696 protein-coding genes, 13 tRNA genes, 3 rRNA genes, 1 other RNA gene, 256 pseudogenes and 3 riboswitches (1 of these 972 only partly in view) are annotated in these 922,746 nt (G+C 71.8%); of the genes and pseudogenes, 581 read left to right on the top strand and 388 right to left on the bottom strand.

What is annotated here, in order from left to right:
* Window positions 1–101, top strand: the 3' end of a protein-coding gene (locus tag DEJ15_RS05415; protein WP_110823507.1) for a sterol carrier family protein. It extends 259 nt beyond the left edge of the window; 101 of the gene's 360 nt are visible here — the last part of the coding sequence; its start codon lies beyond the left edge, outside the window; the stop codon is at window positions 99–101.
* A 348-nt stretch (window positions 102–449) separates the two neighbouring features.
* Here the strand turns inward: DEJ15_RS05415 and DEJ15_RS05420 are convergent, their stop codons facing one another.
* Window positions 450–2,036, bottom strand: coding sequence for a helix-turn-helix transcriptional regulator (locus tag DEJ15_RS05420; RefSeq protein ID WP_284175806.1), 1,587 nt, complete (start codon window positions 2,034–2,036; stop codon window positions 450–452).
* A 31-nt stretch (window positions 2,037–2,067) separates the two neighbouring features.
* Between DEJ15_RS05420 and DEJ15_RS05425 the strand changes: the two genes are divergently transcribed.
* The gene (locus DEJ15_RS05425) at window positions 2,068–2,970 is read left to right on the top strand and encodes a hypothetical protein (protein WP_284175807.1); all 903 of its coding nucleotides are present in this window, start codon (window positions 2,068–2,070) and stop codon (window positions 2,968–2,970) included.
* 161 nt (window positions 2,971–3,131) lie between these two features.
* The gene (locus tag DEJ15_RS05430; RefSeq protein WP_110823509.1) at window positions 3,132–3,593 is read left to right on the top strand and encodes a hypothetical protein; all 462 of its coding nucleotides are present in this window, start codon (window positions 3,132–3,134) and stop codon (window positions 3,591–3,593) included.
* Between the two features lie 95 nt (window positions 3,594–3,688).
* On the opposite strand, the gene purF is transcribed toward DEJ15_RS05430, so the two are convergent.
* Window positions 3,689–5,146 carry an amidophosphoribosyltransferase gene (purF, locus tag DEJ15_RS05435; RefSeq protein WP_110823510.1) on the bottom strand — a complete coding sequence of 486 codons (1,458 nt, stop codon included), beginning with the start codon at window positions 5,144–5,146 and terminating at the stop codon, window positions 3,689–3,691.
* 134 nt (window positions 5,147–5,280) lie between these two features.
* Here purF and DEJ15_RS17865 point away from each other — a divergent pair.
* Window positions 5,281–5,769 (top strand): annotated as a pseudogene (locus DEJ15_RS17865) (AIR synthase related protein); the annotation flags it as partial.
* Window positions 5,684–6,313, top strand: coding sequence for an AIR synthase-related protein (locus DEJ15_RS17870; protein WP_349814944.1), 630 nt, complete (start codon window positions 5,684–5,686; stop codon window positions 6,311–6,313). The pseudogene DEJ15_RS17865 and the gene DEJ15_RS17870, both read left to right, overlap by 86 nt.
* A gap of 485 nt (window positions 6,314–6,798) precedes the next feature.
* On the opposite strand, the gene DEJ15_RS05445 is transcribed toward DEJ15_RS17870, so the two are convergent.
* A complete protein-coding gene (locus DEJ15_RS05445) occupies window positions 6,799–7,005 on the bottom strand; it encodes a DUF3073 domain-containing protein (protein WP_110823512.1) in 207 nt (68 codons plus the stop codon).
* 163 nt (window positions 7,006–7,168) lie between these two features.
* Between DEJ15_RS05445 and DEJ15_RS05450 the strand changes: the two genes are divergently transcribed.
* The gene (locus DEJ15_RS05450; protein WP_110823513.1) at window positions 7,169–8,317 is read left to right on the top strand and encodes an NAD(P)-binding domain-containing protein; all 1,149 of its coding nucleotides are present in this window, start codon (window positions 7,169–7,171) and stop codon (window positions 8,315–8,317) included.
* Between the two features lie 149 nt (window positions 8,318–8,466).
* Here the strand turns inward: DEJ15_RS05450 and DEJ15_RS05455 are convergent, their stop codons facing one another.
* The 6 genes and pseudogenes from DEJ15_RS05455 to yczE form a co-directional block, all read right to left on the bottom strand.
* Window positions 8,467–8,712 (bottom strand): DUF3072 domain-containing protein, encoded by a 246-nt coding sequence (locus DEJ15_RS05455; RefSeq protein WP_110823514.1) that lies wholly within the window; start codon window positions 8,710–8,712, stop codon window positions 8,467–8,469.
* 113 nt (window positions 8,713–8,825) lie between these two features.
* The gene (locus DEJ15_RS05460) at window positions 8,826–9,650 is read right to left on the bottom strand and encodes a hypothetical protein (protein ID WP_110823515.1); all 825 of its coding nucleotides are present in this window, start codon (window positions 9,648–9,650) and stop codon (window positions 8,826–8,828) included.
* A 120-nt stretch (window positions 9,651–9,770) separates the two neighbouring features.
* Window positions 9,771–11,923: pseudogene (locus tag DEJ15_RS05465) on the bottom strand (APC family permease).
* Window positions 11,924–12,194: 271 nt separating this feature from the next.
* Window positions 12,195–12,788, bottom strand: a complete 594-nt coding sequence (locus DEJ15_RS05470; RefSeq protein WP_110823516.1) for a PadR family transcriptional regulator — start codon at window positions 12,786–12,788, stop codon at window positions 12,195–12,197.
* Window positions 12,785–13,360 (bottom strand): DUF4097 family beta strand repeat-containing protein, encoded by a 576-nt coding sequence (locus tag DEJ15_RS05475; RefSeq protein ID WP_284175832.1) that lies wholly within the window; start codon window positions 13,358–13,360, stop codon window positions 12,785–12,787. Before DEJ15_RS05475 ends, DEJ15_RS05470 begins: the two co-directional genes overlap by 4 nt.
* Before the next feature lie 362 nt (window positions 13,361–13,722).
* Window positions 13,723–14,388, bottom strand: a complete 666-nt coding sequence (gene yczE / locus DEJ15_RS05480) for a membrane protein YczE (RefSeq protein ID WP_110823518.1) — start codon at window positions 14,386–14,388, stop codon at window positions 13,723–13,725.
* A 161-nt stretch (window positions 14,389–14,549) separates the two neighbouring features.
* On the opposite strand from yczE, the gene DEJ15_RS05485 reads away from it, so the two are divergent.
* The 6 genes and pseudogenes from DEJ15_RS05485 to DEJ15_RS17875 all read left to right on the top strand — a co-directional run bounded on the left by DEJ15_RS05485 (window position 14,550) and on the right by DEJ15_RS17875 (window position 20,250).
* On the top strand, window positions 14,550–15,032 hold the full coding sequence (locus DEJ15_RS05485) for a GntR family transcriptional regulator (RefSeq protein WP_284175833.1): 483 nt from the start codon (window positions 14,550–14,552) through the stop codon (window positions 15,030–15,032).
* A complete protein-coding gene (locus DEJ15_RS05490; RefSeq protein ID WP_284175834.1) occupies window positions 14,965–15,372 on the top strand; it encodes an aminotransferase class I/II-fold pyridoxal phosphate-dependent enzyme in 408 nt (135 codons plus the stop codon). Before DEJ15_RS05485 ends, DEJ15_RS05490 begins: the two co-directional genes overlap by 68 nt.
* A complete protein-coding gene (locus tag DEJ15_RS05495; protein WP_284175835.1) occupies window positions 15,372–15,791 on the top strand; it encodes an aminotransferase-like domain-containing protein in 420 nt (139 codons plus the stop codon). Before DEJ15_RS05490 ends, DEJ15_RS05495 begins: the two co-directional genes overlap by 1 nt.
* 381 nt (window positions 15,792–16,172) lie before the next feature.
* Window positions 16,173–16,253 (top strand): annotated as a pseudogene (locus DEJ15_RS19370) (hypothetical protein); the annotation flags it as partial.
* 79 nt (window positions 16,254–16,332) lie between these two features.
* Window positions 16,333–16,770: a DUF6518 family protein gene (locus DEJ15_RS05505; protein ID WP_284176297.1), complete on the top strand. Its 438-nt coding sequence runs from the start codon at window positions 16,333–16,335 to the stop codon at window positions 16,768–16,770.
* 97 nt (window positions 16,771–16,867) lie between these two features.
* Window positions 16,868–20,250, top strand: a pseudogene (locus DEJ15_RS17875) (efflux RND transporter permease subunit).
* Window positions 20,251–20,338: 88 nt separating this feature from the next.
* On the opposite strand, the gene DEJ15_RS05520 reads toward DEJ15_RS17875, so the two are convergent.
* The gene (locus DEJ15_RS05520) at window positions 20,339–20,596 is read right to left on the bottom strand and encodes a hypothetical protein (RefSeq protein WP_110823521.1); all 258 of its coding nucleotides are present in this window, start codon (window positions 20,594–20,596) and stop codon (window positions 20,339–20,341) included.
* An 83-nt stretch (window positions 20,597–20,679) separates the two neighbouring features.
* The gene (locus DEJ15_RS19375; protein WP_284175839.1) at window positions 20,680–21,495 is read right to left on the bottom strand and encodes an alpha/beta hydrolase; all 816 of its coding nucleotides are present in this window, start codon (window positions 21,493–21,495) and stop codon (window positions 20,680–20,682) included.
* Window positions 21,496–21,819: 324 nt separating this feature from the next.
* Here DEJ15_RS19375 and DEJ15_RS05530 point away from each other — a divergent pair, with 324 nt between their 5' ends.
* Window positions 21,820–22,674, top strand: coding sequence for a polyphosphate kinase 2 family protein (locus DEJ15_RS05530; RefSeq protein ID WP_258365770.1), 855 nt, complete (start codon window positions 21,820–21,822; stop codon window positions 22,672–22,674).
* A 261-nt stretch (window positions 22,675–22,935) separates the two neighbouring features.
* Window positions 22,936–25,102, top strand: a pseudogene (locus DEJ15_RS19380) (DEAD/DEAH box helicase).
* Between the two features lie 202 nt (window positions 25,103–25,304).
* On the opposite strand, the gene DEJ15_RS05540 reads toward DEJ15_RS19380, so the two are convergent.
* Window positions 25,305–25,817: a mycothiol transferase gene (locus tag DEJ15_RS05540; RefSeq protein WP_110823963.1), complete on the bottom strand. Its 513-nt coding sequence runs from the start codon at window positions 25,815–25,817 to the stop codon at window positions 25,305–25,307.
* 745 nt (window positions 25,818–26,562) lie between these two features.
* Here DEJ15_RS05540 and DEJ15_RS17905 point away from each other — a divergent pair.
* From DEJ15_RS17905 to DEJ15_RS05555, 4 genes and pseudogenes are all read left to right on the top strand, one after another.
* The gene (locus tag DEJ15_RS17905) at window positions 26,563–27,099 is read left to right on the top strand and encodes an exonuclease SbcCD subunit D (RefSeq protein ID WP_349814816.1); all 537 of its coding nucleotides are present in this window, start codon (window positions 26,563–26,565) and stop codon (window positions 27,097–27,099) included.
* Window positions 27,099–27,323: pseudogene (locus DEJ15_RS17910) on the top strand (AAA family ATPase); the annotation flags it as partial. The gene DEJ15_RS17905 and the pseudogene DEJ15_RS17910, both read left to right, overlap by 1 nt.
* 31 nt (window positions 27,324–27,354) lie before the next feature.
* Window positions 27,355–27,618 (top strand): hypothetical protein, encoded by a 264-nt coding sequence (locus DEJ15_RS05550; RefSeq protein ID WP_284175841.1) that lies wholly within the window; start codon window positions 27,355–27,357, stop codon window positions 27,616–27,618.
* A gap of 118 nt (window positions 27,619–27,736) precedes the next feature.
* On the top strand, window positions 27,737–30,154 hold the full coding sequence (locus DEJ15_RS05555) for an SMC family protein (protein WP_284175843.1): 2,418 nt from the start codon (window positions 27,737–27,739) through the stop codon (window positions 30,152–30,154).
* An 84-nt stretch (window positions 30,155–30,238) separates the two neighbouring features.
* Here DEJ15_RS05555 and DEJ15_RS05560 read toward each other — a convergent pair whose 3' ends face one another.
* Window positions 30,239–30,454, bottom strand: coding sequence for a hypothetical protein (locus DEJ15_RS05560; protein ID WP_284175845.1), 216 nt, complete (start codon window positions 30,452–30,454; stop codon window positions 30,239–30,241).
* A 12-nt stretch (window positions 30,455–30,466) separates the two neighbouring features.
* Entirely contained in the window at window positions 30,467–31,276 is an 810-nt protein-coding gene (locus DEJ15_RS05565) for a sortase (protein WP_284175846.1), read from the bottom strand.
* A 296-nt stretch (window positions 31,277–31,572) separates the two neighbouring features.
* Between DEJ15_RS05565 and DEJ15_RS05570 the strand changes: the two genes are divergently transcribed.
* Entirely contained in the window at window positions 31,573–31,872 is a 300-nt protein-coding gene (locus DEJ15_RS05570) for a GNAT family N-acetyltransferase (RefSeq protein ID WP_284175848.1), read from the top strand.
* Window positions 31,873–31,890: 18 nt separating this feature from the next.
* Here the strand turns inward: DEJ15_RS05570 and DEJ15_RS05575 are convergent, their stop codons facing one another.
* On the bottom strand, window positions 31,891–32,460 hold the full coding sequence (locus tag DEJ15_RS05575) for a DMT family transporter (RefSeq protein WP_284175849.1): 570 nt from the start codon (window positions 32,458–32,460) through the stop codon (window positions 31,891–31,893).
* A gap of 617 nt (window positions 32,461–33,077) precedes the next feature.
* Here DEJ15_RS05575 and DEJ15_RS05580 point away from each other — a divergent pair.
* The 4 genes and pseudogenes from DEJ15_RS05580 to DEJ15_RS05595 all read left to right on the top strand — a co-directional run bounded on the left by DEJ15_RS05580 (window position 33,078) and on the right by DEJ15_RS05595 (window position 37,636).
* On the top strand, window positions 33,078–34,076 hold the full coding sequence (locus DEJ15_RS05580; protein WP_284176298.1) for a CPBP family intramembrane glutamic endopeptidase: 999 nt from the start codon (window positions 33,078–33,080) through the stop codon (window positions 34,074–34,076).
* Between the two features lie 9 nt (window positions 34,077–34,085).
* Window positions 34,086–35,936 (top strand): annotated as a pseudogene (recQ, locus tag DEJ15_RS05585) (DNA helicase RecQ).
* 293 nt (window positions 35,937–36,229) lie between these two features.
* Window positions 36,230–36,592, top strand: a complete 363-nt coding sequence (locus DEJ15_RS05590) for a hypothetical protein (protein ID WP_110823531.1) — start codon at window positions 36,230–36,232, stop codon at window positions 36,590–36,592.
* A gap of 162 nt (window positions 36,593–36,754) precedes the next feature.
* Window positions 36,755–37,636, top strand: coding sequence for an NAD(P)-dependent oxidoreductase (locus DEJ15_RS05595; RefSeq protein ID WP_284175850.1), 882 nt, complete (start codon window positions 36,755–36,757; stop codon window positions 37,634–37,636).
* 6 nt (window positions 37,637–37,642) lie between these two features.
* On the opposite strand, the gene DEJ15_RS05600 is transcribed toward DEJ15_RS05595, so the two are convergent.
* The gene (locus DEJ15_RS05600; RefSeq protein ID WP_284175852.1) at window positions 37,643–38,380 is read right to left on the bottom strand and encodes a MarR family winged helix-turn-helix transcriptional regulator; all 738 of its coding nucleotides are present in this window, start codon (window positions 38,378–38,380) and stop codon (window positions 37,643–37,645) included.
* 221 nt (window positions 38,381–38,601) lie between these two features.
* On the opposite strand from DEJ15_RS05600, the pseudogene DEJ15_RS17915 reads away from it, so the two are divergent.
* The 3 genes and pseudogenes from DEJ15_RS17915 to DEJ15_RS05605 all read left to right on the top strand — a co-directional run.
* Window positions 38,602–38,871 (top strand): annotated as a pseudogene (locus DEJ15_RS17915) (alpha-E domain-containing protein); the annotation flags it as partial.
* Window positions 38,825–39,055 (top strand): annotated as a pseudogene (locus tag DEJ15_RS17920) (alpha-E domain-containing protein); the annotation flags it as partial. The pseudogenes DEJ15_RS17915 and DEJ15_RS17920, both read left to right, overlap by 47 nt.
* Window positions 39,056–39,101: 46 nt before the next feature.
* A complete protein-coding gene (locus tag DEJ15_RS05605) occupies window positions 39,102–39,437 on the top strand; it encodes an alpha-E domain-containing protein (RefSeq protein ID WP_284175854.1) in 336 nt (111 codons plus the stop codon).
* 80 nt (window positions 39,438–39,517) lie between these two features.
* Here DEJ15_RS05605 and DEJ15_RS05610 read toward each other — a convergent pair.
* Window positions 39,518–40,865: pseudogene (locus DEJ15_RS05610) on the bottom strand (MFS transporter).
* Window positions 40,862–41,095 (bottom strand): MarR family winged helix-turn-helix transcriptional regulator, encoded by a 234-nt coding sequence (locus tag DEJ15_RS05615; protein WP_284175855.1) that lies wholly within the window; start codon window positions 41,093–41,095, stop codon window positions 40,862–40,864. The pseudogene DEJ15_RS05610 and the gene DEJ15_RS05615 overlap by 4 nt, the downstream one beginning before the upstream one ends.
* Before the next feature lie 382 nt (window positions 41,096–41,477).
* Between DEJ15_RS05615 and DEJ15_RS05620 the strand changes: the two genes are divergently transcribed.
* A complete protein-coding gene (locus DEJ15_RS05620; RefSeq protein ID WP_110823537.1) occupies window positions 41,478–42,230 on the top strand; it encodes an SDR family NAD(P)-dependent oxidoreductase in 753 nt (250 codons plus the stop codon).
* A 161-nt stretch (window positions 42,231–42,391) separates the two neighbouring features.
* On the opposite strand, the gene DEJ15_RS05625 is transcribed toward DEJ15_RS05620, so the two are convergent.
* Complete coding sequence (locus tag DEJ15_RS05625) at window positions 42,392–43,801, bottom strand: acetamidase/formamidase family protein (protein ID WP_284175856.1); 1,410 nt, start codon at window positions 43,799–43,801, stop codon at window positions 42,392–42,394.
* Window positions 43,802–43,861: 60 nt separating this feature from the next.
* Window positions 43,862–45,004, bottom strand: coding sequence for an inorganic phosphate transporter (locus tag DEJ15_RS05630; RefSeq protein WP_110823540.1), 1,143 nt, complete (start codon window positions 45,002–45,004; stop codon window positions 43,862–43,864).
* A gap of 45 nt (window positions 45,005–45,049) precedes the next feature.
* On the opposite strand from DEJ15_RS05630, the pseudogene DEJ15_RS17925 reads away from it, so the two are divergent.
* Together DEJ15_RS17925 and DEJ15_RS17930 are read left to right on the top strand one after the other, a co-directional pair.
* Window positions 45,050–45,391: pseudogene (locus DEJ15_RS17925) on the top strand (alpha/beta hydrolase); the annotation flags it as partial.
* Window positions 45,392–45,461: 70 nt separating this feature from the next.
* Window positions 45,462–45,902, top strand: coding sequence for an alpha/beta fold hydrolase domain-containing protein (locus DEJ15_RS17930; protein ID WP_349814817.1), 441 nt, complete (start codon window positions 45,462–45,464; stop codon window positions 45,900–45,902).
* On the opposite strand, the gene DEJ15_RS17935 is transcribed toward DEJ15_RS17930, so the two are convergent.
* Complete coding sequence (locus tag DEJ15_RS17935; RefSeq protein ID WP_349814818.1) at window positions 45,830–46,810, bottom strand: alpha/beta hydrolase family protein; 981 nt, start codon at window positions 46,808–46,810, stop codon at window positions 45,830–45,832. The two genes, DEJ15_RS17930 and DEJ15_RS17935, sit on opposite strands and share 73 nt — an antisense overlap.
* 43 nt (window positions 46,811–46,853) lie before the next feature.
* Entirely contained in the window at window positions 46,854–47,165 is a 312-nt protein-coding gene (locus tag DEJ15_RS05645; RefSeq protein WP_284175857.1) for a DUF8805 domain-containing protein, read from the bottom strand.
* 505 nt (window positions 47,166–47,670) lie between these two features.
* On the opposite strand from DEJ15_RS05645, the gene lplAB reads away from it, so the two are divergent.
* Complete coding sequence (gene lplAB / locus DEJ15_RS05650; RefSeq protein ID WP_110823542.1) at window positions 47,671–48,720, top strand: lipoate-protein ligase LplAB; 1,050 nt, start codon at window positions 47,671–47,673, stop codon at window positions 48,718–48,720.
* 243 nt (window positions 48,721–48,963) lie between these two features.
* On the top strand, window positions 48,964–49,152 hold the full coding sequence (locus DEJ15_RS05655; RefSeq protein ID WP_284175859.1) for a hypothetical protein: 189 nt from the start codon (window positions 48,964–48,966) through the stop codon (window positions 49,150–49,152).
* 10 nt (window positions 49,153–49,162) lie between these two features.
* On the opposite strand, the gene DEJ15_RS05660 is transcribed toward DEJ15_RS05655, so the two are convergent.
* The 10 genes from DEJ15_RS05660 to DEJ15_RS05700 all read right to left on the bottom strand — a co-directional run bounded on the left by DEJ15_RS05660 (window position 49,163) and on the right by DEJ15_RS05700 (window position 58,569).
* Entirely contained in the window at window positions 49,163–49,447 is a 285-nt protein-coding gene (locus tag DEJ15_RS05660; protein WP_110823544.1) for a GNAT family N-acetyltransferase, read from the bottom strand.
* Between the two features lie 240 nt (window positions 49,448–49,687).
* Entirely contained in the window at window positions 49,688–50,917 is a 1,230-nt protein-coding gene (locus DEJ15_RS17940) for an MFS transporter (RefSeq protein ID WP_349814819.1), read from the bottom strand.
* Window positions 50,893–51,900 (bottom strand): MFS transporter, encoded by a 1,008-nt coding sequence (locus tag DEJ15_RS17945; protein WP_349814820.1) that lies wholly within the window; start codon window positions 51,898–51,900, stop codon window positions 50,893–50,895. Before DEJ15_RS17945 ends, DEJ15_RS17940 begins: the two co-directional genes overlap by 25 nt.
* A gap of 37 nt (window positions 51,901–51,937) precedes the next feature.
* Window positions 51,938–53,734 (bottom strand): phosphoglucomutase (alpha-D-glucose-1,6-bisphosphate-dependent), encoded by a 1,797-nt coding sequence (pgm, locus tag DEJ15_RS05670; protein WP_284175861.1) that lies wholly within the window; start codon window positions 53,732–53,734, stop codon window positions 51,938–51,940.
* A 157-nt stretch (window positions 53,735–53,891) separates the two neighbouring features.
* Entirely contained in the window at window positions 53,892–54,104 is a 213-nt protein-coding gene (locus tag DEJ15_RS05675) for a hypothetical protein (RefSeq protein ID WP_284175862.1), read from the bottom strand.
* A 148-nt stretch (window positions 54,105–54,252) separates the two neighbouring features.
* Window positions 54,253–54,921 (bottom strand): class I SAM-dependent methyltransferase, encoded by a 669-nt coding sequence (locus DEJ15_RS05680; RefSeq protein ID WP_110823547.1) that lies wholly within the window; start codon window positions 54,919–54,921, stop codon window positions 54,253–54,255.
* Complete coding sequence (locus DEJ15_RS05685; protein ID WP_284176299.1) at window positions 54,918–55,391, bottom strand: TIGR04282 family arsenosugar biosynthesis glycosyltransferase; 474 nt, start codon at window positions 55,389–55,391, stop codon at window positions 54,918–54,920. The genes DEJ15_RS05680 and DEJ15_RS05685 overlap by 4 nt, the downstream gene beginning before the upstream one ends.
* Window positions 55,392–55,595: 204 nt before the next feature.
* Window positions 55,596–56,330 (bottom strand): glycosyltransferase family 2 protein, encoded by a 735-nt coding sequence (locus tag DEJ15_RS05690; protein ID WP_110823548.1) that lies wholly within the window; start codon window positions 56,328–56,330, stop codon window positions 55,596–55,598.
* Between the two features lie 311 nt (window positions 56,331–56,641).
* Window positions 56,642–57,712, bottom strand: a complete 1,071-nt coding sequence (locus DEJ15_RS05695) for an NAD-dependent epimerase/dehydratase family protein (protein ID WP_110823549.1) — start codon at window positions 57,710–57,712, stop codon at window positions 56,642–56,644.
* Entirely contained in the window at window positions 57,709–58,569 is an 861-nt protein-coding gene (locus DEJ15_RS05700; protein ID WP_110823550.1) for an MTAP family purine nucleoside phosphorylase, read from the bottom strand. The genes DEJ15_RS05695 and DEJ15_RS05700 overlap by 4 nt, the downstream gene beginning before the upstream one ends.
* Before the next feature lie 642 nt (window positions 58,570–59,211).
* Here DEJ15_RS05700 and DEJ15_RS05705 point away from each other — a divergent pair.
* The 8 genes and pseudogenes from DEJ15_RS05705 to DEJ15_RS05730 all read left to right on the top strand — a co-directional run bounded on the left by DEJ15_RS05705 (window position 59,212) and on the right by DEJ15_RS05730 (window position 64,911).
* Window positions 59,212–59,568 (top strand): molybdopterin-binding protein, encoded by a 357-nt coding sequence (locus DEJ15_RS05705; protein ID WP_284176300.1) that lies wholly within the window; start codon window positions 59,212–59,214, stop codon window positions 59,566–59,568.
* Window positions 59,569–59,954: 386 nt separating this feature from the next.
* Window positions 59,955–60,425: a cyclic pyranopterin monophosphate synthase MoaC gene (gene moaC, locus DEJ15_RS05710; protein ID WP_110823551.1), complete on the top strand. Its 471-nt coding sequence runs from the start codon at window positions 59,955–59,957 to the stop codon at window positions 60,423–60,425.
* The gene (locus DEJ15_RS05715) at window positions 60,422–60,913 is read left to right on the top strand and encodes a MogA/MoaB family molybdenum cofactor biosynthesis protein (RefSeq protein WP_349814821.1); all 492 of its coding nucleotides are present in this window, start codon (window positions 60,422–60,424) and stop codon (window positions 60,911–60,913) included. The genes moaC and DEJ15_RS05715 overlap by 4 nt, the downstream gene beginning before the upstream one ends.
* Before the next feature lie 28 nt (window positions 60,914–60,941).
* Window positions 60,942–61,376 carry a molybdenum cofactor biosynthesis protein MoaE gene (locus tag DEJ15_RS05720; protein ID WP_349814822.1) on the top strand — a complete coding sequence of 145 codons (435 nt, stop codon included), beginning with the start codon at window positions 60,942–60,944 and terminating at the stop codon, window positions 61,374–61,376.
* A gap of 37 nt (window positions 61,377–61,413) precedes the next feature.
* On the top strand, window positions 61,414–62,049 hold the full coding sequence (locus tag DEJ15_RS05725; protein WP_110823554.1) for a hypothetical protein: 636 nt from the start codon (window positions 61,414–61,416) through the stop codon (window positions 62,047–62,049).
* A gap of 278 nt (window positions 62,050–62,327) precedes the next feature.
* Window positions 62,328–62,480 (top strand): annotated as a pseudogene (locus DEJ15_RS17950) (PLDc N-terminal domain-containing protein); the annotation flags it as partial.
* 628 nt (window positions 62,481–63,108) lie between these two features.
* Window positions 63,109–63,511, top strand: a pseudogene (locus DEJ15_RS19385) (ATP-binding cassette domain-containing protein); the annotation flags it as partial.
* Window positions 63,512–63,567: 56 nt separating this feature from the next.
* Window positions 63,568–64,911, top strand: coding sequence for an ABC-F family ATP-binding cassette domain-containing protein (locus DEJ15_RS05730; RefSeq protein ID WP_502866188.1), 1,344 nt, complete (start codon window positions 63,568–63,570; stop codon window positions 64,909–64,911).
* Between the two features lie 30 nt (window positions 64,912–64,941).
* Here DEJ15_RS05730 and DEJ15_RS05735 read toward each other — a convergent pair.
* Window positions 64,942–65,437, bottom strand: a pseudogene (locus DEJ15_RS05735) (MarR family winged helix-turn-helix transcriptional regulator).
* Window positions 65,438–65,518: 81 nt separating this feature from the next.
* Here DEJ15_RS05735 and DEJ15_RS05740 point away from each other — a divergent pair.
* Window positions 65,519–65,590, top strand: a tRNA-Gln gene (locus DEJ15_RS05740).
* Between the two features lie 378 nt (window positions 65,591–65,968).
* Window positions 65,969–66,778, top strand: coding sequence for a PhzF family phenazine biosynthesis protein (locus DEJ15_RS05745; protein WP_181419416.1), 810 nt, complete (start codon window positions 65,969–65,971; stop codon window positions 66,776–66,778).
* A 253-nt stretch (window positions 66,779–67,031) separates the two neighbouring features.
* Here the strand turns inward: DEJ15_RS05745 and DEJ15_RS05750 are convergent, their stop codons facing one another.
* Window positions 67,032–67,337, bottom strand: a complete 306-nt coding sequence (locus DEJ15_RS05750; RefSeq protein WP_284175864.1) for a hypothetical protein — start codon at window positions 67,335–67,337, stop codon at window positions 67,032–67,034.
* A 177-nt stretch (window positions 67,338–67,514) separates the two neighbouring features.
* Between DEJ15_RS05750 and DEJ15_RS05755 the strand changes: the two genes are divergently transcribed.
* The 16 genes and pseudogenes from DEJ15_RS05755 (at window position 67,515) to DEJ15_RS05820 (ending at window position 78,444) form a co-directional block, all read left to right on the top strand.
* Window positions 67,515–67,784, top strand: a complete 270-nt coding sequence (locus tag DEJ15_RS05755; RefSeq protein ID WP_284175865.1) for a hypothetical protein — start codon at window positions 67,515–67,517, stop codon at window positions 67,782–67,784.
* 309 nt (window positions 67,785–68,093) lie between these two features.
* Window positions 68,094–69,803, top strand: coding sequence for an MDR family MFS transporter (locus DEJ15_RS05760; protein WP_375232104.1), 1,710 nt, complete (start codon window positions 68,094–68,096; stop codon window positions 69,801–69,803).
* A gap of 108 nt (window positions 69,804–69,911) precedes the next feature.
* Window positions 69,912–70,280, top strand: coding sequence for a MarR family winged helix-turn-helix transcriptional regulator (locus DEJ15_RS05765; protein WP_284175866.1), 369 nt, complete (start codon window positions 69,912–69,914; stop codon window positions 70,278–70,280).
* Window positions 70,281–70,290: 10 nt separating this feature from the next.
* Window positions 70,291–70,968, top strand: a complete 678-nt coding sequence (locus DEJ15_RS05770; protein ID WP_284175867.1) for a TetR/AcrR family transcriptional regulator — start codon at window positions 70,291–70,293, stop codon at window positions 70,966–70,968.
* Between the two features lie 467 nt (window positions 70,969–71,435).
* Window positions 71,436–71,981, top strand: a complete 546-nt coding sequence (locus DEJ15_RS05775; protein WP_284175868.1) for a DUF1684 domain-containing protein — start codon at window positions 71,436–71,438, stop codon at window positions 71,979–71,981.
* 308 nt (window positions 71,982–72,289) lie between these two features.
* Window positions 72,290–72,688 carry an ABC transporter substrate-binding protein gene (locus DEJ15_RS17955; RefSeq protein WP_349814947.1) on the top strand — a complete coding sequence of 133 codons (399 nt, stop codon included), beginning with the start codon at window positions 72,290–72,292 and terminating at the stop codon, window positions 72,686–72,688.
* A pseudogene (locus tag DEJ15_RS05785) lies at window positions 72,651–73,556 on the top strand (ABC transporter substrate-binding protein); the annotation flags it as partial. The gene DEJ15_RS17955 and the pseudogene DEJ15_RS05785, both read left to right, overlap by 38 nt.
* Window positions 73,557–73,590: 34 nt before the next feature.
* Entirely contained in the window at window positions 73,591–74,553 is a 963-nt protein-coding gene (locus DEJ15_RS05790) for an ABC transporter permease (RefSeq protein ID WP_110823564.1), read from the top strand.
* Window positions 74,550–75,335 carry an ABC transporter permease gene (locus DEJ15_RS05795; RefSeq protein ID WP_284175871.1) on the top strand — a complete coding sequence of 262 codons (786 nt, stop codon included), beginning with the start codon at window positions 74,550–74,552 and terminating at the stop codon, window positions 75,333–75,335. Before DEJ15_RS05790 ends, DEJ15_RS05795 begins: the two co-directional genes overlap by 4 nt.
* Window positions 75,336–75,482: 147 nt before the next feature.
* Window positions 75,483–75,737: pseudogene (locus tag DEJ15_RS17960) on the top strand (ATP-binding cassette domain-containing protein); the annotation flags it as partial.
* Between the two features lie 127 nt (window positions 75,738–75,864).
* Window positions 75,865–75,960 (top strand): annotated as a pseudogene (locus DEJ15_RS17965) (ABC transporter ATP-binding protein); the annotation flags it as partial.
* 127 nt (window positions 75,961–76,087) lie between these two features.
* Window positions 76,088–76,297, top strand: a complete 210-nt coding sequence (locus tag DEJ15_RS17970; protein WP_349814823.1) for an ABC transporter ATP-binding protein — start codon at window positions 76,088–76,090, stop codon at window positions 76,295–76,297.
* A gap of 169 nt (window positions 76,298–76,466) precedes the next feature.
* Window positions 76,467–76,544 (top strand): annotated as a pseudogene (locus tag DEJ15_RS05805) (peptide ABC transporter ATP-binding protein); the annotation flags it as partial.
* Window positions 76,545–76,660: 116 nt separating this feature from the next.
* Entirely contained in the window at window positions 76,661–77,083 is a 423-nt protein-coding gene (locus DEJ15_RS05810) for an ATP-binding cassette domain-containing protein (RefSeq protein WP_284175872.1), read from the top strand.
* A gap of 192 nt (window positions 77,084–77,275) precedes the next feature.
* Window positions 77,276–77,971, top strand: coding sequence for a helix-turn-helix transcriptional regulator (locus DEJ15_RS05815; protein WP_110823568.1), 696 nt, complete (start codon window positions 77,276–77,278; stop codon window positions 77,969–77,971).
* A 98-nt stretch (window positions 77,972–78,069) separates the two neighbouring features.
* On the top strand, window positions 78,070–78,444 hold the full coding sequence (locus DEJ15_RS05820; protein ID WP_110823569.1) for a VOC family protein: 375 nt from the start codon (window positions 78,070–78,072) through the stop codon (window positions 78,442–78,444).
* 231 nt (window positions 78,445–78,675) lie between these two features.
* Here DEJ15_RS05820 and DEJ15_RS05825 read toward each other — a convergent pair whose 3' ends face one another.
* The 7 genes from DEJ15_RS05825 to DEJ15_RS05850 all read right to left on the bottom strand — a co-directional run bounded on the left by DEJ15_RS05825 (window position 78,676) and on the right by DEJ15_RS05850 (window position 82,023).
* On the bottom strand, window positions 78,676–78,900 hold the full coding sequence (locus tag DEJ15_RS05825) for a cold-shock protein (protein ID WP_220032676.1): 225 nt from the start codon (window positions 78,898–78,900) through the stop codon (window positions 78,676–78,678).
* A 9-nt stretch (window positions 78,901–78,909) separates the two neighbouring features.
* Window positions 78,910–79,290, bottom strand: coding sequence for a hypothetical protein (locus DEJ15_RS05830; protein WP_284175874.1), 381 nt, complete (start codon window positions 79,288–79,290; stop codon window positions 78,910–78,912).
* A gap of 60 nt (window positions 79,291–79,350) precedes the next feature.
* The gene (locus DEJ15_RS05835; protein WP_284175876.1) at window positions 79,351–80,484 is read right to left on the bottom strand and encodes a glycoside hydrolase family 2 TIM barrel-domain containing protein; all 1,134 of its coding nucleotides are present in this window, start codon (window positions 80,482–80,484) and stop codon (window positions 79,351–79,353) included.
* Window positions 80,485–80,486: 2 nt separating this feature from the next.
* Window positions 80,487–81,068: a discoidin domain-containing protein gene (locus DEJ15_RS05840; RefSeq protein WP_284175878.1), complete on the bottom strand. Its 582-nt coding sequence runs from the start codon at window positions 81,066–81,068 to the stop codon at window positions 80,487–80,489.
* A gap of 127 nt (window positions 81,069–81,195) precedes the next feature.
* Complete coding sequence (locus DEJ15_RS05845; RefSeq protein ID WP_146232782.1) at window positions 81,196–81,513, bottom strand: hypothetical protein; 318 nt, start codon at window positions 81,511–81,513, stop codon at window positions 81,196–81,198.
* On the bottom strand, window positions 81,510–81,773 hold the full coding sequence (locus DEJ15_RS19390; protein WP_502866151.1) for a DUF427 domain-containing protein: 264 nt from the start codon (window positions 81,771–81,773) through the stop codon (window positions 81,510–81,512). The genes DEJ15_RS05845 and DEJ15_RS19390 overlap by 4 nt, the downstream gene beginning before the upstream one ends.
* Window positions 81,658–82,023 (bottom strand): DUF427 domain-containing protein, encoded by a 366-nt coding sequence (locus DEJ15_RS05850; protein ID WP_502866189.1) that lies wholly within the window; start codon window positions 82,021–82,023, stop codon window positions 81,658–81,660. Before DEJ15_RS05850 ends, DEJ15_RS19390 begins: the two co-directional genes overlap by 116 nt.
* A gap of 319 nt (window positions 82,024–82,342) precedes the next feature.
* Between DEJ15_RS05850 and DEJ15_RS05855 the strand changes: the two are divergent.
* The 3 genes and pseudogenes from DEJ15_RS05855 to DEJ15_RS05865 form a co-directional block, all read left to right on the top strand.
* A pseudogene (locus tag DEJ15_RS05855) lies at window positions 82,343–82,615 on the top strand (family 43 glycosylhydrolase); the annotation flags it as partial.
* Window positions 82,616–82,716: 101 nt separating this feature from the next.
* Window positions 82,717–83,688, top strand: a complete 972-nt coding sequence (locus DEJ15_RS05860; protein WP_284176302.1) for a family 43 glycosylhydrolase — start codon at window positions 82,717–82,719, stop codon at window positions 83,686–83,688.
* Window positions 83,648–84,076 (top strand): hypothetical protein, encoded by a 429-nt coding sequence (locus DEJ15_RS05865; RefSeq protein ID WP_284175879.1) that lies wholly within the window; start codon window positions 83,648–83,650, stop codon window positions 84,074–84,076. Before DEJ15_RS05860 ends, DEJ15_RS05865 begins: the two co-directional genes overlap by 41 nt.
* Window positions 84,077–84,095: 19 nt before the next feature.
* Here DEJ15_RS05865 and DEJ15_RS05870 read toward each other — a convergent pair whose 3' ends face one another.
* The 5 genes and pseudogenes from DEJ15_RS05870 to DEJ15_RS05890 all read right to left on the bottom strand — a co-directional run bounded on the left by DEJ15_RS05870 (window position 84,096) and on the right by DEJ15_RS05890 (window position 87,970).
* Entirely contained in the window at window positions 84,096–84,602 is a 507-nt protein-coding gene (locus DEJ15_RS05870; RefSeq protein WP_284175880.1) for an Fpg/Nei family DNA glycosylase, read from the bottom strand.
* Between the two features lie 67 nt (window positions 84,603–84,669).
* A pseudogene (locus tag DEJ15_RS05875) lies at window positions 84,670–84,924 on the bottom strand (DNA-formamidopyrimidine glycosylase family protein); the annotation flags it as partial.
* 110 nt (window positions 84,925–85,034) lie between these two features.
* Window positions 85,035–86,624: a GMC family oxidoreductase gene (locus DEJ15_RS05880; RefSeq protein ID WP_110823973.1), complete on the bottom strand. Its 1,590-nt coding sequence runs from the start codon at window positions 86,622–86,624 to the stop codon at window positions 85,035–85,037.
* The gene (locus DEJ15_RS05885; RefSeq protein ID WP_284175881.1) at window positions 86,621–87,049 is read right to left on the bottom strand and encodes a hypothetical protein; all 429 of its coding nucleotides are present in this window, start codon (window positions 87,047–87,049) and stop codon (window positions 86,621–86,623) included. The genes DEJ15_RS05880 and DEJ15_RS05885 overlap by 4 nt, the downstream gene beginning before the upstream one ends.
* A gap of 288 nt (window positions 87,050–87,337) precedes the next feature.
* Window positions 87,338–87,970, bottom strand: a complete 633-nt coding sequence (locus tag DEJ15_RS05890) for an alpha/beta fold hydrolase (RefSeq protein ID WP_284175882.1) — start codon at window positions 87,968–87,970, stop codon at window positions 87,338–87,340.
* 275 nt (window positions 87,971–88,245) lie between these two features.
* On the opposite strand from DEJ15_RS05890, the gene DEJ15_RS05895 reads away from it, so the two are divergent.
* The 10 genes from DEJ15_RS05895 (at window position 88,246) to DEJ15_RS05940 (ending at window position 94,097) form a co-directional block, all read left to right on the top strand.
* Complete coding sequence (locus DEJ15_RS05895) at window positions 88,246–88,695, top strand: Asp23/Gls24 family envelope stress response protein (protein ID WP_110823577.1); 450 nt, start codon at window positions 88,246–88,248, stop codon at window positions 88,693–88,695.
* A complete protein-coding gene (locus DEJ15_RS05900) occupies window positions 88,692–88,883 on the top strand; it encodes a DUF2273 domain-containing protein (protein WP_110823578.1) in 192 nt (63 codons plus the stop codon). The genes DEJ15_RS05895 and DEJ15_RS05900 overlap by 4 nt, the downstream gene beginning before the upstream one ends.
* Window positions 88,880–89,197, top strand: a complete 318-nt coding sequence (locus tag DEJ15_RS05905) for a hypothetical protein (protein WP_110823579.1) — start codon at window positions 88,880–88,882, stop codon at window positions 89,195–89,197. The genes DEJ15_RS05900 and DEJ15_RS05905 overlap by 4 nt, the downstream gene beginning before the upstream one ends.
* 11 nt (window positions 89,198–89,208) lie before the next feature.
* Complete coding sequence (locus DEJ15_RS05910; protein ID WP_110823580.1) at window positions 89,209–89,784, top strand: DUF6286 domain-containing protein; 576 nt, start codon at window positions 89,209–89,211, stop codon at window positions 89,782–89,784.
* A complete protein-coding gene (locus DEJ15_RS05915; RefSeq protein WP_110823581.1) occupies window positions 89,781–90,344 on the top strand; it encodes a hypothetical protein in 564 nt (187 codons plus the stop codon). The genes DEJ15_RS05910 and DEJ15_RS05915 overlap by 4 nt, the downstream gene beginning before the upstream one ends.
* Before the next feature lie 356 nt (window positions 90,345–90,700).
* Window positions 90,701–90,970, top strand: a complete 270-nt coding sequence (locus tag DEJ15_RS05920; protein WP_110823582.1) for a GlsB/YeaQ/YmgE family stress response membrane protein — start codon at window positions 90,701–90,703, stop codon at window positions 90,968–90,970.
* A 113-nt stretch (window positions 90,971–91,083) separates the two neighbouring features.
* Window positions 91,084–92,049 (top strand): AraC family transcriptional regulator, encoded by a 966-nt coding sequence (locus DEJ15_RS05925; RefSeq protein ID WP_110823583.1) that lies wholly within the window; start codon window positions 91,084–91,086, stop codon window positions 92,047–92,049.
* Between the two features lie 216 nt (window positions 92,050–92,265).
* Entirely contained in the window at window positions 92,266–92,433 is a 168-nt protein-coding gene (locus DEJ15_RS05930) for a hypothetical protein (protein WP_181419415.1), read from the top strand.
* A 109-nt stretch (window positions 92,434–92,542) separates the two neighbouring features.
* Window positions 92,543–92,803, top strand: a complete 261-nt coding sequence (locus tag DEJ15_RS05935) for a hypothetical protein (protein ID WP_110823585.1) — start codon at window positions 92,543–92,545, stop codon at window positions 92,801–92,803.
* 79 nt (window positions 92,804–92,882) lie between these two features.
* Window positions 92,883–94,097, top strand: coding sequence for an AraC family transcriptional regulator (locus DEJ15_RS05940; RefSeq protein ID WP_284175883.1), 1,215 nt, complete (start codon window positions 92,883–92,885; stop codon window positions 94,095–94,097).
* Window positions 94,098–94,189: 92 nt separating this feature from the next.
* Here the strand turns inward: DEJ15_RS05940 and DEJ15_RS05945 are convergent, their stop codons facing one another.
* The 5 genes from DEJ15_RS05945 to DEJ15_RS05960 all read right to left on the bottom strand — a co-directional run bounded on the left by DEJ15_RS05945 (window position 94,190) and on the right by DEJ15_RS05960 (window position 97,856).
* Window positions 94,190–94,555, bottom strand: coding sequence for a hypothetical protein (locus DEJ15_RS05945; RefSeq protein ID WP_284175884.1), 366 nt, complete (start codon window positions 94,553–94,555; stop codon window positions 94,190–94,192).
* 338 nt (window positions 94,556–94,893) lie between these two features.
* Window positions 94,894–96,006 (bottom strand): hypothetical protein, encoded by a 1,113-nt coding sequence (locus tag DEJ15_RS19395; RefSeq protein WP_502866152.1) that lies wholly within the window; start codon window positions 96,004–96,006, stop codon window positions 94,894–94,896.
* The gene (locus tag DEJ15_RS19400; protein ID WP_502866153.1) at window positions 96,003–96,962 is read right to left on the bottom strand and encodes an MFS transporter; all 960 of its coding nucleotides are present in this window, start codon (window positions 96,960–96,962) and stop codon (window positions 96,003–96,005) included. The genes DEJ15_RS19395 and DEJ15_RS19400 overlap by 4 nt, the downstream gene beginning before the upstream one ends.
* A gap of 322 nt (window positions 96,963–97,284) precedes the next feature.
* Complete coding sequence (locus DEJ15_RS05955) at window positions 97,285–97,443, bottom strand: acyl-CoA-like ligand-binding transcription factor (protein ID WP_284175885.1); 159 nt, start codon at window positions 97,441–97,443, stop codon at window positions 97,285–97,287.
* Window positions 97,380–97,856, bottom strand: a complete 477-nt coding sequence (locus tag DEJ15_RS05960) for a TetR/AcrR family transcriptional regulator (RefSeq protein ID WP_284175886.1) — start codon at window positions 97,854–97,856, stop codon at window positions 97,380–97,382. The genes DEJ15_RS05955 and DEJ15_RS05960 overlap by 64 nt, the downstream gene beginning before the upstream one ends.
* 130 nt (window positions 97,857–97,986) lie before the next feature.
* Between DEJ15_RS05960 and DEJ15_RS05965 the strand changes: the two genes are divergently transcribed.
* The 6 genes and pseudogenes from DEJ15_RS05965 to DEJ15_RS05990 all read left to right on the top strand — a co-directional run bounded on the left by DEJ15_RS05965 (window position 97,987) and on the right by DEJ15_RS05990 (window position 106,415).
* Window positions 97,987–98,769 carry an SDR family NAD(P)-dependent oxidoreductase gene (locus DEJ15_RS05965; RefSeq protein ID WP_110823590.1) on the top strand — a complete coding sequence of 261 codons (783 nt, stop codon included), beginning with the start codon at window positions 97,987–97,989 and terminating at the stop codon, window positions 98,767–98,769.
* A 164-nt stretch (window positions 98,770–98,933) separates the two neighbouring features.
* Window positions 98,934–100,729 (top strand): annotated as a pseudogene (locus DEJ15_RS05970) (DEAD/DEAH box helicase).
* A 187-nt stretch (window positions 100,730–100,916) separates the two neighbouring features.
* Window positions 100,917–101,198 carry a pyrophosphorylase gene (locus DEJ15_RS05975; RefSeq protein WP_110823592.1) on the top strand — a complete coding sequence of 94 codons (282 nt, stop codon included), beginning with the start codon at window positions 100,917–100,919 and terminating at the stop codon, window positions 101,196–101,198.
* Between the two features lie 293 nt (window positions 101,199–101,491).
* Window positions 101,492–103,516, top strand: a complete 2,025-nt coding sequence (locus DEJ15_RS05980; RefSeq protein ID WP_110823593.1) for a glycosyltransferase — start codon at window positions 101,492–101,494, stop codon at window positions 103,514–103,516.
* A complete protein-coding gene (locus DEJ15_RS05985; RefSeq protein WP_284175887.1) occupies window positions 103,513–103,926 on the top strand; it encodes a hypothetical protein in 414 nt (137 codons plus the stop codon). Before DEJ15_RS05980 ends, DEJ15_RS05985 begins: the two co-directional genes overlap by 4 nt.
* The gene (locus DEJ15_RS05990) at window positions 103,914–106,415 is read left to right on the top strand and encodes an OpgC family protein (protein ID WP_110823595.1); all 2,502 of its coding nucleotides are present in this window, start codon (window positions 103,914–103,916) and stop codon (window positions 106,413–106,415) included. Before DEJ15_RS05985 ends, DEJ15_RS05990 begins: the two co-directional genes overlap by 13 nt.
* 89 nt (window positions 106,416–106,504) lie before the next feature.
* On the opposite strand, the gene DEJ15_RS05995 is transcribed toward DEJ15_RS05990, so the two are convergent.
* From DEJ15_RS05995 to DEJ15_RS06010, 4 genes are all read right to left on the bottom strand, one after another.
* A complete protein-coding gene (locus DEJ15_RS05995) occupies window positions 106,505–107,395 on the bottom strand; it encodes a hypothetical protein (protein ID WP_110823596.1) in 891 nt (296 codons plus the stop codon).
* 119 nt (window positions 107,396–107,514) lie between these two features.
* The gene (locus DEJ15_RS06000) at window positions 107,515–108,363 is read right to left on the bottom strand and encodes a response regulator (RefSeq protein ID WP_284175888.1); all 849 of its coding nucleotides are present in this window, start codon (window positions 108,361–108,363) and stop codon (window positions 107,515–107,517) included.
* A gap of 2 nt (window positions 108,364–108,365) precedes the next feature.
* A complete protein-coding gene (locus DEJ15_RS06005; RefSeq protein ID WP_349814824.1) occupies window positions 108,366–108,656 on the bottom strand; it encodes an ATP-binding protein in 291 nt (96 codons plus the stop codon).
* Complete coding sequence (locus DEJ15_RS06010; protein WP_284175889.1) at window positions 108,565–109,785, bottom strand: histidine kinase; 1,221 nt, start codon at window positions 109,783–109,785, stop codon at window positions 108,565–108,567. Before DEJ15_RS06010 ends, DEJ15_RS06005 begins: the two co-directional genes overlap by 92 nt.
* Window positions 109,786–110,237: 452 nt before the next feature.
* Between DEJ15_RS06010 and DEJ15_RS06015 the strand changes: the two are divergent.
* The 3 genes and pseudogenes from DEJ15_RS06015 to DEJ15_RS06025 all read left to right on the top strand — a co-directional run.
* Window positions 110,238–110,916 (top strand): annotated as a pseudogene (locus DEJ15_RS06015) (extracellular solute-binding protein); the annotation flags it as partial.
* A 765-nt stretch (window positions 110,917–111,681) separates the two neighbouring features.
* Window positions 111,682–112,302: a carbohydrate ABC transporter permease gene (locus DEJ15_RS06020; RefSeq protein WP_284176304.1), complete on the top strand. Its 621-nt coding sequence runs from the start codon at window positions 111,682–111,684 to the stop codon at window positions 112,300–112,302.
* The gene (locus DEJ15_RS06025; RefSeq protein WP_110823600.1) at window positions 112,302–113,150 is read left to right on the top strand and encodes a carbohydrate ABC transporter permease; all 849 of its coding nucleotides are present in this window, start codon (window positions 112,302–112,304) and stop codon (window positions 113,148–113,150) included. Before DEJ15_RS06020 ends, DEJ15_RS06025 begins: the two co-directional genes overlap by 1 nt.
* A 94-nt stretch (window positions 113,151–113,244) precedes the next feature.
* On the opposite strand, the gene DEJ15_RS06030 is transcribed toward DEJ15_RS06025, so the two are convergent.
* Both DEJ15_RS06030 and DEJ15_RS06035 read right to left on the bottom strand, forming a co-directional pair.
* Window positions 113,245–113,394: a hypothetical protein gene (locus tag DEJ15_RS06030; protein ID WP_181419412.1), complete on the bottom strand. Its 150-nt coding sequence runs from the start codon at window positions 113,392–113,394 to the stop codon at window positions 113,245–113,247.
* 167 nt (window positions 113,395–113,561) lie between these two features.
* The gene (locus tag DEJ15_RS06035; RefSeq protein ID WP_110823601.1) at window positions 113,562–114,011 is read right to left on the bottom strand and encodes a MarR family winged helix-turn-helix transcriptional regulator; all 450 of its coding nucleotides are present in this window, start codon (window positions 114,009–114,011) and stop codon (window positions 113,562–113,564) included.
* 870 nt (window positions 114,012–114,881) lie between these two features.
* Here DEJ15_RS06035 and DEJ15_RS17975 point away from each other — a divergent pair.
* Complete coding sequence (locus DEJ15_RS17975; RefSeq protein WP_349814825.1) at window positions 114,882–115,100, top strand: helix-turn-helix domain-containing protein; 219 nt, start codon at window positions 114,882–114,884, stop codon at window positions 115,098–115,100.
* A 49-nt stretch (window positions 115,101–115,149) separates the two neighbouring features.
* On the opposite strand, the gene DEJ15_RS06045 is transcribed toward DEJ15_RS17975, so the two are convergent.
* Entirely contained in the window at window positions 115,150–115,293 is a 144-nt protein-coding gene (locus DEJ15_RS06045; RefSeq protein ID WP_284175891.1) for a hypothetical protein, read from the bottom strand.
* Window positions 115,294–115,431: a hypothetical protein gene (locus tag DEJ15_RS06050; RefSeq protein ID WP_284175892.1), complete on the bottom strand. Its 138-nt coding sequence runs from the start codon at window positions 115,429–115,431 to the stop codon at window positions 115,294–115,296.
* Between the two features lie 68 nt (window positions 115,432–115,499).
* Here DEJ15_RS06050 and DEJ15_RS06055 point away from each other — a divergent pair, with 68 nt between their 5' ends.
* The 5 genes from DEJ15_RS06055 (at window position 115,500) to DEJ15_RS06075 (ending at window position 121,437) form a co-directional block, all read left to right on the top strand.
* Window positions 115,500–116,567, top strand: a complete 1,068-nt coding sequence (locus tag DEJ15_RS06055) for an MFS transporter (RefSeq protein ID WP_284175893.1) — start codon at window positions 115,500–115,502, stop codon at window positions 116,565–116,567.
* Between the two features lie 115 nt (window positions 116,568–116,682).
* Window positions 116,683–117,909 carry a zinc-dependent alcohol dehydrogenase gene (locus DEJ15_RS06060; protein WP_110823604.1) on the top strand — a complete coding sequence of 409 codons (1,227 nt, stop codon included), beginning with the start codon at window positions 116,683–116,685 and terminating at the stop codon, window positions 117,907–117,909.
* A gap of 211 nt (window positions 117,910–118,120) precedes the next feature.
* Window positions 118,121–119,548: a bifunctional UDP-N-acetylglucosamine diphosphorylase/glucosamine-1-phosphate N-acetyltransferase GlmU gene (gene glmU, locus DEJ15_RS06065; RefSeq protein ID WP_110823605.1), complete on the top strand. Its 1,428-nt coding sequence runs from the start codon at window positions 118,121–118,123 to the stop codon at window positions 119,546–119,548.
* Window positions 119,549–119,662: 114 nt separating this feature from the next.
* Complete coding sequence (locus DEJ15_RS06070) at window positions 119,663–120,640, top strand: ribose-phosphate diphosphokinase (RefSeq protein ID WP_110823606.1); 978 nt, start codon at window positions 119,663–119,665, stop codon at window positions 120,638–120,640.
* Between the two features lie 110 nt (window positions 120,641–120,750).
* On the top strand, window positions 120,751–121,437 hold the full coding sequence (locus DEJ15_RS06075) for a putative protein N(5)-glutamine methyltransferase (protein WP_349814826.1): 687 nt from the start codon (window positions 120,751–120,753) through the stop codon (window positions 121,435–121,437).
* Between the two features lie 16 nt (window positions 121,438–121,453).
* Here the strand turns inward: DEJ15_RS06075 and DEJ15_RS06080 are convergent, their stop codons facing one another.
* Window positions 121,454–122,842 carry a molybdopterin-dependent oxidoreductase gene (locus DEJ15_RS06080; RefSeq protein ID WP_349814827.1) on the bottom strand — a complete coding sequence of 463 codons (1,389 nt, stop codon included), beginning with the start codon at window positions 122,840–122,842 and terminating at the stop codon, window positions 121,454–121,456.
* Between the two features lie 385 nt (window positions 122,843–123,227).
* Between DEJ15_RS06080 and DEJ15_RS06085 the strand changes: the two genes are divergently transcribed.
* The gene (locus tag DEJ15_RS06085; protein ID WP_284175894.1) at window positions 123,228–124,157 is read left to right on the top strand and encodes a hypothetical protein; all 930 of its coding nucleotides are present in this window, start codon (window positions 123,228–123,230) and stop codon (window positions 124,155–124,157) included.
* Here the strand turns inward: DEJ15_RS06085 and gnd are convergent.
* A pseudogene (gene gnd, locus DEJ15_RS06090) lies at window positions 124,067–125,474 on the bottom strand (NADP-dependent phosphogluconate dehydrogenase). The gene DEJ15_RS06085 and the pseudogene gnd overlap by 91 nt on opposite strands.
* A 232-nt stretch (window positions 125,475–125,706) precedes the next feature.
* Here gnd and DEJ15_RS06095 point away from each other — a divergent pair.
* The gene (locus DEJ15_RS06095; protein WP_284176305.1) at window positions 125,707–126,168 is read left to right on the top strand and encodes a gluconokinase; all 462 of its coding nucleotides are present in this window, start codon (window positions 125,707–125,709) and stop codon (window positions 126,166–126,168) included.
* 48 nt (window positions 126,169–126,216) lie between these two features.
* Here the strand turns inward: DEJ15_RS06095 and DEJ15_RS06100 are convergent, their stop codons facing one another.
* Window positions 126,217–126,462, bottom strand: coding sequence for an SHOCT domain-containing protein (locus DEJ15_RS06100; protein WP_258365751.1), 246 nt, complete (start codon window positions 126,460–126,462; stop codon window positions 126,217–126,219).
* Between the two features lie 705 nt (window positions 126,463–127,167).
* Here DEJ15_RS06100 and DEJ15_RS06105 point away from each other — a divergent pair.
* The 8 genes and pseudogenes from DEJ15_RS06105 to mfd all read left to right on the top strand — a co-directional run.
* Window positions 127,168–127,479: pseudogene (locus DEJ15_RS06105) on the top strand (histidine kinase dimerization/phosphoacceptor domain-containing protein); the annotation flags it as partial.
* 606 nt (window positions 127,480–128,085) lie between these two features.
* Window positions 128,086–128,752, top strand: a pseudogene (locus DEJ15_RS06110) (response regulator transcription factor).
* 381 nt (window positions 128,753–129,133) lie between these two features.
* A pseudogene (gene manD, locus DEJ15_RS06115) lies at window positions 129,134–130,352 on the top strand (D-mannonate dehydratase ManD).
* Window positions 130,353–130,396: 44 nt separating this feature from the next.
* Window positions 130,397–131,410: a hypothetical protein gene (locus tag DEJ15_RS06120; RefSeq protein WP_110823611.1), complete on the top strand. Its 1,014-nt coding sequence runs from the start codon at window positions 130,397–130,399 to the stop codon at window positions 131,408–131,410.
* A gap of 210 nt (window positions 131,411–131,620) precedes the next feature.
* A complete protein-coding gene (locus tag DEJ15_RS06125) occupies window positions 131,621–132,259 on the top strand; it encodes a 50S ribosomal protein L25/general stress protein Ctc (RefSeq protein ID WP_110823612.1) in 639 nt (212 codons plus the stop codon).
* A gap of 27 nt (window positions 132,260–132,286) precedes the next feature.
* Complete coding sequence (gene pth, locus DEJ15_RS06130; protein WP_110823613.1) at window positions 132,287–132,871, top strand: aminoacyl-tRNA hydrolase; 585 nt, start codon at window positions 132,287–132,289, stop codon at window positions 132,869–132,871.
* The gene (locus DEJ15_RS06135) at window positions 132,871–133,056 is read left to right on the top strand and encodes a hypothetical protein (RefSeq protein WP_110823614.1); all 186 of its coding nucleotides are present in this window, start codon (window positions 132,871–132,873) and stop codon (window positions 133,054–133,056) included. Before pth ends, DEJ15_RS06135 begins: the two co-directional genes overlap by 1 nt.
* Before the next feature lie 104 nt (window positions 133,057–133,160).
* Window positions 133,161–136,755 (top strand): annotated as a pseudogene (mfd, locus tag DEJ15_RS06140) (transcription-repair coupling factor).
* 100 nt (window positions 136,756–136,855) lie between these two features.
* On the opposite strand, the pseudogene nhaA reads toward mfd, so the two are convergent.
* Window positions 136,856–138,161: pseudogene (gene nhaA / locus DEJ15_RS06145) on the bottom strand (Na+/H+ antiporter NhaA).
* On the opposite strand from nhaA, the gene DEJ15_RS06150 reads away from it, so the two are divergent.
* The 8 genes and pseudogenes from DEJ15_RS06150 to DEJ15_RS06185 all read left to right on the top strand — a co-directional run bounded on the left by DEJ15_RS06150 (window position 138,160) and on the right by DEJ15_RS06185 (window position 146,970).
* Entirely contained in the window at window positions 138,160–138,888 is a 729-nt protein-coding gene (locus DEJ15_RS06150; protein ID WP_284175896.1) for a MazG family protein, read from the top strand. The pseudogene nhaA and the gene DEJ15_RS06150 sit on opposite strands and share 2 nt — an antisense overlap.
* A 458-nt stretch (window positions 138,889–139,346) precedes the next feature.
* Window positions 139,347–140,562, top strand: a pseudogene (gene hisS / locus DEJ15_RS06155) (histidine--tRNA ligase).
* A gap of 98 nt (window positions 140,563–140,660) precedes the next feature.
* A complete protein-coding gene (eno, locus tag DEJ15_RS06160) occupies window positions 140,661–141,944 on the top strand; it encodes a phosphopyruvate hydratase (protein WP_110823619.1) in 1,284 nt (427 codons plus the stop codon).
* A gap of 614 nt (window positions 141,945–142,558) precedes the next feature.
* Window positions 142,559–143,134, top strand: a complete 576-nt coding sequence (locus DEJ15_RS06165) for an FtsB family cell division protein (RefSeq protein WP_110823980.1) — start codon at window positions 142,559–142,561, stop codon at window positions 143,132–143,134.
* A gap of 35 nt (window positions 143,135–143,169) precedes the next feature.
* Window positions 143,170–143,718, top strand: coding sequence for a DUF501 domain-containing protein (locus tag DEJ15_RS06170; protein WP_110823620.1), 549 nt, complete (start codon window positions 143,170–143,172; stop codon window positions 143,716–143,718).
* A 43-nt stretch (window positions 143,719–143,761) separates the two neighbouring features.
* Window positions 143,762–145,235, top strand: a pseudogene (locus DEJ15_RS06175) (NAD(P)/FAD-dependent oxidoreductase).
* A 96-nt stretch (window positions 145,236–145,331) separates the two neighbouring features.
* Window positions 145,332–145,405 (top strand) — tRNA-Leu (locus tag DEJ15_RS06180).
* 242 nt (window positions 145,406–145,647) lie between these two features.
* Window positions 145,648–146,970 carry a threonine/serine exporter family protein gene (locus tag DEJ15_RS06185; protein ID WP_181419411.1) on the top strand — a complete coding sequence of 441 codons (1,323 nt, stop codon included), beginning with the start codon at window positions 145,648–145,650 and terminating at the stop codon, window positions 146,968–146,970.
* A 300-nt stretch (window positions 146,971–147,270) separates the two neighbouring features.
* On the opposite strand, the gene DEJ15_RS06190 is transcribed toward DEJ15_RS06185, so the two are convergent.
* Together DEJ15_RS06190 and DEJ15_RS06195 are read right to left on the bottom strand one after the other, a co-directional pair.
* Window positions 147,271–147,702, bottom strand: a complete 432-nt coding sequence (locus tag DEJ15_RS06190; protein WP_284175898.1) for a hypothetical protein — start codon at window positions 147,700–147,702, stop codon at window positions 147,271–147,273.
* A 539-nt stretch (window positions 147,703–148,241) separates the two neighbouring features.
* On the bottom strand, window positions 148,242–149,594 hold the full coding sequence (locus DEJ15_RS06195; protein WP_284175899.1) for an Ig-like domain-containing protein: 1,353 nt from the start codon (window positions 149,592–149,594) through the stop codon (window positions 148,242–148,244).
* A gap of 298 nt (window positions 149,595–149,892) precedes the next feature.
* Between DEJ15_RS06195 and DEJ15_RS06200 the strand changes: the two are divergent.
* Window positions 149,893–150,460: pseudogene (locus DEJ15_RS06200) on the top strand (LemA family protein).
* Window positions 150,461–150,473: 13 nt separating this feature from the next.
* Here the strand turns inward: DEJ15_RS06200 and DEJ15_RS06205 are convergent.
* On the bottom strand, window positions 150,474–151,964 hold the full coding sequence (locus DEJ15_RS06205; RefSeq protein WP_349814828.1) for a winged helix-turn-helix domain-containing protein: 1,491 nt from the start codon (window positions 151,962–151,964) through the stop codon (window positions 150,474–150,476).
* On the opposite strand from DEJ15_RS06205, the gene DEJ15_RS06210 reads away from it, so the two are divergent.
* Window positions 151,879–153,045: an AI-2E family transporter gene (locus tag DEJ15_RS06210; RefSeq protein WP_284175900.1), complete on the top strand. Its 1,167-nt coding sequence runs from the start codon at window positions 151,879–151,881 to the stop codon at window positions 153,043–153,045. The two genes, DEJ15_RS06205 and DEJ15_RS06210, sit on opposite strands and share 86 nt — an antisense overlap.
* 46 nt (window positions 153,046–153,091) lie before the next feature.
* Window positions 153,092–154,338, top strand: a pseudogene (gene ilvA, locus DEJ15_RS06215) (threonine ammonia-lyase).
* Window positions 154,339–154,551: 213 nt separating this feature from the next.
* Here ilvA and greA read toward each other — a convergent pair.
* Together greA and DEJ15_RS06225 are read right to left on the bottom strand one after the other, a co-directional pair.
* Window positions 154,552–155,040, bottom strand: a complete 489-nt coding sequence (greA, locus tag DEJ15_RS06220) for a transcription elongation factor GreA (RefSeq protein ID WP_110823625.1) — start codon at window positions 155,038–155,040, stop codon at window positions 154,552–154,554.
* A 102-nt stretch (window positions 155,041–155,142) separates the two neighbouring features.
* A complete protein-coding gene (locus DEJ15_RS06225; RefSeq protein ID WP_181419410.1) occupies window positions 155,143–155,661 on the bottom strand; it encodes a DUF4307 domain-containing protein in 519 nt (172 codons plus the stop codon).
* A gap of 36 nt (window positions 155,662–155,697) precedes the next feature.
* Here DEJ15_RS06225 and DEJ15_RS17980 point away from each other — a divergent pair, with 36 nt between their 5' ends.
* The 3 genes from DEJ15_RS17980 (at window position 155,698) to DEJ15_RS17990 (ending at window position 156,892) form a co-directional block, all read left to right on the top strand.
* A complete protein-coding gene (locus tag DEJ15_RS17980) occupies window positions 155,698–156,168 on the top strand; it encodes a PIG-L family deacetylase (protein WP_349814829.1) in 471 nt (156 codons plus the stop codon).
* A complete protein-coding gene (locus tag DEJ15_RS17985) occupies window positions 156,089–156,589 on the top strand; it encodes a PIG-L family deacetylase (RefSeq protein ID WP_349814830.1) in 501 nt (166 codons plus the stop codon). Before DEJ15_RS17980 ends, DEJ15_RS17985 begins: the two co-directional genes overlap by 80 nt.
* A gap of 114 nt (window positions 156,590–156,703) precedes the next feature.
* Window positions 156,704–156,892, top strand: a complete 189-nt coding sequence (locus DEJ15_RS17990; RefSeq protein ID WP_349814831.1) for a hypothetical protein — start codon at window positions 156,704–156,706, stop codon at window positions 156,890–156,892.
* Between the two features lie 84 nt (window positions 156,893–156,976).
* On the opposite strand, the gene trhA is transcribed toward DEJ15_RS17990, so the two are convergent.
* The gene (gene trhA / locus DEJ15_RS06240; protein ID WP_110823629.1) at window positions 156,977–157,693 is read right to left on the bottom strand and encodes a PAQR family membrane homeostasis protein TrhA; all 717 of its coding nucleotides are present in this window, start codon (window positions 157,691–157,693) and stop codon (window positions 156,977–156,979) included.
* A gap of 76 nt (window positions 157,694–157,769) precedes the next feature.
* Between trhA and DEJ15_RS06245 the strand changes: the two are divergent.
* From DEJ15_RS06245 to phoH2, 3 genes and pseudogenes are all read left to right on the top strand, one after another.
* Window positions 157,770–158,556: pseudogene (locus DEJ15_RS06245) on the top strand (isoprenyl transferase).
* A gap of 284 nt (window positions 158,557–158,840) precedes the next feature.
* Entirely contained in the window at window positions 158,841–159,818 is a 978-nt protein-coding gene (locus DEJ15_RS06250) for an aminotransferase class V-fold PLP-dependent enzyme (RefSeq protein WP_284176306.1), read from the top strand.
* Window positions 159,819–160,191: 373 nt separating this feature from the next.
* A pseudogene (gene phoH2 / locus DEJ15_RS06255) lies at window positions 160,192–161,467 on the top strand (RNA 5'-3' helicase PhoH2).
* Window positions 161,468–161,759: 292 nt separating this feature from the next.
* Here the strand turns inward: phoH2 and DEJ15_RS06260 are convergent.
* The 5 genes and pseudogenes from DEJ15_RS06260 to xseA form a co-directional block, all read right to left on the bottom strand.
* A complete protein-coding gene (locus DEJ15_RS06260; protein ID WP_284176307.1) occupies window positions 161,760–163,133 on the bottom strand; it encodes a class II fumarate hydratase in 1,374 nt (457 codons plus the stop codon).
* Between the two features lie 205 nt (window positions 163,134–163,338).
* Window positions 163,339–163,953 (bottom strand): carbonic anhydrase, encoded by a 615-nt coding sequence (locus DEJ15_RS06265; RefSeq protein ID WP_110823632.1) that lies wholly within the window; start codon window positions 163,951–163,953, stop codon window positions 163,339–163,341.
* A 98-nt stretch (window positions 163,954–164,051) separates the two neighbouring features.
* Window positions 164,052–164,690 (bottom strand): DUF4245 domain-containing protein, encoded by a 639-nt coding sequence (locus tag DEJ15_RS06270; protein ID WP_110823633.1) that lies wholly within the window; start codon window positions 164,688–164,690, stop codon window positions 164,052–164,054.
* Window positions 164,687–164,954 (bottom strand): annotated as a pseudogene (locus DEJ15_RS06275) (exodeoxyribonuclease VII small subunit). The gene DEJ15_RS06270 and the pseudogene DEJ15_RS06275 overlap by 4 nt, the downstream one beginning before the upstream one ends.
* Before the next feature lie 145 nt (window positions 164,955–165,099).
* A complete protein-coding gene (gene xseA / locus DEJ15_RS06280; RefSeq protein ID WP_110823635.1) occupies window positions 165,100–166,365 on the bottom strand; it encodes an exodeoxyribonuclease VII large subunit in 1,266 nt (421 codons plus the stop codon).
* Window positions 166,366–166,555: 190 nt separating this feature from the next.
* Here xseA and DEJ15_RS06285 point away from each other — a divergent pair.
* Both DEJ15_RS06285 and DEJ15_RS17995 read left to right on the top strand, forming a co-directional pair.
* Window positions 166,556–167,555, top strand: a pseudogene (locus tag DEJ15_RS06285) (4-hydroxy-3-methylbut-2-enyl diphosphate reductase).
* A gap of 235 nt (window positions 167,556–167,790) precedes the next feature.
* Window positions 167,791–168,174, top strand: a pseudogene (locus DEJ15_RS17995) (DUF6264 family protein); the annotation flags it as partial.
* 134 nt (window positions 168,175–168,308) lie between these two features.
* Here the strand turns inward: DEJ15_RS17995 and DEJ15_RS06290 are convergent.
* From DEJ15_RS06290 to fbaA, 3 genes and pseudogenes are all read right to left on the bottom strand, one after another.
* Window positions 168,309–169,304, bottom strand: a complete 996-nt coding sequence (locus DEJ15_RS06290) for a M18 family aminopeptidase (RefSeq protein WP_284176308.1) — start codon at window positions 169,302–169,304, stop codon at window positions 168,309–168,311.
* Window positions 169,210–169,569, bottom strand: coding sequence for a hypothetical protein (locus DEJ15_RS06295; protein ID WP_284175902.1), 360 nt, complete (start codon window positions 169,567–169,569; stop codon window positions 169,210–169,212). Before DEJ15_RS06295 ends, DEJ15_RS06290 begins: the two co-directional genes overlap by 95 nt.
* Window positions 169,570–169,685: 116 nt before the next feature.
* Window positions 169,686–170,715: pseudogene (gene fbaA, locus DEJ15_RS06300) on the bottom strand (class II fructose-bisphosphate aldolase).
* Window positions 170,716–170,871: 156 nt separating this feature from the next.
* Here fbaA and glpX point away from each other — a divergent pair.
* On the top strand, window positions 170,872–171,861 hold the full coding sequence (gene glpX, locus DEJ15_RS06305; protein ID WP_110823639.1) for a class II fructose-bisphosphatase: 990 nt from the start codon (window positions 170,872–170,874) through the stop codon (window positions 171,859–171,861).
* A 140-nt stretch (window positions 171,862–172,001) separates the two neighbouring features.
* Here the strand turns inward: glpX and rmuC are convergent, their stop codons facing one another.
* The 3 genes and pseudogenes from rmuC to DEJ15_RS06320 all read right to left on the bottom strand — a co-directional run bounded on the left by rmuC (window position 172,002) and on the right by DEJ15_RS06320 (window position 173,990).
* Window positions 172,002–172,550: a DNA recombination protein RmuC gene (rmuC, locus tag DEJ15_RS06310; protein WP_349814948.1), complete on the bottom strand. Its 549-nt coding sequence runs from the start codon at window positions 172,548–172,550 to the stop codon at window positions 172,002–172,004.
* Window positions 172,522–173,265, bottom strand: a pseudogene (locus tag DEJ15_RS18000) (DNA recombination protein RmuC); the annotation flags it as partial. The pseudogene DEJ15_RS18000 and the gene rmuC, both read right to left, overlap by 29 nt.
* Before the next feature lie 89 nt (window positions 173,266–173,354).
* The gene (locus DEJ15_RS06320; RefSeq protein WP_309146402.1) at window positions 173,355–173,990 is read right to left on the bottom strand and encodes an exonuclease domain-containing protein; all 636 of its coding nucleotides are present in this window, start codon (window positions 173,988–173,990) and stop codon (window positions 173,355–173,357) included.
* A 90-nt stretch (window positions 173,991–174,080) separates the two neighbouring features.
* On the opposite strand from DEJ15_RS06320, the gene DEJ15_RS06325 reads away from it, so the two are divergent.
* The 8 genes from DEJ15_RS06325 to DEJ15_RS06360 all read left to right on the top strand — a co-directional run bounded on the left by DEJ15_RS06325 (window position 174,081) and on the right by DEJ15_RS06360 (window position 182,016).
* A complete protein-coding gene (locus tag DEJ15_RS06325) occupies window positions 174,081–174,374 on the top strand; it encodes a hypothetical protein (RefSeq protein WP_110823642.1) in 294 nt (97 codons plus the stop codon).
* Window positions 174,365–174,637, top strand: coding sequence for a hypothetical protein (locus tag DEJ15_RS06330; protein WP_110823643.1), 273 nt, complete (start codon window positions 174,365–174,367; stop codon window positions 174,635–174,637). Before DEJ15_RS06325 ends, DEJ15_RS06330 begins: the two co-directional genes overlap by 10 nt.
* A gap of 9 nt (window positions 174,638–174,646) precedes the next feature.
* A complete protein-coding gene (locus DEJ15_RS06335) occupies window positions 174,647–174,856 on the top strand; it encodes a hypothetical protein (RefSeq protein ID WP_110823644.1) in 210 nt (69 codons plus the stop codon).
* Window positions 174,857–174,974: 118 nt separating this feature from the next.
* Window positions 174,975–176,048 (top strand): redox-regulated ATPase YchF, encoded by a 1,074-nt coding sequence (ychF, locus tag DEJ15_RS06340; protein WP_110823645.1) that lies wholly within the window; start codon window positions 174,975–174,977, stop codon window positions 176,046–176,048.
* A gap of 125 nt (window positions 176,049–176,173) precedes the next feature.
* Window positions 176,174–177,304: a DUF6531 domain-containing protein gene (locus DEJ15_RS06345; RefSeq protein ID WP_284175905.1), complete on the top strand. Its 1,131-nt coding sequence runs from the start codon at window positions 176,174–176,176 to the stop codon at window positions 177,302–177,304.
* A complete protein-coding gene (locus DEJ15_RS06350; protein WP_284175907.1) occupies window positions 177,192–178,112 on the top strand; it encodes an RHS repeat domain-containing protein in 921 nt (306 codons plus the stop codon). The genes DEJ15_RS06345 and DEJ15_RS06350 overlap by 113 nt, the downstream gene beginning before the upstream one ends.
* Window positions 178,113–178,243: 131 nt before the next feature.
* Entirely contained in the window at window positions 178,244–179,683 is a 1,440-nt protein-coding gene (locus tag DEJ15_RS06355; protein WP_284175909.1) for an RHS repeat domain-containing protein, read from the top strand.
* Between the two features lie 209 nt (window positions 179,684–179,892).
* Window positions 179,893–182,016 carry an RHS repeat-associated core domain-containing protein gene (locus DEJ15_RS06360; RefSeq protein WP_502866190.1) on the top strand — a complete coding sequence of 708 codons (2,124 nt, stop codon included), beginning with the start codon at window positions 179,893–179,895 and terminating at the stop codon, window positions 182,014–182,016.
* A 36-nt stretch (window positions 182,017–182,052) separates the two neighbouring features.
* Here DEJ15_RS06360 and DEJ15_RS06365 read toward each other — a convergent pair whose 3' ends face one another.
* The 3 genes from DEJ15_RS06365 to DEJ15_RS06375 all read right to left on the bottom strand — a co-directional run bounded on the left by DEJ15_RS06365 (window position 182,053) and on the right by DEJ15_RS06375 (window position 183,048).
* The gene (locus DEJ15_RS06365; protein WP_110823648.1) at window positions 182,053–182,385 is read right to left on the bottom strand and encodes a hypothetical protein; all 333 of its coding nucleotides are present in this window, start codon (window positions 182,383–182,385) and stop codon (window positions 182,053–182,055) included.
* Between the two features lie 126 nt (window positions 182,386–182,511).
* Window positions 182,512–182,652 (bottom strand): hypothetical protein, encoded by a 141-nt coding sequence (locus tag DEJ15_RS06370; RefSeq protein WP_181419409.1) that lies wholly within the window; start codon window positions 182,650–182,652, stop codon window positions 182,512–182,514.
* Between the two features lie 192 nt (window positions 182,653–182,844).
* Window positions 182,845–183,048 (bottom strand): hypothetical protein, encoded by a 204-nt coding sequence (locus DEJ15_RS06375; protein WP_284175911.1) that lies wholly within the window; start codon window positions 183,046–183,048, stop codon window positions 182,845–182,847.
* Between the two features lie 554 nt (window positions 183,049–183,602).
* On the opposite strand from DEJ15_RS06375, the gene DEJ15_RS06380 reads away from it, so the two are divergent.
* Window positions 183,603–184,652 carry a cohesin domain-containing protein gene (locus DEJ15_RS06380; protein ID WP_284175913.1) on the top strand — a complete coding sequence of 350 codons (1,050 nt, stop codon included), beginning with the start codon at window positions 183,603–183,605 and terminating at the stop codon, window positions 184,650–184,652.
* Complete coding sequence (locus DEJ15_RS06385) at window positions 184,619–186,328, top strand: amidase family protein (RefSeq protein ID WP_284175915.1); 1,710 nt, start codon at window positions 184,619–184,621, stop codon at window positions 186,326–186,328. The genes DEJ15_RS06380 and DEJ15_RS06385 overlap by 34 nt, the downstream gene beginning before the upstream one ends.
* 99 nt (window positions 186,329–186,427) lie before the next feature.
* On the opposite strand, the gene DEJ15_RS06390 is transcribed toward DEJ15_RS06385, so the two are convergent.
* Window positions 186,428–187,204, bottom strand: a complete 777-nt coding sequence (locus tag DEJ15_RS06390; protein WP_110823651.1) for an isocitrate lyase/PEP mutase family protein — start codon at window positions 187,202–187,204, stop codon at window positions 186,428–186,430.
* 175 nt (window positions 187,205–187,379) lie between these two features.
* Between DEJ15_RS06390 and DEJ15_RS18010 the strand changes: the two genes are divergently transcribed.
* Entirely contained in the window at window positions 187,380–189,350 is a 1,971-nt protein-coding gene (locus DEJ15_RS18010; RefSeq protein ID WP_349814832.1) for an aminotransferase class I/II-fold pyridoxal phosphate-dependent enzyme, read from the top strand.
* A 5-nt stretch (window positions 189,351–189,355) separates the two neighbouring features.
* Here DEJ15_RS18010 and DEJ15_RS06410 read toward each other — a convergent pair whose 3' ends face one another.
* The 3 genes and pseudogenes from DEJ15_RS06410 to DEJ15_RS06420 all read right to left on the bottom strand — a co-directional run bounded on the left by DEJ15_RS06410 (window position 189,356) and on the right by DEJ15_RS06420 (window position 191,125).
* On the bottom strand, window positions 189,356–189,562 hold the full coding sequence (locus DEJ15_RS06410) for a hypothetical protein (RefSeq protein ID WP_110823655.1): 207 nt from the start codon (window positions 189,560–189,562) through the stop codon (window positions 189,356–189,358).
* Between the two features lie 109 nt (window positions 189,563–189,671).
* Window positions 189,672–190,572, bottom strand: a pseudogene (locus DEJ15_RS06415) (SDR family oxidoreductase).
* 70 nt (window positions 190,573–190,642) lie between these two features.
* A complete protein-coding gene (locus DEJ15_RS06420) occupies window positions 190,643–191,125 on the bottom strand; it encodes a GNAT family N-acetyltransferase (RefSeq protein ID WP_110823657.1) in 483 nt (160 codons plus the stop codon).
* Window positions 191,126–191,193: 68 nt separating this feature from the next.
* On the opposite strand from DEJ15_RS06420, the pseudogene DEJ15_RS06425 reads away from it, so the two are divergent.
* Both DEJ15_RS06425 and DEJ15_RS06430 read left to right on the top strand, forming a co-directional pair.
* A pseudogene (locus DEJ15_RS06425) lies at window positions 191,194–191,337 on the top strand (LysR family transcriptional regulator); the annotation flags it as partial.
* A gap of 232 nt (window positions 191,338–191,569) precedes the next feature.
* Window positions 191,570–192,080, top strand: a pseudogene (locus tag DEJ15_RS06430) (LysR family substrate-binding domain-containing protein).
* Between the two features lie 12 nt (window positions 192,081–192,092).
* On the opposite strand, the gene DEJ15_RS06435 reads toward DEJ15_RS06430, so the two are convergent.
* The 5 genes and pseudogenes from DEJ15_RS06435 to DEJ15_RS06450 form a co-directional block, all read right to left on the bottom strand.
* Window positions 192,093–192,353, bottom strand: a complete 261-nt coding sequence (locus tag DEJ15_RS06435) for a hypothetical protein (RefSeq protein WP_110823659.1) — start codon at window positions 192,351–192,353, stop codon at window positions 192,093–192,095.
* Window positions 192,350–192,685 (bottom strand): annotated as a pseudogene (locus DEJ15_RS06440) (FBP domain-containing protein); the annotation flags it as partial. The gene DEJ15_RS06435 and the pseudogene DEJ15_RS06440, both read right to left, overlap by 4 nt.
* A gap of 26 nt (window positions 192,686–192,711) precedes the next feature.
* A pseudogene (locus DEJ15_RS18015) lies at window positions 192,712–192,834 on the bottom strand (FBP domain-containing protein); the annotation flags it as partial.
* Window positions 192,835–192,914: 80 nt separating this feature from the next.
* On the bottom strand, window positions 192,915–193,652 hold the full coding sequence (locus DEJ15_RS06445; protein ID WP_110823661.1) for a M56 family metallopeptidase: 738 nt from the start codon (window positions 193,650–193,652) through the stop codon (window positions 192,915–192,917).
* A 12-nt stretch (window positions 193,653–193,664) separates the two neighbouring features.
* Window positions 193,665–193,895, bottom strand: coding sequence for a BlaI/MecI/CopY family transcriptional regulator (locus DEJ15_RS06450; RefSeq protein ID WP_284175919.1), 231 nt, complete (start codon window positions 193,893–193,895; stop codon window positions 193,665–193,667).
* Between the two features lie 309 nt (window positions 193,896–194,204).
* A riboswitch (glycine riboswitch) is annotated at window positions 194,205–194,323 on the top strand.
* Window positions 194,324–194,432: 109 nt separating this feature from the next.
* Between DEJ15_RS06450 and gcvT the strand changes: the two are divergent.
* The 7 genes and pseudogenes from gcvT to DEJ15_RS06485 all read left to right on the top strand — a co-directional run bounded on the left by gcvT (window position 194,433) and on the right by DEJ15_RS06485 (window position 204,788).
* Window positions 194,433–195,618, top strand: a pseudogene (gene gcvT, locus DEJ15_RS06455) (glycine cleavage system aminomethyltransferase GcvT).
* A 4-nt stretch (window positions 195,619–195,622) separates the two neighbouring features.
* The gene (gene gcvH / locus DEJ15_RS06460) at window positions 195,623–196,000 is read left to right on the top strand and encodes a glycine cleavage system protein GcvH (RefSeq protein ID WP_110823663.1); all 378 of its coding nucleotides are present in this window, start codon (window positions 195,623–195,625) and stop codon (window positions 195,998–196,000) included.
* A pseudogene (gene gcvP, locus DEJ15_RS06465) lies at window positions 195,997–198,937 on the top strand (aminomethyl-transferring glycine dehydrogenase). The gene gcvH and the pseudogene gcvP overlap by 4 nt, the downstream one beginning before the upstream one ends.
* 357 nt (window positions 198,938–199,294) lie before the next feature.
* A pseudogene (locus DEJ15_RS06470) lies at window positions 199,295–200,638 on the top strand (peptide ABC transporter substrate-binding protein); the annotation flags it as partial.
* Window positions 200,639–201,175: 537 nt separating this feature from the next.
* Entirely contained in the window at window positions 201,176–202,105 is a 930-nt protein-coding gene (locus DEJ15_RS06475; protein ID WP_110823666.1) for an ABC transporter permease, read from the top strand.
* Window positions 202,095–203,045 carry an ABC transporter permease gene (locus tag DEJ15_RS06480; protein ID WP_110823667.1) on the top strand — a complete coding sequence of 317 codons (951 nt, stop codon included), beginning with the start codon at window positions 202,095–202,097 and terminating at the stop codon, window positions 203,043–203,045. Before DEJ15_RS06475 ends, DEJ15_RS06480 begins: the two co-directional genes overlap by 11 nt.
* Window positions 203,042–204,788, top strand: a pseudogene (locus DEJ15_RS06485) (dipeptide ABC transporter ATP-binding protein). The gene DEJ15_RS06480 and the pseudogene DEJ15_RS06485 overlap by 4 nt, the downstream one beginning before the upstream one ends.
* Window positions 204,789–204,827: 39 nt before the next feature.
* Here DEJ15_RS06485 and DEJ15_RS06490 read toward each other — a convergent pair.
* The 3 genes and pseudogenes from DEJ15_RS06490 to DEJ15_RS06495 all read right to left on the bottom strand — a co-directional run.
* A complete protein-coding gene (locus DEJ15_RS06490; protein ID WP_284175921.1) occupies window positions 204,828–205,436 on the bottom strand; it encodes a PH domain-containing protein in 609 nt (202 codons plus the stop codon).
* A gap of 176 nt (window positions 205,437–205,612) precedes the next feature.
* On the bottom strand, window positions 205,613–206,041 hold the full coding sequence (locus tag DEJ15_RS18020) for a peroxiredoxin (RefSeq protein ID WP_349814833.1): 429 nt from the start codon (window positions 206,039–206,041) through the stop codon (window positions 205,613–205,615).
* 466 nt (window positions 206,042–206,507) lie between these two features.
* Window positions 206,508–207,920 (bottom strand): annotated as a pseudogene (locus tag DEJ15_RS06495) (ABC transporter family substrate-binding protein); the annotation flags it as partial.
* 766 nt (window positions 207,921–208,686) lie between these two features.
* Here DEJ15_RS06495 and DEJ15_RS06500 point away from each other — a divergent pair.
* The 3 genes and pseudogenes from DEJ15_RS06500 (at window position 208,687) to DEJ15_RS19405 (ending at window position 212,271) form a co-directional block, all read left to right on the top strand.
* Complete coding sequence (locus tag DEJ15_RS06500; protein WP_284176170.1) at window positions 208,687–209,049, top strand: ABC transporter permease subunit; 363 nt, start codon at window positions 208,687–208,689, stop codon at window positions 209,047–209,049.
* A 1-nt stretch (window position 209,050) separates the two neighbouring features.
* The gene (locus DEJ15_RS06505; protein ID WP_110823672.1) at window positions 209,051–210,061 is read left to right on the top strand and encodes an ABC transporter permease; all 1,011 of its coding nucleotides are present in this window, start codon (window positions 209,051–209,053) and stop codon (window positions 210,059–210,061) included.
* Window positions 210,062–210,087: 26 nt separating this feature from the next.
* A pseudogene (locus DEJ15_RS19405) lies at window positions 210,088–212,271 on the top strand (ABC transporter ATP-binding protein).
* 75 nt (window positions 212,272–212,346) lie between these two features.
* Here the strand turns inward: DEJ15_RS19405 and DEJ15_RS06515 are convergent.
* Window positions 212,347–213,018, bottom strand: a complete 672-nt coding sequence (locus tag DEJ15_RS06515) for a hypothetical protein (protein ID WP_110823673.1) — start codon at window positions 213,016–213,018, stop codon at window positions 212,347–212,349.
* Window positions 213,019–213,217: 199 nt separating this feature from the next.
* On the opposite strand from DEJ15_RS06515, the gene DEJ15_RS06520 reads away from it, so the two are divergent.
* Complete coding sequence (locus tag DEJ15_RS06520; protein WP_284175925.1) at window positions 213,218–213,832, top strand: hypothetical protein; 615 nt, start codon at window positions 213,218–213,220, stop codon at window positions 213,830–213,832.
* A gap of 111 nt (window positions 213,833–213,943) precedes the next feature.
* Here the strand turns inward: DEJ15_RS06520 and DEJ15_RS18040 are convergent.
* A pseudogene (locus tag DEJ15_RS18040) lies at window positions 213,944–214,573 on the bottom strand (alpha/beta fold hydrolase); the annotation flags it as partial.
* 517 nt (window positions 214,574–215,090) lie between these two features.
* On the opposite strand from DEJ15_RS18040, the gene DEJ15_RS19410 reads away from it, so the two are divergent.
* The gene (locus tag DEJ15_RS19410; RefSeq protein ID WP_502866154.1) at window positions 215,091–215,558 is read left to right on the top strand and encodes a hypothetical protein; all 468 of its coding nucleotides are present in this window, start codon (window positions 215,091–215,093) and stop codon (window positions 215,556–215,558) included.
* Between the two features lie 136 nt (window positions 215,559–215,694).
* Here the strand turns inward: DEJ15_RS19410 and DEJ15_RS19415 are convergent.
* A pseudogene (locus DEJ15_RS19415) lies at window positions 215,695–216,449 on the bottom strand (CPBP family intramembrane glutamic endopeptidase).
* A 172-nt stretch (window positions 216,450–216,621) separates the two neighbouring features.
* Between DEJ15_RS19415 and typA the strand changes: the two are divergent.
* The 9 genes and pseudogenes from typA (at window position 216,622) to DEJ15_RS06565 (ending at window position 224,734) form a co-directional block, all read left to right on the top strand.
* Window positions 216,622–218,545: pseudogene (gene typA, locus DEJ15_RS06535) on the top strand (translational GTPase TypA).
* Window positions 218,546–218,678: 133 nt separating this feature from the next.
* Window positions 218,679–219,473: pseudogene (locus tag DEJ15_RS06540) on the top strand (amidohydrolase); the annotation flags it as partial.
* Between the two features lie 83 nt (window positions 219,474–219,556).
* Window positions 219,557–219,874 carry a zinc-binding metallopeptidase family protein gene (locus tag DEJ15_RS18050; RefSeq protein WP_349814953.1) on the top strand — a complete coding sequence of 106 codons (318 nt, stop codon included), beginning with the start codon at window positions 219,557–219,559 and terminating at the stop codon, window positions 219,872–219,874.
* 381 nt (window positions 219,875–220,255) lie between these two features.
* The gene (locus DEJ15_RS06545) at window positions 220,256–220,489 is read left to right on the top strand and encodes a hypothetical protein (RefSeq protein WP_284175928.1); all 234 of its coding nucleotides are present in this window, start codon (window positions 220,256–220,258) and stop codon (window positions 220,487–220,489) included.
* A gap of 59 nt (window positions 220,490–220,548) precedes the next feature.
* Window positions 220,549–220,659, top strand: a pseudogene (locus tag DEJ15_RS18055) (hypothetical protein); the annotation flags it as partial.
* A gap of 46 nt (window positions 220,660–220,705) precedes the next feature.
* Window positions 220,706–221,776: a PIG-L family deacetylase gene (locus DEJ15_RS06550; RefSeq protein ID WP_284175930.1), complete on the top strand. Its 1,071-nt coding sequence runs from the start codon at window positions 220,706–220,708 to the stop codon at window positions 221,774–221,776.
* A gap of 38 nt (window positions 221,777–221,814) precedes the next feature.
* The gene (fdxA, locus tag DEJ15_RS06555) at window positions 221,815–222,129 is read left to right on the top strand and encodes a ferredoxin (RefSeq protein WP_110823681.1); all 315 of its coding nucleotides are present in this window, start codon (window positions 221,815–221,817) and stop codon (window positions 222,127–222,129) included.
* Window positions 222,130–222,159: 30 nt separating this feature from the next.
* Window positions 222,160–223,254: pseudogene (gene dapC / locus DEJ15_RS06560) on the top strand (succinyldiaminopimelate transaminase); the annotation flags it as partial.
* A 217-nt stretch (window positions 223,255–223,471) separates the two neighbouring features.
* Window positions 223,472–224,734 (top strand): annotated as a pseudogene (locus DEJ15_RS06565) (citrate synthase).
* 90 nt (window positions 224,735–224,824) lie between these two features.
* On the opposite strand, the gene DEJ15_RS06570 reads toward DEJ15_RS06565, so the two are convergent.
* Window positions 224,825–226,669, bottom strand: coding sequence for a M60 family metallopeptidase (locus tag DEJ15_RS06570; RefSeq protein WP_181419405.1), 1,845 nt, complete (start codon window positions 226,667–226,669; stop codon window positions 224,825–224,827).
* A gap of 224 nt (window positions 226,670–226,893) precedes the next feature.
* Window positions 226,894–227,869: pseudogene (dapD, locus tag DEJ15_RS06575) on the bottom strand (2,3,4,5-tetrahydropyridine-2,6-dicarboxylate N-succinyltransferase).
* Between the two features lie 132 nt (window positions 227,870–228,001).
* Between dapD and dapE the strand changes: the two are divergent.
* Complete coding sequence (gene dapE / locus DEJ15_RS06580; protein WP_110823686.1) at window positions 228,002–229,084, top strand: succinyl-diaminopimelate desuccinylase; 1,083 nt, start codon at window positions 228,002–228,004, stop codon at window positions 229,082–229,084.
* 106 nt (window positions 229,085–229,190) lie between these two features.
* Here the strand turns inward: dapE and DEJ15_RS06585 are convergent, their stop codons facing one another.
* Entirely contained in the window at window positions 229,191–229,421 is a 231-nt protein-coding gene (locus DEJ15_RS06585) for a hypothetical protein (protein ID WP_284175932.1), read from the bottom strand.
* A 242-nt stretch (window positions 229,422–229,663) separates the two neighbouring features.
* Here DEJ15_RS06585 and DEJ15_RS06590 point away from each other — a divergent pair, with 242 nt between their 5' ends.
* Entirely contained in the window at window positions 229,664–230,338 is a 675-nt protein-coding gene (locus tag DEJ15_RS06590; protein WP_284175934.1) for a hypothetical protein, read from the top strand.
* Between the two features lie 99 nt (window positions 230,339–230,437).
* On the top strand, window positions 230,438–230,608 hold the full coding sequence (locus tag DEJ15_RS06595; protein ID WP_017887054.1) for a DUF3117 domain-containing protein: 171 nt from the start codon (window positions 230,438–230,440) through the stop codon (window positions 230,606–230,608).
* A 245-nt stretch (window positions 230,609–230,853) separates the two neighbouring features.
* On the opposite strand, the gene DEJ15_RS06600 is transcribed toward DEJ15_RS06595, so the two are convergent.
* Window positions 230,854–231,486 (bottom strand): O-methyltransferase, encoded by a 633-nt coding sequence (locus DEJ15_RS06600; RefSeq protein ID WP_110823687.1) that lies wholly within the window; start codon window positions 231,484–231,486, stop codon window positions 230,854–230,856.
* Between the two features lie 63 nt (window positions 231,487–231,549).
* On the opposite strand from DEJ15_RS06600, the gene DEJ15_RS06605 reads away from it, so the two are divergent.
* A complete protein-coding gene (locus DEJ15_RS06605) occupies window positions 231,550–231,927 on the top strand; it encodes a twin-arginine translocase TatA/TatE family subunit (protein ID WP_110823688.1) in 378 nt (125 codons plus the stop codon).
* A gap of 22 nt (window positions 231,928–231,949) precedes the next feature.
* Here DEJ15_RS06605 and DEJ15_RS06610 read toward each other — a convergent pair.
* The 3 genes and pseudogenes from DEJ15_RS06610 to DEJ15_RS06620 all read right to left on the bottom strand — a co-directional run bounded on the left by DEJ15_RS06610 (window position 231,950) and on the right by DEJ15_RS06620 (window position 234,996).
* Window positions 231,950–233,112, bottom strand: a pseudogene (locus DEJ15_RS06610) (Mrp/NBP35 family ATP-binding protein).
* Window positions 233,105–233,617, bottom strand: coding sequence for a DUF1003 domain-containing protein (locus DEJ15_RS06615; protein WP_110823991.1), 513 nt, complete (start codon window positions 233,615–233,617; stop codon window positions 233,105–233,107). The pseudogene DEJ15_RS06610 and the gene DEJ15_RS06615 overlap by 8 nt, the downstream one beginning before the upstream one ends.
* Window positions 233,618–233,663: 46 nt before the next feature.
* A pseudogene (locus tag DEJ15_RS06620) lies at window positions 233,664–234,996 on the bottom strand (magnesium transporter MgtE N-terminal domain-containing protein).
* 197 nt (window positions 234,997–235,193) lie between these two features.
* Here DEJ15_RS06620 and DEJ15_RS18060 point away from each other — a divergent pair.
* Together DEJ15_RS18060 and DEJ15_RS06630 are read left to right on the top strand one after the other, a co-directional pair.
* A pseudogene (locus tag DEJ15_RS18060) lies at window positions 235,194–235,319 on the top strand (general stress protein); the annotation flags it as partial.
* 380 nt (window positions 235,320–235,699) lie between these two features.
* Window positions 235,700–236,410, top strand: a complete 711-nt coding sequence (locus DEJ15_RS06630) for a hypothetical protein (protein WP_284175940.1) — start codon at window positions 235,700–235,702, stop codon at window positions 236,408–236,410.
* A 201-nt stretch (window positions 236,411–236,611) separates the two neighbouring features.
* Here the strand turns inward: DEJ15_RS06630 and DEJ15_RS06635 are convergent, their stop codons facing one another.
* Together DEJ15_RS06635 and DEJ15_RS06640 are read right to left on the bottom strand one after the other, a co-directional pair.
* Window positions 236,612–236,917, bottom strand: a complete 306-nt coding sequence (locus tag DEJ15_RS06635) for a GNAT family N-acetyltransferase (protein ID WP_349814836.1) — start codon at window positions 236,915–236,917, stop codon at window positions 236,612–236,614.
* A gap of 179 nt (window positions 236,918–237,096) precedes the next feature.
* Complete coding sequence (locus tag DEJ15_RS06640) at window positions 237,097–238,584, bottom strand: aminopeptidase P family protein (RefSeq protein ID WP_284175942.1); 1,488 nt, start codon at window positions 238,582–238,584, stop codon at window positions 237,097–237,099.
* 176 nt (window positions 238,585–238,760) lie between these two features.
* Between DEJ15_RS06640 and DEJ15_RS06645 the strand changes: the two are divergent.
* Window positions 238,761–239,635: pseudogene (locus DEJ15_RS06645) on the top strand (PHP domain-containing protein).
* A 110-nt stretch (window positions 239,636–239,745) separates the two neighbouring features.
* Here the strand turns inward: DEJ15_RS06645 and DEJ15_RS06650 are convergent.
* Window positions 239,746–241,305: a DEAD/DEAH box helicase gene (locus DEJ15_RS06650; RefSeq protein ID WP_284176172.1), complete on the bottom strand. Its 1,560-nt coding sequence runs from the start codon at window positions 241,303–241,305 to the stop codon at window positions 239,746–239,748.
* An 84-nt stretch (window positions 241,306–241,389) separates the two neighbouring features.
* Here DEJ15_RS06650 and DEJ15_RS06655 point away from each other — a divergent pair, with 84 nt between their 5' ends.
* Window positions 241,390–242,169, top strand: a complete 780-nt coding sequence (locus tag DEJ15_RS06655) for a ferritin-like fold-containing protein (RefSeq protein ID WP_284175944.1) — start codon at window positions 241,390–241,392, stop codon at window positions 242,167–242,169.
* 29 nt (window positions 242,170–242,198) lie between these two features.
* Here the strand turns inward: DEJ15_RS06655 and DEJ15_RS06660 are convergent, their stop codons facing one another.
* Together DEJ15_RS06660 and DEJ15_RS06665 are read right to left on the bottom strand one after the other, a co-directional pair.
* Window positions 242,199–242,495 carry a hypothetical protein gene (locus DEJ15_RS06660; RefSeq protein ID WP_110823694.1) on the bottom strand — a complete coding sequence of 99 codons (297 nt, stop codon included), beginning with the start codon at window positions 242,493–242,495 and terminating at the stop codon, window positions 242,199–242,201.
* Between the two features lie 11 nt (window positions 242,496–242,506).
* Window positions 242,507–242,731 (bottom strand): DUF3107 domain-containing protein, encoded by a 225-nt coding sequence (locus DEJ15_RS06665; protein ID WP_110823695.1) that lies wholly within the window; start codon window positions 242,729–242,731, stop codon window positions 242,507–242,509.
* A 143-nt stretch (window positions 242,732–242,874) separates the two neighbouring features.
* Here DEJ15_RS06665 and DEJ15_RS06670 point away from each other — a divergent pair, with 143 nt between their 5' ends.
* Window positions 242,875–243,864 (top strand): UvrD-helicase domain-containing protein, encoded by a 990-nt coding sequence (locus DEJ15_RS06670; RefSeq protein WP_284175946.1) that lies wholly within the window; start codon window positions 242,875–242,877, stop codon window positions 243,862–243,864.
* A 1,194-nt stretch (window positions 243,865–245,058) separates the two neighbouring features.
* Here DEJ15_RS06670 and DEJ15_RS18065 read toward each other — a convergent pair.
* Window positions 245,059–245,298 carry a hypothetical protein gene (locus tag DEJ15_RS18065; RefSeq protein WP_349814837.1) on the bottom strand — a complete coding sequence of 80 codons (240 nt, stop codon included), beginning with the start codon at window positions 245,296–245,298 and terminating at the stop codon, window positions 245,059–245,061.
* A gap of 22 nt (window positions 245,299–245,320) precedes the next feature.
* Between DEJ15_RS18065 and DEJ15_RS18070 the strand changes: the two are divergent.
* From DEJ15_RS18070 to DEJ15_RS06695, 5 genes and pseudogenes are all read left to right on the top strand, one after another.
* A pseudogene (locus DEJ15_RS18070) lies at window positions 245,321–245,566 on the top strand (PD-(D/E)XK nuclease family protein); the annotation flags it as partial.
* Between the two features lie 115 nt (window positions 245,567–245,681).
* The gene (locus DEJ15_RS06680) at window positions 245,682–246,035 is read left to right on the top strand and encodes a PD-(D/E)XK nuclease family protein (protein WP_502866157.1); all 354 of its coding nucleotides are present in this window, start codon (window positions 245,682–245,684) and stop codon (window positions 246,033–246,035) included.
* A gap of 189 nt (window positions 246,036–246,224) precedes the next feature.
* Window positions 246,225–247,061 (top strand): annotated as a pseudogene (locus DEJ15_RS06685) (UvrD-helicase domain-containing protein); the annotation flags it as partial.
* Window positions 247,062–247,287: 226 nt separating this feature from the next.
* A pseudogene (locus DEJ15_RS06690) lies at window positions 247,288–247,548 on the top strand (3'-5' exonuclease); the annotation flags it as partial.
* 256 nt (window positions 247,549–247,804) lie between these two features.
* Complete coding sequence (locus DEJ15_RS06695) at window positions 247,805–249,373, top strand: 3'-5' exonuclease (RefSeq protein ID WP_284175950.1); 1,569 nt, start codon at window positions 247,805–247,807, stop codon at window positions 249,371–249,373.
* A 24-nt stretch (window positions 249,374–249,397) separates the two neighbouring features.
* Here DEJ15_RS06695 and DEJ15_RS06700 read toward each other — a convergent pair whose 3' ends face one another.
* Window positions 249,398–250,396 (bottom strand): phosphotransferase, encoded by a 999-nt coding sequence (locus DEJ15_RS06700; protein WP_110823996.1) that lies wholly within the window; start codon window positions 250,394–250,396, stop codon window positions 249,398–249,400.
* An 81-nt stretch (window positions 250,397–250,477) separates the two neighbouring features.
* Here DEJ15_RS06700 and DEJ15_RS06705 point away from each other — a divergent pair, with 81 nt between their 5' ends.
* The 3 genes from DEJ15_RS06705 to DEJ15_RS06710 are packed head-to-tail and all read left to right on the top strand — an operon-like array spanning window position 250,478 to window position 253,156.
* The gene (locus DEJ15_RS06705) at window positions 250,478–251,134 is read left to right on the top strand and encodes an NAD(+) diphosphatase (protein ID WP_349814838.1); all 657 of its coding nucleotides are present in this window, start codon (window positions 250,478–250,480) and stop codon (window positions 251,132–251,134) included.
* 25 nt (window positions 251,135–251,159) lie between these two features.
* On the top strand, window positions 251,160–251,414 hold the full coding sequence (locus DEJ15_RS18075) for an NAD(+) diphosphatase (protein WP_349814860.1): 255 nt from the start codon (window positions 251,160–251,162) through the stop codon (window positions 251,412–251,414).
* Complete coding sequence (locus tag DEJ15_RS06710) at window positions 251,411–253,156, top strand: ATP-dependent helicase (protein ID WP_181419403.1); 1,746 nt, start codon at window positions 251,411–251,413, stop codon at window positions 253,154–253,156. The genes DEJ15_RS18075 and DEJ15_RS06710 overlap by 4 nt, the downstream gene beginning before the upstream one ends.
* Here DEJ15_RS06710 and DEJ15_RS06715 read toward each other — a convergent pair.
* From DEJ15_RS06715 to DEJ15_RS06725, 3 genes are all read right to left on the bottom strand, one after another.
* The gene (locus DEJ15_RS06715; protein ID WP_284175953.1) at window positions 253,060–253,905 is read right to left on the bottom strand and encodes a hypothetical protein; all 846 of its coding nucleotides are present in this window, start codon (window positions 253,903–253,905) and stop codon (window positions 253,060–253,062) included. The two genes, DEJ15_RS06710 and DEJ15_RS06715, sit on opposite strands and share 97 nt — an antisense overlap.
* A gap of 122 nt (window positions 253,906–254,027) precedes the next feature.
* The gene (locus tag DEJ15_RS06720) at window positions 254,028–255,464 is read right to left on the bottom strand and encodes a zinc-dependent metalloprotease (protein ID WP_110823700.1); all 1,437 of its coding nucleotides are present in this window, start codon (window positions 255,462–255,464) and stop codon (window positions 254,028–254,030) included.
* A 143-nt stretch (window positions 255,465–255,607) separates the two neighbouring features.
* A complete protein-coding gene (locus DEJ15_RS06725) occupies window positions 255,608–255,787 on the bottom strand; it encodes a hypothetical protein (protein ID WP_284175955.1) in 180 nt (59 codons plus the stop codon).
* Window positions 255,788–256,094: 307 nt separating this feature from the next.
* Between DEJ15_RS06725 and DEJ15_RS06730 the strand changes: the two genes are divergently transcribed.
* The 3 genes from DEJ15_RS06730 to DEJ15_RS06740 all read left to right on the top strand — a co-directional run bounded on the left by DEJ15_RS06730 (window position 256,095) and on the right by DEJ15_RS06740 (window position 260,073).
* On the top strand, window positions 256,095–256,679 hold the full coding sequence (locus DEJ15_RS06730; protein WP_284175957.1) for a S16 family serine protease: 585 nt from the start codon (window positions 256,095–256,097) through the stop codon (window positions 256,677–256,679).
* A 202-nt stretch (window positions 256,680–256,881) separates the two neighbouring features.
* Window positions 256,882–259,932, top strand: a complete 3,051-nt coding sequence (locus tag DEJ15_RS06735; protein ID WP_181419402.1) for a UPF0182 family membrane protein — start codon at window positions 256,882–256,884, stop codon at window positions 259,930–259,932.
* A 63-nt stretch (window positions 259,933–259,995) separates the two neighbouring features.
* Window positions 259,996–260,073, top strand: a tRNA-Met gene (locus DEJ15_RS06740).
* Window positions 260,074–260,327: 254 nt separating this feature from the next.
* Here DEJ15_RS06740 and DEJ15_RS06745 read toward each other — a convergent pair.
* The gene (locus DEJ15_RS06745; protein WP_110823702.1) at window positions 260,328–261,266 is read right to left on the bottom strand and encodes an aldo/keto reductase; all 939 of its coding nucleotides are present in this window, start codon (window positions 261,264–261,266) and stop codon (window positions 260,328–260,330) included.
* 102 nt (window positions 261,267–261,368) lie between these two features.
* Here DEJ15_RS06745 and DEJ15_RS06750 point away from each other — a divergent pair, with 102 nt between their 5' ends.
* Both DEJ15_RS06750 and DEJ15_RS06760 read left to right on the top strand, forming a co-directional pair.
* Window positions 261,369–261,998, top strand: a complete 630-nt coding sequence (locus DEJ15_RS06750) for an acyl-CoA-like ligand-binding transcription factor (protein ID WP_284175960.1) — start codon at window positions 261,369–261,371, stop codon at window positions 261,996–261,998.
* 102 nt (window positions 261,999–262,100) lie between these two features.
* A pseudogene (locus DEJ15_RS06760) lies at window positions 262,101–262,833 on the top strand (nitrilase-related carbon-nitrogen hydrolase); the annotation flags it as partial.
* Here the strand turns inward: DEJ15_RS06760 and DEJ15_RS06765 are convergent.
* A pseudogene (locus tag DEJ15_RS06765) lies at window positions 262,789–264,004 on the bottom strand (aminotransferase class I/II-fold pyridoxal phosphate-dependent enzyme). The pseudogenes DEJ15_RS06760 and DEJ15_RS06765 overlap by 45 nt on opposite strands.
* A 228-nt stretch (window positions 264,005–264,232) precedes the next feature.
* Here DEJ15_RS06765 and DEJ15_RS06770 point away from each other — a divergent pair.
* The 6 genes and pseudogenes from DEJ15_RS06770 (at window position 264,233) to DEJ15_RS18085 (ending at window position 270,433) form a co-directional block, all read left to right on the top strand.
* Window positions 264,233–266,140, top strand: coding sequence for a S1C family serine protease (locus DEJ15_RS06770; RefSeq protein ID WP_220032678.1), 1,908 nt, complete (start codon window positions 264,233–264,235; stop codon window positions 266,138–266,140).
* Window positions 266,141–266,318: 178 nt separating this feature from the next.
* A pseudogene (locus DEJ15_RS06775) lies at window positions 266,319–267,363 on the top strand (glycosyltransferase family 2 protein).
* Between the two features lie 5 nt (window positions 267,364–267,368).
* Window positions 267,369–268,217, top strand: a complete 849-nt coding sequence (locus DEJ15_RS06780) for a CDP-alcohol phosphatidyltransferase family protein (RefSeq protein ID WP_110823999.1) — start codon at window positions 267,369–267,371, stop codon at window positions 268,215–268,217.
* Window positions 268,217–269,123, top strand: a pseudogene (locus tag DEJ15_RS06785) (glycosyltransferase family 2 protein). Before DEJ15_RS06780 ends, DEJ15_RS06785 begins: the two are co-directional and overlap by 1 nt.
* A 76-nt stretch (window positions 269,124–269,199) precedes the next feature.
* Window positions 269,200–269,853 (top strand): hypothetical protein, encoded by a 654-nt coding sequence (locus DEJ15_RS18080; RefSeq protein ID WP_349814839.1) that lies wholly within the window; start codon window positions 269,200–269,202, stop codon window positions 269,851–269,853.
* Entirely contained in the window at window positions 269,822–270,433 is a 612-nt protein-coding gene (locus tag DEJ15_RS18085) for a CDP-glycerol glycerophosphotransferase family protein (protein WP_349814840.1), read from the top strand. The genes DEJ15_RS18080 and DEJ15_RS18085 overlap by 32 nt, the downstream gene beginning before the upstream one ends.
* Window positions 270,434–270,454: 21 nt before the next feature.
* On the opposite strand, the gene DEJ15_RS06795 is transcribed toward DEJ15_RS18085, so the two are convergent.
* The 4 genes and pseudogenes from DEJ15_RS06795 to DEJ15_RS06810 form a co-directional block, all read right to left on the bottom strand.
* Window positions 270,455–270,757, bottom strand: a complete 303-nt coding sequence (locus DEJ15_RS06795) for a hypothetical protein (RefSeq protein ID WP_110823709.1) — start codon at window positions 270,755–270,757, stop codon at window positions 270,455–270,457.
* A gap of 108 nt (window positions 270,758–270,865) precedes the next feature.
* Window positions 270,866–271,636: an ABC transporter ATP-binding protein gene (locus DEJ15_RS06800; RefSeq protein ID WP_110823710.1), complete on the bottom strand. Its 771-nt coding sequence runs from the start codon at window positions 271,634–271,636 to the stop codon at window positions 270,866–270,868.
* Window positions 271,636–272,461, bottom strand: a pseudogene (locus tag DEJ15_RS06805) (ABC transporter permease). The gene DEJ15_RS06800 and the pseudogene DEJ15_RS06805 overlap by 1 nt, the downstream one beginning before the upstream one ends.
* Before the next feature lie 62 nt (window positions 272,462–272,523).
* Window positions 272,524–273,219 carry a phosphocholine cytidylyltransferase family protein gene (locus tag DEJ15_RS06810; RefSeq protein ID WP_110823712.1) on the bottom strand — a complete coding sequence of 232 codons (696 nt, stop codon included), beginning with the start codon at window positions 273,217–273,219 and terminating at the stop codon, window positions 272,524–272,526.
* Between the two features lie 789 nt (window positions 273,220–274,008).
* Between DEJ15_RS06810 and DEJ15_RS06815 the strand changes: the two genes are divergently transcribed.
* Together DEJ15_RS06815 and DEJ15_RS06825 are read left to right on the top strand one after the other, a co-directional pair.
* Complete coding sequence (locus tag DEJ15_RS06815) at window positions 274,009–275,145, top strand: ABC transporter ATP-binding protein (protein ID WP_349814841.1); 1,137 nt, start codon at window positions 274,009–274,011, stop codon at window positions 275,143–275,145.
* Window positions 275,146–276,389: 1,244 nt separating this feature from the next.
* A complete protein-coding gene (locus DEJ15_RS06825) occupies window positions 276,390–276,653 on the top strand; it encodes a DUF3039 domain-containing protein (RefSeq protein WP_110823714.1) in 264 nt (87 codons plus the stop codon).
* 27 nt (window positions 276,654–276,680) lie between these two features.
* Here DEJ15_RS06825 and DEJ15_RS06835 read toward each other — a convergent pair.
* Window positions 276,681–277,931 (bottom strand): annotated as a pseudogene (locus DEJ15_RS06835) (nicotinate phosphoribosyltransferase).
* A 137-nt stretch (window positions 277,932–278,068) separates the two neighbouring features.
* Here DEJ15_RS06835 and murI point away from each other — a divergent pair.
* From murI to rdgB, 3 genes and pseudogenes are all read left to right on the top strand, one after another.
* Window positions 278,069–278,908, top strand: a complete 840-nt coding sequence (gene murI, locus DEJ15_RS06845) for a glutamate racemase (protein WP_110824001.1) — start codon at window positions 278,069–278,071, stop codon at window positions 278,906–278,908.
* A gap of 83 nt (window positions 278,909–278,991) precedes the next feature.
* Window positions 278,992–279,741, top strand: a complete 750-nt coding sequence (gene rph / locus DEJ15_RS06850) for a ribonuclease PH (protein WP_110823716.1) — start codon at window positions 278,992–278,994, stop codon at window positions 279,739–279,741.
* A pseudogene (gene rdgB, locus DEJ15_RS06855) lies at window positions 279,738–280,335 on the top strand (RdgB/HAM1 family non-canonical purine NTP pyrophosphatase). Before rph ends, rdgB begins: the two are co-directional and overlap by 4 nt.
* A 216-nt stretch (window positions 280,336–280,551) precedes the next feature.
* Here rdgB and DEJ15_RS06860 read toward each other — a convergent pair.
* The 3 genes and pseudogenes from DEJ15_RS06860 to DEJ15_RS06870 all read right to left on the bottom strand — a co-directional run bounded on the left by DEJ15_RS06860 (window position 280,552) and on the right by DEJ15_RS06870 (window position 282,824).
* Window positions 280,552–281,227: pseudogene (locus DEJ15_RS06860) on the bottom strand (DedA family protein).
* 146 nt (window positions 281,228–281,373) lie between these two features.
* Window positions 281,374–281,453 (bottom strand) — tRNA-Leu (locus tag DEJ15_RS06865).
* Window positions 281,454–281,555: 102 nt separating this feature from the next.
* Window positions 281,556–282,824, bottom strand: coding sequence for an MFS transporter (locus DEJ15_RS06870; protein ID WP_110823719.1), 1,269 nt, complete (start codon window positions 282,822–282,824; stop codon window positions 281,556–281,558).
* A gap of 42 nt (window positions 282,825–282,866) precedes the next feature.
* On the opposite strand from DEJ15_RS06870, the gene mnmA reads away from it, so the two are divergent.
* The 10 genes and pseudogenes from mnmA to DEJ15_RS06915 form a co-directional block, all read left to right on the top strand.
* Window positions 282,867–283,973: a tRNA 2-thiouridine(34) synthase MnmA gene (gene mnmA, locus DEJ15_RS06875; protein ID WP_110823720.1), complete on the top strand. Its 1,107-nt coding sequence runs from the start codon at window positions 282,867–282,869 to the stop codon at window positions 283,971–283,973.
* 75 nt (window positions 283,974–284,048) lie between these two features.
* Window positions 284,049–286,467, top strand: a pseudogene (gene ligA / locus DEJ15_RS06880) (NAD-dependent DNA ligase LigA).
* A 183-nt stretch (window positions 286,468–286,650) separates the two neighbouring features.
* Window positions 286,651–287,223 (top strand): hypothetical protein, encoded by a 573-nt coding sequence (locus DEJ15_RS06885; RefSeq protein ID WP_284175973.1) that lies wholly within the window; start codon window positions 286,651–286,653, stop codon window positions 287,221–287,223.
* A gap of 19 nt (window positions 287,224–287,242) precedes the next feature.
* Window positions 287,243–287,995: an alpha/beta hydrolase gene (locus tag DEJ15_RS06890; protein ID WP_284175975.1), complete on the top strand. Its 753-nt coding sequence runs from the start codon at window positions 287,243–287,245 to the stop codon at window positions 287,993–287,995.
* 550 nt (window positions 287,996–288,545) lie between these two features.
* A pseudogene (locus tag DEJ15_RS06895) lies at window positions 288,546–290,768 on the top strand (transglycosylase domain-containing protein); the annotation flags it as partial.
* Window positions 290,769–290,888: 120 nt separating this feature from the next.
* Window positions 290,889–292,436: an Asp-tRNA(Asn)/Glu-tRNA(Gln) amidotransferase subunit GatA gene (gene gatA / locus DEJ15_RS06900; protein ID WP_110823725.1), complete on the top strand. Its 1,548-nt coding sequence runs from the start codon at window positions 290,889–290,891 to the stop codon at window positions 292,434–292,436.
* Window positions 292,436–293,938 (top strand): Asp-tRNA(Asn)/Glu-tRNA(Gln) amidotransferase subunit GatB, encoded by a 1,503-nt coding sequence (gatB, locus tag DEJ15_RS06905; protein ID WP_110823726.1) that lies wholly within the window; start codon window positions 292,436–292,438, stop codon window positions 293,936–293,938. The genes gatA and gatB overlap by 1 nt, the downstream gene beginning before the upstream one ends.
* Before the next feature lie 136 nt (window positions 293,939–294,074).
* Window positions 294,075–294,623, top strand: a pseudogene (locus DEJ15_RS18090) (type III polyketide synthase); the annotation flags it as partial.
* A 127-nt stretch (window positions 294,624–294,750) separates the two neighbouring features.
* Window positions 294,751–295,164, top strand: coding sequence for a 3-oxoacyl-[acyl-carrier-protein] synthase III C-terminal domain-containing protein (locus DEJ15_RS18095; RefSeq protein WP_349814861.1), 414 nt, complete (start codon window positions 294,751–294,753; stop codon window positions 295,162–295,164).
* Between the two features lie 23 nt (window positions 295,165–295,187).
* A pseudogene (locus DEJ15_RS06915) lies at window positions 295,188–295,853 on the top strand (methyltransferase domain-containing protein); the annotation flags it as partial.
* Window positions 295,854–295,950: 97 nt separating this feature from the next.
* Here the strand turns inward: DEJ15_RS06915 and DEJ15_RS06920 are convergent.
* Window positions 295,951–297,003, bottom strand: a complete 1,053-nt coding sequence (locus tag DEJ15_RS06920) for a zinc-dependent alcohol dehydrogenase family protein (protein WP_110823728.1) — start codon at window positions 297,001–297,003, stop codon at window positions 295,951–295,953.
* An 82-nt stretch (window positions 297,004–297,085) separates the two neighbouring features.
* Here DEJ15_RS06920 and DEJ15_RS06925 point away from each other — a divergent pair, with 82 nt between their 5' ends.
* A complete protein-coding gene (locus DEJ15_RS06925; protein WP_110824003.1) occupies window positions 297,086–298,015 on the top strand; it encodes a DUF3097 domain-containing protein in 930 nt (309 codons plus the stop codon).
* 195 nt (window positions 298,016–298,210) lie between these two features.
* Window positions 298,211–298,864, top strand: coding sequence for a spermidine/putrescine ABC transporter substrate-binding protein (locus DEJ15_RS06930; protein ID WP_110823729.1), 654 nt, complete (start codon window positions 298,211–298,213; stop codon window positions 298,862–298,864).
* Here the strand turns inward: DEJ15_RS06930 and DEJ15_RS06935 are convergent.
* Window positions 298,861–299,289, bottom strand: coding sequence for a DUF3054 domain-containing protein (locus DEJ15_RS06935; RefSeq protein ID WP_110823730.1), 429 nt, complete (start codon window positions 299,287–299,289; stop codon window positions 298,861–298,863). The two genes, DEJ15_RS06930 and DEJ15_RS06935, sit on opposite strands and share 4 nt — an antisense overlap.
* Window positions 299,290–299,334: 45 nt before the next feature.
* Window positions 299,335–299,583, bottom strand: coding sequence for a hypothetical protein (locus DEJ15_RS06940; protein ID WP_284175978.1), 249 nt, complete (start codon window positions 299,581–299,583; stop codon window positions 299,335–299,337).
* Between DEJ15_RS06940 and DEJ15_RS18100 the strand changes: the two genes are divergently transcribed.
* The 5 genes and pseudogenes from DEJ15_RS18100 (at window position 299,491) to DEJ15_RS06960 (ending at window position 303,841) form a co-directional block, all read left to right on the top strand.
* Window positions 299,491–300,255, top strand: coding sequence for a glycerophosphodiester phosphodiesterase (locus DEJ15_RS18100; RefSeq protein ID WP_349814862.1), 765 nt, complete (start codon window positions 299,491–299,493; stop codon window positions 300,253–300,255). The genes DEJ15_RS06940 and DEJ15_RS18100 overlap by 93 nt on opposite strands.
* Entirely contained in the window at window positions 300,197–300,976 is a 780-nt protein-coding gene (locus DEJ15_RS06945; protein WP_349814863.1) for an inositol monophosphatase family protein, read from the top strand. Before DEJ15_RS18100 ends, DEJ15_RS06945 begins: the two co-directional genes overlap by 59 nt.
* Window positions 300,977–301,447: 471 nt before the next feature.
* A complete protein-coding gene (locus DEJ15_RS06950) occupies window positions 301,448–301,666 on the top strand; it encodes a hypothetical protein (protein WP_284175982.1) in 219 nt (72 codons plus the stop codon).
* A gap of 203 nt (window positions 301,667–301,869) precedes the next feature.
* Window positions 301,870–302,990 (top strand): annotated as a pseudogene (locus DEJ15_RS06955) (ATP-binding cassette domain-containing protein).
* Window positions 302,991–303,061: 71 nt separating this feature from the next.
* Complete coding sequence (locus tag DEJ15_RS06960; protein ID WP_110824004.1) at window positions 303,062–303,841, top strand: ABC transporter permease; 780 nt, start codon at window positions 303,062–303,064, stop codon at window positions 303,839–303,841.
* A gap of 42 nt (window positions 303,842–303,883) precedes the next feature.
* Here the strand turns inward: DEJ15_RS06960 and DEJ15_RS06965 are convergent.
* Window positions 303,884–305,616: pseudogene (locus tag DEJ15_RS06965) on the bottom strand (long-chain-fatty-acid--CoA ligase).
* A gap of 53 nt (window positions 305,617–305,669) precedes the next feature.
* Here DEJ15_RS06965 and DEJ15_RS06970 point away from each other — a divergent pair.
* Together DEJ15_RS06970 and DEJ15_RS18105 are read left to right on the top strand one after the other, a co-directional pair.
* Complete coding sequence (locus tag DEJ15_RS06970) at window positions 305,670–306,302, top strand: oxygenase MpaB family protein (protein WP_349814842.1); 633 nt, start codon at window positions 305,670–305,672, stop codon at window positions 306,300–306,302.
* Window positions 306,303–306,380: 78 nt separating this feature from the next.
* The gene (locus DEJ15_RS18105) at window positions 306,381–306,611 is read left to right on the top strand and encodes a hypothetical protein (protein WP_349814843.1); all 231 of its coding nucleotides are present in this window, start codon (window positions 306,381–306,383) and stop codon (window positions 306,609–306,611) included.
* Between the two features lie 211 nt (window positions 306,612–306,822).
* Here the strand turns inward: DEJ15_RS18105 and DEJ15_RS06975 are convergent, their stop codons facing one another.
* The 4 genes and pseudogenes from DEJ15_RS06975 to DEJ15_RS06990 form a co-directional block, all read right to left on the bottom strand.
* On the bottom strand, window positions 306,823–307,824 hold the full coding sequence (locus DEJ15_RS06975; protein ID WP_110823736.1) for an aldo/keto reductase: 1,002 nt from the start codon (window positions 307,822–307,824) through the stop codon (window positions 306,823–306,825).
* Window positions 307,825–307,868: 44 nt separating this feature from the next.
* The gene (locus DEJ15_RS06980) at window positions 307,869–308,306 is read right to left on the bottom strand and encodes a TIGR03086 family metal-binding protein (RefSeq protein ID WP_284175984.1); all 438 of its coding nucleotides are present in this window, start codon (window positions 308,304–308,306) and stop codon (window positions 307,869–307,871) included.
* Entirely contained in the window at window positions 308,221–308,436 is a 216-nt protein-coding gene (locus tag DEJ15_RS06985; protein WP_284175985.1) for a hypothetical protein, read from the bottom strand. The genes DEJ15_RS06980 and DEJ15_RS06985 overlap by 86 nt, the downstream gene beginning before the upstream one ends.
* A 119-nt stretch (window positions 308,437–308,555) precedes the next feature.
* Window positions 308,556–309,117 (bottom strand): annotated as a pseudogene (locus tag DEJ15_RS06990) (YceI family protein).
* Window positions 309,118–309,317: 200 nt separating this feature from the next.
* Between DEJ15_RS06990 and DEJ15_RS06995 the strand changes: the two are divergent.
* Window positions 309,318–310,322, top strand: coding sequence for an aldo/keto reductase family protein (locus DEJ15_RS06995; RefSeq protein ID WP_110823739.1), 1,005 nt, complete (start codon window positions 309,318–309,320; stop codon window positions 310,320–310,322).
* Window positions 310,323–310,641: 319 nt separating this feature from the next.
* On the top strand, window positions 310,642–312,426 hold the full coding sequence (locus DEJ15_RS07000) for an ArnT family glycosyltransferase (RefSeq protein WP_284175987.1): 1,785 nt from the start codon (window positions 310,642–310,644) through the stop codon (window positions 312,424–312,426).
* 3 nt (window positions 312,427–312,429) lie between these two features.
* Here the strand turns inward: DEJ15_RS07000 and DEJ15_RS07005 are convergent, their stop codons facing one another.
* The gene (locus DEJ15_RS07005; protein WP_284175989.1) at window positions 312,430–312,567 is read right to left on the bottom strand and encodes a hypothetical protein; all 138 of its coding nucleotides are present in this window, start codon (window positions 312,565–312,567) and stop codon (window positions 312,430–312,432) included.
* A gap of 373 nt (window positions 312,568–312,940) precedes the next feature.
* On the opposite strand from DEJ15_RS07005, the gene DEJ15_RS07010 reads away from it, so the two are divergent.
* From DEJ15_RS07010 to DEJ15_RS07040, 7 genes and pseudogenes are all read left to right on the top strand, one after another.
* A complete protein-coding gene (locus DEJ15_RS07010) occupies window positions 312,941–313,618 on the top strand; it encodes a GtrA family protein (protein ID WP_284175990.1) in 678 nt (225 codons plus the stop codon).
* On the top strand, window positions 313,609–314,901 hold the full coding sequence (locus tag DEJ15_RS07015; protein ID WP_284175992.1) for a glycosyltransferase: 1,293 nt from the start codon (window positions 313,609–313,611) through the stop codon (window positions 314,899–314,901). Before DEJ15_RS07010 ends, DEJ15_RS07015 begins: the two co-directional genes overlap by 10 nt.
* The gene (locus tag DEJ15_RS07020) at window positions 314,898–316,886 is read left to right on the top strand and encodes an ArnT family glycosyltransferase (RefSeq protein ID WP_110823743.1); all 1,989 of its coding nucleotides are present in this window, start codon (window positions 314,898–314,900) and stop codon (window positions 316,884–316,886) included. Before DEJ15_RS07015 ends, DEJ15_RS07020 begins: the two co-directional genes overlap by 4 nt.
* A gap of 63 nt (window positions 316,887–316,949) precedes the next feature.
* On the top strand, window positions 316,950–317,768 hold the full coding sequence (locus DEJ15_RS07025; protein WP_110823744.1) for a DUF4397 domain-containing protein: 819 nt from the start codon (window positions 316,950–316,952) through the stop codon (window positions 317,766–317,768).
* Window positions 317,769–317,883: 115 nt separating this feature from the next.
* Window positions 317,884–319,041, top strand: coding sequence for a family 8 glycosyl hydrolase (locus DEJ15_RS07030; protein ID WP_110823745.1), 1,158 nt, complete (start codon window positions 317,884–317,886; stop codon window positions 319,039–319,041).
* Window positions 319,038–319,787 carry a class F sortase gene (locus tag DEJ15_RS07035; RefSeq protein WP_181419400.1) on the top strand — a complete coding sequence of 250 codons (750 nt, stop codon included), beginning with the start codon at window positions 319,038–319,040 and terminating at the stop codon, window positions 319,785–319,787. The genes DEJ15_RS07030 and DEJ15_RS07035 overlap by 4 nt, the downstream gene beginning before the upstream one ends.
* A gap of 115 nt (window positions 319,788–319,902) precedes the next feature.
* Window positions 319,903–320,702, top strand: a pseudogene (locus DEJ15_RS07040) (polyprenol monophosphomannose synthase).
* A 78-nt stretch (window positions 320,703–320,780) separates the two neighbouring features.
* On the opposite strand, the pseudogene treZ reads toward DEJ15_RS07040, so the two are convergent.
* The 3 genes and pseudogenes from treZ to glgX form a co-directional block, all read right to left on the bottom strand.
* Window positions 320,781–322,539: pseudogene (treZ, locus tag DEJ15_RS07045) on the bottom strand (malto-oligosyltrehalose trehalohydrolase).
* Complete coding sequence (gene treY, locus DEJ15_RS07050) at window positions 322,536–325,010, bottom strand: malto-oligosyltrehalose synthase (protein WP_110823749.1); 2,475 nt, start codon at window positions 325,008–325,010, stop codon at window positions 322,536–322,538. Before treY ends, treZ begins: the two are co-directional and overlap by 4 nt.
* Window positions 325,011–325,268: 258 nt before the next feature.
* Window positions 325,269–327,385 (bottom strand): annotated as a pseudogene (gene glgX / locus DEJ15_RS07055) (glycogen debranching protein GlgX); the annotation flags it as partial.
* Window positions 327,386–327,469: 84 nt separating this feature from the next.
* Between glgX and DEJ15_RS07060 the strand changes: the two are divergent.
* From DEJ15_RS07060 to DEJ15_RS07075, 4 genes are all read left to right on the top strand, one after another.
* Window positions 327,470–327,799, top strand: coding sequence for a hypothetical protein (locus DEJ15_RS07060; RefSeq protein WP_110824005.1), 330 nt, complete (start codon window positions 327,470–327,472; stop codon window positions 327,797–327,799).
* Between the two features lie 100 nt (window positions 327,800–327,899).
* Window positions 327,900–328,011: riboswitch (TPP riboswitch) on the top strand.
* Window positions 328,012–328,017: 6 nt separating this feature from the next.
* Window positions 328,018–328,647, top strand: coding sequence for an ECF transporter S component (locus tag DEJ15_RS07065; protein ID WP_110824006.1), 630 nt, complete (start codon window positions 328,018–328,020; stop codon window positions 328,645–328,647).
* Window positions 328,644–331,151: an ATP-binding cassette domain-containing protein gene (locus DEJ15_RS07070; RefSeq protein ID WP_181419399.1), complete on the top strand. Its 2,508-nt coding sequence runs from the start codon at window positions 328,644–328,646 to the stop codon at window positions 331,149–331,151. The genes DEJ15_RS07065 and DEJ15_RS07070 overlap by 4 nt, the downstream gene beginning before the upstream one ends.
* A 50-nt stretch (window positions 331,152–331,201) precedes the next feature.
* A complete protein-coding gene (locus DEJ15_RS07075) occupies window positions 331,202–331,729 on the top strand; it encodes a nucleoside/nucleotide kinase family protein (protein ID WP_284175996.1) in 528 nt (175 codons plus the stop codon).
* Window positions 331,730–331,747: 18 nt separating this feature from the next.
* On the opposite strand, the gene DEJ15_RS07080 is transcribed toward DEJ15_RS07075, so the two are convergent.
* From DEJ15_RS07080 to DEJ15_RS07100, 5 genes and pseudogenes are all read right to left on the bottom strand, one after another.
* Entirely contained in the window at window positions 331,748–332,092 is a 345-nt protein-coding gene (locus DEJ15_RS07080; protein ID WP_110823752.1) for a metallopeptidase family protein, read from the bottom strand.
* A 147-nt stretch (window positions 332,093–332,239) separates the two neighbouring features.
* Window positions 332,240–332,315, bottom strand: a tRNA-His gene (locus DEJ15_RS07085).
* A 73-nt stretch (window positions 332,316–332,388) separates the two neighbouring features.
* On the bottom strand, window positions 332,389–333,039 hold the full coding sequence (gene orn, locus DEJ15_RS07090) for an oligoribonuclease (RefSeq protein WP_110823753.1): 651 nt from the start codon (window positions 333,037–333,039) through the stop codon (window positions 332,389–332,391).
* A gap of 36 nt (window positions 333,040–333,075) precedes the next feature.
* A pseudogene (locus DEJ15_RS07095) lies at window positions 333,076–334,319 on the bottom strand (MFS transporter).
* On the bottom strand, window positions 334,316–334,750 hold the full coding sequence (locus DEJ15_RS07100) for a MarR family winged helix-turn-helix transcriptional regulator (protein WP_110823755.1): 435 nt from the start codon (window positions 334,748–334,750) through the stop codon (window positions 334,316–334,318). Before DEJ15_RS07100 ends, DEJ15_RS07095 begins: the two are co-directional and overlap by 4 nt.
* An 84-nt stretch (window positions 334,751–334,834) precedes the next feature.
* On the opposite strand from DEJ15_RS07100, the gene DEJ15_RS07105 reads away from it, so the two are divergent.
* Both DEJ15_RS07105 and DEJ15_RS07110 read left to right on the top strand, forming a co-directional pair.
* Window positions 334,835–335,125 carry a hypothetical protein gene (locus DEJ15_RS07105; RefSeq protein WP_110823756.1) on the top strand — a complete coding sequence of 97 codons (291 nt, stop codon included), beginning with the start codon at window positions 334,835–334,837 and terminating at the stop codon, window positions 335,123–335,125.
* Between the two features lie 164 nt (window positions 335,126–335,289).
* A complete protein-coding gene (locus tag DEJ15_RS07110) occupies window positions 335,290–335,553 on the top strand; it encodes a thioredoxin family protein (RefSeq protein WP_110824008.1) in 264 nt (87 codons plus the stop codon).
* On the opposite strand, the gene DEJ15_RS07115 is transcribed toward DEJ15_RS07110, so the two are convergent.
* The 3 genes and pseudogenes from DEJ15_RS07115 to DEJ15_RS18110 all read right to left on the bottom strand — a co-directional run.
* Window positions 335,494–336,906: a DUF6716 putative glycosyltransferase gene (locus DEJ15_RS07115; RefSeq protein ID WP_110823757.1), complete on the bottom strand. Its 1,413-nt coding sequence runs from the start codon at window positions 336,904–336,906 to the stop codon at window positions 335,494–335,496. The two genes, DEJ15_RS07110 and DEJ15_RS07115, sit on opposite strands and share 60 nt — an antisense overlap.
* Window positions 336,903–337,782: pseudogene (locus tag DEJ15_RS07120) on the bottom strand (N-acetylneuraminate synthase family protein). The gene DEJ15_RS07115 and the pseudogene DEJ15_RS07120 overlap by 4 nt, the downstream one beginning before the upstream one ends.
* Window positions 337,783–338,425: 643 nt before the next feature.
* A pseudogene (locus tag DEJ15_RS18110) lies at window positions 338,426–338,629 on the bottom strand (cytidylyltransferase domain-containing protein); the annotation flags it as partial.
* 23 nt (window positions 338,630–338,652) lie between these two features.
* Here DEJ15_RS18110 and DEJ15_RS07130 point away from each other — a divergent pair.
* Window positions 338,653–339,330 carry a P-loop NTPase family protein gene (locus DEJ15_RS07130; RefSeq protein WP_284175999.1) on the top strand — a complete coding sequence of 226 codons (678 nt, stop codon included), beginning with the start codon at window positions 338,653–338,655 and terminating at the stop codon, window positions 339,328–339,330.
* A 12-nt stretch (window positions 339,331–339,342) separates the two neighbouring features.
* Window positions 339,343–339,416 (top strand) — tRNA-Arg (locus DEJ15_RS07135).
* A 42-nt stretch (window positions 339,417–339,458) separates the two neighbouring features.
* Here the strand turns inward: DEJ15_RS07135 and DEJ15_RS07140 are convergent.
* Window positions 339,459–340,292 carry a hypothetical protein gene (locus DEJ15_RS07140; protein WP_284176001.1) on the bottom strand — a complete coding sequence of 278 codons (834 nt, stop codon included), beginning with the start codon at window positions 340,290–340,292 and terminating at the stop codon, window positions 339,459–339,461.
* Window positions 340,293–340,677: 385 nt separating this feature from the next.
* Entirely contained in the window at window positions 340,678–340,944 is a 267-nt protein-coding gene (locus DEJ15_RS07145) for a hypothetical protein (RefSeq protein WP_110823762.1), read from the bottom strand.
* 154 nt (window positions 340,945–341,098) lie between these two features.
* Here DEJ15_RS07145 and msrA point away from each other — a divergent pair, with 154 nt between their 5' ends.
* The 6 genes and pseudogenes from msrA (at window position 341,099) to DEJ15_RS07175 (ending at window position 344,963) form a co-directional block, all read left to right on the top strand.
* Entirely contained in the window at window positions 341,099–341,626 is a 528-nt protein-coding gene (msrA, locus tag DEJ15_RS07150; RefSeq protein WP_110823763.1) for a peptide-methionine (S)-S-oxide reductase MsrA, read from the top strand.
* Window positions 341,627–341,663: 37 nt separating this feature from the next.
* On the top strand, window positions 341,664–341,885 hold the full coding sequence (locus tag DEJ15_RS07155; RefSeq protein WP_258365732.1) for a methyltransferase: 222 nt from the start codon (window positions 341,664–341,666) through the stop codon (window positions 341,883–341,885).
* A 136-nt stretch (window positions 341,886–342,021) separates the two neighbouring features.
* Window positions 342,022–342,543: a single-stranded DNA-binding protein gene (locus DEJ15_RS07160; protein WP_284176003.1), complete on the top strand. Its 522-nt coding sequence runs from the start codon at window positions 342,022–342,024 to the stop codon at window positions 342,541–342,543.
* A gap of 4 nt (window positions 342,544–342,547) precedes the next feature.
* The gene (locus tag DEJ15_RS07165) at window positions 342,548–342,673 is read left to right on the top strand and encodes a hypothetical protein (protein WP_284176005.1); all 126 of its coding nucleotides are present in this window, start codon (window positions 342,548–342,550) and stop codon (window positions 342,671–342,673) included.
* Between the two features lie 114 nt (window positions 342,674–342,787).
* A pseudogene (gene ettA / locus DEJ15_RS07170) lies at window positions 342,788–344,475 on the top strand (energy-dependent translational throttle protein EttA).
* A gap of 5 nt (window positions 344,476–344,480) precedes the next feature.
* Entirely contained in the window at window positions 344,481–344,963 is a 483-nt protein-coding gene (locus DEJ15_RS07175) for an acyl-CoA thioesterase (RefSeq protein ID WP_110823766.1), read from the top strand.
* Between the two features lie 65 nt (window positions 344,964–345,028).
* Here the strand turns inward: DEJ15_RS07175 and DEJ15_RS07180 are convergent, their stop codons facing one another.
* The 3 genes from DEJ15_RS07180 to DEJ15_RS07190 all read right to left on the bottom strand — a co-directional run bounded on the left by DEJ15_RS07180 (window position 345,029) and on the right by DEJ15_RS07190 (window position 346,882).
* Window positions 345,029–345,889: an acyl-CoA thioesterase gene (locus DEJ15_RS07180; RefSeq protein WP_110823767.1), complete on the bottom strand. Its 861-nt coding sequence runs from the start codon at window positions 345,887–345,889 to the stop codon at window positions 345,029–345,031.
* A complete protein-coding gene (locus DEJ15_RS07185) occupies window positions 345,886–346,293 on the bottom strand; it encodes a hypothetical protein (RefSeq protein ID WP_110823768.1) in 408 nt (135 codons plus the stop codon). The genes DEJ15_RS07180 and DEJ15_RS07185 overlap by 4 nt, the downstream gene beginning before the upstream one ends.
* Window positions 346,294–346,414: 121 nt before the next feature.
* On the bottom strand, window positions 346,415–346,882 hold the full coding sequence (locus DEJ15_RS07190) for an Hsp20/alpha crystallin family protein (RefSeq protein ID WP_110823769.1): 468 nt from the start codon (window positions 346,880–346,882) through the stop codon (window positions 346,415–346,417).
* 162 nt (window positions 346,883–347,044) lie between these two features.
* Here DEJ15_RS07190 and DEJ15_RS19420 point away from each other — a divergent pair.
* Window positions 347,045–347,290 (top strand): annotated as a pseudogene (locus DEJ15_RS19420) (DUF8010 domain-containing protein); the annotation flags it as partial.
* 187 nt (window positions 347,291–347,477) lie between these two features.
* On the top strand, window positions 347,478–347,915 hold the full coding sequence (locus DEJ15_RS19425; protein ID WP_502866158.1) for a DUF8185 domain-containing protein: 438 nt from the start codon (window positions 347,478–347,480) through the stop codon (window positions 347,913–347,915).
* Here DEJ15_RS19425 and DEJ15_RS07200 read toward each other — a convergent pair.
* The 4 genes and pseudogenes from DEJ15_RS07200 to pepN all read right to left on the bottom strand — a co-directional run bounded on the left by DEJ15_RS07200 (window position 347,829) and on the right by pepN (window position 352,039).
* Window positions 347,829–348,330, bottom strand: a pseudogene (locus DEJ15_RS07200) (globin). The gene DEJ15_RS19425 and the pseudogene DEJ15_RS07200 sit on opposite strands and share 87 nt — an antisense overlap.
* Complete coding sequence (locus tag DEJ15_RS07205; protein WP_349814864.1) at window positions 348,327–348,932, bottom strand: mechanosensitive ion channel family protein; 606 nt, start codon at window positions 348,930–348,932, stop codon at window positions 348,327–348,329. The pseudogene DEJ15_RS07200 and the gene DEJ15_RS07205 overlap by 4 nt, the downstream one beginning before the upstream one ends.
* Window positions 348,901–349,380 (bottom strand): hypothetical protein, encoded by a 480-nt coding sequence (locus DEJ15_RS18115; RefSeq protein ID WP_349814845.1) that lies wholly within the window; start codon window positions 349,378–349,380, stop codon window positions 348,901–348,903. The genes DEJ15_RS07205 and DEJ15_RS18115 overlap by 32 nt, the downstream gene beginning before the upstream one ends.
* A gap of 76 nt (window positions 349,381–349,456) precedes the next feature.
* Window positions 349,457–352,039 (bottom strand): annotated as a pseudogene (gene pepN, locus DEJ15_RS07210) (aminopeptidase N).
* A 122-nt stretch (window positions 352,040–352,161) separates the two neighbouring features.
* Here pepN and DEJ15_RS07215 point away from each other — a divergent pair.
* Entirely contained in the window at window positions 352,162–352,812 is a 651-nt protein-coding gene (locus DEJ15_RS07215) for a mycothiol-dependent nitroreductase Rv2466c family protein (protein ID WP_309146401.1), read from the top strand.
* Window positions 352,813–352,899: 87 nt separating this feature from the next.
* Here DEJ15_RS07215 and DEJ15_RS07220 read toward each other — a convergent pair whose 3' ends face one another.
* The gene (locus DEJ15_RS07220; protein ID WP_110823775.1) at window positions 352,900–353,418 is read right to left on the bottom strand and encodes a GNAT family N-acetyltransferase; all 519 of its coding nucleotides are present in this window, start codon (window positions 353,416–353,418) and stop codon (window positions 352,900–352,902) included.
* Here DEJ15_RS07220 and DEJ15_RS07225 point away from each other — a divergent pair.
* The 3 genes and pseudogenes from DEJ15_RS07225 to DEJ15_RS07235 all read left to right on the top strand — a co-directional run bounded on the left by DEJ15_RS07225 (window position 353,417) and on the right by DEJ15_RS07235 (window position 355,678).
* On the top strand, window positions 353,417–354,088 hold the full coding sequence (locus tag DEJ15_RS07225) for a helix-turn-helix domain-containing protein (protein ID WP_258365731.1): 672 nt from the start codon (window positions 353,417–353,419) through the stop codon (window positions 354,086–354,088). The two genes, DEJ15_RS07220 and DEJ15_RS07225, sit on opposite strands and share 2 nt — an antisense overlap.
* Window positions 354,089–354,155: 67 nt before the next feature.
* Window positions 354,156–354,644, top strand: coding sequence for a ribose-5-phosphate isomerase (locus DEJ15_RS07230; protein ID WP_110823777.1), 489 nt, complete (start codon window positions 354,156–354,158; stop codon window positions 354,642–354,644).
* 19 nt (window positions 354,645–354,663) lie between these two features.
* A pseudogene (locus DEJ15_RS07235) lies at window positions 354,664–355,678 on the top strand (Fpg/Nei family DNA glycosylase).
* 9 nt (window positions 355,679–355,687) lie between these two features.
* On the opposite strand, the gene DEJ15_RS07240 reads toward DEJ15_RS07235, so the two are convergent.
* Window positions 355,688–357,094, bottom strand: a complete 1,407-nt coding sequence (locus DEJ15_RS07240; RefSeq protein ID WP_284176011.1) for an amidohydrolase — start codon at window positions 357,092–357,094, stop codon at window positions 355,688–355,690.
* 81 nt (window positions 357,095–357,175) lie between these two features.
* Window positions 357,176–357,823, bottom strand: coding sequence for an FMN-binding negative transcriptional regulator (locus DEJ15_RS07245; protein ID WP_349814846.1), 648 nt, complete (start codon window positions 357,821–357,823; stop codon window positions 357,176–357,178).
* A 184-nt stretch (window positions 357,824–358,007) separates the two neighbouring features.
* Here DEJ15_RS07245 and DEJ15_RS07250 point away from each other — a divergent pair, with 184 nt between their 5' ends.
* Window positions 358,008–359,264: a serine hydrolase domain-containing protein gene (locus DEJ15_RS07250; protein WP_284176013.1), complete on the top strand. Its 1,257-nt coding sequence runs from the start codon at window positions 358,008–358,010 to the stop codon at window positions 359,262–359,264.
* Window positions 359,265–359,374: 110 nt separating this feature from the next.
* Here DEJ15_RS07250 and DEJ15_RS07255 read toward each other — a convergent pair whose 3' ends face one another.
* Window positions 359,375–359,959: a hypothetical protein gene (locus tag DEJ15_RS07255; RefSeq protein ID WP_110823782.1), complete on the bottom strand. Its 585-nt coding sequence runs from the start codon at window positions 359,957–359,959 to the stop codon at window positions 359,375–359,377.
* Between the two features lie 209 nt (window positions 359,960–360,168).
* On the opposite strand from DEJ15_RS07255, the gene DEJ15_RS07260 reads away from it, so the two are divergent.
* The 4 genes and pseudogenes from DEJ15_RS07260 (at window position 360,169) to DEJ15_RS07275 (ending at window position 363,352) form a co-directional block, all read left to right on the top strand.
* Window positions 360,169–360,498 carry a hypothetical protein gene (locus tag DEJ15_RS07260; RefSeq protein ID WP_284176015.1) on the top strand — a complete coding sequence of 110 codons (330 nt, stop codon included), beginning with the start codon at window positions 360,169–360,171 and terminating at the stop codon, window positions 360,496–360,498.
* Window positions 360,495–361,835 carry a sensor histidine kinase gene (locus DEJ15_RS07265; protein ID WP_284176016.1) on the top strand — a complete coding sequence of 447 codons (1,341 nt, stop codon included), beginning with the start codon at window positions 360,495–360,497 and terminating at the stop codon, window positions 361,833–361,835. The genes DEJ15_RS07260 and DEJ15_RS07265 overlap by 4 nt, the downstream gene beginning before the upstream one ends.
* 4 nt (window positions 361,836–361,839) lie before the next feature.
* Window positions 361,840–362,503, top strand: a pseudogene (locus tag DEJ15_RS07270) (response regulator transcription factor).
* A 336-nt stretch (window positions 362,504–362,839) separates the two neighbouring features.
* The gene (locus DEJ15_RS07275; RefSeq protein WP_284176018.1) at window positions 362,840–363,352 is read left to right on the top strand and encodes an EamA family transporter; all 513 of its coding nucleotides are present in this window, start codon (window positions 362,840–362,842) and stop codon (window positions 363,350–363,352) included.
* Between the two features lie 121 nt (window positions 363,353–363,473).
* On the opposite strand, the gene DEJ15_RS07280 is transcribed toward DEJ15_RS07275, so the two are convergent.
* Together DEJ15_RS07280 and DEJ15_RS07285 are read right to left on the bottom strand one after the other, a co-directional pair.
* On the bottom strand, window positions 363,474–363,626 hold the full coding sequence (locus DEJ15_RS07280) for a hypothetical protein (protein WP_181419398.1): 153 nt from the start codon (window positions 363,624–363,626) through the stop codon (window positions 363,474–363,476).
* Between the two features lie 112 nt (window positions 363,627–363,738).
* Window positions 363,739–363,990: a hypothetical protein gene (locus tag DEJ15_RS07285; protein ID WP_284176020.1), complete on the bottom strand. Its 252-nt coding sequence runs from the start codon at window positions 363,988–363,990 to the stop codon at window positions 363,739–363,741.
* A 546-nt stretch (window positions 363,991–364,536) separates the two neighbouring features.
* Between DEJ15_RS07285 and DEJ15_RS07290 the strand changes: the two genes are divergently transcribed.
* The gene (locus DEJ15_RS07290; RefSeq protein WP_146232771.1) at window positions 364,537–364,716 is read left to right on the top strand and encodes a hypothetical protein; all 180 of its coding nucleotides are present in this window, start codon (window positions 364,537–364,539) and stop codon (window positions 364,714–364,716) included.
* 84 nt (window positions 364,717–364,800) lie between these two features.
* Here the strand turns inward: DEJ15_RS07290 and DEJ15_RS07295 are convergent, their stop codons facing one another.
* Window positions 364,801–365,298 (bottom strand): GNAT family N-acetyltransferase, encoded by a 498-nt coding sequence (locus tag DEJ15_RS07295; protein WP_110823788.1) that lies wholly within the window; start codon window positions 365,296–365,298, stop codon window positions 364,801–364,803.
* A gap of 172 nt (window positions 365,299–365,470) precedes the next feature.
* Between DEJ15_RS07295 and DEJ15_RS07300 the strand changes: the two genes are divergently transcribed.
* On the top strand, window positions 365,471–365,782 hold the full coding sequence (locus DEJ15_RS07300; RefSeq protein ID WP_349814847.1) for a hypothetical protein: 312 nt from the start codon (window positions 365,471–365,473) through the stop codon (window positions 365,780–365,782).
* 22 nt (window positions 365,783–365,804) lie between these two features.
* On the opposite strand, the gene DEJ15_RS07305 is transcribed toward DEJ15_RS07300, so the two are convergent.
* Both DEJ15_RS07305 and DEJ15_RS07310 read right to left on the bottom strand, forming a co-directional pair.
* Window positions 365,805–366,641 (bottom strand): LacI family DNA-binding transcriptional regulator, encoded by an 837-nt coding sequence (locus tag DEJ15_RS07305; RefSeq protein WP_284176023.1) that lies wholly within the window; start codon window positions 366,639–366,641, stop codon window positions 365,805–365,807.
* Window positions 366,523–366,849 carry a LacI family DNA-binding transcriptional regulator gene (locus DEJ15_RS07310; RefSeq protein WP_349814848.1) on the bottom strand — a complete coding sequence of 109 codons (327 nt, stop codon included), beginning with the start codon at window positions 366,847–366,849 and terminating at the stop codon, window positions 366,523–366,525. Before DEJ15_RS07310 ends, DEJ15_RS07305 begins: the two co-directional genes overlap by 119 nt.
* A gap of 135 nt (window positions 366,850–366,984) precedes the next feature.
* Here DEJ15_RS07310 and DEJ15_RS07315 point away from each other — a divergent pair, with 135 nt between their 5' ends.
* The 21 genes and pseudogenes from DEJ15_RS07315 to DEJ15_RS07415 all read left to right on the top strand — a co-directional run bounded on the left by DEJ15_RS07315 (window position 366,985) and on the right by DEJ15_RS07415 (window position 383,571).
* Window positions 366,985–368,250, top strand: a complete 1,266-nt coding sequence (locus DEJ15_RS07315) for an ABC transporter substrate-binding protein (RefSeq protein WP_284176025.1) — start codon at window positions 366,985–366,987, stop codon at window positions 368,248–368,250.
* Window positions 368,251–368,286: 36 nt separating this feature from the next.
* The gene (locus tag DEJ15_RS07320) at window positions 368,287–369,165 is read left to right on the top strand and encodes a carbohydrate ABC transporter permease (protein ID WP_110823792.1); all 879 of its coding nucleotides are present in this window, start codon (window positions 368,287–368,289) and stop codon (window positions 369,163–369,165) included.
* Complete coding sequence (locus tag DEJ15_RS07325; protein ID WP_220032699.1) at window positions 369,162–370,139, top strand: carbohydrate ABC transporter permease; 978 nt, start codon at window positions 369,162–369,164, stop codon at window positions 370,137–370,139. The genes DEJ15_RS07320 and DEJ15_RS07325 overlap by 4 nt, the downstream gene beginning before the upstream one ends.
* Window positions 370,139–371,182, top strand: coding sequence for a hypothetical protein (locus tag DEJ15_RS07330; RefSeq protein ID WP_284176027.1), 1,044 nt, complete (start codon window positions 370,139–370,141; stop codon window positions 371,180–371,182). Before DEJ15_RS07325 ends, DEJ15_RS07330 begins: the two co-directional genes overlap by 1 nt.
* Window positions 371,154–371,495 carry a hypothetical protein gene (locus DEJ15_RS07335; protein ID WP_284176028.1) on the top strand — a complete coding sequence of 114 codons (342 nt, stop codon included), beginning with the start codon at window positions 371,154–371,156 and terminating at the stop codon, window positions 371,493–371,495. The genes DEJ15_RS07330 and DEJ15_RS07335 overlap by 29 nt, the downstream gene beginning before the upstream one ends.
* 88 nt (window positions 371,496–371,583) lie before the next feature.
* Window positions 371,584–374,621 (top strand): annotated as a pseudogene (locus DEJ15_RS07340) (alpha-mannosidase).
* A gap of 124 nt (window positions 374,622–374,745) precedes the next feature.
* Window positions 374,746–375,717: an endo-beta-N-acetylglucosaminidase H gene (locus DEJ15_RS07345; RefSeq protein ID WP_110823795.1), complete on the top strand. Its 972-nt coding sequence runs from the start codon at window positions 374,746–374,748 to the stop codon at window positions 375,715–375,717.
* A 157-nt stretch (window positions 375,718–375,874) separates the two neighbouring features.
* On the top strand, window positions 375,875–376,063 hold the full coding sequence (locus DEJ15_RS07350; RefSeq protein ID WP_284176030.1) for a hypothetical protein: 189 nt from the start codon (window positions 375,875–375,877) through the stop codon (window positions 376,061–376,063).
* Between the two features lie 445 nt (window positions 376,064–376,508).
* A pseudogene (locus DEJ15_RS07355) lies at window positions 376,509–376,739 on the top strand (hypothetical protein); the annotation flags it as partial.
* 382 nt (window positions 376,740–377,121) lie between these two features.
* Window positions 377,122–377,196: pseudogene (locus DEJ15_RS07360) on the top strand (hypothetical protein); the annotation flags it as partial.
* Window positions 377,180–377,884: pseudogene (locus DEJ15_RS07365) on the top strand (glycoside hydrolase domain-containing protein); the annotation flags it as partial. The pseudogenes DEJ15_RS07360 and DEJ15_RS07365, both read left to right, overlap by 17 nt.
* Window positions 377,885–378,005: 121 nt before the next feature.
* Window positions 378,006–378,803 (top strand): glycoside hydrolase domain-containing protein, encoded by a 798-nt coding sequence (locus DEJ15_RS07370; RefSeq protein ID WP_284176032.1) that lies wholly within the window; start codon window positions 378,006–378,008, stop codon window positions 378,801–378,803.
* Window positions 378,761–379,030, top strand: a complete 270-nt coding sequence (locus tag DEJ15_RS07375) for a hypothetical protein (protein ID WP_284176033.1) — start codon at window positions 378,761–378,763, stop codon at window positions 379,028–379,030. The genes DEJ15_RS07370 and DEJ15_RS07375 overlap by 43 nt, the downstream gene beginning before the upstream one ends.
* Window positions 379,031–379,097: 67 nt before the next feature.
* Window positions 379,098–380,033 (top strand): alpha/beta fold hydrolase, encoded by a 936-nt coding sequence (locus tag DEJ15_RS07380; protein WP_284176035.1) that lies wholly within the window; start codon window positions 379,098–379,100, stop codon window positions 380,031–380,033.
* Entirely contained in the window at window positions 379,952–380,521 is a 570-nt protein-coding gene (locus DEJ15_RS07385) for a TetR/AcrR family transcriptional regulator (protein WP_110823798.1), read from the top strand. Before DEJ15_RS07380 ends, DEJ15_RS07385 begins: the two co-directional genes overlap by 82 nt.
* Window positions 380,518–380,901: a hypothetical protein gene (locus DEJ15_RS07390; protein ID WP_110823799.1), complete on the top strand. Its 384-nt coding sequence runs from the start codon at window positions 380,518–380,520 to the stop codon at window positions 380,899–380,901. Before DEJ15_RS07385 ends, DEJ15_RS07390 begins: the two co-directional genes overlap by 4 nt.
* A 92-nt stretch (window positions 380,902–380,993) precedes the next feature.
* On the top strand, window positions 380,994–381,902 hold the full coding sequence (locus DEJ15_RS07395; RefSeq protein ID WP_284176037.1) for a hypothetical protein: 909 nt from the start codon (window positions 380,994–380,996) through the stop codon (window positions 381,900–381,902).
* Between the two features lie 117 nt (window positions 381,903–382,019).
* Entirely contained in the window at window positions 382,020–382,217 is a 198-nt protein-coding gene (locus DEJ15_RS07400) for a GNAT family N-acetyltransferase (protein ID WP_284176039.1), read from the top strand.
* Window positions 382,214–382,753 carry a GNAT family N-acetyltransferase gene (locus DEJ15_RS07405; protein WP_110823802.1) on the top strand — a complete coding sequence of 180 codons (540 nt, stop codon included), beginning with the start codon at window positions 382,214–382,216 and terminating at the stop codon, window positions 382,751–382,753. Before DEJ15_RS07400 ends, DEJ15_RS07405 begins: the two co-directional genes overlap by 4 nt.
* Window positions 382,754–382,786: 33 nt before the next feature.
* The gene (locus tag DEJ15_RS07410; RefSeq protein ID WP_110823803.1) at window positions 382,787–383,257 is read left to right on the top strand and encodes a hypothetical protein; all 471 of its coding nucleotides are present in this window, start codon (window positions 382,787–382,789) and stop codon (window positions 383,255–383,257) included.
* Window positions 383,257–383,571: a transcriptional regulator gene (locus tag DEJ15_RS07415; protein ID WP_110823804.1), complete on the top strand. Its 315-nt coding sequence runs from the start codon at window positions 383,257–383,259 to the stop codon at window positions 383,569–383,571. The genes DEJ15_RS07410 and DEJ15_RS07415 overlap by 1 nt, the downstream gene beginning before the upstream one ends.
* Here DEJ15_RS07415 and DEJ15_RS07420 read toward each other — a convergent pair.
* Complete coding sequence (locus DEJ15_RS07420; RefSeq protein ID WP_284176042.1) at window positions 383,507–384,712, bottom strand: sensor histidine kinase; 1,206 nt, start codon at window positions 384,710–384,712, stop codon at window positions 383,507–383,509. The genes DEJ15_RS07415 and DEJ15_RS07420 overlap by 65 nt on opposite strands.
* Window positions 384,709–385,395 (bottom strand): response regulator transcription factor, encoded by a 687-nt coding sequence (locus tag DEJ15_RS07425; protein WP_110823806.1) that lies wholly within the window; start codon window positions 385,393–385,395, stop codon window positions 384,709–384,711. The genes DEJ15_RS07420 and DEJ15_RS07425 overlap by 4 nt, the downstream gene beginning before the upstream one ends.
* A gap of 37 nt (window positions 385,396–385,432) precedes the next feature.
* Between DEJ15_RS07425 and DEJ15_RS07430 the strand changes: the two genes are divergently transcribed.
* From DEJ15_RS07430 to DEJ15_RS07445, 4 genes are all read left to right on the top strand, one after another.
* A complete protein-coding gene (locus tag DEJ15_RS07430) occupies window positions 385,433–386,131 on the top strand; it encodes a M15 family metallopeptidase (RefSeq protein WP_349814849.1) in 699 nt (232 codons plus the stop codon).
* The gene (gene alr / locus DEJ15_RS07435) at window positions 386,128–387,270 is read left to right on the top strand and encodes an alanine racemase (RefSeq protein WP_110823807.1); all 1,143 of its coding nucleotides are present in this window, start codon (window positions 386,128–386,130) and stop codon (window positions 387,268–387,270) included. Before DEJ15_RS07430 ends, alr begins: the two co-directional genes overlap by 4 nt.
* On the top strand, window positions 387,263–387,718 hold the full coding sequence (locus tag DEJ15_RS07440) for a D-alanine--D-alanine ligase (RefSeq protein ID WP_284176044.1): 456 nt from the start codon (window positions 387,263–387,265) through the stop codon (window positions 387,716–387,718). Before alr ends, DEJ15_RS07440 begins: the two co-directional genes overlap by 8 nt.
* A 214-nt stretch (window positions 387,719–387,932) precedes the next feature.
* The gene (locus tag DEJ15_RS07445; protein WP_284176046.1) at window positions 387,933–388,310 is read left to right on the top strand and encodes a D-alanine--D-alanine ligase family protein; all 378 of its coding nucleotides are present in this window, start codon (window positions 387,933–387,935) and stop codon (window positions 388,308–388,310) included.
* Between the two features lie 811 nt (window positions 388,311–389,121).
* Here DEJ15_RS07445 and DEJ15_RS07450 read toward each other — a convergent pair.
* Window positions 389,122–389,195: transfer RNA gene (locus DEJ15_RS07450), tRNA-Gly, on the bottom strand.
* A gap of 53 nt (window positions 389,196–389,248) precedes the next feature.
* Between DEJ15_RS07450 and DEJ15_RS07455 the strand changes: the two genes are divergently transcribed.
* The 5 genes and pseudogenes from DEJ15_RS07455 (at window position 389,249) to DEJ15_RS07475 (ending at window position 392,594) form a co-directional block, all read left to right on the top strand.
* Window positions 389,249–389,512, top strand: coding sequence for a hypothetical protein (locus DEJ15_RS07455; protein ID WP_110823810.1), 264 nt, complete (start codon window positions 389,249–389,251; stop codon window positions 389,510–389,512).
* 128 nt (window positions 389,513–389,640) lie between these two features.
* Window positions 389,641–389,717: transfer RNA gene (locus DEJ15_RS07460), tRNA-Pro, on the top strand.
* Between the two features lie 36 nt (window positions 389,718–389,753).
* The gene (gene tig, locus DEJ15_RS07465; protein WP_110823811.1) at window positions 389,754–391,097 is read left to right on the top strand and encodes a trigger factor; all 1,344 of its coding nucleotides are present in this window, start codon (window positions 389,754–389,756) and stop codon (window positions 391,095–391,097) included.
* Window positions 391,098–391,277: 180 nt separating this feature from the next.
* Window positions 391,278–391,766 (top strand): annotated as a pseudogene (locus DEJ15_RS07470) (ATP-dependent Clp protease proteolytic subunit); the annotation flags it as partial.
* A 168-nt stretch (window positions 391,767–391,934) separates the two neighbouring features.
* A complete protein-coding gene (locus DEJ15_RS07475; protein ID WP_110823813.1) occupies window positions 391,935–392,594 on the top strand; it encodes an ATP-dependent Clp protease proteolytic subunit in 660 nt (219 codons plus the stop codon).
* Here the strand turns inward: DEJ15_RS07475 and DEJ15_RS07480 are convergent.
* The 3 genes and pseudogenes from DEJ15_RS07480 to DEJ15_RS18120 all read right to left on the bottom strand — a co-directional run.
* A complete protein-coding gene (locus tag DEJ15_RS07480) occupies window positions 392,587–393,273 on the bottom strand; it encodes a copper resistance CopC family protein (RefSeq protein WP_284176049.1) in 687 nt (228 codons plus the stop codon). The genes DEJ15_RS07475 and DEJ15_RS07480 overlap by 8 nt on opposite strands.
* A 59-nt stretch (window positions 393,274–393,332) precedes the next feature.
* Window positions 393,333–393,806: a DUF1775 domain-containing protein gene (locus DEJ15_RS07485; RefSeq protein ID WP_284176051.1), complete on the bottom strand. Its 474-nt coding sequence runs from the start codon at window positions 393,804–393,806 to the stop codon at window positions 393,333–393,335.
* A pseudogene (locus DEJ15_RS18120) lies at window positions 393,781–393,876 on the bottom strand (hypothetical protein); the annotation flags it as partial. The pseudogene DEJ15_RS18120 and the gene DEJ15_RS07485, both read right to left, overlap by 26 nt.
* Before the next feature lie 397 nt (window positions 393,877–394,273).
* Between DEJ15_RS18120 and clpX the strand changes: the two are divergent.
* A pseudogene (gene clpX / locus DEJ15_RS07495) lies at window positions 394,274–395,555 on the top strand (ATP-dependent Clp protease ATP-binding subunit ClpX).
* A gap of 63 nt (window positions 395,556–395,618) precedes the next feature.
* On the opposite strand, the gene DEJ15_RS07500 reads toward clpX, so the two are convergent.
* From DEJ15_RS07500 to valS, 4 genes and pseudogenes are all read right to left on the bottom strand, one after another.
* Window positions 395,619–397,646 carry a M3 family metallopeptidase gene (locus DEJ15_RS07500; protein ID WP_110823816.1) on the bottom strand — a complete coding sequence of 676 codons (2,028 nt, stop codon included), beginning with the start codon at window positions 397,644–397,646 and terminating at the stop codon, window positions 395,619–395,621.
* Between the two features lie 26 nt (window positions 397,647–397,672).
* Window positions 397,673–398,254 (bottom strand): TetR/AcrR family transcriptional regulator, encoded by a 582-nt coding sequence (locus DEJ15_RS07505; RefSeq protein ID WP_110823817.1) that lies wholly within the window; start codon window positions 398,252–398,254, stop codon window positions 397,673–397,675.
* 103 nt (window positions 398,255–398,357) lie between these two features.
* On the bottom strand, window positions 398,358–398,609 hold the full coding sequence (locus DEJ15_RS07510) for a hypothetical protein (RefSeq protein ID WP_110823818.1): 252 nt from the start codon (window positions 398,607–398,609) through the stop codon (window positions 398,358–398,360).
* Between the two features lie 103 nt (window positions 398,610–398,712).
* Window positions 398,713–401,299 (bottom strand): annotated as a pseudogene (valS, locus tag DEJ15_RS07515) (valine--tRNA ligase).
* Between the two features lie 274 nt (window positions 401,300–401,573).
* Between valS and proP the strand changes: the two are divergent.
* Window positions 401,574–403,115, top strand: coding sequence for a glycine betaine/L-proline transporter ProP (gene proP, locus DEJ15_RS07520; RefSeq protein ID WP_110823819.1), 1,542 nt, complete (start codon window positions 401,574–401,576; stop codon window positions 403,113–403,115).
* Window positions 403,116–403,230: 115 nt separating this feature from the next.
* Here the strand turns inward: proP and DEJ15_RS07525 are convergent, their stop codons facing one another.
* The 7 genes and pseudogenes from DEJ15_RS07525 to DEJ15_RS07545 form a co-directional block, all read right to left on the bottom strand.
* Complete coding sequence (locus DEJ15_RS07525; protein ID WP_284176054.1) at window positions 403,231–404,001, bottom strand: ABC transporter ATP-binding protein; 771 nt, start codon at window positions 403,999–404,001, stop codon at window positions 403,231–403,233.
* A 403-nt stretch (window positions 404,002–404,404) separates the two neighbouring features.
* Window positions 404,405–404,992, bottom strand: a pseudogene (locus DEJ15_RS07530) (ATP-binding cassette domain-containing protein); the annotation flags it as partial.
* Window positions 404,896–405,171: an ABC transporter permease gene (locus DEJ15_RS18125; protein WP_349814865.1), complete on the bottom strand. Its 276-nt coding sequence runs from the start codon at window positions 405,169–405,171 to the stop codon at window positions 404,896–404,898. The pseudogene DEJ15_RS07530 and the gene DEJ15_RS18125, both read right to left, overlap by 97 nt.
* Window positions 405,078–405,704, bottom strand: coding sequence for an ABC transporter permease subunit (locus DEJ15_RS07535; protein WP_349814851.1), 627 nt, complete (start codon window positions 405,702–405,704; stop codon window positions 405,078–405,080). The genes DEJ15_RS18125 and DEJ15_RS07535 overlap by 94 nt, the downstream gene beginning before the upstream one ends.
* Before the next feature lie 147 nt (window positions 405,705–405,851).
* The gene (locus DEJ15_RS18130; protein WP_349814852.1) at window positions 405,852–406,139 is read right to left on the bottom strand and encodes an ABC transporter permease subunit; all 288 of its coding nucleotides are present in this window, start codon (window positions 406,137–406,139) and stop codon (window positions 405,852–405,854) included.
* A gap of 13 nt (window positions 406,140–406,152) precedes the next feature.
* Window positions 406,153–406,845 (bottom strand): annotated as a pseudogene (locus DEJ15_RS18135) (ABC transporter permease family protein); the annotation flags it as partial.
* Between the two features lie 66 nt (window positions 406,846–406,911).
* Window positions 406,912–408,565: pseudogene (locus DEJ15_RS07545) on the bottom strand (ABC transporter substrate-binding protein).
* Between the two features lie 31 nt (window positions 408,566–408,596).
* Here DEJ15_RS07545 and DEJ15_RS07550 point away from each other — a divergent pair.
* Both DEJ15_RS07550 and DEJ15_RS07555 read left to right on the top strand, forming a co-directional pair.
* On the top strand, window positions 408,597–409,196 hold the full coding sequence (locus tag DEJ15_RS07550; protein ID WP_181419396.1) for a TetR/AcrR family transcriptional regulator: 600 nt from the start codon (window positions 408,597–408,599) through the stop codon (window positions 409,194–409,196).
* Between the two features lie 798 nt (window positions 409,197–409,994).
* Window positions 409,995–410,174 (top strand): hypothetical protein, encoded by a 180-nt coding sequence (locus DEJ15_RS07555; RefSeq protein WP_284176058.1) that lies wholly within the window; start codon window positions 409,995–409,997, stop codon window positions 410,172–410,174.
* A gap of 13 nt (window positions 410,175–410,187) precedes the next feature.
* On the opposite strand, the gene DEJ15_RS07560 is transcribed toward DEJ15_RS07555, so the two are convergent.
* Window positions 410,188–411,267: a cation diffusion facilitator family transporter gene (locus tag DEJ15_RS07560; protein ID WP_284176059.1), complete on the bottom strand. Its 1,080-nt coding sequence runs from the start codon at window positions 411,265–411,267 to the stop codon at window positions 410,188–410,190.
* Between the two features lie 240 nt (window positions 411,268–411,507).
* Here DEJ15_RS07560 and ileS point away from each other — a divergent pair.
* From ileS to ndk, 4 genes and pseudogenes are all read left to right on the top strand, one after another.
* Window positions 411,508–414,768 (top strand): annotated as a pseudogene (ileS, locus tag DEJ15_RS07565) (isoleucine--tRNA ligase).
* The gene (locus DEJ15_RS07570; RefSeq protein ID WP_110823826.1) at window positions 414,765–416,222 is read left to right on the top strand and encodes a bifunctional folylpolyglutamate synthase/dihydrofolate synthase; all 1,458 of its coding nucleotides are present in this window, start codon (window positions 414,765–414,767) and stop codon (window positions 416,220–416,222) included. The pseudogene ileS and the gene DEJ15_RS07570 overlap by 4 nt, the downstream one beginning before the upstream one ends.
* Window positions 416,223–416,288: 66 nt before the next feature.
* Window positions 416,289–416,636: a DUF4233 domain-containing protein gene (locus DEJ15_RS07575; protein ID WP_284176177.1), complete on the top strand. Its 348-nt coding sequence runs from the start codon at window positions 416,289–416,291 to the stop codon at window positions 416,634–416,636.
* 33 nt (window positions 416,637–416,669) lie between these two features.
* Window positions 416,670–417,089 carry a nucleoside-diphosphate kinase gene (gene ndk, locus DEJ15_RS07580; RefSeq protein WP_110823828.1) on the top strand — a complete coding sequence of 140 codons (420 nt, stop codon included), beginning with the start codon at window positions 416,670–416,672 and terminating at the stop codon, window positions 417,087–417,089.
* A 99-nt stretch (window positions 417,090–417,188) separates the two neighbouring features.
* On the opposite strand, the gene DEJ15_RS07585 is transcribed toward ndk, so the two are convergent.
* A complete protein-coding gene (locus tag DEJ15_RS07585; RefSeq protein ID WP_110823829.1) occupies window positions 417,189–418,055 on the bottom strand; it encodes a DsbA family protein in 867 nt (288 codons plus the stop codon).
* A 100-nt stretch (window positions 418,056–418,155) separates the two neighbouring features.
* On the bottom strand, window positions 418,156–418,761 hold the full coding sequence (locus DEJ15_RS07590; RefSeq protein WP_110823830.1) for a vitamin K epoxide reductase family protein: 606 nt from the start codon (window positions 418,759–418,761) through the stop codon (window positions 418,156–418,158).
* Between the two features lie 520 nt (window positions 418,762–419,281).
* Between DEJ15_RS07590 and DEJ15_RS07595 the strand changes: the two are divergent.
* The 3 genes and pseudogenes from DEJ15_RS07595 to DEJ15_RS07605 all read left to right on the top strand — a co-directional run.
* Window positions 419,282–421,532 (top strand): annotated as a pseudogene (locus DEJ15_RS07595) (Rne/Rng family ribonuclease); the annotation flags it as partial.
* Window positions 421,533–422,080: 548 nt separating this feature from the next.
* A complete protein-coding gene (locus DEJ15_RS07600) occupies window positions 422,081–422,263 on the top strand; it encodes a hypothetical protein (protein ID WP_284176065.1) in 183 nt (60 codons plus the stop codon).
* 1 nt (window position 422,264) lies between these two features.
* Window positions 422,265–422,915 (top strand): hypothetical protein, encoded by a 651-nt coding sequence (locus DEJ15_RS07605; RefSeq protein WP_110823832.1) that lies wholly within the window; start codon window positions 422,265–422,267, stop codon window positions 422,913–422,915.
* A gap of 74 nt (window positions 422,916–422,989) precedes the next feature.
* Here DEJ15_RS07605 and DEJ15_RS07610 read toward each other — a convergent pair.
* A pseudogene (locus DEJ15_RS07610) lies at window positions 422,990–423,252 on the bottom strand (DUF4031 domain-containing protein); the annotation flags it as partial.
* A gap of 209 nt (window positions 423,253–423,461) precedes the next feature.
* Between DEJ15_RS07610 and rplU the strand changes: the two are divergent.
* The 17 genes and pseudogenes from rplU to DEJ15_RS07690 all read left to right on the top strand — a co-directional run bounded on the left by rplU (window position 423,462) and on the right by DEJ15_RS07690 (window position 439,698).
* On the top strand, window positions 423,462–423,770 hold the full coding sequence (gene rplU / locus DEJ15_RS07615) for a 50S ribosomal protein L21 (protein WP_110823834.1): 309 nt from the start codon (window positions 423,462–423,464) through the stop codon (window positions 423,768–423,770).
* A gap of 15 nt (window positions 423,771–423,785) precedes the next feature.
* The gene (rpmA, locus tag DEJ15_RS07620) at window positions 423,786–424,037 is read left to right on the top strand and encodes a 50S ribosomal protein L27 (protein WP_071257351.1); all 252 of its coding nucleotides are present in this window, start codon (window positions 423,786–423,788) and stop codon (window positions 424,035–424,037) included.
* A gap of 86 nt (window positions 424,038–424,123) precedes the next feature.
* Entirely contained in the window at window positions 424,124–425,689 is a 1,566-nt protein-coding gene (gene obgE / locus DEJ15_RS07625) for a GTPase ObgE (RefSeq protein WP_110823835.1), read from the top strand.
* Between the two features lie 13 nt (window positions 425,690–425,702).
* Window positions 425,703–426,520: pseudogene (gene proB / locus DEJ15_RS07630) on the top strand (glutamate 5-kinase).
* 80 nt (window positions 426,521–426,600) lie between these two features.
* Window positions 426,601–427,879, top strand: a pseudogene (locus tag DEJ15_RS07635) (glutamate-5-semialdehyde dehydrogenase).
* A 41-nt stretch (window positions 427,880–427,920) separates the two neighbouring features.
* Window positions 427,921–428,121, top strand: a complete 201-nt coding sequence (locus tag DEJ15_RS07640; protein ID WP_110823838.1) for a hypothetical protein — start codon at window positions 427,921–427,923, stop codon at window positions 428,119–428,121.
* A gap of 12 nt (window positions 428,122–428,133) precedes the next feature.
* Window positions 428,134–428,733 (top strand): nicotinate-nucleotide adenylyltransferase, encoded by a 600-nt coding sequence (gene nadD, locus DEJ15_RS07645; RefSeq protein WP_110823839.1) that lies wholly within the window; start codon window positions 428,134–428,136, stop codon window positions 428,731–428,733.
* The gene (locus tag DEJ15_RS07650; protein ID WP_110823840.1) at window positions 428,730–430,271 is read left to right on the top strand and encodes a hypothetical protein; all 1,542 of its coding nucleotides are present in this window, start codon (window positions 428,730–428,732) and stop codon (window positions 430,269–430,271) included. The genes nadD and DEJ15_RS07650 overlap by 4 nt, the downstream gene beginning before the upstream one ends.
* A gap of 130 nt (window positions 430,272–430,401) precedes the next feature.
* On the top strand, window positions 430,402–430,794 hold the full coding sequence (rsfS, locus tag DEJ15_RS07655) for a ribosome silencing factor (protein ID WP_110823841.1): 393 nt from the start codon (window positions 430,402–430,404) through the stop codon (window positions 430,792–430,794).
* Between the two features lie 115 nt (window positions 430,795–430,909).
* Window positions 430,910–430,988 (top strand) — tRNA-Ala (locus tag DEJ15_RS07660).
* 89 nt (window positions 430,989–431,077) lie between these two features.
* Window positions 431,078–431,479: pseudogene (locus tag DEJ15_RS18145) on the top strand (aldose epimerase family protein); the annotation flags it as partial.
* Complete coding sequence (locus DEJ15_RS07665) at window positions 431,400–432,017, top strand: aldose epimerase family protein (RefSeq protein ID WP_349814866.1); 618 nt, start codon at window positions 431,400–431,402, stop codon at window positions 432,015–432,017. The pseudogene DEJ15_RS18145 and the gene DEJ15_RS07665, both read left to right, overlap by 80 nt.
* A complete protein-coding gene (locus DEJ15_RS07670) occupies window positions 431,996–432,820 on the top strand; it encodes a hypothetical protein (protein WP_284176069.1) in 825 nt (274 codons plus the stop codon). Before DEJ15_RS07665 ends, DEJ15_RS07670 begins: the two co-directional genes overlap by 22 nt.
* On the top strand, window positions 432,766–433,623 hold the full coding sequence (locus DEJ15_RS07675) for an anthranilate synthase component I family protein (protein ID WP_284176071.1): 858 nt from the start codon (window positions 432,766–432,768) through the stop codon (window positions 433,621–433,623). The genes DEJ15_RS07670 and DEJ15_RS07675 overlap by 55 nt, the downstream gene beginning before the upstream one ends.
* A 164-nt stretch (window positions 433,624–433,787) precedes the next feature.
* A complete protein-coding gene (gene imuA' / locus DEJ15_RS07680) occupies window positions 433,788–434,546 on the top strand; it encodes a DnaE2-dependent mutagenesis accessory factor ImuA' (RefSeq protein ID WP_284176073.1) in 759 nt (252 codons plus the stop codon).
* A gap of 112 nt (window positions 434,547–434,658) precedes the next feature.
* Window positions 434,659–436,281 carry a DNA polymerase Y family protein gene (locus DEJ15_RS07685; RefSeq protein ID WP_284176074.1) on the top strand — a complete coding sequence of 541 codons (1,623 nt, stop codon included), beginning with the start codon at window positions 434,659–434,661 and terminating at the stop codon, window positions 436,279–436,281.
* Window positions 436,281–439,698: pseudogene (locus DEJ15_RS07690) on the top strand (error-prone DNA polymerase). Before DEJ15_RS07685 ends, DEJ15_RS07690 begins: the two are co-directional and overlap by 1 nt.
* Before the next feature lie 84 nt (window positions 439,699–439,782).
* On the opposite strand, the gene DEJ15_RS07695 reads toward DEJ15_RS07690, so the two are convergent.
* From DEJ15_RS07695 to DEJ15_RS07705, 3 genes and pseudogenes are all read right to left on the bottom strand, one after another.
* Window positions 439,783–440,073, bottom strand: a complete 291-nt coding sequence (locus DEJ15_RS07695) for an ATP-binding protein (protein ID WP_284176077.1) — start codon at window positions 440,071–440,073, stop codon at window positions 439,783–439,785.
* Window positions 440,074–440,438: 365 nt separating this feature from the next.
* Window positions 440,439–440,564: pseudogene (locus tag DEJ15_RS18150) on the bottom strand (histidine kinase dimerization/phospho-acceptor domain-containing protein); the annotation flags it as partial.
* 752 nt (window positions 440,565–441,316) lie between these two features.
* On the bottom strand, window positions 441,317–441,994 hold the full coding sequence (locus DEJ15_RS07705; RefSeq protein WP_110823845.1) for a response regulator transcription factor: 678 nt from the start codon (window positions 441,992–441,994) through the stop codon (window positions 441,317–441,319).
* A 206-nt stretch (window positions 441,995–442,200) separates the two neighbouring features.
* Here DEJ15_RS07705 and DEJ15_RS07710 point away from each other — a divergent pair, with 206 nt between their 5' ends.
* Window positions 442,201–442,518 carry a hypothetical protein gene (locus DEJ15_RS07710; protein WP_110823846.1) on the top strand — a complete coding sequence of 106 codons (318 nt, stop codon included), beginning with the start codon at window positions 442,201–442,203 and terminating at the stop codon, window positions 442,516–442,518.
* Between the two features lie 15 nt (window positions 442,519–442,533).
* On the opposite strand, the gene DEJ15_RS07715 is transcribed toward DEJ15_RS07710, so the two are convergent.
* Together DEJ15_RS07715 and DEJ15_RS07720 are read right to left on the bottom strand one after the other, a co-directional pair.
* Window positions 442,534–442,716 carry a hypothetical protein gene (locus tag DEJ15_RS07715; protein ID WP_284176083.1) on the bottom strand — a complete coding sequence of 61 codons (183 nt, stop codon included), beginning with the start codon at window positions 442,714–442,716 and terminating at the stop codon, window positions 442,534–442,536.
* The gene (locus DEJ15_RS07720) at window positions 442,688–443,596 is read right to left on the bottom strand and encodes an FUSC family protein (protein ID WP_284176084.1); all 909 of its coding nucleotides are present in this window, start codon (window positions 443,594–443,596) and stop codon (window positions 442,688–442,690) included. The genes DEJ15_RS07715 and DEJ15_RS07720 overlap by 29 nt, the downstream gene beginning before the upstream one ends.
* Before the next feature lie 476 nt (window positions 443,597–444,072).
* On the opposite strand from DEJ15_RS07720, the gene DEJ15_RS07725 reads away from it, so the two are divergent.
* On the top strand, window positions 444,073–444,918 hold the full coding sequence (locus DEJ15_RS07725; RefSeq protein ID WP_284176085.1) for an aminoglycoside phosphotransferase family protein: 846 nt from the start codon (window positions 444,073–444,075) through the stop codon (window positions 444,916–444,918).
* Window positions 444,919–445,443: 525 nt separating this feature from the next.
* Window positions 445,444–447,571, top strand: a pseudogene (locus DEJ15_RS07730) (DEAD/DEAH box helicase).
* A 158-nt stretch (window positions 447,572–447,729) separates the two neighbouring features.
* On the opposite strand, the gene DEJ15_RS07735 reads toward DEJ15_RS07730, so the two are convergent.
* Window positions 447,730–448,002, bottom strand: coding sequence for a mycoredoxin (locus DEJ15_RS07735; protein ID WP_110824018.1), 273 nt, complete (start codon window positions 448,000–448,002; stop codon window positions 447,730–447,732).
* Window positions 448,003–448,411: 409 nt separating this feature from the next.
* Between DEJ15_RS07735 and DEJ15_RS07740 the strand changes: the two genes are divergently transcribed.
* Entirely contained in the window at window positions 448,412–449,659 is a 1,248-nt protein-coding gene (locus DEJ15_RS07740) for a hypothetical protein (protein WP_284176087.1), read from the top strand.
* Window positions 449,660–449,729: 70 nt separating this feature from the next.
* Here DEJ15_RS07740 and DEJ15_RS07745 read toward each other — a convergent pair.
* Window positions 449,730–451,885 (bottom strand): annotated as a pseudogene (locus tag DEJ15_RS07745) (S9 family peptidase).
* Window positions 451,886–451,956: 71 nt separating this feature from the next.
* Window positions 451,957–452,643, bottom strand: a complete 687-nt coding sequence (locus tag DEJ15_RS07750) for a Fic family protein (RefSeq protein ID WP_284176088.1) — start codon at window positions 452,641–452,643, stop codon at window positions 451,957–451,959.
* 95 nt (window positions 452,644–452,738) lie between these two features.
* On the opposite strand from DEJ15_RS07750, the gene DEJ15_RS07755 reads away from it, so the two are divergent.
* Window positions 452,739–452,885: a hypothetical protein gene (locus tag DEJ15_RS07755; protein ID WP_284176090.1), complete on the top strand. Its 147-nt coding sequence runs from the start codon at window positions 452,739–452,741 to the stop codon at window positions 452,883–452,885.
* A gap of 547 nt (window positions 452,886–453,432) precedes the next feature.
* Window positions 453,433–454,636: pseudogene (locus DEJ15_RS07760) on the top strand (amidohydrolase).
* A 64-nt stretch (window positions 454,637–454,700) separates the two neighbouring features.
* Here the strand turns inward: DEJ15_RS07760 and DEJ15_RS07765 are convergent.
* On the bottom strand, window positions 454,701–455,591 hold the full coding sequence (locus tag DEJ15_RS07765) for an aminodeoxychorismate lyase (protein ID WP_110824020.1): 891 nt from the start codon (window positions 455,589–455,591) through the stop codon (window positions 454,701–454,703).
* A 20-nt stretch (window positions 455,592–455,611) separates the two neighbouring features.
* Entirely contained in the window at window positions 455,612–455,962 is a 351-nt protein-coding gene (locus DEJ15_RS07770; RefSeq protein WP_110823852.1) for a tryptophan synthase subunit alpha, read from the bottom strand.
* A gap of 24 nt (window positions 455,963–455,986) precedes the next feature.
* On the opposite strand from DEJ15_RS07770, the gene DEJ15_RS07775 reads away from it, so the two are divergent.
* Window positions 455,987–456,547, top strand: coding sequence for an 8-oxo-dGTP diphosphatase (locus DEJ15_RS07775; protein WP_284176093.1), 561 nt, complete (start codon window positions 455,987–455,989; stop codon window positions 456,545–456,547).
* Between the two features lie 51 nt (window positions 456,548–456,598).
* Here DEJ15_RS07775 and DEJ15_RS07780 read toward each other — a convergent pair whose 3' ends face one another.
* From DEJ15_RS07780 to DEJ15_RS07800, 5 genes and pseudogenes are all read right to left on the bottom strand, one after another.
* The gene (locus DEJ15_RS07780) at window positions 456,599–456,883 is read right to left on the bottom strand and encodes a hypothetical protein (RefSeq protein WP_146232769.1); all 285 of its coding nucleotides are present in this window, start codon (window positions 456,881–456,883) and stop codon (window positions 456,599–456,601) included.
* 30 nt (window positions 456,884–456,913) lie between these two features.
* Entirely contained in the window at window positions 456,914–457,120 is a 207-nt protein-coding gene (locus DEJ15_RS07785) for a hypothetical protein (RefSeq protein WP_284176094.1), read from the bottom strand.
* The gene (locus DEJ15_RS07790) at window positions 457,074–458,243 is read right to left on the bottom strand and encodes an ABC transporter permease (protein WP_284176095.1); all 1,170 of its coding nucleotides are present in this window, start codon (window positions 458,241–458,243) and stop codon (window positions 457,074–457,076) included. Before DEJ15_RS07790 ends, DEJ15_RS07785 begins: the two co-directional genes overlap by 47 nt.
* A gap of 82 nt (window positions 458,244–458,325) precedes the next feature.
* Window positions 458,326–459,591 carry a cation:proton antiporter gene (locus DEJ15_RS07795; RefSeq protein WP_284176097.1) on the bottom strand — a complete coding sequence of 422 codons (1,266 nt, stop codon included), beginning with the start codon at window positions 459,589–459,591 and terminating at the stop codon, window positions 458,326–458,328.
* Between the two features lie 85 nt (window positions 459,592–459,676).
* Window positions 459,677–460,024 (bottom strand): annotated as a pseudogene (locus tag DEJ15_RS07800) (cation:proton antiporter domain-containing protein); the annotation flags it as partial.
* Between the two features lie 107 nt (window positions 460,025–460,131).
* On the opposite strand from DEJ15_RS07800, the gene DEJ15_RS07805 reads away from it, so the two are divergent.
* The 3 genes and pseudogenes from DEJ15_RS07805 to DEJ15_RS07815 all read left to right on the top strand — a co-directional run bounded on the left by DEJ15_RS07805 (window position 460,132) and on the right by DEJ15_RS07815 (window position 463,283).
* Window positions 460,132–461,388: an inorganic phosphate transporter gene (locus DEJ15_RS07805; protein ID WP_110823856.1), complete on the top strand. Its 1,257-nt coding sequence runs from the start codon at window positions 460,132–460,134 to the stop codon at window positions 461,386–461,388.
* Window positions 461,389–461,428: 40 nt separating this feature from the next.
* The gene (locus DEJ15_RS07810) at window positions 461,429–461,725 is read left to right on the top strand and encodes a hypothetical protein (protein WP_110823857.1); all 297 of its coding nucleotides are present in this window, start codon (window positions 461,429–461,431) and stop codon (window positions 461,723–461,725) included.
* 75 nt (window positions 461,726–461,800) lie between these two features.
* Window positions 461,801–463,283, top strand: a pseudogene (locus DEJ15_RS07815) (aspartate ammonia-lyase).
* A gap of 84 nt (window positions 463,284–463,367) precedes the next feature.
* On the opposite strand, the gene DEJ15_RS07820 reads toward DEJ15_RS07815, so the two are convergent.
* Window positions 463,368–464,564: an MFS transporter gene (locus DEJ15_RS07820; RefSeq protein WP_349814855.1), complete on the bottom strand. Its 1,197-nt coding sequence runs from the start codon at window positions 464,562–464,564 to the stop codon at window positions 463,368–463,370.
* A gap of 194 nt (window positions 464,565–464,758) precedes the next feature.
* Here DEJ15_RS07820 and DEJ15_RS07825 point away from each other — a divergent pair.
* The 3 pseudogenes from DEJ15_RS07825 to DEJ15_RS07835 all read left to right on the top strand — a co-directional run bounded on the left by DEJ15_RS07825 (window position 464,759) and on the right by DEJ15_RS07835 (window position 468,307).
* Window positions 464,759–465,132, top strand: a pseudogene (locus tag DEJ15_RS07825) (FKBP-type peptidyl-prolyl cis-trans isomerase).
* Window positions 465,132–465,975: pseudogene (locus DEJ15_RS07830) on the top strand (aldo/keto reductase). The pseudogenes DEJ15_RS07825 and DEJ15_RS07830 overlap by 1 nt, the downstream one beginning before the upstream one ends.
* Before the next feature lie 72 nt (window positions 465,976–466,047).
* Window positions 466,048–468,307 (top strand): annotated as a pseudogene (locus DEJ15_RS07835) (HelD family protein).
* A gap of 70 nt (window positions 468,308–468,377) precedes the next feature.
* On the opposite strand, the gene DEJ15_RS07840 reads toward DEJ15_RS07835, so the two are convergent.
* The 3 genes and pseudogenes from DEJ15_RS07840 to DEJ15_RS07850 form a co-directional block, all read right to left on the bottom strand.
* On the bottom strand, window positions 468,378–468,695 hold the full coding sequence (locus DEJ15_RS07840) for a protealysin inhibitor emfourin (protein WP_110823863.1): 318 nt from the start codon (window positions 468,693–468,695) through the stop codon (window positions 468,378–468,380).
* Window positions 468,696–468,758: 63 nt separating this feature from the next.
* Window positions 468,759–469,812, bottom strand: a pseudogene (locus DEJ15_RS07845) (M4 family metallopeptidase).
* Between the two features lie 70 nt (window positions 469,813–469,882).
* Complete coding sequence (locus DEJ15_RS07850; protein ID WP_110823865.1) at window positions 469,883–470,905, bottom strand: glycoside hydrolase family 6 protein; 1,023 nt, start codon at window positions 470,903–470,905, stop codon at window positions 469,883–469,885.
* A 131-nt stretch (window positions 470,906–471,036) separates the two neighbouring features.
* Here DEJ15_RS07850 and DEJ15_RS07855 point away from each other — a divergent pair, with 131 nt between their 5' ends.
* The 3 genes and pseudogenes from DEJ15_RS07855 (at window position 471,037) to DEJ15_RS07865 (ending at window position 472,790) form a co-directional block, all read left to right on the top strand.
* Window positions 471,037–471,639, top strand: coding sequence for a VanZ family protein (locus DEJ15_RS07855; RefSeq protein WP_284176100.1), 603 nt, complete (start codon window positions 471,037–471,039; stop codon window positions 471,637–471,639).
* Window positions 471,629–471,899, top strand: a pseudogene (gene rpsO / locus DEJ15_RS07860) (30S ribosomal protein S15). The gene DEJ15_RS07855 and the pseudogene rpsO overlap by 11 nt, the downstream one beginning before the upstream one ends.
* A 270-nt stretch (window positions 471,900–472,169) precedes the next feature.
* Window positions 472,170–472,790, top strand: coding sequence for a CE1759 family FMN reductase (locus DEJ15_RS07865; RefSeq protein ID WP_284176102.1), 621 nt, complete (start codon window positions 472,170–472,172; stop codon window positions 472,788–472,790).
* Here the strand turns inward: DEJ15_RS07865 and DEJ15_RS07870 are convergent.
* Window positions 472,730–473,983: a coiled-coil domain-containing protein gene (locus tag DEJ15_RS07870; protein WP_146232768.1), complete on the bottom strand. Its 1,254-nt coding sequence runs from the start codon at window positions 473,981–473,983 to the stop codon at window positions 472,730–472,732. The two genes, DEJ15_RS07865 and DEJ15_RS07870, sit on opposite strands and share 61 nt — an antisense overlap.
* Before the next feature lie 278 nt (window positions 473,984–474,261).
* On the opposite strand from DEJ15_RS07870, the pseudogene DEJ15_RS07875 reads away from it, so the two are divergent.
* A pseudogene (locus DEJ15_RS07875) lies at window positions 474,262–476,551 on the top strand (polyribonucleotide nucleotidyltransferase).
* Window positions 476,552–476,666: 115 nt separating this feature from the next.
* Here the strand turns inward: DEJ15_RS07875 and DEJ15_RS07880 are convergent.
* Window positions 476,667–477,196: pseudogene (locus DEJ15_RS07880) on the bottom strand (YbhB/YbcL family Raf kinase inhibitor-like protein).
* A 55-nt stretch (window positions 477,197–477,251) separates the two neighbouring features.
* Window positions 477,252–477,932 (bottom strand): TetR/AcrR family transcriptional regulator, encoded by a 681-nt coding sequence (locus tag DEJ15_RS07885; RefSeq protein WP_284176104.1) that lies wholly within the window; start codon window positions 477,930–477,932, stop codon window positions 477,252–477,254.
* Between the two features lie 250 nt (window positions 477,933–478,182).
* Here DEJ15_RS07885 and DEJ15_RS19430 point away from each other — a divergent pair.
* Both DEJ15_RS19430 and DEJ15_RS07895 read left to right on the top strand, forming a co-directional pair.
* A pseudogene (locus DEJ15_RS19430) lies at window positions 478,183–479,520 on the top strand (M16 family metallopeptidase).
* 8 nt (window positions 479,521–479,528) lie between these two features.
* Window positions 479,529–480,133: pseudogene (locus DEJ15_RS07895) on the top strand (histidine phosphatase family protein).
* On the opposite strand, the gene DEJ15_RS07900 reads toward DEJ15_RS07895, so the two are convergent.
* A complete protein-coding gene (locus tag DEJ15_RS07900; protein WP_110823874.1) occupies window positions 480,130–480,627 on the bottom strand; it encodes a GNAT family N-acetyltransferase in 498 nt (165 codons plus the stop codon). The pseudogene DEJ15_RS07895 and the gene DEJ15_RS07900 overlap by 4 nt on opposite strands.
* 22 nt (window positions 480,628–480,649) lie before the next feature.
* On the opposite strand from DEJ15_RS07900, the gene DEJ15_RS07905 reads away from it, so the two are divergent.
* Window positions 480,650–481,396, top strand: coding sequence for a 4-hydroxy-tetrahydrodipicolinate reductase (locus DEJ15_RS07905; RefSeq protein WP_110823875.1), 747 nt, complete (start codon window positions 480,650–480,652; stop codon window positions 481,394–481,396).
* A 184-nt stretch (window positions 481,397–481,580) separates the two neighbouring features.
* Entirely contained in the window at window positions 481,581–481,922 is a 342-nt protein-coding gene (locus DEJ15_RS07910) for a tetratricopeptide repeat protein (protein WP_349814856.1), read from the top strand.
* Here DEJ15_RS07910 and DEJ15_RS07915 read toward each other — a convergent pair.
* The gene (locus DEJ15_RS07915; protein ID WP_110824023.1) at window positions 481,871–482,773 is read right to left on the bottom strand and encodes a TIGR01777 family oxidoreductase; all 903 of its coding nucleotides are present in this window, start codon (window positions 482,771–482,773) and stop codon (window positions 481,871–481,873) included. The two genes, DEJ15_RS07910 and DEJ15_RS07915, sit on opposite strands and share 52 nt — an antisense overlap.
* Before the next feature lie 112 nt (window positions 482,774–482,885).
* On the opposite strand from DEJ15_RS07915, the pseudogene DEJ15_RS07920 reads away from it, so the two are divergent.
* From DEJ15_RS07920 to dapF, 15 genes and pseudogenes are all read left to right on the top strand, one after another.
* Window positions 482,886–483,690 (top strand): annotated as a pseudogene (locus DEJ15_RS07920) (thymidylate synthase).
* A 171-nt stretch (window positions 483,691–483,861) separates the two neighbouring features.
* Window positions 483,862–484,275 carry a dihydrofolate reductase gene (locus DEJ15_RS07925; RefSeq protein ID WP_349814857.1) on the top strand — a complete coding sequence of 138 codons (414 nt, stop codon included), beginning with the start codon at window positions 483,862–483,864 and terminating at the stop codon, window positions 484,273–484,275.
* Between the two features lie 91 nt (window positions 484,276–484,366).
* Window positions 484,367–485,344: a 4-hydroxy-tetrahydrodipicolinate synthase gene (dapA, locus tag DEJ15_RS07930; RefSeq protein WP_110823877.1), complete on the top strand. Its 978-nt coding sequence runs from the start codon at window positions 484,367–484,369 to the stop codon at window positions 485,342–485,344.
* A gap of 48 nt (window positions 485,345–485,392) precedes the next feature.
* Window positions 485,393–487,071, top strand: a pseudogene (locus tag DEJ15_RS07935) (ribonuclease J).
* Window positions 487,072–487,171: 100 nt separating this feature from the next.
* A pseudogene (locus tag DEJ15_RS07940) lies at window positions 487,172–490,125 on the top strand (FtsK/SpoIIIE family DNA translocase).
* A gap of 4 nt (window positions 490,126–490,129) precedes the next feature.
* Window positions 490,130–490,762 (top strand): CDP-diacylglycerol--glycerol-3-phosphate 3-phosphatidyltransferase, encoded by a 633-nt coding sequence (pgsA, locus tag DEJ15_RS07945; protein ID WP_110823880.1) that lies wholly within the window; start codon window positions 490,130–490,132, stop codon window positions 490,760–490,762.
* Window positions 490,759–491,266, top strand: a pseudogene (locus tag DEJ15_RS07950) (CinA family protein). Before pgsA ends, DEJ15_RS07950 begins: the two are co-directional and overlap by 4 nt.
* A gap of 154 nt (window positions 491,267–491,420) precedes the next feature.
* Entirely contained in the window at window positions 491,421–491,729 is a 309-nt protein-coding gene (locus DEJ15_RS07955) for a helix-turn-helix domain-containing protein (RefSeq protein ID WP_110823882.1), read from the top strand.
* Window positions 491,730–491,795: 66 nt separating this feature from the next.
* Window positions 491,796–492,020, top strand: a complete 225-nt coding sequence (locus DEJ15_RS07960) for a DUF3046 domain-containing protein (protein ID WP_110823883.1) — start codon at window positions 491,796–491,798, stop codon at window positions 492,018–492,020.
* Window positions 492,021–492,281: 261 nt separating this feature from the next.
* Window positions 492,282–493,340, top strand: coding sequence for a recombinase RecA (gene recA / locus DEJ15_RS07965; protein ID WP_110823884.1), 1,059 nt, complete (start codon window positions 492,282–492,284; stop codon window positions 493,338–493,340).
* Between the two features lie 240 nt (window positions 493,341–493,580).
* Window positions 493,581–494,279: a regulatory protein RecX gene (locus DEJ15_RS07970; protein WP_284176107.1), complete on the top strand. Its 699-nt coding sequence runs from the start codon at window positions 493,581–493,583 to the stop codon at window positions 494,277–494,279.
* Window positions 494,280–494,342: 63 nt separating this feature from the next.
* Window positions 494,343–495,838 (top strand): annotated as a pseudogene (gene miaB, locus DEJ15_RS07975) (tRNA (N6-isopentenyl adenosine(37)-C2)-methylthiotransferase MiaB).
* A gap of 133 nt (window positions 495,839–495,971) precedes the next feature.
* Window positions 495,972–496,646, top strand: a pseudogene (gene miaA / locus DEJ15_RS07980) (tRNA (adenosine(37)-N6)-dimethylallyltransferase MiaA); the annotation flags it as partial.
* Between the two features lie 85 nt (window positions 496,647–496,731).
* Window positions 496,732–496,890: a hypothetical protein gene (locus DEJ15_RS07985; protein WP_284176109.1), complete on the top strand. Its 159-nt coding sequence runs from the start codon at window positions 496,732–496,734 to the stop codon at window positions 496,888–496,890.
* A pseudogene (dapF, locus tag DEJ15_RS07990) lies at window positions 496,887–497,762 on the top strand (diaminopimelate epimerase); the annotation flags it as partial. The gene DEJ15_RS07985 and the pseudogene dapF, both read left to right, overlap by 4 nt.
* A 142-nt stretch (window positions 497,763–497,904) precedes the next feature.
* Here dapF and DEJ15_RS07995 read toward each other — a convergent pair.
* Window positions 497,905–498,517 (bottom strand): annotated as a pseudogene (locus tag DEJ15_RS07995) (class I SAM-dependent methyltransferase).
* 61 nt (window positions 498,518–498,578) lie between these two features.
* On the opposite strand from DEJ15_RS07995, the gene hflX reads away from it, so the two are divergent.
* Window positions 498,579–500,123, top strand: coding sequence for a GTPase HflX (hflX, locus tag DEJ15_RS08000; protein WP_110824027.1), 1,545 nt, complete (start codon window positions 498,579–498,581; stop codon window positions 500,121–500,123).
* A gap of 142 nt (window positions 500,124–500,265) precedes the next feature.
* Here hflX and lexA read toward each other — a convergent pair.
* Window positions 500,266–500,911 (bottom strand): annotated as a pseudogene (gene lexA / locus DEJ15_RS08005) (transcriptional repressor LexA).
* A gap of 258 nt (window positions 500,912–501,169) precedes the next feature.
* Here lexA and DEJ15_RS08010 point away from each other — a divergent pair.
* The 16 genes and pseudogenes from DEJ15_RS08010 (at window position 501,170) to DEJ15_RS08085 (ending at window position 516,436) form a co-directional block, all read left to right on the top strand.
* Entirely contained in the window at window positions 501,170–501,532 is a 363-nt protein-coding gene (locus DEJ15_RS08010) for a LysM peptidoglycan-binding domain-containing protein (RefSeq protein WP_110824028.1), read from the top strand.
* 95 nt (window positions 501,533–501,627) lie between these two features.
* Window positions 501,628–502,734, top strand: coding sequence for a histidinol-phosphate transaminase (locus DEJ15_RS08015; RefSeq protein WP_110823890.1), 1,107 nt, complete (start codon window positions 501,628–501,630; stop codon window positions 502,732–502,734).
* Window positions 502,731–503,335 (top strand): annotated as a pseudogene (gene hisB / locus DEJ15_RS08020) (imidazoleglycerol-phosphate dehydratase HisB). The gene DEJ15_RS08015 and the pseudogene hisB overlap by 4 nt, the downstream one beginning before the upstream one ends.
* Window positions 503,332–503,970: an imidazole glycerol phosphate synthase subunit HisH gene (gene hisH, locus DEJ15_RS08025; RefSeq protein WP_110823892.1), complete on the top strand. Its 639-nt coding sequence runs from the start codon at window positions 503,332–503,334 to the stop codon at window positions 503,968–503,970. The pseudogene hisB and the gene hisH overlap by 4 nt, the downstream one beginning before the upstream one ends.
* Before the next feature lie 21 nt (window positions 503,971–503,991).
* Window positions 503,992–504,740 (top strand): annotated as a pseudogene (gene priA / locus DEJ15_RS08030) (bifunctional 1-(5-phosphoribosyl)-5-((5-phosphoribosylamino)methylideneamino)imidazole-4-carboxamide isomerase/phosphoribosylanthranilate isomerase PriA).
* 228 nt (window positions 504,741–504,968) lie between these two features.
* Window positions 504,969–505,226, top strand: a pseudogene (locus DEJ15_RS18165) (SseB family protein); the annotation flags it as partial.
* Between the two features lie 455 nt (window positions 505,227–505,681).
* Window positions 505,682–506,560: a ParA family protein gene (locus tag DEJ15_RS08040; RefSeq protein WP_110824029.1), complete on the top strand. Its 879-nt coding sequence runs from the start codon at window positions 505,682–505,684 to the stop codon at window positions 506,558–506,560.
* Window positions 506,544–507,439 (top strand): annotated as a pseudogene (locus DEJ15_RS08045) (segregation and condensation protein A). The gene DEJ15_RS08040 and the pseudogene DEJ15_RS08045 overlap by 17 nt, the downstream one beginning before the upstream one ends.
* Window positions 507,429–508,163, top strand: a complete 735-nt coding sequence (scpB, locus tag DEJ15_RS08050) for an SMC-Scp complex subunit ScpB (protein ID WP_110823895.1) — start codon at window positions 507,429–507,431, stop codon at window positions 508,161–508,163. The pseudogene DEJ15_RS08045 and the gene scpB overlap by 11 nt, the downstream one beginning before the upstream one ends.
* Window positions 508,164–509,583: 1,420 nt before the next feature.
* Window positions 509,584–510,337: pseudogene (locus DEJ15_RS08055) on the top strand (pseudouridine synthase).
* A gap of 134 nt (window positions 510,338–510,471) precedes the next feature.
* Window positions 510,472–511,573 (top strand): annotated as a pseudogene (locus DEJ15_RS08060) (prephenate dehydrogenase).
* Between the two features lie 161 nt (window positions 511,574–511,734).
* Window positions 511,735–512,430, top strand: a complete 696-nt coding sequence (cmk, locus tag DEJ15_RS08065) for a (d)CMP kinase (RefSeq protein WP_110824031.1) — start codon at window positions 511,735–511,737, stop codon at window positions 512,428–512,430.
* A gap of 72 nt (window positions 512,431–512,502) precedes the next feature.
* On the top strand, window positions 512,503–514,023 hold the full coding sequence (gene der, locus DEJ15_RS08070) for a ribosome biogenesis GTPase Der (protein WP_110823898.1): 1,521 nt from the start codon (window positions 512,503–512,505) through the stop codon (window positions 514,021–514,023).
* Window positions 514,024–514,200: 177 nt separating this feature from the next.
* Window positions 514,201–514,752 carry a hypothetical protein gene (locus DEJ15_RS08075; protein WP_146232767.1) on the top strand — a complete coding sequence of 184 codons (552 nt, stop codon included), beginning with the start codon at window positions 514,201–514,203 and terminating at the stop codon, window positions 514,750–514,752.
* A 310-nt stretch (window positions 514,753–515,062) separates the two neighbouring features.
* Complete coding sequence (locus tag DEJ15_RS08080) at window positions 515,063–515,482, top strand: hypothetical protein (RefSeq protein ID WP_284176115.1); 420 nt, start codon at window positions 515,063–515,065, stop codon at window positions 515,480–515,482.
* 78 nt (window positions 515,483–515,560) lie between these two features.
* A complete protein-coding gene (locus tag DEJ15_RS08085) occupies window positions 515,561–516,436 on the top strand; it encodes an oxidoreductase (protein ID WP_110823901.1) in 876 nt (291 codons plus the stop codon).
* A 70-nt stretch (window positions 516,437–516,506) separates the two neighbouring features.
* Here DEJ15_RS08085 and DEJ15_RS08090 read toward each other — a convergent pair.
* A pseudogene (locus tag DEJ15_RS08090) lies at window positions 516,507–518,705 on the bottom strand (RecQ family ATP-dependent DNA helicase).
* Window positions 518,706–520,374: 1,669 nt separating this feature from the next.
* On the opposite strand from DEJ15_RS08090, the pseudogene DEJ15_RS18170 reads away from it, so the two are divergent.
* From DEJ15_RS18170 to DEJ15_RS08125, 7 genes and pseudogenes are all read left to right on the top strand, one after another.
* A pseudogene (locus DEJ15_RS18170) lies at window positions 520,375–520,854 on the top strand (exonuclease/endonuclease/phosphatase family protein); the annotation flags it as partial.
* Between the two features lie 292 nt (window positions 520,855–521,146).
* Window positions 521,147–521,797 carry a DUF2238 domain-containing protein gene (locus DEJ15_RS08100; protein ID WP_110823904.1) on the top strand — a complete coding sequence of 217 codons (651 nt, stop codon included), beginning with the start codon at window positions 521,147–521,149 and terminating at the stop codon, window positions 521,795–521,797.
* Between the two features lie 138 nt (window positions 521,798–521,935).
* Window positions 521,936–522,010 (top strand) — tRNA-Pro (locus DEJ15_RS08105).
* A 126-nt stretch (window positions 522,011–522,136) separates the two neighbouring features.
* On the top strand, window positions 522,137–522,310 hold the full coding sequence (locus tag DEJ15_RS08110) for a hypothetical protein (RefSeq protein WP_284176117.1): 174 nt from the start codon (window positions 522,137–522,139) through the stop codon (window positions 522,308–522,310).
* A gap of 84 nt (window positions 522,311–522,394) precedes the next feature.
* Window positions 522,395–522,956: pseudogene (locus tag DEJ15_RS08115) on the top strand (MOSC domain-containing protein).
* Between the two features lie 94 nt (window positions 522,957–523,050).
* Window positions 523,051–523,605: a GNAT family N-acetyltransferase gene (locus DEJ15_RS08120; RefSeq protein ID WP_110823906.1), complete on the top strand. Its 555-nt coding sequence runs from the start codon at window positions 523,051–523,053 to the stop codon at window positions 523,603–523,605.
* A 122-nt stretch (window positions 523,606–523,727) separates the two neighbouring features.
* Window positions 523,728–524,237, top strand: coding sequence for a DUF3592 domain-containing protein (locus DEJ15_RS08125; RefSeq protein WP_181419390.1), 510 nt, complete (start codon window positions 523,728–523,730; stop codon window positions 524,235–524,237).
* Between the two features lie 17 nt (window positions 524,238–524,254).
* Here the strand turns inward: DEJ15_RS08125 and rbsD are convergent, their stop codons facing one another.
* From rbsD to DEJ15_RS08165, 7 genes and pseudogenes are all read right to left on the bottom strand, one after another.
* Window positions 524,255–524,638 (bottom strand): D-ribose pyranase, encoded by a 384-nt coding sequence (rbsD, locus tag DEJ15_RS08130; RefSeq protein WP_110823908.1) that lies wholly within the window; start codon window positions 524,636–524,638, stop codon window positions 524,255–524,257.
* Window positions 524,635–525,616 (bottom strand): annotated as a pseudogene (locus DEJ15_RS08135) (ribokinase). The gene rbsD and the pseudogene DEJ15_RS08135 overlap by 4 nt, the downstream one beginning before the upstream one ends.
* Complete coding sequence (locus DEJ15_RS08145; RefSeq protein ID WP_110823909.1) at window positions 525,613–526,566, bottom strand: substrate-binding domain-containing protein; 954 nt, start codon at window positions 526,564–526,566, stop codon at window positions 525,613–525,615. Before DEJ15_RS08145 ends, DEJ15_RS08135 begins: the two are co-directional and overlap by 4 nt.
* A 51-nt stretch (window positions 526,567–526,617) precedes the next feature.
* The gene (locus DEJ15_RS08150; protein ID WP_284176120.1) at window positions 526,618–527,115 is read right to left on the bottom strand and encodes an ABC transporter permease; all 498 of its coding nucleotides are present in this window, start codon (window positions 527,113–527,115) and stop codon (window positions 526,618–526,620) included.
* Window positions 527,096–527,590, bottom strand: a complete 495-nt coding sequence (locus tag DEJ15_RS08155) for an ABC transporter permease (RefSeq protein ID WP_284176121.1) — start codon at window positions 527,588–527,590, stop codon at window positions 527,096–527,098. Before DEJ15_RS08155 ends, DEJ15_RS08150 begins: the two co-directional genes overlap by 20 nt.
* A 97-nt stretch (window positions 527,591–527,687) precedes the next feature.
* Complete coding sequence (locus DEJ15_RS08160; protein WP_220032702.1) at window positions 527,688–529,229, bottom strand: sugar ABC transporter ATP-binding protein; 1,542 nt, start codon at window positions 529,227–529,229, stop codon at window positions 527,688–527,690.
* Window positions 529,230–529,245: 16 nt separating this feature from the next.
* On the bottom strand, window positions 529,246–530,349 hold the full coding sequence (locus DEJ15_RS08165; protein ID WP_110823912.1) for a LacI family DNA-binding transcriptional regulator: 1,104 nt from the start codon (window positions 530,347–530,349) through the stop codon (window positions 529,246–529,248).
* Window positions 530,350–530,620: 271 nt separating this feature from the next.
* Between DEJ15_RS08165 and DEJ15_RS08170 the strand changes: the two genes are divergently transcribed.
* Entirely contained in the window at window positions 530,621–531,307 is a 687-nt protein-coding gene (locus DEJ15_RS08170) for a hypothetical protein (RefSeq protein WP_110824034.1), read from the top strand.
* On the opposite strand, the gene DEJ15_RS08175 is transcribed toward DEJ15_RS08170, so the two are convergent.
* The 11 genes and pseudogenes from DEJ15_RS08175 to DEJ15_RS08225 form a co-directional block, all read right to left on the bottom strand.
* Window positions 531,219–532,559 (bottom strand): MFS transporter, encoded by a 1,341-nt coding sequence (locus DEJ15_RS08175; RefSeq protein WP_284176122.1) that lies wholly within the window; start codon window positions 532,557–532,559, stop codon window positions 531,219–531,221. The two genes, DEJ15_RS08170 and DEJ15_RS08175, sit on opposite strands and share 89 nt — an antisense overlap.
* 78 nt (window positions 532,560–532,637) lie before the next feature.
* The gene (locus DEJ15_RS08180) at window positions 532,638–533,102 is read right to left on the bottom strand and encodes a MarR family winged helix-turn-helix transcriptional regulator (protein WP_110823914.1); all 465 of its coding nucleotides are present in this window, start codon (window positions 533,100–533,102) and stop codon (window positions 532,638–532,640) included.
* Window positions 533,103–533,196: 94 nt separating this feature from the next.
* Entirely contained in the window at window positions 533,197–534,852 is a 1,656-nt protein-coding gene (locus tag DEJ15_RS08185; RefSeq protein ID WP_110823915.1) for a catalase, read from the bottom strand.
* Window positions 534,853–535,119: 267 nt separating this feature from the next.
* Complete coding sequence (locus tag DEJ15_RS18175) at window positions 535,120–536,718, bottom strand: polysaccharide lyase family 8 super-sandwich domain-containing protein (RefSeq protein ID WP_349814868.1); 1,599 nt, start codon at window positions 536,716–536,718, stop codon at window positions 535,120–535,122.
* A 22-nt stretch (window positions 536,719–536,740) separates the two neighbouring features.
* Window positions 536,741–538,783, bottom strand: a pseudogene (locus DEJ15_RS18180) (hypothetical protein); the annotation flags it as partial.
* A 2-nt stretch (window positions 538,784–538,785) separates the two neighbouring features.
* The gene (locus DEJ15_RS08200; RefSeq protein ID WP_284176125.1) at window positions 538,786–539,211 is read right to left on the bottom strand and encodes a hypothetical protein; all 426 of its coding nucleotides are present in this window, start codon (window positions 539,209–539,211) and stop codon (window positions 538,786–538,788) included.
* Between the two features lie 241 nt (window positions 539,212–539,452).
* Entirely contained in the window at window positions 539,453–540,472 is a 1,020-nt protein-coding gene (locus tag DEJ15_RS08205) for a hydantoinase/oxoprolinase family protein (protein WP_284176127.1), read from the bottom strand.
* A 142-nt stretch (window positions 540,473–540,614) separates the two neighbouring features.
* Window positions 540,615–541,595, bottom strand: a pseudogene (locus DEJ15_RS18185) (hydantoinase/oxoprolinase family protein); the annotation flags it as partial.
* 102 nt (window positions 541,596–541,697) lie between these two features.
* A complete protein-coding gene (locus DEJ15_RS08215; protein WP_110823919.1) occupies window positions 541,698–543,362 on the bottom strand; it encodes an FAD-dependent oxidoreductase in 1,665 nt (554 codons plus the stop codon).
* Between the two features lie 37 nt (window positions 543,363–543,399).
* A complete protein-coding gene (locus tag DEJ15_RS08220; RefSeq protein ID WP_220032704.1) occupies window positions 543,400–544,461 on the bottom strand; it encodes a LacI family DNA-binding transcriptional regulator in 1,062 nt (353 codons plus the stop codon).
* Window positions 544,462–544,589: 128 nt separating this feature from the next.
* A complete protein-coding gene (locus DEJ15_RS08225) occupies window positions 544,590–545,090 on the bottom strand; it encodes an ATP-dependent zinc protease family protein (protein ID WP_110823920.1) in 501 nt (166 codons plus the stop codon).
* Between the two features lie 18 nt (window positions 545,091–545,108).
* Here DEJ15_RS08225 and rimK point away from each other — a divergent pair.
* Window positions 545,109–546,300, top strand: a pseudogene (gene rimK / locus DEJ15_RS08230) (30S ribosomal protein S6--L-glutamate ligase).
* A 247-nt stretch (window positions 546,301–546,547) separates the two neighbouring features.
* A complete protein-coding gene (locus tag DEJ15_RS08235; RefSeq protein ID WP_181419389.1) occupies window positions 546,548–546,721 on the top strand; it encodes a hypothetical protein in 174 nt (57 codons plus the stop codon).
* A gap of 51 nt (window positions 546,722–546,772) precedes the next feature.
* On the opposite strand, the gene DEJ15_RS08240 is transcribed toward DEJ15_RS08235, so the two are convergent.
* A complete protein-coding gene (locus DEJ15_RS08240) occupies window positions 546,773–547,432 on the bottom strand; it encodes an aminotransferase-like domain-containing protein (RefSeq protein ID WP_284176130.1) in 660 nt (219 codons plus the stop codon).
* Here DEJ15_RS08240 and DEJ15_RS08245 point away from each other — a divergent pair.
* Complete coding sequence (locus DEJ15_RS08245) at window positions 547,431–547,655, top strand: hypothetical protein (RefSeq protein ID WP_284176131.1); 225 nt, start codon at window positions 547,431–547,433, stop codon at window positions 547,653–547,655. The genes DEJ15_RS08240 and DEJ15_RS08245 overlap by 2 nt on opposite strands.
* Here DEJ15_RS08245 and DEJ15_RS18190 read toward each other — a convergent pair.
* Both DEJ15_RS18190 and DEJ15_RS08250 read right to left on the bottom strand, forming a co-directional pair.
* A pseudogene (locus DEJ15_RS18190) lies at window positions 547,584–547,859 on the bottom strand (PLP-dependent aminotransferase family protein); the annotation flags it as partial. The gene DEJ15_RS08245 and the pseudogene DEJ15_RS18190 sit on opposite strands and share 72 nt — an antisense overlap.
* A complete protein-coding gene (locus DEJ15_RS08250) occupies window positions 547,834–548,583 on the bottom strand; it encodes a GntR family transcriptional regulator (protein WP_284176132.1) in 750 nt (249 codons plus the stop codon). The gene DEJ15_RS08250 and the pseudogene DEJ15_RS18190, both read right to left, overlap by 26 nt.
* 16 nt (window positions 548,584–548,599) lie before the next feature.
* Here DEJ15_RS08250 and DEJ15_RS08255 point away from each other — a divergent pair, with 16 nt between their 5' ends.
* The 8 genes and pseudogenes from DEJ15_RS08255 to DEJ15_RS08290 all read left to right on the top strand — a co-directional run bounded on the left by DEJ15_RS08255 (window position 548,600) and on the right by DEJ15_RS08290 (window position 558,646).
* Complete coding sequence (locus DEJ15_RS08255; RefSeq protein WP_258366367.1) at window positions 548,600–549,082, top strand: pyridoxamine 5'-phosphate oxidase family protein; 483 nt, start codon at window positions 548,600–548,602, stop codon at window positions 549,080–549,082.
* Window positions 549,083–549,428: 346 nt separating this feature from the next.
* Window positions 549,429–550,427, top strand: coding sequence for a C40 family peptidase (locus DEJ15_RS08260; protein WP_284176133.1), 999 nt, complete (start codon window positions 549,429–549,431; stop codon window positions 550,425–550,427).
* Window positions 550,427–551,670: pseudogene (gene rlmN, locus DEJ15_RS08265) on the top strand (dual-specificity RNA methyltransferase RlmN). The gene DEJ15_RS08260 and the pseudogene rlmN overlap by 1 nt, the downstream one beginning before the upstream one ends.
* 529 nt (window positions 551,671–552,199) lie before the next feature.
* A 16S ribosomal RNA gene (locus DEJ15_RS08270) occupies window positions 552,200–553,723 on the top strand.
* 475 nt (window positions 553,724–554,198) lie between these two features.
* Window positions 554,199–557,331, top strand: a 23S ribosomal RNA gene (locus DEJ15_RS08275).
* 140 nt (window positions 557,332–557,471) lie between these two features.
* Window positions 557,472–557,589: ribosomal RNA gene (rrf, locus tag DEJ15_RS08280) — 5S ribosomal RNA — on the top strand.
* The 16S, 23S and 5S rRNA genes sit together here, the layout of an rRNA operon.
* Window positions 557,590–557,901: 312 nt before the next feature.
* On the top strand, window positions 557,902–558,486 hold the full coding sequence (locus DEJ15_RS08285) for an alcohol dehydrogenase catalytic domain-containing protein (RefSeq protein ID WP_284176134.1): 585 nt from the start codon (window positions 557,902–557,904) through the stop codon (window positions 558,484–558,486).
* Window positions 558,368–558,646: a zinc-binding dehydrogenase gene (locus DEJ15_RS08290; protein ID WP_284176178.1), complete on the top strand. Its 279-nt coding sequence runs from the start codon at window positions 558,368–558,370 to the stop codon at window positions 558,644–558,646. Before DEJ15_RS08285 ends, DEJ15_RS08290 begins: the two co-directional genes overlap by 119 nt.
* A gap of 766 nt (window positions 558,647–559,412) precedes the next feature.
* On the opposite strand, the pseudogene DEJ15_RS08300 reads toward DEJ15_RS08290, so the two are convergent.
* Window positions 559,413–561,788, bottom strand: a pseudogene (locus DEJ15_RS08300) (AAA family ATPase).
* A gap of 265 nt (window positions 561,789–562,053) precedes the next feature.
* Between DEJ15_RS08300 and DEJ15_RS08305 the strand changes: the two are divergent.
* A complete protein-coding gene (locus DEJ15_RS08305; protein ID WP_284176136.1) occupies window positions 562,054–562,233 on the top strand; it encodes a DUF1653 domain-containing protein in 180 nt (59 codons plus the stop codon).
* An 81-nt stretch (window positions 562,234–562,314) separates the two neighbouring features.
* Here the strand turns inward: DEJ15_RS08305 and DEJ15_RS08310 are convergent, their stop codons facing one another.
* From DEJ15_RS08310 to DEJ15_RS08325, 5 genes and pseudogenes are all read right to left on the bottom strand, one after another.
* Window positions 562,315–563,277, bottom strand: a complete 963-nt coding sequence (locus tag DEJ15_RS08310) for a response regulator (protein WP_502866159.1) — start codon at window positions 563,275–563,277, stop codon at window positions 562,315–562,317.
* A gap of 147 nt (window positions 563,278–563,424) precedes the next feature.
* Window positions 563,425–564,165 (bottom strand): annotated as a pseudogene (locus DEJ15_RS18200) (histidine kinase); the annotation flags it as partial.
* A 65-nt stretch (window positions 564,166–564,230) separates the two neighbouring features.
* The gene (locus DEJ15_RS18205) at window positions 564,231–564,491 is read right to left on the bottom strand and encodes an ABC transporter permease (protein ID WP_349814870.1); all 261 of its coding nucleotides are present in this window, start codon (window positions 564,489–564,491) and stop codon (window positions 564,231–564,233) included.
* 97 nt (window positions 564,492–564,588) lie between these two features.
* A pseudogene (locus DEJ15_RS18210) lies at window positions 564,589–564,933 on the bottom strand (ABC transporter permease); the annotation flags it as partial.
* A gap of 118 nt (window positions 564,934–565,051) precedes the next feature.
* Window positions 565,052–566,122 carry an ABC transporter ATP-binding protein gene (locus DEJ15_RS08325; RefSeq protein ID WP_349814858.1) on the bottom strand — a complete coding sequence of 357 codons (1,071 nt, stop codon included), beginning with the start codon at window positions 566,120–566,122 and terminating at the stop codon, window positions 565,052–565,054.
* A gap of 1 nt (window position 566,123) precedes the next feature.
* Between DEJ15_RS08325 and DEJ15_RS08330 the strand changes: the two genes are divergently transcribed.
* Complete coding sequence (locus tag DEJ15_RS08330) at window positions 566,124–567,401, top strand: exonuclease domain-containing protein (protein ID WP_110826110.1); 1,278 nt, start codon at window positions 566,124–566,126, stop codon at window positions 567,399–567,401.
* Between the two features lie 239 nt (window positions 567,402–567,640).
* Here the strand turns inward: DEJ15_RS08330 and DEJ15_RS08335 are convergent, their stop codons facing one another.
* The 8 genes and pseudogenes from DEJ15_RS08335 to DEJ15_RS08365 all read right to left on the bottom strand — a co-directional run bounded on the left by DEJ15_RS08335 (window position 567,641) and on the right by DEJ15_RS08365 (window position 580,427).
* Entirely contained in the window at window positions 567,641–570,532 is a 2,892-nt protein-coding gene (locus tag DEJ15_RS08335) for an AAA domain-containing protein (RefSeq protein WP_284176137.1), read from the bottom strand.
* Window positions 570,533–570,557: 25 nt separating this feature from the next.
* Window positions 570,558–573,263: a DUF4011 domain-containing protein gene (locus DEJ15_RS08340; RefSeq protein WP_284176138.1), complete on the bottom strand. Its 2,706-nt coding sequence runs from the start codon at window positions 573,261–573,263 to the stop codon at window positions 570,558–570,560.
* A gap of 52 nt (window positions 573,264–573,315) precedes the next feature.
* A complete protein-coding gene (locus DEJ15_RS08345) occupies window positions 573,316–573,996 on the bottom strand; it encodes a Swt1 family HEPN domain-containing protein (RefSeq protein WP_284176139.1) in 681 nt (226 codons plus the stop codon).
* Between the two features lie 155 nt (window positions 573,997–574,151).
* Window positions 574,152–576,203: a hypothetical protein gene (locus tag DEJ15_RS08350; protein WP_110899803.1), complete on the bottom strand. Its 2,052-nt coding sequence runs from the start codon at window positions 576,201–576,203 to the stop codon at window positions 574,152–574,154.
* Between the two features lie 27 nt (window positions 576,204–576,230).
* Window positions 576,231–577,703, bottom strand: a complete 1,473-nt coding sequence (locus DEJ15_RS08355) for a UvrD-helicase domain-containing protein (RefSeq protein ID WP_284176140.1) — start codon at window positions 577,701–577,703, stop codon at window positions 576,231–576,233.
* Between the two features lie 322 nt (window positions 577,704–578,025).
* A pseudogene (locus DEJ15_RS18220) lies at window positions 578,026–578,313 on the bottom strand (nuclease-related domain-containing protein); the annotation flags it as partial.
* A 148-nt stretch (window positions 578,314–578,461) separates the two neighbouring features.
* Window positions 578,462–579,892, bottom strand: a complete 1,431-nt coding sequence (locus tag DEJ15_RS08360; RefSeq protein WP_284176141.1) for a hypothetical protein — start codon at window positions 579,890–579,892, stop codon at window positions 578,462–578,464.
* A gap of 22 nt (window positions 579,893–579,914) precedes the next feature.
* Window positions 579,915–580,427, bottom strand: a complete 513-nt coding sequence (locus DEJ15_RS08365; protein WP_284176142.1) for a hypothetical protein — start codon at window positions 580,425–580,427, stop codon at window positions 579,915–579,917.
* Window positions 580,428–581,338: 911 nt separating this feature from the next.
* Between DEJ15_RS08365 and DEJ15_RS08370 the strand changes: the two genes are divergently transcribed.
* Genes DEJ15_RS08370 through DEJ15_RS18225 form a run of 3 tightly spaced genes read left to right on the top strand, consistent with a single transcriptional unit; the run spans window position 581,339 to window position 584,421 of the window.
* Window positions 581,339–583,258: an McrB family protein gene (locus tag DEJ15_RS08370; protein ID WP_284176143.1), complete on the top strand. Its 1,920-nt coding sequence runs from the start codon at window positions 581,339–581,341 to the stop codon at window positions 583,256–583,258.
* A gap of 25 nt (window positions 583,259–583,283) precedes the next feature.
* Window positions 583,284–584,216 (top strand): McrC family protein, encoded by a 933-nt coding sequence (locus DEJ15_RS08375; protein ID WP_284176144.1) that lies wholly within the window; start codon window positions 583,284–583,286, stop codon window positions 584,214–584,216.
* Window positions 584,155–584,421, top strand: coding sequence for a 5-methylcytosine restriction system specificity protein McrC (locus DEJ15_RS18225; protein WP_349814871.1), 267 nt, complete (start codon window positions 584,155–584,157; stop codon window positions 584,419–584,421). Before DEJ15_RS08375 ends, DEJ15_RS18225 begins: the two co-directional genes overlap by 62 nt.
* Here DEJ15_RS18225 and DEJ15_RS08380 read toward each other — a convergent pair whose 3' ends face one another.
* From DEJ15_RS08380 to DEJ15_RS08450, 15 genes are all read right to left on the bottom strand, one after another.
* Complete coding sequence (locus DEJ15_RS08380) at window positions 584,422–585,669, bottom strand: PD-(D/E)XK nuclease family protein (protein ID WP_284176180.1); 1,248 nt, start codon at window positions 585,667–585,669, stop codon at window positions 584,422–584,424.
* On the bottom strand, window positions 585,617–585,949 hold the full coding sequence (locus DEJ15_RS08385) for a 3'-5' exonuclease (RefSeq protein ID WP_284176145.1): 333 nt from the start codon (window positions 585,947–585,949) through the stop codon (window positions 585,617–585,619). The genes DEJ15_RS08380 and DEJ15_RS08385 overlap by 53 nt, the downstream gene beginning before the upstream one ends.
* A gap of 34 nt (window positions 585,950–585,983) precedes the next feature.
* Window positions 585,984–587,120: a UvrD-helicase domain-containing protein gene (locus tag DEJ15_RS08390; RefSeq protein WP_284176146.1), complete on the bottom strand. Its 1,137-nt coding sequence runs from the start codon at window positions 587,118–587,120 to the stop codon at window positions 585,984–585,986.
* A 124-nt stretch (window positions 587,121–587,244) separates the two neighbouring features.
* On the bottom strand, window positions 587,245–587,850 hold the full coding sequence (locus DEJ15_RS08395) for a hypothetical protein (protein ID WP_284176147.1): 606 nt from the start codon (window positions 587,848–587,850) through the stop codon (window positions 587,245–587,247).
* 1 nt (window position 587,851) lies between these two features.
* Complete coding sequence (locus DEJ15_RS08400) at window positions 587,852–588,775, bottom strand: hypothetical protein (RefSeq protein ID WP_284176148.1); 924 nt, start codon at window positions 588,773–588,775, stop codon at window positions 587,852–587,854.
* Entirely contained in the window at window positions 588,681–590,942 is a 2,262-nt protein-coding gene (locus DEJ15_RS08405; protein ID WP_284176149.1) for a Zn-binding domain-containing protein, read from the bottom strand. Before DEJ15_RS08405 ends, DEJ15_RS08400 begins: the two co-directional genes overlap by 95 nt.
* A complete protein-coding gene (locus tag DEJ15_RS08410; RefSeq protein WP_284176150.1) occupies window positions 590,857–591,402 on the bottom strand; it encodes a hypothetical protein in 546 nt (181 codons plus the stop codon). The genes DEJ15_RS08405 and DEJ15_RS08410 overlap by 86 nt, the downstream gene beginning before the upstream one ends.
* Window positions 591,374–592,399, bottom strand: coding sequence for a hypothetical protein (locus DEJ15_RS08415; protein WP_284176151.1), 1,026 nt, complete (start codon window positions 592,397–592,399; stop codon window positions 591,374–591,376). The genes DEJ15_RS08410 and DEJ15_RS08415 overlap by 29 nt, the downstream gene beginning before the upstream one ends.
* 80 nt (window positions 592,400–592,479) lie before the next feature.
* Window positions 592,480–593,148 carry a hypothetical protein gene (locus DEJ15_RS08420; protein WP_284176152.1) on the bottom strand — a complete coding sequence of 223 codons (669 nt, stop codon included), beginning with the start codon at window positions 593,146–593,148 and terminating at the stop codon, window positions 592,480–592,482.
* Window positions 593,149–593,446: 298 nt separating this feature from the next.
* Window positions 593,447–593,713 (bottom strand): DEAD/DEAH box helicase family protein, encoded by a 267-nt coding sequence (locus DEJ15_RS08425; RefSeq protein ID WP_284176153.1) that lies wholly within the window; start codon window positions 593,711–593,713, stop codon window positions 593,447–593,449.
* 23 nt (window positions 593,714–593,736) lie between these two features.
* Window positions 593,737–594,264, bottom strand: a complete 528-nt coding sequence (locus tag DEJ15_RS08430) for a DEAD/DEAH box helicase family protein (protein WP_284176154.1) — start codon at window positions 594,262–594,264, stop codon at window positions 593,737–593,739.
* Window positions 594,261–594,500: a hypothetical protein gene (locus DEJ15_RS08435; protein WP_284176155.1), complete on the bottom strand. Its 240-nt coding sequence runs from the start codon at window positions 594,498–594,500 to the stop codon at window positions 594,261–594,263. The genes DEJ15_RS08430 and DEJ15_RS08435 overlap by 4 nt, the downstream gene beginning before the upstream one ends.
* A 747-nt stretch (window positions 594,501–595,247) precedes the next feature.
* A complete protein-coding gene (locus DEJ15_RS08440; RefSeq protein ID WP_284176156.1) occupies window positions 595,248–598,931 on the bottom strand; it encodes an Eco57I restriction-modification methylase domain-containing protein in 3,684 nt (1,227 codons plus the stop codon).
* 3 nt (window positions 598,932–598,934) lie between these two features.
* A complete protein-coding gene (locus DEJ15_RS08445) occupies window positions 598,935–601,907 on the bottom strand; it encodes an SNF2-related protein (RefSeq protein ID WP_258365984.1) in 2,973 nt (990 codons plus the stop codon).
* Window positions 601,908–602,040: 133 nt separating this feature from the next.
* Window positions 602,041–603,153 (bottom strand): hypothetical protein, encoded by a 1,113-nt coding sequence (locus DEJ15_RS08450; protein WP_110826100.1) that lies wholly within the window; start codon window positions 603,151–603,153, stop codon window positions 602,041–602,043.
* Window positions 603,154–603,672: 519 nt separating this feature from the next.
* On the opposite strand from DEJ15_RS08450, the gene DEJ15_RS08455 reads away from it, so the two are divergent.
* The 4 genes and pseudogenes from DEJ15_RS08455 to DEJ15_RS08470 all read left to right on the top strand — a co-directional run bounded on the left by DEJ15_RS08455 (window position 603,673) and on the right by DEJ15_RS08470 (window position 606,957).
* On the top strand, window positions 603,673–604,521 hold the full coding sequence (locus DEJ15_RS08455; RefSeq protein WP_284176157.1) for a hypothetical protein: 849 nt from the start codon (window positions 603,673–603,675) through the stop codon (window positions 604,519–604,521).
* Window positions 604,481–604,627 (top strand): annotated as a pseudogene (locus tag DEJ15_RS19435) (hypothetical protein); the annotation flags it as partial. The gene DEJ15_RS08455 and the pseudogene DEJ15_RS19435, both read left to right, overlap by 41 nt.
* A gap of 145 nt (window positions 604,628–604,772) precedes the next feature.
* Window positions 604,773–604,940, top strand: a pseudogene (locus DEJ15_RS19440) (hypothetical protein); the annotation flags it as partial.
* A gap of 1,441 nt (window positions 604,941–606,381) precedes the next feature.
* Entirely contained in the window at window positions 606,382–606,957 is a 576-nt protein-coding gene (locus DEJ15_RS08470) for an AAA domain-containing protein (protein ID WP_349814872.1), read from the top strand.
* A 45-nt stretch (window positions 606,958–607,002) separates the two neighbouring features.
* On the opposite strand, the gene DEJ15_RS08475 is transcribed toward DEJ15_RS08470, so the two are convergent.
* The 4 genes from DEJ15_RS08475 to DEJ15_RS08500 all read right to left on the bottom strand — a co-directional run bounded on the left by DEJ15_RS08475 (window position 607,003) and on the right by DEJ15_RS08500 (window position 610,180).
* A complete protein-coding gene (locus tag DEJ15_RS08475; RefSeq protein WP_181419606.1) occupies window positions 607,003–607,632 on the bottom strand; it encodes a GOLPH3/VPS74 family protein in 630 nt (209 codons plus the stop codon).
* 52 nt (window positions 607,633–607,684) lie between these two features.
* A complete protein-coding gene (locus DEJ15_RS08480; RefSeq protein WP_284176158.1) occupies window positions 607,685–608,284 on the bottom strand; it encodes a GOLPH3/VPS74 family protein in 600 nt (199 codons plus the stop codon).
* 81 nt (window positions 608,285–608,365) lie between these two features.
* A complete protein-coding gene (locus DEJ15_RS19445; RefSeq protein WP_502866155.1) occupies window positions 608,366–609,709 on the bottom strand; it encodes an SDR family NAD(P)-dependent oxidoreductase in 1,344 nt (447 codons plus the stop codon).
* Between the two features lie 156 nt (window positions 609,710–609,865).
* Window positions 609,866–610,180, bottom strand: a complete 315-nt coding sequence (locus tag DEJ15_RS08500; protein ID WP_284176159.1) for an HNH endonuclease family protein — start codon at window positions 610,178–610,180, stop codon at window positions 609,866–609,868.
* Window positions 610,181–610,832: 652 nt separating this feature from the next.
* On the opposite strand from DEJ15_RS08500, the gene DEJ15_RS08505 reads away from it, so the two are divergent.
* A complete protein-coding gene (locus DEJ15_RS08505) occupies window positions 610,833–611,612 on the top strand; it encodes an aldo/keto reductase (protein WP_110826093.1) in 780 nt (259 codons plus the stop codon).
* A 15-nt stretch (window positions 611,613–611,627) separates the two neighbouring features.
* On the opposite strand, the gene DEJ15_RS08510 is transcribed toward DEJ15_RS08505, so the two are convergent.
* The 4 genes and pseudogenes from DEJ15_RS08510 to DEJ15_RS08520 all read right to left on the bottom strand — a co-directional run bounded on the left by DEJ15_RS08510 (window position 611,628) and on the right by DEJ15_RS08520 (window position 615,798).
* Complete coding sequence (locus DEJ15_RS08510; protein WP_181419604.1) at window positions 611,628–612,119, bottom strand: type II toxin-antitoxin system VapC family toxin; 492 nt, start codon at window positions 612,117–612,119, stop codon at window positions 611,628–611,630.
* A 293-nt stretch (window positions 612,120–612,412) separates the two neighbouring features.
* A complete protein-coding gene (locus tag DEJ15_RS18235) occupies window positions 612,413–612,943 on the bottom strand; it encodes a DEAD/DEAH box helicase (RefSeq protein ID WP_349814873.1) in 531 nt (176 codons plus the stop codon).
* An 85-nt stretch (window positions 612,944–613,028) separates the two neighbouring features.
* Window positions 613,029–613,781 (bottom strand): annotated as a pseudogene (locus tag DEJ15_RS18240) (DEAD/DEAH box helicase); the annotation flags it as partial.
* 13 nt (window positions 613,782–613,794) lie between these two features.
* Complete coding sequence (locus DEJ15_RS08520) at window positions 613,795–615,798, bottom strand: SWIM zinc finger family protein (protein WP_284176160.1); 2,004 nt, start codon at window positions 615,796–615,798, stop codon at window positions 613,795–613,797.
* Window positions 615,799–615,927: 129 nt separating this feature from the next.
* On the opposite strand from DEJ15_RS08520, the gene DEJ15_RS08525 reads away from it, so the two are divergent.
* Window positions 615,928–616,368, top strand: a complete 441-nt coding sequence (locus DEJ15_RS08525; protein WP_110826090.1) for a BLUF domain-containing protein — start codon at window positions 615,928–615,930, stop codon at window positions 616,366–616,368.
* 139 nt (window positions 616,369–616,507) lie between these two features.
* Here the strand turns inward: DEJ15_RS08525 and DEJ15_RS08530 are convergent, their stop codons facing one another.
* From DEJ15_RS08530 to DEJ15_RS08540, 3 genes are all read right to left on the bottom strand, one after another.
* On the bottom strand, window positions 616,508–616,966 hold the full coding sequence (locus tag DEJ15_RS08530; protein ID WP_284176161.1) for a hypothetical protein: 459 nt from the start codon (window positions 616,964–616,966) through the stop codon (window positions 616,508–616,510).
* Between the two features lie 269 nt (window positions 616,967–617,235).
* The gene (locus DEJ15_RS08535; protein ID WP_110826088.1) at window positions 617,236–618,648 is read right to left on the bottom strand and encodes an amino acid permease; all 1,413 of its coding nucleotides are present in this window, start codon (window positions 618,646–618,648) and stop codon (window positions 617,236–617,238) included.
* Between the two features lie 88 nt (window positions 618,649–618,736).
* Window positions 618,737–619,060, bottom strand: a complete 324-nt coding sequence (locus DEJ15_RS08540; protein ID WP_284176162.1) for a hypothetical protein — start codon at window positions 619,058–619,060, stop codon at window positions 618,737–618,739.
* A 325-nt stretch (window positions 619,061–619,385) separates the two neighbouring features.
* On the opposite strand from DEJ15_RS08540, the gene DEJ15_RS08545 reads away from it, so the two are divergent.
* On the top strand, window positions 619,386–619,640 hold the full coding sequence (locus DEJ15_RS08545) for a hypothetical protein (RefSeq protein ID WP_284176163.1): 255 nt from the start codon (window positions 619,386–619,388) through the stop codon (window positions 619,638–619,640).
* A 96-nt stretch (window positions 619,641–619,736) separates the two neighbouring features.
* Window positions 619,737–620,180 (top strand): hypothetical protein, encoded by a 444-nt coding sequence (locus DEJ15_RS08550; protein ID WP_284176164.1) that lies wholly within the window; start codon window positions 619,737–619,739, stop codon window positions 620,178–620,180.
* Here the strand turns inward: DEJ15_RS08550 and DEJ15_RS08555 are convergent.
* Window positions 620,177–620,797: a hypothetical protein gene (locus DEJ15_RS08555; protein WP_110826084.1), complete on the bottom strand. Its 621-nt coding sequence runs from the start codon at window positions 620,795–620,797 to the stop codon at window positions 620,177–620,179. The genes DEJ15_RS08550 and DEJ15_RS08555 overlap by 4 nt on opposite strands.
* A 152-nt stretch (window positions 620,798–620,949) precedes the next feature.
* Between DEJ15_RS08555 and DEJ15_RS19450 the strand changes: the two are divergent.
* The 3 genes and pseudogenes from DEJ15_RS19450 to DEJ15_RS08565 form a co-directional block, all read left to right on the top strand.
* Window positions 620,950–621,036 (top strand): annotated as a pseudogene (locus DEJ15_RS19450) (ADP-ribosylglycohydrolase family protein); the annotation flags it as partial.
* A 28-nt stretch (window positions 621,037–621,064) separates the two neighbouring features.
* Window positions 621,065–621,457: an ADP-ribosylglycohydrolase family protein gene (locus DEJ15_RS08560; RefSeq protein WP_284176185.1), complete on the top strand. Its 393-nt coding sequence runs from the start codon at window positions 621,065–621,067 to the stop codon at window positions 621,455–621,457.
* Window positions 621,420–621,908: an ADP-ribosylglycohydrolase family protein gene (locus tag DEJ15_RS08565; RefSeq protein ID WP_284176165.1), complete on the top strand. Its 489-nt coding sequence runs from the start codon at window positions 621,420–621,422 to the stop codon at window positions 621,906–621,908. Before DEJ15_RS08560 ends, DEJ15_RS08565 begins: the two co-directional genes overlap by 38 nt.
* 72 nt (window positions 621,909–621,980) lie before the next feature.
* On the opposite strand, the pseudogene DEJ15_RS08570 reads toward DEJ15_RS08565, so the two are convergent.
* Window positions 621,981–623,438, bottom strand: a pseudogene (locus tag DEJ15_RS08570) (APC family permease).
* Window positions 623,439–623,533: 95 nt separating this feature from the next.
* On the opposite strand from DEJ15_RS08570, the gene DEJ15_RS08575 reads away from it, so the two are divergent.
* A complete protein-coding gene (locus tag DEJ15_RS08575; RefSeq protein ID WP_110826081.1) occupies window positions 623,534–623,965 on the top strand; it encodes a DUF6892 domain-containing protein in 432 nt (143 codons plus the stop codon).
* A 4-nt stretch (window positions 623,966–623,969) separates the two neighbouring features.
* Here the strand turns inward: DEJ15_RS08575 and DEJ15_RS08580 are convergent, their stop codons facing one another.
* The 3 genes from DEJ15_RS08580 to DEJ15_RS08590 form a co-directional block, all read right to left on the bottom strand.
* Entirely contained in the window at window positions 623,970–624,665 is a 696-nt protein-coding gene (locus DEJ15_RS08580) for a uracil-DNA glycosylase (RefSeq protein WP_181419602.1), read from the bottom strand.
* A 6-nt stretch (window positions 624,666–624,671) separates the two neighbouring features.
* The gene (locus DEJ15_RS08585) at window positions 624,672–625,781 is read right to left on the bottom strand and encodes a glycosyltransferase (protein ID WP_284176166.1); all 1,110 of its coding nucleotides are present in this window, start codon (window positions 625,779–625,781) and stop codon (window positions 624,672–624,674) included.
* Between the two features lie 100 nt (window positions 625,782–625,881).
* A complete protein-coding gene (locus DEJ15_RS08590) occupies window positions 625,882–626,532 on the bottom strand; it encodes a DUF429 domain-containing protein (RefSeq protein ID WP_284176167.1) in 651 nt (216 codons plus the stop codon).
* 10 nt (window positions 626,533–626,542) lie between these two features.
* Here DEJ15_RS08590 and DEJ15_RS08595 point away from each other — a divergent pair, with 10 nt between their 5' ends.
* Both DEJ15_RS08595 and ligD read left to right on the top strand, forming a co-directional pair.
* Window positions 626,543–626,773 carry a hypothetical protein gene (locus DEJ15_RS08595; protein WP_284176168.1) on the top strand — a complete coding sequence of 77 codons (231 nt, stop codon included), beginning with the start codon at window positions 626,543–626,545 and terminating at the stop codon, window positions 626,771–626,773.
* Window positions 626,774–626,783: 10 nt separating this feature from the next.
* Window positions 626,784–627,805, top strand: a pseudogene (gene ligD / locus DEJ15_RS08600) (non-homologous end-joining DNA ligase).
* Window positions 627,806–627,870: 65 nt separating this feature from the next.
* Here ligD and DEJ15_RS08605 read toward each other — a convergent pair.
* From DEJ15_RS08605 to DEJ15_RS08615, 3 genes and pseudogenes are all read right to left on the bottom strand, one after another.
* The gene (locus DEJ15_RS08605) at window positions 627,871–628,020 is read right to left on the bottom strand and encodes a hypothetical protein (protein WP_181419600.1); all 150 of its coding nucleotides are present in this window, start codon (window positions 628,018–628,020) and stop codon (window positions 627,871–627,873) included.
* Window positions 628,017–628,178, bottom strand: a complete 162-nt coding sequence (locus DEJ15_RS08610) for a hypothetical protein (protein WP_181419599.1) — start codon at window positions 628,176–628,178, stop codon at window positions 628,017–628,019. The genes DEJ15_RS08605 and DEJ15_RS08610 overlap by 4 nt, the downstream gene beginning before the upstream one ends.
* A 145-nt stretch (window positions 628,179–628,323) precedes the next feature.
* Window positions 628,324–629,371, bottom strand: a pseudogene (locus tag DEJ15_RS08615) (ATP-dependent DNA ligase).
* Between the two features lie 206 nt (window positions 629,372–629,577).
* Here DEJ15_RS08615 and DEJ15_RS08620 point away from each other — a divergent pair.
* Together DEJ15_RS08620 and DEJ15_RS19455 are read left to right on the top strand one after the other, a co-directional pair.
* Window positions 629,578–629,856: pseudogene (locus tag DEJ15_RS08620) on the top strand (MBL fold metallo-hydrolase); the annotation flags it as partial.
* A 139-nt stretch (window positions 629,857–629,995) separates the two neighbouring features.
* Window positions 629,996–630,478 carry an MBL fold metallo-hydrolase gene (locus DEJ15_RS19455; protein WP_502866156.1) on the top strand — a complete coding sequence of 161 codons (483 nt, stop codon included), beginning with the start codon at window positions 629,996–629,998 and terminating at the stop codon, window positions 630,476–630,478.
* A gap of 100 nt (window positions 630,479–630,578) precedes the next feature.
* On the opposite strand, the gene DEJ15_RS08635 is transcribed toward DEJ15_RS19455, so the two are convergent.
* The 4 genes and pseudogenes from DEJ15_RS08635 to DEJ15_RS08645 all read right to left on the bottom strand — a co-directional run bounded on the left by DEJ15_RS08635 (window position 630,579) and on the right by DEJ15_RS08645 (window position 633,575).
* Window positions 630,579–631,373, bottom strand: coding sequence for a hypothetical protein (locus tag DEJ15_RS08635; RefSeq protein ID WP_349814955.1), 795 nt, complete (start codon window positions 631,371–631,373; stop codon window positions 630,579–630,581).
* A 6-nt stretch (window positions 631,374–631,379) separates the two neighbouring features.
* Window positions 631,380–631,577: pseudogene (locus tag DEJ15_RS18245) on the bottom strand (putative Ig domain-containing protein); the annotation flags it as partial.
* Entirely contained in the window at window positions 631,574–632,248 is a 675-nt protein-coding gene (locus DEJ15_RS08640) for a hypothetical protein (RefSeq protein WP_284174821.1), read from the bottom strand. The gene DEJ15_RS08640 and the pseudogene DEJ15_RS18245, both read right to left, overlap by 4 nt.
* Window positions 632,249–632,671: 423 nt before the next feature.
* A pseudogene (locus tag DEJ15_RS08645) lies at window positions 632,672–633,575 on the bottom strand (LysR substrate-binding domain-containing protein).
* An 82-nt stretch (window positions 633,576–633,657) separates the two neighbouring features.
* Between DEJ15_RS08645 and DEJ15_RS08650 the strand changes: the two are divergent.
* Window positions 633,658–637,144: pseudogene (locus DEJ15_RS08650) on the top strand (proline dehydrogenase family protein).
* Window positions 637,145–637,604: 460 nt separating this feature from the next.
* The gene (locus DEJ15_RS08655; RefSeq protein ID WP_110826073.1) at window positions 637,605–638,045 is read left to right on the top strand and encodes a VOC family protein; all 441 of its coding nucleotides are present in this window, start codon (window positions 637,605–637,607) and stop codon (window positions 638,043–638,045) included.
* Window positions 638,046–638,058: 13 nt separating this feature from the next.
* Here DEJ15_RS08655 and DEJ15_RS08660 read toward each other — a convergent pair whose 3' ends face one another.
* Window positions 638,059–638,172, bottom strand: a complete 114-nt coding sequence (locus DEJ15_RS08660) for a QsdR family transcriptional regulator (protein WP_284176186.1) — start codon at window positions 638,170–638,172, stop codon at window positions 638,059–638,061.
* Between the two features lie 88 nt (window positions 638,173–638,260).
* Window positions 638,261–638,548: pseudogene (locus DEJ15_RS08665) on the bottom strand (QsdR family transcriptional regulator); the annotation flags it as partial.
* Between the two features lie 203 nt (window positions 638,549–638,751).
* On the opposite strand from DEJ15_RS08665, the pseudogene DEJ15_RS08670 reads away from it, so the two are divergent.
* Window positions 638,752–639,946: pseudogene (locus tag DEJ15_RS08670) on the top strand (acyl-CoA dehydrogenase family protein).
* 79 nt (window positions 639,947–640,025) lie between these two features.
* On the opposite strand, the pseudogene DEJ15_RS08675 reads toward DEJ15_RS08670, so the two are convergent.
* The 3 genes and pseudogenes from DEJ15_RS08675 to DEJ15_RS08685 form a co-directional block, all read right to left on the bottom strand.
* Window positions 640,026–640,847: pseudogene (locus DEJ15_RS08675) on the bottom strand (patatin-like phospholipase family protein); the annotation flags it as partial.
* Window positions 640,848–641,258: 411 nt separating this feature from the next.
* Complete coding sequence (locus DEJ15_RS08680; RefSeq protein ID WP_110826070.1) at window positions 641,259–642,290, bottom strand: NADPH:quinone reductase; 1,032 nt, start codon at window positions 642,288–642,290, stop codon at window positions 641,259–641,261.
* A 49-nt stretch (window positions 642,291–642,339) separates the two neighbouring features.
* Window positions 642,340–642,705: a winged helix-turn-helix transcriptional regulator gene (locus DEJ15_RS08685; protein WP_110826069.1), complete on the bottom strand. Its 366-nt coding sequence runs from the start codon at window positions 642,703–642,705 to the stop codon at window positions 642,340–642,342.
* A gap of 113 nt (window positions 642,706–642,818) precedes the next feature.
* Between DEJ15_RS08685 and DEJ15_RS08690 the strand changes: the two are divergent.
* Both DEJ15_RS08690 and DEJ15_RS08695 read left to right on the top strand, forming a co-directional pair.
* Window positions 642,819–642,890: pseudogene (locus tag DEJ15_RS08690) on the top strand (NAD-dependent epimerase); the annotation flags it as partial.
* Window positions 642,891–642,915: 25 nt separating this feature from the next.
* Complete coding sequence (locus DEJ15_RS08695; protein WP_284174822.1) at window positions 642,916–643,494, top strand: NAD(P)H-binding protein; 579 nt, start codon at window positions 642,916–642,918, stop codon at window positions 643,492–643,494.
* Window positions 643,495–643,603: 109 nt separating this feature from the next.
* Here the strand turns inward: DEJ15_RS08695 and DEJ15_RS08700 are convergent, their stop codons facing one another.
* Window positions 643,604–644,929: an MFS transporter gene (locus tag DEJ15_RS08700; protein ID WP_258366377.1), complete on the bottom strand. Its 1,326-nt coding sequence runs from the start codon at window positions 644,927–644,929 to the stop codon at window positions 643,604–643,606.
* A 124-nt stretch (window positions 644,930–645,053) separates the two neighbouring features.
* Here DEJ15_RS08700 and DEJ15_RS08705 point away from each other — a divergent pair.
* Window positions 645,054–645,912 (top strand): annotated as a pseudogene (locus tag DEJ15_RS08705) (LysR substrate-binding domain-containing protein).
* Here DEJ15_RS08705 and DEJ15_RS08710 read toward each other — a convergent pair.
* Together DEJ15_RS08710 and DEJ15_RS08715 are read right to left on the bottom strand one after the other, a co-directional pair.
* Window positions 645,819–646,835: a hypothetical protein gene (locus DEJ15_RS08710; RefSeq protein ID WP_284174823.1), complete on the bottom strand. Its 1,017-nt coding sequence runs from the start codon at window positions 646,833–646,835 to the stop codon at window positions 645,819–645,821. The pseudogene DEJ15_RS08705 and the gene DEJ15_RS08710 sit on opposite strands and share 94 nt — an antisense overlap.
* An 835-nt stretch (window positions 646,836–647,670) precedes the next feature.
* Window positions 647,671–648,318, bottom strand: coding sequence for an NADPH-dependent F420 reductase (locus DEJ15_RS08715; RefSeq protein ID WP_110825241.1), 648 nt, complete (start codon window positions 648,316–648,318; stop codon window positions 647,671–647,673).
* A gap of 136 nt (window positions 648,319–648,454) precedes the next feature.
* Here DEJ15_RS08715 and DEJ15_RS08720 point away from each other — a divergent pair, with 136 nt between their 5' ends.
* The 4 genes and pseudogenes from DEJ15_RS08720 to DEJ15_RS08735 all read left to right on the top strand — a co-directional run.
* The gene (locus DEJ15_RS08720) at window positions 648,455–648,751 is read left to right on the top strand and encodes a GNAT family N-acetyltransferase (RefSeq protein ID WP_110825500.1); all 297 of its coding nucleotides are present in this window, start codon (window positions 648,455–648,457) and stop codon (window positions 648,749–648,751) included.
* A 21-nt stretch (window positions 648,752–648,772) separates the two neighbouring features.
* Window positions 648,773–649,231, top strand: a complete 459-nt coding sequence (locus tag DEJ15_RS08725; protein ID WP_110825242.1) for a VOC family protein — start codon at window positions 648,773–648,775, stop codon at window positions 649,229–649,231.
* 328 nt (window positions 649,232–649,559) lie between these two features.
* A complete protein-coding gene (locus tag DEJ15_RS08730) occupies window positions 649,560–649,922 on the top strand; it encodes a MarR family winged helix-turn-helix transcriptional regulator (protein ID WP_284174824.1) in 363 nt (120 codons plus the stop codon).
* Window positions 649,919–650,413: pseudogene (locus DEJ15_RS08735) on the top strand (metallophosphoesterase family protein); the annotation flags it as partial. The gene DEJ15_RS08730 and the pseudogene DEJ15_RS08735, both read left to right, overlap by 4 nt.
* 28 nt (window positions 650,414–650,441) lie before the next feature.
* On the opposite strand, the gene DEJ15_RS08740 reads toward DEJ15_RS08735, so the two are convergent.
* The 5 genes and pseudogenes from DEJ15_RS08740 to DEJ15_RS19460 form a co-directional block, all read right to left on the bottom strand.
* On the bottom strand, window positions 650,442–651,128 hold the full coding sequence (locus tag DEJ15_RS08740) for a TenA family protein (protein ID WP_284174825.1): 687 nt from the start codon (window positions 651,126–651,128) through the stop codon (window positions 650,442–650,444).
* 133 nt (window positions 651,129–651,261) lie between these two features.
* Window positions 651,262–651,492, bottom strand: a pseudogene (locus tag DEJ15_RS08745) (bifunctional hydroxymethylpyrimidine kinase/phosphomethylpyrimidine kinase); the annotation flags it as partial.
* A 97-nt stretch (window positions 651,493–651,589) separates the two neighbouring features.
* Window positions 651,590–652,720, bottom strand: a pseudogene (locus DEJ15_RS08750) (bifunctional hydroxymethylpyrimidine kinase/phosphomethylpyrimidine kinase); the annotation flags it as partial.
* The gene (thiM, locus tag DEJ15_RS08755) at window positions 652,717–653,424 is read right to left on the bottom strand and encodes a hydroxyethylthiazole kinase (protein WP_502866084.1); all 708 of its coding nucleotides are present in this window, start codon (window positions 653,422–653,424) and stop codon (window positions 652,717–652,719) included. The gene thiM and the pseudogene DEJ15_RS08750, both read right to left, overlap by 4 nt.
* The gene (locus DEJ15_RS19460; protein WP_502866085.1) at window positions 653,351–653,590 is read right to left on the bottom strand and encodes a hydroxyethylthiazole kinase; all 240 of its coding nucleotides are present in this window, start codon (window positions 653,588–653,590) and stop codon (window positions 653,351–653,353) included. Before DEJ15_RS19460 ends, thiM begins: the two co-directional genes overlap by 74 nt.
* Window positions 653,579–653,675: riboswitch (TPP riboswitch) on the bottom strand. (Overlaps the previous gene by 12 nt.)
* 317 nt (window positions 653,676–653,992) lie before the next feature.
* Between DEJ15_RS19460 and DEJ15_RS08760 the strand changes: the two genes are divergently transcribed.
* The 4 genes and pseudogenes from DEJ15_RS08760 (at window position 653,993) to DEJ15_RS08770 (ending at window position 656,646) form a co-directional block, all read left to right on the top strand.
* Entirely contained in the window at window positions 653,993–654,625 is a 633-nt protein-coding gene (locus DEJ15_RS08760; protein ID WP_349814675.1) for an NUDIX hydrolase, read from the top strand.
* A gap of 236 nt (window positions 654,626–654,861) precedes the next feature.
* Window positions 654,862–655,608 carry a phosphotransferase enzyme family protein gene (locus DEJ15_RS08765; RefSeq protein WP_181419598.1) on the top strand — a complete coding sequence of 249 codons (747 nt, stop codon included), beginning with the start codon at window positions 654,862–654,864 and terminating at the stop codon, window positions 655,606–655,608.
* A gap of 95 nt (window positions 655,609–655,703) precedes the next feature.
* Window positions 655,704–656,375: pseudogene (locus DEJ15_RS18250) on the top strand (J domain-containing protein); the annotation flags it as partial.
* Window positions 656,376–656,454: 79 nt separating this feature from the next.
* Window positions 656,455–656,646, top strand: a complete 192-nt coding sequence (locus tag DEJ15_RS08770) for a hypothetical protein (RefSeq protein WP_284174826.1) — start codon at window positions 656,455–656,457, stop codon at window positions 656,644–656,646.
* A gap of 71 nt (window positions 656,647–656,717) precedes the next feature.
* On the opposite strand, the gene DEJ15_RS08775 is transcribed toward DEJ15_RS08770, so the two are convergent.
* A complete protein-coding gene (locus tag DEJ15_RS08775; RefSeq protein ID WP_110825249.1) occupies window positions 656,718–657,080 on the bottom strand; it encodes an RNA-binding S4 domain-containing protein in 363 nt (120 codons plus the stop codon).
* A 101-nt stretch (window positions 657,081–657,181) separates the two neighbouring features.
* Between DEJ15_RS08775 and DEJ15_RS08780 the strand changes: the two genes are divergently transcribed.
* On the top strand, window positions 657,182–657,547 hold the full coding sequence (locus tag DEJ15_RS08780; RefSeq protein WP_284174827.1) for a hypothetical protein: 366 nt from the start codon (window positions 657,182–657,184) through the stop codon (window positions 657,545–657,547).
* 9 nt (window positions 657,548–657,556) lie between these two features.
* Entirely contained in the window at window positions 657,557–657,688 is a 132-nt protein-coding gene (locus DEJ15_RS08785) for a hypothetical protein (protein ID WP_284174828.1), read from the top strand.
* A gap of 11 nt (window positions 657,689–657,699) precedes the next feature.
* Here the strand turns inward: DEJ15_RS08785 and DEJ15_RS08790 are convergent, their stop codons facing one another.
* The gene (locus tag DEJ15_RS08790; protein ID WP_284174829.1) at window positions 657,700–658,359 is read right to left on the bottom strand and encodes a hypothetical protein; all 660 of its coding nucleotides are present in this window, start codon (window positions 658,357–658,359) and stop codon (window positions 657,700–657,702) included.
* A 34-nt stretch (window positions 658,360–658,393) separates the two neighbouring features.
* Between DEJ15_RS08790 and DEJ15_RS08795 the strand changes: the two genes are divergently transcribed.
* The gene (locus DEJ15_RS08795; protein WP_284174830.1) at window positions 658,394–658,732 is read left to right on the top strand and encodes a hypothetical protein; all 339 of its coding nucleotides are present in this window, start codon (window positions 658,394–658,396) and stop codon (window positions 658,730–658,732) included.
* 170 nt (window positions 658,733–658,902) lie between these two features.
* Here the strand turns inward: DEJ15_RS08795 and DEJ15_RS08800 are convergent, their stop codons facing one another.
* Window positions 658,903–660,066 (bottom strand): S1C family serine protease, encoded by a 1,164-nt coding sequence (locus DEJ15_RS08800; RefSeq protein ID WP_284174832.1) that lies wholly within the window; start codon window positions 660,064–660,066, stop codon window positions 658,903–658,905.
* Between the two features lie 500 nt (window positions 660,067–660,566).
* Between DEJ15_RS08800 and DEJ15_RS19465 the strand changes: the two are divergent.
* The 9 genes and pseudogenes from DEJ15_RS19465 (at window position 660,567) to DEJ15_RS08845 (ending at window position 669,248) form a co-directional block, all read left to right on the top strand.
* Window positions 660,567–661,604, top strand: a pseudogene (locus DEJ15_RS19465) (FecCD family ABC transporter permease).
* Between the two features lie 158 nt (window positions 661,605–661,762).
* Window positions 661,763–662,011: pseudogene (locus tag DEJ15_RS19470) on the top strand (iron chelate uptake ABC transporter family permease subunit); the annotation flags it as partial.
* A gap of 82 nt (window positions 662,012–662,093) precedes the next feature.
* Window positions 662,094–662,639 (top strand): iron chelate uptake ABC transporter family permease subunit, encoded by a 546-nt coding sequence (locus DEJ15_RS08815; protein WP_284176187.1) that lies wholly within the window; start codon window positions 662,094–662,096, stop codon window positions 662,637–662,639.
* A 469-nt stretch (window positions 662,640–663,108) separates the two neighbouring features.
* Complete coding sequence (locus tag DEJ15_RS08820; protein WP_284174833.1) at window positions 663,109–665,304, top strand: glycosyltransferase family 2 protein; 2,196 nt, start codon at window positions 663,109–663,111, stop codon at window positions 665,302–665,304.
* 1,035 nt (window positions 665,305–666,339) lie between these two features.
* Window positions 666,340–666,891, top strand: coding sequence for a carbohydrate-binding protein (locus DEJ15_RS18255; RefSeq protein WP_349814874.1), 552 nt, complete (start codon window positions 666,340–666,342; stop codon window positions 666,889–666,891).
* A gap of 137 nt (window positions 666,892–667,028) precedes the next feature.
* Window positions 667,029–667,505, top strand: a complete 477-nt coding sequence (locus DEJ15_RS08830; RefSeq protein WP_110825255.1) for an FHA domain-containing protein — start codon at window positions 667,029–667,031, stop codon at window positions 667,503–667,505.
* Window positions 667,505–668,211: pseudogene (gene ftsR, locus DEJ15_RS08835) on the top strand (transcriptional regulator FtsR). Before DEJ15_RS08830 ends, ftsR begins: the two are co-directional and overlap by 1 nt.
* A gap of 184 nt (window positions 668,212–668,395) precedes the next feature.
* Entirely contained in the window at window positions 668,396–668,956 is a 561-nt protein-coding gene (locus tag DEJ15_RS08840; RefSeq protein WP_110825505.1) for a MerR family transcriptional regulator, read from the top strand.
* A 103-nt stretch (window positions 668,957–669,059) separates the two neighbouring features.
* Complete coding sequence (locus tag DEJ15_RS08845) at window positions 669,060–669,248, top strand: hypothetical protein (RefSeq protein ID WP_110825257.1); 189 nt, start codon at window positions 669,060–669,062, stop codon at window positions 669,246–669,248.
* Between the two features lie 101 nt (window positions 669,249–669,349).
* On the opposite strand, the pseudogene DEJ15_RS08850 reads toward DEJ15_RS08845, so the two are convergent.
* Window positions 669,350–670,172, bottom strand: a pseudogene (locus tag DEJ15_RS08850) (ParA family protein).
* Between the two features lie 60 nt (window positions 670,173–670,232).
* Between DEJ15_RS08850 and DEJ15_RS08855 the strand changes: the two are divergent.
* The 4 genes and pseudogenes from DEJ15_RS08855 to DEJ15_RS08870 all read left to right on the top strand — a co-directional run bounded on the left by DEJ15_RS08855 (window position 670,233) and on the right by DEJ15_RS08870 (window position 676,056).
* A pseudogene (locus DEJ15_RS08855) lies at window positions 670,233–673,647 on the top strand (pyruvate carboxylase).
* Window position 673,648: 1 nt separating this feature from the next.
* Complete coding sequence (locus DEJ15_RS08860; RefSeq protein ID WP_110825259.1) at window positions 673,649–674,143, top strand: peptide deformylase; 495 nt, start codon at window positions 673,649–673,651, stop codon at window positions 674,141–674,143.
* Between the two features lie 135 nt (window positions 674,144–674,278).
* A complete protein-coding gene (locus DEJ15_RS08865; RefSeq protein WP_110825260.1) occupies window positions 674,279–675,790 on the top strand; it encodes a hypothetical protein in 1,512 nt (503 codons plus the stop codon).
* A 134-nt stretch (window positions 675,791–675,924) separates the two neighbouring features.
* Window positions 675,925–676,056 carry a hypothetical protein gene (locus DEJ15_RS08870; protein WP_258365980.1) on the top strand — a complete coding sequence of 44 codons (132 nt, stop codon included), beginning with the start codon at window positions 675,925–675,927 and terminating at the stop codon, window positions 676,054–676,056.
* Window positions 676,057–676,154: 98 nt separating this feature from the next.
* Here the strand turns inward: DEJ15_RS08870 and DEJ15_RS19475 are convergent.
* A pseudogene (locus tag DEJ15_RS19475) lies at window positions 676,155–677,937 on the bottom strand (AMP-dependent synthetase/ligase).
* Window positions 677,938–678,183: 246 nt separating this feature from the next.
* Here DEJ15_RS19475 and DEJ15_RS08880 point away from each other — a divergent pair.
* From DEJ15_RS08880 to DEJ15_RS08890, 3 genes and pseudogenes are all read left to right on the top strand, one after another.
* Window positions 678,184–679,141 (top strand): annotated as a pseudogene (locus tag DEJ15_RS08880) (ROK family protein).
* A gap of 26 nt (window positions 679,142–679,167) precedes the next feature.
* Window positions 679,168–679,893 carry a lysophospholipid acyltransferase family protein gene (locus DEJ15_RS08885; protein WP_110825262.1) on the top strand — a complete coding sequence of 242 codons (726 nt, stop codon included), beginning with the start codon at window positions 679,168–679,170 and terminating at the stop codon, window positions 679,891–679,893.
* A gap of 117 nt (window positions 679,894–680,010) precedes the next feature.
* A pseudogene (locus DEJ15_RS08890) lies at window positions 680,011–681,356 on the top strand (class II 3-deoxy-7-phosphoheptulonate synthase).
* Here DEJ15_RS08890 and DEJ15_RS19480 read toward each other — a convergent pair.
* The 5 genes and pseudogenes from DEJ15_RS19480 to DEJ15_RS08910 all read right to left on the bottom strand — a co-directional run bounded on the left by DEJ15_RS19480 (window position 681,280) and on the right by DEJ15_RS08910 (window position 684,839).
* The gene (locus DEJ15_RS19480; RefSeq protein ID WP_284174835.1) at window positions 681,280–682,116 is read right to left on the bottom strand and encodes a PASTA domain-containing protein; all 837 of its coding nucleotides are present in this window, start codon (window positions 682,114–682,116) and stop codon (window positions 681,280–681,282) included. The pseudogene DEJ15_RS08890 and the gene DEJ15_RS19480 sit on opposite strands and share 77 nt — an antisense overlap.
* A 70-nt stretch (window positions 682,117–682,186) precedes the next feature.
* A pseudogene (locus DEJ15_RS08900) lies at window positions 682,187–682,735 on the bottom strand (hypothetical protein); the annotation flags it as partial.
* Window positions 682,732–683,010, bottom strand: coding sequence for a protein kinase domain-containing protein (locus tag DEJ15_RS19485; RefSeq protein ID WP_502866086.1), 279 nt, complete (start codon window positions 683,008–683,010; stop codon window positions 682,732–682,734). The gene DEJ15_RS19485 and the pseudogene DEJ15_RS08900, both read right to left, overlap by 4 nt.
* 19 nt (window positions 683,011–683,029) lie before the next feature.
* Window positions 683,030–683,539 (bottom strand): annotated as a pseudogene (locus DEJ15_RS19490) (protein kinase domain-containing protein); the annotation flags it as partial.
* Window positions 683,540–683,643: 104 nt separating this feature from the next.
* Window positions 683,644–684,839: pseudogene (locus DEJ15_RS08910) on the bottom strand (LysM peptidoglycan-binding domain-containing protein).
* A gap of 372 nt (window positions 684,840–685,211) precedes the next feature.
* Between DEJ15_RS08910 and DEJ15_RS08915 the strand changes: the two are divergent.
* The gene (locus DEJ15_RS08915; protein ID WP_349814677.1) at window positions 685,212–685,490 is read left to right on the top strand and encodes an Rv2175c family DNA-binding protein; all 279 of its coding nucleotides are present in this window, start codon (window positions 685,212–685,214) and stop codon (window positions 685,488–685,490) included.
* A gap of 83 nt (window positions 685,491–685,573) precedes the next feature.
* Here the strand turns inward: DEJ15_RS08915 and DEJ15_RS08920 are convergent.
* Window positions 685,574–686,693 (bottom strand): annotated as a pseudogene (locus DEJ15_RS08920) (polyprenyl synthetase family protein).
* Between the two features lie 84 nt (window positions 686,694–686,777).
* On the opposite strand from DEJ15_RS08920, the gene DEJ15_RS08925 reads away from it, so the two are divergent.
* The 4 genes and pseudogenes from DEJ15_RS08925 to ftsL form a co-directional block, all read left to right on the top strand.
* Window positions 686,778–687,179, top strand: a complete 402-nt coding sequence (locus DEJ15_RS08925; protein ID WP_110825265.1) for an SCO2097 family morphological protein — start codon at window positions 686,778–686,780, stop codon at window positions 687,177–687,179.
* Window positions 687,180–687,475: 296 nt separating this feature from the next.
* A pseudogene (mraZ, locus tag DEJ15_RS08930) lies at window positions 687,476–687,908 on the top strand (division/cell wall cluster transcriptional repressor MraZ).
* A 142-nt stretch (window positions 687,909–688,050) separates the two neighbouring features.
* Window positions 688,051–688,970, top strand: a pseudogene (rsmH, locus tag DEJ15_RS08935) (16S rRNA (cytosine(1402)-N(4))-methyltransferase RsmH).
* Between the two features lie 145 nt (window positions 688,971–689,115).
* Window positions 689,116–689,631, top strand: a pseudogene (ftsL, locus tag DEJ15_RS08940) (cell division protein FtsL); the annotation flags it as partial.
* 107 nt (window positions 689,632–689,738) lie between these two features.
* Here ftsL and DEJ15_RS08945 read toward each other — a convergent pair.
* Window positions 689,739–689,879, bottom strand: coding sequence for a hypothetical protein (locus DEJ15_RS08945; RefSeq protein WP_284174838.1), 141 nt, complete (start codon window positions 689,877–689,879; stop codon window positions 689,739–689,741).
* Between the two features lie 548 nt (window positions 689,880–690,427).
* Here DEJ15_RS08945 and DEJ15_RS08950 point away from each other — a divergent pair.
* From DEJ15_RS08950 to DEJ15_RS09045, 21 genes and pseudogenes are all read left to right on the top strand, one after another.
* Window positions 690,428–691,315 (top strand): annotated as a pseudogene (locus DEJ15_RS08950) (penicillin-binding transpeptidase domain-containing protein); the annotation flags it as partial.
* A gap of 214 nt (window positions 691,316–691,529) precedes the next feature.
* Window positions 691,530–693,138: pseudogene (locus DEJ15_RS08955) on the top strand (Mur ligase family protein); the annotation flags it as partial.
* Window positions 693,135–694,590: pseudogene (locus DEJ15_RS08960) on the top strand (UDP-N-acetylmuramoyl-tripeptide--D-alanyl-D-alanine ligase). The pseudogenes DEJ15_RS08955 and DEJ15_RS08960, both read left to right, overlap by 4 nt.
* A pseudogene (gene mraY / locus DEJ15_RS08965) lies at window positions 694,587–695,691 on the top strand (phospho-N-acetylmuramoyl-pentapeptide-transferase). The pseudogenes DEJ15_RS08960 and mraY overlap by 4 nt, the downstream one beginning before the upstream one ends.
* Window positions 695,688–697,217 (top strand): UDP-N-acetylmuramoyl-L-alanine--D-glutamate ligase, encoded by a 1,530-nt coding sequence (murD, locus tag DEJ15_RS08970; RefSeq protein WP_110825272.1) that lies wholly within the window; start codon window positions 695,688–695,690, stop codon window positions 697,215–697,217. The pseudogene mraY and the gene murD overlap by 4 nt, the downstream one beginning before the upstream one ends.
* On the top strand, window positions 697,180–698,520 hold the full coding sequence (gene ftsW / locus DEJ15_RS08975; protein ID WP_110825273.1) for a putative lipid II flippase FtsW: 1,341 nt from the start codon (window positions 697,180–697,182) through the stop codon (window positions 698,518–698,520). The genes murD and ftsW overlap by 38 nt, the downstream gene beginning before the upstream one ends.
* Window positions 698,517–699,654, top strand: a pseudogene (gene murG, locus DEJ15_RS08980) (undecaprenyldiphospho-muramoylpentapeptide beta-N-acetylglucosaminyltransferase). The gene ftsW and the pseudogene murG overlap by 4 nt, the downstream one beginning before the upstream one ends.
* Window positions 699,651–701,077 (top strand): annotated as a pseudogene (murC, locus tag DEJ15_RS08985) (UDP-N-acetylmuramate--L-alanine ligase). The pseudogenes murG and murC overlap by 4 nt, the downstream one beginning before the upstream one ends.
* Entirely contained in the window at window positions 701,074–702,531 is a 1,458-nt protein-coding gene (locus tag DEJ15_RS08990; protein ID WP_284174840.1) for a cell division protein FtsQ/DivIB, read from the top strand. The pseudogene murC and the gene DEJ15_RS08990 overlap by 4 nt, the downstream one beginning before the upstream one ends.
* Before the next feature lie 52 nt (window positions 702,532–702,583).
* Window positions 702,584–703,751, top strand: a pseudogene (ftsZ, locus tag DEJ15_RS08995) (cell division protein FtsZ).
* A gap of 28 nt (window positions 703,752–703,779) precedes the next feature.
* Window positions 703,780–704,505 carry a YggS family pyridoxal phosphate-dependent enzyme gene (locus tag DEJ15_RS09000; RefSeq protein ID WP_110825278.1) on the top strand — a complete coding sequence of 242 codons (726 nt, stop codon included), beginning with the start codon at window positions 703,780–703,782 and terminating at the stop codon, window positions 704,503–704,505.
* Between the two features lie 69 nt (window positions 704,506–704,574).
* Window positions 704,575–705,141 carry a cell division protein SepF gene (locus DEJ15_RS09005; protein ID WP_284174841.1) on the top strand — a complete coding sequence of 189 codons (567 nt, stop codon included), beginning with the start codon at window positions 704,575–704,577 and terminating at the stop codon, window positions 705,139–705,141.
* 232 nt (window positions 705,142–705,373) lie between these two features.
* Window positions 705,374–705,556: a YggT family protein gene (locus tag DEJ15_RS09010; protein ID WP_349814680.1), complete on the top strand. Its 183-nt coding sequence runs from the start codon at window positions 705,374–705,376 to the stop codon at window positions 705,554–705,556.
* A gap of 190 nt (window positions 705,557–705,746) precedes the next feature.
* Complete coding sequence (locus tag DEJ15_RS09015) at window positions 705,747–706,427, top strand: DivIVA domain-containing protein (protein ID WP_110825281.1); 681 nt, start codon at window positions 705,747–705,749, stop codon at window positions 706,425–706,427.
* A gap of 2 nt (window positions 706,428–706,429) precedes the next feature.
* Window positions 706,430–707,101: a signal peptidase II gene (lspA, locus tag DEJ15_RS09020; RefSeq protein ID WP_181419596.1), complete on the top strand. Its 672-nt coding sequence runs from the start codon at window positions 706,430–706,432 to the stop codon at window positions 707,099–707,101.
* Between the two features lie 10 nt (window positions 707,102–707,111).
* Window positions 707,112–708,036 (top strand): annotated as a pseudogene (locus DEJ15_RS09025) (RluA family pseudouridine synthase).
* 173 nt (window positions 708,037–708,209) lie between these two features.
* Entirely contained in the window at window positions 708,210–711,692 is a 3,483-nt protein-coding gene (dnaE, locus tag DEJ15_RS09030) for a DNA polymerase III subunit alpha (protein ID WP_375232124.1), read from the top strand.
* A 137-nt stretch (window positions 711,693–711,829) separates the two neighbouring features.
* Window positions 711,830–712,201 (top strand): annotated as a pseudogene (locus DEJ15_RS19495) (histidinol dehydrogenase); the annotation flags it as partial.
* A 76-nt stretch (window positions 712,202–712,277) separates the two neighbouring features.
* Window positions 712,278–713,078: a histidinol dehydrogenase gene (hisD, locus tag DEJ15_RS19500; protein WP_502866087.1), complete on the top strand. Its 801-nt coding sequence runs from the start codon at window positions 712,278–712,280 to the stop codon at window positions 713,076–713,078.
* 13 nt (window positions 713,079–713,091) lie between these two features.
* Window positions 713,092–713,547, top strand: a pseudogene (gene nrdR / locus DEJ15_RS09040) (transcriptional regulator NrdR); the annotation flags it as partial.
* Between the two features lie 46 nt (window positions 713,548–713,593).
* The gene (locus DEJ15_RS09045; RefSeq protein WP_110825287.1) at window positions 713,594–714,661 is read left to right on the top strand and encodes a quinone-dependent dihydroorotate dehydrogenase; all 1,068 of its coding nucleotides are present in this window, start codon (window positions 713,594–713,596) and stop codon (window positions 714,659–714,661) included.
* 399 nt (window positions 714,662–715,060) lie between these two features.
* Here DEJ15_RS09045 and DEJ15_RS09050 read toward each other — a convergent pair whose 3' ends face one another.
* The gene (locus DEJ15_RS09050; protein ID WP_284174842.1) at window positions 715,061–715,594 is read right to left on the bottom strand and encodes a DUF3043 domain-containing protein; all 534 of its coding nucleotides are present in this window, start codon (window positions 715,592–715,594) and stop codon (window positions 715,061–715,063) included.
* Between the two features lie 95 nt (window positions 715,595–715,689).
* Between DEJ15_RS09050 and DEJ15_RS09055 the strand changes: the two are divergent.
* The 6 genes and pseudogenes from DEJ15_RS09055 (at window position 715,690) to DEJ15_RS09080 (ending at window position 722,613) form a co-directional block, all read left to right on the top strand.
* Window positions 715,690–717,154 (top strand): annotated as a pseudogene (locus tag DEJ15_RS09055) (dipeptidase).
* Window positions 717,155–717,258: 104 nt separating this feature from the next.
* The gene (locus DEJ15_RS09060; protein ID WP_110825290.1) at window positions 717,259–717,627 is read left to right on the top strand and encodes a HesB/IscA family protein; all 369 of its coding nucleotides are present in this window, start codon (window positions 717,259–717,261) and stop codon (window positions 717,625–717,627) included.
* Between the two features lie 307 nt (window positions 717,628–717,934).
* On the top strand, window positions 717,935–718,837 hold the full coding sequence (ctaC, locus tag DEJ15_RS09065; protein WP_110825512.1) for an aa3-type cytochrome oxidase subunit II: 903 nt from the start codon (window positions 717,935–717,937) through the stop codon (window positions 718,835–718,837).
* Between the two features lie 12 nt (window positions 718,838–718,849).
* Window positions 718,850–720,589 (top strand): aa3-type cytochrome oxidase subunit I, encoded by a 1,740-nt coding sequence (gene ctaD, locus DEJ15_RS09070; RefSeq protein WP_181419595.1) that lies wholly within the window; start codon window positions 718,850–718,852, stop codon window positions 720,587–720,589.
* Window positions 720,590–720,595: 6 nt separating this feature from the next.
* Window positions 720,596–721,012: a cytochrome c oxidase subunit 4 gene (locus tag DEJ15_RS09075; RefSeq protein ID WP_110825291.1), complete on the top strand. Its 417-nt coding sequence runs from the start codon at window positions 720,596–720,598 to the stop codon at window positions 721,010–721,012.
* A 226-nt stretch (window positions 721,013–721,238) separates the two neighbouring features.
* Window positions 721,239–722,613 (top strand): annotated as a pseudogene (locus tag DEJ15_RS09080) (glucose-6-phosphate dehydrogenase).
* Window positions 722,614–722,946: 333 nt separating this feature from the next.
* Here the strand turns inward: DEJ15_RS09080 and DEJ15_RS18285 are convergent.
* The 3 genes and pseudogenes from DEJ15_RS18285 to DEJ15_RS19505 form a co-directional block, all read right to left on the bottom strand.
* The gene (locus DEJ15_RS18285; RefSeq protein ID WP_349814875.1) at window positions 722,947–723,510 is read right to left on the bottom strand and encodes a glycoside hydrolase family 15 protein; all 564 of its coding nucleotides are present in this window, start codon (window positions 723,508–723,510) and stop codon (window positions 722,947–722,949) included.
* A 79-nt stretch (window positions 723,511–723,589) separates the two neighbouring features.
* Window positions 723,590–724,819, bottom strand: a pseudogene (locus DEJ15_RS09085) (glycoside hydrolase family 15 protein); the annotation flags it as partial.
* A gap of 117 nt (window positions 724,820–724,936) precedes the next feature.
* Window positions 724,937–725,946 (bottom strand): annotated as a pseudogene (locus DEJ15_RS19505) (App1 family protein phosphatidate phosphatase).
* Window positions 725,947–726,355: 409 nt separating this feature from the next.
* Between DEJ15_RS19505 and DEJ15_RS19510 the strand changes: the two are divergent.
* The 17 genes and pseudogenes from DEJ15_RS19510 to holA all read left to right on the top strand — a co-directional run bounded on the left by DEJ15_RS19510 (window position 726,356) and on the right by holA (window position 744,098).
* On the top strand, window positions 726,356–726,886 hold the full coding sequence (locus tag DEJ15_RS19510) for a TetR/AcrR family transcriptional regulator (RefSeq protein ID WP_181420537.1): 531 nt from the start codon (window positions 726,356–726,358) through the stop codon (window positions 726,884–726,886).
* Between the two features lie 199 nt (window positions 726,887–727,085).
* A pseudogene (locus tag DEJ15_RS09100) lies at window positions 727,086–727,995 on the top strand (ABC transporter ATP-binding protein).
* Window positions 727,992–728,708, top strand: a complete 717-nt coding sequence (locus tag DEJ15_RS09105; RefSeq protein ID WP_110825297.1) for an ABC transporter permease — start codon at window positions 727,992–727,994, stop codon at window positions 728,706–728,708. Before DEJ15_RS09100 ends, DEJ15_RS09105 begins: the two are co-directional and overlap by 4 nt.
* A pseudogene (locus DEJ15_RS09110) lies at window positions 728,705–729,392 on the top strand (ABC transporter permease); the annotation flags it as partial. The gene DEJ15_RS09105 and the pseudogene DEJ15_RS09110, both read left to right, overlap by 4 nt.
* 40 nt (window positions 729,393–729,432) lie before the next feature.
* A complete protein-coding gene (locus tag DEJ15_RS09115; protein WP_110825298.1) occupies window positions 729,433–730,356 on the top strand; it encodes an ABC transporter substrate-binding protein in 924 nt (307 codons plus the stop codon).
* Between the two features lie 315 nt (window positions 730,357–730,671).
* Window positions 730,672–732,084, top strand: coding sequence for a cytochrome ubiquinol oxidase subunit I (locus DEJ15_RS09120; RefSeq protein ID WP_110825299.1), 1,413 nt, complete (start codon window positions 730,672–730,674; stop codon window positions 732,082–732,084).
* A gap of 1 nt (window position 732,085) precedes the next feature.
* Window positions 732,086–733,092: pseudogene (cydB, locus tag DEJ15_RS09125) on the top strand (cytochrome d ubiquinol oxidase subunit II).
* A gap of 287 nt (window positions 733,093–733,379) precedes the next feature.
* A complete protein-coding gene (gene cydD, locus DEJ15_RS09130; protein ID WP_284174845.1) occupies window positions 733,380–734,795 on the top strand; it encodes a thiol reductant ABC exporter subunit CydD in 1,416 nt (471 codons plus the stop codon).
* A 65-nt stretch (window positions 734,796–734,860) separates the two neighbouring features.
* A pseudogene (cydC, locus tag DEJ15_RS09135) lies at window positions 734,861–736,189 on the top strand (thiol reductant ABC exporter subunit CydC); the annotation flags it as partial.
* A gap of 73 nt (window positions 736,190–736,262) precedes the next feature.
* Window positions 736,263–736,508, top strand: a complete 246-nt coding sequence (locus tag DEJ15_RS18300) for an ATP-binding cassette domain-containing protein (RefSeq protein WP_349814876.1) — start codon at window positions 736,263–736,265, stop codon at window positions 736,506–736,508.
* A 50-nt stretch (window positions 736,509–736,558) separates the two neighbouring features.
* Window positions 736,559–739,115: pseudogene (gene leuS, locus DEJ15_RS09140) on the top strand (leucine--tRNA ligase).
* 120 nt (window positions 739,116–739,235) lie between these two features.
* Window positions 739,236–739,430 (top strand): hypothetical protein, encoded by a 195-nt coding sequence (locus DEJ15_RS09145; protein WP_110825303.1) that lies wholly within the window; start codon window positions 739,236–739,238, stop codon window positions 739,428–739,430.
* Window positions 739,431–739,562: 132 nt separating this feature from the next.
* Entirely contained in the window at window positions 739,563–739,895 is a 333-nt protein-coding gene (locus tag DEJ15_RS09150; protein ID WP_284174846.1) for a hypothetical protein, read from the top strand.
* A complete protein-coding gene (locus DEJ15_RS09155; RefSeq protein WP_284176189.1) occupies window positions 739,876–739,989 on the top strand; it encodes a hypothetical protein in 114 nt (37 codons plus the stop codon). The genes DEJ15_RS09150 and DEJ15_RS09155 overlap by 20 nt, the downstream gene beginning before the upstream one ends.
* A gap of 144 nt (window positions 739,990–740,133) precedes the next feature.
* On the top strand, window positions 740,134–740,301 hold the full coding sequence (locus DEJ15_RS09160; protein ID WP_284174847.1) for a ComEA family DNA-binding protein: 168 nt from the start codon (window positions 740,134–740,136) through the stop codon (window positions 740,299–740,301).
* Between the two features lie 231 nt (window positions 740,302–740,532).
* Window positions 740,533–742,989 carry a ComEC/Rec2 family competence protein gene (locus DEJ15_RS09165; protein WP_284174848.1) on the top strand — a complete coding sequence of 819 codons (2,457 nt, stop codon included), beginning with the start codon at window positions 740,533–740,535 and terminating at the stop codon, window positions 742,987–742,989.
* An 88-nt stretch (window positions 742,990–743,077) separates the two neighbouring features.
* Window positions 743,078–744,098 (top strand): annotated as a pseudogene (gene holA / locus DEJ15_RS09170) (DNA polymerase III subunit delta).
* A 406-nt stretch (window positions 744,099–744,504) separates the two neighbouring features.
* On the opposite strand, the gene rpsT reads toward holA, so the two are convergent.
* On the bottom strand, window positions 744,505–744,765 hold the full coding sequence (gene rpsT / locus DEJ15_RS09175) for a 30S ribosomal protein S20 (RefSeq protein ID WP_110825305.1): 261 nt from the start codon (window positions 744,763–744,765) through the stop codon (window positions 744,505–744,507).
* A gap of 281 nt (window positions 744,766–745,046) precedes the next feature.
* Here rpsT and DEJ15_RS18305 point away from each other — a divergent pair.
* The 4 genes and pseudogenes from DEJ15_RS18305 to DEJ15_RS18310 all read left to right on the top strand — a co-directional run.
* Window positions 745,047–745,406 (top strand): annotated as a pseudogene (locus DEJ15_RS18305) (aminotransferase class I/II-fold pyridoxal phosphate-dependent enzyme); the annotation flags it as partial.
* Window positions 745,351–746,097 carry a pyridoxal phosphate-dependent aminotransferase gene (locus tag DEJ15_RS09180; protein ID WP_349814683.1) on the top strand — a complete coding sequence of 249 codons (747 nt, stop codon included), beginning with the start codon at window positions 745,351–745,353 and terminating at the stop codon, window positions 746,095–746,097. The pseudogene DEJ15_RS18305 and the gene DEJ15_RS09180, both read left to right, overlap by 56 nt.
* 85 nt (window positions 746,098–746,182) lie before the next feature.
* A complete protein-coding gene (gene lepA / locus DEJ15_RS09185) occupies window positions 746,183–748,030 on the top strand; it encodes a translation elongation factor 4 (RefSeq protein ID WP_110825307.1) in 1,848 nt (615 codons plus the stop codon).
* 65 nt (window positions 748,031–748,095) lie between these two features.
* Window positions 748,096–748,548, top strand: a pseudogene (locus DEJ15_RS18310) (DUF1990 domain-containing protein); the annotation flags it as partial.
* A 222-nt stretch (window positions 748,549–748,770) separates the two neighbouring features.
* On the opposite strand, the gene DEJ15_RS09195 reads toward DEJ15_RS18310, so the two are convergent.
* A complete protein-coding gene (locus DEJ15_RS09195; protein ID WP_284174850.1) occupies window positions 748,771–749,436 on the bottom strand; it encodes an HAD family hydrolase in 666 nt (221 codons plus the stop codon).
* Window positions 749,437–749,512: 76 nt separating this feature from the next.
* Here DEJ15_RS09195 and hemW point away from each other — a divergent pair.
* A pseudogene (gene hemW / locus DEJ15_RS09200) lies at window positions 749,513–750,731 on the top strand (radical SAM family heme chaperone HemW).
* A 13-nt stretch (window positions 750,732–750,744) separates the two neighbouring features.
* Here hemW and DEJ15_RS09205 read toward each other — a convergent pair.
* Window positions 750,745–751,038 carry a DUF4870 domain-containing protein gene (locus DEJ15_RS09205; RefSeq protein WP_502866160.1) on the bottom strand — a complete coding sequence of 98 codons (294 nt, stop codon included), beginning with the start codon at window positions 751,036–751,038 and terminating at the stop codon, window positions 750,745–750,747.
* 334 nt (window positions 751,039–751,372) lie between these two features.
* On the opposite strand from DEJ15_RS09205, the gene hrcA reads away from it, so the two are divergent.
* From hrcA to DEJ15_RS09280, 15 genes and pseudogenes are all read left to right on the top strand, one after another.
* The gene (gene hrcA / locus DEJ15_RS09210; RefSeq protein ID WP_110825310.1) at window positions 751,373–752,395 is read left to right on the top strand and encodes a heat-inducible transcriptional repressor HrcA; all 1,023 of its coding nucleotides are present in this window, start codon (window positions 751,373–751,375) and stop codon (window positions 752,393–752,395) included.
* Window positions 752,396–752,449: 54 nt separating this feature from the next.
* A pseudogene (gene dnaJ, locus DEJ15_RS09215) lies at window positions 752,450–753,566 on the top strand (molecular chaperone DnaJ).
* A pseudogene (locus DEJ15_RS09220) lies at window positions 753,566–754,331 on the top strand (16S rRNA (uracil(1498)-N(3))-methyltransferase). Before dnaJ ends, DEJ15_RS09220 begins: the two co-directional pseudogenes overlap by 1 nt.
* Window positions 754,332–754,407: 76 nt before the next feature.
* Window positions 754,408–754,761 carry a histidine triad nucleotide-binding protein gene (locus DEJ15_RS09225; RefSeq protein WP_110825313.1) on the top strand — a complete coding sequence of 118 codons (354 nt, stop codon included), beginning with the start codon at window positions 754,408–754,410 and terminating at the stop codon, window positions 754,759–754,761.
* Window positions 754,712–755,806: a PhoH family protein gene (locus DEJ15_RS09230; RefSeq protein WP_110825314.1), complete on the top strand. Its 1,095-nt coding sequence runs from the start codon at window positions 754,712–754,714 to the stop codon at window positions 755,804–755,806. The genes DEJ15_RS09225 and DEJ15_RS09230 overlap by 50 nt, the downstream gene beginning before the upstream one ends.
* Before the next feature lie 47 nt (window positions 755,807–755,853).
* A pseudogene (gene ybeY, locus DEJ15_RS09235) lies at window positions 755,854–757,371 on the top strand (rRNA maturation RNase YbeY); the annotation flags it as partial.
* Between the two features lie 219 nt (window positions 757,372–757,590).
* Window positions 757,591–758,530, top strand: a pseudogene (gene era / locus DEJ15_RS09240) (GTPase Era).
* 86 nt (window positions 758,531–758,616) lie between these two features.
* The gene (locus DEJ15_RS09245; protein ID WP_110825520.1) at window positions 758,617–759,858 is read left to right on the top strand and encodes a sensor histidine kinase; all 1,242 of its coding nucleotides are present in this window, start codon (window positions 758,617–758,619) and stop codon (window positions 759,856–759,858) included.
* A pseudogene (locus DEJ15_RS09250) lies at window positions 759,855–760,551 on the top strand (response regulator). Before DEJ15_RS09245 ends, DEJ15_RS09250 begins: the two are co-directional and overlap by 4 nt.
* A 109-nt stretch (window positions 760,552–760,660) precedes the next feature.
* A pseudogene (locus tag DEJ15_RS09255) lies at window positions 760,661–761,411 on the top strand (ABC transporter ATP-binding protein).
* Entirely contained in the window at window positions 761,408–762,292 is an 885-nt protein-coding gene (locus tag DEJ15_RS09260; protein ID WP_284174852.1) for a hypothetical protein, read from the top strand. The pseudogene DEJ15_RS09255 and the gene DEJ15_RS09260 overlap by 4 nt, the downstream one beginning before the upstream one ends.
* Window positions 762,199–762,804 (top strand): ABC transporter permease, encoded by a 606-nt coding sequence (locus DEJ15_RS09265; protein ID WP_284174853.1) that lies wholly within the window; start codon window positions 762,199–762,201, stop codon window positions 762,802–762,804. The genes DEJ15_RS09260 and DEJ15_RS09265 overlap by 94 nt, the downstream gene beginning before the upstream one ends.
* Before the next feature lie 259 nt (window positions 762,805–763,063).
* A pseudogene (gene leuA / locus DEJ15_RS09270) lies at window positions 763,064–764,834 on the top strand (2-isopropylmalate synthase).
* Between the two features lie 262 nt (window positions 764,835–765,096).
* A pseudogene (gene recO / locus DEJ15_RS09275) lies at window positions 765,097–765,820 on the top strand (DNA repair protein RecO); the annotation flags it as partial.
* 149 nt (window positions 765,821–765,969) lie between these two features.
* Window positions 765,970–766,771 (top strand): annotated as a pseudogene (locus DEJ15_RS09280) (isoprenyl transferase).
* 40 nt (window positions 766,772–766,811) lie between these two features.
* On the opposite strand, the gene DEJ15_RS09285 reads toward DEJ15_RS09280, so the two are convergent.
* Complete coding sequence (locus DEJ15_RS09285; protein ID WP_110825323.1) at window positions 766,812–767,750, bottom strand: LysR family transcriptional regulator; 939 nt, start codon at window positions 767,748–767,750, stop codon at window positions 766,812–766,814.
* A 71-nt stretch (window positions 767,751–767,821) separates the two neighbouring features.
* Between DEJ15_RS09285 and DEJ15_RS09290 the strand changes: the two genes are divergently transcribed.
* From DEJ15_RS09290 to DEJ15_RS09300, 3 genes and pseudogenes are all read left to right on the top strand, one after another.
* Window positions 767,822–768,952: an aminotransferase class V-fold PLP-dependent enzyme gene (locus DEJ15_RS09290; protein WP_284174854.1), complete on the top strand. Its 1,131-nt coding sequence runs from the start codon at window positions 767,822–767,824 to the stop codon at window positions 768,950–768,952.
* 57 nt (window positions 768,953–769,009) lie between these two features.
* Window positions 769,010–770,398, top strand: a pseudogene (locus tag DEJ15_RS09295) (glycine--tRNA ligase).
* Window positions 770,399–770,560: 162 nt separating this feature from the next.
* Window positions 770,561–771,202: pseudogene (locus tag DEJ15_RS09300) on the top strand (DsbA family oxidoreductase); the annotation flags it as partial.
* A gap of 315 nt (window positions 771,203–771,517) precedes the next feature.
* Here the strand turns inward: DEJ15_RS09300 and DEJ15_RS09305 are convergent.
* Window positions 771,518–772,006 carry an aminoacyl-tRNA deacylase gene (locus tag DEJ15_RS09305; protein ID WP_110825327.1) on the bottom strand — a complete coding sequence of 163 codons (489 nt, stop codon included), beginning with the start codon at window positions 772,004–772,006 and terminating at the stop codon, window positions 771,518–771,520.
* Between the two features lie 47 nt (window positions 772,007–772,053).
* On the opposite strand from DEJ15_RS09305, the pseudogene dusB reads away from it, so the two are divergent.
* The 12 genes and pseudogenes from dusB to DEJ15_RS09360 all read left to right on the top strand — a co-directional run bounded on the left by dusB (window position 772,054) and on the right by DEJ15_RS09360 (window position 785,202).
* Window positions 772,054–773,206 (top strand): annotated as a pseudogene (dusB, locus tag DEJ15_RS09310) (tRNA dihydrouridine synthase DusB).
* A pseudogene (locus tag DEJ15_RS09315) lies at window positions 773,203–774,484 on the top strand (deoxyguanosinetriphosphate triphosphohydrolase). The pseudogenes dusB and DEJ15_RS09315 overlap by 4 nt, the downstream one beginning before the upstream one ends.
* 90 nt (window positions 774,485–774,574) lie before the next feature.
* Window positions 774,575–776,558: pseudogene (dnaG, locus tag DEJ15_RS09320) on the top strand (DNA primase).
* A gap of 256 nt (window positions 776,559–776,814) precedes the next feature.
* The gene (locus DEJ15_RS09325) at window positions 776,815–778,434 is read left to right on the top strand and encodes an ABC transporter substrate-binding protein (protein ID WP_110825331.1); all 1,620 of its coding nucleotides are present in this window, start codon (window positions 776,815–776,817) and stop codon (window positions 778,432–778,434) included.
* A 72-nt stretch (window positions 778,435–778,506) separates the two neighbouring features.
* Window positions 778,507–779,601, top strand: coding sequence for an ABC transporter permease (locus tag DEJ15_RS09330; RefSeq protein ID WP_110825332.1), 1,095 nt, complete (start codon window positions 778,507–778,509; stop codon window positions 779,599–779,601).
* A 2-nt stretch (window positions 779,602–779,603) separates the two neighbouring features.
* Window positions 779,604–780,602 (top strand): ABC transporter permease, encoded by a 999-nt coding sequence (locus DEJ15_RS09335; RefSeq protein WP_110825333.1) that lies wholly within the window; start codon window positions 779,604–779,606, stop codon window positions 780,600–780,602.
* A pseudogene (locus tag DEJ15_RS09340) lies at window positions 780,599–782,307 on the top strand (ABC transporter ATP-binding protein). Before DEJ15_RS09335 ends, DEJ15_RS09340 begins: the two are co-directional and overlap by 4 nt.
* Before the next feature lie 138 nt (window positions 782,308–782,445).
* Window positions 782,446–782,592, top strand: a pseudogene (locus DEJ15_RS19515) (peptide ABC transporter ATP-binding protein); the annotation flags it as partial.
* 67 nt (window positions 782,593–782,659) lie between these two features.
* A complete protein-coding gene (locus DEJ15_RS09345; RefSeq protein WP_284174855.1) occupies window positions 782,660–783,322 on the top strand; it encodes an ATP-binding cassette domain-containing protein in 663 nt (220 codons plus the stop codon).
* Window positions 783,323–783,565: 243 nt separating this feature from the next.
* On the top strand, window positions 783,566–784,327 hold the full coding sequence (locus tag DEJ15_RS09350; protein WP_284174857.1) for an NAD(P)-dependent oxidoreductase: 762 nt from the start codon (window positions 783,566–783,568) through the stop codon (window positions 784,325–784,327).
* Window positions 784,328–784,455: 128 nt separating this feature from the next.
* Window positions 784,456–784,528 (top strand) — tRNA-Asn (locus DEJ15_RS09355).
* A gap of 161 nt (window positions 784,529–784,689) precedes the next feature.
* A complete protein-coding gene (locus DEJ15_RS09360; protein WP_110825336.1) occupies window positions 784,690–785,202 on the top strand; it encodes a hypothetical protein in 513 nt (170 codons plus the stop codon).
* Between the two features lie 36 nt (window positions 785,203–785,238).
* On the opposite strand, the pseudogene def reads toward DEJ15_RS09360, so the two are convergent.
* A pseudogene (def, locus tag DEJ15_RS09365) lies at window positions 785,239–785,817 on the bottom strand (peptide deformylase).
* A gap of 39 nt (window positions 785,818–785,856) precedes the next feature.
* Between def and DEJ15_RS09370 the strand changes: the two are divergent.
* The 5 genes from DEJ15_RS09370 to DEJ15_RS09390 all read left to right on the top strand — a co-directional run bounded on the left by DEJ15_RS09370 (window position 785,857) and on the right by DEJ15_RS09390 (window position 790,045).
* Window positions 785,857–786,822, top strand: coding sequence for a hypothetical protein (locus DEJ15_RS09370; protein WP_284174858.1), 966 nt, complete (start codon window positions 785,857–785,859; stop codon window positions 786,820–786,822).
* 193 nt (window positions 786,823–787,015) lie between these two features.
* Window positions 787,016–788,179 (top strand): glycosyltransferase, encoded by a 1,164-nt coding sequence (locus tag DEJ15_RS09375; RefSeq protein ID WP_284174859.1) that lies wholly within the window; start codon window positions 787,016–787,018, stop codon window positions 788,177–788,179.
* Window positions 788,170–788,244: transfer RNA gene (locus DEJ15_RS09380), tRNA-Ile, on the top strand. The genes DEJ15_RS09375 and DEJ15_RS09380 overlap by 10 nt, the downstream gene beginning before the upstream one ends.
* A 140-nt stretch (window positions 788,245–788,384) precedes the next feature.
* On the top strand, window positions 788,385–789,380 hold the full coding sequence (locus tag DEJ15_RS09385; RefSeq protein WP_284174860.1) for an AI-2E family transporter: 996 nt from the start codon (window positions 788,385–788,387) through the stop codon (window positions 789,378–789,380).
* 164 nt (window positions 789,381–789,544) lie between these two features.
* Entirely contained in the window at window positions 789,545–790,045 is a 501-nt protein-coding gene (locus DEJ15_RS09390; RefSeq protein ID WP_502866088.1) for a DUF3145 domain-containing protein, read from the top strand.
* Between the two features lie 444 nt (window positions 790,046–790,489).
* On the opposite strand, the gene DEJ15_RS09395 is transcribed toward DEJ15_RS09390, so the two are convergent.
* The 6 genes and pseudogenes from DEJ15_RS09395 to aceE all read right to left on the bottom strand — a co-directional run bounded on the left by DEJ15_RS09395 (window position 790,490) and on the right by aceE (window position 798,271).
* Window positions 790,490–791,734: a beta-ketoacyl-[acyl-carrier-protein] synthase family protein gene (locus DEJ15_RS09395; RefSeq protein WP_110825339.1), complete on the bottom strand. Its 1,245-nt coding sequence runs from the start codon at window positions 791,732–791,734 to the stop codon at window positions 790,490–790,492.
* An 88-nt stretch (window positions 791,735–791,822) separates the two neighbouring features.
* Window positions 791,823–792,071 carry an acyl carrier protein gene (locus DEJ15_RS09400; RefSeq protein WP_058741348.1) on the bottom strand — a complete coding sequence of 83 codons (249 nt, stop codon included), beginning with the start codon at window positions 792,069–792,071 and terminating at the stop codon, window positions 791,823–791,825.
* Between the two features lie 44 nt (window positions 792,072–792,115).
* Entirely contained in the window at window positions 792,116–793,180 is a 1,065-nt protein-coding gene (locus DEJ15_RS09405) for a beta-ketoacyl-ACP synthase III (protein WP_502866161.1), read from the bottom strand.
* A 68-nt stretch (window positions 793,181–793,248) separates the two neighbouring features.
* Window positions 793,249–794,194, bottom strand: a pseudogene (locus tag DEJ15_RS09410) (ACP S-malonyltransferase).
* A gap of 94 nt (window positions 794,195–794,288) precedes the next feature.
* A pseudogene (locus DEJ15_RS09415) lies at window positions 794,289–795,517 on the bottom strand (PucR family transcriptional regulator).
* 7 nt (window positions 795,518–795,524) lie between these two features.
* Window positions 795,525–798,271 (bottom strand): annotated as a pseudogene (gene aceE / locus DEJ15_RS09420) (pyruvate dehydrogenase (acetyl-transferring), homodimeric type).
* 244 nt (window positions 798,272–798,515) lie between these two features.
* On the opposite strand from aceE, the gene DEJ15_RS09425 reads away from it, so the two are divergent.
* Window positions 798,516–799,004 (top strand): peroxiredoxin, encoded by a 489-nt coding sequence (locus tag DEJ15_RS09425; protein WP_110825343.1) that lies wholly within the window; start codon window positions 798,516–798,518, stop codon window positions 799,002–799,004.
* A 294-nt stretch (window positions 799,005–799,298) separates the two neighbouring features.
* A complete protein-coding gene (locus DEJ15_RS09430) occupies window positions 799,299–800,048 on the top strand; it encodes an alpha/beta fold hydrolase (RefSeq protein WP_284174863.1) in 750 nt (249 codons plus the stop codon).
* Here DEJ15_RS09430 and DEJ15_RS09435 read toward each other — a convergent pair.
* Both DEJ15_RS09435 and DEJ15_RS09440 read right to left on the bottom strand, forming a co-directional pair.
* Window positions 800,041–801,411, bottom strand: coding sequence for a L,D-transpeptidase (locus tag DEJ15_RS09435; RefSeq protein ID WP_284174864.1), 1,371 nt, complete (start codon window positions 801,409–801,411; stop codon window positions 800,041–800,043). The genes DEJ15_RS09430 and DEJ15_RS09435 overlap by 8 nt on opposite strands.
* Window positions 801,412–801,488: 77 nt before the next feature.
* Entirely contained in the window at window positions 801,489–801,653 is a 165-nt protein-coding gene (locus DEJ15_RS09440; protein ID WP_284174865.1) for a hypothetical protein, read from the bottom strand.
* Between the two features lie 79 nt (window positions 801,654–801,732).
* Between DEJ15_RS09440 and DEJ15_RS09445 the strand changes: the two genes are divergently transcribed.
* Window positions 801,733–801,805, top strand: a tRNA-Val gene (locus DEJ15_RS09445).
* On the opposite strand, the gene DEJ15_RS18315 is transcribed toward DEJ15_RS09445, so the two are convergent.
* Window positions 801,765–802,055, bottom strand: a complete 291-nt coding sequence (locus tag DEJ15_RS18315; protein ID WP_110825526.1) for a helix-turn-helix transcriptional regulator — start codon at window positions 802,053–802,055, stop codon at window positions 801,765–801,767. The genes DEJ15_RS09445 and DEJ15_RS18315 overlap by 41 nt on opposite strands.
* A gap of 91 nt (window positions 802,056–802,146) precedes the next feature.
* Window positions 802,147–802,296: a hypothetical protein gene (locus DEJ15_RS09450; RefSeq protein WP_181419589.1), complete on the bottom strand. Its 150-nt coding sequence runs from the start codon at window positions 802,294–802,296 to the stop codon at window positions 802,147–802,149.
* Window positions 802,297–802,361: 65 nt separating this feature from the next.
* Between DEJ15_RS09450 and DEJ15_RS09455 the strand changes: the two genes are divergently transcribed.
* The 11 genes from DEJ15_RS09455 to DEJ15_RS09505 all read left to right on the top strand — a co-directional run bounded on the left by DEJ15_RS09455 (window position 802,362) and on the right by DEJ15_RS09505 (window position 810,781).
* Entirely contained in the window at window positions 802,362–802,553 is a 192-nt protein-coding gene (locus tag DEJ15_RS09455) for a MerR family transcriptional regulator (RefSeq protein ID WP_110825347.1), read from the top strand.
* A gap of 11 nt (window positions 802,554–802,564) precedes the next feature.
* Window positions 802,565–803,173 (top strand): helix-turn-helix domain-containing protein, encoded by a 609-nt coding sequence (locus DEJ15_RS09460; RefSeq protein WP_284174867.1) that lies wholly within the window; start codon window positions 802,565–802,567, stop codon window positions 803,171–803,173.
* Window positions 803,170–803,454 carry a hypothetical protein gene (locus tag DEJ15_RS09465; RefSeq protein WP_110825349.1) on the top strand — a complete coding sequence of 95 codons (285 nt, stop codon included), beginning with the start codon at window positions 803,170–803,172 and terminating at the stop codon, window positions 803,452–803,454. Before DEJ15_RS09460 ends, DEJ15_RS09465 begins: the two co-directional genes overlap by 4 nt.
* An 81-nt stretch (window positions 803,455–803,535) precedes the next feature.
* Window positions 803,536–803,925, top strand: a complete 390-nt coding sequence (locus DEJ15_RS09470) for a hypothetical protein (RefSeq protein WP_110825350.1) — start codon at window positions 803,536–803,538, stop codon at window positions 803,923–803,925.
* On the top strand, window positions 803,918–804,109 hold the full coding sequence (locus tag DEJ15_RS09475) for a helix-turn-helix domain-containing protein (protein WP_220033046.1): 192 nt from the start codon (window positions 803,918–803,920) through the stop codon (window positions 804,107–804,109). Before DEJ15_RS09470 ends, DEJ15_RS09475 begins: the two co-directional genes overlap by 8 nt.
* 37 nt (window positions 804,110–804,146) lie before the next feature.
* Complete coding sequence (locus tag DEJ15_RS09480; RefSeq protein WP_181419588.1) at window positions 804,147–804,851, top strand: HNH endonuclease; 705 nt, start codon at window positions 804,147–804,149, stop codon at window positions 804,849–804,851.
* Between the two features lie 513 nt (window positions 804,852–805,364).
* Window positions 805,365–806,696, top strand: a complete 1,332-nt coding sequence (locus DEJ15_RS09485) for a terminase large subunit domain-containing protein (protein ID WP_146232881.1) — start codon at window positions 805,365–805,367, stop codon at window positions 806,694–806,696.
* A 91-nt stretch (window positions 806,697–806,787) separates the two neighbouring features.
* The gene (locus DEJ15_RS09490) at window positions 806,788–809,625 is read left to right on the top strand and encodes a phage portal protein (RefSeq protein WP_284174870.1); all 2,838 of its coding nucleotides are present in this window, start codon (window positions 806,788–806,790) and stop codon (window positions 809,623–809,625) included.
* 126 nt (window positions 809,626–809,751) lie between these two features.
* On the top strand, window positions 809,752–809,970 hold the full coding sequence (locus DEJ15_RS09495) for a hypothetical protein (RefSeq protein ID WP_284174872.1): 219 nt from the start codon (window positions 809,752–809,754) through the stop codon (window positions 809,968–809,970).
* Window positions 809,967–810,338, top strand: coding sequence for a hypothetical protein (locus tag DEJ15_RS09500; protein WP_110825358.1), 372 nt, complete (start codon window positions 809,967–809,969; stop codon window positions 810,336–810,338). Before DEJ15_RS09495 ends, DEJ15_RS09500 begins: the two co-directional genes overlap by 4 nt.
* An 8-nt stretch (window positions 810,339–810,346) precedes the next feature.
* A complete protein-coding gene (locus DEJ15_RS09505) occupies window positions 810,347–810,781 on the top strand; it encodes a hypothetical protein (protein WP_110825359.1) in 435 nt (144 codons plus the stop codon).
* A gap of 341 nt (window positions 810,782–811,122) precedes the next feature.
* Here the strand turns inward: DEJ15_RS09505 and DEJ15_RS09510 are convergent, their stop codons facing one another.
* Window positions 811,123–811,470 carry a hypothetical protein gene (locus tag DEJ15_RS09510; RefSeq protein WP_284174873.1) on the bottom strand — a complete coding sequence of 116 codons (348 nt, stop codon included), beginning with the start codon at window positions 811,468–811,470 and terminating at the stop codon, window positions 811,123–811,125.
* 137 nt (window positions 811,471–811,607) lie between these two features.
* On the opposite strand from DEJ15_RS09510, the gene DEJ15_RS09515 reads away from it, so the two are divergent.
* The 8 genes from DEJ15_RS09515 (at window position 811,608) to DEJ15_RS09550 (ending at window position 818,387) form a co-directional block, all read left to right on the top strand.
* Window positions 811,608–813,440: a phage tail tape measure protein gene (locus tag DEJ15_RS09515; RefSeq protein ID WP_284174874.1), complete on the top strand. Its 1,833-nt coding sequence runs from the start codon at window positions 811,608–811,610 to the stop codon at window positions 813,438–813,440.
* 243 nt (window positions 813,441–813,683) lie between these two features.
* Window positions 813,684–814,874 carry a hypothetical protein gene (locus DEJ15_RS09520; RefSeq protein WP_284174875.1) on the top strand — a complete coding sequence of 397 codons (1,191 nt, stop codon included), beginning with the start codon at window positions 813,684–813,686 and terminating at the stop codon, window positions 814,872–814,874.
* Between the two features lie 2 nt (window positions 814,875–814,876).
* A complete protein-coding gene (locus DEJ15_RS09525) occupies window positions 814,877–815,431 on the top strand; it encodes a hypothetical protein (RefSeq protein WP_110825364.1) in 555 nt (184 codons plus the stop codon).
* 1 nt (window position 815,432) lies between these two features.
* Window positions 815,433–815,792 carry a DUF2746 domain-containing protein gene (locus DEJ15_RS09530; protein ID WP_110825365.1) on the top strand — a complete coding sequence of 120 codons (360 nt, stop codon included), beginning with the start codon at window positions 815,433–815,435 and terminating at the stop codon, window positions 815,790–815,792.
* Window positions 815,793–815,984: 192 nt separating this feature from the next.
* Window positions 815,985–816,440: a hypothetical protein gene (locus DEJ15_RS09535; RefSeq protein ID WP_284174877.1), complete on the top strand. Its 456-nt coding sequence runs from the start codon at window positions 815,985–815,987 to the stop codon at window positions 816,438–816,440.
* Window positions 816,440–816,712, top strand: coding sequence for a hypothetical protein (locus DEJ15_RS09540; RefSeq protein ID WP_110825367.1), 273 nt, complete (start codon window positions 816,440–816,442; stop codon window positions 816,710–816,712). Before DEJ15_RS09535 ends, DEJ15_RS09540 begins: the two co-directional genes overlap by 1 nt.
* 8 nt (window positions 816,713–816,720) lie before the next feature.
* A complete protein-coding gene (locus DEJ15_RS09545) occupies window positions 816,721–817,095 on the top strand; it encodes a hypothetical protein (RefSeq protein ID WP_284174878.1) in 375 nt (124 codons plus the stop codon).
* A 71-nt stretch (window positions 817,096–817,166) separates the two neighbouring features.
* Complete coding sequence (locus DEJ15_RS09550) at window positions 817,167–818,387, top strand: SGNH/GDSL hydrolase family protein (RefSeq protein WP_284174879.1); 1,221 nt, start codon at window positions 817,167–817,169, stop codon at window positions 818,385–818,387.
* 1 nt (window position 818,388) lies between these two features.
* Here DEJ15_RS09550 and DEJ15_RS09555 read toward each other — a convergent pair whose 3' ends face one another.
* The 7 genes from DEJ15_RS09555 to DEJ15_RS09585 all read right to left on the bottom strand — a co-directional run bounded on the left by DEJ15_RS09555 (window position 818,389) and on the right by DEJ15_RS09585 (window position 822,584).
* Window positions 818,389–818,571: a hypothetical protein gene (locus tag DEJ15_RS09555; protein WP_110825369.1), complete on the bottom strand. Its 183-nt coding sequence runs from the start codon at window positions 818,569–818,571 to the stop codon at window positions 818,389–818,391.
* Between the two features lie 53 nt (window positions 818,572–818,624).
* Window positions 818,625–819,311: a tyrosine-type recombinase/integrase gene (locus tag DEJ15_RS09560; RefSeq protein ID WP_284174881.1), complete on the bottom strand. Its 687-nt coding sequence runs from the start codon at window positions 819,309–819,311 to the stop codon at window positions 818,625–818,627.
* A 282-nt stretch (window positions 819,312–819,593) separates the two neighbouring features.
* On the bottom strand, window positions 819,594–819,782 hold the full coding sequence (locus tag DEJ15_RS09565; RefSeq protein WP_110825371.1) for a hypothetical protein: 189 nt from the start codon (window positions 819,780–819,782) through the stop codon (window positions 819,594–819,596).
* 436 nt (window positions 819,783–820,218) lie between these two features.
* Window positions 820,219–821,118 carry a hypothetical protein gene (locus tag DEJ15_RS09570; protein WP_284174882.1) on the bottom strand — a complete coding sequence of 300 codons (900 nt, stop codon included), beginning with the start codon at window positions 821,116–821,118 and terminating at the stop codon, window positions 820,219–820,221.
* Window positions 821,075–821,890: a choice-of-anchor D domain-containing protein gene (locus DEJ15_RS09575; RefSeq protein ID WP_284174883.1), complete on the bottom strand. Its 816-nt coding sequence runs from the start codon at window positions 821,888–821,890 to the stop codon at window positions 821,075–821,077. The genes DEJ15_RS09570 and DEJ15_RS09575 overlap by 44 nt, the downstream gene beginning before the upstream one ends.
* A 92-nt stretch (window positions 821,891–821,982) precedes the next feature.
* Window positions 821,983–822,228, bottom strand: coding sequence for a hypothetical protein (locus DEJ15_RS09580; protein ID WP_284174884.1), 246 nt, complete (start codon window positions 822,226–822,228; stop codon window positions 821,983–821,985).
* 209 nt (window positions 822,229–822,437) lie between these two features.
* Complete coding sequence (locus DEJ15_RS09585) at window positions 822,438–822,584, bottom strand: hypothetical protein (protein ID WP_284174885.1); 147 nt, start codon at window positions 822,582–822,584, stop codon at window positions 822,438–822,440.
* Window positions 822,585–823,095: 511 nt separating this feature from the next.
* On the opposite strand from DEJ15_RS09585, the gene DEJ15_RS09590 reads away from it, so the two are divergent.
* From DEJ15_RS09590 to DEJ15_RS09610, 5 genes are read left to right on the top strand one after another with little or no spacing between them, the layout of a single operon-like run.
* The gene (locus DEJ15_RS09590) at window positions 823,096–823,971 is read left to right on the top strand and encodes an ABC transporter substrate-binding protein (RefSeq protein WP_181419584.1); all 876 of its coding nucleotides are present in this window, start codon (window positions 823,096–823,098) and stop codon (window positions 823,969–823,971) included.
* Window positions 823,971–824,747, top strand: coding sequence for a class I SAM-dependent methyltransferase (locus DEJ15_RS09595; protein ID WP_110825375.1), 777 nt, complete (start codon window positions 823,971–823,973; stop codon window positions 824,745–824,747). The genes DEJ15_RS09590 and DEJ15_RS09595 overlap by 1 nt, the downstream gene beginning before the upstream one ends.
* Window positions 824,744–825,217, top strand: coding sequence for an iron chelate uptake ABC transporter family permease subunit (locus tag DEJ15_RS09600; RefSeq protein ID WP_284174887.1), 474 nt, complete (start codon window positions 824,744–824,746; stop codon window positions 825,215–825,217). The genes DEJ15_RS09595 and DEJ15_RS09600 overlap by 4 nt, the downstream gene beginning before the upstream one ends.
* Window positions 825,136–825,765, top strand: a complete 630-nt coding sequence (locus DEJ15_RS09605) for a FecCD family ABC transporter permease (protein WP_284174888.1) — start codon at window positions 825,136–825,138, stop codon at window positions 825,763–825,765. The genes DEJ15_RS09600 and DEJ15_RS09605 overlap by 82 nt, the downstream gene beginning before the upstream one ends.
* The gene (locus tag DEJ15_RS09610) at window positions 825,762–826,607 is read left to right on the top strand and encodes an ABC transporter ATP-binding protein (RefSeq protein WP_110825377.1); all 846 of its coding nucleotides are present in this window, start codon (window positions 825,762–825,764) and stop codon (window positions 826,605–826,607) included. Before DEJ15_RS09605 ends, DEJ15_RS09610 begins: the two co-directional genes overlap by 4 nt.
* Here DEJ15_RS09610 and DEJ15_RS09615 read toward each other — a convergent pair.
* From DEJ15_RS09615 to DEJ15_RS09630, 4 genes and pseudogenes are all read right to left on the bottom strand, one after another.
* Complete coding sequence (locus tag DEJ15_RS09615) at window positions 826,552–827,403, bottom strand: hypothetical protein (protein WP_110825378.1); 852 nt, start codon at window positions 827,401–827,403, stop codon at window positions 826,552–826,554. The genes DEJ15_RS09610 and DEJ15_RS09615 overlap by 56 nt on opposite strands.
* A 23-nt stretch (window positions 827,404–827,426) precedes the next feature.
* Window positions 827,427–829,087 (bottom strand): annotated as a pseudogene (locus tag DEJ15_RS09620) (long-chain-fatty-acid--CoA ligase).
* 75 nt (window positions 829,088–829,162) lie between these two features.
* On the bottom strand, window positions 829,163–830,272 hold the full coding sequence (locus DEJ15_RS09625) for a fatty acid desaturase family protein (RefSeq protein ID WP_110825380.1): 1,110 nt from the start codon (window positions 830,270–830,272) through the stop codon (window positions 829,163–829,165).
* A 155-nt stretch (window positions 830,273–830,427) separates the two neighbouring features.
* Window positions 830,428–831,429: a hypothetical protein gene (locus DEJ15_RS09630; RefSeq protein WP_284174889.1), complete on the bottom strand. Its 1,002-nt coding sequence runs from the start codon at window positions 831,427–831,429 to the stop codon at window positions 830,428–830,430.
* Between the two features lie 24 nt (window positions 831,430–831,453).
* On the opposite strand from DEJ15_RS09630, the gene DEJ15_RS09635 reads away from it, so the two are divergent.
* Window positions 831,454–832,053 carry a TetR/AcrR family transcriptional regulator gene (locus DEJ15_RS09635; RefSeq protein WP_110825382.1) on the top strand — a complete coding sequence of 200 codons (600 nt, stop codon included), beginning with the start codon at window positions 831,454–831,456 and terminating at the stop codon, window positions 832,051–832,053.
* A gap of 49 nt (window positions 832,054–832,102) precedes the next feature.
* On the opposite strand, the gene DEJ15_RS09640 is transcribed toward DEJ15_RS09635, so the two are convergent.
* From DEJ15_RS09640 to DEJ15_RS09660, 5 genes are all read right to left on the bottom strand, one after another.
* Window positions 832,103–833,314 (bottom strand): glycosyltransferase, encoded by a 1,212-nt coding sequence (locus tag DEJ15_RS09640; RefSeq protein ID WP_349814684.1) that lies wholly within the window; start codon window positions 833,312–833,314, stop codon window positions 832,103–832,105.
* 53 nt (window positions 833,315–833,367) lie between these two features.
* Entirely contained in the window at window positions 833,368–834,735 is a 1,368-nt protein-coding gene (locus tag DEJ15_RS09645; protein WP_110825384.1) for an ABC transporter permease family protein, read from the bottom strand.
* Between the two features lie 2 nt (window positions 834,736–834,737).
* Window positions 834,738–835,472, bottom strand: a complete 735-nt coding sequence (locus DEJ15_RS09650; protein ID WP_110825385.1) for an ABC transporter ATP-binding protein — start codon at window positions 835,470–835,472, stop codon at window positions 834,738–834,740.
* Between the two features lie 177 nt (window positions 835,473–835,649).
* Entirely contained in the window at window positions 835,650–835,988 is a 339-nt protein-coding gene (locus DEJ15_RS09655) for a response regulator transcription factor (protein ID WP_284174892.1), read from the bottom strand.
* Window positions 835,885–836,487 carry a hypothetical protein gene (locus DEJ15_RS09660; protein ID WP_284174894.1) on the bottom strand — a complete coding sequence of 201 codons (603 nt, stop codon included), beginning with the start codon at window positions 836,485–836,487 and terminating at the stop codon, window positions 835,885–835,887. The genes DEJ15_RS09655 and DEJ15_RS09660 overlap by 104 nt, the downstream gene beginning before the upstream one ends.
* 827 nt (window positions 836,488–837,314) lie before the next feature.
* Between DEJ15_RS09660 and DEJ15_RS09665 the strand changes: the two genes are divergently transcribed.
* On the top strand, window positions 837,315–837,890 hold the full coding sequence (locus tag DEJ15_RS09665) for a hypothetical protein (protein ID WP_284174895.1): 576 nt from the start codon (window positions 837,315–837,317) through the stop codon (window positions 837,888–837,890).
* A 254-nt stretch (window positions 837,891–838,144) separates the two neighbouring features.
* Here DEJ15_RS09665 and DEJ15_RS18320 read toward each other — a convergent pair.
* From DEJ15_RS18320 to DEJ15_RS09710, 11 genes and pseudogenes are all read right to left on the bottom strand, one after another.
* Window positions 838,145–838,447: pseudogene (locus DEJ15_RS18320) on the bottom strand (ATP-binding protein); the annotation flags it as partial.
* A gap of 80 nt (window positions 838,448–838,527) precedes the next feature.
* Window positions 838,528–838,962, bottom strand: coding sequence for a MarR family winged helix-turn-helix transcriptional regulator (locus DEJ15_RS09670; protein ID WP_284174896.1), 435 nt, complete (start codon window positions 838,960–838,962; stop codon window positions 838,528–838,530).
* 160 nt (window positions 838,963–839,122) lie between these two features.
* Window positions 839,123–839,491 (bottom strand): nuclear transport factor 2 family protein, encoded by a 369-nt coding sequence (locus DEJ15_RS09675; RefSeq protein WP_258365965.1) that lies wholly within the window; start codon window positions 839,489–839,491, stop codon window positions 839,123–839,125.
* A gap of 34 nt (window positions 839,492–839,525) precedes the next feature.
* Window positions 839,526–839,987 carry a nuclear transport factor 2 family protein gene (locus DEJ15_RS09680; protein WP_181419583.1) on the bottom strand — a complete coding sequence of 154 codons (462 nt, stop codon included), beginning with the start codon at window positions 839,985–839,987 and terminating at the stop codon, window positions 839,526–839,528.
* A gap of 122 nt (window positions 839,988–840,109) precedes the next feature.
* Complete coding sequence (locus DEJ15_RS09685) at window positions 840,110–841,069, bottom strand: alpha/beta hydrolase (RefSeq protein WP_110825389.1); 960 nt, start codon at window positions 841,067–841,069, stop codon at window positions 840,110–840,112.
* Window positions 841,070–841,150: 81 nt separating this feature from the next.
* Window positions 841,151–841,531, bottom strand: a complete 381-nt coding sequence (locus DEJ15_RS09690) for an SDR family NAD(P)-dependent oxidoreductase (RefSeq protein WP_284174897.1) — start codon at window positions 841,529–841,531, stop codon at window positions 841,151–841,153.
* A 157-nt stretch (window positions 841,532–841,688) separates the two neighbouring features.
* Window positions 841,689–842,129, bottom strand: a pseudogene (locus DEJ15_RS18325) (SDR family NAD(P)-dependent oxidoreductase); the annotation flags it as partial.
* 18 nt (window positions 842,130–842,147) lie between these two features.
* A pseudogene (locus tag DEJ15_RS09695) lies at window positions 842,148–842,876 on the bottom strand (NADPH-dependent F420 reductase); the annotation flags it as partial.
* A gap of 90 nt (window positions 842,877–842,966) precedes the next feature.
* Window positions 842,967–843,323 (bottom strand): discoidin domain-containing protein, encoded by a 357-nt coding sequence (locus DEJ15_RS09700; RefSeq protein WP_284174898.1) that lies wholly within the window; start codon window positions 843,321–843,323, stop codon window positions 842,967–842,969.
* Window positions 843,298–844,557, bottom strand: coding sequence for a discoidin domain-containing protein (locus DEJ15_RS09705; RefSeq protein WP_284174899.1), 1,260 nt, complete (start codon window positions 844,555–844,557; stop codon window positions 843,298–843,300). Before DEJ15_RS09705 ends, DEJ15_RS09700 begins: the two co-directional genes overlap by 26 nt.
* 773 nt (window positions 844,558–845,330) lie before the next feature.
* Window positions 845,331–848,429: a glycosyl hydrolase gene (locus DEJ15_RS09710; RefSeq protein WP_284174900.1), complete on the bottom strand. Its 3,099-nt coding sequence runs from the start codon at window positions 848,427–848,429 to the stop codon at window positions 845,331–845,333.
* A 777-nt stretch (window positions 848,430–849,206) separates the two neighbouring features.
* Here DEJ15_RS09710 and DEJ15_RS09715 point away from each other — a divergent pair.
* From DEJ15_RS09715 to DEJ15_RS09725, 3 genes are all read left to right on the top strand, one after another.
* Window positions 849,207–849,734, top strand: a complete 528-nt coding sequence (locus tag DEJ15_RS09715) for a histidine kinase (protein WP_284174901.1) — start codon at window positions 849,207–849,209, stop codon at window positions 849,732–849,734.
* Window positions 849,665–850,681, top strand: coding sequence for a response regulator (locus tag DEJ15_RS09720; protein ID WP_349814685.1), 1,017 nt, complete (start codon window positions 849,665–849,667; stop codon window positions 850,679–850,681). Before DEJ15_RS09715 ends, DEJ15_RS09720 begins: the two co-directional genes overlap by 70 nt.
* A gap of 117 nt (window positions 850,682–850,798) precedes the next feature.
* Window positions 850,799–851,890, top strand: coding sequence for a low temperature requirement protein A (locus DEJ15_RS09725; RefSeq protein WP_284174902.1), 1,092 nt, complete (start codon window positions 850,799–850,801; stop codon window positions 851,888–851,890).
* A 75-nt stretch (window positions 851,891–851,965) separates the two neighbouring features.
* On the opposite strand, the pseudogene DEJ15_RS09730 reads toward DEJ15_RS09725, so the two are convergent.
* The 3 genes and pseudogenes from DEJ15_RS09730 to DEJ15_RS18330 form a co-directional block, all read right to left on the bottom strand.
* A pseudogene (locus DEJ15_RS09730) lies at window positions 851,966–853,151 on the bottom strand (APC family permease).
* A gap of 123 nt (window positions 853,152–853,274) precedes the next feature.
* Window positions 853,275–853,466 (bottom strand): hypothetical protein, encoded by a 192-nt coding sequence (locus DEJ15_RS09735; RefSeq protein WP_284174903.1) that lies wholly within the window; start codon window positions 853,464–853,466, stop codon window positions 853,275–853,277.
* 79 nt (window positions 853,467–853,545) lie between these two features.
* Window positions 853,546–853,737 (bottom strand): annotated as a pseudogene (locus tag DEJ15_RS18330) (BLUF domain-containing protein); the annotation flags it as partial.
* 279 nt (window positions 853,738–854,016) lie between these two features.
* On the opposite strand from DEJ15_RS18330, the pseudogene DEJ15_RS18335 reads away from it, so the two are divergent.
* From DEJ15_RS18335 to DEJ15_RS09760, 6 genes and pseudogenes are all read left to right on the top strand, one after another.
* A pseudogene (locus DEJ15_RS18335) lies at window positions 854,017–854,952 on the top strand (acyltransferase family protein); the annotation flags it as partial.
* 451 nt (window positions 854,953–855,403) lie between these two features.
* Window positions 855,404–855,583, top strand: a pseudogene (locus tag DEJ15_RS18340) (SGNH hydrolase domain-containing protein); the annotation flags it as partial.
* Complete coding sequence (locus DEJ15_RS09745) at window positions 855,534–856,052, top strand: SGNH hydrolase domain-containing protein (protein WP_284174904.1); 519 nt, start codon at window positions 855,534–855,536, stop codon at window positions 856,050–856,052. The pseudogene DEJ15_RS18340 and the gene DEJ15_RS09745, both read left to right, overlap by 50 nt.
* Window positions 856,053–856,867: 815 nt before the next feature.
* Window positions 856,868–857,917, top strand: a complete 1,050-nt coding sequence (locus DEJ15_RS09750; RefSeq protein ID WP_284174905.1) for an SDR family NAD(P)-dependent oxidoreductase — start codon at window positions 856,868–856,870, stop codon at window positions 857,915–857,917.
* Window positions 857,918–857,926: 9 nt separating this feature from the next.
* Window positions 857,927–858,574: a copper resistance CopC family protein gene (locus DEJ15_RS09755; protein WP_110825398.1), complete on the top strand. Its 648-nt coding sequence runs from the start codon at window positions 857,927–857,929 to the stop codon at window positions 858,572–858,574.
* Between the two features lie 52 nt (window positions 858,575–858,626).
* Window positions 858,627–859,163 (top strand): phosphoribosyltransferase family protein, encoded by a 537-nt coding sequence (locus DEJ15_RS09760; RefSeq protein WP_181419582.1) that lies wholly within the window; start codon window positions 858,627–858,629, stop codon window positions 859,161–859,163.
* Between the two features lie 719 nt (window positions 859,164–859,882).
* Here the strand turns inward: DEJ15_RS09760 and DEJ15_RS09765 are convergent.
* From DEJ15_RS09765 to DEJ15_RS09775, 3 genes are read right to left on the bottom strand one after another with little or no spacing between them, the layout of a single operon-like run.
* Window positions 859,883–860,368, bottom strand: coding sequence for a RidA family protein (locus tag DEJ15_RS09765; RefSeq protein WP_349814686.1), 486 nt, complete (start codon window positions 860,366–860,368; stop codon window positions 859,883–859,885).
* Window positions 860,365–860,799, bottom strand: a complete 435-nt coding sequence (locus tag DEJ15_RS09770) for an HIT family protein (RefSeq protein WP_110825402.1) — start codon at window positions 860,797–860,799, stop codon at window positions 860,365–860,367. The genes DEJ15_RS09765 and DEJ15_RS09770 overlap by 4 nt, the downstream gene beginning before the upstream one ends.
* On the bottom strand, window positions 860,796–861,311 hold the full coding sequence (locus DEJ15_RS09775; protein ID WP_110825403.1) for a heme-degrading domain-containing protein: 516 nt from the start codon (window positions 861,309–861,311) through the stop codon (window positions 860,796–860,798). The genes DEJ15_RS09770 and DEJ15_RS09775 overlap by 4 nt, the downstream gene beginning before the upstream one ends.
* A gap of 238 nt (window positions 861,312–861,549) precedes the next feature.
* On the opposite strand from DEJ15_RS09775, the gene DEJ15_RS09780 reads away from it, so the two are divergent.
* The 4 genes and pseudogenes from DEJ15_RS09780 to DEJ15_RS09795 all read left to right on the top strand — a co-directional run bounded on the left by DEJ15_RS09780 (window position 861,550) and on the right by DEJ15_RS09795 (window position 866,616).
* Complete coding sequence (locus DEJ15_RS09780; protein ID WP_110825404.1) at window positions 861,550–862,731, top strand: reverse transcriptase family protein; 1,182 nt, start codon at window positions 861,550–861,552, stop codon at window positions 862,729–862,731.
* Window positions 862,732–862,877: 146 nt separating this feature from the next.
* The gene (locus tag DEJ15_RS09785) at window positions 862,878–865,445 is read left to right on the top strand and encodes an NtaA/DmoA family FMN-dependent monooxygenase (RefSeq protein WP_284174906.1); all 2,568 of its coding nucleotides are present in this window, start codon (window positions 862,878–862,880) and stop codon (window positions 865,443–865,445) included.
* A gap of 75 nt (window positions 865,446–865,520) precedes the next feature.
* A pseudogene (locus DEJ15_RS09790) lies at window positions 865,521–865,766 on the top strand (LLM class flavin-dependent oxidoreductase); the annotation flags it as partial.
* 367 nt (window positions 865,767–866,133) lie between these two features.
* A complete protein-coding gene (locus DEJ15_RS09795) occupies window positions 866,134–866,616 on the top strand; it encodes an LLM class oxidoreductase (protein WP_284176312.1) in 483 nt (160 codons plus the stop codon).
* Between the two features lie 289 nt (window positions 866,617–866,905).
* On the opposite strand, the gene DEJ15_RS09800 is transcribed toward DEJ15_RS09795, so the two are convergent.
* The 5 genes and pseudogenes from DEJ15_RS09800 to DEJ15_RS09810 form a co-directional block, all read right to left on the bottom strand.
* Complete coding sequence (locus DEJ15_RS09800; RefSeq protein ID WP_284174907.1) at window positions 866,906–867,715, bottom strand: transporter substrate-binding domain-containing protein; 810 nt, start codon at window positions 867,713–867,715, stop codon at window positions 866,906–866,908.
* A 264-nt stretch (window positions 867,716–867,979) separates the two neighbouring features.
* On the bottom strand, window positions 867,980–868,753 hold the full coding sequence (locus DEJ15_RS09805) for an amino acid ABC transporter ATP-binding protein (RefSeq protein ID WP_110825409.1): 774 nt from the start codon (window positions 868,751–868,753) through the stop codon (window positions 867,980–867,982).
* Between the two features lie 463 nt (window positions 868,754–869,216).
* Window positions 869,217–869,783, bottom strand: a pseudogene (locus DEJ15_RS18345) (ABC transporter permease subunit); the annotation flags it as partial.
* 100 nt (window positions 869,784–869,883) lie between these two features.
* Window positions 869,884–870,216: pseudogene (locus DEJ15_RS18350) on the bottom strand (GNAT family N-acetyltransferase); the annotation flags it as partial.
* A 284-nt stretch (window positions 870,217–870,500) separates the two neighbouring features.
* Window positions 870,501–871,470: pseudogene (locus DEJ15_RS09810) on the bottom strand (acetylxylan esterase).
* Window positions 871,471–871,597: 127 nt separating this feature from the next.
* Here DEJ15_RS09810 and DEJ15_RS09815 point away from each other — a divergent pair.
* From DEJ15_RS09815 to DEJ15_RS09830, 4 genes are all read left to right on the top strand, one after another.
* Window positions 871,598–871,792 carry a zinc transporter permease gene (locus DEJ15_RS09815; protein WP_110825412.1) on the top strand — a complete coding sequence of 65 codons (195 nt, stop codon included), beginning with the start codon at window positions 871,598–871,600 and terminating at the stop codon, window positions 871,790–871,792.
* 159 nt (window positions 871,793–871,951) lie between these two features.
* On the top strand, window positions 871,952–872,554 hold the full coding sequence (locus DEJ15_RS09820) for a hypothetical protein (protein WP_110825413.1): 603 nt from the start codon (window positions 871,952–871,954) through the stop codon (window positions 872,552–872,554).
* A 423-nt stretch (window positions 872,555–872,977) separates the two neighbouring features.
* Window positions 872,978–873,244, top strand: a complete 267-nt coding sequence (locus DEJ15_RS09825) for a hypothetical protein (protein WP_284174909.1) — start codon at window positions 872,978–872,980, stop codon at window positions 873,242–873,244.
* Window positions 873,245–873,593: 349 nt separating this feature from the next.
* Window positions 873,594–874,322, top strand: coding sequence for a putative endonuclease domain-containing protein (locus DEJ15_RS09830; protein WP_284174910.1), 729 nt, complete (start codon window positions 873,594–873,596; stop codon window positions 874,320–874,322).
* Between the two features lie 161 nt (window positions 874,323–874,483).
* Here the strand turns inward: DEJ15_RS09830 and DEJ15_RS09835 are convergent, their stop codons facing one another.
* The 3 genes and pseudogenes from DEJ15_RS09835 to DEJ15_RS18360 all read right to left on the bottom strand — a co-directional run.
* The gene (locus tag DEJ15_RS09835) at window positions 874,484–874,987 is read right to left on the bottom strand and encodes a GIY-YIG nuclease family protein (RefSeq protein ID WP_284174911.1); all 504 of its coding nucleotides are present in this window, start codon (window positions 874,985–874,987) and stop codon (window positions 874,484–874,486) included.
* A gap of 140 nt (window positions 874,988–875,127) precedes the next feature.
* Window positions 875,128–875,538, bottom strand: coding sequence for a siderophore-interacting protein (locus tag DEJ15_RS18355; RefSeq protein WP_349814877.1), 411 nt, complete (start codon window positions 875,536–875,538; stop codon window positions 875,128–875,130).
* 94 nt (window positions 875,539–875,632) lie between these two features.
* Window positions 875,633–875,989 (bottom strand): annotated as a pseudogene (locus tag DEJ15_RS18360) (siderophore-interacting protein); the annotation flags it as partial.
* 75 nt (window positions 875,990–876,064) lie between these two features.
* On the opposite strand from DEJ15_RS18360, the gene DEJ15_RS09845 reads away from it, so the two are divergent.
* The 8 genes and pseudogenes from DEJ15_RS09845 (at window position 876,065) to DEJ15_RS09880 (ending at window position 884,330) form a co-directional block, all read left to right on the top strand.
* The gene (locus DEJ15_RS09845) at window positions 876,065–876,733 is read left to right on the top strand and encodes a biliverdin-producing heme oxygenase (protein ID WP_110825417.1); all 669 of its coding nucleotides are present in this window, start codon (window positions 876,065–876,067) and stop codon (window positions 876,731–876,733) included.
* 141 nt (window positions 876,734–876,874) lie between these two features.
* Window positions 876,875–879,534, top strand: a pseudogene (locus tag DEJ15_RS09850) (phosphoenolpyruvate carboxylase).
* A 248-nt stretch (window positions 879,535–879,782) separates the two neighbouring features.
* On the top strand, window positions 879,783–879,986 hold the full coding sequence (locus DEJ15_RS19520) for an STAS domain-containing protein (protein WP_502866089.1): 204 nt from the start codon (window positions 879,783–879,785) through the stop codon (window positions 879,984–879,986).
* A gap of 48 nt (window positions 879,987–880,034) precedes the next feature.
* Window positions 880,035–880,406 (top strand): annotated as a pseudogene (locus DEJ15_RS09860) (ATP-binding protein); the annotation flags it as partial.
* Between the two features lie 102 nt (window positions 880,407–880,508).
* On the top strand, window positions 880,509–881,843 hold the full coding sequence (locus DEJ15_RS09865; RefSeq protein ID WP_284174912.1) for a helix-turn-helix transcriptional regulator: 1,335 nt from the start codon (window positions 880,509–880,511) through the stop codon (window positions 881,841–881,843).
* 17 nt (window positions 881,844–881,860) lie between these two features.
* The gene (locus DEJ15_RS09870; protein ID WP_284174914.1) at window positions 881,861–882,721 is read left to right on the top strand and encodes a hypothetical protein; all 861 of its coding nucleotides are present in this window, start codon (window positions 881,861–881,863) and stop codon (window positions 882,719–882,721) included.
* A gap of 38 nt (window positions 882,722–882,759) precedes the next feature.
* Window positions 882,760–883,593, top strand: a complete 834-nt coding sequence (locus DEJ15_RS09875) for a Nif3-like dinuclear metal center hexameric protein (protein WP_110825422.1) — start codon at window positions 882,760–882,762, stop codon at window positions 883,591–883,593.
* Window positions 883,594–883,595: 2 nt separating this feature from the next.
* The gene (locus tag DEJ15_RS09880; protein WP_110825423.1) at window positions 883,596–884,330 is read left to right on the top strand and encodes a zinc ribbon domain-containing protein; all 735 of its coding nucleotides are present in this window, start codon (window positions 883,596–883,598) and stop codon (window positions 884,328–884,330) included.
* Window positions 884,331–884,391: 61 nt separating this feature from the next.
* On the opposite strand, the gene rnpB is transcribed toward DEJ15_RS09880, so the two are convergent.
* The 3 genes and pseudogenes from rnpB to map all read right to left on the bottom strand — a co-directional run bounded on the left by rnpB (window position 884,392) and on the right by map (window position 886,430).
* Window positions 884,392–884,753, bottom strand: an RNA gene (gene rnpB / locus DEJ15_RS09885) — RNase P RNA component class A.
* A 15-nt stretch (window positions 884,754–884,768) separates the two neighbouring features.
* A complete protein-coding gene (ppgK, locus tag DEJ15_RS09890) occupies window positions 884,769–885,521 on the bottom strand; it encodes a polyphosphate--glucose phosphotransferase (protein ID WP_110825424.1) in 753 nt (250 codons plus the stop codon).
* Between the two features lie 43 nt (window positions 885,522–885,564).
* A pseudogene (gene map / locus DEJ15_RS09895) lies at window positions 885,565–886,430 on the bottom strand (type I methionyl aminopeptidase).
* A 76-nt stretch (window positions 886,431–886,506) separates the two neighbouring features.
* Between map and DEJ15_RS09900 the strand changes: the two are divergent.
* A complete protein-coding gene (locus tag DEJ15_RS09900; RefSeq protein ID WP_110825426.1) occupies window positions 886,507–886,692 on the top strand; it encodes an SPOR domain-containing protein in 186 nt (61 codons plus the stop codon).
* Window positions 886,693–886,696: 4 nt separating this feature from the next.
* Here the strand turns inward: DEJ15_RS09900 and DEJ15_RS09905 are convergent, their stop codons facing one another.
* Both DEJ15_RS09905 and DEJ15_RS09910 read right to left on the bottom strand, forming a co-directional pair.
* Window positions 886,697–886,942: a CDGSH iron-sulfur domain-containing protein gene (locus DEJ15_RS09905; protein ID WP_110825427.1), complete on the bottom strand. Its 246-nt coding sequence runs from the start codon at window positions 886,940–886,942 to the stop codon at window positions 886,697–886,699.
* Window positions 886,932–887,982: pseudogene (locus tag DEJ15_RS09910) on the bottom strand (iron-containing redox enzyme family protein). The gene DEJ15_RS09905 and the pseudogene DEJ15_RS09910 overlap by 11 nt, the downstream one beginning before the upstream one ends.
* 229 nt (window positions 887,983–888,211) lie before the next feature.
* Between DEJ15_RS09910 and DEJ15_RS09915 the strand changes: the two are divergent.
* The 5 genes and pseudogenes from DEJ15_RS09915 to DEJ15_RS09935 all read left to right on the top strand — a co-directional run bounded on the left by DEJ15_RS09915 (window position 888,212) and on the right by DEJ15_RS09935 (window position 897,611).
* The gene (locus DEJ15_RS09915) at window positions 888,212–889,549 is read left to right on the top strand and encodes a glutamine synthetase family protein (RefSeq protein WP_110825428.1); all 1,338 of its coding nucleotides are present in this window, start codon (window positions 888,212–888,214) and stop codon (window positions 889,547–889,549) included.
* A 34-nt stretch (window positions 889,550–889,583) separates the two neighbouring features.
* Window positions 889,584–892,566 (top strand): annotated as a pseudogene (locus DEJ15_RS09920) (bifunctional [glutamine synthetase] adenylyltransferase/[glutamine synthetase]-adenylyl-L-tyrosine phosphorylase).
* 515 nt (window positions 892,567–893,081) lie between these two features.
* Window positions 893,082–895,442: a glycosyltransferase gene (locus DEJ15_RS09925; RefSeq protein ID WP_284174915.1), complete on the top strand. Its 2,361-nt coding sequence runs from the start codon at window positions 893,082–893,084 to the stop codon at window positions 895,440–895,442.
* Window positions 895,415–896,194, top strand: coding sequence for a glycoside hydrolase family 26 protein (locus DEJ15_RS09930; protein WP_284176190.1), 780 nt, complete (start codon window positions 895,415–895,417; stop codon window positions 896,192–896,194). The genes DEJ15_RS09925 and DEJ15_RS09930 overlap by 28 nt, the downstream gene beginning before the upstream one ends.
* Before the next feature lie 89 nt (window positions 896,195–896,283).
* Window positions 896,284–897,611: pseudogene (locus DEJ15_RS09935) on the top strand (UDP-glucose dehydrogenase family protein).
* A 316-nt stretch (window positions 897,612–897,927) separates the two neighbouring features.
* Here DEJ15_RS09935 and glnA read toward each other — a convergent pair.
* Window positions 897,928–899,355 (bottom strand): annotated as a pseudogene (gene glnA / locus DEJ15_RS09940) (type I glutamate--ammonia ligase).
* Between the two features lie 687 nt (window positions 899,356–900,042).
* On the bottom strand, window positions 900,043–900,756 hold the full coding sequence (locus DEJ15_RS09950; protein WP_110825435.1) for a DUF4191 domain-containing protein: 714 nt from the start codon (window positions 900,754–900,756) through the stop codon (window positions 900,043–900,045).
* A 53-nt stretch (window positions 900,757–900,809) separates the two neighbouring features.
* Between DEJ15_RS09950 and DEJ15_RS09955 the strand changes: the two genes are divergently transcribed.
* On the top strand, window positions 900,810–901,709 hold the full coding sequence (locus DEJ15_RS09955; protein WP_110825436.1) for a hypothetical protein: 900 nt from the start codon (window positions 900,810–900,812) through the stop codon (window positions 901,707–901,709).
* A gap of 80 nt (window positions 901,710–901,789) precedes the next feature.
* On the opposite strand, the gene sucB is transcribed toward DEJ15_RS09955, so the two are convergent.
* From sucB to DEJ15_RS18365, 4 genes and pseudogenes are all read right to left on the bottom strand, one after another.
* Entirely contained in the window at window positions 901,790–903,328 is a 1,539-nt protein-coding gene (gene sucB / locus DEJ15_RS09960; RefSeq protein WP_110825437.1) for a 2-oxoglutarate dehydrogenase, E2 component, dihydrolipoamide succinyltransferase, read from the bottom strand.
* 67 nt (window positions 903,329–903,395) lie between these two features.
* Window positions 903,396–904,769: a dihydrolipoyl dehydrogenase gene (gene lpdA, locus DEJ15_RS09965; RefSeq protein WP_110825438.1), complete on the bottom strand. Its 1,374-nt coding sequence runs from the start codon at window positions 904,767–904,769 to the stop codon at window positions 903,396–903,398.
* Window positions 904,770–904,937: 168 nt separating this feature from the next.
* Window positions 904,938–905,903: a leucyl aminopeptidase gene (locus DEJ15_RS09970; RefSeq protein ID WP_284174919.1), complete on the bottom strand. Its 966-nt coding sequence runs from the start codon at window positions 905,901–905,903 to the stop codon at window positions 904,938–904,940.
* 178 nt (window positions 905,904–906,081) lie between these two features.
* Window positions 906,082–906,765: pseudogene (locus tag DEJ15_RS18365) on the bottom strand (hypothetical protein); the annotation flags it as partial.
* On the opposite strand from DEJ15_RS18365, the gene DEJ15_RS09980 reads away from it, so the two are divergent.
* The 5 genes from DEJ15_RS09980 (at window position 906,649) to DEJ15_RS10000 (ending at window position 912,367) form a co-directional block, all read left to right on the top strand.
* Window positions 906,649–907,455 carry a proteasome assembly chaperone family protein gene (locus DEJ15_RS09980; RefSeq protein ID WP_502866162.1) on the top strand — a complete coding sequence of 269 codons (807 nt, stop codon included), beginning with the start codon at window positions 906,649–906,651 and terminating at the stop codon, window positions 907,453–907,455. The pseudogene DEJ15_RS18365 and the gene DEJ15_RS09980 sit on opposite strands and share 117 nt — an antisense overlap.
* Before the next feature lie 63 nt (window positions 907,456–907,518).
* Window positions 907,519–908,838, top strand: a complete 1,320-nt coding sequence (locus tag DEJ15_RS09985) for an MFS transporter (RefSeq protein WP_110825441.1) — start codon at window positions 907,519–907,521, stop codon at window positions 908,836–908,838.
* Window positions 908,839–909,010: 172 nt separating this feature from the next.
* Window positions 909,011–910,327, top strand: a complete 1,317-nt coding sequence (locus tag DEJ15_RS09990) for an RNA polymerase sigma factor (protein WP_110825442.1) — start codon at window positions 909,011–909,013, stop codon at window positions 910,325–910,327.
* Window positions 910,328–910,334: 7 nt separating this feature from the next.
* Window positions 910,335–911,597, top strand: coding sequence for a MurT ligase domain-containing protein (locus tag DEJ15_RS09995; RefSeq protein WP_110825443.1), 1,263 nt, complete (start codon window positions 910,335–910,337; stop codon window positions 911,595–911,597).
* Window positions 911,594–912,367 (top strand): cobyric acid synthase, encoded by a 774-nt coding sequence (locus tag DEJ15_RS10000; protein WP_110825444.1) that lies wholly within the window; start codon window positions 911,594–911,596, stop codon window positions 912,365–912,367. The genes DEJ15_RS09995 and DEJ15_RS10000 overlap by 4 nt, the downstream gene beginning before the upstream one ends.
* 102 nt (window positions 912,368–912,469) lie before the next feature.
* Here the strand turns inward: DEJ15_RS10000 and DEJ15_RS10005 are convergent, their stop codons facing one another.
* A complete protein-coding gene (locus tag DEJ15_RS10005) occupies window positions 912,470–912,697 on the bottom strand; it encodes a DUF7455 domain-containing protein (RefSeq protein WP_110825445.1) in 228 nt (75 codons plus the stop codon).
* Window positions 912,698–912,875: 178 nt separating this feature from the next.
* On the opposite strand from DEJ15_RS10005, the gene DEJ15_RS10010 reads away from it, so the two are divergent.
* On the top strand, window positions 912,876–915,092 hold the full coding sequence (locus tag DEJ15_RS10010) for a DNA gyrase/topoisomerase IV subunit B (RefSeq protein WP_110825446.1): 2,217 nt from the start codon (window positions 912,876–912,878) through the stop codon (window positions 915,090–915,092).
* Between the two features lie 146 nt (window positions 915,093–915,238).
* Here the strand turns inward: DEJ15_RS10010 and DEJ15_RS10015 are convergent.
* A pseudogene (locus DEJ15_RS10015) lies at window positions 915,239–917,729 on the bottom strand (DNA gyrase/topoisomerase IV subunit A).
* A 26-nt stretch (window positions 917,730–917,755) separates the two neighbouring features.
* Between DEJ15_RS10015 and DEJ15_RS10020 the strand changes: the two are divergent.
* On the top strand, window positions 917,756–918,913 hold the full coding sequence (locus tag DEJ15_RS10020; protein WP_284174923.1) for an alkaline phosphatase family protein: 1,158 nt from the start codon (window positions 917,756–917,758) through the stop codon (window positions 918,911–918,913).
* Window positions 918,914–919,009: 96 nt separating this feature from the next.
* On the opposite strand, the gene DEJ15_RS10025 is transcribed toward DEJ15_RS10020, so the two are convergent.
* The gene (locus DEJ15_RS10025; protein WP_284174925.1) at window positions 919,010–919,252 is read right to left on the bottom strand and encodes a hypothetical protein; all 243 of its coding nucleotides are present in this window, start codon (window positions 919,250–919,252) and stop codon (window positions 919,010–919,012) included.
* Entirely contained in the window at window positions 919,249–920,040 is a 792-nt protein-coding gene (gene sepH, locus DEJ15_RS10030) for a septation protein SepH (RefSeq protein WP_284174927.1), read from the bottom strand. The genes DEJ15_RS10025 and sepH overlap by 4 nt, the downstream gene beginning before the upstream one ends.
* 254 nt (window positions 920,041–920,294) lie before the next feature.
* Here sepH and DEJ15_RS10035 point away from each other — a divergent pair.
* Window positions 920,295–920,596: pseudogene (locus DEJ15_RS10035) on the top strand (DUF4193 domain-containing protein).
* 73 nt (window positions 920,597–920,669) lie between these two features.
* On the opposite strand, the gene DEJ15_RS10040 reads toward DEJ15_RS10035, so the two are convergent.
* On the bottom strand, window positions 920,670–921,014 hold the full coding sequence (locus tag DEJ15_RS10040; RefSeq protein ID WP_284174929.1) for a DUF3093 domain-containing protein: 345 nt from the start codon (window positions 921,012–921,014) through the stop codon (window positions 920,670–920,672).
* Between the two features lie 76 nt (window positions 921,015–921,090).
* Window positions 921,091–921,240: pseudogene (locus tag DEJ15_RS10045) on the bottom strand (hypothetical protein); the annotation flags it as partial.
* Between the two features lie 32 nt (window positions 921,241–921,272).
* On the opposite strand from DEJ15_RS10045, the pseudogene dut reads away from it, so the two are divergent.
* Together dut and DEJ15_RS10055 are read left to right on the top strand one after the other, a co-directional pair.
* Window positions 921,273–921,720 (top strand): annotated as a pseudogene (gene dut, locus DEJ15_RS10050) (dUTP diphosphatase); the annotation flags it as partial.
* Window positions 921,721–921,937: 217 nt separating this feature from the next.
* Window positions 921,938–922,555 (top strand): DUF3710 domain-containing protein, encoded by a 618-nt coding sequence (locus DEJ15_RS10055; protein ID WP_502866163.1) that lies wholly within the window; start codon window positions 921,938–921,940, stop codon window positions 922,553–922,555.
* The last annotated feature ends 191 nt before the right edge of the window (window positions 922,556–922,746 follow it).

Here is a 922,746-nt window from a genome sequence, read left to right on the forward strand (position 1 = left end):
CGGGTCGGCAGCACTGGGACGACCCGGAGACCACCCGCCGCGTCAGCGCGTCCGGTTCACGGGCCGACATCGCCGCGTTCCTGCCGGTCCGCCTGCCCTGACCCGGCGGCGTGGTGACACGCCCGTCGGTCTCGGTACCCGGGGGGAATTAGGTAGGTCCTACCGATGTGGACCGTGCACCCGCTTCTCTAGCCTTGGTGAAGCCGCCGGGATTCGGACCCGACCCGAACGGGTCCGAACCCGGCGACGCATTCCACGCTACGCGAAACCGGGCGCGGTGTGTCAACGGCAGCGGCGAGTCGTGCTGCATCCCGCAACTTCTTCTGCGGTCTGCCCAGACCGTTCCGTCCTGCTCAGACCGTTCCGTGCGCCGGCCGTTCCCTGCGCGGGGCGTTCCGTGCGCGGGCCGTTCCGTGCCCGGCCCGGTCCATCCCCGGCTCGTTCTGTGTTCAGACGAGTTCGACGAGTTCCGACCGTGCGCGGATGTCCCACTTCGCGAACACGCGCGACATGTGTGCGTCCACCGTCCGGACCGACAACCCGAGTCGGTCCGCGATCCGCCGGTTCGAGTACCCCTGGGCGGCGAGCTCGGCCACCTCGTACTCGCGCTTCGTGAGCGGCTGCTTCGTCCGGCCCGCGGTGACGGCCATGCCGCACGCGGCCAGGTCGGCCTGGGCGCTGGCGATCCACGCGCGGTCACCCGACCGCAGGGCGTCGGCGTACCCGGTGATCGCCGCGGCCAGGGGCCCGTCGACGCGGGTGGCCGCGTCCTGCATCCGCGCGAGGGACGCGGCGGTGTCCCGACCGGCCATCGCGTCCATCGCGTAGTGCAGGGTCTGCGCGTAGAGCACGTGGGTCCACGCGCCCGCCGCCGTCCCGCGCGCGATGATCTCGTCGGCCCGCCGGAGCCCGGACGGGTTCCCGAGCAGCGCCTCGGTCCACGCGATCGTCGTCTCGATCTGGTCGCCGAGGATTCGCATGGCACGGAGCGGTGTGGTCCGCGCCCGCTCCACGGACTCGGCTGCTGCGTCCGGCATGTCGGCGTACGCCTGGGACATGGCCAGACGGGACCACGCGTAGGCCGAGAAGCCGCCGGGGTCGATGACCTCGTACCGCTCGCACGCGGCGGTGAAGGCCGTCACGGCGTCGGACCACCGTCGCTCCCCGAGTGCGCGGTTCCCGATGCCGAAGAGCTCGAGGGTGAAGTCGTACTTGAGGAACGGGTCGGCCCGGATGAGCGGGACCTGCGTCACCATCTCGGCGATGTCCCCGCGCCACACCTGGACCTGGTGCAGCACCGACACGACCTCCCCGACGGTCCACGGCGAGTCCTCGAGGTGGACCGTGGCGGTCGCCAGGCAGGCGTGGGCCAGTCGCATCGCGTCGTCCAGCCGCCCACCGGTGCCGAGGGCCATCACGGCGCACGCGGCGATGGGCAGGAAGGACCGCGGGATCGCCGGGGCGTGCAGGACCCCGGAGCGCTCGATCTCCTGTCGGATCTCGGCGAATTCGCCGCCCCACCCGAGGTGCGAGAGCCGCAGGACGCGTAGCTGCTCGCGCGCGGCCGGGCCGACGTGCGCGACGGCGATCTCGGTCAGCGTCACGGCGGACGCGGCGTCGTCGTCGTGGAACTGCCGGAGGTTGGCGAGTGTCTCGCACGCCTCGACGACCGCGACGTCGTCGACGTCGACGCCGGACGTGGCGAGGCCCCAGGCGGCTTCCGCGTCGACCCGGCCGGCCTCGCGTCCGCTGCTGTACCCGTGGGCGAGCGAGCGCAGGCAGTGGGTGCGGACCCGCTCCGTCGGCGTGAGGACCGCCCCGAGCATGGCGGACGTCAGGGCGATCGTGCTCTCGTGCTCCTGGAGGCCGTTCGCGATCCGCGCTGCGTCGAGCAACTGGTCGACGGGCGGCAGGACACCGCACTCGAGCGCCCACAGGATCGCGCGGAGACGTGCCGCCGGCGGTGCGCCCTCCTGCCGGTCGGTGCGGAAGGCGTTGGCCCGCGCGAACAGGGCGGTCCGTCGGGCGACGGGCACCAGGGCCCGGACGACGTCGCCGACGAGGGGGGTGGGACGACCGTGCGACCGGGCTGCCGGTGCCCGTGGAGTCCATCCGCACGAACCCGAGGCCGACCGCCCGGTCCAGGTCGCTCCCGTCCACCAGGGCGAGCAGGCGGGACACCGGGATCGGCTCGGCGAGCGCGACGATCTCCACGACGTCGCGCAGGTCGCCGGGGAGCGCGGCGAGTTCGGTCCGGTACATGTCGGCCAGGCTGTGGGACGCGGTGACCCGCCCGCGCCAGTACCAGCTCAGCGCGGTGTGCTCGAGCGCGCCGGAGGCCAGGCCGGCACGCACCACCTCGCGCAGGTACAGGGGGTTGCCCTCGGTCGCCCGGTGCACCTGTTCCACCGAGGCGGGTTCCAGCGGGGCACCGAGCGCGCGTTCCAGGAGCGCGGACGTCTCGTCCACGTCGAGCGGCACGAGGTCGATCCGCTCGAGGAGGTCGTCCTGCCAGAGCGCCCGCAGCGGTTCGGCCAGCGCCGTGAAGTCGCGGCAGGTGAGGACGAGCCGCGCGCCGTGGTCGCGCACGAGCCACGCGACGTAGCGGGCGGACAGCGCGTCGAGCAGGTCCGCGTCGTCGACCCGCAGCACGAGCTCCCGACCCTCCGTCCGGGCCGCGCGGCGCAGGAGTTCCTCGGCCGGGACGGGTTCCGTCAGGTCGTCGCCGAGCACGTCGCCGAACCGGTCCGAGACCGCACCGAACGGCATCGAGGAACCGGCGGCGACCGCGGTGATCGGCACGACCAGGGGTGCCGGGTCCGGCGCTCGTCGGACCACGCGGTCGGTCACGCGGGCGGCGACGGTGGTCTTCCCGAGTCCGGGCGCACCGACGAGCGCGACGCTCCACCGGTGATCGGCGACGACCGCGACGGCCCGGTCTTCCTCTCGGCGGCGGAGCACCGGCCATGACAACCGGGCGGGAGCCCGCGTCGGACGGCGGTCACCCGGGTCGGCTTCGTCGACCATCGCGCACCTCCCGTCTCGAAACCCCGCGGTACCGGACCATCATCTCGCGTCCAGTGGATGAACTGCCGCGCGAGCCTCCTCCCAAGGTGGGGGACAATGGGACGGTGAGCGACACCGATCGACCCGACCAGCGTCCGGTCCCGGCACCCGACGTGGTGACCTCCCCGGACCAGGTCACCATCCGACGCGCGCCGCGCTTCAGCGTCTTCATCCTCGGCGGCGCCGTGCTCGGCTTCCTCGTGACGGTCGTCGTCGTCGCGCTCACCATGGGCCTCGACCGCGGCGACCAGCAGGAGACGACGGGCTTCGCCGGGCTCGTCGGGTACTTCGGCCTCTACGGCGTCTCGATCGGCATGCTCGTCGGTGCGCTCGTCGCGGTCGTCCTCGACCGGGTGTCGTCCCGTCGAGCGGCGAGCCTGACCGCCGAGCGGGTCACGGTCGACCCGGTTCCGGAGACGGTCGACGGCGAGCTCGAGGACCACGACGGCCCCGCCACCGGCCCGGCGTCCCCGACCGATGCGACGGCCGAGCCCACTGCAGACGACCAGGGGCAGCCCGAGCGCTGAGGCTGCGGTCGCGGACGCGACCACGAACGGACTGGAGGCCCGTCACCAGCTGGTGACGGGCCTCCAGTCCGTGGTCCCGACGCTCCGGACCGTCGTCAGCTGAGCTGGTTCGCCTCGACCCAGGCGAGGTACTCCGGCGACACCGTGCCGGTGACGTACTCGCCGGTGAAGCAGCTCATCTCGAGGTCCGGGACGTCGGACCCCTCGATGATCGCGTCGCGCATGTCGCCGATCTCCTGGTAGATCAGGTGGTCGCTGCCGAGCACCGTGTTGATCTCCGGGATCTTGCGGTCGTGCGCGATCAGTTCGGCACGGGTCGGCATGTTGATGCCGTAGACGTGCGGGTAGCGGACCGGCGGCGCGGCGCTGGTGAACGTGACCTCGTTCGCGCCGGCGGCACGGGCCATCTCGACGATCTCGCGGCTCGTCGTGCCGCGCACGATCGAGTCGTCGACGATGAGGATGTTCTTGCCCTTGAACTCGGACGACATCGCGTTGAGCTTCTGTCGGACGCTGCGCTTGCGCTCCGCCTGGCCCGGCATGATGAAGGTCCGGCCGACGTAGCGGTTCTTGTAGAAGCCCTCGCGGTACTCGATGCCGAGCTTCTGCGCGACCTGCATCGCTGCCGGTCGGGACGAGTCCGGGATCGGCATGACGACGTCGATGTCACCGGTCGGCGCGTACTGCTCGATGGTGTCGGCCAGGCGGTTGCCGAGACGGAGACGGGCGTCGTAGACCGAGATACCGTTCATCACGGAGTCCGGACGGGCCAGGTAGACGTACTCGAAGGCGCACGGGACGAGCCGCGGGTCCTTCGCGCACTGTCGGGCGTGCATCGTGCCGTCCATCTCGATGAAGACGGCCTCGCCGGGAGCGACGTCACGGACGATGTCGTAGCCGCCGGACTCGAGCACGAGGGACTCGCTCGCGACGACCCACTCGCTCTTCCCCGCGTCGTCGAACTTGTGCCCGAGGATGAGCGGACGGATGCCGAACGGGTCACGGAACGCGAGCAGGCCGTGCCCGGCGATCGTCGCGATCGTGGCGTACGAGCCCTCGACCCGCTCGTGCACGCGCTCGACGGCGTCGAACACCTGCCCCGGGTCCAGGTGCTTGCCGCGGACCTGGCCCTGCAGCTCGTGCGCGAGGACGTTCACGAGCAGCTCGGTGTCCGAGGTCGTGTTGAGGTGCCGGCGGTCGATGTCGAACAGCTCCCGCGTGAGTTCACGCGTGTTCGTCAGGTTGCCGTTGTGCACCAGGACGATGCCGTAGGGCGCGTTCACGTAGAACGGCTGGGCCTCTTCCTCGTTCGTCGCGGCGCCACGGGTGGCGTACCGGACGTGGCCGAGACCCATGGTCCCGAGGAGCGCCCGCATGTCACGGGTGCGGAAGGCCTCGCGCACGTGACCACGGGTCTTGTGCATGTGGTGCACGTGCCCGTCGACCGTGGCGATGCCCGTCGAGTCCTGTCCCCGGTGTTGCAGGAGGAGCAGTGCGTCGTAGATGGATTGGTTTGCAGGCCCCTGCGCAACGAGGCCGACGATGCCGCACATTCGCGGGGTGCTCCAGACCGTAGGATCGGGTGGTACCGAACAAGTCTGCCATGCCCAGCGGAGGACGACGTATGCCCAACCCCTACGCCGAGGCCGGTGTCGACACCGCCGCCGGTGACCTGGCCGTCGAGCTCATGAAGTCCGCCGTCTCGGCGACGCACAACGCGTCCGTCCTGGGCGGCGTCGGTGGCTTCGCCGGGCTCTACGACGTCTCGTTCCTCAAGGACTTCGAGCGCCCGTTGCTCGCGACCTCGACCGACGGCGTGGGGACGAAGGTCGCGATCGCGCAGGCCATCGACAAGCACGACACCATCGGGCAGGACCTGGTCGGCATGGTCGTCGACGACATCGTCGTGGTCGGCGCGAAGCCGCTCTTCATGACGGACTACATCGCCTGCGGCCGGGTCGTGCCGAACCGGATCGCCGACATCGTCGCCGGGATCGCCCGCGGCTGTGCGGCCACGGGCACCGCGCTCGTCGGTGGCGAGACCGCGGAACACCCCGGCCTGCTCGGTCCGGACGACTACGACGTCGCCGGTGCCGCGGTCGGCGCGGTCGAGGCCGGCTCGCAGCTCGGCGCGCACCTCGTGCAGGACGGCGACGCGGTCATCGCGATCGAGTCCTCCGGACTGCACTCGAACGGGTACTCGCTCGTCCGGCACGTCCTCGGCCAGCGCGGCATCGGCTACACGGACACGCTGCCGGAGCTCGGCGGCCTGGTGGGGGGAGGCCCTGCTCGAGCCGACCCGCCTGTACACGTCCCCGCTGCTGGACCTGATCGAGCAGCACCCCGGTGCCGTGCACTCGCTCTCGCACGTGACGGGCGGTGGCATCGCGGCGAACCTGGCGCGCGTGCTGCCCGTCGGGTCCTGGGTCGAGGTCGAGCGGTCCACCTGGCAGCCGCTGCCGGTGTTCCGCGTGCTCGCCGACCTGGCCGGCACCCCGATCGAGGACACCGAGGGCACCTGGAACCTCGGCATCGGCATGTTCGCCGTCGTGTCCGGTGCCGCGGCGGACGAGGTCATCGCGACCCTCGGGGCAGCCGGACTGCCCGCGTGGACGGTCGGCTCGGTGTCGACCGGTGCGCGCGACCTGACCGGGTTCGAGCAGGGCGCCAAGGGCGTCGACGGCGGGGCCGTGCGCCTCGTGGGGTCCTACGCGGGCTGAGGCGCCCCGCCCGGTACCGCCCCTGGGCAGCCCGCTCCCCCGAGGTTCCAGAATCACGGAACCTCGGCGCGCGAGATCCCGCGTTCGTGGCACCGGGACGTCCGACGCGCGGCGAGTTGCGGAACCTCCTCGGTGCCGCGCGTCGTCGCGTTCGCACGACTCACCGTGCCCGGCGTCGTCGAGGTCGCACGACCCGCCATGCGCGCTCCGTCGAGGTCGCAGAAGCGGCCGCCACCGGCGCGCGGAGGCGGCAGATCGCGCAACCTCGGCGGATGCCCGCGGCGGCAGATCGTGCAACCTCGGCGGATGCCCGGCGGCGGCAGACCGTGCAACCTCGGCGGATGCCCGCGCGGCGGCAGATCGTGCAACCCCGGCGGAGGCGAGGCCGGCACGGCGTGCCGCAGCGGAGGCGCGACGAGGCATCCGCCCGGGCACGACGAGACGCCGCGCTCCCCGGAGGAGCGCGGCGTCGTCAGACCGGGAGGTCAGGCGGACTTGTTCGTGTCCGTCTGGTTCTCCAGGTCACCATCGTCACCGAACTCGTCGGCCCAGCGGTCGACGTAGTCGGGCTCGTCCGACTGTTGTGCGACGGAGAGTTCGCGTTCGAGAGCACCGTAGTTCGTGTCCGGGCTGAAGTACTTCAGCTCCCGGGCGACCTTGGTGTGCTTCGCCTTCTGACGGCCGCGCCCCATGCGTGACCCCCCTCTGTGTCGGCTCGTGTCCGGTCTCGGCGGGCGACGAGTGTGCACCCGGGAAGAACAGACGGTTCGTGGTTTGAAATCTGTCGGCCACTTTACCATGTACCCCGTTGCCGACTTCGCCCGGCGCGTCCCGAGCACAGCAGAATCGAGGGTGATGCGCACCGCCGACCAACACGCCCGTGTCGTCGTGATCGGCGCGGGCCAGGCAGGCCTCTCCGTCGCCTGGCACCTCCAGCGCGCCGGACTCACCGCCGGCCGCGACCTGGTCGTCCTCGACCGTGCTCCGGGAACGGGAGGCGCGTGGCAGTTCCGCTGGGAGGCCCTCCGGCTCGGCATCGCGCACCGGGTGCACGACCTGCCGGGCATGCACGAGATGGGGTTGCACTTCGACGACGCGGACCGCTCACGTCCGGCCCGTGACGTCGTCGCGGAGTACTACCGGCGGTTCGAGGAGCACCACGACCTCCGGGTGCGTCGCCCCGTCGCCGTCACGGCGGTCCGCCGCGAGGTCGGGTCCGGTCCCGCCGGGAGCACGCCCGCGCTCGTGGTCGAGACCCGCGACGACGACGGGACCACCGGGGTGATCCGCGCGGAGGTGGTCGTCAACGCCTCCGGTACGTGGGGCACACCGTTCGTGCCGTGGGTGCCGGGTCGCGACGTGTTCCGGGGCCGGCAGCTCGACACGACGGGCTACCGCGACGCGTCGGAGTTCGCGGGGCAGGACGTCGTGGTCGTCGGTGGCGGTACGAGCGCCATTGGCTTCCTGCTCGAGCTCGACGGCGTCGCCCGGACCACGCGGTGGTTCTCCCGTCGCCCGGTGGTCTGGTCCGACGACCCGGAACTCGCGCTCGGCGCCGCCGTGGCGGCCGTCGAGGACCAGGACCGGGCAGCGAAGGCGGGACGGACGCTGCCGAGCATCGTCAGCGGGACGGGCCTCCCGGTCTCCCCGCGGATCCGACGCGGCCTGGCGCGTGGGCTGTTGCAGCCCGAGCCGATGTTCGTCCGGCTCGACGCGGACGGCGTCGAGACCGCGACCGGTGAGCACGTCCACGCCGACGCCGTCATCTGGGCGACCGGGTTCCGCGCGGACCTCCGGCACCTCGCGCCGCTGCACCTGCGGACCGAGGCCGGTGGGGTCGTCGTGGAGGACGGGCGTGCCGGAGCCGAACCGCGCCTCTTCCTCGCCGGGTACGGCCCGCAGGCGTCGACCATCGGTGCGAACCGCGCCGGTCGTCGGATCGCCCGCCAGGTCCTGGCGGTGCTGGCCGCGGACGACGGGGAGCGGTCACCCGCTCGGGCGTGACCGACAGCGGTGGACCCCACCGCTGACATCGGGCGCCTCGCGGCTCCGTCTGGCAGTCCAGGTCGACCGTGACCGTGACGGCGATCGCGACGGAGATGCCGGACGGCGGCCCGCTGGGATGCGGACCGCCGTACAGCAACGCCTGCGGTTCAGTTGGTGCCGCGGCCGGTCTTCTGCTGCAGGCGGTCGATGTTCTCCGAGGCCTCGGCCTTGTTGAGGTCGGCGGGGAGCTCCTCGCCGGCTTCGCGCGCGAGGGTGTCGAGGTAGCTGCGCTGCGGGCCGGTCATCGGCTCGTCACCGGTCACCCACTGCTCGGGGTCCTTGCTCGCGGTGGTCGACGGGTCCGGGCGCTCGCCGCCGAGGGTCTCCGGCTGATTCTGGTCTGCATCACTCATGAGCGTGACCGTACGCCGCACCCCCCGACGTCCCGCGCAGCACGGCGTCCCCCCGACGACCGGCGAACGGACAGGCGACGCCGGACCGGCGCCAGTCCGGCGCCAGTCCCGCGTCAGACCGGCGTCGCCGTGTACCGCACCAGGTCCCCGCCGACGTCGCTCGCCGCGATCGGGACGACCCGGCCGCCCCGCTCGATCCAGAGCGTGTTCGCCTGTTCGTCGAGCCGGTCCACCGGGTGCAGGGCCCCGTCCAGCAGCACCGAGGCGCTCACGCGGACCCGTCCGGACGCGGGTCGCGGCGGCAGCCCCGGCACGTCGTCGGCGTACTCCGGGTACTCGCCGGGGGCCAGGAGCGGCGCCACGGGCGTCGTCACGACCTCCACGCCGGCAGCGCCGGTCGACGTGCGGTGCGCCGGTGCTGTCCCGCCCAGGTCGTCGCCGTCGCGCCCCGCGACGGTCACGACCACGAGCCGCACGGCCTGGTCCATCGGCAGCGGGACGTCGACCTTCGGGGCCTCCGCCGTCCCGGCCAGTGCGCGGAACGCGGGTCGCCCGTCGGGGCCGAGGTGGGCCTCCTGGCCGTCGATGCGGACCCGGCCGCGCCCTCGTGAGTCGGCGTAGACCCCGGGCTCCAGCCCGGAACGGCGGGCGTCCAGGAGGCTCACCACGACCCGGTCCGGCCGGTACCAGTCCCGGAGCGTGGCCGGGTCCACCCAGCCGATGCTCGCGACGCCGCGCGTCAGTTCGGCGGAGTCGTCGGCGGCGCGCTCGTCGAGCGCGCCGAGCGGGTGCTCGCCGCGCACCGCGACGAGCCCGTCGTAGCGGCCGTCCGGCGAGACCGGCGGGCGGTGGTCGAGCACCTCGACGCGCTTCGAGACCTTGCCGCCGTGTCCGTCGAAGGTCGCGAAGGTACGGAGGTCCTCGGGCACGGTGGTCATGGGGTCACATGGTACGACCGGACACCGTCACGCGGGGTCATCGCTCGACCGTGCTCGGCTCAGACGCGGTCGTCCGGCGCGTGCGGGACCGGCGGGGCGGTCGGGACGAGGGATCGTATCTCACCCGTGCAGGTCGCGGGGTCGACGCCCTCCGCGGGGCCGGCCGGTCGCGTCGCTCGGCGCGAGGGGGGTGCCGGCGTGCGCGAGCTTCTGCGGTTCCAGGCTGTTGCGCTGGGCGGAGCGGATGAGGCGGTCCTCCTCGGCCTCCGAGCGGAAGACGCCGTGCGGCGACCGGCGGAGGGCGGGTCGGACGGGCTCGCCGCGGCGGTCCTGCCCGGGGAAGGGTCGGGAGCGCTTGCCGTAGAGCAGCTCCGACGAGTCGAGCAGCCACGGGACGAGCGCGACCGTGACGCCGTGCATGAGCAGCAGCTTCTTGCGGATGCGGCGGCCGCGGTGGTTGTGCAGCAGCCCCTCCCACCAGTGGCCGACGATGAACACCGGGGTGTAGACCGTGACGACCTCGGATCCGTGCTCGAGCCGGTGCGCCTTGATGTACTTGATGAGCGGCATCGAGATGTCGCGGTACGGGCTCGGCACCATCGTCAACGGGACCTCGATGCCGTGCTCGGCCCACTGCTCCCGGAGGCGCGCGGCCTCGGCGTCGTCGATGGCGACGTGCACCGCCTCGAGGTCGGCGTGCTTCGCGGCGATGGCGTAGTCGAGCGCCTTCAGCACGGGCTTCTGCAGCTTGTTCACGAGGACGATGGCGTGGTCGCCCGTGGCGCCGAACTCGGTCTCCGCGTCGGCCGCGATCTCGTGCGAGACGTCGCGGTAGTAGCGGTTCACGCCGAGCATGAGCACGAACAGCACCGGCATGATCACGAAGACGAGCCAGGCGCCGTGCGTGAACTTCGTGATGGTGACGATGACGAGCACCACGAACGTGAAGGTGGCGCCGATCGAGTTGATCGTGAGGCTGCGGATGACCTGCCCGCGGTGCACGGGCTCCCCGGCGGTGCCGGCACGGTCGGCGCGGAGCAGGCTCACCCAGTGCTTGACCATCCCGCTCTGCCCGAGCGTGAACGAGACGAACACGCCGATGATGTACAGCTGGATCAGGCTCGTGACGTTCGCCCGGTAGACGATGAGCAGTGCGGCCGCGACGAGCGCGAGCACGATGACGCCGTTCGAGTAGATGAGCCGGTCACCGCGGGTGGACAGCGCCTTCGGGGCGTAGGAGTCGCGCGCCAGGATCGAGCCGAGCAGCGGGAACCCGTTGAACGCCGTGTTCGCGGCGAGGAGCAGCACCGCCGCCGTGGTCGCCTGGATGACGAAGAACAGGACCGAGTTGTTGCCGAACGTGGCCGCGGCGATCTGGGCGATGAGGGAGCGCTGCGGTGTCGCCGCGCAGTCCGCGAAGCCCTGCAGGTCGCACGCGTTCTCGGCGTAGTGCACGCGGGAGACGAGGGCGAGCGTGATGAGGCCGACGAACAGCACGATCGCGATGCCGCCCATGAGCACGAGGGTCTGCTGCGCGTTCTTGATCTTCGGCCGGCGGAAGGCCGGGATGCCGTTCGCGATCGCCTCGACACCGGTGAGCGCCGAACAGCCGGACGCGAAGGCCCGGAGGAGCAGGAGGATGAAGGCCGCCTGCGTGGTGTGCTCGATGTTCTCGACGGTGTAGCCGGCGGACTCGGCCACGGGCGCGTCCCCGGCGACGATGCGGACGAGGCCGGTCACCACCATCAGGAAGACGCTCGCCACGAACAGGTAGGTCGGGACGGCGAAGGCCTTGCTCGACTCGCGGACGCCGCGGAGGTTCGCGGCCGCCAGCAGCACGACGAACAGGAGCGCCAGCTCCACGCGGAACGGGTTGAGCATCGGCAGCGCCGAGATGATGTTGTCGACGCCGGAGGCCACCGACACGGCGACCGTCATCACGTAGTCGACGAGGAGGGCGCTCGCGACGACGAGCCCGGCCTTCTCGCCGAGGTTCCGGTGGGCGACCTCGTAGTCGCCACCCCCCGGACGGGTACGCCTTGATGAGCTGCCGGTAGGACGCGACGACGACCACGAGCAGCAGCACGACGAGCGCGGCCACCCAGGGGGGCGAACGTCAGGAACGCCATCCCGCCGAGCAGCAGGATCATGAGCAGTTCCTGCGGTGCGTACGCCACGGAGGAGAGCGGGTCGCTGGCGAAGATGGGGAGCGCCAGGTGCTTCGGCAGGAGCTGCCCCTCGAGTTTCTCGGAGGGGAGCGGGTCGCCGATCAGTCGGGCTTTCAACGACCGGGTCTCGTTGGTCACGAGCGACGAACTTACTCGTTGGCGGGGCGAACGCAACACCGGAGGCCGGAACCGTATTCCCCCACGAGCGGACGGGACGCGGAGAACCCCTCCGATCCGCGGATCGTCGCGGATCGGAGGGGTTCTCCTGTCCTTCTCTGAAGGAACGGACAGGTTCGACGGTCGGTGCTCCGGTGACGGCCGGGAGGCCCGGACCGCGTCCGCCCCGCCGGACCGGTCGTCCTGGTGTCCGGTCGCTTCAGAACGACCCGCGCAGGGCCTCCAGGCCGTCACGGAGGCGCTGGACCGCAGCGTCGTCGAGCGTGCCGCGGGCTGCGCGGCGACGCAGGTCGGCACGGAGCTGCTGCCGGAACACGGCGACCGCCATCTCGGCGTCGCGGAGGGTCCGGCCGCCGGACCCCGCGACCGGTGCCGGCTCGGCGCCGGCGGCACCCGGGGCCCCCGTCGGGCCGCTGTGCTGCGCGGCGGCGAGGTCGGCGCGGAGCGACTCCATCGCGGCGCCGACCGACGCGCGGACGCCGTCGGCGAGCGACTTCACGCTGTCCGCGACACCGTTCTCGAGCTGGGCGACCTCGTCGGCTCGTGCGTCGAGCTCGGCGCGACCGGCCTCGGTGATCGCGTAGACGGTCTTCCGGCCGTCGGAGGTCTTCGTGACCAGGCCGTCCTCCTCGAGCTTGGCGAGCCGCGGGTACACGGTGCCGGCACTCGGGACGTAGGTGCCGCCGAAGCGGTCGCCGAGCGCGGTGATGACCTCGTAGCCGTGCATCGGGTGGTCGGCGAGCAGGACGAGCAGGTACAGGCGCAGGTGTCCGTGCGCGAAGACGGGGCTCATGCGACACCGCCCTGCTCGTCGGCGGTCGGGGTGGTGTCGGCGGCCGGGACTGGTGCCGGGCCGTGCACGATCGCGACGTCGCCGGAGACGGAGTTGACCCGGATGTCGACGTACGAGCCGGAGAGCTCCCCGTCGGTCCGGGTGTACGTGCCGCGGGTGCCGCGGAGCTCGGCGTCGTCGAACTGCAGGCGGCCGGTGGCGGTGGTGATGGTGCTCGTGTAGGCCGTGCCGTGCTCGAGTCGGACGTCGACCGGGCCGGAGACGGTGTTCACCTTCACGCTGTCCGGGGTGCCGTGCAGGTCGAGCACCACGGCGGACGAGACGGCGTCGGCCGAGAACCGACGGATCTCGCCGGTGGCGACGACGTCGCCCGAGACCGTCCGGAGCGTGACGGTGCCGACCTGGTCGCGGATCGTGGTCGTGCCGGAGACCGCGTGGACCTGGACGTCACCGATGACCGCGTCGACGACGACGTCCCCGGAGACGCTGTTGAGCACCGCGCCGCGCTCGGTGCCGGAGAGCAGGACGCCGGCGGAGACGACGCCGAGCGTGACCGTGACGTCCCGTGGCACGAGGATGCTGACGTCCGCGCGGGCGCCGCCGCCGCGGAAGGACTTGAGGAAGCCGAGGGGGGTCGTCCCAGCGCATCTGGGGGTGGTCGACCGTCAGGGTGTCGCCCTCGATCTCCACCTTGATGGGCTTGCCGGAGACCTGGTGGATCTCCACGCGCGCGGTCGGCTCATCGTGCGTGACGACGTCCACCTGCCCGCCGACCAGGCCCACCCGCAGTGCGCGGACGATCCCGGTGTCGATGACCTTCGGCTCGTCGACGAGCCATTTCTCCTGTGCCATGACTGCTCCTCGGTGTCGGACGGAACGCGATGTATCGCGTCTTTCGCGACACGATACATCGCGTCCTGTGCGGACGCCAGGGTCAGATCGAGACGTCGGGCAGACGGTCAGCGACCAGCGGGGCGGGAGCGGGTCTGGCCTCCCGGCCGGGGCTCCACGGGAACCGGCGGAACAGCGGCATGAGCGGCTGGACCAGCGGACCGATCGCGAACGCGGCGACCACCGTGCCGACGCCGACGTCCCCGCCGAGCAGCCAGCCGACGACGACGACCGTGACCTCCACGACCGTGCGCGCCACCCACACCGGCCAGCCGAACCGTTCGTGCAGCCCGACCATCAGGCCGTCCCGTGCGCCGGTGCCGAAGCCCGCGCCGATGTAGCACGCCGTCGCGACCGCGAGCAGGGCGATGCTCCCGACGAACAGCAGGACGCGACCGACCAGGCCGGCCGGTTCGGGGACCAGCCAGAGGACCAGGTCGGCTGCCGGACCGATCGCGAGGGCGTTGAGCAGCGTGCCGATCCCAGGTCGTTGCCGGAGCGGGATCCAGAACAGCAGGATCACCAGGCTGGACACGACCGTGATGACGCCGAACGACCACGGCAGGACGTTCTCCAGGCCCTGCGTGAGGACGGTCCACGACGAGACGCCGACGACCGCGCGGACCTGCAGTGCGACCGAGGCGCCGTAGAGGAACAGGCCGACGAGGAGTTGGACGAAACGGAGGGACACGGTGGAGGAGCGGGACACGGTTCGAGCTTGGAACAGATTGGCCTGCTGGTCGAGAGCCAATCGTCCTACTGTGGACCCCGTGACCCCCCGTCCTCCTCAGTGCCCGCTCCGCCGCCGTACTCCTGACGCACTGGCGTGCCGGCTCCGACGCCCCGGCGTACGAGGCGCTCGCCGACGCCGTGCGGGTCCTCGTCATCGACGGGCGCATCCCGCACGGCGCTCGCCTGCCCGCCGAACGCGGGCTCGCGGCCGCACTCGGCGTCTCCCGCACCACCGTCGCGAACGCGTACGCACGACTCCGCGTCGACGGCTTCCTGACGTCCCTCCGCGGGTCGGGCAGCGTCGTCCGCCTGCCGCTCGAGGGGCGCCCGGACCCCGAGGAGCTCGGCGGCGTCGTACCCGCGGACGTGCTCGACCTGCGGAAGGCCGCCCTGCGGAGCGCCCCGGTCGTGGCCGAGGCCGTCGAACGCGCGATGCGGCACCTGCCGGCGGCGCTCGCCGGGATCGGGTTCGACACCGTCGGGGACCCGGGCCTCCGCGCGGCGATCGCGGAGCGGTACACGGCCCGGGGGGCTGCCGACCTCGCCCTCCGAGGTGATCGTCACCGTCGGCGCCCAACACGCGATCGCGCTGCTGGCACGGGTGCTCGTCGGGCGCGGTGACCCGGTGCTCGTCGAGTCGCCGACCTACCCGCACGCGCACGAGGCCCTCCGCGCTGCCGGTGGTCGGCTGGTGTCGGTCCCCGTCGACCCCCCGCGGTGGGTGGGACGAAGGCGTGCTCGACGCGACCCTGCGCCGCTCGGCGCCGACGATGGCCTACGTCATGCCCGAGCTGCACAACCCGACGGGCGCGACCATGCCGACGTCCACGCGGAGCGTCCTGCTCGAGGCCGCCGCGGCCGTCGGCACGGTCGTCGTGGCCGACGAGACGATGGGGGGAGCTCCGCATCGACGGCCCATCCGCGCCCCCGCTGGCCGCCGGGGCGCCGGGCGAGGTCGTGATGGTCGGTTCGGCGGACAAGGTGTTCTGGGGCGGGCTGCGGATCGGCTGGATCCGGGCTGCTCCGGAGCTCCTGCACCGCCTGCTCCTCGCGCGGCCGACGGGCGACCTCGGGACGCCGACGCTGGACCAACTCGTCGCGCGTGAACTGGTCCCGCAGACGGCGGCCGTCCTGGAGGCCCGGCGTCCGGCCCTGCGCGCGGGTCGCGACGGCCTCGTCGCCGCGTTGCGGGAACGGCTGCCGGAGTGGGACGTCCCGTCGCCGGCCGGCGGGTTGACCACGTGGGTGGGGCTCGGGCGTCCGGTGTCGACCGCGCTGGTCCTCGCGGCGCGGTCCGAGGGGGGTCGTGCTCGCGTCCGGGGGGCGTGTTCGGGCCGGACGGCGGGTTCGAGCGGTCGCTCCGCGTGCCGTTCACCCTGACCGCGGAGGAACGGGAGCGCGTGGTCGACGCCCTCGCGCGGTCCTGGGCACGGGTGGGCGGGGCGACCGTGGGCGCGCGGGGGGTCGTCGGCGGCGGTGGTCTGAGGACGCACGCGTCTGTGGTCTGTGGTCTGTGGTCTGCGGTGCGCGGTCGGCCGCGTCCGTGGTGCGCGGACGTCCGCGTCCGTGGTCCGCGGTCGGCCGCGTCACTCCTGCGGAGGATGCCCATGCCCCTCCCGGGTGATGTGACGAGCGGACGGGCACGCCAGCATCGAGACCATGAACAGCACCCTGTCCTCTCCCGGTGTCGCCCGGGCCGCGTCGCCGACCGCTCCCGGGCACCCGAGCGGCAGTGCCGTGCCGCCGGTCGCCCGACTCACCATGGCGGTGACCGGGGCCGTGCTCGCCGGCGTCGCGACGAGCTTCGGGCAGGCGGTGCCCGGGCTGGCGTCCATCTCCAACGCGGCCGGGCCGTGGTTCGTCGTCGCCGTGCTGCTCGTGCTCGCCGCCGGGGTCGCTCGGGGGGAGTGTCCGACCGCGGCTGCGGACCGCGCTCGCGATGGCGCTCGGCGTCGTGCTGCTCGAGCTCATGCACATCGGCTACTGGGCGACGACGAACCTCCGCGGCTACCCGGACTCGCTGTCGATCACCAACTTCTGGGTCGTGATGGCACTGCCCGCCGGGCTGCTCGCCGGTGCCGTCGCCGTCGCGCTCCGGTCTCCGGACGGCCGCTGGCGGGGTGCCGCCGCCGGTGTGACCGCTGCGGTCCTCATCGGCGAGGGCGCCCGCGCCCTGCTGCAGGTCGCCGCGACCACGGGGACCGCCACGTGGGTCGTCCAGATCGTGGTCGGGGTCGGCGTCCTCGTCGCCGGCATCGCGTTGGCCCGGTCGCCGATCGGCCGTGCGGTCGCGCTCGGGGTCGGCGTCGTCGGCTCGGTCGGCGTGCTCGCCGTGTACTCCCTGCTCGGCGCCGCCTGACCGGGAGGTCCCCGCCACACGTCCGGGTACCTGCACGTTCATCCCCAGGATGCACTTCGGCTGGGTGGATGCAGGACCGGGCTGCGAGGATCAGGGCGTGCACCTCCTCTCCGTCTTCAGTCTCCGGAACCGGGCCCTCATCGCCCTCGTGACGATCGTGGTGGCCGTCTTCGGTGGCGTCGCCCTGTCGAGCCTCAAGCAGGAACTCATCCCGAGCGTCGAGTTCCCGCAGGTCGCCATCGTCAGCGCCTACCCGGGGGGCCACGCCGGAGGTCGTGTCGAACGACGTCTCGACGAAGATCGAGCAGGCGATCCAGGTCGTGCCCGACCTCGAGTCGACGAGTGCGACGTCGTCCACCGGGCAGAGCGTCGTCTCCGCCTCGTTCGACTACGGCTCGAACCTGGCCAGCGCCGAGGACAAGATCCAGACCGCGGTCAACGCCCTCTCGCTCCCCGACTCCGTACAGACGCAGATCGTCACCGGGTCCTTCGACGACCTGCCGGTGCTGCAGGTCGCGGTCTCGTCGTCCGGCAACCAGGAGGAGCTGGTCGACCGGCTGCAGGCGACCGCGATCCCCGACCTCGAGAAGCTCGACGGGGTCCGGCAGGCCGACGTGTTCGGCAACCCCGGGCGTCGCGTCGTCATCACACCGGACGAGGACGAGCTCGCGGCCCGGGGGCTCAGTCAGACGGCGATCTCGGACGCCCTCGACGACAACGGCACGCTGATCCCGGGTGGCACGATCACGGAGGACGGGTCGACCCTCTCGGTGCAGACCGGTGAGCGGATCGCGTCGCTCGAGGACATCCGCGCGTTGCCCCTCACCAACTCGTCCGGCTCGGGCGGATCGGACGCGGCGGACACCACGTCGACCGACACGACCGGCGCACCCGGCGCCGGTGCACCCGCCGCCGGTGGGCCCGCTGCCGGTGCGACGACCCCGGGCGGGACGACGACCGGTGGCGCGACCGACGCCGCACCCACCGACGCGGCCGCGACCCCTGCCGTGACCCCGACCGACACCACCCTCGGCGACGTCGCCGAGGTCGCGATCAAGGAGTCGCCGCGGACGTCGATCAGCCGCGTCGACGGCGAGCAGGCCCTGACGATCTCGATCACGAAGACGCAGGAGGCCAACACCGTCGACGTGTCGACCGTCGTCGGCGACGCGCTGCCCGGCATCGAGGCCAAGATCGAGGGCGACCCGCGCTTCACCGTCGTCTTCGACCAGGCGCCCTACATCCAGCAGTCGATCGACTCCCTGGCCGAGGAGGGACTGCTCGGCCTGGCCTTCGCGGTCGTCGTCATCCTGGTGTTCCTGCTCTCGGTGCGGTCCACCCTCGTGACGGCGGTCTCGATCCCGACGTCGGTGCTCCTCGCGGCGATCGGCATGCAGGCGGCGGGCTACTCGCTCAACATCATCACGCTGGCCGCGCTCACCATCGCGATCGGCCGTGTGGTGGACGACTCCATCGTCGTCATCGAGAACATCAAGCGGCACATGCGCCCCGGCGTCGACCGAGCGCAGGCCGTGCTCGACGCCGTCCGCGAGGTCGCCGGCGCCGTCACCGCGTCGACGCTCACGACCGTCGCGGTGTTCCTCCCCGTGGCCTTCGTCGCGGAACTCGTCGGGGAGCTCTTCCGGCCGTTCGCGGTGACCGTCACCCTGGCGCTCGTGGCCTCGCTGCTCGTGTCGCTCACGATCGTCCCGGTGCTCGCCTACTGGTGGCTGCGCCCGAAGAAGGCGAAGCAGGCCACGGGGGGAGCAGGCCACAGTGGAGCAGGCCACAGCGGAGCGGGCCACAGCTGAGCGGGACGAGCAGACCGCGCACGCCGTGGGGCGCGCGGACGAGCCCGCCGTCCGTCCGACGTCCGAGGCCGCGCTCGCGTCCGCCGCGGACCTGCACGACGCCGGCACCTCGGACCGTCTCCGTCGCGTGTACCTCCCGGTGCTCCGCTGGGCCGTCCGGGCGCCGGTCGTCGTGGTCCTGCTCGCCGTCGTGGTCCTGGGTGGCACGGCCGCCGCGCTGCCGTTGGTCACCACGAACTACCTCGGGGACTCCGGGCAGAACACCTTCACCGTGACCCAGGACCTGAAGGCCGGTTCGAGCCTCGACGTCCAGTCCGACTCCGCACGACAGGTGGAGCGGGAACTGCAGGACGTCCCCGGCGTCGAGACCGTCCAGACCACCATCGGCACGAGCGGGCAGTCCATCCAGGCCGCGTTCGGCGGCGGCGGATCGGCTTCCGTGCAGTACGCGGTCACCACCGATGCGGAAGCCGACCAGCCGACGATCCAGGCCGACGCCCGGAAGCGGCTCGACGCCATCGACGGCGTGGGCGAGATCACCATCGCCTCGTCCGGTGGTGGGTTCGGCGGCAGCAGCGACATCGAGGTGGACGTCACCGCCCCGACGCAGGCGCAGCTCGAGACCGCCTCACGCAAGGTCCTCGCGACCATGCGTTCGGTCGAGGGCACCACCGGCGCGACGAGCAACCTGTCCGCGGCGGAGCCCTTCCTCGCCGTCCGAGTGGACCGGGCGAAGGCCGCCGACCTCGGACTCACCGAGACCCAGGTCGGTGGACTCGTGGCCGCCGCGGTGTCGCCGCGTGACACCGGCAGCATCGAGATCGACGACGCCACGCTCGACGTGTACATCGCGAACCCGGACCCGCCGACGACCGTCGAGGCACTGCGCTCACTCGACGTGCCGACGAGCACCGGCACCGTGCCGCTGACGGACGTCGCGTCGGTCGAGCAGTCCGAGGGGCCCACGACGGTCACGACGACGAACGCCGCCCGGACCGCCACGATCACCGTCACACCGGACGCGACGAACCTCGGGGCCGCCGTGCAGTCCGTCACGAAGGCGGTCGACGAACTCGACCTGCCGCGCGGGGCGAGCGCCTCCATCGGCGGTGTCGCCGCGAGCCAGTCGTCGGCGTTCTCGCAGCTCGGCCTCGCCGTCGTGGTCGCCGTGCTGATCGTCTACGTGATCATGGTCGCCACGTTCCGGAGCCTGCTCCAGCCGCTCATGCTCCTGGTCTCGGTGCCGTTCGCCGCGACCGGTGCGATCCTGCTGCAGGTCATCTCGGGCGTCCCGATCGGTGTCGCGTCGCTCATCGGGCTGCTCATGCTCGTCGGCATCGTCGTGACGAACGCGATCGTCCTCATCGACCTGGTGAACCAGTACCGGCGACGAGGACTGCCAGTCCGGGAGGCGTTGCTCGAGGGCGCGACCCGACGCCTCCGCCCGATCCTGATGACCGCGCTGGCGACGATCTTCGCGCTGCTGCCGATGGCGATCGGGCTCACCGGCAAGTCGGGGTTCATCTCCCAGCCGCTGGCCCTCGTCGTGATCGGTGGTCTGGTGTCGTCGACGCTGCTGACGCTCGTCGTGCTGCCGGCGTTGTACGCCCTGGTCGAGGGTGCTCGTGAGCGTCGGGCGCAGCGGAAGGCGGCTCGCGCCGAGGCGTGATCAGCGGGGCGCGTCGCCGCTCATGCGGCGGCGTGCCCCTGCATGCATCGGGTCGTGCGACCGTGCGGCCGACGGCACGCAGACGGTGTCAGCGGCCGTCGGAGTCCTGGTCGAGCTCGCGGAACCAGGACACCAGCACGCACGTCACGGTGACGAGGAACACGACCGCCGCGACCGGTGTGACCACGGTTGCCTGCCCGACGGCAGCGCCGTACCAACCGGACGCCACCGTGACGAAGAAGGAGAGCCCCAGCAGGAGTTCCGCGGCGGTGCGGACCGACGTCCAGCTGCCGGTGCGGGCACGCACGGCGGAGGTGGCCGGGGCGGAGATCGAGGGGTGCGTCACCCGCCAAGCCTGACGATCCGTCGACATCATCGACAGTCCCGCTCCGGGTGCCACCCGTGCGGGGCACGTCACCCCGGAGCACGTCACCCCGGGGAACGGTCAGCCGGGCCGGACGGCGCCGGCGTCAGCGTCAGCGTCAGCGTCAGCCCAGGTTGTCGCGCAGGAACGCCGTGACCCGCCGGCTCATCGCCCGGTCGAGCTGCGCGATCGAGTGCGCCGACCCCTGCACAGCGACGAACGTCACCGGGACGCCGTGGTCGCGCAGGGTCGTCGCGAAGCGCTGCGACTCCCACAGCGGGATGAACTCGTCGGTGGAGTGCCCGATGAAGAACGGCGCGGTCTCCTGCGTCACCTGGTACATCGGCGACGCTCGTCCGGCCGCCGGGCACGACCGGTACGACTCGCACCCGAGGTACAGCAACTGCTTCCGCTGGAACGAGGCAGCGACCCCCCTCAGCACCGGTGGACCGGACCGTGAGGTCGGTCGGCCCGCTCAGGTCGACGACCGCCCGGATGCGGGAGCCGTCGGCGTAGGCGCTCGACTCGTGGTCCTCGACGGCCAGGAGCGCGGCCAGGTTGCCGCCGGCGCTGCCACCGAACACCCCGACCCGGTCCGGGTCGACGTCGTACGTCTGCATGGTGGTCGGCCGGAAGACGAAGTCGAGCGCGCGACGGACGTCGTCGAGACCGGCCGGGAACGGGTCGGTCGGTGCGAGGCGGTAGTCGACGTTGAACGTCACGAACCCCTCGGACGCCAGGAACTGACAGACCGACCGGTACGCCGCCGTGGCCTTGTCGCCGTGGGACCAGCTGCCGCCGTGGATCATCATCACGGCAGGGCGCGAACCGACCTCGACGCGGTCCGGCTCCTCGGATGCCGGCGCGGTCGGCGTCGGCATCGGGGTGGGCGTGGACGTGCTCTCGGGCGGACTGTCGGCCGGCAGGCACACGTCGAGCTGCTGCAGGGGGGTCCTGCCCGTACGGCACGTCCGGCACGACGTCGATGCCGTGGTACTCCAACGACAGCGGGTAGATGACGGGGTCGGCGGTGACGGTGCTGTTCCCGTCCCCGGTCCCGTCGACGGTGCACGACGCCGCTGCGCCGACGACCGCGGCCGCGGCGACGAGCGCGAGCAGGGTACGGCGGCCGGACTTCATCGCCAGCCACGGTACATGGGCAGGTGGGGGGTGCCAGGATGGACGCGAGATCCGCAGGAGGACCCGTGAGCCGTCAGAAGTCCTGGAACGCCGACCCCGAGCCGCTCCTGCGCGTCGGCTCGGGGTTCCGGCTCGACACGGTCGACCCCGACGCCACCCCGGGGTTCCCGGGCCGCAGAATCGACGGGCTGGAAGCGCTCGCCGCGGGCGCCTCCCGCCTGGCGGCCCTGCAGGAACGGCTCTGGGCAGCGGCGACGGCGGGGGACCAGCGCCGTGTGCTGCTCGTCCTGCAGGCGATGGACACCGCGGGCAAGGGCGGCATCGTGTCCCACGTGGTCGGCGCGGTCGACCCCAACGGCGTGCGCTACGCGGGTTTCAAGGCCCCCACCGCTGAGGAGCGCGAGCACGACTTCCTCTGGCGCGTCGAACGGCAGTTGCCGGACGCGGGACAGCTCGGCGTCTTCGACCGCTCCCACTACGAGGACGTGCTGGTCCAGCGTGTCCGGCAGTTCGCCGGACCGGACGAGATCGAACGGCGCTACGGCGCGATCGTCGACTTCGAGCGCCGGCTCACCGAGCAGGGCACGACGATCATCAAGGTGATGCTGCACATCTCGAAGGACGAGCAGCGCGAACGACTCGGCGACCGCCTCGACCGGCCGGACAAGCACTGGAAGTTCAACCCGGGCGACATCGACGACCGCCTGCTCTGGGACGACTACCAGGACGCGTACCAGGTGGTCTTCGACCGCACCGCGACACCGGAGGCCCCGTGGTACGTCGTGCCGGCGAACCGCAAGTGGTACGCCCGTCTCGCCATCCAGCAGCTCCTGCTGCGCGCCCTCGAGGACATGCACCTCTCGTGGCCCGCGGCGGACTTCGACGTGGCCGAGCAGCGCCAGCGGCTCGCCGAGTCCTGACCCGACCGCCGGGAGGCCCGTCCCACTTCCGCCTCCGATCCCACCGGTCGACGGGGCTGGTCTGACGGGGCCGGGTCGCGTATGCTTGATCGGTCGGCCTTCGACACCGCGGCCGCGAGCCGCGGACGTGTTTGGGTGTTGTGTAGTTCGAGGGCTGGAATCGCGTCGATCGACGTTGCGATGAACCCCCCTTTCCACGAGCCGCCCCCCGCCGATGTCGCTGCCGGGCTGCGTGGTACGTCTGCACCCCGGAAAGAACACATGGCCCCGTACGACAAGGGCGCGAACTCCCGCGCCGACCGCACCGACCGCACGCGCCACCCGAACGGCACCCCTGCCGCTCGCAGCGCCAAGCACCGCGGCTTCCGCGCTGCCGAGCCGACGGCTCCCCGCCAGAAGCAGCGCTGGGACGCCGACGAGCGTCGTTCCCGTCCGTCCTCGGGCGAGCGCCCGAACTGGGAGCCGCGCGACAGCCGCGGCAGCCGCCCTGCGTGGGAGCCGCGCGGTGCGGGCCGCCCCGCGCGCGGTTCGGACCGCGACGAGCGTGCGCCGCGCTCGTTCGACCGCAACGCTCCCTACTCGCACGGCCGTCCCGACGCTCCGCAGGCTCCGCGTCGCGCCGGAACCGGCTCGCAGGGGCCCAGTGCTCCGCGCCGTGACAGCGACGACCGTGCTCCTCGTCGGTTCGACCGCGACGAGCGTGCGCCGCGTTCGTTCGACCGTAACGACCGTGCTCCGCGCCGTGACAGCGACGAGCGTGCGCCGCGTCGCTTCGACCGTGACGACCGCGCCCCGCGCAGCTCCAACCGTGATGACCGTGCGCCGCGTCGTGACAGCGAAGAGCGTGCGCCGCGTCGCTTCGACCGTGACGACCGCGCGCCGCGTCGTGACGCCGATGACCGCGGCCCCCGTCGCTTCGATCGCGATGACCGCGCGCCGCGCAGCTTCAACCGTGATGACCGTGCGCCGCGTCGTGACAGCGACGAGCGTGCGCCGCGTCGTTTCGACCGTGACGACCGTGCGCCGCGTCGCTTCGACCGTGACGACCGCGCGCCGCGATCGTTCGACCGCAGCGATCGCGCCCCGCGTCGTGACAGCGATGAGCGTGCGCCCCGTCGCTTCGACCGTGACGACCGCGACCGCGCCCCGCGTCGTGACGACGCTCCTCGCGGCCACTTCGTCCCGGCCGACGACGTCAAGCTCGAGAAGCTCCAGGCCGAGTCGATCGTGGCCGCGGACGTCGAGGGCGTGACCTTCGGCGACCTCGGCATCGGCGGCAACATCTCCCGCGCGCTGGCCGAACTCGGTGCGAGCAGCCCGTTCCCGATCCAGGCGGCGACGATCCCCGACGTCCTGGCCGGCAAGGACGTCCTCGGCCGAGGCCGCACCGGGTCGGGCAAGACGATCGCGTTCGGTGCGCCGCTGGTCGAGAAGCTCATGGAGCACGGCGGCGGCACGAAGCGCAAGATGGGCCGCGCCCCCCGTGCGCTCATCCTCGCCCCGACGCGCGAGCTCGCCCTGCAGATCGACCGCACGGTGCAGCCGATCGCCCGGTCGGTCGGCCTGTTCACGACGCAGATCTACGGCGGTGTGCCCTACGGCCGCCAGGAGGGTGCCCTCCAGCGTGGCGTCGACATCATCGTCGGCACCCCGGGCCGTGTCCAGGACCTCATGAAGAAGGGGGACGCTCGACCTCAGCGAGGTCATCATCTCCGTCCTCGACGAGGCCGACCACATGTGCGACCTCGGGTTCCTCGAGCCCGTCCAGGAGATCCTCTCCGCGACGGCCGAGGTCACCCCGCAGGGCAACCGCGCGCAGAAGCTCCTGTTCAGCGCGACGCTCGACACCCAGGTGGCAGCGCTCGTCGAGGAGTTCCTGCACGAGCCGAGCGTGCACGAGGTCGCGGGTGAGGACCAGGCGTCCTCGACCATCGACCACCGCGTGCTCGTGGTCGAGCAGCGCGACAAGGACCGCGTCCTCGAGGAGCTCGTCGCCGGTGAGGGCAAGACCATCGTCTTCGCCCGGACCCGCGCCTACGCCGAGCGTCTCGCCGACCAGTTCGAGGACGCCGGCATCCGCGCGACGTCGCTGCACGGCGACCTCAACCAATCGCGACGCACGCGCAACCTGCAGCTGCTCACCAGTGGCCGCGTGAACGTGCTCGTCGCCACCGACGTGGCGGCCCGCGGCATCCACGTCGACGACGTCTCGCTCGTCGTGCAGGCCGACGCCCCGGACGACTACAAGGCGTACATGCACCGGTCCGGCCGTACGGGCCGTGCCGGCAAGGAGGGCACCGTCGTCACGATCGTCCCGCGCGGCCGTCGCCGCAAGATCGAGGGCATCCTCGAGCACGCGGAGATCGAGGCGGACCTCGTCGAGAGCGGCCCCGGCGACCGCATCATCGCGGAGCTCGCCGCGCGCTGACCCGACCACGCGCGCACAGGAGGCCCGGTACCAGCTGGTACCGTCCCTCCAGGCACGGCCGCCACGCCGCTGGCGCGTCGTGTCGGAACCTGCTGGTGGGGCCCACCTCCTGTCCGTCGTCCCCGCGGAACGCAACGAGGGCGACGACGCGCAACGCGACGGCGTTGCGTCAGGTCGCCGGGGTTGCGTGTCGCGGGGATCGTCAGCGGTTGAAGAAGAGCACGCCCCGGGCGTAGCCGGCCTGGCCGGCGTGCTGGATGCAGTCGTCGAGGATGCTCACGAGCCGCACACCGACGGTCACGGGCGGGTCGTACGAGTCGTCGACGACGGTCTCGAGGTCCTCCGGCGAGAGCGTCTGCAGGTACGCGACCGTGCGCGCGTGCACCGCGTCGAGGTACCCGGTGAGGAGTGCCGCCGACGCGCGGACGCGACCGACGTCGTCGCGGGACATGCCGTACCCGAGCGCCTCGGCGGGGAAGGGCAGACCGAAGCGTTCGACCCAGCCGTCCGCCGTCCACACCTGTTCGGTACCGGCGAGGGCGGCGACCTGGGCGTCCTGACCGCGGGCGATGTGCCAGGCGAGCCAGGCGAGCGTGTTCGCCCCGGCGGCCGGTCGGGACGCGAGCTGGTCCTCCGACAGGCCGTCGACGGCGCGTCCGACGGTCTCGGGCACGCGGGAGAACGCTTCGACGAGGAGTTCGGCGGGAGTGGTCATGTGTCCGACCGTACGCCGCCGGTCGTCCACCGGTGCCCGCGGTCGTCCGGTCCTCCACAGGGTCAGCGTGGGCGTCCGGGATGTCCCCGGCGGCCGTTACCGTGGCTCACATGCGGATCCTGCACACCGGCGACTGGCACCTCGGGCGCACCCTCCTCGGTGCGGACCTGCTGGAGCACCAGGCGGCGTTCCTCGACCACCTCGTGCAGGTCGTCCGCGAGCGGTCGGTCGACCTCGTGGTGGTCGCGGGGGGACGTTTACGACCGGGCGATCCCGCCGGTCGAGGCAGTCCGCATGCTGTCCCACGTCCTCGAACACCTCGCGGAGACGGCGACCGTCGTCGTGACCCCGGGCAACCACGACTCCGCGGTCCGACTCGGATTCGGTGCGGGCGTCATGAGCGACCGGGTCCGGATCCTCGCCGAGCCGTCCCGGCTCGCGGAGCCGGTGCTGGTCGACACCGACGACGGCGGCGGTCCGGTCGCGGTGTACGGCATCCCCTACCTCCAGCCCGACATGGTGCGGTACGCGCTCGCGCCCGTGCCCGACGAGCCGCTCGCCCGCTCGCACCAGGCCGTCGTCGGCGCGGCGATGGACCGCGTGCGGCGCGACCTCGCGGAACGCCCCGGCACCCGGTCGGTGGTCGTCGCGCACGCCTTCGTCGGCGGCGCGCTGCCGAGCGACAGCGAGCAGGACATCCGCGTCGGGGGGCGTCGACCGGGTCGCCGAGTCCACCTTCGACGGCGTGGACTACGTCGCCCTCGGACACCTGCACGGGCCGCAGCGCGTCGGTGCAGGCGACCGTATCCGGTACGCCGGATCCCCCCTGGCCTTCTCGTTCGGCGAGCGGAACCACACCAAGTCCGTGACGCTCGTCGAGCTCGCGGCCGACGGGGCCGTGACGGTCGACCTCCTCCCGACGCCCGTACCGCGCCGGCTCGTCGACGTGCGCGGCAGCATCGCCCAGATCGAGTCCGGGGTGTTCGCGGAGCACGCCGACGCATGGGTGCGGGTCGCCGTGACGGACACCGTGCACCCGGAGCGTCTCTACGCCCGGGTGAAGGACCGCTTCCCGCACGCCCTCGCCATCACGCACGAGCCCGCAGACGTCCCCGACCGGACACCGGCGCGAGCCGTCAGCGCGACGTCCGACCCGGTCGAGGTCGCCGCGGACTTCGTGACCTACGCCACCGGCGGCCGTCCGGACGACGTGGAACTCGGGATCCTGCGCGACGCCTACGAATCGGCAGCGGCCGCCCTGGCCGAGCAGGGAGCACGCTGATGTACCTGCACCGCCTCGACCTCCGCGCCGTCGGCCCGTACCCGGACCTCGTCTCGATCGACTTCGCCTCGCTCGCCGCGTCCGGGGTGTTCCTGCTCGAGGGTCCCACCGGATCCGGGAAGTCCACGATCATCGACGCGGTCGTGTACGCGCTCTTCGGCGGCCTCGCCGGCAGTGACGCCAGTGCCGATCGACTGCACAGCCAGCACGCCGACCCCGCCGTCGAGCCCTTCGTGGACCTGGTGTTCGAGACGGGTGCGGGCGTGTACCGCGTCCGTCGCACGCCGCCCTACGACCGTCCGAAGCAACGGGGGGAGCGGCACGATCCGGCAGCAGGCGTCCGCGCAGCTCTGGCGACTCGCCGACCCGTCGGACCTGGTCGGCGAACCGCTGTCCCACCGGGCGCCGGAGATCGGCGCCGAGGTCGCCCGCGTCGTCGGCCTGAACCGCGACCAGTTCCTGCAGACCGTCGTGCTGCCCCAGGGGGGAGTTCGCGAAGTTCCTCCGCGCTCCCGGTGAGGACCGTCGGAAGCTCCTGCAGTCGCTCTTCGGGACCGCGGTCTACGACCGGACCGCCGACGAACTCGCGGCGCGGCGACGGGCTGCGGTCGCCGAGGTCGAGGCGGCGGACGCCCGGGTGCGCGACGCGCTCGGCCGGTTCAGCCAGGCCTCCGGGGACGACGACGCCGACGAGTCGACCGCCGGCGACGTCGTGGCCGTGCTGCACCGGACCGCGGCCGCGCACGAGGACGCACGCGCCCGCGCCGCGGCCACCGCACAGCACACCGTCGCCCACCTGCAGGACCTGACCGCGCGCCAGGCGGCCGTCGACCGGCGCCGTGACCTGCTCGCCCGCCAGGACGCCATCGCCGCCGGAGTGCAGGCCGTCGCCGAGCACCGGACCGCCCTCGTCCTCGCGGACCACGCCGCCGTGGTCGTGGCGGTCGCGGACGGCGCCGCCTCGGCGGAGGACCGCCTCACCGCGCTGGTGGGCGAGCGCTCGACGGTCCGCGACCGGCACGAGGTCACCGATCCGGCACCCCGGGCGACCCACGACCGGCTCGCGGCGGTCCTCGCCGACGTCCGGCACCTCGTCGAGCTCGAGCGGACCCTCGCCGACCGGACGGTCGCGGTCGGGACCGCGGTCGAGGAGCTCGAACGGACGCGCACCCGGATCGGTACCGCCGCCGAGGCACTCGCTGCCCGGCCGGACGAGCGTGCCGCGATCGTCCTCGCGGCGAGCCAGGCAGCCGACACCGCGGCCGATGCCGATGCTGCTGCACGCGCGGTCGAGACCGCACGGGAACTCGCGCGTCTGCTCGCCGCACGGGCCGCCGCTGCCGACACCGCAGCGCACACCGCAGCCGCCGTCAGCGAGGCGGCCGCCACCGCGTCCGGCGCACTCTCGGTCGAGAACGACCTCCGGGCTCGCCGCATCGCCGGCCTGGCCGGTGAACTCGGCGCGGCGCTGACCCCGGGCGACGTCTGCCCCGTCTGCGGTGCGGTCGAGCACCCGGCCGTGGCGCAGCCGCAGGAGGACCACCCGAGCGCCGACCAGATCGACCGCGCCGCTGCGTCCCGCGCTGACGCCGAGCGCGCCCTCGCCGCCGCGACGGCCGAGCACGCCGTCTCCAGTGCCGAGCTCGTCCGCCTCACCGAGGCCGTCGGTGACCACGACGACGCGTCCGTGGCTCGGCAGCGCAGCGAGGCGGAGGCCCGCCTTGACGCAGCCCGTGCCGCGGCCGACGCCGTCGAGGAGCACGAGCATCGGTTGCAGGCGCACGACCGGGTGACCCGGTCGCTCGAGGAGGACCACCACGACCTCGTCACGCGCAGTCGGATCCTCGCCGACCGCGTCGACGGAGACCGCGCTCGCATCGCCGACGACGAGCAGCGCGTTCAGGCGGCGAGACAGGCCGTGCTCGCGGTCGCCATCGAGGCCGAGTCAGCAGGTGCCGGGTCGGAAGCGAGGACCGCCATCGACCCCGGCGTCGACGAGACCCTGGCCGGCCTGGTCGGACGGGTCGAGGCCGTGGCCGCCGTGCTCCGTACCGTGGCGGACCTGGACGACCGCGTGACCGCCGCCGAGCGGGACGTCGCCGACCGCAAGGCCGAGGTCGACGCCGCCGTCCAGGCGCAGGGCTTCACCGACGTCGGCTCCGCACGGGCCGCCGCCCTCGACCGCACCGAGGCGGATCGACTCCGCGGGCTCGTGGCCGCCGCGGACCGGGAGCTGGCCGTGGTCGAGGCCGGACTCGCGGAGCCGGCGGTGGTCGCGGCAGCGGAGGACCTGGCGGCCACGACGGCGCGCGAGGACGGCGAGGGCAGCGTCGTGCTCGACCTCGACGCCGCCCGGAGCGCCCGGGATGCCGCTGCCGCCGCCCTCGACGACGCCACCCGAGCCGCAGCAGCCGCGGCCGAGCGTGCCGCCGCTGCGGAGCGGTGCGCCGCCGACCTCGCACGGGCGGTCCGATCACGGGACACCACGAGCGCCGAGAGCCGCGCGGTGGTCCGTCTCGCCGACATCGCCACCGCGGCACCGACCGCGAACCCGACCGGCATCACGCTCGGGACCTACGTGCTCATGCGGCGGTTCGAGGACGTCGTCGCAGCAGCCAACGACCGGCTGCGGGCGATGCTCGCCGGACGGTTCGCACTCGAGACGTCGGACGAACGGGAGACCGGAACCCGAGCCCGGCGGACCGGCCTGGCACTGGCGGTCCGCGACCACCTGACGGACAGCACCCGGGACCCGAGGAGCCTGTCCGGTGGTGAGACCTTCACGTTCTCGCTGTGCCTGGCGCTCGGGCTCGCCGACGTCGTGCAGGCGGAGGCGGGCGGGGTGTCGCTCGGCACGCTGTTCGTCGACGAGGGGTTCGGCACCCTCGACCCGGAGACCCTGGACGACGTCATCGGACAGCTGTCACGGCTGACCGCGGGCGGACGGCAGGTCGGCATCGTGAGCCACGTCGAGGAGCTCAAGCAGCGGATCCCCGAGCGGATCGCCGTCCGACGCACGCCCGAAGGCGGCTCCCGCGTCACCACCACCGTCTGACCTGCCGGACCCCTGTCGGGCAACCCGGTCGGCGCCAGCCGCTCAGCGCCAGCCGCTCAGCGCCAGCCGGTCAGCGCCGACCAGTCAGCGCCGGCCGGTCAGCGCTCTCCAGTCAGCGCCCGGTGATCGTCCGCCGGTCAGGGGGGAGTGGGGTGCGTCCACGGTGCCGTCGGGCGGCGGCAGGATGTCGGCGGCGATCCACGGGAACACCCACGTGAAGAGGACGAACACGATCGCGACCAGGAGCACGAGCAGCTCGAGCACCTTGAGCGCAGTGGGGCCGGGCAGGAGGCGCCACACGAGGGGGGAAGATCACTTGGCCGTCTCCGAGAGTTCCTTCGGCGTGCCGTCCGACGCCTGCATCCAGTAGTCCATCTTCGCGTGCACGATGTACCGCTCGGCAGCGGACCACATCGGGTGGCAGGCCGTCAGGGTGAGCCAGCGGTCCTCGGCGCCCGGCTCGACCCCGGGCTTGTTCGGCACCGGAGCGATGGTCTCGATCTTGTCCGGCGTGACGATCTGGCTGTCGGTCACCTTGTAGACGTACCAGACGTCGAACTCCTTCTCCGCGTCCGTGACACGGACGACGATCGAGTCACCGTCCTGCATCTCGGCGATCTGGTTGAGCGGCTTGCCGTAGGTGACACGGTGACCGGCGACGGCGAAGTTGCCCTCGGCCCCGGGCATCGCGGTGTCCTGGTAGTGCCCGAGCCCGATCGTGTTGAGGACCTGCTCGCGGTCCGTGCCCTCCCCCGATCGGACGCGTGTAGTCCGCGCCGAAGCGGGGGGATCTGCATGGTGCCGAACACGGTCGACAGCCCCGGCGGCTCCGACAGCACGGGTGCCTCGTCCCGGTGCTCCGGACCGACGGCCTTCTTGGTCTCCGGCTGCCCGAGCGTCTCCACGAGGGCGCTCTGCTCGTTCACGGCGACGACGTCCGTCCACCAGGCGGTCCACACCACGTAGAGCCCGGTGCCCGCTCCCGCGATGATGAGGAGCTCCGCGAGCAGTGCGACGAGCGCGCCGAAGACGGTCTGGCGGGGGGCGTCGTCGCCGGGGCCGCTCGGCATCGGCCGCGTCGCGGGCGTCGCGTCGCGTCGGCAGCGTGTCGTGAGAGGTCACTGGGGCTCCGGTTCGTGTGGACGGCGCAGTAGGTCTATCAGACCACGGCGACGGCTCGCTGCGGGGATCATCCACAGGGCGGTCCACCGCTACCGTGGTGGAGATGGAGCACCTCATCCGCCCGTTCCGTCCCGAGGACACCGACGCCGTCGTCGCGCTGTGGGAGTCCTGCGGGCTCGTCCGACCCTGGAACGACCCCCGTCGGGACATCGCACGCAAGCTCACCGTGCAGCCCGAGCTGTTCCTGGTCGCGGAGGGCGCTGCCGGGGGGTGCCCCGGAGGTCGTCGCCGCGGGCATGGCCGGTTTCGACGGGCACCGGGGCTGGGTGAACTACCTCGCGGTGCGCCCGGACCTGCAGGGCGGCGGGCTCGGACGGGCGATGATGGCCGAGTTCGAGCGGCTGCTCACGGACATGGGGTGCCCGAAGCTGAACCTGCAGGTCCGCGCCGGGAACGAGCAGGTGATCGCCTTCTACGAGACCCTCGGGTACGCGCCGGACCAGGCGGTCTCGCTGGGCAAGCGGCTCGTCGTCGACGATGCGGGTCCGGGGCCGGATGCGGCCGGAGTCGAGCGAGCGGACGCGGCCGGAGTCTGACGATTCCTCGCAGTCTTCTCAGGACAGGGCGAGCCCGACGGATGCGGCGAACGCCAGCACGATGCCCGTCGCCTGCACCGCGGTGAGCCGTTCACGGAGCACGAGCCCGGCGAGGAGGACCGTCCCGATCGGGTAGAGCGCGTTGAGCACGCTCATCACCGGCAGGGTCGACGGGTCGTCACTCGAGTGCAGGCCCGCCTGGATGAACAGGTTGGCGACGGCGTCGAGGACCCCGCACCCGACCACCACGAGCACGAGCGCCCGGCCCGGTCCGGACCGCACGGCACCGGACCCGGCGCCGGCAGGGCCGCCGGCCGACCCTGCGTCGTGTGGCGGGCCTCCCGGCCGGAGCCGCACGACCACGAGCGCCGCCGCACCGAGCAGGACCGCCTGCACGACCCGCGCCACCACGAGCGTCGCGACGCCCGCGTCCGTCGGTGATGCGTCGTACGCCAGGACGATCCCGCCGAGCCCGCACCCCGCCGCTGCTGCCGTGACGACCCCGCGGGCGGTCAGGCGGGCACCACCGCTGTCCGGCACCGCCGCCACGAGGACGACGGCGACGCCCGCCACGACGAGCGCGACCACCCCGAGCGGGGGAGAGCACCGTGCCGCGGAGGAGGGCGACCGCGACCGGCACGACCGCGGTGAAGACCGCCGTCAGCGGCGACAGGACACTCATCGGTCCGGTCGCGAGCGCCGCGTACAGGAGGAGCACGCCGACGCCGCCGGAGACCCCCGCCACCACGCCCCATCGGACGGCCTCGCCGCCGAAGCGACCGCCGAGCAGGGCGAGTCCGACCAGGAGCGGCGCGAGACCGACGGCGGCGGCGACCGCCGTCACGGACACCGCCCGTGCCCGGCGGGACGCGAGGCCGCCGAGGAAGTCCGCGGCGCCGTAGACGACGGCGCCGGCGAGGCCGAGCAGCACGGTGATCACGGGTCCCATCCTGCCCGGACCGGTACCCTGCTCGGCGTGAGCGTTCCCTACCACCGGTTGCCCCGTGTCGATGCGGCTTGGCGGTGGTGGCGTCCGCTCGTGGCCCTGGCGGTCTTCCTCGGCTTCTACGTGCTGTCGCAGATCGTCATCGCGATCGCCTACCTCGTGCCGATCGGGGTGCAGCGCGGCCCGGAGGGGCTGAACGACCTGCTGGCGAAGCTGTCCGAGGGGGGCGCTCGACCCGACGGACCCGCTCGTGTTGTCGATGTCGCTCGTGTCCCTCGTGGTGCTCCTGCCGGCGATCATGCTGTCGATGAGGATCGCGCGGCTCGGTCCGTACGGGCTGCTGTCCTCGATCCGGCTACGGATCCGGTGGGGCTGGCTCGGGTGGTGCCTGCTGCCGCTGCTGGTGCTGGGGATCATCATGTTCCTGCTCCAGTCGTGGGGCATGTTCGCGTTCGACGGCGGGCTGCACTGGAACACCGCCGCGATCGGTCAGTCCACCGTGTCGGTCAAGACGCTGACCGTGACGATCCTCCTGGTCGTCCTGCTCGTGCCGTTCCAGGCGGCGGCCGAGGAGTACGTCTTCCGCGGGTTCCTCATGCAGACCATCGGCTCGTGGATCCCGGTGCGGGTCGTCAGCACCGTGGTCGCCGTCGGGGTCTCGACGCTGCTGTTCGCCGTCCTGCACGTCCCGAACGGGTACAACATCTGGGGCATCCTCGACGTCGGCTCGTTCGGGCTCGTCGCGGCGGTCATCGTGCTCCGGACCGGCGGGCTCGAGGCGACGGTCCTCCAGCACGCGCTGAACAACATCATGATCTTCGTGCTGCAGGCGCCGGGCTGGTCCGAGATCGACCTGACCGGCGAAGGCTCGCAGGGCTCGTGGCAGGGCTTCGTCGTCACGCTGGCGTCGTCCCTCGGGTACTGGGGACTCGTCGAGCTCGTGGCCCACTGGCGGAAGCTGGACCGTCGGTTCCCCGGACAGGAGGCCCCGCGGTTCCGTGGACCGGTGCCGCCCTGGGCGGGCGGTCGGCAGTGGCTCCGGCCGGGAGGCCCGGGCTGGTCCGGTGCGCCGGCGCTCGGTGACGGGTCGGTCACCCCCGGCGACTCGGTGCGGGAGCCGGTGCGGGTCGGCGCCGGTGCCGACCCGGACGAGGGTGTCGGTGCGTCCGCCGATGCCGATGCCGATGCCGATGCCGGTCACGCCACGTCCGCAGCGGTGACTGTGGAGAAGTCCGGTGGTGTCGGCCCCCGGCCGTAGGCTCGTCGCATGAGTCCCACCGCGCCCGCGCCCGAGTCGGCGGGCACCCGCTCCGCTGCCCTCGACGTGCTGCACCGGGTCTGGGGGGTACGACGCCTTCCGCGGGGAGCAGGCCGCGATCATCGACCGTGTCGTCGCCGGCGGGGACGCCCTCGTCCTCATGCCCACCGGCGGCGGCAAGTCGCTGTGCTACCAGGTGCCCTCGCTCGTGCGCGACGGCGTCGGCGTCGTCGTCTCGCCGCTCATCGCCCTCATGCAGGACCAGGTCGACGCCCTCGCCGCGAACGGCGTCCGGGCCGCGTTCCTCAACTCCACGCAGGCGCCGGACGAACGTGCTCGGGTCGAGCGCGCGATCGTCGCCGGCGAGGTCGACATGCTCTACCTCGCTCCGGAGCGCCTGAGGATCGAGTCGACGCGCGCGCTCCTGGACCGGGCCCGCATCGCGCTCTTCGCCATCGACGAAGCACACTGTGTCGCCCAGTGGGGGGCACGACTTCCGGCCGGACTACCTCGAGCTGAGCATCCTGCACGAGCGCTGGCCGACCGTGCCGCGCATCGCCCTGACCGCCACCGCGACGCCGCAGACCCACCGCGAGATCTCCGCCCGGCTCGGACTCGACGACGCCGCCCACTTCGTCGCCGACTTCGACCGGCCGAACATCCAGTACCGCATCGAGCCGAAGACCGGCGCCCTGCAGCAGCTCCTGACGTTCATCCGCACCGAGCACAGCGGGGACGCCGGCATCGTCTACTGCCTCTCCCGCAACTCGGTCGAGCGGACCGCTGCCGCCCTGGTCGACCAGGGGATCGCCGCGTTGCCGTACCACGCCGGCCTCGACGCCCGGGTGCGTGAGCGCAACCAGTCCCGGTTCCTGCGCGAGGACGGCATCGTCATGGTCGCCACGATCGCGTTCGGCATGGGCATCGACAAGCCCGACGTCCGTTTCGTCGCGCACCTCGACCTGCCGAAGTCGGTCGAGGGCTACTACCAGGAGACCGGTCGTGCCGGCCGCGACGGACTGCCCTCGACGGCGTGGTTGGCGTACGGCCTGAACGACGTCGTGCAGCAGCGCCGGATGATCGACCAGTCCGAGGGCGACGCCGCACACCGCCGGCAGCTCAGCGCGCACCTGGACGCCATGCTCGCCCTGTGCGAGACGGTCGAGTGCCGACGGGTGCGACTGCTCGCCTACTTCGGGCAGGAGTCCACGCCGTGCGGCAACTGCGACACGTGCCTCGCGCCGCCGGAGTCCTGGGACGGCACGGTGCCCGCACAGAAGCTGCTGTCGACGATCGTGCGGCTCGACCGTGAGCGCGGGCAGCGGTACGGGGTGGCGCACCTCGTGGACATCCTCACCGGCAAGCAATCGCCGCGCGTGCAGGAACTCCGGCACGACACCCTCGCGACGTTCGGCATCGGCCAGGACCTGTCCGACGCCGACTGGAAGGCCGTCGCGCGCCAGCTCCTGGCACAGGGGTACGTGGCGGTCTCCGGCGACGGGTACGGCACGCTCGTCCTCAGCCCGACCAGCGCCGACGTCCTGGCCGGACGGGTCGAGGTCCGGATGCGTCGCGACCCGGTCAAGGCGCCGCGTGTCGGTCGCTCCCGCCGAGCCGTCGTGTCGGACATGCCGCAGGAGGCCATGCCGCTGTTCGAGTCGTTGCGACAGTGGCGAGCCGGACAGGCACGCGAGCAGGGGGGTCCCGGCGTACGTCGTGTTCAACGACGCCACCCTGCGCGGGATCGCCGCGGTACGACCGTCCGACCTCGACGAGTTGTCCGAGATCTCCGGAGTCGGTGCGGCCAAGCTCGAGTCCTACGGGCGTGCGGTCCTGGACGTGGTCGCCGCCGCCGGGTGAGTTGCGGGCGCCGGGTATTGCAGATGTGAAATACGCGCACTATGCTCGGTCCCACTCGCCGGCACCGACATCGGCGGGACATCCGACTCCTCCTCGGGAAAGGTCCGCTGTGTCCTCCACGCCGCTCTTCGACGCGATCGCCCGGCGAACGGCCGCGGCCGGCGTCACTCCCGCTGCCGGTCGTCCGTCAGGCGGTGCAGTGTCCGCACCGGGCGTACCTGGTGCACCGGCCGCTCCGGTCCGACTCGATGCCCCCCGCTGGACTGGCCGGTCCGAGCACGTCGGACCCCGCAGTGTTCACGAACCGCGCAGTGCTCACGGACCGCGCAGTGCTCACGGACCGCGCAGTGCTCACGGACCCTGCAGTGCTCACCGCGCCCGCCGAGCCCACCGCGCCCGCCGAGCCCACCGCGCCCGCCCAGGCGACCCCTCCTGTCGCGCCGGTTCCTCCCGCCTCACCCGTCCCCACGGACCTCATCGCCGTGATCGACGGGATCCCCGCCCGCCTCCGCGCGTCTCTGGCGCGCGAGTACCCCGTCAGCCGTGAGCAGCTGCCCCTGGTCGAGGCGGTCGTCGACGCCGTCACCAAGGCGGTCGTCGACGCGATCGCCGTCGAGCTCGACCGGATCACCACGAGCGGCGTCATCCGGTCCTGACCCGCGGCGCGCACCCGGCGGCGCGCACCCGGCGGCGCGCATCCGGCGGTGCGCACCCTGCGGTGCGCGGGGCCCGACCCCGCCGCTCTGCCTCGACCCCACCGTCCTGGCTCGAGCCGACCGGGACGCCGCCCCGCGGAGCGGCGTACCGTCGACCTGGTCGTGGCGCTCGGGCCACGCGGTGAGGAGACCACGGTGCGCGTGTCGGTGTTGGGAACCGGAGCGATGGGAGCGGGTGTCGCGCAGTCGTTGCTCCGCGCAGGGCACGACGTCACGGTGTGGAACCGCACGACGGAGCGCGCGCGACCCCTCGCCGACCTCGGCGCGACCGTCGTGGCAGAGGTCACGGACGCGGTCGCCGATGCCCAGGTCGTGCTGCTGACCCTGTTCGACACCGACGCAGTGGTCGACGTCCTCGAGCAGGCCGCCGGTGATGCGCCGCAAGATGCCGTGTGGGTGCAGGCGTCGACGATCGGCGTGCCGGGCACGGAGACCGTCGTGCAGCTCGCCGCGAAGTACGGCATCACCCTCGTCGAGGCCATGATGCTCGGCACGAAGGCGCCGGCCGAGCAGGGCAAGCTGACCATGCTCGTCGCGGGCGATCCCGACGCGGTGTCCGTCGTCGAGCCCGTGCTCGATGCCGTCAGCGCCAAGGTCGTCCACGCGGGCGACCGGGTCGGCCAGGGGACTGCCCTGAAGCTGGCTGCCAACGCCTGGATCGCGTCGATCACCGCGGCCACCGGGCAGTCGTTGGCGATCGCCTCGGCACTCGGCCTCGACCCGCAGCTGTTCCTCCAGGCGATCGAGGGGTCGGCGAGCGACTCCGCCTACGCCCACACGAAGGGCGCGGCGATGATCGCGCAGGAGTTCCCGGCGCAGTTCGCCCTCGACGGTCTGCGGAAGGACATCGCTCTCATCACCGAGGCAGCTCGGGATGCCGGCGTCGACACCACCCTGCTCGACGCACTCGGCCGGGTCTACGCCGAGGCCAGCGCTGCCGGGCACGGCGGGGACGACATCGCGGCGGTCGGCACCGCGTTCTGACGACCGTCAGGACCGGCGGAACACCTGCCGGAGTCGTCGGGCGACCCGGCCCACGGACTCGTCGTTCAGGGTGTTCGCGAGCGTGAAGGCCTCCTGCGCGGGATCCGCGCCGTCCCGGATGCGTCGCAGTGCGGCATCTGCCCGGGCACGCGCGTCGAGTTCGGCCGCGGGCATGTCGTCCTCGGGCTCGCGCATGCCCTCAGCGTACGGCGGGACGTGTCGCGACACGGACGTCAGTGCTCGTCGTGGTCCGCGGACTCGTCGACGGCGCCCGCCATCTCGCGCAGGAAGGCCACGACCACGGCCATGTCCTCCGGGGGGCAGGTGCTGCGCGACCTCGACGGCACGGGAGTCCAGGTCCCCGATGACGGCCAGGGCCCGACGCATCGAGCGACCCGTGGCGGTGAGGATGACCCCACGCCGGTCGGCCGGGTCAGCGTGCCGTTCGACGTGACCGGAACGGACGAGCCGGTCCACCAGCGCCGACGTCGACGCCGCGGTGATGCCGAGGCGCTCCGCGAGTTCCTTCGAGTTGACGGTCCGGCCGGACGTCTCGGCGTCGACGAGCACCCGCAGGGCCATCAACGCGTTCTCACCGATCCCGAGTTCCTCACGCACACGACGCTGGGCGGAGCTCTCGGCAGTGCGGTACCGACGCAGCGCGTTCAGCACGTCCACCGCGTCGACCCGGGAGTCCTCGCCGTACCAGAAACCCGGGGCTGCTGTCGTCACCTCGGAAGTCATGGGATCAATGCTAGACGGTCTAGTTAGTTTGTCTAGCGAGCGCGTCACATGCACGTCCACCGTCCAGGGAACGAAGCGAGCGACGGTCTGCAACACTCGGGACGTCATCCCGAAACACCCCGGCAACGCGCGGTCAGTAGGTTCGCCGCATGCAGGAGTCGCCGTGCTGAACCGACTCGCGCGGAGCGTCCACAGCGTCGGGGGGCGCGGTCGAGCGGACGGACGTCGTCGCGCGTCTGCTGGACGTGCACCTCGCGCGCCGGGACCCCGCGGCCGAGACGGGCTCGATCGGCCGGAGCCTCCGCGGCGTCGTCGGCGCCACCGTGCCGGAGGACGCGGACCTCGGTCCGGACGCGACCCTGGAGGCCCTGGCGCTCGACCGCCACGAACCGGCCTCCATCGCCGCTGCGGTGGCGGTCGCCCGGGACGACGCGCGTCGTGCGCGTGACGTCGTCTCCACCGAGCTGTGGGACTGCCTCAACACGACGCGGTCGCGGCTGCCGCGCAAGATCGCGGGGGGAGCGGGCGCACGAGTTCCTCGGCTGGGTCCGCGAACGGAGCGCCCTCGCGGTCGGGGTCGTCGACGGGGACGCCAGTCGCGACGAGGTGTGGGAGTTCTTCACCCTCGGTCGCTCGCTCACCCGGTTGACGGTGACCGCGCGGATGCTCGCGTCCGACCTCCTCGACCCGGCCTCGGCGGCGTCGTGGACGACCGCGCTGCGTGCCTGCGGTGCGGGGGGAGGCGTTCCACCGCGAGCACCGGCGCGGCACGACGTCCTCGGAGGCGGCCACGTTCCTGCTCCTCGACGCGCACAGCCCGCGCTCGCTCCTCTTCCTCACCCGCCGCAGCGAGGAGTGCCTCGACGACCTCGTCGGCGTGCACCTGGCGGCCGAGGTCCGGGCGTTCGGCGATGCCCGCGCCGAGCTCGAGACCCTGACGCCGGACACCGCGGTCGACGCCGCCCGGTCCGCCGGAGCGCGGCTCGCGCTGGCCGCGGAGACGGTGACGGCGGCGCTGGACGCCCGCGTGTTCGCCGCACCCGAACCGGTCGGCTGACACCGGGCCGGACCGGGCCGGACCGGGCCGGACCGGGCCGGGCCAATCCGGGCCAGGGCCAGGGCCAGGGCCAGGTCAGGTCAGACGGCGCTCGACCGGTCCGCCACCACCTCGTCGTGCTCGAGGTCCCGGCGCACGGCCGCTCGGCTCGCCCGCGTCCCGACCACCGGTGTCGACCGCGTGACGGCGAGGTGCAGACGTGCGTCGGCGTCGTACCGCAGCCGGAGGTGCTGGGACCGGACGAGCCACAGGACGGCGATGGCGAGCGCGACGAAGCCCGCGAGCGCGCCCACGACGATCGCCCACCGCGGTCCCCAGGCGTCGGCGACGGCACCGACGACGGGAGCGCCGACGGGGGTGCCGCCGACGAAGATCGCCATGTAGAGCGCCATCACGCGGCCCCGCATGGCCGGGGTCGTGGTGGTCTGCACGAGGGCGTTCGCCGTGGTCATGAAGGTCAGGGCTGCGAGGCCGACGAAGGCGAGCAGGACCGCGAAGACCCAGTAGGTCGGGGCGAGGGCGGCCGCGGTGCAGGCGAGGCCGAACCCGCCGGCGGCGAGGACCAGCGTGCGCATCCGGGGAGCGTCGCGTCGTGCCGCGAGCAGGGCGCCGAGCACCGAGCCGACCGCCATCACCGAGTTGAGCAGCCCGAAGTCACCCGCACCCCGGTGGAACTCCACCCGCGCCATCGTCGAGGTGAAGATGGGGAAGTTCACGCCGAAGGTGCCGACCACGAAGACCATGGCGAGCACGACGAGGATGTCCGGCCGGGTGCGGACGTACCGGAACCCCGCGACGAGCTGCCCCTTCCCGCGGGCGGCCCGCGGGCGGTCGGCGAGCTGCCGTGGGTCGACGAAGCGCAGGGCCACGAGCACCGCGAGGAACGACCCCGCGTTGATGACGAACACCCACCCGGAGCCGATCGCCGCGATGAGGACCCCCCGCGACCGCCGGGCCGACGAGCCGGGCGGCGTTGAACGACGCCGAGTTCAGCGCGACGGCGTTCGACACGTTCTCGCCCGTCACGACGTCGGACACGAACGCCTGTCGGACCGGGGTGTCGAACGCCGCGACGACACCGAGTGCGAGGGCGAAGCCGTACAGGGTCCACAGCGTCGCGGTGTCGGTGAGGACCATCACGGCCAGTCCGAGCCCGAGCAGTCCCATCAGGCCCTGGGTCACCATGAGCATGCGACGCCGGTCGAAACGGTCCGCGACCAACCCGGTCCAGGGCAGCAGGAGCAGTTGCGGACCGAACTGCAGCGCCATCGTGACGCCGACCGCGACGGCGTCGTCGTCGGTCAGCTGGGTGAGGACGATCCAGTCCTGGGCGGTGCGCTGCATCCAGGTGCCGATGTTCGACACGAGGGCGCCGGCGAACCAGATGCGGTAGTTGCGTCCCGAGAGGGACCGGAACACGGCGCTCACCGGGCGGCGAGCTTCCGCATGACGTCCGTGGCGGCGGCGAGGGTCCGTCGTTCCGCCGCGGTGAGGGCCGTGAGCCGGGGACTGAGCCAGTCGTCACGACGCTGCCGGGTCTCGGCGACCAGCTCTGCGCCGGCCGGGGTCGGGCAGAGCAGCACCTTGCGTCGGTCGTCCCCGTGGTCGTCCTTCGTCAGCAGGCCGCGACCGATGAGGACGTCCACGGTCTTCGTCATCGACGGGGGGCGTGACGCCCTCGGCCCGGCTGAGGTCGGCGAGCGTCATCGGCCCGTCGCGGTGCAGCAGGGCGAGGGCGGAGAACTGGGCGTCGGTGACGGACGTGTCGGCCTTCTGCGCGCGGAGCGTGCGCGAGAGCCGGTTCACGGCCACACGGACGTCGGTCGCGAGTGCGGCGTGCGGAGCGGGTCGGCGACGCGCGGTGGTCGGGAGCGGGTCGGTGGCGGTCACGGATCGTCAGCCTACCTCATTAGTTCAGCGAACGAACCAGTTGGGCCGCCTCACCCCGCTGTCTCTGACCGCCAGGCGTACGATGGGCATCTGGACAACAGGTGTTGCCCAGATGAGACGGGCCGGAAGGCACCAGGAGGAGCAGGACGCATGAACGGGTTCGAGGGCAAGGTCGCCATCGTCACCGGAGGTGGCAGCGGGATCGGCGAGTCGATCGCGAAGGAGCTCGCGGCAGCGGGGGCCTCCGTCGTCGTGACGGACATCAAGCAGGAGGCGGCCGAGCGCGTCGTCGCCGAGATCGAGCAGGCCGGTGGCACCGCGGCCGCCGTCGCCGCGAACTCGGCCCTCGCCGCCGACAACGAACGTGCCGTGCAGTTCGCCGTCGACACCTACGGCGCACTGCACCTCGCCGTGAACAACGCCGGCATCGGTGCTGCCCCGCAGCCCATCGGCGAGTACGACGTCGAGGCGTGGGACCGCGTCCGCGCCGTCGACCTGGACGGGGTCTTCTACGGCCTCCGCTACGAGATCCCCGCGATCCTCGAGTCGGGCGGCGGCGCCGTCGTCAACATGTCGTCGGTCCTCGGCTCGGTCGGCATCGCGAACAACGCGGCCTACGTGGCGTCGAAGCACGCACTCGTCGGGCTCACGAAGGTCGCGGCGCTCGAGTACACCGCGAAGGGCGTCCGCACCAACGCCGTCGGCCCGGGCTTCATCGACACCCCGCTGGTCCGGTCCTCGCTGAGCGCCGACGAGCTCGCCGGCCTCGAGTCCCTGCACGCCGCCGGACGGCTCGGCACCGACACCGAGGTCGCCGCGCTCGTCCTCTTCCTGCTGAGCGACCAGGCGTCGTTCATCAGCGGCAGCTACCACCTGGTGGACGGCGGCTACTCCGCGCACTGACCGTCCGTGCACTGACCCTCACGCACCCGCCTCCGTGCACCGACCCTCCGTGCGGTCGCGCGGGCGGCCTCGAGCCGGTGCGCGTGCACCGGCCGGCGGACCGGCTGGGAGGCCCGATCGTCGTGAGCAGACCTGCTCACGACCGTCGGGCCTCCCGTCCGTCAGCGGGTCTGCGTGAGGATCGCGTCGTGTGCGAGCAGTGCGTGCACGCCCCACGTCCGGTTGGCGATCTGCGTGATGCGCATGCTCACCGCGACGCTCGCCATCGCGAGCGCCTCGGCGCGGCCGATGCCGTGCTCCGCCGCGATCCAGTCGATCATCCGGTCGAGGGCCGTCGTCGTCGCCGCGTTGAGGTCCGCGTCGAAGCCGAACGTGATGCGCCCGGCCGGGGTGTCGGCGTGGATGCCCGCGACCGGCGCCGTGTCGAGCAGGGACAGCGTCATCGTCGTCGTCATGCCGCACTCGACGGCCGTGCCGGAGACCTCGCCGTCGCCCTGGGCGGCGTGCCCGTCCCCGACCGTCAGCAGCGCGTCGGGCACCGTCACCGGCAGGTACAGCGTGGCGCCGGCGACGAGCTCGCGGCAGTCGATGTTCCCGCCACCGACGGCCCGGGGCGGGGTGGTCACATGCTCGCCGGTGGCCTCCGGCGGAACGCCGACGACGCCGAGGAACGGGGCGGTCCGGACGCCGAGTCCGAGCTGGTTGGAGGCGGTCCCCGCCGACGCGTCGATGTCCCAGAGGAGCGGCCCTCGCGTCGACGGGTCGGCGAGCCCGAGCGCTCGGTTCAGCGGGGTGTCCACCCCACCGGAACCGGTGTAGCCCCAGTCGTCCGGGACGAGGTCGTCGAACCGGACCGCCAGCACCTGCCCGGGACGGGCGCCCGCGACCGCGATCGGCCCGAGCAGGCAGTGGCCTCGTCGCGGACTGATGAGGGTCGGCACGTCGACGCCCGGTGCCGGCAGACGCTCGGTGTAGCCGGCGGCGTCGAGCGTGTGGACGGTGACGGTGTCGCCGGGCTCGACCGTCAGCACGGGCCGGCGTTCGGCGGTGAACACGTCGACGGCGGTGTCCGCGGTGGTCGCGATGCGGTGGTGGGTCACTCGGCGATCCTGCCAGGCCGCACCTGGCGGCGCCGTGGGGCGGGCCTCCCGGCCGGGCGCGGGACGTGGGCCGCGGGCGGGGTGGGCGTGCCTGCGAGGCGGGTCTGCCTGCCCAGCCTGTGAGACGGGCCTGCCTGGGAGACGGGCCCGTCTCCGGGTGACGCCGCACGACGGACGAGACGCCGCCGGAACCGGCGGCGTCTCGGGTGCGAGGTGGTGTCTCGAGCAGACGGTGGCGTCTCGAACGGTCAGTGGAACTGGGGGGATCGTCAGCCAGATCCCGTACAGGACGGCTGCGCCGCAGAGCGCGAAGCAGACGCCGGCACCGAGGGACGCCATGCGCGGTGTCGAGCCCGAGCGCGGGGTCTCCTCGGCGTACTGGGTGCGCTCGCCGCCGACGTCGGCGGGTTGACCGGTGCCGAGCAGGCGCAGGCCGAGCGTGTAGAGCAGCACGACGCCGACGGCGGCCACGAAGCCCACCCCCCGCGACGGTGCCGATCGCTCCGAAGTCGATGTCCATCTGGTCCTCCCTCAGTTCCCGGCGGCCACGGACTCGCGCTCCGGGGCGCCCTCGCGCACGTCGTCCGCACCGATCGGCTTGCGGCGGGCGAGGACGGCGAACGTGAGCCCGCCGACCAGGGCCAGCACCGCCACGACGACCAGCCCGATGGTGGAGCTCGACGCGATCCACGTCGCCAGACCGCCCACCACCGCGGCGGACGGCAGCGTGATCACCCAGGCCACGACGATCTTGCCGACGACACCCCAGTGCACGTCGGCCAGCTTCTTGCCGAGGCCCGAACCGATGACCGAGCCGCTCGTCACGTGCGTCGTCGAGAGGGCGAAGCCGAGGTGCGAGGACACGAGGATCGTCGCGGCCGAGCTGGTCTCCGCCGCGAACCCCTGCGGGGACTGCACGTCCGAGATCCGCTTGCCGACGGTCTTCATGATCCGCCAGCCGCCCATGTACGTGCCGAGGGCGATCGCGAGCCCGCAGGTCAGGACCACCCAGAGCTCCGGGGCGGTCCCCGCGCCCTGGTAGCCCGCCGCGATGAGGGTCAGGGTGATGACGCCCATGGTCTTCTGCGCGTCGTTCGTCCCGTGGGCGAGCGACACCAGGGAGGCGGACACCGTCTGGCCGTGCCGGAACCCGGTGGCGGCGCCGTGCGTGGTCGCGTTCTTCGTGATCGTGTAGGCCAGGTAGGTCGCGACGAGGGCGATCACCCCGGCGATGACCGGGGAGAGCAGCGCCGGGAGCACGACCTTGGAGACGACCGTGGCCCAGTCGACCGAGTCCAGCCCGGCACCGATCACCGACGCCCCGATGAGCCCGCCGAACAGGGCGTGGGTGGACGACGACGGCAGGCCGGAGTACCACGTGGCGAGGTTCCAGAGCACGGCGCCGACGAGCCCCGCGAAGACCATCGTCGGGGTGATGTGGATGCCGTCCTCTCCTTCGCGGATGAGGCCCTGTGACACGGTCTTCGCCACCTCGGTGGAGAGGAACGCACCGACGAGGTTCAGCACGGCGGAGATGAGGACGGCGGTGCGGGGCTTGAGAGCACCCGTGGCCACCGAGGTGGCCATGGCGTTCGCGGTGTCGTGGAACCCGTTCGTGAAGTCGAACACGAGGGCCACCACGATCACCAGCACGACGGTGACGAGGACGTCCATGCGCGGAACGCTAGGCCGGTACCCGAAGGTGCGCGTGAACGACGGATGAACAGGTGCGACGTCTGCCAGGATGACGCCGTGCCCACCTTCTCCGCTGCCCGAGGTGACTCCTCGTTCACCGACGCACACGGCGTCGAGATCGTCTACTCGACCTGGCGTGCGGGCAGGGCGAAGGGCATCGTGCAGATCGCGCACGGCGTCGGGGAGCACGCGCTGCGCTACGAGCCGCTCGCCCAGGACCTCGTGCGCGCCGGCTGGACCGTGCACGCGACCGACCACCGCGGCCACGGCCGGACCGGTCTCGGACAGTGGGACGGCGACCACGGGAAGCTCGGACGCCTGGGCCCGGGTGGACTGCGGGCGGCGATCGCGGCGGTCGAGCAGATGACGACCGTGGCGATGGACGGCGACCCCGGGCTGCCCGTCGTGCTGCTCGGACACTCGTGGGGGGTCGCTCATGGCCCAGCGGATCGTGAACACCTCGTCGGAGCGGTACGCGGGCGTCGTGCTGTCGGCGACCGCGCTCCGGTTGCCCGGGTTCATGAACGGCGGGGACCTCAACCGGCGGCACGCGGCGTCCGGTCCGACGAAGCACGAGTGGCTCACCCGGGACCGGGCGGTCATCGACGCCGTCGGGGTCGACCCGCTCGCGGTCGAGGCCGACGTGCTCGGGTTGTTCGGGCTGCCGGACACCCTCCGGCTGCTCGGGGTCCCGCGCCGGGCGATCCCGCACGACCTGCCGATGCTGCTGCAGGTCGGCTCCGAGGACTCGCTCGGCGGGCCCCGGTCCGTCGAGCTGCTCGCGCGGGCGTACCGGCGGCGTGGTCAGCTCTCCGACGTCACGGTGCGCGTGTACGAGGGGGGCGCGGCACGAGGTCTACAACGAGACGAACCGTGACGAGGTGGTCGCGGACCTCGTCGCGTGGCTCGACCGGGCAGTCGACCGCAGCTGACCGGCGAGGCCGACGCCTCGGTCGGAGGACGCCGTGTCAGCTGGCGGTGCCGCCGTGCTCCGTGGACACGGCCGCGTCCACATCCGCCGACCGTGCCGCCACGCGTGCGAGGAACCGGCGCACCGACCCGTGGAACAGGTCCGGGTCCCGGTTCATCTCCGAGCCGTGCGGACAGGACGCGACCTCCACCAGGGTCGCCGCCGGTCCCGCCGCCGCGACGAAGCGCCGCGAGGCGTCGATCGGCACGTCCCGGTCGCCGACGCTGTGGATCACGAGCAGCGGGACCCCGACCGGCGGCCGCGGTCGCATCCGTCCGAGGGGGGATCGGCGTCCGCATGCCGGCGAGCCGGGAGAGTCCCGGCAGCGTGAGCGCACCGGCGCCGAGCACGCCGAGGAACCCCGGGAAGCCGGCCTTCACCGCGCCCCACCGGAGCGCGGTGAACCAGTCGAGGGCCGGACACACCAGGACCATCGCGTCCACGCGGTCCCGGAGTGCGGAGTCGCTCGCCGCGTGCATCGCGATCGTCGCCCCCATCGACCACCCGACGAGGACGAGCCGCTCCGCACCGTGGTCGACGGCGTACCGCATCGCGGCGTCGAGGTCGTGCCACTCGTCGGAGCCGAACGTCGCCGGCAGTCCACGGTCGTCCTCGACATCGCCGCGGTACCCGATCACGAGCGAGGTCATGCCGGCGTCGAGGGTGTCGGGGACGCCACGGAGGACGGCGGTCCGGCTGGAGTGGATGCCGTGCACGTGGATCGCCCACGTCGTCGCCCCGGGAACGGGGAAGAGCCAGGCCGGTCGGTCCGAGCCGTCCGCCGTGATCGTGACCTGGGCGGAGTCGGGCGACACGGCTGTCGGCTCGTCGAGGAGGTACCCCGTCCAGAGCAGCTCGTCACCCGGGGCCGGCAGCGTCGCGGGGGGCGTCGAGCACCGCGCGGCACACCCGCTCGCCGTCGTCGGTGCGGACGTCACCGAGCAGGACGCTGTGCTCGTCGTCCCCGAAGTACACCCGGTACACGCCCGGGCACCGGGTCTGCTCGTCGGCCGGCACGGTGACGCCCGCGGGACCCACGTCGAGGACGGTCACGGTCCGCTTCGGACGCGGATGGACGGCCTTGCGGGCGACCACGACACCCGCTGCGGTCGATGCCGCGAGCCCCACGGCGGCCGCTCCCGCCACAGCACGGACCACGACGCCGGTCATGCCCATGCGCGGACCCCGCCGCCACGTCCAACGCCCGGTCCGACGTCGCCCGGTTCGATGTGGTGCGGTCCGACGTCGTGCGGTCCGACGTCGTGCGGTCCTGTGCCGTGCTGTCCGGCGCTGCCCTGGCTGCCGCTGCCTTGGCTGCCGCTGTCCTGTCTGACCACACGACGACCCTATTCGGGAACCAGCGACCGACCCGCGACCTGTGGATGAACACACCCACCGACGGAGAAGACCCCGGCCTGTTGGGGGGGGAACAGACCGGGGCCGGACCACTCGACCCATTGGGGGGGAACGGATCGAGTGGCGACGCCCGAGGCTCGAGGGGGGGGGGGGTCGCACCCCAGGCGTGGTGACGACGCTACGCCCGCACACGCACAGCGGCAACTCGGTTCGTTTTCAGGTGATCGGGTCGCACTGCGGGCGACGGACGCCGTTCCCGGCCGCCGGACGGGAGGCCCGCTGCGGGGCCGCCACGGGCCTCCCGGAATAGGGTGGCGACATGCACGGTGAGTACAAGGTCCCCGGAGGCAAGCTCGTCGTCGTCGACCTGGAGGTCGTCGACGGCAAGATCGACCAGTTCCGCCTGGCCGGTGACTTCTTCCTGGAACCGGACGACGCGCTCCCGCTCATCGACCAGGCGGTGGACGGGCTCCGTGCCGACACCGACGCGGCCGGCATCGCCGCCGCGGTCCGCCACGCGCTGCCGGAGGACGCCGTCCTGCTCGGCTTCACGCCCGAGTCCGTCGGGGTCGCGGTACGGCGGGCGCTCTCGCGCGCCTCCTCGTGGCGGGACTACGAGTGGCAGGTCGTCCACGAGGGGCCGATCAGCCCGAACGAGCACCTCGCGCTCGACCAGGTCCTCACCGAGGAGGTCGGGGCCGGACGCCGCGGGCCGACGCTGCGCATCTGGGAGTGGGACCAGCCCGCGGTCGTCATCGGGTCCTTCCAATCGCTCAAGAACGAGGTCGACCCGGCCGGCGCTGAGAAGTACGGCGTGCAGGTCGTGCGGCGGATCTCGGGCGGCGGTGCGATGTTCATGGACGCGGGCGCGATCATCTCGTACTCGCTGTACGTCCCGACCGACCTCGTGCAGGGCATGACGTTCGCCGACTCCTACGCGTACCTGGACGAGTGGGTGATCGAGGCGCTGAAGTCCCTGGGCATCGAGGCGTACTACCAGCCGCTCAACGACATCACCTCGACCAAGGGGAAGATCGGCGGGGCCGCACAGAAGCGCCTCGGCACCGGGTCGCTCCTCCACCACGCCACCATGAGCTACGACATGGACGGCGAGAAGATGGTGGAGGTCCTCCGCATCGGCCGCGAGAAGATGAGCGACAAGGGGACGACGAGCGCTGCGAAGCGGGTCGACCCGCTGCGCTCGCAAACCGGTCTGACCCGCGCGGAGATCATCGACCGGCTCATCGGCACGTTCACGAAGCTCTACGGCGCGACCGAGGGGCACGTCACCAACGCCGAGCGGCAGCGGGCGCAGGAGCTCGTCGAGACGAAGTTCTCGACGCGGGAGTGGCTCGAGCGCGTGCCCTGAGCGCCGACTCCCGGGGTCCGGCCGTCGCCGTCGGTGCGGATCGCGAGGATCAGCCGCGCGGCGGATGTCCTCCGTCGATCGGCCACGTAGCGTCACTCCCGTGAACTGGTTGATCTTCCTGGGGGGCGGTGGCCGTCGCGGCCGTCGTGATGTGGATCGCCGACCGTCTGGGCTGGATCGACCTGTCGAACAAGGCCACGCGCGGGGGGCGGATCCGGCGGTGCGGTCGGGATGCTGGACGAGGTGTTCGCCCCGACGCGGCACGAGACGCAGACCGAGTACGAACGGCAGGCGCGGTTGCCGCGGGAGGCGCCGACGCCGTCCCGTCACGACCACGACCTGCTGAGCGGGTCGGTGCTCATCCGGGTGCCCGCCGTCGGGGCACACTCGGCTGGTGCGCACCGGGCCGGTACGCACGACCGCCAGTACTGACGGGAACGCGTCAGCGAGCCGTGAGCTCCTGGTAGTCCGGGTGCCGCTCGACCCAGGCCGCGACGTAGCTGCACTGGGCGACGACACGTCGGTCGGAGTTCGCGCGGACGTCGTCGAGTGCGTTCTGGACGAGCATCGACGCGTGGCCGCCGCCGCGGTGTTCGGGGTCGACCTCGGTGTGCACGAAGCGGATCTCGTCGCCGTCGACCTCGTAGGCCGCCAGCCCGATCACCTCGCCGTCCTCGACGAGGGAGTACTGGTTCTTGTCGGTGTCGTTGCGCACGTCGAGACTCATCGTCCGGACGTTACCCCGGTCGGCCCGGAGTCGGCACGGAGTCGTCCCGGTGCGGGCGCGGAACGTGACGAGGGCGGGTCCGCGCGGCGGTGTCCCGTCGCTCGGACCCGCCCTCGTCCGGGGCTACTCGGCGCAGCTACTCGGCGCTGTGGCGACCGTGCGGGTGGTCGTCGTGGCCCGACGGTGTCGCCGGAGCCGTGCCGGCAGCGTGGGCGCCGTGCTGCGTCCGGATCGCGCCGGTCAGCGTCGGAGGCTCGTCCACCGGGGTCGACGCCGCGTGCGCTCCGTGCGTCGTCGCCGCCGGCAGGACGTCGGGGGGAGGTGGGCACGACCGCCGTCGAGCCGGTGTCGGGGGGAGACGAGCGAACCCGACCCCGCGGCGGCCTGCTGTGCGTCGACGGTCAGGCGGTCGTCGTCGGCGCTCTTCCGTGCGGCGTCGGCCTGCTCCTGCAGGGCCGAGGTCTTCCGGAGCGGCGGCACGCGGAAGAACCACGTGAGGACGAACGCCACGAGGACGACGGCCAGACCCACCCAGTAGACGGTCACGGCGGAGTCGCTGAACCCGACCAGGAACGGACGGCTCAGTCGCGGGTCGGCGCCGTTGAGGAAGGACGTGTCGTTGGTGGACGACGTGGTCGACGACGTCCCGCCCTTCCCGTCGCGGAGCTGGTCGACGAGCTCCGGCGCCACCGCGTCGACGACGTCACGACGCTGGTCGGCGTCGGAGTAGTCGACCTGCAGCGTGCCGTCGACGACCTCGGCGTTCGCCTTCGCGGCGGCGGCCCGCAGTGCCTGCTGCTCGGCGGCACCCTTCGCGTCGTCGACCTGCTGGGCGATGACCGTGTCGGCGGCCGCGGCGGGGACCCGTCCGGCGGCGACCTGCTGCTGGACGGCCGCGGTGACCCGCTCCGTGACGGCCTGGTCCGCCGCGCGCTTGGCCTGTACGGCGCCCTGGTCGAGACCGTCCTGCACGTTCCGCTTGACCGGCGTGACGATCGGGTCCCAGATCTGGTCCATCACGCCCGCGTTCTGCTCGGCGTTCGCCACGGCCGGGTTGAGCGCCGCGTTCAGGGCGCTCTTGAGGTCGGACTCGTTCTGGAGCGCCCCGGAGATGTTGGTCGGCATCAGGCTGAACAGCACCGAGAGCAGCACGGCGGTGCCCATCGTGCCGCCGATCTGTCGGAAGAACGTCGCGGCGCTGGTGGCGACACCGATGTCCCGCGGACTCACCGAGTTCTGCGCCGCGAGGGTCAGCGTCTGCATGAGCTGTCCGAGCCCGAGGCCGATGAGGAACATCCCGGTCATGAGGAACCACAGCGGGCGGTCCGCGGTCAGGAACGTCAGGACCGTGTAGCCGACGGCGGTGAAGGCCGTGCCGGTGACCGGGAAGATGCGGTACTTGCCGGTGCGCGAGACGATCTGTCCCGATGCGATCGAGGAGATCATCAGGCCGAGGACCATGGGCAGCATCGCGAAGCCGGACTCGGTCGGGGTGACCCCCCTTGACGATCTGCAGGTACAGCGGGATGGTCAGCATCGCGCCGAACATGCCGAAGCCGATGAGCACGGACAGGACGGCTGCCATCGAGAACACGTGCGAGCCGAAGAGCTTCAGCGGCAGGATCGCGTCGTCGCCCATCGCACGCTCGACGATGACGAACGCGATGAGCCCGAGTGCGCCGATGCCGTAGCAGGCGAAGGCGCCGGGGGGAGTCCCAGCCCCAGTCGCGGCCCTGTTCGGCGATGAGCAGCAGCGGCACGAGGGTGACGATGACGAGGCTGGCACCCCACCAGTCGATGCGCGGCTTCCGGCGCTCGCCGAAGTTGGGCAGGTGCAGGAACGTCAAGACCATGAACAGCGCGATGACGCCGATCGGGACGTTGATGAGGAACACCCACCGCCAGCCGTCGACGAACAGCAGGTCGTCGGCGCCGGCGAAGACACCGCCGACCAGTGGCCCGATGACGGAGGAGATGCCGAACACGGCGAGGAAGTAGCCCTGGTACTTGGCGCGCTCACGCGGCGCGAGCATGTCGCCCATGATCGCCAGCGGCAGCGACATCAGGCCACCGGCGCCGAGGCCCTGCAGCGCACGGAAGCCGGCGAGCATGAGCATGGACGTCGAGAACGAGGCCGCGAGCGAGCCGATGATGAAGATGCCGATGGCCGTGATGAACAGCGGTCGCCGACCGAACAGGTCGGAGAGCTTGCCGTAGATCGGCGTCGTGATCGTCGAGGCGATCAGGTACCCGGTCGTCACCCACGCCTGCTGGTCGAGCCCGTGCAGGTCGTCGCCGATGGTGCGGATGGCCGTGCCGACGATCGTCTGGTCGAGGGCGCCGAGGAACATGCCGGCCATGAGGCCGTAGATCACCAGGAGGATCTGGCGGTGGTTCATCACGGCGTTCGACGCCGTGGTGGGGGCCGCGGGTGCGGTCGCGGTCTGTGTCATGTGCGGGACTCCCGAGGACTTTGCGCTGCGTGCAAAGTTACAACCGCCGCACGCACGGCGTGCTCCGGCGGGGCGTTCCTGTGGGGATCGGCAGCCGTCCACAGCCCGACGTGCGGCTGGACTGGAGGCCCGCATCGCGCGGTCGCCGAGGACCCGCACCAGGGGCCCGGCGCGCACGGCAGGGGTCAGCCGTGCACGGAACGACGGCCGGTGTCAGGCCCCCCAGCGCGGCGTCGACGATCTCCTTGGCCTCGCGCTGCACCTGCTCGAGGTGTTCCTGCCCGACGAAGCTCTCGGCGTAGATCTTGTAGACGTCCTCGGTGCCCGACGGGCGGGCGGCGAACCACGCCTTGTCGGTGACGACCTTCACGCCGCCGACGGCCGCGTCGTTGCCCGGTGCCTTCGACAGCTTGGCGGTGATCGGGTCGCCGGCCAGGGTCTCGGCCTGGATGGCGTCGCCGTCGAGCTTGCCGAGGCGCGCCTTCTGCTCCTTCGAGGCGGCGGCGTCGACCCGCTGGTAGACCGGGGCGCCGAACCGTTCGGTCAGCTCGGCGTACAGCTGCGACGGCGTCTTGCCCGTCACGGCGACGATCTCGGACGCCAGGAGCGCCAGGATGATGCCGTCCTTGTCCGTCGTCCACGCGGTGCCGTCCTTGCGGAGGAACGAGGCCCCGGCGGACTCCTCACCGCCGAAGGCCACCGAGCCGTCGATCAGGCCGGGGACGAACCACTTGAACCCGACCGGGACCTCCCACAGGCGACGGCCGAGGGACTCCGCGACGCGGTCGATGATGCTCGACGACACCAGGGTCTTGCCGATGGCCGCGTCCTCGCGCCACTGCGGGCGGTGCGCGTACAGGTACTCGATCGCGACGGCGAGGTAGTGGTTCGGGTTCATCAGCCCGCCGTCCGGCGTGACGATGCCGTGCCGGTCGGAGTCGGCGTCGTTGCCGGTCAGGACGTCGAAGTCGTCCTTCCGCGCGACCACGGACGCCATGGCGGAGGGGCTCGACGGGTCCATCCGGATCTTCCCGTCCCAGTCGAGCGTCATGAACGACCAGGTCGGGTCGACGTCCGGGTTCACGACGGTGAGGTCGAGTCCGTAGTGGTCGCGGATGAGGTTCCAGTACGGCAGCGACGCGCCACCGAGCGGGTCGGCACCGATCTTCACCCCGGCGCGCTTGATCGCGTCGATGTCGATGATGTTCTCGAGGTCCGCGACGTAGTTGTGCAGGAAGTCGTAGCCGTCGTGGGTGGCGTGCTCGGCGCGCTGCACCTCGGCGTTGCCGCCGGCGATGATCGCGTTCGCCCGGTCCGCGATCCACGTCGTCGCGTCGCTGTCGGCCGGGCCGCCGTGCGGCGGGTTGTACTTGAAGCCGCCGTCACGCGGCGGGTTGTGGCTCGGCGTGATGACGATGCCGTCGGCGGTGTCGTCGTGGCCGGCCGTGTTGTAGGCGATGATCGCGTGGCTCAGCGCGGGTGTCGGCACGTAGCCGTTGTCGGCGTCGGCGAGGACGTGCACGCCGTTCGCGGCGAGGACCTCGAGCGCGGTCCGCTCGGCCGGGCCGGAGAGCGCGTGCGTGTCACGGCCGATGAAGAGCGGGCCGTCGATGCCCTGCGCGGTGCGGTACTCGACGATCGCCTGCGTGATGGCGGCGATGTGCGTGTCGTTGAACGCTGTGTCGAGCGACGAGCCCCGGTGGCCGGAGGTGCCGAAGACGACCTTCTGCTCGGGGTTCGTGACGTCCGGGACCCGGTCGTAGTACGCGGCGATGAGGGCGTCGAGGTCGACGAGGTCGTCTGCGGTCGCTGGGGTGCCGGCACGGTCGTTCATGTGCCCATCCTGGCATCCGACGGGTGGACGCGTTCAGGGTCACCGCTGGACGAGCAGGACGGCCGCCTGCCGGACGAGGAGCGAGCGGCCGCCTTCCCGGACGAAGGGGGGGCGTCAGGGAGTGCGACCGCTCGCGGTCTGGGGGGAGTGGTGCGGGTCAGGCGGTGCGGAACGACCCCGTGGCCGTCCGGACCGAGCCGGTGACGGTGCGGGTGCTCGCGGTGACCGTGCTCGGTCGACGGGACCGCGTGTCCACGAAGCGGCCGAGGCGGCCCACGGCGACGCCGGTGTAGCTCCCGATCGTGTCGGTCCGGGCGTCCGCGGACGAGGTGTACGTGCCGTGCTCGTCGCGCTGCCGGAGCCCGCTCACGAAGGTCCCGCCGAGGGGGGAAGGTGTTCATGGTGGTCTCCTCGCTGTCGTGCCGAGGTGTCACGTCCGTCGAGTCGACGTCCGCGACGCCGTCGACTGCTGCGACCACTCTACGTCCTTCTCTTGCATGATGCAAAAGAAGGACGGCTCAGGCGACGAGCTCGCAGAAGTGCCGACCGCCGTCCGTCCAACTCTGACGGGCGGTGAGCCCCGCGGCGGCGGCGTGTGCACGGAGTGCTGGCAGGCCGACCTCGGCCCACGGGAAGGCCGAGCTGGCGTGGCCGTCCGCGTCCGTCACCGTGGCCGTGTAGGTGCGGTCGGCGTCGGCGTCGCGGTTCGTCTCGACCACCACGCGGCCGCCCGTCCGGACGATCTGCGCGGCGCGGGACAGGAGCGCGACCGGGTCGCCGCCGATGCCGATGTTCCCGTCGATGATGAGCGCGGTGTCCCACCGGCCCTCGTCCGGCACCGGGTCGAAGACCGATCCCTGGACCGCGCGACCGCCGGAGCGCTGGGCGATCGCCACGGCCTCGGCCGAGACGTCCACGCCGAGCGCGGGCAGACCCATCCGGAGCGCGGCGACGAGCATCCGGCCCGGTCCGCACCCGAGGTCGATCACGGGGCCGTCGGCACCCTCGAGGAGCGACACGTCGACCCGGTCCGCGGCGGCACTCCAGCGGCCGACGTCCATCGTGACGACCTCGCCGGGGCGGGCGGGGTCCGTCAGACGCAGTCGACCGTCGGACCGCAGGGCGCGGGCGTAGGGCTCGTCGCCGCCGGCCCCGAAGGCCTGGACGGTGCTGGTCGTGTCGGTCATCGGACACCTCCGGAGGTGGTCGTGGACTCCGCGGCCAGGGCCGCGGCGAACCGCGTTGCGGGCGCGAGAGCCGCGACGCGCTCGGCGTCGGGCAGCGTGTCGACGTCGAGCAGCTCGGCCAGGAGGCCCGGCTCGAGTCCGGCGGTCCGCAGGCGTGCGAGCTGCACGGCCCCGGTGTCGTCCTGCGACATCGGCACGCCGCGCAGCAGGTCGCCGGTCGGCTCGCGCAAGTACAGCGACCAGAACCCGCCGTCCTCCGCCGGACCGAACCACGCGTCCCGCTCGGGACCGGCGAACACCGGGGCGAGCGCGTCGGCGGACACCTGCGGGGTGTCCATGCCGACCAACAGGAGCGGCTCGTCCACGGTGTCGAACAGGAACCCGAGGCGCTCGTCGAGCCCGCCACCGGGCTGGTGGACGACGTCGAAGCCCTCGGCACCCTCGGGCAGGACGTCGCCGTCGAAGAACAGGACCCGGCGGGCGGCGGGGAGCGCGGAGACCGTCGCGAGGGTGTCGGCGAGGCTCGCGGCGGCGACCCGTGCGGCGCCCTCGGGGGGAGAGTGCCGGGGTCAGGCGCGTCTTGACCTTGCCCGGCAGGCACTCCTTCGCGACGACCGCGACCGTGATGCCCACGGGCCCGTCGGTGCCGGGTCCGCCCGTGGTGCGCGCGGCCGTCACGAGCGGGCCTCGGCGGCGACGCGCTGGCGGACCGACACGGGCGCGGCGGAGCGGGTCCGGGCCTCCCGGCGGTACGCACGGAGCAGGCGGGACATGTCCTTGACGGCGTTGACCGTCCCGCGGAGCGTCCCGGTGACCTTGCTGTCGCCGATGCGCTGCGCGTACCCGATGTCCGACTCGTCGACGCGCCACCCGGCGGCGTGGGCGGCGAGGACCATCTCGAGCGGGTAGCCGCTGCGGCGGTCGCGGAGGTCGAGGGCGACGAGGTCCTCGCGGTGCATCACGCGCATCGGGCCGAGGTCGTGCAGTCGGTAGCCGGTCGCACGTCGCATGAGGACGGCGAGCACGCGGTTCGCGAAGCGTGCGTGCGGGGCCCAGGCGCCGCGGCTCGTCGGGACACGGCGGCCGAGGGCGAGGTCGACCCGACCGTCCGCGACCCGCTGCACGAGGGCGGGGAGCTCGGCGGGGTCCATCGACGCGTCGGCGTCGCAGAAGGCGACGTAGTCGGCGGTCGCTGCTGCCACACCGGCGGCGCAGGCGGAGCCGAACCCGCGGACCGGTTCCGTCACGACGAGGGCGCCGTGCGCGCGGGCGACGTCCGCCGAGCCGTCGGTCGAACCGTTGTCGACGACGATCGCCCGGTAGCCCTCGGGGAGCCGACCGATCACCTGCGGCAGGGCGTCCGCCTCGTCGAGGCAGGGGAGGATCACGTCGACGCTCATGGAGACCATTCGGTGCCCTCCGTCGGATCGACTGGTCGAGCTGTCGTCCTCGGGGTGCGGTCCGGCGTCGGGGTCGGCGGCGGGGTGTTGCGTCATGCACACGAGCAAACACGATCCCGGCTGTCGGGGGGACAGTGAACGCGTCCCCGACGGCCGTTCTGCGCACCGTCCGCGGTGTGCCGATGCGCGGCGGACCGCGCTGTGGTGCGACCGCGCCCACCCGGAGGGGGTGGGAGCCGGGAGGCCCGTGGCGGGGCCGCCACGCGCCTCCCGGCCCTGTTCGGGGGGACAGGACGGCGCCGCAGCGCGGGAGCCCGGACCTAGCGCACGGCCGCCCGGAGCGGCGCGGTCGCGAACTCCCGCATGCCGCGGGTGAAGTCGACCTGCGCGCGCCAGCCGAGCTCGTCCGCGATCCGCGAGGACGACGCCGTCACGTGCCGCACGTCACCCAGGCGGTACTCACCGGTCACGACCGGTTGCGGACCGTCCGGACCGGCGATCGCGGCGGCCATCTCGCCGATGGTGTGCACCGTGCCCGAACCGACGTTGAAGGCGCGGAACGACTCGGACGGCGCGGAGCCGGTCGCGTCGATCGCGGCGAGGTTCGCTCCCGCGACGTCGTCGACGTGCACGAAGTCGCGGCGCTGTGCCCCGTCCTCGAAGACGCGCGGCGCCTCGCCCCGCGCCAGCGCCGAGCGGAACAGGGACGCGACCCCGGCGTACGGCGTGTTCGCCGGCATGCCCGGGCCGTAGACGTTGTGGTAACGGAGGGCGACGGCGCGGCCGCCCGTGGCGCGGGACCACGACGAGGCGAGCTGCTCCTGCGCGACCTTCGTCTGGGCGTACACGTTCCGCGGGTCCAGTGCGGCGGACTCGTCGATCAGCCCGGGTCGGAGCGGCCGACCATCGGGGCCGATCGGGTCGAAGCGGCCGGCGTCCAGGTCCTCGCGGCGGCGGGCCGGCGGGCGCATCGGGTCGCCGTCGGCGGTGCTGTACGCACCCTCACCGTAGACGACCATCGAACTCGCGACCACGAGCCGGTCGATGTCGAGACGGTCCATCGCGGCGAGCACGTGCGCGGTGCCGGCGTCGTTGCTCGAGACGTAGTCGGGCGCGTCCTGGAAGTCGACACCGAGGCCGACCTTCGCCGCCTGGTGGCAGACGACGTCGACGTCCTGCAGCGCGGCGTCGAGGGCGGCACGGTCACGGACGTCGCCGTGCACGAGCTCGATCCCCGCGGTCCGGTGCGCGGTGACGACGGCCTCCGGGTCGCCGTGCACGTCGGTGCGGAGGGAGTCGAGGACGCGGACCTCGTGTCCCGCCGCCAGGGCCTGCCGGACGATCGCGGAGCCGATGAACCCGGCGCCGCCGGTCACGAGCAGCCGGGTCACGGGCGGAGGTCCATCACGCGGGCGCTGGCGCTCGCCGGGACGAGTTCGCGCGGCGTGTAGTCCTCGGGGACCGCGGCGACGATCGAGCCGATGGCGCGGACGATGACCTCGTTCGCGCGGGCCAGACGGTCCATGACGGCCTGGTGCGTGACCGGCGCCTCGGTGTTGGTCGTGGCGTCGGTGCTCGTCGTCTCGTCGGTCACCGGGGCCAGGCCCGCGTCGGCGTCGGTCACGAACGACAGGTTCACCGTGCCGATGCCGAGCTCCGCGGCCAGCGGGACCTCGGGCGTCATCGTCATGTTGATCGTGTGGCCGCCGGCCTCGCGCATCCAGACGGACTCGGCGCGGCTCGAGAACCGCGGGCCCTGGATGACGACGCACGTGCCGGTCGGGCGGAAGGGCACGTCGAGCGCCGCGACGGCGTCGATCGCCGCGCGCCGGAGCACCGGGTCGAAGGGGTCGGCGAAGGAGAGGTGCTGGACCTCGTCCTCGAAGTAGGTGTCGGCCCGGCCCCAGGTCCGGTCGATGAGCTGGTCCGTCACGACGAAGGTCCCGGGGGCGTAGTCCGGGTGCAGGCCGCCGACGGCGCTCGAGGACACGACGGCGCGGACGCCCAGGGAGCGCAGTGCCCACAGGTTCGCGCGGTGCTCGATGCGGTGGGGCGCGACGGAGTGGGCCCGGCCGTGGCGGGTGAGGAAGGCGACCCGGCGGCCGGACATCGTGCCGATGCTGATCGGGCTGGAGGTCGGGCCGAACGGCGTCGGGACGTCGACCTCGTCCGCGGTGCCGGGTTCGAACAGTTCGTACAGGCCCGAGCCGCCGATCACGCCGATCGTCGTCGTCTTCTCGTTCTCCACAGGTCCTCCGGTCGTCCTCGGCGCTGGTCGGCGCCGTCGTTACGCTACAGATGCGGGCCAGGAGCGGCCCGCGTGTGGTGCCGTCGTCCTGTCGGCGCCACGTCACGACCATTCGGAGGCGCGCGTGCGAACGATCGGTCAGCACCGGGACGCGGTCCAGGCGCTCGTGGGACCGGCCCTGCCGACCGCGGGGTCGTCGCTGCCGCCGGAGTCGTCGTCGGTCGTCGCGCTGGCCGTGGAGTCCGGAGCAGGCCACGGGTACCGCGTGCTCGCCACCACCGTGCTCGCGCCGACGCCCCTGCCGGCCTTCGACAACAGCCAGATGGACGGGTTCGCCGTCCGCGCCGCCGACGCCGGTACGACCGTCCGGGTGGGCGCACCCATCCCGGCCGGGGTCGTGCCCCCCGCCGCTCGGCGCGGGCACCGCGGCCCCGATCATGACCGGAGCGCGGATCCCGGACGGGGCGGACGCCGTCTTCCCGGTCGAGTCCACGCCCGCCCGGTCCTTCCCCGCCGCTCTGCAGTCCGACGACGTGCCGGTGCCGCCCGACCTCGCCTCGGGGGGCCTTCGTGCGTGTCGCCGGCTCCGACCTGGCCGCGGGTGCTCCGATCGCCCGGGCCGGGCAACCCCTCACCCCGGCCGTGCTCGGTGCGCTGGCAGGCGCCGGCGTGACGACGGTCGACGTGGTCCGGCGCCCGCGGGTGCTCGTCGTGTCGACCGGCAGCGAACTGCTCGACCCCGGGTCGACGGCCGACACCGACCTGCGCGCCGGGGCCGCCATCGGCGACGCGAACGGGGTCGCACTCTCCGCCGCGCTCGCCGAGGTCGGGGTCGACACGCGGCGGGTCCGGGTCCCCGACGACCCCGACCGGTTCCTCGGCGCCCTCGACGACGCCGTGGGCGACTGGGCCGACGTCGTGCTCACCACCGGGGGGGATCAGCGCGGGGGGCGTACGAGGTCGTCCGGCAGGCCCTCGGACCCCGCGGGCTCGTCGTGACCCCGGTCACGATGCAGCCGGGCGGGCCGCAGGCGCTCGGATCGGTCCCGGTCGCCGGCCGAACGGTCCCGGTGGTCGCCTTCCCCGGCAATCCGGTCTCGGCGCTCGTCTCGTTCGAGGTGTTCCTCCGCCCGGTCCTCGCCCGCGCCGTCGGGCTGCCGGAGCACCGTCCGACCGCGGAGCTGCCGGCGGCCGAGCCCACGACCTCGCCCGCGGGCAAGCACCAGGTCCGTCGCGGGACCGTCGTCGACGGCCGCGTGCACTTCGTCGGGGGGCCCGAGTTCGCACCTGCTCTGGCACTACGCCGAAGCCACCCACCTCGTCCACGTCCCCGTCGGCGTCGCCAGCGTCGAGCCGGGCGACTCCCTGACCGTCTGGAGCATCCGATGACCGACCTGTCCCACGTCCGCGCCGACGGCAGCGCCCACATGGTCGACGTCTCCGAGAAGGACGTGACCGCCCGGGCCGCGACCGCCACCGCGACGCTCGTCACCCGACCCGACGTCGTCGCACGCATCCTGGACGGCTCGTTGCCGAAGGGCGAGGTCATCGGTACCGCCCGCATCGCGGCGATCATGGCCGTCAAGAAGACCTCGGACCTCATCCCGCTCTGCCACCCGCTGCCGATCGCCGGCGTCGAGGTCGACATCTCCGGCGCCGACGACCGAGTCGTCGTCGAGGTGTCCGTGCGGACGACCTCACGCACGGGCGTCGAGATGGAGGCCCTGACCGGTGCGAGCGTCGCCGCGCTCACCGTCTACGACATGGTGAAGGCGGTCGACAAGACGGCCTCGATCACCGACGTCCGCGTACTCGAGAAGCGCGGCGGCCGCTCCGGCGACTGGAGTGCCCGATGAACGACACGGCCGTCCCGGACCGAGGACGGGCCTCCGTCGTCGTGGTGTCGACCTCGGCCGCCACGGACCCGGCCCTCGACCGCACCGGGCCGGTCATCGCCGACTGGCTGCGGGACCGCGGTTTCGCCGTCGGTGACCCGGTGATCGTCGCCGACCGTGGTCCCGTCGCCGACACCCTCGCCGCTGCCGTCGCCGGTGGCGCACGGGTCGTCATCACGACGGGCGGGACCGGCGTCACGCCGACCGACCGCACCCCGGAGGCCGTCGCACCCCTGCTCGACCTGGAACTGCCCGGCATCGTCGAGGAGATCCGCCGGCGGGGACTGGCCGGAGCCGGACCGACCGCGCTCCTCAGCCGTGGCGTCGCCGGCATCGTCGGGGGGCGGCACGTTCGTCGTCACGCTGCCGGGGTCCCGTGGCGGGGTGGCGGACGGCCTGGCCGTGCTCGACGGCCTGCTCGACCACCTGCTCGCTCAGCTGCACGGTGACGGTCACGCTCCCCGGAGCGCCTCGTGAGTGCCGGAGCCGCGGACCGCGTGGTCGTCGCGGACGTCGTCGACCGCGACATCACGGTGGACGAGGTCTCGCGGGTCGTCGCCTCCGACCACGACGGCGCGGTCGTCACCTTCGCGGGGGGTCGTCCGCGACCACGACGGCGGGAAGGGCGTCACCGCGCTCGACTACGAACGGCACCCGAGCGCCGGCGAGGTCATCGCCGAGGTCGCCCGGACCATCGCGGAGCAGCACCCGGAGGTCCGCGTCGCCGTGCTGCACCGCGTCGGGGCACTCGGCATCGGGGACGTGGCGCTCGCCGCGGCGGTGGCGTCGGGGCACCGCGCCGAGGCGTTCGCGGCGTGCGGGGCGCTCGTCGACCTCGTCAAGGAACAGGTGCCGATCTGGAAGCACCAGCGCTTCACCGACGGGACGGACGAGTGGGTCGCAGCGCTCTGATGACGGCGGTGCGCGCAGTGGTGTTCGATCGGGAGTCGTGAGCATCGACGGCCTGGTGGCCCGACGGTGGGCCGCAGCGGACGAGGACGCCGAACGCGTGCTCGCCCACGAGCAGTCGCTCCTCCGGGTGACGCCGTGGACGAAGTGGAGTCTCGGACTCGGCCTGGCGGCGCTCCTGGCCGCGATCGCCGGCTTCGTCCTGCTGCCGCGGGGAGAGGACGACGTGGCGCACTTCGTCGTCGGGATGGTCCTCGTCGGAGCGGCTGTCGCGTCCGTCGTCGTCCGCCTGGTCGTCGCCGCGCGCAGTCGACGGGTCGTCGGGACCGCGTTCCCGACGGTGACGACGGTCCTGTCCGCGCGGGAGCGGCACGCCGTCGCTCGTGCCGTGGACGGGAGAGTCCGCGCACCGGAGGACCGACTCCGGATCGTCCGCGCGGCTGCCGTACTCCGTGCCGCTCCCCACCGGATCGAAGAGATGACCTGGTACTCGGCGTTGTTGGCCGCCCTCGCCGTCGGGAGCTCGACCGCGGCCCCGGCCGGCGGCGCACTGTACGGCGTCGCGGCCGTCCTCTCGGCAGGAGCTGCGGTGTACGCCGGACTCGACGTCGCCCGGGTCCGACGAGCGCTGCGGTCGTCGCCGACGCCGTGGGAAGCAGCCGTCACGCACCCCTGACCCGTGCGGCAGGCGGCGCCGGGTCGGCTCGGCCGGGCCGGCTGCGCTGGGCCGCTGGCGCCGGGCCGGCTCCGCAGGCCTGGCCGCGGTGAGCTGGCTGTGTCGGGCCGGCTGCGCTGGGCTGGCCACGCTGGACCGCCGCGTCCGGCCGCGAAACCGACAGAAGGCCGCCGGACTTCCGCAGTGGTCTGTCGGTTCCGCGCAGGAGTCGGCCCGCGGCACCGCCCCGTGAACACGGGCGTAGCGCCGCCGCCTCGAGACTCCCTAGTATCCGGACCATGGGAATCCTGCTGTCCGGCGTGAGCGTCGTCCTGCTCGTGTTCGCCCTCATCGACATCATCACGCGCCCCGACAGCGAGGTCCGCGGCCTGCCGAAGGTCGCCTGGATCATCCTCGTGATCCTGTTGCCGTTCGTCGGCAGCATCGTGTGGTTCGCGATCGGCCACGACTGGAGCGCCGGCCCCCCGGAGCCACGGCCGGTACGTCGAACCGAAGCGCCACGAGGACGGGTACGCCACCCTCGGCGCCGCCAAGGTCGCACACGGGGACAAGCGGATCTCCGGCACGGAGCAGGAACTCGCCGAGCTCGAACGGGAGATCGAGTACTGGGAGGCCCAGGCGCGCCTAAAGCGGGCGAAGGAAGCCGCCGGCGAGGGCGACCCGAGCCCCGCGAGCTGAGTCGAGCCTCCAGGACGGACCCGGCGCCGCGCGGACCCGCACGACGAACTCCTGACCGAACCACGGGCGTCCGCGGTTCGGACCGGATGCCGCTGGCCGGATCCGGACCGCGCCGCCGAGCCCGGCCGACAGCTCGCCGCCGCGCCTCCGGACCCGAGCCCCCGGCCGCCGCGCTGCCCGGCCTCTGGTCGCCATGCCGCTCCGGCCTCCGGCCTCCGGACCCGAGCCCCCGGCCCGCCGCCGATCCCGGCCGACAGCTCGTCGCCACGCCGCCCGCGGCGCGGCGCGCCCCCCGCGCCCGCCTACCCTGGTCAGGTGGCTCATCTCCTCGGCGCCGAGAACGTGCATCTCGAGTTCCCCACCCGTGTCGTCTTCGACAGCGTGACCATCGGCCTCGACGAGGGCGACCGGATCGGCGTCGTCGGGCGCAACGGCGACGGCAAGTCGACGCTGCTCGCCCTCCTCGCGCAGCGGCTCGAGCCGGACACCGGCCGGGTGACGCACCGTCGCGGCGTGACGATCGGGTACCTCGACCAGCGCGACGTCCTGCCCGAGGGCATGACGGTCGGGCAGGTCGTCGTCGGTGACCTCGCCGAGCACGAGTGGGCGGGCGACCCGAAGATCCGCGACGTCATCGGCGGCCTGGTGTCGGACATCCCGTGGGACGAGACCGTCGACGAACTGTCCGGTGGGCAGCGTCGGCGGGTGGCCCTGGCGCGCCTGCTGGTCGGCGACTGGGACGTGCTGTTCCTCGACGAGCCGACGAACCACCTGGACGTCGAGGGCATCCAGTGGCTCGCCGAGCACATCAACCGCCGCTGGTCGTCGAACCAGGGCGGGATGGTCGTCGTGACCCACGACCGGTGGTTCCTCGACGCGGTGTCGACCGACACGTGGGAGGTGCACGACGGCGTCGTCGAGCCCTTCGAGGGCGGCTACGCGGCGTACATCCTGCAGCGCGTCGAACGTGACCGGCAGGCGGCGTCGAGCGAGCAGCGCCGGCAGAACCTGGCGCGCAAGGAGCTCGCCTGGCTCCGCCGCGGTGCCCCGGCGCGGACGAGCAAGCCGAAGTTCCGCATCGACGCGGCCAACGCCCTCATCGACGACGTCCCACCGATCCGCGACACCGTCGCCCTGTCCCAGACGGCGACGGCGCGCCTGGGCAAGGACGTCGTCGACCTCATCGACGCGGGCGTCTCGTTCGACGGCACGATGATCATCGAGGGCGTCGAGTGGCGCATCGCCCCGGGGGAGCGCACCGGCATCCTCGGCCCGAACGGCGCCGGCAAGTCGACGTTGCTCAACCTCGTCTCCGGGAAGCTCCAGCCGACCACGGGCCGGGTGAAGACGGGCAAGACCGTGCAGATCGCGGTACTCGACCAGCAACTCGCCGACCTGCAGCAGTTCGCCGAGGACCGCGTCCGCGAGGTCGTCGCCCGCAAGAAGACGAGCTACGTCGCCGACGGCAAGGAGATGACGCCGTCGCAGTTGCTCGAGCGCCTCGGCTTCACGTCCGAGCAGCTGTCGACGCCGGTCAAGGACCTGTCCGGTGGGCAGAAGCGCCGCCTGCAGCTCATGCTCATCCTGCTCGACGAGCCGAACGTCCTGATCCTCGACGAGCCCACGAACGACCTCGACACCGACATGCTCGCGGCGATGGAGGACCTGCTCGACACCTGGCCCGGCACCCTCCTCGTCGTCAGCCACGACCGGTACCTGCTGGAGCGCGTCACCGACCAGCAGTACGCCGTCCTCGGCGGGCACCTGCGGCACCTGCCGGGCGGTGTCGACGAGTACATGCGCCTGCGCGCCTCCGGCAGCGGCGGTACGACGGCGTCGGCGGCTGCCGCCGCATCGGCCGGGAGGCCCGACACCGCCGGTGCGTCCGCGGTCGCCGCCGCCTCGGGGCTGCGTCCGGCAGCGGGGACCAGTGCGGCTCCGGCCGTTGCGCCGACCCTGTCCGGTTCGGAGCGCCGCACCGTCGAGAAGGAGATGTCGGCCCTCGACCGTCGGATCGCCAAGCTCGGGGACGACCGGAAGAAGCTGCTCGACTCGTTCGCGACGCACGACCAATCCGACTACGAGGGGCTCGGGAAGCTGCAGGGGCGGCTCGCCGACCTCGATGCCGAGGTGGAGCAGCTCGAGGAGCGGTGGCTCGAGGTGGCGGAGCAGCTCGGGGTCTAGCCCGGGCTCCAACGGCAGTGCCGGTCGGCGTCAGTCACCGAGACCGAGGATGAGGCGCCGCAGCAGGCCCGCGAGCTGGTCCTGCTCACCCGCGGACAGACCGGCGAGGATGTCCCGCTCGGCTTGCAGCAGGTCGGCGATGGCCGCGTCGACGGCAGCGCGACCGGCGTCGGTGAGCGTCACCAGGACACCGCGACCGTCACGGGGATCCGTCCGGCGGGCGACGAGCCCGCGGGCGGCGAGGCGGTCCACCCGGTTCGTCATCGTGCCGCTCGTCACCAGGGTCTGCTGGAGCAGCGCCTTGGGACTCAACTCGTACGGGTCGCCCGCGCGCCGGAGCGCCGACAGGACGTCGAACTCCCACGGCTCCGTCCCGCCCGCCTCGAACGCCTGACGTCGGGCGCGGTCCAGGTGCCGGGCGAGCCGGTCGACCCGCGACAGCACGTCGAGCGGGGCGAAGTCCAGGTCCGGGCGCTTCCGCCCCCCACGCCGCGACGATCCGGTCGACCTCGTCCTCTGGCGGCATCCGTCCATCATGGCGTGGATCGGCGGCGCACGACCAGTGTCGGGCACATGGGAAGATGGTCGGGCTCCTCCGGGGGGGCGTTCCGCCTTGGTGTAATGGCAGCACGACGGCCTTTGGTGCCGTTAGGTCCGGGTTCGAATCCTGGAGGCGGAGCTCGGGACCGATCGGCCCATCAACGGAGACGGTTGGGCGTGTTCCTTCCGGAGCGTCTCTGGCCGTGCGCGGACCTCCTGTCGCACCTTCAGCACAGCGCCGAGGAGAGGAGGAGCGCTGGCCGGGGTCGGTGAACGACGCCGACAGCCTCCTTCACGGACGCAAGATGTCCCGTACCCGGATCCAGGGCAGGGGCATCGTCTCGGGGCGCTGCGTGTCAGCGCTGAGCGGCTGGGCACCGGCGAGCACATGCGGCCGTGCGTCGACAGCGCGGGCTCGGGAAGGTCACAACCAGCGAGTACCGACGCCACCGACCTCTCTCGCGAGACGCTCGACGAGCGGAGCTGTTAGGAACGACACATGGCTGTCCGGCACGAGATGCTCACCGTCTTCACCGAGGGAGAGGCCGGCGGGAACCGGGTCCCGGTGGTGCTCGAGGCGGACACGTTCACCGACCAGCAGATGCAGGAGCTCGCGGAGGAGACGGGGCTGGAGTCCGCGTTCCTGTCGTCTTCGGACACACCGGCCGTCGGACGGCTGCGCTACTGGGTACCGAACCACGAGATGAGCATGTGCGGCCATGCCAGCATCGGAACCGCATGGTTGCTGAACCGCCGTGGCCATGCCCAACCCGACGACGGATACGTTTTCGCAACCGCTGCAGGCTTGGTCCGGGCGGGAGCGACCACGGACGGTGGGTGGTTCCAGCAGTCTCTGCAGCAGATCGACCCGGTCGACCCGAGCCCGGCGCTCGCCGCGCTGGGCCTCACTCCGGACGACCTCGTCGGAACGTCGTCGAATGCTGCTGCGCCGCGGACGAAGACGCTCCTACCGTTACGCAACACCGCGGTACTGCGCGGACTTCGACCGCACGCAGCCGCCGTCGAACGCGCATGCACCGAGATGGGGTCGACGGGCTTGTATCCCTACGCGGTCATCACGGAGGGGCAAGTGGAAGCGCGGCAGTTCCCGCGGGCATCTGGATACCTGGAGGACCCCGCCACCGGGATCGCAGCCGCCGCACTCTTCTTCGCCCTGGCCGCGAGCGGTGAACTGCCGCGCGGAGTCGTGCAGGTGCGGCAGGGCGTCGCTATGGGTCGGCCCTCACTGATCACCGTCGAAGCCGGCGGACAGTCTCACCACCAGCCGCGCACATGTCGGGTGTCCGGAGCCGTCCGGTTCGCGTGACCGCCGATCAGCCGAGCGGAGCACCGAGGAAGTACCCGTGCACGCTCCGGGAGCTGCGGCGGGCGGATGCGGTCCTGAAGCCGGCGTCGGCCGGCTCCGGTCGGCGACCGCCCCGCGAACCTGATGCAACGGGCGTTCACCGCGTCCGGTTCTCCACGGATGCGGTGGAGACGAACGTCCGTCGCGTCGATCCTGCTCGACACGGATCGTCTCCTGCTGCCTCGTGGCGATCGGCGCTCGCCGAGCAACTCGGTCACTCTGCCGAGGAATGCGGGCGGGCGCTCATGTCATGGGCGCGCGCGTCTGCCTCGGTCTCGTAGATCTCGCCCCAGGCGATGCTCGCGGGCATGGCGTCGCCACGCAGGTCCACGTCGGGCAAACAGATCTGCACGAAGTGCGGGAAGGCGGGGAACGACCACAGGTCCTCGTCCTCGAACCGACTCCAGAGCAACAACTCGCCGATGCCGAGCGGGTGGCCGAGTTCCTGACCGTTCACCGGCGGATCGCAGCTGACCATCAGCGCGTGGTGACCGTTCGGGAGCTCGATCGGTCGTTCCACCTCGCACCGGAAGACGGACGAGAACCGCTTGCTGTCCATGGACGAGAGGAAGAAGACTCCTCGCATCTCAGAAGTCCGGATCCACGTCATCGACGCAGGGGGGTCGGCGTGTGCGGGCGCTTGGTCATCGACTGCACCTCCGCGTCCGCCTCGGTTGCGTAGAGCTCGCCCCACGCGATGCTGGTCGGCATGCGAGTCGTCGGGATGATGACGTCGGGGACACAGATCTGCACGAACTGCGGGAAGGTCGGGAAAGTCCACAAGTCGTCCCCCCTCGAAACGGCTCCAGAGGAGGAGTCGAGCGATTCCCTCGGGAAAGCCGAGGTCCTGGCCGAGCGCTGGCGGGTCACAACTGACGACGAGAGCGTGGTGGCCGTTGGGGAGTTCGACTCTCGACTCCAGCTCGCACCGGAACACGGAATCGAATCGGTCGTCTTCCATCGATGAGAGGTAGTAGGTCGGTTCCACTTCAGAACTCCGGGTTGCTCCGCTGACGTCGTCGACACGGATCGACACCGTCCCGTTTCGGTGTGCTTCCCAGAGCCTGCCAGGCAGCCGGGTGGCGGTCAAAGGGCCGGCGCCGGGACGCTGGTGCAGGAGTCGGTCCAGCTGTGCACGGACATCGTGGCGGGCGCTGACGCAGCGGATGGTGTGCTCCGCCGGTGGTCCTTGGTTGACAACGAGCAATCAAACAACGATAGTTGACCGTCGTCAATCAATTGGGTGCAGCGCGGCATCCCTCGTCCTGGAGTCACGATGTCCCGTCCCGATGCCGCAGCAGCACAGCTGCACCCGACCGAACCGGCGGCCATGTCCCACCGACAGGTCCTCGAAGCACTCTCCGGGCTCCTGCTCGGCATGTTCGTCGCGATCCTCGCGTCGACCGTCGTCAGCACGTCCCTGCCGAAGATCATCGGTGACCTCGGCGGCGGCGAGAGCGCCTACACGTGGGTCGTCACCTCGACGCTCCTCGCCACGACCGTCTCGACGCCGGTCTGGGGCAAGCTCGCCGACCTCTTCAACCGCAAGCTGCTCATCCAGCTCTCGCTCGTGATCTTCGTCCTCGGCTCTGCGCTCGCGGGGTTCTCGGAGAACCCCGGCACGCTCATCACGTTCCGAGTCGTGCAGGGTCTCGGCGCCGGTGGCCTCACCGCGCTCAGCCAGATCATCCTGGCCGACATCATCAGCCCGCGTGAGCGCGGCCGGTACGGCGGCTACTTCGGCGCGGTGATGGCCGTCGGCACCGTCGGCGGCCCGCTGTTCGGCGGACTGCTGACCGACACGCTCGGGTGGCGCTGGAACTTCTTCGTCGGCGTGCCCTTCGCGGTCGCGGCGATCATCCTGCTGCAGGTCACCCTGAAGCTCCGGACCCTCCCGGAGCGCAAGGTCTCCATCGACTACCTCGGCATCGCGACCATCGCCGGCGGCGTCTCGCTCCTGCTCATCTGGGTCACCCTCGCCGGCAAGAACTTCGACTGGGTCTCGCCCACCTCGTTCGTGATGGTGATCGGTGCGGCCGTCCTGCTCGCGGCCACCGTGTTCATCGAGCTCCGCGCGGAGGAGCCGATCATCCCGATGACGCTCTTCCGGAGCCGCACGTTCACGATGGCGGTCATCGGTTCCATCGCCGTCGGCATCGCGATGTTCGGCGCCACCGTCTACCTGGCGCAGTACATGCAGCTCGCCCGTGGTGCCACCCCGACGCAGTCCGGCTTGCTGACGATCCCGATGATCGCCGGTCTGCTCATCGCCTCGACCGTCGGTGGTGCCCTGGTGACCAGGACAGGCAAGTGGAAGCCGATCATGCTCATCGGTTCGGTCGCCCTCGTCGTCGGACTCGGTCTCATGGGGACGATCGCGTACGACACGCAGTACGTCGTCGTCGCGGTCTACATGTTCGTCATGGGGAGCGGCGTCGGACTCGTCATGCAGAACCTCGTCCTGGTGGTGCAGAACACGACCGAACCGAGGAACATCGGCGCTGCCTCCTCCGGCGTCGCGTTCTTCCGCTCCCTGGGCGGCGCGATCGGCGTCTCGGTCCTCGGAACGGTCCTCGGGACCCGCGTGGCGGACGCCATCAGCGACAAGCAGGACGCCCTGACGAGGGCGATCGCCGCGCTCGGCGAGAAGGGCGCCGCCGTCGCGAAGGAGCTGTCGTCCGGCAGCATCCCCGCCGTCAGCTCGCTCCCGAAGGGCGTACGCCAGATCATCGAGTCGGCGTACGGCCAGGGCGTCGCCGAGATCTTCCTCATCGCCGCCCCTATCGCGGTCCTGCTCGTCCTGGCGATCGCCTTCATGCCGAACGTGCCGCTCACCACGAAGACCGTCGCCGAGCGCTCGACCGACGCTGGACCGGTCGCCGGTGCTGCCGAGGACTTCGCCGGGGTCGGCACCGTGACCGGGTCCAACCCGACGATCCAGTCGGCGGACTCCCAGGACGGCGGCGAGCGGCGTGCCCGACACTGATGTGATGACCGACGCGGCCACGAACCCCCCCTGCGGACGTCCGCCGAGGACCTGGCGCTCGACGCGACCGAACGCGCGATCGCCGGCGTCGAACGGCAGTTCCTGGCGTTGGCCGGCTCGACCCGGCGCACGATGCGCGAGCAGGCCGCTCAGATGGAGCTGCAGCCGGCCGGCTACCGGGTCCTCCTCGAGGTCGTGGTCAACGGCAGCACCGGAGCGGGCGAACTCGCGGAGGCGCTCGGGTACGACAAGACCGCCCTCAGTCGTCAACTCAGCGCGCTCGAGGCGCTCGGGTTCGTCACGCGGGAACGCCACGCGGTCGATCGCCGTGCGGTCGTCGTCCGTGCCACGCCCGACGCCGTCGAGCGGGTCCAGCGCATCCGGGCCAGTGCCCGCTCAGCCTTCCGCGAGCGGCTCGTGACCTGGCCGCGCACGGATCTCGAGGACCTCGCACGACTGCTCGCTGCGCTGTCGTGACCCCCCCGCGGTGAAGGAGACGGAACGGTGGGGGGAGGCCGCTGCGCTGGACGGCGAACCGGCCCCGGCGCCGGTCGGACTGCGTGAACGCAAGCGGGAGGAGACGCGCCGTCGGATCATCCTGGCAGCGCGTGTCGGGAGCCTCGACGCCGGCATCGACGGTCTGACGATCGACGCCATCGCGCGTGAGGCCGACATCTCGCCACGGTCGTTCTTCAACTACTTCCCGAACAAGGAAGCGGCGATCGCCGGGGTGATCCCAGGGACAGCGCGTGCGCTGACCGCGGACGAGTTGGACCAGCTCCCCGCCGACGTCGTCGACGCCGTGGTGGCCATCGTCGTCGCCGTCCTCGGCCGTCAGGTCGACAGCACGAACACGGACCTGCGTCGCGAGGTGTTCGTCCGGTTCCCGGAGCTCCTCGACGAGTTCCGGCCGTTCTGGAAGGCGTCCGTGCGGACCGCAGCCGTGTCCGTCACCGACCTCCTCCTCCGCCGCGGGTCGACCGCGGAGAGCAGCGCCGTCGTCGCGCCGGTGCTCGTCGCGATGTGTGTCTCGGTGGTGCGGACCATGCTCGCCCGCGGCGAACTCGACAGCGTCGAGTTGGCGCACGGGGTCCGCCCGATCGCCGACGCGATCCGTTCGACCGCCGAGGTCGTCACCGGCGGACCTCGGGGCCGGACGTCCTGACGCCGGGAGGCGCCGCGGGCTGAGCCCGTGGAACTCCAGCCGGCCGCCCCGGACGCTGCCTCCCCACGGCGGTGATGCGGGTGCGGATCCCGCTCGGGTCTCCGACGCGGAAGGGCCCCCCACCCTGATATTCTACGCACCGAGCGGTCGGGGCGGTACTGGGACGCGTGGTCCCCGTCCTCCCCGTTCCGTCGACGTGACGACGTGCAGTGTTGCCCCGTGTGACGACCGCATGGGAATACCGAACGCCACTCTGCGATTCTCGTCCCCGATGAGCATCACCGACCCCGACACGACGCACGACGCCCCCCGCCTCCTGGGACGCCTGGCGCGCAGCCCGCCGCGAGCGGGTCACCGGCGCGCAGGGCGACCTGGCGCTGATCCGCACCGAGTGGCTCCCGATCGGCCAGGAGCCCGACCTCGAGGCGGCGCTCGCCGACCAGCCGGCGACGGTCACCGCGACCCGTGTGCGTCGGACCGACCTGGACACCGGCGAGCCGCAGCACGGCTACCGCCTGTGGGACGCCGAGTCCCCGGCGATCCGCTCCTACGTCGACACCCCGGTGTTCCCGTACGACCCCTCATGGCGGATCACCGCGCACTTCACGCCCGCCGAGCCCGGCCGGACGATCCCGTACGAGCACCTCCGCGACGCCGCCGGTGCGACCCGTGACCTCGTCGTCCCCGGGGACATCACGGCGTCGATCGGCGACCGCGAGTACACGCTCAGCGCCTTCGACGACGACGGCACCCTGCTGCTCGTCTTCGGCGACCCGACGAACCGCAGCACCGACGAGTCCGAGCGCACCTACGGCACCGGCCGCTTCCTGTTCGTCGAGCGCCCGGCGGGGTCCTCGACGGGCGAGGAGTCCGACGTCGTCCTCGACTTCAACCAGGCGTTCGTACCGCCGTGCGGGTTCAGCGACCAGTACAACTGCCCGCTCCCGCCGTTCCAGAACCGACTGCACGTGCCCGTCCACGCGGGCGAGCGCCACGTCGCACACCGCGCCTGACGCGTCCCGCGGCCGTCGGCCGCACAGCCACACCCTGCCTCCACACACCCCCCCGAAGCACCAGGAGTCCCGTGAAGACCCGAATCGTCGCGCTCGCCGCGTCCGGCATCGCCCTCAGCCTCGCCCTCGCCGGCTGCTCGTCCTCCGGCGGCGGCGGATCGTCGTCGGGCGGGAACGCCACCGTGGCGATCGGCTCGCTCTACGAGCCGACGAACCTGTCGAACGTCGACGGCGGCGGCCAGGGCGTCAACGAGGCGTTCCAGGACAACGTCTACGAGGGGCTGTTCCGCCTCGGGGACGACGGCAAGGTGACGCCGCTGCTCGCGAAGTCGTACGACACGTCCTCGGACGGGCTCACGTACACGTTCACGCTCCGGAAGGGCGTGCAGTTCCACAGTGGCGCCGAGCTCACCAGCGCCGACGTGAAGAGCTCCATCGAGCGCGTCACCGCCGAGGACTCGCAGTCCTCCCGCAAGTCGAGCCTGGCCGTCGTGGAGTCGATCGAGACCCCCGACGACGAGACCGTCGTGGTGCACCTGTCGCAGCGGTCGATCTCGTTCGTCTACAACCTGTCCTACGTCTGGATCGTCCCCGCGGGGGGAGACGAAGCTCAAGACCGAGGAGGACGGCACCGGGCCGTACACGCTCGACACCTGGAAGCGCGGCTCGTCGATCACGCTCGAGCCCTTCGCCGACTACTGGGGTGAGAAGCCCGCGAACGGCGGGGTCGAGTTCGACTACTTCACCAGCGCCTCCACGCTGTCGAACGCGCTCGCCAGCGGTCAGGTCGACGTCATCACGAGCATCCAGTCACCCGACGCCCTGTCCCGGTTCACCGCGGACGAGTCGAAGTACACGGTCAGCGAGGGCGACTCCACGACCAAGGAACTCCTGGCGTTCAACGACGCGGAGGGCCCCTTCACCGACGTGAAGCTCCGCCAGGCGATCTCGGCGGCCATCGACCGGAAGGCCCTGCTGAAGGCGATCTGGGGCGACTACGGCACCGTGAACGGCTCGATGGTGCCGCCGACCGACCCCTGGTACGAGGACCTGACGAGCGTCAACGCGTACGACCCCGCCAAGGCGAAGGACCTGCTCGCCGAGTCGGGCCACGCCGACGGGTTCTCCTTCACGCTCGACACCCCGTCGTACGACCCGCACCCGGCCGTCGCGCAGTACCTGCAGAGCGCGCTGAAGAAGGTCGGCGTGACCGTCGACATCAACACGATCAGCGCCGACGAGTGGTACACGAAGGTGTACCAGCAGCACGACTTCGAGGCGACGCTGCAGGAGCACGTCAACGACCGCGACGTCGTCTTCTACGGCAACCCGGACTTCTACTTCGGGTACGACAACAAGGCGGTCCAGAAGGACATCACGGACGCCGAGCAGGCTCCGTCCGAGGACCAGCAGACGGACCTGCTCCGGAAGGCGAACGAGCAGATCGTGCGGGACGCCGCGAGCGCGTGGCTGTACCTGTACCCGCAGATCGTCGTGTCGGACAAGGACGTCACGGGATACTGGAAGAACGGGCTGAACTCGCAGTTCCCCGTCTCCGACATCGCCGTCTCCTAGTACCGACCGACCAGGCAGGATCCGCACCCCCCGCATGACCGCGTACGTCCTCCGCCGCCTCGGCATCCTCGTGCTCTCGCTCGCGGTCGCCCTGGTGGTGGTGTTCGCGCTCCTGCGGATCCTGCCCGGCGACCCGGCCAACGCGCTCCTCGCCGCGAACGCGACGCCGGACCAGATCGCGGCGGCCCGGCGGGAGGTCGGCTCCGACCTCCCGCTGGCGCAGCAGTTCGTGCAGTGGATCGGCCAGATGCTGCACCTCGACCTCGGCACGTCGTTCACGAGCGGGCTCCCGGTGCTACCCGACCTCGCCCAGCGCCTGGTCGTCACCGTGCCGCTCACCCTCATCGCGTTCGGCATCGCCGTCGTCGTGGCCTGCGTCGTCGGGTTCGTCGCCGCTGCCCGTGCCGACCGCTGGTACGGCGTGCTGCTCTCCGGGGTGACGCAGCTCGGCATCGCGGTCCCGGTGTTCTGGATCGGCATCCTGCTCGTGCAGGTGGTGTCGCTGCAGTGGGGTCTGCTGCCGTCGAGCGGCTTCCCGCGTGACGACTGGACGTACCCGGGCGACGCGCTGGAGTCCCTCGCGCTGCCGATCATCACCGTCGCGGTCGTGATGACGGCCTCGATCGCCCGGTACGTGCGGAGCGCTGTGCTCGACGTCCTCGGTGCCGACCACATCCGCACGGCTCGGGCACTCGGCGCGTCGACCGCCTCGGCGTTCCTCCGGCACGGCGTCCGGTCGGCGGTCGTCCCGGTGATCGCGGTGCTCGGCATCGAACTCGCGTCGACCTTCCTCGGCGCGGTCGTCGTCGAGAGTGTCTTCGCCCTGCCCGGCCTCGGCAGCATGCTCATCACCGGCATCGAGCAGCACGATTACCCGAGCATCCAGGGCGTCCTGCTCGTCTCCACCGTCGCGGTGCTCGTCATCGGCTTCGTCGCCGACGTCGTGCAGCGCATCGTCGACCCGCGCCTGCGCACGAGCGTCTCGGGGAACCGATGAGCGCCCGCCGGTCGGTGTCCCTGACCACGGGCATCGTGCTCGTCGGTCTGGTCGTCGTCGCCGCGGTCGTCTCGCTCGTCTGGCTGCCGTACTCGCTCTACGACACCTCGGGCGGCCGACTCACCCCGCCGGGAGCCGCGCACTGGCTCGGCACCGACACGCTCGGGCGTGACCTCGCGACGCAGCTCCTCATCGGCGCCCGCATCGCGCTCGCGACCGGCCTCGGCGCCGTCCTGGTCGGTGGTGTCCTCGGCACCGCCATCGGGCTGGCCGCGGCCTTCGCCCGGCCCTGGCTCGACGACACGCTCTCCGCCGTGCTCGACATCGTGATCGCCTTCCCGACGCTGCTCGTCGCGATGCTGCTCGTCGCTGCGCGCGGTGCGTCGCTCGGGACCGCGATCGTCGCCATCGGCCTCGTCATGGCCGCCGTCGTCGCCCGGCTCGTCCGGATCCTGGCCCGACGGGTGCTCCGCCATGACTACGTCACCGCGGCGCGGACCTCCGGCACGACCTGGCCGCGGATCGTCACCCAGCACGTGCTCCCGAACATCTGGCCGACCCTCGCGGTCAACCTCGCGCTGCAGTTCGGGCTCGCGGTCCTCGCCGAGGCGAGCCTGTCGTACCTGGGCCTCGGTGCGCCGCCGCCGAACGCGTCCTGGGGGGCGGATGCTCCAGGACGCCCAACAGACCGCGTTCGAGGCACCCGCCGGCGTCCTCGCGCCGGGCCTCGCGCTCGTCGTCCTCGTCATCGGTGCGAACCTGCTGGCGGACGGGCTCCGTGACGTCGCGGACCCGACCCGTCGCGGACGGCGAGCCGCGCGCGGTGCCGCCCCGGGCCTCCCGGCCGGTGCGCCGGTCGCCGGTGACGGCGTCGGCACCGCCATCGGACCGGTCGCGTCCGCCACCGACGACCCGGACGGGAGGCCCGCATGACGTCCGCCATCGAGGTCACCGACCTCCGCATCACCACCGCTGACGGCACCCCGCTCGTCGACGGCGTCTCGTTCTCCGTGGACGTCGGCGACCGCCTCGGCATCGTCGGTGAGTCCGGCAGCGGCAAGTCGCTCACCGCGCTCGCGGTCATGGGGTTGCTGCCGACGGGGCTGACCGCCACCGGCTCGGTCCGCGTCGGTGACGTCGAGGTCATCGGCGCACGCGAGCGCAGCCTGCGCGACGTCCGCGGTTCGATCGTCGCCCCCGTCTTCCAGGAGCCGATGACCGCCCTCGACCCGCTCATGCGCGCCGGCGACCAGATCGCCGAGCCGCTCCGGCGGCACCGCGGACTCCGCGGGGGAGGCCCTGCGCGCCGCGGTGCGCGAGGCGATCGCCGACGTCGCCCTCGCCGATCCGGAGCGCGTCGCCGGGTCGTTCCCGTGGGAGCTGTCCGGCGGTCAGCGGCAGCGCGTCGCCATCGCGATGGCACTCGCGTGCCGGCCGCGGGTCCTCATCGCGGACGAGCCGACCACGGCGCTCGACGTCACGGTGCAGGCGCAGGTGCTCGACCTCCTCGACCGCGCCGTGACCGAGCGGGGGGATGGGGCTGCTGTTCATCAGCCACGACCTGCCGGTGGTCGCACGGACCGTGGACCGGGTGCTCGTGCTCGAACACGGTCGTGCCGTCGAGCAGGGACCCGTCCGGGACGTCATCGCCGCACCCACCCACCCGTACACGCAGCGGCTCGTCGGCAGTGCCCGGACGCTGCATGACGCCCTCGACGCCGGCCGACGCGGAGGTGCGCGATGACCGCGCTGCTCGAGCTGTCGGACGTGACGTTCCGGTACCCCGGCCGTGGCACGCGCCGCACGGGGGGGCACGGGCCTGGCGCTCGACGGCGTCTCGTTCGCCGTGCAGCCCGGTGAGCACCTCGGCATCGTGGGGGGAGTCCGGCGCTGGCAAGACCACCGTGCTCCGGATGCTCCTCGGGCTCGCGGCGCCGGACAGCGGCTCCGTGTCGTTCGACGGCGCGCCCCTCGACCTCGGCGACCGGGCCGCACTCCGTCGGTTCCGCACCGCCGTGCAGCCGGTGTTCCAGGACCCGTACTCGTCGCTCGACCCCCCGCCAACGCATCGACCGCATCGTGGGGGGAGCCGCTGCGTTCCCTCGGGGTGGCGTCCGGGTCGGAGGCGTCCGACCGTGTCGCCGCCGCGCTGCGGGACGTCGGGCTCGGTGCCGATGCCGGTCGTCGGTACCCGCACGAGTTCTCGGGCGGACAGCGGCAGCGCATCGCGATCGCCCGCGCCGTGGTGTCCGGTCCCCGGGTGCTGGTGGCCGACGAGCCGGTGAGCGCGCTCGACCTGACGACCCGGGTCGCCGTCCTCGAGCTGTTCGAGCGGCTCGCCGAGGAGCACGGCATGACGATCGTGCTCGTCTCGCACGACCTCGCGGTGGTCGCACGCCTCTGCGCGGCGACCGTGGTCCTCCGCGGCGGTCGGGTCGAGGAGCAGGGCGACACGGGTGCGGTCCTGGCGTCGCCGCGGTCGGACTACACGCGGGCGCTGCTCGACGCGGTGCCGCGGCTGCCGCGCTGAGGCAGTGTGCCCGGGCGTCGACGAGCACCGCCGACGTGTCGGGCAGTGGTCGGCGATCTCCCGACTCCGCGCTGCCGTCGCGGGCGACGTGCAGCGCCCGGCCGCCGTGCGTCCAGCCGGGTGGAGACCTGCTCACCAGAACGGTGTGGTCGTGCGACGCGCGGCAGATGCGATGTGTCGGATGATGGGTCGGTGAACCGGACCGATCGTCTCTACGGCCTCGTGGAAGAACTGCGGGCCGTGTCGCCGCGTCCGCGGAGCGCGCGTCGTCTCGCAGAACGCTTCGAGGTGTCCGTGCGGACGATCGAGCGGGACCTCGCTGCGTTGCAGCAGTCGGGCCTGCCGATCTGGGCGGAGCCCGGCCGGACCGGTGGGTACGTCATCGACGCGTCAGCAACGCTCGGCCCGGCGGGGTTCACGCTGGACGAAGCCCTCGCGGTGCTGATCGGGCTCGGCTCGCTCCGCCACAGCCCGTTCCGGCAGGCCGCACAGACCGCCGCCCGGAAGATGCTCGCGGTCATGCCGGACCGGGACGCCGCACGTGCCACCGCCTTCGCATCCCGGATGCACTTCCTGGAGAGCGAGGACGACGCGGTCGTGCCGACCGAGTTCGCCGAGGCGCTCCGTGCGGATCGCGTCGTGCAGCTGCGCTACCAGGACGCCGGCGGTGCGGAGTCCGTGCGTGACGTCGAACCGTTGGGGTCGATCGAGAAGGACGGGCAGTGGTACCTGATCGCCTGGTGCCGGCTGCGCGACGGCGTGCGGGCGTTCCGTGGAGACCGCATGCTCTCGGTCCGCGTCACCGACGAGCGGCCCCCGACGCGGGCGCTCCGCGCTGAGGACCTCGCGATCCAGTACGGAGGACTCCGCTCGGTCGTCGACGACTGATCGGCAGCCGACGTCTTCCGCGGAACACCGACAGGACGGTGTCGCGACGACCCGTGATGCTGATGCTCCAACCTCACCAGCGCCTCTGAAGGAGCCCCATGTCGTTCGCATCCATCCGCATCGTCACCGACGACCTCGACGGTCTCGTCGCGTTCTACGAGCGGGTCACCGGCCAGCAGGCCGAGCGCCCCGCCCCGGTCTTCGCGCAGTTCGTCGGCCCCGGCGCGAGCCTCGCGATCGCGAGCACCGCGACCGTCGCCGTGCTCAGCGGCGCTCTCACTCCTGCGACGAACCGATCGGTGTTCATCGAGTTCGAAGTCGCTGACGTCGACGGCGCTTTCGCCGAGCTCGGGCCCACGAGCGAGGACGTCGTCCTCGAACCGACCACGATGCCCTGGGGCAACCGCTCCGCACTGGTCCGTGATCCCGACGGCAACGTCGTCAACCTGTTCAGCAGGCCGACCACCGACTAGGCGCAGAGGTGCAGGCAACCGCAGTGAGGGAACCTTCGTGCGACTGACGGAACGCAACCAGACGGTCGTTCTGACGTGCGCCCTCGATCAATGGGTTCTCATGACGCGTGCCTGTTGCACCGGCCGGTAGCTACATCGCTCGTTTCGGCCACCGTTCGACTACCGCACCGCTCCCGATCGAGACGACCCCCCGATCGGGAGCTGCTTCACGGACTGAGCGGTGGCTGGCTGTCAGATGATCGTGACGTTGTGAGCGCGGAAGAAGTAGCCGTCCTGCCCTCGCGGGTAGGGCTCCACCTCGAACCGGACACGCTGTCCAGCTCGAAGCGTGTGGTAGCCGGTCATGTCCACGTCTGCGAAGTGCGCGAACACCTCCGACTCGACCTCGGCCGAACGGAGAGCGCCCCACCCGTCCTCGTCACTCCACCAGACACACACGCCATCGACGATCTGCACCAGCGCACGCTACCGCGCGACGTCGTTCGACAGTCGATCCTGGATCGGTGCGGTCACTCCAGGAGCGACTGCACCGCGTTCCACAGGTCGTGCTGCTGTCCCCCCGGAGAACCAGGCACCAGTCCGCTTGTAGCGGTAGGCCCGGTCGCCCGCCCCGGCCCACCCAGACCCGTGCACGTGACCCACGGGACTCCCGTCCGCTCGAGTCACGTCCCACTCCGACGGTGAGCCGCTCGGAGACCCGTCGCGCGTCACGACGTAGTGGTGTCCGGCGTCCGTCTCGACCTCGAACCGTTGATGGTGATCGAGGTCGGCGTCGCGATCCTGTTCCCGGCCGTCGATCGTCACCCTCGCGATGTTCGCCTGCACGTCCACCATCCTGCACGGCATCGGCAGGATGAACCGTTCGATCGACTGTCCAGCCGCCGACGTCCTCCCGCCTGCCCAGGCTCAGCGCACCCGCACCGTCACGGTCTCGATGCCCGCGTTGCCGTGCCCGTCCATCGCGTACACCGCGAGCTTCCAGTTGCCGGCAGTCGTCGGTGCCGTGATGCGCAGCGTCCCGTCGCCCGTGGTCGTCACCGGCGTCGGCCGGAGCGCCCCGTTGCCGTCGATCCACCGGCTCGTCACCGACACCCGGTAGGTCAGGTTGTCGCCGTCCGGGTCGACCGCCGGAGCGGTCACGGTCACCGTCGACCCGGGTGCGACACCCGTCGAGGGCGAGGCGGCGATGCGCTGGATGACGGGCGGCCGGTTGCCGGTCACCGGCCCGCCGTAGGCCTGCTGCACCGCGTAGTACGACAGGCGCTTGAGGCCGCCGGTGCGGAGGTTCAGCCAGACGCCCTGCTCGTCGTCCTCCACGCCGTAGTGGAACATCGTGGCGCCGAGGGCGACCCCGGGAGCGGCGGTCACGGCCTTCCACGCGTCGGTGTACGAGCGCGCTGCTGTGGTGTCGCTCGGCTGCTGCGGGACACCGTTCGCGTCCGCGGGGACCTCCCACGACCCGGCCGGCCCGGTCTCGGTGACCAGGTACGGCTTCGTGTAGCCGCCGTCCCGCCACTTCTGCTGCACCCAGCCGATGCCGCCGTAGGTGTTCACCGCGTAGAGGTCGAGGCTCGGGGTGTACTGCCGGTAGAAGTCCCAGGCCTCGGTCGTCGCGTCGGTCGACGTCACGGGGTGCGCCGGGTCCGCGGCATGGATCGCCTTCGCGACCTGTTCGACGTACTTTGCGTAGGCGACGCGCTGCGCCTCGCCCTGGCCGAGCATGACCTCGTTGCCGACGTCCCACATGAGGAGTCCGCGGTGGTCGCGGTAGCTCGTGACGGTCTTCGTGATGCTCGCGAGCGTGTTCGACTTGTACGCGGAGTCGTTCACGTAGTCGACGTCCTGGTTCAACCAGAGGCCGGCGACGACGCGGATGCCGTGTGCCTGGGCGGCGTCGAACAGCTGACGGGAGGACGCGTCGGTGCCCCACGTCCGGACCGTGTTCACGCCCATGCCGGCGATGTCCGCCATGTACGACGACGCCTCGGCGGCCGGGGGACCGTACGTCACGCCCTTGACGAGCCAGGGCTTGCCGTCCACGGTCAGCTGCCACTTCCCCCTGCGAGCCGGTGACCCGCACCCCCCGCGGCTGGGGACGGTGCCGGCGTGGTCGGCGTCACCGGGGTCCCCGTCACCTGGAACTCCCACAGCGAGTAGCCGTGGACGGTGCCGCGCTGCACGCCGAGCATCCGGACGTACCGGCCCGTCCCGGACACGGCCTTCCGGACGACCCCGCCCTTGCCGGCGGTCACGTTCGAGACGGTGGTCCAGGTCTTCGCGTCGGCCGACACCTGCAGCTTGTAGGCCTTCGCGTACGCGACCTCCCACCGCAGGGTGATGCTCGAGATCGTCGCCGTGCGGCCCAGGTCGACGCGCAACCACTGCGCGTCGGTCCGCGCACTCGCCCACCGTGTCGCGGTGTTCCCGTCCACCGCCTTCGCGGCCGACCGCGAACTCGAGTCGGTCGACGACGCGACGGCCGGCCGCCCGGTCGACAGGACGGACGGTGCGGCGCTGGCGGCCGGTGTCCGCAGCGCCACGAGCAGGGCGGCGAGCAGGACGACCGCGAGCACCGCCGCGGCCAGTCGGACGGTCGTGGTGACGGTGCTGCTGACGGCGCGCATCGAGATCCTCCGGTCGTGTCCGGGCAACGCTACGGAGCGTCGACGTCACCGGTCAACGGCTCGGAGTCGCCCCAGTCCGAGGGGCCGGAAGGGGACCTGCGCGAGCGGCACCGTCCGCGCCGACGCCTCAGCTCCGGACGACCTCGAGCCTCCCCGGCCCGATCGGCACCACCCCGGCGCGGTAGTCGATCCGGCCGCCGGTCGCCGTGGCGGCATCGACCCGCACCGCGGCCGCGCCGAACCGCCAACCCCGGTTGATGCAGTACACGCCGAACTCGACGACGCCCTCGTCCGGCAGCACCCAGGTGCCGGAGCCCCACTGCGCGGGGTGCCCGACGCCGTCGACGGTGACGGTCGGTCGCGCGCCCCAGGCGAACCAGGGCTTGCGCAGTCGGAGTTCGACCCGGCGGCGGGTGGTGCCCGAGGGCGACGGAGCCGGTGTCACCACCCGAGCGTCCCGGGTTCGCCCTTGAACGGCCCGACGATGTCCGCGGTGATCCAGCCGCCGTAGAAGTCGCCCGCCTGCGCCTGCACGCGTTCGCCGGCGACCTCGCACGAGTCCATCCGCGACGGGTAGACGGCGACGTGGTCACGCAGCTCGCCGTACCCCTGCCACGGGGACCGGTACGTCCAGGCACCCCGCGGCACGACCTCGTCGCCGCCGTGCACGTCGAAGTACGTCGCACTGCCCTTGAACTCGCACATGCTCGAGCCACTCGTCGGCACGAGCGCGCCGGGGGGCGAAGTCCGCGATCGGCAGGTAGTAGACCGGCGGGTGGCTCGTCTCGAGGACGCGGAGGGCCGCCGTGGTGTCGGCGATGACCTGCCCGCCCAGGCGCACGACGACACGGGCGCCGGTGCGCTCGACGCGCGGTGGCCGCGGGTACTCCCAGACCGACTCCTGACCGGGTCCGGGCTGCACGGGAACGGGGTGGCCGGGGCTGCGTCGCGTCATGCTCCCGTTGTACCCGCCGGTGGTCGCCGGACTGGAGGCGCGTCACCAGCTGGCACCGGGCCTCCCGTCCGGGACGCGGGGGGCGACGGCGACGCACCCCCTGGCCACAGGACCGTGGCAGGGCTACGCTCGCGGGCACACCACCTCCTCAACGACGAGAGGCTGTCCCGTGCGCCGAACCATCGCGATCACCCTCGCGGCCGTGACCATCGTCGGGGCCCAGGCCCTGGCCGGGCCCGCGACCGCCGCTCCACCCGCCGCTCCCGCACCACCCGCCACCGCCCGCCACCACGCCCCGGCGGCGACGCACCAGAACCCGATGGCCCTGCGCCTCCCGGACGGCGAGACGGCCGCGAGCTGCGCCGACCCGACCGCCCTGCACGGGGTCGGGCGCGACCGGAACTGGTACCTGTACTGCACGACCGACGCGACCTCGGAGACGGAGACGACCCCGGACGGCGCACTCGTGCAGCACAGTGTCCCGACGTACCGGTCGACGGACCTGACGAACTGGACGTACGTCGGCGACGCCTTCGACACGAAGCCGGCCTGGGTCGGCGAGGCGAACGGCATCTGGGCCCCGGACGTCGTGTACCGCGCTGGATCGCGGGGGGAAGCCGGGGACCTGGTTCCTGTACTACACGGCGTCGGACACCCCCCTCGGCGACCGGTCCGACCGGCGGCGGGTCCGCGATCGGGGTCGCGACGAGCAGCAGCCCGACCGGACCGTGGACGGACTCCGGCGGACCCGTCGTCGCGCCGCAGACCGCGCCGAACGGTGACGGCTTCCGGTGGTCGTTCGACCCCGAGGTCATCACCGACTCCGGCCGGACCTACCTGTACTTCGGCAGCTACTTCGGCGGCGTGCACGTGCGGCAGCTCACGGCCGACGGCCTGCGTTCGCGTCCGGAGACCGAACGCCAGATCGCGATCGACAACCGGTACGAGGGGTCGTACCTGATGCGGCACGGCGGCTGGTGGTACTACATGGGCTCCGCGACGAACTGCTGCAACGGATCGCTCACCGGGTACGGCGTCTTCGTCGCCCGCTCGAAGAGCCCGCTCGGGCCGTTCCGCGACCGCGACGGCGTCGCGATCACGGACACCCGGGTGGGAGGCTCGCCCCTCCTCGCGCAGAACGGCAACCGCTGGGTGGGCACCGGCCACAACACGGTCGTCACCGACTTCGCCGATCAGGACTGGATGATCTACCACGCGGTCGACCGGACCGACCCGTACTACGCCGGGCAGACCGGGTACACGAAGCGCCCGGCGCTCATCGACCCGATCGACTGGGTCGGCGGCTGGCCCGTGGTGCGCGGGGGGAGCAGGACCCTCCGACTCCGTGGAGCCCGCCCCGGCGGCACAGCCCGGGCAGCGCTCCGCGTACCGGCCGCGCCTCGCCCCGGTCGACGTCCCGGCGCGGACGATCCGGTCACTGTCCACCGGGTTCGACGGCACCGCGCTGCCGCCGACGCTCACGTGGACCCGGCAGCCGGACAGTGCCACGTACGGGGTCTCCGGCGGCGCCTTCCGCTGGCAGACCCAGGACGCCGACCTGCACCCGCCGCAGACGCCGCTCGCCTCGGTGCTGACCGAAGCGGCACCCGCCGAGGACTACGTCGTGGAGACCCGGGTGCGGATGGACACCCCGGCGACCGGTGACTCCTTCAACTACCGGCAGGGCGGACTCGTCGTGTACGGCGACGACGGGAACTACGTCCGACTGGTGTCGAACTCCATCTTCAACACCCGGCAGACCGAGTTCGGCAAGCAGGTCAGCGGTCAGCCGGACGGTGCGCCGAGCTACGGCAACATGGTCGTCGGGCCGGTCGGGGACGCCACCACGCTCCGGATCGTGCACCGCGTCGTCGACGGGGAGCACCGCTACACGGCGTACACGAGCATCGACGGCCGCCACTTTGCGCGGGGTGGCACCTGGACGGCCGACCTCGGGTCGACGCCGCGCATCGGGCTCATCTCGCTCGGTGGTGCCGGATCGACGAGCACGTTCGAGCACCTGCGGGTGAGCACCGTCCGGTCGACGCGGTAGGGCGCACGAGGAGGAGCGGTCAGGGGTCGGCGGGTCGTCGGCCGGACGGGCTCGGTGGCGGCTGACACCGCGGGCACCACCAGAGCCGTCGGGCCGGCGAGCCGACGACCTCCACGTCGTCCCGGGCGGCCACCGTCGTGCCGCAGCGCAGACACCGCCGCCCGGCTCGGCCGACCACCCAGTGCCGTTCGCCCCGTCGGAGCAGACCCGTGGTGACTTGGTACGCCTCCGGCACGGTCGCCGAGTGGTGCAGCATCCGCCGGGCCGTCGCGACCAGGGCATCGGCGTCGACGTCCCCGACGGGCCGGTCGGGGTGCAGGCCGCGGACGAAGCCGAGTTCGTTCACCCAGAGGTTGCCGAGTCCGGCCACCCGTCGCTGGTCGAGCAGGACGCTCCGGACGGTGGCGTCCGGCTCGGCGGTCAGGCGCCGGACGGCCTCGGCCGCGTCGAAGTCCTCGTGCAGCAGGTCCGGCCCGAGGTGCCCGACCACCGCGTGCTCGTCCACGGTGTCGACCAGGTCCACCACGGGGGAGGTCGATGCCCCAGACGACCCGGCCGTCCTCGAGCCCGAGACGCACGCGAGCCCGCTGCGCCACGGTCGGAGGCAGCCGGCGACCCGGGGACGTGACGGTCCACGAGCCCTGCATGCGCATGTGGGTGTGCAGGGTCGTCCCGTCGTCGAACCGGGTGAGCAGGTGCTTGCCGTGCGTCGCGTGCGCGAGGACCCGACGCCCGGCGAGACGTCGACCCGCGGCCCCGCCGCCACGCAGCTCGCCGCTGACGACGCGCGCCCCGTCGACCTGCCGCAGGCGGGCGGCGAGCCGGTGGACGGAGTCACCCTCGGGCATGCGCCGACGCTACGACCGCCCACCGACACGCCCGCTGCCGGGGCCCGGACGGGAGGCACGGGGAGACCTGGCCACGGGCCTCCCGTCCGACGGGTGGTGGGCCGGACCGCTCAGGCGGCGGCGACCAGCCCCTCCGCGCGGTCGTCGGCAGCGTCCGCGCGGAGCATGCGGTCGGCCGTCCGGAGGGACAGCGCCATGATCGTGAGCGCGGGGTTCGCGATCACCGCGCTCGGGAAGACCGAGTTGTCCGCGATCCAGAGGTTCGGGACGTCCCACGACCGACCGGCCGCGTCGACCACCGACGCGCCGGGGTCGGTGCCCATCCGGGCGGTGCCGATCGTGTGCGCGGTGCGCTCGAGCACGCGGACGTCCTGCCCGCCCGCGGCCTCGATGATCGCGGTCATGGTGCGGACGGCGTGGCGCCGGATGGCCTCCTCGTTCGAGCCGGGCGTGAACGTGATCGTCGCCTTCCGGATCCCGTGCTCGTCGACCTCGTCGCCGAGGACGAGTCGGTTGTCGTCGTACGGCAGGCACTCGGCGTTGATGCCGACACCGGCCATGTGCGGGTAGTCCCGCATCGCCCGCACCAGGGCCGCGCCGCGGAGCCCGCCCCCGCGCACGAGCGACGTGGCGAACGTCAGCGGCTGCACGCCGAGGCTCTGGATCAGGTACCCACCGGCGAAGTCGGCGTCGGCCGGGCGGACGAAGTCCTCGGTGATGATCGAGGACGGGTAGCCGCGGTAGGACCGCATCGACTCGTCGAACCGGGCCCAGACCTGCGTGGCACCGTGCGCGGTGAAGTTCCGGCCGACCTGACCGCTGCTGTTCGCGATCCCGGTGTGCAGGAGCAGGCGGGGCGTCTCGACCCCGCCGGCCGCCAGGACGAGGGCACGGGTGCGCTGACGGTGTTCGCGACCGTGCTGCCGGTAGACGACGGCCTCGACCTCGCCCCGGGCGTCGAGCTCGATGCCGTGCACGAGCGCTTCGGCGCGGATCTCCGCACCGAAGGCGACGGCGGCCGGCAGGTACGTCGTGTCCATCGAGACCTTCGCGCCGTTCCGGCAGCCCTGGTGGCAGGAGCCGCACGAGACGCAGGCGTGGCGGAGGCCGTGGTGCTCCTGGTGCCGGTCCTCGGTGGTGAGCGCGACGGGGGCGTCCGTCGCGGTGATCCCGACGGCTGCGGTGCCGCGCATCATCATGTCCGACGAGGCGTTCCGGCCCGGCGGGCGCATCGCGTACCGACGTGCGGGGTCCCACGGGTAGTGCTCGGGGCCGGCGACTCCCACGTCGTGCTCGACCTGCTCGATGTAGCGGACGAGCTCGGCGTGGTCGACCGGCCAGTCCACGCCCTCGCCGGTGTCCGACCGCAGGTGCAGGTCGTGCGCGCTCGGCCGCGGTGTGAAGGCACCCCAGTGCAGCGTCGACCCGCCGACACCGGTGCCGCTGTTGTTCGGACCGAAGGCGGTCGGGGCACCGCCGCCGCTGATCCGCTCCTCCATCCAGTTGATGTCCGCCGGTGCCTCGACCTCGTCGGGCAGGTGGTCGCCGGGCTCGGTGTTCCGGCCGGCCTCGAGCGCGACGGCCCGCAGGCCGGCACGGGCCAGGCTCGCGAGGAGCGGTGCGCCGCCCGCACCGGTGCCGACGACGACCACGTCGACGACCTCGTCCTCGCCGTACCGGCGCTGGTGGTCGAGTCTCATCGTGTCGCTCCCGGTTCCCATGCTTCGCGTTGTCCGGCTCCCAGCAGCTGGAAGCCCTGCTTGCGCACGCCGTCCCCGCCGTTGGCGAAGCCGTCGTAGTCGATCGCGCCCATCGTCGCGGGGTGGGCGAGCCACTGCTTGACGAGGTCGACCCCGGCGTCCTCGGACCACGCCCGCAACTGCCCGGCGTCGAGGACCCCACCGGCGGGCGAGTACGTGCCCTCGTCCACGGCGTCGAGGACCTCGGCGAGGTGCTCGTCGGACACCGCGGCCTCCGGGGCGAGGACGTCGAGTGCCGCCCGGTACGCGTCCGGATCGGCGGGCATGCCCTCGGTCCGCCAGCCGTCACCTGCCCCGGCGGCGAGCTGGGCGTCGACGCGCAGCGCGAGGTCGATCGCCCGGTCCGCGGCCTGCGGCACGACCACCCGGGCGACGGCGCGCAGGGTGTCGAGCTGCTGCGGGGTCAGTGCACGTGGTTCCGCCGCCGGGTCGTCGGGGGAGCGCGCGCTCCGCGAGCACCCCGCGGGTCCGGGCGCTCACCCGCGGCGATGCGACGACACGGGCGGAGTCGGTCGGGACGGTCGGCCCGTGGTCGACGCGTCGGGTCCAGAACGACCGGATCCGGTCGGCGACCGCGTCCGGCTGTTCCCAGGGCAGGAGGTGCGCGGCGTCCGGCACGACGTCGAACTCGCCCCGGGTCCAGTGCGGGAGGGTCAGTCGACGTTGGGCGTCGGGGCCGAGGTCACCGTCGTCCGCGCCGGCGAGCACGAGGGCCGGCACCGGACTCGGCGCGATCGTGTCGGACCAGTCCTCGCGACTGCCGCGCAGCAGCCACGCCCTCCAGGCTGCCGGATCGGCCCGCTGCACGTCGTGCACGGCCATCGCGGACTCGTGCGGGGGGCAGCTGGCCCGCGGTGTTCGCGTCCACGAACGCGGCGGCCTCGTCCGGCCCGATCTCGTGGTCGGCGGCCCAGTCGAGCATGGTCTGCCGACGTCCCTCGTCCATCGGCTCGGGGGGAGAGGGGCGACGCCGCCAGGAGCACGACCGCCCGCAGTCCGAACAGGCCGTTCGCGCCGCTCATCGTGCGGCCGGCGACGACCGCGGCGACCTTGCCGCCCATCGAGTGCCCGATCAGCGCCCACTCGGTGGCGCCGCTGGTCCCGATCGCACGCTCGACGAGCACGGCCATCTCCTCGACGGTGGTGCCGCTCGCGGCCGGACTCGTGCCGAAGCCGGGCAGGTCGATGCCGACGAGGTCGAGGGTGCCGTGCAGGCGGGTCCGCAACGCGGCGAACTCCTCGGAACTCGACCCGAGGGCGTGGAGGCAGAACGCGGTCGCCGTCATGGGTCGTTCCTACCGTCGGGGGGAGCCGGTGTCCACAGCGCCGTGTACCCCGAGCGGGTACGACCCTCGGTCTCGATCGGTGCCACTCCGCGCATCGGCTGAGCCGCAATCGGAAGCATGCGACCGTCGGGGTACAGGTCGATGCGTGTGGACCGGCCGATCCTGGGACCGACCTGGAAGTCGCGCGGCTTCCGTGACGAACGTCCTCCCCAGCCCGTCTCATCCGTGAACAGCACCCGTTGGGAACGTCCGGCGGGCCATCGGAAGGAGACACCATGACCGACACCACCACGACCACCGTTGCGACCACGTCGACGGGCAGCTCGGCGCTCACGTCCACGTCCACCGGGAAGACCGTCGTCGACGACACCGTCGTCGCGAAGGTCGTCGGCATCGCAGCCCGCGACGTCCCCGGCGTGCACTCGCTCGGCAACGGAGCCGCCCGCGCCATCGGTGCCATCCGCGGTGCGATCGGGCAGCGTGACCTCAGCCAGGGCGTCAAGGTCGAGGTCGGCGAGAAGCAGGTCGCCGCCGACATCACCATCGTCGCCGAGTACCCGGTGCCCCTGCAGCAGGTCGCCGAGGACGTGCGTTCCGCGGTCTCCCGCGCGCTCGAGGAGATCGTCGGCATGGAGGTCGCCGAGGTCAACGTCACGATCCAGGACGTCTTCATCCCCGGTGACGACGACGAGGACGAGGACAAGAAGGAGCCGCGCGTCGCATGAGCGCCACACTGACCGGCGCCCTGATCGGCGCCCTCCTGGCAGTCGCAGCACTGCAGTTCGGCTTCTGGGGCTTCGTCCTCGTCGCCGTGTTCGCCGCCCTGGGTGCGCTCGTCGCGGCACTCGCAACCGGACGCGTCGACCGAGCCGCGCTGACCGACGTGCTGACCGGACGCCGGAGCTCCCGGTGACGGACGGCCCGCGCACGGTGCCGGGCCGCGTCGAGATCACCACCCGTGCCCTCACCTCGTGTGCGCGCGCCGTCGCCGCCGAGCGGCTCGGGGCACCCACGAAGCGGGTGCGGGTGGACCTCGGCGACGCCTCCGGGGCACTGGCCATGGACATCACCGGCCCGATCGCCGCTGGCACGGACCTCGTCGAGCGCACCACGTCCGCCGCCGCTGAGATCCGGAGCCGCGTGAGCGCCCTCACCGGTCGTCGGGTCGGCGCGGCCCGCATCGAGTTGACCGGGATCGTGCGCGAGCGCGACGTCCGGGTCCGGTAGGAGAGGACGCCATGAGCAACAATCCCGTCGAACGTCGGCTCCGTCGCCGGAGCGTGTACCGGTCCCGGTCGACCGCCGTGTCCGTGGCGCTGGTGGTGCTCGTGCTGGTCGCGGCGTGGATCGGCACCGAGTCGGTGCTCCGTGCGATCGGAGCGCCGCCGCTCCTGGCCGACCCGCAGACGGCGGTCGACGCCGCACTCGCACCGGACGCGGCCTTCGTGACGATGATCGAGGTCATCGCCGCGGTGCTCCTCGTCGCGGGGATCGTCCTCGTGGTCCTGGCACTCAAGCCCGGCCGCCAGCACCGATCGGTCGTGGCGCACGACCGCGGCGCCGTCGTCATCGACTCGTCGATCGTCGCCTCGACCGCCCGGAACGCCGCCGGTCGTGCCGCGGGTGTCCCCGACGGGCACACCACCGCGAGTGCCCGCGGCCTCCGCACCGAGGTGTCCGTGGTACCGATGTCCGGCATCCCGGTGGACTCCACAGCCGTCGAGCACGCTGTCGCTGAACGGCTCGGACAGCTCGACGAGCGGTTCGGCCGCCACGTCACCGTCCGCGTCAGCGAGAAGGGCTCCCTGTCATGACATCGAGCAACCGCACCATCAACCGGGTGATCCTGTTCGTGCTCGGCCTCGTCTCGGTCGTCGTCGGACTCGCGATGGGTGCCGGAGTCCTGCCCGCCGTCCGGGACGCACTGCGGCCGTACGTGACCATCCCCGACCGCGTCGAGGTCCCCGCGGCCTCGCTGTGGGTCGTGGCGGCGGCCTGCCTCGTCGTGGTCGTGCTCGCGCTCGTCTGGGTCCTCACCCGCGGGCGGGGCGGCACCGCGATCGCCGTCCGCGAGTCGGTCGGTGACGACGAGGTCACGGTGAACGTCGCCCTCGTCCGTGACGTCATCGACCACGAGCTGGCCGGCGTGCGCGACGTCGTCTCCTCGAAGGTCGACGTCTACACGGTGCGGAAGCACCGCGCTGCACGGCTCCGCGTCGCGGTCCGCCGTGGCGGGGACGCCGTGACGGTCCTCGAGGCCGTGGACGCGGCGGTCGACACCCTCGACCGCACCCTCGGCCGGCAGCTGCCGGTCCTGGTGCACCTCTCCGGAGGCACACGACCCGCCGTCTCGAAGGTCCAGCGCGTCGTCTGACGGCCCGTACGGACCTCCTGGGTCCTGCACATGCTCCGGATAACGCATCACCGACTGTGTAGTGTGCCTAACTACTGAACGGGGAGCATGGTGGAGCGGTACACGCACCACCACGGAAGGACCGGTCTGATGCACTCGACACCCTCGAGTTCCACCTTCGTCGACGGGGACACCCCGACCGAGGCCATCGACATGACGGCTCTGTTCGCGGAGCAGTCGCGTGACGGCCTGCTCGACACCATCTGACCGGCACCCTCCGGTCCCGGGAGCGTCGATCTCGACCGCTCCGTCGCCCTCCGGGTGACACCCCTGCACCACAACGGCACCTCGCGGTGCCAGTCTCGAAAGGCACTCCCATGAGCTTCCTCGGCTTCATCCTCCTCGGCCTCATCGCCGGCGCCATCGCCAAGCTGATCCTCCCCGGTCGTCAGGGCGGCGGCTGGCTCGCCACGCTCGTGCTCGGTGTCATCGGCGCCCTCATCGGTGGCTGGCTCGGTGGCCTCATCTTCGACGTGGGCTACGACGGCTTCTTCAGCATCCAGTCCTGGATCATCGCGATCCTCGGCGCGCTGATCGTCCTCGTCATCTGGGGTGCGATCACCGGTCGCCGCCGTTCCCGCGCCTGACCCTGCCGGAGCCCGGCACATCGCCGGCACCACGACGAGCCCCGCACCTCCTGGTGCGGGGCTCTTCTGTGTCACGGGCGCGATGTCGGAGGTCGTCGGCATCCTGGAGGTGCATGGACTCCGTCGAACAACCCCTGGTGCACATCGACCGCCGCGGTTCCGCCGTCGACGAGGCGGTCGCGTTCTACGAGCGCGTCTACTCGAGCCGGGACATCTCCATCGGGCGGGCCGCCGCCGAGGGGTTCTCGTGGCGCTACCGCCTCGTCGGGGACGACGCGGTGACCGTCGGGACGTCCTCGGTGGCGGCGCGTCGCTGGGGCACGATCGAGCCCGGGGACGACTACGTCCTGGCCTGGGCGTCCGCGCCGGGCATCCGGCTCGACACGGCTTCGTCGGACCCTGTCGAGATGCAGCCCGGCGTGCCGGTCATTTACCCCGCCGGGCGGGCGTTCGCCTTCGATGCCGTGCCGACCGCGCAGCACGTCATCCGGTTCGACCGCACTTTCCTGGAGTCCGTCGCCGCCGCACGACAGGGCGACCTGCCGGCCCCGCTGCAGTTCGCGCGACAGCCGGACCCGGAAGCCCTCCGACGGCTCAAGGCCGTGGTGTCCCGGGCCGCCGGTGCCCTGCTCGACCCGATGACGGCCCGCGACCGCCGGGCCGCGCTCGACACGGCGGTCGCCGAGGCGGTCGTGCTCGCGTTCGACGCCGTGCCGGTCCCACCCTCCCGGCTCCTGGACGGCGGACCCGCGACGATGCGGACCGCCCAGGAGTGGATGGTCGCGAACGCCCGGCGGCCGATCACCATCACCGACGTCAGCGAGGCGGCCGGGGTGGCGGTGCGGTCCCTGCAGGCCTCCTTCCGACGGCACACCGGTGCCTCGCCGATGCACTTCCTGCGACAGGTCCGCCTGCACCGGGTGCGTGCGGAGCTCGCCGCCGCCGATGCGAGCACCACCACCGTCGCGCAGGTCGCCCTCGGGTGGGGTGTCGGGCACCTCGGACGGTTCTCCGGCACCTACGCGGCCACGTTCGGCGAGCCGCCGTCGGCAACGCTCCGCCGTCGTCCCGGCGTCTGACCGACCGGTTCGGGAGCGGCCGACCCGGGCAGGGCGAGGGGACCCGTCCCGAGCACGCGCGGACCCGCAGGGCCTCGGCGATGCGCACAGCGGACACCGTGTCCGGACGGCGTACTCGCGGGTGCCCGGCGGTTGGTCCGGCCGGGCGGACGCGGGATGCTGGTCCGTGCGCCTCCGAACCCCTCGGGACCAGCGCACCAGCAGGAAGAGCGCACCGTGAACGAGCGCATCCGTCCCTCCCTCCACGACCTCCGCCGCCAGCCCGACGAGTGGCACCGCCGCGGTCTGAGCCACCCCGACGAGATCGACGCGATGGTCTCGCGCCGGACGTCCGGGTCGACGCCCGCCGAACCCACCTACGCCGACTTCTTCACCGGCGTCTGACCCGGGACGCCGCCGGGGCACCGCCCGCTCCCGGCGCCGCCCGGCGCGCGTGCTCCCGGCGCGCGTGCTCCCGGCGCCGCACCCGGCGCGCGTGCGTAGGCTCGGCGTCATGTCCGACTTCACCGCCGACCAGGCCGCCGTCGTCCGCATCGAACGCGCCGAGGAGGGCCGCTGGGACCTCACCATCGTGAGCGACAGCGGCGTCCCGATGGGGCACGGCGTGCACCTCTTCGACCACACGCAGGACGACGGGGTCGACGAACTCGCAGCCGCCGCGGACTTCGTCGGCGGCTACGGGTTCCGGTTCGACGGCGAGGCCGTGCAGCAGGACGGGCCGGACGCGTTCTGGGCGCCGCTCTTCCGGAGCTGACGGGTCGCGCCCGGACCGGCGCCGCCCGGACCGGCCCTCCGCGGACGACGGTCACGGTCCGCGTTCCCCGGATGGGATGATGTCGCGGTGCCACCGATCGACGACGACAACGGGTTCCGCCGACAGCGGTTCACGGACGCCGGGGGGAGCGGACTACACGGCGATCTTCCGGTCCGAGTACTCCGGTCGGGACCTCGTCGGGGCGACCGCGACGGTCACGGACGCGTTCGCGACCGAGGGCACGCGGTACGAGTACTCGCTGATCGGCGACGCCGACCTGACGCTCCGCACGATGAACGCGCACGGCGGCCGTCGTGGTGGCGTGATCGGTCCGCGGGACGACCACGTGCTGTTCTGGCTCCAGCAGGGCCGCCTCGAGATGCACTTCGCGGACCGGTCCCGGGTGATCGAGCCGGGGACGCCCTACATCGCCTCTGCGTCCGAGGCGTACCGCTTCGCCTCCGAGGGCACGGTCTACAACGGCGTGCACATCTCGGACGCGTTCCTGCGCCGGACCGCGGCCGAGCTCGGCTACCGGATGCCCTCGGGGCCGGTGCTGTTCGACCAGCAGGACGAACGCATCGCGCGGTACGGGCCGCTCCGGCGTCTGCTCCGTGAGGTCAGCCCGACGCTCATGGACGACCGGGTGCGCGGCGCGATGCGGACGGCCCTGAACCGCCGGCTCGCCACGGTCGTGCTCGACACCTTCCCCGTGCGGGACCGTGGCGACGACGTCCCGACCGCGAGCCGGATCCGGGACGCCATCGCGTTCATCGAGGAGCACGCACGCGACCGCCCCTCCGTCCCGGCCATCGCGGCCGCAGCCGGACTCAGCGAGCGCGGCCTGCAGGAGGTGTTCGCCCGCACCCTCGGCGTCACGCCGAACGGGTTCCTGCGCGACCACCGCCTGGACGAGGTCCGGCGGGAGCTCCTCCGCGGTGCGTCGCCGAACAGCGTGCTCGAGGTGGCCCGGACCTGGCGGTTCACGAACCCGAGCCGGTTCGCCGTCGCCTACCGCGCGCGGTTCGGCGAGGACCCCTCGGCGACGCTGCGTGCGTCGACGTCGCAGCGCCCCGACGGCGGGTCGTCGTGGCGGATCCGGCGGGCGGTCGACTACATCGAGGCGCACCTGGACGGGGCGTGCTCGGTGGCCGACATCGCGGCGGCGGCCGGCCTCCGGCCGCGACGCCTGCAGCAGCTCTTCCGGGAGGAGCGGGGCACGACGCCCAGCGCCTTCCTCCGTGAGCTCCGCGACCGTCGCCGTCGCGGAGGCTGGCCGGAGCGACGCTCCTGACGGGCTGACGGGCTGACGGGCTGACGGGCTGACGGGCCGGGAGGCGCGGGGCCGGGTGGGCCTCCCGTCCGGCGTCCCGACGACGCCGCGCGTCAGCGTTCGGTCGTGGCGGGCGCAGCGGTTGCGAGCGCGACCATCTCGGCGACGACGGCGCGGAGGCGGACGGCCAGGTCCGCCTGGGACTGCACGGTGAAGCGGTGGGCGGCCTCGGACAGCGCCGACATGACGAGGGCGACCGCCGTGCGGGCGGTGTCCTCGTCCGTCCGGGTGGTGACCGCGGCGATGAGGGCCTGACGGGACTCGGCCATCCAGCGCATCACCATCGAGGTCATCTCGGGGCGACGGACGAGGAGCTCCTTCGCGCGGGCGCGGTCGGCGGCGAGCGGGACGGTGTCCGCGACGAGGGTGCAGACGTCGTCGACGAGCCGGCCGTCCGCGGCTGCGAACCGGTCCCGCACGACGTCGGGGACCTCGACGGTGTCGAGCCCGATCGCGGCGTGCGCCTTCGACGAGAAGTAGTTGAAGAACGTCCGGGGGGGAGACGTCGGCGTCCGCGCAGATCTGTTCGACGGTGACGCCGTCGAGCCCCTGCTCGGTGACGCGCGTCAGGGCGGCGTCGTGGATCGCCTGGCGCGTCTGCTGCTTCTTGCGCTCGCGGAGCGTGCACGGCTCGGTGCCGTCGGGGTGTGCGGGTGCTGCCGTGGTGGTCACGGGAGGACCTCCGGGGTGGGAGAGACGAGGACGGGCCGCCCGCGCGCAGCCGAGGGGACGGCGAGCGGACGGGCGGCCCGGGTGGTCACCGACGCTGGGTCGGGGTGGAGCCGGTCATCGGACCGGTGAACGAGCCGGCCTCGGCAGCGGCGAGACCGGCGTCGGTCTCGAGCTGTGCCTGCGCGGACATGTCCGCCTGCTCCTGCAGGGCCGAGCGCTGCCGCAGCGGCGGCACCTTGAAGAACCAGGTGAGCACGAACGCGAGCAGGATCACACCGAGTCCGACCCAGTAGATCGCGACGGACGAGGCGTTGAAGCCGGCCATGAACGGGCGGGTCAGGCGGGCGTCGGCGCCGGTCAGGAACGAGGTGTCGTTGGTGGCCGATGCGCTCGAGTCGTCGTGCGCGCCCTTCTCGATCTGCTTCGCGAGGTCGGGGACGACCTGGTCGACCCAGTAGGTGCGCTGTCCGGCGTCCTCCCAGTCGACCGCGAGCTTGCCGTCCACGACGCTGGCGTGCGCCTTGTCGGCTGCCGTCGCGAGCGCGGTGGCCTCCGCCTGCGGGGTGGCGTCGGAGACCTGCTGTGCGATGACGGTCTCGGCGGCCGCTGCGGGGAGCGTGCCGGCGGCGACCTGCGCCTGGACGGCGGTGGTGACCTGCTCGGTGACGGCCTGGTCGGCGGCCTGCTTCGCGGCGGTGGTGGCGCGCGCCAGGCCCGAGCCGATGCTGTCCTGGACCGGGTCGACGATCGGGTCCCAGATCTGGTCCATGACGCCCTGGTTCGCCTTCGCGCTGGCGACCCGCGGGTCGAGTGCGGCGTCGAGTGCGGACGTCAGGTCGGCCTTGTCGGCCGTCGCGTGGACGATGTTCGTCGGCATCACCGAGAACAGGATCGACAGGAGCACGGCGGTGCCGAGCGTGCCGCCGATCTGGCGGAAGAAGGTCGCCGAGCTGGTGGCGACGCCCATGTCCCGCGCCTCGACCGATCCCTGCGACGCGAGCGTCAGGGACTGCATGACCGAACCGAGTCCGAGCCCGATGAGGAACATGCCGATCATCAGGAACCAGAGCGGCTTGTCGATCGTCATGAAGGTCAGGACGACGTACCCGGCGGAGACGAGCGCGGTGCCGATCACCGGGAAGACCCGGTACCGGCCGACGCGGGCGACGATCTGACCGGAGACGATCGAGGCGATCATGAGGCCGCCGACGAGGGGGGAGCGTGGCGAACCCGGACTCGGTCGGGGTGAGGCCGACGACGATCTGCAGGTAGAGCGGGATGGTCAGCATCGCGCCGAACATCGCGAACCCGACGAGGAAGCCGATGACGGTCGCCATCGAGAACGTGCCCGAGCGGAAGAGCTTCAGCGGGATGATCGCCGCGTCGCCCATCTTCGACTCGATGAGCAGCAGTGCGACGAGGCCGACCGCGCCGATGACGTAGCAGGCGATCGCGGCCGCCGACCCCCCAGCCCCAGGTGCGGCCCTGTTCGGCGACGAGGAGCAGCGGGACGAGGGTGACGATGACCGCGGTCGCGCCCCACCAGTCCACGACCGGCTTGTCCTTCGTGTCGTGCACTTTCGGCAGGTGCAGGAAGACGATCACCATGACGAGCGCGGCGATGCCGATCGGCACGTTGATGAGGAGCACCCAGCGCCAGCCGGTGATGAAGAGGATCTCGGACGCGCCGGCGAGCAGACCGCCGATGAGCGGGCCGATGACCGAGGAGATGCCGAACACGGCGAGGAAGTAGCCCTGGTACTTGGCGCGCTCACGCGGGGCGAGGATGTCGCCCATGATCGCCAGCGGCAGGGACATGAGTGCACCGGCACCGATGCCCTGCACGGCGCGGAAGGCCGCGAGCATGAGCATCGAGGTGGACATCGACGAGAGCACGGCGCCGAGGATGAACACCACGATGCCGAAGATGTAGAGCGGACGACGGCCGAAGACGTCCGAGAGCTTGCCGTAGATCGGCGTCGCGATCGTCGACGTGATGAGGTACGCCGTCGTGACCCAGGCCTGCTGGTCGAGCCCGTGCAGGTCGTCACCGATCGTGCGGATCGCGGTGCCGAAGACGGTCTGTCCGAGCGAGGACAGGAACATGCCCGCCATGAGGCCGTAGATGACGAGCAGGATCTGACGGTGGGTCATCAGGGGTTGCTGGCCGGGCGCGCCAGCGGTCGTGGCGTGCCTGTCCTGCACCGAGGTCGCTGCGGTGGCTGTTGACAATGGGGGGTCCTTCTTCATCGATGTGCCCGGGCGGCGGACGCGTCGTCGGGCGGTGGCGAGGTCGGGCGGAGGCCGGGATCCGGACGGATCGCGAGGGCTGCTGCGCGCCGTGAAACCTTGCAGACGATGCAAAGTTACACCCGATAGTTCCAACACGCAACCATCCCCCCCGGACCTTGCGGACCTTGCGGACCTTGCGGACCTCGCGGACCTTGCGGACGGTGCGGACGGTGCGGACGTCTCCTCAGGAGAGGTCGCGCAGCGCCCGGTCGACCACGTCCTCCGGGCGACCGTCGTCCTGCTCGGCCCACCACCGGAGTGCCGCCGTCGCCGCCCCGATCACGACCGCTGCGGTGACCGCGGGCGCGAGCCCGTCTGCCCGGACCCCGTCGTGCTCGGCCACGAAGCGGACCAGGTGCTCCTCGGTGCCTCCGGGGAATCGGGGGGGGCCTCGCGGGCGAGGGTCGGGTTCGCCCGGATCACCCGGAGTCGGTGCCGAGTCGTCTCGACCACGGCGTCGGGGAACGTGGCGGCCGTACGGTAGGCGGCGCGGAGGCCGGCGCGCGCGGGCTCGGCAGCGGGGCGGGCGTCCAGGGCCGCGGTGAGGCGCTCCGCGAACTCGTCGAGGCCACCCCAGACGAGCGAGGCCTTCGTCGGGAAGAGCCGGAAGAGCGAGCGGCGGCTGACCCCGGCAGCGGCGGCGACCTCGTCCATCGAGACGAGGTCGTACCCGCGCTCGTCGAACAGGCGGAGCGCGACGAGCGACACCCGGTCCGGGTCGATCGTGCGGGGTCGCCCGGTCGGCCGATCTGCCATGGGCCGATCCTGCCACGCGGTCGTCCGGGCGCCGGACACTGGTGACTTCCGGCACTGAGTGCTAGAACTGTGCCGACGGGTGACCGTCGCCGGTGGGATCCGCCCGTCGGCTGCTCGACGAGGAGACACCATGACCGACCCAGCACCAGCCACCGCGTCCGCTGCCCGTTTCGCCGGCCGGACGGTGATCGTCACCGGAGCGGGCTCCGGGATCGGCCGCGCGACCGCCCTCCGCATCGCCACCGAGGGCGGCCGGGTGATCGCCACCGACGTCGTCGCCGACCGGCTCGACGTGCTCCGCAGCGAGCTCGTCGACGGCGCCGGACTCGACGTCGAGACCGTCGTGGGTGACGTCGCAGCCACCGAGACGATCGAGGCGCTGCTCGCCGTCGCCGGCGACCGTGTCGACGGGCTCGCGAACGTCGCCGGGATCATGGACGCGTTCCTGCCGCCGGACGAGGTCGACGACGCCACGTGGGAGCGGGTGTTCAGCGTCAACGTCACCGGGCCGATGCGGCTCACCCGTGCCGTGCTCCCGCTCATGATCGCCGCGGGCCGTGGGGCCATCGTGAACGTGGCCTCCGAGGCGGCGCTCAAGGCATCCGCCGCGGGCGCCGCGTACACGTCGTCCAAGCACGCCATCGCGGGGTACACCAAGAGCGTCGCCTTCTTCCACGGGCCGCAGGGCATCCGCGCGAACGCGGTCGCGCCGGGTGCGGTCGCGACGAACATCGAGGCCCCGATGCGGAGCGAGTACGCCGCCCGTCGGGTCGGCCCGATCATGCAGACCACGATCCCGCCGGTGGCGCAGCCGGAGCAGCTCGCGGCGGCCATCACCTGGCTGCTCAGCGACGACTCCGCGAACGTCAACGGAGCGGTCCTGCCGAGTGACGGCGGTTGGTCGGTCGTCTGAACCGGCCGCACGACGGACGGGAGGCCCGGTGGCGGCGCCGCCACGGGCCTCCCGTCCGTCCCGTCCGCCCCGCGCCGTCTGGGGTGCGGTCCTAAAACGGGATACCGTTCCTCCTATGAGCACCGAGACGAACACCCCCCACCGAAGCCGTCGACGAGGAGCCCGTGATCACCTTCGCCGACCTCGGGCTCAGCGATGCCGTCCTCAAGGCCGTCAAGGAGATCGGGTACGAGACCCCCCTCCGCCATCCAGGCCGCCACCATCCCCACCCTGCTCGAGGGCCGTGACGTCGTCGGCCTCGCCCAGACCGGCACCGGCAAGACCGCGGCCTTCGCGCTCCCCCGTGCTCTCCCGCATGGAGTCCGGCGCCAAGCTGCCGCAGGCGCTCGTGCTGTCCCCGACCCGTGAGCTCGCGCTCCAGGTCTGCGAGGCGTTCGAGCAGTACGCGTCGCACATGAAGAACGTCCACGTCCTGCCCGTCTACGGCGGCCAGGCGTACGGCGTGCAGCTGTCCGCCCTGCGACGCGGGGTCGACGTCGTCGTGGGCACGCCGGGTCGCATCATGGACCACATCGCCAAGGGCACCCTCGACCTGTCCGAGCTGAAGTACCTCGTGCTCGACGAGGCCGACGAGATGCTCAAGATGGGCTTCGCCGAGGACGTCGAGACGATCCTCGCCGAGACGCCGGACACCAAGCAGGTCGCGCTGTTCTCCGCGACGATGCCCGCGCAGATCCGCCGCATCTCCAAGCAGTACCTCAACGACCCGGCCGAGATCACGGTCAAGGCGAAGACGACCACCTCGGCGAACACCACGCAGCGGTACCTCATCGTCTCGTACCCGCAGAAGGTCGACGCCCTCACGCGCATCCTCGAGGTCGAGGACTTCGAGGGCATGATCATCTTCGTCCGCACGAAGAGCGAGACCGAGACCCTGGCCGAGAAGCTCCGCGCCCGCGGGTACGCCGCCGCCGCCATCAGCGGGGACGTCGCCCAGGCCCAGCGTGAGCGCACGGTCAACCAGCTGAAGTCCGGCAAGCTCGACATCCTCGTCGCGACCGACGTCGCCGCCCGCGGACTCGACGTCGACCGCATCACGCACGTGGTGAACTTCGACATCCCGGTGGACACCGAGTCCTACGTGCACCGCATCGGCCGCACCGGTCGCGCGGGTCGTTCGGGTGCCGCGATCAGCTTCGTCACCCCGCGCGAGCGCCGACTGCTCTCGGCGATCGAGAAGGCCACCCGGCAGCCGCTCACGCAGATGCAGTTGCCGAGTGTCGAGGACGTCAACTCGACCCGCCTCACCCGCTTCGACGACGCGATCACCGCGGCCCTCGAGCAGCAGTCCCGGATCACCGCGTTCCGCGACATCATCGGGCACTACGTCGAGCACCACGACGTCCCCGAGTCGGACGTCGCCGCGGCGCTGGCCGTCGTCGCGCAGGGCGACACCCCGCTCCTCCTCGACCCGGCCGACGACCGCGTCCGCCAGCAGGCCGAGCGCGACGAGCGCCGCAGCCGTGACGACCGTCCCGCCCGGGACGGCGACCGTGAGCGCGACGGCGGCGACCGCCGACGTCGCTCGGTCCCCATGACGGCCTACCGCATCGAGGTCGGCCGCCGCCACCGTGTCGAGCCCCGGCAGATCGTCGGCGCCCTCGCCAACGAGGGCGGCCTCCGCCGCGACGACTTCGGTGCGATCCAGATCCGTCCGGACTTCTCCGTCGTCGAGCTGCCGTCGGACATGGGCTCGGACGTCCTCGACCGACTGCGCGACACCCGGATCAGCGGCAAGCTCATCGAGATCCAGCCGGACCGTCGCGGCCCGATCCGCCGTGACAGCGGTCCGCGCCGTGACGGCGGGCGCTACGGCGACCGGGACGACCGCGGTGGTCGCGACGACCGCGGGTACGGCGACGACCGCGAGGCGCGCAAGCCGCGTCACACGCGCGACTGACACGACCGGCCGCGCACGCGACCGACCACTGACGGGAGGCCCGGTACCACTGGTACCGGGCCTCCCGTCGTTCCTGTGCACACCCTGGTGTGCCTGCGGCGCGGTTCGGTACTGTGGACCCCGTCAGAGCCTCCGGGGGGGATCTTCTGCGCGGGGGGTGCAGGTACGAAGAGAAGAGGGGTTCACCATGTCGCGTGTGCTTTCGACCGAGCAGGCGAAGACCGCCATCCGTCAGATCCAGTCCATCGTGAACGGTGGGTTCACGGACCAGATCTCGCAGCTCGATGCGCAGGGGCGCATCCTGTCCGACTCGAACGTGTGGGACGGGCCGTTGGCTGCGAACTTCCGTGGTTCGACGTGGCCGGAGACCAAGGCCGCGCTGGACAAGGCGAAGACGGAGCTCGAGCAGCTCCGCACGCAGCTCGACAAGATCTCGCAGGACATCTTCACCGCGGGTGGCGGCGCGTAACACCGCCCGACAACGCCCGGGTCGTCGACGAGTTCGACGGCCCGGGCGTCGTCGTACCGGGCCGGCCGTCCCCAGATCGGGGCGTGGTGCTGACAGTGGTCGCCCGCCTGCGGTAGACAGGACAGCACGCCGACGTCGCCAGGGGTGACGTCGAGCGCAGGGGAGCGACCGGCGGGACCCGGGACCGTCGCCGACCCCGATGGCACCCCCGTGCGCGGCAACCGCGTGCACGGGTCTTCGGGATCAGGAGGGGACACCGTGCACAGCACCCACGGTTCACCGGAGGCACGTCGATGACGGCGGTCGAGGTCGGGCGTCAGGACCGACGTCGGCTCGAGGTCGGCACCCCGCGCCGTCGGCTCCTCGCCGTGCGGACGGTCGCCGTGCTCGCGGCCGTCTCCGGCATCAACTACATCGCGTGGCGGTGGGTGGCCTCGGTGAACTGGCACTCGTGGTGGATCGCCGTGCCGCTCATCCTCGCCGAGACGTACAGCGTCATCGACTCGGTCCTCTTCGCGTTCGGCGCGTGGAAGCTCCGGGAGCGCGGTGAGCCGCCGACCCCGCCGAGCGACCCGGTCACCGTCGACGTCTTCATCACGACGTACAACGAGCCGATCGACCTCGTCATGCGCACCGCCCGTGCCGCGAAGGCGATCCGGCACCCGCACGAGACCTGGATCCTCGACGACGGCAACCGTCCGGAGATGCGGGCGGCGGCAGAGGCCGAGGGCCTCGGGGTCATCACGCGCGGCAAGGACTGGGTGGACCGGCCGCGCCACGCGAAGGCCGGCAACCTCAACAACGCGCTGCTCGCCACGCAGGGCGAGTTCCTGCTCATCCTCGACGCCGACCAGGTGCCGGACCCCGCCATCCTCGACCGGACGCTGGGGTACTTCAAGGACGAGCGGATGGCACTCGTGCAGACCCCGCAGTGGTTCGAGAACGTGCCGGACTCGGACCCGCTCGGCAGCCAGGCGCCCCTGTTCTACGGGCCGATCCAGCAGTCGAAGGACGGCTGGAACGCCGCGTTCTTCTGCGGGTCGAACGCGATCCTGCGCCGCGAGGCCCTCATGCAGCTCGGCATCACGCGGTACGTCCGCGAGGTCGAGACGAGCGTGCAGCGCACCGTCAAGACGGCGAAGAAGCTCCTCGCCCGCGCACGCGAGAACGAGACCGACCCGCGCGTGCTCGCCGCCCTCGACGACGCCGAGGTCGTGGTCGAGCAGGCACGCGCCGACATCGCCACGGGCGAGCCGCTCGGCGACGTCACCTACCGGTTCCAGCGCGGCATCGACGCGATCGCCTTCCGGTTCGCCGCGGCGGACCTCGAGGCGGTCCGTGCCGAGCTGCAGGAGCTCGCCGCGATGTCGACCGACGCCAACACGTTCGCGGGGCTCGACGACGCCGCACTCGACGTCCTCGGGCAGCGCGACGCGTCGCCGGTCGCCGCGATCGAGGCGATCGCCGTGCTGACCCGCGCGCTCGACGTCAACCGCGACGACGAGGCGCAGCCGATCATGCCGCTGGCGACGATCTCGGTGACCGAGGACATGGCGACCGCCATGCGCCTGCACGGTCTCGGCTGGAAGTCGGCGTACCACGACGAGATCCTCGCGAAGGGCCTCGCGCCCGAGGACCTCCAGACCATGCTCGTGCAGCGCCTCCGCTGGGCGCAGGGCACCATGCAGGTGTTCTTCCGCGAGAACCCGCTCGTGCAGAAGGGCCTGTCGTTCGGCCAGCGCCTCATGTACTTCTCCACGATGTGGAGCTACCTGTCGGGCTTCGCCGCGGTCGTCTACATCGCCGCACCGGTCCTCTGCCTGTCGTTCGGCGTCGTGCCGGTGCAGGCGTACAGCGTGGACTTCTTCGTCCGGCTGATCCCGTTCCTGGTGCTCAACCAGCTGCTGTTCTGGGTGGTGGCCGCAGGCAGACCGACGTGGCGCGGGCAGCAGTACTCGCTCGCGCTCTTCCCGGTCTGGATCGAGTCGGTGACGAGCGCGTTCGAGAACGTGTTCCGCGGCAAGCCCCTCGGGTTCCGCGTGACGCCGAAGGTGCGCGACGAGTCCGAGGCACGGCCCCGGTGGGACCTGGTCAGGCCGCAGCTCATCGCGATGGGTGCCCTGGTCGCCGCGCTCGTGATGATCGCGATCCGCTACCTGGCCGGGCAGGCCGAGGGCATCGCGCCGCTCGTCAACACCGCCTGGGTCGTGTTCGACCTGTTCATCTTCAGCATCGTCATCCGGGCCGTGCGCTACCGCGGACCCGAGGCGGAGATGCCCCTGGCCCACGAGTCGACCACCGTCGGAGGACCCCTGTGAACGTAGACGCCAGCATCGACGTCCCGGCGGTCCCGGCGTCGCTCGACACCGTGCAGGACACGTTCGGGTCGTGGTGGGAGGGCCTGGGGGGTCGACGACGTCTCGCTGCGGTTCCGGTTCGAGACCGCGCTCGTCGAGATCGCCGCCAACGTGATCGAGCACACCCGCCGGTCCGACGTCGGTCAGGGCCGACGGTTCCTGCTCGACCTCGGCACCGACGGCGACGACCTGGTCGCGGTCCTGTCCGACAACGGCATGCCGGTCGACATCGACCTCGGCGAGGTCACCATGGCGGACCCCGAGGACGAGGGGGGGGCCGGGGGCTCGCCCTGGCCATCGCCGCCCTCGACCGCCTCGAGCACACCCACCAGGGCGGCCGCAACGTCTGGACGCTGGTGTGCGCTCGCTGAGGCAGAACGCGGCGAAGGCGGTCGCGCTCCTGGTCACGATCGGCGTGCTCGTGCTCGGGGGAGCACTGCCCGCCGACGCCGTCACGTCCGGCGTCCGCGAACCCGCGAGCGGGAAGACCTGGTTCGGACCGGACCTCGACTGGGGTTCGGACTCACCGGACGGCTACGAGGGACGACTCGACGCGACGCCGTCCATGTACGGCGTCGAGGTCGCGTACCCGATCGACCGGTCGGCCGAGCGGGAGCTGCTGCGCGCGACCCGTGCCGCTGCGGCGCAGGGTGCCGTGCTCGTGGTGAGCCTCGAGCCGGACCGTGCGCTCCGGACGCTCACGAAGGCCGACGCCCGCCGGGCGAACACGCTCCTCCAGGAGATCCACCGGCAGTACGACACGCAGCTGCTCGTCCGCTTCGCCCCGCAGATGAACGGCACGTGGCTGCGCTGGGGGCAGCAGCCGACGCAGTTCATCCGGGCCTTCCGGGCGCTCGCGTCGCAGGTGCACGCAGGGAACTCGGACGCCCGCATGGTGTGGCAGCCGTCCTACGGCGCCGGGTACCCGTTCGGCTCGTCCGCCGGCCGGTTGGCCGACCTGTCGGCGACGGACACGGAGAAGCTCGACACCAACGGTGACGGGCAGCTGACCGAGGCCGACGACCCGTACCTGCCCTACTGGCCGGGCGAGGCGTCGGTCGACTGGGTCGGCCTGTCGATGTTCTACTTCGGCAAGGGAGCGGCGACGGAGGCCGCCGGGCGTGACGTCCCGCTGACGCGGAACGACGTGCCGGAGGCCGACGAGGTGGCACAGCGCTTCGCCGAGACCTGGGGCTACCAGCGGGCCCAGCCGGAGACGTTCACGGAGCGCTTCGCCGCGGGCCGGGACCTCCCGATGCTCCTCGACACCGGTGCGCTCTACGACCACTCGCTCGGAGGGGACGCCGAACTGCCCGTGAAGCAGGGGTGGTGGCGGCAGGTCATCGACGCCGTCCGCGACCACCCGGAGATCCGCGGTGTGACCTACATCGACGCGATCCGGCGTGAGCCCGAAGCGGGCAACCGGCCCGCGGACTGGCGGTTCGCCAAGGCGCCCGGGGTCGCCGGGTCGTTCCGCACCGACCTGCAGGAGTCCGACCGCTTCGTCTTCGGTCCGGTCACCGAGCGGGTCACCCCGCAGCAGGGCGCCGAGGCCACCAACCAGCAGCTCGACACCGGCGGCGACCAGATGGCCTGGATCGTCTGGTTGGCGGCGGGCCTCGCGGTCGTGTTCGTGCTGAGCGGGCTGTTCGGGCGGCTCGTGCCGAGCTGGCGCTACCCGGACGACGGCAAGCCCGGACGTGATCTCCGACTCGACCTGTTCCGCGGGTTCATCATCCTCGCGGTGGTGATCACGCACATCGAGGTGTCCGGCCCGTACTCGTACCTGACGCTGCACGCGGTCGGCGCCATCACCGGTGCCGAGATGTTCGTGTTCCTGTCCGGCATGGTCCTCGGCATGGTCTACCCGCTCGGCGTCGCCAAGTTCGGCGAGTGGGCTTCGGCGATCGGGGCCTTCAAGCGGGCGCGCAAGCAGTACGTCGTGACGCTCGTCGTCATCCTCGTCGTCTTCGCGCTGAGCTTCATCCCGTTCCTGAACACCGACGCGATCACGACCTTCACCGACCGTGGGACCGGCACGGACGGCGTGCGGGCCGAGGGGCGCGTCTACGACCTGTACCCGAACGCGATGCAGCTGCTCGCCTACCCGCCGCCCTGGTACGCGATCCGACAGTTCCTGCTGCTCGAGATGGGCCCCTGGCCGTTCAACATCATGGGCCTGTTCGTGGTGCTGAGCCTGTTCATTCCGGTGTTCATGTGGATCATCCGCCGCGGGTTCTGGTGGGCGCTGCTCATCGCGAGCTGGGCGCTCTACGTGTTCCAGGTGCTCAACCCGGAGTTCAAGCCGGTCAACGCCCAGTTCGACGCGGTGTTCCCGCTGTTCATCTGGCAGGTGGTCTTCACGCACGGCCTCGTGCTCGGCTACCACCGACGGCAGATCACACGCGCCCTGACCGGCCGCGTCGGCAAGGTGCTCGTCGGCGTGCTGGTGTGCGGGTACGCGGCGTTCCTGGTCTACGTCTGGGCGGGTGACCGGTTCGACTTCACGCCGGTGCCGTTCCCGGCGGACATGTACCGCGAGTTGTACAACACGGCGTACCAGCGTGTGGACCTGCAGTGGGGTCGTCTCGTCGACATCGCGTTCTTCGCGATCGTGTCGTACGCGATCCTCACGGTGTTCTGGAAGCCGGTGAACGCCGTGATCGGCTGGCTCTGGATCCCGCTCGGTCAGGCCAGCCTGTACGTGTTCGTGTGGCAGGTGTTCTTCGCGCTCGTGGTCGCGTCGATCCCGGTCGACTACGGCAACGTCTGGATCGGGACGATCACCCACACGGTGCTCATCCTGCTCGTCTGGTACATGGTGCGGAAGAAGTTCCTGTTCTCGGTCATCCCGCGCTGACGCGCGGCGCGCGACGGGCTACAGGCAGACGGGAGGCCCGGTACCAGCTGGTACCGGGCCTCCCGTCTGCCTGTCAGGCCGTCCGGCCGTCAGCGCGACGCGATCGGCGTCGGGTCGACCGGGTCCGGCGGCACCGGCAGGGAGCCGCGGATCTGGTTCTGTGCCTGGCAGTCGCTCGTGCAGTTCGTCGCACCCGCGCTCAGCTCGACGGCGTCCTCGCCGAGCACCCCGCCCATGCGTCCACCCGGCTGCACGGTCCAGGTCGTGGTCGTGGCCGTCTGCGAGGTCTTCGTCGCGACCTGCGGGCTGTCCTTGCCGAGGAGCATCTGGTGCGCGCCGCTGCCCGAGGCCACCGCCGCGATGCCGTCGCCGAAGTTGACCTTGCCCGTGTACGGGTTGACGAAGTAGAACAGGCCGGCGCCGAGCGTGTGCGTGAACTCGACCGGTCCGGCGAACTCCGTCTCCATCTGGAAGATCCCGCCCTGGGCGCCGTCCTTGGCCTGGATCTTGTACTTGCCGGCTGCAGTGCTGAAGATCGCGACCAGGGTGTCGTCCCGTACCTCGAGGGACGACAGCCGCGTGCCGGCGAGCTGGGCGGGCGTCAGCGTCGGGACCTTCGACGCGAACACGACGGTCGGCTTCGTCACCATCCGCTGCGTGTCCGGTGCGCCGGTGAGCGTGTAGTCGTGGACGCCGAGGTCGGCGACCCGGATGTCGAAGCCGTTGTGCTTGCCGCGCACGGCGATCGTGCCGGACACCGCGGTGTCACGGAGCTTGAAGTCCTTGCCGACCGCGGGGTTCGTCGTGGTGCCGTTCACGGTGACGGCGTAGTCCCCGCCGGTCGAGGTCTTGCCGGACGCCTGCGCCGGGGCGACCCCGACGAGGGCGACTGCGGCGACCGCGGCGGCGACGACGGTGGCGGCGATGCCGACCGTGCGGCGACCTGCGGTGCGGCCGCGGTGGGTGGTCGTGGTGTCCATGGTGTGCCTCCTGTGCTCGGGGCGGTTCGTCCCCTCGGCACGATCGTCGCCGCTGCAGCGGGACGGCACCATCGGACCTTGGTACTAGTACCCGCCTGCCGGACGACGTCGGCGTGCGGTCACCAGCCGTCCCGGGCCCAGAGCGCGGCGCTCGTCCGGTCGGCGACACCGATGCGGCGGAACACGCTGCCGACGTGCACCTTCACGGTCCGTTCGGCGATCCCGAGCTCGGTGGCGATCTGCCGGTTCGACAGGCCACGGGCCAGACGGACCAGCACGTCACGCTCCCGCGGCGGCAGGTCGGGTGCGTCCCGGTCCGCCGCACCACGGAACGGACCACCGGCATCGTGCCGGTCCGGACCGTCGGCGCGGCCGCGCACCGGACCGCCGCCGTCGGATCGGACCGCGCCGCCGGTGCCCGCCGGGACGCCGCTGCCGGCACCGGCGTGACCGTCTGCGCTCGCGAGACCGGCGGCACCCGCGTGGCGGTCGGCACCCGCGTGGCCGTCGGCACCCGCGTGGCCGACGGCATCCGCGTGGCCGTCGGAATCCGCGTGCCGGTCGGCCCCGCGGGGCAGGAGGCTCCGGGCCACCCGCGGGTCGATCGGCACCTCGTCCCGCGCCGTCGCCTGCACCGCCCGGACCACGTCGTCGGGGTCGGCGTCCTTGAGCAGGTAGCCGGTCGCGCCGGCCGCCAGCGCGGCGCGGACCCGGGCGTCGTCGGCGAACGTCGTGAGCACGAGCACCCGGGCCGTGGGCACGCGCTCCCGCAGCGCGGCCGTGGCGGCGACCCCGCCCGCGCCCGGCATCGACAGGTCCATCACCACGACGTCCGGCTGCAGGGTCTCCGCCAGGTCGACCGCGGCCTCGCCCGTGGCGGCCTCACCGACCACCGTGCAGTCCGCCGTCGTGTCGAGCACCGCCCGCAGGCCGTTGCGGACGAGCGCGTGGTCGTCGACGAGCAGCACCCTCACCACCGGTCGGCCTCCGCCGGCAGGCTGAGCTCCCACGTGGTGCCGGCACCCGGAGCGGTCCGCAGGTGCAGCGACCCGCCGGAGTCCTCGGCCACCTGCCGGAGCAGCGTCGTGCCGAGGTGTCCCTCCCGCCGCGCGCTGAGGACCGTCACCGGGTCGAATCCCGTCCCGTCGTCGGTCACGCGGACCGACAGGTCACCGTCCCGCCGTCGGACGACGACCTCGACCCGCGAGGCCCCGGCGTGCCGCACCGTGTTGGCCACTGCCTCCCGCACGAACCGCACCACCGCGGTCAGGGCGGCCGGTGGGGCGTCCACCCGGTCCGGCACGTCGAGGACGGTGGCGATGCCGGAGGCGTGGGCGCGCGCGGTGGCGTCGGCGAGCGCGGCACCGAGCCCGTCCCGGTCGGGGGGCTGCCGGCTGCACCGCCGACATCAGCGAGCGCAGGGCGGACACCGCTCCGCGGAGGGTCGACGCGGCGGCGTCGAGCGCCGTGGCGGTCGGACCCGTCGCTCCCCGCGCGACCGCGCCGAGCGAGAACGCGAGCCCGGCGACGTCCTGGACCGGTCCGTCGTGCAGGTCCGCGGCGATGCGTCGGCGCTCGGCGGTCTCGGCGTCGAGCGCGCGGACGAGCAGCCGTTCGCGGTCCCGCTGGCCCGAGCGCAGGCGGAGCAGCAGCCACAGGAGCACCGGCAGGAGCAGCCCGATCACGACGGCGACCGTGCCGAACGCGAGTGCCGCGAACGCCGAACGGAGCGACGCGGAACTCGCCAGCACGTCGTCGTACGGGTAGTAGACCTCGAGCAGCAGCGGGTCGCCGGAGGGGACGTGGACCGCCTGGTACGCCTCGAGGAGCGGCCCCTGCCCCCGCTCGTAGCGGTTCTCGGGTGCGCTCAGGTCGGACACCTCGGCGTCGGACCGGTCCTCGGCGAGTGCTTCGAGGTCCTCGTCGGACAGCGTGAACCGTTCACCCGTGAGCCGGGGTTCGTCCGACCAGAGCACGGTCCCGTCCGGTGCCCAGAGCTTGACGCGGACGGCGGCGCTCGCCGCGGTGGCACGGCGCACGGCCCGGTCGAGGGCCTCCACCGCCTCCCGGTGTGCGGTGGTGTCGGCCTGCGGGTCGACGATCGCGTCGCGGAGCGCGGGTTCGACGACGGACCGTGCGACGGCCGCGGTGTCGCGGGTGGCGTCCTCGACGGCGAAGCGTTCCGCTGTCCGCTGCGAGACGAGCGTCCCGGCAGCGGCGACCGCGGCACCGCCGAGCACCGCCGCGAGCACGACGCCCACCAGGACCCGACGCCACGGGGTCGCGCGGACCGGGCGTCGCCGCGGGTCAGGGGGCACGACGACCACGGCCCTCGGTGCGCGCTCGGCGTCGCCGTCGGGCGCTGGCTCCGTCGTCCGTGGTCCGCGCACCCGGTCACCGTAACCGCTGCGCGGTGTCCGGTACGGCTCCGGCGGGCGTCGGCGCGCGCGGCGGACGAGACCGGCTCGTCGAGACCGGCCGGAGCGGAGGAGCGTGACCCTCGTGCTCGGCGGACTCCCAGGCGCGGTGCGGTGGTCAGGGGTTGAGTGGCCTCACAGCTTCGCGCGCCCGCTCAGACGGAGGCCGGGGGTGCGGACCGGACGTCGAGGAGGACGGATGGACATCGACCGCAGGCTGTTCCTGCTCGGAGGCACGGGGGGTGCTGCTGCTGGCCGGCTGCTCCACGCGCCCCGAGCGGACCGAGGTCGCCGACTGGCCGACCGACCCGCCGGAGGGACCGGCGACCATCAGCTGGTGGGCCGGGCAGGTGGCGTCGAAGGACGGTGGGGACCTCCGACGGCGACTGATCGCCGAGTTCCAGAAGGAGCACCCCGACATCCGCGTGCGGATCGTCAGCGCCCCGAGCGACACCGACACGAACCGGACGTCGCTGACGACGCAGATCGCAGCCGGGTCGCCGACGCCGGACGTGTACCTGGGCGATGTCGCCTGGCCCGGGCAGTTCGCGAAGAACAAGCTCGCGACGCCGGTGAACACGCTGGTGGGGGGAGGACTTCTTCGAGCAGTTCCCCGAGGGGCTCCGGCTCGCCGCCAGTGTCGACGGCACGTACTACATGTTCCCGCTCTACATCGACGAGTCGTTCTTCCTGTACCGCAAGGACCTGCTCGACAAGCACGGCTTCCAGGTACCCGGGTCGTGGGAGGAGGTCCGCGACACCGCGGCGAAGCTCGTCGACACCGGGGACGTCTCGTACGGGTTCGCGTTCCAGGGCGACGTGTACGAGGGCCTGACCTGCAACGTCACCGAGTTCGTCGCCGACGCCGGTGGCTCGCTGCTCGACGACGGCCTCGAGAACGCGACGACGACGAGTTCCGAGACCCGGCGGGCGTTCGAGTTCATGCGCTCGCTCGTCACCTCCGGCGCGAGCCCGCGTGCGACGCTCACGTACCAGGAGCAGGACACGAACGACGCCTTCTCGGGCGGTCGTGCCGCGTTCCTCCGGAACTGGTCGTACGCGTGGGGCATCGCGAACGGCCCGGACAGCGCCGTCCAGGGCAAGGTCGGGCTCGCCGCCCGCCCGACGTTCGACGGGATGGAGGACCACCACTCGACGATCGGCGGTTGGGGGGAACTACATCAACCCGCACACCCAGCAGCCCGCAGCCGCCCTCACGTTCGCCCGCTGGATGTCGAGCGAGACGGCGCAGCAGTTCCTCACCCGCGAGGGCGGGGTCCTGCCGGCCCGGTCCGCGTCGCTCGTCAGCGCGGACGCGAAGCGGCAGCAGCGCCCGACGTACGACACCGCAGCGGGCATCACGCTCGTGCCGCGTCCGACCTCGACCGCCTACTACCCGAAGGTCTCGCAGGGCGTCTACCAGAACGGCAACGGCATCCTCGGCGGGCAGCGCACCGTCGACGGCGGGACGCGCGCGATGGCCGACGCCATCGACCTCGCGCTCCGGGGAGCGGCGCTGTGAGCGCCGCGACCGGCGTCCGGACGTCGACCCGACCGGGAGGCCCGACCCGCCCCGACCCCGTCGTTCGCCGGAGCGGACGGAACCGTCTCGACCGCCTGCGTGCCCGGAGCGCCTGGGGCTTCGCCGCCCCGGCCCTCTTGGTCGTCGCGGCGGTGACGATCTTCCCGGTCGTCTACTCGATCGTCCTCAGCTTCGCGGACGTCGAGATCGGCTACGACGGCTTCGCGATCCAGGGCTTCGGGTTCGACAACTACGCGGCCCTGGTGCAGAGCGCGGACTGGTACCGGGCGCTCGGCTTCACGTTCCTGTACACGATCGTCACGGTGTTCGTGGAGCTCGTGCTCGGCATGCTCGTCGCGCTCGTGCTCGAGCGGCTCGGGGCGACCCGGGGCTGGATGCTCGCGCTCATGCTCGTCCCGTGGTCGCTCGTGACCATCGTCAACGCCCAGCTGTGGAAGTACGTCTACGACTCCACGTACGGGGTGGCGACCTGGTTCTTCGCCCTGTTCGGGGAGGCGCCGGTGATCCTCGGCGAGCCCGTCCCGGCCATCACCGGACTCATGGTGGCCGACATCTGGAAGACGACGCCGTTCGTCGCGATCATCCTGCTCGCGGGCCTGGTGCAGATCTCCGAGGACCACTACGAGGCCGCGGAGCTCGACGGCGCCAACGGCTGGCAGACGTTCTGGCGCGTGGTGCTGCCGCAACTCGCCCCGACCCTGACGATCGCGGTGCTGTTCCGCATCCTGCAGGCGTTCGGCGTCTTCGACCTGCCCTTCGTGCTGACGAACGGCGGCCCCGGGACGAGCACCCAGTCGCTCGCGATCATGGGCTACAAGGTGCTCTTCCAGGACATCAACATCGGGCCGGGAGCGGCGATCGCGACGAGCACCGCGCTCATCGTGGCCGCCGGCTGTCTGCTCTTCCTCCGGGCCTTCCGGAACCAGGCGAAGGGAGGCGAGGCCTGATGCCCCGTCAACGGATCCGCAAGGGCTGGCGGCGGTGGGTCAACACCGTCAACGTCAGCGCCGTCGTCATCGCCGTCGTCACCGCGTTGCCGCTGTACTGGCTCGTGACGACGTCGTTCAAGCCGTCCTCCGAGATCGCGCAGTCCCCGCCGACCGCCTTCCCGATGTCGTTCACGCTCGACAACTTCGTCGTGGCCTTCCGGGACAACGCGCTCGGGCAGTACATGGTGAACAGCATCATCGTGTCGGTGTCCACGACCGTGATCGTGCTCGCGCTCGCGTTCCTGGCCGGGTACGCGCTCGCCGGCCGGTGGATCCGTGGACGCACCGCGATCATGACGTCGCTGCTCATGTTGTCGGTGTTCCCGGCGATCGCGGTGCTCACCCCGCTGTACCTGCTCGAACGGAACCTGGGACTGCTCAACTCGTACCCCGGGCTGATCGTGCCGTACGTGGCGTTCAACCTGCCGTTCGCCATCTGGATCATGCGGAACTACCTGCAGGGCATCCCGTCGACGATCGAGGAGGCCTCCGAGATCGACGGCGCCGGTGCCTGGCGGACGGTGCTCTCCGTGATCCTGCCGATGGCGAAGCCCGGGTTGTTCACCGTCGGGGTCTTCACCTTCACCGCGTCGTGGAGCGAGTTCCTCATGGCGCTCACCTTCAACAGCGAGAACTCGCTGCGGACGATCCCGGTCGGCATCGCGCTGTTCGGGACCCAGTTCACGGTGCCGTTCGCGCAGATCTTCGCGGCGAGCGTGGCGGCGACGGTGCCGATCGTCATCCTCGTGCTCGTGTTCCGCCGGTCGATCGTCTCCGGGCTCACGTCCGGCGCGGTGAAGGGCTGAGCGGCCGCACACACGACGGGAGGCCCGTGGCGATCCCGCCACGGGCCTCCCGTCGTGTGCCAGCGCGACGCGCTGCCGCGTCGACGACGGTGTGTCAGCGCTGCTTCGTCGTGCCGACGAAGAGGTCGTCGAACAACCCCTGGTCGTCGGTCGGCTGCTCGCCGTGCTTCCAGCGGCGGCGCAGACGGCGGATGGTGGTGATGCGCACCGGGTCGACGCCCGGCTCGGACTCGTACATGCCCATGGTGTCCCTTCCCGTCGGACATGACCCCCCCTTGCGAGGGGTCCTGATCGTCACCGACGGTACGACGGTGGACGGGAGCACGTCCGGGCGAACGGGGAGGTCGCCGACCCATCCGCGCTGCGCGGACAAACCCCCCCAGCGACGATCCGACCGGCCCATACCCTGCACTACGACGCGGGTGGCACCCCGTCGTCGAGCGCCCCGGCGATCAGGTCCACGATGCGGACGAGGCGTCGACGCTCGCGTTCCGAGAAGGAGGACAGGAGTTCGTGCAACTGCTCGTTGGTGCTCGCCAGCGCCGCTGCGAAGACCTCCTCGTGACCGGGTGTGAGCTCGATGAAGCGGCTCCGACCGTCCTCCGGGTTCGGCACCCGTCGCAGGACGCCCTGCCGTGCCAGCCGGTCGACGAGACCGGTCACCGCGGGGCCCGTCAGCCCCAGGTGCACGCTGAGGTCCTTCACGCGGACCGACCGTCCGGCCGTCTTCGCGCGCCACACGTACCGCACGACCAGCAGGTCCGTGCCGGTGATGCCGGTCCGGTCGCGCAGACGGTCGCGCAGCGAGATCGAGGAGTGCTCGAGCCGGGCCAGGGCGCCCATGACGTCGAGTTCACTCACGGGCTCGCCTCCTCGACGTGCAGCCGCGCGCGGGTCGGCTCCGCGCGTTCGGGCTCACCCTATCCGGACGGTGGTCTCGTCCGGTCCGGTCGGGTGACCCGGTGAGCGCGCCGACGTCCTCAGATGGTCCGGGCGACGAGCAGTCCGTCACGCCGGTCCGGTTCGAGGTCGCCGGGACCGAACCGGAGGCGGCCGTCCGCGACCTCGCCGGCATCTACGCCGGCAAGCAGTGGTTGTCCCGCCGGACAGAGGGCGAGTACTCGTACCGCTACACGGCCGTCGGGGACTCGGAGGTGTCGATGCGCCGGTCGACCATGAACGGCTTCCTCCGCGGCGCCTCCACCCCGGGCAACGAGCTGGTGATGGGGTGGCTCACGTCGGGCTCCGGCGTCCCCGACACCCTGCGCGACCGCGTCCCGCTCCGCATCGGGCAGCCGACGCTGTTCGCCGCGCACCGCGAGGTCGTGTTCGTGGCCGCCGACTACGACCAGCAGCTCGTGCACCTGGATCGTCGGTTCGTCCGCGAGGTCGCCTCGGAACGGTTCGACGTGGGCACCCGCGACCTGCGGTTCGACCACCTGCGACCGACCGAGAGCGCGGCCGTCCGGCACTGGCGCGACTCGCTCGGCGCGCTCTCCCGCGCGCTGCGCGAGGGCGGGACCGACTCGCTCGTGTGGCACGAGGCGAAGCGGCAGACGGCCGACGCCTTCCTCCGGGTCGTCCCGCCGCAGCTCGACCGCCTCCCCCGCCGAGCTGCTGCACCCGCGGCAGGCGAAGCTCCGGGCCGCCGTCGAGTACGTCCACGCCCACCCCGAGGACCCGATCACCATCGCGGAGCTGGCGCGGGTCGCGGGGTTGAGCGTGCGCAGCGTGCAGGAGTCCTTCCGCCGGACCCTCGGTGTCTCGCCCCTGACCTACCTGCGGCAGGTACGGCTCGACCGCGTGCACGACGAACTGCTCGCCCGCGACCCGCGGACGGCCTCGGTCGGTGAGGTCGCGACCCGGTGGGGCTTCGCGCACCTCGGACGCTTCTCCGCGGCCTACGCGGAGCGGTTCGGCGAGTACCCCAAGCAGACGCTCCGACGGTGACCTGCTGACCCGGAGCGGCACGGGTTCCCCGGCAGGACACCGGGACGCGCTACGGTTCCGCCATGACCGGTACGCCGACGACCGCCGCGGCCCCGCCGACCACGGCAGGACGACGGGCACTCGTGTCCTGGGCGCTCTGGGACTGGGGCTCCGCCGCCTTCAACGCCGTCGTCACGACGTTCGTCTTCAGCACCTACCTGGCGAGCCGGGCCTTCGTGGACCCGGCACTGGTCGCCGCCGAGGACTCGACCGGTGCAGCAGCCGCCGCCGTCGAGCGGGAGCTCGCCCACAACGCCGCCGTCGTCTCGACGGCGTTGACCGTCGCGGGCATCCTGGTCGCCCTCGTCGCCCCCCGCCGTCGGGCGGCTGGCCGACACGTCCGGGCACCGCAGGCGGTCGGTGCTCATCGCGACGGTCGGTGTCTTCTTCGCCATCGTCGGCATGGTGTTCGTCGCCCCGGAGCAGCCGTACCTGGTGCTCGGCGCCGCGCTCATCGGCATCGGGACGGTCGCGTACGAGATCGCCTGTGTCGGGTACAACGCGATGCTCGGGCAGGTCGCCACCGGACCGAAGACCGGCCGGGTCTCCGCGATCGGCTGGGCCGCCGGGTACTTCGGCGGGATCGTGCTCCTCGTCGTCCTGCTCCTGCTCTGCATCCAGGACTTCGGCGTGGACGGCCGCGGTGGGCTCCTGCAGCTCCCGGCGACGGTCGCGGGCGGGCAGTGGGACGTGCGCGTCGCGATCGGGATCGCCGCGGTCTGGCTCGCCGTCAGCTCGGTCCCGCTCTTCCTCGCCGTTCCCGAGGCACCCGCCGACCCGAGCCGCCGCGGGTCGCTCTGGACCGCCTACGCGGACCTCGGGCGGGACGTCGCCCGGCTCTGGCGGACGCGGCGCAACGTGCTCGCGTTCCTGCTCGCGAGTGCGGTGTTCCGCGACGGCGTCGGCGCGGTGTTCACGTTCGGCGGGATCATCGCCGCCCAGGTCTTCGGCTTCAGCCCGTCCGAGGTCATCCTGTTCGCGATCGTCGCGAACGTCGTCGCGGGCATCTCGACCGTGCTCTCCGGCCGACTCGACGACCGGTTCGGGTCCCGTCCGCTCATCATGGTGTCGCTCGTGGGGCTGGCCCTGACCGGTACCGCAGTGCTCTTCGCCGGCTCCGCGCAGGTCTCGTTCTGGGTGCTCGGTCTCGCGCTCTGCGTGTTCGTCGGGCCGGTGCAGTCGTCCTCCCGGGCGTACCTGGCCAAGCTCGCGACGCCCGGTCGTGAAGGAGAGCTGTTCGGCCTCTACGCCACCACCGGCCGCGCGGCCTCGTTCATCGCGCCGGCGCTGTTCGGCCTCGCCGTGACCGTCGGCGGGTCGACCCGGTACGGGATCCTCGGGGTGGTCGTGGTGCTCGTCGCCGGGCTCGTGCTCATGGCGTTCGTGCGCGACGAGACCCGGCCCGCCAGCCGGGGCGCCGCCGCCTGACGGAGGCGGGGGAGGGCCTCCCGGCCGCCGCCTGCCCGCGGGTCCTGCTGCCCTCGACGACCACCGAGACCGCCGCGCGTACCGTCCGGGTCGACGACCCACGAGGAGGAACCCCATGAAGGCAGTTGTCTGGCACGGCATCGGCGACATCCGGCTCGACGAGGTCCCGGAGCCCACGATCCAGGACCCGCACGACGCGATCGTGCACATCACCCGCTCGGCGATCTGCGGTACCGACCTGCACTTCGTCCGCGGCACCATGGCCCCGATGCAGGAGGGCACGATCCTCGGTCACGAGGCCGTCGGCGTCGTCACCAGCGTCGGCGACGCCGTCCGTGGCTTCAGCGCCGGCGACCGCGTCGTGATCAACTCGACGATCTCGTGCGGTGCGTGCCGGTACTGCCGGATGGGACAGACCGCGCAGTGCGACGTCGCGAACCCGAACGGCCCGCAGGCGGGGACGAGCTTCTTCGGCGGCCCCGAGTCGACCGGTCCCGTGAACGGTCTGCAGGCCGAGTACGTCCGGGTCCCGTGGGCGCAGAACACCATGCACCCGCTGCCGGAGAACGTGAGCGACGAGCAGGCCATCCTGCTCTCCGACATCTTCCCGACCGGGTGGTTCGGTGCCGAACTCGCCGGCGTCACCCGCGGCGACGTCGTCGTGGTGTTCGGCGCGGGCATCGTCGGGCAGTTCGCCGCGGCGTCCGCGTTCAAGCAGGGCGCCGGGCGCGTGATCGTCGTCGACGGCGAGGAGACCCGGCTCGCCGCCGCGCTCGCGCAGAACTGCGAGGTCGTCGACTACAACCGCGAGGACCCGGTGCAGGCGATCATGGACCTGACGAACGGGATCGGCGCCGACGCCGTCATCGACGCGGTCGGGGTCGACGCCGAGCGCCCGAAGCGGGGCCCGGCAGCGGTGTCCGACGAGCAGGCGGCCGCGTTCGACGCCGAGGTCGCCCAGGTCGCGCCCGACGCCTCCCCGGACGGGTTCGGCGAGGCGCAGCAGTGGAAGCCGGGTGACGGCCCGTCGCAGGTCGCGCAGTGGGCGGTCGCGTGCGTGGCGAAGTACGGCCGGATCGGGATCATCGGTGTGTACGGGCCGACCGCGCAGTCGTACCCGATCGGCGAGGCGATGAACAAGAACCTCACGATCCGGATGGGCAACTGCGACCACCACTCGGTCACGCCGCCGCTCATCGACATGGTCGCAGCGGGCCAGTTCGACCCGACCGCGCTCATCACCGAGCACGAGGGCATCGGGTCCGCGATCGAGGCGTACGAGGCCTTCGACCGTCGCGAGCCGGGCTGGATCAAGGTGGAGCTGTCGGACACGTCCGCCTGACGGCGGTCCACACGCACGCGCGGACCGCGCTCGCGGACCGCGCGCACGGCTCGGCCTGGAGGCCCGGCACCGGTCAGACGGCCGGTGCCGGGCCTCCAGGCGCTCGCGGTGCGTCGGCGGGCTCCTCCACGGACTTGTTGCGGCGCGGAGTTCCGCACAGATGCCCGCGACGGTCGGACGCCGGGGGGAGCGGTGCGCCAGGATGGGACGCATGACCGACCAGCGGATCGCCGTCGTCGTCCTCGCCGCCGGGCAGGGCACGCGCATGAAGTCCTCGCTCCCCAAGGTGCTGCACCGGCTCGCCGGGCTGCCCCTCATCGCCCACGTGCTCCGGACCGCCGAGTCCCTGTCGCCCGAGCACGTCGCCGTGGTCGTGCGGCACGAGCGTGAGCGCGTCGCCGCGGAGATCACCGAGCGTGCCCCCGACGCCCTCGTCGTGGACCAGGACGACGTCCCCGGGACCGGTCGGGCGGTGGAGGTCGCGGTCGACGCGCTCCCGGCCGACTTCGACGGCGTCGTCGTGGTGCTCTCCGGCGACGTCCCGCTGCTCGACGCGCAGAGCCTCCGCGGACTGGTCGAGGCGCACGCGAGCCAGTCGAACGCGGTCACCTTCGTCAGCGCCATCCAGGACGACCCGACCGGGCTCGGCCGGATCCTGCGCGACGCCTCCGGCGCCTTCACCGGTGTCGTCGAGCACAAGGACGCGACAGACGAGCAGCGTGCCGTCACCGAGACCAACGCCGGCATCTACGCGTTCGACGTCACCCACCTGCGCGCGGTGCTGCCGTCGCTGACGACGGAGAACGCACAGGGCGAGAAGTACATCACCGACGTGCCCGCGCTCATCGCCGCCCGCGGGGGACGGGTGGACGTCGTCACCCTGACCGACCCGTGGCTCGTGGCCGGGATCAACGACCGGGCGCAGCTGTCGGATGCGGCACGGGAGCTGAACGCGCGGATCGTCCGTCGGCACCAGCTCGCCGGCGTCACGGTGCAGGACCCCGCGTCGACGTGGATCGACCTCGACGTGTCCATCGAGCCCGACGCCGAGCTCCTGCCCGGCACGCAGCTGCTCGGAGCGACGGCGATCGCGGCCGGCGCCGTCGTCGGACCGGGCACCACGCTCCGGGACACCGAGGTCGGCGCCGGCGCCACCGTCAACCGGGTCGACGCCACGCTCGCGGTCATCGGGGACGGCGCCTCCGTCGGGCCGTTCGCCTACCTGCGGCCGGGCACGGTCCTCGGCGACCGCGGCAAGATCGGTACCTTCGTCGAGACGAAGAACGCCGTGATCGGTCGCGGCAGCAAGGTCCCGCACCTGTCCTACATCGGCGACACCGAGGTGGGCGAGGACTCCAACATCGGCGCGGCCACCATCACGGCGAACTACGACGGCGTGCACAAGCACCGCACCGTCGTCGGGTCGGACGTCCGCACCGGGTCGCACAACGTGTTCGTCGCCCCGGTTAGGATTGGTGACGGGGCGTACACCGGTGCAGGCACGACCGTCCGCAAGGACGTGCCGGCCGGGTCGCTCGCGATCAGCTACGCCCCACAGCGCAACACCGAGGGATGGGTCGAGGAGAACCGACCCGGTACCCCGGCGGCCGAGGCAGCTCGGCGCGCGCGAGGCGAGTGACACCTTCGACGGTCCCTGCGGCCGTCAGCGGTGGGCCCCGATCGGAGCCCAGGACATCGGCCCCGGCGGGGTCAGATCGGCCCCCCTCTCGGGGTCAGGGAGTGAGCACCACACGTGTCCGGAATCAAGACAACCGGCCAGAAGCGACTCGTCCTGGTGGCCGGGCGAGCGCACCCGGAACTGTCGAAGGCGATCGCGGAAGAGCTCGGTGTCGACCTCGTCCCGACCGACGCCCGGACCTTCGCCAACGGTGAGCTCTACGCCCGCTTCGACGAGTCGGTCCGCGGATGCGACGCCTTCGTCATCCAGTCGCACACCGCCCCGATCAACGAGTGGCTCATGGAGCAGCTCATCATGGTCGACGCGCTCAAGCGTGCCTCGGCCAAGCGCATCACCGTCGTGGCGCCGTTCTACCCGTACGCCCGCCAGGACAAGAAGGGCCGTGGGCGTGAGCCGATCTCGGCCCGTCTGGTCGCCGACCTGTTCAAGGCCGCGGGTGCGCACCGCATCATGAGCGTCGACCTGCACGCGCCGCAGATCCAGGGCTTCTTCGACGGTCCCGTCGACCACCTGTTCGCCATGCCCGTGCTGCTCGAGCGCTTCAAGGAGATGCTCGACCCGGAGACCCTCACCGTCGTCTCGCCGGACATGGGGCGCGTCCGCGTCGCCGACATCTGGTCCGAGAAGCTCGGGGCTCCGCTGGCGATCATCCACAAGCGCCGTGACCCGCTCGTGCCGAACCAGGTCTCCGTGCACGAGATCGTCGGTGACGTCTCCGGTCGCTGGTGCCTGCTCGTCGACGACCTCATCGACACCGGGCGCACCATCGCGAAGGCCGCCGAGGCACTCAAGGCCAACGGTGCCAAGGGCGTCGTCGTCGCCGCCACCCACGCGGTGTTCTCCGACCCGGCCACGGAGCTGCTGCAGAGCGAGTTCATCGACCGCGTCGTCGTGACCGACACCCTGCCGCTGCCGCCCGAGAAGCGCTGGGACAAGCTCGAGGTGCTGCCGATCGCGCCGCTCATCGCCCGGGCCATCCACGAGGTGTTCGACGACGGCTCGGTGACGTCGATGTTCGACGGCGCCGCCTGAGCGCTCACGTCCGACGGTGGCACTGACCGCGCGGGACGCCCTCGCCGCCCGACTCCGGTCGGGCGGGAGCGTGTTCGCTGAGGACGAGGCGGACCTGCTCCTCGCGGCCGGTGACGGCGACGCGGTCCGGCTCCGCGGCCTGGTGCAGCGTCGCCTGGCGGGGGGAGCCCCTCGAGTACGTCCTCGGCTGGGCGGCGTTCGACGGGCACCGCGTCCGCGTCACACCGGGCGTCTTCGTGCCACGGGCGCGGACCAGGGTCGTCGTCACGGAGGCAGCCCGACGGCTCCGACGGTACGACCGTGTCGTCGACCTGTGTTGCGGAGCGGGAGCCGTCGCGATGGCGCTGCTGGAACGCGTCGGGGCGCTCGACCTCGTCGCTGCCGACATCGACCCCGACGCCACCGAGGTGGCCGCGGAGAACCTCGGCGACCGCGGCATCGTCGTGACCGGGAACCTGTTCGACCCGCTGCCCACCCGGTTCCGCGGTGCGGTGGACGTGCTCGCCGTGAACGCCCCGTACGTCCCGACCGACGCCATCGCGACCATGCCGCCCGAAGCGCGCGACCACGAGCACCGGGTCGCACTCGACGGCGGCGCCGACGGGCTCGACCTGCACCGGCGCATCGCTGCCGGCGCTGCTGACTGGGTGCGGCGCGGCGGGTCCGTGGTCATCGAGGTGTCGGCCGAGCAGGCGCCGGTGTCCGCGGAACTGTTCCGCACCGCGGGGTTCACGACCGATGTCGTGCGGGACGACGACGTCGACGGCACGTGCGTGGTGGCGACGCTCCCCGCCTGACCGCACGGGCCTCCCGTCAGGACGCCGTGATGGTGACCCCGTGCCACCCGGTCGCGCCGTTCGGTGCCGGCGGCCGCTGCACGCTCGTCTGCACCTCGCCGTCGGCACCGACGGCACGGACCTGGATCTCGTGCCGTCCCTTCGTCGCCGTCCACCGGAGCACCCACTGCCGCCACGTGTCGGCCGAGACCGAGTCCGCCAGTTCGGCGTCCTGCCAGTCGGCGTCCCCGACCTTGACCTGCACGGCCTTCACCCCGGTGTGCGGCTGCCACGCGACGCCCGCGATCGGGACCCGGTCGCCGACGGCCACCGTGACGCCGTCCACCGGGGTGTCGATCCGCGACTCGAGCTTCACCGGTCCCCGCTCCGACCAACCTCTCGGCGTCCAGTACCCCTGCGCCCGGGAGAACCGCGTCACCTCGAGCTCGGTCACCCACTTCGTCGCGGACACGTACCCGAACAGGCCGGGCACGACCAGCCGCGCCGGGAACCCGTGCTCGGCGGGCAGTGGGTCGCCGTTCATCCCGACGGCCAGGAGCGCGTCGGTCCCCTCGTCCTGGAGCACGTCGAGCGGGGTCCCCGCGGTGAAGCCGTCGATGCTGCGGGACAGCACCATGTCCGCTCCGGCTCGGGGGCGGGCGCGCGCCAACAGGGACCGGATCGGGTACCCGAGCCAGAGGGCGTTGCCGATCAGGTCGCCACCGACCTCGTTCGACACGCAGCTCAGGGTCGCCATGTGTTCCTCGAGCGGGAGCGCGAGCAGTTCGTCCCAGGTGAGCTCGACCTCCTCGTCGACCTCGCCCGTGATCGTCAGCGACCAGTCGGCGGGGTCGATGGCGGGGACGCGCAGCGCCGTGTCGATGCGGTAGAAGTCGGCGTTCGGCGTGACGTACGGTGTGATGCCCTCGACGTCCAGGCTCGCGCCGCTCGGGACGGGCGGGGCGGGCGTCGCCGGCTGCGGCAGGCGCACGGCTCGCCGGACGGCCGCTGCGGCCTGGAGCGAGGCCGAGCCGATCCGGGAGGCGCCGCCCACCACCACTGCGAGCGCTGCGCTGGTCACCGTCCAGCGGATGAAGGAGCGGCGTGCGACCGCACCAGCACCGCCGGGTCCGGCGGTCGGGACCGCGCGGGCGTCCTCCCAGCGGCGGAGACGCTGGAGCAGGAGCCGCAGCACCACCACCGCGGCGGCGATGCCGGCGACCGTCGGGGCGCCGTCGAGGGTGCCGCTGCCCGAACGAGTGGTGACGGCGAGGAGTGCGAGCACCCCGCCGGCGGCGAAGACGAGCGCGCCGTACGGCGGGTTCCGGCGTTCGAGGACACCGGCGCCGGCCGCCACCGCGACGAGGACGACGCTCATCAGGACGAACAGGGCCACCTTGTCGCCCGTCCCGAACAGCGACACCATGAGGTCCTTCGCCGCCGGGGGGCGCGAGGTCGATGACGGCGGAGCCGACCGCGACGAGCGGACTGCCTGCGCCGCCCAGGACGAGCGCGCCCAGTTCGGCGACGGCGAGGAACGCGAGGACGGCGATGACGCCGACGAGCGCTGCGGCCCACCTGCGGTGCGGGAGGAGGCGCGGGTCTGGCTCGGTCACGATCGGATCGTAGGTCAGTCGTGCTGGGAACAGGGCGTCGGTGCCGCTCGTGGATTGCGGCTGCGGCTGCGGCTGCGGCTGCGGCTGCAGGTCGCGCGTCGGGTCCGGGTCGGGATCGGGGTTCGGGGTCGGGGTTCGGGGGAGCGTTCACCCGGTGCGAGGTGTGCCGTGCGGGCGCCGTGGCAGGATCGGAGCGTGCCGTGGCGACATGATCGTGTCCCCGGGCTCGGTCGCGCCCGCGACGACCAGCACCGCTGGTCCTCCGCCGGTCGGCTCCTCGTGCTCCGGTGGGTGATCGTCGGTGTGTGGGTGGCGCTCCTCACTGCCCGGATCATCGTCGTGACCGTCCACCCGGACGCAGACCTGCGGGCCTTCGGCATCGCGGAGGCGGTGGCCGTCACCGCTGGCGTGACGATCGTCGTCCTCGCGGTCGTCCGTGCACGCGCAGCGGGTCGGCGTCGCGCTGACGACGTGCTCGCGCGCGCGGTGCGCCGTATCGACCCGACGGTGTGGCTGGTCCCCGCGGCTCCGACGCAGGAACTGCGCGGGGTGATCGAGGCGGCCCGACCCGAGGTGCCACTCACCGCTCGCGTGACCTGGGCGTTCGGAGCGACGGAGGCTTCGCTGTGGGAACTCGACGGACGGCGGGCGACTCGGCTGCTCGTCATCCGGTGGAGCCGCGTCATGCACGTCGGGACCGAGGCGGTCCTCGTGCCGGGTGCCGGTCGGCGCACCGCCCCCGCCGTAGCGGTGCACTACGTCCGAGCCGACGACACGACCGCCGTCGCGACGTTCTTCGTGCGTGTCGCCCCCCGGTTCGGACCGGTTGCTCGGCCCCGGTGCTCGTCTCGACGACCTGCTCGCCCGACTCGCCCGCGAGCGCATCGTCGCCTGACGGGGATGGCGCTGCGGACCTGTGCGTGTGCCCGTGCCCGTGCTGGTGCCCGTGTACCGACCGGGACGCGGGTCTGCCCGGGTCGGCTCTCGTCGATGACGAGGCAACCGACCCGGGCCTGCGCTCCCGCGGGTCCTGCTCAGTGTGTGGACGGTTCCTGTTCGACCTCGCGGCGGTCGTTGTCGGACCAGAGGGTGTGGAACGTGCCGTCCTTGTCGATGCGCTGGTAGGTGTGGGCGCCGAAGAAGTCGCGTTGCCCCTGGATGAGCGCGGCGGGCAGGCGCTCGGACGCGAGGGAGTCGAAGTAGGACAGGGCGGAGGAGAACCCGGGCGCGGGGACACCGGACGCGGCCGCGATGCCCACGATCCGACGCCAGGCGGCTTCGCCCTCGGCGACGGCGTCGGCGAAGTACGGGTCGACGAGCAGCGACTCGAGGTCCGGGTTCTTCTCGTACGCCTCGACGATGCGGTTGAGGAACTGGGCGCGGATGATGCAGCCGCCGCGCCAGATCTTCGCCATGTCCCCGAGCGCGATGTCCCAGTCGTACTCCTTCGCCCCGGCGATGATGAGGTCGAAGCCCTGCGCGTACGCGACGACCTTCGATGCGTAGAGGGCTGCGCGGACGTCGTCGGTGAACGAGTCCGGTGCTTGGGCGATGTCCGGCCGTGAGGTGACCGATTTCTGGACGGCTGCGCGCTGCGCGGGCCGGGACGAGACGGCTCGGGCGAACACGGCCTCGCCGATGCCGGAGACGGGGATGCCGAGACCGACTGCGTTCTGCACGGTCCAGACGCCGGTGCCCTTCGATCCGGCGGCGTCGCGGATGACGTCCACGAGCGGTGTGCCGGTGTCGGCGTCCTTCTGCTTGAGGACCTCCCCGGTGATCTCGATCAGGTAGGACTCCAGGTCGCCCTTGTTCCACTCGTCGAACACGTCGACGAGCTGGTCGACGCTGTAGCCCCCCGATGCGGCGCAGCAGGTCGTAGGACTCCGCGATGAGCTGCATGTCGGCGTACTCGATGCCGTTGTGCACCATCTTGACGAAGTGTCCGGCGCCGTCGGTCCCGACGTGGGTGACGCAGGGCTCGCCCTCGGCGACGGCCGCGATCGACTTCAGGATCGGGCCGAGCGTCTCCCACGCCTCGTCCGAGCCGCCGGGCATGATCGACGGCCCGTGCAGGGCGCCCTCTTCGCCGCCGGAGATGCCGGTGCCGACGAAGTTGATGCCCTTGTCCTTCAGGTCGTGCTCGCGGCGGATGGTGTCGTGGAAGTTCGCGTTGCCGCCGTCGACGATGATGTCGCCCGGCTCGAACCGCTCGGCCAACTGACCGATGACGGCGTCGGTGCCCTTCCCGGCCTGGACCATGATGATCGCCGTGCGCGGCTTCGACAGCGAGGTGACGAAGTCGTCGATGTCTTCCGACGCGATGAAGCCCATGTCCCCGTGCTCGCGCATCAGGTCCTCGGTCCGGGCGTAGGTGCGGTTGTAGACCGCGACGGTGTTCCCCTCACGCGACGCGAGGTTCCGCGCCAGGTTCGAACCCATCACCGCGAGGCCGATGACCCCGATGTTCGCCTGTTCGTTGTTGTCTGCCACGTCGACTCCTTCGTGTCTGGACGGCCGTCGCCAATCTATGCAGCGCCCGATGTGCTCATCCAGGTCTTCCGCATCCTGGGGACAGTCGGTCCCCCCTGTTCGTACTGTGGAGACATGGCCGATGCGACCGTCCTCCCGCCCGTGCTCGTGATGGGGGGTCTCCGGATCCGGCAAGTCGACGATCGGTGAGGCCCTGACACAGGCGCTCGTCGACCGCGGACAGGCGGTGGAGTTCGTCGACGCGGACGCGCTGCACCCGGCGGCGAACAAGGAGAAGATGCACGCCGGCATCCCGCTCACCGACGACGACCGTGGCCCCTGGTTGGACGCGTGCTCGTCCCGCATCGCGGAGGTCGAGGCCTCCGGCTCGCGGTGTGTGATGGCGAACTCGGCGCTGAAGCGCGCGTACCGGGACCGCCTGCGTGAGGACGCCCCGGACCTCTTCATCGTGTTCCTCGACGGATCGCGCGAGCTCATCGCCGATCGGCAGCGCCACCGTCACCACGAGTACATGCCGAACTCCCTGCTCGACTCGCAGTTCGCGACGCTCGAGCGCCCGGGCGCGGACGAAGCCGTCGCGGCGGTGCCGATCCACGGGGTCGTGGACGACACCGTCGCGGCGATCCTCGCCGTCCTGCCCTGAGCCCGTCCTGGCCTGAGCCCGTCGCGCTCGACGACCTGACCGTCGGGTCTACTTCCGGCTGAGCTCCGACCGTCGAGCGCGGTACTCCTCGGCGTCGATCTCGCCGCGGGCGAACCGGTCGGCCAGCACCGACCGCGCGTCGGCGATCGCCCGTCCGGCACCGCGGCGGAGGACGCCGAAGACGACGACCCCGACGACGAGCAGGAGCAGGAGCGCCGGGAACACGGGGAAGCCGTGGGACGGCATCCCGCCTCCGTGCCAGTACGGAGCGGTGGCAGCGAGTGTGGTGAGCATGGGGACCTCCGAGGTCGGGTGTGGTGCCGCGGTCGCGACACGACAAGGCTGTCGGTCGGGAGGCCCCACCCGCGTCCGCCAGGAGAGCCCACTCGGACCTGCTCCCGCCGGCTCACCCGCGCCGGTTCGTCCACAGGCGACTACTCCTCCGGGCGTAGTCCACAGGCCCTCCCGCTGCGCGATGTGTCGGCGGAGGGCCGACCGTAGGCTCGCTGCATGACCACCGACACGCGCTCCGACACCCGCCCGGCGGGTGGACGCCGGTTCGCCCGCGTGGGACGGGTGCTGCCGGTGGCGCTCGTGCAGGTCGTCGGCACCGTCGCCGCCACCCGGTGGGCAGCCGGGGTCGGTCCCGGTGCCGTCGGTGCTGGTGGCCCGCCGTGGACAGAGCGCTTCGGTGACGGCGTCGACCCGGTGTTGCTCGGGCCCCTGGCATGGGTGCTGCTCGTGGGCGGGATCGTCGTCCTGCCCTTCCGGTGGCGGTGGCCGGTCGTGGTCCTGGCCCTGACCCTCGGCACGACGATCGGCTACGCCCTGGTCGTCAGTCCGCGTGGGCCGTTCGTCGCGGCGCTGACCATGGCGCTGGCGAACGCCTGGTTCCGCGGCCACCGCGTCCCCACGTACGTCGCTGCCGCGGTCGCGCTGGTCGTCCTGCCCTCGGCGGACACCCTGACCGGCCGCGCGCCCTTCCCGACCGTCACCACGATGACGCTCTGCCTGGCGTGGCTGACGGTCACCATCGCCGTCACCGAGCTCGTCCGGGTACGGGTGGCCCGCGCCGCCGACGCCCGTCGCGCCCGCCTCGCGGCGGAGCAGCAGCGCGCCGGCGCCGAGCGCGTCCGCATCGCCCGGGAGCTCCACGACTCGGTCGCCCACAGCATGTCGCTCATCAACCTGCAGGCGGGGGTGGCCCTGCACCTCGGGGCCGAACTCCCCGAGCAGACCCGGGAGTCGCTGCTGAACATCCGCGACTCCAGCAAGCAGGCGCTCGTGGAGCTCCGGACGATCCTCGGCGTGCTGCGGGCCGTCGACGCACCGTCCGGCACCTCCGACCGCGCCCCGGTCGCCGGCCTCGACCGCGTCCCCGACCTGGTCGATCGAGCCCGCCTGGCCGGAGTGGACGTGGAGCTGCGCCTGGACGGCCCGGTGGAGACCGTCGCCGGCGTCGTCTCGCGCAACGCCTTCCGCATCGTGCAGGAGTCCGTCACGAACGTCATGAAGCACGCCCCTGACCACCACGCCTCGGTCGTGGTCGACGTGGGGGGCCGAGGTCGTCGACATCACGGTGACCGACGTCCCGGCGCCGGTCGCGATCGGCGCCGGTGCCCCGCGGACCGAGGAGGCGCCCCACGGGCACCGCTCCTCGTCCGCCCTCGCCCGTGCGGCGGGCCAGCACACCGTGACCGAGCGTGCGGACGGCGGCAGCGGCAGCAGTCCGGGGAACGGGCTGGTCGGGATGCACGAACGGGCCACGGCTGTCGGCGGCACACTCGCCGTCGGCCCGACGCCCGACGGCGGGTGGTCGGTCCACGCACGCCTGCCGATCGGCGAACCCGCACGCACTGCGTCCGGAGCGACGGAGACGACCGCATGACCATGTCCGCGACTCCCACCACGCCGGATCTGATCCGGATCGTGTTGGTGGACGACCAGAGCCTCATCCGTGCCGGACTCCGCGCACTCGTGTCCGCCGAGCCGGGGATGCAGGTCGTCGGTGAGGCGTCCGACGGCGAGGACGCCGTCGCGGTCGTCGCACGGGAACTGCCGGACGTCGTGCTCATGGACATCCGCATGCCGGGGACCGACGGCCTCGTCGCCACACGGCGGATCTCGGAGGACCCGGCGCTCAGCGCGGTGCACGTGGTGGTCCTCACGACCTTCGAGGAGGACGACACCGTGTTCGAGGCGATCCGTGGTGGTGCTGCCGGGTTCCTCGTGAAGGACACCGAGCCCGGCGAACTCCTCCGGGCGATCCGCACCGTCGTCGCGGGGGGAGTCGTTGCTGTCGCCGGGCCCGACCCGGTCGCTCGTCGAGGCGTACGCGGCGCACGCGAAGCCGACAGCGCTCGCACCCGAACTCGACGCCCTGACCGACCGCGAGCGCCAGGTCATGCGCCTGGTCGCGAGCGGCTTGACGAACGCCGAGATCGCCGAGCGCCTGTTCGTCAGTCCGGCCACGACGAAGACCCACGTCTCCCGGGCGATGATCAAGCTCGGTGCTCGCGACCGCGCCCAACTCGTGGTCTTCGCCTACGAGACCGGCCTCGTCACCCCGGGATGGACGGGATGACCGGGAACACATTCGTGACGCGGGCCTGCTGGAAGCCGCGGTCGCCCGGGCCACCGCCAGCGTCGACGGCCGCGATGCCCACCCGTCGCTGGTCGAGGAAGCCGCGCGCCCGCCGTGCGTCGGGGTCGAGCGGGCCTCGAGCCGCCGCTGACGATGGACACACGGCCGCCGCCGGTGCAGGCTCGACAGGTGGACGCCGGATGCATCCCGCACCGCCGCGGAGGAGCACCGCGCCCACCTCGAGGAGGAGCAACGCCGTGACCGATCCCGCGAACCCGACCCCCCGGTGCGACCGACGCACGCTCTGCGGGCGGAGGCACAGCCTCCAGGCCGGACACCTGGGCGAGCACGGACCGTGGACAGCTCGTCGACCGTGCCGAGGTGATCGTCACCAGTCCGGACCGGAACTTCGTCACCCTCAAGCTGACCACCGCGGACGGCGTCATCGGTCTCGGTGACGCGACCCTGAACGGCCGCGAGCTCGCGGTCGCCGCGTACCTGTCCGAGCACGTCGTCCCGCTGCTCACCGGTCGGGACGCCAGCCGCATCGAGGACGCCTGGCAGTTCCTCTACCGCTCGACCTACTGGCGTCGGGGTCCGGTGACGATGGCCGCGATCGCCGCCGTCGACATGGCGCTCTGGGACATCAAGGCCAAGGTCGCCGGGATGCCGCTCTACCAGCTGCTCGGCGGTGCTTCCCGGACCGGGCTGATGGCGTACGGGCACGCGTCGGGCAAGGACCTCCCGGAGCTGTTCGACTCGATCCGCCAGCACCAGGCCGAGGGGTACCGGTCGATCCGCATCCAGACCGGCGTGCCGGGGCTCGAGTCCATCTACGGCATCGCCTCGAACCGCACCACCGAGGGCAACGCCGGCGTCCGCTACGACTTCGAGCCCGCGCAGCGTGGGGGGGTTCCCGGCCATGGAGGACTGGGACACCCGCGCGTACCTCCGGCACCTGCCGACCGTCTTCGAGGCGGTCCGCAACGAGTTCGGCCCCGAGCTGCCGCTCCTGCACGACGGACACCACCGGATGACCCCGATCCAGGCCGCCAAGCTCGGGAAGTCGCTCGAGCCGTACGACCTCTTCTGGCTCGAGGACTGCACCCCCGCCGAGAACCAGGAAGCGCTCCGACTCGTCCGGCAGCACACCACGACCCCGCTCGCGATCGGTGAGGTCTTCAACACGGTCTGGGACTTCAAGGACCTCATCCGCGACCAGCTCATCGACTACGTCCGCGGCGCCGTCACGCACATGGGCGGCGTGACCCCGCTGCGGAAGACGATGGACTACGCCGCGATGTACCAGGTGAAGTCCGGGTTCCACGGGCCGACCGACATCTCGCCGGTGGGGATGGCGGCCCAGATGCACCTCGGGCTCGCCATCCACAACTTCGGGATCCAGGAGTACATGCAGCACGGCCCGAGGACGAACCAGGTGTTCCAGCAGACGGCCACCTTCACCGACGGGTACCTGCACCCCGGCGACGAGCCCGGCATCGGCGTCTCGCTCGACGTCGACGAGGCCGGGAAGTACCCGTACGAGCAGGCGTACCTGCCGTTCAACCGCCTGGCGGACGGCACCGTGCACGACTGGTGAGCGTTCCCGGGCGCCGCACCGTGCCCGACGGGCAGAGTGGTGGCGTGGACCCCGCAGCGCTCGCCGACGTCGCCCGCGACCTGTTGCGCGCCGCTCCTGGCGACTTCGTGGCCGCGCGGACGGCACGGCAACGAGCGGTCCGGAAGGACGACCGGGAGCTCGCGGCCGCGATCGGGAAGCTGAAGAAGCCCGCGCCGGCCGCGTGGATCGTCGACCTGCTCGCCTCCGAGGCCGCCCTCGACGACGCCGTCGACCTCGGTCCGGCCCTCCGGCAGGCGCAGGCCTCCGCGGACCCGCAGCAGATCGCGACACTCCGGAAGCAGCGGTCACAGGTCGTGGCGGCGCTCGCCGACACCGGGGCCGACCGGGCGTCCGCAGCCGGGCACCCGCCGACCCCGGCCGTGCTCGAGCAGGTCCGCGCGACCATCGAGGCCGGCATGGCCGACCCGCACGCCGGCGCCGCGATCCGATCGGGCCTCCTCCTGCGGCCCCTCGAGAGCGTGGGGTTCGAGGACGTCGACCTGACCGACGCGGTGGCCGTTCCGGACGCCGTCCCGGACGCGTGGTCCGGCAGCGACGCGCCTCCCATCCCGATCACGGCCGGGAGGCGCGGTGCACGCCGTCCCGCCGCGCCCGGTCCCGCAGACGACGAGCCCGGGACCCCTGACGAGCCGGATGCCCCGGATGGACCAGATGCTGCTGCCGAACCGGATGCTCCGGACGGGCCCGACCTGCCGGCTCCCGACGAGGACCAGCGCGACCCCGCAGCCGAGCGCCGCGAGGCGCGCGAGGCCGAGGCGGCAGCGAGACGTGCCTCCCGGCAGGCCGATGCCGCTCTCGACCAGGCGGAGTCCGCCCTCGAGGACGTCGAGGACCGACGCGCTGACCTCGACCGCCGCCGTCGCGACCTCGAGCGACAGCTCAGCGCCCTCGACCAGGAGCGTGCCGACCTCGACGCCGAGGCCGAACGGCTCGGGCAGGAGCGCGACGACGCCGAGGCCGCGAGCGACCGCGCCCGGGAAGCCCTCGTCGCCGCCCGGCACCACCGTCGCCGCTGACCAGTCACGGCACCGTCGCGACACGCCCGGAGGCCCTGCTAGACTCGGTGACTGACTTCGGCGAGGGCCGCGCAAGCGGCCGTGATCGACGCGGTGGGAGACCCGGCCAGCCCTGGGAACGTTCCTCACGCGTGCACGCGTTCGAGTTGCAACACCACAGACCCCCCCGATGCCGGCACTCCGGCGTCGTCCCCGACACCAGGAGGCATCATGGCTGACTACACCAAGCTCGCAGCGGAAGTCCGCACCAAGTTCGGCAAGGGTGCGGCCCGCAAGCTCCGCGCCGCCGACAAGATCCCCGCCGTCGTCTACGGCCACGGCACCGAGCCGAAGCACATCAGCCTGCCGGGCCACGAGACGATGCTCCTCGTCCGTACCGCCAACGCGGTCGTGGACCTCGACATCGAGGGTGCTGCCCAGCTCGCCCTCGTCAAGGACGTCCAGCGTGACCCGGTGCGTCAGATCATCGAGCACATCGACCTCGTCGTCGTGCGTCGTGGCGAGAAGGTCACGGTCGACGTGCCCGTCGTCATCGAGGGCGAGTCCTTCGCCGGCACCATCCACGTGCAGGACCTGGCGAGCGTCTCCCTGCTCGTCGAGGCGACCGACATCCCCGAGCACGTCGTCGTGGACGTCGAGGGCCTCGAGGACGGTGCGCAGGTCCACGCGTCCGACCTGCAGCTCCCGGCCGGTGCCGAGCTCGAGACCGACGCCGAGTCGCTCGTCGTCCAGATCGTCACCCCGCGTGGCACCGCTGACGACGACGCCGCCGACGAGGCCGCTGCCGAGGCGGGCGCCGAGGCCGGCACCGAGGGCGGCTCCGCCCCGGCCGACGCCGACTCCGAGTAAGACGACGACGACGTCTGGCCGACGCTGATGGCGGAGCGCACGTTCGTGGTGGTCGGGCTCGGGAACCCCGGGCCCGACTACGCGGGCAACCGTCACAACGTCGGCCAGATGGTCCTCGACGAACTGGCCGCCCGGATGGGTGCCACGTTCAGGAAGCACAAGACCCCGAACCAGGTCGCCGAGGGGCGCCTCGTACCGGGGGGGCCGAAGCTCGTCCTCGCGAAGCCCGGGTCGTTCATGAACACGTCCGGCGGTCCGGTCTCCGCCGTCCTCGGGTTCTACAGCGTGCCGCCGGCGGACCTGATCCTGGTCCACGACGAGCTCGACCTGCCGTTCGACTCCGTGAAGCTCAAGGGCAACGGTGGCCACGGCGGGCACAACGGCATCCGCGACGTCATCAAGGCGACGAACACGAACGAGTTCGCCCGCGTGCGGGTCGGCATCGGACGCCCGCCCGGTCGTCAGGACCCGGCCGACTACGTGCTGCGTGACTTCTCCGCCGCCGAGAAGAAGGCGCTGCCGAACCTCCTCGCCGACGCGGCCGACGCCGTCGAGGCGATCGTGACCGACGGCCTGCTCGCCGCGCAGCAGCGCTTCCACGCCCCGGCCTGATGAACGTCGTCGCCGCCGTCGTGCTCGCGACGAACCCGTTCGCCACGGCCGCGCTCGTCGTCGTCTCGGTCATGGGCATCGCGCTCGTCGGGACGGCGCGCTTCCTCGGTCGCCGCGCGGCCGAGCAGGCGCGCGAGGGCGAGCCGACGCCGCCGCCGGACGACCTGGAGCCGGGCAGCTCCTGAGCCGGAACCGGCCGGGAGGCCCGCCCCGGCTCCGCCACGCGCCTCCTGTTCGCCCGTCGCGCACGCCGCGACCGCTGTCGGGGGCCGCCGGTACCATCGTGTGAGTGACGATCTCGGGCCTCATCCCTGCGCTCTCGCGCGCCTCCTCCTTCGATCGTGCGCTCCGTGCCGCTCCTCGCGACGCCGACTTCTCGGTGGTCGACGGTCTGCGCGTGCCCCTGTTCGCCGCCCTGCTGGCCGAGCGCTCGGGCCCGCAGTGCGCCTTCGTCATCACCGCGACCGGGCGGGAGGCCGAAGCCGTCCGTGACGCCCTCAGCTGCACCGTCCCCGACGCGGACGTGCTCGAGTTCCCGGCGTGGGAGACCCTGCCGCACGAGCGTCTCAGCCCGAGCCCGCAGACCGTCGGCACCCGCATCGCGACCCTCCGCGCACTGCAGCGGTGGCAGGACGCCCCTGCCGCGGAGCGCCGGACGACCGTCGTGGTCGCGAGCGTCCGGGCGGCGCTCCAACCGATCGCCGACAACCTGACCGAGCTCGCGCCGGTCGTGCTGCGGAGCGCGTCGCGGGGCAACGACCTCGGCGCGATCGCCGCACAGCTCGTCGACCTCGCGTACGCCCGGGTGGACCTCGTCACCCGCCGCGGGGGAGTTCGCCGTCCGCGGCGGCATCCTCGACGTCTTCCCGCCGACGGCCGACCACCCCGTCCGCGTCGACTTCTTCGGTGACGAGATCGAGGGCATCAAGGCGTTCTCGGTGGCCGACCAGCGGTCCACGGACGACGACCTCGACGCGGTGGAGCTCACCGCATCACGCGAACTGCTCCTGAGCGACGACGTCCGGCAGCGGGCGCGCGAGATGCTCCACGAGTTCCCGAACCTGTCGCAGATGCTCGCGAAGGTGTCCGAGGGGATCCCCGTCGAGGGCATGGAGTCCCTCGCCCCGGCGCTGGTCCGCAAGCTCGTGCCGGTGACGGAGTACCTGCCCGAGGAAGCGACGATCGCGGTCTTCTCGCCGGAGCGGGTGAGCGGTCGCGCGCACAGCCTGGCCGAGACGAACCAGGAGTTCCTGCAGGCGGCGTGGAGCGCGGCCGTGGCGGGTGCCCAGGCGCCCATCGACCTCGACGCGGGCAACTTCCTCACGGTCCAGCAGCTGAAGAACACCCGCGGGCAGCGCACGTGGTGGACGGTGTCGCCGTTCGACTCCGGCGCCGACGAACCGCTGAGCGACGCCGACGCGGCCGCCGAGGCGGGGGAGTACATCCGCGTCCCGGGCGAGGCGATCCCGAGCTTCGCCGGCAGTGCGGACGGTGCGGTCGCCCACGTCAAGGCGCTGACCGACGACCAGTGGGCCGTCGTCGTGACGGCGCAGGGCCAGGGCCTCGTCGAACGTGCGGTGCAGGTGCTCGCCGACGCCGGGGTGGCCGCGCGCGCCGAGACGCTGGACGGGCCTCCCGAGCCGGGCGTCGCCATCGTCACGACGGCCAGCGTCGAGCACGGCTTCGCCGTCGCGGACCCGCGCATCGCGCTCCTCAGCGAGGCCGAGTTCTACGGCCGCAGCGTCCAGCAGGGCGCCCGCACCGTCAAGAAGCTCGCGAGCCGGCGCAAGAACGTCGTCGACCCGCTGCAGCTGAAGCCGGGCGACGTCGTCGTGCACGCCACGCACGGCATCGGCAAGTTCGTGGAACTGGTCAGCAGGGAGGTCAGTTCCGGCGGCCGGAACGCCGTCAAGCAGCAGCGTGAGTACCTGGTGCTCGAGTACGCGCCCTCGAAGCGGAACTACCCCGGCGACAAGCTCTTCGTGCCGACCGACCAGCTCGACCAGCTGTCCCGGTACGTCGGCGGCGAGAACCCGACCCTGTCGAAGATGGGCGGCTCGGACTGGTCTGCGGCGAAGTCGAAGGCGCGCAAGGCCGTGCGCGACATCGCGGTGGACCTCGTGAAGCTGTACTCCGCCCGCATGGCGTCGAAGGGGCACGCGTTCGGGCCGGACACCCCGTGGCAGCGCGAGCTGGAAGAGGCGTTCCCCTTCGCGGAGACCGTCGACCAGCTGACGACCATCGACGAGATCAAGCGCGACATGGAGAGCCCGATCCCGATGGACCGGCTGCTCTCCGGAGACGTCGGCTACGGCAAGACCGAGGTCGCGATCCGCGCCGCGTTCAAGGCGGTGCAGGACGGCAAGCAGGTCGCCGTGCTCGTCCCGACGACGCTGCTCGTCCGCCAGCACATGGAGACGTTCCAGGAGCGGTTCGCCGGGTTCCCGGTGAACCTGCGCGCCCTGAGCCGGTTCCAGACCGAGAAGGAGACGAAGGAGACCCTCGCGGGCCTCGCCGACGGCACCGTCGACGTCGTCATCGGCACGCACCGGATCCTGTCGCAGAGCGTGCAGTTCAAGGACGTCGGCCTCGTCATCATCGACGAGGAGCAGCGCTTCGGTGTCGAGCACAAGGACCAGCTCAAGAAGCTCAAGACGAACGTCGACGTCTTGGCGATGTCCGCGACGCCGATCCCGCGCTCGCTCGAGATGGCGGTGACCGGCATCCGTGAGATGTCGACCCTCGCGACCCCGCCGGAGGACCGGCACCCGATCCTCACGTTCGTCGGACCGCAGTCGGACCTGCAGGTGGCCGCGGCGATCAAGCGCGAGATGCTCCGCGAGGGCCAGGTGTTCTACGTGCACAACCGCGTGAAGGACATCCAGTCGGTCGCGTCGCACCTGGCCGAGATCGTGCCGGACGCCCGCATCGCCGTGGCGCACGGGCAGATGGGCGAGCAGGCCCTCGAGCAGGTCATGGTCGACTTCTGGGAGCGCCGGTTCGACGTGCTCGTGTCCACGACGATCATCGAGACCGGTCTGGACATCGCGAACGCGAACACCCTCATCATCGACAAGGCGGACAAGTACGGCCTGTCGCAGCTCCACCAACTCCGCGGCCGTGTCGGTCGTGGGCGCGAGCGCGGGTACGCGTACTTCCTGTACGACGCCGAGAAGCCGCTGTCCGAGACCGCGCAGGACCGCCTCGAGACGATCGCGGCGAACAACGAGCTCGGCGCGGGCATGCAGGTCGCGATGAAGGACCTCGAGATCCGCGGTGCCGGCAACCTGCTCGGCGGCGAGCAGTCCGGGCACATCGCGGGCGTCGGGTTCGACCTGTACCTGCGGATGATCGGCGAGGCGGTGTCGCAGTTCCGCGGGGACGTGGCGGAGGGACAGACCGAGCTCCGGCTCGAGATCCCCGTCGACGCGCACATCCCGGAGGACTACGTCGAGTCCGAGCGACTCCGACTCGAGGCGTACCAGAAGCTCTCCGCCGCGTCGGCCCCGGCCGCGCAGCCCGAGGCGATCGACATGGTCCTCGACGAGCTCACCGACCGGTACGGCACGCCGCCGCAGGCCGTGCTGACGCTGATCGAGGTGTCCCGCCTCCGCCGGATGGCGCAGCAGGTCGGCCTGTCCGACGTGGTCGTCATGGGGTCGAACCTGCGGGTGGCGGGCAAGGAACTCGCCGACTCGGCGCAGGTCCGCCTCAAGCGGATGTTCGCCGGTGCACGCTGGTTCCCGCAGCAGGACGCCGCGAGCATCCCGGTCCCGAAGCCGCACGGCGAGACCCTGCCGGACGACGCCCTCATCGGTTGGGTGGAGAGCATCCTCACCGCCGTCTACGGTGCGCCCGCCCGTGCGGAGGCGCCGGCCGCCTGACGGTCCTCGTCCGGTGACCACCGGACGGACGGGAGGCCCGGGACGGATCCGTCCCGGGCCTCCCGTCCGTCGCGTGGTCGCGCCGGCGCATGGGTCGGCGCTACTCGGTGGCTTCGGCCTCGGACAGCTCGCGCCGCTGGCGGTACCGGCGCGCCCGCACCGACACCACGACCGCGGACGCGACCATCGCGATGCCCGACCCGACGAGGACCGCGAGGACGCCCTCGTCGACGATCTCCTCGTTCGCCGCGAACGCCAGTTCGTTCATGAGCAGCGACACGGTGAAGCCGATGCCGCCGAGCACGCCGACCGTCATCACGGAGCTGACCGAGAGGGTCGACCGACCCGGTCCGCGGAAGAGCCGACCGGCCACGACGCCGAACAGGGTGATGCCGATGACCTTGCCGACCGGCAGCGCCAGGACGACCGCCCAGAACGTCGGAGAGAGTTCGCCGACGCCGACGGCGGGGATCACGACCGCTGCGGAGACGAAGGCGAAGACGGGGAGCACGATCGCGTTCGACCACGGCTCGACCTGCTCGTGCAGGGTGCCGCCCGGACGTCGGGGGGAGGACCAACCCGAGGGCCACGCCGGCGATGGTCGCGTGCACTCCCGAGTGGTACACGAGCCACCACGTGACGAGGCCGACGAGGACCATCGCGACGACGAGGAACGGCTGCGCGGCACTGCCCGGGCGCAGCCGGCGTCCGAGCAGTGCGAAGACCACGAGCAGGACCGCTGCTCCGCCGAGCGCGAGGAAGTCCGTGCCGTGCGCGAAGACGACGGCGATGATGACGATCGCTATCAGGTCGTCGAGGACCGCGAGGGCGAGCAGGAACACCCGGATCGTCGCGGGCAGCCCGCGCCCGAACATCGCCAGGACCCCGAGCGCGAACGCGATGTCCGTCGCGGTCGGGATCGGCCATCCGTGGGTGTACGGCGTCCCGGCGGTGACGAGCAGGTAGACGAGCGCCGGCACGAGCACACCGCCGACCGCGGCGATGGCCGGGACGACGGCCGTCTTCGGGTTCGCGAGCTCGCCGGCGACCAGCTCGTGCTTCAGCTCGATAGCGACCAACAGGAAGAAGACCGCGAGCAGGCCGTCGCTGACCCAGTGGGTGATCGAGAGGTCGAGGCCGACCGCTCCCCACGGGGTGTGCCAGTCGAGGCCGCGCTCGAGACCGGGGCCGAGTGCGGTGTTGGCGACGACCAGTCCGAGGACGGCGGCGGTGAGGAGGGCGATCGCGCTGAAACGGGGCGAACGGACGAAGGACGGCATGCGGCTCCGGTGATCGGGTACGGGGAACGGACCGTCGACCAGGCTTCCCGACACACCTCCACCAGGATAGCGGGACGGCCCGGGAGCCCGATCCACGCGGAGCCGCGGGTGGCAGCATGGCGGCATGACTGCCGTTGCCGAACTCGTCGCCGTCGTGGACCGCCTGCTCGACCCCGAGCACGGATGCGTCTGGAACCGCGAGCAGACCCACGCCACCCTCGCCCGGTACGCCGTCGAGGAGACCTACGAGCTCGTCGACGCGATCGACGGCGGGGACGACGACGAGCTCCGCGAGGAACTGGGCGACGTCCTGTACCAGGTGGTGTTGCACGCGGGGATCGCCGCGCGGCAGGGCAGGTTCGACCTCGACGACGTGGCCGACTCCGTGCGCGAGAAGATGCAGCGCCGCCACCCGCACGTCTTCGGCGACGAGGAAGCGCACACGGTCGAGGACGTCATCCGGGTCTGGCGTGCCGCCAAGGCCGCCGAGAAGTCGTCGCGGACGAGCGCGTACACGGGTGTGCCGCGGGCGATGCCGCCGCTCGAACGTGCCGTGAAGCTCCTGGAGCGGCTGGAGGAGCGCGGTGACCTGCACGCCGCGATGGCCTCCGTGACGGACGGCGCCGTGCTCGAGGTGGTCGATCCCGTCCCCGGTGCCCCCCGTCGCTCCCGGTGTCGCCGGGGTTCCCGCTGCCGCCGACGTCCCCGGTGCCCCGATCGCTCCCGGAGCGCCCGGTGCTCCCGGTGTCGCCGACGCTCCCGGTGTCGCCGACGCTCCCGGTGTCGCCGACGGAGTGGCGGCCTCCAGCGCGGTCGGTGCTGCGCACCTCGTCGGCGCCGCGGACCCCGGTGACGCCGCTGCCGGGCAGCAGCCGGGGACCCGGGTCGACGCGGCCTGGGGCGCCGGGATGCTCGCCGAGGTGGCCGTCGCGCACGAACAGGGCCTGGACCCGATCGCGAGTCTCCGAGCCGCGGTGGCGATGCTCGAGGTGGCGGGCCGCAGCCTCGAGCAGGACGACCGCTGAGACGACCGCGGAGGCGACGAGGAGCGGGCGTCCTCCTAACCCGAAAAAGGAGGACGCCCGCGAGCGGGAGACGGCGTCACCAGGGAGCGACGCCGACAGGGGATCCCGCTCGAACCGCGGAGGCGCTTGCAGCACGCCGCCTCCGCTGCCGGCCGACGCGCGGATCAGGCACGCTCCGACCGAGGTTCTGGATTCAGCATATCAGCGGACACACGCTGCTGCAAGAGGCGGTCCTGCTCTGCGAGAATCGACGGCATGGCGACGACCGTGACGGCCCCCCAGGGGCATGCGAGACCACCTCCCCGCCGACAAGGCCCGGCGGGAGCACGTGCTCGGCGTCATCCGCGGTGTGTACGCGCGACACGGGTTCGACGAGATCGAGACGCCGGTCGTCGAGGACGCCGCCCGCCTCCACTCCGGACTCGGTGGTGACAACGAGAAGCTGGCCTTCGCCGTGATGCGCCGCGGGCTGACCACCGAGGACCTGCGGCAGGCCGACGCGCCGCTGGACCTCGCCGACCTCGGGCTGCGGTTCGACCTGACCGTCCCGCTCGCCCGGTTCTACGCCTCGCACCGCGCCGAACTGCCGAGCGTGTTCCGTGCCGTGCAGATCGCGCCCGTGTGGCGTGCCGAGCGTCCGCAGAAGGGGCGCTACCGCCAGTTCGTGCAGTGCGACATCGACGTCCTGGGCGAGCCCGGGCAGCTCGCCGAGATCGAACTCATCCGGGCGACCACCGCGGCGCTCGACGCGCTCGGCATCGTCGGCACGTCGATCCGGATCAACGACCGCCGCATCCTGCTCGCGCTCCTCGCCTCGTGGGGGGGTCACCGAGCAGTCCGCAGCCGACCGGGCCCTCATCACGGTCGACAAGCTCGACAAAATCGGGGCCGTCGGCGTCGCGGAGGAGCTCGGGACCACGCTCGGCCTCGACCCCGCCGCCACGGCCGACACGATCCGGGCGCTCGAGTCCGCCGACTGGGACAGCGTGCGCGGTGCCGACTGGCTCGACGCCGAGGCGTTCGCCGACCTCGAGCGACTGCGCGCGGCGCTCCCGGGCGTCGACCTCCGCTTCGACCCGACGCTCGTCCGCGGCATGGGGTACTACACCGGCACGATCTTCGAGGTCGCGCACCCCGACTTCGGGTACAGCCTCGGTGGCGGCGGCCGCTACGACGGCATGATCGGGCGCTTCCTCGGGCAGGACGTCCCGGCGGTCGGGTTCTCGCTCGGGTTCGAGCGGCTCGTGGACCTCGTGTCGCTGCCCGGTTCAGCCGAGTCCGACGCCGTCGTGCTCGTGTACGACAAGGACGTCGACCCGGTCCGGCTGGCCGCGCTGAAGGCCGACGCGCTGGACACGCACCACCGCGTCCGCCTCGAGAAGCGCACGAAGAACATGAAGAACCTGCTCGCCGGACTCGCGGAGCAGGGCTTCGGCTCGTTCGCCACCGTCGGGACCGACACCACGTCGCTCGACGGCGTGGAGTTCCGTCCGCTCGCCTGACGGACTCCTCCCGGTCATCCACAGCCAGGCGTCGCGGTGCAGCGGCGTCGCTAGGATCGACAGCGCAACCACCACAACCCAACGACAGGGAGTTCCCCGTGGCAGTGATCGATGCCGTAGGCGCACGCGAAGTCCTCGATTCCCGAGGCAACCCGACGGTCGAGGTCGAGGTCCTCCTCGACGACGGTGTCGTCTCGCGCGCCCTCGTCCCGTCCGGTGCCTCCACCGGCGCCTTCGAAGCGTACGAGCTGCGCGACGGCGACGACTCCCGGTACGGCGGCAAGGGCGTGCTCAAGGCCGTCGAGGCCGTGCTCGACGAGATCGGCCCGGCGCTCGAGGGCTTCGACGCCACCGACCAGCGTCTCGTCGACGCCGCGCTCATCGAGCTCGACGGCACCGAGAACAAGTCCCGCCTCGGCGCGAACGCCATCCTCGGCGCTTCGCTCGCCGTGGCCCGCGCCGCGGCCGACTCGGTCGACCTGCCGCTGTTCCGCTACCTCGGTGGCCCGAACGCGCACACGCTCCCCGTGCCGCTCATGAACGTCGTCAACGGCGGCGCGCACGCCGACACCAACGTCGACATCCAGGAGTTCTTCCTGGTGCCGTACGGCGCCGAGTCCTTCTCGGAGGCCCTGCGCTGGGGCGTCGAGACCTACCACGCACTCAAGGGCGAGCTGAAGAAGCAGGGCCTCGCGACCGGCCTCGGCGACGAGGGCGGCTTCGCGCCGGAGCTCGCCTCGAACCGCGCCGCGCTCGACTTCCTCCTCGCGGCGATCGAGAAGGCCGGCTTCACCCCGGGCAAGGACATCGCGCTGGGCCTCGACGTCGCCAGCACCGAGTTCTTCCACGACGGCAAGTACTCCTTCGAGGGCAAGCAGCTCTCGAGCGCCGAGTTCACGCAGTACTTCGTCGACCTGGCCCGTGACTACCCGCTCGCCACGATCGAGGACCCGCTGGCCGAGGACGACTGGGAGGGCTGGACCCACCTGACCGTCGAGCTCGGTTCGAAGCTGCAGATCGTCGGCGACGACCTGTTCGTCACCAACCCGACGCGGCTCCAGCGCGGCATCGACGAGAAGGCCGGCAACTCGATCCTGGTCAAGGTGAACCAGATCGGCACGCTGACCGAGACCCTCGACGCGGTCTCCCTCGCGCACCGCCACGGCATGACCGCGATCCTGTCGCACCGCTCCGGTGAGACCGAGGACACCACGATCGCGGACATCGCGGTCGCGGTCGACGGTGGTCAGATCAAGACCGGCGCCCCGGCCCGCTCGGACCGCGTCGCCAAGTACAACCAGCTGCTCCGCATCGAGGAAGAGCTCGGCGACGCGGCGGTCTACGCCGGCCGCTCCGCCTTCCCGCGTTCGGCTTCGCTGTAACCCAGCACCCCCCGAGACGCCGTCCTCCGTCCGGAGGGCGGCGTCTCGCCGTTCCGCGGAACGGCCCCGTCCGCGCGTGCCACCGACTCACGCGAGCCGCCTCGTCTGCGCGAGACGCCCTGTCCGCGCGAGCCGTTCCTCCCGTCTGCGCGAGCCGTTCCTCCCGTCTGCGCGGGACGCCCCGTCTGCGCGAGACGCCCCCCGTCTGCGGACGACGCCGCGGTGCGCGCGAGACGCCTCCGAATTCGGCGGCGTCTCGCCGAGGTGGCGGCGGTTCGGCGGCCGGCGGCGTCCCGTCGGTCAGTTGACGTCCCGGGACCCGAGCCAGCCGGGAGACCCGGGCCGTGCCTCCAGGCAGGTGTAGCGTGACGCCCCCCGTCTGCGCGTGACGCCCCCCGTCTGCGCGTGACGCCGCGGTGCGCGCGAGACGCCTCCGGATTCGGCGGCGTCTCGGCGAGGTCGCGGCGTCTCGGCGCGGCGGGGGGCGTCTCGGGGACCCGAGCCGGACTGGAGGCGCGGGGCGCGCCTCCAGCGTCGGCAGCCGTCGCTGAGAGGGTGCGCAACGCGCGCGCGGCGGGATGCCGAGCCCCGACGGCCGCGTTATCGTCGTCGTCGTGCCCAGCCAGAAGCCCCGCGTCCGCCGCGTCCCCGTGGCCATGCCCGAGGGAGCGACCTCGGGACAGCCGTGGTACCGGTCGCTGCACTTCTCCGGGTTCAGCTTGCTGATGCTCGCGATCATCGTGCTCTTCGTCGTGGTGCTCGCCCCCTCGCTCCGCACGCTCGTGCAGCAGCAGGACCAGATCACCGACATGCAGCGGCAGGTCGCGGCGCAGAAGGCCGACGTCGCGCAGAAGAAGCACGACGTGGCGCGCTGGGACGACCCCGCTTACATCGAGGCACAGGCGCGCGACCGCCTGCTCTACGTGTACCCGGGCGAGGAGAGCTACCTGGTGATGGGCAGCGAGGCCGGCGCTTCGGCCACCCCGGCGCCGAGGACCGAGTCCGGCACCCCGGTCAGCTCGACGGTGCAGACGCCGGACGTGGACTGGGTGCGGTCGATGCTCTCGTCCGTCCTCGAGTCCGGGCTGTCGGACGAGACCGATGACGAACTCGAGCGCCGCGGCGACACCGGTGACGGCAGCGGCAGCGACACCGACCGCGGGACGGACAGCGGCTCGTCCCCCGAGTAGGGCCGACGCGCGGAGTCGGGTAGGCTCACGTGCCCGTGACGACCCCTCCGTTCGACCCGCCGACCGCGCACGACGTGCAGGTGGTGACCGCCCAGCTCGGACGCCCCGCCCGTGACGTGATCGGCATCGCTGCTCGCTGCGTCTGCGGCAACCCGACGGTCGTGTCCACGAAGCCCCGCCTCGGCAACGGCACCCCGTTCCCGACGCTCTACTACCTCTGCCACCCGGCAGCCACCGCAGCGGTCAGCACCCTCGAGGCGAACCAGGTCATGCCCGAGCTGGCCGCCCTCCTCGAGGACGCGGACACCGCTGAGCAGTACCGCCACGCGCACCAGGCGTACCTCGACGACCGTGAGTCGATCGAGCACGTCGAGGAGATCGCGGGCATCAGCGCCGGTGGCATGCCCACCCGCGTGAAGTGCCTGCACGCGCTCGTCGGGCACGCCCTCGCCGCCGGACCCGGCGTCAACCCCATCGGAGACCTCGCGCTGGAGCGCGCGGACTGGTCGCCGTCCCGGTGCGAATGCCGGGCCTATGATGAGGATGCAGACGCCGGAGTCGGGGTGGGTGGCGGCGAGTCCTGACCAGCCGCCCAGCAGTCCAACCACCCCAAGGAGATCACCAACCGTGCCCAAGATCCTCGTCGTCGGCGGCGGCTACGCCGGCTTCTACACCGCATGGAAGCTCGAGAAGCACCTTCGCAACGGCGAAGCCGACGTCGTCATGGTGGACCCGCTGCCGTACATGACGTACCAGCCGTTCCTCCCCGAGGTCGCCGCCGGGTCGATCGAGCCGCGTCACGCCGTGGTCTCGCACCGCCGCCACCTCAAGTCGACCCGCGTCGTCACCGCGAAGGTCACCGGGGTCGACCACGCGAACAAGACCGCGACCATCACCCCCCGCGGTCGGTGAGCCGTGGCAGGAGTCGTACGACCAGATCGTCATGACCGCCGGCGCCGTCTCGCGCACCTTCCCGATCCCGGGCGTCGCGGACGAGGCCATCGGCCTGAAGACCATCGAAGAGGCCGCGGCGATCCGCGACAAGATCCTCACCAACTTCGCCAAGGCAGCGAACCTGCCGGCCGGCCCCGAGCGGCAGCGTCTGCTCACGGTAGTCGTCGTCGGTGGTGGCTTCGCCGGTATCGAGGTCTTCGCCGAACTCCGCTCCTTCGTCTCGGACCTGCTCAGCAGCTACCCGCAGATCGCCTTCGAGGACACGCACTTCCACCTCGTCGAGGCGATGGGCCGCATCATGCCCGAGGTCTCGCTCGAGACCTCGCACTGGGTGCTCAAGAACCTCGCCGAGCGCGGGGCCACCGTGCACCTCGAGACGCAGCTCGCCTCGGCCGTCGGTGGCGTCTGCCAGCTCAAGGCCAAGGACGAGTCGATCGAGGTCATCGAGTCCGACCTGATCATCTGGACCGCCGGCGTCATGGCGAACCCGATGGTCAAGGGTACCGACTTCCCGCTCGAGCCCCGCGGCCGCATCACGGTGCAGCCCGACCTCCGCATCGTCGACGAGGGCACGGTCATCGCCGACGCCTGGGCCTGCGGTGACGTCGCGGCCGTCCCGGACCTCACCGGTGGTGGCGTCGGCGGCATGTGCGTGCCGAACGCCCAGCACGCGGTCCGTCAGGCCAAGCAGCTCGCGAAGAACCTCGTCGCGACCCTGCGCGGCGAAGCCACCGTCGACTACAAGCACGAGAACCTCGGTGCCGTCGCCGGCCTCGGTCTCGGCATCGGTGTCTTCCAGTCCGGCAAGTTCGCGATGAAGGGCTTCCTGGCCTGGGGTGCCCACCGCGGCTACCACGGTCTGGCCATGCCGTCGTGGGAGCGCAAGATCCGCGTCGTCGGTGACTGGGTCTCCGGCTTCTTCCTCGGTCGCGACATTGTGTCGCTCGACGACCGCGAGACGCCCCGCGCCGCGTTCGAGGCGTGGGCCTCCCGTCCGAAGCCGGCCGTCGAGGCTGCTCCGGAAGCCGAGTCCCCGGCCGAGGGCCAGCCCGCCGGCGCTGCCGGTCCCGCGTACGCCACGCCCGCCGAGGACGTCTCGAAGGCCGCCGAGCCCGTCGGCGCCGGCGAGTCCGCCAAGACCGAGTAGGCAGCGCACACCCGCTGTCGAGAGGGCGGCCACCCGACGGGTGGCCGCCCTCCGGCGTCGGTAGGCTGTCCCGGCGCGGCCGCCCGTCGCCGTGCGCCCCCCGTGGCCCAATCGGTAGAGGCATGCGACTTAAAATCGCCGAGTTGTGGGTTCGAGTCCCACCGGGGGTACGGAGATCGGACGGGCATCCGACTCAACATCGCCGAGATGAGGGTTCGAGTCCCTCCGGGGGGTACGGAGATCGGACGGGCATCCGACGCAACATCGCCGAGATGAGGGTTCGAGTCCCTCCGGGGGGGTACGGAGACCGGACGGGCATCCGACTCAACATCGCCGAGATGAGGGTTCGAGTCCCTCCGGGGGGGGTACGGAGACCGGACGGCACGCCCGCCGTACTCGTTACGCTGACCAGGTGGTCGGGATCGGGAGCGCGCTGACGAACCTTCGGGACGCGCTCCGGCGCCCCGAGGCCCACGTCGAGGTCATCGACGGCGAGACGGTCCCCGTCGGCATGCTGCTCGGCACGCTCGGCGCACTGCTCCTCGACGCCGGCAGCTCGGTCACCGACGTCCGCTCAGCGCTCGAGAAGGCCCGCGACGCAGCGGGTGTCGGCAACGGCCTCGCCATCGGGGTGCTGCCCGCGCTCGTCATCGTCAGCGAGACCGCGACGGGCGCCGCGACGATCGTCAACGCCGAGGGCATCGAGCTCTCGTTCCGCCAGTCCGCCCGCGCCAACCGCCTGGTGCTCGGTCTGGAGCGCGGCGCGATCGCCCTCGCCGAGATCCCCGCCCGGGTCCGGAGCATCCGCCAGGGCACGCGACCACCGGCCCCGCTGCCGTGGGTGCTCGGCAATGCACTGACCTCCGCCGGGCTCGCGGTCGTGTTCCGGTGCCCGTGGTGGGCGGTCCTCCTCGCGCTGGTGGTCGGGGCGCTCGTCGGGGTCATCGGCCTGCTGCTCCGGCGCTTCCGTGAGGCCGTGGCCGTCGTGCCGTTCCTCGCGGCCTTCTGCTCGACCGCCGTCGTCGGACTCGTCGCCGCTGGCACGGGCTTCGACCACGTCCCGCTGTACGCCGTGTGCGCGCCGGTCGCGGTGTTCGTGCCCGGAGCACTCATCACGAACGCCCTGCTCGAACTCACCGCCGCCGACATCGTCACGGGGTCGGCTCGTCTCATGCAGGGACTCATCATGCTCGGCTTCATGGCCGCCGGGATCGCGGCGGGGAGCACGGTGACCGGCCTCCGCATCGACCCGACCTCGGCGGCACTCGTCGGCGAGGTCGCGGGCATCGGCACCGACCGACCCGGCTGGGAGGCCGTCCCGGCGCTCTGGGCGTCGTGGGTCGCCGTGGTGGTCCTCGCGACCGGCATCAGCCTCGTCTTCGGATCCGGGTGGCGCCTGACGGCGGCGTCGGTCGTCGTCATGGTCACCGCCTACGCCGTCGTGTCGTTGCTCACGCCGCTCAGCGGCAGCGTCGTCGCGACGGGCCTCGCCGCGGCGCTGCTGTTCGTCGCGACGCGTGTCCTCGAACGCATCGTGCCGGTGGTGCCGGCGACCGTGTCGTTCCGGCCGGCGTTCCTGCTGCTCGTGCCCGGCACGGTCGGGCTGGTCGCGGTCGCGACGTTCGACGCCGCCGCGCTCGCGACACCGCTCGCGACCTTCGTCAGCCTCTGCGTCGGGACGAAGATCGGCGGGCTGCTGCCCGGGCTGTTCGCCCGGTCCGCGCCGACCCACTGACCGAGGGGATCCGGCAGCCGGCGCCGGAACCACCTGGCGTCTACGACCGGGACACGTCGTCCCGTTCTGGAGGCTCGGTCTCCGCCCGCCGGACAAGTGAGCGGACTGCGCGTGGTGGGCTTCCCGGCCGACGCCGTGCCGGTCATTGTCGGACCGGTGCCCGGTCCATGAGGCGTGTGCGAGCCTCCCGGCCGACGTGTGCCGGTCGCTGTCGGACCGGTCGCCGCTCCGTGCGGTGCATGCGGGCCTCCCCGCCGGCGCGCATCCGGTGCGCGCCCGCCGCCGCCGCCACGGAACCGGTCAGGACGCGGAGGCACCTCCGCGGAGCCGGGGCCAGAGCAGGACGGCTGCCGCGAGGGCGACCACCACCGCGACCGCGGAGGCCCAGGCGACGAGCGGCAGGTGCGTCCCGGTCGGGCCGGAGTAGACCGCCGCGGCCAGACCGACGGCGACGGCCTCGAGGGCGCCGTACCGCGGACGGGACACGGCGGCGAGGGCTGCTCCTGCCGACCCCCGGAGCGGCAGGAGCGTCACGACGAGTGCGCCGAGGCCGCCGACGCAGAGCGTGCTGGCGAACTCGGACACGAGCGAGGCGGTGAACCCGGACCCGGCCGTCACACTGTGCACGACCCATCCGACGGCCGCGAGGACGAGCAGGGTCACCGACCGCCACGTGGCGCTCCGCGCACAGGCCGCGACACCGTTCCCGAGTCGCATGGCGGCGGTGTCCACGTCGGTGCGGCCGACGGGTACCAGGAGGACGCCGACGACGAGGGCGGGGGGAGAGGTCCGCGGTGCGGGTGAGGCCGCTCGCGACGACCGCCGCGAGCACGAGACCGGGTGAGACCCGGAAGGTGACGGCTCGTCGATCCTCACCAGCAGCCCACCGCGTCGCGAGCACGACACCGGCCGTGAGCACGACGACGCCGGCGAGGACGGCCAGGGCGAGTCGGACGTAGCGAGCCTCGAGGGCGATCCCGGTGCCCAGCAGCGTGGACACCGCGGCGAGCGTCGTGCCGACCGCGATCGAGACCCAGGCCGGCAGTGCGTCGTCACCGCGTGTGCGCTCGGACCGGGGCCGGTTGCGGCCCGTGAAGCGGGAAGCGGGACGCGGCAGTCGCCCGCGGAGGGCGCCGGCGAGGACCCGCACCGGTCCGGCCACCAGGAGCAGGAACGCGGCGGCGACGCCGACCGCGATCGCGAGCGTGCGCCAGGAGAACGAGGACTGGATCGTGGGGACCGCGTGGTCGTACGCCGTGGCGACCGTCCAGTCACCTGCTGGGCCGGACCAGTCCGGCCTTCCGTCGGGTCGGCCGTCGGTGCCACCGCCGGGCACGCCCGCGGAGGGTGGGCCGTCGGCGGGGCTCCCCGGTCCGCCACCGGGTCCGTCCTCGGGGTCGGACTGCTGTCCTCGGCCGGGCCGGGGCGTCGGGGCCACGGCGCCGCTGCCGGAGGAGGGGCGGTCGGCGCCCGGGTCCGATCCGGACCCGTCGGTGGGCGACGGCCCGGCGGCCGACGGCCCGCTCACGCGGACCGGGACCGCGGGCGCCGCCCGGGAGGTGTTGCCCGCGACGTCCTGCGCCCCCCGCGCTGATGCGGTGGGCGCCGCCACGGAGCACGTCGGCGACGCGGCACGACCACGTCCCCGACGCCGTGACCTCCGCCCGGCACACCGCGACGTCGTCGACGTAGGCGGTCACGATGGTCCCGGGCTCCGCGGTGCCGGCGATGCGGACCGAGCGTGCGCCGACGACCGCGGATGCCGACGGGGTGCCGATGCGGGGAGCGGCCGGGGCCGTCCGGTCGATCGTGATGCTGCTCGGCGGCGAGACCGCGCTCCGGAGGTCGGAGCGGTACCCGTCGGCCGTGCTCGCGGTCTGCGTCGCCGTCACGGTGGACGGGCCGTCTGCGGGCGCACCGGGACCGACGGCCCAGGAGACGTGCCAGGTGCCGGCGGGCCCGACGACCGCGGTGCGCACGGCCGTGCTGCCGGCCCGCGTGACCGTCACGGTCGCGCCTGGTCGGCCGGTGCCCGTGACGGCCCCGGCGGTCGGTCGCCGGGTGGTGACGACCGGTGGGACGATCACGTCCGACGGAGCGGCGTCGGCGCTCGGGAGGGACGAGGTGGTCGTGTCGAGGACGGTGAAGACCTGCGCCGGTCCCGAGTGCACGGTGCCCACGCACGACCAGGTGCCGTCGGCCCTGGCGGTCGTCCGGCACACCGAGGCGGACGGGACGGCGGGGTCGGCGACGCGGACACCGTGACCCGGGGCGGCACGGCCGGAGAAGCGCGCGAGGTCGGTCGTGAGGTCCCCGGGGTCGGCGATGGTCGGCGCCGTCGGGGTGCCGCCCGACGGCGGCGCCACGGGTGTCCGGCTCGGTGACGGGCTCGGTGCGGCGGGCGCCGGGACCGGGTTCGCGAACGTGGGTGGCTCGGTCGGCGGCGCGGTCGTGCCGGCACCGGGCAGGGTGGAGGGGACGGCGGCCACCGGTACGGCGTCGAGCGGGACCAGCACGAGGGGTACCAGGACGAGACCGGCCGCGGCGAGGAGCAGGCGGGCGACCGTGCCACGGCTCCGGGATCGCCGAGCCCGGGTACCGCCCCTCGCGCCCCGGTGTCCCACGTCGCCCCCCTGCCGTGTCCATCCCCCTCCATCCCACGTGATCAGGCGCCCCGGGTCAACACCCCGCGCGGACGATCCGGCCGGTTCTGCGCCGATCGTCGCCCGAGCCGGGCGTGGTCCGCGAGCAGGGTGTGCGGCACTCGGGAATCGGCCGTGAAGATCCTCCCCCCGGTGAGGGCGCTCCGACCTGCTCGGTAAGATCGTCGAGGACCTCCCTGGTCCGCCCGACGGACCCTGGTGGTCCGGCACGACCGCGGCCCGACGCGCAGAGGAGCACGACCGAATGGACACCGGACTCATCACGGCACTCATCGTGGTCGGCGTGGTGGTCGTCGTCCTCGTGGTGATCGGGATCTGGCTCTGGGTCAGTCACAAGTCGCTCGTCGCACTGCAGGGAAGGGTCGACAGCGCCTGGTCGGAGATCGCCGAGCACCTGCAGCAGCGTGCGGAGTTGATCCCGACGATCGTGAGCACCGTGCAGGGCTACGCCGCGCACGAGGAGTCCGTCTTCTCCGCCGTGGACCGGGCCCGCACCGAGACGCTCTCCGCCGGGGACGCCGTCGCGGCCTCCTCCGCCGAGGGGCACATGCAGAAGGCACTGAAGAGCGTCTTCGCGGTCGCCGAGCACTACCCGCAGCTCCAGTCGAGCCAGGGGTTCCTCGAACTCCAGTCGCAGCTCGTCGCCACCGAGGACAAGATCCAGTCCGCACGCCGGCACTACAACGGCGGCGTCCGCGAGCTCAACACCAAGGTGAAGTCGTTCCCCACGTCCACCTTCGCGAAGCACCGCGGGGTCGGGCCCGCTCCGTTCTTCGAGACGGCCGAGCCCGCCGCGATCGCGGAACCCCCCGCGCGTCCAGTTCTAGGCGGTCGCGTTCGTCAGCCGTCCCGTCGTGGACGGACACCCAGCGCGCCGGCCAGGTCCGCGGCGGCCGTCCCGCGGTCGGTGACCTCGACGTCGCCGAGCCCCTGCCACGCCGCTGTCCGGCGGAGCAGCGCCGCCAGGCGGTCGACGTCCACCACCGACCCGGGCTCGTGCCAGGCCGTCCGGACGTGCAGCACCCCGCGCTGCCGGTCGCTCTTCAGGTCGACGCGCCCCACGAGCGCCTCGTCCTGCAGCACCGGGAGCACGTAGTACCCGAACACCCGCTTCGGTGCCGGCGTGTAGATCTCGATCCGGTAGTGGAAGCCGAACACCCGCTCGGCACGCGGCCGGAACCAGACGACCGGGTCGAACGGGCTGAGCACGGCGTCGGCGTCGACCCGTCGCGGCACCCGTGCGTCGACGTGCATCCACGCGCGGTCCTTCCACCCCGCCACCGACACCGGGACGAGCTCGCCGGCGTCCTCCAGGTCGGCGATCGCCGCCGCGGTGTCGTCCGCGCGCAACCGGTGGTGGTCCGCCAGGTCCGCCCGGGTGCCGATGCCCACCGCGCGGGCCGAGCGTCGGACGAGTTCCCGGACGGCGTCCTGCCGGTCCGGAGCGGTCGCGAAGTACCCGGCCGGCAACACCTGGTCGGGGAGCGCGTACACCCGCTCGAAGCCGGCACGGCCCGCGCTGACGACGTCGCCCCACCGGAAGAGCTGTTCCAGCCCGTGCTTCACGTCGCTCCAGCCCCACCAGGGGCCCCGGCGCACGTTCGACTCGTGCTCGACGGCGCTCGCCGGCATCGGCCCCTGCGCCGCGAGCAGCGCGAGGAGCTCACCGCGCACCCGGGCGGTGCGTTCGACCCCGGCGACCCGGTTCGGCCGCGTCGCGTCCCGCTCCCGGTACGCGTCCATGCGCCAACGGAACAGGCGGAGGTCGTCGCGCGGGACGAACGCCGCCTCGTGCGCCCAGTACTCGATCCACGGGCTGCGCTGGGTGAGCGTCAGCCGGTCGAGGGCCGCCTTGTCGTAGGCGCCGAGGCGTGCGTACAGGGGGGAGGTAGTGGCTCCGCTCGAAGACGTTGACGGAGTCGATCTGCAGCAGGCCGAGACGTGCCGCGCCGGCCGACACCGTGCGCGCCGTGACCGCTTCCGGTCGGGGCCGGCCGAACCCCTGCGCGGCCAGGGCCACCCGGCGGGCCTCGGAGGCGGAGAGTGTCGTCCTGACCATGGGGGGAACGCTACCGACGGCGCCCGACACCGCGTGCCGATCCGGTCCATGCCGCGCCCGGTACTCCTGCGGCATCGCGTGGATACAGTGAGCGCATGGCTTGGGTCAAGAAGGCGCACCCCGATCCCGTGGTCGAGGAATCGGTGCCGATCGGCATGCGGATCGCGGGGGGCGTTCTCGTGGCGGGTGCTCGTCATCGCGGGCGTGATCGCGCTCTTCGTCTGGCTGATGACGATCTTCAGCGACATCCTCGTCCCCTTCCTCGTCGGCATCGTGATCTCCGCGCTCCTGGTGCCGATCTCGAACCGGCTGCAGCGGCACCACGTGCCGAAGTGGCTCGCCGTCGTCCTCAGTCTGCTCGGCGGGCTCGCCGCGGTCGCAGCGCTGCTCTGGCTCGTCATCGACCAGATCATCGCGTCGTACCCCTCGCTCCGCGACCGCACGGTGTCCCAGTTCGGCAACGTCCGCGAGTTCGTGCTGAACTCCGGATTCGGGATCTCACAGGCGGACGTCGACAACTGGATCGGGGAGGCCACCACCTGGGTGCAGGACAACACCGGGACGATCCTGTCCGGTGTCGCCACTGCCGGCTCGAGTGCCACGCACGTGTTCGAGGCGCTCTTCATCATCCTGTTCACCACGATCTTCCTGCTCATCGACGGCAAGAACGTCTGGCGCTGGACCGTGCGGCTCTTCCCGCGCAAGGCCCGCGCGACCGTGGACGGGGCCGGCGTCGCGGGGTGGATCACCCTGACGAGCTTCATCCGCGTGCAGATCTTCGTGGCCTTCGTCGACGCCGTGGGCATCGGCCTCGGTGCGTTCATCGTCGGACTGTTCTTCGGCGGCATGCCGCTCGTCATCCCGATCGCCGCGATCGTGTTCCTCGGTGCCTTCATCCCGGTCGTCGGTGCGATCGTCACCGGCTTCCTGGCCGTCTTCGTCGCACTCATCTTCAACGGTCCACTCGCCGCGGTGCTGGTGCTCGGCGTCGTCCTGCTCGTCCAGCAGATCGAGGGCCACATCCTGCAGCCCCTCGTGATGGGCAACGCCGTCAAGGTGCACCCCCTCGCGGTGGTGCTCGGTGTGACCGCCGCGTCCGGGCTGGCCGGCATCGCCGGGGCGTTCTTCGCGGTCCCGCTCATCGCGACGCTCAACGCGATGGTCACGACCATCGCGAGCGGCCGGTGGCGGGGACTCGACTCGGAGCACGTCCGCGAGGCAACCCCGAAGCGCGGCCAGCACGGCCGCATCCAGCTCCTCCGACGACGTCGTCACCAGATCGGCGACGACGTCCCGGCACCGGGCAGCGACGCGCAGCCCGCGGCCGAGCCCGGGACCGCCAGCACGAACTGAGCGTCACGTGGCACGCGACCGCTCCGCGACCGACGATGATGGGACCGTGACCGACACGACTGCAGCCCCGATCCCGACGCTCGCCGACATCGAGGCCGCGCGCGAGACGATCGCCGGGGTGGCGCGGGTGACCCCGATGGAGACGTCGAAGTTCCTCGAGGGCCTGCTCGGGTCGCCGGTGCACCTCAAATGCGAGAACCTGCAGCGCACCGGCGCGTACAAGGTGCGCGGTGCCTACAACCGGTTGTCCACGCTGTCGGCCGAGCAGCGGGAGGCCGGGGTCGTCGCCGCCAGCGCCGGCAACCACGCGCAGGGGGGTCGCCTTCGCCGCCCGCGAGCTCGGCATCCCCGCGACGATCTTCACGCCGGTCGGTGTCGCCCTGCCGAAGCTGCAGGCCACCCGCCGGTACGGGGCGGACGTCGTCCTGCGCGGGCACTCGGTGGAGGAGGCTCTCTCCGCCGCCAAGGACTTCGCCATCCGCACGGGCGCCGTGTTCATCCCGCCGTTCGACCACCCCGCGGTGATCGCCGGTCAGGGCACGGTCGGCCTCGAGATCGTCGACCAGGTGCCCGACGTCGACACGGTCGTCGTGCCGATCGGCGGCGGCGGCGTCATCTCCGGCATCGCGATCGCGGTGAAGGGGATGGCCGAGCGCCTCGGTCGTGACATCCGGGTCATCGGCGTGCAGGCCGAGAACGCGGCCGCCTACCCGTCGTCGATCCAGGCGGGGGGAGCCCGTCACCATCACGACGAGCCCGACGATCGCGGACGGCATCGCGGTCGCGCGCCCGGGCGACATGAACTTCCCGATCATCCGCGATCTGGTCGACGAGATCGTGACCGTCTCCGACGACGACGTCGCCCGGGCACTCCTCGTGCTGCTCGAGCGCGCGAAGCTCGTGGTCGAGGCCGCCGGTGCCGTCGGCGTCGCGGCGATCATGGCGGGCGCGGTGCACGACACCGGCCGGACCGTGGTCCTCCTCAGCGGCGGCAACATCGACCCGCTCATGATGGAGCGGGTCATCACGCGCGGACTCGTCGCCGCGTCCCGCTACATCGGGATCCGGATCATGCTGCCGGACCGTCCGGGTCAGCTCGCCCGCGTCTCGCAGATCATCTCGGACGCCGGCGCCAACGTCGTCGAGGTCCTGCACACCCGCCACGGCCAGGGCGTGGTGATCAGCGAGGTGGCGCTCGACCTGTCGATCGAGGCGCGCGGGCCCGAACACGCCGACGAGGTCATGGCCCGGCTGCAGGAGGCCGGCTTCCGCCCGGAGCAGCTCACGAACTGACGCGCGCTCCTGGGGCAGGACCGTGCTGCGCACGGCGACGGCCTGGAGGCCCGGGCCGACCCGGCGGACGGCGGTCGCGCCTCCAGGCCGTCGCGACGGTCAACGACCTCCGGCCCGCCGTGCGCGGCGGGCACACGACGGCCCGGCGTGTACCAGGAGGGTGCACGCCGGGCCGGAGGTCGGGTGCCGCGAGGCCGCGAAGGCCGCGAGGGCCTACGGCTCGTACCGCTCGACCTTCGTGACCTCGACGGCGATCTCCTTGCCGTTCGGGGCCGTGTACGTCGTCGCCTCACCGGCACGGAGGCCGACGATCGCGGCGCCGACCGGGCTGACCGGGCTGTACACGGTGAGGTCCGAGCCCTCCGCGACGATCTCGCGGTTGCCCACGAGGAACGTCGAGGAGTCGCCGGCGATGGTCGCGGTGACGACGGTGCCCGGTTCGACGGTGCCGTCGAACTCGGCCTCGGTGACGGTGGCGTGCTTGAGGAGCTCGGTCAGGGAGCGGATGCGGGCCTCGATCTTGCCCTGCTCGTCCTTGGCGGCGTGGTAGCCACCGTTCTCCTTGAGGTCGCCCTCTTCGCGCGCGGCCTCGATGCGGCTCGCGATCTCGATGCGGGCCGGGCCGGTGAGCTGTTCGAGCTCGGCGGTGAGACGGTCGAACGCCTCCTGGGTCAGCCAGGTGCCCTGCGTGTCGTTGCTCATGTCGTTTCCCTTCGGCCGCGACGGTCGGGACCGGTCACGGCGTGTGGCGCAAAAGAATCGAGACCGGCCGGCGGCCGGTCTCGAATCGTGATTCCGAGCAGTCTAGGGAACCCAGCACGAGTGGATCAAGCCGGTGACGGCGCGCGACGTCGTGTTCACGGGCGTCGAGAGCGAGCGGCTCCGCTGGTCGTCCGCCGGCACCGTCACCACCCGCCAGCCGACGATCGTGTAGCCCTTGTCGAGCGCCTGGACCGCGCACTCGACCTCGGTGCCCGGGTCGACCGCCAGCTGGGTGTGCACGACGACCTGGTGGTCCGACACGACCTCGTACCCGACGTCGTCGGTGTCGAGCCCGTGGTCGGTCTGTCCGGGGCCCGCCCAGATCGCCCAGACCGCGAACACGACGGCGATCGCGACCGCGGTGACGATGGCGAGCAGCCTGCCCCGGCGCCGGGTGCCGGCACCGCGACCGTAGCGGTCGTCCAGTGCTGCCCGGTCGGCGGGTGCCGCGCTACCGGCTGCTGCGGGCCCTGCTGCTGGGGCGGTGTGCTGATCGGACAGTTCGGGGCTCCCGGGGTGATTATCCTGATCCCAGGGTAGTTCACGCTCGCCGTGCGCCACCCGCGTCCGAAGGTCCGTGAGCAGTGGAGGAACGCTGTGCCCCGTCGTCTGCTCGCCGTGCACGCCCATCCCGACGACGAGTCGAGCAAGGGCGCGGCCACGGCGGCGAAGTACGTGGCCGACGGTGCGGAGGTCCTCGTCGTCTCGTGCACCGGGGGCGAGGCCGGGGACATCCTCAACGAGCAGCTGCCGGACGCGTCGAAGGCCCGCGCGCACCGCGACATGGCGGGCTTCCGCCGCACCGAGATGGCGGCCGCGCAGGCAGCCCTCGGGATCGACCACGTCTGGCTCGGGTACCACGACTCCGGACTGCCGGACACCGAGCAGGGTGAGACGGTCCGCCCCGGCACGTTCGCGACGGTCCCGCTCGAGTACAGCACCGCGGCCCTGGTCCGGGTCGTCCGTCGCTTCCGCCCCCCACGTCCTGGTGACGTACGACGAGAACGGCGGCTACCCGCACCCGGACCACATCCGGACGCACGAGGTCTCGGTCGCTGCGTGGCGTGACGCCGCGGATCCCGAGAAGTACCCGGAGGCCGGGCCCGCCTGGTCCGTGTCGAAGCTGTACTACGAGCGCACCATGAACCCACGGCGGTTCTCGGCCTTCCACGATGCCCTGCGGGAGCGCGACCCCGAGAACCCGCTCCTCGAGCAGCTCGGCGAGTGGGTGCAGCGGTTCGCGGACCGGCCGGACCTCGCCACGTCGCACGTCGACGTGCACGAGTACTTCGAGGCGCGGGACGCCGCACTCCGGGCGCACGCGAGCCAGGTGCCGCCGGACAGCCCGTTCTTCTACTGGCCGAACGACCTGCTCGCCGAGGTCTGGCCGACCGAGGACTACCAGCTCGTCGAGGCACGAGTGCCGACCGAGCTCCCCGAGTCCGACCTGTTCGCAGGGATCCCATCCGAAGAGGACGCGCACGCGTGAGCACCATCGCCGCCGTACTGGCAGCCACCCCCCAGCCCGAGCCCGAGCGGCGTCCCCGACGTCGACGTCACGCCCGGGGTCGCCGGCTTCGTCGCCATCGCGGTGGTCGCGATCGTGACGATCCTCCTCGTGCTCGACATGACGCGGCGCATCCGTCGCACCCGCTACCGCGCCGAGGTGCGGGAACGCCTCGAGGCCGAGGTCGCGGGCGAGCCCGCCGACGGCGCCGCGACCGACGAGCCGTCACGTCGCGCCGCCGAGGACGGCCGGGCCGACGTGGGCGACGACACCGAGCGCGGCTGACGCGTCCGCACGACGGACGGGAGGCTCCCCACCAGCTGGTGGGGAGCCTCCCGTCCGTCGTGGGTGCGGCGTCCGCGCGCCGCCTCAGCGCACCGGGTCGAGGGCGATGACCAGGATGCCCGCCCACTGCGCGGCGAAGGCGACGACCGTGAGGGCGTGGAAGACCTCGTGGAAGCCGAAGAACGTCGGCGACGGGTCCGGGCGCTTGAAGCCGTAGACGGCCGCTCCGAGGATGTACGCCACCCCGCCGGCGAGCACGAGCACGGTCATCGGCACGCTCGCCGCGAAGAGCTGCGGCAGGATGAGGAACGCCGCGCAGCCGAGCGCCAGGTACAGGGGCACGTACAGCCACCGCGGTGCCCCGATCCAGAAGACGCGGAAGGCGACGCCGAGCAGCGCCCCGCTCCACATCACCCAGAGCACCACGACCATGAGCGTGTGCGGCAGCGCACAGACCGCGACGGGCGTGTACGTGCCGGCGATGAGCAGGAAGATGTTCGTGTGGTCGATGCGCTTCAGCACGCGCTTGACGACCGGGCCCCACGGGAACCGGTGGTACGTCGCGGAGACGCCGAACATGATCATCGACGTCGCCATGAACACCGCACTCGCCGCCTTCGCGGCAGGGGTGGCCGCGAGCGCGATGAGCACGATGCCCATCGCCACGGCGAACGGGAACGTGCCGGCGTGGATCCACCCGCGCCAGGCCGGACGGGGCGCGTCCGTCGTGGCGGCGTCGGCGCTCGCCTCCTCCGTGAACGGGACGTGGGGAAGCGCTGGCGCGTCCTGGTCTGACTGCATGCCCTCGACGCTACGACCGGATCACGGAAGAGCGGCTGGGAGTCCTCGTGCGGAGTGGTTGCACTACAGTCGACGCGTGACGGGCAGGCTGGGATGGGCGGGGCGTGGGCTCCTCTACCGTGCGTACCAGAACCGCATCCGCCGTGAGATCGAGGGCGCGCAGAAGCCCAAGCACGTGGCGATGATCGTCGACGGGAACCGCCGGTGGGCCCGGCAGCTCGGTCTCGAGACCGCGGCACACGGCCACCGGGCCGGCGCTGCCAAGATCCCCGAGTTCCTGTCCTGGTGCGAGGACCTCGACATCCAGGTCGTCACGCTCTACCTGCTCTCGGCCGACAACCTGAAGGGTCGCGGCGGCGAGGAGCTCGACCAGCTGGTCGGGATCATCGCCGACCTGGCCGAGCGCCTGTCGCACCACCGCACGTGGCGGGTCCAGCACGTCGGGTCGAACGACGGCCTGCCACCGGAGCTCGTCAGCGCGCTCGAGCGGGCCGAGGAACGCACGGCGGACCACGCCGGGCTGCACATCAACCTCGCGGTCGGGTACGGCGGTCGGCGGGAGATCGCGGACGCCATGCGGAGCATCGTCCGGTCCCACGGCGAGGGCGGCGGGACACTCGACACCCTGGCCGAGGTGCTCACGCCCGAGCTCATCGGCGACCACCTGTACACGCAGGGGCAGCCGGACCCGGACCTCATGATCCGGACGTCGGGGGGAACAGCGGCTGTCGGACTTCCTGCTCTGGCAGAGTGCCCACAGCGAGTTCTACTTCGTCGAGGCCTTCTACCCGGACCTGCGCGAGGTGGACTTCCTCCGTGCGGTCCGCGACTTCGGGTTGCGCTCGCGACGGTTCGGCGGCTGAACCGCTCCACAGGGTCCGAGCCGGGGTGGCCGGGGCCGATCGGCCGCCCCCCGTGTGCCTGGCGTTCCGCGGACTGCATTCGACCGCCTGCACCGGTCCCAGTAGGCTCACAGGGTTCTGCCCACTGGAAGGTGCACCCCGTGACCACGATCGACGAGTACGTCGCCGGCTTCGCCGAGGAGCCCGGCTACCTCGACCACGCCGCGTTCGGCCCCGTGCAGACCGCCGTCCTCGAGGAGCAGCGTGTCCTCGGCCACATCCAGGAGCACATGCGCTTCGGGGCGATGGAGACGCTCGACGAACAGGACGCCCGGGTCCGCGCCGTCGCCGCCCGTCTCGTCCGCCGCCGGGAGGACCAGGTCGTCTCGCAGACCGCGACCACGCCCGGCCTGCTCCACACCGCCTTCGGCCTGACCGGCGGGGTCCTCGTCGCCGCCGACGAGTACCCGTCGCTGCCGCTCGCCCTCGCGAGTGCCGCGTCGGCGACCGGCGGCCGCGTGCAGCCCGTCGTCATCGAGTCCGGCGCCGGCTGGCTCACGCCCGAGCTGATCCGCGAGCGGCTCTCCGACGACGTGACCGCGGTGGCGCTGTCCCTCGTGGACTGGCGCACCGGCTACCTCGCCGACCTCGCCGCGATCCGGGACGTCATCGGCGACCGTCTGCTCATCGTCGACGCCATCCAGGGCTTCGGCGTCGTCGACGCCCCGTACGAGGTGGCGGACGTCGTCGCCACGGGCGGCCAGAAGTGGCTGCACGCCGGGTGGGGCACCGGCTTCGTGTCGTTCAGCGACCGGGCCCTCGAGCGTGTCCGGCCGGCGCTGTCCGGTCCGCACGGTACGACCGGGTGGCCGTCCGAGGTCCCGACCGTGCGCCCCGGTGCGACGGCCTTCAGCATGTCGCGGGTGGACCCCGTGTCCCAGGCCCGTCTCGCCGTCTCCCTCGAACGCCTCACCGCCGTCGGCGTCGCCGCCGTGCAGGAGCGCGTCGCCGACCGGGTGGACCGGGTCATCGCCATCGCCGACGAGTTCGGCCTGCCCGTCGTGTCGAGCCGCGACCTCCCGGAGCGCGCCGGCATCGTCGTGCTCCGACCGGGCGCCGGACGGCTCACCGCACTGAGCGCAGCGCTGCACAACCACGGCGTCACCGCGACGGCCCGCCTCGGTGAGGTGCGGGTCTCGGTGTTCGCGTCCACGACGGACGAGACGCTCGGGATGTTCCGGGATGCCTGCGTCTCGTACGCCACGATGACGCCTGACGCATGACGCCTGACGCCTGACGCCTGACGCCTGACGCCTGACGCCTGACGCCTGACGCCTGACGCCTGACGCCTGACGCCTGACGCCGGGCGCTGGCCGCGCCTCCCGGCCGTTCAGCCGGCCGACACACGACCGTAACCGCGCGATCAGGCGTGTCGCTGGTGCGCTGCGCCCACCCGTCGTAGCTTGGCGACATCGGGCAACGCGCCCGGTCGGAGCGGCCACGGTCGGTGCTCCGGGACCGCTCCAGTGGCCGCGTCGAGGACATGGACCGGGTCGCTCGCGGCCCGGGGATGGAGTGGTCGTGACCTCTCAGAACGTCTCCCGCGGAACCTCGTCAGCAGCGCCGGCATCGACGTCGGCCGCCCAGCGCACCTACGTGCTGGACACCTCCGTGCTGCTCAGCGATCCGCGCGCCCTGTTCCGCTTCGCCGAGCACGCGGTCGTCCTGCCCGTCGTGGTCGTCGGCGAACTCGAGTCGAAGCGCAACGACCCGGAGATCGGGTACTTCGCCCGGCAGGCGCTGCGCATCCTCGACGAGCTGCGGGTCGAGCACGAGCGACTGGACTTCCCGGTGGCGGTCGGGGACGGCGGCTCGCTCCGCGTCGAGCTGAACCACTCGAACCAGTCCGTCCTGCCGTCCGGGCTCCAACTCGGGGACAACGACTCCCGCATCCTGGCGGTCGCGTCCAACCTCGCGAACGACGGGCTCGACGTGGTGGTCGTGTCGAAGGACCTGCCGCTCCGGGTGAAGGCCGCGTCGATCGGCCTCGCCGCCGAGGAGTACCGCGCCGAACTCGCCGTCGACAGCGGGTACACGGGCATCACCACACTGCAGGTGTCCGGCGACCAGGTCACGGCGCTCTACGAGACCGAGGAGCTCCGCACGGTCGACCTCGACGGCGTCCCGGTCAACACCGGGGTCGTCATCTCCTCCGAGCGCGGCTCCGCACTCGGCCGCGTGCACACCGCCGGCTCGGTGTCGCTCGTGCGCGGGGACCGTGAGGTCTTCGGCCTCCGCGGGCGGTCCGCCGAGCAGCGGCTCGCCATCGACGCCCTGCTCGACCCGGAGATCGGCATCGTGTCCCTCGGGGGGGAGTGCCGGCACCGGCAAGTCCGCGCTCGCACTGTGCGCCGGTCTCGAAGCCGTGCTCGAACGGCAGCAGCACAAGAAGATCATGGTGTTCCGCCCGCTGTACGCCGTGGGCGGCCAGGAGCTCGGGTTCCTGCCCGGGGACGCCTCGGAGAAGATGAACCCGTGGGCGCAGGCCGTGTTCGACACCCTCGGGGCGCTCGTGTCCGAGAACGTGCTCGACGAGGTCGTCGAGCGCGGCATGCTCGAGGTGCTGCCGCTCACCCACATCCGGGGCCGCTCCCTGCACGACGCGTTCGTCATCGTGGACGAGGCGCAGTCGCTCGAGCGCAACGTCCTGCTGACGATGCTGTCCCGCATCGGGCAGAACTCGCGCGTGGTGCTCACCCACGACGTGGCGCAGCGGGACAACCTGCGGGTCGGCCGGCACGACGGGGTCGCGTCGGTCATCGAACGGCTGAAGGGGCACCCGCTGTTCGCGCACGTGACGCTGACACGGTCGGAGCGCTCGGCGATCGCGGCGCTCGTGACGGAGCTGCTGGACTCGCCCGACCTGGCGTAGGGGCGGGCCGGGCCGGCCGGCTCGCTCCGCGCTGAGCGACAACCCTCGCGCTCGTCGGCGCGAGGGGTGTCGCTCAGCGCGATCCGACGTCCGGTGCGACGGCGCTCGACGGGAGGCGCGGGGCGGGTCCGGCGGCGCGGACCGGGTCCGGCGTCGAATGGGTCCGTCGAGGTTGAACGCCGCCGGACGAACGAGACGCCGCCGGACGCACGAGACGCCGCCGGGAACGGCGGCGTCTCGGCGACAGGGCGGCGTCCTGGATTGGACGCCGGCGTCTCGTCCGGACCGGAGGTCAGGCGGGGCGGGTCATGCTGAGGACGTCGAGGGCGCTGTCGAGCTGCTCTTCGGTGACCTCGCCGCGCTCGACGAAGCCGAGGGCGACGACCGCCTCCCGGACGGTGATGCCCTGGGCGACCGCCGTCTTCGCGACCTTCGCGGCCGACTCGTAGCCGATGACGCGGTTCAGCGGCGTCACGATGGACGGCGACGACTCGGCGAATGCGCGCGCCCGCTCGAGGTCGGCCTCCAGCCCGTCGACGGTCTTGTCGGCGAGGACGCGGGTGCTGTTCGCGAGCAGACGGATGGACTCGAGCAGCGCCGTGCCCATCACCGGGATCGCGACGTTGAGCTCGAACGAGCCGGACGCGCCCGCCCACGCGACGGTCGCGTCGTTGCCGATGACCCGCGCGGCGACCATGAGCGTGGCCTCGGGGATCACCGGGTTCACCTTGCCCGGCATGATCGACGAGCCCGGCTGCAGGTCCGGGATGTGCAGTTCGCCGAGCCCGGTGTTCGGGCCGGAGCCCATCCAGCGGAGGTCGTTGTTGATCTTCGTCAGGCTGACGGCGATGACCTTGAGGGCACCGGAGACCTCGACGAGGGCGTCGCGGGCTCCCTGCGCCTCGAAGTGGTCGAGCGCCTCGGTGATCGGCAGTCCGGTGTCCTCCGCGAGCTGCGCGATGACCTGCTGCGGGAAGCCCTTCGGCGTGTTGATGCCGGTGCCGACCGCGGTGCCGCCGAGCGGGACCTCGGCGACGCGGGGGAGGGTGGCGGTCAGGCGCTCGATGCCGAGGCGGATCTGGCGCGCGTACCCGCCGAACTCCTGGCCGAGGGTGACGGGCGTGGCGTCCATCAGGTGGGTGCGGCCGGACTTCACCGCGCCGGCCCACTCGGTCGCCTTGCGCTCGAGTGCCTCGGCGAGGTGGTCGAGTGCCGGCACGAGCGAACGGATGAGGGCGTCCGTGACCGCGACGTGCACGGAGGTCGGGAAGACGTCGTTCGACGACTGCGAAGCGTTGACGTGGTCGTTCGGGTGCACCTCGGTCCCGGCGGTCCGGGAGGCGAGCGTGGCGAGGACCTCGTTCATGTTCATGTTCGAGGAGGTGCCGCTACCGGTCTGGTACACGTCGACCGGGAAGTGGTCGTGGTGCTCGCCGCCGATCACGGTGTCCGCGGCGGTCGCGATCGCCTGGGCGACGTCGTCGTCGAGGATGCCCAGCCGGCCGTTCACCAGGGCTGCGGCGCGCTTGATCCGCGCGAGCGCCACGATCTGCGCGGACTCGAGGCCCGTGCCGGAGATCGGGAAGTTCTCCACGGCCCGCTGTGTCTGCGCACGGTAGAGCGCCGACGCGGGGACCCGCACCTCGCCCATCGTGTCGTGCTCGATGCGGAACTCGCCGTCAGCGGGGGGTGGTGGTGTCGGTCACGTCGTCGTGGTCCTTCCTCGTGGTGCTCACACCGGGTCGCGGTCGCGGGCGGTGTCGGTGTCCGCTCGGCGGCTCGTCGCTGCCGGGGCGGTGTCGTCGTCGGACGTGGTCCGTCCGGGCGCCCACCCGTGTCCCCACGGGGCAGGCGTCCGCCGCACGGACCCGTCAGGCCTGTCCGACGACGGTGTCGATCGTGACCTCTCCCGTGGTGAGGTCGTAGGTCGCGCCGACCACGGCCAACCTACCCTCCGCGATGGCGTCGGACACCGCGCCGGAGCGGTCGAGGATCGTCTTCAGGCTCGACTCGAGGTGTGCGGCACCGACCGACTCCTGCGCGACGTCCGGGTCCGTGGCGCGGACACGCTCGACGCTCGGCGTGATGGCGTCGACGAGGGCCTGCAGGTGCGGCGCGGGCACGGGCTCACCCGACCGGGCAGCGGCGACGGCTCCACACTTGGTGTGCCGGAGCACGACCACCAGGGGCGTGCCGAGCGCGACGACGGCGAACTCGATGGAGCCGAGCACGACCTCGTCCACGATCTGTCCGGCGTTCCGGATCGCGAACACGTCCCCGATGCCGGCGTCGAACACGTGCTCGAACGGCACGCGTGAGTCGGAGCAGCCGAGGACGGTGGCGAACGGAGCCTGCGAGCCCTGCAGCTCCGAGCGACGCTCGGGGTCGATCCGCCCGGTCCGGCGCTTGTCGGCGGCGAAGCGTGCGTTGCCCTCGACGAGGAGTCGGAGGGCCTCGGCGGGGGTGGAGGCGGCGCGGTCGGTCATCGTGTGTCGTTCCTCGGGCGTTCGGGTTCTCGGGACGGGTTCGTGGTGGTTCTCGGCCGGTGCTGGCCGCGGTCGGCCGCAGGACCGGCCGCCGGCGGCTAGTTCCGGAGTTCCTCGCCGATCGCGGTCGCGACGGTGCGGAACGAGCGGTCGTCTGCGGTGCCGGCGAGCACGACGGTGTCCCGACCGGAGGTCGTCACGAGGGCGTACGCGTTGTTGCCCGCGTCCTTGCCCTCGTCGCGACGGTCGTAGACGGTCCACTCGACGCCACCGATGTCGCGGGAGCCGGTCGCCGGCTTCTGGTCCAGTTGGTCGGCGATCCAGGTGTCGTTCGCGTCGATCCCCTGGTGCATGCCGATGTACTGCGAGTCCGGCGTCAGCAGGCCGATCGTCCAGACGGCGACCCCACGAGCGGAGCCCGACTCGTAGTCGGCGTGGTTCGAGGTGTACGAGGACGGCAGCGTCGGGACCAGGAGGGTGGCACCGGACACGTCCGCCTGCTGTGCCACCTGGCGGTAGTCCACGGCGCGGTCGACGGCCTGGTCGGGTCGCACCACGACCGCCACCAGGAAGAGCACGATGCCGAGCGACGCGATGAGCGCCAGGACGAGGTTGAACGCCGTCTGGTGCTCACGCCGCGCACGACGGGCGGTGTCCTTCCGCGCCCAGGTCTCCTCGGCGGTCTCCGGGCGGCCGAGCTCGGCGACGATCGGTCGACCGGTGTCCGGATCGGTCATCGGGCACCACCGACCGCGGAGTCGTCGGCCGTGGGACGGTCCTCCGTTGCGGCACGCGCAGCGTCGAGGCGCGCGCGGGCCCCCATGAGCCACTCCTCGCAGCGAGCAGCCAGGGCTTCCCCGCGCTCCCACAGCCCGAGGGAACGCTCGAGGGTCGCGGACCCCCTGCTCGAGTTCGGAGACGACACGGACGAGTTCGTCACGCGCCGCCTCGTAGCTCAACGAGCGGACGTCGGGCTGCTCGGACTGCTGCTCGGAAGACACGGTCCGATCCTACCGAGCCGCCACCGACGGTTCCGCTGTCCGGCGGGGTCCGTGGAGAACTCGCGCCGAGGCGGGCGGAGCGTCGCCCGGGAGGTCGGGACGGGCCTCCGAGCCGGAACGGACCGACCGGGGCGGGCCTCCCGCGTCAGGCGGCGTCCTCGGCCGCCCCGCCGGCGCCCGATCCGTCCGGACCGGGCCCGTCCGCTTCCAGCGTGCCGACCGCGGTCCCCGCTCCGAGCGTCACGTGCACCGCGGTGGCGCCGTGGAGCTCGTCCGCGCCGCGGACCACCGCGCCGTCCTGCGTCTGCACGATCGCGTACCCGCGTCGGAGGGTGTCGCGCGGGGACAGGGCCCGGAGCCGCCCCGTCAGGTGCCCGACGTCGGAGTGGGACCGCTCGATCCGACGGTCGAGCAGCTCCCGGGCGCGGGAGAGGTCACGGGCGACCTCCTCGGCACGTGTGTCCACCAGCCAGGCCGTCGAGGCGAGCGCGGGCCGGGACCGCAGCGCGGCGATCCGGTCCGCCTCGACCGACAGGGTGTGCGAGAGCCGCAGGCCGAGACGGGCTCGGGCCTGACGGACGTTCGCGAGCTCCTCGGCCACGTCCGGGACGACCCGCTTCGCCGCGTCGGTCGGGGTGGAGGCCCGGAGGTCGGCGACCTCGTCGAGGATCGGCCGGTCGGCTTCGTGCCCGATCGCCGACACGAGCGGTGTCGTCGCCGCGGCGGCCGCGCGGACGAGGCCTTCGTCGCTGAAGCCCAGCAGGTTCTGGAAGTCGCCGCCACCACGAGCGACGATGATGACGTCGACCTCCGGGTCGGCGTCGAGCTCCTGGATCGCCGCGGTCACCTCGGCCACGGCACGGTCGCCCTGCACCGCCGTGTGCACCGTCCGGAACTCGACCTGCGGCCACCGCAGCTGGGCGTTCCGCTTGACGTCCTTCTCGGCGTCGGAGTCCTTGCCGGTGATGAGGCCGATGCGGTGCGGCAGGAAGGGCAGACGCTTCTTGCGGGACGGGTCGAACAGCCCCTCCTCCGCCAGGGCACGCCGCAACCGCTCGAGCCGTTCGAGCAGGTCGCCCAGCCCGACGTGCTTCATCTCGACCACCTGCATGGTCAGCGAGCCGCCCTTGACCCAGTAGTTCGGCTTGACGGCGGCGACGACGCGGTCGCCCTGCTTGAGGTCGGTGGGCACCCGGGAGCGGACGCTCGACCAGATGGAGAAGGACACGGTCGCGTCGACCTCGACGTCCTTGAGCTTGCCGTAGACGTTGCCGCCGGCGACGTTCCACTGCGTGATCTCACCCTCGACCCAGGCGACGCCGAGGCGGTCGATCCAGTCGCGGAGCTTCGCGCCGAGCAGCGCGACGGGCCACGGGTCCTCCGCCGTGGGCGGCCCCTGTTCGATCGCCATCGTGCTCCTCCCGGTCGTGCGGACCATGGTGTCGGACGCCGGTGACATCCCGGCCGTCCGCGCGTTCTCCACGGGCTCGTCCGTGCCCAGGCTGCGCGGGTCCTGCTCACCTATCATCGGGGACGTGACGATCACCAACGGCCACTCGGTCCCGCTCGCCCCGCCGCGGGTCCCCGCAGCGCGCGGACGCCTGCGTGACCTGCCGGTCAGCGGGAGCAAGCGGGTGCTGCTCGCGGCGCCGCGCGGCTACTGCGCGGGGGTCGACCGCGCCGTGGTCGCGGTCGAGAAGGCGCTCGAGCAGTACGGCGAGCCGGTGTACGTCCGGAAGCAGATCGTCCACAACGTCCACGTGGTCTCCACACTCGAGCAGCGCGGCGCCGTGTTCGTCGACGACGTCGCCGAGGTGCCCCGCGGGTCGCACGTCGTCTTCAGCGCGCACGGTGTCTCCCCCGGCGGTGGTGGCCGGAGCCGCTGCACGCGACCTGCACGCCATCGACGCCACCTGCCCGCTCGTGACGAAGGTCCACCGCGAGGCCTCCCGGTTCGCGAAGGCGGAGCGCACCATCATCCTGATCGGGCACGCCGGCCACGAAGAGGTCGAGGGCACCATGGGTCACGCGCCCGAGCGGACGATCCTGGTGAACGGCCCGGCCGACGTCGCCGCGCTCGAGGTCCCCGATCCGGACAACCTCGTGTGGTTGTCACAGACCACGTTGAGCGTCGACGAGACGATGGAGACGGTCCGGCTCCTGCGGGAGAAGTACCCGTCGATCGAGAACCCGCCCTCCGACGACATCTGCTACGCCACCCAGAACCGGCAGGTCGCGGTCAAGAAGGTCGCACCCGCCGCGGACCTGGTCATCGTGGTCGGGTCCGCGAACTCGTCGAACAGCGTGCGCCTCGTCGACGTCGCCCTGGAGTACGGCGCCAAGGACGCGCACCGGGTCGACTACGCCGAGGAGATCCGGCAGGAATGGCTCGACGGGGTCGAGACCGTCGGCGTGACCAGCGGCGCCTCCGTCCCGGAGGTCCTGGTCGCCGAGGTGCTCGACCAACTCGCCGACGCCGGCTACGGCACGGTCGAGGAAGTCGTCACCGCGCACGAGGACCTCATGTTTTCCCTCCCGCGCGAACTCCGCACCGACGCCGACGGCAAGCCGACGCGTCCGCTGGGCGGGCGCACCCGATGAGCGCTCCGGACGGACGCCCGACCGGGTGGGACGTCGTCCCGCCGCGCGGGACCACGGCCGTGGACGCTCAGGAGGCCCGGATCGCCCCCCGATACCGCGGGTGCCGCCACGCAGACCCCGGGCGCCGTCCCGGCTGGGCGACCGGCTCCGCAGTACGGCGAGTACGCGCCCGAGGGCTGGGTGAACCCGGTCCTCGTCGAACAGGAACGTCAGGAACGCGAGGACCGCGAGCGCGCTGCCGCGTCGGCCGCTCCCGGGGCCACCGGCGGGTCGGGTCGTCCCGCTGTCCGAGCACGAGCTGCTGCGACGGCCGACCGGACGGCGACCACCGGGGACGCCGCGTCCGCCCGACGGCTCGGCGCGTCCCCCCGTGGACGTGCTGCTGACCTTCGTGCTCCTCGGCATGGGGCTCGTGAGCGTCGTCCAGTCACTCTCGATCGGGTCCGTCGCCTCGACGGTGCGCGAGGAGCTCGAGACGAACTACACCGCTCTGCAGGACCCCGGAGCGCTCAACGGCGCGGCGATGATCAGTTCGGTCGTCATGCTCGTGGTCTTCGCGCTCGTCCTCTGGTGGTCCGTCGTCCGGCTCCGCGCAGGTCGGAGGAGCTTCTGGGTGCCGTTGCTCGGGGGGAGCGGTGGCGACCCTGCTCAGCGCGGTGGTGTTCGCCGCCGTGGTCTTCCGGGACGACGGGTTCGTCGCAGCGATGATGCGGCAGGCCGCCGGAGGCTAGGCCCAGCGCCGATGCCACGCCGTCAGGCGAGGAAGGCGGCGACCGCCCCGTGCAGGTCGGCGAGGTCATCGACGTGCACGAGTTCCCGCACCGAGTGCATCGAGAGCAGACCGACGCCGATGTCGATCGTCGGGATGCCGAGACGCGTCGCCGCGATCGGTCCGATCGTCGAGCCGCCCGGGATCGTGTTCACGTTGACGAACGGCTGGAACGCCACGCCCGCGGACTCGCACGCCGCCGCGAACACGGCGGTGCCCTTCGCCTCGGTCATGTACCGCTGGTTCGCGCTGATCTTCAGGAGCGGGCCACCGCCCGGGCGCGGGCGGTTGGTCGGGTCGTGCTTCTCGGAGAAGTTCGGGTGCACCAGGTGCCCCGCGTCGCTCGACAGCAGCCACGATGCCCGGAAGGCGCGGGCGGACTCGGAGCGGCTCGCCCCGAGCCCCTCCTGCACGCGGGCGAGGACGTCCTCGAGGAACGGCCCGCCGGCACCGGACGGCGACGAGGACCCGATCTCCTCGTGGTCGAACGCGGCGAACACCGGGATGTGGTCGCCGTCGCCCGGCGCCTCGACGATCCCGCGGAGGCCGGCGTGCACGCTCGTCAGGTTGTCCATCCGGCCCGACGCCAGGAACGCGCGGTCGATGCCGATCCGCGACGGGGCCTGCGAGTCGGCGAGGAACAGGTCCCACGCCACGGCCGTCTCGCCGAGTCGGGAGCGCAGCCACGCCTCGACGTCGGTGCCGCCGGTGGTCCCGTCGGTGCCCACGATCGGCAGCGTGTGGCGCTGCTTGTCGATGCCCGGGCCGTCGTTCGCGCCGCGGTCGAGGTGGATCGCGAGGTTGGGGATCCGCGCGACGGCGTCCACGGTGTCGAACAGGCTCGCGGTGCCGTCGGCGTGGACGACCCGTCCGGCGATGCGGAGATCACGGTCGAACCACGTCGACAGGACCGGGCCGCCGTAGACCTCGACGTTGAGCTGTTCCCAGCCGCCGACACGGACGGACGGGTTCGGCTTGATCCGGAACCCGGGGGGAGTCGGTGTGCGCGCCGAGGATGCGGAACGGCGTCGTCGCCGTGGCTCCTCCGGGGAGACGCCAGGCGATGACCGCGCCGTCGCGGACGACGACGTAGGCCCCGGGCTCGGTCGGCCATGCGTCGGTCTCGGCGAGGTCGGTGAACCCGGCAGCCACCAGGCGGTCGCGCGCGACCGAGGCGGCGTGGAACGCGGTCGGCGACTCCGTGACGAAGTGGGCGAACTCGCTGGCGATGGCGTCGACGGTCATCCGTCCATCGTGGCACGGCGGCAGTGGGCGGACGCAGCAGAGGCCACGGGACGCAGAACGGGGCACGTCCGTCGGACGTGCCCCGTGCCTCCCGGTCCGGGCCGGGTGCTCGCTGCTCAGCTCTGGGACTGACCCGCGGACCCGAGGACCTTCGTGGCCTCGACGACGCGGGCGGCCATCGCCGTCTCGGCGACCTTGCCCCAGGCGCGCGGGTCGTACTGCTTCTTGTTGCCGACCTCGCCGTCGATCTTGAGGACGCCTTCGTAGTTGGAGAACATCGAGCCGGCGATCGACCGCGTGAACGCGTACTGCGTGTCCGTGTCGATGTTCATCTTGATGACGCCGTTGCGGACCGCCTGGTGGATCTCGTCGTCGGTCGACCCCGAACCGCCGTGGAAGACGAGGTCGAGCGGGTTCTGACCGGTGCCGTGCTTCTGCGCGATGGCGTCCTGGATCTCGCCGAGGAGTTCGGGCCGGAGCTTCACGTTGCCCGGCTTGTAGACGCCGTGCACGTTGCCGAAGGTCAGCGCGGCGATCCAGCGGCCCTGGTCGCCCATACCGAGTGCCTCGACGACCCGCTCGACGTCGCCCGAGGTCGTGTAGAGCGCGTCGTTCGTGCCCTCGTGCTGCACGCCGTCCTCTTCGCCGCCGACGACGCCGATCTCGACCTCGAGGATGGCGTTGATGTTCCGCGTCTTCTCGATCATCGTCTTGGCGATCTCGATGTTCTCGTCGAGGGGGGACCGCCGACCCGTCCCACATGTGCGACTGGAAGATCGGGTTGCGGCCAGCGCGGACCTCTTCCTCGCTCGCCGCGATGAGCGGGAGCACGAAGCCGTCCAGGGCGTCCTTCGGGCAGTGGTCCGTGTGCAGCGCGACCGTGATCGGGTAGTTCTTCGCGACCTCGTGCGCGAAGGCGGCCATCGCGAGGGCGCCGGCTGCTCGGTTCTTGACCGTGTGCCCGGCGAAGTAGTCCGCGCCGCCGGTCGTGACCTGGATGATGCCGTCGGAGCCGGCCTCGGTCAGACCCTGGAGGACCGCGTTGATGGTCTGGGACGATGACACGTTGACCGCGGGGTAAGCGAACTTCCCGGCCTTCGCGCGGTCGATCATCTCGGCGTACTGGTCCGGCGTTGCGATGGGCACTGGGTTCTCCTTCGACTTCTTCGGTGATGTCGCAACCGATGCTAGTCAGGGGCGGTTGGTGGGCGGTGGATGTGGTCGGCACCTGTGGACGGAGCACGGTGTGCACATCCGTGCGCGCGGGGAGGCCGGGAGGGTGGCGGTCGGTAGGCTCGGGTCGTGACTCCCACGACTGAGACCGGCTCCCTGTTCCTCCAGCCCGACCGCAACCTGGCGCTCGAACTCGTGCGTGCGACGGAGGCCGCCGCGATCCGGGCACAGCCGTGGGTCGGACGTGGTGAGAAGAACCTCGCCGACGGTGCCGCCGTCGACGCGATGCGCAAGTTCCTCGGCACGGTGAACTTCGACGGCGTCGTCGTCATCGGTGAGGGCGAGAAGGACAACGCCCCGATGCTCTACAACGGCGAGCACGTGGGCAACGGCCACGGCCCGGCCTGCGACATCGCGGTCGACCCGATCGACGGCACCTCGCTGACCGCCGCCGGGCGACAGAACGCCATCTCCGTCATGGCCGTCTCGGACCGCGGCTCCATGTACGACCCGTCCGCCGTGTTCTACATGGACAAGATCGCCGCCGGGCCCGAGGGCCGCGGGGTCCTGGACCTCGAGAAGCCCATCGGCGAGAACATCCGTGCGCTCGCCAAGGCGAAGGGCAAGGACCTCGAGGACATGGTCGTCGCCGTCCTCGACCGGCCGCGCCACGACGAACTCATCCGTCAGATCCGCGCGACCGGTGCCGGTACCCGACTGCTGCTCGACGGTGACGTCGCCGGTGGCATCGCGGCGGCGCTGCCCGGGTCGAACATCGACATGTGCGTCGGCGTCGGCGGCACGCCCGAGGGCATCATCACCGCCTGCGCGATCAAGGCGCTCGACGGCGTGATCCTCGGCAAGCTCCAGCCGAAGGACGACGAGGAGCGCGAGCGCGCCGTCGCCGCCGGTCACGACCTCGACAAGGTGCTCGACCAGGACGACCTGGTCACGGGCGACAACACGTTCTTCGTCGCGACCGGTGTCACCGACGGCGTCCTCGTCGACGGTGTCCGTCGTTCGCGCGGCGTCATCCACACCGACTCGCTCGTGCTCCGGTCCCGCTCGAACACGATCCGCCGCATCCAGGCGGACCACCGCGCCGAGAAGTGGTTCTGATCCGCTGACCCGCGGCGCGCCGAGGATCCGCACAAGGAGAACCCGCTCGAACCACGTACTCCCGTGGTTCGAGCGGGTTTTCGTGGTCCCGGTCCCGGTCCCGGTCCCGGTCCCGGTCCCGGCCCCGGCCCCGGCCCCGCTCAGTCGCGCTCAGTGCTCGCGACGAGCTCCGGCGCCGTCAGCAACCGCGGCTCGTCCTCGATCGACGTCGGGTCCGCGATGACCTTCGACTCGTCGAGCAGCGACAGTCGACGGGCACTCGGGAGCACCTGCCGCTCGAGTGAGCCGACGAAGCGGTTGTAGTCGACCACGGCACCGCGGATCGAGCGGCCGAGCTTGTCCACGTGCCCGGCCATGGTCGACAGCCGCCCGTGCAACTCGCGGGACACCCGGAACAGCTCGCGTGCCTCCTGCGTGACGACGTCCTGCTGCCACGAGAACGCGACGGTCTTCAGCACGGACCACAGCGTCACGGGCGAAGCCAGTGCCACCCGCTTGCGGAACGCGTGGTCGAGCAGGCCGGGGTCGGCGGCCAGGGCGCTCGCGATGAGGGACTCCGACGGGATGAACGCCACCGTCAGCTCGGGGGGAGGCGTCGTAGCCCGACCAGTACTCCCGGGCCGCCAGGGCGTCGACGTGCGCCCGGAGTGCCCTGACGTGCTGCGCCATGAGGTGTCCGCGCCGCGCACCTTCCGCCCCCGTCGCGGACGCCGGGATGTCCATCGCCTGCAGGTACGCGGCGAACGGCACCTTGGCGTCGACGGCGATGTTCTTCCCGCCGGGTAGGTGCACGATCATGTCCGGGCGGGCCGCCCCCGCCGTGGTGGTCACCGACGACTGCACGTCGAAGTCGACCCGTTCGAGGAGCCCGGCGGCCTCGACCACGTTCCGCAACTGCGTCTCGCCCCACACCCCGCGCGTGCTGTTCGACGACAGCGCGCTCGCGAGGGTCTCGGCCGTGGCACGGAGGCGTTCCTCGGACTCGGCGGCCGACCGGAGCTGCGCCGACAGGGCGCCGTACTGCTCGCTGCGGGAGCGCTCGAGCTCGGCGATCTTCTCCCGCATGACCTGCAACGTGTCGGCGACCGGGCTGAGCGCGGAGAGCACCTTCGACTCGTCCTGCGCCCGGTTCGACTCGGCGCCGTGCATGCGCTGCACGAGGTGCTCCAATTCGGCCGCCCGGCGCTCGAGGGAGTCGACCTGTCGGCGGTACTGCGCGTCCTGCGCGTCGAGCCGCTCCTCGGCGTCACGTCGGGCCGCGTCGAGTTGGGAACGGAGGCCGTCCGCCGTCGCGTTCGCGGTCGCTGCGTCCACTCCGGCACGGGACCGGGCGAGTGACCACGCGACCACGGCCCCGACGGCGATGCCGATCACGAGACCGATGACCAGGGCGAGGATCTGCATGACGCGACCCTGGCAGGTCCCACCGACACCGGGCCTCCCGGCCGGCGGCGAGCCGTGCGACGGGCCGGACGGGGCCCGTCGGACCGCGGTCAGTCCGAGAAGACCATGGGGCGGCGTGACAGCCGCGGCTGCGGCGTGGTCGCCTTCGGCTTCTCGACACGGGCGCGGACCGGGTTGATCGTGACGCGGGTCACGGCGCCGAGCGCCTCCACCGTCGGGACGCCGTGGAACCCGGCCGCGTGGACGACGATGGCGGCGCAGGCCTCGGCGTCGGCCGCCGCGTCGTGGTGCTGGAAGCCGGAGAAGCCCGCTGCCGTCGCGGCCGACGGCAGGCGGTACGAGTCCAGCGTGTACGTCTTCCGTGCGACCGCCAGCGAGCACATCGAGTGGTGCTCGGCGATGTCGATCCCCGTCGCCGCACACCCACCCGCGATGACGCCCATGTCGAAGCGGGCGTTGTGTGCGACGAGCACGTCGCCCTCCGCGAACGCCACGATGTCCGGGTACTGCTGCTCCCACGTCTTGGCGTGGGTGACGTCCGACTCGACGATCCCGTGGATCCGCGTGTTCCACTCGAGGAACGCGTCATGCCCGGCGGGCGGGCGGATGAACCAGGAGGCCCGTTCCACGACGCGGCCGCCGCGCACCTTGACGAGACCCACGGAACACGCGCTGGCGGGCGAGTTGTTCGCGGTCTCGAAGTCGATCGCGGTGAAGTTCAACACGCGATCGATCGTCGCACGGGGATACGACAACTCCGGAATCGAGCGCGGCGTGGTGCCGGCAGCGGGAGTCCCCGCTCGTACGCTGTGGCGATGGAGACCGGTCCCGCACGCACCCCGCTCGTCCTCGTCCTGGCGGGCGCCGGGTACGGACAGCAGGCTCCGCTCCTCCGGTGGTCGACGACCATCGCGCGGGAGTGCGGCTGTGCGGTCCTCGCACCCGACTGGACGGTCGACGACGCTGCCCGCGCCGACCCGGTCGGCTTCGTCACGCAACACGTCGCCACCGCGCTCGGCGACCGGCTGCCCGACCTGGTGGTCGCCAAGTCTTCGGGTGCTCCGCCCTGCCCTGGGCGGTGGCGCACGAGGTCCCCGGCGTGTGGCTGACCCCGGTGCTCACCGACGACACGGTGCGCGACGCGCTCGCCACGGTCAACGACGGACACGTCGCGGTCGGCGGTTCCGCCGATCCCATGTGGCGGCCCGACCGTGTCACGCACACCCGGGCGCGTCTCGTGACCGTCGACGGAGCCGACCACGCGCTCGAGGTCCCCGGTGACTGGCGACGCTCCCAGCGCCTCCAGGTCGAGGTGCTGAGCGTCGTCGAGGAGCAGGTGGCGGCCCTGGTCCGACCAGGCGGGCGGCGGTAGCCTCCCGTCATGGCCGACCCACGCGACCTCGACGACCTGTTGGCGCAGGCCGAGGTCGTCGACGCACCGCCGCGCACCGCACGACGGGCGATCAGCCTGGCCCTCGTGCTCGCCGGCACCTGCGTCGCGATCGCCGTCGGCGCCCTCGCCGGGTTCCGCGGGCTCGTCATCGCGGCGATCTGGTACGCCACGCTGGATCCCACGTCCAGCGGCGGCTGACGGACACACTGGAGGCTCCCCACCGGCACGGCCTGTCCGTCGCCGGCGCGTCGGCTCGGAACCGGCGGCGGGACCCAGGGGCGGCCCCGTCACGCCGCCGCCGGTAGGCTCTCCTCCCGTGGCACTCACCATCGGAATCGTCGGTCTCCCGAACGTCGGCAAGTCGACCCTGTTCAACGCCCTGACCAAGAACCAGGTGCTCGCGGCCAACTACCCGTTCGCCACCATCGAGCCGAACGTCGGGGTGGTGAACCTGCCGGACCCGCGTCTCGACCAGCTCGCGGAGCTGTTCGGCTCGGAGAAGACCGTGCCCGCGCCGGTGTCGTTCGTCGACATCGCCGGCATCGTCAAGGGCGCGAGCGAGGGCGAGGGCCTCGGCAACAAGTTCCTCGCCAACATCCGCGAAGCCGACGCCATCGCGCAGGTCGTCCGCGGCTTCACCGACGACGACGTCGTGCACGTGGCGAACAAGGTCTCGCCGGCGGACGACCTCGAGGTCATCAACACCGAGCTGATCCTCGCCGACATGGAGACCATCGACAAGGCGCTCCCGCGGTACGAGAAGATGCTCAAGCTGAAGCAGGCCGAGCCGATCGTGCTCGAGACCGCCCGCGACGCCCGTGCCGAGCTCGAGAAGGGCGTGCTGCTCTCCGCGACCTCGATCGACCTCGAGCCGATCAAGGAGCTCGGGCTGCTCAGCGCCAAGCCCTTCATCTTCGTGTTCAACGTCGACGAGGCGATCCTGACCGACGAGGCCCGCAAGGCCGAGCTCGCCGCCCTCGTCGCCCCGGCGAACGCGGTGTTCCTCGACGCCCAGGTGGAGTCCGAGCTCATCGACCTCGACCCGGCGGACGCCGCGGAGCTCCTCGAGTCCACCGGTCAGACCGAGTCCGGTCTCGACCAGCTCGCGCGCATCGGGTTCGAGACGCTCGGGCTGCAGACGTACCTGACTGCCGGTCCGAAGGAGTCGCGTGCGTGGACGATCGGCAAGGGGTGGAAGGCGCCCCAGGCTGCCGGTGTGATCCACACGGACTTCGAGAAGGGCTTCATCAAGGCGGAGGTCATCTCGTTCGACGACCTCATCGCCACCGGCTCCATCGCCGAGGCCCGTGCGCAGGGGAAGGCCCGCATCGAGGGCAAGGACTACGTCATGCAGGACGGCGACGTGGTGGAGTTCCGCTTCAACAACTGAGGCCCGGTGTCCTGCCCGCACCCGTGGTGCTCGTCGCCACCGGTGGGTACGGTGGAGCCGTCGCGCGCGATGCGCGGCGGGTCGGCAACCCGGCCCGGGGAAGCAACACGGGGGGAGTGCCGGTCATGACCGAATTCGTCGAGGTGCCACTGCTCCCGCAGTCGGATTCGTCCAACGGTGGGAAGTTCACGTACTCCACCGCTTCGGCACTGCAGTCGAAGCTCCTGGCAGAAGCGGCTCGGCTCGAAGGGCAGGCTGGATCCCGGGCCTCGTACGTCTCGACGGCGAAGCACGACTTCGAGGGCCACTTCTCGGAGTTGTTCGCCACGAACGCCACCACGGCGTCGCAGGACGCGTCGAACCTCGCCAGTGCCCTCCGCACGGTCGCCGGGTACGTCGGCAAGATGATCGCGGCCGGTCACGAGGAGGACGCCCGCCGCAAGGAGAACAACGAGTGGGTCCACCGGCACAACAACAAGGACTTCGGCGACCAGTTCCACGACTTCTGGTTCGGTGAGGACGAGCGTCCGAACGTCGATCCCGGACCGGCCCCGACCTTCCCTGCTGCCCAGGCCTCGACCGGCTCCCGCCAGACCCCGGCTCCCGGTGGCGGTGGAGGCGGAGGCGGAGGTGGTACTTCCTCTGCGCGGCCGGAGGACATGCGGTCCTTCGCAACCGGATCCCGCGGGCTCGACGACGCCCTCGCGGCGGCCCCGGGCGGCATCGAGGCGGCGCTCGCCGACTTCGCGAGCGACTGTTCATGGGGCCACATCGATGCGGCCGGAGTGGTGGGCGCCTACCGCCGGTACCTCAGCGCGAACGCCGAGGACGCCTCCTGGGCCGACACGATCGCCGCCGCCTTCGAGGCCGCCGGCGGCGCCGGGGCGGTCTCGACCCTGAGCGACGCAGCGCTCGGCGCGGCACTGCAGGCGGCCGGCGTCTCGGCGAGCCGTTCGAGCCTCCAGATCGACCCGCCGACCGCGGCGGGTGCGATGCCCACCAGCGGGTACGCGAACGACCCGGTGAACACGTCGACCGGCAACTTCCTCGAGCCGGAGACGGACCTGGCCTTCGTCGGGGCATCCGGCCTGGCCTTGACGCGCATGTACAACTCGATGCCGTCCGCGCTCGGGACGCCGGGGGGTGTTCGGACCGGGATGGGCATCGGTCCTCGACCAGGCGCTCCTGCTGTCCGACACCGGTGCCCGCTGGGTCCGGGACGACGGGCGAGCAGTCGACTACCCGCGCGACGGTGACGGCTTCGGTCGTGCTGTCGGCGAGAACTCCTGGCTGCACCGGGAGCCGGGCGAGGGTCCCGACGGGGCCCGTCTCGTCGTGCGCGACAACCAGGGCGGGTGGTGGGCGTTCGACCCGACCGGTCGCTGGCTCGCGTCCGGACGTGGGCACGGCGAGACCACCACGGTCAGCCGTGACGGTTCGGGTGCCGTCATCCGCCTCGAGCACGAGTTCGGCCGGAACCTCGAGGTGGAGTACGTCGGCGGGCGCGTGGCCGTGGTCCGTGCGTCGGACGGACGCCGGATGGAGTACGGGTACGAGAACGGGTACCTCGGCCGCGTGACCGGTGCACTCGGGACACGGACGTACCGGTGGAACGAGGACGGCCTCATCGCCGCTGTCGTCTCGGCCGCCGGCGTGGTCGAGGCCGAGAACACCTACGACGAGCAAGGACGTGTCGTCCTGCAGGTGTCCCAGTACGGGCGGCGCACGAGGTTCGCCTACCTCCCCGGTCGCGTGACCGCTGTGTCGGACGAGGACGGCACCCGGTCGAACTCGTGGATCGCGGACGCGAAGGGACGCCTGGTCGGGATGCTCGACTCCGCCGACCAGCGGCAGTCGATGACGTACGACGCTTCGGGCAACCTGGTCTCGTCCACGCGTCGAGACGGGTCCGTCACGGTCCACGCCCACGACGAGCGCGGTCGGCGGACGCGCACGGTCACCGCCGAGGGTGCGGACCTGACCTGGGGGGTACGACGCGCAGGACCGGGTGACCACCTTCGTCACCGCGTCGGGATCGGTCATCAGCTACGAGTACCCCGATGACGTGTCGCGGAACCCGTCGGTCATCCACGACGCCCTCGGTGGGCGCACCGAACTGGAGTGGGATCGCGGTCGGCTGCTCAGGGTCGTCGACCCGACCGGCGTGCCGCTGCACTTCGCGTACGACCGGGCCGGTGACCTCGTCGCGATCCGGAACGCCTCGGGGGGAGACGTCCCGGACCGAGCGCGACGCCGCGGGACGTCCGACCGCTGCCGTCAGTCCGTCGGGTGCGCGCACCGAGTACCGGTACGACGGAGCGGGGCTGCTCGTGCAGCGGACCGACGCGGACGGTGCGAAGTGGCGGTTCGAGCACGACCCTGCGGGACGGCCCACGGCGGTCGTGGACCCGACGGGCGCGCGGACCCGGTTCGAGTACGGAGCGAACGGCGAGCTCGTCCGCACCACCGATGCGCTCGGCAGGACCGTCGAGCGCGAGTTCGACGACCTGGGCAACGTGGCCGCGGTCGTGCTCCCGGGTGGCGGGAGGTGTGCGTTCGCGCACGATGCGCTCTCGCGGCTCACGAGCGTCATGGACCCCGCTGGCGGCACCTGGTCGCGCGAGTACGACGTGGCCGGGAACCTGACGGCGAGCATCGACCCGACCGGACTCCGGACCTCGGCGACGACGGAGCGCGACACCGGCACCGTCACGATCGCCGACGCCTTCGCCCGCACCACGGTCCGCTTCGACGAGTACGGCCGCCCGGTGCGGGTCGAGGCCGAGGACGGCTCGGCCGAACTCGTCACCTACGACGCGGCGGGCAACGCGGTCGAACTCGTCGACGGCGAGGGCGGCTTGACGACGCTCGAACGCGATCCGGCCGGTCGGGTCGTCGCCGTCGTGGCGGCCTCCGGCGCGACCACGGCGTACGAGTACGACGCGTGCGGTCGCCCGTGGCGGACCACCGACCCGGTCGGCGGGGTCACGGAACTCGTCTGGGACGCCGATCAGCGTCTCGTCGCCAGGACGTTCCCGACGGGCGAGTCCGAGCACTTCGAGTACGACGCGGTCGGACGCCTCACGGTGCAGCGGGTGCCCGGGGTCGGGACCACGCGGTTCGAGTACGACCGGGTCGGGCGGCTCGTCGCGACCCGGGGCCCCGCCTTCGGTACGCGTCGCTTCACCTACGACGCCGTCGGGCAGCTCGTCCGCACGGTGAACGGGGTCGGTGGCGTCACCTCGTACGACCACGACGACCTCGGGCGGATCACCCGGGTCACGGGGCCGACCGGAGCCGTCACCGAGTACCAGTACGACGACCTCGGCCAGGTCACCGGCATCACCGACCCCCCCTCACGCGCCGAACGGTCCTCCGGTACGACGCGGCAGGCCGACCGATCTCGCGGACGGATGCGGACGGCCGCACCACCACGTGGACGCACGACGCGTCCGGGCGGCCGGTCAGCACCTCGGTCGACGGTCGGCTGGTGTCGGTCGTCGAGCACGACGCCGCCCGGCGTCGGGTCGTCGTGCACGACCACACGCGCGACGACGGCAGGGTCGTCGACCACGAACTGCGCTTCGACGGTCGTGGTCTGCTCACCTCCCGGACCCGGGACGGCTGGGGCATGACCTGGGAGTACGGACCGGACGGCGAGCGCATCGCGTCGACCGACACGAACGGCGTGCGGACGACGTGGACGCGTGACGCAGCCGGACGGGCGGTCGCCATCGAGCACCCGGGACTCGGCCGTGTCAAGTTCGACCGCGACGCGAGCGGTCGGTGCATCGCCGCGCGTGCCGGTGGGCACGTGCAGAGCTGGGCCTTCCACGACGGGTTCATGATCCGGCACACGGGCGGGAGCGGTGCGACCCTCGTCGAGCGTGACGACCACGGGAGGGTCTCCCGGGTCACCCGGCAGGGCCCGGACGACGGTCCGGCCCGTGTGACCACGGTCGAGTACGACGCCGCGGGGCAACTCGTCGCGGTGGAGACGGACGCGGGCCGGTCGACGTGGGAGTACGACCTCGGCGGACGCCTGGTCGCGGAGTCCGGCCCCGACGGCACGACGACACACGAGTACGACGCAGCGGGGCAGATCCGTTCGACGGAGCACCCGGACGGGTCGCGCAGCGAGTACCTGCACGACGCCCTGGGGCGGCGCGTGGCCGTCATCGACCCGGACGGGGCGACGACCGAGTACGGCTGGGGCACGATCGGTCGTCTGGCCGAGGTCGTGCACCGTCCCGTCCCCGGCACGAGCGACCACCCCGCGACGGAACACCGCCTGTGGGTCGACGCACTCGGCGAACTCGCGGAGGTCGACGACGCGTCGGTCTGGTGGGACACGGCCGCCGCCGTACCGACCCTCGTGGCGGTGGGAGGCGAGCGGGTGCTCGGGCTGCCCGCAGGGCTCACCGCGGTCGGGACGACCTGGACCACCGACCAGTGGCGTGGAGCACGGGCGACGGACGTCGGCGATCCCTGGGCGGTCACCGGGATCGTCGGCTCGTCGACCGCCGCATCCGGGTTCCCGGACGACATCGGGGTCACGGCGACGGGTGGGCTCGTCGTCGCGGGTTTCGAGTGGCTCGGTGCGCGTGTGTACGACCCGACCGCCCGGGGCTTCCTGTCCGCTGATCCGCTGCCCCCGGTCATCGCCGCCGGGTGGGACGGCAACCCGTACGCGTACGCGGGCAACGACCCGCTCGGGGCCGTCGACCCGACCGGACTCCGCCCGCTCACCGACGCAGAACTGAAGGCGTACGACAGCTCGGCATCGCGCGGCGCGTTCGCTGCCGCCGGTGACTTCTTCGCCGACAACTGGGAGTACTTCGCCGGGGGTGCCATGGTCGTCGCCGGCGGCGTGCTCATGGCGACCGGTGTGGGCGGCCCGGCGGGGATGATGCTGATCAGCGCCGGAGCCGACACGATCATCCAGAAGGCCACGACGGGCGAGGTCGACTGGGGCGAGGTCGCGCTCAGCGGCGCCCTCGGCGGGTTCGGCGGTGCGGGCATCGCAGCCCGGGCGGGACTGACCGGGATGAAGGCGTCGGTCGTCGCGGGTGCCAGCTCCGGCGGGATCGGTGGCGGCGTCCAGGGAGCGTACGGCTACTACACCGGGCCTGGCCCGCACTCGGTCACCGGAGCGCTCTCCGCCACGGGCCAGGGTGCGCTCGCGGGGACCGTCACCGGCGGCGCCGGTGGAGCCGTGGGCCAGAAGGTCAGCGAGGGCATCATGGGTGCGGTGACGCGGAACGCCTCCGCCGACACGGCGGTCATGGGGCGCAGCATGGAGTACCGCGTCCATCCCTACGGAGCTGCGCACGGGTACTCCTCGTACGAGGCGCTGCCGTCCCGGGTCTACGACTGGACAGAGGCGCACCTCCCCACGTCGGTCCACGAGCGGGTGCACCTCTGGGCGAACGAGAAATGGGTGGACTACCAGAAGATGCAGGGCAAGGACATCGTCGACATCGGCGCTCCGGACGAAGCGCTGCGCCCAGCAGGGGTCGATCCACTCGGACCGAGCGCGTACTACGACATGGAGCAGAGCCGGGTGGCCGGGTACTCCGGGTACTCCCAGGACCCCCCAGCCGAGTTGGGACCTGCGATGACGTCGCCGACCTCGTCGCGCGCTCCGGAGCCGGGCCCACCGGAGACGCGGTACTTCCGCGTCGCAGGACGACCGCAGCGCCGGTTCCTGTTCACCGCCGGCGTCACCACGTGGGAGGTGTCGAGCGGCGCAGGGACCTCGTTCGTGGTGGACACTGCAGGACTGCGCGACGCGCTCGGCATCGCCCCCGGCGGTTCCCGGAACGACGAGCAGCACTGCCGGTCCCGAGCCGTCGAGCTGTTCGAGTCGGGCGACCGGGAGCACTGGGTGCAGTACCCGTTCGGCGGCACGGCCACGGACGAGGAAGTCCTGCGCGGCGCTGCCGGCCCTGACCCCTCGACGGCGTGATGCCCAGCCGGACCGGTGCTCGTCCGTGATGCGACGTCAGGCGTCGTCGGCGGCGCCCACGAACAGCGTCCGCCCGTCTGCGTTCACCGGGAGCACGTCGCCGCACCGCGCCGCTGCGTCCCGGAGCCGCCGGATGAACGCCGGGTCCTCCGGCTCCAGGAGGTCGTCCGGCGCCTCGCGCAGCAACAGTTCGCTGGACGGACCCACCAGCATCCTGGTCCGTTCGAGCGTCCCGTCGTCCCCGACGCAGGGCACCGCGATCGTGTCCGTCCTGGTGTTCGCGCCGAGGATGGCTGCGTAGTCGGCGACGGCATCCGCGATGAGGTCCCCGGTGAGGACGTCTGCGCCGTCGTAGTGGATGTACTTCACGATGTGCCCTCCCTGGTCCCCACGGTAGGCACCGGGGTTCCGGGAGCGGCACAGGATGAGTCGCCAGGCGCGGGGAGTGGACACCAGCGACCCAGGGGACGTCGCCGACGGCGCCACGTCAGCGCTTCAGAGCAGCCCGGCCGCCGGGTAGCGGACCCACGGGCCGGTACCCGACTCGGGGCGATGCTCCTCCATCACCCGCTCGACCACTCTGTGGTCAGCAGGCGCACGCCGGTACAGGGCGACGAGGTCGACCCCGGACTCCACGTGTCCGTCCTCCCAGCGAGCGTCGTAGCGGTACTCCCGTTGCGGTCGTCGGAGCCAGCGCGACGGCGATTTGCCGCCTGCCGCCTGCCGCCCACGGGCGCCGCGACCAGCAGGGCAGGAACGACGGAACGCCGCCCCCCGGAGGGACGGCGTCTCGTGTCGAGTGGCGTCGGGCGGACCCGACCGTACGGCTCAGGCGGCCAGTGCCAGCTCAGGCGCACGCACGGCGCGCGCCTGCAGGATGGTGCGGCTGGCCTCGCCGCGCCAGGAGCGGCCCGGGACGACCCAGCCCGCTTCGCCGTCGACGGAGACGCGGACGCCGGGCGTCAGGAACAACCCGAGGTCGTCGGCGGGCATGCGCACGAGGTACTCACGCTGCGAGCGGTCCTCACGCACGGGGAACTCGGCGATGCGGTCGGGGGGAGACGGTGGGCGCCGCGATGGCGGTCCCGGTGATGATGGTGTGTTCGTTCGTGGTCATGGTGCTGTCTTTCTTCAGTCGTTCGGCGTCGCGCGGGGCCGGACGGACTCCGTGGTCTCGTCGGCCGCAGGAGCGCGGACGCGCACGTCGACATTCGACGTGCATGCTCGCCGGTCGGGGAGCGGTGGTCTCGCTGGAATGCGATCCAGGGGGGATCGGTTCGAGACGGTCGGTGTGCGCGAGTCAGATGGGTTCGCTGCAATGCACCAACTGAGGACACTACTCCGTAGACGTCCGTCTGTCCAGTCGCGCGGTCGGTTCCCGGGCCCCGCCGGCCAGGAGGCCCGCCCAGCGCTCGCCGTCGTGTCCGGTCTCCGTGCCGCATGACCGCATGCCAGTGGCAGCGACAGCCCGCTCCGAAGGTGTAACACGTGGGAAACCGACGAGGCCCGAGCGCGAAACACCCCGTCGTTACGGTTCGAGCACTGAGCAAGCGCTCAGCCCGAACCCCGACGAAGGACCCGCACGGATGCAGCACCGCACTCGGCTCCGCTCCCGCACGACCACCCGCCTGACCACCACACTCCGCACGGCCGTCATCACCGCGGGAGGTGTCGGCCTCGCCGTCCTCGCGGCGACACCGGCCGCCGCGGCCCCGGTCGCGACCACGGCCACGATCACCGCACCGGCCACGGTGACGGTCGGCGACACCGTCGACGTCGCCCTGACCCTGCCGGCCACGTCCGACGTCTTCGCGTACGAGATCGACATCGCGGCGGACGCCGACGCCGTCGAGGTCGTCGACGGCAGCGCGACCGGTCCGGACGGCGGGTTCGACTCGGTCGAGCAGGACGGCGACACCGTCACGCTCCTGCACACCCGCCTCGGCACCTCGCCCGCGCTGTCGGGTGACCTCGCGGCGTCGGTCGAGCTGACCGCGACGAGCCCCGCCACGGTCGACCTCGCCGTCACGAGCGTCACCCTGGTCGCCAGCGACGGCAGCACCACCACCCTGACCGACCCGGCCTCGACGACCGTGACGATCGCAGCGGTCCCGACGGCGAGCCCGACGCCGACCCCCCGGCCCTCCCAGCACACCGACGGCGGCTCCGACCACCGCACCGGGCGGCACCGGCGGCGCCGGCGGACCCGGCACCGGCACGGGGACCGGCGGGTCCGTGGACCCGGTGACCGACACCTCACCCGCACCCGCCGGCGGCGCGCTCGCCTGGACCGGTGCCGATCTCGCACCCTGGATCGCCGCCAGCGTCGCGCTGCTGCTCGCCGGCGCGGGCCTCGTCGCCGCCCGTCGCCGTGCCTCCCGTGCGACCCGGACGGAGGACGCGCGATGACCGCCACCGACCGCTCCCGGACGGCCGACGCCACCTCGACCCGAACCCCCCGGAGGAACCCCCGTGACCCGCCGTCGTCGCACCACCGTCGCCGGAGCCGCGCTCCTGGCCCTCGTCGGCACCGCCGTCGTCGCGACCCCCCTCCCTGGCCGCGAACGCCGCACCTGCCGCGGTCGACACGAGCCCCGCCGCGATGCTCGCCCCGTACTACACGGCGCTCGACCTGACGGGCGACGACCAGGTCACGACCGCCGACCTCACCGTCCTGTCCGACCACCTCGGAGCGACCACCGCGGACGCGGACTGGTCGGCGGTCTCGGCGGCCGACACCGACGGGGACGGCACGATCACGCTTCCGGACGTCGCCGGTCTGTCGCAGCGGATCATCTACGACGACGGGCCGTTCACCCTCGTCGAGGCGTCGACGCTCGACATGCAGGCCGCGATGAACGCGGGCGTCACGACCTCGGCCGAGATCACCCAGGACTACCTCGACCGCATCGCCGCGTACGACCGGACCACCACGGACACCGGGACGGGCGGGCGGCCGCTCAACTCGATCGTCACGACGAACGCCGCGGCACTCACGGCAGCGAAGGCCGCCGACGCCGAGCGGGCCGCGCACGGGATGACGAGCATGCTCCTCGGCGTCCCGATCGCGCTGAAGGACAACTACGACACGAAGGACATGCCGACCACCGGCGGCTGCGGCTGCTGGGACGACAACCAGACCACGACCGACGCGGCCATGGTCGCCGGCCTCCGCGACGCCGGGGCGGTCGTCCTCGCCAAGGCGAGCCTCGACGAGTTCGCCTTCGGGTTCGTGTCCGAGTTCTCCTCGAACCAGCCGGCGGGATCGTCGCTCCTCGTCGCCAGCCCCTACGTGACCAACCAGACCGCCGGCGGGTCCAGCGGCGGCACGGGCGCGGCGATCGCGGCGAACCTGGCGGGCATCGGCTTCGGCACCGACACCGGCGGCTCGATCCGCATCCCGTCCTCCTACAACCAGCTCGTCGGCATCCGCCCGACGGTCGGTCTCGCGAGCCGCGACGGCATCATCCCGCTCGCGCTGTCCCAGGACACCGGCGGCCCGCTCGCCCGTTCGGTCACCGACGCCGCCGTGGCGCTCGACGCCGTCACCGGCATCGACGCGGCCGACCCGGTCACGCAGGGCCAGGCGGGCAAGGTCCCGACCTCGTACACGCAGTTCCTCGACCCGACGGCGCTGCAGGGGAAGCGGATCGGCTACGTCACGTCGATGGTCGGCACGAACCGCACCACCGCGCGGCTCTTCGCCGAGGCCCGGGCCACCCTGGAGGCCCAGGGTGCGACCGTCGTGCCGATCACCGCGACGCCCGAGTTCAACCGCGTCCTCAGCGAGGGCAGCGGCAGCACGAACGAGTTCAAGCACGACCTGGACCAGTACGTGGCGAAACACCTCGACCCGGACGTCACCGCGCGCTCCCTGCAGGGCATCCTCGACTCGGGGGAGTACGTACCGAGCCGGAAGGGCACGTACCAGCAGCGCAACGCGATCACGGAGGCGCAGTACCAGGCCTGGGCGGGACCGGAGGGCTCGCACACCACGCAGATCGCGACCGGGAAGCAGGTCGTCACCGGGATGATGGACGCGCAGGACCTCGACGCGCTCGTCTACCCGTCGGGAACCCCGTACGGCACGCAGGGCACGAACATGCGCCTCAGCCCGAACACCGGCATGCCGGCCGTGACCGTCCCGATGGGACAGGCCACCGCGGCGGACGCCACGATCACCGGGGCGGGCGTGAACCTCGAGTTCCTCGGCCGCTCCTACGACGAGGGCACCGTCATCGGCCTCGGCTACGGGTTCGAGCAGGCGACGCACGCCCGCACCAGCCCGGCGCTGTACCCGGCGCTCGGGTGAGCACGCCGGTCGCCGACGCGACCGACTGACGGACGGGAGGTCCGACCAGCTGGGGTCGGGCCTCCCGTCCGTCTCGTTGCGGCTCCGCAGCCGCGTCCGTCAGTTGAGCGTCGGGGTGTCCTCCGGCACGACGCCGCCGAGGTAGAGGTCCGCGGCGAGGTCGCGGAGCGCCCGCAGGGCGACGCGCTGTGTGAGCGGGCCGTAGGAGATGCGGGCGACGCCGAGCGCTTCGTACTCGGACGCAGGCAGTGCGCCCGGCAGGCCGATGACGCTGAGCTTGCCGCGGCCCAGGCCCTCGACGAGCTGTTCGACGACCTCGCGCTGGTGCCCGCCCGGCACGAACACGAGCGGGGCGCCCGCGTCGAGGAACGCCTTGCCGCGCGCGATGGCGTCCGCGATGCTCTCCGCGATCGGGCGGTCACCGCCGCGGGCGATGGCGTCGGTCCGGGCGTTCAGCTGGAAGTCGACACCCTCCTGCTCGGCGGCCTTGATGATCGCGGCGACACGGGCGACCGACTCGTCGAACGGGCGGAGACGGTCCTCGACGTTCGCGCCGACGATGCCCAGGCCGATCGCGCGGCGGATCGTCTCGGCCGGGTCCTCGTACCCGTCGTCGAGGTCCGCGGTGACGGGCAGGTCCACCGCGTCGACGACGGTCTTCGCGCCGGTGAGGGCGAGGTCGAGCGGCATGCCGCCGTCCTGGTACCCGTACGACGCGGCGATCGAGTGCCCGGCGGTGGCGATCGCGCGCGTCTCGGGCAGGGCCGCGACCGTCTTCGCGCTGATCGCGTCCCAGACGTTCACGACGCGGAGGATCTGCGGGGCTTCGTGCAGGGACTTGAGGGTCGTCGCCTTCTCGGCGGTGCTCGTGGTCATGGAGCCGACAGTAGGCGTGCGGCGGAGGCGCTGTTCACGCTGGGCGACACCGTTCGCGGGCGGCGGCCCGAACGGTGTCGCCCAGTGCGAACGGTCGCCTGCGGCGCGGGCCGCAGACGACGCGAGATGACGTCCGGACTCGTGCCGGGCCTCCCGGCGGGGCATGCTGGACGGCATGGCGAGCGACGAACAGGACCCGGTCGGCACGCTCCGCGGGGTCCGCACGAGCATCAAGTGGACGCGGTACGCGCCCGACGTGCTGCCCCTGTTCGTCGCCGAGATGGACCACGAGGTCGCGCCGGAGATCCGGCAGGCGCTCGTCGAGCGGGTGCAGCAGTCGGACCTCGGGTACCTGGACGGGCCGGGACCGCTCGCGCCCGCGTTCGCCGCGTTCGCCCGCGACCGCTGGGGCTGGGACGTCGACCCGGCACGCGTGTACCTGGCGACGGACGTCAGTGTCGGCATCGTCGAGACGCTCCGGCTCGCGCTGCCCGACGGCGGTCGCGTCGCCATCACGCCGCCGGTGTACCCGCCGTTCTTCGAGCTCGTCGAGGAGGCCCGATGTCAGGTCGAGGAGGTGCCGCTGCTCGAACGGTGGGGTGTGTACCGGCTCGACCTCGACGGCCTCGAGCGGGCGTTCGCCGACGGGGTCCGGGTGTTCCTGCTCTGCAACCCGCACAACCCGATCGGGCTCGTCCACGACCGCGCGGACCTCGTCGCGCTCGCGGAGCTGGCCGCCCGGTACGACGTCCTCGTCATCAGTGATGAGATCCACGCTCCGCTGACGCACCCGGGCGTGCAGTTCACGCCGTTCGCGAGCATCGCCGAGCCGCTCGGGGCGCGGAGCGTCTGCGTGACGAGTGCGAGCAAGGGGTGGAACCTCGCCGGCGTGAAGTGCTCGGTCATCGTCGCCGGGGACACCCGCACCACCGAGCTCCTCGACACCCTGTGGGAGGAGGTCGCCTGTCGGACGAGCATCCTCGGGCTGCACGCGAACGTCGCGGCCTTCAGCCTGGCCGTCGGGTGGCTCGACGACGTCGTCGACCGCATCGTCGCGAACGACCGGCTGCTGGCGAAGCTCCTCGCCGAGCACCTGCCCGGCGTCGTCTACGCGCGACCGCGGGCCGGGTACCTGGCCTGGCTCGACTTCCGGGGGGCTCGGCCTCGGCGACGACCCGGCGGTGCAGCTCCGGGAGCACGCGTTCGTGGCGCTCAACTCCGGCTTGCCGTTCGGGGCGCAGGGGGAGGGGGTTCGCCCGGATCAACCTGGCGTGCTCGCCGGAGACCCTGCGCGAGGCGGTGTTCCGCATCGCTGCCGCGTACCCGTCGAGCGCGCAGGAGGGTGTCGTCTGGCACGTCGCCTGACGGGGACTGCGGTCGCCCGCCTCTGCTTCCCAGATCGGCGACGAGGGTGGGCCGTCCACAGATGACGGTGCCCGACCTCGGCGCGGTGCTGCGTTCGGGGATCGTTCTGCTGTGCTTCTCCACCAGGAACCGGCCGCCGGGTCACCACGAGCGTCCAATGCCGCTAGACGAACTTGTCCAGCTCGAGTTGGACACGTACCGTGAAGCGTGCGGACCTCATCCGCGCCCTCCACCAGCGAGCGCAGCGACGGGGCGTCGAGTTCGTGCTCCTCCGGCACGGCGGGCGCCACGACGTGTTCCTGTTCGGCAGCGCACGCATCGAGGTCCCGCGACACCGGGAAATCCGGGAGATGCTGGCGCGCGCGATCATCCGTGCGTGCGACGACGGGGAGGACGACCGATGACCACGAAGCACACCGTCCGGGCTCAGCGCGACGGACGTTCCTGGCTCGTGTGGATCGACGACGAGTTGCGGACGCAGGCGCGACGGCAGCGCGACGTCGAGTTGATGGCCCGCGACTGGTTGGCGAACATGCACGACCGCGACGCGGACAGCTTCACGCTCGACGTCGAGTTCGTGCTGCCGGACTCGGTCCGTGCGCACCTGGACCGTGCGGTGGAGCTGCGGGCCGAGGCCGACCGAGCACGACGAGCCGCCACGAACGAGACGGCAGCAGCGGCCCGGGAACTGCACGAGGCCGGGCTCACCCTTCGCGAGATCGGGCCGCTGCTCGACGTCTCGTACCAGCGAGCGCAGCAGCTGGTGGCCGCCGCGGAGTGACCCGCTCAGGCGACGGGCGCGAAGTGGTTGCGACCGATGACGGTCACGTGTAGGTCGACCTCGCGGGAGGGGACCTGGTCGGTCAGGGAGATCCACTCGCGGGCCACGAACGCGACGGACGGCCACCGGCGGACCTCGGTCACGGGGAACCCGTCGATGAACACCTGCCACATGCCCTGCTCACGGACGGCCTGGACCTCGTGCGTCGCCATGCCCGAAGCGTAGCAACGGCACCAGCGGACCGGCCAGGACGGCGGAGCGCCCCGGCCGGCCAGCGGGTGGGAGCGGCCGCGGCTCGGAGCGGCCCCCGGCTCGGAGTGGTCAGGGCGTGACCATGCCGCCGTTCACGTTGAGGGTCTCGCCCGCGACGAAGCTCGACTCGTGCGAGGCCAGGAACACGTACGCGGGAGCGAGCTCGGCGGGCTGCCCGGGGCGACCCATCGGCGACTCGCTCGACCCGAAGTCCGGCAGCGTCTCGGGGTCGACCCCGGCGGACACCTGGAGCACCGACCAGGTCGGCCCGGGCGCGACGACGTTCACGCGGATGCCGCGCGGGATGAGCTGCTGCGCGAGCCCCTTCGAGAAGTTGTTGACGGCCGCCTTCGACGCCGCGTAGTCGAGCCGGTCGGGAGCGGGCTGGTAGGCCTCCATCGACGCGGTGGTGATGATCGTCGAGCCGGGCTCCAGGTGGGGGGAGCGCCGCCTGCACGAGCCGGAAGAGCGAGAGCACGTTGACGGTGAAGGTGTCGACGAGCTGGTCGTCCGGGATGTCGGTGACCTCGGCGCGCCAGTGCTGCTTGCCGGCGCAGCTGACGATCGCGTCGAGCCCGCCGAGTTCGGCGACGGCCCGCTCGACGAGCGCTGCGGGGTAGTTCGGAGCGGTGAGGTCGCCCGGGATCGTGACGGCCTTGCGGCCGGCGGCCTCGACCAGGGCGACGATCCGCTGCGCGTCTTCCTCCTCGTCGGGCAGGTAGGCGAGGGCGACGTCGGCGCCTTCGCGCGCGTAGGCGATCGCGACGGCCGCGCCGATCCCGGAGTCGGCGCCGGTGATCAGCGCGCGACGCCCGGTGAGGCGCCCGGTGCCGCGGTAGGAGTCCTCACCGTGGTCCGGCTTCGGGTCCATCCGCGACTCCAGGCCGGGCTCCGGCTGCTGCTGCGGTTCCGGGCTGGTGTTCGGGTACCGGGTCGTCGGGTCGCTGTACTCGTACTGGTCGCGAGGCATGTCGAGGACCGTACGCGGACCGGCCGGGAGGCCCGTCAACAGGTGCGCGCTCCGGCCTGCGTCACCGGCGTCAGAGGTCGAGCACCATCGCCACGTCCGCTCGGACGTACGGGCTTGGCGGGTGCTCGTCGGTGCGGAGGTGACGGAACCCCGTCGTCTCGTACAGGTGCACGGCACTCGTGAGTCCGCTGTTCGTCTCGAGGAGCACCCGGCGTGCGCCGAGCTCCCGGGCGCGGTCGACCGCGGCGCGGATGAGCCGGCGTCCGGTGCCGTGCCCCTGGTGGTCCGGGTCGACGGCCATCTTCACGAGTTCGAACGCGTCGTCGCCGTGCGGGGCGAGCCCGACGCAGCCGACCACGTCGGAGCCGAGTCGGGCGACGAGGACGACGCCGCCGGGCTCGACGATGTGCTGGACGGGGTCGCCGAGCAGTCGACGGTCCTCGTCCTCGAGTGTGAAGAACGTCGTGATCCACCGCTCGTTCAGGGAGCGGAACGCGGCGGCGTCGGCGGCGGAGGACATGTCGTCGATGACGACCTCGGTGGTGGCGGGCATGCCTCCATCCTGGGTCGCCGAACCAGACACGTCCAATACTCGTTCGGTCGGATCGATAGCATCCCGCTATGGATCGTGCTCCCGAGGTCGACCTCCGACAGCTCCGGGCGTTCCTGGCGCTCGCCGGCGAACTGCACTTCGGTCGGGCGGCCGTCGACCTGGGGATCGCGCAGCCCGCGCTGTCCCAGCTCATCCGCCGCGTCGAGGTCGCCCTCGGCGTGGAGCTGTTCGCGCGCACCTCGCGGAGTGTCGCCCTCACGCCCGCCGGTCGGGTGCTGCAGGGGCGGGCGCGGTCCCTCCTGGCGCAGGCCCGACGGGACCTGGACGAGACCGTGCGGGTCGGACGGGGAGAGGCGGGGCGGCTCGACGTCGGGTTCGTCGTCTCGGCGCTGCCACTCGGTCCGATCGAGCGCGTGCAGCGGTTCCGGGAGCGCTTCCCCCCTCGTGCGCGTCGAACTCACCGAGGGGTTCTCCTCGCGGCTCGTCACCGCGGTCCAGCGCGGGGAACTCGACCTGGCCGTCGTGCGCGACCCGGACCCGGTCGACGGCGTGCGGTTCACCCGGTTCCGGAGCGAGCCGTTCGTGGCGGCGGTGCCGCGCGACCACCGGTTCGCCGGGCGGCCGAGCATCCGGGGGGCCGGAGCTGCTCGACGACCCGTTCGTGTTCTTCCCCGCCGAGGCCGGCAGGCTCGCCACCGAGCGGAACACCGCGCCCGTGGCCTCGGGTGGTCGGCGTCCGGTGATCGTGCAGGAGGCCACGACCTGGGCGACCGTGCTGCACCTGGTCGGCGTCGGCCTCGGGGTGACGGTGCTGCCGGAGAGCGCGGCGCTGGCGGCCCCGGACACGGTGCTGCTCCTGCCGCTCGAGGGCAGCGCGCACCGCAGCGAACTCGTCTGGGCGTCCCGGTCGGGTGACGACCGCGAGGTCCTCCGCAACTTCGCCGCCGCGGACTGACCGGGCGCGGAGTCAGCCGAGCGGCAGGACCGGTGCGCGCTGGTCGCCGAGCTCGTCCTCGCGCCACGGACGGGTGCCGGTCAGCGCGAGCCCGAGCTGCACGAGCACGAACGCCACGTGGGGTTCGACGTCGGGGTCCCACGGCCCCTCGACGCCGAGGCCGAACGCGCCGAGCTCGTCGTCGGCCTCGTCCCGGAGCGTGAGACGCCACCGGCCGTCCCCGAACTCCTCGGCGACGGCCCACCGTGCGGTGCGGAAGCGGTCCGGCGTCACGCCGTCTTCATGATGTCGGCCGTGAAGTTGTGCAGCCGCGCGAGCAACGACTCGGACCGCATCGCGATCGTCGCCGGCGGGTTGAGGTGCGGCGGTGCCGTGCGGATGAGCATCGAGCAGCCGAGGTCCTCGCAGATGTACGAGCCGATCGTGTTGCCGTTCCGGCCGGCCTCGCCCGCGCGGGCAGCGGAGAACAGGCGCACCTGCGTCGCCGGCTGCGGGGAGTGGCAGAACGAGCACATCGCCGCGATGCCCGGACGGAGCGAACCACCCGCGGCCCGGACGACGATGCCGACGGGCTTGCCGTCCATCCAGGACACCATGTACCCCCCGGCGGGCGGCCTGGGGGGTCACGCCAGCCCAGGTACTCGCGTTCGTTCCACAACGTCTCGTGCAGCCCCGGGATCGGGAGTTGCGCGAGTTCGTCGGGCGTCGCGTTGACGAAGGACGATCGGATGTCGGATTCGGTGAGCGGCTGCACGGTTCCCCTCGCGGTGGCGGACCGGACCAGGCTAGCCCCGTGCGCCGACAGGCGGACGCAGCGCGGGCCTCCCGTCCGGTTCAGGACAGCCGGGAGGCCCGGACCGCGCCGAGCGCACCGGTCCCGTCCGCCACCAGCACCGCCCGACGGAGCGCGTCGCGGCCGACGCGACGCGCGGCGGCGTCGTCGGCGGCGAACTCGACGAGGACACGGGTGGACCGGGCCATCGCCCGTGCTCCCGGGACCCACGGCACGGCCCGTTCCACGGACTCGGCGAAGCCGACGACGGACGCGTGGTGCTGCCGGAGGTGGGCACGCTCGTGGGCGACCACGGCCTCCAGTTCGTCCGTGCGCAGCCGGTCGGCGAGCCCGGTGCTGACGAGGACACCGCCCGACCGGCCGGGCACGGCGCACGCCAGGGCGGTGTCGGCCTGCAGCACCGCGACGAGGGTGCCGTCCACCTCGCGGTGCGGTGCTGCGCCGGCGCGGAAGGCCTCGCGCACGGCCGCGTGCGCGGGACTCGGTCGGACGCGGACCGCGACGGCGAACGCGATCACGGCGAGGACGGCGACGCCCACGTTGAGCCCGTGACTCGGCGAGTCGCCGATGCCGAACGGGTCGCCCAGCGGCCGGTCCGCGAGCACGACCAAGGCGATGCCGACGACGAACCCGGCCGTCCCGACCACCACCGCGGCCTGCCATGCGGCGATCGCCGTCCGCGGGCGGTCGATCGTCCACCCCGCCCGGGTGAGCACGCGCGGGACGAACGCGACCACGGCGAGGGCGAGCACGACCAGGCAGACGCCGGTGACGACCACGGGACGGACCGGTCAGGGACGGGTGCGCGAGTCGATCGCGCGGCGGAGGACCTCGAGGTCCCCGGACGCGAGCGAGCCGGTGAACTGCAGGAGCGCGGCCTCACGGTCGGAGGCCGCGGCGAGCGCGGTCGACATGAGCGACGCGGTGTGGTCCTCGCGCGAGTGCGCGGCACGGAAGGTCAGCGGAGCATCCGCGTGTTCCTCGCGCAGCACCGCACCCTTGCGACCGAGCCGGTCGAGCACGGTGAGGACCGTCGTCAGGGCGGGCCGGGGCTCCCCCGAACGCGTCGAGGACCTGGCGGGCGGTGAGCCCGTCGCTCGCCGAGGCGTCGGCGGACCAGAGCGTGTCGAGCACCGCCTGCTCGAGCTGCCCACGGGGGCGCGATCGCTGTCCTGCCACGACCGCCACTCTACGTGATGTCGAACGGCCGACCGGTGCTCCCGTCGCCGAGGACCGGGTCGGTGGTCGGGGAGACCGCCGGACGCGCAGTCCGACACATGCCCGTAACGCGGGCTCGGTATGCTCAGCGGACAACAGAACACGACGGCCGACCACCCGCCGCGGGAGAGCCCGACCGGATCGCAGCGCATCATCGATGCTCCTCCGGTCCCGGGCACCGAAGGAGCAAGCTCCCCCGCCAATCTCTCAGGTCCAACACCGCAGCGGACAGGCCACTCTGAAAAGCAGACGCGATCGACGTGGGCGCATCCCGCGGCGCACCGTCTCGCCCACGGTGAAAGCCGCAGGACCTCACGGGCCGCGGTGAAGCTCTCAGGCCCATGACAGAGGGGGGAGTTCCGCACCCGACGACGGTCGTCGGGCCCTGCCGATGTCAGGAGGACTCCGTCTTGTCCGAACCACTGCGTTCGTCGCCGCTCGAGGCAGCGCACGAAGCCGCCGGTGCGACCTTCACCGACTTCGCCGGCCACCGCATGCCGGTCCGGTACTCGTCGGACCTCGCCGAGCACCACGCCGTGCGCCGAGCCGCAGGGGTGTTCGACCTGTCGCACATGGCCGAGATCGGCGTGCAGGGACCCGACGCCGTCCCCTACCTCGACGCCGCACTCGCCGGGTCGTTCGGCGCGATGCCGGTCGGCCGGGCGAAGTACTCGCTGCTCCTCACCCCGGACGGCGGCATCCTCGACGACCTCGTCGTGTACCGCACCGGTGAGGACGTCTTCCTCGTCGTCGCGAACGCCGGCAACCGGGACGTCGCCGTCGCGGCCATGCAGGACCGTGCCGCCGGGTTCGACGTCCTCGTGTCGGACGACTCCGACCGGACGGCCCTCGTCGCGATCCAGGGGCCGGCCGCAGCGGGCACGCTCGACGCCCTCGTCGTCGCCGATCGTCTGCAGCCGGAGTCCCCGCTCGACGAGCTCCGGTACTACCGCGTCCTGCACGCCCTGTTCGACGGCAGCGAGGTGCTCATCGCCCGCACCGGGTACACGGGCGAGGACGGCTTCGAGCTGTACAGCGACACCGAGGTGGCCCCGGCGATCTGGGACGCCCTGCTCGCCGCCGGGGCCGAGCGCGGGGTGGTGCCCGCCGGGCTCGCGGCGCGTGACACCCTCCGCCTCGAGGCCGGCATGCCGCTCTACGGCCACGAGCTCGACACCTCGGTCCGACCCGCACAGGCCGGACTCGGCCGGGTCGTCGCCACCTCGGGGTCCTTCGTCGGCGACGCCGGCGTGCAGCCGGCCCCCGACGCCCGCGTCCTCGTCGGCATCGTGATGGAGGGACGCCGTGCTGCCCGTGCCGGGTACGACGTCCTGCGCGACGGGGTCGTCGTCGGCACCGTGACCTCCGGCGCGCTCTCGCCGACGCTCGGCCACCCGGTCGCGATGGCGTTCGTCGACCCGGACTGCGCCGACGGGGGGACAGGTCCTCCACATCGACGTCCGTGGCACCGCCATCCCCGGCACCGTGACCGCGCTCCCCTTCTACCGCCGCGCCTCGAAAGGCTGATCCCATGACCGACCAGACCGCACTGCAGTACACCAAGGACCACGAGTGGATCCTCGTCGAGGGCGACGTCGTCACCGTCGGCATCACCGACCACGCCGCCGAGCAGCTCGGTGACGTGGTCTACGTCGAGCTCCCCGCCGTGGGCACCACCACGACCGCCGGCGAGCAGCTCGGTGAGATCGAGTCCACCAAGAGCGTCGGCGAGCTCTTCGCTCCCATCGAGGGCGAGGTCGTCGAGGTCAACGAGGCCGTCGTCGCGACCCCGGACACCATCAACCACGACCCGTTCGGCGCCGGCTGGCTCGTCAAGCTCAAGGTCGACGGCACGACGTTCCCCGAGGACCTCATGGACCACGACACGTACCGGGCCTCGATCGCATGACCGCGGACCAGGACCTCACCACGTCGACGAACCTGCAGACCACCTTCGCCGACCGCCACATCGGCACGACGTCGGCCGAACAGCAGGCCATGCTCGACGTCGTCGGCCAGCCGTCGCTCGACGCCCTCGTCCGGGCAGCCGTCCCCGAGTCGATCCACGCCGCACCGGTCGCGCACTCGAGCGTGCCGACCGCGGTGGGGGAGACCGAGGCGCTCGCCGAACTGCGGGCCGTGGCCGGGCGCAACACCGTCCGCCGGGCGATGATCGGCCTGGGCTACTCCGACACGCACACGCCGGCGGTCATCCAGCGGAACGTGCTCGAGAACCCGAGCTGGTACACGGCCTACACGCCGTACCAGCCGGAGATCTCGCAGGGCCGGCTCGAGGCGCTCATCAACTTCCAGACGATGGTGTCCGACCTCACCGGCATGGCCACCGCGGGCGCCTCGATGCTCGACGAGGGCACGGCCGTGGTCGAGGGCATGCTCCTCGCCCGTCGCGCCTCGAAGGTGAAGGGTGACGCGTTCCTCGTGGACGCCGACCTCCTGCCGCAGACCGCCGCGATCCTCGGCCACCGCGCCGAGGCGGTCGGCATCACCCTGCGGTCCTTCGACGCCGCGGAGGGCCCCACCGACGAGCAGCTCGACGGTGCCTTCGGCGTCGTCCTGCAGTACCCCGGCGCCTCCGGCCGGATCGTCGACCCGAGCCGTACCGTCGAGCGCGTCCACGCGGGTGGCGGCATCGCCGTCGTCGCGGCGGACCTGCTCGCGATGACGCTGCTCGCGAGCCCCGGTGACCTCGGCGCCGACGTCGCGGTCGGGACCAGCCAGCGCTTCGGCGTCCCGCTCGGGTTCGGCGGACCCCACGCCGGGTACCTCGCCGTCCGCGCGGGCCTCGAGCGTCAGCTGCCGGGCCGACTCGTCGGGGTGTCCTTCGACGCCGACGGCAGCATGGCCTACCGGCTCAGCCTCCAGACCCGCGAGCAGCACATCCGCCGCGAGAAGGCGACGAGCAACATCTGCACCGCGCAGGTGCTGCTGGCGGTCATGGCGTCGATGTACGCGGTCTACCACGGGCCCGAGGGCCTGCGGTTCATCGCGTCCCGGGTGGCCCGGACGGCCACGGCCCTCGCCGACGTCGCCCGCGCAGCCGGCGCCGAGCTCGTGCACGACGCCTTCTTCGACACTGTCACGCTCCGGTTCGCCGGCCGCGCGGAGTCCGTCGTCACGGCAGCGCACGAGGCCGGGTACCTGCTGCACCTCGTCGACGCCGACACCCTCCAGCTCTCGGTCGACGAGACCACCACGCCCGAGGACGTCGTCGCCCTCGCCCGGGTGTTCGGCGCGACCGACGTGACCGTCCCGGCGATCGAGACCGCCGTGCGGGACGCGACCACGGGCGTCGTGTCCGGGCTGGAGCGCGCGAGCGCGTTCCTGACCCACCCGGTGTTCAGCGCCCACCGCAGTGAAACGCGGATGATGCGCTACCTCAAGCACCTGTCCGACAAGGACTACGCGCTCGACCGCGGCATGATCCCGCTCGGCAGCTGCACCATGAAGCTCAACGCGGCGACCGAGATGGCCGCCGTGACGTGGCCCGAGTTCGCCCGACTGCACCCGTTCGCCCCGCGCGGGGACGTGGAGGGCTACCTCGACATGATCGGGGACCTCGAGACCTGGCTCGCCGAGGTGACCGGCTACGACACCGTCTCGGTGCAGCCGAACGCGGGCAGCCAGGGCGAGCTCGCCGGACTCCTCGCGATCCGCGGCTACCACCGCTCTCGCGGCGACGAGGCACGCACGGTGTGCCTCATCCCGTCGAGCGCGCACGGCACGAACGCGGCGTCGGCGGTCCTCGCCGGCATGCGGGTCGTCGTGGTCGCCTGCGACGAGGACGGCAACGTCGACCTCGACGACCTCCGGGCGAAGACCGCGCAGCACGCCGAGCAGCTCGCCGCGCTGATGATCACGTACCCGTCGACCCACGGGGTGTACGAGCACGACATCACCGCGGTCTGCGACGCCGTGCACGACGCCGGCGGCCAGGTCTACGTCGACGGCGCGAACCTCAACGCGCTGCTCGGGCACGCCCGATTCGGGGACTTCGGCGGGGACGTCTCGCACCTCAACCTGCACAAGACCTTCTGCATCCCGCACGGTGGTGGCGGTCCGGGCGTCGGGCCGGTCGCCGCGAAGGCGCACCTGGCACCGTTCCTGCCCGGGCACCCGATGGCGCAGGAGGCCGACCGGCGGACGGGTGCCGAGGCGTCGACCGAGGACGGCCGGCTCGCGCACGCGGGCGGTCCGGTCTCCGCCGCGCCGTACGGCAGCCCGAGCATCCTGCCGATCACCTGGACCTACGTCCGGATGATGGGCGTCGAGGGCCTCACCCGCGCCACCGAGGTCGCCGTGCTCGGCGCGAACTACCTGGCGGCGCGGCTGCGCGAGGCGTTCCCGGTCCTGTACACGGGCGAGTCGGGTCTGGTCGCGCACGAGTGCATCCTCGACCTCCGCCCGCTGCGGGAGGCGACGGGGATCACCGTCGACGACGTCGCGAAGCGGCTCATCGACCACGGCTTCCACGCCCCGACGATGTCGTTCCCGGTCGCGGGCACGCTCATGGTCGAACCGACCGAGAGCGAGGACCTCGCCGAGCTCGACCGCTTCGTGGACGCGATGCTCGCCATCCGGGCCGAGGCGGACGCGGTCGGCCGGGGGGGAGTGGCCGGCGGAGGACAACCCGCTCGTGAACGCCCCGCACACGGCAGCGTCGGTCATCACCGGCGAGTGGGACCACGCCTACACGCGGGAGCAGGCGGTCTACCCGTCGGCCGGGCAGGCGACGCGCAAGTACTGGCCGCCGGTGCGCCGCATCGACCAGGCGTACGGGGACCGCAACCTCGTGTGTGCGTGCCCGCCGATCGAGGCGTTCGCGTAGCAGGATCGCCATCCTGACGACGACGGACGGGAGGCCCGTGGCGGATCCGCCACGGGCCTCCCGTCCGTCGTCGTCCTGCCATCGCCGACGGTGGAGCGCTCCGACCACGAGCCGCTCTCGACCACACCTGTGGTTCACCGGGACGTCACCTGGACGATGCACGGACCTCGATGCAAACGCAACAGATCACCTGATCCCGGCTCGCGCACGCGGGGAAGTTGCACTTTGCCGCAACGATCCTGCAACTTGGTTTCAGACGTGTAACCGATGTGCGCTGGGTTTGGACGGGCCCCTCAGCACTGCCTACAGTTCAGGAGTCAAACGCGGCGGGAGGGACCTCTGTACCCGGCGCGTCCCATGCACCAGGAGGAACTCTTGATCAAGAAGCGCGCTGGGCTCTCTGCCCTCGCCGTGCTCGGGGCCACAGCTCTCGCCCTGACCGGCTGCTCCGGCAACGGTGGCGGAAGTGGCTCGGGCTCCGGCTCCACGAACGCCAACGGCATCGTCACCACCAACGGCAGCGAGCCGCAGAACCCGCTCATCCCGTCGAACACCACCGAGACCGGTGGCGGCAAGATCATCACGTCGCTGTTCGACGGTCTGTTCACCTACGACGCCGACGGCAAGCCGGTCAAGGAACTGGCGAAGAGCGTCGAGACCGACGACTCCAAGACCTTCGACATCACGATCAACACCGGGTGGAAGTTCACCAACGGTGAGGAGATCACCGCGGAGTCCTTCACGAAGGCGTGGAACTGGGCGGCGCAGAAGTCGAACGCCCAGGGCGCGAGCTACTTCTTCGAGAACATCGAGGGCTACGACGCCGACAAGGACTCCGAGCTCACCGGCCTGAAGGTCGTCGACGACGACGAGTTCACCGTCACGCTCAAGTCGGCGCAGTCGGACTTCCCGCTGTCGCTCGGCTACAACGCCTTCGTGCCGCTCCCCTCGGCGTTCTACGACGACCCCAAGGCCTTCGGTGAGAACCCGATCGGCAACGGTCCGTACAAGCTCGACGGCAAGAAGGCCTGGACCCACAACCAGGACATCAAGCTCGTCGCGAACGAGGACTACCAGGGCAAGCGCAAGCCGAAGAACGGCGGTCTCACGATCACGTTCTACAGCACCCAGGACACCGCGTACTCCGACGCCCAGGGCGGCAACCTCGACGTCCTCGACGCCGTGCCGGACGCCGCGTTCTCGACCTACAAGTCGGACTTCCCCGACTCGAACGTCAACCAGGCCGCCGCGATCTTCCAGGCGATCTACCTGCCCTACTACCTCGACCACTGGAAGGGCGAGGAGGGTCAGCTGCGTCGCGAGGCGATCTCGATGTCGATCAACCGCAAGCAGATCACGGACAAGATCTTCCAGGGCACCCGTACCCCGGCGAAGGACTTCACCTCCCCGGTGATCGACGGCTGGACCGGCGACCTGAAGGGCTCCGACGTCCTGAAGTACGACCCGGACGAGGCCAAGAAGCTCTGGGCCGAAGCCGACAAGATGTCGAAGTACGACGACACCCTCACCATCACCTACAACGCCGATGGTGGCCACGAGGCATGGGTGACCGCCGTCACGAACTCGATCTCGAACACGCTCGGCATCAAGGCCGAGGGCAACGCGGTCCCGACGTTCGCCGAGGCGCTCGAGCTCCAGACGGACGACAAGCTCAAGGGCGGAAGCCGTACCGGTTGGCAGGCCGACTACCCGTCGCTGTACAACTTCCTCGGCCCGACCATGGGTGAGGGTTCGTCGAACAACTACTCGCGCTACGACTCGGCCGAGTACAACGAGCTGCTCGCCAAGGGCCGTTCGGCCGCGACCGTCGAAGAGGGCAACAAGTTCTTCGACCAGGCGCAGGAGCTCCTGTTCCAGGACCTCCCCCGAGATCCCGCTCTGGTACTCCAACGTCACCGGCGTGTGGTCCGCGGACAACGTGAAGAACGTCAAGTTCGGCTGGGACTCGGTGCCGCTGTACTACGACATCGAGGTCACCAAGTAACACCGGTCCTCGCGGAGGACCCATCGCGAGCAGGTATCCTGCTCCGCGGCCAACCGGACGGGGGGTTCGGGGACCACACGGTCCCCGAACCCCCCGTACCACGGCGGCTACACCTTCCCCCACGACCGCGGGCGCCGCCGCCCGCACCGGACACCCGTGCCGACCCTCGGACCGTCCACCCCACACGACATGAACCTGAACGACATGCGCGCTCCGTACCAGGCAGGGATCTGATGCTCTGGTACCTCGGCAAGCGCCTCCTGCAACTCATCCCCGTGTTCTTCGGGGCCACGTTCCTCATCTACTTCATGGTCTTCTCGCTGCCCGGCGACCCGATCGCCGCGCTGTTCGGCGACCGCCAGCCGTCGCCGCAGGTGATCGAGCAGCTCCGGGCGCAGTACAACCTGGACAAGCCGTTCATCATCCAGTACCTGCTGTGGGTCGGCGGTCTCTTCCGCGGTGACCTCGGGGTCACGTACTCGGGCCTCCCGGTGAGCCAGCAGCTCGCCCAGGCGTTCCCGATCACCGCCCGTCTCGCGATCCTCGCGCTGGTCTTCGAGGCCGTCGCCGGCATCCTCGTCGGCGTCATCGCCGGGCTCCGCAAGGGCAAGTGGTTCGACGCCACCGCGCTCGTCGTCTCGCTGCTGCTCATCTCGGTGCCGACCTTCGTCGTCGGCTTCCTGCTGCAGTACGTCTTCGGCATCAACCTCGGGCTGTTCCGTGTCACGGTCTCCGGTCAAGCGCCGTGGTCGGAGCTCGTGCTGCCGGCGATCGTGCTCGCGACCGTGTCGTTCGCCTACATCGTGCGCCTCACCCGCGCGAGCGTCGCCGAGAACATGAGCGCCGACTTCGTGCGCACCGCGACCGCGAAGGGCCTGTCCCGTCGTCGCGTCGTGACCGTGCACATCTTCCGGAACTCGCTCATCCCCGTGGTCACCTACCTGGGCGTCGACATCGGCAGCCTGATGGTCGGCGCGATCGTGACCGAGGGCATCTTCAACATCAACGGCGTCGGTGGGACGGTCTACAAGGCCGTCACGCTCGGCGAAGGCCCGACGGTGGTGTCGTTCGTCGCCGTGATGGTCATCATCTTCATGCTCGCCAACCTCCTGGTCGACCTGCTCTACGCCGTCCTGGACCCGAGGATCCGCTATGCCAAGTAACACCGAACCGCGATCGGCCACGCACTACGTCGCCCCGATCGAGGAGACGCCGCTGCAGGCGGTCGACCAGGTCAACGTGGACGAGAAGACCCGTTCGCTGTGGACCGACGCGTGGGAGTCCATGCGTCGTCGTCCCACGTTCTGGGTCTCCGCGGTCCTCATCCTGCTGATCCTCGTGGTCGCGATCGTCCCGGGGCTCTTCACGCACGTGGACCCGCGCGCCGCGAACCTCGACTACAGCGACGAGGGTGCCCGTGCTGGACACCCGCTCGGGTACACCCGTCAGGGGTCCGACGTGTTCGCCCGCGTCATCTGGGGTGCACAGAACTCGCTGCTCGTGGGGCTGCTCGCGACCGTGCTCGTCACGATCGTCGGCGTCGTCATCGGCGCGATCGCCGGGTTCTACGGCGGCTGGCTCGACGCGGTCGTGTCCCGCATCGCGGACATCTTCTTCTCGATCCCGACCGTCCTCGGCGCGATCGTGATCATGTCGGTCATCCCGCAGCGCAACGCCATCACGGTTTCGCTCGTGCTCGCCGTGTTCGCCTGGCCGCAGATCGCGCGCATCATGCGCGGTGCCGTGCTCAGCGCGAAGCAGTCCGACTACGTCACCGCCTCGGCGGCGCTCGGTGTCAGCCGCTTCCAGACGCTGGTCAAGCACGTCATCCCGAACTCGCTCGCACCGGTCATCGTCGTCGCGACCGTCTCGCTCGGGACGTTCATCGTCGCGGAGGCGACCCTGTCGTTCCTCGGCATCGGTCTGCCGCCGTCGGCGCTCAGCTGGGGTCTCGACATCGGCACGGCGCGCACCTCCATCCGCACGAACCCGTCGACCATCTTCTGGCCGTCCGCCGCCCTGTCCATCACCGTGCTCGCGTTCCTCCTCCTCGGTGACGTGGTCCGCGACGCGCTCGACCCGAAGGCGAGGGCCCGCCGATGAGCGAGACACTCACCCAGCCGAACGCCCGGACGTCCGGTGCAGCCGGCGCCCCGCTGCTCGAGATCACCGACCTGCACGTCGGCTTCCGGACGCAGAGCGGTCTCGTGCAGGCCGTGCGCGGCGTCAACATGACGCTCGAGCAGGGCGAACGCCTCGCGATCGTCGGCGAGTCCGGATCGGGCAAGTCGACGAGCGCCCAGGCGATCATCAAGCTCCTGCCCGGCACCGGCCAGATCACCGGCGGCTCGATCAAGCTGAACGGGCGCGAGCTCGTCGGCATGGACGAGAAGCAGATGGCCGAGATCCGCGGCACCGAGATCGGCTACGTCCCCCCAGGACCCGATGTCGAACCTCAACCCGCTCTGGAAGATCGGTTTCCAGGTCGAAGAGGCGATCAAGGCGAACGGGATGGCGACGGGCAAGGCCGCCGTCCGTGCCCGTGCCGTCGAGGTCCTGCAGGAGGCCGGGCTCGGCGACGCCGAGAGCCGGCTCAAGCAGTACCCGCACGAGTTCTCCGGCGGCATGCGCCAGCGCGTGCTGATCGGTATCGGCCTGTCCAGCCGACCGAAGCTGCTCATCGCCGACGAGCCGACCTCCGCGCTCGACGTCACCGTGCAGCGCGTCATCCTCGACCACCTCGAGAGCCTGACGCGCGATTTCGGCACCTCGGTCCTGTTCATCACCCACGACCTCGGTCTCGCCGCCGAGCGTGCCGAGAAGCTCGTGGTGATGTACAAGGGCCAGGTCGTCGAGGCCGGTCCGTCGAAGGAGATCCTGGCCGACCCGCAGCACCCGTACACGCAGCGCCTCGTCGCTGCGGCGCCGTCGCTCGCGAGCCGTCGGATCCAGTCCAAGGTGCAGCACCAGACGGTGGACATCGCGTCCGGCACCGGCAGCGAGGACGACGAACTCCTGTCCCGCGCCCACGAGCGCGAGAGCAAGCCGACCGAGGACCTGATCGTGGTGAAGGACCTGCAGAAGGTCTACAAGCTGCGTGGGCAGGGCATCGCGACCCGCGAGCTCAAGGCCGTCGACGGTGTGTCGTTCTCGATCCCGAAGGGCACCACCACGGCGCTCGTCGGCGAGTCCGGCTCAGGCAAGTCGACGGTCGCCAAGCTCGTGCTGCAGCTCGAATCGATCACCGCCGGCTCGGTGCAGTTCGACGGCATCGACATCGGCGCGCTCAAGGGCAAGGACCTGTTCGACTTCCGTCGCCGGGTGCAGCCCGTGTTCCAGGACCCGTACGGATCGCTCGACCCGATGTACAACGTCGGGAACACGATCGCCGAGCCGCTCAGCACGCACAAGGTCGGCGACAAGGCGTCCCGTCGCGCGCGGGTGCTCGAACTGCTCGACCAGGTGTCGCTGCCGAAGTCGATGGTCAACCGGTACCCGAGCGAGCTGTCCGGTGGCCAGCGGCAGCGTATCGCCGTCGCGCGCGCGCTCGCGCTCAAGCCCGAGGTCATCGTGCTCGACGAGGCCGTGTCCGCGCTCGACGTGCTCGTGCAGGGGCAGATCCTCGACCTGCTGACCGAGCTGCAGTCCGAGCTCGACCTGACGTACCTGTTCATCACGCACGACCTCGCGGTCGTCCGTCTGGTCGCGGACAACGTGTGCGTCATGCGCAAGGGCCAGATCGTCGAGAAGGCGACCACCGACGAGGTGTTCGCCAACCCGCGGGAGCAGTACACGAAGGACCTGCTGGCAGCCATCCCCGGCGCCGGCTTCGAGTTCGGACGCTGACCCGCCGCACCTCGCGTCCGCCGGAACGCGCCGCCCCGATCACGGGACGGCGCGTTCCGTCATCGAGGGACGGACGCCGACGTCTGGGGTGGGCCGGTTCAGAGGCGCGCGCCGGCGAGGCTCGCGGCGATGCCCAGCACGACGAGCGCGGTGATCGACCAGCCGTGGACGCGGTGCACGATCGGGGCTGCGGTGACCGTGGCCGGGGGGAGCACCGTCGTACACGACCGGCGCGGGGACGGACGCGCGGATCTCGTCGGCCGCAGCGGCGACGCCTACCGGCACCGGGCCTCCCGGCCGGAGCACCGCCAGGCGGGCGTCCGGACGCGGCGCGATCCAGACGCGCTGCTCGCCCTGGTCGGTGACCACCTCGAGCCCGTACTTCGTCCGGACCTCCCGGACGCGCCGCCACGCGAACCGGGTGGTGCGGCGCACGTCGACGACGACCAGGGCGTCCTCGGTGATCTCGATCCGCGGACGCCACAGCACGACCCACGCGAACCAGACGGTGAAGAGCGACGGCACGGGGACGAGCAACGCGGCGCCCGGCCCGTTCGTGACGAAGCCGATGACGACGAGGGCTGCGGCGACGATCCAGAGGACGACGGCGAAGCGGCGCATGTTCGTCGCGACGATCCGGGCGGGCATGGGGCAAGCCTAGGAGACCCGGCCTCGGGCGGTGACGAGAGCGCCTCCTCGGGACCACCAACCGAGCGGGCCAGACGGGCCGTGCGCGTACCGGCGGACCTGATGTCCCGAGGAGGCGAACCCGGGGGGTCGTCGTCCAGACCATGGTCACGCCGACACGGCCGGCTGTCAACGGGTCAGACGACGAGCGCCTCGATCTGGCCGCGGATGACCTGGGCGCTCGGGAAGCGCAGTCCGACGAGCCCGACGTGCCGCCAGCGGATGACGCCGTCCGGACCGATGACGAAGACGGAGCGACGGAGTCCGATCCCCGGCAGGTGGACGCCGTAGGCGCGGATGACGTCACCGCCGACGTCCGACAGCAGCGGGAACGCGAGCGAGGCGCCGCGCGCGAACCCCTCGTGCGAGTCGAGTCCCTGCGGGCTGATGCCCCAGACGACCGCGCCGAGGTCGCGGAAGTCGTCGAGCTCCTCCTGGTACGAGCAGAGCTGCGCGGTGCACACGGGCGTCGCATCGCCGGGGTAGAAGGCGAGGACCACCGGGCGACCGATCTCGGAGGCGAGCGAGTACTCCGCGTCGGTGCGGACGCCCTGGCGGACGAGCATGCCGGGCAGGGTGAAGCCGGGGGGCGGCGGAACCGATCTCGGGGATGGCCATGAGGCAGATCGTACGGTCCAGGGGCCCGTCGATCCGTGGACCGCACCGAGGATCCCCTGCGAGCGCGCGCACCGGATCGACGAAGGGGCCGGACGCAGTGCGTCCGGCCCCTCCCTCGATCAGCGGGCACCGCCCGTGGACGGTCAGTCGGTGAAGCCGACCTTCGTCCAGTCGATGTTCTGCGCCCCCCGCGAACGCGCCGTAGTTGGCGAGCTTCGGGTTCTGCGCGACGAGCGCCGGCTTCGCGGTGATCGGCATGGAGTGTCCGATCGCCCAGACTTCCTCGTCGATCTTGTTCCAGATGGCGTTCGCCTTGTCCGTGTCCGGCTCGGACAGGGCCTGCTTCGTCAGGTCGTCGATCTCCTTCGAGCTGACCCGGCCGTAGTTCTGGCCGACGTCACCGGAGGTGTAGATCGTCGCGCTGCTCGAGTGGAAGCCGGTGCCACCCCAGACGAAGATCGTCATGTCGTAGTTGCCCGGCGTGACGTACTGCTCGAAGAAGTCGTCCGTGGCGACCGACTTCAGCTTCAGCTCGACGCCGACTTCCTTCAGCTGCTGCTGCATGACCTGCGCCAGCTGCTGCGACGTGGGAGCGCCGGACGGGATCGTGATCGCGATGGAGAGCTTCTTCCCGCCCTTCGAGCGGTACGCGCCGTCGGTCTTCCACCCGTCGTCGTCGAGCAGCTGCTTCGCCTTCTCGACGTCGAACGTCGCGTTCGGCTTGGTGTTCGACGTGTAGCCCTTGTCCGTGGACAGGAACAGGTGGTTGTCGAGCGTGCCGAGCTTGTACGGGAGCGTGCCGCCGATGACCTGCGCGAGCGCGTCACGGTTCACGGCGTGCTGGATCGCCAGCCGGAGCTGCTTGTCCTTGAGCAGGCCGTTCGACGAGAAGTCGACGTGCGTGTACTGCGCGGACGTCGACGCGAGGATCCTCGTGTTCTTCGCCTTCTTCACACGGTCGAAGCGCTCGGAGGTCGTCGTGAGGACGGAGTCGATCTCCTTGTTGAGGTAGGCGTCGACGTCGGCGTTGCCGTCCAGCGACCGGAAGATCACCTGGTCGAGCTTCGGCTCGTCGCCCCACCAGTTGTCGTCCGGCTTCATCGTGACGGTGCCGGCGGTCTCGTCGAGGTCGGTGATCTCGTAGGGCCCGGAGGAAACCGGGACCTTGCCCTTGTAGCCGTTGTTGAACTGCTCGGGCGTGCTGGTCTGGCTGGCGGGGTAGAGCGGGCTGAAGAGCGACTTCCAGTCCGAGAACGGGGTCGAGAACGTCACGACGACGTCCCGGTCGGTCGCGCCCTTCGTGACGGACTCGATGTCCTCGTAGCCGGTCGAGCCGGCGATGAGGTACGCCTCGTCCTCGCCGTTCGTGGTCTTCCACTCGTTCTCGAAGTCACGCCACGTGATCGGCGTGCCGTCGTTCCACTCCGCCTGGTCGTTGATCGTGTACTCGATGGTCAGCGGGTCGTCGCTTGTGACCTCGGCCTTCGTCACGTAGTCCTGGTTGAGTGCCGGGGCGCCCTTCGCGTCGATCGTGTAGATGAACGGCATCGTCGCCTGTTCGATCGTCGACGCGTCGACGAGCGGGCCGTCGACCTGGTTGTAGTTCCACTGCGAGACCCATTGCGAGATCGGCAGACGGAGCGTGCCGCCGTCCTGCAGGTCGGAGACCGGTGTGGCGTTGATCTGGGCCGAGGTCGGCAGTGACTTCTTGCCCGAGTCGTTCCCACCGGTCCCGCCGGAGTCGCCGGAGCCGCCCGAGCAGCCGGTGACGGCGAGGGCGATGCCGGCGAGGGCCGCCGTCACCGCGAGGACTTTCCTGTGCTTCATGTGGTTCCCCTCTGGAAGTTGTCGTCGAGCCTAGGGCCCTCCGAAGGGGGTAGAGCGCGTTTTCTGCTGTCGACGTCCTTTCGTTACGTGGCGGGACGTCGGACGACATGTACCGGAAACAAACCAGGCCCTATGGTGGCCTCCATGATCCGCTTCCTGGGGCGGCGACTCGTGTACTACGTCGTGCTCGTGTTCCTCGCGACCTCGCTGACCTACTTCCTCGCGTCAGCGACGTTCAGTCCCCGTTCCGTGTACGCGCAGCGCAATCCGGCTCCGTCAGCACAGGTCATCGACGCGAAGCTCGACGACATCGGCGTCAACGACAAGACGCCCATCGTGATCCGGTACACGCACTGGCTCGGTGACGTCGCGCACGGTGACCTCGGGCAGACGATCCAGGACCGCCCCGTCAACGAACAGTTCTTCCCGCGGCTCGGGGTCAGCCTCCGGCTCCTGCTCGTCGGGTCGGTCGCGGGCATCGTGCTCGGCGTGCTCGTCGGCGTGTGGAACGCGATCCGGCAGTACCGGATCTCCGACCGGGTGAGTGCGGCGATCTCGATCGTCCTGTTCTCCACACCGGTGTTCCTGACGGCCGTGTTCCTGAAGATCGGAGCGACGAAGCTCAACCAGGACGCCGGCAGCCAGCTCATCAACTTCACGGGGGGAGGCGACGCCGGGGCTCGACGGGACACCGTGGACGCTGCTCCTGGACCGCGGCGCGCACCTGCTGCTGCCGACGATCTCGATCGCCGTCGGTCTCATCGCGATCTACAGCCGGTACCAGCGGGCGACGATGCTCGACGTGCTCGGCTCGGACTTCCTCCGGACCGCGCGGGCGAAGGGACTCACGCGCGGCCGAGCGACGTTCAAGCACGGCCTCCGCACGGCGCTCATCCCGATGACGACGCTGTTCGCCTACGGGTTCCTCGGCATCCTGACCGGTGCGACCCTGACCGAGAAGATCTTCGCCTGGAACGGGCTGGGGTCGTGGTTCATCGACGCGGTCAACAACAACGACGTCAACGTGGTCACGGCGTACACGCTGTTCGCGGCGGTCGTGGTGCTCGTCGCCGGCTTCCTCGCCGACCTCGCGACCGCTGCGCTCGACCCGCGCGTCAGGAGGGCATGACATGACCGACACCCGGATCGAACCCGTCGACCCGTCGCTCGTCGCGCGCAGCGACGTGCCGGCCCGTCCGACCGCGCAGGGCAACCGGATCCTCCAGACGGTGCGCCGGCTCTTCATGAACCGCGGCGCCGGGATCGGCGTCGTCGTCGTCCTGCTGCTGTTCGCCTTCGCGTTCATCGGGCCGCTCGTCAGCCCGTGGCAGTACTCCGAGATCGACTACACCTCGTTCACCCGGCCCCCGAGCGGTGCGCACTGGTTCGGGACGAACGGCATCGGGCAGGACGTCTTCGCCCAGACCGCGCGCGGCATGCAGAAGAGCCTGCTCATCGGGCTGCTCGTCGCGGTGTTCTCGACCGCCATCGCCGCGATCACCGGGGCAGCGGCGGGCTACTTCGGCGGCTGGGTCGACCGCATCGTGATGTTCTTCGTCGACATGCTGCTCGTCCTGCCGTCGTTCCTCATCATCGCGATCATCAGCCCGCGCATCCAGAACGCCGGGTGGATCGTCCTCGTGGTCCTCATCACCGTCTTCGGCTGGATGATCACGGCACGGGTCGTGCGGGCCATGACCCTGTCGGTGAAGGAGCGCGAGTTCGTGCGGGCCGCCCGGTACATGGGCATCGGGCCGTTCCGGATCATCTTCCGGCACATCCTGCCGAACGTGGCGTCCTTCCTCATCATCGACGGCACGATCCAGGTCGCGACCGCGGTGCTCGGCGAGACGACGCTGAGCTACTTCGGGTTCGGCGTGCAGGCACCGGACGTCTCGCTCGGGACGCTGATCGCCCAGAACCAGGACAACGCCCTGACGAGCCCGTGGCTCTTCTACTTCGCCGCCGGGGCCCTCGTGGTGTTCGCGATCGCCGCGAACCTCATCGGGGACGGGCTCCGCGACGCGCTGGACCCGACCTCGACGACCGGGAAGCGCCAGAAGCAGAACCGTCGTCGTGACCAGAACCAGGCGGCCGTCGACGTGGCCGCGCTGAACACACAGGCCGGATCGGGCGCATGAGCGTCGCGGACGACCGGGGAAGCAGCATGAGCACCATCACGAACGGCTCGACCACGGGCGCGACCACCACGGAGCCGATCCTGCGGGTCCGGGACCTGCACGTCCGGTTCCCGACCCCGCGGGGGGACCGTGCACGCGGTCCGCGGCGTGGACCTCGAACTCCGTCGCGGAGAGGTACTCGGCATCGTCGGCGAGTCCGGGTCCGGCAAGTCGGTGACGAGCATGGCGGTCCTCGGGCTGCTGCCCGACACCACGGAGGTCAGCGGGTCGGTCGAGCTCGACGGCGAGGAACTGCTCGGCCGGTCGGACAAGCAGATGAGCCGGCTCCGCGGGCACAAGGTGGCGATGGTCTTCCAGGACCCGCTGTCCGCGTTCACGCCGGTGTACACGATCGGTGACCAGATCGCGGAGACGGTGCGGCTGCACCGCGGCGCCTCGAAGGCGGAGGCGCGAGCACGGGCGATCGAACTCCTCGAACTCGTCGGCATCCCCGAACCGGGTCGCCGCGTGGACGCCTTCCCGCACGAGTTCTCCGGCGGCATGCGCCAGCGCGCGATGATCGCGATGGCCATGGCGAACGACCCGGACGTGATCCTCGCCGACGAGCCGACCACGGCGCTCGACGTGACGATCCAGGCCCAGATCATCGAGGTGCTCCGGACCGCCCAGCGCGAGACCGGGGCCGCGCTGGTGTTCGTCAGCCACGACCTGGGCGTCATCGCCGGGATCGCGGACCGCATCGCGGTGATGTACGCCGGCCGGATCGTCGAGACGGCCACGGCCGAGGAGCTCTTCGCCCGACCGCGGATGCCGTACACGATCGGGCTCATCGGCGCGCTGCCGCGGCTCGACGCCTCCGACCGGTCTCCGCTCGTGCCGATCCCGGGCGCACCGCCGTCGCTCATCGGGCTGCCGGACGCCTGCCCCTTCGCGGACCGGTGCCCCCCTGGTCAGTGCGGTCTGCCGGTCGACCGAGCCGGTGCTCGCCCCGCCCGTCGACGTCGTACCCGGTGCCGACACGGCCGCTGCCGGCACCGCCCGCACCGTGCCGGTCGGGCACACCGCCGCCTGCCACCGCACCGCCGAGGTCGCCGCCGCACACGCGGACGCCGGCCGCATCTTCTCGCTCCCCGTGATCCCGGACCACAGCGCCCGGATCGAGGCCACACGGACCGACCGCGAACCCGTCGTGCACGTCGAAGGGCTGACGAAGACCTTCCCGCTCGTCAAGGGCTCCGTCTTCCGCCGCAAGGTCGGAGACGTCTACGCCGTCGACGGGGTCGACCTGGACATCCGCCGCGGGGAGACCCTCGGCCTCGTCGGGGAGTCCGGCTCCGGCAAGTCGACGACCCTCCACCAGCTCATGGACCTCGAACGGCCCGAGGCCGGCACGGTCGAGCTGTTCGGGGGAGTCACTCGCCGACGCCACCGCGCGCGGGGCCGCCGGCACCCGGGCGCTCCGGCAACGCATCTCGATGGTGTTCCAGGACCCGTCCGCCAGCCTCGACCCGCGCATGTCGGTGTACGACGTCGTCGCCGAACCGCTCCGGGCGGTCGGTGCCCCGTCCTCGCGCATCGCCGACCGCGTGCCGGAGCTGCTCGAGCTCGTCGGTCTGCGAGCGGCCGAGGCCGACCGGTACCCGCACGAGTTCTCCGGTGGTCAGCGGCAGCGCATCTCGATCGCCCGTGCCCTCGCCGTGGAGCCGGACCTGGTGGTGCTCGACGAGCCGGTCTCCGCGCTCGACGTCTCCATCCAGGCGGGCGTGCTCAACCTGCTCGCCGAGCTCAAGGCGCGGCTCGGACTGTCGTACCTGTTCGTGTCGCACGACCTGTCCGTCATCCGGCACGTGGCCGACCGCGTCAGCGTGATGTACCTCGGTCGCACCGTCGAGGAGGGCGCCGTCGACGAGGTCTTCGAGCGCCCGATGCACCCCTACACGGCCGCTCTCATGTCGGCCGTGCCGGTGCCGGACCCGGTCGTCGAGCGGGCACGGAGGACGATCCTGCTGCCGGGCGACCCGCCCAGCCCGACCGAGCGGCCGACCGGGTGCCGGTTCCGGTCGCGCTGCCCGCTCTACGCGCTCCTCCCCGAGGACGAGCGGCGCCGGTGCGAGCAGGAGGAGCCGGAGAAGGCGCCGCGTCGCGGCGAGGACGTCGACCACCGGGCTGCGTGCCACTACCCGGAGAAGGTGCCCTCGATCGCGGCGTAGTCGGCTGCCGGGCGGGAGGCGGTGCACACCGACCGCGCGCCGCCTCCCGTTCGTCAGCCGGGCGCGCCCGCCTGCTCAGGTCTTCGGGTGGTTGACGACCGGGTCGTCCCACGTCGGCGGCGTCGGGTACTCACCCGGTCGGGACTCGGTCGGCCAGTCCAGCGTCGCTCGGCCGTAGACGGCTGCGGACAGCGCGTCGGAGTCGTTGGTCCAGAACGGTTCGCTGTAGACATCGAGGGAGTACCGGCCGTCGACGTCGAGGGAGTACTGGATCTGCCACCCGTCCCCGGTCCACGCCCGGACCTCGTGACTGCCGGAGCGCGCTCGCACCTCGAAGGTCCATCTCTTCGCCCTGAAGTGCTCGAGCATCGGATCGAGGTCACGCTTCGCCCCCGATGCGCCGGGCGGTGCCCACGAACGTGGCGCGCGGAGGTAGTAGCTGTTGACGACCGTCGAGCCGGGAAGTGGCGCGACACCGTTGGAGCCGTCCAGTGGGAGGTCGTCGCCCCTGTCCCACTCCCAGTCCCCGCGGTGCACCTGGTTCTGCGCTTCTTCGAGGAGCTGTTGCATGTGTCGGTAGCGGTCCCGGTACCGATCGAACTCCTCGTGCAGCGTGAGTTCCGCGACGTCGTCCTGCGTCAGTCCGGCTGCGTCCTTCGTCTGCTGCGCTGCTCCCGCCGCGCAACCGGCTAGGAGCACGGTCATGACGAGGGCGACGAGCGTGAGCGGCCGTCGTCGTGGCTGCATCAGATTCGGGGGGGCGGTTGATGATCGGCGCATCCCACTCGGGCGGCTCCGGGTACTCACCGGGAGAAGAGCGATCCGGCCATCGCAGTGATGCTCGGCCGAACACTGCCCTGGCGAGTGCGTCGGCGTTGTTGGTCCAGAAGAGGTCACTCGACACGGTGAGGGAGTAGCGGCCGCTCGGTTGGATGAAGTACTCGACGTGCCAGCCGTCACGGACGCTGCCGTCGAGGTAGTAGGAGTCGGCGACCCGCTCGATGTGCATGTTCGCGCCGCGGTGCTCGAAGTAGTCGATCATCGGATCGAGGTCTCCTCTGGAACCCGTGGCTCCCTCCGGGGTCCAGGCTCTGCTCGACTCAAGGAAGTAGCTGTTGTCGACGTCCGCGCCGGGAAGGGGAGTGCGGCCGTCGCCACCGATCTGCGGGTTGTCGTCGCCACCGTTCCAGTCCCACTCTCCCTCGTGGACCGCGCGCTGTGCCGCAGCCAGTACTCGTTGCATCTCCTCGTAGTGCTCCCGGTACCGGTTGAATTCCTGGCGCAAACTGAGTTCCGAGACGTCGGCACGTGTCAGACCGGCTGCGTCCTTCGGCATGGATTTCCCTCCTGCTGCGCAGCTGACCGTCACCCCGAGGATCAGGGCAGCGACGACGATCGCGAGCAGTTTCGTGGTCATGATCTTCATCCTGGCTTCCCGTTCGCGATGATCTCGGCGATCTGCCGTGCAGCCGTTGACCCGGACGAGAGGTACCCGACTCCGTGCTCTGGGTACATGTCGTGGCCCGTGACTGCCTTCGTACCGGGGGGCGGCTTCGGATGAGAAGACCTCGACCTCGGGGAGATCCCGAGGATCCGTTCGCGTTGACCGACCGAGGGCCGCAACGTGGTCGTTCTCACCCTCGGTAGCGAACACACGGTCGACGTTGAGCTGGTCCGGCTTCGTCGCGTCGGTGAACCCGACCGAGCCGTACGTGACGAATGAGTCGATCCGGTGACGTGTCTGGGCTAGTGCTTCCGCAGCTGTCGTCGATCCGTAGGAATGCCCGAGGACGGCGATGGAGCGCGGTGGGCTTCCCGCGCGACTGTCGACGGCGCCGTCGAGGAACGAAGCCAGGTTCGCCCCACCGGTGGTTGCTCGCCCTTGGCCGGGTACCTCGGGGAAGGACGGCGCGCGGTAGCCGAACCAGGAGACGACAGCGAACGACGATCTCTGGTCCTGACGTGCTGCCGTCGAGAGGAGCCCGTGTGCAGCACGTACCTTCTCCGGAGCACTCCCGACCGTCGTCGTCGCGCCCGGTACGTTCACCGTCACGTTCGACGCCGTGTCGAGGTCCCCGAGCGAGATCGCCGCGACGAGCGCGCCGTTCCGAAGTCCCGAACCCGACCAGCTGACCGACCTGCGCCGATGGCGGGGCGAGCCTGGCCGCAGACTGGTCAGCGCGCTCGAGCCCGTCCCGCAGCGCCAGGACCTGCCGCGTGAACTCCTCGAGGCCGACCGCGCCGTACGTGTACGGCAGCCCGAGCATCCGGTACACCCGCCCCGGGTTCGCGACCGCTGCACGGAGCACCGCGCGCGAGGCGATGTCCCGCGCCACGGCCGGGAGCCCGTCGATCCCGGCGAGCTGCAGCTTCGTCCTCAGCGGCAGCGCCTCGACGTCCTGGTCGGACAAGCCGAGCGCATGCCAGGCCGCCGCGACCTCGACGGTGGTCGACGACGGGTCGAGGACACGCTGGAGCTCCCGGGGCAGTCGAGACGCCCCGGCCGCGTCGAGCACGCCGTCGGACAGCGACCCTCCTCCCGCCGCGGCGAAGGCGTCCGCGATCCGGTCCAGCCAGGCAGCGTCCGCGGCGTTCTCGGCGAGGTGGTCCTCGAACCCCGGCACGAGGGACGCATCGTCCACGGGCACCCAGGCGCACGTCCGGGTGAAGGTCACCCAGGCGTTCCGCACACGGGTGAGTTCCTGGGCGGTGGCCGCGTCCTGCGCGCGGGCGCGCGCAGCGACCCGGCGTAGGCGGTCCGGGTCCGCGCCGCTGCGTCCGCCGGAGCCACCGCTGCTCGTCCGGACACGAGTGCGCGCGTGGAACCGTGCCGTGAGTGGCGTCGGGCGGACCGGCGTCTCCGACGGCTTCGGGTCGACCACCGCGTCGCTCCAGTCCAGCGCGGGTCGCAACGGGGCCCCGACGCCGACGAGCACCTGGTCGCGCTGCCGTTCACGCTCGTGCCACGCTGCCAGGTCGTGCTGTCGACGCTGTTCGTCGTGTGCCTGGCGCCGGACGACGTGGAGCTGCCCGGCGAGGTCGTCGAGCGCCCGGACCAGGCGGACCCTGTCCTCCGACTCGACCGTGTGCGCCTGCTCGTAGAGTCGTGCGTAGGCGCCGTGGAAGTCGTGCAGGGCGTCCTCGGCGTCAGCACGTCGAGCGGCGCCACCCGCTCGGAGTGCCAGCGCGACCTCGGTCGCGCACGAGAGCAGCCGCACGGCCGCGGCGTCGTCGAACTCGATCCCCATCGTCCCCCCACATCGCTCTTGCTGACGTGTAGAACGTAGCATTTCACTGGCGAGGCGACTGCCGCGCTGTGGAGAACCGAGCGCACTCCGGACCGGGAGCCGAGCGCCGGACCGGAACCGGGCCTCCCGGCCGGACGGGCCGGTGGACGTGCCGCCGCCGCTTCGCCAGCGCGCGCTAGGAGAACAGTCCGGGGAACGCCCGCGCGACGAACGGGTAGCCGACGAAGACCGTCGCGTCGAGGAGCACGTGCGTGATGACGAGGGGGGAGCAGCCGCCCCCACTTCGTGTAGATCCACCCGAAGACGACGCCCATCACCGCGTTGCCGATGAACGCACCGAAGCCCTGGTACAGGTGGTAGCTGCCGCGCAGGACGGCCGTGGACAGGGTGACCTGCCAGCGTCCCCACCCGAGGTCGTCGCGGAGTCGGGCATACAGGTAACCGACGACGATGACCTCCTCCTGCAGCCCGGACCGGACGGCGGAGAGCAGCAGTACCGGGATCGTCCACCAGTACGAGTCGAGCGCCGCCGGGTCCACGGCGACGGTGATGCCGAGCGCCCGTCCGGTGAAGTAGAGCGCCAGCCCGGGGATGCCGATGCCCAGGGCGATGAGCGCCGCGCCGCCGAGGTCGGGCCGGACGCGGAACCGGTCGATGCCGAGCCGGCCCAGGTGGGGGGCGGGACGACTCCCAGAGCAGCATGCACACCAGCGCGACGGGTGCGAGGTCGACGGCGATGCCCAGCAGTTGCCGCGCCAGGTCGACGTACTGGACCGTCGTCGTGGAGCTGTTCAGCGCGGTGGACTGCTCGCCGAGCGGTGTCGTCTGCGACAGGTCGTCGATGATCTGCAGGACCGAGTACAGCGCGCTCGCGCCGAGCGAGAGCATCAGCACCACGGCGATCTCGGTCCACGTTCGCCGTCGGCTCATCGGCTGTACTCCTCCTGGTTGCAGAACTACCGGTAGACTGGCGAGTCGGGCATGGTCCCGAACCCCGTCGGGCACCGTCCCGCACTCCTCGGGCTGGTCCCGAACCCCTTCGGGCCGGTCCCGAAACCGGGCGCTCGCCCGATCTTCTTCCGAACACAAAAGGATGTCCTGTATGGCGCTCGCCACTCGGTCCGACCTGCGCAACGTCGCCATCGTGGCACACGTCGACCACGGCAAGACCACCCTCGTCGACGCGATGCTCACGCAGACCAACTCGTTCGACGCCCACTTCGAGGGCGAAGACCGCATGATGGACTCGAACGACCTCGAGCGCGAGAAGGGCATCACCATCCTCGCGAAGAACACCTCGGTGCTCTACAACGGGAAGCACGCCGAGGAGTTCAACCCGGGCGGCCGCATCACGATCAACGTGATCGACACCCCCGGCCACGCCGACTTCGGTGGTGAGGTCGAGCGCGGCCTCTCCATGGTCGACGGTGTCGTCCTGCTGGTCGACGCGTCCGAGGGCCCGCTGCCCCAGACCCGCTTCGTGCTCCGCAAGGCGCTCGCCGCCAAGCTGCCGGTGATCCTGCTCGTCAACAAGACGGACCGCCCGGACTCCCGGATCGACGAGGTCGTCTCGGAGAGCCAGGACCTGCTCCTCGGGCTCGCCTCCGACCTGGCGGACGAGGTCGACGACCTCGACCTCGACGCGATCCTCGACGTCCCGGTCGTGTACGCCTCCGGTCGCGCCGGTGCCGCGAGCCGCAACAAGCCCGAGGACGGCACGCTGCCGGACAACGACGACCTCGAGCCGCTCTTCGAGGCGATCCTCCAGCACGTCCCGGCCCCGACGTACGACGACGAGCACCCCCCTGCAGGCGCACGTCACGAACCTCGACGCGTCGCCGTTCCTCGGCCGCCTCGCGCTCCTGCGCATCTTCCACGGCACGATGAAGAAGGGCCAGACGGTCGCGTGGGTCAAGCACGACGGCTCCGTCGTCAACGCACGCATCACCGAGCTCCTCATCACCAAGGCGCTGAACCGCTTCCCGGCCGAGTCCGCCGGCCCCGGTGACATCGTCGCCGTCGCCGGCTTCGACACGATCACCATCGGTGAGACGCTGAGCGACCCCGAGGACGTCCGCCCGCTGCCGACCATCACGGTCGACGACCCGGCGATCTCGATGACGATCGGCACGAACACGTCGCCGCTGGTCGGCAAGGTGAAGGGCCACAAGCTCACCGCGCGTCTCGTGAAGGACCGTCTCGACCGTGAGCTGGTCGGCAACGTCTCGCTCAAGGTCGTCGACATCGGACGCCCGGACGCGTGGGAGGTCCAGGGCCGTGGCGAGCTCGCACTCGCCATCCTGGTCGAGCAGATGCGTCGTGAGGGTTTCGAGCTCACCGTCGGCAAGCCGCAGGTCGTCACCAAGCGTGACGAGAACGGCAAGCTGCAGGAGCCGTTCGAGCACATGACGATCGACACGCCGGAGGAGCACCTCGGCGCCATCACCCAGCTCATGGCCGCCCGCAAGGGCCGCATGGAGAACATGGTGAACCACGGCACCGGCTGGATCCGCATGGAGTTCATCGTGCCGTCGCGCGGCCTCATCGGCTTCCGCACGTCGTTCCTCACGGAGACCCGCGGCACCGGCATCGCCAACGCGATCTTCCACGGCTACGACGACTGGGCCGGCCCGATCCAGACCCGCATCAACGGCTCGATCGTCTCCGACCGCTCCGGTGTGGTCACCCCGTTCGCCATCACGAACCTCCAGGAGCGGATGACGTTCTTCGTCAACCCGACGGAGGAGGTCTACGAGGGCATGGTCATCGGCGAGAACTCGCGCGCCGACGACATGGACGTGAACATCACCAAGGAGAAGAAGCTCACCAACATGCGGTCGGCCAACGCCGACACGTTCGAGTCGATGACGCCGTCCCGGCAGCTCTCGCTCGAGGAGTGCCTGGAGTTCGCCCGCGAGGACGAGTGCGTCGAGGTCACCCCGGACGCGGTCCGCATCCGCAAGGTCGAGCTCGACGCGCAGGCCCGCCAGCGCAGCTACGCCCGCCTGAAGCGCCAGGACGCGTAAGCAGCCGAGCACCATCCAGGAGGCCCGTCCTCCTCCCGACGGCCCGGTCACCGCTCCAGGTGGCCGGGCCGTCGGCGTCCGTACCGTCGGCGCCCGTGCCGTCGGGACCGGGACCGGGGGATACGGTGGTCCGGTGACTCTCGACCTGCTCTCGATCTACCAGGACCTGCACGCCCACCCGGAGCTCGGGTTCCAGGAGCACCGCACCGCCGGCGTCATCGCCGACCGGCTGGCGGAGATCGGCGGCATCACGGTCACCACCGGGGTCGGCGGCACCGGGGTCGTCGGGGTGCTCGGGAACGGGGACGGCCCGGTGCTCTGGCTGCGCGCCGACATCGACGGGCTGCCCGTGCAGGAGCGCACCGGCCTGCCGTACGCCAGCACCCACCGCGGGGTGGACGAGGACGGCAACGAGGGGCCCACCATGCACGCCTGCGGCCACGACATCCACGTGACGTGGCTGCTCGGCGCCCTCGAACGGCTCGTCGCCGCGACCGCGGACTGGCACGGCACGGTCGTCGCCGTGTTCCAGCCTGCGGAGGAGGTCATCTCCGGCGCGCGGGCCATGATCGAGGACGGTCTCGTCGACCGCTTCCCCAAGCCGACCGTGGTGCTCGGGCAGCACTCCGCCCCGGCGCCGGTCGGTGTCGTCGCGGTCGGGTCCGGAGCGGTGATGGCGTCGAGCGACCGGTTCACCGTGACCTTCACGGGCCGCGGCGCGCACGGCTCGGCACCGCAGGCGTCCCTGGACCCGATCGTCACCGCCGCGTCCGCCGTCGTGCGGCTGCAGACGATCGTGTCGCGGGAGGTCGCCCCGAGCGACGCCGGGGTCGTCACCGTCGGGTCGTTCCACGCCGGCACGCGGCCGAACATCATCCCCGACACGGCCGTGATCGAGATCTCGACGCGCGCCCGCAACGAGGAGACGCGAGCGCGGATCGTGGCCTCGATCGAGCGCATCGTCCGTGCCGAGAGCGAGGCCGGGGGGACTGGCCGCTCCGACGATCGCGCGTGCGCCGGGGGGCCGACGTGCTCGTCAACGACCCCGAGCAGGCAGCGGTCGTCCTCGACGCCGTCCGTGCCGTCGTGCCGCACGCCGTCGACATGGAGTCCGGACTGGCGATGGCGTCCGAGGACGTCGGGCAGCTCGCCACCGCCGCGGGTGCCCCGATCGTCTACTGGTTCACCGGCATCACCGACCCGGAGCTGTTCCGCAGCGGCGCGGAGATCCCCAGCAACCACTCGCCGTTCTACGCACCGCAGGCCGAGACGGCGATCCCGGTCGGGGTCGACGCGCTCGTCGCGGCCGCGCGGGCGTACCTCTCCTGAGGCCGGTCCGGGGCGACTTCCCAGCGAACGCACCACGACTCCGCCGTCCGGCCGGTTACGGTACCGGCATGCGCCGCCCGATCCGCACCTCGCTCACCGCTGCCGTCGCCGCCGGCGTCGCCCTCGCCGGTCTGAGCGGCTGTTCGTCCGACGCCGTCCGCCAGGCGACCGACCTCGGTTCCTCGGTCGCGTCGACCGTCTCGGAAGGGGTCCAGGGCATCGACGGAGCCGCGATCGAGCGCGGCATGGCCGACGTGGCGGGCGGGATCGACGGAGCGCTCGACACGGCCCTGCGCGGGACGCACGTGACGAGCGACGGCCAGGTCCCCGACGGGTTCCCGTCCTCGTCCGTCCCGCTCGTCGACGGCACCGTGCTCGGCGGTGGGGCCGGCCCGGGAGGCTCGGGCTGGGTCGTGCAGGTCCGCACCGCGTCGGTGGGGGGACTTCAGCACGGCGGCGCAGCAGCTCGCCGACGCCGGCTTCACCGAGTCGGCCGAGCGGGCCGACAGCTCGAGCGCGTTCGGGTTGTTCCGGAGCGACGACCACCGCGTCGTCCTGACGTTCTCCGCGGCCGACGGCGGCGCCACCGCCACCTACATCGTCACCTCGCGCTGACGCCCGGGGCGGTCCGCCGACGCGCGGCGCCCGGAGCCCTTCCCGTACGCTTGCAGGCGATGTCCACGGCACCGGCCACGCGCCCTGAACGCGTCCTCTTCGTCCACGCGCACCCCGACGACGAGACCCTGTCGTCCGGCGGGACCATCGCGACCCTGCTCGAGCTCGGCGCACACGTGACCGTGCTGACCGCCACCCGGGGGGGAGCGCGGCGAGATGCTCACGGCCGAGCTCGCACCGCTCGCCGGCGACGGCCCACGCGTCGCCGCGCACCGCGAGACCGAGATCGCGGCGGCCCTCGCAGCCCTCGGCGGCCCGGCCCACCTGTGGCTCGGCGGCCCCGGTGCCCGGCCGACCGATCTCCCGACACGCCGCTACACCGACTCGGGCATGCAGTGGGGGCCGGACGGCCGCGCGACCGCGGCCGGCGACGCACCGGAGGACTCCCTGACGCGCGCCGACCTGGGCGAGGTGGTCGACGACGTCCGTGCGGCGATCCGGTCGACCGGTGCCGACGCCGTTGTCACCTACGACGACGACGGTGGGTACGGACACCCCGACCACGTCCGCGTCCACGCCGCCGCCCGGTACGCCGCGCGCGCCGAGGAGGTCGCGTTCTCGATGATCGTCGACGCGGACTCCGGCCGCGCCGACGTCACGGTCGACGTCCTCCCGGTCCGCGGCAAGGTCCGGGCAGCGCTCGAGCAGTACCGCAGCCAGCTCACCGTGGACGCCGCCGATCCGCGCGACCCCGGTGCGCTGTCGTACGTCCTGCCGCACGGCGCCCGGCAGGCCGTGCCCGCGCTGGAGGGCTTCCGGCACGACGTGCCCCCGGTCCCGACCGCGCCGCAGTCGTTCGCCGAGATGTCGGGCCCGGGCCGAGCCGCCGCACTCGTGGTCGCCGCGGCCGTCGGCCTGATCGTCGGCGGCCTCGGCACCGTCACCCACCAGCAGACCGTTCCCATCGGGTCGTGGAGCGCAGCACCGATCGGCATGGTCCTCACGATGCTGATCGTCATCGGCGTGGTCGTCGGCGTCCGCCTGCTGTACCGGTCGCGGCTGCTCGTCGCGGCCGTCGGGGTCGGGGTCATCCTCGCCACCCAGGTGCTCGTCGCCGTCGCCGGGACGAGTTCGCCCCTCGTCCTCGCGAACGCCGCCGGGTACGTCTGGACCTTCGGCCCCGCCGTCGTCGCGATGCTCGTGCTCGCCTGGCCCGACCTCTCCGGGCTGCGCGCAGACCCGGCACGGCAGGCCGACCGGTCCGAGGTCGCAGCACCGCACGGGTAGACTCGCAGTCGCTCAACCCCGGAAGGGAGCACCCGCTCGTGACCTACGTGATCGCTCAGCCCTGTGTCGACGTGAAGGACCGCGCGTGCATCGACGAATGCCCCGTGGACTGCATCTACGAGGGTGACCGGTCGCTCTACATCCACCCGGACGAATGCGTCGACTGCGGTGCGTGTGAGCCGGTCTGCCCGGTCGAGGCCATCTACTACGAGGACGACCTCCCCGAGGAGTGGGCCGACTACTACAAGGCCAACGTCGAGTTCTTCTCCGAGATCGGCTCGCCCGGCGGAGCGGCCAAGGTCGGCGTGATCCACAAGGACCACCCGGTCGTCATGGCACAGCCCCGGGCCTGACACCCGTGGCGCTCGACCTCCCCGACTTCCCCCTGGGACCAGCTCGCCCCGTACAAGCAGCGGGCGACGGCGTACGAGGGCGGCATCGTCGACCTCAGTGTCGGGTCGCCGGTCGACCCCACGCCCGAGGTCGTCCGTCGCGCACTGGCCGACGCGACCGACGCCCACGCCTACCCGCAGGTCGCCGGCACGCCCGCGCTCCGCGAGGCGATCGCGGCCTGGTACGGCCGTCGCCAGGGCGTCCGGCTCACCGCCGACCACGTCCTGCCGACCATCGGGTCGAAGGAGTTCATCGCCGGGCTCGCGCTCTGGATGGGACTCGGACCGGGTGACACGGTCGTCTTCCCCGAGGCCGCCTACCCGACCTACGAGCTCGGCGCCGCACTCGTCCGCGCCGACGCCATGGCCGCCGACGACCCGGCATCGTGGCCGACCAGCACGAAGCTCGTCTGGCTGAACTCCCCGGGCAACCCGGACGGGCGGGTGCTCTCGATCGAGCAGCTCCGCGCCGCCGTCGCCCGCGCGCGGGAGCTCGGCGCCGTCATCGTCGGCGACGAGTGCTACGCCGAACTCGGCTGGGACGCCCCGTACGACACCGGACCCACCCCGACGATCCTCGACCCGCGCGTGGTCGGTGACTCGTTGGACGGCGTCCTCAGCGTGTACTCCCTCTCCAAGCAGTCGAACCTCGCCGGGTACCGCGCAGCCTTCGTCGCCGGGGATGCCGCACTGCTCGCCGACGTCCTCGCGATCCGCAAGCACACCGGCATGATGCCGCCGCTGCCCGTGCAGCAGGCGATGGTCGTCGCACTCGAGGACGAGACGCACGTGCAGCAACAGAAGGCCCGCTACCGCACCCGGCGGAACGTGCTCCGGACGGCATTCGAGCGGGCGGGGTTCCGCATCGACGCCAGCGGTGCCGGACTCTACCTCTGGGCCACGCGGGACGAGCCCGCCCTGGACACCGTCGCGTGGCTGGCCGACCGCGGCATCCTCGTCGCGCCCGGCACGTTCTACGGCGCCGCCGGTGCTCGTCACGTCCGCGTCGCCCTGACGGCGACGGACGACCGCATCGCCGCCGCTGCCCAGCGCCTCGCCAGCGCGGGTCGCATGGCGGGCGGCTGACGGGCCTCCCGGCCGGGATCGGCCCACGGGCGGAGCGTCCGCGCAACCGTGGTTGCACACCAACCGACCGTCCCCGGGCTGTACCCGATCGACAGTCGCCGCCGTTAGGCTGTCCAGCGTGACTGACACTGCCAACGACGCTCAGAAGACGGCCACACCGCCCACGACGCCCATCCCGGTGAGCCCCGGTGCCGAGCAGGCGACCGAGACGGCCACGCTGTCGTACCCGGGGGGGTCAGGCGGAGTTCCCGATCCTGCAGAGCGTCGACGGCGCGTCCACGATCGACATCTCCTCGCTGAAGAAGCAGACCGGGCTGAACACCCTCGACTACGGCTTCGTCAACACCGGCTCGACGAAGAGCGCGATCACGTACATCGACGGCGACCAGGGGATCCTCCGTTACCGCGGGTACCCCATCGACCAGGTCGCGTCGAACTGCACGTTCCTCGAGGTCGCCTGGCTCCTCATCTACGGCGAGCTCCCGTCGCCGACCGAGCTCGAGGCGTTCGACAGCCGGATCCGCCGGCACACCCTGCTGCACGAGGACCTGCGCCGCCTCTTCGACGCGTTGCCGCACTCGGCCCACCCGATGTCCGTGCTCTCGAGCGCCGTCAGCGCGCTCTCGACGTACTACGAGGACGACATGGACGTCGACGACCCCGAGAAGGTCGAGCTGCAGACCGTCCGGCTCCTCGCGAAGCTGCCGGTCATCGCCGCGTACGCGCACAAGAAGGCGATCGGACAGGCCTTCCTGTACCCGGACAACTCGCTGTCGTTCGTCGACAACTTCCTCCGGCTCAACTTCGGCACCATGGCCGAGCCGTACCAGCCGGACCCGGTGCTCTCGAAGGCGCTCGACCGGCTGCTCATCCTGCACGAGGACCACGAGCAGAACGCCTCGACGGCGACGGTGCGCCTGGTCGGGTCGACGAAGGCGAACATGTTCGCGTCGATCTCCGCCGGCATCAACGCGCTCTACGGTCCGCTGCACGGCGGCGCGAACGAGGCCGTGCTCGAGATGCTCCAGCAGATCAAGGACTCGGGGGGAGCCCGTCACCCGTTTCGTCGAGCGCGTGAAGAACAAGGAGCGCGGGGTGAAGCTCATGGGCTTCGGACACCGCGTGTACAAGAACTACGACCCCCCGCGCGAAGCTCGTCAAGGAGTCCGCCGACGAGGTCCTCGAGGCGCTCGGCGTGCAGGACGACCTGCTCGACATCGCGAAGGAACTCGAGCAGATCGCGCTCGAGGACGAGTACTTCGTCAGCCGCAAGCTGTACCCGAACGTCGACTTCTACACCGGCATCATCTACAAGGCGATGGGGTTCCCGCCGCGGATGTTCACCGTCCTGTTCGCCATCGGTCGGCTTCCCGGGTGGATCGCCCAGTGGCGCGAGCTGAACAACGACCCGCTCAACAAGATCGGCCGCCCGCAGCAGCTGTACGTGGGGTACCCGGAGCGCGACTTGCCGCAGCGCTGACGCCCGCGTCATCGGACGGGAGGCGCGGTGCCGGCCGGCACCGCGCCTCCCGTCCGTCTGCGGCACCCGTGCCTGCAGGACCGCCGGACCTCAGTGCAGCGCGTCGAAGTCGTCCCAGATCGGCGTCTCGAGCGCCGGGTACTCGGCGAGGTGTGGTCGGAGATCCGCCTCGACGGGGATGCCCCACTGCTCGAAGAACGGCGTGAGGTCGTGTCCGGCGACGTGCGCGGCCGCCAGGATGAAGTCCAGCCGTGCCTCTCGTCGGGCGCCCGGCAGGACCGGGCCTCGGGTCCGCTCGGCGACCCGTGCGATGAAGTCGTCCCCGTAGGCGCGGCGGAGCTGGTCGAACGCGAGGTGTCGCGTCGTGGGGTTCAGTGACCCGTTCCAGAAGTCACGCTGCTCGACCGGCTGCTCGCGGAACTCCTCGACGTTCCTCCGCCAGGAGTCGAGCCAGTTGCGGTGGTTGCGTCGCTCCTCGACCACGAGGCTCGCGAGGTCCTCCGAACTCCGGCTGTCGACCTGGCCGTGGTGGTCGGTCCATCGCACGACGTCCTGCTGGAAGACCCGGCCGAACGCGCGGCGCAGGTGGCGGTCGCCGACCATGGAGTCCTCACCGTCCAGCAGGTGGTGCGGCTTGGCATGGTCGGTCGGGAACGCGAGCCACCCCTGGTGGTTGTCGATGTACTCGCCTCCGGGCTCGCCGAAGGACGGCGTGGCGATGTGCACGCGGTGACCGGTGTCCTGGACGCCCCAGACCTCGTGGTTGACGTCGATCATCTCGTCCCAACGACCGATGCGTGTGTCGAGGTCGTCGCCGGCGATGAGCTGCTCGTTCTGGTCACCCTGCGGGTCCTCCGTGTCGGCTCGGAGGACGTCGGCCTGGACGTGCTCGCCGATGAGCAGGAAGAACGGCGACCGGTCCCAGTTCGTCAGCTGGGTGTCGAACCACGCGCGGTCTGTGGCACCTGCGACGTAGGTCGGGACGGGGGCACCGCCACGGACCACCACGGTGCCGCTGTCGGTCGTGCTGCGGTCGAGGACCGAGACGAGACCGTCGTGCGGAGCGGTGATGATGTTCTGACCGGGCGCGAGCGACTGCGTCCAGATGCCGACGTCGTGGCAGTGGTTGATGCCGCGGTGGCGGCCGTACAGGCCGATGCCGACCTCGGCGCGCCTCACGGTGTCCGGGACCTCGACGACGAAGGACTGGCCCTTCCGGATCCACCGCGCGGCCTGGCGGAGGTCGCTACGGACGAACTGCGTGCCGTCGGTGGCGGCTGCGTCAGCCGCCGAGCCGACCGGGCGGACGGGGACGTCACTGTGCCCGGACGTCACGGTCGGGACGGTCCGCTCCGGTGCCGACGGCGCCGGGGTGTCGCCACCCTGGTCCGCCTCGCTGCCCGCCTCGGCACCGCCGTCGGAGCCCTGGCCGGTCTGCTCCCCGTCGGTGTCGTCACCGGGCGACGGCGACGGCGACGGCGACGGCGCGGGTGCCCCGGCTTCCGGCGCCGAGCACCCGTCCACCGGTGCGGTGCCCACCGAGCAGTGCTCCGGGACAGCACCGCTGCCGTCGAGCAGGTACAGCGGGACCTCCAGTGACGCACCGGGCTCGAGCGTGCCGGGAGCGGTGACCGTCACGCGCGTGCCGGTCATCGTGACGGAGACACGTGCGCTGAGGCGGTTGTGGACCATCCCGCGTGCCAGGTCGAAGGCGGCGGTCACGGGTGCGGACACGGTGCCGGTGTTGCGGAAGGTGAAGGTCGCGTCGACGACCGCGTCGTTCACGACGGCGGTGCGGAGGCTGCCGGTGACCGTCGGTGTCGCTGCGGCCGAGGCGACGCTCGGGACGAGCAGGGGACCGAGGGCCGTCGACGCCAGGACGAGGCTGCAGATGCCCGTCCGGGTGGTACGGGCGCGGGCACGGGGGAACGGCATGGTGGTGACTCCTGGGTCGGGACGAAGGAGCATCCAGTATTCCACATACGAGAACAGCAACGAGGCGTCTGCCAGGACGGGAGGCGCGGTGCCGGGCCCGTACACCGGCACCGCGCTCCCGCGCTCGCGTCAGGTGGAGACGGACGGTTCCTCGCGGTCACCGGTCCGGACGGGGCTCATGCGGCTTCCCGGTGCGCGGCCGACGCCCGACCGCCGAGCACACGCTAGGCGTGCAGCGCCGTGTTGAGCTGGATCCCCTCGCCCTTCCGCTGCAGCGCCTCGACCGCACCCGTGACGGAGTTGCGCCGGAACAGGACGTTCGGCGCGTCCGACAGCTCGGCGGCCTTCACGGTCCGGGGCGTGCCGTCCGGGCCCGGAGCTGCCCCGACCAGGACGACCTTCGTGCCCGCCGTGACGTACAGCCCCGCCTCGACGACGGAGTCGTCGCCGAGCGAGATGCCGAGGCCGGCGTTCGCACCGAGCAGGGCACGGGCACCGAGGCGGACACGGTGCGTCCCGCCGCCGGAGAGCGTGCCCATGATCGAGGCACCACCGCCGATGTCCGTGCCGTCGCCGACGACGACGCCCTGGGAGACGCGGCCCTCGATCATCGCCTCGCCGAGGGTCCCGGCGTTGAAGTTCACGAAGCCCTCGTGCATCACGGTCGTGCCCGGTGCGAGGTGTGCGCCGAGCCGCACGCGGTTGGCGTCGCCGATGCGGACCCGGTCCGGGACGACGTAGTCCACCAGCCGGGGGGAACTTGTCGATCGCGTGCACGGCGATGCCGGCGCGCTGCAGGGTCGGCCGGAGGCGGGTGAGCGTCTCGGGGTGCACCGGGCCGGCGTTGGTCCAGGCGACGATCGGCAGGTGCCCGAACACGCCGTCGAGGGAGACCTCGTTCGGCCGGACGTGCAGGTGGCTGAGCAGGTGGAGGCGGAGGTAGGCGTCGGGCGTGCTCGTCGGGGCCTCGTCGATCACGATGTCGACGGTGACGACCTCGAGCCGGACCTCGCGGCGCGGGTCCTCGCCCGCGGCGGCCTGCAGACCGGCCGGCACCGCTGCGTCGGCCGGCCGCTCACCGAGGTGCGTCTCCGGGAACCAGGTGTCGAGGACGGTGCCGTCGGCGGCGATCGTCGCGAGGCCGTGGCCCCATGCAGAGGTCGGGCGGGCGTCGGCGGACGTGTCGGTCGTGTCGGTCACCGCACCAGGGTACCGAGGCGCCGGACCCGACTCCCGGACCGGCCGGACGGACGTTGCGGGGTCGGGACGGGCCTCCCGGCCGGGCTGCGACCGCGGCAGCGGGACGACAGGGCCGGCGGATAAGGTGACCGCATGCCGCAGCCGCTCGACCTCAGTGCCTCGTCCATCGACATCACCCGCGCCATCTGCGACATCGAATCGGTGTCCGGGAACGAGGGTGCGCTCGCCGACGCGATCGAGGCCGCCCTCGCCCCGCTCGCGCACCTCGACGTGGTGCGCGACGGGGACGCGATCGTGGCGCGGACGGACCTCGGTCGGGAGCGCCGGGTCGTCATCGCGGGGCACATCGACACCGTGCCGCTCAACGACAACCTGCCGACCGAGTTCCGCACCACCGAGGACGGCACCGAGATCCTCTGGGGTCGCGGGACGGTCGACATGAAGGCCGGTTGCGCGGTGCAGCTCAAGCTCGCGGTGGACCTCGTCGCGCCGAACGTCGACGTCACCTGGGTCTTCTACGACCACGAGGAGGTCAGCGACGCGCTGAACGGCCTCGGTCGTCTGGCCCGTACCCGACCCGAGCTCCTGGCCGGCGACTTCGCGATCCTGGGCGAACCCTCGGGAGCGCAGATCGAGGGCGGCTGCAACGGCAACCTCCGGGCCGAGATCCGCACCTCCGGGAAGCGCTCGCACAGCGCCCGGAGCTGGATCGGCGACAACGCCATCCACAAGACCGCCCCGATCCTCGCGACCCTCGCGGCATACGAGCCCCGGACCGTGACGGTCGACGGGCTCGAGTACCGCGAGGGCCTCAACGCCGTGGGCATCTCGGGCGGGATCGCCGGCAACGTCATCCCGGACGAGGCGATGGTCCACGTCAACTACCGCTTCGCGCCGTCCCGCTCCGCCGACGAGGCCGTCGCGCACATCCGCGAGCTCTTCGACGGGTACGACGTGACGATCGTCGACCTCGCCGCGGGAGCCCGCCCGGGTCTCGACGCGCCGCTCGCCCAGCAGTTCGTCGCGGCCGTCGGCGGACCGGCCCCGCGCCCCAAGTACGGCTGGACGGACGTCGCCCGCTTCTCCGCGCTCGGCGTCCCCGCGGTCAACTACGGCCCCGGTGAGCCCGTCTTCGCACACCACGACGACGAGCAGGTCCCCGTCGCCCAGGTCACGGCCGTCGAGGACGGACTGCGGCGGTGGCTGACGGCGTGACCACCGCCTCCACGGCCGTGCCCCGTCCGCGGGCGTCGAGGGCGGCACTGACGTGGGTCGTCGTCCGGTGGCGGCTCGTCCCGTGGTGGCTGCGCATCACGGTCGTCTACACCCTCTCGCGGGTCCTGACGACGGTGATGATGTCCGGCTTCGCCCGGATCCAGGCGGCGAACTCGTTCACCGTGCAGAACCCGACGTACCTGTCGTTCGCCTCGATCTGGGACGGCGCCTGGTACCGGGTGATCGCCGCGAGCGGGTACCCGTCGACCCTGCCCGTCGACGCCGCGGGACACGTGACGGAGAACGCGTGGGCGTTCATGCCCGCGTACCCGTTCACGGTCCGGGCGCTGATGGCTCTGACCGGAGCGTCCTTCGAGTTCGTCGCCGTGTGGGTCTCCCTGCTCTCCGGCTGGGGCGCCGCGCTGGTGTTCCGCCGGCTGATGGGCCGGTTCCTCGACCCGACCCGCGCGACCTTCGCCACCGTGCTGTTCTGCGTCGCGCCGGTCTCCGTCGTGTTCCAGGTCGCCTACGCCGAGGCGATGGGGGGTCCTGCTGCTGCTCGTCGCCCTGCTGCTCCTGGTGCAACGGCGGTTCTGGGCGATGCTGCCCGCCGTCCTGCTGCTCGGGATGACCCGGCCGACCGGGCTCGCCTTCGCGCTCCTCATGGTCCTGTTCGTGCTCGTCGGGGTCCTCCGGCCGGCGTGGCTGCGGATGCCGGAGCGACTGACCCCCCGCACCGCGGTCGCACCGGCCACGGTCGCGGTGGTCTCCGGACTCGTCGGGCTCGCCTGGCCCGCGGTCGCCTGGGCGGTCACCGGTGTCCCGAGGGCCTACACCGACACCGAGCTCGCCTGGCGGTCGTCGTACATCGGCTGGGGCGAGCTCGTCCCGTTCACCCCGTGGGTGCAGGGCTTCGGGTGGTGGTTCCACCAGCCGGCGGGGGGCGATCCTGTTGGTCGCGGTGCTCCTGGGGTTCGCCGCCGTCGTCTTCCAGCCCGCCGCCCGGCGCATCGGCCTCGAGCTGCGGCTCTGGGGTGTCGCGTACCTCGTGTACCTGCTCGCGGTGTTCTTCCCGCAGTCGAGCACGTGGCGCATCCTGCTCCCGATCGCACCCCTGCTCGGCGTCGTCGCACTGCCACGGTCGCGGGTCTACCGGGTCGCACTCGTGGTCCTCGCGGTCGTGCTGCAGTGGACCTGGCTGTACTTCTGCTGGTGGGTCGACGGGTACGACTGGACCCCACCGTGACGCCCTGACCCGTCCGCTCGGAGCACCCCCCGACCGGGGCGGTTTCGCAGTCGCGCCTGTCTACGGGATAATGGCCCCTGTTCGTACTGCACGAAAGGGGACATCTGATGGCAGCGATGAAGCCGAGGACCGGCGACGGGCCGATGGAGGCTGTCAAGGAGGGTCGACTCATCATCGTGCGGGTTCCGCTCGAGGGTGGAGGCCGCCTGGTGGTCTCGGTCAACGACGCCGAGGCCAAGGAACTCCACGACGCACTGGCAGAGGTCGTCTCGGCCTAGTACGTCGACGCACCACCACGGAAGGCCCGGGACGCGTACGTCCCGGGCCTTCCGTGCATCCGGGCCTTCCGTGCGTCCGGGCCTGCCGCTGAGCGGGCCTCCGGCAACGCCCCGGCGCCCGGCCCGAGACGCGGTACCACGACCCTGCAGGACCCGGGACGGTCCCTGCGGCACCTGGAGTGAGCTGGCCTCCCGGCCGACGACCGACCCGACTGACCGGATCAGACCGAGCGATGCCGACCGCGTCAGGCCGTGAGCTTCGTCATCTGCAGCAGCCCGTCGCCCGCGGGGGAGAGGGCGCTGCGGACGGCGCCGGAGGTGGAGACCTCGGTGAGCAGCAGGCGGAAGTCCGTCGTCGCCCGGTCGCGCTTGACCGGGTCGGCGACCTTGCCGCGCCACAGGGCGTGCGGGACGAGCACGGTACCGCCGGTCTTCGCCAGGCGCAGGCCGTGCTCGACGTACTCGATGACGTGCTCCGGGTCCGCGTCGATGAGCACGACGTCGTAGCTGGCGTCGTTCATGCGCGGCAGCACCTGGGCGGCACGACCCGGGATGAGCCGGACCCGACCGGGCGCGGTGCCGGCGGCGATGAACGCGTCCCGGGCGTACTGCTGGTGGTCGATCTCGACGTCGATCGTCGTCAGCGTGGCATCGGGCGCGCCCGCGAGCAGGTACAGCCCGGACACGCCGAGACCCGTCCCGATCTCGATGATGCTCGTCGCCCGGGACGCCGCGGCGATGACGCTCATCTGCGCACCGATCGCCGGGGAGACCGGTTCGACCCCGAGCTCGAGGGAGTGCTCACGCGCACGGGCGACACCATCGGGTTCGGAGACGATGTCCTCCGCGAACTTCCAGTTCGAGTCTTTCTCTGACACGCACACTCCTCGTCGGTCAACTCTACGGGTGACTCGCCGGGTCCACGCGTTAGGCTCGCTCCCGTGAACATCCAGCTCGACAAGATCCTGATCATCGGGATCATCGCCGTGCTGTTGCTCGGGCCGCAGCGGCTGCCCGTGTACGCCCAGAAGCTCGCCGAGTTCGTGAAGGCCGTCCGCCGCTTCGCGGACAGCGCCAAGGAGCGGATGCGTGAGGAGATGGGCCCCGACTTCGACGACGTGGACTGGCAGAAGCTCGACCCGCGTCAGTACGACCCGCGCCGGATCATCCGGGACGCCCTGCTCGACTCGCCCTCGTCCGGGGCCGAGACCGCGACGGCGACGGCGGCGACCGTCACCGCCGCGAAGGTGCGGGCACCGGCGCCGGTCGTGCCACTGGCTGCGGGCGAGCCCGCGCCGTTCGACGTCGAAGCGACCTGACCCGGACCTCGTCCGTCGTCGCTCAGGTCAGCGACAGGCCGAGCTTCCGGCCGGCGAGTCCCCGACCCATCGCGGTGAGCCGGTCGGCCACCGCGTCGAGCGCGACCGCCGCGGGGTCCGACGGGTCACCGAGGACGACCGGGAGGCCCGCATCGCCGCCGGCGCGCAGCGGCACCGAGAGCGGGACCCGGCCGAGCACCGGCACGGGGGGCGTCCTGACCGCGGGAGAGTCGTCGGGCGGTCTCGTCGCCGCCGCCCTCGCCGAACAGGTGCAGCACGCTGCCGTCGGGCTGCACGAGCCCCGCCATGTTCTCGACGACGCCGATGACCTTCTGCCCGGTCTGCCGCGCGACGATCCCGCTCCGCTCGGCGACGTCCGCCGCGGCCGCCTGCGGGGTGGTCACGACGAGCACCTCGGCGTGGGGGGAGCAGCTGGCCGACGGAGATCGCCACGTCGCCGGTGCCGGGCGGCATGTCGAGCAGGAGCACGTCGAGGTCGCCGAACCACACGTCGGACAGGAACTGGTTCACCGTCCGGTGCAGCATCGGCCCGCGCCAGGAGACCGCGGTGGAGACGTCGTCGACGAACATGCCGATCGAGACGACCTTCACCTCGTGGGCGACCGGCGGCAGGATCATGCTGTCGACGCGGGTCGGCCGCGGGGCGACGCCGTGCTCGTCCGTGAGGCCCATGAGCCCCGGGATGCTGAAGCCGTGCACGTCGACGTCGACGATGCCGACCCGCTGCCCCCGACGCGCGAGCGCCGCCGCCAGGTTCGCCGTCACGGTGGACTTGCCGACGCCGCCCTTGCCGCTCGTCACCGCGATGACGCGGGTCAACGAGTCCGGGGTGAACTGGACGCCCTGGGGACGACCCTCGCGCAGCCGCTCCGTGAGGGCGCGACGCACGGCGGGGTCCATCACGGACACGTCGACGTCGACCGCCGCGACCCCCGCCACGGAACCGGCGGCGGCGCGGACGTCCCGCTCGATGGTGTCGGCGGCCGGGCACCCGACGATCGTGAGCTGCAGGTCGACGCGCACCGAGCCTCCCGGCCGGACGTCGACGCCCCGGATCATGTCGAGTTCGGTGACGGGCCGGCGGATCTCGGGGTCGAGGACACGGCCGAGCGCAGCGAGGACCGCGGCGCCGAGCTGGTCCTGCGCGGTGGTGCCGTCAGCCACGCGTCACCGAACGCTCGTGGCCGCGGTCGTCCAGGTCGTCGAGGTCCTCGGGGTCACCGTCGCGGCGGTCCAGTTCCTCGAGCAGGGAGCGGAGCTCGGCGCGGATGAAGTCCTTCGACGCCATGTCCCGCATCGCCAGGCGGAGGGCGACGACCTCGCGGGCGAGGTACTCGGTGTCCGCGAGGTTGCGCTCCGCCCGCTGCCGGTCCTGCTCGAACTGCACGCGGTCCCGGTCGTCCTGCCGGTTCTGCGCGAGCAGGATGAGCGGCGCCGCGTACGAGGCCTGCAGCGACAGCACCAGGGTCAGCGCGGTGAAGCCGATCGCCGCCGAGTCGAACTGCCACGACTTCGGCGACAGCGTGTTCCACCCCATCCAGAGCACGCAGAACAGGGTCAGCCCGATCAGGAACCAGGGCGTGCCCATCGCACGGGCGATGCCCTCGGTGGCGCGACCGAACGCGTCGCCGCGTCCGCGTCGGCGGGTGGGCAGGACGCGCGTGCGCATGCCCTTCGGGGAGTCGAGGCGTTCCTCGGGCCGCTCCCGGCGGTTCTCATCTGGGCGTGCCACGATTCGTCCTCCTTCCCGAGGGGATCGCCGTGCGGCGGGTGCGGGTCCGTGGTCGCGACGCGGCGCCGGGGTTGGCGTCGGCCGCGTCCTGACTCCGCCAGTCGTCCGGGAGGACGTGGTCGAGGACGTCGTCGATGGTCACCACCCCGACGAGTCGGTGGGCGTCGTCGACCACGGGGACGGACAGGAGGTTGTAGGTCGCCATCACCCGTGTGACCTCGGCCGCGCTCGCGTCGACCTCCACCGGCTCGGTCTGCTGGTCGATGAGGGTGCCGAGGCGTTCGTTCGGCGGGTACCGGAGCATGCGCTGGAAGTGCACGAGCCCGAGGAACCGTCCGGTCGGGGGGCTCGTACGGCGGGAGCGTGACGCACACCGCGGCGCCGAGCACCGGGGCGAGCTCGTGCCGACGGACCAGGGCCAGGCCCTCGGCCACGGTCGAGTCCGCGGACAGGATCACCGGCTCGGTCGTCATGAGACCACCGGCGGTGTCCGGCTCGTACTCGAGCAGCATGCGGACGTCCTGCGCCTCCTCCGGCTCCATGAGCTCGAGGAGGGCTTCGCTGCGCTCGTCGGGCAGCTGGGCGAGGAGGTCGGCCGCGTCGTCCGGCTGCATCTGGTCGAGGACGTCGGCGGCACGGGCGTCGCGGAGCGCGGACAGGATCTCGATCCGCTCCTGGTCCGGCATCTCCTCGAGCACGTCCGCGAGGCGGTTGTCCGGCAGCTCCTCGGCGACCTCGAACCGGCGCTCGGACGGCAGGTCGAGCAGGGTCGACGCCAGGTCGGCGGGCACCAGGTCGGAGTAGGCGGCGATGACGTGCTCGGCGGACTGGGACTCGCCGGGGAGCTCGTCCTCGGTGACCTCGTTCCAGGTCGCGAACGTCGTCGGGCCCTTGCCGAACGGCGACGGCGTGGTCTTCGGCTTGCGGAGGAAGAGCTGCGCGATCGACCAGTCGCCCTGCCCGTGGTCCTCGATCGCCACGTCCTCGATCGTCGCCCGGATCTGCTCCTTCTTGATGAGGACCTTGCGGCCGAGGATCTCCGCGATCACCCGGACCTCACCACCGCGCTGCTCGAAGCGGCGCATGTTGACGAGCCCGGTCGTGATGACCTGCCCGGCGCCGATCGAGGTGATCCGGCCGATGCTGACGAAGATGCGGCGCTTGCCGGGGACCTCGACGATCAACCCGACGACCTGTGGGGCGTCGACGCGGCGGTACACGACGAGGACGTCACGCACCCTGCCGACACGGTCGCCCGCGGGGTCGAAGACGGAGCACCCGGCGAGGCGGGCGACGAAGACCTTCGAGGCGCTCACCCGTCCAGCGTAGTCGCTCGCCCGGGCGTGCTCGCCGCCCCTTCCCTGGTGGTTCTCGTGTGATCGCAAGGACTCCGGTGGATGATGACTGGGTGAGTACTCAGAGCCCCTTCGGCGGCCGCACGGCACAGGCGTTCCCCACCCTGCCGCGCGGTGACGTCCTCGGCACCTACGACAGCTACCCCGAAGCACAGCGCGTGGTCGCGAAGCTCGCGGAGTCGGACTTCCCGGTCGCGAAGCTGTCCATCGTCGGCAACGACCTCAAGACCGTCGAGCGCGTGACCGGCAAGATGACCTACGGACGAGCAGCACTCGCGGGCGCCCTGTCCGGGCTCTGGCTCGGGTTCTTCTTCGGCATCGTGCTGACGCTCTTCTCGCCGCAGGCCGGCGGGCTCTTCCTCCCCGCCGCCGTCATCGGTGCCGGGTTCGGCATGCTCTACGGCATCGTCTCGTTCGCGATCACCAAGCGACAGCGGGACTTCACGAGCATCCACCAGGTGCTCGCCACCACGTACCAGATCGTCGTCGACCCGCAGCTGTCCGGTCAGGCGCAGCGGATCCTCGGCCAGGGCGGTGCGATCCAGCACACGTCGTGGGACCAGCCGAACGCCGGGGGGGTACGGCGGACAGCCGGGACCCGGACAGAAGGGGCAGGACCAGCTCGGGCAGCGCTCGGGACAGCAGCAGTGGCGTCCGGGGCCCGGTGGGGTGCCGCCGCAGCAGGGGCAGTACGGTCAGCCGGGTCTGCCGGGTCAGCCGGGTCAGTACGGTCAGCCGGGCGGGGGGCGCGGGCGCTGGCCAGCCGCCGCAGTACGGTCAGCCGGGCGCCGGCCAGCCGGGCCAGTACGGCCAGCCGGGCCAGCAGCAGTGGCGCCCGGGCGGTGCGCCGCAGGGCTCGCCCTACGGTGGGCACGCCACCCCGCACCAGCCGGGAGGCCCGGCGCAGTCCGGCGGACCGGCACAGTCCGGCGGACCGGCGCAGCCCGGCGGCCCGGCTCGGCCCGGCGACTCGGCTCAGCAGCAGGGCGGGGACGGGTCATCGCGGCCGGACGACACCCGCGGACAGGCGCCGGCCGGGCCGCGCTACGGCACGAACGACGGGCCGCGGTACGGCACGAACGACGGGCCGCGCTACGGCACGAACGACGGCGGTGCCCGGACGGTGCCGACCGGTGACCCTGCCCCCGGGGCCGGCCAGCGCTCGACCGCACCGCGGTACGGCACGAACGAGGGCGCTGCCCGCACGCCGGAGGCCGACGCGACCGCTGACCAGACGCAGCGTCCGTCGGCGGCGACCCGCAGCTACGGCACGAACGACGGCCCGCGGTACGGCGAGCAGGCCCCGACGCCGTCGGACACCGACGGCGCCGCGGACGACACGAACCGGCGTGAGGACGACGACAGCCGCGCGTGAGCGGTCCCGCTCCGGACGGTGCCACCGTCGGGAGCGGGCGGACGACGACGGGCTCCCGGCCGGTGCTGCACCGACCCGGAGCCCGTCGTCGTGTCCGGTGTCGCGCATGAGCGGTCGCGTCTCGCTGGGTGCGGCTCTCGGGCTGGTCCGACCTGGCGGACTGGTGCGGCCTCGCTCGCCGTGTCGGCGGAGCGTGTGGGCTCAGAGGATCTTCGAGAAGCAGACCGACCGGGCTGCGCCGACGTACGGCCCGAAGTTCGCGATCCGTCGGAAGCCCTCGCGCTCGTAGAACCGGATGGCGCCCTTCTGCTCCGCACCGGTCTCGAGGACGAGCGCCGGTGACCCGAGGTCGAGCGCCGCTTCCTCCAGTCGACGCAGGATCAACGCGGCGACGCCGGAGCCGCGGGACTCGGTCCGGACGTACATGCGCTTGACCTCCGCGATGCCGTCGTCGACCAGTCGCAACCCGCCGCACCCGACCGGGGTGCCCGCCTCGTCGCGCGCCACGAAGAACACCGCGATCGAGTCGGCAGTCGGCTTCGGGCCCGGCTCGGTGTCGGCCCCGTACGTGCTGTCGATCTCGATGCGCTGGGCCGCTCGCAGCCGCTGGGCGTCGGGCGAGTCGAAGTGCTCGACGTCGATCAGGAAGGTGCCCGAGGGGGGCTTCAGCGCTCACGAGGCCCAGGCTAGCGCGCGGACCTCGCGATCCACCCCTCCACTTCCGAGGGGGGTCCGGGGGGGATGTGCACCGACAGGTTCTCGGCGCCGTCCTCGGTCACCAGGATGTCGTCCTCGATCCGGACACCGATCCCACGGAACTCCTCCGGGACGGTCAGGTCGTCCTGCTGGAAGTACAGGCCGGGCTCGATCGTGAACACCATGCCGGGCTGCACGATGCCGTCCAGGTACATCTCCCGGCGGGCCTTCGCGCAGTCGTGCACGTCGAGGCCGAGGTGGTGGCTCGTGCCGTGCACCATGTAGCGGCGGTGGAACTGGTTGTCCGGCTGCAGGGACTCCTCGGCGGAGACCGGTAGGAAGCCCCACTCGGCGGTCTTGCGCGCGATGACCTCCATCGCGGTCGCGTGCACCTGCCGGAACGTGATGCCCGGCTCCACGATCGCGAACGCAGCGTCGGCGGCCTCGAGCACGGCCTCGTACACCATGCGCTGCACGGGTGAGAACGTGCCGCTGACCGGCAGGGTGCGGGTGATGTCCGCCGTGTAGAACGAGTCGACCTCGACCCCGGCGTCGATGAGGATCAGGTCGCCGGGCTGCACGGCACCGTCGTTCCGGGTCCAGTGCAGGATGCAGGCGTGGTGGCCCGCGGCGGCGATGGTGTCGTAGCCGACCGTGTTGCCGTCGGCACGGGCGCGACGGTTGAACGTGCCCTCGACGATGCGCTCGCCGCGGGGGTGTGCGAGCACGGCGTCGAAGTCCGCGATGACGTCGTCGAAGCCGTGGCGGGTCGCGTCGACGGCCTTGCGCAGCTCGTGTACCTCGTAGGCGTCCTTCACGAGGCGGAGTTCGGACAGGTCGCGGGACAGGACGTCGTCCGTCGCGGCCGCACCGTCCTGCTCCGGCGCGCCTCCGACCGTGGTGCCGAGGCGCTCGTCGAGTGCGCGGGTGAACCCGGGGTCGGCGTCGCGGACCACGAGCACGGAGGCGTCGAGCCCGGCGAGTGCGGCGTCCAGCGCACCGAGGTCCGCCGTGGCGACACCGAGGTCTGCGGCGACCTCGGCCAGGGAGGGGCGCGGTCCGACCCAGAACTCGCCGATCTCCGGGTTCGCGTAGAACTCCTCGGAGTCACGGCCGGCCGTGGCGCGGAAGTACAGGGTGGCGTCGTGGCCGTCGCCGTTCGGCGTCAGGACGAGCACGGAGCCGACGACGGTGTCGGTGCCCCAGCCGGTCAGGTGGGCGAACGTCGAGTGTGGGCGGAACGGGTAGTCGCAGTCGTTCGAGCGGACCTTCGCCTGGCCGGCGGGCACCACGATCGTCCGACCGGGGTGCAGTCCGGAGAGCCGGGCGCGACGCGCGGCGGCGAAGGCGGACTGCTCGCGCGGGGCCGGCAGCGGACGCTCACGCTCGGCCCAGTTCGCAGCGATGTGGTCCTTGAAGACGGACGAGCCGGGGGTGGTGGAGCGGTTGCTCGTCGCGCGGGGAGTGGTGTCGGCCATGTCCCCATCATCGCACCGCTGCACCGAGCGGGGTCCGGCACCGCAGTCCGGAAGCGCAGGGACCGGTACGGGGTCGCAGCCGTGCGGTGACGCGAGCGCAGCGCGAGGAACGGCGTGCGGGGGAGGGGCTGTGAACGGCGTCCGACCAGCCGTCGACGTGTCGGTAGCATTGCCGCGTGCCTGATCCGTTCATCGACCTGCACGCTCACTCGAGCGTCTCCGACGGCACCGAGCGCCCGGCCGACCTCGTCCGCGCGGCGGCGGCGAGCGGACTCGACGGTGTCGCCCTGACCGACCACGACACCACGGCCGGGTGGCACGAGGCCGCCGAGGCGGTCCGGCAGCTGCCGATGACCCTGGTGCCCGGGCTCGAGCTCAGTACGCGCATCGGATGGCGGAGCGTGCACGTGCTCGGCTACCTGGTGGACCCGGCGGATCCCGGACTCGCGGCCGAGACCACCGCGATCCGTGACGGCCGCCTCACCCGTGCCCGCAGCATGGTCGACGCCATCGGCCGTGACCACCCGGTTACCTGGGACGACGTCCTGGCGGAGTCGAGCGAGGGGGGCGACGATCGGACGTCCGCACATCGCCGACGCCCTGGTCCGACTCGGCCTGGAGCCCGATCGCAGCGCAGCGTTCCGCGGCATCCTGCACCCCTCCTCCGGCTACTACCAGCCGCACGACGCCCCGACCCCGCTCCGTGGCGTCGAGCTCATCCGTGCCGCCGGCGGTGTGCCCGTCATCGCGCACCCGGCCGCGTCATCGCGGGGGGATCGTGATCGACGAGCCGATGCTCCGCGAGCTCGTCGACGCGGGCCTCGGCGGACTCGAGGTCGACCACCGCGAGAACAGCGCGGACGGCAAGCGGACGCTCCTGGACTGGACCGGTCGGTACGGCCTGTTCGTCACGGGTTCGAGCGACTACCACGGCGAGGGCAAGCCGAACCGCCTCGGTGAGCACCGAACGGCCCGACGCTCCTTCGACGCGATCGTCGACCAGGCGACCGGCAGTGCGCCCGTCGTCGGGCCCGGCTCCCGCCTGTCCTGACCGTCGGCCGGTCCGTCGGACCAGGCTCGGGCCTCCCGTCCTCGTGGAGGGGGGGCGCTGCGGCGTCGGCGCCGGGCTGCGTTCCGGAGCCGGGGACGACGAAGGCCCCGTCACGCTCGTGACGGGGCCTTCGGCCTGGAGGCGCTACTCGCCGTCCGAGGAACCCTGCGGTGCCGCGGCGGTCGCCTCGGACGAGCCAGTGCCGCCACGACGTCGGCGGCGGCGACGGCGCTTCTGGGCGCCGTCGGCGGTGTCGTCACCCGCGGGGGGAGGCGGGGGGCGGGCGCACCGGTCGGGGCAGTGGCTTCCGCTACGGGAGCGGAGCGCTCCCGTCGGTCTGCCGAGGCGCGGCGCGAGCCGGACTCCTCGGAGCCCGACGACCGGGTGCGGCTGCGTGACCGCGAACCGCCGGCGCTGCCGGAGGCGGAACCGGAGCGACCTCCGGACGCCGGCTTCTCGCTTCCGGCGGTCGCTGCGCGCGGCGAGGTGCCGGGCAGGCGACCCTTCGTGCCGGCCGGGATGTCGAGGTCGGTGAAGAGGTGCGGCGACGACGAGTACGTCTCGACGGGCTCGGGGATGCCGAACTCGAGCGCCTTGTCGATGAGCGTCCACTTGTGCAGGTCGTCCCAGTCGACGAACGTGACCGCGATGCCCGTCTTGCCGGCACGGCCGGTGCGACCGGCGCGGTGCAGGTACGTGTCCGGGTCGTCCGGGATCGTGTGGTTGATCACGTGCGTGACGTCGTCGACGTCGATGCCACGGGCGGCGACGTCGGTGGCGATGAGGACGTCGCGCTTGCCGGCCTTGAAGGCGGCCATCGCGCGCTCGCGCTGCTCCTGGTTGAGGTCACCGTGGACGGCGGCGGCGTTGAACCCGCGGTCCTTCAGCTCCTCGACGATGCGGGCGGCGGCGCGCTTGGTCCGCGTGAAGATGACGGTCTTGCCGCGGCCCTCGGCCTGGAGGATGCGGGCGATGACCTCGTCCTTGTCCAGGGAGTGCGCGCGGTAGATGACGTGCTTGATGTTCGCCTGCATCAGACCCTCGTCGGGGTCCGTCGCGCGGATGTGCACCGGACGCGACATGAAGCGGCGTGCGAGGGCGACGATCGGGGCGGGCATCGTGGCCGAGAAGAGCATCGTGTGCCGGACGGCCGGGACCGCCTGGAAGATCCGCTCGATGTCGGACAGGAAGCCGAGGTCGAGCATGCGGTCGGCCTCGTCGAGGACGATCTCCTGCACGTGCGACAGGTCGAGGAGACGCTGCCGGTGCAGGTCGATGAGTCGACCGGGCGTGCCGACGACGATCTGGGCGCCGGCCTTGAGCTGCTCGACCTGGCCCTCGTACGCCTTGCCGCCGTAGATCGACACGAGCTTCGTGGGGCGGTTGACCATCGCGGACTCGAGGTCCTCGCTCACCTGCACGGCGAGTTCGCGGGTGGGGACGACGACGAGCGCCTTCACCCCCGGCCCGGGGTCGGCGCCGATGCGCTGGATCAGTGGCAGGCCGAACCCGAAGGTCTTGCCGGTGCCGGTCTTGGCCTGACCGATGATGTCCTGGCCGGTCAGGGCGAGCGGGATCGTCTGCTGCTGGATCGGGAAGGGCTCGATGATGCCCTTGCTCGCGAGCGCATCGACGATGTCCTGCTCGATCTGGAGTTCTGAGAAAGTCAAGAAGTTCACCCTGTTCGTGGGGAGGAGTCCCGCCCAGTCTACCGACGTGCCGGACGAGGACGAGCCGACCCGTATGCTGGTCGTGTGGTGTCGTGGTGGAACCGGAAGCGCGCTGCGCAGCTCGCCGCGGCCTGGCTCGCGTCGCGGAACCCGCGCGGCGGTGCGGTCGAGCGTCTCCGGCTCGACGACGTCAGCCCCGAGCTCGACGTGTACCTCGGCCAGGCCGCCTACCTCCAGCTGTCGCTGTACGAGACGATGGGCCGCGCCGGAGCCGGTGCCCCGACGCTCTCCGGCCGGCTGGTCACGGGCGTGCTCGCGACCACCGCACTCGAGCGGCACCGTGCCATCGTCGCGGAGATCGAGCGGGGCGGGCAGGAGCCGGCCGACCTGATGGCGCCGCACCGCGAGGCGATCGACCGGTTCCTCGAGCGGACGAACGGTGCCGACTGGTACGAGTCGATGCTCACCGGGTACGTGACCGCCGGCATCCTCAACGACCTGTTCGCGAACCTGCTCCGGTCGCTCCCGATCGACGTCCGGCAGCGCCTGCGCACCGTGTTCGACGCCCGGGAGGAACCGGCCGTGGTCGAGGAGCTCACGGCACGCATCGACGAGGACCCGGTCGTGGCGTCCCGTCTCGCGATGTGGGGGGCGCCGCCTGGTCGGGGACACGCTCCTCGTGGCGCGGTCGGCGCTCGCCTCGCACGCCCGCGAGGACCAGGAGCGGCTCGAGCCGGTCTGGACGGAACTGATCGCGGCGCACACCCGGCGGATGGACGCGCTCGGCCTCACGGCCTGATCGGCCTGCTGGCTGGACCCCCCGCGCGTCGACGAGGGCGAGCAACGGTCCGCCGGTCACGGTGAGCAGCGCCACGGCGAGCAGCCGGACGGGCTCAGGCGCCCTGCTTGACCAGACGCTCGTAGTGCGCTTCGTCGGCAGCGGTCCGACGGCGGCCGAGCACCACCTGGACCACGAGGGCGACCGCGGCGGCCCCGAGCAGCGCGACGACCCAGATCCAGGTGCCGTCGTACGGCCATCCGGCCCAGGTCAGGACCTCCCAGAGGACCGCCGCGGCGATGCCACCGACGGCCGGTCCGACGAGCACGCCACGGGTCGTGCGCAGCGGCACGACCACGTGGGCGACGGCCCCGAGCAGGATCCCGCCGAGGACGGCGAAGAGGAGCTCCACGCCCGGGAGGGTCAGGCGACGAAGCCGATGCGGCGGGACTCCTCGGAGCCCACCTCGACGTACGCGAGCGACGCGACCGGCACGATGAACCGGCGGCCCTTGTCGTCCTTGAGGGACAGGTGCGTGGCCTTGGCCGCGAGGGCCTCGGACACGGCGGTCTCGATCTCGTCGGCGGTCTGGGCCGTCTCGAAACCGATCTCACGCGGGCTGTTGATGATGCCGATCTTGATGTCCACGAGGTCAGCGTAGTCGAGCGCCCCCGGGCTGCCCGGAGCGTTCGCCGCGGGCGCACACCCGGTCCCGCACCCGGTCCCGCACCCGGTCCCCGCATCCGGCGCGGGTGGCGCGCGATGTCGGCAGCGCTGGGTACCGTACGTGCGTGCCACCGACCACCCTGACGCCCGCGCCGGACCTCGGCTCGGTGTCGCGTGCGCTCGTCGAGGACCCTGCGCAGCAGGCGGTCCTGGCCCTGCCGGACGGCGAGCACGCCGCGGTGTTCGGCGCGCCGGGAACGGGCAAGACGAGCACACTGACGCGGCTCGTGGCCGACCGGATCGCCAGACCCGGTGCCGTCGACGCCGCTGGGCACGCCACCGTGCTCGCGCTCACCTCGGCCCGCATGGCGGCCACGGCGCTCCGGGACCGGCTCGCCGCCGCGGTCGACCGGGTCACGCCGGGCGCGCTCGCCCGGACCGTCAACTCCCTGGCGTTCCAGGTCGTGGCGCACGCGGCGACCGTGCAGGGCCAGGACGCTCCCACCCTGCTGACCGGCGGCGAGCAGGACCGCATCCTCGCCGACCTGCTCGCCGGACACGAGCTCGACGGCGGCGGACCGGACTGGCCGGCACCGATCACCGCGGTGGTCCGCGAGCGGGCGGGCTTCCGCACGGCGCTGCGTGACCTCATGATGCGTGCCGTCGCGGCCGGCATCGAACCCGACGACATGCGGGAGCTCGGGGACGAGACCGGGCACCCCGAGTGGCGTGCCGTCGGGGACCTCGTCGACGAGTACCGCGCCACCGTGACCGCGTTCCGGACGACCGCGCTGGACGCGGCAGAGCTCGTGGCGTTCGCGACCGCGGCCGTGCTGCGGGGGGGGACCTCCCGCCCGCGGTGGCCGCGCTGCGTCTCGTCGTCGTCGACGACGTGCAGGAACTCGTCGAGGGCGAGATCGCCCTGCTCGGTGCCCTCGCCCGTTCCGGCGTGCAGGTCGTCGCGTTCGGCGACCCGGACATCGCCGCCTCGGCCTTCCGCGGCGCGGAGCCGGACGTGCTCGGCCGCCTCGGTCCGCGCCTCGGCGTCACCGGCGTCCGGGAGATCGTGCTCGGCACGGTGCACCGGCACGCCGGACCGGTCCGGGCGCTGGTGACCGGCGTCACCGGCCGCATCGGCACCGCCGCCGCGGGCCGACAGCGCTCCGCCGTCGCCCGGGAGGCCCGTGGCCGCTCCGACGCCGTCCTGCACCTGGAGGCCCCGAGCCGGTCCGCCATGGTCGCCGCGGTAGCGAGGCGCCTCCGCGAACACCGGCTGCTCGACGGTGTGCCGTGGCACCGGATGGTCGTCGTCACCCGCAGCGGGGCGGCGATCCCGGAACTCGTCCGGGCGCTCTCGGTGGCCGAGGTGCCGGCGACCGCGGGTGCCGCGCCCACCCGACCCCGGGACGAGACCGCGTCCCGGGCGCTCGTCGACGCGGCCGCCGTCGCCCTCGGTGTGGTGCCGCTCGACGCCCAGCTCGCGACCGCGTTCGCGACCGGACCGCTCGGCGGACTCGACACCCTGGCGATGCGACGGTTGCGGCTGGCGCTCCGGCGCGAGGAGCTGGCGGGCGGCGGGACCCGCACGTCCGACGAGCTCCTGGTCGACGCACTCGGTGCCCCGGAGCGACTCGCGACGATCGACGCGCCCTTCGCCCGCCGTGCCGCACGGCTGGCGAGGAGCTTCGCGGCCGCGCGGCACGACGCCGAGACCGGGGCGAGCATCGAGGAGGTCCTCTGGGGGGCTGTGGGAGCGCAGCGGTCTCGCGGGCACCTGGCGTGCCCAGTCGGTCGCCGGAGGTGTCGGAGCGGCCGAGGCCGACCGGCACCTCGACGCCGTGGTCGGGCTCTTCACGGCCGCGAAGCGGTTCGTCGAGCGGACGCCGGACGCCCCGGCGCGCGTCTTCGTCGACGACCTCCTCGGTGCCGACCTGCCCGAGGACTCCATCGGACCGGACCGGACCGCCGGGCGGGTCCGGGTGCTGACCCCCTCGGCCACCGTCGGACTGGAGTGCGACGTCGTGGTGGTGACGGGCCTCCAGGACGGCGTCTGGCCGAACACCCGCGTGCGGGGCAGCCTGCTCGACCCGGACGGGCTCGTCCGCGCCGCCGCCGGCGTCCCGCACTCGCCGACGGACGACCGGGCGGCGGTGATCGGCGACGAGCTGCGCCTGTTCGCCCGGGCCGTGTCCCGGGCGACGACGCAGGTCGTCATCGCGACCGTCGCGAACGACGACGAGTCCCCGTCGCCGTTCGTCCGGCTCGTCCCGGTCCCGCCGGACCGACAGCCGTCGGCGCACCCGCTGTCCCTACGCGGCCTCGCCGGCTCGCTGCGTCGGCGCGTGGTCGCGACCGGCGACTCCGAGGCGGCGTCCGCACTCGCGCGCCTCGCCGCCGAGGACGTGCCGGGGGGCGTCGCCGGACGACTGGTACGGCCTGGCCGAGCCGACGACCGACGCGCCGCTCGTCGACCTCGACGCCGCACCGGTGGTGCCCGAGGACGGCGACGAGCCCGTCCCGCCGACGGTGTCGGTGTCGCCCTCCCGCATCGGCACGTTCGAGGAGTGCCCCGTGCACTGGTTCGCGCAGACGTTCGGCGGCGGCGCCCCGAGCCCCGCGATGGGCATCGGGACGATCGTGCACGAGGCGATGGAGCACGCGACCGAGATCGACGTCGAGTCACTGTGGCAGCGGGTCGAGGGCCGGTGGGACGAGTTGACGTTCGAGTCGCCGTGGATCGCGGACCGTGAGCGCGCGAGGACCCGACGGATGATCGAGGGGCTCAGCGACTACCTCCGGACCACCGCCAGCGCGGGGCGACGACTGCTCGGTGCCGAGTCCTCCTTCGCCCTGGTGACCGGCCCGGCCCGGGTGCGGGGGGAGCATCGACCGGATCGAGGTCGACCCCGACGGCCGGATCAGCATCGTCGACCTGAAGACCGGGCGATCGATGCCGAGCGAGAAGAACGACATGCCGGCCCATCCGCAGCTCGCCGCCTACCAGCTCGCGGTCGCCGACGGCGCGGTCGAGGGCGTCCCGGTCGGAGCGGAGACCACCGACGCCCGGCTCGTCTTCGTGCAGAACCCGAAGGGCGCGCACGCGTACTCGGAACGGACCCAGCGCGCGCTCGACCCGGAAGCGCGCGAGGCGTACCGCGAGCGGTTGCACGGCGTCGCGCGCGGCATGGCGGGACGGACGTTCCTGGCGGCGGTCGACGAGCACTGTGACCGCGCCCGCACGGGCACCGAGTGCCGGATCCACGTCGTCGGCGAGGTGACCTGGTGAGCGCGGACGAGGCGCCGACAGCGGTGGACGGCGCCGGGACCGGTCGGACCGGGTCGGACCCCGCCGCCCCTGCGCCCGGACCCGAGCACCGCGTGCCCGACGGGGGGCGTCCCGCTGACACCGCGGGTCGGTGCCGACGCGATCGCGGACGCCCTCGGGAAGCCCCGACCCACCGAGCAGCAGCGGGCCGTGATCGAGTCACCGCTCGCGCCGGCCCTCGTCGTCGCCGGTGCCGGCAGCGGGAAGACCGAGACGATGGCCTCCCGTGTCGTCTGGCTGCTCGCGAACGGGTTCGTGCAGCCGGACCAGGTGCTCGGCCTGACCTTCACCCGCAAGGCCGCGGGCGAGCTCGGCGTGCGCATCAACGACCGGATCGCCGCGCTCGAGGACGCCGGGCTCATCGCTGCCGGCGACGCCTTCCTCGCGCCCACGGTGTCGACCTACAACGCCTTCGCGAACGCCGTCTTCCGCGAGAACGCCCTGCTCGTCGGCCGGGACGGCGAGTCACAGGTGCTCACCGAGCCGTCCGCCTGGCAGCTCGCCCGTCGGGTCGTCGTCGCCGCACGGGACGACCGCCTGGCCGGACTCGACCGCAACGTCGACACCGTCACCGCGGCCGTGGTGGCGCTCGCCGGGGCCGCGTCCGAGCACCTCGTGGACCCGGCGGACCTCCGTCGGTTCGCGATCGACTTCGGGGAGCTCCTGGAACTGCCCGGCTCGACCAGGGGCACGCCCTACAAGGCCGTCACCGACGCCGTCGCCGCGATCGGGTCGCTCGAACCCCTGGCCGACCTGGTGGAGGAGTTCCGTCGGCAGAAGGTCGACCGCGGCTTCGTCGAGTTCTCCGACCAGATCGCCCTGGCGCTCGCCGCGGCCGACGCCGCCCCGCGGGTGGCCGCCGACCTCCGAGCCCGCTTCGCGGTGGTGCTGCTCGACGAGTACCAGGACACCTCGGTCGTGCAGACGCGCTTCCTCGCGCGGCTGTTCCGGGACCACCCGGTGATGGCGGTCGGGGACCCGCACCAGTCCATCTACGGCTTCCGCGGAGCGAGTGCCGCGAACCTCGCCCGGTTCCCGGCGGACTTCGGCGCGCCCGCCGCCGACCCCGTCGTCACCTACGCCCTGTCGACGAGTTGGCGGAACCCCCCTCGACGTGCTCGCCGCGGCGAACGCGGTCGTCTCCCCGCTCTCCGCCGCGTCCGACGTCCGGGTGGAGCAGCTCGCACCGCGACCGGGAGCGGACCGCGGCACGGTGGCGGTCGCCTTCCCGGAGACCCTGCCCGACGAGGCGGACGCCGTCGCCGCGTGGTTCGCGGACCACCGCGGGCGGAACCCGGACGGCTCGATGGCGCTCCTGCTGCGCGCCCGGAAGGACCTGGCGGCGTTCACCGCAGCGCTGGCCGCCCGCGGGGTGCCGTACCACGTGCTCGGGACGGGTGGGCTGCTGCAGCGGCCGGAGATCGTCGACCTGGTGGCCTGCCTCCGCGTGCTGCACGACCCGGCGGCGGGCAACGACCTCATCCGCCTGCTCGCCGGTGCCCGGTGGCGGGTCGGCGCGGCGGACATCGTCGCGCTGCACGGTCTCGCGCGCTGGTTGTTCGGCCGCGACCACACGCACAAGCGCCTCGACGACGACGTCACCGCGGCCTTCCGGGCGTCCGTCGCCGCGGGGGGAGCAGGGCTCCGTGGTCGACGCGCTCGACTTCGTCACGACCGCGCCCGACGACCACTCCGCCCTCGCCGGCATCAGCCCGGCCGGCCGCGAGCGGATGCGCGCCCTCGGCGCCCAGCTCGCCACGCTGCGCTCCCGTGCCGGCGGGGACCTGGTCGACTTCGTCACGCTCGTGGTGCAGGAGATGCGGCTCGACATCGAGGTCGCCGCGCACGAGCAGGGCGGGTCGGCGTACCTCGACGCCTTCGTCGACGAACTGAGCGGCTTCGTGCAGACCGACGACCGTGCCGACCTCGGCGCCTTCCTCGGCTGGATCGACGCCGCAGCCCGCCGCGACGACATGGGGCCGCGGTCGGAGGAACCCGAGGGCGGGACCGTCCAGATCCTGACGATCCACGGCTCGAAGGGCCTGGAGTGGGACGCGGTCGCCGTGCCGCGGATGGTCGAGGGCGCCCTGCCCGCCCGGCCCCAGGAGGGGTCGACGGGGTGGCTCGGGTTCGGCCGGTTGCCGTACGAGTTCCGCGGCGACGCCGAGGAACTGCCCCGTCTGGCCTGGCGCGGGCAGGAGACCCAGAAGGACGTCGTCACGGCGATCGACGCCTTCAAGGACGAGGTCCGGGCGCGGAACGAGGACGAGGAACGCCGCCTGACCTACGTGGCGCTGACCCGCGCGAAGCACGAGCTGCTCGTCACCGGGTCCTCGTGGTCGACCGGGGTGAAGCCGACGGCCCCGAGCCGGTACCTGCACGACCTCGTCGACGCCGGGGTGCTCCCCGCCGACCGGATCCCGGAGGGCACCGCGCACGAGTCGAACCCGCTCGGCGACCAGGGAGCGACGCAGACCTGGCCGCACGTGCCGTTCGGCTCCCGCGGTCCGCGGGTGCTCGCCGCCGCGGAGCGCGTGCGCAACGCGAACCCCGGCGCCGCCGGTCGCCACGCCGCCGACATCGACCTGCTGCTCGCGGAACGCCGGGCGGCCCGGTCGGCCGCGCACGCGGTGGTCGTCCCGCACCGCGTCCCGGCGTCCGGTTTCAAGGACTACCTCGGCGAGCCGGACCGCGTCGCCGAACGGCTGCGCCGTCCGATGCCCGAGCGGCCGTACCGGGCCACCCGCCTCGGCACGCTGTTCCACCAGTGGGTCGAACAGCGTGCCCGTGGCGGTGGCGCCGCGGCGCCGCTCGGCGGGTGGGACGGCGGGCTCGACGCCTGGGCCGGCGAACTCGACCTCGACGTCGGGGAGACCGCTCCCGCCACCGACGGTGACCTCGCCGTCACGGACGACGACGCCCGACGGCTGGCCGACTTCCAGGAGACCTTCGCCCGGTCACGCTGGGCGGGTCTGACGCCCCTCGAGGTCGAACGCGAGATCCACATCCCGTTCCTCGGGCACAGCGTCGTGTGCAAGCTCGACGCCGTCTACGAGATCGACGGGCGGATCGAAGTCGTCGACTGGAAGACCGGCAAGGCCCCGACCGGTGCCGAGGACCTGGAACGCCGGCAGGTGCAGCTCGCGCTGTACCGGGTCGCGTACGCCGAGTTCACCGGCCGGCCGATCGAGGACGTCGACGCGGTGTTCTACTTCGTGGCGGACGACCTCGAGGTCCGACCGACGTCGCTGCTCGACCGTGCCGGGCTGGAACGCGCCTGGCGGAACGCGATCGGCTGAGGCGAGCCGCGCCTCCAGGCCGGATCAGCCGTGCCGGCGCTCGGTCGAGGAGAGCAGCTGCTCGACCTCGCCGATCTCCATCGTCTCCGGCGACACCGCCTGCAGCGGTGCGGCCGACGGTGCGTGGACGGCCTCGGCCAGGCGGTGCATCATCGCGACCGCGTCGTCGACGACCTCGGTGCTCTTCACCTGCACCCCGTGCAGCAGCCACTGGGCGGTCTCGAGCTCGTGGTGCACGCGGGCGCGTTGCCCGAGCTGCCGGTCCCGACCGCCACCGCCGGCGGTGTAGGCGCTGAGGACCGTGTCGAACGCCTCGCGGCGGCCGGCGAGCACCCAGGCCAGGTCCTTCGCCGGGTCGCCGAGGCGGAGTTCGCCCCAGCCGAGCACGCCCGTGACCTCGTCGCCCTGCACGAGCAGCGAGTCGACGCCGAGCGAGCCGTGGACGACGGTCGGCGTGAACTGCCAGAGCTGCTGGTCGCGCGCGGCACCCTCCCAGCGCTCCTGGAGCGCGGCCGGCACGAGCTTCGTCGCGACGGCCCGGTCCATCACGGAGACCGCGGAGCGGAGCACCTCGAAGGGCGTCAGGGACGGCAGGCCGGCGTCCGTCACGAAGCTCGTGGGCAGGACGTGGAGCGCGGCGACCGCGCGGCCGACGCTGGTCGCCAGCTCCGGACGTTCCGTCAGGTCACGGAGCGCGGGGTGCTCGCCGTCGACGAACGTGGTGAGGATGGCGCGGGTCGACCCGATCGGCGCCTGTCCGCGGTACTCCGGGACGGCGAACGGGAGGCGCGTGCGGATCCCGGCGCTGAGCGCGCGGATGGCCACCAGGTCGGCGGACTGGCGGGCCTCGGCGCGCTGGTTCCGGGGCCGGCGGATCGCCGAGCTGTGGCCCTCCGCGTCACGGACGACCGCCGACTCGTAGTCACCGGCGGCCACCGAGCCGAGCGTGCGCGTCCCGGTCAGGACGAGCCCGGGCACGGCCGTCGTCGCCAACGCGGCTAGAGTGAACTGCGATCCCGCCATGCCCATCAGGGTAGGTCCGCGGCACACCCGATCGGTGCGCGCCACGCTGGCCCGGGACGTGTCGACCACGAGGAGATCCGCGTGACCGTGGAGTTCGCCGCCCGGCTGCCGCTCGCCCGCAACGAGCTCGACCGCGATGCCGAGTACCGCGCCACCCCCGACCTCGACCGCGTGCTGCGGGACGACCCGGCGACGCGGTTCCTGCCCGTCCACGCCGGCGCGATGCTCCGGGGCGGCGACGGCGCGCTCCGCTTCGTCGACGCCGGACAGGTACCCGAGGACGCGACGCTGCTCTACCTCGGACGCGCGGTCGCCGACGCCGCCGACGCCCCGGCCGGCACCCGCTTCGTCGCGGCGCTCGTCGACGACGACGCTGCCGCCGCCATCGAACCGGACACCGCGGCGTGGGAGAACCTGCGCATGTTCGGCACCGAGCTGTCCGCCCGCGACCAGGGCCTCGCGGTCGAAGCGGTCGCGATGGCGAACTGGCACGCGGTGCACGGCTTCTCGCCGCGGACCGGCTCGGCGACCGAGTCGACCTCGGGCGGGTGGGTCCGCCGCGACCCCGAGGGGCACCAGCACTTCCCGCGGACCGACGCGGCGATCATCGTCGGCATCACCGACGGCGAGGACCGCATCCTGCTCGGCTCGAACGCTGCCTGGGACGCGAACCGGTACTCGCTGCTCGCCGGGTTCGTCGAGCCGGGGGGAGTCGCTCGAGGACGCCGTCCGGCGTGAGGTCTTCGAGGAAGCGGGCGTCACCATCGAGGAACCGGAGTACCTCGGCTCGCAGCCGTGGCCGTTCCCGGCGTCGCTCATGGTCGGGTTCCGCGCACGTGCCGTCGACGGCGACCCCTCCGCCGCCCGGCCGGACGGTGTCGAGATCCTCGACGTCCGCTGGTTCTCCCGCGACGAGATCCGCGAACAGGCCGGGGACACGATCCTGCTGCCCGGCCGGACCTCGATCGCCCGCGTGATCATCGAGGAGTGGTACGGCGGGCCGCTCGACCTGCCGTGACGGTCGCACCCGGCGCCGGCGACCCGTCGACCCCGACCCCGGACGCGCTGCTCGCCGCACTCGACGCCGAGCAGCGGACGGTCGCACGGACGCTCCTCGGTCCGGTGGCCGTGCTGGCGGGCGCGGGGACCGGCAAGACCCGCGCGATCACGCACCGCATCGCCTACGGGGTCGCGACCGGCACGTACTCGCCCAACCACGTCCTCGCGCTGACCTTCACCACCCGGGCGGCGGGAGAGCTGCGCTCGCGGTTGCGCGCCCTCGGCGCCGGAGCCGTCCAGGCCCGGACGTTCCACGCCGCGGCGATGTCCCAGCTCGGGTACTTCTGGCCGGACACGGTCGGCGGGCACGCCCCCGGGCTCGTCGAGTCCAAGGGCCGGATGATCGCGCACGCCGCGGACACCATCGGCCTGCGGGTCGACACCCCGACGCTCCGCGACCTGGCCGGCGAGGTCGAGTGGCGCAAGGTGCAGCGGCTCACGTACGACGAGTACGAGTCCGCCGCGACCGAGCGGACGATGCCACGCGACACCTCGCCGTCCCGCGTGGTCGACCTCATGCGCGCGTACGAGCGGCTCAAGGACGACCGTCGGCAGATGGACTTCGAGGACGTGCTGCTCGCGACCCTCGGCATGGTGGAGTCCGAGCCCCGGGTGGCGTCCTACGTGCGTCAGCAGTACCGGTTCTTCGTGGTGGACGAGTACCAGGACGTCTCGCCCGTGCAGCACGACCTGCTCCGCGCGTGGCTCGGCGGTCGGGACGACCTGTGCGTGGTCGGTGACGCCAGCCAGACGATCTACTCGTTCACCGGCGCGTCCAGCCGCTACCTGCTCGGGTTCGGCTCGGAGTTCCCGCGCGCGTCCGTGCTCCGGCTCGAACGGAACTACCGCTCCACCCCAGAGGTCGTGCACGCGGCGAACGCACTCATGCGCGGGCAGCCGGGGGCGCTCGACCTCGTCGCGCAGGAGACCGCCCCCGGTCCGGAGCCGACGGTGCTCGCCTGCGCGCACGACGGGGACGAGGCCGCGACGATCGCCCGCCGCATCACCGAGCTCGTGGACGGCGGGGCGGCGTACGGCGAGTGCGCCGTCCTGTACCGCGTCGGCGCGCAGTCCGCGGCGATCGAGTCGGCGCTCGCCCGCAACGGGATCCCGTACCGGGTGCAGGGCGGGAAGCGCTTCTTCGACCGCCCGGAGGTGAAGCTCGCCGTGCACCACATGCGCGGCGAGGCGGTCCGGCAGACCGACGACGAGCTCCTGCGCCGGGTGGAGCTCGTGCTGCAGATCAGCGGGTGGACGCGCACCCCGCCGGAGGGCACCGGTGCCGTGCGTGAGCAGTGGGAGGCCCTGCAGGCGATCATGCAGCTCGCCGAGTCCTCGCCGGCCGGGACGACCATGCAGCAGTTCACGGCCGATCTGGTGGACCGTGCCGCGACCCACCACGAGCCGGAACTCGACGCCGTCACGCTCGCGACGCTGCACTCGTCGAAGGGCCTGGAGTGGCCGCACGTCGTGCTCGCGGGCGTCGCCGAGGGGCTGCTGCCGATCTCGTACGCGACGACCGACGACGGCGTCGACGAGGAACGTCGGCTCTTCTACGTCGGCATCACCCGTGCTCGTCGTTCCCTGACGCTGACGTGGTCCGGTCAGGGGTCCACACGGGGTGGGGCCCGGGTGGCGAGTCGGTTCCTGGCAGCCCTCGGCACGCACACCGCGGATGCGGAGCGACCCGCCGCACCGTGACCGACAGGTCCGTCCGGTCCACCAGGAGCTGCTGCGCGTCCGGGTACTGGGTCACCAGGGGGGAGCCGCTCGAGGACCAGCCGGGTCACCGTCGTGGCGACCGTCGCAGCCCGGTAGGGCGACAGTGCGGCCACGGGACGGCCCCAGACCTGCGCGGCGATCGCCGGCCAGGCGGGGTCCGCGTCGGTGCGCTCGAGTTCCACGCACTGGAGGCACGGCCCGGCTCCCGGGACCAGGAACGGCCCGACGCGGACACGTCCGTCGCCCACCACCACCGGCAGGTGCGGGACCGACCGGCGACACCAGGCGGCCCGGACCGTCGGGTCGGTCACGTGGTCGGCGACGAGGACGGCGAGCGTCGGCGGCGGGTCGGGCTCGGGGACCGGGCCGCCGCGCGGCACCGACGTCCGCACGACGGTCACGCCGTCACCGGTGAGCATCCGGTCGAGCTCCTGCGCGAGCGGCCCGGCACCGGACACCTCGACCCGGGCGGCCGGCTCCGCGTCCAGGTCGACCAGGGCCGGAGCGGCGTCCCCGAGCAACCGGGCCGCGACGGCGGGCGGGCAGCCGACGCTCCGGGCGACCCCGGCCATCGCGTCCCGTCCGGTCTCGCTCCGGAGCGCGCAGAGGAAGCGCTCCTCGGCCGTCGTCGGGAAGGTGACCAGCGCGCGCGGCGGGTCGACCCCGAGCTGGACCGTGCACGGATCGCGCCAGATGAACTCGAGCGTCGGGTCGATGCGGATGCCCATGCGTCCACGCTGGCGCAGGCACCGCCGACGGGGCAGTCCGGACGCCGATCTGTGGACAAGACGAGGCGGGCCGGACGGTCGGGACGCAAGGCGGGTCGCGCCTCCCGTCCCGACCGGGGTGACTAGTGCCGCGGTCCGCCCTGCGGGTCGCCGTCGGCGGGCCCGGCCGTCGGGCCGTCGCCGGAGTCCTCGATGCCGGAGTCCTCGATGCCGCCGTCCTCGTCCTCGTGCGGACGGTCGGCGGTGGTGTCGTTGAGCAGGTCCTCGAGCGCTCGGTCGAACGCGTCGTCCTCCGGCGTCTGCGACGGGTCGCGGAGCCGGGCGACCAGGGACTCCGGCGCGTCGATGTCGTCCGAGCCGGGCACCAGGTCGAACGCGGCCCAGAGCGCGTCGCGCTCGCCGGCACCGAGTTCGTCGGTGACCCGCTGCCACATCGCGGCCGCTTCACGGAGTCGGCGCGGGCGGAGTTCGAGACCGACCAGCGTCGCGAAGGCGGACTCGGCCGGGCCTCCTGCGGCGCGACGACGTCGCACCATCTCCGCGATCGCGCCGGAGCGGGGGAGACGGGCGGTCGCGGCGGCCGTGACGGTGTCGACCCATCCCTCGACGAGCGCGAGCATCGTCTCGAGTCGGGCGAGGGCGGCGTCCTGCTCCGGGGTCCGCGGCGGGATGAGCGCCCCGGAGGCCAGCGCGTCCCGCAGCTGCTCCTGGTCGGTCGGGTCGATGCCCGACAGGGACTCCTCGACCCGGTCGAACGGGATGTGCACGCCCTTGGCGTACTCCGTGATCGACGAGATGATGTGCAGCCGCAGCCAGCGTGCCGAGCGGAACAGTCGGGCGTGGGCGAGCTCGCGGACGGCGAGGTAGATGCGCACCTCGTCGGCCGGGACGTCCAGGCCCTCGGCGAACTCGGCGACGTTCTGCGGCACGAGCGCGGCGACCTGCTCGTCGAGGAGCGGGACGCCGACGTCGCCGCCGGAGACGACCTCCTTGGCGAGCTGCCCGACGACCTGGCCGAGTTGGATCGCGAAGAGCGCACCACCGACCCCGCGCATGGCCTTCGAGACGTCGCCGAGCATGAGCTTGAGCTCCTCGGGCGCGCGCTGGTCGATCGCCTCGGTGAGGGCGGTCGCGATGCTCGACGCCACGGGCTCGGCGATCTGCGACCACACGGGTGCGGTCGCCTTCGCCCACTGCTCGCGCGTGTAGACGCTCGGTGTCGAGGTGAGTTCCGCGACGGTGGTCACCTCGTCGAGCCAGAGCGCCGCGACCTGGAAGGCCTGCGCCGCTGCTTGCGCGGTGGCGGGGTCGAGCGGCTGCTCGCCCTCGCGGGCGATCGTGGCGGCGCGTTCGGCCGTCACGGTGAAGTCGATGCCGTCGCCGCCGTCCTGCGCGGCCCGCTGGAGCTGGCTCATGAGGTTCGCGACGAAGGTCGGGTCGTTCGGCAGGCCGGCGGCTCCGGCGAGCTGCGACGGGTCGATCTGGCCCTCGCCGGACAGGAGCTTGCGGAGCATCTCCCGGAAGTCGTCGTCCGGCCCCGGCTGCGGTTGATCAGGCATGCCGACTACGCTAACCGCTGCCCGTGAGGCCGTGCCTGGGACCGGCCCGGGCAACCGCCCGTCCGGCTGCGCCGTGGGCGAACAGCCTCCGGAAGGACCCGTGTGACCCTCTTCGCCCCCCGCCCCCCCGTCGTCGCTCGCGCTCACGGACGGTCGGCTGGGCCTTCGTCGTCGGCGCCCTCGTCCTGGCGGTCGTCGCGAGCCTGCTGCCGAGCCCGTACCTCATCGAGATGCCCGGCCCGGTGTTCAACACGATCGGCACGCAGCGGCAGGGGACCGGCAAGGACGCGAAGGACGTCGAACTCATCCAGATCGACGGGCACCGCACCTACCCGACGTCGGGCGCGCTCGACATGCTCACGGTCAGTGTGCAGGGCACGGCGACCGAACGGCCGCCGTGGACGAGCGTCATCCGCGCCCTCTTCTCGGAGTCCGAGGCGGTGGTGCCCGCGAGCGCGATCTACCCGCCCGGACGGACGACCGAGCAGGTGAACGAGCAGGACGCCGCGGACATGACGAACTCCCAGCAGTCCTCCGTCGCCGCGGCCCTCGTGCAGGAGGGGTTCGAGGTCCCGAGCGAACTCGAGGTGGGCACCGTGCAGCAGGGCTCCCCGGCCGACGGCGTGGTCCGTGAGGGGGGACGTCATCACGGCGTTCGACGGCACGTCCCTCACCACGAACTCCGACGCGTCGACCCTCCGGCAGCTCGTCGCGGAGCACGGCACGAGCGCACCGGCGACGATCACCGTCGAGCGGGACGGGGCGACGCGGGAGCTCTCGGTCACCCCGCGGACCGAGCAGGGCACCGCGCTGCTCGGCGTCGGCGTGGTCGAGCACTACGACTTCCCCTTCGACGTCGACATCGCGCTGCAGGACGTGGGCGGGCCCTCGGCGGGCATGATGTTCGCGCTCGGGATCATCGACGAGATCACGCCCGGCGCGTTGAACGGCGGCGAGCACGTCGCCGGGACCGGCACGATCACCGCCGGTGGCGCGGTCGGACCGATCGGCGGCATCCGGCAGAAGCTCCACGGCGCCGAGTCGGCGGGCGCCACGGTGTTCCTCGCCCCGAAGGCGAACTGCGACGAGGTGGTCGGACACGTACCGGACGGCCTCGACGTGTACGCGGTCTCGACGCTCGACCAGGCGGTCACCGACCTCGAGACGATCGCGGCGGGCCGGAGCACGGCCGGGCTCGAGCGCTGCACCTCCTGAGCGCCAGGCGCGCTGCCGCGGTCTCCGGGCCGCCGGCCTCCCGGACGACCGGCACGGACGGCCCGGACGGCTGGGCCGGGAGGCCCGGGGCGCGATCCTGAGATGCGGCACAGGTTCACTGTCGGCCGGGACGAATAGGATCGTCAGCACTGACGGCTCGGCCTGCCGGCGCCGCCGGTCCGACACGTCTGGAGCACAACAAGTGACGAACACCTCGTCCACCGCGGGACGGCGCTCGCCGCGTGTCCCGATCGTGGTCACGATCATCGTGCTGGCCGCACTGGTGATCGGCTTCTTCATCTTCGCCAGCCTGTACACCGACTACGCGTGGTTCGCGCAGCTCGGGTTCGAGCGCGTCCTGACCACCCGGTGGCTCGCCGGGACGGCCATGTTCGTCGCCGGCTTCCTGGGCATGGCGATCCCGGTCTGGCTGAGCATCGTCCTCGCTTTCCGGTTCCGTCCGGTCTACGCGAAGCTCAACGCGCAGCTCGACCGCTACCAGCAGGTCATCGAGCCGCTGCGCCGCGTCGTGGTGCTCGGCATCCCCGCGGTGCTCGGCGTCTTCGCCGGTCTGGCGACCGCACCGCGCTGGAGCACCGTCCTCGAGTACCTCAACCGGACGCCGTTCGGCAAGACCGACCCGCAGTTCGGGCTCGACGTCGGGTTCTACGTCTTCGAGCTGCCGTTCTGGCGCGCCGTCGTGGCGTACTCATCCGCCGTCGTGCTCATCGCCGGCCTCGCCGCGCTCGCCGCGACGTACCTGTACGGCGCGATCCGCTTCGGCGGTCGAGAGGTCCGCATCTCGAAGGCCGCGCGCATCCAGCTCGCGATCACGGCCGCGCTCTACATCGCGCTGCAGGCCGCCAGTCTCTGGCTCGACCAGTACACGGCGCTGACGAAGGACAACTCCCTCATCACGGGCGCGCAGTACACCGAGGTGAACGCGACGATCCCGGGCCGCGAGATCATGGCGGGCATCGCGGCGATCGTGGCGATCCTGTTCATCGTGACGGCGGTCATCGGCCGCTGGCGCGTGTCGATCATCGGGACCGGGCTGCTCCTGGTGTCCGCGATCGTCATCGGCGGGATCTACCCCTGGATCGTCCAGCGCCTGCAGGTCGCACCGAGCGAGCGCTCGTTCGAGTCCGCGTTCATCCAGCGGAACATCGACGCCACCCGGGACGCCTACAACGTCGCCGGGGTCCAGGAACAGGACTACGACGCCACCACCACGGCGACGACCGGTGCCCTGTCCGAGGACGCCCAGACGACGGCGAACATCCGCATCATCGACCCCAAGATCGTCTCCGACACGTACAGCCAGCTCCAGCAGTACCGGCAGTACTACAAGTTCCCCGACCAGCTCGACGTCGACCGCTACCAGGTGGACGGCAAGACCGAGGACACCGTGCTCGCGGTGCGTGACATCGACCTCGACGGCCTCGGTGCCTCGGCCACCCAGTACAACCGGACGTTCGTCTACACGCACGGCTACGGCGTCGTCGCGGCGTACGGCAACCAGCGGGCATCCGACGGCAAGCCGGTGTTCATCGAGTCGGGCATCCCGGCCGGCGACACCCTCGGCAAGTACCAGCCGCGCGTCTACTTCGGCGAGAACTCGCCGGCGTACTCGATCGTCGGGGCACCGGAGGGCACGAAGGACGTCGAGCTCGACTACCCGTCCGGCTCGGACGACGACGACGGCAACGCCACCACGACCTACGCGGCGGACGGCGGACCGAAGATCGGCAACTTCTTCAACCGCCTGGTCTACGCGGCGAAGTTCCAGTCGGAGCAGATCCTGCTGTCGAACGCCGTCAACGCCGACTCGCAGATCCTGTACGACCGTGACCCGGTCAAGCGCGTGCAGAACGTCGCGCCCTACCTGAAGCTGGACCAGGACGCGTACCCGGCGATCGTCGACAACCGCATCAAGTGGATCGTCGACGGCTACACGACGAGCAACGCGTACCCGTACTCGCAGAGCCAGAGCATGACGGACAGCATCAACGGCACCGACTCCGGCAGCTTCCGCACCGACCAGGTGAACTACATCCGGAACTCGGTGAAGGCCACGGTCGACGCCTACACGGGCAAGGTCACGCTCTACGCCTGGGACACGAAGGACCCGGTGCTCGAGACGTGGCAGAAGGTCTTCCCGACGTCGCTGCAGCCGGTGTCCGCGATGAGCGCCGACCTGCTCGCCCACGTGCGCTACCCGACCGACCTGTTCAAGGTCCAGCGGAGCATCCTCGGCACGTACCACGTCACCAACGCGAACTCGTTCTACTCGGGCGACGACGCGTGGACGACGCCGGTCGACCCGACCTCGACCTCGACGAGCGCCGGGGACGCCGACTCGGCGGGCACCACCACCGGGACGAACGCGAACACCACGAACGCGCTCGGGACGCAGACCACGGCGACGAACCCGGACCAGCAGGACCCGTACTACCTGACGATGAAGGTGCCGGGCGCGGGCACGGCCTACTCGCTGTACAGCACCTACATCCCGAAGCAGAACTCGTCGTCGAACGCGCGGAACGTGCTGACCGGCTACCTGGCCGTCGGATCCGACGCCAGCGGGGCAGGCAAGGGCAAGAAGGGCGAGGGCTACGGCAAGCTCACGCTGCTGACGATCCCGAAGACCGACAGCATCCCCGGCCCGTCGCAGGTGCAGAACCTGTTCAACTCCGACCCGGCCGTCTCGCAGGAGCTCAACATCCTCAAGCGGGGCAACAGCACCGTCAAGCAGGGCAACCTGCTGACGCTGCCGGTCGGTGGTGGGTTCCTCTACGTGCAGCCGGTGTACGTGCAGTCCACGTCGAGTGGGTCGTACCCGCTGCTGCAGAAGGTGCTCGTGGCCTTCGGGGACAAGATCGCGTTCGAGGACACGCTCGACGAGGCGCTCGACGAACTGTTCGGCGGCAACTCGGGCGCGGCCGCGGGTGACTCCGGTGCGGCTGCGGGGAACTCGGACTCCGACGACGAGGGCTCCGACACGTCGACGGGTGGGAGCTCGACGGGCGGTGCCACCGGTGGTGCGACCGGCGGCGCGACCGGTGGGTCGTCCTCCGGCGCTGCGACGCCGGACCTGCAGCAGGCGCTGTCCGAAGCGGACGAGGCGCTCCGGGCTCGTGAGCAGGCGTACGCCGACAACGACCTGGTCGCCGCCGCCGAGGCCGACCAGCGACTGCAGGAGGCCGTCGAGGACGCCATCGCAGCGCAGGGTGGCAGCGGCTCCGACGGTTGATGCGGGCGGGCGGGGTGCTCGATTTGGCACCCCGCCCGATCCCGTGTAGTGTTTTCCATGTGCCGCGGGGTGGAGCAGTTCGGTAGCTCGCTGGGCTCATAACCCAGAGGTCGTAGGTTCAAATCCTGCCCCCCGCAACCAACGCGACACGAGAAGCCCCGGTCCTCACGGACCGGGGCTTCTTCGTGTTCCCGGCCCCTCTGCCCGTTCAAGCCGATCCCGGCGCGCTCGCGCCGTCCGGTGCCTCCGGACGTCCTCTGCTCGTCGTGGCTCATCGTCGCGTCCGCCGTCGGGGTCGACACGCCGGGGTGCGTGGAGAACGAACGGGAGGCCCGGCGCCAGCTGGCACCGGGCCTCCCGTCCGTCACCGGTCCTGCCAGGACGCGGTCGCTCGCTCAGCTCGTGGCGCGTGCGCCACGGACGCCGCGACCGAGCGCGTCGATGCGCGCGAGCTCGTCCGAGGTGAACGTGACGTCAGCGGCCGTGACGTTCTCGGCGACGCGCCCCGGGTTCCGCGATCCCGGGATCGGGACGATGTCGTCGCGCTGCGCCAGGATCCACGCGAGCGCCAGCTGCGAGAGGGAGACGTCCTTCTCCGCAGCGAGCTCGGTGAGCCCTGCGACGACCGCGGTGTTCGCGTCCCAGTTCTCCGGGGCCCACCACTCCAGCCACTGGCGGATGTCGTCCTCCGCGTAGGTGCTCCGCGGTCGCACTGCGCCGCTGAGGAAGCCGCGTGCCAGGGGTGAGTAGGCGACGAGACCGATGCCGAGCTCGTCGACGACCGGGAACAGGTCCTCCGACTCGCGGGCGAAGACCGAGTACTCGGTCTGCAGCACGGAGATCGGGTGGACCGCGTGCGCCCGGCGGATGTTCTCGGCGTCGGTGTTCGACAGGCCGAGGTAGCGGACCTTGCCGGCCTGCACGAACTCCTGCATGACGCCGACGACGTCCTCGACCGGGACCTGCGGGTCGTGCACGTGCTGGTAGAGCAGGTCGATCGAGTCGGTGCCGAGGTTGCGCAGACTGGCGTCGACGACGTCGCGGATGTGGTCGAGCTGCGAGTTCGGGGCGTACGTGTCCGTGAAGCCGAACTTCGTCGCGATCGTGACCTGGTCGCGGATCGGGGCGAGTGCGGCGCCGAGGAGCCGCTCACCGCTTCCCCAGCCGTAGAGCTCCGCGGTGTCGAAGTGGGTGACGCCGAGGTCGTGCGCGTGCCGGATCGCGGCGACGGATTCCGTGTCGTCGCCGGGGCCGTACGCGAAGGTCGTGCCCATCGCGCCGTAGCCGATCGCGCTGACGACCAGGCCCTGTCGTCCGAGTGTTCGTTGCTGCATGTCGTCCTCCTGGAACGGATCGTGGTTCGAGTGGCACTGTACGCCGTACTTGGCAGAGTCTGTCAACTACGGCAGACGCTGACTCAGGGGTACGATCGAACCATGAGCGAGACGGCGGAGGCACGGCCCGGACTACGGGACATCGCCCGCGATGCAGTGCGAGCGCGCATCGCCGCGGTCGCCATCGCCCGGTTCGACGCGGAGGGGTTCGACCGGGTGACGGTCGAGCAGGTGGCTGCGGAGGCGGGCATCTCGGCACGGAGCTTCCACCGGTACTTCCCGGCAAAGGAGGACGCGGTCATCGGTGACCCGGCCCGGCACGGTGCCGCCCTCGCCGCGGCGTTCGGCGCACGTCCGGCGGACGAACCGGTCTGGAGCGCCCTGCGTGAGGCCTTCGTGGCGATGCTCGAGCACGGCAGTGACGACGATCCGGAGACCGGACGGCGCTCCGTCCGGGTGATGCTGAGCACACCGTCGCTCCGGGCGCGGAACACCGAGAAGCACCACGCCTGGGCCGAGGTGCTCCTCCCGTTGGTGGTCGACCGGCTCGGGGGGGACGGACGGCGACCTGCGTGCGCGGACGGTCGTGCAGGCCGCGCTCGGGTGCTTCGACGTCTCGGTGGCGAGGTGGGCGGAGGGCGGCGACGACGTCGTGGGGATCCTGCGGCGGTCGTTCGACGTCCTCGACGTCCGGTCCTGACGGAGCCCGGCGTGGTTAGCCTGGCACCGTGACGACACTGACCATCGCCGCGGCGCAGTTCGCCCCCCGGAGACGACCCTGCCGCGAACCTCGAGACCGTCCGCGCCGCCGCCGTCGACGCGGTCGCGCGCGGCGCCCGCCTCCTGGTCACGCCCGAGTACACCTCGTACTTCACCGCCGACATCGACGACCGCTTCGTCGCGGCCGCGCAGCCGCTCCACGGCTCGTTCGTCACGGGCCTCCGTCGGATCGCGCGGAGCACCGGCATCGCACTCGTCGTCGGCGTCGCCGAGGCGGGGGGAGACCCCGGGTCGGTTCCGCAACACGCTCGTCGCGATCGGTGCGGACGGCTCGGTCCTCGAGACCTACCGGAAGGTGCACCTGTACGACGCGTTCGGTTCCCGGGAGTCCGACCGCATCGAGGCCGGCGACCCCGCGCAGCTGCCCGTCGTGGAGGTCGACGGCGTCCGGGTCGGGCTCGAGACCTGCTACGACCTGCGGTTCCCCGAGGTGACGCGACGTCTCGCCGCGACGGACACCGGGGCCGCGGACGTCGTCGTGCTGCCGGCCGAGTGGGTCCGCGGTCCGGGCAAGGAGCACCACTGGCGGACCCTGCTCACGGCGCGCGCCGTCGAGAACACCGTGTGGGTGCTCGGGGTCGGTCAGGCGCCCCCCGGTCGGGATCGGGGCGTCGGTGGCGCTCGACCCGACGGGCACCGCGGTCGCAGCGCTCGGCGCGGAGCCGGGGCTCCTCGTGGTGACGGTGGACACCGCGGTCACGGACCGTGTGCGGGCGGTGAACCCGTCGCTGTCCCTCGGTCGTTACGCGGTGGTCCCGCGGGACTGAGCGAGCCCGGCCAGCCGTGACACGGCCTCCTCGAGGACCGACCGGCGCTTGCAGAACGCGAACCGGATGAGCGACCGGTACCCATCGACGTGGTCGGGCCGGACGAAGGCGGACACCGGCACCCCCCACGACGCCGACGAGCCGCGGGAGCTCGAGGCAGAGCGCGCGGGCGTCGTCGTGTCCGAGCGGAGCGGCGTCCGCGATGACGAAGTAGCCGGCGTCCGGGCGCAGCACCCCGAACCCGGCGGCGGCCAGACCGGTGGCGAGGAGCTCCTGCTTCGCCCCGAGGTCGGCGGCGATCCCGGCGAACACCGTGTCGGGCAGGCGGAGCCCGGTCGCGATCGCCGGCTGGAAGGGTGCCCCGTTGACGAAGGTCAGGTACTGCTTGACGGTCGTGATCGCCTCGACCAGCGCTGCCGGGGCCGTGAGCCAGCCGATCTTCCAGCCCGTCGTGTTGAAGGTCTTCCCGGCGCTGGAGATCGACACCGTGCGGTCCCGCGCTCCGGGCAACGACGCCGGCGGCACGTGGGTGCCGGCGAACGCCAGGTGCTCGTAGACCTCGTCGGTGACGATCACGGCGTCGTGGCGCTCCGCGAGCTCGACCACGGTGCGGAGCACCTCGATCGGCAGCACCCGACCCGTCGGGTTGTGCGGGGTGTTCACGAGGACCACGCGCGTCCGGTCGGAGAACGCGGCGCGGAGGTCCGCCTCGTCCGGCAGGAAGTCCGGCGCCCGGAGCGGGACCGTGACGTGCTCCGCGCCGGCGAGTCGGATGAGCGCGCCGTACGCGTCGTAGAACGGCTCGAAGGTGACGACCTCGTCACCGGGCTCGACCAGCGCCAGGAGGGTCGCGGCCAGGGCCTCGGTGGCACCGGCGGTGACGAGGACCTCCCGGTCGGGGTCGACGTCGATCCCGTACCAGCGCGCCTGGTGCTCGGCGACGGCGGCACGGAGGTCCGGGGTCCCGCGGCCGGGCGGGTACTGGTTGGCACCGTCCCGGATCGCACGGACGGCCGCGTCGAGGACCTCTGCGGGCCCGTCCTCGTCCGGGAAGCCCTGTCCCAGGTTGACGGCGCCGGTCGCTGCGGCGAGGGCGCTCATCTCCGCGAAGACGGTCGGCGCCGGCACCCGGTCGGGGCCCAGCAGCATCGCTCCCTCGGCGGCTCGGAGCCACGGACCGGTCTGCCGCATGCGCGACCCCTCTCACCCTCGGGGCACCGGCCGGGAGGCTCGGCGCGCGTCGGACCCCAACCTAGCCTCCGCCCGGCAGTCGCCTCCGGTGGTCGCCTCCGGCGGACATCTGCGGGTCGAGCACACAGCCGACGCATACGATCGGCTTGGTCAGCTCGCAGCTGCGCCATCAGGACCGCCCAGGTCGGTGGAGAAGACTGCAGGAGCTTTGGAAGGAGCACGTCCAGCATGAGCGACACACACCACGGACACGGCGACGACGACCGTCGCGACGAGACCACCGGTCCGCACGAGTCGAACGGGACCCGCCACGGGCACCACGACGCCGACGACACGGACGTGGTGGGGACGACTCCGGCGCAGGAGACCGAGCAGTTCGCTGCCGCCTCCGATTACACGGACCGGTACACCGCCCCGTACCCGACGGCCGACGCAGGGTCCGCGGATGCGGCACCGACCGCCGAGTACGGCCAGTACGGCCAGTACGCGCAGCAGGGTCAGTACGGCCAGGGCGGGCAGTACGGCTCGGATCAGTACGGCTCGGGCCCGCACGGCTCGGGCCAGTACGGGAGCGGCCAGTCCGGCAGCGCGCAGTACGGGCAGGACCAGTACGGCACGGCCCAGTACGGGCAGGGCCAGTACGGCACCGCCCAGTACGGGCAGGGCCAGTACGGCGAGCACGACACGTCCGGCGACACCCGGTACGGCCAGCAGGACCAGTACGGCCAGGGGCAGTACGCCCAGGGCCAGTACGGCCAGCAGGGTGAGTACGGCCAGGACGCTCCCCGGTACGGCGAGCACGTGAGCGACCACCACACGGCCTCCGGTGCGAGTGCGTTCGGTGCGGCAGCCGACCAGCGGCCGGAGAACGGCCACTACTTCACCGGCTCCCCGGCCGCCACGAGCACGACCCCGCGCGACCGCTCGGGTCGGAACCGTCTCGTGCTGCCGCTGGTCGCGGCCGCCGTGATCGCCGGTCTCGTCGGCGGCGGCGCCGGTTGGGCGGCGGGCGCAGCGTCGGACGGCGGCACGGTCGTCGGTGGCTCGGGCACCTCGCAGAGCGGTGGCAACCTCACCGTGAACGACTACGACTCCGCCACCGTCGTGACCGCGGTCGCCGCCAAGGCCACCCCGTCGGTCGTCACGATCAACGTCTCCGCGAGCAGCGAGGCAGGCACCGGTTCGGGTGTCGTGCTGAACAAGGAGGGCTACATCGTCACGAACACCCACGTGGTGACGCTCGACGGCGACAGCGCGAACGGCACCATCTCGGTGACGACCTCGAACGGCAAGGTCTACAAGGGCACGCTCGTCGGCACCGACCCGACGGTCGACCTGGCGGTCATCAAGATCGACGCGCCCGACCTCACGCCGATCGACTTCGCCGACTCGTCGAAGCTCAACGTCGGCGACACCGCGGTCGCGATCGGTGCGCCGCTCGGCCTGTCGAACACCGTCACCGACGGCATCGTCTCCACGCTGAACCGCAGCATCCAGGTCACCTCGAGCGACCCGAACGCCGGCGGCGACACGAACGAGGGCCAGGGCAACAACGGCAACGGCCCGTTCGACTTCTGGGGCAACGGCGACAACGGCAGCAGCTCCGGAGCCAGCACGACCGTCTCGCTCCCCGTGATCCAGACCGACGCGTCGATCAACCCCGGCAACTCGGGTGGCGCGCTGCTCGACGACAAGGGCGCGCTCATCGGCATCAACGTCGCGATCGCCAGCGCCGGCAGTTCGGACTCGTCCAGCTCGCAGGCCGGCAGCATCGGCGTCGGCTTCTCGATCCCGTCGAACCTGGTCAAGCGCGTCGCGACCGAGATCGTCGAGAACGGCAAGGCCACCCACGGTCTGCTCGGCGCCTCCGTCGGCGACGCGACCGAGGACGCGAGCGCCACGCAGGTGGGCGCACTGATCAAGGACGTCACCTCGGGTGGCGCGGCGGCCGACGCCGGGCTCCAGAAGGGCGACGTCGTGACGAAGCTCGGTGACGCCTCCATCGCGGACGCCACCGACCTCACCGCGCAGGTCCGCTTCTACGCCGGCGGTGCGACGACCGAGATCACCTACGTCCGCAACGGGGAGACCCGCACGGCGAACGTCAAGCTCGGCACGTACGACAGCTCGAACTGACCCGGGACGCTCCGGACGGGAGGCTCCCCCACCAGCTGGTGGGGGAGCCTCCCGTGCGTCCGCCGGGGCGCGGCGGGGCGCGGCCAGGTGGCCGCCCCGGGTGCTTGATAGGCTCGGGTCCGCTCTGCGGAGACGGCCCCGGCGGGCCGTGCCGCGCCCGCCGGACCCCGAGGATCACATGCAGCACGACGGACAGGCCCTGCCGGGTGTCTCCTACGTCATGCCCGTCCTCAACGAGGTCACCGAGGTCCGCGCGGCGGTGGGCAGTCTGCTCGAGCAGGACTACCAGGGGCCGTTCGAGGTCATCCTGGCCCTCGGCCCCTCGATCGACGGCACGAACGAGCTCGTCGCCGAGATGAGCGCCGCGGACCCGCGGATCCGCGCGGTCGAGAACGCGGTCGGCTCCACGCCGGCCGGGCTGAACGTCGCGATCCGGGCCTCCGAGCACCCGATCGTCGTCCGGGTCGACGCCCACAGCGTCCTGCCGCGGGACTACACGCGGATCGCCGTGCGGACCCTGCAGGAGTCCGGCGCGGACAACGTCGGCGGCATCATGCGCGCCGAGGGCCGCACCCCCTTCGAGAAGGCCGTCGCCCTGGCGTACGGCAGTCGCGTCGGCCTCGGCGGCACCCCGCACCACGTCGGCGGGCAGGCCGGACCGGCCGAGACGGCGTACCTCGGGGTGTTCCGACGGGAGCGGCTGTTCGCCGTCGGGCTCTTCGACGAGGGCATCAAGCGCGGGCAGGACTGGGAGCTCAACCGGCGCCTGCGCACCACCGGCGGCACGGTCTGGTTCACCCCCGAGCTCGTCGTCACCTACCGGCCCCGGCCGAGCCTCCGCCGTCTCGTCCGCCAGTTCGTCGCGACCGGGCTGTGGCGCGGTGAACTCGCCCGACGCTTCCCCCGCCGGCAACGGCCTGCGCTACTTCGTCCCGCCGGCGATGGTCGTCGCCGTCGCGCTCGGCCTGGTCGCCGGGCTCGTCGGTGTGGTCGGAGCGTTGCTCGGCAGTCCCGTCGCCTGGGCGACGGTCGGCTTCGTGGTCCCGGCGGTCTACCTCCTCTTCGTCGTCGTCGGCGCCCTCGCGGTGTCACGACGGTCGGACCCGGCGACACGGGCGTGGCTGCTCGTCGTCCTGCCGTGCATCCACGTCGGCTGGGGCGTCGGCTTCATCATCGGGTTCCTCACCCGGACCTCCGATCTGACCACGCACACGGGACGGTGACCGACATGGCCGACGACGACCGCGGGAACGGCGGCCTGCCGGGTCCCTCCGACAGCCGCGGGTTCGCACGCCCCACCTCGATCGCGGAACTCCGAGCCGTCGCCCAGCCGGACGAGGTCCGCGCCCGGGCGAACGCGGAGCACTGGACGGCCTCGCTGTACCTGCGGGACATCTCGCCGTACCTGACCTCGGTGCTGCTCCGGACCCGGGTCAGCGCGAACCAGGTCACCGGCCTGATGATCCTGGTCGGCTGGTCGACGGCGGCCGCACTCCTCATCCCGGGCATCTGGGGCGCGCTGCTCGCCCTCGTGCTCGGGCAGCTGCAGATGCTCGTCGACTGCTCCGACGGCGAGGTCGCGCGCTGGCGGGGCACACGGTCCCCGGCCGGCATCTTCCTCGACAAGGTCGGGCACTACACGACCGAGGGACTCATCCCGATCGCGCTCGGCGTCCGCGCGGCGACATGGCCGATCGAGGGCGTCGACTGGATGTGGACGACGATCGGCTGCGCGCTCGGCCTGGTCATCGTCCTCAACAAGGCGCTCAACGACATGGTGCACGTCGCCCGTGCCCACGGCGGCATGGAGAAGCTCGCCGACCGCCGCGACGGGGTGACGGTGCCGTCCGGTGCCCGCCTCGCGACGCTGCGTCGGGTGGCGCGGTTCCTGCCGTTCCACCGTCTGTACCACTCGGTCGAGCTGACGATCATCACGTTCGTGGTCGCGCTCGTCGCCCTCGTCGTCGGGCACCCGCTGGCCGACCGGGTCCTGGTCGGGGCACTCCTGCCGCTCGCGGTCCTCGCGACGGCCGGGCACTTCCTCGCCATCATCTCGTCGAAGCGGGTCCGCGCGTGATGCCGGGGACCGATCGGCGTCGCGCGGTCCCGCACCGCGAGCGGCCACGGGTCGCCGTGGTCAGCCTGACGCAGGGGACCCGGCCGGAGCACCTCCGCCGTGGCCTGGACAGCGTGCTCGCGCAGCAGGACGTCGACCTCGACGTCGTGTGCGTCGGGAACGGGTGGGAACCGGTGGACCTGCCGGACGGGGTCCGGGCGCTGGCACTGCCGGAGAACCTCGGGATCCCCGCCGGTCGGAACGCCGGGGCCGCGGCGGTCGACGGCGACTACGTGTTCTTCCTCGACGACGACGCCTCGGTGCCGTCGCCGACGTTCCTGCGGGACGCGATCGCGCTCTTCGAGCGGGACCCCTCGCTCGGGCTCGTGCAGCCGCGGGTCGTCGACCCGAGCGGCGCCGCGAACCCTCGACGCTGGGTGCCGCGCATCCGCAAGGGCGACCCGGAGCAGAGCTCTCCGGTGTTCTCGGTCTGGGAGGGCGCCGTCGTCCTGCCGATGGACGTCTGGCGCGCCGTCGGAGGCTGGGGCGCGGAGTACTTCTACGCGCACGAGGGGATCGAGCTCGCGTGGCGGGTCTGGGACGCCGGTCGTCGCACCTGGTACGCGGGGGGAGCTCGTCGCGAACCACCCCGCGATCGACCCCGCTCGGCACCGTGAGTACGTGCGCCTGAACGCCCGGAACCGGGTCTGGCTCGCCCGTCGGAACCTGCCCGCCGTCCTCCGGCCGCTGTACGTCGGCAGTTGGGCCGCCATCCAGGTCCTGCGCTGGTGGCGCTCCCCGCGGCGCCTCACCACCTGGTTCGCCGGCGTCGCCGAGGGGTGGCGCGCGGACTGCGGGCCGGTCCGGGTGATGGGATGGTTGACGATCGGCCGGATGACGCTCGCGGGTCGACCGCCCGTCGTCTGAGCCCCGGCCCGCTCCGGACTCGCCCGACCCCGACACGACCACCATCCACCGACCGACCACCACGCAGGAGCAGAGCATGGCCATCGTCAAGGACGCCCGTACCGCGATCCGTCTCGTGGCCCGCCTGCTGCGGTCGCGGAAGGTCCGCACGCAGCTGGCCCGTCGCCTGCCCTCGGTCCCGCGGCCCGCACCGGGGTCGGTCGAGGTCGCCGTGTACTTCGCCGACGGTCCCGTGAACATGTACCAGATCCGGCAGTGGTACGGCCCCCTGGCGGAGCTGGCGCGGCACCGCGGGGTCGCGATCATCTCGCGGAGCCCCGGCGCGATGCTCACGCTGCTCGACGAGTCGCCGGTCCCGGTCGTCTACGCCCGGCAGGTCGTGGACCTCGAGCGGTTCGTCGCCGAGCAGGCCCCGAAGACCGTGCTCTACGTCAACCAGAACGCCCGCAACTTCCAGATGATGCGGTACGGGCGCATGTGGCACGTCTTCGTGAACCACGGCGAGAGCGACAAGATGTACATGACGACGAACCAGTTCAAGGCGTACGACTACGCCCTGATCGCCGGTGACGCCGCCCGGGACCGACTCGCCGACGCGCTGTGGGACTACGACCTGGACGCCCGGACCATCGCCATCGGGCGTCCGCAGGCCGACCACTTCGTGGGGGGAGCCGCCCTACCCGTCCGACGACCGCACCGTGGTGTTGTACGCCCCGACGTGGGAGGGTGACCGCGGCGCCGCTGCCTACGGGTCCATCGCGAGTCACGGGACGACGATCGCGGACCGCGTGCTCGCGTCGCCGCAGCACCGGCTCGTGTACCGCCCGCACCCGCGGAGCGGCGTGGTCGACCCCGCATACAAGGCCGCGCACGAGCGGATCGTCGCTGCGATCGCGGCCGCCAACGCCGCCGACCCGTCGGCGCACCACGTGTACGACGACGGGCCGACGCTCGGCTGGCAGCTCGCGGACGCCGACGTCGCGATCACCGACATCAGCGCGATGATCTACGACCGCCTGGCCGTGGGGAAGCCGTTGCTCGTGACCCGACCCGTGTCCGCCGACGCCGAAGTGGACGAGCGCGGGTACCTGTCCGACGCCGACTGGCTGCGCGCGGACGACGCCGGGGACGTCATCGCCCGTGTGGAGCGCGCCGCGAACGACGCCGAGCAGCTCGCGCGACTCCGCCACTGGGTGCACCGGTACTTCGGCGACACGACGCCGGGCACGGCGACCGCGCGCTTCCACGCGGCCGTCGACCGCCTCGTCGCCCACTGGCACGAGGTCGCCGCCGCCCGGTCCGGTTCCTGACCGGTCCGGGCGGCGGCGGCCTCAGGGCGCGAGCCCGGGACCGGCGAGGGACATCCGCCACAGGTACTCGGACCGGTCCGGACGGCGCCACCGCACGATGACGACGCCGGTCTCCTCCGGTCCTGCGCCGAAGACGGCGAGGGACAGCCCCCGACCGGGCTCGAGCCGACGGACGACGAGCGGCGGGGAGTAGCCCGTCCCGAGGTGCGTCAGGTCGATGCCGTCGAGGGTCTCGGTACTGGTGTTGATGATCTCGTACCGCCGTGGGGCGGCCGATCGGTCGACGGTGAACGGTACTGGGTACGCGGTGGTGGGGTGGTGCATGGGCAGCACGATAGGGGTGGGGTCCGACGCCGGGGCCCCGTCAGCCCGCCGGACGACCGGGGGGCTGTGGAGCGCGGTGCGGGAGGCCCCGGTTGTGCAGGAGTGGCCTCAGGCCCCGTGGTCCGCGTTGTACCGGTCGAGGGCCTCGCCGATGGGCCCGTCGAACTGCAGCCGGCCCTTGTCCAGGTACAGCCCGCGGTCGCAGAACCGGCGCAGGTCCTTGTCGCTGTGGGAGACGAAGAACAGCGTCCGCCCGCCCGCCAGGAGCTCCTCGATGCGCTTGTAGCACTTCTCGCGGAAGGCCTTGTCGCCGACCGCCAGGACCTCGTCGACCAGGATCACCGGTTCGTCCAGCCGCGAGATGACCGCGAAGGCGATCCGGACCTTCATGCCGCTGGAGAGGTGCTTGTACGGGGTGTCGACGAAGTCGCCGATCTCGGCGAACGCGATGACCTCGTCGAACGCGGCCCGGATCTCGGCGCGGGACATCCCGTGCAGACCCGCCGTCAGGTAGACGTTGTCGCGGACGGTGAGGTCCCCGACGAACCCACCGGTGATCTCGATGAGCGGCGCGACGCCGGCCCCGACGTGCACACGGCCCTCGTCCGGGAGCATGACCTGCGCCACGAGCTTCAGCAGTGTCGACTTGCCCTGCCCGTTCCGACCCACCACGCCGATCGCCTCGCCCGGGCGCACGTCGAACGAGACGTTCCGCAGCGCCCAGAACTCGTCGGCCTTGCGTCGCCGCTGCCCGCGTCCGAACAGGTCCTTGAAGCTCCGACTCGCCCGCCGGTTCCGCTTGAACCGGATGCCGGCGTCGGTGACGGAGATCACCGGGGCGGTCGTGCTCGCGGTGACGGTCGGTTCGGTGGTGGCCATCACAGCTCCTTGAGGACGCGGTGCTCGCTGCGGCGGAAGACGACGAGCCCGACGGCCAGGACGACGGCCGTGACCACGACCGAGGCGAGCACCTCGACCCAGTCGAGCTGGCCCGGGAAGAACGCCGAGCGGTAGATCCCGAAGATGCCGCTGAGCGGGTTGATCGCGGCCAGGTCGTGCAACGCCGGGGGGGAGGGCCTGCGTGCCGTAGATGATCGGGGACGCGTAGAACATGAAGCGGAGCACGAGCTTCACCGCACGCTCGAGATCGCGGAAGAACACCACGAGCGGGGCCACGATGAGCCCGAGGCCGTAGACCAGGGTGGCCTGCAGCACGATCGCGAGCGGCCAGAGCACGACCTGCCAGTGCAGGTGCGCCCCGGTCGCGAGCACGAACACGGCGAGCACCGGGATGCTCAGCAGGAACTCGATCGCCTTCGACGCGTCGATGCGCGCGACCCAGATGCTCCGCGGGATCGTCGTCGAGCGGATGAGCTTCGACTCCTTGATGAACGCGCGGGTGGAGTCCGAGACGCCGCCGGTGAACCACATCCAGGGCAGCAGGGCGGCGAGCAGGAACACGATGTACGGTTCCTCGCCCACCGAGCCGCGGTGGAAGACCTGCGTGAAGACGAACCAGTAGATCGCCGACATCACCAGCGGGTCGAGGATCGACCAGAAGTACCCGAGTGCGGACGTCGAGTACCGCACACGCAGGTCGCGGACGGTCAGCAGCCAGAGCGCCTGCCGGTACCGACGGCCGGCGCCCCGGGACCGCGACGGCGACGCCGCGACTGCCGTGGCGTGCGTGCGCGTTCCGCTCATGGGTTCCCTCCGGTCGGGACCACGCCGGAGGCAGGCGACGACCAGGGGGGTCCTGACGACGGTCAGGCGAACAGGTCGTTCGCGCGCTCGAGGTCCTCGGCGAAGTCGATCTCGACCGCGTACAGGTCCGAGATGTCGATCGGCGTCCAGCGTAGCCCGTCCTCGGCGATGGCAGCTTCGATGCCGCCCTCGAAGTACTCCTGGTCGTCGACCCGGCCGAGCTGGCGCACCAGGGCCTGCTTGTCGGCCGCGGAGACGTAGTTGATGCCGACTGCCTCACCCAGACCACCGACGACCTTCTTGGAGAGCTTCGCGATGAAGCCCTCGGCGTCGACCGTGTACTTGACCTCTTCGTCGGAGACCTTCTCGGTGTTGACGCTGACGAACGAGCGGCCCTCGTCGATCATGTCGGCGGCACGCACGAGCGCCATCGGGTCGAAGACGACGTCGCCGTTCATCCAGAGGACGCCGCTCTTGCCGGTCGCCTTGAGGGCACGCAGCAGGCTCTTCGAGGTGTTCGTGGAGTCGTAGGACTCGTTGTAGACGAAGTTCGCCTCCGGGAAGGCCTCGACGATGTACTCCGACTTGTAGCCGACGACGATGGTCACCCGGGCGCTCGACCCGAAGGCGGCACGGATGTTGTCGAACTGCTGCTGCATGATGGTGCGGCCGTCGCTGAGCTCGGTGAGCGGCTTCGGCAGGCTGCGCCCGAGGCGGCTGCCCATCCCCGCTGCGAGGATGACGATCTGCGTGGTCATGCTTGTCCCTTCCGGTGTCCACCGGCGCCGCTGTGCGGGAGCTGCCCCGGCAGGGCGCGCCCCGTCCGGCGCTGGGTGGACTCTTCGAGTCTGCTCGCTGCCGGTTCGGGTTCGCCGAGAATCTGCGCGATCCGGAGCGACACGCGCTCCGACCGGCGGACGCTCCGCGCGGCGCGGGCAGGTTTCCGAGTGGTGAACACTGCGTCGTGTCCCGGTGAATGATACGGAACCAGGCCGCGTCGGGGTACGGCTCACCGGGCATCGTGTTCATTTCGTGACCCTGCCGGACGCGGCTCCCCGACCGGTCGGAACCGTTGGTACGGTTGGGCTCGTGTCGGCAGGAACAACGGGAGACGACGACGTGTACAGCACGTCGGACGCCACATGGACGGCCGATCAGGATGACGACGACGCGACCGCTGCCCCGGGGCCGGGCAGGCGCGACCACGACGACACGGGGGGACACGGGCGCACACGACGCGTCCGCGGGTGACGACATGACGGACGAGACGACCGGCAGCGCGGTGCGGGCAGGGGACGGCGCGGAAGCCAGCGGCGCTGGTGCGGCCGCCGCCACGAGCACGCCCGCGCCGCGACCGACGAAGAAGGGCAAGAAGCGGTCCGGACGGGCGACACGCCCGCAGGGTTCGGCCGCGTCCCGACCCGTCGACGAGCGCGTCGAGCCCGAGGACGGGCGGGCCGACCAGGAGGCCCGGGACGGTTCCGGCTCGTCCGGTGCGCCCGACCGGGCAGCGCGGACGACGAAGCGCCCCCTCACCCCGGCAGAACGTGCCGCAGCAGCCCGTCGTGCTCCGCGCCGACGGCCTCGTGAAGCGGTACGGACAGACGCTCGCGGCGGACGACGTCGACCTCGAGATCCGCAAGGGCTCGATCTTCGGCGTGGTCGGGCCGAACGGTGCGGGGAAGACGACGACCCTGTCGATCCTGACGGGCCTGCTCCGCCCCGACGCCGGCACCGTCACCGTCCTCGACCACGACGTGTGGGCCGACCCGACCGCGGCGAAGCGGGCGATGGGCGTCCTGCCCGACCGGCTCCGGCTCTTCGACCGCCTGACCGGCGCGCAGATGCTGTTCTACTCGGCGACGCTCCGGGGGCTCGACGGCGCGACCGCTCGCAGCCGCAGCGCCGACCTGGCCGCGGCGTTCGGTCTCGGCGACGCGCTCGGCCGCCCGGTCGCCGACTACTCGGTCGGCATGGCGAAGAAGATCGCCCTCGCCGCCACCCTCATCCACTCGCCGCGCGTGCTCGTGCTCGACGAACCGTTCGAGTCCGTCGACCCGGTCAGCGCGACGACCATCACCGACATCCTCCGCCGCTACACCGCGGGGGGGCGGCACCGTCGTGCTCTCCAGCCACTCGATGGAACTGGTCCAGCGCACCTGCGACTCCGTGGCGATCATCGTCGGCGGGAAGGTCTTGGCCGCCGGCACCATGGCGCAGGTCCGCGGGCGTCGCAGCCTCGAGGACACCTTCGTCGAACTCGCCGGAGGCCGCCCCGTCACGGAGAGCATGGAATGGTTGCACAGCTTCTCCGGCTGAGGGCCGACCTGCTCGCGGGCGAGGTCCGCGGGGGGAGCCCGACGGTCCGTGGCCGTGGTGGTCGGCAGCCTCGTCGCACTCGTCGTCGCCGTCTGGGTCGCGTCCGTCTTCGGAGGCCTCCGCGGAGCGGACCCCGCGGCCGCCCGCGCAGTCGTGGTCCTGGTCGGGGCCGCCGTCGCCGTCGGGTGCACCTTCGTGTCCCTCGCCGTCGGGGTCGCGGACCCGCTCGACCCGCGACGCTTCCTCGTGCACGGCATCTCCCGCCGGGACCTCGCCGTCGGACTCGGCCTGGCCGGACTCCTCGGCGTCCCGGTGCTCGCGGTGGCGGTGCTCGCCGTCGGCCAGGTGGTGACGTGGAGCCGTGAGGTCGGGCCGGCGCTCCTCGGGGTCCTCGCCGCGGTCCTGGTCATCGCGACGAACGCCCTGCTCATCCGGGTCGGCAGCACCGTCGGCGCCTGGCTCTTCGCCGCGCACCGCGCCCGGGACGCCGCCTGGTTCGTGACGTTCGTCGTGGTCGTGCTGTCGGTCCCGACGGTCCCGCTGCTGCTCCGCCCGGCGTGGGTCGAACCCGCCGGCCCGGAACTGCAGCGCATCGCGGACGTCGCCGGCTGGACGCCGTGGGGAGCGGCGTGGGCCGTCCCCGCGGACGCCGCGAACGGAGACGTGGGGTCGGCCGCCGGCAAGCTGCTGGTCGCGCTCGTCGTCGTCGGGCTGCTCGCCCTCGCGTGGTGGGCCCTCGTCGGGCGGCTGCTCGTCACGGTCCAGGGCCGGAGCCGGAGCCGGCACTACCGCACCCTCGGCTGGTTCGACCGGCTCGGTGCCACCCCGTTCGGCGCGGTCGCCGCCCGGGCGCTGACGTACTGGGGACGGGACCCGCGCTACCGGAGCTCGTACCTCATCCTGGTGTTCGTGCCGCTCGTGGTGGTGCCGCTCGGCGTGGCCGGTGTGCCGTGGGCGTGGACCGCGCTCGCGCCGCTGCCGCTCATGGCGCTCATCGCCGGGTTCCTGCCGCACAACGACGTCTCGTACGACAACACGGCCGTCTGGCTGCACGTCGCCTCGGGTGCCCCGGGGTGGACCGACCGCCTCGGGCGTCTCGTGCCGCTCATCGTCGTCGGTGTCCCGCTGCTCGTCCTCGGTGCCGCGGTGTCGGCTCGGCTGTACGGGGACCCGGACGCGTTCCCGCTGCTCGTCGGTGTCTCGGCGAGTGCGCTGCTCGGCGGGCTCGGCCTGTCGAGCGTCGTGTCGGTGGCTCTGGCCTACCCGACGGTCCGACCGGGCGACCACCCCTTCCACCAGCCCCAGGCGGCGGGTGCCACGGCGACGGTCGCACAGACGCTGATGGTCCTCGGCACGCTGGCCTGCATGGTCCCGGCCGGGTGGTCGGCGGTCCACGTCCTGCTCGACGGCGGCGACCCGTGGCCGGCGATGTGGATCGGCGCGGGCGTCGGCCTGGCGGTGCTCGTGCTCGGGGTCGTCGTCGGCGGCGCGGTGTTCGACCGACGCGGCCCGGACCTCCTGGCCGCCGCGCAGCGGAACTGACCGTCCGCAGGGCCCTCGACGAGACCGGAGGGCAGCGCGTCCGCGGACGGCGACGTACGCTGGTGTCATGAGCACGACGGAACCCGGTGGTGGCGGCCTCGACGTGATGGACCGCGAACTCGAGAAGCTCCTGGAAGAGGAGGCGATCGAGCCCGGCGACCACGAGCGGTTCTCGCACTACGTCAAGAAGGACAAGATCCTCGAGTCCGCCCTGACCGGCAAGGCCGTCAAGGCGCTCTGCGGCAAGAAGTGGATCCCGGGCCGCGACCCGGAGAAGTTCCCGGTCTGCCCGGACTGCAAGGCCATCTACGAGAAGATGAAGTCCGAGTAGGACCCCCGCCGCCCGGCACCCGCGCGCTCAGATGACGAGCGTCGGGATGGCCGGATCGCCGCGACCGATGCGCTCGGCGTCCGCCGGTAGCTCGGCCTTCGCGCGCTTGTGGTGCGCCCGGGCCGCCTCGACCCCGGCGGCGCCGAGGAACGCGGGGTCGACCTCACCGGAGGTCACCACGGGGACGAGCAGGTCCCGCTCGTCCGGTCCGACGGATCCGGAGGTCAGCACGACCTCGGCGGTCGCGATCCCGTTGCGCAGGCGACGGCCGGCCTCCTTGCGGCCGCCCGTGGACGCCTTGTCGGCCGACTTCTTCGCCACCGGGACCCACTCGCCCGCGGGGGGAGTGGTGCGCGACGAGCTTGAACACCATGCCTGCGGCTGGGTGCCCGGAGCCGGAGACGACGGACGTGCCGACGCCGTACGAGTCCACCGGGGCGGCCCGGAGCGCGGCGATCGTGTACTCGTCCAGGTCGTTCGTCACGGTGATCTTCGTGCTGGTCGCCCCGAGCCGGTCGAGTTGGGCGCGGACGCTCGCGACGACCGACGGCAGGTCGCCGCTGTCGATGCGGACGGCGCCGAGCTTGCCGTCCGTCAACCGGACGGCGGTGTCGACGGCGGCCTCGATGTCGTAGGTGTCGACGAGCAGCGTCGTGCCGGTGCCGAGCGCGTCGATCTGCGAGCGGAACGCAGCCTCCTCGGTGTCGTGCAGGAGCGTGAAGGCGTGCGCGGCCGTGCCCATCGTCGGGATGCCCCACGTCCGCCCGGCCTCCAGGTTGCTCGTCGCGCCGAAGCCCGCGATGTAGGCGGCACGGGCGGCGGCCACGGCGTTCCACTCGCCGGTGCGGCGGGAGCCCATCTCGGCGAGCGGGCGTCGGTCGGCGGCGGACACCATCCGGGCGGCTGCGGAGGCGATGGCCGAGTCGGCGTTGAACACGCTCAGCGCGAGCGTCTCGAGCATCACGGCCTCGGCGAAGGTGCCCTCGATCTGCAGCACGGGGGGAGTTCGGGAAGAACACCTCGCCCTCGCGGTATGCGCGGACGTCCCCCCCTGAAGCGGTAGTCGGCGAGCCAGCGCGCCGTGCCCTCGTCGATGACGCGGCGGTCCCGGAGGAAGCCGATCTCCTCGTCGCCGAAGCGGAACTCGGTGAGCTGGGTGAGGAAGCGCCCGAGTCCGGCCGCGACGCCGTACCGGCGCCCGTCCGGCAGGCGGCGGGCGAACACCTCGAAGACGCAGCGGCGGTCGGCGGTGCCGTCCTTCAACGCGGCGTCGACCATGGTGAGTTCGTACTGGTCGGTCAGGAGCGCGGTGGTCACGCGTCCGACCCTACCCAGCGGGCCCGCCGCCCGGCCAGGGACCGCCGGGAGGTCCGGTGCGCGTCCGCCCCGTCGGTGGCGTCGGTACGCTGGTCACCGTGACGGATGCACCGATCGGAGTCTTCGACAGCGGCGTCGGCGGGCTCACGGTGGCCCGGGCGATCATCGACCAGCTGCCCCGCGAGAGCGTCCGCTACGTCGGGGACACCCTGCACTCGCCGTACGGCCCGAAGCCGATCGCGGACGTCCGGCGGTACGCGCTGCAGGTGATGGACGACCTCGTCGACCAGGGCGTCAAGGCACTCGTCATCGCGTGCAACACCGCGTCCTCGGCGGTGCTCCGGGACGCCCGCGAACGGTACGAGCAGGCGACGGGCATCCCCGTCGTCGAGGTCATCCAGCCCGCGGCCCGCGCGGCCGTCAAGCAGACCCGCACCGGACGGATCGGGGTCATCGGCACGATCGGCACCATCGCGTCCCGCGCCTACGAGGACGCCTTCGCGGTCGCCTCCGACGTCACCCTCACCACGGCCGCGTGCCCGCGGTTCGTCGAGTTCGTCGAGGCGGGCGACACCTCGTCCGCCGAACTCCGCGAGGTCGCCGCCGGGTACCTCGCCCCGGTCCGGGACGCCGGCGTCGACACCCTCGTCCTCGGCTGCACGCACTACCCGCTCATGTCGGCCGCGATCCAGTACGTGATGGGGCCGGACGTCACGCTCGTCTCCAGCGCCGAGGAGACCGCGAGCGACGTCTACCGCCGCCTGGTCGAACACGGGCTCGAGCGCACGAGCACCGAGCCGCCGAGCCACTCGTTCGAGGCCACCGGTGCCGACCCCGACGGCTTCGTCCGGCTCGCCCGTCGCTTCCTCGGACCCGAGGTCGCCGCCGTCGGCCACCTCGAGACCGGCACCATCACGCTCCCACGCGCCCTGCGCTGACCTTGCCCGGCCCGCCACCCGGCGGGCGCGCGACCGACCGGACCACCCGCACCGAGCCTCCAGGCCGGACCGAGAGGAACACCATGAACGCCACCGACGGACCCGTCCGCATCGACGGTCGGACGACCACCGACCACCGCCCCGTGACGATCGAACGCGGCTGGAGCAGCCAGGCCGAGGGCAGCGCGCTCATCTCGTTCGGGAACACGAAGGTGCTCTGCACCGCCTCGTTCACGAACGGTGTCCCGCGCTGGATGGCCGGCAAGGGCACCGGCTGGGTCACCGCCGAGTACTCGATGCTCCCGCGGTCGACGAACGAACGCATGCAGCGCGAGTCGATCAAGGGCAAGGTCGGCGGCCGCACGCACGAGATCTCGCGACTGATCGGCCGGTCGCTCCGCGCGGTCGTCGACATGAAGGGCCTGGGCGAGAACACGCTCGTCCTCGACTGCGACGTGCTGCAGGCCGACGGCGGCACCCGCACGGCGTCGATCACCGGCGCGTACGTCGCGATGGCCGACGCGATCGAGTGGGGCCGGTCGAAGGGCTTCATCGGCAAGAAGGCGACGCCGCTGACGGACAGCGTGCAGGCGATCTCGGTCGGGATCGTCGGCGGGGTGCCGATGCTCGACCTGGCGTACGAGGAGGACTCGCGCGCCGACACCGACATGAACATCGTCACGACCGGGTCGGGGAAGTTCATCGAGGTGCAGGGCACGGCGGAGCACGCGCCGTTCGACCGCGAGGAGCTCGACGCGCTGCTCGACCTCGGACTCGCGGGCAACGCCTCGCTCGCGGCCGTCCAGCGCGAGGTGCTGGGGCTGTCCTCGTGACCGGCACGGTCGTCCTCGCGACGCACAACCAGGGCAAGGTCGTCGAGCTGCGGGAGATCCTCGGCGAGGCCCTCGGCGGGGTCGAGCTCGTCGCGTACGACGGCCCCGAGCCGGTCGAGGACGGGGACACCTACGCGGCGAACGCGCTCATCAAGGCCCGGGCGGCGGTCGCCCACACGGGGCTGCCCGCGCTCGCGGACGACTCGGGCATCGCGGTCGACGCGCTCGGGGGGTGCGCCGGGCATCCACTCCGCCCGGTACGCCGGCACCCGGGTGGACGCGGACAACATCGCACTGCTCCTGCAGAACCTGGAGGGCGTGGTCGAGCGGACCGCGGCCTTCGTCTGCGCCGCTGCGTTCGTGACGCCCTCCGGTACCGAGCACGTGTTCGAGGCGGTGTGGAACGGCGAGGTCGGCACCGAGCCCGTCGGCGACGGCGGCCACGGCTACGACCCGGTGTTCCGGCCGGACGACGCGGAGGGGTCGGCAGCGGAGTTGACCCGCGCCGAGAAGAACGCGCTGAGCCACCGGTCGAAGGCGTTCCGGGGCATCGCGCCCATCGTCCGCGAGTGGTTCGAGGGCGGAGAGCGGTAGCCGCTGGCGGTCGGCGCGGTGCCCGGTGCCCGGTGCCCGGTGCCCGGTTCCCGGTTCCCGGTGCCCGGTGCCGATCGGACGGGCACAACACGAACCGGCTCGAACCGCGGATCTCCGTGGTTCGAGCCGGTTCGTGTTGTGCTGGTCCAGCTCGCGCCGGCCTCGGTCGGGCCGGCGTCCGTCCATCGGGCCGGCGTCCGTCGGCCACCACGGCGGCTACGGCAGCGGGTCGGCCTGCTTCGCCTTGCGGGAGTTGCGGACGTACGTGATGACGGCGGGGACCACCGTGACGACGACGGCGGCGAGCAGGATCACGTCGATGTAGTTGCGCACGATGTACGCCACCGCGGGGATGTACCCGAGGAAGTACCCGAGGAACGTCACGCCGACCCCCCCAGATGACCGCCCCGACGGCGTTGTACAGCGAGTACTTCCGGTAGTTCATCCGGCCGACGCCCGCGGCGATCGGCGCGAAGGTCCGGACGACGGGGACGAAGCGGGCGAGGATCACCGCGAGGGCCCCGTACCGGTGGAAGAACGCGTTCGTCCGGTCGACGTTCGCCTTCGAGAACAGACCGCTGTCCTTGCGCTCGAAGATGGGCGGTCCGGCCTTCTTGCCGATGTAGTACCCGAGCTCGCCGCCGATGAACGCGGCGGCGCCGATCATGAGCGCGACGACCCAGATCGGGATGCCGCCGATCTGCCCGTGGCGGTCGAAGGCGAACAGGCCCGTGATGACGAGCAGGCTGTCCCCGGGGAAGATGAACCCGACCAGCAGGCCCGTCTCGGCGAAGATGATGGCGCAGACGACGAGCACGGCGAACGCCCCGAAGTGGTCGAGGATGTACTGCGGATCCAGCCAGGGGATCAGGGCGAGTGCGACGGAGTCCATGGTTCTTCCGGTCGGCGGACGAGGGCGGATGGCACCCGCCGGACCGAGGGTACCGTGCGGGCATGTCCTGGCCATCCGTCGTCAGGCTGACGTCGATCGACGAACGCCGGCTTCCGGACCGGGACCGTCGGTCCCTCGTCACCCGGTGCGGAAGGAGGGACTCGAACCCTCACGCCGAAGCACAGGAACCTAAATCCTGCGTGTCTACCGATTCCACCACTCCCGCTGGCCGCACCAGTGTACGCAGGAGGGCCCGTGGCGGAGCCGCAGTGGGTCACCCGCCGGCCGGCCGGCCACCCGCGGCGGGACACCGCCGGGGCGGCGCCGCTCAGCGCAGCGTGCGGGGCAGGTAGCGCGGCACGTAGCGGAGCAGGACGCCGGCACCGACGAGCCCGAGCACGCCCATCACCCCGCTCGCGACCGCGATCGTCGCGACCGCGGTGACACCCGAGATGACGAGCGGGGCTGCCGCGGAGCCGACGTCCCCGGTGAACCGCCACGCCCCGAGGAACGGTGCCGGACGGTCGGCGGGCGCGAGGTCGGCACCGAGCGTCATGAGGATGCCGGAGCCGACGCCGTTCGCGAGCGACATCGCCATCGCCACCGCGACGAACCAACCGACCCGGGCGTCGAGGTGGTCGCTCCCGGCGAGCAGGAAGTAACAGACGCTCAGGCCGAGCATGCAGGGCAGGGCGCTCGCCAGCCGGCCCCACCGGTCCATGATCTGGCCGCTCGTGTAGAACAGCGCGAAGTCGACCGCCCCGGCGATGCCGATCACGAGCGCGGCCGCCGAGTCGTCGAGTCCGACGTTGACCGCCCAGAGCGGCAGGATCACCTGGCGGCCCGCCCGCATCGCGCCGATGAGCGCGGCACCGCTGCCGAGCCGGACGAGGACCCTGTGGTGCTGACGGAGGGTGCGGAACAGCCCCTCGGACTCCGCCTGCACGAACTGCTCGCCCTCGTGCTCCGCGGGCGCTGGCCGGGAGGCGCGGCGCGGCCACTGCAGGCCGCGCGCGCCCGTCGCCGGGTCGCGGATGACGAGGAGCACGACGGCCGCGCCGAGACAGCACACGACGTGCACCCAGAACGCGCTCTGCGTCGTCCCCGTGAGGTGCACGACGCCCGCGGCGAGGAACGGGCCGACGAAGTAGCCGAAGCGGAACACCCCGCCCAGGCTCGACAGCGCGCGGGCCCGGATCCGGAGCGGGATCGCGGTGGTCATGTAGGCGTGCCGGGCGAGCGCGAACACCGCCGTCGACAGGCCGACCAGGAAGACCCCGACCGCGAGCACGACCGGGTTCGGCGCTGCCGTGCAGACGAGCAGGCCGACGACCGACACGACCGCGGCGCCGATCATCGCGTTCCGTTCGCCGATCCGCGCGACGACGACCCCGGAGGGCACGTCGCCGATGAGCTCGCCGACGAGGATGAGGGACGCGACGAAGCCGGCGATCGCGAGGCTCGCCCCGAGGGAGTCCGCGGCGATCGGGATGATCGGGATGATCGCGCCCTCGCCGATCGCGAAGAGCGCCGCGGGCAGGAAGCCGGACAGCAGGACGCCACGGAGGTCGAAGCCGTCGTTCGGGGTGCTCGTCATCGTCGAGCAACGGTACGCCGGTGTCGGAGTTACCCTGGACGCATGCGTGTTCTGGCGGCGATGAGCGGTGGGGTCGACTCGGCGGTGGCCGCTGCCCGGGCGGTCGACGCCGGCCACGACGTCGTCGGCGTGCACCTCGCCCTGAGCCGGATGCCGGGCACCCTCCGGACCGGCAGTCGCGGCTGCTGCACCATCGAGGACTCGATGGACGCCCAGCGGGCCGCCGCCGCACTCGGCATCCCGTACTACGTGTGGGACTTCTCGGCGCGCTTCAAGGAGGACGTCGTCGACGACTTCGTGGCCGAGTACCAGGCGGGGCGCACCCCGAACCCGTGCATGCGGTGCAACGAGCGCATCAAGTTCGCCGCGCTGCTCGAGAAGGCCCTCGCCCTCGGCTTCGACGCGGTCTGCACCGGGCACTACGCCTCGATCGTCACCGGCGCCGACGGCTCGCGCGAGCTGCACCGCTCGGCGGCGTGGGCGAAGGACCAGTCGTACGTCCTCGGCGTGCTGACCGCCGAGCAGCTCCGGCACGCGATGTTCCCGCTGGGCGCCACCCCGTCCAAGGACGAGGTCCGGGCCGAGGCGGCGGCGCGCGGGCTGACGGTCGCGCAGAAGCCGGACTCCTACGACATCTGCTTCATCCCGGACGGCGACACCCGCGGCTGGCTGGCGGACCGTGTCGGCACCGCGCCCGGCGAGGTCGTGGAGCGCGACGGAACAGTGGTCGGCTCCCACGAGGGCGCCACCGGGTACACCGTCGGACAACGTCGCGGCCTCGCACTCGGCCGTCCCGCAGCCGACGGCAAGCCCCGCTTCGTGCTCGAGATCCGACCGAAGGACAACACCGTCGTGGTCGGCCCGAAGGAGGCCCTCGACGTCGCATCGCTCTCCGGCACCCGGTACACCTGGGCGGGATCGGCCCCGTCCGACCCGTCGACGCCGTTCCGGTGCGACGTGCAGATCCGCGCCCACGCCGACCCCGAGCCCGCGACCGCACGGGTCGAGGACGGCGCCCTCGTGATCGAGCCCGACGAGCCCCTGTCCGGCGTCGCACCGGGGCAGACCGCGGTCGTGTACGTCGGCACCCGGGTGCTCGGGCAGTGCACGATCGACACCACGGTGTCGGCCGCTCCCGTCCCCGCCTGATCCGGCGGTCCACGCCCCCGGACGGGCGCACCGCTGCTGCGCGCGGCGTCGGTGGAGCACGGTAGAACTGACTGCATGAGCGAGACCGACGCGACCTTCGAGACCATCGACCCCGCGGGGCTCGACGCCGCGCAGGCCGCTCGGGAGGTCGACCGGCTCCGCGCCCGTGTCACCGAGCTGCGTCACGCCTACTACGAGGGCAACGGTTCCCCCGTCGCCGACGCCGAGTACGACGCGATGATGCGCCGGCTCGACGCGATCGAGCAGCGCTTCCCCGAGCTGCTCACCGAGGACAGCCCGACGCAGACCGTCGGCGGGCAGGCCCAGACGACGCAGTTCGCGCCGGTGGAGCACGCCGAACGCATGCTCAGTCTCGACAACGTGTTCAGCCCGGAGGAACTGACCGACTGGGCGCTCAAGGTCCAGCGGGACGCCGGGACCGAGCGCGTGCGGTTCCTCACGGAGCTGAAGATCGACGGCCTCGCCATCAACCTGCGGTACGAGCACGGCCGGCTCGTCTCGGCGGCGACCCGTGGCGACGGCGTCGTCGGTGAGGACGTCACCGGCAACGTCCGGACGATGGGCACCATCCCCGACCGGCTCGCCGGCACCGGACACCCGCCCCTCGTGGAGGTCCGCGGCGAGATCTTCTTCCCGGTCGCGCAGTTCGACGAGCTGAACGCCCGGCAGCGCGACGCCGGCGAACGCGTGTTCGCCAACCCCCCGCAACGCAGCAGCGGGCTCCCTGCGCCAGAAGGAAGAGGGCAAGTCCCCGGCGAAGCGCGAGCTCATGGTCGACCGCCTCCGCCGACTCCGGATGCTCGTGCACGGCATCGGTGCCTGGCCGGTGCGGGACCTCGAGCGGGACACCGACGTCCGCGCCCAGTCCGAGGTGTACGAGCTCCTGCACGAATGGGGACTGCCGACCGGCACGCACCACCGCGTGTTCGACTCGATCGAGGACGTCCTGGGGTTCGTCACGGACTACGGGGAGCGCCGGTCGGCGGTCGAGCACCAGATCGACGGCATCGTCATCAAGGTCGACGACCTGGCCCTGCACGAGGAGCTCGGCTCGACCTCCCGCGCGCCGCGCTGGGCGATCGCGTACAAGTACCCGCCGGAGGAGGTCCACACGAAGCTGCTCGACATCGTCGTGAGCGTCGGACGGACCGGGCGCGCGACACCGTTCGCGTCGATGGCCCCGGCCGAGGTCGCCGGCTCGGTCGTGCGACAGGCGACGCTGCACAACCAGCAGGTCGTCAAGGCGAAGGGCGTGCTGATCGGCGACACCGTCGTGCTCCGCAAGGCCGGCGACGTCATCCCCGAGGTCCTCGGCCCCGTGGTGGAGCTCCGCGACGGCACCGAGCGCGAGTTCGTGATGCCGACGGACTGCCCCGAGTGCGGTACCCCGCTCCGTCCGGCGAAGGAGGGGGGACATCGACCTCCGCTGCCCGAATGCGGAGAGCTGCCCGGCGCAGGTGCGCGGGCGGGTGGAGCACATCGCATCGCGCGGGTCGCTCGACATCGAGGGCCTCGGTGAGGTCGCCGCCGCCGCCCTGACCCAACCGGTGTACCCGGAGACGCCGCCCCCTGGTGACGGAGGCCGGGCTCTTCGACCTGACGATGGAGGACATCGTCCCCATCGAGGTCATCGTGCGGGACGCCGAGACCGGCATGGAGAAGACCGAGGACGGCGGCGCCCCGAAGCGCGTCACCCCGTTCAGCCGGGCACGCAAGAAGACCGACCCGCCGTTCGACCCCGAGGCCCGCGGCGCCGACTACACGGGGGGAGCCGGGCCGCTACCCCTCGAAGAACGCGTTCGAGATGCTCGCGAACATCGACGCCGCGAAGACGAGGCCGCTGTGGCGGATCCTGGTCGGCCTGAACATCCGGCACGTGGGACCCGTGGCGGCCCGCGCGCTGGCGAACCACTTCGGGTCGCTCGACGCGATCCGGTCCTCCTCGCGGGAGGACCTGGCGGCGGTCGACGGCGTCGGCGGCATCATCGCGGACGCCCTCCTCGACTGGTTCGAGGTCGACTGGCACCGCGAGATCATCGACCGGTGGACCGCGGCCGGCGTGCAGCTCACCACCCCCGGCCACCCGGGCCCGGGCGCAGCCGTCGCCGAGGGCGGTGTGCTCAGCGGCGTGACCATCGTCGCCACGGGATCGCTGGAGGGCTTCACGCGGGAGGGCGCGATCGAGGCGATCATGGCCGCGGGCGGGAAGGCCGCGTCGAGCGTCAGCAAGAAGACCGACTTCGTCGCTGCCGGGCCGGGTGCGGGATCGAAGCTGACCAAGGCCGAGCAGCTCGGTGTGCGGGTCATCGACGCGGCGCAGTTCGCGGTCCTCGTCACCGAGGGGCCGGCAGCGCTCGCCGATGCGGCCCCGGACGACGCGGTGCCGGACGACGCGGTGCCGGACGACGCGGTGCTCGACGACACGGCGGCGGCCGTCGCGCCGACGGACGACGCGGAGAAGCCCGCGACCTGATGCGGACGCATGCACACCGGAGCGGGATCCGGCTGCTGCGACGCGCCAGGGTGTGTCCCCAGTACGGGGGGGCAAGTTGCATCCCGCATGACCCCCCGAAGGGCCGTTCTCCATACACTCGACAGCGCATCACCTGTCGTCTGCAGGGGAACGACAGGCTGGCCTTCCAGGGGGGAGACCCGTTTGCTGCTCTTCGCCGCGGCGCTGCTGACCGCCTCGATGCACTCGCAGGGAGTGGTCGAGGCCCCGGCCGTGCGCGCCGTCGCCGTCGTCCAGGCGACCTCGTCCGCGCCCATGCGACACGCACCTCCCGAGCAGGGACGGGACGGAGCCGTCGACGCTCTCGCCGACGCCACCGGGCAGCGCTGGCTCGAGGCGCTCGCGGCGGCACCGCCGACCGTCCTGCGCGCGGCCGACGCCGACGGCCGGGTCCTGACCACCGCGATGGACGACCCGCCCACCAGCAGCACGGTGACGGCGTGGTGGTCGGCGCTCTCACCCGCGACGCGGACCGTCCTCACCGACGACGCCCCGGCGGTCGTCGGCAACCTCGACGGGGTCCCCTTCGACGTGCGGGACGCGGCGAACCGAGCGGTGCTGACGTCGGAACTCGCCGACTCGCAGGCCCCGACGGCGCTGGCCGCGATGCTCGGACAGGTGCAGGAATCGCTCGAGCAGGAGCCCGGCGACCCGCGCAAGTACCTCGTCACGCTGGACACGCGGGGGGAGTGGTCGGTGCGCGATCTCGGTCGGTGACATCGGGACGGCCGGGCACGTGTCGGTCGTCGTCCCGGGCATCTTCTTCACCGTGAACGGGCAGATGGCGGACTTCACCGCGACCGCCGGTGACGTGTACCGGGAGCAGGCGACCGTCGCCCCCGTCGCTGCACCCGCGGACGGACCCGGGGTGGCGGTCCTGGCCTGGATGGGCTACCGCACGCCGGGCATCTCCGACTTCATGTCGCTCGACCTCGCGCACCTCGGGGCGGACCGACTCGTCCGGACGCTCGACGGCATCCGCTCCGTCCGCACCGGCCACGAGCCGCGGCTCGGCGTCGTGGCGCACTCGTACGGGTCCACCACGGCGATGATCGCACTCTCCTCGGGGCGGGTCACGGTCGACAGCCTCACCATGCTGGGGTCGCCCGGCAGCGCGGTCACCACGGCCGACCAACTCGCGGTGACCCCGGGGCAGGTGTACGTCGGCGGAGCGCACTGGGACCCGATCGCCGGGACCGGCTTCTTCGGGACCGACCCGGGCCTCGCCGCGTTCGGGGCGGCACGGCTCGACCTCCTCGTCGCGGACGACCCGGACGGAGGCGGCGACGTGTTCCGACAGCCGTTCGGGCACAACGACTACCTCAAGCCGGGCACCGCGTCGCTGCACGACGTGGCGCTCATCGCGGTCGGACGGGGTGACCTGGTTCGTGGTGAGCACCACGAGGGCGACGGCCGGCACGGCGGCATCGTCCAGGCGACGCCGGACATGTACCTCGTCCGGCCGCAGGACCTCCAGCCGCGCGACTGACGACCACGGGGTCGGCGGACGTGACCGGATCGTGATCCTAGGGTGCGCTGGGAGGCGATCCGTGCCTCCCGGCCGCACCGTCGGGGCGGGTGCGAGCCGGTCGTGCGCCTTCCTGTGCGGCCGCGCAGTCCCGGGCCGGCGCGCAGCAGACCGGACCCAGCACCGCTCCCTACCGTCCTCGACATGCGGATCGCGCGCTGGCCGGGGGCCTTCCTGATGTTCGTCGTCATGTCCGTGCTCGCCGGGCTGCTCGTCGCCGTCGCGGTGACGCCGACGGTGGCGGTGGCGGGCGAGGGAGCCTCGGGTGCCGCGGAGTTCTTCGAGGACCTGCCGAGCTACCTCGACATCCAGACACCGCAGCAGCTCTCGACCGTCTACGCGAAGCAGGGCGGCAAGGACGTGCCGATCGCCTCGTTCTACGCGGAGAACCGCACGGACGTGACGTCGTCGCAGATCGCCGACAGCCTCAAACAGGCCGCGATCGACACCGAGGACCCCCCGGTTCCGCGACGAGGGCGGCATCGACGTCGTCGGCACCATCCGCGCCGCCATCGCCGACGCCCTGCACGCGGGTGTCCAAGGCGGGTCGAGCATCACCCAGCAGTACGTGAAGAACGTGCTCGTGCAGCAGTGCGAGCAGCTCACCGGCAAGGACCCCGCGTCCACCAAGACGAAGGTGGACGCCTGTTACGACGAGGTCGCCGGCCAGACCAAGGCCCGGAAGCTCCAGGAGATCCGGTACGCGATCGCGGTCGACCAGAAGTACACGAAGGACCAGGTCCTGACCGGGTACCTCAACATCGTCGGCCTCGGCGGGCGTGTCTACGGTGCGGAGGCCGGTGCGGAGTACTACTTCGGCGTGCACGCGGCGGACCTCTCCCTCGTGCAGTCCGCGACCCTGGTGGCGATCCTCAACAACCCGTCGTACCTGCGCATCGACGAGCCGGACAGCACCGCGAACGGTGCGGCGAACGGGTACCGGCTGACGAAGGTCCGGCGCGACTACGTCCTGCGCCGCATGCACGCCCACGGCACGATCTCGGCGGCTGCCCTGCGGAAGGCGGTCGCGACGCCGATCACACCGCGGATCACCGACACCGCGAACGGGTGCTCGAGCGCCGCGACGAAGTACGATGCGGGGTACTTCTGCGACGCCGTGCGGTCACAGCTGCTCGCGGACCCGGCGTTCGGGAAGACGGCCTCGGACCGGATCGCGACCCTCGACACGAAGGGGCTGTCGATCCACACCTCGCTCGACCTCGACCTGCAGCACACCGCGCAGGCGGCGCTGTCGTCGTACGTGCCGACCACCATGGCGGGCGTCGACGCCGGTGGGGCGAACGTCACCGTCGAACCCGGGACGGGACGCGTGCTGTCGATGGTGCAGAACACGGACTACACGCAGTCGGACGCCCCGACCGCCGGTGCCACGGCGGTGAACTACAACGCGGACCAGGCCGTCGGCAGCTCGGGCGGCTTCCCGACCGGTTCCACCTACAAGGTCTTCACACTGGCGGACTGGTTGGCGAACGGACACACGCTGTCGCAGTCGGTGTCGACGACCGAGCACACGTTCCCGCAGTCGGAGTTCACGAACTCGTGCGTCGGTGTCGGCGGTGCGCCGTGGCAGGTCGCCAACGCCGAGCAGGTGGAACCGACGATGAGTGTGCTCGCGGCCACCGTGGAGTCGATCAACACCGCGTTCGGCGCGATGGCGAAGCAGCTCGACCTGTGCGGCATCCAGAAGACCGCCGAGGCGATGGGCATCCACCAGGCCGACGGCAGTGCACCCGACTCGAACCCGGCGTCGGTCCTGGGAACGAACCCACTGTCGCCGATCGACCTCGCCGAGGCGTACGCCGGCTTCGCGAACGGCGGCATCGTCTGCACGCCGACCACGATCGACTCCGTCACGACCGCCAGCGGCGGCACGATCCGACCGACCCCGCCCACGTGCTCGCGCGGCGTCAGCGCCGAGGTCGCCGGCACCGTCGACTACGCGCTCCAGGGCGTGCTGTCGGGGAAGGGGACGGCCGCGAGTGCGAACCCCGGCGACGCGGTGCCGAAGTTCGCGAAGACGGGCACGACGGACGGTGACGAGCAGAACTGGCTCATCGCCTCGTCGACGAAGTACACGAACGCCACGTGGATCGGCAACGTGCAGGGCCACGTCCGGTTGGCGGACTGGCCGTTCCTGCAGGGGACGACCGGGTACAGCGCGAAGTTCGGGGTCGGCAAGCAGATGATGGCCTACCTGGACGGCGTCGTCGGCGGGGGGGCCGTTGCCTGCGCCCGACCCGGCGCTCATCGGGTCCGCGGCGTCAGCTCCGGCTCCGGCTGCGCCAGCGGCCCCGGCCCCGGCTGCGGGCCAGGGTGGAGCGGCGGCAGCCGGGCCCGGTGGTGTGGGCACGGGGTCAGCCCCCGGGCAGGCCGCTCCGGAGCGCTGAGCACCAGGCGTCCTGCTCGGACGCCCGGCTCGGCTGCGGGTCCGGGTCCGGGTCCCGAGCCGAGGAGGGGCGTCCGACCTCCGTCCGGCCCGCCCAATAGACTGGGCGGCATTCCACGAACCGATCGACGGAGCACCATGCCTGACATCACGAGCGAGCAGGTCGCCCACCTGGCGAACCTCGCACGTATCGCACTCACGCCCGACGAGATCGAGAAGATGACCGAGGAGCTGTCACTCATCGTCGACAGCGTCGCGAAGGTCACCGAGGTCGCGACCCCGGACGTCCCCGCGACGAGCCACCCGGTCCCGCTCGAGAACGTCTCCCGCCCCGACGAGGTCGGCCAGACGCTCACCCAGGAGCAGGCCCTCTCGGGTGCCCCCCGACTCGGACGGCGAGCGCTTCCGCGTGACCGCGATCCTCGGCGAAGAACAGTAGGCGGAACAGTGACCGACGACATCACCACACTGAGCGCCGCTGCGCTCGCCGACGCCCTCGTGGCCCGCGACGTCTCGAGCGTCGAGGCGACCCAGGCGCACCTCGACCGCATCGCCGCCGTCGACGGGGACGTGCACGCGTTCCTGCACGTCAACCAGAACGCGCTCGCCGCGGCCAAGTCGATCGACTCGCGCCGCGCCGCCGGGGACGACCTCGGCCCGCTCGCCGGCGTGCCGATCGCCGTGAAGGACGTCCTGTGCACGCAGGACATGCCCACCACCTCCGGGTCGAAGATCCTCGAGGGCTGGGTCCCGCCGTACGACGCCACCCCCGTCGCGAAGCTCCGCCGTGCCGGCTTGGTGCCGCTCGGCAAGACGAACATGGACGAGTTCGCCATGGGCTCGTCGACCGAGTTCTCGGCCTACGGCCCGACGCGGAACCCGTGGGACCTCGACCGGATCCCCGGCGGGTCCGGCGGCGGCTCGGCCGCTGCGGTCGCCGCGTACGAGGCGCCGATCGCCCTCGGGTCCGACACCGGTGGGTCGATCCGCCAGCCGGGCGCCGTCACCGGCACCGTCGGCGTCAAGCCGACCTACGGTGGCGTCAGCCGCTACGGCGCGATCGCGCTCGCGTCGAGCCTCGACCAGATCGGCCCGGTGTCCCGCACCGTCCTCGACGCCGCGCTCCTGCACGACGTCATCGGCGGGCACGACCCGAAGGACTCGACCTCGCTCCGCCAGGAGTGGCCGTCGTTCGCCGCCGCCGCGCGGGAGGGCCTGCAGGCTGACTCGCTCCAGGGCGTCCGCATCGGCGTCGTCAAGGAGCTCGCCGGTGGCGAGGGCTTCCAGGCGGGCGTGACGCAGCGCTTCCAGGAGACCGTCGCGCTGCTCGAGTCGGCCGGTGCGGTCGTCGTCGAGATCGATGCGCCGTCGTTCGCCTACGCGATCAGCGCCTACTACCTGATCCTCCCGGCCGAGGCGTCCTCGAACCTCGCCAAGTTCGACTCCGTGCGCTTCGGTCTGCGCGTCACGCCCGAGGGCGGGGCCACGGTCGAGGACGTCATGGCCGCCACGCGTGAGGCCGGCTTCGGTCCGGAGGTCAAGCGCCGCATCATCCTCGGCACCTACGCGCTGAGCGCCGGCTACTACGACGCCTACTACGGCAGCGCGCAGAAGGTCCGCACGCTGGTGCAGCGGGACTTCGCCGCCGCGTTCGACCAGGTCGACCTGCTCATCAGCCCGTCGGCGCCGACCACCGCGTTCAAGATCGGTGAGCGCATCGACGACCCGCTCGCGATGTACCTCAACGACCTCACCACGATCCCGGCGAACCTGGCGGGTGTGCCTGGGATGAGCATCCCGAACGGCCTCGCGCCGGAGGACTCCCTGCCGACCGGCGTGCAGCTCATGGCGCCGCAGCGCGAGGACGCCCGGCTCTACCGCGTCGGCGCGGCCCTCGAGCGGCTCCTCGAGCAGCAGTGGGGCGCCCCGCTCATCTCCCGGATCCCGGACCTGGACGCCGTACAGCAGTCCGCCGCAGAGGAAGGTGTCATCTGATGGCCAAGGACGCACTCATGGACTTCGACGAGGCGATCGAGCGGTTCGAGCCGGTCCTCGGCTTCGAGGTGCACGTCGAACTCGCGACGAAGACCAAGATGTTCTCGGACGCGCCGAACTTCTTCGGTGGCGAGCCGAACACGAACGTGACACCGGTCGACCTCGGCCTGCCCGGGTCCCTGCCGGTCGTCAACGAGCAGGCCGTGCGCTACTCGATCCAGCTCGGGCTCGCGCTCGGCTGCTCGATCGCCGAGAGCTCGCGGTTCGCGCGGAAGAACTACTTCTACCCGGACAACCCGAAGAACTACCAGATCTCCCAGTACGACGAGCCGATCGCGTTCGAGGGCGAGGTCGAGGTCGAACTCGCCGACGGCACCATCTTCCAGGTGCCGATCGAGCGCGCCCACATGGAGGAGGACGCCGGCAAGCTGACGCACGTCGGCGGTGCCACCGGTCGCATCCAGGGCGCCGAGTACTCCCTGGTGGACTACAACCGCGCCGGCGTCCCACTCGTCGAGATCGTCACGAAGCCGATCATCGGCGCGAAGGAGCGCGCGCCCGAGCTCGGTGCCGCCTACGTGCAGGTCATCCGCGACCTCGTGCGTGCGCTCGGCGTCTCCGAGGCCCGGATGGAGCGCGGGAACCTGCGTTGCGACGCGAACATCTCGCTGCGCCCCTGGGGACAGGAGGAGCTCGGCACCCGGACCGAGACGAAGAACGTCAACTCGTTCCGCGCGGTCGAGCGCGCCATCCGCTACGAGATCCAGCGCCAGGCCGCCATCCTCGCCGCCGGTGGGACGATCACGCAGGAGACCCGGCACTGGCACGAGGACACCGGCCGCACCTCGGCCGGGCGCCCCAAGTCGGACGCGGACGACTACCGGTACTTCCCGGAGCCCGACCTGCTGCCCGTCGTGCCGGACCCGGCCCTCATCGAGGAGCTCCGCGCCGGCCTGCCCGAGGCACCGGTGGCCCGCCGCCGTCGGCTCAAGGGCGAGTGGGGCTTCGCCGACCTCGAGTTCCAGGACGTCGTCAACGGCGGCCTGCTCGACGAGGTCCAGGCCACGGTCGACGCCGGTGCCGCTCCGCAGGCCGCCCGCAAGTGGTGGACCGGCGAGATCAGCCGCGTCGCCAACGCACAGGACGCCGCACCCGGTGACCTCGTGTCACCGCAGCACGTCGCCGAGGTCATCGCGCTCGTCGAGTCCGGCGACCTGACCGACCGGCTCGCACGCCAGGTCCTCGAGGGCGTCATCGCCGGTGAGGGCTCACCGGCGCAGGTCGTCGAGGCCCGCGGGCTGAAGGTCGTCTCGGACGACAGCGCCCTCACCGCCGCGGTCGACGAAGCCCTCGCCGGCCAGCCCGACGTGCTGCAGAAGATCCGCGACGGCAAGGTCCAGGCCGCCGGCGCGATCATCGGTTCGGTCATGAAGGCCATGAAGGGCCAGGCGGACGCCGCACGCGTCCGCGAGCTGGTCCTGGAGCGCGCCCAGCAGCAGTAGGGCGGGGCACTGCGAGACGGGAGGCCCGTGGCGGGATCGCCACGGGCCTCCCGTCCGTCCGCCGGCGGCTCAGACGCCAGCCACGGCGTCCGGACCATCCTGGGGACACGTCAGCGACCTGGTGACAGGATGGAGCGTGTCAGCAACGATCCGAGCCATCGGTACCGCCGTCCCGCGGACCACCCTCGGGCAGGCGGAGGTCCGTGACCTCTTCGCCGCCCAGCCCGGCCTGGGGCGGCTGGCGACCCGACTCGTCCCGGCGGCGTTCGACGCCTCCGAGGTGGAGCACCGTCACAGCGTCCTGCCCGAGCTCGACGCAGCGGCCGAGCCCGGGCCCTTCCGCGACGTCGACGGCGTGCTCGCCTCGCCGAGCACCGGGATGCGCAACGACCGCTTCCGCGAACTCGCGCCGCCCCTGTTCGTCGGTGCCGCCCGCGACGCCCTCGAACGCGCCGCCGTCGACCCGGCGACCGTCACGCACGTCGTGACCGTGTCCTGCACCGGCTTCACGCAGCCCGGTCCGGACCTGGCGATCGTCGAGGAACTCGGCCTGCCGCGCAACGTCTTCCGCCAGCACGTCGGCTTCATGGGGTGCTTCGCGGCGTTCCCGGCCCTCCGCATCGCGGACGCCTTCGTCGGAGCCGACCCGTCGGCCGTGGTGCTCGTCGTGTGCGCCGAACTCTGCACGCTGCACGTGCGTCACTCGGAGGACCCGGACCAGATCGTCGCGAACAGCGTCTTCGGGGGACGGGGCCGCCGCCGCCGTCGTCACCGCGGACGGCTCCGGGCTGCGGCTCGACGCGTTCACCACCATGGTGCTGCCCGAGGGCGCGAGCGAGATGGCGTGGAACATCGGCGACGAGGGCTTCGAGATGGTCCTCAGCACCGCGGTGCCGAAGCTCATCGGCGTGCACGCGCAGGAAGCGGTCGCCCCGCTCCTCGACCCGCGCGGCTGGACCCCCGACGACGTGCCGGTGTGGGCCGTGCACCCGGGCGGTCGGGCCATCCTCGACCGCACCCAGGACGCCCTGCACCTGCCCGACAGCGCCCTGACGGCCAGCCGGACGGTGCTGCGCGAGCACGGCAACATGTCGAGCGCGACCGTGCTGTTCGTCCTGCAGGAAGCCCTGGCCGCGGGACCGACCGACGGCACCCCGGTCGTCGCACTCGCCTTCGGGCCGGGCCTGACGGTCGAGGCCGCGGCACTGACGGTGGTGGGTGCGTGACGGACCGGATCGACCTGTCCGCGCGCGCCGTCGACCTGCGCGAACTCATGGACGACCCGCACTGCGATCCGGCCACGCTCGACCGCACCTACCGGCGGTTCGCCGTCGTGAACGCGGCCGTGAGCGGCTGGCGGGCGGTGTGGCAGACGCACGTGGTGCCGGCGCTGCCCGCGACCGGACGGGCCCGCGTGCTCGACCTCGGCTGCGGCGGCGGGGACCTCGCCCGGTCGCTGAGCCGGTGGGCGCGGGGCGACGGCTTCGACCTCGAGGTCGTCGGTGTCGACCCGGACCCGCGCGCGATCCGGGCGGCCGAGCGGCTGTCCGCGCCCGGGGTCACCTTCCGGCAGCAGTCGAGCGCCGAGCTCGTCGCCGCTGGTGAGCGGTTCGACGTGGTCGTCTCGAACCACGTGCTGCACCACCTCGACGACGCCGAGCGCGACACGTTCCTGCGTGACTCCGCGGTGCTCGCCGGGTCGCGCAGCGTGCACTCCGACATCCGGCGGTCCGCAGCCGCCTACCGCCTGTACGCGATCGGGTCGGTGCTCGTCACCGCGGGGACGTTCATCCGCGAGGACGGGCTCCGCTCGATCCGCCGCAGCTTCACGGTGCCGGAGCTGGCCGCCGCCCTGCCGCCGGGGTGGCGGGCCGAGTCGGCGTCCCCGCACCGGGTCCTCGCGGTCCGGGGCTGACCCCCCTCCGCACGACGGCGCAGCGTGGGCGGCCGCGGGCGATGCGTCACCGCTGCCCGGGGCCGCCCACGGTGCGTCCCGTGCGGGACACCGAGCCCTACGGGCGCAGCAGCACCTTGATCGCCCGGCGCTCGTCCATCGCGGCGTACGCCTCGGCGGCGTCGTCGAGCGGCAGTTCGAGGTCGAACACGCGGCCCGGGTCGATCGTGCGGGCGAGCACGTCGGGGAGCAGCTCCTCGATGTAGGCGCGGGCCGGGGCCATGCCGCCGCCGACCGTGATGTTCCGGGCGAACAGGAACGGCATCGGCAGCTCCGGGTCGCCCGCGGGGACGCCGACGTACCCGACGTTGCCGCCCGGACGGACGACCCGCAGCGCCTGGTCCATGCTCTCCGCGGTGCCGACGGCCTCGAGCGCGCAGTCGGCCAGGTCGCCGCCGAGCAGGTCGCGGACCGCCTGCACGCCCTCGTCACCGCGGGCTTCCACGATGTCGGTCGCGCCGAACTCGCGCGCGAGGGCCTGGCGGTCCGCGTGCCGGCTCATGGCGATGATCCGCTCCGCGCCGAGTCGCGCTGCCGCGAGGACACCGGACAGGCCGACCGCGCCGTCACCGACCACGACGACGGTCCTGCCCGGGCCGACCTCGGCGGAGACCGCAGCGTGGTGCCCGGTCGAGAAGACGTCGGACAGCGTCAGCAGCGACGGGACGAGGTCGTCGTCCACCGGGCCCGGCACGACCACCAGGGTGGCTGCCGCATCCGGCACGCGGACGTACTCCGCCTGTGCGCCGCCGAGCGGGTGACCGTACGCGTCCGGCGTCACGCCGAACGTGGAGCGGTGGTCGCAGCCGCTCGTCATGCCGTGCGCGCAGGCCTGGCAGGTGCCGTCGTTCGTGGTGAACGGGGCGATGACGAAGTCGCCGACGTGCAGGTCCGTGACCCCGTCGCCCACCTGGTCGACGACGCCGACGAACTCGTGGCCGATGGCGCGTGGCTCGGTGGTGTCGCGGACGCCCCGGTACGGCCAGAGGTCGGAGCCGCACACGCAGGCGGCGGTGATGCGGACCACGGCGTCGGTCGGCTCGATGATCGTCGGGGCGTCACGCTCCTCGACACGGATGTCGCGAGGAGCGTGGATGACTGTTGCGCGCACGGGGGAGTGCCTTCCGTCGTGATGGTGGGGGGACCGGCCGGTCGACGTCGTCCTGCCGCCCGTCGACAGTACGCTCGTGCGGGTGGACGAGGACCGGTACGGCAGTGACGTGCTCTCGGGCGACTGGCGCTCGCGAGGCGTGCGGAAGGTGCGGCAGGTGCCGCTCGAACGGGACATGGTGCTCGAGGACCCGGCCTCCGGCTGGGCCGGCGCCGTGGTCGGGCTCGAGGCGGGCAACGTGTCGCTCGAGGACTGGAAGGGCCGCACCCGCGCCTTCCCCTTCACGGGGCAGTTCCTGCTCGAGGGCGAACTCGTCTCCCTGACCCGCCCACAGGCACCCGTCGGCCGCGCCGCCGCCGCGGCACCGCCGGCGAGGACGAGCGGACCGGCCGGGAGGCCCGACCAGGCCCCGGCGGTCCGGCGTGCGCCCGAGGGTGGCCGCCTGCGCACCGCGTCCGGCTCGTTCGCGGTCGAGCAGCAGCGCGCCCGCGTGGCGCTGCCCTCCAGGATCATGGTCGAGGGCAAGCACGACGCCGAACTCGTCGAGAAGGTGTGGGGCGCGGACCTCCGCGTCGAGGGCGTCGTGGTCGAGGAGCTCTCCGGCGTGGACAACCTGGCCGACGTCCTCGACGACTTCCGCCCGACCCGGGAGCGCCGGGTCGGCGTGCTGGTGGACCACCTCGTGCCGGGCTCGAAGGAGTCGCGGTTCGCCGACGCCGTGATGCGCGGGAAGTGGGGCGCGCACGTGCTCGTCGTCGGGCACCCGTTCGTGGACGTCTGGCAGTCGGTGAAGCCCGCGCGCGTCGGACTGCGCGAGTGGCCGACCATCCCGCGGTCGATCGAGTGGAAGGCCGGCATCTGCCAGGCGCTCGGCTGGCCGCACGCGGAGCAGGCCGACATCGCGCGGGCGTGGCAGCGGATCCTCGGGCAGGTGCGGACCTTCGCCGACCTCGAGCCGCAGTTGCTCGGACGGGTCGAGGAGTTGATCGACTTCGTGACCGAAGCGCCATGATCACCCGCCCTCGCGAGCTCGGTCGGCGCTGGCGCCGCGCGCCGCTGGCGTGTCGCCTGAGCGGGGCGCGCGCGACTCCGTGACCGAACCGGTCTGACCCGAGCGCACCGGTCTGGCGGACCCACACCGGGCCTCCCGTCCGGACCCGCCCGGCGCCTCCGCGCGGATCCCGGGCGCGCCGCCTACGCTGGCGGGATGGACGGCATCGACGGACGCGTGCGGAACGCCGTCGACGTCTGGCTGCGCTGGCTGCCGCGGTGGCAGATCGGTTCAGCACGTCCACGCACCCGGATCTGCAGGCGCTGCACCGGGTCGCCGATCGCGGCGGCCGCTGGCTTCGGCCCGGACGTGCCGCACCCCGTCCAGCACGCGCTGATCGGGCGGATGTCGGCCATCGTCGAGGACGCGGTCGACGAGTACACCGCGCGGAACCTGCCGCTCCTGCAGCGGGAACTCGAGCGCGCCGCCGCCCGGAAGCGACGGGCCGGGTACCAGCCGGCGGAGGGACTCGAGCCCGAGTTCCAGGGTCTGGACGTCGACCCGCAGCCGCAGCCGGGTGAGCCGTTCCTGTTCACGCTCGGTGAGCTCGCCGGCACCGGCGCGAGCGAGCAGGAGCCGCGCGAGCCGCTGTCGGACGAGGCGAAGGCCGCGCTCCGGCACGAGATCGAGCTGTCCGACGAGTGCGCGCGGTCGACCGGGACGGCGGTCTGCCTGGCGCTCACGGACCACCGGGAGCGCATCGCCGAGGCGGTCGACCGTCTGGTCGAACCGCAGATCGCCGCACTCGTCTCGGACATGTTCCGCGGGCTGGACGGACCCGACGAGGGCCCGCGGGGCGGACTCTTCTAGCGCTGCGGCGTCGCCGCTCCGGTCCGGGCACCGGTCCGGCGGGCCCGGGCGCGCAGGACCAGTCGGGCGAGCAGTCGCCACCCGACCAGGAACACCCCGAGGACGATCGTCGTGACCACCACGAACGAGATCGGCAGCGGGTTCCCGTCCACCACGCCCTGCCCGGTCGCGACCCGGATGGCCAGACCGACGAACACGGTCAGGACCCACACCACGACCGCGGTCGGCCAGGTGACGAGCGGCCGGGACCACGCCCCGGACGTCACGTACGCGATCGCCCACCCCGCGAGGAACGGGTACGCGGTCGTCCACAGGCCGAGCGGCGCGAACGGTTCGCCGTGCGACCCGCGGCCGATGACGGCGAACGTCACGATGAGCACGACGTCGACGACCGCCGCGAGCCAGTTCCAGGGTCGAGTCTCCACGGCACCATCCTCGCAGGCGTTCGGGTGCGGCGGGCAGCCAGGAGTTCACCGTTCGGTCACGTGCCGTTGGGGCGGCCCTCCCACCATGGAGTGGTGACGACGCTCGAGAGCCCGGCCCCCGCTGCGACCGGGAGGCCCGGACCGCGTCCGCCGCGGGTCGTCGCCTCCCGCGGTGCCCCGCGCGTCCGCCGCGAGGACACGCTGCCCGCCGTCGCGGTCGCCGAGGCGCTCGGCGCGGACGTCATCGCGGTCGACGTCCGGCGCACCGCCGACGACGTCGCGGTGCTGCTGCACGACGAGACCCTCGGGCGGATGTGGGGCGACGGCCGCCCGGTGTCGGAGGTGTCCTGGTGCGACGTCGCCCGGCTCGGCAACGGACTCGACCGCATCCCACGGCTCGACGCGGTGCTCGAGCGACTCGACGGGTGCTCGGCGTCACTGCTGGTCCGGCTCGCCGACCCGGCCGACGCCGCCGTGGCGGTCCGCACCGTGCAGGCCGCGGCGGGGTCCGTGCCGGTCGCCTGGCGGGGGGACCACCGACGCCGTGACGGCCGTGCGCGCGCTGCTGCCCGAGGCCGACGTGTGGCTGCCGTGGGACTCGCTCGGAGCGCCGACGGCTGCGCACCTGACGACGGTACGGCCCTCGACGCTCGACCTCGACGTCGCGTTCCTGACCCCGGCGACCGTCCGGGCCGCACACGCCCTGGGCCTCTGCGTGGCGGTGTGGACCGTGGACGACCCCGAGCCGACGCGCTGGGCGACCCGACTCGGGGCCGACCTGCTGCTCACCGAGGACGTCGCCACGGTGCACGCCGTGCTCGCTGCGGCGGAGCGGGACGGCTGGGTCCCGCGTCGCGAGCCGACCGAGCCCGAGGTCGCCGGACGGGCCCAGGCCCTGGCACACCGCATCGCGCACGAGGTGATCGCCTTCACCCGGGAGCACCGGATCAGCACGGACGCCGGTGACGCCGCCGCCCGGGTCCTCGACCTCGACCGCGCGATCGAGCAGCACGTCCGCGGCCGGGTCCGCGCGGTGTTCCCGGAGCACGGCTTCACGGGCGAGGAGTACGGCGTCGCGCCCGGGGACAAGCACCGGTGGTACCTCGACCCCGTCGACGGCAGCACGAACCTGGCGAACGGCGTGCCGTGGACGAGCACCTCGCTGTGCCTGACCCGTTCCGGACGACCCGTCGTCGGCGTCGTCGCCGACCCGTGGCGCGGCGAGGTGCTGGAAGCCCGCCGCGGCCGGGGCGCCACCGAGCGGGACCGGGTCCTGCGTCTCGACGACAGCCCGCGTGCCCTCGCCGGTGCGGTGGTCGGCACCGAGCTCGACGGGCACCGTCCGTGGTCGGGCTTCACCGCGTTCGTCACGGCGCTCGCCGCGCGGTCGTGCTCCGTGCGGGTGACCGGGTCCGGCACGCTGACGATCGCGCAGGTCGCGGCCGGGCGGGGGGATCGGCGCGTGCACGCCCGCGTTCGACCCGGTCGACCACGGTGCCGCGGTCCTGCTCGTGCACGAGGCCGGCGGGGTGGTACTGACCCTGGACGGACCGGTGTCCGACTTCCCGCCGGTCGGGGCACCGTTCCTCGTGGCGCACCCCGGCGCCGCCGACGAGCTGGCCGCGATCTGGTCCGCGGCGCTGCTCGGTGCGGGGTCGGAGCGGTGACGCTCTGCGGCTGCTTCTGAGCACACACCCAGTCAGTCCGGGCCGGGGGGTGCCTACCGTGGGCGCCAGCGGGCACGGTGTCCGCACGAAGGAGCACGTCATGGGATTCCTCGACCGTCTGCTCGGCCGCGAGGAGCGTCCGGCACAGCCACGACCCGGCGGCGGACAGCAGCAGGGGTACCAGTACGGCCAGCAGTCGTACCAGCAGCCGTACGGCGCACCGCAGCAGCCGACCGGCGCACCGCAGCAGCAGGGCGGTGGCGAGGACGAGCGCGCCGTCGCGCGCTACCGCTACCTGCTCCGCACCGCTCCGCCCGAGCGCATCGAGGAGGTGCACGCCGAGGCCTTCGCGCAGCTCACCCCGGAGCAGCGCCGCATGGTCTACGAGGAGTTCACGCGCACCGCACCCGCCGGTGAGGCCCCGCGCGGCGACGACCCCCCGCTCCCTGGCCCAGTCGGCGACCCGCTCCGAGCTCCGCCAGCCCGGGTACATGGAGCGCTCGCTCGGCGGCATCGGCGGCGGCGGCGGGTTCGGCGGACGGCAGGGATCCGGCTTCGGCAGCATGCTCGGCGCCTCCCTGCTCGGCACCGTCGGTGGGTACGTGATCGGGTCCGCCCTGATGAGCGCCTTCCTGCCGGACCCCGGGTCGTTCGACGGTGGAACCGATGCAGGGGCTGCGGACGACGGCGGTCAGGGGGGACACTGGTGACGGATCCGGCGACGGCGGTGCGTCCGACGGCGGCGGGTACGAGAACGCCTCCTGGGGCGATGGCGGATCCGACTTCGGCGGTTCGAACGACGGCGGCGGGTTCGACCAGGACTTCGGCGGCGACTTCGGTGGTGGCTTCGACGTCTGAGTGACGCTCCGCGCTCCACCGGCCCCTCCTGTCCAGCCGGTCACGAAGGAGCGACATGGCGATCATCGAGGCCACCGACCTCACCAAGACGTACACGTCACGGTCGGGGCCCGTCCACGCGTTGGCGGGCCTCGACCTCTCGGTGCCGGAGGGCACCGTCACCGCACTGCTCGGCCCGAACGGCGCCGGGAAGACCACGACCGTGAAGGTGCTCACCACCCTGGTCGTCCCGGACGCCGGCACCGCGACCGTCGCCGGCACCGACGTCGTCGCCGACCCGCAGGGCACCCGGCGCGCGATCGGCGTGTCCGGGCAGTACGCCGCGGTCGACGAGAACCTCACCGGGGCCGAGAACCTCGAGATGATCGGCCGGCTGTACCACCTGGGACGCCGGGCCGCGCGCGACCGGGCCCGCGAGCTCATCGACGTGTTCGGGCTCGCCGAGGCGGGGGGACCGGCCCGTGAAGGGGTTCTCCGGCGGCATGCGCCGACGGATCGACCTCGCCGGGGCACTCGTGATGAACCCGCGGGTGCTGTTCCTCGACGAACCGACGACGGGCCTGGACCCGCGCAGCCGTCTCGCGCTCTGGGGGGATCATCGAGGACCTCGTCGCCGACGGTGCGACCGTGCTCCTCACCACGCAGTACCTGGAGGAGGCCGACCAGCTGGCCGACGACATCGCCGTCATCGACGACGGTCGGGTCATCGCCGAGGGCACCTCGGACGAGCTCAAGGCGCAGGTGGGCGGACACCGGCTCGCGGTGACGCTGGTCGACGCCGCCGACGGGGAGCCCGCGACGGCCGTCCTCCGGCGTCACGGCAGCGGCGAGGTCGAGACCAGTGCGGACGGTCGGTCGCTGGCGGTCGCCGTCGACGCCGGGCCGGCGGCCCTGCAACGGGTCCTGGCCGACCTCGGGGCGGCCGACGTCGCGCTGCACGACGCGGGCATGCGCCGCCCCACGCTCGACGACGTGTTCCTCCGGTTGACCGGGCACGCGGCGACGGCGGACGAGGCGGAGGCGGGCGACGGGTCGGGCGCGGGCCGGGCCTCCCGGCGGGGCCGCGGAGCACCACCGACAGACGGCGGCGCCACCGGCACCGGGGCGGGGTCGCCCGGTGACCCGGACGCCGGTTCACACCTGGCGGCGGGTGCCGGACGGGAGCGGAGCCGGTGACCGCGACGTCCACCGGGTCGGCCCTCGGGCGGCAGCTGCCCGTCGTGGTGACGTCCCCGCTCGCGGTGTGGATGGAGGACGGCTGGGTCGTCACGAAGCGGAACCTCACGAAGCTCAAGCGGTCGCCGGACATGCTCGTCTTCGCCGTCCTCCAGCCGATCATGTTCGTCCTGCTGTTCAGCCAGGTGTACGGCGGTGCGATCAGCGTGCAGGGGACCGACTACACGCAGTTCCTGATGGCCGGGATCTTCGCGCAGACGGTCGTGTTCGGGGCGACGTTCTCCGGGTCGGCGATGGCGCAGGACCTGAAGGACGGGCTCGTCGACCGGTTCCGCACCCTGCCGATGTCGGCGTCAGCGGTGCTCGTGGGCCGGACGGCCTCGGACCTCGTGCTCAACGGCATCTCGATGGTCATCATGATGGTGACCGGCCTCGCCGTCGGGTGGCGGGTCACCTCGTCGCCGTTCGAGTTCCTGGCCGGCGTCGGGCTCCTGCTGCTGTTCAGCTACGCGTTCAGCTGGGTGATGGCCCTGCTCGGCATGAGTGTGGGGACGCCGGAGGTCATCAACAACGCGTCGTTCATGATCCTGTTCCCGCTGACGTTCATCTCGAACGCGTTCGTCCCGAGCGAGACCATGCCGCTCGTGCTCCGGGTCTTCGCCGAGTGGAACCCGGTGTCGTCGCTCGTGCAGGCCGCCCGGCAGCTGTTCGGCAACGCGGGGTCCGCGCCGGTGCCGGACATCTGGACGATGCAGCACCCGGTCGCCACCGTGCTCATCGGGATCGTGGTGATGCTCGCGGTGTTCGTGCCGTGGGCGGTGCGCAAGTACACCCGGATCAGCAGCACCTGACGCAGGGCTCCGGGCGGCCGCGGTGGGCCGCCCGGAGTGCTCCTAGTCGCGGTCGGTGATCGCGTCGCGCACCTTGCGGCGCAGGACCTTGCCGATCATCGAGCGGGGGGAGGTCCTCGACGACCACCACGCGCCGCGGCACCTTGTACGCGGCGAGCTGGTCGCGGCACCAGGCGCGCAGGGCGTCGGCGTCGAACGAGGACGGGTCGGCGGGCACCACCGCGGCGACGACCTGTTCGTTGCCGGCCTGCGTGATGCCGACGACCGCGACCTCCTTGACGCTCGGGTGCTTCATCAGGGTGTCCTCGACCTCGGACGGCGAGACGTTGAAGCCGCCCGTGATGATGAGCTCCTTGAGCCGGTCGACGATCCGCACGAAGCCGTCCGCGTCGATCGCCACGATGTCGCCGGTCCGGAACCAGCCGTCGGGGGTGAACACCTCGTCGGTGGCGTCCGCCTTGCCCCAGTAGCCGCTGAACACCTGCGGCCCGCGCACCTGCAGTTCGCCGGACTCGCCGGTGCCGAGGACCTTCGTCTCGTCGTCGGGGTCCACCACGCGGCACTCGGTCGAGGGCAGCGGGAGGCCGATCGCGCCGAGTCGACGGGCGTCGGACACCGGGTTGGCCATGAGCACCGGAGAGCACTCGGACAGGCCGTAGCCCTCGACCAGGAAGCCGCCGGTGCGGGCCTCCCACGGTTCGATGACGTCCTGGGAGAGCGGCATCGCGCCGGAGATGCCGATGTCGATGCCCTGCAGCGACACCCCGGCCGAGTCGGCGGCGTGCTGCAGCCGCGCGTAGATCGGCGGCACGGCCGGCAGGAACGTCGGCGGGCGCTTCTTGATCGCCGCCAGCACGAGGGCCGGGTCGAACGCCGGGAAGAGCACGAGGCGCCCGGCGATGCTCATCGCGAAGGTCAGGCAGAGCGTCAGGCCGTAGGCGTGGAACATCGGCAGCACGGCGTGCACGACGCTGCCGTCACCGGCGCTGATCTGGGGGGATCCAGGCGCGGGCCTGTGCGGCGTTGGCGAGCAGGTTGCGGTGGGTCAGGACGGCGCCCTTCGGGGTGCCGGTCGTGCCCGAGGTGTACTGGATGAGCGCGACGTCGTCGGTCTCCGGGCGCGGGTGCCGCTTCGACAGCTTCCGGCTCGACACCAGGTCGTCCCAGCGGGTCGTACCGGTGACCGGTGCGGTGAGCTTCGCGCGCGACTCGCGGGCCTTCGCGACCGGCAGCGAGAGCGCCAGGCGGGTGCGGCGCGGCATGGCGCGCGTGAGGTCGACCGAGACGACCGCGTCGAGGGCGAGGTCCGAGGGGAAGTCCTGCAGCGTGGCGACCGACTTGTCCCAGGCGATCGCGACCTTCGCGCCGTGGTCCTCGAACTGGTGCCGGAGCTCGCGCGGGGTGTAGAGCGGGTTGTGCTCGACCACGATCGCGCCGAGCCGCAGCACGGCGTAGAACGCGACGACGTGCTGCGGGCAGTTCGGCAGCACGAGGGCCACGCGGTCGCCCTTCGTCACCCCGAGCTTCCGCAGGCCGTTGGCCGCGCGCGCGATCTGCTCCTCGAGTTCGGCGTACGTCGTCGTCCGCGTGAAGAACTCGAGCGCCACCGCCTTCGGCCAGCGCGCCGCGGACTGCTCGACCAGGTCCGGCAGGGACCCGGTCATCGGCTCGATGTCGTGCGGCACCCCTGACGCGTAGGAGGCAAGCCAGGGACGAGGCGTGTCGATGCTCACGCGGACCAACCTAGCGGGCGGACCCGAGTCCTCGTCAGGCATGCTCCCGGGCGGACGGAGGGCGCACTGTCAGGGGCGCGACGGACCATTGCACCATGTCGTTCGTCTCCGATGCCTTCCGCACCCGTCTGCAGGCCACGTTCACGGGCAGCACCGCCGGCAGTCCGGAGTGGGTGGACGCCCTCGAGCAGGGGACCGACGCCGGCTTCTTCGGCCCGGGCTCGGCCACGTGGTCGGTGCACGGCGGCAACCAGACCATCGTCGCCGGTGTGCGCGCGTTGCTCGTCCAGGCGCTGCACCCGGGTGCGCTCGCCGGCGTCGCGGACCACTCCCGGTACAAGGAGGACCCCTTCGGTCGGCTCGCCGGCACGATCCGGTGGATCTACACCGTCACGCACGGCGACACCGCGACCGCCCGGGCGGGGAGCGAGTGGGTGCTGAAGCTGCACGAGCGGGTCCGCGGCGTGTACGTCGACGGGCACGGCGTCGGACGGCCGTACACCGCGAACGACCCCGACCTGGCGCGCTGGGTGCACCTGGCGTTCACGGACGCGTTCCTGCGCACGGCGCAGCGCTGGGGGGCAGCCGATCCCCGGCGGGGCGGACGCCTACGTCAAGGAGTGGGCGGTCGCCGGTCGGCTCATGCGGGTCGCGGACGCCCCCCGAGTCCGAGGCCGAGCTACGCGCCCAGATGGACGGGTACCTCGACCGCGGGGAGCTCGCGGTGACGCCCAGGACCCGGGAGGTCCTGCGCTTCATCAAGAACCCCCCCGCTCGCCCAGCTGCTGCGACCGGGCTACCGGGCGGTGTACCAGGGCGCGGTCTCGACCCTCGACCCGCGGCACCGGTCGCTGCTCGGCATCCGGACGCCCGCGATCGGACCGATCGAGCTGCCCGTCGACCGGGCGACCGGGGTCGTCCTCGACGGCATCGGCAGCGTGCTCGGCACCCAGTCCGGCACCGAGCGTGCGGCGCTCGCCCGCATCGCCCGGCTGGAGCGCGAGGCGGCGGCGGAGCGGGGCATCGACGGCGCCTGACGGTCTGGCCGAGGTCGCACGCTCGGCCGTTCGGACACGTCCCGGCCGAGCGTTCGTGCGACTTCGGCGCCGCGCGGGCGGCGTGTCGTGCGACCTCGCGGGCCCGACCGGCCCGGGGTGCGGACAGCGCGTCCGGCCCGGGTGCGGACAGCGCTGGCACGGACGGGAGGCGCGGCACCAGCTGGAGCCGCGCCTCCCGTCCGCCGGTGGCTCAGAAGCCGGACGGCACCCGCGGGGTGTAGGCCTGCTCGAGTCGCGTGACCTCGTCCTCGGTCAGCGTGATCGCGGTCGCCGCGACCGCGTCGTCGATGTGGTGCTCCTTCGTCGCGCCGATGATCGGCGCGGAGACGGCGGGCTTGCCGGCGACCCACGCGAGCGCGACCTGCGCCATGCTCGCGCCCCGCTCCTCGGCGACCTGCCCGACCGCGTCGACGATGGCGCGGTTCGCGTCCTCGTCCTGGCGGTACAGCGTCTTGCCGAACTCGTCGGTGTCGGCACGCGAGCCGGAGCCCTGCGCGTCCCACGGGCGGGTGACCTTGCCGCGCGCGAGCGGGCTCCACGGGATGACACCGACGCCGGTGTGCTCGCAGAACGGGTGCATCTCGCGCTCCTCCTCGCGCTCGAGCAGGTTGTACTGGTCCTGCATGCTCACGAAGGGCGTCCAGCCGTGCAGCTCGGCGACGTGCTGCATCTCGGCGAACTGCCATGCCCACATGCTCGACGCGCCGATGTACCGGGCCTTCCCGGACTTGACGACGTCGTGCAGCGCCTCCATCGTCTCCTCGACGGGCGTGTCCGGGTCGAAGCGGTGGATCTGGTACAGGTCGACGTAGTCGGTGCCGAGGCGGGTCAGCGAGGCGTCGATCTCGTGCATGACCGCCGCACGCGACAGTCCGGCACCGTTCCGCCCGGGGCGCATCCGGTTGTAGACCTTCGTGAAGACCTGGACGTCCTCGCGCGGGGCGAGTTCCGCCAGGAGCTTCCCGGTGATCTCCTCGCTGCTGCCGGCGGAGTAGACGTTCGCGGTGTCGAACGTGGTGATGCCCGCCTCGAAGGCGCGGCGGACGAAGGGCCGGGCGTCGTCGAGTCCGACGCTCCAGGCATGCGAACCGGCGGACGGGTCCCCGTAGGACATCATCCCGAGGACGATGCTCGAGATCTCGAGGCCGGAGCTGCCGAGGCGGGTGGTGGGGACGGTCGTGGTGTCGGACATGCGGGTCCTCCCGGGACGTGACGGTGCAGGTACCGACGGGACGGTCAGGCGGTCGTGCGGGCGTCGCGCCCGGTGACCGCGAGGAGCTTCACCTGCAGCGGAGCATCGTCGTCCACCTGCACTGGGGCCGCGTACAGGCCGGTCGCGGCGAGGGACTGGATCTGCGGCTCGAAGTGCGTCCACACCGCCTCGACGAGTTCGTCCGGCAGGTGCTCGTCGCTGCCGGTGGCCCGCGCGAGGTCCCACGTGTGGATCGCGATGTCGCTCGTCTGCTCCGCCAGGTACTCCCCGGCGCTCACCACGTCGGTGGCCAGGTGCACCGGGGTGTCCCGCGGTGCGCGCTGCCACGCCTCGATCGCCGCGCTCGAGTGCCGCTCCCACGCCGCCACCAGGTCGTCACCGATCGGCTCGAGATCGGCCGCGGCCTGCTCGTGGTCGCACCCCGTCAGGAGCTTCGGGATCCACCGCTGCTCGTCGACCACGTGGGCGACGAGGTCCCGGGTCGTCCACTCCGAGTCGGGGGGTGGCGGCGTCCCAGTCGGTGACCGCGGCGACGCGGCGGCCGAACTCCGCGGCCGCGATGGTCTGCAGGGCGATCCAGTCGGTGGGCATCGTGGTGACTCCTGTTCGTCAGCGGTGCTGCTCACGCTACCGCTCGGCACGTCGTGCGTCGGGACACGGGACGAGCCCCGACGCCGAGGGCGCCGGGGCTCGTCGAGTGGGACCGCGGGTCAGGCCGCCTGGAGGACGAACTGCACGTCGAGGTTGATCGTGACGTCGTTGCCGAGCGTGAAGCCACCGGCCTCGAGCGCGGCGTTCCAGTTCACGCCGAACTCGGTGCGGTCGATCTTGGTCGTCGCCTCGGCGCCGAGCTTGGTCTGGCCGTAGCCGTCGGTGGTGACGCCGCCGAACTCGGTCTTGAGCGTGACGTTCTTGGTGACGCCGCGGAGCGAGAGCTCGCCGTCGATGAGCATGTCGTCGCCGTCCTCGCGGATGCCCGTCGAGCGGAACGTCATGTGCGGGTGCTCCTCGGTGAGGAAGAAGTCACCGGTCGCGAGGTGCTGGTCGCGCTGCGCCTGGTTGGTGTTGATGCTGGCGACGTCGATCGAGGCCTCGAGGGTGGTGTCGAGGGGGGTTCTCGGCGGTGACGAGCGTCGCGTCGAACTGCTCGAACTTGCCCTTGACCTTGCTGATCGCGAGGTGACGGACGGAGAAGCTGACCTCGGAGTGGGTCGGGTCGAGCTTCCAGGTGCCGGTGACGTAGCCGGGGATGGCGGAGGCGGTGAGAGCCATGGTGTGTCCTTCTTCGAGCGATGTGTCTTCGAGCGGTGAGTCGGGGGGGCCGGCGCGGTGGTGCATGCGCCTGCATCGACCTTGATGCTACCCCATCCTGCACCCGTTTGGTTGAAGCGTCAACCATTGTTCACCGAGGAGTCGACCCGGGTACTGCGGAGACCCCTCACGAGAGCGCTCACTCCAGTAGCGTCGGGCACATGGAATTCAGGTACCTGGGCAACTCCGGACTCAAGATCTCCGAGATCACCTACGGCAACTGGCTGACGCACGGCTCGCAGGTCGAGAACGACGTCGCCACCCAGTGCGTGCGGGCAGCGCTCGACGCCGGCATCACCACGTTCGACACCGCGGACACGTACGCCAACACCGCCGCCGAGACCGTCCTCGGCGAGGCGCTCAAGGGTGAGCGTCGGCAGTCCCTCGAGGTCTTCACGAAGGTGTACTGGCCGACCGGCCCGAAGGGGCACAACGACGTCGGCCTCAGCCGCAAGCACATCATGGAGTCGATCAACGGCTCGCTCGAGCGGCTGCAGACCGACTACGTCGACCTCTACCAGGCGCACCGCTACGACTACGAGACGCCGCTCGAGGAGACCATGCAGGCCTTCGCGGACGTCGTCCGCCAGGGCAAGGCGCTCTACATCGGCGTCAGCGAGTGGACCGCCGAGCAGATCCGCGCCGGTGCCGCGCTGGCGAGGGAGCTCGGCTTCCAGCTCATCTCGAACCAGCCGCAGTACTCGATGCTGTGGCGCGTGATCGAGGGCGAGGTCGTCCCGGCCTCGAAGCAGCTCGGTCTGTCCCAGATCGTCTGGTCCCCGATCGCGCAGGGCGTGCTCACCGGCAAGTACAAGCCGGGCCAGCCGCTCCCCGAGGGCTCGCGCGCCACGGACGAGAAGGGCGGCGCCGACATGATCAAGCGGTTCATGCGCGACGAGGTCCTCGAGGCCGTGCAGCGCCTGCAGCCGGTCGCGGACCAGGCCGGACTCACGCTCGCCCAGCTCGCCATCGCGTGGACGCTGCAGAACGAGAACGTCGCGTCCGCGATCGTCGGGGCATCACGCCCGGAGCAGGTCACGGACAACGTCAAGGCCGCGGGCGTCACCCTCGACGCCGACGCGCTCGCCGCGATCGACGACGCACTCGGCGACATCCCCGAGCGCGACGCGTCGAAGAACGTGTCGCCGGCGCAGCGCCCCGCCTGATCCGGCGGGTCGCGGTCGCGACCGACCAACCGACGGGAGGCCCGGTACCAGCTGGTACCGGGCCTCCCGTCCGTCGTGCGCCACCGGCAGGCGACCGCTGCTCGGCTCGTGACCGGCGGCGGAGGCGCAGGGCACTCCGGTGGGGACACCGCGTGATCGGTGCGGGAAACCGCAGACGCGTCCTCGTGCCCTGTGCGGGAACCCGGGCCGGTGTTGTGATGACGGAGCACCGCTCACCACGCTGCTGCCCGGCGACCCGAACGACCGAAGGCTCCACGATGCCCCTGCTCCCGCACGCCCGCGACCTGCTGCGGTGCCCGTGACCGCCTCCTCGATCGGAGCCCGCCGGTCGTTCGCCGACAGCGCCGTCGCCGCCGCGGCGCGCACGTCCGCGAGCGACCTGGCGTGGCCTCTCCCGGTCCTCGCCGTGACGGCCGCCGTGCTCGTGGTCGGCCTGGAGGGCAACCCGCAGCGGATCGACGACGAGGGCACGTACGCGGCTCAGGCGTGGTCGGTGTTCCACCTCGGCGGCCTCACCCACTACACCTACTGGTACGACCACCCGCCGCTCGGGTGGATCCAGATCGCCCTGTACACGGAGGCGACCGGAGCCTGGGTGCGGCACGCGACCGCGGTCGGCGCCGCGCGCGAGGCGATGGTGGTGTTCGCGGTCGCCTCCGCCGCCCTGCTGTACGTGCTCGCGCGCAAGCTGCAGGTCAGCCGCCCGGCCGCCGCCGCGGCGGTGCTGGTGTTCGCCCTCTCGCCCCTGGCGGTGCAGTACCACCGCGACGTGTACATCGACAACGTCGCGACCCCCTGGCTCCTCGCGGCCTTCGTGCTCGCCGTGTCCCGGCACCACCAGCTCGTCGAGTTCGCCGGGTCGGCCGCCTGCATGGTCGCCGCCGTCCTCAGCAAGGAGACCTTCCTGCTCGCCCTGCCGTTCCTGGCGTGGACGATGTGGCGGTCGGCGCACCCGGAGATCCGCCGGTACACGCTCAGCGTCGCCGCGGTCGTCCTGGCGCTGGGCGGGTCGTCGTACCTGGTCTTCGCGGCGACGAAGGGCGAGCTCGTGCCCGGGCCCGGACACGTCAGCCTGTGGCAGGGCGTCACGTTCCAGCTCGGGGACCGGAGCGGCAGCGGCTCGGTGTTCGACCCGGCGACGCCCGCGAACCACGTGGTGAGCCTGTGGCTCGGCCTCGACCCCGCCTTCGTGGCGCTCGGGGTGGTCGCGAGCGTCGCCGCACTGGCGGTGCCGCGTCTGCGCTCGGTCGCAGCCGTCGCCGTCTTCCTCATCGCGGTCGTGCTGCGTCCGAACGGGTACCTGCCCGTGCCGTACCCGATCGCGATCCTGCCGTTCGCCGCCCTCGCGATCGCCGGTGTCTCGGACGTCCTCGCCCGGGCGGTGGTCGATGCGGTCCGACGGGCACGGCTGGCCCGGGCGTCCGGCGAGCCGTCGGGCAGACCGGGTCGCCTGGTCGTCTCGGTCGTCGGACTGACGTTCTGGTCGGTCGCGGCGGTCGGGGTCGTCGGCGCCGCCGCTCCCGCCTCCGCCGCCCGGCTCGGGTCGTTCATGGCGACCTCCGCGGATGCGCCGATGCTCGGCGCGCAGGACTGGATCACCGCGAACGTCTCCCGGTCGGACCGGCTCCTGGTCGACGACGCACTCTGGGTCGACCTCGTCCGGGCCGGCTTCCCACGGCAGAACGTCATCTGGTACTACAAGCTCAGCACCGACAGCGCCGTCGCACGCCAGAACCCCTCCGGCTGGCGCGACGCGGACTACATCGTGACGACGCAGTCCGTGGCGATCGGCGCCACGCAGCTGCCGGGCATCCAGGCCGCACTCCGCGCCTCGGCGCCGGTCGCGGTCTTCGGCCAGGGTGGCGAACAGGTCGTCGTCCGGCGCATCGACCGGCAGGGGGGCGGAACACCTCCGGGCCGGTGCGGAGCGGGCCGCGGCGACCCGGGAGCGGGTCGGGACGGAGCTCGCCGGCAACCCGGCGCTCCGTGCCTCGGACGACCAGACGGCGCTCCTCCGCAGCGGGGGGCGTCGACGAGCGGGCGACGGTCGGGATCGGGGCGGCGCTCGCGGCCGGTCCGGTGACGCTCACCGCGCTCCCGGTCGTGCCGGGGGGAGCAGGAGACGGCCCGCCGCGGCGTCGTCCTGCGGGCCACGAACACCGCCGCCGCCGAGCGGGCCGAGATGCGCCTGCGCGGACTCGAGGGTGCGCTGGCGCCGGACCACGTCCACCGGCGCGGCACCGAGGTCGCTGCGACCTGGTCGCCGAACGACCCCGCGGGGCCCGGTGTGCTGCGCGGCGGTGTCGGCCGAGCGGGGTGACCTCCCCGTGCACGGGCGTCGGCGCCTCCGTGGACGCTCGACATGACGGAGTGGCGGGCCATGGCAGATGAACAGCGCGTGTCGCGCGACTGGCAGGGGCCTGGCAAACCCTGTACCCCGACCAAACCACCTCCCCGTTACCCCCCGAATCGGGGGGCATGCGCTCACCAGTGACCCCCCGTCCTGGTGCCACCCGTCCAGGGGGGTGGCGCCCGCGTCGACCCCGCACCCGTCCACCAGCCGTGGAGCCGTCACGCCCGGAGCGACGGCAGCACCCGTGGCCGCTGCGGCGGCCTCCCGTCTCGTCCGCCTGACCCGGGCCGTGCGGGAGCTCGCCACCTTCGGCGCTGTCGGCCTCATCGCCTTCGTCGTCGACCTCGTCGTCTTCAACGTCCTCCGTGCCGGCGTCCTCGCCGACCACGCCGTGACCGCGAAGGCCGTGTCGGTCGTCGTCGCCACCCTGGTCGCCTGGCTCGGCAACCGGTTCGTCACCTTCCGGACGCAGCGCACCCGCGGCCGTCGGGAGGCGGTCCGGGAGGGTGTGCTCTTCGCCGCCACGAACGCCGGCGGGCTCGCGATCGCAGCCGGCTGCCTGCTCGTCTCACACCACGTCCTCGGTCTCACCAGCACCCTCGCCGACAACGTCGCCGGCAACGGGGTCGGTCTCGTCCTCGGCACAGCGTTCCGCTTCGCCGCGTACAAGACCCTCGTCTTCCGTTCCCCCCGACGCTCGTCGCACGAAGGAGCCCACCGAATGACCATGCTCACCACGCTGACAGCGGCCGCCGCGCCGCTGCTCCAGCCGAACGACCCCGCCGGGACGCCGGGGGGACGTCCCGAACCGCGGCACCACGGACGTCCCGACCGGCGGGTCGGGGCAGAGCGCGCACGTCGCCTGGTCCCTGGGGGGAGTGGATCGGCTACTCGGCGCTCGTCGCGATCTCCGTGCTGCTGACCCTGGTCGCGCTGTCCACCCTCTGGTGGATGCTGCACGCCTGGCGCTCACGCTCGGCCCTCCGCGCCACGAGCTTCAGCCAGACGCCGCGACCGGCCGCGCACCGCTTCACGCTCCTCGTGCCCGGGCGGCACGAGGAGGAGGTCATGGGGCAGACGCTCGACATGCTCGCCACCCAGGACCACCCCGACTTCGAGATCATCGCGATCGTCGGCGAGGACGACCCGGGCACCGACCGGGTCGTGCGTGAGGCCGCCGCCCGGCACCCCGGGCTCATCCGGGTCGTGGTGGACGACACCCTGCCGAAGAACAAGCCGAAGGCGATGAACCTGGCCCTGCAGTACGCGACCGGCGACATCGTGGGCGTGTTCGACGCCGAGGACGAGGTCTACCCGCGCCTGCTCAGCCTCGTCGACTCGCGGTTCCAGGAGACCGGCGCCGACGTCGTGCAGGGCGGCGTGCAGCTCATGAACTTCAAGTCCAGCTGGTGGTCGCTCCGCAACGTGCTCGAGTACTACTTCTGGTTCCGGTCACGCCTGCACTTCCACGCCGAGTCGAAGTTCATCCCGCTCGGCGGCAACACCGTCTTCGTGACGAAGGAGCGGCTCGACTGGTCGGACGGCTGGGACGCGCACTGCCTCGCCGAGGACTGCGAGCTCGGCGTCCGGCTGTCGGCCGACAACGCCAAGGTCGTCGTCGCGTACAGCCCGGAGGCGGTCACCCGCGAGGAGACCCCGCCGACGTTCGCCTCGCTCCTGAAGCAGCGCACCCGGTGGAACCAGGGCTTCCTGCAGGTCCTCGAGAAGGGCGAGTGGAAGAAGCTCCCCACGTTCAAGCAGCGCTTCTTCGCCCGCTACCTGCTCACCATGCCGTTCATCCAGGCCGCGACCGGGCTGCTCATCCCGCTCAGCGTGGTCATGATCGCGTTCGTGAAGGTGCCCACCGGGATCGCCCTGATCTCGTTCATCCCGCTCGCGCCGACGCTCATGCTGCTCGCGGTCGAGATCGCCGGGCTCGGCGAGTTCGGCCGGCTCTACAAGGAGAAGGTCCGCGTCCGCGACTACGTGAAGCTCGTGCTCGGCCTCGTGCCGTACCAGGTGTTCCTCGCCGCCGCGGCCGTCCGTGCCGTGATCCGGCACGCCCGAAAGCAGAACGGCTGGGAGAAGACCGAGCACACCGGCCAGCACCGCGGTGCCGGCCAGCCCGAGGTCGTCGGCTTCCCGTCGGCCGTGACCGAACCCGAGCCGACCCTCGTCGGCGCCACCGCGGGAGGTGACCGATGACCGCCAGCATCACGGACACGACCGGCATCCCGATCCGCGGTACACGGGACTCGTCCGGCCTCGGCACCTGGATCCGCGTGCACGCCCGGAGTGCGGCCTGGCTCCTGCCCGTCGTCGCGATCGCCGCGGTCGTGCAGGCCTGGAACATGGGCGGCACCCCGCAGCGCATCGACGACGAGGGGACGTACACCGCACAGGCGTGGGCGATCACCCACCTCGGCGAGATCACGCACTACACGTACTGGTACGACCACCCGCCGCTCGGCTGGGTCCAGATCGCCGGCTACACGCAGCTGACCGGCGCGTTCGCCCGCTACCCGTTCGCCGTCGAGGCCGCTCGCGAGGCGATGGTGTTCTTCGCCGCCGTCTCCGCCGTGCTCCTCTTCGTGCTCGCCCGCCGTCTCGGTGCCGCCCGGCCCACCGCGGCCGCCGCGGTGCTCGTCTTCGGCCTCTCGCCGCTGGCGCTGCAGTACCACCGCACCGTCTACATCGACAACGTCGCCACCCCGTGGCTGCTGGCCGCCTTCGTCCTCGTGCTGAGTCGCCGCCAGCAGCTGGCCGGGTTCATCGGCGCCGCCGCGTGCTTCGGGATCGCGGTGCTCAGCAAGGAGACCTTCCTGCTGGCGCTGCCGTTCCTCGTCTGGACCGCCGCCCGTCGAGCGGACCCGAGCACCCGTCGGTACACGCTCAGCGTCGCCGGAGCGGTCCTCGCCGTGATCGGTGGCGCGTACGTCCTGCTCGCCGGCGTCAAGGGCGAGCTCCTGCCGGGTGCCGGTCGGGTCAGCCTGCTCGAGGGCATCACCTACCAGCTCGGCACGCGTGCGGCGAGCGGTTCCGTCTTCACCGGCGGCAGCCTCGCGAACGAGGCCGCAGCGCAGTGGTGGGCACTCGACCCGGTGTTCATCGTGCTCGGCTCGGCAGCCGCGGCCGTCGGTCTGTTCCTCCGCCGCGTCCGGCCGATCGCCGCGCTGCTCGTCTTCCTGCTCGTGTTCATGTTCCGCCCGAACGGGTACCTGCCGGTGCCGTACGTGATCATGCTCGTGCCGTTCGGCGCCCTGCTCGTCGCGTACGTCGCGGAGCGCGCCGTGCTCGCCGTGACCGGGGCCACCGCGTTCCGCGCCCGGAACCGGGTCCGCGGTGCCGGCCGTCGCACGCTCGGCGGGGTCTGGGCGCTCGGCACGGCCGCTGCCGTCGTCGTCGCCGTCCCGCTCTGGGGCACGCAGCTGCGCGGGTTCCTGGTCGCCGACCTCGACCGACCGATGGCGCAGGCGCAGGACTGGATCGGCGACAACGTCGACAAGAGCTCCCGCCTGCTCGTCGACGACGCCATGTGGGTCGACCTGGTCGACGACGGCTTCGCGCGGAACAACGTGGTCTGGTACTACAAGCTCGACACCGACGGAGCCGTGGAGCGCCAGTCCCCGAACGGCTGGAAGGACTCCGACTACGTCGTCACGACCGACTCGATGCGCACCGGCGGGACCTCCTCGTCCGACGTGCGGCAGGCGATCGCGAACTCGACGACCGTCGCGTCGTTCGGCACCGGCAACCAGCAGGTCGACGTCCGGCTCATCAACGCACAGGGACGGACAGCGGCCGAGCGTGAGGCCACCAGGGCGAGCGACCTGCGGAAGACGCTCGGGACCGAGCTCGCGGAGAACCCCGCCCTCCGTGCCGACGCCGGCACCGCGTCCCAGTTCCGCGCCGGCCAGGTGGACCCGCGCGCCGTGGTCTCCCTCGGTCAGGTCCTGGCCGACCGTCCCGTGGGCGTCGACCGCTTCACCCCGCTGCCGGGCGAGGACGGGCAGACGTTCCGGCAGGTCGTCCTGCACGCGAGCAGCGTGCGGGCCGCCGCGGCGACCGAGCAGACCCTGGACGCCATGGCGGACACCTACCGTCCGGAGTCGATCGAGCGCGACGGCGACACCCTGACCGTCCGCTGGTCCGCGACCGACCCGACCATCGCGCAGGTGGGTGCGCCGTGACCCCCCGCGGCCCGCCCCACCCGTACCCGACCCAGCACGCCTCCCACCCGAAGGAGCACCACCATGACCGCCTCCCTCCCCACCCGCCGCCGCACGGTCGTCGTCGGCGCCCTCGCGGCGTCCCTCGTCGCCGCCACCGTCGGCCTCGCCCCGCAGTCCGCGAGCGCCGCGCCCAGCCAGGGCTGGCTCCGCATCGGGCACCTGTCCCCGGACACCAAGAGCGTCGACGTCGAGCTGTCCGGCCTGTCCGGCGGCAAGACCGTCTTCGAACTCGACGACGTCGCCTACGGCCAGGTCAGCCCCTACGAGAAGCTCCCGACCGGCACGTACGTCCTGTCCATGCGTGCGTCCGACGCGCCGGACTCGACGCCGGTCATCTCGACCGACGTCACCGTCCAGGGTGGCGACGCGAGCACCGTCGTGGCGTTCGGCAAGAGCAGCGCGCTGAAGACGGCCGCGTTCACCGACGACCTGCAGCAGCCCGGCGACGGCAAGGCGAAGCTCCGCCTCGTGCAGGCCGCCACCACCGCGAAGACGGTCGACGTCAGCACCGCCGAGGGCACCGCGATCGCCTCGGACGCCGCGTTCGGCACCGCGACGAAGTACGCGACGGTCGACGCCGGCAAGTGGGACCTCGACATCTCGGGTGGCGGCCAGACCGGCAGCGCCGACGTCGACCTCGCTGGCAACACCGTCTCGACGCTGTTCGTCCTCGACGACAGCGAGGGCGACCTCACGGTCGTCCCGGTCACGGACGCGGCGGCGACCGCCGAGACCCCGGCCGGCGGCGTGCAGACCGGTGGGGGCGGCACGGCCGCCGCGCGGCCGACGACCGACCTGGTCCACGCGGTCGTCCGTGTGTTCCGCGGGTTGTTCGGCTGATCCTGCCGACGTCCACCCGGACAGGAGGCCCGGCCGTCGTGTGCCGACCGGCGGACGCCCGCCGGGCCTCCCGTCCGACACCGCACGTCCACCACCCAGCAGAGAGCGAGCCAGCATGACCCGCAGGAACTGGATCCCCGTGACCGCCGTCGCGCTCGCCGCGGTCCTCGTGACCGGCGGCATCGCCGTGGCCGCGGTCCAGCCGTGGTCCGACCGCGCCCCGGAGGCCGGCGGCGTCTCCACCCCGACGTCGACGACCGCGGCCGGCGGGCCGCGGACCCCCGAGCAGCTCCGCACGGACTTCCTCGACCGGTACGTCGAGGACGGCCGGGTCGTCCGGAAGGACCAGGGGAACGACACCGTCAGCGAGGGTCAGGCGTACGGCCTGCTCATCGCGTACGCGGCCGGCGACCGCGAGCGCTTCGGCGAGATCTGGTCGTGGACGGCGGAGCACCTCCTCACCGATGACCACCTGCTCGCGTGGCGCTGGACGACCGACGGCGGGGTGGCGGACGCGCAGTCCGCGAGCGACGCCGACCTCGACGCGGCCCGGGCGCTCGTGCTGGCCGGGAAGACGTGGGGCGACGACCGTCTCACGGCTGCCGGCACGCGGCTGGCCGACGCCGTGCTCGACCACGAGACCGCCTCGACCGACGCCGGTCTGGTGCTCCTGCCGGGACCGTGGGCGGACTCCGACCCGTACCGGTACAACGCCTCCTACGCGTCCCCGGCCGCCTACCGGGTCCTCGGGGACGCGACCGGTGACGCCCGGTGGGCAGCCTTGGAGCGTGGGTCGACGGCCGTGACCTCCGCGGTCCTCGAGGAGACCGACCTGCCGAGCGACTGGTCGCAGGTGCACCCGGACGGCGCCGTCGACGCGATGCCCACGAGTGCGTCCGACCCACGGGTCCTGTACGGGTACGACGCGATGCGGATGCCGCTCCGGTACGCCGAGGCGTGCACCCCGTCCGACCGGGCCCTCGCCGCCGGCCTGGTGCCGACCCTGCGCCGCAGCACCGAGCTCGCGGCGCAGCTCGACCTCGGTGGCACGGCCGTCACGGGGGACCGGAGCGCGCTCGCCTACGTCGCCCGGGCCGCGGCCGAACGGGCCGCCGGGTCGACGAGTGCGGCGGCGGCCGACCTCGAGCGTGCCGACCGGACCGCCGCCACGACGCCGACGTACTACGGCGACGCGTGGGCGGCACTCGGCGCGACGATGCTCACGTCCGACGTGCTCGGCGGGTGCGCGACCGCTGGCGGAGGCACGTCGTGACCGGGCAGCGCGGTCGTCGCGCCGTCCGCCCGGACGGCGGCGCAGCGGGGACGGCACTGCGCACGCGGCTCCGCCGGCACCGGGTCGCCCTGAGCGCGGCCGTGGCCGTCGTGGTCGCCGCCGGCGCCGTGGCGACGGGTGTCGCCGTGGCTGCCGATGACGGGAGCGACGGAGCAGCCGGCGTACCGACCGCGACCCCGTCCGCGGCCTCGTCGTCCGCGCCCGGTCCCTCGTCCGCGCCGAGCGGCGACCGGGACATCGCCGGGTTCCAGGACCCCGCGGCACCGGCGGCCCGTTCCGACGCGACGCCGACCCGGGTGTCGATCCCGGCCATCGGGGTCGACGCGGGCCTGGAGGACCTCCACCGCGGGGCCGCCGGCGAACTCGACCCGCCCGAGGCCTGGGACGACGCCGGCTGGTTCAGCGACGGCATCGTGCCGGGCGAGGTCGGCCCGGCCGTCATCGCCGGGCACGTCGACAGCCCGACGAGCGCCGCGGTCTTCTTCCGCCTCGACGAGCTCGTCGCCGGTGACCGCATCGCCGTCGCCATGACGGACGGCAGCACCCGCACCTTCGCCGTCGACCGCACCGAACGCGCGGCGAAGAGCGCCTTCCCGACGAGTGACGTCTACGGCACCACACCCACCCCGACGCTGCGGCTCATCACGTGCGACGGCACCTTCGACACCGCCACCGGGCACTACACGGACAACCTCATCGTCTTCGCCGACCTCGTCGACGACTGACCCGGCCCCGGACACCCGACCCGGCCCCGGACACCCGACCCGACGCGGACACCCGACCCGACGCGGACACCCGACCCGACCCGGACCCCGGCAGGACACCGAACAGGAGCACCCGATGCCCGACCGCACCCTCGTGATCATCCCCACGTACGACGAGGCCGAGAACATCCGGCCGATCATCCGCCGCACGCTCGACGCCACCGACGAGCACGTGCACGTCCTCGTCGTCGACGACGCGTCCCCGGACGGCACGGGGGGAGATCGCCGACACCATCGCCGGCGAGACCGACCGGGTGCACGTCCTGCACCGCACCGTCAAGGACGGCCTCGGCGGTGCCTACCTGGCGGGGTTCACGTGGGGGCTCGACGCCGGGTACGCGAAGCTCGTCGAGATGGACGCCGACGGCTCGCACCACCCGGAGTACCTGCCGTGGATGACCGAGCTCGCCGACACGTCCGACCTCGTCCTCGGCTCCCGGTGGGTGCGCGGCGGGCGCGTGAAGAACTGGCCCTGGCACCGGGAGCTCCTCTCACGCGGCGGCAACCTCTACACGCGGCTCGCGCTCGGCGTCGACGTGCGGGACGCCACCGGCGGGTTCCGCGTCTTCACCGCGGACGCCCTCCGACGCATCGACCTCGACGGCATCGCGTCGAAGGGCTACTGCTTCCAGGTCGACCTCTGCTGGCGTGCACTCGAGGCCGGTCTGCGGGTCGTCGAGACGCCGATCACGTTCACCGAACGGGAGTTCGGGGTCTCGAAGATGAGCGGGAACATCGTGCGCGAGAGCCTGACGCTCGTGACGCGGTGGGGGGATCGACCGGCGGCTCCGCGAGGCGCGGTCGCTCCTCCGGCACCGCCGGCGGCTCCCGTCGGTGCGCGCGAACGCACACACGGTGCCGAACCCCACCGCCTGACGGGCGTACCGACGACGGACGGGAGGCCCACCACCAGCTGGTGGTGGGCCTCCCGTCCGTCATGCGGTGGGTGCGCGGTCAGCGCACCACGACGAGGCCACGGCCGCCGAAGCGGACGCCGTCGGTGTCGAAGTCGGCGTCGCCGAAGCTGAACAGCACCTCACCGCTGGCACCCACGAGCGGCACCTCCGTCGGGGCGTCCGACAGGTTGACGACGACGTGCACCGGCGCCGCGGAGGGGCCGAGCAGCCCGCGGGTGAGCACGAGCCAGCGCTCGTCCTCGCTGAACCGCACCGCGTTCGCCTCGTACCGGTGGTCGACGAACGCCTCGTCGGTCCGGCGGAGGGCGACGAGCACCCGGTAGGCGTTGAGGATGCGGGCACCACGTTCCGACTCGGCGTCGGCCCAGACGAGCTTCGAGTTCGTGAACGTCGTCGGGTCCTGCGGGTCCGGCACCGTCGACTCGTCCCAGCCGTGCTCCGCGAACTCCTTGATGCGGCCCTCGGCCGTCACCTTGCCGAGCTCCGGCTCCGGGTGCGACGTGAAGAACTGCCACGGGGTCGTCGCGGCGAACTCCTCGCCCATGAACAGCATCGGCGTGAACGGGCCGAGCAGGGTCAGGGCCGCCGCGATGACGAGCCCCTCGTCCGACACCGTCGCAGCCAGGCGGTCGCCGGCAGCCCGGTTGCCGATCTGGTCGTGGTTCTGGTTCGCCACGACGAGCGCGGTCGTGGGGGGAGGTCCCACGGTCGATCGGGCGACCGTGGCGCTTGCCGCGGAACGAGGACCACGTGCCGTCGTGGAAGAAGCCCTGGTCGAGCACCTTCGCGAGTGCCGTCAGCGGGGCGAAGTCGGCGTAGTAGCCGTTCGTCTCCCCCGGTGACGGCGACGTGCACGGCGTGGTGGAAGTCGTCCGACCACTGCCCGGCGAGCCCGTAGCCGCCGGCCTCGCGCGGACGGAACATCACCGGGTCGTTGAGGTCCGACTCGGCGATGAGCGAGAGCGGGCGTCCGATGAAGGACGAGTAGGCGTCGGTCTCGCTCGCCATCTCGGCCAGGACGTGCGGCCGGGTCGTGTCGCGGATCGCGTGCACGGCGTCCAGGCGCAGGCCGTCGACGTGGTGGTCGCGGAACCACATGCGGACGTTGTCCAGGACGTAGCGGCGGACCTCGGGGTGCTCGACGTTGACCGAGTCGCCCCAGGTGTTCGCCAGGCCCTGCACGAGGTACGGGCCGTACAGCGGCAGGTAGTTGCCGCTCGGGCCGAGGTGGTTGTAGACGACGTCCTGGATGACCCCGAGACCGAGCGCGTGCGCGCGGTCGACGAAGCGGTCGTACGCGTCGGGCCCACCGTAGGGGGGCGTGCACCGCGTACCACGCGACGCCGTCGTAGCCCCAGTTCCACTCACCGTTCACGCCGTTCACCGGCAGGAGCTCGACGAACTCCACGCCGAGCTCGACGAGGTGCTCGAGCTTCGCGGCGGCGGCGTCGAGGGTGCCCTCGGGCGTGAAGGTGCCGACGTGCATCTCGTACACGACGCCACCGCGGACGGGGCGGCCGGTCCAGGCGTCGTCGGTCCAGGCGAAGCGGGACGGGTCGACGACCTCGGACGGGCCGTGCACGCCCTCGGGCTGGAACCGGCTGCGCGGGTCGGGGCGGACCGCGTCGTCGTCGCCGATGCGGAACCCGTAGCGGGCGCCGACGACCGGCAGGACCGCGTCGGTGGTCCACCAGTCGTCGTCGCCGCGTGTCAGCGGGTACTCGGCCCCGTCGACGACGAGGCGGACGTTCTCGGGCTCGGGGGGCCCAGACGCCGTAGCGGTCAGGACTGGTCATGCGTGACCCTCCAGGATCTCGACCTCGGCCTGCGCGTCGGTCTCGGTGTCGTCGGTGGTGGTGTTCGTGTTCGCGGTGTCCGTGGCGTCGTGTCCGGCGCCGTCGACGACGTCGGCCGGCACGAGGAGCGCGACCGGGAAGTCCGCGAGCAGCTCGCCGAGCAGCAGGTCGCGGTCCGCCGGGAACCGGCGACCGGTCAAGAGGTCGACGCGCTCGACGGGGACGACGTGCAGCAGCGTGTCCGCCCAACCGCCCACGGCCTCCAGACCGAGCGGCAGCCGGGTGGCGATCGTCACGGCGCCGCCACGGTCGAACGCGACCACGTGGTCGGCGGCCGGACCGGTCGCGTCGAGCGGGACGTACCGGCTGAAGAGCTCCGGGTGGTCCCGGCGGGCGCGGAGGGCACGGCTCGTGACGAGCGTCTTGGCAGCGGCGTCGAGGTCGATCGCCGGGAGCGCGTCGGGCCCGTCGTCGTCCGCCCCGTCGAGCGTCGCGAGGACCCGGCGGCGCTCGGCGTAGTCGACCGGACGACGGTTGTCGGGGTCGACGAGCGAGCGGTCCCAGGCCTCCGTGCCCTGGTAGACGTCGGGGACGCCGGGCGCGGTGAGGTGCAGGATCTTCGCGCCGAGGCCGTTCGACCAGCCCGCCGCGGTGATCCGCTCGTCGAGGGCGTCGAGCTCGGCGACCACGGCGGGGTCGTCGAACGACGCGTCGACGAGGGCGTGCATCTGCTGCTCGAACGCCTCGTCCGGCTCGGTCCACGTCGTGCTGTCGCCGGCTTCGCGCGAGGCCTTCTCGGCGTAGGCGTGCAGCCGCTCGCGGGAGGCCGGGCGGGCGCCGACGATCGCCTGCCAGAGCAGGTTCGCGAACACTCCGTCCGCGAGCGGGGCGAGGGCGTTCAGCCGGTCGAACGTCGCCGTCCACTCCTCGCCGAGCTCGGCGAGGACCGCGATGCGGGCGCGGGTGTCCTCGCTGCGCTTCGTGTCGTGCGTGGTGAGCGTGGTCATCGCGAGCGGCCAGCTGGCGAGGCGCTCCCGCTGGGCGGCGTGGAACTCGTCGAGGGTGACCGAGAAGATGCTCGGGTCGCCGCCGACCTCGCTCAGCGAGGACAGTCGGGAGGTCCGGTAGAACGCGGTGTCCTCGACGCCCTTCGCCATCACCATGCCGCTGGTCTGCTGCAGGCGGATCGCTGCGGCGTCGTCCCCGTCGCACAGCGCCGGAGCGATGCGGTCGATGACGTCGGCGAGGTCCGGTCGGGACTCCGCCGCGACCTCGAGGGCCTCGACGAGGTGGTGGATGCCCTCGGGCAGGTAGGTCCGGTAGACCTCGAAGCTCGCGACGACCTCGGCGACGGCGTCGACGATGCGGTCCTCGGCGAGGGGCGCACCGTCGGCCTGCACGACCGGGTCGACGACGAGCAGGCGGGCGAGACGACGCACCTCGCTGTTGAGGATGCCGTCGGCGATGCCTCGACGGGTGCCACGGGTCAGGTCCTGCCAGGCGACGTGCTCGCCGCGCAGGCGGTCCTCGAGCGCGGTGAGGGGTGCCTCGCCCGCGGGGTCGACGAACACGCGGTCGATGAAGCCGAGCGCGTCGTAGCCGGTCGTGCCGTCGACGGGCCACGACGACGGCAGGAGTTCGCCGGGCTCCAGGATCTTCTCGACGAGCGTGTAGGCGCCGCCGGTCAGGTCGGCGAGGTCGTCGAGGTAGCCGGCCGGGTCGGTCAGGCCGTCCGGGTGGTCGATGCGCAGCCCGTCGACGAGCCCGTCGCGGAACCACGAGCCGATGACCCCGTGCGAGGCGGCGAACACCTCGGGCTCCTCGACGCGGATCGCCGCGAGGGTGTTCACCGCGAAGAACCGGCGGTAGTTCAGCTCCGAGTCGGCGCGCTTCCAGTGCACGAACTCGTAGTGCTGCCGCGCGTGCACGGTCGCGACGTCGTCGCCGTCGTGCACGGTGCCAGGAGCGGTCGGGTACGCGGTCTCCCCGACGAGCAGGCGCGGCGCGTCGTCGGCGCTGCCGGTGTCGAGCGTGACACTGTCGAGCAGCCGGTCGTCGAGGACCGGGATGCGGATGCGTCCGCCGCCGGCCGCCCAGTCGACGTCGAACGCCCAGGCCATCGGTGACTCCTGGCCGTGCTCGAGCAGCGACCACCACCACGGGTTCACGGCCGGCGTGGCCACGCCGACGTGGTTCGGCACGACGTCGACGAGGACGCCGAGCCCGGCCGCGTGCGCGGCCTCGGCCAGTGCCCGGAGGGCGTCGTCGCCACCGCGGTCGGTGTCGACGTGGCTGTGGTCGACGACGTCGTACCCGTGGCCGGAGCCGGGCTCCGCCTGCAGGACGGGGGAGAGGTACAGCCAGTCGGCGCCGAGGTCACGGACGTAGTCCACGACGTCGCGCGCGGCGTCGAGGTCGAAGTCGGCGGTGACCTGGAGGCGGTACGTGGAGGTCGGGTTGCGGCGGGTCATGCGGCACTTCCAGGGGTGTCGGATCCGGCGGCGGGAGCGTCGCGCTCGGACGCAGCGTCGTCGGAGGGGGGGTGTGGCGGGGGGGTCTCGGTGCCGGTCGTCGGCGTCCCGGCGGTGTCCGCTGCCGGTGCCGGGGCGACGCCGGCGGCGCCGGCCGTCCCCGCCGCGCTCGGTGTCGCGGACGCTGCGGGGTTCGCGGGGGGTGGCGGTCGGGTGCTCCGGCTCGCTCTGCTCCGCGGTGTCGACGGGCGTGCGCTGGATCTCGTGCTCCGGCTCGGCACGCAGCACGATCATCGACCGCGCGGGCACGTCGAGCGCGTCGCCGGCCTCGAGCACTTCGTCGCGGGCCCCCGGCTCGGCGGTGTCGATGCGGACGGTCCAGCCGGGGGGAGTACTCCTCCGGCGGGAGGGTGAACGTGACGACACCGTCGTGCGCGTTGAAGTAGGTCAGGAAGGCGACGTCGGTGACCCGCTCGCCGCGGGCGTCACGCCCGCGGATGCCCTCGCCGTTCAGGTACATGCCGACGCTCTTGCCGAAGCCGGAGTCCCACTCCTCGGGCTGCATGGCGTCGCCGGCGGGCGTCAGCCACACCACGTCGGGCAGCGGCTCGCCCTCGCCCCGACGCACCGGACGGCCGTTGAAGTACCGGGTGCGGCGGAAGGTCGGGTGGTCGTGCCGGAGCTTCACGACGTCGGCGGTGAACTGGATGAGTTCGTCGTCCGCCGTGGACCAGTCGATCCAGCTCAGCTCGGAGTCCTGCGCGTAGACGTTGTTGTTGCCCTGCTGGGTGCGACCGAGTTCGTCGCCGTGCGCGATCATCGGCACGCCCTGGCTGAGCAGCAGCGTCGCGAGGAAGTTCCGCTGCCGCTGGAGTCGGAGCGCGTTCACGTCCGGGTCCTCCGTCGGCCCCTCCACGCCCGAGTTCCAGGACCGGTTGTGGCTCTCGCCGTCGTTGTTGTCCTCGCCGTTCGCCTCGTTGTGCTTCTCGTTGTAGGAGACCAGGTCGTACAGCGTGAAGCCGTCGTGCGCGGTGATGAAGTTGATGCTCGCCTTGGGCGTGCGGCCGTCGTGCTCGTACAGGTCGGCGGAGCCGGAGATGCGGGACGCGAACTCACCGAGGGTCGACGGCTCGCCGCGCCAGAAGTCACGGACGGTGTCGCGGTACTTGCCGTTCCACTCCGACCACTGCGGCGGGAAGTTGCCGACCTGGTAGCCGCCGGGGCCGACGTCCCACGGCTCGGCGATGAGCTTCACCTGCGACACGATCGGGTCCTGCTGGACGAGCTCGAAGAAGGCCGCGAGCCGGTCGACTTCGTAGAACTCACGGGCCAGGGCGGCGGCGAGGTCGAAGCGGAAGCCGTCGACGTGCATCTCGGTGACCCAGTAGCGGAGCGAGTCCATGATCAGCTGCAGCGAGTGCGGGTGCCCGACGTTGAGCGAGTTCCCGGTGCCCGTGACGTCCATGTAGTACCGCTTGTCGTCGTCGACGAGGCGGTAGTACGCCGCGTTGTCGATGCCGCGGAACGACAGGGTCGGTCCGAGGTGGTTGCCCTCGGCGGTGTGGTTGTACACGACGTCGAGGACGACCTCGATGCCGGCGCGGTGCAGCTCGCGGACCATCGTCTTGAACTCCTGCACCTGCTGGCCACCGTCGCCCGAGGACGAGTAGTGCGCGTGCGGCGCGAAGAACCCGATGGTGTTGTAGCCCCAGTAGTTCGACAGCCCCTTGTCCTGCAGGGTCGAGTCGTTCACGAACTGGTGCACCGGCATGAGCTCGAGCGTCGTGACGCCGAGTCGCTTGAGGTGCTCGATGACGGCCGGGTGCGAGACGCCCGCGTAGGTGCCGCGCTGCTCCTCGGGCACGTCGGGGTGCGTCTCGGTGAGGCCCTTGACGTGCGCCTCGTAGATGACCGTCTCGCCGTAGGGGATGCGCGGCGGGCGGTCGCCCTGCCAGTCGAAGAACGGGTTGATGACCACGCCCTTCACCATGTGCGACGCGGAGTCCTCGTCGTTCGTGGAGTCCGGGTCGCCGAACGTGTACGAGAACAGGGACTGGTCCCAGTCGATGTCACCGCTGGTGGCCTTGGCGTACGGGTCCAGGAGGAGCTTCGCCGGGTTCGAGCGCAGCCCGTTCGCCGGGTCGTACGGGGCGTGCACACGGAAGCCGTACTGCTGGCCCGGGCCGACGGTCGGCAGGTACGCGTGCCAGACGTGGGCGTCGACCTCGACGAGGCGGACGCGCTCCTCGGTGCCGTCGGCGTCGAACAGGCAGAGCTCGACCCCTTCGGCGACCTCGCTGAACACGGCGAAGTTCGTGCCGCTGCCGTCGTAGGTCGCGCCGAGGGGGGTAGGGGTTGCCGGGCCAGGTGTGCAAACGTGCCTCCAGAAGGGGTGAACCCGGCCAACGTATCGAGGGACCCCTGTGATGTCCGCGGCCCCGCCGAGTAGCGTCACCGCCATGACCAACATCGTCACGCAGATCGCAGACAAGGTGCGGCCCGTCGGCGTCGCCTCGAACTACGGCGACCCGGTGGACGTCGGGGACAGCACGCTGATCCCCGTCTCCGTCAATTGGTACGGCTTCGGCGGCGGGTCCGACGCCGACGAGGACGGCGCCGGTGGCGGTGGCGGCGGTGCCGTCTCGCTCCCCGTCGGCGCGTACGTCCGCCGTCCCGGCCAGGACCTCGCGTTCGAGCCGAACCTCATCTCGCTCCTCACCGTGAGCATCCCGGTCATCTGGGTCACGGGCAAGGTGCTCGCGAAGCTCATCCGCGCGCTGAAGAAGTGACGGACTGACCGGACGACGGACGGGAGGCACGGTGCGGACCCGCACCGTGCCTCCCGTCCGTCGCGGGTCGCGTCCCGCGTCCACATCGCCACTACACTGGCGGGACACACACGGGAGTCCGGGTCCACCGGGCTGAGAGGGAGCGAACGGCGCTCCGACCGTCGAACCTGATCCGGATCATGCCGGCGCAGGGAGGAGTCCAGGTCATGCCTGCTGTCATGCAGTCTGCTGTCCCGTCCACCACGCCCACCCGCTCGCTGCGGTGGCGGGTCGTGGACATCGTCGTCGCGAGCGTCCTCGCCGTCGCGATCGGCGTCGTCTTCAAGCTGTGGGAGTTCGGCTACGAGCCGATCAGCGCCGCCAGTGCGCTCGTGCTCCCCGGCACCCAGTCGCTCTTCGGCGGCGTCTGGCTGCTCGCCGGTCCGATCGTCGCGATCGTCGTGCGGAAGCCCGGCGCGGCTCTGTACGCCGAGATGGTCGCGGCGTCGGTCGAGGCCCTGCTCGGCACGCAGTGGGGGTGGCTCACGCTCGAGGCCGGGCTCGTGCAGGGCCTCGGCGCCGAGCTCGTCCTCGCGCTCTTCCTGTACCGCGTGTACCGGCTGCCGGTCGTCGTCCTCGCCGGGGCCGCTGCGGGACTCGCGCTCGGCGTCAACGACTCGTTGCTCTGGTACGCGGGGCTCGACGCCGGCTTCAAGGTCGTCTACGTGATCTGCGCCGTCATCTCCGGTGCCGTCATCGCCGGACTCGGCTCGTGGCTCATCGTCCGCGCCCTCGCCGCCACCGGCGTGCTCTCGTCGTTCGCCGCGGGCCGCGAGCACACCAAGCGTGCGGCTCGCGCCTCGGCGTGACGTCCGCACCGTCCGCCGCCGCCGGGCCCCTGTCCGACACCACGGCGTCCGCGGCACGGATCACCTTCCGCGACTGGGGGTGGCGGTACGCGTCCCGTGAGCGGTGGGCCGTGCGCGGGGTGGACCTGACCGTCGAGCCCGGCGAACGCGTCGCGGTCGTCGGGCCCTCCGGTGCCGGCAAGTCCACCCTGCTCCGGGCCGTCGCGGCCGTGCTGCCCGACGAACCCGACCCGGACGACGACACCGCCGCCGCGGTCCAGGGCGAGGTGCTCGTCGACGGGGTGGCCCCGGGCAGCGCCCGCGGCCGGGTCGGCCTGGTCATGCAGGACCCCGAGGTGCACACCGTGATGTCCCGGATCGGGGACGACGTGGCCTTCGGGTGTGAGAACACCGGGGTGCCGCCGGAGGAGATCTGGCCGCGGGTCCGCGCTGCGCTCGACGTCGTGGGACTCGACCTGCCGCTCGACCGGTCCACCGCGGCGATGTCCGGCGGGCAGCGGCAGCGGTTGGCGCTCGCCGGGGTGCTCGCGATGCGCCCGGGTGCCCTGGTGCTCGACGAACCGTGCGCGAACCTCGACCCGGACGGGGTCGCGCAGGTGCACGACGCCGTCCGCGCCGTGCTCGACGAGACCGGCGCCACGCTCCTGGTCGTCGAACACCGGATCGGCACCTGGCTCGACCTCGTCGACCGCCTGGTGCTGCTCGAACCGGCCGGCGGCGTGGTGGCCGACGGGCCCCCGGCCGAGGTGCTCGCCGCACACGGACCGGCGCTCACCGCGGCCGGCGTCTGGGTGCCGGGCAGCGAACCCGCACCCGGCTCCGCACGACACGGTGCGACCCGGAGCGTCACCGCGGACCGGCAGGGAGGCACGGATCGCCTCGTCGCATCGGCCCTCGGCACGGCGCGGGGCCGGGGACCCCGCATCGGCAGCGGGATCGACCTCTCCGTGCGCGCCGGGCAGGTCATCGCGGTCACCGGACCGAACGGCGTGGGCAAGTCCACGCTCGGACTGACCCTCGGTGGGCTCCTCCGACCCGCCGCGGGCTCCGTGCACGCGACCGCGGCACTGCGGGGCGACGCGGCCGAGGACCCGTCGGCGTGGTCGAGCCGCGAGCTCGCCGCCCGGATCGGCACCGTCTTCCAGGACCCCGAACACCAGTTCATCGCGCGGACCGTCCGTGAGGAACTCGCCGCCGGTCCGCGTGCCGTCGGCCGGTCGGACGTGGACGCCCGGGTCGACCGGGTGCTCGCCGACTTCGACTTGGCGCACCTCGCCGACCAGCACCCGTTCACGCTGTCCGGTGGCGAGCAGCGCCGGCTCGCGATCGGGGCCGTCATCGCCGCCGAGCCGCCCGTGCTCGTGCTCGACGAACCGACCTCGGGGCAGGACCGGGCGACGTGGCAGGCCGTGGTCGACCGGCTCGGCGAACTGGCGGACGGCGGGACCGCGGTCGTCGCCGTGACGCACGACCGCGACCTCGTGCGGGCGCTCGACGCGGACGAGGTCGTCCTCGGGTCCGACGGCGTGCGCGCTGCGGTGGCGGACGAGCACGACGGTCCGCCGCACGTGGCGCCGGCAGCGTCGGCCGCGACCGGATCGGCCGGCACCGGATCGGCCGCCCGGACCGACGCGGTCACGTCGACCGCGTCGACCCGCTCGGCGGACGAGCACAGCAGCACGGGCCGCGAGCGCACCCGCGCGACGACCGCCGGGGCCGCGGCCGGACCGCCCGTGCGGGCCGAGCCTCCCGTCCGGCCCCGCGGGATCCGCGGTGTGCAGCCGGTGGCGTCGCTGCTCGGCGTCCTGGCGCTCGGCCTGTGCCTCGTGCTCAGCCTGGACGTCGTGTCCGCCGCGGTCGCGCTCGGACTCGAGGTGCTCCTGCTCCCGCTCCTGCGGATCCCGCCGCGGACGTTCCTGCTGCGGACCGCACCGCTGCTCGCGGCGGTGCCACTGACAGCCGTGAGCATCGCCCTGTACGGCCGGCCGTCCGGGCGCGAATGGTTCGACGTCGGCTTCGCGCACGTGACCGACGGATCGCTGACCCTCGCACTGGCGACCGCGCTGCGCGTGCTCGCGGTGGGGCTGCCGGCGATCGCGCTGTTCGTGCGGGTGGACCCGACCGACCTCGCCGACGGGCTCGCCCAGCTGCTCCGGTTGCCCGCGCGCTTCGTGCTCGGCGCGCTCGCGGCGATCCGGATGACGACCCTGCTCGGCGATGACTGGCGGCAGCTCGGCAACGCACGGCGGGCCCGGGGCGTGGCCGACACCGGGCGGCTGCGGCGCGGTGCGTCCATGGCGTTCGCGCTGCTCGTGCTGGCGCTCCGGCGGGCGACGACGCTCGCGGTGGCGATGGAGTCGCGCGGGTTCGGTGCGCCCGGACGGCGGACGTGGGCGCGGAGCGTCCGGTTCGCCGGACCGGAGTGGGCGATGGTCGGGGTGCTCGTCGGCATCGGCGCCGTCGCGGTCGCCGTGGCGGTGGCGGCGGGGACGTGGCGTGTCTGACGAGCTGACCGGTCACACGACCGACCCCGCGGGGGGTCGTCGCCGACGTGGTGGCACGCGTCCGCGCCGCGGTGGCGGGCGCGGTCGGTGGTGGTGCGGGTGCCGGTCGCCCTGGGCGGGTGGTGGTGCTCGTCGACGGGCGGTCGGGCACGGGCAAGACCACGCTCGGCAATGCCCTCGCGGTCGCACTCGGAGCGCAGGTGGTGCACCTCGACGACGTCTACCCCGGGTGGGACGGTCTGCGTGCCGCCGCGGACGCCGTCGTGACGGACGTGCTCGGCGCGCCGTCCGGGTACCGCTCGTGGGACTGGCAGGCGGACCGACCGGCCGCGTGGCGCACGGTCGACCCCGATGCACCACTCGTCATCGAGGGGTGCGGGGCGCTCTCCCGCGCATCCGCTCCGCTGGCCACCGTGCGGGTGTGGCTCGAGGCCGACGACGCCGTGCGGTGGGATCGGGCGATCGGTCGCGACGGAGCGACGTTCGAACGCGAGTGGGCGCGGTGGGCAGCCCAGGAGGACGCGTTCATCCGGGCGGAGCAGCCGGCAGCGCTCGCGGACGTGGTACTGCGGACCTGACCGCAGGTCGGCGGGGAACTACGCCCAACCGAGCTCGTGCAGGCGCTCGTCGTCGATGCCGTGGAAGTGGCCGATCTCGTGCACGAGCGTGGTGTGCACCTCGTCCTTGAGCTCGTCGAGGGTGTCGCACTCCGCCAGGTGCTGCTTCCGGAAGACGACGATCCGGTCGGGCAGCTCGCCGAAGCCGTACTGCCCGCGCTCGGTCGCCGCGACGCCGTCGTACACGCCGAACAGGTCGGAGCCGTCCTCGGGTTCGTCCTCGACCACGAAGACGACGTTGTCCAGGCCGTCGACCATTTCGTCCGGCAGCTGGTCGAGCTCGTCGGTCACGAGCTGCTCGAAGTCCTCGGGCGACATCTCCATCACGGGAGCGATGGTGACACACGAGGCCGGGGGAGAGCTGGTCGCCCGGTCCTTCGACCCCTCGGGACCGGGAGACGTGCAGAAGGCCCCCGTCCACCGGACGGGGGCCTTCGTGACGCGTTCCGCTCGACGGAGCGTGTGCGCTGTTGGGGTGAGTAACGGGGCTTGAACCCGCGACCTCCTGGACCACAACCAGGCGCTCTACCAGCTGAGCTATACCCACCATGTGTCGGTCCGGCGAGCCGGAGCAACCACTCGATTGTAGTACATCCGAGCGCCTGCCCGGACCACGATCGCTACTCGGCGGGTGCCGGGCTCGGCTGCAGGGTCAGGCGCGGCTCCCACTTCGCCACGACCTCGGCCGCGATGGCCTTCACGTCGTCGCTTGCCGGCCCGGGTTCCGGTGTGAAGCCGGCACGGCGGTAGTACTCGAGCTCGCGGATCGACTCGAGGATGTCCGCGAGGGCACGGTGCCCGCCGTGCTTCGCCGGGGAGTTGAAGTACACGCGCGGGAACCAGCGACGGCAGAGCTCCTTGATGCTCGACACGTCCACGCTCCGGTAGTGCAGGTGGCTGTCGATGCGGGGCATGTACTTCGCCAGGAACGCGCGGTCGGTGCCGATCGTGTTGCCGGCCAGGGGCGCGGTGCCCTCGGCGGGGACGTGGGCGAGGATGTACTCGAGCACCTGGTACTCGGCGTCGGCCAGGGACACTCCGTTCGGGATCTCCTCGATCAGGCCCGACGTCGTGTGCATGTTCGTCACGAACTCGTTCATGTTGTCCAGGGCGGACTGGTCCGGCTTGATCACGATGTCGAACCCGGGGTGCACCGGGTTGAGGTCGAAGTCCGTGACGACGACCGCGACCTCGACGAGTTCGTCGACGGCGACGTCGAGTCCCGTCATCTCACAGTCGATCCAGACGAGACGGTCATTCCCTGCAGACATGCCCCGATCCTACTTCCGCGCTCCGACGCCCCGGGACTAGGCCATCTCGCCGGCCGAGATCGCCTCGGCTTCGACGCGCTCGGGCTCGGCCCCGTCGTCCACGCGGCGCAGCACCTTCGTGGTGAGCACGACGACCAGGAACGCGATCGCCACGGACACGCCGGCGAAGACGTAGGCGGCACTCGGCGAGTACGCGTCGGCGAGCAGCGTCGCGACGGGCGGTGCGATCGCGCCGCCGATGAAGCGGACGGCGGAGTACGCGCTGGATGCGACGGAGCGGGGCAGATCGGTCGCCTCCATGACGCACTCCGTCAGGACGGTGTTGAGGACACCGAGGACGAGCCCGCCGATCACGACGCAGACGATGAGCCCGGCCTGCGACCGCACGAGGACGGCCGCGGCGAACAGGTCGAGCGCGAGCAGCGGCAGCGCGAGCTTGAGGACGCTCGTGCGGCGCATGCGCGCCGTGAGCATCGGGGCGACCCACACCGAGGTGATCGCGAGCCCGACACCCCAGCCGAAGAACGTGAACCCGATGCCGAGCGCCCCGAACCCGAGGGGGGAACGGCGTGTAGGCGAGGAGCACGAAGAAGCCGATGTTGTAGAACAGCGCGGTCGCGGCGAGGGCTGCGAGCGCGGGGCGGCCGAGGGCGCGGAACGGCGCGGAGAGCTTCGTCGGGGTCGGCTTCTCGAGCATCCCGGGCTTCAGCAGCACGAGGATGGCGATGAACGCGACGGCCATCAGCGTGGTCACGCCGAAGAACGGTCCGCGCCAGCTGACCGACCCGAGCAGGCCGCCGACGAGCGGGCCGACCGCGATGCCGAGACCGAGCGCGGCCTCGTACAGGATGATCGCGGAGGCGGTACCACCGGCGGCGGCGCCGACGATCGTGGCGAGCGCGGTGGAGATGAACAGGGCGTTCCCGAGGCCCCATCCGGCGCGGAAGCCGATGATCGTCCAGACGTCGTTCGACACGGCGGCGAGCACCGAGAAGAGCACGATGAGGGCGAGCCCGGTCATCAGGGTCTTCTTCGCCCCGATCCGGCTCGACACCCAGCTGGTGAAGAACATCGCGACGCCGGTCACGGCGAGGTAGCTCGTGAAGAGCAACTCGGTCTGCGCGGGGGTGGCGCGCAGGGACTCGGCGATCGCGGGGGAGGATCGGGTCGACGAGGCCGATGCCCATGAAGGCGACGACGCACGCGAAGGCGATGGCCCACACCGCCGAGGACTGCTTGAGGATCGAGCCGGACTGCCCGGCGGGAGCGTGCGCGTTCACGCGGTGGTCTCCGTTCTGGCCCTCGCTGCGATGAGGGCCGATGCGTGGTGCAGGACGTCCCAGTCGTCGTCGCCCAGGTCCTCGAAGAGGGGGCCGACGGTGCTGGTGAGGGCGGCTCGCCAGGCGACGAGTCGCTCGCGGCCGGCGTCGGTGATCTGGATGAGCTGCCCGCGGGAGTCGTCGGGGTCGACGGTCCGAGCGATCAGCCCATCGGCGGTCATGCCGGCGACCAGGCGGGTCATGGTCGGCTGGGACACCCGCGACGCCGTGGCCAGTTCGCCGAGCCGGAGGGTTTCCTCGGTCTCGAGGATGCCGAGCGTCCGCCAGACGGCGGTGGACGTGGTGTGACCCGTGGCCTGGAGTGCCGACCGGATGAGCCGGTTGACCGAGACGAGGAGCGTCTCGAGCGTCTCGTCCCGATTTGGTTCCATGATGAAACTGTATAGCAGAGCTATGGATCAGGCAACCGCGCGGGTGCTGGACCGTGCCACCTCCGGCGCTGGTAGAAGGGATGCATGAGCGACATCACGATCCACGAGGGCGACGAGTTCACCGCCATCTTCCACGGGGGCCCGTTCGACGGGACCACGGACACCCGCACGGCCACGAGCGACGCGCTGGACGACGAGGTGACGGTGTTCGCGGACGTCGAGGGCCTCCAGACCGCCTTCACCTACAAGTCGACGGGCTCGCGCCAGGTGCTCGACCAGATCTCGGTCGACTACACCTTCGCGCCCGACGAGTCGGACCCGGTCGACGACCTGCAGGACCGCGGCGACCGCAGCGGCGAGTTCGACCGCGAGTAGCGGCCGTCCGCAGCCCCGGTCGTCGGCGACGGCCGGGGCTGGATGCTGCCGGGGCCCGACGCGGTACGCCCGCCGGTCGCGGTCGCGGTCGCCGTCGCGGTCCCGGTCCCGGTCCGACCGGTCGATCGGGAGTGCACCGGAGCCGTCACGCGTTGGAGGACGTCATGCAGGTCGATCTCTGGACGTCCGCGTTCTGCGCGCCGTGCGCCGCCGCCCGACGCGTGGTCGGCGACGCCGCCCGACTCGTGCCGGGGCTCGCCGTCACCGAACGGGACGCCGCTGCCGAGCCCGACGTCGTCGAGGAGCTCGGCATCCGCTCCACGCCCACCGTGGTCGTCCGACGGGACGACGGTACCGAGGTCTTCCGGTCAGCGGGCGTCCCGACCCGCGACCAGTTCCTCGTCGCGGTGGCGAAGGCGCTCGACTGACACCGGCCGCACCTCGGTGACGACCGGCTCCACCGGGCGCCGCAGCGCCCGGAGCGCCCGCCGTCGGAGCCGTCTCACCGCGCGGATGGGTGTCCCAATCGACATCGCCACGCGGCCGATCGCCGACCGGTCGTGGTCGCCCAGGGCGTTCCGCCGCTCCCACGCCCGACGGAGCACACCACCGCGACTGCGCCGTGCGGCGGGACGGTCGACCAGGGCTCCGGCATCCCGCAGCGCCATCAACGCCTCGGCGCGGGCAGCCCAGTCGTCGTCCTGCGGCGCATGGAAGTAGTTGTCCGTCATCCACTCCGGCCGCACCGTGCCGAAGCGCCCGTGGACGAGGTCGTCCGCGTTCCCCTCGAGCCCGCTGTCCACGAAGACCTCGTTGATGAGCGCCCGCGACGTGCCGAAGTCCGTCAGGGTCAGCGCCGGCACGCCCCGTGCCGCCGCCTCGAGCACGGCGGTGGAACTGATCGTCACGAGCGCCACGGCTCGGTCGAGATGGGCCGACATCGGTCCGGCCTCCACCACGAGGTTCGGCGGGGCGTCCGGCGGCACGAGGTCGGCGTACGGGTACCTCTCCCGGTGGGTCTGGTGCTCGCCCGCCGCCGCCCGGGTCTTCACGACGACGCGCCACTCCGGGTGTGCCCGGGCGGTCTCGACGAGCCAGCTCACGACGCGGCGGCGCTCGTCCTCCTCCTTCGGGACGCTCGGTTGGGCGGCGAACACGACCGAGTCCCGCACGACGTCCGTCCGCGACGGAGTCGACGGCCGGGCGAACGGCAGCGTCGCGAGGGCGAACGACGGCTCGACACCGCCCTCCGTCGCCATCGCGGTGTACTCGCGGACCTCGCGGTGGCTGTGCAGCACGAACAGGTCCGCGCGGGCGCGGAGGAACACGCCCTTCCACTTGGCGGGGAACGAGATGCCGGGGAGACCGCTCAGCAGCACCGGTCGGCGTGCGACCGAGCGGCTGACCTGGTCGATGAGGACCTCCGTCACCGGCCCGATGCAGGACACCAACACCGCGTCCGGCGGCTCGGCCTGGAGGCGCGCCACCACGTCGTCCACGCTCATCGGCTCGGGAGGGGCGAGGTCGATCGGGCCGAGACGTGCGTCGACGTCGCGGAAGGCCGCCCGCAGTTGCGCAGTGCTCGCGGACCGCGGCGTCGCCACGGTCAGCAGTTCCAGCGACCAGTGCGGTGGAGCGGCCGAGAGCAGGTGTGCGCCCCACTTCGCGAACGAGTCCGTGTCGACGAGGCCGACCACGCGCCGGCGGCGCGGCCGCGGATCGGACGGGAGGCGGGCCTCCTGTCCGTCACCGGCGTCGCGGTCGTTCCCCGTAGCGCTCACGCACCCACCCGGCGGAGCTTGGCGAGGGGCGCCTCCTCGCCGGGGAAGATGCGCTTGACCCCGTCGCCCATCGCGGTCTCGATGATCCGGACGTCGCGGACCAGGGTGCGGAGGCCGTGCGGCTCGAGCGAGGCCGCGTGGTCGGAGCCCCACATCGTGCGGTCGAGCGTGATGTGTCGTTCCACGGCGGTGGCGCCGAGGGCGACGGCCGCGAGGGAGATCTGCAGGCCCGGCTCGTGCCCGGAGTAGCCGACCGGGACCCCCCGCGTAGGCGTACCGGGTGGCGAGGGTGTCGATCATGCGGAGGTTGGCCTCCTCCGGCGGGAGCGGGTACGTCGAGGTGGCGTGCATGAGCACGAGCCGCTCCGTCCCGAGGGTCGACACCGCGCGGTCGATCTGGTCGAGCGTCGACATGCCCGTCGACAGGATCACCGGCTTGCCGGTCGCGGCGACGGCGTTGAGCATCCCGAGGTCGGTGACCGACGCCGAGGCGATCTTGTACGCGACGACGTTGAGGTCCTCGAGGAACGCGACCGACGGTTCGTCCCACGGCGAGGCGAACCAGTCCAGGCCGCGGAGCGTCGCGTGGTCACCGATCTCGATGTACTGGTCGCGGTCGAACTCGACGCGGTACCGGTAGTCCAGGTAGGTCATCTCGCCCCACGGCGTGCTGCGCGGCATCGTCTTCATGTGCTCGGGCGTGGAGATCTCGGGCGTGCGCTTCTGGAACTTGACGGCCTGCATCCCGGCGTCGGCCGCGACGTCGATGAGCTGCTTGGCGATCTCGACGTCTCCGTTGTGGTTGAGGCCGATCTCGCCGATCAGGTAGGCGGGGTTCCCGGCGCCGATGGTGGACATGCCGATGCGGACGCTCATGGTGCTCCGTTCTCCGCAGCGGCGGTCCGCGCGGGGTGGGGGGTCGGTGGGGTCGTGCTCTGTGCGGGCGTGCTCGGTGTGGTCGGGGTGCGGCGCGGTGCTCCGGAGCTCGGTGCGGTCGTGTGCGGTGACGGGCTCCACCAGTGGCGCGAGCGCCGCCGCGAGGTCCAGGTCGTGGACGTCGTCGATGTCGATCGCGGTCCGCGCCGGGACCACCGCCAGTTCGACCCGACCGAAGAACCGGTGTCGTGCCGCCCGGAAGCCGTCGACGCGCAGCGCGTAGAAGGCGCCGGTCTCCCGGTACTCGGGCTCCCGGTCCTGCCGGCGTGGGCGGGTGGCGGCGTCGTGGTTCACGGCGACCGCCGACCCGTCCGCCGCGGTGCGCCAGAGGAACGCGTGCGACGGTGCCGCGGCGAGCACCGCGTCGGCGGAACCGGTGAGCACCCGCTCGACCGCGCGGTCGACGGCGACCGGGTCGGTGAAGGGGGGAGGTGGCCTGCAGGAAGACGAGGACCTCCGGGGTACCGACGTCGGTACCGACGCCGGTGCCGACGCCGGTACTGAGCGCCTCCAGGGCGTGCAGGAGGGCGGACTCCGACGAGGCCTCGTCCTCGGCGAGTTCGACCGGCCGGCGGACCACACGGGCGCCGGCCGCGACCGCCTCGGCCGCGATGGCGTCGCCGTCGGTGCTGACGACGACCGCGTCGACCGTCCGGGCGGCCCGGGCGACCGCGATCGACCGCGCGACGAGCGACCGGCCGGCGACCTCGCGGAGGTTCTTGCCGGGGATGCCCTTCGATCCCGCCCGTGCCGGGATCACCGCGATGACGCGGGCGGAGGAGCTCATGCTCGGAAACGTAGGGAGCGGTGGTGACGCTCAGGGGAACGACAGGGGGGACGGGTGACGAACCGTTCCCGAAGCAGGTCGAGGCCGGCACCGCTCACCGCCGGAGCCGGGCGCGACACCTCGTCTATCGTCGAGGGATGCTCGGTGCCGACGACGTCCTCGACCCGCCGCCTCGACGCGTCCTCGTGGCGGGGACCGCAGGCGTCGGCAAGACCACCACCGCCCGACGCATCGCGCAGGCCGTCGGTGCGCCGCACACCGAGATCGACGCGCTGTACCACGGGCCCGGGTGGACGGTGCGGTCGACCTTCGCGCAGGACGTCGACGCGTTCACGGCCGCACCGGCATGGGTCACCGAGTGGCAGTACCGGTCGGTGCGGGCGCTCCTCGTCGACCGAGCGGACACCCTGGTGTGGCTGGACCTCCCGAAGCCGGTGGCGTTCTGGCGACTGCTCCGCAGGACCGTCCGACGACGGCTCCGGCGCATCGAGCTGTGGAACGGGAACGTCGAGCCGCCGTTGTGGACCGTCGTCACCCGGCGCGAGCACATCCTCCGGTGGGGGGATCGCGACCCGGAACGAGACCCGCAAGCGGGTGGCGGCGCTCGCCGACTCGACTCCACACCTCCGCGTCGTGCGGCTGCGCTCACAGCGGGACGTCGAGCGGTTCGTCCACCGCCTGCTGGCCGGCACCGAATATGATCGTCGGCGTCCGCCTCCGTAGCTCAGTGGATAGAGCAGGTGGTTTCTACCCACCGTGCCGCGGGTTCGATTCCTGCCGGGGGGCACCGACGACGAAGGCCGCCACCCCGTCCGGGTGGCGGCCTCCGTCATGCTGTCGTCGGGTCAGTCCTCGTCGGTGTCCGCGCGTCGACGCAGTTCGCTCGCACTGACCGGGTTCGCGTACGACGCCCCCGGCCCGGCGTCCGCACGGTCGCCCTGGGTACCAGCACCCTGGTCCTCACGATCGCCGGCCGGGGTGCGGTCGTCGCGAGCGGCGGGCAGGTCGTTTCGTGCCGGCTGCTCGTCCCGCAGGGCGGGGGGAGCGGTCGGCGGACCCGGGGCGGCCCGCGGTGTCGATGCGGACGTCGTCGACCGCGTCGTCGTTGTCCGCATCGCGGGAAGCCGACCACCCGGGCGTCGTGGCGGCCGGTGCCGGGGTGGCGGCCGGTGCCGGGGTGGCGGCCCGGAACGCGGGGGGAGCCGAGCGCCGGGCGGATCGGGGTCGTCTCGCCGTCGGAGTAGGGCCGGGTGACGTTGTCCGAGATCGGCACGGTCGCGTCCTGGCCGTTCGCCGGGGCGGAGGTGGAGGCGGCGAGGGCCGACGGGGTCACGCTGGGCTGTGCCGGGCGGAGGGACGTCGTCGTCGGCGTGGGTGCCGGCTCGGGAGCCCGGGAGGAGTCGACCTTGTCCGCGTTCCACTCCTGCTGCCGCTTGATGAGGTCGGCGTCCGGGTCAGGTGCGTCGAACTTCCACCGCTCCAGGTCGCTCTTGAAGAGCTTGCGTGTCCGGTTGGGGCGGGCCTGCCACTCGAGCATCCGGTCGCGGAACTCGGCGAGGGCGTTGTCCGCGTGCGAGGTGAAGGTCGAGGAGTTCTTCTTGATGTCGGCGATCTCGTGCTTCGCCCAGTCCGCGGCGACCGGTGCGCCGGCGATCGGGAGCAAGCGCAGGCGGATGTCGGCGTCCTCGGCCAGGTGGTCCGCGTAGGCGCGCTCGTCGTGACCGAGCGACCCCCCAGCTGGCTGCCTTCCGCGCCGCCGAGACGAGGCCGGCGACGGCCGCGTTCCTGGCCTCGCGCTCCTGGTGGGCCACGACGCGCTTGGCGGCTCCGCGGCCGATCAGCGCCGCGATGACGCCCGCCACGATGATCGCGACGAAGGGGATGACCGCCCCCCGACAGCACGCGCCAGCCCGTGTCGGACGAGGTCCAGTCGATCAGGTCGTTCCACCACTGCATGCGCGTACCGTACTTCCGGATCGGTCAGGTCCCGGGGACGACAGGCGGACGGGGCGGACATCCGCTCCACCCGGTGCCGCCGTGCGCGACCGTCACCAGCGGAGGGTGTCGACCGCGTCCTCGGCGTTCCACACGTTCGGGAGCTCGACGAACCGTCGCTCGGCAGCCACGTAGCGACGTGCGCGGTAGGCGGTGCCACCGGCCACGTCGACGCGGTCGACGTAGCCCACGATCTCCCCGTTCGCCCGCGTGACGCGGCTCAGGTCGTCACGGACGTCGAGGATGCGGAGGTCGCCTCGCGACCGCGCCGTCGGGCGGGGCGAGTGGATGCTGAGCCGGGCGTCCGTCGTGGACTGCATGTGGGCCTCCTGGTCGTGTGATCTGGGACGACCGTACGACCGACCACCGACACGCCGGAGGCGCCGGAACAGGGTGGGGAACACCGCCGAGCGCCGCCGTGTTGTGGAGGACAGTCCAGTACCGCGCTCTCCGGAGCCAGGAAGGTAGGTCCCCATGACCACGTTCGTCCTCGCCGGTGGTTGCTTCTGGTGTCTCGACGCCGTCTACCGCACGCTCCAGGGCGTGCAGGACGTCGTGTCCGGGTACACCGGCGGCAGCGACCCGCACCCGACCTACGAGCAGGTGTGCACCGGCACCACCGGCCACGCCGAGGCGGTCGCCGTCACCTTCGACGAGTCGGTCCTCCCGGCGGACGTCGTCCTCGACGTCTTCTTCACCCTCCACGACCCGCGGCAGCTGAACCGTCAGGGAGCCGACGTCGGCACGCAGTACCGCTCCGCGATGTTCCCGGCGGACGACGAGCAGCGTGCGCTGTTCGAGCGGGCGATCGAACGCGCGTCCGACATCTGGGACGGCGGGGTCGTCACGACGCTCGAGCCGCTCGGGGCGTTCCACCGCGCCGAGGAGTACCACCAGGACTTCTTCGCGAAGAACCCGGGTCAGGGCTACTGCCTCGCCGTCGCGCTGCCCAAGGTGAACAAGGTGCGCAAGGCGTACGGTCAGTACATCCTGGCGTCCTGACGGAGGGGCGCCGGGGCCACGAGGAGGTGGTCGGACGATGACGAACGACACGATGCCGGACACGACGACGGAGACCTGGGTGGCCGTCGGCCCGGCCGGTGCGGTGGGCACGATCCACCGGGCGGCGGACGGGTTCCGGGTCGAGCTCTACGGACGACGTGGTCCGGGTGGGACGTACCCGTCGCTCCAGTCGGCCAAGGGCGCGGTCCACAAGGCGATGGGTCCGCTCGCGGACCGGCCCGAGTTCCACGCGCACTGACCGAGGGGCCGCTGACGCGGCTCCCGAACGGGAGGCCCGGATCACCTTCCCTCCACAGGGACCGTGATCCGGGCTTTGCGTCCACAGTTCGACGACGCGCCGCGGTCGGAGCGGCGCCCCGATCGACGATCGGTGCATGAACGACACGATCACGGTCTGCGGCATCATCGCCACCGAACCCCGACACCTCGTCACCGAGACGGGTGTCGCCATCACGAGCATGCGTCTCGCCTCGCCGTCGCGGCGCTGGGACCGCAGGACGTCCAGCTGGGTCAACGGCCCCACGAACTGGTACACGGTCACGGCGTTCCGGTCGCTCGCGGCCAACGTGCACAAGTCCGTGAAGAAGGGCGACCGCATCGTCGTCACCGGACGCGTCCGGATCCGGAACTGGGAGCGCGACGGGCGGGGCGGCACCTCCGTCGAGATCGACGCCGACGCGCTCGGCCACGACCTCGCCTGGGGCATCAGCAACTGGATCCGCGTCCCGCGCCACGTCGGCGATGTGCAGACCACCACCGCACCGGGCCCGGACGTCGACCCCCCGGACCGGCGAGGTCGGCCCGGACGACCCCGACGCGGACCTGCACGACGACGGCCCGGTCGCGCACGCGACCGAGTCCGTCGAGCACGTGCGCGGACACGGCGACCACGGTGACGACGTGCTCGCCGGACCCCTCGAGGACGCGTCGTACGACGCCGGAGCGGTCGGCGTGCACGACACCGTGGCGCGCGGCGACGGCCCCGTGTCTCCCGACGAACTGTTCCCGGGGCAGGAGCCCGGATGACGCCGCGACCGTCGCCACGGCGTCCCGGGCACCACCGACCGCGACGACACCGACCGCGACGACACCGCGAGCGGGGCAGCGCTGGCCGCGTCGGATCGGTAGACTCGCTCCGATATGGCTGAGTACATCTACCAGATGGTCCGCGCCCGCAAGGCGGTCGGCGACAAGCTGATCCTCGACGACGTCACGATGTCGTTCCTCCCCGGCGCCAAGATCGGCGTCGTCGGACCGAACGGTGCGGGCAAGTCGACGATCCTGAAGATCATGGCGGGGCTCGACCAGCCGTCCAACGGCGAGGCGAAGCTGACCCCGGGCTTCACCGTCGGCATCCTCATGCAGGAGCCCGAACTCGACGAGACCAAGACGGTGCTCGAGAACGTGCAGGAGGGTGTCGGGGAGATCCACGGCAAGCTCGCGCGCTTCAACGAGATCTCGGCCGCGATGGCCGAGCCCGACGCGGACTTCGACGCGCTCCTCGCCGAGATGGGGACGCTGCAGGAGGAGATCGACGCGGCCGACGCGTGGGACCTCGACTCGCAGCTCGAGCAGGCGATGGCCGCGCTCCAGTGCCCCCCCGGGGGGACGAGCTCGTCACGCACCTGTCCGGTGGTGAGAAGCGCCGTGTCGCGCTCTGCAAGCTCCTGCTCCAGAAGCCCGACCTGCTCCTGCTCGACGAGCCCACCAACCACCTCGACGCCGAGAGCGTGCAGTGGCTCGAGCAGCACCTGCAGCAGTACCACGGTGCGGTCCTCGCCGTGACCCACGACCGGTACTTCCTCGACCACGTCGCGCAGTGGATCGCCGAGGTCGACCGCGGCCGGCTCTACCCGTACGAGGGCAACTACTCGACCTACCTCGAGAAGAAGCGCGCCCGTCTCGAGGTCCAGGGCAAGAAGGACGCCAAGCTCGCCAAGCGCCTGTCGTCCGAGCTCGACTGGGTCCGCAGCAACGCGAAGGGCCGCCAGGCGAAGTCCAAGGCGCGTCTGGCCCGCTACGAGGAGATGGTCAACGAGGCCGAGCGCACGCGCAAGCTCGACTTCGAGGAGATCGTGATCCCCGTCGGTCCGCGCCTCGGGTCGCAGGTCATCGACGCCGAGCACCTCCACAAGCAGTTCGGTGAGCGCGTCATCATCGGCGACCTGTCGTTCACGCTGCCGCGGAACGGCATCGTCGGGGTCATCGGCCCGAACGGCGTCGGCAAGACCACGCTGTTCAAGACGATCGTCGGGCTCGAGCCCCTCGACGGCGGCCAGCTCAAGATCGGCGAGACGGTCGACATCTCCTACGTCGACCAGAGCCGCGGTGGCATCGACCCGAACAAGAACCTGTGGGAGGTCGTGTCCGACGGCCTCGACTACATCCAGGTCGGCAAGACCGAGATCCCGTCGCGTGCCTACGTGTCGCAGTTCGGGTTCAAGGGCCCGGACCAGCAGAAGCGTGCGGGCATCCTGTCCGGCGGTGAGCGCAACCGTCTGAACCTCGCGCTGACGCTCAAGCAGGGCGGCAACCTGCTGCTCCTCGACGAGCCCACGAACGACCTGGACGTCGAGACCCTCGGCAGCCTCGAGAACGCCCTCCTCGAGTACCCCGGTTGTGCCGTGGTCATCACGCACGACCGGTGGTTCCTCGACCGCATCGCGACGCACATCCTCGCGTGGGAGGGCCTGAACGAGGACGGCACGCCGATCTGGTACTGGTTCGAGGGCAACTTCGAGGCCTACGAGGAGAACAAGGTCGAGCGCCTCGGGGCCGACGCCGCGAAGCCCGGCCGCGCGACGTACCGCAAGCTCACGCGGGACTAGTCCCCGTGGCGAGACTGCACGCGCCGGTCCGCATCCGCTGGAGCGACATCGACGCCTACGGGCACGTCAACAACTCGGCGATGCTCCGGCTGCTCGAGGAAGCGCGCGAGCTGGCGTTCTGGGCGCCGGACCCCGACGAGGTCGACGAGTCGGGGTCCGCGTCGGAACCCGTGATCGACGGGCGGCCGGGCTCCGGGACGATGACGGTCATCGCGGCGCAGCGGCTCGAGTACCTCGCGTCGACGCCGTACTTCCGTCGGCCGCTCGACATCCAGCTGTGGATCGGGCGGATCGGCGGGGCCAGCCTGGACATCTCGTACGAGGTCTGGTCGCCCGTCGGACACGAGCCGGCGGAGCTGTACACGCGCGCCACCACGGCGCTCGTCCTCGTGGACGCGACGACCAACCGACCGCGACGGCTCACCGAAGCCGAGCGGGCGGCGTGTCAGCCGTACATCGAGCCGGCCGTGCGGTTCTCCCGGCCGTGACCCCGGTCCGGCGCTGACCGCTCCGCCGCACCGGAACAGGCCCCGCTCGTCGAGCGGGGCCTGTCTCACGCGATGGGGAGGCGCATCATGCCCTCCTGCGCGACGGTCGCCAGCAGCCGGCCGTCGCGGGAGAACATGCGACCGAGCGCCAGCCCCCGACCGCCCTGGGCGCTCGGCGACTCCTGCGCGTAGAGGACCCAGTCGTCCGCCCGGCCGTCGCGGTGCCACCACATCGCGTGGTCGAGGCTCGCGAGCTTCACGCCCGGGGTGCCCCACGCGACGCCGTGCCGACGCATGATCGGTTCGAGGAGGGACAGGTCGCTCGCGTAGGCCAGGACCGCGCGGTGCAGAGCGGGGTCGTCGGGTAGGTCGCCCTCGACCCGGAACCAGACCGCCTGGTGCGCGACGCGGGCGCCCTGCACGTCGAAGTAGACCGGACCGTCGACGTGCCGCAGGTCGATCGACCGCTCCGCCCAGGCCTGCGCCGTGGGGTGGTCGACCGCGCCCAGCACCGACGCCGCCGACGGGAGCGACTCCGGGTCGGGGACGTCCACCGGGAACGGGTCCTGGTGCTCCGCTCCGGCGTCCGGCACCTGGAAGGACGCGATCATCGAGAAGATCGGGAGACCGTTCTGGTACGCCTGCGCCCGTCGGGTCGCGAACGAGCGGCCGTCGTGGATGCGCTCCACACCGAAGGTGATCGGGACGTCGATCGCACCGGGGCGCAGGAAGTAGCCGTGGACGGAGTGGATGTCACGGCCCTCGATGGTGGCCTGCGCCGCGACGATGCACTGCGCCAGCACCTGGCCGCCGAAGACCCGTCCTCCGGGGGACCAGTGGCTGGCACCGGTCAGGATCGTCTCGCGGGTGCTCGCTCCGGTGTCCTCGAGTCGCAGGGTCGTGAGGAAGTCGGGTTCGCGGATCACGCCGCCAGTCTACGAACGGGTCCCGGTGTGGCCGAGGAGGGCGCGGGCGCACCCATCGCGGCGCCGCGGTCGACGACGCCCGACGGGGCCGGGTCCTCCTGCTCGATGGCGTCGTCCGCGACGTCCGCGGAGACCGTTCCCTGCGGGTCGACGAGACCCGCCGCCGTCGGGGACGTCCGGAGCAGACTCCACGCCGCCACCGCGACGAGCGCTCCACCCACGCTGGCCACCCACGGGGTGAGCGCACGGGACCAGAGGTCGGGTGCGACGAGCCAGACGAGGTGGTTGGCGACGACCGAACCCGTTCCGCCCAGGAACAGGGCGAGACGAGGACGGAGGCTCGGGCCGGCCAGCAGCCCGGTGACGACGAGGACCGAGAGCAGTGCGTTGACGAGGTGTGGCATGGGCGGGACAGGAGGAAACGAGACGGGACGAGATGGGTGGGGACGACGGCTGTGCCATCGGGAGGCGGGGCGACGGGCCGACCCGCTGCGGGTCGGCCCGTCGCCCTCGGGGTGCGTCGGCTCAGCTGCCGGAGCCACCCTGACCGACCGCGAGCGGCTGCGCGCCGGCCGCGGAACCGGTGTCGGCACCGCTCGTGCTGACGGCGATCTTCCGGGGCTTCGACGACTCCTGCACGGGGATCGTGACGCTCAGCACGCCGTTGTCGTAGTGCGCGGCGATCCGCTCGACGTCGAGGCCGTCGCCGAGGGTGAGCTGACGGACGAACGAGCCGGGCTGGCGTTCCCGCGTGAGCCACTGCGCGCCGTCGGGAGCCCCGAGGGTGCGCTCGGCCCGGATGGTGAGGACCGATCCGTCGACGTCGATGTCGACCGATCCCGGATCGACTCCGGGCAGGTCGACGTCCATGACGTAGTGGTCGCCGGCGCGGTAGAGGTCCATCGGCATCGAGCGGGGCCCGGCTGCTGCTCCGCTGAGGAGGGATCCGGCGAGACGGTCCAGCTCGCGGAACGGATCGAAGGTCATGGCCATCTGAATCAACTCCTTCACTGAGTGCTTCGCGGTTGAGTCGCCGTGACTCAACTGCCATCCGTTCTAGCACTCGAACCCGAAGAGTGCCAAGAGTGGGCTCAGAGCTCGCTGAGGGCCGGACCAGGGAGCGTCAGGACGGTCGCGGCTAGGATCGACGGTGACATGAGCAGCTCGTTCACCCTTCCCGACGCCGCCTCGCTCGGTGACCTCCGCACCTACCTCGGACGAGCCGCTCGGATCGAGGACGGGTCCGTCCGCCTCATCGCCGACTCCGGTGTCCTGGCCGTCTACACGGCGATCCTCTACCCGCTCGGGCTGCTCGACGAACTGCCCACCGTGCTCGGTCTGCGCACGTTCGCCCTCACCCAGCCGGAGCACATCGACGTCGTGGTGCCGCTCCGCTCGTTCCAGGAGCGCCTGCGTCTGCTCGCGGAGGCGAACGACGTGGAGCACGCCGACGCAGCCGACCCGACCCGGGCGACCCCGATCGAGGTCGAGCTGCCGCTCGAGGTGCACACCGTGACCTGGGCTGCGATCTCCCCGCCCCGCGGCGGCTGGGTGCCGCTGCCCGACGTGTCGGCGGAACTGCTGCACCGTGCTGCGCGCCAGGGGATCGACGAGGTCGCCGCCTCCGTGCCGACGAGCTCGGGGGGAGTCCATCGTCCGCCGCGTCCGTTCCGAGGTCTGGGGTCGGCCGATCCCGGGCGTCGAGCACCTGCCGGCCGGCGCGGGCTTCGCCGCCGAGAGCCTCGGCTTCCTCGGGACCGAACCGGTCCGGCTGTTCGAGACGGGGCCGTGGAGCCGGCTGACGACCTCCAGGGGGGCACGTGCTCGTGAAGCGGCGGGCCTGGACGCTCAGTTCCTGACGGACGGACCGGAGGCCCGTGGCGGGGTCGCCACGGGCCTCCCGTCCGTCGTTCCGCCGCGGCGGCGGCCGCCGCTCCCGTCAGTCGAACGCGTTCGTCATCGCGTGTGCCGCGCGGTCGAGGTACGCCCACAGTTCGGCCTCGTCGAGGGGCGCGAGGTCGAGTGACTCGACCGCGTCCTGCATGTGCTGGAGCCAGTGCTCGCGTGCCTCGGGGGGTGATGCGGAACGGGTGGTGCCGCATCCGGAGCCGGGGATGGCCGCGCTGCTCGCTGTAGGTCGACGGGCCGCCCCAGTACTGCTGGAGGAACTGCGAGAGCCGCCAGACCGCGCCGTCGAGGTCGTCTGCCGGGTACATCGGCCAGATCACCTCGTCCTGCTGCACGCCCTCGTAGAAGCGGCGGACCAGGCGGTCGAAGGTCGGGGCGCCGCCGATGCGGTCGAACAGGGAACCGCTCGCCGCAGCCCCGCCGAGTCCGACCCGGAGCGTGACGGGCTGCGCGGGGACGCCCGGGGCCGGCTCACCCGTGGGGGGGACCGAGGGGGGATGGCGGGTCCGGTCATGGGGTGTCCTCAGGGTCATTGTCGTCGCCGGTCCGGATCGCCCGGCCCAGGATGTTCATCCGGCCGCGGCGGGCCCGCGGCGCGGGGGGTGGGCACCGGCGCGGTGCGGACGGGACGGAGGCCGTTCACCGACGTGGCGTTCTCCCACCCCTCCGGCATGATCATGGCCATCGCCGGCAGGGTGACCCCGAGTTCGTCCACGCCGCGCTTGAGCCGCACGCGGAGTTCCCGTCCGACGACGTCGAGCTCCGACGCGCGGGTCTTCACGACCAGGCGGAACACCATGCCGGTGTCGGTGATCGACTGCAGGCCCCAGATCTCCGGTTTCTCGACGATGCGCTGCCGCCAGCGGGCCTCCTGGGACATGGTGACCGCGGCGTGCAGCAGGGCGTCCTGCACGGCGTCGATGTCGGTGTCGTACGGCACGGTGATGTCGACGAGGACACGGGACCAGCCCTGGGAGAGGTTGCCGACGCGGAGGATCTGTCCGTTCGGCACGAACCAGAGGATGCCGTTCACGTCGCGGATCTGCATGACCCGGAGACCGACGGACTCCACGACCCCGGTGGCCTGGCCGGTGTCGACGACGTCACCGACGCCGGCCTGGTCCTCGAGGATCATGAAGATGCCGGACAGGATGTCGCGGACGATGCTCTGCGCGCCCACTGCGAGGCCGGCGGCGACCACGGAGGCGCCACCGACGATGCCGACCGCCGCGGTCGGGAACACGGTCGAGATGATGATGGCGAAGGCGATCACGGCGACCACGACGGTCGCGAGGTTCTCGAGCACGCTGCCGAGCGTCCGGGTGCGCTGCACGACGCGGGCGGTCTGCAGCGGGGGAGGCCACCAGGGCCTGGGTGTCCGCAGCGCCCTGCCGCTTCTTGACGCCGTTGACGATGCGGTCGACGACCTGCTTGATGGTCCGGCGGAGCACGAGGCGGATGATGACCGCCGCGAGCAGGACGATCAGGATCGTGATCGGGACGTGCCAGGTGTCGACGAACTGGGTGAACGTGTTCGACGCCCACTTCGAGACGTCGTCGGTGGTGTCTGCTGCCGAGGTCATGTCCGGACGATGCTAAACGGCGAGGCTCCGACGCCCCTGGAGGAACGCCGGAGCCTCGCCGCTGCTCACATCGGGATCAGGCGTCGGCCGCCTGGACGCGGAGCGCACGCTCGGTGCCCGCGAGGTTCTCGCTGACGATCCGACGCAGTGCCGGGGTCTCCGGGTGCGCGTCGAGCCAGGCCCGGGCAGCGTCACGCAGTTCCGTCGACGCCAGCGGTGCCGGGTACAGGCCCGTCACGATCGTGTCGGCGATGTGGTAGCTGCGCTCGTCCCAGATCCGCGTGATGACCTCGAAGTAGCGCTGCACGAGACCCTCGAGCACGACCGGGGAGTTCACGTGCTGGAACCCGACGGTCGTCTGCCGCACGATGGCGTTCGGCGCGTCGTCCGTGTCGACGAGCGACGAGAACGCCGCGAGCTTGCCCTCGGCGGTGGGGATCGTCGCGCGAGCGCGGGCCGCGGCCTGCTCGCCCGAGGCGGTCCGGTCGGCGGCGAGCTCGGCGTCGATCTCGTCGTTGCCCGCGGCACCCGCGAGGACGAGGCCCTCGAGCAGCTCCCAGCGCAGGTCCGTGTCCACGACGAGCCCCTGCAGTGTGACCGATCCGTCACGCAGTCCCTGCAGCGTCGCCACGTGCTCGGGCGTCGACGGGATCTGCGCGAAGAACTTCACGAACTGGAACTGCGCGTCCGATCCGGACTCGGCCGACGAGGCCAGCTGCCACAGCGTGTCGCCGACGGTGCGCACGGTGGCGTCCGACTTCGACGGTGCGACGTAGTTGCGCGCCGCCAGGAGCAGCTGCGACAGCGTGGTGCGGATCGTCGTCGACTCGGTCTCGGTCGCGATGTTGCCGAGCACGAGGGTGACGTAGTCGCTGGCGGGGGGACTCGGCGTCACGCGTGGCGTCCCAGACGGCACCCCAGACGATCGACCGGGCGAGCGGGTCCGCGATCGACGCCAGGTGCTCGATCGCCGTGCGCCGCGACTGCTCGTCGAGGCGGATCTTGGCGTACGCCAGGTCGTCGTCGTTGAGGAGCACGAGGTCGCCGCGGTGCACGCCGACCAGCTCGGGGACCTCGGTGCGGGCGCCGTCGACGTCGATCTCGACGCGGTGGACGCGGTCGAGCTTGCCGCCGGACGAGGCCGTGTCCGCGCCGAAGGGGGCCGACGGGTCGTTCGTGAAGGCGTACACGCCGATGGCCAGGCGGTGCGGTCGCAGCGTCGGGTGGTCCGACGGCGCCTCCTGCAAGACGGCGAACGAGGTGATGACGCCCTCGGCGTCGGTCTCGATCTCCGGGCGCAGGGTGTTCACGCCCGCCGTCTCCAGCCAGAGCTGCGACCACTCGGACAGGTCGCGGCCGCTGGTGGCCTCGAGCTCGACGAGCAGGTCCTTCAGCTCGGTGTTGGAGTGGTGGTGCTTCCGGAAGTACGCCGCGACGCCCGCGAAGAACGCGTCGATGCCGACCCACGCGACGAGCTGCTTGAGGACCGAACCGCCCTTCGCGTAGGTGATGCCGTCGAAGTTGACCTGGACGTCCTCGAGGTCGTTGATCGTCGCGACGATCGGGTGCGTCGAGGGGGAGCTGGTCCTGGCGGTAGGCCCAGGACTTCTCCATCGCCTGGAACGTCGTCCATGCGCCGGTCCACTCGGTGGCCTCGGCGGTCGCGATGGTGGAGGCCCACTCGGCGAACGACTCGTTCAGCCAGAGGTCGTTCCACCACTTCATCGTGACGAGGTCGCCGAACCACATGTGCGCGAGCTCGTGCAGGATCGTGACGACCCGGCGCTCCTTGATGGCGTCGGTGACCTTCGAGCGGAAGACGTAGGTCTCGGTGAAGGTGACCGCGCCCGCGTTCTCCATCGCGCCGGCGTTGAACTCCGGCACGAAGAGCTGGTCGTACTTCTCGAACGGGTACGCGTAGTCGAACTTCTCCTCGAAGTACGCGAACCCCTTCCGGGTGGTCTCGAACACGTAGTCCGGGTCGAGGTACTCGGCCAGCGACCTGCGCGCGAAGACGCCGAGCGGGATGGTCCGACCGTCGCGGCTGGTCAGCTCGCTGCGCACGACCTCGTACGGGCCGGCGATGAGCGCGGTGATGTAGCTCGAGATGCGCGCGGTGGGCGGGAAGGTCCACGTGGCGTGGTCGCCGTCGACGTGCGGCTCCGGCGTCGGGGCGTTCGAGACGACCTGCCAGCGCGCCGGCGCGGTCACGGTGAAGGAGAACTCGGCCTTGAGGTCGGGCTGCTCGAACACGGCGAACATCCGGCGGCTGTCCGGCACCTCGAACTGCGAGTACAGGTAGACCTCGTCGTCGACCGGGTCGACGAAGCGGTGCAGGCCTTCTCCGGTGTTCGTGTACAGCGCGTCGGCGACGACGACGAGTTCGTTCTGCTCCTGCAGGTCGGCGAGCTGGATGCGGACGCCGTCGTTCACCGCGTCGACGTCGAGCGCGGTGCCGTTCAACGTGACCGAGTGCACGGTCTTCGTGATGGCGTCGATGAACGTGCTGGCACCGGGGGGTGGCACTGAAGCGCACGCGGGTGGTGCTGCCGAAGGTCTCGGCTCCGCGGGTCAGGTCGAGCTCGACGTCGTACGTCTGCACGCTGACGATGCCGGCGCGTTCCTGGGCTTCGATTCGGGTGAGGTTCTCTCCGGGCACGGACGCTCCATCTTCGCTGCGGACGCGGACGATCGATGTCCGCGTGTCGGGGCCCCGGCCGGCGTCGTGCACCGGTGGGACGGCTCGGGACCAGCCTAGCGAGCGGGCGTACGCTGCGATCCGTGACCGACACGACTGTGGAGACGACCCCTGCGACCCGGACTGCTGTGGAGTTCTGGTTCGACCCGACCTGCCCCTGGGCATGGATGACGAGCCGCTGGGTGGGGGAGGTCGAGCGGCACCGCGACCTCGACGTCACCTGGAACGTGATGAGCCTGTTCGTCCTCAACGAGCACAACGAGGACATGCCCGCCGAGTACCGCGAGGCCCTCGAGCGGAACCAGGTGTACGCGCGCCTGGTGACCGCCGCGAAGACCCGGCACGGCCAGGACGTCGTCAAGCCGCTCTACGACGCGCTGGGCGAGCAGATCCACCACCGCCAGCAGAAGGACCCCGCGCAGGTCGTGCCGGCCGTGCTCGAGCAGCTCGACCTCGAGGCCGACCTCGCCGACGCGGCCTGGACGGACGAGACCGACACCGCGATGCGGGAGAGCCACCGGGACGGCATCGAGCGCGTCGGCCAGGACGTCGGCACGCCCGTCATCGCCGTCGACGGCGTCGCGTTCTTCGGGCCGGTCATCTCCCCGGCGCCGAAGGGGCAGGAGGCGCTCGACCTCTGGGACGGTGTCGTCGCCGCAGCCCGCTACCCGGGCTTCTTCGAGCTCAAGCGCTCCCGCACGACCGGCCCGGTCTTCGACACCGTCGAGGACTGACCGCCCGGCCCGACGACCCGACGGGAGGCGCGGTGCGGGTCCGCACCGCGCCTCCTGTCCGTCGTCCCCCCTGCGGGCATCGCCCGCTCAGGCCAGCGGCAACCGCATCAGGGTCAGGTCGAGCCAGCGGCCGGCCTTCCGGCCGACCTCGGGCACGACGGCCACGGTCTCGAACCCGAGCCGCTCGTGCAGGGCGATCGACCCGGCGTTCGTGCTGCAGATGCCGGCGATCATGACGTGCCGACCCTCCGCGGTCGCACGGGCCACCAGGGCGTGCATGAGCGTCGACGCGACCCCCCGGCCGCGGAACCCCTCGACGACGTAGACGCTGTGCTCGACGGTGTGCCGGTAGCCCTGGTGCGGCCGCCACTGCGAGTACGAGGCGTACCCGGCGACGACGCCGTCGACCTCGGCGACCACGACCGGCCACCCGTCGCCCTGCCGTTCCGCGAGCCAGGTGTCGAACCACGCCCGGGGATGCGGTTCCTCCTGCCAGATCGCGGTGGAGTGCAGGACGGCGTCGACGTGGAGGGCGTGCACGACGTCGAGGTCGGCGGGGGTGCAGTCGCGGATGACCACCGCGTTCGTCGCATATGCTGTCGCCATGTCTCACATCGTAGACGAGCAGGAGGGCGTCATCGCGCCACCGGACGTCATGGGCGCCGAGGAGCCCGATGACGCCGAGGACCCCGACGACGCCGACCAGCGCCGCCTCGGGGAACGGCTGCAGCGCCTCCGCACCGAACGTCGATGGAGCCTCACCGAGCTCGCGGAGGAGTCCGGCGTCTCCCGCGCGATGATCAACCGCGTCGAGCGGGGCGTCTCCAGTCCCACCGCGACCATCCTCGGTCGTCTGTCCGGAGCGTTCGGCCTGACGGTCTCGCAGCTCCTCGACGAGGCCCTCGAGCACGAGGTCCCGCGCTCCGATGACCCGGACGAGGCCCGCGGCGTCCAGCGCGCCGCGTCCGCGGACTCCTGGACCGACCCGGAGACCGGGTACCGCCGTCGACCGCTGTCCAGCGCCGACTTCCCGGCGGACGTGACCGAGGTGCGCCTGCCGGCCGGCCGCGAGGTCGCCTACCCCGCGAGCGCCTACGCCTTCCTCCGGCACTGCATCTGGGTCGTCGACGGGACCCTCGACCTGCAGGCCGGTGACACGACGACCCGACTCGGCGCCGGGGACCGCATCGAGCTCGGCGAACCCGCTGACGTCGTCTACCGGAACCCCGGCGACGAGCCGTGTCGGTACGTCGTGGTCGTCGTGCGGCACCGCTGACGGGAGGCCCCACCGCCGTCCGCCGGACGGGTCCCGTCCGGCGTGTGCCCGGGAATAGGATCGGTCCATGCGCATCCACCTCGGAACGGACCACGCCGGCCTCGAGTTCACCAAGACCCTCAGCGTCCACCTGACCGAAGCCGGCCACGAGGTCGTGGACCACGGACCGACCGAGTACGAGCCGCTCGACGACTACCCCTCGTTCTGCATCAACGCCGCGCACGCCGTCGTGCAGGACCAGCGCGCGGGCGTCCAGGCCCTCGGCGTCGTCTTCGGTGGTTCGGGCAACGGTGAGCAGATCGCCGCGAACAAGGTCGAGGGCATCCGCGCGGCCCTGGTGTGGAACGAGTCGACCGCGCTGCTCGCCCGCCAGCACAACGACGCGAACGTCATCTCGATCGGCGCGCGCCAGCACACCGAGGCAGAGGCGATCCGCTTCGTCGACCTCTTCATCGCCGAGCCGTTCTCGGGCGAGGAGCGCCACGCCCGCCGCATCGCGCAGCTCGCCGAGTACGAGACCACGGGGCACATCGCCGGCAAGCAGATCGACCAGTAGGGCCGAGTAGACAAGAGCAATGCCCGAGGGTCACTCCGTCCACCGCATCGCCCGCCAGTTCGAGCTGCACTTCGTCGGCCGGGTCTGCGAGGTGTCGAGCCCGCAGGGTCGGTTCGCCGCCGGAGCCGCGCAGCTCGACGGCCGGAAGATGATCGCCGCACGAGCCGTGGCGAAGCAGATGTTCCTGGAGTTCGAGGGCGACCTGTTCCTCCGCGTGCACCTCGGCCTGTACGGCGCGTGGGACTTCGCGGGTGAGATCTCGACCGACGCGACGATGCGGAGCGCGAAGGGGCGGATCGGCCAGACGAACCAGCGCGGCACGGTCACCGAGGACGGAGACGCGGGCGACGACGCCGACCACGTTCCCGACGACGACGGCGAGGACTCCCTCCGCTCCATCGGTGCCCCGCGGCGCTCCCGCTACCGGATGGCCGAGCAGGAGAAGGTCGAGGACCCGATCGAGGCCTTCCCGCCGGACCCGGTCGGGCAGGTGCGCGTGCGGATCCTCACCGAGACCGCCGTGGCGGACCTCCGCGGACCGACGGCCTGCGTGGTCGAGGACCCGGCCGGGGTGCAGCGTGCGCTCGACAAGCTCGGCCCGGACCCGATGAACGACGACGGGCCCGAGGCCGAGAAGGCGTTCGTGGACAACGTCCGGAAGCGCAACGTCGCGATCGGTCAGCTGCTCATGGACCAGTCCGTCGTGAGCGGCATCGGCAACGTGTACCGGGCGGAGCTGTTGTTCCGGCAGCGCATCGACCCGTACAAGCCCGGGAAGGAGATCACCGTCAGGCAGGCGAAGGCGCTGTGGCAGGACTGGTCGAAGCTCCTGCACGACGGGGTCCGCATCGGGCAGATGATGACGATGGACGGCCTGACCGACGCCGAGTACCGGAAGGCGATGCGCTCCCGGGCCGACCGACACTGGGTGTACCACCGCGCGGGGGGAGCCGTGCCGGGTGTGCGGCACCGAGATCCGCGTCGCCGACATGGCCGGCCGCAAGCTCTACTGGTGCCCGGAGGACCAGAAGTAGCCCCGCCGGTCAGAGGTCGCGGTGGGTCCAGCGGCCGGCGATCGCGGTGCCGAGGACCGGCATCGCCCGGAGCGTCGCCGACGACGCGGTGAGCGGATCGGTCGGCACGAGGACGAGGTCCGCGACGTCGCCGACCGTGACCGACACCCGTCCGTCCGTCGACCCCCGCCACGCGGCGAGCGCCGACATCCGCTGTTCCGGGTGCCACGGCTCGCGGCCGTCGCGGTCCCGTCCGACGGCGGCGGCCATCGACACCCACGGGTCGAGCGGCGCGACCGGGGCGTCCGAGCCGAGCACCATCGCGGCGCCCGCACGTTCGAGCGCGGCGAACGGGAAGGCCCGGTCCGTGCGTCCCGCCCAGTGGTGGTCCGCGATGTCCCGGTCGTCCATGGCGTGCTCGGGCTGCACGGACGCGACGACGCCGAGCCGGGCGAACCGCTCGACGTCGGGCACGGCGAGGAGCTGCGCGTGCTCGATCGAGCCGCGGCTCCCGACGGTCTCGAGCGCGTCGAGCGCGAGCGTGACCGCGCGGTCGCCGATCGCGTGCACGGCGGGGACGAGCCCGGCGTCCACCGCCCGACGCAGCAGCGGGACGAGGTCCTCCGGCGCCCAGGTGAGGACGCCCTCGCCGTCGGCGGTCGCGGCGGTCCGGGTGCCGAGCGACCCGTCGGTGATCACCTTGAACGGCCCGACGGTGAGCAGGCCCCGCGTCCCGTCGACGACGTCGCCCGTCCGCAGTCCGCGGCGGACCGCCTCGTCGAGCCGTGCCGGGTACACCCCGGAGGCGATGCGCAGGCCGTCCGTCCCGGCGTGGATCCGTCGCACCCACCGGTCGATGTCGGCGTCCATCTCGAGGTCGACGACCCCGGTGACACCCCGGGCCGCGGCCGCCTCGACGGCGTCCGCGACGGAGGCGTCGAGCTGGTCGTCCGGCACCCGGGACAGCGCGCCGGTCACGTCGAACGCGTCCTGCTCGCGGAGCACACCGTCGGTACCGGCCGGGAGCGCCCGGCCGAGCACGGCACCGAAGTGCGCCAGGGCGACCTCGTTGCACCAGACGGCGTGCAGGTCGGCGCTCACGACGACGACCGGGAGGCCCGGTGCGGCCTGGTCGAGCAGCTCCCGTCGAGCGGGGCGGGGCCAGAGTCCGTCCCGGTAGCCGTGCCCGACGAGCACCCGGTCCGGGCGGCCGGTCCGGGCTGCGGCGGCGAGGCGGTCCGCGGTCTCCTCGGCGGAGCCGCAGTCCGTCACGTCGATCCGTCGGCGCATGAGTGCCCACTGGTCGAGGTGCACGTGGTGGTCGCGGAGACCGGGCCCGAGCCAGGCGCCCTCGGCCTCGACGACCTCGGTGTCGGTGCCGGTGTGGGTGTCGGTGTCGAGCGGGTCGAGCGTGCCGGCCGGCGCGATCGCGGACACCCGCCCGTCGACGACCAGGACGTCGCTGGGGGGCGCCGAAGGCGCCCACCCGCCGGACGGTACGGAGCAGGGTCGCCGACATCACGCCTCCAGGCCGGTCGTCGTGGTCCCCTGGACGCGCGCCATCTCGTCGGCGAGCGCGGGGGGAGGCGTAGGGGCCGTCGGTCCGCAGGCCGGCGATGATCCGGTCGACCACCTCGGGTGCCTTGTTCTGGCTGAGCTTCGCGCGGGCGTCGAAGCGGGTGACGCGGATGCGGATGCCGACCGTGCCGCGGGCGATCCGGCGGGCGGCGTCCGCGTCGACGTCGAGCGACACCGGCGACGGCATCGCGGCCTCGAAGTGGTCCACGAGGTCACCGAGGACACGGAAGTTCTCCTCGTCCGACAGGATCTCCGGCGTCCCCCCACAGGTGCGCGGTGGTGTGGTTCCAGGTCGGGATGAACTGTTCCGGCGGGTACCAGGCGGGGGGAGACGTACCCGTGCGGGCCCTGCACGACGACCAGGACCTCGTGCTGCCCGAGTTCGTGCGCCACCTCGTCCGGCCGGCCGACGTGCGACACGAGGACGATGTCGTCGCTGCCGTCGGGCTGCTCCTCGAGCAGGAACGGGTAGTGCGACGCGACGAGCCCCTCCGCGGTGGAGGACACGATCGTCGCCCAGGGGTTGCCGCGGACGAGTCGTCGGACCTCGTCGACCTCGGTCATCAGGAAGGAGGGTGTGTGCCGCATGCGACGAGCGTGGCACATGCCAGGCTGGTCGGCATGGAGAAGCGCGCAGCCTACGAGTCCGTCCTGCCCTACGTCCGAGAGTGGGTCGCCTACAAGGTGTGGCAGCTGCGGCTCCCCGGCGTGCAGGTCGCGATCGGCTTCGAGGACGAGGAACTGTTCGCCGACGCCTGGGGGGTACGCCGACGTGGCAGCCGGACGGCGACTGACGACGACGGACCTGTTCCGGATCGCCTCGCACTCGAAGACCTTCACCGCCACCGCGCTGCTCCAGCTGGCCGACCAGGGCGCGCTGCGGCTCGACGACACGGTCGGCTCGTTCGTCCCCGCGCTGGTCGAGGCGGGTTCCCCGATCGCCGACGCCACCGTCCGCGAGCTCATGGAGATGGGTGCCGGGGTCGTCCGTGACGGCGCCGACGGTGACCACTGGGCGCTCGCGCACCCCTTCCCGGACGCGCAGCAGCTCGTCGACCTCGTCGTCGCGGGCGGCGCGAAGGTCCCGGTCGGCTCGGCGTTCAACTACTCGAACCTCGGCTACGGGCTGCTCGGGCTCGTCATCGAGGCCGTGACGGGCACGTCGTACGCCGAGCACGTCCGCACCGCGATCACCGAGCCGCTCGGGCTCCGCCACACCGGTGCGGAGTTCGACCCCGCTCGCGAGGACGAGTTCGTCGTCGGCTACACCGGCCTCCACACGGCGCGCACCCGGCAGCCGGTCCCGCACGTGACGACCGGGGCGCTCGCCGCGGCGACCGGCTTCCACGGCACGGCCTCGGACCTGGTCCGCTACTTCTCGGCGCACGTGCCGGGCCGCGGGACGCTGCTCTCCGACCACGCCAAGCGCCTCGCGCAGCGGAAGGCGTGGAGTGCGCTCGACTCCGACCCGGCCGCCCGCGGCTACGGCGCCGGGTTCATCGTGGACCGGATCAACGGCCGGGAGGTCCGGGGCCACTCCGGCGGGTTCCCCGGACAGATCACGCAGTCCGTGTTCGACCCCGCGTCCTCACTGGTCGTGTCCGTCCTGACGAGCAGCGCCACCGGTCCGGCGACGATGCTGGCGTACGGCATCGTGCACCTGCTCGACGCGGCCGCCGACGAGCACGCGGCCGGTCCGGTGATCCCCGCCGACGTCGACGCCGCACGGTACACGGGGCGCTTCGCGACCTTCGAGGGGATCACCGACATCGCGAGGGTGGGTGACCGCCTGCTCGCGATCGACCCGACGCAGCCGGTGCCGACCGAGTCGCCGGTCCGGCTCGAGGTCGTCGACGCCGACACGCTCCGCATGGCATCCGGCAACCGGTTCGGGTCCGTCGACGAGGACATCGTGTACACCCGGGACGACTCCGGCGCGGTCGTGTCCGTCCGCGGGGACAGCGGCATGACGCAGCGGCCGTGGTCGGTGCCGGACGAGACGCCGGAGGTCGCGGCCGCCCTCGTGTGACGCCCTGCTGGCCGGGCCCGGCGGTGCTGGCCGGGCACGGTCTGCTCGGCCGATCCCGATCCCGATCCCGACCACGGTGCCGCGCGGCCCGGCCCTGCGCACCGGCGGCGTCAGCGCACGTCGGCGGTGTCCCAGAGTCGGCGGACGCCCGCGCCGACCGGGCGGACGAGCGGTGGGACGAACACGAGCGCAGCCGCGGCGAATCCGACGATCTCGCCGACCTGCGGCACGGTGAAGAGGGGTAGGAGTGCTTCCTGCGGCGGGATCCAGACGCGGAACAGCACGTTCATCACGGCCTCGGACAGCAGCCAGACGCCGGCTCCGACCGTGACGAACCAGCCCGCGGTGCGGCGCGACCCGGACGACCGCACCACGAGCACGACGCCGAACACCAGGAGCAGGACGCGCGCGAGGAGCAGCAGCACGGTCGCGACGGGGTGCAGCGCGGTGGGCAGCAGTACCCCGAGCGGGAGGGCGACGGCTGCGAGCCCGAAGCCGAGCGTCGCACGGTCCCCGCGTCGGGCGGCGAGGACGGCCGCGACGGCTCCCGCCACCAGCCCGACGACGCCGAGCCCCGACGACGTCGGCCACGCGGCCATCCGGTCCAGCCACCCGATGACGACCGTGACGGCCGGGACGAGCGCGGCCACCACGGCGGCCAGCGCGGACAGTCGTTCGTACCGGGTCTGGTCCACGGTTCCCCCCCTCGTGACGCGATGCAGTACCGGCACCCTACACATCACCGGACGACGAACGCGAGGACCACCGTGTCGGGGTGGGGACAACCCCACCCCTGGTCCGGGAGACGGCAGGATGGGACCGGGCCCTCGTCTCCGCGAGGCTCGATGCATGACCGACACCGACCGGCTCGACCTGGCCCGCACCGTCCCCCCTGGACGAGGCGGTGGCCTCGCCCGACCACGCCGAGACCGTTCCGCTCCACGACGTGACGGCAGCACCCGACCACGCCGAGACCGTTCCGCTCCACGACGTGACGGCGACCGACCGGGACACCACACCCGGCCGGGACACCACCGCCGACCGGGACACGACGCCCGACCGCGACAGCGCCCCTGACCGACCGACACCGGAAGCCACCACCCCGATGCCCTCCCAGCCCGCCCCGAGCGACGGCACCCACCCGAGCTGGGACGCGACACCGCCCCTGTCCGCCCAGGGCAGCGCCACGCGGGGGGCCGTCGAGCCCGGTCCGTGGCGGGGGGCGGCGGCATGACGGCCGGTGCCTTCTACCGGGAGGCCTGGCGTCGGTCGCCGCGGGACTTCGGCTACATGGCACTCACGGCGGTGCTCCTCTGCACGCTGTACTTCGCGTTCCCCGCCGTCCTGGGCATCGGCGGGTTCGGCTCGCGGGACGTCCTCAACCCGTTCACGCTGCTGCTGTTCTTCGTCGCGCTGTTCGTCGCCCGGTGGCTGGGGCAGTTCGAGAAGCTCCGGATGAGCTGGGCGGACCCGCGACCGATCCGTCCGGTGGACTGGACGCCCCGCTGGCAGCAGAACTGGTGGACGCGCACCGGGTCTGCGGTCGCGAACCCGCACTACTGGCTGTACCTGCTGCACGCGGTGGTCGTCTACCCGATGGCCGCGGTGGTCACCGTCGGTGCCGGGCTCCTCCTGGCGGTCGGGTTCCTCTGGCCGGTCGTCGCGGTCCTCGCCTACGTCGTCGCCGGGACGTACCTGGTCGACCCGAACGGGATCGGGTCGATCGCCGGGCTCGGCACCCTCGCGCTGCTCTCGATGGCCGCGAGCGTCCTGCTGTTCCCGCTGTGGCTGCGCGGCTCCGTGCTCGCCCACTACTGGATCGACCACGGCCTGCTCGGCGGGTTCCGGGCCGAGGTCCTCGAGCAGCGCGTGGCGGGCCTCCAGGCGTCCCGCGCCGGTGCCGTCACCGCGGAGGGGCAGGCGCTCCGCCAGATCGAGCGCGACCTGCACGACGGCCCGCAGCAGCGACTCGTCCGACTCCGCATGGACCTGGCCTCGGCCGAGCGGTCGTTCGAGAAGGACCCGGAGCGCGCCAAGCAGCTCATCGCCGAGGCCTCGGGACACGCCCAGGACGCGCTCGACGAACTCCGGGCGCTGTCCCGCGGGTTCGCGCCGCCGATCCTGCTCGACCGCGGTCTCGTCGCGGCCCTCGAAGCACTGTGCGCGCGGTCGCCGATCCCCGTCGGGCTCGACGTCCGTCTGCCGGACGGGCTCGAGCTCGCGTCCGAGATCCAGCGGAACGTGTACTTCACCGTGAGCGAGCTCCTGACGAACACGGCGAAGCACGCCGGCGCCTCCGCCGCGGGGGGTCTACCTCGGGCTGCTCGTCGACGCGTCCGGTACCTGGTTCCTCACCGTCAGCGTCACCGACGACGGCCGCGGCGGTGCCAGCCCGCGCGAGGGGCACGGCATCCAGGGGCTGATGGGCCGGATGCGCGCCCTCGACGGGGAGTTGACGGTCTCCAGCCCCGCCGGCGGCCCGACCGAGGCGACCGCGCGGATCCCGCTCGGCGCGCTGAACGGCGTCCCCACGCACCGCGCGTGACCGGCGTCCGGTCGCCACTAGGCTGACCGCATGACCGACGGCCAGGATGCAGCGCGCATCCGGGCCGTCGTCGTCGACGACGCCGTCCTGCTGCGCGAGGGGCTGGCCCGCGTGCTCGACGAAGCCGGCATCGACGTCGTCGGGCAGTTCGGCGACCCGGCCTCGTTCCTGGCGGCGCTCCCCCGCACTCGCGCCCGACGTCGTGGTCATGGACGTCCGGATGCCGCCGACGTTCACCGACGAGGGCGTCCGCGCCGCCGTCCAGGCCCGTCGGATCGCACCCCGGACCGGGATCCTGCTGCTCTCGCAGTACGTCGAGGCCACCTACGCCGAGGACGTCCTCGCCGCGGGCAGCTCGGGCGTGGGGTACCTGCTGAAGGACCGTGTGACCCGCCTCGACGAGATCGACGACGCCGTGCGCCGCGTGGCCTCCGGCGGCACCGTGCTCGACCCCGAGGTCGTCACGCAGCTCATGAGCCGCCGGCGCGACCCGCTCGCCGCCCTGACCCCGCGCGAGCGTGAGGTCCTCGGGCTGATGGCCGAGGGCCGCACGAACGCCGCCATCGCCCGCGCCCTGGTGATCGGGACCGGCGCGGTCGAGAAGCACGTCTCGAGCATCTTCGCCAAGCTCGCACTCGAGGACACCGGCGAGGACCACCGCCGTGTCCTGGCCGTCCTGGCGTACCTCGGATGACCCGCGTCCCGGCACCACTGCTGGCGCTCGCCGCGATGGTGTCGGTCCAGATCGGGGCCGCGGTCGCGAAGACCCGCTTCGAGGAGGTCGGCTCGCTCGGCGCGGTCATGCTCCGCCTGGTCATCGGTGCGCTCGTCCTGGCGCTGCTCGTCCGTCCGCGGGTGCGGCACTGGACCCGCGTGCAGTGGCGAGGAGCCGTCGTGCTCGGCCTCGCCCTCGGCGGCATGAACGTCTTCATCTACCTCGCGTTCGCGACGATCCCGATCGGCGTCGCCGTGACGATCGAGTTCCTCGGTCCGCTGGCACTGTCCCTCGTGCACACCCGCCGGTGGCGTGATGCCGTCTGGGCAGCCCTGGCGCTCGCCGGCGTGGTGCTCCTCGGCGTCGGGCCGTCCGCGGTGGGTGACCTCGGGGGGAGTCGCCGCGGCGGTGCTCGCAGCAGGGTGCTGGGCGGCGTACATCGTCATGAACCGACGCGTCGGTGCGGCGATCCCGGGCACCGACGGCCTGAGCGTCTCGATGCTCGTCGCGATGGTCGTCGCACTGCCGTTCGGGCTCCGGCCCGCGGCCGAGGGCGTCGTCGCGGACCCGGTGCTCCTGCTGGTCTTCGGCGCCGTGGCGGTCCTGTCGAGCGTGTTGCCCTACTCGCTCGAGATGACGGCCCTCCGGCGCATGCCGACCCGGGTGTTCGGCGTGCTGCAGAGTCTCGGGCCGGCACTCGCGGCGCTCGCCGGGCTCGTCGTCCTCCGCGAGGCACTGTCTCCCGTCGAGGTCGTCGCCCTCGCGTGTGTCACGGCGGCGAGCGCCGGGGTGACGCTCACGGCGCGCCGCAGCGCGGCGCCGCTCTGACCGACGGCGGACACGACCACCGTCGGGGGGTGTGCGGGACGTGGGGTGGGCCTCCCGGCCGGCCGGGAGGCCCGTGCCACGTCGGCGACGCGACCGTCATCGGTCGCGCACCACGATCCGTCTACTCGCCGCGGAGGAAGTCCGCGTACGTGGGTTCCGCCTGCACGTCCGACAAGAGCGACGGGTCGTTGACCCGTTGGTCGACGTAGGCCTCGATGACCTCGGGTGGGGTGAGCAGGTGGGCGACCCAGGACGGCACCTCGGTCTTCTTCATGGTGCCTCCTTCCGATCTCCGGTCCGGACGGATGTCTCGAATCTCGAGCATCTTCGCGAACCGGTGTGTCGGGAACGATCCTCGCGCTCGTCCGCGAAGTCAACGCAGTGCGTCATACGGACTCCGCTGAGCGCTGTCGCACCGGTCGGGGATCAGAACGCGCCCCGTTCGTCGGTGCGTGCCCGGTCCGTGGGTCGGCGGCTCGGAGGGTCCGGTGCTTGACGGCCGAACGCCAGATCCAGGCGTCGGCCTGCTGCCCGAACTGCGCCCATTCGACGAGCACCGCGTCGCGCGTCCAGCTGCGGGCGAACGCCTTGACCCGTACGTGGAACGTCGGGAACTGCACCCATGCCCAGACCGGCATCGGGGTGACCGCGTGGCAGACGTCACCACCGCGTGCCTCCTCGGACAGGGAGAAGGCGCGCGGGCGTTCGACCTCCGGGTGTTCCGGGGGGCTGCCACCGGTTCTCGCGACGCCGTCCCACTCCCGTATTCGAACGTGTGTTCGAACACTCCGTCAAGTCGCGGACGCGCTCCGGCGTGTCCCGGGGATCGGTGCGGTGGCCATGTAGCACGCCGAGGGCTCCTCGTCCACCCCCATGACGCGGGCCGGTTCCGCTCGTAGCCTGGCGTGACTGGCCCAGACCCTGCCAGCCGCGTCGCGCACTCCCGGATCTGACTCCGGTCCGACGTGGACACCGCCTCAGGAAGGCAACCATGCAGCACGTCACCGCCGCCCCCCCCGACTCCGCACCGGAACGTCGACCCGATCGCAGCACCTCCTGCAGCGTCCCGTTCGTCTCCACCTCCACTGTGTCGCTCCCGCACTCACCTCAGCGGCACTCAGTCAGGACCTCGGCGGGTCGTGGGTGCCAGGGGCCGACAAGTGGGGCCTCCCGACGATCGGTGAGTGGGCGTAGCCGTGGGCGAGAACGCGATCAGTGCCCGGTTCACCGGGGCGCAGTGGTTGTTGTCGGTCGGCCGGACCCCGTTGCTCCGCGTCGACACGCGTGCAGAAGCCGAAGCCTCCGGGCGCCAGCTCGCCACCGTCCTCGGCCTGCGCTTCGAGACGCCCTGCGTCATCGGCTGACGGCCTGCGGAGGAACGGCTCACGCGTCCAGGTCGGCTGCCGAGGCGATCCGTACCCGACCGGGCAGCCCGTGGAACCGTGTGGTCATCGAGCGCTGAGCGACCGCGAGCCGCGGCGCACGTCGAGTCTCCAGGTCACGAAGGGCCTCCCGGCGACACCAGCCCGGGTGCGGGTCGTCGGTCGCCAGCCTCGGTCCGCGTAGAAGCGCTTGGCCCGATCGTTCCCGTCCCACACCTCGAGCTCAGCGGTACCCGACGGGACGACCTCGATGAACCGGGTGTGCAACGCAGTGCCGATGCCCGACCCGAACCGATCGGGGTCGACGTAGAGGCTCGACAGCTCAGCAGGTGAACCGCGGTCCGCCAAGTGCGCCGCGATGAAGCCGGCCACGTGCCCGTCCTGCTCGGCGACGAGGCACCAGGTGCCGGGACGGGTCAGGGTGGCGAGCCACATCGGGTACCGGTCCTGAGCCGCGTCGCGGCGGTCGAGCGCGTCCCCGTAGTACGCCTCCCGAGACCGCTGGTGCACCCGCGTGACCTGCGCGGCATCAGCAGGAGTCGCGTCGCGAACCTCGAACGTCATCGGACCAGTCAACGCCTCACCACAGCAGTCTCGCCACCCCGACCGTGACGACGAGCGCGGAGCCGGAGGTCGACGCCGTGCAGGCGGCGGACGTCGCGCCGGCAGAGCACCTACCCTGGACTGGTGCTCTCCCGACGTGACGCCGCCATCCGGCTCGACATCCCCCCTCGAGATGGCGACCCACCACGGGATCCCGTCCCGCCTCAGCGAGGCCGAACTCACCGCGATCGAGCAGGACCCGCCCGCGTGGCTCGTGCAGTCGCGGGCGAACCGCACGGGCAAGAAGGTGTGGGTGCACCTGGAGTGCGTCGTGTGCGGGTACGCGGAAGAGGCCCGGCCGAAGAAGTGGTGGCCGGACTGGGACCACCTGATGTGCGACTACCACGCGCCGTACCAGGCGCCGGAAGCCCCGGCGGGCTTCACACGGCGCGAGGTCGAGGGCGTCGGCAGCCGCTTCGTCGCCCTCGTCGACGAGCGGTCGTAGTCCGCGTCGTCAGTCGGCGTCGTCAGTCGGCGACGCGGGCCGTGGACTCGCGCACGCTCAGCGTCAACTCCGGCCCCGGCCGTGACGGCAGGGGAGCGTCGGCCTCGATCTGCTCGCGGAGCAGGACCGCCGCCCGCTGGCCGAGTTCGACGGTGTCGCGCGTCAGCGAGGTGATCGCGGGGCGGACGAGCCGGATCATCGCGGAGTCGTCGAACGACACGATGGAGACGTCCTGCGGCACGCGGACGCCCATCTCGCTCGCGACGCCGAGTCCCGCGACGGCGAGCACGTCGTTGTCGAACACGATCGCGGTGGGTCGTCGGGCGCCGGACAGCAGGCGTCGGGTGGCTGCGGACCCGGCCTCGGCGGAGTAGTCGGTGGGGATGGACTCCGTGCGGTCGTCCTCGGTGGCGTCCGGCAACGTACCCGCGAACGCCCGGACGCGTTCGATGCGCAGTGCGGTGTGCTCGAACTCCGGCGGCCCGGACACGTGGGCGATGCGGCGGTGCCCGAGTGCGCGGAGGTACCGGAGGACGGTGTCGGTCGCGTCCGAGTCGTCGATCCAGACGCTCGGGGCCGACCCGGCGGGGGTGGGGTGCGAGCCGACGACGACGGACGGCATCCCGAGCTGGGCGAGCAGACGGAGGCGGTCGTCGTCCCGGCGCGGGTCGATCACGATGACGCCGTCGACCCGGTGCCCGCGCCACCAGTCGCGGTAGGTCTCGAGTTCCTCGTCGGCATCACGGGCGACGAGCAGGGTCATGCCGATGTGGGTGCCGGTCAGGCCGAGCTGGATCCCCGAGATGAGGTCGCCGAAGAACGACTCGGTGCCGAGCGTGCGCGCCGGGCGGTTCAGCACGAAGCCGATCGACCCGGCCTTCGCGCCCCCCGAGGGCCCGGGCCGCGGTGTGCGGCTGCCAGTCGAGTTCGCGCGCCGCCTGTCGCACTCGTTCTCGTGTCGCCTCGGACACGCCGGGGCGCCCGTTGAGGGCGAAGGAGACGGCGCTGATCGACACGCCCGCCCGCGCTGCGATGTCGGCGATCGTCGTCCGCCGTCCTGTGGCCACGGGCTTGACTATAGCGCTTTAGTCAGGCATCGTCACCGTCACGCAGCGGTTCGGCGCAGAAGGCTGAACCGGTTCAGTAGCTCGACGAAGGAGTCAGCAACGATGAGAACCACCCCACGCACGACGTCGGGCCGAGTGGCCGCGATCCTCGCTGGCGCTGCCGCCGCAGCGCTCGTCCTCACCGGTTGCTCGAGCGGCAGCGGGGCGGCCACCGGTGGCGGTGGCGACGGAGAGGTCAGCGGGTCGATCACCCTGCAGACCTGGGCACTCACGCCGACGTACACGGACTACCTCAACGGCGTCGTGAAGGCGTTCGAGAAGAAGTACCCCGACGCGGAGGTCAAGCTCGTCGACCAGCCCGGCGACGGCTACGCCGAGAAGGTGCTCAGCCAGGCGTCGTCGAACTCCCTGCCCGACGTCGTCAACCTGCCGCCGGACATCGCCCTGCCCCTCGCGAAGCGCGGGTTCCTGCAGGACGTCGCGAAGGACGACTCCACGCTCGGGAAGACCTACGTCGAGGGCGCACTCGCGGCCTACCGGTACAAGGGCGTCGACGGAACGTTCGGGTACCCCTGGTACCTCAACACCGACATCGACTACTGGAACAAGACGATGTTCGAGCAGTGCGGCCTCGACCCGGAGAACCCGCCGGCGACCACGGACGAGCTCTTCGACCAGGCCGCGACCATGCACGAGCAGTGCCCGGACGACTACCTCATGAGCCGCAAGCCCGGCCTGTCCGACTTCTCGCTGGCCGGCGTGAAGATCCTCAACGCGGACGGCACGAAGTTCACGTTCGCGGACTCCTCGAAGGCCGCCGACCTGATCAGCAAGTACGCGAAGGCCTACCAGGACGGGCTCATGCCGTCGTCGGTCCTCAACACCGACTACCTCGGCAACTCGACCCTGTTCACGCAGGGCAAGGTCGCCTGGACCACCGGCGGTGCGACCGCGATCAGCGACTTCGAGAAGAACAACCCGTCGCTCAAGGGCAAGATCATCGTCTCGCCGGCGCTGGACAACCCGCCGCTGTACGTGCAGGGCCTCAGCGTCTCGGCCAAGAGCAAGCACCTCGCCACCGCCGAAGCGCTCGCCGCGTTCATGACGAACGCCGAGAACCAGGAGGAGTTCGCCCACCTGGTGAACATCTTCCCGTCGACGAAGTCCTCGCAGTCCGACCCGTTCTTCTCGGAGGACGACGGCACCGTGCACGCGAAGGCCCGCGTCCTCGCGAACGACGCCCTGAAGACCGCGAAGAACCTCAACCCGGTTGAGGCGAACTCGGCGATGACGGACTTCCTCGACCAGCAGATCGCGCTGGCGATGAAGGGCGGGACGACGCCCGAGAAGGCGCTGCAGACCGCCCAGACCAAGATGAACACCCTGCTCGCCAACGGCTGATCCGGCCCGGTACCCGAAGGAAGAGGGAGGATCGTCATGCGTGCGAACCGCTGGTTCACGCCCTGGCTGCTGGTGCTGCCCGCACTGGTCTGGCTGCTCGCGTTCAGTCTCTGGCCGTCGATCAACACCGTGCGGCTGTCGTTCACGAACGCCAGCCCGCTCGGTGGGGTCAGTGCATGGGTGGGGACGGCGAACTTCCGGACCCTGCTCGCGGACCCGCAGGTGTGGGAGGCGCTGCTCAACAGCGTCATCTACATGGTGGTGTGCCTGCCGCTGCTGACGGTCCTCCCGCTCCTCATGGCCGTGCTCGTGCAGCACAAGATGCCCGGGATCGCGTTCTTCCGGACCGCGTACTACACGCCGGTGATCGCGAGCGCGGTCGTGGTCGGGCTCATCTGGAACTGGATCCTCGACGACCGCGGCGTCGTCAACGAGATGGCGCAGTCGCTCGGCGTCGTGCAGGGCGCGATCCCGTTCCTGTCCGACCGGTGGCTGCTGCTGTTCAGCGCGATCAGCCTGACCGTGTGGAAGGGCCTCGGCTACTACATGATCATCTTCCTGGCTGCCCTCGGGAACGTCGGCAAGGACCTGCACGAGGCCGCCGCTCTCGACGGCGCCGGGGCGGTGCGCCGGTTCTGGTCGGTCACCATGCCCGGCGTCCGGGGCACCATGACGCTCGTCGGCATCCTGGTGTGCGTCAGCGCCCTCCGGGTCTTCAGCGAGCTCTACATCCTGACGAACGGGACGGGTGGCCCCGGCGGCCAGGACAACTCCCTCGTCATGCTCATCCAGCAGTACGCCCGCGGCTTCACCGGCAACCTCGGCTACGCGTCCGCCCTGAGCCTCCTGCTCTTCGCCGTGACGTTGATCCCGATGCTCGCCCTCGCCCGGATGAACAGCAAGGCGGACAAGTGACGAACACCACCAGCACCAGCGAACCGGTCATCGGCGGCAACGCCGGCGTGGCCGCACCGACACCGGACGTCACCGGCGCGACGGACGTGGGCCGGGCCTCCCGGCAGTCCCCGCCCGGCGGACGCGGGCGCCGTCGCGCGGTGTGGGGCGTCATGTCCACCCGCGAGAAGGTGCTCCGCTACGTCCTGCTCGTCGTGGTGCTGTTCATCACGATCGGTCCGTTCCTCTGGCAGCTCTCGACCTCGCTCAAGGGCACCGGCGAGGACATCTACACCGCGAACCCGTCGTTCATCCCCGCGCAGCCGACGTTCGGCAACTACCTCCGCGTGGGCGACGCCATCCCGGTCTTCGGCTACATCGGGAACTCGCTCATCGTCGCCGCGATCGACGTCATCGGGAACATCGTGTTCGCCACGCTCGCCGGGTTCGCGATCGCCCGCCTGCAGTGGAAGGGCCGCAAGGTCGTCCTCGGCCTGTTCCTCGCCACCCTCGTGCTGCCCGGCGAGGCGACGATCATCTCCCAGTTCGTCACGGTCAAGGACCTCGGCCTCGCCGACTCCCTGGTCGGTGTCGCCCTGCCGGGCATGATCGCCGCGCTCAACGTGCTGCTCATGTACAACGCCTTCCGCCAGGTGCCCGAGGAGATCGACCAGGCGGCCGTGATGGACGGCGCCAACGCGATGCAGCGCCTCCGCTACATCTCGCTGCCCGCCGTGCAGGGGACGATCGCCGTGATCGCGATCTTCTCGTTCATCGGTGCCTGGGACGACTTCCTCTGGCCGCTCATCGTGCTGCAGTCCCCGGACAAGCTCACGCTGACGGTCGGGTTGCAGTACCTGCAGGGCACCTTCGCCACCGACCAGCGGATGATCGCCGCCGGGACGATGATCGCGTTCATCCCGATCGCCGTGATCTTCGCCGTCCTGCAGCGCTTCTTCTTCAAGGGCGTGGAAGAGGGCGGGGTGAAGGGCTGATGCGCTTCGGCGTCAACCACACACCGTCGAACGGCTGGTTCCACTCCTGGCTCGACTTCTCGCCGTCGGACACCGCGCGGGACCTCGAGGCGATCGCCGGGCTCGGCGCCGACCACGTCCGGGTCTTCCCGCTCTGGCCGATCGTGCAGCCGAACCGGACGCTCATCCGGCAACAGGCGCTCGACGACGTGGCGACCGTGGTGGACATCGCCGGCTCGTTCGGACTCGACGTCACGGTCGACGCGCTGCAGGGGCACCTGTCGAGCTTCGACTTCCTGCCGTCCTGGCTCGACTCGTGGCACCGCCGGAACATGTTCACCGACCCCGACGTCGTCGCCTCGACCGCCGCGTACGTCCGGGCACTCGCCGCCGCCGTCGGGGACCGGCCGAACCTGCTCGGCGTCACGGTCGGCAACGAGGTCAACCAGTTCGCGCACGCCCCGCACCCGTCGCCGTTCGCGACGACGCCCGAGCAGGGGCACGCGTGGGCGGCGGCGATGGTCGCCGCGGCGCGCGAGGGGCTCGCCGGTCCGGCGGTTCAACCCGGCTCCGGCACCCGGCCCGCCCCCGCCGTCGGCGAGCGTCCGGCCCCCCCTCGTGACGCTCGCCCAGTACGACGCGGCCTGGTACGACGACGCGCAACCGTTCGGCCCGGAGCACGCGGCCGACCACGGGGACGCGACCATCACGCACTCGTGGGTCTTCAACGGGTCGGCACGCCTGCACGGTGCCCTCGGCCCGGGATCGGTCCGACACGGCGAGTACCTGCTGCAGCTCGCGGCCGCGTGGAACACCCGCGCGGACCGGCCGAACTGGTTGCAGGAGGTCGGCGCACCGACCAACGTGGTGGACGTGGCCGACGCCCCGACGTTCACCGAGCAGACCATCCGGCACGCCCTCGACGTGCAGGGGCTGTTCGGCATCACGTGGTGGTGTTCGCACGACGTGTCCCGCTCGCTCGCCGACTTCCCGGAGCTCGAGTACGACCTCGGCCTGCTCACGAACGACGGCCGCGTGAAGCCGACCGGGGAGCGGTTCCGTGAGATGGCCCTGGCGTTCGGTGACGGCCGGTACCAGGCCCCGACCCCGCCGACGACCGCGCTCGTGCTCGACGACGTCGCCCCGGACGGGACGCCGCTCGGTGGGACTCGAGCCGACTCGGCGCCGGGCGGCCGGTTCGCCGCGGCCTGGCTCGCGATCGCCGAGCAGGACGGCCGCGGCCCGCAGGTCGTGCTGCGCTCCCGCCTCGGGGATCCCGCGCTCCTGGCCGCGCGCGGGATCACCACCTGCGTCGACGTCCCGAACGACACCGCGTCCGCCACCGTGTCCGTCGCACACCCCGCGACGATGCCCTGACCCCGATCAGCACCTCCGCACGACCAGCACCACGCCCCACGCCCCACGCCCCGACGACCCGGACGGACACCGCCGTCCCGGAGGACCCATGCACGACGACATCCCGCTCACCATCGGCCGCGCACGCCGTGTCCTCGACGAGCGCATCCTGCCCGAGGTGCACGCCACCGCCGTCCCGCTCGACACCGCCTGGCACGAGCTGCCCGGTGAGCCGATCGCCCCCCGCGGAGGGCCTGACGCTCGACTTCGAACCGTACGAGGTAGGCACTCCGTGGGGTGCCGCGTGGGGGACCACCTGGTTCCGCCTGTCGGGCACCGTCCCCGCGGAGTGGGCCGGCCAGCGGGTCGAGGCGCTCGTCGACCTCGGCTTCGACAAGAACATGCCCGGCTTCCAGTGCGAGGGGCTCGTCTACCTGTCCGACGGCACCCCGGTGAAGTCGCTCAACCCCCGCAACCAGTGGGTGCTCATCACGGAATCAGCCGTCGGCGGCGAGACCGTCGAGTTCTTCGTCGAGGCAGCGTCCAACCCGGTGCTGCTCGACTACCACCCCTTCCTCGTCACGCAGGAGGGCGACGTCCGGACGTCGTCCCCGAAGCGGCTGTACACGAGCCGCCGGATGGACCTCGCCGTGTTCGCCGCCGAGGTGCACGAGCTCGCGCTCGACATCGACGTCCTGCTCGAACTGCAGGAGGAGCTGCCGCAGGGCCCCCGGCGCATGCGGATCCTCCAGGCGCTCGACGACGCCCTCGACACCCTCGACCTGCAGCACATCCCGGAGACCGCCCCCCGACGCCCGTGCGGCGCTCGCCGAGGTGCTCGCCGCACCCGCCGAGGCCTCCGCGCACCGGATCTCCGCCGTCGGCCACGCCCACATCGACTCCGCCTGGCTCTGGCCGGTGCGCGAGACGATCCGCAAGGTCGCCCGCACCACGTCGAGCATGACCGAGCTCATCGGCCAGACGGACGACTTCCTCTACGGCATGTCGAGCGCGCAGCAGTACGCCTGGATCAAGGAGCACCGGCCCGAGGTCTACGCGAAGGTCAAGGACGCCGTCGCCGCCGGCCGGTTCCTGCCCCTCGGCGGGATGTGGGTCGAGTCCGACACGGTGATGCCGACGGGCGAGAGCATCGTCCGGCAGTTCTCCCAGGGCCAGCGGTTCTTCGAGCGCGAGTTCGGCATCCGACCGAAGGGCGTCTGGCTGCCGGACAGCTTCGGCTACTCGCCGGCGCTCCCGCAGCTCATGCGTCGCGCGGGCTTCGAGTGGTTCTTCACGCAGAAGATCTCGTGGAACCAGGTGAACAAGTTCCCGCACCACACGTTCCTGTGGGAGGGCATCGACGGGTCGCGGGTGTTCTCGCACTTCCCGTCGATGGACACGTACAACTCGCGGCTGTCCGGCTCCGAGGTCGCGAAGGCCGCCCGGCAGTTCCGGGAGAACCGGCTCGCCTCCGGGTCGATCGCGCCGGTCGGCTGGGGTGACGGCGGCGGCGGCACCACCCGCGAGATGACCGGCGTGGCGGCACGTCTGGCGGACCTCGAGGGCAGCGCCCGCGTCACGTGGGAGCACCCGGACGCGTTCTTCGACCGGGCCAAGAGCGAGCTGGGGAACCCGCCCGTGTGGGTCGGCGAGCTCTACCTCGAGCTGCACCGCGCCACGCTGACGAGCCAGCACCAGACGAAGCAGGGCAACCGGCGGAGCGAGCACCTGCTCGTCGAGGCCGAGCTGTGGTGCGCCACGGCCGCTGCCCGCACCGACTTCGCCTACCCGTACGACGAGCTCGACGCGCTCTGGCAGCAGGTCCTCCTCCAGCAGTTCCACGACATCCTGCCGGGCACCTCGATCGCGTGGGTGCACCGTGAGGCCGTCGAGCGGTACGCGGAGATCGCGGCCCGCCTGGAGGCCCTCATCGCCGCCGCCCTGTCGGCGCTCGCCGGCGACGGGGACGCGACGGTCGTCGTCAACCCGGCCCCGAGCCTCCACGGCGGCGCCCTCGCGCAGAGCGCGATCCTGACGACCGACCTGGAGGCGACCACCCCGGTCCGCCTCGAGGAGGCCGACGGCGGCTTCGTGCTCACGAACGACCTGGTCCGCGTCGTCGTCGACGGCCGCGGACTCGTCACGAGCGCCGTCGACCTGGCCACCGGTCGCGACGCGATCGCACCGGGCCAGGTCGCGAACCTGCTCCAGCTGCACCAGGACTTCCCGAACATGTGGGACGCGTGGGACGTCGACCGGTACTACCGGAACCGCGTCGACGACCTGGTCGACGTGACCGCCCTGCGCGGCTCGGTCGACGAGGACGGGACCGCCCGCGTCTCGGTGTCGCGCTCGTTCAGCGAGTCGACGCTCACGCAGGAGATCACGCTCGCGCCCGGCACCCGGACGCTCGAGTTCGACCAGGTCACGGACTGGCACGAGACCGAGAAGTTCCTCAAGGTCGCGTTCCCGCTCGACGTCCGTGCCGAGCACACCATCGCGGAGACGCAGTTCGGCGCGCAGAAGCGGGTGACACACACGAACACCTCGTGGGAGGCCGCGAAGTTCGAGACGTCCATGCACCGGTACGTGCTCGTCGAGGAGCCCGGGTTCGGCGTGGCGCTCGTCAACGACTCGATCCACGGGTTCGACGTCACGCGCGACGCGGTCGACGGGCACGTCACGACGACGGTCCGGCTCTCGCTGCTCCGCGCACCGCGGTTCCCCGACCCCGAGACGGACCAGGGCGTGCAGACGCACCGGTACGGCCTGGTGATCGGGACCGACGTCGTCGGGGCGACCGCTGCGGGCACGGTCATGAACACGTCCGTCCGACGGATCGCCGGCGCGCACGGCTTCGACTCGCTCGTCCAGGCCTCCGGTGGCGTCGTGGTCTCGGCCGTCAAGCTCGCCGACGACCGCTCGGGTGACCTGGTCGTCCGCGTGTACGAGCCGGCGGGCCGACGCGGGACCGGGGGCCTGGCGGTCGACGGGCCGTTCGGCGAGCCGGTCGAGGTCACGCTGCTCGAGGAGACGGACCCGGCGCTGCCCGGCGTCGCCGCGGTCACCGACGGGGTGGCGGCCTTCGCGGTCGACGCCTTCGAGGTCCGCACCTTCCGCTTCCCGCGCACGAGCGAGGAGCGCTGACGGCGGCCCACTGAGACCCCCGCCGCCGGGACTTCGGGTGTCCCGGCGGCGGGTCCCACGGCCGGACCGGTCGTGGACCACGGCGGCACCTCGTCGCCGCGGACACCACTCGAAGAGGAGTGTCATGCAGAAGACCATGAAGATCGGGATCGTGGCGGCGTTGGTCGCCATGGTGGCGGCGCCGATGGTGCCCGCCGCCGCGTCGGCAGCACCGGGCGGGCCGGCAGCGGCAGCACACGGCCACGGCCAGGGACACGGCCACGGCCACGGCCACGGCCGCCCGGGGCACACCGCCCCGACGAAGTCCGGGCCGACGAGCATCGCCTACGTCGAGGTGAACAACGACGAGCTCCGGAACGTCGGCCGGTACACGCTCGAGAACGGCGCCAACGCGTTCGACGTGGCGATCATCTTCGCGGCGAACATCAACCGTGACGCGGACGGCGACGCGGTCCTGTACGCCAACGAGAACGTGCAGCGCACGCTCGACCAGGCGGCGACCCAGATCCGCCCGCTGCAGGCCAAGGGCATCAAGGTCACGCTCTCGGTGCTCGGCAACCACCAGGGCACGGGCCTGGCCAACTTCACGTCGAAGGCGGACGCGCGGGACTTCGCGGCGCAGGTGTCGGCGACCGTCGAGAAGTACGGGCTGGACGGCGTCGACCTCGACGACGAGTACTCGGACTACGGCGTGGACGGCACCCCGCAGCCGAACGACCAGTCGATCGGCTGGCTCATCTCGGCGCTCCGAGCGGACATGCCCGGCAAGATCATCTCGTTCTACGACATCGGCCCGTCGTCGACGTCGCTGCAGCACGAGAAGCCGTCGATCGGCAAGAAGCTCGACTACGCCTGGAACCCCTACTACGGCACCTACACGGCGCCGAGCATCCCCGGCGTGCCGAAGTCGAAGCTCTCGGCCGCGGCGATCGACATCCAGAACACCCCGGTGGACCTGGCCGTCACGCTCGCCGAGCGCACCAAGGCAGACGGGTACGGCGTCTTCATGACCTACAACCTGCCGGACGGTGACGTCAGCCCCTACGTGTCGCAGTTCACGCAGGTGCTCTACGGTCAGTCCGCCGTCTACCAGTAGGGGAACGACCGATCCATGAGTGACGAGCGCCGTGGCGGCCCGACCACCGACAGCCCGACGAACACCGGTCCCGTGACCGCGGTCGCGGCCCGGAACGGAGTCGGGTTGGTCGCCCAGCAGGCGACCCTGATCGAACAGACCGACCCGAGGGGGGACCGTGCAGGTCGTCCCCGGGTTCGCCGGACGGGAGGTCGGGCCCACCGACGTCCTGACCTGGGTCTGGTTCCCGGAGCGGTCGCTGCCCGAGGGGCAGACCGAACCGGGGGGTCTCGGACCTCGACCGGTTCTGGGCCGCCACGGCGTTCGCACTCGACGTCGTCTTCACCGACGGCACCCGGCTCAGTGACGGCGTCGGTGACGCTCTCGCCCGCGACCAGTACGGGGACGCCGTCACACCGGAGGCGCAGGACGACGCCCGCAAGCAGTGGGTCGACCAGTGGAACCGGCGGAGAGTCGACCTGTCGGCGGTCGCCGGCAAGGTCGTGGACCGCCTGGAGGCCCGACTCGGCCGTGCAGACGGGCTCCCGTCCGGTGACGGGCCGGATCCGGCGGTGGACAGGGCGGTCCGGGCCGACGCCGGGCCGGCCGCAGACGCGGCGTCGGCCGCATCCGGCCGCACCGTGCGCGGTTGGCTCGACGACGTCCGGATCGAGCCGGCCGGCCCCGGGACCGGTGCCGTGCCTCCCGGCGGTCGCCCGCTCGACTCCGTCCGCACCACCCGGGGCACGCACTCGTCGGGCACGTTCTCGCGCGGGAACAACGCCCCGCTCGTCGGACTCCCGCACGGCGGGGTGTTCGGCCTGCCGATGACGAACGCGTCCGACAGCCGGTGGCCGTACGCCTACCAGGAGCACAACCGCCCGAGCGACAACCGCCCGGCGATCCAGGCGTTCGCGACGAGCCACCTGCCCTCGCCGTGGATGGCCGACCGCGGGGTGTTCCAGGTCATGCCCTCCCCGCTCGCCGAGCCCGACGTCGACCGGACCGCCCGCGCGCTCGGGTTCGACCACGTCGACGAGCTCGACGGACCACACCGGTACCGGGTCGGCCTCGACGAGGGCGTCACCGCGGAGATGACCGCGGGGGGAGTTCGCCCTGGCCTGGCGGTTCACCGGTGTCCGCAGCGTCGTGCTCGACCATCACGGGGTGCTCCGCTCGTGTTCGGTCCGGCTCGAGGACGGTGCGGTGGTCGTCGACGCCCTGCTCGACGACCGCCCCGAGACCCCGCCGCACCACGTCCACGTCCGGATCATCAACGCGGTCGCCGAGCACACCACCGTCGTCGACGGGGAGCTCCGCGGGTGGGTCGAGGTCACCGGGGACACCGACGTGCTGCTCGGCATCTCCACCGTCTCCGCCGAGGACGCCGTCGCGAACCTGCGTGCAGCGGGCGACTTCACCGCGATGCGCGAGCAGGCCGAGGACCGGTGGGTCGCCGAACTCGACGTGCTCCAGGTCGAGGGTGCCACCGACGACCAGCTCGTCTCGCTGTACTCCGGGCTGTACCGGGTGTTCCTCTACCCGACGCTCGCGGGGGGAGACCGCCCTGGACGGGACACCGCGCCACCGTTCCCCGTACGGCGACGTCCTGTCCGAGCCGATCCGGGACGAGCCCGGTCCCGAGGTCGTCGACGGGCCGCTCACCACGACGAACGGGTTCTGGGACACCTACCGCACTGCCTGGCCGCTGCTCGCGCTCCTCACCCCGGACACGGCGGCCGACCTCGCCGATGGCGTCGTCGGACACTTCACCGACGGCGGCTGGACCCCGCGCTGGAGTGCCCCCGGCGCCGAGGACGTCATGACCGGCACCACGAGCGACACGGTCTTCGCCGACCTCGTGGCCAAGGGCGTCGACGGGTTCGACGTCGAGCAGGCCTACCGGTCGGCGGTGCGGAACGCGACCGTCCCCGCGCGCGACCGACGGGTCGGACGGAAGGGGAGCCTCCCGGGCCTGTTCCGCGGGTACGTCGACACGGCGACCGGCGAGGGGATGTCGTGGACGCTCGACGCGGCCATCAACGACTGGGGTGTCGCCGTCCTGGCGCGGGTGATGGCGGAGCGTGCCGCGGCTGCCGGAGACGCGGCCGGAGAAGCACGGTACCGGGCCGAGCACGAGTGGTTCGCCCGTCGGTCGCTGCAGTACCAGAACGTCTTCGACCGGGAGCGCGGGTTCTTCATCGGTCGCGCACCGGACGGTTCGTGGCGGGACGACTCCGACCCCGACGGCGGCTTCGACCCCGACGTGTGGGGGGAGCGACTACACCGAGACGAACGCGTGGGGCACGATGTTCACCGCCCCGCACGACGGTGCCGGCATCGTCGACCTGCACGGCGGCCCGACGGCGTTCGACGAGGCGTTCGCCCGCTTCTCCGAGCGCCGCGAGACGGGCGGCACCGATCGCTCCGGCTCGTACGGGTTCGCGATCCACGAGATGACCGAGGCCCGCGACATCCGCATGGGCATGCTCGGACTGTCGAACCAGCCCGCGCACCACATCCCGTTCTTCCCCATGTTCACCGGCCGGCACGACGACGCACACCGCATCGTCCGCGAGTGCCTCGACCGGCTGTTCGTCGGCTCCGACCTCGGCCAGGGGTACCCCGGCGACGAGGACAACGGCGAGATGAGCGCCTGGTACGTGTTCGCGACGATCGGGCTGTACCCGTTGGCGCCGTCGACCGGCACCTACGTGCTCGTGCCGCCGTCGGTCCGGCGGACGGTGCTGCGTCCGCCGGGGGAGTGGTTCGCCCACCGTCATCGAGACCACCGGTACCGGCCGGTTCATCGGCGCCGTCACGGTCGACGACGAGCCGTGGGGGTCCATCAGCATCCCGCACGCGGTGGTGGTCGGGGCGTCGCGGATCGTCGTCGCGCTGTCGGAGACGCCGGTCGGGTGGGCTGCGGACACGCGCCCGACCTCGGCGTCCGAGCAGCACGGGTACCGGGACACCCCGGACGACGTCCTGCCGGTCGGGGCCTCACCGCTCACGGACGACACCGGGCTGACCCAGGTGGCACTCGCCGCGGGGGGAGAGCGTCGTGGTGCCGGTCACGGTCGCGGCGGCATCGCTCGTCACGGTGACCGCGGCCGCGGCGGGGACGGCATCGTGGCGGATCGTGCTGCGGGACGCCGACGAGCGCGTGGTCCATCAGCTCGACGCGCAGGACGAGGAGTTCGTGTGGGCCGGGCAGACACGGGTGTTCCCGTTCGCCGGCGGGGTCAGCGCGGGGACGCTCTCGTTCGAGGCCGTGACGCCCGTCACGCTGACGCAGCTGCAGTGCATCGCCGCCGACGGGAGTCCGTCCTGACCGGGTGTTGACACGTCCTGGCTACGGGGATTAGCTTATGGCTAACACTCGTAGCCAGGAGGCGCTCATGCTCGAACACATCGAACTCGACGGCGGCACCATCGCCGTCGACGTCAGCGGCACCGGTCCGCTCGTCGTCCTCGCACACGGCATGGGTGACAGCCGCCACTCGTACCGGTTCCTCGTCCCGGAGCTCGTCGCCGCCGGCTACCGGGTCGCGAACGTCGACATCCGCGGCTGCGGGGACTCGAGCACCGGCTGGTCCGGCTACGAGCGCGCCGACATCGCCGCGGACCTCGTGGCCGTCGTGCGGCACCTCGGCGGCCCCGCCGTCATCGTCGGGCAGTCGATCAGCGGCGGTGCCGCGACCATCGCGGCCGCGGACGCACCCGACGTCGTCGCCGGCATCGTCGAGCTGGCTCCCTTCACCCGCGCACAGTCGTTCGACCTCGGCGGGTTCCTCCGCAACCGCAACCAGCACCGTGCCGGGACGTTCCGACTCCTCACGGTCATGACGACCGGCAGCCTGCCGGGTTGGCTCGCCTACCTCGACATCGCCGTGCCCACCAAGCCCGCCGACTGGACGGACGAGCGTCGCCGTATCGAGGACACGCTCCGGCAGCCCGAGCGCATGGCCGTCCTCCGCGCCATGACGAAGACCTCGCCGACCGACGCCGGCGCCCGGCTCGCCGACGTCCGCTGCCCGGTCCTCGTCATCGAGGGCAGCGCCGACCCGGACTGGGCCGACCCCGCCGCCGAGGGACGCCGGGTCCTCGCCGACCTGCCGTCCGGTCTCGGCGAGCTCGCCGTGATCGAGGGAGCCGGGCACTACCCGCACACCGAGACCCCGGCCGAGGTCCTGGCGCTCCTGCTCCCGTTTCTCGGCCGCACCCTCGCCGCGCTGCCGATCGGGGGGCGATCGTGCCTAGGGCCGGACTCGACGCGACGGTCGTCACCGAGGCCGCCGCCGCGCTCGCCGACGAGAACGGGCTCGCGCAGGTGAGCATGAGCACCGTCGCAGAACGGCTCGGCGTCAAGGCGCCGTCGCTCTACAAGCACGTCGACGGTCTCACCGACCTCACCCGACGGATCGCGGTCGTCGCGGTCGCGGAACTCAGCGAAGCGCTGCGGGACGCGACGCAGGGGCGGGCCGGGAGGGACGCCCTGGCCGCCGCCGCCGGTGCGGTCCGCCGGTACGTGCGTGAGCACCCCGGTCGCTACGCGGCCACGACCGGTGCCCGTCCCGCGGACGCTGACGACCCGCTCACCCTCGCACTCGACCGGACGCTGTCGTCGTTCTCCGCCGTCCTCCGCGACTACGGCCTCGACCCGGCGGACGAGGTCCACGCGCTCCGGATGCTCCGCAGCGTGCTGCACGGCTTCGCGACGCTCGAGGTCTCCGACGGATTCCAGATGGGGACCGACGTCGACGAGAGCTTCGCCTGGATGATCGACTTCCTCGACCGCGGCCTGCGCGCCGGCCCACGATGAGCGTCGGACACGACCCCGTCCGCGGCGGCCTCCGCGCCGGCGCGGAACTCGTCGCCTGGGTGGCCGTACCGTGGGTACTCTGGCCGCACTCGATCCCGCTCGCGATCGGGGCCGTGCTCCTGCTGCTCGTCCCGCCCGCCGTGTTCTCGACGCCCGGTGACAGGCCGGGAGGCGATGCACCGATCGCGTCGCACGGCATCGTCACGATCGTGTCGGTCCTGGCGCACCTCGTCGGCGCGACCGTCGCCGCGTGGGTGATCTGGCCGTCCTGGCTGGCCGTCGTCGTCACCGCACTGTGCGGAACCGTCGTGGTCACCGAAGTGCCCCGGTGGCGGTCGCTGCTGGCGTGGCGGCGGACGCCGCGGCCTGCGGTCTCCTGACCCTCCTCCATGAATGGGCCGGCTGGCGGAGGCCCCTCGTTGGGCCACCGGACTTCCGCACGCCCGGTGACGAGTGATGGGACGCTGGGTCTGTGATCGACCCACGCTCGCCCGGCTCGGGCGTCTTCGTCGCTCCCGACGGGGAGGTGTACGTGGACCGCGACGGCCCCGGTGTCACGACGTTGCGGCGGTGGCGGGAGCGGTACGACCCCGTTGCCGTGCGCCGACGAGCACGACGAGCGGTGTGGAGACGGACGCTGCTCGCAGTCGCGACCGTCGCACTGGCGGCGGCGGTGGGTCTCGGGATCGGCGTCCTGGTGGCGGGCCCGTCCCTCCGCGCGACGACGTTCGGAGCGGGTGGGGCGATCATCGGGGTCTGGGTCTGCATCGGGACCGCGTTCGTGGTCACCTCGGGCGGACCGCGGAGCGCCGCCAGGGCTGTCGTGCCCGTCCCGGCCGTGGTGCTCGCCGCAGCGCCGGCGGACGCCAGCCCAGCCGACGTGTGGCGGTGGAGCGTCGCCGTCACGACCGAGGCCGACCGACGTCGGACGATCGGGTACGAGACGTACGTCGAGCGCCCCTTCATGCAGGAGCAGGCTGATCGGGCACGGGAGCGGTACGCGGCGGTCTACCGGGCGTACGTCAAGACCGCGCGGGAGTTGGGCCTACCGCTCCGCGAGCCGGAGATCCCCCCTCGACGTCACCGACTGAAGCGGCGCGCGCGCAACGAGCGGCTCGTGAGGTGGCGGCGGCACCGGTACCGTCGCTCGCATGGGCACCGCGTTCACCATCCGCCGGACCGTCGAGGACGACTGGCCACTGGTCCGCGAGCTCCGGATCGAGAACGCGACCGACAACCCGATCTCGTACGGGGCGACCCTCGAGACGACCCGCGGCATGACGGAGGACGACTGGCGTCTCCGCGCTCGGCGCGGCCAGGGGGATCGACACGACCAGCATCGCCGCGGTCGACGACCTGTCCGGCCGGTGGATCGGGATGATGAGCGCCCAGATCGGGGACGAGGACGGTTCCGACCCGGTCCTGACCGGCGTCTTCGTGTCGCCGGCGTTCCGCGGCCGGACGCACGGCGTCGCCGACGCCCTGCTCGGGGGGCATCGTGGACTGGGCGGGCCGCCGCGCGGACCACCTCAGGTCGTACGTGTACGAGCACGGGACGCCGGCGCGGCGCTTCTACTCCCGCCACGGGTTCGTCGAGACGGGCCGGACTCGACCGGTGGGCTTCACCGACGGCGTGACGCTGGAGATGGTCCGAGCACTCGGACAGGTCGGCCGTCCGGGAAGCAGCCCCCGTTGAGCCCGATCCGCCTGGTCACGTCGGAGGACAGCCCGGCGCTGGCTGACCTGCTCGTCCGCAACCGGGAGTTCCTGGCACCGTGGAGCCCGCTCCGGGCCGACGGCCACGAAACCGTCGAGGGCCAGCGCTCGGACATCGCGCTCGTGCTCGACCGACATCAGCGGGGCGAAGCCGCTCCGTTCGTGATCCTCGATGACGACGGCGGGGTCGCTGGCCGGCTGACGTTGAGCGGCATCGTGCGGGGACCCTTCCGGTCGTGCGCGATGGGGTACTGGCTGTCGGAGGACCGAACCGGACGCGGGCTGGCCACCCGGGCTGTGGCGGCGGCGCTCGGCCACGCGTTCGACGAGCTCGCCCTCCACCGGGTCCAGGCCGAGACACTGGTCCACAACACCGCCTCGCAGCGGGTCCTGGCCCGCAACGGCTTCCTGCAGTACGGCCTGGCGCCGCGGTACCTCGAGATCGCAGGCCGGTGGCAGGACCACCTCATGTTCCAACGCCTCCGCGATGATCCGCCAGTGGCGCCGATCCGTTGACTTTCCAAGCTGGCAAATGATTGACTTGCCGACATGGAAAACGAGCACGACCTGGCCCGAGCCCGTGAAGCGCTCGCTGCCGTCGAAGCCACCCGCGCCTCCGTCGCCGACCGCCTCGTGACGCCCTGGTGGTACCACCCGACGCTCGGGCTGCTGACCGCCGCCTACCTCGTCGGCTACACGCTCGGCGGCACAGTCGTCCGGATGAGCGTCCTCATCGCCTTCTTCGTCGGACTCGGCGCCCTCGTCTCCGTCTACCGTCGCCGGACCGGTGTCTGGGTCTCCGGACACCGGGCAGGCGCCGCTACCCGATGGGCGGTGGCGATGGGGGTGTCGGCCGTCGTCGTGGTGGTGACCGCCATGGTCGTCCATGCCGCCACGGGCCTCCTCTGGCCGGTGTGGGCGGGTGCCGCGGTCCTGTTCGTCCTGATCGTCGCTCTCGGGCGGCGGTTCGACGCGCGCTTGCGGTCGGAGTTGCGCAGCGGCCACGTGGTGGCGTCCTGATGGCCTCCCCGCTCGACGAGCCGGCGAGCGGCGCCTCTCCGACCTTCGACGAGGTCGTGCATGCCCCGAACCGTCTGCAGATCTGCGCCTTCCTCGACCCGCTGGACGAAGCCGAGTTCTCGGTCGTCCGTGACGCACTCGGTGTGAGTGACTCGGTGACGAGCAAACAGGTGAAGGTGCTGCAGTCGGCCGGCTACGTCACGGTGAGCAAACCCACCGGCAACGGCCGTGTCAAGACGTGGCTCGCCCTCACCCCGGAGGGTCGGCGCGCGTACCGGGCGCACGTCGCCGCCCTGCGGTTGCTGCTGGGCTGAGTCGGGCCCGTCCCGCGCCTACCGGGTCGGGGGGAGTCCCCGCGCCCGGCAGTCGAACGGTGACGACGAGCCCGCCGCCCTCGCGCGGGTCCAGGCGGAGCGACCCCTCGTGGGCGCGGACGACGGCGTCCACGATCGCCAGACCGAGCCCGGCGCCGGCCTGGTCCTGGTGCACCCGGGCGGTCCCGCGTTGGAACGGCTCGGTCAGGGTCGCGACGATCGCAGGCGCGAGCACCGGCCCGGTGTTCTCCACCACGAGGGTCGCCACCGAGCCACCGGCGAGGACCTCGGTCGCCGTAGCCACACGGACGAGACGGGGTTCTCCGGCTGCCGTCGGTTCGACGTTGTGCACGATCGCGTTGTGGACCAGGTTCGTGACGAGTTGCAGCAGGAGGGCCGGGACCCCGAGCGCGTGGGCGGTCGTGCCCGTCACCTCGAGGACGATGCCACGTGCCTCGGCGAGCGGGAGCAGCGTCTCGGTGGCTTCCTCGGCCGCGAGGGACAGGTCGACCGGTTCCCGGGCGGACGGCCGTCGTCCGGATTGGCCGAGGACGAGCAACGCCTCGGTCAGGTCCACCGCGCGGGCGTTCACCGACAGCAGTTTGGCGACGAGTGCCCGATGGTCGTGATCGGGATCGTCCCCGGCCACTTCGAGCACGGTCCGCGTGATCGCCAGCGGCGTGCGGAGTTCGTGCGAGGCGTTCGCCGCGAAGCGTTCCTGCGCCTCGACGTGCGCCTCGAGGCGGTCGAGCATCGTGTCGAACGCGTCCGCCAGCTGCCGGAACTCGTCGTCGCGGCCGGGCAGGCGGACCCGGTGTGCGAAGGACCCGGTCCCGACGAGCCTGGCGGCGGTCCGCAACCGGGTGAGCGGCGCGAGCACCCGACCGGCGAGCACCCACCCGCCCAGGAGGCCCGCCACGAGCAGGACGACGAGCGCGGTGAGCGCGCGCGGGACGAAGGCGCGCACGAGGTCGGTCCGGTTCGGGACGGAGCCCGACTGCAGGGAGATCTGCTCGGCGGGGACGTAGCGCAGCAGGAACAGCCAGACGATGCCGAGCAGGACGACGCCGGTCACGACGACGACCGCCGCGTAGCTGAGCGTGAGCCGCACGCGCACGCTCGTGCCGGCGGGTCTCGTCACGATGGGCGGGCCTCCTCGGCCGCGGAGGCGGCGATCCGGTACCCGACGCCGGGGACCGTCACGATGACCTCCGGCTCGCCGAGCCGCTTCCGCAGCGTGGACACGGTGATGCGGACGGCGTTCGTGAAGGGGTCGGCGTTCTCGTCCCACGCGCGTTCGAGCAGGTCCTCAGCGCTGACGACGCCGCCCGCGGCGGCGACCAGGACCTCGAGCACCGCGAACTGCTTCCGGGTGAGCGCGACGAAGTGACCGTCCCTGACCACCTCGCGACGGAACGGGTCGATGCGCAGGCCGCCGAACTCCAGGACCGGCGGACGATGAGGTGTGCGACGGCGGGCCAGCGCACGAATTCGCAGCACGAGTTCGCGGAGGTCGAACGGCTTCGTCAGGTAGTCGTCCGCGCCGACCGCGAACCCGGATGCCTTGTCGTCGAACCGGTCGGCGGCGGTCAGCATGAGGATCGGCGTGCCGCTGCCGGAGGCCACCAGGTGCGCGGCGACCTCGTCCCCGGACGGCCCGGGCACGTCCCGGTCGAGCACCGCGACGTCGTACGTGTTGAGGCCGAGCAGTTCGAGTGCCGTGTCACCGTCACCCGCCACGTCGCTCGCGATCGCCTCGAGCCGGAGCCCGTCGCGGACCGCCTCGGCCAGCAACGGCTCGTCCTCGAGGATCAACACGCGCACGGGTCGATCGTACGAGCACGGGGGGTATCGGGAGCGTATGCGGGAACGCATACGCGGTGGCAACACGGAGCGCTCGAGCATCGTCCACATGTCCTTCCCCGTCAGCCGCCCCCGTCCACCGCGTCCCGAGCGCCCGGTCCGTCGTCGCCGTCCGGTCCTCGCGCCGGGGCTCACCCTCGTCGTCCTGCTCGTGCTCACCGTGCTTCTGGCGGGCTGCGCGGTCCGGTCGACGGCCTCCGCGAGCCCGGGCGCCGGGAACGGCGTGTCCGTTTCGTCGGCGACGGGCCGGGCCGGTGGCGAGACGCCGTCCGACGCCTCGGTGTTCGACGACACGCTCCCCGCCGTGACCCGGCTCGACCCCGCGCTCCTCGCCGCCGTCCGGGACGCGGCACGGGACGCCGCCGGCGACGACGTCACCTTCGTCCTCAACAGCGGTTGGCGTTCGGCCGCGTACCAGGAGAAGCTCCTGCGGGACGCGGTCGACGAGTACGGCTCGATCGGTGAGGCAGCCCGCTGGGTGGCGACCCCGACCACGTCGGCGCACGTCCGGGGCGACGCGGTGGACATCGGCTCGTGGGACGCGGCGACGTGGCTGTCCGACCACGGGGCTGCCCACGGCTTGTGCCAGATCTACGCCAACGAGGGCTGGCACTTCGAGCTCCGACCGGAGGCACCCGCATCGGGGTGCCCGCAGATGTTCGTCGACCCGACGCAGGACCCGCGGATGCAGCCATGACCGGCCGTCCCGTGTCGGAGCTCGTCGTCCACAAGGACGCCGTCCGCGCGAACACCGCGTTCTTCGCCGAACGGACCGGCGGGCGACTCATGGCCGTGCTCAAGGCCGACGCCTTCGGGCACGGTCCCGTCGCCCGGGCCGTGGTCGGAGCCGGGGCACGGTCCATCGGGGTGACCTCGATGGCCGAGGCACTCGCCGTCCGGAGCGAGGGCGTCGACGTCCCCGTGCTCAGCTGGCTCAACCCCGTCGACGCCGACTTCGCCACGGCGGTGCTCGCGGACGTCGACCTCGCCGTGGCAGACGCTGCCGTGCTGCACGCCGTCGCCCGCGCCGCGCACGCCGTCGGTCGCCGTGCCCGCGTGCACCTGTACGTCGACGTCGGCATGGCCCGCGACGGGTGTCCGCCCGCCGACTGGCCCGCACTGTGCGCCCTCGCCCGCGAGGCCGAGGGAGTCGGCGACGTCCGAGTGGTCGGCGTCATGGGCCACATGTCCTGCGCCGATCGCCCCGACGACCCGCAGAACGTCCGCGAGCGCCTGGTGTTCGCGTCTGCGCTCCGGACCGCACGGCGTCGCGCGCTCAGTCCCGCGGTTGCACACCTCGCCGCGACGGCCGCGACCCTCACCGGGGTCGGCGACGGGTACGGCGTCTCCCGGATCGGCGCCGGACTGTTCGGCATCGACCCGTCCGGGACCACCGACGTCCTCCGACCCGCGCTCACGCTGCGGACCCGGGTCGTCGCCACCCGCGCGGTCCGGGCCGGATCCGGCGTCGGCTACGGCCACGAGTACGCCGCGCCCCGCGACACCACCCTCGCGCTCCTCCCGCTCGGCTACGGCGACGGTCTGCCCCGCGCGGCCGGCCACCGCGCCGAGGTCCTGCTCGCCGGTCGTCGACGCCCCGTCGTCGGCCGGTTCTCGATGGACATGCTCGTCGTCGACACCGGCGGCGAGGACGTCCCGCCCGGCGCGGTGGCGACCGTGTTCGGTCCTGGGGAGGACGGCGAGCCGACGGTTGCGGAGTGGGCCGGCTGGGCCTCGACCATCCCGCACGAGATCGTGACGAACATCGGCAGCCGTGTCGCGCGGGTCCAGCGGACCACGCGCGTCGGCACGACACCGGAGGAACAGCATGCGTGAGCCCGCCAGGAGACGGATCGCGGTCATCGGCGGCGGTCGCAGCGACGAGCACGAGGTCTCACTCGCGTCCGCCGCCGCCGCGGTCCGCGCGGTCCGCGCGAACGGCGACGAGGTCGTCGCCCTGACCATCAGCCGGGACGGCCGTTGGCACGGCATCGGACGGGAGGCCCTGCCCACCTCCGACGCGGTCCGTCACCTCACGGGGTGCGACGTCGCCCTGCCGCTGCTGCACGGTGTCGACGGGGAGGACGGCGCCGTCGCGGGCCTGCTCAGGATGCTCGGTGTTCCCTTCGTCGGCTCACCGGTCCGGGCCGGCGCCCTCGCGATGGACAAGTGGGCGACCAAGTTGCTCGCGGAGGCCGCGGGCGTCACCACCGCCCCCCGCGGTCCTCGTCCGGCCCGGCGACGCCGTGGGGGGAGTCTCCGCTCGAGCCGCCACTCGTGGTGAAACCCACGACAGGAGGGTCGAGCAACGGCGTGACCCGGGTCGCGACCGGCGCGGAGTACCGTGCCGCGGTCGAGGCCGCCCGGGCAGCGGGGGGAGGAGGTGCTCGTCGAGTCCTTCGTCACCGGGCGCGAGGTCGACATCGCCCTGTTCCGCGACCGCGACGGGCTGCTGCGCGCGGGGGGCGACGCTCGAGATCGGTGTGGCCGAGGACGGGGTGTTCGACCGCGACCGCAAGTACGACGGCACCGCGGAGTTCACCGTCCCGGCACGGGTCACACCGGCCGAGCACGCCGCTGTCGACCGGGCGGCACGGGTCCTCTACGCGGCGCTCGGGTGTTCCGGGGTGGCGCGGTTCGACTTCTTCGTCACGGCGGACGGCATCGTGCTGAACGAGGTGAACACCACCCCGGGGTTCACCGAGCAGTCGCAGGTGCCGCGCATGTACGCCGCGGTCGGCCTGTCGTACCAGGACCTCGTCGCGGAGCTCGTCGACGCCGCGCTGACCGGGGACGCCGCGGGGGAGGGGCGCCGCACCGGTGACGTGACGGAGCGTCAGGCGTGGTCGGCCAGGTGCGCGCCCCACACGTCGTAGGTGTCCCGGTAGCGGTGTTCCTCCGCTTCCGGGCGCCAGACCGACCGTGTCAGTTCCTCGGGGGAAGTCCACCACGTCGACCCGTGCGTGGTCCGCCGCCACCGCGCACGACCGGCGGTTGAGCTCCCGCCCGTGCGCTCCTGCGGCGATCCGAGCGGGCCGGGACAGGCTCCCCGCGTTGTCGAGGGGCGGGATCGCTCCGACGAGGACCCGGGCTCCGGGCGGGAGCGCGTCGAGGAGCGCGGTGAGGGTGTCGCTGAGGTGCCGTTCCCAGGTGAGCGGCGACATCACCCGGAGGGCGTCCGTGATGCCGACCATGACGACGACGAGCTCACAGCCACGCAGGTGCTCGCGGTGTCCGTCCACCACGGTCGGCAGGTCCCGCACGCTCGACGACGGGGCGCTCGCGATGGACCACGACGTCCCGCGGCCACGCCGTGCGGTGCTGTGCCGGGCGAAGAACGCCGGCAGGGACAGCTCGTGGGTGCGCACGCCGAGGGAGAGCTCCCCGCGCTCGCCGAGGAACAGGACCCGTGTGACGTCCGATCCGACGACCGTTCCCTCCGCGGGGTCGTCCGGGTACACGTCCCACGCTGCGTCGGAACGACGGAAGAGGAACTCGCTGAACCGGCCGACGCGTGCCGGCAGCGTGACGGCGGATCGGACGGCCGTGCGGACTCGTGACATGGGTGCGCCGCCGTCGATCCCTGCGGCAGCGGGTGCGCCGCGCGTCGACGTCCTTCCGGCCAGCACCACGCTAGTCCTCGGGAATGTGGACCATCGGGGTACAGCGCCGCGCGACACGGTTCTGTGGAGGGGATGACGGGAATCGAACCCGCGTAGCCAGTTTGGAAGACTGGGGCTCTACCATTGAGCTACATCCCCGCGATCGCGCACGAGTCGCGACCCCACCACCATACCGGACGAACGACACCGCCATGATCCTGCCGCCGCCGGACGAGTCGTCGCAGCGCACGATCAAGCGCTCCCGGGTGCTCTCGTACGTGCTCGTCGCGGTCGCCGCGGTGGTGCTGTCCCTGCGCCCGGAACTGCTCGGCGACCCGCAGGCGCAGCCGTGGCACGCGCTGCTGCACGTGTGGCGGATCGTGGTCGGTCTGCTGCTCGGGGTCGCCGCGCTGGCCGTCCAGGTCATCGTCGGGGTGCGCTGGCGGCAGGGCCTCCGGAAGTCCGCGGACGACTGACTTCCCCACAACCGAGGGTCCTGCCGGGGATCGCGCATCGCGAGCCCGCTAGACTCATCGAGGTCGTGGGGCCGGACTCGTCCTGCCCGCGCGTCAACAGGCGCACACGACGATCCTGGCCCTCGTACCGGGGCGTAGCTCAGCTTGGTAGAGCGCCCGCTTTGGGAGCGGGAGGTCGCAGGTTCAAATCCTGTCGCCCCGACCAGGTCACATCGAACGTCAACCAACAGGAGAACATCCCTTGGCCACCAGCACCGTCGACAAGGTGAGCGACACCCGCGTCAAGCTCACCGTGAACGTGACGCCGGAAGATCTCAAGCCGAGCATCGACCACGCGTACAAGCACATCGCCGAGCAGATCAACATCCCCGGCTTCCGCAAGGGCAAGGTCCCGCCGGCGATCGTCGACCAGCGTGTCGGCCGCGGCGAGGTCCTGAACCACGCCGTCGGTGACGCCATCGACACCTTCTACCGCCAGGCGGTGGACGAGCAGGAGCTGCGCATCCTCGGCCGTGCCGAGGCCGACGTCGCCGAGCTCCCGAACGTCAAGGACTTCTCCGGCGACCTCGTCCTCACCTTCGAGGTGGACGTGCGTCCCGAGTTCGACCTGCCCGACTACGGCTCCATGGAGATCGAGGTCGACGCGGTCGAGGTCTCTGACGAGGAGATCGACGAGGAACTGCAGAACCTCCGCACGCGCTTCGGCACGCTCGTGACCGTGGACCGTCCGGCCAAGGTCGGCGACTTCGCGCAGCTCGATCTCACCGCCACCATCGGTGACGACGAGGTCGACTCGGCCACCGGCGTCTCCTACGAGATCGGCTCGGGCGACCTGCTCGAGGGCATCGACGAGGCGCTCGAGTCGCTCACCGCCGGCGAGTCCACCACCTTCGAGTCGAAGCTCGTCGGTGGCGACCGCGAGGGCGAGACCGCCCAGATCGCCGTGACCGTCACCGCCGTCAAGGAGCGCGAGCTCCCCGAGGCTGACGACGAGTTCGCCCAGATCGCCAGCCAGTTCGACACGCTCGACGAGCTCAAGGTCGACCTCAAGGAGCAGATCGCCAAGTCGAAGACCTTCGGCCAGGGCGCTGCCGCTCGCGACAAGCTCGTCGAGCAGCTCCTCGAGTCGGTCGAGATCCCGATCTCGGAGAAGCTCATCGAGGACGAGGTGCACCGTCACCTCGAGCAGGAGAACCGTCTCGAGGACGACGAGCACCGCAAGGAGGTCGCCGAGTCCAGCGAGAAGGCGTTCCGCTCGCAGATCCTGCTCGACTCCATCGCCGAGAAGGAGCAGATCCAGGTCTCGCAGGAGGAGCTCACGCAGTACCTCATCCAGGCCGCTGCCCAGTACGGCATGGAGCCCGCCGAGTTCATCAAGGTGATCGACCAGAACGGTCAGATCCCCGGCATGGTCGGCGAGGTCGCCCGCTCGAAGGCCGTCGCGACGGTCCTGTCGAAGGTCACCGTGAAGGACACGGCCGGCAACCCGGTCGACCTCTCCGCGTTCACCGCGGGTGTCGCCCAGGGCGACGACGTCGACGCGGACGAGACCGACGACGAGTCGGCCGAGGCCGACGCGAAGTAGTCGCGACCATCCTCACGAACGGGAGGCACGGTGCCAGCTGGCACCGTGCCTCCCGTTCGTGTTCCCGCACGTTCCGACCGTGTTCCCGGTCTGCCTGACCGCCGACAGCGAACACACGAGACCACGTGCGTTGCAACCGATAAGTTCGACAACAAGCGACAACTGAACGGGAGCTTTTCCATGGCCGAAGCAACACTGAACCCCAGTGTTTTTGACCGCCTTCTGAGAGACCGGATCGTGTGGCTCGGCTCCGAGGTCCGCGACGACAACTCGAACGAGATCGCAGCCAAGCTGCTGCTCCTCGCCGCCGAGGACCCTGAGAAGGACATCTACCTCTACATCAACTCGCCCGGTGGCTCGATCACCGCCGGCATGGCGATCTACGACACGATGCAGTTCGTGCCGAACGACATCGTCACGGTGGGCATCGGTCTCGCCGCGTCGATGGGGCAGTTCCTGCTCTCGTCCGGCACGCCCGGCAAGCGCTACATCACGCCGAACGCGCGCGTGCTCCTGCACCAGCCGTCCGGTGGCTTCGGTGGTACCGCCGCCGACATCCAGACGCAGGCGAAGGTCATCCTCGACATGAAGCAGCGGATGGCCGAGCTCACGGCTGAGCAGACCGGCAAGTCCATCGAGCAGATCCTCAAGGACAACGACCGCGACAACTGGTTCTCGGCACAGGAAGCCCTCGAGTACGGCTTCGTCGACCACCTGCGCGCCTCGTCCGCCGAGGTCGTCGGTGGTGGTGGCACCGTCAGCGACGGCGAGACCCCCCACGCCGGCCGCCGAGCCCGACGCCCAGTCCTGATCCCCACCGAAGAAAAGGAAACGAGAATGCATCTCCCCATGCTCGGTGGCGCGCAGAACGTCCCGGCTCCCACCGACCGGTACATCCTCCCGAGCTTCGAAGAGCGCACGGCCTACGGCTACAAGCGGCAGGACCCGTACGCGAAGCTGTTCGAGGACCGCATCGTGTTCCTCGGCGTGCAGGTCGACGACGCGTCGGCTGACGACGTCATGGCCCAGCTGCTCGTGCTCGAGTCGATGGACCCGGACCGCGACATCGTGATGTACATCAACTCGCCCGGTGGCTCGTTCACCGCGATGACGGCGATCTACGACACGATGCAGTACATCCGCCCGCAGATCCAGACGGTCTGCCTCGGTCAGGCCGCATCGGCCGCGTCGGTGCTCCTCGCCGGCGGGACCCCGGGCAAGCGCCTGGCGCTCCCGAACGCCCGCGTGCTCATCCACCAGCCCGCTGTCCAGCAGGGTGGCGGCCAGGCGTCCGACATCGAGATCCAGGCGGCGGAGATCCTCCGCATGCGCACCTGGCTCGAGGAGACGCTGTCGAAGCACTCCAACAAGACGCCGGAGCAGATCAACCACGACATCGAGCGCGACAAGATCATGTCCGCGCAGGAAGCGGTGGAGTACGGCCTGATCGACCAGGTCCTCACCAGCCGCAAGAACCTGCCGGCGCTCGTCAAGTAGCGCGACACGACGACGGCCCCGTACCGGATCGGTACGGGGCCGTCGTCGTGTCCGGGGTGGTCCGGGTCAGCCCTCGTCGGGGTCGTCGGCGGCAGGCGCCGGGCGACGACGGACGAGCAGGAGCACGGCGACCGCCGCAGCCACGACGACGAGGCCGCCCGCGCCGATCCACAGGGCGTCGGACGCGGTGGACGACGTCGTGCCGGACTCGGTGCCCGTCGTGCTCGCGGCCGCTGACGACCCGCCCGCGTCCGCGGCACACGTCGGCGGTTCCGTGGAGCCCGCTGCGGGGGGAGAACCCGGCGGGCGCGTCCCACGTGAAGTCGTACGAGTCCGAGACCGTGTGCCCGTCCGCGGAGATGATCTGCCACTCGACGGTGTACTCCCCGGAGTCGCCGAGTGCGGCGGCGGTGGTCATCGTCGGACCGTCCACGTCGACGCAGCCGTCCTCGAAGTACTCCCCGTCCGGGCCGACCACGCGGAAGGCGAACCCGGAGTCGGTGTCGCCGATGTCGAGCAGGCGGTCGTTCGTGGTGATCGCGAACGACTCTGGCAGCTCGGTCAGGGTGCTGTCGGCCGCCGGGGTGGCGGAGACGAGGTAGTTGTGCGCGCTGGCGGGGGCAGCGAGCCCGAGGACCGCGCTGCCCGCGATCGCGAGCGCCGCGGCGGACGCGGCCACGAGCCTCCCGGCCCGACCGCGCACGTCCGCCGGGCGCGAGGCCGTCTGCGTGCCCGACGTCACTTCGTGCTGCCGCGACGGCGTGACGCGGCGACCGAGACGACGAGCGCGACGGCGCCGAGGAGCAGGCCACCGAGGCCGAGGAACCGGCCGACCAGGTCGGGGTCCGCCGGAGCGGTGGAGGACGCAGTGGAGGCGGTGGTCGCCGCCGACTCGCCGGACTCGGTGGACTCCGTGGCGCCGTGGGCGTGCTCGTCCTCTGCGGTGTCCGCCGCGGTCAGCGTGATCGTGGGCGCCGGGTGATCGGGCTCGGCCTTGCCGGCCTCGGTCGTCTGGTCCCACTCGGTGGAGCCCTCCTCGCAGGTCTGCGAGACGGGCATCGCGACGGTGTCGCCGGCCTTGCCGTCCGGCAGGGCGAAGGAGAGCGCGAAGGTGTCGCGCTCGTCGGCGGGGGAGCGGGGTCTTCGCGGTGTAGGTGACGCTCGTGACCCGCTCGGCCGCGGCTTCCGACTCGTCCTCGTCCGCCGCGGCACTGGGCGCCGTGTACGGCTCGGTCTCCTTCGTGATCGTCCAGTTCGGGTTGACCGTGGGCGTGACCTCGATGACGGACTCGGGGACGTGGAACCGGAGCTTCGTCGTGGGGGGAACCGTCGCAGCCGTGCGGGACGGAGAACGTCACCGTGGTGTACGAGTTCGCCGCCGTCGAGGTGGCTTCCGCGCCGACGTGTGCGCTGGCAGCGGCCGCGGAGCCGAGGACGATCGCGGCGGCGACACCGAGGGTGGCGACGCCGCCGGTGGCGAGGCGCTTGTGCATGGTTCCTCCAGGAGCCGTTCTCTACAACTTGTAGAGCAACGGCGACCACGCTACCAGGCCGCCGACGCCGTGGGCGAACGCGGCCGGGGGGTCCCGCGCTGTGTCGGCGGATGCGGTTAGGCTCGGTCCCACGACGACCTCGTGCACCGCACTGGCGGCGCGCGTCGACCAGGGAAGGCCGAGAGCATGGCACGCATCGGAGAGAGCGCCGACCTCCTGAAGTGCTCCTTCTGTGGGAAGAGCCAGAAGCAGGTACAGCAGTTGATCGCCGGCCCCGGCGTCTACATCTGTGACGAATGCGTCGAACTCTGCAACGAGATCATCGAGGAACGCCTCGCCGAAGCGGGGGGAGGACACCGGCAGCGGCGAGTTCGACCTGCCGAAGCCCCGCGAGATCTTCGACTTCCTGCAGGAGTACGTCATCGGGCAGGACCCGGCCAAGCGTGCCCTCGCGGTGGCCGTCTACAACCACTACAAGCGCGTCCGTGCGCAGGGGCAGATCACCGCCGCCGAGGACCGCGACGACGTCGAGATCGCCAAGTCGAACATCCTGCTCATCGGTCCGACCGGCTGCGGCAAGACCTACCTGGCGCAGACCCTCGCGAAGCGCCTCAACGTGCCGTTCGCCGTCGCGGACGCCACCGCTCTGACCGAGGCCGGCTACGTGGGCGAGGACGTCGAGAACATCCTCCTCAAGCTCATCCAGGCCGCCGACTACGACGTCAAGCGCGCCGAGACCGGCATCATCTACATCGACGAGGTCGACAAGATCGCGCGGAAGGCCGAGAACCCCTCGATCACGCGCGACGTCTCCGGCGAGGGCGTCCAGCAGGCGCTCCTCAAGATCCTCGAGGGCACGGTCGCCTCCGTCCCGCCGCAGGGCGGCCGGAAGCACCCGCACCAGGAGTTCATCCAGATCGACACGACGAACGTCCTGTTCATCGTGGCCGGGGCGTTCGCCGGGCTCGAGGAGATCGTGTCCTCGCGCGTCGGCAAGCACGGCATCGGCTTCGGCGCGCAGCTGCACAGCCCGCTCGACCAGCAGGACCTGTACGCCGACGTCCTGCCGGAGGACCTGCACAAGTTCGGGCTCATCCCGGAGTTCATCGGTCGCCTGCCCGTCGTCACGACGGTGTCGAAGCTCGACCAGGCCGCGCTCATGCAGATCCTGACCGAGCCGAAGAACGCCCTCGTCCGGCAGTACCAGCGCATGTTCCAGATCGACGGCGTCGAGCTCGAGTTCGACCAGGGTGCGCTCGAGGCCATCGCGGACCTCGCCGTCCTGCGGCAGACGGGTGCTCGCGGCCTCCGGGCGATCATGGAAGAGGTCCTCGGGCCGATCATGTTCGACATCCCGTCGGACGACGACGTCGCTCGCGTGGTCATCAACCGGGCCACCGTGCTCGAGAACGCCGCGCCGACGATCGTCCCGCGGTCGCAGCCGAAGCGCGTCGAGAAGTCCGCGTAGCGGCGGCGACGGCAGCGGCGCACCGCCGTCGCCGCCGTCGCGCGGCCTACTCGAGCCCGCGGCCTACTCGAGCCCGCGGCGTCGCAGGAGCGGCCCGACCTCGGCGTCGCGGCCGCGGAAGGCGCGGTACGCCTCGAGCGGGTCCTTCGCCCCGCCGACGCCGAGCAGGAGACGGGCGAACCGCTCGCCGGCCTCGCGCGAGAGCCCGCCGTTGTCGCGGAACCACTCCACGGTGTCGGCGTCGAGCACCTCGCTCCAGATGTAGCCGTAGTACCCGGCGTCGTACCCGCCCGAGAACGTGTGCGCGAAGTACGTCGACGAGTAGCGGGGCGGGACGGCCGGGGCGTCGACGCCGGCGTCGGCCAGGGCCTGCCGTTCGAATGCCTCGACGTCGGTGACCGCGGCCGCTTCGGCAGCGGTGAGCCGGTGCCAGGCCTGGTCGAGCAGTGCGGCCGCCAGGTACTCGGTCGTGCCGAAGCCCTCGTTGAACCCCTCCGAGTCGCTGAGCCCGAGGACGAGTTCGGGCGGCATCGGCTCGCCGGTCTCGTGGTGCTTCGCGTAGTTCGCCAACACCGAGGGCCAGGTCACCCACATCTCGTTGACCTGCGACGGGAACTCGACGAAGTCACGCTCGACGTTCGTGCCGGAGAACCGCGGGTAGGTCGTGCGGGCGATCAACCCGTGCAGCGCGTGTCCGAACTCGTGGAACAGCGTCTCCACCTCGTCCTGCGTCAGGAGCGTGGCCGAACCCGCGGCGGGCTTCGGCACGTTGAGGTTGTTCACGACGACGGGGAGCGTGCCGAGCAGGTGCGACTGCTCCACGACGGGGTTCATCCACGCGCCGCCCCGCTTGCCGTCCCGCGTGTGCAGGTCGAGCAGGTACAGCCCCACGGGCTCGTCCTGCTCGTCGGTGACCTCGAACACGCGGACCTCGTCGTTGTAGCCACGGAGGTCGGGTCGTTCGGTGAACCGCAGGCCGTACAGGGCGGTGGCCGCGTGGAAGACGCCGTCGACCAGGACCCGGTCGGCTTCCAGGTAGGGGCGGAGCGTTCCGCTGTCGGCGGCGAACTGCTCACCGCGCAGGACCTCGGTGGCGTACGCCCAGTCCCACGACTCGACCTCGTACCCGACGGCCCGCGACCGCACCGCCCGCTCGTCGCGTGCGTTGGCGGTGGCGGCCGGCACGAGCGACGACAGCAGCCCGGCGACGGCGTCGGGGTCGCCGGCGGTCTCGTCGGCCGTGACGACCGAGGCGTGGTCGCGGAACCCGAGCAGCTCCGCGCGCTCGGCACGGAGGCGCACGATCCGCAGCAGGACGTCGCGGTTGTCGAAGGCGTTGCCGCGTCGTCCGCGGGAGAGCGACGCCTCCATGATCCGCTGTCGGAGCCCGCGGTCGGTGAGCGTGGCGAGCCAGGGGTGCCCGGTGTAGAGCGGCAGGGTGACGAGCCAGCCGTCCAGGCCGCGGTCGGCCGCTGCGGCGGCGGCCGCGGACAGTGCGCCGTCGTCGAGTCCGGCGAGCTCGGACTCGTCGGTGACGTGCACGGCCGCGTCGTTCGTGTCCTCGAGCAGGTTCCGCTCGAAGGTCGTCGTCAACGAGGAGAGCTCCTGGTTGACGGCGGTCAGTCGTTCCTTGCCGGCGTCGTCGAGTCCGGCGCCGGCGAGCGTCATCTCGGTCAGGGTGCGGTCGACGAGGCGTCGGTCCTCGTCCGACAGACCGGCAGCGTCCTCGAGGTCGTCGTGCACGGCCCGCACGCGCGCGTACAGGCGGGCGTCCAGCACGACGGCGTCACGGTGAGCGGCCAGGAGCGGGGACAGTTCGGCCTCGAGGTCGCGGAGCGCGTCGGTCGAGTCGGCCGAGGTGACGGTGGAGAAGACCATCTCGACCCGCTGCAGCAGCTGTCCGGACCGTTCGAGCGCGACGAGGGTGTTCTCGAACGTCGGCGGGTGCGGGTCGGTGGCGATCGCCTCCACCTCGGCGCGGTGCTCGGCCATCCCGGCGTCGAACGCCGGTCGGTAGTGCTCCGTCCGGACGTCGTCGAACGGCGGGAGGGCGTAGGGGAGAGTGCTCGGTTCGTCGAACGGAGTGGCCATCCCCACAACCTATCCACCGGCCCGTGTCAGGGCGTGGCGGCGTCGATGAGGACCGCGGCTGCGCGCCGGGCGTGGACGGCAGCGTCGGGGGTGCCGGCGATCGCGGCGGTCGTCTGTGCCCCTTCGGCGAGGAGTGCGAGCTGCGCGGCGAGCTCCTCGGCGCGCTCGACGTCGGAGACGGCCTGCACGGCGAGTTCGCTGACGAAGCGCTGGAACGACTCCTTGTGCTCCCGGGCGATGGCCGCGACGGCCGGCGAGGTCGCACCGAGCTCACCGAACGCGTTGATGAACCCGCACCCGCGGAACGTGTCGTCGCCGAACCACGACTCGAGGAAGTCGTAGACGGCGAGCATCTTCGCGCGCGGGCCCTCTGCGGAGTCGACGGCCGCGCGGATGCCCCGCTCCCAGAGCCCGTGCCGCCCGGTCAGGACGGCGGCGACGAGCTGGTCCTTGCCGGGGAAGGCGGCGTAGAGCTTCTTGAGCGAGACCCCGGCGGTCGTCCGGATCTCGTCCATGCCGACGGACTGGATGCCGCGCGCGTAGAACAGCGCATCGGCGGTGTCGACAATCCGTGCCGTCGTCTCCGGCTCGACCGTGCTCGTGGCCATGGGCACTCCGTCCGTCCACTGTCCGCCGGCCGGGGCCCGCGCCGGGAACGCTGGTTCTCCACTGTACGCCGCGGACGGTTCCCCCCTGGGCTCCGCGTTCCCGTCAGTCTTCCGACCCCGCGTCGTCCGGGTCCGTCACCTGCGCGTGACCGAGCGGGTCGAGGTGGATCGACGTCCCGTCGTCCAGCTCGACCACGGGCTTGCCCTCCAGGAAGGTGAGCGTCCAGCGCCACGTCGACGCGTCGACCGATTGCGCCGCCAGGTCCTCCTCGACGCTGCGGACCGCGACGATCATCGTCTCGGGCAGCCGCGCGGGCGGCTCCGCACCGACGCTCCATCTCGTGCCCAACTGCATGTGTGCCTCCAGTCCGTGGGTGACGGGGACGCAGGACGCCCCGCCCGTGTCTCCACGGTAACGGGGCGTCCTCGGTGTCCGGGTCGCGGCCCGGGTGCTCCGACTAGGCCGAGGGCTGCTCGGCCAGCTCGATCTCGGTGACCGCGAACTCGTCGCCGTCCACGAAGGCGAGGTCCTGGATGCGGCCGACGGCCGCCAGGTCCACGGCCGCGCGCTCCACCAGTTCGCGGAGGTCCGCGGGCGCCTGCACGACGGCCCGGATGACGGGCGTCTTCTGGGACGCCTTCGCGGCCGTCTTCGCACCGCGGATGCCGATGAGCGCCTGCCCGACGGCGGCGAGCAGACCGGTCTCGGCCTGGTCGACCGGCAGGTCGGCACGCGTCGGCCAGGAGGCCCGGTGCACGCTGGTCTCGTGGGTCCAGGCCCAGACCTCCTCCGTCGCGTACGGGAGGAACGGGGCGAGCAGACGGAGCAGGACGTCGATCGCGCCGCGGAGCGCGAGCACCGCGCTCGCCTGGGTCTCGTGGGTCGCGTCCGCAGCGGTGCCGTACGCACGCTCCTTGACGAGCTCGAGGTAGTCGTCGCAGAAGGTCCAGAAGAACCGCTCGGTGATCTCGAGCGCACGGGCGTGGTCGTACCCGTCGAACGCCGCGGTGGCCTGGTCGACGACGGTGCCGAGTGCGGCGAGCATGTCGACGTCGAGGGCCTCGGTGACCTGGTGTGCGCCGGTCGGCAGCTCGAAGCCGTAGACGAACTTCGCGGCGTTGAGGACCTTGATCGCCAGACGACGGCCGACCTTGATCTGCTTCGGGTTCTGCGGATCGAAGGCCGCGTCGGTCCCGAGCTTCGACGAGGCCGCCCAGTACCGGACCGCGTCCGCACCGTGCTGCTCGAGGATCGACAGCGGCGTGACGACGTTGCCCTTCGACTTCGACATCTTCTTGCGGTCGGGGTCGACGATGAAGCCGGAGATCGAGGCGTTCGTCCACGGAACCACGTCGGCCTCGAGCTGGCTGCGGAGCACGGTCGTGAACAGCCAGGTCCGGATGATGTCCTGCGCCTGCGGGCGGACGTCGTACGGGTACACCAGGCCGTAGAGCTCGGGGTCGGTCTCCCACTTGCCGGCGAGCTGCGGGGTGAGGGACGAGGTCGCCCAGGTGTCCATCACGTCGAGCTCGCCCTGGAAGCCGCCGGGGACACCGCGCTGCGACTCGTCGTACCCGGGAGCCGGGTCGGACGACGGGTCCACGGGCAGCTGCGCCTCGGTCGGGACGATCGGCTGGTCGAAGACCGGGTTGCCGTCGGCGTCGAGCGGGTACCAGACCGGGATCGGCACGCCGAAGAAACGCTGGCGCGAGATGAGCCAGTCGCCGGACAGGCCACCGACCCAGTTCTCGTACCGGACCTTCATGAAGTCGGGGTGGAACGCGATCTGGTTCCCCCCGTTCGAGCAGGGTCGCCTTGAGCTGCTCGTCGCGGGCCCCGTTGACGATGTACCACTGGCGGGTGGAGACGATCTCGAGCGGCTTGTCGCCCTTCTCGAAGAACTTGACCGGGTGGTTGATCGTCTTCACGTCGCCGACGAGCTCGCCGGACGCGGTGAGGGCGTCCACGACGACCTTCTTGGCGGAGAACACCGTCTTGCCGGCCATCTCGGCGTAGAGCGCCCGGCCCTCGGCGGACTCGATCCACGCCGGCTCCTCGGAGCGGATACGGCCGTCGAACCCGATCACGGAGCGGTTCGGCAGCTGCAGCTCGCGCCACCACACGACGTCGGTGGTGTCGCCGAACGTGCAGATCATCGCGATGCCGGCGCCCTTGTCCTTCTGCGCGAGGTGGTGCGCGAGCACCGGGACCTCGACGTCGAACAGCGGGGAGCGCACGGTCGTGCCGAACAGGTCCTGGAACCGCTCGTCGTCCGGGTGCGCGACGAGGGCGACACACGCCGGCAGGAGCTCGGGGCGCGTGGTCTGGATGACGACGTCACCGCTGCCGTCGGACTTGTGGAAGGCGAGGCCGTGGTACGCGCCCGGCATCTCCTTGTCCTCGAGCTCCGCCTGGGCGACCGCGGTGCGGAACGTCACGTCCCACAGGGTCGGGGCGTCGGCCTGGTAGGCCTCGCCGCGCTCGAGGTTGCGGAGGAAGGCGCGCTGGGCGCTGGCACGCGAGGTCGCGTCGATCGTGCGGTACGACTGCGTCCAGTCGACGGAGAGCCCGAGGGTGCGGAAGAGCTCCTCGAACTGCTGCTCGTCCTGGACGGTCAGCTGGTCGCAGAGCTCGATGAAGTTGCGACGCGAGATCGGCAGCTGGTCGGCGGCCTTGCTCGACTTGCCGTCGCCGCCCTCGAACGGCGGCGTGAAATCGGGGTCGTAGGGGAGCGACGGGTCGCACCGGACGCCGTAGTAGTTCTGCACGCGACGCTCGGTGGGGAGCCCGTTGTCGTCCCAGCCCATCGGGTAGAACACGTGCTTGCCCCGCATGCGCTCGTACCGGGCCTTGAGGTCGGTGTGCGTGTACGAGAACACGTGCCCGATGTGCAGCGAACCCGAAGCGGTCGGCGGCGGGGTGTCGATCGAGTAGACGGCGGACCGGTCACCGGCGGCGGCGCGGTCGAACCGGTAGGTGCCGTCCTGCTCCCACTGCGGTCCCCAGACCTGCTCGAGTCCGTCCACCGATGGCTTGTCGGGCATGGGCTTGGTCATGGCTGCGCCTTCCGTTCGTATGTGCGGCACCGAGTCCGTGATGAGGTGCCTGAGTGTCCCCGCGCTCGACGGGGTCCCTCCAGCGTAGTGGTCGCCCCGTCGCCACGAGCCCGACTGGTAGGCTTCCGGGGTTTGTCCGGCGAGCGCGGCTCGCAGGTCGCCAGTGTCGCCGCCTCGTCGGACGCCCGAAGGACGCACAGCACACCGGAGGAACGACTTGCCAGCGAACGATACATCGACGCAGCCGCACGGGGACCGCCCGTTGCGGACGAAGGGCGCCGCCAAGCGCGCCCGGCGGAAGCTCACCGAGGACGACGTCACCGTCGTCGAGGAGTCGCTGCTCAAGCGTGCCGTCGCCGCAGCAGCGCTCGGCAATGCCATGGAGTGGTTCGACTTCGGCATCTTCGCCTACCTGACCGTCACCATCTCGAAGGTGTTCCTGCCGGCGGGCGACCCGACCTCGAACCTGGTCGCCACGTTCGGCTTCTTCGCCGCCGCGTTCATCGTCCGCCCGATCGGTGGCGCGGTGTTCGGCCCGATCGGCGACAAGATCGGCCGGCAGAAGGTCCTCGCGCTGACGATGATCCTGATGGCCGCGGGCACGCTGATGATCGGCCTGATCCCGTCCTACGACACGATCGGCTTCTGGGCGCCGGTGCTGCTGCTCGTCGCGCGGTTCGTGCAGGGCTTCTCGACGGGTGGTGAGTACGGCGGTGCCGCGACGTTCATCGCGGAGTACTCGCCCGACAAGCGCCGCGGTTTCATGGGCTCGTGGCTCGAGTTCGGCACGCTCGCCGGCTACGTGCTCGGCGCCTCGATCGTCACGGTCCTGCAGTACGCGATGCCCGAGGACGCCCTGCTGAGCTGGGGCTGGCGCATCCCGTTCATCGTGGCCGGGCCGCTCGGCCTCATCGGGCTGTACCTGCGGCTCAAGCTGGAGGAGACCCCGGCATTCCAGAAGCAGCAGGAGCAGGCTGCCGAGCGCGAGTCGCAGAAGACCCCGTTCCTCAAGCTCTTCGCCGAGAACTGGCGCTCGCTCATCGTCTGCATCGGCCTCGTCCTGGTCTTCAACGTGACCGACTACATGCTCCTGTCGTACATGCCGACCTACCTCGAGACGAACCTCGGGCAGAACGCCACGTTCGGCCTCATCCTCATCGTCATCGTGATGATCCTCATGATGGTCGTCATCACGTTCGGCGGACGGCTGTCGGACCGGTTCGGTCGTCGCCCCGTGCTCGCCGCGGGATGCATCGGGTTCATCCTGCTGTCCTGGCCGGCGCTGAAGCTCGTGCAGACCGGCACCGGCCCCGGCGTCTTCGCCGGCCTGCTCATCCTCGGTCTGGTCCTGGTGACGTTCACGTCGACCATGCCGTCGACGCTCCCGGCGCTGTTCCCGACGATCATCCGCTACGGCGCGCTGGCCATCGCGTTCAACGTGTCGGTCTCCCTCTTCGGTGGCACGACGCCGCTGGCGACGCAGGCGCTCATCGCCGGGGCGAAGGACGCCGGCTTCGGCTGGGCCGAGGACATCCCGGCCTTCTACCTCATGCTCGCCGCCCTGATCGGGCTGGTCGCCGTGTACTTCACGAAGGAGACGGCGAGCTCACCGCTCATGGGCTCCGGCCCGACGGTTGCCCACGAGGACGAGGTCGCCGACGTCATCGCGGAGTACGACGACCCGACCTCGGAGCTCGCGCAGTCCGACTGGGCGAAGGACTTCTCGACGAGCCAGTTCCCGGTCGTCCCTGAGGACGGCAGCGCCCCAGGATCGCGCCAGGAGCAGGCACCCGCCGGTTCCTGACCCGCCGACCACCCGGCCGGGAGGCCCGTCCTGCGTCCGCAGGGCGGGCCTCCCTCGCGGATCGTCCTCTGCCCCTGACGAGTCGGGGCGGTCCCGGCCGCTCCGGGAGCCCGGGTCAGGCGGGCTCGGTGGGGCCGGCGGTGAGCCGTTCGGCGGCGCGGACGAGTCTCTCGGTGACCGGATGGGTCGGACGGGCGAGGACCTCGTCGGCGGGACCGGACTCGACAACAGTGCCGTCGTGCACGACGAGCACGTCGTCGGCCAGGCGACGGACGGCCCGGAGGTCGTGCGACACGAACACCATCGCGACACCGGTCTCGTCCCGGAGCCGTTCGAGCAGTGTCAGCACGGCGTCCTGCACGGTCGCGTCGAGGGCGGTGACGGGCTCGTCGAGCACCATCACCTCGGGCTCGGTCGCGAGGGCCCGGGCGATCGCGAGCCGCTGCCGCTGCCCGCCGGACAGGGTGCGCGGGGAGCGACGCCGGAGCGCGGGGTCGAGCCCGACCTGCCGGAGCGCCGTCGCCACCCGGTCGCCGAGGGGTCCGGTCGCGCGCCGAGCCCGGCCGCCGGTGAGCGCGTCCGCGAGGACCCGGTCGACGTCCCACCGTTCGTCGAACGTCGCGCCGGGGTCCTGTACGACCGCGGCGATCCGCGGGCGACGATGGCGGCGGTCCCGTTCGGGCAGCGGCGCCCAGGGCTCGCCGCCGAGGTCGACCGCGCCGTCGTCGGGCGTCTCGAGCCCGAGGAGCATCCGCGCCACGGTCGTCTTGCCGGAACCCGAGGCCCCGACGATGCCGAGCACCCGACCACGGTCGACCCGGAGCGACACCTCGCGGACCGCCGGGACCCCGGCGTAGGTCCGGCGGAGTGCATGCGCCGCGAGCACGGGGGGTCTCGACGGGACGGCCGGCAGCTGCGGCATCGGCGATCACGACGCCTGCGGCCCGGACGTCGCCACCGCGGACGCCGGCGGTCGGACCGCCGCGCAGGGGGCCGTCAGCCGTCCGCGCCGCCCGGACGAGTGCGCGCGTCGCCTCGTGCCGGGGTGAACCGAGCACGTCCGCGGTCCGCCCGTCCTCGACGACCCGTCCGCCGTGCATCACGACGACCCGGTCGGCCCACCCCGCGACGAGCCCGAGGTCGTGCGTCACGACGAGCACCCCGGTGCCGCGCAGCTGCGCCGCGCGGAGCTGCTCCATCACGGTGAGGGCGATGCCGGCGTCGAGCGCGGTCGTCGGCTCGTCGGCGACGAGCAGCCCGGGGTCCGCGATCGTGGCCGCGGCGATGAGCGCACGCTGCCGCATCCCGCCGGACAGTGTCCCGGCTGTGCGCCCCTCCGTGGCGAGCGCGGGGTCGAGTCCGACCGCCTCGAGCGCCGCTCCCACGGCGTCGACACGCTCGCGAGCGGTCAGGTCGGTGTGCAGCCGGAGTGCGTCGGCGACCTCCCGCCCGACGGGACGGAGCGGGTCCAGGGCGCCGAGGGCCTCCTGGCCGACGTAGCCGACGAGGCGTCCCCGGACGTCGCGCCACCGCCGATCGGACAACGCTCGGACATCGCGCCCGGCGAGCACGAGCCGGCGGGCGCCGATGCGGACGCCGTCCGCGGAGAGCCCGAGCGCAGCCCGGACGGTGACCGACTTGCCGGAACCGGAGGCGCCGACCAGGGCGACCAGCTCACCCGGGGCGACGTGGAGGTCGACGTCCTCGACGAGCGTCGTCGTCCCGACGGTGGCAGCGAGCCCCGCGACGTCGAGGACGGGCTCGGCGGTCCCGGCGCTGCTCACCGAGCATCCCCACGTCGGCGGAGCGCCCGACCGAGCACCGTCACCGCGGTCGCGAGGACGACGATCGCGAGGCCCGGGAACGTGCTCATCCACGGGGCCGTCTGCAGGTAGGTGCGGCCGTCGGCGAGCATGGCGCCCCACTCCGGCGCGGGTGGCGGTGTCCCGACGCCGAGGTAGCTCAGGGCCGATGCCCACACCACCGCCTGACCGATGCCGAGCGTGCCGACGGCGATGATCGGCCAGAGGGCGGCGGGCAGCACGTGGCGGAACACGATCGCGGCGGGGGGAGCGGCCGAGGAGCACGGCGGTCTCGACCACCTGCGACGCCCGCGCGGTCCGGACCAGCCCCCCGCACGATCCGGGCGTACCCCGGCGCGGTCGCGAACCCGACGGCGAGCATGGCCGGCACCGGACCCGGGCCGGTCACCGCGATGACGACGAGCGCGACGAGCAGCAGCGGCAGCGCGAAGGCGACCTCGGTCACCCGACCGACGACTGCGTCGACCACCCGTCCACCGAGCCCGGCCAGGACGCCGAGCAGCACGCCGGTCACGCCGCCGACGAGCGTGGCGACGACGCCGACCAGGAGCGACGCCCGCGTCCCCGCGACGACCCGCGCCAGGACGTCCCGCCCCGACTCGTCGGTGCCGAACGGACGACCCGGGCCTGGTGGCAAGAGGGCCTCGGCCGGGGAGACCGCCAGCGGGTGCGCGCCGCCGAGCAGCGCCGGCCACAGGGCGGCGACCACCGCGACCGCCACCACGGCGGCCGCGATGGTGCCTGCCGGCCCGAGCGTCCCCCCCACGGAATCGCTCGGACCGGCGTCCGGCGCGTGCGCCGAACGTCTCGGACGGCCTGGTCGGCGTGCCGCCGGACCTGCCGTCGGGGTCGGTGCCGGGTCCGGGAGCGACCGGCTCGGTGCCGGACGGGAGGCCCGGGTCGAGGATGCCGCTCACCGTGCCTCCGCCTCGCCGCCGCGCGGGTCGACTGCGCGCTCGACGAGGTCGGCCACGGCGAGCACGACGACGTACGCCGCCGCCGACACGAGCGCGATCCCTGCGACGAGCGGCATGTCCCGCTGCGTCACCGCGGTCACGAGTGCCCGGCCTATCCCGGGGAGCGCGAACACCGACTCGACGACGACGGCCCCGGACACGAGCGACCCGAAGGCCCAGGCGGACAGGGCGATCCCGGGGGAGTGCGGCGTGCCGGAGCAGGTGCCGACCGAACAGTCCGGCACGGGACTCGCCCCGACCCCGGGCGGCCAGCGCGAAGGCGGACCGCTGCGCGTCCACCACGCCGTCGCGGATCGTCTCGGCCAGGTACCCGGCGACCGGCACCGCGACGACGAGCACTGGCAGGACCCAGCCGCGCAGCGTGCCGTCGCTCACGGCGGGCACCCACCCCAGGGAGCTGGCGAACACCACGATGAGCACGCTGCCGAGCCAGAAGTGCGGCATCACGCTGGCGGTGACGGCCAGGCCGGTGGTCAGCAACGCCGCTGTCCGGCCTCGTTGCGTCGACCACCACGCGGCCACGACCGCCAGCAGCCAGGCGACCCCGAGCCCGGCGACCGCGAGGGTCAGCGTCACGGGCAGTTCCTGCGCGAGGAGCGTCGACACCGGCGTCCGGAAGGCGTACGAGTCCCCGAGCTGCCCCGCCGCCAGACGGCCGAGGAACACCAGGTACTGCACGAGGACGGGCTGGTCGAGCCCGTACTCGGACCGCACCTGGGCCACCGCCTCGGCCGACGCCTGGGACCCCGGCCCGCCGAGGATCGCGAGGGCGGGGTCCCCCCGGGATGAGACGGATCGCGACGAACACGATCGTGGCGACGGCCCAGAGCACCCCGATGCCGCCGAGGACGCGGCGCACCGTCCAGCGCACCCAGCCCGCACGGGCGGGCTGGCGTGCCGGCCGGGCACCGGACCCCTCCCCACCGGCACGGCCTGTCGGCCGCTGGCGCGTCCGCCGGGAACCGGCGGCGTGGGCCCAAATGCGACGCAAGGAGATCAGCGCGCGATCCACGCCGTGCCGAACCACGGCGTCGAGACCGACGTGGTCGAGATGCCGTGGACGGCCGAGCGGTACAGGAAGTGGTTCTGCTGGTCGTAGAGCGGCAGGACCGTCCGGCTCTCGAGGATCGTCCGTTGTGCCTGCTCGACCAGCTCCGCTCGCTCGTTCGCGTCCGAGGTCTGCGACGCCTTCTCGAGCAGTTCGTCGAGGGCCGGGTCGTCGAGCTGCGCCAGGTTCGCGAAGTAGCCCGACGGTGCCGGGGTGATCGAGGCGGAGTCGTACAGGATGCGGAGGACGTCCGGGCCGACCTTCGTGTACGGGGCGCTGACGACGTCGTACTGGTTCTCCGCGAGTGCCGCGTACCAGCTCGACAGGTCGAGTTCTTGCAGCCGGACCTCGATGCCGACCTCGGCTTCGGACGCCTGGATCTGCTGGAACAGGCTGCGCTCGGCGGGGACGGACTGGTTCGTCGACACCGGGAACGTGACGGTCAGGGTCTTCCCGTCCTTCTCGCGGACGCCGTCGCTGTTGGTCTTCCAGCCGGCCTCGTCGAGCAGACGCTTCGCCTCGGCCGGGTCGTACGCGAACAACGACTCGTCCGAGTACGACGTCGGCTCGACGCTCGACAGCACGGAGTACGAGCGCTTCGCGGTGCCGAGGAAGAGCGACCGCAGGCCCGGGTCGATCTCGGCAGCCGCGATGAACGCCTCGCGGACAGACTCGTCGCGGAAGACGCCGTGGCCCGAGTTCAACTCGAGACGGTTCGACGCACCCGGGCGGGGAGCGTCGAGGTCGCGGATGCTGCCCTTCGCCGAGGCTGCCTTGAGCTGGTCGGGCTGGGCGTTGTCGATGACGTCGACCTGGCCGGACTGCAGGGCCGCGTACCGCGAGGTCGAGTCGGGCAGGAACCGCCAGGTGAGTCCGTCCAGGCGCGGCTCGGTGGACGACCCGGCGAGCGGCGTGTACGCCGTGTTCCGTTCGAGCGTGACGCGGTCGCCGTGCTTCCACCCGGTGACCGCGAAGGGGCCGGTGCCGACAGGGGACTCGCAGTTCGTCGCCTGCTTCCGCTGGAGCGCCTTCGGGGACTCCATACCGACCCACGGCTGCGAGAACGACTCGAGCAGTGCGGCGTCGGGACGGCTGAGGGACAGCGTCACCGTGTGGTCGTCGGTGGCGGTCGCCTTCTCGATCGACTGCAGGGCGAGGTACCCGGTGCTCGAGGCCGTGGCCGGGTCCTGCACGTGCTCGATGTTCGCGACCACAGCCGCGGCGTCGAAGGGGGGTGCCGTCGGTGAAGGTGACGTCGTCGCGGAGCGTGAACGTGAGGACCTTCCCGTCGTCGCTCGTCGTCCACTTCTCGGCGAGCTCGGGCGTCGGCCGCCCGTCGTCGTCGAGCCCGACCAGTTCCTCGATGTACTGCGTCGCCAGCAGCGCCTGGGGGTAGTTGCCGCCGACGTGCGGGTCCAGGCAGGTCGGCTCGGCGTCGCCGGAGGCGTAGGTGAGCGTGCCGCCGCTGACGGGCGTGCTGCTGTCCCCGGCGGCACCGTCGCCGGAGCACGCGGTGACGGCCAGGAGGATCGTGGCCGCGCCGGCGACGCCGGTCACGATGCGCCGCAGCGCCGGGCTTTTCTGTACTGGGTCCAAGATCATGGCTGGCCGAGTCTAGCGCTTTACTGGAGGCATGGACGAACCGATCCGCCGCGGTGGGCGACCGCGCCGCTCGAGCGCCGAGGTGCTCGCGGACGCCGCCGCCGAGCTCTTCCTGGAGCAGGGCTACGGACGGACCACGGTGGACCAGATCGCCGCCCGTGCCGGGGTGAGTCGGGCCACCTTCTTCAACTACTTCACCGCCAAGTCCGACGTCATGTGGCTCGACCTCGACGCAGCGGTCGCTGACCTGCCGCGGCACCTGGCGTCCTCGACCGAGTCGAGCGCCGTCCGTGCCGTCGAGGAGGCCCTGCTCGCCGCCGCCCGGGCGCACGACCCGGAGCGCGTGCCCTGGGCGATCGCGCAGGCCGAGGTGATGGACGTCGGCGACGGACTCGTCGCGAGCGTCGCCACCCGGGTGACCGCGCAGCACCAGGCGGTCGCGTCCTTCGTCGCCGGTCGGACCGGGGAGCACGCGGGGTCGCTGTGGCCGCAGACCGTGGCGGGCGCGATGCTCGGTGCCGCCGCCGCGGCGTTCGGGGTGTGGGTGCGGGACGGCGTCGCGCGACGGCCGCTCGTCGAGTACGTCGCCGCCGCGCTGACGCCCGTGGTCGCGGGGCTCGACGCGCGCTGACGGCACCGGTCTGGCCGCACCGGTCCGCTGTCGCCGGTCCGGCCGTGCCGGAACGAGGTGCCGGTCCGGCACGGCCGGGTCGAGGCCGCAGGCGGCAGACGGCAGACGGCAGACGGCAGGCGGTAGGCGGTAGGCGGTAGGCCGACCCTGTCCGGGCCGCGCCGGAGCACCGGTCTGCCCGCCCCGGTCCGCTGGTAGGTTCGGGATGCGCCGTCCGAGGGGGGACGGCCACCGACATCAGGGGGGACCCGTGTCCGACACACCCGATCAGCAGCAGCTGTCGTCGTCCGGACCGGGTCCGGATCCGGACCACACCGGAGGGCCGGACGGTCTGTCGGACCGCGGGCAGGGCCTCCCGGCCGACCAGGGCCAGGTGCCCCCCGGCACCGCAGTGGACCGGCGGGCGGGACGCGCGCACCGGGGTTCCGCAGGATCCGGCGCCCCCCGGCGCCGCAGGTCCCCGGGCAGCAGTACCCGGGCGGCCCGCAGCAGCCCTGGCAGGGTCCGGGCGCCCCGGTCGCGCAGCCCGGCGGTGCCGCGGCGTTCGGGACCCAGCCCCCGCAGCAGTCCCGTGGTCGCCGAGCGCTCGTCACCATCGCGGGCATCCTGGCGTTCGTCGTCGCCGCCGCGCTGGTCCGCTGGGGCTTCGCCTCGTTCGGTGGTCCGTCCAAGCAGGAGCTCGTCGACGAGGGTGTCGCCAAGATCTCCGAGCAGACCACGTTCCCGCGGCAGGTCGACGAGATCACGACGTGGACCGGGGTCGAGGCCGAGGACGAGGCCATCCACTACCGCTACCGGGTGGACGCCGACCCGGCCGCCGTCTCCGAACGCACGATCCGTGACTCGGTGCTGTCGAACCTCTGCTCGACGGACGCGACCCGCGACATCCTCGAGGAGGACATCGCGATGCGGTACTCCTACGTCTTCACCGGCTCTGACCAGACCGTCGACCTGGAGTTCACGAACGACGACTGCTGACCGTCCCGGGGGGTCAGGCGCGGAGCGTGCCGGCGCCGCCGGACGCCACGTCCTCGACCGTGCCGTCCCGGACCACGTCCGGGATGTCGTCGCTCGTCGGCCGCAGGACCGGGGCGCCCGGCACGGACAGCGTGAGCACCGCCTCCTCGACGTACTGGCTCTGCTCCAGCGAGTCCTCGATCCGGCGGAGCCGAGCGGCCACGTGCTCCTCGGTGTCGTTGCCGACGAGGTCGACCGCGGCGACGAGGTAGACGCGGGACGGCCCGACGAACTCGAGGTGCAGGTAGCTCACGCTCTCCACCTGCTCCCGGGCGAGCAGCTCGACGAGCACGGCGTTCTCGAGCTCCGGGGACGTGCTCTCCCCGAGCAGGAACCGGCGGTTGCGGTCGATGAGGACGATCGCGACGACCCCGAGCAGCAGCCCGACGGCGATGGACCCGATCGCGTCGAACACGGCGAGCCCGGTGACCTGGTGCAGGAAGACCCCGAGGAACGCGATGACCAGGCCGACCAGGGCGGCGGCGTCCTCGGCGAACACGGCCCGGAGCGTCGGGTTCGAGGACTGCAGCACGTGGCGGAGGACCGGGACCCGGCGCTTCGTCGCGGCGCCGCGGGCCTGCCGGAACGCCTGCAGGAAGCTCGTGCCCTCGAGACAGAACGACACCGCGAGCACGATGTAGTTGAGGGTGACGTCCTCGGCCGGGCCGGTGTCCCCGAGCTCGCCGATGCCGTGCGTGATGGAGACGATCGCGCCCGCGGTGAAGAGCCCGAACGCGGCGAACATCGACCAGATGTACGTCTCGCGGCCGTACCCGAGCGGGTGTCTCGCGTCGCGCTTCCGGGCACCCCGCCGTTCCGCGACGAGCAGGAACACCTCGTTGCCGGTGTCCGCCCACGAGTGCGCGGCTTCGGCGACCATCGACGCCGAGCCCGACACGAGGGCGGCGACCGACTTCGCGATCGCGACGAGCAGGTTCGCCCCGAAGGCGATGAGGACGGTGAGCAGCGACTCGGGCTTCTGCTGCGAGGACGAGGCGTCCGGAGCGGTCTCCGGGGCCTCGGGGGGACGACGACGAGGGCATCGCTCCAGCATGCTCCCGTCCGGTAGAGTCGGTCCCACAGGCATCGATCCGGCCATCACCGGGGAGCCTCCCGGAAGAACACGGCACCGACGGGGTCGTCACTAGAACCGGGCGGGTTCGGGACCGACACCACCCCGACGCAGAGTGGTCACGAGCAGGCGTTGCGCGCCGGTCCGTGGCAAGCGAGGTGGTACCGCGGAGCGCAGGCTCCGTCCTCGTGGTCCAGTTCCACCGACCTCCAGGAGCCTCCCGTGCGGTACCCGCTGAACTCCGAACCCGACGGCGTGACCCCGTCCCCGTCCTTCCCCTCGGTCGAGGACGGCATCCTCGCCTTCTGGAAGGGCGACGACACCTTCCGTGCCTCCATCGCCCAGCGCGAGGGCTGCGACGAGTGGACCTTCTACGACGGCCCGCCGTTCGCCAACGGCCTGCCGCACTACGGCCACCTGCTGACCGGGTACGCGAAGGACGTCTTCCCGCGCTACCAGACCATGCGTGGCAAGCAGGTGCACCGCCGCTTCGGGTGGGACACCCACGGTCTGCCCGCCGAGCTCGAGGCGATGCGGCAGCTCGGCATCACCGAGAAGCACGAGATCGACGCCATGGGCATCGACGTCTTCAACGCAGCCGCCAAGCGATCCGTCCTGCAGTACACCGACGAGTGGCAGCAGTACGTGACTCGTCAGGCGCGCTGGGTCGACTTCGAGGACGACTACAAGACGCTCGACGTCACGTACATGGAGAGCGTCCTCTGGGCATGGAAGACGCTGTGGGACAAGGACCTGGCGTACGAGGGCTTCCGGGTCCTGCCGTACTGCTGGAACGACCAGACCCCGCTGTCGAACCACGAGCTCCGCATGGACGACGACGTCTACAAGATGCGTCAGGACCAGTCCGTCACGGTCGCGTTCCCGCTGACCGGTGCGCGTGCGGAGGAGCTCGGGCTGACCGGCGTCCGCGCCCTCGCCTGGACGACCACCCCCCTGGACGCTGCCGACCAACGCCGCGCTCGCGGTCGGTCCGGCGATCGCGTACGCGGTCCTGCCGGCCGGGCCGGGAGGCGCGGCTGACGGTGGCGCCGCCGGTTCCGCGACGTACCTGCTCGCGTCCGACACGGTCGCCGCGCACGCGAAGGACCTCGGCTACGCCTCGGCCGAGGAGGCCGTCGACGCCGTCAGCCGGACGATCGAGGGCCGGGAGCTCGACGGCGTCACCTACGAGCGCCTGTTCGACTTCCTGTCGGAGACCGAGGGCATGGAGAACGGCTGGAAGGTCCTCGTCGCCGAGTACGTCGAGACGGGCGAGGGCACCGGCATCGTGCACCAGGCCCCGGCCTACGGTGCCGACGACCAGGAGGTCTGCGCGGCCGCGGGCATCCCCGTGGTGCTCTCCCTCGACGAGGGCGGCCTGTTCACGTCGCAGTTCGGCGAGGTCGCCGGGATGCTCTGGTCCGACGCGAACAAGCCCCTGACGAAGGCCGTCCGTGACGCCGGCCGGCTCCTCCGCCAGGCGTCGTACGAGCACAGCTACCCGCACTGCTGGCGCTGCCGCAAGCCGCTCATCTACAAGGCCGTCTCGTCGTGGTTCGTCCGCGTCACCGAGTTCCGCGACCGCATGGGCGAGCTGAACCAGGACATCACCTGGGTGCCGGACAACGTGAAGGACGGCCAGTTCGGCAAGTGGGTCGGCAACGCCATCGACTGGTCGGTCTCCCGCAACCGCTACTTCGGCACGCCCATCCCGGTGTGGGTGTCCGACGACCCGGAGTACCCGCGTCAGGACGTCTACGGCTCGCTCGAGGAGATCGAGCGCGACTTCGGCCGCCTGCCCCGCAACGCCGAGGGCGAGGTCGACCTGCACCGGCCGTTCATCGACGAGCTGACACGGCCGAACCCGGACGACCCCACGGGGCGGTCGACGATGCGACGGATCACCGACGTGTTCGACGTCTGGTTCGACTCCGGCTCGATGCCGTACGCCCAGGTGCACTACCCGTTCGAGAACCGGGAGTGGTTCGACACCCACAGCCCGGCCGACTTCATCGTCGAGTACATCGGGCAGACCCGCGGCTGGTTCTACGTCATGCACGCGCTCTCGACCGCGCTGTTCGACCGTCCGGCGTTCACGAACGTGATCAGCCACGGCATCGTGCTTGGGTCCGACGGGCAGAAGATGTCGAAGAGCCTGCGGAACTACCCGGACGTGTCCGAGGTGTTCCACCGCGACGGCGCCGACGCGATGCGCTGGTTCCTCATGTCGTCGTCGGTGATCCGCGGCGGCAACCTCGTCGTCACCGAGGAGGGCATCCGACAGGGCGTCCGCGAGTTCCTCCTGCCGCTGTGGTCGACGTACTACTTCTTCACCCTCTACGCGAACGCCTCCGGCGATCAGGGGTACCGAGCCACCCGCAGCACCGCGAGCACCGACGTGCTCGACCGGTACCTCCTCGCGAAGACCCGCGTGCTCGTCGCCGATGTCACGACGCACCTCGACGCGCTCGACACCCCGCTGGCCGCGCAGGCGATCCGCGACTTCGCCGACGTGCTCACCAACTGGTACGTCCGGCGGTCGCGGGACAAGTTCTGGGCCGGCGCCGAGTCCTCCCCCGGAGGCCCGTGCCGCGTTCGACACGCTGTTCACGGTCCTCGAGACGCTCGCCCGGGTGGCGGCGCCGCTGGCACCGCTCGTCACCGAGGAGGTCTGGAAGGGCCTGACCGGTGACCGCAGCGTGCACCTGACCGACTGGCCGTCGGCCGACGAGTTCCCCGCGGACGACGCCCTCGTCGCGGCGATGGACCGCGTGCGGGACGTCGCGTCGAAGGGCCTCGCGCTCCGCAAGGCGACCGGCAAGCGCGTCCGTCTGCCCCTCGCCACCCTGACGCTCGTCGTGCCGGACACCGCGGCCGTCGAGCCGTTCGCGGACATCCTCCGCGACGAGCTCAACGTCAAGCGCGTCGTGCTCGAGCAGCAAGCCGAGGAGTCCCTGGCGCAGTACGGCATCGAGCGGAAGCTCACCGTCAACGCTCGCGCTGCCGGCCCCCCGCATCGGCAAGGCCGTGCAGCAGGTCATCCCGGCCGCCAAGCGGGGCGACTGGACCGCGACCGAGACCGGCGTGACCGTCGGCGGCGTCGACCTCGTCGAGGGCGAGTTCACGCTCGACCTCACCGTGGCCGACACGTCCAAGGCCGTGGCGTTCCTCGACGGCGGCGGGTTCGTCGTCCTCGACACCGTCACCACGCCGGAGCTCGAAGCCGAGGGCATCGCCCGCGACGTCGTCCGTGCCGTGCAGCAGGCCCGACGCGACGCCGGTCTCGACGTCGGTGACCGCATCGTCCTGACGCTCCGTGCGGACGAGACGGCAGCAGCCGCGATCGGCGTGCACGAGACGCTCATCGCGAACGAGACCCTCGCCGGCGGAGTACAGGTCGTGCCCACGACGTTCGGTCAGGACGAGGACACCGTCGCGGTCGGCGACGAAGCGAAGGTGACCGTGGAGGTCCAGCGCGCATGAGCGACAGCAACGAGTACGAGGTCCCCGCGGAGGACGCGGACGGGATCGAGATCCCCGTCGGTCCGGCGGGCGACACCGCTCCCGGCGAGGAACTGCCGTACGGCGGGGACGACGACGAGGTCCGGCGGGTCGAAGCGGCGCTCATGGCCCGGATCGGGGAGCAGGCACCCGAACGGCGTCTGACCGCGACCCGTCGTGCCGTCGAGCTCCTGGGCGACCCGCACCTGGCGTACCCGGTCATCCACATCACCGGGACGAACGGCAAGACGTCGACCGCCCGGATGACCGAGAGCATCGTCCGCGCCCACGGGCTCCGCACCGGACTCATGACGAGCCCGCACCTGGTGTCGATCCGGGAGCGCATCGTCATCGACGGCGAACCGATCGAGCCGAGCCGGTTCGTCGAGAACTGGGACGACATCACCCCGATCCTCGAGATGACCGACGCCGAGCTCACCGCGAAGGGTGAGCAGCCGCTGACGTTCTTCGAGGCGCTGACCGTGCTGGCGCTCGCGTGCTTCGCCGAGGCACCCGTCGACGTGGCCGTGATCGAGGTCGGCATGGGCGGCGAGTGGGACTCCACCAACGTCGTGCAGAGCCAGGTGCAGGTGTTCACCCCGATCGCCATCGACCACGCGAAGCAGCTCGGCAGCACCGTCGCCGAGATCGCCCGGACGAAGTCGGGCATCGTCAAGCCGTCCTCGTCCGTGGTCACGAGCGCGCAGACGCCCGAGGCCCTCGCGGAGCTCGAGCGCGCGGCCGAACTCACCGAGTCGGCCCTCGCGGTGGAGGGGTCGGCGTTCCGGGTCACGAGCGACACCCCGGCCGTCGGCGGGCAGCTCGTCAGCGTGCAGGGCATCGCGGGCGCGTACGACGACCTGTTCGTGCCGCTGTTCGGCGCGCACCAGGCGCACAACGCGGCCGTCGCGATCGCCGCGGTCGAGTCGTTCCTCGGCCGCGGCAGCCAGGCCCTCGACGAGGACGTCCTCAGCGAGGGCCTCGCGAACGCGACGAGCCCGGGCCGCCTGCAGCCGATCGCGACCGGGCCGACCGTCGTGGTCGACGCCGCGCACAACCCGCACGGTGCCAAAGCCCTCGCCGACGCGCTGCCGGTGGCGTTCCCGTCGGAGCACGTCGTCGGCGTCGTCGGGATCCTCCGCGACAAGGACGCCCGCGGGTTCGTCCGTGCGCTCAAGGACACCGTCGCGACCTTCGTCGTGACGCAGCCGCCGGGGGAGCGTGCACTGGACGCGGACGAGTTCGCCCGGGTCGTCGTCGACGAGGTCGGCAACGACCGGGTCGTCGTCGAGCCGTCGCTCGCCGGCGCCCTGCAGGAGGCCCGTGACCTGGCCGACGACGCGGACGCCGAGGACGCCATGGTCCTCGTCGCCGGGTCGATCGTCATGGTGGGCGCGGTCATGGACCTGGTGCACCGGGAAGGCGGGACGAAGTGACGGACGCAGGGCGTGCCTCCCGGCCGCCGCGTGCACCCCGGGTCCGACGCCCGCGTCGTGACCGTGGTGCCCGCGAGAGCCTGCTCTCGATCACGCTGGGCCTCGAGGCGTTCATGTTCTTCTTCCCGATGCTCGTCGTCTACGGCAAGCACACGCTGCCGGCCGCCGTCGCCTTCGGCGGGGGGCATCGCGGCGATCATCGTGCTCCTCCTCGCGTCCCGGATGACCGGTTCCCGGGCCGGTGTAGGGTTCGGATGGCTGCTGCAGGCGGCCATCCTCGCCACCGGGTTCATCGAGCCCTTCATGGTCGTGGTGGGCCTGGTGTTCCTGGCGTTGTGGGTCTTCTGCTTCGTCAAGGGCGGTCAGCTCGACCGGCAGAACGCCGCCCGTCGCGCCGCACTCGGCGAGGACTGATCCATCCCACCTCGAACCGCAGGGAGTCCCGCTGTGTCCGAACTCGAAGAGACCCTCGTCCTCGTCAAGCCCGACGGCGTCGCCCGCCAGCTCACCGGTGAGATCCTCCGCCGGATCGAGGCGAAGGGCTACGAGATCGTCGACCTGAAGATGCTGACCGCGCCGCGCGAGCTGCTCGACAGCCACTACGAGGAGCACCAGGGCAAGCCGTTCTTCGAACCGCTCGTGGAGTTCATGCAGTCCGGCCCGCTCGTCGCCGTGCGCGTCGCGGGCAACGGCGTCATCGCCGGTTTCCGCTCGCTCGCCGGCACCACCGACCCGACCTCGGCCGCCCCCGGCACCATCCGCGGTGACCTCGGTCGCGACTGGGGTCTCAAGGTCCAGCAGAACCTCGTGCACGGCTCCGACTCGGCCGAGTCCGCCGCCCGCGAGCTCGGGCTCTGGTTCGCCTGATCCGACTGACCTGTCCCGGTCCGACGGTGTCCGACCGGGACGACGACGGCCCCCCGCACTCCTCGGAGTGCGGGGGCCGTCCTCGTACCGGCGCTCGGGTTACTTCGCGGACGCGCCGTTCGCCTCGACGAAGGCGGCGAACGCCTGGGCGTCGGCCCACGAGTTCGTGCCCTGGCCGTTGTACTGCTTGCCGTTGACGATGACGGTCGGGGTGCCCGTCAGCTTCGGCAGGTCGGAGTTCGGCAGCGGCTCGGTGAGCGCGCGGTTCGTGGCGTCGGCGACCCAGCCCGCGAACTCCTGGTCGGTGATGCAGGACTGCACCTTCTCGTTCGTCGCGCCGGCCTGCTTCGCGATGTCGGCCAGCTTGTCGTTGCTCAGCCCGCGGGTGTTCTCCGACGGCTGGTTCTCGTAGAACGCGCTGTTGACGTCGAGGAAGGCCTCCGGGTCGTAGTTCGCGACGCAGGCCGCGGCGGCGGCGGAGCGGGTCGAGTACTTCGAACCGAGCGAGGCGCGGTCGAGCAGGTTGAACGGGTGCACCTCGAGCGTGGCCGTGCCGTCCTGGACCCACTGCTTGATCTGGTCCATGTTCCCGGTCTCGAACTGGTTGCAGATCGGGCACATGTAGTCCTCGTACACGGTGATGTTCGTGACCGAGTCGTCCTGCTTCGTCGGCGTCGGCTCCCCGCCCTCGGGGATGGCCTTCGTCTCGACGGGCACGATCTTGCCGCTCTCGCCGGTGAGGACGATGCCGTCGCTCGCCATGTTCTTCGGCCCCGGGCCGACGGGCTGGATCGAGTTCGCGATCACGAGCACGACGACCGCGACGACCGCGAGCGACCCGACGATGATCGCGCTGATCGTCAGCGTCTTGTTCCGACGCCGGCGGGCCTGCTCCTTCTGGCGGGCCTCGCGGGCACGCTCGCGCGCAGCGTTCCGGCGCGCCTTCTTGCTCTCGTTGTCGCTCATCGGGAACGAGCGTAATGCCAGCGGGCGTCGGGACCGGGCCCTGGCGCTGGGAAGCACCCCGGAATCCGGTGACACGTCATCTCTTCGACCGCTGCGGGCGTCAGAGCGTCGTCAGCACCGTCGGGAACTTCACGAGGATCACCACGACGATGAACAGGTAGTTCGCCAGCGGGAACGCCCAGCAGAAGGGCAGCAGCGCGCGTCCGACGCGACGGGCCCCGTCACCGAAGGGCAGGTTCCCCTTCGCGAGGTTCCAGATCGTCAACACCCAGAACATCGGGATCGTCATGGCCCAGACGAGCATGCACCAGGGGCAGAGATAGCCGATGAACCAGACGGTCTGCGTGAACAGCCAGGTGACGAAGACCCAGGCCAGGAACACGCCCGCGTTGAAGACCGTCCAGAACCACCTCGTCCCGCGGAAGCCCGCGAGGAGCACCACGCCGACGGCGATCGGGGCGACGAAGCCCATGAGCCCGAGCAGCGGGTTCGGGAACCCGAACAGGTGTCCCTGCGCGCTGGCCATGACGTTCGAGCAGTTCACGAACGGGCTGACGTCGCAGGACAGGACGGCCTTCGGGTTCTCGTACTTCTCGAACTCGTCCAGGACCAGTCGGAACGCCGCGTACAGCCCGACCACGCCGGTGACGAGCAGCAGGATCGCGACGGCGACGGGGCGGCGGGGAGCGACAGGCGTGGAACTCACGGCGTCATCTTCGCACGGGGCTCCCGGCGTTCTCCGTGACCGCGTGCGATGATGGGGGGAGTCACCCGGCCGATCCGGGCGACGACGAGAACTTGCCGGGCCACCGCCCGGACGTGATGGTGCTGTGAGAGAGCACCGTGACCGGACGACGCGTCACCTCCGACGCCGAGCCGCCGTGAGCCGGGTGCCCACGACGACGGACGCGGAGAAGACGGACCGGTCACGCAACAGCAGCGAGCGCGGGGGCGGAGTCGCCGCCCGCACCGAAACGAGAGAATTCCCGCCACCCACCGGGTGCGTGCGGGGTCGAGGAGTGCACCAGTCCATGGTGGATCAGAACGAGAACCAGAACCAGAACCAGAACACCGACGACGCGCCGAAGCGCCGGACCCGCCTCTTCGGCGGCCGTCGCGCCCGGTCGGGCGGCCTGGAGGCCCACGAGCCGTCCGACGTCGCAGCGGACGCCGTCGACACGGACGGTCCCGACGCCGCGGCTGACGACGTCGGGGAGACGGCCGACATCGCCGAGGCGGTCGACGTTGCCGAGACGGTCGACGTCGTCGACGGCGCGGACGTCATCGACACCGCCGACGTGACGGACACGGCCGAGGCGGACGTCGAGCAGACGTCAGAGGCCGACGAGCTCGTGCTCGACACCGCCACCGGTCCCGTGCCCGTCGCGGTCGACACGTCCTCGGGTGCGGGCACCGCGCCCGACGACGTCAGCACCCTCACCGGGGACGCCACCGTCGCGGACACAGCCGGCACCGCCGCGCAGGACGAGACGGCTGCGCAGGACGAAACGGCTGCGCAGGACGAGACCGCCGGCCAGGACGACACGGTGGCCGGTCCGGACGGGACCGGTTCCGCACCGACCGCCGGCGCGGCGGACGCGGGCGACGAGGCGGACGCGGAGCGGGCCTCCCGTCCGGACCGGACCGGCGAGACGGCCGAGCCGACGCCCGCCGAGCCGTTCGTCCCGAAGGCCACGAGCACGCTCAGCCTGATCTTCCACGCCCCGGTGTTGCCCGACCTGCCGGCCCGCCCCGAGCGCGACCGCTCGGGCCGCGACCGGTACGAGCGCAGTGAGCGTCCGGAGCGCGGCCGCGGTGACCGCCACGACCGCGCGGACCGTTTCGACCGCGACGACCGGGACGACCGCCCCGAGCGGACGGAACGTCCGGACCGGAGCGACCGCTGGGACGACGAGGACCGTGACGAGCAGGGTGGCGGCCGTCGTCGCACCCGCCGACGGGGGGAGCAGCAGCGACCGCGAGCAGGCCGAACCCCGCCGCCGCGAGCCGGAGCTCATCACCGAGCCGCAGCGCATCAAGGGCTCGACCCGCCTCGAGGCGAAGAAGCAGCGTCGTCGCGACGGCCGTGACGCCGGGCGCCGTCGCCAGGTCGTGACCGAGGACGAGTTCCTCGCCCGTCGCGAGAGCGTCGACCGGCAGATGATCGTCCGGTCGAGCTCCTCCACGATCGAGATCGGCGTGCTCGAGGACAACGTCCTCGCGGAGCACTACGTCACGAAGTCGCAGAACGTCTCGCTCATCGGGAACGTCTATCTCGGCAAGGTGCAGAACGTCCTGCCGTCGATGGAGGCCGCCTTCGTCGACATCGGCCGCGGCCGCAACGCCGTGCTCTACGCCGGCGAGGTCGACTGGAACTCGGTCGACACCAGCCACGGTCGTCGCATCGAGGCCGCCCTCAAGCCGGGCGACAAGGTCCTCGTGCAGGTGACGAAGGACCCGGTCGGCCACAAGGGCGCCCGCCTCACCAGCCAGGTGTCGCTGCCGGGCCGCTACCTGGTCTACGTACCGAACGGCTCGATGAACGGGATCTCCCGCAAGCTGCCGGACACCGAGCGTGCCCGTCTCAAGAAGATCCTCAAGGAGGTCCTGCCCGAGCACGCCGGCGTCATCGTGCGCACCGCCGCCGAGGGTGCGACCGAAGACCAGCTGACCCGCGACGTGCAGCGCCTCACCAGCCAGTGGGAGGCCATCGAGAAGAAGGTGCAGAACGGGCAGGCCCCGGTCATGCTGCACTCCGAGCCCGACCTGCTCGTCAAGATCGTGCGCGACGTCTTCAACGAGGACTTCACGAAGCTCATCATCGACGGCGAGTCCGCCCGCCAGACGATCGACGAGTACCTCACCGCCGTGGCGCCGGACCTCAAGGACCGCGTCGAGCTCTACGACGGGCCGGACTCGTTCGAGGAGTACCGGCTCAACGAGCAGATCGAGAAGGCGCTGGACCGCAAGGTCTGGCTGCCCTCCGGTGGGTCGCTCGTGATCGACCGCACCGAGGCCATGACGGTCGTGGACGTCAACACGGGCAAGTTCGTCGGCTCCGGGGGCAACCTCGAGGAGACGGTCACGAAGAACAACCTCGAGGCCGCCGAGGAGATCGTCCGTCAGCTCCGCCTGCGCGACATCGGCGGGATCATCGTCGTGGACTTCATCGACATGGTGCTCGAGGAGAACCGCGACCTGGTCCTCCGTCGCCTCGTCGAGTGCCTGAGCCGCGACCGGACGAAGCACCAGGTGGCTGAGGTCACCTCGCTCGGCCTCGTGCAGATGACCCGCAAGAAGATCGGCGTGGGCCTGCGCGAGTCGCTCGACGAGGTGAACGCGAAGGTCAACGACAACAACGCCGACCCCGGTCCGACCAAGGGTCGCCGCAAGGCGCGCAGCGGCAACGGCAACGGCAACGGGTCGAACGGCGGCAACGCCACGACCGAGCAGAAGTCGTCGACACACCAGATCACCGACGACGTGAAGCACGCGCTGTCCCGGATCGCGGCGTCCACCATCACGCACGACGAGTCCGGTGCGCCGCTGACCGGCATCGCCGCGACGGTGTCGCCGGCGTCCCCGGTGTCGGTCGCGTCGCCGACCTCGCCGGTCGCCCCCCGCGGCGGAGACGCCGGCCGAGTCGACGGGCGGGTCGAAGCGGCGCCGTCGTCGCGGGAGCCGAGCCGGGGATCTGCAGCAGGCACCGGCGCAGCAGGCTCCGGTCGCCGAGCAGGCGTCGACGCTGGAGACGCCCGCGCCCGAGGCCGTCCTGCCCGGCACGACGGCCGGCGCCGACACGACCGACACGCAGCCGGAGGTCCCGGCCCCCCGCGGAGCAGCCCGTCGCGCCGGCACCGGTTGCGCAGCAGCCCGCCGTGTCCGAGCCGGCTCCCCAGGCCGCACCGAAGGAACGCCCCGCGGGTCGTCGTCGGGTCAGCTCGTCGGCTGCGATCACGCCGGCCGACACCACGGTCGCTATCCTCGACATCCCGGTCGGGGTCGCCAAGCGCGAGCCGCGACGGGTGAGCGAGGAGGCCGCCGAGTCGCTGCTCGACTCGGTGCTGCAGGCGCTCCCGGAGCCGAAGCAGCCCGGTCAGGGTCGTTCCCGCTCGCGTCGCGTGTCCTCGGGCAGCATCAGCGCACCGGCCAGCCCCGCCGGGACCGACGGCACCGAGGACGACGGCACCGTCATCGTCGGACGGTGAGGTGACCGACGAGCAGCCGACGGCTGGTCGCGGCCCGGTCCCGGGTCACGACCAGCCCGGTCCGGGCTGGGGTGCGGTCCCGCCGCCGGGGTCGCACGTCGGCCCGCCTCCGGCCGCCCCGGTCCGCGCCGCCGTCGTCCCACCGGGCGCGTCTCCGCTCGCGACGACCGGGGCCGCCCTGACGGTGGTCAGCGTCGTCCTGGTGGAGTTCGTCGCGGGTCTGGTGGGCCTGGTCGGCACGAGCACGATCGTCGGGCCCTTCCGGAGCCACGGCGGGACGAGCCTGGTGGAGGCGTTCGTGCAGAGCGTCTTCGTCACCCGGTTCCCGTTCCACCTGGCGGCGTTCCTCGTGCTCGCCTTCCTCGTGCCCGTCGTGCCGCGGGCGCCGCTCCCCGTGGTCCTGCTCCGCGTCCTGCTCGCCGGTGCGGGCGGGACCCTCGCCCTCGCACTCGTGGGCCTCGTCCACGGGATGGCCGAGGCCGCCGGGCAGGGGACCGTCGGGCAGGCCCTCGGGCGCCTGCTCGTCGACTCCGTCACCACGCCGGTGCAGATCGGGCTGCCGCTCGCGCTGATGTTGCTCGGCTCGTCGACGGTGGCGTGGCTGTGGCTCGGACGTGCACGTCGCCGTCCGGAGGGAGCCCCGCGGGCCTGACGACCCGTCCGGAGGCCCACTGGCCGCGTGCCGGCACCCGCGGTCGTCGGCAGCAGACGGTCGTGTCAGCGGCGCTTGTCGCGCTGCGGCACCCGCAACCCGCTCGCGATGAGCCGCAGCACCAGCTCGCGGCCGGTCACGGGGGGAGGCCCCGGACGCGACGAGTTCGTCGTACCGGGCCTGCGGCACGTCGTAGTGGTCGTGGTCGAACGCCCGTCGCGGGACGCCCGCGCGGTCGGCGAAGGCATGCAGCTCGTCGTAGGATGAGTCACTGACCAGGTGTGACCAGAGCGTGTCGTGCGCGGGCCAGGCCGGGGGGATCGATCAGCACGGTCATCCCGCCATGGTACGTGTGTCGGCGTTTGACCCACCTGGTCGGATCGAGTATTCTCGATCCCTGGTGTCAGCGGGCCGTTCTGCCTGCGTCGCCGATCGACTCGGGGCGACCTGGGACCCGGGTGAACCGGGATCCGGGGCAAGCCGGATGGATCGCGCAGAAGTGGGCACCCGAGACTTCCCTCAAGCAGAGTTACGTAAGGAATCCACGTGGTTTACGCAGTAGTGCGCGCCGGCGGCCGTCAGGAGAAGGTCGAGGTCGGCTCGATCATCACCATCGACCGCATCAAGGCCGACGACAATGGCAACATCGACCTCGCGCCGGTGCTCCTCGTGGACGGGGACAAGATCACCTCCGCCGCGGCCGAGCTCGCGAACGTGACGGTCACCGCCGAGGTCCTCGCCGACCTCCGCGGCCCGAAGGTCATCATCCAGAAGTTCAAGAACAAGACCGGTTACAAGAAGCGCCAGGGCTTCCGCGCGGATCTCACGCGCGTCAAGGTCACCAAGATCGCGTAAGGCGGAGGTAGAGACATGGCACACAAGAAGGGTGCGAGTTCCACTCGCAACGGTCGCGACTCGAACGCACAGCGCCTCGGCGTGAAGCGCTTCGGTGGCGAGGTCGTCAACGCCGGTGAGATCATCATCCGCCAGCGCGGCACGCACTTCCACCCCGGCGCGAACGTCGGCCGCGGTGGCGACGACACGCTGTTCGCCCTCTCGGCCGGTTCGGTCGAGTTCGGCACCAAGGGTGGCCGCAAGGTCATCAACATCGTCAACGCGTAGTCACCGACGATCAGTTCAGCGGGAGGGGCAGGCCGTGTGCCTGCCCCTCCCGCTGTTTTCCCCGTATGACAACCAGGAGTGAACCCATGGCGACGTTCGTCGACCGCGTGACCCTGCACCTGACGGCAGGCAACGGTGGCAACGGCTGTGTGTCCGTCCGTCGTGAGAAGTTCAAGCCCCTCGCGGGCCCCGACGGCGGCAACGGCGGTGACGGCGGCGACATCGTGCTCGTCTCCGACCCGCAGGTCACGACCCTCCTGGGCTACCACCGCTCGCCCCACCGCTCCAGCCGCAACGGCCAGCCGGGCATGGGCGACCACCGGAGCGGTGTCAGTGGCGAGACGCTCGAGCTCCCCGTCCCCGTCGGCACGGTCGTGTACGACGAGGACGGCGAGGTGCTCGCGGACCTCACCGAACCGGGCATCCGCGTCGTCGTGGCCCCCGGCGGCCAGGGCGGGCTCGGCAACGCCGCACTGGCGACCACGAAGCGCAAGGCCCCCGGGTTCGCGCTGCTCGGCACCGACGGCTGGAGCGGGGACGTCAGCCTCGAGCTGAAGACCATCGCCGACGTGGCCCTGGTCGGGTTCCCGAGTGCGGGGAAGTCCTCGCTCATCGCCGCGGTCTCGGCAGCGAAGCCGAAGATCGCCGACTACCCGTTCACCACCCTCACGCCGAACCTCGGCGTCGTCGAGTCCGGCACGACCCGGTTCACCGTCGCGGACGTCCCCGGCCTGATCGAGGGCGCGTCGGAGGGCAAGGGCCTCGGGCTCGAGTTCCTCCGCCACGTGGAGCGCTGCGAGGCCCTCCTGCACGTGATCGACTGCGCGACGCTCGACGCCGGCCGCGACCCGGTGAGCGACCTCGACGTCATCCTCCGCGAGCTCGAGCAGTACCCGGTCCCCGAGGGACAGGTTCCGCTCCGCGAGCGCCCGCAGCTCATCGCGTTGAACAAGATCGACGTGCCGGACGCCGCGGAGCTCGCGGCCTTCGTGACCGCGGAGTTCGAGTCGCGCGGCTACCGGGTCTTCCCGATCTCGACCGCGTCGCACAAGGGCCTGCGCGAACTCACCTTCGCCCTGGCCGACGTCGTCGAGCAGGCGCGGGCCGAGCGTGCCGCCGAGCCCGAGGTCGAGCGCATCGTCATCCGCCCGAAGGCCGTCGACGAGAAGCCCTTCACGGTCCGGGCCGAGGGCGGCGAGGAGCACCGCTTCTACCGCGTCCGCGGCGCGAAGCCGGAGCGCTGGGTCCAGCAGACCGACTTCACCAACGAGGAGGCGATCGGCTACCTCGCCGACCGGCTCGCGAAGCTCGGTGTCGAGGACGGCCTCTTCAAGGCCGGAGCCGTCGCCGGGTCCACCGTCGTGATCGGTGGCGACGGCGGGATGGTCTTCGACTGGGAGCCCACCCTCACCTCCACCGCCGAGCTCATCACGAGTGCACGCGGCACCGACGCCCGACTCGACCTCAACGCGCGCCCCACTCGCAACGAGCGTCGTGCCGACTACTTCGAGCGGATGGACGCGAAGGCGGCCGCCCGCGCGGAGCTCGAGCAGGAGCGCCGCGCCGGGCTGTGGCAGGACGACGACGCCACCGACGCGGGCGTGCCCGACACCGCCGCGTCCGTCGAGCAGGCAGCAGCCGAGCGGGACTGACCCGGGAGCGACGATGACCGACACGACCGAGCGCACCGCCGGACCCGTCACCGAGCGGGCCGACATCCCGCGCGCGCGACGGATCGTCGTGAAGGTCGGGTCCTCCTCGGTCAGCGGGGACAACGCCGGGCAGATCGGCCCCCCTGGTCGACGCGTTGGTCGGTGCGTACCGGCGTGGGACCGAGGTCGTGCTCGTGTCCTCGGGTGCGATCGCGACGGGCTTCCCCTTCCTCGGCCTGGACGGCCGGCCGGACGACCTCGCGACCCAGCAGGCGGCCGCCGCGACCGGGCAGGCCGTCCTCGTGTTCCGGTACCAGAAGGAACTCGACCGCCACGGCGTCACCGCGGCCCAGGTGCTGCTCACCGCCGGCGACCTGCAGAACCCGACGCACCGCGTGAACGCCCGCCGTGCGATGAACCGGCTGCTCGAACTCCGGGTGCTCCCGATCGTCAACGAGAACGACACGGTCGCCACCCACGAGATCCGGTTCGGTGACAACGACCGGCTCGCGGCACTGGTCGCCCGGCAGCTCGAGGCCGACGCCCTCGTGCTCCTGTCCGACGTCGAGGCCCTGTACACGAAGCCGCCGGAGCAGCCCGGCGCCACCCGCATCGACGAGGTCCGGTTCGGCGACGAGCTCGCCGGCGTCACCTTCGGCTCGATCGGTGCCGCCGGGGTCGGCACCGGGGGGAGCCGGCACGAAGGTCGCGGCCGCGCGACTCGCCGCCGAGGCCGGCACCGCGGTCCTCGTCACGGCCACCGCGCTCGTCGAGCGAGCCCTCGGCGGCGAGCACGTCGGCACCTGGTTCCGGGCCGCACCACGCGCCTGAGCGCGGGTCGTCGACGGCCTGGAGGCGCGCCTCCCGTCCGTGTGCACAGGTCGCGTCACGCGGGTGGTCGCCGGTCTACGATCGGTCCATGTCCCGCACCGCCCCCCGCTCTGACCCTGGTCGACGTCCTGACCGCCGCACGCTCCGCGTCGACGGCGCTCGCGACCGCGACGACCGCCGTCAAGGACGCCGCCCTCCGCGCGATCGCGCTCGAGCTGCGTGCGGGCACGGCCGAGATCGTGACGGCGAACCACGAGGACCTCGTCGCGGGGGGAGGACGCCGGCCTGTCGTCGGGTCTGCTCGACCGACTGCGGCTCGACGTGGCCCGGGTCGATGCCCTCGCGGACGCCGTCGAGCACGTCGTCGGCCTGACCGACCCGGTCGGCCAGCACGTCCGGGGATCGGTCCTGCCGAACGGCCTGCAACTCACGCAGGTCCGCGTGCCGTTCGGGGTCGTCGGCGCGATCTACGAAGCACGACCGAACGTGACCGTCGACATCGCCTCCCTGGCCCTGAAGTCCGGCAACGCGGTCGTCCTGCGCGGCGGGTCGGCGGCGCAGCGGACGAACGCGGTCCTGGTCGCACGGATCCAGGACGCCGTCGCCTCGGTCGGACTCCCGCGGGAACTGGTCCAGACCATCGACGAGTTCGGCCGGCAGGGCGCGACCGAGCTCATGCGTGCCCGTGGGCTCGTCGACGTGCTCATCCCGCGGGGGGGAGCGCCTCCCTGATCCAGACCGTCGTGACCGAGTCCCAGGTGCCGGTGATCGAGACCGGGGCCGGGGTCGTGCACGTGTTCCTCGACGAGTCCGCGCCGCTCGACCGGGCCGTGGACATCGTCCTGAACAGCAAGGTGCAGCGGCCGAGCGTGTGCAACGCCCTCGAGACCCTGCTGGTGCACGAGCGGGCCGCGGAACGGCTGTTGCCCGTGCTCGCCGACCGGCTCCGTGGCGCCGGGGTGACCCTCCGTGGCGACGACGCCACGCGGACGATCGTGCCCGGGGTCCTGCGCGCGACCGAGGCCGACTGGGCGACCGAGTCGATGGACCTCGACCTGTCGATCCGGGTCGTGCCGGACGTGGACGCGGCCATGGCGCACATCGCCCGGTGGTCGACGCACCACACCGAGTCGATCGTGACGAACGACGTCGACACGGCGGAGCACTTCCTGGCCGGGGTCGACTCCGCCGTCGTCATGGTGAACGCCTCGACCCGGTTCACCGACGGGGGCGAGTTCGGTTTCGGGGCCGAGGTCGGGATCTCGACGCAGAAGTTGCACGCCAGGGGGGCCGATGGGGCTCCCGGAGCTCACGAGTACCAAGTGGCTCGTGCGCGGGCAGGGACACATCCGCGGCTAGGATGGTCCGGAGTCTTCCTCGACCGATCGGAGCACTGCCAGATGTCACTCCTCGCTGAGGCCGCCGAGCACGCGGCCGGCGTCCCCGCGATCGTCTACCCGATCGTCGCCGCCTGCTTCTTCACCTTCCTGGGCTTCGTCACGTGGAGCTTCCGCGACGTCGCCTACCGCCACTCGCACAAGTTCCAGGCCACCCGGCAGCACGAGACCGGCGTGGACGAGTTCGGCCACTCGAAGATCTGACCAGCCCCCCCGATGCTCGAGAGCACGGGTCGGCCGCGCATCGGGGTGATGGGCGGGACGTTCGACCCGATCCACCACGGTCACCTCGTGGCGGCGTCCGAGGTCGCGAAGCACTTCGACCTCGACGAGGTCGTGTTCGTCCCGACCGGTCAGCCGTACATGAAGGCGGACGTCACCGACGCCGAACACCGGTACCTGATGACGGTCATCGCGACGGCGTCGAACCCGATGTTCACGGTCAGCCGGGTGGACATCGACCGCCCGGGTCCGACCTACACGGTGGACACCCTCCGCGACCTCCGCGAGCAGCGCCCCGACGCGCAGCTCGTGTTCATCTCCGGAGCGGACGCGGTCCAGCAGATCCTGGACTGGAAGGACCACGACGGCCTCTGGGACCTGGCGCACTTCGTCGCCGTGACCCGACCGGGACACGCGTTGAGCATCACCGGACTCCCAGAACGGGACGTTAGTGTCCTCGAGGTCCCCGCGCTGGCGATATCCTCGACCGACTGCCGCGATCGGGTGAGAGGCGGGTCCCCCGTCTGGTACCTCGTACCGGACGGCGTCGTCCAGTACATCTCGAAGCACCATCTGTATCGGAGCGTTGCATGAGTCCGTCCGACGCGCAGCCGCCCCTGTCGCGGCGTCAGATGCGCGAGCGTGAGCGCGCCGCGTCCGGCGGTGCCCAGCCCGTGACCCCACCGCCGACCGTCGCCGCGACCAGCGCGCCGGAGGCCCGTCGTCGTCCCGGTTCGCACGTCGCGCCCGGCTCCGCGGCGCCCGCCCAGTCGGCCGTCCCGCGGTCCGCCAGCGCACCCTCGGGTGTCCCGGACCAGCCGCCGGCGTCCGCGACGGAGATCGTGCCCGGCACCGGCGGGATGTCCCGCCGACAGCTGCGGCTCCTCCGCGAGGCACAGGAGCAGGGCGGCCGTCCGGTCCCGCTGCAGAACCCCACCCCGCACTCCTCGGACCGCACGGTGCAGGACGTGCTCGGCACCCTGTCCGGTCCGGCCGCCGTCCCGGCCCCGGACGCACAGGTGCCGTCCCTCCCGACGCCCGCCGAGACGGCCGCGTCGAGCGTCGACCCCGAGCGGGCGCCGCTGGTGCCCTTCGGGTTCGCCGGCCCCGCCGACACCGCCGACACCGCAGACCGGTCGGACGACGACGCCGGTCAGGACACCCGCGCTGAGGACGACGGCGGCGAGACCTCGCACTGGCAGGAGCCGAACCCCGAGGTGTCCCACCTCGACCCGGCAGCCGTCGAGCAGGCCACGGCCGCCGACGGATCGCCCGACGCGATCGAGCCCCTCGAGGCGGCGGCCGCGCACGCGGAGGAGCCGCGCCTGCACCGCACCACCTGGGCACCGCACGACGCGGACCCGGACGACCTCGCGGTCACCGACGAGCCGGGTACGACGGCGGGGACCGGTGTCGACGACGTCGTCCCGGCCCCGACCTCCGCCCCGGCTGCAGCGGCTCCCGGCGTGTTCCCGCTCGACCTGGACGACGACGACACGAACGAGGTCCCGCTGCCCGTCGTGCCCGCCGACGCCCAGGTGTCCGGACCGACCTCCGCCGTCCGCCCCGGCTCGGCGTCGGCGCCCGGCTCGGCATCCCGTCCGGCGTCGTCCGATGCCGCCCGCGAGCCGAAGCCGGTCACCACGGCCTTCGAGGCGCCGAGCGGCCACTGGTCCACCTTCGCGCACGACTCGAACGACGCCGAGGTCCACGACGAGGAGACCGGCACCCGCCGCGTCACCGAGGCGCGGTCGAACGCCATCATCCTGCCGAACTCGGCCCTGGCGGACCCGACCGGTGCGCTGAACGCCACCGGCGAGGTCATCCTCACCGGGTCGATCGACCTGCCGTCCTCGCTGTCCTCGACCGGGTCGCACCGGCCGATCGACGGCGCCGAGGTCGACCGGCTGCTCGACCAGCAGGACGAGCAGCCCGACACCGACGCCAGCCCGGTGCGCGCGAGCCGTGCGGTGTCGAGCCACACCTCGACGCGGCAGGTCGTCCTGGCCGCGGCGAAGCCCAAGGACTCGAAGACGCCCGTGGTCCTGGCGGTCGCGGCCAGCGCGGTCGGGGTCGTCGCGGCGGGCGTGATCGTCGTCGCCCTGGTGGCCACCAACTTCTTCGGCTCGTAGCCGATCACCGGGTCGTCGGTCCGGGCTCACCGTCCTCGTCGGCGTGGCCGTCGTCGGCGGTCTGACCTATGATCGACACCCATCATGAACATCGCGACGCCTCCGTCGGGATGACCACCGGAAGGAATCCGTGACCGCCTCCGCTCGCGCACTCGAACTCGTGCAGATCGCCGCCCAAGCGGCCGACTCCAAGCAGGCCGAGGACCTCGTCGCCCTCGACGTCACCCGACCGCTCCAGCTCACCGACGTCTTCCTGCTCGCCACCGGCCGCAACGAGCGCAACGTGCTCGCCATCGCCGACGAGATCGAGGACCGCATGCTCGAGGCCGGTTCGAAGCCGCTGCGTCGTGAAGGCCGCAGTGAAGGCCGATGGGCGCTGATCGACTTCGGGGACATCGTCGTGCACGTCTTCCACGAGGAAGAGCGCCAGTACTACTCCCTCGAGCGACTCTGGTCGGACTGCCCGGTCATCCCGCTCGACCTCCCGGTCGACCAGACGCAGGCGGCCGAACAGTCCGCGTAGCGGCGACGCGCCCGGGAGGCGACGGCGATTTCGTTCCCCCCGTCTCCGCGTGGTGTACGCTGTACTGGTGCCTCCGGGGAACCGGAGGGACACCGACAGGCCGCTTGCGGCCGACGGGTCTGTGGCGCAGCTGGTAGCGCACCTGCATGGCATGCAGGGGGGGTCAGGGGTTCGAGTCCCCCTCAGATCCACCACCGAAGCCCCGTTGCTCCCCGAGCAACGGGGCTTCTCCCGTTCCCGCCCCGGCGCCCGCCCGGGTCCCCGCGGCCGATACGCTGACCGCATGAGCAGCGCAGCCCCCCGGTCCGGGTCCCAGACGTCGATCGCATCCTCCGGCTACACCGCCGACATCGCGAGCGTCGGCGCGACCCTGCGGGCACTCCGCCACGACGGCCGCGACCTCGTCACCACCTTCGACGCGGACGAGGTACGACCGGTCTTCCGTGGGGCGGTCCTCGCCCCGTGGCCGAACCGAGTGGTGGACGGCCGGTACACCTTCGGCGGGACCGAGCACGAACTCGCCCTGACCGAGCCGAAGCGCTCCCACGCCCTGCACGGACTGGTCGCCTGGACGGAGTTCGCCGTGCTGGAACACGACGTCGACCGTGTGGTGCTCGCCACGACCGTGCAGCCGCAGGAGGGGTACCCGTACCGGGTCGAGGTCCGCGTGGAGTACCGCCTCGACGCCGACGGCCTGCACACCACCGTCACCGGCACGAACACCGGCGACGACCGGGCACCGTGGGGGGACCGGCCCGCACCCGTACCTCCTCGCCGGCGCGGGCACGGTCGACGACTGGACGCTGACGCTCCCGGCCGCCGAGGTCCTCGAGGTCACCGAGGACCGGCTCATCCCGACCGACCTGGTCCCGGTGCACGACGAGTTCGACCTCCGGACGCCGACGCACATCGGACCGCGGTTCATCGACCACGCCTTCACCGGCTTCGACCGCGACACCGACGGCATCGCGGCGATCACCGTCACGGCAGCGGACGGACACGGCGTCCGGGTCGCCTTCGGCCCTGAGTGCGGGTGGGCGCAGGTGCACACCGCCGACCACGTGGTCCCCGGGTACCACCGTGCCGGGCTGGCCGTCGAGCCGATGACCTGCGCGCCGAACGCCTTCAACGGGGACGCCTTCGCCGCCGACGTGGACGCCGGCCTCGTCGTGCTCGAGCCGGGCACCGCCCACGCCGCCGCATGGACGATCTCCGCGGTCTGACGGCCGAGGCGGTTCCCACCCCGTCCGTCGAGGGAGGCGCCGGCCCGCGGCTCGAGACCCGCAGGCTCGACGGCCCGGTCGACCTCGCCGTGCTCGCCAGGAGGACCACGACCGACCTGGTCTGGTTCGACTCCGCACTGCCGGAGGGGGCCCCACCGTCGGCGGGGCTCCGTGCCGCGTGGTCGGTGCTCGCCCTCACGGACGGGCCGTTCGCCGCGCGGTTCCGTCACCAGGACCGTGTCGCCCGGCTCGACGTGTCGCCTGCCGCGGGGTCGTGGTTCGGGTCGTCCCGGGTCGAGGACCGAGCCGCGTTCGCCGTCCTCGACGACCTCCTGCAGCGCACACCGACGCTGGACGCACCGGTGGACGGCTGTGCGTTCGCGCTCGGGTGGGTCGGCTTCCTCGGGTACGAGCTCGGGCGTGAGGTCGACGGGCCCGACCGGACCGCGGACGGACACGCGGACGCCGACCTCCGGTTCGTGGACCGTGCGGTCCTCGTGCGGGGGGGACGGAGCCGCCTGGGCGCTGACCCTCGTGGACGACGACGAGCCGGACGCGTCCGCGGCGAACCGCGCCTGGTCGGCCGGGCTGTGCGGCGCGGACCCGGACGACCGGGGGGCTGGCCGCTCCGGAGCCGCACGACGACCTGGCGGACCGGGCCACGGGCCTCCCGGACGGTGGTCGGGAGCCCGACCGGTCCCTCCTGGAGGCGTGTGGTCGCGTCGACCGCGCGGCCTACGAGCGTGCGGTGGACACGTGCCGTGACGAGATCCGCGAGGGCAACGCGTTCCAGGTGTGCTTGACGACGGCGTTCGCCGTCCCGGACGTACCGGACGCACCAGACGCACCGGACGCCCTGGACCGCCCCGGGGCCGCCGGTGACCGCCACCTGGCGGAGTACCTGCGGATCCGCCGGAGCGATCCGGTGCCGTTCGGCGCGTACCTGCGGACCGGTGACCTGCGGATCGCCAGCCGGTCCCCGGAGCGGTTCCTGCGCATCGACGCCGACGGCGGTGTGCTGGCCGAGCCGATCAAGGGCACCAGACCGCGTCACGTCGACCCGGTCGAGGACGCCGTGGTGCGCGCCGACCTGTCGACCAGCGCCAAGGACCGGGCCGAGAACGTGATGATCGTGGACCTGCTGCGGAACGACCTGCAGCGGACGGCGCGCCCGGGGTCGGTGCGCGTCGAACGGCTCTGCGACGTCGAGACGTACGCGAGCGTCCACCAGATGGTGTCGACGATCGCCGGTGTCCTGGCACCCGGGGCCTCCCGGGCCGCGGTCGTGCGGGCGGCCTTCCCGCCGGGGTCGATGACGGGAGCGCCGAAGCGCAGTGCGACGGCGATCGCGGACCGGCTGGAGGGTGCCCCGCGCGGGGTGTACGCCGGGGCGATCGGGTACTTCTCGGCCAGCGGTGCGGTCGATCTGTCGGTGGCCATCCGGACACTGGTGACGGTCCTCCACCCGGACGGGTCCGTGCGGCGCAGGACGCTCGGGGCGGGCGGCGCGGTGACGTGGTCGTCCTCGCCGGAGGACGAGGCCGACGAGGTCGAGGCGAAGACGGTGTCGGTGCTCCGCGGGGTGGGCGCGGCGGCGCACTGGTGACCATCGAACGGGTGTTCGAACCGCTGTCCACCGGATGTCGGTGCCGGTTGACATCATCGAACACATGTTCGAACATGAGGGCATGCAGACGGCGACGGCACTCCGGTCGTCCGACGAGCGCAGCGACCGCGGACGCGGGGACCGCGAGCACGTCGGGCGGAACGGTGCTGCTCGCGGGGGGCGCGGACGGGGCTCGCGGGGCCGACCACGTCGGAGCAGCGCGGGCGGCACTCGACCGGATCACCTCGCTGCGGTCGCGGGTGGCCGACATGGAGTCCACCCGGGTGGACACCGACGGGCTGCCCACCGCGGACGCCCTCGCCCCGCTGCTGCCGGGCGGTGCGATCCGCGCGGGTGGCACCTACGCCGTGCCGGAGTCGGTGCTGCTCGCCCAGACGATGCTGCAGGCGGCATCGGCGGCCGGCGCGTGGTGCGCAGTGGTCGGCGTGCCCTCGTTCGGTGTGGAGGCGGCGGCCGCGGCGGGGATCGACCTGGAACGGCTCGTGCTGGTGCCGGACCCGGGCGACCAGTGGCTCGCGGTGACCGCGGCCCTCGCCGACGTCGCGCAGATCGTCCTCACCCGTCCCCTCGGGCGCGTGGTGCCCGGTGACGTCGCCCGGCTCTCCGCGCGTCTCCGGCAGCGCGGGGCCGCACTCGTCGCGCTCGGGTCCTGGCCCGGGGCGGACGTCACCCTGCGCGTCACCGAGTCCCGGTGGAGCGGGATCGGCCACGGTCACGGGTACCTCACCGAGCGACGGGTGACCGTCACCGCGTCGGGGCGCGCCGGTGCGGTCCGACCGACGAGCGCCGAACTGCTGCTGCCCGCTGCGGACGGCTCGGTCCGCGCGGCCGTCCCGACGACCGCGGTCGCCGCGGTGCCGGTCGACGAGCGGGTCCTGCGTCCCGTCGCGGTGGCGTCGTGAGCCCCCCGCGGGCGCCGAGCGCTGGTGGGCACGCCGACGGGCGGGGGAGCAGGCGCTGCACTGTCGGGCGTCGGGATGCCCGGTGTCGGGATGCCCGGTGCGGGAGCCGTCCGTGCGGACGCGCTCAGCCGGGGAGCGGGGCTGCCGGAACCCCCCGCCGACCCGCACGATCGTCCTCTGGTGCCCGGACTGGCCCGTCATCGCGGCCGCCCGGGCAGCCGGATCGCCCCCGGAACAACCGTTCGCCCTCATCGCCAAGGGCCTGGTCTTCGCCAGCTCCGCCTCGGCCCGGCAGGTCGGGGTGGTCCGAGGGCTGCGGGTGCGGGAAGCACAGGCACGCTGCACCGACCTCGTCACCCAGCCGTACGACGACGCGCTCGACCACCGTGCGTTCGAGCCGGTCATCCGCGCCATCGAGGAAGCAGCACCCGGGGTGGAGGTCCTGCGCCCCGGGACGATCGCGCTGCGGGCCCGCGGTCCGGCGCGCTACCACGGTGGAGAACGGGCCGCGGCGACCGTCCTGGCGGGCATCGCGGCCGACCACGGCGCACCGGGTGTCCGGGCCGGGGTGGCCGACACCCCGTTCGCCGCCGAGCAGGCCGCACGGGCACGACCGCGGCGGCCCGGGGAGCGCGTCCGGATGGTGCCGGTCGGCGGGTCGGCGGAGTTCCTCGCCCCGCTGCCGCTCGGCGTGCTCGGCGACCCGGACCTCGCGATGGTCCTCGGCCGACTCGGGATCGCGACGCTCGGGGACTTCGCCGCGCTCACCGACGAACAGGTGCGCGACCGGTTCGGCGTCCCGGGGGCGTTCCTGCACCGCCTGGCCGGCGGGCGCGACCCGCGGGAGGTCTCCGCGCGCGAGGTGCCGCCCGACCTCGAGGTCCAGGCGTCCTTCGAACCGCCCCTCGACCGCGCCGACCAGATCGCCTTCGCGTTCCGCCGCTCCGCCGACGACTTCGCCGCGAAGCTCCGTGCAGCCGGTCTCGTGGCGACGACGATCCGGGTCGGCATCGTCGACGAGCGGGACGTCCTGCTCGAACGGGTGTGGGCGCACCCGCGGTGGTTCGACGCGGCCGACGTGGTGGACCGGGTGCGGTGGCAGCTCGCCGGCGGGGTCGACCCGACCGGGCTCGAGGCGCCGGTCACCTCGGTCGTGCTCGAACCCGTCGCGGTGGACGACCTCGCGAACCACGAGCGCGGACTCTGGGGCTCCGGACCCGACGAGCGGGTGCACCACGGCCTGGCCCGCGTACAGGGCATGGTCGGGCACGACGGTGTCGTCACGCCCCGGATCGGTGGCGGCCGCACGCTGGCGGAACGAATCGTGCTCGTGCCGTGGGGGGGACGCACCGGCCGGGGGCGAGCGCGCCCTCGCGGTGGTCCGGGACCGCCCGTGGCCGGGCAAGCTGCCCGGGCCGCCGCCGGCGACGGTCCTCGAGCGGCCGCGTCCGGTGGACGTCGTCACGGCGGACGGCGGTCCGGTGGACGTCGACGACCGGGGCACCCTGACCGGCGAACCCGGACGCTTCCGGTCGGACGGCGACCGCGGCGGACGGTTCGCACCCGTCACGGCGTGGGCGGGGCCGTGGCCGCTCGTCGTGCGGTGGTGGGAGTCGGGCGGACGACGACTGCACCGCCTGCAGCTCGTCGACGCCGAGGGGCGGGCGTGGTACCTGGTCCTCGCCGACCACCGCTGGTGGGCAGAGGCGATCGCGACGTGAAGGACGGACACTGATGGGGTACAACAACCCGCCGATCCCGTGGTCGCAGTTCGAGCGCGCCCTCTCCGACAAGCGGAGCCCGGGGACGACCCCCCGAGGGCGACGGCGGCGACAGCCCGGCCTGGTCGCGGAAGCGTGCGCCGTACCGTCCGGCGGACGTCGCCTCGCCGGACGCGCCGCCCGCGGTGCCGTACGCGGAACTCCACGCGCACTCGACCTTCAGCTTCCTGGACGGGGCGAGCCCGCCCGAGCACCTGCTCGAGGAGGCCGCGCGACTCGGCCTGCACGGACTGGCGATCACCGACCACGACGGCTTCTACGGTGCCGCGCGGATGGCCGAGGTCGCCGAGACGTACCCGAGCGTCACCACCGTCTACGGCGCCGAGCTGTCCCTCGGACTGACCGGACCGCAGAACGGCGTACCCGACCCGGAGGGCTCGCACCTGCTGCTCCTCGCCGACGGGCAGGACGGGTACCACCGGCTGGCCGGCGCGGTGACGGCCGCGCACCTCGCCGCGGGCTCCGAGAAGGGGCGTCCCCGGTACGACCTCGACGACCTCGCCGAGCGGTCGGGCGGACGGTGGCGGGTGCTCACCGGCTGTCGGAAGGGCACCGTCCGCCAGGCCCTCGAACGCGGCGGCGAGAGCGCTGCCGACCAGGCGCTGCGGGCGCTGCTCGACCGGTTCGGGACGGGCTCCGTCGTCGTGGAGCTCTCCGACCACGGGGACCCGCTCGACAGCGCCCGGAACGACGTCCTCGCCGCGCTCGCCGCCCGGCACGCGCTGCCCGTCGTGGCGACCGGGAACGTGCACTACGCCACCCCGGACCGGTTCCCGGTGGCGACCGCCCTGGCCGCCGTCCGCGCCCGGCGCAGCCTGGACGAGATCGACGGGTGGCTGCCCGCCGCCGACACCGCGCACCTCCGGTCCGGCGCCGAGATGGCCAGGCGGTTCGCCCGGTGGCCGGGTGCCGTCGAACGGAGCGTGGTGCTCGCCGACGAACTCGGCTTCCAGCTGAAGACCGCGAAGCCCGGGCTGCCCGACCTCGACGTGCCGGACGGCCACACGGCGATGACCTGGCTGCGCGAACTCACCTGGCGTGGGGCCCGCCGGTTCTACCCCGGGGACGCGGACGGCGTCGACGCGCACAAGCGGGAGCGCATCGAACGCGAGCTGTCGGTCATCGAGGACAAGGGCTTCCCCCGGGTACTTCCTCATCGTGCGTGACATGGTGCAGTTCGCCCGCGAGCGGGGGGATCCTCTGCCAGGGGCGGGGTTCGGCCGCGAACTCGGCGGTCTGCTACCTGCTCGAGATCACCGCCGTCGACTCGATCCGGTACGGCCTGCCGTTCGAGCGGTTCCTGTCGGCCATGCGCGACGAGGAACCGGACATCGACGTGGACTTCGACTCCGACCGGCGCGAAGAGGTCATCCAGTACGTCTACGACAAGTACGGCCGGTTCAACGCCGCGCAGGTCGCGAACGTCATCACCTACCGGCCGAAGGGTGCGGTGCGGGACATGGCGAAGGCACTCGGACACAGCCCCGGACAGCAGGACGCCTGGTCGAAGCAGGTCGAACGGTGGGGTTCGGTCACCGAGAGCCAGGACCACGACATCCCGGAGCCGGTGGTCGACCTGGCCCAGCAGGTCCTCGGGTTCCCGCGGCACCTCGGCATCCACTCCGGCGGGATGGTCCTGACCGACCGGCCGGTGGGCGAGGTCGTGCCGATCGAGCACGCCCGGATGGACGGTCGGACCGTGCTGCAGTGGGACAAGGACGACTGCGCGTACATGGGGCTCGTGAAGTTCGACATGCTCGGACTCGGCATGCTCGCCGCGCTGCAGTACTCGTTCGACCTGGCCGCCGACCACTGCGGGGAGCGGTGGGACATGCACTCCATCCCGAAGGAGGAGCAGGGCGTCTACGACCAGCTCTGTCGCGCGGACACGATCGGCGTGTTCCAGGTGGAGTCCCGTGCGCAGATGGGCACGCTGCCCCGGTTGCTGCCGCGTCGGTTCTACGACCTCGTGATCGAGGTCGCCCTCGTGCGCCCCGGGCCGATCCAGGGCGGGGCGGTGCACCCGTACATCCGCCGGCGCACGGGTGAGGAACCGGTGACCTACATCCACCCCGCGCTCGAACCGGTGCTGGAACGGACGCTCGGGGTCCCGCTGTTCCAGGAGCAGCTCATGCAGATGGCCATCGCGGTCGGCAACTGCTCCGGGGACGACGCCGACCTGCTCCGTCGGGCGATGGGGTCGAAGCGCGGCCTCGAGAAGATCGACCGGCTCCGGGACAAGCTCTACCGGGGCATGGCGGAGAACGACATCCACGGCGAGGACGCCGACGCCATCTACGCCAAGATCCAGGCGTTCGCGAACTTCGGCTTCGCGGAGAGCCACTCGATCAGCTTCGCGCTCATCGTCTACGCGAGCGCGTGGATGCGGCTGCACTACCCGGGGGCGTTCCTGGCGGCGCTGCTCCGTGCACAGCCGATGGGGTTCTACTCGCCGCAGACCCTCGTAGCCGACGCCCGCCGGCACGGGGTCCGCGTGCTCCGGCCGGACATCCTGCGGTCCGAGGTCGACGCGACGCTCGAACCGATCGAGGGTCTGACGGACGCGGTCGGGGACGACGCCTGTCTGGCCACCGAGCAGCCGCCGGTGTTGCCGTTCGATCGGGACGCCCCCGACGACACCGCCGCACACCGTCGTGACGGTGCCTCCGCCGTGCGGCTCGGCCTCGCCGAGGTCGCGTCGCTCGGCCGCCGGAGCGCCGAGCGGATCGTCGCCGAGCGGCGGGCGAACGGACCGTTCACGGACATGTCCGACCTCGCACGCCGGGTCGGCCTCACCACCGCGCAGCTCGAGGCGCTCGCCGCCGCGGACGCGTTCGAGTCGCTCGGGGTCGATCGTCGTGGTGGCATGTGGTCGGCGGCGCAGGCGGCGGCGGAGCGCCCCGACCAGCTGCCGGACACCCAGGTCGTCGTGCAGCCGCCGCTGTTCGGGCAGATGACGAGCGGGGACGTCCTCATCGCGGACATGTGGTCGACGGGGATGTCCACGGACGACCACCCCGTCGGGCACCTCCGCGAGCGGTTGTCGGCGCGCGGGGTGCTCAGCGTCGAGGACACCAGGACGGCGGAGACCGGCCGGCGCGTGGAGGTCGGCGGGATCGTGACGCACCGGCAGCGCCCGGCGACGGCGTCGGGGATCACGTTCCTCAACGTCGAGGACGAGTCCGGCCTGGTGAACGTCATCTGCAGCGTCGGGGTGTGGGGCCGGTACCGCCGGGTGGCACGGGAGTCCCCTGCGGTCATCGTGCGGGGGGATCCTCGAGCGGTCACCGGACGGGGTGGTCAACCTCGTCGCGGACCGCATCGAGCACCTCCCGCTCGCCGTCCGGACACGGTCGCGGGACTTCCAGTGACCGCCGCTCCCGTCCCCGGGACGCACCGCTGGTGACGACACACCGGGAGCCTGTGACGCGCACCGACCGCCGCTTCCGTCCGGGTCAGTGCGCTGCGCGCACCGCCGGAGCGTCCCGCACCTCGGGCACCCGCACGGTCACCTCGAGCCCACCCGTCGGCAGGTTGCGGAGGGCCGCCGTGCCGCCCGCCCGCTCCGCCACCGCCCGCACGATCGCGAGCCCGAGGCCGGACCCGCCCGGCATCGGGACCCCGCCGGTGGTCGGGTCCGGGTCGCGGCGGGACGTGCGGGCCTCGTCGGGTCGGGTGAAGCGGTCGAACGCGACCGGCACGAACGACTCCGGGACGCCGGGGCCGTCGTCCGTGACCTGCAGCACCCCCCTCGCCGGAGGCGGCCCGCCAGCTGACGAGCACGGTGCCTCCGCGGGGGGAGCGCCGCGACGGCGTTGCCGGCGGTGTTCGTGACGAGCTGTGCCATGCCCCCGGTGTCGAGCCGGTACCGCGGCTCGTCGGAACCGTCGGAACCGTCGGCCACGGTCGGCGGTTCGAGTTCGAAGTCGACGGTGACGTCCTTCGCGCTCGCGATGAGCCGCACCCGGTCGACGGCGGCCATCACCTCGTCACCGAGGTCCGACCAGGTCGTGGCGGACTGCGGGGCACCGTCGGCCGCGCGGCGCTCCGACTCCTCGATCCGCGAGAGCGTGAGCAGGTCGTTGGCCAGTCGTGAGAGCCGGGCGACGCTGTTCTTCGCCCGCTCGATGTGCGCGGCGAGTGCGCGGGCGTCGTCCCGGTCGAGCGCGGCGAGGTCGAGCTGCGTGGTGAGGATCGCCAGCGGTGTGCGGAGCTCGTGGCTCGCGTCCGAGACCATCTGTCGTTCGCGTTCGGTGGCCTGTCGCGTCCGCGCCAGGAAGGCGTTGAGGGTCGTCGCGAGCGAGGCGAGTTCGTCCTGCGCCGGGCCGACCGGCAACTCGGCACGTTCGGGGGGCGACGGACAGCCGCTCGGCTTCGCGACGCATCCGGTTGACCGGACGGAGTGCGGTGGTGGCCAGCACCCACGACGCGACGCCGAAGGCCAGGAGGATCGCCAGACCGGTGAAGGACAGCGTCGTGGTGAGTTCGTCGACGACGATCGCCTCGGCCTGCGAGTTGCGGGCAGCGACGACGGTCCAGCGACCGGCCTGGTTCACCGGGTGTTCGACGACCACGCGGTACTGGGACCCGCCGAGCTCGACGACCGAGGTGCCGGCCGGCGTCGTCCGCAGACTGCCGAGCGACTGCTCGAGGCGGCGCGGCATCGAGGACAGGGTGATCTCACCGGTGGGGGAGACCACGGCGACGAACTGGGCGTTGCCGGGTGGTGAGAGGTTCGGGTCGCTGTCGACCTCGAGCGTCGCGACGTACGGGTCCGTGTCGGCGTCGAGCAGGGTCTCGGTGGCGCTCGCCACGACGTTGACCACCTGCAGGCGCATCACGAGCACGAGCAGGGCGATGACGACGGCGGCGATGACGGTCGACCCGATCGTGATCCGGGCGCGCAACGACAGCGACCGCAGCCGGGACGGCCGGCGCCCCGGCACCCGCCCCGCGGTCACGCCGCCGTCCGACCGCACCACGCGGTCGTCAGGCCGTGACGAGGTCGAGTCGGTAGCCCCGACCGCGCACGGTGCTGATGGCCACGGTGGCCTCCTGCGCGACGAGCTTCTTCCGCAGGTAGGAGATGTACTGCTCGACGACGTTCGGGTCCACGTGCTGCGACCCGTCCCAGACCTCCTCGAGGATCTTCGGCCGGTCGACGACGGTGCCGACCGAGCGCGCGAGGAGGCGCAGCAGGGCGAACTCGGTGGGGCTCATCGCGACCCGCTGCCCCTTGACGGACACGCGACGGGCCTCCGAGTCGATGGAGACGTCCCCGACCTCGATGGTGCGCGGGGCGCCGGTCGGCTCGCGACGCCCCAGGGCCCGCAGACGTGCGGTGAGCTCGGCGAAGGCGAAGGGCTTGGTGAGGTAGTCGTCCGCGCCCGCGTCGAGCCCGAACACACGGTCGTCGACGGCGTCCCGCGCGGTCACGAGCAGGATCCGGACCGGGTCCTCGCGCTCGCGGACGCGCCGCGCCAACTCGAAGCCGGACATGCCGGGCATCATCACGTCGACCACGGCGATGTCGTAGGGCTGCTCGCCCAGGGCGATGAGTGCCTCCACACCGTTCTCGACCGCGGTGACGCGGTACCCCTCGGCGGCGAGCCCGCGCTCCATGAGCGCGCGCATCTCGTCGTCGTCCTCGACCACCAACAAGCGCATCTGGACCTCCTGCGACCATCGTGGCACCGAACGCGGACCGCGTGGGCGGTTCCGTCGTCACGACGCCTGAGCAGCGACACAGCCGACCGGTGCGGGCTGCGGTCAGTGGACACCCGAGACTGACGGGTACTGACGGTACCCCCTTCGTTGCTATGCTCCGCCTCGGACGCTGCACCCGACAGACCGTCCTGTACTTGGGGGGAAGCATGCACGACCCGGACCTTCCGGAGATCGTCCGCCTGCGCGCCGAGCTCGACTCCGCCTGGAAGGGCGTCGTCGGCCTCGGAGCGCTCGACGGACCACACCGCGACCGCGTGGTCGCCGACCTGCGCACGGCCGTGCCGGACAGCGCCGGTCGCGCAGCACGGGCGGTCGGACCGGAGGCGGTGGTCGCCGAGATCGGCCGGTTCGCCGACGTGGAGATGGGCACCTCGGACCCGACGTGGCCCGCAGCCGACGTCTGGCGCGAGGTGCTGTCCACCGCCACCGAGGCCGCACGGGCAGCGGGCGAGCGGGTCTGCTGAACCGGGGGGCCGGCGTCAGTCGTCCTCGCCGAGGAGTTCCTCGCGCACGCGTCGGACGTCCTCGAGCAGGGCCCCGATGAGCACCCAGTGCCGGGAGTTCGGCCGGACCACCGCGAGCGGGGCCGTCAGGGCGTGCTCGAGCCTGGCGTCCTCCGGGCCGTCGTCGAGTTCACCCGGCGTCAGCCGCGCTGACTCCACCTGTGCACCGAGGCGTCGGACGTCGGCGCCGATCCGGGCGACCTCGGTGGCGATCCGACCGACCATCGGGTCGGCCCGCAGGTCGGGGGGCGGTGTTGTCCCGGACGGCACGGGTCATGCCGGTCACGCGCGTGACGAGGACCCGGAGGTGTTCGGCGACCGCGACGTCGCGCTCGAGGATCGTGCGGTGCCGGCCGCCACGCGGGTTCATCGTGAGGGAGTCGCGCGCCGACGTCAGCGCCGCCTCGGTCCTGCCGTGCTGCTGGCGGAGTGCGCGGGCCTGGCGGAGTGCCTCGTCCCACCGTCCGGCGTCCCACCCCTCGGTCAGTCCGACGGCGATCCGCTCGAAGGCGGCGGCCGTGTCCCGGGCGAGCCGCGCGACCGCCAGGTGCGCGGGTTCGATGAGCACCGGCGGGACGATGACGGCGTTCACCGCGAGGGCGACGACCGCGCCGACCACGGTCTCGAGGATCCGGTCGGCCGAGTAGTTCGGCGTGACGACACCCGCGGTGAGCACGAGCATGCCGCTGATGCCGACCTGCGTCGCGGAGGTCGGTGTGAGCCGCAGTGCCCAGGCGAGCAGGATCGCGAGGACGACGACGAGCAGGACGACCGCGACGGCGTCGCCGAGGAGCAGGTGCACCCCGGTGGCGAGCACCACGCCGAGCAGCACGCCCGCGCTCCGCTCGAGGCCCTTGACGAACGACTGGTTGATGCTCGGCTGGACGACGAGCAGGGCGGCGATCGCGGCGAAGGTCGGGAAGGGCCCGCGGATGAGCAGTTCGCACAGGAGCACCGCCGCGACCACCGCCACCGCGGTCTTCACGACCTGCAGGAAGGGTGTGCGACTCGAGCTGCGGAGGGGCGCGACCGGGTTCACGCTCCCACGGTAGCCACGAGCCGCACGCCGAGCCGGGCACGAACGCGACGGATCCCCGGTGACACGGTTGACTGTGGGCGTGTGGCCGAACCATGAGCGAGTCATCCCCGAGGCCTTCGCGGGGTCCGGGACGACGGTCGTCGCCGCGCGCGCGCACTCGGTCGAGCCGTCCGGCAACGGCTACCTGTACGGCTACGAGGTGGACACCGTCGACCGGGCAGGCCAGCGCGCCACCGTCCTGACCTACGTCGACACCGGTGGCACCCACGACCAGAACAGCGCCATCGTCACCGACCCGACGACCGGCGACCCGGTGTCGGTGTGGGCCTACCCGAACGACCCGGGCCTCCCGGTCCTGCCGCAGGTGACGTACCGCGACGCCGTCGCGGAGCTCCTCACCACGCTCGGGCTGCCGGTGACGAACCCGACGCTGACGGTCGCCGCGTACCGACCGGGGGAAGCGCGCCGTCGTCCGGGTGGACGCCCCGGAACGGACTATGTTCATCAAGATCGTCCGTCCGCACCGGGTCGCCCCGATCGTCCGGACCCACGAGCAGTTCGCAGCCGCCGGCCTGCCCGTGCCGCGGGTGCTGGCGAGCCGCGGCGACGGACTGCTCGTCCTCGAACTCGTCCGCGGCGTGCCCGCCGGCAGCCGCATCACCGACATCGCCGACGACCCGCGGTTCGTGGCGTCCCTCGCCGCGCTCACCGGGCGGATCGCCACGGTGCCGATGACGCAGCAGGCCCGGGCCGACGCGATGGACCACGCCGACTGGCACCGTCGGACGCTGACGACCGCGCTCCCCGGCGACGCCGAGGAGATCGACCGGCTGTACGACGCCATCGGCCGCCGCTCCATCGGGTGGGCCGCGGGCCAGAAGCAGGTCGTGCACGGGGACCTGCACCTCGAGCAGGTGTTCGTCGACGAGGACGAGCCCTGGCGCATCTCCGGCCTGCTCGACATCGACACCGCCGGGTGGGGACACCCGGTGCGCGACATCGGCGCCGTGGTCGCGCACCTCGTCGTCACCGGGCTCTGGCACCGGTCGCGCGGGGACGCCGAGCGTGGGGCCGCCGCCGAGCGTCTCGCCGACGCCGTCGCCCGCGACTGGGTCGCCCGCAACCCGCAGGAGGCCGAGCGCATCGGACCCGCCATCGGCGCGCAGCTCCTCGCCCACGCCGGCGGCCAGGCCACCACCGGGTCGGCGAACGGCATCGCGACGGCGGAGCAGCTGCTCGCCGCGACGCGGGCCGCCCTGGCGGAGCCGGCCCCGAGCCTCCCGTCCGGTTCCGGCCGTCCGCGGTCCGCGCCGCGCGTCTGACCAGCGGTCCCGACGAGGACGGTTCCGGCTGCGGTCCAGGAGGCAGCGCCGCCGTACGTCGACGGCGACCGGCCGGGAGGCCCGCCACGCGCGGCGGGTGGGGGAGTCGCCTCCGACGTCGGCTGGGGGAGTAAACTGACCGCGCACGCACCGCGTGCTCGTATGTCGCGTCGATTCCTGCCGCGACGACCGGTCGCCTGACCGGTGCGGGTGCCGGATCCGCGTCGTCCGGGTTCGGACCTCCTGGGGTGGGCCTCTCATCGAGGCGTGGCCCTCCGGAGGGCGGAGCTCTCCGGGGGGCACAGTTCCGGGACGACGCGTGCGTGCGACGGCGCCGGACCTCCCGCGCAGGCCGTTCCATCGACCACCGGTCCTCACCCTGGGCCGTGCGATGCGGTCAGCCGGACGATCCGGTGCGCTCCGGGCCACGGCGGCCCGGGGAGGACCCGGGTGCGACGGACGCACCGACACGACTTCCGCCCGTACCGGGTGGCTCGCCCCGACGAGGGCGGAACAGGAGGAGCCTTGGCTCGATCAGGTACCCGCCGCGCTGCCGGTGGCACGCGGACGGCGTCGCGCCGGACCCGGCCGCTCGACAACGACGGCCTCATCCCCGTCCTCGCCCGTGCCGTCCGCGAGGTCGAGGCCGCCGCGCAGCGCGGAGCCCTCAAGGCCACGAACCGCACGAAGTTCCAGGCAGTGGCGCTGCTCATGCGTGAGGAGCGTGCCCGCGTGAAGGCGGACACGACGCTCACCGACGCACAGCGTGCCGAGCAGCTCAAGCGCCTGGACGGCGTCGCGACGATCCTGGCGAAGACCGCCGCCCGGGACACCAGCGTCATCCAGCTCCTGACCGAGGAGGCCGCGGTCTCCGAGGCCACCCGCACCGTGAAGCGCGACATGATGATCGCCGCCGGCATGGAGCTCCAGCCCGAGGACCTCGTCATCGCGGCCGAACCCACCGCGGCGGTGGAGACCCCCCGAGCGTGCCGTCGTGCCGCAGGCGGTCGTGCAGCGCCAGCTCGCCAACCCGTTCCTGCCGCCGGACTTCGCGCTCGCCGACCAGCCCGTCGCCCATCCCCGCCGGCTGGCGAACTGGGAGCTCTTCGGTCCGCTGTTCAAGTCGTTCGAGTACGGCGCCGGCGGGGGAGCAGCGTCCATGCCGCTGCCCGAGCCCGCGTCGCTGCACACACCCTCCGGTGTGACGCTGATGAAGCACCAGGCCGAGCTCGTCACCTCCGCCGCGCAGGGACACCGCACCTTCCTGCTCGCCGACGAACCGGGTCTCGGCAAGACCGCGCAGTCGCTCCTCGCGGCGGACGCGGCCAAGGCCTTCCCGCTGCTCGTCGTCGTCCCGAACGTCGTCAAGACGAACTGGGCGCGCGAGGCCGAGCGCTGGGTGCCGAACCACCGCGCGACCGTCATCCACGGTGACGGGCAGGACCTCGACGGCTTCGCCGACATCCTCATCGTCAACTACGAGATCCTCGACCGGCACGTCGGCTGGCTCGGCACGTTCGGCTTCAAGGGCATGGTCGTCGACGAGGCACACTTCATCAAGAACAAGGAGTCGCAGCGCTCGAAGTACGTGCTGCAGCTCGCCGAGAAGATCCGGGAGCGGACGGCGAACCCGCTGCTCATGGCCCTGACCGGTACCCCGCTCATCAACTCCGTCGAGGACTTCCGCACCATCTGGGAGTTCCTCGGCTGGATCGACGACAAGAAGCCCCGCGCGCAGCTCATGAACGAGCTCGAGGAGATCGGGCTCACCCCGGCCGACCAGGGCTTCTTCACCGAAGCGCGGAAGGCCGTGATCGACCTCGGCATCGTCCGACGGCGCAAGGTCGACGTCGCGGCGGACATCCCCGCCCGCCGGATCGCCGACATCCCCGTCGAGCTCGACGGCGACGAGGGCCGCTCCATCCGCGACGCCGAGCGCGAGCTCACCGCGAAGCTCGTCAAGCGGTACCACCAGGCGCTCGCCGCCCGGACCGGCCAGGACCCGGTCGTCGGCATCGACGAGAAGCTCGTCCGCCAGGTCGCCCGCTGGGAGCTCGAGGACCAGGACGCCTCGTCCACCGGCGAGAACGTGTTCTCCATGGTGCGGCGCATCGGCCGGGCCAAGGCGCAGCTCGCGGCGGACTACGCGGCGCAGCTCGCCTCGAACGTCGGCAAGGTCGTCTTCTTCGCGAAGCACCTCGACGTGATGGACCAGGCCGAGGAGGTCTTCGCCCGTCGGCACCTGCGCACGGCGACGATCCGCGGCGACCAGACGCCGGCGCAGCGCACGGCCGAGATCGACTCGTTCGTGAACGACCCGGACGTGGCCGTCATCGTCTGCTCGCTCACCGCGGCGGGTGTCGGGCTCAACCTGCAGGTGGCGTCCAACGTCGTCCTCGCCGAGCTGTCCTGGACGAGCGCCGAGCAGACCCAGGCGATCGACCGCGTGCACCGCATCGGGCAGGAGGAGCCGGTCACCGCGTGGCGCATCATCGCCGCGCAGACGATCGACACGAAGATCGCCGAGCTCATCGACAGCAAGGCCGGACTCGCGGCCCGGGCGCTCGACGGCTCCGACGAGGAGGTCGTCGACTCCGGCGACATCCAGCTCGACGCCATGGCCGCGCTGCTCATGGACGCGCTCAGCCGCTAGCGCTCGGCGGCGGCCCGACGCCGAGCCCGGGCGGGCCCCAGCCCGGCGCCGTTCGGCACCGCACAACGAGAACCCGCTCGAACCACGGACGTCCGTGGTTCGAGCGGGTTCTCGTTGTGCTGGGCCAGCTCGCGCCGGGCCGCGCCGGGCGGTGCGCTTCAGACGCGCGACTGGACCTCCGCCAGGGACGGGTTCGTCGCGGTGCTGCCGTCCGGGAACACCAGGGTCGGCACGGTCTGGTTGCCGCCGTTGACCTCGGCGACCAGCTCGGCGGTGCCCGGCGTCTGCTCGATGTCGACCTCGCGGAAGGGCACACCGGCCTTCGTCATCTGGTTCTTCAGCCGGGCACAGTAGCCGCACCAGCTCGTGGTGAACATGGTGACGCCGCCGGCCTGGGGCACGAACGCGTCACGGGTGATCGTCTCGCTCATGTCCTCATTCTCGTCCTGCTCCCCGGGAGGCTCGTGACCGTCGTCGAGCCCCGGCGGCACCTGCCGGGGCGGTCGCGGCCGACCGCGTGACGAGGCGACCCCTCCCACCCTGGTAGACAGGACCGCGTGAGCGACACCCACCTCGAGATCGAGCGCACCTACGACCTGCCCGACGGAGCCCCGCTCCCCGACCTGATCGGCGTCGGCGGCATCATGCGGGCTGACCACCAGGAGCCGTTCGAGCTCGACGCCACCTACTGGGACACGCAGCGGTACGACCTGGTCGCCGCGCACGTCACCGTCCGCCGTCGCACCGGGGGGACACGACGCCGGCTGGCACATCAAGCGCGCCGAGTCCGACACCGTCCGGCACGAGCAGCACTTCCCGCTCACCGAGGACCCGGACACCGTGCCCGACGAGGTCCTCGCCGCCCTGTTCACCGAGCGCCGGGGCCGCGGACTGCACCCGGTCGTCCGCATCACCACCACCCGCACCGTCACCCGCCTGCTCGACGAGGACGGCGACCAGATCGCCGAACTCGCGGACGACCGGGTCGTCGCCGAACGGCTCGACGACGACGCTCCGGCCGACCCGCGCACCTGGCGGGAGGTCGAGGTCGAGACCGTCGGCGGTGTGGACGAACAGGTCGCTCACGAGCTCTTCGCCGCGCTCGACGGTCGGTTCGCGGCCGTCGGCGCCGGCCCCGCCGCCGTCGCGTCCAAGCTGGCACGCGGGCTCGCCGGAGCACCGGCACCGCGCCTCCAGACCGTCGACCGTCCCGAGAAGGGGACGACCGCGCGCATCCTCACGAAGCGTCTCGGGAAGCTGCGCTCCGCGCTGCTCGACCAGGAGGCCCGGCTGCGCTCCGGCGAGAACGCTGAGCTCCGCGACGTGGCCGCGACGACGCTGGAGATCGCAGCGATCCTGCAGACCTACCGACCCGCGTTCGCCGCCGGTGACGCCGTCGACCGCGCCGTCGCCGGCGCCGACGCCCTCGCCGACGTGGCCGCCCGTGCCGCGCTCGCCGAGTACCTGGTCGAGCGGCTGCCGCGGGCGTCGACGCCGGCGCAGGACGCCCTCGTCGACGCCATGACCCGCGAACGCATCCTCGCCGCCACGCGCGAGCGACGCGACTCCGCGGTGCGGGACGTCGTCGCGGCGCTGCACGGGAAGCCGTTCCTGGAGCTCCTCGACGCCCTCGACGACGCCGTCGAGCGGCCCGCCCCGACGGCGTGGGCGCTCCGGTCGCCGAAGAAGGTCGCCCAGGACGTCACCGCAACGGTGAAGCCCCACGTCCGGGAGCTCGTGCGCGACGCCGTGGCCGACGACACCTCCGACACGGCGGCCGCACGCGAAGCAGCCGACCGGGCTGCGACCGAACTGGCCTGGCAGGGGACGATGCGCGCACGACTCGCGATGGACGTGCTCGGGGACGACGCCTTCCCGCACGCACTGTGGAAGCGCATCGGGACCGCCGCCGACGTCCTCACCGAGCGGGTGCGGTCGCTGTACGCACTCGACGCGCTCCGCACGCACTCCGGGATCGCCGATCGCGGAGGCGAAGGGACGTTCGGGTACGGCGTGCTCGCCGGCGACCGGGTCCGGATGGCGGAGGAGTCCTACGACGAGGCGGTGCACGCGCTCAACCGCGTGTGACCGTCGGACACGACGACGGCGCGCACCCGGGCCGGGTGCGCGCCGTCGTCGTGTCGGTCGCGGGGTCCGCTCAGCCGGCCGCGATCGGGTTCGCCGTCGCGGCCGCAGGGGAGACGTCGGCCAGACCGAGGACGTCGAGCAACCAGGCCAGTTCGAACGCCCGCTCCTTCCACGAGTCGTACCGTCCGCTGACGCCACCGTGGCCGGCGGCCATCTCCGTCTTCAGCAGGACGGGGGCCCCGACCTCGCGGAGCTTCGCAGTCCACTTCGCCGGCTCGACGTACAGCACGCGGGTGTCGTTGATCGAGGTCACGGCGAGGATGCGCGGGTACTGCACGTCGTCACGGACGTTCTCGTACGGCGTGTACTCGCTCATGTAGCGGTAGACCTCGGCATCGTGCAGCGGGTCGCCCCACTCGTCCCATTCGATCACCGTGAGCGGCAGGTCCGGGTCGAGGATGCTCGTCAGCGCGTCGACGAACGGCACCGCGGCGAGGATGCCCGCGAACCGCTCGGGGGGCCAGGTTCGCCACCGCGCCCATCAGGAGCCCACCGGCGCTGCCGCCCTCGGCCACGAGCTGGTCGGCGCTCGTCCGACCGCTGTCGATCAGGTGCTCGGCGACGGCGACGAAGTCCGTGAAGGTGTTCTTCTTGGTCAGGGTCTTGCCGTCCTCGTACCAGTGCCGGCCCATCTCGCCACCACCGCGGACATGCGCGACCGCGAAGACCACCCCGCGGTCGAGCATCGACAGGCGCATGACGCTGAAGCCGGGGTCGATCGAGTGCTCGTACGACCCGTAGCCGTACAGGTGCAGCGGCGCCGGGGCGTCCGCGTCGACGGCGTCCTTGCGCCACACCAGCGAGATCGGGACGCGGGTGCCGTCGGCAGCGGTCGCCCAGTCGCGCTCCTGCACGTAGTCGGCCGGGTCGTACCCGCCCAGCACCGGCTGCCGCTTCAGGACGGTCACCTGTCCGGTCGCCAGGTCGAGGTCGCTCACCTCGGACGGGGTCACGAAGGACGTGTACCCGAGGCGGAGGGTCGGCTGGTCCCACTCGGGGTTGCCGCCGAGTCCGGCCGAGAACAGTGCCTCGTCGAAGGGGACCTCGTGGGGTTCGCCGTAGCCGTCGCCCTCGATCGGGATGACGGCGATCCGGGGGGAGCGCCTCGGACCGGTACTCGAGCGCGAGGTGCCCGGCGAAGGCGTCCACCGACTCGATGCGCCGCTGCTCGTGGTGCGGGACGACCACGCGGCGGTCGGCGGTCGAGGTCGGGTCGTCCGCGGGCACGTCGACCAGCTCGAAGTTCTCCGCGCCGTCGTTGTGCAGGACGAGCAGACGGTCGCTGCCCCCGACGATCGCGTGCTCGATCTCGTACTCCACGCCCTCGCGACGCGGCCACACCACACGGAACGCGCCCGTGGGGTCGGACGCGTCGAGGACGAGCGCCTCGGAGGTGATCTTCGATCCGAGCTCGATGACGATGTACTGCGACGAACGGGTGACCCCGACGCCGACCCAGTACCGGTCGTCCGGTTCCTCGAACACGACCACGTCGGTGTCCGCCGCGGTGCCGACCTCGTGCCGCCAGATGCGGTCCGGGCGCCAGGACTCGTCCACCGTCGGGTAGAAGACGTACCGCCCGGAGGGGTCGAACGTCGCGCCGGCTCCGGTGTTCGGGATGGTGTCGGGCAGGTCCTGCCCGGTCTCGAGGTCGCGGACGGCGAGCGTGTACCGCTCGTCGCCCTCGACGTCGACGCCGTACACGAGGCGGCTGCCGTCGTCGCTGATGTCGTACGTGCCGAGCGAGAAGAAGTCGTGTCCGTCGGCGAGGGCGTTGCCGTCGAGGACGACCTCCTCGCCCGGGAGGGTGGCTGAGCCCTCGTCGAGGGACGGCGGCGTCCAGTCGTCCGGCCCGCTGATCGGGGCGCGGCACTGCACGCCGTACTGGCTGCCCTCGCTCGTGCGGGTGAAGTACCACCACTGGCCCATCCGCACCGGCACCGAGAGGTCGGTCTCCTGCACGCGGCTCTTCACCTCGTCGAACAGGCGGTCCCGCAGCGCACCGAGGTGCTCGGTCTGCGCTTCGGTGTACCGGTTCTCGGCCTCGAGGTACGCGACGGTGTCCGGGGACTCCTTGTCACGGAGCCATTCGTAGTCGTCGACGAAGTCGATGCCGTGGTGGGTCCGCGTCACGGGCCGCTTGGCGGCGGTCGGCGGGGTGGTCACGTCGTGCTCGCTGGTCACCCGGCCCACCCTATGCGTTCGGGATGGAGGCCCGACCCGGCTCCGTCTCCCCGTCACGCTGCCGCTGGGGTCAGACCGGAGGAGCCCGGTGCCGCTGCCGCCCGGATCCGCTCGGCGAGTGCGTCGAGTTCGGCCAGGACGTCCGACGCCACCCAGGCCCGGTCGCGTCGACGTTCCGTGACGGGGCGGAGCACGCCGGCGCCCACGAGCTCGTCGATCACCGCGTCGGTCCACGGCAAGTCCGCTGGGAGCGCTGCGCTCACCGCGGCCTCGGTCAGCACAGGATCGGCCAGCAGGACGCGGAGGAGGTCCGGGCGGTGCGCCACGCGTGGCCCGTGGCCCGTCGGCCGGACCATGTTCCGGTCGTGCTCGATCTCGTCGAGTCGGAGCGCGGCGAACTCGACCTCGTCGCAGACGACGCCGACCGCCCGCGCCGTCAGGGCGACGATCCCGTCGACGTGGCCGTCCCGGTAGTGTTCGAGCTCGGCGAAGTAGCCCGCTCGATCGGCGACCAGAGCAGCGGCCACGGGCACGACGAGCGCGGTCGTGACGCCACGCCGCCGCAGGACCGCGTTGACCAGCGCTCGACCGATCCGCCCGTTGCCGTCGGTGAACGGGTGGACGGACTCGAAGTGGGCATGGGCGATCGCGGCCTGCGCCAACGCGTCGACGTCGTCCCGCGCGAGGAACGCGAAGAGGTCGGCCATCGCGGCGGGGACGTCGTCCGCGGGCGGCGGCACGTACGCGGCGTCCCGGGGGAGACACCCCGCCGCCGATCCAGTTCTGCACCCGACGCCACTGCCCGGCGGCGGGGCCGTCCACCGGGTCGTCCCGCATGAGCACCGCGTGGGCGTCGAGCACGGACCGCTCGGTGATGCTGCCCCGACCGGCGGCCGTGATCATCCCGCGCAGGGCGGCGGTCGCCCCGACCATCGCCGTGGCACTGCCGTTCGCGCGGATGCCGACGAGCGCCCGGGCGTAGTCGTCGAGCGTGGCGTGCTCCTCCTCGATCCGCGACGACGAGACCGCCTCGGTCCGGGCGAGCAGCAGGTCGAACGCGGCCGTGCGGTCACCGAGCCGGCGGTCGAGGTCCACCAGGCGGTCGGTCGCGCGTGTCAGCAGAGCGGCGAGGTCGGGCGGCGCCACGTACGTCTGCTCCGCGATCGCGGGCGGCAACGCACACCGCACCGAGTGTGTCATCCGGTCGGCGCGCGGCAGCCGCCGGTTGCTCCGCCACGGACGCGTGGTCGAGCCGTGGCGTGGCCAAGCCCCCGCGGCACGCCCGCTCCCGGTCGCCGCGCGTGGTGCACCCGACGCCCCGGGACGGAGCGCCCAGTCCGCGCCGATCGTGACTGTCCTGTCGGCCGTGTCCGTGGTGCCCGTCATGCCGCCTCCCGTTCCTCGCACCGGCCGACGGTAGTGGCGGTGCGGCCCGATCAGGGAAGAACCCGGATGTCGTATGCACGAGCCGGGCCGGCACGGTCGGCCCGGCCCGTCCCGGTACGGGCACCGATCGGTACCGTTGTGGAATGACTGACAACACGTTCGTGATCACCGGTGCCCACGTCGTCCCCGTCGAGGGTGACGAGTTCGACGGCGGGGCGGTCGTCGTGCAGGACGGCCGGATCACCGCCGTCGGACCGGACGTCACCCCGCCGGACGGGCTGCCGGTCGTCGACGCCGCCGGTGCCTGGCTCCTGCCGGGCTTCGTCGAGGCGCACGGGCACGTGGGCATCCACGAGGAGGCGAACGGGCCCGCCGGGAACGACACGAACGAGATGACCGGCCCGAACATGGCGGCGGTCCAGGCGATCGACGCGGTCGACATCGAGGACGAGGGCTTCCGCGACGCCCTGTCCGGCGGCATCACGAGCATCGTCGTCAAGCCCGGCTCCGGCAACCCGATCGGAGGGCAGACGGTCGCGATCAAGACCTGGGGCGGCCGCACCATCGACGAACAGCTCATCTCGGACAGCGTCAGCGTGAAGAGCGCCCTCGGCGAGAACCCGAAGCGGGTCTACGGCGAGAAGGGCCAGACGCCGTCGACCCGCCTCGGCGTCGCGAAGGTCATCCGCGAGGCCTTCCTGGCCGCCGACCACTACCGCGCTGCCCGCGACGCCGCTGCGCGCAAGGACGAGCCGTTCGAGCGTGACCTCACGAAGGAGACCCTCGCGCGCGTGCTCGACGGGGAGCTCGCCTGGGACCAGCACACCCACCGTCACGACGACATCGCGACGGCGATCCGCCTCGCCGAGGAGTTCGGCTACCGCCTGGTCGTGAACCACGGCACCGAGGCCCACAAGATCGCCGACCTGCTCGCTGAGAAGGGCATCCCGGTGGTCTACGGCCCGCTGTTCACGAGCCGGTCGAAGGTGGAGCTCCGTGACCGCGGCATCCCGAACCTCGCCACGATCGCGGCGGCCGGGGTCCGGGTCGCGATCACGACGGACGCCCCGGTCGTCCCGATCAACATGCTCGTGACCCAGGCCACGATGGCCGTCCGCGACGGGCTGCCCCGGCAGACCGCGCTCGAGGCGATCACCTCCGCCCCCCGCGGACATCCTCGGTTTCGGCGACCGTGTCGGCCGCATCGCCGCGGGGTACGACGCCGACCTCGTCCTCTGGGACGGCGACCCGCTCGACGCGACCAGCCGCGCGCAGCGCGTCTGGATCGAGGGCCGCCAGGTCTTCGCCTACGTCGACGGTCAGGGCGTCACGACACCGCGCTGGTGACACCGTGTCGGACGGGAGGCACGGGGCGCGGCGCACCCCCGCCCCGTGCCTCCCGTCCGACGCGTCAGTCCTCGCGCGCCAGCAGGAAGTCGTTGATGCGCTCCGTCATGCCGAGGTCCATCTCGATCCGCACCCCGTTGACGGTGTGGATCGGTGCCGCCTGCCGGATGCTGGAGACCAGCCACAGCGCGTCGGCGGCCCGCAGGTCGTCGAGCGTGACGAGCTCGTAGGCGGTCTCGATGCCCTCCTGCTCGGCGAAGCGGAAGACGTCGGCCTGCGTGGTGCCGTCGAGGATGCCGATGTCGGTGCGGGGCGTCACGAAGCGGCCGCCCACGGACATGATGAGGTTCGCGCGGGTGCCCTCGAGCACGTACCCGTCCGTCGAGACGAACAGCGCGTCGTCGGCTCCGCGGCGGACGGCTTCCCGGAGTGCCGCCATGTTCACCGCGTACGAGAGCGTCTTCGCGCCCTGCAGCAGCCACGGGGAGGTCCGCTCGACGTCGTGCCGGTAGCCGCGGTCGAGCGTGACGACGCCGATGCCCTCGGTGCGGTCACGCGTCTGGTCGGCCGACTGCGCCGCGTACACCCACCCGGTCGGACGCCCGAGGCCCTCGACGCCCCGGGTGAGCACGGTCTTCGCGTACGCCTCGCGCACCGGGTCGAGCCGGGCGCAGACGGCCTCGATCGCCCGCCGCCACGCGTCGACGTCCGGTTCCGGCAGGTCGAGCTTGGCGGCGGAGCGGACGAAGCGGGCAAGGTGCGCCTCGAGCGCCTGCGGTCGGCCGTCGATGACCGTGATCGTCTCGAAGACGCCGTCCCCGCGGGTGAGCCCGAGGTCCATCACCTGGACGTGCTCCTCGAGCGGCTTCTCCCACGTGAAGGCGTCCGACTCCGGGTCGTGCGGGGCTGCGGACCGCGAGGGCTGGTTCAGGACGGCGAGGACGGTGTCGGTCATGCCACCCATCCAACCCCAGGTCAGCGACCGCCGGGCAGCGCGTCCATGAGTTTCCAGACCGCCTGCGTCAGCTCGGGGTGCTGGAGCGCGATGCGCCGGAGACGGTGGTACTCCTCGCCGTGTTCGGTGCCGTGACCGGAGGCCGGGTGCGCCGACCACTGGGAGCTCCGGCGGCCGATCCGGACGTCGACGTCCATGGCCTCGGCGCGGAGGATGAGCACGACCTGCTCGTCCACGGTCGGCAGCGTGTGCATGAAGTCCCACGGGTCGTCGCCCTGCCGGCAGCGGTGTTCGACGATGACCGAGATCTCCTCGGCGGCTTCGGCGCGCAGCACCTCGAGGCTGCGCCCCGCCCTCCGGGACTCAGCCATGACGCCCCCCAGAGCACGCCTGCCATGCAACGAGCGTACGTCATCGGATCGGCCACACTGGACCACATGACCGAGCGCGACGAGAGCAAGTCCCAGCACCCGGCCGTGGTCGTCGTGTACCTGCTGCGGGACGGTGCGGACGGGCCGGAGGTCCTGCTCGGCGAGAAGCGACGCGGGCTCGGCACGGGCCGCGTGGTCGGTCCGGGCGGCAAGCGCGAGGGCGACGAGACGGCGGTCGAGACCGCCGTCCGCGAGGTCGCCGAGGAGGTCGGTCTCCGCGTCGACGCTGCCGACCTGGAGGCCCGTGGCACGTTGGACTACCGGTTCCCGTTCCGCCCGTCCTGGTCCCAGGTCTCGGACGTCTTCGTCTGCCGCCGCTGGCAGGGGGAGCCGTCGGGCGGCGACGAGTTGGAGCCGAGGTGGGTGCCGGTCGACGCCGTCCCCTACGACGCGATGTGGGACGACGCGCGCTACTGGCTGCCCGGTGTGCTCGCGGGCGGTCGGGTCGAGGCGCGGGTCGTGTTCGCCGAGGACGACGCGACGGTCGCCGGGTTCACCGGGACGGGCATCGGGGAACCGGCCTGAGCGCCGGGGACGCCGGACGGTGAGGCCTGCGGGCCCGACGTCGACCGACGGTCAGCGCGACCGCTGTGTCCGCGTGCTGCCGGTCCGGGCCTCCTCGGCCGCGGCCATCACGTCCGCGTCCCCGCTCTGTCCGCCGAGCGGACGCACGAAGAAGTCCACGACCCCGAAGGCGATCGCGGCCACGAGCGAGAACATCGCCCAGCCGTCCCAGAGCCCGGCGACGCTGCGGCCGCCGCTCGGCGCGAGGACGATGCTCGTGACGTACGACATCGCCGCGAGCACGAGGAAGACGACGACGATCGTGACGAGGAGGCGGTGCCAGGCGATGCGGGACATGGTCACCCCAGGATACCGACGCCGGGAGCGCTACCGACCGCGGTCCAGCGGATCGTTCTCGAGCCCGTCGCGGCCACCGGTGAACACGTCGCCGCCGGCGCGGTCGTCCTCCCACCGGTCGTCGCGCACCACCTGCAGCGTGCCGGTCGCGGTCGAGGTCAGGCCGTGCCGCTCGAGCTCGGCGTCGCGTTCACGACCGAGGAACTCGCGGTTCGCGGTGTTCGCGTCCTGGAACATCGTGGTGCGGCCGGTGAGGATCGCCCGGATGCGACGGCGCTCCCACCACTGCTTGCCGAAGTACATGAGCACGAGCCCGGCGGCCGCGTAGCAGGCCATGGTGATCAGCCCGCGGGCCGGACCGGGGCCGACGCCGTAGACCTCGTGCTTGATCATGTCGACCATGCTCGAGCCGACCACGACGTGGTTCAGCCACGCGAACGGCTCCGGCATGAACCACTTCGGGTAGGCCCCGCCGGAGGACGGCATCGACAGGAACACGAAGCAGATCATCGCGGGGGGCGGCGATGAAGCGACCGACGAAGTAGCTCAGCCCGTTGACCGCGAGTCCGATGGCCACGATCCACCCCCAGGCGATGAGCACGAGCGGCACGAAGTGCCCGGAGATCGCACCGACGACCGGACCCGCGAGGGTGTTCGTGATGACGGAGATGACGAGACCGCCGACGACGATCACGGTCATGCGGGTGCGGTGCCGCAGGGGACCGCCCATGATGCCGATGAACATCGCGACCATGTAGCCGCCGATGCACCACGCGAGCATGACGTACATCGGGACGGTGCCGTACTCGTCCCGCGCCGGCAGCGCGGCGAGCTCGGTGACCTGCGGCGTCGCGACCCCGATGCCGGTCGACACGGCCGTCAGCGTCGCCGGGACGAGGTTCGCGACCTGGAACTGGTGCGCGCTGGCCTTGAAGAAGGTGTTGGTCGAGGGGTCGTACGCGACCGCCATCGACCCGGCGAGGACGTCCCGCTTCGCGGCCGCGAGCGAGTCGTAGGTGTGGAAGACGAACTCACCCGGCAGGGCCTTCTGCACGGCCGCGACGAACGACGGGTCACTGCCGACGAGCGCCACCGGGACGTCGTGCGGATGCGGCGCGTGGAAGGCGAAGACGTAGCAGAGGCAGAAGCCGACGATGAAGAACAGCGGCATCCAGAGCTGCAGCCCGATGAGCTGGAGGGACGGGTGCAGGGTCGAGTACCAGCGCCGGTAGCGCCCGATCTGCTGCTTCGGCGGCGCGCTGGAGCGGGCGGCGGCGGGTGGACCGGCGGCCGTCCGCGCACCACCTGCCCGTTCCGGCAGGTCGTTCTTCCTCGGTCGGTCGTTCCGCGGCGTGCTCACTCGGCGCTGCGCTCCTGTCCTGTCGTCTGGCGCTCCACGATACGCCGCGGCAGCAGGGGTGCCTCCGGGGTGGGCGACGGGATCAGGAGCGGCTGCGGGAGGCCTGCGCGGAGTCCATCGCGAGCTCCTCGGCATCGAGCGTCACGAGTACGCGGCGCATGACCTCCTCGTCGAGGTTGCCCTTCTCGCGCTCCTCGAGGACGATCTCGCGGCGACGGTCGAGCAGCTCGCGTCGGATGTCCTGGATCTGTGCGCCACGGAGGCGCATCGGGGCGTTGCGCTCCTCGTCCTCTTCTTCCTCGGCATCGCGGCGGAGGGTCTCGGCCTGCCGCTCGAGCCGGGCCTTCAGGCGGTTCACGACGCTGTCGACGGCCTGGTGTCCGTACTGCTCCGCCCAGGCCGGACGTCGGCGCTCGAGCAGGGCGATCGCCGCTTCGGTCGTGCGCTGGTTGAGGCGCATCTCGCTGCGGACGTCCTCCTCGCTCTCCCCGGGGTCCTGCACCTGCAACGCGCGGATCACGAACGGCAACGTCAGCCCCTGCAGCAGGAGTGTGCCGACCGTCACGACGAACGCGATGATGAAGATGGTGTCCTGCGCCTTGACCTGGACGGGGTCGGAGACGACGGCGACGGCTGCTGCGAGCGTGACGACGCCCCGCATGCCGGTCCACGAGATGACCGTGAGCTCCCGCCAGTTCAGCTTCGGCTCCGCCGTGCCGCGCAACCACCGCAGGGAACGGTGCCCGCGGGACAACCGGACGCGCAGCGGTCTCAGCCACCTGCCGTTGATCCGGTTGCGCGCGTAGGACTCGAAGACGAAGAGCGGACGGACGAGGACCACGACGACGAGCACGACGGCCGCCGCGGTGAGGGTCTGGGCCAGGCTGCGGTTGCTCTCGAGCAGGTCCTGCACGACCGTCTTCAGCTGCAGCCCGATCAGGGCGAACACGAACCCCTCGAGGATGACGTCGATGCTCGTCCAGAGCGGGCGCTCCTGCAGTCGCGTCGCGTACCCCTCCTTCGGCGAGTTGTACCCGATGTACAGGCCGGCGGTGACGACCGCGATGACGCCGGAGCCGGACAGGTGCTCGGCGAGGACGTACGCGACGAAGGGCAACAGGATGCTCATGATCGTCTCGACCACGGGGTCGTTGATGCGCATCCGGATCCAGTGCACCGCGACGCCGAGGACGATGCCGACCGCGAAGCCGACGCCGATCGCCAGGCCGAAGATGCCGAGGTCCTGCCAGATGGTGAGCGACGTGCCCGCGGCGATGAGCGTGAACACCCGGACCAGGGTCAGCGACGCCGCGTCGTTGATGAGGCTCTCGCCGGACAGCACCGTCATCACACGGCGGGGGGAGTCCGAGCTTCCGGCCGATCGCGGCGGCGGACACGGCGTCCGGCGGAGCGACCACGGCGCCGAGCAGGATCGCCGCCGGCCAGTCCATGTCGGGGATGATCAGGTACGCGGCGAGTCCCACCGCGAGCGCCGTGACGATGACGAGGACGATGCCGAGTCGCCGGATCTGCTTGATCGACTGCCGGAAGCTCTGCCACGACACGTCGAGTGCCGCCGAGTACAGCAGCGGCGGCAGGATCACCGTGAGGATCACCTCGGAGTCGATCTCGATCTCCGGCAGGCCGGGCAGGAACGAGACGGCGAGCGCGACGGCCGTGACGAGCAGCGGGGCGGGCAGCCCCTTGGCACGGGCGAAGCCGGTCACCGCGAGCGAACCGATCAACAGGATGAGGAGTTCCGCGGTGCCCATGAGGCCCATCCTCCCATCCGGATGGTTCGCAGGCTGAACGGTTCCGCAGCCCCGGTGAACGGCCGGTGGACGACAGGGTTTGCTCCGGAGCCGCCGGGCTGCGACACTTGCCCGCGGTGGACATCACACTCATAGTCGTCCTGGTCATCGCGTTGGCCCTCTTCTTCGACTTCACAAACGGATTCCATGACACCGCCAACGCGATGGCGACACCGATCGCCACCGGTGCCATGAAGCCGAAGGTGGCCGTGACGGTCGCCGCGGTGCTCAACCTCGTCGGTGCGTTCCTCAGCACCGCCGTGGCGACGTCGATCTCGCACGGGCTCATCAACGAGGGCCCCGGTGGCGTCGCCATCAGCCCCGAGATGATCTTCGCGGGCCTGATCGGCGCGGTCGTGTGGAACATGATCACGTGGTTGCGCGGCTTGCCCTCGTCGTCCTCGCACGCGCTCTTCGGCGGGCTCATCGGCGCCGCGATCGTCGGCGCCGGCTTCGACTCGGTGAACTACGCGGCACTGCTGACGGTCGTGATCATCCCGGCCTTCCTGTCGCCGGTGATCGCCGCGCTCGTGTCGCTCCTCGCCACGCGCATCGCCTACCGCGTGACCCGTCGTCCGGTGTTCCCGAACGAGCGCGGGGGCTTCCGCATCGGACAGGTGTTCACGAGCTCGATGGTGTCGCTCGCCCACGGCACGAACGACGCGCAGAAGACGATGGGTGTCATCACGCTGACGCTCATCGCCTCGGGCGCGCAGTCGAGTGACCAGGGCGTGCAGTTCTGGGTCGTCGTGGCCTGTGCCCTGGCGATCGCCCTCGGCACCTACACGGGCGGGTGGCGCATCATCCGGACGCTCGGCTCGGGCATCACCGAGATCCGCGCGACGCAGGGCTTCGCAGCCGAGGCGTCCACCGCCGCCACGATCCTCGCGTCGAGCCACCTCGGCTTCGCACTGTCGACGACGCAGGTGTCGTCGGGCTCGATCATCGGCGCGGGCCTCGGCCGCCGCGGTTCGAAGATCCAGTGGTCGACGGCCGGCAAGATCGTCATCGCGTGGTTCATCACGCTGCCCGCCGCCGCGGCGGTCGGGGCGATCGCCTCGGGCATCGCCCACTTCGGCGTCATCGGTCTCGTGCTCGACGCGGTCATCGGTGGTGCCGTGATCCTCGGCCTGTACCTGTGGTCGCTGCGCAAGCCGCACGAGCACGCCGCGGCCATCGAGGTCGACGTCGCCGCGAACGCCGTGCTGACCCGCAAGGAGCGGCGCGACCTGCAGCGCGCCAAGCGTGCCGAGGCCGTCGCCGCGCGTCGCGCCGAACTGAGCCGCGAGCGGACCCTCCGCCGCATGGCCGGACGCAAGGGAGGCCGTCGCTGATGGGTATCGCCATGGACGGACGCTGCGGAGGGACCTGCTGATGGGTATCGACTGGGCGGCGTTCCTGCTCGTCGCACTGGTGGCCGTCGTGTCGGCGTGCTTCGTCGTCACCGTCTACTCCGTGGGCCTCCGCCTCTGGAGCGCCGCCGACGCCCGCGCGGGCAAGTACACGGTGAAGGACGACGGCACCGTCGGCCCGGCCACCGCCGGCTTCCCCGACCCGACCGCGGCCTCCACCGCGATCCGTGCGTTCCGGGCGCTCGCCGTGGTCTGCTTCGCCGCCTGCGGTGCCGCGGTGCTGTACGGCGTCTACCTCATCGTCCCTGCCTTCCACTGACCTCCTGGCCGGCCGCACCGGCTGGACGGTCGCGGGCTAGCCTCGGGAGGTGACCGCGACGGAGAGGACCACGACGTGACGAGCGCTGCCACCCGCACCGAGACCGATTCCCTGGGCTCGAGGGAGGTGCCGGTCGACTCCTACTGGGGGGATCAACACCCTCCGGGCGATGGAGAACTTCCCGATCGCCTCGGTGCCGATCGCGGTCTACCCGGACCTCGTCGCGGCCCTCGTGACCGTGAAGCAGGCGGCTGCCCGGGCGAACAAGGCGATCGGTGTCCTCGACGCCGAGCGGGCCGACGCGATCGACCGTGCCGCGCAGGAGGTCCGCGACGGGGCACTGCGGGACCAGTTCGTCGTAGACGTGGTCCAGGGCGGCGCCGGGACGAGCACGAACATGAACACGAACGAGGTCCTGGCGAACCGGGCCCTCGAGCTGCTCGGCCGGGAGCGCGGCGACTACGCGCACCTGCACCCGATCGACCACGTGAACCGCAGCCAGTCGACGAACGACACGTACCCGACGAGCATCAAGATCGCGATGATCACCGGTGTGCGCCGGCTCGCCGACCAGCTCGAGCAGCTGTCGGCAGCGTTCGCGGAGCGGGGGGAGGCGTTCGCCGACGTCCTCAAGGTCGGCCGCACGCAATTGCAGGACGCGGTCCCGATGACGCTCGGCCAGGAGTTCACCGGCTTCGCCCACACCATCGCCGAGGACGTCGTCCAGCTCCGCCGGGTGGTGCCGCTCCTCGGCGAGATGAACCTCGGCGCGACCGCGATCGGGACGGGCATCACCGCCGACCCGCTGTACCGCGACGAGGTGCGGCGGCAGCTGCAGGAGGCGAGCGGCATCGACGTCGTCACGGCCCCGGACCTCATCGAGGCGACGAGTGACGCCGGCGCGTTCATGACCCTGTCCGGCACGGTCAAGCGCAGCGCGATGAAGCTGTCGAAGATCTGCAACGACCTGCGGCTCCTGGCGTCCGGCCCGCAGGCGGGCCTCGGGGAGATCACGCTGCCGCCGCGGCAGGCCGGTTCGTCGATCATGCCCGGCAAGGTGAACCCGGTCATCCCGGAGGTCGTCAACCAGATCGCCTTCGCGGTCGCCGGCGCGGACACCACGGTGACGATGGCGGCCGAGGGTGGTCAGCTCCAGCTCAACGCGTTCGAGCCGATCATCGCGCACTCGATCCTGCAGTCCCTGCAGTGGATGACCCGCGGGTGCGCGACGCTCCGCGAGCACTGCGTGACCGGCATCCGGGCGAACGAGCTACGGCTCGCCGCCCAGGTGGACACGAACGTCGGCGTCGTCACCGCGCTGACGCCGTACATCGGCTACGCAGCGGCGGCGTCCATCGCGCACACCGCCCTGACGACGTCGACCCCGATCTCGACCCTGGTGATCGCCGCGGGTCTCATGGACGCGGACCAGGTGCACCGGGTGCTCAGCCCCGCCCGGTTGTCCGGCATCGAGCTGGCGACCGGTGCCATCCCGGTCGTGACCGAGGAGATGCTCGACGAGGCCGCCCGGGACGCCGAGGCCCGTCGCCGGTCCTGACCGCTGCCGGACGGGAGGCACGCCCCGGGTCCGGCGCGCAGCCTCCCGTCCGCACCGTGCGTGCGACGGGCGCGCCCCGGCGCGTCAGTTCGCGTTCGGGTGCAGCGCGTCGTACCGGCGGAACGACGGGACGAGCCGGAGCAGCAGCGCGACGAGCGCGATGATGAGGACGCCGCCGATGAGCGGCGGCCAGGCGAAGCCCGCGGCGACGACCAGACCGGCGTACAGGTCACCCACGCGCGGCCCACCGGTGACCACGACGATGAAGATGCCCTGCAGTCGGCCGCGCATGCCGTCGGGCGCGGCGGCCTGGAGGATCGTCCCGCGGAACACGCTGCTCACGTTGTCCGCGCCGCCGGCCACCGCGAGGGCCAGCGCGCAGAGCGCCAGTGCCGGCAGGATCCCCGTCGAGAACGTCTCCGACGCCCGTCCGCCGAGGAGGTGCGCGGCCGCGACGACGACGCCGAACGCGGCGATCGCGCCGCCGTAGACCGTGATCGCCCAGCCGACCGCCTCGCCCTGTCGGCGGACGTGCCCGAGCGGGCCGGAGAAGACACCGGACAGCAGCGCACCGACCGCGTAGGCGGCTGAGAGGGCGCCGACCGTGATCGACCCGCCGCCGACGACCAGGGCACCGATCGCGGGGAACAGCACCCGAGGCTGCCCGAACGTCATGGCGATGATGTCGAGCACGAAGGTCATCGTGATGTTCCGGGAGCGGCGGAGGAACCGCGCACCCTCGACGAGCGACGACAGGCCCGGACGGAGGGCGTCGTGCTCGGGAGCCATCCGTGGCAGCGTCACCACGCCGAGGAACGCGGCGCTGAAGAGCACGACGTCCACCGTGTAGGTCGGGGCGAAGCCGAACGCGGCGACGAGCACACCGCCGACCGCCGGCCCGACCGTCACGGAGAACCCGGCGCTGATGCTGTTGAGGGCGCTCGCCGCGGGGAGCAGGTCGTTGCCCACCAGCCGCGGGACGATCGCCGCCCGGGACGCGCCGATCACGGTGCCCGCGACGGCGTTGACGGTCACGAGCACGTAGAGCAGCACGACGCTGTCGAGCCCGAGCCAGGCGTGCGCGGCGATCATCGCGGTCGACACCCAGGCCATGACGGCGGAGACCAGGGCCACCGTGCGGCGGTCGAAGGCGTCCGCGAGCATGCCGCCGTACAGCCCGGCGAGGATCATCGGCACGAGCGAGATGACGCCGACGAGCGACACCATGAACGTCGAGCGCGTGATCTCGTACACCTCGAGCCCGACCGTGACGCTCGTCATCATGGTGCCGATGCCGGCGATCGAGCTGCCGATCCAGAGCCGCGCGAACGCGGGGGGAGCGGCGGAGCGGGGTGAGGTCGGCGAGCAGGGAGCGGTGGGGCTTCGCGGGGGGCGTCTGGTGTCACAGTGGAACCATTCTGTGGCCTGGAGGGCTCCTGCGGGGCACGTGCACGTCCTCTGGTTGACTGTCGGGCATGACTGACCTGAACAGCAAGCCCGAGTTCGACGCCCCCCGAGGGCCCCGCCCCCCACCGACCTCGTGGTCACCGACATCGTCGTGGGCGACGGCGACGTCGCCGAGGCGAGCTCGACCGTCAAGGTCCACTACGCCGGCGTCGAGTACGAGTCCGGCGAGGAGTTCGACAGCTCCTGGGGCCGTGGCGAGCCGATCGACTTCCCGCTCGCGGCGCTCGTCCGCGGCTGGCAGGAGGGCATCCCCGGCATGAAGGTCGGCGGTCGCCGCAAGCTCGTCGTCCCGCCGGAGCTCGCCTACGGCCCGGCCGGCGGCGGACACTTCCTCTCCGGCAAGACGCTCATCTTCGTCATCGACCTGCTCGGCGTCCGCTGATGGCGGGCGTCCCGGAGGTCCCGACCCTCGAACTGAACGACGGACACCGCATCCCGGCGCTCGGCCTCGGCACGTACTCGCTCGACGGAGACGAGGGGGGTCGCGGCGGTCGGTGCGGCGATCACGAGCGGGTACCGCCTGCTCGACACCGCGCTGAACTACGGCAACGAGGACGCGGTGGGCCGTGCGGTCCGCGAGTCCGACGTGCCGCGCGACGAGTTCGTCGTGACGTCGAAGCTCCCGGGACGCCACCACGGCTACGACGAGGCACACCGCTCGGTGGACGAGACCCTGGCGAACCTGGGGCTCGACCACCTCGACCTGTACCTCATCCACTGGCCGAACCCGTCCGTCGGGAAGTTCGTCGAGACCTGGAAGGCGTTCGTCGACCTCCGGGACAGCGGCAAGGTCCGCTCGATCGGTGTCTCGAACTTCACCCCCGAGCACCTCGACCGCATCCTCGACGCCACCGGGGTCGCCCCGGCGGTGAACCAGGTCGAGCTGCACCCGTACTTCCCGCAGGCCGACCTCCGCGCCGTGCACCAGCGTCTCGGCATCGTCACCGAGAGTTGGAGCCCGCTGGCGAAGCAGTCCGAGCTCCTCACCGAGGGACCCGTGACCGCCGCGGCCGCAGCGCACGGTGTCTCGGCCGGCCAGGTCGTGCTCCGCTGGCACGTCCAGCTCGGCGCCGTGCCGGTCCCGAAGTCGGGCGACCCGGACCGCCAGCGCGAGAACCTCGACGTGTTCGGCTTCTCGCTGACCGACGACGAGGTCCAGGCCATCTCCGCCCTCGAGCGCGGGCGGCTCTGGGACGGCGACCCGGACACGCACGAGGAGATGTAGGCGGGCGCTCGCGTTCGGACCCGACCGGGGCAGGGGGGATATCATCGGTACCCCTGTCCCGAAGGGTTGCGAGTGTCCGAACCGCGTGTTTCCGAACCGACCGAGATCGACCGTGAACGCGGCTACGTCGACGGTCTGTTCCACCGACTCGACGAACTGACCACCGAGGCCGAGCAGCGGCTCGTCGAGACCCGCCGGCAGGCAGTCGGTGGCAACCACCAGAGCCGGACCGAGCGCGACGCCTTCGCCCGGCTCTACGAGGACACCGTCGCCACCCTGCGGCGCGTGGGCGACCGCCTGGTGTTCGGGCGGCTCGAGGTCCAGGACCCGCCCGCTGACGAGGACGCCTTCCGGTACATCGGGCGCGTCGGGCTGCGGGACGCCGACCACCGGCCGCTGCTGCTCGACTGGCGCGTGCCGGGCGCGAGTGCGTTCTACCAGGCCACCGCGGCGCATCCCATGGGCATGCGGGCCCGACGCCACCTGACGCTCGAGGGCCGCACGGTCGTCGGCGTCGAGGACGAGGTGTTCGACGCCACGCTCTACGACGACGAGCGCACGCACCTGCAGGGCGAGGGAGCCCTGCTCGCGGCCGTCACCGCCGAGCGCACCGGGCGGATGACCGACATCGTCGCGACGATCCAGGGCGAGCAGGACCGGATCATCCGCTCCCCGCTCGAGGGCGTCCTCATCGTGCAGGGCGGGCCGGGCACCGGCAAGACGGCCGTCGCACTGCACCGTGCGGCGTACCTGCTCTACTCCTACCGGGAGCGTCTGCGCGGTTCCGGTGTGCTCGTCGTCGGGCCGTCCCCGGCGTTCCTGACGTACATCGAGCAGGTGCTGCCGTCCCTCGGTGAGACCGGTGTCGTGATGGCGTCCCTCGGGTCGCTCCACCCGGGGCTCCACACCACCGTGCACGACCGTCGGGACGTCGCCGCCGTGAAGGGGTCCGGGGGAGATGGCCGACCTGCTCCGCCGCGCGGTCCGGTCGCGGCAGGTCGTCCCGACCGAGTCCGTCACGCTCGACATCGAGGGCGAACGGCTCGTCGTCCCGCCGCAGCTGGTCGCCGACGCCATGCGCCGTGCCCAGGACCGCGGCAAGCCGCACAACGTCGCCCGCGTCACGTTCAACAAGAACGCGCTCGACGCCATGACGCGACTGCTCGCCGACCAGCTGCGGCACCGCGGGACGACGGTGGACGAGGCCGACGAGAAGGTGCTGCGCGAGGACATCCGCAGCTCGTACGACGCCCGGGTCCTGCTCAACACGGCGTGGCTGCCGCTGCCGGCCGAGAAGCTCCTCGAGGACCTGTACGCCCGGCCGAACTGGCTCGCGTCCCTCACACCGAACTGGTCGCCCGAGCGACGTGCCCTGCTGCGGCGCGAGCGCGGGGCCGGCTTCACGGTCGAGGACGTGCCGCTCCTGGACGAGGCGGCTGAGCTGCTCGGGGTGTTCGACCCGACCGGTGGTGCGGCGAAGCGGCAGGCGAAGGCCACCCGGAACCGGGACATCGAGAACGCCCGGCAGGCCATCGAGAACATGGGCGTCGAGGGCATCGTCAGCGCCGAGCAGGTCGCCGGTGCCTTCGCGGAGGGCGGGGACCCGCGCTCCACCGCCGAGCGTGCCGCCGAGGACCGCGAGTGGACCTACGGGCACATCGTGGTCGACGAGGCACAGGAGCTGTCACCGATGCAGTGGCGGGTCCTGGCACGCCGCAACCCGCTGCGGTCCTTCACGATCGTCGGAGACATGGCGCAGGGCTCGTCGCCGGGTGCCGCCCGCACGTGGGACGACGTCCGCGGTGCGCTCGCCCGTCGTCGTCGTGGTCGTGCCCCGGAGGTGCCGCTGGACTCCCGCCTCGAGGAGCTCACCGTCAACTACCGCACCCCGCGCTCGATCGTCCAGGCGGCCGGGGCCTTCGCCGCGGCGGCCGGTCTCACGGTGACCGCGAACGAGGCGGTCCGTGACGGCGACCCCGTCGAGCGCTTGCGCGTCGACCGGGCGGACCTGCTCGACACGGTCGCGGACCGGGTCGACGGCGAGCGCGACCTGATCGGCTCCGGGACGATCGGCGTCATCGTGCCGGAGGCCGACGTGGCCGCCGTCCGCGAGCGCCTGGCCCGGACCGAGGCCGACGTCCGCGGGCTCGGGTCACCCCGGCCGGGGTCGGTCACGGTGCTCACCGGCGCGGACGCGAAGGGCCTGGAGTTCGACGGCGTGCTGCTCGTCGACCCGGACCGGGTCGGCTCCGACGCCGCTCGGGCCGCGGCGGCCGTCTACGTCGCGATGACCCGTCCCACCCGCCGGCTCACGGTCATCGAGGTCGCCTGACCGTCCTGCCGGTCGGGCCGGTGCCTCCTGCGGTCCGTCCGACCCGCCGGGAGGCTCGGGAGCGACCCCGTCAGGCGGGCTCGCCCTGGTCGCGTACCTGCTCCACGAGGGCCGCCCACGGGCCGTCCAGGCGACGACCCGGGATCGTCACCGTGGTCCGGGCGACGGTCACCGTCCACACGTAGTCGTCGCGGACGGCGCTGTCGTCACGATCGGCATCCTCCCCACCCGCACCCTCCGGAGCCGCCCCGGGTGCCACGGAACCTTCGCCGGGGAGTGCCCCGACGAGTTCCGTCCACCGGTCGGCGTCCGGACGGGCATCGGTGTCGACCCGCCATGCCCGCGGGAGGCCGGCGAACCCACCACTGCGGCGCACGACGATCTGCATGCCCCGGAACCTACGCCCTCCGCATCCGCTCCGGAGTGCCCGGTCGAGCAGCGCTGCTGCGGCTCAGACCGTCACCCCGACGCGCTGCCAGGCACCGGCGACGGCGGTGTGCTCGCGCGAGCCCGCTCCGAACCGCGCCGCCGCTGCTCGGACCGTGACGGCCGCGAAGCCGGCGAAGTCGATGGACGCCGACACCTCGGCCGAGGTGAGGGCGTCCCACCACACCTGTCCCGCGCCGACCCAGGCCGGTCCGCCGATCGTGGTCGCGGCGAGGAAGAACGCGTGGTTCGGGATGCCGGAGTTCAGGTGCACGCCGCCCTGGTCCTCGGCGGTCTCCACGTAGCCGGCCATGGTCGCGGGCTGTGGGTCCGCCCCGAGCACCGGGTCGTCGTAGGCCGTGCCCGGCGCACGCATCGAGCGGAGGGCGACCCCGTGCACGGCGTCCGTGAACAGCCCTTCGCCGATCAGCCAGGACGCCTGTTCCGCGGTCTGCCGGGCGGCGTACTGGGCGACGAGCACGCCGAAGACGTCGCTCATCGACTCGTTGAGCGCTCCGGACTGCCCCTGGTAGACGAGGTCCGCGGTGTACTGCGTGACGCCGTGGGCCAGCTCGTGCCCGATGACGTCGACCGCGACGGTGAACCGCCGGAAGACCTCGCCGTCTCCGTCGCCGAACACCATCCGCTGCCCGTCCCAGTAGGCGTTGTCGTACTCCCGCCCGTAGTGCACGGTGGCGTCGAGGGGGGAGTCCGGCGCCGTCGATCGACGCCCGTCCGAACACCTCGAGCCAGAACGCGTGCGTCGCGCCGAGGCCCGCGTACGCCTCGTCGACCGCGGGGTCCCCGGTGTCGCCGTCACCCTCCCGCCGCACGACCCTGCCCGGCAGCGTCGTCGTGCCGGCGGCGTCCGCGATCGTGCGCCGCGGAGCGACGTCCGGCGCCTCGGCGGTCCTGGCCGCGCGGAGGCCGGTCACGTGCTTCGGCTCCTGGACGCGGTCCATCGAGGCGAGGGCGGTCCGGGCTGCGGCGGCAGCGCGCGGGAACCGGTCCTCCGGTGCGTCGGCGACGGCGCGGAGGAGGTACGGCGGGACGACGGAGCGCGGCGAGCGGCTGGTCATGGCGACATGCAACCACCGGGGGGCCGACAGCCGGTTCGGCGACCGGGCCTCCCGGCTGTCGGTCCCGCCGTCAGTCGCGCTTGCGGTTCGCGACCAGGGCGAGTGCGTACGCCTCCCACCACCGGCCCGCGGCCGGTCCGCCGTTGCACGCGCCGTCGCTCAGCCCGGGCGTCTTCACCCACAGCAGCGCGTCGAGCCGGGTGGTGCCGCGCGTGACGTGCGGGGTCTGGCCGAGGCCGGCACCGTCGGGGTTGCACCAGTCGCCCCGCCACCCCTGCCCGTTCCGCGAGACGTCGATGACGAAGTGTGGGTCGCCCCCGATCGCGTCGGCGAGCTCGTCGGCGTAGGCGCGCTCCTGGTCCACGCGGTAGAAGTTCGACACGTTCGTGGCGAAGCCCTGCACGCGGTCGACGCCCGCCCGGCGGAGCCACCCGGCCATCGTGTCCACCGGGACCCGGTTCTCGTTCCCGCCGTCCAGGTACACCGTCAGGCCGTGCCCGGTCAGGGCCCCGACCGCCCTCCGGAGGAGCGGCAGCCGGGTGTCCTGCAGCCGCTCGCACACGGCGATCTGCGCGATCGAGTCCGGCTCGACCAGGACCACCGCGTGCGAGCCCGCGAGCGCACGCACGACCGCGCGGACCCACGGCAGGTAGTCGTCCTCGGCGGTGCCGCCGCGCGACCAGTGGCCGCAGTCACGGTCCGGGATCGCGTAGAGCACGAACACCGGGGTCGCCTGCTGCGACCGGGCCGCGGCGAGGACGCTCCGGGCGGTGTCGACGGTCTCCGGGACGGACGGGTCGGTGAGCCACGTCGCGAGGGGCCGGTCGGCGATCACGGCGAGGCGTTCGGCCGTGGTCACCCGGCCCGCGTCCCGCGCCGCGGTCACGTGCCAGCGTGGCTGGTTCGCGCTCGCCGGTTGACGGGCGAGGCCACCCGACCACGCCTCGGCGACGCTCTTGCGATGCACGACCTGGCGGTCGCCGGTGCCCGGGAGGACCACCGTGACCGCGACGACGACGGCCGTGACGAGCGCGGCGACGACCCCGATCCACACCCACTGTCGGCGGGTCGAGGCGCGTTGCGCTCCCGGCATGGGCCGTCCTCCCGCTCGGGCGCCGCCCCCCGTTCGGCGTCGCTCTCGCCCGCCATGTTCCCACCCGATCGGCACCGGATGCCAGGGTGCCGCCCAGGGCCCGGCCAGCAGGGGTGCCCCAGACTGGCCCGATGCTGCGGAAACTGCTCCTCCTCGCCCTGACGGCGGGCTACGCCTGGGTGATCTGGCGCATGACGCTCACCCCGCACGTCTTCACCGAGGCCGAGAACTCCTTCGTGCTCCGCGCCGTCGCCTGGGTCCAGCAGCTGCCGCACGGGGCGTGGTTCACCTACGACCGGACCGAGTTCCTGGCGAACGTCGCCATGTTCGTGCCGGTCGGGCTGATCGCGGCGCTGTGGTTGCCCCGGCGCTGGTGGGTCCTCGGTGCCGTGGTGGCCGTCGCGCTCTCGGTCGGCATCGAGTTCGCGCAGGCCGTGTACCTGCCCTACCGGGTCGCCGACCCCCCGCGACGTGCTGTCGAACGGCATGGGTGGTCTGCTCGGTGCGACGTTCGTCGGCTTCGTCCGGAGCCTGCTGCCGGAGCGCCGACGGCGCCGTCCCCTGCGGGCCCGGACCGTCTGACCGCCGCTCGTCGAGCGGGACGCGCTCTGGTATGCTCGTTCGGTTGCCGTCGAACGGCCGCGGATCAAGAGCGCTCACACAGCAGGTGTGGGCACCGCGCAACGGACACGCTCTCACGCAGAGCAGGAAAGGGGATCCTCCATGGCACTTGACGCGAAGATCAAGCAGGAGATCATCGAAGAGTACGCGACCCACCCGGGCGACACCGGATCCCCCCGAGGTCCAGGTCGCCGTTCTGACGCGTCGTATCAACGACCTGAACGAGCACCTCAAGGAGCACAAGCACGACCACCACTCGCGTCGTGGTCTGCTGCTCATGGTCGGTCAGCGTCGCCGTCTCCTCGGCTACCTCTCCGACGTCGACATCGCCCGCTACCGTGCGCTCATCGAGCGCCTCGGCCTGCGCCGCTAGTCATCGTCAGGGTGCTGCCGCGTCGCAGCCCTGCTGGTCCGGAGCCCCGTCCCTCCTCGTGAGGGACGGGGCTCCTGTCGTTCCCCGGCGGGTGCGTCGGCGTCCGGCGCGGACGGGAATGCCTCCCCCGTCCGCCGCGGTTCCGTGTACTGTTCATGCAAACGCATTGAAAGTCGGGAGTCTCCATGAACACCATCGCCGTCGTCTCCGCCGGGCTCTCCGAGCCCAGCTCGACCCGCCTCCTCGCCGACCGACTCGCAGCCGCAGCCGGTGCCGCGCTCGCGGGGGGAGTCAGCGGGCCCCGTCGAGGTCCGGAACGTCGACCTCCGCCCGCTCGCCCACGAGATCACCGACGCGATGCTGACCCGCTTCTCCGCTCCGGCACTCGCGGCGGCGACGGCCACGGTCGTCGAGGCGGACGCGGTCGTGTTCGTCACGCCGGTCTTCACGGCGGGCATGAGCGGCCTGGCGAAGTCCTTCCTCGACGTGCTGGACAAGGACGCCCTCACCGACATGCCGGTGCTGCTCGGCGCGACGGGCGGGACCGCACGGCACTCGCTCGCCCTCGAGCACGGCATCCGACCGGTGTTCGCCTACCTCCGGGCCGCCGTCGTCCCCACCGCGGTCTTCGCCGCCACGGACGACTGGGGGGAGCGACGACGCGGGCGTGCTCGACGCGCGCATCCGCCGGGGTGGAGCCGACCTTGCCTGGGCGGTCCGGGCCTCCCGGCGGCAGCCGCAGCAGGCGGACGCGCTCCCGGCGGTCACCGACTTCGCGTCGTTGCTCGGCGGGCTGCAGCACCGGTGACACCGGTGTCGCGCCCGCCGGGTCAGTACCAGTGCGGGTCGACGCTCATCTCGTGGTCCCACGCGCCGCACGGCGATCCGTAGCGGTCCGCGATGTACGCCAGACCCCAGTCGATCTGCGTCGCGGCGTTCGTCCGCCAGTCCGCGCCCGCGGCGGCGAGCTTCGACGCCGGCAGGGCCTGCGGGATGCCGTACGCGCCACTCGACGCGTTGAGCGCGTTCGCCCGCCACCCGGACTCCTGCGTCCACAGCGAGACGAGGCAGCCGAACTGGTCGTCGCCCCAGCCGTGGGCACCCATGGCGCTGCGCGCGTAGGCCTGCGCGGCCGCCGGGTCGACGGGGACGCCCTCGGTGCTCGGGTAGGCGTTGTCCGCCGAGCTGGCAGCACCGCCGGCGGCACGCGCGGTCTCGGCCGCGGCCCGTGCGGCGGCCGCCTGCGCCGCCGCCTGCGCCGCGACGGCCTGGCCCACCTCGTAGCGACGCTGCGTCTCGGCGGTGGAGTCCCGGAGCGCGGCGAGCTGCGCGTAGAGCTCGTCGCTGTGCGACTCGGTCTCCGCGACCGCCGCGTCCGCCCGTCGCTGTGCCGCGCGGGCGGCGGTGGCGGTCGCCTCGGCCTGGTCCGCCAGCGACGCCCGCTCGTCCTCGGCCCGCTCCGCCTGGTCGTGCAGCGACGCCGCCGTCCTGGCGGCGACCGCGGCCTCGTCCATGACGCCGTCCCACGTCGTCGACAGCTGGTCGAGCGCGCCGAGCTGGTAGAGCAGCTGGTCGGGGTCGTCCGCCGTCGCGATCCGGGTGGTCATCTGGTCGGTCGAGCCGTCCCGGTACAGGTCGGCCGCGAGGCGCCCGGCCCGGGTCCGCGCGCGCTCGGCCGTCGCGGACGCCTCGTCGGCGTGGGCCTGGAGGCTCGTGGCGGTACGGGTGGCCTCGGCCAGGTCCGCCTCGGCGGCGGCTGCCGCGGCGGCGGTGTCGAGGGCGACCTGCGACTTCTCCGCGGCCTCGGCCTGCACCGACCGGAGCGCGGCCCGGACCTCCGCCACCTCGGCCTGCTTCGCCTGTTCGTCGCCCTCCGCCCGCTGGACGTCCTGCCACGTCGGGTAGTCGGTCGCCGAGGACGGGGTCGCCGAGGACGGGGCCGCCGTCACCGCGGGGACCACGAGGGCGCCGACCAGCACCCCGACGGTGAGGAGGGTGCTCCGGGCACGACCCCGCCGAGGTGCCCGCCGTGGTGCTGCTGCGACCCGTGGTCCGGCCGTCCGTCGTGCTGCTTCCCCGCGCATGGGAGCAGGCTACCGAGGACACGCCCGTTCGCCACGGGCACCGCCGTCGGTCCACCTCGGAATGCTAAGGTCGGCTGGTCTGGGGACCGTTCCCCGCGACGACACACAACACCGCACGCAGACCGGCACGAAGCTGGTCATCGGTGGTGGCATCCGGGCCGAACCGCATCCCGAGTGCTCCCACTGCTGGCCAGACATGCGTTCCGCGTCGTGGAGCGCACGTGCACGCGTGTGCCCGAGGCCGGGTCTGCTGCTCACACACGCAAGGAGGCATCCTCTTGGAGGGTCCCGAGATCAAGTTCGCTGAAGCGACCATCGACAACGGTCGCTTCGGCACCAGGACGGTCCGGTTCGAGACCGGTCGTCTCGCGCAGCAGGCACAGGGTGCCGTCGCCGCGTACCTGGACGAAGAGACCATGCTGCTGTCGGCCACCAGCGCCGGCAAGCACCCGCGCGAGGGCTTCGACTTCTTCCCCCTGACGGTCGACGTCGAGGAGCGCTCGTACGCCGCCGGCAAGATCCCCGGCTCGTTCTTCCGTCGTGAGGGCCGCCCCCTCGACCGAGGCGATCCTCGTCTGCCGCCTCATCGACCGGCCGCTGCGCCCGTCGTTCGTCGACGGCCTCCGCAACGAGGTCCAGATCGTCATCACCGTCCTGAGCATCGCGCCGGACGAGTTCTACGACGCGCTGGCCATCAACGCCGCATCCGCGTCGACGCAGATCTCCGGTCTGCCGTTCTCCGGCCCGATCGCCGGTGTGCGCCTCGCGCTCATCCCCGGCGCGAACGGCACCGACCAGTGGGTCGCGTTCCCGAAGGCGTCGCAGCTCGCCGACGCCGTCTTCGACCTCACCGTCGCCGGCCGCGTCGTCACCGACGAGGCGGGCAACGAGGACGTCGCGATCATGATGGTCGAGGCCGAGGCCACCGAGCACGCCTGGAACCTCATCGAGGGCGGCGCGACCAAGCCCGACGAGGCCATCGTCGCGCAGGGCCTCGAGGCGGCCAAGCCGTTCCTCAAGTCCCTCGTCGAGGCGCAGGCGAAGCTCGCCGCGCAGTCGGCCAAGGAGATCCAGGACTACCCGGTCTTCCCGCCGTACGCCGACGAGGTCTACGCCGCCGTCGAGTCCCTCGCCCTCTCCGAGCTCGGGGACGTGTACCAGATCGCCGGCAAGGCGGAGCGTCAGGACGCCGACGACGCGCTCAAGTCGCGCGTCAAGGCGGCCATCGCCGAGCAGGTCGCCGCGGGCACGCTGCCCGAGGTCGCCACCAGCCAGGTCAGCGCCGCGTACAAGTCGGTCACGAAGAAGGTCGTCCGCGGCCGCATCCTGACCGAGCAGGTCCGCATGGATGGTCGCGGCCTCGCCGACATCCGTCCGCTCGACGCCGAGGTCGCCGTGATCCCGCGTGTCCACGGCTCCGCGGTCTTCCAGCGCGGCGAGACGCAGATCCTCGGCGTCACCACGCTGAACATGCTCAAGATGGAGCAGCAGATCGACTCGCTGTCGCCCGTTACCAAGAAGCGCTACCTGCACCACTACAACTTCCCGCCGTACTCGACCGGTGAGACCGGCCGCGTGGGGTCGCCGAAGCGTCGCGAGATCGGGCACGGCTTCCTCGCCGAGCGCGCCCTCGTGCCGGTGCTGCCGTCGCGCGAGGAGTTCCCGTACGCCATCCGTCAGGTCTCCGAGGCGCTGAGCTCCAACGGCTCGACCTCGATGGGCTCGGTCTGCGCGTCGACCCTGTCGCTCCTCAACGCCGGTGTGCCGCTGCGCGCCCCGGTCGCGGGCATCGCGATGGGCCTCGTCTCCGACACCGTCGACGGCCAGACCCGTTACGCGGCGCTGACCGACATCCTCGGTGCCGAGGACGCCCTCGGCGACATGGACTTCAAGGTCGCCGGTACCTCGGACTTCGTCACGGCCATCCAGCTCGACACGAAGCTCGACGGCATCCCGTCGTCCGTCCTCGACGCCGCGCTGAAGCAGGCCAAGGAGGCCCGCTCGGCCATCCTCGGTGTGCTGAACGAGGCCATCGACGGTCCGGACGAGATGGCCGACACCGCGCCGCGCGTGATCTCGGTGAACATCCCGGTCGACAAGATCGGCGAGCTGATCGGCCCGAAGGGCAAGACGATCAACGGGATCCAGGACGAGACCGGCGCCGACATCTCCATCGAGGACGACGGCACGGTCTACATCGGCGCCGTCGACGGTCCGTCCGCCGAGGCCGCGCGTGCGCAGGTCAACGCGATCGCGAACCCGACGAACCCGGAGATCGGGGACCAGTTCCTCGGCACCGTCGTGAAGATCGCCACGTTCGGCGCCTTCGTGTCGCTGCTCCCGGGCCGTGACGGTCTGCTGCACGTCTCCGAGGTGCGCAAGCTCGCCGGTGGCAAGCGCGTGGAGAACGTCGAGGACGTCCTCGGCGTCGGTCAGAAGATCCTGGTCGAGGTCACCAAGGTGGACGACCGCGGCAAGCTGTCGCTCGCGCCGGTCGTGGCCGACGACGTGGACACCGAGGGTCGCGACGACCACGGCACCCACGCCGAGATGCCCGCCGAGGGCTGATCGACCCGCGTCCCGACGCACGGACGGCCGCCGACCCCGACGGGGTCGGCGGCCGTTCGCCGTCGCGGGCAACGCCGTCCGTCGGGACCGGGCTCGACGCGCGGTCCTGCCCGGGTCAGGAGGCGGGCGTCTCCTGGATGCCGACGAGCTGCGCGCGACCGAGCAGGTGCTCGCGGAGCATGAAACCGACGACGGCCGGCGTCGCGCCGGCGGGGACGTCGAGCGACGGGACGTCGAGCGCGCTCACGGTGAAGAAGTACCGGTGCGGACCGTGGCCCGCGGGCGGAGCGGCCCCGAGGAACGTGTCGGTGCCGAACTCGTTGCGGCGGCGGGTGGCGCCGTCGGGCAGGAGCGAGTCGTCCGTGCCGGCGCCCTGCGGCAGCGACGTCACCGATGCCGGGATGTCGGAGACGGCCCAGTGCCAGAAGCCGGAACCGGTGGGGGGCGTCCGGGTCGTAGGCCGTGAGCACGTAGCTCTGCGTGCCCTCGGGGGGCACCGGACCACGTCAGGGCCGGGGAACGGTCCTCGCCACCGGCGTCGGAGCCGCGGGCCCAGTCGGGCAGCTGGCCGCCGTCCGTGAAGTCGGGGCTGGACAGGTCGAAGGAGGGGACGTCGGGCAGGTTCCAGTTCGGGTGGTTCGTCATGCTCCGAGCCAACACCCGTGCGCCCGGTGGATCCCGGGAGCGCTCCGGTCGGCGCTCAGGCGGCGAGGACCCGCTCGGCGACCCGGTTGAGTGCTGCCGTCGCCGCGATCGCGTCACCGGCGTAGGCACCGGACATCGCGCCGTCGCGGGCGAGCATGAGTTCGTCGGCACCGTCCCCGGGGAGCGGGTGTCCAGCGGCCTGCAGCAGGTCACCGAGGCGTTCCGTGTACCAGTCGCGGTGCACGGCGACGACCTGGCGCACCGGGTCCCGCGGGTCGTGGTACTCGGCGGCCGCGTTGAGGAACGCGCAGCCGCGGAAGTCCGGACGGTTCACGTCGGCGGCGAGGGCGTCGACCCACGCGCGGACGGCGGCCTGTGGGGACTCGGCGTCGCCGACGACGGACTCCATCCAGGCCTGCACGCGGGTGTGCTGCTCACGCACGTAGGCGAGGATCAGGTTGTCCTTCGAGCCGTAGTGCTTGTAGAACGTCGCCTTCGTGACGCTCGCCTCGGAGATGAGGCGGTCGACGCCGACACCGTGGATGCCCTCTTCGTAGAACAGGCGGGTGGCCGTCTCGAGGATGCGGACCTTCGCGCCGCCGGAGCGGGGAGCCGGGGGGGGGGGGGGACGCTCGACCCGTCCGGCGACGCGAGGTTCTGGTTGCTCGGGGCCCGTCCTTGCAGACGCTGACCCAGGAGACGCTGGACGGTCGGTTGGGGGGGAATCGACCGTCACAGCGTGGCTCTCCTTGGGTCATCGGCTCCGCGGCGGAGCGGGGGGGACTCGTGCCGCGCAGGACTGATGTCCCGAGCCACCGGATCGAGATCTAGGGGGGGGGGCTCCCGATCCGGTGACACCACTGTAGCACGATGAGGACAGACAGACGAGTCCGTCTGTCCTTCTTTTTGTACCCCTCTTCGGGTGGCCTCTCCCGACGGCGGTCTGCCTGGGCGATCCCGGCCCGGCCTTCAGTAGAGTCATGACGATGAACCGCCCAGTGCCGCTGCCGCTCGAGGCTCCGGAAACGTCCTTCGTGACGTCCGGTGGAGCCCTCGTCCGGCGCACCGTTCTCGCCTCGGGCGTCCGTGTGCTCACCGAGTCCGTCCCCTCCGTCCACTCCACGAGCATCGGGTTCTGGGTGGGGGGTCGGCTCCCGCGACGAACGTGCCGGGCAGTACGGCTCCACGCACTTCCTCGAGCACCTCCTGTTCAAGGGCACCGCGGAGCGCACCGCGCTCGACATCGCGGTGGCGTTCGACTCCGTCGGCGGTGAGCACAACGCCGCGACCGCGAAGGAGTACACCTGCTACTACGCCCGCGTCCGGGACACCGACGTCCCGATGGCGGTCGGCGTGATCGGCGACATGGTGACGAACTCGACCCTCGAGCCGGCCGCGTTCGACGTCGAGCGCGGGGTCATCCTCGAGGAACTCGCGATGGCGGCCGACGACCCGGCGGACGTGGCGGGGGGAGGCGTTCTTCGCCGCGACCTTCGACGGGCACGCCCTCGGCCGCCCGATCGGTGGGACCCCGGAGTCCATCCGCGAGGTCCAGCGGGACGAGGTGATGGCGCACTACGCCGAGCACTACGAGCCGAACGGCATCGTCGTCACCGCTGCGGGGGGCCGTCGACCACGACCGGTTCTGTGCGCTCGTCGAGGCCGTCTTCGCGGACGCCGGAGCCGCCGTGCCGCTCGCCCGTCGCACCGCGCAGCCCGTCGCCGACCCCGTTGAGTCCGCCGTGCGGGTCGTCCACCGTCCGACCGAGCAGGTCAGCATGCTCCGCGGGTCCCAGGGGCTCGACCTCCGCGACGACCGCCGCCCGGTGCTGAGCATCCTCAACGCCGTGCTCGGCGGGGGCATGAGCTCCCGGCTCTTCCAGGAGGTCCGCGAACGCCGGGGCCTCGCGTACGCCGTGTCCTCGTTCGCACCCGCCTACCTCGACAACGGGGCGTTCGGTGTCTACGCCGGCTGCGCCCCCGACAACGTCGCCGGGGTCGTCGACATCATCGACGGGGAGTTCCGCCGCATGGTCGACCACGGCATCACCGAGGACGAGCTCCGTCGCGCCAAGGGGCAGATCGAGGGCGCGCTGACGCTCTCGCTCGAGGACTCCGACGCCCGGATGACCCGCCTCGGCCGTGCCGAGCTCGGGACCGGCGAGTTCACCGACCTCGCGACCGCCCTCGAGCGTGTCGACCGCGTCACCGCCGCCGACGTGCTCGACCTGTCCCGCGACCTCCTGACCCGACCGACGGTGACCGCCGTGGTCGGGGACGTGCAGCGCGACCGGCTGGCGGCCGCCCTCGGGATCGACGGTTGACCTCCACGATGTCGCACTACCTCTACCTCGTCCGGCACGGCGAACACCAGGACGCCGAGCACGGTCTGCGGGACGGCAAGCTCTCGGAACGCGGCAAGCGCCAGGCGATGCTCATCGCCGACCGTCTGGGCGGCGTGCCGTTCGACGGCGTGTGGCACTCCCCCGCTCGACGCCCCGAGCGAGACCGCGTCCTTCCTGCAGCAGCGCCTCCCGGCCATCCAGCCCGAGCCGTCGACCCTGCTCTTCGACTGCATCCCCTCCGGACCGACACCCGACATGCCGCACGCCTACAAGGGCTGGTACGGGGGGCGTCACGGAAGAGGAGATCGTCGCGGGACAGGCGCAGATGGAGGACGCCGTCGCGGAGTGGTTCACGCCCGCGATGGAGGACCGCCACGACCTGCTCATCACGCACAACGCCGTCATCGGCTGGTTCGTCCGCGAGGTCTTCCAGGCCCCGGAGTGGCGCTGGATGGGGACGAACGTGGCGCACAGTTCGCTGACGATCATCCGGATCCGGTCCGCGAAGCCCGCCGAGCTCGTCACCCTGAACGACCTCGCGCACCTGCCGGTCGAGCTCCGCACCGGGCTGCCCGTCCCGCAGCCGCTCTAGGGTCGGCGCACGGGCTTGCGGTACCAGGCGGTCGCGTTCGGGTTGTCGTTGAAGGCCGGCACCCGCTCGTAGCCCCGACCGCGGTACATCGCGCCCGCGGCGACGAGCGAGTCGTTCGTGTCGAGGACGATGCTCGTCGCGCCCAAGTCGACGGCGGCGGCCTCGAGGACGTCCATCATCGCGGTCGCGACGCCGCGGCCCCGACCCTCCGGCGTCACGAACACGTGCTTGACCTCGAAGCGGACGTCGTCGCCGTCGTCGGCGATGCGGCGCAGGCCACCACAGCCGACCGCGACGGCCCCGTCGGTCGCGACCACGAAGACGCCGTTCGGCGGCACGAACTCGGCGGCCGGTGTCCGCTTCCGCGAGTAGCTGCCCTGCGCGCTCGGGAACGTGGCCTCGCGCTCGTCCAGGTACCGGTCGAGCAGGGCGTCGACCTCGGGGAGGTCGGCGGGGACGACGCGGACGCTGACCTGGCTGCGATCGTCGGACATGCTCCGATCCTAGGATGGGGACATGGTCACTCCCGTCGCCGTCGTCGGCGCCTCCGGTCGGCTCGGGGGCCTCGTGGCCGCCGTCGTCGAGGAACTGCCCGAGTTCGAGCTCGTCGCGCGGTTGTCCTCGCGGGACAGCGCGCACGACGCCCCCGGCTCGGTGTTCGCGGGTGCGGAGCTCGTCGTCGACGTCACGGTGCCCGCGCTCAGCCCCGCCATCGTCGAGAACGCCCTGGCCAGCGGCGCGAACGTCCTGGTCGGTACCTCGGGGTGGTCCGGGGAGCGACTCGGGAGACTGCGGGCGTCGCTCGTCGACCGGCCCGAGCAGGGCGCCTTCGTCGTGCCGAACTTCTCGATCGGGTCGGTGATCGGCACGCACCTCGCGACGATCGCCGCCCCGTGGTTCCCCTCCGTCGAGATCGTCGAGAGCCACCACGCCGGGAAGATCGACTCACCGTCCGGGACCGCCGTCCGCACCGCCGAGCTCATCGCCGAGGCCCGGCGCGACGTCGGTCCGGTCGAGGCCCCGCACGTCGACCAGCGTGCGCGCGGGCAGCAGGTCGCGAGCGTGCCGATCCACTCGCTCCGGCTGCCCGGGGTGAAGGCCGTGCAGGACGTGGTGCTGAGCGGTCCCGGCGAGACCCTCACCATCCGCCACGACACCGGGGACGACGCCGCCTACCTGCCGGGCATCCGCGCCGCGCTGCAGGCGGTCGGGTCGATGCGCGGGTTGACGGTCGGCCTCGGGTCCGTGCTCGGCATCGGGTAGGCGACGCTCGTGCGAGGCCTGCGGTCACCGTTCTGGGGCGTCCTGCTCATGACCGTCCTGCTCGTGGTGTACATCGTGCTCGTCGGGCAGCGGGCGGTGGCGTTCATCGCGACCGGCCTCCCGGTCGGCATCGGCATCGGCGTCGCGCTGGTCGTCGTGGCCCTGGTGGGGGGCACTGCTCCTCGTGCTGGAACTCCGCTTCGGACTGCGCATCACGCGCCTCGGCGCCCGGCTCGAACGGGACGGCGGCGCACCGTCGGACGTCGTCCCGGTGCGCCCCTCCGGGCGTCCGGACCGGGGCGCCGCCGACGAGCTGTTCCCGCGCTACCGCGCCGCGGTCGAGGCCGCCCCGGACGACTGGCGTGCCTGGTACCGCCTCGGGGTCGTCTACGACGCGGCGGGGGGACCGGAAGCGCGCCCGCGCCGCGATGCGGACCGCCCTCGCGCACGCACGGTGACGGTGCGGGGACGGGGTCAGAACGCCGCGTCGACCGCGTCCTCGGCCCGCGTGTACCGGAACGTGTAGCCCGAGTCGAGCAGCTTCGCCGGGACCATCCGCTGGTTGGACAGGAGCATCTCGTCCGCCGCGTCCCCGAGCAGCCTGCGGAGCGCGAAGGCCGGGACGCGGAACAGGTACGGGCGGTGCAGGTCCTCGGCGACGCGCTTGGTGATGCGGTCGGCCACGGCCGGCTCCGGGCCCGACAGGTTGACCGGACCGGACACGTCGTCGGCGGTCACCAGGTGCACGATCGCGCCGACCTCGTCCTCGAGGGCGATCCACGGCCACCACTGGCCACCGGTGCCGAGACGACCGCCGCCACCCGCCTTCGTCAGCGGGACGAGTGGGGCGAGCGCGCCACCGCCCTGACCGATGACGATGCCGGTGCGCAGCAGCACGACGCGCACGCCGTCGGGCGCGCGGCGGGCCTCTGCCTCCCAGGCGGTGCAGACGTCGGCGAGGAACCCGCTGCCGGACGACGCGTCGTCGTCGAGGACGTCGGCCGGCCGGTCGCCGTAGACCCCCGAGGCGGACCCGGACAGGAAGACGCGGGGCGGTGTCGTGGCGGCACGCATCGCGTCGACCAGGGTCGTCGTGGCGTCGACCCGGGAGGACCGGATCGCGTGTCGGTAGGAGTCCGTCCAGGGCAGCTTGCCGAGGTTCGCGCCGGACAGGTTGACGACGACGTCGGCGCCGTCCAGGACGGCCGGGTCGAGCGGACGCTCCCCGGGCGCCCACCGGAACTCGGTCGGCGTCCGCGGCTCGCGCCGAACCAGCGTCGAGACGTGGTGCCCCGCTTCGCGCAGGGCACGGACGAGTGGCGTGCCGATGAAGCCGGATGCGCCGGCCACCAGGACCGAGAGGGGCTGTGACGTCATGCCGCCACGGTACTCACGCACCTGACGGCCCGCCGCGGCGCTGCCGGGAGGCCCGACACCCCGCCGGTCGCCCGGCTCGCCTCCACCGCGGTGCACGCTTAGGCTCGACGTCGTGACCGAGATCCCCACGCCGTACGAAGACCTGCTGCGCCGAGTGCTCGAGGAGGGCTCCCCGAAGGGCGACCGGACCGGCACCGGTACTCGCAGCCTGTTCGGTGCGCAGCTGCGCTACGACCTGTCGCAGGGGTTCCCGCTCGTCACCACGAAGCGCGTGCACATGAAGTCGATCGCGTACGAGCTGCTGTGGTTCCTCCGCGGGGACTCGAACGTCGGCTGGCTGCAGGAGCACGGCGTCCGGATCTGGAACGAGTGGGCGGGCGAGGACGGCGACCTCGGGCCGGTGTACGGCGTGCAGTGGCGCTCCTGGCCGACCCCGTCCGGCGAGCACGTCGACCAGATCGCCCAGGTCATCGAGCAGATCCGGTCGAACCCCGATTCGCGTCGGCTCATCGTGTCGGCGTGGAACGTGGCGGACATCCCGAGCATGGCGCTCGCCCCGTGCCACGCGTTCTTCCAGTTCCACGTCAACGACGGCAAGCTCTCGTGCCAGCTGTACCAGCGGAGCGCGGACATGTTCCTCGGCGTCCCCTTCAACATCGCCTCGTACGCCCTGCTGACGCACATGGTCGCGGCACAGACCGGACTCGAGGTCGGCGACTTCATCTGGACGGGTGGTGACTGCCACGTCTACGACAACCACGTCGAGCAGGTGCAGGAGCAGCTGACCCGGACGCCGTACCCGCTGCCGACGCTCGAGCTCGCCCCCCCGCGACTCGATCGACGACTACGAGTACGAGGACATCACCGTCGTCGGCTACGAGCACCACCCGGCGATCTCCGGCAAGGTCGCGGTCTGATGACGGACGACCGGGCGGGGTCGTGGACGGAGCCCGGGCCCACGCCGCCGGTTCCGGATCGACGCGCCAGCGGCGAGCCGGCCGTGCCGGTGGGGATCACCGGCGTCGGGCTCGTCTGGGCCCGGTCGTCGAACGGCGTCATCGGCGCGGACGGGGGGCATCCCCTGGCACGTGCCGGAGGACCTCGCGCACTTCCGCGAGGTCACCGGCAGTGCGACCGTCGTGATGGGGCGTCGCACCTGGGACTCCCTGCCCGAGCGCTTCCGCCCGCTGCCCGGTCGCCGGAACGTCGTGCTGACGCGGGACACCGCGTGGTCCGCCGAGGGTGCCGTGGTCGTGCACGACCTGGCCAGCGCGCTCGACACCGACGACGACGTCTGGGTGATCGGCGGCGGCGCGGTCTACGCGGACGCCCTGTCCTCGGCCGACCGCGTCGCGGAGACCGTCGTCGACGTCGAGGTGGACGGGGACACCTCGGCACCGACGCTCGGCGAGGACTGGACCCTCGTCGACGAGGGCCCCTGGCAGGTGTCCCGCGTCGACGGCACGCGCTACCGCTTCCTCGACTGGCGCCGCCGCGCCTGAACGCACCTGCCGGAGGTGATCCGGGCCTCCCGGCGGGGCACCGTCCGGGCGGACGGACGCACGGTCCGTCGCGCCCGGTACGCTGGACTCCGTGTCCACGCGTGAGAATCCCTTCGGCCAGGTCCTCGTCGCGCTCGTGACCCCGTTCACCGCCGACGGCGAGGTGGACTGGCCGGGCGTCGAGCAGCACATCGACGACTGCATCACGGCGGGTGCCGACGGCATCGTCGTGACCGGCACCACCGGCGAGACGTCGACCCTCACCGACCCGGAGAAACTCCGGCTGGTCGAGGTCGGCAAGTCCGTCGCCGCGGGTCGCGCGAAGATCATCACCGGCGGTGGCTCCAACGAGACCGCGCACGCCATGCAGCTCTACAAGCAGAGCGAGCGCGCCGGTGCCGACGGGGTCATGATCGTCACGCCGTACTACAACAAGCCGACCCAGGCCGGTGTCCTCACGCACTTCCGGATGATCGCCGACGCGACCGACCTGCCGGTGATCCTGTACGACATCCCGGGCCGCACCGGCATCCCGATCACGTACGACACCATCCTGCGCGCGTCGAAGCACCCGAACATCCTCGCGGTGAAGGACGCCAAGGGCGACTTCGCCGAGGTCTCGCGGGTGCTCAACAACACGGACCTCATGTACTTCTCGGGCGACGACACGAACGTGCTCCCGCACCTGTCGATCGGTGCCACGGGCCTCATCGGTGTCACGGCGAACATCACGAGCACGCCGTACCGCACGATCGTCGACGCCGTGAACCGCGGCGACCTGGCCACCGCGACGGCCGAGCACAAGCGCCTCGAGCCCCTCGTCCGCGCGGTCATGACCCACGTGCCCGGCACCGTCGCCGCGAAGTACGTCCTGCACGGGCTCGGCCGCATCGGCAGCCCGCGTGTCCGCCTGCCCCTCGTCGGGCCCGAGGACTCCGAGGCGTACGCCATCGAGACCTCGCTCGAGGCCGTCCGGGACGTCCCCGGCGCCGACTTCTCCAACTTCCGTCCCGATCGCAACGCAGCGGCCGGCGGCGCACTACCGAAGGTGCCAGGCACCACCCGCTAGACGAACACCGCGGCGCACGACGTGCGTCGCCCGAATCCGTAGGACCGAATGCCCACACAGATCTCCACACCGCAGCCGCTCGAACCCGGAACGCTCCGAGTCATCCCCGTCGGGGGGACTCGGCGAGATCGGTCGCAACATGACCGTCTACGAGTTCGAGGGCAAGATCCTCATCGTCGACGCCGGCGTCCTCTTCCCGGAGGAGCACCAGCCTGGCGTCGACCTGATCCTGCCGGACTTCTCGCCGATCCGGGACCGCCTCGACGACGTCCTCGGTGTCGTGCTCACGCACGGGCACGAGGACCACATCGGCGCCGTCCCGTACCTGCTGAAGCTCCGCGGCGACATCCCGCTCATCGGCTCCACGCTGACCCTCGCACTCGTCGAGGCGAAGCTCAAGGAACACCGGATCAAGCCGTACACGCTCAACGTGGCCGAGGACCAGACCGAGCAGCTCGGTCCGTTCCACCTCGAGTTCGTCGCCGTGAACCACTCGATCCCGGACGCCCTCGCCGTCGCCATCACCACCCCGGCCGGCCGCGTGCTGCACACCGGTGACTTCAAGATGGACCAGCTGCCGCTCGACGACCGGATCACCGACCTCCGTGCGTTCGCGCGTCTCGGCGAGCAGGGCGTCGACCTGTTCCTGCCGGACTCCACGAACGCCGACGTGCCGGGCTTCACCGCCCCGGAGCGCGACATCGGCCCCGTGCTCGAGAACATCATCACGCGCGCCCGCAAGAAGGTCGTCGTCGCGAGCTTCTCGTCCCACGTGCACCGCGTGCAGCAGGTCCTCGACGCCGCCGCAGCCGCGAACCGCAAGGTCGCGTTCATGGGCCGCTCGATGATCCGCAACATGACGATCGCCGCCGAGCTCGGGTACCTGCGGGTTCCGGAGAACGTGCTCATCGACACGAAGAAGGCGAAGAACGTCCCCGACGACCAGATCGTCTACATGTCGACCGGGTCCCAGGGCGAGCCGATGGCCGTCCTCGCCCGCATGGCGAACCTCGAGCACCAGATCGAGATCGGCGAGGGCGACACCGTCATCCTCGCGTCGTCGCTCATCCCGGGCAACGAGAACGCCGTCTACCGCGTGATCGACGGGCTGACCAAGCTCGGCGCGAAGGTCGTGCACAAGGGCAACGCGAAGGTGCACGTCTCCGGGCACGCGTCCGCCGGCGAGCTGCTCTACTGCTACAACATCCTCCGGCCGCGCAACGTCATGCCCGTGCACGGCGAGCACCGTCACCTGTACGCGAACGCCGACCTGGCGATCCAGACCGGCGTCCCGCCGCGCAACGTGGTCCTGGGGGGAGGACGGCACGGTCGTCGACCTCAAGGACGGCGTCGTGACCATCGCCGGTCAGCTCGACATCGGGTACGTCTACGTGGACGGGTCCACCGTCGGTGAGATCACCGACGCCGACCTGAAGGACCGCCGCGTGCTGGCCGAGGAGGGCTTCATCTCGGTCTTCTGCGCCGTCGACTTCACCACGGGCCAGTGCGTCATCGGTCCGGAGATCCAGTCCCGCGGATTCGCCGAGGACGACTCCGTCTTCGACGACGTCCGTCCGCAGATCGCGAAGGCCCTGGCGGACGCCGCCGGCAACGGCACGCGCGACCAGCACGCGTTCACGCAGGTCGTCCGGCGCACGGTCGGCCGCTGGGTGAACACGAAGCACCGCCGTCGCCCGATGATCGTGCCGGTCGTCATCGAGGCATAGGGGCTCCGCCCCACCGCACCGGGAGGCCCGCTGCACGTCCGCTCCGGACGTTGCGGCGGGCCTCCCGTCGTTGTCCCCGGGAACGATTAGGGTTCTGCCCATGGCCGGAGGCACCAAGTCGACCACGCGCTCGCGCGCGTCCTCGTCGTCGACCCGTGGAAGCGGGGCGCGCGGGACGACGCGCACCCAGGCGACGACGAAGAAGCTGCCGCAGGCTGCACCCACGCCGGTGTTCCGTGAGCAGAACCCGCTCGTGACCGCGTGGATGGGCGTGGCGCACGGCGTCGGCGCCGGTTTCCGGCTGCTCGGCAAGGAGTCGCTCGAGAAGGACCAGCGGCGCGACGGGTTCCCGTTCCTGCTGTTCGTCCTCGCGGTCCTCGGCGCCGTGGTGGAGTGGCTCAACCCCACGAACCCGGTGTCGATCGGGCTCGACGCCTACACGTTCGGTGGCCTGTTCGGGCGCCTGGCGTTCGCGCTGCCCGTCATCATGGTCGTGTTCGCCGGCTGGCTGTTCCGGCACCCGGCGTCCGTGCACGACAACACCCGGATCGGGATCGGCCTCGGGCTGATGCTCGTGTCGATAGCTTCGCTCTGCCACGTGTTCGGCGGACAGCCGAGTGCCGCGGACGGCATGCCCGCCCTGGCCGCGGCCGGCGGCGTGCTCGGATGGGTCGTCATCGGCTGGCTCGTCGCCGTCGCGACCGCGTGGGTCGCGGTCCCCGTGGCGGTGGTCCTGCTCGCGCTCTCGCTCTTCATCATCACCAAGACCCCGCCGAACAAGCTCGGCCGGCGGCTGCACGAGCTGTACGCGTACCTGTTCGGCGCTCCCGGCCCGGCCGCCGAGGCACCCGTCGCCGAGGACGACACCGCGCCGGCGACGAAGCCGACCCGCAAGCGGAGCCCGAAGGGGCAGTCGCAGGACTTCCCGCTGTTCGAGGACCTCGGGTTCGACGAGGACGGCACCCCCGTCGAGGACGGCGCCGACGGGCACCTGCCGTGGTGGCGCCGCAACAAGTCCGGACGCGAAGAGGACCCGGCGTACGACAGCCCCGTCATCCCGCCGACCGGTGTCGCGCCCGCAGCCGTCCCGGCCCCGGGTGCCGCGGCCGGTCTCCGCGACCTGACGCCCGCCGAGCCGGTCTCGGTCAACCTGAACGACTCGGTCGAGCAGGACGTCGCCGACGACCTCGACCGCGCGGAGCAGGCACTGCGCGACTTCGGGTCGCCGGCGCCGGCGTCCCCGACGGAGGCGTTCCGTCCGGACCGTGACGTGGCCGCTGCCGTCGCCACGGGCCTCCCGACCGGACCGGCGCCCGTCGCTCCGGCGAGCGTCCCCGTCGTGTCGGCGGAGTCGGACCTCGGCGACGTCGGCGTGGACGACGAGCCCGAGGGTCTGCCGCCGGTCGCGACCGAGGAGGACCCGGCGCACCCGTACCGGCTGCCGGCGGCGACGACACTGAGCCCCGGCACCCCCCTCGGTCGCCCGCAGCCAGGCGAACGACGAGATCGTCGCCGCCATCACCGGCGTCCTGACCGAGTTCAAGGTCGACGCGAAGGTCACCGGGTTCTCCCGCGGCCCGACGGTCACGCGGTACGAGATCGAGCTCGGCCCGGGCGTCAAGGTGGAGCGCGTCACGGCCCTGTCGAAGAACCTGTCCTACGCGGTCGCCTCGAACGAGGTCCGCATCCTCTCGCCGATCCCGGGCAAGAGCGCGATCGGCGTCGAGATCCCGAACACCGACCGCGAGATCGTCTCCCTCGGTGACGTCCTCCGGTCGAGCGCGGCCACGAAGTCGAAGCACCCGATGACCATCGGTGTCGGCAAGGACGTCGAGGGCGGCTTCGTCGTGGCGAACCTGGCGAAGATGCCGCACCTGCTCGTCGCGGGCTCCACTGGCTCCGGCAAGTCGGTCTTCATCAACTCGATGATCACGTCGCTGCTCATGCGCGCGAAGCCGTCCGAGGTCCGCATGGTCCTCGTCGACCCGAAGCGCGTGGAGCTGTCGATCTACGCCGGCGTCCCGCACCTCATCACCCCCATCATCACGAACCCGAAGAAGGCGGCCGAGGCGCTGCAGTGGGTCGTGAAGGAGATGGACATGCGGTACGACGACCTGGCGTCGTTCGGCTTCCGGCACGTCGACGACTTCAACAAGGCGGTCCAGAACGAGGAGATCGTGCTGCCGGCCGGCAGTGAGCGGAAGCTCAAGCCGTACCCGTACCTGCTCGTCGTCGTGGACGAGCTCGCCGACCTCATGCTCGTCGCCCCGCGCGACGTCGAGGAGTCGATCGTCCGCATCACCCAGCTCGCCCGCGCCGCCGGCATCCACCTGGTGCTCGCGACGCAGCGCCCGTCGGTGGACGTCATCACGGGCCTCATCAAGGCGAACGTGCCGTCGCGCATCGCCTTCGCCGTCACGAGCGTCACGGACTCCCGCGTCATCCTCGACCAGCCCGGCGCCGACAAGCTCATCGGCCAGGGCGACGGCCTGTTCCTGCCCATGGGGTCGTCCAAGGCGGTCCGCGTGCAGGGCGCCTGGGTGCAGGAGACCGAGGTCGCCGAGGTCGTCCAGCACGTCACGCGACAGGCCCAGCCCGAGTACCGGCAGGACGTCGCGGCCGTGGTCGAGCGCAAGGAGATCGACGCCGACATCGGCGACGACCTCGAGCTGCTGTTGGCGGCCGTCGAACAGGTCGTCTCGACGCAGTTCGGTTCGACGTCGATGCTGCAGCGCAAGCTCCGGGTCGGCTTCGCGAAGGCCGGGCGGCTCATGGACCTCATGGAGTCCCGCGACATCGTCGGGCCGTCCGAGGGGTCCAAGGCACGTGACGTCCTCGTGACGGGGGGACCAGCTGCCCGCGGTGCTCGCGAAGCTCCGGGGCGAGGAGCCGCCGGCAGCGCCCGCCGCCCCCGCCGCGGCTGGGTCCACGCACCCGGCGGAGGGGTCCGACGACCGGTACGGGGACGACCCGGTGGCCGGCATGACACGTGGGTACGATGAGGTGGACGGCGACACCGACGAGGACGCCTGGGGCCTGACGGGCAGGGAGTGAGACCATGACCGCCTCCGACGGTACGACCAACCGGTTCCCGTGGCGCGGCCGGATCCTGCGGAAGGGTCCCGGCCCCGCGTCGACCGCGAACGTCGCGAACATCATCACCGTGGTGCGCATCCTCATGGCGCCGCTGTTCTTCGTGCTGCTCCTGGCGGATGCCGGTGCGGACGGGCCGGTGCGCATCTGGGCCGCGGTGCTCTTCGTCGTGGCGATCGTCACCGACAGCGCCGACGGCATCATCGCGCGACGCCAGGACCTGGTCACCGACTTCGGGAAGCTCGTCGACCCGATCGCCGACAAGGTCCTCATCGGCGGCGCCCTCGTGGCCCTCTCGATCCTCGGAGAACTGCCCTGGTACGTGACGGTGCTCATCATGGTCCGTGAGATCGGCATCACCGTCTTCCGGTTCGCCGTGCTGTCCGACCGGGTCATCCCGGCCAGCCGCGGCGGCAAGGTCAAGACCGTGCTGCAGGCCGTCGCGCTCACCCTCGCGCTGTTCCCGTGGTGGCACCTGGTCGGCGACCTCGCGCACTGGGTGAACGGCGTCTTCATGGCGGCCGCCCTCGTGGCGACCGTGGCGAGCGGTGTCGACTACCTGGTGCAGGCGTGGAAGCACAACCGGACCCCGGCGTGACCGACGCCGACTCCGGCGGTCACGCAGCGGCACTCGTGGCGGCCCTGACCGCACGCGGCGAGACCGTGGCGGTCGCGGAGTCGTTGACCGGCGGACTCGTCGTGTCGGAGCTGGTCGGCGTCCCCGGGGCGTCGGCCGTCGTGCGCGGCGGTGTCGTCGCCTACGCAACGCCCGTGAAGGCGACCGTGCTCGGTGTCGATGCCGACCTGCTCGCCGAGCACGGCGCCGTGGACCCCGAGGTGGCCCGCCAGATGGCCGCGGGTGTCCGGATCGCGCTGGCCGTGGACGGCGTCCCCGCGACCTGGGGGGATCAGCACGACCGGCGTCGCCGGACCGGATCCGCAGGACGGCAAACCGGTCGGCACCGTGTTCATCGGGATCGCGAGCGCCGAGCGCGCCGCAGCGGTCGAACTCCACCTGGACGGGGACCGCGGGGCAATCCGCGCGGCGGTCGTCTCCGAACTCCTGGCACGTCTGCGATCCAGACTCCAGGGCGTGGAATAGCGGGCGTGACCGTCAGGTTACATCTCACGCAATCTCCAGCAGGACGGCAGCCGCACTGGCTACCATGCTGCAACCGGCAACCTCAGGGTCGCCGGACCCGAGCTCGGTCATCCGGATCGAGCGGGCGCGGAGATGACAGGAAGGAGGAGTTCTCATGGTTCTCGTTCGTCAGGAGATCGGCGACGTGCTGCGGGACTTCCGCTTGCAGAAGGGCCGGACCCTCCGTCAGGTCGCGTCCAAGGCCAGTGTTGCCCTCGGGTACCTCAGCGAAGTGGAGCGCGGTCAGAAAGAGGCCAGCTCCGAGATCCTCGCTTCTGTGGCGGACGCCCTCGACACCCCGATCTCGACGATCATGCGCGAGGTGGGCGACCGCCTCGCAGTGGTCGAGGGACTCACGCGTGTCCCGGACACGCTCCCGGACGAGCTCGTCGCCGAGTTCGACAACGACCTCGCGGTGCGCTGACCCGTACCGCTCGAACGCCCCCGTCGGTCCGCCGACGGGGGCGTTCCCCGTTGTTACGCTGGTCCGATGCGGGTGAGTGAGTTCTGGCGAGCCGTCGACCAGGTGTTCGGGGACGCGTACGGAGCGGTCGTGTCCCGGGACGTCGTGCTCGAACAGCTCGGAGGCCGGTCGGCCGCCGACGCGCTCGCAGCGGGCGTCGACGCGCGTGCCGTGTGGGACGCCCTCTGCGACTCGCAGGACGTCCCGCTCGAGCGTCGGCACGGCAAGGGACTGCAGGAGCCGCGCGACTGAGTCCGCGGAGGATGGGAACGTGTGTTCGGCGTGTCGCTCGAACACGTGTTCGGTGGGTGCTACGTTCCTCCACAGCGACGTCGACCGGGTGTCCCATCCACGACCTCCGCTCCTGACGGCAGGGATGTCGGTGGGCGGCCGTAGGTTCGAGGACATCGGAACACGTCCGAAGCCTTGTCGCAGAACGAGTGGCCTTGCACCATCGGCCGGTCCGGACGCGACAGCCTACAGGCGGCCGTCATCAGCACGAAGGAGCACCCCATGCCATCACCAGTAGACCGCGAGAAGGCCCTCGAGACTGCTCTCGCCCAGATCGACCGTCAGTTCGGCAAGGGTGCCGTGATGCGCCTCGGGACGGATGAGCGTGCCCCGGTGGCCGTCATCCCCACCGGTTCCGTCGCGCTGGACGTCGCGCTCGGGATCGGTGGGCTCCCGCGCGGACGCATCATCGAGATCTACGGGCCGGAGTCCTCCGGCAAGACCACGCTGACGATCCACGCCATCGCGAACGCGCAGCGCAACGGCGGCATCGCGGCGTTCATCGACGCCGAGCACGCGCTCGACCCGGAGTACGCCAAGAAGCTCGGGGTCGACATCGACGCGCTGCTCGTCTCGCAGCCGGACACCGCCGAGCAGGCGCTCGAGATCGCGGACATGCTCGTCCGGTCGGGTTCCATCGACCTCATCGTCATCGACTCCGTCGCGGCACTCGTGCCCCGCGCGGAGATCGAGGGTGAGATGGGTGACTCGCACGTCGGTCTGCAGGCCCGCCTCATGTCGCAGGCACTCCGCAAGCTCGCCGGTGGGCTGAACCAGACGCAGACCACGATGATCTTCATCAACCAGCTGCGCGAGAAGATCGGTGTGTTCTTCGGATCGCCCGAGACGACCTCCGGCGGTAAGGCGCTCAAGTTCTACGCGTCGGTCCGCCTCGACATCCGTCGCATCGAGACGCTGAAGAGCGGGACGGACGCCGTCGGCAACCGCACCCGGGTCAAGGTCGTCAAGAACAAGATGGCGCCGCCCTTCAAGCAGGCCGAGTTCGACATCCTGTACGGGGTGGGCATCTCGCGCGAGGGTTCGCTGCTGGACTTCGGCGTCGACCACGGGATCGTGAAGAAGTCCGGTGCTTGGTACACCTACGACGGCGACCAGCTCGGGCAGGGCAAGGAGAACTCGCGCTCCTTCCTCATCCAGAACCCCGAGATCGCCGCTGAGATCGAGGGCAAGATCCTCGCCAAGCTCGGCGTCGGCGGTGCGAAGGAAGCGGCGCCGGTCGACTCGATCGCGCCGAAGCTCGCGGAGCGCAAGGGCGCGTGACCGACCACGACGGCGAGGACCTCGCGCCGGTCACCGACCTGTTCGGTGCGAGGTCCCGCCGGCGCTCCGGCGGTGCCCGGCCCGGTGCCGGCGACGCTGGTGGCGCGGGTGTGGCTCCAGCGGACGCCCCCCAGCCGGGCGGATGTCGGCAGCGATGATCCGGGTGCCGGTGCCGGTGCCGGTGCCGGTTCCGGACGGGAGCGTGTGCCTGCGGCTCCGCCGTCCGACGCCGACGCCCCGGTGCCGCTGCCCGTCCGCGGTGCGCAGGCGGCTTGGCTGTCCCCGGTCGTCGGCGACGGCTCGGGCCGGAGTGCTCGCGCTGAGCAGGACGGGTACGGCGACGAGGAAGCCGACGCGCAGACAGCGTCGGTCTTCTCGATCACCGGCGATGAGTTGGACCCGGCGGACGCCCCGCGGCCGCTCGACGAGCAGCGCGCCGACGCCGAGCGCATCAGCATGCGCGCGCTCAGCCGCCGCGGCGTGAGCACGTCCGAGCTCCGGGCGATGCTCAGCAAGCAGGACGCGTTCGACCCCGACGTGATCGAGCAGGAGATCGAACGGCTCACCCGCGTCGGGCTGCTCGACGACGTCGCCCTGGCCACCGACCTGGTGGACCGGATGCACTCGCGCAAGGGCCTGGGCCGGCAGGCGATCGTGGCGGACCTCCGTCGCCGCGGCATCGACCAGGCCGCGATCGACGCAGCACTCGACGCGGCCGCGGACGACGAGGACGACGAGTTCATCCGGGCGATCGAGCTCGCCACGAAGCGTGCGGGCCAGATGCGTGGTCTCGACCGTGCGACCGCCGAGCGGCGGCTGTCCGGGTTCCTCATGCGCAAGGGCTACAACGGCGGTGTCGTGCGGATCGCGGTCGAGCGTGCGCTCGACGGACCGCGGCGTCCGCCGACCGGAGGCCGCGGCACCGTCCGGTTCGAGTAGAGCGGCTCCGGTCCGGATCCGGCCGCTTTCCGGGGGGGCGCCCGGTTCTACACTGGGACGATCATGGAGACCGTCGCCGCGCGCCCGCGTACCTACGAAGTGCGCACCTACGGGTGCCAGATGAACGTGCACGACTCCGAGCGGCTCAGCGGGTCGCTCCGAGCCGCCGGGTACGTCGCCGCGGAGGACGAGCAGGCCGACGTCGTCGTCATCAACACCTGCGCCGTGCGCGAGAACGCGGACAAGCGCCTGTACGGCAACCTCGGCCGGCTCGCGGCCGTCAAGCGCGAGCGCCCCGGCATGCAGATCGCCGTCGGCGGCTGCCTGGCGCAGAAGGACAAGGACGTCATCCTCGAGAAGGCGCCGTGGGTGGACGTCGTGTTCGGCACGCACAACATGGGCTCCCTGCCGACCCTGCTCGAGCGGGCCCGGCACAACGACGAGGCACAGCTCGAGATCCTCGAGTCCCTCGACGTCTTCCCCTCGACATTGCCGACCAAGCGGGAGTCGACCTCGAGCGGCTGGGTGTCGATCTCCGTCGGCTGCAACAACACGTGCACGTTCTGCATCGTGCCGTCCCTCCGCGGCAAGGAGCGGGACCGCCGGCCGGGTGACGTGCTCGCCGAGATCCAGGCCCTCGTCGACGACGGTGCGATCGAGGTCACGCTGCTCGGGCAGAACGTCAACTCCTACGGCGTCGAGTTCGGCGACCGTCAGGCGTTCGGCAAGCTCCTCCGCGCCACCGGGCAGATCGACGGCCTGGAACGCGTGCGCTTCACCAGTCCGCACCCCGCAGCGTTCACCGACGACGTCATCAGCGCGATGGCGGAGACGCCGAACGTCATGCCGCAGCTGCACATGCCGCTGCAGTCCGGCTCGGACCGGGTGCTCAAGGCCATGCGGCGCAGCTACCGGAGCGAACGCTTCCTCGGCATCCTCGACCGGGTGCGCGCCGCGATCCCGCACGCTGCGATCTCGACCGACATCATCGTCGGCTTCCCGGGCGAGACGGACGAGGACTTCGCGGACACCATGCGCGTCGTCGAGCAGGCCCGGTTCGCCACGGCCTTCACGTTCCAGTACTCGATCCGCCCCGGTACCCCGGCTGCGACGATGGACGGTCAACTGCCGAAGGAGGTCGTGCAGGAGCGGTACGAGCGACTCATCGCCCTGCAGGAGCGGATCACCGCAGAGGAGAACAGCGCACAGCTCGGGCGCACCGTCGAGGTCCTCGTGGCCACGGGGGGAGGGCAAGAAGGACGACAGCACGCACCGCCTCTCCGGCCGCGCCGAGGACGCCCGCCTCGTGCACTTCGCGGTGCCGGCCCGGTCCGACGTGCCACGACCCGGCGACGTCGTCTCCGTCGAGGTGACCCGGGCCGCGCCGCACTTCCTCATCGCGGATTCGGACGCCCCCCCTCCGCATCCGCCGCACCCGAGCGGGCGACGCGTGGGACCGCGCGCAGGCCGAGTCGTGCGGCGTCCCCACCCCTGCCGTCCCCGGTGCCGGACCACGTCCGGTGTCGCTCGGTCTCCCCACGCTCCGTGTCGGACGCTGACGGGCGCTCGGCGGACCCCGGGTCCCGGAGCGGTGCGGCGATCGACGGACCCGCCGGGCCGGGCGTCGGTCCGGGTGTCGGGAGCGACCAGGGCGCACCACTCGACCTGGTCGCCGGCGCGGACGTCGTCGCGGTGGTCGGGGCGACCGGCACCGGCAAGTCCGAGCTCGCCCTGGCCCTCGCCGAACGGCACCGTGCGCATGGCCGACGGGCGGAGATCGTCAACGCCGATGCCATGCAGCTCTACCGCGGTATGGACATCGGCACCGCGAAGGTCCCGGAGTCCGGACGTCGCGAGATCCCGCACCACCAGCTCGACGTGCTCGACGTCACGGACGAGGCGAGCGTCGCGGCGTACCAGCGTGACGCCCGCGCGGCGATCACGGAGATCACGGCGGACGGCGGTGTCGCCGTGCTCGTCGGCGGCAGCGGCCTCTACGTGTCGGCCGTGCTGTTCGACCTCGACTTCCCGGGGACCGATCCCGTGCTCCGCGAGCAGCTCGAGCGGGAGCACCGGGAGCTCGGGCCGACCGTCCTGCTCGACCGACTGCGAGCGCTCGACCCGGCCGCGGCGGCCGAGATCGACGCCCGCAACCCGCGGCGGTTGATCCGGGCCGTCGAGATCGCGAGCCGGTCGGACCGCGTCACCCCGAGCCTCCCGTCCGCGCCGCGCCCGTGGCGACCGGCGCACGTCCTGCACCTGCGGCGCGACCGCGAGCAGCTCGTGGCGGGCCTCCGCACCCGGGCCGAGCGCATGTTCGCCACCGGGCTCGTGGACGAGGTCGCGACCCTGCGGGACCGGGGACTCGAACAGGGCCGCACGGCGCCTGCCGCCATCGGGTACGCGCAGGCACTCCAGGTCCTCCGCGGGGGAGGCGACGGTCGACCAGGCCGTGGAGGCGACGAGCATCGCGACGCGCAAGTACGCGCGACGACAGGTCTCGTGGTTCAAGCGGTACGCCGACGCCGGGACGACCCGGGTGAGCGCGGTGGACGTCACCGGCGCCGGGGCCGCGGAGCTGTCGGGACTGGCCCGTAGGATCATCCCGTGACCGAGCTGCACTTCACCAAGGGCCACGGGACCGGCAACGACTTCGTCCTGTTCGCCGACCCCGACGCGACGGTCGACCTGACCCCGGACCGGATCCGTGCGATCGCAGACCGGCGGTTCGGCGTCGGCGCCGACGGCGTCATCCGGGCGGTGCGGTCCGACGCGATCCCCGAGGGCCGAGCGGTCCTCGCCGAGGACCCGGACGCCACCTGGTTCATGGACTACCACAACGCCGACGGCTCGGTGGCCGAGATGTGTGGCAACGGGATCCGCGTCTTCGCCCGGTACCTGACCGAGGCGGGACTCGTCGACCTCGCCCCGGGACAGACCCTGACCGTGGGCAGCCGGAAGGGCCTCGTCGACATCCAACGGTCGTCGACGGGCTTCGCTGCCGACCTCGGCCGGTGGCGTCTCGGCATCGACGGTGGCGGGTCGGACGACGTCCTCGTCCGCGCGAAGGAGCTCGACCGCGCACGGCCCGGCCTCGGCATCGACGTGGGCAACCCGCACGTCGTCGTGGCGGTCGCCAGCGAGGAGGAGCTCGCCGGCATCGACCTGACCTACGTGCCGGTGCTCGACCCGGCTCCCGCTTCGGGCGCGAACGTCGAGTTCGTGCTCCCCGGCGACCCACTCGTCACGGACGGTGTCGGCGAGATCACGATGCGCGTGCACGAGCGTGGGAGTGGCGAGACGCTGTCGTGCGGGACGGGTGCGATCGCCGCGGCCCTCGCGACCCGGTACTGGGCGGGCTCGGCAGCGCCCGACACCTGGCGCGTCCGCGTTCCGGGCGGCGTGCTCACCGTGCGCATGTTCGCCGCGGAGGACGGCGAGCACGTCTCGCTCGCCGGTCCGGCGGAACTCGTCTTCTCGGGGGGACCTCGCGGTCTGAGGCGGCCTGAGCCCGTCTGGGTCCGTCCGAGCTGGTCTGGGTCCGTCCGAGCTGGGCCGGGCCCGCCCGAGCTGATCCGGGCCCGCCCGAGCTGAGCTGGGCCGGGCAGGCCTCACCCGGCCCCGGTCACGCCGTCCGGTGCACCCGGATGACGCGGAAGCCCTTGTCGGTCGTCGCCCGCGTGACGGTGAAGCCCTCCGCCAGCGTCTGCTGCAACCAGCGCTGCAGGGAGTCCCCGCCGAGGTCCTTCGACACCACGAGCCAGGCGTCCCCGCCGACGGCGAGCCGGGGGATCCACGTGCGGAGGATGTCGTGCAGTTCGTCCTTGCCGACCCGGATCGGCGGGTTCGACCAGATCGTCCGGAACGTCGCGTCGGACGGGATGTCGGCGGGCAGACCCACCGTCACGTTGTCCGCTCCGGCAGTGGCGGCGTTGGTGCGCGCCAGGTCGAGGACGCGCTCGTTGACGTCGACGCCCCACACGTGGGCGTCGGGGGGACTGCAGCGCCATGGTGATCGCCAACGGACCCCACCCGCATCCGACGTCGAGCAGGTCCCCGGTGGGCGCGGGCGCGGGGACGGTGCGCAGCAGCACGCTCGTGCCGCGGTCGATGCCGTCCGGGCTGAAGACGCCGGCGGCGGTGGTGAGGTCGAGCGTCCGACCGGCGAGCGTCACGCGGATCTGCCGCGGCCGCGCCGGGCTCTCCGGAGTGGCAGAGAAGTAGTGGTCGTTCGCCATGGAAGAACCGTACCGGGAACCCCGTGTGTCCAGAGGGCTCCGGAGGTACCCTGTGGACAGCATGACGGAATCCCATCAGCAGGACGAACAGACCATCCACGACGACAGCGCAGACGGTGTCGTCGAGCGGGTGCTGCGCAACGCCGACCGGCGCGCAGCATCCTCCATCTTCGCGCCGGCGCAGGCGATCCAGACCCGCTCGGTGGACGAGCAGGGCTGGGACGGCGACGGCGAACAGTACGACCGTGAGGACCGTGCGGCGCTGCGCCGCGTCGGCGGCCTCTCCACCGAGCTCGAGGACGTCACCGAGGTCGAGTACCGGCAGCTCCGGCTCGAGCGGGTCGTCCTCATCGGCGTGTACGCGCAGGGCGACGCCTCCGACGCCGAGAACTCCCTCCGCGAACTGTCGGCCCTCGCCGAGACCGCCGGTGCCGTGGTGCTCGACGGCCTCCTGCAGCGCCGACCGAACCCGGACCCGGCGACGTACCTCGGCAAGGGCAAGGCCCAGGAACTCGCGACGGTGGTCAAGGCCACCGGTGCCGACACGGTCATCGCCGACACCGAACTCGCACCCTCGCAGCGGCGCGCGCTCGAGGACGTCGTGAAGGTCAAGGTGATCGACCGGACGGCCGTGATCCTGGACATCTTCAGTCAGCACGCCACCACCCGCGAGGGCAAGGCGCAGGTCGAGCTCGCACAGCTCGAGTACCTGCTGCCGCGTCTGCGCGGTTGGGGTGAATCGATGTCCCGACAGGCCGGTGGTCAGGTCTCCGGCGGTGCAGGTATGGGCTCCCGTGGTCCCGGTGAGACGAAGATCGAGCTCGACCGACGCCGCATCCACACCCGGATGGCGAAGTTGCGCCGTCAGATCGCGTCCTTCACACCCGCCCGCGAGGCCAAGCGTGCCGACCGCGACCGCAACGACGTCCCGAGCGTCGCGATCGCCGGGTACACGAACGCCGGCAAGTCCTCGCTGCTCAACCGACTGACGAGCGCAGGCGTCCTGGTGCAGAACCAGCTGTTCGCCACCCTCGACTCGACGGTCCGGCGCACGGAGACGTCGAAGGGTCGCGAGTTCACCTTCACGGACACCGTGGGCTTCGTCCGGAACCTCCCGCACCAGTTGGTCGAGGCGTTCCGTTCGACGCTCGAGGAGGTCGGGAACGCGGATGTCATCGTGCACGTCGTGGACGGCTCCCACCCGGACCCGGCGGCGCAGCTCGCGACCGTCCGCGACGTGATCGGCGACGTCGGCGCGCGCGACATCCCGGAGGTCGTCGTGTTCAACAAGGCCGACCTGATCGACGACACCCAGCGCATGGCCCTCGTGGCGCTCGCGCCGGACGCCGTCTTCGTGTCGGCGCGGACCGGTGCCGGCATCCCGGACCTGCTCGCGGCGATCGAGGCTCGCCTGCCGGAGCCCGACGTCGAACTGACCGTCGTCCTGCCGTTCTCCCGCGGCGACCTGGTCTCGCAGCTGCACGACGCCGGCGCGGTCGAGTCCCTCGACTACGTGGCGGAGGGGACGCGCCTCCGGGTGCGGGTCTTCCAGCGGGAGGTCGCCGAACTCGACCCGTACGTGGTCGCGCCGGTCGCGTCCGTCTGACGCTGGTCCGCCGGACGGGAGGCGCGGTGCACGCTCGCACCGCGCCTCCCGTCCGGCGTCCCGCGGGACCGGGACGAGGGCGGCTGCCCGCACCGCCTTCGCGATGCGTGCGGCCGCCCTCGTCGTGTGTCGGGGAGTGGTGTCAGAGGGAGCGGAGGACCGCGACGACCTTGCCGAGGACCGTCGCGGCGTCGCCGAGGATCGGCTCGAACGCGGAGTTGCGGGGCAGCAGCCACGTGTGCCCGTCGCGCTGACGGAAGACCTTGACGGTCGCTTCCTCGTCGAGCATGGCGGCGACGACGTCACCGTTCTCGGCGGTCTGCTGTGCACGGACGACCACCCAGTCGCCGTCGCAGATCGCGGCGTCGATCATCGACTCGCCCACGACCTTGAGCATGAAGAGGTCGCCCGTCCCGACCAGCTGACGGGGGGAGCGGGATGATCTCGTCGACGTGCTGCTCCGCGGTGATCGGGACACCGGCCGCGATGCGCCCGACCAGCGGCACGAGGGTGGTGGCGTCCACGTCCGGCCCGTCGGTGCCGGGCGCCGGCTCGTCGACGAGGACCTCGAGCGCGCGCGGGCGGTTCGGGTCACGACGGATCCACCCGCCGAGCTCGAGCTGTCCGAGCTGGTGCGAGACGCTCGAGAGTGACGAGAGGCCGGCGGCGTCGCCGATCTCGCGCATGCTCGGCGGGTAGCCCCGGCTGGCGATCGACGCGCGGATGGCGTCGAGGATCGACTGCTGCTTCGCGGTCAGCGGTTTCTGTCCGCGCAGTTCGTCCGTCACGTCTCGCCCTTCGTCGCGGTGGAACGGTGTCCGCGGGAATGTCGGTGGTGGCCGCGAGACTCGTTCCAGTCGCTCGAAACAGTATCCGGTCGGCGCACCCGGGCCAAACACCTGTTCGAGCGTGTCGCAGGAAATCCCCCCCCACAGATCCCTCCACGGGACTTGTGCATCCACCCAATCGAACGTATGTTCGGTACACGGCTTCGGTCGGCCCATCCGGACCGGTCGGACTCCGACGGCAAGCAGGAAGGCAACGACATGAGCACCAACGCCATCGTGGACACGCAGCACACCGCAGCACACGCAGTGCGGACGCGTCTCCGTCTCACCCGCCGCGGGCGGGTCGTCTTCACGACCCTCGCCGCCCTTCCCGTGCTGTTCTGCGTCGGGATCGCGATGCTCAACGGCGGTCAGGCATCTGCCGGTGACCGGGCGGCCGACGTGCACTTCGACACCGTCACGGTCCAGCCGGGCGAGACCCTGTGGCAGCTGGCCGAGCAGACCGCGCCCGACTCCGACCCGCGCGACTTCGTCCAGGACGTCGTGAGCCTCAACGCACTCGACGGCTCGGGTGTGCAGGCCGGCCAGGAGATCGCCATCCCGGCCCAGTACGGCAACTGACCGTCCGACCGCTGGGCGCCCGGCGCGACCACCGATCACGCGGCACCGTCCGGACGGGCGGCGAGCCCCGAGGCGACGCGGCCTACGATGGATCGGTGGCAACCACGCTCGAAGACCTCCCCATCCGAGACGACCTGCGCGGGCAGAGCCCCTACGGCGCCCCGCAGAAGCACGTCCGCGTGCAGCTCAACGTCAACGAGAACACGCATCCCGTCCCGGAGGACGTCGCGGAGGACATCGTCGCCTCGATCCGCCGAGCGCTGACGACCGTCAACCGCTACCCGGACCGCGAGTTCACCGAGCTGCGGGAGTCACTCGCCGGGTACCTCGGGCACGGACTCGGACCGGAGTCGATCTGGGCGGCGAACGGCTCGAACGAGGTCATCCAACAGCTCCTCCAGGCCTTCGGTGGCCCGGGGCGGAGCGTGCTCGGGTTCCCGCCCACCTACTCGATGCACTCGATCATCGCGTCGGGGACCGGCACCGCTTGGATCCCCGCCGAGCGTGACGATGCATTCCGGATCTCGCCGGAGACGGCCGTGGCCGCGGTCACCGCCCACCGGCCGGACCTCGTCTTCCTCTGCGGGCCGAACAACCCGACCGGGACGCCACTCGAGCTCGCCACGATCGAGGCCGTGTACGACGCGACCGACGGCATCGTGATGGTCGACGAGGCGTACGCCGAGTTCATGCCCGTCGGGCAGCCGACCGCGCTCACCCTCCTGCCCGGTCGGGAGCGCCTGGTCGTGTCCCGCACCATGAGCAAGGCCTTCGCCTTCGCCGGCGCCCGGGTCGGCTACCTCGCCGCGGACCCCGCCGTCATCGACGCGCTCCGCCTCGTGCGCTTGCCGTACCACCTGTCCGCCCTGACCCAGGCCGCGGCCGTCGCCGCCCTCCGGCACGCCCCGGAGATGCTGCGCATGGTCGACGACATCCGCGGGCAGCGCGACCGCATGGTGACGGAACTGCGCGCGATGGGGTACCAGCCGCACGAGACCTGGTCGAACTTCGTGCTGTTCGGCGGGGTCGCCGACCCGCGGGCAGCGTTCGAGTCGCTGCTCGAGCGCGACGTGATCGTGCGCGACCTCGGCATCCCGAACCACCTCCGCGTGAGCGCCGGGACGGCGGAGGAGACGACCGCTTTCCTCGACGCCATGCGCGCGGTCGCCGCCGAGCAGCCGCCCGTTAGGGTTGCAGCATGACCGCGCGCACCGCCGAGATCACCCGCTCGACGAGCGAGTCGACCGTGTCCCTGTCGCTCGACCTCGACGGCACCGGGAAGTCCGAGATCGCGACGAGCGTGCCGTTCTTCGACCACATGCTGACGGCGTTCAGCAAGCACTCCCTGATCGACCTGCGCGTGCAGAGCTCCGGCGACACGGACATCGACGTGCACCACACGGTCGAGGACACCGGCATCGTGCTGGGGCAGGCGCTCCGGCAGGCGCTCGGCGACCGCGCGGGCATCGGCCGCTACGGCGACGCCCTCGTCCCGCTCGACGAAGCCCTGGCGCAGGCGGTCGTCGACGTGTCCGGTCGTCCGTACCTCGTCCACACCGGAGAGCCCGCCGGCTTCGAGTTCCACCGCATCGGCGGACACTTCACCGGGTCCATGGTCCGGCACGTGTTCGAGGCGATCACGATGAACGCCGGCATCACGGTCCACGTCCGCGTCCTCGACGGCCGCGACCCCCCCACCACATCGCGGAGGCCGAGTTCAAGGCCTTCGCCCGGGCCATGCGCCGCGCCGTCGAACTCGACCCGCGCGTCGACGGCATCCCGTCCACGAAGGGCACGCTGTGAGCACCACCCGGCCGAACGTCGTCGTCCTGGACTACGGCTCCGGCAACGTCCACTCCGCCGCGAAGGCGCTCGAGCGCGCCGGCGCCGACGTGACGCTCTCGAACGACAAGCAGGCCGCGCTCAAGGCCGACGGACTCCTGGTCCCCGGTGTCGGTGCGTTCGCCGCGGTCGTCGACCAGCTCGAGGGGGTGCGCGGCGGCGAGATCGTCGACCACCGCCTGGCCGGTGGGCGCCCCGTGCTCGGGATCTGCGTCGGCATGCAGGTCCTGTTCGAGCGCGGCGTCGAGCGCGGTGCCGACGTCGAGGGCCTCGGGCAGTGGCCGGGCGTCGTCGAACCGATCGAGGCCGAGGTCCTGCCGCACATGGGCTGGAACACGGTCGAGGCCCCGGAGGACTCCGTGCTGTTCGACGGCCTCCGCGACGAGCGCTTCTACTTCGTGCACTCCTACGGCGTCACCGACTTCCCGCTCGAGGCGTACGGGCCGTTCCGTGCGCCGAAGCTCACCTGGGCCGAGCACGGGGAACGGTTCATCGCCGCGGTCGAGAACGGCCCACTGAGCGCCACGCAGTTCCACCCGGAGAAGTCCGGCGAGCCGGGCATCCGCCTCCTCCGCAACTGGGTCTCGTCGCTGTGACCCCCCGATCCCGACGGGACCATGACCGAGCTCTCCACCACCCAGCCCCTCGTCCTGCTGCCGGCCGTCGACGTCGTCGACGGTCAGGCCGTGCGCCTCACCCAGGGCGAAGCCGGCAGCGAGACCGGGTACGGCGACCCCGTCGTCGCGGCCCGCACCTGGCGTGACCAGGGGGGCGGAGTGGATCCACCTCGTGGACCTCGACGCGGCGTTCGGTCGTGGCGACAACCGCAGGGTGATCGCGCACGCCGTCCGCGAGGTCGAGGGCGTCTCCGTCGAGCTCTCCGGCGGCATCCGCGACGACGCCTCGCTCGAGGCCGCCCTCGCCACCGGTGCCGCCCGGGTCAACCTCGGCACGGCCGCCCTCGAGAACCCCGACTGGGCCGCGCGGGTCATCGGGCAGTACGGCGAGCAGATCGCCGTGGGGCTCGACGTCCGCGGCACCACCCTCGCCAGCCGGGGATGGACCGAGGACGCGGGCGACCTCTGGGAGGTGCTCGACCGGCTCGAGGACGCCGGCTGCGCCCGGTACGTCGTCACCGACGTCACGAAGGACGGCACGCTGCAGGGCCCGAACGTCGACCTGCTGCGCCAGGTGTGCGACCGGACCGACCAGCCCGTGGTGGCCTCGGGCGGTATCTCGACGCTCGACGACCTGCGTGCGCTCCGCGAACTCGTGCCGCACGGTCTCGAGGGCGCGATCATCGGCAAGGCGCTGTACTCGGGGGGCGTTCACGCTCCCGGCCGCGCTCGACATCGCCTCGGAGTAGTCCGTGGCGGGGATCTCGAATGGCCGCGGCACGGGTCCGGAACCCGACGACCGGACCGCCGAGGAGCACGCGGCGCACGACCACACCGCCGACTCCGCGGGGAACCCCTGGGCCGGTCGCACGTTCGACGCACACGACACGACGTTCGCCGAGGACGACGGGCTGGCCGACCCGGACCTCGTCGCCGCGATCACCGCGGTCGCCTCGGGAGGCCCGCACGGCGCCGTCGTGGACGCCCTCCGCTCGGCACGTCTGCTCATCCCGCTCGTCGCCGAAGCGGGCGACGTCGGGGAGACCCTGGACGGGCGCACCGTCGACAAGACCCAGGAACTGTCGATCGTGACCGTGGCCGGCCCGGACGGCCGAGCCGTCATGCCCGCCTTCACCTCGGTCGAGGCGATGCGCGCCTGGGACGCCGATGCCCGTCCGATCCCGGTCGAGTCCCGCCGGGTGGCGATGGCCGCGGCGAGCGATGACACGCAACTCGTCGTGCTCGACCCCACGGCAGCGACCGAGTTCGTCCTGCGGCGGCCCGCGGTGTGGGCGCTCGGGCAGGACCTGCCCTGGACGCCGTGCTCCGAGGACCCCGAGGTCGCGCGGGCCTTCGCCGGCACGATCGAGACCGAACCGGCCGTGGTCCGGGTCGAGCTGTCACCGGGGGGACCCGCTCTCCCGGTTCGCCGGGCCCGAGCTCACGGTCGGCCTGCGACTCATCGCCGGGCTCGACCGCGAGCAGGTGACGGAACTGGTCGGGCGCCTGCAGCAGCGGTGGGCCACCGATCCGGTGATCGCGGAACGCGTCGACAGCATGCGCGTCGCCCTCCGCGCCGCCTGATCACGGCCCTCCGACGACCGGGAGGCCCGTGTCCGGTCCGACCCGCGGGTCCACCCGCTCGGCGGTGCGGCCCGGTGAGCCGCGGGTGCGCCGGTACGATGGCCGGGTGAGCAGCATCCCGACGACAGCCTCCGGTACCGGCGACATCGTCACGGGTCCGACCGGTCGGCCCGTGCGGGCGTTCCCCGTGCCGGACGAGCTGGACGGCCACGGTCCGGCGCGCATCATCTCCCTGTGCAACCAGAAGGGCGGGGTCGGCAAGACCACCACCGCCATCAACCTCGGTGCCGCGCTGGCCGAGTACGGGCGGAAGGTCCTGGCGGTCGACTTCGACCCGCAGGGTGCCCTCTCCGCCGGCCTCGGCGTCCGGACGCACGACATCCCCACCGTCTACGACCTGCTCATGGGCGCCGTGAAGGACCCGAACCAGGTCATCCAGCCGACGAACGTGCCGTTGCTCGACGTCATCCCGGCGAACATCGACCTGTCTGCGGCTGAGGTGCACCTGGTCAACGAGGTCGCCCGGGAGCAGATCCTCGCGAGCGTGCTGCGGAAGGTGTCGAACGACTACGACGTCATCCTCATCGACTGCCAGCCCTCGCTCGGCCTCCTGACCGTGAACGCCCTGACGGCCGCGCACGGTGTGCTCATCCCGCTCGAGTGCGAGTTCTTCGCCCTCCGCGGTGTCGCGCTGCTCATCGAGACCATCGACAAGGTGCGCGACCGGCTCAACCCGGCCCTGACGCTCGACGGCATCCTCCCGACCATGTACGACGCACGGACGCTGCACTCGCGGGAGGTCATGGAGCGGGTCGTCGAGACCTTCGGTGACCGGGTCCTCGACACGGTCATCGGCCGCACGATCAAGTTCCCCGACGCCACTGTCTCCGCGCGTCCGATCACGCAGACGGCTCCGGACCACGCCGCGGCGCACGCCTACCGGTCGCTGGCACGAGAGCTCGTCCAGCGTGGCGCCGTCGCCTGAGGAATCGGCCACGAGCCTCCCGTCCGGCGCGCCCGGACCCGTCGACGACGAGCGCGACGCGCCGGTCGGCACCACGACGGCACCCGGGTTCCGGGTGCGTCTCAGCAACTTCGACGGACCGTTCGACCTGCTGCTCTCGCTCATCACGAAGCACGAGCTCGACATCACCGAGGTCGCCCTCAGCGCGGTCACGGGGGGAGTTCATCGCGTACGTGCGACAGGCCGAGTCGAGCGACGAACTCGACGAGGCGAGTGAGTTCCTCGTCGTCGCGGCGACGCTCCTCGACCTGAAGATCGTCGGACTGCTGCCGCAGGGCGAACTCGTGGACGCCGAGGACGTGGCACTCCTCGAGGCCCGCGACCTGCTCTTCGCACGGCTGCTGCAGTACCGGGCGTTCAAGCAGGCCGCGGACTGGTTTGGCGACCGCTGGGCGACCGAGTCCCGACGGCACGTCCGGAGCGTCCGGCTCGAGGAACGGTTCCGCGCCCGGACCCCGGAGCTGGTGTGGACGCTCTCCGTGCAGGACTTCGCGGCGCTGGCGGCACTGGCGTTCGCCCCGCGGGAGATCCCGACCGTCGGGCTCGACCACCTGCACGCCCCCCGCCGTGAGCATCCGGGAGCAGGCCGCCATCGTCGTGTCCCTCCTGCGCACCCGCGCCGACGAGGGGTCGCCGGACGTGACGTTCCGTGAGGTGATCGCGGGCGTCGACCAGGCGGGTATCGTGGTGGCTCGTTTCCTCGCGATCCTGGAGTTGTACCGGAACGCCTCCATCTCGTTCGAGCAACTCGAACCACTCGGGGAACTGATCCTCCGGTGGACCGCGCTCGACTGGACGGACGAGAGCCTCGCGAACCTGGGAGCCGACTATGACGGATGACGTGCACGCTCGCGGTGCTCGCGCCCGCGCCGGTGGGTCCGCCGAGCCGGGTGGCTCGGACGAGATCGAGGATGCCCGAGCCCTGGAAGCCGAGCTCCGTGCTGCCGCAGCGGCACGAGCCGACGCGCCCGCTCACGCCGCGCCTCCCGTCGAGGCGTCGGTCGACCGTCAACTCGAAGCGATCCTGATGATCGCGGACCAGCCGCAGTCGCTCGTGGCACTCGCCGCCGCCGTCGGGGAACCGGTGGCCGTCGTCCGGCAGGCGGTCGACCGCCTGGTGGCCGACTTCGACGGCGTCGACGGCACGGTCCGCCGCGGGTTCGAGCTCCGCGAGGTCGGCGGCGGCTGGCGCTTCTACGTCCGCTCGGAACTCGACGCCGTCGTCGAGCAGTTCGTCGAGGCCGAGCGTCCGGCACGGCTGTCCCAGGCAGCCCTCGAGACCCTGGCCGTGGTCGCCTACAAGCAGCCGATCACCCGTTCCCAGATCGCCGCGATCCGGGCCGTCAACGTCGACGGCGTGGTCCGGACCCTCGTCGCGCGCGGCCTCATCGAGGAGTCGTTCACCGACTCCGAGACCGGCGCCATCAACTACGTCACCTCCGAGTTGCTGCTCCAGCAGCTCGGCATCAACTCGCTCGACGAGCTTCCGCTCATCTCGCCCCTCCTGGAGGACGGCGCGGACGGCTTCGGGCAGACCGAAGGGATCCCCGATGGCCGGGTTTGACCAGAACGACAGACCACGACGAGACGACGACCGCCGCGGCGGCCCCGGACGCGCTGGCGGTGGCCGGCCGGGAGGCGCGGGCCGCCGTGACGACGCACCCCGCGGACGCGACGGGGCCGGTTCCGGCGGGTACCGCGGGCGGGACGACCGTGGTGCGGGTGCGGGTGACCGCGGTGGCTACCGCGGGCGCGACGACCGTGGTGCGGGTGCCGGTGACCGCGGTGGCTACCGCGGGCGCGACGACCGTGCTGGTGGCGACCGTGGTGGGTACCGCGGCGGCGACGACCGGGGTGCCGGTGGGTACCGCGGGCGCGACGACCGTGCCGGTGGGGACCGCTCGACGGGCGGGTACCGCGGGCGCGACGACCGCGGCTCCTCGGACCGCGGTGGGTACCGCGGTCGCGACGAGCGTGGTGCCGGCGACCGGGGCGGGTACCGCGGGAGCGACGACCGCGGGGCCGGTGGGTACCGTGGGCGGGACGACCGTGGCGGCGACCGCGGGGCCGGTGGGTTCCGCGGGCGGGATGACCGCGGCTCCTCGGACCGCGGTGGGTACCGCGGGCGCGACGACCGGGGCGGCGACCGCTCGGCCGGTGGGTTCCGTGGGCGGGACGACCGTGGCGGCGACCGTCCGACCGGTGGGTACCGCGGGCGGGACGACCGAGGCGGCGACCGTCCGACCGGTGGGTACCGCGGGCGGGACGACCGGGGCGGCGACCGTCCGACCGGTGGGTACCGCGGCGGTGACGACCGGTCCTCCGGTGGCTTCCGAGGGCGTGACGACCGTTCCGGCGGGTACCGCGGCGGTGACGACCGGTCTTCCGGTGGCTTCCGCGGACGTCCGGACCGTGACGCGCGCAGCTCCGACCGTCGCTCGGACGACCGTGGCGGCTTCGTGAGTCGGGACGATGACGGCGGCCGATTCGTGCGCCGCGACGACTCCGACCGTCGGCCCGGCGCTGGCGCCCGTGACGACCAGCGCGGTGGGTACCGCGGTGGTGACCGGCCGCGCGACGACCGTGGCGCGGAGCGTGGCGGACACCAGGGACGTGACTTCCGCGGCGGCGGCCGCGATGACCAGCGCGGTGGGTACCGCGGCCGTGACGACCGCGGGGCCACCCGTCGGTCGGACGACCGGGGTGCCGAGCGTGGCGGCGACGCGCGCCGCGACGACCGCCGGAGCCCGGACGGCGCCCCGAGCAGCGTCTGGCACAACGGCCGCCGCTACGTCGGTGGCACGACCAGCCCGCGCAACGACCCCGCACGCAAGCGCACGACGCCCCTGCCCGCCGGGGAACGCGACGACGAGGGTCGTCCCGCCGAGGGCACACCCGAACGCCCGATCATCCCGGACTGGGACCCGGCGGACGGGACGACGACCGACGGAGGCGAGCCGGACCTCCAGGAGGGCGGTGAGCGTCTGCAGAAGGTGATCGCCGCTGCCGGCGTCGCCAGCCGTCGTGTCGCGGAGAACCTCATCGCCGAAGGGCGCGTGACGGTGAACGGCGAGGTGGCGGACATGCTCGGTCGCCGCGTCGACCCGGACACCGACGAGGTCGCCGTCGACGGTGTGCCGGTGCAGACCGACACCTCGCGGCGGTACGTCGTCCTCAACAAGCCGACCGGCGTGGTCTCGAGCATGCAGGACGAGCACGACCGCCCGGACCTGTCCCAGTTCGTCGACCGGTTCGAGGAGCGCCTGTTCAACGTCGGCCGCCTCGACTACGACACGGCCGGCCTGATCATCCTGACGAACGACGGAGCACTCGCGCACGTGCTGGCCCACCCGTCGTTCGGCGTGACGAAGACCTACGTCGCGAAGGTCGACGGCACGATGACGCCCTCCACGCTGCAGCTGCTGCTCGACGGCATCGACCTGGAGGACGGACCGATCGCCGCCGACAAGGCGCGCCTGCTCGAGTCGTCGCGCGGGGGAGTCCCTGGTCGAGATCACCCTGCACTCCGGCCGCAACCGCATCGTCCGGCGGATGCTCGAGGCGATCGGGCACCCGGTCCTCGAACTCGTCCGACGGTCCTTCGGACCGCTCCAGCTCGGCAGCCTCGCGCCGGGCCAGGTGCGGGAACTCACCACCGTCGAGCTCGGCAAGCTGCTCGGCATCGCGCGGACCGCGGGGACCCGCACGGGTGACGACGAGGCGGAAAGCACGGACTGACCGGCTCACGGACGGCGCCGGCGCAGGTGGGGGGAGTTCCCCACAGGCCCGGCGCCGTCCCGTTCCCGGGCCGCACCGCTCGCTAGGCTTGCGGCGTGACCGAAGCCACTCCGCCCGCCCTCCCCGACGACCGAGTGTCGTCGGGGATCGACCGGCGACTCCGCGGGCCGGTGCGGATCGTCGGGACCGGCCTGCTGGGCGCGTCGATCGGCCTCGCCCTGCGGGACAAGGGAGTGGACGTCATCCTGGACGACGTGTCCCCGGCCGCGTTGGCGCTCGCCGTGGACTACGGCGCCGGACGCCGTCCTGCACCGGGTGACGCGCCGGAGCTCGTCGTCGTCGCGGTGCCGCCGGACGTCACGGCCAGCGTCGTGGAACGCGAACTCGCCGCCTTCCCGGACGCCGTCGTGACCGACGTCGCGAGCGTGAAGTCCGGGCCACTCGAACGACTCCGTGCCGTCGGTGCCGACGTCTCGCGCTACATCGGCTCGCACCCGATGGCCGGCCGCGAACGCAGCGGGCCGACCGCCGCTCGGGCCGACCTGTTCATCGGCCGTCCGTGGGTGATCGCCGGACACGACGACATCACCCACCAGCGAGCTGCCCCGGTGGAGCACCTGGCGCTCGACCTCGGCGCGACCGTCGTCCCGATGGACCCCGCAGCCCACGACCAGGCGGTCGCCGTCGTCTCCCACGTCCCGCAACTGGTGTCGACGCTCATGGCCTCCCGACTCCGGGACGCTCCGGGCGAGGCCCTCGGGCTCGCCGGCGGCGGGGTGCGCGACGTCACGCGCATCGCCGCGAGCGACCCGGGTCTGTGGGTGCAGATCATCGGCGCGAACGCCGCACACATCCGACCGGTGCTGACCGACCTGCGGGACGAGCTCGACCGGGTGATCGACGCGCTCACCGACCCCGCGGCCCCCCGGGTCGCCCCGCAGCCTGGCCGAGACCATCGCGTCCGGCAACCGGGGTGTCGAGCGGTTGCCCGGCAAGCACGGCTCCACCGCCCGGTTCGCCCGTGTCGTCGTCCTCATCGACGACCGTCCCGGACAGTTCGCCGCGCTCCTCACCACCATCGGGGAGCTCGGCATCAACCTCGAGGACCTGCACCTCGAGCACTCGCCACGGGCGCAGATCGGCATCGTCGAGGTGTCGGTCGTCCCCGAGCACGAACAGCGACTCGTCGAGGAACTCGAGGGTCGCGGATGGAGGATCGCAGCAGCATGGGCCTGAACGAGCACGACACCGCACTCGAGTCCGGTGTGACCGGGGGCCCGGACGGCCCCGACGCCGGACTGCCGACCCCTGTCGACCAGCCCGGACCCCTCGGCGGCGACGTCACCGGTGGTCCGGACGGCCAGGGCGCCGGTGAACTCGGCTCCACGCGTGACCCGATGCCCGCAGGGCTGCCCGCCGGCGCGTTCGTCGCGAAGTTCGTCATCGCCGTGGACGGTCCCGCCGGCAGCGGCAAGTCGAGCGTGTCCCGCGCCGCTGCCCGCGTGCTCGGCTTCGGGTACCAGGACACCGGCGCCGCCTACCGTGCACTCGCCTGGCACGCCCTGCAGCTCGGCGTCGACCTCGACGACCCGGCGGCGGTCCTGGCCAGCTGGGACCAATTCGACTACGAGATCGGCACCGACCCCGACCACTACTTCGTGCGCGTCGGCGGTGTCGACGTCACGGACGCCATCCGGACGCCCGAGGTCACGGCGGCGGTCGCGCACATCGCGAAGCTGCCCGACGTGCGCGCGAAGCTCGTCGCGCTCTTCCGGCAGGTCATGCGGAAGGCGGACGGACAGGGCATCATCACCGAGGGCCGTGACATCACGACGGTCGTCGCACCGGACGCCGAAGTCCGGATCCTGTTGACCGCCGACGAATCCGTTAGGATGGCACGTCGGTCGGCAGAGGTCACGACCCAGTCGGCCGAAGAGACCTCGGCCGCCCTCGCCCGTCGGGACGCTGCCGATGCGAAGGTCGTCGACTTCATGAACGCCGCCGACGGCGTCACCACCCTCGACTCCACCGACCTCGACTTCGACCAGACCGTGCAGGCGGTGGTCGACCTGGCCCGCTCGGCCACGAACTGACGACGAGGCGGCCACACGGCCGCACGTGAACCACGAACACGCGGCCGACCGGCCGCCGGCAAGGAAACCACCATGGCGCAGCTGGACGACCGAAGCGACGACGACTTCCCCGAGTACGACGACTCCCTCGGCGAGCGGCTCGCCGACATCGACGAGGCCGAAGCGGACCAGCGTGCGAGCGCGCTCCGTGCCGGGCTCGAGGACTACGACCTCGACGAGGAGGACATCGCGCTCCTCGAAGCCGGCAAGCTCGGCGTCGACGGCGTCGCGTACCTGCCGGCGCTGCCGGTGCTCGCGATCGTCGGGCGTCCGAACGTCGGCAAGTCGCAGCTCGTGAACCGCATCCTCGGGCGGCGTGAAGCCGTCGTGCAGGACACCCCGGGTGTCACGCGTGACCGCGTCAGCTACAAGGCCGAGTGGAACGACAAGCGGTTCACCATCGTCGACACCGGCGGGTGGGAGCCCGACGCGAAGGGCATCAACGCCTCCGTCGCCGCCCAGGCCGAGGTCGCGATCGACCTCGCCGACGCGGTGCTCTTCGTCGTGGACGTCACGGTCGGCATCACCGCGACCGACGAGCACGTCGTGAAGATGCTGCGCGGCACCGACCGTCCGGTCATCGTCGTCGCGAACAAGTCCGACGACGAGCGCCGCGACCTCGAGGCCCACGCGCTGTGGAACCTCGGCCTCGGCGAGCCGCACCCGGTCTCGGCCCTGCACGGTCGCGGTGTCGCGGACCTCCTCGACCTCATCATCGCGACGCTGCCCGACGTGTCCGCGGTCGCGAAGCAGGAGATCGGTGGCCCGCGTCGCGTGGCGATCCTCGGCCGCCCGAACGTCGGCAAGAGCTCGCTGCTCAACAAGGCCGCCGGCGAGGAGCGCGTGGTCGTCAACGAGCTCGCGGGGACGACCCGTGACCCGGTGGACGAGCAGGTCGAACTCGGTGGCAAGACCTGGCGCTTCGTCGACACCGCCGGCATCCGGAAGCGCGTGCACATGCAGCAGGGTGCCGACTTCTACGCCTCGCTCCGCACGACCGCCGCCCTCGAGAAGGCCGAGGTCGCCGTCGTCGTCCTCGACGTGACCGAACCGGTGTCGGTGCAGGACCTCCGCATCATCGACCTCGTGCTCGAGTCCGGGCGCGCACTCGTCCTGGCCTACAACAAGTGGGACCTGCTCGACGACGAGCGCCGCCGTTACCTGGAGCGTGAGATCGAGCAGGACCTGGCGCACGTCACCTGGGCTCCGCGAGTGAACATCTCCGCCCGCACCGGACGCCACCTCGAGAAGCTCGTGCCGGCGCTCGAGACCGCACTCGAGTCGTGGGACACCCGCATCCCGACCGGCAAGGTCAACGCCTTCGTCGCCGAACTCGTCCAGGAGCACCCGCACCCGGTCCGCGGTGGCAAGCAGCCGCGCATCCTGTTCGCCACGCAGGCGTCGACCCAGCCGCCGACCTTCGTGCTGTTCACGTCGGCGTTCCTCGACCCGCAGTACCGCCGGTTCATCACACGGCGCCTCCGCGAGGTCTGGGGCTTCGACGGCACCCCGATCATCGTCAACATGCGCGTCCGCGAGCGCCGGAAGCGCTGACCGGTCATGGCCGCGCCGCGAGGGGAGCGATCGACGTCACCGCGTCGGTCGCCCCTCGTGGCGGGGCTGGTCCTGCTCGTCGCGGTCGGCGTCGGCGCGGTCGCGCTGCGGTCCGCTCCGGATGACCGGACGTCGGCGTCCACGCCGTCGCCGTCCCCGAGCACGGACGGACCCCGGATGGCCATCGGCCACGGCTTCATCCCGGACGAGCCGACGTCCGACGCGACGGTCGTCCCGTCCGGCGCTGGCGCGGGCGCCGGTGCTGCTCCCAGCGGTGACACGACCGTGGTCGACGCCGCGACCGGACTGCCCGTCGACGACGGGCAGGCGTCGGCTCCCTGGTGGCGACGGGCTCTGCCGATCGCGGGCGACCTCGTTCCGATCCGAGGTGACGTCCGGGGCACCGTCCGCCTCGAGGTCGTCGGGGAACAGGTCGTCCAGATCACCCTCACCGGTGTCCGGGTCGATGCGGGGTCCGGGGCGACCGGGTCGCACGTCGGTGCCGTGCGGGTCCAGCTGTCCTCGGGTGACGTCGTGGGGACCGACCGAGCACGGTGGACCGGTGACGACGTTCCGGCCGACTTCGGCTCGTTCACGCCGGACGGCGAACACCCCGTGCTGGTCATCGTCGACCCGCAGGACCTGCCGTCGGTGGTGCACTCCGTCCTGCTCGTCGACGCCGGCACCGGTGCCGTGCTCGGCGGAGCGGAATTGCTGCCCGTCTCCTGACCGGGGCAGCCGTGCGCGCTGTGGTGCGCGCGGGATCGGTGGCAGCGCCCGACCGCTCGTCCGAAGGAGGATTGGTGGCCGCGTCGCGGACCCCCTCCCGTGGCCCCGCCGCGAACACGCTGGCCCCGCCGCAGATCCGCTGGCCCCGTCACGGATCCGGTTGCCCCGCGACGTAGCCGGATGGGGCACCATGGGACGGTGACGCCGCCCCCCGCCCGCCCTCTCCGCGCGAGCGGACCGCGCGTGGACGCGACTGCGGCTCGACCGCCTCGCAGGCGGACGGCAGGGCGGCTACGTCATCCGGGAGGACATGCTCGCCCACCCGGACATCGTCCGGTCGTTCCGCTGGATCCGCTGGCTGCTCGTCGCCGAGACCGTCGTCGGACTGACCGCGGTCCTCGTCGCCGTGCTCCTGACCCGGGCCGGCCAGGACGTCCCGTGGGCGGTCTGGTTCCGCGCGACGGTCGTGCTGCTCATCACCCTGACGCTGTACGTGTTCGCGTGGCGGGCGCAGCTCGGGTACTACTGGGCGTACCAGCGGCTGCGGCTGTTCAGCCGGGTCTTCCCGATCGTGACGCTGGTGATCGCGGCGATCCCCGGGTTGTACCCGTTCTGGATGGTCATCGAGCAGATCGTCTTCTCGGTCCTCATGGTCGGGATCGGGGACGTGCTGACGAGCGACCACATGCGGCGCACCTTCCCGAAGCCGGCCCGCCGCGACGCACGGTAGCCGGGGCGGACCCGACCGCGTACCCCAGGACCACCGAGGATGCGCGTCGCCCGGACCACGAGGAGCATCGTGGGTCGTATGACCACCACCTCCCTCCCCGGCGGCACTTACCGCATCGCTGACGACCTCGACCTGACACGCGTCGGGTACGGCGCCATGCAGCTGGCTGGGCCGCACGTGTTCGGACCGCCTGCCGACCACGACGAGGCCGTCCGGGTGCTCCGGACCGTCGTCGACCTCGGCATCACGCACATCGACACCGCCGAGTTCTACGGCCCGCACGTCACGAACGAGCTCATCCGCGAAGCACTCGCGCCGTACCCGGAGGACGTCCACATCGTGACGAAGGTCGGGTCGGTCCGAGACGCGAAGGGCAACTGGGTGCCGACCCGAGAGCCCGACGACCTCGTCGCGCAGGTGCACGAGAACCTCCGCACCCTCGGACTCGACCGGCTCGACGTCGTGAACATCCGCATGGGCGGGTTCGACGCCCCGGAGCCGGGTTCGATCGCCCCGCAGGTCGAGGCACTCGCCCGCCTGCAGGAGGAGGGGCTCGTCCGGCACATCGGTCTGTCGACCGTCAGCGCGGAGCAGCTCGCGGAGGCGCAGAGCTACGTGCCGATCGTCTGCGTGCAGAACATGTACAACGTGGCCCGCCGACAGGACGACGCCCTCGTCGACCTCACCGCGTCGCAGGGCATCGCGTACGTGCCGTACTTCCCGCTCGGTGGGTTCTCGCCGATCCAGTCCGGGGCACTCGACCGGGTCGCGGCGCGCCTGGAGGTGTCGCGGCTCACGGTCGCCCTGGCATGGCTGCTCCAGCGGTCGCCGAACATGCTGCTCATCCCGGGGACCTCGTCGGTCGCGCACCTCCGGGACAACGTCGCGTCCGCCGGGTTCGTGCTGCCGGACGACGCCGTGGCGGAACTCGACGCGATCGGGACGGTCGCGTAGCGGCCGGACGGACGGGAGGCGCGTGACGACCCCGCCACGCCCCTCCCGGCCGTTCGTCAGTGGCGGTCGGTCAGGCGACGGTGGCGAGCGCGAACGGCAGCACGGCGGACGCTCCGGCCCGGCGGAGTTCGCGACCCGCGACCGTCATCGTCCACCGGCTGTCGACCAGGTCGTCCACGAGCAGCACCGGCCCCTCGTCTGCCTGCAGTGCGGCGGCCAGCTCCGGGCCGACGACGAAGGTGTCCCAGACGCCGGACAACCGGTAGGCGCTGTTCGTCGCGCCGTCGCCGCGCGGGACGCCGCCGTCGCGGTCCAGGGTGCCGAGGTGCTGCAGTCGCCCGATCGAGGACAGGGCCTGCGCGAGCGAGCCGACGAGCTGCGGGCGGGAGCGCGAGGACAGCGCCACCACGCCGGTCGGTCGGACCTCCCACGGCCAGTCCTTCAGCGCTCGGACGCAGCCCTCGACGAGTTCGCGGGACACCGGGCCGTCCGGGGTGCCGGTCGCGAACAGCGCCCGGAGCGGCCCGCCCCACCCGAGGTCGGTGAGTCGCGCGACCGCCCGGCCCGGGGCCACGAGTTCCCCGGCCGGGATCTTGCCCTTCACCGCGACCCCGAGGGACGCCATGCCCGAGGGCCACTGCGCACGCGGGGCGATCTCGACGCCGACCTGGTCGAGCGCGGTGGCGGCACCGGAGCGGTCCGCGTCGGAGACGTCCGTCGGGTACCAGGCGCCGGCGCAGTTGTCGCACCGGCCGCACGGCTCGGCCGTTGGGTCGTCGAGGTCCTGCTGGAGCAGCTGCATCCGGCACGCGCTGGTCGACTCGTACGCCAGCATCGACCCGGCCTCGGCGGCACGGGCAGCGGCGACGCGCTCGTAGCGGGCGGCGTCGTACTCCCACGGGCGGCCGGTCGTGACCCAGCCGCCGCCGACACGACGGACGGCGCCGTCGACGTCGAGCACCTTGAGCAGGAGTTCGAGCGTCGACCGCTTGATGTCGACGAGCCCTTCGAGTGCGACGGTCGACATGGCGCTGTCGGGGGGAGAGTGCACCGAGCACGGCCGAGGCGCGCGACTCGGTCGGCATGGACGCGCTCGCGAAGTACTGCCAGATCTCCTGGTCCTCGCGTCCGGGCAGCAGCAGCACGTCGGCGTTGTCCGTCGCGCGGCCCGCACGACCGATCTGCTGGTAGTAGGCGACCGGCGAGGACGGCGCGCCGATGTGCACGACGAAACCGAGGTCGGGCTTGTCGAACCCCATGCCGAGCGCACTCGTCGCGACCAGGGCCTTCAGCTCGTTGCCCTTCAACTGCCCTTCGAGCTGTTCGCGTTCCTCGTTGTCGGTCCGGCCGGTGTACGCGCGGACGGCGTACCCGGACTCGCGCAGCAGGCGGGCGATGTCCTCGGCCGCCGAGACCGTGAGCGTGTAGATGATGCCGCTGCCGGGCAGGTCGCCGAGGTGCGCGAGCAACCAGCCGAGCCGGGCGCGGGCGTCGGGCAGTGTGAGCACGCCGAGCCGCAGCGAGGCCCGGGCGAGCGACCCACGGATGGTGAACACCGGGTCCTCGGGGCCGGCGGTGAGCTGCTCGGCGACGTCCTCGACGACGCGCTCGTTCGCGGTCGCCGTCGTCGCGAGCACCGGGACACCGTGCGGCAGGGAGCGGATCAGCTCGGCCAGGCGCCGGTAGTCGGGTCGGAAGTCGTGCCCCCCAGTCGGAGATGCAGTGCGCTTCGTCGACGACGAGCATCCCCATCCGCCCGATGAGCGCCGGCAGCTGTTCGTCGCGGAACTTCGGGTTGTTGAGCCGCTCGGGGGGAGACGAGGAGCACGTCGACCTCGTCACGGGCGAGGGCGGCCTGCGTCTCGGTCCACTCGTGCGCGTTCGCCGAGTTGATGGACACCGCTCGCACCCCGGCCCGCGCGGCCGCTGCGACCTGGTCCCGCATGAGCGCGAGCAGCGGCGACACGAGCACGGTCGGCCCGCCGCCCCGGCGCCGGAGCAACAGGGTGGCGAGGAAGTAGACGGCCGACTTGCCCCACCCGGTGCGCTGCACGACGAGGGCGCGCTGCCGGTGCTCGACGAGCGCGGAGATCGCCTCGAGTTGCCCCGGGTGGAAGACGGCGTCGACCCGACCGGTCAGGGCCTGCAGGGCCTCCTGCGCCTCGGCGGCGATCGCAGCGGACGGTGCCGGACCGGCCGACGGTGCCGGGCCGGCCGACGACGCGACCCCCGCAGCAGGCGGGACGGAGGAGGCAGCAGGTGAACGCATGCCCCCCATGCTGTCAGGACCGACCGACGAACCCGGCCACGAGCCACAAGGCTGTGGAGGACCCGCGACCACTCACTGGTAGGTGACCAGCGACGGGGTCGGCTCCACCTCGGCCATCGTCTGCTCCGGCGTCAGCATCGGCGAGTCCTCGTCGTGGAAGTTCTTCCACCCCCCAGTGCAGCCCCTCCGGACCGCCCTCGTGCAGCGCCTTCCAAGTCGCCTGCTTGTCCGGCTGCGCGCCCTGCCCGTCGACGTGCACGAGCAGGTCGAGCTCCGGGTGCGAGGTGAGCGAGCCGCGGTCGGCGATCATCGACGACCGGAACTGGTGCAACACGAGTGCCTTCGGCGGCAGCCCCTGCCGGCGGACGAGCTCCGCGAGCCACGCCGACACCTCGTCCACCTCCCGCGCACCGACCGAGCCGATCTGCTCGAGCGGGACCTGGTCGGGCCCGAGTCGCCACTCCGGGTCGAGCGCCAACCACACGTCCGGCCGCCGCAGCAGCGACTCGTACCGTTGCGCCTGGGAGAGGAAGTCGCTCCGCCCGGGCTGCAGGTCGATGATCGTCGGCATGCCGGCCTCGTGGGCCGCGTCGACGTACGGCTCGAGGGTGGACACGGGCAGCTCGCGTGAGTAGTCGCCGTCCGCTCCGGCCTCGCCGGCGGCGACGGTCGCGATCACTTCGAACGCGGGCGTCACGGGCACGTCGGAGATCCCGCGGTACTCCCGCGCGAGGGCCTTGGCCCGCCGCACGCTCGCCGCCGGGTCCTGTTCGCCGAGCACCCCGAGCACGGGCGCGCCCGGAGCGCCGTACAGGGCCGTGTACCGGTGTCCGTCGAAGGGCCGCTGGCCGCCGTCGCCGATCCGGTACCCGGTCTGCGCCGCCCGGACGACCCACTCGGGGTCGCGGAGGTCCGCGAAGGCGGCGCCGAGCAGCAGCGTCGGCCGACCCTCCGCAGCGTGCAGCGCGCGCACGACGTCGCCCGACGCGGCAGGGTCCGACACGCCCGAGGGCATCTCCACCAGCTGGGCACCGGCAGCCCGCGCGGTCGCCACGGCCGCGGCGTCCGAGGACCGGTCCGCCACGAGCACCGTCTGCCGGGAGGCCCGCTCCGCCTCCGCCCGCTGGCCTCCTTCCGGCGCGTCCCGCTCGGCGACGTCCGTGTCGAGCGAGACCCTGCCGACCGCCTGGTACCAGGACGCGTCGAGCCGCTCGAGCTCGGCGTCGACCGCCTCCGGTCCCGCGCCCACGAGGAGCGCGGGGACGTGCGCGCGCACCGCGGCGCTCGCCGCCCGCCGCACCGCGTCGGCGTCGTCCGCCGGCGCCACGACCGCACCGGGAGCCGACCGGAACAACCCCCGACTCGTCCGGACCGACCGCTCGGCGGCGGAGTCCTGCGCGACGACCGTGACAGCGTCGGACGCCGCACGGGCCAGGGTCGGCCGCGGGTCCGGCGCGGCACCGGAACAGGCGGTGACACCGAGGACGAGGCCGGTCACCGCGAGCGCGAGCAGAGGACGAACGGGTCGGGAACGCATCGAGCCACCATAGGAGCCGGACGACGGCCAGCCTGGGAACCGGGTCAGTCCGGTCGGTAGAACGGGAGCATGCTCCGACAGGCCGACGACCGACCGACCATCGGGCCGGTGTCGCCTCCCGATCTGCACTGCATGACCCTCAACCTTCGCCGCCAGGTGCCTCGCCCTGCCGGGCACCCGGACGCGTGGGAGCACCGACGGGACGCCGTCGTCGCGCTCGTCGCCTCCGAGCAGCCGACCGTGCTCGCCGTCCAGGAGGCCCTGCGCCCGCAGGCGGTCGACCTCGCCACCGGCATCGGCGAACGGTGGGAAGCCGTCCTCCTCGGGCGGGACCGCCACGGCGACGGCGAGGCCGTCGGGGTCCTCGTCGACACCGAGCGCTGCACCGTCGTCGAACGCCGCTCGTGGGCGCTCTCCCGCCGACCGCTCCGCCCCGGCAGCCGCGCCTGGGCCACCGCCTTCCCCCGCCACGCGGTCGGCGTGGTCCTCGACGACCACGCCACCGGCGGACGCTTCCTCGCCCTGGCGACGCACCTCGACGTCGTCTCGCCGTGGGCGCGGCTCCGGTCTGCGCAACTCCTCGGCAGGATCGTGGCCGAGTCCGCGCTGCCGGCCGTCGTGATGGCCGACTTCAACAGTGCGGCAGGATCCGCGCCGTGGCGTGCGCTGGCGGACGCAAGTGTCCCCGACACCTGGGGGGCGGGCCTCCCGTCCGGAAACGCCGGAGGTCGGGACGTACGCCGCGTACCGGGAGCCCCGCGCCGACCGGCCACGCATCGACGGCGTGCTCGCGACCGAGACGGCCGTCGTGTCCCGCGTCGCCGTGTCCACCAGGCGGCCCGGGGGGAGTGTGGCCCTCGGACCACCTCGCCGTGCACGCCGTCCTGTCGTTCGGAGCGAGCGCGTGATCGCCACCCTCGGGCTGACGTTCCTCCGCCGACCGCACGGCGCCGTCTGGGCCGCCGACGTGCTCCGGATCGTGACGCTCGTCAGCGTGCCCGTCGCCGCCGTGGGATGGGGCGCGGTGGCGTTCGCCGTGATGGCGCTCGCACTCCTCGGCGCCGTCGTCCCGCGCATGCTCGGACTCCGCCCGACGTTCGACGCAGCGGTGGTCCTGCTGAGCCTGGTCGCCGCATGGAGCAGCATGCTCGACTGGTACACGACCGTGTTCCTGTGGGACAAGGTCGTGCACGTCATCCTGGTCGGCCTGCTCGCCGGGCTGCTCTACGTCATCGCCTCGGACGTCGGGGTCATCGCCTCGGCCCCGCGTGCCGGGGTGCTGCTCTCCGCCCTCGTGGCGCTCGCCGCGGGGATGGCGATCGGCTCCGTGTGGGAGATCGGCGAGTGGCTCGGGCACAACTTCGTCGACGACACGATCGTCGTCGGCTACGACGACACCATCGGCGACCTGGCCGCGGACGGGGCCGGCGCGTTGCTCGCCGGGTTCGCACTGCCGTGGTTGTCGCGGGAGCGGCGGGTCGTCCGACCTGGTCACGCTGCCCAGGGTGTCGGCGCTCGCCGCGAGGGCACGTCGGCGCTGCACACGCAGGGTTGACGCGCGCGGGCTGCGGGCCGTGGCGCGGTGGGGCTCGCGCTTCCGCTATGCTGGTTGGGCTGCTCCGCGCTCGGTCGGGTGGGGAGCAGGGCCTGCAGTGTCCTTCGTGGACACGGGGTCTGGGTCCGTACGGACTCACGGGCTGTGGCGCAGCTTGGTAGCGCACTTGACTGGGGGGTCAAGGGGTCGCAGGTTCAAATCCTGTCAGCCCGACCGACAGCCCCGACGGAACCGAGTTCCGTCGGGGCTTCTTCGTTCTCCTGACGCGATTCTCGTTCGGTGACGGGTGCGAACTCGGCCGCGTCCGGGTGGCACTTCCGCCACGGCGGGAGGTACGACGTGACGCTGGTCGCCGACGCCCACACGACGACAGACGCCGAGCACGACGGAGTGGCCATCACCGGCGAGCAGATAGTGGCCCACACGAACATGTACTTCGCCGGACTGCGCTACCCCGGCCGACAGTTCGCCGCCTTGTCGCACGACGCCGTCGCCCTCTCGTCCGCGCGGTAGGCGACCATCCATCGCGGGGCCGGCCTCCGCGTCACCCGGGTCGCGGTGTTGCCGTCGCTCGCACGCCTGGGGCAGGATCACCACATGACGGGGGAACGCGGAGACCGAGCACGGGTGGTCGCGGTGAGCAGGGACAGCAGCCACGACTTCAGCAAACCCGTCGTGGACGAGGTGACGCTCGTCGAGGGCCTGGGCGTCGAGGGTGACGCACATGCGGGACGCACGGTGCAGCACCGATCGCGTGTGGCTCGGGACCCGCTGCAGCCGAACCTGCGCCAAGTGCACCTGATCCACGCCGAGCTCTTCGACGAGGTGGCTGAGGTCGGCTTCGCGGTCGCGCCGGGCGAGATGGGCGAGAACATCACGACGCGGGGGGATCGACCTCCTCGGACTGTCGACCGGTGCACTGCTCCACCTCGGAGCCGACGCCTGCGTCCGCGTGACCGGGTTGCGGAACCCGTGCCAGCAGATCAACGACTTCGAGCCCGGTCTCCTCCGCGAGGTGTTGGGTCGCGCCGAAGACGGCTCGGTGCGACGCAGAGGCGGCGTCATGGCAGTCGTCGTCTCGGGCGGAACGGTCCGGGCCGGTGATCCCATCCGCGTGGAGAACCCGGCGGGCGACCACCAGCCGCTCGGCCCGGTGTGACCGCGGCCCGCAGGGACCGGCGCTGGGTCGCTGGTTCGTGTCCTGTCGATCGCGTCACCGAGGACTGCACCGTCGGCCCTGCGAGAATCGACGCGTGATCCTGCACGGGGCGCTGGCGACGCTCGAACCCATCACGCCGGAACTCGCGGCTCGTGTCGTCGCGCGTGACGAGCGTCCCGGTGATGACTGGCACGCCGAGTACCCCTTCGCGGATGAGCTCGACCCACTGCGGTCGTTGGCGACCGCGTCGGAGGTGGACCCCGACTTCACGATGTACCTCGTCAGGCGAACGTCGGATGGTCTCGCCGTCGGCGGGTTCGGCTTCTTCGGCCCGCCGGATGCATCGGGGACGGTCGAGTTCGGGTACGGCCTGGTCCCGTCGGCTCGGGGCGCCGGTCTGGCGACGGAGGCAGTGGGACTGGCTCTCGACCGCGCGGCCGTCTGCGGCGCGCGGGTCGCGGTGGCGGACACGGACGTGACGAACACCGCGTCGCAGCGTGTCCTCGAGTCGAACGGCCTGGCGGAGGTCGACCGCCGTCGGTCACTCGTGTTCTACCGGCGCGACCTTCCCACCCGCCGTGCCCACGGTGACCAGCGCGCCGCCAGCGACCACCACGGTGCTCGCGCCACTGACCCAGCGGGGAGGTAGCCGTGCCGAAGCCGAGGAAGCGGCGCCGCCGCCCACGTCGACCGCGGCAGCCGATGACCTGGGCCCGGTTCTGGCGCGGAACCGGGGAGAGCGTCCGCGTGGGTTGGCCACGCTGGCTGGTGGTGATCGGATTCCTCGCGGTCCTGCCGGTCGTGTTCACCCTGCCCGGGGACATCGCGACGCTGCGGCAGAACACGGACCTGCACGAGCGTGGAAGGACGGTGTCCGCAGTCGTCGTCGCGGTCGAGGAACAGCACCACACCGGTCACCGCGGTGGGAGCTGGACCGAGTACTGGCCCGTCACCCGGCAGACGATCGACGGCGTCACGTCCACGACTCCGCTGCGTGGGTACGCGAGCACGGCGCGCGAGCGCTACCAGCGTGGGCAGCGTCTGACCGTGTTGATCGACCCCGACGACCGTCGCACCATCGCCCTGGCGGGTGCGGGCGCTCGCGCGAGCCTGCAACGACAGGTCCGGATCGGTGCCGTCGTCGGTGCAACGGGAGCGGTGTTCCTCGCGATCGGCGTGCCGGTCGCCGTCCGGCGGGCTCACGCGCACCGTCGCCGGACGGCCCTCGCGAAGCCGCTCGGGACAGCGCGGGAGTGGTGGCGGTCCCGGCCGAGGGGATGACCCGGCCGGGACCCCGGTCAGAACGGGACGCCGCAGACGAGGACGGCGTTCGCGAAGGCCGTGGCTTCGCCGGTGCGAACGAACAGGCGGGCGTCCGCGGACATCGTCTTGAGCTCCTCGTGCGACACCGCACGTCGCTCCGGGAACCGGTCGGTGAGCCACCGGTCGGCCTCGGTCCCGGCGGCCTCGGTCGCGGCGATGCACTCCTGGAAGACGGCGTCCCCGAGCAGGGCGTCGAGGACGTCCACGAACCGGGGCACCCCGTGCACGAGCGCGAGGTCGACGACCGGCACGCCGGGCGGGATCGGCAGGCCGCAGTCCGCGACGACGACCAGGTCACCGTGGCCGAGCCGGCTGAGACCGGCGTTCAGCTCGGCGTTGAGGATGCCGCCCTTCTTCACGACGCACCCCCGGCCGGAGCAGCCGGAGCAGCCGGAGCAGCCGACCCGTCTTGCAGGTCGACCGAGGGCAGCACGTTGTCCAGCGTCGGGTAGGACGGCTGCGTCCCCACGCCCTGCACCGCGAACGCCCCGACCCGGACGGCCTGCCGCGCGGCGTCGAGCAGGGAGTCCCCGGCTGCGAGCCCGGCAGCGAGGGCACCGACGAACGCGTCGCCCGCACCCGACGAGTCGACCGCGGTCACCCGCGGGGACGGGACCGCGACGAGGTCGTCCGTCCCGTCCGCCACGAGTGCACCCCGCGCGCCGAGCGTCACGACGACACTCCGCACACCGAGTGCACGCAGCGCGGCGACCAGTGCGGGTTCGTCCGTCGGCACGTGCGCACCGGGGTCGAGCTGCGCGAGGACGAGTGCCGCCTCGTGCTCGTTCACCACGAGCGGGTCGGCCGCGAGCACGACCTCCCGGTCGACGGGCACGACGGGCGCCAGGTTGAGGAGCACCCGTCCGGTCGCGAGTTCCGCGGCGGCGGCGATGCCGTCTGCCGGGATCTCGCCCTGCAGGACGACCACCGCGGCCGACGCGACGACCGGGGCGGCGGTGAGGAGGGCCTCCCGGTCGGTGGCACGGTTGGCGCCCGGGACGACGACGATCGTGTTCTCGCCGCTCCGGTCGACGGTGACGGTCGCGAGCCCGGTGGGGGGCGTCGACGGCACGGACGTGCGTGACGTCGACCCCGCTGTCGGCCAGGAGGCTCGTGGCGACCTGCGCCGAGCCGTCCCGTCCGACGCTCCCCACCATGGCGGTGGGAGCACCGCGACGGGCGGCGGCGACGGCCTGGTTGGCGCCCTTGCCGCCGGGCAGCAGGGACATGGAGGTCGCGACGAGGGTCTCGCCGGGCGACGGGTGCCGCTCGACGGTCACGACCTGGTCGACGTTGAGCGAACCCACGACGACCACGGTTCCGGTGGAGCGGCTCACTTGGTGAAGTCTCCGACGTTGCTCTTGGTCACCGACACGACCGGGACCTGGACGGTCTTCTCCGCCTTGCCCGAGGCGGCCTTGATCGCCTGGTCGACCGCGAGGGCGCCGAGCTTCGCCGGCTGCTGCGCGACGGTGCTGCTGAGCGTGCCGTCCTCGATGGCGCTGAGACCGTCGGCCTCGCCGTCGAACCCGGCGACCTTGACGTCCTTGCCGGCCTTCGCGCCGAGCGCCTTGATCGCGCCGAGGGCCATCTCGTCGTTCTCGGCGAAGACGCCGACGACGTCGGGGTGTGCCTGCAGCAGGTTGGTCGTGACGTCGAGCGCGGTGGCGCGGTCGAAGTTCGCGGTCTGCTTGCCGACGACCGTGATGTCCGGGTACTCCTTGATGCCCTCGGCGAAGCCCTTGCCGCGGTCACGGCTGGCGGAGGTACCGGCCTGGCCCTGCAGGACGAGGATCTCGCCCTTCTCGCCGATGGCCTTCGCCAGGTCGTCGGCGGCCTGCTTGCCCCCGGCGACGTTGTCGCTCGCGATGAAGGAGTCGACGTCGGCGCCGTTGACGGTGCGGTCCACGGCGATGACGGGGATGTCGGCCTTGTTGAGCGCGGTCACGCTCGGGCCGGCGGCGTCGGAGTCGACCGGGTTGACGATGACGGCGTCGGTGCTGCCGCTCGAGGCGGTCTGCAGCTGGTTCGCCTGCTGGGCGGAGTCGTTCTGGGCGTCGACGACGTCGAGCGTGACGCCCTGCTTCTTCGCCTCGGCCTTCGCGCCGTCGCGGACCTCGACGAAGAACGGGTTGTTGAGCGTGGAGAGGGCGAGCGTCACCTTGGTGTCGCTGCCGCCGCCGGCCGCGCCGCTGGTGCTCGTGCGGTTGCACCCGGCGGTGCCGAGGACGACCAGGCCGGCGACGACGCCGACGGTGGCGACCTTCTGGAAGGAGGAGAACTTCATCGTTGGTTCCTTTGTGCTGGTGGTGTGGGGGGAGGGAGGAGGAGTGGGAGGTCAGCTGCTGCGCGTCTTGCGGCGCAGGACGTCGAAGCCGACGGCGATCGCGATGACCAGGCCGATGACGACCTGCTGCCAGAACGAGCTGACGTTGAGCAGGTTCAGGCCGTTGCGGATGACGACGAGGACGAGTGCACCGATGAACGTGCCGGAGATCCGACCGACACCACCGGCGAGCGAGGCGCCACCGATGACGACCGAGGCGATCGCGTCGAGTTCGTACCCGCTGGCGGCCTGCGGCTGCGCGGAGTCGAGTCGGCCGGCGAGCAGGAGACCGGCGAGTGCGGCGAACAGGCCGGACAGGGCGAAGACGACGACGACGATGCGCTTGACCGGCAGGCCGGACAGGCGTGCGGCCTCGGCGTTGCCGCCGACGGCGTACATGCTGCGGCCGATGACGGTGCGGTTCAGGATGAACGAGGCGACGAGTGCGGCGAGCACCAGGACGATGATCGGCACCGGGACCGGGCCGATGTCACTGCCGAGGAACGACACCTGGGGGGGACGTGGGGACCGGCTTGCCGTCGGAGAGCACGAGGGTCAGGCCGCGGGCGACGCTGAGCATGGCGAGGGTCGCGATGAACGACGGCAGCTTGCCGTAGGCGCTCGCGAGGCCGTTCACGACGCCGGTGGCGAGTCCCGCGACGAGCCCGCCGACGAGGGCGAGCCACCCTGGCAGCCCTGCGGTGGCGAAGAACCAGCCGGAGACCATCGCGGACAGGGCGGCGACCGACCCGACGGACAGGTCGATGCCGCCGGCGACGATGACGAACGTCACGCCGAACGCGAGCACCGCCACGGTCGACACCTGGATGCCGATGTTGAGGAGGTTCCGGCCGGTGAGGAAGTCGGGCGTCGCGATGAAGAGCGCGATGCAGAGCACGACGAGGCCGACGAGGGCGCCGTTGTTCGCGAGGAACTTCGTGAACGAGGAGGACCGCGACGGGGCCTTCACTGTGGTCGATGACATGCGGGTGCTTTCTGGGAGGTACTGCGCTGTACGCGGGGGGAGGGGACGGCGGCGGGAGGTCCGGTGGGGGGTGCGCCGTGCGGAGTGGGGTGCCGGGTCAGGCGGCGTCGGCCTGCCCGTTCTCGGGCTCGGTGACGTCCCGGGCGGCGAGGGTCATGACGGCGTCCTCGGTCGCGTCGGCGCCGTCGAGCTCACCGGTGATCCGGCCGTCGCGCATCACGAGGATGCGGTCGCTCATGCCGAGGACCTCGGGGAGCTCGCTCGACACCATGACCACGGCACCACCGGCCTCGGTGATGGCGTTGACGAGTTCGTAGATCTCGACCTTCGCGCCGACGTCGACACCGCGGGTCGGCTCGTCCAACAGCAGGACGCTCGAGCCAGCGAGGATCCAGCGCCCGAAGACGGCCTTCTGTTGGTTGCCGCCGGACAGGGAGCCGATCGGCTGGTCGATGTCGTGCATCCGGATCCGCAGGCGGGCAGCGACCTGCTCGGCGCGCTGCTTCTGCCCGGCGAAGTCGACGAGACCGCCACGCGCGCTGGACGCGAGCGTGGCGTAGCCGAGGTTGTCGTTGACCGACGCGCCGAGCACGAGGCCCTGGCCCTTGCGGTCCTCGGGCACGTGTCCGATGCCGGCCTTGATCGCGCCGGCGACGCTGCCCTTGCCGAGTGCGCGGCCGCGGACGGTCACGGTGCCGCTGTCGTAGCCGTCGGCGCCGGCGATCGCGCGGACCAGTTCGGTGCGTCCGGCGCCGACGAGGCCGGAGATGCCGACGATCTCGCCGGCGTGCACGTCGAAGGACACGTCCGTGAAACGACCGGCGGCGGTGAGGTGTTCGACCCGCAGCACGGGGTCGGCCCGGTCGACCACGGCGGCACCCGTCGGGTACTGCTCCTCGATGCTCCGCCCGACCATGAGCCGGACGAGCTCGTCCTCGGGCGTCGAGGCCGGCACCTCGGCCACGAAGTGACCGTCGCGGAGCACGGCGACCGTGTCACCGATCTCGGCGATCTCGTCGAGGTGGTGGCTGATGAAGAGCATGCCGACGCCCCGGGCACGCAGGTCCGCGACGACCCGGAAGAGCGCCTCGGTTTCGTGGCGGGTGAGGGCCGCGGTCGGTTCGTCGAGGATGAGGATCCGCGCGTCGACGCTGAGCGCCTTCGCGATCTCGACGAGTTGCTGCCGGGCGATGCCGAGGTCACCGACCGGGGTGTCGACGTCGACGTCGAGTCCGATGGTCGCGAGCGCCGCCTCCGCCTGGCGGCGGAGCGTCTTCCGGTCGACCATGCCGAAGCGGGTCGGGATCCGACCCATCATCACGTTCTCGGCGACGCTGAGCGAGCCGACCAGGTTGAGCTCCTGGTGGATGGTCGCGATGCCGAGCCGCTCCGCGGCCGAGACGGTCGGGAGGCTCACCTCGGCTCCGTCGACGAGGATCCGCCCGCCGTCGGGCTGGTGGATGCCGGACATCATCTTGATGAGCGTCGACTTCCCGGCGCCGTTCTCGCCGAGGAGGACCTGCACCTTCCCGGCGTGCACGTCGACGGTGACGTCGGTGATCACCTGGACGGGGCCGAACGACTTGCTCACCCGGTCGAGGGTGAGGAGTGGGTGCTGCTGCAGGGGTGTCTGCGGCATCGGTGTCTCTTCCATGTCAGTGCTCCGGGTGCTGCTGGTCAGCGTGTTGCTGGTCGGCGTGCTGCTGGTCGGCGTGCTGCTGGTCGGTCGGGCGCGGCGGTGCGGCCGGTCGACGGGGACGGATGGCGGTGGCCGAGGAGGCTCGGACGATGAGCTCGCTCGGCAGGCGGACGGACTGCGGGGTGCCGCCGTCGATGACGTCGCGGAGCAGGTCGACCGCGACACGGCCCATGTCCTCGACGCTGTGTGCGACGACGGAGAGGGCGGGCTCGAGGAGCGAGAACCACTCGATGTCGTCGAAGGCGACCAGGGCGATGTCCTCGCCGACCCGGAGACCGAGCCGGTTGAGGATCGCGATCGCGCCGACGGCCATCAGGCTGTCCGCGGCGAAGATCGCCGTCGGCGGGTCGTCGAGACCGAGCAGGGTCGTGACGCCGGTCGAGCCGGACGCGGCCTGGAAGTCGCCGAACACGACGAGGTCGGGGTCCCCGCTGAGGCCCGCGGCGGCGATCGCGTCCTGGTACGCCGTGAAGCGCTCGCGGCCGGTGGAGACGCTCTGTGGGCCGGCGATGTACCCGATGCGGGTGTGTCCGAGTGCGGCGAGGTGCTCGACGGTCTGCCGGATGCCGGTGCTGCTGTCGGTGGTGACGCTCGGCACGTCGATGCCCGGGATCACGCGGTCGACGAACACCGTGGGGATCTCGCGGTCGACGAGTTGCTGGACCGTCCCGGTGTCGTTGCCCTGCGGTGCGACGATCACGCCGTCGACCCGGCGGGCGATGAGCGTGTCGAGGTACCGGTTCTGCTGGTCGGCACGCTCGTTCGCGTTGCCGAGCAGCGTGACGTAGCCCTCGGCCAGCGCGGCCTGCTCGATCGTGTGGGCGAGGTCGGCGAAGAACGGGTTGCGGACGTCCGAGACGAGCAGGCCGATCGTGTCCGACCGGGTCGACCGCAGCGCACGGGCCTGCAGGTTCGGGCGGAAGTCGAGGTCCTTCGCGGCCTGCTCGACGGCCCGGCGCGAGTCTTTGCTCGTCGCGGCGTTGCCGGAGAGGACGCGCGATGCCGTCGCTGCCGAGACGCCGGCGCGGGCGGCGACGTCCTTGATGGTGACGGCGTTCATCGTTGAGCACTCCGTTGGGCGAGTCGTGGAATCGATTCCATGGAATCGATTCCACGACCATAGGCACCGCGAGCGGGCATGTCAAGCAGCGGACAGTGCCACGGCCCGCGACGGCTCGCGGTGACCGAGGACGGCGACGCACCGGCAGCCCGAGACGTCTGCGTCGTACCCTGTCGCATGCCCTCCTCGACCCGCGAACTCCCACCGCCCCCCGGACCGGACACCGGACCTCGACGACCAGTTCGAGGGCGATCTCCGTCCCGAGTGGTGGGTGCCCGCCTACCTCCCGCACTGGACGACGCCGGACCGGGCACGTGCCCGCCACCGGTTCGTCCCGGACGGGATCGAGCTGCGGATCGAGGACGACCAACCCGACTGGCGACCGGAGGACGCGCCGCTCCGGGTGTCGAACCTGCAGACCGGAGTGTTCTCCGGACCGCTCGGGTCGGAGCGCGGGACACATCGTCATCGCGCGGACGGCCTCGTCGTGCGCACCGAGACACCGCAGTCGCTGCTGTTCGCGCCGTCGAGCGGGCGGGTCGAGGTCACCCTCAGCGCCAGCCCGGACCCGCGGTGCATGACCGCGGTGTGGCTGGTGGGCACCGAGCACCGCTCACCCCGGGAGTCCGGGGAGATCTGCGTCGCCGAGGTCGACGGCGCAGCGATCGGCGGGACGACCCGGGTGCGGAGCGGCATCAAGGCACACGGCGAACCCGGGCTGACGACGGACATGACCGAGGTCGACCTGCCGGTTGACGCCGCGCAGCGGCAGACCTGGACCGTCGTCTGGGGCGACGGTGCGACCGTGATCGGGTGTGGCGACCGCGTCGTGCGACGGCTGGACCAGGCGCCGGACCACCCGCTCTTCCTCATGGTCGACCTGTTCGAGATCGGCGCCCGCGGCGGCCGCTACCCGAAGGCGGCCACCGTGCACCGGGTCCGCGCCTGGGCAGGGTGAGCCCGCGGGTCGAGCCCCTGGGGGGCCGATCAGTCCGCCGAGGCCGGGACCGGCGAGGGGGGCCGTCGGGGCATCCGCCCGTGGGATCGCACTCGACCGGCGCAGCCCCAGCGTCAGCAGCACGACGGCGCCCACCACGGCGACCGCGCCGGAGAACCAGAAGTCCGCCGACAGCCCGAACGACGTCACGGCCGCACCGCCCAGGACCGACCCCGCGGCGATCGCGAGCTGGATCGTCGTGACGAACAACGCCAGCCCGCTCTCCGCCCCCCGCCGGTGAGGCCGTCGACATCCAGGTCTGCGTGCCGAGCGGCAGGGCGCCCCAGACGAAGCCCCACACCACGAGCAGCGCGAACACGCCGACGACGGAGTGCGCCGCGAACGGCAGCAGGACGACGGCCGCGGCGAGGACGATCTTCGCGACGCCGATGGTGCCGATGACGTTCCGGCTCAGGGTGACGCCGGCGACGAAGTTCCCCGCGATGCCGGCGACGCCGAACACGAGCAGCGCCAGGGTGACCGTGTCCGGCCCGACCCGCACGAGTTCCTCCAGGTAGGGCGCCACGTACGTGTAGGCGGCGAACTGTGCGACGAAGAGGAACGCGGCCGCGATGAGGCCGACGCGGGCACGCTGCACCCGGAGCAGACCCGCGAGCGTCGCGAACCGCACCCGCTGCGAGGAGGGGATGCTCGGCAGCATCGCGATCTGGAGCACCAGCGCGACCAGGCCGAGCGCGCCACCGATCACGAAGGCGAGGCGCCAGCTCGCGAGCGACGAGACGAACGCACCGAGCGGCAGGCTCACCACCGTGGCGACGGAGACGCCCGCGGTGATGAAGGAGGTCGCACGGATCACGGCGGACGGTTCCACGAGCCTCCCGGCGATACCCGCACCGATGGCCCAGAAGCCGCCGATGCCGACACCGAGGAGCATCCGGGCGACGAGCAGCACACCGAAGGTGGGCGCGATCGCCGCGAGGGCGTCCGCCACGACCAGCAGGACGGTCAGGGCGAGCAGCACCGTCCGGCGGTCGAGGCGCGAGGTGGCGACCGTCACGACCGGGGCGGCCACGGCGCCGGTGAGACCCGTGAACACCACCATCAGGCCGGCGGTCCCGATGTCGACGTGCAGGTCGCGCGCGATGGACGGCAGCAGGCCGATCGGCAGGAACTCCGAGAGCACGAGGACGAACGAGCCGAGGGCGACCGACAGGACGCTCAGCCAGCCGCGGCGGGTGGAGGTGGTGGTCATGGACGCCACAAGCGCGGGCGGCCGTCGGTCATTCCTCCGTGACGGCGAACGGCCGGGAGCGCCGACCGGAGCGGGCGCTCAGCCGCCGAACGCCGAGATCTCCTCCGGCAGCGGTTCGTGCATCGCCCGCCGCAGCGCCGCGGCCCCCGCGACGACGCTCGCACGCTCGTCCTCCGGCACGGCGTCGAGGAGCCCGACGATCTCCACCCGTCGCCGGTCCATCACGTCGGCGACCAGTGCTCGTCCTCGCTCGGTCGCGCCGACGAGGACCTCGCGGCGGCTCTCGGTGCTCGGCAACCGCTCGACCCACCCGTCCTCGACGAGCCGGTCGACGATCCGGGTCAGGGTCGACGGACCGACCGCGAGTCGCTCGGCGAGGTCACCCGATCGTGTGGGTCCGAGGGTCGTCACGAGGACGACGAGCCGGAACTGCGGGACGGTGACGTGCTCGAGCGCGGGGGCGAGTGACCGGGCGACGACCCCGAGCAGTCCGCGCGAGGCCGCGAGCAGCTCGTCGATGCCCTCTGATGGTGCGTGTGGCATGCGCCCATCCTGCCGGACGGACGCCGCCCGGCCGTGCAGACGGGAGGCCCGGTGCCAGCTGGCACCGGGCCTCCCGGCCGACCGAGGTCGCGTCTCAGACGCGGACGGCGCGCTCGTCCGGTACGCAGTGCGTCATCATGAGGCCGTCGACGTCCCGGGGCCCGTTGTGGCCGAGGTTCGCGAGGCGCGCGAGTTCGGCCTCGTCGAGGGTCTGGGACTGCAGCGGCGGCAGGTCCTTGACCTCGTCGAGCGTGATGCCGAGGCCCTCGCCGACGCGGCGGCCGAGGTCGTCCTCGACCATGTAGAAGTGCCAGAGCATGCGCTCCTGCACGGGCCGGGCCGCCTGCGAGATGAGGTCGACGAAGTTCGCGACCAGGTCGTCACGCTCCCAGTCCTCGAGGAGCAGGTAGCGCTGACCAGCCTGCGTGTAGTCGTTCGTCCGCGGGATGCGCTTGCGGGTGAGACGACCGACGATCTCGGGCCCCTGGTCGTCGTGCGTCGGGTACTCGGCCTCGCGCAACCCACCGGTGATCGACGGCTCGTAGTTGACGTGCGGGTTCTCGCCACCGTGGTCCTGGTGGTAGGCCATCTGCCCGTCGCGCTGGTTCGTGGCGACGTTCCCGTTCTTCGGCGCGTTCACCGGCAGCTGCAGGTAGTTCGGGCCGACGCGGTACCGCTGCGTGTCCGAGTAGGAGAACGTGCGGCCGACGAGCATCTTGTCGTCGGAGAAGTCGAGGCCGTCCACCAGCACGCCGGTGCCGAACGAGAGCTGCTCGTTCTCGGCGAAGTGGTTCGTGACGTTCCGGTTCAGGACCATCTTGCCGACGACCTTCGGCGGGAACTCGTTCTCGGGCCAGACCTTCGTGTCGTCGAGCGGGTCGAAGTCGAGCTCGGGGTGGTCGTGGTCGTCCATGAGCTGCACGCGGAGTTCCCACTCCGGGTACTCACCGCGCTCGATCGCCTCGTACAGGTCCTTCGACGCGTGGCCGAGGTCGCCGCCCTGCACGACGGCTGCGTCGGCCTCGGTCATCGAGCTGACGCCGACCGACGGGATCCAGTGGTACTTGACGAGCTTCGTGTCGCCGTCGCCGTTCACCCACTTGTAGGTGTTCACGCCGAAGCCCTGCTGCGTCCGGTAGTTCGCGGGGATGCCGCGCGGGCTGAACAGGTTGACGAGCATGTGCATCGACTCGGGCGTCTGGGACATGAAGTCGAAGATGCGCGCGGGCTCCTGGCGGAACGTGACGGGGTCCGGCTTGAGGGAGTGGATGACGTCCGGGAACTTGATGGCGTCGCGGATGAAGAACACCCCGAGGTTGTTGCCGACGAGGTCCCAGTTGCCGTCCTCGGTGTAGAACTTCACGGCGAAGCCGCGGGGGTCGCGGGCGGCCTCGGACGAGTCGCGTCCACCGATCACGGTCGAGAACCGGATGGCGACGTCGGTGCGCTTGCCGGCCTCCTGGAAGAGCTTCGCGCGGGTGTACTGCGCGATCGGCTCGTCACCCCAGGTGCCGGTGGCCTCGAAGTACCCGAAGGCGACCGCACCGCGGGCGTGCACGACCCGCTCCGGGATCCGCTCGCGGTCGAAGTGGCTGATCTTCTCGAGGAACTGGTAGTTCTCGAGCGTCGCCGGGCCGCGGGCTCCGACCGTGCGCTGGTTCTGGTTGTCGTAGACGGGGTGACCCTGCCGGTTGGTGAGCACCCGGCGGTCGTCACCCTCGGCGGGTGGCTGGCTGGAGACGTCGGTCATGGCGTCGTCCTCTCTGCGTTCTGGTCACGGACTCGGGTTCACGCCCGAGTGTGGCCTGCAGGCCGCACGGCTGTTCCCAGCGCTCAGGGGGGTCGTCAGGTCGGTGGCGATCGATGGTGCCTCGCCCCTGCGATGTCGGACACGAGGCTCGTGGCGCTGCGGCCACGAGCCTCCTGCCCGCTCGGACACCCATCCCGTCAAGCGGCGTCGAACCGAGCCGTCGCGGTCCTGCCGGCAGCACCGGACACGTCGACCGTCAGCACGAGGTCAGGGCTGGTCGACCGCACCGTGATGCGCGGGTCGACGGACCGCAGCGCACCGGCAGGGCCGTCGACGGTGATGGTGACCACTCCCGTCAACCGCTGTGTCGGCTCGCTCACCGACACCACGACACCGTCGCCGTCCCGGCGCACGACCACGCACCCCGTGCGGTCGATGCGTGACCCACCGATCGCGGGGGGTCCCGCTGGACCAGGCGGTGAGTGCGGTCACGCCGGTACTGATCTGCCGAGCGGCCTGGAGGCTCGCGGTGTTCGCGAGCACCACCACGTCGTCCGACGCGGCAGCCGCCGACACCTGCGCCTGCGTCGCACCCGGCAGTTGAAGCCAGGAGTAGGTCGCGTCCGTCGGGTCGACTCCGTGGTCGAGCCAGAGTGTCACGAAGCGGCGAGTATGGGTGGTGTCGTCCTCGTAGGTGCCGCGGTGGTCCATGTCGGTCCAGCGACCGGAGCGGTCCTCGCGGAGTGCGCGGACCGCGGTGCCCGCCGGGAAGACGTAGCCGCCGGTGCCGGGGACGTGCACCCACCGCGGGGTGAGCGTCGTCGCCGTGCTGCTCGGCGTGGTGAGTGCTGCGCGTCCGTCGACCACCGGGACCGTCTGGCCGTCCGGACCGGTGTTCCGCTGTTCGACGACGGTCTCGACGCGGACGCCGTCCGAGCTGGTGATGCCCGCGCCGAGGTGCAGCACGACGTCACCGAAGCCGAACCACGACTTGCGGGCCCGCAGCGTCTGCTTGGCGAACGACAGCCCCATGCCGACGACGGAGACGTCGTCCTGCACGACGCCGCCGGTCCACGTGTTCGTCGACCCCCGACCGGCGCCGAGGGCGAGCGGCTTGACCTGCACGGTGGTGCCGGGGATCCGGTACTTGTCGGCGGTCGGCCAGTACTGGTTCGCCCAGTGGCCGGGCTTCCCCGGCAGGTACAGGTAGGTGGCACCCTCGCCGGTGTACCAGCCCTGCAGGTTCTCGTCGTTGGCGGTCTCGTACGGCTTGATGGTCGTGCTGTCCATCGCGATGCCGAGGGCGAAGCCCGGGCGGCGATGGACTGCGCGGGCCATCGACGTCGCCACGACCGACCGGGTCGACTCGGCCGCGGTCGTCACCGCCGCGTCGGCGACGAGCGCGCGGCCCCGGACGATCGACGGGATCCGGACCTGCTCGATCGGGACATCGTCGTAGGCGAAGTACGGCTGGGTGGTGTCCGCGGCGATCCACCCCTTGCACACCGACCGCAGGGCGGCCGCGTCCGAGGTCGGCAGCACGTCGGCGAGCTGCACCAGCGTCGCCACCGTGAGGTGCCCGAGGCGGTGGTCGGTCTGGTAGAACCGCGACAGCGCCCGTCCCCGGGTCATGTCCATGAACGCCCCGGCGTGGATCCACGGGCGGAAGTTGTCCTCGACCCAGTCCACGACCCGGTCGAGCCGCGCCGCGGTGAACGCCCACTGCGTCCCCCGGACCGCGAGCATGCTGTAGGTCAGGTACTGCAGCAGCGAGAGGCCGTAACTGCCGTTGTACGGGTGGTACTCGTGCTGGACGAAGCCGCCGTCGGGGTAGAAGCCGTCGCCGCTGGTGGCGTAGTCGAACACGGGGGGCGTACGCGTTCTTCGCGTCGGCGATCACCGCGCCGTCCTCGCTCAGCGCCCCGCGGACGATGGCGATCGAGCACGCCCAGTTGCGGTTCGCACCGGTCGACGTCATCTCTGCCGTCACCCTGGGATCCGGCGCGTACTTCCGGATCGCCGTCATCGCGGTGTCGATCTGCGCGGCCGACAGCTGGTCGTGCAGCAGCAGGCAGACGTCGTTGAGGGCGAGCGGGATGCCGATCTGGAAGTCCCACCAGTTGTCGTACCGGCGCACACCGCCGCCGTACTTGTTCGCGAGGAACCAGTCGAACGCCGACACGAGGTCTGCCGCGAGCGTCGCGTCGCCGGTGAGGGCGCTGCCGGGGGTCTTCAGCGCGAGCGCGAGGGTCCGGAGACGGCCGATCGCGGTCGTCTGCAGCGCCGACGTCGAACTGCTGTCGAGGTCGGCCCAGAGGTACGTGCGGCCGGCGCCGGTGTCGAGGGCGTCCCAGACCGGTGCCGCCGCGGCGGCGAGATCGGCCACGTACCGCGCGACGACCGGGTCGCCGAGGTCGACGTCACCGATGAGGGTGGCGAGCCACTGCGACCGGACGGTCGCGAAGGGGGAGACCGCGGCGGTGCCGACGGCCCGGGCGGCGGTGCCCGGCACGAGCGACCCGGTGCCGGCGAGGGCGGCGACGGCCGCTGCCCCGACGAGGACGGTGCGTCGGGAGGGGCCGGAGGGCTGTGCTGACTCGGTCATGACGGTGCCTCTCAGAGGTAACGGACGGCGGACAGGACGATGCCGGCGATGGCGACCACCCAGACGTAGGGGGAGGACGCGCACCATCACCTGCTGCGGGGTCACGCCCGAGTACTGCGCGGCCCACACGGTCTGGGTGCTCGTCGGGTCGGCCACGCCGAACACCTGGTTGTACGACGTCATCAGGCCGAGGACGGCCATCGGCGAGTAGAAGCCGATCGCGGTCATCGCGCCGGCGATCCCGGCACCGAGCCCGAAGATGTTCAGTGGGCCGCGGTACAGGCACAGCGGGACGAGCACCGAGAACACGACCACGTAGAGCACGACGTTCGTCGGGGCGACGGCCTCGACGATCGGCCGCAGCGCGGAGACCGCACCGGGAAGCCCGACCGCCGCGAGCAGCATGCCGATCGCGATGAAGAGGGCGATCGGCGGCGCGGCCACCTGGAACGCGTCGTACAGCGAGCGGAGCATGCGGGTGGCGATGAGCCGCGGCGGGGTCGTGGTGAGGACGGCGAACAGCACACCGGCCAGGAGCGACGGGATGATCGGGACCTGCAGGACGAGGGCGAGCACGATCGGCACGAGCGGCGTGAGCAGGGCGAACCAGGGTGCGTCGCCGAGGCGCTGCCGCCGGCTGCGCGTGTCGGCGGCGGGAGCGCCGCCGCTCGCGTCCGCGTCGGACATGGACGCGAGGGTCCACTGGTGCACGCTCCCGCGCCGCCGTGTCTCGACCAGTACGTAGACGACCGCCGCGGCGGCGGCGAACGGGAACAGCAGCACCATGAAGGAGCGCACGTCGGCGACCGGCAGGTCGAGCGCGGTCGAGAAGAACTGCCACACCGGCAGCTCGAACGGTACGCCGGCCCCGATGCCCATCAGGATGGTGCCGGCGGCCGTGACCTTCGGCACGCCGACGGCGATCATCGCGGGGATGCCGATGACACCGGCGAGCAGGGCGGCGGGCGCGGACCCGGTCACCGCACCGCACAGCGCCGAGATCACGAGGACCCCGAGCGCGACGACGACGGGACGGTCGCCGCCGAACTCGACGGTCTTCCGCACCAGCGTGCTGGCGATCGCGGTGTCGCGCATGAGCGACCCGAGCCACGACCCGAGCAGGATCGCGATCATGGTGGACGCGAGCCGGATGGCGCCGTCCTGCAGCACGGTGCTGAGGACGCTGTTCTCGGCGCCGACGAACGGTGCGCCGGACACGAGGGCGATCGCGACGGCGAGCAGCACGAGCGCGAACGCGGTGGGGACCTTGCCGGTCAGGATCAGCGCGACGCCGATGGCCATGACGACGATGATGGCGATGCCCATGGTCAGTTCTCCCTGGTGGTCGGAGCGCGACGCGCGCCGGTGCGCGTCGCGAGGGCGGCCTGCGCGGCCGCGGTGAGGAGGAGCGGGGAGCGGCCCAGACCGACGCTGCGGGCCGCGAAGGCGTGCGCCGCGACCTCGTCGGCACCGGCGACGGTGCCGAAGCGGCGCAACCGGCCGATGCGGAGGACCTGCAGCCCGAGCGCGGCACGGAGGTCCCGCGACCGGTCCGCGGTCACGAGGTGGTGCGCGCGCTCGTGTTCCACGGCAGCCGCGCGGACGCTGCCGGACGGGAACCACCGGCGCCAGTCGAGGTCGTCCACGAGGCGCTCGCAGAAGTCGACGGTGTCGGTGAACAGCTCGACGCGGTGGTCACGGGAGCCGTACCGGGCGAGCAGCCCGCCCTGGGCCAGGCCGCCGCCGCGTTCCACGACGCGGATCGCCCCCCGAGGACCCGTCCGCCGACCCGCCGGAGGACGGTGCGCTGGTCCGATCGGCCAGCGCGACGCCGAACGCTGCGGCTCGACGGCTGAACTCCGCGAGCTGCTCCTCCGACCTGGTCTCGTTCGTCGGCGTCCCCCCGGAGCAGCATGACCCCGAGAGCGTCGTCCGAACGGTCCGCGAGCGCGCCGATCCGCCGACGGTCGGCCGGGAGGACCGCTGCGAGGGTGCTCACGACCGCACCTCGAGGACGGCGACGAGTGCTTCGGACCGGTCCTGCCCCTCGACCTCGGTGCGGGCCAGGGAGATCAGCTGGGACTCGTCGAGCACCCCGGACAGGTCGGCGATGCGTGGGCCGATGAGCAGCTGCAGTGCGGGTGCCCGCGACCCGCCGTCCCCGTACGCGGTGTGCTCGGCGATGAGCTCCGGGAGCGATCCGGCGCCGGCGCCGACGGTGCTCTGCTGCACCCGGGCGTCCGCCGAGGCGAACCGGACCACCCCGTCCCGGTCGAGGACCCGCACCGGGTGGGTCGGCTTCCGGAGGAACCGGCGGCGCTCCGGCCCACCGAACACGACGTGGTTGTCGGTGGCGGCGAGGACACGGACCGCGGCGGCGTCGACCTGGAGGCCCTCCGCGGCGATCGCGCGCAGCTCGCCGTCCGTGCGGCGCTGGGTCCGGTCCTGCGTCCGCAGTTCGGTCGCCCCGGTCGCGACCGCACGCACCGTGTTCGACTGCGGGTCGACCGTGACGTCCACCGACACCTCGGCGGGCGCGGCCCCCTGCGCGATGACGGCCTGCTCGGCCTCCCGGCGCACCGCGAGGATCTGGTCGTCGGTCGCGCCGGGGATCACCCGCTCGACCTGCTCGCGGATGAGCGCCAGGGCGACGCCGATCGGGCTGATGACCTCGCTGTGGTCGGCGATGCGCCACGCGGCCCCGTGCCGGGCCCCGGCGTGCGGGGTGACCGACGCCGCCCCGCCGCCGCCACCGACCAGTAGCACGTCGTCCTTCGCGATGCCGTAGTCGTCGACCATCTTCTCGACGACCTCGAGCACCGGGGCGACGCCGGCGTCGAGGACGGCGCGCGCGGCTCCCGGGACGTCCGTGCCGAGCGCGGCGGCGAGTGGTGCCAGTGCGGCGCGGGCCGACTCCGCCGGCGCGTGCGCGTAGTCGTCCTCGGGCACGAGCCCGAGCGCGTTCGCCGCGCAGGTCATCGTGATCGCGAGCCGGCCGGTGTCCGTGTCGAGCACCGCGTAGTCGGCCGGGTCGCCGTTGAGTGGTGCGACGGTGGCCAGCCGGGCACCCCGCAGCTGCTCGACCGGCGCGAAGCAGGCGTAGGGGGAGTCCGGCGATGTGGGCGCTGCGCGGGCCGACGTGCGTGATGTGGGCCGACCCGGACGTCCGGATGCGCACCATCGACCCGCCGCCGACGCCGACGGTGCGGACGTCGAGCGCGGACAGGTACGTGGAGCTGCCGCCGAACTCGGTGTACTGCACGGCGACCTTGCCGCGGCGGATCACCGAGATGTCGGTCGAGGTGCCGCCGGTCTCCAGGAAGAGCCCGTCGCTCAGCTTCTCCTGCATGAGCGCCCCAGCGACGCCGGCCGCGGGACCCGACAGCACGGTGAGCAGCGGGCGTCGGCGCATCTCGTCGAGGGACATCACACCGCCGTCGCACCGCATCACCATGAGCGGCGCGGTGATCCCCGCGGCGTCGATGCTCGCCTGGACCAGGTCGGCCGTGGCGAACATCCGCGGCAGGATCACCGCGTTGAGGACGGCCGTGCGGGTGCGCTTGCTCAGCCCGTACAGCGACGTGATCTCGTGCGTCGCGGTGACGAGGAAGCCACGCTGGCGGGCGGCGGCGGCGACGCGCTCCTCGCCGATCGCGTCGTCGACCGAGAACGGCTCGGTGACCACGACGGACTCGATGCCCGCGGCCTGGAACCGGTCGAGGACGCCCGCGAGCGCTGCGTCGTCGTCCGCCTGTCGGAGGTGCTCGTACGACACCGGGAGGCGCTTGCCGTCGGCGATCTCGATCCGGCCGAGTCGGCGCAGCCGCTTCGCGAAGAAGCCGGCGGGGCCCCGCCCGATGCCGATCATCCCGACCGGCGCGACGTCGCCCTCGAGCAGCGCGTTCGTCGCCTGGGTGGTGCCGTGCGCCAGGAACACGACGTCGCCCGGCGACCGGCCGATCGTCGCGAGCAGTTCGTGGAGCGCGGTGACGATGCCGTGCGCGACACCGTCGGGGTGGTCGTGGCTCGTCGGTGTCTTGGCCTGGCCGATGAGCCGGAGCGTGGCGGCGTCGATGGCGACGGCGTCGGTGAACGTGCCACCGACGTCGATGCCGATGCGCAGTGCGTTGTATTCCACGTCGTCGTGACCTTCCTGCGGGGTGGGATCGGGGGGAGTACTTCGGGAGGGAGGAGTGGGTGCCGGGGAGCAGGGGCGTCGCGCGCTCCCGCTCCGGTCGGCTCAGTAGCCCTGGACCTCGGGCCAGCGCCGCTCGACACCGGCGCGGTCGAGCTCGGCGGCGAACACGGCGAACCGCTCGTCGTCCGCCTGGACGTCCTGCGGGTCGAGGTCGTGCTCGATGCAGTGCACCGCCAGGGCACCGGCGACCTCGCCGACGTTCCACTCGACGGGGTGCAGCCGGTAGCAGCCGTTCGTGATGTGCGTGGTGCCGAGGTCCTTGCCGGCCGGCAGCACGTTCCGGACGCGCTGCGGCACGAGGGCACCGAGCGGGATCTCGAACGGCACGCTCGGGACGTCGACGTAGTTGTCACCGCCGGTCGACGGGTGCAGGTCGAGCCGGTAGCTGCCGACGCCCACCGAGTCCCGGTAGCGGGTGCGGCCGGTGACGCCGACGATCTCGGCCGCGACGTCCTGCTCGCGGATCGTGGTGACGGCCCGGATGCGCCGGGACTCGCGGACGTACGGTGCCTTCGCGAGCCCGTCGGCACCGCCGGTGACGTCGCCGCGGAGCCTGAGCCCCGGGAACCCGGTGCCGCCGTCGGCGCGGGGTGCCTCGGTCTGCAGCCAGTACAGGACGGAGAGCGAGAGCTGGCGCGCCTCGTGCACGGCCTGCTCCGCGGTCGCGTCGTCGGCGGCGAGGTCCTCGCCCGCGCCGATGAGCGGCTTGAGCCAGTAGTCGTTGAGCGGCCAGTTCACCAGGCAGATGTCGGAGTCGAAGGCGCCCTCGGTGAACAGCTTGCGGGCGAGGATCCGGCGGAAGCCCCACAGCTCCTTGTCGCCGGCGTCCGCGCTCTGGTCGGCGCTCACCGCGAGCGGGTCGGTGTCCGGGTTCGGTTCGAACGTCCGCGGGTGCGCCTCGAGCGTGCGCGGGTCGGGCGCCAGGAACCCGAGGAGCGGCGCCGGCCAGAAGTCCGGCTGGTAGGAGCGCCAGAAGTCGTACATCGCCGGACGCTCGATGGTGTGGTCTTCGCCCTCGTGGTGCGACACGGCGAAGCAGAACGTGATGCCCTGCTGGTTGCCGGGCTCGGCCGTCTCGGGCGCGTGGGGTTCGTCGTGCTCGCTGCGGGCCTCCGCGCCGACCACGTGCTCCACGCCCGCCAGCGGCAGGACCTCGCCCGTCTCGGTCGCGTCGAGGACGAACGCGCCCTCGAGCCGCGTGCGGCGGCCGTCCGCGCCCACGACCGTCACGTCCGTGCACCGGTCGCCGTCGCTACCGGCCGCAACCGGCCGCTGCTCGAGCAGGACCGTCAGCCGACCCGCGCTCCGGTACGGCTGCAGGAGCTCGTCGATGACCGCGACCGCGACGCGGGGCTCGTGGCACAGCTTGCTGACCCGGCCGGCACCCGGGTTGAGGTCGGGCAGTGCCGCGGCCTCCTGCCGGAGCGGGTAGACGCGGCGGTAGTGGTCGCGGATGCCGTCCCGCAGCGCGCGGTAGCTCGCGGTGACGCCGAACTGCTCGACCCACGGGTGCTCGTCCGGCGGCACCGCCTGGCTGGTGAGCTGGCCGCCCAACCAGTCGGTCTCCTCGGTGAGCACCGCGGTGCGACCGGAGCGGCAGACGGCGATCGCTGCGGCGACGCCACCGAGGCCGCCGCCGACGATCACGACGTCGGCGCGGAGCGTCGCGACGGTCTCGGACGGGCGGTCGGGGGTGGTGTTGGACATGGTGCTCCTGGGTGGTCGAGGGTGTGGTCGGGAGGCGTCAGACCGCGGGCGCGACGAGAGTGGCGCCGCGCACGAGGCTGCAGTCGAGGAGTTCCTGGACCGGCGGTCCGGCGGACGTGCTCGGTGCAGGGGCCGCGCGGCGCGCCTCCAGGACGTCGGTGAGCGCCCGGACCGCGCGTGCGCCGAGTTCGGTGCGGGGAGCGCGCAGGCGTGTGAAGTCGGCGGGGCCGTCGGCGGCTCGGTTGTGCTCGCCGAGCACGACCACCGACAGGTCCTCGGGGACGGCGACGCCGTCCGCGGCGAGCCGGGCGTGCAGCTCGTGCGCGTCGGCCGGGTCCTCGACGAACACGACGCTCGGCCGGGAGGACCGGATCGACGCCCAGGCGTCTGTCACGGTCCGGTTCGGGGTCACCTCGGCCTCGGCGACGGTGGCGCTACCCGCGGCGGCGGCTGCGACGATGCCTGCCCGGCGGTCACGGCTGGACTCGGCGGTCTGCGGCAGCCGGAGGAGGCCGAAGCGCCGGTGCCCGAGCTCGAGTGCGCGGACGGCGAGGGCGTGCGTCGCGCTGACGTAGTCGACGCCGACGTAGGGCACGCGGCCGTCTGCGGCCTCGCGTCGCCCGATCGCGACGAACGGGTACGTGGAGTCGAGCAGCCGTTCGAGTTCGTCCGGGTCCATCTCCCGACCGAGCAGGATGCAGCCGTCCGCGAGCCGGAGGCGGTTCGACTCGTGGAAGAGACGGCGGCGACCGTCGACGACGGGGGTGCTCGTGAAGAGCAGCAGATCGGCTCCGACGCCCTCGGCGGCGCTCTCGATTCCCGTGAGCAACGGCGTGTAGAAGTCGGACGAGCGGTTGGGGAACGCCGGCTCGTAGGTGAAGACCCCGATCAGTCCGGTGGCTGCTCCGACGAGGCTGCGGGCGACCGGGTTCGCGACGTAGGTGGTCTCACGGATGACCTCGAGCACGCGGTCCCGGGTGGCGGCGGGGATCCGGCGGGCCTCGTCGGCCTTGCCGTTGAGCACGAGCGAAACGGTGGACTGGCTGACGCCGGCCATGTCGGCGATCATCCGCTGGGTGACGCGCGTGGTCGTGCTCATGCGGTCTGCGCTCCGATCGGTCTCGTCGTCGAGGTGGTGCGTACGACCGTAGGACAGAAAAAGAGCTCATACGTATGAGCAGTGGAAAAAGGATCAATCGCGGTCAGTCCGCGACGGCTGAAGGGTCGTCAGGTCCGTCCGCGGTTCCGCCGCCGCACGGCCTTCGGCGCCCGTCCGGCCATGAACGACCGCGCCGGGTCGACGACGAACCCCTGCCGCAGCGCCTCGCGCCCGACGAGCATCCGGAAGCCCATCTGGTCGCGGTTGCTCAGCGTCGTCTCCGACAGGACGGTCCGCCCGGCGAGCTCGATCGACATGAGCACGACGATGCGCTCCTGGGTGTGGCCGCTCGAGCTGCGGATCACCCGGCGGTCGTGGACGTCGCACTCGACCGTCTGGGGATCCGCGTCGGAGTCCTGCCACGGGTGCACCGAGAACCGGACCCGTCCGCCGGGCAGCTCCTCGATGTCGAAGGCGTGCAGTGCCGAACTCCGGGCCCCGGTGTCGAGCTTGACCTTGATCCACCGGACGCCGATGTCGGGCAGGGCCGCCCACTCGCGCCACCCCGCGACGATCGGCACGCGGGACGCCGCCCGGGCGCTGTCGGAGCGCTTCGCGGAGTCGGCCATGCCCCTATCTTGGCAGTGATGAAACTCGCCATCCTGTCGCGCGCTCCGCACGCGTACTCGACGCAGCGCCTCCGCACCGCCGCCGCCGAGCGCGGGCACACCGTCAAGGTGTTGAACACCCTCCGCTTCGCGATCGACCTGACCGGCGAGCAGCCCGACCTGCAGTACCGCGGCAAGCTGCTGTCCGACTACGACGCCGTCCTCCCGCGGATCGGCAACTCGATCACGTACTACGGCACCGCGGTGGTGCGGCAGTTCGAGCAGATGGACGTGTACACGCCGAACACGGCGAACGGCATCACGAACTCGCGTGACAAACTCCGGGCGAACCAGATCCTGTCCCGCCACGACATCGGCATGCCGGCGACGACGTTCGTCAACAGCCGGGCGGACGTCCGCGGCGCGATCGAGCGGGTCGGGGGGCGCCCCGGTCGTCATCAAGCTGCTCGAGGGCACGCAGGGCATCGGCGTCATCCTCGCGCCCGAGGCCAAGGTCGCGGAGTCGATCGTCGAGACCCTGCACTCGACGAAGCAGAACGTCCTCATCCAGCGCTTCATCGCCGAGAGCCGCGGGAAGGACATCCGCGCCCTCGTCGTCGGTGACCGCGTCGTCGCCGCCATGCGCCGGAGCGCGTCCGGGGACGAGTTCCGGTCGAACGTGCACCGCGGCGGCACCGTCGAACAGGTCACGCTGACGCCCGAGTACGAGGAGGCCGCGGTCCGCTCCGCCCAGATCATGGGCTTGCGGATCGCGGGCGTGGACATGCTCGAGGGCAACGACGGCCCGCTCGTCATGGAGGTCAACTCCTCCCCGGGCCTCGAGGGCATCGAGCGTGCCACCGGGCTCGACGTCGCCGGTGCGGTCATCGACTACATCGCGAACCAGGTGGCGTTCCCGGAGATCGACGTCCGCCAGCGCCTCAGCGTCTCAACCGGGTACGGCGTCGCCGAGCTGCTCGTGCACACGAACGCGGACCTCGTCGGCAAGACGATCAAGGACTCGGGCCTGTGGGACCGCGACATCACGGTGCTCACGCTGCACCGTGGCACCGCGGTGATCCCGAACCCGCGGAGCGGCGTCGTCCTCGAACCCGGTGACCGGCTGCTGTGCTTCGGCAAGCTCGAGGAGATGCGGTCGATGGTCCCGGACCGTCGCCGCCGTCGCACGAAGCTGCGGAAGCTCCCGAAGGACGCCCTGTCCGACGGGTGACCGCCCCACCCGCCGGGAGGCCCGGATCACCACCGCAGGACGGCCTCCTCCGCTGCTCCCCGCGCCGGATCGTTCACCCGTGGGCCCTCGTCCGGATGACGCGGGCACCCCGCAGGGGCGGTCCCGGGGCGAGCGGCGCCGCGTAGCGTCCGGACGGAAGAGAGCATTCGTCTCGTGACCCGCGATCCGTGATCCGTCCGGGAGGACGGCCGACCGGATGGTGGGCACCGTGAACAGGGAGCACGCCATGACGAAGTACGAATCGAACCGTGACGTCGAGCCGATCCACGTCACCACCTACCGATCTGCCCGCAAGGCCGCCCGGCGTGGCTGGGCGGTCCCGGCCGACGTGCCAGTGCCGTCGATCGACGACGTCTGGCGCAACGGACGGACCCCGGCGGACCGAGCCCGACAGCGCTGACGGCACCGGGACGGCAGCCGGGCGCGGCGTCGGGCACACCACGTCCGGACGTCAGCCGGGGTCGGCCCTCGTCGCCCGGACCGCCGCGAGCACGACGTCGAGTGCCCGGTCCAGTTCCGGCAGCGTCACGGCGCCGTACCCGAGCACGACCCCGTTCCCGGACCGTCCCCGCACCGTCTCGTAGTCGGCGAGGTCGGCCACCAGGACGCCGTCCGCGGCAGCGCGGGCGAGCACGGCAGCGCCGGTCGCCGGACCCGGCCACGTCAGCACCGCGTGCAGACCGCCGGTGAGGGCCCGTGCCTCCAGGCCGGGGACCCCGCTGGTGGCGAGTCGGACCGCGATCCGTTCGCGCCGGTGCGTGTAGTCCCGCCGGACCCGACCGAGGTGCCGACGGAATGCGCCGGTGCGCAGCAGGTGTGCGAGCGCGACCTGAACCGGCTCGGCGACCACTGCGCCCCGGGCCGTGCGGGCGGCGAGGACCGCCGCGCCCACCGCTCCGGACGGGACGACGACGTAGGCGCAGCGGAGCCGTGGGTCGAGGGTCTTCGAGAACCCGCCCAGGTGCACGACCACGCCGTCGGTGTCGAGCGCGGCGAGGGCCGGGACCGGACTGCCCCGGTGCCGGAACTCCGAGTCGTAGTCGTCCTCGAGCACGACCGTCCCCGTCGCCGCCGCGTGCGCGAGCAGCGCTCGCCGCTGTCCGACCGGCATGACCGAACCGAGCGGGTACTGGTGGGTGGGGGGAGACGAGGACCGCGTCCACGGGAGTCCGGGCGAGCACGGTCAGGTCGATGCCGTCCGCTCCGACGGGCACGGGAACGACCTCCGCGCCGGCGCTCGTCAGGGCGCGGTGGCCGGAACGGTAGCCGGGGTCCTCGACGGCGATGCGCGGAGCGCGGCCGAGGCGTGCCCGCAGCGCCTCGGCGACGAGTGACAGCGCCTCGGACGTCCCGGCGGCGACGATGACCTGCGCGACCGACGGGGTGAAGCCGCGCGCCAGCCCGAGTTGCGCGACGAGTTGCTCGCGGAGCGCGGTGAGGCCCGCGGGGTCGGACAGCGCATTGCGGAGCGGTGTGTCCGCCGCCGCACGCCAGGCCGCCCGCCAGTCCCGGTCACTGATCGCGGTGACGGCGGGGATGCCCGGGCGGCAGTCGACGACGGCCCGGTCGCCGGGGTCGCCGGAGTTGCCGGGGGGCGCCGGGGTCGGAAGGGTCGCCGGGGCGGGAAGGGTCGGCGAGACCGACGGGGTCGTTTGTGTCCCCGGGGACCACGGCGTGCAGGTGCACCGGCGCTCGTCCGGTCGACGGTCCGGGGACTCCGGATCCCGCGAGGACCCGCGCTGCCGCACCCGGCCGGGTCCGGATGTAGCCCTCGCCGTCGAGTTGGTCGTAGGCCGCGACGACCGTGCCCCGGGCGACCCCGAGTTCGGCGGCCAGCGCCCGCGTCGACGGCAGCGGGTCCCCGGCCCGGAGGGTCCCGTCGTGCACCAGGGACCGCACCCGTGCGACGACCACCGACACCTTGCTCGACTGGTCCATCCCGAACACCCCGATCTGGTCTACTCGCTGGTCCAGTCCTGACCCTAGCGTCGGGGCATGCCCGCTCCCGACGCCATGCCCTCGCTCACCGTCCGCCGTCTCCGCGACCGGCAGCAGACCGACCCCGCCGTGCTCTCCGCGGTCCTCGCCGAGGGGTTCGTCGCCCACGTCGGCCTGGTCCGCGACGGCTTCCCGATCGTGCTGCCCTACCTGTACGGCGTCGGCGACCTCGGCGCCGGCCCGGTCCTGCTCCTGCACGGCTCTACGGGCGGCGGACTGTTCCTCGACGCCGGGGAGGAGGGGCGTCCCCGTCTCGGCGACCATCACGCACCTGGACGGCATCGTCTTCGCCCGCTCGACCTTCGACAGCTCGGCGAACTACCGCAGCGCGATGGTCGTCGGACGCGCGACCCTGGTCCCGACCGAGCTGCGGGCCGAGGCGCTCCGACAGGTCGCCGACCACCTCATGCCCGGCCGCCGCGCCGAGGTGCGCGAGATGACCGCGAAGGAGGTCCGGCAGACCCAGGTCCTACAGCTCCCGCTCGACGCCGCGAGCGTCAAGGTCCGGGCGGCCGGCGTCGGCGAGGCGCCGGACGACGGCGAGGACCACCGCGTCTGGGCGGGCGTCCTGCCGGTCGCCCTCCGGGCCGGAGTGCCGGTCCCGGGATCGCTCGCCGCCGCCGCGGCCACCGCGCCCGACCCGTCCGTGGTCGCGCTCGCCGCGCGGCTCGCGCGAGCCGCCGACGGCCGGGAGGCCCGACTCGCTTCCGCCCCGTCGCCCGCCTCCGCCCCGTCGCCCGCCTCTGGCACCGACCGGGGTTGACGCTCGGGAGCGGCCGGGACGGGTACCGCGTGTCTGTGACGGACCGCAGGAACTCCCCCGAGGTTCTCCAGCCGGGATCAGGTTCGTGACCAATACGTTATCTCCCCGGGTCGTCGCACGAGGGGCGGTCCAGACCCGGAAGGAACCATGGGACGCCACGCACTGCCCGCACGGGACGACGACCGCCGGTCCGGACCTGCCGCCGCACCCAGCGTCCCCGCTCCGAGCGCCCGCGCCGCCGGTGCCACCGCTCCTGTTGCTCCGGCGTCCAACGCCCCCCGTCTCCCGCGCCACCGCTCCCGTTGCTCCCGCGTCGAGGGTCGCGGGGCCGAGCGCCTCCGCCCCGATGAGTCGGGCACGCGGCCGCCGTGCCGCGGCCGGCCCCGTCGTCGCCCGCAGCACGTTCGTCGCGCACGAGCGACCGGCCCGCGTCGTGGCCCTCGGGCCGTCCAGCACCGCCCGCGCCGCCGTCGCCCCGCTGGCTGAGGCCGCGTCGGCCGACACCGCGGCGGCCGGCACCGCGACGGTGGGTACTGCGACGGCGGGTACCGCGCGCTCGCGGTCGGCAGCGCTCCGCGCCGAACGCGCGGCGGACCCGCGCCACGTCCGTCGTGCCGCGACCGCCAAGCGTGCCGCCCTGCTGATCGCGCCGGCCCTGGCGATCACCTCGACCCTGTCCCTGTCGATCCCGGCCGACACCGCGACGGCGGCACCGGCACCGACCGCCACGACGACGACGTCCCAGGACCTGCAGACCTACACCGTCGCCCACGACGTCGAGGTCCCGATCATCTCCTCCGACGGCGTGACGACGACGTCGGTCGTGTCGTACCCGACCCTGGTCCTCCGCTTCGGCGTCACCGAGGCGCAAGCGCAGGCCGCCCTGTCCGCGGCGCTCTCGCCGGGTGGAGACCGCTCGACGGTGCTGCAGACGGCGCTGCAGTACCTCGGCGACCCGTACCTCGAGGGTGGGGCCAGCCACGCGGGCATCGACTGCTCGGGCCTGACGATGGTGGCGTACCAGGCGGTCGGCATCCAGCTCGCGCACTACGTCCCCACGCAGGACGCCGTCGCGACGACCGTCCCGGAGTCCGAGGCAGCACCGGGGGGACATGGTGGTCTTCGACAACGAGGACCACGTCGGCCTGTACCTCGGGCAGGGACTCGTGCTCCAGGCACCGCACCCGGGCGAGGTCGTCGACATCGTCCCCATGTACTCGATGCCGCACCACTTCGCTCGGCTGCTGCCCGCCGGGTCCTGACCACCAGGGTCGGTACAACGGTGCCGCAGGAGACGGGTGGGCGGACTCGCGAAGGGTTGCGGGCCTCCCGTAAGCTGGAGTGATGGCCACCGACACCCGCACACCGTTCGAGGAGCAGAGCGCAGCACGCTCCGTCCGCCCGCAGGTGCGCCCGCGCACCGAGGGCTGGAAGCAGGCGACGGGGTCCGACGGCCGACCCCTGCTGCAGTTCGCGTCTCCGAAGCGGGGCAAGCCGCCCGTGCACCTGGCCGACATGACGGTCGAGGAGCGCGAGGCGAAGGTGAAGGAGCTCGGCCTGCCCGGGTTCCGCGCCAAGCAGCTCGCGACCCACTACTTCACGCACTACACGTCCGACCCGGCGAAGATGACCGACCTGCCGGCTGCCCAGCGCGAGGAACTCGTCGCCGGGATGCTCCCGCCCCTGCTCACCGAGACCCGTCGTCTCGAGACGGACAAGGGCGACACGATCAAGTTCCTCTGGAAGCTGCACGACGGGGCCCTGGTGGAGTCGGTGCTCATGCGGTACCCGGGCCGGATCACGCTCTGTGTCTCGTCGCAGGCCGGCTGCGGGATGAACTGCCCGTTCTGCGCGACCGGCCAGGCGGGCCTGACGCGGAACATGTCGACGGCCGAGATCATCGAGCAGATCGTCCGGGCGAACGAGGCCATCGCGGCCGGTGAACTCGGTGGCGACCCCCCGCAAGGGCGGGAAGGACCGCGTCGACGCCGAGCGCGTGACGAACATCGTGTTCATGGGCATGGGGGGAGCCGCTCGCGAACTACAAGCGGGTGATGGACGCCGTGCGCATCATGGTCGCGCCGCAGCCGAACGGCCTCGGCATGAGCGCGCGCGGCATCACGATCTCGACCGTGGGGTTGGTGCCGGCGATCCTGAAGCTCGCGGAGGAGGACATCCCCGTGACCTTCGCGCTCTCGCTGCACGCGCCCGACGACGAACTCCGCGACGAGCTCATCCCGGTGAACTCGAAGTGGAAGGCCGACGAAGCGATCGACGCCGCCCACAACTACTACGTGAAGACCGGTCGTCGGGTCTCGATCGAGTACGCGCTCATCAAGGACATGAACGACCACGCGTGGCGTGCCGACCTGTTGGCGGAGAAGCTCAACAAGCGCGGCAAGGGCTGGGTGCATGTCAACCCGATCCCGCTCAACCCGACGCCCGGGTCCGTGTGGACCTCGTCCGAGGTGCACGTGCAGGACGAGTTCGTCCGCCGACTCAACGCCGCCGGGATCCCGACCACCCTCCGCGACACCCGCGGCAAGGAGATCGACGGTGCCTGCGGCCAGTTGGCCGCCGCTGACTGACGGTCGGTCGACGGCCACGGCAGCTGGACGACGGCTCTGACAGGAGGCGCGGTGCGAGTACGCACCGCGCCTTCCGTCGTTCTCAGGGACGGTCGGTGGTCGCGACCGCGCACGGCGCCCGTGGCCCGGCACAGCGGGGGGAGCAGACGCGACACGCCCGGGCGTCGAGCTGGCTTGGCGCTGCCGTTCACCCGTGCGTAAAGTAATCACTCGTTGCCGCTGAGGCGGAGAACGGATCGGCCGAGACGCTGACGGAGTTCGACTCCGGGAGATGCAGTCTGGCTCCGGTTCTTCCCCGGGCAACGAGCCAGCCTCTCTGGCGAAGCATCCTGGTGGTGTGGAGTGGGGAGTGCGTCTGGTCCTTGAGAACTCAACAGCGTGCACATTGTCAATGCCAATTTTATTGACCTCGTGCCTGGTCGGTTTCCACCGGTCGGGTCATGAAGCAATTCCTTTTGGATTGAAGATTGTCAGTAGACAGTCAACAGTCAAGATCAACTCGCTGGCACTTCGGTGTTGGTTGTAATTTTTTACGGAGAGTTTGATCCTGGCTCAGGACGAACGCTGGCGGCGTGCTTAACACATGCAAGTCGAACGATGATCAGGAGCTTGCTCCTGTGATTAGTGGCGAACGGGTGAGTAACACGTGAGTAACCTGCCCCTGACTCTGGGATAAGCGTTGGAAACGACGTCTAATACTGGATATGACTACTGGTCGCATGGCCTGGTGGTGGAAAGATTTTTTGGTTGGGGATGGACTCGCGGCCTATCAGCTTGTTGGTGAGGTAATGGCTCACCAAGGCGACGACGGGTAGCCGGCCTGAGAGGGTGACCGGCCACACTGGGACTGAGACACGGCCCAGACTCCTACGGGAGGCAGCAGTGGGGAATATTGCACAATGGGCGAAAGCCTGATGCAGCAACGCCGCGTGAGGGATGACGGCCTTCGGGTTGTAAACCTCTTTTAGTAGGGAAGAAGCGAAAGTGACGGTACCTGCAGAAAAAGCACCGGCTAACTACGTGCCAGCAGCCGCGGTAATACGTAGGGTGCAAGCGTTGTCCGGAATTATTGGGCGTAAAGAGCTCGTAGGCGGTTTGTCGCGTCTGCTGTGAAATCCCGAGGCTCAACCTCGGGCTTGCAGTGGGTACGGGCAGACTAGAGTGCGGTAGGGGGAGATTGGAATTCCTGGTGTAGCGGTGGAATGCGCAGATATCAGGAGGAACACCGATGGCGAAGGCAGATCTCTGGGCCGTAACTGACGCTGAGGAGCGAAAGCATGGGGAGCGAACAGGATTAGATACCCTGGTAGTCCATGCCGTAAACGTTGGGCGCTAGATGTAGGGACCTTTCCACGGTTTCTGTGTCGTAGCTAACGCATTAAGCGCCCCGCCTGGGGAGTACGGCCGCAAGGCTAAAACTCAAAGGAATTGACGGGGGCCCGCACAAGCGGCGGAGCATGCGGATTAATTCGATGCAACGCGAAGAACCTTACCAAGGCTTGACATACACCGGAAACGGCCAGAGATGGTCGCCCCCCTTGTGGTCGGTGTACAGGTGGTGCATGGTTGTCGTCAGCTCGTGTCGTGAGATGTTGGGTTAAGTCCCGCAACGAGCGCAACCCTCGTTCTATGTTGCCAGCGGGTTATGCCGGGGACTCATAGGAGACTGCCGGGGTCAACTCGGAGGAAGGTGGGGATGACGTCAAATCATCATGCCCCTTATGTCTTGGGCTTCACGCATGCTACAATGGCCGGTACAAAGGGCTGCGATACCGTAAGGTGGAGCGAATCCCAAAAAGCCGGTCTCAGTTCGGATTGAGGTCTGCAACTCGACCTCATGAAGTCGGAGTCGCTAGTAATCGCAGATCAGCAACGCTGCGGTGAATACGTTCCCGGGCCTTGTACACACCGCCCGTCAAGTCATGAAAGTCGGTAACACCCGAAGCCGGTGGCCTAACCCTTGTGGAAGGAGCCGTCGAAGGTGGGATCGGTGATTAGGACTAAGTCGTAACAAGGTAGCCGTACCGGAAGGTGCGGCTGGATCACCTCCTTTCTAAGGAGCATCTGGTCAGTGCTGCTCGCCGTCGTGGTGGGTTGGTTGCTGGTCCAGGCGCCCGGTTCGGACCGAACGTGTCCGACGGGTAGCTCATGGGTGGAACATTGACAGTGCAGTCGGGAGCGCGTCTTCTGGTCTCAGTATGCTCGGGTGTCTCTTTGTGAGGTGTCTGGGTTGGAACGGGTCGGGGGGGAAGCGGGTTGGCTGGTGCACGTTGTTGGGTCCTGAGGGACCAGGCTTCCTGATCGTCGGGTTGTCTCTTTTGGAGGCGGGTTCGGTGGTTGGGGGGTTGGGCCGCAAGGTCCTTCGGTGGGCTGCATGAGGTCAGGCGTTGTGTCTGGTGGAGTGTGGTGCCGATCGTATGTTGAGAACTACACAGTGGACGCGAGCATCTTTAGATTCGCGTCATCGATGATCGTCGGCTTTCGGGTTGGCGTGAAACATGGCGTTGGATCGCAATTTTAATCTTTGTGGTCAAGTTTCTAAGAGCAAACGGTGGATGCCTTGGCATCTGGAGCCGAAGAAGGACGTAGAAATCTGCGATAAGCCTCGGGGAGCTGATAATCGAGCTTCGATCCGAGGATTTCCGAATGGGGAAACCCCGCCAGGCGACTTGTCGACCTGGTGACTCCCGCCTGAATATATAGGGCGGGTAGAGGGAACGTGGGGAAGTGAAACATCTCAGTACCCACAGGAAGAGAAAACAACATGTGATTCCGTGAGTAGTGGCGAGCGAAAACGGATGAGGCTAAACCGATCTTGTGTGATAGCCGGCGGGCGTTGCATGGTCGGGGTTGTGGGACACGTCGCTCAGTTCTGCCGGACTGGGACGGTTACAGCGCATCATAGTCGAACCGGTTTGAAAGCCGGGCCGTAGTGGGTGCCAGCCCCGTAGACGAAATGGTGTTATGGCCGGATGTGTATCCCAAGTAGCACGGGGCCCGAGAAATCCCGTGTGAATCTGTCAGGACCACCTGATAAGCCTAAATACTCCCAGATGACCGATAGCGGACAAGTACCGTGAGGGAAAGGTGAAAAGTACCCCCGGGAGGGGAGTGAAATAGTACCTGAAACCGTTTGCTTACAAACCGTCGGAGCCTCCTTTGTAGGGGTGACGGCGTGCCTTTTGAAGAATGAGCCTGCGAGTTAGCGATATGTGGCGAGGTTAACCCGTGTGGGGTAGCCGTAGCGAAAGCGAGTCTGAATAGGGCGATTCAGTCGCATGTCCTAGACCCGAAGCGAAGTGATCTATCCATGGCCAGGTTGAAGCGACGGTAAGACGTCGTGGAGGACCGAACCCACTTCAGTTGAAAATGGAGGGGATGAGCTGTGGATAGGGGTGAAAGGCCAATCAAACTTCGTGATAGCTGGTTCTCTCCGAAATGCATTTAGGTGCAGCGTTGCGTGTTTCTCGCCGGAGGTAGAGCTACTGGATGGCCGATGGGCCTCAACAGGTTACTGACGTCAGCCAAACTCCGAATGCCGGTGAGTGAGAGCGCAGCAGTGAGACGGTGGGGGGATAAGCTTCATCGTCGAGAGGGAAACAACCCAGACTACCAACTAAGGCCCCTAAGCGTGTGCTAAGTGGGAAAGGATGTGGAGTTGCACAGACAACCAGGAGGTTGGCTTAGAAGCAGCCACCCTTGAAAGAGTGCGTAATAGCTCACTGGTCAAGTGATTCCGCGCCGACAATGTAACGGGGCTCAAGCACACCGCCGAAGTTGTAGATTTCGCACATGGACAAGCCTTCGTGGTTCAGTCGTGCGGAGTGGTAGGAGAGCGTCGTGTGGCGAGTGAAGCGGCGGAGTGATCCAGCCGTGGACGCCACACGAGTGAGAATGCAGGCATGAGTAGCGAAAGACGGGTGAGAAACCCGTCCTCCGAAAGACCAAGGGTTCCAGGGCCAGGTTAATCCGCCCTGGGTAAGTCGGGACCTAAGGCGAGGCCGACAGGCGTAGTCGATGGACAACGGGTTGATATTCCCGTACCGGCGAACAACCGCCCAAGCTAATCCAGTGGTGCTAAGAGTCCTAACCCGGCACTTGTTGATCCCTTCGGGGTGAGACGGGCCGGTCTAACGCTCGACCCCATGCTGGTGCGGTTAGCGTATGAACAGGTGTGACGCAGGAAGGTAGCTGAGCCAGGCGATGGTATCCGTAAGGTGAACCTGGTGTAAGGATGTAGGGCTGACGATAGGCAAATCCGTCGTCTGTACGCCTGAGATCCGACGCGTACCCGTTAAGGGGAAATCAGTGATCCTATGCTGCCGAGAAAAGCATCGACGCGAGGTTGCAGCCGCCCGTACCCGAAACCGACTCAGGTGGTCAGGTAGAGAATACCAAGGAGATCGAGATAATCGTGGTTAAGGAACTCGGCAAAATGCCCCCCGTAACTTCGGGAGAAGGGGGGGCCGGACACGTGACCGGATTTACTCCGTGAGCGTTGAAGGCCGCAGAGACCAGTGGGAAGCGACTGTTTACTAAAAACACAGGTCCGTGCGAAGTCGCAAGACGATGTATACGGACTGACGCCTGCCCGGTGCTGGAAGGTTAAGAGGAAGGGTCAGCCTCACGGCGAAGCTCTGAATTTAAGCCCCAGTAAACGGCGGTGGTAACTATAACCATCCTAAGGTAGCGAAATTCCTTGTCGGGTAAGTTCCGACCTGCACGAATGGCGTAACGACTTCCCAGCTGTCTCAACCGCGAACTCGGCGAAATTGCACTACGAGTAAAGATGCTCGTTACGCGCAGCAGGACGGAAAGACCCCGTGACCTTTACTATAGTTTGGTATTGGTGTTCGGAGTGGCTTGTGTAGGATAGGTGGGAGACTGTGAAGCGGGCACGCTAGTGTTCGTGGAGTCATTGTTGAAATACCACTCTGGTCACTTTGGATGTCTAACGTAGGACCCTGATCGGGTTCATGGACAGTGCCTGATGGGTAGTTTAACTGGGGCGGTTGCCTCCCAAAGAGTAACGGAGGCGCCCAAAGGTTCCCTCAACCTGGTTGGCAATCAGGTGGCGAGTGTAAGTGCACAAGGGAGCTTGACTGTGAGACTGACAGGTCGAGCAGGGACGAAAGTCGGGACTAGTGATCCGGCAGTGGCTTGTGGAAGCGCTGTCGCTCAACGGATAAAAGGTACCTCGGGGATAACAGGCTGATCTTGCCCAAGAGTCCATATCGACGGCATGGTTTGGCACCTCGATGTCGGCTCGTCGCATCCTGGGGCTGGAGTAGGTCCCAAGGGTTGGGCTGTTCGCCCATTAAAGCGGTACGCGAGCTGGGTTTAGAACGTCGTGAGACAGTTCGGTCCCTATCCGCTGCGCGCGTTGGAAATTTGAGAAGATCTATCCCTAGTACGAGAGGACCGGGATGGACGAACCTCTGGTGTGTCAGTTGTTCTGCCAAGGGCACCGCTGATTAGCTACGTTCGGACCGGATAACCGCTGAAAGCATCTAAGCGGGAAGCCGTCTTCGAGATGAGATTTCCATGCACCTTGAGTGTGAGAGGCTCCCAGCAGACTACTGGGTTGATAGGCCGGATGTGGAAGCGGGGACTAACGACCCGTGGAGCTGACCGGTACTAATAAGCCGAAGACTTGACACACACTTTTTACCCACACCCTTACGGGTGTGGGGCTCGCGTCCACTTTGTGGTTCCCGACAGACGATCGGGGACAACTGAAACTGAACACCGCGCATGCGCGGAACGGTTTCGAAGCTTCCTTGTTGGAGTGTCGAAATTGTTCCGGTGGTCATAGCGAGAGGGAAACGCCCGGTCACATTCCGAACCCGGAAGCTAAGCCTCTCAGCGCCGATGGTACTGCAAGGGGGGACCTTGTGGGAGAGTAGGACGCCGCCGGACTTCTTCTCAATGATCGAGCCCCTGACCGGGGTGAGCAGCAATGCTCACCCCGGTCAGGGGCTCTTTCGCGTCCCCACACGTCGGCTGAGCGGGCGGTGTCGTGCTCCGGGTAGACCGGAGACATGAAGGTCGTCGGAGTCGAAACGTTCGGAGGGCCTCGAGCCCTCGCCGTCCATGAAGTAGCCGAGGTGCACGCCGGTGCCGGTTCGGTCCGCATCGCCGTCCGAGCGTTCGCGGTCAACCCCACGGACACGGGGGTGCGGGCGGGGGGAGCGCGACAGTTCGAAGGCCACGGCTCCGTACGTGCCCGGGATGGATGCCGCGGGCGTCATCGACGAGGTGGGACCGGACGTCGAGGGGTGGTCCGTCGGTGACGAGGTCATGGCGATCGCCCTCCCGCTCACCGGGCACGGCGGGGCGTACGTCGAGTACCTCGTCGCCCCGGTCGGGTCGTTCACGCGGATCCCGCGCGGGACCACGATCGAGGCAGCATCCACCGTGCCGATGAACGGGCTCACCGCCATCCAGATGCTCGAGCTCGCCGGGCTCGAGCGGGGCCAGACACTCGCCGTGACCGGCGCCGCCGGGCTCCTCGGCAACTACGTCGTGCAGCTCGCGAAGGCCGCCGGCATCACCGTGATCGCGGACAGCTCCGAGAAGGACCAGGCCCTCGTCCGTTCGCTCGGGCCGGACCACATCGTGCCGCGCGGGGACGACTTCGCTGCCTCCGTGCGAGCCGTCGTGCCCGAGGGGGGTCGACGCCCTGTTCGACTGCGCCCTGCAGCGGGACACCGTCGTCCCGGCCATCCGCGAGGGTGGTGTGTTCGTCGACGTCCGCGGCTGGGAGGGCAACGGCGCACCCGGCATCCGGTTCGAGCGGGTGTCCGTGTTCAGTGAGTACCGGTCCTTCGACAAGCTCGAGCGGCTGCGCCACGGCGTTGAGAGCGGCACGATCGTGCCCCGGGTGGCCGAGGTCCTGCCGGCGGAGCGTGCCCCGGAGGCACACGAACGCCTCGAAGCTGGCGGGACGCGGGGTCGCTTCGTCCTCACCTGGTGACGCAACTGTCATGACCGATTGACGGACGGGAGGTCCGACACCAGCTGGTGCCGGGCCTCTCGTCCGTTCGTCGTGCGTCAGCGGAGGCGGGTCGCCGCGATGCAACCGTCGACGTCGAGCGTCGCACCGTGCATGCCGGAGCGTCGCAACTCTCGCGGGACTACCGGGAGGCGTACGGGCGGCCGTCGGCGGAGGACGCGACCGGGGCCCGGAAGGCGTTCGCCGCTGCGGGCTGGCAACTGGGCAGGGGTGTGGTGGCCGCTGCCGACCACCGCCTGTGATCCGGTGCCAGCGGTCGAGTACGGCCTCGATCGTGTCCGCGGCCGTCTGGACGTCGTCGTGTTCCCAGACGCGGATGACCCTCCAGCCCTCGCTGCGGAGGACGGCGTCGTGCCAGGCGTCACGCTGCCGGTTCGCGAGCAGCTTCGTGCGCCACAACTCGGCGTTCGCCTTCGGCAAGTGTGCGTGCTCCTCGCACCAGTGCCAGAAGCAGCCGTCCACGAACACCGCGACGCGGGCACGGGGGGAACACGAGGTCAGCACGCGCTCGTGTCCGGACGCTGATCCGGCGGTCGACGAAGAACCGACGGCCGCGGGCGTGGAGGGTGCGGCGCAGGGCGAGTTCCGGCGCGGTGTCACGGCGTCCGAACCGGGTCATGTGGCGGCTTCGCTCCTCGTCAGCGTCCCAGTGCTGCATGCCGCGACGCTACCGAGGGAGTGGTGCCCCTCGCGGCGCATCGGTGCGATCTGTGGAGTACTCCGGCGGTCAGCCCTCGAGTTCGGCGCGGAGGTACGGCGCCGTGCGGCTCGACGGGGAAGCAGCGACCTCGGCGGGCGTGCCCGAAGCGACGACCTGGCCGCCCTCGTCGCCGCCGGACGGCCCCATGTCGATCACGTGGTCGGCGGCAGCGACGACGGACATCGCGTGCTCGACCACGACGACCGTGTTGCCCGCGTCCGTCAAGCGGGACAGCTGCTCGGTGAGGCGCTCGACGTCGGCCGGGTGGAGGCCCGTGGTCGGCTCGTCGAGCAGGTACAGCGTGTGGCCGGAGCGGGCGCGCTGCAGCTCGGTCGCGAGCTTGATGCGCTGCGCCTCGCCGCCGGACAACTCCGGTGCGGGCTGCCCGAGTCGGAGGTAGCCGAGGCCGACCTGCTGCAGGGCGTTCAAGGCACGTGCGGCGGCGGGGAGGTCGGCGAGGAACGGTGCGGCCTCGTCCACGGTCATGCCGAGGACGTCGGCGATCGTCACGCCGTCGAGGCGGACCTCGAGCGTCTCGTCGTTGTAGCGGGAGCCGTGGCACTCCGGGCACGGCGCCCAACTGCCCGGCAGGAACAGCAGCTCGACCGACACCGAGCCCTCTCCCTGGCACACCTCGCACCGGCCGCCGACGACGTTGAACGAGAACCGGCCGGCCGTCCACCCGCGGGCCTTCGCGTCGTCGGTCGCGGCGAACGCGGCACGGACCGCGTCGAACAAGCCCGTGTACGTGGCGAGGTTCGAGCGGGGCGTGCGGCCGATCGGCTTCTGGTCGACCTCGACCACGCGGCTGACCTGCGGGTGCTCGGAGGCACGGTTCGCGAGGACGCCACCCACCAGCGACGACTTGCCCGACCCAGACACTCCGGTGACGGCGGTGAGGACGCCGAGCGGCACGTCGACGTCGAGGTCCCGGAGGTTGTGCTGCGTCACGCCCCGCAGTTCCAGGGTGCCGAACCGTTGTCGAGGAGGGCGGGCCTCCAGGCCGGAGGCGCGCGGTTGCAGGAAGCGGCGGGTGACGGACGCCTCGACGTCGGCCAGGCCGTCGACCGGGCCGCTGTAGAGGACCGTGCCGCCGGCGGAGCCGGCACCGGGGCCGACGTCGACGATCCAGTCGGCCTGGCGGACGATGCGCATGTCGTGCTCGACGACGAAGACGCTGTTGCCGCTGGCGCGGAGGTCCTCGAGGACCTGGACGAGCGGCTCGGCGTCGGCCGGGTGGAGGCCCGCGCTCGGCTCGTCGAGGACGTAGACGACACCGAAGAGGCCGCTCCGCAGCTGTGTGGCGATGCGGAGGCGCTGCATCTCACCGGGGGGAGAGCGTCGGGGTGGCGCGATCGAGGCTGAGGTAGCCGAGACCGAGGCCGGTGAGGACCTCGACCCGGCCGAGGAGGTCGCGCGCGATGGTGACCGCGACCTCGGTCCGCTCACCGGACGACGTGCGGGACGTGGCCGCCGTGGCGTCGGTGAGCTCGGCGACCGGACGGAGGACCTCGGCGACGCCGGACAGCGGCAGCGCGTTCAGCTCGGCGATCGTCCGGCCGCCGAACGTCACCGCGAGTGCAGCGCGCGTGAGACCCGTGCCGCCGCAGAGCGAACACGGGCCGGACTCGACGAACTGCAGGACCTTGTTCCGCTGCGTCTCGCTCTGCGAATCGGCGAGGGTGTGCAGCACGAACTGGCGGGCGCTCCAGAACCGGCCCTTGTACGGCTTCGCGACGCGGTCACGCTTCGGGTGCACCTCGACGACGGGCTGCTCCTCGGTGAAGAGGAGCCAGTCGCGGTCCTCCTGCGGGAGCTCCCGCCACGGCCGTTCGATGTCGTAGCCGAGGCCGGCCGTGACATCGCGGAGGTTCTTTCCCTGCCAAGCACCCGGCCACGCCGTGATCGCGCCGTCGCGGATGCTCAGCGACGGGTCGCGGACGGCGGAGGCCTCGGTCACCTCGTGGGCGACGCCGAGCCCGTGGCATCGCGGGCAGGCGCCGGCGACCGTGTTCGGCGAGAACGAGTCCGAGTACAGCTGCTCGGCGCCCTCCGGGTAGGTGCCGGCACGCGAGTAGAGCATGCGCGTCGAGTTGCTCAGCGTCGTGAGCGTCCCGACCGTCGACCGGGAGCTCGGGGCACCGCGGCGCTGCTGCAGGGCGACGGCCGGCGGGAGGCCCGTGATCGAGTCGACGTGCGGGGTCGAGCCCTGGGCGATGAGGCGGCGGGCGTAGGGGGGCGACGGACTCGAGGAAGCGGCGCTGGGCCTCGGCGAAGACCGTGCCGAACGCGAGGCTCGACTTGCCGGAGCCGGAGATGCCCGTGAAGGCGACGATGCGGTCGCGGGGGGATGTCGACGTCGACGTCGCGGAGGTTGTTCTCGCGGGCGCCGCGGACGCGGATGAAGCCGTCGCGCGTGGTGTCGTCGGGACTGCCAGTGGCGCCGGGACCGGCAGTGGCGCCGGGACCGGCAGTGGCGCCGGGACGGGCGGTGACTTCGGGTCCCGCAGCGGCGTCGTGGCCCGCGGTCTCGTCGGGGGGAGGTGGTCGAGGGGCGGGTCGTGCGGGGAGCGGGCATCCGTTCGAGCCTAGGCGGGTTGCGGCGGGGCGGTGATGGGGCAGGCCCGGTCGTGTCGGGTCGGGTCGGGTCGCCCTAGCATCGGGGGGCATGAGCAGCGACGTGATGCCCGGCCGGTACCGCCACTTCAAGGGCGGGGAGTACGAGGTCGTGCTCGTCGCCAAGGACGTGGAGACCGAGGAGCCGGTGGTCGTGTACCAGGCCCTGTACGGGGAGCGGGGGGTACTGGGTGCGGTCCCTCGCGGACTTCACGGCGCACGTCTCGCGTGACGGGTACGAGGGGGGCGCGGTTCGTGCCGATCGTGGACTGAAGCCTCGGTCACTGCCAGAACGACGCCGTGGCCGCAGGGGTCAGGGGAGGAGGCCGAGTTCCATCGCGCGGGTCACGGCGCGGGTGCGGTCGTTGACGCCGAGCTTCTCGAAGACGTGGCCGAGGTGGGTCTTCACCGTGGTCTCGCTGAGGAACAGGACGCGGCCGATCGCCGGGTTGCTGTTGCCCTGGGCGACGAGACGCAGGACGTCGAGCTCGCGCGGGGTCAAGGACGGGCCGATCGGTGCGACACCGACGGCACGGCGGACCAGGGCCGCTGCCGCTGACGGAGCGAGGGCGGTCTCGCCGCGGGCGGTGGCGCGGACGCCGGCGAGGATCTCGGACTCGGGAGCGGCCTTGAGCAGGTACCCGGTGGCACCCGCTTCGATGGCGGCGAGGATCTGGTCGTCGGACTCGTACGTGGTGAGGATGAGGACGCGGATGTCTGGTGCAGCGGCGAGGATCTGCGCTGTTGCAGCGTCACCGTCGAGGACCGGCATCCGGAGGTCCATGAGGACCACGTCGGGACGCTCGGCCAGCACGAGGGACACCGCCGCTGCGCCGTCCGCGGCCTGACCGACCACGTCGATGTCGTCGGCCGCCTGCAGGAGCGCGACGATCCCCGACCGGACGATGGGGTGGTCGTCCGCCACGACGACGCGGATCACCGGGTGACCGCCGTTGCGGCTGACGGTGCAGATCGAAGGTTCTGCTCTGTATCGCCACGGGGGGTCCGGTGCCGCGGTCGGGAGGGTCGCGGTCACGACCGTGCTACGCCCGGGTGCGCTCTCGATCGTGCAGGTGCCGCCGGCGAGGGCGAGCCGGTCGCGCAGACCACGCAGGCCGTGGCCGGCGGTCGGGACGGCGGGATCGAAGCCGACTCCGTCGTCGATCACCCGCAGGACGGTCCGCTCGGACTCGTGGAGCAGCTCGACACGCGCCGAAGCGGAGCCCGCGTGCGTTCGGACGTTGGCGAGGGCTTCCTGCGCGACGCGCAACAGCACGACCTGCGCATCGCGGTCGAGCGCGATCTCTGCTGCGGCGACGGCGACGGGCGTGCCGGTCTCGCGGGTGTGGCGCTCGCCGAGGCGGTGCAGCGCTCCGGCGAGGCTGTCGTGGGTGGCTCCGGCAGCGCCGGCCGCGACGAGGACGCGGGACTCCTCGAGGGCAGCACGGGCGGACTCCTCGAGGACCGTGAGCCGTTCCTCGAGGGCGTCGGGGCGGTCGTCGGCGAGGTCGTTCCGCGCCCGCTCGGTGAGCATGACGATGCCAGCGAGGTTCTGCGCCACGGTGTCGTGGATCTCGCGGGCCAGGCGCTCCCGTTCACTCGCGATGCCCGCGGCACGGTTCGCATCGGCAAGGGAGTCCTGCGTGGCATGGAGCTCGACGAGCAGTTGCCGGCGCTCTTCGGCGAGGGTAGCGACCCGGGTCATCCAGATGCCGATCGCGCAGGAGCCGACGACGCTGACGACCTCGATGAGGAGCGTGCCGGCCAAGGAATCGGGGCCGCCGGAGACCTGCAGGCCGATCCCGCTCGCGAGCCCGACCACCGCGGTGAGGGCGACGGCGACCCGCACGCGCATGACCTGGGTCCACACGAGCGGGAACACGATGCACTGCACGAAGGCCGTGGTCGGTACGACGGCAGGCAGCACGAACGCGGCCGCGATCGCGATCGGCAGGAACGCAGCCGCTGCCCGGGGTCGGTCGTACCCGCGCCAGCCGTAGGCGACGTACGCCACGGTGAGGACCGCCAGCGCAGCGAACGCCGGCCAGCGGGACGGCCACGGCGACCGCGCGGCGACCGCGATGACCGCGGTCAACACGACCGTGCCAGCGAAGAAGGCGTGCAGCCAGACGCTGTTGCGCGTCCGGGGGTGCGTGTCGGTCATGCCGACAGCCTCCCATGCCTCCGGCTGCGGAACCGGGTTGTCCACAGCCCTGCTGGCCGCCACCGTCAGCCGTCCTTCCGGTTCCACCGGAACGTCAGCGCGCAGACCACCAGGCCGAGGACCAGCCACGCTGCCAGGACGAGGGCTCCGAGTCCGAGTCGCCACGAGCCTCCCGGCTCGGCGGACGCGAACGCGTCCGGCAGGAAGACGGACCGCATGCCGGAGGCCATCCACCGGAGCGGGAACGCGCTCGCGATGCCCTGCAACCAGTCGGGCAGCTGCATGAAGGGCAGGTAGACGCCCGAGATGAACTGCAGCACCAGCACGATGGGGACGATCGTGGCGGTGGCGCGGCGACCCTCGCGGGGGGAGCGCGGAGATCGCGATCCCGAGGACGCTGCTGGTCGCGATGCCGAGGAGGAACACGCCGGCGAAGGTTCCCCAGCGGCTCGCGTCCGTCGGGAGTGTCACCCCGAACAGGAGGCTCGACACGGCGAGCGGGATCGCCGTCTGCACGAGCGTGGTCACCAGGACCATGCCGATCTTGCCGACGAAGTAGGACAGGACGGGGAGCGGGGTGCCGCCGAGGCGCTTCAGGGTGCCGTCACTGCGCTCGCCGGCGATGTCGACACCGAGCGCTTGTGTGCCGGAGAGGAGGATGCCGGTCGCGACGAGGCCGGGCAGGTAGTACGTGGCGTAGTCGACGCTCGCCGTCCCGGCCTGGATGTCGCTCGAGCTGGCGAACGCGACCGAGAACAGCGCGAGCATGACGACGGGGAACAGGAACGTGAAGAAGACGGAGTCGGGGGGCGCGGAAGTAGGAGCGGATCTCGTAGGCGATGCGGGAGGCGCCGATGGTCAGGGTGTTCGGGCTCGTCGTCATGGTTCAGGCGACCATCTCGAGGTAGACGTCCTCGAGGGACGGGCGGATGACCTCCAGGTCGTGCATCGGCGTGGTCGTGCTCCGGATGCGGTCCTGCGGGTGGTCGGTGCGTTCCTCATGCTGCGTGCCATCGGTGTCACGCCAGCGGATCTGGGGACGCCGCGCTTCCGGACCGCCGAGCTCATCGATCGGCGCGAGGGCGCGGAGTTCACCGTTCGCGATGACGGCGGCACGGTCGGCGAGGTGCGCGGCCTCGTCGAGGTAGTGGGTGGTCAGGAGGACCGTCGTTCCCTCCCGCTTGATGCCGTTGACGAGGTCCCAGAACTGGCGCCTGGCCTCCGGGTCGAAGCCCGTCGTCGGTTCGTCGAGGAACAGGACCTCCGGGCGGCCGATCACGCCGAGGGCGACGTCGACGCGGCGGCGCTGCCCGCCGGACAGGCGGCTGACCCGGGTGTTGCGCTGGGCCTCCAGTCCGGTGGCGGCGAGGAGCTCCTCGGTGCTGCGGCTGCGCGGGTAGAGCGAGCCGAAGTGCGTGAGCTGTTCGGCGACGGTGACGTTCGGGGACTCGGAACTGGTCTGCAGGACGATGCCGATGCGTGCCTTGTGCTCGCGGGTCGGGCTTGCCGGGTCGGTGCCGAGGACGCGGACCTCGCCGGAGGTGCGGGAGCGGAAGCCCTCGAGGATCTCGACCGTCGTCGACTTGCCGGCGCCGTTCGGGCCGAGCAGGGCGACGGTCTCGCCGCGGGCGATGGTGAGGGAGAGGTCGGAGACCGCGGTGTGGCCGGTGGGGTAGCGCTTGGTGAGGTTGCGGACCTCGATGGCGGGGGGTGTCGGGCATGGGTCCAGCCTCGCGGGAGGGCGGGGTTGGGGGGATCGGGGGGAGTGGGTGGAGCGGGGGTCCTCCGATCGGAGGATGCCTTCCGTGCTGGTCCTGGGCTGGCGGTCGGTCCGGACTCGGCGCTTCGGTCCAGGGCTCGGGTGGACGCCCCCTCGAACAGGAGGTCGCCACGGGTCGCCATCGCGGTGATGATGGTGCAGCGCCGCGCGGGACCGTTGCGCTGGGGAGGAGTGCACGATGCACAACGGCTACGCGGTGATCGACCTCGAGACGACCGGACTCGCTCCGTCCTACGGGCATCGCGTCATCGAGATCGGGATCGTCCACGTCACGCCGGACGGCGAGGTCGAGCAGACCTTCGAGACCGTCGTCAACCCGAACCGCGACCTCGGCCCCGTGCACATCCACCGCCTCCGTGGTGCCGACATGGCGGGTGCTCCGACCTTCGCGGACGTCGCCGGTGACCTGGCAGACCGTCTGCAGGGTCGCGTCGTCGTCGCGCACAACGCCTCGTTCGAGGCGCGGTTCCTGCACGCCGAGTTCGAACGGCTCGGACACCGCTCGCCACTGAAGCAGGCGAGCAGTGCGCTCTGCACGATGCGGCTCGCGCAGGAGTTCCTCCCCGGGTCCGGCCGGAAGCTCGCCGACTGCTGCAGCGCCTACGACATCGAGCTCGTCGACGCGCACGAGGCGCTCGCCGACGCGCACGCTACCGCCCGTCTGCTCGGCGCCTACATCGGATCGTCCCGCCGTGATCCGCGCTGGACGACCTGGGGCACCCTGGCCGGCGGGCAGCGCTGGCCCGGTGTCCCGCGCAGTGGTCGGGCGTGGACCGCGCGCAACCGCTCGACCGGAGCAGGGACCCGGACCCGCGTCGATGTGGCGACGGACCGACTGCCCGTCGTCGACGGCAGCGCGGAGGCCACGCTCTATGCGGCCGTCCTCGACCGTGCGGTGTCCGAGGACCTGCTCGCCGCGAGCGACGCTGATCAGCTCGGCGCGTACGCGACCGAGTTCGGGCTGGATGCGGCTGCCCGCACGGATCTGCACCGGCGGTACTTCGGCGACCTGGTCGAAGCGGTGTGGGCAGACGGCGTCTTGACCATCCAGGACCACATCCAGCTCGAGGGAGTCGCGCGGTTGCTCGGAGTGACGGACGACGAGCTCGAGCACGCGGTGCACAGCCGGCAGCCCGCCCGCATGGGTGCACGGTGGTTCTCCGCCGCGCAGCAGCCGACGTCGACCGCGGCAGCTGCCGAGCCGTCCATCGACCTGGGTGAGGGCAGCATCGTCACCCTCACCGGTGAGATGCGGCGGAGCCGGCCGGAGATCGAGGCGGACCTCGCGCGGCTCGGCATCAAGTCGGCTCCGAACGTCACGAAGAAGACCGCCGTGCTCATCGCGGCGGACGTCGACAGCCTGTCCGGCAAGGCGCGGAAGGCGCGGGAGTACCGCATCCCCATCATCGAAGAAGACGTCCTGGAGACGGCGCTCGCTGCCGCTCGGAAGTCGTGACCGCTCGCGCGTACCCGTACAGGCGGATACGTGCGAAGTGTCATGGGAGCGTGAGGGTCCCGATTTCAGTGCGGCGCAAGCGACTCGACGCAACGCCGGCGACTGTCGCTTCCGTCATCCGACCCAGCACGGCGCTGTTCATCCGTCTCCCCCCGAACAGAGCGTGGGTCTCGCGACGCAAGATGTCTTCCGCCAGACTTCCGTTCTCCCGCAGGACATGCCGCATCGCGTTGATGATCTCACGCAGACTGATGTTTTCCACCAGACGCTCTGCTGAACCGGGGGGAAGGGACGCGGAAGTCGTTCCACTGTTCGGGCGTCAGACCCACCGGCCAGATGAAGCGTTCGTCCGCGCTCCATCGGAACATAGGCGGAACGAGTTCAAGGATTGCCTGCTCTTCTTCTTCCGCCAATTCCGGCGCAACGAACGCTTCAGACACCGCCGTGACGAGAGCGCGCGCGGACACCGGTCCTTCAGCTTGCACGACTTCGTAGATGACGCTCTGCACCAGCGCTGCGTTGTCTGGCTGCCGGATGTCCCGCAGAACGACGCCGACACCAGCAGTGCGCCTTTCCCACGGAACGAACGGCTTCGCGCTTCCAACAAGAGCATCAGAGGGCCCTTGCGACTTGCCGCTCGGCTTCTCCAGGCCGGCATTAGCCGATTGCCGCAGAAGCCTTCGTGAAGTTGGCACAGCGTCAGCGAGTTGCGGCATCGATGGTCTTGCGGCGGCGTCCACCCGTTGGGATGAAGGCCGTCGATCGTCAACGTCCCCAGAAGTTGAAAGCCTCGGCGTGTCGCCGGTGACCAGCGCGGCCTCACTACCGGTGTCCGTCTCGGCGGGCGCCTTCTCATCGACGACGGCATCTCCGGCTTGTCGGGCGGTGTGTTCTACTGCGGCTGCGATGCGATCGAGGACCGCCTCCTGCGACGACAGCCACTCAGGAAGCCACACACGCTGCACGCTCGGCCAGTGCATGAGGCCCTGAAGGACTTCGGTCGGGAGGGCGTCGCGGTCAGCCACGGTGGCACGATCAGCCCAAGCCGCTGTGTCGAGGAGAACGGCCACGGTCGGTGCGTGCGGTGCGTTGGCGGAGGCAACGGCAATGTCGACCTTGAAGTCGGAAAGTCCGACGTCCGTGGTCACAGCGAGCCCACGTGCTCGAAGTGCCTTGGCGATCTCCTCCCTGTGGAGATCGGTGAGCGCGCTACTCGAGGGCGCGCTGAGCACTGCGTTGGGCCCTCGCTGCGCCAGTTCGAGGTAGGAACGCAGATGCTTGATGCCCACCGAATTCGTCTCCTCGGCGCGCAGGTCCTGCGGATCGAAGCTCGAGAACAGGATGACCTGACGCCGGGCACGTGTGATGGCGACGTTGAGCCGCCGCTCGCCGCCGGGGTTCGTGAGCGGCCCGAAATTCAGTGGTAGGACACCCTTGTCGTTCTTGCTGAACGCCGTCGAGAACAGGATCGTGTCGCGCTCGTCGCCCTGGACGTTCTCGAGGTTCTTGACGAAGAGCCCGTCGACAGCAGTGTCCAACGCTTCGCTGATCCGTTCGTCTCCAGACGACCGAAGCAATTCCTCGATCAGCGCGCGTTGCTGCGCATTGAACGTGACGACGCCGAGTGAGGGGAACGACTCGAGTGAGTGTGCGAATCTCGCTTGAATCTCCGCGACGATCGCTGCGGCTTCGACCGGATTCGTGCGGAGCGACTTGGTGGTCGCCCCGGCCCCTGCACGGATGAACGTGCCGTCGACACGGCGAAGTGAGACGCCGTGCCCGTCGATACCGTCATCGGCGGTGCCGAGCGCCGGTGCAGGGAAGGACGTCAATTGGTCCTCGTAGTAGTGCCGGTTGCTGAAGGCGATCAGCGACTCGTCCTGACTGCGGTAGTGCCAGGTCAGCTGGTACCGATCCACGCGTGCCTGCACGCACTCGGCGAGGATCGACTCCTCGTCCACCGCGACCGACTCCAACGGGCTTTCGTCGTCCTCGTCGTCGCCGAGGGCGGCTTCGGCGAACGACGTCGGCGGCATCTGCTTCGAGTCCCCGACGACCACCACCGCCCGAGCGCGGCCCATGGCGCCGATGGCGTCGGCGACGCGCACCTGCGACGCCTCGTCGAACACCACGAGGTCGAACAGCCCGCTCTTCGCCTCGAAGAACCGCGCGACCGAATCCGGGCTGACCAGGACACACGGCGTCAGTTCGGTGATGACCTCGCCGTAGGTCGACATCATCTCGCGGAGCTTCATTCGGCTGCGCTGCTTGCCGATCTCGGCTACCAGCCGGCCAGCGGGACCGGTTGCGTTCGTCGCCGTGAACGACCGCCGTGAGACGACCTGGTGTGGGATCTGCCGCGGCAGGTGGTCACGCACCTCGAGCGCCGCCGCCGTGTAGCGATCGATGTGTCGGACGTGTCCTGGGGCATCGAAGGACTCGAGACCCGTGGACTGCGCCCGCTCGCGGCGCATCGCCGCAGCGAGACCGCGCTCGAAGGCCTCGATCGCCTCTTCGGCAGGCACCGCCCCGATGAGCAGTGCGTCGTACGCGGCGGTCATGCCTGCCACTCGGAGCACCTGGAGAGCATGCCGCCACTGCAACCACGCGAGCGGCGTGACACCGGTCATCCGCGCGCCGTCGCGACCGGCTGCCGTCGCGGACCAGCGCTCGAGCAGCGGGATGTCCCGCAGCCAGCGTCGCCACGACTCGGGAGTCGCGTGGGGCATGTCGAGGAGATCACTGAGGGCTCCGGCGTACTCTTGGACGGCTGCGAGAACTGTGCCGTCGACTGGCCCTACGCGCGTCGCGCAGCGCTTGAGTGCTGCGCGGAACCGTCGATCCTCGTCAGAGGCGCTCGCGGTGTCCGTCGAACGGACGAGCTGCGTGAGATCGTCGACCTGCCGAGCGACGGAAACACGGTCGTGGTGCTCGAGCGGACTCCAGGCGGCGTCGACGTCGATGCCCGGAACGGACCGCACGCGACTGCCCAGCGATCGGGCGTGCTCCTGCATCTCAGCTGCACGGCGGGTCAGCGGTACTAGGCGCGCGTGATCGAGTTCGACGTCCGCCTGCAGGACGGATCCGAACTCCTGAGCGACGGCAGCGACGCGCTTCTTCCGGCCGAACATCCCCGATTCCTGAGCTGTCGCTGCGTCATGCGCGATCCGGGGGGAGGTCCATACGGAGCACGTCGGGCCGCAGGACGGAGAGGACGTCGGTGAAGCGGTCAGCGAAGCCGGCCGTCTCAGCGCCGAGCGAGTCCACGGCGCTTCGCCACCGCTCGGTCCGCGCCTCTTCGAGCACCGGGGCGTCCACAGGCGGAGCCTCCAAGACGGCGACCAGGAGCCGGGCGTCCGCTGTCGTCGGCGCCGTGAGCACGGCCTCCAGGACGACGTCGTCGGAGGGGAGGCCCGCGAGGGCCGCATCGAAGCGCGTCACCCGCCGCGCGAGGTCGGCGGCGTCTGCTGCCTCATCCGACGGGTCCACGAACGCCCAGCTGTGGTCCGGACGAGGCTTCGCCCGGAGCGCGAGGTCCGGGAGTTCGCGCAGGACGGTCCGGATCTCATGGAGCTGTGCGGACGTCACTGTCCCGGCCATCGGGAGCGGGACCTCGAGCTCGAACGTAGTGTCGCCGGTTGCGAGCTCTGCGTTCCGAGCTGAGTAGAACGAGCGGCCAGCGGCGTTCTCGGCGTGGAGCTGCACGGCGTACCGTGCCAGCCGTCCGCGCGAGACCGCGGCGTTGTCCGAGGCCCGGCGGAGGGCTTCGGTGTCGACGAGTGGGCGCTGTGCCAGGGCTTCCCGTAGCCGTGCCCGGACCTCGACCGGCTTGCTGCCTTTGTCGTGCAGATCGAGGGTGAAGGGCCCGAGCCCGACCTGTGCGAGTCGTCGCTGCACGACATCGAGGGCCGCGCGTTTCTCAGCGACGAACAGCACTCGGCGGCCGTCCGCGATTGCCTTAGCCAACAGGTTGGTGATCGTCTGGGACTTGCCCGTGCCGGGAGGTCCTTCGAGGACGAACGTGTGGCCCTCGCTGGCGGCGGCGACGGCCTGTAGCTGTGACGAGTCGGCGGACACCGGCAGCTCTCCGAGCAGCTCGTCGAGCGCGCTGTCCGGGGCAGTGACGTCGAGATCGACCGGAGCGCCGACGAACGGCTCGGTCGGCTGGTCGATGAGGTGCTTCACCAGTGGGTTCTCGGAAAGCTCGCGCCAGTTCTCGTCGAGGTCCTTCCAGAGGCGGAACTTCGCGAATTGCAGTACCGCGAGGTCGACGGTGGGCTCGATCGTCGCGGACACGCCGGCACCCATGATCGCCCGACGGGTGGCGGCGAAGACGGCGTTGACGTCGATGCCGGATGCGTCCTGCGCCGGTTCCGCGAGCTCGGGGATGCGCAGGCCGTATTCGGCATGGAGCTTCTCGAGCAGGCTGTAGTTCGGTGTCGACGCCCCGGCGTCGTCGAGGGTGATCCGGTAAGTCCCACCTCTGGCGCGCGTCTTCAGGGTGACCGGGACGAGGATGAGCGGCGACCGGACCTCCTTGCCCTTGATGCTCCACACGAGCGATCCGAGCGCGATGTACAGGTTGTTCGACCCGGTCTCCTCCACAACGGTCTTCGCCTTGTACGCGAGGGCTTGTAACTTCCGCGTGTAGTTCACCGTCGCGGCGTCCGCGAACAACTGCCGCTTGGTCCGGAACAGGGTGGTCCGGTCCGCGTCGGGGAGCTGCGATGCCCACTGCACGCCGCGTTCGCGGACGACCGCGGGCAGTGCGTCGGACGGCAGGAGTTCGATCGACTCTCCGGCGCTGAGGACGTCCTCGAACTCCGCGAGTCCGTCGGATGCGACGAACAACGGGAACTGCGCCGTCTTCGTGAAGTTGATGAGCCGGTTCCGCAGGCTGAGGTCGAGCAGGTTGTTCTTCCACTGCCGGACCCGAGGAGGCGTTTCGTCGTCCGCCCGTGCTGCGGAGCCGTCGAAGACGGGCGGTACGTACGCGGCCGGGTCCGTCCGTTCGACCTGGTACTCGACGACCGTCACGTGGCCGTCCTGCCGGGTGACGCGCGCAGGGAGCGGCAGGATCCGCGCGACCGAGCGGGCGAGGTACAGGTCGACGTACCCGAACAGCTCGCTCAGCCCGTACGCACGGATCTTGTCCACGGAGGCCCGACGGATGTCCTCGAAGGACGCGTCCTGATCCTCGTCGGTCAGCATGGTGGTCTCCAGGACTGAGATCTGTCCCTCGGCCAGCAGGTTCCGCAACACCGTGTGGTCGTCCATCACCACGTTCGGGAGCTGCTGCTCCACGCGCCAGTAGGCGAGGAAGGCATGCCCCGGTACGACGACGATCATCGAGCGCACGCCGACACGCTCCAGGGCAGCGGCGAGCGTCGTCGCGGTGTCGAGGCACGTGCCGAAGCGGTCGTCGAGGACTTCGGCCGGCGTTCGGACTTTCTGACCGACGTCCGACCAGCTCGCAGGCGGAACGCTGTAGCGGACGTGGCGCGCGCGGATCGCCGCGACCATGGCCTGGACCGTCCGGTCGACGCGTTCCTCGTCCTGTTGGTACCCGACAAAGGACCCGTCGCCGGTCATGGACCTGAGGCGGTTCGAGGCATCGTCCATGACCGGCGCGAGTGCCGGATGGTTCGGTTGCACGTGCGCGGCGAGCATTTCGAGGGAGAGCTCGACCTGGCTCGGGACGAGGAGCCACTGGCTCGCGGCGAGGACGTGCACGTCAGCGGCCGCTTCAGCGAGGACGTCGTCACCATCACGGAGCACGGCTCGCACGAGCCCTGGTCGCGAGTCTTCGACCCGCATCATCTGCGTCGGGTCGAGTGTCAAGCCGAGATCGGTCTTCGACACGGCCTCGCTCGACGGCTCGAGATCGAAGAAGTATTCCCGCGGCTCGCCGAGTTCAGACCCCGCCGACTCGATGCTCACCGTGAGTCGGGCGTTCCTGACCGCCGGGCCCCGGTGCTGGATCGTGACTCCGGGCAGCACACGGACACGGTTGTGGGCCATCGCGTAGCTGACGATGCTGGCCCCGACGAGCGTGATCTCCGTCGAACTCGGCGAGCGACCGGGGGGAGTCCGTCCGCTCGTCGGTCGGCGTCACCGATCGGGCGCTGTCGACGACCTGCGGCCGCCCAGCGGCCGACCCCACCATTGTCACTTGAAAGTCGCGCCGAAGTGACGCGGCCTGGTCAGCCTCTTCGACGGCGCTGAGGAGATCGAGGAGGCGGTAGACGCTGTCGAGTGCTCGGTAGGTGTCTGCGTCGTCGAACTCGACGTTGTGGGCCCAACGGTTCCGGACTTCACGGAGTTCTCCAGCGAGGCGACTCCCGTTCCGGTCGAGGAGCGCGTCGAAGGGACGCCCTAGACGGGGCAGCGTCTCAGTGACGATCCGGAGCAACACCTGCAGGTCGGCCTCGTCGTAGCGCCGTTCGCCGCCGCCCTTCTCGCGGTCCTTCACCGCCAGGATCTCGGTCCAGGACACGCCGGGACGCAGTCGCGGCTCCAGGGTCGATGCGACGACCGGCCGGAGACCCGCCGCGAGGGTCCGTAGTCCAGCAGCGACGTGGTCCGCGTTGTTCACCAGCGGTTCTCCCCAGTTCTCGTTGGTGGACGCCGTCGCGGTTGTGCCGCGCAGTCGTCCGACTGCCACATCGTGGCATGAGCCACCGTCAGGTGTGGACACTGGTGCGTTCCACGCACCCGTGGTTGCTCCCAAACGCTTCGGGCCCTCAGCGCTCAATGCGCGTTCGGCGTCGTGAGGTGGCGACCGATGTACCCGATGTAGATCATGCCCGAGCGATCCGAATCGTCGAAGTAGTGCATCCGCGGCGCGAATCGATCGCGATGGGTCGGCTTGAAGTGCGCCAGCATCGGTACCGCGCCGGACGCGTCCACGGACAACGGGACCGGCCGCACGCGCTCGGCGTGCATCTTCTTGTTGTTGATCACCGTCATGCTCTCCGTTGCGGCATGGCGATCCGGCGAACACTTGGTGCCCGCCTGGGCGTCGTCGTTGAGGTACATGTGAACATTGCCGGCATAGCCGTTCTTCTTCGCGTCGACGTAGTCGTACAGCACGCGCACGTACGACCAGAGGGCAGCTGCATACCGCCCCGTTCCGTCACGGTCGTCGACTTCGGCAGCGATGTCCTCGTCACCGGTGAAGACGACTCGATCACGAGCGTGATGAGCGTCGGTTCCCGCAGTGAGTCTTGCAACCAGCTCGCGGACGTCAACGGGAGCCTCCCACAGCGACTCGTCCCCGACAGGTGCGAAGCGGGCACGTTGATCTGCATCGAGGCTCCGCCGGAGCCAGTCCCGTTCACGCGCTGCCTTCCGGGCCTCATCTGCCTCGATCGCTGCCTCTACCTCGAGGTCTGCGATACGGGAGTTGAGGTCTTTGATCCTGTCGCTGAGATCCGACTCGCGGTCGCCAGCCTCAGCGAAAAGACGTTCGTACGTGTCCTTCTCGAGCGCCGCTGCCCCGATGAGCTTGTCGAGCTCGTCGAAGTGCTCCTCACGCGGGTCCGTGACCTTGAGCCAGCGAAGGACAAATGCACCGGCACGGTGCAGGAGTGTGGATGAAACGGCAGGGCGTTCGTCCGGTGCCCAGTCCATCGGGACGCGCAGAGCGCCCGTTCGCGCTGGTACGGGTTCGGAGAGGGCGGGCGCTGCCTCGCCGTGCTCCCCGTCGCTGTCGTCGCGGGCGTCTGAGCGCCGACCTTCAGCGGCCGTCGGAACGACCCCGCGGGCGCCCAGTTCCTCCGAGACGACTTCGTCGATCAGGGTGCCTCGCGCTCGTCGGGCTTCTTCTTCGAGCAACAGGCGCATCGTGCGCCGGACGTCCTTCGGCAGCTCGAGTTCGAGGAGCCGTCGCCGTATGCCGGACGCGTGCGTCGCTCGGAGTGCAACGTCTGCCTTGCCTCGCCGTATTGCCCGCGCGAAGGTCGAGGGCCCCAAGACCCTGTGTCGCACCGAATCGAAGGCCGCTTCCAGGTCGACGGAAGGCGCGAAGGTCCTGATGCGCCCAGGCTGCACAGCATGGGATGCCGGCATCAGCGAATTGAACTCGGCGACGGCGTCGTGCGTCATCACGTAGACGGACGCGACGCCGACGCTGTACTGCGTGAGGCTCTCGACGGTCTTCGCCCAGGCACTGTCTGTGTCAGCCCCGAGCGATGAAGCGACGATCACCGATGTCGAGCGGGCTTCGTCGGTCAGGACGTCGATGAGATCCCCGACTTCATCCTGCCGGACGACCTGCGGCGTGTTGGTCAGCCGAGCCGAGCCGTCACGCACTTCGACGCGGTCGAGGATCTGCCCGACGATCCGCGGTGGGGCGACCGTCAGAACCGAGTCCTCGGCTTTCTCGCTCACCCGACCGGTCTCGATCACGAGCGCTGATGTGGAGCTCCGGCCGGTCCCGCTTGTCAGCGCATAGACGGAGACGATCCACGAGCCGTTATTGCGCTCGACGAGCCGGATCAACTGCCGGCGTACTTGTCCGCGCTCGTCAGAGCGGTCGGTCACTGAGAGAACGGCCTGCGGCCCGAGTACGAAGTCACCCGACCCTTCCCAACCAGCAGTGTCGAGCGTTGCTGATCGGCGGGGACGGGTCTTGGTCAGAAGCCAAGCGCGCACCTCCTGCTCCGCCAGCTGCACTGCGTCGGTACCTACAGGCAATCGGAGCACAGCTCGGTAGCCGACCGACTGCTGCTGGGCGGCGCGCTGTGCCTCGAGAACCGCCGAACGGTCCGAGGAAGTCATCAGTCCACGCGTCTCATTCATCTTCAAGACCTTCCCGGTCAACCCACCTCACCGCACCCCGACCCAGAGCCCGTCCCGCGCCCGCGTCATCCCGACGTACAGCTCCCGGCGGTCGAGCTCACGCCGTTCCTTCGCCGACTCGGACTCCGTGAGCGGCGGGTCTGCGAGCAGCTTGGCCGGCACGTGCGGCAGGAGCACCTGCTTGAACTCGAGGCCCTTCGCCCGCTTGATCGTGCCGACACGGATCATGTCGGAACTCTTGCCGGCGTAGTTCTTCAGCGAGACGGTCGGCACCCCGGCGTCGGCGAGCAGCGCAATCACCTTGTCGGCCTGCGGGTTGGTCGCCGTCAGGATGCCGACGTCACCGCGTCCCGTGCCCACGAGACGAGAGACTTCTTCCACCCGGGCGAGCAACGCGTCGTCGTGTTCGGTCCGGCTGCGGAAGTGGTTGATGCCCGGCTGCGGTCCGGAGCGCGTCACAGCGGAGACCGAGTCGCCAGCGCCGTCGACGCCCTCGATGTCGACGAACTGGTCGTCGGCCACCATCTGCTTGGCGAACTCGAGGATCTCCGCCGTGTTGCGGTGGTTCACGTCGAGCACGACACCGCGTCCGGCGAGGCTGATGCCGACCTCTCCGAGTGTGTAGCCGCCCGGGTAGATGGTCTGCTGCCCATCGCCGATGAGGGTGAGCCCGTCGGAGCGGTCGCCGACGAGCGAGTGGAGGAGCGAGACCATCGCGCAGGACAGGTCCTGCGCTTCGTCGACGATCACCGCGTCGTACCGGTCGAGCGGGACCTCCCGCAGTGCGTCACGGGCGAGCAGGATCACGTCTTCCCAGTCGCAGCCGCCGCGCTCGCGGAGACCGGCTGAGTACGCCTCGTACAGGTCCCACACGGCCTGCCGGTCGTCAACGGTCAACCGGTGCTTCCGCCCGACGCGGGCGAGGTCCGCGTACTCATCGAAGTGGGTCAGCCCGCGTCCCTTGATGACGTGGCTGATCTCCTCCTCCCAGTAGCGACGCGTGAAGCGCGTCGCCTTCAACGGGCTGGAGGCGCTGATTGCGTTCCATGCATCGGCGAACGTGAGTTGGGCCTCCCGTCCGGGCGTGCGGAACGCGATCCCGCGTTCCTTGAGGAGGCGGGTGGCGAATGCGTGCACGTTGACGAAGTCGACGCGGCCGACCATCTCCGGCGCCAAGCGCTCGAGGAGCGACTCGAGCACTGCCGGCAGCGTGCGGATGTAGGTGGTGAAGAGGATGCGGCCACCCGTCGAACGGGCCAGGTAGGCAGCCCGGTGCAGTCCGACCACGGTCTTGCCCGTGCCGGCTGCCCCGCGGATACGGGCCGGGCCGTTGAAGCTGCGACGGACGAGCTTCGCCTGTGCGGGGTCGAGCGAGGCCATCCACTCCTCGATCGGCGCCTCGAGGATGCCGTCGAGGAGCTGACGGTCGAGCTCGTCCTGATCGACCGGCTCCGGTTGCGGCTCGGGTGCGCGAGGGACGACGGTCTGCGGGACGATCACTTGCTGGGTACTTGCGGCCGCGCCGTCCATCACCGGGAAGTGCGAGATGACGGCGGCGAGGACCTCGTCGACGCGCCTGGGGGGAGAGCCGAGCCTTCGGGCGGGTGATGTGTCCGATGAGGTCGTGCGTGCCGACGATGTCGACCGAGGCCACTCGCGCCTCGATGCCCTTCTTGCCTGCGAGGGCGACGACGGCATGCACCTCACCGGGAGCGAGGCCGACGTCGGCGAGAACCTTCTCGGTGTCCCACGCGAGGTCGGCGAGGCGAGCAACGTCGTCCGTGACGTCCTCCTGGCCGCGCCTGATGCGGTCGTTGTCGATCGCGACCTCGCGCCAGGCCTTCGTGTCGACGATCCAGACGCCGGAGTTGCCGACGACGACCATGTCGACGTTCGCGGTACTACTGCCGGGCCAGCGGCGGTCGGCGAGGAGGTGGTAGCCGATGCCGGCGAGGGGTGCGAGCGTGCGTGCTGTCTCGGCCTCGGTTCGGTGGGCGACCTCGAAGCGGCCGGCGCGCTGCTCGGCCTCGTCAGCCTGGCGGCGGAGCTCGCTTGCTCTGCCGCGCTGACGGCGTGCTTCGACGCCTGCCGATTCCCCTGCGATCGTCATCGTCGTGTGCCCCTCGGGGACGCGTCGAGACGGGCGCCGCCTGCGGTCCCCGGATTGGGCGGTGCTGACTCATCCTCGTGCGCGCGGGACCAACAGCGGGAGCACCACTTAGGGGGGACGAGTGGTGCGTTCCTCTTGCGGTCCGTCTTCAGTCGACGAAGTACGAGAGCGTCTTGTCTTCAGTGTCGAGTATCTGGTCGGCAGCGACACCGACGTGAGCAGCGAGCGCGATCGAGCCCTGGAGCGCAACCCCGAGGTCGGGAGAGAAAGCGAGGTCGAGCACCTCGATGTACCGAGCGGTACTGACACCGATGTGTTCGAGGAGCTGCTGGTGTTCGGCTGCGAGGTGCGCATCGAGCTGGATCTGCTCGTCGCGGAAGGCGGCGATCAACTCGGCCTCACGTCGGTCGAGCGATGACGCTGCGGCTCGGTACATGACCGATCCGATCGTGGTGCCGATCACCGCGCCCAGCAACGGCACCGGGATGAGTACCTGCCCGACCAAGGCCGACAGAGCGCCGACGGCACTCTCGAGACAGACGTACTCGGCGTTCTCGAGGAACTGTGCCTCCGTGATCTCGCCACTGCGCAACTTGTGTGCCTGCTCGGCGACGCTGATGGCAGCGGTGACGATCAAACTCGCGACCGCGTCGGACGTCGGGATCATGTTGGTGATCGCATAGACCCCCGCGCCGCGGACGCCACCCTTCGCGAAGGCGATACCGCTGCGGTCGCCGATCTCTTTCCAATCCTCGGCGGTGAAGTCCGCGAGTTTCGTACCTTGTCGTCGCTTGGCGATGACCGCGAACGCGAACGTGCTGCCGCCCTCGATCGCTGCAGCCACGAGCGTGGCTTGCGCCCCCTCGCGGAGCGACGGGCCGCTCTCCGCTCGCGCCCGATCTCGGAGCTTGCGATCGGTCCGGCGGAGCGAGTCCTCTTCGGCCTCCAACGAGGCACCGTAGACGCCTCGCTGCACGTCCTTGTAGTCAAGCGTCGAGGCTTCGAGTGCGTCGATGTCGAGCTCGTTCGTCGCGAAGAACGCGTGAACGCGCTTCCAGTCCCGGAAGGACGGGCCGTCTGCTGCGCCGGACACGAGCTTGCCTGCCTCTTCTCGGGGCATGGCGTGCAGTGTGCGGATGACCTCGTAGTGGTCAGCCGGGATCTGGTACCGCCCCCCATCCGCGACGAAAGACGGGTACCGCTCAAGGTGCTCGGCGATCGCTCCGAGACCGAGACGGCCACCAGCGGCGACGAACTTCTGCTGGATCGCCTGACCTCCGCGCAGCAGGTCCACCGGTCCGTTGTCGTTGACCCACTCGTACACGGCCTCCGCGCCGACCACTCGAGCTCGAGCGTTGCCGACGCCGACCTCAGCGACTTCGGCGATGAAACCGTGCATGCCCTTCGTACCGCCGCGGTTCGTCGCGACGACCTCGAGATCGATCTTCTGCAACGCCTCGTCGATGTGCGTGAGCGCGTCCGAAAGATTGACGTCCTGCTTGGTGAGTCGTTCGAGCAAGGCATCGAGGCGGACCTGATTGAGATGACCGACCCAAGCTGCGGTGGCCTGCTCCTGCATCGCCGATACCGGCTTACGCGTGTCAGACATCGACGTCCTCGCCGATGACGCGTTCGCTCAGGAGGGCTGCGCATGCCATTGCTGTGTTGACGAGCGCTGCCAGCCGCGTCCGGTCGGCCGTCGACAGTTCGAGGAAGTCCTGCGCGAACAACGCCTGCGACTCCGCGTAGCGGCTCCGGAGCAGTTCGCGCACGGAGACGGAGCGCTCGAGCAGGTGCTCGATCCTGGCCCGAAGCCGCGCCACCGCCGCGGTGTTCTCCTTGACCGCAGTGAGGGCCTTCTGCCTCGCCTCGCGGTTGTCGTGCTTCTTCTTCGTGAACAGCACGACCGACGTCAGGAGCGCCGCGCCCGCGACCGTCCAACCGATCGGACCTGCGAGGGCGAGGAGCGCGCTGCCGGCAGCAGTCCCACCGCCGCCGATCGCCACTGCTCCGCCGCCGAGCCACGCGAGCGAGGCGCTCGACGCCGCAGCACCGGACAGAGTGGAGATTGCTGTACCGGTGGAGGCGGCACCGAAGGTCGTCGCGATCCACATGGCTGCCGTCGGCGCAAGACTGGCCACGGCCGCGCCGGCGGTCAGGCCAGCGCCGGCACCTGCAGCTGACGCTCGCGCAGCAGCGAGATCCCGGCGAGCGAACTCCTCTGCGTCGAGGAACGCGGTTCGCTGGAGCTCGACGGCCTCGAAGGCAGTGGCGAAGTTCTTGGGGGGTGTTCGCGATGCTGTTGATCAGCAGTTCCACGAGTTCCAGGATGTCCGACGACCGTTCCCGTTGACGGAGGAGCGAGAGGCCGGAGTCGTTCATCGCGGTGAACGCAGCGTTGTAGGCGACAATTGCTTGCTCGTAGGAGGCCTCGTTGTCATCGCGCGCGGCGAGCTCTCCGACGGCTCGGACCGTCTTGTCTTTCGCCTCGGATGCCCGGTCGACCAGCAGCGCAGAGGTGTCGCGCGCAGCCCTACTGACGCTGCCCAAGGTCTTGGCGATGCCGTTCTTGACGGTCTCCGGGTTGCGCGGTTCCACCATTGACGTTCCTCCGTCGTGCCAGGCGAGTGGTGGGAAGCAAACTAGTCCGAACGAGCGACAGCCCACAGCCGGTTGTCCCATCCCTGGTCCATGGTCGAGGGTGTTCTGCTCGAGTCGCCCGGTTCCCAAGTAACGTGACCGATGGTCAAGGCAGAACCCCGCGCGGGGGAGACGCCTCCCGGACCACCCAGTCGGTCCGCTGGCCGCGAGACGCAGGAGAACAGCATGAGCCGTTCCGAGAACCGGATCAATCGGCTCCGAGAGGCCCTTCGTGTCCTCGACGAGCACGGTGGAATCGGAAGCCGCATCGACGTGTGGGAAGCCGCTCGTGCCCGAGTACCGCTGGAGGGCGTGGAGCTCGACGCGAACCAGAAGGGGAAGCCACAGGGCGAGTCCGACTTCTTCTGGGGGGTCCGCCGGTCTTGTGCAAGCCGGGTACCTGACGAAGCCCGTCCGCGGAGAGTGGCACCTCACGGATCAGGGCCGGCGTGCGTCGGGTGACGACGTTCCGTTCGAGCGCTTCCGCGACGAGCTCAACGAACGGCAACGCACCTTCCAGCGCACGCTCCGCGAAGACCGCCAAGCCCGACTCCAGTCAGAGATCGTGCCGCCCGACGCGCGTGCAGAGACCGTCAGGACGACAGGCCAACTCTTCGTCGAACGTGGCCTCCGCATGATGGACTCGGTGTTCGCTCCGGGCCGTCAGGTCTGGCGTTCGGAGGTGGTAGCGGAGGTCGTCGCCCGGTTCATCGGTCAACCGGACATCGCTGGGGACGACTTCGGCGCGAAGCTCGTCGGGCAGTTCGAGGGTGCCTCGGACGACGCGAAACTCCTGATGGCGGAACTGATCTGCTGGCAGGTCCTCCCACTTCAGAACCCAGGGGAACGCAAGAAGCGGCAACGGGTCACCCTCCTGCTCGAGACGATGACACACCCCGTTACGATCCCGTCCGAGATCGAAGACGCCTTCCGTGCCTGGTCCTTCAACCCTGGAACCGCGATGTCGGTCCAGCTCTTCCGAGCCATGTCGTTCGTCGTGAACTGCGCCCTCCGTTGGGCGTCCTTGTCCGACGAGGACCGCAGTCATGCCCTCGACGATCCGTGGGCATGGCGCGACTTCGTTGACACGTTGCCGGACAAGAGCTTCCCGACGCAACGGAATGAGTTGCTCTACCTCGTGCACCCCGGCGTCTTCGGAGAGGTTATCTCCGCCGATGCGCGGAGAGCGATCACCACGGCCTTCGTCGGAGAGATCGAGGGGCAAGCCGATGACGATCCCGACGCCGCATTCCAGCAGGTGACCATCGCCCTACAACAGAAGGCGAACGGGCCAGCACTCTTCTACGTCGAGCCTCTACTCGGCCGATGGCAGCCGCTGGCACCCGTCAAACAGCCTGAGGAGCACATCGTTCCGCCTGCGCCGATTCCTGCGCCGCGCTCGGAGCCGCGCGATCCGTTCCCGTCCGTGACATCGACGATGGCCAGCCGATTGCACATGCCCGAGTTGTGGCTGCAAGAGACCCTCGACCTCGTCGAGCGCCGCAAGCAGGTCATTCTCTACGGACCTCCCGGCACGGGCAAGACGTTCCTCGCGCAAGCGCTGTCGAAGCACGTGACGGACGGCACCGACGGCGAGACCACCATCGTGCAGTTCCACCCGACGTACTCGTACGAGGACTTCTTCGAGGGCTTCCGCCCCGTCGCCAATGACGACAGCGGCAACCTCGCCTTCACCCTCCGGAAGGGTCCGCTTCGGCGGCTTGCCGACGCGGCTGCGGCCAACCCTGAGGCGAACTACTTCCTGGTCATCGATGAGATCAACCGCGGCAACATAGCGAAGGTGTTCGGTGAGCTGTACTTCCTGCTGGAGTACCGGGACAGCGAGATCTCGCTGCTCTACAGCGATGAGCCGTTCACCCTGCCGAGCAACATCTTCGTCATCGGCACTATGAACACCGCCGACCGCTCGATCGCGATGCTCGACGCCGCGATGCGGCGCCGATTCGCGTTCGTCGAGTTGCACCCGGAACGCGAGCCCGTGCAGGACGTGTTGTCGCGCTGGGTGGTGACCCAGGGCCTCCAGGACGACCGTGCGGACCTGCTGACGCGACTCAACGCGCAGATCCAGGACCACGATGCGAAGGTGGGCCCGTCCTTCCTGATGCGAGACCTGGCCGGGACCGGCCTGCAGGACGTGTGGCGGTACGAGATCCTGCCGCTCCTGGCGGAGCACCACTACGGGGAAGGCGTTGACCTGGAGGCGCGGTACGGCCTGACGACGCTGCGTCGCCAGGCGACGCCCTCCGTGTCCGACGGGGCCGAAGGTGCTTTCGTCGACGATTGAGTTGCGGGAGGCGGACCAGCCGGTCGTGCACCGGCTCCCGCGGGCGGTGGCCGTCGGGCTCGCCGCCGCGAACATCGCGTCGGTCGCGCCGACGCTGGGCGCCGACGAGTACCGCGTCAGCGGTGTCCGGAAGGTGGGCGTCGTGCGGATCGCGGGGCACACCGTGTGGCTCAAGCCGAAGACGCCCGTCCGACGCCTGTTTGCGATGCTCGGCTACGCGCGTGCCGGGAGCGCGATCTGGACCGAGGACGACTTCGGGTTCGAGGAGGACGAGGACCTCGTGCCGGCACTCGCCCACGCGCTCGTGCGGCAGGCCTCACGGGCGCTCGCAGGCGGGCCGCTCCGCGGGTATGTCACGCGGGAGGACGCGCTGCCACTCGTGCGTGGGCGGTGGCGGATCGGCGACCAGCTGACGCAGCGGGGTGGGCAGCCGCTGCCGGTCGAGGTGTCGTTCGACGACTACGTCGAGGACATCGCGGAAAACCAGGTGCTGCTGACCGCTGCTACTCGGCTCCTCCGGCTGCCCGGGGTGCCGGCCGACGCCCTCGGGGCGTTGCAGCGGATCGTCCGGGTGCTCGACGGGGTGTCCCTGATCCCGGTCGGTGCTCCGGTACCAGTCGTCCGGCCGGATCGGCGGAACCAGCGGTACTCGTCGGCGCTGGCGTTGGCCTCGCTCGTGCTGTCCGGGTCGTCGATCGAGCAGCGGGCCGGTTCGGTCGTCGCCTCCGGGTTCCTCGTCGAGATGTGGTCGGTGTTCGAGGACTTCGTGTCGGCTGCGCTCCGCGAGGCGTTCAAGCCGTACGGGGGGAGTGCTCGTGTCGCAGTACCAGTCGACGCTCGATGTCGAGGGGACGGTGAAGATCGCGCCGGACCTCGTGTGGGTGGTCGATGGCGAGGTGCGGGCGTGCATCGACGTGAAGTACAAGGTGGAGAAGCACGGGCAGTACCCGAACGCTGATCTGTACCAGATGGCGGCGTACTGCCGGAGGTTCGGGTTGTCACGGGGTCACCTCCTGTACGCGGCGGGCGAGGACGAGCCGCGTCGCGTCGCCGTCATCAACGGACCGGAAGTGCGACAACACGCGCTCGACCTCGATCAGTCAGTCGTTCACATCACCCGTCAGTTGTCGTCGGTGTTCGCGCGGAGAGTACAAGCTCGGTGATCAGGACAGGGTCGGATGATCACGGATGAGGATGGCGACGACGTCGACCAGGCGTTGGTCGTCGTCGGCTAGCCCCGCGAGGACCTCTTCCAGGGTCACGTCCGTCTGCACGATGCGGTCGATCCCCGCTCCTGCTTGCCGCGTGACGAACACCTTCGAGTAGTCGGGCTCGCTCACGGGCTCTGGGGCTCGTTCGTTCTCCGTCACGGCGGTCGGCCCGAACTCCAGGAAGATGTTCGGCTTACTTCTCGGTGTCACGAGTGTCGAACACCACTCCCACTGCCCTTGGAAGTTCGCCGACACGGAGTGGACCGTGTCAGCACCGAGGAGCTCGTTCACCCGGGGACGGACCACGCGCACCGCGTGCTGGCGCAAGGTGCGTTTCACCGAGCCGAGGGTGCTACGGCTGTCCTCGAACTGCCGCTGAGCGTGCAGGGCGATCTGCGCCGCGAAGTCCTCCGCGATTGACGCGACGGGGCGCCGCCCGTACCGAGCGGACTCGCCGGTCTCGCACATCGTCTTGATGAACTCCAACTGTTCCTGCACTGTCATCGCCTGCGGTCCCTCCACGAATTGATCGATGAGCTCGTTGATGAACACGTCCTGGCGGGGGTTCGCGCCACGCCACCTGCGATCAGCATCGAGGTGCGCCCGAAGGTCATCGAGTACCTCGGCGTAGGTGACGACGACGGCATCCTCCCAGCCCATCGACAGGCGCTGGCGTTCACGACGGGCGCAGAGCATCACGACGACGCTCCGTCGCCCGTTCGCGCTGCCGTAGGCAAGGTAGCTCTCGTAGTCGTGCCCGTGGCCGTCGGATGACTCGAAGTTCTCGATCATCACCGCTGTGTCGTCGCGCAGCAGGACGATGTCGGCGATGTCCTCAACGGGATCGGTAGCGGTCGTCGTGTCGACCTCTTGAAGCACGCGGAATCCGGCGAGCGGCAGCTGCTCACCACGAGACAGAGCCGAGTTGATGCGGGCAAGCAGGATGCGTTGAAACGCGTCCCCGAGGTGGTGCGTGGCGTCGACCCTCAGGAGCCAGGCGAACACGTTCGACAACTGCTTCTCGTGTGTGCCGTGGTGCATCACTCGAAACACGTTGAACTGCTCGGCCAGGCTCCTCGCCATGGTCGGTACGAGCGCTGTGACCATCTTCGTGAGGGCGGCTTCATTCATCACGGCGAAGAGGTGCTCAGCGTGCAAGGAGCGGGGATGGCGCTCCTTGCCAGCTGACGACGAGCTCATCGCGAGCACGGCTGGCGGCGACGTACAGCAGTGATCGTTCCCTGAGTTCGGCGTCGCCTCGCTCTTCGGGCGCTGCATGTTGCAGGGCCAGCTTGTTCGGGACGACACCCTCGGAAACGTCGAACAGGACGACCCGGGAGAACTCGAGGCCCTTGGCGCTGTGCATCGTCATCACCCGGACCTTGCCGCGTGCGGACTTCTCCGTCGCGGGCACCTCCCGCGTGGCGAGCTGCTGAACCACGGTCTCGGTCGCGCTCTTCGTCCGGACGAGCACCGCCATCGACTCCACGTCGCTGGACTCGGCTCTCCAGTCCTCAAGCTGTTGCGCCAGCGCGTCGTACTGCGCCGCGGGCGTCTGATGTCCCCGGACGCGCACGTCGGGTCCGAGTCGCGCGGACCGGTAGCCCTGCTCGTCCTGGGGGGCTTCCCTCGCTGTCCGTGAACTCGCCGCCTCCGAGCACGCCGAGCGCGTACCGCAGGTTCTGCTGCGTCGTCCGGTAGTTGAGGGTGAGGCGCCGCGACCTGCCCACGATCTTGATGCCGAGACGCGACAGTACGACCCGCTGCCCGTAGATGCGCTGGTGCGAGTCCTCGGCGACGAACAGGTCGTTGCCGTGCTCGCCGACGAGCGCGCGGAGCATCGTCCAGTGGCTCGGCGTCAGGTCCTGGGCCTCATCGACGAGGACGTGGTCAGCGGGGCGCTCCTCGGGGTAAGCGTCGAGGTATGCGGCAGCCACGGACGAGAGCTCTGCCCACGAGAGCCGGCGATGGGCTCGCGCATTGCGCCGGAACTGTTCGATCACGGACCACACCTGAGCGCGCTTCGCCCGGTCGAGAGCCACCCCGCGGCCGGGGCGTCGGGCGGCGAAGTAGTCCGCCCGTGTGATCACACCGTTCGGTAGGACGACTTGGAGGTACTCGCTCTCCAGGAAAGCGGGCGACCGCAGCTCACCGGGAAGGTCGGGCTTGGCGTCGAAAATTGCCTCGTCCCATCCGATGCCGTTCGAGACCAGGGAGGTGGAACGCCCGGCGTCCCACCCGATGGCGTCGATCGATGCCTGCTCCCAGCCGGCCGGATCTGCGGCGTCCCGGACGGCGTGCGCGAGCTGGTCGATCCCCGCGGTGAGGATGCCGGTCTCGCCGAGCTGCGATGCGCGAGCGAGCTGAGGATCGAGACGTCGGAGGTCTCGGTCGAGCATCCCGGCGAGGGTCCTGGTGAACGTGGTGAGGACGATCCGCGCGTTCGTGTCCCCGGCGAGTTCTCGAGCTCGGTGCAGCAGGACCACCGTCTTGCCCGTGCCGGCACCTCCGGTCAAGCGGAAGGGTCCTTTGTAGGCGCGCGTCGCGTAGGCACGCTGTTCGGGGTGCAGGAACACCCGCCACGCTCCGAAGTCGCCACCCTCGATGACCCGGCGAAGTTCCTCATCATCATCGACGAACGTGAACTGCATCTGCGACGCGGGGCGCTTGAGTGATTCGAGCAGCTCCGAAGCCTCGGTCTCCTCCGGAGAGCCGCTGTGCGTCACCTCCGCGGGGCGGTCCATCGTCGCCGGAGCAGCTGTGTCCGGCTCCGTGTCACCAAGTCCGAGGGAGGTCTTGACCCCCCTCGATCGAGTCACCGACCGCGAGACCGAGCGCCGCGTTCTGCTGCCACTGGTTCGGCAACGACTCCGCGAAGGCCAGGAGTTCGTCCTCGGCGGCGAACGCGAGGAGTCGTTCGGCTGTCTCGAGGTCGAAGCCGAGCGAGCTGGTTAGGTCTTCAGCCGTGTACCCGAACTGGTCGAGGAACGGCTTCTGCGACGTCGGCGGCTCAGGAACCCACTGGGCCGCCTGGGCAGCGGGTGCCGGTGCAGGCGCTGCGATCAGCTCTGTCACCCCGTTGACCGGGTTGACCCGAAGCACCTGCGACTTCGCGATCTCGGTGCCCTCGTCGTGCTCGTACACACCCGCGCAGACGTAGGTCGTCGGCCCGGACGGCACCTCGATCTTGTAGAGCACCGCCCGCAGCTTCTGGTCGACACGACCGGTCCGGGCGCGCGGGTCTGCAGAGTTGACGATCGGCTCGATGTGCAACCCGGGCAGGGTGTCGTCGGTCTGCAATTTAGCCATGAAGGCGAAAAGCTTCAACTGGACAACCTTCTCGAGCTTCTGCTGCATGTTCGCCATGACGAGCAACGGCATGTCAGGAGTCCTTCCGGTTGCGCGGGATTCGGAGGAGAGCAGGGTCGTCCGAGGGCGAGACGAGCGACCATCCGTCACCGAGGAGTTCGTCCCGGTCTGCTTCGCTCAACAGTGCGTCGAGCGCTATGCGTTCCTCTGGCCACGCGATCGGGACGGGGATGCCGCTGCTCGTCTCATGGCCGAGGACGGGAACGACGACGCCGGCTTCCACGAGCTGTCGAAGGATCGACGTCTCTTCCGGCTCGGCCAACGCGATCAGCTCCTGCCACTCCGTCGTGAGATCTGCGCGGGACTCCTCGCGTACCGGCACCGTCGGAGCAACGGCGATGCCGGCGCTGGAGCTGGCCGTCGTGATGGTCACCGGCTTGACCAAGCGTGCTCCGAGCAGGTTCGACAGTCGGAGCCATCGCTGCCAAGCTTCCCGGAACCCTGGTGCGGTCAGCGCTTCCGGGCTGTCGTCGAGCACGAGCGCTGTCTCGGGCGGCGTCGCTCCCTGCGCGCCGACCGGGCGACGCGCGAGCATCGCGAGGTGTGCGGACCGGAGCGCCCAGGACGTCGGACCAGCCGTGACCGGTCCGCTACTGACAAGCGCGAGTGCGATCGCCTGCTCGACGATCGACCCGCTCTCGACGACCATCTTGCCCCTGGGGATCGCGAGCATCGGGAGCGCATCGGCGAGGCGCTCGGTCCGTGCTGCAGCATCCTCAGGGCTCTGGATCCAGCCCATCAGGGTCGTGATCGGGTTCTCGTTGAGCATCTTGACGTCCGCCGGGGTCAGCTGGAACGGCCCGGCGAACTTCAACGACATCGACGGGTCGTAGATGTCCAGATCAGGCTCCGCTTCGTCGTCCCGCAGACGGCGCAGGTCGTCCCACGTCAGCGCGACGACGCGGTAGCCGAGATCGCGCAGGCCCTGGCGCTTCATCGCGTCGTCTGCCAGTCGCAGATGCGCCGGCGACGCGTGGTAGGCGAACCCGTCCGTGTAGATCGCGACCGGTGGGACGTGGGCGCCCGATGCCTCGAGCACGAAGTCCGGCCGCGTGCCTCCGACGAGTTGCTGGGGCCGCAACGACCATGTCCGGTGCTGACCCGGCAGCGTGACCTGGATAGTCGACCCCCCACTCGCCCGGGATCTCCTTGAGGCTGGCGCCGAGCGCCGTCACCCGCTCCTTGAACACCTTCCGGAACCACTGCTCGAGGTGCGACTCCGGGTCTTGGACACCCGGGTCGACCTCGGTCGTGGACCAGTCCGACGCGCTCCCGTCGCGGTACTGCAGCAGCACCTGGAGGTTGTGGAGTGCGCTGGTGCGCGACACGCTTCCCACATCGCCCCCCGGGGCGAACGGCAGCAGACACTTGTCGCACGCTGCTCGGACCGGTTCGTTGGCACAGTCGCACCGCTCGAGGGCGGCGAGGGCCTGCTCGAACACCTCGCGGATGCGCGACGGGTCCGCGAGGTCGGCGAGGTAGCCGGTCCCACCGGGGACGGTGTCGTGGATCAGCAGCGCGAGGTTGTTGACGTCCTCGCCCGGAACGGGTTCGGCCATGGTGCTGAGCTGCAGGTGGTCGGGGTCACCACCGATCACCTCGCGCAGACCGAGCTGGATCGCGGCGGACAGGCTCGGCATGGACAACGCGTCACCGACGGTCATCGACGGCGGGACGCGCAGCACGATCGCCTGCGTCGTGAGCGTCCGCGTGAGCGCGATCGTGTCGGTGTGCTCGGACCGGTCCTTCCGGTAACGGCACCACACGCGGTGTTCCCACGCGTTGTTTGTGTCGCCTTCGCGGTCGAGCTTCCCGCAGCCCTTGCAGAGACGGAACAGGGGTGAAGCGTGTTCTGCGCCGGCGATGAACCGCGTCGCCCCGAGGCCCGCCCGACCGAGGTTCACCCAGCGCAAGGTCATCGCACGCGCGAACTTGCAGCCGAACCCGACTTCGTCCACGTACCACTGCGCCGAGACGTTCGCCTCGTCGAGGTCGGCAGCGAGCTGGACCGTGAAGCGAACCCGCTCGCGGTCCTCGCTGGAGTCGCTGATGCTCGACTCGTCGCGGCGGACCTCCGCCGAGACGTGCTCGATTTCGACGACGCGCAGTCGCTGGTCGACGTCCGCGATTGCGGTGCTCGAACACCGCGGACACGTCACGACGGCACCCTCTTCCAAGTCTCGGGCGAAACCGCAGTCGGGGCAGAAGGCCAGGGCACGAACGCGTTCGCCGTCGGTCCCGAGGTCGACGGCATCGATGGTCACGTCGAGCCCCTGCGCGTAGAAGTGCGCGCCGGGCGCGAACTCGCTGATCGCCCGGCTGCGTCCTCGCTCGTAGCTCCGCTGCTCTTCTGCGAACTCACCGGACTCCGGGTCGACCCAGGTGAGTCCGACGTCCAGCTGGACTCGGTCGTCGAGCAGCGTGTAGTTCGGGAGCACTCCGTACCGTTCGAGGGCCGCGACCCAGAACTCCGTCCGTCGCTGCCCGGCCTGCTTCTTCGCCAAGCGCAGCGAGGCCCGAGCCGCGTTGTGGGCCGACACGTCCTCGCTCTCCTTCGTCAGCTCCGCCATGCGCTTGAGCTCCGGCAACGACTCCTCGATCGCCTTCGTCCGGAGCCGGAGCCGCTCGAGCTCCTGGTTCCAGTGCAGGCTCGCGTCGAGCAACGTCCGAGCGAGCTGACTCGACCGAGCCTCTGACCCCACAGGCCGGGCCCAGTCAGAGAGCCCGCTGACCACTTCCTCGTTCAGCGAGTCGAAGGCGCCGGTGAAGCGTGCCAGGTGCTGGTCCACGTGCTGCTCGGCACTCGTGATGACCAGGTCGAGGAACGAGCCCGGTTCGGAGTCGTTCAAGACCTTCGGCGCGTACTGGGTCTCTGGCAACGCTCCGTCCGCGGCGAGCTGGTCGATGACGAACGCGGTGTACTGACGCTGCAGGATCTCGACCGCGTTCAGGTAGGTCGCCGGAGGCCGGACGGCTCCGTTGATGACCGACGACGGATCCCCGATCTTCGGGAGCTGGTCACCGCGTCCGAGGACGAACGCGAGGATGAAAGCGTTTCCCGTCAGCCGCCCGGCGCGACCGACCCGCTGCAGGTACGACGACACGGTGCGGGGGGAGCCCAGCGAGGAACACGGTCGAGAGGTCACCGATGTCGATGCCCATCTCGAGGGTCGGTGTCGCGACGAGCACGTTCGGCGCGTCCGGCCGCGCATCGCTGTTCTTGAACTGGGTCTCGTAGTCGAGCCGCAGCTTGTCCTCGAGCAGACTCGTGTGCTCGCGAGCGACGACCCGGCGCATCTGCCCGTTGTCGTACTGGTCCCGGTAGAAGTTCTCCGGCTTCGAGTCTTTGCGCAGGAGCGTTCCCGGGCACCGCGCCGTGGTGCACGGGCCACCGGCGAGCTGATCGGCGGTGATGTGAGCGGACGGCGTCTCGGTCTCGCACGTGTCGCACACGAGCGTTTGGCCGGCTCCGGCTCCGGCTCCGGAGACCGGTCCGATGATGATGCTGCTCGGCGCCAGGCCGTAGGCGCGGGTGTCACCGCCTGTGATCGGTCTCGACGTCACGATCCCTTCGCGGTCGAGTGTCTCGAAGAGCCGTCGAGCGAGCTTCTCGCCCGCCGACGGAACGACGCCGAGGCAGCGAGCAGTCCACCGTGCGTACCAGCTCTGCGAGGAGGTGACCGTGTCGAGCGCTGATTCGCGTGAACCGCTTGTCTTCTTGCCCACCCTTGCAAAAGCGGGCGCTTCGCGTCCGCGGGGGGAACGCAGGCATCCCCTCTTGGCGCGGACGGCCGCCCCAGACCCAATGGCGGTTGCCGTCGTTCTCGACGTACTTGTTCAGCCACGGATGGTCGATCGCGCCGCGTTCACGCAACCGTTCCAATGTGCCGCGCACCCATCGAACGACGGAAGCGGCGTCCATCAATCCGTCACGGGCATCGTCGAGTGACCAGTCGACCTCGAGACCTTCGACGGCAACGCGACCAACAGCCTCCAGTCGGGTGGCCGGCCCCGCTTCGACGTGCGCTGCCAGGCTGCCGGTCTCTTCGAGCGTCCGCCCGACCCGCGACTCGAGACCGAACTCGAGTGCGAGGTCGAACGCGAGCCGTCGCTGGACGCGCTTCCTGACGACTGCGGACGCTGCCTTCTCCGTGTCCCAGAACGCACGGAAGCCTTCGCGCTCAGCAAGGTCTGGCGGGAGGAGCCGGTACCGTTCGCTCGGCGTGTGGGCAGATGCCATCATCGCCGCCGGGATGTCGTCGAGCGTGGTCTCCTCTGCCACGGCTTGTCGCACGGCATTGCGCAGGTTGAAGACGCGCGCCCGACTCTGGATGAAGCCGGCTCGGTGCGCGGCGTCCTGCACGCTGTCGGTGAAGACCAGCGCCTTCTTCTCGCCGTCGTCGAGGTGCCGATCGCCGAAGAGGGTCGTGACGACGGTCGACAACTGCGTGGCGATCGCGGATCCGAGGAACCGGATGCCGTTCGTCTTGCCGCAGTTCGGGCAGACGTCGTCGCGTGACTCTTCGTCCGCGGCGTTACCCGTCAGGGTGAGGATCGGCACGGCGACGCCTTCGTCGTCCGCGCTCGGGCGCTCGCTGGTGATCTGCCGGTCGGCGACGCGGAACCACCACGGGCCGGTGGTCAGGCCGTCGTCGTCGCTCGCCCCAGCGAGGGCCAGTTCCCCTTCGCGGGGAGCGTGGATGAGTGCCCGGAACCGGCTCTTCGACTGCTTGTTGGCGTGGTTCCGACGGATGTTCGCATCGGTCTGAGACAGGTCCCAGCCGGTCGGCGCCAGCTCGACGCCCCAGCCGCTGCGACCGCAATGCCGGCAGTAGAGCGCGGGGGAAGGCGGGAGCGACCTCGGCGGCCGCGTCTCCGGCCCCCCACATCGGTGCGCAGCTCCCCATCGTCGGCCCAGCGGAAGTCCGGCAGCGACTGTGCCGCCCGGTCGACGCGTGTGAGCGCGCGGACCCAGAGATGGAGATCGACCGACACGGACCGGCGTCCGAACTCCTTACGGAGGTGGCTGAGCGCGGCGAGCACCATCACGATCGTGGTTCGGCGAGCGTCGTCACGGTCCGCGGGCCGCTCGCCGGCGACGAGTTCGTCGGGGAACAGCGTCCGCGCGAGCTCTGCGAGAGATGTTGCCCGCTCACTCGCGGTCACGAGCGCGCGGACGAAGGGATGAGCCAGCATGAGCGCGAACTCGAGTTCGAGCCGGTCTGCATCGTCCGTCGCCGAGGCAAGCGCGGCCTCATAGCGCTCCTGACCTTCCTCAGCCTCCATCGCGACGTAGAACAACTCGAGCACCGCGGCCGTGATCTCCTCCGGGCTGCGGCGTTGCCCGCCGAGTCGCTCCTGGAGCTGCGCCGCGCGTGCGTCGATCACCGGAACCGGCGCCAGGTGCAGCTTCTTGATCGACTCGATGGACTCACGAGACCACTCGTCAACGGACAGTCGCGTCTCGGTGACGACACTCGACGCATCGAACCGTCCGCCGAACACCGTGTTCGCGAACGCGACCATCGCGCTCGGGTCGCTGCCGTCACCGAGCGTCGCCGAGGTCGCGACTGGCACGATGACCCCGAGGGGGCGCTGCCGCGCCGCCTCATCGAAGTCGTCCTCGCCCCACCGCCCCCTTGAGTGCGAGACCGAGGCGCCGCAGCAGCATGGCCACGTCCGTCCCCTGCGCACCGTCGTACGTATGGAACTCGTCGAGGACCAGGTACTGGAGGCTCGTGGCGCTCTGGTCCCAGAGGGTCGCGTCAGACGGTCGCAGCAGGAGCTGGTCCAACATCTTGTAGTTGGTGAGCAGGATGTCCGGCGCTTGCTCACGCATGGCGGGACGTGAGGTGATCAGCCCGTCCTTCGTCACGGTCGAGCGCTGGGGGGCCTTCCTCACCGACGTAGAGCGCCGCGCGGATTCCGCCGAGTGCGGGGTCGGTCATGATCAGGTCGGTGATGCGGCGGGACTGGTCGTTCGCCAGCGCGTTCATCGGGTAGAGGATGAGCGCCTTGATCCCCCTCGATGCCCTGGCGCTTCGCGCGGAGGACGTGGTCGAGGATCGGGTAGAGGAACGCCTCGGTCTTGCCCGAACCGGTCCCGGTCGTCACCAGCGTCGGCTGCGGGCCGTCGTGCTCGGGCGTCCGCAAGCTCGAGAGCCGGGCGATCGCTTCCGCCTGGTGCCCGTATGGCGGAAACGGTGGAGTCCACTCGAGCGCCGACTCCCAGCCGGGATCCGCTGCACGGAACGGCAGCCGGAGCCGGACGTACGGGCCTCGGAAGATGCCGTCCTTCGGATCCTGCAAGAACTGCTCCAGCGTCGTCTGTGCTTCAGGCTCCGAGAGCGCGAACGTCGTGGTCAGGAAGTCGACGAGACCTTTGGTGATCTCGCCGGCCTGCACTGAGGGGAGCAGCTCGCTCATGCCTCGTCCTTCAGCAGCTTCTCGAAGTGGGCGTACGCCTGGCGCATGTCCGCTTCGCGGTCCAGCGTTCGGAACGGCAGCTCGTACGTGTAGGTGTTACCCGAGGCGTTCGTCGCCGTGCGCTCGTCCTCGCTGATCGCGTCCTGCTTCTGTCGCCACACCTTGAGTACCTCGTTCGGAACAAGCCGTCCGTTCGCGTCGTAGAAGTACACGTTGCGGTCGTAGCCGTACAGCACGGCGAACTGAGTCCGATAGATGGTGCACAGCTCGTCAGCCGTCAAGTCGAGAGACAGAGCGACGAGAGCGTCGATTTCAACCAGCGCCTGTCGCCGGTCCGCGGCCCTCCGTAGGGGGGACGCTCACCGTCCAATCTTGTGACCGACTTGCCAGCAGAACGTTGGAACGAGGCGAAACCCAGTTGTCGGTCTGCCATACGTCCTCGAACGCTCGTAGCCAAAGCGCGGAGTAAGCACTCGTCACACACTCCAAACGGGCTACGCGGTGACGGATAAGACTCGCAGGCTTGCCTTGTGCCAGGGGCAGTCGGACTAAACTCCCAGCTCGGATGTCGCCCTTGGGAACCGCCCTTGTCGCCGCATCGGACACGAGGCTTGCGAGTGATCCTGCCGCCAAGAGGAGATCCGATGCGTTCTCGGTGGCCGCGGAATAGATGCCATCAACGTGCGCCGAGCCGGGCGGAATGATGACTGGAATCAACGTGCGCTCGCCGGTATTAGCCGCCATTCTTCGCCATGCCACTCGGTAGAAGTCGCGAGCGGGGCGCTTCTCCTCGCCCCAGCGTGTGTAGGCGGTGTCGTAAACAGCACGATCCCCGGCTGGCTTGTATGCGGTAGTCGCCATCGCCTCAGGGGCGAGCGTCTCGAGGTCGATCGGGGACCAGTCCTGGTTGTGGAGCATCGTCTCGTTGGGCGACTTGTAGAATGGGTTGCCGACGAAGATGTGGGGGGCCCTGCAGAATCACTTCATCCCAGGTCGTGACCGGCCCCCCAGGACTTCTTGAACAAGCCGCGTTTGAAGTCGGTTGTCTCGTTCCAGCCGCCGGAGAACTCAAGTTGGAGGTCCCCGATGCGCTTGCTCTTCGAGAGTTTGTCGAGCACAGCAGCAGTCGAACGGTTCACCGCGTACACCATCCGCGACTGACGCACCGGCACCGACTCGTCCTCCAGGACCGCGTGCCACGTCGCGAGCGTTTCGTCGGTCACGGTGACGATCCTCGACTGGTGCGGACGAAGGTCCCACTTGCCCTCCCTGTTCTTCAGGCCGGGCTCTTCTCCCTCTCCACTGTGGCGCAGCGAGCCCGCGACCGTCTGCGGGTGGTAGAGGCTCGTCGCTTGCAGGAAGCCGACGGCGCCGTCTGCCGAGTAGACGTGCACACCGTACGACACGAGATGATGCACGTCGAAGAGCGTCAGCTCATTGACGAACTGCCAATGGCGCCGAAGGCGGGCATACGTAAGTGCGCGGAGAGACCCGGCCTTCTCATCCGTGAAGTGCGTCTCGGGATGGATCAGACCAATTGCGCCCGAGCGGCTGCTGTGTTTCCACGTGCACGCCATAAAGCATCGGTAGAGGTCTGGCCTGAGCCCCTCGAGCAGAGGGTATTCCGTGCGAGCCGAGACCGCGGACCTCGTCGCCAGAACAGCCGTCAGGCTGTCCAAAAATTCGCTTTTGAAGCTCGCCAGGGTAAGCGCTTCGGATCTCCGCCGTTCTGCCTCGGCCGTCGGAGGTTTCGGGTTCAGAGCCCACCAGGCATCGCCTTCCGCGAGCATCGCAGTCTCGTCCCAATCCGGCTTCACCCAAGGAGGATTACCCACCTGTAGGTCGAAGCCTCCGCGCTCGAACACGCTGGCGAAGTCGAGCTCCCAGTGGAAGAAACCCTGCTGATCAGCGAGGCGCTGCGTCGCCGCAAGCCACGGGTGGTCCTGGAGAACATCTGCGACATGTCGCGCGCTCGCGAAGTCGAGGTCGTCGCGCTCCTCGTCGTTGAGCGCCTCCCAACCGGACTGCGATGAGCCGAGGGTGACCTGACCCTGAGCGACCGCCTTCGGCTTCGCGACCGTCTGCTCTCCGAGGAGCTCGCGGAGGGTCGCGATCCACTCGTCGAGCGTCGGCGGCGTCGCCCCGTCGGTGAGTGCATTCGTGAGCGGCCAGAACCACATCGCGCACCACGCGTCCATCACCCGACGGAGTCGCTGGTAGGCGCCGTCCCGATCGTTCAGGGTCCGTTCGATCTCCTCGCGAGAGACGGCGGGCTTCCGCTCGGATCCCGGCTGTTCGCGGCCCCACAGCGGGATGTCGCGTCGGATCTCCTGCTCGGCGATGGTCAGCCGGCGTCGCGCGAGGTCCCACATGGTCTCGACGCGATAGCCGAGTGCGACGAGCTGGTCGAGCTGCTTCGTCGTCGGCTTCGCCAGGATGCCGCGACGCCACGTCTTCAACGCTGCGAGCGCTTCCGGCGCGAGTTCCTTCGCCTCCTTGGCATCGACCGCGCTGCCCCAGCCCTCGGCGGGCAGGAGGAAGTGGTGCACGGCACCAGCGGTCGACGCGCGGAGCTGCCCCTCGCCGAGTTCGACCTCGTTGAGGAGCGGAACGTCCCGCGGCACCTGCTTGAGCCACGCTTTGCTGGAGACCGACGATCGGTCGTAGACGGCACGGCGGGCACCGATCAGCGAGTTGCCGCGCCGGAGGTGCAGGCCGAACCACGGAGCCTCGAGTCCCTCCGACATGGTGTCGAGCCACAGCGTGATCTCGGCGAACTCGACGGCGGTCGCGTTGAGGTCGACGCCGTAGACTTGGTGGAGCGCGATCGCAGCCTTGATCTTCTGCAGCTGGCGTGGCCGGTCATCTGGGTCGACGCGCTCGCCGAGCTCCTCCTCGCGGCGCTTCAAGTACTGCTCCGCGAGCTGACGAACGGCTTCGATCGCGAACGCGCCGGAGCCGAGTGCGGGTTCACAGACCGTCAGCGCGAGGATGTCCTCCGCGCTCGTCCGCTGACCGTCCTGGTCGAGCAGCTCCTCGAGCGCCTGCGACACCGTGAACTGCGTCAGCACCTCCGGCGTGTAGTACGACGCCGACTGCTGGCGCTCTCGGCCGGCGAGACGGTAGACGAACGAGCCAGCGGGGTGACGCACCCGCTTCGGCTGGCCCGTCGTCGGGTCCTCCCGTGTCACGAAGTGGTGCGACTTGATGCCGTTCTCGCGTCCGACGGGGACGACCCACGAGCCCTTCGACGGATCGCCGTTCGGCGCCACCTCGAACAGGTCTTCCTCGGCGAAGAAGCCCGTGTAGGACATGAGGCCCTCGTAGACCGCACCGAGCTGATTGATCCCGAGGTCGGCGTAGCTGATGTAGCCCCGGTCCCGACCCTTCGCCTCCTTGCTCAGGAGCAATCGGCGCAGCACCTGCTGCAGATTTTGGTCACTGAGACCGACCTCGCCGATGAGCGCGATCGCCTCGGGCTTGAACAGGTCAGCACGCAGGCTCTCGAACTGGAGGCCCGGCTCGGCTCCGTCGTCATCCGTCGCCTTGGGCGCGTGCCCACGATCCACGAGGCGGAACAGCACGTCGAGCGACTGGTAGAGGTGCGTGGCACGCTCGCCCTGCGGGCTCTCGATCACCACAAGCGCGAGTTCCCGGAGTCGGTCGAGGCTGTAGCCGTTTTCGTACTCCGGCGCGTTCACCGGCAGGACGCCGAGCTGAGGGGAGGCCTCCGCGTAGAGCAGGAACAGGATGCGGTAGAGGAACCGCAGGGACTGCTTTGCCAGCGGCTGCGCCTGGTCCTTCGGCAGCGGCTCGAGCCCCTGCTCCCGTCGGCGCTGGACGACGTCGTTCGCGATGATCTCGATCGACTCGCGGACACCCTCACGCAGGTCCTCGGAGACACCGACGGTGTGCTTGACCGCGTCTTCGAGCGTCGAGGTCCACCACACGTCGCCGTCACTGTCGGGGGCGAGTGAGGCAGCTTCCACACATGTCAGGACGCGATCGATCTCGCCGCCTCGCTTGGTGTCGTTCCGCTCGCACGCGAGCTGCACGTCGAGCGCGAGGTAGCGACCCTCGTACCACCGGTCGCGTTCGGCCACCAGGAGCCAGCGGCCTGCGAAGACGAGTGCGAACTTCGCGGTCCCCTCGAACACGACCGAAAGCGCCCGGACGACCGAGGTCAGCGGCTTGGGGTCGTCGACGTCCGGCGTCCAAGCGGACAGCAGCGTGTCGCCGTCTTTGGCAAGCACGTCCTCGAGTTGTGCGACCGGCTTGGCGTCGATGAGCGCCAGCGGCGCCGCGTCTTCGAGCCCGTGAATGGCCACGTGTCGGACCGGACCTGCTTCATCGATGTGGAAGACGCCCTGGGCGTACCCGAGGACGGACCGCAGGTGCGTCGACAGGGCGTGCAGAGCCTCCTGGCCGTCAGCAGCGTCATCGACGCCGTCCGGGTTAACGGTGGCGAGGAAGTCCATCAGCTCGGCGCGCTTCGCGCTGAAGCGAGAGCGCGTCGACGCGCAGCCCTCCGCATCGTCGGCGTCCCAGGCTGCCCGGCGCTCGAGCACCCGGCTCTGGAAGGACTGCGACTTCGCGTCGGTGGTGAGGTAGTGCTCGCTGATCCAGTCTTCGCCGACGACGATCGCTTCCGAGGTCAGGGTTCCCACGCGTCAGTGCTCGCTTCCAGGGTGTTCTTCGGGGGCAGTGGGGCTGTCCGCAGGGGCGACGACGAGCAGGGGACGCACGAAGTGCTGGTTGGGCGTCATGCGCTCCACGAGCTTTGATTCGTCGTCCACGCGGTCGCGGTGTTCTCGGAGCCCGCGCAGTTGGGTCTGTTCGGCCGCTGCGCCCTGCCAGTCATCGATCCGCGCGGCCCACTGGTGCACGCGGCGGCGAATGTCGTCTGCCGTGGCCTCCATCTGCTGAACCGCTTGGTTGCGGGCGGCGTCGACTGCAGTCGGGATCAGGTCCTGCAGCGGCGCCGCATCGACCGCTCCTGGGTTCGTCTTCACCTCGGAGGTGAACCCGACGTGGGCCAGAGCGGCGCGTGCGTCCGCGTGCGACTGGGTGAAGTGGAACGAGTGCTCCGCGACGCCAGGGAAGTCGACGGTCAGGAACGACCCGGCGACGACCTGGCCGGCGCGGTTCGTCAGGGTGGCGTGGACGACGACGACGGGGTGGTCGACGGCGCCACGGACGGCGAACACGCGGTTTCGTCCGAGTCGGGAGAGAGCGCTGTCCGCAGCCCAGTCGAGGACGGGGTGCAGCGGTCCGAGGAAGTGCGCGTGTGGCCAGGTCGACGGGCTCGATTTGTTGTTGATCGCGCTGTCGACCTCGGCCTTGCCCTGGATCGGAGTGGTCGCCAGGAGCAGTCGCTCCGTGACGCGCCGGTCGCGGAGGTACGACTGCGGCAGGACTTCGAGCCGCTGTCGGAGATCGGCAGTGGGTTCGATCTGCGCGATGGCGTTGGTGCGGGACCAGGCGACACCGCCGTGGTCGACGTCGGCGGTCGGTGTGGTGAAGCGTTCGGCCAGCGCTGTGTCGAGGAACGAAACGAGGTCAGGGAACAGGCCGGTACCGATGTCAGTCTTGTCGCGCTGCTGACGGTTCGCGGTTTCGTTCTTCGGGGTGTCATCAGGTGCCCGTGTGGCGTCGTTCTCGCTCTCGCTCGCTTGTTCGGCGGCGAGTTCGGCCATGAGCCGCGTGATCTCGTCGCCGTCCTCGAGGGTTGCTTCGACGGTCGGGACTGCGTCGTCGAAGCTGCGCTGGCGGAGGAGCACGTCGCGGATCGCTGACTCCTCGGCGACAGCGGTGTACTCGCCCATCAGCGACGCGACGTCACCCAGCGCAGAGTGCGCCTCGGTCTCGCGCTCGAGGAGGTTCCTGAGCACGCGGACGTCGCCCGCGAACTCGTGGTCGTCGACGTCGAGCAGGAGGGTCGTGATGCGAGGGGAGTGCTTCTGGCCGTACCGGTCGATGCGGCCGTTGCGTTGCTCGATGCGGATGAGGCTCCACGGGATGTCGAAGTGCACGAGTTCGTGGCACTGGGAGTGGAGGTTCACTCCCTCGCTCGCGACGTCGCCGGTGATCAGCACGCGGATGGGGGAGGCGGATTGCTTGAAGCTGTCCACGAGCTCCTGCTGCTCCTGGTCCGTCAGACCTCCGTGCATCACGCGGATCTGCTTGTCCGACAGCTTGAGGTCCTTCGCGAGCTTCTGGCGCAGCCAGTGCAGGGTCGCAACGCGCTCCGAGAACACCACGAGGCGCTCCTCGGACTTCGGGCCGACACCTATGCTCCTGGCGTGCTGCAGGAGGGCGTCGTACTTCCCGGAGCTCGAGCTCAGCGCGGTGACGGTGAGCTGCTCGAGTCGCTCCAGCGCGTCGATCTCGCGCTGGACATCGCTGTCGGCATCGCCCTTCCGGAGCCGCTTCAGACGCTCGCGCACCGATTCGTCGAGGGCGCTCGGCGACGACAGGAACGCCTTCGCAAGGGTCCAGGGGAAGAGCGACGCGTTCTCGCCGGAATACGGCGACCGTCCGCCTTGCGGGTGAAGCCAGACCGTGGAGAGCTCCTCGGCGATCGCCGCCTCGGCAGGAGATGCAGGGACCAGGACGTTGTTCGGCTCCTGCCGTTCTGCCCAGTCGGCACCGACCTCCATCGCGACGGCAGGACTGTGCCGGTGCCGGCGGATGATCAGTCGCTTCACCTCATCCTCGATCAGATCGCCCTCAGGGGTCACCGCGGTCGGGTCGAGCAAGCGCACGAGCCGTGCGAACGAGTCCTTCTTGCCGTTGTGCGGCGTCGCAGACGCGAGGATGAGTGCATCGGTCTGCGGGGCGAGACGCGACGCGAGCTCGCCGTTCAACGTCGTGTTGTTCATGACGTTGTGCGCTTCGTCGATGACGACCGCATCCCAGCGCTGCTTCTCGAGGTGGATGCGGTACTGACTCTGCTTCAACGTGTCGACCGAGATGATCGCCCGCTTGTACATGCTGAACGGGTTGCGGGTCGCCGGCAGCTTCTGGCGCACGCGCTGGATACCGAGGGAGTCGAGCCGGACGAAGGGGAGTGCGAACTTCGTCCACATCTCCTGCTGCATCTGCTCGAGGACGTGCTTCGGCGTCACGATGAGGATGCGCTCGCCGCGGCCTCGACGCACGAGCTCGGACAGGATCATCCCGATCTCGACGGTCTTGCCGAGCCCGACAGCGTCGGCGATCAGGAGGCGCGGACGGAGGTTGTCGCGGTCGAGGGCCTTCCGCACCGCGGCGCGCTGGTAGTCGAGCGGGTCTGCGAGCATCTGAGTGCTCACGGTCAGGGCGTCCTCGTGCAGCGGCACCGGGGTCTTGCGGAGAGTCGCCTCGAGCCAGAGCTTTGCGCGGCGATAGCCGGACGATCCGTCTGCTTCGACCTTCGCCTGCGCAGGGTCAAGCGGCTCGATGTCGTCGAGATCGCTGTAGAAGGTGGCGGTGGTGTCCCGGACGAGTTCTGACAGGCCCTGCACGGTAACGAGGAGACCGGAGCCGGTCGGTGCCGTCGAGAGCACGAGCCACTCGGCGTCACGAACGAGCACGACGCTCCCCGGTGCGACGTTCGGCCATGCTCCTTCGACGGTTGACGAATCGACGTCGATCAACGACACGTGTTGTTACCTTTCACCCCTGTTTCACCCCTGCGCAGCCAGCCCTCGCCGCTGCGCTTCGTCTCAGCCTAATGTCGCCGCTGGCGCTCGCCCGCCGTGGCGAGCTTGCCGACCGCCGCTTCGACGTTGTCCTTCACGCGGTCGTGTTGAAGTACCGGGTCCGAAGCTCGTCGATGATCGCAGTCTCGAGCTTGTGCACCGAGCCGTCGATCTCGGCTGTCTTCATCGCAACGTCGATCAGGTCCGCCAGGTCGTCGTCTTCGCCATCGAGTCGGCGCCACACGTCGTCGATGTCGAGATCGATCTTGTTCGCGAACTGTTCGTCAGTCAGGTCGTGCTGGTCGTGGAGCTCCTCGACCAGCCTCCGCATGAAGAGTGCCTCGTCGTCGGTGATCTTGCCGTCGGCCAGCACGACCATCCACGCGACCCAGAGCAACGACCTCGGGTGCCTCGTCTTCTCGACGGCGGCTCCTGCGACCTCATGAACTCGGGCGTCGTTGCGGAAGACGGCCCTCGCGTGACGACCTGCAACGATCGTCGAGTAGTAGTTGAGAGCGACCGACAGCGGTACGCCCACGACCGGGATACCGATCTTGATGACGTTCCGCTGCAAGAGGAACCGACCGACGACCGGGAGCCCCTTGGCTGCATTGAGCACGCCCCGCGAGTAGAAGGTCTTCACGAGCGGTCGCACGAGAGCCGGCACCACTTTGGTTACACCCTCGCTCGCGGCCTGGGCGCTCCGGATGGTGAAGGCGACGCGGATCAGCTTCCAAAGGTCATCGGGGTCCTCCACGTCGACCGGGACGCGGTAGAGGATGGCAATGTCGTAGGCGAGGTGGAGCTGCAGGCGAGCGATGTACGCGACGTCGACGAGCAGAGTCACGCCCGCGGCGGGAAGAGTGAGCGGGGATGCTCCTCCTGCAGAGCCGAGGGTGGCCACCACCGCGGCCGTGTAAGCGCCCGCGGATAATCCACCCTCGATGGCCGCGTAGCGGGCGGCCATCTTGATCCGCTGGTCGACCACAGCGTCCGCGGGAACTCCCTTGTAGCGCGCCTGGAAGTACGCGGCGTCCACCTTCTCGGCATAGGTACCGAGGGCGTTGGAGAGGAGTTTCGAGAACCAGTTGCCACTCCTCAGGTCTTCCCCGCTGAGGCTCTTGACGAAGTCCTTCAGCTCCTCCCGCTCACGCTCGACTGCAGCACGCTCTTCGTCAGTGGCGTCGGACGGATCGGCTTTGGTCATTGATGGCTCCTGCTGCGTCGGGAAGAAGTAGGAATGCTGTGGCCCAATACTGACGCATTCTCGCAGCCTTCGGGCGCCCGGACGAGGTTGACGACGCTCATGCCCTTGTCGACGAAGTGGTTGGTGACGGCGGGCTACTGGTTCTCGGCTGCGGCTCTCCGCGACACCCTGCAAGCTCATCACAAGGAAACGTTTCCGCGGCGATCCGACGTGACGGTGTCCGGGTTGAGGCTTCCCGGCGGCCTCCTGCTGTCGGCGGGCGGCCCTAAGCTCGACCCGCACCAGACGAGGCGGGGAAGCGCATGCAGATCACCACCGACGGCCAGGTCTTGCTCAGCCCGAGCGACCTCAGCACGTGGGCATCCTGCGAGTGGGCGTTCCTCCGCCGCCTCGACGTCAAGCTCGGCCGCGGGGAGCCCCTGCCGGACGAGCACGACGACATGCTCGACCGAACGGCCCGCCTGGGGGGACCAGCACGAGCTCGACTACCTCGAGATCCTGAAGCAGACCCACGACGTGGTGGAGTTCGACCGCCCGGCCCCGCCGCAGTACGCCGAAGCCGCCGAACGAGCGCGGAACGCGATGCGGGACGGCGCGGACGTCCTCTTCCAACCGACGTTCCACGTCCCGGCGTCCACAGACGGCACAGGCTTCATCGGCTTCGCGGACTTCATCATCCGCAATGCCCGCGGCGAGTACGAGGTCTACGACACCAAGCTCGCCCGCCACGCCAAGATCAGCGCCCTGCTGCAGCTCGCGGCCTACGCCGAGCAGATGCGGGCGAACGACATCCCGACCGGGCAGCAGGTGCACCTGGTCCTCGGCGACCGCACGACGACCACACACGACCTGGCCGACATCGTCCCGGTGTACCGCACGCAGCGGGCCGAGCTGATCCGGGTGATCGCCGAGCGCTTGGCTGCCGACGAACCGATGCAGTGGGGGGGACCCGCGCTACTCCAGCTGCGGCCGGTGCTCTGCTTGCCAGCAGGAGGTGCAGCGACACCGCGACCTGGTCCTCGTCGCCGGCATGCGCCTCGACCAGCGGACGAAGCTGATCCGGCAGGGCGTCCGGTCGATCGACGACCTGGCGGTCCGGACCGCGCCGGTGGCGACCATGTCGAAGACGACGCTGGATCGTCTGGTGCGGCAGGCGAGCCTCCAGATCGAGACGGAGCGCGCAGCCAACCGCAGCGACGCTGCCAGCCCGAACCGCGGTCCAGCCTTCGACGTCCTGGATGCACGGGCACTCGACGCGATCCCGGCACCCGATCCTGGCGACGTCTTCTTCGACTTCGAGGGCGACCCGCTCCACACCGAGGACGGCGTGCACTGGGGCCTCGACTACCTGTTCGGCCTCGTCGATGACCAGGCCGACTTCCGCGCATTCTGGGCGCACACCATCCGCGACGAGCGCCAGGCGCTGCTGGACTTCCTCGCGTTCATCGCCGAGCGCCGCGAGCGGTACCCGGACATGCACATCTACCACTACGCCGCATACGAGCGGACGCACCTGCTGTCCCTCGCCGCCCGCCACGGGGTGGGGGGAGGACGCGGTGGACGACCTGCTGCGCGCCGGTGTCTTGGTCGACCTGTACCCGATCGTGCGGAAGGCCCTGGTGGTCGGCAGCCGCAGCTACTCGATCAAGAAGCTCGAGCCGCTGTACATGGGCGACGACCTGCGACTGAGCGACGTGACGAACGCGGCCGACAGCATCACTGCCTACGTCGACGCGATCGAGGAGCTCCGCAGCGGCGACCCCGCCGAGGGGCAGCGGCAGCTCGACCAGGTCGCCGACTACAACGCCTACGACTGCCGGTCGACACTGCGCCTCCGCGACTGGCTGCTCGGCCTCCGCGCCGAACACGCGCCGGACGCCACCACAACGACCGAGCTCGAAGGGCTGCCGCCCATCCCGGTCGAGCGCGAGCCGAACCCGGTGACCGTCGCGCTCACCGAGTACCTCGGCGACGTCGACGCCCTCGACCGCACGCCCGACCAGACCGCGTTGGCGCTCGCCGCGGCGGCGATCGACTACCACCGCCGCGAGGCGAAGACCTTCTGGCAGGACCACTTCGACCGGCTCCGCAACCCCGTCGACGAGTGGGCCGACACGCGGGACGTCCTGGTCGTCGAGCGCGCCTCCGTCGAGCGGGACTGGGCGACGCTGCCGCGCGCCCGCTCGCTGTCACGAGAGATCCGGTTGTCGGGGACGCTCGCGCCCGGCTCGCGGCTCCGGCCGGGAGGCTCGCCCCACCTCGTCTACGACGACCCACTCCCGGCGTCGATCACCGCCCCGGGGCCCGGTCCGAAGGGTGCGACGGACCGCGCCTCGATCCTGGAGGTGTGGGACAACGGCGACGCCACCGAGGTGCTGCTCCTCGAACGCATGCCGGTCGGCGGGGGAGAACCGCACGCGGACTTCCCGGTCGCGCTCGCGCCCTCGTCGCCACCCCGGGCGAAGCCGCAGCCCGACGCGATCGCGGAGTGGGGCGCCGAGGTGCTCGATGCCCTCCCGGAGATGCTGCCCGACCCGGCGCTCGACCTCCTCCGGCGGGTGCCGCCGCGCGGAACCCTCGAGCCGGTCGTCGGCGACGACACGGTGGGTGCCGTGGTGGCGACCCTGCTCGGACTGGACCGGTCGTACCTGGCGATCCAGGGGCCTCCCGGCACGGGTAAGACGTACGTCGGGTCGAACGTCGTCGCGACGCTCGTGCGCGAGCACGGGTGGCGGGTCGGCGTCGTCGGGCAGTCGCACGCGACGAGCGAGAACTTCCTCGACGCCGTCATCGCCGCGGGTGTGCCGGCGGAGCGGGTCGTGAAGCAGCCGAAGAGCGGTGCCGACGCCGAGGAGATCGAGGCGGCGGCGTGGACGCCAGTGAAGAACGGTGCGGCGATCGCGGCGTTCCTGCAGTCCTGCGCCGACACCGGTACCGGGGGGAGTCGTCGGCGGGACGGCGTGGACCTTCGCGAACGACGCGACCATCGGCCGGCGCTCCCTGGACCTGCTCGTCGTCGACGAGGCCGGGCAGTTCTCGCTCGCACCGACCATCGCCTCCGCGATCGCTGCCACTCGTCTGCTGCTGCTCGGCGATCCGCAGCAGTTGCCCCAGGTGTCGCAGGGCTCGCACCCCGAGCCCGTGGACGAGTCCGCGCTCGGCTGGTTGGCGGACGGGGAGCACGTGCTCCCGCCGGAGTTCGGGTACTTCCTCGCGCAGACCCGGCGGATGGAACCCGCCCTGACCGCGGCGGTGTCGGGGCTGTCCTACGACGGGCAGCTCGCGTCGATGGTTTCCGGGCGGCACCTGGACGGCGTCGCGGCCGGCGTGCATCCCGTCCCCGTCGTGCACGCGGGGAACACGACCTCGTCACCGGAGGAAGCGGCTCGGGTCGTCACCCTCGTGGCGGACGTCGTCGGGCGGACCTGGACGGACGACCGAGGCACGCGCGCGCTCACCGACGAGGACGTGATCGTCGTCGCGCCCTACAACGCGCAGGGTGCGGTCATCCGGGACGCGCTCGACCGTGCGGGCTTCAGCGGGACGCAGGTCGGGACTGTGGACCTGTTCCAGGGCCGGGAGGCGGTGGTCTCGATCACCTCGCTGGCCGCGTCCTCGGCAGCGGACATCCCGCGCGGGCTCGACTTCCTGCTCATGCCGAACCGGCTCAACGTGGCGCTGTCGCGGGCCAAGTGGGCGGCGTACCTCGTGCACTCGCCGGCGCTGACGACGGCGCTGCCGCCGTCGATCCCGGGGCTGGCGCTACTGTCGCGGTTCATCGAGCTGGTGGCGCCGCGGGGCTGACCGCCCGAGCGGCGGCCCGCCGAGGTCCGCCGGGCGCGCGGCGGATCACACCGCTCCTGCACCGCCTGTCGCCGCAGCCTGCGCCGCCAGGACCGACTTGACCGCCGGCGCGACCCAGTCACCCTCGGTGATGCGCCGGACGATGGCCCGGTCCACCTTGCCGAACTGCTTCCGGAGCGTGCCGGTGGCGTCGAGCAGGCCGATGAGGGCGGCGGTGAACGGCGTCGGGAGCAGCCTCCCTTCCAGCACGTCCGCGATCCCCGCGCGGAGGGCTTTCTCGGGGCCGCCGTCCCGTTCCGGGTAGACCGTCGACCGGAAGATGCCCAGGGCTCGTCGTTCTTCTCGGTCGAGGATGCCCCGCTCGGCCAGCCCCTCGAGGACGGCGATGCGGAGTGCGTTCTTGCCGAAGCGACCCACCCAGAACCCGGCCCGTCGCGACTTCGGTGTGGCGACGATCTCGGTGAACGGCCCGTCGAGCAGCGGATCGCCGGTCAGTGGTGCCTTCCGGGCGATGACGTGCGGGTGCTCGTACGTCAGGAGCCCGCGGAGCGCGAGCTCGCCGACGACCGCACCACCGAGCCCGACGGTGATGCCCTGCTCGGTCAGGCCGACCTTGCCGTCCGGGCGGACGAGCAGCAGCGCGAGCGCCTGCGGGAGGGTGAGTTGCTCAGCCATGTCCGAATGCTGCCACACGGAGGGACGCAGGACGACCGGGCCATCGCGCCGGTCACTCGCCTCCGCCGCCTCCTCCGCCGTCCCCGCCACCACCATCGCCGCCATCGGCGCCGTCGGCCCCACCGCCTGCCGACTGCGCCCGCTGCACGATGGTACGGACCGCCGCCGCGACCCAGTCGCCCTCGGTGATCCGGCGCAGCAGTGCCCGGTCCTGTGTCCCGAACAGGGGCCGCAGCGTCCGGGTCGCCTGCAGCAGGCCGATGAGCGCGGACGTGAACGGCGTCGGCTCGGCCTGCCCGCGCAGGACGGCCGAGACCTCGGCGCGCAAGGCCTTCGCGGGACCAGCGTCGCGCTCCGGCCACCGCACGGAGGGGAACACGGCGAGGAACCGTTTCTCCTCCCGCCCGAGGACGCCGCGAGCGACGAGTCCGTTCAGGACGGCCTCCCGGAAGCCGCGGTTCCCGAGCCGGGCGACCCAGCTGGTGGGTCGGCGCGGAGCCGGCGCTGTCTCGAGCAAGGTCAGGAACCCGTCGAGGGCGGGATCACCCGGAGGCGGGGCCTTGGCGACGATCACCCGGTTGTGATCGAGGGAGACCATGCCTCGGAGAGCGAGCTCGCCGAGCGCTGCTCCGGCGAGCCCGGCGTCGAGCACCTGTCCCGGGGGGGATCCTCCGCCCGTCGGACGCGACGAGCAGGAGCGCGAACGCCTGCGGCAGCGTGAGCGACGCGGGCATCAGGCGGGGTCGGACTCCGGGAGCTGACCGCCGCCGCGCATCCCTTCGCGCAGCCCGGCGATCACGTCGGCCTGCAGGAAGTTCGCCGCCTGGGCGCTCGTCGGGTCGACGACGATCCCGAACTCCTCCGGCAGCGCGGTGACGAGTTCGGCCATCGGCATGGCGCGTGCTTCCAGGCCCGGGAGGCTCGTCCGCAGTTCCGACGGGTCGGTGAAGACCGGGACGAACTGGCGCTCGCGGATGACGACGTGCGCGACGCTGCCGTCGGCGTCCTCGCCGTCGGTCTTCCACGGCACCCACGCGGCGCTGCCGAGGAAGCCCGCGGCCGACTCGCTCATGCGCCGTCGCAGCTCCCCGGCGTCGTTGGGTACCGCGTCCTCAGCACCCGGGCCGAAGCTCGACCCGGTCGTTCCGTTGGCGCTCATCGCGTTTCCCTCCACCGTCGTGTCACCGGCCATGGTGCCACGCAGGAGGGGCGGAACGGGTGGGGCGCGCCTCCCGTCAGGAAGGCGCGCCCCGGTGACCTGGACCGTGTGGGTCAGTACTTGGCGGACTGCCCACCGTCGATCGGGACGACCGCAGCGTTGATGTAGGACGCGTCGTCGAAGAGCAGGAAGGCGACGACCGCCGCGATCTCGGGGGGCCTCGCCGTAGCGCTTGGTGGGGTTGACCTGGATGAACTCCTCGGCGGCCTTGCGCGGGTTCTCGGCGTCGATCTGCTTCATCGAGTTCTCGACCATCGGCGTCCAGATCGCGCCCGGGGCGATGGCGTTGATGCGGATGCCGTACTGGCCGTACTCGACGGCGGAGTTCCGGGTGAGGCCGACGACGCCGTGCTTGGCCGCCGCGTAGCCGGACTGGTTGCCGACGCCGCGGATGCCACCGACGCTGGCGGTGTTGACGACCATGCCGGAGCCCTGTTCGCGCATCACGGCGAGGACCTTCTCGAGGCCGAGGAACACCCCGCGCAGGTTGATCGACACGACCTTGTCGAACTCGGCGGCGGTGAACGACTCGGTGAGGTTCTGCTTGCCCTCGATGCCGGCGTTGTTGAAGAAGCCGTCGATGCGGCCGAAGCGCTCGCGGGTGGCGGCGACGTACGCGTCGACCTGCGCCTCGTCAGCGACGTCGGCGATGGTGGTGAGGACCTCGGCGTCCGGAGCGGCTTCGACGACGGCGGCCTTCGTCGCCTCGAGGCCCTGCTCGGAGACGTCGACGAGGGCGAGCTTCGCGCCCTCGGTGGCGAGACGGACAGCGGTGGCGCGACCGAGGCCGGAGCCGCCGCCGGTGATGAGGACGACGCGGTCGCTGAAACGCGTGCTGGTGGAACTGGTGCTGGTCATGAGGGCCTCCTGCGGTCTTCGACGATGAAGGGCTCGGGGTCCGGAAGCGGTGCGCTGGTTCGCGGCACCGGGCGGCGAGTCCGGTCCGACGGGCGTCCGCCGGACCGGCTTTACGCTACAGGTGTTGTCTGACTGGGAGCGGTGCGACGAGGTCCCTCAGCAGGCGCTGAGCACCCGCTCCATCGCGTCACGCTCGGCCGGCACGACCCAGAGGCGGTACTCCGCCTTCACCGCGATCTGGTGCTCGACGTACTCGCAGCGGAACCCCTTCGCCGCGGGCAGCCAGGTCGCGGCGTCCGACGAGCGCTTCTGCGAGTTGGAGTGCCCGTCGACGGCGAACAGGTTCTCCGGGTCGTTCGCCAGCGCCTCGCGCTCGTCCTGCGTGAGCCGCTGCGCGCCCGTCCGCCATGCGTTCTCGAGGGCGACGACGTGATCGATCTGCACGAGGGTCGAGGTCGTGTTGCCCCGCACGAACGCGACCTCGCCGCCGGTGTAGGGGGGAGACGAGGTTCCCCGACATGACCTTGCACGGCCCCTGCCGGACGATGTCCGTCAGGTCGCGGGCCAGGACGTCGTTGCGGGTGTCGCAGCCGTTGTGGTCGACGTCGAGCCAGGCTGTGCCGAAGTCCGCCTCGCGGTCGTAGCCCGTCGCAGGTGCCTTCCCCTTCACGACGAGGGTGGCGAGGGTCGCACGGGCGGCAGCAGCCTCGGTGCTCCCGGCGTCGCCGCTGGCCGGACTGGAGGGTCGGCTCACTTCCGTCGGAGCGGCCGCCGGTGCCGAGGTGGTCGCTCCGGGCGCGGTCGGACGCGCCGTCGTCGTGATGGTCGGTTCGGCGCCGGTGCCGGTCCGGGTGCCGGTGCTCGTCGGCCCGCCTGCGGCGGCGTCGGTACCGCTTGCGAGGACTCCCGACGAGAGGAGCGCCCAGACGCCGAGGGCGACGACGAGGGTGACGATCGAGGACTGGACGGTGGTGCGGGTGCGGCGTCGGCGGGACGTCATGTGCGTGGTGCTCCTGGTGGTGCTCGTGGGACTCGTCGATCTTGGCGGAAGCCCCCGACACCTCCCGGCTCGCCGCTCCGCACACCTGGGTCCGGCCGTCGGCCGCGGGCGTAGCAAGGAACCATGACCGACTACGCACAACCGTCCGTGCCCGTCACCGGAGGGTCGATGCCGCTCCTCGGCTTCGGCACCTGGCAGATCGAGGAGCCCGACGCTCCCGCCGCGGTCACCGCCGCCCTCCAGGCTGGCTACCGCCACATCGACACCGCGACCGGCTACCGCAACCAGCGCGGTGTCGGGAAGGCGATCGCCGAGTCCGGCCTCGCCCGCGAGAACCTGTTCATCACCACGAAGCTCCCGCCGGACAACGCCGACCGTGTCCGGGAGACGATCGAGGAGAGCCTCGACCAGCTCGGCCTCGACCACCTCGACCTGTGGCTCGTGCACTGGCCGCCGAACGGGGAGGCCCGTCCGGACGTCTGGCAGCAGCTCGTCGAGGCGCAGCAGGCTGGCCTGACGAAGGCGATCGGCGTGAGCAACTACTCGCTCGACCAGATCGACGAGCTCATCGACGCGACCGGTGCGACCCCGGCCGTGAACCAGATCCGCTGGAGCCCGGTGGAGTTCGACCGTGCCGTGGCCGACGGCTTGCGCGACCGGGGTGTCGTCCTCGAGGGCTACAGCCCCTTCAAGGCGAGCAACCTGCAGGACCCGACGCTGGTCGAGATCGCCCAAGCGCACGACGCCGACGCCGCGCAGGTCATCGTGGCGTGGCACGTCGCCCACCAGTTCGTCGTCATCCCGAAGTCGTCGAACCCGGACCGCATCCGGTCGAACGCTGCCGGAGCGACGCTCGAGCTGAGCGCGGACGAGATCGCGCGGATCGACGGCCTCGGCAACTGACCGACCGCAGTACCGTCACCGGCCTGGTGGGACCCGCTCCCACCAGGCCGGTTCTCTGTCTGCCGCAGAGCCGGTGTCCGCGCCTCCGGACCCGACGTGCTCGGAGTCGAGGTCGTCGGCAGGTGCATCGACGACCGGGAAGTCCAGTCTCCGCGCGACGGCCGCGAGCTTCTTGTCGAGGGTCGCGATCGCGGAGCTCGCCCGCATCGCGACGGCCAGGACGGCCGCGTCCGGACCGCGTAACCCGTGCTCAGCGGTCAGGTGGGTCATCGTGCGCACCGCTTCGCCGTCGACGCCGATGAGGTGGACGCCCAACTCGGTCACGGCGGTGAGGCGGTCCTGGTACTCACCGTGCCGGGCGGCCCGGACCAGGACCTCCGCGAGGGTCATCGTGGACGTCGCGAATTCATCCCATTCGTGGGAGTCGAGGATGTCCACCGCAAGGGCATGACTGGCGTCTTTCCGGCTCAGCCAGGCGATCAAGATGTTGGCGTCGATCGTCAGCACTCGCCGGTCGTCCGCAGTCGCTCGAGGTAGCCCGGTGGGTAGTCTCCGGCGCCGTTGCCGGCGAAGAGACGGACGCGTCCTCCGTTCGTGAGGAGGATCTCGGTTGTGCCGGCGCCGAGGCGGCGGATACGTCCCGGGCCGGTGGTGGTAGCGAGGCGGTCTGCGGGCCAACGGTCGAGGTCGTCACCGACGCTGATGGCCTCTGTGGAAGGGCTTTCGAGCAGCATGGCGTGACGGTACCCATGCAGCACCGCCGTCGCCAAGAAGTACGAATGTCGTATTCCGGCCGCCTGTCACGCCAGCAGCGACCGGATGTCCTCCGCGCTCAACCCCTCGGCGAACAGCGCGTCGTCGTCGATCATCGTCGCGAACAGCTGCGCTTTCCGCTGCGCGAGCGCGAGCACCTTCTCCTCGATGGTGTCCTCCGCGATGAGCCGTGCGACCGTGACCGACCGGGTCTGTCCGATCCGGTGCGTCCGGTCGACGGCCTGGTTCTCGGCGGCCGGGTTCCACCACGGGTCGAGCACGAACACGGTGTCCGCTTCGGTCAGGGTGAGCCCGAAGCCGCCGGCCTTGAGCGAGATGAGGAACGCCGGGGCGGTGCCGTCCCGGAAGCGGTCGATGACGGCTCCGCGGCGCCGGGTGGACCCGTCGAGGTACTCGTACGCCACCCCGCGGTCGTCGAGGGCGGTCGCGACGATCTTGAGGAACGAGGTGAACTGGCTGAAGACGAGCGCCCGCCTCCCTTCCGCTGCGAGCTGTTCGAGTTCGTCGAGCAGCAGGTCGAGCTTGGCGCTCGGCACGTCGTCGTGGTCGTCGGACACGAGCGCGGGGGGAGAGCGCGAGCATCCGGAGCAGGGTGAGGGACCGGAAGACGATCATGCGGTTGCGGTCGAGGTCGTCGACCAGGTCGAGCACCTTGAGCCGCTCCCGGTTCAGCGTCGTCTCGTACAGGTCGCGGTGCGCCGGGTCGAGGGTGACGCGGACGACCTGTTCGACCTTCTCGGGCAGGTCCGCGGCGACGCTCTCCTTCGTCCGGCGGAGCATGAGCGGGCGGATCCGTCGTCGGAGCCGGTCGGTGAGCTCCTTCCGGGCGGCACCGCGGAGCTCGGGTGAGGCGAGGGGCTTCACGTAGTCCTCGCCGAACCGCGTCCACGACGACAGCAGTCCGGGCGCGACGATCGAGAACAGGGCCCAGAGGTCGGACAGCCCGTTCTCGAGCGGCGTCCCCGTCACGGCGATCTTGACCGGAGCGCGGAGTTCGGCGGCGACCCGGTGCGTCTGCGACTGCGGGTTCTTCACGAACTGCGCCTCGTCGAGCAGCAACGCCGACCAGTGCAGGTCGAGGTACGCGGCCGCGTCGAGCCGGAGCAGGGCGTACGAGGTCACGATGACGTCGGACGCGGCGGCCGCGCGTGCGACCCGGGCGGGGTCCTTCAGCGAGGTGGAGGCGATCGTCGTGACCCGCAGCGACGGCACGAACTTCGCCGCTTCGTCCGCCCAGTTCCCGACGACGGACGTGGGCGCGACGACGAGGAACGGGGGAGCCTCCGGTGCGGCTGCCCGACGCCCGGCGATCATCGCGAGTGCCTGCAACGTCTTGCCGAGGCCCATGTCGTCGGCGAGCACCCCGCCGACGCCGTGCTCGACGAGGAACGACAACCACGCGTACCCGTCACGCTGGTAGGGCCGGAGCTCGGCGTGGACGGTCTCCGGGACCGCGAGGTCGGCGGGCGCGGTCGCGTCGAGCAGGCGCCCGGCGATCTCCTGCCACCGCTCGTCGTGCTCGGTCTCGTCGGCGAGCTGGTCGAACTCCGCCCACAGCGCGGCCCGGTACGGCGTGACGGTGAGCGGCTGGTCGGGCTCCCACTCCTCGAGCTCGCGGGCCTCCTCGATGACCTCCTTGAGCCGGTCGAAGGCCGGATCCGCGAGCGACAGGTACGAGTTGTCGATCAGCTTGAGCCGCCGGTCCCGTTTCGCGAGCGCCCGGAGCAGCGGCGTGAACGGGATCTCCTTGCCGTTGACGCTGACGATGATCCCGAGGTCGAACCAGTCGTGCTTGTCCGACGGCATCGTCGTGACGCGGATGTGCGGTCGGCCGCTCAACCGCTCGTAGTCGACCCGCTCGCCCTGCACGACGACGCGGACGCCGTGGGCTGGCAGCGCGGGCAGCAGCTCGGTGGCGAGCACGGCGACGTCGGCGCCGTCGATCGTCCCGTCCTCGAACCAGCCGAGTCCGCCGCCGGGACCGGGTAGGCGCTCGGGGGGCATCGGTCTGTTCGGCGTGGTCCGCGTCCGGGACGGGAGGCCCGGACCGCTCCGCCGTGTCGTCGGACGTCCCCGACGTGGCCGGGTCCGACTCGTCCGCAGCAGGCGCCGTGGCCCGAGCCTCGTCGGCGGCGAGCACGCTGCCGAGGTCGGGCAGCGGTCCGTGCAGCGACACCGGGTCCTTCCGCCCGTCGACGCTCCACCGCCACTGCAGGTGGGCACGGTCGTCCGTCCGGGGAGCCCGCGCCGGCTCGAACGTCACCGTGAGCACGAGCTCCGGCGGGGTCCGTTCGGGCAGCTCGAGGGAGCCGTCCGAGCTGACGAGCCCGAGCGAGCCGCGGAGGCGCGGCGACCAGTCCGCCAGGAACTCGTCGACCTCGTCAGCGGGCACGGTGATCCGGGCAGCCTCGACGAGCATCCGCCGCTGGTCCTCGGGGACGGGCGACGGCGTCGGTGCGAGGGCGACGGAGAACTCCGGCGACTCCCGGAAGGCGTACACGCCGTGGTCCCCGACGACACGAGCGGCACCCTCGGCGACTGGTCGCCCGTCGATCACGGCGCTCGCGCCGATCACGAGCCCGTCGGCGGTGCGGACTGCGTCGAGCAGCACGCGGCCGTCCGTGCCGAGCTCGACCCCGCCCTCGCGCTTGCCGGTCACGAACGCGATGCCGAGGGGCCCGGCCTGCCGCAGCAACGGCCAGAGGAGCGGACTGCGGAAGTCGTCGAGGTGGATCCAGTCGCTCTCTCCGGGCAGACCGGCGAGCTGTCCGGCGCGGTGCAGCGCCGCGAACTGCATGAACCAGGCGTGCTGCTCGGGCTCGAGGCCGAGGCGGTTCATCGAGTAGGGGAGCGCACCCCAGGTCAGTTGTCCGCGCACCCAGTTGCCCGCCGCGCTCCGGCTCACCGGACGGACGCCGAGCCGCACCGCCCGCGAGGCGACCGGCAGGGTGCGGCCGGCTGCGCGGGCGCGGCCGGCGAGCCTGGCCGGGACCGCGTCGCGGAGTTCGAACTGGAGGCCCATCCCACCTGCCGCGCGAACGGTGCCGGACCCGACCGGGTCGTCGTCGTCGTCGCCGGCGAGGCGGGCGAGGTCGCGCCTCCAGTCCGGGGTCGGCGGGGTGGGCGCCTGTGTCCTCGGGCCGGCCTGCGCGGCGAGGGCCCGGGCGTTGATGGTGAGGAGCGCGGCGGCGACGTGCTTGCACTCGCCGCCGAGCGGGCACGTGCAGTGGCTGCGGACGGGGCGGACGAACTCGCCGCGGGCGATCGTCGTGTCGACCTGCACGTCGTAGGGGTCGTCGGCGCTGCCACTGACGGTCGCGGTGATCGAACCGTCCTCGTCGTGCCAGGTAGCGTCCTCGACGAGACCGGCGCGGACGACGTCGCGGGCCCGCCCGAACGTCTGCGGCCCCACGAAGCGGATGACGTCGACGGCGTCGATCATCGGAGCAGCTGGCACAGGGACATCGTGCCAGGCCCCGCCGACGCTCTGCCCCGTTCTGGGGACCTCACGGAGCCGCCGGAAACGAGAAGATGAATCATCATGCTGCAGTCACTCGTTTACATGAGCTCGGCCACCGAGCACTTCGACGGTCCCGCACTCGACGCCGTCCTGGAGCGCTCGCGTGTCCGGAACACCGAGGACGGGTTGACCGGCCTCCTCGTCTACCGCGAGGGTCGGTTCATGCAGCTCCTCGAGGGGCCGCACGACGCGGTGCTCTCGACGTACGGCCGGATCGTCGGTGACCCGCGTCACGACGAGGTCCGTCTGCTGGTGGAGGAGACCATCCACACCCGCCGGTTCCCCGAGTGGTCGATGGCCTTCAGCCGGGACACGGAGGTCGAACCACCCGAGGGCTTCAGTGACTTCCTCACCGGCGACACCAGCGCGGACGCGAGCAAGGCGCGTGAGCTGCTCCGGTGGTTCCGCAACCACCCGATGGCGGCGCCGACGGCCTCGCTGGGGAAGCACCGGCGCGACTGACACCGGCCGTCTGCGCCCCGACGACGAAGCCCGCCGGATTTGGTCCGGTGGGCTTCGTCGTCTGCTGTGCGGGTCCTGCAACCTGGCGGGCCGCCCGACGCGGTCCTGGTCCGATGGTTGTATCGGACCAGGACGGACGTCACTTGATGGACCACGCTCCGTCGGACTGGACCTGGATGACCGACGGTCCCTTGACCAGGGGTACGATCCCGGTCCACGGACCGATCTCGTTGACAACGAGGTTCGAGTAGCCCTGCGACAGCGGGGTCTGGAAGACACCGAAGTACCCCTCGCCGCGGTTGGTGATCCGGACGTTCCGCGCCTTCGCGCCGGACAGGTACACGTGGTCGCCGCGACCCGTCTTCGTGAGGAACGGCGCGCGGGACATCTGCTTGACGGTCAGGCTCCAGGCGCCGGTGCCCGTGACCCGGAATGCGCGGGTCGTCGTGAACGACTGGAGGCCGAACGCGGTCGTGCCGGAGTAGGCGCCGTAGTGGTAGACGGGCAGGTCGCCGTTCTGCTGGTTCGCGCTGTCCAGGCCCTCGATCGAGAACTCGGAGCTGCCACGGTAGGTCGCGATGATGATGCCGCTCTTCACCGCTGCGGGGGAGCTTGATGACCGTGCTGGTCTTCCCCTGTCTGGAGAAGCTCTCGAAGGTGCCGTAGGCCTTCTTGTACGGCGTGGTGTCCCCGGTGACTGCCTGGGCGGGACCGACGCCGACGACCGACGTGGTGATGACGGCGGCGACGATGCCGGCGATGAGCGCGAAACGGCGCATGGTTCTCCTTTGACAGATGCTCACCCGATTGTGGTGGGCGGTCTGTTGCCGGGGGAGTCCCCGTACGAGGGTGGGAGCCGGCCGCCGGTCAGCGCTGCTTCGCCAGCTCGCTGTGCTTCCGCGAGTAGCCGAAGTACACGCCGAGCCCGATCGCGAACCAGATCCCGAACCGCACCCACGTCTCCCACTGCAGGAACGAGACGAGCCACAGCGACGCCAGGACGCCGATCGCCGGGACGACCGGCATGAACGGCAGGCGGAACTGCCGGTCGAGGTCCGGCTGCCGGTAGCGGAGCACGATGACCGCGGTGCAGACGACCACGAACGCGAGCAGGATGCCGATGTTCGTCAGCTCGGCAACCACGCCGATGGGCAGCACGCCCGCCAGGACCGCCGACGCGATGCCGAGGATCCAGGTCACCCGGGTCGGGACGTGCCGCTTCGGGTCCGTCTTGGCGAACCACTTCGGCATGAGGCCGTCGCGGCTCATCGAGAACCAGACGCGCGAGGCACCGAGCATGAAGGTGACGAGGACCGTGACGATGCCGACGATCGCGCCGATCGCGATGACGTTCGCGATCCCGCCGAGGCCGACCGACGCGAACGCCGACGAGAAGCCGGACGCAGGGTCGATGTCCTTGTAGTCCTCCATCCCGGTCAGGACGAGCGTCGCGAGCACGTAGAGGACCATCGAGATCCCGAGGGAGAGCAGGATCGCCTTCGGCATGTGCTTCCGGGCGTCGGTGGACTCCTCGGCCGCGGTGGACATCGCGTCGTAGCCGAACACGGCGAAGAACACGGTCGCCGCCCCGGTCATGACGCCGCCGAAGCCGAACGGGAAGTACGGCGAGTAGTTCGCGCTGTCGATGTGGAAGACACCGAGCACCACGATGAGCACCACGAGTGCGACCTTGATCCCGACCGCGACGAACTCGAACCGGGCAGCGCTCCGGATGCCGCGGGTCAGGACGAACGCGGTGAGCAGGCAGAGCAGGATCGCGAAGACGTCGACGACGTGTCCGTCCCCGGTGCCCGGGGCGCCGAGCATCCACGCCGGCAGGTCGATGCCGAACTGGCCGACCAGGAAGCCCACGTAGCCGGAGATGCCGATCGCGACCACCGCCACGATCGCGGTGTACTCGAGCAGCAGGTCCCAGCCGATGAACCACCCGACGATCTCGCCGAGCACCGCGTAGCCGTACGTGTAGGCGCTGCCGGCCTTCGGGATGAGGCCGGCGAACTCGGCGTACGACAACGCGGCCGCAGCGCTGGCGACCCCGGCGACCAGGAAGCTGATGAGGACGGCGGGTCCGGCGACGCCGTTCGCGACCGTCCCCGCCAGCGTGAAGATGCCCGCGCCGATGATCCCGCCGATGCCGATCGCGGTGAGCTGCCACAGGCCGAGGTGGCGTTTCAGGCCGCCCTCGGCTCCGGCGTCGTCGTCGATCGTGTCGATCGGCTTCCGGCGGAACAGGGTGGAGGATCGCGGCGTCGGTGCCATGCCGCCATCCTGCACCCGCCGCGGCGGATCGGCACGCTCCTGGTGGACGCCGGGCGGGCGGCCCTCGCGACGCCGGCCGGGCCTCCCGTCAGCGCTGCGCGTACGGCCACCAGAACGGCGGCGGCAGCGCGCCGCCGGTGAGGATGACGAGTCCCTGGTAGGCGAGCATCCCCACGCCGAGCATCCCGAGGACGGCTGCGGCCCATGCCCACCGCCGAGCCGCGCGTCGGCGACGACCGATCCGGATCGCCCGCCACGCCGACAGCAGACCGAGTCCGCCGAACAGGAACCCGATCGCGAGGTGCCGTCCCACGTCCTCCGCCGGCAGGATCAGCCCCTGCAGGAAGGCGAACCCGGAGAGCAGCACGGCTGCGGTGGCGGGAGCGGCAGGGGGGTTCGTGGTCGCGCGCACGGGCCATGCCCCGACCGTAGCGGCAACGGGCGTCCCGTCGACGAGGCACGATGGACCCATGCGTTCCTCCGCCCGCGTGCTCCTGCGCCCCGTCCTCGTGCTCGCGGCCGCCCTGCGGTCGGTCCGCACGCGCCGCCGCCGATGACGTCGGGACACCCGGACGGCGGAGCCCGGCACGACGGCGCAGCCCAGGACGGCGCGGTCCTGGACGGCCGGGAGGCCCGGTCCGGTGGACGCCGCGGTCGTCGCGTCGCGGACGTGGTCGCCTCCGTCGTCCTGCTGGTGGTCGGGGCGCTCGCCGCGCTGACCGCCGGGTGGGGGGATCATGCTGCTCGCGCTCGGGTTCGGTTCGTGCGACGCACCGGGCAACCGCTGCAACGAGGGGCTCGGCGGGACGGTCGTGACGCTCGGGCCGGTGCTCGTCGCGCTGGTGTTCCTGGTGGCGGCCGTCGTCTGCGTGCTCCGGCTCGTCCGACGCCGGACGGCGTGGCCGGTCGCGCTGCTCGGCCTCGGGCTGGTCGTGGTGGTGTTCCTCGTGGCGCGGCTCGTCGTGGGCGGTACGGTGACGATCGGCATCTGAACGGGTTTTCCTGCACAGGGCCGTCGGACGTCGTGGTCGTCCACAGATCGGCCATCGGAGGGGTCCGTCGGCGGGTCGGACGGCGACGCTGAGGGCATGCCAGACACCGACGTGCTCGACCGACTCGAGCGAACCGCAGTCCGAACCGACGCCGACGTGGTGGACCTCGTCGTCGCCCTCCTCGACGCGCCCGTCCGGCGACAGTGCTGGGTGCTGTTCCTGGGCGAACGGGGCCTCCCCGTGCACCTGGTGATGCCGGTCGCCGACCTGCCCTACGAACCCGACGACCGGGTGCCGGACTTCGGCGCACTCGTCGAGGACGTGGTCGCGCAGGTCGGCGCCGCACAGGTGGTCCTCGCGTGGGAACGACCGGGGGGCGAGCGGGCTGTTCCCCGTCGACTGGGCGTGGGTCGACGCGATGGCCTGCACCCTCGCCGAGCACGGCGTCCGGCTGCGCGGGCAGGTCGTCGTGCACGAGGACGGGGCGTCGATGATCGAGCTCGACGACGACGAACCCGTCGACTCGGCCGCCTGACCTAGCCCTGGGGTGCGACGTCCGGCACGGTCTCGCCGGTCAGACCCTCGACCACGCGCTTCGCGGTCGGCCAGTACTTGGCGTAGTGGTCGGGGTCGGCGTTCACCTGCACCGCGTGCGCCATCTGCGTCGGCGTCATGGTCTTCCACCCGGGCACCTTGACGAGCTTCGCGTAGAACATCGACGCCGCCGTGTACGGGTCCATCCGCTGCTCGTACGTGCCCCACGCGCCGTTGTCGCGCTGCTGGAACAGTCCGCGGCTGTCCGGCCCGGCGGCGTCACCGTGGTCGATGTTCACGAGCCCGGACTCGCCGATCGCGGTCATCACGCCGACGGCCTGCGTGTGCGGTCCGATGCCGAGGGCGCGAGCGGCGCGGATGACCTCGGCGGCGTTCACCAGACGGTCCTGGCAGAACCCGCCGATCGGACCGGCCGGCACCACGACGCCGCCGACGGTCTTCGCCGGTGCTGCCGGGCAGGTGAGCGCCCGGGGCGTCGCCGAGGACGACGCCATCCCGGTCAGTGAGTTCACCGCGACGACGATCAGGACGATGACCCCGATGACGGCGGCGACGACACCGACGCCGAAGACCGACGCGAGTGCGATGCCGGCACGGCGCATGGGGTCGTTCCTCCGTCGGGGTGGGCGGGACGAGCGGCCGGGGAGCCGCTCACCACAGAGAGGCTAAGCGCTCCCGCTGGACGTGGGGCGTGCCGACATGCCCCCGGTTCGCGGCACTACCGTGGACAGCGGAGGGAACGATGGACACAGCGATGCAGGACCGGGCGCTCGGCGCCGTGCTGGCGAGTGCGTGCGGGGACGCGCTCGGAGCCCCGTACGAGTTCGGCCCGCCTCTGACCGCGGACCAGCCCGTCGAGATGCGCGGTGGTGGACCGTTCGGCTGGGAGCCGGGGGGAGTGGACCGACGACACGAGCATGGCGATCCCCGTCCTCGAGGCGGTCGCCAACGGTGCGCGCTGGAACGAGGCGAGGACCCACGGACGCCTCCTCGCGGCCTGGTCGGACTGGGCGCAGGACGCTCCCGACGTCGGCGCCCAGACCCGTGCCGTCCTCGGCCGGATGACCGCGAACACCGAGGAGGCCGCGAAGGCCGCCGCCCGCGCCGTGCACGAGCAACGCGGTCGGTCGGCGGGGAACGGTTCACTCATGCGGACGACGCCGCTCGTGCTCGGGTTCCTCGGCGACGGGGCCAAGCGCCCCCCTCGCCGTCGCCGCCCGTCGGGTGAGCGACCTGACGCACTACGAGGAGGACGCCGGTGACGCCTGCGTGCTCTGGACGGTGGCGATCCGGCACGCGGTCCGTCGTGGCCGGCTCGACGTCCGTCGCGGTGTGCCGCTGCTGCCGCGGGAGCGCCGGACCCTGTGGCTCGACCGGATCGCCGAGGCCGAGGCCTCCACGCCCGCGGACCACACTGAGCGCAACGGGTGGGTCGTCGCGTCGCTGCAGGCCGCGGTGGCGGCGATCACCTCCGGTGACGGCGTGGTCGACACCCTCGAACGTGCCGTCCGCGGTGGCGGGGACACCGACACCGTCGCGGCGATCACCGGCGGACTGGCCGGGGCGCTCGCCGGGGCGTCGGCGCTGCCCGAGCAGTGGACGGTCCTCGTGCACGGGTGGCCGGGCAAGCGCCTCGACTGGGTCCGGTCCCTCGCCGTCCGGGCGATCGACCGGACCCCCGGGCCGCTCGGCCTCCCCGCCCGCCGGAGCTGACCCCGGTACCGCGCGCGTCCCCGCTCGACGGGCCACCCTGGCCGTCGGGCGGGGACGCGCCTCGCCGCTCGGTCAGTGGTGGTCGTCGCGCGGGTCGCGCTGCACCGCGGTCGGCTCGGTCACGAGCCCCGTCGGCGCCTTGTCCGCGACCTTCCGCCCGTGGGTGAACCACGTCACGAGCCAGAGCACGACGCCGAGCGCGAGCAGTGCGCCGGCGATCTGGTACTGCTCCGCAGCACGACCGGACGAGAACGGCAGCACGAGCCACAGGCAGGCCACGACACCGATCACCGGGAGGACGACCCCCCGCCCGGAAGTGCTTGTGTCCGACCCGGTCCCGCCGCAGCACGAGCACCGAGGTGTTCACGACCGCGAAGACGGCGAGCAGCAGCAGCGAGGTCGTCCCGCCCAGGATCACGACGATCGGCGACTCCGGGTCGAGCGAGACCCATCCGATGAGCAGCAGCGAGATGACGGTCGTGAAGACGATCGCGGTCGACGGGGTCCGGCGGGTGGGGGGAGACCCGACCGAGGAAGCGCGGGAGCACGCCCTGCTTGCTCATGCCGTAGAGCAGCCGGGACGCCATCATCATGTTGATGAGTGCGGTGTTCGCGACGGCGAACATCGAGATGAACGGCAGGATCGACCCGATCGGGAAGTCCGGGGCCGCGGTCTGCACGACGGTCACCAGCGGCGTCTCGTTGCCGGCCAGCTCGCCGATCGGCACGACGGCCACGGCGCAGATCGACACGAGGACGTAGATGACGGCCGTGATGCCGAGCCCGGTCAGCATCACGCGGGGGGAAGATCCGCGACGGGTCCTTCGTCTCCTCGGCCATGTTCACCGAGTCCTCGAACCCGACCATCGCGAAGAACGCCAGCGAGGTCGCCGTCGAGACGCTGAGCAGCAGGCTCTTGTCCTCCGGCGTCTCGAACATCACGACCCGCGAGAAGTCCGCGTTGCCGCCGGCGATGGCGTAGAAGCCCACGAGGATGACGAGCACGAGGCCCGAGAGCTCGACGAGCGTGAGCACGACGTTCGTCTTCACGGACTCGCTGACACCGCGGAAGTTCACCGCCATGACGGCGAGCATGAAGGCCATCGCGATGAGCATCACCACGACGTTCGGCAGCTCGAGCCCGAACCCGACGCCGAGGTTCGCCGCGAAGGCACGGGACGCCGTCGACGCCGACGTGATCCCCGAGCACATCACGATGAAGGTGACGATGAACGTCACGAAGTGGATGCCGAACGCCTTGTGCACGTACAGCGCGGCACCGGCGGTCTGCGGGTACTTCGTGACGAGTTCCAGGTACGAGAACACCGTGAGCAACGCCACCGAGAAGGCGATGAGGAACGGGAGCCACGCGGCCCCGCCGACCTCTGCGGCCACCTGCCCGGTGAGCGCGTACACGCCGGTGCCGAGGATGTCGCCGACGATGAACAGCAGGAGGAGTTTCGGACCGATGACACGGCGGAGCTCGGTCTGATGCCCCGCGTCGTGTTCGGCCTTCGTGGTGGTCGCCATGCCCCACCCTGTTCCTGCTGACCGCTTCCTGTCCAGTCCCACAGGGAAATCAGCCGAGTCGGGCACGTGCAGCCGCCCCTCGGTACGCTCCCTGCATGGACGAGGAGTCGACGACCACCGAGGAACCCATCGAGTTCGCGGACTTCAACGCGAAGCTGCTCGTGCTCGACGCGCTCTGCTACGACCTGGACGTCATCGAGCCCTACGACGGGGACGACGACGAGGAGACGGTGGTGGACGAGGACGACGTTCCGGGACAGGACGACCGGGCGCGTGCGTACTACGACGACCTCGACCTGCTGCCGTCGCAGCTCGACCTGGTCACCGAGCTGACGGTCGACTCGGACCTCGAGGTCCTGCAGGACGTGCACCCCGGGTGGGACGGCTCCGACGACCGCTACGACCCGCAGAACTGGGACGACGTCATCGACCTGCCGGCCCTGCGCATCGTGTACGCCGCTGCTCCGCTCCCGGCGCACGTGTCCGAGGCGCTCGCCGCCAAGGGTGTGGACGTGCGCTCGGCGTAGTCCCTCAGCGGAGCTCGGCGAGCTGCGCGGTGAACTCTGCCGCGCCGCCCTGGGCGGGGTGCCGCACCGCGATCGCGTCGATGCCCGCGGCGGCCAGCGCACCCTGCGCCTTCCGACCGACCGCCACGAAGCGTCGTGCCCCGACGGCCTCGGCCAGGGCCAGTGCGACCGGAGCACCGTCCCGCACCTCGCTCGGACGCGGTGTGCGGTTCGTCAGCCGGTCCGGCGCGGCGAACGGGTGGTGCGGGAACACCGCCCAGAGCACCGGCAGGGGGCCGTGCCACCCGCGCAGGGCTGCGTGCACCACACGGGATGACGCCTCCCACGGTGCGGTCGGGTCCTCGGGCACCGCGAACGGGACGTCGGCGAAGAGCCCGTCCGGGTCCTGCAGTTCGCGCATGCTCGTGAAGGGCACACCGGTGTTCGTCATGCCGCGCCACCCGGGCGCCTCGGCGACCAGGATCGTGTCGGCCGCCGGGCCGAACCGCCGGAGGTAGCGGTCGAGGTTCGCCCGACGCAGCACCCCGGCCCCGCTCGCACCGGCACCAGCGCCGACGCGGTCACCCCCGCCCACGGCAGTCCCGCCCACGGCAGCCCCGGTGCCGTCGTCGAACAACCGCTCGGCGTCCGCCGCTGCCGGCACCGCGTCGAGCGCCGCCCAGAACGCGGCCAGGTCGATCGGTGCAGGCTCGGGCGTCACGTCGCCTCAGCGCCCGAGCACCCGCAGGTACACGCGCTCCAGGCCGACCGCCGATCGGTCCCAGCTCAGCCGCTCGGCGTGCTCACGACCCGCAGAGGACAGTGCGGCGGCGTACTCCGGCTCGGTCAGCACCCGCTGGATCTCCGCGGCCCACACCGCCGGGTCGCGGGACTCGAGCACGACCCCGGTCTCGCCGTCGAGCACCGCTTCGCGCAGCCCCCCGGCAGCGGCCGCGACGACCGGGACACCGGACGCCGAACCCTCGAGCGCCACGAGCCCGTACGTCTCCGAGTGGGACGGGACGAGCACGGCCGCTGCCCCGCGGAACAGGAAGGCGAGGTCGGCGCGCGACTGCGGCCCGATGAAGGTGACCCGGTCGGCGATGCCCCGCGACTCGGCGAGCCGACGCAGTTCGGCCACGTGGTCGCCGGCCTCGCTCGACGCGTCCCCGGCGATGACGAGGGTGGGACGGGCCTCCCGGTCGATGCCGGCGATGGCCTCGATCGCCAGGTCCAGGCCCTTGAGCGGTTGCACGCGTGCAGCGGCGACCACGTACGGCGCGGTCGCCCGGCGGGCACCGACGCCAGCCGGACGGAAGACCGACCCGTCCACGCCCGGCGGGACGATCCACACGCGCGACGCATCACCGCCGAGCCGTGTGCGGACGGTCTCGGCCTCCGCCTCGCTCACGACGACGACCGCGTCGGACTCCCGGGCCAGGCGCTGCTCGCCGGCCATCCGGCCGGCGGACTCGGGTCGTTCGCCCTCGGACAGCGGCGTCTCCGCGTCGGCGGCGATCGAGTGGAAGGACTGGACGTGCGGGACGCCGCGGTCACGGGCGACGGGGAGCGCTGCGGCACCGGAGAACCAGTGGTGCGAGTGGAGCACGTCGAACGGTCCGAGTGCGGCGAGCCCGTGTCGGAACGGTTCGATGAAGGCGTCGTGTTCGCCCTTCGGCACGGGCTGGGCGGGCCCGGCGGACAGGAACCGGAGGCACACGCCGGGGACGAGCGCGACCGAGTCCGGCTGCGTCGGCGACGAGCGTCGCGTGATGATGTCCACCTGGTGGCCGCGGTCGGCCAGGGCCTCGGCCTGGTGCCGGACGACGACGTTCATGCCGCCGACCTCGCCGGAACCGGGTTCGTCGCCGGGGGGAGGTGTGCAGCGAGACGAGCCCGATGCGCAGCGGTTCGGTCGTCGTGCTCACCGGACCAGCCTAGCGAGCGGGTCGCTGCGCCTCCCGCGCCGGTGCGACGAGGGCCGGCAGCCGTCCGGCGGTGTCGCGCGGGTCGGACGGGGAGCCGTCATCGCCTCCGAGCACCTGCACCCGTCGGTCGCCGTGCCGCTCCCAGAACGCCGCCGTCCAGGCGCAGAGGACGCCGTCCAGCAGGTCCTCCCGGTGCTTGTGCGTCGGTCCGTGCAGCACCGACGGCTCCGCCAGCGCCCGGGTGCGCGGATCGCCGTCGAGGTCGAGCGGCGGGTCGAGCGGCCTCGTGCGGACGCGCCGGACCAGTTCGTCGAACGCCTCGGCGCGGCGCTGACGGGCGACCGCCGGCGGCACCGACGGGGCGAGCCGCTTGTACCGGGGGCGTTCGTCGTCGTAGCCGAACTCCTCGACGCCGACGAGGGTCGTGTACGGGTAGCACTCGAAGACCGCCGGGCCGCTGCGGGCGCGCATGCTCGCGGTGTCGCTGACGTAGGTGATGCCGAGCGCGGTGAGCCGGTCGAGCAGGCGGGCGCCCGCGCTCGCGGCCGAGGCGAGGCTCGTCGGGTTCGCGGCGACCCTCCATCGGCCGTAGCGCTGGCCGACCTGCCGTTCCACCTGGCGCATGCCCGTCGGGTTCGTGACGACGAGGGAGGCGTCCACGGCGACGAGCGTGCGGGGGGCCGAGCCGCTCGGCGATCCAGGCGGTGACCGCGTCGACCCCGCGGGCCCAGCCGGCGTCGACCACCCGTCCCGCGTCGTCGACGGCGGCGAGGCCGGTCTCGTTCGGCGCCCGACGCTCGGTCCCGAGGCCCCACGCCAGGTCGACCCCGAGGTACGCGTTCACGGTGTCATCCTGCCCGTGCGGACGCGCGGCACGTACTCCGCGGGTGCTGGGGAGTAGGTTCCGCAGCATGGCGACACCGGCGACGACGCTGACCGTACCCGGACCCGAGGGCGACCGGGAGGTCCGGATCTCCAGCCCGGCACGCGTGCTGTGGCCGGACCTCGGCATCACGAAACTCGACCTGGCGCAGTACCTCGTCGACGTGGGGGGAGCCCTTCGTCCGGGCGAACGGCGACCGACCGATCTCGCTGCAGCGCTTCCCCGACGGTGTCGACGGCGAGCAGTTCTTCTCGAAGAACCCGCCGAAGGGTGCGCCCGACTACGTCCGCGCGGTGACGGTCACCTACCCGAGCGCCCGGAGCCACCCGCAGCTGGTGGTCGACGAGCCGGCCGTCGCGGTCTGGGCGGCGCAGATGAACACCGTCGTGTTCCACCCGTGGGCATCCCGTGCCGAGGACAGCGACCACCCGGACCAGCTCCGGATCGACCTGGACCCGCAACCGGGCACGGACTTCTCCGACGCGGTGCCCGCGGCTCACGAGCTGCGGAAGGTCCTGGCCGACGTCGGGCTCGAGGCGTGGGTGAAGACGAGCGGCAACCGCGGCCTGCACGTCTTCGCGCCGATCGAGCCGGCGTACGAGTTCCTCGACGTCCGGCACGCCGTGATCGCGGCGGCCCGGGAACTCGAGCGGCGGATGCCCGAGCAGGTGACGACCGCGTGGTGGAAGGAGGAGCGCGGGCAACGCGTCTTCGTCGACTTCAACCAGGCGAACCGCGACCGGACGATGGCCGGTGCCTACAGCCCCCGTGCGCTCCCGCACGCTGCCGTGTCGACCCCGCTCGCGTGGGAGGAGCTCGACACCGCGGACCCGACCGTGTTCACGATCCGCACCGTCCCCGGTCGGCTCGCCGCCACCGGCGATCCGTGGGAGACGATGTCCGCCGCGCCGCGGAGCATCGATCCACTACTGGAGTGGTGGGCTCGCGACCTGGAGCGTGGTGAGGGGGGAGCTGCCGTTCCCGCCGGACTTCCCGAAGATGCCCGGCGAGCCGCCGCGCGTCCAGCCGTCCCGGGCGAAGAAGGGCTGACGGGACCGCTGAGGCGCCCCCCTGGGACGGCGCCCCCCTGGGACGGCGCCCGCTCGGACGGGGCCTCAGACGAGCGAGGAGGCGTCCTCGGAGCGGAGTCCGTCGTCCTCGACGCGCGAGGTCTGCAGCGGCAGACCGACCGTGGCGGTGTGCAGGCGGGTGAGGCGCGACCACGTGCGGCGGTTGCCCTGCGTCACGCCGTCCAGGACGATCATGCGCCGAGTCCGATCGTGACGAAGGCGAGCGCGGCGGCGGTCACACCGGCGATGCCGCTGATGATCGCGCTGGTCTGGAGCGCACGCAGATGACGTGCTTCGCGGACCTCGCTGAAGGGGCTGCGCTGCGCCCGGCGAATGAGGATCTCGTTGCTCATGTCCACTCCGATCCGTGGTGTCGAGACGGTGTCCGACCACCGTTTCCCTGGTGCCTCAGATGTTTCCACAGTTTCACTAGTTCGGCTAACTACTGATCACTGCGGAGCGCGGATTGGACATCTGACCGGACGGACCGCGGTCGGATCAGGACAGGACGTCGCTGAGGTCGTACGCCGTCGGGACCTCGAGCTGGTCGAACCCGCACGAGCGCGCCTCGCGGTCCGGACGCCACCGCGCGAACTGCACGGTGTGCCGGAACCGGTCACCCTCCATCTGGTCGTACCGGACCTCCAGGACGCGCTCCGGTGCCAGCCGGACGAACGACGTGTCGCGACCGGACGAGAACCGTGAGCGCTCCCCGTCACCGGTGACGGGCCTCCCGTCCGCGTCCCGCTCGACGAGCGGTTCCAGCTCGTCGACGAGTTCCCGGCGCCGCTTGTCCGTGAAGGCGGAGACCCCGCCCACCATCCGCAGCTCGCCCGCGTCGTCGTAGAGCCCGAGCAGCAGCGACCCGACACCGGTCCCGCTCTTGTGGACCCGGTACCCGACGGCGACGACGTCCGCCTCGCGGTGGTGCTTCACCTTGAGCATCGTGCGCTTGTTCGGCTCGTACGGCTTCGACCGCGGTTTCGCCACGACCCCGTCGAGGCCGGCACCCTCGAACGTCGTGAGCCACTCGCGGGCGACCTCGACGTCGAGCGTGGTGCGGGTGACGAAGAGCGGGGCTGCGAGGTCGGCCCCGAGTTCCTCGAGCGCGGCACGGCGCTCGTCGAACGGCCGGCCGGTCAGGTCCTCGCCGTCGAGGTGCAGCAGGTCGAAGGCGACGAACTGCGCCGGCGTCTCGACCGAGAGCTTCGCGATCCGCGAGGCGGCGGGGTGGATCCGCTGCGACAGGGCTTCCCAGTCGAGCCGCTCGTTCCCCCGGTACCCCGGAGCGGACGACGACCTCACCATCGAGGACGACGGGGTGCTCCCGGCCGCCGAACCGGGCGCGGAACGCCTCGACGAGCTCCGGGAAGTACCGGGTCAGCGGCTTGGCGCCGCGGCTGCCGATCTCGACGTCGTCGCCGTCGATCGTCACGATGCCCCGGAAGCCGTCCCACTTCGGCTCGTACCGCAGGCCGCCCGCGACGCTGTCGGGGTCCGGCACGGTGGCGACGGCCTTGGCGAGCATGGGCGCGATGGTCTCCATGCGGCCTGTCTACCCGCCCGCTGCGGGACCGGCCTGGATGCCCGTCACGGCCCGGTCCGCCGGCACCGCCTGGTTAGGGTGGTCGCGTGTCGATCCCGCCGCCCGTCAGCACCGCGCAGGCCGAGGCGCTCGCCGCCGGTGCCCTCCCGCCCGTCGAGGAGGTCCGGCCCGGCATCTGGACCATCGCGGTCCCCTTCCGAGGCGGTGTGCCCGACGCCACGCTCGCGTACGTCATCGAGGGGAGCGACGGGGCGCTCGCGGTCATCGACCCCGGGTGGTCCGACGGCGGCTCCCTCGACGTGCTGTCCGACGGGTTCCGGACCATCGGCCGCCGGCTCGAGGACGTCACCCTCGTCGCCGTCACCCACCTGCACGCCGACCACCTCGGTGCCGCGGCCGCACTGCGGCGACGCTCCGGTGCCCCGGTCGCGATGCACGCCGCGGAGGTGCGCGCGCTCGAGCACGAGCGGGCCGACGCGGAGCAGAACGACCGCGACGTGCGGACCTGGGGCGTGCCCGCCGCGCTGCTCGACGGGGTCCTGGCCGCGTGGGGGGACCGGCCGCCGGATCGGGCAGGGGACGGCGGAGGCGCCGTTCGCCGACCTGCTGCTCGCAGACGGGGACGTGTTGCCGATCCCGGGGCGGACGATCAGCACACTGTGGACGCCGGGACACACCGGCGGTCACGTCTGCTTCGTCGACGAGCCGGACGGGCTCCTGTTCACCGGGGACCACGTCCTGCCGCGGATCAACCCCGGCGTCGGACTCGGCGGCCGGACCGGGACGAACCCGCTGCGTGACGCGCTCGGCTCGCTGGCGAGGCTCGACGGACACGGGCACCTCGAGGTCTGCCCCGGGCACGAGTACCGGTTCCGCGACGTCGTGTCCCGAGCCCGTGTGCTCATCGACCACCGGGACGAGCGGACCCGGCACGTCGCGGACGCGCTCGACGCACTCGACCGGCCGACGCTCTTCGAGGTCGCGTCCCGCGTGCCGTTCAGCGGCGGGATCGAATCGATGTCGGGCTTCCTGCTCGCGAGTGCCCTCAGCCAGACCGCGTTCCACGCCGACCTGCTCGGTCGCGCCGAGGAGATCCGCGGCGCCTGACGACCGGCGCGCCGTCGCGCCAACGGGCGGGCGGGAACGGAACGGCCCCGCCGATCCGTGGAGGAATCGACGGGGCCGCGGGAGGAGCCTCCCGTCCGGGTCAGCGACGGGCGCGACGGCGGACGGTACGCAGGCCCACCAGTGCCGCACCGGCGGCGAGCATGGCGAGCGCCCAGGGCAGGGCGTCGGTGCTGTCGGTGCCGGTGTAGGCGAGTCGGCCGTGCGCGGCGGTGCGGACCGGGACGGTGCCGATCGGCGCGGCTGCCGGCTGGGTCAGCACCGGGGGGAGCCGACACCGGGGGGCGTGGCGACCGGGGGGCGTGGTGCCCGGGGTGGTCGCGGTCGGGGTGACCACGACCGGGAACGACGTGGCGAACGCGTCGCCGGTGGCCGTCAGGGTGTGCGTCGAGGCTTCGGGGAAGGTCACGTCGACCGCGTTGTAGCCGCCGAACTCCTCGTCGATGGTGATCACGTCGGAGGCGACGTCGGAGGTGACGGTGAGCGCGGACGGCGTGCCCTCGTCATCGGTGACCTCGTTGCCGAACCGGTCGACGATCCCGCCGTCGACCAGCAGCGTGCCGTCCTGCTCCACGGTGGGGCGACCACCAGGCGTGAAGACGACGTCGAGGTCCCCGCCGTCAGCGCCGGTGCTCCAGTTCAGGTCGACGGTGTCGATGTCGCCGTCCTCGCCGATGATCCAGCTCCGGATGGTGCCCGAGTCCTCTTCCTCTGCTGCGGCAGCTCGGAGCTGGAAGCCGATGGACATCCCGTCGCCGAACAGCTCTTCGTAGTCAGCGCGGTCCGTGGCGATGACCTGCACGCCCGCGGGTGCTGCGGCGTCGACCGACAACTCGACGTACTGGGTCGTCGTGGCCGATCCGCTGGTCGCGGTCACGGCGAAGTCGTAGTACGAGGCGATCTCGGTCGTACCCGACAGGACGCCGGTGGCCGGGTCGAACGTGATGCCGTCGGGCAGCTGGCCCTCGGGGGGTGTCCTCCGGGTACTCGGGGTCGGCCTCGTAGCCGTCGTAGAACCAGGCGAGCGAGTACGTCGGTGCGGGGCTCCCGACCGCGCGGAAGGTGTACGAGAAGGCCTCACCTGCGGTGGTCTCGAGGGGGGAAGACGTCCTCGTCGGCGTCGGTGCCGCTCTCGATGGGCTTGCCGTTCTCGTCCACGAACACGGGGTCCTGGGTGACGACGGCGGTGTCCGCCGTCGCGGTCTCGTCCGTGTGCCCGAGGAGCGTGTTCTGCACGGTGACGGTGACGACCTTGCCCGCGTCGTCGGCGACGACGTCGTAGGTCGGGCCCTGGTCGCCGGTGGCCACACCGTCGACCGACCAGCTGTAGGAGAGCGCGGACGGGTCGGTGAAGCCCTTGGGCTTCGCGCGGAGCGTCTGGCCGACCTTCGCGGTGCCGGAGATCGTCACGGTTGCGGATGCCACCGCCGTGGGCGCGGCCTCGGCCGGGCTGGTGGCGCTCGGCTTCGCGGTGCTCGGGTTGGTCGGTGCCGGCGTCGCGCTGCCGGTGGTCGGAGCGGTCGGCGTGACGGCGCCGGTCCCGGCGGCGTCACCACCCGTGGTCGCGCCGGTGCCACCGGGGGCGCTGGTCACGCCGTCGGTCGGGAGGCTCGGCTCGGCCGGCGTGGTCGTCTCGCCCGGCGCCGTCGTCGCGTCGGTACCCGGCGTGGCGTCGGTGCCCGGAGCGGCGGGAGTGGTGACCGACGTGTCGGTCGTCGGTGCCTCGTCGGCGTAGGCGGTCGTCGCGGTCATGACGCCGAGACCGGTCGTGAGGCCGATGAGTGCTGTGGCAGTACCGACGGCGCACGCGCGTCGGACGAAGGAGGTGCTGCGATGCACGGGTTGTTCCCCCCATATTTCGAGTCCGGACGGGTGCCGGAACACAAGAGTTGGCCGAGAGTCCTCGGGTGATCGGAGCGTATTGGGATGGCGGGGTGTAGAGGCGCGCGCAACGGCAGAAGTGCCCCGAGTTGGGGGGTAGGCGTTCCAGATCGTGCGGTTTCCCGCACCGGTTCCTCTGCGTTCGTACAGACGTGAGCGCCCCCCGGGAGGGGCGCTCGCGTCTCCGCCGATCAGGCGCGACGACGGCGCAGGCGGGCCGTCAGGACCGCGGCCCCGGCGGCGAACAGCCCGCGTGCCCACGCGATCGGGCCGGACTCGTCGGCACCGATGGTCTCAGGAACGGGAGGTCGCCGCAGCCCGTTCCAGGGCGTCCCGGAGCGCTGCCACGGCGGGGGGACAGTGAACTCGCCGTCCGCTGCGCCGTGAAGATCGTCCGCTCGGCGTCCCCGGGCAGGTCGAGCAGCCGGCAGGTGGTCGACCGGCCGGCCCAGACCAGGTCCGGCATGAGCGCGACCGCGTTCCCGGACTCGATCAACCGGATCTGCGCCTGCAGGTCGGCGGTCTCGTACCGAACGTCGGGTTCGAAGCCCGAGCGCCGGCAGAGCTGCTCCGCGAAGTGCCGCGACGCCGTTCCTCGTGGCTCCATCACCCACGGCAGGTCGGCCGCGCCGGTGAGGGAGTCGACCGGCCACAGCGACGTGTCGACCGGCGGCAGCGCGAGCCGGACGGCGTCCGTCGTCAGCTCACGTCGGTCGAGGCCCGGGAAACGCGGGGCCGCGTGCGCCGGGTACTGCTCGGCGATCACCATGTCGAAGTCCCGAGCCCACGTCTCGTTGAGTGCGGTCTCCGGCTCGCGCTGGACCATCTCGACGCGGACGCCCGGGTGTTCGGTGACCATGATGCGCAGCGCGTTCGGCATGAGGGCGAGCGCAGCAGACTGGAAGACCGCGACCCGGACGCGTCCCTGCACGCTGGTCAGCGTCGCCTCGACGGCGGACTGCGCCCGCTCGAGCGTGTCGAGCACGTCGCCCGCCGCGGCCACGAGCACCTCGGCCTGCGGCGTGAGCTGGAGGCGCCGTCCGGCCCTCCGGAGGAGCTGCACACCGGCCTCACGCTCGAGGACCGCCAGCTGTTGCGAGACCGCCGACGGGGTGAAGTTCATCGCCTCGGCGACGGCGGCCACGGTGCCCCGGATCGACAGCTCCCGCAGGAGCACGAGGCGCCGGACGTCGAGCATGGGGAAACAGTAGTGCAGCTGAACGGAATGCATCAGGAAGAGTTGCTTCCGCTACCGGAAGCGCGAGCCCCACACTGAACCCATGACCGACGTCCAGCCGCGCGACGACGCAGCGACCACGACCGACGATGTGACCACCACCGACTCCGCCGGACTCGCCGACGAGTCCGTCGCGCTCGTCCAACAGTGGCTCGCCGAGGCAGAGACGTACCCGATCGACGGGTCCGCGAAGCAGCTCGCCGGCGTCCTCGCCGACCCGAAGGGCCTGGCCTTCGCCGTCGGGTTCGTCGACGGCGTCGTCCGCCCCGAGGACCTCGGCGTCGCTGCCCGCAAGCTCCGCGCCATCGCGCCGGACGCACCCGGCTTCCTGCCGGCCGCGCTCCGCGGCCTGGTGCGCCTCGGTGGCGGGATGGCACCGGGCCTCCCGGGGGGTCGTCGTCCCCGTCGCCCGACGGGTCCTCCGGAACATGGTCGGGCACCTCATCGTCGACGCCACCGACGCGAAGCTCGGTCCGGCGATCGCGAAGATCAAGCAGGACGGCATCCGCCTCAACGTGAACCTGCTCGGCGAGGCCGTGCTCGGTGAGCGCGAGGCCGCGCGCCGCCTCGCCGGCACGCACGCGCTGCTGAGCCGCGGCGACGTGGACTACGTGTCGATCAAGGTCTCCTCGACCGTGCACCCGCACTCGCCGTGGGCGTTCGACCACGCCGTCGAGGACATCGTCGGGCAGCTCCGGCCGCTGTTCGAGCGTGCGGCGGCGTCGACGCCGAAGAAGTTCATCAACCTCGACATGGAGGAGTACAAGGACCTCGACCTGACGATCGCGGTCTTCACGAAGCTCCTCGACGAGCCGCAGTTCACCGACCTCGAGGCGGGGATCGTGCTGCAGGCGTACCTGCCCGACGCGCTCGCCGCGATGGAACACCTGCAGGAGTGGTCCGCCGCCCGCCGTGCCCGCGGGGGGCGCCGACATCAAGGTGCGCCTGGTCAAGGGCGCGAACCTGCCGATGGAGCAGGTCGAGGCCTCGGTGCACGGCTGGCCGCTCGCGACCTGGCACACCAAGCAGGACTCGGACACCAACTACAAGCGCGTGCTCGACTGGGCGCTCACGCCCGAGCGCATCGCCAACGTGCGGGTCGGCGTCGCCGGGCACAACCTGTTCGACGTGGCACACGCGTGGCTCCTCGCCGGGGAGCGCGGTGTGCGGAACGGCATCGAGTTCGAGATGCTCCTCGGCATGGCGCAGGGCCAGGCGGCCGCGGTGAAGAAGACCGTCGGCTCGCTGCTCCTCTACACGCCGGTCGTGCACCCGGGGGGAGTTCGACGTCGCCATCGCCTACCTCATCCGTCGTCTCGAGGAGGGCGCGTCGCAGGACAACTTCATGTCCGCGGTGTTCTCCCTCGCCTCGTCCCCGACGCTGTTCGCCCGCGAGGAAGCCCGGTTCCGCGACTCCCTCGCCCCGCTCGCGCTGCCCGGCGGACTGGACGCCCCGGCGCCGCACCGTGTCGCCGACCGGTACGCGGCCGTCGACCGTCCCGTCCCCGGCCACTTCGAGAACACGCCGGACAGCGACCCGTCCGTCGGTGCCGTCCGCGAGTGGGGTGCCGCCATCACCGAGCGGATCGCCACCTCGACGCTCGGCGTCTCCGCCGTCCGGGAGGCCCGTATCACCTCCGCCACGACCCTCGAGTCCGCCCTGCAGCGCGTCCGCGCCGCGGGCACGACCTGGGGTTCGTGGTCGGGTGCCGCCCGCGGCGCGGTCCTGCACGCCGTCGGCGACGCCCTCGAAGCGAACCGCGCCGCCCTCATCGAGGTCATGGCGTCGGAAACCGGCAAGACGATCGACCAGGCCGACCCCGAGGTCTCCGAGGCCATCGACTTCGCGCACTTCTACGGCGAACTGGCCGCATCGCTCGACACCGTCGACGGTGCGTCGTTCACCCCGGCCGCGCTGACGCTCGTCACGCCGCCGTGGAACTTCCCCGTGGCGATCCCCGCCGGCTCGACCCTGGCCGCCCTCGCCGCCGGGTCCGCCGTCGTGCTGAAGCCCGCGCCGCCGGCCGCCCGCAGTGGTGCCGTCCTGGCGTCGGTCATCGAGACCGCCCTCGACGCGCACGGTGCACCGGCCGACGTCCTGGCGTTCCTCGACGTCGAGGAGTCCGAGCTCGGGAAGGACCTCATCGCGTCGCCGCTCGTCGACCGCGTGATCCTGACCGGCGCGTACGAGACCGCCGAGCTGTTCCGGTCCTTCCGCCCGGATCTGCCGCTGGTCGCCGAGACCTCCGGCAAGAACGCGGTCATCGTGACCCCGTCGGCGGACCTCGACCTGGCGGTGAAGGACGTCGTCGCCTCGGCCTTCGGTCACGCGGGGCAGAAGTGCTCGGCCGCGTCGCTGGTCGTCATGGTCGGCTCGGTCGCGAAGTCCAAGCGCTTCCGCAACCAGCTCCTCGACGCGGTGTCCTCGCTGACCGTCGGCTACCCGACCGACCCGACGACCCAGATGGGACCGATCATCGAACCGGCATCGGGCAAGCTGCTCGACGGCCTGACGACGCTCGGCGCCGGGGAGTCCTGGGCGATCGCACCGAAGCAGCTCGACGAGACCGGGAAGCTCTGGAGCCCCGGTGTCCGGCAGGGCGTCCGGCGCGGTTCGGAGTACCACCGCACGGAGTACTTCGGCCCGATCCTCGGCGTGATGGTGGCGGAGACCCTGGACGAGGCGATCGACATCGTCAACGAGGTCGACTACGGCCTGACCTCCGGCCTGCACTCGCTCGACCCGGGTGAGATCGGGACGTGGCTCCGGCGCATCCAGGCGGGCAACCTCTACGTGAACCGCAGCATCACGGGCGCGATCGTCCGCCGCCAGCCGTTCGGCGGGTGGAAGAAGTCCGCAGTCGGCGCGGGCACCAAGGCCGGCGGCGTGAACTACCTGGTCGGCCTCGGCTCCTGGGAGCCCGCCGTGGCCCGCGCTGGCTCGACGCCGTCGTCGGACGTTTCGGCCTTCGTCCGGGCGACCGGTGTGGCGTCCGAGTCGGTCGACCGTGCGGTTGCGTCCGACGAGCTCGCGTGGACCTCGGAGTTCGGGACCGCGGCCGACGTGTCCGCACTCTCCGCCGAGCGCAACGTCTTCCGCTACCTGCCGTTCCCGGGGGGTACACGTCCGCTTGGCTGCCGAGGGCACGACCGAGGACCTCGTGCGGGTCGTCGCCGCGGCGCTCCGTGCGGGCACCTCCGTCCAGGTCTCCACGGCCGTCGCGCTCCCGGAAGCGGTGGCCACCGCGCTCCGAGGCCTCTCGCTCGTCGAGTCCGTGCGGCAGACCGAGTCGGACGAGACGTTCGCCGCCCGGATCGCTGCCGGCCCGTCCACGCGCGTCCGACTCATCGCCGGGGACGCTGCCGCGCTCGCCGTCGGGACGGACGGGCGGCCGGACGTCGCCGTCTACGCGGAGCCCGTGACCGAGGCCGGGCGCATCGAGATGCTGCCGTTCCTCCGGGAGCAGGCGGTGTCCATCACGGCGCACCGCTTCGGGACGCCGAACCACCTGTCGGACGACCTCATCTGACGGCTGCTCGCCAGTACGACCCCTCCGGACGGACACGGCCCCTCGCTTCCACGCGGTGCCGTGTCCGTCCTGCAGTGTGGCGGATGATGCCCGGCCAGCCGGTGAGCGCTGTCCGGATCGGCCTTCGGCGACCCCTCGGTACAACAGGTTCATGTGTGAATCGGTGCAGTGCCTGGTGTGTGGGAAGGCGACATGGACCGGGTGCGGTGAGCACGTCCGTGAGGTCTTCCGCGGCGTCCGTCGTCGTGACCGGTGCGCGGGCCACGGTGTGCCGCGCTCCTTCCCCGACGACGACGGGTTCCGCTGAGCCGCTGACCCGCTGCTGTACCGGCCCGTCGGCCCGACCTGTCCGCTCGCCGCACGGTCGGTGCGCACAGTCAGGTGTCCGGCGTTGCCTCGGATCCACGTCGTACAGCGACGACGACCCGGCCACCCTGCCGGTACACCCGAGGAGCCCCACATGACCGACCCGATCGCTCGACCCATCGCACTGGCGCACGTCCGCGTGACCGTCACCGACATCGTCCGCAGCAAGGCGTTCTACCAGCAGCTGTTCGGCGTCGAGCCCGCGATGGACTTCAGCGAGCACGCCGGTGAGCCCGGGATCACCGAGGACCGTGAGCGGCTCTACGGCGGCTGCATCTTCCCGGTCGGGGACCAGCTCTTCGGCCTCCGCCCCGTCGCTCCGAGCGGCCAGCGGTTCGACCCGGACACGGTCGGTCTCGACCACGTGAGCTTCATGGTCGGATCGGTCGACGAGCTGCACGAGGCGGCCGCCCGGCTCGACGCCGCCGGTGTCGAGCACGGCGAGGTGACCGACCTCGGAGACGCCGGCATGGTGATCCTGTCCGTGCAGGACCCGGACGACATCAACCTGGAACTGGCGGCCGTCCGCAGCTGACCACCCGCGGCGGTCACCGCACAGGGCGCAGGATGTACTCGAACGTCGTGCGTGCCCGCTCGGGGTCCGGGGTCTCGCCGGAGATCAGGTCCGCGTAGGTGAACGACTCCGAGACGCGGACGAGCAGTCGACCGAGTTCCTCGGGGGGAGAGTGGCGCCGGGTCGAAGGCCCCCGACTCCTGCTCGGCGGCGACCAGGGTCGAGACCACGGCGACGAAGCGCCGCTGCACGTCGCTGTCGGTCGTCGTCAGGAGTCGCAGGGCCCGGGCCGGCTCGCGGGTCAGGAACGCGCGGAAGTACGGCGCCCGGATCAGGTCCGCGGTGAAGTGGTCGAGGACGTCGACGATGCGTGCCGCTCCCGACGGTGCCGCTGCTCGGCCGGCGGCGTCGAGCGTCGGGACGGCCAGTGACCAGAGGATCTCGGACAGCAGCTGGTCGCGGTTGCCGACCCAGCGGAACAGCGAGGTCCGGTCGACGCCGAGCGAGGACGCGAGGGCCTGCATGTCGACGCGTGCCCCGTCGATGAAGGCATGACGTGCGGAACGGAACGCGCGCTGGGCGTCGGGGTGGGCCTCCAGGCGCGTGGCGAGCGCGCTCGGGACGAGCGCCGACCCGAGGGCGCCGAGTGGCTGCTTGCTCACGGTTCCCCCCCGAAGTCGTCGACGTCGTCTTGCAACGTTTCCGAGAATGATGCATCGTTGGGTCCATGTCAACGACGGTCGCGGGAACGCCCCTGCTGGAATCCGACTTCTACCGGTTCCAGGAGCAGCTGACCGACCAGGAACGCGCCTCCCTCGGCGAGCTCCGCGAGTACCTCGAGCGCGACGTCGCGCCGATCGTGGACGAGTACTGGGCCCGCGCCGAGTTCCCGACGCAGGTCATCGCGCCGCTCGCCGAGCTCGGCATGTACGGCCCCGGCGTGCCGCTCGTCCGGCAGTTCGAGAACTCCGCGGTGTACCGCGGGTGGGCGGCCCTCGAACTCGGTCGGGTCGACGCCGGCGTCGCGACCTTCATCGGCGTGCAGTCCGGTCTCGCGATGAACTCGATCGCGGTCGCGGGCAGCGACGAGCAGCAGCGTGAGTGGTTGCCGCGCATGGCCTCCGGGGAGGTCGTCGGGGCGTTCGGACTGACCGAACCGCTCTCCGGCAGCGACTCCGCCCGCGGCCTCCGCACCACCGCCCGGCGCGAGGGGGGACACCTGGGTGCTCAACGGCTCGAAGCGCTGGATCGGCAACGCCACCTTCGCGGACGTCGTCGTCATCTGGGCGAAGGACGAGGCGGACAACCAGGTCAAGGGCTTCCTCGTCACCTCCGACACCCCGGGGTTCACCGCGACGAAGATCGAGGACAAGATCGCACTCCGGTCGGTGCAGAACGCCGACATCACCCTCGAGGACGTCCGCGTCCCGGAGGCCCGTCGCCTGCAGCGCGCCGACTCGTTCCGGTCCACGGCTGCGGTGCTCCGCCTGACCCGCACCGAGGTCGCCTGGCAGGCCGTCGGCATCTCGGTCGGCGCCTACGAGGCCGCCCTGCGCTACGCCCGGGAGCGCGAGCAGTTCGGCAAGCCGATCGCGTCGCACCAGCTCATCCAGGACCTGCTCGTGAAGTCCCTCATGAACATCACCGCGTCGATCGCCCTGTGCACCCAGGCGTCCGCGCTGCAGGACCAGGGCCTCGGCGGCGACGAGCACTCGGCGATGGCGAAGGCGTTCGCCACGGCGAAGATGCGCGAGACCGTCGGCTGGTGCCGCGAGGTCCAGGGCGGCAACGGCATCGTCCTCGACAAGGGCGTCGCCCGGTTCTTCGCCGACGCCGAGGCCATCTACTCGTACGAGGGCACCCGCGAGGTCAACACGCTCATCGTCGGCCGCGCCGTGACGGGGCAGGCCGCGTTCGTCTGACCTGCTGGACCAGGTGGCAGATGACCGCCGTCGCCCGGTCGTCGGCCCGGCGCCGGTCGCTCGTCGCCCGCTCGTCAGCTCAGGCCCAGAACGCGCCGATGCGCTCCGCCACCGGCTCGGCCTGCGCGCGTCCGGCCTCCGCCGACGGCCGCTGCGTCGACAGCGCCAGTGAGTTCGTTCCGAAGGCCCGCTGCGACGCCTCGTCCGCGACGAGGACCTCGACCCGCGAACCGGCGTCCCGCAACGAGGTGACCGCACGGTCGAGCCACGGCCCGAGCGGTGACGGCCCCTCGGGGCTGCAGGCGATCACGAGCACCCGCTCGTACCCGGCCGCGACGTCCGCGTTGGTCGCCGAGCGCATGCCGCCGTCGATGTACGGATGCTCGTCGATCCGCACCGGAGACCAGACCAGCGGGACAGAGCAGCTCGCGGCGACGGCACGTTCGAGCGGCACGCCGTCCTCGGCGCGGAGCACCCGGAAGGTCCCGTCGACGGCGTCCACCGCGGTCACCGCGTAGGGCCGGTCCGGCCACGCGGTCGTGGGCAGCGTGTCGCGGAAGGTCGCAACGCGTTCGTCGTCGCTCTGTCCGGAGGTGATCTGCTGCGCGGCGGCTCCGAGACGCGCACGGGCGTCCTGCTCCGAGGTGGCTCCCTGCAGTGCCGCCGCGAAGCGCTGCTCGAACTCGGCGGCATCGACGCGCGCGGGCTCTTCGTAGGTGGTCGGGAGCGGGCTCAGCTGCTGCTCGTAGGCACCGCGCACGCCGCCGCTGCGGAGGAAGGTGCCGACGACGCTGCCGGCGCTCGTGCCGACCACCAGGTCCGCCGCACCGAGGTCGACCCCGGCGTCCTCGAGGGCCGACAGGACGCCGAGCTCCCAGGCGATGCCGGCGACGCCACCACCTCCGAGGACGACTGCTCTGGTTCCGGGCGTGGGGGTGGGGGAGGGGCGCTGCGGCGTCGGTCATGCCTCCTGCTTACCAACCCCGCCGATGAACGCGTACTGCGTCGGTCCTGCCGGACCCGACCACGCGCCGGACGGGAGGCTCGGATCGCCACCGCCCCGCGCCTCCCGGACGCGCATGGCCCCGCCCGGACCCGCGCCGCGCCTCCCGGCCCCGCGCCTCCCGGCCCCGCGCCTCCCGCCGCCGCCCCGCGCCTCCCGGCGCCGCCCGGACCGGCACAACGAGAACCGGCTCGAACCGCGGACATCCGCGGTTCGAGCCGGTTCTCGTTGTGCAGCGCCGAAGGGCACCACGGGACGGGGTGCGGCGGCACCCCGCCGCGCGGTGCCTCCCGTCCGTCCCGGCGCGGCCTACTCCGCCGACTGCACGTCGATGAGCACCTTGCCGACCGCGTCGCCCTGCACCGCGTCGTGCGCTGCTGCGGTCTCCTCGAGCGGGAAGCGGATCAGCGCGAGCCCGGCCTCCTCGCCGACCGGCAGGACACCGTCGCGCAGCGCGGCGGTGATGTCCTCGGCAGCGGCGGCGAGGGCGGCGTCGCCGATCGTGTACAGCAGCAGGAACTGGTAGCGCGCGTTGATGCCCATGTTCGGCCGCACCGGGATCGATGCCGCGTCTCCGCCGTTGTCCGCGTACATCGAGACGACGCCGTGGTTCGCCAGGACCGCAGCGTCGAGGTCGGCGTTCGCCGGGATCGACACCTCGACGACGATGTCCACGCCGTCCGGGGCGATCGAGCGGATCCGGTCGGCGGCGCCGTCCTCGCGGTAGTTCACCGTGTGGTGGGCCCCGGCCGCCGTGGCGAGGGCCGCCTTGTCCTCCGAGCTGACCGTGGCGACGACGGTGGCGCCGGCCCAGCTGGCGAGCTGGATCGCGGCGTGTCCCACGGCCCCCGCGCCGCCGGCGACGAGCACGGTCTTGCCGGAAAGGGCACCGGGCGAGAGGCGGGTCGGGCCGTCCTCGTGCACGGTGAGCGCACGGTGCGCGGTCATCGCCGGCACGCCGAGGCTGGCACCGACGTCGAACGAGACGCCCTCCGGGAGCGGGACGACGCGGGCGGCGGGCACGACGGTGAACTCCTGCGCGGTGCCGGTCGGGCGGGACGCGGCGGCCATGAACAGCCAGACGCGGTCACCGACGGACAGGCCCTCGACGCCGTCGCCGACCGCGTCGACGACGCCGGCACCGTCCTGGTTCGGCGTGATCTCCGGGAACGGCAGGCCGTCGCCGTACGTGCCGCCCTGTCGTGCCTTCCAGTCGGTGGGGTTCACCCCGGAGACGACGACGCGGACGCGGACCTCACCGGCACCGGGCTCGGGGACCGGACGGTCGGCGAGGGAGAGGACGGCTGACGTTCCGGGCTGGGAGTAGACGATCGATCGCATGCCTCCACGCAACCACCCGCGGTCCGCGACGATTCCAGACCGGGCGCGGTCAGGAGCCGGAGTCGTACCCCGAGCGCGCTTCGGCGACGCCGTCCATGTGGTCGATCGCCCACTGTTCGAGCGGCACGAGCACGGCGCGGAGCGACCGGCCGGTGTCGGTGAGCTCGTACTCCACGTGCGGCGGGATCTCGGGGAAGACCGTCCGGGTGACGAAGCCGTCACGTTCCAGGGCCCGGAGCGTCTGCGTGAGCATCTTCTGCGACACACCCTGCACCCGGGTGGCGATGGCGGAGTACCGACGAGGCCCGTCCGCGAGGGCGCCGATCGTCAGCACGCTCCAGCGGTCCCCGATCCGGTCGAGGAGCTGCCGCGAGGGGCAGTCCGCCGCGTAGGGGCTGTACTCGAGCGCGCTCATCCCGACCTCCGTCACGCACCACGAGGTGCCTACTTACTTGAAGAGAGTAACACCCGTACAGTGAGTGGCACGGCGCGCGACCGCGTCGGCACCACCACCACGAAGGAGCTCGCATGTCCACCATCGTCGTCTTCGGAGGCACCGGGTACGCCGGGTCCGCCATCGTCCGCGAAGCCCTCTCCCGCGGGCACGAGGTCGTCGCCGTCGCGCGTGACACCACGAAGCTCGACGCCGCCGAGCACCTCACGCTCGCGCGGGGGGGACGCGTTCGACGCCGGTTTCGTCACCGAGGTCACGAAGGACGCGGACGTCGTCATCGTCGCCCTGCACGCGGTCCAGTCGGACGGCACCGAGCTGAAGGACCGGTTCCAGCACTTCGTCGACGCCGCGGCCGCTGCCGGTGCACGACTCGGCATCGTCGGCGGCGCCGGGTCGCTGCTCGTCGCCGAGGGCGGCCCGGCCCTCTACGACACGGCCGAGTTCCCCGACGCCTTCAAGGGCGAGGCGAAGAGCCACGGCCAGGTCCTCGAGGCACTCCGCGCGGGTGGCACCGACGTCGACTGGTTCTACGTCAGCCCCGCCGCCGCCTTCGGCAGCTACAACCCGGGGGGAGCGTCGCGGCACGTACCGCACCTCGGACGACGTGCTCCTCACCGACGCCGACGGCAACTCGGACATCTCGGGCGCCGACTACGCGATCGCGGTCGTCGACGAGGTCGAGGAGCCGAAGCACCACCAGGCGCGGTTCGGCGTCGCCTACTGAGCGCAGCTGCTCGCGTCACCCCGTGACGGACGGGAGGCCCGTGACCAGCTGGTCACGGGCCTTCCGTCCGTCACGGCGGCCCGGCCGCTGGCGCGCCGGTCCGGTTCCGGCGGCGTGGGCCCACCGTCCGTCGTGTCAGCGGTTGCCGACGATGGTCGGCAGCGGCAGGTGGTGACGCATCCGCATCTCCAGGTGCAGGCCGCCGCGTCGGGCGAGGACGAACGCGATCACCGTGGCGGCCGCGGCGGGCACGCCGCCCGCGACCATCATCCCGACGTGCGCGCCGAAGCGGTCGACGACCTGACCCATGACGGGGCCGCCGATCGCCTGACCACCGAGCAGCACGAGCACGTACAGCGACATCACCCGCCCACGGATCGCGACGTTCGAGGACAGCTGGACGAGCGAGTTCGACGCCGTCATGAAGAGCAGCTGCGACAGGCCGACCACGACGAGCAGGACGGTGAACGGCGCGATCGTCGGCGCCGACCCGGCCACCACGAGCAACAGCCCGGTCCAGAACACCCCGCCGACGATGGTGCGGAGCCGGACCACGGCACGCCGGGTGGAGAGGACTGCGCCGGTCAGGGCGCCGACCGCGACCGCGGAGTTGAACAGGCCGTAGCCGCCGGCCCCGACGCCGTACACGTCGGACGCGAAGGCGGACAGCAGCACGGGCATCGTCAGCGCGAAGACGGAGAAGAACGCGAGCAGGACGACGGGCACGATGATCGTCGGCTTCGCGGCGGCGTACCGCAGCCCCTCGACGAGCTGCCCCTTCGCCCGCGCGGCCGGCGGTGTGCGGTGGAGTTCGGAGACGCGGAGGAACCCCAGCGTCACGACCACCGCGACACAGGCGGCGGCGTTGATGCCGAACGACCACCCCGCCCCGACGGCGACGAGCAGGATGCCGGACAACGCCGGACCGATCATCCCGCCGAGCTGGAACACCGACGAGTTGACGCTGATCGCGTTGCGGAGGTGCTGGTGACCGACGATCTCGGTGACGAACACCTGCCGCGCCGGGTTGTCGATCACGGTGACCATGCCGACCAGGAACGCGATCACCCAGATGTGCCACGCCTCCACCACCCCGGCCAGGGTGAGGACGGCGAGCAGCAGGGACAGCACCGCGAAGGCGCCCTGCGTGATCATCATCAGCGCGCGCTTCGAGTACCGGTCGACGAAGACCCCGCCGAGCAGCCCGAACAGCAGCATCGGGGTGAACTGACAGGCGACCGTGATGCCGACCTGCGCGACCGAGCCGGTGAGCTGCAGCACGAGCCAGTCCTGCGCGATGCGCTGCATCCACCCCGCCGTCATCGCCACCAGGTTGGTGGCGGTGAAGAGCCGGAAGTTCGGCACCGACAGCGCGATGAAGGAACGCCGCCACGGAGGCGGTGTCGTGCTGATCGGGAGCGGCTCGGTGGGCGGGTGGACGGTCGTCGGTGACGGACGCACGGTGTGGGGGGACTCCGGCTGTCGAGGGCGGGAACGGTACCCGGTCGAAACTATCCGCTCCCGGTCCATTCGATCCTCCTATGATCGGCATCACTCCATTGCGATGTCGAATGAAGGGCCCACCGTGCTCGATCCCGTCCTGCTCCGGACCTTCCTCGCCGTCGCCGAGACGAGCAGCTTCACGCAGGCCGGCGTCCGTCTCGGCATCAGCCAACCGACCGTCTCGCAACACGTGCGCCGGCTCGAGTCAGCGGTCGCCCGGACCCTCGTCGCACGGGACACCCGCGGGGTCCGGCTCACCGACAACGGCGACGCGATGGCGGGGTTCGCCCGGACGATCCTGGCGGCGCACGCGACAGCGGACGCGTACTTCTCCGGGGTGGCGGCTCGTGGTCGCCTCCGGTTCGGCGCGGCCGACGACCTCGCGATCACGCAGCTGCCGCGCATCCTCCGGGACTTCCGGAAGCTGCACCCGCAGGTCGACCTCGAGCTGACGGTGAACCAGTCCGCGCCGCTCCTCCGACGGGTGCACGCTGGTCAACTCGACCTCGTGTTCATCAAGCGGACGGCGGGGGGAGTCCGCCGAGGGCACCCGGGTCGCCTCGGACCAGATGGTGTGGATGGCGCAGGACGGCATCGCCCTCGAGTCCGACGACCCGGTGCCGCTGATCGCGTACCAGGCGCCGAGCATCAGCCGGCAGATGGCGATCGACGCGCTCGAGGCCGCCGGGCGCACGTGGCGGATCACCTGCAACACCCGTGACGTGAACGGTGTGCTCGCCGCGGTGCGGGCGGGGATCGGCGTCGCGGTGTTCCCACACTCGCTCATCCCGGCCGACCTGGTGAAGGTGTCGCAGCGACTGTCGCTGCCGGACCTGCCCGCGGTCGACTACGTCCTCATCGCGAACCCGACCGTGCAGCGCGAGCCGATCGAGGCGCTGACGAACGCGATCCTCTCCCGGGGCGTCGTCCGCGCGGTGTGACGGGGGGTCGTCCCCGCCGTCAGCGGGAGGGTCAGGGCGCGATCGTCGGCGTGGCCCCCCGTGCCCGTCAGGTCCGGCAGCGGCGCACCGAGTGCGGACGCGACGGCCCAGAGCAACACGAGGGTCCCGACCGCGCCGAGCACGGTGCCGAGCAGGGCGACCGGCCGCTGCCAGGTGGACGCGGGGTTCCGCATCGTCACCACGGACACCACGACCGCGAGCACACCGAGCAGGACGCCGACGGCGTGCACGGTCGCCGGGGCCGTGAACCACCAGGCGGCGAGACCGAGCGTGGCGAGACCGGCCAGGGCACCGAGCACGGCACCCGGCGTCGCGCCGATCGGACGTCGAGCGCGCGTGGCGGACGCACCGGTTCCGGCCTGGAGGCCCGTGTCGGCTCCCGTCACCGGCGTCACCGGCGGAGCGGCTTGCGGCTGCGCGGTCGTCCCGGCGGCGACGGGGACCGCGGTGGACCGCGCCTTCGTCGGCTGGGCCGGACGACGCTTCGGCAGGAAGCCCCGACGGGTGTTCGCGCCGCGGCTGCGGTCGGCGTTCCGGTGCTCCCGGGCAGGGGTCGGGGCGTGGGTCGCCTCGCCGTCGGACGTGGCGGTCTCCGCCGGTTCCGCTGCGGCCGGCGCGACGGACGGCAGGGCCCGTGTGACCGCGGGGACGACCGGCGCCACGGCGTGCGGCTCGGACGCCGGACCGGGGAAGGGTGCGGCGGTGGTCGGCGCCGGGGTGGCGAGCACGGCGTCGAACGTCGGCGGAGCGGTGACCGCCGGCGGGATCACGCGCGCCTGCTGCCGGGCGAAGCGGGCGGGCGTGCGGTACCCGATGGGTCCGACGGCCTCGGGCTCGCCGCCCTCGACGACGACGTGTTCGAGTCCGGGCACCGAGAACCGCGGCTGTCCTGCTGCCGGCACGACGGGGAACGCGGGAGCCGGCGGGGCGGCCGGGGTCGCGGTGGTCGCGCCACGTCCGGCGGAGCGCGCTGCCGGCCCGGCCGTCGGAGCGGTCGGGACCCCGGCATCGGGGGGTCGCGGACCAGGACTGCGAGGCGACCGGTCCTGCCGGGGCGGGCACGGGCGCCGCGGACCGGGTGTCGCCGGTGTCCCCGAGCGCTCCGACGGGCGCTGCGGACGCATGCGCCGCGCCGACCACGGGAGCCGCGGGCATCGCCATCGCCCCGGCGGAGGCCTGGGCATCCGTTGCGCTCCGACGCGCTGCACCGTGTCGTGCTGTGGCGCGGGGATCGCCGGCGGCGGTGCGGTCCGCAGCAGGGTCCCGGGTGCCTGCCGGTGTGGCGGTCGCGTCGGCCGGTCCGAGCCCGGCGACGGTCGCACGCGCCTCCGCGACGGCCGAGAAGGGGGAGGGTGTCGACGTTCGGCGACGTCGGAGCCGGCGGCAGCAGCTCGGGGGGTCGGCGGGAAGTCGGGGACGACGGCGTTCGGGTCGAGCACCGGCGGGGCGGGGGTGGGGTGGGCCTCCAGGCCGGGCACGGCGTCGATGCCGGGTCGGGCGCGGTCAGCGACGGTGCCCGCGGGGACGACGCGGCTGGGGGGCAGGGGAACCGGCGTCCTCCGGAGGCGCGGTCACCCATGCGGGCACCGCCCGACGGGGTCGCTCGGACTCGGGCATGCGATGAGACGCCACGGCCGCTGTTCCTCTCCCTGGATTGATCCAGAGTCCGTTCTACCGGGCGGGAACAGCGGCCGAACGCCCCAGTCAGAGGGGGGTGGAACGGTCGGTGCAGGACCGTCACATGTCGCGGTACCGCTTCGCGGCGGCGAGGGCGTCGCGCAGTTCGTCCGCGGTCATGCGCGGGCCGTAGCCCGGGGTGTCGCGCTGGATGCGCCATCCCTCGGCGAGCGGTCCGGCGTCGACGACGTCGAAGCCGAACTCGTCGATGAGGTCGGCGACGGTGCGCTTCGCCGTCTCGTCGTCGCCCGCGACGACCAGGGCGCGGCGTCCCTCGGTGCCGCTGGGGGTGGCGTGTCCGGTCAGGTCCGCGGCGCCGATGTGGTTGAAGGCCTTGACCACGTGCGCGCCGACCAGGTGGTCCTGCAGCATCTCGGCCGTGGTGGTCGTCTCGTCGTCGAGGGCCACGATGTGCCCGTCGCGCTCCGGGTAGTAGTTGTCCGTGTCGATGACGACCTTGCCGACGAGCGGCTCGACGGGGATCGTCTCGACGGCGCCGAGCGGCACGGTCACGACGACGATGTCGCCCCGGGTGGCCGCGTCCTCGCGTGTGCCGGCGGTGGCGTGTTCGCCGAGCTCCGCGACGAGGTCCGTCAGCGTCTCCGGCCCGCGCGAGTTCGCGATCACGACCTGGTGGCCGTGCTGCACCGCGAGGCGTGCGAGCTGTGATCCGATGTTGCCTGCTCCGATGATCCCGATGGTCGTCATGTGGGGTGCAACAACCGTGGCCGGTGGTCATTCCGGCCTGACGACCGGGACGGTCGGACCGCCCGTCGGGGGGCGGGTCCACGCGTTCGCCGGAGGACGGGTGACCGTCATCCGCCGCGCGGTGCAGGATGGCGCCATGACACACGAGTTCCGCAACGAGGCCGACCGCGACCGCTACGCCATGTACGTCGACGGAGCCCTCGTGAGCGTGCTCGACTATCGCGTCAACGGTGACGCGATCGCCTTCCCGCACACGTACACGGTCCCGGCGCACCGCGGGCACGGGTACGCCGGGGAACTCGTGGAGCACGCCGTGGCCGACGTCGAGACGACGTCGACGAAGCGCATCGTCCCGATGTGCTGGTTCGTCAGCCAGTGGTTCGACGAACACCCCGACAAGGCAGACCTGCTCAGCCGCGGCGTCGCGGACTGAGCACCACCGAGAGGCGCCACCGTGCCCCGCATCGTCCCCTTCCTCTGGTTCGACGACCAGGCCCAGTCCGCGGCTGAGCACTACGTCGGGCTCTTCCCGGACGCACGTGTCGACGGGGTCGGCCGTGCCCCGGACGGGTCCGTGCTCGTCGTCGAGTTCACCCTGATGGGCCAGCCGTACCGTGCCATGAACGGCGGTCCCGGTCATCCCTTCACCGACGCCGTCTCGCTGCAGGTGGACGTCGACACGCAGGACGAGCTCGACCGGATCTGGGACGGGCTCCTCGCCGACGGCGGCCACCCGGTGGCGTGCGGGTGGCTCGTCGACCGCTGGGGCCTGTCGTGGCAGGTGACCCCGTCGATGATGGGCGAGCTCATGGCCGCCGGCGGTGACCCGGCACCGGGCGCGCGGGTGTTCCGCGCGATGCAGGACATGGTCAAGCTCGACATCGGGGCACTCCGGGCGGCGGCCTCCGACTGATCACCGACACCGGGCACGTCCGGCCCCGTCGCCGGACGGTCGCACCGGTCCCGACCCCGGGACCCGCCGGTCCCCGTTCCGGGGGGACCCGCGGTTATCGTGGGCCACACCGAGCGGCGCAGGGGACCACGGACGTGGGCGGCCGCCGGACCCGACGTCCCGACCAGGGGCGACCGACCACCGGCGCCACGCCGGACGACAGACTGGAACAGCATGGCCGACCCGAGGGGCCCCGGGATCCGTGAAGCGGACATCGGACGGGCGTACACCGAGCTCTCCCGCATCACCCGCCGCGCGAGCGTCCGGGCGCGGGGGGACCGCCGACGTGTTGAGCGTCGTCGACCAGTCCCTGGTCGACTTCGTCGTGCAGCACCCGGGGTGCATGGCGATCGACATCGCCCGGTACCTCCGGCTGAACCGGTCGACCATCTCGCGTCAGCTGTCCGGACTGCTCGCCGCGGGACTCGTCCGCACGGTCGACGGCGGCACCGGCAACGCGAAACCGCTCGAGGCGACCGAGGCCGGCCGGCGTGCCCTCGACCGATCGGTGCAGCTGCACCGCGATGCCCTGGTCGAGCGGCTGGCCGACTGGTCCGACGACGACGTCGCGCTGCTCGCCGGGCTGCTCGAACGGCTCGGAGCCGCGGACGAGGCCGAGCTGCCGATGCCGAGCAGGACGACCGAGCCGTGACCACGTCGCTCGTCCTGCTGTCGGACACGCACCTGCCGAAACGGGCGAAGGACCTGCCGCCGGAGCTGTGGGCGGACATCGACGCGGCAGACCTCGTCGTGCACGCGGGCGACTGGGTGGACCTGGCGACCGTGGACCTGCTGGAGGCCCGGTCCCGCGACCTCCTCGCCGTGCGCGGGAACAACGACCCGGGGTTCGAGGACCGGTTGCCGCTCGTCGCCTCACGCCGCGTCGAGGGACTGCGGTTCGCGGTCGTGCACGAGACCGGCGCGGCGACCGGGCGGGAGCGTCGGGCCGTCGCCGACCACCCGGACGTCGACGTGCTCGTGTTCGGGCACTCGCACATCCCGTGGGACTCGCTGGCGCCGAACGGCATGCGCCTGCTCAACCCCGGTTCGCCGACGGACCGTCGTCGGCAGCCGGACCACACGTGGATGCGCTGCACGGTCGACGGCGCCGACCTGCAGGTCACCCTGGTGCGGCGCGCCCCCCGGTGCGGACGGGGTCCGCACCGCGCCCTCACACCCGGCCTGACTCCGCACCCGCGGTCGGGCCCGAGTCGGGCCCACCGGCCGGGAGGCCCGCTGCGGCTCCGCCCCGCCGGGGACCGGGCAACTGCTCCGGCATCCGGAAGAACGCGAGCTCCTGCGCGACCGACTCCCGGAACGCGCGGGCCATCCGGCCCCGCAGCTCCGGGTCGGCGCGCACGGCGAGCTCCTCGACGAGGTCGGTCGCCCGCGCGCTCGACGCCGCGAAGCCCGGGTCCCCGTACGCCGCGATCCAGTCCGCGAACGGGTGCCCGACCGGCGCCGTGCCGAGCCGCTCCCCGACCCAGGCGTACACCCGGAAGCAGGGCAGGACGGCGGCGGCGAGCACCGAGACGTCCCCGGTGGCGGCGGCATCGTCGGCCGCCGCGGCCAGGTGCGCGAGGTAGCCGGCGCAGACCGGGTGCACGGGGTCGTCCGCGTGCGACCCGGCGAGTCTACGGTGGTGCAGGTCGCGGGCCTCGGCGGCGCAGCCCTCGCTCGCGGTCGTCCAGAACGCCGCGGCGTCGCCGGTCGAGCCGGCCGCGATCGCCCGGAGGTGCTGCTCGTACGCGCGGAGGTAGTGCACGTCCTGCGCGAGGTACCCGGCGAAGACCTCCGCGTCGAGCGTGCCGTCGGCGAGGCCCTGCAGGAACGCGCACGCGAGGGTCTCGTCGAGCACCGCGGCCGCGTCCGTCCACCAGAGGTCGGTCAGGCGGGGGGACCGGCAGGGCGGCCCGCACGGCGGCGTTGTGGTCGACCGGGCCGTGTCCGTGCCCGACCTGGAGGGCGTCGGCACCGCGGAGGGCCACGGTGAGCCACGCCTTCGCGGCACCGACGGCGAGCTCCCAGTCGCCGTGTCGGGCCACGAGCGTGGCGATCGCGCTCGAGAGCGAACAGCCCGTCCCGTGCGTGTTCGTCGTCGCGACCCGCGGGCCGGGGAACACCCGCACCGAGCCGTCCGGCGTCACGAGGGCGTCGTCCGAGGTGGGGCCGCCGTCGTGTCCGCCCTTCGCGAGCACGCGGACGTCGAAGCGTCGTGCCACCGCCAGGGCCGCGTCGAGGGGGGTCCGTCGCGTCGGAGCCGGCGAGGTCGGCGAGCACCCGCAGTTCGTCGCGGTTCGGGGTGACGAGGTCGGCGAGGGCGAACAGGTCGGTCATCGCCGCCTCGGCATCGGCGTCGAGCAGTCGGTCACCGCTCGTGGCGACCATCACGGGGTCGACGACCAGCCACCGCGGCCGGTGTGCCCGCAACGACTCCACGACGACCCGGACGACCTCGGCGGTGCCGAGCATGCCGGTCTTCACCGCGTCCACCGTGACGTCGTCCCAGACCGCGTCGAGCTGCTCGCGGAGGAAGTCCGTGTCGGGCACGTGCACCGAGCGCACGCCCCGGGTGTTCTGCGCGACCAGGGCCGTGACCACCGCCATGCCGTACCCGTCCTGGGCGGCGATCGACTTCAGGTCGGCCTGGATCCCCGCACCCCCGGTCGGGTCGGTCCCCGCGATGCTGAGCACCCTGGGCACCCGGCCGCTCGCAGCCGGCCCCGTCGTCGCGGTCACCGGCCCGCCCCGTTCCACGCCGCGACGAACGCGGCGGCCGCGGCACCCGGGTCGGGGGCCGCGCAGATGCCCGACACCACGGCGACCCCCCGCCGCCCCGGCAGCCCGCAGCGGCCCGACGTCCGCCAGTCCGACGCCGCCGATGCCCACGCACGGCACGGTGGTCGTCGCCGCGATCCGGGCGAACCCCGCGACGCCGAGCGCCGGCGGGTGGTCGGGCTTCGTGCTCGTCGGGTGCACGACCCCGACGCCGAGCAGGTCGACCGTGCCGTGCGGCATCGCGGCGACCTCGACCAGGTGCCGCGTCGTGTTCGCGGTCAGTCCGACGTGGGCGTCCGGGCCGAGCAGTGCACGCGCGGCGCTCGCCGGGACGTCCGACTGTCCGAGGTGCACGCCCGCCACCGCGTGCCCCTCGTGCCGTGCGGCCAGCGCCACGTCGAGCCGGTCGTCCACGACGACGAGTGCCCGGTCGCCGACCGCGTCCGCGACCGCGACCGTCAACGCGAGCAGGTCCCGGGCGGACGCCGTCTTGTCCCGGACCTGCACGATGCGGACCCCGGCGCCCACCGCCGCCCGGACGACGCCGAGGACCCCGTGCCCGTGCCGAGCGGCCAGGGCGGTGTCGGTGACGAGGTAGACGCCGAGCTCCTGCGCTCCCGGTACGCGTCCGGCGGTCCCGGCCACCGCAGCGGCAGCCGCGTCGGCGGTCACGATCCCGCTCCGATCGTCGTCGAGGCGGCCCGGGCACTCTGACCGTCGGCGGTGATCCGGGCCTCCCGGACCACGTCCTCCGGCGTCAGCGACGCGAGCCGGTCGAGGAACAGCGGCTGGAACGCGCCGGGCCCGCCGGCGTCCCGTGCGGCGAGCTCCGCCGCGATGGTGTGGACCGCGGTCGCGGCGACGGCCGCGTCGAGCGCACGCCCCGGCGCCACGGCCGCGAAGGCGGCGACGACGGCCCCGAGGGCGCAGCCGCCACCCGTGATCCGGGTGAGCAGCTCGGTCCCGTTCGCGACGCGGACCAGCCCCTCGGGCGCCACGAGCAGGTCCACCGCACCCGAGACCGCCACCGCCTGCGCGGTCCCGGCGTCCGCGGCGGCGACCGCGGCGTCGCGGGCGTCCTCCGTCCCGACCGTGCTGTCCACACCGCGACCGCCAGCCGAGGCGCCGAGGACCGCGAGCACCTCGGACGCGTTCCCGCGCAGCACCGTCGGGCGCATCGCCAGCAGGTCCCGCGCCAGGGCCGTCCGGACCGGCAGCGACCCGACCGCGACCGGGTCGAGCACCCACGGCGTCCCGGCTTCCGCCGCTGCGGCCGCGGCCTCGCGGGACGCGGTCGACGGCTCAGCGTGCGGGGTGCCGGTGTTGACGAGCAACCCGTCCGCGACGCCGGCGAACGGCCCCGCCTCGGTCGGCACGTCGACCATCGCGGCCGACGCCCCCCAGCGCGAGCAGCACGTTGGCGGTGACGTTCTGCACCACCGTGTTCGTGATGCACTGCACCAGGGGCGCCCGGGTCCGGACGGCCTCCAGCAGGTCGGCGGTACGGACGACCCAGTCGGTCGTCGGCGCAGCGTTCTCCATGGACGATCCCTTCGCGAGTACGAGCTCGAGCAGGTTCGACGGGTGTGATCTCAGCCGCTCGGATGCGGCACCCCGTGTCTCGGACGACACCGTACACGCATCGCCGCCGTCGTCCAGCGACACGTCCGGGACCGGTGTGGAAGGGTGGACCCGTGGACGACGAACGACGGACCGCGACCCCGGCGGGACCGCCACCCGGCCCCCCGGCAGGACCGCGCGACCCCGGCGACGCCTGGGCGGTCGGCCCGGACGGCACCAAGGCGTGGGGCCGCTTCGGCGCCGCGGGCCTGCTCGTCGACGACGGACGCGGACGGGTCCTCCTGCAGCACCGCGTCGAGTGGAGCCACCACGGCGGCACCTGGGGGGATCCCCGGCGGAGCGCGCCACCAGCACGAGGACCCGGTGACCGCCGCCCTCCGCGAGTCCGCCGAGGAGGCCGGCGTCCCCGAGGACGGCATCGACCTCCGGCACACCGCCGTCCTCGACCTCGGCTTCTGGACCTACACGACCGTCGTGGGACGCGCCTCCCGCCCGTTCGCCCCCGTCGTCGCCGACCGTGAGAGCCTGGCCCTGGCCTGGGTCCCCGTCGCCGACGTGCCGGACCTGCCGCTCCACCCCGGGTTCGGCGCCTCGTGGCCCGCGCTCCGGGCCACGCTCGACCGGACACCGCACGTCGTCGTCGACGCGGCGAACGTCGTCGGGAGCGTCCCGGACGGCTGGTGGAAGGACCGCGCGGGAGCGGCCTCCCGACTCGTCGCCCGGGTGAGCGCGCTCGCCGCGTCCGGCGTCGACGCCGCCGCGCTGGACCTGCCGTCCGCCACCTGGTGGCCGCGGTGGACCGTGGTGCTCGAGGGGGGAGGCCCGGGGTGCGACCCCGGTCGACGTCGCCGCCGACACCCGTCCCGGTCTCCCCGTGGTGACCGTCGAGCAGGCACCGGCCGCCGGGGACGACGCGATCGTCGCCGCCGTGCAGACCGCCGTCGCGGCCGGGGACGGCCCGGTCGTCGTCGTGACCGCGGACCGCGGCCTCCGTGACCGCGTGACCGCGGTCGGGGCGGACGTCCGCGGGCCGTCGTGGCTGCGGGAGCTCCTGCCCGACTGACGACCGGCTGCCGCCGCTGTGGTCGCCCCGGCGTCGCGTAGGTCCGTGCAGCGCGCCCTCCGGGTCCGTGCAGCGCGCCCTCCGGATGGTGAGGCGCGGAGCCGGGCGTCGACGGGACGGGAGCACTACAGTTGCGGACACGTCGACGACGACGTTCAGGAGGTTCCCGATGGAACGGATCACCAAGACCGACGACCGGGTGCACCGCCCCGCCGGGCCGTGGACACCGACGGTCCACCGGCTGCTCACGCACCTGCACGAGCAGGGCTTCGTGGCGGCCCCGGCTCCGATCTCGCTCGGGGACGCGCTCGAGACGGTGACGTTCGTCCCGGGAGTGGCCGGCGAGTACCCCTGGACCGAGGACGTCGCGAGCGAGGCCGCCCTCGTCACGAGTGCCCGGCTGCTCCGACAGCTGCACGACGCCGCGGCGAGCTTCCCCCTGGACGACTCCGTCGACGTGTGGTCCCAGGCCGCGCGGGTGCCGGTCGAGACCGTCGTGCACGGCGACTACGCCCCGTACAACGTCGTCTACGACGGCATCGCGGCGGTCGGCGTGATCGACTTCGACACCGCGCACCCCGGGCCCCGCGTCTGGGACGTCGCCAGTGCCGTCTACCGGTTCGCGCCCTTCACGACCGGAGCCGACGAGGGTCGACCCGTCCCGGCGCTCGAGGACCGGATCACCCGTGCCGCCGAGTTCTGCCGCGCCTACGGTCTCGACGACCGCTCGCGTGCCGTGCTCGTCGAGACGATCACCGCCGGCTTGGTGGCCCTGGTGACGACCCTCGAGACCGAGGCGGCCGCGGGCAACCCGAAGTTCGTGAGCGACCTCGCGCACGGGCACGCCGACCTGTACCGGGCCGACGTCGCGTGGCTCGAGGAGCACGGGGACCGGATCACCGCCGCGCTCCGCTGACGGGGCGCGCCGGGGACGAGGTCGCCGACCGCCCAGCGCGTGCCCAGCGCCCTCGCGGCGGACCTCGATCCTGCGTCCGGTAGCGTTCCAGGGCCATGACCGACAGCCCGGCGGACGCCACCCCGTACGAGGTCCTCGGCGTCCCCGCGACCGCCGACGACGACACCCTCCGACGCGCCTACCGTCGGGCCGCGCGTGAGAGCCACCCCGACCTCGGCGGGGACGCCCAGCGCTTCCGCCGGGTGCAGGTCGCCTGGGAGCGCATCGGGACGCCCTCGGCCCGGCGAGCCTACGACGCCGGGACCCTGCGCGCGGGGTCCTCGTCAGCGCCGTCCGGATCGGCCGCGTGGCGGTCGGACACCGGGCGTGACGCCTACGCACCCCCGTCCGCCCGACGTGACTCCCGCCCGCGGGCCCGGTCGTACGGGCACCCCGGCGGGCGCTCCCGCGAGGTCTTCCTCGCCGCAGAACGTGAGTGGGTGGGCCTCGGCGACCCGATCGAGGACCCGTACGACCCGGCACTCGTCCGGTCGGCACCCCGGCACGTCCGGCGTCTCCTGGGCGAGGCGCTGGCCGAGGAGGCGACGGCTGCGATCATCGCGGAGATGGGCATCGGCGTCACGGTGTGGCACGACCTCGACGCCGGTGCCGAGGGCAAGCTCGACCACGCGGTGCTGACGCCCACCGGACTCTGGGCACTCGAGTCGATCGACTGGGGCGGCCCGGTCGCGGTGGAGCACGGCGAGGTCGTCGGCGAGACGCTCGGCCCGGGGGAGCAGCCGGTGAAGGAGCTCGTCCGCGCGGCCCGTGCCGTGCAGAAGCAGACGCGGGTCCGGTTCACCGGCCGTGTCCTGGTGGTGCCGGACTCCGCGGTCGACGAGGACGTCCGACTCGTCGGGACCCCCCCGCAAGCCGACCGCGTTCATCGTCCGTCGGAGTGCGCTCGGGCAGGTGCTCTCCGGCGTCTGGTCGCCCGAGGGCTCCGTCGACGTCTTCGCGGTCCGCGACCGCCTGCAGCAGACCGTCCGGTTCGTCTGACCCGACCAGCAGCGCCGCCCGACCAGCAGCGCCGCCCGTCACGCGCCGCCGGCCGTCACGCACCGTCGGGGTCAGTACCCGCGGAGCTTCTCGAGGTCCCGGCGCTCCCGCTTGCTCGGCCGTCCGGCCCCGCGCTCCCGGATCGGGACGAAGCCGGCTTCCTCGCGGGGCAGGCGCGGCGGTGTGCGGTCCTCGAGGTGCTTCGCGGCCTCGGTCGCACCGACGCGCTTGAGGATGATGCTCTTCACGACGACGATCCGGTCGAAGCCGGCCTGGCGCACGCGGACCTCGTCCCCGGGACCGACCGGCTGGGACGGCTTCGCCCGCTCGCCGTTGACGCGGACGTGGCCGGCCTTGCACGCGGTCGTCGCCGCGGACCGGGTCTTGGTGATCCGGACCGCCCAGATCCAGCTGTCCACCCGGGCCTTGTCCATCCGGCCACCCTAGCCGCGCCGGTCCTGCGTCCCCCTCGACGTCCCCTCGACGTACGGTCGACCGGGCCCGCACGTCCGTGCGAGCCCGTAGCCTCGGAGCCATGACCGACCCCGACCCGCCGACCACGGTCCCGTCCCAGGCGGCGATCGCCCGCACCCGGGCCCTCGTCGTGCTCGACGGCGCGGCACTCGGTGACCGGCTCGTCGTGCGGGCGCACGACGGAGCCGGCGCGCGGGACGCGCTCGGCGAGCTGACCGGCCGGACCGCGGAGACGGTGACGATCGCCACCCGTCGCGGACCCGTCACCGTGCTCCGGTCCGACGTCGTGGCCGCGAAGCCGGTGCCGCCGCCCCCCGCCGCCCCGGGCACCCCGACGGCGTCCCGGCGCGGACGAGCCGGCCGCCTGACCGGACGATCCACCCCGTCCCGGCGAGCCGCCGACGGCACTCCGGGACCGCGCACGTAGCCTCGCTCCATGGCCGTCCCCGACCCACCCGCCGTCGCAGCCGGGACCACCGAGGACCGCACCGCCCGTGTCCGGTTCACCCGCCCGACCGGCTGGCGCGTCGAGGACGCCCCCCGGTGCCGACCTCCGCGTCCGCGGTGACGACGTCATGCTCACGGTCCGGTCGCGTCCCGGCGACCGGACGATCGGGGACGAGAACGCCTCGCTGCTGGAACGGCTGCCAGGGTCGGTCGACGGCCTGCTCCTGCTCGGCTGCGACGTGTGGACGACGGCCGGTGCCCCCCGCACGGCTCGTCGAGTACGTCCGCCCCGACGAAGAGGGCGACGTCGTCGGTGCGCACCTGCTGCTCGTCACGGGTCGGCACCGCGTGGACGTCACCGTGGAGCGTCCGCTGGCCCGGATGACCGCCACCGACGACCCGGTGTTCGCCGTCCTCGACTCCGTCCGGACGCTCGACCGCGTCACCGCCACCGAGTCCCGGACGCTCGAGGCGCTCCCGGTCCTGCTCGCCGGTTCGACGCTGACCGGGCCGTCCCTCGGCGCCGAGGCCGTCGCCACGCTGCAGGACCTCGCCGGCAAGCGCTGGAACCCGGCGCTGCTCCGCTCGGACGGCGGCCGGGAGTTGGTCGCCGCCGACCTCGTCGGTCGCTTCGGGACGGTGCCGCCGGACACCGCCGAGGTCCTCGCGCCCTGGGCGGACGGGGTGCCACCGACCACGCTGGACCAGCACGACGACGACGGGCGCGTCACGCGCCTCCGGGCCTGGGCCGGCACCGTCGTCGACACGGGGGGCCGACGGTCGGTCGGTCATCGCGTCCGTCCGGCCGGACCGGGTGGTCGGGCTGATGGCCGGGAGGCTCGGAGTGCGCCCGACGTGGACCTGGCCGTTCCGCACGCCGGTCCTGTCGAGCGACCTGCTCGACCGTCGTCTGGCGGGCGGCGCGTCCGCCCCGGCCCTGCCGGACGCCCTCGCCGATGCCGACCCGACGCTCGCGGCGTTCTGGGCGGCGCCGTGGACGGTGTCCTCGCTGCTGGCGCCCGGTCGGACCCGTCCCGTCGTGGTCGTGTCCGCGGCGGGGATCGGCTTCGCGCGGGTCGGCCGCGCCGAGGGCGGGGCGACGGCGTTCAGGGCCGAGGCGTCCGCCAACGTCTACCGGTCGCTCGTCCGCGCCGTGGTCGGCTGACCGCCGCCCGGTCGACACCGGACGGCGGACGACGGCACGACCCCGCGCGGACGGAGCGCGAGCGTCGTGCCGTGCTTGCGGGGCCGTCGGTGCGGGGCCGTCGGTGCGGGCCGCCGGTGCGGGGCCGCCGGTGCGGGGCCGTCGGTGGCGGGCCGCCGGTGCGCGCCCGGTCAGGCGGCCGGGCCGGCGGTCAGGGTGACGGTCGCCGTGGCCGCGGTGCCGTCGGCCGTCGTGTAGCCGACCGTGACCCGGTCGCCGACCGCGTGCCGAGCGACCGCCTCCGTCAGCTCGGATGCGCTCGTGACCGCGGTGCCGTCGATGCTCGTGATCGTGTCGCCGGCGGCGAGCCCGGCGGCCGCTGCCCCCGATCCCTCGACCGTCCCGGCGACGGGCACACCGGAGGTGGTCCCGGTCGCCGCGCTGCTGACCTGCACGCCCAGGAACGCCGGCAGCCCGATCGTGATGGTGTCCGAGGCCTCGCCCGCCAGGATGTGCGCGGCGATCGACTTCGCGGTGCTGATCGGGATCGCGTAGCCGGTGACGTCCGCCGAACCCGAGGACGCGGCGGTCGCCATGCCGATGACCTCGCCCTCGCTGTCCAGGACGGGACCGCCGGAGTCACCGGACACGATCTGCGCCGCGACCTCGATGAGCCCGGTCAGGGACTCGGTCCCGGTACCGGACTCGCTCTGCACCTGGATGTCCTGGTCGGTCGCGGTCACGGTGCCCTCGGCGGCGACCAGGTCACCCGTGCCCTCGGCGTTGCCGACGTCGGTCACGGTGTCGCCGGTCTGGACGCCGTCGTCGTCGAGCGCGACGGTGGACAGGCCGGACGCGTCCCGCAGCTGCAGCACCGCGACGTCGTTCGTCGCGTCGGTGCCCACGACGTCAGCGGTGTACTGCTCCCCGGTCGTCTCGTCGGTCACCGTGATCGAGGTCGCGCCCTGGACCACGTGGTTGTTCGTCAGGACGGTCCCGTCCGCGGTGAGGACCATGCCGGTCCCGGCGGCCTGCTGCGCGTCGTCGTAGCCGATCACGGTGTCGATCGTCACGACGCCCGCGGTCTGCGCGGCGGTCGCGGGTGTGGCTGCCGCCTGCGAGGTCCCACTGCCGCCGGCTCCCGTGCCGCCGGTGCCCGTGCCGCCGTCGGTACCCGTGCCGCCGTCCGACAGGCCGTCCGTCCCGCCCTGGTCCTGGCCGGGGACGGTGAAGCCGTCGATGCCGCTGCCCGCGGATCCGGGACCGGGGACGGTCGTCGTGCCCTGTGACCGGCTCGAGGTGGCCGTCGTGCCGTGCGACGACAGGCCGAGCGCCGTCCCGCCGGCGGCGCCCACGATCGCGAGTGCGGCGATGCCCGACCCGATCGCGAGCCCGACACGGCGACGACGACCCGTGGTCCCCGGAGCGGCCCCGGGGGGCGCCCGTCCAACCCTGCGGCGCCGAGGTGGCCCCGAGCGCTGCGCTCCCGACGCGGTACGGACCGCGACCGTCCGGGGAGTAGGCGTACGGACCGGACCCGTCGGGGGGCGAAGAGGTACGGACCCGAGCCGTCGAAGGCGTGCGCTGCGCGGAGCGTCGACGGGTCCGCGTGCGGCGGCTCCCACGCCGGTGCCTGCTGCTGTCCGGCATCGTCCGCGGCTGGGGTCGGGGTCTCGTTCATGGTGCTCTCCGGTCGTCCGCACGGCCCGGTCGGCCGTCGATGGGGACCAGTACAGGCCCGCTGCCCATGACCGTCCTATGAACCACCCGAGGCCCGGCCGAGCACCCGCTCGGGAGTCGCCGGACGCCGGTCTCCGCGGCATGCCGGCGATCGGTTAGGCTCGCCGCACCTCCCATGCGTCCCCGATCCGTCGTGCCTCCCGCACCCGCGCCCGCGTCCCGGCTCGTGCTGGCCGTCGTCCTCGCGGTCGTCGCGCTGGCCGTCGCCTGCGCCCTGAGCATCGCCGTCGGGAGCCGACCGATCCCGCTCGGCGTCGTCCTCGACACCCTCGCGCACCCGGGCCGCGACGACGAGACCGGCCTCATCGTGCTCGGCAACCGGCTGCCGCGGACCGTCGTCGGGCTCCTCGCCGGCGCCGCACTCGGGGTCGCCGGCGCCGTCATGCAGGGGGGTCACCCGCAACCCGCTCGCCGACCCGAGCATCCTCGGCATCAACGCGGGGGGCCGCCCTGGCCGTCGTCGTGGGCATCGCCGTGTTCGGTGTCAGCGGGACCGCCACGTACCTGCCGTTCGCGTTCGCCGGAGCCGCCCTCGCCGCCCTGCTCGTCTACGGCATCGCCGCGGTCGCCCGCGGTGGCCTCACCCCGGTCGGCCTCGCGCTGTCCGGCGCCGTCACCGCCGCCGCCCTCTCCTCGATCACCACCGCGGTGCTCGTGACGAACGCGTCCCTGCTCGACCAGCTGCGCTTCTGGCAGGTCGGCGCGCTCGCGGGCGGGGACCTCGGCACAGCGGGTGTGGTCGTCGCGCCGGTGGTCCTCGGGCTCGTCGTCGCGGTCGGGCTCGGTCGTTCGCTGAACACCCTCGCGCTCGGCGACGAACTCGCGGCCTCCCTGGGCCAACGCGTGGTGCTCGTGCGCGCGGTCGGGGCCATCGTGACGGTGCTGCTCGCCGGGTCCGCGGTCGCCGCAGCCGGACCGATCGCCTTCGTCGGCCTCGCCGTCCCGCACGCCGTCCGGCGCCTGTCCGGACCCGACCACCGCTGGACGATCCTCCTGTCCGCGGTCGTCGCGCCGGCCCTCCTGCTCGTCGCCGACGTCATCGGCAGGGTCGTCGCCTACCCGGGGGGAGCTCCAGGTCGGCATCGTCACGGCGCTCATCGGTGCGCCGGTCTTCATCGCGCTGGTCCGGTCGCGGGTGGTGCGGGGCCTGTGAGCACCACGCCGACCGAGAGTGCACCGGCCACCGGCGACGCCGTCCGCCGTCGGGGCGGGACCGCGCGGCGGGAGCTCCTCGTGCTCGTCGCCGCGCTCGTCGTGCTGCTCGGCCTCGTGCTCGTCGGCCTCGGTGTCGGCGAGATCCCGCTGTCGCCCGTGCAGGTCCTCGACGGTCTGCTCGGGCGGGGTGACGCGGTCTCGGACTTCGTGCTCGGACAGCTGCGCGGGCCGCGGGTCCTCGCCGCGCTGCTCGTCGGGGCGAGCCTCGGCACCGCCGGCGCGATCGTGCAGAGCGTCGTCCGCAACCCCATCGCGAGTCCGGACATCATCGGCATCACGTCCGGGGCGAGCGCCTCGGGTCTCGTCGCGATCGTGCTGTTCGGCGCCTCGGGTGTCGCCCTGTTCGGCGTCGTGCTCGTCGGCGCGGTCGCGGTCGCGGTGCTCATCGCCGTGCTCGCCTGGCGCCGGGGGGATCACCGGGAACCGGGTGGTCCTCGTCGGGGTCGGTGTCGGCGCGGTCGCCCTGAGCATCACCGGGTGGCTCCTGACGAGCGGGAGCGTGCAGCAGGCGGGGACGGCACTCCTGTGGCTCTCCGGCAGCCTCAACGCGGTCGACCGCACCGTCGTCGGTGCGCTGCTCGTCGGCTTCGTCGTCCTGATGGTGCTCGCGCTCCTGCAGTCGCCCCGTCTCGGTGTCCTCTCCCTCGGCGACGAGGTCGCGGCCTCGCTCGGCCTCCGACCCGACCGGGCCAAGGTGCTGCTGCTCCTCACCGCCGTCCTCCTCACCGCGGCGGCGGTCGCCACCGCCGGCCCGGTGTCGTTCGTCGCGCTCATGGCAGCGCCGATCGCCAGGAGGCTCGTCGGTGGCGGACGCCCCGCCCTCGGCCCGGCCGCCGCCGTCGGTGCGGTCGTGACCCTCGGCTCCGACCTGGTCGCGCAGTTCGCCCTGCCCGGGGTCACGCTGCCGGTCGGGGTCGTCACCGGGGTCGTCGGAGCGCCGTACCTGCTCTGGCTGCTCGCCCGCGGGCGCTGAGCCAGCGCACCCCGCACAGCTCGTCGGACGGGCGCGACCGAGCGTGTACCGCAGCGCTCCCGACGGACGTGCACCGGGCCTCCAGGCGGGGCGCAGGCGACGGTCGGACTCGCCGGGACCACCCCCCGGATGCGGGTCCGCGCGCACGCTTGCGGTATCCCGCAGAAGGGGGGTCAGAACCCCCCGTCCGGGGGGTCCGCTCCGGGCGCACGGTCGCCGTACCGTCGTCCACGAACACCGGACTCCCGACAGCGGCCACACCCGACGGCCACTGGTCCGGTACGAACGAAGGACAGCATGCCCGAACAGCTGGACGACGCCCCGATGCGCCGTCGACAGTGGGGGGGCCGAGCGGCGGACCCGGCCGCTCGACACCATCCACGCTCGCCCCTCCGACCGGAAGCTCGTCTCCGGCCGTGTCGCCATCATCCTGACGATCGCCTTCTGGCTCGCCTACCTCGTCTACACGGTGATCCGACAGTTCCTGGACTACGGCACCGAGAGCTTCCGGTTCACCACCGAGGCCGTTTCGTACTTAGTCGTCGTCACCTTCCTCACCTTCTCCGCCCTCATGCACCTGGTCGCCCGCCAGGGAGCCCTCGAGCGCTTCGCGACCCACGTCCGGGTCCCGCGTGCGGAACTCGACCGGCACTTCGCCGAGGGACACGGGTCGCCGCTGACCGTCCTCGTGCCGAGCTACGCCGAGGAGCCGGACGTCGTCGCGACCACCCTCTGGTCCGCCGCCCTGCAGGAGTACCCGTCCCTCCGCGTCGTCCTGCTCGTCGACGACGACCCGTTCCCCACCGACCCGGAGACCGCCGCGAAGCTCGAGCGCACTCGCGCCGTGGCGGCGTCCATCCAGGCGCAGCTCGCGGCCCCGTCCCACCGCTTCCGCGAAGCCCTGTTCTTCGCCGAGATCGAGGCCGAGCAGGCGCCGATGGCCTCCGTGGCGGCCCTCCGCACCCTGGTCGCGCACCACCGCTGGGCCGACGCCTGGCTCCGCCGGCACGCACGCGAGCACGGCATCGCCGACCACGTGGACCACTTCTTCCACGACCAGGTCCTCGTGGGCCTGGCCGACGAGTTCCGCCTGACCGCCGAAGCACTCGACGCCGCCATCACCGACGCCGGCGACCGCGAGGTCACCGACGTGACCTCGGCCCGTGCGGTCGAACTGCAGCGCCGGCTCACCTGGACGTTCACCGCCGAGATCACCACCTTCGAGCGGAAGCGCTACGCGAACCTCTCGCACGAGGCGAACAAGGCGATGAACCTGAACTCCTACCTCGGCCTGCTCGGCGGCGCCTACCGGTACGAGGAGACCGCATCGGGCACGGTCCTCCGCACCGTCGCGGACCCGGCCGAGGCCGACCTGGTCGTCCCCGCCTCCGACTACGTCCTGACGCTCGACGCCGACTCGGTGCTCCTGCGCGACTACTGCCTGCGCCTGGTCTACTTCCTCGAGCAGCCCGAGAACGCGAACGTCGCCGTCACCCAGACCCCGTACTCGTCGTTCCGCGGTGCGGCCACCCGCATCGAGCGCCTGGCCGGTGCCACGACCGACATCCAGCACATCCTGCACCAGGGCATGTCGAAGTACGGCGCCACCTTCTGGGTCGGCGCGAACGCCGTCATCCGCACCCGGGCCCTCCGCGACATCGAGGAGACCGAGACCGTCGGCGGCTTCGAGGTCAAGCGCTACGTGCAGGACCGCACGGTCATCGAGGACACCGAGTCGAGCGTCGACCTCGGCATGCACGGCTGGACGCTCGTGAACTACCCGGAGCGACTGTCCTACAGCGCCACCCCGCCGGACTTCGGCTCGCTCATCGTGCAGCGCCGCCGCTGGGCCAACGGCGGGCTGCTCATCCTGCCGAAGTACATCCGCCAGGTACGCGAGCGCAAGGCCCGCGGGGAGCGCGTCAGCGTGGTCGAGATGGCGCTCCGCGTGAACTACATGGCGTCGATCGCGTGGGGCTCGCTCGGGCTCATCTTCCTGCTGGCCTACCCGTACGACTCCCGGCTGCTCAGCCCGATGGTGCTCCTCGCCGCGCTGCCGTACTTCTGGCTCTTCGCGAGCGACCTGAAGTACTGCGGGTACAAGCGCACCGACATCCTCCGCATCTACGGGTTCAACCTCATCCTCATGCCGGTGAACGTCGCCGGGGTGCTCAAGAGCATCCAGCAGGCGCTCACCGCGAAGAAGATCCCGTTCGCCCGCACGCCGAAGGTCCGGGACCGCACGGCCTCGCCCGCGCTCTACGTCCTCGCGCCGTACGCGATCGTCGCCTTCTCGGTGTTCACCTTCGTCCGTGACTTCGGCGCCGAGAACTGGGGCAACGCCACGTTCGCCGCGTTCAACGCCCTGCTCGCCACGTACGCGATCGTCGCCTACATCGGTGTCTGGAACTCCGTGGTCGACGTCTTCCTCTGGGCGACCGGGTGGATGTTCTACGACCCGTCCGCCCGCGCCGCACGCCGGGCGGCCCGCAAGGAGGCCCGTCTCTCCGCGAAGGCGGCCCGGCGCGGCCTGGTCCCCGAGCCCGTGCCCGCGACCGAGGACTGGCGCTCGGTGCTGTACTTCGGCCAGCGCGGCACCACCATGCCGGAACACCTGGCGACCCGGCACGACACCGTGCACCACGACGAGAAGACGGCGGCCTGACCATGAGCACCACACGACGACTGTCCCCGATCCGCGTGACCGTGGCCGCCGCGGTGGCCCTCGCGGTCGCAGCCGGAGGCTACGCCGGGCTGGACCGCTGGCAGAGCGCCCAGGCCGCCGAGACGGTGAAGCCCTGGTTCGCCGCCTACACCGACGTCACCGTCACCCCGACGTTCCCGTTCGAGGACGTCAAGTCGACCGCGGGCCGCGACGTCATGCTGTCCTTCGTGGTCGCCGACCACGACGAGGCGTGCACGCCGACGTGGGGCGCGGCGTACGGACTGCAGGAAGCGGGCGACCAGCTCGACCTCGACCGGCGCATCGCCCGACTCGAGCAGCAGAAGGGCGCGGTCGCGGTGTCGTTCGGCGGGCTCGCCAACGACGAACTCGCGACGACCTGCACCGACCGGAGCAAGCTCGTCTCGGCGTACCAGAGCGTCGTGAAGCGGTACGACGTCTCGACCGTCGACTTCGACATCGAGAGCGACGACCTGACGAAGGCCGACGCCGGCAAGCGCCGTGCGGCAGCGGTCGCCGACCTGCAGGAGCAGCGCCGCGCCGCCGGGCACCCCCTCGCGGTGTGGCTGACGCTGCCGGCCGCACCCGGCGGGCTCACCGCGGACGGCACCCGGGCGGTCGCGCAGTTCCTGCGTGCCGGGGTCGACCTGGCCGGCGTCAACGCGATGACGATGGACTACGGCGCGAGCAAGGGCTCGAGCCAGAGCATGTACTCGGCATCGGTCGAGACGCTGCAGCAGGTCAAGCGGCAGCTCGGCATCCTCTACACGCGTGCCGGGACGCCGCTCGGCGACCGGACCCTGTGGCACAAGGTCGGCGCCACCCCGATGATCGGGCAGAACGACGTGCAGGACGAGGTCTTCTCGCTGACCGACGCCCGGAAGCTCAACGCCTGGGCGAAGCAGCAGGGCCTCGGACGGATGTCGATGTGGTCGCTGAACCGCGACACCACGTGCGGCTCGAACTACGTCAACCTCTCCACCGTGTCGAACTCCTGCTCGGGCGTGGACCAGGACGGTGTGCTCTTCGCCGACGTGCTCGGCAAGGGCTTCGGCGGCGGCATCGTCGCGGCCTCGGGCGACGTCACGAAGGCCGAGCCGTCCTCGACCGTGCAGCCGACCGACGACCCGTCGACGAGCCCGTACCCGGTGTGGGACGACGAGGCCTCCTACCTCGAGGGCACGAAGATCGTCTGGCACCGCAACGTCTACGAGGCGAAGTGGTGGACCTCGGGCGACCTGCCCGACGACGCCGTGCTCAGCGCGTACGAGACGCCGTGGCAGCTCGTCGGCCCGGTGCTCGCGGGGGGAGAAGCCGGTCGCACCGCTCACGCTGCCGAAGGGCACCTACGCGGGGTGGTCCGGGACAGCGGCGTACGACACGGGCGACCGGGTCCTGTTCGACGGCACGCCATACCAGGCCAAGTGGTGGAACACCGGCGAGAGCCCCGAGGCGTCCACGAGCGACCCGGACGGCTCGCCGTGGACCCGCCTGAAGGACGCCGAGGTGAAGGAGATCCTGCAGGACGTCCGCGCCGGGAAGGCAGCCCCGGAGGGCGCGACGCGCTGACGGGTCGCGGTCCGACAGTCACCGGACAGGAGGCTCCCCGCCGGTCGGCGGGGAGCCTCCTGTGTCCCCTGTGGACGGGGCTCTCGCCGACCGGCTGGTTTCCGATACGCTGGGCGACCAAGAGGAGGAGGTCCACGATGCCAGATCCAGTGGTCCCGCAGCCGGGACGACGAACCCCGGAGCAGCGGCTGGTCGACACCACGCTGACCTTCAGCATGGAGAACGCCGCGGCGCTCACGCCCGAGGCCGGAGTCTCCGCGGAAGAACGCGACGCGATCTCGGCGCTGCCGTCGGGGTCGGCGCTGCTCGTCGTCCGACGCGGTCCGAACGTCGGAGCACGGTTCCTCCTCGACTCCGACGTCACGACGGCCGGGCGGCACCCCGACGCCGACATCTTCCTCGACGACGTGACGGTGTCCCGCAAGCACGCGGACTTCATCCGCCGCGGGACGTCCTTCAGCGTGCAGGACCTCGGTTCCCTCAACGGGACGTACTTCGACGGTGTGCGCATCGACGAAGCGCTCCTCGTCGACGGGTCGGAAGTCCAGGTCGGCAAGTTCCGCCTGACGTTCTACGCCTCCCGGGTCGACCTGGCGCGCCTGGCGAACGCGTAGTGGCACCCCGCTCCGCTGCGGCGCGGGCGGTGTCGCCGGCACCGGACCTGCTCACGATCGGGCAGGTGCTGGCGCGGCTGAAGCCGGACTTCCCGGACCTGTCCAGCTCGAAGCTGCGGTTCCTCGAGGAACGCGAGCTGGTCACCCCGGTCCGGACGCAGAGCGGGTACCGGAAGTTCTCGCCGGCCGACGTCGACCGACTCCGGATCGTGCTCGGCCTGCAGCGGGACCACTACCTCCCGCTCAAGGTCATCAAGGAGTACCTCGCCGACCTCGACGCCGGCCGCGAGCCGACGCTGCCGGGCGGTGGGGACGTGCCCCGTCCGTCCATGCTCGGGCGGGAACGGCGGTACTCGCGCGACGAACTCCAGCGCGTGGCCGGAGCGTCCCCGATGCTCGTGGGGGGACGCGGTCTCGTCGTCCCTGCTCCCCCGCGGCGGACTCCTACGGGGAAGAGTCCGTCGGCGTCCTCAAGGCCCTCGTCGAGCTCCAGCGCTCCGGGATCGAGCCGCGACACCTGCGCACCTTCCGCGCGACCGCCGAGCGGGAGGTCGGGCTCATCGAGTCCGCACTCATGCCGGTGTCGCGGCGGGGTGACGCCACCTCGCGCGCCAAGGCGCTCGAACTCGCCCGGGAGATCGCCGGACACCTCGAGGTCATCCGTTCGTCACTCATCCGAGCGGCCATCGGTCGGCTCGACTCGTGAGCGCTCCGGAGCGGGTCGACCCTCGACGGCCGTCGGTGCCGGGGCATATCCTCGACACGCCGGACGCGCCGGAGCGGATGTCCCGCCTCCACGCCGCCCGACTCGCTACCGTGGACCTCGGAACAACTCTCAACCCGCTGTTGAAGCTTCGGGTGGGAGCTCGATCGTCGTGGAAGGCAAGCTGATGAGTGGGAACGATGTCCCCGGTACCCCGTCTGACATGACGCGGTACGACCTCGGGCTGCTGTTCACCGACGGCCTGCCCGAGCACGACGAACAGAACGGGTACCGCGGCACCGTCGCCGCCAAGGCAGCCGGCATCAGCTACCGGCAGCTCGACTACTGGGCCCGCACCGAACTCGTCCAGCCCACGATCCGCGGTGCTGCCGGTTCCGGGTCACAGCGCCTGTACGGCTTCCGCGACATCCTCGTGCTCAAGCTCGTCAAGCGCCTGCTCGACACCGGCATCTCCCTGCAGCAGATCCGCACCGCCGTGAACCAGCTCCGCGAAGCCGGCGTGAGCGACCTGGCGCAGACCACCCTGATGTCGGACGGTGCCTCGGTGTACCTGTGCACCTCCGACGACGAGGTCATCGACCTCGTGTCGCGCGGCCAGGGCGTCTTCGGCATCGCGGTCGGCAAGGTCCTGCGCGAGGTCGAGTCCTCGCTGGTCGAACTCGACGCCACCCCGGCCGAGGACCCGAGCGACGAGCTCGCCGCCCGCCGGGCGACGCGCGCCTCCTGACGCGCGGGGCGTTCGCCCGCTCGCGCCTTCACCGCCTCGGGGCTGACCGGCGGGATGCGCCGTCCGCCCCAGGTTCCGCAATTGCGGCATCTCGACGCTCCGGATGCCGGGAACCCGGAACCGCGACGAACGCGGGCGGCACGTCGTGGAACCTCGACACCACCGACCGCAGCCAGCGGGCGCGCAGACCGCGTCCCGCCGGCTCGTCGGCGTCCCGCGGGTTCGCCGAGCGGTCGCGGTCGAGCGCTTCGGCACGCTCGACCCGACGATCCGAGGCCGCTCGGCGACCTGAGTGGGCTGTCGTGACCGCTCGGCGACCTGACCGAGCTGGCGTCCGGTCCGGGAACGACGAAGGGCCACCCATCGGCGGCCCTTCACGACGTCCGACGCGGACTACTCCGCGCTGGCGCTCGCGCCGTCGGCGTACGGACCGATCTTGCCCGTGCGCATGATCCGCTCGAGCAGTTGGTCGAAGTTCCGCGCCATCTCCTGCGCGGACTCACCCGGCCACACGTGCAGGGGCTTCGCCGCACCCTGCGCCTGCTGGAGCGAGGTGCGCTCGGGCAGCTGCGGGGAGAGCACGAGCGGCCCGAACATGTCACGGAGTTCCTTGATGCGGAACTGGTGCTCGAGCGACTGCACGCGGGCGCGGTTGACGATGATGCCGAGGGGCTGGAGGCGCGGCGAGAGTCCGCGACGGATCTCCTCGATCGCGCGGAGGGCACGGTCGGCGGCGGCGACGGAGAACAGGCCGGGTTCGGTGACGACGGAGACGCGGTCCGACGCGGCCCAGGCGGTACGGGTCAGGGCGTTGAGCGACGGCGCGCAGTCGATGAGGACGAGGTCGTAGTCGGCTTCGACGTTCGCCAGGGCCTCCTCGAGCTTCCAGATGTCGCGGATCGACGGGTGCGGGCCGTCGAAGTTGATGGCCGAGGGCGATCCGACCATGACGTCGATCTTGCCCTGGGACCCCTTCGTCCAGCCGGAGGGGGGCGATCGCCTGACGGACGATCTTCTCCTTGGGGTTCTCGAGGACGTCGGCCACGTTGAGGTGGCCCGTCAGGTCGATGTCGAGTCCCGTCGACACGTCCGACTGGGGATCGAGGTCCACCACGAGGGTGCGCAGACCCTTGGCGAACGCTGCCGAGGTCAGGCCGAGTGTCACGGTCGTCTTGCCGACACCGCCCTTGAGCGAGCTCACGCTGAGTACATGCACGATGAGCAACGTTACCGCCAGTAGGGTTGTGAGACCTCAACCCGGGCTGAAAGGGACCTCGTGTTCGACAAGATCCTGGTCGCGAACCGTGGCGAGATCGCCATCCGGGCCTTCCGCGCGGCGTACGAGCTCGGTGCGCGCACCGTGGCGGTCTACCCGTACGAGGACCGCAACTCCCTGCACCGGCTGAAGGCCGACGAGGCGTACCTCATCGGGGAGCGTGGTCACCCGGTCCGTGCCTACCTGGACGTCTCCGAGATCATCCGCGTCGCCCGCGAGTCCGGTGCCGACGCGATCTACCCGGGCTACGGCTTCCTGTCCGAGAACCCCGAGCTCGCCGCGGCGGCCGCCGCCGCGGGCATCACCTTCATCGGTCCGGGTGAGCACGTGCTCGAGATGGCCGGCAACAAGGTCACCGCGAAGGAGCACGCGATCGCCGCCGGGGTCCCGGTCCTCGAGAGCACGCCGGCCAGCCGCGACGTCGACGAACTCGTCGCCGGCGCCGAGGCGATCGGGTTCCCGGTGTTCGCGAAGGCGGTCGCCGGTGGTGGCGGACGCGGCATGCGGCGGGTCGAGACGCCCGCGGAGCTCCGTCCGGCGCTCGAGGAGGCGATGCGCGAAGCCGACAGCGCCTTCGGTGACCCGACGATGTTCCTCGAGCAGGCGGTCCTGCGTCCACGGCACATCGAGGTGCAGATCCTCGCCGACGCGACCGGTGACGACGCGGGCACCATCCACCTGTTCGAGCGGGACTGCTCGGTGCAGCGGCGGAACCAGAAGGTCGTCGAGATCGCACCGGCGCCGAACCTGGACCCGTCGATCGCGGCGGCACTGCACCGCGACGCCGTGGCCTTCGCGCGCTCGATCGGCTACGTGAACGCGGGGACGGTCGAGTTCCTCCTCGACACCGTGGGGGGAGCGCGCCGGCCAGCACGTCTTCATCGAGATGAACCCGCGCATCCAGGTCGAGCACACCGTGACGGAAGAGGTCACCGACGTCGACCTCGTGCAGTCGCAGATGCGGATCGCCGCGGGGGGAGACGCTCGCCGATCTCGGTCTGTCGCAGGACGGCGTCGCGGTCCACGGCGCCGCGCTGCAGACCCGGATCACGACCGAGGACCCGACGCAGGGGTTCCGACCCGACACCGGCCGGATCACGACGTACCGCAGCCCGGGTGGCGCCGGCGTGCGGCTCGACGGCGGCACCGTCGCCACCGGCGCGCAGATCAGCCCGCACTTCGACTCGATGCTCGCGAAGATGACGTGCCGCGGTCGTGACTTCCCGGCGGCGGTCGCCCGCGCCCGTCGTGCCCTCGCCGAGTTCCGCATCCGCGGCGTCAGCACGAACATCCCCTTCCTGCAGGCCGTCCTCGAGGACCCGGACTTCGCCCGCGGGGACGTCTCGACCGCGTTCATCGGGGAACGCCCGCAGCTGTTCGACGGCCACGTGTCGAAGGACCGCGGTACGAAGGTGCTGAACTGGCTCGCGGACGTCACGGTCAACCGGCCGAACGGTTCGCCGGCCGCCCACGTGGTGGACCCGGCGCTGAAGCTCCCGGCCACGGACCTCGCTGCGCCGGTGCCGGCGGGGCAGCGCGACCTGCTGCTCCGGGTCGGCCCGGCCGCGTGGGCCGAGGCGCTGCGTGCGCAGACCGCCCTCGCCGTGACCGAGACGACGATGCGCGACGCGCACCAGTCGCTCCTCGCCACCCGCGTCCGTACCAAGGACCTCGTCGCGGTCGCCCCGCACGTCGCCAGGCTCACCCCGCAGCTGCTCAGCATGGAGGCGTGGGGCGGCGCGACCTACGACGTCGCGCTCCGGTTCCTCGGGGAGGACCCGTGGGAGCGCCTGACGGCGCTGCGCACGGCGATGCCGAACATCCCGATCCAGATGCTGCTGCGCGGACGCAACACCGTCGGGTACACGCCGTACCCGACGGAGGTGACCGACGCGTTCGTCGCCGAGGCCGCCGAGACCGGCGTCGACGTCTTCCGCGTGTTCGACGCGCTGAACGACGTGAGCCAGCTCCGCCCCGCCCTGGAGGCCGTGCTCGCCACGGGCACGGCGGTCGCCGAGGCGGCGCTCTGCTACACCGGCGACCTCCTGGACCCGGCGGAGGACCTGTACACGCTCGACTACTACCTCCGGTTGGCCGAGCAGATGGTCGAGGCCGGCGCGCACGTCATCGGGATCAAGGACATGGCGGGCCTCCTCCGCGCCGGGGCGGCCGAGCGGCTCGTCACCGCCCTGCGTGCGCGCTTCGACCAGCCCGTGCACGTGCACACGCACGACACCGCGGGCGGGCAGCTCGCGACCCTCATGGCGGCGTCCCGGGCCGGAGCGGACGCGGTCGACGTGGCCGCAGCCCCGATGGCGGGCACGACCAGCCAGCCGAGCATGTCGGCCCTGGTCGCGGCGCTCGCACACACCGAGCGGGACACGGGCATCGACCTCGGCGCCGTCGGCGACCTCGAGCCGTACTGGGAGGCGGTCCGCCGGGTGTACGCACCCTTCGAGTCCGGGCTCGCCGGCCCCACCGGCCGGGTCTACAAGCACGAGATCCCGGGCGGACAGTTGTCGAACCTCCGTCAGCAGGCCATCGCCCTCGGGCTCGGGGACCGCTTCGAGCAGGTCGAGGACTGGTACGCCGAGGCGAACCGGATCCTCGGTCGTCCGACGAAGGTCACGCCGTCCTCGAAGGTGGTCGGTGACCTCGCGCTGCAGCTCGCCGCGGTCGACGCCGACCCCGCGGACTTCGAGCAGCACCCGGAGAAGTACGACGTGCCGGACTCGGTGATCGGCTTCATGGCGGGGGGAGCTCGGTGACCTGCCCGGGGGGGTGGCCCGAGCCGTTCCGGTCGAAGGTCCTGGCCGGACGCGACGTCCGGATCGCCGTCACCCCGGTGCCGGAGCACGAGCGCGCCGCACTGGGCACCCCGGGCACCGTCCGGCAGCAGGCCCTGAACCGCCTGCTGTTCGAGCAGCCGACGCGCCGGTTCCAGGAGGTGCGGGACGAGTACGGTGACCTCTCCGTCGTGCCCACCGTCGACTACCTCTACGGCCTGCGCCAGGGGGAGGAGCACGTGGTGCCACTCGGCAAGGGCGTGAACCTGCTCGTCGGGCTCGAGGCGATCGGCGAGGTCGACGCCCAGGGCGTCCGGACCGTCATGGCGACCATGAACGGGCAGCTGCGGCCGGTGGCCGTGCGTGACCGCTCCGTCGTCGTCGAGACCAAGGCCGCCGAGCAGGCGGACCGGTCCGACCCGAAGCACGTCGCCGCCCCGTTCTCCGGGGTCGTGACGCTCAAGGTCGCCGTCGGTGACGTCGTCGAGGCCGGACAGGCCGTGGCGAGCATCGAGGCGATGAAGATGGAAGCGGCCATCACGGCCCCCGTCGCGGGGACCGTCGGCCGTCTCGCGATCCCGGTGACCCAGCAGGTGGACGCCGGCGACCTCTTGGTGGTGCTGCAGTAACGTGACCGTCCGTCCCATCCGCCTGTTCGGCGACCCCGTCCTCCGCTCGCCGGCCGATCCCGTCCGGATCGGTTCCGAGGGGATCCGCGAACTCGTCCAGGACCTCGTCGACACCGTCAAGGAGCCCGGTCGTGCCGGCGTCGCGGCGCCGCAGATCGGTGTCGGACTCCGTGCGTTCTCCTACAACGTCGACGGCGAGGTCGGGTACGTCCTCAACCCGGAGCTCGTCGAGACCGCGGGCGAGCCCGAACTCATGGACGAGGGGTGCCTGTCGGTGCCGGGTCTGGCGTACCCGACGCGACGGTTCCCCTACGCCAAGGTGCGCGGCGTCGATGTCGACGGTGCCGAGGTCGTGCTCGAGGGCACCGGCCTGATGGCGGAGGCCCTGCAGCACGAGTGCGACCACCTCGACGGCACGGTGTACGTCATGACGCTCGACCCGGAGACCCGGCGGCAGGCGCTGCGGGACATCCGCGCGCAGGACTGGTTCCACTGACCGCCGAACGCTGACCACCCCCCCCCCGAACTGGAGCGGGTTTGTCCGCTCAAGGGCGGACAGACCCCGGCGCCGGCGTTGTGTACGGTCACCTGGTACCGCCGCCGTGGCGGTCCAGGTCAGGGGATCAGCAGCATGCAGCAGCGTCACCGCGCGGCACGTCGTCGTACCGCGTCCATCGTCGTCCTCGCCGCCTTCGCGGCACTCGTCGGCACGACCATCAGCGTCGTCCCGGCACCCGAACGGGCAGCCGCAGCCACCCGTGAGGTCGAGTCACCCGACTTCGCCTCCGAGGTCTACGGCGACCCGTGGGACTACTCGAACACCGCCGACCAGAACACCGACGCCGTGGGCACCTCCGCATCGGTCTCCGGTGGCAACCTCCGGGTCGCGCTCCGCTCCGGGGACTCCGTCTCCCTCGTCGACACCGTGAGCGGCAGCCTGCCGTACGGCCGTGACGGCGCCTCGTTGCCGATCGACGCCTCGCGGTACAAGCGGCTGTCGTTCAAGATGAACCAGCCGTTCGACCGGCAGATCGGCGCGGTCTGGTGGTGGACCTGCCGCGAGAAGACCTCCGAGTGCGGTGGCGGCATCACCTTCCCGGTGACGCCGGGCACGAAGGTCTACGACCTGTCGCTGTCATCCGCGTCCACCCTGCAGTCGGGCCGCCCCTGGTCGGGGAAGATCGTCGCGCTCCGTCTCGACCCGGTCGTCCTGCCCGCGGGCAAGTCCGGCACGGCCCTCATCGACTGGACCCGCCTGCGCGGTGCGGGTGGCTCGCACGCCGCCTACCCGCCGGGGACCTACGGGGACGCCGTCGTCGCGCGCCGTCCGCGTCCGGTCGTCGACTCGCCGAACACGCGGCAGGGCGTCGACCTCGCCACCCGACAGCGCGGCAAGCCGTGGGTCTTCACGAGCGCGGGCAACGCGAGCGGCATCGGTGTGAAGTACGCCACGGTGCTCGGCTACGGCGCGGACGGGATGACCGCGCGGAACTCCGGCCAGTACCCCGGCGACTCGCAGCTCTCCCTGCCGGTGTCCCGCTTCAAGGCCGACTCGTACCACCACCTCTCCGTCGAGTACACGTACGACGGCCCGTTCTCGCTCGCGGGGACCCCGGGTGGCGGCAAGATGGCGCGGCTCATCTGGTGGGACCCGTCGTCGACCATCCCGCAGATCGGCAACGACATGCTCACCTGGTCGGGCGGCAACGCCCGTCGGATCGAGATCGACCTGAGTGCCCAGAACGACCTCGACGAGGACGCCCTGAACCCGAAGCTCGGGTGGAAGGGTCGCACCATCTCGCAGCTCCGGTTCGACCCGAACGAGGACCCGGGTGCGCTCACCTGGCACCTCAAGGCCCTGCACCTGCGGACCGACCCGAGCGCGAACGGCGCGACCCTCGTGAAGTTCCACGACGCGGCCTGGGTCTCCGGGGCCAAGGCGACCGTCTCGGTGGCCCGCAGCGGCTCCGGGACGTGGCACACGGTGGCGAAGAACGTCGCCGTCAAGAAGGGGACGAACTCGGTCCGCTGGGCACTGGGCAGCCTCCCCGAGGCCAAGTACCGCGTCCGCGTGTCGATCACACACCCGGGCGTCTCGACGGCCAGCGCGAAGTCGTCGGCCGTCATCGCGATGCGCCGCTGAGCACCCGACCGCGGCCCGTGCGCCGCGGTCGGGTGACACCCGGACGTGGGATTGTCGGTCCTCGTCGAGGACGGAGTACCGTACTCGGGTCGGTCACCCCACCGATGACGATCCCACGCACGAGGACGAGCACGATGGCACCTCAGAACGACGAGCTCAGCTCGCACCGCACCCGCACCAACCGCCGACCCGAACCGGTCTCGACGGGAGCCGCCGCGACGGCGGTCCTCGACCCGATCGACTCGCCGGAGGTCCCGCAGGCGTAGCGGCGCGACCCGACCGGTCCCCGCCGGTCCGGGCGCGCCAGGACCACCGGAGGCCCGTCACCGTTCCCACGGTGACGGGCCTCCGGTGCTCTCACGAGTCAGTGGCGACGGCGCTCCTGCACGACGGGCGTCGACGTCGTCTGCACCTTCGACCCCGAGTAGATGTGGTCGATGTCCGCGGCGAAGTCGCGCAGCACGACCGAGCGCTTCACGGTGAGCTTCGGCGTGAGGTGCCCGGAGGCCTCGGTCAGGTCAGCGTCGACGACCGAGAACGAGCGGATCGACTCCGCGCGCGAGACCCGGCCGTTCGCGGCGTCCACCGCCTCCTGCACGGCCTGCTGCACCCGCTCGTCGTGGACGGCCTGCCGGGGCGTCAGCGCGGGCTCGATCCCGCGCGCCGCACACCAGCCCGGGAGCATCTCGCGGTCGAGCGTGACGAGGGCCGCGACGAACGGCTTGCCCTCGCCCACGACCACGACCTGACCGACCACCGGGTGCTCGCGGACGGCGTCCTCGAGCGGCGCCGGCGCGACGTTCTTGCCGCTCGCGGTGACGATGAGCTCCTTCGCGCGCCCGGTCACGGTGAGGACCCCGTCGGCGTCCAGCCGGCCGAGGTCGCCGGTGCGGAACCAGCCGTCGCGGAACGCCGCCGCCGTCGCCTCCGGGTTCCGCCAGTAGCGGTCGAAGACGTCGACCCCGCGGATCAGGATCTCCTGGTCGTCCGCGATCCGGACCTCCACGCCCGGCAGGGCACGACCGACGGTGCCGATCCGCAGCTCCGTCGCACGGTTCACCGTCGCGGGCGCGGTCGTCTCCGTGAGGCCGTACCCCTCGAGGATGACGACGCCGATCGAGCGGAAGAAGTGGGACAGGCGCGGGGAGAGCGGTGCGGACCCGCTGATCGCGTAGCGGACCCGACCGCCGAGTGCGTCCCGGAGCTTCGCGTACACGAGCTTGTCGAAGAGCCGGAAGCGCAGCGTGAGGCCGAGCGGCACCCGACCGGCCGCGACGGCCTCGGAGTGCGCCACGGCGGTCGCGGCTGCCGCGCGGAAGACCCTGCCCTTGCCCCCGAGGTCGGCCTTCTGCTCGGACGAGTTGTAGATCTTCTCGAACACCCGGGGGGACCGCGAGCAGGAAGGTCGGCTTGAAGGTCGACACCGCCCTCAGCAGGTCCTTCGTGTCCGGTTCGTGGCCGACGAGCACGCCGGCGGAGACCGACATCGCGGCGATGAACCGGGCGAACACGTGGGCCATCGGGATGAAGAGCAGGGTGGAGGCGTCCCCGGCCACCACCTCCGACATCGCCTCGGTGGCGTTCTCCACGGTGGCGGTGAAGTTGTCGTGCCGGAGCACGCAGCCCTTCGGGCGCCCGGTCGTCCCGGAGGTGTAGATGATCGTGGCGTCGTCGCGCCCGGACACCGTGGCCGTCCGGCCGTCGAGCTCCTCGTCGCTGACGTCCTCACCGAGGCGGGTCAGGTCGTCGAGACCGCCGCCGTCGATCGTCCAGTGCTGGCCGAGGTGCGGCAGGTCGGCGGCGATGCCGGCGACCCGTCGGGCGTGCTCCTCCTGCTCGACGACGATCGCGACGGACTCGGAGTCGGCCAGGACGTGCCGGATCTGGTCCGGCGCGCTCGTCTCGTACACCGGGACGGACACGAGACCCGCGGTCCACACCGCGAAGTCGACGAGTGTCCACTCCATCCGCGTGCGCGAGAGGATCGCCACGTGGGCGCCGGGCTGCAGCCCCGCTGCGACGAAGCCCTTCGCGATGCCGCGGACGCGCGCGAGGACGTCGGCGGCGCTGATGCCGGTCCAGGTGTCGCCGGTGCGCTCGGCGAGGATCGGACGGTCGGGCGTGAGCTTCGCCCGGTCGGAGAGCAGGCGGGCCGCTGAACCGTGGTCCGGTGCGACCGGGCCGGCGCCGTGTTCGGCAGGGGACCCGCCCCTGCTGGTGGACGTGGTGCGGTCGGCACGCTGATCGGTCACGGCAACTCCCTCGTCGGCCGGTTCGATGTGAGTCCGCTCATCGTCGAGACGGCTCACACTCAGCATAGGACGACTCCTCCGGAGTTCGGTGAGCGTCCACCCGTTCGGTGCGCCGCCGCCGAACCGGTAGGCTGCGTGTTCGTGCATGCCATCGGAATCGACATCGGGGGGCACCAAGATCGCGGGAGCGGTCGTCACGGAGCTCGGCGAGATCCTCGCCGAGGACCGCGTCGCCACGAACGCTGCGGACCCGATCGCCATGCTCGACGACGTCGTGTCGATGGTCGAGCGCCTCAGCCTCCAGCACCAGGTCGGTGCGGTGGGGGGTCGCGGCGCCGGGCTTCATCGACGCATCGCAGTCGATCGTCTACTACACGCCGAACATCCGCTGGCGGAACGAACCCCTGCGCCAGAAGCTGCAGGAGCGTCTCGGCGACCTGCACATCACCGTCGACAACGACGCGAACGCCGCCGGGTGGGCCGAGTTCCGCTTCGGTGCCGGTCGCCTGGTGTCGGACATGACCATGCTGACCATCGGCACCGGTGTCGGGGGGCGCGATCGTCACCGAGGACCGCCTGTTCCGTGGCGGGTTCGGCACCGGCGGCGAGATCGGGCACCTCCGCATCGTCCCGAACGGCCTGCCCTGTGGGTGCGGCGCGCGCGGGTGCATCGAGCAGTACGGCTCGGGCCGCGCCCTCCAGCGGATGGCGAACGACGTCGCGGACGCCGGTGGCATCGGCGTGGCACTGGCCGAGGCCCGTGACGCGAACGGCGGCCACCTGGACGGCGCGGTCGTCGGGGACCTCATCCTGGCCGACGACCCCGGCGCCCTCGCCGCGCTGCGTCGGCTCGGACGGCACCTGGGCGAGGCGTGCGCGTCGTTGTCCGCGGTGCTCGACCCGCAGCTGTTCGTGTTCGGCGGCGGGGTCGCCAGCGCCGGGGACCGGCTGCTCGAGCCGATCAAGCAGGCGTACCTCAACAACCTCCCGGCCCGCGGCTACCACCCGGAGCCGGACTTCGTGATCGCCGAGCTCGTCAACGACGCGGGGGGTGGTCGGTGCCGCCGACCTCGCCCGCATCCACGCCCGCACGGCCTGACCACACCCCACCCGACGGAGTCGACGATGCTCTACTGGCTGCTGAAGAACTTCGTGCTCGGCCCGCTCATCCTGACGCTGTTCCGGCCGTGGGTGATCGGCCGCGAGAACGTCCCGCGGTCCGGGCCGGTCATCTTCGCGTCGAACCACGTGTCGTTCATCGACTCCGTGATCCTCCCCGCTGTGCTCGACCGGCGGATGTCGTTCCTCGCGAAGAGCGACTACTTCACCGGCCGCGGGCTGAAGGGCTGGGCGACGAAGACGTTCTTCAACGCGATCGGGCAGCTCCCCATCGACCGCTCCGGCGGCAAGGCATCGGAGGCCTCGCTCCGCACCGGGCTGCAGGTCCTGGCCCGCGGCGAGCAGCTCGGCATCTACCCGGAGGGCACGCGCAGCCCGGACGGCAAGCTCTACCGCGGCCGGACCGGCATCGCCCGGATGGTCCTGGAGGGCCGGGTCGTCGTCGTGCCCGTCGCGATGGTCGGCACCCGCGAGGTCCAGCAGATCGGCCAGAAGTTCCCGAAGTTCAAGCGCGTCGGCGTCGTCTTCGGCAAGCCGCTCGACTTCTCCCGCTTCGAGGGACTCGAGACCGACCGCTTCATCCTCCGCAGCGTCACGGACGAGATCATGCACGAGCTCCGCGGGCTGAGCCGGCAGCAGTACGAGGACGTCTACGCGACGAGCGTCAAGGAGCGCGCGACGACCGCCCGGGAGACCGTCATGCGGGAGCGTCGGGTCACACCCGGACGGTAGGCTCGGACAGTCCCGCAACCGTCGGGACGCCGTCCCGGCGACGGCCGCGTGCGACCAGAACACCGAGGTGCAGCCTTGTCCGAGTCGATCGACTCCCTCACCCTGCAGGACCCTGACGTGATCGCGGGGCTCGACCACTGGCGCACGCTCCCGATCAAGCAGCAGCCGACCTGGCCGGACCCCGCCGCTGCCGAGGCCGCCTCCGCGGAGATCGCCACGCTGCCGCCGCTCGTCTTCGCGGGCGAGGTCGACCAGCTGCGCGACCGCCTGGCCGCCGCCGCCCAGGGCAGGGCGTTCCTGCTGCAGGGCGGTGACTGCGCCGAGACCTTCGCCGGCGCCACCGCGGACTCGATCCGCGACCGCGTGAAGACCATCCTGCAGATGGCCGTCGTGCTCACCTACGGTGCGTCGACCCCGGTCATCAAGATGGGCCGCATGGCCGGGCAGTTCGCGAAGCCCCGGTCGAGCGACCTCGAGACCCGGGGGGGGACGTCACCCTGCCGGCCTACCGCGGTGACATCGTGAACGGGTACGACTTCACCCCGGAGTCCCGCCAGGCCGACCCGCGTCGGCTCGTGCAGGGCTACCACACGGCGGCGTCCACCCTGAACCTCGTCCGCGCCTTCACGCAGGGCGGGTTCGCCGACCTGCGCCAGGTGCACTCGTGGAACAAGGGCTTCGCGGCGAACCCGGCGAACGCCCGGTACGAGAACCTGGCGGCCGAGATCGACCGTGCCATCCAGTTCATGGCCGCGTGCGGCGCCGACTTCGAGGCGCTCAAGCACGTCGAGTTCTACGCCTCGCACGAGGGCCTGCTCATGGACTACGAGCGCCCGATGACCCGGATCGACTCCCGGTCGGGTCAGGCGTACGACACGTCCGGCCACTTCATCTGGATCGGGGAGCGCACTCGCGACCTCGACGGGGCGCACGTCGACTTCCTGTCCCGCGTGCGGAACCCGATCGGCGTCAAGCTCGGGCCGACGACGAGCGTCGACGACATGCGGGCCCTCATCGAGAAGCTCGACCCGGAGCGCGAGCCGGGCCGCCTGACCTTCATCACCCGGATGGGTGCCGGCCGGATCCGCGACGAGCTCCCGAAGCTGCTCGAGGCGGCCAAGGGCATGGACGCGAACCCGCTCTGGGTGACCGACCCGATGCACGGCAACGGGCTCACCACGCCGAACGGGTACAAGACCCGCCGGTTCGACGACGTCGTGGACGAGGTCCTCGGGTTCTTCGAGGTGCACCGCGCGGTCGGCACGTACCCGGGCGGCATGCACGTCGAGCTCACGGGCGACGACGTCACCGAGTGCCTGGGTGGCTCGGAGCACATCGACGAGGCGACCCTCGCCACCCGGTACGAGTCGCTCTGCGACCCGCGCCTCAACCACATGCAGTCGCTCGAGCTCGCCTTCCTGGTGGCCGAGGAGCTCCGCGCGCACCCGTCCGTCGCGCGCTGATCGACGCCGCCACCAGCGGCGGTCGCCCCGACGCACCCCGCTGACGGACAGGAGGCCCGACACCGGACCGGTGACGGGCCTCCCGTCCGTCCGGCCTCCCGTTCGCCCGGCCGTCCGGTCGTCCGAGGGCTACTGGTCGTAGGCCAGGGTGACGGTGTCGCCCTTGTGCACGGTGGTGCCCGGCGCCGGGTCGGTCGAGCGCACGGGGAGCTTGCTCTCCCAGTCGTAGAACCCGCAGAGGATGTTCGTGCAGTCGGGGTAGGTGACCTCGAGGCCGAGCGCCTCGAGCGTCGAGCGCGCCTCGTCGACGGTGTCGCCGGAGACGTCGGGGGAGGGCGATCGGCGCCGGTCCCTGCGAGACGACGACGTCCACGGCCGAGCCCTTCACCGCCGGGTCGTCGGTCACCGTCGCGGACATGACCTGGCCGGTCGGGACGTCCTCGCTGTACTGCTGCGTCTGGGCACCGAGTTCGAGGCCGACGGCGGCGAGGGCGGCCCTGGCGTCGTCGACGGTCTTCCCGGTGACGTCCGGGACGGCTCCGAGTGAGACGGTCAGGGTCACGGGTCCGCGTTCGGGGTAGTGCTCGACCGTGGTCAGGTCGACGGCGCCGGAGCCGTCCCGGCCGGTCGCGGCGATCACGGCGTCGGCGGGCACGTCGGCGGAGAACTCGTACCGCGGGTCCTGCAGCCGGAAGTCGTCGTCGAGGGCGGCCTGCGCGGTGGAGACGGACTGACCGACGATCGCCGGGAGGGCGATCATGCGGGGGGCCGCTCGAGACGACGATGCGGACCGCCGTGCCCTTCCGGACCTCGCGGTCCGTGGGCGGCTGGGTCGCGGTGACCAGGCCGGCCTCGACGGACAGGTCGGGACGGCTGGTCGTCGCGGCCGCGGCACGCAGGCCGGTCGACTCGAGGCTCTGGCGCACCTGCTGGACGGTCTTGCCGGCGACGGCGGGGATCCGGACGTTGCCGCCGGGGCCGGGGCCGTACCACGCGGCGATGCCCGCGCCGACGAGCGCGAGGACGACCACGACCACGAGGGCGATCCACCCGCGCTTCCGCCGCTTGACCGACTTGTCCGCGAGCCGCTGCCCGGCGGGGGGAGAGCGCGGCGGTGACGGCGCCGGTCCGTCGCGGCCCGGGCGCCGATCGGCCGCCGGGCCGACGCGGCGGGGTCTCCTGCGTCCCGCGGCGGTCGAGCACCGTGGTGTCGTGTTCGCTCGCGTCCTCGACGTCGTCGCCGGAGGTCGCTGCGCCGGCGCTGCCACCCGACGGGAGGATCGCGGTCGCGTTCTCGGGGCGGAGGACGGCCGTCCGGTACTGGCCGGTGGCACGCTGCTGCCCGCCGGCCATGTGGTCGAGCATCTCGCGGGCGTCACGGGGTCGGTCGCGGGGGGTCCCGTGCGGTGGCCCAGGCGACGAGGTCGTCGAGCTCCGCCGGGACGCCGGGCAGCGCGGCGCTCGGCGCCGGGACGGTGCCGTTGGCGTGCTGGTAGGCGATCTGCATCGGCTGCTCGCCCTTGTAGGGCTGCTCGCCGGTGAGCATCTCGTAGAGCATGATGCCGAGCGCGTAGATGTCGCTCCGCGAGTCCGCGGCGCCACGGGTGACGAGTTCGGGGGGAGAGGTACGCGATGGTCCCGAGCAGGGCCGCACCCGTGGCCGTGTTCGCGGTGGTGGCCCGGGCGAGCCCGAAGTCGCCGAGCTTGATCCGGCCGTCGTCGGCGAGCAGCACGTTCTCGGGCTTCAGGTCGCGGTGCACGATCCCGGCGCGGTGCGCGGACGCCAGCCCGGCGAGGACGGCCCGGAGGATGTCGGTCGCCTGCTCCGGCGTGAGGGCGCGGTGCTCCTGCAGGAGGTCGCGGAGCGTGATGCCCGGGATGTACTCCATGACGATGTAGACGCAGTCGTCCTCGGCACCCTGGTCGTAGACGCCGACGAGGTTGGGGTGGGAGAGGCGGGCGGCCGAACGGGCCTCCTGGATGAACCGCTCCCGGAACGCCTGGTCGTCCGCGAGGTGGCCGTGCATGATCTTGACGGCGACGCGGCGCTCGAGGCGGACGTCGGTGGCGAGGTACACGGTCGCCATGCCGCCCCGCGCGATGCGGGAGCGGACGCGGTACCGCTGATCGATCATGCGACCGATCATCGGGTCCGTGGCGGCGTTCGTGGTCATCTGCGGCATTCTACGAAGCGGTGCACCGGACGAGCACACCGGCGCACCGGTCGTTACACGATCTCGACCGGAGGGATGACCCGGGGATCGGAGTCAGGCCGGGGACGACCGGCTCAGAGCGAGCGGAGCCAGGCGGCCGCCGACTGCTCCCACTGGGCGTAGGCCTTCGGGTACGCGGACAGCTGGACGGCCTGGGCGGCCTCGGTGACGCTCATCGACGACCAGCCGGGGACGTCGAGGAGCCCCCCGGGTGACACCCGGGTTGGGGTTCCGCGAGCCGCCGAAGAACAGCTCCGAGGCGTACACGGTGTCCTGGAGCTGCGCGGGCGTCCCCCCAGCCCTGGCTCGGCCGCTGCTGGAACAGCCCGACCGAGTCGCGGTCGCCGTGCGCGAGGTTGCGGAGGCTCGACTCCTGCATCGCCGTCGCCAGCGCGATGACGAGCCCGCGGTCGGGCACCCCGAGCGACCGGCCGACGCGGACGATGGTCGCCGCGTTCGCGCGCTGTTCGCTGGACAGGGACGCCCCGCTCGTCGGGAGGACCAGGGTGCCGCCGGCGTAGATCGTGCTCGTGTAGGTCAGACCGTTCGCGGCGAGCAGGGACGCGACGGACACGCCGTGGGTCGTCGCGACCGATGCGATGGTGTCGCCGTCACCGATCGTGACCGAGCCGCCGCGGACGACGGCCGACGACGTGGTCGGGCCGGCGGACGGTGCCACGGGCCCGGCGGTGGTCGCGGTCTTCGTCGCGCTCGCGGTGCCGGCGGGGACGCGGAGGGTCTGGCCCGGGTAGATGACGCTGCGCTGGGACAGCTCGTTCGCGGTGAGGAGCGCGGCGGTCGAGACGCCGACCTTGGCGGCGATCCCCGAGACGGTGTCGCCCTGCTTGACGTGGTAGCTCGCGGTGCCGGACGCCGTGGACTGCGCGGCGCCGACCGGGGTCGATGCGAGGCGGAGCGTCTGCCCGGCGTGGATGATCGTGTTCCAGCCGAGGCCGTTGCGGACGAGGATCTCCTGCGCGGAGAGGCCGTACCGGGCCGCGATGCCGGAGACGGTGTCGCCCTGCTGCACCGTGTACGTCGTCGGCGCGGCGGTGCGCGTCGCGGCGACGGTGGTGGCGACCGGCGTCGCGGGGCGCGCCACGGCCGTGGCGAACACCGGGCGTGACCCGAGGTCCCGGTCCACGTGGACGTCCCGGTCCGCGTCGACGTGACGCTTCCCGGTGTCGTCGTCGTGGCGCTGCTCGGCGTGCGCGATCGGTCCGGTCAGCCCGGCGGTCACGGCGATCGTGCCGGCCAGGACGATCGGCATGGTGGCGAAGCGGGCGGAGCGGATGCGGCGCGCTGCCTCGTCTGCGGTCGTGTCCCTGTCCACGGTCGTTCTCCTGTCTCCGCACGTCGTCGGCACGGGGTGGCTCTGGCGGCCGTGCGCGCACGTCACGCACAGGTGACCACACGCTGACACGCCGGTGGTCCCAAGTCAACCAGAGAGTCGGGTGATGCGGGTGTGACTGCTGTGACTCAGCGGGGAATCGGCCGCCCGACACGACGCTGTTCACCGCCGTGGTGTGCTGCGCGAGCCCGCCCGGCTCTGGCACGATGGTCCCCGTGAGTGCCCTTCCCGGAGACGACGCCCTGTCCGAACGCTGGTTGACCGTGCCCGACCTGGTCGACCTGCTGGGGGGTGAGCCCCGGCCGTGTCCACCGTCTGTTCGAGGAGCGCACGCTGCTCCCCGCCCGCGTCGACGGCGTGCTCCGCGTCCCCGTCGAGTTCCTCGACGGCACCGAGCCGCTGCCCGCGTTGCGCGGCACCCTCATCGTCCTCGGCGACAACGGGCTCACCGACGACGAGGCCGTGCGGTGGATGCTGACGCACGACGACGCGATGGGGACGACGCCCGTCGCCGCCCTGCGCGCCAACCGCAAGGCGGAAGTGCGCCGCGCGGCCCAGGCACTGCTCTAGACGCGACCGCCCGACGGACGGGAGGCCCGGGTACCAGCTGGTACCCGGGCCTCCCGTCCGTCTGCGGTGCCGCGCGCGCCCGGTCAGGCGGAGCGGTTGCTGACGGTGTCGGCGAGGGCCGCGAGCTGGTCGCGCGCCGAAGGGGTGAGCGGTGCGGCGTCGAGGGCGGCCTTGGCACGCTGGACGTGCCGGTCGATCGAGCGTTCGACCGCGCTGACCGCACCCGACTCGGTGAGCGTCGCGCGGAGCATCTGCACCTGGTCGTCGTCGAGGTCCGGGTCACCGAGGAGCTCGTCGAGCAGCTGCCGTGCACCGACCGGCAGGGCCTTGCGGGCGGTGGCGACGAGGACGGTGCGCTTGCCCTCGCGGAGGTCGTCGCCGGCGGGCTTGCCGGTCACCTCGGGGTCACCGAAGACCCCGAGCATGTCGTCGCGCAGCTGGTAGGCCACGCCGAGGGGGGAGACCGAAGGACCGCAGGCCGTCGAGCTGGTTCGCACTCGCGCCGGCGATGAGCGCTCCGATGAGCAGCGGTGCCTCCACCGAGTACTTGGCGGACTTGAAGACGATCACCCGCTGCGCGCGGACGAGCTGTTCGGCGTCGTCCACGGTCGGCCAGGCGGTCTCCTCGTGGATGTCGAGGTACTGCCCGGCGGTGACCTCGAGCCGCATCGCGTGGAACTCCTGCCGCACGATGCGCGCCCGGACGGGGTCGAGGAGGGCGAGGGCCTCGTCGAACACGGCGTCGCTCAGCGAGAGCAGCAGGTCCCCGAGCAGCAGGGCCGCGTTCGTGCCGTAGAGCGCGCGGTCTCCGACCCAGCCGGACTCGGCGTGGAGCGACTCGTACCGGCGGTGGGCGGCGGGACGACCGCGACGGGTGTCCGACCGGTCCATGATGTCGTCGTGCACGAGGGCCGCGGCGTGGAAGACCTCGAGCGCGGCGGCGGCGGTGACGACGGCCTCGGCGGTCGTCTGGCGGGAGCCCTCGGACAGCGGGTCGAACGAGCCGGAGCGTCCGGCGACGGACTGCCAGCCCCAGTAGCAGAACAGGGCGCGGAAGCGCTTGCCGCCGCCGAGCAGGTCACGCGCGAACCTGTCGAAGGGGAGCAGGTCCGGACTGATCGCCGCGAGGCGGTCGCGCTGCTCGTCGAGAGCCCGATCGATCCGCGCCGAGACGAGGTCCACTAATCGCGTACTCTCAGCCACGGTCCTTACCTTAGTGGGTGGCCCGGTCGTAAGATCGATCCACCCCTTCCACCGCGTCGATCCCAGGAACAAGAGGGAACCAAGATGCCGCTCTCGGAGCAAGAGCAACGACTCCTCGAAGAGATGGAGCGGAGCCTCTACCAGAACGACTCCGACTTCGTGGCGCGCGTCAGTCGCCGCCAGGGCCGTCCGACGTACACCGCGATCACGATCGGCGTCCTGATCGGCCTCGTCGGCGTCGGGGTGATCGTGCTGGGCCTGGTCATCAAGCAGCCCCTGATCGGCGTGCTGGGCTTCGTCGTCATGCTCGGCGGGGTCCTCTTCGCCCTGCGCCCCGGTGGTCGTACCCCGACCGCTCGCCCGACCCGGACCGCGTCGTCCGGACCAGGAGCCCGCGGTGGGGCCCGTCCCGCACGGGGTTCATCCGGCGGCTCCTTCATCGACCGGATGAACGAGCGCTGGGACAAGCGCAACCAGCAGGACTAGCTCCTCCACATCCCTCCACGGGGTCGGCCTTCCGAGGCCGGCCCCGTTTTTCTGTGCCCTCCGAGCGGTCTCGGCACCCTTTTCCCGGGGATTCCCCCTCCACTCCGCTCCACCGGCGGCCGTCACGCCACGATCCGCGCAGATCCGGGGGGGCGCGGGCGTGGTCGGCGCACGCGGGAGACCTCCAGTAGGGGTGCCGGGGCATCTCAGTGGGGCGTGTGCACAGCGGAGTGGAGGGAAGTGGAGTACCGTGGGGGGATGACGACGACGAGTGGAGCTGAGGGGGAGGCCCCGACGTGCTGCTCGGTACCCATGCCCCGAAGCTCGACGAGAAGGGTCGCGTGATCCTCCCCGCCAAGTTCCGGGACGAACTGTCCGGGGGGACTCGTCATGACCCGCGGCCAGGAGCGGTGCGTGGTCGTCTTCAGTGCCAGGACCTTCGAGGAACTCCACGAACGGATCCGCCAGGCACCGATGACGTCGAAGCGCACTCGTGACTACATGCGCCTGTTCCTCTCCGGAGCGAGCGCGGAGCAGCCCGACAAGCAGAACCGCGTCACGATCCCGCAGAACCTCCGCGAGTACGCGGGGCTCGAGCGGGACCTGACGGTCATCGGCAGCGGTGACCGTGCCGAGATCTGGTCGACCAGCGCATGGGAGGCCTACTACGCCGAGGCCGAAGAGGCCTTCGCCGAGAACGACGAGGAGGTGATCCCGGGCATCTTCTGATCCGTGGATCGGGACTCCCAGCCGTGAAGCCCTGACACACCTTCCCCGGTGTCAGGTCGCATGGATGGGGATCCGGACCCGCGGCCCAGGAGGGCAGGGGCGCAGATGAGCACACCCGAACGGTTCCCGCACACCCCCCGTCATGCTCGAGCGCATCGTCGACCTCTTCACCCCGACCCTCGAGGGTCCGGGCAAGGTCGTCGTCGACGCGACGCTCGGCATGGGCGGACACTCGGCGGGCCTCCTCGAGCGGTTCCCCGACCTGACCCTGGTCGGCCTCGACCGCGACACCGACGCACTCGGCATCGCGGGGGGAGCGGTTGGCTCGTTTCGGCGACCGTGTGCACCTGGTGCACACCGTGTACGACGAACTCCCGGCCGCCCTCGACGGGCTCGGCATCGCGGAGGTCGACGGGGTCCTGTTCGACCTCGGCGTCTCGTCACTCCAGCTCGACCGGGCCGAGCGCGGCTTCGCCTACAGCCAGGACGCGCCGCTCGACATGCGGATGGACCGGACGCAGGGCATCACCGCGGCCGAGGTCCTCGCCGAGTACGACGAGCGCGAACTCCGGCGGATCTTCCAGCGCTACGGCGAGGAGAAGCTCGCCGGCCGCTACGCCAAGGCGATCGTCGAACGCCGGGCGACCACGCCCTTCACGATGTCCGGCGACCTCGTGCAGGTGCTCCACGACGCCACCCCCGTCGCGATCCAGCGCCAGGGGCACCCGGCCAAGCGCGTCTTCCAGGCGCTGCGGATCGAGGTCAACACCGAACTGAGCGTCCTCGAGCGCGCGATCCCCGCCGCGCTCGACCGCATCCGGGTCGGCGGCCGCCTGGTCGTCGAGTCCTACCAGTCCCTCGAGGACCGCATCGTGAAGCGGGCCCTCGTCGAGCGCACGACCTCGAACGCACCGGCCGACCTGCCGGTGGAGCTCCCCGAGCACGCGCCGACCTTCACCCTCGTCGTCAAGGGCGCGGAACAGGCCGACGAGGCGGAACGCGCCGCCAACCCCCCGAGCCACCCCCGTGCGCCTGCGCGCGGCCGAGCGGATCCGGAAGTGACATGAGCACGAACCTCGCACTCGTCGACCCTGTCGTCGCCCCGTCGCGTGCCCCGCGCCCGGACCGCGACCGCCGCCCGGAACTCGTCGAGGTCACCCCGACGAAGGCGCAGCGGCGTGCCCGCCCCCGGGTGGCCTACGCCGTGGTGGCCATCGCGGCGCTCGGCGTCCTGCTCCTCGCGCAGCTCGGGATCAGCATGGCGCTCAGCCAGGGCGCCTACACGCTCAGCTCCCTGAAGAGCGAGCAGACCGGGCTGACGCGGACCCAGGCGTCCCTGTCCGAGGACCTCAAGGTGCTCGAGTCGCCACAGAACCTGGCCCGGAACGCGCAGGCCCTCGGGATGATCGCGAACTCGACGCCGGTCTACCTCGACCCGAAGACGGGGACGGTGTACGGCACGCCGAAGCCCGCGACCCCGGAGGAAGCGACGGGGAACACCGCGAACCAGGTCCCGAACGCCCTGCTCGGTGACGTCCCCCCCTCGCAGCCCAGGCCGGGGACACCGCCACGAGCAAGGAGACCGGCGCCTCGGACACGGCACCGGCGGCCAGCAGCCAGGCCCCTGCCGCTCCGGCCGCCGCCGCTCCGGCACCGGCCGCCGACGCTGGGAACACCGGCGCGGCCAGCGCGTCGGACGAGGGTTCCGCGGGGTCCTCCGTAGAGTCCGACCCGAACCAGCTCCAGGCACCCACGACCCGGTGACCCGGGGCGCAGCTCCATCCCGGAAAGGCCGCTCGTGACGAAGACCCTCCGCTCCCGCCGCCTCCGCTACAGCGTCGTGATGCTCGCCGTCATCGCGCTCGTGGCGGTGTTCGTGGTCCGCCTCGTCGACATCCAGGTCGTGCAGGCCGCGGAACTCACGAAGGCCGCCGAGTCGAAGCGCAGCATCCCCGTGACCCTGTACGGCACGCGGGGCTCGATCGTCGACCGTGACGGCACCGCACTCGCCGAGAGCGTCGTCCGGTACAACATCACGACCTCGCCCCGGTTGGTCAAGGGGTTCGAGGGGGAAGCTCGGCGGCAGCCGCGTCAAGGACGTCACCGTCGAGCAGGCACTCGCCGCCGTCGCGCAGGCGTCGGGCGGCGACGTCGCCGAGATGCAGGCGGCCATCGCGGCCGACCCGAAGTCGGACTTCGCCTACCTGGTCAAGGGCATCGACGTGAAGCACTACGAGGCGGTCACCGCGCTCGGCATCCCCTGGGTCTACAAGGAGCAGCAGGCTTCGCGGACGTACCCGACCGCCGCGGCGACGGGCAACATCACCGGCTTCATGGGGACGGACGGCGCCCAGGCCGGCCTCGAGCTCGCGTACCAGAAGTGCCTCGCCGGCACGAACGGCTCCGAGACGTACGAGCGCGGCGAGGACGGGGTGCAGCTCCCGGGCAGCACCGTGACGAAGAAGCGGGCCAAGGACGGCGGCACGCTCGTCACCACCATCGACAGCGACCTGCAGTACATGGCGTCACAGGACATCGCCGACGCCGCACAGCAGCTCAAGGCGGAGTCGGCGACCGCCACCGTCGTCAACGCGAAGACGGGCGAGGTGCTCGCCGTCGCGGACTACCCGACGGTCGACCCGAACGACGTCGACGCGACGACCGACCCCGGTGCGTACGGCTCGCGCGCCCTCACCGCGGCCTACGAGCCCGGCTCCACGATCAAGGCCGCGATCGCCGCCGCGCTCATCGACAAGGGGCTCGCGACCCCGACGACGCAGGCCGTGGTGCCGTACTCCAGGACGTTCCCGTGGGGCGGCACCATCCACGACTCCGAGTTCCACCCGACCGAGAACCTGACGCTCACCGGCATCCTCCGCGACTCCTCGAACGTCGGGATCACCGACCTCGGCGCGAAGCTGTCGACCCAGCAGCGGTACGACGTCATGCGCGACTTCGGCCTCTTCGAGCCCGAGCCCGCCATCGACTACCCGGGCCAGCCGACGATGGACTACGGCGCGAGCCCGCAGTGGGACCAGCAGACCGACATCAACTCCATGTTCGGACAGGGCATCGTCACGACCGCCATGCAGGTGTCGAGCGTCTACCAGACCCTCGCCAACGACGGCGTCCGGATCCCGCTCCACATGGTGAAGGGCTGCGAGACCGCGGACGGCAGGACGATCGACGCGCCCGACGTGCAGGAGAAGCGGGTCGTCTCCGAGCAGGCGGCGTCGCAGACGGTCGACATGCTGCAGAGCGTCGTCACCGGCGGCACACTCGTCGGCATGAAGCCGATCTCCGGCTACAACATCGCCGCGAAGACCGGCACGGCCGAGGTCGCGGACGGCGCGAAGGGCTACGGCGCGGAGCGTGTGATCTCGGTGGCCGGAATGGCACCCGCCGAGGACCCCCCAGTATGTTGTCACGGTGACGTTCACGAAGCCGCAGACCACCAAGTGGTCGAGCGGAGCGGCTCCGGCGTTCCGCACACTCATGTCCCAGGTGCTCGAGAAGTACCGAGTCGCCCCCCTCCACGACAGAGGCGCGGACCTACCCGTCCACCTGGTAGCCGCACTGTCCACGTGGTGAGGAAGAAGGAGCACTTGTCAGCACGGATCCCCCCCGGTCCTCCGGCCCGAACACCCGACCCCGCGGCCGGTCGCCGAACTCGCGAACGCCTTCGGGCTCCGCGTCGTCGGATCGCTCGACGGCGTCGAGACGACCGGTGTCACCCTGAGCGCCGCCGAGGTGCAGCCCGGTGACCTGTTCGTCGGCGTGCACGGGGCGAACCGCCACGGTGCCGAGTTCGCCACGGACGCCGCCGAGCGCGGGGCCGTCGCCGTGCTCACCGACGCCGCCGGTGTCGCGATCGCCGAGGCCTCCGGGCTGCCGGTGCTCGAGGTCGAGGACCCCCCGGGCCGCGCTCGGTGACGTGTCGGCGTGGGTCTACCGCACGAACCCCGACGAGGCCGAGTTGCCGCAGCTCTTCGCCGTCACCGGGACGAACGGCAAGACGAGCACGTCGTACATCCTCGAAGGCGTCCTCAAGCAGCTCGGTCTGGTCACCGGGCTGAGCTCCACCGCCGAGCGCCACATCGGGTCGCTCAGCGTGACGAGCCGGCTCACCACGCCGGAGGCCAGCGAGATGCACGCCCTCCTCGCCCGGATGCGGGAGAGCGAGGTGCGCGCGGTGGCCGTCGAGGTCAGTGCCCAGGCCCTCAGCCGGCACCGGGTCGACGGCATCGTGTTCGACGTCGTCGCCTTCACGAACCTCAGCCACGACCACCTCGACGACTACGCCGACATGGAGGAGTACTTCCAGGCGAAGCTGCCGCTGTTCCAGCCGGAGCACGGCCGCCGCGGTGTCGTCTCACTCGACACCGACTGGGGCCACCGGGTCGTGCAGGACTCCCGCATCCCCGTGACGACCATCACGGTGCACCCGGACGTCGAGGCCGAGTGGCACGTCGACATCGTCGAGGCGCACGCGGCCTACACCGAGTTCCGCCTGACCGGACCGGAGGGCCGCGAGCTCACCACGCGCGTGCCGCTCATCGGCTGGCACATGGCCGCGAACGCCGCACTGGCGATCGTCATGCTCGTGGAGGGCGGGTTCGAGCTCGGTGCGATCGCTCAGGCGCTCGAGACGAACCACCGCCGCTACCCGGACGAGACCGACGGCACCGTGGTGAGCGCCATCGAGTGCTACCTGCCCGGCCGGACCGAGCGCGTCTCGGGCGACACCGGTCCGAGCGTCTACGTCGACTTCGGGCACAGCCCGGACGCGTTCCTCAACACCCTGGCGGCGGTCCGGCAGTTCACCCCCGGCAAGGTCGTCATGCTCTTCGGCGCCGACGGGGACCGCGACACCACGAAGCGCGCCGACATGGCCCGCGTCGCGGCGGAGGGCTCCGACGTCCTCGTCGTCACCGACCACCACCCGCGCTTCGAGGACGCCGCGTCGATCCGGAAGACCCTGGTCGACGCCGCCCGTGCCGCCTACCCGGACCACGAGATCCACGAGGTCAGCCCGCCCGAGGCGGCGATCCGTGCTGCGGTCGCGCTCGTCGGCGAGGGCGACTCGATCCTCTGGGCCGGCCCCGGGCACCAGGACTACCGCGACATCCAGGGTGTCCGCACGCCGTACTCGGCCCGTGACGAGGCCCGCGCCGCGCTCCGCGAAGCCGGTTGGGAACCGAACGCCGGCCCGACGGAGGACGCTCGATGATCGCGCTGACCCTCGCCGAGATCGCCGCAGCGGTCGACGGCGAGCTCGTCCGCGGTGCCGCCGACACGACCGTCACCGGTTCCGTCGAGACGGACTCGCGTCTGGTCGCGTCCGGCAGCGTCTTCTTCGCCCTGCTCGGCGAGGAGACCGACGGGCACCGCTTCGTCCCGGCCGCCGCCGACGCCGGCGCAGCGCTCGTCGTCACCGAACGCGCCGTCGACCTGCCGGACGACGCCCCGACCGCGCAGATCGTCGTCGCCGACGGCTACGCCGCCCTGGCGGCCCTCGCCCACGAGGTCGTCGCCCGCGTCCGTGCCGCCGGTGCCCTGCGCGTCGTCGGCATCACGGGCTCGAACGGCAAGACGAGCACGAAGAACATGCTCCGCACGATCCTGTCCCGCGTCGGCGAGACGGTCGCGCCCGAGGGCTCGTTCAACAACCACGTCGGCGCACCGGTCTCGATGCTCCGGGTCACCGCCGACACCCGGTTCCTCGTGGTCGAGATGGGCGCGAGCGGCATCGGCCACATCGCGAAGCTCGTCCGCATCGCGGAGCCGGACGTCGGTGTCGTCCTCAAGGTCGGCCTCGCGCACGCCGGCGAGTTCGGCGGGATCGAGGCGACCGAACGCGCCAAGTCGGAGATGGTCACCGACCTGCCGGCCACGGCCACGGCCCTCCTCAACGTCGACGACGACCGCGTCGCGCGGATGCGCGGGCGCACCGCCGCCCGCGTCGTCGGCTTCGGCACCTCCGCCGGTGCCGACTACCGCATCGGTGGTGTCACGACGGACCGCGACGGCACCCGGTTCACGCTCACCGCGCCTCCCGTCGAGTCGGCGGACGCCCTGCCGGGAGGCCCGTCCGAGGCACCCGAGACGGTCGACGTCCGTCTCGCCATCCTCGGCGAGCACCACGCCATGAACGCCGCCGCGGCGCTGTCCGTCGCGCACCTGTGGGGCGTGCCGCTGGCCGAGGGCGCCGCCGCGCTCGCGTCGATGACGCGCGCCGAGCGGTGGCGCATGGAGCTCCTGCAGGGGCCGGACGGCGTCACCGTGATCAACGACGCCTACAACGCGTCGCCCGACTCCACGGCGGCTGCGCTCCGCACGCTCGCGCAGGTCGCCCGTCCGGGGGGAGCGCACCGTCGCCGTCCTCGGCGAGATGGCCGAACTCGGCGAGTACTCCGTCGAGGAGCACGACCGGATCGGTCGTCTCGTGGTGCGGCTCGGCATCGGACAGCTCGTGGTCGTCGGCCGCGGCGCGATGGCCCTGCACCAGGCCGCCACCCTCGAGGGGTCGTGGGACGGCGAGTCCGTGTTCATCAAGGACGTCGACGACGCCGTCCGTGCCCTCCAGGAGATCGTGCGTCCGGGTGACGTCGTCCTGGTCAAGTCCTCGAAGTCGGCCGGGCTGCGGTTCGTCGGCGACCGCCTCGGAGGTGTCCCCGAATGATCGCGCTCCTCGTCGCCGGCGCCGTGTCGCTGGTGTTCACACTGCTGCTCACGCCGCTGTTCATCAAGCTGTTCCACCGGCTCGGGTGGGGGGCAGTTCATCCGTGACGACGGTCCGCAGTCGCACCACACCAAGCGCGGCACCGCGACCATGGGCGGCATCGTCCTCATCCTGGGCGCCGTGATCGGGTACTTCGTCGGGCACCTCGCCGGGCGCGACCCGGTGACGCTGTCCGGGCTGCTCGTGCTGTTCCTCATGGTGGGGCTCGGCGTGGTCGGCTTCGTCGACGACTTCCTCAAGGTGCGCCGACAGCGCAGCCTGGGGCTCGGCGGCTGGGCCAAGGTCCTCGGCCAGGTCATCGTCGGGGTCGTCTTCGCGACGATCGCCCTGGTGGTCCCGACCGGCAACGGGAAGCCGCCGGCGTCGACGATGATCTCCGCGATCCGCGACGTCCCGTGGCTCGACTTCATGGCGCTCGGCACGGTCATCGGGACCGTCCTGTTCCTGGCCTGGATCGTGTTGCTCACGGTCTCGACCTCGAACGGCGTCAACGTCGCGGACGGACTCGACGGGCTCGCGACCGGGTCGAGCATCCTCGCCATCGGCTCGTACGTCATCATCGGCTTCTGGCAGTCGAACCAGATCTGCGGCGGTGCCCGGATCGACGAGAGCACCCGGCACGCCTGCTACACCGTGACGGACCCGCTCGACCTCGCCGTCGTCGCGGCGGCGGTCTGCGGCGGCCTCATCGGCTTCCTCTGGTACAACACCTCGCCGGCGCAGATCTTCCTCGGTGACACCGGGTCGCTCGGCCTCGGCGGTGCCCTCGCCGGGCTCGCGATCCTCAGCCGCACCGAGCTCCTGCTCATCCTCATCGGCGGCCTGTTCTTCATCGTCACCGGGTCCGTCATCCTGCAGCGCGCGTACTTCAAGATCACGCACGGCAAGCGCATCTTCCGGATGAGCCCCCTGCACCACCACTTCGAGCTCAAGGGCTGGGCCGAGGTGACCGTCGTCGTCCGGTTCTGGATCATCGCGGGGCTCTGCGTCGCGGCCGGGGTCGGACTGTTCTACCTGGAATGGATCGCACGAGTCCAATGAGCGAACGCCTGAACGGTCTCGACAGCTGGTACGCCGGAGGCTGGAAGGGCCTGCGGGTGGCGGTGCTCGGCCTCGGCTCGACGGGGTTCTCGGTCGCCGACACGCTCGCGGAGCTCGGCAGCGAGGTCGTCGTCTACTCGACCGACGCTCCCGCCGACAGCGTCGAGCTGCTCGACGTCATCGGGGCGCGGTTCGTGCAGACGCCGCTCGACACCGTGCCCGCGGCGCTCGTCGAGCACGCCCCGGACCTGGTCGTCGTGTCGCCCGGGCTCCCGCCGCACAACCCCACCGTCGCCTGGGCTGTGGCGAACAGCACCGTGTGGGGCGACATCGAGCTCGCCTGGCGCGTGCGCGACAAGGTCGTGAAGGGGCCGGTCGCCGCGCCCTGGGTGACGATCACCGGCACGAACGGCAAGACCACGACGACGCAGCTCGCGACGGCGATGTACGCCGCCGGAGGACTCCGTGCCGTCGCCTGCGGGAACATCGGGGTGCCGGTGCTCGACGTCGTGCGGGACCCGGAGGGCTTCGACGTGCTCGTCGTCGAGCTCTCCAGCCACCAGCTCCACTACATGCCGACCACCGGGCCCGGCGCCGTGGTCCCGCTCGCGTCGGCGTGCCTGAACATCGCCGACGACCACCTGGAGTGGCACGGGTCGGCGGAGGCATACCGTGCCGCGAAGGCCAAGGTCTACGAGCGCACCGTGATGGCGTGCGTGTACAACACGGCGGACGAGGTCACCCGGCACATGGTCGAGGAGGCCGACGTGGTCGAGGGGTGCCGCGCCGTCGGGTTCTCGCTCGGCGTCCCCGCGCCCGGGGACGTCGGCGTCGTGGACGACGTGCTCTGCGACCGCGCCTTCACCGAGGACCGCCGCAACAGCGCGCTCGAGCTCGCGACCGTCGCGGACCTGGAGCTCGCCGGCCTGGACAGCCCGCACATGACCGCGAACGTGCTCGCGGCGGCCGCCCTGGCGCGTGCCGCGGCCGTGCAGCCGAGTGCCGTCCGTGCCGCCGTGCAGGCCTTCCGCGCCGACCACCACCGCACCGAGTCGGTCGCGACCGCGGACGGCATCGCCTGGGTCGACGACTCGAAGGCGACGAACCCGCACGCGGCGACGGCGTCCCTGTCCGCCTTCGACCCGGTCGTGTGGATCGTGGGCGGCCTGTTCAAGGGCGTGGACATCGACGGGCTCGTCGAGCGGTTCGGCCCCGGGGTGCGCGCCGTCGTCGTCATCGGGACCGACCGGGCTCCGGTGCTCGAGGCATTCGCACGACACGCGCCCACGGTCCCGGTGCTGCAGGTGGAAGCGACGGACACTGAGCAGGTCATGCCCGAGGCGGTCCGGCATGCCGCTTCGGTCGCGCGACCGGGCGACACGGTCCTCCTCGCCCCGGCGGCGGCGTCGTTCGACCAGTTCGGTTCCTACGCAGACCGGGGCGAGCGTTTCGCGGCTGCGGTCCACGAGCACCTGGGAGGCGACGCCGATGGCGACACCGACGGATCTTCCGACGAACGGCCGTAGCGCCCGAGCACGCGCCGGCGCGGCGGGCGCGGCCGCCTCCGCGCGCGTGGGTGCCGGGGTGGACGGTGCGCGTCGCCGGTCGAACGGGGCCGTCGTCGCGGTGAAGAACGTGTTCGTGGCCGAGTCCACGACGTTCTACACGATCCTCGGCGTCACGCTCTTCCTCGTCGTCTTCGGCGTGGTGATGGTGCTGTCGTCGTCGAGCGTCGAGGAGTACCGCTACAAGCACGGCTTCTTCGGCGCCTTCGCGAAGCAGGGCCTGTACGCGCTCATCGGCGTCCCGCTCATGCTCGTCGTGAGCCGGTTCCCCGGCGAGTTCTGGCGGCGGTGGGCGATGCGCATCCTCGGTGCCGGGCTCGTCCTGCAGCTCCTCGTGTTCACCCCGATGGGCATCGACATCCAGGGCAACCGGAACTGGATCGGCCTCGGTGCGTTCACCGCGCAGCCGTCCGAACTCCTCAAGCTCGCGCTCGTGCTCGGCATCGGCGCCGTGCTCTTCCGGAAGCGCGAGAAGCTGCACGACTGGCGCGAGGTCTTCATCCCGGTCGGGCTCGCGACCGCGGTGTCCATCGGCCTGGTGCTCCTCGGCGGGGACCAGGGGACCGCGATGATCATGATGATCCTGGTCTTCGGCAGTCTCTTCGTCGGTGGGGTGCGGCTGCGACACCTCGCGGTCGGCGTCGTCGCGATCGCGGTGATGCTGCCGGTCGTCACGATGGCCTCGAGCTCACGCCAGACGCGCATCAGTGCGTGGCTGTCCGGCTGCACCGACTCGAACCAGGCCCAGGACCTGTGCTGGCAGCCCGTGCACGGCATGTGGGCGCTGGCGTCCGGCGGGGTGTTCGGCGTGGGACTCGGCAACTCGAAGCTGAAGTGGTCGTGGCTGCCCGAGGCGGACAACGACTACATCTTCGCGATCGTCGGCGAGGAGCTCGGCCTGATCGGCGCCGTCGTCGTCCTCGCGCTGTTCGTGGTGCTCGCGATCGGCATGATCCGGGTCATCCGGCTCTCGCCGGACCCGTTCGTGCGGACCGTCACCGGTGGTGTGCTGGCGTGGGTGATCGGGCAGGCGCTCGTCAACATCGCCGTCGTCCTGGGGCTGCTCCCGGTGCTCGGCGTCCCGCTCCCGCTCATCTCGGCCGGTGGATCGGCCCTCATCATGACCCTCGTCGCGATCGGTGTCGTGCTGTCCTTCGCCCGTGACCTGCCGGCCCGCACCGGGTCGGGCGGTCCCGGTCGGAGCGGTGCGCCCGGACGCACCACCGTCCCGGCACCCGGGACGCAGAACGGAGCCCTGCGGTGAGCCGCTTCCTCTTCGCCGGCGGCGGGACCGCCGGCCACGTCAACCCGCTGCTCGCGGTGGCCGACCGGCTGACCCAGCGGTCGCCGGAGGACGAGGTCCTGGTGCTCGGCACCGCCGAGGGCCTGGAGTCCCGGCTCGTGCCGATGCGCGGGTACGAGCTCGTCACGATCCCGCGGCTGCCCTTCCCGCGGAAGCCGAACGCCGCCGCACTCCGGTTCCCGGGCGCGTTCTGGTCCGCCGTCCGCCGCACCGAGCGCATCATCCGCGAGCGCGAGATCGCCGTCGTCCTCGGCGTCGGCGGGTACGCGGCCGCCCCGGCGTACGTGGCGGCGAAGCGCACCGGGACGCCCGTCGTCGTGCACGAGCAGAACGCCAAGCCCGGGCTCGCGAACCGGATGGCGGCGGTGCTGACCACGCACGTCGGCGTGACGTTCTCGAACACCCGGCTGCCGCACTCGCAGGTCGTCGGCATGCCCCTGCGCCGCGAGATCGAGCGTCTGGACCGTCGTGCCGAGCGTGCCGCCGGGTTCGCGGAGTTCGGACTCGACCCGGACCGCCCCGTGCTGCTCGTCACCGGCGGGTCCTCGGGTGCCCGGAGCATCAACCGCACGGTGCATCGGGCCGCGGCGACGATCCTCGGCGCGGGCTGGCAGATCCTGCACGTGGTGGGCGCGGCGTCCGACATCGGGCCGAGCGACCTGGACGGCTACCACGTGCTGCCGTACTGCGACCGGATGGACCTGGCGTACGCCGCGGCCGACTTCGTGGTCTCGCGCTCCGGTGCCGGCATGGTCTGCGAGCTGACGGCGGTCGGCCTGCCGAGTGTGCTCGTGCCATACCCGGTCGGCAACGGCGAGCAGCGGCACAACGCGCGGGACGTCGTCGCCGCCGGGGGGAGCGCTGCTGGTCGACGACGCGGAATTCACGCCCGACTGGGTGACGTTGCAGCTCCTGACCGTCCTGGAGGACCGTGCCGGCATCGCCGACATGGCCGTCCGCGCCGGCAGCGTCGGACACCGCGACGGCGCGGACCGCATGACGGGACTCGTGCTCGCCGCCGCGGCCGGACGTCGCGGGAGCAGCACCGGCCGACCGACCGGCACCAGCACCACCAGCACCACGGAGGAACCATGACCATCAAGCCGGACCTCACCCAGCCGATCCCGGACGACCTCGGCAAGGTGCACTTCGTCGGCATCGGCGGGTCCGGCATGAGCGGCATCGCCCGGATGTTCCTGGCCGCGGGCCACCGGGTCTCGGGGAGCGACTCCCGCGAGACCGCGACGACGGGCCGGATGCGCGAACTCGGCGCGGACGTCCGGATCGGGCACGACGCCGCCAACCTGGGCGACGCCGACACCGTGGTCGTCACGAGCGCGCTGTGGCCGGACAACCCGGAACTGCTCGAGGCGAAGCGCCGCGGGCTCCCGGTCCTGCACCGCTCGCAGGCCCTCGCCGCCCTGATCTCCTCGCACCGCCTCGTGGCGGTCGCCGGCGCGCACGGCAAGACGACCTCGACGGGCATGGTCGTGACGGCGCTCGTCGAACTCGGGCTCGACCCGAGCTTCGTGAACGGCGGTGTGATCCAGTCCCTCGGCACGAGTTCGGCGCCGGGCAGCAGCGACCTGTTCGTCGTCGAGGCGGACGAGTCCGACGGCTCCTTCCTGCTCTACGACGTCGCCGTCGCGCTCATCACGAACGTCGACCCCGACCACCTGGACCACTACGGCAGCGAGCAGGCCTTCATCGACGCGTTCGTCGAGTTCGCGGCGAAGGCGCGGGAGCGGGTCGTCGTGTCGAGCGACGACGCCGGAGCGGTGCGGGTCACGGCGGGCCTCCGGGAGCGCGAGGACGCCCCCCGAGATCGTCACCTTCGGGGGAGGCCGAGGACGCCGACGTCCGGATCGAGCGCGTCGACGAGGGTGCCGGTGTCGGTGTGGACCTCCGCTGGGGCGGCGCCTCGTACCACCTGGCACTCCGGGTCCCTGGTCGCCACAACGCGGTGAACGCGGTCGGCGCGTTCGCCGTGCTCGTCGGCCTCGGCGTCGACCCGGCGGACGCGGTGCGCGGCATCGAGGCGTTCGGTGGCACCGAGCGTCGCTTCGAGCTGCACGGCGTCGAGCGCGGCGTGTCCGTGTACGACGACTACGCGCACCACCCGACCGAGGTCGCCGCGGCGCTCCGGGCCGCGCGTGACGTCGTCGGCGACGGTCGGATCATCGCGATCCACCAGCCGCACCTGTACTCGCGCACCCGGATGATGGCCGGGGAGTTCGCCAGCGTGTACGAGGAGCTCGCCGACCACACCGTCGTCCTCGACGTGTACGGCGCCCGCGAGGACCCGGAGCCCGGTGTCACGGGCGCCCTGGTGCAGGAGCGCTTCGCGGACCAGAGCCGTGTGGACTACCTGCCGGACTGGGCCGAGGCGTCGGCACGGGCCGCCGCCGTGGCACGGGACGGCGACATCGTGATGACCCTGAGCTGCGGGGACGTCTACCGCATCATCCCGCAGGTGCTCACCGCACTGCAGACCGGACCCGGGGCCGCGGGCCGGTGAAGCGACCCGAGGGCTTCGACGAGCACGCCGGGCTCGACGACCGCCACGCCGGGTCCGCCGCTCCTGCCGACGGCGCGTGGGAAGCCCGGCGTCCGTCCCGGACAGCGGGTCTCCGAGCCGCGTTGGACGGCGCCCGGGAGGCCCGACGCGCGTCCCGCACGCCGGCTGCGGACGAGCGCGCCGAACGTGGTGTGGGTCGCGACGCGGACGGCACCGCCGGACGCGTGACCGGCCTGCCGGACCTGCCGGAGGTGGACCTCACCGAGGACGAGCGGTCGACCGGGCCGGTCGACACGGGCACCACCCGACCGGGTCGGGCCTCCCGTCCGCGCGTCCGGGTGGCGACGGACGCCGACCGGGCCCCGTCCGCCGGCACGACCCCGGACAGCGGCACGACCCCGGACAGCGGCACGACCCCGGACAGCGGCACGGACCGGGCCGGCAGGTCGGCCGCGCTCGGCGGGACCGACGACGACCGTCACCTCGGACACGACGGCCCCGGCGCGCCGGACGTCGCGCCGCACGTCCCCTCGACGACCCCGATCGGCGCGCGCGTCCGTGCGGCGGAGACCGCACGAGAGGCCCGCGTCGCCCGCAAGCGCCGTCGGCTGCTCGAGCGGGCCGAGGTCCGGCGCTTCACGCGGCGGAGCCGACACCGACGTGCAGCGTGGCTCGCGGCGGGCGGTGTCGTCGTCGTCCTCGTCGCGTCCGTGCTCGTCGCCGTGTACTCGCCGCTCATGGCCCTCCGGACCATCGAGGTGAAGGGCACCGACCGCGTCGACGCCGCCGAGGTCCGGGCCGCGCTGTCCGGGCAGATCGGCACACCCCTGGCCCGGATCGACCTGGACGAGGTGCAGGAGCGGATCGCCGGCTTCCCGCTCATCGAGCGCTACGTGACCGAGGAGGAACCACCGCACACCCTCGTGGTCACGGTCACCGAGCGGACCCCGGTCGTCGCGGTGCAGTCCGGGAAGGGCTTCGACCTCGTCGACCCCGCCGGGATCGTCGTGCAGTCGTCGACGAAGCGGCCGGACGACATGCCACTGGCGGACATCGGTCGGGCGAAGCTCGGCTCGACGGTGTTCCGGACGATGACGGAGGTCGTCCTGGCGATGCCGACGGACGTCCGGAAGCAGGTCTCGGGCATCGCCGCCTCGACGTCGGACGACGTCACCCTGAGCATGCGGGACGGGTCCAGCGTGGTGTGGGGGGAGCCCGGACGAGTCCGCGGCGAAGGCCGACCTGCTCGCGGCACTCGTGGCGGACCACGCGCAGCGGTCGCCGGACACCGAGGTCGAGTTCGACGTGTCGGCTCCCGACAACGGGATCATCCGACCGCGGTCCTGACGGCGGCGGACAATTGCCGGGCGGCATCGACGACACGCGGCGTGGCGGGTCGTCACCGAGCGGACGGCACCCGTAGCGTCGGGACCAGCACCATTCGTAGCAGCTAGAACTCTGAACTTCAAGCACAGGTTGAGGGTTTTGACCGGAGGCCGGACAGACGTGACCACGAACCACAACTACCTCGCCGTCATCAAGGTGGTCGGCGTCGGCGGCGGCGGTGTCAACGCCGTCAACCGCATGATCGAACTCGGCCTCCGCGGCGTCGAGTTCATCGCCATCAACACCGACGCGCAGGCCCTGCTCCTGAGCGACGCCGACGTCAAGCTCGACGTGGGTCGCGAGATCACCCGCGGTCTCGGCGCCGGCGCCGACCCCGAGGTGGGCCGACGTGCCGCCGAGGACCACGCCGAGGAGATCGAGGAAGCCCTCGCCGGTGCGGACATGGTCTTCGTCACCGCCGGTGAGGGTGGTGGCACCGGGACCGGTGGCGCCCCCCGTCGTCGCCCGCATCGCGAAGTCCATCGGCGCCCTCACCATCGGTGTCGTCACGAAGCCGTTCGGCTTCGAGGGCAAGCGTCGCCAGTCCCAGGCCGAGAACGGCGTCGCGAGCCTCAAGGACGAGGTCGACACGCTCATCGTCGTGCCGAACGACCGTCTGCTCGAGATCTCCGACCGCGGCATCTCCATGGTCGAGGCGTTCGCCACGGCCGACCAGGTGCTCCTCGCCGGTGTCCAGGGCATCACGGACCTCATCACGACCCCGGGTCTCATCAACCTCGACTTCGCGGACGTCAAGAGCGTCATGCAGGGTGCCGGCTCGGCCCTGATGGGCATCGGGTCGTCCCGCGGGGCGGACCGGGCGATCAAGGCGGCCGAGCTCGCCGTCGCGTCGCCGCTGCTCGAGGCCTCGATCGACGGCGCACACGGTGTGCTGCTCTCGATCCAGGGTGGCTCGAACCTCGGCATCTTCGAGATCAACGACGCCGCCCGCCTGGTGCAGGAGGCCGTCCACCCCGAGGCGAACATCATCTTCGGTGCGGTCATCGACGACACCCTCGGCGACGAGGTCCGCGTGACCGTCATCGCCGCCGGCTTCGACGGCGGCGAGCCGTCGCAGCAGCAGCACCAGGAGCGCCGCTCGAGCTACGTCGACCCGGACGCCGGTGCCACCGTGCCCGTCGCCACCGGTTCGTCCAACCGCATCGAGGACTCCGGCCACACGACCCCGTCCTGGGCGTCGCAGGAGCACGAGCCGCCGGCGCAGCGCGCCGCCGACCCGGCCTTCGACGACGACGACGAACTCGACGTCCCCGACTTCCTGAAGTGAGTCGGCCCCGCGTGAGCACGAGCGCATCGTGACCGCTGGGCACCAGAGCGAGCCGAGCCTCCCGTCCCACGCCGGACTGGAGGCTCGGCTCGCGTCCGTCCGCGGCAGCATCGCCGAGGCGGCCCGGACCGCCGGGCGCTCGGTCGACGAGCTGACGCTCGTCGTCGTCACGAAGTACCACCCGGCGTCCCTGGTCCGCGAGCTCGCCGCGCTCGGCGTCACCGACGTGGGGGAGAACCGGCACCAGGAGGCCCAGGCGAAGGCGGCCGAGCTCGCCGACCTCGGCCTGACCTGGCACTTCGTCGGACAGCTGCAGTCGAAGAAGGCCCGGCAGGCGCGACGGTACGCCGACGTCGTGCAGTCGCTCGACCGGGCGAGCGTCGTCGACGCCTTCGCGCCGACGGACGCCGAACCGGACCCCCGCGTGCTCGACGGTTTCGTCCAGGTGAACCTGACCGACGATCCCGGACGCGGCGGTGTCGCACCCGAGGACGTCGACGCCCTGGCGGAACGGGTCCTGGCGACGGGGACCCTGCGGCTGCGCGGCGTGATGGCGGTCGCCCCGCTCGACGAGGAGCCCCGCGCCGCGTTCGCCCGGCTCCGGGCGGTCTCCGAGCGGGTCCGCGCGATCGAGCCCACCGCGACCGACATCTCGGCCGGCATGAGCGGCGACCACGCCGAGGCGATCGCCGAGGGCGCGACACACCTGCGGATCGGGACCGCAATCACCGGGAAACGGCCGGACGCGCCCTAGCCTCGACACAGGGCACCAACGAGCACGGACTTCCCGGAGGAACCATGGCCAACCCCCCTGAAGAAGACGATGGTCTACCTCGGCCTCGCCGACGAGGAACTCGAGTACGAGGACGAGCAGCAGGCTGCGCCGACGCAGGCGCGCCAGCCGTCCTCCACCCCCCGCGGCGCAGCAGGACGCCCCCCGCTGCCGCTGCCGCTGCCCCCCGCGGTCGCGACGGCCGCAGCCCCGGCCGCGTCGGCTCCGGCCGCCGTCGCCGTGAAGCCCACGCACACCTCCCAGCGCGGCGCGCAGGTCACCCCGCTCCGCCGCTCGCACACGACCGCACAGAAGGCGACCCCGGTCCAGGAAATGAACGAGATCCTCACCGTCCACCCGCGCGAGTACAAGGACGCCCAGTCCATCGCCGAGAGCTTCCGCGACGGCATCCCCGTGATCATCAACCTCTCGCAGATGACCGAGACGGACGCCCGTCGCATGATCGACTTCGCGAGCGGCCTGTCGCTCGGTCTCTACGGCAAGATCGAGCGCGTCACGAACAAGGTCTTCCTGCTGTCGCCCGCGCACATCGCAGTGAGCGGCGAGCCGGCTGAGGTAGAGTCCGACATCGAGGCGAACTTCTTCGCCCAGTCCTGAGCCGCCCGTGCGGTACCGGGGTCCGACGGGTCCCGGGACATCGCGCGGCACCCAGGCCCACCCGCCCCGTGACCGGCCCGTCCCGGTACCGGTCACACGAGACGAGCGAGCCGAAACGTGTTCATCTTCACGATCCTCTCCCTGGTCCTGACGCTCTACTTCTTCATCATGTGGGGGGCGTTTCATCCTCGACCTGGTCCAGTCGTTCAACCGCGGCTGGCGGCCGCAGCGCGTGCTGCTCGTCATCGCGGAGTTCGTCTACACGGTGACCGATCCGCCGATCAAGGCCGTCCGCCGCGTGCTGCCGCCGCTCCGACTCGGTCCGGTGATGCTCGACTTCGGGTGGACGATCGTGATGCTCGTCGTCATCATCCTGCGCGTCGTGGTCCAGTCCCTGGCCTACCGATTCGTCTGATCCCGATCGGTCCGACACGCGCCACGCGGCGATCCGGCGCGGTTCGGCCCCGCCCTCGGTGTACGGTGGTCGGGATCGATGCCCCGCCCCGGCGGGACATCCGCACCGGGAGTCCCGCTGGTAGGTTCAGCACGGACGGCCAGCAGGGCCCCGGTTCCACACGTTCAGCAGTTCTATTGAGGTGACGGCAATGGCTTTGACGCCGGAAGACGTAGTCAACAAGCGGTTCCAGCCGACCAAGTTCCGCGAGGGCTACGACCAGGACGAGGTCGACGACTTCCTCGACGAGATCGTGGCCGAGCTGCGTCGCCTGAACCAGGAGAACGAGGAGCTGCGCCAGCGCCTCGAGTCCGCCGGCTCCGCGCCGTCGCTCGCCAAGGACGACGAGCCCGCGCCGGCACCGACGCCCGAGCCGGCCCCGGTCGCCGCTGCTCCGGAGCCCGCCCCGGTCGCCGCCGCCGCACCGAGCACCACGGTCAACCCGGACGAGGACACCGAGGGCACCACGAACCTCCTGACGCTCGCTCGTCGTCTGCACGAGGAGCACGTGCGTGAAGGTGTCGAGAAGCGTGACGCCCTCATCGCCGAGGGCCAGGCGCAGGCCGCCCGCCTCGTCTCCGAGGCCGAAGCGAAGCAGCGCCAGATCATCGCCGAGACCGAGAACCAGAACCGTCAGCGTGTCGCGGTCCTCGACCAGGAGCGCACGCAGCTCGAGGGCAAGATCGACGAGCTCCGCACGTTCGAGCGCGACTACCGTGCGCAGCTCAAGAGCTACATCCAGGGCCAGCTCGCCGAGCTCGACTCGTCGGCCAGCACCGAGCAGTCCGGCTTCGCGCCGGCCCCGGCCTCGGCGCAGGGCTTCGGCAACTGACGTTGGACCGACCCGTCCCACGAGCGAAGGTCAGTGCACGCGCGATCGCGGCACTGGCCTTCGCCGCTGTCGTGGTGCTGGCCGCCGACCAGGTCACGAAGGCTCTCGTCGTCGCGGAGCTGCCGGAAGGCGTCGTCGTCCCGGTGCTCGGGGACGCCCTGCAGTTCCTCTCGGTCCGCAACCCGGGTGCCGCGTTCTCCTTCGCGGTCAACATGACGTGGGTGTTCTCGCTCATCTCGGCCGCGGTGGTCGTCGCGATCGTCGTGTACGCGCGTCGGATCCGGTCGATGTGGTGGGCACTCGTCCTCGGCATGCTCCTGGGCGGCGCTCTCGGTAACCTGACCGACCGGCTCTTCCGGGAGCCCGGCTTCGGACGCGGGCACGTCGTCGACTTCATCTCGACGCCGTGGATGATGCCCGCGATCTACAACGTCGCGGACTCGTTCATCTGCATCAGCATGGTGGTGTTCGTGCTGCTCGTGGTGTTCGGGGTGAACCTCGACGGGACGCGGTCGGTGTCGGAGAAGCAGGCGCGCCGGACGGCCGCGGCACAGGCCGACGCCACCGACACGACGGACGCGGGGCACGCGCCGGACGCGGGTCTGGCCTCCCGGCCCGACGGCAGCCGGCACGACGGTCGCACGCACGACGCCCTCGGGCACGACGCGACGTGACGCGGACAGCATGAGCGAGTCCCGCAGTCTGCCCGTGCCCGACGGGCTCGCCGGTGAGCGTGTCGACACCGCCATCGCGAAGCTCCTCGGCTTCAGCCGGTCCTTCGCCGCGGACGTCGTCGCGGCCGGCGGTGTCCGGGTCGACGGCGTCGTCGTCGACAAGTCCGACCGGTTGCACGCCGACACCTGGCTCGAGGTGGAGTGGCACCCGAAGGAACCGCCGCGCATCGTCCCGGCCGTCGTCCCGGGCATGACCGTCGTGCACGACGACGAGGACATCGTCGTCGTCGACAAGCCGATCGGCGTGGCAGCACATCCGTCCCCGGGCTGGGACGGTCCGACGGTGCCCGGTGGGCTCGCCGCCGCGGGCTTCACGATCGCGACCTCCGGCGCCGCCGAACGTGCGGGCATCGTGCACCGCCTCGACGTCGGCACGTCGGGCCTGATGGTCGTCGCGAAGACCGAACTCGCCTACACGCACCTGAAGCGGGCGTTCAAGGAGCGGACCGTCGAGAAGGTGTACCACGCGCTCGCGCAGGGCCACCCGGACCCGACGTCCGGCACGATCGACGCCCCGATCGGTCGGCACCCGTCGAGCGACTGGAAGTTCGCCGTCACCGCCGACGGCAAGCCGAGCGTCACGCACTACGAGACGCTCGAGGCGTTCCGGTCCGCGACCCTGCTCGAGGTGCACCTGGAGACCGGGCGCACCCACCAGATCCGCGTGCACATGGCCGCGACACGCCACCCGCTGGTCGGCGACACCATGTACGGCGCCGACCCGGTGCTGGCGGGGGGAGCTCGGCCTCACCCGGCAGTGGCTCGACGCCGTCCGGCTCGGCTTCGCGCACCCGCGGACCGGGGAGTGGGTGGAGTTCCAGGCGTCCTACCCGGACGACCTGCAGCAGGCGCTCGACCGGATCCGCGCGGCCTGACCGGGAACACGAGCAGCAGCACCGGCCGACCGCACGGCGTCCTCCGCGACACGCTCGGGATCGTCACCGGTCGCGGTTAGGCTGTCCCCACCCCGCAGCAGACCGTACGAACCGGAGGTTCCGTGTCGGATTCCGACTCCTTCGTCCACCTGCACGTGCACAGCGAGTACTCGATGCTCGACGGTGCCGCCAGGCTCTCCGACCTCGTGGCGGAGACCGCCGCGCAGGGCATGCCGGCCGTGGCGGTGACCGACCACGGCAACATGTTCGGGGCGTTCGAGTTCTGGAAGACCGCGAAGGCCGGCGGCGTCAAGCCGATCATCGGGACCGAGGCCTACATCACGCCGCGCACCCACCGGTCGGACAAGACCCGTGTGCGCTGGGGCGACGGTGGCGGTGACGACGTCTCGGGTGCCGGCTCGTACACGCACATGACGATGTTCGCCGAGAACACCACGGGCATGCACAACCTGTTCCGGTTGTCGTCGAAGGCGTCGCTCGAGGGGTACTACTTCAAGCCCCGCATGGACATCGAGCTCCTGCAGGAACACCACGAGGGCATCATCGCGACGACGGGATGCCCATCGGGCGAGATCCAGACGCGTCTGCGGCTCGGGCAGTACGACGAGGCCGTCCAGGCCGCCGCGGACTACCGCGACATCTTCGGCAAGGAGAACTACTTCGCCGAGGTCATGGACCACGGACTCGAGATCGAGCGCCGGATCATGAGCGACCTCATCCGCCTGGCGAAGGACCTCGACATCCCGCTGGTCGGCACGAACGACCTGCACTACACGCACGCGCACGACGCCACCTCGCACGCGGCGCTGCTCTGCGTGCAGTCGGGGTCGACGCTCAACGACCCGAACCGCTTCAAGTTCGACGCCGACGAGTTCTACCTGAAGACGCCGGCGCAGATGCGGCACGTCTTCCGCGACAACCTCGAGGCGTGCGACAACACGCTCCTCATCGCCGAGCGCTGCGACGTCGAGTTCGACACCTCCGCCAACTACATGCCGAAGTTCCCCGTGCCGGAGGGGGAGACCGAGCACTCCTGGTTCGAGAAGGAGGTGGCGAAGGGGCTGCAGTACCGCTACCCCGGCGGCATCCCGGCCGACGTCCAGGAGCGTGCCGACTACGAGGTCGGCATCATCAACCAGATGGGCTTCCCGGGGTACTTCCTGGTGGTCGCCGACTTCATCAACTGGTCGAAGAACAACGGCATCCGGGTCGGCCCGGGTCGCGGGTCCGGCGCCGGCTCGATGGTCGCCTACGCGATGCGCATCACCGACCTCGACCCCATCCGGCACGGTCTCATCTTCGAGCGGTTCCTCAACCCGGACCGCGTCTCGATGCCCGACTTCGACGTCGACTTCGACGACCGGCGCCGCGGTGAGGCGATCAAGTACGTCACCGAGAAGTACGGGTCGGAGCGCGTCGCGCAGATCGTCACGTACGGCACGATCAAGGCGAAGCAGGCCCTCAAGGACTCGTCGCGCGTGCTCGGGTTCCCCTTCGGGATGGGCGAGAAGCTCACGAAGGCGATGCCGCCGCCCGTGATGGGCAAGGACATCCCGCTCACCGGCATCTTCGACAAGGACCACCCGCGGTACAAGGAAGCCGTGGACGTCCGGACCGTCGTCGAGACCGACCCGGAGGCCAAGACGGTGTTCGACACCGCGCTGGGGCTCGAGGGGCTGAAGCGGCAGTGGGGCGTGCACGCCGCCGGCGTCATCATGTCGAGCGACCCGCTGATCGACATCATCCCGATCATGAAGCGGGAGCAGGACGGCCAGATCGTCACGCAGTTCGACTACCCGGCAGCGGAGTCGCTCGGCCTGATCAAGATGGACTTCCTGGGCCTCCGGAACCTCACGATCATCAGCGACGCCCTCGACAACATCAAGAGCAACCGCGGGATCGACCTCGACCTCGAGACCATGGGCCTCGAGGACCCCGAGGCCTACGCGCTCCTGCAGCGCGGCGACACGCTGGGCGTGTTCCAGCTCGACGGCGGCCCGATGCGCGGGCTCCTCCGCCTCATGAAGCCGGACAACTTCGAGGACATCTCCGCGCTCATCGCCCTGTACCGACCGGGGCCGATGGGTGCGAACTCGCACACGAACTACGCGCTGCGCAAGAACGGTGAGCAGGCGATCACCCCGATCCACCCCGAGCTCGAGGAGCCCCTGGCGGAGATCCTCGGCGGGACCTACGGCCTGATCATCTACCAGGAGCAGGTCATGGCCATCGCGCAGAAGGTCGCCGGGTTCTCCCTCGGCCAGGCGGACATCCTCCGCCGCGCGATGGGCAAGAAGAAGAAGTCCGAGCTGGACAAGCAGTACGCCGGGTTCCAGCAGGGCATGAAGGACAACGGGTACTCCGACGCGGCAATCAAAACGCTGTGGGACATCCTGCTGCCGTTCTCCGACTACGCCTTCAACAAGGCGCACTCGGCCGCGTACGGCGTCGTGTCGTTCTGGACCGCGTACCTCAAGGCGCACTACCCGGCCGAGTACATGGCGGCGCTGCTGACGAGCGTCGGCGACGCCCGTGACAAGCTCGCGCTCTACCTGAACGAGTGCCGCCGGATGGGCATCCGGGTCATGCCGCCGGACGTGAACGAGTCGATCGGGTTCTTCGCCGCCGTCGGGGACGACATCCGTTTCGGCATGGGAGCCATCCGCAACGTCGGGTTCAACGTCGTCGACGACATCGTCGCGGCGCGCACCGAGAAGGGCGCCTTCGAGTCCTTCCACGACTTCCTCCGCAAGATCCCGATCTCGTCGGCGAACAAGCGGACGGTCGAGTCGCTCATCAAGGCGGGCGCGTTCGACGGGTTCGGCGACAGCCGCCGTGCCCTGGTCGAGATCCACGAGGGCGCGGTCGAGGCCGCGGTGAAGGTCAAGCGCGACGAGGCCAACGGCAACGTCGGGTTCGACTTCGACTCCCTGTTCGCCGAGGTCGCGGAAGAGCAGCCGGCATCGCTCACGGTGTCCCAGGTGCCGGAGCGGCCGGAGTGGTCCAAGCGCGACAAGCTGGCGTTCGAGCGGGACATGCTCGGGCTCTACGTGTCGGACCACCCGCTCGCCGGGCTCGAGATCGAACTCGCGAAGCACCAGTCGATCACCATCGCCGACCTGCTCGGAGCGGACGACTCGGTGGAGGGCGAGACCGTCACGGTCGCCGGGCTCCTGACGAGCGTGCAGCACCGCGTGGCGAAGACGAGCGGCAACCCGTACGGGATCGTCGACATCGAGGACTTCGGCGGCCAGATCGGCGTGATGTTCCTCGGCAAGACGTACCAGGAGTTCGGGCCGTCGCTCGTCCCGGACTCGATCGTGGTCCTGCGCGGCCGCGTCAACGTCCGCGACGACGGCAAGGCCCTGCACGCCGTGAGCATGTTCCAGCCGAACGTCGGCGACGCGATGGGGTCCGGGCCGCTCACGCTGTCCCTGCCGGAGCGCCAGGCCACCACACAGACGGTGACCGAACTTGCGGCCGTGCTCGGTCGGCACCAGGGCGACACCGAGGTGCGGTTGAAGCTCCTCAAGGACGACGTCGCCCGGACGTTCGAGCTGCCGTTCCCGGTCGCGCTGACACCGGACCTGTTCGGCGAGCTGAAGAGCCTGCTCGGACCGCGCTGCCTGGTCTGACGGCTCCGGCCCCAACCGCGACCGAGCACCCCCGTCGTCCCCGGTCGACGGTGGTGCTCGGTACGCTGGGGGCCTCATGATGCAGCGAATCGACCTCCGCGGGGGGGCTCCCGCCCCGCGCCGAACTCCTCCGTCTCATGCCGCGTGCCGCCGGTGACGTCAGCAGCGCCACGGCCGCGGCCCGGGACCTCGTGGACGCCGTCCGCGAGCACGGCGCGGCCGCGCTGCACGAGCAGGCGGAACGCTTCGACGGTGGAGCGCCGGAGCACGTGCGGGTCCCGGCCGCCGAGATCGACGCGGCCGTCGCGGGCCTCGCGCCCGAGCTCCGGGTCGCCCTCGACGAGGCGATCCGCCGGGTCCGGGCCGCCAGCGCGGCGCAGGTGCCCACCGGGTCCGTGACCACGCTCGCCGACGGAGCCGAGGTGCACCAGCGGTGGCAGCCCATGCGTCGCGTCGGCCTCTACGTGCCCGGCGGCAAGGCCGTCTACCCGTCGAGCGTCGTCATGAACGTCGTCCCCGCGCAGGTCGCCGGCGTCGGGTCCATCGCCCTCGTCTCGCCGCCGCAGCGCGACCACGGGGGGACGCGTGCACCCGACGATCCTCGCCGCGGCCGGACTGCTCGGCGTGGACGAGGTCTACGCGATGGGTGGCGCCGGCGCGGTCGGCGCGCTGGCGTACGGCGTGCCCGAGATCGGTCTCGACCCGGTCGACCTGGTCACCGGCCCGGGGAACAACTACGTCGCCGCCGCAAAGCGCCTCGTCCGGGGCGTCGTCGGCATCGACTCCGAGGCCGGTGCCTCCGAGATCCTCGTGATCGCCGACGACACGGCGGACCCCGGGTACGTCGCCGCCGACCTCATCAGCCAGGCGGAGCACGACGAGCAGGCCGGCAGCGTGCTCGTGACGACCTCGGCCGCGTTCGCCGACGCGGTGGAGGCGGTGATCCCGGAGCGCACGGCGGTGCTCGGGACGGCCACGCGCCTCCAGGCCGCGCTCGACGGACCGCAGTCCGCGATCGTCCTGGTGGACTCGCTCACCGACGCCGCGACCGTGAGCAACGCGTACGGGCCGGAGCACCTCGAGATCCAGACCGCGGACGACGACGCCGTGCTCGCGGACATCGACGCCGCCGGCGCGGTGTTCGTCGGGCCGCACGCGCCCGTCAGCCTCGGTGACTACCTGGCCGGGTCGAACCACGTCCTGCCGACCGGCGGCCAGGCACGGTTCGGCTCCGGGCTGTCCGCGTCCACCTTCCTCCGGCCGCAGCAGGTGGTGCGGTACACCGCGCAGGCACTCGCCGAGGTGGTCCCGCACATCGTGGCGCTCTCGACCGAGGAACAGCTGCCGGCGCACGGTGCGGCCGTGTCGGAACGCACGAACCGCTAGCCTGGGGGGCGCCATGTTCTGCCCCTTCTGCCGCCACCCGGACTCCCGCGTCGTCGACTCCCGGACGAGCGACGACGGAACCTCCATCCGACGCCGCCGCCAGTGTCCGAACTGCGGGCGGCGGTTCTCGACGACCGAGACCGCGTCGCTCAGCGTCGTCAAGCGCAACGGCGTCCTCGAACCGTTCAGTCGCGAGAAGATCATCTCCGGCGTACGGAAGGCCTGCCAGGGGCGCCCGGTGACGGACTCCGACCTCGCGGTGCTCGCGCAGCGGGTAGAGGAGATCGTGCGGTCCTCCGGCGCGAGCCAGATCGAGGCGAACGACATCGGCCTGGCCATCCTCAGCCCGCTCCGCGAGCTCGACGAGGTCGCGTACCTCCGCTACGCGAGCGTGTACCAGGCGTTCGACTCGCTCGAGGACTTCGAGGACGCGATCGGGCAGCTGCGGATCGACCACCACGCCGGCCCCCCGGGAGCTCCGCGCCCCCCGACCGCAGCACGGACGGCGCCAGCGCGTGAGCGGCGTCGAGACGCTCGTCCGCGCCGGCTACGGCGTGGTGTTCCGCACGGTCTTCGCGAAGATGGACCCCGAACGGGCGCACCACCTCGCGTTCGCCGTCATCCGGTGGCTGCCGAAGGTGCCCGTCGTCGCCGGCGCCGTCGAGCGCTCGGCGCGGCCGTCCGCCGAGGACGGGATCACCACGATGGGCATCCACTTCCCGTCCCGGTTCGGGATGGCCGCCGGGTTCGACAAGGACGCCCGCGCGATCGCCGGACTCGGCGTGCTCGGGTTCGGGCACGTCGAGGTCGGCACCGTCACGGCGCGACCCCAGCCGGGCAACGAGCGTCCGCGGCTCTTCCGACTGATCGCCGACCGTGCGCTCATCAACCGGATGGGCTTCAACAACCACGGCGCCGTCAAGGCCGCCGGACGCCTCGAGCGTGCCCGCCGGAACCCGGGGCGCCCGGTCATCGGCGTGAACATCGGGAAGAGCCGGGTGGTCTCGGTCGAGGACGCCGTCGAGGACTACCTCGAATCGACGCGCCTGCTCGCGCCCTTCGCCGACTACCTGGCCGTGAACGTCAGCTCGCCGAACACGCCGGGCCTCCGCGGACTGCAGGAACTCGACCACCTCCGCCCGCTGCTCGCCGCCGTACACGAGGCCGCCGGTCGCACCCCGGTCCTCGTCAAGATCGCGCCGGACCTGACGGACGAGCAGATCGACGCCATCGCCGGACTCGCGGTCGACCTGGGCCTGGCCGGGGTCATCGCGACGAACACCACCGTCGAGCGCGGCGGACTGACGACCCCGGACGCCGACGTCCGGGCGATGGGTGCGGGCGGGCTGTCCGGTGCGCCGCTCGGGGAGCGCTCGCTCGCGGTGCTGCGACGCGTCCGTGCCGCCGTGCCCGCGGGGTTCTGCGTCATCGCGGTGGGCGGCGTCACGTCGGAGGCGGACGTCCAGGCGCGGATCGAGGCCGGTGCGACGCTCGTGCAGGGCTACACCGCGTTCCTCTACGAGGGGCCGACCTGGGCGATGCGGATCAACCGGCTCCGGCGGCGGCGACTGCGCCACAGCTGACGCGACTGCGCCGCAGCTGACGCGACTGCGCCGCAGCTGACGCGTCAACGGCTCCGCGGACGACGCAGTGCGTCGTGCTGCTCCGCTGACGACCCGTCCCATGCCGGACCGCGACCTGCGTCCCGCGTTGCGCACCGTCGGCCGGGAGGCGCGCGCCGGGCTGGTACCGGGCCTCCCGTCAGCGGGAGGTGCGCGTCGGGCTGGAACCGAGCCGCCCGTCAGCGGGAGGTGCGCGTCGGGCTGGCGCCGCGCCTCCCGGCCGCTCGCCCGACGCCATCGTCGCCCCCGGACGACGAGAGCGCCGCCGACCCGGGGGGTCGACGGCGCTCTCGTCCGCCAGCCGCCGGCGGACGGCCCTGTTCCAGAGCGTCGGGTCTGTGTCAGAGCGTCGAATCTGTGTCAGAGCGTCGGGTACTGCCCGCGCTTGACCTGCGGCTTGGGCAGGCGGAGGAACCGCAGCTGCCACCCGCGCGTGAGGATGTAGAGGAAGTTCCCGCGCTGGAAGGTCCGGCCGGCGGCGGCGAAGCGTCGACGCAGCATGAACCAGATGACCGTGCAGTCGAGCACGAAGAGCAGCACGAACGCCCAGATGAACAGCAGCGAGTACGAGGCCGCGGGCGTCTGCGCGGCGACGAAGCCGACGATCAGGAAGAGCACGAGGACGGGCATCATGACCTCGCCGACGTTCCAGCGGGCGTCGATGAAGTCGCGGATGAAGCGGCGCTCCTCGCCCCGGTCCTTCGCCGGGAGGTAGCGCTCCTCGCCGTTCGCCATGCCGACCCGCGCACGCTCGCGCTCGGTGTTCAGACGCGCCCGGGCGGCCTTCTTGTCCGCGGGGGGAGTTGCCGACGATCGGACGCCGGTTCGCGGCTTCCCGCTCGCGTCGCGAGGGCGTCGGGCGACCCTTGCCGTGTGCGACGAGGTCGTCGTCACCGGGGTTCACGGTCACGTTGGTCTTGGGGGGCTGCCTTCGCCACGGTGGTTCCTAACGGCGTTGTGCGGGCTGGACGTCCTCTAGATTACCGGCCATGACCGACTCCGAGAAGCACAGCCCCGACGCCGGGTCCCAGGCACCCGCGACCGACCCCGCCCTGCTCGAGGCGCTGCGCGAGCACGTGCATGGTGCACTGCCCACGACGATCGCCGACCTGTCCGCCCTGGTCCGCATCCCGTCGGTGTCGTGGTCCGCGTTCGACCCCGCCCAGGTGCAGCGCAGCGCGGAGGCGGTGGCCGATCTGGTGCGGTCGACCGGTGTGTTCGACGAGGTCCGCATCGTCCGCTCCGCCGTCGAGGGCGACACCCGGACCGACACTGCCGACACGGACACCGAACTCGGCCAGCCGGCGGTGCTCGCGGTGCGCCCTGCCCGCAACGGCAAGCCGACCGTGATGCTGTACGCGCACCACGACGTGCAGCCGCAGGGCGACGACGCGCTCTGGGAGACCCCGCCGTTCGAGCCGACGCTCCGCGGTGACCGCCTGTACGGGCGCGGCGCCTCGGACGACAAGGCCGGCGTGATGACCCACGTCGCGGCGCTCCGTGCCGTGCACGCCCAGTTCGGCGACGACCTGGACGTCGGCATCGTGCTGTTCGTCGAGGGCGAGGAGGAGTTCGGCTCCCGCTCGTTCCGTACCTTCCTGCGGGAGCAGCGTGACCACCTCGCCGCCGACGTCATCGTCGTCGCGGACAGCGACAACTGGTCGACCGAGGTGCCGGCGATCACGGTGTCCCTGCGCGGCAACACCACCTTCAAGCTCACCGTGACGACCCTCGAGCACGCGAGCCACAGCGGCATGTACGGGGGGAGCGGCGCCGGACGCCATGATGCCGATGGTGCGTCTGCTCGCCTCGCTGCACGACGACGACGGAGCGGTCGCGGTCGCGGGGCTGACCGCGCACGACGCGCCCGTGCCGGAGCGCTCCGAGGCGGACTTCGCGGCCGAGGCCGCCCTGGTCGACGGTGCGCGTCCCGTGGGCAGCGGTCCCGTGCTGTCCCGGATGTGGTTCCAGCCGTCGATCACCGTGACCGGTCTCGACGTCCCGAGCGTCGCGAACGCGTCGAACACGCTGCTGCCCACCGTCTCGGCGCGGGTGTCGGTGCGGGTCGCGCCCGGTCAGGCCGCCACCGAGGCGTTCGCCGCCGTGGAGGCCCACCTCCGCGACCGCGTCCCCTTCGGCGCCCGGATGGAGATCACGGAGGTCGACACCGGTGACGGTTTCCTGGTGGACGCGTCCGGCTGGGCGGTCCGCGAGGCCCGCACCGCGATGTCCGAGGGCTGGGGCACCGACCCGGTGGAGCAGGGCATCGGCGGGTCCATCCCGTTCGTCTCGGACCTGGCCGCGGAGTTCCCGGAGGCGCAGATCCTCGTGACCGGCGTCGAGGACCCGGACACCCGGGCGCACAGCCCCAACGAGTCGCAGCACCTCGGCGTGCTGCACCGTGCCGTCCTGTCCGAGGCCGTCCTGCTCGCCCGCCTGCAGGGCCGCGCATGAGGTGTCTCCTCCACAGGTGCTGGACCGGGGTCCCGGAGGTCGGTGCGCGTGCTTAGAATCGACGCGACGGCCGGTGAACGTCACCGCCAACGAGGGAGACGCCGATGAGCGACACCATCACGACCGAAGCAGCGACCGACGCCCCGTCGCACGGTGTGCTGCTGAGCGACGCGGCTTCGGCGAAGGTCGCCAGCCTGCTCGAGCAGGAAGGCCGCGACGACCTCCGCCTGCGCCTCGCCGTCCAGCCCGGCGGCTGCTCGGGCCTGATCTACCAGCTGTACTTCGACGAGCGGCTCCTCGACGGTGACGCCACCGCGGAGTTCGACGGGGTGGAGGTCGTCGTCGACAAGATGAGCGTCCCCTACCTCGACGGCGCCACGATCGACTTCGAGGACACCATCCAGAAGCAGGGCTTCACGATCGACAACCCGAACGCGCAGGGCAGCTGCGCGTGTGGCGACAGCTTCCACTGATCGTCCGACGATCCGACACGCGAACGGGGAGCGACCGACACGGTCGCTCCCCGTTCGCGTCCCCGGACCGGTTCCCCGACGTCGATGACCAGGGGAAACCGGCTTCCGCAGCCCTCGTTCCGTCCACAACGCGTGTCGGTTGTGCGCTCGGTGTCGACGGCTGCGAGTAAGCTAGGAGTGTTCCAACCAAGCTGGGAGCCACCCATGTGCCGGCCTCGTGCCGACCGCGGAGCTCGTCGACGGGATCCTCGTCGTCAGCCAGTCGACCACCGACTGGATCCGGCCCACGTCTTTCCGAGAGGTAACAGTGCGTTCGAATCGCCGTATACGTTGGGCGGCCGTCCCGGTGGCCGTCGGTCTGGTCATCGCACTGGCTGGTTGCTCGCAGCAGCAGCTGAACGGATGGCTCCCCGGCACGGAGGAGACGAAGGACGTCACCAACCACACGAGCCGCATCGTCGGCCTGTGGACGACGAGCTGGATCGTCCTGCTGGCGGTCGGTCTGATCGTGTGGGGCCTCGTGATCTGGGCCGCGATCGTCTACCGCCGCCGGAAGGGCCAGACCGGCCTGCCCGTGCAGATGCGGTACAACATGCCGCTCGAGATCTTCTACACGCTCGTGCCGCTCATCCTCGTGCTCGGCTTCTTCGCCTTCACCGCGAAGGACCAGGAAGCGATCGAGAAGCCCTTCGCGCAGCCGGACGCCACCGTGCACGTCTACGGCAAGCGCTGGGGCTGGGACTTCAACTACATCGACCAGAAGAACCCGAACGACAGCGTCTACTACCAGGGCATCCAGGCCCAGGAAGAAGAGAACGGCGGCGGGGCGGTCGACGAGTCGCTGCTCCCGACGCTGTACCTGCCGGTCGGCAAGAAGGTCGAGATCGAGCTCAGCTCGCGCGACGTCAACCACTCCTTCTGGGTCATCGACTTCCTCTACAAGAAGGACATGCTCCCGGGGAAGACGAACTACGAGTACTTCATCCCGGAGAAGGAAGGCACGTACCAGGGCAAGTGTGCCGAGCTCTGCGGTGAGTACCACTCGCTGATGCTCTTCCAGGTGAAGGTCGTGTCGCAGGCGGAGTACGACGACTACCTCCAGTCCCTCGCGGACGAGGGCAACGTCGGTCTGCTCGGCAACGAGTACGACACCAACACGAACCAGCCGAACAACGAGGCGCCTGCCGAGGCGTCGAGCGACAAGAAGTAAGGGCGCGTCTCAATGACAACGTCATTCGTCGGCCAGGCGACCACCAGGCCCTCTACGCCGGACTTCCAGGCATCGAAGGTCGGTCGCAAGGGCAACATCATCGTGCGGTGGGCGACGTCCACCGACCACAAGACGATCGGGTACATGTACCTGATCACCTCGTTCCTCTACTTCCTGCTCGCGGGCATCATGGCGCTCGTCATCCGCGCGCAGCTGTTCGAGCCGGGTCTCCAGGTCGTGCCGACCAAGGAGCAGTACAACCAGCTCTTCACGATGCACGGCACGATCATGCTGCTGATGTTCGCGACGCCGCTCTTCTCGGGCTTCGCGAACGCGATCATGCCGCTGCAGATCGGCGCACCGGACGTGGCGTTCCCGCGTCTGAACGGCCTGGCGTTCTGGATGTACTTCTTCGGCAGCGCCATCGCCGTCGGCGGCTTCCTCACCCCGCAGGGTGCAGCTTCGTTCGGGTGGTTCGCCTATGCGCCACTGAGTGACACGACGTTCACACCAGGGTTGGGTGGCACGTTGTGGGTCTTCGGTCTCGGCATGACCGGCTTCTCCACGATCCTCGGTGCGGTCAACTTCATCACCACGATCATCACGATGCGTGCCCCGGGCATGACGATGTTCCGCATGTCGATCTTCACCTGGAACGTCCTCGTGACGAGCCTCCTCGTGCTGATGGCCTTCCCGGTCCTCGCGGCGGCGCTGTTCGGCCTCGGTCTCGACCGCGTGTTCGACGCTCAGATCTTCAACCCGGCCAACGGTGGGGCACTGCTCTGGCAGCACCTGTTCTGGTTCTTCGGGCACCCCGAGGTGTACATCATCGCGCTGCCGTTCTTCGGCATCGTCTCCGAGGTCTTCCCGGTCTTCAGCCGCAAGCCGATCTTCGGGTACAAGACCCTCGTCTACGCGACCATCACCATCGCGGCCCTTTCGATCACGGTGTGGGCGCACCACATGTACGTCACCGGCGGCGTGCTGCTGCCGTGGTTCTCGCTCATGACGATGCTCATCGCGGTCCCGACCGGCGTGAAGATCTTCAACTGGGTCGGCACCATGTGGCGCGGCTCGGTGACGTTCGAGACCCCGATCCTCTGGGCGATCGGCTTCCTCGTCACCTTCACGTTCGGTGGCCTGACCGGTGTGATCCTCGCCTCGCCGCCGCTCGACTTCCACGTGTCCGACTCGTACTTCGTCGTCGCGCACTTCCACTACGTGGTCTTCGGCACCGTCGTGTTCGCGATGTTCTCCGGCTTCTACTTCTGGTGGCCGAAGTTCACCGGCAAGATGCTGAACGAGCGTCTCGGCAAGATCCACTTCTGGCTGCTCTTCGTCGGGTTCCACACGACGTTCCTCATCCAGCACTGGCTCGGTGTCGTGGGCATGCCCCGTCGGTACGCGACCTACCTGCCGGACGACAACTTCACGTGGATGAACCAGGTGTCCACGGTCGGCTCGATGATCCTCGGCATCTCGTTCCTGCCGTTCATCTTCAACGTCTACGTGACGGCTCGGAACGCGCCGAAGGTGGCCGTGAACGACCCGTGGGGCTACGGCCGCTCGCTCGAGTGGGCGACCTCCTGCCCGCCGCCGCGGCACAACTTCACGTCGATCCCGCGGATCCGTTCGGAGTCCCCGGCGTTCGACCTGAACCACCCGGAAGCCGGCGTGCCGGTCGGTGTGGGACCCGCGAAGGACGCTCCCGACGCTCCGACCTACGACGCCGCGAAGGGCGAGGTGAAGTAACACGCCATGCGCGCCAACACCAATCTGTTCTGGATCCTGTTCATCTTCTTCGTGATCGCGGACGCCGCGTACACGATCTGGTCGGTCATCTACTACGGCAACATCGAGTGGGTCGGTACCCTCTCGATCGGCCTGACCGGGATCATGTCCGCGTTCATCGCCTTCTACTTGGGCCGCGTCATGTCGGCACAGGGCGGGGTGTTGCCGGAGGACCGCCAGGACGCGAACATCGAGGACGGCGACGCCGAGCTCGGGCACTTCAGCCCGTGGTCGTGGTGGCCGATCTTCCTGGCCGCGGCCATCGCGGTCTGCTTCCTCGGCGTCGCCGCCGGTCTGTGGATCGTGCCGATCGGTCTCGCGCTCGTCGCGATCACCCTGGTCGGCTGGGTCTACGAGTACTACCGCGGCAACTTCGGGCACTGACCTCCACTCCACGCGCTTCGGGCGGCACCATCTCGGTGCCGCCCGAACTGCGTCCGGGGTGATCCGGGCCTCCACAGGAGAGCTCGACGCCCCGGTCATCCACATCACCCACTTCTCGACAACGGCCCGGGAACAACCCGGGCACGATGGGCCTTGGGTCCTGAGGACCGCATGCTCGCGGCCTGAGGTCCAGCGGACCGTCCACAAGCGAAAGGAGTCACCTCAGGTGACCGACAAGCGCACCCTCATCATCTTCGGCGCGACGGGCGACCTCGCCTCCCGCCTCCTCCTGCCCGGTCTCGGCACGTTCCTCCAGAGCGGCCGGTCGGTCCCGGTGCAGCTCATCGGCACGGGTCGCAGCGCCCGCAGCGAGGAGCAGTGGAAGGACATCGTCACGAAGTCGTTCGCGTCGCAGGACGTGACGGGCCCGGAGGTCGACGCGACCATCGAGTCGACGCAGTTCATCCAGGGCGACCCGACCGACCCGGAGCACCTGAAGGCGCTGCTCGCCGCGGCCGATGCCGAGCCGATCCTGTACTTCGCCCTCCCGCCGCAGATCGCCTCGGACATCTGCGAGGCCCTGCAGGGCGTCGAGCTCCCCGAGGGCACCACCCTCGCGTTCGAGAAGCCGTTCGGCACCGACGTCGCGTCGGCCGAGGCGCTCAACAAGACCGTGCTCGAGCTGGTGCCGGAGGAGCGGGTCCACCGCACCGACCACTTCCTCGGTCGCACGACGGTGCTCAACATCATCGGCCTGCGCTTCGCGAACCGCCTGTTCGAGCCGATCTGGAACGCCGAGAACATCGAGAAGGTCGACGTCTTCTACGACGAGACCCTCGGCCTCGAGAACCGCGCCCAGTACTACGACGAGGCAGGCGCCCTCGTCGACATGATCCAGTCGCACCTGCTGCAGATCCTGGCCCTCGTGACCATGGACGCACCGGCCGCGATCGACTCGGTCGAGTTCCGGTCCTCGTTGGCCCGTGTGCTCCGCTCCACCCGCCTCAAGGGCGACGACGCCACCATCGCCTCGCGTCGCGCGGTCTACACCGCCGGCACGATCGACGGCAAAGAGCTCCCCCTCGTACCAGGAGGAGGACGGCGTCGACGCGTCGCGCGCGACCGAGACGCTCGCCGAGATCGAGGTCGAGGTCGACACCGCCCGCTGGGCCGGCGTCCCCTTCACCCTCCGCTCGGGCAAGGCGCTCGGAGCGAGCCGCAAGGAGGTGCTCATCACCTTCAAGCCGGTCACCCGCCTGCCGTCCGGCCTGACCGGTCGCCCGAAGGCCGACACGCTGCGCATCGTCCTCAACCCGGACGAGATCGAGCTGTCGGTTTCGGCGAACGGCGGCGGCAACCCGTTCGAGATGGGGCAGGTCACCCTGTCGTCGTCCTTCGACGACGGCGAGCTGACGCCCTACGGCGAGGTGCTCAACGGCATCTTCCACGACGACCCGCTGCTCTCCATCCGCGGTGACGTGGCGGAGCGCTGCTGGGAGATCGTCGAGCCGGTCGTCACGGCGTGGAAGTCCGGAGCGGTCCCGCTCGAGGAGTACCGCGCCGGTTCCCGTGGGCCGGCCGAGTGGGTCAGCTCGTCCTGACGCACGGCACGACGTCCTGACAGGAGGCCCGGTACCAGTTGGTACCGGGCCTCCCGTCCGTTCCGGGCAGAGCCGGGCGCTGGTTACGGAGCGGACCGCTGGTTGCCGAGCGGGCCGCTGTTGCCGGGCCGGTGGGCTGGGGGGTGTGCTCGTCGAGGTTCCAGGACACGCCGTGCGCGCACGGCGGGGTTCCGCAGTTCCGGAACCTGGCCGCGCGGGGTCCCGACATCGCGGAACCTCGCCGAGCGGGGTTCCGACGTTGTCGAACCTCGCGGAGCGGGTCCCGCAGTTCCCGAACCTCGAGGGCCGACGGCGGAGCAGCCCGCCCGCGGGTCAGGCGGTGTTCCCCGCTCGCGCGCCGGCACCGGTGACGCTCGCCGTGCCGCCGCTGTGCTGCGCCGCGCGCGTCCGGTGCCCCGCGGCCGCGCCCTGCGCCCGCGCGATCGCGTCGGCCGCCGTGACGAGGGTGAGGTGCGACAGCGCCTGCGGGGTGTTGCCGATGTGGTGCCCCGTGGCGACGTCGACCTCCTCGGAGAGCATGCCGACGTCGTTCGCGTAGCCGACGAGCACGTCCATGAGCCGTTCGGCGTCGGCGAGGCGCCCGGTGCCGGCGTACTGCTCGACGAGCCAGAACGAGCAGGCGAGGAACGGGTGCTCCGTCCCGGTCAGTCCGTCGAAGCCGGAGGACGTCCGGTACCGCAGCACGAGGCCGTCGTCGCCGACGCGCAGGTCCTCCTCGATCGCCGCGACGGTCCCGAGCATCCGCGGGTCGTCCGGCCGGCAGTACCCGATCTGCGGCAGGACGAGCAGGCTGGCGTCGACCTCGTCGGTGTCGTAGTGCTGCCGGTAGGAGCCACGCTCGGCGTTCCAGCCGTGCTCCTCGATCTCGGCGCGCACCTGGTCGCGCAGGGACCGCCACCGTTCGACCGGTCCCTCGAGCCCGAACTCCTCGCAGGCGGCGACCCCCTCGGTCGAAGGCGGCCCAGATCATCGCCCGCGAGTGTGTGAAGTGCCGCCGCGGCCCACGCATCTCCCAGATCCCGTTGTCCGCGTCCTGCCAGTGCTCCTCGACGTGCGCGAGCAGGGCGCGTTGCAGCGACCACGAGGCCCCGCTCTCCTCGACGCCGAGCTCCCGGGCGTCGTGCAGCGCCGACAGCACCTCGCCGAACACGTCGCCCTGGTACTGCGTGTACGCGCCGTTGCCGACGCGGACCGGCGTCGAGTCGGCGTAGCCGGTCAGGTGTTCCAGGGTCCGTTCCGGCAGCTCGCGTTCGCCGGCGATGCCGTACATGATCTGCACGTCGTCCGGGTCCCCGGCGATCGCACGGAGCAACCACCTGCGCCAGTCGGCGGCTTCGTCGCGGTACCCGTGGGCGATGAGGGACGCGAGCGCCATGGACGCGTCGCGGAGCCACACGAAGCGGTAGTCCCAGTTGCGTTCGCCGCCGGGGTCCTCCGGGAGGCTCGTGGTCGCGGCCGCCACGACGCCGCCGGTCTCGGCGTGGGTCATCGCCCGCAGGTACATGAGCGAACTCCGGACGGCGGGCGCGTACGTGCCCTCGGCCCGCGTCCGGGACGTCCAGTCGTGCCACCAGTCGCGGGTCCGGTGGAGTGCATCGTCGACGTCGAACGGCTCCGGGGGTTCGCGGTGCGACGGGAACCAGGTGAGCGTGGTGTCGAGGACGTCACCGTCGTGGATGGTCGTCGTCACGACGTGCCGGTGGTCGTCCGCGCGGAACCGGGGCCCGCGGACGACGACCGCGTCCGGACCGGCCGTGGCGACGAGCACGGGCTCGTCGTCGTCCCCGACCTGGCGGATCCAGGGGAGGACGTCGCCGTAGCCGAACCGGATGCGGAGCACCTGTCGCACCTCGACGGAGCCGGTGAGGCCGCGCACCCGCCGGACGATCGAGGCGCGGTGCTCGTCGACCGGCATGAAGTCGGTGACCTCGACGACGCCGGTCGGGGTCGTCCACACCGTCGACAGCACGAGGGAGTCGCCGTCGTGTCGGCGGACGGGGGTCGCGGTGCCGTCGGTCGGGCGGAGCGACCACTGCCCGTCGTGCTCGTCGCCGAGCAGCGCGGCGAAGGTGGAGGCACTGTCGAACCGGGGCAGGCACGCCCAGTCGACGTCACCGTCCCGCGTCACGAGAGCAGCGGTGTGGCAGTCCCCGATGAGGGCGTGGTCCTCGATGCGCTGAGCCATGTCCTCGATCGAACCACCCGGTCCCCGTGGGCACCTGCGCTGAGGGTGCGTTCAGATCACACCCGGCATGACCTCGGGCGAAGCGGCGCGGTCCGGACGAGCAGGGCGGGCGGTCGGTCAGTCGACGTCGGCGATCCCGACCCGGCCGAGCTCCGTCCAGAGCCCGGCACCGTCGGGTGCGTAGACCCAGGGCTTCGTCGAGTCCCTCGTCCGCTCCTGCGCCCGGGAACGGCCACCGGCGAGCACGGCCTCGCTCGTGGAGAGCTGCCGGATGGCGACCGCGGCGACGTTGTCGGGGTGCTCGCGGACGAACTCGCCGTACAGGTGCTCGTCGTGCTGGCCGTCGTCGCCGACGAGGAGCCACTGCACGTCCGGGAAGTCCCGGGCGAGGCGCCGCAGGTTGTCCTGCTTGTGCTGCTGCCCGCTGCGGAAGAAGCGGTCGTGCGTCGGGCCCCAGTCGGTGAGCAGGAGCGTGCCGGACGGGTACATGTTGCGGGAGAGGAACCGCCCGAGGGTGGGCGCGACGTTCCAGGCACCGGTGGACAGGTAGACCGTCGGCGCGCCCGGGTGCTGCGCGAGGACGCGTTCGTAGAGGACCGACATGCCGGGCACCGGACGGCGGGCGTGCTCGGTCAGCACGAAGGAGTTCCACGCCGCCAGCATCGGACGGGGGGAGGCTCGTGACCATCACGGTGTCGTCGATGTCGGAGAGCAGGCCGAAGCGGGTGTCCGGGTGCACCACGAAGACGTCGGCGTCGACGTCGCGCATGCCGCCGGCGGACAGCCGGATCTTCTGCCAGCCCGGTTCGAGGTCGATCGGGACGATCGTGTCGACCACGCCGCCGCGGTCGCTCGTCACGGTGTGCGTCGAGCCCCCCCGCCGTGATCGTGACCTCGGCGTGGTCGACGGCGACGCTCGTGAAGCTGCGCCAGCCGCGGACCCCGGAGTACGACACGTCCGACGCCAGGCCGCGGCGGGTCAGGAGCACCCGGCAGAGCACGCGGACCCACCCCGGCGCGCCGTACCCCGTGTACGGGATCACGGTCGGGACCTGGCCGCGCTTCCGGGCGTGCTGCTCGCGGAACTCCTGCACGGCGTCCTCGATCCGGGCCGCGCGGTGCAGGATCGGCTCGGGGATCGCTGTCTCCCACTGCTGGATGCCCCACGGCGCCTGCTCACGACGGTCGTGTTCCCGTTCGACGGACCGGGCGTCACGCTGCGGGGGAGTGCTGGTGTCCCGGGGCGCAGCAGGGTCCGGAGGCGTCGTCTCGGGCATCGCACCATCATCCCATGCAGGGGTGTCCAGGAGGCCCGCCAGCGTCCGACACCCCGGGAATCGCAGCCAAGACCAAGGCGGTCTCTGTCAGAGTTGCCGTCTCAGTCATTCAGCCCGCGGTCACCGCGAGAAGGAGAACACGTGCTCGTCACCGAGGTTCCGAACGCTCTGCCAGGGGGGATCATCACTGCTCAGGAACGAGCCGGTCCAGGCACGGAGCTCGGCCCGCCTCGCAGGTCTGCTCGACGCCGCCGCGGCGGTGATCGACGAGATCGGGTTCGAGCGCCTGACGACCGCCATGGTCGCCGAACGTGCCGGAGCGTCCATCGGCACGGTCTACCGGTACTTCCCGGATCGGATCGCCGTCGTCGAGGCGCTCGCGATCCGCTGCACCCAGCGCCTCGCCGCTCGGTTCGTCGAGACGCTCGACGCGTCCGGCGCCACCACCTGGCAGGAGGGCTGCGACGCCCTCATCGAGATGACCGCCGAGATGTACCGCACCGAGCCCGGCTTCCGGGCGATCCGCTTCGCCGACATCGACACCACCTCCGGGGACGAGGACGCCGACCGGCTGGCGGCCCTGGGCGGTGCCGTCGGCGTCGTCATGCGGGAGCGCTTCGACCTGCCGCAGTCGGAGGCGCTGAGCCGCGCCTGGGTCGTGCTCGCCGAGTCGGCACACGCCGTCCTCGCCCGCGCGCACGTCGACCGCGAGAACCCGGACCACGCGCTCATCGACGCGTACCGCGCGATGAGCCGGCCCTACCTGGAGTCGGTGATCCGAGCCTCCTGACCGGTCGTTCGCCGGACCGAACCGCGACGCCCGTCCCTCCGAACACGAGGGGCGGGCGTCCGTGCGTCCGGACCTGTCCGGACTGCGCGGGAACCGCACCGATGTCCGCCAGGCGTCATGCGCCGACACGACCGGACCGGTATAGGCCCGGACCTGTACTGTCTCCGGAGTCGGGCTACCTCCACCAAGAAGGGCACCCATGATCGAGTTCCGCTCGGTGCGCAAGACCTACCCGGACGGCACGACCGCCGTCGAGTCGTTCGACCTCGTGATCCCCTCGCGGACCACGACGGTGTTCGTCGGATCGAGTGGATGCGGCAAGACCACGTTGCTCCGGATGATCAACCGGATGATCGACCCCACGGCGGGCTCCGTCCAGATCGACGGCGAGGGCATCGCCGGCGTCGACCCCGTGCAGCTCCGCCGCCGGATCGGCTACGTCATGCAGAACGCCGGCCTGCTGCCGCACCGGAAGGTCGCGGACAACATCGCCACGGTGCCGCTGCTGACCGGTGTCTCGAAGGCGGACGCGCGGGCGCGTGCCCTCGAGCTCATGGACACCGTCGGCCTCGACCGCTCCCTCGCGGACCGGTACCCCTCCCAACTCTCCGGCGGCCAACAGCAGCGGGTCGGTGTGGCCCGCGGGCTCGCGGTCGACCCGAACATCCTCCTGATGGACGAGCCGTTCGGTGCCGTCGACCCCCCTCGTGCGCAACGACCTGCAGGACGAGCTGATCCGGCTCCAGCGTGAGCTCGGGAAGACCGTCGTCTTCGTGACGCACGACATCGACGAGGCGTTCAAGCTCGGCGACCAGGTCGTCATCCTCAAGAAGGGCGGTGAGATCGCCCAGCTCGGCACCCCGGCGGAGATCCTGTCCGCGCCGGCCGACGACTTCGTCGCGAACTTCATCGGTGCCGGGCGCGGTCGTCGTGCCCTGCGGGTCGAGCAGACCCCGACCGGCCCGATCGTCGTGGACGGGGACGGCCGCGCCGCCGGCGTCCTGACCGGTCCCACGGGCGTCGTCGACGCCGCTGCCGCTGTCCGCTCCGAGGCCGGGACGCCCGCACGCGTCCCGGGTGCTGCGGCGCAGGGTGGGAGCACCCGGTGAAGTGGGTGCTGTCGAACCTCGACACGATCGGGGACGACACGCTGGCGCACCTGGCCATCGCCCTGCCGCCGATCGTGATCGCGTTCCTGGTGTCGATCCCGATCGGGTGGTTGGTCGTCCGACTCCGTCGTCCCGGCGCCGCGCGACTCAGCAGCGGGTTCGGCGGCGGCATCGTCACCGTCGCCGGGCTGCTCTACGCCGTGCCGTCCCTCCCGCTCTTCATCGCGCTGCCCGGCATCATCGGCACCGGGCTGCAGGACCCGGTCAACGTCGTCGTCGGGTTGACGCTGTACGGCCTGGCACTCATGGTGCGGTCGACCGTGGACGGGCTCGGGTCGGTCGACCCGGCCACCACGTCGGCGGCGACGGCGATGGGCTACTCCGGCGTGCAGCGCTTCTTCCGCGTCGACCTGCCGCTCGCCGGTCCGGTCCTGCTCGCCGGCCTCCGGGTCGTGTCGGTGTCGACCATCTCGCTCACCACGGTCGGCGCGGTGCTCGGCATCCGGAGTCTCGGTTCGCTGTTCACCGACGGCATCGGGCGGAACATCCCGGAGGAGATCGTGGCGGGCATCGTCATGGTCCTCGTCCTCGCGTTCGCGATCGACGGGCTGCTCGTGCTGATCGGCCGGATGGTGATGCCGTGGACGCGCGCGTCGACCGGGTCGAAGCGGGCCGCGCGGCGCGTGCTGCAGACCGCGGAGGTGTCCTCGTGATCATCGGACAGGCCTTCGCGTGGGTGCTCGACCCCGCCAACTACCCGGGCCCGAACGGCATCCCGGTCCGGCTGTGGGAGCACGTCTGGATCTCGTTGGTCGCCGTCGTCATCGCCGCGGTGATCGCCGTGCCGATCGGGTACCTCATCGGCCACACGGGCAGGGCGCGCGGCGTCGCGATCGCGCTCTCCGGCGGCGTCCGCGCGCTGCCGACCCTCGGCGTGCTGACACTGTTCGGCCTCCTGCTCGGCGTGAACCTGCAGGCGCCGCTGCTCGCGCTCGTCATCCTGGCGATCCCGTCGGTGCTCGCCGGTGCCTACGCCGGGATCGAGTCCGTCGACCCGGTCACCGTCGACGCGGCACGCGCACAGGGCATGACCGGGTGGCAGATCCTGACCAAGGTCGAGATCCCCCCTCGGGCTCCCACTGCTCGTCGGCGGCATCCGTGCCGCCGTGCTGCAGGTCGTCGCGACCGCCACCCTCGCCGCGTACGTCGGCTCCGGTGGCCTCGGCGGCTACGTGTTCCTCGGGCTCAAGACCCAGGACTACGCCATGATGCTCGGCGCCTCCGTCCTCGTGATCGTCCTGGCGATCGCGTTCGAAGTCGTCTTCGCCGTGCTCCAGCGGGCGGTGGTGCCCGCGGGCGTCACCGAGCGCGGGTCACGGCAACGCTCGGGATCGCGTGAGCGGCCCCGCAAACCCATCCCGGAAGGAACCCCCCCTCGTGATCACAGCACCCAAGCTCCGCGCCGGCGTCGCCGCAGCGGTCGCCCTGGGCGCGGCAGCGGCACTCGCCGGCTGCTCGTCCAGCAGCCCGCTCGACAGCGGCTCCAGCGCCCCGTCCGACTCGAAGACCATCGTCATCGGGTCGCAGGCCTACTACTCGAACGAGATCATCGCCGAGCTCTACGCGCAGGTCCTCGAGAAGGACGGCTTCACCGTCGAGCGCAACTACCAGATCGGACAGCGCGAGGTCTACCTGCCCCAGCTGCAGAAGGGCGCGATCGACGTGATGCCGGAGTACAGCGGCAACCTGCTGCAGTACTACGACAAGGACTCGACCGCGAAGAGCGAGTCGGACATCGCTGACGAGCTCGAGTCGGCGCTGCCGAAGGGCATCCGTGCCCTGGACGCCGCCGAGGCCACCGACCAGGACAGCTACACCGTGACGAAGGAGTTCTCCGAGGAGAACGACGTGACGAGCCTGGCCGACCTGAAGAACGTGAAGGAGAAGCTGACCGTCGGGGCGAACTCCGAGAACCAGACGCGGCCGTACGGCCCGAAGGGCCTCAAGTCCGTGTACGGCGTCGACGTCGAGTCGAAGGCGATCGAGGACTCGGGCGGCGCGCTCACGGTCAAGGCGCTCAAGGACGGCACCGTCCAGCTCGCCGACATCTACACCGCGGACCCGAGCATCAAGGCGAACGGCTTCGTCACGCTCAAGGACCCGGAGAACCTCATCGTGCCGCAGAACGTCACGCCGGTCGTGTCCGACAAGGTCGACGAGAAGGCCGCCGACGCGATCGACGAGGTCAGCGAGGTCCTGACGACCGAAGCGCTCATCGACCTGAACACGAAGAGCACGGTCGACAAGGAGAAGTCCGCGGACATCGCCAAGGAGTTCCTGACGGAGAAGGGTCTCCTCTAGGAGGCGGATCCTCGTTCGCGAAGACAGGCGTCGGGCCTCCAGCCCGGCGCCTGTCGCCGTTCCCGGGAGGGGTGTCGACGGGCACAGCTGTTCCGCACGGATGTGCCCCCGGAGTGACATGTGTTCCGCACGGTTGTGCCGTGCAGGAGCCGTGCACGTATGTGCAGGAGGGATCTCTACAACTTGTCGAAGTGGGGCGTCCAGCAGTACCGTCGAAGGGTCCCGACGACGTGACGGCAACGAGCAGAACCCCTTCCACAGGAAGCATCTCAACGTGCACGAACAGCGCGCGGCGATCCCGACGGGCCCGGCCGCATGAACGACCTCCTCGATCCGCTCCTCCTGTCGCGGTGGCAGTTCGGTCTGACGACGATCTACCACTTCCTCTTCGTCCCGCTGACGATCGGCATGGCGGTCGTCGTCGCGGTGTTCCAGACGGCCTGGGTCCGCACCGGTCGCGCGCACTACCTACAGCTGACCCGCTTCTTCGGGCGCATCTTCCTCATCAACTTCGCGATGGGTGTCGTCACCGGCATCGTGCAGGAGTTCCAGTTCGGGATGAACTGGTCGGACTACTCGCGGTTCGTCGGCGACGTCTTCGGTGCCCCGCTCGCGCTCGAGGGCATCCTGGCGTTCTTCTTCGAGGCGGCCTTCATCGGCGTCTGGATCTTCGGCTGGGACCGCCTGCCGAAGAAGCTCCACCTGGCGAGCATCTGGTGCGTCAGCGCGGGCACGATCATGTCGGCGTACTTCATCATCGCCGCCAACGCCTTCATGCAGCACCCGGTCGGGTACGCGCTGAACGAGGCCAAGGGCCGCGCGGAGCTCACCGACATCTGGGCCGTCCTCGGCAACAAGGTCGCCCTCGCCGCGTTCCCGCACACCGTCTTCGCGTGCTTCATGGTCGCGGCCGGCGTGATCATCTCGGTCGCCGCGTTCCACCTCTCGCGCAACCAGAACCTCGAGACGATGATGCCGGCGCTCAAGTTCGGGCTGTGGACGATGGTCGCGGCCGGGGCGCTCACCGTCCTCACCGGGGATCAGCTCGGCCTGACCATGGTCGAGACGCAGCCGATGAAGATGGCCGCGGCCGAGGCACTCTACGGCACCGCGACCGGCAAGGACGCCTCGTTCTCGGTCTTCACCCTCGGCACCCCCGACGGTGTCCGCGAGCTGTTCTCGATCCGCATCCCGTACCTGCTCTCCTTCCTGTCGACCCACACGTTCACCGGCACGGTCGAGGGCATCAACGACCTGCAGGCGCAGTACACGCAGGTGTACGGCCCCGGGGACTACAAGCCGGTCATCTGGGTGACCTACTGGTCCTTCCGCTGGATGATCGCCCTCGGCGTCGGCGCCGTGATGGTGTCGCTCGCCGGGCTGTGGCTCACCCGCAAGGGCCGCTTCCCGCAGCAGCGCTGGATGTGGCGCATCGCGATCTGGGCGGTCCCGCTGCCGATGGCCGCGATGATCGTCGGCTGGGTCTTCACCGAGATGGGTCGTCAGCCGTGGCTCGTGTTCGGACTGCTGAAGACCGCCGACGGCGTCTCCCCGAACGTGACCGGCCTCGAGGTGCTCATCTCGCTCGTCGTGTTCACGCTCATCTACGGATCCCTCGCGGTGGTCGAGTTCCGACTCATCAAGAAGGTCGCCCAGGAGGGCCCGGCCGCTCCGGCCGCGGTCGACGAGGAGACCGGCGAGGTCGAGCACGAAGTGACGGTGTACTGAGATGGACCTGCCTGTTCTCTGGTTCGCGATCGTCGGACTGTTCTTCGTCGGGTACTTCGTGCTCGACGGGTTCGACTTCGGTGTCGGGATGTCCCTGCCGTTCCTCGGCAAGGACGACACCGACCGACGCGTGCTCATCAACACCATCGGCCCCGTCTGGGACCTCAACGAGACCTGGGTCATCGTCGCCGGAGCGTGCCTGTTCGCGGCGTTCCCGGAGTGGTACGCGACGATGTTCTCCGGCTTCTACCTGGCGCTGCTGCTCATCCTGGCCGCGCTCATCGCCCGCGGGGTGTCGTTCGAGTACCGCCACCAGGACAAGCGCCTCGAGTGGAAGCGCCGCTTCGACCTCATGATCATCGTCGGCAGCGCGGTGCCGTCGTTCCTGTGGGGCGTCGCGTTCGGCAACGTCGTGCGGGGGGATCCCGATGGACGCCGGGCACGACTACACCGGCACCCTGTTCGACCTGCTCAACCCCTTCGCCCTGCTCACCGGCGTGACGACGCTCCTGGTGTTCTTCACGCACGGCGTCGTCTTCGTCGCGCTGAAGACCGAGGGGGGAGATGCGTGAGCGGGCCATCCGGCTGGCGAAGCGCTCCGGTGTCCTCACCATCGCGGTGGCCGCCGCGTTCCTCGTCACGATGGCGTCCGTCCGCGCCACCCCGGCGTCGCTCGTGCTGTCCGCCGTCGCCGCGGTCGCGCTGGTGGTCGCGGTCCTCTGCGCCGCCCGCGGGCGGGAGGGGCGAGCGTTCACGCTCATGGCCGTCACGATCGGCGCGGTCGTCCTGGCCATGTTCACCGCCGTGTTCCCCGACGTCATGCCGGCGTCGAACGACCCGGCGAACAGCCTCACCGTCGCGAACGCCTCCTCCGGCGACTACACGTTGACCGTGATGAGCTGGGTCGCGGTGGTGTTCCTGCCGCTCGTGCTCGCGTACCAGGCGTGGACGTACTGGGTCTTCCGCAAGCGGGTCTCGCGCGCGACCGTCGCGCAGGCCGCGCACTGACCAGGAGGCCCGGATGAAGCCGCTCGACCCCCGTCTGCTCCGGCTGTCCCGGACCGCGCGCGGGTTCGTCCTCGCCGCCGCCGGGACGGGCGTGGTGCGGACGACCGCCACCATCGGGATCGCCTGGGGCATCGCCACGGCGGTGACCCAGGTCGTCGACGCGGTCCGGGACGGGCAGGTGCCCGGGACGTTCCCGGCCACACTCGCGCTCCTCGGCGCGGCGTTCCTGCTCCGCGCGCTCGCGGCATGGGCCACCGACGACCTGGCGGCGCGCGCGGGGGGCCCGCGTGAAGAGCGAACTCCGCGCCGCCGTGCTCCGGCGCGCGGCCGAACGGGGCCCCGGGTGGCTCGCCGGTCGGTCGAGCGCCGGGTTCGCCACGACGCTCGGTCCGGGTCTCGACGCCCTCGACGCGTACTTCGGCCGCTACCTGCCGCAGCTCGCGCTCACGGCGGTCGCGACCCCGGTCCTCGTGGTCGCGATCGCGCTCGGGGACCTGACGAGCGCCGTCGTCATCGTGTGCGCGATGCCGGTCATCCCGGTCTTCATGGTCCTCATCGGTCTGGCCACGCAGACACTGCAGCGCCGTCAGGCGGACGCGCTCGCCCGACTCGGCGGGGCGTTCACGGAGGCGGTCGAGGGCCTGGCGACCCTCAAGGTGTTCGGACGGGCCCGGCGGCAGGTCGGTCGGATCGACCGGGTCACCGACGAGTACCGCCGCGGCACCCTGGGCGTGCTCCGACTGTCGTTCGTCAGCGGGTTCGCGCTCGAACTCGCCGCGAGCCTGTCCGTCGCCCTGGTCGCGGTGTCGATCGGCATCCGGCTCGTGGACGGGTCGCTCGGCCTCGGCGCGGCGATGTTCGTGCTCGTCCTCGCACCCGAGGCGTTCGCCCCGATCCGGCAGGTCGGCGCCGACTTCCACGCGGCCCAGGACGGGGTCGAGGCCTCGCAGGCCGTCCTCGACGTGCTCGCCGAGCCTCAGCACGCCGACCCGCAGCAGGCCGTCCCCGAGTCGTCGACGGTGCCCAGCCGGCCGACGGGGACCGGGGACGCCGGCGCGCTGGTCCTCAGCGGCGTGACCGTGCACCGGCCGGACGTCGTCATCGGCCCGGTCGACCTGACCGCTCCCGCCGGGACCGTGGTCGCGCTCGCCGGACCGAGCGGATCCGGCAAGTCGAGCCTCCTCGCCGCACTCCGCGGTGTGCTCCCGCACGAGGGCACGGTCGTCGTCCCCGGTCCGGCCGACGTGTCCGTGGCGGACCGGACCACCTGGGTGGACCAGCGGGCGCGGCTCGTCCGCGGCACCGTCGCCGAGAACGTGACCCTGTCCGCCGCCGGAGGCGACGCCGCACAGGTACGGAGCGCGCTCGGTGCGGTCGGGCTGGGCGTGGACCCGGGCCTGGCGGTCAGCTCCGGCGGTGCCGGACTGTCGGGCGGTGAGGCGCAACGCGTCGCCGTGGCGCGCGGGCTGTACCGGGCCGCGGCCGCCAGCACGCCGCTGGTGCTCCTCGACGAGCCGACGTCGGCGCTCGATGCCGAGTCCGAGGCGCTCGTGGTCGCCGCCGTGCGGCGGCTCGCGGACGGCGGCGCGGTCGTGGTCGTCGCCAGCCACCGTCCGGCCGTCGTCGCAGCGGCCGACGTCGTCGTGTCGACCACCCCCGACGGCTCGGTCGCCGTCCGGACCGCGCAGGCGGTGTCCGCATGAGCGCGCCCGACGGCACGACCGGGACCGCCCGGGAGGCCCGTCCTCCGTCGGTCCTCCGGCTCGCGATGCCCCGTGGTCGCGGATGGGCGAAGGCGGTCGCCGCCGGCGTGCTCAGCGCGTTGTGCGCCGTCGCGCTCCTCGCCGCGAGCGGGTACCTCATCACCCGGGCCGCCGAGCACCCGCCGATCCTGTACCTCACCCTCGTCATGGTCGGCGTCCGCGCCTTCGCGCTCGGCCGCGCCGCCCTCCGGTACGTCGACCGCCTGTCCGGTCACGACGCATCGTTCCGGCAACTCGCCGTCGTGCGCACCGAGATGTACCGCAGACTCGCCTCCGTCGCGCCGGCCGGACTCGGGTCGTCCGGTCGCGGCGACCTCCTGACACGGCTGGTCACCGACACCGACCGCCTGCAGGACCTGCCCATCCGGGTGGTCGGCCCGCTCGTCTCGGCCGGGGTCACGGCTCTGCTCTCCGTGGTCGCGGTCGCGTTCGTGTCCCCGCCGGCCGCCCTCGTGCTCCTGCTGGCGCTCGGCGTCGCCGCGCTCGTCGGCACGGTCGTCACGAGCGTCGTCGCGACCCGGTCGGACCGGGAGACCGCTGCGGACCGCGGGCACGTCGCCGACCTCGTGCTCGACACCGTGCGGACGCTCGACGTCTTCACCGCGTACGGCACCCTCGAGGAACGGCTCGCGCACATCGCGCGGCTGGACGACCGCGTCACGCGTGCCGTCCGTCGCCGCGGGGCGGTGGAGTCCCTCGTCGGCGCGCTCGTCGGGCTCGTCTGCGGTGCCGCCGTCCTCGGTGTCCTCGCCGTCGGTGCGCCCGCGGTGGTGTCGGGTGCCCTCGACGGTCCGCTCTGGGCGCTGGCGGTGTTCGTCCCGCTCGCCCTGTCCGAGGTCGTCGGCGTCGTGCCGCTGGCGGTCCTGACCCTGCGCCGTGTGCGCGCGGCCGCGGAGCGTGTCGAGCAGGTCGTGCCCGCCGAGCTACCCACCGGCCTGGTGCCGGAGCCGGACGCCGCGGCCTCCGCCGAGGAACTCGCCGCGCCCGCGACCGTGGCCGTCCGCGTGCGGGACCTCTCCGTCCGGTGGCCCGGTGCCGCGGCACCAGCGGTGGACGAGGTGTCGTTCGACCTCGAGCCCGGTGAGGTCGTCGTGCTGCGCGGGCCGAGCGGGTCGGGCAAGTCGTCCCTCGTCGACGCACTCGTCCGGTTCGTCGAGCACACGGGCAGCTACACGCTGGACGGCGTGGAGGCGCGGACGCTGCACCCCGACGCCGTCCGCGCCCGGGTGGGGTTCATCGAGCAGGACCCGTTCGTGTTCGACCAGTCGGTCCGCCAGAACCTGCTGTTCGCCAGGGACAGTGCGACGGACGAGGACCTGCTCGCGGTGCTCGACCGCGTCGGTCTCGGCGAGTGGGTGGCCCGTCGCGGTGGACTCGACGCGGGCGTGGGGGGAGCGCGGGGCGCTCGTGTCCGGCGGGCAGGCCCACCGACTGGCGCTCGCGCGGGCGCTCCTGCACGCGTTCCCGGTCCTCGTGCTCGACGAACCGACCGCCGACATCGACCCCGACCTCGGCGACGCCGTCCTGCGCGACCTGGTGTCGACGGCCCGCGCAGCGGGGCGCACGCTCCTCGTCGTCTCCCACGTGCCGGTGCCGGCCGACCTCGTCGACCGGACCCTCCGGATGGCGGACGGACGCCTGCTCGCGGCGTGAGCCGACCGGAGGACGCAGGAGGAGCCTCCCGGCTTGTATCGTTGTGGACCGTGACCATCGAGCAGCACGTCGAGGACCCGCACACCTACGACTTCCGGCGCATCCAGGAGAAGTGGCAGGCACGGTGGGAAGAGCTCGGCCTCTTCACCGCCGACCCCGACGACAAGCGCCCGCGCAAGTACATCCTCGAGATGTTCCCGTACCCGTCCGGTGACCTGCACATGGGGCACGCCGAGAACTGGGCGCTCGGCGACTTCGTGGCGCGGTACTGGCGGCAGCAGGGCTTCAACGTGCTCCACCCCATCGGCTGGGACTCGTTCGGGCTGCCCGCCGAGAACGCGGCGATCAAGCGGGGCGTCGACCCGAAGGACTGGACCTACGCGAACATCGCGCAGCAGAAGGCCTCCTTCAAACGCTACGCGCCGTCGTTCGACTGGTCGACCGAGATCCACACCTCGGACCCCGAGTACTACAAGTGGAACCAGTGGCTGTTCCTCAAGATGTACGAGAAGGGCCTGGCGTACCGGAAGGACAGCTGGGTCAACTGGGACCCGGTGGACCAGACCGTCCTGGCCAACGAGCAGGTCCTGCCCGACGGCACCTCGGACCGTTCCGGCGCCGTCGTCGTCAAGAAGAAGCTGACGCAGTGGTACTTCAAGATCACGGACTACGCGGACCGGCTGCTCGACGACCTCAACCAGCTCGAGGGACGGTGGCCGTCGAAGGTCATCGCGATGCAGCGCAACTGGATCGGCCGCTCGGTCGGCGCCGACGTCGACTTCGTCATCGAGGGTCGGGACGAGCCCGTCACGGTCTTCACCACGCGTCCGGACACCATCCACGGTGTGACCTTCCTGGTCGTGGCGCCCGACTCGGACCTGGCCGCGGAACTCGTCGCCGACCCGTCCGTCGACGACGCCACCCGCGCCGCCTTCCAGGAGTACCTGGTCGCCACGCAGAAGGCGTCGGACATCGACCGGCAGAACGCCGACCGCCCGAAGACGGGTGTGCCGCTCGGCCGCTCGGCGATCCACCCGCTCACCGGGGAGCGCCTGCCGCTCTGGGCTGCCGACTACGTCCTCGCCGACTACGGGCACGGAGCCGTCATGGCCGTCCCCGCCCACGACCAGCGCGACCTCGACTTCGCCCGCGCCTTCGACCTGCCCGTCAAGGTGGTCGTCGACACGAACCAGGCCGTCACCGGCGCGATCCCGGTCATCTCCGAGGGTGCGACGCTCGAGGACCTGCCGGCGCTCGACCCGGTCTCCACGGGGGGAGGCACTCACCGGGCAGGGCCGGATGATCAACTCCGGACCGCTCGACGGCATGAGCAAGCAGCACGCCATCACCGCGGCGATCGGCCTGCTCGAGGAGCGCGGCACCGGACGCGCCGCCAAGACGTACCGCCTGCGTGACTGGCTCATCTCCCGCCAGCGCTTCTGGGGCACCCCGATCCCGATCATCCACGGCGAGGACGGCACCCAGTACCCGGTGCCCGAGGACCAGCTGCCCGTGGTCCTGCCCGACACCGAGGGCCTCGACCTCAAGCCGAAGGGCACGTCGCCCCTCGGTGGCGCGACCGAGTGGGTCAACGTGCCGAACCCGGTGGACGGCAGTCCCGCCCGCCGCGACCCGGACACGATGGACACCTTCGTCGACTCGTCGTGGTACTTCCTGCGCTTCCTGTCCCCGCAGGACGCGACGCAGGCGTTCGACCCGGCGCTCGTCAACAAGTGGGCCCCGGTCGACCAGTACATCGGCGGCGTCGAGCACGCGATCCTGCACCTGCTCTACGCACGCTTCGTCACGAAGGTGCTCTTCGACCTCGGCTACCTCGACTTCACCGAGCCCTTCTCGGCGCTGCTCAACCAGGGCATGGTGCTCTCCGGTGGCTCGAAGATGTCGAAGTCGAAGGGCGGCGTCTCGCTCGGCGACGAGCTCGACACACACGGCGTCGACGCGATCCGTCTCGTGATGGGCTTCGCGGGACCGCCCGAGGACGACATCAACTGGGAGGACGTCTCGCCGGCGGCCTCCGCACGCTTCCTGGCCCGCGCGTACCGCATCGCCGTCGACGTCACCTCGACGCCCGACGCGGTGTGGTCCACCGGGGACCGTGGTGTCCGCCAGGCCACCCACCGTTTCCTGTCCGACGCCCCGGGCCTGATGGAGTCGTTCAAGTTCAACGTCGTGATCGCGCGGCTCATGGACCTGGTCAACGTCACCCGCAAGGCGATCGACAGCGGCCCCGGCGCCGCCGACCCCGCCGTGCGCGAGGCCGCGGAGACGATCGCCCTGGGCCTGAGCGTCTTCGCGCCGTACACCGGCGAGGAGATGTGGCAGACGCTCGGCTACGACTCGCCGGTCGCGACGTTCGGGTGGCGGAAGGCCGACCCGACGTTGCTCGTGCAGGAGACCCTGACCGCGGTCGTGCAGGTCAACGGCAAGGTGCGCGACTCGTTCGAGGTGTCGAAGTCGATCGAGGCGGACGAGCTCGAGCAGCTCGCCCGGGACTCGGCGGCTGTGCAGCGGTACATCGGGGACCGGGAGATCGTGAAGGTCATCGTGCGGGCGCCGAAGCTCGTGAACATCGCGATCAAGGGGTAGCAGCCGGGGCATGCCGTACGCCAGGCGTGCGCCCACCGCCTCCGGCGTCGTCGCCGTGTCCCGGCCGAGACCGAAGTCACGGCCAGGACCGACCAGCGCAGCGACCGGTACGGTACCGATGTGAAGCCACAGCGACCGTGGCCGCGGTGGTTCGCCCTGACCACGATGGTCTCGTCGAGCCTGCTGCTGCTCGTGGGCATCGTGAACGCGGTCCTCAACACGGCGAACATCGGCTCGTGGCTGTTGTTGGTCGTCGTGATGCCCATCACCCTGCGGCGAGCCGTGTGGAGCCTGCGGAACCAGGACGAGCGTTGAGACCGCAGGTCCGTCCCAGCGTGCCAGGCGTCGAGCAGAGGGCGTCCCTCCACATCTGACCGGGGAGCGGCGGTCGTCCACAGGCGCACCGTTCGGGCCGGATCCGGGAACCGGGCTCCGTAGCGTTCCGGCATGTCCCGCTTCGCGCTCTCGCCCCGTGCCGCCCTGGTGCTCGTCGGCGTCGTGGTGCTGGTCGCGGTCGGCGTGGTCTGGCTGGGCGGGGGCGCCGACGGCGACGGCAGCGTCGGCACGGGCGTGACGGTGGTGTCGGGCGCGCCGACGGTGGCCGCGTCCGACGACGGCGGAGCTGCCGCTGCGGGGGGCGACCGGGACACCGGTCGAGCCGAGCGTGCAGGCCTCGAGCGGTGCCGCGGGTGCGGGAGCGTCCGCGCCGGACACCGTCGCCGTCGTGTACGTGGTCGGGGCGGTGGCGCATCCCGGTGTGGTGCGGGTGGCCGCGAGTGACCGGGTCGCCGATGCACTCGACGCGGCCGGGGGGAGCCGCGGCGGACGCCGACCTCACCCGACTGAACCTGGCGCGGCCCGTCGTCGACGGTGAGCGGCTGTACGTCCCCCCGCGTCGGGGAGACCGAGGTGCCCGCCGAACTCCCGGCGGGCGGTGGCGGCGGAGGTGCGACCGGAACCGGAGCCGGGGTGGACGGGGGACCATCGGCGGACGCGGTCGTGGACCTCAACACCGCCGATGCCACGACGCTCGAGACGCTCCCCCGGGATCGGTCCGGCCATGGCCCAGCGCATCCTGACCTGGCGGGAGGAGCACGGCGGCTTCCAGGCCGTCGAGGACCTGCTCGAGGTCAGCGGCATCGGCGACGCGCGCTTCGCTGAGCTCCGGGACCGGGTGCGCGTGTGAACACGAGGACGACGGGTGCGAGCACGGGGTCGACGGGTGCGAGCACGGGGTCGACGGGGGTGCAGACGCCTCGGACGGCGCCGCACGAACCGCGCGCACGCGACCTCGACGTCCACGGTGCCGTCCCGGTCGCGGCTGGCCGGGGGCAGCGCGCCTCCGTGGCCGATCTCCGGCTCGCCGGGCCGGCCGCAGGCACGTGGGTCGTCGTCGCGCTCGTGGTCGGCGCTCCCCATGCAGCTGCTTGGATCGGTGCGGGGGGCGGCCGCTGTGGCAGTGGTGGCGCTCGTGACGGTCGTGCTCCGACGCCGGGAGGGACCGGCGCGGTCGGGCAGCCTCGCCGTCGACCGACGACCCTCCGGACCGGGTGTGACCGCCTCGGTGCGGGCAGTGGCGGCCCTGGTGCTCACGGCCGCGCTCCTCGTCGCTCTGGTGTCCGTGGCGGTCGCGGTGGGCCAGGGACGACGAGAGCCAGCGGCGGTCCGCGCCGTGTCCGGCCGGACCGTCCACGCGCAGGTGCGTCTCGACCGTGACCTCCCGCCCGCGGACCGGTCCGTGGTCGGGACGCTCCTGGCGGTCGGAGCGCGCACCCCGCGGCACGACGGCCTGCGCGTCCCGGTCCGGATCGTGCCCGCGCTCGACGAACCGCGTCGGGAGGCGCTCGCGGCCGGGTCGGTCGTCCAGGTGCGCGGTCAGCTCGAGGCCGACGAGCCCGGAGCGCCGACGGCGTTCGTCCTCTTCGTCCGTGGTGACCTCGGTCCGGCCGCACCGCCGCACGGCCTGCTCGGCGGCACCGCAGCCGCCCGGTCCGCCTTCGTCGCCGTCACCGCCGACCTGCCGGAACCCGGTGCCGCACTGCTCCGCGGGTTGGCCATCGGCGACCGGTCCGGACTCGACGCGGACACCGAGCGCGCCATGGAAGCCGCTGCCCTGACCCACCTCACTGCCGTCTCCGGGTCGAACTGCGCCGTCATCGTCGCGTTGGTGGTGCTGCTCGGACGGGCGGTCGGTGCTCCTCGTGCGGCGCGTGCCGGCGCTGCCGTCGTGGTGTTGCTCGGGTTCGTGGTGCTCGTGCGGCCGGACCCGTCCATCACCCGGGCATCAGTGATGGCCATCGTGGCGCTCGTCGTGCACGTGACCGGGCGGCCGGTACGCGGTGTGCCGCTCGTCGCGCTCGCGGCCATCGGGATGCTCGTCGCCGACCCGTGGGTGGCGCGGTCACCGGCGTTCATGCTCTCGGTCCTGGCGACCTCCGGGATCGTGGTCCTCGGCCCACCGCTGACGGAGCTGCTCACGCGGCGGTTCTGGCCCCCGGTGGCCGCCGCGGTCGCCGTGCCCGTCGCCGCACAGATCGCGTGCTGGCCCGTCACGGTCGCGCTGTCTCCCACGCTACCGACCTACGCCGTGCCGGCCAACCTGCTCGCCGAGGTGCTCGCACCGGTCGCGACCGTCGTGGGGCTCGTGGCGTGCCTCCTCGCCCCGCTGTGGCCGTCCGGAGCGCAGCTCCTCGCGACGGTCGGGTGGGTCCCCGCCGCCGGCATCGGGGAGATCGCGGACCGCGCCGCGGCACTGCCGGCGGCCTCGGCCCCGTGGCCGGCTGCCCCGGTCGGGGTCCTCCTCGCGACCGTGGTCTGCGCCGCGCTGGTGGTCGCGGTGCTCCGTCCAGGGCGGGTCCGACGGCTGGCCTGTGTCGGAGCGGCGGTGACGGTCGTCCTCGGTGTCGGTGCGGTCACCGTGCCCGACGTGCTCGTCCGCAGTACGGTGCCGACGGGCTGGACCACCGCGATGTGCGACGTCGGCCAGGGCGACGCGACCCTGCTCAGGAGCGACGGGCAGACGGCACTGGTCGACACCGGCGACGACCCTGAGCGACTCCGGGCGTGCCTCACCCTGCTCGGCGTCGAGCACATCGACCTGCTCGTCCTGACGCACTTCGACCGTGACCACGTCGGTGCGGTCGACGAGGTCGCGGGTGAGGTGGACATCGCCCTCGTCGGACCGGTCGGCCGGCCCGCGGACGTGCGCGTGGTGTCCGAGCTCCGCACGGCCGGTGTCGACGTCCGCCGCGCCGCCGACGGGACCGGGGGCGTGCTCGGCGACCTGCGGTGGCGGGTGACCTGGCCACCAGCGGGCGACGACCGTTCGGGCAACGCGGCGAGCATCGTCCTACGGATCGACCCGGCACCGGGCCGGCGCTGCCCGGGGTGCACGACGGCGCTGTTGCTCGGGGACCTGGGGGGAGGACGCGCAACGGCGGCTCCTGCGGACGGCGCCACCGGAGACCCTGTCCCCGGTGGACGTCGTGAAGGTCGCGCACCACGGATCCGCCGACCAGGATCCGGACCTCTACCGCGTGCTCGCCGCCCGTGTCGGATTGATCGGCGTCGGGGCGGACAACGACTACGGGCACCCGACGGAGCGGGCGCTGGAGATGCTCGTCGCTGCCGGCACCACCCCGTACCGGACGGACCGGTCGGGCACGATCGTCATCCGGGGCGGAGAGCCGACGGACGGGGGGCGACGGTGCCGATGACGGTGCTCCCGGCGGAAGCGCCGGTCCGGCCGGTCCTCGCCCGCTCGAGGTGTGGACCGAGCGCCACGATGACGACGACGGTCCGGACGAGGGCATCCGCCGCACCGGCAGCAGGCCCGCAGCCCCGGTCTCCGTCGTCGGCCCGGGCCGTCGGCTGACGCCCGTAGGATCGAGGCGACCCCGACCGCTGCCGACCGTGCAGCGGGAGGGCCGGCGTCGCCGCCCAGCACCACCGGAAGGACCCGCATGCCCGCCAAGAAGCCCGCGCGCGCCGCAGCGAAGATCGACCAGGTCCCGTGGTCGGCGATCCGTCCCGCCCCGGTCGTCCTGGTCACCGGTGCCGAGACCTTCCTGGCCGAGCGCTCGATCGGCATGCTGCGCGACCTGCTCGTCGGTGAGGACCCGGCACTCGAGGTCCACGACCTCGAGGCCGACCAGTACGCCCCGGGCCTGCTGGCGACCCTGGCGAGCCCGTCCCTGTTCGGCGAACCCCGTCTCGTGCGCGTCACGAACGTCGAGAAGTGCACGGACGCCTTCATCACCGAGAGCATCTCGTACCTCCAGGGTCCCGCCGACGACGTCACCCTGGTGCTCCGACACGGTGGGGGGAGTGCGGGGCAAGAAGCTCCTCGACACCATCCGCAGCGGGGTCGGTGGCGGCATCGAGGTCCAGTGCGACGAGATCAAGCGCGACACCGACCGGATCGACTTCGTCAACGCGGAGTTCCGCGCCGCCCGTCGGAAGATCGCGCCGTCGGCGGTGCGGACACTCGTCGCCGCGTTCGCCGACGACCTCGCCGAACTCGCCGCCGCGTGCCGGCAGCTCCTCGCCGACGAAGCCGACGAGATCACCGACCGCACGGTCGACAAGTACTACGGCGGCCGGGTCGAGACGAACGCGTTCAAGGTGGCGGACATCGCCCTCGCCGGTCGGTCCGCCCCGGCGATCGTCGAACTGCGGCACGCCCTCGCGACCGGTGAGGCACCGGTCCCGATCGTCGCCGCCTTCGCGAGCAAGATCCGCACGATGGCGAAGGTGAGTTCCTTCCGCGGCTCGAGCGGGCAGGCCGCTTCCGCGCTCGGCCTGGCGCCGTGGCAGGTGCAGCGCGCTCAACGGGACGTCGCCGGGTGGAGCGAAGCCGGCCTCGCGAACGCGATCACGAGCATCGCCGAGGCGGACGCCGCCGTGAAGGGCGGCTCCCGTGACGCGCACTTCGCCCTCGAGCTCATGGTCCGCACCATCGCCCGGCGCGGCGAGGCCCGCTGACGCTTCCGGGCCTCCCGGCCGAGCGTCGGCGCCGCCGCGTCTGCGCGCCGACCGCCGATGCCGCCGCGTCTGCGCGCCGACCCCGATGCCGCCGCATCTGCACGCCGACCGTCGATGCCGCGGCGCCTGCGCGCCGACCGACGGCGCCCCACGCGCCGACCTCGACCAGCCGCGGTTCCGTCCGGCTGCGCACAACGACTTCCCGTTCGAACCGCTGATCCCCGTGGTGTGGACCGGATCCGGCGGGCGGAAACCAGTTGACGCCGCGCGGCCGCACCGCACCGCACCGCACCGCACCGCACCGCACCGCACCGCACCGCACCGCACCGCGGCCGCGCCGCAGCACCCGGGAACGACGAAGGCCCCGCACCACCGGTGCAGGGCCTTCGGTCGTCAGCGACTCAGATCAGAGCGTGGAGACCTTCTTCGCGATGGCCGACTTGCGGTTCGCGGCCTGGTTCTTGTGGATGACACCCTTGCTCACGGCCTTGTCGAGCTTCTTCGCGGCGAGCGACAGGGCGGCGACGGCCTTGTCCTTGTCGCCCGAGGCGATGGCCTCGTTGGTGTGACGGATGTACGTCTTCAGCTCCGACTTGTACGCCTTGTTGCGGTCGGTGGCCTTCTGGTTGGTCTTGATGCGCTTGAGCTGCGACTTGATGTTCGCCATGCGTGTTGCTCCTGGTTTCGTCTCGGACGGGTGGTTGCGATCCCGGGTAGAGGGGCCCTTCGTCGCATCGCGTTCCACCCGTGGGCGACGGAACGCGTAAGCCAGCCAGCAACGTTACCAGGCCGACCCCGCGTCACCAAAGCGCAACACGTCGGACACGCGGCGGGATCGTGACGGGTTACGGTGACGGGATGCCGTCCCTCGCGCCCCGCATCGACACCGTCCCGCCCTCGGGCATCCGCCGGGTCTTCGAGCAGGCGTCACTCCTCGACGACGTGACGATGCTCGTGATCGGCGAGCCGGACGTCCCGGTCGCGAAGCACATCGGTGACGCCGCCCGCCGCGCATGGGCCGAGGACCGCACCGACTACGGCCCGAACGGCGGCATCCCGCAGCTGCGCCAGGCGATCCAGGAGAAGCTCCGGCGCGAGAACCGGGTGGACGTCGACCTCGAGCAGGTGTGGGTGACGGTCGGGGCGACGCAGGCGCTGTTCACCGCGATGACGCTCGTGCTCTCGCCCGGGGACGAGGTCCTCGTGCCGGATCCCGGGTACACGACCTTCACGATGAACGCGCACATCATCGGTGCCGACCCGGTGCCGTACCAGTTGTCGCCGGCGCACGGTTTCGAGCCCGACCTGGCCGCCCTGGAGGCGCGGATCACCGACCACACGCGCGCCATCGTCGTCAACTCGCCCTCCAACCCCCCTCGGCTCCGTCTTCGGCGAGCAGACGCTGCGGGACCTGCTGGCCCTCGCGAAGCGCCACGACCTGTGGGTGATCAGCGACGAGGTGTACGAGTACTTCACCTACGGCACCCGGCACGTCAGCCTGGCGTCGCTCGACGAGGACGACCGGGTGTTCTCAGCCTTCTCGCTGAGCAAGACGTACGCGATGACCGGCGTCCGGGTCGGGTACCTCGTGACCCCGAAGGGCCTCGGTCCGACGATGCGGACCGTGCAGGAGTCGATCATCAGCTGCGTGGCCGAACCCGACCAGTGGGCCGCCCTCGCGGCGATCGTCGGCGACCACTCGCCCGTGCAGGACGCCCGCGAGCACTACCGCCGGAACCTGGAGGTCGCGACCGGCGTGCTCGACGCCGCCGGCATCCGCTACAACGACCCGAAGGGCGCGTTCTACCTCTGGATCGACGTGTCGCACGCGACGGACGGGGACGTCGCCGAATGGGCGCTCGCGTTCCTGCAGCGTGAGCGGGTCGCCGTCGCACCGGGCAGCGCGTTCGGTCGGACCGGCGAGGGCTGGATCCGCGTCTGTCTCGCGGCGACGCCGGAGGACCTCCGTCGCGGTCTCGGGGCCCTGCCGACGCCCTGACCGTCCACGGACACCCGCACACTGCGCGCCGCCGAGGCGCGAGCATGGGACAATCGTCGGACCGTCCGACCCACCCCGAGGAACCGTGAGCCCACAAGCATCTGCGCCGCTCGAGCCCGCCTCGACGCCGGCCGCCGCGATCCGCAACTTCTGCATCATCGCGCACATCGACCACGGCAAGTCCACGCTGGCCGACCGCATGCTGTCGATCACCGGCATCGTCGAGGACCGGGCGATGCGTGCGCAGTACCTCGACCGGATGGACATCGAGCGCGAGCGCGGCATCACGATCAAGTCCCAGGCCGTCCGCATGCCGTGGGAGCTCGACGGCGAGACCTTCGCGCTGAACATGATCGACACGCCGGGCCACGTCGACTTCTCGTACGAGGTGTCCCGCTCCCTGGCCGCGTGCGAGGGCGCGATCCTGCTCGTCGACGCCGCACAGGGCATCGAGGCCCAGACGCTCGCGAACCTGTACCTGGCGCTCGAGAACGACCTCGAGATCATCCCGGTCCTCAACAAGATCGACCTGCCGGCCGCCGAGCCGGAGAAGTACGCCGCCGAGCTCGCGCAGCTCATCGGCGGGGAGCCGGAGGACGTGCTGCGGGTCTCCGGCAAGACCGGACAGGGCGTCGCGGAGCTGCTCGACCGCGTGGTGCGGACCGTCCCGGCGCCCGTCGGCACGGTCGACGCCGCACCCCGCGCGATGATCTTCGACTCCGTGTACGACAGCTACCGCGGTGTCGTGACGTACGTGCGCATGATCGACGGTTCGATCAAGCCGCGCGAGAAGGTCCAGATGATGTCGACCAAGTCGACGCACGAGATCCTCGAGATCGGGGTGTCGAACCCGGAGCCGACGCCCACCAAGGGGCTCTCCGTCGGCGAGGTCGGGTACCTCATCACCGGCGTGAAGGACGTCCGCCAGTCCAAGGTCGGTGACACGGTCACGAGCGCGCAGCGTCCGGCGACCGAGGCACTGTCCGGGTACACGGACCCGAAGCCGATGGTGTTCTCGGGCCTCTACCCGATCGACGGCAGCGACTACCCGGTGCTCCGTGAGGCGCTCGACAAGCTGAAGCTGTCCGACGCGGCGCTGGTCTACGAGCCGGAGACGTCGGTGGCCCTCGGCTTCGGCTTCCGCTGCGGCTTCCTCGGCCTGCTGCACCTCGAGATCATCACCGAGCGGCTGCGGCGCGAGTTCGACCTCGACCTCATCACGACCGCGCCGAGCGTGGTCTACGAGGTCACGACCGAGGACAACACCGTCACCGAGGTCACGAACCCGTCGGAGTTCCCGACCGGCCGCATCGTCGAGGTCCGCGAACCGATGGTCCGCGCGGCCATCCTCGCCCCGAAGGACTACGTCGGCGCGATCATGGACCTCTGCCAGCAGCGGCGCGGGTCGCTGCTCGGCATGGAGTACCTCGGCGAGGACCGGGTCGAGATCCGCTACGAGATCCCGCTCGGCGAGATCGTGTTCGACTTCTTCGACCAGCTGAAGAGCAAGACGCAGGGCTACGCCAGCCTCGACTACGAGCCCACCGGCGACCAGGCGGCCGACCTCGTGAAGGTCGACATTCTGCTGCAGGGCGACCAGGTCGACGCCTTCAGCGCGATCGTGCACCGTGAGAAGGCCTACGCGTACGGCACGCTGATGACCGAGCGCCTGCGGAAGCTCATCCCGCGCCAGCAGTTCGAGGTCCCGATCCAGGCCGCGATCGGCGCCCGCATCATCGCCCGCGAGAGCATCCGCGCGATGCGCAAGGACGTCCTGGCGAAGTGCTACGGCGGTGACATCACCCGGAAGCGCAAGCTCCTCGAGAAGCAGAAGGAGGGCAAGAAGCGCATGAAGACCATCGGTCGGGTCGAGGTGCCGCAGGAGGCCTTCATCGCGGCGCTCTCCGGCGACGTGGAAGAGAAGAAGAAGTGAGCCGCGGGCAGCACCGGACGGCGCTGACCTACGGCGCGGTCGGCGCCACCCAGGCCTCGGACCTGATGACCTACCCGCCGGAGGGCTTCACGCCCGCCGAGTCCCGCGCCCGCATCGGGCACGGTGACCAGCGCTTCGAGACCGCCGTGATGCAGGCGCTCACGTGGCAGATCCAGGAGCGCAGCGGCATGGGCGTGCGGGTCGAGGACGCGCCCGAGGACGACGAGGTGCGGTACAACCCGGTCACGTTCGACGAGCACGGCGTCCCGATCGCCCCGGCCTCCATCGGGTCGGCCCGGGTCGAGCGGACCGCGCCGGACGGCACACCGCTCGTGACGGCGGGCACGACGGCGACGCTGACGATGCACGCGTTCGGGCAGACGGTGCACGCACCGGTGCGGGTCGTGGCGATCATCGACGAGCGCGACCGGAAGGGCTTCGCCTACGGCACCCTCGAGGGGCACCCGCTGTCGGGCGAGGAGTCCTTCGTCGTCGAGCGCACGCCGGACGGGTCGGTGTGGCTGCAGGTCCGGCAGTTCTCGCAGCCGGCGAGCCGGAAGTGGCGTTTCGTGGCCCCCCCTGGTGCGCCGCCAGCAGCGCGTGATGGCCGAGAAGTACCTCGCCGCCCTGCGCGGCGACTGACCAGGCCGTCACCCACCCGGGCGACCCACCTGACGGACCGACGTCGGGCCTCCCGGCCTGGAGGCCCGCAGCGGGTCCGACGCTCCGGTCACCCCTCCCTAGGCCAGCGGCGCGAGACGCGCGATCGCGTCCTCGATGAGGCGTGCGTCCGCGACGCAGTCGCGGGCGACCGCCACAGCGCTCGTCGCCCGGAGTGCGTCGACGTCGTAGACGCCGGTCGCGACCGCGAGGAACGGGATCCCGACGGCGTCCGCGGCCTCGCCGTCGCGGGGCGTGTCGCCGACGATCACCGCCCGGGTCCCGCTGAGTGCGGCGGCCGCGAGGGCCGTCACCCCGGACCGCTCGACCTGCTCGTCCCCGAAGTACGAGTGGTCCCAGTCGAAGGCGTCGACGTCGAAGCCCGCGCCGAGCAGCTTGATCCGGGCACGGTGGGCGGAGTTGCCGGTGAGCAGGCCGTTCCGCCAGCCGATCGCGGCGAAGTGCCGGACGAGGTCGATCGCGCCCGGGGCGGGTGTGCGGCGGTCCCCGGACCGGTGACGCTCCTCCGACAGGTCGCGCAGGTGCCCGCTCACCGTCGGCACGAGCTCGTCCTCCAGGTGGTGCGCTCGGACGTGCTCGACGATGATGCCGGCGTCGGTCCGGCCGTGCTGGTGGCCGACGAGCAGCGGTAGGTCGCGACCGAGCGCCCGCTCGAGCGCCAGGTGGTACAGGTTGCCCGGTGACGCGGCGTTGCGCACGAGCGTGCCGTCGATGTCCCACAACACCGTGGTGGGGACGGGGGGCCGGGGGGAGTGACGGGCTGGTGCTCCATGCCGTCCATGATGACGGAGAATGGACCCCATGCCGAGTGCTCTCCCGATCGCCGACCCCGCTCCCGCGGACGGACTGGTCGAACCGGCCCCCGGGACCGGCGAGGTCCCCTTCGGCGTCTACGTCCACGTGCCGTTCTGCCGGGTGCGCTGCGGGTACTGCGACTTCAACACGTACACCGCGTCCGAGCTCCGCGGGGTGCGGCGTGACGACTACGCCGGGCACGCGCTGCGGGAGATTGCCTTCGCCGACCAGGTGCTCGAGCGCTCCGGCATCCCGCGCCGCCCGGTCTCGACGGTCTTCTTCGGCGGTGGCACCCCGACGATGCTGCCGGCGTCCGACCTGGCGATGATCCTCAGGGCGATCGAGGACACGTGGGGCATCGTCCCCGGGGCCGAGGTCACGACCGAGGCGAACCCGGACTCCGTCGACGCCGACTCGATCGCCACCCTGCAGCGGGCGGGCTTCACGCGGATGAGCTACGGCATGCAGTCCGCGGTCCCGCACGTGCTCGCGACCCTCGACCGCACGCACGACCCCGAGCGGGTGCCGGTCGTCGTCGACCTCGCGAAGCAGCAGGGTCTCGACGTCAGCCTCGACCTCATCTACTCGACGCCGGGGGAGTCCCTCGACGACTGGCGGACGTCGCTCGACGCCGCGATCGCCTGCGCGCCGGACCACGTCTCGGCGTACTCGCTCATCGTCGAGGACGGCACCGCGATGGGCCGCGCGGTCTCGCGGGGGGGAACTCCCCGCACCGGACGACGACCTCGCCGCGGACATGTACGAGCTCGCGGACCGGGTGCTCCGGGACGCCGGGTACGACTGGTACGAGGTCTCGAACTGGGCGCGCGGCCCGCAGCACGCGAGCCGGCACAACCTGTCCTACTGGAAGGGCCACGACTGGTGGGGCGTCGGCCCCGGTGCGCACTCGGCGGTCGCCGGGACGCGCTGGTGGAACGTCAAGCACCCGGCCGCGTACGCGAACCGGGTGTTGCAGGACGTGTCGCCGGCGGCCGGTCGCGAGACGCTGGACGCCGAGACACGGTACGTGGAGCGCGTGCTGCTCGCCGCGCGGGTGCGCGGTGAGCTGCGCATCGACGAACTCCGCCAGGAGGCCCGGAGCCGCGTCGCCGGGCTCATCGCACGTGGGCTCGTGGACGGTCGGGCTGCGCTCGGCGGCTCCCTGGAGCTGACGTTGCAGGGTCGCCTGCTGGCGGACGCCGTCGTGCGCGACCTGCTCGACTAGCTCCCGGACGAGGTCAGGGCTTGAAGAACTCGATCGAGAGCGGGTACTTGTAGAACTGGCCCTGGTTCGCGGCGATGGCCGCCATGATGCCGAACACGATCGACACGATCGCGGCGGCTGCGATGACGAGGAACCCGATGCCGAGCACGGACGTCAGGCCGCCGGCGAAGTAGGCGATGGCCATCGTGATGTGGAAGTTCAGTGCCACCCGGGTGTGCTCGCGGACGAACTGTCCGCGGTCCCGCAGCACGAGGTAGGCGACGAGCGGGACCAGGATGTTGAAGAAGATGCCGCCGACGTGCGTCAGGGTCGCCCAGAGGCGCTGGTCCTCGGGGGGTCATCGGCTGCGGCGGCTGGTACCCGGCCGGGTACTGCTGCCCGGGGCGCTCCCACCCGCCGTACTGCTGACCGTTGCCGGGCTGCTGCCCACCCGGGTACTGCCCTCCGGGGTACTGCCGTCCGTCGGGCTTGCCGTCCCGGTGCTGCTCGGGGCCGCCGGGCTCCTGTCCGTAGCTCATGCCCGCAGCGTACCGAGCCGCCTGTGCAGAAGTCCCGCGACGTCGGCGGTCAGGCGTAAGATCAGCACTCGACCGGTGAGAGTGCCAGCCGGTCGCAGGTCAGCACGAGCGGAAGGGGAACCGGTGGTCAGCGAACGCAGTCTCGAGGTCCTCAAGGCCATCGTGCGCGACTACGTCGCCTCCCGTGAGCCCGTCGGCTCGAAGACGATTGTCGAGCGGCACGCCTTCGGCGTGAGCGCGGCCACGATCCGGAACGACATGGCGCAGCTCGAGGACGAGCAACTCATCATCGCGCCGCACACCTCGTCGGGGCGGGTGCCCACCGACAAGGGCTACCGGGTGTTCGTCGACCACCTCGCGGCCGCACGACCGCTCTCAGGTGCCCAGCGTCAGGCGATCGAGACCTTCCTCGGTGCGTCGAACGACCTCGACGACGTCCTCACCCGGACGGTCCGGCTGCTGAGCCAGTTGACGAACCAGGTCGCGCTCGTGCAGTACCCCACGATGGGTCACGCCCGCGTGCAGCACGTCGAACTGGTCCGTCTCGCCGACACCCGGCTCATGGTGGTCCTCATCACCGACACTGCCCGGGTCGAGCAGCGCGTGATCGAGACCGACGTCCCGTTCGACGAGTCCGCCCTGACCGAGGTGCGGTCCGTCGTGAACGGTGCCACGGTGGGCCTGCCGCTGCAGGATGCACCGCACGCGCTCCGCGCCATCCCCGGTCAGCTCCGTCCGGAGGTCCAGCCGCTCGCCGGTGTGGTCGTGGCGAGCCTGGTCGAGCAGGTCGCGGCGAACCGTCAGGACCGCCTGCTGATGGCCGGCGCGGCGAACCTGGCCAAGAGCGAACAGGACTTCTCCGGCGGACTCTTCCCGGTGCTCGAGGCGATCGAGGAACAGGTCACCCTGCTCCGCTTGTTCGGGGAGATGCAGGTCGACGACATCGCGGTCGCGGCGAGCATCGGTGCCGAGAACGCGGAGTACGGTCTCGACGCGACGAGCATCGTCGCGGGCGGCTACCTCGCCGCGCGCGGCGAGATCGCCAGACTCGGCGTCCTCGGTCCGACCAGGATGGACTACGGCACGAACATGGCCGCTGTCCGAGCGGTCGCCCGCTACCTGTCGCGGCTGCTCGGCGAGAACTGACCGCCGCGTCCGTCACCACCCCCCGCCCACCCACGCACCCCCCCTGAGGAACACTTGGCAGACCACTACGACGTCCTCGGCGTCCCGCGCGACGCCTCCGATGCCGACATCAAGAAGGCGTACCGGCGGCTCGCGCGGGAACTCCACCCCGACGTGAACCCGAGCCCCGACGCGGCAGAGCGCTTCAAGGACGTCACGCACGCGTACGACGTCCTGAGCGACCCGGAACAGCGTCGTCGCTACGACGCCGGTGGGCAGGACAGCCCCTTCGGCGGTGGGGGGCGCCGGCTTCAGCGACATCTTCGACGCCTTCTTCGGGGGGCGGCGGCGGCGGTGGCGGCCGGGGGGACCGGTCCACGCAGTCGTGCCGAGCGCGGCGGCGACGCCCTGCTCCGGCTGGAGGTCGACCTCGACGAGGTCGTCTTCGGCACCCACAAAGACCTCGAGGTCGACACGGCGGTCCTCTGCGACACGTGCGGTGGCTCGTGCTGCGCGCCCGGGACGAGTCCGCAGACGTGTGACATCTGCGGCGGCTCCGGACACATCCAGCGCCAGGTCCGCTCGCTCCTCGGCAACGTCGTGACGAGCGCCCCCCTGCGGCACCTGCCGCGGCTACGGCACCGTGATCCCGAACCCCTGCCCGACCTGCCAGGGCCAGGGCCGTGTCCGGGCCCGTCGGACGGTGCCGGTGGACGTCCCCGCCGGCGTCGACACCGGTCTCCGGCTGCAGATGCCCGGCCAGGGCGAGGTCGGTCCCGCCGGTGGTCCCGCCGGTGACCTGTACCTCGAGGTCCGGGTGCGCCATCACGACGTGTTCAGCCGCGACGGCGACGACCTCCTCGCCACGCTCGAGGTGCCCATGACGGACGCGATCCTCGGCGCCACGACGACCATCGACGGGCTGGACGGTCCGGTGGAGCTCGAACTCCGTCCGGGCGTGCAGAGCGCCGACGTCCTGGTGATCAAGGACCGCGGCGTGACGAAGCTGCGCGGCTCTGGCCGTGGCGACCTGAAGGTCGGCGTGCACGTGGTCACCCCGACCAAGCTCTCGCACAAGGAGCGGCAGCTCGTCGAGCAGTTGGCGAAGACGCACAAGGCCGGCGCCCCGCAGCTGTCCCGCTTCCAGCAGGGCATGTTCGGCAAGCTCCGCGACCGGTTCTTCAACTTCTGATGGCCTCGCTCTACCTCGTCGACGCGCTCGACGACGTCGCCGTGGGCGCCCGGGTGTCGCTCGACGGCGCCGAGGGCCGGCACGCGGTGACGGTGTCGCGGGTCCGCGTCGGCGAGGAGCTCCGCCTGTCGGACGGCCGGGGCACGGTCGTCACGGGACCGGTGGCCTCGGTCGGCAAGGACTCGCTGGTCCTGACGGTCGAGGCGGTGGAGGTCGACGAGGCCCCGCGGCCGTCGCTGACCCTGGTGCAGGCCCTCGCGAAGGGCGGACGGGACGAGATGGCCGTGCAGGCCGCGACCGAGATCGGCGTCGACCGCGTCGTGCCGTGGGCGGCCGCCCGCAGCGTCTCGCGGTGGGACGGCGCGAAGATCGAGAAGGGCCGTGCCCGCTGGGCGGCCATCGCGCAGGAGGCGTCCAAGCAGGCGATCCGGTCACGGGTCCCGCAGGTGCTCGCTCCGGTGACCACGGCGCAGCTCGCCGGAGGGGCAGGAGCCGCTCCGGCGGCACCCGGACGGGAGGCGCGGCGCACGCTGGTCCTGCTGGAACCGACCGCGACGGTCCGGTTGGCCACCTGGGAACCACCGGCGGAGACGGACGAGATCGCGCTCGTCGTCGGCCCGGAGGGGGGGCATCGACCCGTCCGAACTCGAACGGCTCGAGACGGCCGGCGCCGTCCGGGTGCGCCTGGGCGACACGGTGCTGCGGACCTCCACCGCCGGACCGGCCGCCCTCGCGGTGCTGCAGGCACGGCTCGGACGCTGGTGAGCGGCCACCGCGTTGATCGGACCCGGCTCGGACGGCGGGAAGGCGTGGCATCGGTCGCGCGTTCTACGATGGTGCCATGACCAGCACCGAGCCCAGCGTCTTCACGAGGATCGTCGCGCGTGAGATCCCGGCCACGATCGTCGCCGAGGACGACCGTGTCATCGCCTTCGAGGACATCGCGCCGAAGGCCCCCGTCCACGTGCTCGTCGTCCCGAAGACCCAGGAGTACGCGACCGTGAGCGAGCTCGCGAGCGCGGACCCCGGACTGCTCGCCCACGTCGTGGCGACCGCCCAGCGCATCGCCGACGAGCGTGCGGGCGGTCAGTTCCGACTCGTGTTCAACTCCGGCGAAGCCGCCGGTCAGACCGTGTTCCACGTGCATGCGCACGTACTCGCAGGAGACCTGCAGGAAGGCACCCTTGCCAGCTGACGAACCAGCCACCACCGAGCCGGAGTCCGTCTCCGAGCCCGTGTCCGTCTCAGAGCTCACCGTCGACGGCATCGCCATGGTGCAGTTGCTCGGGCCGCAGGACCGCCTGCTGAAGACCGTCGAGCGCCAGTACCCGAGCGTGACCGTGCTCGTGCGCGGCAACCAGGTCTCGCTGTCCGGTCCGGAGCGTGACGTCACCCGCGCGCGGGCGCTCGTCGACGAACTCGTCGGCATGGTCCGGCGCGGGCAGGACATCGGCCAGTCGGACATCCCGAACTCGGCCCGCATCATCGACGCGGACCGCAGCCCGTCCGATGTGTTCGGCACGCCGATCGTGTCGAGCCGCGGCAAGTCGGTCCGTCCGAAGACGGACGGGCAGCGGGCGTACGTCGACGCGATCGACGAGAACACCATCACGTTCGGCATCGGGCCGGCCGGTACCGGCAAGACGTACCTGGCGATGGCGAAGGCCGTCCAGGCCCTGCAGCGCCGCGAGGTCTCCCGGATCATCCTCACCCGCCCCGCGGTCGAGGCCGGTGAGCGGCTCGGGTTCCTGCCGGGGACGCTGACCGACAAGATCGACCCGTACCTCCGCCCGCTGTACGACGCGCTCAACGAGATGATGGACCCGGAGCTCGTCCCGAAGCTCCTCGCCGCCGGCACGGTGGAGGTCGCACCGCTCGCCTACATGCGCGGGCGGACGCTCAACGACTCCTTCGTGGTGCTCGACGAGGCGCAGAACACCACGCCCGAGCAGATGAAGATGTTCCTCACCCGTCTGGGCTTCGGCTCGAAGATGGTGATCACGGGCGACATCACGCAGGTCGACCTGCCGGGCAACGTCTCGGGGCTGCGTCTCGTGACGCGGATCCTGCGGGACGTCGAGGACATCCACTTCGCCCGTCTCGGCAGCGAGGACGTGGTCCGCCACACCCTGGTCGGGAAGATCGTCGACGCCTACACGGTCCACGACGAGGAACGGCTCGCCGAGCAGGCCGCGAAGCGCTCCGAGCACCAGGACGACCGCCGAGGAGGCACCCGGTGAGCATCGAGCTCAACAACGAGTCCGGCGTCGCGGTGGACGAGGACACCGTGCAGCGCCTCGCCGCCTTCGCGCTCGACGCCATGCACGTGCACGCCGACGCCGAGCTCGCGATCGTCTTCGTCGACGAGGGCGCGATGGAGCAGCTGCACATCCGGTGGATGGACGAGCCCGGCCCCACCGACGTCCTGAGCTTCCCGATGGACGAGTTGCGTCCCGGCACCGAGGACGAGCCGACGCCGGCCGGGCTCCTCGGTGACATCGTCGTCTGCCCGCAGGTGGCCGAGGAGCAGGCGCGGACCGCGGGGCACTCCACCCTCGACGAGATCCTCCTGCTCACCTGCCACGGCATCCTCCACCTGCTCGGGTTCGACCACGCCGAGCCGGACGAGAAGGCCGAGATGTTCGGCCTGCAGGGCGAGATTCTCCGCGGTTTCGCCGCCCAGCGTCGGGGGGCGGTGACCGCAGTGCTCCTCGTCACCGGTCTGCTCGCGGTGGCGTTCGTGCTGGTGGTCCTCGGTGGACTGCTCGCGGCCGCCGACTCCGCGCTCTCCGTGCTGTCCCGCGCGGACCTCGAGGAGATCGCCCGCGGGAGCAAGCGCCGCCGTGCCGTCGAGGCGCTGGCGGACGACCCCGGCGCGCACGTCAACGCCCTCAACTTCTTCCGCGTCCTCGCCGAGACGGCCGCCGCGGTCCTCGTGACGATCGCCCTCGTCCGGGTGACCGACACGTGGTGGGTCGCGCTGATCCTGTCCGCGGCGATCATGACCGCGGTGTCCTTCGTGCTCGTCGGCTCGAGCCCGCGCAGTGTCGGTCGCGCGCACGCCGAGGGCATCATCGCCGCGACGGGCGGACTCGTCCGCGGTGTCCGCATCGTGCTCGGTCCGCTCGCCGGGCTCCTCGTGGCGATCGGCGACCGGGTGACACCGGGCCGGGTCCGGAGCGCCTCCAGTGTCTCGAGCGAGGAGCAGCTGCTGTCGCTCGTCGACGAGGCCACGGAGAGCAACGTGCTCGAGGCCGACGACCGCGAACTCATCCACTCGGTCTTCGCGTTCAGCGACACCCTGGTCCGCGAGGTGATGGTGCCGCGCACCGACATGGTGACGGCCGACGCACACGACACGGTCGCCGCCGTCATGGAGCAGTTCCTCGCTACGGGCGTGTCCCGGATGCCGGTGACCGGTCGCGACAGCGACGACGTGCTCGGCGTGGCGTACCTCCGCGACCTCGCCCGGGCCCTGTACGAACGGCCCGAGGTCGGGTCGCGGTCGGTCCGCACGATGCTCCGACCGGCGGAGTTCCTGCCGGAGTCGAAGCCCGCGGACGACACCTTGCGCCACATGCAGCTCGCGAAGAACCACCTCGTGCTCGTGGTCGACGAGTACGGCGGGGTCGCCGGCCTGGTGACGATGGAGGACCTCATCGAGGAGCTCGTCGGGGACATCTCGGACGAGTACGACCGTGCCGTGGTCGACCGCGCCGAGGTCGAGCCGGGGCGCTGGCGCATCTCGGCGCGGCTCCCGATCGACGAGCTCGGCGACCTGTTCGGCATCGAGCTCGACGACGACGACGTCGACACGGCCGGCGGTCTGCTCACGAAGGAGCTCGGTCACCTGCCGTCCGCGGGGGGACACCGTCACCGTGTCCGGCGTCGTGCTCACCGCCGACCGCGTCGAGGGCAAGCGGCGCCACCTCATCACGGTGCTCGCCGAGCGCACCACCGACCTCGCGTCGGCCGAGCAGGCCTTCGGCGACACCGACACCACCACGACGGGAACACGAACCACATGACGGACCCCGGAACCGACGCCGCCCCCGAGACGACCACCCCCTACCGTGCGGGGTTCGTCTCCTTCGTCGGCCGTCCGAACGTCGGCAAGTCCACGCTGACGAACGCCCTGGTCGGGCAGAAGGTCGCGATCACGTCCTCGAAGCCGCAGACGACGCGCCGCGCCATCCGCGGGATCGTGCACCGGCCGAACGGACAGGTCATCGTCGTCGACACCCCCCGGGGTGCACCGTCCGCGCACGCTGCTCGGTGAGCGGCTCAACGACCTCGTGCAGTCGACGCTCGGCGACGTCGACGTCATCGGCTTCTGCGTGCCGGCGAACGAGCCGATCGGCCCGGGCGACCGCTTCATCAACGACACCCTCGACCAGTACCCGCGCGCTCGGAAGGTCGCGATCGTCACGAAGATCGACCGTGCCGGCAAGGAGAAGGTCGCCGAGCAGCTGCTCGCGGTCTCGCGACTGCGCGAGTGGGACGCGATCATCCCCACGTCGGGCACCGAGGGCCTGCAGCTCGAGGACCTCCTCGACGAGGTCGTGTCGCTGCTGCCGGAGTCGCCGCAGCTGTACGACGACCAGGCCGTGACCGAGGAGACCGACGAGGAGCGCATCGGCGAGCTCATCCGGGAAGCCGCGCTCGAGGGCGTGCGGGACGAACTCCCGCACTCGCTCGCGGTCGTCATCGAGGACGTCGTCGAGCCGGACGCGGACGACGACCCGGACGGCCCGCTGCGGGTCTTCGCGAACCTGTTCGTCGAGCGGGACAGCCAGAAGGCCATCGTGATCGGTCACAAGGGCGGTCGGCTCAAGGACGTCGGCACTCGTGCGCGCGTCGAGATCGAGGGGCTCCTGGGGCGGCACGTCTACCTCAACATCCGCGTGAAGGTCGCCAAGGAGTGGCAGCGGGACCCGAAGCAGCTCGGACGCCTCGGGTTCTGACCCGGACCAGGCCGATGCGGACCGCGGAGCAGGGGTCATCCCGTCGTCGGACGCGCGCGACGCATCCCGCCGCCTACCGTGGTCAGGTGTTCCGTCCGATGCTCCGCAACCAGGTCGTGGTCGACGTCCTGATCGCCCTCTTCGCCGGCGGGGTCTTCGCCGTGCTGTCGGTCGGCGGGGTCGACCAGGTCGTCATCCTCGCGGCCATCGGCGGCTTCGTCGTCGCGCTCGCGCTGCGGCGGTCCGCTCCCGGTCTGGCGCTCGCGCTCGCGTGGCTGACCGCGGTGTTCCAGATGGTGACGGCGCAGCGCGGCAACCTCTTCGACATCATGATCGCGGGCGTCATGTACACGACGAGCGCGTACGGCGGTCGGAAGACCCGCGTCGCCGGGCTCGTGTCGGCCGTCCTCGGGAGCGTGGTCGCGGCGGTCTACTCGGCGGCCCAGGAGTGGGCCCGGCAGGTCGACTACGGGTCCTCGCAGGCCGACGCATGGGACCAGACGCTGAAGACGCTCCTGGCGTACCTCGTCATCGTCCTCGCCGTCCTCCTCCTGCCGTGGCTCGGTGGTGTCGTCGCCCGCGCCCGGCGTGCCGCGGGCATGAGCCGGGAGGCGCAGCTGCTCGCCGAGCGTGACGCCGCCCGGGCTGACCGCGCCGTGGCGATCGAGCAGGAACGGGTACGCATCGCCCGCGACATGCACGACATCGTGGCGCACTCACTCGCGGTGGTGATCGCCCAGGCCGACGGCGCACGGTACGCCCTGCGCGCCGACCCGTCCCTCGCCGACGAAGCACTCGGCACGATCGGGTCGACCGCACGTCGGGCCCTCGGGGACGTCCGCGAGCTGCTCGGAGCACTCCGCCACGAGCAGGGCACCGCGCCCACGCCGGACGTCGACGACATCGAACAGCTCGTCGGCCAGATGCGGGAGGTCGGCCTCGACGTGCAGGTCGAGCGCGAGGGCGACCCGTCCGCGCTGCCGACGACCACGCAGCTCGCCGTGTACCGCATCGTGCAGGAGAGCCTGACGAACGCGTACAAGCACGGCGCGCGCGGTGCACCCGTCCGGGCCAGACTGACCTACCGCCCGGACACGGTCGAGATCGCCGTCGTGAACCGCCGCGCCGAGGACGACCGACCGGGACCCGGCACCGGACACGGACTCGTCGGCATGCGCGAGCGTGCCACCATGTCCGGCGGGAGCATGACCGCGGGACCCCGAGGCGACGACTTCGCCGTCGAGGTCCGGATGCCCGCCCAACCCGCCACCGGGCAGATGCCCCGGGCCATGATCCCGTCCACCGATCAGGAGCGCAGCACGAGATGACCACCGCGGACAGCACGAGCAGCACCGAGCCGGCACGGATCCGCGTCGCCCTCGTCGACGACCAGGCACTCTTCCGCACCGGGATCCGGATGCTCATCGGGTCGCAGCCCGACCTGCAGTTCGTCGGCGAAGCGGGTGACGGCGCGGAGGGCGTGGAACTCGTCCGGCAGAGCCGTCCGGACGTCGTGCTCATGGACGTCCGGATGCCGGTCATGGACGGCATCACCGCCACGGCCCGGATCGTCGACAGCGCTGCGTCCGCCAAGGTGCTCGTCCTCACCACCTTCGACTTCGACGAAGCCGCCGCGAAGGCCATCCGGGCCGGTGCGAGCGGCTTCGTGCTGAAGGACGCCGACCCCGAGTTCCTGCTCGCGGCGATCCGGACGGTGCACGCGGGCACGACGGTGTTCGCGGCCTCGGCGACCCGCGAGCTCCTGCGTCGCTACGAGGACCCGGCAGAGCAGCGGCAGAGCGTGCCGCCCGCCTTCGCGGACCTGACGCCCCGCGAGCGCGAGATCTTCGACCTCGCGGCCCGGGGGGTTCAGCAACGCCGAGATCGCGAAGCACGAGTACGTCAGCGAGGCGACCGTGAAGACCCACATCTCGCGGGTCCTGACGAAGCTCGAACTGCGGGACCGCGTCCGCCTGGTCGTCTTCGCCCACGAGTACGGGCTCGTCACCAAGGGCGACTGAAACATCATCCGTCAGGCGGACCCGGACGGGGGGAACCGAGCCGAACGGATGACGGACGCGAGCCAGGCGACGGACGCGGGACGGTCCTCCCGGACGCGATCGTGGAGCCATGACCAACCACGCTCCGATCATCCGTCTCGACCACGTGTCCAAGCACTACGGTGACGCCTCGCGCCGGGTGACGGCGCTCGACGACGTCAGCGTCGACATCGGCGCGGGCGAGTTCACCGCCGTCATGGGCCCGTCCGGCTCCGGCAAGTCCACCCTCATGCACGTCGCCGCCGGACTCGACCAGGTGTCGTCCGGTCGCATCACCATCGACGGCACGGACATCACCGGCCTCGGCGACCGGGAACTCACCGAACTCCGTCGTCGCCGTCTCGGCTTCGTGTTCCAGTCCTTCAACCTCGTGCCGACGCTCGACGTCAGCGAGAACATCCGGCTGCCGTTCCTGCTCGGCGGCCACAAGCCGGACCGCGAGGAGTCGGCGTGGATCGACCGCCTCGTCGACATGCTCGGCCTCGGCAACCGTCTCACGCACCGACCCCACCAGCTCTCCGGCGGGCAGCAGCAGCGCGTCGCCATCGCCCGCGCGCTGGCCTCCCGACCCGCCGTCGTGGTCGCCGACGAGCCGACCGGCGCGCTCGACTCCCGCACCGGCCGTGACGTGCTCGCCATCCTGCGCGGTGCGGTCGCCGACTGGGGGGCAGAGCGTCGTGATGGTCACGCACGACCCCGTGGCGGCGGCGAACGCGGACCGGATCCTGTTCCTGGCCGACGGCCGGATCGTCGCCGACCGCCCCGCGATGGCAGCAGCGGACATCTCCGCCACGATGCTCGGGATGGAGGCCGCCGCGTGAACGGGCTCCGACAGTTCGCTCCGACCGTCCTCGTCGCGGCGCTCGGCACGACGTTCGGCTCCGCACTCGTCATCGCACCCGGCATCGTCACCGAGGCGATGGCGATGAGCCCGCTGGACGACGTCGCCACCGTCAAGGCGATCCTCTCGGTGATCGGGTGGCTCTTCCTCGGCATCGCCCTGTACGTCGGGGCGATCGTCACCGCCAACACGTGCGCGACCCTCATCGCCGGGCAGACCCGCGTCATCGCCCTGCAGCGGCTCGTCGGCGCCACGGGGGGCGTCCATCCGGTCCCGCATCACCCGCACCGGGCTGCTCGTCGGGCTGGTCGGCGGGGTCGTCGGCGCCCTGGTCGGCACGGGGCTGTCGGCGGTGTTCGTGACCGTCCTCCGCGGGAACGGCTTCCTGCCGGACCGCTCGTACACCCTCGTGCCGTGGGAGCTCGTCCTGCCGGTGGTCGCGGTGGTCCTCGCGACCTGGGGCGCCTTCGCCGCGGGGTCGCGCCGCGTGCTCACGGTCACCCCGCTCGAGGCCCTGTCGTCGAGCGTCGAGCCGAGCCACGACGACGTCCGGTCCGGCACAGCGCGCAAGGTCTGGGCGATCGTCCTCATGTCCGGCGGCGCGCTCCTCGCCGTCCTCGGGCTCGCGCTGAGCGCCGTCACCCCGCTCGCCGTCCTGCCGGCGGCGCTCGGCGGCTTCGTCTCCTTCGCCGGGGTCGCCGTCGGCGCGACGATCGTCATGCCCCCCGGTGCTGCAGGCGATCGGCCGGATCGGCGCGCACGACCCGGTGGTCCTGCTCGCCGGGCGCAACGCCATGCGTGCTCCGGCGCGGTCCGCCCGTGCCACCATCGGGCTCGTCATCGGCGTCACGCTGCTCGTGACCTTCGCCGTGGCGCTCGGCATCATGCAGCACGTCACCGAGTCGACCCTGTCCGGCGTGGACGGCATGACGCCCGCGATGCTCGAGGAGCAGCGGAGCTTCTTCGAGCAGCTCAACGCCGTCGTGAGCGTGATCGTCGGGTTCTCGGCCGTGATCGCCGCCGTCGGGGTCGTCAACGCACTCGCGCTCGGCGTCCTGCAGCGCCGTCGGGAGCTCGGGCTGCTCCGCGTGCTCGGACTGACCGGTGTGCAGGTCCGTCGGATGATCGTCACCGAGGCCGTGCAGATGGTGGTCGCCGCCGTCGTCACCGGGCTCGTGCTCGGCACCTTCTACGGGTGGCTCGGCGGGCAGACGCTGCTCGGCGTGCTCGGCTCGGTCGTCACGCCCGTCCTGCCGCCGTTGACGATCGCGATCGTCGTGGTCGGGGCACTCGTCCTCGCGGTCGTCGCGACGGTCGCGCCGGTGCGACGCGCGATGCGTGTGCCACCGACGGAGGCGCTCGCGGTCGACTGAGCGGCCGCCGGTCCGGTGCGACGCGCCAGCGGCGGGTCGGCCGTGCCGGACGGGAGGCCCACCACCGGACCGGTGGTGGGCCTCCCGTCCGTGCGCCTGCCGTCACACAGTGCGCCGGCGGCCACCTCCGGTGCTAGCGTGAACCCGATGTCCTCGGCACTCCTCCTCCTTCGTCGCCGCGACGAGGCCTGACAACCGGCCCACCTCGTCGCGGAGTCCGTCGTGGCCGCTCCTGAACCACACCGACGAAAGCGAACCGATGCAGAACACCCAGCAGCCCTCCGGGATGCCGATCCACAAGTACGTCCCGTTCCACGAGCAGATCAGCGTCGACCTGCCGGACCGCACCTGGCCCACGAAGCGCATCGACAAGGCGCCGCGCTGGTGTGCCGTCGACCTGCGTGACGGCAACCAGGCCCTCATCGACCCGATGGACGCCGAGCGCAAGCGGGCGATGTTCGACCTCCTCGTCCGGATGGGCTACAAGGAGATCGAGGTCGGGTTCCCGAGCGCCTCGCAGACCGACTTCGACTTCGTCCGGTCGCTGATCGACGAGGGCGCGATCCCTGACGACGTCACGATCCAGGTGCTGACCCAGGCGCGCGAGCACCTCATCCAGCGCACCTACGAGGCGATCGACGGCGCGAAGCAGGCCATCGTCCACCTGTACAACTCGACGAGCATCGTGCAGCGCGAGGTCGTCTTCCGCACCGACGTGCAGGGCGTCATCGACATCGCCGTCGCCGGGGCGCACATGTGCAAGGCGGCGGAGGCCCGGCTGCAGCACGGCACGACGGTCTACTACGAGTACTCGCCGGAGTCCTACACCGGCACCGAGCTCGAGGTCGCGGTGCAGATCTGCAACGCCGTGCTCGAGGTCTTCGAGCCGACCCCCCGAGCGCAAGGTCATCATCAACCTGCCCGCGACCGTCGAGATGGCGACGCCGAACGTCTACGCCGACTCGATCGAGTGGATGTCGCGCCACCTCGCCCACCGCGAGGACGTCATCTTGTCGCTGCACCCGCACAACGACCGCGGCACCGCCGTCGCCGCCGCCGAGCTCGGCTACATGGCCGGTGCCGACCGCATCGAGGGCTGCCTGTTCGGCAACGGGGAGCGCACCGGCAACGTCGACCTGGTCGCCCTCGGGATGAACCTGTTCACGCAGGGCATCGACCCGGAGGTCGACCTGTCGGACATCGACCAGGTGAAGCGCACGGTCGAGTACTGCAACCAGCTGCCGGTGCCGGAGCGCCAGCCGTGGGCGGGCGACCTCGTCTACACCGCGTTCAGCGGGTCGCACCAGGACGCGATCAAGAAGGGCCTCGAGGCGCTCGAGGCCCGTGCGGCCGCCGAGGGCGTCGGTGTCGACGACGTCGTCTGGGCCGTCCCGTACCTGCCGGTCGACCCGAAGGACATCGGCCGCTCGTACGAGGCCGTCATCCGGGTGAACTCGCAGTCCGGCAAGGGCGGTGTCGCGTACCTGCTGAAGACCGACCACGCGCTCGACCTGCCCCGCAAGCTGCAGATCGAGTTCTCCGGGGTCGTGCAGCGGCGGACCGACGCCGAGGGCGGCGAGTTCACGTCCGAGCGGATCTGGGAGCTGTTCTCCGACGAGTACCTGCCCGCGCACGTCGACGACGACAAGTGGGGCCGCTACGAGATCACGAAGACCGCGACCTCGAGCGACTTCGACGGAACCACGAAGCTGTCCGTCGCGATGCGCGTCGACGAGGGCTCGGTCACGTCCGAAGCGGTCGGCACGGGTCCGATCGACGCCTTCCTCTCCGTGATGGCGGAGCAGGGCGTCGCCGTCACGCTGTACGACTACTCCGAGCACACGATGAGCGCCTCCGGGGACGCGAAGGCGGCGTCGTACGTGGAACTCGACGTCGACGGCGTCCGGCTCTGGGGCGTCGGGATCGACGCCGACATCGCCACCGCGTCGCTCAAGGCGATCGTGTCCGCGGTGAACCGTGCCGTGCGCGCGGGTGCGGCCTCCGGCGCGCCGGAGCTCGTCTCCGCGTAGCACCGCGGCGGACGGGAGGCGCGGTGCGGGCCCGCCCCGCGCCTCCCGTCCGTCCGCCGGTCCCGTCCGTCCGCCCATCCCGTCCGTGCGCCGGTCCCGTCCGTCCGCCCATCCCGTCCGTGCGCCGAAGTCGCACGACCTGCCGCTCGGAGCGTGCCGGGCCGGCACGTCCTGCGACCTCGGCGATCTGCGCGCGGCGGGTCGTGCGACCGCGGCGACCAGCGGGCAGGTCGTGTCGGTCGGGCGGGGGGATACTGGGGTCATGCCGCTGTACCGGGACGAGTGCGTCGTGTTGCGCACCCACAAGCTCGGTGAGGCCGACCGCATCGTCACCATGCTCAGCCGGCAGCACGGCAAGATCCGGGCCGTCGCGAAGGGCGTCCGGCGCACCGCGTCGAAGTTCGGCTCGCGGCTCGAACCGTTCATGGTCGTCGACGCCCAGTTCTACGAGGGCCGGTCGCTCGACATCGTCACGCAGGCCGAGTCCCTGGGCGCGTACGGGGCCCGCATCGTCGCCGACTACGGCGCGTACACGGCGGCGAGTGCGATGGTCGAGACCGCCGACCGACTGAGCGAGGCGGACGCCGGGCTCCAGCAGTACCTGCTGCTCGTCGGTGCCCTGCGGTCGCTGTCGCGCGGGGAACACCAGCCGAGCGCGACCCTCGACTCGTACCTGCTCCGCGCGATGAGCATCGCGGGGTGGGCGCCGTCGTTCAGCGACTGCGCCGTCACCGGGGAGCCCGGGCCGCACTCGGCGTTCGTCGTGCAGCTCGGCGGGGTCGTGGCGGACTCGGCCGCGCCTCCCGGCACACCGCGCCTGGACCCCGCGACGCTCGACGTCCTCGGGTCGCTGCTCGCCGGTGACTGGGGGGACCGTCGACGCGACGGACGAGCGGACGAGATCCCGGGCCTCCGGCGTGGTCGCGGCGTACGCGCAGTGGCACCTGGAACGATCGCTCCGGTCGTTGCCGCACGTCGACCGCACCGAGCACCCGTCGCCCCTGGCCCCGCACCCGGGCGGGGTGCCGGCGGCGGTGGCAGCGGTGCCGGCGCCGCCGGTGCCGACGCCCGACCCGGCGGACCCCGACGCCGCCGGCGCCGTACCCGCACCGCCCGAACCCGAAGGAACCCGCGCATGAGCCCTCGCCGTCCCGCTGCCGAGCCGGAGTCCTTCCTGCCGGTCGACTGGACGGGCGAGCAGCCGCCCGCCATCCCGGGGCGCTTCGTCCCCGAGCACGTCGCGATCGTCATGGACGGCAACGGCCGGTGGGCGAACCAGCGCGGACTCACCCGCATCGAGGGACACAAGGCCGGCGAGGCCTCGCTGCTCGACGTGGTGGCCGGCGCGATCCAGATCGGCGTCACGCACGTGTCGGCGTACGCGTTCTCGACCGAGAACTGGAAGCGCTCACCGGAGGAGGTCCGGTTCCTCATGGGCTTCAACCGGGACGTCATCCGCCGTCGGCGCGACCAGCTGCACGAGTGGGGCGTCCGCGTCCGGTGGGCGGGTCGCACGCCGAGGCTGTGGCGGAGCGTCATCGACGAGCTGCAGACCGCCGAGGAGCTGACCGCGGGCAACGACGTCCTCACGCTCACGATGTGCGTCAACTACGGCGGACGCAACGAGATCGCCGACGCCGTGCGCTCGATCGCGGACGACGTCGCCGCCGGACGCCTCAAGCCGAGCCAGGTGACCGAGAAGACCCTGGCGAAGCGGCTGTACGTCCCCGAGCTGCCCGACGTGGACCTCTTCCTCCGGAGCTCGGGGGGAGCAGCGGACGAGCAACTTCCTGCTCTGGCAGTCGGCCTACGCCGAGATGGTGTTCCTCGACCGGCTGTGGCCCGACTTCCGTCGCTCCGACCTGTGGGGCGCGATCGAGGAGTACGCCCGCCGCGACCGTCGGTACGGCGGCGCGGTGGACACCCCGACGGCCTAGGCCGCCCGCGCAGCCGAGGCCGGTGCGTGTGGCCGCCCGGTCAAGCGAGGAGGTGTGCCGCCGACCGCACGGCGTCGAGCGCGGCCCGCACGCTCGGCACGCGCTCGGCGCCGCGGGCGACGACGACCTCGACGCGTCGGGCCAGGTCGTCGTCCACGGGGTCGATCGCGACACCGGCGGGGATGACCGTCGTCGCGAGCGCCAGCCGGGGGAGCAGCGCCACCCCGAGCCCGGCGGCGACGAGCCCCACCACCGCGGCCGCGTTGTCGGTCTCGAGGACGATGTCCGGCGTGAACCCCGCCGTGGCGCACGAGGCGAGCAGGTGGCCACGGCAGCGCGGGCAGCCGCCGATCCACCGGTCGTCCCGATGCGCCGCGAGGTCGACGACGGCGGCGGCGGTGCGGTCGGTGTCCGGGCCTCCCGGCCGACCCGCGTCGACCGGCGTCACCAGCGCGAGCGGGTCGCGTCCGAGCGCCCGGGTGACGAGCCCGGGGTCGGGGACGGCGCCGACCTCGTCCCCGACGTAGGTGAACGTGAGGGCGACGTCGACCTCGCCACTGCGGACCAGGTCGAGCGCCTCGGGCGGTTCGACCTCGACGTACGAGGTCCGCACGCCCGGCGCCGTCACCGCCAGCCGCGCGAGCACCGTGGGCACGAGGCCCGAGGAGGCGCTCGGGAACCCGGCCAGCCGCACCCGGCCGCGGGTGAGGCCGCCGACGGCGTCCAGGTCCTCGCGCGCGGCGGTCAGCGCCGCCTGCACGTGCAGGGCGTGGTCGGCGAGCACCTGCCCGGCGTGTGTGAGCGTGGCACCGCGGCCGCCGCGGAGGACGAGCGCGTGCCCGAGCCGCTGCTCCGCGCGGGTCAGCAGCTGGCTGACGGCGGGTTGGCTCGAGCCCAGGGAGGTCGCCGCACGCGTGATCGAACCGTGGTCCGCGACGGCGCGGAGGACCCGGAGCAGCTGCGGATCGATCTCGTCCATCACGTCATGTTACCGGTGGCACAAGCAGGATGGTCTGGCGTGATGGGTCGGTCGGGAGGACCCTGTCGGACATGGACTCGTTCCCCGACGGCCGCGGCTACCTCGCGGCGTGCACCGCAGGCCTCCCGTCGCTCGGCACCCTCGCCGCCCAGCGCGCCGACCTCGACGCGTGGTCGCGCGCCGAGACCTCCCCGGCCCGCTACGGCGCCCTCGTGGAGGAGGGGCGCGCCCTGTTCGCGTCCCTCGTCGGCGTCCCGGCGGCGCAGGTCGCGACCGGCTCCCAGACGTCCGTGATGGCGGCCGTCGTCGCCGACGCCCTGCCCGACGGCGCCGAGGTCGTCGTCCCCGACGGTGACTTCAGCTCGGTCGTGTTCCCCTTCCTGGCGCAGGCCCACCGCGGCGTCCGCGTGCGCAGCGTCCCGCTCGACCGACTCGCGGCGTCCGTCGGACCGGACACCGCGCTCGTCGTCTGGTCCGCCGTGCAGTCGGCGAGCGGCGTCGTTACCGACCCGGACCCGGTCGTCGCCGCGGCCCGCCGGGTGGGTGCGCTCACGCTCTGCGACCTGACGCAGGCGGCCGGGGTGCTGCCGGTCTCCGCCGCGCCCTTCGACGTGACGCTCACGCACGCCTACAAGTGGTTGTGCGCCCCGCGCGGCGTCGCGTTCATGACGCTCTCGGACGAGGCACTCGGTCGGCTGCGCCCCGTGCAGGCCGGGTGGTACGCGGGCGAGGACGTGTGGTCGTCCTGCTACGGCCCCGCCATGCGCCTGGCCGACGACGCACGCCGGTTCGACGTCTCCCCGGCCTGGCCGGCGTGGCCCGGCGCGGTGGCGGCGCTCCGGCACGCCGTGGCCCTCGACCAGCGCTCGACCTGGAGGCACGCCACCGCTCTGGCGGACCGGCTCTGCGACGCGCTCGGGTCGCCGCGGCAGGGGCGCGGTGTCGGTGCTGCGGCCGGCGGCGGTGCCGAGGGGCAGGCGATCGTCACGTTCCCGGACGCCGACGGGACGGCACTCCGGGCGGTGACCGCTGCGGGGCTCACCGCCTCGGGTCGGGCCGGCCGCCTCCGCATCGCGTTCCACCACTGGAACGACGAGGACGACGTGTCCGCCGTGGTCGCGGCGCTGGCGGGGGGAGGAGCCGGCCGCGTCGGAACCGTGACGAGCCGAGGAGGAGCCTGGGCGGGCCTCCCGGGCCGCTAGCATTGCCGGGTCCGCCCGCACACCGAGCACCCAGCTCGGCGAACACAGGAGCTCTCCGTGGCACAGCCCTCCCGTCTCGACAGCGTCATCGCCCTGGCCAAGCGCCGTGGCTTCGTCTTCCAGTCGGGGGGAGATCTACGGCGGATCCCGCTCCGCGTGGGACTACGGCCCCCCTCGGCGTGGAGCTCAAGGAGAACATCAAGCGCCAGTGGTGGCAGCGGTTCGTCCGCGGCCGCGGCGACATGGTCGGCCTCGACTCCGCCGTCATCCTGCCCCGCAAGGTGTGGGAGGCCTCCGGGCACGTCGCGACGTTCACCGACCCGCTCGTCGAGTGCCTGCACTGCCACCACCGCTTCCGCGAGGACCACCTGCTCGAGGCGTTCGAGGCGAAGAAGGGCCGCGCTCCCGAGGGCGGCATGGCCGAGGTCGCGTGCCCGAACTGCGGCACCCGCGGCGAGTGGACCGAGCCCCGTGAGTTCTCCGGCATGCTCAAGACGTACCTCGGCCCGGTCGAGTCCGAGGAGGGCCTGAACTTCCTCCGTCCCGAGACCGCGCAGGGCATCTTCGTCGACTTCGCGCAGGTCGTCACGACCAGCCGCATGAAGCCCCCGTTCGGCATCGGCCAGGTCGGCAAGGCGTTCCGCAACGAGATCACGCCGGGCAACTTCATCTTCCGCACCCGCGAGTTCGAGCAGATGGAGATCGAGTACTTCGTGCCGCCGGCCTCGGCCGAGGAGCACTACGAGCAGTGGATCGCGGACGCCGTCGCGTTCTACACCGACCTCGGCATCGACCCGGAGAACCTCCGCCGGTTCGACGTGCCGGACGGTGAGCGGGCGCACTACTCCGACGCCACCGCCGACATCGAGTACCGCTTCGGGTTCGCCGGCACCGAGTGGGGCGAGCTCATGGGCGTCGCGAACCGCACCGACTTCGACCTGAAGAACCACATCGAGGCGTCGGGCCAGGACCTCCGCTACTTCGACCAGGCCGCGAACGAGAAGTACGTCCCGTACGTCATCGAGCCGTCCTTCGGCTTGACCCGTGCCCTCATGGCGTTCCTGCTCGACTCGTACTCCGAGGACGAGGCCCCGAACGCGAAGGGCGGCGTCGACAAGCGCACGGTCCTGCGCCTCGACCCGCGCCTGGCACCCGTCAAGGCCGCGGTGCTCCCGCTGTCCCGCAACGAGCAGCTCTCGCCGGTCGCCCGCGGCCTGGCGGACGACCTCCGCAAGAACTGGAACGTCGACTTCGACGACGCCGGTGCGATCGGCCGCCGCTACCGCCGCCACGACGAGATCGGCACGCCGTTCTGCATCACGGTCGACTTCGACACGCTCGAGGACAAGGCCGTGACGGTGCGCGAGCGCGACACGATGGGCCAGGAGCGCGTCGGCCTCGATCGCCTGCAGGGGTACCTGGGGGGAGCGGCTGCTCGGCGCGTAGCACGCGGCCGGTGCCGTTCCGTCGGCCGGCGCCGATCGGACTCGCACGACCAAGACCGCCTCGAACCACGGGATCCGTCGGTTCGGGGCGGTCCTGGTTGTGCGGTGCCGAACGACGCCGGCGGGGCGGGAATGGGGAACGCCGGCTGGCGTTGGGGTGAGCATGAGCGACACTGTGAAGGTCGATGTCTGGTCGGACATCGCCTGCCCCTGGTGCTACATCGGCAAGCGCAAGTTCGAGGCGGGCGTCTCCGCGTTCGGTGGGCCGGTCGAGGTCGAGTACCACTCCTTCGAACTGAGCCCGGACACCCCCGTCGACTTCGAGGGCACCGAGGCCGAGTTCCTCTCGCAGCACAAGGGCCTGCCGGTGCAGCAGGCGCAGCAGATGATCGACCAGGTCGCCGGCATCGCCGCCCAGGTCGACCTGCACTACGACTACGACGCCCTACGGCACACGAACACCGTCAAGGCGCACCAGGTCATCCACGTGGCCAAGCAGCACGGCAAGCAGCTCGAGATGGTCGAGCGGCTCTTCACCGCCTACTTCGAGCGCGGCGAACACGTCGGGCAGGACGAATCGCTCGCCGACCTGGCCGCCGAGGTCGGACTCGACCGTGACGAGGTGCTCGCCACCCTCCGCGACGACGCCCAGCTCGCCGCGGTCCGTGCCGACCAGGCGCAGGCCCAGGCGTACGGCATCAACGGTGTCCCGTTCTTCGTCATCGACGGCAAGTACGGCGTCTCGGGTGCCCAGGACCCGGCGGCGTTCGAGCAGGTCCTCCGCCAGGTGGTCGCCCTCCGGGAGTCGACCCCCCGCCGAGATGGCCGAGGCCGCCCAGCGCGCCGAGGACGACGCGGCAGCGGACGCCGAGGTGACCCGATGACGGGCGCGACGGGCCCGCTGGGTGCCGGGTCGGGCCTCCCGGCCGGCCTGGGCCCACGCGAGCCGGTACCGACGCGTCGCGAAGCGGCGGGGCGGCCGAGCTCGTGGGGAGAGGGACGACCCGCCCTCCTGACGTTGGTCACGGCCGGCGGCGCCCCCGTCTGCGAGGGCGACTCGTGCTTCGTGCCGGGAGCCGAGGGGGGACTGGTCCGAGGTCCCGGACTGACGCGGGCTCCGTCAGGGGCGGGCGGGCTCCTCGTCGGTGATGTCCGCGATCGTCGCGCCGTAGGCGGCGACGAGTGCGTCGCCGTCGACGAACGCGCTCGCGCCCTGGCGACCCGCTCCCAGTGCGATCCGTCGGCCGAGCACCCGCTCGTCGGCGTACACCGGCAGGTCGCCGGTCGCGCCGATCGGGGTGATGGTGCCGCGCTCGTAGCCGCTGGCCTGGAGGGCCGTGGCCGCGTCGGGCATCGACAGCTTGTTCACGCCGACGACGGTGCGGAGCTTCTTCCAGGCGATGCTCCGGCCGCCGGGGACGAGGGCGAGCAGGAAGCCGCCGTCGTGCCGCTTCACCACGAGGGTCTTCACGATGTCGCCGGGGTCGATGCCGAGCAGGGCGGCGGCGCCCTCGAGCGAATCGGCCGCGGGACGCTCGACGACCTGGACGTCGAGGCCCCGGGCGGCAGCGTCGGCGTCGAAGCGGGAGACGGCATCGGGATCGGTCATGTGGAGAACGCTACCGGCGGCAGCCGACGTGGGAGAATGGGCGAGGTATGACGATCACACAAGCAGCAGCACCCCTGCGCATCGGCCCGATCCAGGTCGATGCGCCCGTCGTGCTCGCCCCGATGGCCGGCATCACGAACATGGCGTACCGCCGCCTCTGCCGCGAGTACGGCGCCGGGCTGTACGTGTGCGAGATGATCACCTCCCGTGCCCTGGTGGAGCGGACGCCCGAGTCGATGCGGCTGATCCGGCACCACGAGTCCGAGACCCCGCGGTCGATCCAGCTGTACGGCGTCGAACCGAACACCGTCGCCGAGGCCGCCACGATCCTGGTCGGCGAGGACCGCGCGGACCACATCGACCTCAACTTCGGGTGCCCGGTGCCGAAGGTCACGCGCAAGGGCGGCGGTGCGGCCCTGCCCTGGAAGCTCGACCTGTTCCGGGACCTCGTGACGAAGACCGTCGCGGCCGCGGGCGACGTGCCGGTCACCGTGAAGATGCGCAAGGGCATCGACGGTGACCACCTCACCTACCTCGACGCGGCGAAGATCGCGCGGGACGCCGGTGTCGCGAGCGTCGCCCTGCACGCTCGTACCGCCAACGAGCACTACTCGGGCCAGGCCGATTGGTCGGCGATCGCGACCCTCAAGGAGACGATCACCGACATCCCGGTGCTCGGCAACGGGGACATCTGGTCCGCGGCCGACGCCCTCCGGATGGTCGACGAAACCGGTTGCGACGGCGTCGTCGTCGGACGCGGCTGCCTCGGCCGACCGTGGCTGTTCGGCGACCTCGCCGCGGCGTTCCGGGGCGAGGACGTCCGCGCGGCACCGAGCCTCGGTGACGTCGCGGTCGCCTTCCGTCGGCACGCCGAGCTGCTCGTCGAGTTCTTCGAGTCCGAGGAGCACGGCTGCCGGGACATCCGGAAGCACGTGGCGTGGTACTTCAAGGGGTACCCGATCGGCGGAGAGGTCCGTTCCGGTCTCGCGATGGCGTCGAGCCTGCAGGAGATCGACGACCTGCTCGGCAAGCTCGACTGGAGCGCCCCCCTACCCGGGCGCCGACGTCGAGGGTCCGCGGGGCCGTGCCGGCCACGCCAAGCGCACCGCACTGCCCGACCGGTGGCTCGAGAGCCGTGATGTGGACGCGGAGTTCCGCAAGGTCCTCGCCGCCGCCGAGATGCACCACAGCGGCGGATGAGCGCCACCTCGTCGTACGGTCCGGCCGACGCCGACCGGTGGTTCCCCGAGCAGCACAGCAGCCGGCGGAGCGACTTCGCGCGTGACCGCGCCCGCCTGCTGCACTCCAGCGCGCTGCGCCGCCTCGCCGCGAAGACGCAGGTCCTCAGCCCGACCACCGGGCTCGACTTCGCCCGGAACCGCCTGACGCACTCGCTCGAGGTGGCGCAGGTCGGGCGCGAGCTCGCCGACAGCCTGGGCCTCGACCCGGACGTCGTCGACACGGCGTGCCTCGCGCACGACATCGGGCACCCGCCGTTCGGCCACAACGGCGAGACCGCGGTCAACGCCTGGGCCGCCGGCATCGGCGGGTTCGAGGGCAACGCGCAGACGCTGCGGTTGCTCACGCGGCTCGAGCCGAAGGTCTACGGCGACGACGGCCGGGCCTACGGGCTCAACCTGACCCGGGCCTCCCTCGACGCCAGCTGCAAGTACCCCTGGCCGGCGTCGCAGGGCGTCGGCGAGGCGTCGTCGGGACGGACCAAGTTCGGCTTCTACGACGACGACCACGAGGCCTTCGCCTGGCTCCGCGCCGGCGCACCGCGACGACAGCGGTGCATCGAGGCCCAGGTGATGGACCTGTCCGACGACATCGCGTACTCGGTGCACGACTTCGAGGACGCCGTCGTCGCGGGCTTCATCGACGTCGCTGCGCTCGGCGACCGCGTCGGTGAGAACGACATCGTCACCGCCATGCACGCCTGGGTCGGCGACGACCTGAGCCGCGACGAACTGCTCGAGGCGTTCGACCGCCTGCGCGGGATGTCGCTGTGGATGACCTCGTACGACGGCTCGCGGCAGGACCAGGCACGCCTGAAGAACCTGACGAGTCAGCTCATCGGCCGCTTCGCCCGGACCGCGACCACGGCGACTCGGGAGTCCTACGCCTCCGGCTCGCTCGTCCGGTTCGCCGCGAGCGTCGTCACGCCGCCGGAGATCATCGGCGAGATCGCGGTGCTCAAGGGCATCGTCGCGGCCTTCGTGATGACGCACGGCGACCGGCAGCCCGTGTACGAGGACCAGCGGCGCGTGTTGACCGAACTGCTCGACGCGATCGCCGCGCGAGAGGACTCCGCACTCGAGCCCGGGTTCGCCGCCGACTGGCGGGCCGCCGGGGACGACGCCGGACGGCTCCGGACCGTGGTGGACCAGGTGGCGAGCCTCACCGACCAGGGGGGCGCTCGCCTGGCACAAGCGGCTGGTGGTCGGGGAGCGCGAGACGGTCTCCATCGCCGTCTGACCGGAGCGGGTCCGTTGCCCGCGCGGACCGGTGTCCCGACGCGGGTGCACACGGTCCGCCGGCGTCGGCCCGCCGAACTAGAATCGTCGGGTGGCAGGCCTGATCGCGCGGAACGACATCGACGAGGTCCGCGCGCGCGTGAACATCGCCGACGTGGTCGGCGACTACGTCACGCTGAAGTCGGCGGGCGTCGGGTCACTGAAGGGCCTCTGCCCCTTCCACGACGAGCGGACGCCCTCGTTCCACGTCCGCCCGCAGGTCGGTCGCTACCACTGCTTCGGGTGCGGTGAGGACGGCGACGTCTTCAGCTTCCTGATGTCGCAGGACCACACGACGTTCCAGGAAGCCGTCGAGCGGATGGCCGCCAAGATCGGTTTCACACTCCACTACGAGGAGGGCGACGGGCCGCGGACCGACTACAACGCGCGCGCCCGGCTCATCGCCGCGAACGAGGCCGCGCAGGCGTTCTTCACCGCGCAGCTCACGACGGCCGCGGCCGAGCCGGCCCGCCGGTTCCTGGGCGAGCGCGGCTTCGACCCGGCGGCGGCGCAGCACTTCGGCGTCGGCTTCGCACCGAAGTCGTTCGACGCGCTCAAGGACCACCTGCGCGGCCTCCGGTTCAGCATCGACGAGATCGTCGCCGCCGGACTGGTCAGCCAGGGTGACCGGTCCCCGTACGACCGGTTCCGCGGACGCCTGATGTGGCCGATCCGGGACGTCACCGGGGCCACCATCGGCTTCGGCGCACGACGGCTGCTCGAGGACGACAAGGGGCCGAAGTACCTCAACACGCCGGAGACGCCGATCTACCACAAGAGCCAGGTGCTCTACGGGATCGACCTCGCCCGCAAGGAGATCGCGAAGGGCAAGCAGGTCGTCATCGTCGAGGGCTACACGGACGTCATGGCGTGCCACCTCGCCGGGATCACGACCGCGGTGGCCACCTGCGGGACGTCGTTCGGGGTCGACCACATCAAGGTCCTCCGACCGATGCTCGGCGACTCCGCCGCACAGCACGTCTCCCAGCTCGGGCAGATCGTCTTCACCTTCGACCCGGACGAGGCCGGGCAGCGCGCCGCCTCCCGTGCCTTCACCGAGGAGCAGCGGTTCGCGTCACAGACCTACGTCGCGGTCGCGCCGGGCGGGCTCGACCCCTGCGACCTGCGCCTGGCCCGCGGCGACGACGCCGTCCGCCGGCTCGTCGAGAACCGTCGACCGATGTTCGAGTTCATGATCCGCCGTCGGCTGGACGGCCACGACCTCGACACGGTGGAGGGGCGCGTCGCGGGACTCCGTGAATCGGCGCCGGTCATCTCCGAGATCCGGGACCGCGCGCTGGCCGACGGGTACATCCGGAACACCGCCGGCTGGCTCGGTATGGACATCGACGACGTCCGTCGCGCCGTCTCTGCGGCGCGGCGACGCCCGGCCGACAGCGGCGCGGAGACCCGGTCGCCAGGTCCGTCCGGCGCCGGTCACACCGGCTCGGGGAACGGCCACCCCGGTCACGGCGCCGGACCGAGCGTGCCCGAGGAGCCGCAGGCGAGCCTCCGGTCCCTGCCGGACGACCCGATCGCGCGGATGGAGCGCGACGCGGTGATGGCGATGGTGCAGCAGCCGCAGTCCGTCGGTGTGCCGCTGCTCGGCCTGGCGGCGTCCGCCACGTTCTCGGCACGGATGCTCTCGGTCGTCCGCGACGCTGTCGTCGCCAACATCGATGCCGTGGGGGGACCGGTCCTGGCTCGACAAGCTGCTCGCGGACGTGCCGGCGCCGTTCCGCTCGCTCGTGCAGGAACTCGCCCTGGCGCCGATCCCGGCGCGCTCTGACGAGGACCTGGCGATCTACTGCCGCGGCATCGTGGTGGCCCTGGTCGAGCGCGACCTGCTCGCCCGCAAGGCGTCGCTGCTCGGACAGCTGCAGCGCACCGACCCGTCCGACCAGGAGCGTCGGGCGGATGTGCAGCGGCAACTCGTCGACCTCGACGCCCAGCGGATGCGCCTCCGCGCGGACACCCCCCGGAGCCTGAGGCCGGGCCCTCCCGACCGGTCGTCGCGGTCCGTCGCCAGGTCCTGACTCCCGCGGAGTACTGCGGAATTGCCGGACGCAACAAGGCGTCCCGAGCGCAACGAAGATGCGCGCCGCGCCGGGCACACCGACTCCGATGCTGCCCTCGAAGCTGCGATCGTGCGTTACAGCGGTGTAAACAATCCGTTCCCGGAGCGCTCCGTTGTCTGGCAGGGTGTGACCATTGAACGTCCCTGCGACCGGTCACAGCCCGTTCCACCTCGGTCCCAGGACTCCTGCAACCACACCAGAGAGGCAATCGGACATGGCATCCGTTCCCACATGGGGCAAGCGCACCCTCGCGCTGGGCGCCGGCGCGGCAGTGACCGCGCTCGTGCTCACCGGCTGCGCAGGCGGCACCAGCGGCGGCACCGGCGACCTGGACGGCCTGATCATCGGCACGACCGACAAGATCACGTCGCTCGACCCGGCCGGCTCGTACGACAACGGCTCGTTCGCCGTGCAGAACCAGGTCTTCCCGTTCCTCATGAACACCCCGACGGGCAGCCCGGACGTCGAGCCGGACATCGCCACGAAGGCCGAGTTCACCGACCCGACCACGTACGAGGTGACCCTGAAGAAGGGCCTCCAGTTCGCGAACGGCAACGACCTCACCTCGAGCGACGTCAAGTTCTCGTTCGAGCGTGACCTGAAGATCAAGAACGACAACGGCCCGTGGTCGCTGCTCGCGAACCTCAAGAGCATCGAGACCCCGGACGACACCACGGTCGTGTTCCACCTCGACCACGCCGACCAGACCTGGCCCCAGGTGCTCTCGAGCCCCGCCGGTCCGATCGTCGACGAGGACGTCTTCTCGGCGACCGAGCTCACCAGCGCCGAGGACATCGTCAAGGGCAAGGCCTTCGCCGGCCAGTACACGATCACCTCCTACAAGGAGAACGACCTCATCGCCTACAAGGCGAACCCGAAGTACGACGGTGTCCTCGACAAGGCGAAGACCAAGGACGTCACCGCCCAGTACTTCACCAAGGAGACCGACCTCAAGCTCGCCGTCCAGCAGGGCGACGTCGACGTGGCGTACCGCTCTCTGACCCCGACCGACATCTCGTCGCTCCGCAAGGACGACGCGCTGCAGGTGATCGACGGCCCCGGCGGCGAGATCCGCTACGTGGTCTTCAACTTCAAGACCCAGCCCTTCGGGACCGGCCAGGACGACGCCGACGAGGCCAAGGCCCTCGCCGTGCGTCAGGCCGTGGCGGACGTCGTCGACCGTGACGAGCTCGCCAAGGAGGTCTACAACGACACCTACACGCCGGTCTACTCGATGGTGCCGGACGGCCTGACGGGTGCCGCGACGCCGTTCAAGTCGCTCTACGGCGACGGCAACGGTGCCCCGGACGTCGACAAGGCGAAGAAGACCCTCGCCGACGCGGGCGTCACGGGCAAGGTCGAGCTCGACATCCAGTACTCGCCGGACCACTACGGCTCGGCTTCGGACGACGAGTACGCGACGCTCAAGACGCAGCTCGAGGACTCGGGTCTGTTCACCGTCAACATCCAGTCGACGGTCTACACGACCTACGCCGTCGAGCGCACGAAGGACGCCTACCCGCTGTACCAGCTCGGCTGGTTCCCGGACTTCTCCGACGCCGACAACTACCTGTCGCCGTTCTTCACGAAGGACAACTTCGTGCAGAACCACTACGACGACCCGACCATCCAGGGTCTGATCGCCGACGAGCAGGAGGAGTCGGACGCGGACAAGCGCGCCGCGATCATCGAGAAGGCCCAGCAGCGTGAGGCCGAGCAGATCTCGACCCTCCCGCTCCTGCAGGGCAAGTCGGTCGCCGTGGCCGGCAAGGACGTCAAGGGCGTCACGCTCGACGCGTCGTTCAAGTTCCGCTACGGGACCATCACCAAGTAACCAGACGGACGACCGGGGGGTGCTCCCACGAGGGGCACCCCCCGGTCGCGTCATGCGAAAGGCACCCACCCCGTGACCCTCACGAACCCCGAGGCGATCGACACGGAGCCGACGAAGCCACAGGCACAGCGACGTGCCAGTGGCGGCGGCGGACTCGGTCGGTACGTCCTCGTCCGCTTCCTCCTGATCTTCCCGACGGTCTTCATCCTGGTGACGCTCGTCTTCTTCCTGATGCGCGTCGTCGGGAACCCGATCACCGCCTCCGTCGGTGGTCGCCTCACGCCGACCCAGCTGCAGGAACGCCTGCACGCCGCCGGCTACGACCGACCGGTGATCGTCCAGTACCTCGAGTACCTCGGCCAGATCGTCCGCGGCGACTTCGGCACGACGTCGACCGACAACCGGCCGGTCACCGAGATCATCCTGCAGTACGGCGGCGCGACCGCCGAGCTCGTCTTCTACGCGCTCATCGTCGCCCTCGTGCTCGGCATCCCGCTCGGCATGCTCGCCGCCTACCTGCGCGACAAGTGGCCCGACGTGCTCCTCCGCGCGCTCGCGATCCTGACCTACGCGACGCCGGTGTTCTTCGGCGGCCTGCTGCTCAAGCTCGTGTTCTCCGTGTGGCTCGGCTGGCTGCCCCTCGGCGACCGCGCGTCTACCCGCGCGCAGCTCATCCTCGACCGGATCGAGAACCCGACCGGCATCTACATCATCGACGCCCTGCGGACGGGCAACGGTCAGATCATCAGCGACGTGCTGCAGCACGCCGTCCTGCCGGCGCTGACCCTCGGCCTGCTCACCGCGGGCATCTTCCTGCGCCTGGTACGCGCGAACATGATCGGGTCGCTCGGGTCCGAGTACGTCGACGCGGCCCGGTCGCGCGGTGTCCGGGAGTCCCGCCTGGTCCGGACGCACGCGTTCCGACCGGCACTCGTGCCGATCATCACCGTGATGGGCCTGCAGATCGCCATGCTGCTCGGCGGCTCGGTGCTCACCGAGACGACCTTCGGCTGGCGTGGCCTGGGCTTCGAGCTCAACCAGTACCTGTCCGCCCGTGACTTCGTCGCCGTGCAGGGCATCGTCGCGATGCTGGCGGTGATCGTCGCCGTCACGAACTTCGTCGTCGACGTCATCGCGGCGCTCATCGACCCGAGAGTGAGGTTCTGACGATGTCCGACATCACCCTCGTCGACCGCCACGAGCCGCTGTGGAAGCGGCTCCCCGTCGTCGTCCAGCTCCGTCGGAGCACCGGATGGCAGCGCGCCATGCTCATCGTCGGCGTCGTCATCTGCGCGCTGTTCCTGCTCGTCGCGCTCTTCGCCCCGCTCATCGCCCCGTACGGCTTCGGCCAGCAGCAGGGCGCGGACGGCGTGAACTTCCCGCGCACGGCGGCGCCGAGTGCCGAGCACATCTGGGGCACGACCGTCGGCGGGCTCGACGTCTTCAGCCGCGTCCTCTTCGGCACGCGCACCGCGGTGCTCGTCGTCATCGTCGCCGTGATCGTCTCGATCACCATCGGCGTCCTGCTCGGCATGGTCTCCGGTTACATCGGTGGCTGGCTCGACCGGATCCTCGTGGTCGTCGCGGACGCGATCTACGCGTTCCCGTCGCTGCTGCTCGCGATCGTCGTCTCGATCGTCGTCTCCGGCGGCCGGTCGACCTACTGGGGCGGCATCATCGCCGCGGCGATCTCGATCACGGTCGTCTACATCCCGCAGTACTTCCGCGTGGTGCGTGCCGAGGCCGTCCGTCTGAAGAACGACGCGTTCGTCGAGTCGGCGCGCGTGATCGGCACGAACCCGTGGCGCATCATGACCCGGCACGTGCTCCGGAACTCCACCCGGTCGCTGCCGCTCATCCTCACCCTCAACGCGAGCGACGCCGTGCTGACCCTGGCCGGCCTCGGCTTCCTCGGGTTCGGCATCGGACCGACGCAGGGTGCGGAGTGGGGCTACGACCTCAGCCGTGCACTGTCCGACGTCGCCAGCGGCGTCTGGTGGACGGGCGTCTTCCCGGGTGTCGCCATCGTGCTGCTCGTCCTCGGTGTCACGTTCATCGGTGAGAGCCTCAACGACATCTCCGACCCGCGTCTCCGTGCGCGTCGTCGGCTGAAGCAGCTGGTCTCCACGCGTCGCGCGGCGGCCACGACGGAAGGAGCGGGCTCGTGAGCGACGTCCCCTCGGGCCTCCGGTCCGACACCGGCCGGACGGCAGCCGACCCGGTGGTCGTCGTCGACGACCTGACCGTCACCTTCGCGACCGACGGCGGCGCCGTCGACGCGGTGAAGGGCGTCAGCCTCGACGTCCGCCCGGGTGAGGTGCTCGCCCTGGTCGGCGAGTCGGGCTCCGGCAAGTCCGTGACGGCGCGGAGCATGCTCCGGCTCATGCCGGAGACCGCGACGCTCGGCGGCGCGGTGCTGCTCGACGGCACCGACGTCGTGTCGGTGGGCGCGCAGAAGCTCCGCGACCTGCGGGGCACGGCCGGCGCGATGGTGTTCCAGGAGCCCTCCACGGCCCTCAACCCGGTCTTCACGGTCGGCTGGCAGATCGCCGAGGGCCTCCGGGCGCACGGCGGGATGTCGAAGAAGGAGGCGCGCGCCAAGGCGATCGACTACCTCGGCCGCGTCGGCATCCCCGACCCGGAGACCCGCGTCGACCACTACCCGCACCAGTTCTCCGGCGGACAGAAGCAGCGCGTCGTCATCGCGAGCGCGCTGGCCCTCGAGCCGAGCGTCATCATCGCCGACGAGCCGACCACCGCGCTCGACGTCACCGTGCAGGCCGAGATCCTCGACCTGCTCCGCCGGTGCCGTGACGAGTTCGGTGCGGCGATCGTCGTCATCACGCACAACATGGGGGGTCGTGGCCGACCTGGCCGACCGGGTCGCCGTCATGTACCAGGGCGAGATCGTCGAGGAGGCGCCGGTGCACCAGCTCTTCGCGGCGCCCCAGGCCGACTACACGAAGCGCCTGCTCGCCGCGGTGCCCCGGCTCGAGGCGTCGACCGGCGTCGCCCGGCGTGCGGCGATCACCGAGGACGTGGAGCCCGTCGTGTCCGCGAAGGGCCTGGAGATCGTCTACCCGGGCCGGCTCGGCGCCGCGCCGTTCCGTGCCGTCAAGGGCGTCGACCTGTCGATCCGTCCCGGCGAGGTGCTCGGTCTGGTGGGGGGAGTCCGGATCGGGCAAGACCACCATCGGCCGCGCGATCGCCGGTCTGACGAAGATCACCGGCGGCTCGCTCGAGGTGCTCGGGACCGAGATGCTCGGGTACAAGGAGCGCGACTTCAAGCGGCTGCGGAAGGACATCGGGTTCGTCTTCCAGGACCCGGCGACGTCCTTCAACCCGCTGCTGACGATCGCCGAGGCCGTCGCCGAGCCGCTCGTCGTGCACGGAGTGGCCTCGTCGCCGCGCGCGGCCCGCAAGCAGGTCGACGAGCTCATGGAGGCCGTGCAGCTGCCCGCGGCGTACGGCGACCGGTACCCGCACGAGCTCTCCGGCGGACAGCGGCAGCGTGCGTCGCTCGCCCGGTCGCTCGCGCTCCGGCCGAAGCTGCTCATCGCCGACGAGCCCACCAGTGCGCTCGACGTGTCGGTGCAGGCCCGCGTGCTGGAACTGTTCCTCGAGTTGCAGCAGGACTTCGGCTTCGCGTCGCTGTTCATCAGCCACGACCTCGCCGTCGTCGGCGCGCTGTCCGACCGGATCGCGGTGCTGTACCGCGGCGACCTGGTCGAGACCGGCACCACCGCGCAGGTCCTCGGCGCGCCGCAGCACCCCTACACGCAGCGGCTGCTGGCCTCGCTGCCGGTGCCGGACCCGGAGGAGCAGGCCGAGCGACGGCGTACGCTGGAGCGACTGGAGCAGGCCGGAGCCTGACCGCTCGGTCAGGACCGACGGCAGCACGACCAGCCTGGAGGCCCGGCCCCCGTCCGCGACGCACGTCGCGTCGGCGGTGCGGCCGGGCCTCCCGACACGGTGCCGCAGCAGGGTGCGCGCGGCACGAGAAGGGGTTGCATGACCGGGGAGAACGGGCCGGCCGTCGTCGCGGACGACGTCAGCATCGAGTACCGGGGCGGTGCGGTCACCAGCCCGATCCGCGCCGTCGATGGCGTGAGCCTGTCACTCGGCTGGGGTGAGGTGCTCGCGGTCCTCGGTGCGTCCGGTTCCGGCAAGTCGACCTTCGCGGCGGCGGTCGCGGGTCAGCTCGGCACGAACGGCGAGGGCGAGGGTGCGCACCGGCGTCGGGTCATCGGCGGGGGAGCTCACCGTCCTCGGCGAGCGGATGCGCCGGATCCGGCCGTCCTCGCGACGCCACGCACGGCTGACCGGACAGATCGGCTACCTGCCGCAGGACGGCGCCGACCGCCTCCGCCCCGACCTGCTCGTCGGCGAGGCCATCGCCGAACCGATCTACGCGCGCGACCGCCGGTTCGACCGGAAGGAGGCCGGGCTCATCGTGGCGCGGCTCGTCGACGCCGTGCACCTGCCGCTCGGGGTCCTGCGGTTGAACACGTGGGAGCTCTCCAGCGGCCAGCGGCAGCGCGTGGCGCTGGCCCGTGCGCTCGTGCTCGAACCGCAGCTGCTCGTCGCCGACGAACCCGCGCGCGGTGTCGACGTCCTCGTCCGCCAGTCCGTGCTCGAGGCCCTGGTCGGCCTGCAGCGGAAGCGCGCGTTCTCGGCGATCGTGGTGTCGAGCGACCTGCGCGAGGCCCGGGCACTCGCGGACCGGGTGGCCGTCATGAACGAGGGCCGGCTCGTCGGGCTCGGGACCTTCGACGAGGTGCTCGACAACCCGCTCGACCCGTACGTCCGGACGCTCGCCGCGACGGCGTCGCGCCCGGTGAAGCGCAAGCCGGTCGCGGCCGGCCGAGGAGGGGTACGACAAGCATGAGCGAACAGCACCAGCAACGCGGACACCGGGCGGTCGTCACCGACGGCGGGCGTCCCCTGCCGGTCGGGCCGCCCACCCCGGGTGCCGTGACGGTCCTGCCGACGCCCACCGATCTGCACGAGGACGCCGTGCGGCAGGCGGGCGGGACGCTCGCCGACCTCGGCGGTGACACGCGGGGCATCGTCTGGCTCGACGCGAGCGACCCCGACGGCCTGCAGCAGGCGCTGACGACCGCCCCGGGGGGTGACGTGGGTGCAGCTGCCGTTCGCCGGCGTGGACGCGTTCGCCCACCTCATCGCGGAGCACGGCGACCGCGTGCTCTTCACCTCGGCCAAGGGCGCCTACGCCGAGCCGGTCGCCGAGCACGCCCTCGCGTTGACGCTCGCGACCCTGCGGGTGCTGCAGAAGCGCGCCCGCACGACGACCTGGGGCCGCGAACCGGAGGGCCTGTCGCTCTACGGCCGGCACGTCGTCCTCATCGGCGCCGGAGGGATCGCGCTCGAGTACCTGCGCCTCGTCGCGCCCTTCGACGTCCGGGTCACCGTCGTCCGCCGTTCCGCCGACGACGTCCCCGGCGCCGACCGCACCGTCACGACCGACCAGCTCGACGACGTGCTGCCGGACGCCGACGTCGTCGTGGTCGCCGCCGCGATGACGGCGGGGACGTCCGGCCTGCTCGGCGCGCACCAGTTCGCGCTCATGCCCGACCACGCCCGACTGGTGAACATCGCCCGTGGCGGGCTGGTCGACACCGACGCACTCGTGGACGCCCTGCGGTCCGGGAGCATCGCCGCCGCCGGACTCGACGTCACCGACCCGGAGCCGCTGCCCGACGGGCACCCGCTGTGGAGCGAGCCGGGCGCCCTCGTCACGCCGCACCAGGCGGACACCCCGGACATGGTCGCGCCGCTGCTGGCGGAGCGGGTCGGCACCAACGTGGCGGCGTTCCTCCGCGCCGACGGCACCGGCTTCATCGGCGTGGTCGACCCGGCCGCGGGGTACTGACGATCCGCCCCAGACCAGGGCTTCCCGTGCGGCACGCCCGGGATGCGCGACCGATGCGCGGGACGCTGGACGTTTGCTGCTATGCTGTTACCCGCTGTTCAACCGCTCTCCAGCGGAGGACACAGTGATCCTCGATAGCTCAATTGGCAGAGCAGCCGGCTGTTAACCGGCAGGTTGTTGGTTCGAGTCCAACTCGGGGAGCGACAGGCCCTCACCCTCCGGGGTGGGGGGCCTCTTGCGTTCCGGCCCGGCTCGCCCGTCCTGGCCCGACTCGTGTGCCGCACGGCGCGGGCCTGCGGTTCCCGGGCGCCGTGGTGCGCATCCTCAGCCGATCGTCCGCCCGATGCTGTTAACGTCCACAGGTGCCCCGTCGTCCCCGCCGCTCCGCGACCACCGTCGCCGTGCTGGCGCTCGGGCTCGCCGTGACGGCGCTCACCGGGTGCTCCTCGGCCGACGACCTGACAGACCGCGCGGTCGCGGAGGAACCGACGTCGTCCGCGAGTTCCGCGACGTCCGGCCCGAGCGGGTCGGCACCGATCGTGTTCGCCTTCACCTGCGCCGTCGGCGACGGACCGGAGACCGAGACCTACACGACCGCCGCGGCCGTCTGGGAGGACGGCAGGACCTCGTGCACGGCGGCACCGATCACGGGCACCGAGCCGTCGGAGCAGCAGCGGTCCGCCCTGGCCGCCACGGAGGGCGACGCGACGCTCGAACAGCTCGCGGCAGCGTGCGCCGTCAGCGGGACGGCGCCGTGGACGGGTGCCGTGACGAGCCGGTCGCAGGCGCACCTGGCGGCCGGGCTCGAGCGCTACTGCCCGGGGCACCCCGAGATCGGCCGGCTCCGGGACGCCCTGGACACGTACCGGGGCTGACGCCCGGCTGCCGGACGCGGTGTGCCGGTGGAGCGTTCAGCCCTCGGGGTGGTCCCGACCCGGCAGCCACGACTTCCCCGGACCGCCCCAGCTGTTCTTCCGCACGGCCTTCTGCGCCTGCTTCGCGTACGGGTGCACCAGCCGGTCCGCGTACAGCAGGCCGTCCAGGTGGTCGTACTCGTGTTGGAACACCCGGGCGAGCCACCCGTGCGCCTCGATCTCGAAGGGTTCGCCGTACTCGTCGACCGCGCGGAGGAGGGCGCCCTCCGACCGGCGCAGCGGGAAGCGCTCCCCCGGGGATCGACAGGCACCCCTCGGACTCCTCGTCCTCGTCGAGCTCCTCCACCGACTCCGGCAGCGGGGGGAGTCGTCCACAGCACCGGGTTGACCGCGACACCCCGCCACAGCACGCCGTCGTCGTCCGTCCACGAGTAGACGAACAGCCGCTTGCCGACACCGACCTGAGGACCGGCGAGGCCGACACCGGGAGCGAGGTCCATCGTCTCGACCATGTCGGCCACGAGTGCGCGGAGGGCATCGTCGAAGACGGTCACCTCGGTCGCGGGGGGTGTGCAGGACGGGGTCACCGGTGATCCGGATCGGCAGGACGGGCATGCTCCCAGGGTATCCGCGCGGGTCGGATAGCCTCGACCCGTGACACCGGACCTGCCGATCCCCGACGTGGTGCAGAACCTGACCCCGTTCCAGGCCCTGATGATCCCCGTGGCACTGGTCGGTGCGGTGTTCCTGTCGCTCGGTGCGCAGTTCCAGAGCCGCGGCGTCCAGCGCGTCGAGGCCCGGCTGGGGCAGCAGTCGAAGGGCCTGTCCGTCCGACACGTCCTGGCCCTGCTCGGCAGCGGCAACTGGGTGCTCGGCACGCTCATGCTCGGTGCCGCCATCGTGCTGCAGCTCGTCAGCATCACCTACGCGCCGCTCATCGTCGTCCAGCCCCTCGGTGCGGTCGCCCTGGTGGTGACGACGTGGTTCTCGTCCCGCAGCAGCGGCGTCCCGCTCGGCACCCGGGCACGTCGGGCGGTGTGGACGTGCATCGGCGGCGTCGGCCTGTTCGTGCTCATCGCCGCGCTGTACGGCCGGGAGAGCCCGATCGGGCGCGGGCAGCTCATCACCGTCCTCGTGGTCCTGGCGGTCGTGCTGGGGCTCGTCGTGGTGTCGTTCCGGCTCGTGGCCAAGCGGCGGAACGCGCTGTACTACATCATCGGCGCCGGGGTCCTGTACGGCTTCGTCGCGACGCTCGCCAAGGTCACGCTGAACCGCATCGTGAACGGCACGTTCGACTGGGTGACGGTGTTCGCGATCGTGGGGGGTCGTCGTCGCCTCGGCTGTCGGAGCGTACTTCGTGCAGAACGCGTACTCCAGCGGTTCGGCCGACCTGGTCATCGCCGGCCTCACGGTCGTCGACCCCATCGTCGCCGTCGGCATCGGCGTGATCGTCCTCGACGAGGCCGCCGGGGCGCCGGTCGGCGCCGGCATCGGCTTCCTCGTCGCCGGGGCGATCGCGATCACGGGCGTGTTCCTGCTCGCGAAGCACCACCCCGACACCCGCCGCTGACGGGCGGACGGGAGGCGTGCCTCCCGTCCGGCGCGACCCCGGGGGGATGACCCGGGTCAGCCGCGCGGCGGAGGCGGGCGGCCAGAGGGGTGCGGTAGCGTTCCGAACCGACCAGACCGGCCGTCCGTCAGGACGCGCGCCGGTGACCGCGACGAGAGGACGACCCCCCGCCGTGTCAGCAGACGCCAGGACCGAGACGACCGACACCACGGCCGCCACCGGGGGGGGCGACGGCCGCTGCGGGTGCTCATCGCCGCCGACACCTTCGCGCCCGACGTGAACGGTGCGGCGACCTTCACCGAGGAACTCGCGGTCGGGCTCGCGCAGCGCGGGCACGAGGTGCACGTCATCGCCCCGTCCTGGAACCGGACGCACCACGGCTCCTTCGACGAGGAGTACCGCGGCGTCACGCTGACCGTCCACCGGCTGGCCTCGTACCGCTGGCCGGCACACGCCTGGTACCGGTTCGCGTGGCCGTGGACGGTCCGCAAGCACACGGCCCCGGTCATCGACGCACTGCAGCCCGACGTCGTGCACATCCAGTCCCACATCGTGGTCGGCCGCGGCGTCGCCCGCGAGGCACACGACCGGGGCATCCGGATCATCGGCACGAACCACTTCATGCCCGAGAACCTGCTCGAGTACACGCCCTTCGGCAAGCGGACGACGCCCATCGCGCTCAAGATCGCCTGGCGGGACGCGGCGAAGACCTACCGGCTCGCCGAGGCGATCACGACGCCCACCGAGCTCGCCGCCGACTACCTGCGCGACGCGATCGCCGGGCAGCCGGTGCTCGCCATCTCGTGCGGGATCGACGCCACCCGGTACACGCCGGCGACCGGACGGCCCGCCGGCAACGACATCGTGTTCGTCGGCCGGGTCGCGCCCGAGAAGAACCTCGACGTCGTCATCCGTGCGCTGCCGCTCCTGCCCGCCGCGCTCGACGCCCGTTTCACGATCGTCGGCGACGGCGACATGATCCCGAAGCTCACCGCGCTCGCGCAGGAGCTCGGTGTCGAGGACCGGGTGCGCTTCCTCGGGTTCGTCCCCGACGAGGTCAAGCTCCGCACCCTGACCGAGGGCACCGTGTTCGTGATGCCGTCGACGGCCGAGCTGCAGAGCATCTCCTCGCTCGAGGCGATGGCCTCCGGGCTGCCCGTCGTCGCGGCGCACGCGATGGCGCTCCCGCACCTCGTCGACGGCAATGGCGCCCTGTTCGCGCCGGGCGACGAGCACGACCTCGCCGCGAAGCTCGCCGCGGTGCTCACCGCGCCCGACGACGAGTACGCCCGCATGCGCGCACGCAGCCTGACGATGATCGAGGCACACGACATCAACCGCACCCTCTCCACGTTCGAGGCGCTGTATCGTGGGGAGCCGGTGGCCGCTGGCCCCGAGGGGCGGTAGCCAAGCTGGTCAAGGCAGTCGGCTCATAACCGAACGATTCGCGGGTTCAAGTCCCGCCCGCCCTACGTGCACCTGCCGTCCAAGAAGCGCCCTCCCGAAGACACGAGTCACGCGCCCACCCCGAACGTGATGTTCGAGGTGAGCCGGGCCGGCACCGGTGTGCGCGTCAACGCCTTCCGCATCGGGTTCATGGGGGGCGATCGGTGTGCTCGTCGCACTGTTGGCCGGCACGCTCATCCACGAGCTGAGCACCGTCCTCGTCTACATCGGCGTCGCGCTGTTCATCGCGCTCGGCCTCGACCCACTCGTGACCCTGCTCGAGCGGTACATCCCGCGGTGGTCGGCGATCCTCGTCGTCGTCGTCGCGGTGCTCGGCGCGTTCGTCGGGGTCGTCTTCGCGATCGTGCCGCTGCTGGTGGAACAGGCCACGAACCTCGTCCAGAACTTCCCCGAGATCGTGGACGACATCTCACGACAGGGCTGGGTGCAGGACCTCTCGCGACAGTTCGAGGGGTCGTTCGACGTCGACCACGCACTGGAGTCCGCGCAGAAGTTCGTCGAGAACCCCGGCAACCTGCTCTCCCTCGGCGGCGGGATCCTCGCCGTCGGCAGTGGCATCCTCTCCGGCCTGACCGGTGCCCTCATCGTCATCATCCTGATGCTGTACTTCCTGGCGTCGATGCGCGGCCTGAAGACGATGGCGTACCGGTTCGTGCCGGCGTCCCGTCGGGAGAACTTCGTCGCGGTGAGCGAGGAGGTCACGTCGTCGGTGGGCCGCTACGTCGTCGGCCAGATCACCCAGGCCGGCATCAACGGTGTGCTGAGCATCATCTGGTTGCTCATCATCGGAGCGCCCCTGCCCGTGCTGCTGGCGACGTTCGCGTTCCTCGGGTCGCTCATCCCGCTCGTCGGCACGATCGGCGCCGCGGTGCTCATCTCGTTGCTCTGCCTGTTCGCCTCGCCGGCGACGGCACTGGCTGCGGCGATCTACTACCTCGTGTACATGCAGGTCGAGGCGTACATCATCTCGCCGCGCATCATGTCGCGGGCCGTGCAGGTCCCCGGGGCCCTCGTGGTCATCGCCGCGGTCGCCGGAGCGACGGTGGGCGGGGTGCTCGGCGCGCTCGTGGCCGTGCCGGCAGCAGCGTCGGTGATCATCATCGTGCAGAAGGTCATCTACCCGCGTCAGGAACTGGCGTAGGGGATCGGGCTCCACGGTCTTCGTCCGGGTGCTTGCCGTTCCCGGTCGGCAGCTGGCATGATGAGCTTGTCCTGCGGGACATCACAATCGCATACCGATGGTCCCGAACGGGTCCTCCGCAGTCCAGGTCGATGGGGAAGTCGCACCTGACGATCGGAGGAATCGTGACTGGGACAACGTCAGGAGTGCTCTACGTGCACTCCTCACCACGCGCGCTCTGCCCGCACGTCGAATGGGCGGCAGGTCGCGCGATGAACCGCGCCGTGAACTTCTCGTGGCTCGACCAGCCCGCGCTCGACGGCTCACGTCGCACCGAGTTCACCTGGTCCGGCCCCGTCGGGTCCGGCGCGGCGATCGCCTCCGCCCTGCGCGGTTGGGAGCACCTGCGGTTCGAGGTCACCGAGGACGCCACCGCTCATTCCGACGGCGGCCGGTGGATGCACACGCCGGACCTCGGCGTCTTCTACGCGCAGACCGACGTCACCGGCAACATGGTCGTCCCCGAGGACCGGGTCCGCTACGCCATGGAGGTCGCCGGCAGCAACGCCCTCGACCTGCACCGCGAACTGCGACTCGCGCTCGGTCAGGCATGGGACGACGAGCTCGAGCCCTTCCGGCACGCGGCCGAGGGCAACCCGGTCGTCTGGCTCCACCGCGTGGGGTAGTCCCGGGCCTGCTTCCTCCGATCGACGGCGTCGCCTCTGCCGAGGCGGCGCCGTCGTCTGCGTCGTGGGGCCGGGGTCCGACGCGCGCGGGCTCCTGCGCCGCGGTTCCGGAATCCGCCCATCTCGCGCGCCGAGAGCGGCACATCGTGGAACCACGACGGACGTGAGCGGCACGTCGTGCGACCGCGGGCGAGCGCGGGCGACCTCGGGCAGCGGGGGGGCCGACGGGCAGCCGGGAGGCGCGGCTCGCCCGGAGGCAGACGTCCAGGTTCCGGGATGTGCGGACCTCGCGCGTCGAGAGCCGCACATCGTGGGACCGCGGCGGACGTGAGCGGCACGTCGTGCGACCGCGGAGGGGTCCCGGGAGCGCGCCGACCGGCGGCGCACGCAGGACGACGGAGGCCCGCCCCGCGACGCGGGACGGGCCTCCAGGCCGACGGCGGATCAGACCGAACGGAACGCGACCACGGCGTTGTGCCCACCGAAGCCGAACGAGTTGCTCACCGCGAGCAGGTCGCCCGCCGGCAGCTCCCGCGGAGCGGTCGCGACGTCCATCACGATCTCCGGGTCCTGCTCGGTGAGGTTGATCGTCGGCGGTGCGAGACGGTTCTCGAGCGCGAGGACGGTGAAGACCGCCTCGATCGCGCCGGCACCGCCGAGCAGGTGCCCGGTCGACGCTTTCGTGGCGGACACGACGACCTGGTCGAGGTGGTCACCGAAGACCCGACGCATCGCGTGGTACTCGGCCACGTCGCCGACCGGGGTCGACGTCGCGTGCGCGTTGACGTGCGCGACGTCCGAACGGCTGGCGTCCGCGTGCTCGAGCGCCATGATGACCGCACGGGCGGCGGCGGAGCCCTCGGGGTCCGGAGCGGTGATGTGGAAGGCGTCGGACGTGATGCCGGAACCGGCGACCTCGGCGTAGATGTGCGCGCCGCGGGCCTCGGCGTGCTCCTTCGTCTCGAGGATGAGCGCGGCGGCGCCGTCGGCGAGCACGAAGCCGTCACGGGTGACGTCGTACGGACGGGACGCGGTCGCGGGGGAGTCGTTCCGACGCGAGAGCGCCTGCATCGCGGCGAACGCCGCGAGCGGCAGCGGGTGCAGCGCGGCCTCGGCACCACCGGCGATGACGATGTCGGCGTCACCGAAGGCGACGTGGCGATATGCCTCGGCCAGGGACTCCGTGGAGGAGGCGCAGGCGGAGAGGTAGGTGCGGGCGCCACCACGGGCGCCGAACTCCATCTCGATGGCGGCGGCCGGCCCGTTCGCCATGAGCATCGGGACGGTCATGGGCAGGACGCGTCGGGGACCGCGCTCCCGCAGGGTGTCCCATGCGTCGAGCAGCGTGTTGACGCCGCCGATGCCGGTCGCCCAGTCGACGATGAGCCGCTCCGGCACGACGGACTCGGCGTCGATGCCGGCGTCGGCCCAGGCTTCACGAGCCGCGATGAGCGACAGCTGCGAGGACGGGTCAAGTCGCTTCGCCTCCGGGCGGGTGAGCTGGTCGGTGACGAAGCGGCGCGCCTGACCGGCGAACTCCACGGGGAGCTCGAGCTCGGCGTAGCGCGTGTCCTCGATGCGGGTGATGCCGGACTCGCCGGCGAGCAGGGCCGCCCAGGATTCCTTGGCGGTCGCAGCGAGGGGACTGATCGCACCGATCCCGGTGACGACGACGGTTCTCTTGGTCATGGACGACGGTTCTTTCTGCGAGGGACAAGACGAGCGCCGCGGGCCACGACTCGAGGGTCAGCGGCCCGCGGCGCTCAGGAAGCTCGTTTCAGGCCTGGGCCTTGACGATGAAGTCGACGGCGTCGCCGACGGTCTTGAGGTTCTTGACCTCTTCGTCGGGGATCTTGACGTCGAACTTCTCTTCGGCGTTCACGACGATGGTCATCATCGAGATGGAGTCGATGTCCAGGTCGTCGGTGAACGACTTGTCAGCGGCGACGGTGTCGGTGGCGATACCGGTCTCGTCGTTGATCAGCTCGGCCAGGCCGGCGAGGACTTCTTCGTTGGACAGGGCCATGAGTGTTCTCCTTGAGGGGGGGTGTCGTTTGACCGTGGGACAGCCTAGGGCACGGGCACTGCCCGCGCCCGGAGGCGCGAGGGGACTAGGGGGAGGACGACCACCTGCGCGCCGAACACGAGTCCGGCGCCGAAGCCGATCTGCAGGGCGAGACCGCCCGACAGTTCCGGGTGCTCGGAGAGCAGGCGGTGCGTGGCGAGCGGGATGCTCGCGGCCGAGGTGTTGCCCGTCGTGGTGATGTCACGGGCGATGGCGACGGTGTCCGGGATCCCGAGCTGCTTGGCGAACTCGTCGATGATCCGGATGTTCGCCTGGTGCGGCACGAACGCCGCGAGCTGGTCGGCGCGGACACCGGCGGCCTCGAGCGCCTGGCGTGCGACCTTGACCATCTCCCAGACGGCCCAGCGGAACACGGTCTGCCCGGCCTGGCGCATCGTCGGGCGGGGGGCTCCCGCCGCCCACTCGTTGTAGGTCGCGGTCATGCCGATCGCGTCCCACTTCGAGCCGTCGGAGCCCCAGATGCTCGGCCCGATGCCGGCGGTGTCGCTCGGACCGACGACGGCCGCGCCCGCCCCGTCCCCGAGGAGGAACGAGATGGAGCGGTCGGTCGGGTCGACGACGTCGCTGAGCTTCTCGGCGCCGATGACGAGCACGTGGTCGGCGATGCCGGACTTGATGAACGAGTCCGCCTGCGCGATCCCGTACGCGTATCCGGCACACGCGGCGCTGATGTCGTACGCGGCGGCCGGTGCAGCACCGATCCGCTCGGCGAGCAGGGACGCCATCGACGGCGTCGCCACGGTGTGGGTGACGGTCGCGACGAGGACGACACCGATCTGGTCGGGGGTGAGCCCGGCCTTCTCGATCGCCTCGCGCGCGGCGGCCTCGGCGAGGTCGACGGCCTCGACGTCACGCCCGGCGCGCATGCGGGTCACGATGCCGGTGCGCTGGCGGATCCACTCGTCGGAGGAGTCGATCGGACCGACGAGGTCGTCGTTCGGGACGACGTTCTCGCCGCGCGCGGCGCCGAAGGCGAGGATCCGCGTGAACTCGTGGCCGCGTCGCTGGGAGAGGACCGGTCGGTCGCCGGCCTGGAGGCTCGGAGTCACGACAGTCCCGGCGGTCGCGTCCGTCCCGGCGGTCGCGTCCGTCCCGACGGCGGTGGTGCTGGCGTCGGTCATCGGGCGGCCTCCGTGGAGTCGTCGGTGGCGCTCTGGAGCAGCTCGACGGCAGCAGGCAGGTCGTCCGGGGTCTTGATCGCGACCGTCGGCGTGCCGCGCAACCCGCGCTTGGCGAGACCGACCAGGGCTCCGGCCGGCGCGAGTTCGATGATGCCGGTCACGCCGGCCTGCTGGAAGGACGTCATGACGGCGTCCCAGTGCACGGGGCTGGCGATCTGCCGGACCATGAGGTCGACGAAGCGGCGTCCGTCCTCGACCTGCGAGCCGTCGGCGTTCGTCCAGAGCGGGAGGGTCGGGTCCTGCACGGCCGCGGCCGCGGCGACGGGGGCGACCCGGTCGACGGCCGGGGCCATGAAGCGCGTGTGGAAGGCGCCGGCGACCGCGAGGGGGACCACACGGGCCTTCGCGGGCGGCTGCTCCGCCAGGCGGGCGATCGCGTCCACCGGACCAGCGACGACGGTCTGCCCGCCGCCGTTGTGGTTCGCGGCGGCGAGCTCGAGGGAGTCGAGCAGCGCGGCGAGCTCGTCGGCGTCGCCACCCAGGACCGCTGCCATCGAGGTCGGCTCGAGCGCAGCGGCGTCGGCCATGGCCCGGCCCCGCTCGGCGACGAGCGACACGGCGTCGGTCGGCGTGAGGACCCCGGCGACGGCTGCGGCGGTGAACTCGCCGACCGAGTGTCCGGCGACACCGCCGACGAGGGCGCGGCGGCCGTCGGCGAGCAACGCGTCGGCGGTGACGAGCCCGGCGGCGACGATGAGCGGCTGCGCGAGGGCGGTGTCCTTGATGGTGTCCGCGTCGGAGTCCGTCCCGTGGCTGGCGAGGTCGACGCCGATCGCTTCGGACCACTGTCCGACACGTTCACGGACGGCGGCGTCCTCGAGCCAGGGGGCGAGGAAGCCGGGGGGTCTGGGAGCCCTGTCCGGGCGCGACGACGACGATCACCGCTCAATGATGCCGGGCCGCCACCGTCGGGCTCGTGTGGACTCCCCACACGGATTGCCGGGATGCGTTGTAGGAACCCCACCCGGCGGTGTGCTCAGCGGCGTGTGGGGCGTCGGCGCGTGGAGGCCGCCTCGGACATCGCGCCGAGGATGAGCGCGGACTGCACGATGAGGGCGTCCCGCGCGTGCGTGGCGTCCCACCCGATGATGTCCGCGACGCGGCGGAGGCGGTAGCGGACGGTGTTCGGGTGCACGAAGAGCTCACGGGCCGTGGCCTCGAGCGACCGTCCGGTGTCGAGGTAGCACCACAGCGTCTGCAGGAGCTCGGTCGACTGGTCCTTGAGCGGCGTGTAGATCCGCTGCACCAGGGCCGAGCGCGCCAGGGGGGTCGCCCGCGAGTGCACGCTCCGGCAGCAGGTCGTCGGCGAGGGCCGGTCGGGGAGCGCCGCGCCAGGCCCGGGCCACGGCGAACCCGGCCAGGGCGGCCTTGGCGCTGGTCGAGGCGTCGACGACCCCGGGGACCTCGTTGCCGAGCACCAGGTGGCCCTCGCCGAACAACGGCTCGAGTTCCTGCGCGATCGACATGAACGACACGGGTTCCTCGCCCTCGGGCACGTCGTCCCGCGGGGTCGCCCGACCGATCACCACGACGAGTCGCGACCCCTGCACGCCGATGAGCACGTCGGCGTCCTGGTGGCGGGCAGTCCGACGGACCTGGTCGACCTCGAGCTGCTTCGGCGCCGTCCCGACCAGGACCGCGACCTCGCCGTGCCCGTGCCAGCCGAGGGCGGCGATGCGCGACGGCAGCTCGTCGTCGTACTCGCCCGACAGGATCGAGTCGACGACGAGGGCCTCGAGCCGGGCGTCCCACAGCCCGCGGGCCTCCGCCGCACGGGCGTAGACGTCGGCCGCCGCGAACGCGATGTCGCGCGAGTACTTGAGGATCGCCTCCTGCAGCATCTCGTCGTCGGCGGCGCGCTCCTCGACCACGGTCACCACGACACGGATGAGCTGCAGGGTCTGCTGCAGGCTCACCGAGCGCAGGAGTTCACGCGGAGCCGAGCCGAAGACGTCGGCGGCGGCGATCCACGGGGTGGAGGCGCTGCCCTCGAGCCACGAGATGAACGACGTGATGCCGGCCTGGGCCACCATGCCGACGGCCGAGCGACGGCCCGGGGGGCATCTCGCTGTACCAGGGCAGGGTGTCCTCGAGCCGCTTGATCGTCGCGGTCGAGAGTTCGCCCGACACCTGCCGGAGCCAGGAGAGCGCCCGTTGCCGGTCGTCCTCCCGGCCCGCGGCGGTGGCGGTGCGGGGTGTGGTCACGCGGAGATCAGCTCTCGCCGCCCGCGCTGCCGGTCGTGCCGGCGGTCACGTCGTGCAGGCGGTACTTGTCGATCGCCTGCTGGAGGACCGACGCGTCGAGCTTGCCCTGCCGGACCAGCTGCTGCAGCGTCCGCACGACGACCGAGGGACCGTCGATGTGGAAGAAGCGGCGCGCTGCCGGACGGGTGTCCGAGAAGCCGAAGCCGTCGGCACCGAGCGTGGCGTAGTCGGACGGGACGAACGGACGGATCTGCTCCTGCACGGCGTGCATGAAGTCGCTCACCGCGACGACCGGGCCCTCGGTCCCGAGCAGGCGCTCGGTGACGTACGGGGTGCGCGGCTCGTCGTTCGGGTTGAGGAACGCGTGCTGCTCGGCGTCCACCCCGTCGCGGTACAGCTCGCCCCAGCTCGTGACGCTCCAGACGTCGGCGGACACGCCCCAGTCCTCGGCCAGGAGCTGCTGCGCCTCGAGGATCCACGGCACGGCGACACCGGACGCGAGCAGCTGGGCCTTCGGGCCGTCGTGCTCGCTCGGCTTGAGCAGGTACATGCCCTTGACGATCCCCTCGACGTCGACGCCCTCCGGCTCGGCCGGCTGCACGAGCGGCTCGTTGTAGACCGTGAGGTAGTACATGACGTTCGGGTCGTCGTGGGACGGAGAGCCGTCCTCGTTCGTGCCGTACATCCGCTCGAGGCCGGTGCGGACGATGTGCCCGATCTCGTAGCCGTAGGCGGGGTCGTACGAGACGACGGCCGGGTTCGTCGCGGCCAGCAGCGGCGAGTGGCCGTCGGCGTGCTGGAGGCCCTCCCCGGTCAGGGTGGTGCGACCGGCGGTTGCGCCGATCATGAACCCGCGGGTCATCTGGTCGCCGGCGGCCCAGATCGCGTCGCCGGTGCGCTGGAACCCGAACTGCGAGTAGAAGACGTAGACCGGGATGAGCGGCTCGCCTTGCGTCGAGTACGAGGTGCCGACGGCGGTGAACGCCGCGAGGGCGCCCGCCTCGTTGATGCCGACGTGGATGATCTGGCCCTGCGGGCTCTCCTTGTACGCCAGGAGCAGCTCGCGGTCGACCGACGTGTAGTGCTGGCCGTTCGGGTTGTAGATCTTCGCTGTCGGGAAGTACGCGTCCATGCCGAACGTGCGGGCCTCGTCCGGGATGATCGGGACGACGCGGTTGCCGAAGTCGGGCGAGCGGAGCAGGTCCTTCAGCAGACGGGCGAACGCCATCGTCGTGGCGACCTCCTGCTTGCCGGAGCCCTTCTTGACGATCTGGTACTTCGACTCGTCGGGCAGGTTGACCTGCGTGTACTTCGACCGACGTTCCGGCACGTAGCCACCGAGCTCACGGCGGCGCTCGTGCATGTACTGGATCGCCTCGTCGTCGTTGCCCGGGTGGTAGTACGGCGGCGTGTAGGGGTTCTCCTCGAGTTGCGCGTCCGAGATCGGGATGCGCATCTCGTCGCGGAACTGCTTGAGGTTGTCGAGCGTGAGCTTCTTCATCTGGTGGGTCGCGTTGCGGCCCTCGAAGCTCGGGCCGAGGCCGTAGCCCTTGACCGTCTTCGCGAGGATGACGGTCGGCTGGCCCTTGTGCTCGGTCGCCGCCTTGAACGCCGCGTAGACCTTGCGGTAGTCGTGGCCGCCGCGCTTGAGGTTCCAGATCTGGTCGTCGGTGTAGTCCTTGACGAGCTCGAGCGCCTTCGGGTCGCGCCCGAAGAAGTTCTCGCGGACGTAGGCACCGTTCTCGGCCTTGTACGTCTGGTAGTCGCCGTCCGGCGTCGCGTTCATCAGGTTGAGGAGCGCACCCTCGGTGTCGCGGGCGAGCAGGTCGTCCCACTCGCGGCCCCAGACGACCTTGATGACGTTCCAGCCCGCGCCGCGGAAGAACGCCTCGAGCTCCTGGATGATCTTGCCGTTGCCGCGCACCGGGCCGTCGAGGCGCTGGAGGTTGCAGTTGATGACGAAGTTCAGGTTGTCGAGGCCGTCGTTCGCCGCGACCTGGAGTTGGCCGCGGGACTCGACCTCGTCCATCTCCCCGTCGCCGAGGAAGGCCCAGACCTGCTGCTCGGAGGCGTCCTTGATGCCGCGGTTCGACAGGTACTTGGCCTGCTGCGCCTGGTAGATCGCGTTGATCGGGCCGATGCCCATCGACACGGTCGGGAACTGCCAGAAGTGCGGCATGAGGCGCGGGTGCGGGTACGAGGACAGTCCGCCGCCGGCGTGGGACTTCTCCTGGCGGAAGCCGTCGAGCTGGTCCTCGCTCAGGCGGCCTTCCATGTAGGCGCGGGCGTACATGCCGGGGGGAGGCGTGGCCCTGGAAGAAGACCTGGTCCCCGCCGGACGGGTGGTCCTGCGCGCGGAAGAAGTGGTTGTAGCCGACCTCGTACATGGCGGCGCTCGACGCGTACGTCGAGATGTGGCCGCCGACGGCGATGCCGGGACGCTGCGCGCGGTGCACCGTGATGGCCGCGTTCCAACGGATCCAGCGGCGGTAGCGGCGCTCGAGTTCCTCGTCGCCGGGGAACGTCGGCTCGTCCTCGGGGGGCGATCGTGTTGACGTAGTCCGTCGTCGGGACCATCGGCACGCCGAGGTGCAGCTCGTTCGAGCGCTTCAGCAGGCTCTGCATGATCTCGCGGGCCCGCTGGTGCCCGTGGGTCGCGACGAGACCGTCGAGGGACTCACGCCACTCGGCGGTCTCCTCCGGGTCCTGGTCCTGCCCTGCGGTGCTGCGCGGGTCCTGGTCGTTCACCGTCACCGTTGACCTCGTTCGTTCTCGTGGTGGTGGACATGTCGAGCCGTCGGTGGTCGGATCACGACCGGGGACGGGCCGCGTCCACTCTAGGCCCACGCACCGACCGCGATGCTGATGACGACGCGGTCCGGACGGCACTTGCGTTCGCGGGCCGTCGGCGTAGCATGGCCGACCGTGCGTCCGCGACCGGTGGATGCGTGGAACCGACGGGCACACCCAACGCCCGGGGGAGAGAAGCACCACCACGATGGCACTGGAGATCGGCTCACTCGCGCCGGACTTCGAGCTCCCGAACCAGTTCGGTGAGCACGTCCGACTCAGCGACCACCGCGGCCACCGCCCGGTCGCCCTCGTCTTCTTCCCGCTCGCGTTCTCGTCCACCTGCACCGACGAGCTCTGCACGCTGCAGGACAACATCGCGATGTTCCAGGACCAGCGCATCGAGCTGATCGGCATCTCGGTCGACTCGAAGGCGACGCTCCGGTCCTTCGCCCAGGCGAACGGCTACGACTTCGAGCTGCTCGCCGACTTCTGGCCGCACGGTGCCGTGTCCAAGGAGTACGGCGTCTTCCTCGAGAAGAAGGGCTTCGCCACCCGCGCGACCTTCGTGATCGACGTGCAGGGACGCATCAAGGCGTCGATCATCACCGAGCCGGGCGTCGCCCGCGACGTGACCGAGTACCGGGCCGCCCTGGACCGCCTCGCCGCGTGCTCCGCGCCGGTCCCGGTCAGCTGACCCGGGCCTCCCGGCCGCTGCGCGCCCGCTGACGGACGCCCACCTGCCCTCCCCGGCACGGTCGGCTCCGAACCCCTGACGGTGCCCGAGCGCACCGGACTGGAGGCACGGTGACCGCCACCGACACCGGCTCGGCCCCGCAGGTCGGCGGGGTCCCGGACGGCCGCTACGCGCCGTACCCCGTGGTCGACGACCCGGCCCGCTGGGGTCTGACCACGACGACGACCGCGACGGACGCCGGCCCGGCCGTCGTCCACCACCGTCGCGGTGTGCGGCCGCTCCTGTTCCTGCACGGTGTCGCCGGCTCGTGGTCGACGTGGACGCCGCTCCTGGCAGCAGCCGACGGGCTGCCGGGCCGCGGCCTCGTGTTCGTCGACCTGCCCGGGTGGGGGGGGGGCGTCGCCCGCGCCGGAGGTCCCGCTCGACGTGGACGACTCCGCCCGGGTGCTCGTCGCGGTGCTCGACGCGCTCGGCCTCGACGACGTCGACGTGGTCGGGCACTCGATGGGGGCCTTCGTCGGCCTGCACCTCGCCGTCGACCGACCCGCTCGGGTGCGGTCCCTCGGGCTCGTCTCGGGGACGACGTTCGCGACCGCGGCGGCATCGCGACACCCCGTGCGGGCGCTGCGGTCCCTGCCGGCGTTCACCCTGTTGCGCGCCGGGCTCGCCGTGACCCGCGGGTCCGCGCACACCGTCCTGCGGGCGTTCGCCCGGGTCGGGCTGCTCCCGCTCCTCGCGGCACCCGTGTTCGCGGCCGTGCGCCGACTCGACCGCAGCGTCCTCGACGCCTTCGTCGAGGAGTTCCGGCCGGCCGGGTTCCTCGGCGCAGCCCGCTCCGCGGCACACTACGACACCCGTCGCTGGTCCGCCGTGCGGTGTCCGGTGGTGGCGGTCGCCGGGCGGCAGGACGTGTTCGCCCGGACCGACGACCTCGACCGGTTGCGGCGGACGCTGCCGGACGTGCGGACCGTGCTGCTCGAGGACTGCGGGCACTTCGCGCACGTGGAGCGGCCGGACGCGGTCGTCCGGGAGCTGCTCAGCTGAACTCGATCGGCGTCCCGATCGGCAGCCCGGCCAGGGCCTCGGTCATCGCCGCCGAGATGCGGACGCACCCGTGCGACGACCCGTTCGGGTCCGGGTAGTAGTGCAACGCGGTGAGGGCGGCGTTCCCGCCGTAGCCGGCGAGCGTCGCGGAGTGCGCGCCGGTCAGCGAGATCGGGTGCCCCTGCGTGTACGCCACCTGCGGGTCGACGTAGTTCGCCTCCATGTACGTCTTCGTGTCCGCCGGGGTCGGGTCCTGCGGGGTGCCGAGGCGCGCGGCCTCGCTCGTCTGCACCGAGCCGTCGCGACGGACGATCGCGATGGTCGACGCCTGGTTGTCCACCCGCACGACCCGGTCGACGCCGGTCAGGGTGAAGTCCGCGGCGCGGGCCCAGGCGAACGTCGCGCTCGGGGCCGTGGCGACCCCGCCGTCGCCCGGTGTCCGGTTCCGCGAGGGCGTCGAGACGAGCACCATCCCGCCGTCCCGCCCGGGTGCGCGGTCCCAGACGGCGGTCACCGTCGGGGTGTTCAGCGTGGACACCGAGGACGACAGCGTGGCGACGGGAGCGGCGTCGGCGTCGGGGGGAGGCGTAGAGGGGGGACGAGCGGGGTCTTCGGGGTCGCGGTCGTCCAGTGGTTCTCCGCGTCCACCTGAGAGCCGTCGAGGAGCCCGCCGATCACGGCGTCGTGGAACGCGAGCGGCAGGGCGGCGAGGGCGGCGTCCGACGGGCGCGCGGGCACGGCCGGCAGCGGCGTCCGTGACGGTGTCGGGGTGCGCGTGGCGGACGGTGCGGCCGCGACGGGCGTGGGGCGGGCCTCCTGGCCGGTGCCGGAGAGCGCCCAGGCGGTCGTCGCGGCTGCGACGACGACCGCGAGTGCCCCCCACGCCGACGATCCACCGTCGACGTGTCCCGCTCGCTGGTGCGTCCGGTCCCGGTGTGCTGGACGGATCCGTCATGGTGCTCCCACCCCCCTCCTCCCCAGCTTCCCAGACCGCGGCTGGGTCCGACAGCGGCGTGCGCGGGCGCCGCGCGCTCAGCGGTACTGCCGCGGCCAGTCGAACGGTGCCGGACGGTGCGGGACCTCGCCGATCGTCGTGACGGCCAGGGCGATCTCGCGCCGGTTCGTCAACGCGATCGAGCGGGGGGTTGCCGAGGAAGCGTTCCCCGTCCACCCACACGGTGAGCTCGCCTCGGAGTCCGCCGACGTGAGCCGGACCGAGGGAGACGCCCCACTCGTCGAAGAACTGCCCGAGGGTGAAGGTCTCGCGGGTCGGCGACTCCACGTGCAGGATGCCCGACCTGTCGTGCGTGTGGAGCTGCGCGGCGAAGTGCTCGGACGCCGAGTGGCCGACGTTCCCGGGCACGACGACCGGGGTGTCGCCGTCCGTGATCGACAGATGGGTGTGAACGTGTTCGGCCAGCCGTTCGCCCCAGACGTCCTTCAGCCCGGCCTCGTCGGCGCGGTGCTCCAGGTCCGTCGGGCGCGGCCACGGGGGGCGCCGTCGTGCTCGTGTCGGAGCCGGGCACCGAGCAGCCGGCGAGCAGGGTGCCGAGCAGGGTCACGAGCACGGTGGCGGTGACGACGGCGGGGGGAGCGACGGTGCATGAGCGCGAGCGTAGTCAGCGGCGCGGCACGGCTCTCGGCGCACCCGTAGGATGTGGGGTGCGCCGGCAGCGGCGCGCGAGGGCCTTTAGCTCAGCTGGTAGAGCGCCACGTTTACACCGTGGATGTCGTCGGTTCGATCCCGGCAGGGCCCACCGGAGGAGGCGTTTGCCAGTCGTCCTCACGCAGCCAGTCGACCTCGACGTCCGTCACGACGGCCCACGCGTTGACGGCGAGCTTGCCGGGCGTTGTGACGCCTCGCTCGTAGTTGCTGACCGTGGCACGGCTGATGCCGAGTTCGCGAGCGATGTCGGCCTGCTCGAGGTCGCGCCACTCGCGCGCGATGCGGAGTCGGTGCGCGAGGGTCACCGGCGGGACCTTGCGCGTGGCGGGAAGAATCGTCATGTGTCAAACGTACGCCCAATATCGACGCCTGCGCAACGTTTGACACACGAAAAGGGCGCGCCGCGAACGGGGCGCCCTTCCTTGTGATCGGTCAGATGAGTTCGAGGTCGACCACCATGTCGACGTCGTCGACGGTCAGGAGGATGTCGCCGTCCACGACCTCTGCGTTCTCGGCGCCCGGGTAGCTGTTGAGGTAGTCGGCGAGCTTCTTCTTGAGTTCGATCATCTGCTCTTCGGTCATGTCATCCTCCTGGATCGTTTGCGTCAAGTCTTTGACACACGCTAAGTGTGTACTACCTTTGACGCATGTCAACCCCTGAACTGATCGGAACCCGCGAGGCGTCCGAACGGCTCGGCGAGTCGATCCGGCAGACCATCCGCCGGGTCGAAGCCGGCACCCTCGAACCCGTAGCGAAGATGCCGGGTCTGCGAGGCGCCTACGTCTTCAACGCCGAGGACATCGCACGGCTCGCTGACGACCTGGCGGCTACTGCATGAGCTGGCAGGCCATGGACGCGATTGACCAGCTGCCCTACGACGCGTGCGGTCCGCTCGCGTTCCGCGTCCTCACGAAACTCGCGAACGTCGCCGCACAGGACGGCACGCGGGCGTGGCGCCTCGTCTACGAGATTGCTGACGAACTCGGCGTCAGCACCCGCAGCATCCAGCGCGCCACGCAGGAACTCGAGCGGGCGAACCTGATTCGAAAGGGCGACCAGCGCGCAGTGTCGCACTGGCAGGGCAACCGCCGTCCGATCGTCTGGGACATCGTCATGCACCCGAAGAGCACTCAGGCGCCGCTCCCGGTCGACCCGGATGACGACGAGTTCAGGGGTGACACGGTTATCCACAGCCCCGACGACACGCCGTCAGGGGTGACACCAGGGGTGACACCAGGGGCGACAACTGCTGTCGCGCATAGAGAACTAAGAGAACTAAGAGAACAACCTACTAAGACCCCGGTACGCAACCACAGAGCAGATGTCACCCCTGAGACTCGCTCGCGTTGCACTGGCCCCTCAGCTGTCGCCGGACAGCACCACTTTGACGAGTTGACGGGGTGGTGCACGAACGCGTGCGGACTCCGCGCTCCCGCACCGATCGGAGCATCCGCATGAGTATCAAGACGTTCGAGACCTACACGATTCTGTGCGACGAGCCAGGATGCGAAGCCGACTTCGTGGAGCAGTGGAGCGGTGGCGAATACAGCGGCATGGGGTCCGCGTCGGACCTCGACCTCACCGACATCGACTGGGTCGAGCGCGAGGGCAAGCACTACTGCGCGAGCCACGCTGACTTGCACCACCCACGTCCCGATGCGTTGCCGCAGCCCGAGAACGACCCCACGGCGCTGCCGCCCGCGATGTTCGACATGGATTCGATCGGAGCACGCGCATGATCACCGTCCTTGCCATCATCCTCACCGCCGCCGGCGTCTACTTCTGCGGTTGGTTCGACCGCGACGCCCAGGAGGCCGACCGTGGCTGACGTCGAACGCATCTGGCGCTACGGCTGCGTCATTTGTGGCTATCAGCGACCCAACCTCACGCTCCGCGAACTCACGCAGGTCACCGACGCCCACATGACCGTGCAGCATCCACGCGAGCACGCCGCTACGCGGCAGGGCGCTTCGCGCCAGGCTCTGGACAGCACGCAGACCACCACTCCCGAGGCGCAGCACCACATCGAGTCCCTGGGCGTCGCTATCAGCGTCCGACAGCTGACCCCGGCCTCGGCTGGCTACGCCGTCCGCATTGTCTCCGAGAGCCCGATCTGGCTCGACCCGAAGGACGCACATCTGCTCGCCCAGGCGATCGACGCAGCAGCGCTCGAGGCCGTGTACGCCGAACGCGCCGGACGCCGTGGGTAAGTACATGACGCCGGCCGAGGTCGCCGCGCTGCTCCAGGTCACCCCGGAGGCCCTGCGGAAGATGCGCGCACGGGGCCGTGGTCCGGTGTTCGTGCAGGACGGCCGGCTGATCCGGTACCACCCGAACGCTGTGGGCGCCTGGCTCGCGGCCTGCCAGCAGGGCGGCGACAGTGGGAGGCGCTAAGCGGGGCGGTAGCGCCTCAGCGGCGCTCACGCGGCGCGTGATCGAGTTCTACGGCGACCTGTGCTGGCTCCAGCTGCCCGGGTGTTCGTACAAGGCCACGACGAAGGACCACGTCGTGCCGTTCCACGAGGGCGGCACCGACGACATGGAGAACCTTCGCCCGGCGTGCAAGTCGTGCAACTCGAAGCGCCGCAACCTCGCCATGTCGGGCGCCGGCGGTCCGATCATCACCGTGCTGATCGGCCCGCCCGCCGGCGGGAAGTCCACGTACATCCGTGAGCACGCAAGCCCGATCGACGTCGCGATTGACCTGGACGAGATTGCTCGAGCCCTCATGCCGATCAAGCCGAGCACCACGCACGTCTACCCGCAGCACGTCCGCCACGTCGCGATCGGTGCACGGTCAGCAGCGATCCAGCGCGCACGCCGGCTCCAGGTGCCGTGCGGGGTGTGGATCATCCACAGCATGCCGACCGCTGACGACCTCGCCGAGTACCGGGCGCTGCACTACCGCGTCATCACCATCGACCCCGGCCGCGAGACGGTCGAGCGCCGAGCCCTAGCCGAGAGGCCCGAGGTCATGCGCCAGCACGTCGCGACCTGGTACGACATTGTGGCCCCAGCCCTGTCAGCAGCCGCACCACGGGCACGGCAGCACGAGCCCGAGGTCGAAGCGACCAAGACCGTGCGCGAGCCGGAGCGTGTCAACGCCGGCCCGCCCGATGGGGGCTGGTGGGGATGATCCGTTTTTCTGAGAACGGCGCGCACGACACCCAGCGTTCCCACCGCCGTGTTCTCCCTCAATCCGACCAGGAAAAGAAAAATCGGAGCGCCGGCCATGCCTGAAACAACGCCCGACATTCTCGCAAGTTTGGACATCGCGCCGGACTATTACGGGGAATCGCAGGAAGAATCAGCGGTTCGAAAAGCACTGGCCGAGATTGAGCAGAAAAACCCGCTAGTTGGTTCCCGGATTGCCCTCGCTCGCATGTGCCTGTCGCTCGCGAAGAACATCGCGAAGGGCAACGAAAAGGGGACGGGCCGTCGCGAACGAGGTCGCGACCCTCTCCCAGCTGATGGACCAACTCGACCCGCCCGTGATCGACGCCGACACGTCCGACCTCCCACCCGAACTCCGAAAGATCGCTGATGCACTCGCAACCGCCCCCCCGCCCCGGTGGCCCCACGGCAGATAACTCCCAGGAACTATGACCGTGCCACGTACGGGGCGCACGCCGCCGCAGTAGGTGCCGCGATGGGAAAGCCGTTCATTCCGTGGCAGCGCATCGGTGCGGACGTCGCCCTCGAAGTCGACTCGTTCGGCCGGTTCGTGTATTCGGACGTCGTGGTCACCGTCCAGCGTCAGTGCGGAAAAACCACGCTCGACCTGGGGACGAGCGTGCAAAACGCACTTATGGGTCCGGGGCGTCGTGCCTGGTACACGGCGCAATCCGGGCAGCACGCCACGGACAAGTGGCGCGAAATGGTGGAGGACGACTGGGCCGCGTCCGCTATCGCACCGCTTGCGAAGAAACCGCGACTGTCGAACGGGTCGGAATCGCTCAAGTTCTACAACGGTTCGACATTTCGACCGCACCCGCCGACCGTCGATTCGCTGCACTCGAAGCAGGTCGACCGGGCGTCGATTGACGAGGCGTGGGCGTTCTCGCAGACAGACGGGCAGGCGCTCGTGCAGGCGATCGCCGGCGCCGCCGGCTCTCGTTCCATGGTCACCGGCCAGCGCCCTCAGGTGTGGATCGAGAGCACCGAGGGGACCGTGGACTCGACGTTCCTCAACGCCGTCCTCGAACGTGCCCGCGCCGGCGACCCGACCGTCTGCCTGATCGACTACGGCATCGGCCCCGACGTCGACCCGACCGACCTCGACGCCGTCGCCCGAGCACACCCCGGCTACGGCTACCTGTTCGACATGCAGACCCTGGTCGACAACCTTCAACGGCTCGGCCCCGGCGAGTTCGCCCGCGCCTACGGAAACCGTCGCACCGGCGCGACCGAGCGCACCATCCCGCTCGAGGCGTGGAAGCGCGCCGCGTGGACCGACGACACGAAGCCGGACGGGCCGATCGCGTTCGGCGCCGCAGTCGGCGTCGACAACGTGGACGCCACGATCGTCGCCGCCGTCCGCGTCGCCGGCGACATCATCGTCACCGTCGTCCCCAACGGCCACGCCCCGGGGTCCGACTGGGTGCTCCCGCGGCTCCAGCAGCTGTGCGACGAGTTCGACGCATCGGCCGCGATCGACCGCGTCGGCCCGTCCGGCGCCCTGTTCGACGCCGCCGAGCGCGCGAAGCTCAACCTCGTCCCGCTCCAGACCTCCGCCGTCACTGCCGCCGCCTCGAACGTGCTCGCCTGGGTCACCGCCGAGCCCTCGCCGAAGTTCCGCTACCGCCCGCACGCCGCTCTCGACAACGCCGCCGAGCTTGCCACCCGCCGGTGGATCGGCGACGGCGCCTGGACGTGGGGCCGGCGCGCATCGGTCGGGTCGATCAGCGCTCTGGAGGCCGCGACCCTCGCCGCGTGGGCCGTAGACCACCTGCCGGAGAAGATCGGCATGCAGCTGTTCTGACCGTCCGCCTGTGGCCGCGCTGTCCGTCTGTGTCCGCGTGGGGCCGCTCAGAGTTGGTGCATGGCAGGAGCCCCCCTGGAGGGTTCCTGCCATGTCGTCGTTCTGGTCCCGCACCGCCGCCCTCTTCCGGGCCGGCGCACCGATCGACACGACGACGACGGACGGCTCGACCATGCCGAAAGCCCTCCGCCCGCCGGTCCGCACCGCCGCGGCGACTGTCACACAGGAGCGCGCGCTCACCCTCTCGACCGTGTTCCGCGCCGTGCAGATTCACTGCACCGCCGTCTCGCAACTCCCGCTCGTGGTCGAGCGCGGCGGGCAGACCCTCGCCGACACCCCGCTCATGGTCCAGCGGCCGGCCCTCGCAATGTCCCGATCGCGGTTCCTCGAAGAGATCACCGCGTGCCTGTACCTCGACGGCAACGCCTTCCTCCGCATCATCCGCCTCAACGGCGAGTGGGTCGACACCGAAGTCCTCGACCCGCGCAAGGTCGCACCGAGCAGCGACCCGAAGACCGGCCGGAAGACGTTCACCTACAACGGCCGCGCCGACTGGACGACCGACGACATCCAGCACCTGAAGTTCCTCAGCATCCCCGGCATGGACCGCGGGCTTGGCCCGATCACCGCCGCCCGCCTCGAAATCGCCGGCGCGATCGACGCCCGCGACTACGGGTCCGGCTGGTTCTCCGAGGGGTCCATGCCGAGCGGCATCCTCCAGACCGACCAGCCGCTCAACCGCGACGAGGCCGAACTCTACAAGCGCGTGTGGAAGGGCCTGGACGAGAACGGCGAGCACGTCGACGGGTGGAACCCGCACGACGTCAAGGTGCTCGGTAAGGGCCTCTCGTACGCGCCGCTGCTGCTCAAGCCGGCCGACGTCCAGTTCCTCGAATCGCAGCAGTTTTCGACCACGCAGATCGCCCGCCTGATGGGTGTCCCGGGCTCGCTGTTCCTCGCCGCCGTCCAGGGCGGCTCGCAGACCTACGCGAACGTCGAGCAGGACTGGATCGGCTACGTCCGGTTCTCGCTGATGAACGTCCTCCGCGAAATCGAAGAGGCCATCACCGAGGTCAGCGTCCGCGGCCAGACGGTCCGCTTCGCGATCGACGTCCTGCTCCGCACCGACACGAAGACCCGCTACGAGTCCTACAAGATCGCGCTCGACGGCGGCTGGCTCACCGAGGACGAGGTCCGCAAGCGCGAGAACCTGCCACCCCCTCACCGCCGCGCAGCGCACCAGCATCGCCGCCCGGAAGACCACTCCCGCCCCCCGCGACCCCGGAGAACACCGATGCCTGACCGCCTGCACCACCGCGCCGCCCCGGACGAGCAGCTGCACGTCCGCCAGATGCACGTCCGCGCCGTGGACGAAGAGTCCCGCACGGTGACCGGCATCGCCGTCCCGTGGGAGCAGCCGACGTCCATCCGTGACTGGTTCGGCGACTACACCGAGCAGTTCGCCCGCGGCGCCGTCCAGGACTCGGACGACGCGCTGCTCTACTGGCGGCACTCCGAGCCCATCGGCCGGATCGTGTCGCACCGCGACGCCGATGAGGGCTGGGAAGTTACCGCCCGAATCTCCCAGACCCCGCGCGGCGACGAGGCCTACACGCTGCTCCGCGACGGCGTCGTCTCGTCCATGTCGGTCGGGTTCCAGTCGATCACCACCGAAATCGACGACGAGACCGGTGACGTCACCCGGACCGCCGTCCGCGTTCGTGAGGTGTCCCTTGTCCCCATGCCCGCCTACGACGGCGCGACCGTCACGAGCGTCCGTCACCGCCAGCCCGGCCCCGACCACACACCCCAAGGAGACCCCGTGGACCCCGAAGAGTTCCAGCGCATGCTGGACACCGCGCTCGCGAACGAGCGCGCCGAGAACGCCCGTCAGTTCAACGCGCTGACGGCCCGCGTCGGTGAGGCCGGTGGCGTCGCCCCGGCCACCGACAACCGCAGCGCCGGCCAGTGGCTCCAGGCCCTCGTGCGCGGCGACTCCGACACGATCGAGGCGTACGAGAACCTGCTCGAGCGCGCGTACACGGGCGGCGTGCTCGCCGACGACGGCACGATCCGCCCCGCGTGGGTCGGCGACCTGACCCGGCTGATCGAGGACAACTCGGTCCTGTCCGGTCTGCTCTCCACCGGCACGCTGCCGGCCGAGGGGAACTCGATCGAGTTCGGCGAGCTGGACACCAACACCGTGCAGGTCGGCGTGCAGGCGAAGGAGGGCGACGACCTCGTCTACGGCAACGTCAAGGTCAAGACCCGCAACGCGCCGGTGCAGACGGTCGGTGGCTACACCACCCTCAGCCGTCAGGAGATCGAGCGCTCCAGCGTCAACATGCTGGACACCCACCTGCGCGCCCTCGCGATCGCCGCCGGCCGCAACAAGAACATCGCCCTGCGCGCGTTCGTCGCCGCCCTCCGCGCCAAGCGCGTCGCGGCCGACAAGCTCACCGCCCGCACGACCGTGACCGTGAGCGACTTCACGAAGTACACCGGGTGGGTCGGCGGCATCATCGACGCCGCGGGGCTCTACGAGGACCAGGGCCTCAGCCTCGACGTCCTGCTCGTGGACAAGGCCACGTTCAAGGTGCTGGCGAACATGAACGACACCACCGGGCGACCGCTGATGACCGTCTCCGGCGCCGGCGTCAACGCCGTCGGCACGATCAACGTCCCCGCGCTCACCGGCGACCTCGTCGGCGTCACGGTCCGCGTCGACCCGAAGCAGACGGACGGCACCCCGCAGTTCCTCAACAAGCTGGCCGTCCGGGCGTACAACAGCCCGCTCGCGCAGCTGACGGACGCGAACATCGTCAACCTCACCAACTCGTACTCCGTGTACTACTACACGGCCCTCGCCGACGAGGTCCCCGGCGGGCTCATCCCCGTCGTCAAGGCCGACCCGGCCGCGGGCGCCTGATCGTGGCGGGCACCGACGACGCGGACCGCGAGCACGTCACTCTCGCCGAGTACGTCGGTCTCGCCCGCACAGACGAACTCGGGGGGGAAGCTCTGCGACGATTCCGAGGAAGAGGCAACCGCGCTGGTGGACGAGCGGATCGGGGTCACGGCGTACGCCACGGTCCCGCCCGCCGTCCGCCGGCGCGCGATCCTCGAAGTCGGCGCCGACCTGTACTGGCGCAAGGCGTCCCGCAACGGCGTCGTCGGGTTCGAGGGTGCCGACGTCGCCCCGATCCGGCTCGCCCGTGACCCGATGAACACCGCGACGTCGATCCTGTCGCCGTGGATCGTGGGCCTCGCATGAGCCCCCGCACCGAGCGCGCGCAGCAGATCGCCGACCTGATCGACAACGCCGTTCGCACCGAGGGCATCGACGGCGTGCTCGTCACGATCAACGGCCTGGAGGTCCCGCAGGGCGCCCCGGACGGCGCCGTCATCATCCTCCCGCCCCGCCTGACGTTCCCGACCTACCACCAGACCGAAGCGACGTGGGAACTCTGCGTCACCGCCGGCCCCGTCGACAACCACATCGTCGCGTGGGATCGCATCGACTCGATCGTCGCGGCGATCGCCCCTGGGCTCGACGTCACCGTCGCCGAGCCGGCCTCGTTCCAGCCGAACGCCGGCGCCCCGCTCTCCGCCTACCTCCTCACCTACACCGACCCTGAATAGGAGCCAACATGGCGCCCAAGTCCCATGTCCTCGGCCCGGGCTCGCTCAAGCTCGGCGAGACCGCCAGCCAGCGCGAGACCGCGCAGCAGCTGACGAAGTTCAGCCTCGAACCGTCCAGCGACTTCGAGGACGACATCCCCGTCCTGTCCGGCGAGACCGTCGCCGGCGACGCCTCGACCGACTGGGCGCTCAAGGGCACCGCGAACCAGGACTACGACCTCGACTCGTTCGAGCTCTGGTGCTACCAGCACCGGCTCCAGGACGTCCCGTTCCTCTTCACCCCGTCGAACAACCTGGCCGTCAGCTGGTCCGGCGTCTGCACGATCGTCCCGCTCACGGTCGGCGGCGACGTCAAGAAGAAGAACACGTCCGACTTCGAGTTCCGCGTCATCGGCGAGCCCATCCCGGTCGACATCGACGGCTCCCCGCTCGTCCTCGCCTGATGGTCGACGCACTGGTGCAGGTGGACGGCGCGCGGCAACTCCGCGCGTCGCTCCGCCGCGCCGGCGACGACTTCACCGAACTCAAGGCCGCGCACAAGCACGCCGCGCAGATCGCGGCGAACGCCTCCGCCGACCTCGCCCCCCCGCCGCACCGGACGGCTGCAACAGACGATCCGAGCATCCGGCACGAAGACCGCCGGCATCATCCGCGCCGGCACCGCCCGCGTCCCGTACGCGGCCCCGATCCACTGGGGCTGGTCCCGCCGGCACATCACCGCCCAGCCGTTCCTCTCGGACGGCGCCCGCGACTCCGAAGGTCGCTGGCTGCCCGTCTACACCGACTACGTCCAACACACCCTCGACAGCATCCAAGGAGCCTGACCGTGTCCAACGCGACCCTCGTCATCACCACCCACGACGACCAGAAGCTCGAGGTCACGCCGAACATCGGCGACACCCTCGCGTTCGAGTCCACCCTCCGGAAGAACAAGGCGTGGGGCTCGCTCACCGACAACGCCATGCGGATGCAGTTCTTCCGCGCCTGGTCCGCCGCGAAGCGCGAGAACAAGACCGACCAGACCTGGGACGAGTTCTCGAGCGGTGAGCATGCCGCCGTCGACGTGTCGTTCAAGAAGGACGACGACGAGTCCGGCGACGACGACGCGGTCGTGAGCCTGGGGGGAATCCATCCCCCGAGGGTCAGCCCACGAGCTACTAGTAGCGCTCGCCCTCGAAACCGGCATCCCTGCCTCGGTCTGGCGCACCGAGCACCCCGACGACATCGCAACCATGGTCGACCTGATCGGCCGGAGAAACGAGGCCCACAGTGGCGGGTAAGACCGCGGTTCTCGCCGTCCGCATCCTCGGCGACGCCGCCGGCGCACAGCGCGCCGCACGCGACGCAGAGAAGGCGGTCGACGGCATCCAGGAGCACGCCGCGAAGGCCGCTGACGGGCTCAAGCTCGCCGGTGCCGCCGGCGGCGCCGCCCTCGCCGCGGGCGTCATCGGCGCGGTCGAGAACGCGCAGGTCGGGAACAAGCTGGCCGGGCAACTCGGCCTCGATCCGGCCGAGTCCGAACGACTCGGCCGGATCAACGGCGACCTCTTCGCCAACGCCTACGGCGACAGCATGGACCAGGTCGCCGAAGCGTCGCGACAGGTCATCGGCAACATCGAGGGGATGCGCTCGGCCAGCGACGAGTCCCTGTCTGGCATCACAGCGAAGACGCTCGACGTCGCGACTACCTTCGACCAGGACCTCGGCGGGGTGACCACCGCGGTCGGGCAGCTGATGCGGACCGGCATGGCGAAGGACGCCGACGAAGCGCTCGACATCATCACCGCGGGGCTCCAGGGCAACGCCCGCGCCAGCGAAGACCTGATCGACACGTTCACCGAGTACCCGGCGCTGTTCCAGGCGCTCGGCCTCGACGGGCAGACCGCGACCGGCCTGATCGACCAGGGGCTCGCCGCCGGCGCCCGCAACACGGACCTCGTCGCCGACGCGCTCAAGGAGTTCCAGATCCGCGCGACGGACGGGTCCGCAACCTCCGCCGCCGGATTCGAGGCACTCGGCCTCAACGCGAAGGAAGCCACCGCCCAGATCGCGGCCGGCGGCGACGGGGCAGCGCAGGGCCTCCAGACCGTCCTCGACGGGCTCCGCAACATGGAGGACCCCGTCGCCCGGAACGCCGCCGCCGTCGCCCTGTTCGGCACCCAGGCGGAAGACCTCGGCGGCGCCCTGTTCGCCCTCGACCCGTCGTCCGCCGTGCAGGCGATCGGCGACGTCACCGGCGCCGCTCAGAAGCTCGACGAGACAGTCGGTCAGGACCAGGGCCTCGTCAAACTCCAGCGCGCCGCCACGCAGACGTTCACCGACATCGGCGTCGCCGCCCTCCCGATCCTCGAACCGATCCTGACCCAGCTGCAGCAGTGGGCACCCGTGCTCGGCCCGCTCGCGATCGTCCTCACCGCCGTCGGCGGCGCCGTCGCGATCGTGTCCGGCGCCATGAAGGTGTTCGCCGCCGTGCAGGCAATCCAGACCGCTGCTCAGTGGGCCTCGAACGCCGCATGGCTCGCCAACCCGATCACCTGGATCATCCTCGCGATCATCGTCGCGATCGGCCTCGTCGTCGCCGCGATCGTGCTCGTCGTCACCCACTGGGACCAGTTCCGCGAGGCCGGCGCAACCGCCGTCGAGTGGGTCGGCGACAAGATCGGCGGATTCGTCGGCTGGATCAAGGACGCGATCGGCTGGGTCGGCAAGCTCGTCTCCGCGCTCTGGGACATCGCGACGTTCAACTTCGGGTCCGGCTTCGACAAGCTCACCAGCCTGTTCGGCGGCGGGGGGAGGCGCGAAGACCACCCGCACTGTCCAGCGTGCCGCCGCGCAGACGAGCGGCACGATGCGGTTCGCCCGCATGGCCGTCGCCAGCACCACCGCGGCCACCGTCAGCCCGACCGCCACCGGCGGGTGGAGCCCCACCGACTTCGGCCGGTCGTCCTCCGGACAGGCCAGCGGGGGGACCCGTCACACTCAATGTCAAGGTCGAGGCCGGCCCCCCTCGCCGACAAGACCGCGATCGGCCGCGAGGTCGTCAGCGCGATCCGCGAGTACCAGCGCACCACCGGCCTCAGCACGCCTGGGAGCGCCGTCTAGTGGCCGACTTCGGGGCGCGCGTCGCGATTCAGGGTCGAGTCATCCGCTCGACGTGGGACGGCCGGAACTCGGTCGCGCTCGACGGGCTGTCGATCGTGTGGGGCCGCGGCGACGCCTACGACGAGACCGAGCCCGGGACCCTGTCCGCGATCGTCATCGACCCCACGGGGGGAGTGGATCGGATCGGACACGTTCGGCGGTCAGGTCATCACCGTCACCCGCACGCACGCGACCCTGCCCGACATGGTCGTGTTCCGCGGTCGCATCGCCGCCGCGCGCCCGGAGCGCCGCGTCATCTTCAACCCCACGACGAAGACCTACGCGCCCGTGTGGCTCGTCGCGATCAGCGCCGGCGACACCCTCGCCGAAGCTGCCTCCACGGTCGTCCCCGGCGAGATGGGCGAGAAGAGCGTCGAGGGTCCCGGCGGGTGGGGTGAGCAGTACACCGACACCCGCATGGCGAACCTGTTCAACTTCGGCGCGAAGCGCATCTTCGACAGCTACGAGGGCGTCGCTCCCGAGGCGACCGCGGACGGGCAGGTGCTCCGCCGGATGCACGGGCAGGCCGCGTCCGACCAGCGCTCCGTGCTCGAGCTGATCGCTCAGGTGTACCGGCTCGTCCCGCTCGGCGTCGTGAACTACAACCCCGACACGAACCGAGTCCAGGTCGGCGGCTTCGCGACCGCGTCGAGCATCGTCCTCGACTTCGACGGCGAGACCATCCGCATCACCGTCCCGTCCGGCCGGCTCGTGCCCGCCACGCGTGTCGCAGTCCCGGACGGGCTCGTCGGCGAGACCACCTCGACCGACGCGATCGACGTCATTCAGATCGCCTACAACTGGTACGGCAAAGACCCGAACATGACCCCGGGCACCCAGAAGCGCGTCATCTACACCGGCGCCATCTTCCAGCGGAAAACCGCACGCGGGGACGCCACCGGCGGCAACCGGGTCCTCAAGATCGACACGCAATCGCAGTTCCGCGACCCCGACGAGTTCGAGCCCGGACCCGGCCCCGTCCAGTACGGCAACGCGTTCCCGCGGTGGCTCGCGAACCGCATCACCGAGATCGTCAACACCCTGAACGGGCAGATGCGGCTCCCGACCCTCCGACTGGACGACCGCCGGCTCCCGCTCACGCAGGGAACCTCCGACGCCCTCTACCGGCCGTACCAGACCGACGCCCCGCTCTACTTCCTCGGCTCCGTGTTCAACGGCCTGGACAACGCCGGCCCTGAGTACCAGATCATCGGCGGCACCCTCCGCTACGACGGCGGCTGGACCCACGACCTCACCGTGATCCCCGCCCGCTCGAACCGGACCAGCAACCTCACCCTCGCCGACCTGTTCGGCCAGTTCTCCAACGGACGAATCCGCGACTTCGATCCGGACATCCGCCTCACCGACCTGATCAACGTCACGAAGGGACTCTGACGATGCCCCGCTACACGCCGCTCTACGGCCTGCCGGCGCTCGCACCCACCGAACGCGCCCGCGACATCGCTGACGTCGACTGGGACAACGCGCTACTCGTGGAAGCGATCCTCGCCAAGCGCGGCGCCGTGCCGCTCGGCGCTGACCTCCAGGGCCTGCTCAAGCGGCTGACCCCGTACTCGTTCCGCGCGAGCGCCCGCGAGAGCGTCGCGATCAACGGCGTCACCCAGATCGGCGAGAGCATGCTCTACCGCTCCGGCGACAACATCGGCTCGACCGCATGGGACGACGGCGTGCTCACGATGCCGCCCGGTTCCGGCGGCGAGTACCTCGTCTCCGTGAGCATCCGCAACACGACGGGCGGTCGCGTCTGGCTGACGAAGAACGGCACCAGCGACGACACCCGGTTCGGATTCCAGGACGGCCTCAACGCCGTCAGCACCCTGACCGTCTCGCTCGACGCCGGCGACACGCTCCGCCCCTGGGCGACGTCCAGCGCCGCCAGCCTCAGCGACTCCACCGGAACCGTGTTCACCGTCCGCCGGCTGGTGGTGTGACGTGCTCGCACAGCAGGCCGCGTCCGCCGTCGTGTCGTTCTGGGACGACCCCGCCGGCCGCGCCACCACGATCCTGACCGGCGTCCTCGCCGCGCTCACCGCGCTCGGCTACGTGATCAAGAAGCTCCGCGAGGTCGTCCGCTGGATCGTCGCCCTCGCCCGCGACATCGCCGCGATCAAGCACGAGGTCAAGAACAACCACACCACCAACCTCCGCGAAGAGGCCGACGAGCGCCACGACGAGAACCGCGGCACCCTCGGCCGCGTCGACCGGAAGCTCGACCGGGTCCTCACGATCCTCGGCGAGCACGACGACCGGATCGAAGAACTCGAGCACACCCGAGACAGGAAGCCCGAATGAGCCTCACGCGCACCACCCGAGAAGCCGCCGCCGGCTACGCGCTCGGCCTCGCCGGCCAGTCCCGCGACCGCCTGCCCGTCCCGTGGACCGCGTCGCCGGTCATGGACGACTGCGCCGCGTTCTGTTCGCACGTCCTCTGGGGCGGCAAGCCCGGCCCGATCCTCTGGGTCGACAACTTCAAGACCGCCGGCGATGGCACCTACGCCGCCGGCGACGACGACCTCGCCCCCCTGGGACGTCCTCCTCTTCGACTGGGAGCACAACGGCGTCGGCAACCACGTCGAGTTCATGGTCGCCGACCTCGGCAACGGCTACGTCCAGACCTTCGGCGCGAACGGGTCCGACAGCCGCGAGGCCCGCTACCGCTCCCGCCCGAAGAGCTACATCCTCGGCCGCTTCCGCCCCGACTGGGCGCCTGACGAAGTGCGGCCGCACTTCCCGACCACCTCGATCGAGCACGACACCGCCAACCACGACGAACAGGACGACGACATGACCCCGGAACAGGACCGCCGACTCAAGAACATCGAGACGATGCTCGGCGGCGTGCAGAACGCCATCGGCGACCCGAAGCGCGGCCTCGCAACCCGCCTCGTCGCGGTGCTCGTCATCGCGCAGAAGCTCGCGAAGATCGCGAAGGTCAAGTGATGGGCGACCACGAGAAGCCGACGAAGGTCCGCGTCACGCTCGCCACCTGCCAGCAGTATGCGAAGACGATCGTCACCGGCGTCGGCGGGCTCACTTCGGTCGGGCTGCTGACGAACCTGCCCGAGCCGTACAACGTGTGGGTCGGCCTTGGCACGGCCCTGCTGACCACGTTCGCGACCTACAAGGTCCGGAACGCCCGCCCGCCGGCAGAGCAGACCTCCGCCGGCTACCCCGACGCGCTCAAGACCGAGCCCGACGACGCACTCGGATAGGACACCTCATGCAGTACGGAACCGTCACCGGCCGATTCCTCGCCGCAGTCGGCGACACGGCGACCGACACCGACCGCAACCCCGACGAGGTCCCACTCGTCGGGAAGGTCACGTTCACCGCCGATCTCCCGAAGGGACGCGCGCTCCAGGTCGTCGGCCAGAAGGCCACGATCCTGCCCGTCCCGATCACCTGCACGCTCGACACGCAGGGCTACCTCGTGCAGAACGGCGTGCGGTCGGTGAACCTCATCGCGACCGACACCGACGAGACCAACCCCCCGCGACTTCACCTACAAGGTGACGTTCACCGGCCTGACCTACGCCGGCACGCCGGTCTCGTACGGCCCGTTCTCGATCGCGGTCCCCGCCGGCCAGACGATTGACCTGTCCGTCGTCGCCCCGGTCACGTCGTCCAACGGCGTCCCGATCATCCGCGGTGAGGATGGACGCACGGGTGCCCCCCGGAGCCGATGGTCGAGACGGCCGCGACGGGAAGGACGGACTCCCGGGCGTCAACGCGATCGCGAACGACGACGCGAATGCCACCCTGATCGCGACTCCGGGAACGGCGACCAACTCCGCTCTCGCCAGCTTCGGCATGTCTGCTCCGCCGATCAGCAACCGGGCTCAGCTGATCACCTACGGGCACTCGTTCCTCGCAGAGCAGGGACTCGCAGACGCCTCCCGATACTGGGCGCGCCGGCTCGCGAAGGCGCTCGGTCTGACCTATCCGACGAGCGACGGCGGCGCCGCGAACGACCTCAAGCGCGCGATCGGCGGGTCCTCGATCGGCGACACCCTCGGCCGCGTCGGCGGCGCCACCGGGTTCGGCGACCCGCAGGTGCCGCGGTGGGTTCCTGGCACGAAAGCGCTCGTCGTGCTGCAGTGCCTCATGAACACGCTGCGCCTCCGCGGAGCAACCGATCTGGACCTCCGCAGCGCCACCAACTACGGCCGCGCGATGCTCGCGATCCTGAGCGCGTCCGAGATCATCGATGACAGCGACCCGCGGATCACGAAGTCGACTGGCACCGCGTGGGCGTCCCAGACCTCGGGATTCCCGCTCAACGGCTCAAGCTCGTACAACGCGACGAACGGCGCCTACTTCGAGTACACCGTGCCGAGCAACCGTGATGCCTACATCGTCACCCTGTCCCGTGGCGGTGGCACCGCCGGCGTGATCGTCGACATCACCGACCAGACCGCCGGCACGGTCCTCGTGTCCGGGCTCGACCTGTCGAACCAGACCATCTCGGCATCCGGCATCTACGCGTGGCGCACGCCGGCGTCCGCGAGGGGGGCACGTGGTCCGTTTCACCAAGACGGGGGGGGCAGCGCCCTGAACATCGACGCAGTGCTCCCTGTCAGCCTCACGCCACCGCCGGTGCTGTGGATGAAGGAGCCGTACCTCGCGAACTACGCCGCCTCGACGCAGTTCCCGAACGGCTCCGATGCCGCCGTGAACTCGTTCAACGCGATCGTTGACCTGCTCGCCGCGGAGTTCTCGAACGTGATCGTCGCCGACCCGAACCAGTTCGGATACTGGGACAAGACGACCGACATCCTCACGAGCGACCAGGTGCACCCGAACGAGAAGGGGCACTTTGACCTAGCTCGGACCGGTATCGACGCGATCCGCGCATGGCAGACCCGGAAGGCCCTCGCGCTGGTCTAGGTCACCAGCGCTCTGCCAGGCCCTCGAGGTAGTGCTCCGTCGAGCAGAAGGCGTTGCCGGTGGCCTCGTCGTGTACTCGGTCGGCTGGCGTCACCATCTGTCCGCACAGGGCGCACCTGCCGTCATCGGCGGAGCCGCGCACCGGCGGGAAGATCGCGCCCCACAGCGCCCGCAGATCAATCATCGGGGCAGCGTACCCGGTCCGGGGCCTGTTCGGGTCAGGTCCCGGACCGGGAGTCATGCGGCGACGCGGCGCCCGGAACGCTCCGGGATCGGCCGCGGCCGGAGTGCGTGCAGGCCCTCGCGCTTGCGGTGCTCACTGACGCCGGTGTAGATCTGCGTCGTCGCCAGGGACTCGTGCATCATCAGTTCCTGCACGACGCGGATGTCGACGCCCTCTTCGACCAGGTCGGTCCCGAAGCCGTGGCGGAGAGAGTGCGCGGTCAGCTTCGGGTCGGTGATGCCGGCGCGCCGCTTCGCGCGCGTGATCAGTTCCGAGACCGAGTGCCCGGACACATGGCCGTCCCGCCCTGCTCGAGCGGGGAACCACCAGCCGTCACGCGGCATGGTCTCGGCGAGCTCTGCGACGGTCGGGTGCAGCGGCAGGGTGCGATCCTTTCCACCCTTCCCGACCGTGCGGATCGTCATGCCGACCAGGTCGACGTCGTGCCCGTGCACCGCGGCGATCGACGACACCCGGAACCCCTGGTAGTAGCCGAGCAGGATCATGGCCCGCGTGCGCCGGTACGCGCCGGACGACAGCATGCGGTCGACCTGGTCCTGGGTGAACGGGCGCGGCTGCCCACGTGCGACCCGTACAGGCGCGAGCCGGCCTGTCGGGTCCTCGCACACGCCCTCGTCCGCGAGGAAGGCGTAGAACGCCCGCAGCGCCGAGCGGTACGTGCGCCGTGTGCCCGGGGTCAACCCGGGGGGAGCCGAGAAACCGGCGCAGGTCGAGGGTGGTGGCCTCGTGCAGCGGACCGCACGCGGCGGTCGCGGTGCGGAGGACTGAGGATCGGTTACGGATGGTGGTCAGGGCGAGGCCAGCAGCGCGCTGGTGGTCCTCGAAATCGTTGAGCAGGTGGTGGTGAGTCACGTCGCCGTCCGTGTCGGCCGGCGGGGCAACCGGCACCGGCCGCGTTGCCGGTCCACCATTCTGCCGACAAGCCTCTGACACCAGAGTCAAGTAGGCGCGCCGCGGAACGCTCACGTCAGGAACGGGCGCTTGTACTCGTTCCACCACTCGACGGCGTCGGGGTCCTGCGGGCACAGGTCCTCGGAGTCGAGCCACCGACAGTGCTCGCACCCCTCGATGTCGGCTTCGGGGCTCAGGCAGCTGTAGGAGTCCTCCGGGCAGACGCACGCCGACTCTGCGACCGATGCTGGGTACTGCATCACGCCACCGCCAGTTCGCGAACACGCGGCGCGCCTGCGGTGGAGCGCGGCACCAACCGCCGCACTTTCACCGTGGATGTCGTCGGTTCGATCCCGGCAGGGCCCACCGGAGGATCGTCGAGCGGGCCGGGCTGGATCCGGAAGCGTCGTCGGACCGGAGCCGCGGGGCCAGCCGGCGCCGCGCCTCCAGTCCGACAGGCGGTCGCGATGGCGCGTGCAACGCTGCGGAGGCGCGGGCCTCGGCGTGCACGACAGTCGAGCGCGAGTGCCGCCTCTTCGCGACCCGCCTCGGGACCGACGGGCCTCTGTCGCTTCCGCGATCGCGGCCATGTCCGTGCGGATCTCGAGCTCGCCGAACACGGCGCTGACACCGCAGCCGCGGAGACCGCGACGCACTGACGAACGCCCCGACCACGCGCAGTGGTCGGGGCGTTCGTCAGTCTGCTGTTACTCGACGGTCATCCCGACGGAGGAGGACGTCTTGCCCTCCCCCGGCAGCGTTCCTCGGGGTGATGTAGACGAACCCATCTCCGGCGGGAACGCCGGTGAGGGTCAGCGGGCTGGAGGTGCCCGTGACCTCCGTGTGGCTGTCGGAGAGGGTGTAGCTGGTGGGGAGTCCGCCGTTGTCCGGCGACGGCGTGAATGACACGGTGACTGTTCCGGGTCCGGAAGTCACAGCGGTGATGGTCGGCCGGCCCGGTGCCATCACGGTGACGGGTGCGGTTCCGAACCGGGCGGTGGCTGGCTTGCTGACGTTCCCAGCGGTGTCGACGCTGAACAGCAGCACCGTGTACTGCTGTCCGGAATGAACGGACGGGACTGTCGCTGTCGTGCCGGAGACGGTCAGCGGTATCCCACTCTGCGCAGTGGCACCTGCGCCGGTGCCCTGCACGAGCCGTGCGACGACGGACTTCGCGTCCCTCGAGGCGGAGGCCTTCCAGGTGACCTTCCGCGGTTTGGTCGCGGACACCTCCACAGCGGTCGGCGCCGCGGGCGCGGTGGCGTCGGAACGGGCCTGCCACTTCAGCGTCCCCGTCTGCGGGATCTTGTCGAAGCAGTACTGGGTGAAGGACATGTCGGCCGTGTCCGGAAGGCCGGTGACCGGGTCGAGCAGGAACTGCTTCACCGTCTCGGTACCCGTGGTGTCGCAGCCGCTTCCGTTGACGGTGGTGAGGACCTCGTAGTCTCCGGCGGCCGAGGTCGAGGTCGTCTTCCTGGTACCAACCGCGAGCGGCTTCCGGTAAGGGCCTTCGACGTGGACACTGACGACAGTGCCGGAGCCGTCGAGTCGGTCAGCGATGAACGTCCAGCCGTAACCGTCTTCGGTGACGAGCATGGCGGTGTTCGAGCTGTTGACGCTCGTCGTCTTCCCCTTGTTGACGATGTCCTTCCCCCGAGGACGTGATGCTGGTCGTGCCGAGGTACGCCGAACCAGTCAGCCGCACCGCTTTGTTCGCCGTGCCGATCTTCATCGCGACTTTCGCGGTCAGAGGACCGGCGGTCTTCGGCGCGAACCCGACCCTGAAGGTGCACGCCGCCCCGGCCGCGAGGGTGGTGCGGCAGGTGTTGCTCATGACGGAGAACGACGAAGCATCGGCGCCGGCGATCGATGGCTTCCCGAGCGCGACCGCCGTGGTCCCGGTGTTGTGCACTGTCTCGACCTGCTCCGCGTTCTTCTTCAGGCCGATGAACGTCTTCTTGAAGGAGAAGCTGTTCGCTCCGAGGAGGACCGACCCGGCCTTGTCTTCCCCGAATCGGAACTCGCCGATGCCGGGAACGACCGCGTCGAAGCGGGTGATGGTGCCGTTGGTCGGGTTGGAGGCAAGGTCGAGGATGTCGAATGCGCCGTACACGTAGTCGTCGTTGATCTTCAGCGTCGGAACCGATGCGAAGTCAGCCTGCTGCGACCCGACGAGCCGGTAGGAACCAGCGGCGAGGGGTTTCCCGTCCGGCGGCGTCAGCGTGAACGACGCGGTCGAAGTCGGTGAGCTCGTCATCCGAGCATCGATGCCGCGAGTGGTGTCCGCGACGAAGCGTCGCACGTTCGGCCCGTCGGCGAATTGTGGTGTTCCGCGGTCTGCGAGGTTCGGCGACAGGATCTGCAGCACCCCTCCGGTTCCGATCGGTGTCGGCGCCGCAGCTGACGCTGCGTGCGGTCCCGTGAGCCCCAGTCCGCTGGCGGTGAGAAGCGCGGCAGCTGTCATAGCTGCCGCGCGGGTGATGCGGTGCATGTGTCGTCCGTTCTGGTCCCCACGTCCGTCCCGACCCGGGACGACCGCCCTGACGCTACCCGGGCATCCGCTTTCCGGGTCCCCACAAGCGTGGACTCGCACGGCTCGACGTCGACGCTCTTCTCCACCTCGTCGAACAGGACGTCGACGAACTGGTAGCCGGCCTCCGGGTCGTCGCTCGTGGATGTCGTCGGTTCGATCCCGGCAGGGCCCACCACGGCACAACCGTCGGGTGCGGTGCGGCGGCCTCAGGTCGCCGGCGGTGCGGTGATCGTGATGGGGGAGCTCGGCGTCGATCAGGTCGCCGCTGTGGGTGTGCAGCGCGAGCACCGCGGGACCGACCGGGAGGTCCGCCGGGAGGTCGAAGGACTCGTCGACCGTGGACAGCGACCCCTGCGGTGTCGGCCGGCCGAGCAGGACCTCCTCACCGTCCGGGGGAGGGCGTGACGACGACGGTGACGTCCGACGCCGCGCGGCTGGTGCCTCCGGTGTCCTCGCACGTCTCCCAGACCGCGTCGACCTGGAGCTGGACCACCCCTCCGGGGTGCAGGGACGACTCGTGGAGCTCCATCGTCGGTATCGCGCAGGACGCAGCCGGTGTCCCGCTGCACCCGACTGCACCGAGTGCGATGCCCACCGCGATGACGACCGACATCGGCCCGCGTGTCCGGCTCTGCCCCATGCGGGTCAGTGAAGCACCGCGAGTCGCCGCCTACGGCACGAGCTGGACGAACGTGACCGGATCGTTGCCGCGCTGTCAGCGGCGGCGAGTCCGCGCGAGTGCAGCGACTGCCGCGAGTCCTCCGATGACCGCTGTGATCCACACGACCGCTGTCATGGTTCCCCTGTCGACGACGTCCTGCTCCGAACCTACCTGCCCCGTGGCGGACCGGCGCGGGCGCAGGGCAGGTCGACACGGATTTGGCGCGCCTCCGAGCATCCCCTACGGTGCTGATGTGAAAACGATTCTCATTCCAGCGGTGGCACTTGCTGCGCTCACCCTCGCCGGGTGTGCGAGCCCGACCGCCGCAGACCGTTCGGGTACCGACCCGTCGAGTGGGACCAGCCTGACCAGCTGTGGCATGCCGCTCACCGTGGCCGCGCCTCCCGAGCGTGCGGTGACCCTCGAGCAGGGCGCCACCGAGGTCATGCTCGCCCTCGGTCTGCAAGACCGCATGGTCGGCACGAGCTACCTCACGGACGCGGTCGCGCCGGAGTGGCGGAAGGCGTACGACGACGTGCCGGTCCTCGCCGACCAGTACCCGACGACCGAGCAGCTCCGCGAGGCGGATCCCGACTTCGTCTACTCGATGCGGGCCTCCGCGTTCGCCTCCGAGGCCGCGGGGAGCCGCCAGGAGCTCGTCGACCTCGGCGTGCCGGCCTACCTGTCGACGAACGACTGCGAGGACCCCGCCCTCGTCCCCGACGAGGTCGGCTTCGACGCGATCCTCGACGAGGTGACGGACATCGCCCGGGTGTTCGGGGTGGACCAGCGAGGTCGCGACCTCGTCGCCGAGCAGCGGGACACGCTCGAGCAGGTCACCGCAGCCGCGTCCGACACCGGGAAGCCCTCCGTCGCCTGGCTCTACTCCTCCGTGAACGGAGCGCCGGTCGTGGCTGGCGGGAACGGGCTCGCCGACACGATGGGACGCGTGGCCGGCGCGACGAACGCGTTCGAGGACCTCGACGCACAGTGGGGCGAGACCAGCTGGGACGAGATCGCCCAGCGTGACCCGGACGTGATCGTGGTCGCCGACCTGTCCCGTGGCCTGTCCGGTGACAGCGCCGACGACAAGATCGCGCAGCTGCGGTCCGACGCCGTGACGAAGGGGCTCAGCGCCGTCCGCGGGGACCACCTCGTCGCCGTCCCGGCCACCGAGCTCGACCCCTCGGTGCGGAGCATCGACGCCCTGCAGACCGTGTCCACCGCCCTGACCGCGTACGCCGAGGAACGATGATGACCACCACCGACGCCCCGACCACCGCCGAGACCGAGCGCGCGCTCGATCTCCTGTCCGCCTGGGACGCCCAGCAGGCGGCGTACATCACGCACCGCGAGCAACGCTTCACGATCATGCTCGACGTCGTGGACCACGTCGTCCCCGAGGGCGGTGTCGTGCTCGACCTCGCCAGCGGACCCGGGTCGATCAGCCAGCGGGTCCTCGCCCGCCGCCCCGACGTCACCTGCATCGCCGTCGACTTCGACCCCGTGCTCCTGGAACTCGGGCGGACGGCGCTCGCCGGGCAGCCGGTGCGCTTCGTCGACGCCGACCTGTGGGACCGCGACTGGACGGCCGGCCTCGACGGGGCGGTCCCCGACGCAGTGCTCAGCTCGACCGCACTGCACTGGTTGCCGTCGGACGTCCTGAGCCGCGTCTACAACGACCTCGGGGAGCTCCTTGCCCCCGGCGGTGTCGTGCTCAACGCCGACCACCTACGGCACCTCGACGGACGCACCCTGTTCGCCGAGCTCAGTGCCCGCGACGACGAGCGGACGCAGCAGACCGACCGTGCTGCGGGTGCGCTCGACTGGGAGCAGTGGTTCGCCGAGGTCACCGCGGTCGAACGGTACGGCCGTCTGGCAGCCGAGCGGGAGCGCCGGTTCGAGCACCGGCCGCCCAACCCGGAGCTCAGCCTCGCGTTCCACACGGCGGCGCTCGAGGTCGCCGGGTTCGCCGAGGTCGGGCCGGTCTGGCAGTACCTCGACGACTTCGTCGTGCTCGCCCGCCGGTGACCCCGACCGCCCTGCGCGGTGCCCTCGTCGTGCCGGTGCTGGCGGTGGCGCTCGTCGGCGTCGTCATCGCCGGCGTGACGCTGGCCGGAGGCTCGATCACGTGGGCGGAGACCGTGCGGTCGATCGGCACCCACCTGGGCCTGCCGCTCACGCCGCTGCCGCCGCTGGCCGACTCGGTCGTCTGGCAACTCCGGCTCCCGCGCGTCCTGCTCGCCGCCGCGGCCGGAGCGGGTCTGGCCGTGTGCGGATGCGTGCTGCAGGCGGTGACCCGCAACGTGCTCGCCGAGCCGTACCTGCTCGGCATCTCGTCCGGAGCCTCGACGGGGGGCGGTCCTCGTCCTCGTCCTCGGCCTCGGCGCCGGGTCCGTCACCCTCGCCGGGGGGAGCGTTGGTCGGCGGCCTCGTCTCGTTCGCGCTCGTCTTCGCGCTCATGGGGCGGGACACCGCGAGCACGAGTCGTGTCGTGCTGACCGGCGTCGTCGTCGGTCAGCTCTTCTCGGCCGTGACGTCGCTCGTGGTCACGGCCTGGGGCGACGCGGACGCCACCCGCGGCATCACCTACTGGTTGCTCGGCTCGCTCGCAGCAGCCCGCTGGTCCTCGGTCGTGGTGTGCACGGTCGTCGTCGTCCTCGCGACCGTCGTGTTCGTGGCCGTCGCGCCGGCGCTGGACGCGTTCGTCTTCGGGCACGACGCCGCCGTGGCGCTCGGCATCGACGTCCGAGTGCTCCGGATCGTGGTCCTCGTCGGCGCCGCGGCCACCACCGCTGCGGTCGTCGCCGCCGTCGGGGCGATCGGGTTCGTCGGACTCGTCGTCCCGCACGCGGCCCGCATGCTCGTCGGACCCGGACACCGGCTCCTGCTGCCGGTGTCCGCCCTCGCCGGCGCGGTGTTCCTCGTCGTCGCGGACCTCGCCGGACGTCTGGCGCTCGCACCGCACCAGATCCCGGTCGGCGTCGTCACGGCGCTCATCGGGGTGCCGACGTTCCTGGTCGTCCTCCGCCGGGGACAGCGCGCATGACCGCTGGGGACGGCTCCGGAGTGCTCGGCGCGCGTGACGTGGGGCGGTCCGTCCCGGGCGTCGACCTGCTGGACGGCGTCGACCTGCTCGCGCCGAGCGGGCTGATGACCGGGATCGTCGGACCCAACGGGTCCGGCAAGTCGACGCTCGCCCGCTGCCTCGCGGGCGTCACCGCACCCGACCGCGGCACCGTGACACTCGACGGCGCCGACCTCCGGACGCTCCCGCGCCGGTCGGTCGCCCGTCGGCTCGCCTTCGTCGAACAGCAGGCGCACACGGACATCGACCACCGGGTGCTCGACGTCGTCCGGCTCGGTCGGCTCCCGTGGCGGTCCCGGCTCGGGACGCTGGACGACGACGCCGACGACATCTGCCGGGAGGCGCTGACCGAAGTCGGCATGGCCGGGACTGAGCAACGGCGGTGGAGCGGTCTGTCGGGCGGCGAGCGGCAGCGGGTGCAGATCGCCCGCGCGCTCGCCCAGGAACCCGCGGTGCTCGTCCTCGACGAACCGTTGAACCACCTCGACGTGCACCACCAGTTCGAGCTCCTCGACCTGCTCGCCGCCGGCCCACGCACCGTCGTGGTCGTGCTGCATGACCTCGACCTCGCGGCGCGCTACTGCGACCACCTCGTGGTCCTGCACGGCGGACGGGTCGCCGCAGCTGGTGCCCCGGAGGACGTGCTCACGCCGGGTCTGCTCGCGGACGTGTTCCGCGTCCGTGGCAGGACGGTCCGGACGCCCGACGGCCTCCGCGTCGACCTGCACGGGACGACGTCCGCGGAGGTCAGCGGAGTCCGTCGGCCGGGTCCACCTCGTACGCCTCGAACCGATGGTCCCTGACGATCGCGTCCACGAGTCGTCGCGTCCCCGCGACCAGCGTCGAGTCGCAGTCGATCTCCGTCGCGAGGACCCACGCGTGGTCCTCCGGCCACAACAGCTGCGGCGTGTGCGCGAGCGGCACACCGTCCGCGATCTCCGCCCGCTCGGTCCACGCCGGGTCGGCCCAGTCCGCGACCGTCGTGTGCACCAGGAGGTGCTCGCGGTGTGTGAGGTGCAGTCGCGGCACGGCGAGTGCGCGGCGGACGGCGTCGAGTGCCGCCTGGTGCGCTGCGCGGAGGCGGGCGGCCTCCGCCTCGGCGCGGGCACGCTCCGTCGCATCGGGCGTCCCGTCCTGCCACCCGGACACGAGGGTGGAGCCGCCGCTCAGGTCCCCCCATCCGTCCCACACCGCCGCCACCAGGTCGAGCGGGGTCGCCGTCGAGGCACTGAGGTGCGAGGTGAGTGCGGCCAGCAGGCGCGGATCGAGCCAGCCTTCGACAGGCGGTTCGACCCGCCACCCGTCGTCGAACAGCACGTCCTCGTCGCGGCTGGCGCTGAGTGCGCTCCAGGAGACCCCGGCGTCCACCGTCCGCCCGGTCCTCGCTGCGACGTCGGACCACCGCCAGGTGCTCGTCTCGAGGACCGGAGCGTCGCCGTGCTCGTCGAGGACCGAGCGGTCCTCCCGGAAGGCCGCGAGCGGGTGCAGGACGCGGGCGTACCCGTCGAACCCGCCGCCGACGGTGCCGGCGACGGTCCCGGAGGCCTGGAGGCGTCGCACGAGCCAGTCGGCTCGACGCACGTCCGTGATCAGCTCCACCCGGCCGAGCGTACCGACGTCGGTCAGGCGCCGGCGTGCTCCTCCGGTCCGGGCACCGGCTCCGAGCCGAACCGCTCGACGAGGGCACGCTTGAGCACCTTGCCGCTCGGACCGAGGGGGGAGCGCGTCGACGACGTGGACGACCCGCGGGTACTTGTACGCGGCGATGGCGTCCGCGACGTACCGGACGAGCTCGTCGGAGGTGGTCGTGGCGCCGTCGGTGAGGACGACCGCCGCCGCGATCTCCTGACCGTGCACGTCGTGCGGAACCCCGAACACCGCGGCCATCGTGACGTCCTCGTGCGCGGCGAGCACCTCCTCGACCTCGCGCGGGTACACGTTGTAGCCGTTGCGGATGATCATGTCCTTCGTGCGGTCGACGATCGTCAGGAAGCCGTCGTCGTCCTTCGTCCCGAGGTCGCCCGTCCGGAACCACCCGTCGACCACGGCCGCGGCGGTCGCGTCGGGTCGGTTGCGGTAGCCGTTCATGAGGTTGTGGCCGCGGATGACCAGCTCGCCGATCGTGCCGCGCGGCAGCATCTCGATGCGGTCCTGTACGGCTGGGTCGGCGATCTCGACCTCGACGCCCCAGACGGGCGTCCCGATCGTGCCGGGACGGGGTGTCCGTCCGACGTGGTTGAAGCTCGCGACGGGTGAGGTCTCGGTGAGGCCGTAGCCCTCGTGGATCGGCGCGCCGTACACGGCCTCGAACCGTTCGAGCACGGCGAGCGGCAACGAGGCCCCGCCGGAGATCGCGTACCGGAGGTGCGGTCGGGCGTCGGTCCGGGTCGCTGCGTCGAGCAGACCCATGTACATCGTCGGAACGCCCATGAAGATGCCGCAGCCGTGCTCGACCATCGCGGCGAGTGCGGCGTCGCCGTCGAACTTCGGCAGCATGACGATGGTCGCGCCGGCGCGGAAGCCGGTGTTCATGGTGCAGGTCTGGCCGAAGGTGTGGAACAGCGGCAGCGCGCCGAGCAGCACGTCGCCCCGTCGCATGTCGAAGGTGCTCATGAGGAGCGTGTTCACCTGCTCGAGCAGGGCGAAGTGCGATCCCTCGGCGCCCTTGGGCTGCCCGGTGGTGCCGCTCGTGTACAGGATCGTCGCGGTGTCGAAGGGGTCGCGGGGCGTGAGGGTGGTGAGGGGCGCGCTCGACGCGGCGAGGGCCTCCAGGCTGGGCGGGGCGGAACCGTCGGCGTCGTCGGCCACGGGAGGCGCGAGGACGGTGACGACGTCGACCCCGGCGAGTGCGGCGCCCGCCGCACCCTCCGCGATGAGCGGTGCGGCGCAGACGAGCAGGGCCGCTCCGCTGTCGCGGAGCACGTACTCGATCTCGTGCCGCTTGAGGAGTGCGTGCACGGGAACGACGACGGCGCCGAGCGCGAGGGTCGCGTAGTAGACGCGGGGGGAAGTCGGGCACGTTCGGGATGAGCATCGCGACGCGGCTGCCCTCGGTGACACCGCGGGCGCGGAGAGCGCCCGCGTACGCGAGGGTCTGGTCCCACAGCTCGGCGTAGGTGATGCGCTGCTCGCCGACGACGACGGCGACGTCGTCCGGGTACCGGGCCGCTGACTCCGCGAGGATCGCGGCGACGGACGCGGTCGCGTGGTGGTGCGGATGGTCGGCAGCGGGGCGTCCGACGCTCGCTGCGTCCGCCGGTGCGGCGAGGTCAGTGGTGGTCATGCCGGGCTCCGTCTCCGTCGACGATGGGTGTCCGTCGATCGTACGGGTGGGAGCGCGGTGCGGTTCGCCGACCCGTCAGTGGATGCGGAGCTCCGAGACCATCGGGCAGGTGAAAGGGTCGCGGGCGGCCAGGCCGACGCGGTTGAGGTAGCGGACGACGATGCCGTACGAGCGCAGGAGCGTCGTCTCCGTGTAGGGGACGTCGAGCGTCTCGCAGTGCTGACGGACGAGCAGCCGGGCCTTCTTCAGGGCCGGTCGCGGCATCGACGGGAACAGGTGGTGCTCGACCTGGTAGTTCAGGCCGCCCATGAGGAACGACACCCACCAACCGCCGCGGATGTTGCGCGAGGTGCGCACCTGGCGCGAGAAGAAGTCGACCTTGGCGTCGTGCGCGATGGTCGGCATGCCCTTGTGGTTCGGGGCGAACGAGGCACCCATCATGACGCCGAAGACGGCGAGCTGCACACCGAGGAACGCGCACGCCATGCCGAACGGCAGGAACCAGAAGAGCACGGTCAGGTAGATGCCGAAGCGCAGGACGAGGAGCGTCGCCTCGAGCACGCGTGCCCGGACGTCGGCCTTGGTGTCGGCGCCGGTCAGCACGGTGTGCACGGCGGACCAGTGCAGGTTGATGCCCTCGAGCGTCAGGAGCGGGAAGAACAGCCACCCCTGGAACCGGGTGAAGACGCTCCGCGCACCCCGGGTCTCCGCTGCGTCCTCGGGCGTGAACCGGATGACGCCGGCGGCGATGTCCGGGTCCTTCCCGATCGTGTTCGGGTTGCCGTGGTGGCGGGTGTGCTTGGTCATCCACCACGAGTAGCTCAGGCCGACCAGGAACGTGCCGACGTAGCGGCCGGCGCGGTCGTTCCAGCGCTGTGAGGCGAACACCTGACGGTGCGCGGCCTCGTGCGACAGGAAGGCGAACTGGGTGAAGACCACGCCGAGCGCGCCGGCGACGATGAGCTGGAACCACGACTCGCCCAGCACGGCGAAGGCGATCCACGCGAGTGCGAGCGTGCCGACGAGCGAGCCGAACAGCGACCAGTAGAACCCGGTGCGGCGGCGGAGCAGGTCGTGCTGCTTGACCTGCGCGAGGACGGCCGAGTAGGTGGACGTGCTCGAGCCCCTGGGACCGGTTGCAGGCCGGGTGCGGGTGTAGCCGGGCTGGATCGGGGTGGTGGTCAACGCAGACCGACCTTCCGTCGCCGCCGGTCTGCACCGGCGTGGGCTGTTCGCGCGATCGCGCTGGTCGCCACGATAGGCGATGGAGATGCGGAGTCCTGTGAGTGCTCAGGAAGGACGGAGCATGTCGCTCGGCTCAGGCCGACGGCGAGCGGCGGTCATGCCGGACGGCACGGCGACGGGCGGCGGCGGCGGACAACGCGATCGCGGCTCCGGTGATCCACAGGCCGAGCGTCAGGAGTGCGCGGCCGACGCCGGCGCCGTCGAAGTAGCTGGCCGCCGTCACCGCCCCGAACGCCGCTCCGGGCGGCAGTGCGCCACCGACGGCGGACAGGAACGGCGGCAGGAGGTGTGTGCTCACCGTCGCGCCGCTGGTCGCGTTGCCGAGGGTGGTGAACACGAGCGTGGACACGACGACGCCCATCGGGCCGAGGAGGGCGGTGATGGCCAGGGTCGACAGCGAGACGGCCACCGCGAGCAGCGCCAGCACGCCGACGACGACAGCGGGGGGCCGCGGGGACGGCGCCGGCGACCGGTCCGGCGATGACGGCCACGACGACGGCCGCGGCGATGCTCCCGATGACGGTGACCGCTACGCGCACCCGCAGGCCGGCCAGGGTGCCGAGGGAGTTCATGATCTGGGCGAGGACGAAGGCGGCGAGCGTGGTGCCGAACACGAGGTAGAAGCCCGCGATGCCCTGCCCGTCCCCGGTCACGAGCGGGACGAGGTCCTGGGTGCGGGTCACCGGGACGCCGCCGGCCCGGGCGACACCGCTCAGCATGGCCGTCGCCGCACCGGTCGCGCTCCGCCCGTCCGCGCCGGCGACGGCGAGCGTCGATCCGCCGGCAGCGGGGACGAGCGCGGCGACGACGTCGTGTGAGCGGACGAGGGCGCGAGCGGCGGCTGCGGAGTCGACCGGACGGACGTCGGCGGAGTCACCGAGCGCCGTCGAGGCCGCGTCGGCGAGCTGTGCGCCGACGACCGCGACCGGCAGGTGGTGCGGCACGGGGGCCTTCTGCAGTCCGATGTAGAGGCCGGCGAACGCACCGGCGATGGCCATCGCGACGAGCACCTGTACGACGAGGACCGGGAGGACCCGGCGGAGCGGCGGGAGCGAGGGAACGGAGGAGCGTTGGTTAGTAATCGATTCATTACTCATGGAATCGGATGATACCCTCGGGGCATGACGACGGCAAGGGGTCCGGTCCCCAGGGCAGCGGAGCGCATGGCGGGCAGTCAGCGGCGGGAGGCGACCCTGGCCGCCGCGGCCGCCGTGTTCGCCCGCGAGGGGTACCACGGGGCGACCACCGAGCGGATCGCGAAGGCCGCCGGGATCAGCCAGCCCTACGTCGTCCGGATGTTCGGGTCGAAGGAGAACCTGTTCCTCGCGGTCATCGACGGCTGTCTCGAAGCGGTCCTCGACACGTTCCGTGCGGCGCTGGACGACGGGCAACCGGGCACGGTCGAGTCCCGACTCGGCGAGGCGTACCGGACGCTCGCGACCGAGGACGGCGTCCACCTCATCGTGATGCAGTCGTACATGCTCGGTGCGGACCCCGTGATCGGGCCGGTCGCGCGGGAGGGGTTCACGCGGATCCTCCGGTTCCTCGTCGACGACGCCCACCTCACGCCGTCGGCCGCCGAGACGTTCCTCGCCAAGGGGATGCTCATCAACACGTTGCTCGGCATGCGGCTGCACGAGCACGACGACGAGGATGCCCGTCGGTTCGTGGCGTCGGTCATCGGTCCGGGTCCCGGAGGACCCGGGCTGACCGAGGTCTGACGCCGCCTGCCGGGGCCCCGGGCCGGTCGGCGGCCCAGGGCCCGCCGGGTCACCGCTCGGCGGCGCTCGTGGCGCGGGTCACGCGGTCCACGAGCACGGCGATCGCGTCCCCGGCGCTCGGACGCTGCTCGTTCTCCTCGCGGAGCCGACGGGCCGCGGCGGCATGGCGCGACCCGGCGAGCACCGCGTGCACCGCCGGCCCGACGGCAGCGGGCTCGTCGACCACCACGGCGACGTCGGCCGCGGCAGCACGCTCGGCGTTGATGAACTGGTCGGCGCCCTGGGGGAGCAGCACCATCGGGACGCCGACACTCGCGGCCGCGAGCACCGTACCCGCTCCCGCAGCGCTCACCACGACGTCGACGCCGTCCAGCAGCTCTCGCATCGGCCGGAACGGCACGTGGTGGACGTGGTCGGTGTCCTCGAGGTGGTCCCCGATCACGCCGACCGTCGCGAGGACGTCCGCCTCGTCAGGGTGGAGGCCGTCGATGATCGCCGTCAGGAGTGCGGCGTCCCCGAACACCGTCCCGAGCGTGACGAGCACGCGCGGCCGCTCGGACGCCGGGAACGGCGGCAGCGGAGTGGTGTCGCCCGGACGGCTGTGCGGCTCCGCCCGGAACGGGACGGTCAGGGGGGTGCTGCGTCCACCCGGACGCCTGCAGGGACGCCGGCGTCGGGTCGAGCAGCGCCACCGGGGGGTGACGGCACCAGGCCCCGGCCCGCGTACCGGGGGGAGCACGAGCTCCGTCATCGGACGTCGGAACGCATCGGGCACCTCCGGTCCGAACGCGACGACGGCGTACGGGACGCCGAGCGTCGCCGCGACGAGCGGTCCCACCAGGTCGACCGCGTCGGCCACGACGACGTCCGGACCCCACGTCCTCGCTTCGCGGACGGCGTCGTCGACGGTGAGGTCGACCCGCGTCCCGGCGAAGAACTCGGCGACGGCCGCGGGTTCCGGTCGGTTCGCCGGGTCGCTGCCGGGGAGGCGCCGGGCCACCTCCGCGAACAGCTCGGGAGGCATGGGGCCCGCTGCCAGGACCGGTACCCCGGGCAGTTCGGCGGCGAGGGCGTCCCGCATGCCGCCGCTGGTGAGGACGGCGACGTCGTGCCCCGCCGTCGCGGCGGCGCGGACGAGGGGGACGAGGGGGGGAGCAGGTGTCCGAGTGCGGGGACACCGGAGAAGAGGATGCGCATGGTGCGTCCTTCCAGGGTTCGTGGGTTCGTGGGGATCGGGAGGGTGCGCCGGCCGGGCGGGCACGGCGGAGCAGCCTGTCCGGCCGGGAGGCCCGACACGGCCGTGGTGGACCGGGTTCAGTCCGCGGCGAGGACGAGCGGGATGCTGCGGTGGCGCCCGACGACGAGCGGGAGCGTGCTGGCGGCCACCATCAGGACGAGGCTCACCAGCGTGGCCGGGCCGGCCACACCCAGTCCGACGTCGGGCGACGTGCCGGGGACGGTGACCCCGAGGGCGATCGCCTGCGCGACGCCGCTCACCACCAGGACGACAGCCGACACGAGCACCGCGGTCCCGACGAGGACGACCGACTCCCAGGCGGCCCGGGCCAGGACGACCGACCGGGACCCGCCCGCGGCCTCGACGAGCGCGGCCTCCTGCTCACGGGTCCGCCCGGCCATGAGCACGGTCGCGGCGGCTCCGGACAGCGAGACGAGCAGCGGTCCGCCGAGCATGAGGAGGAGGCTCTGCGGATCGAGTCCGGGTCCGTCCCCGCCGGTGGACCGCCGGACGGCGTCGGCGGTGGTCGCGAACCCGCCCGTGATGCTGGCCGGGAGCGCGATCGTGAGGACGAGGGCACCGACCGTCGCGCTGCTCCGGCCGACCGCGGAGGCCGCGGCGTTCCGGGCCAGGAACCACGACGCCGACCAGTGCGCCGGCAGGACGGCGGTCCAGGCGCGCAGCACGACCGGGAACAGCGTCGGCCCGACGGCGACGGCGGCTGCGGTGAGGAACGGCCCGATGAGCAGGACCGAGGTGGACGCACGCACTCCACCGGCTGCGAGGCTCGACGTCAGCAGGGCGGCGAGCACGACGGCGACGCCCGCGAGCGTCCACCGTCCCCAGCTCGTCCGACCCGCCGCTGCGTCAGGGTCGCGGAGGACTTCGACGGGGCGGACCCGACCGGCGCGACGGGACGACCGGAGACTGCTGAGGACGACGACCGCCGTCACGGCGACGACGACGGCGACCCCGCCGACGACGTCGAAGCGCTCGTCGAGGTCGCGGAGCCCGTCCGAGGCCGAGAGCCCGAGGTGCAGGACGGCCGGCGCGACGGGCGCGACGACGAGGCACCCGAGGGTGCTCCCGACGATGGCGACCACGCCGAGCTGGATCCGGACGACGACCGTGACGGTCCGGGACGGGACGCCCGCTAGCTGCCAGAGCGCGTACCCCCGGCGCTGCAGGTCGATCGTCAGTCGGGTCACGCTGCCGAGCACCGCGGCCACCGCGACGACCGTGAGCACCACGACCAGCGTCGCCAGGGTGCCCAGGCCGGCTGCGCGCAGCAGGTCGAGTTCGTCACCCGAGGCGATCAGCGCGATCCCGGTCTCGACCATGGCCGCCGCGACCGCCAGGGCCACGGCCGTCGCCGCGCTGACGACCAGCGCCCCGACCCAGATCCCGGCGTTGTACCGGAGGTCGCTGAGGACGAGTCGGAGCATCGTCACGCCTCCTGGGCAGCGGCGGTGAGCGCGTCGAGGACCTGCCCCGCGCTCGGACGGACGAGTTCCCGGTGGATCGAGCCGTCCCGCAGCACGAGCACCCGGTCCGCGCGGGCGGCGGCCTCGAGGTCGTGCGTCACCATCACGACCGCGCGGTCGCCGGACGCCACCTGCCGCAGGAGCCCGAGCACCGCGTCACCGGCCGTGGTGTCGAGCGCGCCGGTGGGCTCGTCGGCGAAGACGACCTCCGGGCGGGACGCCAGGACCCGGGCGATCGCGACCCGCTGCTGCTGCCCGCCGGACAGGCTCCCCGGACGGTGGTCCCCACGGTCGGCGAGCCCGACCGATGCCAGTGCCGCGTCGACCTCGGCGGTGGAGACCGCACGGTGCGCGAGGCTGGCGGGGAGTGCGATGTTCTGCCGGGCCGTCAGCGAGGGGATGAGGTTGAACGACTGGAAGACGAAGCCGACGGTGGAGCGGCGCAGGGTCTGCAGTTGCTTCGGTCGCAGGGTCCCGAGTCGCTGCCCGGTGATGGACACCGACCCGCTGTCGTAGGGCTCGAGGGCGGACAGGCAGTAGAGGAGCGTCGACTTGCCGGAGCCGCTCGGCCCGACGATCGCGACGAACTCGCCCGGCAGCACGGCGAGGGAGACACCGCGCAACACCTCGACCCGACCCTGGTCCGGGCCGGGGAACGACTTGATGAGGTCCTCTGCATGGAGGAGTGGTTCGGTCATGGCGTCAGTCCACCTCGGTCTGGTCGTCCGGTCACGGGTGCAGGCACGAGACGGAGGGTGGAGCGCGCTCCACCTCCACGGGCAGCTCCGTGTCCTTCGCCCCGGGCCGTCCGACGAGCGTCGCAGGCGCACCGCCCTGTCGGCATCCGTCGACTGACGTAGGCGAGCCGGTCGGGCCTAGTCGGCGTGTCCGGTCGCGGCGAGCGCCTCCGCGAGTCCGGCGCGGCTGCTGACACCGAGCTTCGGGAAGACCTTGTACAGGTGGGTGCTCACCGTGCGGTGCGACAGGTAGATCCGGTCCGCGATCTCGCGGTTCGACATCCCCGCTGCCGCCAGCCGGGCGATCTGCAGCTCTTGCGGGGTGAGCGGGGCGCTCGCCGACGGCGCGCCGGAGGTGCCGTTGGGTGGGGCCTCACCGGCGGCGCGGAGTTCCGCGGCGGCCCGTGCGGCGAACCCGGCGGTGCCCGCGGCGACGAACTCGGCGAGCGCCTCCCGGAGGTGGGTGCGGGCCTCCACGACGCGGCGTTCCCGTCGGAGCCACTCGCCGAAGAGCAGGCGTGTGCGCGCGAGCTCGACGGGGGGACTCGCTCAGCTGGCCCGCCTCGACGGCCCGGACGAACCAGGACTCGGCACGGTCCGCCGGAGCGAGCAGCGCCCGGCTGCGGAGCACGAGGGCGGTGAGGTGCGCGGACCGGAAGGTGCTCGCCACGGCCTCGGCCTGGGCGAGTGTCTCGGTCACCGACTCCGGCCGACCGCCGTGCACGGCGGCCTCGGTGCGGTCCGCGATGGCCCAGAGCGAGCGTGTCGGGTGCACCGTCATGTGCGTGAACTCGATCTGCGCGTCCCGGTACCGGTGCTGCCCGAGCGCGACGAGGCCTGCCGCCCAGCGTGCGTCGGCACTGGCGAGCGCGAGCCGTCCGCCCAGGGAGCGGGCCGAGCCGTCCCGGAGCGCCTGCGCGGCGGCCTCGGCGTCGCCGAGCAGGGCGTGCGCCCGCGCGAGCGTTCCGTACGCCATCCCGGCGACGAGGGGGGAGGTGGCTCTCGCTGGCCATCCGGACGGCGTACTCGGCGTCGGCGACTGCATCGCGGATCCGCCCGCGGAGCAGGAGGACCGTGGCGCGCCCGCGGAGGGCCTGGGCCTCGTCGGCCACCGCGCCGAGCTCGTGCGCGCGCTCGTAGGCGAGTTCCCAGCACGTCAGCGCGGTCTCGAGGTCCTGCAGGGACTCGGCGGCGATCGCGAGGGAGGCCATGCCGAGGGGCGAGTCGGTGAGCTGTGGGACGAGGTGCGGGAGGTCCGCCCGGGCCGCGGGAGCCGTCCCGAACGGGTTGAGCAGGGCGAGTGCGACCGGCTTCAGCGGACTCGAGGAGGACAGGCTGCGCAGCTGTGTCTCGATCGCGTGCCACTCCGCGCGGGGCAGGTTCCGCCCGCGGACGCTCAGTGCCCAGACCCAGAGGACCTCCACGAGCCGGTCGGTGTGCTCGGCGCCGCCCAGCACGGACCGGACGCGGTCCGTCTCGATGCGGCCAGCGACGGGTGACCCCGTGGTGAGGCTGAGGACGGTGCGGGTCACGGCGGTGGCGGTCACGGTGTCCGGGTCGCCGGCCAGGGCGTCCACCTGCTCGAGGAGCTCGATCGCCTCGTTCGTCATGCCGGCGGCCCGCGCGGTCTCCGCGGCACGTCCGAGCCGACGGGCCCGCCCGACGTCCCCCCTGCGACAGGGTGGCCGCGCGTTCGTACGCGCGGACCGCCTCCGGCCGTGCGCCGCGCTGCTCGGCGCGTCGGGCGACCGTCTCGAGGTCGGCGGCGATGGTCTCGTCGCGCTCGAACGTGGCGGAGGCGCGGTGCCATGCGGCTCGGGTCTCGTCGCGGGCGACCGACGCGAGCGCGCGGTGCGCGGCGGCGAGTTCCGCGGCGGTCGCGCTCCCGAGGACGGCGGACCGGAGGAGCGGGTGCCGGAAGTGCAGGGCGGCCAGGTCCGTCCGGAGGAGTCCGCGGACCTCGAGCGGCCCGAGGTCGGCCAGCCCGAGGTCCATGGTCCGCGCCGCCGCCATGACGTCCTGGAGCACGGCATCGTCGGCGGCCGCCGCGAGGACCAACAGTGCCCGGCTGCCGGCCGGGACGGCGGAGAGCTGGTCGAGGAACGCCTGCTCGAGCCGACGGGTGGTCGGGAGCCGGGTGGCGAGGGAGGTCCCGGCGGCGCCGGTGGCGGCGAGCGCGGCCGGGAGCTCGCGGAGGGCCAGCGGGTTGCCGCCGGCCTCGGCGAGGATGCGCCGACGCGCGGTCTCGGACAGTCCGCCGGCGCGCTCGGCGAGGAGGGCCTCCGCGGCGTCCTCCGGCAGGGGGGCCGAGCTCGAGGCGGGCCGCGGAGCAGGGGAGGGTACCGGTGGGTTCGTGCCCGGTGCGTGCGGTCGCGATGACCACGATCGGCGCGTTCGAGAGCCGCAGCCCGATGAAGTCGAGCACCTCGGCGCTCGAGCGGTCCACCCAGTGCAGGTCCTCGACGCGGACGAGGACCGGTCGGTGCGCCGCGGCCTCCTCGAGCAGGCCGAGGGCCGCGGTGCTCACGAGGAGGCGGTCCGGCACGGGGCCGTCCTCGACGGCGAGGGCGGTGAGCAGGGCGGCGCGCTGCCGTCCCGGCAGGGCGTCGGCGTACGGGATCAGGGGGGTGGAGCAACTCGTGCAGACCGTCGAACCCGACGGCGTTCGACCCCTGGACGCCCGTGCACCGGAGGACGCGGTGTCCGGCATGGCGGGCGTGTGCCTCGACCGCGGCGACGAGGGCGGTCTTGCCCACGCCGGCTTCGCCCTCGACGAGTACGGCGGTGCCGCCTCCGCCCGACCGGTCGAGCAGGGCGGTCAGGGCGGCGAGCTCCTCGTCGCGACCGAGGAGCGGGCGCTGGTCGTCCGTGCGGAGGCGCAGGACGCCGTCGTCCGTCCCGCCCTGGAGGCTCGCAGCGAGTCCGTCTGCACCCATCGTCGGTCCTCCCCGCCGGTTTGCGTGATCTTTCACTCAAACGTACGGGGTGCGGTCCCGGTGGGCAAGCCGAGCGGTCGCTACGGGTGGTCCGCCGGCCGCGGGAGGGTGCCGTGGTCGATGACGGTCTCGTACACCCGCTCGAGGACGTCGGCGAAGCCCGGCAACTCCGCGCTGTCGAGCCCGCTGAAGAACATCTGCTTGACGAGTTCCGTGTGGGCGGGCGTCGCGTCGCGCAGGGCCTGCCAGCCGTCGTCCGTCAGCGCGACCGCGGTGCTCCGTCGGTCCTGTTCCCAGCGGCGGAGCTCGAGGAGGCCGCGCTCGGCGAGGCGCTTCGTGTGGTGGGAGGCACGGCTCCGCTCCCAGCCGATGCGCGTCGCGAGGGCGGTCATCGTCATCTCACCGCCGGGCTCGCTCGTGAGGGCGACCAGGACGTCGTAGTCGGCGAGCGAGATGTCGCTGTCCGCGCGGAGCTGCCGGTTCATCTCGTACCGGAGCCGGAGTTGCAGCTTCATCCAGGCGTACCAGACCCGGATCTGCTCGTCGGTGAGGAACGCGTACGGCGACTCCGGGGGGCACCTCGCCGTGGGCTGCCATCGTCCGTCACCTCCCGTCGCCCGACCGCCGGACGCCCGACCATCATGGCAGGGCGTCCGGCGGGGACTGGTCCGACCGTCAGGCGGGCGGTGCGCTCGTCAGCAGGGTGTACACCTTCGCGATGACGTCGCCCTCGATGAAGCAGATGTCCATCCCGGACACGACCGGCGGCTGGCCGTCGGGGCCGAAGTGCCAGGCGAGGTACCCCATGCCGTGGTTCTCGTACACGGGGCCGGCAGGCGAGAAGACGAAGCCGGGGGCCTCGTCGAGCAGCCGCTGGGCCTTGGCGTGCAGGGCCTCGTGCCCGACGACGACCTCGTCGGGGTCGAGGAAGGCGACGTCGGGTGCGTAGGTGCGCGCGATCGCCTGCCGTCGGCGCTCGGGGTCGCGTTCGCCGAACACGTCGAACAGGTTGGCGTGCATGAGGGACTCGAGGGGTTGGGACACAGCGGGCTCCGGACGGGTCGTGGGTGGTCGGGGATCAGGGGTGGGACGGTGCGCGGTCGGTCCAGTCGAACACCAGGTGTCGGACCGCGATCGCCCAGGCGCCGTCCACGCGGACGAAGCGGTCGAGGTAGCGGATCGACATCGTCAGGAGGGTCCGCTGCTCGCCCTCGTGCAGGACGTGGAAGGCGACGCAGTACGTCTCGCCCTCGGCTTCGTCGGCGCCGGTGAAGCGGATGGTCGACTGGCCGGTGAGGTAGGTCGTCACGTCGTACTGCTCGACGAGGCCGGCGAACGTCTCCTCGAGGCGTTCCCGCCCGCGGATCGTGTCGACCGGGTCGGAGGTCGACGGGTCGCCCTGGAAGAGGACGACGACGCCGTCGTCGGTGAACACGGACGCCTCGAGACGGGCGTCGCGGCGGTCGGCGCCGCGGGCGTAGGTCGCCAGCAGGGTCCGGATCTCCTCGCGGGCGACGAGGGTCTCGAGTGTCTCGGTCACGGCTGCTCCTCGGTGGTCGTGTTCGTGGTCCCGGTCGTGGTCCCGGTCGTGGTCGTGCGGACGGACGGACGGACGGACGGGCGCGGTGGGTCGGGTCTGGGACACCACCGCGCCCGCGGCCGTCAGGCCAGGGCCGCGCGCAGGGAGGCGGTGGCCAGCAGGAGCGCGTGCTTCGCGGCCTCGGTGTCGTGCAGCGAGTTGACCATCACGAAGTCGTGCGTGATGCCGCCGAAGCGGGCGTTCGTCGCCTTGACCCCTGCCTCACGCAAGCGTGCTGCGAAGGCCTCGCCTTCGTCGCGGAGCACGTCGGCCTCTGCCGTGATCACGAGCGTCTCGGGCAGCGTCGCGAGGGTCTCGAGCGGCGCGCGCAGCGGCGACACCGTCGGGAGTGCGCGGACCGTCTCGTCGGTCGTGTACTGGTCCCAGTACCACTGCATGCCGGCGCGGGTGAGGAAGTAGCCCTCGGCGAACTCCTGGTACGAGCCGGTGTCGAACGCGGCGTCGGTCACCGGGTAGAACGCCACGAGCTTGACGAACTCGACGTCCCCGCGCTCGGCGGCGAGCAGCGAGAGTGCGATCGCCATGTTGCCGCCGACGGAGTCGCCGGAGACGGCGAAGCGGGACGCGTCGAGGCCCTTGTCGCTGCCCTCGCGGACGACCCACTGCGCCGCTGCGTACGACTGCTCGAGGGCGACCGGGTGGCCGGCCTCCGGCGACCGGTCGTACTCGGGGAAGACGACGGCGGCGTTCGACCCGATCGCCAGGTCACGGACCAGCCGGTCGTGGGTGTGGGCGTCACCGAACACCCAGCCGGCGCCGTGCACGTAGAGGATGACGGGCAGGTTCGCCGTCGTGCCGGCCGGCTTCACGAGGCGGATCCGCACGGTGCCGGTCGGGCCGCCCTCGATCTCGAGCCACTCCTCGTCGACGTCGGGCTTGAAGATCGGGGTGTCCTGGACCGCGTCGACGGCCTTCCGGCCCTCCGCCGGCGGCAGCTCGTTGAGGAAGGGCGGGGTGGACGTCGCGTCGACGAACTCCTGCGCGGCGGGCTCGAGGGCGATGCCCTTCGGGTTTCCGGCCATGGTGTTGCTCCTTGTCGGGGTGTCGGTGGGATGGGTGGGGCGGTCCCCACGTTCGCAGCAGGGCCGACGGTGCGGCATCCGTCAGCTGACGTATCCGCTCAGAGCACGCTCGTGCCGAGCTCCCAGAGGCGGTCGGCGTTCCCCCCGGTCGAGGGCGTACCGGGCGACACCGCGGTCGTGACCCGTGCCGTCGTCGAGCACCGGGGCCTCCTGGTTGTCCTCGAAGTACCGCCCGGTCACGCCGGACACGGTCGGCGAGGCGACGAGCAGCGTCGAGGTCGCGGCCCCCTGCGCCGGGGTCTTGTAGAACGGTTGCTCGATGCGGTTGCCCGCCTCGTCCATCGCGCCCATGGCGCGCAGGGTGTCGTCGTCGAGGTGCCGTTGCAGCCCGGTCGTGATCCACCCCGGCATCAGGCTGTTCGCGACGACGCCGTCCGCCGCCCACCGTTCGGCGACGCCCACGGCGAGCAGGACGTCGGCCGTCTTCGACTGCGCGTACGCCGCCCACCGGTCGTAGGGACGCTCGTCGAACTGGGGGGTCCTCGAAGTGGAACGGCGACCGCAGATGGGCGGTGGAACTCACCGTGACGACGCGTCCGTCGCCGGCCTCGACGACGGCGTCGCGGAGCCCGAGGAGGAGCGCGAGGTGTCCGAGGTGGTTCGTCGCGAGCTGCAGCTCCCACCCGACGGCGGAGAGCTGTCGATCGGGCAGCGCCATCACGCCGGCGTTCGCGACGACCCCGTGGAGCGCACCGACCCCGTCGTCGGCCCAGGCGTCGGTGAACCGGCGGACCGAGGCGAGGTCGGCGAGGTCGAGCGGGCGCGCGTGGACCCGGTCCGCCGTCCGACCCGTGCGCTCGAGCGTGGCGGTGGCCCGGACGGGGTCGCGGACGCCCACGACGACCTCGGCGCCGGCACCCGCGAGGGCGAGCGCGGTCTCGGCGCCGATGCCGGACCCGCCGCCCGTGACGAGGTACCGCCGGCCGTGCAGGTCGACGTCGGCGAGGACGTCGGCTGCGGTGGCCGACGCCGGGAAGGGGGTGCTGAGCAGCTCGGTCACGATGGTCGTCCCTCCCCGTCAGGACCGACGTGCCGCAGCGAGCGCCGCGGTCATGCCGTCGCGGTCGTGTCGGACGCCGTACGCGGGCTGGTCGCGTTCGTACCGCCACCCCTCGCTGAGGGGCCCGACGTCGACGACGTCGAACCCGAAGCGGTCGAGCAGACCGGCCACGACCGCCTTGGCGTCGGCGTCGTCGCCCGCGACCGTCAGCGCCCGACGGCCAGGGGTGCCGGCCGGGGAACCGTCGGTGGTGACGTCGGCGGCGCCGAGGTTGTTGAGCGCCTTGACGACGGAGGCGCCGGGGAGCGCGCGTTGCAGCAGCTCGGAGGTCGTGGGGTGCGGGTCCCGCTCGAGCTCGGCGACCGTGCCGGAGTACTCGGGGTAGTAGTTGCCGGTGTCGACGACGACCTTGCCCGCGAAGGCGTCCGCGGGCAGCGCCGCGTAGCCGGTGACCGGGATCGCGACGACGACCACGTCGCCGGCCCTCGCCGCGTCGGCCACCGACGCGGCGCCGGCGAGCGGGGCGAGCTCGGCGATGAGCGTCTCGAGCGTCTCAGGACCGCGCGAGTTCGCGATGACGACGTCCAGGCCGGTCTCGGTGGCGCGTCGGGCGATGTGCGAGCCGACGTTGCCGGCGCCGACGATGCCGAGGGTCTGGACGGGGGTGGGGCTGGCCATGCGGGTGCTCCTGACGTGGTGGGTGCCGTGGTCCCTCCAGGTTCCGCGGTCCTGCCCGGCCGGGGCATCCGTCGGACGACGTAACCGCGCCGCGGTCGGACCGTCGCGACACGACTGCCCGACCGCGGCACGGCGTGCGCCCTGCGATCCGGTCCTGGCCTACCGGATCTCGAAGTCGTACACCGAGTAGCCGTACGGCGTCGCGCGCTCGACGCCGTGCAGGCGGACGTACCGCCACGAGCCGTGCAGGTCGAGCCGGTCGGTCCCGCCGTCACCGTCCGTCTCGGTCGCGAGCGTCGTCCACCCGTCGTCCGTCGCGTTCCGCGCTTCGATGCGGTAGGCGCGGCCGAACGCGTCCTCCCACCGCACGACGGCTCCGTGCAGCTCGTGCTCCGCGCCGAGGTCGACCGCGAGCCACTGGTCGTCGGTGTGCCCGCTCGCCCAGCGGGAGCCGGCGTCCCCGTCGACGGCGTTGCGGGCGGGGACGCCGTCACCTTCGTCGGCCGAGGACGACACGGCCGCACGGTGTGCGAGGTCGGGGGGTCGGGGCGCCCTCGGTCGAGAACACGCGGAGGGCCCACAGGGAGACGCCGTACGCCGTGTGGCGGCGGTCGGCGAGCAGGCGGACGTACCGCGCGGACACGTCCTCGAACGGGTGGGCCGCCGTGCCGCCGCTGCCGTGCTGCTCGCCGGCGACCGTCCGCCACTCGTCGTGCGGGTCGTCCCGGACCTGGATGCGGTAGGCCTCGGCCGAGGCGGCCTCCCAGTCGACCTGGACCTGGTCGACGGGCACGACGGCGCCGAGGTCGACGGCGATCCACTGGTCGTCACGGGCGGCGCTGGACCACCGCGTGGCCCCGTCCCCGTCCACCGCGTTGCGGCCGGCGAGGTCTCCGCGCTCGTCGGAGGACGTGGTCACCGGCTTGCCGATCGCGACGTCCCGCGACGGGCCGGGCAGGACCGCTCCGTCGTCGTCGGCGTGCTCGTCGAGGGTGGTCACCGCCGCCTGTGCGGAGGCCCGTCCGACGGTGGCGGTGACGGTCGCGGTGGCACCGCCGTCACGTCCGGCGGTCACGACGCCGTCGCCGTCGACGCTGCCCGTGCCGACGTCGTCCCCGCCCGCGACGGACCACGCCGGTCGGTCCGTGGCGAGGAGGCCGCCGTACCCGTCACGGTCGAAGCCGTACGCCCGGAGCCGGACGGTGTCGGCGGGACGGACGGTCGCCGACCGCGGTGCCAGGAGCACGTCCTCGACCTCGACGGCGGAGGCAGCCGGGGTGCCGGACACGTGCACCTCCCAGATCGAGTAGCCGTACCCGGTCAGCCGCTGCGTCATGTGCAGGCGGACGAACCGGGCACTCGTGCCGACCGCGACGGTGTCGGCGTCCGCGGTGGTCTTCTCGACCGTGCGGACGTCCCGCCAGTCGTCGTCCGCGGCGTCCTTCACCTGGACGACGTACTGCTCGGCGGCGGCGGCCTCCCAGTCGACCCGCACGGTGGTGACGTCGGTCATGCGCCCGAGGTCGATCGTGTAGTCGACGTCGTCGACCCCGTGCGCGCTCTCCCAGCGGGTGCTGCGGTCGCCGTCGACGGCCTTGCCGGCGGTGTTGCCGCCGTCCGACGAACTCGCGGTGACGTCGGCTCCGGCTGCGGCGTCCGGGATCGTCGTGACGGACGCCACGACGGCGGCGCCCTCGACGCCTGCGCCGGTGGCGACGACGTACCCGGAGCCGGCGGCGGTCGTCGTCACGGTGCCGTCGGCGGCGACCGTGCCGGACCCGGTGTAGGTCCAGCTGACGTCACCGGGCAGCGCGGCGGGGTCGCCGTACTGGTCGTGGCCGGCGGCGCGGAACCGCTGCGGCGTGCCGACGACGAGCCGCTCGGTGCCGGGGGGTGACGTCGATCCCGGTGAGGACCGGTGCCGGGGCGACGCGGAAGGCGACCGATCCGTGCACGTCGCCGACGGTCGCGGTGACGGTCGCCCGGTCCGACCGCTCGCCGGCGCGGAGGACGCCGGAGTCGCTGATCGTGCCGGCGTCGGTGGACCAGGTGACGTCGTCGAGGTCGACGGTCGCGCCGTACTGGTCGCGGCCGGTCGCCGTGAACGTGGTGGTCGTCCCCGGGACGACGGTCTTCGGGTCGCCGTCGGCGTGCACCTCGATCTCGGCCAGGTGGGCGTCGAGGTGCGAGGTGATCTGCGTCTGCGCGGGGACAGCGATCTGCCCGATGACCTCGGTGCCGTCGTACACGTCGTACGTGTGCTGCACGGTGTCGGGGTTGTCGAGCACGTAGCTGATCGTCCCGTCGGCCGCGCGGAACACCTGGCTGAGCGGGTCGGAGGTGTGCCGGTCGGTGACCTCGGTGCCGACGGTGCGGTTCGACATGGCCTGGTGGTAGACGAGTCCGGCCATCGACTGTCCGGTCACGGCCGGGTCCTCGGCGTCCCACAGTGCGGCATGGACGTCGGCGTAGGTGTCCGGGTCGTACTGGCCGAGGAAGCCGAGGACGACGTTGCCGAGCGCGTCACCCATGCCGCTGAAGACCCGCGCGGCGTGCGCGGTGTCCGGCCCGGGGGTGTGGTCGGTCAGGTCGACGCCGTACAACCCGTCGATGGTGGCGGTGTCGGCGCGGAAATCGTCGACGAGGAACGGCATGAGCGGCGACGGCACCGGCCAGTCCTCCGGCAGACGGTCGGCGGTGCGTCCGTCGAGCTGGGCGGGGACGAGCGACGCCGGGAGCGTCTCCGGGGTCCAGTACCGGTCCGGGAACACCACCCGTCCGTCGTCGTCGACCGAGACCAGCAGCGTGTCGGTGGCCTGGACGTACAGGGGGGTTCGCGGCGGTGCGCTGGGTGACGTACCCGGGGTGGTTCGTCTCGACGCTGCGGATCGCCTCCTGCAGTTCACCGATCGCAGCCGGGCGGTCGCGGCTGATCGTCGCGTCTCCGTAGGTCCCGACACCCCACCACTTCTTCGTGAGCATCTGGATCCGGCCGGCGTTGCCGTCGGTGACCCCGGCCTGGCCGAGCGCCCGGGGTCGGGCCGCCATCATCTCCCGCATCAGCGCCTTCGAGAAGTCGGGGTCCCACCCGAAGTAGTCGAACCAGGGTGCGGTCGGCATCCACTGGATCCCGGAGATCCAGGCCGGGTCGCCGGAGAAGTACGTGGCGTGGGCCTGGCCGGAGTCGAACAGGATCCCGGCCTGTCCGTGCCGGTACGCGTCAGGGAACGCGCCGTTGCCGTCGTACGAGGCCGAGGCGGGGTTGCCGCGGACGTTCTGCCAGTAGTCGCGGACGGCGGCCCGTTCGGTGACGTACTGCATCGCGCCGGTGGCCTGCATGTCCTCGTCGCCGAGGACGCTGCCGAGCAGGAACAGGCCGGCTTCGGACTGGATCGCCTCGGAGGACGACTCCTGGTTGTTGCCGCCCGGGGAGGACACCCCGCCCGCGTTGGACCGGCCCTCCCAGACGCCGAAGGTGCGCAGGTGCGGGAAGCGGGCGTCGTCACGGTCCCAGTTCGCGTACTGCTTGACCACGAGGGTCGCCATGCCCTCGTACCGGTCCGCCCAGGCGGGGTCGACGCGGCCGAGGAGGGCCGTCGCGACGGCGAAGTAGCCGTAGTGGAAGTGGTTGTCGTTGAACTGCGCGGAGCCGTACGAGTCGGCGAACCCGATGAGGGCCTTCCACGTCGGGTACATGGCGAAGAAGTGCTCCTTCTCGCCGTCCGTGTACGTGTACCAGTCGGTCAGGGCCGTCTCGAGCGTGTCCTGCAGCTTCCGGGCGTCCTCGGTGGCGCCGATCTGCCGGGCGATGGTCATGTACTCGGCGAGTTGCAGGACGTCCTTGCCGCCCCAGTACGTGTCGCCGCCGTAGGTGGTCTTCGCGGCGTAGTCGTGCAGGTACCGCCGCATGACGTCCTCGGAGTACGGGTCGTCCCCGATGGCCTCCGGCTTGCTGCCGATCGGCGTGATGCCCGTGAACCGGTAGTCGAGCGTCCACCCGTCGTGCCCGACCGTCGTCTTCATCGTGCCGCGCGGGGTCGCGTAGGTGGCGCCGGTGAAGCGCAGGTTCGTGGTGGCGTCGGCGTACTGGTGCTGCAGCCAACCCTGCACGGTGTCGTGGTCGTCGCCCTGGAGGGTCTCGGTGTCGACGGACCACTGCTGCCGGACGTTCGCGGCAGCGGGGTCGTAGGAGTACGTCATGGTCGTGTTGCGCGGCACGGCGAACGCGGTCCGGTGCAGGTCGTCCAGCGTGAGCCCGGCCTCGGGGACCGCGCTGAGGACCAGGTACGGCGTGCCGGAGGAGGCCTCGAGCGCGTTGCCGGTCCGGGTGAAGGTGGTGCGGTCGGGAGCGTGCACGCCGAAGACGTGCCCGTCCTGGCGGATCTCGAAGCGGTCCGTCGTCACCGGCAGCGTGAGGGGCCGTCCGTCGCCGTCGGTGACCTCGGCTCCGTCCTGCAGGGTGATGCGCGGCGTCATGCCGTGGAACTCGAACCACTCGTACGGCGAGCCCTGCATGCTCGTGACGTCCATGTACTGGCCGCCGGGGCCGTCCTGCGGCATGCGCCAGCTGACGTTCCAGTCGCCCCAGCGGAGCGCGTCGGCCTGCTCCGCGGAGAACGTCGTGGAGAACCGCTCGGCCAGGCCCTCCGGCGCGTCGGTGAGCAGGACCTGGTCGACGAGGACGTGGGCCCACCCGGCACGGAGGTCGTCGACGACGCGCACCTGCGCGGAGCGGCCCTGGAAGCGGGAGACGTCCCAGCTGTCCCACCGCAGCTGCTCGCTGTCGGTCCCGGTGCTGCTCGCCACGACGTCGCCGTCGACGAGCAGCTGCACGGCTTCGTGGTCGGGGTGGTTCCCGCCGCCGACGAGGAACGCGAGCGTGGACCGGTCGATCGTGAAGGACGGGGAGGTGAGCGTCCCGGTCGCGCCGTCGCCGTCGGCGTCGGTGAACGAGTCGAGGAACCGGTCACCGAGCCACCCGGCGACCTCGCTCTGCCCGGTGGCCGTGCCCGACGCGGTCCGGTCGAACGCGTTGCCCGTGGCGGTCCAGCCCTCGGGCAGGCCGTCCTCGAAGTCGGCGAGCACCCGGTCGGAGGCATCCGGGGTCGGCTCGACGGTCCCGCCGACCGTGACCGGCGCCTCGAGGCGCATCGCCGTGCCGTCGCTGTTCCAGCGCGTCGGGATGGTGACCTTCGTCCCGGCGGCGCTGTTCGACGAGACGAACGGGTACGCCCACATGTCGCCGGAGTACCTGCTGACGAGCAGGTCGGTCCACCACTGGTTCGTCGGGACCGGCTTGCCCGCCTGCGACGGGTCGATGTACAGCCGCTGGTCGAGCGTCTTCTGCACGTCGGCGCTGTCCGTGATGCTCGCCGGCGGGGTCGGGGCGTAGGACCCGTCACCGACCCGCACACCGTCGGCGGCCGGACCGACCGCCGGGGTCCCGGCGTCCTGCTCGCCGACGGCCGCGGTCACGCCGGCCGGAGACCGCGGGACGTCCACGGTGGCGGTGGCGGCCGCAGCGGGAGGGCCGACGAGCGCGAGCAGGGTGACCGCGGTCAGGGCGGAGGCGGTGACGGCGAGGACGGACCTCGTGCGGACGGCGGGACGCGGTGAGCTCACCGGGGACTCCTGTCGGAGGGGCGGGCCGGACACGGCGGACTCCGCGGTGCTCGGCTGGGGCTGTGGTGCGGGACCTGCACCCGGACTGATCGGCAGGGCTCGACGATCCGTCAGCGGTCCCACGTCCTGGATCCTGACGGCGTCCGGGGTCACGCACACGGGTGGGGGGCCGGACTCCCGTGGTGGAGCCGACTCCACCGTCGACCGGTCGCCGTCACCCTGGTGGTGGTGCGCCTCCGCGCCCTACCGTGGGCGGGTGACGAGCACGGACCGGACCGATCCACCGACGCGCACGGGCGCCCCGCCCCGTCGGACCGGGCCGTCGACCGGGCCGGCGTGGACCGTCCCGCCGTGGACGTTCCTCCTGTCGGGCACGCCGTGGCGAGCGCTGCTCGACGTCACCCTCACCGCGGCGCTCGGACTCGTCGTCGTCGCACCCGTCGTGGCCACCTGGTTCCTCGCCCCCGTCTGGGCCGTCACGGTCGCCCGGGTCGGTCGCCGCCTGCCGGTCGTGCTCGGACTGCCCCGCATCCCGGACCCCCCGGTCGTCCGGACGGGTCCGCCACACCACCCTGCGTGGACGGTTCCGCGACCCGCTCGCCTGGTCCGAACTCGGCTACCTGCCCGTGTTCCTCCTGGTCGCCGGGATCGGCTTCGCACTGGTCGTCCTGACCCTCGTCAGCGTCGGCGTCGCCGTGGGGGGCCGCCACCGGGGCGCGCCTGCAGGACGACGACGTCGTCCGGACCTGGCTCGACGGCCTCCGGCTCAGCCCACCCGTGGAGCTCGCGGGCGCCCTCGTCGTGCTCGTCGTCCTGCTGTACGCGGTCACCGCCCTCGCGACCGCACACGACCTGGTCGCCCGGGCACTCCTCGGCGACCGGACCGGCGAACTCGAACACCGCGTCGAGGAACTCACCGACTCGCGGCGGGCGCTCCTCGACGGGTTCGACGCCGAGCGGCGACGCATCGAACGCGACCTGCACGACGGCGCACAGCAGCAGCTGACGATCCTGTCGATGAACATCGGTCTGCTCGCGGTCGACCTCGACGCCGCCGAGCGGGACGGCCGGGACCTCGGCACCCTGCGGCAGGCCCTCGACCGCATCAGCGGCAACGTCGACGACGCCGTCGACGCCCTGCGCGCGACCATCCGCGGGATCCACCCCCCGCGTCCTCGTCGACCACGGTCTCGGCGCCGCCGTCGACGAACTCGCCGCGCGCTCCCCCGCTGGCCGTGCGCGTGGCCGTCGACCTGCCGGTCCGACCGCCCGCACGGGTCGAGACCGCGGCCTACTTCGTCGTGAGCGAGGCACTGACGAACGCCGGTCGACACGGCGGGGCGGCCACCGTGCAGGTGACCGCCGGGACCACCGACGACCGGTTCTGGCTCGAGGTCGCGGACGACGGCGTCGGGGGGAGCCGTGTCCTCGCCCGGAGGCGGCCTGGACGGACTCCGGGAACGCGCGGCCGTCCTCGGCGGGTCGTTCCACGTCGAGAGCCCCGTCGGCGGCCCGACCGTGCTGCGGTTCAGCGTGCCGACGCACGGCGAGCACCTGCGGGACCGTCCCGACGTGGTTCGATGGCGCTCGTGAAGATCTTCGTGGCGGAGGACGCCGTGCTCCTCCGGGAGGGCCTGGTCAGTCTGCTGGAGCGCTCCGGTCACACCGTGGTCGGCACCGCGGCGGACGCCGGCGCCCTGGTCCAGGGTGTCTCGGCGCTCGCCGCGGCGGGGGAGCGGCCGGACCTCGTGCTCACCGACGTCCGGATGCCGCCGTCCGGGACCGACGACGGCCTCCGCGCCGCGATCGCGCTCCGCCGCGAGCACCCCGACCTGCCCGTCGTCGTGCTGTCGCAGGTCGTCGCGGGCGCGTACGTGCAGGACCTGCTCGACGACGGACGCGGCGGGGTCGGGTACCTGCTCAAGGACCGCGTCGGGAAGGTCGCCGCCTTCCTCCGGTCGCTCGAGACGGTGGCGGACGGCGGGGTGGTCGTCGATCCGGACGTCGTGCGCCACCTCGCCCGTGGTCGGACGACCGACAGCCCGCTGGCCCGGTTGACGGCACGCGAGACCACGGTCCTGACGCTCATGGCCGAGGGAGCCGCGAACGCCGACATCGCCCGCGAGCTGCACCTGTCGGACGCCGCGGTCGCGAAGCACGTCGGCAACGTCTTCACCAAGCTCGACCTCGCACCGGACGACGCGAACCGACGGGTCCGTGCGGTGCTCACCTACTTGCGCGAGACGCGCTGACGTGCCCACGACCGAGGAGGCGTGACGTGACGACGATCGGTCTGCGGCGGATGGTCCCCCCGCGACCCGACCCAGCGGCACCGTGCCGCGAGCCCCCTGGAGCTGCTGTTCGACCTGGTGTTCGTGGTCGCGGTCGGCCTCGCGGCGACGGACCTGCACGAGATCGAGGCGGAGGGCGAGGTGACGTCGGCGGTCCTGTCGTACGGCCTGGTGTTCTTCTCGATCTGGTGGGCGTGGATGAACTTCACGTGGTTCGCCACCTCGTTCGACACCGACGACTGGCTGTACCGGGTGATGACGGTGGTCCAGATGGCGGGCGTGCTCGTCCTCGCCGCCGGGGTGCACGCCGTCATGGTCGACGGCGACTTCACGGTCGGGATCACCGGGTACGTGGTCATGCGGCTGGCGCTCGTCGGCCAGTGGGTCCGGGCCGCGGTGTCGTCGGCGCGCTACCGACCGAGCGCCGTCCGGTACGCCGTGGGCGTCACCGGCGTCCAGGTCCTCTGGGTCGCGTCGCTCGCCCTGCCGCACGACCTGCGGCCGTTCGCGGCGCCGTTGCTCATCCTCGGCGAACTGCTCGTGCCGGTCTGGGTCGAGTCGCGGTCGGAGACGACGCCGTGGCACACCCACCACCTGGCGGAGCGGTACTCGCTGTTCACGCTCATCGTCCTCGGCGAGGGGCTGCTCGCATCGGCGAACGCCGTGATCGACGCCATCGAGCACACCGAGCACCTCGGCTCCCTGCTCACCCTCGCGGGCTGCGGACTGGTCATCACCGTCGGGATGTGGTGGATCTACTTCTCGCGCGAGCAGCACGACCACATCCGTGACCTGCGGTCGGCGCTCGTGTTCGGCTACGGGCACTACCTCGTCTTCGCGGCCGCGGGTGCGTTGCCGGCGGGGATCGAGGTCGCGGTGCTCGCCGACGACGGTCGGGTGCACCTGAGCTCCGTCGCCGTCGCCGCGACCGTCGCCGTCCCGGTCGCGCTGTTCGTGCTGTCCATCTGGGCGCTCGCCATCCGACCGTCACTGCCGCAGCGGGCGAACACGGCCGTCGTCGTGCTGTCGGTCGCGGTGCTCGCCTCGATCGCGGTCCCGGCGGTGTCGCTGCCGGTCACCGCCCTGCTCGTCGCGGCCGTGGTGGTGACGCTCGAGGTCGCCTCTCCGCGGGGTGCCCGGGCGCAGAGCGTCCCCGTCGCCGCGCACTGACACGTCGACCGATCGGCGGCGGCCGCCAGGCGGCAGCGCGTGGGAGGAGGCCGCAGCCGCCCGGACCGGCGGTGCTCAGCGCACCCGCCGTCGCGCCAGCGCGAGCCGCCCGGCCCGGTACGCCAGGCCGACCGCCGTCACGGCCACACCGCCGACGATCGAGGTGAGCGGCAGCGCGGCGACGAGGACGACGCACCCCACCACGCCGACGACGGCCAGGAGGCGCGGGTACCGCCGGTCCTGCCGCTCCTGCGTCCACGCGGCCACGTTCGCGACGGCGTAGTACAGCAGGACGCCGAAGGACGAGAAGCCGATCGCCCCGCGCAGGTCGGTGACGGCGACGAGCACGCACACGGCGACGCCGATGGCGAGTTCCGCCCGTGCCGGCACCTGCCAGCGCGGGTGCACGGCGGCGAACCAGCCGGGCAGGTCCCGGTTCCGCGCCATCGCCAGACTGGTCCGGCCGACGCCGGCGATCATCGCGAGGAGCGCGCCGAGCGACGCGGCCGCCGCCCCGACCTGCACGACGACGCCCGGCCACGGCAGTCCGGCGGTGTCGACGACGGACCGGAGGGGCGCGGCGGAGGAGGCCGTGCCTCCCGGCCCGAGCGCGTGCACGGTCGCGACCGCGACGAGCGCGTAGACGACGAGCGTGATCGTCAACGCGGTCACCACGGCCCGCGGGATGGTCCGGGCGGGGTCGACGACCTCTTCCCCGAGCGTGGCGATGCGGGCGTAGCCGGCGAAGGCGAAGAACAGGAACCCGGCGGCCTGCAGGACGCCGAGCGGTGCCGCGGGCGTACCCGGGTCCGCCGCGGTCGACCCGGTCGAGGTCGTGCCGATCACGACCACGACGGTCAGCGCGACGAGCGAGACGCTGACGAGCACGCGCGTGAGCAGCGCCGTCCGCGTGATGCCGAACGTGTTCACGACCGTGAGCACCACGACCGCGGCGATCGCGACGGGCTTCTGCCACGGCTCCGGTACGACGTAGGCGGCGAAGGTGATCGCCATCGCCGCCGAACTCGCGGTCTTGCTGATCACGAAGCCCCATCCCGCGGCGAAGCCGGCCCACGGCCCGAGTCGCTCCCGCCCGGACACGTAGGCGCCGCCGGACGTCGGGTACCGGGCTGCCAGCTGCGCCGACGAGGTGGCGTTGCAGAAGGCGACGACGCCCGCCAGGACGAGGGCGGGGAACAGCCCCGTCCCGGCAGCGGCGGCCGCGGGGGGCGAACGCCGCGAACACGCCGGCGCCGATCATCGAGCCGAGACCGATCGTGACGGCGTCGGACAACCGGAGACGACGGGCCAGGGGGCCGGTCAGGGGAGCGTGGTGCACGTCCGTCACCGTGCCACAGCCGGGTGAACGGGGCGTTGCCCGGTGTCAGGCGGCGTGGCGTCCCAGCGAGACGGCCTCGAGCGGGGTGTCCTGCAACTGCCGACCGCGGAACCACCGGAGGAGCCAGTCCGCCGGTGACCCGGAGAGCCCGGCCGGCAGACCACCGCGTCGCTGCAGGAAGTCGCTGAAGCCGGGCTCGTCGCGGACCTCGACGTCGGAGGGGGTGCCGAAGGCCATCGACCAGCCGTCGAAGCGGCGCGTGTCGATCTCCTCGCGGCTGAGCGAACGGACGTCGGTGTGGCGGGGGGTCGCGCTGGATCGCGCCGAAGCGGTCCTCGACGCTCCACGCCGGCCCCTCGAGGACCTGCATGAAGCGTCCCTCCTTGGCGACGAGGAGCCCGGAGACGCCGAGCGCGTCGTTCTTCAGGCGGGCGTCCCGCAGCAGGTCGACGAGCTGCGCGTCGGTGAGGTCGTCGACGGCGACGGACATGTAGACGAGGGAGAGCATCGCTTCACTCTCGTGCACGACCTCCGGAGGGGTCAACCGGGCGTCCGTTTGATCGCCGGATCCCGCACCGAGCCGTCGGACGCGACCGCACCGACGGTCGCACGGTCCTGACCGGCACGGCGCGGACGCCGCCCGCGTCGCCTGCCGTTCACCCGTCCTGCCTACCGTCGCCGGTGATGCCCTCGCCGCAGCACGGACCCTTCCGCACCGACGTCCACGCGATCCGCGCCCTGGCCGTCGTGCTCGTGGTCGGCTACCACCTCGACGCCGGGGTGGTCCGGGGCGGGTTCGTGGGGGGTAGACGCCTTCTTCGTGGTGTCGGGCTTCCTGATCACCGGGCAGCTCGTCCGCGAACTGCAGGCCCGCGACGGCGTCGACCTGCCGGGCTTCTGGGCACGCCGGGCGCGTCGGCTCGTCCCGTCGGCGCTCGTCGTCCTCGCCGTCACCGCGCTGGCATCGTGGCTGCTGTCCCCGCGGGAGGACTGGCCGGGCCTCGGCCTGCACCTCGCCGCGAGCGTCGGGTACGTGGAGAACTGGGCACTCGCGGCGGCGAGCACCGACTACCTGGCCGCCGGCAGCCCCTCGACCCCGTTCGAGCACTTCTGGTCGCTCGGCGTCGAGGAACAGTTCTACGTCGTGTGGCCCCTCCTGCTGCTCGCCGCCTGGCGGGTCGTCCGCCTCGTGCGACGACGGCACCCCACCCCGCGACCGTCCGGCCGTCCGCAGCTGGCCGCCGTGGCGGTGGTCGTCACACTCGTGTCCGTCGCGTCGGCTGTCTGCTCCGTGGTGCTCACCGCGACGGACCCCGCCCCCGCCTACTTCTGGCCGCACACCCGCGCGTGGGAGTTCGGCGTCGGAGCGCTGCTCGCACTCGTCCCGGCACCCGGGCCGGCGTCCGCCAGAGCCCGGGTCCGGACCGGTCTCGCCACCACCGGGTGGCTCGGTCTGGTCGCCTGCGGGGTGTTCCTCCACCCGGACGTGCCCTACCCCGGCACCGTTGCCGTCCTGCCCGTCGCCGCCACCGCGATCGTCATCGTGACCCGCGCCGAGACCGGCGTCCTCGCCCGTCTCGCCGTGCTGCCGCCCGTCCGCTGGCTCGGACGGGTCTCCTACCCGCTGTACCTCTGGCACTGGCCCGTCGTCCTGCTGCTGCCACGCGCCCTCGAGCGCGTCGGGGTCGCCGACCCGCCGTCGCCGGTCCGTACCGCCGCGGTCGTCCTGCTGTCCGCGGGGCTCGCGCACGGCACCGCCGTCCTCGTGGAACGTCCGGTGACGGCCGGGAGGCTCGCCCGCCTCCGCCCACGGGCCACCTTCGCCGTCGTGGCGGTGGGCATGGCCCTGGTGCTGCTCGCGCCGACCGCCGGGTGGACCGTGCTGACCGGTCAGCTCCGCGAGGACCGTGCACTCGCCGCCGAGCTCGGCGGCGCCCCCCCGGATCCTCTCCGGGGACGACCTCCGGTCCCGCGACGGGGTCCTGCTGGGGAGCCGCCGCCATCGCACCGGGGAGCGGATGCGCCGTCGGCGGAGACCCGGACCGGGGGGACCACCCCTTCGACCATGACCGCCGCCTACGACATCGACCCCACGTGGGACGACTGCCAGGCGGAGGCGACCGCCGCCCGCAGCTGCGTCGTCGGAGTCCGCGGGGGGCACCCGGGTCGCGCTCGTGGGCGACTCGCACGCGCACCAGTGGTCGTCGGCCCTCATCGCCCTCGCCGATCGACGAGGGTGGGAACTGCACCTCATGGTCAAGGGTGGGTGCGAGTTCTCCCACGTGGTGTGGACCGACGTGTCCGATGACGAGCGCGCCCGGTGTGGGGCGTGGAACGACGCCGTCGACCGGTCCTTGGCGGCGGGAGCACCGTACGACCTCGTGTTCACCTCGTCCCGGGCTGACCTGCGGGGCACCCCCCGAGGGTCCCGAGCCGGCGCGGCGCGCGCTCGAGGGGTACCGGGCCTCCTGGCAGCCCCTCGTCGCACGGGGGACCACCGTCGTCGCGATCCCGGACACCCCGGCCGCCGGCAGCGGTGCCCAGCGCTGTGTCGACGAGCACCCCGACTCCCGCTGGACGTGTCGGATCAGCGCCGGACGGGCGTTCGCCGCCGGTGACCGGCTCGTCGACGCAGCGCGGGCGACGCCGGGCGTGGTCGTCGCCGACATGACACGGTGGTTCTGCGCGGACGGGTCCTGCCCAGCGGTGATCGGCAACGTGCTCGTCTACCGGGACTCGCAGCACCTGACGCGCACGTACGTGTCGACCCTCGTCGGGCCGCTCGGCCGGACCGTGGACGCAGCACTCCGCGGCCGCGCCTGACCTGCCCGGATGCGGGGCACGGCGTCCACCGGCAGCCTCGGCGGACGCCGACCGTCCCCGCTGCCAAGCTGGGCCCGTGGAACACGACGGGGACCGATGGGTGCAGCGACTGCGGGACGGCGAGGTCCCTTCGACCTGGCGGATCGTCCTCGTCACGGTGCTCGTCTCGGCGCTCGGCGCGTTCCTGCTCTGGCAGCAGTTCGCACACCCCGAGGCCACCCGCCGACTCTTCGAGGTGCAGGGCCGCGGGGCCTTCGTCACCGTCCTCGTGCCGGTCGTCCTGCTCCTCACCGGACCCGGAGTGGCGCTCGCCGCATGGTCATCCGGCCGACGCGACAGCCGCACCCTCGCCCGGATCCGCGCCGCCGGTGGCCGGCCGGTGTTCCACCTGCCGGTCGAGACAGCGGCCCCGGTCGCCGGCGAGGAGTTCGCCGACCCGAAGCCGGAGGTCTGGACCGTCGACGACGCCGGGCTGCACGGCTGGACACCCGACCACGCCCGGCCGGTGCACGCGCTGCCGTGGGAACGCATCCGCGCCTTCGGCCTCGCGAACACCGTGGTCAAGGGGGTGCGACAGGACTGCGGCATCTGGGTGAGCACCGCGAACGGTCACGTCGTGCTCGTTCCCCGGACGACGCTCGGCCGACCCTTCACCGCCGGTGGGCTGAAGCGACCCGTGCTGGTGCGGGTGCTGCGCTCGCTGCGCGCGGAGCTCGATCCCGCCGGCGCCGCCCGGACCACCGAGCGCCCGGGTGCGCGGCCGGGGGGACACGCCGCTCGGCTCCCCAGCAGCCCCGACCGGGTAGGGAAGAGCCATGGGTTCACGATTCCGCGGCAAGGTCGTCGTCATCACCGGAGCATCGAGCGGCATCGGCCGGGCTGCTGCGCACGAGTTCGCGAAGCAGGGCGCCACGCTCGTCCTCGCGGCGCGCGGCGAGCAGAGCCTGGAGGAAGCCGCCGCCGAGTGCCGCAAGCTCGGCGCCGAGGCCGTCGCCATCCCCACCGACGTCGCCGACGAGCGACAGGTGAACGACCTCGTCGGCACCGTCACCAGCCGCTTCGGCCGCATCGACGTCTTCGTCGGCAACGCCGCGCTGTTCGTCTACGGCCTGTTCGAGCAGACCCCGACCGAGGCGTTCAAGCGCGTCGTCGACACGAACCTGCACGGTCACGTCCACGCCGTGAAGGCGCTCCTGCCGCACTGGAAGCAGCGTGGTGAGGGCACGTACGTCCTCGTCGGCTCCATCCAGTCGCTGCTGTCCGCGCCGTACCAGTCGGCCTACGTGACGAGCAAGCACGCGGCCCTCGGGCTCATGGACGTGCTCGCCGACGAGCACCTGGGCACGCGCATCCGCTTCGGCGCCGTCCTGCCGTCGACGATCGACACCCCGATCTACCAGAACGGCGCGAACTACACCGAGAAGGCGTCGCACCCGCTGCCCCCCGACCGTCTCCGTGCAGCGTGCGGCGAAGGCCGTCGTCGCCGAGGCCCTGCACCCCAAGCGCAACCGCTACGTCGGGCGCATCCAGGCCGCGCTCGTGCCGGCCGAGTTCATCGTGCCGTGGCTGTTCCACCGCATCACTCGTCCGGCCGTCGAGGTCTTCGCCCTGCGCGGCAAGCAGGCGCCCACCGACGGGAACCTCTACGCACCGACCGATGCGGGCAACGCGACCGACGGCGGCTGGGTCGCGAAGCGGCGTCGCGTCACGCGGCCGCTGGTCTGGCTCGGCGTCGCCGGTGCCGCCGTGCTCTTCCTCCGCAGCGGCTCGCGCCGCTGACGCGGGCGTCCGTCGGACGGGAGGCCCGGTGCCAGCTGGCTCCGGGCCTCCCGTCCGTCCGCCGGGCGCACACCTCGGACCCGTAGAGTCCGTCTGTGCCACGGACCGGACCCAGTAGCTCTTCCTCCCGTCGCGTCGGAGGTTCCGCCCTCGCGCTGGCGGTCGTCCTCGCGGCGGTCGTCGCCGGTCCGGAGGCTGCTGCGCCCGCCTCGGCGCACTCTGCGCTCATCGGCAGCACCCCTGCGGACGGGGCCACGGTGACGACGGCCGTGCGGCAGGTCGACCTGACGTTCAGCGAGGCCCCGCTCGCGGGTCTCAACGCCGGACTCCGCATCGAGGTGCGGGACCAGACCGGCCAGGACGAGTCGACGGGCGAGGTCCGCGTCGAGGGGACGACGATGTCGAAGCGCGTCGACCTGTCGGCCGGCCCGCACACGGTGCTGTGGCGGTACGTCTCACCGGACGGCCACCCGGTCGACGGCCAGGTCGCGTTCACCGTCGAGGTCGCTCCGACCCCGTCGAGCGCCCCCACTCCGGTCTCCGCGCCGTCCGCCACCGCGAGCCGGGAGGCCCGGTTGGACACGTCCGCCACGGCGACGCCGACCCCTGCTGATGCCGCTGACCCGACCGCGACCAGTACCGGAGCGCCCGTGCTGCCGTGGGCGCTCGGCGGGGTGCTGCTCGTCGTCGCCGGTGTCGTCGTCCTCGCCGTCCGGCGGCGATCCTCCCGGGCCGGCGGGTGATCCAGGGCATGGGCCGGGTCCTCCGCAGGACCGCCCCGGACACCGCGTCGTCATGACCGACGAGGACGCCGTCGACCGCGCTCGCCGGGCGGTGGTGCGCCGGTTCCGGTGGCTCGACGGTGACGCGGACACCTGGGCGGTGCTCGCTGACCCGGACGCCCTCGCAACGGTCGTCGCGGGGCTCGCGGCGCTCGTCGCGGAGGACCGTGCTGACCTGGTCCTCGGCATCGAAGCGCGCGGATTCGTGCTCGGACCGGCCGTGGCCCTGGTGCTCGGCGTCGGGTTCGTCCCGGTCCGGAAGGACGGTGCCTTGTTCCCGGGTCCGCTCGTGCTTCACGTCACCGACCCCGACTACCGCGGACGCCGCTGGACGCTCGCCACCAGACCGGACCTCGTCCGCCCGGGACAGCGGGTCGTGCTCGTCGACGACTGGATCGAGACGGGCGGGCAGGCGGCGGCCGCCGCGGCGCTCGTCGACGCGTGCGGCGGGACGCTCGTCAGCGTCGCGGTCGTCGTCGACGAGGCGTCAGCGGCTGCACAGGACGGGCTACCGCCGATCCGGCACCTGGTCCGGGCCGCCGACCTCTGAGGAACTGCTGGCACGCGCCGGATCAGTTCGCCAGGTCGTCCAACCAGTTCGACCGCAGCCGGAGCGCCCGCTCGATGCTCCCCGCGACCGTCGCGACACCGGCGGCGATGTTGACCGCGAGGGGGGATCTCGATCGCCAGTTCGAATGCCCCGACCGCCTGCTGGACGGCCGGGATCGCCGTGATCCCCTCGAGCAGCTGCGGCACTGCGAGTCCGACACCTGCCAGCACGACCAGGGTCGATGTCGTCCCGATCGCCCGGCTCAGTCCGGGGCGCTCGGCCGCCAAGCGCGCTCGGCGGCCCTCGGCGCTCCCGGCCAGCGGCGTCAACTGGTGCACGGCGCCCGTGGCGGCGACGAAGTGACACCGGCGCAGTCCGAAGGTGCCGACGGCGACCTCGATGTGGCCGCCGGGGATCGGGAACCGCGCCGGGAGCGATGCGAGGGACAGCAGCCGGCCGTCCCGGTACAGTCGGGCACGGACCGCACCGTCGGCACGGTCGCCCAGGTGGTCGACGTCGACCGTGTAGGTCGCCGTGATCGTGGTGCCGGGGTCGGTCAGGTCGATGCGGAGGAGCGACCGCGTCGCGACCTGCCACCAGCGCAGCGGCGGAAGCGGCTCCCCGTTGCCCTTCCGCACGCGCCGTTGGCGTCGGCAGTCGCGCCACCCCTCGGTCCCCATCGGCCCCCGCCTCCGCCCGTGGCGCTCTCCGCGCCGCCGTCACCGGTGTCGGCCACGCGACTGCGGACCGACCGGCGCGACCAGTGTCGCAGGCCGGATCAGTGTGCGTCGAGGACCACGGCCACCGCCCCCCACCTCGACCAGCTGGTCGTCGTAGCCGAGGACGGTGACGCCGAGCAGGGTGCTCGGCACCTCGTGCTCGCCGAACGCGTCGCGGACGACCCGCCACGCAGTGACCAGGTCCGCTCGGCGAGCCGACGCCACGAGCACGCGGGTGCTGATGACGTCCGTCATGCGCGCCCCGGCGTCGGTCAGCGCCTGCCGCAGGTTCGCGACGCACTGCCCAGCCTGTGCCGCGTGGTCGCCCGGGGCGACGGTCGCTCCGTCCGCGTCGAGCGGGCACGACCCGGCGAGGAAGACGAGCCGGCCATGAGCCGGCGCTGTGGCGGCGTGCGCGTACTCAGCCGGGCTGAGCACGCTGGAGCGGATCAGTTCGACCGCGGTGGGTCGTCCGGTGGCCGTCACTCGAACATCTCCGCGAGCAGCGCCGACGGGTCCCCGTCCACGACGTGCGCGGAGCGCTGTTCCGGCCAGCGGAGGACACCGTCGTCGGGCCAGCACGGCACGACGTGGAGGTGCAGGTGCGGCATGCTCTGGCCCGCGTCCGCTCCGGTCGCACTGAGCACGACGACCCCGGTCGCACCGAGCGCGGCCCGCATGGCGCGCCCCACCCGCTGCGCGAGCAGTGCCGTCGCTCGCAGGGCGTCCGGGGCGACGTCCAGGAGGCCCGTGGCGTGCTCCCGCGGGACGACCAGCGTGTGCCCGGGCGCGAGTTCCGACTCCGGCAGCGGCCGGAACGCGACCGCGTCCGGCTCCCGCTCGATCCAGACGGTGTCCGGGTCGTCCGTCGCGATGATCCGGCAGAAGACGCAGTCGTCGGGGTCCACCGTCGTCACGGGCGCGACGCCCGGTGTGCCCGGAGTGCCTCGACCACGAGCGCGTGGTCGTCGTGCATCTCGAGGCCGCTGACGCCGACGGCGCCGATGAGCGACCCGCGCACCACGAGCGGGAAGCCCCCGCCCGCGGCCTGGTACTGCCGGGGGTCGAGTGCCGCGGCCTCGTCGAACGTCGAGCCGCCGACCTCGTACTGCGTCCGCACCGCGAGGGTGGAGTGGGCGAAGTGCCGCACCACCCGGAACTTCCGTTCCAACCAGGCGTCGTTCACCGCGCCGGAGCCCGGGGTCGCCGCGTGGAACACCCGCTGCTCGCCGAAGGACACCGCGAACCCGACGCCGAGCCCGCGCTCCAGGGCGGTCGCCCGCAACCAGGAGCCCACCGCCCAGGCGTCGTCGAGGTCGAACGAGTCGTGGTCGAGTTCGCGTTCCTCCGCGAGCAGGACGGCGAGCTTCTGCTCGGTCCCGAGTTCGCGGTACCGGGCTCCGGTGGTGGTGTCGGTGGTGTCGGGCATGGTGCTCCTCACAGGGACGGCGGTGTCGCTCGTCACGGTAGCGCGATCCTCCGTATGGTGAGCACGTGGAGTTCCCGGGGGGAGGCGGACGGCGCGCGTGACGCGTCGACCTCTCCGGGGTCACCCCGGGGTACGCAGGACCAGCAGCACCACACGCCCCGAGAGGCTCGGCGCGCTCCGCGCGCGCGACCTCACGGAGGCACCGACAGGTCCCCCCGGGAACCCCACGCCCGTCGAGGTGGTCGCGACCGCCCTCGCGGACGCCTTCCTCGCCGCCGACGCCTGGGACACCGGTCTGCTCACGGCCGCGGGCTTCGACGTCGTCGGACCGGAGCGCGCGTACGTGGGCCACGCCGTCCGCACCGCGCTCGAGACGTACCCACGGCCTCCCGTCGACGCACCCCGGCAACTCGCGGCGGTGATCGCGGCGTCACCGCAGCTGGTGCGACTGCACCGCACACGGTCCACCCGCCGTCCGGTCCGGGTGCTGGTGCGGCGGGCGGTCCCGGTGCGCGCGGTGCCGCGGGTGTCGAGCCGCCTGCTCGTCGACACCCTGCCCGAGCTCGCCCGCGAACTGGACCTGACGGTCGGCCGGCTCCTGTGGCTCGCCGACACGCGCGGGTGGAACCGCCGACCCGGCTCCGCCAGCCCGCTGCACCACCACCGGCACGAGTGGGTCCGCCGCCCGGGGCGCACGCCGCGCCTGCTCGAGAAACCGTTGGACATGCTCCGCCGGACGCAACGGACGGTCCTCGACGAACTCCTGGCGGTCCTGCCGGTGCACGACGCGGCACACGGCTTCGTCCCCGGCCGCAGCGTGGTCTCCGGCGCCGCGCTGCACGTCGGGCAACGCGTCGTCATCACCGCCGACCTCACCAGCTTCTTCGCGAGCGTCCGCGCACGGTCCGTGTACGGGGTGTTCCGGGCGGCCGGGTTCGCGGAACCCCTCGCCCACGTCCTCACCGGTCTCTGCACCCACCGCGTCCCGACCCACGTGCTCACCGCGATGCCGCCCGGCGGGGACGTCGACGACCTCACCTTCAGCGGCGACGACCGTCTCGCGCGACGCGCCGACGCCTTCCTCCGGGGTGTCGACCGCATCGTCACCGACCAGGGCCTCCGGCTCAACGCCCGCAAGACCCGGGTCCCACCCGCGAGCGTCCGCCAGAGCGTCACCGGCGTCGTCGTCAACGACCGCACCGCTCCCGGCCGCCGCGAGGTCGACCGCCTCCACGCCGTCCTCCACAACTGCGCCGAGCACGGACCGGAGTCGCAGAACCGCTCGGGTCATCCGGACTTCCGGGCGCACCTCCTCGGCCGCATCGGCTGGGTGAGCAGACCAACCCCGGACGAGCCGACCGCCTCCGCCAGGAGTTCGTCCGCATCACCTGGTGATCGAGCGCCGTCACCACCCGCGTGACGGACGGACGCCGGACGTCATCCGACGCAACACCCCGTCACGGACCGCAACCCACGCCCCGGTCCGGCGTCCGTCGCCGTAGCGTCGACGCACGCCCGATGCCCCGCATCCCGCATGCCGTGACCACCGACAGAGCCGAGGAACCCGTGCCCGACCGCATCACCCTCGTCACCGCGCTGCAGGGTGCCGGATGGCACCCGGCAGCCTGGCGGACCGACCCGGTCGCCGCGCGACGCCTGCCGACCCTGCAGCACTGGCGCGACGTCGTCGGCGAGCAGGACCGCCTCGGCGTCGACGCCGTCACGTTCGAGGACTCCTTCACCGCCGGCCCCGTGGACGCGACCGGTGACCTGGACACCAGCACGGTCGTCGGGCGCCTCGACGCACTGCTCGTCGCCGCCGCCGTCGCACCGGCCACCCGCCAGATCGGCCTCGTCCCGACCGTCTCGGTGACGCACACCGAACCCTTCCACGTCGCAACGGCCCTCCAGACCCTCGACCACGTGTCGACCGGCCGGGCCGGGTGGCGACTGCAGGTGAGTCCCACCGCCCGCGAGGCCGCGCTCTTCGGCCGCCGGACCCTGCCCGACGGAGCACCGGGACCGGGCACGGTCGAGCCGCTGCTCGACGAGGCGCGCGAGGTGGCCGAGGTCGTTGCGCGTCTCTGGGACAGCTGGGACGACGACGCCGTCATCCGCGACGTCGCCACCGGCCGCTTCATCGACCGCGACCGCATCCACGATGCCCGGTTCCGGGGCTCGTACCTGTCGGTGCACGGCGCGTCGATCGTCCCGCGGTCCCCGCAGGGTCGGCCGCCGGTCCTCGCACTGGCGCACCGCGAGGACACGGCCCGGTTCGCGGTCGACGCCGCGGACGTCGTGCTCGTCACGCCCGGCGCGGGCGGCCTGGAGGACCGGGGCGCGCTGGCCGTGGTGCGGGACGCCGAGCAGGCGGCCGGATCGGACCCGGAGCGCCCGGTGCTCGCGGACCTCGCGGTGCTCATCGGGTCGTCGTCGGCGGAGGCGGCGGACGCGCTGGCGGCGCTCGACGCGGCGGCGGGAACCGTGGCGGCGGGGCCTGCGGCAGCGGGTCCCTCCTGGTCGGACGCCGCCGTGCTCGCGACCACCGTGCCGGAACTCGTGTCCCGCATCGGCGACCTCCGTGCCCTCGGGTACGCCGGCGTCCGACTGCGCCCGCTGCGGATCCCGCTCGACAGCACCGCCGTCGCCCGACAGCTCGTCCCCGCGCTCGTCACCGCCGGGCTCCGCGCGGACGTCGCCTCGCGCCCCGTCGCCGACCTGCGGACGCGGTTCGGGCTGCGCCCCGCGCTCAGCCGGTACGCCACCACCACACCCGAGGGGGGTCCCCGCATGAGCACGAAGCGACAGGTGCACCTGGCCGCCCACTTCCCGGGCGTCAACAACACCACGGTCTGGAGCGACGACCGCGCGGAGAGCCAGATCGCGTTCTCGTCGTTCGAGCACTTCGCGCGGAACGCCGAGCGGGGCCGGCTCGACTTCCTGTTCCTCGCCGAGGGGCTGCGGCTCCGCGAGCAGAAGGGCCGCGTGCACGACCTCGACGTCGTCGGTCGTCCGAACACGCTCGCCGTCCTGGCCGCCCTCGCCGGGGTGACGTCCCACATCGGGCTCGTCGGCACGCTGTCGGCGACGTTCAACGAGCCGGTCGAGCTCGCGAAGCAGCTCGCCACGCTCGACCACCTCACCGAGGGCCGCGCCGGGTGGAACGTCGTGACGAGCTCGGACGCCTTCCACGGTGCCAACTTCCGACGCGGGGGCTTCCTCGACCACGCGGACCGGTACACGCGCGCCGCCGAGTTCGTCGAGCTCGCCCGCGAGCTGTGGGACTCGTGGCAGCCGGACGCCGTCGTCGCCGACGGGACCTCCGGCGTGTACGCGGAGCGCTCCCGCATCCGGGACGTCGACCACCACGGCCCGCAGTTCGACGTCACCGGCACGTTCCCGGTGCCGCGCAGCCCACAGCGTCACCCCGTGCTCGTGCAGGCCGGCGACTCCGACGAGGGCCGCGACCTCGCCGCCGCGCAGGCCGAGGTCGTCTTCTCGCTGCACACTGAGTTCGAGGACGCCCGCCGGTTCTCCGACGACCTGGCGGCACGGCTGGAACGGGTCGGACGTTCCCGGGACGAGCTGCTCGTCCTGCCCGGCGCGACCTTCACGCTCGGCGACACCCGGGCCGACGCCGAGGAACGCTCCCGGGCGATCCGTCGCGCGCAGGTCAGCTCGGCGACCGCGATCGCGTTCCTCGAGCAGGTCTGGAACCGGGACCTGTCGTCCTACGACGTCGACGGACCGCTGCCCGAGGTCGAACCCGACGTCGACGCGGACACGATCACCCGCGGCAGGGTCCGGCACGTCCGGGACCCCCCGGGCGGTCGTGCAGACGTGGCGCGAGCAGGCCGCGGCGGACCGGCTGTCCATCCGCGAGCTCGTCATCCGGGTGTCGACACGGGGCGGCTTCGTCGGCACGCCGTCGAGCATCGCCGCCGAGATCGACCGGTACGTGCAGGAACGGGCGACCGACGGGTTCGTCGTCGTCCCGCACACGAACCCGTACGGCCTGGACGAGTTCGTCGACAGCGTCGTCCCACTGCTGCAGGAGCGCGGTGTGTACCGGGAGCAGTACGAGGACGGGGCGACCCTGCGCGAGACCCTCGGGCTCTCCGGGCGGGTCCGTGACCGCCAGGGGGTGCTCGCGTGAGCGGCGTCGACCGCGGGGCGCCGGTGCCGCTCTCGGTGCTCGACCTCGTCCCCGTGCGCAGCGGTTCGTCCGCCACGGCGGCCCTGCACGAGACGATCGACCTCGCCGTCGTCACCGAGCGCGCCGGCTACGCCCGGTACTGGCTCGCCGAGCACCACCTCAACCCGGGCGTCGCGGGCAGTGCGCCGACCGTCGTCATGGGTGCCGTCGCCGGTGCCACCACGTCGATCCGGGTCGGCAGCGCAGCGACCCTGGTCGGGAACGTCCGCGGACTGCAGATCGCCGAGACCTTCGGCACCCTCACCGGGCTGTACGGGCCGCGGTTCGACCTCGGTCTCGGCCGCTCGGGCGCACCCGCTCCGGGCACCCCGAAGCCGCCCGCGCTCGCCCCGCGCGCGGACACCGAGGTGGACGGGCTGCTCCTGCCCGCGCCCTTCGACCTCCGCATCGCCCCCGGGAGCCGGTTCGCCCTGCAGGGGGAGCTCCTCGGCCGCGTGCCCGGTGACGTCGACCGGTTCGAGGACGAACTCGCCCTGGTCCGTGCCCTCTTCGCCGGCACCTGGGAGCGTGACGGCGCCGTCGTCGAGGCGCCACCGGCGACCGGTGCGGACGTCGAGCTCTGGGTCCACGGTTCGACCGGCGGCGAGAGCGCCCGGATCGCGGGGGGTGCTCGGTCTGCCCTACGGCGCGAACTACCACTCCACACCCGGCACCGTCCTGGCGTCCGTCGAGGCGTACCGCGCGGCCTTCCGCCCCGGCGTGCTCGACGAGCCGTACGTCATCGTGTCCGCGGACGTCGTCGTCGGCCGCTCGACCGCCGAGGCCGAGGAACTCGCGCACGGCTACGGGCAGTGGGTGCGCTCGATCCGCTCCGGCATCGGCGCGATCGCGTACCCGACGCCGGACGAGGCCCGCGCGACCCCGCTCGACGCAGCCGCCGCCGCGTCCGTCCGCGACCGCATCGCCGCCCGCTTCGTCGGGGACGCCGGGCACGTCGCGGACCGGCTCGAGGTGCTCCGCCGGGTCACCGGTGCGGACGAGCTCCTCGTCACGACGATCACGCACGAGCACGCCGCACGGGTGCGGTCCTACGAGCTGCTCGCCGCCGAGTGGGCCCGCCGCACCGCCGAGGCGGTCGTCGTCGCCTGAGGCCCGGCGTCGCTGAGGCCAGGCGTCGCTGAGGCCAGGCGTCGCTGAGGCCTGGCGTCGCCTGGAGCCCGGCGCGCCGCGCGACCCGGGTCGCGCCCGCTCGCGCGGGGTGCGGTCCTGCCGCCGGACGGGAGGCTCGGTGCCGGCGCACACCGCGCCTCCCGTCCGCCACCGTGCGTCCCGGCGGACCGTCGGCCCGTCGCCGCTGCGCGGACGACGGCGGCAACGCACGACGCGCCGCCCACCGGGGGAGGTGAGCGGCGCGTCGTGCCAGCGCGGGAGCCGTGCGTCAACTGTTGTCGAGCGGCAGTCCCTCGGGGTTGACCTCCGAGTGCTCGACGGCCTCGTTCGACAGGCCGTACGCCCGCAGCCACTCCGCGTAGGTGCCGTCCTCGATGAGCTCGTCGAGGGCGTCCGCGATCGGATCCGCGAGACCGCTGCCCTTCTTCGTCGTCGCCGCGATGAGCCCCTGCAGGTCCGCCCCGGCTCCGGAGTACGTGCCCGCCGTCTTCGTGGGGTGCGCCCCACCCGCGCTCTGCCTGTTCTGGTAGGCGATCGTCGGGTTCGGGCCGAAGTACCCGTCGATCTTCCCCGAGTCGAGGGCCAGCTTCACCGCGTTGCCGTCCGGGTAGTACTTGACCGTGACGGTCTTCCCGTCGGCCGCGAGCTGCTCCTGCCACTCGAGCAGGATCTTCTCCTGGTTCGTGCCCGAGCTCACGGCGATCGTCTCCCCGGCGAGGACGGACGGGTCGCCGTCGAAGGACAGGTCGCTGTCGGCCGGTACCTGCAGGGCGAGTTCGTCCTGCCGGTAGGACGCGAAGTCGTACTTCTCCTTGCGCTGCTCGGTCACGGTGATGTTCGAGAACCCGGCGTCGAACTTGCCGCCGTCGATGCCGACGAAGAGGTTGTCCCAGGTCGCGTTCGACACCTCCGCCCGGAGACCGAGCTTCGCGGCGACGAGGCGGCCGAGGTCCGGCTCCGAGCCGGTGAGCGTCTTCTGGTCGTCCCCGGTGAAGGCGAGCGGCGGGAACCCGGCGGGCAGGGCCCCGACGCCGATGACGAGCTTCCCCGAGGCCTGCACGTCGGCGGGGGAGGGCATCGTGCAGGGCGGGGTCGGCCGCGACGTCGAGCGTGGTCTCGGTCGCGGCACCGTTCGCGGCGGCGCCGATCGTGACCGAGCCGTCGTCCGCGCCGGCGGATTCGGCCGCGGCGTTCGCTGAGCAGCCGGCGAGTGCGACGACGACGCCGGCCGCGAGGACGAGGACGCCGGCACGGTGCCGCCGGCGGAGGGAGACGGGGTTCGAGGACATGGTGCTCCAGACGAGGGGATCGGGTGGGGACGGGGTGTGGGAGAGCCGCGCGGTCAGCGCACGCGGGCGAGGAAGTCGCGGGTGCGCGGGTGCGCCGGCGCATCGATGACCTGCGACGGCGGTCCCTGTTCGACGACGCGGCCGCGGTCGAGGAACACGACGTGGTCGGCGACCTCGCGGGCGAAGGCGACCTCGTGCGTGACGACGACGAGCGTGGTGCCGGACCGGGCGAGGTCCGCGATGACGGACAACACCTCGCCGACGAGCTCCGGATCGAGCGCCGACGTCGGCTCGTCGAGCAGCACCACCGAGGGCTCGAGCGCGAGCGCCCGGGCGATGGCGACGCGCTGCTGCTGGCCGCCGGACAGCTGCCGTGGTCGGCTGTCCGCGCGGTCACCGAGCCCGACCCGGTCGAGGAGCTGTCTGCCGCGTGCCCGGGCAGCGTCGGCGGGGACCCCGGCGGCGACCGGCCCCTCGACGACGTTCTCGAGCGCGGTGAGGTGCGGGAACAGGTTGAAGTGCTGGAACACGAACCCGATCCGGGAGCGCTGCCGCAGGATGATCCGTTCGGGCAGCTCCTCGAGGCGTTCACGGCCGTCGCGGCCGCGACGGACGCGGACCCCGACCGGCTCGCCACCGATGGTGACGACACCGCGGTCGAGCGGCTCCAGGTGGTTGATCGCGCGGAGGAGTGTCGACTTGCCCGACCCGGAGGGTCCGAGCACCGCCGTCACGCTCCCGGCGGGCAGGTCGAGGTCGACGCCGTCGACGACGACGTGGTCGCCGAACGCCTTCACGGCACTCCGGACGGAGACGGCGGCGGTCATCGGGTGCTCCTGACGGCGGTCGTCGCGACGGACGGGTCGGACGCCGTGGTCGTGGAACGGGTGGCGGCGGTGCGGCGGGCAGCCCGCAGCGCGGCACGGATCCGCTGCCAGGGGGGTCGGCGGCAGCTCGCGCACCGAGCCGCGGGCCGTCCACCGCTCGACGTGGTACTGCACGACCGACACGGCGCTGGTGAGTGCGAGGTACCAGAGCGTCGCGACGACGAGCAGCGGGATGACGTCCGTCGGGTAGGTGCTCGACAGGTTCTGCACCACCCCGAACAGGTCGAGCAGCGAGACGTAGAACAGCAGCGAGGACGCCTTGAGCAGCCCGATCAGCTGGTTGACGAACGCCGGCACGATCGAGCGGAGGGCCTGGGGCAGCACGATCCGCAGGAACTGTCGGTGACGGGGGGAGTCCGAGCGCCTGCGCCGCCTCACGCTGCCCGGTGTCGACGGCGAGGACCCCGGCGCGGACGATCTCCGACGCGTAGGCGATCTCGCTGAGGCTCAGCGCGAGCACCCCGATCGCCAGGTCGCCGAGCAGGTCGGTCGTCGGCACGGTGAACTGCGGCCCGAAGGGGATCCCGACGCCGATCGACGGGTACAGCGAGCCGAGGTTGTAGAGGAAGACGAGCACGAGGATGAGCGGCACCGACCGGAACAGCCAGACGTAGCCCCAGGCGAGCCCGGACAACACCGGGTTCGGCGACATCCGGGCGACCGCGACGAGGACTCCACCGGCGAAGCTGATCACCGCGCTCAACGCGGTCGCGACGAGGGTCAGCTGCAGTCCGGTGAGGATCGCCGGGCTGAACAGCCACGTCCCGACACGGGGCCACCCCCAGGACGGGTTGGTGAACAGCGTCTGCACCAGGTTCAGCACGAGCACGAGGACGACCGCGGCGGCGAGCCACCGCAGCGGGTGCCGGAGCGGCACGACAGGCCGGTCGAGCGCGGCGCGCCCCGCCAGGACGACGTCCGGGTCGGTCTCCGGACGGGAGGCCCGCTCCGCCTCCGCCTCGTCGAGCACCTTCTCGAAGGGGTGGATCCCGATCTCCTCCGGCGGCCGTCCGCGGTCGAACCGGGGGGGTGTACCCGGAGCGGAGGTAGAGCCGGACCGCCTCGGGCTGCCGCGGCCCGGTGGTCAGGTGGACGCGGCGGAACCCACGGCGGCGGGCTTCTGCCTCGAGTTCGGCGACGACGAGCCCGGCGAGCCCCCGCCCGCGTGCGGCCGGCGCGGTCCAGATGCGCTTGAGCTCGACGGTCTCCGCGTCGTACGGCTTGAACGCGCCGCCGGCGACGAGCTGGTCGTCCTCGAACAGCAGGACGAAGGCACCGCGGGGGGGCGACGAAGTCCTCCGCCGGCCAACGCCGGAGCTCGACCGAAGCCGGCTCGTCGGAGGAGTCGCCGTACCGGGTGTCGTACTCGTGTTCCAGGTCGGCGAGCAGCGGGGCGACGGCAGGGTCGTCGGGGTGCACCGTGCGGAACACGAGCGTGCGGGAGGAGGCGGTGTGCGCCGGGGCCGTGTCGGTCATCGGTGTCCCTCACGTCGGTGACCCGGCCGGCGGGTGCCGGTCGGTGGCCCGACGGTACGAGGGCTGCGCCCCGCTCACAACGGAGGACGAAACACGGCGGCACACTCCGCAACACGGCGCTACACGGCGCAACGCAGCGTCACATCGTGGCCCTCCCCCGGTGACCGAGCCGGTGCTCGCCCGCTGGCCGGTCGCCGTGGTCGCTCCGGTGTCAGCCGAACAGCTCCCGGAGCCGCGGCAGCGTGTCGGCGTCCTCGTGCGCCCCGCCGCCCTCGTGGCCGTTGTACTCCCAGACGGTGATCTCCTTCGGGCCACCCCAGGCGTTGTAGGCCGCGTAGACGGTCGAGGGCGGGCAGATCGGGTCCATCAGCGCGACCGAGAACCACGCCGGTGCGGTCGCACGGGCCGCGTGCAGGACGCCGTCGAAGTACGCGAGCGTGCCGAACACCTGCTCCGTGGCGGTGCGGTGCGTCGCCAGGTAGTCGACGACCTCGTGGTACGGGTAGGCGTCGGTGATCTGCGTGGCGTGCCGGTGGTCGCAGAGGAACGGCACGCGGGGGGAACACCCCGGCCAGTCCCTCCACCAGACCGGCGACGGCGATCGCCATCCCGCCGCCCTGGCTGCCGCCGAGCACCGCGACCCGTCGGCCGTCGACGAGGTCGATGTCGCGGACGGCGTCGACGGCGCGGACCGCGTCGGTGGTCAGGCGCCGGTAGTAGTACGTGTCGGGCGACTCGATGCCGCGGGTCATCACGCCGGGGATCGCCGGTCCGCTGCCGTCCGGGTCCGGGGTGTCGCCGGTCGCCCAACCGGAGCCCTGGCCGCGGGTGTCCATGAGCAGGTGCGCGACGCCCGACGACGCCCAGAGCAGGCGTTCGGTGGGCAGGCCGCGTCCACCGCCGTAGCCGAGGTACTCCACGACGGCGGGGAGCGGAGCGTCGGCGCTGCTGCCCGCGGGGACCGTCAGCCACGCGGCGACGCGCTGCCCGTCCCAGCCGGCGAACGAGACGTCGTAGGTGTCGACCGTCGTGAGGCCGGTGTCGACCCGCTCGGTCCGTACGGCGACGGGGTGCTCCCGCGCTGCCGCGAGGGTGCGTCGCCAGAAGTCGTCGAAGTCGTCCGGTTCGGCGACGCTGCCGCGGTACGAGGTGAGGTCCGGTCCGGTGATGTCGGTGTACACGGTCCGACCCTGGCACGGCACGGCGTCCCGGGGAAGGTCCGACGGGTCTGCCGGTCCGCCGGCGGACATCGGGGGGGACGAGCCCGTACGGTTGCCATGAGAACCGATCTCACGAAAGGACGGCACCATGACCGACACGACCGACCCCACCGTCGACGGACCCGCGGAGGGCGAGCACCGCGTCGCCGAACACGGCGTCGAGGAGCACGATCACGAGCGCGACGGCGGCGAGCACGAGACCGTCGAGCACGACGACCACGTCGACTTCGTCCACGACGGGCACCGTCACGCCCGTCACGAGGACCACTACGACGAGCACTGACACCCGCTGACGCGGGGTCGCCGGACGGGAGGCGCGGTGCCGGAAGCGCACCGCACCTCCCGTCCGGCGGTCGGGGGAGCGGAACCGGCAGGACGGGTTGACACGGTTGTCGCCCCGCGCGTAGCGTGTGGTTGACACGGTTGACGACAGGAGTCCGGCTTGGAATCGACACTGCACCGCTCGGCCACCCGCGGTGCGAGCGCTCAGCGCTCCGGCGCCACGGCCGACGCGGACCGCCGCGCGGGCCGGGGGCTCTCCGCCACCGAGACCGCACTGGTCGAGGCGGTCACCGACCTCGTCCGGCAGGGCCGGGCGGACGGCGCGCTCTCCGACTCTGCGGACGTCGACGCGCTGGCCGAACGCATGCTCGCCGCCCTGCCCGCAGTGAAGCACGAGGCGGACGCCCTCATCGGGCCGTTCTACGACACGACCTCGCTCGCGACCTGGCGTGGTGTGAGCCGGCAGGCGATCCACAAGGCGAGCCAGAAGCGCGACCTGCTCGGCCTGAAGATCGGGGACGGCACCCGCATCTTCCCGTCGTTCCAGTTCGGTGCCTCCGGCGCCCCGCTCCCGCACCTGCGGGAGGTCCTCGACCTGCTCGACCGCGACGGCATCGACCCGTGGGGCAGCGCGCTCTGGTTGAACACCGTCGCCGACGAGTTCGGCGGGACGACCGCCGCCCAGGCGCTCCGGGACGGTCGCGTGCAGCCCGTGCTCACTGCCGCCCGTCGCGCGGCGAACGCCTGGCACGCGGACGCCTGAGCCGCGCGCGATGACTCCGGCACACGAGCCCCGGCGCAGCGACGTCGCCCAGCAGCCCCCGGACGCGGGCGTCGACCTGTCGGCCTTCCCCCGCGGCGGAGTCGCGCGGCACCACCTTCTACCGGGCGAAGCGGCACGACCGCGGTGCCTGGTGGTTCGCCTCGACCCCGGCGGACGCGGACGGGATCGACGGCGGCCGCTTCGACCTCGCCGCTCCGCGGGGCACCTGCTACTGGGCGGACTCGGTGGAGGTCGCCGTGCGGGAGCGTCTCGCACACCACACCCTGACCACGAACACCGTGTTCGCGGCACGGGCTCGGGAGATGGTCGTCGTGGCCGCGCGCGCCTCCCGTGGCCGCCGTTTCGCCGACGTCACCGACCCGCTCGCGGTCCGGTCCGGCGTGGGGGGCGGAGCTGCAGACGATGGGCGACTACCGGGTGCCGCAGGCGTGGGCCCGGGCCTTCGACGCGGCGGGGTTCGCCGGTGTCCGGTACAGCACCCGCTTCACGAGCGCCGCGGCGGCGAACGCGTGGGCCGTCTTCGGCAGCGCCGGCGTCCCGAAGCGGCCTCGGCCGGAGCGCGTGCACCGCGACGGCATCACCGCCTGCCGCGAGTCCGGCATCCGCGTGCTCGACGACGGGTCCGACGCCGGTCCCGAGCGGTTCACGTTCGTCACCCCGCCGACCTGAGCGAAGCGGTCCCGGTCGGTGTCGGCGAGGGCCGATCCGGTCGGTGTCGGTGGCTCGTCCTACCGTGCCGCTCGTGGCCGAACCAGTCGATGCGTGGTGGCGCCGCCGACAGTGGTCGCGCGGCGTCCCGGTGCCCTACGCCGTGGGGGGAGTTCCGAGCCGAGTGGGCGTCGTGGCCGGTCCTCGTGCGGCAGTACCACCCGGAGTGGAACGCCGGTGTCGTCCTCACGCAGGTGCCGCCGGCCGCCGACGTCCTGCTGACGTGGGAGTGCGACGTCGGCCACGTGTTCGTCGCGACACCGTCCGAGCAGCGGTCCCGGCCGGGGCGTGAGCGCCGAAGGTCCGTGTGGTGCCCGGAGTGTGCGGTGCTCGCCCAGCCGCAGCGCTGGCCGGTCCTGCCGGAGGACTGGCCGAGCGGGGTCCCCGTCCCGCAGCGCGCCGTGCGGACGACCGGTCGGCAGACGCTGCCGGCCGCGCCCGCGCGCGGTGGTGCCCGCGCCGTCGCCACCGGGGCCTCCTCGTCCGCGGTGCCGAGCGGCGCGGTGGCGTCGACGCGCCGGGGGGAGCCGCCGCACCGGACGGACCGGCGGTGCCCGCTCGGCCGCACCCCGGACCATCTGCCCGAAGACCCCGCGCCTGCCGTCGGGGGGAGTCCTTCGTCAGTCGGTGTGCCCCGGCGCCGGCCTCGGCGGTCGAGGCGGAGCTCCGCGCAGCGCTGCGCGACCGGCTCGACCTGACGTTCGACCACACCGCGATCCGCCTGGACCGGCCGTTCCACGAGCACGTCGAGGTCTGGCCGGACATCGTGCTGCCCGAGCTCCGCGTCGCGATCGAGTACGACTCGACCGGGCGGCACGGGCTCGAGCACGTGGGCTCCCGCGAGGACTCCGACCGCCGGAAGGACCGCGCCACCCGTGCCGTCGGGTGGGAGGTCGTGCGCATCCGCACCGGGCGGCTGCCGGCACTCGGTCCGTGGGACCTCCAGGTGTCCGGCGTGTCCGGCCGGACGGTCGACCGGCTCGTCGACGTCCTGCGGGAGATCCGCGGCCCGCTCTTCGTCGACGCCTACGCCCGCTGACCGCGGTCGCCGCCGACCGCGTGCCAGGCGCGGGACGCCGGTCGCTGCCTCGGGTCCGGAGCGCCGCTCGCTGCCTCGGACCCCTCGCTGCCTCGGACCCCTCGCTGCCTCGGGACCAGAGCGCCGCTCGCTGCCTCAGGCCCGGAGCGCCGCTCGCTGCCTCAGACCCGGAGCGCCAGCGCCTCGCTGACCCACCGCGTGTGCAGCGCCCACGGGTCCGGGGCGCCCGCGGCGACCGTGCCCACGTGCGCCAGGAGCTCCGGCGTCACGCGGAACCACTCGGTGCCCGGGTAGCGCGAGGCCGCGAACTCGGCGTGTCGCCGTCGTTCGAGCGTCCGGTCGCCCCGCTCGAACCCGAGCAGGTCCTGGTGCGCGATCCGCCCGAGCCGTTGCCGCGGGTTCGCGGTCGTGCCGATCTTGACCCGGTCCCCGCTCTCGTCGCGCATCCGCAGGTAGTAGACGACGTCGACCCGCGGCGCACCGAGTTCGCCGTCCGGCACGTCGCCGAACCGCCACTCGCACACGGCACAGAGGATCCCGGTCGGGAAGCGCACGCCGATGCGTCCGCCGCACACGATGCACGGGCCGGGCAGCAGGTCCTCGACGCCGACGTGCTCCGCGGCGAAGTCGCCGACCAGGGTGACGTGTCCGAGGCACAGCGGCACGGGCACGCCGTCCGTGGTCGTGCGGTCGCAGCCGGGCACGCAGCAGCGCGGGACGTCTCGGGGCCGGACCATGCGCGGGACGCTACCGGCGACCACCGACGCGCGGCGGGCCTCCCGTCCGACCGGCCGGTGGCGGCAGCTCAGCCGGGGAAGACCACCCCGACGGGTTCGCGCTTCTCCTCCTGGAACCGGTCCTCGGCGCGCCCGAGCGCCCAGTAGGCCGACAGTGACATGTCCGTTTTCTCGAGTCCCCAGTCGTCCTGCAGGACCCGACGGATCGCCTTGATCGCGGCACGCTCGCCGTGCGCGAAGACCCGGACCGGCCGGGAGGCCCTGGGCAGCTCTCGGGTCGCCGCCAGCAGCAGCGTGCCGGGCTCGGCCCCGACCGCGTCGCGGTGCAGCCACCGCAGCGTGACGCCCGTCGGGTGCACGAGCGGCTGTTCGTCGGCGGGGCCGGCCACCTCGACCAGGGCGACACCCGTGGCGGTGGGGAGCATCGCCTCCAGGGCGGCACCGATCGCGGGCAGGGCGCTGTCGTCGCCGAGCAGCACGTGCGTGACGGTCGGGTCGGTCGGGGGGTGCGTACCCGCCGCCGGGACCGGACAGTGCGATGCGGTCCCCGGGCTGCGCGGCGACCGCCCAGGGCCCGGCGAGTCCGTCGTCGCCGTGCCCTGCCGACGAGTGCACGACGAAGTCGATCGCGATGGTCCGTGCGAGCGGGTCCACGGCGCGCACCGTGTACGTGCGGCGGGCGGGCAGGTCCGACTTCGGCATCGTCGCGCGGAGGGCCTCCAGGTCGTACGGCGGTCGCAGCCCGGAGCCCGGTTGCGGGAGCAGCAGCTTCACGTACTTGTCCGTCATCGCCAGGCGTTCCGGGTCGGCGTCGCCGACGAAGGCGTCGTACCCGGGTCCTCCGAGGTGCACGCGCACCATGTGCGGGGTGAGTCGTTCGGTCCGGACGACGACCAGGACGTGCTGCGGGCGGTTCGGCTTCGGGCTCATCGGGGACGAGCCTCCTTTCCTGGGTCTTCCCGTCGGTGCGTGACGACGGGCACCAAGTGAGGTTAGCCTCACCTCATGAGCACGAACGTCGTCCCGTTCTCCGAGGCGCTGCGGGCCCGGACCCGGCGCTCGCACGGCGTCTCGGCCGGGCACGGCTTCATGCACGACCTCGTCGAGGGGCGGTGCGACGTCGCCGACTACGCGGCACTGCTCGGGCAGTACGCGTTCGTGTACGACGCCCTCGAACGCGCGGCGGACCGGATGGCGGACCACCCCGTCGCGGCCCCGTTCGTGACGAGCCGACTGACCAGGATGCCGGGCATCCGCGCGGACCTCGAGTACCTGGTCGGGCCCGACTGGGACGAGCTGCTCACGCCGCTGCCGGCGACGACGGCGTACGTGCGACGGCTCAACGAGGTCGCGGCGACGTGGCCGGGCGGGTTCGTCGCACACCACTACACGCGGTACCTCGGCGACCTGACCGGCGGCCACGCGCTCGGCCGGTTGCTCGCCGACCAGTTCGGGTTCGAGACGAACGGCGTCCTGCTGTGGATCTTCGACCAGGTGGCCGATCCCGCCGCGTTCACGGACACCTACCGGGCGGAACTCGACGCGGCCCCGTGGACGGAGGACGAGCGGGAGCGGGTCATCGCCGAGGTCGAACTCGCGTACCGGCTCGACGCCGGGCTGCTCGCGGCGGTCGACGGCACGCGGCTGCCGTCCGTCCTCGCCGACCCGGCCTGACCCACCCTGCGGGCCGCCGCTGGTCCGCCCGTCCGGACGGTCGTCGTCACGAGGCTGCACTGGCCGGTACGCTGCTGCCACGCCGGGACAGCCCGGACCGACCCGGGCGGGACAGCCCGGACCGACCCGGGAAGGACCTCCATGACGACGATCGACGGCTCGACGCGCCACGGGCGGGCGCGTGACGACGTCAGCGGAGCGGTCGACAGCGACCTCCGCGCCGACGTCCGGTACCTCGGCAACCTGCTCGGCCGGGTGCTCAGCGAGACCGGCGGGCCCGACCTGCTGCGCGACGTCGAGGCGCTGCGCCAGGCGGTCATCCACGCGTACGAGAACACCGACGCCGACGGAGCCGCGCGGGCCGAGGCGGTCGTCGCGGGGTTCTCGGCGGAACGCGCCGAAGAGGTCGCACGCGCCTTCACCTCGTACTTCCACCTCGTCAACCTCGCCGAGGAGCACCACCGCGTCCGCGTGCTCCGGTCGCGCGGCGACGACGGCGGCCTGCCGGGCGACTCCTTCCCGGCCACGTTCGTCGAGCTCGTGGAGCAGGTCGGCGCCGACGAGGCCGCCGCCCGGCTCGAGGGGCTCCGGTTCCACCCGGTCCTCACCGCGCACCCGACCGAGGCCCGCCGTCGTGCGGTGACCACGGGTGTCCGTCGCATCACGGACCTCATCGACGAACGCGACCGCACGAAGAACGCCACCGCCCGTGCCGAGAACGAGCGACGTCTGCTCGAGGAGATCGCCACGCTGCTGCGCACCTCGCCGCTGCGGACGACCCGGCCCACCCCGTTGGACGAGGTCCGGACCGCGATGAGCGTGTTCGACCAGACGCTCTTCGAGATCGTGCCCCAGGTCTACCGACTGCTCGACGACCGGCTGCAGGGCGACGACGCCGGCCGCGCCCCGGTGCAGGCCCCGGCGTTCGTGCGCTTCGGCACGTGGATCGGCGGGGACCGCGACGGCAACCCGCACGTCACCGCCGACGTCACGCGCCAGGCCGCCGAGATCGCGGCCGAGCACATCCTGCTCGGTCTCACCCGCGCCGCCACCCGGATCGGCAGCGGCCTGACGCTCGACGCCGACCACACCCCCCGCGGACGCCGGCCTCACCGCCCTCGTCGCGGCGCAGGAGTCGCTCGACCCGGAGGTCGCCGAGCGCATCGGCATCCGCGCGCCGAACGAGACGCACCGTCGGGCACTGCTCTTCATCGCCGCCCGCATCGACGCCACCCGCCGCGACGACCGTCCGCTCGCGTACAGCGGTCCCGACGAGCTCCTCACGGACCTCCGCGTCGTGCAGGCCTCCCTGACCGCCGCCGGTGCCGTCCGGGCCGCGAACGGCGAGCTGCAGAACCTCGTGTGGCAGGTCGAGACCTTCGGCTTCCACCTCGCCGAACTCGAGGTCCGTCAGCACTCGCAGGTCCACCGCACCGCCCTCGCGGAGATCCGGGCCGGGGGGAGCACGCAGCGAGATGACGGAGGAGGTCCTCGCCGTCTTCCGGACCATCGCGGACCTGCAGCGTCGGTACGGCGTCCGTTCGGCGAGCCGGTACATCGTCTCGTTCACGCAGTCCGCGGCGGACCTGGCGAACGTGCACGAGCTCGCGGTCGCCGCGCTCGGCTCGGTCGAGGCCGCCCCGGTGCTCGACGTGATCCCGCTGTTCGAGACCTTCGCCGACCTGCACGCCAGTGTCGACATCCTCGACGAGGCCGTCCGGACCGAGCCGTTCCAGCGACGCCTCGCCGCGACCGGTCGGCGGCTCGAGGTCATGCTCGGCTACTCCGACTCGTCGAAGGACGTCGGCCCCGTGTCGGCGAACCTCGCGCTGTACGACGCCCAGGCGCGCATCGCGACGTGGGCCGCGGCGAACGACGTCGAACTGACGCTGTTCCACGGCCGCGGCGGCTCGCTCGGTCGCGGCGGCGGTCCCGCCAACGAGGCCGTGCTCGCGCAGCCGCCGGGGTCGATCGACGGCCGGCTCAAGCTCACCGAGCAGGGCGAGGTCATCTTCGCCCAGTACGGCGACCAGGACATCGCCGCCCGGCACCTCGAGCAGATGGCCTCCGCGACCCTGTTCGCGTCCTCGCCGTCGAACGAGTCCCGCACGGCGGCCGCAGCCGAGCGGTTCGCCGACCTGGCGCAGCAGCTCGACGACGTCTCCCGCGCCGCGTTCTACGACCTGGTCAAGGCGGACGGGTTCGCGCCGTGGTTCGCACGGGTCACGCCGATGGAGGAACTCGGGCTCCTGCCGCTCGGATCACGTCCGGCCCGTCGCGGCCTGAGCGTCGAGTCCCTCGAGGACCTGCGGGCGATCCCGTGGGTGTTCTCGTGGACGCAGGCGCGCATCAACCTCGCCGGGTGGTACGGCCTCGGGTCCGCGCTCGAGGCGGTCGGCGACCTCGAGCTGCTGCGCACCGCGGCTGCCGAGTGGCCGCTCTTCGCCGCCCTGCTGAAGAACGTCGAGATGTCGCTCGCGAAGACCGACGTCCAGATCGCCCGCCGCTACCTCGAACTCGCGGACCGCGGTGACCTCGGACAGAAGGTCCTCGCCGAGATGGACCGCACCCGCTCGTGGGTCCTGCGGATCAGCGGCGCCGAGGACGTCCTGCAGGACCGGCCGGTGCTCGCGCGTGCCGTGCGGCTCCGCTCTCCGTACGTCGACGCCCTGTCGCACCTGCAGCTCCGGGCGCTCCGCTCGATCCGCACCTCGGGCAGCACCGACACGACCGACGCGGACCACCGCCTGCTGCTGTTGACGGTCAACGGGATCGCCGCCGGACTGCAGAACACGGGCTGATCCCCCCCGGACCGGGGTCGCGGGAGTCAGCGCGTCCTGTTCCCCCCGGTCGTCGACAATCGGTAGCCTCGCTGGAAGGCACGCGCACGTTCTCGAGGAGGCCCCGGAGACAATGGACATCGTCGTACACGAAGCCGGCACGGAAGCGGCGGTGCTCGAGTGCTCGGGCCGCCTCAACATGGTGTCGGCCCCCCGCATTCCGCGAGACGGTCGCGTCCGTCATCGAGGGCGGTCGCCCCCGCGTCGCCGTGGAACTGTCGAAGGTCGAGTTCCTCGACTCGTCGGGTCTGGGCGCACTCGTGGGCGCACTGAAGACCGCGCGCCAGGCCGGCGGCGACCTCCGGATCGCCGCTCCCTCCGAGCAGGTCGCGATGGTCCTGAAGCTCTCGAACATCGACAAGATCCTCCGCAGCTACGCGGACGGCGACGAAGCCGTCAGCGAATGGGTCTGACCGGGGCCGTCGTGGGGGGAACACCGGCTCGACTTCGCGTCACCGCCCGACGACGTCTCGTCCGTGCACGACTTCCTCGCCGACGTCTGGACGTCGGAGCCCGCGATCAGCGTCGAGGACCGCATGGCCCTCGAGCTCGCGATCATCGAACTCGCGTCGAACGTCATCGAGCACGCCACCGCCGGCGTCCCGTTGACGTGCTCGCTGACGTTGGCCGTCGCGTCCGACGGGCTGGAGGCCCGGATCACCGACGACGGTCGTCCCGCGGCGGTCGACGTGGCCGGAGCGACCCTGCCCGACGAGTTCGCGGAGAGCGGCCGTGGGCTGGCCCTCGTGCAGATGGTCGTCGACGAGCTCCGCTACGACCGTCACGGCGACGAGAACCGGTGGACGGTGCGGAAGGCCACCCGCGCGGCGTGAGCCGTTTCCCGCACCCGGTCGATCCGGATTCATAGACTCGGTCCAAGCCGTGTCAGCATGCCCGTGATGTGCGTGCCACCCGACCCTCGGAACGTCGTCGAGATGACCGGGAACGACCTCGACGCCGCTCGGACCTTGTTCGAGGACGCGTACGACGCCTCGGGCTTCCTCCCCGAGCGATCGGAGCGACCGTTCGGGTACCGCTTCCGCACCGTCGGCGACGCGACGATGTCCTTCCGCTCGACCCGGTACGACGCACGGATGGTCGGCGAGGTCGCGTCCCCGGACGAGTTCGTCGTGACGTGGGTGAGCGACGGCGGCGGCGTGGTCGACGTCGGCCGCGACGAGGTCGCCCTCGTCCCGGGCCGTCCTGTCGTGTTCCCCTCGGACCGTCCGTTCCGCTTCGACCTGATGGACGTCCGGCAGAACCTCGTGCAGGTGGACCGTGCCGTCGTCGAGCGTGTCGCCGCCGAGGTCCACGGCGCCGAGCCCGGCACGGTCGTGCTCGACCACGCCGTGGCACCCGGGGTCGAGGCGGCCCGCGCCTGGAACCTGCACGTCCAGGAGTGGGCGCCGGTCGTCCTCGGGGCCGCTCCGATGTCCGTGCTCGCCCTCGCCGAGGTCGCACGGCGCACCGCCCTCGCCCTGCTCAGCACGTTCCCGCACCACGTCCTGACCCGCCAGGTCCCGGTCCCCGTCGGCGCCTCCGGACGCGTTCGTGCGGCCGTGGAGTACATGCACGCGGTCGCCCACACCCCGATCACCACCACGGACGTCGCCGAGCAGGTCGGCCTGAGCGTCCGCGGGCTGCAGCAGGCCTTCCAACGGCAGATCGGTGTCGCCCCGAACGCGATGCTGCGCGGAATCCGGCTGGACCGGGTCCGGGACGAACTCCGGGCAGCGTCGCCCCTCGACACCACCGTCGCGACCGTCGCCCTGCGGTGGGGGTTCGCGCACCTCGGCCGGTTCTCCGCGGCGTACGCGCGTCGCTTCGGCGAGTACCCCCCGCGACACGCTGCACGGCTGACCGAGCGGACCGTGTCGAACGACCGACACGCCGCTCACGTCCACCGCGACATGCCACCCGATCACGCGACACTCCGCGGATGTCCGCCGATCCGTACCGCGCGATATTCATACTCCTCACATGGAGACGCAGTCCGGTGCACGCACCCCTCTCGTCGACCCCTTCGGTCGGGAACTCGAGGAGTGGTTGCGCGACGCCCCGGCGACGCGCTCCCCGTACGTGGCCGACCTCGTCGTGCCCCCGGTCACCGGTCCCGTCCGACGCCCGGTGCTCCCCGCCGCCCCGGACGTCGTCGATCCCGCTGCGCATGCTCCGGTCGCCGACGCTCCGGTCGCCGACGCTCCGGTGGTGGACGCTCCCGTCGTGGACGCTCCGGTCGCCGACGAAGGTGCCGTCGTGGACCAGCGTGACGACCGCGCCTTCCGCCGTGACCGCGCGCGCCACGTCGCGGTCTGCGCCCCCCTCCTTCCCGGAACCGCCCGAGCGTCTCGCCCTCCGCCTCGACGACCTGGCCGTCGCCCTGAGCGCGACCAGCGGCCGCACCACGATCGAGCGCATCGACCTGCTCGAGGACGAGGTCCGTGTCCGCGACGAGGACCTCGCCCGTCTCGCTGCCTGGGAGGCCGTCGTCGCCGGACTGGCCGGTACCGATGTCTCGGCCGCCGAGATCGACGGGGCACGCGTCTTCGCCCGCGAGGTCTTCGCCGACCTCCTCGCCGACGCCGCCCTCGAGGCCGACCGCCGCGAGCGGGCCGCGCTCCGCCGTGCCGCGACCGCACCGGTCCTGGTCGGTGCCGTCCGCCCGTTGCTGCCGGCACCGCACCGCGCGGTGGCCGAGCCCGTCGCGCTCGACTTGCCCGCCGACCTCGACGGAGCCGACGACGCGGACGCACCCGCGCCGAGCGCTGCCACCGTGACCGCAGTCGGGCCGCGCACGGCCGTCCGCCCCGTGTCGGGCCTCCTGTCCGGTGCCCCGGTCTCACCGCCGCTGTCGGCGTCGGGCCGCCCCACCCCGCTGGTCCAGCCGGCCACCGGCCCGACCGTCGTCGACCGCGAGGCGTTCGCCGCGGTGCTGCGTGCCCACACGGGCGAGACGCCCGTGGTCTCGGTCGCCGTCCCGGCCGCACCGCCCGTCGTCACCGACGACACGGTCGATGGGCCGACGGACTCCGCGACCGACGTCGACGGGTCCGACCGGGAGGCCCGGGACGCCGCCGACACGACCGCCGGCCCCGGCTGGTGGTCGCGTCTCGTCGCTCGCGTGCTGCGCCTCGTCGGCCGCCGCTGACACCCGGAGCGGGCCCCGCGCCTCGGTACACTGACGGGATGCCGACGCTCCGAGAACTGCAGTCCGTCGTCGAGTCCCTGTGGCCGACCGCCGGAGCGGAGTCCTGGGACTCCGTCGGCCTCGTCTCCGGCGATCCGGACGCGGTGGTCGAGCACGTCCACCTCGCCGTCGACGCCGTCCCCGACACCGCGCGGGAAGCGGTCGCGGCCGGCGCGGACCTGCTCCTCACCCACCACCCGCTCCTGCTGCGTGGTGTGACGACGATCGACGAGTCCACGGTCAAGGGGTCCGTGCTCGCCACGCTGGTCCGTGGCGGCTGCGCGTTGCTCGCGGCCCACACGAACGCCGACGTCGTCACCACCGGGACCTCGGCGGTGCTCGCGGAGCGGATCGGGCTCGTCGACCAGCGCCCCATCGACCCGGCGGCGGACGGCATCACCGGGATCGGCCGCGTCGGCGTGCTGCCCGAGCCGATGCCCCTCGGCGCACTGGCCCGACGCATCGTCGACGTCCTGCCCGCCACCGCGACGGGCGTCCGCGTCTCCGGGGAGTACGACCACCCGGTCCGGACGGTCGCGCTCTGCGCCGGGGCGGGGGACTCGTACCTCGGGCACCCGGCCGTGCGGGCCGCCGACGTCTACGTGACGAGCGACCTCCGGCACCACCCCGCGTCCGAGTTCCGCGAACAGGCTCTGCTCGCCGACGGTCCGGCGCTCGTCGACACGTCCCACTGGGCGACCGAGTGGCTCTGGCTGGACGTCGCCGCCGAGCAGCTGCGTGCGGCCGCCGGTGTGCACGTGACCGTGAGCGACCTCCGTACCGACCCGTGGGACTTCGCCGTCCTGCCATCCGCACCCAACGAAGGAGCCTGACCATGAAGGCAGCACCCGAGGACCAGGCCACCCTGCTCGACCTGCAGCGACTCGACAACGACATCACGCGTCTGGCGCACCGGATCAGCTCCCTGCAGAAGGGCGAGCACCTCACCGAACTCGGCACCCGCGCCGCCGCCCTCCGCGCGCAGCTCGTCGTCGCCGTCGGCGAGGTCGAGGACGCCGAACGCGACCTCGCCCGGCTCGAGTCCGACACCGCGACCGCACAGGCCCGTGTCGAGCGGGACACGACCCTGCTCCAGAACGTCGGCAACGCGAAGGACGCCGCCGGGCTGCAGAACGAACTCGACTCGCTGAACCGGCGCATCGGTGACCTCGAGACGCAGGAGCTCGAGGTCATGGAGACGCTCGACCGCCTGCGCGCACGGGTCGGCGACGTCGAGGCGCAACTCGCTGAGCTCGACGGTGAGCGTGGACGGCTCATGGGCGTCCGCGACGACGGCATCGCCCGGTTCGAGAAGGACCGCGTCGCGGCCGTGCAGGCGCGGGCGGACGTGGCTGCTGCGGTCCCGGCGGACCTCCTCGCCCTCTACGAGCGGCAGCGTGCGCGGTACGGGTTCGGCGCGTCGCTCCTGCAGGGCGGCGTCTCGACGGCGTCCGGGGTGACGCTGACGAACTCCGACCTGGCGGCGATCCGAGCAGCGGCACCGGACGACGTCGTGCTCTGCCCGGACAGCGACGCGATCCTCGTGCGGACGGCGGAGTCCGGCCTCTGAGCCGACGACGACGGCCCCCGACACCTCGCGGTGTCGGGGGGCCGTGCTGTGTGGATCGAGGCGAACGGGCCGGCCGTACGCCGGGTTCTGTCCCGCGACTTCCGCCGCGGTGACGGCCATCTCTCTCGGACCGACGTTGCCGTCGGCCTCCAGCGGTCCACCCGAGGACTCGGCGAGCAGCCTCGACGTCCTCTGTCTGACCTTGCTCCGGGCGAGGTTTACCGAGCGGATCCGGTCACCCGGACCCCTGGTGGTCTCTTACACCACCGTTTCACCCTTACCGACGTCGCCGCCGGCGGTCTGCTTTCTGTGGCACTGTCTCGCGGATTGCTCCGGGTGGGTGTTACCCACCGCCCTGCTCTGTGGAGCCCGGACGTTCCTCGGCACTCCCGGGGGGAGTGACGCGACCGTCTCACCGACCCGTTCGCTCCGAGCAGTCTAGCCGTTGCTGCGCGCGGCCAGGGTCGCGGCTCCGATGATGCCGGCGTTGTTCCGGAGCGTCGCCGGGATGATCTCGGCCTGCAGGTCGAGCAACGGCAGGAACTCCTCGTGCTGCTTGGACACCCCGCCGCCGACGACGAACAGCTCGGGGGAGAGCAGGGCCTCGAGGCGCGAGTAGTACTTCTGCAGCCGCTTCGCCCAGTGCTTCCACGACAGGTCGTCGCGCTCCTTGGCGGCGAACGAGGCCTTCGTCTCGTAGTCGACGCCGTCGATCTCGAGGTGCCCGAGTTCGGCGTTGACGATGAGCACGCCGTCGTTGATGAGGGCGGTGCCGATGCCGGTGCCGAGGGTGGTCACGATGACGAGGCCGTCACGGCCCTTCGCGGCACCGAACTGCTGCTCGGCGAACCCGGCGGCGTCGGCGTCGTTGACGAAGTGGATCGAGCGACCGAGTTCCTTCTCGAAGAGCGCCTCGGCCTCGAAGCCGATCCACTTCTTCGACACGTTCGCCGCTGACATGGTCTTGCCGCCGCGCACGATCGCCGGGAAGCAGACACCGACGGCCACGTCCGACGCCGGCGACAGGTCGTCGAGGATCGACTTGGCCACGTCGACGATGTCCTGCGGCTTCCCGCCCTCGGGCGTCGCCTTCTTGATGCGGTCGGTCGTGAGCTGGCCGGACTCGGTGTCGACGATCGCGCCCTTGATGCCTGTACCGCCGATGTCGACGCCGACTGCGAGTGAGGTCATGAGGAACGGTGCCTTCCGGTAGACGTGCTGAGGGGTGGTGCGGTCAGGAGACGGTGAGGAGTTCGGCGCCGCGTTCGGTGACGACGAGCGTGTGCTCGAACTGCGCGGTCCACGACCGATCCCGCGTGGTCACGGTCCAGTCGTCGTCCCAGATGTCGGCGTCGATCGCGCCCAGCGTCAGCATGGGTTCGATCGTGAAGACCATGCCGGGCTCGATGACGGTGTCGTACCGGACGTCGTCGACGTGCGGGATGATCAGCCCGGAGTGGAACGCCCGGCCGACGCCGTGACCGGTGTAGTCGCGGACGACGCCGTAGCCGAAGCGCTTGGCGTACGACTCGATGGCGCGGCCGATGACGTTCACCTGCCGGCCGGGGGGCGACGGCGCGGATGCCGCGGCGCAGGGCCTCCTCCGTCCGGGTGACGAGGTCCTGGACCTCCTGCGACGCAGAGCCCACCACGAAGGTGCGGTTCGTGTCGCCGTGCATGCCGTCCTTGTACGCCGTGATGTCGATGTTCACGATGTCGCCGTCCTGCAGCACCGTGTCGTCCGGGATGCCGTGGCAGATGACCTCGTTGAGGGACGAGCAGAGCGACTTCGGGAAGCCGCGGTAGCCGAGCGTGGAGGGGTAGGCACCGTGGCCGACGACGAACTCGTGCCCGATCCGGTCGAGCTCGTCCGTCGTCACACCCGGGCGGATGGCGGCACCCACCGCGTCGATGGCCTGCGAGGCGATGCGCCCGGCGGTGCGGATGCGGTCGACCTCGTCGGGCGTGTAGATGTCACCGAGGCCGTGCTCGTGCGGTTCCACCTTGCCGACGTACTCGGGACGGTCGATGTCCTTCGGGACCGGTCGCTGCGGGGGAGATCCGGCCGGCGGTCAGGTGTCCGTGTTCGTCCCGGGGCATGCGCTCCACTCTAGCGGCGGGGGGGGGGGGGGGGCGCCCTGCCCGCGCCGTGCGGTCGGCGGGTACGGTCGGGCTCATGAGCGACGAACGCATCGAGTCCCAGTGGTGGTACAACGACAAGACCGGCGAGGTCGAACAGGGCCTCAAGTCGACGAACCGACACCACATCGGTCCGTTCGCCACCCGCGACGAGGCCGCGCACGCCCTCGACCGCATCCGCGCGAACAACGAGCGCGCGGACGCGGCCGACGCCGAGGGCTGACCCGCTACTCGGCGGAGCGGTCGCTGCCGTCCGCCGGGAGCTCGGGTTCGGTGCGGAAGCCGATGAGCTTGTGCGTGCCGTCGCAGTACGGCTTCAGCACCGACTTGCCGCACCGGCAGAGCGCCACGGTGCGGCGGCGCCGGGGCAGTTCCTGCCCGTCCGGCCCGAGCACCGCGACGTCCCCGCGGAGCAGGAACGGCCCGTCCGGGTAGGCGACGATCGACGGCTCGTCGGTCTGCTCACGCGACATCCGCGACACCGCCCGACGTGACGGTGGCGTCGTCGAGCGGACGGCGGAGCGAGCTGCGCCCGGCCTCCCAGCTCGAGAGCAGCTGGGCGCCGGCCATCCCCTCGACCGTCAGGCACGCCGCCGCCCCGAACATGACGTCGTCCAGGAGGGTCGGGTCGGCCTCCACCAGCCCGCCGGCGAGGTCGCGACCGGCGATCTGCTCGTGCACGGCGTCGGCCTCGACGTGCTCGTCGAAGTACCAGGTCGCGTCCTCGTCGAACCCGTTCCGGCGGAACCCGTCCCCGTAGAGCTTGCTCGGGATCGAGGACGTCATCTCGAACGCGGCGAGGTGTCCGACGATCGCGCCGCGCAGGCGCCGGTGCAGCCCGAACATGGTCATCATGTTGAGCGCGCCGAGCGTGATCGCCGGCAGGTGGTCGACGTAGGCACCGTACGAGTCGTCGAGCCCGGCGGCCCGGAGCGTCCGGGCGAAGATCGCCGAGTGCATGCGCTTGGGCCGTCCACCGCCGTACTCGTCCGACTGGATCTCGACGAGCGCGGCCTTCGCGCGTCCGGAGAGACGGGGGGATGGCCCAGCTGTGCGGGTCGGCCTCCTTCAGCGTGTACGCGGTCTTCTGCACGAGGAACTCGCGGATCTGCTCACGGTCGGCCTTGCGTGCCACCCATCGGGAGACACTCGGTCCGCTGTCGGCGGCGGTGAGGGCGAAGAGGGCTGCCGACACCGCCTCGGCCGTGGCCTCCGGCCGTTCCGGTACCGGGACGACGGCGCGCACGGCGGACTCGAGCGCCGTCTCGAGCACGGCGCGCGTCGCGAGCAGCGTCGTGTCCCACTCCAACCGGTCGTCGACCCCGTGGACCCCGCCGTGGTGGAGTTCGTACAGGACGAAGAGCGCGAGCTGGACGTCGTCGTCGTGCAGGACGTCGGACGCGGCGGCGACGGCGGCGGCCGCGGTGGTCGGCAGCGATTCCCCGGGCGCACCGGAGACCAGTGCGTCGAGGACGGCCGCGCTCAACGGGCCGCGCGGCTCCGGCCTAGGCATGGGGGTCTGGGTGAGGACTTCGGTGGCGTCGAGGACGGCCATGACGGTGCTCCTTCGCGGATCGGTACCACTCCGATACTGGTCGGTACCCCTGACAACAGGCCGCGCGGGACGTCGACCGCGCGCGTCCCGCCCACGACCAGCGGCCTGGGCACTAGCCTGTGAGCACGGTCGCGATGCGGCCTCCGGCGAGCCGCGACGCGGCCCGGCGAACACGGAAAGGTCGTGCATGGACAAGCAGACGGACTTCGTGCTCCGCACCATCGAGGAGCGCGGGATCAAGTTCATCCGACTCTGGTTCACCGACGTGATCGGCACGCTCAAGTCGGTCGCCATCGCACCGGCCGAGGTCGAGGGTGCGTTCGCCGAGGGCATCGGGTTCGACGGTTCGGCGATCGAGGGGCTCACCCGGTCGTACGAGGCCGACGTGCTCGCGCACCCGGACCCCTCGACCTTCCAGATCCTGCCGTGGCGCGGTGAGGTCGACCCCACCGCGCGGATGTTCTGCGACATCACGACGCCGGACGGGCAGCCCGCCGTGGCCGACCCGCGCAACGTCCTGAAGCGGACCCTCGCGAAGGCGAGCGACCGTGGCTTCACCTTCTACACGCACCCCGAGATCGAGTTCTACCTGCTGAAGAGCCGCGACTGGAAGGACGGCGGCCCGCAGCCCGTCGACCAGGCGGGTTACTTCGACAACGTCCCCGGCGGCAGCGCACACGACTTCCGTCGGCGCTCGGTCCGCATGCTCGAGGACCTCGGCATCTCGGTGGAGTTCAGCCACCACGAGGCCGGTCCCGGGCAGAACGAGATCGACCTGCGCTACGCCGACGCGCTGACGATGGCGGACAACATCATGACCTTCCGCACCGTGGTGAAGGAGGTCGCGATCGAGCAGGGCGTCTACGCCACCTTCATGCCGAAGCCCCTGTCCGGTCAGCCCGGGTCCGGCATGCACACGCACGTCTCGCTCTTCGAGGGCGACCAGAACGCGTTCTACGAGCCCGGCGGCGAGTACCAGCTCTCGCCGACGGCCAAGCAGTTCATCGCCGGTGTGCTCCGGCACGCGCCGGAGATCACCGCGGTGACGAACCAGTTCGTGAACTCGTACAAGCGGCTCTGGGGCGGCGACGAGGCCCCGTCCTTCGTCACCTGGGGCCACAACAACCGCTCGGCGCTCGTCCGGGTGCCGCTGTACAAGCCGAACAAGGGTCAGTCCGCCCGTGTCGAGTACCGCGGCATCGACTCCGCCGCGAACCCCTACCTGGCGTACTCGCTGCTGCTCGCCGCCGGCCTTAGGGGCATCGAGGAGGGCTACGAGCTCCCCGCCGAGGCCGAGGACAACGTCTGGAGCCTGTCCGACTCCGAGCGGAAGGCCCTCGGCTACAGCCAGCTGCCGGCGAGCCTCGACCACGCACTGTCGCTCATGGAGGACTCCGAGCTCGTCGCCGAGACCCTCGGTGAGCAGGTCTTCAACTTCGTCCTGCTGAACAAGCGCCAGGAGTGGAAGCGGTACCGCGACCAGGTGACGCCGTTCGAGCTGGACACGAACCTCGGCATGCTCTGATCCACCGGCAGCGCACCACGGGAGCACTCGCGAGATGACGGGCAGGACGGCGACGTCGCGGTCACAGCTGGCGCGGCTCGGCTTCGCCGACCTGTCCGGCACGCTCGAGCGGATCGGCGCCCTGGAGGCCCGCCCCGCGTCGGACCCCCGTGTCCCGATCGCGGATGCCGAGTCCGTCTGGGCCGCCACCGCGGACCCGGACGGTGCCCTGCTCGCGATCGAGCGTCTGGTCGAGGCGGTTCCGGACCGGCTGCGTCCCGTCCTCGCCGACCCGGCCGCCACCGAGCGTCTGGTCCGGCTGCTCGGCTCCTCGATCGGCCTCGCCGAGTTCCTGCAGCGACGCCCGGAGGAACTGACGCTGCTGCTCGACCCGGTCACCCCGCCGCAGTCCCAGGAGCGTTACACGGCCTCCCTGGCCGAGGCCGTCGACGGCAGCTCGGGCGAGACCGCGCGCCGCCGCCTCCGGGTCCGCTACCGCCGGCACCTCGCCCAGATCGCCCTGTTCGACGTCCTGCACCCGGTGCCGACCGAGGCGTTCCCGGCCGTGGCAGCCGGGCTCGCCGACCTGGCCGGCGCCGCGCTCGACGTCGCGGTCGCCGTGGCCCGTCGCGAGGTCCCGTTCCCCGCCGCCGAGGTCGCCGCGACCCCCCCCCTCGCGGTCATCGCGATGGGCAAGGCGGGCGCCCGCGAGCTGAACTACGTCAGCGACGTGGACGTCATCTACGTCACCGAACCGACCGAGCCGGCGGAGGGCGACGACGCGCCGTCGATCGGGACCGACCGCGCGGTCCTCATCGCGACCCGCCTCGCGATCGCGGCCACGCACGTCATCACCGACCTCGCCGCGGAGCCCGCGCTGTGGGAGGTCGACGCGAACCTCCGCCCGGAGGGCAAGGACGGCGCGCTCGTCCGGACGCTGGAGTCCCACGTGGCCTACTACGAGCGGTGGGCGAAGGGGTGGGAGTTCCAGGCGCTGCTCAAGGCGCGGGCGATCGCCGGGTCGATCGACCTGGGGGGAGCGGTACGTCGCCGCGGTGGCGCCCTTCGTGTGGGAGTCGTCGAAGCGCCCCGGGTTCGTCGAGTCCGTTCAGCGGATGCGGGAGCGGGTCACCGCGCACATCCCGGACGGTCAGGTGGACCGCCAGCTGAAGCTCGGCCCGGGTGGCCTGCGCGACGTCGAGTTCACGGTGCAGCTGCTCCAACTCGTGCACGGCCGGGACGACGAGTCCGTGCGGGGCCGGTCCACGCTCGAGGCCATGGACGCCCTGGCGGCCGCGGGCTACGTCGGACGTCCCGAAGCGGCTCGGTTCGGGCCGGACTACGCCCTGCTCCGGGTGCTCGAGCACCACATCCAGCTCCGACGGCTGCAGCGGACGCACCTCATGCCGAGCAACGAGGACGAACTCCGGGTGCTCGCCCGGTCGACGCGGCTGGCGTCCTCGGCGTCGGCGCTGCAGGACCGCTGGCGATCGGTGAAGCTCGAGGTGCGGGGGGCTGCACGAGCGGCTCTTCTACCGGCCGATGCTCTCGGCGGTGGCGGCGACCGACGGTGAGATCGTCCTGACGAGCGGACAGGTCCGCGACCGCCTGACCGCGATCGGGTTCCTCGACCCGGACGGCGCCGTCGCCCACATCCGTGCCCTGACGCAGGGGACCTCGCGCCGTGCGGCCATCCAGCGGAACCTGCTGCCGGTGCTCCTGCGGTGGATGGCGGAGGGACCGGCACCGGACCGCGCCCTCCTGGCCTTCCGGCGACTGAGCGACACCCTGGGGGGAGTCGAGCTGGTTCCTCCGGATGCTCCGCGACTCCTCGGGTGCCGCGCACAGCCTCACGACGGTGCTGTCGGAGTCGGCGTTCCTGTCCGGACTGCTCGAGCGCTTCCCGGAGGCCGTCGCCTGGCTCGACGAGCCGGAGACCCTGCTGCGCCCCCGACCGCTGCCGGCCCTGCTCGCGGAGACCGGAGCGACGACCGCCCGTCACGGCGACGCCGTGGACACGGCGGCGGCCCTCCTGCGCAGCGTCCGTCGGCGGGAGACGCTGCGCCTGGGCATGGCGGCGGTGCTCGGGCACCTCGACGTCGACGGGCTCGGTCCTGCGCTGAGCGACGTGACGGAGGCGACGCTGAGCGGCGCACTCGACCTGGCCCGTCGGGACGCCCCGGAGGGCCTGGAGTTCGGCGTCATCGCGATGGGGCGGTACGGCGGCCGCGAGCTCGGGTTCGGGTCCGACGCGGACGTCCTGTTCGTGTACCGGTCCGAGACGGTGCCGAACGAGGTCGCGTCGCGGGCGGCGCAGGTGGTCGTGCGCGAACTGAACCGGTTGACCGAGGACGCCCTGCACCCCTTCGAGCTCGACATCGGGCTGCGGCCGGAGGGCGGGAACGGCCCGGTCGTGCGCTCGTTCGACTCCTACGCCGCGTACTACGCCCGCTGGTCGCTCACGTGGGAGGCCCAGGCCCTGCTGCGGGCCCGCGGTGCGGTGGGGGGACCCGCAGCTCCTCCGCGACTTCGAGCACCTCGCCGACCGAACGCGGTACCCGGAGTCGATCGAGGAGCGCGAGGTCCGTGAGGTCCGGCGCATCAAGGCCCGCGTCGAGTCGGAGCGGTTGCCGCGCGGAGCCGACCCCGCACGGCACCTCAAGCTCGGACGTGGTTCCCTCAGCGACGTCGAGTGGTTCGTGCAACTCCTGCAGCTGCAGCACGGGCGTGCGCAGCCGTCGCTCCGGACCACCTCGACGCTCGAGGCCCTCGACGCCGCGACGGACGCCGGTTGGGTCACCGCGGAGGACGCCGAGAAGCTCGCGGCCGCCTGGCGGTTCGCCTCGCGCACGAGGAGCGCGCTCGTGCTCTGGTCCGGCCGCACGACCGACGTCCTGCCGGTCGAACGCACGCAGCTCGAGGGGATCGCGCGTCTGCTGGAGTACCCGCCGGGCTCGGCGTCGCAGCTCGAGGAGGACTACCTCGCCGTGACGCGTCGCGCGCGACAGGTGTTCGAACGCGAGTTCTACGGCACCTGAACACCCGGCGGGCCGCGCGACACGCCCGGGGTGCTCCGTTCGGGCGGAGGAGCGCGAGTTGTCTTCCGCAATTTCCACGACGCCGCCGCCGTACCCCGAGTGATGGAATACCGTACCCCGTTCGGTTCAGCCGCGGTACCGCTGTCAGCGTGCGACCAGGGTTTCGGAACACGCGCGGCCCACGCCGGAACGGCTGTCGGCGGTCACTGCCGATGTGCCTGCTGACCGGGGGGTTCCTCGTCTGCTGGTGCCGGGCCTCCCGGCCGGACTCCCCGTCGACGGCCGGGCCGCGAGCCGTGGGACCGGTCCACGGAACTGCTGTCAGCACCAGTGCGGACACGGCCTGTCCGGCGTGCAGTGGACGCCGGTGTACCCCGGGGCACAACGCCGTCACCCCCGGCCGAGGGGCACGTTGCGCGGCGCGTCTGCGTTCTGTCTGAATGAGGACACCCGAACCGACCCCCCGATTTCCCGATGGCGCGGAATCTCCCCTTCGAACGTTGCAGCAGGGATCGATGTTCACCTTCATCCTCCAGATCCGGCAGATGGTCGACGGCCACCCCGAGTTCTACCTCTTCACCGTGTACTCACTGGTGATCTGGTTGCTCTGGTTGCTCAAGGTCGTCCTCTCCGCCCGGTACCGCCCCTTCACCGGCACGTACACCGGGACGACCAGCGTGGTCGTCCCCGTCGTGGACGAGCCGCTCGACCTGTTCCGTGACGTCATCGGCCGCATGGTCGAGCAGCGTCCCGGCGAGATCATCGTCGTCATCAACGGCGCCCGGAACGAGGCACTCGAAGCGGTCTGCGACGAGTTCGCGCCGCTGGTCCGCTGGACCCACACGCCGATCCCCGGCAAGCGCAACGCCGTCAAGGTCGGCACCGAGATGTCCACCGGCGACATCACGGTGCTCGTCGACTCCGACACCGTCTGGACGCCCGGCACCCTCGTCGAACTCCTCCGGCCGTTCGCGGACGAGTCGGTCGGCGGCGTCACCACCCGCCAGCGCATCCTCGAGCCGACCCGCTCGTGGATCACCCGCTGGGCGGACTGGCTCGAGAACTCCCGCGCGCTGTACTCGATGCCCGCGCAGAGCGTGCTCGGGCAGATCGGCTGCCTGCCCGGTCGCACGATCGCGTTCCGCCGCAGCATCCTCGTCCGTGTGATGGACAAGTTCATGCACGAGGAGTTCATGGGCGTATTCCTCGAGGTGTCCGACGACCGGACGCTCACGAACCTGACGCTCAAGGAGGGCTACCGGACCGTCTACCAGTACACGTCGCTCGTGTACACGGACGCCCCGCTGCAGGTGAAGAAGCTGTTCAAGCAGCAGCTCCGTTGGGCCCGCGGGTCGCAGTACAACACGCTGCGGATGCTGCCCTGGATGCTCGGCCACGCGCCGGTCCTCGCCCTGTTCTTCCTGACCGACATCATCCTGCCGTTCATGCTCTTCGGCGTGATCGCCGGGTGGGTCTACCGGGCGCTCACCGGGCAGGGTCAGAACCTGTACGAGGGGATCCTGCACCAGTACGGCTTCTCGACGGGGTTCGTCTACGTGGCGGGGCTCATGGTCGTCTCGAGCGTGCTGAGCATGGCGATCCGGCAGATGCGGCACCTGGCCGAGAAGCCCTCCGACTTCTTCCGCCTGCCGATGTTCATCATCGTCTCGACGTTCTTCCTCATGCCGATCCGCCTCATCGGGTTCTTCCGTCTCGCCCACGCGAGCGGTTGGGGGACCCGTGCCGGTGCCTACGCCGGCGGTCCGGTCGAGGAGGACCCGGCGCAGCCGCAGCCCCGCGCCGCGGCCGTCCCGGGAAGTCCGGTCGACCACGACCCGTCCGCCCCCGTCGGCGGCACGGACGAGCAGGCCGCCGTCGACCGCGCGTTCGACGAGATCTTCGGTCCGGACGCCACCACGGCCTCCACCACGACCGTCCTCGCCACCCGCCGCGACGTCGCGACCGCGACCGAGCGACAGGCACAGCGCGCCCCGAAACCCTCCCGTCCCCGTCGTCTCAACCCCCTACGCGTCGATCCCCTACGTGATCGGGATCGCGGTCTTCGCTCTGGAGGCGTTCCTCATTGTCTGATCTCCCTCGCTCCACCGGCACCTGGTGGGCACCCTCGACCCGACACGCCAAGCGCACCGCCGTCGGCATGGCGGCCATCGTCGCCGTCCTCTCGCTCATCACCTGGTCGGTGTGGATCTCACCCTCCGGGCCGGTCTCCTCGGCCGTCAGCCGAGCGCTCGGCGTCCCGACCAAGCAGGAGCAACCGGCGGACGCCGAGGCGCTCGAAGCGAAGCTCACCGCAGCCCAGGAGCGGATCTGGAAGCTCGAGGGCAAGCTGCAGAGCACCACGGCGCAGGCCGGCTCCCGCGGCGACCAGCTCACGCAGCTCAAGGGCCAGATCGCGGACCTGCGGTCGCAACTCGCGCACGCCCGGTCGGCGTCCGGAGCGCACCACTCCTCGGGAGTCTCGTCCTCCTCCGGCACGTCGGCCTCCGGCGGCCACGCCGGCAGCTCCGGGTCCGGGTCCGGATCGGGGTCCGGATCGGGAGCGTCCGGGCAGGGCGGCGGTCCGACCGTCGTACCCGGCAAGGACGGCCCGTCGACGGACCCGGACCCCGCGGTCCCCGTCGACGTCCCGACCAAGGCCGAGGTGCTCGCACAGCAGTCCCGCTGGTACGGCCTGTACACGGCGCAGTCGCCCTTCAACTGGGCGGAGTACGACCAGGTGTCCCAGCAGGTCGGTACCGCCACGAACATGGTCGGCTACTTCCAGGGCTTCGACCAGGACTTCAACGCCGACGCCGTCCAGCGCTCCTGGACGAACGGGCGCGTCCCGATGCTCACCTGGGAGAGCCGTCCGTTGAAGACCGGCAACGACCAGAAGTACGTGCCCGGCTACACGAACGCCGACGTCACCGGCGGGGCGTTCGACCGCTACCTGACGCAGTACGCCGAGGCCCTCGTGACGAACGGCCAGCCCGTCGTCATCCGGCTCGACCACGAGATGAACGGCAGCTGGTACAACTGGGCCGACGGCACCGTCCAGCAGAACGCACCGGGTTCGTTCGTCGCGATGTGGCAGCACGTGCACGACGTCTTCGACCGTGCCGGCGCGAACGACTACGTCATCTGGAACTGGTCGCCGACGCGCATCGACGCCCTGGGCAACCCGAAGTACCAGACGCTCGACTACCTGAAGGCGTACTACCCGGGTGACGACTACGTCGACTGGGTCGGCATGAGCGGCTACTACCGGAAGGCGGCCGAGGCGCCGACGTTCGACACCACCTTCGCGAAGACCATCGAGCAGCTCCGGCAGATCGCGCCCGAGAAGCGGATCCTGCTCAGCGAGATCGGCGCGACCGAGACCGGTGCCACGGTCACGGACGGCCAGAAGGCGCGCTGGATCACCTCGCTCTTCGACGCCCTCGCCGACCCGGCGAACGCCGACGTCATCGGCTTCGCGTACTTCAGCGAGACCGCCACCACCATCGTCGACGGTGCCCGCACGACGAACGACTGGCGACTCAACTCCCGGGCCGACAGCATGGCGGCCTTCGCGGCCGGCATCGCCCGGAACGACATCGACTACGACCTGCAGGAGGTCAAGAAGTGACCACATCGCCATCCCGGGACCACGCCCGCCCCGCTCCCGTCATCAGCGTCATCGGCACCGGCTACCTCGGTGCCACGCACGCCGCCGCCATGGCCGAGATGGGCTTCGAGACCATCGGCGTGGACGTCGACCCGGCGAAGCTCGCGGCCCTGTCGGCCGGGCAGGTGCCGTTCTACGAGCCCGGACTGCCCGAACTCATCACGAAGCACGTCGCCACCGGGCGGCTCCGCTTCACCTCCTCGATCTCGGAAGCGGTCGCTGCGGCCGACGTGCACTTCGTCTGCGTCGGGACACCGCAGAAGGCCGGGTCGTACGCCGCGAACCTGTCCTACGTGGAGGCCGCCACCCGCGGTGTCGCCGAGCACCTCACCCACCCGGGGCTCATCGTCGGCAAGTCCACGGTCCCGGTCGGGACGGCAGCGCGCCTCCGCGGCATCGTCAGCGAGTTCACGCCCGCCGGCATCGACGCCGAACTCGTCTGGAACCCCGAGTTCCTGCGCGAGGGCAAGGCCGTCGAGGACACGCTCCACCCGGACCGCTTGGTCTGGGGCGGTGCGTCGGAGGCGGCGGACGCGGTGATCCGCGAGGTGTACGCCGCCCCGATCAGCGAGGGGACCCCGGTCATCACGACCGACCTCGCCACCGCCGAGCTCGTGAAGGTGAGCGCGAACGCGTTCCTCGCGACGAAGATCTCGTTCATCAACGCGATCTCGGAGATGTGCGCGATCACGGGCGCGGACGTCTCGACGCTCGCGGACGCCCTCGGGCACGACGCCCGCATCGGCCGGAAGTTCCTCAACGCCGGTCTCGGATTCGGGGGGCGGGTGCCTGCCGAAGGACATCCGGGCGCTCATGCACCGCGCGGCCGAACTCGGCGCCGGGCGGGTCGTCGGGCTCATGCAGCAGGTCGACGAGATCAACATGGGCCAGCGCCAGCGGGTCATCGACATGGCGATCGAGTCCGCCGGGGGGATCGGTGCTCAACCGCCGGATCGCCGTCGTCGGAGCGGCCTTCAAGCCCATGACCGACGACGTCCGGGACTCGCCGGCGCTCAACGTCGCGGCGGCGCTGCACCTCCGCGGCGCCCAGGTGACGCTGTGGGACCCCGAGGCGATGGAGACGGCACGGCGCTCGTTCCCGACCCTCACGTACGCCGGATCGATGACGGAGGCCATCGAGGGCGCCGACCTCGTGCTCGTCCTCACGGAGTGGGACGAGGTCGTCGAGGCCGACCCGGTCGCCCTCGCCGCCCTCGTCGGTCAGCGGGTCGTGATCGACGCGCGCAACTGCCTCCCGGCCGCACGGTGGGTCGGGGCGGGCTGGACCGTCCGCTCCCTCGGCCGACCGAGCCCGGCCGCTGCACCGGCCACGAGCGTCGCAGCCGGTGTGACGGACGCGCTGGTGACCGCGCGCTGAACAGACCGCGGTCGAGCGGGGCCCGTGCCGGCGACGGCGCGGGCCCCGCTCTCGTCTGCCGTGGCGCAGCGCAGCGCAGCGCAGTGCGGTGCGCTGCGCTGCGCTGCGCTGCGCGGCCCGGTGCCGGTCCGCCGGGCCGCCACCGGGCCTCCAGGCGGACGCGCACGGCGGTCCCGCCGCGGAAGCGACAGATCGGCGGGGAAGTACGGCCGCCATCTGTCGCTTCGGCGCAGGGGACGGCTCCCTGCTCTGCGGACGCGCACGCGACGAAGGGCCCCGCACCTGACGGTGCGGGGCCCTTCCTCGTGTGCGGAACTCAGACGCCGAAGTACAGCTCGTACTCGAACGGGTGGGGACGCTGCGCGAGGGGGGAGGATCTCCTTCTCACGCTTGTAGTCGATCCAGGTCTGGATGAGGTCCTCGGTGAAGACGTTGCCCTTCGTGAGGAACTCGTGGTCCGCCTCGAGCGCGTCGAGCGCCTGCGACAGGCCGGCCGGGACCTGGGGGGATGTTCTTGGCTTCCTCGGGCGGCAACTCGTAGAGGTCCTTGTCGACCGGCTCGTGCGGCTCGATGCGGTTCTGGATGCCGTCGAGGCCGGCCATGAGCTGCGCGGCGAAGGCGAGGTACGGGTTGCCGGACGCGTCGGGCGCGCGGAACTCGATGCGCTTGGCCTTCGGGTTCGTGCCCGTGATCGGGATGCGGATCGCAGCCGAACGGTTGCCCGCCGAGTAGACGAGGTTGACGGGGGCCTCGAAGCCCGGGACCAGGCGGTGGTACGAGTTCACCGTCGGGTTCGTGAAGGCGAGCAGGGCCGGGGCGTGCCGCAGGATGCCGCCGATGTACCAGCGCGCGACGTCGGACAGGCCTCCGTAGCCGTTCTCGTCGTAGAACAGCGGGGTGCCGTCCGACCAGAGCGACTGGTGGGTGTGCATGCCCGAACCGTTGTCACCGAACAGGGGCTTCGGCATGAACGTGGCGACCTTGCCCCACTGCTCGGCCGTGTTCTTGACGATGTACTTGAACTTGAGGATGTCGTCCGCGGCGTGGACCAGCGTGTCGAACTTGTAGTTGATCTCCTGCTGGCCGCCGGTGCCCACCTCGTGGTGCGCGCGCTCGAGCTCGAGGCCGGCGTCGATGAGCTTCAGCGAGATGTCGTCGCGCAGGTCCGCCGTCTTGTCGACCGGCGAGACGGGGAAGTAGCCGCCCTTGTACGGGGTCTTGTTGGCGAGGTTGCCGCCCTCTTCCTCGCGGCCGGTGTTCCACGCGCCCTCTTCCGAGTCGACGGAGAAGAACGACTCGTTCTGCGTGACCGAGTAGCGGACGTCGTCGAAGATGTAGAACTCGGCCTCGGGGGGCGAAGAACGCCGTGTCCGCGATGCCGGTCGAGGCGAGGTACTTCTCGGCCTTCTTGGCGACCTGGCGCGGGTCACGGCCGTAGATCTCGCCGTTGCGCGGGTTGTAGATGTCGAACACCATGATCAGCGTGCGCTCCGCGCGGAACGGATCCACGTAGGCGGTCGTCACGTCGGGGATGAGCTGCATGTCCGACTCGTGGATCGACGCGAAGCCGCGGATCGAGGAGCCGTCGAAGAGCTGACCGACGGCGAAGAAGTCCTCGTCGACCGTTGATGCGGGGATGTTGAAGTGCTGCTGGACCCCGGGGAGGTCCGTGAACCGGATGTCGAGGAACTTGACGTCCGTGTCCTTGATGAACGCGAGCACCTCGGAGGAATCACTGAACATGCGAGTCGGTCTCCTGTGGCGTTGGGTGGTGTCGAGGGAACCAGGAGGCACCCTCCGACGAGGCTAGAGACACCGGGTTTCCCGGACGTGACTGCGTTGTTTCCAGCGTGTTACGCACCCGGCGACCGCCTACGCTGGGGACATGGCCCGCTCCACTCCGTCCACCCCGCCCGCAGCCGGCTCCGGTCGGACCGAGTGGCCGGGCAAGGTCCTGGGGCTGCCGGAGTCGGGTCCGCGGAGCATGGGCAGCTTCGGCCGGCGGTTCCTCGGGCTGGTGATCGACTGGGCGCTGGCCTCGCTCGTCTCCCTCGTCATCGGCACGTACGGCGCGGCGGGCAACTTCATCACGCTGGGCATCTTCGCCGTGCTGCAGGTCCTGTTCATCGCGCTCGCGTCGGGGTCGTTCGGGCACCTCTGTGTCGGGCTGCGCGTGGTGCCGATCCGCGGGGGGCTACGTCGGTGTCTGGCGCCCGGCGGTCCGCGCCGTGCTGCTGTGCATCGTCGTCCCGGCGCTCATCCACGCGAAGGACGGCCGTCCGCTCCACGACGGCGCTGCCGGTACGGTGCTCGTCCGCCGCTGACGGCGCGGGTCCTCGTCCGCCGGTGCCGTCCGAGCCGGCCGGTGCCGGAGGACGACGATGCCCCCGACCAGGACGGCCGGGGGGCATCGGGACGCGGCGGTGACGGTCAGCGCGGGCGACCCGCTCGGACACGCGTGGGGTCGATGCCCTTCGGGATGGACGCGGCAGGACCGTGCGTCAGCGAGTCGAGTCGGTTCGACACCGCCAGCACCTCGTTCCGGTTCAGGGCCTTCTTGTGCTTGTTCATGGCCTTCGGCAGCTTGTGCAGCGTGACCTGGCCGTCACCGTCGCCGACGTTGACGACGTGGATCGGCACGTTCGGGACGATGCGGGCCACCTTGCGGCGCTCCTCCTCGACCTGGCGCGTGAGGTTGCCGACCTGACCCTCGGTGATGAGGATGACGCCCGGCGTCCCGACCGCGCGGTAGACCGCAGCCTGCGAGCGGCCGTGGACGGCGACCGGCATCTCGCTCGACCGCCACTGACGCCGCAGCGAGTTCGTCAGCACGGCGCCGACGGCACCGGGCTGCCCCTCGATCTGCGAGTACGCGGCCCGCTCGGCCAGACGCCCGAGCACGATGAGGAACAGCAGCACGCCGAGCAGGACGCCGGCGAGGATCCAGAGGACGATCGCGAGCCAGTTCTGACCCGGCAGGAGCAGCGCCAACAGGACGCCCGCCACGACCGGACCGAGGAAAGCGAGGGCGAACCACCAGACGGACGACGGGTCGGCCCGGCGCGTCATGGTGAAGACCTGGTACATCTGCTTGAGACGACCGGGCTCCTTCGCCGGGGTGCTTGAGGAACTGCTGCGTGCCATGCCGTCAAGGATACGGCCTGGCACGCGGATCGGAGACCGCCCGCCCTCAGGCTGTGGGCGAACGGGACGTCTCCACCGGTCCTGGTCGCGGACGGGAGGCCCGCCCCACCGCCGGCACGCTGGTCACCGTGGACCTGGAGCAACCGACCGACCGCTGTTGGCGGACCGCGACGCCCTCGGACGCCTTCTGGGAGTGGGTCGCGGACCGCAGTTGCCTGGCGCACGACCACCTCGTCGCCGTCGCGCAGGTGGGTCGTGACGAGACCGGGACGCTCGTCGTGCGGACGGCCGGCCCGTCCGGGCTGGCGCTGCCGACGGCACTGGACCGCATCGGGTCGCCGACACCGGGCGTCGCCGTGACGCTCACGCTCCCGCTGCTCGAGGTCGCGCTGCTGGCGGACGCCGGCGCGCTGCTGCTCGGCTCCGCCCGCGTGGAGGACGTCGTCGTCGACGACGCGGGCGCGGTCGTGCTCGTCGACCGCCCTCCGGGCGCGGACGGGCAGCAGCCCGCGGGGTCACTCCCCGGGGTCGAGGCGCTCGTGCTCGCGGTCCGTGCCGTCTGGGACCGTGTCGACGCCCGGGACGCCGGGATCGCGGGCCCGGGTGTGGACGGGATCGACGAACGGTGCTCCCTGGCGCGGACGCACGGCGGCGCGGCCCTCGTGGAGCTCGACCGCGCTGTCCGGGCGGCCGCACCACCGCGTCCCGTGCGGTGGGACCCGCCGCCGCTGCCCTACGCCTTCGAGACCGCAGACCGCCACGGCACGGCGACGGGCGGGCGTCCGGGAACGCAGGGAACGCTGCCGGTCGGCCGCCTGCTCGTGGCGTGTCGGGACGTCCTGACATCGGGCGTGCCGCTCGCCGGCCGACGGGTCGGTGTCCGTGCGGTCGTGACCGTGCTGGTGGTCGTGGCGGGTCTCGTCGTCGCCGTCACGCAGGGTCGGGGCCGATGACCGGGCCGGGGACGCGGAACGGCCCCGCCTCCCGGGTGGGAGACGGGGCCGTCGGCGTGGTGTCGGTCCGACCTGGGTGGTCAGTACCCGAGGTTCGGAGCGAAGTTGCCCTCTTCGAGGCGGTTCTTCACGGCCACCAGGTACCGGGACGCGTCCGCGCCGTCGATGATCCGGTGGTCGTAGGAGAGCGCCAGGTAGACGAACGAACGGATCGCGATGGCCTCCTGGCCGTCGACCTTCACCACGGCCGGACGCTTCGTCACGATGCCCGTGCCGAGGATCGCCGACTGCGGCAGGAAGACGACCGGGGTGTCGAACAGCGCGCCGCGCGAACCGGTGTTGGTCAGCGTGAACGTGCCGCCGGCGAGCTCGTCCGGCTTGAGCTGGTTGTTGCGCGTGCGCTCCGCGAGGTCCGCGATCGCCGTCGAGAACTGCGCGAGGTCGAGCGACGCCGCGTCCTTGATGACCGGGGTGAGCAGTCCGCGCTCGGTGTCGACCGCGATCGAGACGTTCTCGGTCTCCGGGTAGACGATCTCCTCGCCGTCGACGGTCGAGTTGATCTTCGGGTGCGCCTTGAGCGCCTCCGAGGCCGCGAGGGCGAAGAACGGCATGAAGGAGAGCTTCGAACCGGTCTTCTCGAGGAACTCGGCCTTGTGCGCGTCACGGAACTGCGCGACCTTCGTCACGTCGACCTCGACGACACTGGTGAGCTGCGCGGTCGAGGTCATCGACTGCACGGCCCGCTCGGCCACGACCTTGCGCAGGCGGGTCATCTTCTCCCGCGTCCCACGCAGCGGCGAGACCTCGGCGACGAAGGGACCGGACTGAGCCGGAGCGCTGGTCGACGCCGACGCCGACGCTGCCGGTGCGGCCGCCGCTGCCGAGGCCGCGGCGAGCACGTCCTCCTTGCGGATGCGGCCACCGACACCGGTGCCGGCGACGGTCGACAGGTCGACGCCCTGCTCGTTCGCGAGCTTGCGGACGAGCGGGGTGACGTACCCGGATGCCGCACCGTTGGTGGTGGGGTTCGGGACCTCGGCCGAGGGCGTCGACGCCGGGGCGGCCGCGGCGGGGACGGCCGCGGGAGCCGGGGCTGCCTTCGCCGGAGCGGGGACCGCGGCCGGCGGGGCGGCGGCGGGCGGCGGGACCGGAGCGGCCTGTGGCACGGGCGAGGCCGCCGGCGGCGCGGACGGAGCCTGCGGGGCCGCGGGCTGCGTCTGACCGGCCGGTGCGGGCTCGGGCTCGGTGGGCTCCGGGGCCTTGGCCTCGGTGTCCTGCTCCGTGCTCGGCGCGGTCTCCGGCTCGGACTCCTGTGCGACCGCCTCGGTCGCGTCGTCGGTGGACTCGGAACCGCCCTGGTCGGAGGAGTCGGCACCACCGGAACCGTCACCGATCTTCACGAGCGGGGTGCCGACCTCGACGGTCTCGTCCTCCTGGACGAGGATCTCCTCGATGACGCCGGCGACCGGCGACGGGATCTCGGTGTCGACCTTGTCGGTGGAGACCTCGAGCAGCGGCTCGTCGACCTCGATCCGGTCACCGACGTTCTTCAGCCATCGGGTGACCGTACCCTCGGTGACGCTCTCCCCGAGCGCCGGGAGGTTGACGGATTCGCTCATCGGGTGGACTCCTCTTCGCAGGCGTGGTTCGTGGTTGTGGTGTTCGTCGTGCGCACGTGCGTGTCGATCACAGCGCGTGCAGCGGCTTGCCCGCGAGGTGCAGGAAGGCCTCGCCGAGGGCTTCGTTCTGCGTGGGGTGGGCGTGCACGAGGGGAGCGACGTCCTCCGGGTGCGCTTCCCAGTTCACGGCGAGCTGGGCTTCACCGATGAGCTCGCCGACGCGCGCGCCGATCATGCTGACGCCGACGACCGGGCCGTCGATGACGCGGACGACCTTCACCGCACCGGCCGTACCGATGATGTGGCTGCGGCCGTTGCCGGCGAGGTTGTACTCGTAGGTGTCGACCTTGTCGGCGCCGTACTGCTCCTCGGCCTTTGCCTGGGAGAGCCCGACCGAGGCGACCTCGGGGTCGGAGTAGGTGACCTTCGGGATGTTCGTGTCGGAGATGACGACCGGGTTGAGACCGGCGATCTCCTCGGCGACGAAGATGCCCTGCTGGAAGCCGCGGTGGGCGAGCTGCAGGCCCGGGACGATGTCGCCGACGGCGTAGACGTTCGGCAGGTTGGTGAGGAGGCGCTCGTTCGTCGTGACGAACCCGCGCTCCATGGCCACGCCGACCTCGTCGTAGCCGACGTTCTGCGTGACCGGGCCACGGCCGACAGCGACCAGGAGGACGTCGCCCTCGTAGGTCGCGCCGTTCTCGAGCGTGACGACGACGCCGTTCTCGTGCTGGTCGACGTGGTCGAACCGGACTCCGAGCGAGAACTCGATGCCGCGCTTGCGGAACGCGCGTTCGAGCTGCTTGGACATCGACTCGTCCTCGGCGGGGATGAGGTGCGGCAGGCCCTCGACGATCGTGACCTCGGCGCCGAACGACTTCCACACGCTGGCGAACTCGACACCGATCACGCCGCCACCCAGGATGACGACCTTGTTCGGGACGTAGTCCATGCGGAGCGCGGTCTCGGAGGTGATGACCCGGCCGCCGATCTCGAGGCCCGGCAGCGACTTCGAGTAGGAGCCGGTGGCGAGGACGACGTTGCGACCGGTGACCGTCTGGTCGCCGACCTGCACCGTGTTCTGCGAGGTCAGCCGGCCCCACCCCTCGACGACGGTGATGCCGCGGGCCTTGATGAGCCCCTGCAGGCCCTTGTACTTCGAGTTGATGACGCCCTGCTGGTACTCGATGACCTTCGGCACGTCGACGCCGGTGAACTCGGCGATGACACCGTACTTCTCCGCGTCACGGGTACCGTCGGCGATCTCGGCCGAGTGCAGCAGTGCCTTCGTCGGGATGCAGCCGCGGTGCAGACACGTCCCTCCGAGCTTGTCTCCCTCGATGAGCGCGACGCTCATGCCGAGCTCGGCGGCCCGGAGCGCTGCGGCGTAGCCGCCGCTGCCGCCACCGAGGACCACGACGTCGTAAGTCTGTTCCGTCACCTGGTGCAACTCCCTCGTGCGTGTCAGGGGCGGCTTGGTGTCTCTTGGACGCCGTCCCGGTGGACACCGCGCGGCGGCGTCCGGCGGTCGGACCGTCTGTACCGGTCCCGTCCCGTCAGTTCCGGCGGGGAGCACGCTGACGCGGCGGCCCCGCCGGAACCAAACCTACTACTTGCCCTGCAGGTCTTCTGCGAGTGCGACCAGGGTCCGGACCATCACACCGGTCGCGCCCTTGCCGAGCCAGCCGTACCCGGCACCGCGGTTCTCGGAGGGGCCGGCGATGTCGAGGTGCGCCCACGGGATGGTCGTGCCGTCGGCGGTCGTGCCGACGAAGCGCTCGAGGAACTTGGCGGCGAGGAGCATGCCGCCCGCGGTCTGGCCGACGGTGGCGTTGACCATGTCGGCGACGTCGCTCGCGAGCCGGCCGTCGAGCTCCTCCGGCATCGGCATCGGCCAGACCGGTTCGGCGACGGCGTCGGCGACCGCGCGGACCTGCGCGACGAACGCGTCGCTGCCCATGAGACCGGTCGTCCGGTCGCCGAGGGCGACCATCTGCGCGCCGGTGAGCGTCGCGACGTCGACGATCGCGTCGGGCTGCTCGAGCGAGGCCGCCGCGATCCCGTCACCGAGGACGAGGCGTCCTTCGGCGTCGGTGTTGGTGACCTCCACGGTCTTCCCGTTCTTGAGGGTGAGGACGTCGCCGGGGCGGATCGCCGACCCGGACGGCATGTTCTCGGCGAGGCAGAGCCAGGCCGTGATCTTCGTGTCGAGACCCAGGCGTGCTGCGGCGACCGTCGCGGCGAGCACGGTCGCCGCGCCGGTCATGTCGGTCTTCATGCCGAGCATCGACGCGGCGGGCTTCAGCGAGAGGCCGCCGGTGTCGAACGTGATGCCCTTGCCCACGAGCGCGAGGTGCTTCGCCGCACCGGCCGGCTCGTACCGGACGACGACGAGTCGCGGCGGCCGCACCGAGCCCTGACCGACCCCGGCGATGCCGCCGAAGCCCTGCTGCTCGAGCTCCGTCTCGTCGAGGACCTCGACCGTGAGGGGCAGCTCCTCGGCGACCGCGGCCGCGACGTCGGCGACGTCCGACGGACCGAGGTCGCCGGCGGCGGTGTTCACGAGGTCGCGCACGAGCGATGCCGCCTCGGCCACGACGGCCGGACGCACGGTCGCGTCGGCGTCCACCGATGCGGGGGGCGAGGACCGTGATGCGCTGGTCGCCGCGGACCGGACCGGTGGTGCCGGTGCCCTTGTGCCGGGTGAAGGCGTACGAGCCGAGGGCCGCGCCCTCGAGTGCGGCGGCGACGGCGTCGTCGTCCTCGGTCGGCAGCGCGAGGGCGATCGAGCCGACGTGCGGGAGCTGCCGGACGGCGCTGCCCGCGGCGGAGCGGACGGTGGCGGTCCCGGTCGCACTCCCGAGCCCGACGAGGGCGACGCCGGCAGCGGCGACCCCGGCGGCGGCACCACCGGGGATGCGGACGAGCTGGTCCTTCGCGCCGGTGGCGCCCACGGCCTCCAGGTCGAGCTGTTCGAGGCCGGGGACGGGGCCGACGGCGGTCGGTGCGAGGGTGGCGGGGCCGCCGTCGGTGCCGGGGCGGACGCCCACGACGAGGACGTCGGCGTCGACGGAGGCGGGGGGAGGAGGAAGTGGTGGAGAGCGTCGGTCGGACCATCGCACCAGCCTACTGACGGTGCTCTGACGGCCTGTTCGCTGTCGGCGTGGGCGGCGGTCCGGGCCGCGTCGGCGTGCCCGCCTAGCATTGGCCGGGTGAACCACCCCGAGGACCTCTACACGCTCGACGAGTCCGCCCCGACGGTGCCCGCCGGGCTGCACCTCGTCGCCGCCCTCACGGGCTTCGCGGACGCGGGCTCGGCGGTGGCGCAGATCACGACGTCGATCACCGGCTCCCTCGAGTCGCAGCTCGTGGCCGAGTTCGACCCGGACGTCCTGCTCGACTGGCGCGCCCGCCGCCCGGTGATCACGTTCGAGCACGACCACATCACCGCCGTGGAGCCGCCCCGGCTCACCCTGCACCTCGTGCGCGACGAGCTGGGCCAGCAGTTCCTCTTCCTGTCGGGCTACGAACCCGACTTCCAGTGGAACCGCTTCGTCCGCGCCGTCGTCGACCTCGCGGAGGACCTGCAGGTCGCCGACACCACCTGGGTGCAGGCGATCCCGATGCCGGTGCCGCACACCCGGGCGATCGGCACCACCGTGTCCGGCACACGGGCGGACCTGGTCGAGTCGATGAGCGTCTGGAAGCCCGAGACGCAGGCGCCGGCGAACGTCCTGCACCTGGTGGAACACCGCCTCGCCGAGCTCGGGCAGCAGGTGACCGGGCTCGTCCTGCTCGTCCCGCACTACCTGGCGGACACCGAGTACCCCGACGCGGCCGTCGCCGCCCTGTCCGGGATCTCGGCCGCGACCGGGCTCATCTTCCCGACCGACGCCCTCCGCGAGGAGGGTCGGGAGTTCCTGTCCCGGGTCGACGAGCAGGTCGCCGGCAACGCCGAACTCCAGCGCCTGGTCGGCGCGCTCGAGCAGCGCCACGACACGTACATGGAGGGCAACCCGGTGGCCTCCCCGCTGACCGGCGCCGACGGTGAGGTGCCGACGGCGGACGCGATCGCCGCGGAACTCGAACGGTTCCTCGCGGACCGTCGCACCGCCGACGACGACTGACGTCGGCGCGGGGTCACGGTCCGCCCGCGCGGACGGTGCCCGCGTGGTGGCTAGCCTGGTCGGGTGAACTCCCGCCGCGCCTTCGTCGTCTGGGGCGTCGCCGTCCTGGCGTACGTCCTCGCGGTCGTGCAGCGGTCGTCCCTCGGGGTCTCCGGGGTCGACGCGCAGGACCGCTTCGCCGTGTCGGCCGCCGTGCTGTCGACGCTCGCGGTCGTGCAGATCGCCGTCTACGCCGGACTGCAGATCCCCGTCGGGATCGCGCTCGACCGCGTCGGTCCGCGCCGCCTGGTGCTCCTCGGGGCGGTGCTGCTCACGGTCGGGCAGGCCGTGGTCGCGGTGTCACCGACCATCGGCCCGGCCGTCATCGGGCGCGTGCTCGTCGGAGCGGGCGACGCGATGACGTTCATCTCGGTGATGCGACTGCTGCCGATGTGGTTCAGCGGGACGCTACTGCCGCAGATCTCGCAGTGGACGGGCAACCTCGGCCAGATCGGCCAGATCGTCTCCGCGTTCCCGTTCGCCTTGCTCCTACACTCGGTCGGGTGGGACGCGGCGTTCGGCGTCGCAGCCGTCGCCAGTGCCGTCGGCCTGGTCCTGGCGGTGGTCTTCGTCCGTGCGGGGCCGGTCGCGGTGCGCACGGACACGATCCCGATCCCGCACTCGTGGGGTGCGGCGTTCGCCACCTTCGGCCACGCCCTCCGCCGGCCGGGCACGCAGCTCGGGTTCTGGTCGCACTACGTGACGCAGTCCTCCGGCACCGTGTTCAGCCTGTTGTGGGGCGTCCCCATGCTGCGGGGGCTCGGGTACTCACCGACCGAGGCGGCGAGCTTCCTGACGGTCATCGTGGTGGTCGGCTTCGTCGCGGGGCCCGTCCTGGGACTCCTGTGCGCGCGCTTCCCGATGCGCCGGTCGAACCTGGTGCTCGGGATCGTCACCGCCCTGGGCGTCGTCTGGACCGCGGTGCTGCTCTGGCCGGGGCAGCCGCCGACGTGGCTGCTCGTCCTGCTCGTCGTGGCGATGGGCGTCGGTGGTCCGGGCTCCCTCATCGGCTTCGACTTCGCGCGGTCGTTCAACCCCGTCGGCTCGCTCGGATCGGCGAACGGCGTCGTGAACGTCGGCGGGTTCCTGGCGGCCTTCGTGATGATGTTCGCCATCGGGACGCTGCTCGACGTCCTCGCCTCGGCCTCCGGCACCGACACGTTCGCGTGGCAGAACTTCCGCGTCGCGATGACGGTGCAGTACGTCGTCGTCGGGTTCGGCGTCGTGATGCTCCTGTCCGCCCGTCGCCGGACCCGCGCCCGTCTGCACGCCGAGGACGGAATACGGGTGGGACCGCTGTGGGTTGCACTCGTTGCACGCCTGCGGAAACGGCGCGTGCAATAATGACCACGGACCCTTTCGGGTTCCCCGCGTCCGACGTCGGGGGGACTTGACATGGGTCCTAGTGCTGCCCGGAACGGTAGGACCAGACGACGTGGGGGACCGCGGCGGTGGCCCTGGGCGGCGAGGGAAGGCCACGACCCCAGGAACGTGGCACGACGAGGAAGGTGATCGCATGGCTGCCCGGAGCACGACGGTCGATCCCACGAAGGACACCACGCCCGACGGCGTCGTGGCGGAAGACGCCACGGAGACGGAGGGCACGGTCGCGCCGAAGAAGCGCGCCACCAGGACCACCACCGCCGCCAAGAAGGCCGCCCCGAAGAAGGCGGCCCCGAAGAAGGCCGCGGGCAAGAAGGCCACGGCCGCCGCCGCCGACGACGAGGACGGCGACGGCGAGGACGACGCCCCGGTGGAGGTCGTGGAGGACACGACCGACACCACCGACGAGGTCGCCGAGGACGCCGAGGACGAGTCGGCTGCGAAGCCCTCGACCGAAGCCGCCGCGGTCGCCGCGGGTGCGCTCGTCATCTCGCAGACCGACGACGACGAGGCGCCGGTCTACTCGACGACCATCACGGGTGCCACCGCGGACCCGGTGAAGGACTACCTCAAGCAGATCGGCAAGGTCGCGCTGCTGAACGCCGAGCAGGAGGTCGAGCTCGCGATGCGCATCGAGGCCGGCCTGTTCGCCGAGGACAAGCTGCAGCACTCGACCGGGCTCTCGAAGCCCGAGGAGCGCGAGCTCCGCTGGGTCGCGCGTGACGGTCAGCGTGCCAAGTCGCACCTGCTCGGGGCGAACCTCCGTCTCGTCGTCTCGCTCGCGAAGCGCTACACGGGCCGCGGCATGCAGTTCCTCGACCTCATCCAGGAGGGCAACCTGGGCCTGATCCGTGCGGTCGAGAAGTTCGACTACACGAAGGGCTTCAAGTTCTCGACCTACGCGACGTGGTGGATCCGTCAGGCCATCACCCGTGCCATGGCCGACCAGGCCCGCACCATCCGCATCCCGGTACACATGGTCGAGGTCATCAACAAGCTCGCCCGGGTGCAGCGGCAGATGCTGCAGGACCTCGGCCGCGAGCCCACGCCGGAAGAGCTCGCCCGCGAGCTCGACATGACGCCCGAGAAGGTCGTCGAGGTGCAGAAGTACGGCCGCGAGCCGATCTCGCTGCACACGCCGCTCGGCGAGGACGGTGACTCGGAGTTCGGTGACCTCATCGAGGACACCGAGGCGGTCGTCCCGGCCGACGCGGTGGGCTTCACCATGCTGCAGAAGCAGCTCGAGAGCCTGCTCGACTCCCTGTCCGAGCGCGAGGCCGGCGTGATCCGGATGCGCTTCGGCCTCGGTGACGGCCAGCCGAAGACGCTCGACCAGATCGGCGACACGTTCGGGGTCACGCGCGAGCGGATCCGTCAGATCGAGTCGAAGACGATGGCGAAGCTCCGCCACCCGTCCCGGTCGCAGTCGCTCCGCGACTACCTCGAGTAGGCCGCCCGTGCGTTTCGCGATCCCGATCCTGGTCGGGCGGATCCTCCGTGCCCTCGCTCGTGCGCGGGGCGGCGGATCCGCCTACCCGGGCTACGTCGTCCTCAAGCTCGTGCCGGACTTCCTGCAGCACGTCACCCGGCAGTTCCCGAACGGCGTCGTGTTCGTCCTCGGGTCGAACGGCAAGTCGACGACGACGCACATGATCTCGGAGATCGTGCGTGCGCACGGGCTCCGGGTCTTCACGAACCCGTCCGGGGCGAACCTGCCGCAGGGGATCGCGTCCGCGCTCCTGTCCGAGGTGTCGCTGACCGGCAAGCTCAAGGCGGACATCGGCATCCTCGAGGTGGACGAGGCCTTCGCCGTCGAACTGGCGGGCATCCTGTCGCCGTCGACGGTGACGATGCTCAACGTCCAGGTCGACCAGCTCTACCGGTTCTTCGAGACCGAGCGCGTCGCCACGATGATGCTCGACACCGCGGCGCTGTCGTCCGCGAACGTCATCACGAACCACGACGACCAGTTCCTGGACGCCTACACGCCCGTCGATGGTCAGCGCGTGCTCCGCTTCGGTGCGAGCTCCGAGGTCGTGGCCGCTGCGCCGAACGGCCTGCAGAACGCCGACGACTTCGTCGCCGGGACGGACCGTGCCCAGACGACGGCCGACGCCGAGGTCGTCGTGTTCACCGGCGACGGCGCGACCATCGCCTTCGACGGCGACGAGGTGCCGGTGCGCCTGCCGGCTCGCGGCCTGCACTACGCCGTCGACGCCGCGGCGGCGACCGCGACCGCGAGTGCCGCGCTCGGCGCCCAGTTCCGTGCCGACGCCGTGACGAAGGCGTTCCAGCGGATGAAGCCGGCGTACGGACGTGGTGAGCGTCTGCCGATCGCGGGCGAGTCCGCTGAGTTCACGATGTTCAAGAACGCCGCGAGTCTGCAGCTGAACCTGGACGCGCTGCCCGCGCACCCGGAACAGGTGCTCATGGCGATCGACGAGGGCACCCCGGACATCTCGTGGATCTACGACATCGACTTCTCGAAGCTCGACCACGTGGACGTCGTGTCGGGTGACAAGGCCTGGCAGATCGCGATCGCCCTCGAGCACGCCGGCGTCCGCATCGGCCGCGTCGAACCCGACGTCGAGTCCGCGATCCGGCACATGCAGGGCCTCGGGGCGACGACGACCGGCACGAAGAACTTCATCGTCAACTACGAGATCATGATGATCGCCCGGAAGGCCCTCGGCCACCCGGACCTGGAGAAGACCGCATGACGGCCGATCGCCTGACCATCCTGCACGTGTACCCGCGCCAGATGGGGGTCTCCGGGGACCGCGGCAACGTCGCGGCCCTCGTCCGTCGCGCCGCTGCGGCCGACATCGACATCGAGGTCGTGGAGTACGCCCCGGGCGACACGCTCCCCGCGTCCGCGGACGTCGTGCTGGTCGGCAACGGACCGCTCAGCGCGATGCGGTCGCTCGGTACCGACGTCGCCCGCGTCGGTGCGCCGCTGCGCGACTTCGCCGCCGCCGGTGTGCCGGTCGTCGCGGTCGGCGGCGGGTTCGACCTCGCGACGAACCAGGTCGTGCCGACCGAGGGCGCCCCGGTCGACGGGTTCGGGGTGTTCGACGCCCGCGCCGTCCGCGGTGCCGAGCGCCGGGTCAACTACTTCGTGCTCGAGACCCGGTACCCGCTGCTCCCCGGCGCCTCCACGCGCCTCGCGGGCTTCGAGGACCACGCCGCGCGCATCGAGCTGGCCGACGGCGTCGAACCGTTCGCGGACGTCGTGTCCGGTGGCGGCAACCAGGCCGGTGCACCGGTCGAGGGCGCGATCGCCGGCACGTCGTTCGGCACCCACACCCAGGGGCCGATCCTGCCGCTCAACCCGCAGCTCACGGATGCGGTCCTCGCCGCGGCGACCGCCCGCCTCGGACGGACGTACGCACCCGACGCCGAGCGCACCGCGACGATCGACCGGTACGCGCGCGAAGCTCGCGCCACGGTCGACCGCTACGTCGACAAGGCGTTCAAGCGCATCACCTGATCCCGCCGTCGGGCAGCGCCCGACGACCGGACGACGCACCGGAGGCCCGGTGCCGGTCTCGTGGACCGGCACCGGGCCTCCGGTGCGTCGCGGCGGTGCCGCCTACTTGGACTCGTGGAGTCGCGAAGACTCGTCGTGCCACTCGAGGGCGGTGGCTGCCAGCTTGTCCTTGAACTCGGCGCCGTGGTGGGCGCAGAACAGGAGTTCACCACTGGCCATGGTGGCGCGGATGTACGCCTGCGCACCGCAGCTGTCGCAGCGGTCGGCCGCGGTGAGCTGGTGGTTGTCGTTGAGTTCGTCGACGGAGAGGTCCTGCACGGTCTGGGTCATTGCTGTGCTCCTCACGGATCGCAGTACGGTGCGGTGAATGCACCCATTCCAACACGTCCCGCCTGGATGCCGTGCATCCTGACCGGCTCGTTCGCTGAGCGCGGAGCGCTTGTCCCCTCGCCGAGGCACACCGCTCGTGCGGCCCGCTGGTGTCGGTGCGGCTCGGTACCCTGATCACGTGAGCTCCGACTACTCCGCACGGCATCTCTCCGTCCTCGAAGGACTCGAGGCGGTCCGGAAGCGTCCCGGCATGTACATCGGCTCGACGGACTCCCGTGGGCTCATGCACTGCCTGTGGGAGGTCATCGACAACTCCGTGGACGAGGCCCTGGCCGGACACGGGGACGAGATCGGGGTGACCCTGCACGCCGACGGGTCGGTCGAGGTGTCCGACGTCGCGCGCGGCATCCCGGTGGACGTCGAGCCGAAGACGGGGCTGACCGGGGTCGAGGTCGTGTTCACGAAGCTGCACGCCGGCGGCAAGTTCGGCTCTGGGTCGTACGCGGCCTCGGGCGGCCTCCACGGCGTCGGCGCCTCGGTCGTCAACGCGCTGTCCGAACGACTCGACGTGCAGGTGGACCGCGGCGGCAAGACGTACGCCATGTCGTTCCACCGGGGCGAGCCGGGCGTGTTCGACGACTCCCGGGGCATCGGGCCGGACGCCCCGTTCGCACCCTTCACCTCGGGGAGCGAACTGCGGGTGGTCGGCAAGGTGAAGAAGGGCGTGACCGGGACGCGGGTGCGCTACTGGGCAGACCGACAGATCTTCACGAAGGACGCGGCCTTCAGCACCGGGGACCTCGTCAACCGCGCGCGGCAGACCGCGTTCCTCGTGCCGGGACTCGGGCTCACCATCACCGACGCTCGCCCGGCGTCGATCGCGGCGGCCGCCCAGCGTGCGGCCCTGGCGGTGTCGACTGCCGGCGCCGGGGCGTCCGGGACGACGGCCGACGCCACCGACGGGACCGGGACGGACGGGCCCGCGACCGACACCGCGCCGGCCCTGGCGGTCGAGCAGGGGCCGGTCGTCGAGCGCTTCCGCTACGAGGGCGGGATCGGCGAGTTCGTCGAGCACCTCGCCGTCGACGGGGCGAAGACCGACGTCTGGCGCATCCAGGGCTCCGGCACGTTCAAGGAGACCGTGCCGATGCTCGACGACAAGGGCCACATGGTGTCCACCGAGGTCGAGCGCACGTGCGAGGTCGACGTCGCCCTGCGGTGGGGCGACGGGTACGAGACGGTGTTCCGGAGCTTCGTGAACATCATCGCCACCCCGAAGGGCGGCACGCACCAGGCCGGGTTCGAGTCCGGTCTGGTCAAGGCCGTCCGTGCCCAGGTCGAGGCGAACGCGCGCAAGCTCAAGGTCGGGCAGGACAAGCTCGAGAAGGACGACGTGCTCGCGGGCCTCACCGCGGTGCTGACCGTCCGGCTGCCCGAGCCGCAGTTCGAGGGCCAGACGAAGGAGATCCTCGGCACGCCGGCCGTCCGCCGGATCGTCGACTCCGTGGTGGCCAAGCGCATGACGGAGATCCTCACCTCGACGCAGCGCACCGAGAAGGCGCAGGCCGCGGTCGTGCTCGAGAAGGTCGTCGCCGAGATGAAGACGCGCATCTCCGCCCGGGCGCACAAGGAGACGCAGCGGCGCAAGAACGCGCTCGAGAACTCGTCGCTCCCGACGAAGCTCGCCGACTGCCGCTCGAACGACGTCGACGGGACCGAGCTGTTCATCGTCGAGGGCGACTCGGCACTCGGCACCGCGAAGCTCGCCCGCAACAGCGAGTACCAGGCGCTCCTGCCCATCCGCGGGAAGATCCTCAACGTGCAGAAGGCGTCTGTTTCGGACATGCTCTCCAACGCCGAGTGCGCGTCGATCATCCAGGTCATCGGCGCCGGGTCCGGACGCACGTTCGAGCTCGACCAGGCCCGCTACGGCAAGATCATCATCATGTCCGACGCCGACGTCGACGGTGCCCACATCCGGACGCTGCTGCTGACGCTCTTCTTCCGGTACATGCGCCCGATGATCGAGCAGGGCCGGGTGTTCGCCGCCGTGCCGCCGTTGCACCGGGTCGTCGTGGTCAACCGCGGCAAGCCGAACGACACGCTGTACACCTACTCCGAGCAGGAGCTGACGACGCTCCTCAAGAAGCTCGAGCGCTCGAACAAGAAGTACCTCGAGCCGATCCAGCGCTACAAGGGCCTGGGCGAGATGGACGCCGACCAGCTGGCCGAGACCACGATGGACCGTGCGCACCGCACGCTGCGACGCGTCAACGTGTCGGACGCCGAGTCGGCGGCCAAGGTGTTCGAGCTGCTCATGGGGAACGACGTGGCCCCGCGCAAGGAGTTCATCCTCGCCGGTGAGGGTCTGGACCGCGAGCGCATCGACGCCTGACGGCGCCCTGCCGGACAGGAGGCGCGGGGCGGCCCGGCCCCGCGCCTCCTGTCCGTCCCGGTGCGGCCACGCTCTGTCCGTCCCGGTGCGGCCACGCTGGCGTGCGCCCTGCTGCGACGCTCGTGTGCGCTCAGCGCGCGTGAGGCTCAGGCCTCGCCGCGCGTCCCGTCGACGGCCGCCGCGCTCCCACCGATGGTCACGACCTCGGCGTCGAGCGGACTGCCGGAGCCGTCACGCTTCGACAGCCAGTCCGGCAGCGTCCGGGCAGCACCGTCCGCCCCGACCGCGTGCGGCGGAGCGACGCCCGCCCACGCCACGGTCAGACCGTCCTCGCCCTTCAGGAACGCGTGCGCCCGGACCCCCCTGGGTTCCGCGGCCCTTCGCCGGGAACTCGGTCAGCGCGGACACCTTCGCCCGTCCGGCGTCCGTCCCGGGCAGGGCGGTCGACGTCGTGGACACGGTGGCGACCACAGAGTCCTCGGTCAGCGCGACCGATCCGAACCAGATGACGGACGCGCCGGCGGCCAGGGACACCCCGGCGACACCGCCGGCCGGCAACCCCTGCGGGCGGACGGCGGCGGACGGGAAACGCAGCAGCTGCGCGGTTCGAGGTGATGAACACCAGGTCGTCCGACTCGGGTGCCTGGGTCGCACCGACGACGCGGTCGCCCGGCTTGAGCCCGATCGCGACGACCTCGGGCTTGTCCGGCCACGCGCCGGGCACCACGCGCTTCACGACGCCCTGCGCGGTCCCGATCGCGAGCGACTCGGTCACGGCGGCGTCGAGCGACACGAGTGCGACGACGGTCTCGGACTTCGGGATGCCCAGGTAGTCGGTGACGCGGACGCCGGCGTCGAGCCGCACGGACGCGGGCGGCACGGCGGGGACGTCGACGGGGGGAGAAGCGCAGCACACGGCCGGTCGAGGTGAGGGCGCCGACCTGCCCGCGCACGGTGCTCACCACCGTGGAGCGGACCGCGTCGTGCTTCGACCGCTTCGGGACGTGCACGATGCCGGACTCGGCCGCGGGGGATGTCGACGCGGACGAACCGCCCGGTCGTGGAGAGCAGCACGCGACAGGGAGCGTCGGCGACCTGGAGCGACTCGGGGTCGACCGCGGCCTTCCGGCCACCGCGGACGGGGGCGTCGGCCTCGGTCAGGAGGGTGCGCCGGGGCGTCGCGAACCGGTCGGACACCTCGCTCAGCTCGGTCGCGACCTGGCTGCGCAGGCGGTCGTCGGACGCCAGGAGTTCCTCGAGCGCGGCGATGTCGGCGAGCAGCTGGTCACGCTCGCCCTCGAGCTCCATGCGCGAGAACTTCGTGAGTCGTCGCAGGCGCAGTTCGAGGATGTACTCGGCCTGCACCTCCGACAGGTCGAACACGTCCCGCAGGCGACTGCGCGCGGCCTCGGAGTCGTCGGACGTCCGGATGACCTGGATGACCTCGTCGATGTCCAGGATCGCGATGAGCAACCCCTCGACCAGGTGCAGCCGTTCGCGACGACGGGCCAACCGGTACTCGGAGCGGCGGGTCACCACGGACAGGCGGTGCCGCACGTAGACGTCGAGCAGGTCGCGGAGGCCGAGCGTGCGCGGCGACCCGTCGACCAGGGCGACGTTGTTGATGCCGAAGTTCTCCTCGAGCGGGGTGTGCTTGTACAGCTGTTCGAGGACGGCCGTGGGGTTGAAGCCGGACTTGATGCCGATCACGAGCCGTAGACCGTGGTTGCGGTCGGTCAGGTCGTTGACGTCGGAGATGCCGACGAGCTTCTTCGCCTGGACCCCGTCCTTGATCTTCTCGATGACCCGTTCCGGACCCACCAGGTACGGCAGCTCGGTGACGACGAGCCCCGACTTGCGCGGCGTGAGGTTCTCGACCGAGACCTTGGCCCGCGTCCGGAAGCTACCGCGGCCCGTGGCGTACGCGTCCCGCACACCCGAGAGCCCGACGATCGTGCCGCCGGAGGGCAGGTCGGGGCCCGGGACGAACTCCATGAGCTCGTCGAGGGTGGCCTGCGGGTGCAGGAGGAGGTGCTTCGCGGCCTCGACGACCTCGCCGAGGTTGTGCGGCGCCATGTTCGTCGCCATGCCCACCGCGATGCCCGAGGCGCCGTTGACGAGCAGGTTCGGGAACGCCGCCGGCAGCACGCTCGGCTGCATGATCTGGTTGTCGTAGTTCGGCACGAAGTCGACGACGTCCTCGCCGAGCCCCTCGGTCATCACCATCGACGGCTCGGCGAGCCGGGCCTCGGTGTACCGCGCCGCGGCGGGGCCGTCGTCGAGGGACCCGAAGTTGCCGTGTCCGTCGACGAGCGGGACGCGCATCGTGAACGGTTGTGCGAGGCGCACGAGCGCGTCGTAGATGGCACCGTCGCCGTGCGGGTGCAGCTTGCCCATCACCTCGCCGGTGACGCGGGCACTCTTCACGTGGCCGCGGTCCGGCCGGAGACCCATCTCGGCCATCTGGTACAGGATCCGCCGCTGCACCGGCTTCAGGCCGTCGCGGGCGTCCGGGAGAGCGCGTGAGTAGATGACGGAGTACGCGTACTCCAGGAAGGAGCCCTGCATCTCCTCGGAGACGTCGACCTCCTCGATGCGCTCACCGTCGGGCAGTCCGACGACGTCCGTGCGTGCCATGGCACCTTTCTGGGAGAGTGGTGGGGGTGGCATCCAGCGTACCGACGGCCCCCCGACGACACCGCGAACCTCGCCGACGTGCTGCCGAGTTGCCTGGTCGCACTCGGCGCGGCCGACGACGACTGGCTCCGGGCGCGCGGCCTGGAGGCCCGGATCCCCCCCTCCGCCCCGCCCGTTCCGCGGTCGTCGTGCTCGTCGACGGCCTCGGCGCGAACGCCCTCGCCGCACGGGCCGGCCACGCACGCTTCCTGACGGCCACGAAGAAGCGTCTGCGGAGCGGGTTCCCGACGACGACCGCCGCGGCCCTGACGACCCTGACCACGGGCCGCCCGCCCGGGACCCACGGCGTCGTCGGCTACAGCGGCTGGGACCCCGACCGGCAGCGCGTGATGAACCTGCTCAGCGGGTGGGACGACGAGGTCCCCGCCGGGTGGCTCCGTTCCGAGACGCTGTTCACCGTGGCGGACGGACTCGGCGTCGAGCCCGTCGTGGTCGCCCCGGGGCGCTACCGGTCCTCCGGGATGACCGCCAACGTGCTCGGCGGCGCGCGCTTCGTGTCGGCGGACACCGTCCCCGCCCGGGTCGACGCGGCGATCGAGGCCACCGCCTCCGGTCGGCAGCTCGTCTACCTCTACGTGCCCGAACTCGACTCGATCGGCCACAAGCACGGCTGGCAGTCCGACCGGTGGACGGCGGCGCTCGAGCTGGTCGACGCCGAGGTCTCCCGGCTGGCGGCTCGCGTCGGACCCGACGTGGGTGTCCTGGTGACGGCGGACCACGGCGTGCTCGACGTGCCGCCGGAGGCGAACGTGTCGCTCGACCCGGACCTGCTGACGGACGTCGTCGGCGTCGCCGGGGACCCGCGCTGCCGACAGCTGACGGTCGCCCCCGGGACGGACGTGCCGGACCTGGTCGAGGCCTTCCGGGCCTCCCTCGGCAAGCGCGCGATCGTGGCGAGCCGGGACGAGGCGGTGGCAGCCGGGTGGTTCGGTGTGGTCGCGTCCGAGGTGCTCCCGCGCATCGGCGACGTCCTGCTCGTCGCCCGTGGCTCGTGGGCCTTCAACGACGACCGCGACGTCCGCGCCGGGACCGAACCGGGGCGGATGGTCGGCCAGCACGGCGCCATGAGCGACGACGAGTTGCTCGTACCGCTCCGGCTCGCCGGGGCGTTCGCCCAGCGGTAGCACCCGAGCGGACCCGGGCACGGGCACGGGCACGGGACGACGGGAGGCCCGCCCCACCGAGGTGGGACGGGCCTCCCGTCGGACGGCGGGCCGGGGTCAGACGGTGTCGTCGTCCGGACGGGTGCCGAAGACGATCTCGTCCCAGCTCGGCATCGCGCGGCGGTTGCGCTTGCGCCGGTCCTGGCGCGCGTCGCCGTCGCTCGTGGCGGCGGGACGGGCCTCGGGCTGCGGGGCGGTGTCGGAGTCGTCCGCGCCGTGCAGGGGGGATGTCGACCACGCCGACGGCCGGACCGCGCGGTGCGTCCTGCTGCTCGGGGAACGAGGCGGCTTCGCGCTCACCGCGGCGACGGCGGAGCGCCTCGAGCAGGTCGGCGGTCTCGTTGCCGGGCGCGCGTTCCTCGACGTAGGCGGTACCGATCCGGGGGGAGCGGCGGGCGGAGCGGAGCGCGCTCGGCGGGTTCCGCGGCCGTGGTCTCGTCCGCGGCGGCTGGCTCCTCGACGTGGAAGGCCCCGGAGTCGAAGCGGGTGCCGTCCTCGTCCTGGCGCTCGTACTCGACGGCGCGGAGTCGGGGAGCGATGCCCTCGTCCTCGGTGTGGGACAGCCGGTGGGCGTCCCCGTTGTCCGGCACGAGCGTCGCGGTCTTCGGGTCGAAGCGCCACTGCGCGTCGTGCTCGACCTCGGCCGCGGTGTACCGGACCTGGACCTGCCAGCCGTTCTCCACGTGCTTCCAGCTGGACCACGCGATGTCCGTGGCGTCGCCTGCTTCCAGCCGGGCGGTGATGGCCGGGCCGAAGGTGTCCGGCGATGCGTCGTCGACCGGGGTGACGCCGACACGTCGGGCGGCGTCGAGGATGAACGCGCGCTCGGCGAGGACGGGGCCCTCGAAGCGCCGGACGTAGTCGACCTCGACCCCGAGCGCGGCGGCCACGTCCGCGGCGTCGGCGCCACTGCGGATGCGCGCCTGCACGTCCTTCGGGGACACGCGCTTCTGCGGACCGGACTCGGGGTTCGCCTGCCGGACCTGACCCGCGAGGGACGCCGTGACCGGCAGCCGGAACTCGGTCCCGCCGTCGGTCGCGAGGAGGAGCGACCCGGATTCGACTCCGATGACTCTCACGTCTTGCATGGTTCCGCCTTCCGCTGCCTGCGTACGGTCGTGCGTCGTACCCGAGGAGTATGCAGGCCGTCCGGGCAGTTTCCGGGGGAGGCGCACGGCGTGCCGCGCGCAGGTCATCGACTCCGGGAATGGCGCAGACGTGCGCCGGGTTGCACGGCCAGAACGCACCGCCCCTCGCTCCGGTTTGCACTCGGACGGGCCGTGGTGCAAACTGTCGCCGCCGATTCCGGCGACGACCCTCTCGATACGAGAAATGGATGGGCATGGCCACCGATTACGACGCCCCTCGGAAGACCGACGACAACTCTGACTCGGAGTCGATCGAGGCCCTCAAGGAGCGCGTTCCCGACAAGATGTCGGGGGGTCGTCGACGACGATTCCGACAACCCCGGCAGTTTCGAACTCGCCGGGCAGGACCTCAGCGACGTCGACCTCGACGTCGTGGTCCTCCCCCCCGCAGGTCGACGAGTTCACGTGTGTGGAGTGCTTCCTCGTGAAGCACCGCTCGCAGCTCGACCACGAGACGAAGCTCGGCCCCGTGTGCATGGAGTGCGCCGCTCTGTAGGGCGACGAGCGCCGGCGCACGCTGCCGAGTGCAGGACGGCCCGCATCCAGTCGGATGCGGGCCGTCCTGCATGTCAGGAGGTCCTGCGCGTCGGCAGGTCCTGCGTCGGGCTGCTGGCGCCGCCCCGGCGAGGCGTCAGCGCCGGTCGCTGCCGGGGGGTGGCGGCGGAGCCGGTGAGTGCGCGGGTGACGGCATCCGGGTGCCGCACGCTCACGAGCCAGTAGGGCGTGGGGTCGGCGTCGTCGCGGACCTCGACCTTCACCACGCCGTGCACGTAGCCGCGGAAGAGCGTCCACGCCCGCGCGTCGAGCTGCGGGCCGCGCTGGCTCGTGGCGGCTGCGCCCGTGAAGCCCTCGACGGCACCCACCGCGGTGCGGGGCAGGTGTGCCCGGCCCGCACGGAACTCGGTCTCGGTCACCTCGATGACGGGGGGCCAGGACCCACAGCAGCACGAGCACGGCGAGTTCCATCCCGATCGCGACGACGACACCGGCCGTCACGCTGATGGGGAGGAACACGAGGAGGCTCGCGGGGACGACGAGCGCCGTCGCCAGGTACAGGGCGGGCGGCGCCCACAGTCGTTCGCGGTACACGGTCACCCCTCCATTCGACCATGCATCGCTGCGTGCTCCGAGCCAGGTCACGGATCGGTCACGGTCTGCACTACCCTCGACTCGTGACCGATGCAGTCGACGTGCTCTGGACCGGGGATGCCGCTCCCGTCTTCGCGAAACCCGGTGACGCCGGGGCCGACCTCGTCTCGGCCGAGGCGTTCGTCCTCGCGCCCGGACAGCGGCGCCTGGTGGGGACCGGTGTGGCGATCGCCCTCCCCGAGGGGCACGTCGGGTTCGTGGTGCCCCGGAGCGGGCTCGCGGCGAAGCACGGCATCACGATCGTCAACGCCCCCCGGCACGATCGACTCCGGCTACCGCGGCGAGGTCAAGGTGGCGCTGCTCAACACGGACGCCACCGAGCCCTACGCCGTCCAGGTCGGAGACCGGATCGCGCAGCTCGTGGTCCTCCCCGTCCCGCGGGTGACGTTCACACGGGTCGCCGACCTGCCGGAGAGCGTCCGCGGCCAGGACGGCTTCGGCTCGTCGGGCTACCGTGACGACCAGGGCGGGCACCCGGGCGTCTACGGCGTGGGGGGACGCCCGACGGGACGCGGGCACCGACGGACACGACGGCGCGGCGACGCCCGTCGACATGCACGAACAGGGTCGAGAAGGGACGCGGTCATGAGGATCGGACGACGCAAGCGCGACGAGGTCGAGGTCGCCGAGGCCGTGGTGGACGACGTCGAGGTGGCCGGGCCGACGCCCGAGATCGAACTCGCCGACGATGCCGACGCCGGGCTGGACGAGGTGCTCGCCACCGAGTCGACCGACAAGTCCGCCCCCCGCCGACCGCAGCGAGAACGGCCCGCTCGACGAGACCGAGGCGAACCTCGTGCGACCCTACGTGGACCTCGGCGGCGTGAAGATCCTGCCGCGCGAGGGCCTGCACCTCCGGCTCGAGGTGGAGGAGGACTCGAAGCGCGTCGTCGCGGTCGGGCTCGACTTCGACGAGTCCACCCTGCAGGTGCAGCCGTTCGCCGCCCCGCGGACCACCGGTCTCTGGCACGAGATCCGCGCGCAGATCGCCGAGCAGATCGAGCAGCAGGGCGGTGTCGTGACCGAGGTCGACGGCCCCTTCGGCCCCGAGCTCCGCGCACAGGTCCCCGTCGTCGGCGGCGCCGGCGTCACGGACGGCGTCCGCGCGGCCCGGTTCGTCGGCGTCGACGGCCCGCGCTGGTTCCTCCGCGGGGTGATCGCCGGCAAGGCAGCCGACCGACCCGAGGACTCCGCGGACATCGAGGAGCTGTTCCGCAGCGTCGTCGTCGTGCGGGGCACGACGCCGATGCCGCCGCGCGACCTCATCCCGCTGCACATGCCGAAGTCGACGCAGTCGACCATCTGACCCGGCCGCCGGCCGAACGCTCGACCCAGCCTGGAGGCCCGGTGACGGACCACGACGACCGCCCACGTCCGGACGGGGTCGCGCCCGAGCGCGACCCGTACGCCGAGGAGCGGGCGGAGCCGCTCTCGCTCCAGGCCCAGCTCCGGGACGCCGTACGGAGCGCCGGCATCGGGCAGGTCGCCCCGGGAGAG

The organism is Curtobacterium sp. MCJR17_043 (assembly GCF_003224315.2).
In the GTDB taxonomy this organism is placed as follows: Bacteria; Actinomycetota; Actinomycetes; order Actinomycetales; family Microbacteriaceae; genus Curtobacterium.

Excerpts from the sequence above, each read along its gene's own strand:
- ctaD (WP_181419595.1), top strand. The coding sequence starts at position 718,850 with ATGACAACGTCATTCGTCGGCCAGGCGACCACCAGGCCCTCTACGCCG.
- DEJ15_RS08450 (WP_110826100.1), bottom strand. The coding sequence starts at position 603,153 with ATGACCAAAGCCGATCCGTCCGACGCCACTGACGAAGAGCGTGCTGCA.
- DEJ15_RS19460 (WP_502866085.1), bottom strand. The coding sequence starts at position 653,590 with ATGGAGAACGCTGCGCCGACGACCGACTGGGTCGTCCGTACCGCCGAC.
- DEJ15_RS08365 (WP_284176142.1), bottom strand. The coding sequence starts at position 580,427 with ATGTGGATCGCGACGACCTTCGGTGCCGCCTCCACCGGTACAGCAATC.
- DEJ15_RS06515 (WP_110823673.1), bottom strand. The coding sequence starts at position 213,018 with ATGCAGCCACGACGACGGCCGCTCACGCTCGTCGCCCTCGTCATGACC.
- DEJ15_RS05540 (WP_110823963.1), bottom strand. The coding sequence starts at position 25,817 with ATGACCACTCCCGCCGAACTCCTCGTCGAAGCGTTCTCCCGCGTGCCC.
- DEJ15_RS08380 (WP_284176180.1), bottom strand. The coding sequence starts at position 585,669 with ATGAGCTCGTCGTCAGCTGGCAAGGAGCGCCATCCCCGCTCCTTGCAC.
- DEJ15_RS05850 (WP_502866189.1), bottom strand. The coding sequence starts at position 82,023 with ATGACGCGACGCAGCCCCGGCCACCCCGTTCCCGTGCAGCCCGGACCC.
- DEJ15_RS07020 (WP_110823743.1), top strand. The coding sequence starts at position 314,898 with ATGACCGCCAGCATCACGGACACGACCGGCATCCCGATCCGCGGTACA.
- DEJ15_RS10055 (WP_502866163.1), top strand. The coding sequence starts at position 921,938 with ATGCCGACGCCGGGCTGGACGAGGTGCTCGCCACCGAGTCGACCGACA.
- DEJ15_RS08390 (WP_284176146.1), bottom strand. The coding sequence starts at position 587,120 with ATGCAGTTCACGTTCGTCGATGATGATGAGGAACTTCGCCGGGTCATC.
- DEJ15_RS07380 (WP_284176035.1), top strand. The coding sequence starts at position 379,098 with ATGCTCGAACACATCGAACTCGACGGCGGCACCATCGCCGTCGACGTC.
- DEJ15_RS09425 (WP_110825343.1), top strand. The coding sequence starts at position 798,516 with ATGGCACTGGAGATCGGCTCACTCGCGCCGGACTTCGAGCTCCCGAAC.
- DEJ15_RS18315 (WP_110825526.1), bottom strand. The coding sequence starts at position 802,055 with ATGACGATTCTTCCCGCCACGCGCAAGGTCCCGCCGGTGACCCTCGCG.
- DEJ15_RS05790 (WP_110823564.1), top strand. The coding sequence starts at position 73,591 with ATGACCGCGTACGTCCTCCGCCGCCTCGGCATCCTCGTGCTCTCGCTC.
- DEJ15_RS06720 (WP_110823700.1), bottom strand. The coding sequence starts at position 255,464 with ATGCCTGATCAACCGCAGCCGGGGCCGGACGACGACTTCCGGGAGATG.
- DEJ15_RS05925 (WP_110823583.1), top strand. The coding sequence starts at position 91,084 with ATGGACTCCGTCGAACAACCCCTGGTGCACATCGACCGCCGCGGTTCC.
- DEJ15_RS18080 (WP_349814839.1), top strand. The coding sequence starts at position 269,200 with ATGGCCATCGTCAAGGACGCCCGTACCGCGATCCGTCTCGTGGCCCGC.
- DEJ15_RS05455 (WP_110823514.1), bottom strand. The coding sequence starts at position 8,712 with ATGAGTGATGCAGACCAGAATCAGCCGGAGACCCTCGGCGGCGAGCGC.
- DEJ15_RS09650 (WP_110825385.1), bottom strand. The coding sequence starts at position 835,472 with ATGACCGAACCACTCCTCCATGCAGAGGACCTCATCAAGTCGTTCCCC.
- DEJ15_RS09460 (WP_284174867.1), top strand. The coding sequence starts at position 802,565 with ATGGACGCGATTGACCAGCTGCCCTACGACGCGTGCGGTCCGCTCGCG.
- DEJ15_RS08430 (WP_284176154.1), bottom strand. The coding sequence starts at position 594,264 with ATGAGCGAGCTGCTCCCCTCAGTGCAGGCCGGCGAGATCACCAAAGGT.
- DEJ15_RS09545 (WP_284174878.1), top strand. The coding sequence starts at position 816,721 with ATGCAGTACGGAACCGTCACCGGCCGATTCCTCGCCGCAGTCGGCGAC.
- DEJ15_RS05910 (WP_110823580.1), top strand. The coding sequence starts at position 89,209 with ATGAGCAACAATCCCGTCGAACGTCGGCTCCGTCGCCGGAGCGTGTAC.
- murD (WP_110825272.1), top strand. The coding sequence starts at position 695,688 with ATGAGCGAACGCCTGAACGGTCTCGACAGCTGGTACGCCGGAGGCTGG.
- DEJ15_RS17930 (WP_349814817.1), top strand. The coding sequence starts at position 45,462 with ATGGCCCAGCGGATCGTGAACACCTCGTCGGAGCGGTACGCGGGCGTC.
- DEJ15_RS06995 (WP_110823739.1), top strand. The coding sequence starts at position 309,318 with ATGGAATTCAGGTACCTGGGCAACTCCGGACTCAAGATCTCCGAGATC.
- orn (WP_110823753.1), bottom strand. The coding sequence starts at position 333,039 with ATGTCTGCAGGGAATGACCGTCTCGTCTGGATCGACTGTGAGATGACG.
- DEJ15_RS07960 (WP_110823883.1), top strand. The coding sequence starts at position 491,796 with ATGCGGGTGAGTGAGTTCTGGCGAGCCGTCGACCAGGTGTTCGGGGAC.
- DEJ15_RS05960 (WP_284175886.1), bottom strand. The coding sequence starts at position 97,856 with ATGGCAGATCGGCCGACCGGGCGACCCCGCACGATCGACCCGGACCGG.
- DEJ15_RS07475 (WP_110823813.1), top strand. The coding sequence starts at position 391,935 with ATGCATCTCCCCATGCTCGGTGGCGCGCAGAACGTCCCGGCTCCCACC.
- DEJ15_RS09610 (WP_110825377.1), top strand. The coding sequence starts at position 825,762 with ATGACCGCTGGGGACGGCTCCGGAGTGCTCGGCGCGCGTGACGTGGGG.
- DEJ15_RS08240 (WP_284176130.1), bottom strand. The coding sequence starts at position 547,432 with ATGCCGGTCGGACAGCGGCGAGCGCTGCTCGCGCACGCGGCGGCGACG.
- DEJ15_RS09925 (WP_284174915.1), top strand. The coding sequence starts at position 893,082 with ATGTTCACCTTCATCCTCCAGATCCGGCAGATGGTCGACGGCCACCCC.
- pgm (WP_284175861.1), bottom strand. The coding sequence starts at position 53,734 with ATGAACGACCGTGCCGGCACCCCAGCGACCGCAGACGACCTCGTCGAC.
- DEJ15_RS19400 (WP_502866153.1), bottom strand. The coding sequence starts at position 96,962 with ATGACCCACCGTCAGATCCTGCTCGTCATCTACGGCCTCATGGCGGGC.
- DEJ15_RS08330 (WP_110826110.1), top strand. The coding sequence starts at position 566,124 with ATGCACAACGGCTACGCGGTGATCGACCTCGAGACGACCGGACTCGCT.
- DEJ15_RS08155 (WP_284176121.1), bottom strand. The coding sequence starts at position 527,590 with ATGTCATCGACCACAGTGAAGGCCCCGTCGCGGTCCTCCTCGTTCACG.
- DEJ15_RS06480 (WP_110823667.1), top strand. The coding sequence starts at position 202,095 with ATGCCAAGTAACACCGAACCGCGATCGGCCACGCACTACGTCGCCCCG.
- DEJ15_RS05620 (WP_110823537.1), top strand. The coding sequence starts at position 41,478 with ATGAACGGGTTCGAGGGCAAGGTCGCCATCGTCACCGGAGGTGGCAGC.
- DEJ15_RS09510 (WP_284174873.1), bottom strand. The coding sequence starts at position 811,470 with ATGGATTCCCCCCAGGCTCACGACCGCGTCGTCGTCGCCGGACTCGTC.
- glmU (WP_110823605.1), top strand. The coding sequence starts at position 118,121 with ATGACCGACCAGCGGATCGCCGTCGTCGTCCTCGCCGCCGGGCAGGGC.
- DEJ15_RS08160 (WP_220032702.1), bottom strand. The coding sequence starts at position 529,229 with ATGCCGCAGACACCCCTGCAGCAGCACCCACTCCTCACCCTCGACCGG.
- DEJ15_RS09290 (WP_284174854.1), top strand. The coding sequence starts at position 767,822 with ATGGACTCGTTCCCCGACGGCCGCGGCTACCTCGCGGCGTGCACCGCA.
- DEJ15_RS05660 (WP_110823544.1), bottom strand. The coding sequence starts at position 49,447 with ATGAGTCTCGACGTGCGCAACGACACCGACAAGAACCAGTACTCCCTC.
- DEJ15_RS08285 (WP_284176134.1), top strand. The coding sequence starts at position 557,902 with ATGGATGCCGCGGGCGTCATCGACGAGGTGGGACCGGACGTCGAGGGG.
- DEJ15_RS05980 (WP_110823593.1), top strand. The coding sequence starts at position 101,492 with ATGACGGCGGTCGAGGTCGGGCGTCAGGACCGACGTCGGCTCGAGGTC.
- DEJ15_RS06960 (WP_110824004.1), top strand. The coding sequence starts at position 303,062 with ATGGAGGACGGCTGGGTCGTCACGAAGCGGAACCTCACGAAGCTCAAG.
- DEJ15_RS09750 (WP_284174905.1), top strand. The coding sequence starts at position 856,868 with ATGGGTTCACGATTCCGCGGCAAGGTCGTCGTCATCACCGGAGCATCG.
- DEJ15_RS06715 (WP_284175953.1), bottom strand. The coding sequence starts at position 253,905 with ATGGGCATCCGCATCGACCCGACGCTCGAGTTCATCTGGCGCGATCCG.
- DEJ15_RS06615 (WP_110823991.1), bottom strand. The coding sequence starts at position 233,617 with ATGCGCACGCGCGTCCTGCCCACCCGCCGACGCGGACGCGGCGACGCG.
- DEJ15_RS06745 (WP_110823702.1), bottom strand. The coding sequence starts at position 261,266 with ATGCAGCAACGAACACTCGGACGACAGGGCCTGGTCGTCAGCGCGATC.
- DEJ15_RS07650 (WP_110823840.1), top strand. The coding sequence starts at position 428,730 with ATGAGTCCGTCCGACGCGCAGCCGCCCCTGTCGCGGCGTCAGATGCGC.
- DEJ15_RS07440 (WP_284176044.1), top strand. The coding sequence starts at position 387,263 with ATGCGTGAGCCCGCCAGGAGACGGATCGCGGTCATCGGCGGCGGTCGC.
- DEJ15_RS06100 (WP_258365751.1), bottom strand. The coding sequence starts at position 126,462 with ATGCTCACCACACTCGCTGCCACCGCTCCGTACTGGCACGGAGGCGGG.
- DEJ15_RS06570 (WP_181419405.1), bottom strand. The coding sequence starts at position 226,669 with ATGCCGTTCCCCCGTGCCCGCGCCCGTACCACCCGGACGGGCATCTGC.
- DEJ15_RS08780 (WP_284174827.1), top strand. The coding sequence starts at position 657,182 with ATGACCGACCCCGACCCGCCGACCACGGTCCCGTCCCAGGCGGCGATC.
- DEJ15_RS07100 (WP_110823755.1), bottom strand. The coding sequence starts at position 334,750 with ATGGAACCAAATCGGGACGAGACGCTCGAGACGCTCCTCGTCTCGGTC.
- DEJ15_RS06810 (WP_110823712.1), bottom strand. The coding sequence starts at position 273,219 with ATGACCACGCAGATCGTCATCCTCGCAGCGGGGATGGGCAGCCGCCTC.
- DEJ15_RS17945 (WP_349814820.1), bottom strand. The coding sequence starts at position 51,900 with ATGACACAGACCGCGACCGCACCCGCGGCCCCCACCACGGCGTCGAAC.
- DEJ15_RS07105 (WP_110823756.1), top strand. The coding sequence starts at position 334,835 with ATGAGCGACATCACGATCCACGAGGGCGACGAGTTCACCGCCATCTTC.
- DEJ15_RS08165 (WP_110823912.1), bottom strand. The coding sequence starts at position 530,349 with ATGAACGCCGTCACCATCAAGGACGTCGCCGCCCGCGCCGGCGTCTCG.
- DEJ15_RS17940 (WP_349814819.1), bottom strand. The coding sequence starts at position 50,917 with ATGCTGCCCATGGTCCTCGGCCTGATGATCTCCTCGATCGCATCGGGA.
- DEJ15_RS09800 (WP_284174907.1), bottom strand. The coding sequence starts at position 867,715 with ATGCCCTCCCCCGCCGACGTGCAGGCCTCGGGGAAGCTCGTCATCGGC.
- DEJ15_RS08575 (WP_110826081.1), top strand. The coding sequence starts at position 623,534 with ATGGACGAGGAGTCGACGACCACCGAGGAACCCATCGAGTTCGCGGAC.
- DEJ15_RS18065 (WP_349814837.1), bottom strand. The coding sequence starts at position 245,298 with ATGCGGGAGGGCGACACCGACACCGTCGGCGGGACGGGCTCGTCGCCG.
- DEJ15_RS08720 (WP_110825500.1), top strand. The coding sequence starts at position 648,455 with ATGACACACGAGTTCCGCAACGAGGCCGACCGCGACCGCTACGCCATG.
- DEJ15_RS05995 (WP_110823596.1), bottom strand. The coding sequence starts at position 107,395 with ATGGACACCACGACCACCCACCGCGGCCGCACCGCAGGTCGCCGCACG.
- DEJ15_RS07640 (WP_110823838.1), top strand. The coding sequence starts at position 427,921 with ATGTCACTCCTCGCTGAGGCCGCCGAGCACGCGGCCGGCGTCCCCGCG.
- DEJ15_RS08785 (WP_284174828.1), top strand. The coding sequence starts at position 657,557 with ATGGCCGTCCCCGACCCACCCGCCGTCGCAGCCGGGACCACCGAGGAC.
- DEJ15_RS05630 (WP_110823540.1), bottom strand. The coding sequence starts at position 45,004 with ATGGACGTCCTCGTCACCGTCGTGCTGGTGATCGTGGTGGCCCTCGTG.
- gcvH (WP_110823663.1), top strand. The coding sequence starts at position 195,623 with ATGACCGACCAGACCGCACTGCAGTACACCAAGGACCACGAGTGGATC.
- DEJ15_RS08525 (WP_110826090.1), top strand. The coding sequence starts at position 615,928 with ATGCTGCAGTCACTCGTTTACATGAGCTCGGCCACCGAGCACTTCGAC.
- DEJ15_RS08505 (WP_110826093.1), top strand. The coding sequence starts at position 610,833 with ATGACCGACTACGCACAACCGTCCGTGCCCGTCACCGGAGGGTCGATG.
- DEJ15_RS07430 (WP_349814849.1), top strand. The coding sequence starts at position 385,433 with ATGCGGGAACGCATACGCGGTGGCAACACGGAGCGCTCGAGCATCGTC.
- DEJ15_RS07295 (WP_110823788.1), bottom strand. The coding sequence starts at position 365,298 with ATGACGTTCGAGGTTCGCGACGCGACTCCTGCTGATGCCGCGCAGGTC.
- DEJ15_RS07205 (WP_349814864.1), bottom strand. The coding sequence starts at position 348,932 with ATGATCCTCGAGGACCAGGCCGGCGTCGGTGACGTCGTCGACACCGGC.
- DEJ15_RS06420 (WP_110823657.1), bottom strand. The coding sequence starts at position 191,125 with ATGCCCGCCACCACCGAGGTCGTCATCGACGACATGTCCTCCGCCGCC.
- DEJ15_RS07500 (WP_110823816.1), bottom strand. The coding sequence starts at position 397,646 with ATGGCCACTCCGTTCGACGAACCGAGCACTCTCCCCTACGCCCTCCCG.
- DEJ15_RS08795 (WP_284174830.1), top strand. The coding sequence starts at position 658,394 with ATGGCCGGGAGGCTCGGAGTGCGCCCGACGTGGACCTGGCCGTTCCGC.
- ppgK (WP_110825424.1), bottom strand. The coding sequence starts at position 885,521 with ATGACCTCACTCGCAGTCGGCGTCGACATCGGCGGTACAGGCATCAAG.
- DEJ15_RS07030 (WP_110823745.1), top strand. The coding sequence starts at position 317,884 with ATGACCCGCAGGAACTGGATCCCCGTGACCGCCGTCGCGCTCGCCGCG.
- DEJ15_RS06930 (WP_110823729.1), top strand. The coding sequence starts at position 298,211 with ATGGACGGCATCGACGGACGCGTGCGGAACGCCGTCGACGTCTGGCTG.
- DEJ15_RS07320 (WP_110823792.1), top strand. The coding sequence starts at position 368,287 with ATGCGTGCGAACCGCTGGTTCACGCCCTGGCTGCTGGTGCTGCCCGCA.
- DEJ15_RS09540 (WP_110825367.1), top strand. The coding sequence starts at position 816,440 with ATGGGCGACCACGAGAAGCCGACGAAGGTCCGCGTCACGCTCGCCACC.
- DEJ15_RS05900 (WP_110823578.1), top strand. The coding sequence starts at position 88,692 with ATGAGCGCCACACTGACCGGCGCCCTGATCGGCGCCCTCCTGGCAGTC.
- DEJ15_RS06345 (WP_284175905.1), top strand. The coding sequence starts at position 176,174 with ATGACCGAATTCGTCGAGGTGCCACTGCTCCCGCAGTCGGATTCGTCC.
- DEJ15_RS06385 (WP_284175915.1), top strand. The coding sequence starts at position 184,619 with ATGCTCGCCCCGTACTACACGGCGCTCGACCTGACGGGCGACGACCAG.
- DEJ15_RS10005 (WP_110825445.1), bottom strand. The coding sequence starts at position 912,697 with ATGACCCAGACCGTGCAGGACCTCTCCGTCGACGAACTCAACGACAAC.
- DEJ15_RS05915 (WP_110823581.1), top strand. The coding sequence starts at position 89,781 with ATGACATCGAGCAACCGCACCATCAACCGGGTGATCCTGTTCGTGCTC.
- DEJ15_RS09335 (WP_110825333.1), top strand. The coding sequence starts at position 779,604 with ATGTCCGACATCACCCTCGTCGACCGCCACGAGCCGCTGTGGAAGCGG.
- DEJ15_RS08245 (WP_284176131.1), top strand. The coding sequence starts at position 547,431 with ATGACCGAACCGAGCGGGTACTGGTGGGTGGGGGGAGACGAGGACCGC.
- DEJ15_RS06080 (WP_349814827.1), bottom strand. The coding sequence starts at position 122,842 with ATGGTGTCGCTGTTCGGGACGGGCGACAAGGTGGCCCTGTTCGTCCTG.
- DEJ15_RS06020 (WP_284176304.1), top strand. The coding sequence starts at position 111,682 with ATGCTCGTCGCGCTCGTGCTCGAGCGGCTCGGGGCGACCCGGGGCTGG.
- DEJ15_RS05920 (WP_110823582.1), top strand. The coding sequence starts at position 90,701 with ATGAGCTTCCTCGGCTTCATCCTCCTCGGCCTCATCGCCGGCGCCATC.
- DEJ15_RS08830 (WP_110825255.1), top strand. The coding sequence starts at position 667,029 with ATGCCAGATCCAGTGGTCCCGCAGCCGGGACGACGAACCCCGGAGCAG.
- DEJ15_RS07280 (WP_181419398.1), bottom strand. The coding sequence starts at position 363,626 with ATGAAGAAGACCGAGGTGCCGTCCTGGGTCGCCCACCTGCTCACCCCA.
- DEJ15_RS05935 (WP_110823585.1), top strand. The coding sequence starts at position 92,543 with ATGTCCGACTTCACCGCCGACCAGGCCGCCGTCGTCCGCATCGAACGC.
- DEJ15_RS07570 (WP_110823826.1), top strand. The coding sequence starts at position 414,765 with ATGAGCGACAGCAACGAGTACGAGGTCCCCGCGGAGGACGCGGACGGG.
- DEJ15_RS06390 (WP_110823651.1), bottom strand. The coding sequence starts at position 187,204 with ATGACCACGAGCACCGCCGAGAAGGCGACGACCCTCAAGTCCCTGCAC.
- cmk (WP_110824031.1), top strand. The coding sequence starts at position 511,735 with ATGCCCGCAGGGCTGCCCGCCGGCGCGTTCGTCGCGAAGTTCGTCATC.
- DEJ15_RS08225 (WP_110823920.1), bottom strand. The coding sequence starts at position 545,090 with ATGGCCGACTCCGCGAAGCGCTCCGACAGCGCCCGGGCGGCGTCCCGC.
- DEJ15_RS08765 (WP_181419598.1), top strand. The coding sequence starts at position 654,862 with ATGGAACGGATCACCAAGACCGACGACCGGGTGCACCGCCCCGCCGGG.
- DEJ15_RS09900 (WP_110825426.1), top strand. The coding sequence starts at position 886,507 with ATGAGCGACGAACGCATCGAGTCCCAGTGGTGGTACAACGACAAGACC.
- DEJ15_RS09165 (WP_284174848.1), top strand. The coding sequence starts at position 740,533 with ATGCAGCTGCTTGGATCGGTGCGGGGGGCGGCCGCTGTGGCAGTGGTG.
- DEJ15_RS06360 (WP_502866190.1), top strand. The coding sequence starts at position 179,893 with ATGATCCGGCACACGGGCGGGAGCGGTGCGACCCTCGTCGAGCGTGAC.
- DEJ15_RS09915 (WP_110825428.1), top strand. The coding sequence starts at position 888,212 with ATGGACAAGCAGACGGACTTCGTGCTCCGCACCATCGAGGAGCGCGGG.
- rpsT (WP_110825305.1), bottom strand. The coding sequence starts at position 744,765 with ATGGCGAACATCAAGTCGCAGCTCAAGCGCATCAAGACCAACCAGAAG.
- DEJ15_RS08535 (WP_110826088.1), bottom strand. The coding sequence starts at position 618,648 with ATGGCACCGACGCCGCGATCCTCCACCCTGTTCCGCCGGAAGCCGATC.
- DEJ15_RS05730 (WP_502866188.1), top strand. The coding sequence starts at position 63,568 with ATGGTCGTCGTGACCCACGACCGGTGGTTCCTCGACGCGGTGTCGACC.
- pth (WP_110823613.1), top strand. The coding sequence starts at position 132,287 with ATGGCGGAGCGCACGTTCGTGGTGGTCGGGCTCGGGAACCCCGGGCCC.
- DEJ15_RS08605 (WP_181419600.1), bottom strand. The coding sequence starts at position 628,020 with ATGATCGTCCTGGACGGCGTGACGCAGGGCAACCGCCGCACGTGGTCG.
- DEJ15_RS08865 (WP_110825260.1), top strand. The coding sequence starts at position 674,279 with ATGCAGCAGCGTCACCGCGCGGCACGTCGTCGTACCGCGTCCATCGTC.
- DEJ15_RS05760 (WP_375232104.1), top strand. The coding sequence starts at position 68,094 with ATGTCCCGTCCCGATGCCGCAGCAGCACAGCTGCACCCGACCGAACCG.
- DEJ15_RS08180 (WP_110823914.1), bottom strand. The coding sequence starts at position 533,102 with ATGCCACACGCACCATCAGAGGGCATCGACGAGCTGCTCGCGGCCTCG.
- DEJ15_RS07820 (WP_349814855.1), bottom strand. The coding sequence starts at position 464,564 with ATGACGAGCGTCACGGTCGGGCTCGAGGTGTACGAGATCACGCGCTCG.
- DEJ15_RS09735 (WP_284174903.1), bottom strand. The coding sequence starts at position 853,466 with ATGGCCTTCGGCACCCCCTCCGACGTCGAGGTCCGCGACGAGCCCGGC.
- DEJ15_RS07780 (WP_146232769.1), bottom strand. The coding sequence starts at position 456,883 with ATGTCCCGCATCGCCTGGCACCGCCTCCTCGTCACGATCGTCGTCGTC.
- DEJ15_RS06505 (WP_110823672.1), top strand. The coding sequence starts at position 209,051 with ATGACCGACACCCGGATCGAACCCGTCGACCCGTCGCTCGTCGCGCGC.
- DEJ15_RS09595 (WP_110825375.1), top strand. The coding sequence starts at position 823,971 with ATGACCACCACCGACGCCCCGACCACCGCCGAGACCGAGCGCGCGCTC.
- DEJ15_RS08885 (WP_110825262.1), top strand. The coding sequence starts at position 679,168 with ATGCTCTACTGGCTGCTGAAGAACTTCGTGCTCGGCCCGCTCATCCTG.
- purF (WP_110823510.1), bottom strand. The coding sequence starts at position 5,146 with ATGTGCGGCATCGTCGGCCTCGTTGCGCAGGGGCCTGCAAACCAATCC.
- mnmA (WP_110823720.1), top strand. The coding sequence starts at position 282,867 with ATGCGTGTTCTGGCGGCGATGAGCGGTGGGGTCGACTCGGCGGTGGCC.
- DEJ15_RS06800 (WP_110823710.1), bottom strand. The coding sequence starts at position 271,636 with ATGGCCACCACCGAACCGACCGTCACCGCGAGCACGACCGCCCCGGTG.
- DEJ15_RS06030 (WP_181419412.1), bottom strand. The coding sequence starts at position 113,394 with ATGGGCATGTACGAGTCCGAGCCGGGCGTCGACCCGGTGCGCATCACC.
- DEJ15_RS06970 (WP_349814842.1), top strand. The coding sequence starts at position 305,670 with ATGTCGTTCGTCTCCGATGCCTTCCGCACCCGTCTGCAGGCCACGTTC.
- DEJ15_RS09120 (WP_110825299.1), top strand. The coding sequence starts at position 730,672 with ATGAACGACCTCCTCGATCCGCTCCTCCTGTCGCGGTGGCAGTTCGGT.
- DEJ15_RS05890 (WP_284175882.1), bottom strand. The coding sequence starts at position 87,970 with ATGACGGCGACCGCGTTCTGCCTCCACGCCCTCGGGTCGAGTTCCGAG.
- DEJ15_RS19395 (WP_502866152.1), bottom strand. The coding sequence starts at position 96,006 with ATGATCGCCTCGATCGTCTCCGGTCAGATCGTCGCCCGCGTCGGCCGG.
- DEJ15_RS09950 (WP_110825435.1), bottom strand. The coding sequence starts at position 900,756 with ATGGCACGCAGCAGTTCCTCAAGCACCCCGGCGAAGGAGCCCGGTCGT.
- hflX (WP_110824027.1), top strand. The coding sequence starts at position 498,579 with ATGACGGAATCCCATCAGCAGGACGAACAGACCATCCACGACGACAGC.
- nadD (WP_110823839.1), top strand. The coding sequence starts at position 428,134 with ATGCTCGAGAGCACGGGTCGGCCGCGCATCGGGGTGATGGGCGGGACG.
- DEJ15_RS07300 (WP_349814847.1), top strand. The coding sequence starts at position 365,471 with ATGGCGACCCACCACGGGATCCCGTCCCGCCTCAGCGAGGCCGAACTC.
- DEJ15_RS08870 (WP_258365980.1), top strand. The coding sequence starts at position 675,925 with ATGGCACCTCAGAACGACGAGCTCAGCTCGCACCGCACCCGCACCAAC.
- DEJ15_RS09525 (WP_110825364.1), top strand. The coding sequence starts at position 814,877 with ATGCCCCGCTACACGCCGCTCTACGGCCTGCCGGCGCTCGCACCCACC.
- DEJ15_RS07025 (WP_110823744.1), top strand. The coding sequence starts at position 316,950 with ATGACCGCCTCCCTCCCCACCCGCCGCCGCACGGTCGTCGTCGGCGCC.
- DEJ15_RS09645 (WP_110825384.1), bottom strand. The coding sequence starts at position 834,735 with ATGCTCCGACTCGTCCTCAGCGACCTCCGGTACAACGCCGGGATCTGG.
- DEJ15_RS18095 (WP_349814861.1), top strand. The coding sequence starts at position 294,751 with ATGGTGCTGCCCGAGGGCGCGAGCGAGATGGCGTGGAACATCGGCGAC.
- DEJ15_RS07390 (WP_110823799.1), top strand. The coding sequence starts at position 380,518 with ATGAGCGTCGGACACGACCCCGTCCGCGGCGGCCTCCGCGCCGGCGCG.
- DEJ15_RS09775 (WP_110825403.1), bottom strand. The coding sequence starts at position 861,311 with ATGCCCGACACCACCGACACCACCACCGGAGCCCGGTACCGCGAACTC.
- DEJ15_RS08715 (WP_110825241.1), bottom strand. The coding sequence starts at position 648,318 with ATGACGACCATCGGGATCATCGGAGCAGGCAACATCGGATCACAGCTC.
- DEJ15_RS09805 (WP_110825409.1), bottom strand. The coding sequence starts at position 868,753 with ATGACCGCCGCCGTCTCCGTCCGGAGTGCCGTGAAGGCGTTCGGCGAC.
- rpmA (WP_071257351.1), top strand. The coding sequence starts at position 423,786 with ATGGCACACAAGAAGGGTGCGAGTTCCACTCGCAACGGTCGCGACTCG.
- DEJ15_RS07585 (WP_110823829.1), bottom strand. The coding sequence starts at position 418,055 with ATGAGCGACAACGAGAGCAAGAAGGCGCGCCGGAACGCTGCGCGCGAG.
- DEJ15_RS06550 (WP_284175930.1), top strand. The coding sequence starts at position 220,706 with ATGCTCACGGCCGAGCTCGCACCGCTCGCCGGCGACGGCCCACGCGTC.
- DEJ15_RS08685 (WP_110826069.1), bottom strand. The coding sequence starts at position 642,705 with ATGAGCGCGCTCGAGTACAGCCCCTACGCGGCGGACTGCCCCTCGCGG.
- DEJ15_RS08680 (WP_110826070.1), bottom strand. The coding sequence starts at position 642,290 with ATGCGATCGATCGTCTACTCCCAGCCCGGAACGTCAGCCGTCCTCTCC.
- obgE (WP_110823835.1), top strand. The coding sequence starts at position 424,124 with ATGGCGACGTTCGTCGACCGCGTGACCCTGCACCTGACGGCAGGCAAC.
- DEJ15_RS07220 (WP_110823775.1), bottom strand. The coding sequence starts at position 353,418 with ATGGCGACAGCATATGCGACGAACGCGGTGGTCATCCGCGACTGCACC.
- DEJ15_RS09440 (WP_284174865.1), bottom strand. The coding sequence starts at position 801,653 with ATGCACCGTCGCTCCCCCCGCCGTCGTCACCGCCACCGTGCTCGTGAC.
- DEJ15_RS09075 (WP_110825291.1), top strand. The coding sequence starts at position 720,596 with ATGCGCGCCAACACCAATCTGTTCTGGATCCTGTTCATCTTCTTCGTG.
- DEJ15_RS08250 (WP_284176132.1), bottom strand. The coding sequence starts at position 548,583 with ATGGTCGCCGAGACGGGGACGCCCCTCCTCCCCGGCGTCGAGGAACAG.
- DEJ15_RS09500 (WP_110825358.1), top strand. The coding sequence starts at position 809,967 with ATGAGCCCCCGCACCGAGCGCGCGCAGCAGATCGCCGACCTGATCGAC.
- DEJ15_RS09520 (WP_284174875.1), top strand. The coding sequence starts at position 813,684 with ATGGTCGTGTTCCGCGGTCGCATCGCCGCCGCGCGCCCGGAGCGCCGC.
- DEJ15_RS05880 (WP_110823973.1), bottom strand. The coding sequence starts at position 86,624 with ATGAGACTCGACCACCAGCGCCGGTACGGCGAGGACGAGGTCGTCGAC.
- DEJ15_RS09230 (WP_110825314.1), top strand. The coding sequence starts at position 754,712 with ATGCGCACGTACTCGCAGGAGACCTGCAGGAAGGCACCCTTGCCAGCT.
- ftsW (WP_110825273.1), top strand. The coding sequence starts at position 697,180 with ATGGCGACACCGACGGATCTTCCGACGAACGGCCGTAGCGCCCGAGCA.
- DEJ15_RS07370 (WP_284176032.1), top strand. The coding sequence starts at position 378,006 with ATGTTCACCGCCCCGCACGACGGTGCCGGCATCGTCGACCTGCACGGC.
- DEJ15_RS09450 (WP_181419589.1), bottom strand. The coding sequence starts at position 802,296 with ATGACCGAAGAGCAGATGATCGAACTCAAGAAGAAGCTCGCCGACTAC.
- DEJ15_RS06410 (WP_110823655.1), bottom strand. The coding sequence starts at position 189,562 with ATGGCGACGCACGAGGTCCAGGCCGTCCGTGAGCAGGGCATGTGGCAG.
- DEJ15_RS07190 (WP_110823769.1), bottom strand. The coding sequence starts at position 346,882 with ATGGCCATGACCTTCGATCCGTTCCGCGAGCTGGACCGTCTCGCCGGA.
- der (WP_110823898.1), top strand. The coding sequence starts at position 512,503 with ATGGCGCAGCTGGACGACCGAAGCGACGACGACTTCCCCGAGTACGAC.
- DEJ15_RS09590 (WP_181419584.1), top strand. The coding sequence starts at position 823,096 with ATGCCGCTCACCGTGGCCGCGCCTCCCGAGCGTGCGGTGACCCTCGAG.
- DEJ15_RS07770 (WP_110823852.1), bottom strand. The coding sequence starts at position 455,962 with ATGGCTGAGTCCCGGAGGGCGGGGCGCAGCCTCGAGGTGCTGCGCGCC.
- dnaE (WP_375232124.1), top strand. The coding sequence starts at position 708,210 with ATGCTCGACGGTGCCGCCAGGCTCTCCGACCTCGTGGCGGAGACCGCC.
- recA (WP_110823884.1), top strand. The coding sequence starts at position 492,282 with ATGCCATCACCAGTAGACCGCGAGAAGGCCCTCGAGACTGCTCTCGCC.
- DEJ15_RS05470 (WP_110823516.1), bottom strand. The coding sequence starts at position 12,788 with ATGAGCCCCGTCTTCGCGCACGGACACCTGCGCCTGTACCTGCTCGTC.
- DEJ15_RS07145 (WP_110823762.1), bottom strand. The coding sequence starts at position 340,944 with ATGCAGTCCACGACGGACGCCCGGCTCAGCATCCACTCGCCCCGCCCG.
- DEJ15_RS08220 (WP_220032704.1), bottom strand. The coding sequence starts at position 544,461 with ATGAGCACGACCACGCGCGTCACCCAGCGGATGATCGCCGACATGGCC.
- DEJ15_RS08545 (WP_284176163.1), top strand. The coding sequence starts at position 619,386 with ATGCTGCTCGCGCTCGGGTTCGGTTCGTGCGACGCACCGGGCAACCGC.
- DEJ15_RS07900 (WP_110823874.1), bottom strand. The coding sequence starts at position 480,627 with ATGTCCGACGATCGCAGCCAGGTCAGCGTCCGCGTCGTCCCCGCCGAC.
- DEJ15_RS07415 (WP_110823804.1), top strand. The coding sequence starts at position 383,257 with ATGGCCTCCCCGCTCGACGAGCCGGCGAGCGGCGCCTCTCCGACCTTC.
- DEJ15_RS08640 (WP_284174821.1), bottom strand. The coding sequence starts at position 632,248 with ATGACCGCGACGACCGCCTACGCCGACGAGGCACCGACGACCGACACG.
- sepH (WP_284174927.1), bottom strand. The coding sequence starts at position 920,040 with ATGCAAGACGTGAGAGTCATCGGAGTCGAATCCGGGTCGCTCCTCCTC.
- DEJ15_RS08585 (WP_284176166.1), bottom strand. The coding sequence starts at position 625,781 with ATGAACGTCGTCGTCCGGCACCAGGCCGAGGCCCTGGCCGACCGCGGC.
- DEJ15_RS08790 (WP_284174829.1), bottom strand. The coding sequence starts at position 658,359 with ATGACCGACCGACCGTCGGCCCCCCGTGTCGACGACGGTGCCGGCCCA.
- DEJ15_RS07245 (WP_349814846.1), bottom strand. The coding sequence starts at position 357,823 with ATGCGGCACACACCCTCCTTCCTGATGACCGAGGTCGACGAGGTCCGA.
- DEJ15_RS07275 (WP_284176018.1), top strand. The coding sequence starts at position 362,840 with ATGCCGTCTGGGCAGCCCTGGCGCTCGCCGGCGTGGTGCTCCTCGGCG.
- DEJ15_RS07775 (WP_284176093.1), top strand. The coding sequence starts at position 455,987 with ATGCAACGAGCGTACGTCATCGGATCGGCCACACTGGACCACATGACC.
- DEJ15_RS07870 (WP_146232768.1), bottom strand. The coding sequence starts at position 473,983 with ATGCGCGGGGAAGCAGCACGACGGACGGCCGGACCACGGGTCGCAGCA.
- DEJ15_RS09160 (WP_284174847.1), top strand. The coding sequence starts at position 740,134 with ATGCCACGACGCTCGAGACGCTCCCCCGGGATCGGTCCGGCCATGGCC.
- DEJ15_RS07840 (WP_110823863.1), bottom strand. The coding sequence starts at position 468,695 with ATGCAGATCGTCGTGCGCCGCAGTGGTGGGTTCGCCGGCCTCCCGCGG.
- DEJ15_RS06325 (WP_110823642.1), top strand. The coding sequence starts at position 174,081 with ATGGAGACCGGTCCCGCACGCACCCCGCTCGTCCTCGTCCTGGCGGGC.
- DEJ15_RS09490 (WP_284174870.1), top strand. The coding sequence starts at position 806,788 with ATGTCGTCGTTCTGGTCCCGCACCGCCGCCCTCTTCCGGGCCGGCGCA.
- trhA (WP_110823629.1), bottom strand. The coding sequence starts at position 157,693 with ATGCAGTCAGACCAGGACGCGCCAGCGCTTCCCCACGTCCCGTTCACG.
- DEJ15_RS05680 (WP_110823547.1), bottom strand. The coding sequence starts at position 54,921 with ATGACCGACACGACCAGCACCGTCCAGGCCTTCGGGGCCGGCGGCGAC.
- DEJ15_RS05495 (WP_284175835.1), top strand. The coding sequence starts at position 15,372 with ATGGTCGGTTCGGCGGACAAGGTGTTCTGGGGCGGGCTGCGGATCGGC.
- DEJ15_RS07850 (WP_110823865.1), bottom strand. The coding sequence starts at position 470,905 with ATGCCGGGAGCGCAACGCGCCTCGACCCGCCGACAGTGGGTGTGGATC.
- DEJ15_RS08185 (WP_110823915.1), bottom strand. The coding sequence starts at position 534,852 with ATGACCGACGTCTCCAGCCAGCCACCCGCCGAGGGTGACGACCGCCGG.
- DEJ15_RS09760 (WP_181419582.1), top strand. The coding sequence starts at position 858,627 with ATGACCGACGAGGACGCCGTCGACCGCGCTCGCCGGGCGGTGGTGCGC.
- DEJ15_RS19390 (WP_502866151.1), bottom strand. The coding sequence starts at position 81,773 with ATGTGCGAGTTCAAGGGCAGTGCGACGTACTTCGACGTGCACGGCGGC.
- DEJ15_RS05450 (WP_110823513.1), top strand. The coding sequence starts at position 7,169 with ATGCGCACCGCCGACCAACACGCCCGTGTCGTCGTGATCGGCGCGGGC.
- DEJ15_RS06265 (WP_110823632.1), bottom strand. The coding sequence starts at position 163,953 with ATGACCGACCGCGCCGCCTCCACCCCCGCCGAGGCCCTCCGACTCCTC.
- DEJ15_RS07330 (WP_284176027.1), top strand. The coding sequence starts at position 370,139 with ATGCGCTTCGGCGTCAACCACACACCGTCGAACGGCTGGTTCCACTCC.
- DEJ15_RS08775 (WP_110825249.1), bottom strand. The coding sequence starts at position 657,080 with ATGGACAAGGCCCGGGTGGACAGCTGGATCTGGGCGGTCCGGATCACC.
- DEJ15_RS06250 (WP_284176306.1), top strand. The coding sequence starts at position 158,841 with ATGGAGACGCTCGACGAACAGGACGCCCGGGTCCGCGCCGTCGCCGCC.
- DEJ15_RS09285 (WP_110825323.1), bottom strand. The coding sequence starts at position 767,750 with ATGGACGAGATCGATCCGCAGCTGCTCCGGGTCCTCCGCGCCGTCGCG.
- DEJ15_RS07455 (WP_110823810.1), top strand. The coding sequence starts at position 389,249 with ATGATCCTGCCGCCGCCGGACGAGTCGTCGCAGCGCACGATCAAGCGC.
- lplAB (WP_110823542.1), top strand. The coding sequence starts at position 47,671 with ATGCACGGTGAGTACAAGGTCCCCGGAGGCAAGCTCGTCGTCGTCGAC.
- DEJ15_RS09400 (WP_058741348.1), bottom strand. The coding sequence starts at position 792,071 with ATGGCCCTGTCCAACGAAGAAGTCCTCGCCGGCCTGGCCGAGCTGATC.
- xseA (WP_110823635.1), bottom strand. The coding sequence starts at position 166,365 with ATGGCGATCGAACAGGGGCCGCCCACGGCGGAGGACCCGTGGCCCGTC.
- DEJ15_RS10000 (WP_110825444.1), top strand. The coding sequence starts at position 911,594 with ATGACGGCCGATCGCCTGACCATCCTGCACGTGTACCCGCGCCAGATG.
- DEJ15_RS05820 (WP_110823569.1), top strand. The coding sequence starts at position 78,070 with ATGTCGTTCGCATCCATCCGCATCGTCACCGACGACCTCGACGGTCTC.
- DEJ15_RS09660 (WP_284174894.1), bottom strand. The coding sequence starts at position 836,487 with ATGGCGTACGGAACGCTCGCGCGGGCGCACGCCCTGCTCGGCGACGCC.
- DEJ15_RS06380 (WP_284175913.1), top strand. The coding sequence starts at position 183,603 with ATGCAGCACCGCACTCGGCTCCGCTCCCGCACGACCACCCGCCTGACC.
- DEJ15_RS09570 (WP_284174882.1), bottom strand. The coding sequence starts at position 821,118 with ATGCTCGTCACCGAAGACGGTTACGGCTGGACGTTCATCGCTGACCGA.
- DEJ15_RS08395 (WP_284176147.1), bottom strand. The coding sequence starts at position 587,850 with ATGCCGTTGCTCGTCATGGCGAACATGCAGCAGAAGCTCGAGAAGGTT.
- rph (WP_110823716.1), top strand. The coding sequence starts at position 278,992 with ATGAACGCCACCGACGGACCCGTCCGCATCGACGGTCGGACGACCACC.
- msrA (WP_110823763.1), top strand. The coding sequence starts at position 341,099 with ATGACCACGTTCGTCCTCGCCGGTGGTTGCTTCTGGTGTCTCGACGCC.
- DEJ15_RS05795 (WP_284175871.1), top strand. The coding sequence starts at position 74,550 with ATGAGCGCCCGCCGGTCGGTGTCCCTGACCACGGGCATCGTGCTCGTC.
- DEJ15_RS07345 (WP_110823795.1), top strand. The coding sequence starts at position 374,746 with ATGCAGAAGACCATGAAGATCGGGATCGTGGCGGCGTTGGTCGCCATG.
- DEJ15_RS09845 (WP_110825417.1), top strand. The coding sequence starts at position 876,065 with ATGAGCACGAACGTCGTCCCGTTCTCCGAGGCGCTGCGGGCCCGGACC.
- DEJ15_RS06640 (WP_284175942.1), bottom strand. The coding sequence starts at position 238,584 with ATGGCCGACACCACTCCCCGCGCGACGAGCAACCGCTCCACCACCCCC.
- DEJ15_RS09685 (WP_110825389.1), bottom strand. The coding sequence starts at position 841,069 with ATGGCCGGAAACCCGAAGGGCATCGCCCTCGAGCCCGCCGCGCAGGAG.
- DEJ15_RS07785 (WP_284176094.1), bottom strand. The coding sequence starts at position 457,120 with ATGTTCCAGGACGCGAACACCGCGAACCGCGAGTTCCTCGGTCGTGAA.
- treY (WP_110823749.1), bottom strand. The coding sequence starts at position 325,010 with ATGACCCGCCGCAACCCGACCTCCACGTACCGCCTCCAGGTCACCGCC.
- DEJ15_RS07225 (WP_258365731.1), top strand. The coding sequence starts at position 353,417 with ATGTCTCACATCGTAGACGAGCAGGAGGGCGTCATCGCGCCACCGGAC.
- DEJ15_RS08010 (WP_110824028.1), top strand. The coding sequence starts at position 501,170 with ATGAGCACCAACGCCATCGTGGACACGCAGCACACCGCAGCACACGCA.
- DEJ15_RS08655 (WP_110826073.1), top strand. The coding sequence starts at position 637,605 with ATGACCGACCCGATCGCTCGACCCATCGCACTGGCGCACGTCCGCGTG.
- DEJ15_RS09565 (WP_110825371.1), bottom strand. The coding sequence starts at position 819,782 with ATGCAGTACCCAGCATCGGTCGCAGAGTCGGCGTGCGTCTGCCCGGAG.
- dapE (WP_110823686.1), top strand. The coding sequence starts at position 228,002 with ATGCCGCAGCCGCTCGACCTCAGTGCCTCGTCCATCGACATCACCCGC.
- DEJ15_RS06060 (WP_110823604.1), top strand. The coding sequence starts at position 116,683 with ATGAAGGCAGTTGTCTGGCACGGCATCGGCGACATCCGGCTCGACGAG.
- DEJ15_RS08260 (WP_284176133.1), top strand. The coding sequence starts at position 549,429 with ATGAGTCGGGCACGCGGCCGCCGTGCCGCGGCCGGCCCCGTCGTCGCC.
- DEJ15_RS08840 (WP_110825505.1), top strand. The coding sequence starts at position 668,396 with ATGAGTGGGAACGATGTCCCCGGTACCCCGTCTGACATGACGCGGTAC.
- DEJ15_RS05690 (WP_110823548.1), bottom strand. The coding sequence starts at position 56,330 with ATGGTCTCCATGAGCGTCGACGTGATCCTCCCCTGCCTCGACGAGGCG.
- DEJ15_RS06700 (WP_110823996.1), bottom strand. The coding sequence starts at position 250,396 with ATGGCGGGATCGCAGTTCACTCTAGCCGCGTTGGCGACGACGGCCGTG.
- DEJ15_RS07705 (WP_110823845.1), bottom strand. The coding sequence starts at position 441,994 with ATGCGCTTGTTGGTGGTCGAGGACGACGACGAGATGCGCGCGCTCATG.
- DEJ15_RS08845 (WP_110825257.1), top strand. The coding sequence starts at position 669,060 with ATGCCGGGAACCCGGAACCGCGACGAACGCGGGCGGCACGTCGTGGAA.
- DEJ15_RS05460 (WP_110823515.1), bottom strand. The coding sequence starts at position 9,650 with ATGACCACCGTGCCCGAGGACCTCCGTACCTTCGCGACCTTCGACGGA.
- DEJ15_RS06050 (WP_284175892.1), bottom strand. The coding sequence starts at position 115,431 with ATGCCCGCGACGGTCAACGCCGTCGAGACGACGGCGGCGTTGTGGGCG.
- DEJ15_RS06135 (WP_110823614.1), top strand. The coding sequence starts at position 132,871 with ATGAACGTCGTCGCCGCCGTCGTGCTCGCGACGAACCCGTTCGCCACG.
- DEJ15_RS06770 (WP_220032678.1), top strand. The coding sequence starts at position 264,233 with ATGAGCGACACACACCACGGACACGGCGACGACGACCGTCGCGACGAG.
- DEJ15_RS07855 (WP_284176100.1), top strand. The coding sequence starts at position 471,037 with ATGCTGCGGAAACTGCTCCTCCTCGCCCTGACGGCGGGCTACGCCTGG.
- DEJ15_RS08925 (WP_110825265.1), top strand. The coding sequence starts at position 686,778 with ATGCCGCTCTCGGAGCAAGAGCAACGACTCCTCGAAGAGATGGAGCGG.
- DEJ15_RS08145 (WP_110823909.1), bottom strand. The coding sequence starts at position 526,566 with ATGAAGTTCTCCTCCTTCCAGAAGGTCGCCACCGTCGGCGTCGTCGCC.
- DEJ15_RS09905 (WP_110825427.1), bottom strand. The coding sequence starts at position 886,942 with ATGTCGCGTGAGCAGACCGACGAGCCGTCGATCGTCGCCTACCCGGAC.
- DEJ15_RS06750 (WP_284175960.1), top strand. The coding sequence starts at position 261,369 with ATGAGCGAGACGGCGGAGGCACGGCCCGGACTACGGGACATCGCCCGC.
- DEJ15_RS09555 (WP_110825369.1), bottom strand. The coding sequence starts at position 818,571 with ATGATTGATCTGCGGGCGCTGTGGGGCGCGATCTTCCCGCCGGTGCGC.
- DEJ15_RS07155 (WP_258365732.1), top strand. The coding sequence starts at position 341,664 with ATGACGAACGACACGATGCCGGACACGACGACGGAGACCTGGGTGGCC.
- DEJ15_RS07560 (WP_284176059.1), bottom strand. The coding sequence starts at position 411,267 with ATGCTGGAGCGATGCCCTCGTCGTCGTCCCCCCGAGGCCCCGGAGACC.
- DEJ15_RS06150 (WP_284175896.1), top strand. The coding sequence starts at position 138,160 with ATGACTGCCGTTGCCGAACTCGTCGCCGTCGTGGACCGCCTGCTCGAC.
- DEJ15_RS08475 (WP_181419606.1), bottom strand. The coding sequence starts at position 607,632 with ATGGCTGAGCAACTCACCCTCCCGCAGGCGCTCGCGCTGCTGCTCGTC.
- DEJ15_RS08175 (WP_284176122.1), bottom strand. The coding sequence starts at position 532,559 with ATGACCACCACCTCCACCCGCCGCGGCTGGCTGAGCGTCCTGTCGGTC.
- DEJ15_RS07185 (WP_110823768.1), bottom strand. The coding sequence starts at position 346,293 with ATGCCACACCTCGTCAACGCACTGCTCTCGGTCCTCGTCGTCACCGGG.
- DEJ15_RS07505 (WP_110823817.1), bottom strand. The coding sequence starts at position 398,254 with ATGGCCACGAGCACGGTCGAGCCGGAGACGACGGCACGGATTGTCGAC.
- DEJ15_RS09485 (WP_146232881.1), top strand. The coding sequence starts at position 805,365 with ATGGGAAAGCCGTTCATTCCGTGGCAGCGCATCGGTGCGGACGTCGCC.
- DEJ15_RS18010 (WP_349814832.1), top strand. The coding sequence starts at position 187,380 with ATGGCGAGCGACGAACAGGACCCGGTCGGCACGCTCCGCGGGGTCCGC.
- DEJ15_RS08610 (WP_181419599.1), bottom strand. The coding sequence starts at position 628,178 with ATGAGCAACGAGATCCTCATTCGCCGGGCGCAGCGCAGCCCCTTCAGC.
- DEJ15_RS07065 (WP_110824006.1), top strand. The coding sequence starts at position 328,018 with ATGCAGTCTGCTGTCCCGTCCACCACGCCCACCCGCTCGCTGCGGTGG.
- DEJ15_RS09060 (WP_110825290.1), top strand. The coding sequence starts at position 717,259 with ATGAGCGACACCATCACGACCGAAGCAGCGACCGACGCCCCGTCGCAC.
- DEJ15_RS09635 (WP_110825382.1), top strand. The coding sequence starts at position 831,454 with ATGACGACGGCAAGGGGTCCGGTCCCCAGGGCAGCGGAGCGCATGGCG.
- DEJ15_RS09150 (WP_284174846.1), top strand. The coding sequence starts at position 739,563 with ATGTCCCGCTTCGCGCTCTCGCCCCGTGCCGCCCTGGTGCTCGTCGGC.
- DEJ15_RS08075 (WP_146232767.1), top strand. The coding sequence starts at position 514,201 with ATGGCCATCGGCCACGGCTTCATCCCGGACGAGCCGACGTCCGACGCG.
- DEJ15_RS06695 (WP_284175950.1), top strand. The coding sequence starts at position 247,805 with ATGCGCGCCCTCGGCGCCCAGCTCGCCACGCTGCGCTCCCGTGCCGGC.
- DEJ15_RS06335 (WP_110823644.1), top strand. The coding sequence starts at position 174,647 with ATGGCCGACCCACGCGACCTCGACGACCTGTTGGCGCAGGCCGAGGTC.
- DEJ15_RS09880 (WP_110825423.1), top strand. The coding sequence starts at position 883,596 with ATGAAGGCAGCACCCGAGGACCAGGCCACCCTGCTCGACCTGCAGCGA.
- DEJ15_RS07955 (WP_110823882.1), top strand. The coding sequence starts at position 491,421 with ATGGTTCTCGTTCGTCAGGAGATCGGCGACGTGCTGCGGGACTTCCGC.
- DEJ15_RS08550 (WP_284176164.1), top strand. The coding sequence starts at position 619,737 with ATGCCAGACACCGACGTGCTCGACCGACTCGAGCGAACCGCAGTCCGA.
- DEJ15_RS05715 (WP_349814821.1), top strand. The coding sequence starts at position 60,422 with ATGAACGACACGGCCGTCCCGGACCGAGGACGGGCCTCCGTCGTCGTG.
- DEJ15_RS09395 (WP_110825339.1), bottom strand. The coding sequence starts at position 791,734 with ATGACCAAGAGAACCGTCGTCGTCACCGGGATCGGTGCGATCAGTCCC.
- DEJ15_RS17970 (WP_349814823.1), top strand. The coding sequence starts at position 76,088 with ATGGGGCTGCTGTTCATCAGCCACGACCTGCCGGTGGTCGCACGGACC.
- DEJ15_RS05895 (WP_110823577.1), top strand. The coding sequence starts at position 88,246 with ATGACCGACACCACCACGACCACCGTTGCGACCACGTCGACGGGCAGC.
- DEJ15_RS09745 (WP_284174904.1), top strand. The coding sequence starts at position 855,534 with ATGACGAGCGCGCCCGGTGTGGGGCGTGGAACGACGCCGTCGACCGGT.
- DEJ15_RS05580 (WP_284176298.1), top strand. The coding sequence starts at position 33,078 with ATGTCGCTCGTGTCCCTCGTGGTGCTCCTGCCGGCGATCATGCTGTCG.
- DEJ15_RS09930 (WP_284176190.1), top strand. The coding sequence starts at position 895,415 with ATGCTCACCTGGGAGAGCCGTCCGTTGAAGACCGGCAACGACCAGAAG.
- DEJ15_RS18115 (WP_349814845.1), bottom strand. The coding sequence starts at position 349,380 with ATGACCTCGGCAGCAGACACCACCGACGACGTCTCGAAGTGGGCGTCG.
- DEJ15_RS19375 (WP_284175839.1), bottom strand. The coding sequence starts at position 21,495 with ATGCCGACGCCGACCGCGCCGGCATCCGAGGAGCCGGACCGCGTCGAG.
- DEJ15_RS05840 (WP_284175878.1), bottom strand. The coding sequence starts at position 81,068 with ATGCGCGCCGTCAGCAGCACCGTCACCACGACCGTCCGACTGGCCGCG.
- DEJ15_RS09015 (WP_110825281.1), top strand. The coding sequence starts at position 705,747 with ATGGCTTTGACGCCGGAAGACGTAGTCAACAAGCGGTTCCAGCCGACC.
- DEJ15_RS07735 (WP_110824018.1), bottom strand. The coding sequence starts at position 448,002 with ATGAGCGAGACGATCACCCGTGACGCGTTCGTGCCCCAGGCCGGCGGC.
- DEJ15_RS07080 (WP_110823752.1), bottom strand. The coding sequence starts at position 332,092 with ATGGAGATGTCGCCCGAGGACTTCGAGCAGCTCGTGACCGACGAGCTC.
- greA (WP_110823625.1), bottom strand. The coding sequence starts at position 155,040 with ATGAGCAACGACACGCAGGGCACCTGGCTGACCCAGGAGGCGTTCGAC.
- DEJ15_RS09670 (WP_284174896.1), bottom strand. The coding sequence starts at position 838,962 with ATGAAGCTGCAACTCCGGCTCCGGTACGAGATGAACCGGCAGCTCCGC.
- DEJ15_RS08555 (WP_110826084.1), bottom strand. The coding sequence starts at position 620,797 with ATGCGCCGTGCCGGCATCGCACTCGCGTCGGTCTTCGGCGTCGGTGTC.
- DEJ15_RS07795 (WP_284176097.1), bottom strand. The coding sequence starts at position 459,591 with ATGACGGTGCTGTCCGGCGAGAGCCTCATCAACGACGCGGCGTCGCTG.
- DEJ15_RS09225 (WP_110825313.1), top strand. The coding sequence starts at position 754,408 with ATGACCAGCACCGAGCCCAGCGTCTTCACGAGGATCGTCGCGCGTGAG.
- DEJ15_RS07670 (WP_284176069.1), top strand. The coding sequence starts at position 431,996 with ATGGACGATCTCCGCGGTCTGACGGCCGAGGCGGTTCCCACCCCGTCC.
- DEJ15_RS08305 (WP_284176136.1), top strand. The coding sequence starts at position 562,054 with ATGAGCAGCGACGTGATGCCCGGCCGGTACCGCCACTTCAAGGGCGGG.
- DEJ15_RS06295 (WP_284175902.1), bottom strand. The coding sequence starts at position 169,569 with ATGACCGTCGACGCCATCGCCAGCGAGTTCGCCCACTTCGTCACGGAG.
- DEJ15_RS08385 (WP_284176145.1), bottom strand. The coding sequence starts at position 585,949 with ATGGCGGTGCTCGTCCGGACGAAGAGCGCGACCGAGACCGTGGTTCAG.
- DEJ15_RS06205 (WP_349814828.1), bottom strand. The coding sequence starts at position 151,964 with ATGCCGACGAGGAAGGGGACGAGGATGTCGCTGAAGATCGTCATCAGC.
- DEJ15_RS09535 (WP_284174877.1), top strand. The coding sequence starts at position 815,985 with ATGGCACCTACGCCGCCGGCGACGACGACCTCGCCCCCCTGGGACGTC.
- DEJ15_RS08235 (WP_181419389.1), top strand. The coding sequence starts at position 546,548 with ATGACGAAGTACGAATCGAACCGTGACGTCGAGCCGATCCACGTCACC.
- DEJ15_RS09325 (WP_110825331.1), top strand. The coding sequence starts at position 776,815 with ATGGCATCCGTTCCCACATGGGGCAAGCGCACCCTCGCGCTGGGCGCC.
- DEJ15_RS05445 (WP_110823512.1), bottom strand. The coding sequence starts at position 7,005 with ATGGGGCGCGGCCGTCAGAAGGCGAAGCACACCAAGGTCGCCCGGGAG.
- alr (WP_110823807.1), top strand. The coding sequence starts at position 386,128 with ATGACCGGCCGTCCCGTGTCGGAGCTCGTCGTCCACAAGGACGCCGTC.
- DEJ15_RS08360 (WP_284176141.1), bottom strand. The coding sequence starts at position 579,892 with ATGCAGGAGCAGGCCACCGCAGCTTGGGTCGGTCATCTCAATCAGGTC.
- DEJ15_RS08080 (WP_284176115.1), top strand. The coding sequence starts at position 515,063 with ATGCTCGCCCACCCGGACATCGTCCGGTCGTTCCGCTGGATCCGCTGG.
- DEJ15_RS06490 (WP_284175921.1), bottom strand. The coding sequence starts at position 205,436 with ATGCCCGCCCGGATCGTCGCGACGAACATGCGCCGCTTCGCCGTCGTC.
- DEJ15_RS07755 (WP_284176090.1), top strand. The coding sequence starts at position 452,739 with ATGAGCACCGCGTGGGCGTCGAGCACGGACCGCTCGGTGATGCTGCCC.
- DEJ15_RS05940 (WP_284175883.1), top strand. The coding sequence starts at position 92,883 with ATGTCGCGGTGCCACCGATCGACGACGACAACGGGTTCCGCCGACAGC.
- DEJ15_RS05615 (WP_284175855.1), bottom strand. The coding sequence starts at position 41,095 with ATGACGAAGACCGTGGACGTCCTCATCGGTCGCGGCCTGCTGACGAAG.
- DEJ15_RS09630 (WP_284174889.1), bottom strand. The coding sequence starts at position 831,429 with ATGAGTAATGAATCGATTACTAACCAACGCTCCTCCGTTCCCTCGCTC.
- DEJ15_RS05745 (WP_181419416.1), top strand. The coding sequence starts at position 65,969 with ATGCTCACCGTCTTCACCGAGGGAGAGGCCGGCGGGAACCGGGTCCCG.
- DEJ15_RS07510 (WP_110823818.1), bottom strand. The coding sequence starts at position 398,609 with ATGCAGTTGGGCACGAGATGGAGCGTCGGTGCGGAGCCGCCCGCGCGG.
- DEJ15_RS09465 (WP_110825349.1), top strand. The coding sequence starts at position 803,170 with ATGAGTATCAAGACGTTCGAGACCTACACGATTCTGTGCGACGAGCCA.
- DEJ15_RS06780 (WP_110823999.1), top strand. The coding sequence starts at position 267,369 with ATGGCCGACGACGACCGCGGGAACGGCGGCCTGCCGGGTCCCTCCGAC.
- DEJ15_RS07160 (WP_284176003.1), top strand. The coding sequence starts at position 342,022 with ATGAACGACACGATCACGGTCTGCGGCATCATCGCCACCGAACCCCGA.
- DEJ15_RS07230 (WP_110823777.1), top strand. The coding sequence starts at position 354,156 with ATGCGCATCCACCTCGGAACGGACCACGCCGGCCTCGAGTTCACCAAG.
- DEJ15_RS07410 (WP_110823803.1), top strand. The coding sequence starts at position 382,787 with ATGGAAAACGAGCACGACCTGGCCCGAGCCCGTGAAGCGCTCGCTGCC.
- DEJ15_RS09990 (WP_110825442.1), top strand. The coding sequence starts at position 909,011 with ATGGCTGCCCGGAGCACGACGGTCGATCCCACGAAGGACACCACGCCC.
- DEJ15_RS06270 (WP_110823633.1), bottom strand. The coding sequence starts at position 164,690 with ATGACCGATCCGGACACCGGTCGACCGATCGTCGCCGAGCTCGGCCGC.
- DEJ15_RS08085 (WP_110823901.1), top strand. The coding sequence starts at position 515,561 with ATGACCACCACCTCCCTCCCCGGCGGCACTTACCGCATCGCTGACGAC.
- sucB (WP_110825437.1), bottom strand. The coding sequence starts at position 903,328 with ATGAGCGAATCCGTCAACCTCCCGGCGCTCGGGGAGAGCGTCACCGAG.
- DEJ15_RS19480 (WP_284174835.1), bottom strand. The coding sequence starts at position 682,116 with ATGATCGCCCTCCCGGCGATCGTCGGTCAGTCCGTCTCCACCGCGCAG.
- pgsA (WP_110823880.1), top strand. The coding sequence starts at position 490,130 with ATGACCGCCTCCGACGGTACGACCAACCGGTTCCCGTGGCGCGGCCGG.
- DEJ15_RS08350 (WP_110899803.1), bottom strand. The coding sequence starts at position 576,203 with ATGAATGAGACGCGTGGACTGATGACTTCCTCGGACCGTTCGGCGGTT.
- DEJ15_RS05570 (WP_284175848.1), top strand. The coding sequence starts at position 31,573 with ATGGCCGGTTTCGACGGGCACCGGGGCTGGGTGAACTACCTCGCGGTG.
- DEJ15_RS06975 (WP_110823736.1), bottom strand. The coding sequence starts at position 307,824 with ATGTCCGACACCACGACCGTCCCCACCACCCGCCTCGGCAGCTCCGGC.
- DEJ15_RS07285 (WP_284176020.1), bottom strand. The coding sequence starts at position 363,990 with ATGCCGGTCTGGGCATGGGTGCAGTTCCCGACGTTCCACGTACGGGTC.
- scpB (WP_110823895.1), top strand. The coding sequence starts at position 507,429 with ATGACGGATGACGTGCACGCTCGCGGTGCTCGCGCCCGCGCCGGTGGG.
- DEJ15_RS07810 (WP_110823857.1), top strand. The coding sequence starts at position 461,429 with ATGGGTATCGACTGGGCGGCGTTCCTGCTCGTCGCACTGGTGGCCGTC.
- DEJ15_RS07110 (WP_110824008.1), top strand. The coding sequence starts at position 335,290 with ATGCAGGTCGATCTCTGGACGTCCGCGTTCTGCGCGCCGTGCGCCGCC.
- DEJ15_RS09875 (WP_110825422.1), top strand. The coding sequence starts at position 882,760 with ATGCCGACGCTCCGAGAACTGCAGTCCGTCGTCGAGTCCCTGTGGCCG.
- DEJ15_RS09825 (WP_284174909.1), top strand. The coding sequence starts at position 872,978 with ATGGGCGACTACCGGGTGCCGCAGGCGTGGGCCCGGGCCTTCGACGCG.
- DEJ15_RS06795 (WP_110823709.1), bottom strand. The coding sequence starts at position 270,757 with ATGCACCACCCCACCACCGCGTACCCAGTACCGTTCACCGTCGACCGA.
- DEJ15_RS05830 (WP_284175874.1), bottom strand. The coding sequence starts at position 79,290 with ATGCCGTGCAGGATGGTGGACGTGCAGGCGAACATCGCGAGGGTGACG.
- DEJ15_RS07915 (WP_110824023.1), bottom strand. The coding sequence starts at position 482,773 with ATGACGTCACAGCCCCTCTCGGTCCTGGTGGCCGGCGCATCCGGCTTC.
- DEJ15_RS06985 (WP_284175985.1), bottom strand. The coding sequence starts at position 308,436 with ATGCCCACCGACTGGATCGCCCTGCAGACCATCGCGGCCGCGGAGTTC.
- DEJ15_RS05975 (WP_110823592.1), top strand. The coding sequence starts at position 100,917 with ATGTCGCGTGTGCTTTCGACCGAGCAGGCGAAGACCGCCATCCGTCAG.
- DEJ15_RS07265 (WP_284176016.1), top strand. The coding sequence starts at position 360,495 with ATGACGGCCGGTGCCTTCTACCGGGAGGCCTGGCGTCGGTCGCCGCGG.
- DEJ15_RS09455 (WP_110825347.1), top strand. The coding sequence starts at position 802,362 with ATGTCAACCCCTGAACTGATCGGAACCCGCGAGGCGTCCGAACGGCTC.
- DEJ15_RS19445 (WP_502866155.1), bottom strand. The coding sequence starts at position 609,709 with ATGACCAGCACCAGTTCCACCAGCACGCGTTTCAGCGACCGCGTCGTC.
- DEJ15_RS07550 (WP_181419396.1), top strand. The coding sequence starts at position 408,597 with ATGGACGAACCGATCCGCCGCGGTGGGCGACCGCGCCGCTCGAGCGCC.
- DEJ15_RS18020 (WP_349814833.1), bottom strand. The coding sequence starts at position 206,041 with ATGCTCGTCCGCCAGGGCGTCCGCACCGACGCGGAGTACTCGCTCGCC.
- moaC (WP_110823551.1), top strand. The coding sequence starts at position 59,955 with ATGACCGACCTGTCCCACGTCCGCGCCGACGGCAGCGCCCACATGGTC.
- DEJ15_RS06125 (WP_110823612.1), top strand. The coding sequence starts at position 131,621 with ATGGCTGACTACACCAAGCTCGCAGCGGAAGTCCGCACCAAGTTCGGC.
- DEJ15_RS09505 (WP_110825359.1), top strand. The coding sequence starts at position 810,347 with ATGGCGCCCAAGTCCCATGTCCTCGGCCCGGGCTCGCTCAAGCTCGGC.
- DEJ15_RS05755 (WP_284175865.1), top strand. The coding sequence starts at position 67,515 with ATGCTGGTCGGCATGCGAGTCGTCGGGATGATGACGTCGGGGACACAG.
- DEJ15_RS07710 (WP_110823846.1), top strand. The coding sequence starts at position 442,201 with ATGCACGACCCGGACCTTCCGGAGATCGTCCGCCTGCGCGCCGAGCTC.
- DEJ15_RS06475 (WP_110823666.1), top strand. The coding sequence starts at position 201,176 with ATGCTCTGGTACCTCGGCAAGCGCCTCCTGCAACTCATCCCCGTGTTC.
- gatB (WP_110823726.1), top strand. The coding sequence starts at position 292,436 with ATGGCCAAGGACGCACTCATGGACTTCGACGAGGCGATCGAGCGGTTC.
- DEJ15_RS07060 (WP_110824005.1), top strand. The coding sequence starts at position 327,470 with ATGACCAACATCGTCACGCAGATCGCAGACAAGGTGCGGCCCGTCGGC.
- DEJ15_RS07905 (WP_110823875.1), top strand. The coding sequence starts at position 480,650 with ATGGTCACTCCCGTCGCCGTCGTCGGCGCCTCCGGTCGGCTCGGGGGC.
- DEJ15_RS06595 (WP_017887054.1), top strand. The coding sequence starts at position 230,438 with ATGGCAGCGATGAAGCCGAGGACCGGCGACGGGCCGATGGAGGCTGTC.
- DEJ15_RS09305 (WP_110825327.1), bottom strand. The coding sequence starts at position 772,006 with ATGACCGATCCCGATGCCGTCTCCCGCTTCGACGCCGACGCTGCCGCC.
- DEJ15_RS08335 (WP_284176137.1), bottom strand. The coding sequence starts at position 570,532 with ATGTTCGGCCGGAAGAAGCGCGTCGCTGCCGTCGCTCAGGAGTTCGGA.
- DEJ15_RS06870 (WP_110823719.1), bottom strand. The coding sequence starts at position 282,824 with ATGACGAGCACCCCGAACGACGGCTTCGACCTCCGTGGCGTCCTGCTG.
- DEJ15_RS09585 (WP_284174885.1), bottom strand. The coding sequence starts at position 822,584 with ATGGAGCTCCACGAGTCGTCCCTGCACCCCGGAGGGGTGGTCCAGCTC.
- DEJ15_RS09815 (WP_110825412.1), top strand. The coding sequence starts at position 871,598 with ATGACCGACACGACCGACCCCACCGTCGACGGACCCGCGGAGGGCGAG.
- DEJ15_RS05600 (WP_284175852.1), bottom strand. The coding sequence starts at position 38,380 with ATGACTTCCGAGGTGACGACAGCAGCCCCGGGTTTCTGGTACGGCGAG.
- DEJ15_RS08215 (WP_110823919.1), bottom strand. The coding sequence starts at position 543,362 with ATGTCCAACACCACCCCCGACCGCCCGTCCGAGACCGTCGCGACGCTC.
- DEJ15_RS08400 (WP_284176148.1), bottom strand. The coding sequence starts at position 588,775 with ATGAAGCGCCAGGGCCTGCGCGATCTCGGCTACCGCGTCGTCGCGCTG.
- DEJ15_RS09865 (WP_284174912.1), top strand. The coding sequence starts at position 880,509 with ATGACCGGGAACGACCTCGACGCCGCTCGGACCTTGTTCGAGGACGCG.
- DEJ15_RS05645 (WP_284175857.1), bottom strand. The coding sequence starts at position 47,165 with ATGACCGGCGTCGTGGTCCGTGCTGTGGCGGGAGCGGCCGCCGTGGGG.
- DEJ15_RS05965 (WP_110823590.1), top strand. The coding sequence starts at position 97,987 with ATGACCGACCCAGCACCAGCCACCGCGTCCGCTGCCCGTTTCGCCGGC.
- DEJ15_RS08470 (WP_349814872.1), top strand. The coding sequence starts at position 606,382 with ATGGAACCCGCCCTGACCGCGGCGGTGTCGGGGCTGTCCTACGACGGG.
- DEJ15_RS06950 (WP_284175982.1), top strand. The coding sequence starts at position 301,448 with ATGGAGCGCTCGCTCGGCGGCATCGGCGGCGGCGGCGGGTTCGGCGGA.
- DEJ15_RS09005 (WP_284174841.1), top strand. The coding sequence starts at position 704,575 with ATGGTCTACCTCGGCCTCGCCGACGAGGAACTCGAGTACGAGGACGAG.
- DEJ15_RS06825 (WP_110823714.1), top strand. The coding sequence starts at position 276,390 with ATGAGCACGACGGAACCCGGTGGTGGCGGCCTCGACGTGATGGACCGC.
- DEJ15_RS06025 (WP_110823600.1), top strand. The coding sequence starts at position 112,302 with ATGCCCCGTCAACGGATCCGCAAGGGCTGGCGGCGGTGGGTCAACACC.
- DEJ15_RS07765 (WP_110824020.1), bottom strand. The coding sequence starts at position 455,591 with ATGACCGACACCGTCCTCGCCGTCCTGAACCAGCCCTCGCGGTCCGCA.